The sequence below is a fragment of the Enterobacter sp. C4G1 genome (assembly GCF_052886895.1).
The window spans coordinates 285,868-1,208,613 of record NZ_JBQVVV010000001.1; the positions used below are offsets into that span (position 1 = coordinate 285,868).

General features: G+C 53.4%; 840 protein-coding genes, 17 tRNA genes, 13 rRNA genes, 1 other RNA gene, 12 pseudogenes, 2 riboswitches and 1 other annotated feature (1 of these 886 only partly in view). Of the genes and pseudogenes, 379 read left to right on the plus strand and 504 right to left on the minus strand.

Annotation, left to right across the window (positions count from 1 at the left end):
* Positions 1-37: 37 nt before the first annotated feature.
* The 4 genes from qseB (at position 38) to ACT9TW_RS01400 (ending at position 3,076) form a co-directional block, all read left to right on the plus strand.
* Positions 38-697 (plus strand): quorum sensing response regulator transcription factor QseB, encoded by a 660-nt coding sequence (gene qseB / locus ACT9TW_RS01385; protein WP_446491489.1) that lies wholly within the window; start codon positions 38-40, stop codon positions 695-697.
* Positions 694-2,043 (plus strand): quorum sensing histidine kinase QseC, encoded by a 1,350-nt coding sequence (gene qseC / locus ACT9TW_RS01390; protein WP_446491490.1) that lies wholly within the window; start codon positions 694-696, stop codon positions 2,041-2,043. Before qseB ends, qseC begins: the two co-directional genes overlap by 4 nt.
* A gap of 106 nt (positions 2,044-2,149) precedes the next feature.
* Complete coding sequence (locus ACT9TW_RS01395) at positions 2,150-2,731, plus strand: NAD(P)H-dependent oxidoreductase (RefSeq protein ID WP_446491491.1); 582 nt, start codon at positions 2,150-2,152, stop codon at positions 2,729-2,731.
* Between the two features lie 30 nt (positions 2,732-2,761).
* Complete coding sequence (locus ACT9TW_RS01400; RefSeq protein ID WP_315686856.1) at positions 2,762-3,076, plus strand: putative quinol monooxygenase; 315 nt, start codon at positions 2,762-2,764, stop codon at positions 3,074-3,076.
* Between the two features lie 63 nt (positions 3,077-3,139).
* Here ACT9TW_RS01400 and ACT9TW_RS01405 read toward each other — a convergent pair whose 3' ends face one another.
* From ACT9TW_RS01405 to ACT9TW_RS01415, 3 genes are read right to left on the minus strand one after another with little or no spacing between them, the layout of a single operon-like run.
* The gene (locus ACT9TW_RS01405) at positions 3,140-4,327 is read right to left on the minus strand and encodes a glycoside hydrolase family 88 protein (protein ID WP_446491492.1); all 1,188 of its coding nucleotides are present in this window, start codon (positions 4,325-4,327) and stop codon (positions 3,140-3,142) included.
* 27 nt (positions 4,328-4,354) lie between these two features.
* The gene (locus ACT9TW_RS01410) at positions 4,355-5,623 is read right to left on the minus strand and encodes an oligosaccharide MFS transporter (RefSeq protein WP_446491493.1); all 1,269 of its coding nucleotides are present in this window, start codon (positions 5,621-5,623) and stop codon (positions 4,355-4,357) included.
* Positions 5,624-5,655: 32 nt separating this feature from the next.
* Positions 5,656-7,473: a DUF2264 domain-containing protein gene (locus ACT9TW_RS01415; protein ID WP_446491494.1), complete on the minus strand. Its 1,818-nt coding sequence runs from the start codon at positions 7,471-7,473 to the stop codon at positions 5,656-5,658.
* A 166-nt stretch (positions 7,474-7,639) separates the two neighbouring features.
* Between ACT9TW_RS01415 and ACT9TW_RS01420 the strand changes: the two genes are divergently transcribed.
* On the plus strand, positions 7,640-8,494 hold the full coding sequence (locus ACT9TW_RS01420) for an AraC family transcriptional regulator (protein WP_446491495.1): 855 nt from the start codon (positions 7,640-7,642) through the stop codon (positions 8,492-8,494).
* 64 nt (positions 8,495-8,558) lie between these two features.
* On the opposite strand, the gene ACT9TW_RS01425 is transcribed toward ACT9TW_RS01420, so the two are convergent.
* Genes ACT9TW_RS01425 through ACT9TW_RS01445 form a run of 5 tightly spaced genes read right to left on the minus strand, consistent with a single transcriptional unit; the run spans position 8,559 to position 13,244 of the window.
* The gene (locus ACT9TW_RS01425) at positions 8,559-9,446 is read right to left on the minus strand and encodes a MurR/RpiR family transcriptional regulator (RefSeq protein ID WP_446491496.1); all 888 of its coding nucleotides are present in this window, start codon (positions 9,444-9,446) and stop codon (positions 8,559-8,561) included.
* Complete coding sequence (locus ACT9TW_RS01430) at positions 9,443-10,393, minus strand: iron-siderophore ABC transporter substrate-binding protein (RefSeq protein ID WP_446491497.1); 951 nt, start codon at positions 10,391-10,393, stop codon at positions 9,443-9,445. Before ACT9TW_RS01430 ends, ACT9TW_RS01425 begins: the two co-directional genes overlap by 4 nt.
* Before the next feature lie 9 nt (positions 10,394-10,402).
* Positions 10,403-11,455, minus strand: a complete 1,053-nt coding sequence (locus tag ACT9TW_RS01435; protein WP_446491498.1) for a FecCD family ABC transporter permease — start codon at positions 11,453-11,455, stop codon at positions 10,403-10,405.
* Positions 11,452-12,435, minus strand: a complete 984-nt coding sequence (locus ACT9TW_RS01440) for a FecCD family ABC transporter permease (protein WP_446491499.1) — start codon at positions 12,433-12,435, stop codon at positions 11,452-11,454. Before ACT9TW_RS01440 ends, ACT9TW_RS01435 begins: the two co-directional genes overlap by 4 nt.
* Entirely contained in the window at positions 12,432-13,244 is an 813-nt protein-coding gene (locus ACT9TW_RS01445; RefSeq protein ID WP_182062478.1) for an ABC transporter ATP-binding protein, read from the minus strand. The genes ACT9TW_RS01440 and ACT9TW_RS01445 overlap by 4 nt, the downstream gene beginning before the upstream one ends.
* 385 nt (positions 13,245-13,629) lie before the next feature.
* Here ACT9TW_RS01445 and ACT9TW_RS01450 point away from each other — a divergent pair, with 385 nt between their 5' ends.
* Positions 13,630-15,771 carry a TonB-dependent siderophore receptor gene (locus tag ACT9TW_RS01450; RefSeq protein WP_446491500.1) on the plus strand — a complete coding sequence of 714 codons (2,142 nt, stop codon included), beginning with the start codon at positions 13,630-13,632 and terminating at the stop codon, positions 15,769-15,771.
* Positions 15,772-15,855: 84 nt separating this feature from the next.
* On the opposite strand, the gene parE is transcribed toward ACT9TW_RS01450, so the two are convergent.
* The 5 genes from parE to nudF are packed head-to-tail and all read right to left on the minus strand — an operon-like array spanning position 15,856 to position 20,264.
* The gene (parE, locus tag ACT9TW_RS01455; RefSeq protein WP_182062480.1) at positions 15,856-17,748 is read right to left on the minus strand and encodes a DNA topoisomerase IV subunit B; all 1,893 of its coding nucleotides are present in this window, start codon (positions 17,746-17,748) and stop codon (positions 15,856-15,858) included.
* A gap of 28 nt (positions 17,749-17,776) precedes the next feature.
* Complete coding sequence (gene yqiA / locus ACT9TW_RS01460; RefSeq protein ID WP_182062481.1) at positions 17,777-18,358, minus strand: esterase YqiA; 582 nt, start codon at positions 18,356-18,358, stop codon at positions 17,777-17,779.
* Entirely contained in the window at positions 18,358-19,185 is an 828-nt protein-coding gene (cpdA, locus tag ACT9TW_RS01465) for a 3',5'-cyclic-AMP phosphodiesterase (protein ID WP_182062482.1), read from the minus strand. The genes yqiA and cpdA overlap by 1 nt, the downstream gene beginning before the upstream one ends.
* A 27-nt stretch (positions 19,186-19,212) precedes the next feature.
* Positions 19,213-19,635: a DUF1249 family protein gene (locus ACT9TW_RS01470; protein ID WP_003862516.1), complete on the minus strand. Its 423-nt coding sequence runs from the start codon at positions 19,633-19,635 to the stop codon at positions 19,213-19,215.
* On the minus strand, positions 19,632-20,264 hold the full coding sequence (gene nudF, locus ACT9TW_RS01475) for an ADP-ribose diphosphatase (RefSeq protein ID WP_014071785.1): 633 nt from the start codon (positions 20,262-20,264) through the stop codon (positions 19,632-19,634). The genes ACT9TW_RS01470 and nudF overlap by 4 nt, the downstream gene beginning before the upstream one ends.
* A gap of 192 nt (positions 20,265-20,456) precedes the next feature.
* Between nudF and tolC the strand changes: the two genes are divergently transcribed.
* From tolC to ACT9TW_RS01490, 3 genes are all read left to right on the plus strand, one after another.
* Entirely contained in the window at positions 20,457-21,935 is a 1,479-nt protein-coding gene (gene tolC, locus ACT9TW_RS01480; RefSeq protein WP_182062483.1) for an outer membrane channel protein TolC, read from the plus strand.
* Positions 21,936-22,146: 211 nt separating this feature from the next.
* On the plus strand, positions 22,147-22,812 hold the full coding sequence (locus ACT9TW_RS01485; RefSeq protein WP_182062484.1) for a DUF1190 family protein: 666 nt from the start codon (positions 22,147-22,149) through the stop codon (positions 22,810-22,812).
* Between the two features lie 2 nt (positions 22,813-22,814).
* Entirely contained in the window at positions 22,815-23,975 is a 1,161-nt protein-coding gene (locus ACT9TW_RS01490; protein WP_446491501.1) for a glutathionylspermidine synthase family protein, read from the plus strand.
* Positions 23,976-24,058: 83 nt separating this feature from the next.
* Here the strand turns inward: ACT9TW_RS01490 and ygiD are convergent, their stop codons facing one another.
* On the minus strand, positions 24,059-24,847 hold the full coding sequence (gene ygiD, locus ACT9TW_RS01495; RefSeq protein WP_182062486.1) for a 4,5-DOPA-extradiol-dioxygenase: 789 nt from the start codon (positions 24,845-24,847) through the stop codon (positions 24,059-24,061).
* A 196-nt stretch (positions 24,848-25,043) separates the two neighbouring features.
* Here ygiD and zupT point away from each other — a divergent pair, with 196 nt between their 5' ends.
* From zupT to ACT9TW_RS01520, 5 genes are all read left to right on the plus strand, one after another.
* Complete coding sequence (zupT, locus tag ACT9TW_RS01500) at positions 25,044-25,817, plus strand: zinc transporter ZupT (protein ID WP_182062487.1); 774 nt, start codon at positions 25,044-25,046, stop codon at positions 25,815-25,817.
* A gap of 423 nt (positions 25,818-26,240) precedes the next feature.
* Positions 26,241-26,816, plus strand: coding sequence for a fimbrial-like protein (locus tag ACT9TW_RS01505; RefSeq protein WP_182062488.1), 576 nt, complete (start codon positions 26,241-26,243; stop codon positions 26,814-26,816).
* Positions 26,817-26,896: 80 nt separating this feature from the next.
* On the plus strand, positions 26,897-29,419 hold the full coding sequence (locus ACT9TW_RS01510; protein WP_446491502.1) for a fimbria/pilus outer membrane usher protein: 2,523 nt from the start codon (positions 26,897-26,899) through the stop codon (positions 29,417-29,419).
* 15 nt (positions 29,420-29,434) lie between these two features.
* The gene (locus tag ACT9TW_RS01515) at positions 29,435-30,169 is read left to right on the plus strand and encodes a fimbrial biogenesis chaperone (RefSeq protein ID WP_446491503.1); all 735 of its coding nucleotides are present in this window, start codon (positions 29,435-29,437) and stop codon (positions 30,167-30,169) included.
* Between the two features lie 2 nt (positions 30,170-30,171).
* Positions 30,172-31,233: a pilus assembly protein gene (locus ACT9TW_RS01520; protein ID WP_446492665.1), complete on the plus strand. Its 1,062-nt coding sequence runs from the start codon at positions 30,172-30,174 to the stop codon at positions 31,231-31,233.
* Positions 31,234-31,290: 57 nt separating this feature from the next.
* Here the strand turns inward: ACT9TW_RS01520 and ribB are convergent, their stop codons facing one another.
* Positions 31,291-31,944, minus strand: coding sequence for a 3,4-dihydroxy-2-butanone-4-phosphate synthase (ribB, locus tag ACT9TW_RS01525; protein ID WP_182062491.1), 654 nt, complete (start codon positions 31,942-31,944; stop codon positions 31,291-31,293).
* A 106-nt stretch (positions 31,945-32,050) separates the two neighbouring features.
* Positions 32,051-32,201, minus strand: a riboswitch (FMN riboswitch).
* A 121-nt stretch (positions 32,202-32,322) separates the two neighbouring features.
* Here ribB and ubiK point away from each other — a divergent pair.
* A complete protein-coding gene (ubiK, locus tag ACT9TW_RS01530) occupies positions 32,323-32,619 on the plus strand; it encodes a ubiquinone biosynthesis accessory factor UbiK (protein ID WP_003862539.1) in 297 nt (98 codons plus the stop codon).
* 95 nt (positions 32,620-32,714) lie between these two features.
* Here the strand turns inward: ubiK and hldE are convergent, their stop codons facing one another.
* The 3 genes from hldE to ACT9TW_RS01545 are packed head-to-tail and all read right to left on the minus strand — an operon-like array spanning position 32,715 to position 38,361.
* Positions 32,715-34,145, minus strand: a complete 1,431-nt coding sequence (hldE, locus tag ACT9TW_RS01535) for a bifunctional D-glycero-beta-D-manno-heptose-7-phosphate kinase/D-glycero-beta-D-manno-heptose 1-phosphate adenylyltransferase HldE (RefSeq protein ID WP_182062492.1) — start codon at positions 34,143-34,145, stop codon at positions 32,715-32,717.
* A gap of 40 nt (positions 34,146-34,185) precedes the next feature.
* Positions 34,186-37,044 carry a bifunctional [glutamate--ammonia ligase]-adenylyl-L-tyrosine phosphorylase/[glutamate--ammonia-ligase] adenylyltransferase gene (gene glnE / locus ACT9TW_RS01540; protein WP_446492666.1) on the minus strand — a complete coding sequence of 953 codons (2,859 nt, stop codon included), beginning with the start codon at positions 37,042-37,044 and terminating at the stop codon, positions 34,186-34,188.
* Between the two features lie 18 nt (positions 37,045-37,062).
* Positions 37,063-38,361, minus strand: a complete 1,299-nt coding sequence (locus ACT9TW_RS01545; protein WP_446491504.1) for a CYTH domain-containing protein — start codon at positions 38,359-38,361, stop codon at positions 37,063-37,065.
* 237 nt (positions 38,362-38,598) lie between these two features.
* Between ACT9TW_RS01545 and ACT9TW_RS01550 the strand changes: the two genes are divergently transcribed.
* Together ACT9TW_RS01550 and ACT9TW_RS01555 are read left to right on the plus strand one after the other, a co-directional pair.
* On the plus strand, positions 38,599-39,219 hold the full coding sequence (locus tag ACT9TW_RS01550) for a TIGR04211 family SH3 domain-containing protein (protein ID WP_182062494.1): 621 nt from the start codon (positions 38,599-38,601) through the stop codon (positions 39,217-39,219).
* Positions 39,220-39,280: 61 nt separating this feature from the next.
* The gene (locus ACT9TW_RS01555) at positions 39,281-40,522 is read left to right on the plus strand and encodes a multifunctional CCA addition/repair protein (RefSeq protein WP_315686870.1); all 1,242 of its coding nucleotides are present in this window, start codon (positions 39,281-39,283) and stop codon (positions 40,520-40,522) included.
* Positions 40,523-40,532: 10 nt separating this feature from the next.
* Here the strand turns inward: ACT9TW_RS01555 and bacA are convergent, their stop codons facing one another.
* Positions 40,533-41,354 (minus strand): undecaprenyl-diphosphate phosphatase, encoded by an 822-nt coding sequence (gene bacA / locus ACT9TW_RS01560; RefSeq protein WP_315686871.1) that lies wholly within the window; start codon positions 41,352-41,354, stop codon positions 40,533-40,535.
* 106 nt (positions 41,355-41,460) lie between these two features.
* Positions 41,461-41,829: a bifunctional dihydroneopterin aldolase/7,8-dihydroneopterin epimerase gene (gene folB / locus ACT9TW_RS01565; protein WP_182062497.1), complete on the minus strand. Its 369-nt coding sequence runs from the start codon at positions 41,827-41,829 to the stop codon at positions 41,461-41,463.
* 107 nt (positions 41,830-41,936) lie between these two features.
* Between folB and plsY the strand changes: the two genes are divergently transcribed.
* From plsY to ureG, 10 genes are all read left to right on the plus strand, one after another.
* On the plus strand, positions 41,937-42,551 hold the full coding sequence (gene plsY / locus ACT9TW_RS01570) for a glycerol-3-phosphate 1-O-acyltransferase PlsY (RefSeq protein WP_446491505.1): 615 nt from the start codon (positions 41,937-41,939) through the stop codon (positions 42,549-42,551).
* Positions 42,552-42,694: 143 nt separating this feature from the next.
* Positions 42,695-44,161 carry an MFS transporter gene (locus tag ACT9TW_RS01575; RefSeq protein WP_446491506.1) on the plus strand — a complete coding sequence of 489 codons (1,467 nt, stop codon included), beginning with the start codon at positions 42,695-42,697 and terminating at the stop codon, positions 44,159-44,161.
* A 180-nt stretch (positions 44,162-44,341) separates the two neighbouring features.
* On the plus strand, positions 44,342-45,169 hold the full coding sequence (locus ACT9TW_RS01580; RefSeq protein ID WP_446491507.1) for an urease accessory protein UreD: 828 nt from the start codon (positions 44,342-44,344) through the stop codon (positions 45,167-45,169).
* A gap of 10 nt (positions 45,170-45,179) precedes the next feature.
* Positions 45,180-45,482: an urease subunit gamma gene (locus ACT9TW_RS01585; RefSeq protein WP_182062500.1), complete on the plus strand. Its 303-nt coding sequence runs from the start codon at positions 45,180-45,182 to the stop codon at positions 45,480-45,482.
* Between the two features lie 10 nt (positions 45,483-45,492).
* Positions 45,493-45,807 (plus strand): urease subunit beta, encoded by a 315-nt coding sequence (locus ACT9TW_RS01590; RefSeq protein WP_446491508.1) that lies wholly within the window; start codon positions 45,493-45,495, stop codon positions 45,805-45,807.
* Complete coding sequence (gene ureC / locus ACT9TW_RS01595; RefSeq protein ID WP_446491509.1) at positions 45,800-47,503, plus strand: urease subunit alpha; 1,704 nt, start codon at positions 45,800-45,802, stop codon at positions 47,501-47,503. Before ACT9TW_RS01590 ends, ureC begins: the two co-directional genes overlap by 8 nt.
* A gap of 9 nt (positions 47,504-47,512) precedes the next feature.
* Positions 47,513-47,977, plus strand: coding sequence for an urease accessory protein UreE (gene ureE / locus ACT9TW_RS01600; RefSeq protein ID WP_182062503.1), 465 nt, complete (start codon positions 47,513-47,515; stop codon positions 47,975-47,977).
* A 9-nt stretch (positions 47,978-47,986) separates the two neighbouring features.
* Positions 47,987-48,526, plus strand: coding sequence for a HupE/UreJ family protein (locus ACT9TW_RS01605; protein ID WP_446491510.1), 540 nt, complete (start codon positions 47,987-47,989; stop codon positions 48,524-48,526).
* Positions 48,526-49,200 carry an urease accessory protein UreF gene (locus ACT9TW_RS01610; RefSeq protein ID WP_446491511.1) on the plus strand — a complete coding sequence of 225 codons (675 nt, stop codon included), beginning with the start codon at positions 48,526-48,528 and terminating at the stop codon, positions 49,198-49,200. Before ACT9TW_RS01605 ends, ACT9TW_RS01610 begins: the two co-directional genes overlap by 1 nt.
* A 9-nt stretch (positions 49,201-49,209) precedes the next feature.
* On the plus strand, positions 49,210-49,827 hold the full coding sequence (gene ureG, locus ACT9TW_RS01615) for an urease accessory protein UreG (protein ID WP_047347805.1): 618 nt from the start codon (positions 49,210-49,212) through the stop codon (positions 49,825-49,827).
* Positions 49,828-49,912: 85 nt separating this feature from the next.
* Here ureG and tsaD read toward each other — a convergent pair whose 3' ends face one another.
* Positions 49,913-50,926 carry a tRNA (adenosine(37)-N6)-threonylcarbamoyltransferase complex transferase subunit TsaD gene (gene tsaD / locus ACT9TW_RS01620; protein ID WP_182062506.1) on the minus strand — a complete coding sequence of 338 codons (1,014 nt, stop codon included), beginning with the start codon at positions 50,924-50,926 and terminating at the stop codon, positions 49,913-49,915.
* Positions 50,927-51,162: 236 nt separating this feature from the next.
* On the opposite strand from tsaD, the gene rpsU reads away from it, so the two are divergent.
* The 5 genes from rpsU to ACT9TW_RS01645 all read left to right on the plus strand — a co-directional run bounded on the left by rpsU (position 51,163) and on the right by ACT9TW_RS01645 (position 58,450).
* Complete coding sequence (rpsU, locus tag ACT9TW_RS01625) at positions 51,163-51,378, plus strand: 30S ribosomal protein S21 (protein ID WP_001144069.1); 216 nt, start codon at positions 51,163-51,165, stop codon at positions 51,376-51,378.
* A gap of 115 nt (positions 51,379-51,493) precedes the next feature.
* On the plus strand, positions 51,494-53,236 hold the full coding sequence (gene dnaG / locus ACT9TW_RS01630) for a DNA primase (RefSeq protein WP_315686879.1): 1,743 nt from the start codon (positions 51,494-51,496) through the stop codon (positions 53,234-53,236).
* 150 nt (positions 53,237-53,386) lie between these two features.
* Entirely contained in the window at positions 53,387-55,231 is a 1,845-nt protein-coding gene (rpoD, locus tag ACT9TW_RS01635) for an RNA polymerase sigma factor RpoD (protein WP_446491512.1), read from the plus strand.
* A 161-nt stretch (positions 55,232-55,392) separates the two neighbouring features.
* Positions 55,393-56,442 carry a 7-bladed beta-propeller protein YncE gene (gene yncE / locus ACT9TW_RS01640; protein WP_446491513.1) on the plus strand — a complete coding sequence of 350 codons (1,050 nt, stop codon included), beginning with the start codon at positions 55,393-55,395 and terminating at the stop codon, positions 56,440-56,442.
* Positions 56,443-56,452: 10 nt separating this feature from the next.
* Entirely contained in the window at positions 56,453-58,450 is a 1,998-nt protein-coding gene (locus ACT9TW_RS01645) for a TonB-dependent receptor domain-containing protein (protein ID WP_446491514.1), read from the plus strand.
* Between the two features lie 30 nt (positions 58,451-58,480).
* Here the strand turns inward: ACT9TW_RS01645 and mug are convergent, their stop codons facing one another.
* On the minus strand, positions 58,481-58,987 hold the full coding sequence (gene mug, locus ACT9TW_RS01650; RefSeq protein WP_259832111.1) for a G/U mismatch-specific DNA glycosylase: 507 nt from the start codon (positions 58,985-58,987) through the stop codon (positions 58,481-58,483).
* 125 nt (positions 58,988-59,112) lie between these two features.
* On the opposite strand from mug, the gene ACT9TW_RS01655 reads away from it, so the two are divergent.
* A tRNA-Ile gene (locus ACT9TW_RS01655) sits at positions 59,113-59,188 on the plus strand.
* 102 nt (positions 59,189-59,290) lie between these two features.
* Here the strand turns inward: ACT9TW_RS01655 and ACT9TW_RS01660 are convergent.
* The 11 genes and pseudogenes from ACT9TW_RS01660 to ACT9TW_RS01710 all read right to left on the minus strand — a co-directional run bounded on the left by ACT9TW_RS01660 (position 59,291) and on the right by ACT9TW_RS01710 (position 71,652).
* A complete protein-coding gene (locus tag ACT9TW_RS01660; RefSeq protein ID WP_446491515.1) occupies positions 59,291-60,124 on the minus strand; it encodes a DUF4942 domain-containing protein in 834 nt (277 codons plus the stop codon).
* A gap of 113 nt (positions 60,125-60,237) precedes the next feature.
* Positions 60,238-60,558: a TA system toxin CbtA family protein gene (locus tag ACT9TW_RS01665; protein WP_446491516.1), complete on the minus strand. Its 321-nt coding sequence runs from the start codon at positions 60,556-60,558 to the stop codon at positions 60,238-60,240.
* A gap of 67 nt (positions 60,559-60,625) precedes the next feature.
* Positions 60,626-60,961, minus strand: a complete 336-nt coding sequence (locus ACT9TW_RS01670) for a type IV toxin-antitoxin system YeeU family antitoxin (protein WP_071704558.1) — start codon at positions 60,959-60,961, stop codon at positions 60,626-60,628.
* Between the two features lie 13 nt (positions 60,962-60,974).
* Positions 60,975-61,454 carry a RadC family protein gene (radC, locus tag ACT9TW_RS01675; RefSeq protein WP_446491517.1) on the minus strand — a complete coding sequence of 160 codons (480 nt, stop codon included), beginning with the start codon at positions 61,452-61,454 and terminating at the stop codon, positions 60,975-60,977.
* Between the two features lie 10 nt (positions 61,455-61,464).
* Positions 61,465-61,929: an antirestriction protein gene (locus ACT9TW_RS01680; protein ID WP_446491518.1), complete on the minus strand. Its 465-nt coding sequence runs from the start codon at positions 61,927-61,929 to the stop codon at positions 61,465-61,467.
* A gap of 170 nt (positions 61,930-62,099) precedes the next feature.
* Positions 62,100-65,249 (minus strand): AIDA repeat-containing protein, encoded by a 3,150-nt coding sequence (locus tag ACT9TW_RS01685; protein WP_446491519.1) that lies wholly within the window; start codon positions 65,247-65,249, stop codon positions 62,100-62,102.
* 70 nt (positions 65,250-65,319) lie between these two features.
* Entirely contained in the window at positions 65,320-66,006 is a 687-nt protein-coding gene (locus ACT9TW_RS01690) for a WYL domain-containing protein (RefSeq protein ID WP_071704554.1), read from the minus strand.
* 233 nt (positions 66,007-66,239) lie between these two features.
* Positions 66,240-66,356: pseudogene (locus ACT9TW_RS01695) on the minus strand (DUF932 domain-containing protein); the annotation flags it as partial.
* Between the two features lie 84 nt (positions 66,357-66,440).
* Entirely contained in the window at positions 66,441-67,304 is an 864-nt protein-coding gene (locus ACT9TW_RS01700; protein WP_446491520.1) for a GTPase family protein, read from the minus strand.
* A gap of 188 nt (positions 67,305-67,492) precedes the next feature.
* Complete coding sequence (locus tag ACT9TW_RS01705) at positions 67,493-69,370, minus strand: UvrD-helicase domain-containing protein (protein ID WP_446491521.1); 1,878 nt, start codon at positions 69,368-69,370, stop codon at positions 67,493-67,495.
* The gene (locus ACT9TW_RS01710; protein WP_446491522.1) at positions 69,367-71,652 is read right to left on the minus strand and encodes an ATP-dependent nuclease; all 2,286 of its coding nucleotides are present in this window, start codon (positions 71,650-71,652) and stop codon (positions 69,367-69,369) included. The genes ACT9TW_RS01705 and ACT9TW_RS01710 overlap by 4 nt, the downstream gene beginning before the upstream one ends.
* A gap of 289 nt (positions 71,653-71,941) precedes the next feature.
* Here ACT9TW_RS01710 and ACT9TW_RS01715 point away from each other — a divergent pair, with 289 nt between their 5' ends.
* The 7 genes from ACT9TW_RS01715 (at position 71,942) to ACT9TW_RS01745 (ending at position 83,803) form a co-directional block, all read left to right on the plus strand.
* Positions 71,942-72,514 (plus strand): restriction endonuclease subunit S, encoded by a 573-nt coding sequence (locus ACT9TW_RS01715; RefSeq protein ID WP_446491523.1) that lies wholly within the window; start codon positions 71,942-71,944, stop codon positions 72,512-72,514.
* A gap of 49 nt (positions 72,515-72,563) precedes the next feature.
* Entirely contained in the window at positions 72,564-74,171 is a 1,608-nt protein-coding gene (locus ACT9TW_RS01720; protein WP_446491524.1) for a type I restriction-modification system subunit M, read from the plus strand.
* The gene (locus ACT9TW_RS01725; protein ID WP_446491525.1) at positions 74,171-75,400 is read left to right on the plus strand and encodes a restriction endonuclease subunit S; all 1,230 of its coding nucleotides are present in this window, start codon (positions 74,171-74,173) and stop codon (positions 75,398-75,400) included. The genes ACT9TW_RS01720 and ACT9TW_RS01725 overlap by 1 nt, the downstream gene beginning before the upstream one ends.
* Before the next feature lie 58 nt (positions 75,401-75,458).
* Complete coding sequence (locus tag ACT9TW_RS01730; protein ID WP_446491526.1) at positions 75,459-78,374, plus strand: type I restriction endonuclease subunit R; 2,916 nt, start codon at positions 75,459-75,461, stop codon at positions 78,372-78,374.
* 35 nt (positions 78,375-78,409) lie between these two features.
* Positions 78,410-80,275 carry a YaaW family protein gene (locus ACT9TW_RS01735; protein ID WP_446491527.1) on the plus strand — a complete coding sequence of 622 codons (1,866 nt, stop codon included), beginning with the start codon at positions 78,410-78,412 and terminating at the stop codon, positions 80,273-80,275.
* Positions 80,276-80,562: 287 nt separating this feature from the next.
* Positions 80,563-81,903, plus strand: a complete 1,341-nt coding sequence (locus ACT9TW_RS01740) for a DUF262 domain-containing protein (RefSeq protein ID WP_446491528.1) — start codon at positions 80,563-80,565, stop codon at positions 81,901-81,903.
* Positions 81,890-83,803, plus strand: a complete 1,914-nt coding sequence (locus ACT9TW_RS01745; RefSeq protein WP_446491529.1) for a GmrSD restriction endonuclease domain-containing protein — start codon at positions 81,890-81,892, stop codon at positions 83,801-83,803. The genes ACT9TW_RS01740 and ACT9TW_RS01745 overlap by 14 nt, the downstream gene beginning before the upstream one ends.
* Here the strand turns inward: ACT9TW_RS01745 and ACT9TW_RS01750 are convergent.
* A pseudogene (locus ACT9TW_RS01750) lies at positions 83,802-83,929 on the minus strand (IS630 family transposase); the annotation flags it as partial. The gene ACT9TW_RS01745 and the pseudogene ACT9TW_RS01750 sit on opposite strands and share 2 nt — an antisense overlap.
* A 123-nt stretch (positions 83,930-84,052) precedes the next feature.
* On the opposite strand from ACT9TW_RS01750, the gene ACT9TW_RS01755 reads away from it, so the two are divergent.
* On the plus strand, positions 84,053-85,597 hold the full coding sequence (locus tag ACT9TW_RS01755; RefSeq protein ID WP_217649210.1) for a hypothetical protein: 1,545 nt from the start codon (positions 84,053-84,055) through the stop codon (positions 85,595-85,597).
* 89 nt (positions 85,598-85,686) lie between these two features.
* Here the strand turns inward: ACT9TW_RS01755 and ACT9TW_RS01760 are convergent, their stop codons facing one another.
* The 5 genes from ACT9TW_RS01760 to ACT9TW_RS01780 all read right to left on the minus strand — a co-directional run bounded on the left by ACT9TW_RS01760 (position 85,687) and on the right by ACT9TW_RS01780 (position 91,232).
* The gene (locus ACT9TW_RS01760; protein WP_071704543.1) at positions 85,687-86,310 is read right to left on the minus strand and encodes an inovirus Gp2 family protein; all 624 of its coding nucleotides are present in this window, start codon (positions 86,308-86,310) and stop codon (positions 85,687-85,689) included.
* Positions 86,311-86,531: 221 nt separating this feature from the next.
* On the minus strand, positions 86,532-87,944 hold the full coding sequence (locus tag ACT9TW_RS01765; RefSeq protein ID WP_071704542.1) for a YfjI family protein: 1,413 nt from the start codon (positions 87,942-87,944) through the stop codon (positions 86,532-86,534).
* Between the two features lie 131 nt (positions 87,945-88,075).
* Positions 88,076-88,312 (minus strand): helix-turn-helix transcriptional regulator, encoded by a 237-nt coding sequence (locus ACT9TW_RS01770; RefSeq protein WP_446491530.1) that lies wholly within the window; start codon positions 88,310-88,312, stop codon positions 88,076-88,078.
* A gap of 213 nt (positions 88,313-88,525) precedes the next feature.
* Positions 88,526-89,254 carry a hypothetical protein gene (locus ACT9TW_RS01775; RefSeq protein WP_240433024.1) on the minus strand — a complete coding sequence of 243 codons (729 nt, stop codon included), beginning with the start codon at positions 89,252-89,254 and terminating at the stop codon, positions 88,526-88,528.
* 355 nt (positions 89,255-89,609) lie between these two features.
* A complete protein-coding gene (locus ACT9TW_RS01780) occupies positions 89,610-91,232 on the minus strand; it encodes a hypothetical protein (RefSeq protein ID WP_071704540.1) in 1,623 nt (540 codons plus the stop codon).
* A 218-nt stretch (positions 91,233-91,450) separates the two neighbouring features.
* Between ACT9TW_RS01780 and ACT9TW_RS01785 the strand changes: the two genes are divergently transcribed.
* The gene (locus ACT9TW_RS01785; RefSeq protein ID WP_105669121.1) at positions 91,451-91,609 is read left to right on the plus strand and encodes a hypothetical protein; all 159 of its coding nucleotides are present in this window, start codon (positions 91,451-91,453) and stop codon (positions 91,607-91,609) included.
* Here the strand turns inward: ACT9TW_RS01785 and ACT9TW_RS01790 are convergent.
* The gene (locus ACT9TW_RS01790) at positions 91,606-92,220 is read right to left on the minus strand and encodes a Fic family protein (RefSeq protein ID WP_240433023.1); all 615 of its coding nucleotides are present in this window, start codon (positions 92,218-92,220) and stop codon (positions 91,606-91,608) included. The two genes, ACT9TW_RS01785 and ACT9TW_RS01790, sit on opposite strands and share 4 nt — an antisense overlap.
* Before the next feature lie 4 nt (positions 92,221-92,224).
* Positions 92,225-93,541 carry a tyrosine-type recombinase/integrase gene (locus ACT9TW_RS01795; protein ID WP_446491531.1) on the minus strand — a complete coding sequence of 439 codons (1,317 nt, stop codon included), beginning with the start codon at positions 93,539-93,541 and terminating at the stop codon, positions 92,225-92,227.
* 394 nt (positions 93,542-93,935) lie between these two features.
* On the opposite strand from ACT9TW_RS01795, the gene ACT9TW_RS01800 reads away from it, so the two are divergent.
* Positions 93,936-94,760: a hypothetical protein gene (locus ACT9TW_RS01800; RefSeq protein WP_446491532.1), complete on the plus strand. Its 825-nt coding sequence runs from the start codon at positions 93,936-93,938 to the stop codon at positions 94,758-94,760.
* 215 nt (positions 94,761-94,975) lie between these two features.
* On the opposite strand, the gene ACT9TW_RS01805 is transcribed toward ACT9TW_RS01800, so the two are convergent.
* From ACT9TW_RS01805 to ACT9TW_RS01825, 5 genes and pseudogenes are all read right to left on the minus strand, one after another.
* Complete coding sequence (locus ACT9TW_RS01805; protein WP_446491533.1) at positions 94,976-95,443, minus strand: DUF6392 family protein; 468 nt, start codon at positions 95,441-95,443, stop codon at positions 94,976-94,978.
* Positions 95,440-97,146: an S-type pyocin domain-containing protein gene (locus ACT9TW_RS01810; RefSeq protein ID WP_446491534.1), complete on the minus strand. Its 1,707-nt coding sequence runs from the start codon at positions 97,144-97,146 to the stop codon at positions 95,440-95,442. Before ACT9TW_RS01810 ends, ACT9TW_RS01805 begins: the two co-directional genes overlap by 4 nt.
* Before the next feature lie 3 nt (positions 97,147-97,149).
* Positions 97,150-97,500, minus strand: coding sequence for a hypothetical protein (locus tag ACT9TW_RS01815; RefSeq protein WP_446491535.1), 351 nt, complete (start codon positions 97,498-97,500; stop codon positions 97,150-97,152).
* A 133-nt stretch (positions 97,501-97,633) separates the two neighbouring features.
* Entirely contained in the window at positions 97,634-97,804 is a 171-nt protein-coding gene (locus tag ACT9TW_RS01820; RefSeq protein WP_446491536.1) for a hypothetical protein, read from the minus strand.
* Positions 97,805-98,035: 231 nt separating this feature from the next.
* A pseudogene (locus ACT9TW_RS01825) lies at positions 98,036-98,539 on the minus strand (phage regulatory CII family protein).
* A gap of 310 nt (positions 98,540-98,849) precedes the next feature.
* Between ACT9TW_RS01825 and ACT9TW_RS01830 the strand changes: the two are divergent.
* The gene (locus ACT9TW_RS01830) at positions 98,850-100,019 is read left to right on the plus strand and encodes a DNA repair protein (protein WP_446491537.1); all 1,170 of its coding nucleotides are present in this window, start codon (positions 98,850-98,852) and stop codon (positions 100,017-100,019) included.
* Here ACT9TW_RS01830 and ACT9TW_RS01835 read toward each other — a convergent pair whose 3' ends face one another.
* Positions 100,020-100,784: a siderophore-interacting protein gene (locus ACT9TW_RS01835; protein WP_446491538.1), complete on the minus strand. Its 765-nt coding sequence runs from the start codon at positions 100,782-100,784 to the stop codon at positions 100,020-100,022. It abuts the gene before it with no gap.
* 225 nt (positions 100,785-101,009) lie between these two features.
* On the opposite strand from ACT9TW_RS01835, the gene ACT9TW_RS01840 reads away from it, so the two are divergent.
* Positions 101,010-101,504 carry a PadR family transcriptional regulator gene (locus tag ACT9TW_RS01840; RefSeq protein ID WP_446491539.1) on the plus strand — a complete coding sequence of 165 codons (495 nt, stop codon included), beginning with the start codon at positions 101,010-101,012 and terminating at the stop codon, positions 101,502-101,504.
* On the opposite strand, the gene ACT9TW_RS01845 is transcribed toward ACT9TW_RS01840, so the two are convergent.
* Together ACT9TW_RS01845 and ACT9TW_RS01850 are read right to left on the minus strand one after the other, a co-directional pair.
* Positions 101,501-103,060: a methyl-accepting chemotaxis protein gene (locus tag ACT9TW_RS01845; protein WP_446491540.1), complete on the minus strand. Its 1,560-nt coding sequence runs from the start codon at positions 103,058-103,060 to the stop codon at positions 101,501-101,503. The two genes, ACT9TW_RS01840 and ACT9TW_RS01845, sit on opposite strands and share 4 nt — an antisense overlap.
* Before the next feature lie 339 nt (positions 103,061-103,399).
* A complete protein-coding gene (locus ACT9TW_RS01850; protein ID WP_446491541.1) occupies positions 103,400-104,920 on the minus strand; it encodes a methyl-accepting chemotaxis protein in 1,521 nt (506 codons plus the stop codon).
* A gap of 435 nt (positions 104,921-105,355) precedes the next feature.
* Here ACT9TW_RS01850 and ygjG point away from each other — a divergent pair, with 435 nt between their 5' ends.
* Positions 105,356-106,735, plus strand: a complete 1,380-nt coding sequence (gene ygjG, locus ACT9TW_RS01855) for a putrescine aminotransferase (RefSeq protein WP_182062539.1) — start codon at positions 105,356-105,358, stop codon at positions 106,733-106,735.
* 78 nt (positions 106,736-106,813) lie between these two features.
* On the opposite strand, the gene lsrG is transcribed toward ygjG, so the two are convergent.
* The 6 genes from lsrG to lsrA are packed head-to-tail and all read right to left on the minus strand — an operon-like array spanning position 106,814 to position 112,499.
* Positions 106,814-107,107: a (4S)-4-hydroxy-5-phosphonooxypentane-2,3-dione isomerase gene (gene lsrG, locus ACT9TW_RS01860; protein ID WP_166717989.1), complete on the minus strand. Its 294-nt coding sequence runs from the start codon at positions 107,105-107,107 to the stop codon at positions 106,814-106,816.
* Entirely contained in the window at positions 107,104-107,991 is an 888-nt protein-coding gene (lsrF, locus tag ACT9TW_RS01865) for a 3-hydroxy-5-phosphonooxypentane-2,4-dione thiolase (protein WP_182062540.1), read from the minus strand. The genes lsrG and lsrF overlap by 4 nt, the downstream gene beginning before the upstream one ends.
* Positions 107,992-108,002: 11 nt before the next feature.
* Positions 108,003-109,004, minus strand: a complete 1,002-nt coding sequence (gene lsrB, locus ACT9TW_RS01870; RefSeq protein WP_446491542.1) for an autoinducer 2 ABC transporter substrate-binding protein LsrB — start codon at positions 109,002-109,004, stop codon at positions 108,003-108,005.
* 1 nt (position 109,005) lies between these two features.
* Positions 109,006-109,983: an autoinducer 2 ABC transporter permease LsrD gene (lsrD, locus tag ACT9TW_RS01875; RefSeq protein ID WP_446491543.1), complete on the minus strand. Its 978-nt coding sequence runs from the start codon at positions 109,981-109,983 to the stop codon at positions 109,006-109,008.
* Positions 109,984-111,015, minus strand: a complete 1,032-nt coding sequence (lsrC, locus tag ACT9TW_RS01880; protein ID WP_315686890.1) for an autoinducer 2 ABC transporter permease LsrC — start codon at positions 111,013-111,015, stop codon at positions 109,984-109,986.
* The gene (lsrA, locus tag ACT9TW_RS01885) at positions 111,012-112,499 is read right to left on the minus strand and encodes an autoinducer 2 ABC transporter ATP-binding protein LsrA (RefSeq protein WP_446492667.1); all 1,488 of its coding nucleotides are present in this window, start codon (positions 112,497-112,499) and stop codon (positions 111,012-111,014) included. Before lsrA ends, lsrC begins: the two co-directional genes overlap by 4 nt.
* 215 nt (positions 112,500-112,714) lie before the next feature.
* Between lsrA and lsrR the strand changes: the two genes are divergently transcribed.
* The 3 genes from lsrR to ACT9TW_RS01900 all read left to right on the plus strand — a co-directional run bounded on the left by lsrR (position 112,715) and on the right by ACT9TW_RS01900 (position 117,492).
* A complete protein-coding gene (gene lsrR, locus ACT9TW_RS01890) occupies positions 112,715-113,686 on the plus strand; it encodes a transcriptional regulator LsrR (protein ID WP_446491544.1) in 972 nt (323 codons plus the stop codon).
* Positions 113,687-113,723: 37 nt separating this feature from the next.
* Positions 113,724-115,307 (plus strand): autoinducer-2 kinase, encoded by a 1,584-nt coding sequence (gene lsrK, locus ACT9TW_RS01895; protein ID WP_446491545.1) that lies wholly within the window; start codon positions 113,724-113,726, stop codon positions 115,305-115,307.
* 163 nt (positions 115,308-115,470) lie between these two features.
* The gene (locus tag ACT9TW_RS01900) at positions 115,471-117,492 is read left to right on the plus strand and encodes an oxidoreductase (RefSeq protein WP_446491546.1); all 2,022 of its coding nucleotides are present in this window, start codon (positions 115,471-115,473) and stop codon (positions 117,490-117,492) included.
* 119 nt (positions 117,493-117,611) lie between these two features.
* Here the strand turns inward: ACT9TW_RS01900 and rlmG are convergent, their stop codons facing one another.
* Positions 117,612-118,748 (minus strand): 23S rRNA (guanine(1835)-N(2))-methyltransferase RlmG, encoded by a 1,137-nt coding sequence (gene rlmG, locus ACT9TW_RS01905; RefSeq protein WP_446491547.1) that lies wholly within the window; start codon positions 118,746-118,748, stop codon positions 117,612-117,614.
* Between the two features lie 83 nt (positions 118,749-118,831).
* On the opposite strand from rlmG, the gene ACT9TW_RS01910 reads away from it, so the two are divergent.
* From ACT9TW_RS01910 to sstT, 4 genes are all read left to right on the plus strand, one after another.
* Positions 118,832-119,335, plus strand: a complete 504-nt coding sequence (locus tag ACT9TW_RS01910; protein WP_182062548.1) for a YgjP-like metallopeptidase domain-containing protein — start codon at positions 118,832-118,834, stop codon at positions 119,333-119,335.
* 70 nt (positions 119,336-119,405) lie between these two features.
* Entirely contained in the window at positions 119,406-120,404 is a 999-nt protein-coding gene (locus ACT9TW_RS01915) for a Gfo/Idh/MocA family protein (protein WP_446491548.1), read from the plus strand.
* A gap of 263 nt (positions 120,405-120,667) precedes the next feature.
* A complete protein-coding gene (locus tag ACT9TW_RS01920; RefSeq protein ID WP_446491549.1) occupies positions 120,668-121,633 on the plus strand; it encodes a TerC family protein in 966 nt (321 codons plus the stop codon).
* 207 nt (positions 121,634-121,840) lie between these two features.
* Entirely contained in the window at positions 121,841-123,085 is a 1,245-nt protein-coding gene (sstT, locus tag ACT9TW_RS01925; protein WP_446491550.1) for a serine/threonine transporter SstT, read from the plus strand.
* A gap of 16 nt (positions 123,086-123,101) precedes the next feature.
* Here sstT and ACT9TW_RS01930 read toward each other — a convergent pair whose 3' ends face one another.
* The 3 genes from ACT9TW_RS01930 to uxaC form a co-directional block, all read right to left on the minus strand.
* Positions 123,102-123,656, minus strand: a complete 555-nt coding sequence (locus ACT9TW_RS01930; RefSeq protein ID WP_446491551.1) for a YgjV family protein — start codon at positions 123,654-123,656, stop codon at positions 123,102-123,104.
* A 78-nt stretch (positions 123,657-123,734) separates the two neighbouring features.
* Entirely contained in the window at positions 123,735-125,222 is a 1,488-nt protein-coding gene (locus ACT9TW_RS01935) for a UxaA family hydrolase (protein WP_446491552.1), read from the minus strand.
* 17 nt (positions 125,223-125,239) lie between these two features.
* Complete coding sequence (uxaC, locus tag ACT9TW_RS01940; RefSeq protein WP_182062554.1) at positions 125,240-126,652, minus strand: glucuronate isomerase; 1,413 nt, start codon at positions 126,650-126,652, stop codon at positions 125,240-125,242.
* 477 nt (positions 126,653-127,129) lie between these two features.
* Between uxaC and ACT9TW_RS01945 the strand changes: the two genes are divergently transcribed.
* From ACT9TW_RS01945 to ACT9TW_RS01995, 11 genes are all read left to right on the plus strand, one after another.
* Complete coding sequence (locus ACT9TW_RS01945) at positions 127,130-128,428, plus strand: MFS transporter (RefSeq protein WP_446491553.1); 1,299 nt, start codon at positions 127,130-127,132, stop codon at positions 128,426-128,428.
* 193 nt (positions 128,429-128,621) lie between these two features.
* Entirely contained in the window at positions 128,622-129,398 is a 777-nt protein-coding gene (gene exuR / locus ACT9TW_RS01950; protein WP_182062556.1) for a transcriptional regulator ExuR, read from the plus strand.
* Positions 129,399-129,741: 343 nt separating this feature from the next.
* Positions 129,742-130,404: a DedA family general envelope maintenance protein YqjA gene (yqjA, locus tag ACT9TW_RS01955; protein ID WP_182062557.1), complete on the plus strand. Its 663-nt coding sequence runs from the start codon at positions 129,742-129,744 to the stop codon at positions 130,402-130,404.
* 2 nt (positions 130,405-130,406) lie between these two features.
* The gene (mzrA, locus tag ACT9TW_RS01960; RefSeq protein ID WP_446491554.1) at positions 130,407-130,790 is read left to right on the plus strand and encodes an EnvZ/OmpR regulon moderator MzrA; all 384 of its coding nucleotides are present in this window, start codon (positions 130,407-130,409) and stop codon (positions 130,788-130,790) included.
* A 153-nt stretch (positions 130,791-130,943) separates the two neighbouring features.
* Entirely contained in the window at positions 130,944-131,312 is a 369-nt protein-coding gene (locus ACT9TW_RS01965; protein WP_446491555.1) for a DUF1090 domain-containing protein, read from the plus strand.
* A 28-nt stretch (positions 131,313-131,340) separates the two neighbouring features.
* Complete coding sequence (locus ACT9TW_RS01970; RefSeq protein ID WP_014071847.1) at positions 131,341-131,646, plus strand: DUF883 family protein; 306 nt, start codon at positions 131,341-131,343, stop codon at positions 131,644-131,646.
* A gap of 2 nt (positions 131,647-131,648) precedes the next feature.
* Positions 131,649-132,047, plus strand: coding sequence for a phage holin family protein (locus ACT9TW_RS01975; protein ID WP_182062560.1), 399 nt, complete (start codon positions 131,649-131,651; stop codon positions 132,045-132,047).
* Positions 132,044-132,340, plus strand: coding sequence for a YqjK-like family protein (locus ACT9TW_RS01980; RefSeq protein WP_166718003.1), 297 nt, complete (start codon positions 132,044-132,046; stop codon positions 132,338-132,340). Before ACT9TW_RS01975 ends, ACT9TW_RS01980 begins: the two co-directional genes overlap by 4 nt.
* A 200-nt stretch (positions 132,341-132,540) precedes the next feature.
* Positions 132,541-132,933 (plus strand): DoxX family protein, encoded by a 393-nt coding sequence (locus ACT9TW_RS01985; protein ID WP_182062561.1) that lies wholly within the window; start codon positions 132,541-132,543, stop codon positions 132,931-132,933.
* 71 nt (positions 132,934-133,004) lie between these two features.
* Positions 133,005-133,991, plus strand: a complete 987-nt coding sequence (locus ACT9TW_RS01990; RefSeq protein ID WP_182062562.1) for a glutathione S-transferase family protein — start codon at positions 133,005-133,007, stop codon at positions 133,989-133,991.
* 108 nt (positions 133,992-134,099) lie between these two features.
* A complete protein-coding gene (locus tag ACT9TW_RS01995; protein WP_446491556.1) occupies positions 134,100-134,465 on the plus strand; it encodes a DUF805 domain-containing protein in 366 nt (121 codons plus the stop codon).
* A 39-nt stretch (positions 134,466-134,504) separates the two neighbouring features.
* Here ACT9TW_RS01995 and ACT9TW_RS02000 read toward each other — a convergent pair whose 3' ends face one another.
* A complete protein-coding gene (locus tag ACT9TW_RS02000; RefSeq protein WP_182062564.1) occupies positions 134,505-135,407 on the minus strand; it encodes a LysR family transcriptional regulator in 903 nt (300 codons plus the stop codon).
* Positions 135,408-135,512: 105 nt separating this feature from the next.
* Between ACT9TW_RS02000 and ACT9TW_RS02005 the strand changes: the two genes are divergently transcribed.
* Positions 135,513-136,214, plus strand: coding sequence for a pirin family protein (locus ACT9TW_RS02005; protein WP_446491557.1), 702 nt, complete (start codon positions 135,513-135,515; stop codon positions 136,212-136,214).
* Positions 136,215-136,252: 38 nt separating this feature from the next.
* Here the strand turns inward: ACT9TW_RS02005 and ACT9TW_RS02010 are convergent, their stop codons facing one another.
* The 16 genes from ACT9TW_RS02010 to ACT9TW_RS02085 form a co-directional block, all read right to left on the minus strand.
* Positions 136,253-137,554: an L-cysteine desulfidase family protein gene (locus ACT9TW_RS02010; protein WP_446491558.1), complete on the minus strand. Its 1,302-nt coding sequence runs from the start codon at positions 137,552-137,554 to the stop codon at positions 136,253-136,255.
* 21 nt (positions 137,555-137,575) lie between these two features.
* Positions 137,576-138,907: a hypothetical protein gene (locus ACT9TW_RS02015; RefSeq protein WP_446491559.1), complete on the minus strand. Its 1,332-nt coding sequence runs from the start codon at positions 138,905-138,907 to the stop codon at positions 137,576-137,578.
* Between the two features lie 262 nt (positions 138,908-139,169).
* Positions 139,170-139,580 (minus strand): Spy/CpxP family protein refolding chaperone, encoded by a 411-nt coding sequence (locus ACT9TW_RS02020; RefSeq protein WP_182062568.1) that lies wholly within the window; start codon positions 139,578-139,580, stop codon positions 139,170-139,172.
* A gap of 151 nt (positions 139,581-139,731) precedes the next feature.
* Positions 139,732-142,026 (minus strand): formate C-acetyltransferase, encoded by a 2,295-nt coding sequence (pflB, locus tag ACT9TW_RS02025; RefSeq protein ID WP_446491560.1) that lies wholly within the window; start codon positions 142,024-142,026, stop codon positions 139,732-139,734.
* A gap of 15 nt (positions 142,027-142,041) precedes the next feature.
* Positions 142,042-143,250: a propionate kinase gene (tdcD, locus tag ACT9TW_RS02030; RefSeq protein ID WP_182062573.1), complete on the minus strand. Its 1,209-nt coding sequence runs from the start codon at positions 143,248-143,250 to the stop codon at positions 142,042-142,044.
* Positions 143,251-143,280: 30 nt separating this feature from the next.
* Entirely contained in the window at positions 143,281-144,612 is a 1,332-nt protein-coding gene (gene tdcC, locus ACT9TW_RS02035) for a threonine/serine transporter TdcC (protein ID WP_182062574.1), read from the minus strand.
* Between the two features lie 11 nt (positions 144,613-144,623).
* Positions 144,624-145,613 carry a bifunctional threonine ammonia-lyase/L-serine ammonia-lyase TdcB gene (tdcB, locus tag ACT9TW_RS02040; RefSeq protein WP_182063474.1) on the minus strand — a complete coding sequence of 330 codons (990 nt, stop codon included), beginning with the start codon at positions 145,611-145,613 and terminating at the stop codon, positions 144,624-144,626.
* A 122-nt stretch (positions 145,614-145,735) separates the two neighbouring features.
* Positions 145,736-146,656, minus strand: a complete 921-nt coding sequence (tdcA, locus tag ACT9TW_RS02045) for a transcriptional regulator TdcA (RefSeq protein ID WP_182062575.1) — start codon at positions 146,654-146,656, stop codon at positions 145,736-145,738.
* 848 nt (positions 146,657-147,504) lie between these two features.
* Positions 147,505-147,738 carry a CPCC family cysteine-rich protein gene (locus tag ACT9TW_RS02050; RefSeq protein WP_446491561.1) on the minus strand — a complete coding sequence of 78 codons (234 nt, stop codon included), beginning with the start codon at positions 147,736-147,738 and terminating at the stop codon, positions 147,505-147,507.
* A complete protein-coding gene (locus tag ACT9TW_RS02055; RefSeq protein ID WP_446491562.1) occupies positions 147,710-147,967 on the minus strand; it encodes a bacteriocin immunity protein in 258 nt (85 codons plus the stop codon). Before ACT9TW_RS02055 ends, ACT9TW_RS02050 begins: the two co-directional genes overlap by 29 nt.
* 1 nt (position 147,968) lies before the next feature.
* On the minus strand, positions 147,969-149,624 hold the full coding sequence (locus ACT9TW_RS02060; RefSeq protein WP_446491563.1) for an S-type pyocin domain-containing protein: 1,656 nt from the start codon (positions 149,622-149,624) through the stop codon (positions 147,969-147,971).
* 428 nt (positions 149,625-150,052) lie between these two features.
* Positions 150,053-150,432, minus strand: an RNA gene (gene rnpB, locus ACT9TW_RS02065) — RNase P RNA component class A.
* A gap of 32 nt (positions 150,433-150,464) precedes the next feature.
* A complete protein-coding gene (gene garK, locus ACT9TW_RS02070; RefSeq protein ID WP_446491564.1) occupies positions 150,465-151,610 on the minus strand; it encodes a glycerate 2-kinase in 1,146 nt (381 codons plus the stop codon).
* Positions 151,611-151,670: 60 nt separating this feature from the next.
* The gene (gene garR, locus ACT9TW_RS02075; RefSeq protein WP_446491565.1) at positions 151,671-152,561 is read right to left on the minus strand and encodes a 2-hydroxy-3-oxopropionate reductase; all 891 of its coding nucleotides are present in this window, start codon (positions 152,559-152,561) and stop codon (positions 151,671-151,673) included.
* Between the two features lie 31 nt (positions 152,562-152,592).
* Positions 152,593-153,363: a 2-dehydro-3-deoxyglucarate aldolase gene (garL, locus tag ACT9TW_RS02080; RefSeq protein WP_014071867.1), complete on the minus strand. Its 771-nt coding sequence runs from the start codon at positions 153,361-153,363 to the stop codon at positions 152,593-152,595.
* Between the two features lie 15 nt (positions 153,364-153,378).
* The gene (locus ACT9TW_RS02085; RefSeq protein ID WP_446491566.1) at positions 153,379-154,713 is read right to left on the minus strand and encodes an MFS transporter; all 1,335 of its coding nucleotides are present in this window, start codon (positions 154,711-154,713) and stop codon (positions 153,379-153,381) included.
* Between the two features lie 414 nt (positions 154,714-155,127).
* Here ACT9TW_RS02085 and garD point away from each other — a divergent pair, with 414 nt between their 5' ends.
* The 8 genes from garD (at position 155,128) to ACT9TW_RS02125 (ending at position 163,190) form a co-directional block, all read left to right on the plus strand.
* Positions 155,128-156,699 carry a galactarate dehydratase gene (gene garD / locus ACT9TW_RS02090; RefSeq protein ID WP_446491567.1) on the plus strand — a complete coding sequence of 524 codons (1,572 nt, stop codon included), beginning with the start codon at positions 155,128-155,130 and terminating at the stop codon, positions 156,697-156,699.
* A gap of 177 nt (positions 156,700-156,876) precedes the next feature.
* Positions 156,877-157,731, plus strand: coding sequence for a tagatose bisphosphate family class II aldolase (locus tag ACT9TW_RS02095; protein WP_446491568.1), 855 nt, complete (start codon positions 156,877-156,879; stop codon positions 157,729-157,731).
* Positions 157,732-157,776: 45 nt separating this feature from the next.
* A complete protein-coding gene (gene gatZ, locus ACT9TW_RS02100) occupies positions 157,777-159,048 on the plus strand; it encodes a tagatose-bisphosphate aldolase subunit GatZ (RefSeq protein ID WP_446491569.1) in 1,272 nt (423 codons plus the stop codon).
* A gap of 14 nt (positions 159,049-159,062) precedes the next feature.
* Positions 159,063-159,530 (plus strand): PTS galactitol transporter subunit IIA, encoded by a 468-nt coding sequence (gatA, locus tag ACT9TW_RS02105; RefSeq protein WP_312767920.1) that lies wholly within the window; start codon positions 159,063-159,065, stop codon positions 159,528-159,530.
* A gap of 27 nt (positions 159,531-159,557) precedes the next feature.
* The gene (gene gatB, locus ACT9TW_RS02110; protein ID WP_000823261.1) at positions 159,558-159,842 is read left to right on the plus strand and encodes a PTS galactitol transporter subunit IIB; all 285 of its coding nucleotides are present in this window, start codon (positions 159,558-159,560) and stop codon (positions 159,840-159,842) included.
* Between the two features lie 4 nt (positions 159,843-159,846).
* Positions 159,847-161,220 (plus strand): galactitol-specific PTS transporter subunit IIC, encoded by a 1,374-nt coding sequence (locus ACT9TW_RS02115; RefSeq protein WP_446491570.1) that lies wholly within the window; start codon positions 159,847-159,849, stop codon positions 161,218-161,220.
* Positions 161,221-161,262: 42 nt separating this feature from the next.
* Positions 161,263-162,306: a galactitol-1-phosphate 5-dehydrogenase gene (gene gatD, locus ACT9TW_RS02120; RefSeq protein ID WP_446491571.1), complete on the plus strand. Its 1,044-nt coding sequence runs from the start codon at positions 161,263-161,265 to the stop codon at positions 162,304-162,306.
* 110 nt (positions 162,307-162,416) lie between these two features.
* Positions 162,417-163,190: a DeoR/GlpR family DNA-binding transcription regulator gene (locus tag ACT9TW_RS02125; protein ID WP_182062599.1), complete on the plus strand. Its 774-nt coding sequence runs from the start codon at positions 162,417-162,419 to the stop codon at positions 163,188-163,190.
* 71 nt (positions 163,191-163,261) lie between these two features.
* Here ACT9TW_RS02125 and rsmI read toward each other — a convergent pair whose 3' ends face one another.
* Positions 163,262-164,125 carry a 16S rRNA (cytidine(1402)-2'-O)-methyltransferase gene (rsmI, locus tag ACT9TW_RS02130; protein WP_446491572.1) on the minus strand — a complete coding sequence of 288 codons (864 nt, stop codon included), beginning with the start codon at positions 164,123-164,125 and terminating at the stop codon, positions 163,262-163,264.
* 62 nt (positions 164,126-164,187) lie between these two features.
* On the opposite strand from rsmI, the gene ACT9TW_RS02135 reads away from it, so the two are divergent.
* The 4 genes from ACT9TW_RS02135 to dolP are packed head-to-tail and all read left to right on the plus strand — an operon-like array spanning position 164,188 to position 167,911.
* Positions 164,188-166,362 (plus strand): penicillin-binding protein activator, encoded by a 2,175-nt coding sequence (locus ACT9TW_RS02135; RefSeq protein ID WP_446491573.1) that lies wholly within the window; start codon positions 164,188-164,190, stop codon positions 166,360-166,362.
* The gene (locus tag ACT9TW_RS02140) at positions 166,320-166,715 is read left to right on the plus strand and encodes a YraN family protein (RefSeq protein ID WP_182062604.1); all 396 of its coding nucleotides are present in this window, start codon (positions 166,320-166,322) and stop codon (positions 166,713-166,715) included. Before ACT9TW_RS02135 ends, ACT9TW_RS02140 begins: the two co-directional genes overlap by 43 nt.
* Positions 166,716-166,735: 20 nt before the next feature.
* Positions 166,736-167,326, plus strand: coding sequence for a DnaA initiator-associating protein DiaA (gene diaA, locus ACT9TW_RS02145; RefSeq protein ID WP_003861754.1), 591 nt, complete (start codon positions 166,736-166,738; stop codon positions 167,324-167,326).
* A gap of 9 nt (positions 167,327-167,335) precedes the next feature.
* A complete protein-coding gene (dolP, locus tag ACT9TW_RS02150) occupies positions 167,336-167,911 on the plus strand; it encodes a division/outer membrane stress-associated lipid-binding lipoprotein (protein ID WP_182062606.1) in 576 nt (191 codons plus the stop codon).
* 49 nt (positions 167,912-167,960) lie between these two features.
* Here the strand turns inward: dolP and ACT9TW_RS02155 are convergent, their stop codons facing one another.
* Genes ACT9TW_RS02155 through ACT9TW_RS02165 form a run of 3 tightly spaced genes read right to left on the minus strand, consistent with a single transcriptional unit; the run spans position 167,961 to position 170,111 of the window.
* The gene (locus ACT9TW_RS02155) at positions 167,961-168,998 is read right to left on the minus strand and encodes a permease (RefSeq protein WP_182062608.1); all 1,038 of its coding nucleotides are present in this window, start codon (positions 168,996-168,998) and stop codon (positions 167,961-167,963) included.
* A 36-nt stretch (positions 168,999-169,034) separates the two neighbouring features.
* Positions 169,035-169,679, minus strand: a complete 645-nt coding sequence (locus ACT9TW_RS02160; RefSeq protein ID WP_182062610.1) for an NAD(P)H-binding protein — start codon at positions 169,677-169,679, stop codon at positions 169,035-169,037.
* A 3-nt stretch (positions 169,680-169,682) separates the two neighbouring features.
* Positions 169,683-170,111 carry a YhbP family protein gene (locus ACT9TW_RS02165; RefSeq protein WP_446491574.1) on the minus strand — a complete coding sequence of 143 codons (429 nt, stop codon included), beginning with the start codon at positions 170,109-170,111 and terminating at the stop codon, positions 169,683-169,685.
* Positions 170,112-170,125: 14 nt separating this feature from the next.
* Here ACT9TW_RS02165 and ACT9TW_RS02170 point away from each other — a divergent pair, with 14 nt between their 5' ends.
* A complete protein-coding gene (locus tag ACT9TW_RS02170; RefSeq protein WP_315686923.1) occupies positions 170,126-170,455 on the plus strand; it encodes a GIY-YIG nuclease family protein in 330 nt (109 codons plus the stop codon).
* On the opposite strand, the gene ACT9TW_RS02175 is transcribed toward ACT9TW_RS02170, so the two are convergent.
* A complete protein-coding gene (locus ACT9TW_RS02175; protein WP_315686924.1) occupies positions 170,442-170,945 on the minus strand; it encodes a GNAT family N-acetyltransferase in 504 nt (167 codons plus the stop codon). The genes ACT9TW_RS02170 and ACT9TW_RS02175 overlap by 14 nt on opposite strands.
* Positions 170,939-171,463 carry a ubiquinone anaerobic biosynthesis accessory factor UbiT gene (gene ubiT, locus ACT9TW_RS02180; RefSeq protein WP_446491575.1) on the minus strand — a complete coding sequence of 175 codons (525 nt, stop codon included), beginning with the start codon at positions 171,461-171,463 and terminating at the stop codon, positions 170,939-170,941. Before ubiT ends, ACT9TW_RS02175 begins: the two co-directional genes overlap by 7 nt.
* 220 nt (positions 171,464-171,683) lie before the next feature.
* Between ubiT and ubiU the strand changes: the two genes are divergently transcribed.
* The 3 genes from ubiU to ACT9TW_RS02195 all read left to right on the plus strand — a co-directional run bounded on the left by ubiU (position 171,684) and on the right by ACT9TW_RS02195 (position 174,645).
* The gene (gene ubiU / locus ACT9TW_RS02185) at positions 171,684-172,679 is read left to right on the plus strand and encodes a ubiquinone anaerobic biosynthesis protein UbiU (protein ID WP_182062620.1); all 996 of its coding nucleotides are present in this window, start codon (positions 171,684-171,686) and stop codon (positions 172,677-172,679) included.
* A gap of 7 nt (positions 172,680-172,686) precedes the next feature.
* Positions 172,687-173,565, plus strand: coding sequence for a U32 family peptidase (locus ACT9TW_RS02190; protein WP_446491576.1), 879 nt, complete (start codon positions 172,687-172,689; stop codon positions 173,563-173,565).
* Positions 173,566-173,643: 78 nt separating this feature from the next.
* Complete coding sequence (locus tag ACT9TW_RS02195) at positions 173,644-174,645, plus strand: luciferase-like monooxygenase (protein WP_446491577.1); 1,002 nt, start codon at positions 173,644-173,646, stop codon at positions 174,643-174,645.
* Between the two features lie 62 nt (positions 174,646-174,707).
* Here ACT9TW_RS02195 and mtr read toward each other — a convergent pair whose 3' ends face one another.
* From mtr to ACT9TW_RS02255, 12 genes are all read right to left on the minus strand, one after another.
* Positions 174,708-175,952, minus strand: a complete 1,245-nt coding sequence (mtr, locus tag ACT9TW_RS02200) for a tryptophan permease (RefSeq protein WP_446491578.1) — start codon at positions 175,950-175,952, stop codon at positions 174,708-174,710.
* 143 nt (positions 175,953-176,095) lie between these two features.
* Positions 176,096-178,018 (minus strand): DEAD/DEAH family ATP-dependent RNA helicase, encoded by a 1,923-nt coding sequence (locus tag ACT9TW_RS02205; RefSeq protein WP_315686929.1) that lies wholly within the window; start codon positions 178,016-178,018, stop codon positions 176,096-176,098.
* Positions 178,011-178,091, minus strand: a complete 81-nt coding sequence (yrbN, locus tag ACT9TW_RS02210; protein WP_097397692.1) for a protein YrbN — start codon at positions 178,089-178,091, stop codon at positions 178,011-178,013. Before yrbN ends, ACT9TW_RS02205 begins: the two co-directional genes overlap by 8 nt.
* Before the next feature lie 107 nt (positions 178,092-178,198).
* Positions 178,199-179,083, minus strand: coding sequence for a lipoprotein NlpI (gene nlpI, locus ACT9TW_RS02215; RefSeq protein WP_315686930.1), 885 nt, complete (start codon positions 179,081-179,083; stop codon positions 178,199-178,201).
* Between the two features lie 109 nt (positions 179,084-179,192).
* Positions 179,193-181,331: a polyribonucleotide nucleotidyltransferase gene (gene pnp / locus ACT9TW_RS02220; protein WP_446491579.1), complete on the minus strand. Its 2,139-nt coding sequence runs from the start codon at positions 181,329-181,331 to the stop codon at positions 179,193-179,195.
* Between the two features lie 242 nt (positions 181,332-181,573).
* Positions 181,574-181,843 carry a 30S ribosomal protein S15 gene (gene rpsO, locus ACT9TW_RS02225; RefSeq protein WP_003861789.1) on the minus strand — a complete coding sequence of 90 codons (270 nt, stop codon included), beginning with the start codon at positions 181,841-181,843 and terminating at the stop codon, positions 181,574-181,576.
* A gap of 155 nt (positions 181,844-181,998) precedes the next feature.
* Positions 181,999-182,949 (minus strand): tRNA pseudouridine(55) synthase TruB, encoded by a 951-nt coding sequence (truB, locus tag ACT9TW_RS02230; RefSeq protein WP_315686931.1) that lies wholly within the window; start codon positions 182,947-182,949, stop codon positions 181,999-182,001.
* Entirely contained in the window at positions 182,949-183,353 is a 405-nt protein-coding gene (gene rbfA / locus ACT9TW_RS02235) for a 30S ribosome-binding factor RbfA (protein ID WP_003024988.1), read from the minus strand. Before rbfA ends, truB begins: the two co-directional genes overlap by 1 nt.
* 89 nt (positions 183,354-183,442) lie before the next feature.
* Positions 183,443-186,133 (minus strand): translation initiation factor IF-2, encoded by a 2,691-nt coding sequence (infB, locus tag ACT9TW_RS02240; RefSeq protein WP_446491580.1) that lies wholly within the window; start codon positions 186,131-186,133, stop codon positions 183,443-183,445.
* A 24-nt stretch (positions 186,134-186,157) separates the two neighbouring features.
* Positions 186,158-187,660 carry a transcription termination factor NusA gene (gene nusA, locus ACT9TW_RS02245; protein WP_182062631.1) on the minus strand — a complete coding sequence of 501 codons (1,503 nt, stop codon included), beginning with the start codon at positions 187,658-187,660 and terminating at the stop codon, positions 186,158-186,160.
* Between the two features lie 28 nt (positions 187,661-187,688).
* Positions 187,689-188,141: a ribosome maturation factor RimP gene (gene rimP, locus ACT9TW_RS02250; protein WP_014071903.1), complete on the minus strand. Its 453-nt coding sequence runs from the start codon at positions 188,139-188,141 to the stop codon at positions 187,689-187,691.
* A 207-nt stretch (positions 188,142-188,348) separates the two neighbouring features.
* Positions 188,349-188,425, minus strand: a tRNA-Met gene (locus ACT9TW_RS02255).
* A gap of 343 nt (positions 188,426-188,768) precedes the next feature.
* Here ACT9TW_RS02255 and argG point away from each other — a divergent pair.
* On the plus strand, positions 188,769-190,115 hold the full coding sequence (gene argG, locus ACT9TW_RS02260) for an argininosuccinate synthase (protein WP_014071904.1): 1,347 nt from the start codon (positions 188,769-188,771) through the stop codon (positions 190,113-190,115).
* A 172-nt stretch (positions 190,116-190,287) separates the two neighbouring features.
* Here argG and ACT9TW_RS02265 read toward each other — a convergent pair.
* From ACT9TW_RS02265 to rlmE, 6 genes are all read right to left on the minus strand, one after another.
* Positions 190,288-190,374, minus strand: a tRNA-Leu gene (locus tag ACT9TW_RS02265).
* Between the two features lie 13 nt (positions 190,375-190,387).
* A complete protein-coding gene (gene secG, locus ACT9TW_RS02270) occupies positions 190,388-190,723 on the minus strand; it encodes a preprotein translocase subunit SecG (protein ID WP_014071905.1) in 336 nt (111 codons plus the stop codon).
* A 223-nt stretch (positions 190,724-190,946) separates the two neighbouring features.
* Positions 190,947-192,284: a phosphoglucosamine mutase gene (gene glmM / locus ACT9TW_RS02275; RefSeq protein WP_315686937.1), complete on the minus strand. Its 1,338-nt coding sequence runs from the start codon at positions 192,282-192,284 to the stop codon at positions 190,947-190,949.
* Positions 192,277-193,125: a dihydropteroate synthase gene (folP, locus tag ACT9TW_RS02280; protein ID WP_446491581.1), complete on the minus strand. Its 849-nt coding sequence runs from the start codon at positions 193,123-193,125 to the stop codon at positions 192,277-192,279. The genes glmM and folP overlap by 8 nt, the downstream gene beginning before the upstream one ends.
* 98 nt (positions 193,126-193,223) lie before the next feature.
* Positions 193,224-195,158: an ATP-dependent zinc metalloprotease FtsH gene (gene ftsH, locus ACT9TW_RS02285; RefSeq protein WP_182062637.1), complete on the minus strand. Its 1,935-nt coding sequence runs from the start codon at positions 195,156-195,158 to the stop codon at positions 193,224-193,226.
* Positions 195,159-195,260: 102 nt separating this feature from the next.
* Positions 195,261-195,887 (minus strand): 23S rRNA (uridine(2552)-2'-O)-methyltransferase RlmE, encoded by a 627-nt coding sequence (gene rlmE / locus ACT9TW_RS02290; protein ID WP_182062639.1) that lies wholly within the window; start codon positions 195,885-195,887, stop codon positions 195,261-195,263.
* Positions 195,888-196,014: 127 nt separating this feature from the next.
* Here rlmE and yhbY point away from each other — a divergent pair, with 127 nt between their 5' ends.
* Positions 196,015-196,308 (plus strand): ribosome assembly RNA-binding protein YhbY, encoded by a 294-nt coding sequence (gene yhbY, locus ACT9TW_RS02295; RefSeq protein WP_003861814.1) that lies wholly within the window; start codon positions 196,015-196,017, stop codon positions 196,306-196,308.
* A 151-nt stretch (positions 196,309-196,459) separates the two neighbouring features.
* Here yhbY and greA read toward each other — a convergent pair whose 3' ends face one another.
* Positions 196,460-196,936 carry a transcription elongation factor GreA gene (greA, locus tag ACT9TW_RS02300; protein ID WP_014071932.1) on the minus strand — a complete coding sequence of 159 codons (477 nt, stop codon included), beginning with the start codon at positions 196,934-196,936 and terminating at the stop codon, positions 196,460-196,462.
* 247 nt (positions 196,937-197,183) lie between these two features.
* On the opposite strand from greA, the gene dacB reads away from it, so the two are divergent.
* From dacB to pmrB, 3 genes are read left to right on the plus strand one after another with little or no spacing between them, the layout of a single operon-like run.
* On the plus strand, positions 197,184-198,617 hold the full coding sequence (gene dacB, locus ACT9TW_RS02305) for a serine-type D-Ala-D-Ala carboxypeptidase (RefSeq protein WP_182062641.1): 1,434 nt from the start codon (positions 197,184-197,186) through the stop codon (positions 198,615-198,617).
* A gap of 2 nt (positions 198,618-198,619) precedes the next feature.
* A complete protein-coding gene (gene pmrA / locus ACT9TW_RS02310) occupies positions 198,620-199,282 on the plus strand; it encodes a two-component system response regulator PmrA (RefSeq protein ID WP_014071934.1) in 663 nt (220 codons plus the stop codon).
* Positions 199,279-200,322: a two-component system sensor histidine kinase PmrB gene (pmrB, locus tag ACT9TW_RS02315; protein ID WP_446491582.1), complete on the plus strand. Its 1,044-nt coding sequence runs from the start codon at positions 199,279-199,281 to the stop codon at positions 200,320-200,322. The genes pmrA and pmrB overlap by 4 nt, the downstream gene beginning before the upstream one ends.
* Positions 200,323-200,357: 35 nt before the next feature.
* Here the strand turns inward: pmrB and cgtA are convergent, their stop codons facing one another.
* The 4 genes from cgtA to rplU all read right to left on the minus strand — a co-directional run bounded on the left by cgtA (position 200,358) and on the right by rplU (position 203,202).
* Positions 200,358-201,533: an Obg family GTPase CgtA gene (gene cgtA / locus ACT9TW_RS02320; RefSeq protein ID WP_182062651.1), complete on the minus strand. Its 1,176-nt coding sequence runs from the start codon at positions 201,531-201,533 to the stop codon at positions 200,358-200,360.
* 15 nt (positions 201,534-201,548) lie between these two features.
* Positions 201,549-202,517: a DMT family transporter gene (locus ACT9TW_RS02325; RefSeq protein WP_446491583.1), complete on the minus strand. Its 969-nt coding sequence runs from the start codon at positions 202,515-202,517 to the stop codon at positions 201,549-201,551.
* Between the two features lie 96 nt (positions 202,518-202,613).
* Positions 202,614-202,871 (minus strand): 50S ribosomal protein L27, encoded by a 258-nt coding sequence (rpmA, locus tag ACT9TW_RS02330; RefSeq protein WP_004385076.1) that lies wholly within the window; start codon positions 202,869-202,871, stop codon positions 202,614-202,616.
* 19 nt (positions 202,872-202,890) lie between these two features.
* Positions 202,891-203,202, minus strand: a complete 312-nt coding sequence (rplU, locus tag ACT9TW_RS02335) for a 50S ribosomal protein L21 (protein WP_003025032.1) — start codon at positions 203,200-203,202, stop codon at positions 202,891-202,893.
* Between the two features lie 257 nt (positions 203,203-203,459).
* Here rplU and ispB point away from each other — a divergent pair, with 257 nt between their 5' ends.
* Together ispB and sfsB are read left to right on the plus strand one after the other, a co-directional pair.
* The gene (gene ispB / locus ACT9TW_RS02340) at positions 203,460-204,431 is read left to right on the plus strand and encodes an octaprenyl diphosphate synthase (RefSeq protein ID WP_182062655.1); all 972 of its coding nucleotides are present in this window, start codon (positions 203,460-203,462) and stop codon (positions 204,429-204,431) included.
* A gap of 229 nt (positions 204,432-204,660) precedes the next feature.
* Positions 204,661-204,948: pseudogene (gene sfsB, locus ACT9TW_RS02345) on the plus strand (DNA-binding transcriptional regulator SfsB).
* A gap of 63 nt (positions 204,949-205,011) precedes the next feature.
* On the opposite strand, the gene murA reads toward sfsB, so the two are convergent.
* The 7 genes from murA to mlaF all read right to left on the minus strand — a co-directional run bounded on the left by murA (position 205,012) and on the right by mlaF (position 209,809).
* Positions 205,012-206,271, minus strand: coding sequence for a UDP-N-acetylglucosamine 1-carboxyvinyltransferase (gene murA / locus ACT9TW_RS02350; protein ID WP_446491584.1), 1,260 nt, complete (start codon positions 206,269-206,271; stop codon positions 205,012-205,014).
* 51 nt (positions 206,272-206,322) lie between these two features.
* Positions 206,323-206,577 (minus strand): BolA family iron metabolism protein IbaG, encoded by a 255-nt coding sequence (gene ibaG, locus ACT9TW_RS02355; protein WP_014071941.1) that lies wholly within the window; start codon positions 206,575-206,577, stop codon positions 206,323-206,325.
* Positions 206,578-206,703: 126 nt separating this feature from the next.
* A complete protein-coding gene (mlaB, locus tag ACT9TW_RS02360) occupies positions 206,704-206,997 on the minus strand; it encodes a lipid asymmetry maintenance protein MlaB (RefSeq protein WP_446491585.1) in 294 nt (97 codons plus the stop codon).
* Positions 206,997-207,632, minus strand: a complete 636-nt coding sequence (mlaC, locus tag ACT9TW_RS02365) for a phospholipid-binding protein MlaC (RefSeq protein WP_182062663.1) — start codon at positions 207,630-207,632, stop codon at positions 206,997-206,999. Before mlaC ends, mlaB begins: the two co-directional genes overlap by 1 nt.
* Positions 207,633-207,635: 3 nt before the next feature.
* Positions 207,636-208,202, minus strand: a complete 567-nt coding sequence (gene mlaD / locus ACT9TW_RS02370; protein ID WP_182062665.1) for an outer membrane lipid asymmetry maintenance protein MlaD — start codon at positions 208,200-208,202, stop codon at positions 207,636-207,638.
* Positions 208,203-208,206: 4 nt separating this feature from the next.
* Positions 208,207-208,989 carry a lipid asymmetry maintenance ABC transporter permease subunit MlaE gene (mlaE, locus tag ACT9TW_RS02375; RefSeq protein WP_014071945.1) on the minus strand — a complete coding sequence of 261 codons (783 nt, stop codon included), beginning with the start codon at positions 208,987-208,989 and terminating at the stop codon, positions 208,207-208,209.
* A 7-nt stretch (positions 208,990-208,996) separates the two neighbouring features.
* The gene (gene mlaF / locus ACT9TW_RS02380; protein ID WP_446491586.1) at positions 208,997-209,809 is read right to left on the minus strand and encodes a phospholipid ABC transporter ATP-binding protein MlaF; all 813 of its coding nucleotides are present in this window, start codon (positions 209,807-209,809) and stop codon (positions 208,997-208,999) included.
* Positions 209,810-210,036: 227 nt separating this feature from the next.
* Between mlaF and ACT9TW_RS02385 the strand changes: the two genes are divergently transcribed.
* From ACT9TW_RS02385 to npr, 11 genes are all read left to right on the plus strand, one after another.
* Positions 210,037-211,014 (plus strand): calcium/sodium antiporter, encoded by a 978-nt coding sequence (locus ACT9TW_RS02385; protein ID WP_014071947.1) that lies wholly within the window; start codon positions 210,037-210,039, stop codon positions 211,012-211,014.
* Between the two features lie 13 nt (positions 211,015-211,027).
* Positions 211,028-212,014, plus strand: coding sequence for an arabinose-5-phosphate isomerase KdsD (gene kdsD / locus ACT9TW_RS02390; protein WP_446491587.1), 987 nt, complete (start codon positions 211,028-211,030; stop codon positions 212,012-212,014).
* 14 nt (positions 212,015-212,028) lie between these two features.
* Complete coding sequence (kdsC, locus tag ACT9TW_RS02395; protein WP_182063475.1) at positions 212,029-212,595, plus strand: 3-deoxy-manno-octulosonate-8-phosphatase KdsC; 567 nt, start codon at positions 212,029-212,031, stop codon at positions 212,593-212,595.
* Positions 212,592-213,167 carry an LPS export ABC transporter periplasmic protein LptC gene (lptC, locus tag ACT9TW_RS02400; RefSeq protein WP_446491588.1) on the plus strand — a complete coding sequence of 192 codons (576 nt, stop codon included), beginning with the start codon at positions 212,592-212,594 and terminating at the stop codon, positions 213,165-213,167. The genes kdsC and lptC overlap by 4 nt, the downstream gene beginning before the upstream one ends.
* On the plus strand, positions 213,136-213,690 hold the full coding sequence (gene lptA / locus ACT9TW_RS02405) for a lipopolysaccharide ABC transporter substrate-binding protein LptA (protein WP_182062674.1): 555 nt from the start codon (positions 213,136-213,138) through the stop codon (positions 213,688-213,690). Before lptC ends, lptA begins: the two co-directional genes overlap by 32 nt.
* A gap of 6 nt (positions 213,691-213,696) precedes the next feature.
* On the plus strand, positions 213,697-214,422 hold the full coding sequence (lptB, locus tag ACT9TW_RS02410; RefSeq protein WP_182062676.1) for an LPS export ABC transporter ATP-binding protein: 726 nt from the start codon (positions 213,697-213,699) through the stop codon (positions 214,420-214,422).
* 47 nt (positions 214,423-214,469) lie between these two features.
* The gene (rpoN, locus tag ACT9TW_RS02415; RefSeq protein WP_446491589.1) at positions 214,470-215,903 is read left to right on the plus strand and encodes an RNA polymerase factor sigma-54; all 1,434 of its coding nucleotides are present in this window, start codon (positions 214,470-214,472) and stop codon (positions 215,901-215,903) included.
* 22 nt (positions 215,904-215,925) lie between these two features.
* Positions 215,926-216,213, plus strand: coding sequence for a ribosome hibernation promoting factor (hpf, locus tag ACT9TW_RS02420; RefSeq protein ID WP_446491590.1), 288 nt, complete (start codon positions 215,926-215,928; stop codon positions 216,211-216,213).
* Positions 216,214-216,295: 82 nt separating this feature from the next.
* Entirely contained in the window at positions 216,296-216,787 is a 492-nt protein-coding gene (gene ptsN, locus ACT9TW_RS02425; protein ID WP_014071955.1) for a PTS IIA-like nitrogen regulatory protein PtsN, read from the plus strand.
* A 45-nt stretch (positions 216,788-216,832) separates the two neighbouring features.
* Entirely contained in the window at positions 216,833-217,687 is an 855-nt protein-coding gene (rapZ, locus tag ACT9TW_RS02430) for an RNase adapter RapZ (protein ID WP_182062681.1), read from the plus strand.
* A complete protein-coding gene (gene npr, locus ACT9TW_RS02435; protein WP_003861872.1) occupies positions 217,684-217,956 on the plus strand; it encodes a PTS phosphocarrier protein NPr in 273 nt (90 codons plus the stop codon). The genes rapZ and npr overlap by 4 nt, the downstream gene beginning before the upstream one ends.
* Before the next feature lie 37 nt (positions 217,957-217,993).
* Here npr and mtgA read toward each other — a convergent pair whose 3' ends face one another.
* The 5 genes from mtgA to lptF form a co-directional block, all read right to left on the minus strand.
* Positions 217,994-218,719: a monofunctional biosynthetic peptidoglycan transglycosylase gene (mtgA, locus tag ACT9TW_RS02440; RefSeq protein ID WP_446491591.1), complete on the minus strand. Its 726-nt coding sequence runs from the start codon at positions 218,717-218,719 to the stop codon at positions 217,994-217,996.
* Complete coding sequence (gene elbB / locus ACT9TW_RS02445; protein ID WP_182063476.1) at positions 218,716-219,369, minus strand: isoprenoid biosynthesis glyoxalase ElbB; 654 nt, start codon at positions 219,367-219,369, stop codon at positions 218,716-218,718. The genes mtgA and elbB overlap by 4 nt, the downstream gene beginning before the upstream one ends.
* Before the next feature lie 231 nt (positions 219,370-219,600).
* Entirely contained in the window at positions 219,601-221,934 is a 2,334-nt protein-coding gene (gene arcB / locus ACT9TW_RS02450; protein ID WP_446491592.1) for an aerobic respiration two-component sensor histidine kinase ArcB, read from the minus strand.
* Between the two features lie 137 nt (positions 221,935-222,071).
* Positions 222,072-223,154, minus strand: coding sequence for an LPS export ABC transporter permease LptG (gene lptG / locus ACT9TW_RS02455; RefSeq protein WP_315686951.1), 1,083 nt, complete (start codon positions 223,152-223,154; stop codon positions 222,072-222,074).
* Positions 223,154-224,254, minus strand: a complete 1,101-nt coding sequence (gene lptF, locus ACT9TW_RS02460; protein WP_182062685.1) for an LPS export ABC transporter permease LptF — start codon at positions 224,252-224,254, stop codon at positions 223,154-223,156. Before lptF ends, lptG begins: the two co-directional genes overlap by 1 nt.
* A gap of 266 nt (positions 224,255-224,520) precedes the next feature.
* Between lptF and pepA the strand changes: the two genes are divergently transcribed.
* From pepA to ahr, 5 genes are all read left to right on the plus strand, one after another.
* Positions 224,521-226,032, plus strand: coding sequence for a leucyl aminopeptidase (pepA, locus tag ACT9TW_RS02465; RefSeq protein ID WP_182062686.1), 1,512 nt, complete (start codon positions 224,521-224,523; stop codon positions 226,030-226,032).
* A gap of 118 nt (positions 226,033-226,150) precedes the next feature.
* A complete protein-coding gene (gene holC, locus ACT9TW_RS02470) occupies positions 226,151-226,594 on the plus strand; it encodes a DNA polymerase III subunit chi (RefSeq protein ID WP_182062687.1) in 444 nt (147 codons plus the stop codon).
* A complete protein-coding gene (locus ACT9TW_RS02475) occupies positions 226,594-229,449 on the plus strand; it encodes a valine--tRNA ligase (protein WP_315686954.1) in 2,856 nt (951 codons plus the stop codon). The genes holC and ACT9TW_RS02475 overlap by 1 nt, the downstream gene beginning before the upstream one ends.
* A 123-nt stretch (positions 229,450-229,572) precedes the next feature.
* Positions 229,573-230,076: a GNAT family N-acetyltransferase gene (locus tag ACT9TW_RS02480; RefSeq protein ID WP_315686955.1), complete on the plus strand. Its 504-nt coding sequence runs from the start codon at positions 229,573-229,575 to the stop codon at positions 230,074-230,076.
* Positions 230,077-230,159: 83 nt separating this feature from the next.
* Complete coding sequence (gene ahr / locus ACT9TW_RS02485) at positions 230,160-231,179, plus strand: NADPH-dependent aldehyde reductase Ahr (RefSeq protein WP_446491593.1); 1,020 nt, start codon at positions 230,160-230,162, stop codon at positions 231,177-231,179.
* 92 nt (positions 231,180-231,271) lie between these two features.
* Here ahr and ACT9TW_RS02490 read toward each other — a convergent pair whose 3' ends face one another.
* Positions 231,272-232,918 carry a dihydroxyacetone kinase subunit DhaK gene (locus ACT9TW_RS02490; protein ID WP_446491594.1) on the minus strand — a complete coding sequence of 549 codons (1,647 nt, stop codon included), beginning with the start codon at positions 232,916-232,918 and terminating at the stop codon, positions 231,272-231,274.
* A gap of 137 nt (positions 232,919-233,055) precedes the next feature.
* Between ACT9TW_RS02490 and ACT9TW_RS02495 the strand changes: the two genes are divergently transcribed.
* Complete coding sequence (locus ACT9TW_RS02495; RefSeq protein WP_446491595.1) at positions 233,056-234,558, plus strand: helicase HerA-like C-terminal domain-containing protein; 1,503 nt, start codon at positions 233,056-233,058, stop codon at positions 234,556-234,558.
* 83 nt (positions 234,559-234,641) lie between these two features.
* On the opposite strand, the gene ACT9TW_RS02500 is transcribed toward ACT9TW_RS02495, so the two are convergent.
* From ACT9TW_RS02500 to ACT9TW_RS02510, 3 genes are all read right to left on the minus strand, one after another.
* A complete protein-coding gene (locus ACT9TW_RS02500; protein ID WP_446492668.1) occupies positions 234,642-235,298 on the minus strand; it encodes a T6SS immunity protein Tli3 family protein in 657 nt (218 codons plus the stop codon).
* 72 nt (positions 235,299-235,370) lie between these two features.
* Positions 235,371-237,539 carry a T6SS effector phospholipase Tle3 domain-containing protein gene (locus ACT9TW_RS02505; protein WP_446491596.1) on the minus strand — a complete coding sequence of 723 codons (2,169 nt, stop codon included), beginning with the start codon at positions 237,537-237,539 and terminating at the stop codon, positions 235,371-235,373.
* A 361-nt stretch (positions 237,540-237,900) separates the two neighbouring features.
* Complete coding sequence (locus ACT9TW_RS02510) at positions 237,901-238,833, minus strand: TIGR01212 family radical SAM protein (RefSeq protein WP_446492669.1); 933 nt, start codon at positions 238,831-238,833, stop codon at positions 237,901-237,903.
* Positions 238,834-239,519: 686 nt separating this feature from the next.
* Between ACT9TW_RS02510 and gltB the strand changes: the two genes are divergently transcribed.
* Positions 239,520-243,980: a glutamate synthase large subunit gene (gltB, locus tag ACT9TW_RS02515; RefSeq protein WP_315686958.1), complete on the plus strand. Its 4,461-nt coding sequence runs from the start codon at positions 239,520-239,522 to the stop codon at positions 243,978-243,980.
* 9 nt (positions 243,981-243,989) lie between these two features.
* The gene (locus ACT9TW_RS02520; RefSeq protein ID WP_315686959.1) at positions 243,990-245,408 is read left to right on the plus strand and encodes a glutamate synthase small subunit; all 1,419 of its coding nucleotides are present in this window, start codon (positions 243,990-243,992) and stop codon (positions 245,406-245,408) included.
* Positions 245,409-245,451: 43 nt separating this feature from the next.
* Here ACT9TW_RS02520 and ACT9TW_RS02525 read toward each other — a convergent pair whose 3' ends face one another.
* The 12 genes from ACT9TW_RS02525 to zapE form a co-directional block, all read right to left on the minus strand.
* Positions 245,452-246,126 (minus strand): DUF1120 domain-containing protein, encoded by a 675-nt coding sequence (locus ACT9TW_RS02525; protein WP_315686960.1) that lies wholly within the window; start codon positions 246,124-246,126, stop codon positions 245,452-245,454.
* A 131-nt stretch (positions 246,127-246,257) separates the two neighbouring features.
* Positions 246,258-246,929: a DUF1120 domain-containing protein gene (locus ACT9TW_RS02530; RefSeq protein WP_256458816.1), complete on the minus strand. Its 672-nt coding sequence runs from the start codon at positions 246,927-246,929 to the stop codon at positions 246,258-246,260.
* A gap of 53 nt (positions 246,930-246,982) precedes the next feature.
* On the minus strand, positions 246,983-247,534 hold the full coding sequence (locus ACT9TW_RS02535; RefSeq protein WP_446491597.1) for a hypothetical protein: 552 nt from the start codon (positions 247,532-247,534) through the stop codon (positions 246,983-246,985).
* On the minus strand, positions 247,531-249,951 hold the full coding sequence (locus ACT9TW_RS02540) for a fimbrial biogenesis outer membrane usher protein (RefSeq protein WP_446492670.1): 2,421 nt from the start codon (positions 249,949-249,951) through the stop codon (positions 247,531-247,533). The genes ACT9TW_RS02535 and ACT9TW_RS02540 overlap by 4 nt, the downstream gene beginning before the upstream one ends.
* A 9-nt stretch (positions 249,952-249,960) precedes the next feature.
* Complete coding sequence (locus ACT9TW_RS02545) at positions 249,961-250,665, minus strand: fimbria/pilus chaperone family protein (protein ID WP_256458814.1); 705 nt, start codon at positions 250,663-250,665, stop codon at positions 249,961-249,963.
* A 114-nt stretch (positions 250,666-250,779) separates the two neighbouring features.
* Positions 250,780-251,457 carry a DUF1120 domain-containing protein gene (locus ACT9TW_RS02550; RefSeq protein ID WP_315686966.1) on the minus strand — a complete coding sequence of 226 codons (678 nt, stop codon included), beginning with the start codon at positions 251,455-251,457 and terminating at the stop codon, positions 250,780-250,782.
* 429 nt (positions 251,458-251,886) lie between these two features.
* Positions 251,887-252,555 carry a DUF1120 domain-containing protein gene (locus ACT9TW_RS02555; protein ID WP_446491598.1) on the minus strand — a complete coding sequence of 223 codons (669 nt, stop codon included), beginning with the start codon at positions 252,553-252,555 and terminating at the stop codon, positions 251,887-251,889.
* A 393-nt stretch (positions 252,556-252,948) separates the two neighbouring features.
* Positions 252,949-253,449: a ClpXP protease specificity-enhancing factor gene (sspB, locus tag ACT9TW_RS02560; protein WP_182062703.1), complete on the minus strand. Its 501-nt coding sequence runs from the start codon at positions 253,447-253,449 to the stop codon at positions 252,949-252,951.
* A gap of 5 nt (positions 253,450-253,454) precedes the next feature.
* A complete protein-coding gene (sspA, locus tag ACT9TW_RS02565; RefSeq protein ID WP_182062704.1) occupies positions 253,455-254,093 on the minus strand; it encodes a stringent starvation protein SspA in 639 nt (212 codons plus the stop codon).
* A 308-nt stretch (positions 254,094-254,401) separates the two neighbouring features.
* Complete coding sequence (gene rpsI, locus ACT9TW_RS02570) at positions 254,402-254,794, minus strand: 30S ribosomal protein S9 (RefSeq protein ID WP_003860436.1); 393 nt, start codon at positions 254,792-254,794, stop codon at positions 254,402-254,404.
* A gap of 15 nt (positions 254,795-254,809) precedes the next feature.
* Positions 254,810-255,238, minus strand: coding sequence for a 50S ribosomal protein L13 (gene rplM, locus ACT9TW_RS02575; protein ID WP_182062705.1), 429 nt, complete (start codon positions 255,236-255,238; stop codon positions 254,810-254,812).
* Positions 255,239-255,528: 290 nt separating this feature from the next.
* A complete protein-coding gene (gene zapE / locus ACT9TW_RS02580) occupies positions 255,529-256,653 on the minus strand; it encodes a cell division protein ZapE (RefSeq protein WP_182062706.1) in 1,125 nt (374 codons plus the stop codon).
* Between the two features lie 189 nt (positions 256,654-256,842).
* Between zapE and zapG the strand changes: the two genes are divergently transcribed.
* The 3 genes from zapG (at position 256,843) to degS (ending at position 259,940) form a co-directional block, all read left to right on the plus strand.
* Complete coding sequence (zapG, locus tag ACT9TW_RS02585) at positions 256,843-257,241, plus strand: Z-ring associated protein ZapG (RefSeq protein ID WP_446491599.1); 399 nt, start codon at positions 256,843-256,845, stop codon at positions 257,239-257,241.
* Positions 257,242-257,412: 171 nt separating this feature from the next.
* Positions 257,413-258,780, plus strand: coding sequence for a serine endoprotease DegQ (gene degQ, locus ACT9TW_RS02590; RefSeq protein WP_182062707.1), 1,368 nt, complete (start codon positions 257,413-257,415; stop codon positions 258,778-258,780).
* Between the two features lie 92 nt (positions 258,781-258,872).
* Positions 258,873-259,940, plus strand: a complete 1,068-nt coding sequence (gene degS / locus ACT9TW_RS02595) for an outer membrane-stress sensor serine endopeptidase DegS (protein ID WP_014071983.1) — start codon at positions 258,873-258,875, stop codon at positions 259,938-259,940.
* 55 nt (positions 259,941-259,995) lie between these two features.
* On the opposite strand, the gene mdh is transcribed toward degS, so the two are convergent.
* Entirely contained in the window at positions 259,996-260,934 is a 939-nt protein-coding gene (gene mdh, locus ACT9TW_RS02600) for a malate dehydrogenase (protein WP_182062708.1), read from the minus strand.
* 397 nt (positions 260,935-261,331) lie between these two features.
* Here mdh and argR point away from each other — a divergent pair, with 397 nt between their 5' ends.
* From argR to yhcN (ACT9TW_RS02615), 3 genes are all read left to right on the plus strand, one after another.
* Entirely contained in the window at positions 261,332-261,802 is a 471-nt protein-coding gene (argR, locus tag ACT9TW_RS02605; RefSeq protein ID WP_148422335.1) for a transcriptional regulator ArgR, read from the plus strand.
* Positions 261,803-262,180: 378 nt separating this feature from the next.
* The gene (gene yhcN / locus ACT9TW_RS02610) at positions 262,181-262,444 is read left to right on the plus strand and encodes a peroxide/acid stress response protein YhcN (protein ID WP_166718057.1); all 264 of its coding nucleotides are present in this window, start codon (positions 262,181-262,183) and stop codon (positions 262,442-262,444) included.
* A 106-nt stretch (positions 262,445-262,550) separates the two neighbouring features.
* Complete coding sequence (gene yhcN / locus ACT9TW_RS02615) at positions 262,551-262,817, plus strand: peroxide/acid stress response protein YhcN (RefSeq protein WP_014071986.1); 267 nt, start codon at positions 262,551-262,553, stop codon at positions 262,815-262,817.
* A 66-nt stretch (positions 262,818-262,883) separates the two neighbouring features.
* On the opposite strand, the gene ACT9TW_RS02620 is transcribed toward yhcN (ACT9TW_RS02615), so the two are convergent.
* The 5 genes from ACT9TW_RS02620 to aaeX form a co-directional block, all read right to left on the minus strand.
* Positions 262,884-263,156 carry a barstar family protein gene (locus ACT9TW_RS02620; RefSeq protein ID WP_315686979.1) on the minus strand — a complete coding sequence of 91 codons (273 nt, stop codon included), beginning with the start codon at positions 263,154-263,156 and terminating at the stop codon, positions 262,884-262,886.
* 45 nt (positions 263,157-263,201) lie between these two features.
* Positions 263,202-264,656: an NAD-dependent succinate-semialdehyde dehydrogenase gene (locus ACT9TW_RS02625; protein ID WP_446491600.1), complete on the minus strand. Its 1,455-nt coding sequence runs from the start codon at positions 264,654-264,656 to the stop codon at positions 263,202-263,204.
* Between the two features lie 88 nt (positions 264,657-264,744).
* The gene (gene aaeB, locus ACT9TW_RS02630) at positions 264,745-266,712 is read right to left on the minus strand and encodes a p-hydroxybenzoic acid efflux pump subunit AaeB (protein ID WP_315686983.1); all 1,968 of its coding nucleotides are present in this window, start codon (positions 266,710-266,712) and stop codon (positions 264,745-264,747) included.
* Positions 266,713-266,717: 5 nt separating this feature from the next.
* Positions 266,718-267,650 carry a p-hydroxybenzoic acid efflux pump subunit AaeA gene (gene aaeA / locus ACT9TW_RS02635; RefSeq protein WP_446491601.1) on the minus strand — a complete coding sequence of 311 codons (933 nt, stop codon included), beginning with the start codon at positions 267,648-267,650 and terminating at the stop codon, positions 266,718-266,720.
* 7 nt (positions 267,651-267,657) lie between these two features.
* A complete protein-coding gene (aaeX, locus tag ACT9TW_RS02640) occupies positions 267,658-267,861 on the minus strand; it encodes a p-hydroxybenzoic acid efflux pump operon protein AaeX (protein WP_003860416.1) in 204 nt (67 codons plus the stop codon).
* Between the two features lie 179 nt (positions 267,862-268,040).
* Between aaeX and aaeR the strand changes: the two genes are divergently transcribed.
* Positions 268,041-268,967 carry an HTH-type transcriptional activator AaeR gene (gene aaeR / locus ACT9TW_RS02645; RefSeq protein WP_014071991.1) on the plus strand — a complete coding sequence of 309 codons (927 nt, stop codon included), beginning with the start codon at positions 268,041-268,043 and terminating at the stop codon, positions 268,965-268,967.
* Positions 268,968-269,184: 217 nt separating this feature from the next.
* Positions 269,185-269,799: a YagU family protein gene (locus ACT9TW_RS02650; RefSeq protein ID WP_182062713.1), complete on the plus strand. Its 615-nt coding sequence runs from the start codon at positions 269,185-269,187 to the stop codon at positions 269,797-269,799.
* Positions 269,800-269,849: 50 nt separating this feature from the next.
* Here ACT9TW_RS02650 and tldD read toward each other — a convergent pair whose 3' ends face one another.
* The 8 genes from tldD to csrD form a co-directional block, all read right to left on the minus strand.
* Positions 269,850-271,295, minus strand: a complete 1,446-nt coding sequence (tldD, locus tag ACT9TW_RS02655; protein ID WP_182062714.1) for a metalloprotease TldD — start codon at positions 271,293-271,295, stop codon at positions 269,850-269,852.
* A gap of 86 nt (positions 271,296-271,381) precedes the next feature.
* Positions 271,382-275,182, minus strand: a complete 3,801-nt coding sequence (yhdP, locus tag ACT9TW_RS02660; RefSeq protein ID WP_446491602.1) for an AsmA2 domain-containing protein YhdP — start codon at positions 275,180-275,182, stop codon at positions 271,382-271,384.
* A gap of 43 nt (positions 275,183-275,225) precedes the next feature.
* Positions 275,226-276,695 carry a ribonuclease G gene (gene rng / locus ACT9TW_RS02665; RefSeq protein WP_014071995.1) on the minus strand — a complete coding sequence of 490 codons (1,470 nt, stop codon included), beginning with the start codon at positions 276,693-276,695 and terminating at the stop codon, positions 275,226-275,228.
* Positions 276,685-277,278 (minus strand): Maf family protein, encoded by a 594-nt coding sequence (locus ACT9TW_RS02670; protein ID WP_014071996.1) that lies wholly within the window; start codon positions 277,276-277,278, stop codon positions 276,685-276,687. The genes rng and ACT9TW_RS02670 overlap by 11 nt, the downstream gene beginning before the upstream one ends.
* Before the next feature lie 9 nt (positions 277,279-277,287).
* Entirely contained in the window at positions 277,288-277,776 is a 489-nt protein-coding gene (gene mreD / locus ACT9TW_RS02675; protein ID WP_014071997.1) for a rod shape-determining protein MreD, read from the minus strand.
* Positions 277,776-278,792, minus strand: coding sequence for a rod shape-determining protein MreC (gene mreC, locus ACT9TW_RS02680; protein ID WP_182062716.1), 1,017 nt, complete (start codon positions 278,790-278,792; stop codon positions 277,776-277,778). The genes mreD and mreC overlap by 1 nt, the downstream gene beginning before the upstream one ends.
* Positions 278,793-278,854: 62 nt before the next feature.
* Entirely contained in the window at positions 278,855-279,898 is a 1,044-nt protein-coding gene (gene mreB, locus ACT9TW_RS02685) for a rod shape-determining protein MreB (RefSeq protein WP_000913396.1), read from the minus strand.
* Between the two features lie 280 nt (positions 279,899-280,178).
* Positions 280,179-282,119 carry an RNase E specificity factor CsrD gene (gene csrD, locus ACT9TW_RS02690; RefSeq protein WP_446491603.1) on the minus strand — a complete coding sequence of 647 codons (1,941 nt, stop codon included), beginning with the start codon at positions 282,117-282,119 and terminating at the stop codon, positions 280,179-280,181.
* A gap of 183 nt (positions 282,120-282,302) precedes the next feature.
* Between csrD and acuI the strand changes: the two genes are divergently transcribed.
* The 14 genes from acuI (at position 282,303) to ACT9TW_RS02760 (ending at position 295,231) form a co-directional block, all read left to right on the plus strand.
* The gene (acuI, locus tag ACT9TW_RS02695) at positions 282,303-283,277 is read left to right on the plus strand and encodes an acrylyl-CoA reductase (NADPH) (RefSeq protein WP_446491604.1); all 975 of its coding nucleotides are present in this window, start codon (positions 282,303-282,305) and stop codon (positions 283,275-283,277) included.
* A 77-nt stretch (positions 283,278-283,354) separates the two neighbouring features.
* Positions 283,355-284,356, plus strand: a complete 1,002-nt coding sequence (gene msrP, locus ACT9TW_RS02700) for a protein-methionine-sulfoxide reductase catalytic subunit MsrP (RefSeq protein ID WP_446491605.1) — start codon at positions 283,355-283,357, stop codon at positions 284,354-284,356.
* Positions 284,357-284,956: a protein-methionine-sulfoxide reductase heme-binding subunit MsrQ gene (gene msrQ, locus ACT9TW_RS02705; protein WP_315686993.1), complete on the plus strand. Its 600-nt coding sequence runs from the start codon at positions 284,357-284,359 to the stop codon at positions 284,954-284,956.
* A 234-nt stretch (positions 284,957-285,190) separates the two neighbouring features.
* A complete protein-coding gene (gene aroQ / locus ACT9TW_RS02710) occupies positions 285,191-285,643 on the plus strand; it encodes a type II 3-dehydroquinate dehydratase (protein WP_436354982.1) in 453 nt (150 codons plus the stop codon).
* Positions 285,644-285,664: 21 nt separating this feature from the next.
* Entirely contained in the window at positions 285,665-286,129 is a 465-nt protein-coding gene (gene accB / locus ACT9TW_RS02715; RefSeq protein ID WP_014072004.1) for an acetyl-CoA carboxylase biotin carboxyl carrier protein, read from the plus strand.
* Between the two features lie 10 nt (positions 286,130-286,139).
* Positions 286,140-287,489 (plus strand): acetyl-CoA carboxylase biotin carboxylase subunit, encoded by a 1,350-nt coding sequence (accC, locus tag ACT9TW_RS02720; protein ID WP_446491606.1) that lies wholly within the window; start codon positions 286,140-286,142, stop codon positions 287,487-287,489.
* A 108-nt stretch (positions 287,490-287,597) separates the two neighbouring features.
* A complete protein-coding gene (locus ACT9TW_RS02725; RefSeq protein WP_182062723.1) occupies positions 287,598-287,840 on the plus strand; it encodes a YhdT family protein in 243 nt (80 codons plus the stop codon).
* Positions 287,830-289,281, plus strand: a complete 1,452-nt coding sequence (gene panF / locus ACT9TW_RS02730; RefSeq protein ID WP_446492671.1) for a sodium/pantothenate symporter — start codon at positions 287,830-287,832, stop codon at positions 289,279-289,281. Before ACT9TW_RS02725 ends, panF begins: the two co-directional genes overlap by 11 nt.
* Positions 289,282-289,291: 10 nt before the next feature.
* Positions 289,292-290,173, plus strand: a complete 882-nt coding sequence (prmA, locus tag ACT9TW_RS02735) for a 50S ribosomal protein L11 methyltransferase (RefSeq protein ID WP_182062724.1) — start codon at positions 289,292-289,294, stop codon at positions 290,171-290,173.
* Between the two features lie 136 nt (positions 290,174-290,309).
* The gene (locus ACT9TW_RS02740) at positions 290,310-291,050 is read left to right on the plus strand and encodes a carbonic anhydrase (protein WP_182062725.1); all 741 of its coding nucleotides are present in this window, start codon (positions 290,310-290,312) and stop codon (positions 291,048-291,050) included.
* A gap of 330 nt (positions 291,051-291,380) precedes the next feature.
* Positions 291,381-292,346 (plus strand): tRNA dihydrouridine synthase DusB, encoded by a 966-nt coding sequence (dusB, locus tag ACT9TW_RS02745; protein ID WP_014072010.1) that lies wholly within the window; start codon positions 291,381-291,383, stop codon positions 292,344-292,346.
* Between the two features lie 23 nt (positions 292,347-292,369).
* Positions 292,370-292,666 carry a DNA-binding transcriptional regulator Fis gene (fis, locus tag ACT9TW_RS02750; RefSeq protein ID WP_000462905.1) on the plus strand — a complete coding sequence of 99 codons (297 nt, stop codon included), beginning with the start codon at positions 292,370-292,372 and terminating at the stop codon, positions 292,664-292,666.
* Positions 292,667-292,846: 180 nt separating this feature from the next.
* Positions 292,847-293,011, plus strand: a complete 165-nt coding sequence (locus tag ACT9TW_RS02755; protein WP_446491607.1) for a DUF2556 family protein — start codon at positions 292,847-292,849, stop codon at positions 293,009-293,011.
* Positions 293,012-293,149: 138 nt separating this feature from the next.
* Positions 293,150-295,231 (plus strand): putative bifunctional diguanylate cyclase/phosphodiesterase, encoded by a 2,082-nt coding sequence (locus ACT9TW_RS02760; RefSeq protein ID WP_446491608.1) that lies wholly within the window; start codon positions 293,150-293,152, stop codon positions 295,229-295,231.
* Here ACT9TW_RS02760 and envR read toward each other — a convergent pair.
* Complete coding sequence (gene envR, locus ACT9TW_RS02765) at positions 295,226-295,873, minus strand: acrEF/envCD operon transcriptional regulator (protein ID WP_446491609.1); 648 nt, start codon at positions 295,871-295,873, stop codon at positions 295,226-295,228. The two genes, ACT9TW_RS02760 and envR, sit on opposite strands and share 6 nt — an antisense overlap.
* A 403-nt stretch (positions 295,874-296,276) precedes the next feature.
* Here envR and ACT9TW_RS02770 point away from each other — a divergent pair, with 403 nt between their 5' ends.
* The 7 genes from ACT9TW_RS02770 (at position 296,277) to ACT9TW_RS02800 (ending at position 305,706) form a co-directional block, all read left to right on the plus strand.
* Complete coding sequence (locus tag ACT9TW_RS02770) at positions 296,277-297,416, plus strand: efflux RND transporter periplasmic adaptor subunit (protein ID WP_446491610.1); 1,140 nt, start codon at positions 296,277-296,279, stop codon at positions 297,414-297,416.
* A gap of 11 nt (positions 297,417-297,427) precedes the next feature.
* Entirely contained in the window at positions 297,428-300,538 is a 3,111-nt protein-coding gene (locus ACT9TW_RS02775) for an efflux RND transporter permease subunit (protein ID WP_446491611.1), read from the plus strand.
* A 302-nt stretch (positions 300,539-300,840) separates the two neighbouring features.
* A complete protein-coding gene (locus tag ACT9TW_RS02780) occupies positions 300,841-301,062 on the plus strand; it encodes a lipoprotein (RefSeq protein ID WP_008502867.1) in 222 nt (73 codons plus the stop codon).
* 490 nt (positions 301,063-301,552) lie between these two features.
* Entirely contained in the window at positions 301,553-302,578 is a 1,026-nt protein-coding gene (locus ACT9TW_RS02785) for an amino acid ABC transporter substrate-binding protein (protein WP_182062730.1), read from the plus strand.
* Positions 302,579-302,645: 67 nt separating this feature from the next.
* Entirely contained in the window at positions 302,646-303,827 is a 1,182-nt protein-coding gene (locus ACT9TW_RS02790; protein WP_446491612.1) for an amino acid ABC transporter permease, read from the plus strand.
* Between the two features lie 9 nt (positions 303,828-303,836).
* Entirely contained in the window at positions 303,837-304,940 is a 1,104-nt protein-coding gene (locus tag ACT9TW_RS02795; RefSeq protein ID WP_446491613.1) for an amino acid ABC transporter permease, read from the plus strand.
* 7 nt (positions 304,941-304,947) lie between these two features.
* The gene (locus tag ACT9TW_RS02800) at positions 304,948-305,706 is read left to right on the plus strand and encodes an amino acid ABC transporter ATP-binding protein (protein ID WP_014171880.1); all 759 of its coding nucleotides are present in this window, start codon (positions 304,948-304,950) and stop codon (positions 305,704-305,706) included.
* A 190-nt stretch (positions 305,707-305,896) separates the two neighbouring features.
* Here the strand turns inward: ACT9TW_RS02800 and rrf (ACT9TW_RS02805) are convergent.
* The 6 genes from rrf (ACT9TW_RS02805) to ACT9TW_RS02830 form a co-directional block, all read right to left on the minus strand.
* A 5S ribosomal RNA gene (gene rrf / locus ACT9TW_RS02805) occupies positions 305,897-306,012 on the minus strand.
* 43 nt (positions 306,013-306,055) lie between these two features.
* Positions 306,056-306,131, minus strand: a tRNA-Thr gene (locus tag ACT9TW_RS02810).
* 14 nt (positions 306,132-306,145) lie between these two features.
* Positions 306,146-306,261 (minus strand): 5S ribosomal RNA (gene rrf, locus ACT9TW_RS02815).
* 71 nt (positions 306,262-306,332) lie between these two features.
* A 23S ribosomal RNA gene (locus tag ACT9TW_RS02820) occupies positions 306,333-309,238 on the minus strand.
* 193 nt (positions 309,239-309,431) lie between these two features.
* A tRNA-Glu gene (locus ACT9TW_RS02825) sits at positions 309,432-309,507 on the minus strand.
* Between the two features lie 86 nt (positions 309,508-309,593).
* Positions 309,594-311,133 (minus strand): 16S ribosomal RNA (locus tag ACT9TW_RS02830).
* Together the 16S, 23S and 5S rRNA genes with 2 tRNA genes alongside form the textbook arrangement of a ribosomal RNA operon.
* 474 nt (positions 311,134-311,607) lie before the next feature.
* Between ACT9TW_RS02830 and ACT9TW_RS02835 the strand changes: the two genes are divergently transcribed.
* The gene (locus ACT9TW_RS02835; RefSeq protein ID WP_446491614.1) at positions 311,608-312,162 is read left to right on the plus strand and encodes a gamma carbonic anhydrase family protein; all 555 of its coding nucleotides are present in this window, start codon (positions 311,608-311,610) and stop codon (positions 312,160-312,162) included.
* Here the strand turns inward: ACT9TW_RS02835 and ACT9TW_RS02840 are convergent.
* From ACT9TW_RS02840 to dprA, 6 genes are read right to left on the minus strand one after another with little or no spacing between them, the layout of a single operon-like run.
* Positions 312,138-312,386, minus strand: a complete 249-nt coding sequence (locus ACT9TW_RS02840) for a DUF1488 domain-containing protein (protein WP_446491615.1) — start codon at positions 312,384-312,386, stop codon at positions 312,138-312,140. The two genes, ACT9TW_RS02835 and ACT9TW_RS02840, sit on opposite strands and share 25 nt — an antisense overlap.
* Positions 312,383-313,201, minus strand: a complete 819-nt coding sequence (aroE, locus tag ACT9TW_RS02845; RefSeq protein ID WP_446492672.1) for a shikimate dehydrogenase — start codon at positions 313,199-313,201, stop codon at positions 312,383-312,385. Before aroE ends, ACT9TW_RS02840 begins: the two co-directional genes overlap by 4 nt.
* Before the next feature lie 4 nt (positions 313,202-313,205).
* On the minus strand, positions 313,206-313,778 hold the full coding sequence (gene tsaC / locus ACT9TW_RS02850) for an L-threonylcarbamoyladenylate synthase type 1 TsaC (RefSeq protein WP_446491616.1): 573 nt from the start codon (positions 313,776-313,778) through the stop codon (positions 313,206-313,208).
* Positions 313,771-314,325: a DNA topoisomerase family protein gene (locus ACT9TW_RS02855; RefSeq protein WP_182062738.1), complete on the minus strand. Its 555-nt coding sequence runs from the start codon at positions 314,323-314,325 to the stop codon at positions 313,771-313,773. The genes tsaC and ACT9TW_RS02855 overlap by 8 nt, the downstream gene beginning before the upstream one ends.
* Positions 314,326-314,352: 27 nt before the next feature.
* Positions 314,353-314,826 (minus strand): DUF494 family protein Smg, encoded by a 474-nt coding sequence (smg, locus tag ACT9TW_RS02860; RefSeq protein ID WP_014072048.1) that lies wholly within the window; start codon positions 314,824-314,826, stop codon positions 314,353-314,355.
* Positions 314,798-315,922 carry a DNA-protecting protein DprA gene (gene dprA / locus ACT9TW_RS02865; protein WP_446491617.1) on the minus strand — a complete coding sequence of 375 codons (1,125 nt, stop codon included), beginning with the start codon at positions 315,920-315,922 and terminating at the stop codon, positions 314,798-314,800. The genes smg and dprA overlap by 29 nt, the downstream gene beginning before the upstream one ends.
* A gap of 127 nt (positions 315,923-316,049) precedes the next feature.
* On the opposite strand from dprA, the gene def reads away from it, so the two are divergent.
* The 5 genes from def (at position 316,050) to mscL (ending at position 320,824) form a co-directional block, all read left to right on the plus strand.
* Positions 316,050-316,559 carry a peptide deformylase gene (gene def / locus ACT9TW_RS02870; protein ID WP_014072050.1) on the plus strand — a complete coding sequence of 170 codons (510 nt, stop codon included), beginning with the start codon at positions 316,050-316,052 and terminating at the stop codon, positions 316,557-316,559.
* 23 nt (positions 316,560-316,582) lie between these two features.
* Entirely contained in the window at positions 316,583-317,530 is a 948-nt protein-coding gene (gene fmt, locus ACT9TW_RS02875; protein WP_446491618.1) for a methionyl-tRNA formyltransferase, read from the plus strand.
* 52 nt (positions 317,531-317,582) lie between these two features.
* The gene (gene rsmB / locus ACT9TW_RS02880) at positions 317,583-318,869 is read left to right on the plus strand and encodes a 16S rRNA (cytosine(967)-C(5))-methyltransferase RsmB (RefSeq protein WP_446491619.1); all 1,287 of its coding nucleotides are present in this window, start codon (positions 317,583-317,585) and stop codon (positions 318,867-318,869) included.
* Between the two features lie 21 nt (positions 318,870-318,890).
* Entirely contained in the window at positions 318,891-320,267 is a 1,377-nt protein-coding gene (trkA, locus tag ACT9TW_RS02885; RefSeq protein ID WP_013099016.1) for a Trk system potassium transporter TrkA, read from the plus strand.
* Between the two features lie 146 nt (positions 320,268-320,413).
* Positions 320,414-320,824 (plus strand): large-conductance mechanosensitive channel protein MscL, encoded by a 411-nt coding sequence (gene mscL, locus ACT9TW_RS02890; protein ID WP_014072054.1) that lies wholly within the window; start codon positions 320,414-320,416, stop codon positions 320,822-320,824.
* On the opposite strand, the gene ACT9TW_RS02895 is transcribed toward mscL, so the two are convergent.
* The 33 genes from ACT9TW_RS02895 to ACT9TW_RS03055 all read right to left on the minus strand — a co-directional run bounded on the left by ACT9TW_RS02895 (position 320,825) and on the right by ACT9TW_RS03055 (position 337,742).
* The gene (locus ACT9TW_RS02895) at positions 320,825-321,040 is read right to left on the minus strand and encodes an alternative ribosome-rescue factor A (RefSeq protein WP_182062744.1); all 216 of its coding nucleotides are present in this window, start codon (positions 321,038-321,040) and stop codon (positions 320,825-320,827) included.
* A gap of 57 nt (positions 321,041-321,097) precedes the next feature.
* Entirely contained in the window at positions 321,098-321,523 is a 426-nt protein-coding gene (zntR, locus tag ACT9TW_RS02900; protein ID WP_446491620.1) for a Zn(2+)-responsive transcriptional regulator, read from the minus strand.
* Between the two features lie 2 nt (positions 321,524-321,525).
* Positions 321,526-321,894: a DnaJ family domain-containing protein gene (locus ACT9TW_RS02905; RefSeq protein ID WP_446491621.1), complete on the minus strand. Its 369-nt coding sequence runs from the start codon at positions 321,892-321,894 to the stop codon at positions 321,526-321,528.
* Positions 321,895-322,001: 107 nt separating this feature from the next.
* The gene (rplQ, locus tag ACT9TW_RS02910; protein ID WP_001216372.1) at positions 322,002-322,388 is read right to left on the minus strand and encodes a 50S ribosomal protein L17; all 387 of its coding nucleotides are present in this window, start codon (positions 322,386-322,388) and stop codon (positions 322,002-322,004) included.
* 40 nt (positions 322,389-322,428) lie between these two features.
* On the minus strand, positions 322,429-323,418 hold the full coding sequence (locus ACT9TW_RS02915) for a DNA-directed RNA polymerase subunit alpha (RefSeq protein ID WP_002919219.1): 990 nt from the start codon (positions 323,416-323,418) through the stop codon (positions 322,429-322,431).
* Positions 323,419-323,443: 25 nt separating this feature from the next.
* Positions 323,444-324,064 (minus strand): 30S ribosomal protein S4, encoded by a 621-nt coding sequence (gene rpsD / locus ACT9TW_RS02920; RefSeq protein ID WP_004868345.1) that lies wholly within the window; start codon positions 324,062-324,064, stop codon positions 323,444-323,446.
* 32 nt (positions 324,065-324,096) lie between these two features.
* A complete protein-coding gene (rpsK, locus tag ACT9TW_RS02925) occupies positions 324,097-324,486 on the minus strand; it encodes a 30S ribosomal protein S11 (RefSeq protein ID WP_003863312.1) in 390 nt (129 codons plus the stop codon).
* Between the two features lie 16 nt (positions 324,487-324,502).
* On the minus strand, positions 324,503-324,859 hold the full coding sequence (gene rpsM, locus ACT9TW_RS02930) for a 30S ribosomal protein S13 (RefSeq protein ID WP_003031135.1): 357 nt from the start codon (positions 324,857-324,859) through the stop codon (positions 324,503-324,505).
* A gap of 146 nt (positions 324,860-325,005) precedes the next feature.
* Complete coding sequence (gene rpmJ / locus ACT9TW_RS02935; RefSeq protein ID WP_000868187.1) at positions 325,006-325,122, minus strand: 50S ribosomal protein L36; 117 nt, start codon at positions 325,120-325,122, stop codon at positions 325,006-325,008.
* Between the two features lie 31 nt (positions 325,123-325,153).
* Entirely contained in the window at positions 325,154-326,485 is a 1,332-nt protein-coding gene (gene secY / locus ACT9TW_RS02940; protein WP_061706985.1) for a preprotein translocase subunit SecY, read from the minus strand.
* 7 nt (positions 326,486-326,492) lie between these two features.
* Positions 326,493-326,927 carry a 50S ribosomal protein L15 gene (gene rplO / locus ACT9TW_RS02945; protein ID WP_003863304.1) on the minus strand — a complete coding sequence of 145 codons (435 nt, stop codon included), beginning with the start codon at positions 326,925-326,927 and terminating at the stop codon, positions 326,493-326,495.
* A gap of 3 nt (positions 326,928-326,930) precedes the next feature.
* Complete coding sequence (gene rpmD / locus ACT9TW_RS02950) at positions 326,931-327,110, minus strand: 50S ribosomal protein L30 (RefSeq protein WP_003863301.1); 180 nt, start codon at positions 327,108-327,110, stop codon at positions 326,931-326,933.
* Positions 327,111-327,116: 6 nt separating this feature from the next.
* A complete protein-coding gene (gene rpsE, locus ACT9TW_RS02955; RefSeq protein ID WP_002438697.1) occupies positions 327,117-327,617 on the minus strand; it encodes a 30S ribosomal protein S5 in 501 nt (166 codons plus the stop codon).
* A 14-nt stretch (positions 327,618-327,631) separates the two neighbouring features.
* Positions 327,632-327,985, minus strand: coding sequence for a 50S ribosomal protein L18 (rplR, locus tag ACT9TW_RS02960; RefSeq protein ID WP_013099023.1), 354 nt, complete (start codon positions 327,983-327,985; stop codon positions 327,632-327,634).
* Between the two features lie 9 nt (positions 327,986-327,994).
* Positions 327,995-328,528, minus strand: coding sequence for a 50S ribosomal protein L6 (rplF, locus tag ACT9TW_RS02965; protein ID WP_006178917.1), 534 nt, complete (start codon positions 328,526-328,528; stop codon positions 327,995-327,997).
* 12 nt (positions 328,529-328,540) lie between these two features.
* Positions 328,541-328,933 carry a 30S ribosomal protein S8 gene (rpsH, locus tag ACT9TW_RS02970; protein WP_006178918.1) on the minus strand — a complete coding sequence of 131 codons (393 nt, stop codon included), beginning with the start codon at positions 328,931-328,933 and terminating at the stop codon, positions 328,541-328,543.
* A 30-nt stretch (positions 328,934-328,963) separates the two neighbouring features.
* On the minus strand, positions 328,964-329,269 hold the full coding sequence (gene rpsN, locus ACT9TW_RS02975; RefSeq protein WP_003863291.1) for a 30S ribosomal protein S14: 306 nt from the start codon (positions 329,267-329,269) through the stop codon (positions 328,964-328,966).
* A 14-nt stretch (positions 329,270-329,283) separates the two neighbouring features.
* On the minus strand, positions 329,284-329,823 hold the full coding sequence (rplE, locus tag ACT9TW_RS02980) for a 50S ribosomal protein L5 (protein ID WP_103780723.1): 540 nt from the start codon (positions 329,821-329,823) through the stop codon (positions 329,284-329,286).
* A gap of 14 nt (positions 329,824-329,837) precedes the next feature.
* On the minus strand, positions 329,838-330,152 hold the full coding sequence (gene rplX / locus ACT9TW_RS02985; protein WP_003863287.1) for a 50S ribosomal protein L24: 315 nt from the start codon (positions 330,150-330,152) through the stop codon (positions 329,838-329,840).
* Between the two features lie 10 nt (positions 330,153-330,162).
* Entirely contained in the window at positions 330,163-330,534 is a 372-nt protein-coding gene (gene rplN, locus ACT9TW_RS02990) for a 50S ribosomal protein L14 (RefSeq protein ID WP_002919748.1), read from the minus strand.
* 166 nt (positions 330,535-330,700) lie between these two features.
* Positions 330,701-330,955 (minus strand): 30S ribosomal protein S17, encoded by a 255-nt coding sequence (gene rpsQ / locus ACT9TW_RS02995; protein WP_008503489.1) that lies wholly within the window; start codon positions 330,953-330,955, stop codon positions 330,701-330,703.
* A complete protein-coding gene (rpmC, locus tag ACT9TW_RS03000; protein ID WP_006817276.1) occupies positions 330,955-331,146 on the minus strand; it encodes a 50S ribosomal protein L29 in 192 nt (63 codons plus the stop codon). Before rpmC ends, rpsQ begins: the two co-directional genes overlap by 1 nt.
* Positions 331,146-331,556, minus strand: a complete 411-nt coding sequence (gene rplP / locus ACT9TW_RS03005) for a 50S ribosomal protein L16 (RefSeq protein WP_002919759.1) — start codon at positions 331,554-331,556, stop codon at positions 331,146-331,148. The genes rpmC and rplP overlap by 1 nt, the downstream gene beginning before the upstream one ends.
* 12 nt (positions 331,557-331,568) lie before the next feature.
* On the minus strand, positions 331,569-332,270 hold the full coding sequence (gene rpsC, locus ACT9TW_RS03010) for a 30S ribosomal protein S3 (protein ID WP_000529945.1): 702 nt from the start codon (positions 332,268-332,270) through the stop codon (positions 331,569-331,571).
* A 17-nt stretch (positions 332,271-332,287) separates the two neighbouring features.
* A complete protein-coding gene (gene rplV / locus ACT9TW_RS03015) occupies positions 332,288-332,620 on the minus strand; it encodes a 50S ribosomal protein L22 (RefSeq protein ID WP_002919773.1) in 333 nt (110 codons plus the stop codon).
* A 14-nt stretch (positions 332,621-332,634) separates the two neighbouring features.
* Positions 332,635-332,913 (minus strand): 30S ribosomal protein S19, encoded by a 279-nt coding sequence (gene rpsS, locus ACT9TW_RS03020; protein ID WP_001138115.1) that lies wholly within the window; start codon positions 332,911-332,913, stop codon positions 332,635-332,637.
* 16 nt (positions 332,914-332,929) lie between these two features.
* Positions 332,930-333,751 carry a 50S ribosomal protein L2 gene (rplB, locus tag ACT9TW_RS03025; RefSeq protein ID WP_000301859.1) on the minus strand — a complete coding sequence of 274 codons (822 nt, stop codon included), beginning with the start codon at positions 333,749-333,751 and terminating at the stop codon, positions 332,930-332,932.
* 17 nt (positions 333,752-333,768) lie between these two features.
* A complete protein-coding gene (gene rplW, locus ACT9TW_RS03030; RefSeq protein ID WP_180244417.1) occupies positions 333,769-334,071 on the minus strand; it encodes a 50S ribosomal protein L23 in 303 nt (100 codons plus the stop codon).
* The gene (rplD, locus tag ACT9TW_RS03035) at positions 334,068-334,673 is read right to left on the minus strand and encodes a 50S ribosomal protein L4 (protein WP_003031119.1); all 606 of its coding nucleotides are present in this window, start codon (positions 334,671-334,673) and stop codon (positions 334,068-334,070) included. The genes rplW and rplD overlap by 4 nt, the downstream gene beginning before the upstream one ends.
* 10 nt (positions 334,674-334,683) lie before the next feature.
* Positions 334,684-335,313 (minus strand): 50S ribosomal protein L3, encoded by a 630-nt coding sequence (gene rplC, locus ACT9TW_RS03040; RefSeq protein ID WP_006178923.1) that lies wholly within the window; start codon positions 335,311-335,313, stop codon positions 334,684-334,686.
* A 32-nt stretch (positions 335,314-335,345) separates the two neighbouring features.
* Positions 335,346-335,657, minus strand: a complete 312-nt coding sequence (gene rpsJ / locus ACT9TW_RS03045; RefSeq protein WP_001181005.1) for a 30S ribosomal protein S10 — start codon at positions 335,655-335,657, stop codon at positions 335,346-335,348.
* A 244-nt stretch (positions 335,658-335,901) separates the two neighbouring features.
* Entirely contained in the window at positions 335,902-336,165 is a 264-nt protein-coding gene (locus tag ACT9TW_RS03050; RefSeq protein ID WP_446491622.1) for a hypothetical protein, read from the minus strand.
* 110 nt (positions 336,166-336,275) lie between these two features.
* Complete coding sequence (locus ACT9TW_RS03055) at positions 336,276-337,742, minus strand: peptidoglycan-binding protein (protein ID WP_446491623.1); 1,467 nt, start codon at positions 337,740-337,742, stop codon at positions 336,276-336,278.
* Between the two features lie 259 nt (positions 337,743-338,001).
* Between ACT9TW_RS03055 and gspC the strand changes: the two genes are divergently transcribed.
* The 12 genes from gspC to ACT9TW_RS03115 are packed head-to-tail and all read left to right on the plus strand — an operon-like array spanning position 338,002 to position 348,577.
* Complete coding sequence (gspC, locus tag ACT9TW_RS03060) at positions 338,002-338,700, plus strand: type II secretion system protein GspC (RefSeq protein ID WP_315687035.1); 699 nt, start codon at positions 338,002-338,004, stop codon at positions 338,698-338,700.
* Positions 338,697-340,685: a type II secretion system secretin GspD gene (gene gspD, locus ACT9TW_RS03065; protein ID WP_182062751.1), complete on the plus strand. Its 1,989-nt coding sequence runs from the start codon at positions 338,697-338,699 to the stop codon at positions 340,683-340,685. The genes gspC and gspD overlap by 4 nt, the downstream gene beginning before the upstream one ends.
* Positions 340,682-342,157, plus strand: coding sequence for a type II secretion system ATPase GspE (gspE, locus tag ACT9TW_RS03070; protein WP_182062752.1), 1,476 nt, complete (start codon positions 340,682-340,684; stop codon positions 342,155-342,157). The genes gspD and gspE overlap by 4 nt, the downstream gene beginning before the upstream one ends.
* Positions 342,154-343,341, plus strand: a complete 1,188-nt coding sequence (gspF, locus tag ACT9TW_RS03075; RefSeq protein WP_446491624.1) for a type II secretion system inner membrane protein GspF — start codon at positions 342,154-342,156, stop codon at positions 343,339-343,341. The genes gspE and gspF overlap by 4 nt, the downstream gene beginning before the upstream one ends.
* Positions 343,342-343,350: 9 nt before the next feature.
* Positions 343,351-343,794, plus strand: a complete 444-nt coding sequence (gene gspG, locus ACT9TW_RS03080; protein WP_446491625.1) for a type II secretion system major pseudopilin GspG — start codon at positions 343,351-343,353, stop codon at positions 343,792-343,794.
* A gap of 2 nt (positions 343,795-343,796) precedes the next feature.
* Positions 343,797-344,297 (plus strand): GspH/FimT family protein, encoded by a 501-nt coding sequence (locus ACT9TW_RS03085; protein ID WP_315687040.1) that lies wholly within the window; start codon positions 343,797-343,799, stop codon positions 344,295-344,297.
* Positions 344,294-344,662, plus strand: a complete 369-nt coding sequence (gene gspI / locus ACT9TW_RS03090) for a type II secretion system minor pseudopilin GspI (RefSeq protein ID WP_315687042.1) — start codon at positions 344,294-344,296, stop codon at positions 344,660-344,662. Before ACT9TW_RS03085 ends, gspI begins: the two co-directional genes overlap by 4 nt.
* Positions 344,655-345,233: a PulJ/GspJ family protein gene (locus ACT9TW_RS03095; RefSeq protein ID WP_182062757.1), complete on the plus strand. Its 579-nt coding sequence runs from the start codon at positions 344,655-344,657 to the stop codon at positions 345,231-345,233. Before gspI ends, ACT9TW_RS03095 begins: the two co-directional genes overlap by 8 nt.
* Positions 345,230-346,189, plus strand: a complete 960-nt coding sequence (gene gspK, locus ACT9TW_RS03100; RefSeq protein ID WP_182062758.1) for a type II secretion system minor pseudopilin GspK — start codon at positions 345,230-345,232, stop codon at positions 346,187-346,189. Before ACT9TW_RS03095 ends, gspK begins: the two co-directional genes overlap by 4 nt.
* Positions 346,179-347,330 (plus strand): type II secretion system protein GspL, encoded by a 1,152-nt coding sequence (gene gspL, locus ACT9TW_RS03105; protein ID WP_182062759.1) that lies wholly within the window; start codon positions 346,179-346,181, stop codon positions 347,328-347,330. Before gspK ends, gspL begins: the two co-directional genes overlap by 11 nt.
* Positions 347,323-347,805, plus strand: a complete 483-nt coding sequence (gspM, locus tag ACT9TW_RS03110; RefSeq protein ID WP_315687044.1) for a type II secretion system protein GspM — start codon at positions 347,323-347,325, stop codon at positions 347,803-347,805. Before gspL ends, gspM begins: the two co-directional genes overlap by 8 nt.
* Positions 347,798-348,577: a prepilin peptidase gene (locus ACT9TW_RS03115; RefSeq protein WP_446491626.1), complete on the plus strand. Its 780-nt coding sequence runs from the start codon at positions 347,798-347,800 to the stop codon at positions 348,575-348,577. Before gspM ends, ACT9TW_RS03115 begins: the two co-directional genes overlap by 8 nt.
* A gap of 2 nt (positions 348,578-348,579) precedes the next feature.
* Here the strand turns inward: ACT9TW_RS03115 and bfr are convergent, their stop codons facing one another.
* The 12 genes from bfr to fkpA all read right to left on the minus strand — a co-directional run bounded on the left by bfr (position 348,580) and on the right by fkpA (position 359,485).
* A complete protein-coding gene (gene bfr / locus ACT9TW_RS03120; RefSeq protein ID WP_182062762.1) occupies positions 348,580-349,056 on the minus strand; it encodes a bacterioferritin in 477 nt (158 codons plus the stop codon).
* Between the two features lie 72 nt (positions 349,057-349,128).
* Positions 349,129-349,323: a bacterioferritin-associated ferredoxin gene (gene bfd, locus ACT9TW_RS03125; RefSeq protein WP_182062763.1), complete on the minus strand. Its 195-nt coding sequence runs from the start codon at positions 349,321-349,323 to the stop codon at positions 349,129-349,131.
* Between the two features lie 190 nt (positions 349,324-349,513).
* On the minus strand, positions 349,514-351,937 hold the full coding sequence (locus ACT9TW_RS03130) for a glycosyl hydrolase family 18 protein (protein WP_446491627.1): 2,424 nt from the start codon (positions 351,935-351,937) through the stop codon (positions 349,514-349,516).
* Positions 351,938-352,204: 267 nt separating this feature from the next.
* Entirely contained in the window at positions 352,205-353,389 is a 1,185-nt protein-coding gene (tuf, locus tag ACT9TW_RS03135; RefSeq protein WP_182062765.1) for an elongation factor Tu, read from the minus strand.
* Positions 353,390-353,458: 69 nt separating this feature from the next.
* On the minus strand, positions 353,459-355,573 hold the full coding sequence (gene fusA / locus ACT9TW_RS03140; protein ID WP_182062766.1) for an elongation factor G: 2,115 nt from the start codon (positions 355,571-355,573) through the stop codon (positions 353,459-353,461).
* A gap of 95 nt (positions 355,574-355,668) precedes the next feature.
* Complete coding sequence (gene rpsG, locus ACT9TW_RS03145; protein WP_004106370.1) at positions 355,669-356,139, minus strand: 30S ribosomal protein S7; 471 nt, start codon at positions 356,137-356,139, stop codon at positions 355,669-355,671.
* A 96-nt stretch (positions 356,140-356,235) separates the two neighbouring features.
* Positions 356,236-356,610, minus strand: coding sequence for a 30S ribosomal protein S12 (rpsL, locus tag ACT9TW_RS03150; protein WP_000246815.1), 375 nt, complete (start codon positions 356,608-356,610; stop codon positions 356,236-356,238).
* Between the two features lie 124 nt (positions 356,611-356,734).
* Entirely contained in the window at positions 356,735-357,022 is a 288-nt protein-coding gene (gene tusB / locus ACT9TW_RS03155; RefSeq protein WP_446491628.1) for a sulfurtransferase complex subunit TusB, read from the minus strand.
* Between the two features lie 7 nt (positions 357,023-357,029).
* Complete coding sequence (tusC, locus tag ACT9TW_RS03160) at positions 357,030-357,389, minus strand: sulfurtransferase complex subunit TusC (RefSeq protein WP_446491629.1); 360 nt, start codon at positions 357,387-357,389, stop codon at positions 357,030-357,032.
* The gene (gene tusD, locus ACT9TW_RS03165) at positions 357,389-357,775 is read right to left on the minus strand and encodes a sulfurtransferase complex subunit TusD (protein WP_315687053.1); all 387 of its coding nucleotides are present in this window, start codon (positions 357,773-357,775) and stop codon (positions 357,389-357,391) included. The genes tusC and tusD overlap by 1 nt, the downstream gene beginning before the upstream one ends.
* On the minus strand, positions 357,775-358,497 hold the full coding sequence (locus ACT9TW_RS03170; RefSeq protein WP_182062770.1) for a helix-turn-helix transcriptional regulator: 723 nt from the start codon (positions 358,495-358,497) through the stop codon (positions 357,775-357,777). Before ACT9TW_RS03170 ends, tusD begins: the two co-directional genes overlap by 1 nt.
* Positions 358,498-358,663: 166 nt before the next feature.
* A complete protein-coding gene (gene fkpA / locus ACT9TW_RS03175) occupies positions 358,664-359,485 on the minus strand; it encodes an FKBP-type peptidyl-prolyl cis-trans isomerase (RefSeq protein WP_166718357.1) in 822 nt (273 codons plus the stop codon).
* A 238-nt stretch (positions 359,486-359,723) separates the two neighbouring features.
* Between fkpA and ACT9TW_RS03180 the strand changes: the two genes are divergently transcribed.
* Positions 359,724-359,942: a protein SlyX gene (locus ACT9TW_RS03180; protein ID WP_014072067.1), complete on the plus strand. Its 219-nt coding sequence runs from the start codon at positions 359,724-359,726 to the stop codon at positions 359,940-359,942.
* Positions 359,943-359,993: 51 nt separating this feature from the next.
* On the opposite strand, the gene slyD is transcribed toward ACT9TW_RS03180, so the two are convergent.
* The 4 genes from slyD to kefG all read right to left on the minus strand — a co-directional run bounded on the left by slyD (position 359,994) and on the right by kefG (position 363,257).
* A complete protein-coding gene (slyD, locus tag ACT9TW_RS03185) occupies positions 359,994-360,590 on the minus strand; it encodes a peptidylprolyl isomerase (RefSeq protein ID WP_315687055.1) in 597 nt (198 codons plus the stop codon).
* A gap of 94 nt (positions 360,591-360,684) precedes the next feature.
* A complete protein-coding gene (locus tag ACT9TW_RS03190; RefSeq protein WP_010436300.1) occupies positions 360,685-360,885 on the minus strand; it encodes a YheV family putative zinc ribbon protein in 201 nt (66 codons plus the stop codon).
* A gap of 12 nt (positions 360,886-360,897) precedes the next feature.
* Positions 360,898-362,703, minus strand: a complete 1,806-nt coding sequence (kefB, locus tag ACT9TW_RS03195; RefSeq protein WP_182062772.1) for a glutathione-regulated potassium-efflux system protein KefB — start codon at positions 362,701-362,703, stop codon at positions 360,898-360,900.
* Positions 362,703-363,257 carry a glutathione-regulated potassium-efflux system ancillary protein KefG gene (kefG, locus tag ACT9TW_RS03200; RefSeq protein ID WP_436353498.1) on the minus strand — a complete coding sequence of 185 codons (555 nt, stop codon included), beginning with the start codon at positions 363,255-363,257 and terminating at the stop codon, positions 362,703-362,705. The genes kefB and kefG overlap by 1 nt, the downstream gene beginning before the upstream one ends.
* 129 nt (positions 363,258-363,386) lie before the next feature.
* On the opposite strand from kefG, the gene ACT9TW_RS03205 reads away from it, so the two are divergent.
* Together ACT9TW_RS03205 and ACT9TW_RS03210 are read left to right on the plus strand one after the other, a co-directional pair.
* The gene (locus ACT9TW_RS03205) at positions 363,387-365,291 is read left to right on the plus strand and encodes an ABC transporter ATP-binding protein (protein WP_446491630.1); all 1,905 of its coding nucleotides are present in this window, start codon (positions 363,387-363,389) and stop codon (positions 365,289-365,291) included.
* A gap of 14 nt (positions 365,292-365,305) precedes the next feature.
* Positions 365,306-366,238, plus strand: coding sequence for a LysR family transcriptional regulator (locus ACT9TW_RS03210; RefSeq protein ID WP_182062775.1), 933 nt, complete (start codon positions 365,306-365,308; stop codon positions 366,236-366,238).
* 24 nt (positions 366,239-366,262) lie between these two features.
* Here the strand turns inward: ACT9TW_RS03210 and mdcH are convergent, their stop codons facing one another.
* The 8 genes from mdcH to mdcA form a co-directional block, all read right to left on the minus strand.
* Positions 366,263-367,159, minus strand: coding sequence for a malonate decarboxylase subunit epsilon (gene mdcH, locus ACT9TW_RS03215; protein ID WP_446491631.1), 897 nt, complete (start codon positions 367,157-367,159; stop codon positions 366,263-366,265).
* Positions 367,159-367,776, minus strand: a complete 618-nt coding sequence (locus ACT9TW_RS03220; RefSeq protein WP_446491632.1) for a malonate decarboxylase holo-ACP synthase — start codon at positions 367,774-367,776, stop codon at positions 367,159-367,161. Before ACT9TW_RS03220 ends, mdcH begins: the two co-directional genes overlap by 1 nt.
* A gap of 2 nt (positions 367,777-367,778) precedes the next feature.
* Positions 367,779-368,738, minus strand: coding sequence for an AEC family transporter (locus ACT9TW_RS03225; RefSeq protein ID WP_446491633.1), 960 nt, complete (start codon positions 368,736-368,738; stop codon positions 367,779-367,781).
* Between the two features lie 126 nt (positions 368,739-368,864).
* On the minus strand, positions 368,865-369,665 hold the full coding sequence (gene mdcE / locus ACT9TW_RS03230; RefSeq protein WP_446492673.1) for a biotin-independent malonate decarboxylase subunit gamma: 801 nt from the start codon (positions 369,663-369,665) through the stop codon (positions 368,865-368,867).
* Complete coding sequence (locus ACT9TW_RS03235; RefSeq protein ID WP_014072077.1) at positions 369,665-370,498, minus strand: biotin-independent malonate decarboxylase subunit beta; 834 nt, start codon at positions 370,496-370,498, stop codon at positions 369,665-369,667. Before ACT9TW_RS03235 ends, mdcE begins: the two co-directional genes overlap by 1 nt.
* Positions 370,491-370,790, minus strand: a complete 300-nt coding sequence (gene mdcC / locus ACT9TW_RS03240) for a malonate decarboxylase acyl carrier protein (RefSeq protein ID WP_446491634.1) — start codon at positions 370,788-370,790, stop codon at positions 370,491-370,493. The genes ACT9TW_RS03235 and mdcC overlap by 8 nt, the downstream gene beginning before the upstream one ends.
* A 9-nt stretch (positions 370,791-370,799) precedes the next feature.
* A complete protein-coding gene (locus ACT9TW_RS03245; RefSeq protein WP_446491635.1) occupies positions 370,800-371,657 on the minus strand; it encodes a triphosphoribosyl-dephospho-CoA synthase in 858 nt (285 codons plus the stop codon).
* A complete protein-coding gene (gene mdcA / locus ACT9TW_RS03250) occupies positions 371,657-373,312 on the minus strand; it encodes a malonate decarboxylase subunit alpha (protein ID WP_446491636.1) in 1,656 nt (551 codons plus the stop codon). Before mdcA ends, ACT9TW_RS03245 begins: the two co-directional genes overlap by 1 nt.
* A 228-nt stretch (positions 373,313-373,540) precedes the next feature.
* Between mdcA and ACT9TW_RS03255 the strand changes: the two genes are divergently transcribed.
* From ACT9TW_RS03255 to ACT9TW_RS03265, 3 genes are read left to right on the plus strand one after another with little or no spacing between them, the layout of a single operon-like run.
* On the plus strand, positions 373,541-374,563 hold the full coding sequence (locus tag ACT9TW_RS03255; RefSeq protein WP_014072080.1) for a hydrolase: 1,023 nt from the start codon (positions 373,541-373,543) through the stop codon (positions 374,561-374,563).
* Positions 374,560-374,778: a YheU family protein gene (locus ACT9TW_RS03260; protein ID WP_315687069.1), complete on the plus strand. Its 219-nt coding sequence runs from the start codon at positions 374,560-374,562 to the stop codon at positions 374,776-374,778. Before ACT9TW_RS03255 ends, ACT9TW_RS03260 begins: the two co-directional genes overlap by 4 nt.
* A 31-nt stretch (positions 374,779-374,809) precedes the next feature.
* Positions 374,810-375,679: a phosphoribulokinase gene (locus ACT9TW_RS03265; protein ID WP_446491637.1), complete on the plus strand. Its 870-nt coding sequence runs from the start codon at positions 374,810-374,812 to the stop codon at positions 375,677-375,679.
* A 66-nt stretch (positions 375,680-375,745) separates the two neighbouring features.
* Here ACT9TW_RS03265 and ACT9TW_RS03270 read toward each other — a convergent pair whose 3' ends face one another.
* Positions 375,746-376,150 (minus strand): OsmC family protein, encoded by a 405-nt coding sequence (locus tag ACT9TW_RS03270; RefSeq protein WP_010436331.1) that lies wholly within the window; start codon positions 376,148-376,150, stop codon positions 375,746-375,748.
* Between the two features lie 310 nt (positions 376,151-376,460).
* Between ACT9TW_RS03270 and crp the strand changes: the two genes are divergently transcribed.
* On the plus strand, positions 376,461-377,093 hold the full coding sequence (gene crp, locus ACT9TW_RS03275; protein WP_000242758.1) for a cAMP-activated global transcriptional regulator CRP: 633 nt from the start codon (positions 376,461-376,463) through the stop codon (positions 377,091-377,093).
* Positions 377,094-377,150: 57 nt separating this feature from the next.
* Positions 377,151-379,238 carry a YccS/YhfK family putative transporter gene (locus ACT9TW_RS03280; protein ID WP_182063484.1) on the plus strand — a complete coding sequence of 696 codons (2,088 nt, stop codon included), beginning with the start codon at positions 377,151-377,153 and terminating at the stop codon, positions 379,236-379,238.
* A 14-nt stretch (positions 379,239-379,252) separates the two neighbouring features.
* Here ACT9TW_RS03280 and argD read toward each other — a convergent pair whose 3' ends face one another.
* From argD to ppiA, 5 genes are all read right to left on the minus strand, one after another.
* Positions 379,253-380,473 carry a bifunctional acetylornithine/succinyldiaminopimelate transaminase gene (gene argD, locus ACT9TW_RS03285; RefSeq protein ID WP_315687071.1) on the minus strand — a complete coding sequence of 407 codons (1,221 nt, stop codon included), beginning with the start codon at positions 380,471-380,473 and terminating at the stop codon, positions 379,253-379,255.
* An 86-nt stretch (positions 380,474-380,559) separates the two neighbouring features.
* On the minus strand, positions 380,560-381,123 hold the full coding sequence (pabA, locus tag ACT9TW_RS03290) for an aminodeoxychorismate synthase component 2 (protein ID WP_446491638.1): 564 nt from the start codon (positions 381,121-381,123) through the stop codon (positions 380,560-380,562).
* Between the two features lie 30 nt (positions 381,124-381,153).
* Positions 381,154-381,756, minus strand: coding sequence for a putative adenosine monophosphate-protein transferase Fic (locus ACT9TW_RS03295; protein ID WP_446491639.1), 603 nt, complete (start codon positions 381,754-381,756; stop codon positions 381,154-381,156).
* Positions 381,746-381,913, minus strand: coding sequence for a YhfG family protein (locus ACT9TW_RS03300; protein WP_182062786.1), 168 nt, complete (start codon positions 381,911-381,913; stop codon positions 381,746-381,748). The genes ACT9TW_RS03295 and ACT9TW_RS03300 overlap by 11 nt, the downstream gene beginning before the upstream one ends.
* A 105-nt stretch (positions 381,914-382,018) precedes the next feature.
* Positions 382,019-382,591, minus strand: a complete 573-nt coding sequence (ppiA, locus tag ACT9TW_RS03305; RefSeq protein WP_182062787.1) for a peptidylprolyl isomerase A — start codon at positions 382,589-382,591, stop codon at positions 382,019-382,021.
* 278 nt (positions 382,592-382,869) lie between these two features.
* Here ppiA and tsgA point away from each other — a divergent pair, with 278 nt between their 5' ends.
* Positions 382,870-384,054: an MFS transporter TsgA gene (tsgA, locus tag ACT9TW_RS03310; RefSeq protein ID WP_182062788.1), complete on the plus strand. Its 1,185-nt coding sequence runs from the start codon at positions 382,870-382,872 to the stop codon at positions 384,052-384,054.
* An 18-nt stretch (positions 384,055-384,072) separates the two neighbouring features.
* On the opposite strand, the gene ACT9TW_RS03315 is transcribed toward tsgA, so the two are convergent.
* Entirely contained in the window at positions 384,073-385,374 is a 1,302-nt protein-coding gene (locus tag ACT9TW_RS03315) for a cytosine deaminase (protein ID WP_446491640.1), read from the minus strand.
* A 241-nt stretch (positions 385,375-385,615) separates the two neighbouring features.
* Between ACT9TW_RS03315 and nirB the strand changes: the two genes are divergently transcribed.
* The 5 genes from nirB (at position 385,616) to ACT9TW_RS03340 (ending at position 391,058) form a co-directional block, all read left to right on the plus strand.
* A complete protein-coding gene (nirB, locus tag ACT9TW_RS03320; RefSeq protein WP_014072092.1) occupies positions 385,616-388,159 on the plus strand; it encodes a nitrite reductase large subunit NirB in 2,544 nt (847 codons plus the stop codon).
* Entirely contained in the window at positions 388,156-388,482 is a 327-nt protein-coding gene (gene nirD / locus ACT9TW_RS03325) for a nitrite reductase small subunit NirD (protein WP_014072093.1), read from the plus strand. Before nirB ends, nirD begins: the two co-directional genes overlap by 4 nt.
* 68 nt (positions 388,483-388,550) lie before the next feature.
* Positions 388,551-389,360, plus strand: a complete 810-nt coding sequence (gene nirC, locus ACT9TW_RS03330; protein WP_446491641.1) for a nitrite transporter NirC — start codon at positions 388,551-388,553, stop codon at positions 389,358-389,360.
* Between the two features lie 11 nt (positions 389,361-389,371).
* A complete protein-coding gene (gene cysG, locus ACT9TW_RS03335) occupies positions 389,372-390,745 on the plus strand; it encodes a siroheme synthase CysG (RefSeq protein ID WP_446491642.1) in 1,374 nt (457 codons plus the stop codon).
* A 142-nt stretch (positions 390,746-390,887) separates the two neighbouring features.
* Entirely contained in the window at positions 390,888-391,058 is a 171-nt protein-coding gene (locus ACT9TW_RS03340; RefSeq protein WP_182062793.1) for a DUF4223 family protein, read from the plus strand.
* A 144-nt stretch (positions 391,059-391,202) separates the two neighbouring features.
* On the opposite strand, the gene trpS is transcribed toward ACT9TW_RS03340, so the two are convergent.
* From trpS to pilM, 12 genes are all read right to left on the minus strand, one after another.
* On the minus strand, positions 391,203-392,207 hold the full coding sequence (gene trpS / locus ACT9TW_RS03345; protein ID WP_182062794.1) for a tryptophan--tRNA ligase: 1,005 nt from the start codon (positions 392,205-392,207) through the stop codon (positions 391,203-391,205).
* Positions 392,200-392,961 (minus strand): phosphoglycolate phosphatase, encoded by a 762-nt coding sequence (gene gph / locus ACT9TW_RS03350; RefSeq protein WP_446491643.1) that lies wholly within the window; start codon positions 392,959-392,961, stop codon positions 392,200-392,202. Before gph ends, trpS begins: the two co-directional genes overlap by 8 nt.
* Positions 392,954-393,631 carry a ribulose-phosphate 3-epimerase gene (rpe, locus tag ACT9TW_RS03355; RefSeq protein WP_014072099.1) on the minus strand — a complete coding sequence of 226 codons (678 nt, stop codon included), beginning with the start codon at positions 393,629-393,631 and terminating at the stop codon, positions 392,954-392,956. The genes gph and rpe overlap by 8 nt, the downstream gene beginning before the upstream one ends.
* Before the next feature lie 41 nt (positions 393,632-393,672).
* The gene (gene dam / locus ACT9TW_RS03360) at positions 393,673-394,485 is read right to left on the minus strand and encodes an adenine-specific DNA-methyltransferase (RefSeq protein WP_446491644.1); all 813 of its coding nucleotides are present in this window, start codon (positions 394,483-394,485) and stop codon (positions 393,673-393,675) included.
* A 67-nt stretch (positions 394,486-394,552) separates the two neighbouring features.
* Positions 394,553-395,860, minus strand: a complete 1,308-nt coding sequence (damX, locus tag ACT9TW_RS03365) for a cell division protein DamX (RefSeq protein ID WP_446491645.1) — start codon at positions 395,858-395,860, stop codon at positions 394,553-394,555.
* A gap of 92 nt (positions 395,861-395,952) precedes the next feature.
* Positions 395,953-397,041 carry a 3-dehydroquinate synthase gene (gene aroB, locus ACT9TW_RS03370; RefSeq protein WP_014072102.1) on the minus strand — a complete coding sequence of 363 codons (1,089 nt, stop codon included), beginning with the start codon at positions 397,039-397,041 and terminating at the stop codon, positions 395,953-395,955.
* A 57-nt stretch (positions 397,042-397,098) separates the two neighbouring features.
* A complete protein-coding gene (aroK, locus tag ACT9TW_RS03375; RefSeq protein ID WP_010436374.1) occupies positions 397,099-397,620 on the minus strand; it encodes a shikimate kinase AroK in 522 nt (173 codons plus the stop codon).
* Between the two features lie 276 nt (positions 397,621-397,896).
* Complete coding sequence (hofQ, locus tag ACT9TW_RS03380; protein ID WP_182062797.1) at positions 397,897-399,135, minus strand: DNA uptake porin HofQ; 1,239 nt, start codon at positions 399,133-399,135, stop codon at positions 397,897-397,899.
* Positions 399,047-399,451 (minus strand): HofP DNA utilization family protein, encoded by a 405-nt coding sequence (locus ACT9TW_RS03385; RefSeq protein WP_182062798.1) that lies wholly within the window; start codon positions 399,449-399,451, stop codon positions 399,047-399,049. Before ACT9TW_RS03385 ends, hofQ begins: the two co-directional genes overlap by 89 nt.
* Entirely contained in the window at positions 399,441-399,827 is a 387-nt protein-coding gene (locus ACT9TW_RS03390; RefSeq protein ID WP_315687089.1) for a HofO family protein, read from the minus strand. The genes ACT9TW_RS03385 and ACT9TW_RS03390 overlap by 11 nt, the downstream gene beginning before the upstream one ends.
* A 78-nt stretch (positions 399,828-399,905) precedes the next feature.
* The gene (locus ACT9TW_RS03395) at positions 399,906-400,403 is read right to left on the minus strand and encodes a PilN domain-containing protein (RefSeq protein WP_446491646.1); all 498 of its coding nucleotides are present in this window, start codon (positions 400,401-400,403) and stop codon (positions 399,906-399,908) included.
* Positions 400,400-401,179 (minus strand): pilus assembly protein PilM, encoded by a 780-nt coding sequence (gene pilM, locus ACT9TW_RS03400; protein ID WP_446491647.1) that lies wholly within the window; start codon positions 401,177-401,179, stop codon positions 400,400-400,402. Before pilM ends, ACT9TW_RS03395 begins: the two co-directional genes overlap by 4 nt.
* A 120-nt stretch (positions 401,180-401,299) precedes the next feature.
* Here pilM and mrcA point away from each other — a divergent pair, with 120 nt between their 5' ends.
* On the plus strand, positions 401,300-403,852 hold the full coding sequence (gene mrcA, locus ACT9TW_RS03405) for a peptidoglycan glycosyltransferase/peptidoglycan DD-transpeptidase MrcA (RefSeq protein WP_446491648.1): 2,553 nt from the start codon (positions 401,300-401,302) through the stop codon (positions 403,850-403,852).
* Between the two features lie 79 nt (positions 403,853-403,931).
* Here the strand turns inward: mrcA and nudE are convergent, their stop codons facing one another.
* Positions 403,932-404,492, minus strand: coding sequence for an ADP compounds hydrolase NudE (gene nudE / locus ACT9TW_RS03410; protein ID WP_315687095.1), 561 nt, complete (start codon positions 404,490-404,492; stop codon positions 403,932-403,934).
* A 325-nt stretch (positions 404,493-404,817) separates the two neighbouring features.
* Between nudE and ACT9TW_RS03415 the strand changes: the two genes are divergently transcribed.
* The 5 genes from ACT9TW_RS03415 (at position 404,818) to pckA (ending at position 410,988) form a co-directional block, all read left to right on the plus strand.
* Entirely contained in the window at positions 404,818-406,956 is a 2,139-nt protein-coding gene (locus ACT9TW_RS03415; RefSeq protein WP_446491649.1) for an intracellular growth attenuator family protein, read from the plus strand.
* Positions 406,957-407,021: 65 nt separating this feature from the next.
* Positions 407,022-407,705: a GMP/IMP nucleotidase gene (yrfG, locus tag ACT9TW_RS03420; RefSeq protein WP_446491650.1), complete on the plus strand. Its 684-nt coding sequence runs from the start codon at positions 407,022-407,024 to the stop codon at positions 407,703-407,705.
* Complete coding sequence (hslR, locus tag ACT9TW_RS03425) at positions 407,702-408,103, plus strand: ribosome-associated heat shock protein Hsp15 (RefSeq protein WP_446491651.1); 402 nt, start codon at positions 407,702-407,704, stop codon at positions 408,101-408,103. Before yrfG ends, hslR begins: the two co-directional genes overlap by 4 nt.
* Positions 408,104-408,128: 25 nt before the next feature.
* Positions 408,129-409,007, plus strand: coding sequence for an Hsp33 family molecular chaperone HslO (gene hslO, locus ACT9TW_RS03430; RefSeq protein WP_446491652.1), 879 nt, complete (start codon positions 408,129-408,131; stop codon positions 409,005-409,007).
* Between the two features lie 361 nt (positions 409,008-409,368).
* Entirely contained in the window at positions 409,369-410,988 is a 1,620-nt protein-coding gene (pckA, locus tag ACT9TW_RS03435) for a phosphoenolpyruvate carboxykinase (ATP) (RefSeq protein WP_446491653.1), read from the plus strand.
* A gap of 67 nt (positions 410,989-411,055) precedes the next feature.
* On the opposite strand, the gene envZ is transcribed toward pckA, so the two are convergent.
* Complete coding sequence (gene envZ / locus ACT9TW_RS03440) at positions 411,056-412,399, minus strand: two-component system sensor histidine kinase EnvZ (RefSeq protein ID WP_446491654.1); 1,344 nt, start codon at positions 412,397-412,399, stop codon at positions 411,056-411,058.
* Complete coding sequence (ompR, locus tag ACT9TW_RS03445; protein ID WP_001157751.1) at positions 412,396-413,115, minus strand: osmolarity response regulator transcription factor OmpR; 720 nt, start codon at positions 413,113-413,115, stop codon at positions 412,396-412,398. Before ompR ends, envZ begins: the two co-directional genes overlap by 4 nt.
* A gap of 233 nt (positions 413,116-413,348) precedes the next feature.
* Here ompR and greB point away from each other — a divergent pair, with 233 nt between their 5' ends.
* From greB to feoC, 5 genes are all read left to right on the plus strand, one after another.
* Positions 413,349-413,822 (plus strand): transcription elongation factor GreB, encoded by a 474-nt coding sequence (gene greB / locus ACT9TW_RS03450; RefSeq protein ID WP_014072116.1) that lies wholly within the window; start codon positions 413,349-413,351, stop codon positions 413,820-413,822.
* An 87-nt stretch (positions 413,823-413,909) separates the two neighbouring features.
* Positions 413,910-416,243, plus strand: coding sequence for a Tex family protein (locus tag ACT9TW_RS03455; RefSeq protein WP_446491655.1), 2,334 nt, complete (start codon positions 413,910-413,912; stop codon positions 416,241-416,243).
* Positions 416,244-416,562: 319 nt separating this feature from the next.
* Positions 416,563-416,790, plus strand: coding sequence for a ferrous iron transporter A (gene feoA / locus ACT9TW_RS03460; RefSeq protein ID WP_014072118.1), 228 nt, complete (start codon positions 416,563-416,565; stop codon positions 416,788-416,790).
* 29 nt (positions 416,791-416,819) lie between these two features.
* A complete protein-coding gene (gene feoB / locus ACT9TW_RS03465; RefSeq protein ID WP_446491656.1) occupies positions 416,820-419,138 on the plus strand; it encodes a Fe(2+) transporter permease subunit FeoB in 2,319 nt (772 codons plus the stop codon).
* Positions 419,139-419,149: 11 nt separating this feature from the next.
* Complete coding sequence (gene feoC, locus ACT9TW_RS03470; protein WP_182062811.1) at positions 419,150-419,386, plus strand: [Fe-S]-dependent transcriptional repressor FeoC; 237 nt, start codon at positions 419,150-419,152, stop codon at positions 419,384-419,386.
* Positions 419,387-419,423: 37 nt separating this feature from the next.
* Here the strand turns inward: feoC and ACT9TW_RS03475 are convergent, their stop codons facing one another.
* Together ACT9TW_RS03475 and bioH are read right to left on the minus strand one after the other, a co-directional pair.
* Positions 419,424-419,693: a YdgH/BhsA/McbA-like domain containing protein gene (locus ACT9TW_RS03475; protein ID WP_014072121.1), complete on the minus strand. Its 270-nt coding sequence runs from the start codon at positions 419,691-419,693 to the stop codon at positions 419,424-419,426.
* 112 nt (positions 419,694-419,805) lie between these two features.
* Positions 419,806-420,579 carry a pimeloyl-ACP methyl ester esterase BioH gene (bioH, locus tag ACT9TW_RS03480; RefSeq protein ID WP_182062812.1) on the minus strand — a complete coding sequence of 258 codons (774 nt, stop codon included), beginning with the start codon at positions 420,577-420,579 and terminating at the stop codon, positions 419,806-419,808.
* A gap of 36 nt (positions 420,580-420,615) precedes the next feature.
* Here bioH and gntX point away from each other — a divergent pair, with 36 nt between their 5' ends.
* The 3 genes from gntX to gntT all read left to right on the plus strand — a co-directional run bounded on the left by gntX (position 420,616) and on the right by gntT (position 423,637).
* Positions 420,616-421,299: a DNA utilization protein GntX gene (gene gntX, locus ACT9TW_RS03485; protein ID WP_446491657.1), complete on the plus strand. Its 684-nt coding sequence runs from the start codon at positions 420,616-420,618 to the stop codon at positions 421,297-421,299.
* A 61-nt stretch (positions 421,300-421,360) separates the two neighbouring features.
* A complete protein-coding gene (nfuA, locus tag ACT9TW_RS03490) occupies positions 421,361-421,936 on the plus strand; it encodes a Fe-S biogenesis protein NfuA (RefSeq protein WP_014072124.1) in 576 nt (191 codons plus the stop codon).
* Between the two features lie 384 nt (positions 421,937-422,320).
* Positions 422,321-423,637 carry a gluconate transporter gene (gene gntT / locus ACT9TW_RS03495; RefSeq protein WP_446491658.1) on the plus strand — a complete coding sequence of 439 codons (1,317 nt, stop codon included), beginning with the start codon at positions 422,321-422,323 and terminating at the stop codon, positions 423,635-423,637.
* An 85-nt stretch (positions 423,638-423,722) separates the two neighbouring features.
* Here the strand turns inward: gntT and malQ are convergent, their stop codons facing one another.
* Positions 423,723-425,810 carry a 4-alpha-glucanotransferase gene (gene malQ / locus ACT9TW_RS03500; RefSeq protein WP_446491659.1) on the minus strand — a complete coding sequence of 696 codons (2,088 nt, stop codon included), beginning with the start codon at positions 425,808-425,810 and terminating at the stop codon, positions 423,723-423,725.
* A 9-nt stretch (positions 425,811-425,819) separates the two neighbouring features.
* Positions 425,820-428,213 (minus strand): maltodextrin phosphorylase, encoded by a 2,394-nt coding sequence (malP, locus tag ACT9TW_RS03505; protein WP_446491660.1) that lies wholly within the window; start codon positions 428,211-428,213, stop codon positions 425,820-425,822.
* 583 nt (positions 428,214-428,796) lie between these two features.
* On the opposite strand from malP, the gene malT reads away from it, so the two are divergent.
* Positions 428,797-431,502, plus strand: a complete 2,706-nt coding sequence (gene malT / locus ACT9TW_RS03510; protein WP_446491661.1) for an HTH-type transcriptional regulator MalT — start codon at positions 428,797-428,799, stop codon at positions 431,500-431,502.
* A gap of 98 nt (positions 431,503-431,600) precedes the next feature.
* Here the strand turns inward: malT and ACT9TW_RS03515 are convergent, their stop codons facing one another.
* Genes ACT9TW_RS03515 through glpE form a run of 3 tightly spaced genes read right to left on the minus strand, consistent with a single transcriptional unit; the run spans position 431,601 to position 433,591 of the window.
* Positions 431,601-432,359, minus strand: coding sequence for a DeoR/GlpR family transcriptional regulator (locus ACT9TW_RS03515; protein ID WP_182062817.1), 759 nt, complete (start codon positions 432,357-432,359; stop codon positions 431,601-431,603).
* Between the two features lie 16 nt (positions 432,360-432,375).
* A complete protein-coding gene (glpG, locus tag ACT9TW_RS03520) occupies positions 432,376-433,206 on the minus strand; it encodes a rhomboid family intramembrane serine protease GlpG (RefSeq protein ID WP_182062818.1) in 831 nt (276 codons plus the stop codon).
* A gap of 52 nt (positions 433,207-433,258) precedes the next feature.
* A complete protein-coding gene (gene glpE, locus ACT9TW_RS03525) occupies positions 433,259-433,591 on the minus strand; it encodes a thiosulfate sulfurtransferase GlpE (RefSeq protein WP_014072135.1) in 333 nt (110 codons plus the stop codon).
* A 249-nt stretch (positions 433,592-433,840) separates the two neighbouring features.
* Here glpE and glpD point away from each other — a divergent pair, with 249 nt between their 5' ends.
* Positions 433,841-435,349, plus strand: coding sequence for a glycerol-3-phosphate dehydrogenase (gene glpD / locus ACT9TW_RS03530; RefSeq protein ID WP_446491662.1), 1,509 nt, complete (start codon positions 433,841-433,843; stop codon positions 435,347-435,349).
* A gap of 95 nt (positions 435,350-435,444) precedes the next feature.
* On the opposite strand, the gene glgP is transcribed toward glpD, so the two are convergent.
* The 6 genes from glgP to asd form a co-directional block, all read right to left on the minus strand.
* Positions 435,445-437,892 (minus strand): glycogen phosphorylase, encoded by a 2,448-nt coding sequence (gene glgP / locus ACT9TW_RS03535; RefSeq protein WP_446491663.1) that lies wholly within the window; start codon positions 437,890-437,892, stop codon positions 435,445-435,447.
* An 18-nt stretch (positions 437,893-437,910) separates the two neighbouring features.
* Complete coding sequence (gene glgA, locus ACT9TW_RS03540; RefSeq protein ID WP_182062821.1) at positions 437,911-439,344, minus strand: glycogen synthase GlgA; 1,434 nt, start codon at positions 439,342-439,344, stop codon at positions 437,911-437,913.
* Entirely contained in the window at positions 439,344-440,639 is a 1,296-nt protein-coding gene (glgC, locus tag ACT9TW_RS03545; RefSeq protein WP_315687121.1) for a glucose-1-phosphate adenylyltransferase, read from the minus strand. The genes glgA and glgC overlap by 1 nt, the downstream gene beginning before the upstream one ends.
* A gap of 17 nt (positions 440,640-440,656) precedes the next feature.
* On the minus strand, positions 440,657-442,630 hold the full coding sequence (glgX, locus tag ACT9TW_RS03550) for a glycogen debranching protein GlgX (protein ID WP_446491664.1): 1,974 nt from the start codon (positions 442,628-442,630) through the stop codon (positions 440,657-440,659).
* Positions 442,627-444,813, minus strand: a complete 2,187-nt coding sequence (gene glgB, locus ACT9TW_RS03555; protein WP_446491665.1) for a 1,4-alpha-glucan branching enzyme — start codon at positions 444,811-444,813, stop codon at positions 442,627-442,629. The genes glgX and glgB overlap by 4 nt, the downstream gene beginning before the upstream one ends.
* 234 nt (positions 444,814-445,047) lie before the next feature.
* Entirely contained in the window at positions 445,048-446,151 is a 1,104-nt protein-coding gene (gene asd, locus ACT9TW_RS03560) for an aspartate-semialdehyde dehydrogenase (protein WP_446491666.1), read from the minus strand.
* A 177-nt stretch (positions 446,152-446,328) separates the two neighbouring features.
* Here asd and yhgN point away from each other — a divergent pair, with 177 nt between their 5' ends.
* Positions 446,329-446,922: an NAAT family transporter YhgN gene (gene yhgN / locus ACT9TW_RS03565; protein ID WP_003861574.1), complete on the plus strand. Its 594-nt coding sequence runs from the start codon at positions 446,329-446,331 to the stop codon at positions 446,920-446,922.
* A 529-nt stretch (positions 446,923-447,451) separates the two neighbouring features.
* Here the strand turns inward: yhgN and gntU are convergent.
* The 5 genes from gntU to ACT9TW_RS03590 all read right to left on the minus strand — a co-directional run bounded on the left by gntU (position 447,452) and on the right by ACT9TW_RS03590 (position 452,401).
* Positions 447,452-448,792, minus strand: a complete 1,341-nt coding sequence (gene gntU, locus ACT9TW_RS03570) for a gluconate transporter (RefSeq protein WP_182062827.1) — start codon at positions 448,790-448,792, stop codon at positions 447,452-447,454.
* Between the two features lie 3 nt (positions 448,793-448,795).
* Positions 448,796-449,323, minus strand: a complete 528-nt coding sequence (gntK, locus tag ACT9TW_RS03575; protein ID WP_182062828.1) for a gluconokinase — start codon at positions 449,321-449,323, stop codon at positions 448,796-448,798.
* Positions 449,324-449,449: 126 nt separating this feature from the next.
* Complete coding sequence (gene gntR, locus ACT9TW_RS03580) at positions 449,450-450,445, minus strand: gluconate operon transcriptional repressor GntR (protein WP_152082572.1); 996 nt, start codon at positions 450,443-450,445, stop codon at positions 449,450-449,452.
* 100 nt (positions 450,446-450,545) lie between these two features.
* The gene (locus tag ACT9TW_RS03585; RefSeq protein ID WP_446491667.1) at positions 450,546-451,241 is read right to left on the minus strand and encodes a pirin family protein; all 696 of its coding nucleotides are present in this window, start codon (positions 451,239-451,241) and stop codon (positions 450,546-450,548) included.
* A gap of 122 nt (positions 451,242-451,363) precedes the next feature.
* Complete coding sequence (locus ACT9TW_RS03590; protein ID WP_446491668.1) at positions 451,364-452,401, minus strand: oxidoreductase; 1,038 nt, start codon at positions 452,399-452,401, stop codon at positions 451,364-451,366.
* Between the two features lie 255 nt (positions 452,402-452,656).
* Here ACT9TW_RS03590 and yhhY point away from each other — a divergent pair, with 255 nt between their 5' ends.
* The gene (gene yhhY / locus ACT9TW_RS03595; RefSeq protein WP_446491669.1) at positions 452,657-453,145 is read left to right on the plus strand and encodes an N-acetyltransferase; all 489 of its coding nucleotides are present in this window, start codon (positions 452,657-452,659) and stop codon (positions 453,143-453,145) included.
* Between the two features lie 105 nt (positions 453,146-453,250).
* Here the strand turns inward: yhhY and ggt are convergent, their stop codons facing one another.
* Complete coding sequence (ggt, locus tag ACT9TW_RS03600) at positions 453,251-454,993, minus strand: gamma-glutamyltransferase (protein WP_446491670.1); 1,743 nt, start codon at positions 454,991-454,993, stop codon at positions 453,251-453,253.
* 125 nt (positions 454,994-455,118) lie between these two features.
* Between ggt and ACT9TW_RS03605 the strand changes: the two genes are divergently transcribed.
* A complete protein-coding gene (locus ACT9TW_RS03605; protein ID WP_182062832.1) occupies positions 455,119-455,499 on the plus strand; it encodes a DUF2756 family protein in 381 nt (126 codons plus the stop codon).
* Here ACT9TW_RS03605 and ugpQ read toward each other — a convergent pair.
* The 10 genes from ugpQ to livK form a co-directional block, all read right to left on the minus strand.
* The gene (gene ugpQ / locus ACT9TW_RS03610; RefSeq protein ID WP_446491671.1) at positions 455,480-456,229 is read right to left on the minus strand and encodes a glycerophosphodiester phosphodiesterase; all 750 of its coding nucleotides are present in this window, start codon (positions 456,227-456,229) and stop codon (positions 455,480-455,482) included. The genes ACT9TW_RS03605 and ugpQ overlap by 20 nt on opposite strands.
* On the minus strand, positions 456,226-457,296 hold the full coding sequence (locus tag ACT9TW_RS03615) for a sn-glycerol-3-phosphate import ATP-binding protein UgpC (RefSeq protein WP_446491672.1): 1,071 nt from the start codon (positions 457,294-457,296) through the stop codon (positions 456,226-456,228). Before ACT9TW_RS03615 ends, ugpQ begins: the two co-directional genes overlap by 4 nt.
* Before the next feature lies 1 nt (position 457,297).
* Positions 457,298-458,143: a sn-glycerol-3-phosphate ABC transporter permease UgpE gene (gene ugpE, locus ACT9TW_RS03620; protein WP_028015153.1), complete on the minus strand. Its 846-nt coding sequence runs from the start codon at positions 458,141-458,143 to the stop codon at positions 457,298-457,300.
* Complete coding sequence (gene ugpA / locus ACT9TW_RS03625; RefSeq protein WP_446491673.1) at positions 458,140-459,027, minus strand: sn-glycerol-3-phosphate ABC transporter permease UgpA; 888 nt, start codon at positions 459,025-459,027, stop codon at positions 458,140-458,142. Before ugpA ends, ugpE begins: the two co-directional genes overlap by 4 nt.
* 106 nt (positions 459,028-459,133) lie before the next feature.
* The gene (gene ugpB / locus ACT9TW_RS03630; protein WP_446491674.1) at positions 459,134-460,450 is read right to left on the minus strand and encodes a sn-glycerol-3-phosphate ABC transporter substrate-binding protein UgpB; all 1,317 of its coding nucleotides are present in this window, start codon (positions 460,448-460,450) and stop codon (positions 459,134-459,136) included.
* A 251-nt stretch (positions 460,451-460,701) separates the two neighbouring features.
* Entirely contained in the window at positions 460,702-461,415 is a 714-nt protein-coding gene (livF, locus tag ACT9TW_RS03635; protein ID WP_446491675.1) for a high-affinity branched-chain amino acid ABC transporter ATP-binding protein LivF, read from the minus strand.
* Position 461,416: 1 nt separating this feature from the next.
* Positions 461,417-462,184 carry a high-affinity branched-chain amino acid ABC transporter ATP-binding protein LivG gene (gene livG / locus ACT9TW_RS03640; protein ID WP_166718406.1) on the minus strand — a complete coding sequence of 256 codons (768 nt, stop codon included), beginning with the start codon at positions 462,182-462,184 and terminating at the stop codon, positions 461,417-461,419.
* Entirely contained in the window at positions 462,181-463,458 is a 1,278-nt protein-coding gene (livM, locus tag ACT9TW_RS03645; RefSeq protein WP_014072159.1) for a branched chain amino acid ABC transporter permease LivM, read from the minus strand. The genes livG and livM overlap by 4 nt, the downstream gene beginning before the upstream one ends.
* On the minus strand, positions 463,455-464,381 hold the full coding sequence (livH, locus tag ACT9TW_RS03650; RefSeq protein ID WP_014072160.1) for a high-affinity branched-chain amino acid ABC transporter permease LivH: 927 nt from the start codon (positions 464,379-464,381) through the stop codon (positions 463,455-463,457). The genes livM and livH overlap by 4 nt, the downstream gene beginning before the upstream one ends.
* A gap of 46 nt (positions 464,382-464,427) precedes the next feature.
* The gene (gene livK, locus ACT9TW_RS03655; protein WP_446491676.1) at positions 464,428-465,537 is read right to left on the minus strand and encodes a high-affinity branched-chain amino acid ABC transporter substrate-binding protein LivK; all 1,110 of its coding nucleotides are present in this window, start codon (positions 465,535-465,537) and stop codon (positions 464,428-464,430) included.
* Between the two features lie 423 nt (positions 465,538-465,960).
* Here livK and panM point away from each other — a divergent pair, with 423 nt between their 5' ends.
* Positions 465,961-466,344, plus strand: coding sequence for an aspartate 1-decarboxylase autocleavage activator PanM (gene panM / locus ACT9TW_RS03660; protein WP_182062841.1), 384 nt, complete (start codon positions 465,961-465,963; stop codon positions 466,342-466,344).
* Between the two features lie 110 nt (positions 466,345-466,454).
* On the opposite strand, the gene livJ is transcribed toward panM, so the two are convergent.
* The 6 genes from livJ to ftsY form a co-directional block, all read right to left on the minus strand.
* Positions 466,455-467,555 carry a branched chain amino acid ABC transporter substrate-binding protein LivJ gene (gene livJ / locus ACT9TW_RS03665; RefSeq protein WP_182062842.1) on the minus strand — a complete coding sequence of 367 codons (1,101 nt, stop codon included), beginning with the start codon at positions 467,553-467,555 and terminating at the stop codon, positions 466,455-466,457.
* A gap of 229 nt (positions 467,556-467,784) precedes the next feature.
* Positions 467,785-469,050 (minus strand): 4-aminobutyrate--2-oxoglutarate transaminase, encoded by a 1,266-nt coding sequence (locus ACT9TW_RS03670; protein WP_446491677.1) that lies wholly within the window; start codon positions 469,048-469,050, stop codon positions 467,785-467,787.
* 146 nt (positions 469,051-469,196) lie between these two features.
* The gene (rpoH, locus tag ACT9TW_RS03675; protein ID WP_166718417.1) at positions 469,197-470,054 is read right to left on the minus strand and encodes an RNA polymerase sigma factor RpoH; all 858 of its coding nucleotides are present in this window, start codon (positions 470,052-470,054) and stop codon (positions 469,197-469,199) included.
* A gap of 252 nt (positions 470,055-470,306) precedes the next feature.
* Positions 470,307-471,362, minus strand: coding sequence for a permease-like cell division protein FtsX (gene ftsX, locus ACT9TW_RS03680; RefSeq protein ID WP_182062844.1), 1,056 nt, complete (start codon positions 471,360-471,362; stop codon positions 470,307-470,309).
* On the minus strand, positions 471,355-472,020 hold the full coding sequence (ftsE, locus tag ACT9TW_RS03685) for a cell division ATP-binding protein FtsE (protein ID WP_014072167.1): 666 nt from the start codon (positions 472,018-472,020) through the stop codon (positions 471,355-471,357). The genes ftsX and ftsE overlap by 8 nt, the downstream gene beginning before the upstream one ends.
* A 2-nt stretch (positions 472,021-472,022) precedes the next feature.
* Positions 472,023-473,522, minus strand: coding sequence for a signal recognition particle-docking protein FtsY (gene ftsY / locus ACT9TW_RS03690; protein ID WP_446491678.1), 1,500 nt, complete (start codon positions 473,520-473,522; stop codon positions 472,023-472,025).
* Between the two features lie 127 nt (positions 473,523-473,649).
* Between ftsY and rsmD the strand changes: the two genes are divergently transcribed.
* Positions 473,650-474,249, plus strand: a complete 600-nt coding sequence (gene rsmD, locus ACT9TW_RS03695; RefSeq protein WP_446491679.1) for a 16S rRNA (guanine(966)-N(2))-methyltransferase — start codon at positions 473,650-473,652, stop codon at positions 474,247-474,249.
* Entirely contained in the window at positions 474,233-474,514 is a 282-nt protein-coding gene (locus tag ACT9TW_RS03700; protein ID WP_010436509.1) for a DUF1145 family protein, read from the plus strand. Before rsmD ends, ACT9TW_RS03700 begins: the two co-directional genes overlap by 17 nt.
* Positions 474,515-475,000: 486 nt before the next feature.
* On the opposite strand, the gene ACT9TW_RS03705 is transcribed toward ACT9TW_RS03700, so the two are convergent.
* Positions 475,001-475,357 carry a DUF2500 domain-containing protein gene (locus ACT9TW_RS03705; protein ID WP_446491680.1) on the minus strand — a complete coding sequence of 119 codons (357 nt, stop codon included), beginning with the start codon at positions 475,355-475,357 and terminating at the stop codon, positions 475,001-475,003.
* A 129-nt stretch (positions 475,358-475,486) separates the two neighbouring features.
* Between ACT9TW_RS03705 and ACT9TW_RS03710 the strand changes: the two genes are divergently transcribed.
* Positions 475,487-476,113, plus strand: a complete 627-nt coding sequence (locus ACT9TW_RS03710; protein WP_259833105.1) for a lysoplasmalogenase — start codon at positions 475,487-475,489, stop codon at positions 476,111-476,113.
* A 76-nt stretch (positions 476,114-476,189) separates the two neighbouring features.
* The gene (gene zntA / locus ACT9TW_RS03715; RefSeq protein ID WP_446491681.1) at positions 476,190-478,376 is read left to right on the plus strand and encodes a Zn(II)/Cd(II)/Pb(II) translocating P-type ATPase ZntA; all 2,187 of its coding nucleotides are present in this window, start codon (positions 476,190-476,192) and stop codon (positions 478,374-478,376) included.
* A gap of 69 nt (positions 478,377-478,445) precedes the next feature.
* On the opposite strand, the gene tusA is transcribed toward zntA, so the two are convergent.
* Entirely contained in the window at positions 478,446-478,688 is a 243-nt protein-coding gene (gene tusA, locus ACT9TW_RS03720; protein ID WP_008503071.1) for a sulfurtransferase TusA, read from the minus strand.
* Between the two features lie 167 nt (positions 478,689-478,855).
* Between tusA and ACT9TW_RS03725 the strand changes: the two genes are divergently transcribed.
* Together ACT9TW_RS03725 and ACT9TW_RS03730 are read left to right on the plus strand one after the other, a co-directional pair.
* On the plus strand, positions 478,856-479,521 hold the full coding sequence (locus ACT9TW_RS03725) for a 7-cyano-7-deazaguanine/7-aminomethyl-7-deazaguanine transporter (protein ID WP_014072175.1): 666 nt from the start codon (positions 478,856-478,858) through the stop codon (positions 479,519-479,521).
* 72 nt (positions 479,522-479,593) lie between these two features.
* Positions 479,594-480,151, plus strand: a complete 558-nt coding sequence (locus ACT9TW_RS03730) for a DcrB family lipoprotein (RefSeq protein WP_217187891.1) — start codon at positions 479,594-479,596, stop codon at positions 480,149-480,151.
* A 4-nt stretch (positions 480,152-480,155) separates the two neighbouring features.
* Here ACT9TW_RS03730 and ACT9TW_RS03735 read toward each other — a convergent pair whose 3' ends face one another.
* On the minus strand, positions 480,156-481,373 hold the full coding sequence (locus ACT9TW_RS03735) for an MFS transporter (RefSeq protein ID WP_446491682.1): 1,218 nt from the start codon (positions 481,371-481,373) through the stop codon (positions 480,156-480,158).
* 144 nt (positions 481,374-481,517) lie between these two features.
* Between ACT9TW_RS03735 and ACT9TW_RS03740 the strand changes: the two genes are divergently transcribed.
* The 20 genes and pseudogenes from ACT9TW_RS03740 to acpT all read left to right on the plus strand — a co-directional run bounded on the left by ACT9TW_RS03740 (position 481,518) and on the right by acpT (position 498,598).
* Positions 481,518-482,567: an AI-2E family transporter gene (locus ACT9TW_RS03740; protein WP_182062854.1), complete on the plus strand. Its 1,050-nt coding sequence runs from the start codon at positions 481,518-481,520 to the stop codon at positions 482,565-482,567.
* A 340-nt stretch (positions 482,568-482,907) separates the two neighbouring features.
* Positions 482,908-483,297: a hypothetical protein gene (locus tag ACT9TW_RS03745; RefSeq protein ID WP_446491683.1), complete on the plus strand. Its 390-nt coding sequence runs from the start codon at positions 482,908-482,910 to the stop codon at positions 483,295-483,297.
* 67 nt (positions 483,298-483,364) lie between these two features.
* On the plus strand, positions 483,365-484,429 hold the full coding sequence (locus ACT9TW_RS03750; RefSeq protein ID WP_446491684.1) for a methyltransferase: 1,065 nt from the start codon (positions 483,365-483,367) through the stop codon (positions 484,427-484,429).
* 79 nt (positions 484,430-484,508) lie between these two features.
* On the plus strand, positions 484,509-485,231 hold the full coding sequence (locus ACT9TW_RS03755) for a beta-ketoacyl synthase chain length factor (RefSeq protein WP_446491685.1): 723 nt from the start codon (positions 484,509-484,511) through the stop codon (positions 485,229-485,231).
* Positions 485,228-486,043 carry a lysophospholipid acyltransferase family protein gene (locus ACT9TW_RS03760; RefSeq protein WP_446491686.1) on the plus strand — a complete coding sequence of 272 codons (816 nt, stop codon included), beginning with the start codon at positions 485,228-485,230 and terminating at the stop codon, positions 486,041-486,043. Before ACT9TW_RS03755 ends, ACT9TW_RS03760 begins: the two co-directional genes overlap by 4 nt.
* Positions 486,024-486,281, plus strand: coding sequence for a phosphopantetheine-binding protein (locus ACT9TW_RS03765; protein WP_446492674.1), 258 nt, complete (start codon positions 486,024-486,026; stop codon positions 486,279-486,281). The genes ACT9TW_RS03760 and ACT9TW_RS03765 overlap by 20 nt, the downstream gene beginning before the upstream one ends.
* 13 nt (positions 486,282-486,294) lie before the next feature.
* The gene (locus tag ACT9TW_RS03770; RefSeq protein ID WP_446491687.1) at positions 486,295-486,546 is read left to right on the plus strand and encodes an acyl carrier protein; all 252 of its coding nucleotides are present in this window, start codon (positions 486,295-486,297) and stop codon (positions 486,544-486,546) included.
* Between the two features lie 54 nt (positions 486,547-486,600).
* A complete protein-coding gene (locus tag ACT9TW_RS03775) occupies positions 486,601-487,140 on the plus strand; it encodes a hypothetical protein (protein WP_446491688.1) in 540 nt (179 codons plus the stop codon).
* A complete protein-coding gene (locus ACT9TW_RS03780; RefSeq protein ID WP_446491689.1) occupies positions 487,133-488,491 on the plus strand; it encodes an AMP-binding protein in 1,359 nt (452 codons plus the stop codon). Before ACT9TW_RS03775 ends, ACT9TW_RS03780 begins: the two co-directional genes overlap by 8 nt.
* Positions 488,478-488,831 carry an ApeI family dehydratase gene (locus tag ACT9TW_RS03785; protein WP_446491690.1) on the plus strand — a complete coding sequence of 118 codons (354 nt, stop codon included), beginning with the start codon at positions 488,478-488,480 and terminating at the stop codon, positions 488,829-488,831. The genes ACT9TW_RS03780 and ACT9TW_RS03785 overlap by 14 nt, the downstream gene beginning before the upstream one ends.
* Complete coding sequence (locus ACT9TW_RS03790) at positions 488,822-490,513, plus strand: glycosyltransferase family 2 protein (protein WP_446491691.1); 1,692 nt, start codon at positions 488,822-488,824, stop codon at positions 490,511-490,513. The genes ACT9TW_RS03785 and ACT9TW_RS03790 overlap by 10 nt, the downstream gene beginning before the upstream one ends.
* Positions 490,514-490,516: 3 nt before the next feature.
* On the plus strand, positions 490,517-490,939 hold the full coding sequence (locus ACT9TW_RS03795) for an acyl-CoA thioesterase (protein WP_446491692.1): 423 nt from the start codon (positions 490,517-490,519) through the stop codon (positions 490,937-490,939).
* The gene (locus ACT9TW_RS03800; protein WP_446491693.1) at positions 490,936-491,541 is read left to right on the plus strand and encodes an outer membrane lipoprotein carrier protein LolA; all 606 of its coding nucleotides are present in this window, start codon (positions 490,936-490,938) and stop codon (positions 491,539-491,541) included. The genes ACT9TW_RS03795 and ACT9TW_RS03800 overlap by 4 nt, the downstream gene beginning before the upstream one ends.
* A complete protein-coding gene (locus ACT9TW_RS03805; protein ID WP_446491694.1) occupies positions 491,510-493,834 on the plus strand; it encodes an MMPL family transporter in 2,325 nt (774 codons plus the stop codon). Before ACT9TW_RS03800 ends, ACT9TW_RS03805 begins: the two co-directional genes overlap by 32 nt.
* Positions 493,831-494,407: pseudogene (locus ACT9TW_RS03810) on the plus strand (DUF3261 domain-containing protein). Before ACT9TW_RS03805 ends, ACT9TW_RS03810 begins: the two are co-directional and overlap by 4 nt.
* A 1-nt stretch (position 494,408) precedes the next feature.
* Positions 494,409-495,578, plus strand: coding sequence for a beta-ketoacyl-[acyl-carrier-protein] synthase family protein (locus ACT9TW_RS03815; protein ID WP_446491695.1), 1,170 nt, complete (start codon positions 494,409-494,411; stop codon positions 495,576-495,578).
* Positions 495,575-496,048, plus strand: a complete 474-nt coding sequence (locus tag ACT9TW_RS03820; protein ID WP_446491696.1) for an ApeP family dehydratase — start codon at positions 495,575-495,577, stop codon at positions 496,046-496,048. The genes ACT9TW_RS03815 and ACT9TW_RS03820 overlap by 4 nt, the downstream gene beginning before the upstream one ends.
* On the plus strand, positions 496,045-496,776 hold the full coding sequence (locus ACT9TW_RS03825) for a 3-ketoacyl-ACP reductase FabG2 (protein WP_446491697.1): 732 nt from the start codon (positions 496,045-496,047) through the stop codon (positions 496,774-496,776). Before ACT9TW_RS03820 ends, ACT9TW_RS03825 begins: the two co-directional genes overlap by 4 nt.
* On the plus strand, positions 496,773-498,002 hold the full coding sequence (locus tag ACT9TW_RS03830) for a beta-ketoacyl-ACP synthase (protein WP_446491698.1): 1,230 nt from the start codon (positions 496,773-496,775) through the stop codon (positions 498,000-498,002). Before ACT9TW_RS03825 ends, ACT9TW_RS03830 begins: the two co-directional genes overlap by 4 nt.
* A gap of 2 nt (positions 498,003-498,004) precedes the next feature.
* A complete protein-coding gene (gene acpT, locus ACT9TW_RS03835) occupies positions 498,005-498,598 on the plus strand; it encodes a 4'-phosphopantetheinyl transferase AcpT (protein WP_446491699.1) in 594 nt (197 codons plus the stop codon).
* Here the strand turns inward: acpT and arnF are convergent.
* From arnF to ACT9TW_RS03875, 8 genes are all read right to left on the minus strand, one after another.
* Positions 498,567-498,959 carry a 4-amino-4-deoxy-L-arabinose-phosphoundecaprenol flippase subunit ArnF gene (gene arnF, locus ACT9TW_RS03840; protein ID WP_446491700.1) on the minus strand — a complete coding sequence of 131 codons (393 nt, stop codon included), beginning with the start codon at positions 498,957-498,959 and terminating at the stop codon, positions 498,567-498,569. The two genes, acpT and arnF, sit on opposite strands and share 32 nt — an antisense overlap.
* Positions 498,956-499,294 (minus strand): 4-amino-4-deoxy-L-arabinose-phosphoundecaprenol flippase subunit ArnE, encoded by a 339-nt coding sequence (arnE, locus tag ACT9TW_RS03845; protein WP_182062857.1) that lies wholly within the window; start codon positions 499,292-499,294, stop codon positions 498,956-498,958. Before arnE ends, arnF begins: the two co-directional genes overlap by 4 nt.
* Positions 499,291-500,946 (minus strand): lipid IV(A) 4-amino-4-deoxy-L-arabinosyltransferase, encoded by a 1,656-nt coding sequence (arnT, locus tag ACT9TW_RS03850; RefSeq protein ID WP_315687169.1) that lies wholly within the window; start codon positions 500,944-500,946, stop codon positions 499,291-499,293. The genes arnE and arnT overlap by 4 nt, the downstream gene beginning before the upstream one ends.
* On the minus strand, positions 500,943-501,845 hold the full coding sequence (gene arnD / locus ACT9TW_RS03855) for a 4-deoxy-4-formamido-L-arabinose-phosphoundecaprenol deformylase (protein ID WP_446491701.1): 903 nt from the start codon (positions 501,843-501,845) through the stop codon (positions 500,943-500,945). The genes arnT and arnD overlap by 4 nt, the downstream gene beginning before the upstream one ends.
* A complete protein-coding gene (arnA, locus tag ACT9TW_RS03860; protein WP_446491702.1) occupies positions 501,842-503,824 on the minus strand; it encodes a bifunctional UDP-4-amino-4-deoxy-L-arabinose formyltransferase/UDP-glucuronic acid oxidase ArnA in 1,983 nt (660 codons plus the stop codon). Before arnA ends, arnD begins: the two co-directional genes overlap by 4 nt.
* On the minus strand, positions 503,821-504,804 hold the full coding sequence (gene arnC / locus ACT9TW_RS03865) for an undecaprenyl-phosphate 4-deoxy-4-formamido-L-arabinose transferase (protein ID WP_182063487.1): 984 nt from the start codon (positions 504,802-504,804) through the stop codon (positions 503,821-503,823). The genes arnA and arnC overlap by 4 nt, the downstream gene beginning before the upstream one ends.
* Position 504,805: 1 nt before the next feature.
* Entirely contained in the window at positions 504,806-505,945 is a 1,140-nt protein-coding gene (arnB, locus tag ACT9TW_RS03870) for a UDP-4-amino-4-deoxy-L-arabinose aminotransferase (RefSeq protein WP_446491703.1), read from the minus strand.
* Positions 505,946-506,382: 437 nt separating this feature from the next.
* On the minus strand, positions 506,383-506,889 hold the full coding sequence (locus ACT9TW_RS03875) for a phenolic acid decarboxylase (RefSeq protein WP_446491704.1): 507 nt from the start codon (positions 506,887-506,889) through the stop codon (positions 506,383-506,385).
* A gap of 99 nt (positions 506,890-506,988) precedes the next feature.
* On the opposite strand from ACT9TW_RS03875, the gene ACT9TW_RS03880 reads away from it, so the two are divergent.
* Positions 506,989-507,849, plus strand: coding sequence for a LysR family transcriptional regulator (locus ACT9TW_RS03880; protein ID WP_182062863.1), 861 nt, complete (start codon positions 506,989-506,991; stop codon positions 507,847-507,849).
* A 54-nt stretch (positions 507,850-507,903) separates the two neighbouring features.
* The gene (locus ACT9TW_RS03885) at positions 507,904-508,698 is read left to right on the plus strand and encodes an SDR family NAD(P)-dependent oxidoreductase (protein WP_446491705.1); all 795 of its coding nucleotides are present in this window, start codon (positions 507,904-507,906) and stop codon (positions 508,696-508,698) included.
* A 5-nt stretch (positions 508,699-508,703) separates the two neighbouring features.
* Here the strand turns inward: ACT9TW_RS03885 and ACT9TW_RS03890 are convergent, their stop codons facing one another.
* Positions 508,704-509,231 carry an NlpC/P60 family protein gene (locus tag ACT9TW_RS03890; RefSeq protein ID WP_446491706.1) on the minus strand — a complete coding sequence of 176 codons (528 nt, stop codon included), beginning with the start codon at positions 509,229-509,231 and terminating at the stop codon, positions 508,704-508,706.
* 239 nt (positions 509,232-509,470) lie between these two features.
* Between ACT9TW_RS03890 and ACT9TW_RS03895 the strand changes: the two genes are divergently transcribed.
* Positions 509,471-510,133: an HAD family hydrolase gene (locus tag ACT9TW_RS03895; protein ID WP_182062866.1), complete on the plus strand. Its 663-nt coding sequence runs from the start codon at positions 509,471-509,473 to the stop codon at positions 510,131-510,133.
* Between the two features lie 47 nt (positions 510,134-510,180).
* Here the strand turns inward: ACT9TW_RS03895 and ACT9TW_RS03900 are convergent, their stop codons facing one another.
* The 3 genes from ACT9TW_RS03900 to ACT9TW_RS03910 all read right to left on the minus strand — a co-directional run bounded on the left by ACT9TW_RS03900 (position 510,181) and on the right by ACT9TW_RS03910 (position 513,093).
* Positions 510,181-511,206: a TerC/Alx family metal homeostasis membrane protein gene (locus ACT9TW_RS03900; RefSeq protein ID WP_446491707.1), complete on the minus strand. Its 1,026-nt coding sequence runs from the start codon at positions 511,204-511,206 to the stop codon at positions 510,181-510,183.
* A 165-nt stretch (positions 511,207-511,371) separates the two neighbouring features.
* A complete protein-coding gene (locus ACT9TW_RS03905; protein WP_182062868.1) occupies positions 511,372-511,770 on the minus strand; it encodes a potassium channel family protein in 399 nt (132 codons plus the stop codon).
* A 129-nt stretch (positions 511,771-511,899) separates the two neighbouring features.
* Positions 511,900-513,093 (minus strand): NAD(P)/FAD-dependent oxidoreductase, encoded by a 1,194-nt coding sequence (locus tag ACT9TW_RS03910; RefSeq protein WP_446491708.1) that lies wholly within the window; start codon positions 513,091-513,093, stop codon positions 511,900-511,902.
* Positions 513,094-513,321: 228 nt separating this feature from the next.
* On the opposite strand from ACT9TW_RS03910, the gene pitA reads away from it, so the two are divergent.
* The 3 genes from pitA (at position 513,322) to ACT9TW_RS03925 (ending at position 515,768) form a co-directional block, all read left to right on the plus strand.
* Positions 513,322-514,821 carry an inorganic phosphate transporter PitA gene (gene pitA, locus ACT9TW_RS03915; protein WP_182062871.1) on the plus strand — a complete coding sequence of 500 codons (1,500 nt, stop codon included), beginning with the start codon at positions 513,322-513,324 and terminating at the stop codon, positions 514,819-514,821.
* A 172-nt stretch (positions 514,822-514,993) separates the two neighbouring features.
* Positions 514,994-515,383: a polymorphic toxin type 44 domain-containing protein gene (locus ACT9TW_RS03920; protein ID WP_315687181.1), complete on the plus strand. Its 390-nt coding sequence runs from the start codon at positions 514,994-514,996 to the stop codon at positions 515,381-515,383.
* Positions 515,361-515,768 (plus strand): hypothetical protein, encoded by a 408-nt coding sequence (locus tag ACT9TW_RS03925; RefSeq protein ID WP_446491709.1) that lies wholly within the window; start codon positions 515,361-515,363, stop codon positions 515,766-515,768. The genes ACT9TW_RS03920 and ACT9TW_RS03925 overlap by 23 nt, the downstream gene beginning before the upstream one ends.
* Positions 515,769-515,811: 43 nt before the next feature.
* Here ACT9TW_RS03925 and uspB read toward each other — a convergent pair whose 3' ends face one another.
* On the minus strand, positions 515,812-516,147 hold the full coding sequence (uspB, locus tag ACT9TW_RS03930) for a universal stress protein UspB (RefSeq protein ID WP_003861224.1): 336 nt from the start codon (positions 516,145-516,147) through the stop codon (positions 515,812-515,814).
* A 284-nt stretch (positions 516,148-516,431) separates the two neighbouring features.
* On the opposite strand from uspB, the gene uspA reads away from it, so the two are divergent.
* Positions 516,432-516,869 (plus strand): universal stress protein UspA, encoded by a 438-nt coding sequence (gene uspA, locus ACT9TW_RS03935; protein ID WP_014072197.1) that lies wholly within the window; start codon positions 516,432-516,434, stop codon positions 516,867-516,869.
* An 84-nt stretch (positions 516,870-516,953) separates the two neighbouring features.
* Here the strand turns inward: uspA and rsmJ are convergent, their stop codons facing one another.
* The 3 genes from rsmJ to ACT9TW_RS03950 all read right to left on the minus strand — a co-directional run bounded on the left by rsmJ (position 516,954) and on the right by ACT9TW_RS03950 (position 521,173).
* On the minus strand, positions 516,954-517,706 hold the full coding sequence (rsmJ, locus tag ACT9TW_RS03940; protein ID WP_446491710.1) for a 16S rRNA (guanine(1516)-N(2))-methyltransferase RsmJ: 753 nt from the start codon (positions 517,704-517,706) through the stop codon (positions 516,954-516,956).
* 7 nt (positions 517,707-517,713) lie between these two features.
* Positions 517,714-519,756, minus strand: coding sequence for an oligopeptidase A (prlC, locus tag ACT9TW_RS03945; protein WP_446491711.1), 2,043 nt, complete (start codon positions 519,754-519,756; stop codon positions 517,714-517,716).
* 145 nt (positions 519,757-519,901) lie between these two features.
* A complete protein-coding gene (locus ACT9TW_RS03950) occupies positions 519,902-521,173 on the minus strand; it encodes an acid phosphatase (protein ID WP_446491712.1) in 1,272 nt (423 codons plus the stop codon).
* A gap of 193 nt (positions 521,174-521,366) precedes the next feature.
* Between ACT9TW_RS03950 and ACT9TW_RS03955 the strand changes: the two genes are divergently transcribed.
* The 3 genes from ACT9TW_RS03955 (at position 521,367) to ACT9TW_RS03965 (ending at position 525,554) form a co-directional block, all read left to right on the plus strand.
* Positions 521,367-522,209: a 23S rRNA (adenine(2030)-N(6))-methyltransferase RlmJ gene (locus ACT9TW_RS03955; protein ID WP_315687187.1), complete on the plus strand. Its 843-nt coding sequence runs from the start codon at positions 521,367-521,369 to the stop codon at positions 522,207-522,209.
* Positions 522,210-522,280: 71 nt separating this feature from the next.
* Positions 522,281-523,633 carry a glutathione-disulfide reductase gene (gene gorA / locus ACT9TW_RS03960; protein WP_446491713.1) on the plus strand — a complete coding sequence of 451 codons (1,353 nt, stop codon included), beginning with the start codon at positions 522,281-522,283 and terminating at the stop codon, positions 523,631-523,633.
* Between the two features lie 271 nt (positions 523,634-523,904).
* Positions 523,905-525,554: an alpha,alpha-trehalase gene (locus ACT9TW_RS03965; protein ID WP_446491714.1), complete on the plus strand. Its 1,650-nt coding sequence runs from the start codon at positions 523,905-523,907 to the stop codon at positions 525,552-525,554.
* Between the two features lie 47 nt (positions 525,555-525,601).
* Here the strand turns inward: ACT9TW_RS03965 and ACT9TW_RS03970 are convergent, their stop codons facing one another.
* Positions 525,602-527,191: an STY4199 family HEPN domain-containing protein gene (locus ACT9TW_RS03970; protein WP_446491715.1), complete on the minus strand. Its 1,590-nt coding sequence runs from the start codon at positions 527,189-527,191 to the stop codon at positions 525,602-525,604.
* Positions 527,192-527,339: 148 nt separating this feature from the next.
* Between ACT9TW_RS03970 and ACT9TW_RS03975 the strand changes: the two genes are divergently transcribed.
* Together ACT9TW_RS03975 and ACT9TW_RS03980 are read left to right on the plus strand one after the other, a co-directional pair.
* Complete coding sequence (locus tag ACT9TW_RS03975; protein ID WP_446491716.1) at positions 527,340-527,870, plus strand: GNAT family N-acetyltransferase; 531 nt, start codon at positions 527,340-527,342, stop codon at positions 527,868-527,870.
* An 80-nt stretch (positions 527,871-527,950) separates the two neighbouring features.
* Positions 527,951-528,400 (plus strand): lysozyme, encoded by a 450-nt coding sequence (locus ACT9TW_RS03980; RefSeq protein ID WP_182063488.1) that lies wholly within the window; start codon positions 527,951-527,953, stop codon positions 528,398-528,400.
* Positions 528,401-528,403: 3 nt separating this feature from the next.
* Here the strand turns inward: ACT9TW_RS03980 and ACT9TW_RS03985 are convergent, their stop codons facing one another.
* Positions 528,404-529,006 (minus strand): response regulator transcription factor, encoded by a 603-nt coding sequence (locus tag ACT9TW_RS03985; RefSeq protein WP_446491717.1) that lies wholly within the window; start codon positions 529,004-529,006, stop codon positions 528,404-528,406.
* A gap of 233 nt (positions 529,007-529,239) precedes the next feature.
* On the minus strand, positions 529,240-529,998 hold the full coding sequence (locus ACT9TW_RS03990; RefSeq protein WP_446491718.1) for an SDR family NAD(P)-dependent oxidoreductase: 759 nt from the start codon (positions 529,996-529,998) through the stop codon (positions 529,240-529,242).
* 119 nt (positions 529,999-530,117) lie between these two features.
* Here ACT9TW_RS03990 and ACT9TW_RS03995 point away from each other — a divergent pair, with 119 nt between their 5' ends.
* The 3 genes from ACT9TW_RS03995 to ACT9TW_RS04005 all read left to right on the plus strand — a co-directional run bounded on the left by ACT9TW_RS03995 (position 530,118) and on the right by ACT9TW_RS04005 (position 533,642).
* Positions 530,118-531,017, plus strand: coding sequence for a LysR family transcriptional regulator (locus ACT9TW_RS03995; protein WP_446491719.1), 900 nt, complete (start codon positions 530,118-530,120; stop codon positions 531,015-531,017).
* A gap of 51 nt (positions 531,018-531,068) precedes the next feature.
* Positions 531,069-532,046: an inner membrane protein YhjD gene (gene yhjD, locus ACT9TW_RS04000; protein ID WP_446491720.1), complete on the plus strand. Its 978-nt coding sequence runs from the start codon at positions 531,069-531,071 to the stop codon at positions 532,044-532,046.
* A 273-nt stretch (positions 532,047-532,319) separates the two neighbouring features.
* Positions 532,320-533,642 (plus strand): MFS transporter, encoded by a 1,323-nt coding sequence (locus ACT9TW_RS04005; protein WP_182062886.1) that lies wholly within the window; start codon positions 532,320-532,322, stop codon positions 533,640-533,642.
* A gap of 54 nt (positions 533,643-533,696) precedes the next feature.
* Here the strand turns inward: ACT9TW_RS04005 and ACT9TW_RS04010 are convergent, their stop codons facing one another.
* Together ACT9TW_RS04010 and pdeH are read right to left on the minus strand one after the other, a co-directional pair.
* Positions 533,697-535,739: an AsmA family protein gene (locus ACT9TW_RS04010; RefSeq protein ID WP_446491721.1), complete on the minus strand. Its 2,043-nt coding sequence runs from the start codon at positions 535,737-535,739 to the stop codon at positions 533,697-533,699.
* A gap of 123 nt (positions 535,740-535,862) precedes the next feature.
* The gene (pdeH, locus tag ACT9TW_RS04015; protein WP_182062888.1) at positions 535,863-536,636 is read right to left on the minus strand and encodes a cyclic-guanylate-specific phosphodiesterase; all 774 of its coding nucleotides are present in this window, start codon (positions 536,634-536,636) and stop codon (positions 535,863-535,865) included.
* Positions 536,637-536,867: 231 nt separating this feature from the next.
* On the opposite strand from pdeH, the gene ACT9TW_RS04020 reads away from it, so the two are divergent.
* The gene (locus ACT9TW_RS04020) at positions 536,868-537,797 is read left to right on the plus strand and encodes a sugar kinase (protein ID WP_315687210.1); all 930 of its coding nucleotides are present in this window, start codon (positions 536,868-536,870) and stop codon (positions 537,795-537,797) included.
* Positions 537,798-537,843: 46 nt separating this feature from the next.
* Here the strand turns inward: ACT9TW_RS04020 and ACT9TW_RS04025 are convergent, their stop codons facing one another.
* From ACT9TW_RS04025 to bcsR, 9 genes are all read right to left on the minus strand, one after another.
* On the minus strand, positions 537,844-539,337 hold the full coding sequence (locus ACT9TW_RS04025) for a M16 family metallopeptidase (protein WP_446491722.1): 1,494 nt from the start codon (positions 539,335-539,337) through the stop codon (positions 537,844-537,846).
* A gap of 226 nt (positions 539,338-539,563) precedes the next feature.
* Positions 539,564-540,850: a dicarboxylate/amino acid:cation symporter gene (locus ACT9TW_RS04030; protein ID WP_182062891.1), complete on the minus strand. Its 1,287-nt coding sequence runs from the start codon at positions 540,848-540,850 to the stop codon at positions 539,564-539,566.
* A gap of 159 nt (positions 540,851-541,009) precedes the next feature.
* Positions 541,010-543,016: a biofilm formation regulator HmsP gene (gene hmsP / locus ACT9TW_RS04035; protein WP_446491723.1), complete on the minus strand. Its 2,007-nt coding sequence runs from the start codon at positions 543,014-543,016 to the stop codon at positions 541,010-541,012.
* 119 nt (positions 543,017-543,135) lie between these two features.
* The gene (gene bcsC / locus ACT9TW_RS04040) at positions 543,136-546,618 is read right to left on the minus strand and encodes a cellulose synthase complex outer membrane protein BcsC (RefSeq protein WP_446491724.1); all 3,483 of its coding nucleotides are present in this window, start codon (positions 546,616-546,618) and stop codon (positions 543,136-543,138) included.
* Positions 546,600-547,706, minus strand: a complete 1,107-nt coding sequence (gene bcsZ, locus ACT9TW_RS04045) for a cellulose synthase complex periplasmic endoglucanase BcsZ (protein WP_446492675.1) — start codon at positions 547,704-547,706, stop codon at positions 546,600-546,602. Before bcsZ ends, bcsC begins: the two co-directional genes overlap by 19 nt.
* A 6-nt stretch (positions 547,707-547,712) precedes the next feature.
* Positions 547,713-550,088 (minus strand): cellulose biosynthesis cyclic di-GMP-binding regulatory protein BcsB, encoded by a 2,376-nt coding sequence (gene bcsB / locus ACT9TW_RS04050; RefSeq protein WP_446491725.1) that lies wholly within the window; start codon positions 550,086-550,088, stop codon positions 547,713-547,715.
* A gap of 10 nt (positions 550,089-550,098) precedes the next feature.
* Positions 550,099-552,714 carry a UDP-forming cellulose synthase catalytic subunit gene (bcsA, locus tag ACT9TW_RS04055; RefSeq protein WP_446491726.1) on the minus strand — a complete coding sequence of 872 codons (2,616 nt, stop codon included), beginning with the start codon at positions 552,712-552,714 and terminating at the stop codon, positions 550,099-550,101.
* Positions 552,711-553,463 carry a cellulose biosynthesis protein BcsQ gene (bcsQ, locus tag ACT9TW_RS04060; RefSeq protein WP_182062896.1) on the minus strand — a complete coding sequence of 251 codons (753 nt, stop codon included), beginning with the start codon at positions 553,461-553,463 and terminating at the stop codon, positions 552,711-552,713. The genes bcsA (ACT9TW_RS04055) and bcsQ (ACT9TW_RS04060) overlap by 4 nt, the downstream gene beginning before the upstream one ends.
* 11 nt (positions 553,464-553,474) lie before the next feature.
* Entirely contained in the window at positions 553,475-553,663 is a 189-nt protein-coding gene (gene bcsR / locus ACT9TW_RS04065; protein ID WP_014072225.1) for a cellulose biosynthesis protein BcsR, read from the minus strand.
* 172 nt (positions 553,664-553,835) lie between these two features.
* On the opposite strand from bcsR, the gene bcsE reads away from it, so the two are divergent.
* From bcsE to bcsG, 3 genes are read left to right on the plus strand one after another with little or no spacing between them, the layout of a single operon-like run.
* Positions 553,836-555,398, plus strand: coding sequence for a cellulose biosynthesis c-di-GMP-binding protein BcsE (gene bcsE, locus ACT9TW_RS04070; protein WP_182062897.1), 1,563 nt, complete (start codon positions 553,836-553,838; stop codon positions 555,396-555,398).
* Positions 555,395-555,589 carry a cellulose biosynthesis protein BcsF gene (bcsF, locus tag ACT9TW_RS04075; protein ID WP_182062898.1) on the plus strand — a complete coding sequence of 65 codons (195 nt, stop codon included), beginning with the start codon at positions 555,395-555,397 and terminating at the stop codon, positions 555,587-555,589. The genes bcsE and bcsF overlap by 4 nt, the downstream gene beginning before the upstream one ends.
* Positions 555,582-557,261: a cellulose biosynthesis protein BcsG gene (gene bcsG / locus ACT9TW_RS04080; RefSeq protein ID WP_446491727.1), complete on the plus strand. Its 1,680-nt coding sequence runs from the start codon at positions 555,582-555,584 to the stop codon at positions 557,259-557,261. The genes bcsF and bcsG overlap by 8 nt, the downstream gene beginning before the upstream one ends.
* Before the next feature lie 50 nt (positions 557,262-557,311).
* On the opposite strand, the gene ACT9TW_RS04085 is transcribed toward bcsG, so the two are convergent.
* The 18 genes and pseudogenes from ACT9TW_RS04085 to pepQ all read right to left on the minus strand — a co-directional run bounded on the left by ACT9TW_RS04085 (position 557,312) and on the right by pepQ (position 580,617).
* The gene (locus tag ACT9TW_RS04085; protein WP_446491728.1) at positions 557,312-558,304 is read right to left on the minus strand and encodes a glycosyl hydrolase family 8; all 993 of its coding nucleotides are present in this window, start codon (positions 558,302-558,304) and stop codon (positions 557,312-557,314) included.
* 7 nt (positions 558,305-558,311) lie between these two features.
* Entirely contained in the window at positions 558,312-558,794 is a 483-nt protein-coding gene (bcsD, locus tag ACT9TW_RS04090; protein WP_259349691.1) for a cellulose biosynthesis protein BcsD, read from the minus strand.
* Positions 558,791-562,815: pseudogene (locus ACT9TW_RS04095) on the minus strand (cellulose synthase subunit BcsC-related outer membrane protein). The gene bcsD and the pseudogene ACT9TW_RS04095 overlap by 4 nt, the downstream one beginning before the upstream one ends.
* Positions 562,812-565,091, minus strand: a complete 2,280-nt coding sequence (gene bcsB / locus ACT9TW_RS04100) for a cellulose biosynthesis cyclic di-GMP-binding regulatory protein BcsB (RefSeq protein ID WP_446491729.1) — start codon at positions 565,089-565,091, stop codon at positions 562,812-562,814. The pseudogene ACT9TW_RS04095 and the gene bcsB (ACT9TW_RS04100) overlap by 4 nt, the downstream one beginning before the upstream one ends.
* Positions 565,088-567,193, minus strand: a complete 2,106-nt coding sequence (gene bcsA / locus ACT9TW_RS04105) for a UDP-forming cellulose synthase catalytic subunit (protein ID WP_446491730.1) — start codon at positions 567,191-567,193, stop codon at positions 565,088-565,090. The genes bcsB (ACT9TW_RS04100) and bcsA (ACT9TW_RS04105) overlap by 4 nt, the downstream gene beginning before the upstream one ends.
* A gap of 18 nt (positions 567,194-567,211) precedes the next feature.
* Positions 567,212-568,015: a cellulose biosynthesis protein BcsQ gene (gene bcsQ / locus ACT9TW_RS04110; protein WP_014072234.1), complete on the minus strand. Its 804-nt coding sequence runs from the start codon at positions 568,013-568,015 to the stop codon at positions 567,212-567,214.
* Complete coding sequence (gene bcsO, locus ACT9TW_RS04115; RefSeq protein WP_446491731.1) at positions 568,006-568,506, minus strand: cellulose biosynthesis protein BcsO; 501 nt, start codon at positions 568,504-568,506, stop codon at positions 568,006-568,008. Before bcsO ends, bcsQ (ACT9TW_RS04110) begins: the two co-directional genes overlap by 10 nt.
* 534 nt (positions 568,507-569,040) lie before the next feature.
* Positions 569,041-570,003 carry a bifunctional biotin--[acetyl-CoA-carboxylase] ligase/biotin operon repressor BirA gene (gene birA, locus ACT9TW_RS04120; protein WP_446491732.1) on the minus strand — a complete coding sequence of 321 codons (963 nt, stop codon included), beginning with the start codon at positions 570,001-570,003 and terminating at the stop codon, positions 569,041-569,043.
* A complete protein-coding gene (gene murB / locus ACT9TW_RS04125) occupies positions 570,000-571,028 on the minus strand; it encodes a UDP-N-acetylmuramate dehydrogenase (RefSeq protein WP_446491733.1) in 1,029 nt (342 codons plus the stop codon). The genes birA and murB overlap by 4 nt, the downstream gene beginning before the upstream one ends.
* A gap of 134 nt (positions 571,029-571,162) precedes the next feature.
* A 5S ribosomal RNA gene (rrf, locus tag ACT9TW_RS04130) occupies positions 571,163-571,278 on the minus strand.
* A 71-nt stretch (positions 571,279-571,349) separates the two neighbouring features.
* Positions 571,350-574,255 (minus strand): 23S ribosomal RNA (locus ACT9TW_RS04135).
* 180 nt (positions 574,256-574,435) lie between these two features.
* Positions 574,436-574,511 (minus strand) — tRNA-Ala (locus ACT9TW_RS04140).
* Positions 574,512-574,549: 38 nt separating this feature from the next.
* A tRNA-Ile gene (locus ACT9TW_RS04145) sits at positions 574,550-574,626 on the minus strand.
* Positions 574,627-574,696: 70 nt separating this feature from the next.
* Positions 574,697-576,236: ribosomal RNA gene (locus ACT9TW_RS04150) — 16S ribosomal RNA — on the minus strand.
* 386 nt (positions 576,237-576,622) lie between these two features.
* Positions 576,623-577,168: a menaquinone-dependent protoporphyrinogen IX dehydrogenase gene (hemG, locus tag ACT9TW_RS04155; RefSeq protein WP_182062909.1), complete on the minus strand. Its 546-nt coding sequence runs from the start codon at positions 577,166-577,168 to the stop codon at positions 576,623-576,625.
* Positions 577,169-577,179: 11 nt separating this feature from the next.
* Entirely contained in the window at positions 577,180-578,631 is a 1,452-nt protein-coding gene (gene trkH / locus ACT9TW_RS04160) for a Trk system potassium transporter TrkH (RefSeq protein WP_182062910.1), read from the minus strand.
* Between the two features lie 40 nt (positions 578,632-578,671).
* A complete protein-coding gene (locus tag ACT9TW_RS04165) occupies positions 578,672-579,286 on the minus strand; it encodes an IMPACT family protein (RefSeq protein WP_182062911.1) in 615 nt (204 codons plus the stop codon).
* On the minus strand, positions 579,286-580,617 hold the full coding sequence (pepQ, locus tag ACT9TW_RS04170) for a Xaa-Pro dipeptidase (RefSeq protein ID WP_182063490.1): 1,332 nt from the start codon (positions 580,615-580,617) through the stop codon (positions 579,286-579,288). The genes ACT9TW_RS04165 and pepQ overlap by 1 nt, the downstream gene beginning before the upstream one ends.
* 190 nt (positions 580,618-580,807) lie before the next feature.
* Between pepQ and fadB the strand changes: the two genes are divergently transcribed.
* Together fadB and fadA are read left to right on the plus strand one after the other, a co-directional pair.
* On the plus strand, positions 580,808-582,997 hold the full coding sequence (gene fadB, locus ACT9TW_RS04175; RefSeq protein WP_446491734.1) for a fatty acid oxidation complex subunit alpha FadB: 2,190 nt from the start codon (positions 580,808-580,810) through the stop codon (positions 582,995-582,997).
* A gap of 9 nt (positions 582,998-583,006) precedes the next feature.
* Positions 583,007-584,170, plus strand: coding sequence for an acetyl-CoA C-acyltransferase FadA (gene fadA, locus ACT9TW_RS04180; protein ID WP_446491735.1), 1,164 nt, complete (start codon positions 583,007-583,009; stop codon positions 584,168-584,170).
* A gap of 192 nt (positions 584,171-584,362) precedes the next feature.
* On the opposite strand, the gene fre is transcribed toward fadA, so the two are convergent.
* Both fre and ubiD read right to left on the minus strand, forming a co-directional pair.
* Positions 584,363-585,064, minus strand: coding sequence for an NAD(P)H-flavin reductase (fre, locus tag ACT9TW_RS04185; protein WP_014072244.1), 702 nt, complete (start codon positions 585,062-585,064; stop codon positions 584,363-584,365).
* A 30-nt stretch (positions 585,065-585,094) separates the two neighbouring features.
* A complete protein-coding gene (gene ubiD / locus ACT9TW_RS04190; RefSeq protein ID WP_446491736.1) occupies positions 585,095-586,600 on the minus strand; it encodes a 4-hydroxy-3-polyprenylbenzoate decarboxylase in 1,506 nt (501 codons plus the stop codon).
* 170 nt (positions 586,601-586,770) lie between these two features.
* Here ubiD and rfaH point away from each other — a divergent pair, with 170 nt between their 5' ends.
* The gene (rfaH, locus tag ACT9TW_RS04195; protein WP_182062915.1) at positions 586,771-587,262 is read left to right on the plus strand and encodes a transcription/translation regulatory transformer protein RfaH; all 492 of its coding nucleotides are present in this window, start codon (positions 586,771-586,773) and stop codon (positions 587,260-587,262) included.
* On the opposite strand, the gene tatD is transcribed toward rfaH, so the two are convergent.
* The 9 genes from tatD to udp form a co-directional block, all read right to left on the minus strand.
* A complete protein-coding gene (tatD, locus tag ACT9TW_RS04200; protein WP_446491737.1) occupies positions 587,259-588,041 on the minus strand; it encodes a 3'-5' ssDNA/RNA exonuclease TatD in 783 nt (260 codons plus the stop codon). The two genes, rfaH and tatD, sit on opposite strands and share 4 nt — an antisense overlap.
* A gap of 41 nt (positions 588,042-588,082) precedes the next feature.
* The gene (tatC, locus tag ACT9TW_RS04205) at positions 588,083-588,856 is read right to left on the minus strand and encodes a Sec-independent protein translocase subunit TatC (RefSeq protein WP_166718575.1); all 774 of its coding nucleotides are present in this window, start codon (positions 588,854-588,856) and stop codon (positions 588,083-588,085) included.
* A 2-nt stretch (positions 588,857-588,858) separates the two neighbouring features.
* On the minus strand, positions 588,859-589,407 hold the full coding sequence (gene tatB / locus ACT9TW_RS04210; protein WP_446491738.1) for a Sec-independent protein translocase protein TatB: 549 nt from the start codon (positions 589,405-589,407) through the stop codon (positions 588,859-588,861).
* 3 nt (positions 589,408-589,410) lie between these two features.
* A complete protein-coding gene (gene tatA / locus ACT9TW_RS04215; protein WP_014072250.1) occupies positions 589,411-589,665 on the minus strand; it encodes a Sec-independent protein translocase subunit TatA in 255 nt (84 codons plus the stop codon).
* 76 nt (positions 589,666-589,741) lie between these two features.
* Positions 589,742-591,382 carry a ubiquinone biosynthesis regulatory protein kinase UbiB gene (gene ubiB, locus ACT9TW_RS04220; RefSeq protein WP_446491739.1) on the minus strand — a complete coding sequence of 547 codons (1,641 nt, stop codon included), beginning with the start codon at positions 591,380-591,382 and terminating at the stop codon, positions 589,742-589,744.
* Positions 591,379-591,984 carry a ubiquinone biosynthesis protein UbiJ gene (gene ubiJ, locus ACT9TW_RS04225; RefSeq protein ID WP_446491740.1) on the minus strand — a complete coding sequence of 202 codons (606 nt, stop codon included), beginning with the start codon at positions 591,982-591,984 and terminating at the stop codon, positions 591,379-591,381. Before ubiJ ends, ubiB begins: the two co-directional genes overlap by 4 nt.
* Positions 591,985-591,997: 13 nt before the next feature.
* Positions 591,998-592,753, minus strand: a complete 756-nt coding sequence (gene ubiE, locus ACT9TW_RS04230; protein WP_182062922.1) for a bifunctional demethylmenaquinone methyltransferase/2-methoxy-6-polyprenyl-1,4-benzoquinol methylase UbiE — start codon at positions 592,751-592,753, stop codon at positions 591,998-592,000.
* 66 nt (positions 592,754-592,819) lie between these two features.
* Entirely contained in the window at positions 592,820-594,277 is a 1,458-nt protein-coding gene (rmuC, locus tag ACT9TW_RS04235; RefSeq protein WP_446491741.1) for a DNA recombination protein RmuC, read from the minus strand.
* A 140-nt stretch (positions 594,278-594,417) separates the two neighbouring features.
* A complete protein-coding gene (udp, locus tag ACT9TW_RS04240) occupies positions 594,418-595,179 on the minus strand; it encodes a uridine phosphorylase (RefSeq protein ID WP_014072255.1) in 762 nt (253 codons plus the stop codon).
* 259 nt (positions 595,180-595,438) lie between these two features.
* Between udp and ACT9TW_RS04245 the strand changes: the two genes are divergently transcribed.
* The 4 genes from ACT9TW_RS04245 to ACT9TW_RS04260 all read left to right on the plus strand — a co-directional run bounded on the left by ACT9TW_RS04245 (position 595,439) and on the right by ACT9TW_RS04260 (position 600,560).
* The gene (locus ACT9TW_RS04245; RefSeq protein ID WP_446491742.1) at positions 595,439-596,245 is read left to right on the plus strand and encodes a dienelactone hydrolase family protein; all 807 of its coding nucleotides are present in this window, start codon (positions 595,439-595,441) and stop codon (positions 596,243-596,245) included.
* Positions 596,246-596,425: 180 nt separating this feature from the next.
* The gene (locus ACT9TW_RS04250; RefSeq protein ID WP_446491743.1) at positions 596,426-598,237 is read left to right on the plus strand and encodes a beta-glucoside-specific PTS transporter subunit IIABC; all 1,812 of its coding nucleotides are present in this window, start codon (positions 596,426-596,428) and stop codon (positions 598,235-598,237) included.
* Positions 598,237-599,700 (plus strand): glycoside hydrolase family 1 protein, encoded by a 1,464-nt coding sequence (locus tag ACT9TW_RS04255; RefSeq protein ID WP_446491744.1) that lies wholly within the window; start codon positions 598,237-598,239, stop codon positions 599,698-599,700. The genes ACT9TW_RS04250 and ACT9TW_RS04255 overlap by 1 nt, the downstream gene beginning before the upstream one ends.
* Before the next feature lie 23 nt (positions 599,701-599,723).
* Positions 599,724-600,560, plus strand: a complete 837-nt coding sequence (locus ACT9TW_RS04260; RefSeq protein WP_446491745.1) for a PRD domain-containing protein — start codon at positions 599,724-599,726, stop codon at positions 600,558-600,560.
* 14 nt (positions 600,561-600,574) lie between these two features.
* On the opposite strand, the gene metE is transcribed toward ACT9TW_RS04260, so the two are convergent.
* Complete coding sequence (gene metE / locus ACT9TW_RS04265; protein WP_446491746.1) at positions 600,575-602,836, minus strand: 5-methyltetrahydropteroyltriglutamate--homocysteine S-methyltransferase; 2,262 nt, start codon at positions 602,834-602,836, stop codon at positions 600,575-600,577.
* A 115-nt stretch (positions 602,837-602,951) separates the two neighbouring features.
* On the opposite strand from metE, the gene metR reads away from it, so the two are divergent.
* Positions 602,952-603,905 (plus strand): HTH-type transcriptional regulator MetR, encoded by a 954-nt coding sequence (gene metR / locus ACT9TW_RS04270; RefSeq protein ID WP_436354518.1) that lies wholly within the window; start codon positions 602,952-602,954, stop codon positions 603,903-603,905.
* Here metR and ACT9TW_RS04275 read toward each other — a convergent pair.
* The 3 genes from ACT9TW_RS04275 to pldB all read right to left on the minus strand — a co-directional run bounded on the left by ACT9TW_RS04275 (position 603,793) and on the right by pldB (position 606,593).
* On the minus strand, positions 603,793-604,692 hold the full coding sequence (locus ACT9TW_RS04275; RefSeq protein ID WP_436354517.1) for a carboxylate/amino acid/amine transporter: 900 nt from the start codon (positions 604,690-604,692) through the stop codon (positions 603,793-603,795). The two genes, metR and ACT9TW_RS04275, sit on opposite strands and share 113 nt — an antisense overlap.
* A gap of 82 nt (positions 604,693-604,774) precedes the next feature.
* Complete coding sequence (gene yigL, locus ACT9TW_RS04280) at positions 604,775-605,575, minus strand: sugar/pyridoxal phosphate phosphatase YigL (RefSeq protein ID WP_446491747.1); 801 nt, start codon at positions 605,573-605,575, stop codon at positions 604,775-604,777.
* A 25-nt stretch (positions 605,576-605,600) separates the two neighbouring features.
* Positions 605,601-606,593 (minus strand): lysophospholipase L2, encoded by a 993-nt coding sequence (pldB, locus tag ACT9TW_RS04285; protein WP_182062933.1) that lies wholly within the window; start codon positions 606,591-606,593, stop codon positions 605,601-605,603.
* Positions 606,594-606,702: 109 nt separating this feature from the next.
* On the opposite strand from pldB, the gene rhtB reads away from it, so the two are divergent.
* Positions 606,703-607,323 carry a homoserine/homoserine lactone efflux protein gene (rhtB, locus tag ACT9TW_RS04290; RefSeq protein ID WP_166718565.1) on the plus strand — a complete coding sequence of 207 codons (621 nt, stop codon included), beginning with the start codon at positions 606,703-606,705 and terminating at the stop codon, positions 607,321-607,323.
* Here the strand turns inward: rhtB and rhtC are convergent.
* The 3 genes from rhtC to pldA form a co-directional block, all read right to left on the minus strand.
* Entirely contained in the window at positions 607,320-607,940 is a 621-nt protein-coding gene (gene rhtC, locus ACT9TW_RS04295) for a threonine export protein RhtC (RefSeq protein WP_014072266.1), read from the minus strand. The genes rhtB and rhtC overlap by 4 nt on opposite strands.
* A 61-nt stretch (positions 607,941-608,001) precedes the next feature.
* Positions 608,002-609,831, minus strand: coding sequence for an ATP-dependent DNA helicase RecQ (recQ, locus tag ACT9TW_RS04300; RefSeq protein WP_446491748.1), 1,830 nt, complete (start codon positions 609,829-609,831; stop codon positions 608,002-608,004).
* A gap of 90 nt (positions 609,832-609,921) precedes the next feature.
* Entirely contained in the window at positions 609,922-610,791 is an 870-nt protein-coding gene (pldA, locus tag ACT9TW_RS04305) for a phospholipase A (RefSeq protein ID WP_182062934.1), read from the minus strand.
* A 162-nt stretch (positions 610,792-610,953) separates the two neighbouring features.
* Between pldA and yigI the strand changes: the two genes are divergently transcribed.
* Positions 610,954-611,421: an acyl-CoA thioesterase YigI gene (yigI, locus tag ACT9TW_RS04310; RefSeq protein WP_182062935.1), complete on the plus strand. Its 468-nt coding sequence runs from the start codon at positions 610,954-610,956 to the stop codon at positions 611,419-611,421.
* A 51-nt stretch (positions 611,422-611,472) separates the two neighbouring features.
* Positions 611,473-612,369 carry an EamA family transporter RarD gene (rarD, locus tag ACT9TW_RS04315; protein ID WP_182062936.1) on the plus strand — a complete coding sequence of 299 codons (897 nt, stop codon included), beginning with the start codon at positions 611,473-611,475 and terminating at the stop codon, positions 612,367-612,369.
* A gap of 43 nt (positions 612,370-612,412) precedes the next feature.
* Here rarD and corA read toward each other — a convergent pair whose 3' ends face one another.
* The 8 genes from corA to lptM all read right to left on the minus strand — a co-directional run bounded on the left by corA (position 612,413) and on the right by lptM (position 619,347).
* Positions 612,413-613,363 (minus strand): magnesium/cobalt transporter CorA, encoded by a 951-nt coding sequence (gene corA, locus ACT9TW_RS04320; protein WP_014072271.1) that lies wholly within the window; start codon positions 613,361-613,363, stop codon positions 612,413-612,415.
* A 152-nt stretch (positions 613,364-613,515) separates the two neighbouring features.
* Positions 613,516-613,761 (minus strand): YsgD/CorL family protein, encoded by a 246-nt coding sequence (gene ysgD, locus ACT9TW_RS04325; RefSeq protein ID WP_446491749.1) that lies wholly within the window; start codon positions 613,759-613,761, stop codon positions 613,516-613,518.
* The gene (gene uvrD, locus ACT9TW_RS04330; protein ID WP_182062937.1) at positions 613,722-615,884 is read right to left on the minus strand and encodes a DNA helicase II; all 2,163 of its coding nucleotides are present in this window, start codon (positions 615,882-615,884) and stop codon (positions 613,722-613,724) included. The genes ysgD and uvrD overlap by 40 nt, the downstream gene beginning before the upstream one ends.
* Positions 615,885-615,964: 80 nt before the next feature.
* Complete coding sequence (yigB, locus tag ACT9TW_RS04335; protein ID WP_395676530.1) at positions 615,965-616,681, minus strand: 5-amino-6-(5-phospho-D-ribitylamino)uracil phosphatase YigB; 717 nt, start codon at positions 616,679-616,681, stop codon at positions 615,965-615,967.
* Entirely contained in the window at positions 616,681-617,583 is a 903-nt protein-coding gene (xerC, locus tag ACT9TW_RS04340; protein WP_014072274.1) for a tyrosine recombinase XerC, read from the minus strand. Before xerC ends, yigB begins: the two co-directional genes overlap by 1 nt.
* Positions 617,580-618,287, minus strand: a complete 708-nt coding sequence (locus ACT9TW_RS04345) for a DUF484 domain-containing protein (protein ID WP_446491750.1) — start codon at positions 618,285-618,287, stop codon at positions 617,580-617,582. The genes xerC and ACT9TW_RS04345 overlap by 4 nt, the downstream gene beginning before the upstream one ends.
* Complete coding sequence (gene dapF, locus ACT9TW_RS04350; protein WP_182063492.1) at positions 618,284-619,108, minus strand: diaminopimelate epimerase; 825 nt, start codon at positions 619,106-619,108, stop codon at positions 618,284-618,286. The genes ACT9TW_RS04345 and dapF overlap by 4 nt, the downstream gene beginning before the upstream one ends.
* Before the next feature lie 35 nt (positions 619,109-619,143).
* Positions 619,144-619,347 (minus strand): LPS translocon maturation chaperone LptM, encoded by a 204-nt coding sequence (gene lptM, locus ACT9TW_RS04355; RefSeq protein ID WP_182062941.1) that lies wholly within the window; start codon positions 619,345-619,347, stop codon positions 619,144-619,146.
* Positions 619,348-619,482: 135 nt separating this feature from the next.
* Here lptM and cyaY point away from each other — a divergent pair, with 135 nt between their 5' ends.
* Together cyaY and ACT9TW_RS04365 are read left to right on the plus strand one after the other, a co-directional pair.
* The gene (gene cyaY, locus ACT9TW_RS04360) at positions 619,483-619,803 is read left to right on the plus strand and encodes an iron donor protein CyaY (RefSeq protein WP_166718561.1); all 321 of its coding nucleotides are present in this window, start codon (positions 619,483-619,485) and stop codon (positions 619,801-619,803) included.
* A gap of 103 nt (positions 619,804-619,906) precedes the next feature.
* On the plus strand, positions 619,907-621,064 hold the full coding sequence (locus ACT9TW_RS04365; RefSeq protein ID WP_315685889.1) for a DDE-type integrase/transposase/recombinase: 1,158 nt from the start codon (positions 619,907-619,909) through the stop codon (positions 621,062-621,064).
* Between the two features lie 76 nt (positions 621,065-621,140).
* On the opposite strand, the gene cyaA is transcribed toward ACT9TW_RS04365, so the two are convergent.
* Positions 621,141-623,687: a class I adenylate cyclase gene (gene cyaA / locus ACT9TW_RS04370; RefSeq protein ID WP_182062942.1), complete on the minus strand. Its 2,547-nt coding sequence runs from the start codon at positions 623,685-623,687 to the stop codon at positions 621,141-621,143.
* Positions 623,688-624,036: 349 nt separating this feature from the next.
* On the opposite strand from cyaA, the gene hemC reads away from it, so the two are divergent.
* From hemC to ACT9TW_RS04395, 5 genes are all read left to right on the plus strand, one after another.
* Complete coding sequence (gene hemC, locus ACT9TW_RS04375) at positions 624,037-624,978, plus strand: hydroxymethylbilane synthase (protein ID WP_446491751.1); 942 nt, start codon at positions 624,037-624,039, stop codon at positions 624,976-624,978.
* Entirely contained in the window at positions 624,975-625,715 is a 741-nt protein-coding gene (gene hemD / locus ACT9TW_RS04380) for a uroporphyrinogen-III synthase (protein WP_182062944.1), read from the plus strand. Before hemC ends, hemD begins: the two co-directional genes overlap by 4 nt.
* Before the next feature lie 21 nt (positions 625,716-625,736).
* Complete coding sequence (gene hemX / locus ACT9TW_RS04385; RefSeq protein WP_446491752.1) at positions 625,737-626,942, plus strand: uroporphyrinogen-III C-methyltransferase; 1,206 nt, start codon at positions 625,737-625,739, stop codon at positions 626,940-626,942.
* Between the two features lie 2 nt (positions 626,943-626,944).
* Positions 626,945-628,144, plus strand: coding sequence for a protoheme IX biogenesis protein HemY (gene hemY / locus ACT9TW_RS04390; RefSeq protein ID WP_182062946.1), 1,200 nt, complete (start codon positions 626,945-626,947; stop codon positions 628,142-628,144).
* A 171-nt stretch (positions 628,145-628,315) separates the two neighbouring features.
* Positions 628,316-629,527, plus strand: a complete 1,212-nt coding sequence (locus ACT9TW_RS04395; RefSeq protein ID WP_446491753.1) for an MFS transporter — start codon at positions 628,316-628,318, stop codon at positions 629,525-629,527.
* A gap of 504 nt (positions 629,528-630,031) precedes the next feature.
* Here ACT9TW_RS04395 and ACT9TW_RS04400 read toward each other — a convergent pair.
* From ACT9TW_RS04400 to trxA, 17 genes are all read right to left on the minus strand, one after another.
* Positions 630,032-630,108 (minus strand) — tRNA-Pro (locus ACT9TW_RS04400).
* A 47-nt stretch (positions 630,109-630,155) separates the two neighbouring features.
* Positions 630,156-630,240 (minus strand) — tRNA-Leu (locus ACT9TW_RS04405).
* 22 nt (positions 630,241-630,262) lie between these two features.
* Positions 630,263-630,338, minus strand: a tRNA-His gene (locus tag ACT9TW_RS04410).
* A 66-nt stretch (positions 630,339-630,404) separates the two neighbouring features.
* A tRNA-Arg gene (locus ACT9TW_RS04415) sits at positions 630,405-630,481 on the minus strand.
* A 102-nt stretch (positions 630,482-630,583) separates the two neighbouring features.
* Positions 630,584-631,969, minus strand: a complete 1,386-nt coding sequence (thrP, locus tag ACT9TW_RS04420; RefSeq protein WP_446491754.1) for a bifunctional threonine/serine APC transporter ThrP — start codon at positions 631,967-631,969, stop codon at positions 630,584-630,586.
* A gap of 195 nt (positions 631,970-632,164) precedes the next feature.
* Positions 632,165-632,905, minus strand: coding sequence for a lipopolysaccharide N-acetylmannosaminouronosyltransferase (wecG, locus tag ACT9TW_RS04425; RefSeq protein ID WP_446491755.1), 741 nt, complete (start codon positions 632,903-632,905; stop codon positions 632,165-632,167).
* A gap of 11 nt (positions 632,906-632,916) precedes the next feature.
* Positions 632,917-634,269 carry an ECA oligosaccharide polymerase gene (gene wzyE, locus ACT9TW_RS04430; protein ID WP_446491756.1) on the minus strand — a complete coding sequence of 451 codons (1,353 nt, stop codon included), beginning with the start codon at positions 634,267-634,269 and terminating at the stop codon, positions 632,917-632,919.
* Entirely contained in the window at positions 634,266-635,345 is a 1,080-nt protein-coding gene (locus ACT9TW_RS04435; RefSeq protein ID WP_446491757.1) for a TDP-N-acetylfucosamine:lipid II N-acetylfucosaminyltransferase, read from the minus strand. The genes wzyE and ACT9TW_RS04435 overlap by 4 nt, the downstream gene beginning before the upstream one ends.
* On the minus strand, positions 635,342-636,592 hold the full coding sequence (wzxE, locus tag ACT9TW_RS04440; protein ID WP_446491758.1) for a lipid III flippase WzxE: 1,251 nt from the start codon (positions 636,590-636,592) through the stop codon (positions 635,342-635,344). The genes ACT9TW_RS04435 and wzxE overlap by 4 nt, the downstream gene beginning before the upstream one ends.
* A gap of 1 nt (position 636,593) precedes the next feature.
* A complete protein-coding gene (rffA, locus tag ACT9TW_RS04445) occupies positions 636,594-637,724 on the minus strand; it encodes a dTDP-4-amino-4,6-dideoxygalactose transaminase (protein WP_446491759.1) in 1,131 nt (376 codons plus the stop codon).
* 4 nt (positions 637,725-637,728) lie between these two features.
* Entirely contained in the window at positions 637,729-638,406 is a 678-nt protein-coding gene (rffC, locus tag ACT9TW_RS04450; RefSeq protein WP_446491760.1) for a dTDP-4-amino-4,6-dideoxy-D-galactose acyltransferase, read from the minus strand.
* Positions 638,403-639,665, minus strand: a complete 1,263-nt coding sequence (gene wecC, locus ACT9TW_RS04455) for a UDP-N-acetyl-D-mannosamine dehydrogenase (RefSeq protein ID WP_446491761.1) — start codon at positions 639,663-639,665, stop codon at positions 638,403-638,405. Before wecC ends, rffC begins: the two co-directional genes overlap by 4 nt.
* Positions 639,662-640,792 carry a non-hydrolyzing UDP-N-acetylglucosamine 2-epimerase gene (gene wecB, locus ACT9TW_RS04460; RefSeq protein ID WP_182062956.1) on the minus strand — a complete coding sequence of 377 codons (1,131 nt, stop codon included), beginning with the start codon at positions 640,790-640,792 and terminating at the stop codon, positions 639,662-639,664. The genes wecC and wecB overlap by 4 nt, the downstream gene beginning before the upstream one ends.
* Before the next feature lie 57 nt (positions 640,793-640,849).
* A complete protein-coding gene (wzzE, locus tag ACT9TW_RS04465) occupies positions 640,850-641,896 on the minus strand; it encodes an ECA polysaccharide chain length modulation protein (RefSeq protein ID WP_446491762.1) in 1,047 nt (348 codons plus the stop codon).
* 12 nt (positions 641,897-641,908) lie between these two features.
* Positions 641,909-643,012, minus strand: a complete 1,104-nt coding sequence (gene wecA, locus ACT9TW_RS04470) for a UDP-N-acetylglucosamine--undecaprenyl-phosphate N-acetylglucosaminephosphotransferase (RefSeq protein ID WP_014072295.1) — start codon at positions 643,010-643,012, stop codon at positions 641,909-641,911.
* A 241-nt stretch (positions 643,013-643,253) separates the two neighbouring features.
* On the minus strand, positions 643,254-644,513 hold the full coding sequence (gene rho / locus ACT9TW_RS04475; protein WP_001054528.1) for a transcription termination factor Rho: 1,260 nt from the start codon (positions 644,511-644,513) through the stop codon (positions 643,254-643,256).
* Positions 644,514-644,854: 341 nt separating this feature from the next.
* On the minus strand, positions 644,855-645,184 hold the full coding sequence (gene trxA / locus ACT9TW_RS04480) for a thioredoxin TrxA (protein WP_014072297.1): 330 nt from the start codon (positions 645,182-645,184) through the stop codon (positions 644,855-644,857).
* Between the two features lie 144 nt (positions 645,185-645,328).
* Here trxA and rhlB point away from each other — a divergent pair, with 144 nt between their 5' ends.
* Positions 645,329-646,594: an ATP-dependent RNA helicase RhlB gene (gene rhlB / locus ACT9TW_RS04485; protein ID WP_182062958.1), complete on the plus strand. Its 1,266-nt coding sequence runs from the start codon at positions 645,329-645,331 to the stop codon at positions 646,592-646,594.
* Positions 646,595-646,600: 6 nt separating this feature from the next.
* The gene (gppA, locus tag ACT9TW_RS04490; protein WP_446491763.1) at positions 646,601-648,085 is read left to right on the plus strand and encodes a guanosine-5'-triphosphate,3'-diphosphate diphosphatase; all 1,485 of its coding nucleotides are present in this window, start codon (positions 646,601-646,603) and stop codon (positions 648,083-648,085) included.
* Positions 648,086-648,126: 41 nt separating this feature from the next.
* Here gppA and rep read toward each other — a convergent pair whose 3' ends face one another.
* Positions 648,127-650,151: a DNA helicase Rep gene (rep, locus tag ACT9TW_RS04495; protein WP_315687298.1), complete on the minus strand. Its 2,025-nt coding sequence runs from the start codon at positions 650,149-650,151 to the stop codon at positions 648,127-648,129.
* Between the two features lie 111 nt (positions 650,152-650,262).
* On the opposite strand from rep, the gene ppiC (ACT9TW_RS04500) reads away from it, so the two are divergent.
* Both ppiC (ACT9TW_RS04500) and ppiC (ACT9TW_RS04505) read left to right on the plus strand, forming a co-directional pair.
* Positions 650,263-650,544 (plus strand): peptidylprolyl isomerase PpiC, encoded by a 282-nt coding sequence (ppiC, locus tag ACT9TW_RS04500; protein ID WP_182062961.1) that lies wholly within the window; start codon positions 650,263-650,265, stop codon positions 650,542-650,544.
* A gap of 50 nt (positions 650,545-650,594) precedes the next feature.
* Entirely contained in the window at positions 650,595-650,876 is a 282-nt protein-coding gene (ppiC, locus tag ACT9TW_RS04505) for a peptidylprolyl isomerase PpiC (RefSeq protein WP_008501570.1), read from the plus strand.
* An 86-nt stretch (positions 650,877-650,962) separates the two neighbouring features.
* Here the strand turns inward: ppiC (ACT9TW_RS04505) and ilvC are convergent, their stop codons facing one another.
* Entirely contained in the window at positions 650,963-652,438 is a 1,476-nt protein-coding gene (gene ilvC / locus ACT9TW_RS04510) for a ketol-acid reductoisomerase (protein ID WP_436354494.1), read from the minus strand.
* 150 nt (positions 652,439-652,588) lie between these two features.
* Between ilvC and ilvY the strand changes: the two genes are divergently transcribed.
* Positions 652,589-653,479: an HTH-type transcriptional activator IlvY gene (gene ilvY / locus ACT9TW_RS04515; protein ID WP_446491764.1), complete on the plus strand. Its 891-nt coding sequence runs from the start codon at positions 652,589-652,591 to the stop codon at positions 653,477-653,479.
* A gap of 45 nt (positions 653,480-653,524) precedes the next feature.
* On the opposite strand, the gene ilvA is transcribed toward ilvY, so the two are convergent.
* The 7 genes from ilvA to ilvL all read right to left on the minus strand — a co-directional run bounded on the left by ilvA (position 653,525) and on the right by ilvL (position 660,075).
* Positions 653,525-655,069 carry a threonine ammonia-lyase, biosynthetic gene (gene ilvA, locus ACT9TW_RS04520; RefSeq protein ID WP_446492676.1) on the minus strand — a complete coding sequence of 515 codons (1,545 nt, stop codon included), beginning with the start codon at positions 655,067-655,069 and terminating at the stop codon, positions 653,525-653,527.
* A 2-nt stretch (positions 655,070-655,071) separates the two neighbouring features.
* Complete coding sequence (gene ilvD / locus ACT9TW_RS04525) at positions 655,072-656,922, minus strand: dihydroxy-acid dehydratase (protein WP_182062964.1); 1,851 nt, start codon at positions 656,920-656,922, stop codon at positions 655,072-655,074.
* Between the two features lie 60 nt (positions 656,923-656,982).
* A complete protein-coding gene (ilvE, locus tag ACT9TW_RS04530; protein WP_446491765.1) occupies positions 656,983-657,912 on the minus strand; it encodes a branched-chain-amino-acid transaminase in 930 nt (309 codons plus the stop codon).
* Between the two features lie 18 nt (positions 657,913-657,930).
* On the minus strand, positions 657,931-658,194 hold the full coding sequence (ilvM, locus tag ACT9TW_RS04535) for an acetolactate synthase 2 small subunit (protein ID WP_182062966.1): 264 nt from the start codon (positions 658,192-658,194) through the stop codon (positions 657,931-657,933).
* On the minus strand, positions 658,191-659,837 hold the full coding sequence (ilvG, locus tag ACT9TW_RS04540) for an acetolactate synthase 2 catalytic subunit (protein WP_446491766.1): 1,647 nt from the start codon (positions 659,835-659,837) through the stop codon (positions 658,191-658,193). The genes ilvM and ilvG overlap by 4 nt, the downstream gene beginning before the upstream one ends.
* A 2-nt stretch (positions 659,838-659,839) precedes the next feature.
* Positions 659,840-659,890: a peptide IlvX gene (gene ilvX, locus ACT9TW_RS04545; protein WP_166792073.1), complete on the minus strand. Its 51-nt coding sequence runs from the start codon at positions 659,888-659,890 to the stop codon at positions 659,840-659,842.
* Between the two features lie 86 nt (positions 659,891-659,976).
* The gene (gene ilvL / locus ACT9TW_RS04550; RefSeq protein ID WP_001311244.1) at positions 659,977-660,075 is read right to left on the minus strand and encodes an ilv operon leader peptide; all 99 of its coding nucleotides are present in this window, start codon (positions 660,073-660,075) and stop codon (positions 659,977-659,979) included.
* 343 nt (positions 660,076-660,418) lie between these two features.
* Between ilvL and ACT9TW_RS04555 the strand changes: the two genes are divergently transcribed.
* Positions 660,419-661,939, plus strand: coding sequence for a YifB family Mg chelatase-like AAA ATPase (locus tag ACT9TW_RS04555; protein ID WP_182062968.1), 1,521 nt, complete (start codon positions 660,419-660,421; stop codon positions 661,937-661,939).
* Positions 661,940-661,970: 31 nt separating this feature from the next.
* On the opposite strand, the gene ACT9TW_RS04560 is transcribed toward ACT9TW_RS04555, so the two are convergent.
* Positions 661,971-662,309, minus strand: a complete 339-nt coding sequence (locus ACT9TW_RS04560; protein ID WP_182062969.1) for a DUF413 domain-containing protein — start codon at positions 662,307-662,309, stop codon at positions 661,971-661,973.
* Between the two features lie 118 nt (positions 662,310-662,427).
* Here ACT9TW_RS04560 and hdfR point away from each other — a divergent pair, with 118 nt between their 5' ends.
* Positions 662,428-663,249: an HTH-type transcriptional regulator HdfR gene (gene hdfR / locus ACT9TW_RS04565; RefSeq protein WP_446491767.1), complete on the plus strand. Its 822-nt coding sequence runs from the start codon at positions 662,428-662,430 to the stop codon at positions 663,247-663,249.
* 99 nt (positions 663,250-663,348) lie between these two features.
* On the opposite strand, the gene ACT9TW_RS04570 is transcribed toward hdfR, so the two are convergent.
* The 9 genes from ACT9TW_RS04570 to btuB all read right to left on the minus strand — a co-directional run bounded on the left by ACT9TW_RS04570 (position 663,349) and on the right by btuB (position 671,724).
* Positions 663,349-663,424: transfer RNA gene (locus tag ACT9TW_RS04570), tRNA-Trp, on the minus strand.
* Between the two features lie 55 nt (positions 663,425-663,479).
* Positions 663,480-663,556, minus strand: a tRNA-Asp gene (locus ACT9TW_RS04575).
* 53 nt (positions 663,557-663,609) lie between these two features.
* Positions 663,610-663,725, minus strand: a 5S ribosomal RNA gene (rrf, locus tag ACT9TW_RS04580).
* 70 nt (positions 663,726-663,795) lie between these two features.
* A 23S ribosomal RNA gene (locus tag ACT9TW_RS04585) occupies positions 663,796-666,701 on the minus strand.
* Between the two features lie 180 nt (positions 666,702-666,881).
* A tRNA-Ala gene (locus ACT9TW_RS04590) sits at positions 666,882-666,957 on the minus strand.
* Between the two features lie 48 nt (positions 666,958-667,005).
* Positions 667,006-667,082: transfer RNA gene (locus tag ACT9TW_RS04595), tRNA-Ile, on the minus strand.
* Positions 667,083-667,151: 69 nt separating this feature from the next.
* A 16S ribosomal RNA gene (locus tag ACT9TW_RS04600) occupies positions 667,152-668,691 on the minus strand.
* Positions 668,692-669,074: 383 nt separating this feature from the next.
* The gene (gene murI / locus ACT9TW_RS04605) at positions 669,075-669,926 is read right to left on the minus strand and encodes a glutamate racemase (protein ID WP_446491768.1); all 852 of its coding nucleotides are present in this window, start codon (positions 669,924-669,926) and stop codon (positions 669,075-669,077) included.
* Positions 669,871-671,724, minus strand: coding sequence for a TonB-dependent vitamin B12 receptor BtuB (gene btuB, locus ACT9TW_RS04610; protein WP_446491769.1), 1,854 nt, complete (start codon positions 671,722-671,724; stop codon positions 669,871-669,873). The genes murI and btuB overlap by 56 nt, the downstream gene beginning before the upstream one ends.
* A 66-nt stretch (positions 671,725-671,790) precedes the next feature.
* Positions 671,791-671,966: riboswitch (cobalamin riboswitch) on the minus strand.
* A 104-nt stretch (positions 671,967-672,070) separates the two neighbouring features.
* Here btuB and trmA point away from each other — a divergent pair.
* Positions 672,071-673,171: a tRNA (uridine(54)-C5)-methyltransferase TrmA gene (trmA, locus tag ACT9TW_RS04615; RefSeq protein ID WP_166718489.1), complete on the plus strand. Its 1,101-nt coding sequence runs from the start codon at positions 672,071-672,073 to the stop codon at positions 673,169-673,171.
* A 51-nt stretch (positions 673,172-673,222) separates the two neighbouring features.
* On the opposite strand, the gene ACT9TW_RS04620 is transcribed toward trmA, so the two are convergent.
* Both ACT9TW_RS04620 and fabR read right to left on the minus strand, forming a co-directional pair.
* Complete coding sequence (locus ACT9TW_RS04620) at positions 673,223-673,582, minus strand: YijD family membrane protein (RefSeq protein WP_446491770.1); 360 nt, start codon at positions 673,580-673,582, stop codon at positions 673,223-673,225.
* Between the two features lie 10 nt (positions 673,583-673,592).
* On the minus strand, positions 673,593-674,231 hold the full coding sequence (fabR, locus tag ACT9TW_RS04625) for an HTH-type transcriptional repressor FabR (protein ID WP_014072319.1): 639 nt from the start codon (positions 674,229-674,231) through the stop codon (positions 673,593-673,595).
* 196 nt (positions 674,232-674,427) lie between these two features.
* On the opposite strand from fabR, the gene sthA reads away from it, so the two are divergent.
* Entirely contained in the window at positions 674,428-675,828 is a 1,401-nt protein-coding gene (gene sthA, locus ACT9TW_RS04630) for a Si-specific NAD(P)(+) transhydrogenase (RefSeq protein ID WP_315687317.1), read from the plus strand.
* On the opposite strand, the gene oxyR is transcribed toward sthA, so the two are convergent.
* The 4 genes from oxyR to argC all read right to left on the minus strand — a co-directional run bounded on the left by oxyR (position 675,802) and on the right by argC (position 680,273).
* On the minus strand, positions 675,802-676,728 hold the full coding sequence (oxyR, locus tag ACT9TW_RS04635; protein ID WP_446491771.1) for a DNA-binding transcriptional regulator OxyR: 927 nt from the start codon (positions 676,726-676,728) through the stop codon (positions 675,802-675,804). The two genes, sthA and oxyR, sit on opposite strands and share 27 nt — an antisense overlap.
* Positions 676,729-677,034: 306 nt before the next feature.
* Positions 677,035-678,408 (minus strand): argininosuccinate lyase, encoded by a 1,374-nt coding sequence (argH, locus tag ACT9TW_RS04640; protein WP_182062975.1) that lies wholly within the window; start codon positions 678,406-678,408, stop codon positions 677,035-677,037.
* A gap of 77 nt (positions 678,409-678,485) precedes the next feature.
* Complete coding sequence (gene argB / locus ACT9TW_RS04645) at positions 678,486-679,262, minus strand: acetylglutamate kinase (RefSeq protein ID WP_182062976.1); 777 nt, start codon at positions 679,260-679,262, stop codon at positions 678,486-678,488.
* Between the two features lie 6 nt (positions 679,263-679,268).
* Positions 679,269-680,273: an N-acetyl-gamma-glutamyl-phosphate reductase gene (gene argC, locus ACT9TW_RS04650; RefSeq protein ID WP_182062977.1), complete on the minus strand. Its 1,005-nt coding sequence runs from the start codon at positions 680,271-680,273 to the stop codon at positions 679,269-679,271.
* A gap of 88 nt (positions 680,274-680,361) precedes the next feature.
* Between argC and argE the strand changes: the two genes are divergently transcribed.
* The 3 genes from argE to ACT9TW_RS04665 all read left to right on the plus strand — a co-directional run bounded on the left by argE (position 680,362) and on the right by ACT9TW_RS04665 (position 685,312).
* Positions 680,362-681,513 carry an acetylornithine deacetylase gene (argE, locus tag ACT9TW_RS04655; protein WP_182062978.1) on the plus strand — a complete coding sequence of 384 codons (1,152 nt, stop codon included), beginning with the start codon at positions 680,362-680,364 and terminating at the stop codon, positions 681,511-681,513.
* 246 nt (positions 681,514-681,759) lie between these two features.
* Complete coding sequence (ppc, locus tag ACT9TW_RS04660) at positions 681,760-684,411, plus strand: phosphoenolpyruvate carboxylase (RefSeq protein WP_182062979.1); 2,652 nt, start codon at positions 681,760-681,762, stop codon at positions 684,409-684,411.
* Between the two features lie 52 nt (positions 684,412-684,463).
* Positions 684,464-685,312, plus strand: coding sequence for a helix-turn-helix transcriptional regulator (locus ACT9TW_RS04665; protein ID WP_315687324.1), 849 nt, complete (start codon positions 684,464-684,466; stop codon positions 685,310-685,312).
* On the opposite strand, the gene ACT9TW_RS04670 is transcribed toward ACT9TW_RS04665, so the two are convergent.
* From ACT9TW_RS04670 to ACT9TW_RS04690, 5 genes are read right to left on the minus strand one after another with little or no spacing between them, the layout of a single operon-like run.
* The gene (locus ACT9TW_RS04670; protein ID WP_446492677.1) at positions 685,299-685,646 is read right to left on the minus strand and encodes a PTS fructose-like transporter subunit IIB; all 348 of its coding nucleotides are present in this window, start codon (positions 685,644-685,646) and stop codon (positions 685,299-685,301) included. The two genes, ACT9TW_RS04665 and ACT9TW_RS04670, sit on opposite strands and share 14 nt — an antisense overlap.
* An 11-nt stretch (positions 685,647-685,657) precedes the next feature.
* Positions 685,658-686,533, minus strand: coding sequence for a [formate-C-acetyltransferase]-activating enzyme (locus ACT9TW_RS04675; protein WP_446491772.1), 876 nt, complete (start codon positions 686,531-686,533; stop codon positions 685,658-685,660).
* Positions 686,499-688,793, minus strand: a complete 2,295-nt coding sequence (locus ACT9TW_RS04680; RefSeq protein ID WP_446491773.1) for a formate C-acetyltransferase — start codon at positions 688,791-688,793, stop codon at positions 686,499-686,501. Before ACT9TW_RS04680 ends, ACT9TW_RS04675 begins: the two co-directional genes overlap by 35 nt.
* A 51-nt stretch (positions 688,794-688,844) precedes the next feature.
* Positions 688,845-689,165: a PTS fructose-like transporter subunit IIB gene (locus ACT9TW_RS04685; protein WP_166718497.1), complete on the minus strand. Its 321-nt coding sequence runs from the start codon at positions 689,163-689,165 to the stop codon at positions 688,845-688,847.
* Between the two features lie 14 nt (positions 689,166-689,179).
* Complete coding sequence (locus ACT9TW_RS04690) at positions 689,180-690,259, minus strand: PTS fructose transporter subunit EIIC (RefSeq protein WP_446491774.1); 1,080 nt, start codon at positions 690,257-690,259, stop codon at positions 689,180-689,182.
* Between the two features lie 304 nt (positions 690,260-690,563).
* On the opposite strand from ACT9TW_RS04690, the gene ptsP reads away from it, so the two are divergent.
* The 3 genes from ptsP to gldA are packed head-to-tail and all read left to right on the plus strand — an operon-like array spanning position 690,564 to position 694,856.
* Positions 690,564-693,065: a phosphoenolpyruvate--protein phosphotransferase gene (gene ptsP, locus ACT9TW_RS04695; RefSeq protein WP_446491775.1), complete on the plus strand. Its 2,502-nt coding sequence runs from the start codon at positions 690,564-690,566 to the stop codon at positions 693,063-693,065.
* 12 nt (positions 693,066-693,077) lie between these two features.
* A complete protein-coding gene (gene fsa, locus ACT9TW_RS04700) occupies positions 693,078-693,740 on the plus strand; it encodes a fructose-6-phosphate aldolase (RefSeq protein WP_182062986.1) in 663 nt (220 codons plus the stop codon).
* 12 nt (positions 693,741-693,752) lie between these two features.
* Entirely contained in the window at positions 693,753-694,856 is a 1,104-nt protein-coding gene (gene gldA / locus ACT9TW_RS04705; RefSeq protein WP_166718501.1) for a bifunctional L-1,2-propanediol dehydrogenase/glycerol dehydrogenase, read from the plus strand.
* A 63-nt stretch (positions 694,857-694,919) separates the two neighbouring features.
* On the opposite strand, the gene katG is transcribed toward gldA, so the two are convergent.
* From katG to metB, 4 genes are all read right to left on the minus strand, one after another.
* Positions 694,920-697,100: a catalase/peroxidase HPI gene (gene katG, locus ACT9TW_RS04710; protein WP_446491776.1), complete on the minus strand. Its 2,181-nt coding sequence runs from the start codon at positions 697,098-697,100 to the stop codon at positions 694,920-694,922.
* Positions 697,101-697,308: 208 nt separating this feature from the next.
* Positions 697,309-698,199 carry a methylenetetrahydrofolate reductase gene (metF, locus tag ACT9TW_RS04715; RefSeq protein WP_014072337.1) on the minus strand — a complete coding sequence of 297 codons (891 nt, stop codon included), beginning with the start codon at positions 698,197-698,199 and terminating at the stop codon, positions 697,309-697,311.
* A gap of 202 nt (positions 698,200-698,401) precedes the next feature.
* On the minus strand, positions 698,402-700,834 hold the full coding sequence (locus ACT9TW_RS04720) for a bifunctional aspartate kinase/homoserine dehydrogenase II (protein WP_315687336.1): 2,433 nt from the start codon (positions 700,832-700,834) through the stop codon (positions 698,402-698,404).
* A gap of 2 nt (positions 700,835-700,836) precedes the next feature.
* Positions 700,837-701,997: a cystathionine gamma-synthase gene (gene metB, locus ACT9TW_RS04725; RefSeq protein WP_182062991.1), complete on the minus strand. Its 1,161-nt coding sequence runs from the start codon at positions 701,995-701,997 to the stop codon at positions 700,837-700,839.
* A gap of 279 nt (positions 701,998-702,276) precedes the next feature.
* On the opposite strand from metB, the gene metJ reads away from it, so the two are divergent.
* Positions 702,277-702,594, plus strand: coding sequence for a met regulon transcriptional regulator MetJ (metJ, locus tag ACT9TW_RS04730; RefSeq protein ID WP_007369220.1), 318 nt, complete (start codon positions 702,277-702,279; stop codon positions 702,592-702,594).
* Between the two features lie 48 nt (positions 702,595-702,642).
* On the opposite strand, the gene rpmE is transcribed toward metJ, so the two are convergent.
* Positions 702,643-702,855, minus strand: coding sequence for a 50S ribosomal protein L31 (rpmE, locus tag ACT9TW_RS04735; protein WP_014072341.1), 213 nt, complete (start codon positions 702,853-702,855; stop codon positions 702,643-702,645).
* A gap of 205 nt (positions 702,856-703,060) precedes the next feature.
* Between rpmE and priA the strand changes: the two genes are divergently transcribed.
* From priA to rraA, 7 genes are all read left to right on the plus strand, one after another.
* Positions 703,061-705,256: a primosomal protein N' gene (gene priA, locus ACT9TW_RS04740; RefSeq protein ID WP_446491777.1), complete on the plus strand. Its 2,196-nt coding sequence runs from the start codon at positions 703,061-703,063 to the stop codon at positions 705,254-705,256.
* Positions 705,257-705,386: 130 nt separating this feature from the next.
* Positions 705,387-706,412 carry a DNA-binding transcriptional regulator CytR gene (gene cytR, locus ACT9TW_RS04745; RefSeq protein WP_182062993.1) on the plus strand — a complete coding sequence of 342 codons (1,026 nt, stop codon included), beginning with the start codon at positions 705,387-705,389 and terminating at the stop codon, positions 706,410-706,412.
* Positions 706,413-706,505: 93 nt separating this feature from the next.
* On the plus strand, positions 706,506-707,519 hold the full coding sequence (gene ftsN / locus ACT9TW_RS04750) for a cell division protein FtsN (protein ID WP_446491778.1): 1,014 nt from the start codon (positions 706,506-706,508) through the stop codon (positions 707,517-707,519).
* Positions 707,520-707,613: 94 nt separating this feature from the next.
* Entirely contained in the window at positions 707,614-708,144 is a 531-nt protein-coding gene (hslV, locus tag ACT9TW_RS04755; RefSeq protein ID WP_014072345.1) for an ATP-dependent protease subunit HslV, read from the plus strand.
* A 9-nt stretch (positions 708,145-708,153) separates the two neighbouring features.
* Complete coding sequence (gene hslU / locus ACT9TW_RS04760; protein ID WP_182062995.1) at positions 708,154-709,488, plus strand: HslU--HslV peptidase ATPase subunit; 1,335 nt, start codon at positions 708,154-708,156, stop codon at positions 709,486-709,488.
* A gap of 62 nt (positions 709,489-709,550) precedes the next feature.
* Positions 709,551-710,477 (plus strand): 1,4-dihydroxy-2-naphthoate polyprenyltransferase, encoded by a 927-nt coding sequence (gene menA, locus ACT9TW_RS04765; protein ID WP_446492678.1) that lies wholly within the window; start codon positions 709,551-709,553, stop codon positions 710,475-710,477.
* A 92-nt stretch (positions 710,478-710,569) separates the two neighbouring features.
* Positions 710,570-711,055 (plus strand): ribonuclease E activity regulator RraA, encoded by a 486-nt coding sequence (rraA, locus tag ACT9TW_RS04770; RefSeq protein WP_182062996.1) that lies wholly within the window; start codon positions 710,570-710,572, stop codon positions 711,053-711,055.
* A 481-nt stretch (positions 711,056-711,536) separates the two neighbouring features.
* On the opposite strand, the gene zapB is transcribed toward rraA, so the two are convergent.
* The gene (gene zapB / locus ACT9TW_RS04775; RefSeq protein WP_014072349.1) at positions 711,537-711,776 is read right to left on the minus strand and encodes a septal ring assembly protein ZapB; all 240 of its coding nucleotides are present in this window, start codon (positions 711,774-711,776) and stop codon (positions 711,537-711,539) included.
* A 398-nt stretch (positions 711,777-712,174) separates the two neighbouring features.
* On the opposite strand from zapB, the gene ACT9TW_RS04780 reads away from it, so the two are divergent.
* The 4 genes from ACT9TW_RS04780 (at position 712,175) to fpr (ending at position 716,558) form a co-directional block, all read left to right on the plus strand.
* Positions 712,175-713,020 carry an MIP/aquaporin family protein gene (locus ACT9TW_RS04780; RefSeq protein WP_182062997.1) on the plus strand — a complete coding sequence of 282 codons (846 nt, stop codon included), beginning with the start codon at positions 712,175-712,177 and terminating at the stop codon, positions 713,018-713,020.
* Between the two features lie 21 nt (positions 713,021-713,041).
* Positions 713,042-714,550: a glycerol kinase GlpK gene (glpK, locus tag ACT9TW_RS04785; RefSeq protein ID WP_182062998.1), complete on the plus strand. Its 1,509-nt coding sequence runs from the start codon at positions 713,042-713,044 to the stop codon at positions 714,548-714,550.
* Positions 714,551-714,704: 154 nt separating this feature from the next.
* Complete coding sequence (gene glpX, locus ACT9TW_RS04790) at positions 714,705-715,715, plus strand: class II fructose-bisphosphatase (RefSeq protein WP_182062999.1); 1,011 nt, start codon at positions 714,705-714,707, stop codon at positions 715,713-715,715.
* Positions 715,716-715,811: 96 nt separating this feature from the next.
* Positions 715,812-716,558: a ferredoxin--NADP(+) reductase gene (gene fpr / locus ACT9TW_RS04795; RefSeq protein ID WP_446491779.1), complete on the plus strand. Its 747-nt coding sequence runs from the start codon at positions 715,812-715,814 to the stop codon at positions 716,556-716,558.
* Here the strand turns inward: fpr and ACT9TW_RS04800 are convergent, their stop codons facing one another.
* Positions 716,559-716,978 (minus strand): DUF805 domain-containing protein, encoded by a 420-nt coding sequence (locus tag ACT9TW_RS04800; protein ID WP_182063001.1) that lies wholly within the window; start codon positions 716,976-716,978, stop codon positions 716,559-716,561.
* 152 nt (positions 716,979-717,130) lie between these two features.
* Between ACT9TW_RS04800 and ACT9TW_RS04805 the strand changes: the two genes are divergently transcribed.
* Positions 717,131-717,688: a DUF1454 family protein gene (locus ACT9TW_RS04805; protein WP_446492679.1), complete on the plus strand. Its 558-nt coding sequence runs from the start codon at positions 717,131-717,133 to the stop codon at positions 717,686-717,688.
* 111 nt (positions 717,689-717,799) lie between these two features.
* The gene (tpiA, locus tag ACT9TW_RS04810) at positions 717,800-718,567 is read left to right on the plus strand and encodes a triose-phosphate isomerase (RefSeq protein WP_446491780.1); all 768 of its coding nucleotides are present in this window, start codon (positions 717,800-717,802) and stop codon (positions 718,565-718,567) included.
* Between the two features lie 80 nt (positions 718,568-718,647).
* Here the strand turns inward: tpiA and ACT9TW_RS04815 are convergent.
* The 6 genes and pseudogenes from ACT9TW_RS04815 to cpxP form a co-directional block, all read right to left on the minus strand.
* A pseudogene (locus tag ACT9TW_RS04815) lies at positions 718,648-719,952 on the minus strand (SLC13 family permease).
* A 73-nt stretch (positions 719,953-720,025) separates the two neighbouring features.
* A complete protein-coding gene (locus tag ACT9TW_RS04820) occupies positions 720,026-720,769 on the minus strand; it encodes a CDP-diacylglycerol diphosphatase (protein ID WP_446491781.1) in 744 nt (247 codons plus the stop codon).
* Positions 720,770-720,880: 111 nt separating this feature from the next.
* Complete coding sequence (locus tag ACT9TW_RS04825) at positions 720,881-721,870, minus strand: sulfate ABC transporter substrate-binding protein (RefSeq protein WP_446491782.1); 990 nt, start codon at positions 721,868-721,870, stop codon at positions 720,881-720,883.
* Positions 721,871-722,082: 212 nt separating this feature from the next.
* Positions 722,083-723,045: a 6-phosphofructokinase gene (pfkA, locus tag ACT9TW_RS04830; RefSeq protein WP_181621497.1), complete on the minus strand. Its 963-nt coding sequence runs from the start codon at positions 723,043-723,045 to the stop codon at positions 722,083-722,085.
* Positions 723,046-723,219: 174 nt separating this feature from the next.
* The gene (gene fieF / locus ACT9TW_RS04835) at positions 723,220-724,113 is read right to left on the minus strand and encodes a CDF family cation-efflux transporter FieF (protein ID WP_182063006.1); all 894 of its coding nucleotides are present in this window, start codon (positions 724,111-724,113) and stop codon (positions 723,220-723,222) included.
* A gap of 153 nt (positions 724,114-724,266) precedes the next feature.
* Positions 724,267-724,767, minus strand: coding sequence for a cell-envelope stress modulator CpxP (gene cpxP / locus ACT9TW_RS04840; protein ID WP_182063007.1), 501 nt, complete (start codon positions 724,765-724,767; stop codon positions 724,267-724,269).
* A gap of 150 nt (positions 724,768-724,917) precedes the next feature.
* On the opposite strand from cpxP, the gene cpxR reads away from it, so the two are divergent.
* Positions 724,918-725,616: an envelope stress response regulator transcription factor CpxR gene (cpxR, locus tag ACT9TW_RS04845; RefSeq protein ID WP_006179159.1), complete on the plus strand. Its 699-nt coding sequence runs from the start codon at positions 724,918-724,920 to the stop codon at positions 725,614-725,616.
* Entirely contained in the window at positions 725,613-726,986 is a 1,374-nt protein-coding gene (gene cpxA / locus ACT9TW_RS04850; RefSeq protein ID WP_014072363.1) for an envelope stress sensor histidine kinase CpxA, read from the plus strand. The genes cpxR and cpxA overlap by 4 nt, the downstream gene beginning before the upstream one ends.
* A gap of 94 nt (positions 726,987-727,080) precedes the next feature.
* Here cpxA and yiiM read toward each other — a convergent pair whose 3' ends face one another.
* Both yiiM and sodA read right to left on the minus strand, forming a co-directional pair.
* Positions 727,081-727,755 carry a 6-hydroxyaminopurine reductase gene (yiiM, locus tag ACT9TW_RS04855; protein WP_182063008.1) on the minus strand — a complete coding sequence of 225 codons (675 nt, stop codon included), beginning with the start codon at positions 727,753-727,755 and terminating at the stop codon, positions 727,081-727,083.
* Positions 727,756-727,950: 195 nt separating this feature from the next.
* Positions 727,951-728,571 (minus strand): superoxide dismutase [Mn], encoded by a 621-nt coding sequence (gene sodA / locus ACT9TW_RS04860; protein WP_182063009.1) that lies wholly within the window; start codon positions 728,569-728,571, stop codon positions 727,951-727,953.
* Between the two features lie 290 nt (positions 728,572-728,861).
* Here sodA and rhaT point away from each other — a divergent pair, with 290 nt between their 5' ends.
* On the plus strand, positions 728,862-729,896 hold the full coding sequence (rhaT, locus tag ACT9TW_RS04865) for an L-rhamnose/proton symporter RhaT (protein WP_446491783.1): 1,035 nt from the start codon (positions 728,862-728,864) through the stop codon (positions 729,894-729,896).
* On the opposite strand, the gene rhaR is transcribed toward rhaT, so the two are convergent.
* Together rhaR and rhaS (ACT9TW_RS04875) are read right to left on the minus strand one after the other, a co-directional pair.
* Positions 729,897-730,745: an HTH-type transcriptional activator RhaR gene (gene rhaR, locus ACT9TW_RS04870; RefSeq protein WP_446491784.1), complete on the minus strand. Its 849-nt coding sequence runs from the start codon at positions 730,743-730,745 to the stop codon at positions 729,897-729,899.
* Positions 730,746-730,818: 73 nt separating this feature from the next.
* Positions 730,819-731,655 carry an HTH-type transcriptional activator RhaS gene (gene rhaS / locus ACT9TW_RS04875; RefSeq protein ID WP_182063012.1) on the minus strand — a complete coding sequence of 279 codons (837 nt, stop codon included), beginning with the start codon at positions 731,653-731,655 and terminating at the stop codon, positions 730,819-730,821.
* Positions 731,656-731,956: 301 nt separating this feature from the next.
* On the opposite strand from rhaS (ACT9TW_RS04875), the gene rhaB reads away from it, so the two are divergent.
* The 8 genes from rhaB (at position 731,957) to rhaM (ending at position 740,956) form a co-directional block, all read left to right on the plus strand.
* Complete coding sequence (gene rhaB / locus ACT9TW_RS04880; protein WP_446491785.1) at positions 731,957-733,426, plus strand: rhamnulokinase; 1,470 nt, start codon at positions 731,957-731,959, stop codon at positions 733,424-733,426.
* Positions 733,423-734,682 (plus strand): L-rhamnose isomerase, encoded by a 1,260-nt coding sequence (gene rhaA, locus ACT9TW_RS04885; RefSeq protein ID WP_182063014.1) that lies wholly within the window; start codon positions 733,423-733,425, stop codon positions 734,680-734,682. Before rhaB ends, rhaA begins: the two co-directional genes overlap by 4 nt.
* 152 nt (positions 734,683-734,834) lie before the next feature.
* The gene (gene rhaS / locus ACT9TW_RS04890; protein ID WP_166718514.1) at positions 734,835-735,821 is read left to right on the plus strand and encodes a rhamnose ABC transporter substrate-binding protein; all 987 of its coding nucleotides are present in this window, start codon (positions 734,835-734,837) and stop codon (positions 735,819-735,821) included.
* Between the two features lie 109 nt (positions 735,822-735,930).
* The gene (locus tag ACT9TW_RS04895; RefSeq protein ID WP_446491786.1) at positions 735,931-737,433 is read left to right on the plus strand and encodes a sugar ABC transporter ATP-binding protein; all 1,503 of its coding nucleotides are present in this window, start codon (positions 735,931-735,933) and stop codon (positions 737,431-737,433) included.
* Positions 737,433-738,437 (plus strand): ABC transporter permease, encoded by a 1,005-nt coding sequence (locus tag ACT9TW_RS04900; protein WP_182063016.1) that lies wholly within the window; start codon positions 737,433-737,435, stop codon positions 738,435-738,437. Before ACT9TW_RS04895 ends, ACT9TW_RS04900 begins: the two co-directional genes overlap by 1 nt.
* Positions 738,434-739,438 (plus strand): ABC transporter permease, encoded by a 1,005-nt coding sequence (locus ACT9TW_RS04905; protein ID WP_446491787.1) that lies wholly within the window; start codon positions 738,434-738,436, stop codon positions 739,436-739,438. The genes ACT9TW_RS04900 and ACT9TW_RS04905 overlap by 4 nt, the downstream gene beginning before the upstream one ends.
* A gap of 58 nt (positions 739,439-739,496) precedes the next feature.
* Complete coding sequence (gene fucO / locus ACT9TW_RS04910; RefSeq protein WP_446491788.1) at positions 739,497-740,645, plus strand: lactaldehyde reductase; 1,149 nt, start codon at positions 739,497-739,499, stop codon at positions 740,643-740,645.
* Complete coding sequence (rhaM, locus tag ACT9TW_RS04915) at positions 740,642-740,956, plus strand: L-rhamnose mutarotase (protein WP_182063019.1); 315 nt, start codon at positions 740,642-740,644, stop codon at positions 740,954-740,956. The genes fucO and rhaM overlap by 4 nt, the downstream gene beginning before the upstream one ends.
* Here rhaM and ACT9TW_RS04920 read toward each other — a convergent pair.
* The 4 genes from ACT9TW_RS04920 to ACT9TW_RS04935 all read right to left on the minus strand — a co-directional run bounded on the left by ACT9TW_RS04920 (position 740,944) and on the right by ACT9TW_RS04935 (position 746,055).
* A complete protein-coding gene (locus ACT9TW_RS04920) occupies positions 740,944-742,221 on the minus strand; it encodes an oligosaccharide MFS transporter (protein ID WP_446491789.1) in 1,278 nt (425 codons plus the stop codon). The two genes, rhaM and ACT9TW_RS04920, sit on opposite strands and share 13 nt — an antisense overlap.
* Positions 742,222-742,265: 44 nt before the next feature.
* A complete protein-coding gene (locus ACT9TW_RS04925) occupies positions 742,266-744,389 on the minus strand; it encodes an alpha-galactosidase (RefSeq protein ID WP_446491790.1) in 2,124 nt (707 codons plus the stop codon).
* 104 nt (positions 744,390-744,493) lie between these two features.
* Positions 744,494-745,489, minus strand: a complete 996-nt coding sequence (locus tag ACT9TW_RS04930) for a LacI family DNA-binding transcriptional regulator (protein WP_446491791.1) — start codon at positions 745,487-745,489, stop codon at positions 744,494-744,496.
* 17 nt (positions 745,490-745,506) lie between these two features.
* The gene (locus tag ACT9TW_RS04935; protein ID WP_446491792.1) at positions 745,507-746,055 is read right to left on the minus strand and encodes a helix-turn-helix domain-containing protein; all 549 of its coding nucleotides are present in this window, start codon (positions 746,053-746,055) and stop codon (positions 745,507-745,509) included.
* 101 nt (positions 746,056-746,156) lie between these two features.
* Between ACT9TW_RS04935 and ACT9TW_RS04940 the strand changes: the two genes are divergently transcribed.
* Entirely contained in the window at positions 746,157-746,816 is a 660-nt protein-coding gene (locus ACT9TW_RS04940) for an AzlC family ABC transporter permease (protein WP_182063024.1), read from the plus strand.
* A complete protein-coding gene (locus ACT9TW_RS04945) occupies positions 746,816-747,139 on the plus strand; it encodes an AzlD domain-containing protein (RefSeq protein ID WP_446491793.1) in 324 nt (107 codons plus the stop codon). Before ACT9TW_RS04940 ends, ACT9TW_RS04945 begins: the two co-directional genes overlap by 1 nt.
* A 41-nt stretch (positions 747,140-747,180) precedes the next feature.
* Here ACT9TW_RS04945 and ACT9TW_RS04950 read toward each other — a convergent pair whose 3' ends face one another.
* Positions 747,181-747,393: a DUF1471 domain-containing protein gene (locus ACT9TW_RS04950; protein ID WP_023309747.1), complete on the minus strand. Its 213-nt coding sequence runs from the start codon at positions 747,391-747,393 to the stop codon at positions 747,181-747,183.
* Positions 747,394-747,507: 114 nt separating this feature from the next.
* Positions 747,508-748,344, minus strand: coding sequence for a formate dehydrogenase accessory sulfurtransferase FdhD (gene fdhD / locus ACT9TW_RS04955; RefSeq protein WP_446491794.1), 837 nt, complete (start codon positions 748,342-748,344; stop codon positions 747,508-747,510).
* A 382-nt stretch (positions 748,345-748,726) separates the two neighbouring features.
* Between fdhD and fdnG the strand changes: the two genes are divergently transcribed.
* From fdnG to ACT9TW_RS04980, 5 genes are all read left to right on the plus strand, one after another.
* On the plus strand, positions 748,727-751,777 hold the full coding sequence (gene fdnG / locus ACT9TW_RS04960) for a formate dehydrogenase-N subunit alpha (RefSeq protein WP_446491795.1): 3,051 nt from the start codon (positions 748,727-748,729) through the stop codon (positions 751,775-751,777).
* 12 nt (positions 751,778-751,789) lie between these two features.
* On the plus strand, positions 751,790-752,692 hold the full coding sequence (gene fdxH, locus ACT9TW_RS04965) for a formate dehydrogenase subunit beta (RefSeq protein WP_008501831.1): 903 nt from the start codon (positions 751,790-751,792) through the stop codon (positions 752,690-752,692).
* Complete coding sequence (gene fdoI / locus ACT9TW_RS04970) at positions 752,689-753,324, plus strand: formate dehydrogenase cytochrome b556 subunit (protein WP_182063033.1); 636 nt, start codon at positions 752,689-752,691, stop codon at positions 753,322-753,324. The genes fdxH and fdoI overlap by 4 nt, the downstream gene beginning before the upstream one ends.
* On the plus strand, positions 753,321-754,250 hold the full coding sequence (gene fdhE / locus ACT9TW_RS04975) for a formate dehydrogenase accessory protein FdhE (protein ID WP_182063034.1): 930 nt from the start codon (positions 753,321-753,323) through the stop codon (positions 754,248-754,250). Before fdoI ends, fdhE begins: the two co-directional genes overlap by 4 nt.
* 111 nt (positions 754,251-754,361) lie before the next feature.
* Complete coding sequence (locus ACT9TW_RS04980; protein ID WP_315685889.1) at positions 754,362-755,519, plus strand: DDE-type integrase/transposase/recombinase; 1,158 nt, start codon at positions 754,362-754,364, stop codon at positions 755,517-755,519.
* 67 nt (positions 755,520-755,586) lie between these two features.
* On the opposite strand, the gene ACT9TW_RS04985 is transcribed toward ACT9TW_RS04980, so the two are convergent.
* Positions 755,587-755,958: a type II toxin-antitoxin system VapC family toxin gene (locus ACT9TW_RS04985; protein WP_315687362.1), complete on the minus strand. Its 372-nt coding sequence runs from the start codon at positions 755,956-755,958 to the stop codon at positions 755,587-755,589.
* 2 nt (positions 755,959-755,960) lie between these two features.
* Positions 755,961-756,203: a ribbon-helix-helix protein, CopG family gene (locus ACT9TW_RS04990; protein ID WP_014072390.1), complete on the minus strand. Its 243-nt coding sequence runs from the start codon at positions 756,201-756,203 to the stop codon at positions 755,961-755,963.
* A 199-nt stretch (positions 756,204-756,402) separates the two neighbouring features.
* Between ACT9TW_RS04990 and ACT9TW_RS04995 the strand changes: the two genes are divergently transcribed.
* Complete coding sequence (locus tag ACT9TW_RS04995; protein WP_182063035.1) at positions 756,403-757,320, plus strand: alpha/beta hydrolase; 918 nt, start codon at positions 756,403-756,405, stop codon at positions 757,318-757,320.
* 16 nt (positions 757,321-757,336) lie between these two features.
* Here ACT9TW_RS04995 and fabY read toward each other — a convergent pair whose 3' ends face one another.
* From fabY to typA, 5 genes and pseudogenes are all read right to left on the minus strand, one after another.
* Positions 757,337-758,278: a fatty acid biosynthesis protein FabY gene (gene fabY / locus ACT9TW_RS05000; protein WP_446491796.1), complete on the minus strand. Its 942-nt coding sequence runs from the start codon at positions 758,276-758,278 to the stop codon at positions 757,337-757,339.
* Between the two features lie 44 nt (positions 758,279-758,322).
* Positions 758,323-758,760 (minus strand): D-aminoacyl-tRNA deacylase, encoded by a 438-nt coding sequence (dtd, locus tag ACT9TW_RS05005; RefSeq protein ID WP_014072393.1) that lies wholly within the window; start codon positions 758,758-758,760, stop codon positions 758,323-758,325.
* Positions 758,757-759,638 carry a virulence factor BrkB family protein gene (locus ACT9TW_RS05010; protein WP_446491797.1) on the minus strand — a complete coding sequence of 294 codons (882 nt, stop codon included), beginning with the start codon at positions 759,636-759,638 and terminating at the stop codon, positions 758,757-758,759. The genes dtd and ACT9TW_RS05010 overlap by 4 nt, the downstream gene beginning before the upstream one ends.
* Positions 759,632-760,231, minus strand: a complete 600-nt coding sequence (yihX, locus tag ACT9TW_RS05015) for a glucose-1-phosphatase (RefSeq protein WP_182063037.1) — start codon at positions 760,229-760,231, stop codon at positions 759,632-759,634. The genes ACT9TW_RS05010 and yihX overlap by 7 nt, the downstream gene beginning before the upstream one ends.
* A gap of 134 nt (positions 760,232-760,365) precedes the next feature.
* Positions 760,366-762,188, minus strand: a pseudogene (typA, locus tag ACT9TW_RS05020) (ribosome-dependent GTPase TypA).
* Positions 762,189-762,566: 378 nt separating this feature from the next.
* Between typA and glnA the strand changes: the two are divergent.
* The 4 genes from glnA to ACT9TW_RS05040 all read left to right on the plus strand — a co-directional run bounded on the left by glnA (position 762,567) and on the right by ACT9TW_RS05040 (position 766,855).
* Positions 762,567-763,976, plus strand: a complete 1,410-nt coding sequence (gene glnA, locus ACT9TW_RS05025; RefSeq protein WP_446491798.1) for a glutamate--ammonia ligase — start codon at positions 762,567-762,569, stop codon at positions 763,974-763,976.
* 185 nt (positions 763,977-764,161) lie between these two features.
* Positions 764,162-765,211, plus strand: a complete 1,050-nt coding sequence (gene glnL / locus ACT9TW_RS05030) for a nitrogen regulation protein NR(II) (protein ID WP_182063040.1) — start codon at positions 764,162-764,164, stop codon at positions 765,209-765,211.
* Positions 765,212-765,222: 11 nt separating this feature from the next.
* A complete protein-coding gene (gene glnG, locus ACT9TW_RS05035) occupies positions 765,223-766,635 on the plus strand; it encodes a nitrogen regulation protein NR(I) (RefSeq protein WP_182063041.1) in 1,413 nt (470 codons plus the stop codon).
* 109 nt (positions 766,636-766,744) lie between these two features.
* Entirely contained in the window at positions 766,745-766,855 is a 111-nt protein-coding gene (locus ACT9TW_RS05040; RefSeq protein ID WP_125358805.1) for a YshB family small membrane protein, read from the plus strand.
* Between the two features lie 78 nt (positions 766,856-766,933).
* Here the strand turns inward: ACT9TW_RS05040 and hemN are convergent, their stop codons facing one another.
* A complete protein-coding gene (hemN, locus tag ACT9TW_RS05045) occupies positions 766,934-768,307 on the minus strand; it encodes an oxygen-independent coproporphyrinogen III oxidase (protein ID WP_182063042.1) in 1,374 nt (457 codons plus the stop codon).
* Between the two features lie 188 nt (positions 768,308-768,495).
* Positions 768,496-769,011 (minus strand): Der GTPase-activating protein YihI, encoded by a 516-nt coding sequence (gene yihI, locus ACT9TW_RS05050; protein WP_182063043.1) that lies wholly within the window; start codon positions 769,009-769,011, stop codon positions 768,496-768,498.
* 581 nt (positions 769,012-769,592) lie between these two features.
* Here yihI and yihA point away from each other — a divergent pair.
* Positions 769,593-770,222: a ribosome biogenesis GTP-binding protein YihA/YsxC gene (gene yihA / locus ACT9TW_RS05055; protein ID WP_182063044.1), complete on the plus strand. Its 630-nt coding sequence runs from the start codon at positions 769,593-769,595 to the stop codon at positions 770,220-770,222.
* A 98-nt stretch (positions 770,223-770,320) separates the two neighbouring features.
* Here yihA and ACT9TW_RS05060 read toward each other — a convergent pair whose 3' ends face one another.
* Both ACT9TW_RS05060 and polA read right to left on the minus strand, forming a co-directional pair.
* Entirely contained in the window at positions 770,321-770,368 is a 48-nt protein-coding gene (locus ACT9TW_RS05060) for a spot 42 RNA, inhibition of DNA synthesis (RefSeq protein ID WP_071892919.1), read from the minus strand.
* Between the two features lie 166 nt (positions 770,369-770,534).
* The gene (polA, locus tag ACT9TW_RS05065; RefSeq protein ID WP_446491799.1) at positions 770,535-773,324 is read right to left on the minus strand and encodes a DNA polymerase I; all 2,790 of its coding nucleotides are present in this window, start codon (positions 773,322-773,324) and stop codon (positions 770,535-770,537) included.
* Positions 773,325-773,762: 438 nt separating this feature from the next.
* On the opposite strand from polA, the gene ACT9TW_RS05070 reads away from it, so the two are divergent.
* Positions 773,763-774,671 (plus strand): acyltransferase, encoded by a 909-nt coding sequence (locus ACT9TW_RS05070; protein ID WP_395676688.1) that lies wholly within the window; start codon positions 773,763-773,765, stop codon positions 774,669-774,671.
* Positions 774,672-774,685: 14 nt separating this feature from the next.
* Here the strand turns inward: ACT9TW_RS05070 and dsbA are convergent, their stop codons facing one another.
* From dsbA to ACT9TW_RS05085, 3 genes are all read right to left on the minus strand, one after another.
* Complete coding sequence (gene dsbA / locus ACT9TW_RS05075) at positions 774,686-775,309, minus strand: thiol:disulfide interchange protein DsbA (protein ID WP_182063047.1); 624 nt, start codon at positions 775,307-775,309, stop codon at positions 774,686-774,688.
* A gap of 27 nt (positions 775,310-775,336) precedes the next feature.
* Positions 775,337-776,323, minus strand: a complete 987-nt coding sequence (locus ACT9TW_RS05080) for a serine/threonine protein kinase (protein WP_315687369.1) — start codon at positions 776,321-776,323, stop codon at positions 775,337-775,339.
* 75 nt (positions 776,324-776,398) lie between these two features.
* Positions 776,399-776,668: a YihD family protein gene (locus tag ACT9TW_RS05085; protein WP_014072418.1), complete on the minus strand. Its 270-nt coding sequence runs from the start codon at positions 776,666-776,668 to the stop codon at positions 776,399-776,401.
* 68 nt (positions 776,669-776,736) lie between these two features.
* On the opposite strand from ACT9TW_RS05085, the gene mobA reads away from it, so the two are divergent.
* The gene (gene mobA / locus ACT9TW_RS05090) at positions 776,737-777,321 is read left to right on the plus strand and encodes a molybdenum cofactor guanylyltransferase MobA (protein WP_182063049.1); all 585 of its coding nucleotides are present in this window, start codon (positions 776,737-776,739) and stop codon (positions 777,319-777,321) included.
* Positions 777,318-777,821 carry a molybdopterin-guanine dinucleotide biosynthesis protein MobB gene (gene mobB, locus ACT9TW_RS05095; protein ID WP_182063050.1) on the plus strand — a complete coding sequence of 168 codons (504 nt, stop codon included), beginning with the start codon at positions 777,318-777,320 and terminating at the stop codon, positions 777,819-777,821. Before mobA ends, mobB begins: the two co-directional genes overlap by 4 nt.
* A gap of 99 nt (positions 777,822-777,920) precedes the next feature.
* Here the strand turns inward: mobB and rrf (ACT9TW_RS05100) are convergent.
* The 4 genes from rrf (ACT9TW_RS05100) to ACT9TW_RS05115 all read right to left on the minus strand — a co-directional run bounded on the left by rrf (ACT9TW_RS05100) (position 777,921) and on the right by ACT9TW_RS05115 (position 782,909).
* A 5S ribosomal RNA gene (gene rrf / locus ACT9TW_RS05100) occupies positions 777,921-778,036 on the minus strand.
* Between the two features lie 71 nt (positions 778,037-778,107).
* Positions 778,108-781,013, minus strand: a 23S ribosomal RNA gene (locus tag ACT9TW_RS05105).
* A 194-nt stretch (positions 781,014-781,207) separates the two neighbouring features.
* A tRNA-Glu gene (locus ACT9TW_RS05110) sits at positions 781,208-781,283 on the minus strand.
* Between the two features lie 86 nt (positions 781,284-781,369).
* A 16S ribosomal RNA gene (locus tag ACT9TW_RS05115) occupies positions 781,370-782,909 on the minus strand.
* Positions 782,910-783,389: 480 nt separating this feature from the next.
* On the opposite strand from ACT9TW_RS05115, the gene ACT9TW_RS05120 reads away from it, so the two are divergent.
* Positions 783,390-784,097 (plus strand): FadR/GntR family transcriptional regulator, encoded by a 708-nt coding sequence (locus ACT9TW_RS05120; RefSeq protein ID WP_182063051.1) that lies wholly within the window; start codon positions 783,390-783,392, stop codon positions 784,095-784,097.
* Positions 784,094-785,527 (plus strand): multidrug transporter subunit MdtD, encoded by a 1,434-nt coding sequence (gene mdtD / locus ACT9TW_RS05125; protein ID WP_182063052.1) that lies wholly within the window; start codon positions 784,094-784,096, stop codon positions 785,525-785,527. Before ACT9TW_RS05120 ends, mdtD begins: the two co-directional genes overlap by 4 nt.
* Here the strand turns inward: mdtD and rbsR are convergent.
* The 7 genes from rbsR to kup form a co-directional block, all read right to left on the minus strand.
* Positions 785,493-786,485, minus strand: coding sequence for a ribose operon transcriptional repressor RbsR (rbsR, locus tag ACT9TW_RS05130; protein WP_182063053.1), 993 nt, complete (start codon positions 786,483-786,485; stop codon positions 785,493-785,495). The two genes, mdtD and rbsR, sit on opposite strands and share 35 nt — an antisense overlap.
* A gap of 3 nt (positions 786,486-786,488) precedes the next feature.
* A complete protein-coding gene (rbsK, locus tag ACT9TW_RS05135) occupies positions 786,489-787,418 on the minus strand; it encodes a ribokinase (protein ID WP_446492680.1) in 930 nt (309 codons plus the stop codon).
* Between the two features lie 107 nt (positions 787,419-787,525).
* The gene (gene rbsB, locus ACT9TW_RS05140; protein WP_182063054.1) at positions 787,526-788,416 is read right to left on the minus strand and encodes a ribose ABC transporter substrate-binding protein RbsB; all 891 of its coding nucleotides are present in this window, start codon (positions 788,414-788,416) and stop codon (positions 787,526-787,528) included.
* Between the two features lie 27 nt (positions 788,417-788,443).
* Positions 788,444-789,409, minus strand: a complete 966-nt coding sequence (gene rbsC / locus ACT9TW_RS05145) for a ribose ABC transporter permease (protein WP_119936500.1) — start codon at positions 789,407-789,409, stop codon at positions 788,444-788,446.
* A gap of 4 nt (positions 789,410-789,413) precedes the next feature.
* Positions 789,414-790,919 carry a ribose ABC transporter ATP-binding protein RbsA gene (gene rbsA / locus ACT9TW_RS05150; protein WP_182063496.1) on the minus strand — a complete coding sequence of 502 codons (1,506 nt, stop codon included), beginning with the start codon at positions 790,917-790,919 and terminating at the stop codon, positions 789,414-789,416.
* A gap of 7 nt (positions 790,920-790,926) precedes the next feature.
* A complete protein-coding gene (gene rbsD / locus ACT9TW_RS05155; protein WP_182063055.1) occupies positions 790,927-791,346 on the minus strand; it encodes a D-ribose pyranase in 420 nt (139 codons plus the stop codon).
* 216 nt (positions 791,347-791,562) lie between these two features.
* The gene (gene kup / locus ACT9TW_RS05160) at positions 791,563-793,431 is read right to left on the minus strand and encodes a low affinity potassium transporter Kup (protein ID WP_182063056.1); all 1,869 of its coding nucleotides are present in this window, start codon (positions 793,429-793,431) and stop codon (positions 791,563-791,565) included.
* 222 nt (positions 793,432-793,653) lie between these two features.
* Between kup and ravA the strand changes: the two genes are divergently transcribed.
* Positions 793,654-795,150: an ATPase RavA gene (gene ravA / locus ACT9TW_RS05165; RefSeq protein ID WP_446491800.1), complete on the plus strand. Its 1,497-nt coding sequence runs from the start codon at positions 793,654-793,656 to the stop codon at positions 795,148-795,150.
* Complete coding sequence (gene viaA / locus ACT9TW_RS05170; protein WP_446491801.1) at positions 795,144-796,595, plus strand: ATPase RavA stimulator ViaA; 1,452 nt, start codon at positions 795,144-795,146, stop codon at positions 796,593-796,595. The genes ravA and viaA overlap by 7 nt, the downstream gene beginning before the upstream one ends.
* Here the strand turns inward: viaA and asnA are convergent, their stop codons facing one another.
* Entirely contained in the window at positions 796,596-797,588 is a 993-nt protein-coding gene (gene asnA / locus ACT9TW_RS05175; RefSeq protein WP_446491802.1) for an aspartate--ammonia ligase, read from the minus strand.
* Positions 797,589-797,739: 151 nt separating this feature from the next.
* Here asnA and asnC point away from each other — a divergent pair, with 151 nt between their 5' ends.
* The 13 genes from asnC to ACT9TW_RS05240 all read left to right on the plus strand — a co-directional run bounded on the left by asnC (position 797,740) and on the right by ACT9TW_RS05240 (position 809,238).
* Positions 797,740-798,198, plus strand: a complete 459-nt coding sequence (gene asnC, locus ACT9TW_RS05180) for a transcriptional regulator AsnC (protein WP_003862383.1) — start codon at positions 797,740-797,742, stop codon at positions 798,196-798,198.
* Between the two features lie 90 nt (positions 798,199-798,288).
* Positions 798,289-798,738 carry an FMN-binding protein MioC gene (mioC, locus tag ACT9TW_RS05185; protein ID WP_182063060.1) on the plus strand — a complete coding sequence of 150 codons (450 nt, stop codon included), beginning with the start codon at positions 798,289-798,291 and terminating at the stop codon, positions 798,736-798,738.
* A 374-nt stretch (positions 798,739-799,112) separates the two neighbouring features.
* A complete protein-coding gene (gene mnmG / locus ACT9TW_RS05190; protein WP_182063061.1) occupies positions 799,113-801,002 on the plus strand; it encodes a tRNA uridine-5-carboxymethylaminomethyl(34) synthesis enzyme MnmG in 1,890 nt (629 codons plus the stop codon).
* A gap of 113 nt (positions 801,003-801,115) precedes the next feature.
* Positions 801,116-801,739 (plus strand): 16S rRNA (guanine(527)-N(7))-methyltransferase RsmG, encoded by a 624-nt coding sequence (gene rsmG, locus ACT9TW_RS05195; RefSeq protein ID WP_182063062.1) that lies wholly within the window; start codon positions 801,116-801,118, stop codon positions 801,737-801,739.
* A 616-nt stretch (positions 801,740-802,355) separates the two neighbouring features.
* Complete coding sequence (atpI, locus tag ACT9TW_RS05200) at positions 802,356-802,736, plus strand: F0F1 ATP synthase subunit I (protein ID WP_008500194.1); 381 nt, start codon at positions 802,356-802,358, stop codon at positions 802,734-802,736.
* An 8-nt stretch (positions 802,737-802,744) separates the two neighbouring features.
* Positions 802,745-803,560, plus strand: a complete 816-nt coding sequence (gene atpB / locus ACT9TW_RS05205; protein ID WP_129994687.1) for a F0F1 ATP synthase subunit A — start codon at positions 802,745-802,747, stop codon at positions 803,558-803,560.
* 49 nt (positions 803,561-803,609) lie between these two features.
* Positions 803,610-803,849, plus strand: coding sequence for a F0F1 ATP synthase subunit C (atpE, locus tag ACT9TW_RS05210; protein WP_000429386.1), 240 nt, complete (start codon positions 803,610-803,612; stop codon positions 803,847-803,849).
* A gap of 48 nt (positions 803,850-803,897) precedes the next feature.
* The gene (atpF, locus tag ACT9TW_RS05215; RefSeq protein WP_015961084.1) at positions 803,898-804,368 is read left to right on the plus strand and encodes a F0F1 ATP synthase subunit B; all 471 of its coding nucleotides are present in this window, start codon (positions 803,898-803,900) and stop codon (positions 804,366-804,368) included.
* Positions 804,369-804,382: 14 nt separating this feature from the next.
* Entirely contained in the window at positions 804,383-804,916 is a 534-nt protein-coding gene (atpH, locus tag ACT9TW_RS05220; protein WP_182063064.1) for a F0F1 ATP synthase subunit delta, read from the plus strand.
* 12 nt (positions 804,917-804,928) lie between these two features.
* On the plus strand, positions 804,929-806,470 hold the full coding sequence (gene atpA, locus ACT9TW_RS05225) for a F0F1 ATP synthase subunit alpha (RefSeq protein ID WP_014172283.1): 1,542 nt from the start codon (positions 804,929-804,931) through the stop codon (positions 806,468-806,470).
* 50 nt (positions 806,471-806,520) lie between these two features.
* Positions 806,521-807,384 carry a F0F1 ATP synthase subunit gamma gene (gene atpG, locus ACT9TW_RS05230; protein ID WP_182063065.1) on the plus strand — a complete coding sequence of 288 codons (864 nt, stop codon included), beginning with the start codon at positions 806,521-806,523 and terminating at the stop codon, positions 807,382-807,384.
* Between the two features lie 31 nt (positions 807,385-807,415).
* The gene (atpD, locus tag ACT9TW_RS05235; RefSeq protein WP_014072438.1) at positions 807,416-808,798 is read left to right on the plus strand and encodes a F0F1 ATP synthase subunit beta; all 1,383 of its coding nucleotides are present in this window, start codon (positions 807,416-807,418) and stop codon (positions 808,796-808,798) included.
* Between the two features lie 20 nt (positions 808,799-808,818).
* Positions 808,819-809,238 (plus strand): F0F1 ATP synthase subunit epsilon, encoded by a 420-nt coding sequence (locus ACT9TW_RS05240; protein WP_446491803.1) that lies wholly within the window; start codon positions 808,819-808,821, stop codon positions 809,236-809,238.
* 302 nt (positions 809,239-809,540) lie between these two features.
* Here ACT9TW_RS05240 and ACT9TW_RS05245 read toward each other — a convergent pair whose 3' ends face one another.
* Complete coding sequence (locus tag ACT9TW_RS05245) at positions 809,541-811,649, minus strand: right-handed parallel beta-helix repeat-containing protein (RefSeq protein WP_446491804.1); 2,109 nt, start codon at positions 811,647-811,649, stop codon at positions 809,541-809,543.
* A 344-nt stretch (positions 811,650-811,993) separates the two neighbouring features.
* Here ACT9TW_RS05245 and glmU point away from each other — a divergent pair, with 344 nt between their 5' ends.
* From glmU to phoU, 7 genes are all read left to right on the plus strand, one after another.
* The gene (gene glmU / locus ACT9TW_RS05250) at positions 811,994-813,361 is read left to right on the plus strand and encodes a bifunctional UDP-N-acetylglucosamine diphosphorylase/glucosamine-1-phosphate N-acetyltransferase GlmU (RefSeq protein ID WP_446491805.1); all 1,368 of its coding nucleotides are present in this window, start codon (positions 811,994-811,996) and stop codon (positions 813,359-813,361) included.
* Between the two features lie 154 nt (positions 813,362-813,515).
* Positions 813,516-815,345: a glutamine--fructose-6-phosphate transaminase (isomerizing) gene (gene glmS, locus ACT9TW_RS05255; RefSeq protein WP_182063070.1), complete on the plus strand. Its 1,830-nt coding sequence runs from the start codon at positions 813,516-813,518 to the stop codon at positions 815,343-815,345.
* A gap of 321 nt (positions 815,346-815,666) precedes the next feature.
* On the plus strand, positions 815,667-816,707 hold the full coding sequence (gene pstS / locus ACT9TW_RS05260) for a phosphate ABC transporter substrate-binding protein PstS (RefSeq protein ID WP_014072442.1): 1,041 nt from the start codon (positions 815,667-815,669) through the stop codon (positions 816,705-816,707).
* Between the two features lie 128 nt (positions 816,708-816,835).
* The gene (pstC, locus tag ACT9TW_RS05265) at positions 816,836-817,795 is read left to right on the plus strand and encodes a phosphate ABC transporter permease PstC (RefSeq protein ID WP_182063071.1); all 960 of its coding nucleotides are present in this window, start codon (positions 816,836-816,838) and stop codon (positions 817,793-817,795) included.
* Positions 817,795-818,685, plus strand: coding sequence for a phosphate ABC transporter permease PstA (gene pstA, locus ACT9TW_RS05270; protein WP_182063072.1), 891 nt, complete (start codon positions 817,795-817,797; stop codon positions 818,683-818,685). The genes pstC and pstA overlap by 1 nt, the downstream gene beginning before the upstream one ends.
* 47 nt (positions 818,686-818,732) lie before the next feature.
* Complete coding sequence (gene pstB, locus ACT9TW_RS05275) at positions 818,733-819,506, plus strand: phosphate ABC transporter ATP-binding protein PstB (protein WP_010426574.1); 774 nt, start codon at positions 818,733-818,735, stop codon at positions 819,504-819,506.
* 26 nt (positions 819,507-819,532) lie between these two features.
* Positions 819,533-820,258, plus strand: a complete 726-nt coding sequence (gene phoU, locus ACT9TW_RS05280) for a phosphate signaling complex protein PhoU (protein ID WP_008500182.1) — start codon at positions 819,533-819,535, stop codon at positions 820,256-820,258.
* A 44-nt stretch (positions 820,259-820,302) separates the two neighbouring features.
* On the opposite strand, the gene yieH is transcribed toward phoU, so the two are convergent.
* Positions 820,303-820,968: a 6-phosphogluconate phosphatase gene (gene yieH, locus ACT9TW_RS05285; protein WP_182063073.1), complete on the minus strand. Its 666-nt coding sequence runs from the start codon at positions 820,966-820,968 to the stop codon at positions 820,303-820,305.
* A gap of 166 nt (positions 820,969-821,134) precedes the next feature.
* Between yieH and adeP the strand changes: the two genes are divergently transcribed.
* A complete protein-coding gene (gene adeP, locus ACT9TW_RS05290) occupies positions 821,135-822,472 on the plus strand; it encodes an adenine permease AdeP (RefSeq protein WP_182063074.1) in 1,338 nt (445 codons plus the stop codon).
* Positions 822,473-822,562: 90 nt separating this feature from the next.
* On the opposite strand, the gene ACT9TW_RS05295 is transcribed toward adeP, so the two are convergent.
* The 9 genes from ACT9TW_RS05295 to rpmH all read right to left on the minus strand — a co-directional run bounded on the left by ACT9TW_RS05295 (position 822,563) and on the right by rpmH (position 830,093).
* Complete coding sequence (locus ACT9TW_RS05295; protein WP_446491806.1) at positions 822,563-823,129, minus strand: NADPH-dependent FMN reductase; 567 nt, start codon at positions 823,127-823,129, stop codon at positions 822,563-822,565.
* Between the two features lie 36 nt (positions 823,130-823,165).
* A complete protein-coding gene (locus ACT9TW_RS05300; RefSeq protein ID WP_446491807.1) occupies positions 823,166-823,912 on the minus strand; it encodes a 4'-phosphopantetheinyl transferase family protein in 747 nt (248 codons plus the stop codon).
* Positions 823,913-824,053: 141 nt separating this feature from the next.
* Complete coding sequence (gene yidZ, locus ACT9TW_RS05305) at positions 824,054-825,016, minus strand: HTH-type transcriptional regulator YidZ (RefSeq protein ID WP_446491808.1); 963 nt, start codon at positions 825,014-825,016, stop codon at positions 824,054-824,056.
* Positions 824,985-826,160, minus strand: a complete 1,176-nt coding sequence (locus tag ACT9TW_RS05310; protein WP_446491809.1) for an MdtL family multidrug efflux MFS transporter — start codon at positions 826,158-826,160, stop codon at positions 824,985-824,987. Before ACT9TW_RS05310 ends, yidZ begins: the two co-directional genes overlap by 32 nt.
* A 111-nt stretch (positions 826,161-826,271) precedes the next feature.
* Complete coding sequence (mnmE, locus tag ACT9TW_RS05315; RefSeq protein WP_446491810.1) at positions 826,272-827,636, minus strand: tRNA uridine-5-carboxymethylaminomethyl(34) synthesis GTPase MnmE; 1,365 nt, start codon at positions 827,634-827,636, stop codon at positions 826,272-826,274.
* Between the two features lie 73 nt (positions 827,637-827,709).
* Entirely contained in the window at positions 827,710-829,353 is a 1,644-nt protein-coding gene (gene yidC / locus ACT9TW_RS05320) for a membrane protein insertase YidC (protein WP_182063080.1), read from the minus strand.
* A gap of 2 nt (positions 829,354-829,355) precedes the next feature.
* Entirely contained in the window at positions 829,356-829,613 is a 258-nt protein-coding gene (gene yidD, locus ACT9TW_RS05325; RefSeq protein WP_001307474.1) for a membrane protein insertion efficiency factor YidD, read from the minus strand.
* The gene (gene rnpA / locus ACT9TW_RS05330) at positions 829,577-829,936 is read right to left on the minus strand and encodes a ribonuclease P protein component (RefSeq protein ID WP_182063081.1); all 360 of its coding nucleotides are present in this window, start codon (positions 829,934-829,936) and stop codon (positions 829,577-829,579) included. The genes yidD and rnpA overlap by 37 nt, the downstream gene beginning before the upstream one ends.
* A 16-nt stretch (positions 829,937-829,952) precedes the next feature.
* The gene (rpmH, locus tag ACT9TW_RS05335; RefSeq protein ID WP_000831330.1) at positions 829,953-830,093 is read right to left on the minus strand and encodes a 50S ribosomal protein L34; all 141 of its coding nucleotides are present in this window, start codon (positions 830,091-830,093) and stop codon (positions 829,953-829,955) included.
* 605 nt (positions 830,094-830,698) lie between these two features.
* On the opposite strand from rpmH, the gene dnaA reads away from it, so the two are divergent.
* The 7 genes from dnaA to ACT9TW_RS05370 all read left to right on the plus strand — a co-directional run bounded on the left by dnaA (position 830,699) and on the right by ACT9TW_RS05370 (position 839,877).
* Complete coding sequence (gene dnaA / locus ACT9TW_RS05340) at positions 830,699-832,093, plus strand: chromosomal replication initiator protein DnaA (protein ID WP_446491811.1); 1,395 nt, start codon at positions 830,699-830,701, stop codon at positions 832,091-832,093.
* Positions 832,094-832,097: 4 nt separating this feature from the next.
* Entirely contained in the window at positions 832,098-833,198 is a 1,101-nt protein-coding gene (gene dnaN, locus ACT9TW_RS05345; RefSeq protein WP_182063083.1) for a DNA polymerase III subunit beta, read from the plus strand.
* Positions 833,198-834,271 (plus strand): DNA replication/repair protein RecF, encoded by a 1,074-nt coding sequence (gene recF / locus ACT9TW_RS05350; protein WP_446491812.1) that lies wholly within the window; start codon positions 833,198-833,200, stop codon positions 834,269-834,271. The genes dnaN and recF overlap by 1 nt, the downstream gene beginning before the upstream one ends.
* Before the next feature lie 28 nt (positions 834,272-834,299).
* Positions 834,300-836,711 (plus strand): DNA topoisomerase (ATP-hydrolyzing) subunit B, encoded by a 2,412-nt coding sequence (gene gyrB, locus ACT9TW_RS05355; protein ID WP_182063084.1) that lies wholly within the window; start codon positions 834,300-834,302, stop codon positions 836,709-836,711.
* Between the two features lie 185 nt (positions 836,712-836,896).
* The gene (gene yidA, locus ACT9TW_RS05360) at positions 836,897-837,709 is read left to right on the plus strand and encodes a sugar-phosphatase (protein WP_446491813.1); all 813 of its coding nucleotides are present in this window, start codon (positions 836,897-836,899) and stop codon (positions 837,707-837,709) included.
* A 75-nt stretch (positions 837,710-837,784) separates the two neighbouring features.
* The gene (locus ACT9TW_RS05365) at positions 837,785-838,594 is read left to right on the plus strand and encodes a shikimate 5-dehydrogenase (protein ID WP_446491814.1); all 810 of its coding nucleotides are present in this window, start codon (positions 837,785-837,787) and stop codon (positions 838,592-838,594) included.
* A 59-nt stretch (positions 838,595-838,653) separates the two neighbouring features.
* On the plus strand, positions 838,654-839,877 hold the full coding sequence (locus ACT9TW_RS05370; protein WP_446491815.1) for a DUF3748 domain-containing protein: 1,224 nt from the start codon (positions 838,654-838,656) through the stop codon (positions 839,875-839,877).
* A gap of 2 nt (positions 839,878-839,879) precedes the next feature.
* On the opposite strand, the gene ACT9TW_RS05375 is transcribed toward ACT9TW_RS05370, so the two are convergent.
* Positions 839,880-840,212 carry a YceK/YidQ family lipoprotein gene (locus tag ACT9TW_RS05375; RefSeq protein ID WP_014068253.1) on the minus strand — a complete coding sequence of 111 codons (333 nt, stop codon included), beginning with the start codon at positions 840,210-840,212 and terminating at the stop codon, positions 839,880-839,882.
* A 247-nt stretch (positions 840,213-840,459) separates the two neighbouring features.
* Positions 840,460-840,533 (plus strand) — a sequence feature (ROSE (Repression Of Heat Shock gene Expression) occurs in the 5'-region of heat shock genes and acts as an RNA thermometer to modulate expression.).
* Between ACT9TW_RS05375 and ibpA the strand changes: the two genes are divergently transcribed.
* The 3 genes from ibpA (at position 840,527) to ACT9TW_RS05390 (ending at position 843,871) form a co-directional block, all read left to right on the plus strand.
* On the plus strand, positions 840,527-840,937 hold the full coding sequence (gene ibpA / locus ACT9TW_RS05380; RefSeq protein WP_182063091.1) for a small heat shock chaperone IbpA: 411 nt from the start codon (positions 840,527-840,529) through the stop codon (positions 840,935-840,937). Its footprint overlaps the feature before it by 7 nt.
* Before the next feature lie 136 nt (positions 840,938-841,073).
* Positions 841,074-841,502: a small heat shock chaperone IbpB gene (gene ibpB / locus ACT9TW_RS05385; RefSeq protein ID WP_446491816.1), complete on the plus strand. Its 429-nt coding sequence runs from the start codon at positions 841,074-841,076 to the stop codon at positions 841,500-841,502.
* A gap of 707 nt (positions 841,503-842,209) precedes the next feature.
* Entirely contained in the window at positions 842,210-843,871 is a 1,662-nt protein-coding gene (locus tag ACT9TW_RS05390; RefSeq protein WP_446491817.1) for a putative transporter, read from the plus strand.
* On the opposite strand, the gene ACT9TW_RS05395 is transcribed toward ACT9TW_RS05390, so the two are convergent.
* Complete coding sequence (locus tag ACT9TW_RS05395) at positions 843,842-844,585, minus strand: GntR family transcriptional regulator (RefSeq protein ID WP_446491818.1); 744 nt, start codon at positions 844,583-844,585, stop codon at positions 843,842-843,844. The genes ACT9TW_RS05390 and ACT9TW_RS05395 overlap by 30 nt on opposite strands.
* Before the next feature lie 223 nt (positions 844,586-844,808).
* Between ACT9TW_RS05395 and ACT9TW_RS05400 the strand changes: the two genes are divergently transcribed.
* From ACT9TW_RS05400 to ACT9TW_RS05415, 4 genes are all read left to right on the plus strand, one after another.
* Positions 844,809-846,431, plus strand: a complete 1,623-nt coding sequence (locus ACT9TW_RS05400; protein ID WP_446491819.1) for an alpha-glucoside-specific PTS transporter subunit IIBC — start codon at positions 844,809-844,811, stop codon at positions 846,429-846,431.
* Positions 846,428-847,750 (plus strand): 6-phospho-alpha-glucosidase, encoded by a 1,323-nt coding sequence (locus ACT9TW_RS05405; protein ID WP_446491820.1) that lies wholly within the window; start codon positions 846,428-846,430, stop codon positions 847,748-847,750. The genes ACT9TW_RS05400 and ACT9TW_RS05405 overlap by 4 nt, the downstream gene beginning before the upstream one ends.
* Positions 847,751-847,842: 92 nt before the next feature.
* A complete protein-coding gene (locus ACT9TW_RS05410) occupies positions 847,843-848,190 on the plus strand; it encodes a YidH family protein (protein WP_024907384.1) in 348 nt (115 codons plus the stop codon).
* Positions 848,180-848,527, plus strand: a complete 348-nt coding sequence (locus ACT9TW_RS05415; protein ID WP_306684134.1) for a DUF202 domain-containing protein — start codon at positions 848,180-848,182, stop codon at positions 848,525-848,527. The genes ACT9TW_RS05410 and ACT9TW_RS05415 overlap by 11 nt, the downstream gene beginning before the upstream one ends.
* Before the next feature lie 46 nt (positions 848,528-848,573).
* On the opposite strand, the gene dsdA is transcribed toward ACT9TW_RS05415, so the two are convergent.
* Both dsdA and dsdX read right to left on the minus strand, forming a co-directional pair.
* On the minus strand, positions 848,574-849,854 hold the full coding sequence (gene dsdA, locus ACT9TW_RS05420; protein ID WP_446491821.1) for a D-serine ammonia-lyase: 1,281 nt from the start codon (positions 849,852-849,854) through the stop codon (positions 848,574-848,576).
* A gap of 17 nt (positions 849,855-849,871) precedes the next feature.
* Complete coding sequence (dsdX, locus tag ACT9TW_RS05425) at positions 849,872-851,209, minus strand: D-serine transporter DsdX (protein ID WP_182063100.1); 1,338 nt, start codon at positions 851,207-851,209, stop codon at positions 849,872-849,874.
* Positions 851,210-851,413: 204 nt separating this feature from the next.
* Between dsdX and dsdC the strand changes: the two genes are divergently transcribed.
* Entirely contained in the window at positions 851,414-852,340 is a 927-nt protein-coding gene (gene dsdC, locus ACT9TW_RS05430; protein ID WP_446492681.1) for a DNA-binding transcriptional regulator DsdC, read from the plus strand.
* Between the two features lie 86 nt (positions 852,341-852,426).
* Positions 852,427-853,515 carry a cellulase family glycosylhydrolase gene (locus tag ACT9TW_RS05435; protein ID WP_446491822.1) on the plus strand — a complete coding sequence of 363 codons (1,089 nt, stop codon included), beginning with the start codon at positions 852,427-852,429 and terminating at the stop codon, positions 853,513-853,515.
* On the opposite strand, the gene emrD is transcribed toward ACT9TW_RS05435, so the two are convergent.
* From emrD to tisB, 4 genes are all read right to left on the minus strand, one after another.
* The gene (emrD, locus tag ACT9TW_RS05440) at positions 853,418-854,602 is read right to left on the minus strand and encodes a multidrug efflux MFS transporter EmrD (RefSeq protein WP_446491823.1); all 1,185 of its coding nucleotides are present in this window, start codon (positions 854,600-854,602) and stop codon (positions 853,418-853,420) included. The two genes, ACT9TW_RS05435 and emrD, sit on opposite strands and share 98 nt — an antisense overlap.
* A gap of 175 nt (positions 854,603-854,777) precedes the next feature.
* Positions 854,778-855,611 carry an EamA family transporter gene (locus ACT9TW_RS05445; RefSeq protein WP_446491824.1) on the minus strand — a complete coding sequence of 278 codons (834 nt, stop codon included), beginning with the start codon at positions 855,609-855,611 and terminating at the stop codon, positions 854,778-854,780.
* Positions 855,612-855,673: 62 nt separating this feature from the next.
* Positions 855,674-856,120 (minus strand): GNAT family N-acetyltransferase, encoded by a 447-nt coding sequence (locus ACT9TW_RS05450; RefSeq protein WP_446491825.1) that lies wholly within the window; start codon positions 856,118-856,120, stop codon positions 855,674-855,676.
* Positions 856,121-856,184: 64 nt separating this feature from the next.
* Positions 856,185-856,274, minus strand: a complete 90-nt coding sequence (tisB, locus tag ACT9TW_RS05455) for a type I toxin-antitoxin system toxin TisB (RefSeq protein WP_071599731.1) — start codon at positions 856,272-856,274, stop codon at positions 856,185-856,187.
* A 486-nt stretch (positions 856,275-856,760) separates the two neighbouring features.
* Here tisB and ACT9TW_RS05460 point away from each other — a divergent pair.
* From ACT9TW_RS05460 to ACT9TW_RS05505, 10 genes and pseudogenes are all read left to right on the plus strand, one after another.
* Positions 856,761-857,073 (plus strand): annotated as a pseudogene (locus ACT9TW_RS05460) (type II toxin-antitoxin system HigB family toxin).
* Positions 857,070-857,489 carry a helix-turn-helix domain-containing protein gene (locus tag ACT9TW_RS05465; protein ID WP_182063106.1) on the plus strand — a complete coding sequence of 140 codons (420 nt, stop codon included), beginning with the start codon at positions 857,070-857,072 and terminating at the stop codon, positions 857,487-857,489. The pseudogene ACT9TW_RS05460 and the gene ACT9TW_RS05465 overlap by 4 nt, the downstream one beginning before the upstream one ends.
* A 149-nt stretch (positions 857,490-857,638) precedes the next feature.
* Positions 857,639-857,737, plus strand: a complete 99-nt coding sequence (gene ivbL / locus ACT9TW_RS05470; protein ID WP_182063107.1) for an ilvB operon leader peptide IvbL — start codon at positions 857,639-857,641, stop codon at positions 857,735-857,737.
* Positions 857,738-857,839: 102 nt separating this feature from the next.
* Positions 857,840-859,528 carry an acetolactate synthase large subunit gene (ilvB, locus tag ACT9TW_RS05475; RefSeq protein ID WP_182063108.1) on the plus strand — a complete coding sequence of 563 codons (1,689 nt, stop codon included), beginning with the start codon at positions 857,840-857,842 and terminating at the stop codon, positions 859,526-859,528.
* Positions 859,529-859,531: 3 nt separating this feature from the next.
* Complete coding sequence (ilvN, locus tag ACT9TW_RS05480) at positions 859,532-859,819, plus strand: acetolactate synthase small subunit (protein WP_182063109.1); 288 nt, start codon at positions 859,532-859,534, stop codon at positions 859,817-859,819.
* Between the two features lie 77 nt (positions 859,820-859,896).
* Positions 859,897-860,490 (plus strand): transcriptional regulator UhpA, encoded by a 594-nt coding sequence (gene uhpA, locus ACT9TW_RS05485; RefSeq protein WP_446491826.1) that lies wholly within the window; start codon positions 859,897-859,899, stop codon positions 860,488-860,490.
* Entirely contained in the window at positions 860,487-861,986 is a 1,500-nt protein-coding gene (gene uhpB, locus ACT9TW_RS05490) for a signal transduction histidine-protein kinase/phosphatase UhpB (RefSeq protein WP_446491827.1), read from the plus strand. Before uhpA ends, uhpB begins: the two co-directional genes overlap by 4 nt.
* A gap of 9 nt (positions 861,987-861,995) precedes the next feature.
* Positions 861,996-863,315 (plus strand): MFS transporter family glucose-6-phosphate receptor UhpC, encoded by a 1,320-nt coding sequence (uhpC, locus tag ACT9TW_RS05495; RefSeq protein ID WP_446491828.1) that lies wholly within the window; start codon positions 861,996-861,998, stop codon positions 863,313-863,315.
* A 142-nt stretch (positions 863,316-863,457) separates the two neighbouring features.
* Positions 863,458-864,855 (plus strand): hexose-6-phosphate:phosphate antiporter, encoded by a 1,398-nt coding sequence (uhpT, locus tag ACT9TW_RS05500; RefSeq protein ID WP_182063113.1) that lies wholly within the window; start codon positions 863,458-863,460, stop codon positions 864,853-864,855.
* An 82-nt stretch (positions 864,856-864,937) separates the two neighbouring features.
* A protein-coding gene (locus ACT9TW_RS05505; RefSeq protein ID WP_446491829.1) for an IS3 family transposase occupies positions 864,938-866,301 on the plus strand; the annotation gives its coding sequence in 2 pieces (ribosomal slippage) (positions 864,938-865,415 and positions 865,415-866,301; 1,365 coding nt in all).
* Positions 866,302-866,391: 90 nt separating this feature from the next.
* On the opposite strand, the gene ACT9TW_RS05510 is transcribed toward ACT9TW_RS05505, so the two are convergent.
* The 4 genes from ACT9TW_RS05510 to ACT9TW_RS05525 form a co-directional block, all read right to left on the minus strand.
* Positions 866,392-866,892 (minus strand): Hcp family type VI secretion system effector, encoded by a 501-nt coding sequence (locus ACT9TW_RS05510; protein ID WP_182063114.1) that lies wholly within the window; start codon positions 866,890-866,892, stop codon positions 866,392-866,394.
* A 2-nt stretch (positions 866,893-866,894) separates the two neighbouring features.
* Positions 866,895-867,224, minus strand: a complete 330-nt coding sequence (locus ACT9TW_RS05515; protein WP_182063115.1) for a putative T6SS immunity periplasmic lipoprotein — start codon at positions 867,222-867,224, stop codon at positions 866,895-866,897.
* Positions 867,221-867,781 carry a type IV secretion protein Rhs gene (locus tag ACT9TW_RS05520; protein ID WP_446491830.1) on the minus strand — a complete coding sequence of 187 codons (561 nt, stop codon included), beginning with the start codon at positions 867,779-867,781 and terminating at the stop codon, positions 867,221-867,223. The genes ACT9TW_RS05515 and ACT9TW_RS05520 overlap by 4 nt, the downstream gene beginning before the upstream one ends.
* Positions 867,782-868,035: 254 nt before the next feature.
* Entirely contained in the window at positions 868,036-868,938 is a 903-nt protein-coding gene (locus ACT9TW_RS05525; RefSeq protein WP_182063117.1) for a LysR family transcriptional regulator, read from the minus strand.
* Positions 868,939-869,037: 99 nt separating this feature from the next.
* On the opposite strand from ACT9TW_RS05525, the gene ACT9TW_RS05530 reads away from it, so the two are divergent.
* The 5 genes from ACT9TW_RS05530 to ACT9TW_RS05550 all read left to right on the plus strand — a co-directional run bounded on the left by ACT9TW_RS05530 (position 869,038) and on the right by ACT9TW_RS05550 (position 872,034).
* Positions 869,038-869,490, plus strand: coding sequence for a DUF1198 domain-containing protein (locus tag ACT9TW_RS05530; RefSeq protein ID WP_182063118.1), 453 nt, complete (start codon positions 869,038-869,040; stop codon positions 869,488-869,490).
* A 97-nt stretch (positions 869,491-869,587) separates the two neighbouring features.
* Positions 869,588-870,106 carry an SRPBCC domain-containing protein gene (locus ACT9TW_RS05535; protein ID WP_182063119.1) on the plus strand — a complete coding sequence of 173 codons (519 nt, stop codon included), beginning with the start codon at positions 869,588-869,590 and terminating at the stop codon, positions 870,104-870,106.
* 167 nt (positions 870,107-870,273) lie between these two features.
* Positions 870,274-871,464 carry a purine ribonucleoside efflux pump NepI gene (gene nepI, locus ACT9TW_RS05540; RefSeq protein ID WP_446491831.1) on the plus strand — a complete coding sequence of 397 codons (1,191 nt, stop codon included), beginning with the start codon at positions 870,274-870,276 and terminating at the stop codon, positions 871,462-871,464.
* Positions 871,465-871,520: 56 nt separating this feature from the next.
* Positions 871,521-871,793, plus strand: coding sequence for a type II toxin-antitoxin system Phd/YefM family antitoxin (locus tag ACT9TW_RS05545; RefSeq protein ID WP_182063121.1), 273 nt, complete (start codon positions 871,521-871,523; stop codon positions 871,791-871,793).
* A complete protein-coding gene (locus tag ACT9TW_RS05550; protein ID WP_182063122.1) occupies positions 871,768-872,034 on the plus strand; it encodes a Txe/YoeB family addiction module toxin in 267 nt (88 codons plus the stop codon). The genes ACT9TW_RS05545 and ACT9TW_RS05550 overlap by 26 nt, the downstream gene beginning before the upstream one ends.
* A gap of 1 nt (position 872,035) precedes the next feature.
* On the opposite strand, the gene ACT9TW_RS05555 is transcribed toward ACT9TW_RS05550, so the two are convergent.
* The 6 genes from ACT9TW_RS05555 to ACT9TW_RS05580 all read right to left on the minus strand — a co-directional run bounded on the left by ACT9TW_RS05555 (position 872,036) and on the right by ACT9TW_RS05580 (position 877,962).
* Positions 872,036-872,941 carry a DMT family transporter gene (locus tag ACT9TW_RS05555; protein WP_446491832.1) on the minus strand — a complete coding sequence of 302 codons (906 nt, stop codon included), beginning with the start codon at positions 872,939-872,941 and terminating at the stop codon, positions 872,036-872,038.
* A gap of 144 nt (positions 872,942-873,085) precedes the next feature.
* Complete coding sequence (locus ACT9TW_RS05560) at positions 873,086-874,465, minus strand: carbohydrate porin (RefSeq protein WP_446491833.1); 1,380 nt, start codon at positions 874,463-874,465, stop codon at positions 873,086-873,088.
* A gap of 140 nt (positions 874,466-874,605) precedes the next feature.
* Positions 874,606-874,908, minus strand: a complete 303-nt coding sequence (locus ACT9TW_RS05565) for a PTS lactose/cellobiose transporter subunit IIA (RefSeq protein ID WP_014068296.1) — start codon at positions 874,906-874,908, stop codon at positions 874,606-874,608.
* 11 nt (positions 874,909-874,919) lie between these two features.
* Positions 874,920-876,293 (minus strand): glycoside hydrolase family 1 protein, encoded by a 1,374-nt coding sequence (locus ACT9TW_RS05570; RefSeq protein WP_446491834.1) that lies wholly within the window; start codon positions 876,291-876,293, stop codon positions 874,920-874,922.
* A gap of 17 nt (positions 876,294-876,310) precedes the next feature.
* Positions 876,311-877,636 carry a PTS sugar transporter subunit IIC gene (locus ACT9TW_RS05575; protein WP_182063126.1) on the minus strand — a complete coding sequence of 442 codons (1,326 nt, stop codon included), beginning with the start codon at positions 877,634-877,636 and terminating at the stop codon, positions 876,311-876,313.
* Between the two features lie 11 nt (positions 877,637-877,647).
* Complete coding sequence (locus tag ACT9TW_RS05580) at positions 877,648-877,962, minus strand: PTS sugar transporter subunit IIB (RefSeq protein WP_023333974.1); 315 nt, start codon at positions 877,960-877,962, stop codon at positions 877,648-877,650.
* A 294-nt stretch (positions 877,963-878,256) separates the two neighbouring features.
* Between ACT9TW_RS05580 and ACT9TW_RS05585 the strand changes: the two genes are divergently transcribed.
* Positions 878,257-879,207 carry a LacI family DNA-binding transcriptional regulator gene (locus ACT9TW_RS05585; protein WP_446491835.1) on the plus strand — a complete coding sequence of 317 codons (951 nt, stop codon included), beginning with the start codon at positions 878,257-878,259 and terminating at the stop codon, positions 879,205-879,207.
* 28 nt (positions 879,208-879,235) lie between these two features.
* On the opposite strand, the gene ACT9TW_RS05590 is transcribed toward ACT9TW_RS05585, so the two are convergent.
* The 6 genes from ACT9TW_RS05590 to ACT9TW_RS05615 all read right to left on the minus strand — a co-directional run bounded on the left by ACT9TW_RS05590 (position 879,236) and on the right by ACT9TW_RS05615 (position 887,135).
* Entirely contained in the window at positions 879,236-879,532 is a 297-nt protein-coding gene (locus tag ACT9TW_RS05590; protein WP_446491836.1) for a YicS family protein, read from the minus strand.
* An 87-nt stretch (positions 879,533-879,619) separates the two neighbouring features.
* Positions 879,620-880,774: a multidrug effflux MFS transporter gene (locus ACT9TW_RS05595; RefSeq protein WP_446491837.1), complete on the minus strand. Its 1,155-nt coding sequence runs from the start codon at positions 880,772-880,774 to the stop codon at positions 879,620-879,622.
* Positions 880,775-880,825: 51 nt separating this feature from the next.
* Positions 880,826-882,187, minus strand: coding sequence for an efflux transporter outer membrane subunit (locus ACT9TW_RS05600; RefSeq protein WP_446491838.1), 1,362 nt, complete (start codon positions 882,185-882,187; stop codon positions 880,826-880,828).
* Positions 882,187-885,297: an efflux RND transporter permease subunit gene (locus tag ACT9TW_RS05605; protein ID WP_446491839.1), complete on the minus strand. Its 3,111-nt coding sequence runs from the start codon at positions 885,295-885,297 to the stop codon at positions 882,187-882,189. Before ACT9TW_RS05605 ends, ACT9TW_RS05600 begins: the two co-directional genes overlap by 1 nt.
* A complete protein-coding gene (locus tag ACT9TW_RS05610) occupies positions 885,297-886,418 on the minus strand; it encodes an efflux RND transporter periplasmic adaptor subunit (RefSeq protein WP_446491840.1) in 1,122 nt (373 codons plus the stop codon). Before ACT9TW_RS05610 ends, ACT9TW_RS05605 begins: the two co-directional genes overlap by 1 nt.
* A gap of 147 nt (positions 886,419-886,565) precedes the next feature.
* On the minus strand, positions 886,566-887,135 hold the full coding sequence (locus ACT9TW_RS05615) for a TetR/AcrR family transcriptional regulator (protein ID WP_446491841.1): 570 nt from the start codon (positions 887,133-887,135) through the stop codon (positions 886,566-886,568).
* A gap of 186 nt (positions 887,136-887,321) precedes the next feature.
* On the opposite strand from ACT9TW_RS05615, the gene ACT9TW_RS05620 reads away from it, so the two are divergent.
* Positions 887,322-887,741 (plus strand): GNAT family N-acetyltransferase, encoded by a 420-nt coding sequence (locus ACT9TW_RS05620; RefSeq protein ID WP_446491842.1) that lies wholly within the window; start codon positions 887,322-887,324, stop codon positions 887,739-887,741.
* On the opposite strand, the gene ACT9TW_RS05625 is transcribed toward ACT9TW_RS05620, so the two are convergent.
* The gene (locus tag ACT9TW_RS05625) at positions 887,738-888,385 is read right to left on the minus strand and encodes a TetR/AcrR family transcriptional regulator (protein ID WP_446491843.1); all 648 of its coding nucleotides are present in this window, start codon (positions 888,383-888,385) and stop codon (positions 887,738-887,740) included. The two genes, ACT9TW_RS05620 and ACT9TW_RS05625, sit on opposite strands and share 4 nt — an antisense overlap.
* Before the next feature lie 78 nt (positions 888,386-888,463).
* Here ACT9TW_RS05625 and ACT9TW_RS05630 point away from each other — a divergent pair, with 78 nt between their 5' ends.
* The 4 genes from ACT9TW_RS05630 to ACT9TW_RS05645 all read left to right on the plus strand — a co-directional run bounded on the left by ACT9TW_RS05630 (position 888,464) and on the right by ACT9TW_RS05645 (position 892,838).
* Positions 888,464-889,966, plus strand: coding sequence for an MDR family MFS transporter (locus ACT9TW_RS05630; RefSeq protein WP_446491844.1), 1,503 nt, complete (start codon positions 888,464-888,466; stop codon positions 889,964-889,966).
* 169 nt (positions 889,967-890,135) lie between these two features.
* Positions 890,136-890,954 carry a lipoprotein NlpA gene (gene nlpA / locus ACT9TW_RS05635; RefSeq protein ID WP_446492682.1) on the plus strand — a complete coding sequence of 273 codons (819 nt, stop codon included), beginning with the start codon at positions 890,136-890,138 and terminating at the stop codon, positions 890,952-890,954.
* Positions 890,955-891,078: 124 nt separating this feature from the next.
* Positions 891,079-891,858, plus strand: coding sequence for an MBL fold metallo-hydrolase (locus ACT9TW_RS05640; protein WP_446491845.1), 780 nt, complete (start codon positions 891,079-891,081; stop codon positions 891,856-891,858).
* Between the two features lie 26 nt (positions 891,859-891,884).
* On the plus strand, positions 891,885-892,838 hold the full coding sequence (locus ACT9TW_RS05645; RefSeq protein ID WP_446491846.1) for a GlxA family transcriptional regulator: 954 nt from the start codon (positions 891,885-891,887) through the stop codon (positions 892,836-892,838).
* 28 nt (positions 892,839-892,866) lie between these two features.
* On the opposite strand, the gene ACT9TW_RS05650 is transcribed toward ACT9TW_RS05645, so the two are convergent.
* Positions 892,867-893,955 carry an AAA family ATPase gene (locus ACT9TW_RS05650; RefSeq protein ID WP_446491847.1) on the minus strand — a complete coding sequence of 363 codons (1,089 nt, stop codon included), beginning with the start codon at positions 893,953-893,955 and terminating at the stop codon, positions 892,867-892,869.
* A gap of 54 nt (positions 893,956-894,009) precedes the next feature.
* Positions 894,010-894,975, minus strand: coding sequence for a LysR substrate-binding domain-containing protein (locus tag ACT9TW_RS05655; protein ID WP_446491848.1), 966 nt, complete (start codon positions 894,973-894,975; stop codon positions 894,010-894,012).
* Between the two features lie 114 nt (positions 894,976-895,089).
* On the opposite strand from ACT9TW_RS05655, the gene ACT9TW_RS05660 reads away from it, so the two are divergent.
* Together ACT9TW_RS05660 and ACT9TW_RS05665 are read left to right on the plus strand one after the other, a co-directional pair.
* Complete coding sequence (locus tag ACT9TW_RS05660) at positions 895,090-895,404, plus strand: DUF1330 domain-containing protein (protein WP_436353998.1); 315 nt, start codon at positions 895,090-895,092, stop codon at positions 895,402-895,404.
* Between the two features lie 11 nt (positions 895,405-895,415).
* Positions 895,416-895,943, plus strand: a complete 528-nt coding sequence (locus ACT9TW_RS05665; protein WP_446491849.1) for an NAD(P)H-dependent oxidoreductase — start codon at positions 895,416-895,418, stop codon at positions 895,941-895,943.
* 83 nt (positions 895,944-896,026) lie between these two features.
* Here ACT9TW_RS05665 and ACT9TW_RS05670 read toward each other — a convergent pair whose 3' ends face one another.
* The 3 genes from ACT9TW_RS05670 to ACT9TW_RS05680 all read right to left on the minus strand — a co-directional run bounded on the left by ACT9TW_RS05670 (position 896,027) and on the right by ACT9TW_RS05680 (position 898,323).
* Entirely contained in the window at positions 896,027-896,986 is a 960-nt protein-coding gene (locus tag ACT9TW_RS05670) for a YbgA family protein (RefSeq protein WP_446491850.1), read from the minus strand.
* 102 nt (positions 896,987-897,088) lie between these two features.
* On the minus strand, positions 897,089-897,463 hold the full coding sequence (uraH, locus tag ACT9TW_RS05675) for a hydroxyisourate hydrolase (protein WP_446492683.1): 375 nt from the start codon (positions 897,461-897,463) through the stop codon (positions 897,089-897,091).
* A 134-nt stretch (positions 897,464-897,597) separates the two neighbouring features.
* Positions 897,598-898,323, minus strand: coding sequence for a MerR family transcriptional regulator (locus ACT9TW_RS05680; protein WP_446491851.1), 726 nt, complete (start codon positions 898,321-898,323; stop codon positions 897,598-897,600).
* A gap of 117 nt (positions 898,324-898,440) precedes the next feature.
* On the opposite strand from ACT9TW_RS05680, the pseudogene ACT9TW_RS05685 reads away from it, so the two are divergent.
* The 3 genes and pseudogenes from ACT9TW_RS05685 to ACT9TW_RS05695 all read left to right on the plus strand — a co-directional run bounded on the left by ACT9TW_RS05685 (position 898,441) and on the right by ACT9TW_RS05695 (position 900,575).
* Positions 898,441-898,965, plus strand: a pseudogene (locus tag ACT9TW_RS05685) (lipocalin family protein).
* Positions 898,966-899,042: 77 nt separating this feature from the next.
* A complete protein-coding gene (locus ACT9TW_RS05690; protein WP_446491852.1) occupies positions 899,043-900,041 on the plus strand; it encodes a class I SAM-dependent methyltransferase in 999 nt (332 codons plus the stop codon).
* A 99-nt stretch (positions 900,042-900,140) separates the two neighbouring features.
* Positions 900,141-900,575 (plus strand): acetyltransferase, encoded by a 435-nt coding sequence (locus ACT9TW_RS05695; protein ID WP_446491853.1) that lies wholly within the window; start codon positions 900,141-900,143, stop codon positions 900,573-900,575.
* 96 nt (positions 900,576-900,671) lie between these two features.
* Here ACT9TW_RS05695 and ACT9TW_RS05700 read toward each other — a convergent pair whose 3' ends face one another.
* The 4 genes from ACT9TW_RS05700 to ACT9TW_RS05715 all read right to left on the minus strand — a co-directional run bounded on the left by ACT9TW_RS05700 (position 900,672) and on the right by ACT9TW_RS05715 (position 902,971).
* Entirely contained in the window at positions 900,672-900,971 is a 300-nt protein-coding gene (locus ACT9TW_RS05700) for a helix-turn-helix domain-containing protein (RefSeq protein WP_315687450.1), read from the minus strand.
* Positions 900,968-901,318, minus strand: a complete 351-nt coding sequence (locus ACT9TW_RS05705) for a type II toxin-antitoxin system RelE/ParE family toxin (RefSeq protein ID WP_446492684.1) — start codon at positions 901,316-901,318, stop codon at positions 900,968-900,970. Before ACT9TW_RS05705 ends, ACT9TW_RS05700 begins: the two co-directional genes overlap by 4 nt.
* Positions 901,319-901,532: 214 nt before the next feature.
* Positions 901,533-902,570 (minus strand): virulence RhuM family protein, encoded by a 1,038-nt coding sequence (locus ACT9TW_RS05710; protein WP_446491854.1) that lies wholly within the window; start codon positions 902,568-902,570, stop codon positions 901,533-901,535.
* A gap of 59 nt (positions 902,571-902,629) precedes the next feature.
* Complete coding sequence (locus ACT9TW_RS05715) at positions 902,630-902,971, minus strand: SymE family type I addiction module toxin (protein WP_446491855.1); 342 nt, start codon at positions 902,969-902,971, stop codon at positions 902,630-902,632.
* A 128-nt stretch (positions 902,972-903,099) separates the two neighbouring features.
* Here ACT9TW_RS05715 and ACT9TW_RS05720 point away from each other — a divergent pair, with 128 nt between their 5' ends.
* Entirely contained in the window at positions 903,100-903,285 is a 186-nt protein-coding gene (locus tag ACT9TW_RS05720; protein ID WP_446491856.1) for a YlcI/YnfO family protein, read from the plus strand.
* A gap of 657 nt (positions 903,286-903,942) precedes the next feature.
* Here the strand turns inward: ACT9TW_RS05720 and ACT9TW_RS05725 are convergent.
* Both ACT9TW_RS05725 and ACT9TW_RS05730 read right to left on the minus strand, forming a co-directional pair.
* The gene (locus tag ACT9TW_RS05725; RefSeq protein ID WP_446491857.1) at positions 903,943-904,677 is read right to left on the minus strand and encodes a hypothetical protein; all 735 of its coding nucleotides are present in this window, start codon (positions 904,675-904,677) and stop codon (positions 903,943-903,945) included.
* Between the two features lie 287 nt (positions 904,678-904,964).
* Positions 904,965-905,207 (minus strand): annotated as a pseudogene (locus ACT9TW_RS05730) (winged helix-turn-helix domain-containing protein); the annotation flags it as partial.
* On the opposite strand from ACT9TW_RS05730, the pseudogene ACT9TW_RS05735 reads away from it, so the two are divergent.
* A pseudogene (locus ACT9TW_RS05735) lies at positions 905,196-905,279 on the plus strand (phage polarity suppression protein); the annotation flags it as partial. The pseudogenes ACT9TW_RS05730 and ACT9TW_RS05735 overlap by 12 nt on opposite strands.
* Positions 905,280-905,489: 210 nt before the next feature.
* Here the strand turns inward: ACT9TW_RS05735 and ACT9TW_RS05740 are convergent.
* The 4 genes from ACT9TW_RS05740 to ACT9TW_RS05755 all read right to left on the minus strand — a co-directional run bounded on the left by ACT9TW_RS05740 (position 905,490) and on the right by ACT9TW_RS05755 (position 909,666).
* Complete coding sequence (locus ACT9TW_RS05740) at positions 905,490-906,143, minus strand: DUF2290 domain-containing protein (protein WP_446491858.1); 654 nt, start codon at positions 906,141-906,143, stop codon at positions 905,490-905,492.
* A 1-nt stretch (position 906,144) separates the two neighbouring features.
* The gene (locus ACT9TW_RS05745; protein WP_446491859.1) at positions 906,145-908,241 is read right to left on the minus strand and encodes a DEAD/DEAH box helicase; all 2,097 of its coding nucleotides are present in this window, start codon (positions 908,239-908,241) and stop codon (positions 906,145-906,147) included.
* Positions 908,238-909,425, minus strand: coding sequence for a tyrosine-type recombinase/integrase (locus tag ACT9TW_RS05750; protein WP_446491860.1), 1,188 nt, complete (start codon positions 909,423-909,425; stop codon positions 908,238-908,240). The genes ACT9TW_RS05745 and ACT9TW_RS05750 overlap by 4 nt, the downstream gene beginning before the upstream one ends.
* Positions 909,426-909,571: 146 nt before the next feature.
* Positions 909,572-909,666, minus strand: a tRNA-Sec gene (locus ACT9TW_RS05755).
* Between the two features lie 327 nt (positions 909,667-909,993).
* Here ACT9TW_RS05755 and yicI point away from each other — a divergent pair.
* Positions 909,994-912,312: an alpha-xylosidase gene (gene yicI, locus ACT9TW_RS05760; protein WP_446491861.1), complete on the plus strand. Its 2,319-nt coding sequence runs from the start codon at positions 909,994-909,996 to the stop codon at positions 912,310-912,312.
* A 110-nt stretch (positions 912,313-912,422) separates the two neighbouring features.
* Entirely contained in the window at positions 912,423-913,580 is a 1,158-nt protein-coding gene (locus ACT9TW_RS05765) for a DDE-type integrase/transposase/recombinase (RefSeq protein WP_315685889.1), read from the plus strand.
* 122 nt (positions 913,581-913,702) lie between these two features.
* Here ACT9TW_RS05765 and ACT9TW_RS05770 read toward each other — a convergent pair whose 3' ends face one another.
* Together ACT9TW_RS05770 and ACT9TW_RS05775 are read right to left on the minus strand one after the other, a co-directional pair.
* Positions 913,703-915,397: an AsmA family protein gene (locus ACT9TW_RS05770; protein WP_446491862.1), complete on the minus strand. Its 1,695-nt coding sequence runs from the start codon at positions 915,395-915,397 to the stop codon at positions 913,703-913,705.
* 119 nt (positions 915,398-915,516) lie between these two features.
* Positions 915,517-916,908: a nucleobase:cation symporter-2 family protein gene (locus tag ACT9TW_RS05775; RefSeq protein ID WP_446491863.1), complete on the minus strand. Its 1,392-nt coding sequence runs from the start codon at positions 916,906-916,908 to the stop codon at positions 915,517-915,519.
* A gap of 225 nt (positions 916,909-917,133) precedes the next feature.
* On the opposite strand from ACT9TW_RS05775, the gene gltS reads away from it, so the two are divergent.
* Positions 917,134-918,336: a sodium/glutamate symporter gene (gene gltS / locus ACT9TW_RS05780; RefSeq protein WP_182063156.1), complete on the plus strand. Its 1,203-nt coding sequence runs from the start codon at positions 917,134-917,136 to the stop codon at positions 918,334-918,336.
* A gap of 2 nt (positions 918,337-918,338) precedes the next feature.
* Here the strand turns inward: gltS and recG are convergent, their stop codons facing one another.
* The 3 genes in view from recG to spoT are tightly spaced (at most 4 nt apart) and all read right to left on the minus strand, a layout consistent with a single transcriptional unit that may run on beyond the window.
* On the minus strand, positions 918,339-920,420 hold the full coding sequence (gene recG / locus ACT9TW_RS05785; protein ID WP_446491864.1) for an ATP-dependent DNA helicase RecG: 2,082 nt from the start codon (positions 920,418-920,420) through the stop codon (positions 918,339-918,341).
* A gap of 3 nt (positions 920,421-920,423) precedes the next feature.
* Complete coding sequence (gene trmH, locus ACT9TW_RS05790) at positions 920,424-921,113, minus strand: tRNA (guanosine(18)-2'-O)-methyltransferase TrmH (protein ID WP_014068336.1); 690 nt, start codon at positions 921,111-921,113, stop codon at positions 920,424-920,426.
* Between the two features lie 4 nt (positions 921,114-921,117).
* A protein-coding gene (gene spoT / locus ACT9TW_RS05795; protein WP_182063158.1) for a bifunctional GTP diphosphokinase/guanosine-3',5'-bis pyrophosphate 3'-pyrophosphohydrolase crosses the window boundary here: on the minus strand, positions 921,118-922,746 show its 3' portion. 486 nt of this gene lie beyond the right edge of the window; the window shows 1,629 of its 2,115 coding nt (coding positions 487-2,115); its start codon lies off the right edge, out of view; its stop codon occupies positions 921,118-921,120.

Below are 922,746 nucleotides of genomic sequence, written 5' to 3' on the forward strand. Positions count from 1 at the left end.
TGCCCAGAGGGTTTACTGGCGTTATCAAGGAGGGAATATGCGCATCTTACTAGTAGAAGACGACAGGCTGATTGGCGATGGCCTTAAAGCCGGGCTGACGAAAATGGGCTTTAGTGTGGACTGGTTTACCGAGGGTAAAACGGGCAAAGCCGCGCTGTACGCAGCCCCCTACGATGCCGTGGTGCTCGACCTGACGCTGCCGGAAATCGACGGTCTTGATATCCTGCGTGAATGGCGTGAAAACGGCCGCAGCGAGCCGGTGCTGATTTTAACAGCGCGGGATGCGCTCAACCAGCGGGTTGAAGGCCTGCGTCTTGGCGCAGATGACTATCTCTGCAAACCCTTCGCCCTGGTAGAAGTGGCAGCACGGCTTGAAGCGCTGGTACGCCGCAGCCACGGTCAGGCGCGCAGTGAACTGCGCCACGGCAGCGTGGTGCTTGATCCCACAAGCCTGATTGCCACACGCAACGGCGAAACTCTGGCGCTCAAACCCAAAGAGTTCGCGCTGCTGGAACTGCTGATGCGCAACGCCGGGCGCGTGCTGCCGCGCAAACTTATCGAAGAGAAGCTCTACAACTGGGACGATGATGTCTCCAGCAATACCGTGGAAGTTCACGTCCATCATCTGCGCCGCAAGCTCGGCACTGATTTTATCCGCACGGTGCACGGCATCGGCTACACCCTGGGTGACGCATGAAACTGACTCAACGTCTGAGCCTGAAACTGCGCCTGACGCTCCTCTTTTTATTGCTGTCGCTGACGGCGTGGTTTGCCGCCAGCGTGGTGGCCTGGCAGCAGACCTCGCACAAGCTCGATAAGCTGTTCGATACGCAACAAATGCTGTTTGCCAAACGGCTGTTGACCATGAATTTGGACGAGATCCATGCACCAGAACGGATGCGTGAGCTCCCGAAAAAGGCCAAACATGGCCGCCTGGACGATGATGCTCTGGCTTTCGCTATCTACTCCCCCGACGGAAAAATGCTGCTGAATGATGGTGAAAATGGCCGTGATATTCCGTATCACTATCGCCGCGAGGGGTTCGACAACGGGCGACTGAAAGACGATAACGACGCGTGGCGTTTTTTATGGCTCACCGCGCCAGACGGCAAATACCGGGTGGTGGTCGGCCAGGAGCGGGAATACCGTCAGGAGATGGCGCTGGATATCGTCAGTTCGCAGCTTATCCCGTGGATAGTGGCACTACCCGTCATGCTGCTGTTGCTTATCGTGCTGCTGAGTCGGGAACTGAAGCCGCTGAAAAATCTGGCGCAAACCCTACGCTCACGCTCGCCGGATGCCACCGACAAGCTGCCGACCGGCGGCGTGCCGACCGAAGTTCGCCCGCTGCTTGATGCGCTCAATCATCTGTTCATGCGCACCCAGGAGATGATGAGCCGTGAACGCCGTTTTACGTCTGATGCCGCTCACGAACTGCGTAGCCCGCTCACTGCGCTGAAAGTCCACACCGATGTGGCGCAGCTTTCCCTGGATGACCCGCAGTTGCAGGCTAACGCCCTGGCGCAGCTGCACGCGGGGATCGACCGGGCATCGCGCCTGGTGGATCAGCTTCTGACGCTATCGCGCCTGGATTCTCTGGAAAACCTGGATGACGTTGAAACCCTGCCGATGGCCGATGTGCTGCAATCCGCCGTGATGGATTGTTATCATCCTGCGCAGCAGGCAGGCATCGACGTGCGGCTTCAGGTCAATGCCCCGCAGACCACGCATACCGGGCAGCAGCTTTTGCTCAGCCTGCTGGTGCGTAATCTGCTGGACAACGCCGTGCGTTACAGTCCGCGCGGCAGCGTGGTGAACGTTACGCTCGACGCCCGCAGCTTTACCGTGCGTGATAACGGGCCGGGGATTACACCCGATGCGCTGGCGCGGATCGGCGAGCGCTTTTACCGCCCGCCGGGGCAGACTGAAACGGGCAGCGGCCTGGGGTTATCTATCGTGAAGCGTATTGCTGCGCTGCACGGGATGCACGTCACTCTGGATAATGCACCGGAAGGCGGATGTGAAGTAAAGGTGAGCTGGTAGCCGCATTATTGCTTCTCAGGCAAAAGACTTTGCACATTTTGCTCATTTTATCGCTTCGCCCTCGCGCGTAGAATTGTTGCCAGCATTGCATTAACGAGGACAAACAATGAGCAACATCCTGATTATCAACGGCGCGAAAGAGTTCGCGCACTCTAAAGGCCAACTGAATGACACCCTGACCGAGGTCGCGGACGGTTTCCTGCGCGACGCCGGGCATGATGTTAAAGTTGTACGCGCTGACAGCGACTATGACATCAAAGCAGAAGTGCAGAATTTCCTGTGGGCGGATGTGATCGTCTGGCAGATGCCAGGCTGGTGGATGGGCGCACCGTGGACGGTGAAAAAGTACATGGATGACGTGTTCACTGAAGGTCACGGTTCACTGTATGCCAGCGACGGTCGTACCCGTTCAGATGCGGCTAAAAAATACGGTTCTGGCGGTCTGATTCAGGGCAAAAAATACATGCTCTCCCTGACCTGGAATGCACCAATGGAAGCATTTACCGAAAATGACCAGTTCTTTGAAGGCGTGGGCGTAGACGGTGCATATCTGCCGTTCCACAAAGCAAACCAGTTCCTGGGGATGGACCCACTGCCGACCTTTATCGTCAATGACGTAATTAAAATGCCGGACGTCCCGCGCTATATCGCAGAATATCGCAAGCATCTCGGCGAGATTTTTGCTTAACTGGTAGCCTGGAATTAGAAGGAGTTAACCATGCTTACCGTTATTGCTGAAATCCGTACTCGTCCAGGTCAACATCACCGCCAGGCGGTGCTGGATCAGTTCGCGAAGATTATCCCGACCGTACTGAAAGAAGAAGGCTGCCACGGCTACGCGCCGATGGTTGATGCCACGACAAACGCCAGCTTCCAGGCAACTGCGCCCGATTCAATCATTATGGTTGAACTGTGGGAAACCGTGGCGCACCTTGAAGCACACCTGCAAACCGCGCACATGAAAGCGTGGAGCGATGCGGTGAAAGGTGACGTACTGGAAACCCATATCCGTATTCTGGAGCAAGGGGTTTAAGTTCGGTTGACCCTGAACCGTAGGCCCGGTAAGCGCTAGCGCCACCGGGCTTTGTTTTATCCACTACCAGTACAACTTCCAGCTCTGGGTAAACCGCACCAGCGCCTCAACGTAGAAGTAATCCCCCCAGCTTGCGCACTCATCCACCCCTTTGTTGCTCGCCAGATGATAGACCGAGTGCTTCAGCAGCCCGTTGCCCTTCTCGTCTTTGCCCATCAGGTAGTGCTTTGTGAGCGATGACATGATCCCTTTTGCCCACTCAAGATAATGTTCTCTGTCGGGATCGGTTACCGGCAGATGCTTCACCAGCTCCAGCAATCCGCACACCGCAATGGCCGCCGATGACGAATCGCGCAGCGCATCGGTTCCCACCAGCGCCAGATCCCAGTGGCAGACGTAATCTTCCGGCAGGCGGTTAAGGAAGTAGTTCGCCAGCCGTTTGGACAGAGCGATCATCGTCTCATCGCCGGTATAGATGTAGCTCAGCAGAAAACCGTAAATTCCCCACGCCTGCCCGCGCGACCAGCAGGAGTCATCGGCATAGCCCTGCTGAGTGTTGCCATAACGCGGCGCGCCGGTGACCACATCCATATAGTAAGTGTGGAACGTCGAGGCATCTTCGCGAATAAGATAGGTTGCCGCCTGCATCACGTGGGCTTTCGCCGCATCGGCAAAACGGGGATCGCCCGTCTGTTCGGTTGCCCAGTAGAGCAGCGGCAGGTTCATGTTGCAGTCGATTATCATCCGCCCGGCCTGTTCCGGATCGGCCAGATCGCCCCACGCCTGAATGATTTTCGCCTTCTCGTGGAAGCGCTCCAGCAGCGCTTCTGCCGCCAGCAGAGAGAAACCGCGCGCTTCACGGTTGCCGGTCAGTCGCCAGGCCGACACGCAGGAAAGCGTATACAAAAAGCCTAAATCGTGGGTGTTGGTGTCGTGACGCCCGGCGATACGCAGGCCAAATGAGCGCACATGCTTTTCCGCCATCGCGCGGAATTTCTCCTCCCCGCTCATCTCCCACGCCAGCCAAAGCTGCCCGGTCCAGAAGCTGGTTGTCCACTCCACGTTGTCCGTCAGCGGATAAACCCCCTCCTGGCAGGTTTCCGCAGGGAAGCGCTCGCCGAACGCCGTTAAGTGACGGCCAATCAGGTCGAGGATATGGCTGCGTGCCGAACTCAGTTCATCACCAAACGCACGCGGATCAACGGGTGCAGGAATAGCGGGCAGGCGCTCTTCAGTGATACGACTTAACATATTTCGGTTCCTTCTTTGACGGCTTCATTAGCGAGTGGAATGTTGTTCTGCAACCTTCAGCGCCTGTGCGCTGCGCCATTTGCACTGGCAGGCAGATAACGTAAAAGCAGAAATAAGGGTAAAGGTCAGCGCCGTGGCGCCCATGATGATGTAGGTCTGTTCAAAACCGATGCGGTCATACAGTAAACCCGCCGGTGAAGAGACCACCACATTGCCGACATACAGCATCGCCTGATACCCCAGTAAATACATGGTGGCATTAACGCGTTTATCGAAATGTTCGGCGATATATTTAAATACTGAAACCAGCAACAGACAGATTTCCAGACCGTAGAGCGGCTTCAGGACGGAAATTAATAAATGGGAATCGCACAGACCGGAAATAATCAGCCGCGCGCCAACAATCAGCCCGACAATTAATAACCCGCGCTTGGCACCGATGAAATTCACAAACAGTGGGATCACCATATACATGATGAACTCCATCCCCGACTGCACCGTGCCCAGATAGCCAAACACCGCGTTACCCTGATGAACATCATCGAAGAAGGTGACGAAATAGCGCGAGAACTGCTGCTCGGCGATAAACATCATCCACGCCACGCCTGCCACATACAGGCAGAAGGCCCAGAATTTACGGTTACGCAGCAAAGCGTAGACATCCGCCGGGGCGATTTTCTCTTTGGTTAACACCTCGCTTGCATGAGCGGAGTTAGTGTTCACTTTCAGGCTAATCAACACCACCAGCATAATGACCGAGGCTACGCTGCCCATGATAAAGTTATAGGCCGGAGAGAGGTTAAACAGCAGGCCAGAGAAAGAGGACGCCACCGCCCAGCCAAGCGAACCCCACATACGAATTTGGCCAAATTCCATACCGTTTAAGCGGCTGAAACGGTCAGAATAGGATTCGCACGCCGCCACCCCCGCATACCAGGCAAAGCTTAAATAGAGCGCACCGAGGATAATCCCCAGCAGGGTGTTGGACATTAACAGCGGCTGGTAAACATAAATAAAGAACGGCGCCATCAGGGCCGACATCGCCACCACAAAATAGAGCAGGTATTTGCTCATGCCGATCTTATCGAGAATATAGCCATAGATGGGTTTCAGAATAACGGAGAACACACCGTTAACCGCAAATACCGTCCCGATAACCGTACCGCTGAGATTGGCTTTTTGTCCGAGCCAGATTGCCAGCAGGCCAATACTGGCCGACCAGGTAAAAAAGTAGAGAAAAATAAAACTGCTTATTTTGTAATATTCGGTTCTGTTATTCGTAGATGTATTTTTCATATCATCCTCGCCGACGTGTAGGGCCAGAGTTTTTATAATGTGAACGACAGCTGACGTTCGCCTCCAGGTTCGCGGATCACGACCTGGTGATGAGTAATATTCAGTTGCGGCACTGCCGCGTAGTGTTGTTGTTTTTCACTGGCGATGACGGCACAACACAGCCAGCTCTCCCCTTGCGGGATATCAGTTTTCAACAGCGGAACAGAGGCGCACTCCGGGAACATAATGCTGCTGTTCGGCGGCGTCACGATGCTGTCTGGCTGGCGCAACAGTTCTGGCGACAGGCACACAATGGCGCTGCTGCCGTTTTGCGCGTCCAGGTAACAGCCGTGCTCGCGAAGTTGATGTTCAGCTTTCATCACGGCAAAGCCCCCCTCCACCGTTTGCAGAACGCGGGCGCTGTTGATGCGGTGCAGGCGCAAATGCCACTCCCCGAACGGGACCTGCCAGGTTTCGATATGGACGTCATGCCACGGCGACCAGCGTGAATAGAGGTAATTTTCATCCACCCGTACCGCGTCGCACCCGCGGCGACCGCGGAAGTAGTTATCCCCGTCAGCCAGCAGCAGCATGGAGTCACAGGCGGCGTGCTTCAGGCCATAACGCCCGCGTTCAATGGTGAAACCAAAATGGCTGGAGTAGGCAAATTTGGTGTATTTGGCTTCGGTATTGACGTAGTTATTCAGTTCAAGCTGCCCGGCGGTGAGCAACGTGACATGCTGCGATGCGTCCGCGTGTATCAGGATCTGTTGGGCATGGGGGATCACCTGTTTTTCAGCAAGCGCGGGCAACGGCTGCTCTTCGGCCTGCCAGAACGGGTGAGTCTCTGGTAGAGCCAGGATCAGGTATGTTTTCAGCGCCCAGTACGGTGAGCCAGGGGAATTGTAGTCTTCACACATCGCCAGGTTGGGATAGGCAAAGCCGAGCGTCAGAATACCGTCACGATCGGTAATGGGCTGCTGTTGCCACCAGCGCAGATGGCGCAGAACAATCCCTTTCACGATACCCGGCGTGAACACCTCCAGCCCGGAAAAGGCCACCGCACTCCAGAAGGCAACCATCGCAAAGCGGTAGGTCAGGCTGCGGCCAAACGGCACCGACGCGCCATCAGCGGCAGACATATAAATAAAGTCCGTGGCAAACAGACGCGAGCGTTCACGCAGAATGGTCGCCCTCGGTTCATCACCACTCAGGGTGGCGTAAATCAGACCGTAGAAGTGGAACGCCATTGAGATGTAATAATCTTTCGGGCGGCCCGGGCCGTCGGAATACCAGCCATCACCCAGATAGTAGGCGTCCATCATCGCAAAACGCTCATCGATGGCCCGTTGGCTGAACGGCAGCCCGGCACGTTTAAACCCAAGCTGAACCATAATGGCAAAGTAGTTCCAGTTGCTGTCCGGCATCTGGGCATCTGTTATCTGGTTCAGCCAGGTGTGCAGGTTCATCAGCTCGCGCTCGCTGAACTGCGATGTGAGCGTGTCCTGCAACAGTGACAGCCCCAGCCCGTACGACGCCATCTCGACCAGACGCTGATCGTAAGGCGCAGTTTCCCCCCAGTAGCCCTCGCTATGCGGATCGGTGCCAGCCCTGATAGCCGCAATGTACTTGTTGCTAAACGCGGTGGTTTCACCGGATGCCATTAGCGGAAATAGCCCCCACAACGCGCGGGAAAGCCCCTCCATCTGCGCGATATCCGTGGCGTAATGCGCACAGGTATCCCCCAGTGAAAAGCGCGAATGGCCTGCCGGAAACTGCGTATCCAGCGCACCCAGCAGGGTATTTAACGCCGCCACGACATCCTGGCGGGAAGACAATGGATTTGATTTTTCTTTATTTACCGCAGACATAGGCTTGTCCTCGTCATCAACTGCGGCAAAGCATAGTGAATCCTCGGGGGGCAGAAATGTTAGCCATGTCACAGGAGAGAGTGATGAATAAACTCGCAGTTGAGAAAATTTAAAAAGGTGGTTTATAAAGATAGTCAGACGGGGAAAAGTTGAGTTTTATTGCACTATGCGCGACACGCTAAAATCCGATCATCTTGAGCTGATCACCTTAAACGATGCCATTGCGTCGTTTAGCCGGCTCTTTGCCAATACCGTGCGTTATCACCACTGGCATCAGTGTCTGGAAATTCTGTATGTGGAGGAAGGATTTGGCGTGGCGATTGTTGATAACCGCCACTACACCATGCGCCCCGGGCGACTGTTTTTCTTCCCACCCTTTACCCTGCACAAAGTGATGGTGGATGAGCAGGCAGAGGCGATTTATCGACGCACCATTATTCACCTCGATCCCCATGCGGTGCTGAAGGTACTGCGTGATTTCCCGCAGACCCTGCAACGATTACAAAAGCTCTCACGCCGTGGCGGGGAGGCCTGGGTCGCGGATGTGTTTGCCAGCCACGCGCACATTGATCACCTGCTGGAGTGCTATGCAAAGCGCGCCGGCGTTCAGCCCCTTAACAGTGAAAATATTGCCAGCCTGCTGATTAGCCTGTTTGCCATGTTACCCGGTGATAATGACGGAGCACCCGGCAGCAGCCACGGGATCGCAAGCCAGGTGATGTTCTGGCTCGATGAACACTATCGGGAAAAATTCAGGCTGGATGCGCTGGCCGAAGAGCTGGGGAAGTCACGAAGCTACGTGTCGCGAAAATTCCATGCTGAAACGGGCGAGAAGATCCACGACTATCTGAACACTATCAGGCTGCGGAAGGCGTGCGAATGCCTGCTGCACACGGATGCCAGCGTACGTGAAATAGCCGAACAGGTGGGTTTTTCCGACGTGACCTGGTTTATCAGTGCATTCAGGAAGGGGATTGGCGAAACGCCGTTGCAGTACCGGAAGAACCATGCTGACCGCTGAGCGGGGTTATTGCCGGGTGGCGGCTACGCCTTACCCGGCCTACAAAACAACAAAACCGTACCTATCAGCTGCTCTTCTTCCCCGGCTTTAACCCGCGGTGAAACTCGTTGATGCGCTTCATCGACTTAATGGTGCGCTGCGGCTCGGTTGAGGCCACGGACAAAATAATCATCTCCAGACACAGCAGCACGGTGCCATGCAGCGGGATTTTGCCTTTCTCGCCGCCGCGCGGCACGTGGATGACCACGCTTGCCTCTTTACTGAAGCGCGACTCCAGCGCGTTAGTCAGCAGGATGGTCGGAATGCCCAGACGCCTGGCTTCACGCAGGGTGGTTTGCCCTTCCCGATGAGCAGATTTCTGTGCCATCATCACCAGCACGTCACCCCGCTGAAGCGCAATCAGTTGCTCGGCCAGGCCAATGCCAGTGCGGTTAAGGGGTGTGGAGGGCAGACCAATACGGCTGAACAGTCGGGCAGTGTATTCGGCCAGAATACCGGATGCGCCAATGCCAAAAATAGCGACCTGCCGTGCCTGCGCCAGCAGCGACACCGCCTGCGCCATCGCGTAACGGTTACCCGGCTCAGACAACACATCGCAGGTATGCTGATGCCCTTCGAGCACAAAATCGATGCTCGCGTTCACATCGCTGGTGAGGGTATTCACCGTGGTGGACATCTTTTCGCTGGAGCTCACCACCGGGCCAAACCACTGCTCCAGCGTTTGCTTCAGGTCGCGCAGCCCGGCAAAGCCCAGCGCCTGAATGGCACGGACCACGGTCGCATCGGAGGTTTTCAGCAGCGTGGCGATTTCCATTGCCGTCTGCTCCATTACTGCCTCACGGTTCTCATTGATATACCGCGCCACCAGCAGCAAGCGCGGTGTCAGCTGATGCCCGCGGGATCGGAAGCGTTCGCCATATACGTCTACCCGCGCTTTGTCTTTTCTGATCACCTGGAGGCCTCCGGCAGCGGACGCCCCGCTATCTGAGACTGCACCTGAGCGGCCATCAGCCCCAGTGAAGCGAATGAGTTTGAAATCGCCTCTTCACGGGAAATCAGGATGTAACGCCCGGTACGACAGGCATTCAGAAACTGACACCATCCAGGCATCACCGCATCCATCGCCACCAGCTCATCCTGCGGTTTTCCGCCCGTATCGCCACGCCAGGTAGCAAAGACAAAATCGGCGTCCAGCTCTGGCAGGCGCTCGGCGCTGACGTCAATACGCCCGCCATCCGGGATACTCTCGATAAGCGGCGGGAAGGTGAACCCGGCATCACGCAGCACGCGTCCCAGGGAGTGATAGCTGTGCATGGCGGTGATTTTGCCCTGATTAGCCTGAATCACCGACACCGTGATTTTGCGGGTATCAATGGTCGCTTTCAGCGCATTGATTTGCTCCTGATAGCGACGCTCAAGGATCTTCAGCCGCGCCTGCGTTCCCGTCAGTTGCGCCAGCTTGCGGTAAATTTCCGGCGCACCGCCATCGAGGTGATCGATACTCACCGTGGGGGCGATTTTTTCCAGTTGCTCAACCGGCGTGTTGCGGGTCGGCTCGGTGATGATCAGATCCGGTTTTGCGGCAGCAATGGCTTCGATATCGATATCCGCGGTGCCGATAAACCTGATGGAGGAGTTATCAAAATCAACGCCCGTTAACATCCCACTGGAGCGTATAAAATGGCTGCCGTCCGGTCGCGTGCGACCGTGGCTGGCAACCGGAGGCGCGCCAAGCTCGATTAAGGGGATAGTGATATCCAGATCGTGCAGCGAAACAATCCGTTGCGGATGAACGGGCACGGTAACCTTGCGCCCCAGATCGTCCGTGAACACCTGAGTCGGCTCTGCCGCACTCAGCGAAAACCCGACCAGCAACAGCAATGAAAAAAGTACGCGCATCTTTATCCCCTAAAATCTGTCCCGACGCTGCCAGAGCAGCAGCAGGAAAAACGGCCCGCCAATTAAAGAAATCACAATGCCTGCGGGGAGTTGCAGCGGTAAAAACGCCAGACGACCGACGTTATCTGCCATCAGCACCAGCAGTGCGCCCAGCACGGCACTCCCCAACAACAATGCGGTTTGCCCGCCACGTAACAAGGCGCGCGCCATATGCGGGGCAATTAATCCGACAAACCCGATACTGCCCACGCAGGAGACACAGGCAGCAGTCAGCACTACAGGGGCGAGAAGGCGCAGCAGCGCCAGCCGTGGCGTACGAACGCCCAGCCCGGTGGCAGCCTGATTGCCGAGCAGGGCCACGTCGGCCGCACGGGCGGTAAAGAGCAGTAAGGCACATGCAGGCACAGCCCACCCTGCCGCCACGCTCACTAACGCCCAGTTTGCCGTATGCAGACTCCCCGCCAGCCACAGCATCGCGGTCTGGACATCACGCACGTCAGCCGTGGTCATAAAGACGCCCATTGCCGCCGCAAAAGCCCAGGAGACGCCAATACCGGTCAGAATAAAACGTGGCCGCGAAATATCACGCGCCAGAGCCACCACCAGTAATGCCGTCAGCAGCCCGCCGACCATACCCACTGCCGGACGCCAGAACAGGCTCAGCGCCGGGAACTGAAAAATCAGCAGCAACACCGTCGCGCTACAGCCCTCTTTCACGCCGATAAGCCCCGGGTCGGCCAGTCCATTACGGGTAATGGACTGCATTGCCGCCCCCGCCATCCCCAGCATGGCGCCACAAAGCACGGCCATCAGCAGGCGTGGCAGACGAATATCCATCACGATGTAACGCGCATCCGCAGGCAGGCTTTCAGGGTAAAACAGCGCACGACCGATAGTGGAAGTGGGAATAGGCAGTGAGCCGCGCGTCAGGCCAAAACTGAGCAGCAGCACCGTCATCAGCAGGAACAGCGTCAGGCACGCCAGCACGCGCGGGCGCACGAGCGCCGAAAAGGCGCCGATGCGTAACGGCCGCAGACCGGCTCGCAAAACCGCCCGCTTCATTTGAACATCCTCGATGCCATAACGATAAAGACCGGTGCGCCAACCAGCGCCGTCATAACGCCGGTGGCCAGCTCATAAGGGGTGATTAGCGTGCGGGCGGCGAGATCGGCAATCAGTAACACCAGCGCACCGCACACGGCAGAAAGCGGCACCATCACGCGAATATCTACTGACACCAGACGGCGGATCAACTGCGGTACCACCAGGCCAATAAACCCGATGGGCCCGGCAATGGAAACGGCAGCACCACACAGCAGCGCAATCGCCAACAGTGCAAACAGGCGGGTTTTCAGCAGCGAAACGCCTAATCCCTGTGCCATACGGTCGCCCAGCGCCAGCATATTCAGCGATGGCGACAGCCACAGCGCCAGCGCGAAACCTGCACCAGCTACCCAGGATGCCGTGCGAACTATCTCGCCGTTTAATCCAGCTAAATCCCCCGCCAGCCAGGTACGCATGGCGAGCAGCGTCTGTTCATCCAGGATCAGCACTGCGGCGGTAATAGACGACGCGAATGCCGACAACGCCACGCCGCACAGAGTCACCTTCATCGGGGTTAACCCGGTGCGCCCGGCGGATGAGAACATCAGCACCAGCAGAAACAGCGCCCCGGCACCGATCGCAGCAATCAGCGGGCGACCAAACGGCAGGCTAAGCCCCAGAGCACTGGTTAACACCACCGCCAGTGCTGCCCCGGCATTCAGCCCCAGAATATGCGGTTCCCCCAGCGGGTTGCGGATAACGGATTGCAGCAACACACCCGCCACGCCAAGCGCCGCGCCGGTGGTCAGCGCGGCGAACAAGCGCAGCAACCGCAGCTTTACGATGACGTTATGGTCGAAATTGCGCGGATCGAAATGAAGGAGCGCCTGCACCACCGTTTGCGGGGCAATAAAGCGCGCGCCGATCCCCAGATGGGCAATGCCACCCGCCACCAGCAGCAGCGCAAAAAGGATGAAAGCCAGAGATGTGCGCATCATGGTTTTGCGGTTCCCTGACGAAAAGGCATAAAGAACGGCTTTCCGGTCAATGGGTTCACCGACATATGCACGTCGACATCAAAAACCGCTTTGATCAGTTCAGGCGTACAGGTATCGCCTTCATGAAGCACGCCCTGCACTTTTCCCTGCCGCAGAAAGACCAGCGAATCGCCATAGTTAACGGCAAAATTGAGATCATGGAGCACCACCACAACGGTACGTCCGTGATGGCGGGTCAGCGTGTGAAGTAGTTCCAGGATCTCGACCTGATAGCGAAGGTCGAGATACGTCGTCGGCTCATCCAGCAGGATATATGGCGTTTGCTGCGCCAGCGCCATGGCTATCCAGCAGCGCTGACGCTGGCCGCCGGACAGGCTTTCGACTGGCAGGTGAGCAAATTCCGTGGTGCCGGTCAGACGCAGGGCTTCTTCAACGGCGTGCTCGTCTTCGTCGCTCCACTGGCGCATAAAGTTTTGCCAGGGAAAGCGCCCGCGTGAAACCAGCTCAAACACGGTTAACCCTTCCGGCAGTATTGGCGATTGCGGAAGAATGCCCAGGCTGCGGGCAACCGCTTTGGTGGGTTGTTCATGGATTGCCTTCCCGTCCAGAAATGCGCTACCGCCAAGCGGCTGAAGCAGGCGCGCAATGGTACTGAGCAGGGTGGATTTTCCGCAGCCGTTTGCCCCAATCAGGACAGTCATTTTCTGCTGAGGGATCGCCAGGGAAATATCATCAACGATGATTTTTTTCTGATAGCCAGCAGAGAGGTTTTCAAGCACCAACCCCTGCTTTTTCGTGTTATGAGCCACGTGAACGCCAACTTAATAAAATGACAAACAAATAAAAATAAAACTCATTCTCTTTTGGGAGTTTGCCGCTGCGCCATGTAGTAGTCAAGTGAATAAATACCCCGAAAAACCCAGGGATAATGACGGACTACTACGCTAACAACATCTTTGTTAATCCTTTTATTTTCAGATTGTTAAAAAAGGAATAACCGGACATGCACGGGTGTTTTTCTTTTGTAGTCGATTTTTTCTGTTTTCCATTTACTACTACATCCCCGCATGATTGAATGATTCTCAATTACATGTTCGATGCCTGACATGGCGAACGGACAGACCGTTAAGGGCAATGAATCACACATTCTTCCGCGAACATTCATGCGCGGGATATTTCGGGAAAACAGATGTAATGGCTAAGTTCACACCTTCTCTCTCTGGAGTAAAAGGGCGCGCGCTCTTTTCACTGTTATTCATCACACCGCTGGTGCAGGCCGCAGATACCACAACGGCTAAAGATGGCGAAACGCTGACTGTTACCGCCGATCCAAATGCAACCACCGATGCCACAAACGGCTATCAGCCGCTGAACACCTCCACCGCTACACTGACCAACATGCCAATGCTGGACATCCCGCAGGTGGTGAATACCGTCAGCGATAAGGTGCTTGAAGATCAGCACGCTACCACGCTCGACGAAGCGCTGTATAACGTCAGCAACGTTGTGCAGACCAACACCCTGGGCGGCACCCAGGATGCGTTTGTACGCCGGGGCTTTGGCGCTAATCGCGATGGCTCAATCATGACCAACGGCCTGCGCACCGTACTGCCGCGCAGCTTTAACGCGTCAACCGAGCGTGTGGAAGTGCTGAAAGGCCCGGCGTCGACCCTGTACGGCATTCTCGATCCTGGCGGCCTGATTAACGTGGTCACCAAACGCCCGGAAACGACGTTTGGCGGTTCAATTTCAGCCACCTCTTCCAGCTTTGGCGGCGGGACCGGGCAATTTGATGTTACCGGCCCGATTGAAGGGACGCGCCTTGCCTGGCGCCTGACGGGTGAATATCAGGACGAAGATTACTGGCGTAACTTCGGCACAGAACGCAGCACCTTTATCGCCCCATCGCTGACCTGGTTTGGCGATGATGCCACCGTCACGGTGCTCTACTCCCATCGCGACTATAAGACACCGTTCGATCGTGGAACGATCTTCGATCTCAATACCAAACAGGCGGTAAAGGTTGACCGAAAAACCCGCTTTGATGAGCCGTTTAACATCACCGACGGGCAATCCGACCTGGCGCAGCTCAACGCGGAATACCGCCTGAGCAGCCAGTGGACCGCGAAGTTCGACTATAGCTACAGCCAGGATAAATACAGCGACAACCAGGCGCGCGTGATGGCCTATGACTCTGCCACCGGCAACCTGACCCGCCGTGTGGATGCAACGCAAGGCTCGACGCAGCGAATGCACACCACCCGTGCCGATTTGCAGGGAAATGTAGATATCGCCGGCTTCTACAACGAGATCCTGACCGGCATCTCCTATGAGAATTACGATCTGCTGCGCACGGATATGATCCGCTGTAAGAACGTGAAAGATTTCAACATCTATAACCCGACCTACGGCAATACCGGTAAATGTACAACCGTTTCTGCGTCCGATAGTGACCAGACGATCAAGCAGGACAGCTACTCCGCCTATGCGCAGGACGCGTTGTATCTGACCGATAAATGGATCGCCGTCGCCGGGATGCGTTACCAGTACTACACCCAGTATGCGGGTAAAGGCCGTCCGTTTAACGTTAACACCGACAGCCGTGACGATCAGTGGACGCCGAAGCTGGGCCTGGTCTACAAGCTGACGCCAAACGTGTCGCTGTTTGCTAACTATTCGCAGACGTTTATGCCGCAATCCTCTATTGCGAGCTATATCGGCGACCTGCCACCAGAGACGTCAAATGCTTACGAAGTGGGTGCAAAGTTTGACCTGTTCAACGGCATTACCGCCAATATCGCGCTGTTTGATATTCATAAGCGCAATGTGCTGTATACCGAAAGCGTGGGGGATGAAACCATCGCCAAAACCGCAGGCCGCGTGCGCTCGCAGGGCGTGGAAGTGGATCTCGCCGGATCGCTCACCGAGAACACCAACATCATCGCTAGCTACGGTTATACCGATGCCAAAGTGCTGGAAGATCCTGATTACGCGGGTAAACCGCTGCCAAACGTGCCACGTCACACTGGCTCCCTGTTCCTGACCTACGACATTCATAACGTGATCGGCGGGAATACCCTGACGCTTGGCGGCGGCGGGCACGGCGTGAGCCGTCGTTCAGCTACCAACGGTGCGGATTACTATCTGCCAGGTTACGTCGTTGCGGATGCGTTTGCGGCGTATAAGATGAAGCTGCATTACCCGGTGACGTTGCAGGTGAACGTGAAGAACCTGTTTGATAAAACCTACTACACCTCTTCAATCGCCACCAATAACCTGGGCAACCAGATTGGCGATCCACGCGAAGTGCAGTTTACGGTGAAGATGGAATTTTGATGTAAAAAAGCCCGGGGCGCTATCGCTTACCGGGCCTACGATCCAATACCCTCTCCCACCGGGAGAGGGTCAGGATGAGGAGCATCACCCCTCAATATCTGCCAGATCGCCTTTTTCCTGCAACCAGTTGCGTCGGTCTTCCGAACGTTTCTTGGCCAGCAGCATATCCATCATGGCGTTGGTTTGCTGTTCGTCTTCATCGCTGATCGTCAATTGCACCAGGCGGCGCGTGTTCGGATCCAGCGTGGTTTCACGCAGCTGCATCGGGTTCATTTCGCCCAGCCCTTTAAAGCGCTGAACGTTTGGTTTGCCCTTCTTGCGCTTAAGCTGTTCAAGCACGCCCGCTTTCTCTTCTTCCGTCAGCGCGTAATACACCTCTTTGCCGAGGTCGATACGGTACAGCGGCGGCAGCGCCACGTGGACGTGACCGTTTTTCACCAGCGTTCTGAAATGCTTCACAAACAGCGCACAGAGCAGAGTGGCAATGTGCAGACCATCGGAGTCCGCATCCGCGAGGATACACACTTTACCGTAGCGCAGCTGGCTCAGATCGTCGCTGTCAGGATCGATGCCAATCGCCACAGAGATATCGTGAACTTCCTGGGACGCCAGCACTTCATCAGAAGAGACTTCCCAGGTATTCAGGATCTTACCCTTGAGCGGCATGATCGCCTGATATTCACGATCGCGCGCCTGTTTGGCGGATCCACCTGCCGAGTCCCCTTCAACAAGGAACAGTTCGGTACGGTTGAGATCCTGTGCGGTGCAGTCGGCCAGTTTGCCCGGCAGCGCAGGGCCGCTGGTCAGCTTTTTACGCACCACTTTCTTCGCCGCACGCAGACGACGCTGCGCGCTGGAAATCGCCATTTCAGCCAGCATTTCTGCCGCCTGAACGTTCTGGTTCAGCCACAGAGTAAAGGCATCTTTGACCACGCCAGAAACGAAGGCCGCGCACTGGCGCGATGACAGACGCTCTTTGGTCTGACCGGCAAACTGCGGGTCTTGCATCTTCACGGACAGAACGTACGCGCAGCGATCCCAGATATCTTCCGCCGACAGCTTCACGCCGCGCGGCAGAATATTGCGGTATTCGCAGAACTCGCGCATCGCGTCCAGTAAGCCCTGGCGCAGGCCGTTTACGTGCGTACCGCCAAGCATGGTTGGGATCAGGTTGACGTAGCTTTCCGTCAGCAGCTCGCCGCCTTCTGGCAGCCACAGCAGCGCCCAATCCACTGCTTCGGTGTCACCGTTAAAATTACCGACAAACGGTTTTTCCGGCAGCGTCGGCAGGCCGTTTACTGCTTCGCACAGATAGTCGTTCAGACCATCGGCGTAGCACCAGGTTTGTTCGGTATTGTTAACGTGATCTTTAAAGGTGATTTCCACGCCCGGGCAGAGCACTGCTTTGGCTTTCAGCAGGTGCGTCAGGCGAGAAACGGAAAAACGTGGGCTGTCGAAGAAGCTTTCGTCTGGCCAGAAATGAACACTGGTGCCGGTCGTGCGTTTACCGCATGTCCCTACAACCTGGAGCTCTTGCACTTTTTCGCCGTTTTCAAACGCGATGTTATACACCTGGCCATCGCGCTTCACATTGACTTCTACGCGTCGGGACAGGGCGTTAACCACGGAGATCCCCACGCCGTGCAGGCCGCCCGAGAACTGGTAGTTCTTGTTAGAGAACTTACCGCCCGCGTGCAGACGACAGAGGATCAGCTCAACAGCAGGTACACCCTCTTCAGGGTGAATATCGACCGGCATCCCACGACCGTCATCAATCACTTCCAGCGACTGATCGGCGTGCAGGATCACGTCTACGCGTTTGGCATGACCTGCCAGCGCTTCGTCCACACTGTTATCAATAACTTCCTGGCCCAGGTGGTTTGGGCGCGTCGTATCGGTGTACATCCCGGGGCGGCGGCGAACCGGCTCAAGCCCGGTGAGTACCTCAATGGCATCAGCGTTATAGGTTTGCGTCATGATTTAAACTAGCAATTCGCATTGATTGTCAGAGGCTGTGCAGTCCAAGAAAATCGACAATCTGGGTGAAATGATTCTCAAAGTCCGTGAAAGCATGGTTTCCGCCCTCTTCTATAGTCTGGCGGCAGGATGCGTAATACGCCACTGCCTGGCGGTAATCCAGCACTTCATCCCCCGTTTGTTGCAGCAGCCAGATAAGATCGGGCGCATCAAGCGGGTCTACCTGCATAACTTTGAGATCGTAAATATGGCGAGACTCTAGCACATATTGCTGTCCGGTGTAGGGGTTCTCGTTTTGACCAAGAAAGTCCCGTAACAGCTCATATGGCCGCACCGCCGGGTTGACCACTACCGCTGGCAACATGAAGCATTGCGATAGCCAGGTGGCGTAATAACCGCCCAGCGAGGAGCCGACGACTCCCAGGGATTCCCCGCCGTGCTCCAGCACGATAGATTCCAGCATTTCTGCGGCGTCAGCCGGGTATGGTGGCAGCTGCGGGATAATCATCTCAACATACGGATGATGTTCGCTCAGCCACGCGCGGAATTGTGTCGCTTTCGCGGATCGCGGCGAACTGTTAAACCCATGCAGGTAAAGGAGGGTAGACATCAATAGCCTTCTGAAGCGGTATCTGGACGGAATTTTAACCCTGACAAACGGCACACTTCAGTGGTCAGCACACCATCAGCGTGGAGTTCCAGCCAGCGCCAGCCTGGGGCAATGGTATCCAGGGTAAAGTTGGCACAATGCGGTTTAAACTGCACGCAGGTAGACGGCGTTGCCAGCATCCGGCGGCCGTTCCAGTCGAGATCCTGTTCCTGATGAATGTGTCCGCAAAGCAGATTTTTCACCCGTGGGAATTTGACCAGAACACGGTCCAGCGCCGCAGAGTTGCGTAAGCTGTGCTGATCAAGCCAGCTACAGCCAGCCGGTAACGGATGGTGATGGAGCAACAACAGCGTATGGCGTTCCGGCTCGGCGGCGAGTTTTGTCTCCAGCCAGTCAAGCTGAAACTCGCTCAGCTCACCGTGCGGCACGCCAAATACCTGGCTGTCGAGCAGCAGGATTTGCCACTGGTCACCCACGATGACGGTCTTGGCCGGAGAGATGCCTGCCTCCTGAAGCGCGCTGTACATGGCGGGCTGGAAGTCATGGTTGCCCGGCAACCAGACACAAGGCACGTTAAAGCTCGCGATACCCTCAGCAAAATGCTGATAGGCCGCGGAGGATTGATCCTGCGCGAGATCGCCCGTCGCGACGATTAAATCGCAAGGACGGTTTTCAGCGTGAATCGCGCCAAGTACTGCCTGATAACTCTCCCAGGTGTTCACTCCCAGCAGAGTCTCATGCTTTTCGGCAAACAGGTGAGTATCGGTGATTTGTAATATCCTGACTGGCGCCCCACCAGCAACAGTCAGGTTCAACAGGCTTTCCAAATGGTGTCCTTAGGTAGGTTTATGACGCTAACAAACCGGAATCGCCATTGCTCCATGTGCTAAACAATATCTTAGCCAGTCAGCTAAAAACTGGTTAATTTGATGCTTTTCGTCGCGTTGATGCAACTTTTTATTCGGATAATCATACCGTGCCTTGAAGCGAAAGATCTGCTGGCTTGAACACACTTCAGCGACCATCGCGTCGTGATACAGGCGTACTGTCATTGACGGCAAGCTCCAGTAGCTAATACTGGGTGCCGTTTGCTCGATTTCCACAAGCGTAGTGTAGCGCGTTGATTCTGTGATCGTTAACCGATACTGCGCGTTGCTCACCTGATAGCTCACCGTTTCGCCGGGTGCGTCGTTTCGCGGCAACAGGCGGCGCAATTGTGCAAAATTGGTTTCGCACAAGCGCATCATTTCTGGGAAGTCAGGTGTATAACGCTTCATTTTTTCCACTCGTTTCGTAATGTCTGATAATGCAGTTGCAGCCATTGCAGGGCGATGACAGACGCTGCGTTGTCGATTTTCCCCTCTTCAACCCACTGGTAAGCCTGCTCCCGACTCACCACATGAACCCGAATATCTTCGTTTTCATCTGCCAGACCGTGGATCCCTTCCGCCGTCGTGGCGTCCACTTCGCCCACCATAATGGATAAGCGTTCACTTGTGCCGCCAGGGCTTGCCAGATAGCTAAGCACCGGTTTGGTGCGGCCAACCACCAGCCCTGCTTCTTCCTGCGCTTCGCGGCGGGCGACATCTTCGACCGTCTCGCCCTCTTCTATCATCCCGGCGACCATCTCCAGCAACCATGGACTTGGGCTAACGTCATACGCCGCGATTCGGATCTGCTCAATCAGTACCACTTCATCACGCACTGGGTCAAAGGGTAGCAAGACTGCCGCATGACCGCGCTCAAAAATTTCACGTCTGATCTCGCCGCTCATCTGCCCGTTAAACAGGCGATGCCGGAAACGGTAAAGATCCATCGAAAAAAAACCGCTATATAGCGTTTCTCGTGCAATAATTTCTACATCGTTTTTGGCGAATGTCACTGGCAACTTATCTGGTTTTTGCATGAGTCATACCTTTGTAGCAATAGTGTTGAAATCATTAATTTCAAGGCTGTATATAAGGCTATATGATAGATTGGTGCAAATTACAGCCGGATGGCACGTAACGCCAACCTTTTGGTGTGGAAGATTCTGTTAGAATCGGCAATTATTTTTAATTAGATCAGCGCTAATACTGCTTCACAACAAGGAATGCAAATGAAGAAATTGCTCCCCATCCTTATCGGCCTGAGCCTGACGGGCTTCAGTGCAATGAGTCAGGCGGAAAACCTGTTACAGGTCTACCAGCAGGCACGTCTGGGCAACCCTGATTTACGTAAATCAGCCGCCGATCGTGATGCTGCGTTTGAAAAAATTAACGAAGCACGTAGCCCGCTGCTGCCGCAGCTGGGCTTAGGTGCAGATTATACCTATAGCAACGGTTTTCGCGATGCTAACGGCGTTAACTCTAACGCCACCAGCGCATCGCTGCAGCTGACCCAGACGCTGTTTGATATGTCAAAATGGCGCGCCCTGACGCTGCAAGAGAAGAGCGCCGGCATCCAGGATGTGACCTATCAGACCGATCAGCAGACGCTGATCCTGAATACCGCCACCGCTTACTTCAACGTGCTGAGCGCCATCGACTCGCTCTCCTACACTGAAGCGCAGAAACAGGCGATTTATCGTCAGTTGGACCAAACCACCCAGCGTTTCAACGTGGGTCTGGTTGCAATTACCGACGTGCAGAACGCCCGTTCACAATACGACAGCGTACTGGCAAACGAAGTGACCGCGCGTAACAACCTCGATAATGCGCTGGAATCACTGCGTCAGGTCACCGGTAACTACTACCCTGAACTGGCCTCGCTAAACGTGGACCATTTCAAAACGGACAAACCACAGACGGTAAATGCGCTGCTGAAAGAAGCAGAAAACCGTAACCTGGCCTTGCTGCAGGCACGTCTGAGCCAGGATCTGGCGCGTGAACAGATTCGTCAGGCACAGGATGGTCATCTGCCAACCCTGAGCTTAAGCGCTTCTACTGGCGTGTCTGATACCACCTACAGCGGCTCTAAAACCAACTCTGCCCAGTATGACGACAGCAATCAGGGTCAAAACAAAGTGGGCCTGAGCTTCTCCCTGCCGCTGTATCAGGGCGGAATGGTGAACTCCCAGGTGAAACAGGCGCAGTACAACTTTGTGGGTGCGAGCGAGCAACTGGAAAGTGCACACCGCAACGTGGTGCAAACCGTGCGTTCTTCCTTCAACAACGTGAACGCCTCCATCAGCAGCATCAACGCCTATAAACAGGCCGTTATTTCTGCCCAGAGCTCACTGGATGCAATGGAAGCAGGCTATTCCGTTGGTACGCGCACCATCGTTGACGTGTTAGACGCAACGACCACGCTGTATAACGCGAAACAACAGCTCTCCAGCGCACGTTACACTTACTTGATTAACCAGCTGAACATCAAATCAGCACTGGGTACGTTGAATGAGCAGGATCTGCAAGCGCTGAACGCAGCACTCGGCAAGCCGGTTTCTACATCCCCAGATAGCGTTGCGCCTGAAAATCCGCAGCAGGTTGCCGCAGTTGATAATTTTAACGCCGACAGCAATACCCCTGCAGCACAACCTGCGGCTACGCGTTCAACCACGCCTGCCAGCAAGAGCACCAATCCGTTCCGTAATTAAGTATTAGTATTGCCCGCTGTCACTTCGCTTATTGAACCTGCTTCACCGCGGGCCGGGTAAGCGAAGTGACACCCGGCGCAAAATCACATCCAAACGTAAGTCAACGTAAAGATCTCCCTGTTTCCACCCCCCTTAGCTTCATTTTCAACCACTCATCCTCTATCCTGAGCCTTATTTACTTCGTTCTACCACTGGGTCCTGGAAGACAAAAATGAAACGGACAAAATCGATTAATCACGCATCGTTCCGCAAAAGCTGGAACGCGCGCCATCTCACCCCTGTCGCGCTGGCGATCACTGCCGTCTTTATGCTGGCGGGCTGTGAGAAAACCGACGAAACGGTATCGCTGTATCAGAACGCGGATGACTGTTCAGCCGCCACCGGCAAAGCCGCAGAATGTACTACTGCGTACAACACGGCGCTGAAAGAAGCAGAGCGTACCGCACCGAAATATGCCTCTCGTGCTGACTGCGTTGCTGAATTTGGCGAAGGCCAGTGCCAGCAAGCTCCAGCCCAGGCGGGCACGGCACCTGAAAACCAGGCGCAGGCACAATCCAGCGGCAGTTTCTGGATGCCGCTGATGGCCGGTTACATGATGGGTCGTCTGATGGGCGGCGGTGCTGGCTACCAGCAGCAGCCGCTGTTTAGCTCAAAAAACCCGGCAAGCCCGGCGTACGGTCAGTACACCGATGCCAGCGGTAAAGGTTACGGTGCAGCGCAACCCGGCCGCACAATGACCGTGCCGAAAACCGCGATGGCACCAAAACCAGCGACCACCAGTACCATTACCCGCGGCGGCTTTGGTGAGTCTGTTGCAAAACAAACTTCCATGCAGCGTAGCGCAACGGGTTCTTCTACCCGCTCAATGGGCGGCTGATCATGGAACGAGTCAGTATTACCGAGCGCCCTGACTGGCGCGAAAAAGCGACTGAATACGGCTTTAATTTCCACACCATGTACGGCGAGCCGTACTGGTGTGAAGACGCTTATTACAAGCTCACCCTCGCCCAGGTAGAGAAACTGGAAGAGGTGACCGCTGAGCTGCACCAGATGTGCCTGAAAGTGGTTGATAAAGTCATCGATAGCGACGAGCTGATGGCTAAATTCCGCATTCCAAAACACACCTGGAGCTTCGTTCGCCAGTCATGGAAAACCAGCCAGCCATCGCTCTACTCGCGCCTCGACCTGGCATGGGACGGCGTGGGTGAACCTAAGCTGTTAGAAAACAACGCCGACACGCCAACTTCTCTGTATGAAGCTGCATTCTTCCAATGGATTTGGCTTGAAGACCAGGTGAATGCAGGAAACCTGCCGGAAGGCAGCGACCAGTTCAACAGCCTTCAGGAAAAGCTGATTGAGCGCTTTGGCGAATTGCGTGAACAGCATGGCTTCACCCTGCTGCACCTCGCCTGCTGTCGCGATACAGAAGAAGATCGTGGCACAGTGCAGTATTTACAGGACTGTGCGGCCGAAGCCGAAGTCGCTACCGAATTCCTTTATATTGAAGACATCGGCCTGGGTGAAAAGGGTCAGTTCACGGATATGCAGGATCAGGTAATCAGTAACCTGTTCAAGCTCTATCCCTGGGAATATATGCTGCGCGAGATGTTCTCGACCAAGCTGGAAGATGCTGGCGTACGCTGGCTGGAGCCTGCCTGGAAGAGCATTATTTCTAACAAGGCGCTGCTGCCAATGCTGTGGGAGATGTTCCCGAATCACCCTAATCTGCTGCCCGCTTACTTTGCTGAAGATGATTTCCCGCCGATGGATAAATACGTCGTGAAGCCCATCTTCTCTCGCGAAGGGGCGAACGTGTCCATCATCGAAAACGGCAAAACGCTGGAAGCGGTTGAAGGGCCTTACGGCGAAGAAGGGATGATCGTCCAGGAATTTTATCAACTGCCGAAGTTTGGCGACAGCTATACGCTGATTGGTAGCTGGCTCATTAACGATCAGCCTGCCGGGATCGGCATCCGCGAAGATCGCGCGCTGATCACTCAGGATCTGTCACGGTTCTATCCGCACATCTTCGTCGAATAAGGCTTGCCCGGTGGCGCTACGCTTACCGGGCCTACGCGCGACATGTAGGCCGGGTAAGGCGAAGCCGCCACCCGGCATGTTTTTTACCCAATCTGCACCGACAACATACTCAAACTCCCCATCTCAATCCCATCAACCGGGATCGTAATCGGCTCCTGGCCATCCCACGCACCTAATACATACAGCAGCGGCAGGAAGTGATCCGCCGTTGGGTTAGAGAGTGAACCACCCTCGTGTTCCAGATAGTTCACCAGAGGGTGCTGTTCAACCGGGCCTTGCCACGTCAGGTTAGCTTTTACAAAATCGTTGAATGAGGTTGCCCACGGGTACGGCGTATTCTCTCCGTGCCAGCGTGCCGTGCGCAGGTTATGCACCACGTTGCCGCTCGCCACCAGCATAATGCCTTCATCACGCAGTGAGGCCAGCTTACGGCCAATTTCCAGATGCCAGGCCGCAGGTTTGGTACTGTCGATACTCAGTTGCACCATCGGGATATCCGCATCAGGATACATTTTGATGAGCACACCCCAGGAGCCGTGGTCAAAGCCCCAGGCTTCTTTATCCAGTGCAACCGGGACGGGTGCCAGCAGCTCCACCAGCTGTTGTGCCAGCGCAGGCGAGCCAGGTGCCGGATAATGCGTGTCATAGAGCGCCTGCGGGAATCCACCAAAATCATGGATGGTTTTTGGCGCTTCCATCGCCGTTACGCCTGTGCCGCGGGTAAACCAGTGCGCGGAAACCACCACAATTGCTTTCGGGCGTGGCAACGTCTCTCCCAGATGACGCCAGGCGCGGGTATAGACGTTATCTTCCAGAACGTTCATTGGGCTGCCGTGGCCTAAAAACAGTGCTGGCATACGAGAAGAAGTCATGGTGATATCCTTACAGAAGGTGTCAATTTGATGGTTCTACATTACGCGTAATCTGGCAAAGATGAACGCAGATAAGCGTGAAGATCATCATCAGGAAATTTGAATGTAAGGAATGTGTAAAGCAGAGTCTCCGCTCTCGCTTTGCCATCAATGAATCATTAATATTAATGATAATCATTATCATAAGGAGCAGTGCATGTCAGTCCCTTTGATCCTGACAATACTTGCAGGTGCCGCGACCTTTATCGGTGCGATTTTAGGCGTGCTTGGTCAGAAACCGTCTAACCGCGTGCTGGCGTTCTCACTGGGTTTTGCCGCCGGGATCATGCTGCTTATCTCTCTGATGGAGATGCTCCCTGCTGCGCTTGGCACAGAAGGCATGTCTCCGGTCCTGGGCTATGGCATGTTTGTGTTTGGTCTGCTGGGTTACTTTGCGCTCGACCGCATGTTGCCTCACGCGCATCCGCAGGATCTCATGCAAAAAAACGTGGCAACGTTGCCGCACAATATTAAGCGTACCGCAGTTTTGCTGACACTGGGTATCAGTCTGCATAACTTCCCGGAGGGTGTCGCCACCTACGTGACCGCCAGTAATAACCTGGAGATGGGTTTTGGCATCGCCCTTGCCGTGGCGTTGCACAATATTCCTGAAGGACTGGCCGTTGCCGGGCCGGTTTATGCTGCTACGGGTTCAAAACGTACCGCTGTCTTCTGGGCGGGCATTTCCGGGATGGCTGAAATCCTGGGCGGTGTGCTTGCATGGTTGATTCTTGGCAGCCTGGTTTCACCCGTTGTGATGGCAGCCATTATGGCAGCGGTCGCGGGAATAATGGTTGCTCTTTCTGTGGATGAGCTGATGCCACTGGCGAAAGAGATCGATCCTGACAACAACCCCAGCTACGGTGTGCTGTGCGGTATGTCTGTAATGGGGCTTAGCCTGGTATTGTTACAAACGGCAGGTATTGGCTGAAAGGTTGCGCTCCCTTTATTGAGGGAGCGCAATTTTATGAAGTGTAAGTGAATACCAACTATCAGTATTAATAATATAAAGTCCGACGTCATACTTCTTGACCGCCATAGAAATCAATTAAGAAATATTATTTATAACTATTCCCTGTAAAATAAATACCGCTTCGCGTATTAAATAAACGACAAAAGATAGATGTTAATCACTGTTTAACTAAGCATCTCAGCTTTTGATATACAGCATCCATCCCACTCATAACTTCAAGCAATCTATTAATAAATCCTAAATCCCTCATTAAGAAATACTCACGAGAACACCTATATTGTGGCTGATATATTTCACCCGCTTTAATGCAATAAAAGTGTTGCAATATTAATTCATTAAATTTATTGCGATGTCCAATCTTAGATAAAGGATTATATCTTCATGCTTAACAAGACTATCCTGGCAGTTGCGACAACTGCACTGCTTTCTGGCCTGTCCTTTACTGCTGTGGCAGCAGATAACCAGGGCTCAGGGAAGATCACTTTCACCGGTGAAGTCATCAGTGCACCTTGCTCTATCACCCCTGGTGATGAAAACCAGACCATTGAATTAGGCGAAGTCGCGGATAGCGTGCTGAACAGCGGTAAAAACTCGCTGCCGGTTGACGTAAATATCCACCTGCAAGACTGTATTCTTTCCGACAACAGCGGGCAAACGCCAACCACTATCGATAAAGTGAAGGTGACATTTACCTCTGCCAGCACCGATAGCACTGACACCAGCCTGATGAAAAACACCCTGGATGGCAACATCGGCGGTGCGACCGGCGTAGGTATTCGTCTGCTGGATAGCGGCAGTAATAAAGTGACGCTGGGTACTGCGATTCCAGTGTCATTCCCATCTGTTAACTCTTATCAGGAACTGAACTTTAAAGCCCGCATGGAGCCTGTAACAGGCAAAACGGCTACCCCAGGTAACGTTCAGGCCCAGGCGAACTACGTTCTCGACTATAAGTAATTCAGTTTAACGCCTGAATTACTAGCCGATGATGGACTCATCGGCTTTTTAATTATCTCTTTAATCAGCGAAACGGATTTATGCTAAAACACTCAGCGCCTCAACTATCTCGCCTCTCTGCTTTTATAAAGCATTCGCTGAGTGCAACACTTTACTCAGCATTATTCGTCTTGCCAGTATCTGCGGTTGAATTCAACACGGATATGATTGATGTTGAAGACCGAAGTAATATTGATATTTCCCAGTTTGAGAAAAAAGGCCATATCACACCGGGTAGCTATCTCGTCCGTATTCAGGTCAATAAAAACACGTTACCTCAATCCACAACAATGGAATGGATCGCAACGGAAAACGAAAGCGGTTCACAAATTTGTGTTAACGCCGGGCAATTATCTGCTTTCGGACTGAGCACAGATTTCATTTCGCGACTCCATTATCCACAGAACGGACGTTGCCTTGACCTTTCGGCTGTTCCGGAACTGGGCTTTTCCCTTAATAAAGCGACGATGGTACTTTCCGTGACCGTTCCCCAGGCGTGGATGAAATATCAGGCGCAAAACTGGACGCCGCCAGAATTCTGGGACGAGGGTATTGCGGGTGTTTTACTCGATTATAATCTCTATGCCAGCCAGTACGACCCGCACGGGGGCGACGACAGCCAGAATATCAGCACCTACGGCACGCTCGGGTTTAACCTCGGCGCCTGGCGTCTACGTTCAGATTATCAATATAACCAAAACTTTCGTAACGGTGAGTCTACGGGCAGCGACAGCAGTCTGGCGCGAACCTATCTCTACCGACCAATCCCTTCGCTTTCATCAAAAATGACGCTGGGACAATATGATTTAAGCTCAGATATTTTTGATACCTTCCACTTTACCGGTGCTTCACTGGAAAGTGACGAAAGTATGCTGCCGCCTGATTTACAAGGCTATGCACCGCAAATTACCGGCATCGCGCAGACCAATGCCAAAGTGACTGTCTCTCAGTCTGGCCGCGTTCTTTATCAAACGACTGTCGCGCCGGGTCCTTTCACAATTTCTGACCTGGGTGAAACTTACCAGGGACAACTGGATGTGGCAGTCGAAGAGGAAGATGGGCGTAAAACCACCTTCCAGGTCGGCTCATCCTCAATCCCTTTCCTGACCCGAAAAGGCCAGGTGCGTTATAAAACATCCATCGGTAAACCCACAGCCACGGGCCATAACGACATTAATAATCCCCTTTTCTGGACAGGTGAACTCTCCTGGGGCTGGTCGAGCAATGTCTCACTGTATGGCGGCACCATGCTGACGGCGGATGATTATCAGGCTATGACCACCGGTATCGGTTTTAACCTTGATTCACTCGGCTCGATCTCTTTTGATGTGACAGGTGCCCAGGCCACACTGCAACAGGAAAAAAATGAAAAGCAGCGTGGATACAGCTATCGCGCAAACTATGCTAAACGCTTCGAGGCAACCGGCAGCCAGATTACCTTTGCGGGTTATCGATTCTCGGATAAAGAGTATGTCTCAATGAGCGAATATCTCGCGTCTCGGGACGGTGATACCTCAACGACAAACGAAAAAGAGAGCTATGTTATCTCCTTCAACCAGTACCTTGATTCTCTGGCATTAAATACGTATCTCAACGTCACCCGTAACACCTACTGGGACAACAGCAGCAACACGAACTACTCCTTTTCGATCAGCCGCAATTTCGATATCGGCAATTTTAGAGGTCTATCCGCATCGCTGGCGTTGAGCCGCGTACGCTGGGATGACAGTGACGAAAATCAGGTCTATTTCTCATTTACACTCCCGCTGGAACAGAGTCGTAGCATTATGTACAGCTACCAGCGCTCAGGCGGCGACAGCGCGTCTCATATGGCTTCTTACTATGACTCCTCCGATCGCAATAATACGTGGAACCTCTCCGCCTCTACGACCGAAGACGATTTACGCGAAGGTGAACCGTCATTGCGCGGTGGATACCAGCACTATTCCCCTTACGGACGCCTCAACCTGTCAGGAAGCGTTCAGCCTAATCAATATCGTTCAATAAGCGCTGGCTGGAATGGCTCACTTACCGCCACACGGCATGGCGTTGCCCTGCATGATTACAGCCCGGCCGATAACGCCCGCATGATGATCGATGCCGATGGCGTTGCGGGGATTGAGGTCAACAGTTCGCGTACGCGGACTAACGCATTTGGTATTGCCGTTGTCCCTTCACTCACCAACTACACCACCTCAACGGTGCGCGTAAACAGCAACACGTTACCTGATGGCGTAGACATTGAAACCTCCATCATTCGAACCACGCTGACAGAAGGTGCCATTGGTTACAGCAAACTAAACGCCACCACGGGCTACCAGATTGTCGGCATTATTCGACAGGAAAATGGTCAGTTCCCGCCTCTGGGCGTCAGTATCGTCGACAGCATTTCGGGTAAAGAGGTCGGGCTGGTCGCAGAAGAAGGGTTCGCTTATCTCAGCGGAATTAAGGAAAACAGTGCGTTACGTCTCACCTGGTCTGGCAAAGTGTGCGAAATCACGCCACCGAACCAAAGTAACCTTAGCGGTGACGCTATATTTTTACCTTGTAAAACAGTGCATTAATTCAGGATGAATAAAATGAACATCTCGATTTTCTCAAAGGGAATGATCTGTTTCCTCGGCATGTGCAGCTTTGCACATGCCACCGTATCGCCCGACAGAACGCGCATCATTTTCAACGCTTCAGCAAAAAGCGTGTCGGTCAGACTGACAAACCAGAGTAAAACCGATCCTTATCTGGCTCAGTCGTGGATAGAGGATAAAGAGGGCAAAAAAACACGCGAGTTTATCTCCCCTATTCCGCCATTGTTGCGTATTGAGCCAGACGAACAAGCGCAGGTTCGCCTGATGGCCCAGAAAAAACTCAGCCAGCTTCCTGCCGATCGAGAGTCCCTGTTTTATTACAACATGCGGGAAATACCACCGAAATCAGGGCAGCAGAACGTGATGCAAATTGCGATGCAAAGCCGCCTGAAGCTGTTCTGGCGACCAAAAGCCATTGAGCTAAAAGAAGGGCAATTTGTACCACTGGATAAAGTGGTCATATCCCGTTCCACTGATGGACTGCAATTCAATAATACCAGCCCCTACCATATCACCGTGGGATATATCGGGTTGAATGGAAAAACACTCTTGCCGGGTGCGGAGAGCGTCATGATCGAGCCGTTCGGTCAGGCCAGCCAACCGCTGGCTAATCTGCCCGCTGATTTCCAAATTGGCTATATCGGCGATTATGGTGGCCTGGAAATGTTTAAGGTGAGCTGTAACGCGGTGCAGAATACCTGCCAGAGCAAACCGGTGAATAAGGGATAATGATGAAAAATATTTACCTCGCCCTGATCGCTATTTTTTGTCTTTTTTCATCCTCCGCATGGGCACTAAACTGCTATAAAAACGGCCCTGGCGGTTTAAGCGAGTTCGCGACCACGCTACCGGCGTTCAATGTCCCGGCCAATGCGCCTCCAGGGCAAAAAATTTGGGAAAGCGGCGATCTGTTGGTCACCGTTTACTGTGACAGCGCTACGCGCGATCATAAGAAATCGGTAAAAGACGATCCGTGGAGTGAGGATATTTTCGTATATATTCTGGATAGCTACCACAATACGGACAGTATGGTCACGAATAACCCCAACCTGGCGTTTGGCGTGACCTATAACGGCATCGATTACGATACTCCTGATATCAAAATCGATACCGGGGCGTGTTTAGACAAAATGGAAGACAATACCCGTAAATACCAGGTTGCAGCCTGTAATGGCACAACCATTCAGAAAAGCGTCTCCTTTACGGCACGATTCCGTCTCTATGTTAAATTGAAGACCGTGCCTAAAGCACAGTTTGATTATACGTTTCCAAAAGTCACCGTCCTCACTTTTGATGGTATCGGTGGCATTAACGTCATGCCTGACGCAAAAAACCTCCACTACGATATTGATGGTCTGGACAATATTCACTTTCTTGATTGCGGAGTAAATATCAAAATTTATCCTGAAAATCAGATCGTGAATTTTGGGCAATTCAACGAGAGTGCCATTAAGGCGAAGGCGCTCACAGCTCCTTTCAGCGTCTCGACAATCAAAGATGCCACAGCGGGCTGTACTGAACAGTTCGATGTCACCACCAGTTTTTACACCACTGATACGCTCTACGATGATACGCATCTGGACATAGGAAATGGTTTACTCATGCGCCTCATTGATAAAATCAACGGTGAAGTGATATACAATCAGTATCTCCCTTTTGCAACCTATCGCCCAGATGATACGGTAACGACACTGACTCACGACTATACGGCTGAACTCACCCGCAAACCTGGTGAAGCGGTGACTGTCGGGCCATTCAGTAAAGATATTATTGTAAAAGTTAACTACCAGTAGCCACACCAGCCAGAAACAAAAAAGCCGGGTTTCCCCGGCTTTTTCACATCAGCCATTTCAGCTGGCTTTGCGCTCGTGCGCCTGGCGATACTCCACCAGATCTTCAATCGTCACCACCGGCATATTGTGCAAACGCGCAAAAGTGATGCACTCCGGCGCGCGCGCCATGGTGCCATCATCGTTGGTCAGCTCACACAGCACACCCGCAGGTTTGAAGCCTGCCAGTGTCACCAGGTCGATAGTCGCTTCGGTGTGACCGCCGCGGGTCAAAACGCCGCCCGCCTGCGCGCGCAGTGGGAAGACGTGGCCTGGACGATGCAGGTCGGACGGCTTAGCTCCATCGGCAATCGCTGCACGTACGGTGGTCAGGCGGTCGGCCGCAGACACACCAGTGGTCACGCCATGCGCCGCTTCGATGGTCACGGTAAAACCGGTACCAAAAGCGCTGGTGTTGTTTTCGACCATCATCGGCAGCTCGAGCTGCTTACGACGGTCTTCGGTAATACACAGGCAAACGATGCCGCTACCGTGACGGATGGTCAGCGCCATCTGTTCAACGGACATGTTTTCGGCGGCGAAAATCATGTCGCCTTCGTTTTCACGGTTTTCATCGTCAAGCACCATCACACCGCGGCCTTCGCGCAGTGCATCCAGTGCATGTTCAACACGTTGAGTTGAAGTGCCAAAAGAGGAAAGTAGCGTCTGATTCATGGTAAAAAAACCTCATTAAAATTATGGTTACCAGAATCAGGGCAGTCTTAGGAGCGCCGCATAAGCGGCAAAAAAATAACGTGAGCGGGCCCATGCCCGACTTGATCGTTACTCTCTCCCATCCGGACTCTAACCGTCGGCCCCGGAATTACACCGGATCTGCTGACCTTTGAGTTTTCACCCAAAGCGCTCGCGGGCTTTCAGCGTCACGCTGATTTACCGCCGGTGGGGAATTTCGCCCCGCCCTGAGAATAAGCGAATTAACTATAACGCTATTGATTAACCTGGGCAATGCATAAGCTTCAAACAATATTGGTTTAACCTGGTGCATGACGCGCTACAATGGTCATCAACACCGTTTCATCAAGGGAAGCCACAATGATTGACCCGAAAAAAATTGAGCAAATTGCGCGCCAGGTCCATGAGTCCATGCCAAAAGGCATTCGTGAATTTGGTGATGACGTTGAGAAGAAAATCCGCCAGACGTTGCAGGCGCAACTGGTTCGCCTTGATTTGGTCAGCCGTGAAGAGTTTGACGTGCAGACACAAGTACTGTTGCGCACCCGCGAAAAACTGGCATTGCTGGAACAGCGTTTAACCGAGCTGGAAAACCGCAATGCACCGGAAGAGGTGAAACCGGCACCGGCCATTCCACCGGTGGACGACCAGGCATAAGGTAAATGCAAAACGGCAACCTCGGTTGCCGTTTTTAGTGTTTGCTCCCTCTCCACGTGGGAGAGGGTTGGGGTGAGGGCATCAGCCCGCACAGATTACTGACTGTCTTTCTGGATCTTCTTAATGATGTTGGTGGTTGAACACCCGTCCTCAAAGTTGAGCACCATCACTTCACCGCCGTTGGCCCAAACCTCTTCGCTACCCGCGATTTGATCTGGCTTGTAATCACCGCCTTTTACCAGCAGATCAGGCAAAATGCCGGCGATCAGGCGCTGCGGGGTATCTTCTTCAAACGAGACAACCCAGTCCACCGCTTCCAGCGCGCCAAGCACGATCATACGCTGTTCCAGTGGGTTCACCGGGCGCGTTTCGCCTTTCAGGCGTTTCGTTGACGCATCGCTGTTCACCGCCACAATCAGGCGGTCGCCCAACTTGCGCGCATTCGCCAGATACGAGACATGCCCGGCGTGCAGGATATCGAACACGCCGTTGGTCATCACCACTTTCTCACCGCGTTTACGCGCTGCGGCAACGGCAGCTTTCAGTTCATCTTCGCTCATCACCCCGAAACCGGTATCTGCACGGCCGCGCACGGCGTTTTCCAGCTCGATAGGCGAAACGGTTGATGTCCCCAGCTTGCCGACCACTACACCCGCAGCAGCGTTGGCAAAGTAGCAGGCTTCTTCAAGCGAGTTACCCGCGGCAAGCGTTGCAGCCAGCACGCCAATCACCGTATCGCCAGCACCGGTCACGTCATACACTTCCTGCGCCTGAGTTGGCATATGCAGTGGTGCTTTGCCCGGCTGAATCAGGGTCATACCCTGCTCTGAACGGGTCACCAGTAATGCTGACAGCTCGAAGTCAGCAATGATCTTCATGCCGCGTTCGACAATTTCAGCTTCCGTTTTGCACTTGCCCGCCACCGCTTCAAACTCAGAAAGGTTTGGCGTCAGCAGCGTTGCACCGCGGTAGCGTTCAAAATCCGTCCCTTTCGGGTCGATAAGCACAGGGACATTGGCTTTACGCGCCAGCTGGATCATCTTCTGAACGCTTGCCAGCGCGCCTTTGGCGTAGTCGGAAAGCACCAGCGCGCCGATATTCCCAAGCGCCTGATTGATGCGCTCGTGCAGCGGCTCAGGATCAACACCTTCAAACCCTTCTTCAAAGTCGAGGCGGATCAGCTGCTGGTTACGGGAAAGTACACGCAGTTTGGTAATCGTCGGGTGTGTCGGAACAGATACGAAGTCACACTTCACGTTCACGTCCGCCAGCGACTTACTCAGCGCACGCGCTGCATCGTCGATACCGGTCAGCCCTACCAGACGCGAATGCGCGCCCAGAGAAGCAATGTTCATCGCCACGTTTGCCGCGCCGCCGGGACGCTCTTCAATGGTGTCTACCTTAACCACCGGAACAGGTGCTTCCGGGGAGATGCGGCTGGTTGGCCCATACCAGTAGCGATCCAGCATCACATCACCGACAACCATAACCCCAGCACGTTCAAACTCTGGCAGTGTTACTTTCATTCCTGACTCCAGAAAGATTCACAATTTGCGCGCGATAATATCACACTTGTTTTGTTACGCACGGTTCCACCAGCCACTTCTGCCAGCTGGCGGTGACCTGCGCGCGTTCCTGCGTAAAACAGTCCAGCGCCACATTGCCGGGCTGTTCCTGTAATGCCAAATGATGCAGCTCATCCCGTAATGTGGTGTAGGCGCGCGTTAACGCCTGCGCTTCCTGCTCATCCATAATGTCGTTTTGCGCCAGCAGTTCCAGAATGCGCACATTGTCCGACCAGCGGATAAGCTTCGGCTTCTCGTTAGCATGGCGCAGCACCAGATACTGCGTAATAAACTCGATATCTGTAATACCGCCTTCATCGGCTTTAATATCAAAGCGGTCGCGATGTTTATTACCTAAGTGGGCGCGCATTTTTTCACGCATTTCACGCACTTCAGTTTGCAGCGTGCTGCCGTCACGCGTTTTGGTCATCACGTCGCGACGAATGGTATCGAACTGGGTTTTAAGCTGCGGATCGCCATAGACGACGCGTGCGCGCACCAGCGCCTGATGCTCCCACGTCCAGGCTTCGTTTTGCTGGTAATCGGCAAACGACTCCGTGGATGTCACCAGCATCCCCGCGGCACCCGATGGGCGCAGACGCGCGTCCACTTCATACAAAATGCCCGACGAAGTGCGGGTGCTGAACAGGTGCATAATGCGCTGTGCCAGGCGCAGATAGAACTGACGCCCGTCGATCTCACGTTCGCCGTCGGTCATCACATCCACCGGGCAGTCATGCAGGAAGATCAAATCAAGGTCAGAGCTATAGCCCAATTCCCAGCCGCCAAGTTTCCCGTAACCCACCACGGCAAAACCGCGGCCTTCACGGTCGGCCAGGTGTTTCGGTTGCCCGTAGCGCGCCACCATTTGCATCCACGCCTGCTGTACCACCGCATCGATGATGGCTTCGGCAAGCCAGGTTAGGTGATCGCTCACTTTCATTACCGGCAATGTTCCGGCGATATCCGCCGCAGCCACACGCAGCATCTGCGCCTGTTTAAACTGACGCAGCGCCTCCAGCTGTTGTTCTTCATCCTCTTCCGGCACGCGTAGCAAGTACTGACGCAGCTCATCCCGGTAGGCATCGGTCGCCGTCGGCTGATAAAGCGTGTTCGGGTCGAGCAGTTCGTCCAGCAGCAGCGGGTAGCGGGCAAGTTTATTGGCCACCATCGGTGATGCGGCGCACAGCGTGATGAGGTGTTTCAGCGCACCAGGGAACTCGCTCAGCAGTTCAAGGTAGGTTGTCCGCGTGATGATCCCGCTCAGCAGCGGCATCATGCGCGACAATGGCACAGGTGCATCCGCACGGGAGCAGACATCGCTCAGCAGATGCGGCATCAAATGATCCAGCACCTGACGGCCACGCGGGCCGATCGCGCGCTTGTTCAGCTCACCACGGAAATCTGCAATCAGCACCACCACGCGGTGACGGTCATCGTCACTTAAGTGAGCCAGTACCGGCGTAGTGTCATCTTCCTGCAACGCATCCTGCCACAGCTCGCGCCAGTGCTCAGAGAGCGTATCGTCCTGAGATTCACTTTCATCGTCGCCGATAAGGTCGTTAAAGATCCGGCGTACGCCCGCCATGTGGGCTTCCAGCTTTTCGGTCAGTGCCGTCCAGTCGTCCACCCGCATTCCCCAGGCCAGACGTGCGCGATTAAGGTCATCGCCCGGCAGGGTCTGCGTTTGCTCATCGTTAATGCTTTGCAGCAGGTTTTCCAGCCGACGCAGGAACAAATAGGCGTCGTGAAGCGTGCTGGCATCACCTTCCGGCAGAAGATGAAGCTGCTCAATGGCGGTCAGGGTCGGTAGCAACGAACGGGATTGCAGCGAAGGCTCACGCCCGCCGCGAATAAGCTGGAAGACCTGAACGATAAACTCAATTTCACGAATACCGCCCGCGCCGAGTTTGATGTTGTCTTTCAGGCCACGGCGGCGCACCTCGCGGGCAATCATCCCTTTCATGTTACGCAGTGACTGGATCACGCTGAAATCGATATAGCGGCGGAACACAAACGGGCGCAGCATGGCGCGCAGCTCGTTGGCGTAGACATCGCCGTTGTCGCCCATGATCCGCGCTTTGACCATCGCATAACGCTCCCAGTCGCGCCCTTGCTCCTGGTAATAATCTTCCAGCGCCGCAAAGCTCAGCACCAGCGGACCGCTGTCGCCAAACGGACGCAAACGCATATCTACGCGATAGACAAAGCCATCCTGAGTAGGTTGATCCAGCGCTTTAATCAGGCGCTGCCCCAGGCGGGTAAAGAATTGCGCGTTGTCCAGCTCACGCCGACCGCCGCGCGTCGTTCCTTTCTCGGGCCAGGCAAATATCAGATCGATATCAGAAGAGAAATTCAGCTCTCCACCGCCGAGCTTGCCCATCCCCAGGATCAGCAACGGCTGAGGAACCCCCTCTTCGCTGCACGGCGCACCCCACTCTTTGCAGCAGGCGTCGTACAGCCAGTCTCGTGCCGCGACAATCAGCGTCTGCGCCAGCTCGCTCAGCTGTTGCAACGTGCTCTCTTCGCTGACCAGCTCCAGCGCCTGTGCCCAGGCAATGCGCACCATCACCCGGCGGCGGAACAGACGTAGCTCGCGCATCAGCGTTACTTCATCTGCCACGCCACTGAGCGCGGTTTGTAGCCAGCTGGCATAATGCCGCCACTCGTCAGCCTGCGGTGGTGAGCTCTCAAGCTCCGCCAGCCAGTCAGGGTTAGCGGTTACGCTTGCCTGCACAAAATCACTGAACGTGAGCACGCTTTTAGCCTGCTCGCTTAATGATGACGCCGGTAATGACTCAGGCAGACGTTCGCAAACGGTCTGCCACTGCTGCTGTAACTGCGAAGAGAGCGGCATTATTGGGGTTCCTTGCCAGAGTTAACGTTTTCCGCTGTGCAGCCAGAACGGATCCTGCGAAATGGCCTCGTTGCGGAAATGCTCTATTTCTATGTGTTGCCGGGTTTCGATGGCGTGCTTCAGCCCCTGCCAGTTATCCAGCCAGGCCTGTGCTTTAGCATCATACGCACCCGCCAGCAGCAAAATGCTGTCGATGTTGCGTGCCAGACGGGGAAGCTGGTCACCATACTGATCGCCCAGCGGGTACGCAAAGGTGGTTCTCAGCTCAGCGGCATGGCGAGAAAGATGGGTATCGGCAAAACGTTTGAACGATTCGGCGATTTTAGCCTGCGCTTTCGCGTCCAGGAATGCGCGCCAGCCGTGCGAAACCAGGAACTCTGTCAGCGCCAGTTTTGCCGTTGCGGTTTGCGGGCTATAGATGGCTGTCTGCGCCGACACATCCGAAAGCATCACCGCTTCGGTTTGCGTCAGTAAATCACGTAAGTGAGCGCTCGCTTTACGAGGAACAATACCGCCAAACAGCGCCAGGGTATGGCGCACCAGGCCAATCGCCGCCAGCACATGGGTTTTCGCCCCTTTCACGCCGCGTGACCACAGTTCTTCATGGTATTGCCATTGCGAAAGCGCCAGCTCCAGAGACGCTTCCAGCCCTTGCTCTACAGAGGCTTTCGGCGCTACGCGCAAAATAGCGGTCGGCTTCAGCACGCGTGGCGCATTGCCGGCCGCCAGATGGTATCCACGCGCGGCTTTGCTCAGACTGCCCTGGCGTAAACCGGGCTGATTCACCAGCTTGCGCGCCAGCTTCAGCACGTCTTCAGCCTCGCCTTCGAGCAACTCAAGCTCCAGTTCGCAAATCGGTTCCTGGAATTCGCCCGCTTTTACTTCACCCAAATCAAGGGCGATTTCGATGCGGCTTTTACCTTCGTTCACCAGCCATTTTTCGCGCCAGAAATCGGTGCTGAACAACGGTTGCACCTGCTCCGCAAGCGTTGCTGGCAGCCCGCCGTCGGGCCAGACTTCAGCCGGGAAACGATCCAGTTCAAGTTCGGGCTTGCTGATGTCGATATTATATTCAGGACGCTGATGTAAACCGCCCACCACATGGCCGGCGATTTTCATCGTCATTTCGTAGCGCCCGCTGGCGCCACGAATACGCAGCCCCATATCATGACGGCGCAGCCAGTTGTCCGGCGTTTCGTAATAGATGTTAAGCAGTTGAACCGGTTCATGATGCTCGCCGGTCAGCTGATTCAGGTGTTGACGGAGTGCATCAACGCTATCTTTTTCTACTATAAATTTTAATTCGATCTCTTGAGCCATAGCCTTGTACTTACGGTTGTGTCACAGCTGAATCAATTAAGGCGAACTTACTCGCCAGTTTCTTGTCAGTACATAGTATTTTGCGCCAAATTGCCACGCAATGAGCAATTTGACGGGTGTAAAAGTTTGAAGCTGTGGTTAGCAGGACACAGATGATTCTGATTGATGATGAATACTTTGCGTAGAGACACTGTTACCACTACTATCGTTCCACTTTTTATGAAAATAACGACTGATATGCTTAAATTACGCCTGATTGGACTCACTTTACTTGCTTTAAGCGCCGCGACGGCGGTACACGCTGAAGAGAAACGTTACGTTTCTGACGAACTGAACACCTGGGTACGCAGCGGCCCTGGGGATAATTATCGCCTCGTGGGCACGGTAAATGCCGGCGAGGAAGTGTCGCTTTTACAGACCAACACTGACACCAACTATGGTCAGGTTCGCGACAGCACTGGTCGTACTTCCTGGATCCCACTGAAAGAGCTGAGCAATGTGCCAAGCCTGCGTACCCGCGTACCGGATCTGGAAAATCAGGTGAAAACCCTGACCGACAAGCTGAACAATATTGACGGCACCTGGAATCAGCGCACCGCAGAAATGCAGCAGAAAGTGGCGCAGAGCGACAGCGTGATAAGTGGCCTGAAGGACGAAAACCAGAAGCTGAAAAACGAGCTGATTGTCGCGCAGAAGAAAGTCAATGCCGCCAACCTCCAGCTCGATGACAAACAACGCACCATCATCATGCAGTGGTTCATGTATGGCGGCGGCGTGCTGGGCGTCGGTCTGGTGATGGGTCTGGTTCTGCCACTCCTTATCCCTAGCCGTAAGCGTAAAGACCGCTGGATGAATTAATTCGTCTTCGATGCCAGACTTACGTACTATCTTGCGAAAAGAGAAAACGGGAGTGTTGGGCGTGAAGAGTTATCTGGTCGGTGGTGCGGTTCGTGATGCGTTGTTAGGTCTGCCGGTCAAAGATAAAGACTGGGTAGTGGTCGGCGCCACGCCAGAAGAGATGCTCAACGCGGGCTACCAGCAGGTTGGCCGCGATTTTCCTGTTTTTCTGCATCCACAAAGCCGCGAAGAGTATGCCCTGGCGCGCACAGAACGAAAATCCGGTTCTGGTTATACCGGCTTTACCTGCTATGCCGCGCCGGACGTGACACTGGAGCAAGATTTACTGCGCCGTGATCTCACGATTAACGCCCTGGCGCAGGACGATCAGGGCCACATCATTGACGCATACGGCGGTCAGGACGATCTGAGCAACCGTATTCTGCGCCATGTCTCCCCTGCCTTTTCCGAAGATCCGTTACGCGTGCTGCGCGTGGCGCGTTTTGCTGCCCGTTACGCCCATCTGAGCTTCCGTATCGCAGATGAGACGATGGCACTGATGACGGCCATGACGGATGCTGGCGAACTGGAACACCTCACACCAGAGCGCGTCTGGAAAGAGACGGAAAACGCTCTGACGACCCGCAACCCACAGGTCTTTTTCCAGGTGCTGCGCGATTGCGGCGCACTGAAAGTTCTCTTCCCGGAAGTAGATAATCTGTTTGGCGTCCCGGCTCCGGCTAAGTGGCACCCGGAAATTGATACCGGCGTTCACACGCTGATGACGCTGAGTATGGCTGCGATGCTGAGCCCGGAAGTGGACGTGCGCTTTTCCACGCTGTGCCACGATCTTGGTAAGGGGTTAACACCAAAAGCACTCTGGCCGCGCCACCACGGACACGGTCCGGCAGGCGTGAAGCTGGTTGAAGGACTGTGCCAGCGCCTACGCGTGCCTAACGACATCCGTGACCTGGCGAAACTGGTGGCAGAGTTCCACGACCTGATCCACACCTTCCCGATCCTGAAACCGGCCACCATCATTAAGCTGTTCGATAACATCGACGCCTGGCGCAAACCGCAGCGCGTGGAGCAAATCGCCTTAACCAGCGAAGCCGACGTGCGTGGGCGCACCGGGTTTGAAGCCTGCGATTACCCGCAAGCGCGTTTGCTGCGTGAAGCGTGGGATGTCGCCAGAGCCGTGCCGACAAAAGATGTCGTCGACGCCGGATTCAAAGGCCCGGAAATTCGCGAAGAGCTAACGAAGCGCCGGATTGACGCGGTAACAGCGTGGAAGGAACATCGTTGCCCTCAGCCCAAAGACTGAGGGCAATCGGTCAGAAGAAGACCACGTAAACGGCAGCCGCCACGATGAAGCGATAGATAGCGAACGGAATAAACGAAATACGCTTAATCAGTTGCAGGAAGGTTTTGATCGCAATCAGCGCCACGATAAAGGCAGTGATAAAGCCCACCGCGAACATCGGAATATCGCCTGCCGTCAGGAAGTGGTAGCTCTTATAGACGTCGAGCACGGTCGCGCCCATCATCATCGGTACCGCCAGCAGGAACGAAAACTCCGACGCTGCATAACGGCTGACACCCATCAGCATCCCGCCAGAAATGGTCGCTCCTGAACGGGAGAAGCCCGGCCACAACGCCAGACACTGGAAGCAGCCAATCATAAACGCCTGGCGATAGGTCATATCGTCCAGACCTTCTGCGCGTGGCGTTTTCGGTTTCAGCACTTCCGCCGCAATCAACAGGAAGCCCCCCACCACCAGCGCGTACATCACGTTTATAGGGTTGAAGAGCGATTTGATCGTGTCATGGAACACCAGCCCCAGCACTACTGCCGGAACCATCCCCAACAGGATATGGATAAGCGTCAGGCGACCTTTACCTGCCCCTTCGTGCTCTGGCGGACGACCGAAGTGGATACCAATCAAACCAAAGAGACGACGCCAGAACATCACGACTACGGCCAGAATAGAACCGAGCTGAATAACGACTTCAAATGTCTTTGCCGTATCCCCTTCAAAGCCCAGCAGATGGCCAACGATAATCATGTGACCGGTACTGGAAACCGGTAAAAACTCCGTCAATCCTTCGACCACACCCAGTATTGCCGCCACCAGCAGCGAGTGTATATCGCTCATCTATAAACCCCTAAAAAGATATAAAAAAACGGTTCACCCATCAGGCAACCGTGAAAGTTACAGCGTTAAGACCGATATAACAGAAAATGGTTTAGCAATTATGACGTTAATTACGTCCTTTCAGATTATGGCCACGCTCAATAATAACGCCAACATTTGTTGCACGCGCCACGGCTCCAGGTTTGCTCAGTTTGATGCGCACCCAGGGCGAGTTGAATTTGTTCAGCAGCAGTTCCGCAACCTCTTCCGCCACGCGTTCTACCAGCGCAAAACGTTGCCCTTCAACGTGGCTAATGACCGTTTCACTGATATCGGCATAGCTGAGGCAGTCATTGACGTCATCACTTTTTGCCGACTTGCGGTTATCCCAGCCCATTTCGATATCGAACACCAGCTTCTGTTCAATGGTCTGTTCCCAGTCGTAAACACCAATAGTGGTGATTACCGAAAGTTGCTCTATAAATACAATATCCATCACGACCTGCCTGCTTTTTGGCTAAACCGGATACCACTTCCGGCGAATTATGCGTATTATCCACAGATGTTGAGAATACAGATACATTTTCAAAACGGAACAGCGTTATGAGTGCAATCGCGCCTGGAATGATCCTCCTCGCCTACCTTTGCGGCTCAATCTCCAGCGCCATTCTGGTCTGCCGCATCGCCGGGTTACCTGACCCTCGCGTAAGTGGTTCCGGGAACCCCGGGGCGACCAATGTACTACGAATTGGCGGCAAGGGAGCAGCCGTAGCGGTTTTGATTTTTGATGTTCTGAAAGGAATGCTACCCGTCTGGGGCGCCTATGCTCTGGGCATTACCCCGTTTTGGCTTGGCCTCATCGCCATCGCCGCCTGTGTTGGCCATATCTGGCCCATATTTTTCGGATTTAAAGGCGGCAAAGGCGTTGCAACCGCGTTTGGTGCTATTGCGCCTATCGGCTGGGATTTAACCGGCGTCATGGCTGGCACCTGGCTGCTGACCATTTTACTGAGCGGTTATTCGTCGCTGGGTGCGATTGTCAGCGCACTGATCGCGCCGTTCTATGTCTGGTGGTTCAAGCCGCAATTTACCTTCCCGGTATCGATGCTCTCCTGTCTGATCCTGCTGCGTCACCACGACAATATTCAGCGTTTGTGGCGACGTCAGGAAACGAAAATCTGGACGAAGCTGAAGCGGAAAAAGAAAGAACCTGAGTAATCGACATGCCCGGCGGCGCTTTGCTTGCACGGGCCAACATCGACATTGTCCCCTTCAGGTTATGTCTTATAACCAAATGTGATTTAGGTCACCTTCTGCCTGTGGTAACTGTTAGAGACACAACACAACCACACTAAAAGAAAATGGCAGAAATCACAGAAACAACTCCCCTTTCGACGGCAGGAAATTCCCCTGATGGCGACATCAAGTGGGTGCGTAACGCATCAGATGTTTCACGCCTGGTCAACGATGGCTCTCAGGGCCGGGCCAATGCCCGTATCGTCATCGGTATCGCGCTGGGCGGTATTTTCCTGGATGCCTACGATCTTGGCGCGCTGGCGTTCGGTATCAAAGATATTACCCGCGAATTCAGTCTCACCCCTGCGGGCACCGGAATGGTGGCTTCGGCCATTACCTTCGGTGCCATTGTCGGGGCATTGCTCGGCGGTTATCTCACGGACAAAATCGGGCGCTATCGCGTCTTTATGGCCGACATGGTGTTCTTTGTGGTCGCAGCCATCGCCTGTGCGCTGGCGCCAAACGAGTATGTACTGGCAGGCGCACGCTTTGTGATGGGTCTTGGCGTGGGGATTGACCTGCCAGTGGCGATGGCGTTTCTGAGCGAGTTCGCCAGGTTGAAAGGGCCGGGGAATAAAGCCTCAAGCGTCGCCATGTGGTGCCCGACCTGGTATGCCGCCATCAGTATCTCTTACCTGCTGGTGCTCTTTTTCTACGCCGTACTGCCGGAAAGCCACAGCGACTGGTTGTGGCGTTTGATCCTGGGCTTTGGCGCGGTACCTGCACTGGTGATTATTGCTATCCGCAGCCGCTATATGAGCGAGTCTCCGGTCTGGGCGGCGAATCAGGGTAACCTGAAGGAGGCGGCGTCTATTTTACGCCAGTCGTATAACATCAACGCCCACGTGCCGCAGGATGCGCTCGACCAGCCCGCACCGGTGGTCAACAAGGCGAAATGGTCAAACTATCTGAACCTGTTCCGCGGCATCTATTTACGACGCACTACGCTCGCCACACTGCTGTCTGTGGTTTCTTCGTTCGCCTATAACGCGGTCGCCTTTGGGCTGCCGGTGATTATCTCCAGTTTCTTTGTGCAGTCGATGCTGACCACTATTCTGATTTCGCTGGTGCTTAACCTGCTGTTTGCCTTCGTGGGTGGGCTGCTGGCGGTGCGCTACGTGCCGCGCTTCGGCGCATGGCGGATGTCGCTTGCGGGTTACGCCTGTCAGCTTATCGCCCTGCTCGGCCTGGCGCTGATTGGTCGCCCCGAGGGCGCAGCAGAAGGTGTTGCCGCCGTTGCGATGCTGGCTCTGTTCCTGTTTGGTCAGGGCTTTGGACCGGGCGCGCACACCATGACCTTTGCCTCCCTGAGCTACCCAACCTCGCTGCGCGGCGTGGGCGTAGGCCTTAACCAGACACTGATGCGCAGCAGTTCAACGCTATCGCTGTTCCTGTTCCCGTTGCTGGTCGCGTCCCTCGACACCGCCGTGTTCTGGGTGATCGCCCTGGCGCCGTTTATCGGCCTGGCCTCACTGCTGGCGATCCGCTGGGAACCGTCTGGGTATGATGTGGATGCGGAGGATTACCGGTAGTTTCTTCTTTAACTGAATTGTGGAATGGTTCCGTTCACTACAGCACCTCTGCTATCTGAAACGCCCGCTGCGGTGAACGGAACAAACCTCAAGACTTATCCATAAGCGACTCATATGACAGCCTTCATTTCCGCCAGGGCATACTGAAACGTAACCCGATGGTGAGCAGATGGATGCAGCATGTTAGCAACTCAGGTCACTGATAACTCTTACAAAGGCTGGCAGGCATCGCTTGCTCTGCAATTTTGTCACACCCCTGAGAAAACCCTCCTGCACTCCGCTCACCATGTCGGGCCGCTCACCGTTCAGCGGCCATTTTATCCCGAAGGTGAAACCTGCCATCTCTACCTGTTGCACCCGCCTGGCGGGATTGTCGGTGGTGATTCGCTGGATATCTCTGTCCGGCTGGACGCGAAAAGCCACGCACTGATCACCATGCCCGGTGCCAGTAAGTTCTATCGCAGTAGCGGTCCTCAGGCCTGCCTGAACCAGCACTTTTACCTTGATGAAAATGCAACGCTGGAGTGGCTACCGCAGGACACCATTGTCTTCCCCGGCGCGAATGCCGCATTGCGTTCCGTCTTTCACCTGCGGGCATCCAGCACCTTGCTGGCCTGGGAGCTGTACTGTCTGGGCCGTCCGGTCATTAATGAAACCTTCAGCCACGGCACGCTTGAGAGCCGTCTTGAGGTATGGGTCGACGACGAGCCACGCCTGATTGAGCGCCAGCATCTCAGCAATGGCGACCTGACGCCCGTCGCCGGCCATCCGTGGATCGGCACCTTACTGTTTTATCCCGCCTGCGAAAATCACCTTGAAACGGTACGCGAGCGGCTGGGTCCGCTGGACAATTTTGCCGGTGCCACCCTCACCGACGACCTACTGTCGGTACGCTTTCTTGCACATGACAACCTGATTTGCCAGCGGGTAATGCGCGATATCTGGCAGTCGCTTCGCCCGCTTTTAACCCCCAAAACCGCCTGTTCGCCGCGTATCTGGCAGACATAAGAGAAACGTTATGGAACTGACCCCCAGAGAAAAAGACAAGCTGTTGTTGTTCACCGCCGCGCTGGTTGCCGAACGCCGTCTTGCGCGCGGAGTAAAACTCAATTACCCGGAATCGGTCGCACTGATCAGCGCCTTTATTATGGAAGGCGCACGCGATGGCGAAACCGTGGCCTCGCTCATGGAATCAGGCCGCCATGTCCTGACGCGCGCGCAGGTAATGGAAGGTGTACCGGAGATGATCCCCGATATTCAGGTGGAAGCCACCTTCCCGGACGGATCAAAGCTCGTCACCGTTCACAACCCGATCGTGTAAGGAGCCACTGATGATCCCAGGCGAATATCAGGTTAAACCCGGCAACATCGCTCTTAACTCCGGGCGTAAAACAGTGAGTGTGATCGTTGAAAACCACGGCGACAGGCCGATCCAGGTAGGTTCGCATTACCATTTTTATGAGGTAAACCCGGCGCTGAAATTCGATCGTGAGGCCACGAAAGGCTATCGGCTCAATATCCCGGCAGGCACTGCGGTGCGCTTTGAACCCGGCCAAAAGCGCGAGGTAACGCTGGTTCTGGTGGCGGGCGCACAGCGCATTTTCGGTTTTCGCGGCGATGTGATGGGAGAGGTGAAAAATGGCTGACATTTCACGCAAGGCTTACGCCGACATGTTCGGCCCGACCACCGGAGATAAAGTGCGTCTGGCCGATACCGAACTGTGGATCGAAGTCGAAAACGATCTAACGGTGTACGGCGAAGAGGTTAAATTCGGCGGCGGAAAAGTGATCCGCGATGGCATGGGTCAGGGGCAAATGACCTCGCAGGAGTGCGTGGATCTGGTGCTGACCAATGCGCTGATTGTCGATCACTGGGGGATCGTGAAAGCCGATATCGGCGTCAAAAACGGCCGGATCTTTGCCGTGGGTAAAGCCGGAAACCCGGATATCCAGCCCGGTGTGACGATCCCAATTGGCGCCGCAACGGAAGTGATCGCCGCCGAAGGGAAGATCGTTACCGCCGGCGGGATCGACACCCATATTCACTGGATCTGCCCGCAGCAGGCAGAAGAGGCGCTCGTCTCTGGCGTTACCACCATGATCGGTGGCGGAACGGGGCCAGCGGCAGGTACTAACGCCACCACCTGTACGCCAGGGCCGTGGTATATCGCCCGCATGTTGCAGGCCGCCGATACGCTTCCCGTCAACATCGGTTTACTGGGTAAGGGAAATGGCTCGAACCCTGACGCCCTGCGCGAACAAATCGCCGCCGGAGCCATCGGCCTGAAAATTCATGAAGACTGGGGCTCAACCCCTGCGGCCATTAACTGCTCGCTGACGGTTGCCGACGAGATGGATATTCAGGTGGCGTTGCACAGCGATACGCTTAACGAATCCGGGTTTGTTGAAGACACGCTGGCGGCAATTGGCGGGCGCACCATCCACACCTTCCACACCGAAGGCGCGGGCGGTGGACACGCGCCGGACATCATTACCGCCTGCGCGCACCCGAATATTTTGCCCTCCTCCACTAACCCGACGCTGCCCTACACCGTCAACACCATCGACGAACATCTCGACATGCTGATGGTCTGCCACCATCTCGACCCGGATATCGCCGAGGACGTGGCGTTTGCTGAATCCCGCATTCGCCGGGAAACCATTGCCGCCGAAGATGTGCTGCACGATATCGGTGCCTTCTCGCTGACCTCGTCCGATTCTCAGGCCATGGGCCGCGTGGGTGAAGTGATTGTCCGCACCTGGCAGGTGGCTCACCGCATGAAGGTGCAACGCGGTGCGCTGGCGGAAGAACGCGGCGATAACGATAACTTTCGCGTCAAACGCTATATCGCCAAATACACCATTAACCCGGCGCTGACTCATGGCATCGCACATGAAGTGGGTTCAATTGAGGCGGGAAAACTGGCTGACCTGGTGGTCTGGTCACCGGCCTTCTTTGGCGTGAAACCGGCCACCATCGTCAAAGGTGGGATGATTGCCTGCGCGCCGATGGGCGACATCAACGCCTCGATCCCCACGCCACAGCCTGTGCACTATCGCCCGATGTTTGGCTCTCTGGGTGCCGCAAGACATGCTACCCGGCTGACGTTTATCTCCCAGGCCGCCGCATCCGCCAACCTTGCCGGGCAACTCAACCTGCAAAGCGCCACCGCCGTGGTGAAAGGCTGCCGCAGCGTGAAAAAGGCCGACATGATCCACAACGGCCTGCAACCGAATATCACCGTTGATGCGCAGACGTATGAAGTGCGTGTTGACGGGGAACTGATTACCAGCGAACCGGCTGACGTTTTGCCGATGGCACAACGCTATTTCCTGTTTTGAGGAGCGACAATGATCTACTTAACTCAACGCCTTGACCACGCGCACCGCGTCACCGCCAGCGTTACGCTGCCGATTGATGTGCGGGTGAAAAGCCGCGCCCGTGTTGCGCTGAACGACGGTCGTGAAGCCGGGCTGATGCTTCCCCGAGGTTTACTGCTGCGCGGCGGTGACCTGCTGGCCAGTGAAGACGGCAGCGAAGTGATCGAGGTGATTGCCGCACCGGAATCCGTGTCGGTCGTGCGCTGTGCCGATCCGTTCCTGCTGGCTCGCGCCTGTTATCACCTGGGCAACCGCCATGTTCCGCTGCAAATCATGCCAGGCGAACTGCGCTATCACCACGATCATGTCCTCGACGATATGTTGCGCCAGTTCGGGCTGGAGGTGACCTATGCCAGCCTGCCCTTTGAACCGGAAGCAGGTGCCTACACCAGCGATGCCCACAGCCATAGCCACTCGCACGCTCACTCACATTAAGGATTAATCATGCGTAAGTATTTACCTCTGTTACTGCTGGCTTTCTCCCTTCCGGCGCTGGCTCATCCGGGCCACGGTGCCGACAGTTTTCAGGCAGGTTTTTTCCATCCGCTGACCGGGCTTGATCATCTGCTGATGCTAACAGGCGCGGGCGTGCTGTCGGCACTGAGCGGCCGCAAGCTGCTACTGCCCTTTGCCACTCTCGGGATGATGCTGACCGGCGCAATTGCGGGCAGCCAGCTCGGCGGCTTTAGCGGGATGGAGATGCTGATTATCGCCTCACTGGCGGTATGTGGCGTGATGATGTTTAAAACTGAAAATCGTCTGCTGCTGGCGGTGCCTGCGCTGGCAATGTTCCACGGCTGGGCGCACGGCGTGGAGATGGCTGGCCATAACTTCTGGCTCTTCACCAGCGGGTTTATGTTCGCCAGCGCCACGGTGCTGTGTGCCAGTTTTGCGGCGGGATTACTGCTGCGCCGCCACGACGGTCTGCGTAAAACCTTCGGCGGCGGGCTGATTGTCTCTGCCCTGTTGGCGCTGATGAGCTAATGGAACACTCCCGCCAGTGGCTGCGACTGATGCAGCTTTCCAGCAGCAGCCTGCCGGTCGGGTCATTTACCTGGTCGCAGGGGCTGGAATGGGCCGTTGAGGCCGGATGGGTAACCAGTGCCGATGCATTCAAAGACTGGCAAATTCAGCAGATGGAACAGAGCCTTTTCTGCGTCGACCTGCCGCTGTTTATCCGTCTGTATCAGGCCTGCGAGCGGCAGGAACTGGCCGCAGCCAAACGCTGGACAGCTTACCTGCTCGCCTGCCGGGAAACGCGCGAGCTGCGCGAAGAAGAGCGCAATCGCGGCGCAGCCTTTACGCGGTTGATTAAAAGCTGGGAGCCGGACTGCCCGGCAGACTGGCTGGCATTAATTGCGCAAAGCCAGCTCTGCGGCATGGCGTGGCTGGGTATGCGCTGGGGAATTGGTGCCCGCGAGCTGGCCCTGAGTCTGGGCTATAGCTGGATTGAGAGCGCCGTGATGGCGGGCGTTAAGCTCGTCCCGTTCGGACAGCAGGCTGCGCAACAGCTGATTATCGGGCTGAGCGACCATTTTGCTAAAGGGCTGGATGCAGCATTTTTACGGGGTGATGAGGCGCTGGGTGCGGCAACGCCACTTTCCGCCATCGCCTCTGCGCGACACGAAACACAATATTCACGGTTATTCCGTTCCTGAGGATGCAACATGGCTGATTACAAACACCCTCTACGCGTTGGCGTGGGCGGCCCGGTAGGGTCGGGCAAAACCGCACTGCTGGAAGCGCTCTGCAAGGCAATGCGCGACACGTATCATCTGGCGGTGGTCACCAACGATATCTACACCAAAGAGGATCAACGTATCCTGACCGAAGCGGGCGCGCTGGAGCCAGAGCGCATCGTGGGTGTGGAAACCGGCGGGTGTCCGCATACTGCCATTCGTGAAGATGCGTCGATGAATCTCGCGGCAGTAGAGGCATTAAGCGAGAAATTCGGCAATCTGGATCTGATCTTCGTCGAAAGCGGGGGCGACAACCTGAGCGCCACCTTTAGCCCGGAGTTGGCGGATCTGACCATCTATGTGATCGACGTTGCTGAAGGCGAGAAGATCCCGCGTAAGGGCGGGCCAGGGATCACTAAATCAGATTTCCTGGTGATCAATAAAACCGATCTCGCGCCGTACGTTGGCGCCTCGCTGGAGGTGATGGAGCGTGACACCAACCGGATGCGTGGCGAGCGTCCGTGGACCTTTACCAATCTGAAGGCGGGTGACGGTTTAACAACGATTATTGCGTTTCTGGAAGAGAAAGGAATGTTGCGGGTGTAGTGCAGTTTATTGCCCGGTGGCGCTGCGCTTACCGGGCCTACAAAACCGTAGGCCGGGCAAACGAAGTGCCGCCCGGCAAAAAAACTTACGCCTCTGGCAATTCTGCCAGCGGCCAGCGCGGACGTACGGACACGCTCAGGTCAGACGTTGCGCCCGCATTCAGACGCACCATCCCGGCGTAAGCAATCATCGCGCCGTTGTCAGTACAAAACTCCGGACGCGCGTAGAACACTTCACCGCGACGTTTTTGCATCATCTCTGCAAGCTTCGCGCGCAGGGTACGGTTAGCGCTCACGCCACCCGCCATCACCAGACGCTTAAAGCCGGTCTGATCCAGTGCACGTTTGCATTTGATCATCAGTGTATCTACCACTGCATCTTCAAACGCGCGGGCGATATCAGCGCGAGTCTGCTCGTCGTTTTCGTTATTGCGAATGGTATTGGCCGCGAAGGTTTTCAGGCCAGAGAAGCTGAAATCCAGCCCCGGGCGATCGGTCATCGGACGCGGGAAGACAAAACGCCCTTCGGTGCCCTGCGATGCCATTTTCGATAGCATCGGGCCGCCCGGGTAATCCAGTCCAAGCAGTTTGGCGGTTTTATCGAACGCTTCACCGGCCGCGTCGTCGATAGACTCGCCCAGCAGTTCGTATTTGCCAATTCCCGTCACGCTAATCAGCTGGGTATGGCCACCAGAAACCAGCAGTGCCACAAACGGGAATTCAGGTGGGTTATCTTCCAGCATTGGCGCCAGCAAATGCCCTTCCATATGGTGCACCGGAATCGCCGGAACATCCCACGCGAACGCCAGAGAACGCCCGACCGTGGCCCCAACCAGCAGCGCGCCGACCAGACCCGGGCCTGCTGTATAGGCAACTGCATCGATCTCTTTTGCGCTCAATCCGGCTTCTTTCAACGCCGCCTGAATCAAAGGAACCGTTTTACGTACGTGGTCACGAGAGGCCAGTTCAGGCACGACACCACCGTAGTCAGCATGGAGTTTCACCTGACTATACAGTTGGTTGGCAAGCAGCCCTTTTTCGTCGTCGTAAATCGCGATGCCGGTTTCATCGCAGGATGTTTCTATACCCAGTACACGCATGACTTGTTTTACCTCATTTCAATACCGCGCAGTGTAGAGCCTGGGCGGGTTGATGTAAAACTTTGTTCGCCCCAGGAAGAAGGCTCGTGTATACTCCTCACCCTTATTAAAGTCCCTTTCAAAATCGCATCGGTGCTTTACAAAGCAGCAGCATTTGCAGTAAAATTCCGCACCATTTTGAAATAAGCTGGCGTTGATGCCAGCGGCAAACCGAATTTATTAAAGGTGAGAGTTACATGCCGGTAATTAAAGTACGTGAAAACGAGCCGTTCGACGTAGCACTGCGTCGCTTCAAACGTTCATGCGAAAAAGCAGGTGTTCTGGCGGAAGTTCGTCGTCGTGAGTTCTATGAAAAACCAACGACCGAACGTAAACGCGCTAAAGCTTCTGCTGTGAAACGTCACGCGAAGAAACTGGCTCGCGAAAACGCACGCCGTACTCGTCTGTACTAATCTGTTGAGGGCTGCGGTCCTCAATTGACAGGCAGAGTAATAGTCGTAAGGCCGTGCTTCCGGAAGGAATGCGCGGCTTGTTTTCGTTTATAAGTCGCTTAAATTTTTGGGGCATATGGCCGGAAGAATCCCACGCGTTTTCATCAATGATCTGCTTGCCAGAACCGACATCGTCGATCTCATCGACGCGCGGGTAAAGCTCAAAAAGCAGGGCAAGAACTACCATGCGTGCTGTCCGTTCCATAACGAAAAAACCCCCTCTTTCACCGTAAACGGTGAAAAACAGTTTTACCACTGCTTCGGCTGTGGCGCTCACGGTAATGCCGTCGATTTTTTAATGAATTACGACAAGCTCGAGTTCGTTGAAACCGTCGAAGAGCTGGCGGCGATGCACAACCTTGAAGTGCCGTATGAAGCCGGAACTGGCCTGAGTCAGATAGAACGCCATCAAAGGCAAAATCTCTATCAGTTAATGGAGGGGTTAAATGATTTTTATCAGCAATCCTTCACCCAACCCAATGCCGAGCCTGCACGTCAGTATCTGGAGCAACGCGGTCTAAGCGCCGAGATTGTTCAGCAGTTCGCTATTGGTTTTGCTCCGCCAGGCTGGGACAACGCGTTAAAACGTTTCGGTGGTAATGTCGACAACAGGAAGCTGCTGCTCGATGCCGGAATGCTGGTCAACAACGACCAGGGAAGAACTTACGACCGTTTCCGCAATCGCGTAATGTTCCCGATTCGCGACAAACGGGGCCGGGTTATTGGATTCGGTGGCCGCGTACTGGGTAACGATACGCCGAAATACCTTAACTCCCCGGAAACCGATATTTTCCATAAGGGTCGCCAGCTGTATGGCCTTTATGAAGCGCAGCAGCATCAAGCTGAGCCACAACGACTGTTGGTTGTCGAAGGATATATGGATGTTGTCGCCCTGGCGCAATACGGTATTCATTATGCCGTTGCGTCGCTAGGAACATCGACCACAGCCGATCATATGCACATGTTATTCCGGGCAACGAATAACGTTATTTGTTGTTACGACGGCGACCGTGCAGGACGAGATGCTGCATGGCGTGCGCTTGAAACGGCAATGCCTTACATGACGGACGGTCGTCAGCTACGCTTTATGTTTCTGCCCGACGGTGAAGACCCGGATACGCTGGTGCGTAAAGAAGGCAAAGAGGCGTTTGAAGCACGGATGGAGCAGGCTCAGCCGCTCTCCATGTTTCTGTTTAATAGTCTGTTGCCGCAGGTCGATTTGAGCTCACCAGATGGCAGTACGCAGCTGGCAGCGCTGGCGCTGCCGCTTATCAGTCAGGTCCCTGGCGATGCGCACCGTATTCAGCTGCGCCAGACGCTGGGTCTGAAGTTGGGCATTTTTGATGACGGCCAACTTGATCGTTTAATGCCAAAACAGGCAGAAAGTGGTGTCGTACGTCCCACTCAGCAGATAAAACAAACTCCTATGCGTATACTTATAGGACTGCTGGTGCAAAACCCGAATCTGGCACCGCTGGTGCCACCCTTGCATGGGCTGGTGCAGAGCAAGCTACCTGGACTCAGCCTGTTCAACGAGCTGGTGAGTCTTTGTGTAGCCCAGCCAGGCCTGAATACGGGTCAGCTTTTAGAGAACTATCGCGGGACAAGTGAATACTCAACACTTGAAAAACTCTCAGCCTGGAACGATATAAAGGATGAGAATGTTGAAAAAATGTTCACCGACACGCTAAACCGAATTTTTGATTCAATGCTTGAACAGCGACAGGAAGAGTTGATAGCTCGCGATCGCACTCACGGTTTAAGCAGTGAAGAACGCAGGGAGTTCTGGGAAATCAGACAAGCCCTGGAAAAAAAATGAATTTAACGGCTTAAGTGCCGAATATCGATCGGGGAGCCCCCGGCAGCCGCACTGAGAGGCAGCGGCAAAAATATAAGTACGCCCTCGCTTTAAAGGTTGGCAGCACCATCGCCAACACCAATCAAACGAATTAAGTGTGGATACCGTCTTATGGAGCAAAACCCGCAGTCACAGCTGAAACTTCTTGTCCAACGTGGTAAGGAGCAAGGCTATCTGACCTATGCCGAGGTCAATGACCATCTGCCGGAAGATATCGTCGATTCAGATCAGATCGAAGACATCATCCAAATGATCAATGACATGGGCATTCAGGTGATGGAAGAAGCACCGGATGCCGATGATCTGTTGCTGGCTGAAACCTCCAACAACACTGACGAAGATGCGGAAGAAGCTGCTGCACAGGTACTGTCCAGCGTGGAATCTGAAATCGGGCGCACCACTGACCCGGTCCGCATGTACATGCGCGAAATGGGCACCGTTGAACTGTTGACCCGCGAAGGCGAAATCGACATCGCTAAGCGCATCGAAGACGGGATCAACCAGGTTCAGTGTTCCGTTGCCGAATACCCGGAAGCGATCACGTATCTGCTGGAACAGTATGACCGCGTTGAAGCTGAAGAAGCGCGCCTGTCTGATCTGATCACCGGTTTTGTTGACCCGAACGCTGAAGAAGATCTGGCGCCAACCGCTACTCACGTCGGTTCTGAACTGTCTCAGGAAGAGATGGATGACGACGAAGACGAAGATGAAGAGGAAGACGACGACAGCAGCGATGACGACAACAGCATCGACCCTGAGCTGGCCCGTGAGAAGTTCGGTGAACTGCGTACCCAGTACGAACTGACCCGTGACACCATCAAAGCAAAAGGCCGTAGCCACGCCGCTGCTCAGGAAGAGATCCTGAAACTGTCTGAAGTATTCAAACAGTTCCGTCTGGTGCCAAAACAGTTCGATTACCTGGTAAACAGTATGCGCGTCATGATGGACCGCGTGCGTACCCAGGAACGTATCATCATGAAACTGTGTGTTGAACAGTGCAAGATGCCGAAGAAGAACTTCATCACGCTCTTCACCGGCAACGAGACCAGCGAAACCTGGTTCAACGCCGCTATCGCGATGAACAAGCCGTGGTCTGAAAAACTGCATGACGTGAAAGAAGACGTGCATCGCGGGCTTCAGAAACTGCAGCAAATTGAAGAAGAAACCGGCCTGACCATCGAGCAGGTGAAAGATATCAACCGTCGTATGTCTATCGGTGAAGCGAAAGCCCGCCGTGCGAAAAAAGAGATGGTTGAAGCAAACTTACGTCTGGTTATCTCTATCGCTAAGAAATACACCAACCGTGGTCTGCAATTCCTGGATCTTATTCAGGAAGGCAACATCGGTCTGATGAAAGCGGTAGATAAATTTGAATACCGTCGTGGTTACAAGTTCTCCACCTACGCAACCTGGTGGATCCGTCAGGCTATCACCCGCTCTATCGCGGATCAGGCGCGCACCATCCGTATTCCGGTGCATATGATTGAGACGATTAACAAACTCAACCGTATCTCCCGCCAGATGCTGCAAGAGATGGGCCGCGAGCCATCGCCAGAAGAGCTGGCTGAACGTATGCTGATGCCGGAAGACAAGATCCGTAAAGTGCTGAAGATTGCCAAAGAGCCTATCTCCATGGAAACGCCGATCGGCGACGATGAAGATTCGCATCTGGGTGATTTCATCGAGGATACCACCCTCGAGCTGCCACTGGACTCTGCGACCACCGAGAGCCTGCGTGCCGCAACGCACGACGTTCTGGCTGGCCTGACCGCCCGTGAAGCAAAAGTTCTGCGTATGCGTTTCGGTATCGACATGAACACCGACCACACGCTGGAAGAAGTGGGTAAACAGTTCGACGTTACCCGCGAACGTATCCGTCAGATCGAAGCGAAGGCGCTGCGTAAACTGCGCCATCCGAGCCGCTCTGAAGTGCTGCGTAGCTTCCTGGACGACTAATCGGTCCTCGATGAAAAAGCTCCCTCCGGGGAGCTTTTTTTTTGGGGTTTTCCGTTCAGAGTACAAAAATTGGTAGGGGCCCAAATCACAGATGAAATTGTAAATGATATTTATTTTCATTATCATTTTTCTTTTCGTAAACTACTGTAAAGAAAAATTACATGAATTTCAAAACATTAAAAAATCAATCTCTCTGTGCGCTCTTCATTTCTCTGGCACTTCAGGCGGGCCCCGCCTTTGCAAAGGACTTCTCAGAGGATCGGTTCGCCTCCCAACCGCTGGGGCACGGCGTTTACGAGCTGGCTTATGATGCTGGTCAAAAAACAGTTTATGCCGCGTCCGCACCCTCTTTCGATAAGGACAAAACGACCGGGGACGTTTTTCAGCTCGCCGCTGACTCCCTGAAAATTAACACGCGGATCGCCACCCAGCGCCGCCCTTTTGCTGTCTCGCTGGATGAGCAAAATCATATTCTCTGGTTGGGTAATGCGCTGGATGGCTCCGTTTCCCTGCTGGACACCCGCACCCACAAAGAACTGAAAACCCTCCAGCTCGCCGATTCAGAGAATCAGGCCCATGTCCGTGAAGTGGTTCTCGACAAGAAACATCAGCGGCTCTACGTCTCTGGTATTGGCAGTGAAGGCAAAGGCACGTTGTGGGTTGTCGACACGCAAAACCAGAAGCTTGAGCATACCCTGAAAGGGATGGATCCGGTCGGCTTTGCCGTTGATGAAGCAGGCAACAAGGTTTACGCCGTGACCGGAAAAGGTGAACTGATCACCCTGGATGGCAAAACCTCTCTGGCAATCTCCCGCGTGAAGGTCGATCCGTCTGAGCCTAACCATTACTTCCTCAACATCGCGCTGAACGCCGCCAAAGGGGTGGGTTTTATCACCGATAGCAACACCAGGGACGTATTGGTTGTTCAGCTCGATTCCGGCAAGATCCTTCACCGGGTTCCGACGCCGAACTCCATTGCTGCCGTCTACAACCCGGCGCGCAACGAAGTATACGTTACCCACCGCAATGCACGTCAGATTAGCGTTATCGATGCCGACACCTACAGCCTGAAACACACCGTAAAAACGGCCGCCATGCCAAACAGCATGGCGCTTTCTCCTGACGGCAAAACGCTGTTTGTCAGCGTGAAGCAGGATGAAAAAGCCACCCAGGCTGACTATGTGCTCAAACTCGATTTAACCCAATTCTGAGGATTGCTTTGTGATTAACCAGACACGTACGGCGCTGGCGATTTCGCTCGCCCTCGCCAGCCTTCCTGCGGCCGTTTTCGCCGAAGAGACAACACCCGCTAATGAAGATCAGATTGTGGTCACCGCCACCGGTTTCGCTCAGGAGCGCCGCGAAGCACCGGCGACCATCTCCGTGGTCGGCGAGAAAGAGCTGAATACCCGTTCGAACCAGAACGTGACCGAGGCGTTGCGTGATATGCCCGGTGTATTAGTGGGGAACGGTAACGGGAGCCTTGCCACCGGTGATGTGCAGATGCGCGGCATGGACTCCACGTATACCTCCTATATGGTCAACGGCATCAAACAAGGGACCCGCGAGTCCCGCCCTTACGGCCACCATATCGGCACCGAAGCGGCATTCCTGCCACCGCTTGCGGCTATCGAACGCATCGAGGTGATCCGTGGGCCGATGTCCTCCCTGTATGGTTCAGACTCCATTGGCGGCGTGGTGAACGTCATCACCAAAAAAGGCTATAACCTGGATAAATGGACCGGGGTGCTGGAGGATAACTACTTCCTTCAGGAAAAAAGCGAGTACGGCAACACCAACCAGACCAATGCCTTTTTGATGGGGCCTGTCATTCCTGGCAAACTCGGCGTGAGCGTGGCGGCGGATTACCTTGATCGCCGTGACGATGACAGCCAGAAAGATGAGCGTTTTGTTAAGCACCAGGCTGGCAACCTGGACGCCACCATTAATATGGCCCCGACCGACACCCAGCTGTGGGATTTGAACGTCGTCAAAGGGCATCAGGTAAAATCACACAACGATAAAGCCTGGCAATGGGACTTCGACCGAGATGCCGCGTCGTTATCCCAGCACGCGTGGTACGGCGACGACCTGGTGGAAGTGAAGAACTTCATCAGCTACGAGAACGCCAAAACCGAATACCGTGTCCCGGGCATGAGCTCGCAGTTTATCAAGCAGAAAAACTATGAAGCCAACAGCGCAAACACCTTTAATCTCGGCGATCATAAGCTGACGCTTGGGATCAACTTCACCCGCAACGAGCTGGATGATACGTTCGGCATCGCCGACAAAGAGGTTCCGGGGATCACGCCGGTCAGCGAGATCAGCCGCAACGGCTGGGCCGTGTTTGCCGAAGACGCGTGGATGATGGTGCCAGACTTCACTCTGACCACCTCGGCGCGTCTCGATCACGACAGCTACTTTGGTTACCACGTGACGCCGAAGCTCTACGGGAACTGGACCATCGATGAAAGCTGGGCGCTGAAAGGTGGTGTATCGGCGGGGTATAAAAAACCTGACCTGCGTGAGAACAACGAAGGCTTCACCAGCGTCTATGGCTCTTATCCTTACTCGTACATTGGGATCGGTAACGATGACCTGAAGCCAGAGCAAAGCGTTAACACCGAGCTGGGCGTCTACTGGCAGCAGGATACGCTGGCGCTGGATGCCACCGTGTTCTTCACCAAATTTAAAGACAAGATCAGCGACTACACCATCTGTACCGCAACCGCCACGCAGAAGTGTATTTACAACGGTTATGAAGCTGAAGAAGTGTCCCAGTATTTCAACGTCAGCGATGCGGAAATCTATGGTCTGGAGCTGAACGCCGACTGGCAGGTCACTCCTGCGCTGAAGGCTAACGCAAACTATACGTACACCCACAGCGAGCAAAAAAGCGGTCAGTATAAGGGAGAAGCGCTGAACGAATTCCCAGTCAGTATGGCCAACCTGTCACTGACGTGGAATGCGCTCAATGACCTGGAGCTGTGGACCACCAGCAGTTGGCGCAGTAATACGCCAAACACCGGTAAATCAACCTCAACCGAGGCCTATGCGCTGGTCGATTTAGGCGCCCGCTACCATCTCAATAAGCGCATCACGCTGATGGCGGGGGTTTATAACCTGTTCGACGTGAACCCGATTTACAAAACGTCCTATAACCAGTCTTCCATCCTGGAAGGACGCCGCTACAACATGGGCGCGCGATTCGAGTTCTGATAGTGACGCCGGAGCCTCAGGCTCCGGCGGTTACAGCCCGCGCACAACCAACGCTTCATCAAGTTCGCGATACGCCTCAACCAACTTATCCAGCGTCGCCCTGTTCAGCCCGCTCGGGTTTGGCAGCACCCACACCTGCGTAACGCCGATAGTGATGCGTTGTTTACCCCACTGTGTTCCGCGCTGGCTAAATGCCTGCTCATAAGCCTGCTTACCGAGGATCGCCAGCGCCGCTGGCTGGTAGTCTTCAATCTTTTTAATCAGTTCACGCCCGCCACTGCGCAGTTCGTGCAGATTCACTTCGGTTGCCTGTACCGTTGGCCGCTCGACCAGCATGGTTATCCCACATCGCGTATCCAGCAGATGCTGTTCCTCTTCGGGCTTCAGCAACCTGTCAGTAAACCCCGCCTGGTGGATAACCTTCCAGAAGCGATTGCCCGGATGAGCAAAGTGAAAACCGGTGTGCGCCGAGGACTTACCGGGGTTAATACCGCAGAACACCACCCGCAGGCCAGGGGCAAGAATATCGTTGATCATATTTACTCCCGATCGATACATCATCGTGGAAGTATAAAGGATTGATTATGCGTTGTTTATAAAAACAGCAGGCAGGTGCGAATGGCTGGATTGCTGCGGGGAGTTACTTTATAATTCACTGCCACGGCCCCTTAGCTCAGTGGTTAGAGCAGGCGACTCATAATCGCTTGGTCGCTGGTTCAAGTCCAGCAGGGGCCACCAAATAAAACAAGGAGTTAGATGAGAAATCGTCTGACTCCTTTTTCGTTTTATACGAATCGGGTCAGGTAATGGGTCAGGTAAGGAATTACCTCCTTACCCTCTTCATCTCGCTGCCAGCATTCCCGGATAGTACTTCGCCACGATATCATTCATCTTTTCTGTCAGGTCGGGACGTTTAAAAATGATGTGCGCGGTTCCTTTCTGAAAATAACGGATACTGAAGAATTCATCTTCGTAAACATCCTTCGGAGGGTTGTTCCGAATATGCTCCATCAATCGAGTAGTAACATCGCCACGGTTGTCGGGAATCGGTTTACCATCCAGCAAAAATAACATTCGCTCCAGGTCCGCTAATTGATCCCGCCGCCAGCCCCAGTTCAAACTAAATCCCCAGCGATTGTGACTCACCAGATTGTTGATGATGATCTTCTTACTGAAGCTGCAGGGGCTATTGGTTTTGTAGTCCCAAGACAGGCCTTTGAAGACGTTGATGATGCCACGTTCGAAGACATCCATTTTGTTGAGATGTAACTGCTCAAAGGTGCTGAGGATATTCGCCTCATTTATTGCAGGGAGGTCGCCCTCCTCAAGGTTCTTATGCCACTGGTCGCGAGCCTGAGCATCCATCAAGGCCATCATGCCGGACTTCAGCATCAAGTCTCGCCAGATACTGCGGTCGATATTACGGGTGATAGCAGGCAGAGCTTTATCAGCATTTTCAGTCATCCAACTGTCGTAACGGTGCCCGACTTTCATTGCCCAATCTTGCGCTGTACCACCGCCAATTTCTGAGGTTAGCCGTGAAATAGCATCAAGTTGCTGAATCAGTTGTTCAATCTGTTTAAGTGCGGAATCGCGACCAGTGACAACACGCTCGATACTGGTCGAAAGAATGAGTTCATTATGTTCCGTCAACACGTCGGGTTCTGTTTGCATCGTTAATCTTCCATAAAAGCAAACCCGCCTGCCGGCAGTGGCAGGCGCATTATGCGATGAATAAAAAGGGTGGAAAGTGCAGAGGTAAAAATCAGGAATGAGGCTCGAAGAATTTAAGTATTCATTAATCCGGTAGCTCGCCTTGCTCTGAGAATATCGGTAGCGGTCAGGAACGGTGTCTGCTCCTGCCAGGTGAATCCCTTGCGGTCGGTGCGAACCAGTTCATAGCGTTCCACCAGGAAATTCACCGCATCAGCAAGCGTGATACCCGCCTCGATATGCTCCTGGATAGCCGCGTCATCATGGAATGGTGTGTCGTTGAGAGTCAGGCCGTAATGGTAATCCAGTAGATACGTTAAAAGTTGCTGCCAGACCTGTACGGGCGACAGGTGTGACGAAACCGGCACCGTGGCCGGTACAGATGAGATTTGCATGTGTTGAGTCTCTTAAATAAAGGAATGGAAGATTTGAAGGCTTACAAAGCTGAGATGATGGTGAAGATCAGTCTTTACCCTGATTTGAGGGATAAATTGCGATATACACATACCCATGACTGCCCAGCGTATCGGCTTCACAAGTCAGTCCGTTACGGTACAGCGTAACGCTGTGTGCATAGCGGGGATTCAGTTCGCCAGAGAGCAACATCAGCTCAAGATGCGCGACAAAATGCGGGAAGGCTTCATTCAGATCTCGGGCCTGCATCTCGCTGAATGAACCGTTGAATCCAGCCCGGTCTGCCAGAAAATGCAGACGATGACCTTCCTGCACCAGCCGTGCTCCAAAACACGGTGTGATCTCTCGTTTAAGGCCCCAGGCTGGGGTAGCGTCGTTATTCATCATTTTATTCCTGTTAAAGAAGACCATGTTCCGCGAAGGAGAATATCTGCCTGCCGCCGACAATCAGGTGGTCCGGTACACAGATCTCCACCAGCATCAGCGCCTGCACCAGCCGTTGCGTGATGGCTTTGTCTGCCTGGCTAGGAGCCACCTCCCCTGAAGGGTGGTTGTGGGCCAATATCACCGCCGCCGCATTAAAGTACAGGGCGCGTTTTACCACCTCGCGGGGATGCACCTCGGTCTGACTGAGAGTACCAGTGAACAGCGTTTCCCAGGCAAGTAACTGATTCTGGTTATTCAGATACAGCACAATAAACTCCTCCCGTTCAAGAGTTCCCATCTTCAGCCTGAGCCAGTCACGTGCTACCTGTGTGGAGGTGAAGGCGAGACCCGGTTCGCGAAGGTGGTGGTCAAGCAGTCTCAGGGCGCGTTTGATGATGCGCTGTGAAGTCAGCGGCAGTTCCGGCACAAACAGCGTCTGTGGTTTCTCCATGGTAAATCTCCTAATCAATGATGGTGAGAATAGCGCGGGATTCAGGATGGTTCAGGGCATAGTCCCGCAGTTGGTAATAGTGAGCCGTCATGGCATCACACTCCGTGCGGCAGACATGGTGGCTGTACTCAATCAGACACATTGCAATGCCAGCAGCTTCCGCAATCATTCCCGCACTGTTGCCATTCATGTTGTTAAACAGCGTCCATTTTTTGTCATCCTCCGCTTCAGGTGCCATAAAGGCCCCACCGTTACTGAGTGTGTAGAAGTTCCAGATACCGCCGCTGTAGTATTCGCAGAAGCGTTCCATCCAGCTAAAGATTCGGGGTTCGATAAAAATCCACTGAGGGATACGCCCGAAGTGCAGCGGCCAGAAGTCAGCACGCTCTTCATCGGATACCAGGCTGGCCGTAATGGCGTTAGCTATTTGTAAATCACTAACCGGTGAGTGGGCGGTGTCAGTTTGTGTGGTCATGGTTTTGCTCCGTAATAAAAAAGCCAGCCGGTAAGGGCTGGCGTGAGGTGAGTGATAATGCTGCGGACTGAAAGAAAGCGCTGTACTTACATGCAAAAAGCCCCTGCTGCAGAAGCAACAGGGGCCTGGACTGGTGATGTCATGCGCCGAAACCGGGCATGAGGGTATTATCAGAAAGCGACTTTCAGCGAAGCCTGGCCGTTGTAACCGTCAGAGCTGTTACCACTGACGCTGCGGGTGTACCCCCCCTGCAGACCCAGCGTGACATTCTGACGGACCAGCGCTTCAATACCTGCCTGCAGGTCTACCGAGGTGCCATCCTGAGACGGTGAGAAGCTGACATTACTGCCTGCCGTTGCGGTGCCCATGCTCAGGTCACTGTCGCTGCTGAAGGTGCGGATAACGGACGGACGCACCCACCAGTTAACCGGCAGTTCGCTGACGCTGCACTTCATGCTGTCAGCAAACCCTGCGACTGCAGAGGTACCCTGACCGAAGTCCATTTCAGACGAACTGCCGAAACGAATACCAGCGCGGACATGCTGCGCACTGCCGTCACCAAAGTTCACGTAACCGCCGTTGTCATGCCCGTTATCCAGAGACAGGCCCTGCCAGACGTACTGCAGCTGTGGCTCCAGCACCAGCCCCTGACTGATGTTAAATGGCAGACCAGTTTCCAGAGAGGCCAGCCAGCCGGTGCCACGGGTGTCGAGACGATTGTCATCTGAGCTGGCTTTCAGGCTGTGACGTGAGCCCTGAGCCAGGACATCAGCCCACAGACCGCTGGTTTCGTGAACTGCAGTCAGATAACCACCGAGGCTGTAAACGCTGTCGCGGACAGAGCCTGCCGCAGAACGGTCATCATTCTTCACATCCATGGAAGACTGACCTGCCGCGCCATAAACACCCGCAGTGAGCGATACAGGGCCGCCGCTGGTTTTCAGCAGGTCGCTACCAAGCTGAATGAATCCGTAGCTGCCACTGCTTTCCGGCGTGTCACCTTTCGCAATCCCGCCGTTATTACCATGCCCGGTATGGCCACCTTGAATGCGTCCCCACAGCCCCTGGTCAGACACCGCACTGCTGCGCTGACTGTATGTCCCGGCCAGCGCACGGTCGTAATCCATACTCTGAGCAAACAAAGAAGCGTACAGTGCCACTTCGGCACGATAGCCCGCTTCACTGGTGAGGTACCAGTTTTCATCGGCGCTGCCGTGGTTGAGGGTGTAGTTGTACGCCCCGGCCTGCAGTTTACGGCCAAGCGCAAAAGCCCCGGCTTCGGTAGTGGCCCCGTTAATCGCATCCACCACTTTGATACCGTTGCCGATTATCGCCAGGCCCAGCCCTGCATCACCTGTATTAGTGAAGTTCAGCCAGGTTTTGCCGGTTGCCTGTCCGCCGTCAATGACCAGCATATCGGTCGGGAAGGTCGGGTCATCAAGACGAATCGACAGGTTAAGGGTGCCGTTGCGTCCCGTCAGATTCGTTACCGTCAGCGTTTCAGGGGCAAACTGACTGCCGGTGGCTGGCGTAAAGCTGATGGTTCCGGCATTATCCAGGTTATCGAGCACCGATTTCACCGCCGCACCACGCTGAATATTCCAGTTTGCTTTACTGTCGAGGGTGACGTCGGTCGGGTCAATCGCCCCATTCATCACGGAGTTGCCGGTCAGGCGCACCTGCGTACCGGACTGTGCGATGATGTCGCTGTTGATGATGGCATTATCCAGCGCCAGCGTACCCTGATTGAGAGTTACCTGTGACTGGGACAGCGTGCCGTTGCTCACCGTCAGGATGCCGTCACCGTCCTTGAGTAGCTGACCGTCACCGCTTACCGAACCACTGATGGCCGCATTCTGCCCATTACCCGTGCTGAAGTGCAGTTGTCCGCTGTTGGTGGCTTCCCCGGTCAACGATGCACCGTTACTGAATGTGGTAGTGCCAGTAAGCGTACCGCCCTGTGCCACGTTCAGCGTACTGCCCGCCCCTACGGTGGTGTTATCCGCACTGCCGTTACCCAATACCGTGAACTGACTGCCGTTATCGAGGCGCAGGTTGCTTGCTTTGCCGGTTGCCCCGTCAATGCCGAATGCGCCGGATGTGTTCGTGCCGCTGACCGTTGCGCCGGTATCGGCAATCAGTACGCCGCCGTCATGCATCACGATGTTCTGCGCCTTACCGCCGGTCGCCACTGCCAGAACGCCGCCCTGATTAACCGTGGTGGTATCGGCGCTGCCGTTACCCAGCACATCAAGACGCCCGCCGTTTTCCAGCAGCACGTTAGTGGCGTTGGCAGTCGCCGCATCGACACTGAAGTTACCCAGGCCGTTGGTCCCGGACACGGTGGCGCTGGTGTTCGTCACCAGCGCGCCCCCGGCATTCTGGGTAACGTTCGTGGCATTGCCTCCGGCACTCACCTGCAGTTTGCCGTCCGCGTTAACCGTGGTGTTGTCAGCTGTTGCACCGCTTTTCACCACCTGCCAGCCGCCCGCATTGATTACCGTGTCAGTTGCGGATGCACCGGCATGCACGTACTGATTACCGCCATCCAGACGGGTTATGTTTGCCGAACCGTGCACACTTTGGTCGCCGCCCACTTTTATCACTGTGCCGCTGGCAAGCCCACCGACGGCAATAATCTGACGGCCATTTGCATTAATGGTGGTATCCGTTGCCGTACCGGCGACAAACATTCCGTCACTGTTTTCCGCATCCGGGCCACCCTGCGCACCGGTGTTAACCACGGTGCCGGTCGCCTGCGCCCCGGCTTTGACCATCTGATATCCGCCTGCATTAATGACGGTACCGGATACGCTGCCGCCGCTGTGTATCCACTGCGCCCCGCCATTGAGTACCGTATCTGTCGCCTGACCATGTACGCTCTGACCGCCGCCGCTGTTGACGGCGGTGTCCGTGGCGCTGCCGCCTGCCAGTACACCCTGCAGACCGTTATCATTAATGATTGTCTGGTTCGCCACACCACCAGCCTGAACAAACTGGCCACCGCTGTTGGCATCGTCATCATCGCCATATTCCTGACCGGTGTTGATGACCGTGTTATTTGCCGTACCAAAGACCAGCTGGGTGTCATGGTTGCTGATAACGGCATTGTGCACCACGTCTCCGGCAGCGATAGTGCTGATATTACCCGGTGCATCATCGGCCAGTGCGGCAGGACTTGCCACCAGCCCGGCAACCGCCAGCGCCAGTACGGAACCGGTACGTTTTCCTTTTGCTTTTGCCAGCTCGGAGACGACAATAAATGCGCCCAGAACCTCATTCCATACCAGCCGGTAGCTGGTGTTCAGATTTCGCTTCATCGTATTAACCTTGTTGTGTGTAAATAATAAAAGGCCCACACCCGCCAGACGGGTGCAGACCGGTGAAAACTCAGGGTAAAGACAGGGCATTCAGTGACTGCTGAATAAAACGGAAATGCGGCAGGGCGCGGATAAAATCGATATCCTCAACCAGCCGGTAAAGTTGTCGGTTACGGATGAATATCTCTGTTGTCGGCTGGATAACGTGGATTTCATTTAGCGTGAACACCACTGGATGTCCGTGATATTCAGCAATCAGATACCAGGAGCCATCCGTTGCCACCAACCGGTAAGGAGCCAGTCGTTCGTAGCGCTCTCCGTCAGCAAGCAGCGTCACACGCTGACAGGCGGTGATGGCTTTTATCAGGCGATAAAAAGACAGTGAGGCCGACGGGCTGCTGATATTGAGCGCATCCCCCGTCAAACAGGGCGCATCCTCACAGTTGAGCAACAGACTGACGAGCCGACGATCAAACCCCGGGAACAGGCCTGCCAGGCCTGTACGGTGGGCAAAGGTGAGTACGTCAAGTTCTCCCTGCGCACCACTTACCCCGGCACGTAAACGGCAATATCCGCTCTGGTAGTCGAGATCCAGATACATCAGTCGCTCACGGAAATCCCGGCGCAGCGTTCTGACCGATACACCAAATTCAGCCGCCAGCTTACGCACGTACAGGGTTTCACCAGCAACAAGACGGCTGATAATAAGCGACAGTCTGACAGCCAGCCGGTCATGGCGGTGTTCTGCCTGTGTCATGGAGCATTCCTCACGGAAGTTAACTGACTGAAAAGAGTGTGATTACTTTAAAGAGGGGGGCGGACAGGGTATGGACACGTCAGAAACTATTTTTTACTTTTGCGTACATCAGTACAGATGCGGCCCGTCACAGTATCAGGCTGTTTATTAAGCGATTTTTCAAGGCGTGGCGGACAGGGCATGTCCGCTTTTAACGAGATGTTAACAATGACCTAGCAGGCAAACTGTGAGTGTCAAGACTGTAACTGCGACAACAGAGCTTCCGCCATTACCCACAGAGCACGATTAAGCTTCACATCGCCATCAATCCCACGCACCGCACGGGTATGCGTGCGTTTACCATTTGCAGACTCCTTAAGATTGGAAAATGAATAAAAGAAAGCCCTGTCGCACAGAGGCGACAGGGTTCAGGAACAACAGGTAGGTTTAAACGTTCAGAAGAAGAGATTCCATACGGCACGGGCGACCGATACTACCGTGTCACGTACAGCGCGTATCACGGCCCGCACCGGGGCCGGAATCAGCGGAAGGGCACTTACCGTATCCAGCGCAGCACCGATGGTTTCACCAAAATCATCACGCGCTTTTTCCTGGACTGTCGCTGTACGAAAGGGAGACTGCAGTTGCGCCACCACCGGGCTGCTGGCCTCGGGTGGCAGGCACTTTATCATCCGCTCGGCCATCACCCGTAGTCCCCACTGCAGCCGGACCGACACCGCACACACGGGATGTACGGGCTGAAACAAATCATGCAGCAGGCAGATTTTTCGGCTGATGTTCTGCTTCTGCTCCGTAGACAACTGCCCCTCACCGCTGGTGGGTTCAGCCTTATCTGACTGACTGATAACAAACAGAACTTTATGCCGGTATGCCTCACCAATCACCTGTCGGTAAAAATGCTCATCCACCGCCAGTGCGCGGTCATCAGCCTTAATCAACCAAAGCACCAGGTCGAGCCGGGGTAGTTGTTCGCGGTACAGCGCAGCATACTCGGTATCACGAACGCCACTTTCGCCCACGCCGGGCAGGTCCACTATGGTCATATAGCGCTCGCCAACCTGCAGGCGAAAGCGTAGTGGCTCACGGGTACAGGCGGCCACATCGCTGACTGGTGATACTTCTCCGGCAAACAGGGCATTGCACAGACTGGATTTTCCTGACCCGGTTTTCCCCATAATGCCGATAACCGGCTCGTAGTTTGTGAGCTGACGAATCTGCTGCATGACCCGCTCTGAGGCCCATTCCGGTAAGCCCATAAGTGAGCCCTGCAAGGACTGCATGCCTTCCTGATTTCTCATGACATCTCCTGAGATAATGAAAACAAAAACGACGAACCCTTATGGATTCGCCGTAATGATGTTGCGTTCAGGAAAATGATATATGTCTGAAAAATTTTAGAATGCAGGTATCCTATTAACAAAACTAGGTCTATAACCGGCCATAAGCGTAGTATTTCTCGTCAATTACTGGCCATATATAATTCATGCTAGCCCAGATCATGCGCCCCTAAAATTACCGATACTGGAAATAAATTTTGCTCAATGATTGCCGCTTGAGCGACGGCGACATCTGGAACAAAGATGACAACAGCCAAGTCTTTCAGTGCACGGGAGCAGCAGACATAAAAAAGGCGACGAGTACGGTCGAGTACTGACTCTTTACCCTCTTCAAGATTGGTTAGATCATTGTCGGAAAGGGGAATGTATTGGAAATATTTCCCATACGAATATTGGCTGAAGCGAGCCTCTTCATCATCAATAACAACCAATACGCGCTCGAACTGTGCACCTTTTACACCATGATGAGTGGCAAAAGGTGATTCCTCTGAAAGGTAACGCCGGTATGCCCAAAGTTCATGGGCATTGCATCTTAGATAGTTCTGAACATTTTCGAAGTCATCATTGCCATCATTCACAGGTTCATCACTTAAATGATTTTCAAAGCGATCGTCAAGACGTAACAGCTCGCAGTCTCTAACATGTAGCAATATATCCCGAACTGTTGCTTGCGATCCTTCTCCCAACAACGCAAGCAGGCCATCGATGGCTTGTTGTAGTTCATTTAAAACTGCCACCATAGCTTGACCATGCAGTCGTAACGGCTCCAGCTTTGGGCACTCGCTACGCATAATCGACATAATCTGAAATTGATCATTTGCCTGAGCCGCAGCAAAAATTGGAAGTATATGCTGGACAAACGGACGAAGCGGCCAAGCTGACCCATCGTTCACCCCTTCACTCAAACTCATCGGTGCTTTATCAGTAAGAGCAGCAAATAAATTCGGGAACCCCAGTCGATTAGCTGCCATACGATGCACCAAAACAAGAAGACGAACATCACCTTCACGTGTATCACTTAACCATTGCTCATCGCTAGTTTCATTTGCAAGGTAACGTCTGACAGATGTGAGATAGGCACTTCGTTCCACATTTGAAGGCAAGATGAAAAGATTCACTGTGCCTGATACAGTTTGTTCAACGCCATCTACGATAGTTGTTCGACCACGAATTTGTTGGAGACCATCCCCAGAAGCACGAATCGAATTGATAACACCAAGTACAGACGTCGGACACCTAAAATTCTCTGGTTTTGTAATTTCAGACCACCCATCACTTAACGGAACGGCACCAGCTCCGCTCATATAGATTTTCTGCATTGGATCACCAAAAAATCCTATGCACATGTCAAGATTGTCATCAACAATAGTTCGAAGCGCAGAGATCACATCCGGATCGGTATCCTGACTTTCATCGACAAAAACAAATGGAAAGCGCTTGGCGACAATCCTTCTCAAAAGGGGATGAGCCTCAACACAAGCAGGGACGAGCTTAAGAATATCATCGTGCCCTAGAATACCCTTAGCATAGTTACTTCCTGTCCCGTAGATAAATTTATCAACATCATCAATGCACTCAAGTTGGGCAGAGAGATAGGCAATTTCATATTCAAGACGGGATTTTGTTTTAGCTTGAGTTCTGGGCCTATCATAATGGGCTTGCTTTTCAGCTATTTTTTCATGTATTCGCGCTATGACCCACTTTGTGATATCTAAATGAAAAGGTCGGATGACTGACCAAAGAAAGCTATGAATGGTTGAAATATGAAATAACTGTGAGTTACCAACGTCAGCGGCAATCTCACCAACAGCTACTTCTGTATACGTAATACAGGATATTTTTTGCCCGGCACGACGTAAATCAGAACCACGAGTACCCGCTAAATGTGCGAGGGCTTTAATCAGAGATGTTGTTTTCCCTGAGCCAGCACCTGCCACCATGACAAATGAACATGGCGGCGAGCTATCCAAACAAGCACGAACATCAAGATCTGCCTGTGTATCAGGGCTACCAATGCGACTGGTCATGCAACCCTCCCACCATCAATTTCAGCCAGATCGACGGACATATCTTCAACACCCTCTTCCTGACCTTCTGCAATTTCTAGTTTCGGCGGGGCAATTTCAGCTTCAAGCCATTTCAACCCTTCAGCAATGTATGTTGGGACAGACCATTCATCCGGTTTTTTAAGAAGTAAATTCAGGGCAAAATCAGTTTTACTGAAGCTTTTTGATTGCACTCGCTTGTGAATGCGCTGGGCCAGAGGCAGTAGATCCATACTTACCGCTCTGGCAATACGTAGCTTGAGTGGCTTGCAGCTCACATCTTGACACCAGGACAGATTTTCAAGCGCAAAAGCTTCCTCCAAAGTACGACCAGCAAGTGCCAGTGTTTCCTCTTTCCATGTAACATTTGTCTGGCACTGGTAAGCAACACGAACCAAAGCGTCACACTCAGCTGTGCGGCTTTGTATTTTCATTTCCTCCGTTGCCTCCCATAAAGCGGCAACAGTGTCACATTTCGGTAACCACTGCCGAAGTGTTTGATTAGAGGTCATAGCTCCAGGATGACTGGCGATACAAGCCTTTCCTGGTGTTTCTGTGTTGGCCTGTTCTTCCTCCTCCTCATCATCAGGCTCCTCGCCATCATCATTTGCAGCCGGAGTGTCTGTTTCATTCTGTACTGGAGGTGTACAGAACACACTATCTAAATCAGTAATAATAAGCGTGGTAAGTCCAAGATATTCAATTAATTTTTGGAATCTATAACCAAAAGCACCGCCAATCTCGAGGACTGTAAGGTAAGAGGATTTTAATCTAGGTGCGGCGGTAGCAATCATTTGCGGTAGCAGTAACCGCTCAACATTACCTTCTACAAGCACAGCCCCGTCGGCAAAAAACAAATCACAATGGGTCAGCTTCAAATAACGCTCAAGAAAATCTCGAATTTCAGGATCAGTATTATCATAAAAAACAGAGAGGTTGAGCACATCTGTTGCTGACATATTTGATGAACGCTTGCGCCGAAAGTAACGGATCGGCCGAAAACCGCGTTCGTAAAGAATATGTGTTGAATGAGAAGTAACCACCACTTGAGTGGTGTAGTGCATAAGCTCCTCACTCTCCATCGCAAGGAGATCCATTATCTTGCGTATAAAAGCCTGCTGTAACTGTGCGTGGAGATGAGCTTCTGGCTCTTCAATGAAGATCAGGTGAACTGGTGGTCGATTCTCTTCTATTGCTAACCATTGATTGTGGATGTCGAGTAATTCAACAACCATAAAGATCAGATTCTTAAAACCAAGTCCGTTATAACTATCGGGTAATGTCGGAGGGGTAGGGTTACCATCATCAACCCCCAGCGCATAATGTATAACGGCCCCATTTTGGTTGTTCATAATCTGCGCTGGGTCTAAGGCCGAACGAATCATCATGCGTGGGTTTGAAAGTCCAGGGTATCCGAGTTTCGCCAGACTTTTCAGCGTAGGAGCAAAAACACGTTCAAGATGCTGGTTGAAGGCTGATTCAGACGCAGCCAAAGCACTTAATGCTTCGTAATCTTCACCTTTTTGTTCAAGGTTTCGTCCGTAAAAACGGCTGAGAACACGAGAGAGATCCTCCGAACGGGATCCTCCGGAACCATCTGAAAGATGGCGCTGAGCATTCAAGAAGTTGATTTGGATAAGGCTATTCAGTATTTCGCGACCACTTCGATCACGTCCTGTGAGCGGAGTAGGCTCATAGCCTTCCTCAAATATCATTTCCGCATTGAAACGTGATGGATCGAGAACAAAATAGCGGAGTTCATATTCGTCATTGAGGCTATCGCGAAGATATTCCCACAGATTACGAGGTGAAGGATCGTATTTGGGAGTTCCATTTTCATCTTTAGGTGTGGCATCGACGGCAAGCTGACGGACTGCGAGGAAGCGCGAACGTATTTCTTCGGGATTGCAGGGGGCAAATGCAACGCGCATTCCGACTAGAGAACCAGACCACGATAAGCTGGGAAGAAGATCTACTACACGATGAACATCATTCGATGTTACTTCAAACCAAATATCAACTTCCAGTGAAGGTAGCGACACAGCATCCGCCCCTTCTCCAAATCTGACAATGTCAGTCCAAAGTTCTGCATTGAAGTCATGAATATTGAACCGGCCTTTACCGGTGAATAGTTGAAGAGCATGACCGACTGAAGTCTTACCGCTGTTATTCGCCCCTACAAAAATTGAAATGTCTGACGCAAGATCGATGACAACATCGTGTAGCCTTCTGAAATTACGGACTGCCAGCTTCCTCAAATACATTCTCATTATCCTTTAATGAAAGACTGCCTTGCCAATAAAAATCATTAATTTCAATAGCATTTACCTTCGCCATCAGCAAGCCATGAAGGGTTCCCATGCTTTAAGACTTGAAGTTATGAGTGATTTTTTGTGTTCAACCTGATATCTGAGCACTATATAACGCTATTCTTACCAGAAAAAAATTGATCACGAGCACACGTAATAAATTTAAATTACTTGATTTATTCTATTCAGCATGAGTATGCTACACCCACAATTAAAATGTAATTTATCTTTATTCGGAGTTTGAATGCTGCTCACCTACAAGGATATTGCCACGTTTACAGCGGGTTCTCATATCAGCCGTATCCAGCAAAGTGACCACGGGCGAGCTTACTTTTTTTATGCCACCGAACACTTTCTGGCAGATGATTGGCAGTACAGCGAAAACATCAGCACTAAGGAACAAATCGTAAAAACGGACCAGGCGGTACTGCTCACGAAAGCGGGTGACGTCGTCATTAGTCTGATCCATGGCAAAGCAGTACTAGTGAGTCCAATTTATGCAGGTCGGATATTGGGCAATAACTACGTCAAAGTGGATGTTGATGCCACGCAGTTGAGCGCTTCCTGGTTCGTCTGGCATTTCAACGAAAGCAGCGAAGGGCGACGCCAGCGGGCACAGGCTACACAAGGCTCGACTGTGGTACAGCGGATTGCCGTTAACGAATTAAAAAACTTTGTGATTACACTCCCCTCTCTTGCGCAGCAACATGCGATGGGGGAGCTTTACCTGGCTGCACGTGAAAAGCGTTATTACCAGGAACGTATCGCCCAGCTTAACGAACAACAGATCCTGAAACAGCTCAGTGATATGATTTGACCCAAAACGTAACCCGATTAGGTTACGCAACAGAACATCAGGAAGAACTATGTCTCCCCAAATTGAAGCGCAAAATTTAAGTGAACTGCAAGGTCGCCTGTGGAATATCGCCGATACCCTGCGCGGCAAGATGAATGCCGATGAGTTCCGTGATTACTGCCTCGGCTTTGTTTTCTATAAGTATCTTTCCGAGAAATTTGTCGCCTACGCAAACAAAATCCTTGCTGAAGATGGAATTCAATACAACGAGCTGACTGCAGAACATCCAGCTTATCAGGACATTGTGGACGCGGTAAAAGAAGACAGCATCCGCACATTAGGCTACTTCTTGCCACCAACGGATTTGTTCCACACCATGGCGGAACGTATCGCCAACGATCCTAAAGGCGCTGGTACCGGTTTTATTCTGGAAGATCTTGCTGCGACGCTGCGCAATATCGAACAAAGCACGCTGGGTACCGATTCTGCAGATGACTTCAGCAACCTGTTTGAAGATTTGGACTTAGGCTCCAGTAAACTGGGCAGCACCGCAAAAGCGAAAAACGAGTTAATTGGCAAAGTCATTACAGAACTCGACAAGCTAAGCTTTAACCTGAGCGAAGCCAGCTCCGATATTCTCGGTGATGCCTACGAGTACCTGATTGGCCAATTCGCTTCGGGCGCAGGGAAAAAAGCCGGTGAGTTCTATACACCACAACCTGTTTCAACACTTCTGGCGAAAATCGTTACTACTCACAAGCTGAAACTGAAAAACGTTTATGACCCGACCTGTGGCTCCGGTTCATTGCTGTTACGTGTAAAACGTGAAGCGTCGTCAGTGGGTAAAATTTTCGGTCAGGAGATGAACCGTACCACCTATAACCTGGCACGTATGAACATGATCCTGCACGGGGTTCACTTCGCGGATTTTGAAATCATCCAGGAAGATACGCTGGAACATCCGCAGCATACGCACCTGAAGTTTGATGCCATTGTCGCCAACCCGCCGTTCTCTGCCAAATGGAGCGCCAGTTCGCTGTTTATGAACGATGAACGCTTTGCCCAGTACGGCAAACTAGCTCCGTCCAGCAAAGCGGATATGGCGTTTTTGCAGCATATGTTCCACCACCTTGAAGATGACGGCACCATGGCAGTGGTTCTACCCCACGGTGTGTTGTTCCGTGGCGCTGCCGAAGGTCATATTCGCCAGTTTATGATTGAAAAATTGAACTGTATTGATGCGGTCATCGGCCTTCCAGCTAATATCTTCTACGGCACCAGCATCCCGACGTGTGTGTTGGTTCTGCGAAAATGCCGTAAGCATAACGACAGCATTCTGTTTATCGACGCCAGCAACGACTTTGAGAAGGTAAAGACTCAGAACCGCTTGCTGCCGGAACATATCGACAAAATCGCCGATACCTATAACGACTGGAAAGCTATCGAGAAATACAGCCACACAGCCACTCTGGAAGATATTCGCTCTAACGATTACAACCTCAATATCCCGCGCTACGTCGATACCTTTGAAGCAGAAGATGAAATCGATCTGAATGCTGTAGCGAAAGAAATTCGCTACCTGGAAGGTAAGGTGGCGGCGATCGATAAGACCATTGCTGGGTTCTGTCAGGAGTTGGGGATTGAAGCACCATTTACAGTGGTGGAGGGAAATAAGTGATGGTGCCTAAGTTGCGTTTTAGGGAGTTTAAAGAACATTGGGAATCAACATATCTAGGTGATATTGCATCAAAAATTGGCAGTGGAAGTACACCTAAAGGCGGCTCAGAAGTTTACAAATCAACTGGTATACCATTTATCCGTAGCCAAAACGTTTATGATGAACAGTTAAACTTGAAAGATCTGGTTTTCATTTCCTCTGATATAGACGAAAAAATGAAAGGTAGCCGTGTAAAACCCGGTGATATTTTGTTGAATATCACTGGTGCGTCCATAGGCCGTAGTTGTGTCGTACCAGAAAATTTCAAGCAAGGTAATGTGAATCAGCACGTCTGTATTATTCGCTTGCCAAGTAATAGTCCAAAATTTTTCCAAGCTTTTATTAGTTCTGAAAAAGGTCAAAAATTAATAGATAGCTCACAAAGTGGTAGTGGCCGTGAAGGTTTAAACTTCGAAAATATCCGAAATTTTCTAATTTATTCACCTTCGGTCATAGAACAAACCAAAATTTCCTATTTTCTGTCCTCTGTTGACAAAAAAATCTCGCTACTTAGCAAGCAGTACGAACTGCTGTACCAATACAAAAAAGGCATAATGCAGAAGATTTTTAGTCAGGAACTGCGGTTTAAGGGATCGACTCCATGGAAAAGCGAAAACTTGTTTGGACTTGCCGTAAATAATACATTAACCAATGGTGTATTTAACGACCCAATGAACACCGGAAGCGGCTATAAATTAATTAACGTTGTCAATATGTATAAAGAACCCCATATTGATGAGAACGACCTTACCCGTCTTAATTTAGATGAAAAAACATTTAATAAAAATAAAGTAAAAAATGGCGATATCTTCTTTACTAGATCATCATTAGTAAAAGAAGGTATCGCATGGTCCAATATATATCTCGGAAATTCTGATGATATAACTTACGATGGTCATTTGATTAAAATGACTCCTGATAAGACAAAGGTATTTCCACAATTTCTTTATTATTGCTTAAAAACATCTCAAGTTAGAAGCCAGCTAATTAAAGGTGGGAAAACCGCTACTATGACAACTATTGGTCAAGATGATGTAGGAAAAACGTCTCTCCATATACCATCTCTAAATGAACAAATCAAAATTGCCAATTTCCTATCCGCCATTGACGACAAAATCACCACAAAAAAAGTAGAACTCGACAAACTAAAAACCTGGAAGCAAGGTCTGCTCCAGCAAATGTTCGTTTGATTATTTTCTGGCCCGGTCGGTATCGGGCTTCTATCACAGCAGAAGGCATTAAACACTGATGGCAACGCAAAGCGAGTACGAGTTAGAAACGCAGTTGGTGGATCAACTGGTTGGTATACACTACGAGCAGGTTTTCGTTACTGATGAAGCCAGCATGAAAGCCAACCTGAAAAAGCAGATTGAAATCCACAATCGGCTGGAAACAGCGCCACTCACTGACACCGAATTTAACCGTGTTTTCCAGCACCTGACTAAAGGTAACGAAGTTATCGATCGCGCCAGAACGCTACGCGATCGCTACCATTTGCAGCGTGAAGACGGCACAGAGAAATGGCTCAGCTTTATTAATAAAGAGGAGTGGTGCCAGAACGAGTTTCAGGTCACTCGCCAGGTGAAGCAGTTTAATGCCGAGCAAAACAGCCGTAAGACTCGCTTTGACGTAACCCTGTTAATCAACGGCCTGCCGCTTGTACAAATTGAGCTTAAACGCCGTGGCTTAGGCCTGAAAGAAGCCTTTAATCAGATTGACCGTTACCATCGTGATGCTTTCTGGGTCGGCAGCGGCCTGTTCCAGTATGTGCAGATTTTTATTATCAGCAACGGCGTGGATACAAAATACTACGCCAACAACCGTGCCAATCACTTTGAACAGACGTACTTCTGGTCCGATGAAAAAAACGAGCCGATAAAAGCGCTGGATAAATTCGCCGAAGCGTTCCTGAAAGTCTGCCATATCGCCAAAATGATCACCCACTACACGGTACTGAATGAAACCCGTAAGTGCCTGATGGTGATGCGTCCGTATCAGTATTACGCCTGTGAAGCGATGATACGTCATGTGAAGGAAAGCCTGCATCTTCAGGGCAAGCCACATAACGGTTATATCTGGCACACCACCGGTTCCGGTAAGACGCTGACCTCGTTTAAGGCAAGCCAGGTAATCATGGAGATGCCCGAAGTAGATCGAGTTATTTTCGTGGTTGACCGCCGGGATCTGGATTACCAGACAGCAAAAGAATTTAACAGCTTTGCCAAAGACAGCGTGGACACCACCAGTAACACCAGCACGCTGATTAAACATCTTAAAACCACCGGCAGCAAACTGACGCTGACCACTATTCAGAAATTGAATAACGCCATTACTCACGATGGCTATAAAGCACAACTGGAACACCTGCGCAAAGAGCGCATCGTGTTTATCTTTGATGAATGCCACCGCAGCCAGTTTGGCGACACCCATAAAGCAATTGTGAATTTCTTTGAAAACGCGCAGTTGTTTGGTTTCACCGGCACGCCGATTTTCGCCGATAACGTCAATATCACCAATGGTATCAAGCAGACCACCGAAATGCTGTTTGAGAAATGCCTGCACAAATACGTGATTGTCGATGCCATACGTGACGAGAACGTGCTGCGTTTTGCAGTGGAGTATGTTGGCACCTACAAACGCAAAGAGAGCAGTAATGAAATTGATATCGAGGTGGAAGATATCGATACCAAAGAGGTGATGGAAAGCGACATACGGCTGGGGAAAATCACCGACTATATTCTGGCGCACCACAACGCCAAGACCCGCAACCGTGAATTTACCGCCATGTTCTGCGTCGGGTCAGTGGATATGCTAATCCGCTACTACAAACTATTTAAAGAAAAACAGGCCGCCATGGTCGCGGAAAATCCAAATTACAAACCGTTGAAAGTGGCGACCATCTTTACCTATGCCGCAAACGAAGCGGACAAAAGTGATAAAGAAGCGGTTAATGGCCTGTTGGATGAAGAAGACATTAGCCTGCCGCAGGGAGCGAAGATTGACACATCCAGCCGTGACCACCTTGACAGCTTTATCAAGGATTACAACGAACTGTACGGCACCAGCTATTCGGCCAATGATTCACAAAGTTTCTATAACTATTACAAAAACATCGCTCAGCGCACCAAAGAAAAAGGCATCGATATTCTGCTGGTAGTGAACATGTTCCTTACCGGCTTTGATAGCCCCGCACTGAACACGCTGTATGTGGATAAGAACCTTCGTTTCCACGGTTTGGTGCAAGGCTTTTCACGTACCAATCGCATCCTTAACGAGAAGAAAAGCCACGGGAACATCGTCTGCTTCCGCAACCTGAAAAAGGCGACAGACGAGGCGATTGCGCTGTTTTCCAATAAAGATGCGTCTTCCGTGGTACTGGTTAAACCGTTTGAAGAATATTTGAGTGATTATCAGGATGCTGTTGATCGCCTGCTGACGCTAACACCAACGGTTGAAAGTGTGGATAGTCTGCCGGATGAAAAAGCGCAGCTGGAATTTGTGACCGCTTTCCGTGACGTCATGCGGCTTAAAAATATTCTCGAAAGCTTTGCTGATTTCGAGGACTCGGCGAAACCTTTGTCCGAGCAGACACTGGCAGATTACACTAGTAAATACCTCGATATTCACGACAAGGTGAAAAAGCATTCAAGCAAAGAGAAAGTATCCATTCTTGATGATATCGATTTTGAAGTGTCGCTGATCCACCGCGATGAGATTAACGTCGGCTACATTCTGAAACTATTGGCAGGTATTCAGGCAATGCCGCCGAAAGAGCAGCAAGAGCAGAAGAAAAAGATCATGGATATCGTCGACAGCGATGTCACGCTGCGCAGTAAACGTGAGCTGATTGAAAACTTTATTGAAGAAAATCTGCTGCACGTCACCCATGATGAAGATGTCACTCAGACATTTGAAACCTATGTTGAGCGTGAAAAAAGTAGAGCCATTTCAGTACTGTGTGAAGAAGAACAACTGGATGCCATTAAGCTCACAGGACTACTGGAGAATTACATTTTCACCGATGTACTCCCGCGAGAAGATCAGGTTGCCGATACTCTCACCTGGCAACCAAAAATTCTGGAACGTAAAACGGTACGCACACGCGTATATGAGCGCGTACGTGGCGTGATTGATACGTTTATTGATGGAATGCGTGGGTTTTAATAGTTTCAGGAGATGAATACTGCAGAGGAATTTTCATGAGTGAGATAGACATCCAGGGTGATGAAGCGCTGGTTACACTGCTGCTGAACGCGGATAAAGGCGATATTGATCTGCTGATCGATTACATCACCAACACTGGCAAATTTGGTTTTTCAATGTCAGACAGCGTGAAGACCGTATTGCAGGACGCCAAGCGCCACGATGTGCCCGATGAGGAAACTCTGCGCCTGCTTGTGCGTGAGTTACAACATTTTGGTGGTAATACCTTCGTAAATCTGTTTCGCCGTAACGGTGTCGGCTATAACGAAATTGTGGATGACGTTGCCAGCCATCTGAAGATTAAAGCCCCAACCTCTTCCACTGTAGAAGAAAAAGAAGCGCTGATCATTGACTGTGTCTTTACCTCATCATGGAAAAAAATATCGGATGATGAACGCGGCCAGATTCTGCGTGATATGGGCATAAGCCCATCTGTCAGCATGGATAAATTATCCAGAATGGATATGCCCGTCTGGCAGAGAGCAGCATTAGTTGCCAATGGTCTTGCCGAAACTACAGCAGGCAAAGCCCTGCCATTGATTGCAGGGCTTGGGATCGGGCGTGTTTTGGGAGTTCTTACGGGGCCGGTTGGTCTGGCTATTACCGGTCTGTATACAGCCTATGACATCTCAAACCCGGCATTTCGAGTGACCCTGCCCTGCGTAGTGCAGATTGCCTGGATTCGTTTAAAAAACTCCCGCCAGTTCCGACTTGCCACCCAATCATCACCAGCCACGATGTCTGCTCTCACATACGATCAACGCTGGGGTTTTGGGCAGGATATTAACCAACCTGCGCTTATGGTTTCGACAATTCCACCTTCGGAACTTATCAGCACAGAAGCGATGCAGGAACAGGATATTACAGGTATTTCACGCCTGAGCCCGCTGTTGCAAACGTTGCCCTCACTGGCTACCTCTGCACACATTGCCAGACATCAATATATGGAGGTCATTATTAATGGCCCTCTGGCGAGTGTAAAAGGTGGCCCAGGTTTTCGTGGATTCAGCCTGGGAGAAAAAGGTATTAAGGAACATGCCGTTCTGCTTAATCCTGACAAACTCAATCAACTTGTTAACGCCGGTATGTTGTTGAATGTTGCTTCTGCTGTGTTGGCGCAAAAACATCTGGCAGATATCAGCAATAAATTGACGGAAATTGTTGAGGCGGTGCGTGAGGTTTCTGCGTTCCAGAGCAATGCACGTAAGTCAGAGATCATTGGAGCCATACAGTATTTGCAGCAAATTACCCCCGTGGTACTAGAGGGGCAATGCTCGCCCGCAATACGTCAAAAACTGGAGGATATTGAAGTCCAGTTTTCCGCCCTGCAGGCACACTTATTGACTGATATTACTGCTGCTGGTGACAAAGTATCAGCGCTTAAAGACCGTGGGCTCTTTGGCAGCACGGAGATTACGAATAAGATCCAGACACAACAAAAGATCCTTGATGAGCGAATCCATGAATGGGACCTAGCGATGAAGGTTCGTGCGCAAGCGTTGCATCTTCTGACTCATGCCGAAGGTAACACAAAACTCGTCAGGCACCGCCAACAAACCATTGTTCATAACTATCAGGAGTTCGAAAGCGTTGTTGACAAAGTTGAGAGTCAGCTTCACCAGCGGATACAAGGTATCAGCGCATTGGCGGAACAGAGTAATACGACAAACGCCAACAAAGTATTGCTGCGGAAATGGACGACAACGACTTTAATGCAGCAAAAGATGGCTATTGAAGAAGCCCATTTACTGTTCGGTCAATTCCAACAGGGATTGTTGGCAGAGCAACCGCAATCAGCACGGTTATTGATAGAAATGCAGGATGGGAAACCGGTGAAGTGTTTTGAATTGCCGCTTACTTAAGTAGTGTGCCCTCTTAAGATTACGCGTCTAAAAGATTTCATTAGGTTGAGGCCCAGCTCTTATCCAATGAATAAATATTACACAAAATGTAAGTCTGTCCCTCTGAAGGCTGCTACAAGTAGCAGGTTGTAGCGGGGTATTGAATGCAATTTCAATTTTTACTAAAAGAATGAAGCCAAAGGAAATGCGCGAATGACTCTTTGTCATAAATTCAACCGCTGTCATACAGTCAGATTGCGCCACCTCGTTCAACTGACAAATACGACCGTTGGGCAGGTACTGTAATCATGGGAAAGGTAAACTTTCAGGTAAAAAAAGTCGGGGACCTGCTAAAACACCATCTTACTATTCCTTCCTACCAGCGCCCCTACAAATGGCAACCCAGACATGTTAATCAACTGATTGATGACGTGTTAAGCCACCGGGATAAAGAATGCTACCGGCTTGGAACGGTGGTATTGCACAAAGATGAATTAAAATTAGCTAATGCGATAGCGCTTAATATTGTTGACGGACAGCAGCGCCTTCTGACGCTCACACTACTTTGTACACTACTCGATCAACGCGGTAAGTTTTCGTCCCCCTTGCTGGAGCAGGAATTTGCTTCAAGGGTGAGCATCAATAACCTTGAGCACAATGCCAAAGTCATTGAAAGCCGCCTCATGGGGCTTAACGATGATGAACGTCAATCACTGCTTCATTTTGTGTGTAACCGATGTGAGCTCATTGAAGTGACGCTCGATGACTTAAGCGAAGCGTTTCAGTTTTTCGACTCGCAAAATGCCAGAGGCAGAGCCCTAGCACCTTATGATTTGCTAAAGGCATACCATTTACGCGAAATGATGGAGACAACCGGACAGGCAGAACGACTCCATCACGTCAGCCTTTGGGAACAAGGTGTCAGTCCGGATGATGGGTCCGCCAGCCTTCATCTCATTATGGGCGAGTTCTTATTCCGCCAGCGCCGTTGGCTGGATGGCGACTATGGTATTCAGTTCAGCCGCCACAATCTTGAGGTGTTCAAAGGCATCAACCTCTCCACATGTGATTACCACTACCTGCAGTCTCTGCTGGCCCTGGATTTTGCCGTTGAACATTACAATAACGACCCCGCAAGGAAGTGGGATAAGCAGCATCAGTCTTATCCGTTTCAAATTAATCAGATCATCATTAACGGAAAACGCTTTTTTGAGTACATCCAGCACTACAAGTCTTTGCATCACACCCTGTTTGATGGTGAGAAAGCGTTGCTTGGCGATTTCTTAAAAAAACATACCCGTTATTCCGGCAGTTCACGTAAGGGAGATATATATATCAAAAATCTCTTTATGTGCGCGGTGATGGCCTATTACGACAAGTTTGGTGATAACGAACTAGCTCAGGCGGCAACGACCTGTTTTCGCTGGAGTTACTACTTACGACTGCAATATCAAAAAATCGGCATGGACAGTATTGATAGCTATGCGCGTGAGGCCAGAGGACTGTTAAGAGTGATGGGTAAAGCCATCCACCCACAACAAGTTCTGCGCTTCGAGCCAAAGCGATGTGAAAATATCCGCTTTCTCAATGCCAGGTCCGTACAGGATTCAATCGCTCAAATGCTGGGAGATGTCGATGACAACAAGTAACGATTTAGCATTGCTGACTATCGAAAAATTATTCAGCGAAAACAGCCATTATGTTATTCCCATTTACCAGCGTAACTACGCATGGGGAGCAGCGGAGATCGAGCAGCTCATTCAGGACATTGCCGATGGTGTTCAAAACCTCAAAAAGACCGGAGAACAAAAAGAGGCTAAATACTATCTGGGCAGCCTGGTAGTGTATATCCGAGATGGTGCTGATAGCCCTCATAAAGATGCAATCGTTTATGAAACGATTGATGGACAGCAAAGACATACAACGCTGTCGATTTTGCTCGCATACTTAAAAACCGTTGTTCATAGCAGCAAACAAGCTTTATCGCACCTTGACCTCAATCTTGACTTTGACAGCCGCCCCAAATCAGCACGAACACTGCAAAATCTGTTTCAACAGGCGCAGAGGAATGATCCGGAAGAACCCTCAATCCGGGCTGCGTTTAGCCTTATAGAGCACTACTTTAAGACCCATAACATAGACACCAGCGACTTCTGCCAGTATCTGCTCAAACACGTGACTATTTTGCGTGTCCCAGTGCCCAAAGATACCGACCTCAACCACTACTTTGAAATCATGAATAACCGGGGTGAGCAACTGGAAAAACATGAGGTATTGAAAGCACATTTGATGTCGGTTTACAGCGGCGACACGGCTTCAAGAAATAGCTTTTCAGCCATATGGGATGCCTGCGCAGACATGGGGCGCTATGTACAATTAGGCTTTAGCCCGGAGGCTCGCAAGGTTTTATTTGGCGAAAAATGGTCAGGTTTCCCAACCGATTTTGAGGCAATCAAATGCGTGACAGAAACCCATCATGGCACAGACGAAAAACCGACACTGCGGAACATTATCGGGACTCGACGCTTTCATTACACGGATAACGACAATGAAAAAGTCAAAGAGCAGCGCTTTGATTCTATTATCGATTTCTCCAACTTTCTGCTACATGTTCTGAAAGTGACTGTTGCCGATACCGTTTCTCTGGATGATAAAAAGCTGCTCCAGGCCTTTGAGATCATAAAAAATGACAGAGAAAAAATCACTCAGTTTGCATTTGATTTGTTGAAGTTTCGGGTCTTGTTTGACCGCTATATTATTAAACGCGATCAGGACGAGAAGTGGAGCTTGCTGACGCTTGAATACTATGCCAGAGACAGGAACTCGAGTTTTAGCTATAACAACTCTTTCGACCAGGATGGCTTGTCTGGAGTAAACAGACAACTGACGATGATCTTGTCGATGTTCCATGTCTCACACCCCGCCTATGTTTACAAGCGATGGCTCAATCGCTCTCTGGTCATTCTGAATGGTCTTGCTTCGAACGAACTGGACATAAACGGAACGGCTTATCTGGAGGCGCTTGAGAAGCTCAGCAGTGAGTTTCTGGCTGAGATCTGTGGTGAAAAAGGGCAATTTAATGCTGAAGCTCTGCATCGGGGCACTGGTGTGCAGAACTATGTGTTTAATTTGCTCGATTATCGCTTGTGGCGTGATCTCACTGCGGGTCAGAGCTTCGACGGTAAAGGGGCTAATCATCCCGATATTAAGAAACACTTCGAGGATTTCCAGTTTTCACCGAGTCGAACATCGGTTGAGCACTACTTTCCCCAAACCGATCCATCTGGAGCAAATAAAATGGGGAATGATGTCCATCGTTTCGGGAATCTTTGCCTGATTTCACCAAGCAGCAACTCAAGACTCAGTAACTATTCTCCTGCGGATAAGAAAAAGTTCTATGCTGAAACAGAGCGATCTGAGAGCTTAAAACAAGCCATCATGATGAGCTATGAGGAATGGGGACCTGAGCGACAAGGTATCAAAAACATTGAAAGCCATGAAGAGGTGATGTTGGCTCTACTTAGCGGAGACTTAAGTATGTTGCTTTGACACGTTCCCCCCGATGAATCATCAATATAGCCGTGAGCCTGCGGGCATGATTTTATCGTGAGATTCATGAATAGCTTTCTGCATCAAGCGTCGTTCGTCATGAGGTATTGGTGCTATGATCGGCATCGCTTAGTCCGGTTGGTGATTTTGGTAGCTTTAGCAATTGATCAGATCGCAAAATCCCGACTAAGTTCCCTTTAAGGGATCTACTATTCCGCGCAGCTATTTAGTTAACTGAAAGAGTGGGTGATGACTATGAACTTAGGCTTTTTTTTTGGTGCAGGAGCAGAAATTGGGTATGGTTTACCAAGTGGAGGCAAATTTGCCATTGATCTTTTTAGACAAGATCCAAGTCAGTATAAAACTGAGCTCCGCCAACAACTGCGATTAGTGGATTCACGCTCACCTTACGCCAATGATTGGCTACCTCAGGGGTATGCTGATAAAAGCATTTATGCTTTTGGACGTAACGAGTTTTCCAGTATTATTGAATCATCTATCGAATATAAACGTGAAGAAATAATTCGCCGTCTAAATCGTTTTGATCAAGAGTGTGATGATGCCCTATTAACTCTAGGAATTGATAAGGCCATATTAGAAAATTTATTTTCAGAGTTAACAGGACATGTCATTGGTGAGCGTCTGTATACACATGATATTCGTCTTAACGAGTTACTAGCCAGAGATGTTAGATTATTCGAGTCTGAATATTACTCTGCTATGTTGGACGTGGTACGAGAATCAGATAACAATGATGATTTAAAAAGGTACGTCATATCATTTTTACAATTATTGGTCGGTGCACACGGACAATCTCTTGTTCAACGCCTAAACCAAGAGTTATTTGAGGCTGCACCGGATGATTTACCCATCTTCGATGATATTACCGGTATGTTCCGTCTGGAGTTTAACCGCATTGGTTCGACAGCTTTGGAACTATTGCTGGAAGAAAATAGAAATTTCAATATTGATGAGGATGCAACAGCTCTTACACTTTTCTGTGCTATAGCCCAAAAAGTATTAGAGAATCTGTTCACTACAGTACTCGACTACCAGAAATTGATAGATGACCATTTCCGATATCTCTTCTCACCTTCCACAGAATGGGCTAAGTTTACTCGGATGGTTATTTTCCTCAAGATCGCACGCGATTATATTAGTGCCCAGGCACCATCTATCGAAGATCTTCCCGATCATGGCTATTATCATGACTTAGCTACTTTTGATGGTGATCTAACAATTTCAGCAATTGGTACAGCTAATTATAACAGCCTTCTGGCAGAGGTTTTCCGTGGTATGAATATAGAATTACCACAAATTATTCACCTGAACGGCAGTGTACACGACTACTATAACCCTTATAAGAATGCGGTTATCACTTGTGAAAATCCAGATAACGTAGACCAAAGTCAGATTCATGTTCCATTCATGCTGACGCAAAGCGGTCTTAAGCCTTTAACATCAGTAACTATGTCAAGACGATACGTTAGTCTTTTTGATGCTTATGCTGAATCTGATGCTATTGTTGTTGTAGGTTTTGGATTTAATAAAGATGATAGCCATATTAATGGACTTTTCCGTGAACTGGTTGAGAATAAAGGACGGAAATTAATTCTTATCTCGAGGCGTGTGGATGGAAGTGTTGAAGAACAGAAACGGCGGTTGCGAAACAAACTGCGTATTTCGCATGAATTTAACCATTTGCTAATAGTAATTCCAGTAGATGATCTCACAAGGTGTCAAGGTGACCGACTATGGTTGGAGCAAGTTGTTGATACTTTGAACGAGGGATAAAGCAGCTGGTGATGGTGCTATAACCATTATGGTTTCTATTAATACTCGCTAGCCCTTATCTCTCTGATAAGGGCCCTAATTAATGCTAGTTAATTATTACTACACCCAAACGATCTATAACCGTCATCAAAGTTCTTACTTTTCACTTTGGTGAGATAATCAATTCGATTCAGTAAATCGCTGGGATAAACATCATTAAGAATATCATCACGATTCAGGGTATATTTACCATTAGAAGGATACTGCACTAGGTGCTGTCCCTCTTCGGGAGTTATACTTAATGCGCTGCACCATGCCGAGGTAATAATAGTTCTTAACGTATCTTCATCAAGATTGAAATCCCCTAAGTGGTAGTAAGCATCCTTGTTCAGAAACAGAAATACGTGAAAATGACGCTTACCATTCTGGGTAAATTCCCTCACCCACGCATAGCGGAGCGTATTCGGGTGTACCCGTTTACCTTCTTTACGCTTGCGCTGTTCATCTGCTGCCAGTTTGGCTTTCAGTGAATTGGTGAATCTTGATAGAGATCCTAAGTCAGTATTAGCGATACAGGAAATGGTATCACCATTATCCAGCATTACCGGGTCATGCAGATCCACCCGTATTGCCAGTGTACGTCCGTGTTCTTTAACGGCTTTATTAATAACTTCAATAATTCTTTCTTTGTATGATTTAACATGACTTCCATATTCGCTATCGTAGAGGTTCATAATTTATTCCTTGATAGATAGCAGTCATCGCATTACTGATATGGCTATTAGTGTGGTGGATATACAGATACTGTTAATGACAATATATTAACTATCCGACAATTAATTCCAGACAAAAAATAGCCACAGCCTGCGATGACTGATTAAATGTTACTCTGTAATTAGTTACAATGATGGCTCTTTAATAAAGGAATTATTCCTACTTGCATTTGTTCTGTTCGTTATATAAAACCATCGACAGGTTGTATAAATATGGTTTTCCCTCTTTTCTCTGCCCGTATTTTGTTTTGCGAATAAAGTGTACTGAGCAGTTCATTCACTTTACTCCGGTTCCTGAACCGGTTCGGACCATATTGCATGATGGTTGTCTTCCTGATATACGGCACCACACACCTGTAGCAATAATCTTTTATCCACGAGTAAAGTTCGTCTGCTTCTGAACTTACCAGCAGCAACGTCTGAGGTTTAGAGAAAATTCTCACATACTCATCAACATACCAGGCGATTATATCTACTGCGGCTTCCACGGCAATAAGGGATATATCTCCTTCATCGCCGTTGAAGTAATGCAGCAGTGCGGCGATCCTTGCCATATTCTCCGCCATTTTAGAAGCATAATCCTTAAAATCAGACAGGAAGCCAATCAGCCCCATTTCTGACTCGACTTTGTTATAAAATTCGAGCCAGCGTTTTTCTGCTTCGGGAGAGAAACGTAGACATTGACGATCATTTTCCTCATTTCTGGCAATGCTCTCGTTAACAATGTCCATCAGTCGTTGATGAAATATCGGCAGATGCTCACTTGAGACAACCGGACTAGTAATTTGCCTGTAGCCCTGTGTTGAACCCGGTTGACATATCAGGCATCGGGCGAAGAATCCGATCCCTTTCGCGGCATCGCCTTTTCGTTCCAGATAACCTTTTTTAAACACATCAGGCTGAATCATCAGTCCCAGCGTCATTCTGGCATCTTTGATTAATTTATCTGGCTCGCTTTTTCTTTCCACGGGAAACATTGCGCCATCCCACATTTTATTGATGAAAGGCAGTTCATTCAGCGCGTAGCCGTTAAAAATGGTGCCAGCTTCATCAGACATAAGGCCGATGGACCGCCAGCGTCCACAGAGAGAGTCTTTCATCGCTGCAGGTGTGGCATCGCTGTATATCTGCCTTAACCTGACCGGTGCTTTTGGAGACACCGCCAGTAGCGCTTTCAGCCGTTCATTCGTTGAGGAGTGATCTTTATTACGGCGAATATCGGTTTTCAATTTTGACATCAGGGCTTTCTTTTCAATATTAAAAACCGTTTCCGCATTTCTCCAGACAATCAAGTCCTGAGTATATTTTTCAAACCATTCTTCTTCCAGTTGATACAATGGCTTCATCAGTAGTTTGTCCACAGTGCTTTTGCGTTCACCAGATTCCGCCAGCGTTAGTAAGAAAAGTGATACCGGACTACGCAGATTATTCAGTCGGCACACATCAATCCGGTTTTGGCAGGCAAGCGAAATAACCCCCAGTACTGATGCGGTAATCAAAGCCTGAGGAGCCTGCGTGTGCTGTTCCACTTCATATACCGCATTTCTGATGATCTGCGGGAACACATGCACAGGGAAAGGACGACCACACAGCATAGATACCTCTTATTCAGTTAACGTTTAAAACGATTCCCCTCACATTGCTATTCCGCTATTAATGGCAGAAATAGCAGGATGAACACGGGGCATTAAGGAAAAAACAAAAAAATAAATAAAAAAACCTAAGGTTAACGATCATTGATCCAACAAAGCAGGTCACCTAACAGCCATCCGCAGGATTTCAGGCCGATAGACTTACGCTGTGGAAACTTACCAACCTGTTCCAGTTTCCACGCGGTAGAGCGGGAAATGGACGTGATACGCTGGCGCTCCCGTTCACGCACCAGACGATCACCTTGCTCACCATAATCACGCAGGATTTTCAGGCGTTCTTCCGGGGTGGGGGTGATAAATGTTGTACTCATACTGCCTCCTTTGTTTCAGTGGATGCAGCATGTCGCAAGTGGGTAACTGAATGATAGCAGCGGACACCTTATTAAGGTGTTAGCGCTTATTGCGGGGCTTAATGCGGTTGCTGTGGTTCTCGATTCAACTGGCGTGTCCACTCATTGATGATTTTTCCATCTTTAAAGTGGACGAAGCGCCATTATGACGATTTATTACTAACGGGAGAGAGTCTATTGATTTTCATTCTCAATACGTTTTATCCACTTAGCGATAGTGTCATCACTGAATGAGTCACTGAATCCATATTTTTTGGATGCCACAGTAAGCATCTCCGCCATTTTTGAAAAATTGACCTCACCATTGCCATCAAGATAATGCTCTTTCAGCATGACATACAGAGCTATTCTTTCTGGCCTAGAAATGCGGGTTTGTTTTTCTTTTTTCACGCAGGGCATGCTTTCTACACTTTGTGGTGACAATTCATTTGCATCAAAAAACAGTTCTGATTTATCTCGAAAAACTTCACTTGGAAATATCAAATAATCTCTATCATCTTTACCATATACCGCAATCGCACCTGCAATATTATTATTTTCTCTGACAGTATCCATATCCGTTAGCACGTAATGGTCTTCAGCAAAACGAGTCACTGGCGTAGCCTTTAACCGCCAGTAACCATGTGCATGCCCATTGTAGGTATAACGACATATCCCCAAGTCACCCTCCAGAAGTCGAGATTCAATTTCTGCATCTTTCTCCGGGTAAAATTGCCTTATTTTAAACTCTGGCATTTTTTCATGCTGATAATAATCCATGCCTGATTTAATTTTCCTCTCCCAATCTTTAAGAAGAAATTGGCCTCCACCAAGGTACCTGACGATCTGGCATGGCAAAGCATCCAACCGAATGTAGAGTGGAACTTTATGATCAAGCCAATCATTCAGTAAATTTTCAGACATGATATGGCACTTTTCAGATGCCATTGACAAAGGGTAAAAATCGGGCCGCTTTAATGTCATTCGATCGGTCGTCCTGTGTGACGTTTTTCTATATTTAACATATGCACTTTATACATTAATTTATATAGCCTAATGTGAAATTAGGCCTATCCCTTCAACCACTATTGCTACCCTCTAAAATTTCCTGAATAACTTAAGGTGAGCAGGTTATAGGTCGAAATGCAATTCCAAGCTTATGATAGTAAATACAAAACTAAAGTGGCCTCCCAAACACTGTGAGATGAGTTGTGTTTAAAGGCCACTAGATAAAATCGACTCAAAGCATTCGCCCATTAACGGGAAAAGAAAGAGCGTACTATTCGAAGATCGATTTGTGAATGCGGAGAATACCTCGCCCATTTTCCGCGATTCGGAGGAGGGCACGAGGATCTCCAAAGAGCAGAGACATCAACCAACGTGAGCGGTGCGGAGGTGATTTGATAATGCCTAAGCTTGATAATATCGGCCATACATATCCCCTAGCTTCGGTAGAAGCATCCCATTCCCAGCCAATTAGCATGGCTGATTCGTTTATCTTTGCTTCAATTTTCCGCAAAGGTGCAATGATAAGTTCGGTTGGTAAATTCTCATGCCCCAGTGAAACAGCAAGTAACTGGGCTGCTATTAACTGCGCATAACGCTCGCTAATAGGGGGCTTCTCTTGACTCCACCAAGCTGAAGACATCATCCGGAGTTCAATACATTCATCGTCGTGAAAAAAAGATAGCGACCCACTCAAATCCGGCACACGAAAGGACAATCCCCCCCCAACGGATGTCAATCCTGGTTTGTTGATTAGATCTCGCACTTCTCTCAATGATAAGTTTTTCTCTGCTACAGATATAGATGATCGGCGTGGTGGTTGATTGATTTCTCTGGCTTCGTCATCCTCAAGGTCCGAAGGTACTCCAATATCTAGTCCTCGGCTGGCAAGAGCACTAGAAACATAATTTCTCCAAAATTCTCGTAACGGTTTTACGTCATCTCTGGAGATATCCAAAGAATCGAGCCACTCCCGTACGGTACGTGCGAGCGTTAGTGTCATCTCCTCTGCAGCCAAGAGATCGCGTGCCATCAACGACTCCGACCAGTGTCTATAGGCCACTATCCAAGCGGCACCACCGTCATTGGGGGTACCAACAAGGGAAAGCATATTTGGTGAATTAGGCATGGTAGTTAGGACGAAATGGCTATCATTCTCTGGCAAGCAGTCCCAGCAACTGCGTTTCTTATCCCGACATTTCTTGGGTGTTTTTAACTTGGTAATTGTGCGCAACGTATCAACACGGCCATCAACAGATGCCAATGCTACAGCAATACCTTTCGCTATTGGGAATGGCACGACACTTCCATCCCGTATACGCAAGGAATGCTTTTGCGGCGTCAAAATTCCACCGATATATCCTAACTGAGGAAGCGCATCCACCCTACATTGCTTCACCACAGAGCAAGGCTGAAGCAGCTTCCAGTTATTAGCGTTGAGCAAGAGTTGATAATCAAGTGCCTGTGTTGACTTAACCTCAAGGGCGGCGGCTGGCTGACCAGGTTCCCAGACAATGAAGTCAGGCTGTGGAAACTTATTCTCTTCAGTGTTGCTCCTGCCGGTCCGATTACCACTTACCACCCTCACTATATCTTTGCCCGCATTGCGATTAACTAGGTAGGTTAAAACCTCACCAATATCTCCCAAGGTCGAACCGGAAAGGCCTGCTGTTTCAGCCCTGTATTGCCCAGATACATAGCGATGTGCTGAGTAGGCTAAACCATCTGCATCCAGTCCTAGATTTTCTGCAATCATCTTAAAAGCAGTATCGTTCAATACTATATTGGTAGGGGTAAACGGTGCAGAAAAGTTCTTCAGCCACTGCGTTTGATCCTTATTTTCCACGATCCCGAAAAGGGGAACTACAACTTGCTTAATCTTAAAATTATAATCCATATGATGTTCCACTATGGGTATCTGCTATTTCGTACAATTGGTGGCTGGACTCAGCCCGCCAGTGCCAGAGCCCTTCTCCGAAGTATGAAAGTCTACTTTAGGTATCTAAGTAATATCCCAAGTTTAACGAAGCGACCGTAACCTGTTCCCAATTGATACCAGCCTTGCGGGCAGCCCCTATTCACACTAGAATCAGAGCAACAAAACGAGGCTTTACCATGACAAAAAAAACAGTACATAGCCAGATCACCAGAACTCAAATCTACCGCGCCGTTGCCAGCTCGACCGCGATAGAAACCGGTGCTTCTGTGCAAAAAATTGAGCAGCAACTCAAACAAAATCAGGCACAGGCTAAGGCCGTTGGCCTCGCCCGTTAATCTGGCAGGATATCACTCATCAATTGCATCATAGGGCTGTAGTTACCTGATACCCCCGCCTGTATTGCCTTGAAATAAAACATCTTATGCTCATCCCATAAGCTGTAATCAAGTAAGCTCTTCCCTGCCAGAACCGACAGCACATCACAAAGCAGCCGCGACAGACGCCCGTTACCTTCTCTGAATGGGTGGATCAAAATAAACTCCACGTGGCATTCAGCCAGATAACGAACCAGTTCCGAACGAGCTAGGGATTTCAGTTCACCAGACCGGGAAAGAAACTGCTTCTCGAAACTATCAAGCAGCAGCGGAATCCTGTCGGCAGCGGCAAACTGGAAACCATCCTTAGTTAAGTTGGCATTACGCAATCTCCCCGCCCAGTCGTACACGTTCCCCAGCCATTGACGATGCCAGCCGCTGATATGGTCAAAAGCCAGCACCGCTGGCGGCTGGCCTTCGATAAATAGCTGTTCATAAAGCATCAGCAAAAGGCCTGATTCCAGCGCCTCCATTTCCTCTTCATCAGTGATCCCCAGCTTATTAGCCAGCACCAAGTCCCCAGAGCCCGGCTGATACCGCTCTTCTGCTGAATTAAGCTCATATTTTGCCAAGCTCTCACCTCCGCCCAAACAAGTTCACAACGTTGTTTTCCTGCTGTCGCTGAAAGTTATTAACCCGATCTTCCCAGATCTCAAGCGCCCTGCGTTTTTCAGTCAAGTAATCATAACGGTCATAGTGTTTCGAGCTGACGTCGTTCAAAGCATGATTCTGGATACGGTCCCGGATCTCTTTGCTGATCCCCGCCTCCCCCATCAGAGTCTTACAGGTCCGACGTAAATCTCGCGCTGTGAAAACTTTAAACTCAGGATTAAAAGCCCGGAAATACATGATAGAACGTGCCAGGCTGTCGGTACGTACAGGGCGCTCACCGTTGGTTGATAGCGGGAAAATATAGGGGCTGTTACTTTCCTTAGTCAGTTCTTTAACAGAGGCTAGTTCACTTAATGCCGATTCAGTCAGTGGGATCAGATGCTCACGCTTGTTTTTCGATACATCGGCAATGACCAGCAACGTCTTTTGCTGCCAGTCAATCACGCTCCACTGGCTGGCAATCATTTCGAACGGACGCTGCCCACCAGCATAAACGCAGAAGCGGATTAAATGCTGCATCAGCGGCCCAACATTGGTGGCCTCTGCGAACTGCTCCATGACAACACGCAACTCTTCCAGCGTTAGCCATGTATCACCCACTTTTTCCGCCGAAGACTGCTTCGGTATGGCCGATACTGGGTTAACCTCAAGACCGAACGTAATACCCACGCTGGTATTCATCGGATCGTTATCAGCCTTCAGACCGTAGTTAAATGCCGCCATCAGGTAGGAACGAATTCGGTTCGCATGGACCACCGCATCACGCTGGATAATGCCTGAGAGAATGGTTTTGATCTGCAGAGGCGTCACGTCCTTCGCTTTGGTATCACGAGGAATAACCGAGTAGCACTCTCTTTCCATGCGCTTCAATACATCAGCCCACGTCCGTTTGTTGTCGAGCTTCATCTTATTGACGTAACCATGCACCAGTTCTTCAAACGATCCCTGAGAACGATGCAACTGCATGATGTGCTGTTCGGCCAGGCGCTGCTGCTCAAGCTCTTGATGGGGCTCTTTTCCTTCAACAAGCCAGGCACCATACTTTTTCGCCAGCTCATTGGCCGTCACCAGTTTCATCTCAGGCCAGATGCCCAACTGGATGAACTTCTCTTTCTTCCCTTTCTCAATGTAATAACGGAAATAAAAAACTTTGCTGCCTGAAGGCTGAACCTTAACGCCAAGCCTGCCAGTACCACGTTGAGCACTGTTGCTCCACACGTAGTACGCCGTGCTTTTTGTCTTCAATCCACGTATAGCAGTCTCGGTAAGATTAGCGGCCATGAGTTTACCTTTCTGAGAATAAGCGTTACCTGACCCGATGCCCATTTCGGGTCAGGTAACGGGTCAGGTAAGGATAGTACAATGGGGAAATAAGAGAACCAATCAGAAACAAAAACAACCTCATAACTGATTGATTATAGACAATTAAAAATACAAACCGAGACAATGGCGAACAATTAAAAACATGCCAATTTTATGACTCATAATCGCTTGGTCGCTGGTTCAAGTCCAGCAGGGGCCACCAAATTTTAGCTTTAAAATCATATAATTAAGCCACTCGAAAGAGTGGCTTTTTTGTTGAACTAATGATAACCGTCCCCTTTTTGTCCCCTCACCTTCAGCAACGAGGGGATTTAGTGCTTCCAGAGGACCTAGAGTATGAGGGCGAACGAACATGAATTTGAAAACAACTGTTATTAATTTTTTCAAAACTAACCCTCACTTAGGGCCATCGTTGTTTCTTTTTTGTTTGGGCGTAATTTTTCTTACAACTACCAGATTTGCAACAGTTTCTGGAGCTCTGTTTGGTGCTGGAGCATCATTACTAGGTGCTTGGATATCTGACATTAACACTCGAAGTAGAGAGTTTAACTCTAAGATAAAAAAGGAGAATGAAGCTGTACAATATCTTTCTCCGGAACTGTTAAGAACAGTAGTTCGCCTGCTTCATATCCAAGAAAGGGCAATAATAAATTTCAGCGTTAACTGGGCTGAGAACATCAAAAATGGCGAGCTAAGACTGCCACTAGCCTCAAACATTCATGACCTTGTTAACCTAGGCGATCTTAAAGAAGATTTTCTTCCCCAACTCCCGCATCTTTACCCAAATGCAATCCAGTTCAAAGACTTAAATGGAAGCAAGGCAATCAAATTGGTGCTCTACTACGATTCACTTTTTGAGCTTGAAATATTCGTCAAGGATTGGTGGAAAAGAGAAGGACAGGTACCTTCAAATTTATTTAATCAAATTAGTCACATATCAGAGAAAAGCTTAAGATTAGCGTTGGAATGTTTAGCTGAATTCGAGATTAATCATAGCAATTATGATACTCCTCACGTTGGCACTATTCCTGAGAGAATAAGCAAAGCGCTTGAAGGTGCATCCCAAACAAGAGAACGATGCTCTGCAAACTTTGCAAAAGCGAAAGCTAGCCGCACTGACCCTGACCCCGAATTTGCAGAAAAATCTACCGGTTGCCAGAATATGCAACCAACATGAAGCCGGTTATTCCTGATTATGACTGGAGCATATTCGGGGTCAGGGTCAGAAGCCGGTTATTCCTGATTATGACTGGAGCATATTCGGGGTCAGGGTCATATGAAGACATTACTAACATCGGGGTGTATTAATCAACGGGTAGCAGGTCAGCTTACTTGCGAATTCTCAGTAAGAAACGATCACAAAAAAGCCCCTTTCGGGGCTTGCATAGAGCATTACCAGCGAAGCTCGGAGGTTGGCATAAATGTAACAGCTCTCACGTTATCCATTACGTCATAGCTTATTTGCATACTGGTCGGTCTTTCCCGTCCTTTTGCCTCGTAAAGATCCGTCCATCCAAAAGAACGCTTCATGATCACTTTAGGGGGACTGCTTCTTAATGGCTCACCAATATTTTCATGTACCCACTTCCGGGTCATCTTTTTAGCTAAAGGCTCAGGCAGATCGTTTGGAAACACCCAATCAGCTTTGTCATCGTCCTGAATGGTTAAAGTCAGCGCCTTCAAAATCCGTCCTTCTCGCCAAAAAGATAAAAATACCCCTTCTTTGGACATATCAAGACTTAGAACAGGAGAGCCGGATGCACCTTTCGGAGGTGACTTGTACATGATTAATTCAGAATCAATCAGCTCTTTGTAACTTTTCCCTAACCCCTCAATCAGCGCATTAACGTTTATTGTCATTTGTATAATCCCTGCTCACTGTTCAGTCTGTGCATTTTCGCCCTCGCCGCCTCAATCTGGCTTTCTGTTGCACCATGTGCTTTTAGCGCTGGTTTGATAGCATCTAGGTTGCGATCAAGCGCCGCGCGCAGGTTTATTGAATCGAGTTCGATTTGTGCCGGAGTATTACGGCCCCCATACGTTTCACTTATTTTTTGATGTACTTCTTTGGGGATTACTATTGCTGCCACATCATCAGCTAATTTACTGATATCTTTTGGATCAACATCAGGATAAAGCGCAGTTAAATATGCTTCAACCGCCGCCCTTGACGGCATGTGATCCGCCTCATAAACCCCCTGCCGCGAACGGCGTTTAAAGTCACTGTATTGCTCGACTTCCAGAAACTCTACCGGTGGTTTGCTCAGATAGATATAAATCGGCGGCAGGTCAGGGAACGGCAGGATCAGTATGTAATCCGCGAAACTCTTTTCCTCCGGTGCCGGGCTGGTGGTCGCCGTTATGCTGGTGTTATCGGGCAGCGGGTCAACAACCACCGGGTTCGGCAGCACCGGCCGCGCCTGGTTGCCGGTATTCCACGGCTTTTTCTCGTCTGTCCGGTCAGGCGTCCACACGATGGTTATGCGCGGTTCTTCTTCCGTGGTGAAGGTGTACGCCTGCGCGCTGCTGTCGTACTCCATTTTTCTGACGCGCACACTATCCCGGCCAGGCGGCGTGTGCCAGCCATGCGGTACCGGGTTACCCCTGCTGTCGTTCTCCCACGTATAACGAACACGGCTTGGGGCTTCACGCATCTGCTCCAGACGCATGCGATCAATAAAGTCCTGTTCGCCGTCGTTCGTGTGGCCTGGATACATTCCCACCAGCAGCCCGGCCACGGGTGCACCCGCTCCGGCGGCGGCTACCTCACCCATCCCGGCAGCGCCACGCACCGCCCAAGTGCCGTAGGTCAGTGCCCTGCCGCTTATCAGCTCCAGCAGGCTTGCACCTGCCGTGGCCGTCTGCGCGCGTGAAGCTGCAGCTGCGGCAGCAACGGCCGCCTGATAATCCATCTCCTCATGGTTGCCGTTCCACCAGCGATAAAGAGCGCTGCGCTTTTTCGGTTCGGGGATATCCTCTGGCTTTTTCTTTTTTGCGGTCTGTGCGTGCTGCGGGGCGTCTGAATCGGTTGCCAGGTCGCTGGCGGGCTTGGCCTGAAAAAATGCCATATCAGCAAAATTAGTGTGGGGTTCGCGCTGGTCACCGGCATCATTGCACCCATCACCGCGCAGGCAGGATTTTGCGAATACCCGGTTGCGCTCCCTTTCCTCTTTTCTGCGTTTTTCCTCCCTCTCCTGCTCTGCACTGCGTTCAGCCAGCATGGCGGTGTGCTTTTCCTGCGCGATTTGTTCCGGTGACGGCCCAGCGCCCAGCCAGTCACCCACCGGGGCGATAATGTAATTTGTTCCCGTCGGACAATCACACATGACGCTAGAGCGATCAACAGCAACAGCTAAACCGTGAAATACAACACTGGGTTCACCATCGGCAACGGTGCCAGGTTTACCGCATTTTTTACAAGCCGTCGTTTTATCACCAACACGAATGACCATGCGCCCGTATTCAATACAGTTCGGCAGCGAACCAATGCAGGTGGCCCCGGTTGAGGTTTTATCCCCTGTCAGTGCCATTCCGCGGCCCATGAGATTTGTTCTGTATCCCATGCGTTACGCTCCGGTAATTGTCAGAAAATCCGCCCCAGACACAATCCCTTCACGCGTAACCAGATACGTATGCCCTTGCGGGGTACTGATAATTTCATCACCGTTATCCAGCAAGCTACCCACCAGCGCAACGCCAGCCCCTTTGTACATGCTGGCGTACCGGCTATTATCCAGCAGGAGTTTTGATTTACGTTCTATCGGAGCAACGATCCCCCCACGTCTGGTAATGCTTCCCTCTGCGATTATCGCGCGTGCTTCATCGTCCATTGCGCCAATTTCTTCCGCTGTAAATGACGATGTTTCCAGTTTGGCTTTTATTTCTGGCGTTAATTCATTGGCGTATTGTTTATTCATATAAATTCCATTTAATTAAAAAACAAATAATCCCACTATGAAAACGGACTATCAATATTTATTCAGCACTTTTGGTTAACATTGAATAATTATATAAATTACATATAAAAATAAATGACGTGAATATTAATATTTAACGTTCCTGACTCCTTTCTTCACGCTTAACTCTATTAACCATTCTCTGGCAGTTATTGCGGCGTACCGCTGCCGCTGCGCGCCTCCAGAGGCCTTTCTTTTCGAGGCTTTCCGCTACTTCGTATTTAACGTTCAGTGCCTCATTGATTGATACGCTTTCTTTCGCCATGAGATGTCCTTATTTGGTCGTTTTTCTGTTGGTTCATTTGGTGGGTATGTTGGTTCGGCGATTTGTGATGAATCTTTTAAATACAGCCACATAAAACAACTGAACTAACTGAACTAACCGAACCAACATCATTCTGTTTCTATATAGGGTTTATTCGTCCTGCTCCGGTTCTTCGAGCATAACCGGAGATTCTTTTTTCAGGTAAGAAACGAAAGCTTTCATAGTTTTCCCTCAAATCATGCCGCTGGTGCTGGTAGTCACGATATCGACGCCAGCAGCAAGAACCGGCACAGAATGGAGGCGGCTTTCTACGGTGTAAGCCAGAACGGAAAGGGAACGGATTGCATCACGGGCACGATCAAGAATTTGTGTGCGGCGCGCCGCGGTCATGTGCTCAGTTGATACAACTTCCCCAGCGATCGCACCCACATTAGCTGCGGCACTCAACGCGCAAAACGGCATGTTGGCTTCAATGGCGTTATTGATAGGAACGGACGGGAGGCATTTAATCTGCCCCAGCATCCCATCCAGCAAACGCGCATCTTAGGTGTAATCGGTGATAGCCAGAAGCTCATTGCAGGTCAGTCGGTGCGGTTGAACCAGGTTCAACTTATTGCACAGGATCTGCGGACGCATACCAACGGCAGCGGCCACATCTTCCAGATTGTACGCCAGCACAAACGCCCGGCAAGCTGCATCAAAATGAGCATGTTTAGAAGTCTGATAATCAAACATTGTTAGCGCCCCCTAATCCGTAGGATAAATTACGCATTAAGCGAAACATCGCATTCGCTTAATGCCATCGGGTAAAGCGTTTATCTGCGGTTAGTTTTTGGTTATCAAACGGCTGGACAGCCCTATTGCTGATCCTACAAACAGTGTGCCCCGTACCAGAAAAACAACAAACCTCTCACTCACCGTCAAAAACCCTAAAAACTAAAGAAATCCCCCATCGCGCCGATCATCATCCGTGTGTATTATTTCCTGTGGCGTTTACAACAACTAACCTTAACTCAAATACTTAAGCCCCAAAGCGAAAGGCATCATGAGCACACCGATCAAACGGCTAGAAATCATTAAAAATGCCATTGAACTGGAAGATGACGACATCATCTTTAGTCAGCTGGCACGCCTGAAAAATGAAGCGTTTGGCGATGAGCTACAGGCAATCGTCGTGGCGCTTGAGCAGAAGAATTACACCGCCGCCATCGCGGCTATCACCACCTGGTTACAAAACCAGCGGGCGATTACCCAGTGGCGCGATCCACAAGTGGCGGCCAGCAAGCTGGAGCTAAAAGCACTGGAAGAACGTCTGCGGGATCTTATTGATCGTCGCAACGCGCGCGTGCAGCAGCTTGATGAGTTCAACGATCTCTATTTCTCCCGCCTCGGGCCGCTGATGCAGCAGATCCTCGCCCTGCGTAAAACACTTGCCGAGTTGAATCTGCGTCGTCAACAGGCGGAAGCACGTCGTCGCGAAGAGGACTACCGCCGTTGCCAGCAGTATATGGCGCAGGCAGTAGAGGTGTTAGCAACACTGACTCAGCGCTGGCGCGATCTGCCTGCGGATTCCGTGCAGGCTGCGGAAGCACGCAAACATCTTCAGCAGCAAAGCAACCTGATTGCAAATCTGCTGGCCGAAGCACTGGAGCTGGAAAGCGGGTTAACGCGTGAAGAGGAGCCCGCACGTCAGGCGCGGGATAATGCCAATAACGAGTATGAAAAATACCGTGAACAACACCATGATGCCGAGGTACGTCTGCGGAAAGGGAAAAACCTCTCCGAAGAAGATCAGAACGAGCTAAAACGGCTCTGGCGTCAGGCAAGCAAGCTGTGCCACCCGGATCTGGTGGCAGACGATCTGAAAGAAGAAGCCAACACCATGATGGTGCAGCTGAATCAGGCCAAACAACGTGGAGACGTGAAAGCCATTCGCTCTCTGGTTGCTCGCCTGCAACAGGGCTTTGAGCCGCTGATGGCAAGCGACCGTCTGAACGATCTGGAGCGTATCCGCAAAAAAATGGCGCAGGTACGCGAGCAAATCGACACCTTAGTGAACGAGTTGGCCGAGCTGGAAAAAGAAGAGTCCTGGCTGCTGGTCTCGTCCCTGAACAATATGGAAGCTTACTTTATCCAGCAGGAGAAAGCCCTGCATGACGTCCGCGCCTCGCTCGAACATCAGGTAAGCGAAGCGCAGCTGGATACCGCAGCGTAATTATTTGGCGTGCCAGTACGCGCTGGCACGCACTAATTGCTGATCAATCTCGTCATTTTCAAACTGGCGACTCAGGCTTTTCACCACCTTCCCTTCCCCGGTTAACCAGATAAAGTAATCCTCTGTGGGCAAGTTAATCGCCGCCAGCTGGTCTGCCACCGCCTGCTCGCTATGCCCGACGACCCAGGTGATGTTGAACTCACTCAGATGCGCCAGATAATCCTTGTAAGACGCATCGCCAACGGTCACAACGGCATGAACGTCTGGGCGCACCGGCAGTCTGGCTATCGCTTCTAAACGGCGACGCAACGCAGGCATCCCGGATTCATCGCACACATACAACTGCCAGGCGTAATCCTCTGCAACTACCAGTGAACCGCGCGGGCCCCCAATAGTGAGTTTGTCGCCCACTTTCGCCTGTAGCGCCCAGTTGCTGGCAACCCCGCCATCATGGACAAAGAAATCGTAAACCAGTTCATGACGCGCTTCATCGTACAGCGGTGTGTAGTCACGCGCTTGCGGGCGCACGCCTTCGCCCCAGTCGATCCCTTCTTCGGTCACTACTGGTGGCACAAACGTCGCCCCTGGCTCCGGGAAAAAGACTTTGCTGTGGTCGTCGAAACCTCTGGAGCTAAAGCCCTCCAGGGCGTCTCCGCCTAAGACGATGCGCTGGAAGCCAGCCGCGACACGCTCAACGCGGAGCACGGTCAGCTCGCGAAAGCGCAGGTCGTTACGGACGCGTTGTGGGTAGCGGGTCGATGTCATTTTTATGCCTTCCTGATGTGAATACGATATATCTAAATTGAATTGCAAATGATAATGATTGCTAACAATCAGGATTGCAAGATATTTTTTGATATAGTTAACAGCAGACAAGTCTCACAATAAAAATAACAACATAATCATATAATTAACCAATTACATGGTGACTATATTGCTATTAATACATATTTAGATATAAATTAGATATATCAATTTTGAGGAGATACGATGCGACACGCACATGAAGGTGGTGGACGCCGCCAGCGATTTTTCGGCCACGGCGAACTGCGGCTGGTGATTCTGGATATTCTGACCCGGAATGCGAGCCACGGTTACGAGCTGATCAAAGAGATTGAGAACATGACTCAGGGGAACTACACCCCGAGCCCGGGCGTCATCTACCCGACCCTCGATTTCTTGCAGGATCAGACCTTTATCACCATTACGGAAGAAGAAACCGGGCGCAAAAAGATTGCCATTACCCTGGCCGGGCAACACTGGATAGATGAAAATCTGGAACATCTGGAGAACATTCAGCTGCGGATCAAAGCCCGCTGTGTTGGCTTCCAGTTGCGAAAAAACCCGCAGATGAAGCGGGCTCTGGATAACTTCAAGGCCGTGCTGGACCTCAGGGTCAATCAGGGAGAACTCAGCGACGCGCAGCTTAAGCAGATCATCGGCGTTATCGACCGCGCGGCGCTGGAGATCTCCCAGCTGGATTAAGCCGGTGCGTACTCGTTCACGCGGAAGACTTTTACCAACTCTTTCAGTTGCGTCGCTTGCTCGTTAAGCGATGCAGCCGCCGCGACAGACTCCTCCACCAGCGCCGAGTTCTGCTGAGTGGTGGCGTCAATCAGGCCAATCGCACTGTTAATCTGCGAAATACCTTCAGTCTGCTCATGGCTTGCCTGACGGATCTCCCGCAGGATGACGTCCATCTCTTCCACATTGCCGACCATGCCGTTGATAAGCCCACTGGCTTTCTCGACCAGGTTCATCCCGTCCTGCGTCTGGCTGGTTGAGCTTTCAATCAGCTGGCGGATCTCACTGGCAGAAGAGGCACTCTTCTGTGCCAGCTGGCGCACTTCACCGGCGACCACAGCAAAGCCACGACCGTGCTCACCCGCACGCGCTGCTTCCACTGCCGCATTCAGCGCCAGAATATTGGTCTGGAAGGCAATGGCGTCGATCAGGTCGATAATGTCGGACATCCGGTTCGACGTTTCGTTAATCAGGCGCATTTTGCTGGTCACCTGCTTCATCATCTCACCGTTGTTTTTTACCACCGTGGCCGCATCGGCAGAGAGGTTGGTCGCTTCCCCGGTATGTGATGCGGTATTTTTTACCGTTGCCGTGATTTGCTCCATCGATGCCGCAGTCTGTTCAACAGAGCTGGCCTGCTCTTCTGTGCGTGCGGCTAAATCCTGGTTACCGGCGACAATCTGCGCGGCAGCGCTGGAAATGTTTTCAGAGCCGGTCTGCACCTGCTGCACAATCTCCTGCAGGCGGGTTTTCATCTCCATCAGCGCATTGAGCAGATGGCCGGTTTCATCCTTACCGTGAGAGGTGATATTGCGCGTCAGGTCACCTTGTGCAATCGCTTCGGCAAATGCTACCGCGGTACCCAGTGGACGGGTAATCGAACGCACAATATACCAGCCAATCAGGCTGCCAGCGCCCACGCTGAACAGTGTGATAATAATCAGCCACAGACGGTTGCTTCTGAAATCACCATTAACCTGCGCGCCGGCGCTTTGCATCTGGCCGTTTTGAACGCTGATAAGCTCCTTCACTTTATCTTTGTAGGCCTTTTGCAGGTTGATGGTGTTGGTCATCATCTCCTGAATGGCACCTGCGCGATCGTTGCTCTGTATTGCCTGCAAAATGCGGTAACGGGAGTCGAGATACTGCTGGCGTACCCCGCGAATATCGGCCAGAACCTGCTGAGATTTTCGATCGTGCAGTTCGTTATTCAGGTCGCCCAGGATAACGGTGATATGTTCACTGATCTCTTTCAGGCGCTGTTGGGACTGCGCGGTGTACTTGCCCTGCTCATCCAGCAACATGAGCTGCTGAGTGCTAATAAATTCCTGGAAGTTATCGATTAACTCGTTTGCTTTTACCGTGGTCGGATAATCACTGGTGATGATGGTTTGCATCCCGTTGTTGGCCCGGTTAAGGCTCAGCAGAGACAAGGTTGCACTTACCACCATCAACACAATAAAGAATCCAAACGCCAGAAATAATTTCGTGCCGATCTTTACGTCATGTAAGAACATATTTACTCCATCGATGTGATTATTTCCCAGACGTTGACCGTTATCGGTAACTCATCACCTAACTTTATGACTTTGATCGTTTTTTTATTCAATAATCGACTCAATAGATAGGCGCTAACTATTAATATTGGCGCATTGATCGTTATACAACCAATGGAATGACGATTTCTGAAACAGTATCGTGGAAAACTGACTTAGGCAGGGATAAATAGCTGAGGTAATTTATTTAGTTATTTAATATATATTTAACATTAATTCTTAATCGTAATTACAAATAACGGAAATAATAAAGCCGTTTAATCCGGACGAAATAAACGGCTTTTCTGGAACATTACTGACTCAATGCAGCACTGTCACCGCGTCTTCCAGGCGCCCGGCACGGTGTTTAACCATGGCGGAGATATGCGCGCTCTCTTCTACCAGGTCGGCATTTTTCTGGGTAATACTGTCCAGCTCTGCCACTGCGCGGGTCAGCTCAGATAACCCGGTTGCCTGCTCAGAGGTCGAATGGCTAATCTGCGCAATTAGCTGAGTCACGTTCTTCACCTGCTCCACGATGTCGTCCATCGTGCGGCCTGCGGCGTGAACCTGGTCGGAGCCCGACTGTACCTTGCTGGCGCTGGCATCAATAAGCTTACGAATATCGTTGGCCGCATTGGCGCTTCGGCTGGCAAGGTGGCGAACTTCGCCTGCCACCACCGCAAAGCCTTTACCCTGCTCGCCCGCTCTTGCTGCCTCTACCGCCGCGTTCAGCGCCAGAATATTTGTCTGGAACGCAATGTCGTTGATAAGCGAGGTAATCGAGCCGATCCGCTGAGTGCTGTCAGCGATATCGTCCATGGTTTTCACCACAGTCTGCATCGCATTTCCGCCTTCAGTTGCCGCACTGCTGGCGGCTATGGAAAGCTTATCCACTTCGGCGGCCGTTTCAGAATTGCTTTGTACCGAGGCCGCCATCTGGTTCATTGTCGCCACGGTCTGCTGCACGTTGGTGACGGTCTGGCGCGTGCGGTCGTTGAGATCCTCATTGCCCTGTGCCAGCCTGTCGCTGCCATTGCGCACGCTGACCACCTGGCTTGATACGTCATTAATCAACCAGCGGCACATCAACCCCAGTTGCCCCACAGCCCGTAAAGTCAGCCCCAGCTCGTCGCTGCGGTTGAGGTGCTGCACGGTGTTGCGATCGCCGGTGGCGACCTTTAACGCCTGACGCGCCACGTTTTCCACCGGGCGGACAATTTGCTGCTCAAACAGCAGGGTCCCCAGCAGCATTACGACAGCCGCCGCCACGAAGGATGCCCAGCCTGCGGATGTTGCCCAAAGTGTTGCCGCCATCACCGCAAACAGCGCCGCCATCACACTGCGTACCCGCCAGCGCAGCGGCATTGCAGGCAGTTTGCCAAGCCAGCTTTTGCGTACCACCAGCCCTTTGTGGATCCGCTTGTTGCAGCGCCCGTCATTCAGTGCCTGATATAAAGGCTCCACGGTGGCAATCTCTTCAGCCGTCGCTTTGGTGCGAATCGACATATACCCTGTGACCTGGCCGTGACGCACCATCGGCACCGCGTTTGCGCGCACCCAATAGTGGTCGCCATTTTTACGGCGGTTTTTGACAATCCCGCTCCACGGCTCACCCTTTTGTAGCGTGTACCACATATCGGCAAAGGCCGCTTTTGGCATGTCCGGGTGGCGCACCAGATTATGTGGCTGTGCCAGCAGTTCCTTGAGTGAATACCCACTCACCTGAACAAAGGTGTCGTTGGTATGGGTCATGTAGCTGTGCAGGTCGGTGGTCGACATTAAGGTGGTGTCATCGTCCAGAGGATATTCGTTCTGGGTGACATAGGATGGAGAGGACATTATGAGCATCCCTTGCAGGTTATTTGAATGTTAATTTTGTGGCTTAATCTTTTTTCGGCGGTAAACAGTTTATCTTTAGTTGTTAAATTTGATTGAGATCGCAAATCCAGGTTAAACCGCACTTTCTGTACGTTTTTCTAATTAATTGATTTAAAATACTTTCGTCAGGAAATTACTCCTGAAGCATGACCTGTTAATGCCCACTAAAGAAGCACGCCATGCACCACCCAGGTGCAATTGACAAAATAGGTCGCTAAAACATCGGCCTTCTCTCTGTCGCTTAATCCCGTCTCGCTTATTTCGGCATGATTAAATATTGCGCAACATAAATTTAACCTGGCGTTTATCCCGATTTTCGTTAAGTCAGCTGAAGTGGCGTAATCCCTGCAATACTTAACGCAGTATCATGTGATACGCGATCCCCGGGAGCACATTTTGAACAGGTTACCTTCCAGCGCCTCGGCTCTTGCCTGTACCGCGCACGCATTGAATCTCATTGAGAAGCGAACGCTTGATCATGAGGAGATGAAACAACTTAACCGAGAGGTCATCGATTACTTTAAAGAGCATGTAAATCCTGGGTTTTTGGAGTATCGCAAATCTGTTACCGCCGGCGGGGATTACGGAGCCGTAGAGTGGCAAGCGGGAAGTCTGAACACGCTTGTCGACACCCAGGGACAGGAATTTATAGATTGCCTGGGTGGTTTTGGCATTTTCAACGTGGGGCACCGTAATCCAGTTGTGGTTTCCGCCGTACAGAATCAACTCGCGAAACAACCTCTTCATAGCCAGGAACTGCTCGACCCACTTCGCGCCATGCTGGCGAAAACGCTGGCGGCCTTAACGCCCGGCAAACTGAAATACAGCTTCTTTAGTAATAGCGGCACGGAATCGGTCGAAGCGGCGCTGAAACTCGCCAAAGCGTACCAGTCGCCGCGCGGCAAATTCACCTTTATTGCCACCAGTGGCGCATTCCACGGTAAGTCGTTAGGCTCGCTGTCCGCGACCGCGAAATCCACCTTCCGCAAACCGTTCATGCCGCTGCTGCCTGGCTTCCGCCATGTGCCATTTGGCGACATTAACGCTATGCGCACCATGCTAAGCGAGTGCCGTAAAACCGGCGACGACGTAGCGGCGGTGATCCTGGAGCCAATTCAGGGTGAAGGCGGCGTGATCCTGCCACCGCCTGGCTATCTGCCTGCCGTGCGTCAGCTGTGCGATGAGTTTGGTGCTCTGCTTATTCTTGACGAAGTGCAGACCGGCATGGGCCGCACCGGCAAGATGTTTGCCTGCGAGCATGAAAACGTGCAGCCAGACATCCTGTGCCTTGCGAAAGCGCTCGGCGGCGGTGTGATGCCGATTGGTGCCACAGTTGCTACCGAAGAGGTGTTCTCGGTGTTGTTTGATAACCCATTCCTGCACACCACCACCTTCGGCGGTAACCCGCTCTCCTGTGCGGCAGCACTGGCCACCATCAACGTGCTGCTTGAGCAAAACCTGCCTGCGCAGGCGGAGCAGAAAGGCGACATGCTGCTGGATGGCTTCCGCCAGTTGGGTCGTGAATATCCTGACCTGGTGCAGGAAGCACGCGGCAAAGGGATGCTGATGGCAATTGAGTTTGTCGATAACGAAACCGGCTACAGCTTCGCAAGCGAGATGTTCCGCCAGCGGGTACTGGTGGCAGGTACGCTCAACAACTCAAAAACCATCCGTGTTGAACCACCGCTGACGCTCACCATTGAACAGTGTGAGCTGGTGCTGAAAGCGGCGCGTAAAGCGCTGGCCGCGATGCGGGTCAGTGTGGAAGAGGCGTAAACGCAACGCCCTCTCCTAGGAGGGGGCGTTGTTATTTTATTCCTGAATCGCTTGCGCTTACCCGGTCTACAAAAAGCATTACGCCGGTAACAACCCCACAAAACTGCGTTTCTTCCGCGGCTCTGACATCAACGCCTCGAGCTTATCCACGCACGCCAGGTAGTGCGGCGTTTTCTTATGGGCCAGCACCGCCTCTTCGTCCTTATAGGCCTCGTAGATAAAGAACCGGGTTTTCACGCGTGGGTCCTGCAATACATCAAAACGCAGGTTCCCCGGCTCCTGAATCGCCCCTTCGTGGTTGGCGCGAAACACCTCCAGAAATTCGTCCACCCGTTCAGGCTTGATGTTGATCTCCACTAACGTCACGTTCATTTTGCTTCTCCCTGTTTCTCTTCCTGCCAGAACTGGAACGCTTCTCGCGCGTTCATGTTCTCGTGAACCACTTTCTTCACCGCTTTCAGCATTGCCAGCGGCGCGCTGGACTGGAATATATTGCGCCCCATATCCACGCCAGATGCGCCCTGGTCGATTGCCCGCCAGCACATCTCCAGCGCCTCATGCTCCGGCAGCTTTTTGCCCCCGGCGATGACGATCGGCACCGGGCAGCTGGCGGTCACTTTTTCAAAACCTTCATCCACATAATAGGTTTTGACGAACTGCGCCCCCATTTCGGCGGCGATACGGCTGGCGAGCGAGAAATAACGCGCGTCGCGCGCCATCTCTTTGCCGACTCCCGTCACCGCCAGCGTCGGCACGCCGTAGCGCGCGCCCGCGTCCACCAGCCTGATGATGTTGTTGATCGACTGATGCTCAAACTCACTGCCGATGTATACCTGCGCCGCCACCGCGCAGACGTTCAGGCGCAGGGCATCTTCCATCGCCACTGCCACACACTCGTTGGACAACTCACCCAAAATCGAGTTACCGCCAGAAGCGCGCAGAACAACCGGCTTGTTAGTGGCAGCAGGCACCTGACTGCGCAGAATGCCGCGGGTACACATCAGCACGTCAGTTTCGCCAAACAACGGCGCAATAGAGAGATCGATACGCTCAAGGCCGGTGGTCGGCCCCTGAAAATAGCCGTGGTCAAAGGCCAGCATCACCGTGCGGTTGCTTTTTGGGTTAAAGATCCGCGCCAGCCTCGACTGCATTCCCCAGTCCAGCGAGCCGCAACCCTTCAGGGTGAATGGCACGTTCTGCTGCGGTGTGCCGATGCCAAAATCCTTGCCGTCTTTGATGTCGTCTAAATCAGCCATGTGCTCCCCCATCAGAAATCGTATTTGTTGATGTTCTCTTTGGTGAATATCACGCGCTCTGGCAGCAGCACGATGCCGTTGCCTTTCGCCTCATACTGATAGCCCTGCACGCTGTTCGGCTCGACCTTCAGCGCCCCGATGTCTTTTACATCCACGCTATCACCAACGTTAAGATCGCCCTTTTTCAGCAAATGATCGGCGACATTGACCGCAATTTTGCCCTGCTGAACCACATCCCACAGACCGAAGGTTTTCACCGTGCCGCGCTCCACATACGGACGCATCACGTTCGGGGTGCTGAACCCGACAATCGCCACCCCTTCACGCTTGAGGTTTTCCGCCGCCTGTGCCGCCGCAGGTAACGCGTTGGCGTCCGGGGCGATGATCGCATCCAGATCCGGGTAGGCTTTCAAGATCCCTTCAGCGGTTTGTAGGGATTTAGTGGCATCGTTATAGCCAAACTGCGTGGTCACAATTTGCCACTGAGGGTGCTCTTTCTCGATTTTAGCTTTGGCCTCTTTCACCCACTGGTTCTGGTCGGTGACGGTCGGGCTTGAGTAGAAGAACGCCACTTTGGCATTCGGTTTGGTCACCTGCTTGCCAGCCATATCTACCAGCAGGCCGCCGAGCTGTTCCGGGGTTCCCTGGTTGATGTAAATACTGCGGCACTCTGGTTTGGTGTCGGAGTCCCAGGTCAGGACCTTAACGCCACGCTGCATTGCGCGTTTGAGCGCCGGGCAAAGCCCGTCTGGCGATACGGCGGAGACGATAATGGCGTTATAGCCCTGGTTGACGAAGTTATTGATAAGCTGCACCTGGCCGGAGACGCTTGGCTCGGTTGGGCCGTCATAGGTGACGTCTGCACCGAGGTCTTTGCCCGCCTCTTTTGCACCGTTACCGCCGCTGGTAAAGAAGCCAACGCCCACCAGCTTAGGAATAAAAGCAATGCGGTCTGCCGCCTGCGCAGACGCCACGCTAAGCGCTATCGCCAGGACTATCAGTTTTGTTTTCATCTTACGCTCCGGGTAGTTTTGTGAAGAGAGATCGCACCCATTCACGGTGCAGACTCAGCGAACGTCCCATCACCACCACAACCAACAGCGCCCCTGACAGCGCGCTCGACACCTGGTTGGGGATGCCGACCATCTGTAAACCTTGTTGCAGATACCCCACCAGCAGCGCTGCCAGTGCTGTACCCAAAACCGAACCTGATCCCCCGTAGATGTTGGCTCCGCCGAGTACCGCGGCGGTGAGAGCAGGCATCAACAAATCACGCCCCAGATCCGAGCGCGCCGAGCCAAAGTAAGAAACCATCACCAGGGCGGCGATTGCCGAGGCCACACCCACCAGGCCATAAAGCACGTATGGCATCCCGTTGACTGACAGCGCCGCATAACGCGCAGCACGTGGGTTCTGCCCAATCAGAAACAGGTGGCGGCCAAAGCGCCCCCGGTGGGTAATCAGCCAGAAAAAGACCGTAATCAGCGCGAACAGCACCAGCGGAACCGGTAACCCTAACAACGTAAGATTGGCGAAGGCGGTAAAGCTGTCCGGGAAACCGCCAATCCCTTCATAACCCGTTGCCCCCGCCATACCGGAAAGCAGCAGCGCCCCGCCGCCGTAGAGGTACAGTGTGCCAAGGGTGATCACCAGCGGGCTGATGCCGGTGTAGTGGATTAATGCGGCGTTAACCAGGCCACACAGCAGACCCAGCAGCAGAGTCAGCGGAATAACCACCGGCATTGGCCAGCCGGCCTGCATCATCACCCCCAGCGCAATGGCGCACAGACCAATGATCGAGCCGAGCGAAATATCGATCCCGCCGCTGATAATCACCAGCGTCAGCGGCAGGGCCACAATGCCGATGCAGATAAAATCGCTGGTGCTGAACAGCAGCATATTGATATCCAGCATCCGTGGGTTGATGGCACCGAAAAGCAGGATTTCGAGCACCAGCAGGATCAGCAGCGTGCTTTCCCAGTTAAGCTTCATCTACGCCACCTCTTTTTTGCGTTTTGGGAACGGAGTGACGTGCTTTCCCCCCCGGTTACCCGGCTGGAAGCGGCTGTATTTCAGCGCCCGCTGATGACGTGCCAGGGCCTGACGCAGACGCCCGTCGAGCACAAGCACCCCCAGCAGCACCAGCCCGGCGATAAAGTCATTCCACCAGGCGGGCAGTTTAAACAGCACCAGCACGGTGTCGATTTGGGTCAGGAAGAAGGCACCGAGGAATGCGCCAAGGAGCGTGCCGGTGCCGCCCAACAGCGAAATCCCGCCAAGCACGCAGGCCGCGATGGCTTTCATCTCCAGCCCGCTGCCAGTCTGGTTCGGTACAAAGCCAATCTGCGAGGCAAAGACGATCCCCGCGCAGGCCGCCAGTACGCCGTTCAGCGTGAAGGCAATCATCCTGGTGCGGTTCACCGCCACGCCAAGCTGGCGCGCAGCAGCAAGGTTATCGCCCACGGCGTAAAAATCCCGGCCAAACAGGGTGCGCGAGAAAATCCATGCCCCAACGCCTGCCAGAATCAGCACGCCAAACCCTATCGGTGAGATCCCGATAACCACAGGCTCGGAGAGTGATTTCAGGCTCGACGGCAACCCTTCTATCCACTTACCGCCGGTCCACAGCAGCATTCCGCCGCGATATAACCCCAGCGTACCGAGCGTGGCGACAATCGCCGGGATGCGTAGCCCGACAACCAGAAAACCGTTAAATGCCCCTGCCAGTGCGCCAATGATCAGCGCAAACAACATCGCTACCGGCAGGCTGTAACCGCTGTTGAGCGCGACCCCCACGGCAATGGCGCACAAGCCCACTGTAGATCCCACAGAGACATCAATATTGCGGGTCAGCATCACCATCGCCGCGCCCAGCGCCAGCAGGATCAGAATTTGCGAGCTGGCGAAGATCATTCCCAGGGTCTGAAAACTGAAATAGGCCGGGTTAAGGGCCACCAGCACGGCAAACAGCGCCAGGATAGCCAGCAGCGCGCTAAGCTCGCGGTTTCGCAGTAACATCTTCATGATTGTCCTCCGAAGGCCAGCGACATCATTTTGTCGAGGCTGACGGCGTGACGTGGCAACTCCCCGCTGAGCATCCCTTGATGCATCACCAGCACCCGGTCAGCAAGCCCGGGGAATTCGTCGAGATCGCTTGAGATCATCAGCACCGCGACGTTTTGCGCCGCCACGCTTTTTATCAGCTGATAGATGTCTGCCCGCGCCGACACATCCACGCCGCGCGTGGGTTCATCCACAATCAGCAGCAACGGGTTGGCCTCCAGACAGCGCGCCAGCAAAACCTTTTGCTGATTGCCACCGGAGAGCGTCCGCACGGTCTGCTCCGCATCGTTGAGTTTGATCCCCAGCGCCCGGTGATAACGCTCCACCACCGCCGCTTCGCGCTTGCGCTGCTGCCAGATTGACGGCTCATTCAGGGCGACCGTGTTCCAGCGAACGGGTGCATCCAGGAACAACCCGGACACCTGTCGGTCTTCCGGCAGATACACCAGCCCCTTATCCAGCCGCGAAAATACTGAATCGCTGCTGATATCCTGGTTTTCCAGCCAGACGCGCCCCGCGCGTACCGGGCGCAGGCCATAGAGGGTTTCGGCGAACTCGGTGCGCCCGGAGCCCACCAGCCCGGCCAGGCCGACAATTTCGCCAGCGTAAATCTCAAGACTGAGGTCGATAAACCCTTCCCCGGTCAGCGTTTCAACCCGCAGAACCGGAAAATCCTGCGCCTGGGTGCGCCGGTTCCCCGGCAGCGCCAGCCACAGCTTTTGGGTGTCACTTAATTCTTTATCGCGGCTAACCGGCGTCATCGCACCAATAAGAGCGTTATCGTCGTAGTGCGCCGTTTCACCGCTGAGCACAATGGCGCCGTCGCGCATCACTGAAACATGGCTCGCCAGCTGGCGGAGCTCTGGCAATTTATGCGAGATAAACACTATGCCAACCCCCAGATCCTGCAACGCACGGATCTGGCGAAACAGCCGGTCGGTTTCCCCTGGGGTTAACGAAGCCGTTGGCTCATCAAGGATCAGGATCGTCGCATTGCGCATTAACCCGCGCAGGATCTCCACCATCTGTTGATCCGCCACTTCCAGCGTGCTGGCGATGGCATCCAGGTTGACCTGGCACTGCAGCTGCCGGAGTTTATCCGTAAGCTTTTTATCCAGATCGTTTTCGCGGGGCAGACGGAAAAGGATGTTTTCCCGTACCGTCAGATTCGGAAACAGCATCGGCTCCTGGGGGACAAGATAGATCCCGAGCTTGTGCGCCTGCCCGGGCTTCAGGCGCGCAAATGACTGCCCGGCGATTGAAAGTTCACCGCTGTCCGGTGTCTCTACCCCGGCGATGATTTTCATCAGCGTCGATTTTCCCGCGCCGTTTCCCCCCATCAGCGCATGAACCTGGCCCGCAAGTAGCGTGAAATCAATATCTTTTAGCACCGGCACGCCAGAAAACTGTTTGCAGATATCACGTGCTTCGATAAGTGGGGTCATCATCGCTCCGCTATTGAACAAATGATTTTTAGAATTAATAATGTTCAAAAGCGTAGACGGTGAACTATATTTACAACCGTGCAGGGATCACAGTTTTATCGATTAAGATCCAGATAAACCAGAAACAATCTAAAAGATCCGTTTTGCCGCGTGGCTCACACTTTCCGCCCGCGCCATCACGAACATATGATCTAAATTTTTATAAGAGTTCAAATATGGGCGATAAACGCATTGCTGAAGAAGGCCGGTTTGCAGGGCTTGCACTGGCGGAAGAAGAACTGGTGGCACGCGTCGCCTGGTGCTATTACCACGACGGCCTGACCCAGAACGATATTGGCGAGCGACTTGGCCTGCCCCGTCTGAAGATATCGCGCCTGCTGGAAAAAGGGCGTCAGTCGGGAGTCATCCGCGTCCAGATAAATTCCCGCTATGAAGGATGTCTGGCACTGGAAACCGAGCTACAACGGCGCTTTGGCCTGAAGCTGGTGCGGGTGTTACCTGCCCTGAATACCCCTCCGATGAACGTGCGGTTAGGCATTGGCGCGGCGCAGTCGTTAATGGGTGTACTGGAGCCTGGGCAGCTGCTGGCGGTTGGGTTTGGTGAAACCACCATGAGCTGCCTGCAACACTTAAGCGGTTTTATTAGCTCGCAGCAGATCCGCCTGGTCACGCTTTCGGGCGGCGTGGGTCCATATATGACCGGCATCGGTCAGCTGGATGCGGCCTGTAGCGTCAGTATGATCCCGGCGCCGCTTCGCGTTTCGTCCGCCGAAGTGGCCGGAATTTTAAAACGCGAAACCAGCGTACGGGATGTGATCCTCGCCGCTACCGCAGCCGATGTTGCCGTGGTGGGAATTGGCGCGGTGAACCAGCGCCGCGATGCCACTATTTTACGTTCCGGCTATATCAGTGAAGGCGAACAGTTGATGTATGCCCGCAAGGGTGCCGTGGGCGATATCCTGGGTTATTTCCTCAATGCCGAAGGGGAATGCGTAGACGAACTTGAGATCCACCATGAATTACTGGGCGTAACGCTCGATGAGCTGGCGCAGTTACCCACCATCGTTGGCGTGGCCGGAGGTGAAGAGAAAGCCGATGCGATTTATGCCGCACTCAAAGGTCGCCGTATCAATGGCCTGGTGACGGAAGAGACGACAGCCCGCGCGGTGCTGGCTCTGGCGAACTGAGAGCCTGCCTTTCCCGCGCTAACAACGAGGCAAACTCATGAGTTACCTTTTAGCGTTAGATGCAGGGACAGGCAGCGTTCGCGCCGTTATTTTCGATTTGCAGGGCAACCAGATTGCCGTCGGCCAGGCCGAGTGGAAACACCTGAGCGTGGAGAACGTGCCGGGATCGATGGAGTTTGACCTCGACACCAACTGGCGGCTGGCCTGCCAGTGTATCCATCAGGCGCTGGAGCGCGCGCACCTGAGCGCCGCCGATATCCAGTCGGTCGCCTGCTGCTCAATGCGTGAAGGCATTGTGTTGTATGACCGCAACGGCGAGGCTATCTGGGCCTGCGCCAACGTCGACGCCCGCGCCAGCCGCGAGGTGGCCGAACTCAAAGAGATCCACGACTACCGCTTTGAATCCGAAGTGTACGATGTTTCCGGGCAGACGCTGGCGCTCAGCGCCATGCCACGCCTGCTGTGGCTGGCCCACCATCGTCCGGATATTTACCGTAAGGCCGCCACTATTACCATGATCAGCGACTGGCTGGCGGCGAAGCTATCCGGCGAACTGGCGGTAGATCCCTCCAATGCGGGCACCACCGGGATGCTCGATCTCTTCAGCCGCAACTGGCGTCCGACGCTGCTGGATATGGCCGGGCTGCGTGCCGATATCCTCTCCCCGGTGAAAGAAACAGGCACGCTGCTGGGCGCAGTTACCGGGGCAGCAGCTCAGCAAAGTGGCCTGCGCGAAGGCACCCCGGTGGTGGTGGGCGGTGGCGATGTGCAACTGGGGTGTCTGGGTTTGGGTGTGGTCCGCGCCGGGCAAACGGCGGTGTTGGGCGGTACCTTCTGGCAGCAAGTGGTGAATTTGCCGCAGGTACGTACCGATCCCGATATGAATATCCGGGTTAACCCCCACGTAATCCCCGGCATGGCGCAGGCGGAATCCATCAGTTTCTTCACCGGATTAACCATGCGCTGGTTCCGTGATGCCTTCTGCGCAGAGGAAAAACTGATTGCCGGGCGAATGGGCATAGATACTTACTCTCTGCTGGAAGAGATGGCGGCTCGCGTTCCGGCGGGTTCGCACGGCGTGATGCCTATTTTCTCCGATGCGATGCATTTTAAGCAGTGGTACCACGCTGCACCGTCGTTTATTAACCTCTCCATCGATCCGGAAAAGTGCAACAAAGCCACGCTGTTCCGTGCCCTGGAAGAGAACGCCGCGATTGTCTCGGCCTGCAACCTGGCGCAGATTTCGCAGTTTTCCGGCGTGAAATTTGAAAGCCTGGTCTTTGCAGGCGGTGGTGCAAAAGGTGCGTTGTGGAGCCAGATCTTAAGCGATGTTACCGGGTTGCCGGTGCGTGTGCCTGAGGTCAAAGAGGCCACCGCGCTGGGTTGCGCAATAGCCGCCGGAACGGGCGCGGGCCTGTTTGCGGATATGGCATCCACCGGAGAACGACTGGTGAAATGGAGCCGGGAATTTACGCCAAACCCGGAACACCGCGAGCTGTACGACGGGATGATGCAAAAATGGCAGGCGGTCTACGCCGACCAGCTTGGTTTGGTGGACAGCGGGCTGACCACGTCCATGTGGCAGGCTCCGGGGCTGGTGCGGACATCCCCCTCACCCTAACCCTCTCCCCTTTGGGGTGTACAGTCCGGGGAGAGGGTTAGGGTGAGGGGCATTATTTGATTCCCATCACAATCACTGCATTCCCCTTTTCCCTTTTACTCTCCGCTGGCTAAATTAGTAACTCATCCGACCACATAACAATAATTTTACACTGGAAGAGAGTATGAGCCGCTACCCGTCGTTATTCGCCCCCCTCGATCTGGGGTTCACAACGCTCAAAAACCGCGTGTTGATGGGCTCGATGCATACCGGTCTGGAAGAACATCCCGACGGCGCTGAGCGTCTGGCTGCGTTCTATGCCGAACGTGCGCGTCATGGTGTGGCGTTGATTGTCACCGGTGGCGTAGCACCCGCCCCATCAGGTGTGGGTATGGAAGGCGGAGCCGTGCTGAACGATGCCAGCCAGCTGCCGCATCACCGCATTGTGACCGATGCGGTGCACAAAGAGGGTGGGAAAATCGCCCTGCAAATTCTGCATACGGGCCGTTACAGCTACCAGCCGAAACTGGTGGCGCCATCGGCCATTCAGGCCCCCATCAACCGTTTCAAACCGCACGCCCTTAGCCACGACGAGATCCTGACGCTGATTGACGACTTCGCCCGCTGTGCCGCACTGGCGCGGGAAGCGGACTACGACGGCGTAGAAGTGATGGGCTCTGAAGGGTATCTGATTAACGAATTCCTGGCGGCCCGCACTAACCAGCGGGACGACGAATGGGGTGGCGATTACGCACGCCGGATGCGTTTTGCCATCGAAGTGGTACGCGCCGTGCGCGAACGTGCAGGCGCTGATTTTATCATCGTCTTCCGCCTGTCGATGCTCGACCTGGTGGAAGGTGGCGGCACCTTCGAAGAAACCATACAGCTGGCCCAGGCCATTGAAGCGGCAGGCGCAACCATCATCAACACCGGGATCGGCTGGCACGAGGCGCGTATTCCCACCATCGCCACGCCGGTGCCCCGCGCGGCATTCAGTTGGGTGACGCGCAAGCTGAAAGGCAAAGTGTCGATCCCACTGGTGACCACCAACCGTATTAACGATCCTCAGGTGGCGGACGACCTTCTGAACCGGGGTGATGCCGATATGGTATCGATGGCACGTCCGTTCCTGGCCGACGCCGAACTGCTGTCCAAAGCGCAAAGTGGCCGCGCAGATGAGATCAACACCTGCATCGGCTGCAACCAGGCCTGCCTGGATCAGATCTTCGTCGGCAAAGTGACCTCTTGCCTGGTCAACCCGCGCGCCTGCCACGAAACCAAAATGCCGGTGATCCCGGCGAGCAATACAAAGCGTCTGGCGGTGGTTGGCGCGGGCCCTGCGGGGCTGGCCTTTGCCGTCAATGCCGCTTCACGCGGGCACAGCGTAACGCTATTTGATGCAGCAAGTGAGATAGGCGGGCAGTTTAATATCGCCAAACAGATCCCCGGCAAAGAGGAGTTCTACGAAACTCTGCGTTACTACCGCCGGATGCTCGAACTGACGGGCGTGGATCTGCGGTTAAATCAGTTTGTAAATGCAGCGGCTCTGACTGATTTCGACGAGATCATCCTGGCAAGCGGGATAGCCCCGCGCACGCCGGCTATCGAGGGTATTGATCACCCTAAAGTGCTGAGCTACCTCGACGTATTGCGCGATAAAACCCCGGTTGGGGAGAACGTTGCCATTATCGGCTGCGGTGGGATCGGCTTTGATACGGCGATGTATTTAAGCCAGCCGGGTGAAGCTACCAGCCAGAATATTGCTGAGTTTTGTGTGGAATGGGGTATCGACACCAGCCTGAGTCAGGCTGGCGGTTTACGGCCTGAAGGCCCACAGCTGCCAAAAAGCCCGCGCCAGATTGTGATGTTGCAGCGTAAAGCCAGTAAGCCGGGCGAAGGACTGGGCAAAACGACGGGCTGGATCCACCGTGCCACGCTGTTGTCGCGCGGCGTGAAGATGATCCCTGCGGTCAGTTACCAGAAGATCGACGACGAGGGGCTGCACGTGCTGATCGGCGGTGAGCCGCAACTGCTGCGCGTGGACAACATCATTTTATGTGCTGGACAGGAGCCGAAACGCGATCTGGCCGATCCGCTGCGTGAAGCAGGTAAAACGGTGCACCTGATTGGCGGGTGTGATGTGGCGATGGAGCTGGATGCACGGCGTGCGATTGCACAGGGGACGAAGCTGGCATTAGAGATTTGATTTTTGCCCGGTGGCCAGGGTAAAAGCAAAACGGCAACCCCGTTGCCGTTTTTAGTGTTTGCTCCCTCTCCCTGTGGGAGAGGGTTGGGGTGAGGGCATCAGGCCGCACATACCCAATCTTAACGACGACGACCCAGCTTAACCGCTTTCAGCACCACGAACTTGTTGTTGGTGGCAATCGTGGTGCAGTTACCGAAAATCTTCTTCAGCTTGTGGAAGTAGTCCAGGTGACGGTTAGCCACAATATACAGCTCGCCGTTAATTTTCAGGCAACGACGCGCGTGGTGGAACATCTCCCAGGCGACGTTATCCGTCAGGGCGTGTTTCTGGTGGAACGGTGGGTTACACAGTACCGCGTTGAAACGGAAAGGCTCCACGCCCGACAGTGCGTTGTTGATCATAAACTCGCAGCGATCCAGCGCCTCTGGCATGTTGGTTTCCACGTTCAGACGACTGGAAGCCACCGCCATTGGCGATTCATCGCTAAACACCACGCTGGCTTCCGGGTTCTTCGCCAGCAGCGTCAGGCCAATCACCCCGTTACCACAGCCCAGGTCAACAATCTCACCTTCCAGGTTTTCCGGCAGATTTTCAATAAAGAAACGTGCGCCGATATCCAGACCGGTGCGGGAGAAAACGTTCGCGTGGTTGTGGATGGTCCAGTCGGTTCCTTCCAGTTTCCAGCTCAGCGTTTCTGGTGCGTCAGCCAGTTCCGGCGCACTGAAGGTACAGTTAATCAGGCGCGCTTTTTTCCACGCCAGCGTGGTGGTGGTTGGGCCGAGCACTTTCTCGAACAATTCCAGCGTCGAGGTGTGAATATCACGCGCTTTAGCCCCCGCGATAATACGGGTTTCTGGGGTGACAACTGTACGCAACGCGCGCAGCTGTTGTTCCAGCAACGCCATGGTTTTTGGCACTTTGATCAGCACCACACCCGGCGCCTGCGGGTAATTCGCGGTGCTGTCGAGAAACTTCACGCTGGATTCTTCGAGGTCGTTGTGGCGCAGGTTTTCACGCGTCGCCAGCTCACTTAAGTAGGAATCACCGATGCTGTAAGGAGTGTGTTCCGCCAGAGCACAGCTCAGCGCGCCAAACGCATCATTCAGGATCAGAACCGGGCCGCTGATTTCAGTATCATCCAACTGTTGCAGCAGATATTCATCCGCCGCTTCCCACGCCATAAGCGGGTTGACGTCGTCCGTTTCCGGGAAACGTTTAAGGTTGAGTGAACGGAAACCGTTGTCTAAGTGGCTCATCGGCCCTCCTGAATGGTAAAATTTCGGCGTATCCCTAAAAAGGGTGCGTGAGTATACCGTTTTATTATCGATTTGGGGCGTTGATGAACCAACTTACTTATCTCCAGGGCTACCCGGAGCATTTACTTTCTCAGGTTCGCAGCCTGATTGCCGAGCAAAAGCTGGGCACGGTGCTGGAAAAACGCTACCCGGGCACCCATGATTTCGCGACCGATAAAGCGCTCTGGCAGTATACGCAGGATCTTAAAAGCCGGTACCTGAAGAGCGCGCCGCCGATCAATAAGGTGATGTACGACAACAAGATCCACGTGCTGAAAAACGCGCTCGGTCTGCATACTGCCATCTCCCGCGTACAGGGTGGCAAGCTAAAGGCGAAAGCCGAGATCCGTGTGGCGACCGTGTTCCGTAACGCGCCAGAAGCATTTCTGCGGATGATCGTAGTGCATGAACTGGCGCACCTGAAGGAGAAAGAGCACGACAAGGCGTTCTATTCCCTGTGCTGCCACATGGAGCCGCAGTACCACCAGCTCGAGTTTGATACCCGCCTGTGGCTTACGCATTTATCGTTAAATGGTAATGCGCAATAGCGCACTGGTTTTGCAATAATCCCGTGCTACAGTGGCTAAAGGTTCCCAGCTACGGAGTACGTAAACGTTTATGATACGTTTCGCAGTCATTGGTACGAACTGGATCACACGCCAGTTCGTCGACGCCGCCCACGAAACCGGCAAATATAAGCTCACCGCAGTCTATTCCCGCAGCCTTGAGCAGGCGCAGATCTTCGCGAATGATTATCTGGTCGAACACCTGTTCACTTCGCTTGATGAGATGGCGCAAAGTGATGCCATTGATGCGGTCTATATCGCCAGCCCTAACTCCCTGCACTTCCCGCAAACGAAGCTGTTCCTCAGCCATAAAAAACATGTAATTTGCGAGAAGCCGCTGGCCTCCAATATTCAGGAAGTAGAAACCGCTATCGCCCTGGCGCGTGAAAATCAGGTGGTGCTGTTCGAAGCGTTCAAAACCGCCAGCCTGCCGAACTTCCTGCTGTTGCAGCAGTCCCTGCCGAAGCTTGGCAACGTGCGTAAGGCTTTCATCAACTACTGCCAGTACTCGTCGCGCTACCAGCGCTACCTGGACGGCGAAAACCCGAATACCTTTAATCCGGCCTTCTCGAACGGGTCGATTATGGATATTGGCTTTTACTGTCTAGCCTCGGCAGTGGCGCTGTGGGGTGAGCCGCACAGCGTAACCGCCACGGCCAGCCTGCTGGAAAGCGGCGTAGATGCACACGGTGTCGTGGTGCTGGACTACGGTGATTTCAGCGTCACGCTGCAACACTCTAAAGTGAGTGATTCGGTGCTGCCGAGCGAAATTCAGGGTGAAGCCGGATCGCTGGTGATTGAGAAGATCTCTGAATGTCAGAAAGTGAGCTTCGTGCCGCGCGGCGGGAAAGCGCAAGAGCTGACGCAACCACAGCATATTAACACTATGCTCTATGAGGCAGAGGTCTTTGCACGCCTGGTAGAAAATAATGAAGTGAATCACCCTGGGCTTTCGGTAAGCCGCACCACGGCGAAGCTGCAAACGGAGATCCGCCGTCAGACTGGCGTGGTGTTCCCGGCAGACGACGTGAGCGCAAAAGCGATCGCGTAAAGCTGTGTAATGAAATCATGCACACCATTGACGAAACCGATGGTCTGACATATTTTGTTACCCGCAAAGGGGAGTAACTTCTTCGCCGGTGGATCGTCATTACGATGCGTGCAAAATCGCATCCGGTCGCCGGGCAACTGAAAAGCATGGCTTTTCAGTTGTAAGTGAGACCTTGCCGGAAGGCGAGGTCTATGCATAAAAAGCTAACGGCTATCGTCTTCTGACCATGGCCGTTTTTGTTTTTTATGTGTAAGGAAAATAGTATGCATTCTGTCGGCACTCCAATGTTGTGGGGCGGATTCGCGATCGTCGTGCTTATCATGCTGGCGATAGACCTCTTTTTGCAGGGGCGTCGCGGCGCACATGGCATGACCATGAAACAGGCTGCCGTTTGGTCGCTGGTATGGGTTACCCTCTCTCTTCTCTTTTGTGCCGCCTTTTGGTGGTATCTGGCCTCAACCGAAGGCCGCGCGGTTGCCGATCCTCAGGCGCTGGCGTTCCTCACTGGTTATTTGATTGAAAAAGCGCTGGCCGTGGATAACGTCTTCGTCTGGTTGATGCTGTTCAGTTACTTCGCCGTACCTGCCGCACTGCAACGCCGCGTACTGGTATACGGCGTGCTGGGGGCGATCGTTCTGCGTACTATCATGATCTTTGCCGGCAGCTGGCTGATAACCCAGTTCGAATGGCTGCTGTATGTCTTCGGCGCCTTCCTGCTGTTCACCGGGATCAAAATGGCGCTGGCGAAAGAAGACGGCTCCGCCATTGGCGATCGCCCGCTGGTGAAGTGGATCCGTGGACATCTGCGCATGACGGACAAGATCGAGAGCGAACACTTCTTCGTGCGAAAAAACGGCCTGATGTTTGCCACACCGTTGCTGCTGGTACTGATTCTGGTTGAGCTGAGCGACGTTATTTTCGCGGTAGACAGTATTCCGGCTATCTTCGCGGTGACCACTGACCCGTTCATTGTGCTGACCTCTAACCTGTTCGCGATCCTTGGCCTGCGTGCGATGTACTTCCTGCTGGCGGGTGCTGCAGAGCGCTTCTCTATGCTGAAATACGGCCTGTCGGTGATCCTGGTGTTTATCGGTATCAAGATGCTGATTGTCGATTTCTTCCATATCCCGATCGCCATTTCGCTCGGAGTGGTGTTTGGCATTCTGATCGTGACGCTGATTATCAATACCTGGGTTAATCGCCAGCACGATAAGAAGCAGCAGGTGTAGTGCATTTTGCCCGGTGGCGCTGCGCTTACCGGGCACTTCAGTTAATCAATAGTTAAAAAACATGACGCAACACGTAAAATCCAGCATTTTACGCTTCCCTCCCCGGCCACTTTCCCTATACTCGACCAGGCAAACATTTACTTACATCCGGACATAAATGTGACTTAGAGCACATCCGGGATGGAACGCAATTTCACTTAAGGAACAATGATGACTACACAATCATCTGGCCTGTTTCAGCGTCTGATGCAAGGCAGCCTCGTCAAACAAATTTTGGTTGGTCTGGTTTTGGGGATCCTGCTGGCAATGGTATCCAAACCCGCCGCTGAAGCCACCGGGCTGCTCGGCACCCTCTTCGTGGGCGCACTCAAAGCCGTTGCCCCAGTACTGGTTCTGATGCTGGTCATGGCCTCCATCGCGAATCACCAGCACGGACAAAAAACCAACATTCGCCCTATTCTGTTCCTGTATCTTTTGGGAACCTTCTCTGCTGCATTAACTGCCGTTGTGTTTAGCTTCCTGTTCCCGTCCACGCTGCATCTGACCAGCGCCGCCGGTGATATCACACCGCCATCCGGGATTGTGGAAGTGATGCGCGGTCTGCTGATGAGCATGGTTTCTAACCCTGTCACGGCGCTGATGGGCGGAAACTACATTGGCATCCTGGTCTGGGCGATTGGTCTGGGCTTCGCGCTGCGTCACGGTAACGACACCACGAAAAATCTGGTCAACGATATGTCCAATGCCGTGACCTTTATGGTGAAACTGGTGATTCGGTTTGCGCCAATCGGGATTTTCGGCCTGGTCTCCTCTACGCTTGCCACCACAGGCTTCGAAACTCTGTGGGGCTATGCTCAGCTGCTGGTCGTCCTGGTAGGCTGTATGCTGCTGGTGGCACTGGTGATTAACCCGCTGCTGGTGTTCTGGCAGATCCGTCGTAACCCATATCCACTGGTGCTAATGTGTCTGCGCGAGAGTGGCGTATATGCCTTCTTCACTCGCAGTTCAGCGGCGAACATTCCGGTTAACATGGCGCTGGCGGAGAAGCTGAACCTGGATCGCGATACCTACTCGGTTTCCATTCCGTTAGGAGCGACAGTCAATATGGCGGGTGCAGCGATTACGATTACCGTGCTGACGCTGGCAGCGGTGCATACACTGGGTATTCCGGTGGATCTGCCAACGGCGCTGCTGTTGAGCGTGGTGGCATCACTTTGCGCATGTGGCGCATCAGGTGTGGCTGGCGGTTCACTGCTGCTGATCCCACTGGCCTGTAATATGTTCGGTATCCCGAATGAAATTGCAATGCAGGTCGTCGCCGTAGGCTTCATTATCGGCGTGTTGCAGGACTCCTGCGAGACTGCGCTGAACTCATCAACCGATGTCCTGTTCACCGCAGCTGCCTGTCAGGCGGAAGACGCGCGCTTAGCGAAAAACGCCCTGCGTAGCTAATCTGTCAGCCCTTCCGTCAGCGGACGGAGGGGCTATCTTCCTGCACCTGGTTTTCCACTTTAAACGGATCGATACCGCGCTGCTGCATTCGCCAGAAACGAATGATGTTCAGCCCGTTCATGATAAGAAAACTGCCTTCGATTAACGTCCCGCCAATCGACCCAAGCCAGAAATTGTGGATCACCCAGCAGCAGGTTGAACACCAGATAACGCAGCGCATCGTCAGGCCCTTACTGCGAAACAGCGCCCAGGTACTGACAATGGTACCAATTACCGGTAGCAGCTCGATCGGATGATGAAACTTCGCCAGCCCAATTCCCCCCGTCAGCACAATAAACACCGCCATCACCCACAGGCTGCGGGTACGCAGAGTAATGAGCGTACGCACGGTGTTGAGCATGGCGCTTGAGCCTGCCGGAAATGCGCCCATCAGGAAGAAGTGCACGCCAATAACGGCGCTGTAAACCGAAAGCTGGATTTTGAATTTCCGCTCGTCACGATTGATAAAGGTGGTGATACCAATCAGAAAGGCGATGACGCCAACGCCCTGGGCCAGCCAATACGCGCTCATGAAGGAGTCCTGTGTTCAGACAAAAAGAAACGGCGCTTCATTATATGAAACGCCGTTTCGGATTTAAAGCATGATGACTTACAGCGTGACGCCGCTTTTGAAGATCGCCAGCTCGCGGAAGTCGTTTTTCTCGTTACAGGTCTGCTTGCCGTTAGCGAAATCCACGATGGTATCAACGAATTCATTCAGCAGCTGCGGCATCGCTTTGCCGTGTATCAGCTGGCCGGCATCAAAGTCGATCCAGTGTTTTTTCTTCGCCGCCAGCTCGCTGTTGGTGGCAATTTTCACCGTTGGCACAAAACCGCCGTACGGTGTACCACGGCCAGTACTGAACAGCACCATGTGGCAGCCTGATCCGGCCAGCGCGCTGGTTGCCACCGCATCGTTACCCGGTGCGCTAAGCAGGTTCAGACCGTGGGTTTTCAGGCGTTCGCCATAGCGCAGCACGTCGACCACCTGACTTGCCCCTGCTTTCTGGGTACAGCCGAGCGATTTTTCTTCAAGTGTCGTGATCCCACCCGCTTTGTTGCCCGGCGATGGATTCTCGTAAATTGGCTGGTTGTGCGCGATGAAGTACTGTTTGAAGTCGTTCACCATGGTGACGGTTTTCTCAAACGTCTCTTCGTCGCGGCAATGGCTCATCAGAATGCGTTCAGCACCAAACATTTCTGGCACTTCGGTCAGCACGGTGGTACCGCCGTTAACGATCATGTAATCCGAGAAGCGGCCCAGCATTGGGTTCGCAGTGATGCCGGACAGGCCATCAGATCCGCCGCACTCAAGCCCGAATTTCAGCTCGCTCAGTTTGCCTGGCTCACGTTTGTCATGGCGCATCACTTCATACAGCTGATGCAGCTGCTCAAGTCCAGCTTCCACTTCATCGTCCTGGTGCTGGCACACCATAAAGTGCACGCGCTCAGGATCAAACTCACCCAGCGTTTCGCGGAAGGCATCCACCTGGTTGTTTTCACAACCCAGGCCAATCACCAGAACCGCGCCCGCATTCGGGTGGCGCACCATGTTTTGCAGCATGGTGCGGGTATTAATATGGTCATCCCCTAACTGTGAACAACCGTAGGTATGGCTAAACAGGTGCACACCGTCGGTGCCTTCGGCATCGTTGGTTTCTTTCAGGAAACGCGTCTGGATTTGACGCGCGATCCCGTTAACACAGCCCACCGTCGGGAGGATCCACAGTTCGTTGCGGATCCCCACGTCACCGTTGGCACGGCGGTAAATCTGTACGTCGCGATCTGCCGCCTGCCCGATGTCCGCCGGGGATTCAGGTTGATAGCTATACTCGTCCAGATCGCTCAGATTGGTGCGGGTATTGTGGGAATGAATATGTTCACCCGGCGCAATATCCGCCAGCGCATGACCAATAGGCAAACCGTACTTCACGACGTTTTCCCCTTCGGTGATGGGGCGTATGGCAAATTTATGCCCACGTGAAATCGCCTGTCGCAACGTGACTGTCTCATTTTCGACAGTCACGTCGGTACCTTCGGTCAGATCCGCCAGTGCTACGACAACGTTATCCAGCGAATGGATTTTGATGTATTGCATATCAACCTCAAACGGCCTTAGTTCAGTTCAATGGCGAAGTAGTCACGCGCATTGTTAAAGCAGATGTTTTTTACCATTTCGCCCAGCAGCTGAATATCCGCTGGCGCTTCGCCCGCAGCCACCCAACGGCCAATCATCTGGCACAGAATGCGGCGGAAATATTCGTGACGGGTATAGGACAGGAAGCTGCGGCTGTCGGTCAGCATCCCGACAAAGCGGCTTAACAGGCCCAGTTGTGCCAGCTGCGTCATCTGACGCTCCATGCCGTCTTTCTGGTCGTTAAACCACCAGCCGGAACCGAACTGCATCTTGCCTGGCATCCCTTCGCCCTGGAAGTTACCGATCATGGTGCCCAGCACTTCGTTATCGCGAGGGTTCAGGCAGTACAGGATGGTTTTAGGCAGCAGATTCTGTTCGTTCTGTTTGCTCAGCAGTTTTGACAGCTCTTCCGCCAACGGACGGTCGTTAATAGAGTCAAAGCCCACATCCGCGCCCAGCAGTTTGAACTGACGCTGGTTGTTATTACGCAGCGCACCAATGTGATACTGCTGTACCCAACCGCGACGGGCATATTCTGCACCAAGGAACACCAGTACCGCAGTTTTGAACTGGGCAACTTCATGCTCGCTTAACTGCTCACCGGACAGACGACGCGCCAGGATGCTATCCAGCTCGGCTTCGTTTGACTCCGCGAACAGCACCACATCAAGCGCGTGGTCAGACACCTTACAGCCGTGTGCAGCAAAGTGATCCAGACGTTTGGTCAGGGCGGTTTGCAGGTCAGTGAAACGACGAATGTCGGTATCAGACACTTCCGCCAGCTTCGCCATATAGTCATTAAAGGTTGCCAGCTCAATGTTGAACGCTTTATCCGGACGCCAGCTTGGCAGCACTTTGATATCGAAAGAGGTGTCTTTCGCCACAACCGCGTGATGCTCCAGCGAGTCGATTGGATCGTCGGTAGTACCCACCATCTTCACGTTCATCTGCTTCATGATACCGCGCGCGGAAAACTTATCCTGTGCCAGCAATTCGTTGCACTGGTTCCAGATTTCATCGGCCGTGGTTGGAGAGAGCAGTTTGCCGGTAATACCAAACGGACGACGCAGCTCCAGGTGCGTCCAGTGGTATAACGGGTTGCCGATGGTGTGCGGCACGGTCGCTGCCCATGCGTCAAACTTCTCGCGGTCAGTTGCATCGCCGGTACACAGGCGCTCAGCCACACCGTTGGTGCGCATTGCGCGCCATTTGTAATGGTCACCTTTCAGCCAGATGTCATACAGGTTTTTGAAGCGATAATTTTCGGCAACCTGCTGCGGAGGTAAATGGCAGTGATAGTCGAAAATTGGCTGGTCTTTTGCGTAGTCGTGGTACAGCCGGCGAGCAAATTCAGTGTCTAGCAGAAAATCTTCAGTCATAAACGGAGTCATTTATCGTCTTCCTCTTAACGAGTGCGTCAAAAAGCTTATGTTCAGATGCTGCAAAGTTATCACACCAATTTCCAGAGGCCGAAGTTTTTTTCGTGAGTTAGATCAATAAACGTCAACAAATAAATTACCCTCAACGGAGTAAACCCTTTCGCAGCCCGCGCCAGAACTGGCTTTGCGTGCAGAACATAATGTCCCTACAAAGAATCACACTTTTGTGATGTCACTCACCTTTTAAAGTTGTATGACAAGTTATCTTTTCGCCGTCGCAAACAATTAGCCGACGGAATGCATTACTGGTGCGAAAAACATCGGATTTAACGGTACGGATACCGACTTATGCACGATTACTTATGGCAAGGTTCGGGCCGTTCCGGGAAATTATCCCGGTTACGCCCCTCCCGTTACACAACAGCTCCCGGAAACGGTTGAGAGGTTGCCGTGCCCCGGCACGGAAATAACATAACGATGAGGTTTTACATGCGTAAAATTAAAGGGTTACGTTGGTACATGATTGCACTGGTGACGTTGGGCACCGTGCTGGGCTACCTGACACGTAACACCGTGGCAGCAGCGGCTCCTACGTTGATGGAAGAATTGCATATCTCCACACAGCAATACTCTTACATCATTGCTGCTTACTCCGCGGCTTACACCGTAATGCAGCCTATAGCAGGTTATGTTCTTGATATTCTCGGTACTAAAATCGGTTATGCGTTCTTCGCAGTCGCATGGGCAATTTTCTGCGGTGCAACAGCACTGGCAGGCAGTTGGGGCGGTCTGGCACTGGCGCGCGGTGCGGTAGGTGCAGCTGAAGCCGCCATGATCCCGGCAGGCCTGAAAGCCAGCTCCGAGTGGTTCCCGGCGAAAGAACGTTCTATTGCGGTCGGTTACTTTAACGTGGGGTCTTCCATTGGTGCGATGATTGCTCCGCCACTGGTGGTCTGGGCTATCGTGATGCACAGCTGGCAGATGGCGTTCATCATCTCTGGTGTCCTGAGCTTTGCATGGGCAATGGCGTGGCTGATTTTCTATAAACACCCACGCGACCAGAAAAAACTGTCTACTGAAGAACGTGATTACATCATTGGCGGTCAGGAATCTCAGCACCAGACCAACAACGGCAAAAAAATGACCGTCTGGCAAATTCTGGGCACCCGTCAGTTCTGGGGTATCGCACTGCCACGCTTCCTGGCAGAACCAGCCTGGGGTACGTTTAACGCCTGGATCCCACTGTTCATGTTTAAAGTGTATGGCTTTAACCTGAAAGAGATCGCGATGTTCGCCTGGATGCCAATGCTGTTCGCTGACCTGGGTTGTATCGTGGGGGGTTACCTGCCACCGCTGTTCCAGCGCTGGTTTGGTGTGAACCTGATTGTCTCTCGTAAAATGGTTGTTACCATGGGTGCACTGCTGATGATTGGCCCAGGTATGATTGGTCTGTTCACCAGCCCATACGTAGCAATTGGCCTGCTCTGTATTGGTGGCTTTGCTCACCAGTCCCTGTCTGGCGCACTGATTACGCTCTCATCAGACGTCTTTGGTCGTAACGAAGTGGCAACGGCAAACGGCCTGACCGGTATGGCTGCCTGGACCGCGAGTACCATGTTTGCTCTGGTGGTTGGTGCTCTGGCAGATACCATCGGCTTTAGCCCACTGTTCGCCGTACTGGCTGTCTTCGACCTGCTGGGTGCGATAGTTATCTGGACAGTGCTGAAAAGCAAATCGGCAGAAGAGTTGCAGAAAGAGTCCGTTGGGGGACCCGCAACGCAGAGTTAGCGTTGATGATGTTATGCCGGGTGACGGCTTCGCCTTACCCGGCCTACAAAACCCAATAAAACCGCAGGCCGGGTCAACCCGGCGAGTACAACAAGAAAGCCGCCTTAGGGCGGCTTTTTTCATGGCGAAATCTGGAGACTGGCTCGCAAAAGTGGTATAACAAATAATCCGTCGTACCCTGCCTGGAGCGCATATGGAAATCACCGAATCACGTCGTTTATATCAGCAACTTGCTGCCGAGCTGAAAGATCGCATCGAGCAAGGTGTCTATCTTGTCGGTGATAAACTGCCTGCTGAACGCTTTATTGCTGATGAGAAAAGCGTGAGCCGCACGGTGGTGCGTGAAGCCATCATTATGCTGGAAGTCGAAGGCTATGTTGAAGTACGCAAAGGCTCCGGTATTCATGTGATTTCCAACCAGGCAAAACACTCCCCGGTGCCGGACGAGAGTCTGGAGTTCGCCAGTTACGGGCCGTTTGAGTTGCTACAGGCGCGTCAGCTGATCGAGAGCAATATTGCCGAATTTGCCGCCACGCAGGTGACCAAGCAGGACATCATGAAGCTGATGGAAATCCAGGAGAATGCGCGTAAGGAAAAATGCTTCCGCGATTCAGAATGGGATTTGCAGTTCCATGTTCAGGTTGCGCTGGCAACGCAAAATACCGCCCTGGCAGCAATCGTTGAAAAAATGTGGACTCAGCGCGTTCATAACCCGTACTGGAAGAAATTGCACGATCACATCGATTTGCGCACCGTGGATAACTGGTGTGACGATCACGACCAAATTCTTAAAGCGCTGATTCGTAAAGACCCACACGCGGCAAAACTGGCCATGTGGCAGCACCTGGAAAATACCAAGCAGATGCTGTTTAACGAAACCAGTGATGACTTCGAATTTAACGCCGATCGCTATCTTTTTGCTGATAATCCTGTCGTTCACCTCGATACGGCGGCCAATCTCGCAAAATAGTTCCCCTTTCCGCTGGCAGGCGCTTCGCTGCGCCTTCCGGCGCAGGTGGGTAAGCAAAACATATATAGTGTCAGCCTTTGTAAATCCCCTCGCTCACCTTCATTGCTTAAGCCAAAATCAATCCGCCTGTGCAAAATCTGTGACGCAGAACGTTGGGCTTTGTTACAATTGGATTCAATTTGCTTTCTTGTAAGTTAGTGCTTGCATACCAGCCATTTAACAGGGAACAGTTCTGGCCACCACCAATGTGTCCGCGAGCGACCATAATGAAATCATAAAAATGTCGCCGTACTGTTTTTCCCGGATAACAGGCGTGACGTTAACCGATTTCCAGGAATACTGAATGGAACTTTTGACCCAACTACTACATGCCTTATGGGCTCAGGACTTCGAAACGCTGGCCAATCCGTCTATGATTGGGATGCTCTATTTCGTTTTGTTTATGATCCTGTTTCTTGAGAATGGATTGCTTCCTGCCGCCTTCCTGCCTGGCGACAGTTTGTTAGTTCTGGTCGGCGTGCTTTGTGCCAAAGGTGCAATGGCATTCCCCCAGACCATCCTGCTATTAACTATTGCTGCAAGCCTCGGCTGCTGGGTGAGCTATATCCAGGGACGATGGCTGGGTAATACGCGCATCGTGCAAAACTGGCTTTCGCATCTCCCGGCGCATTACCACCAGCGGGCGCACCACCTGTTCCACAAACATGGGCTTTCAGCGCTACTGATTGGCCGTTTCATCGCGTTTGTACGCACCTTATTGCCCACCATTGCTGGGCTTTCTGGCCTGAGCAGCACACGCTTCCAGTTCTTTAACTGGATGAGTGGCCTGCTGTGGGTGCTGATCCTGACGACGTTAGGCTATGCACTTGGCAAAACGCCTGTGTTTATGAAATATGAAGACCAGTTAATGTCATGCCTGATGCTGCTGCCGGTAGTGCTGCTGGTCTTTGGTCTGGTCGGTTCTCTGGTTGTCCTGTGGAAGAAAAAATACGGAGCCAAGGGCTAACGATGGCCATTTCACCGTTATCCCTGCGCCGCTTGTCTTACGCATTGATTGTGCTGGTATTCATCAGCGCGATGCTGCTGGTATGGACGGCGCTCCAGCACCAGGAATCCACACTGGCAATCCGACCGGTGAATCAAGGAGCCAGCGTGCCAGACGGTTTTTCCATCTGGCATCACCTGGATGCAAACGGGATCCGCTTCAAGAGCATCACGCCACAAGATGATGTTTTACTGATTAAATTTGACTCCAGTGCGCAAAGCGCAGCAGCCAAAGCCGTGCTCGACAGAACGTTGCCGCATGGATACATCATTGCTCAGCAGGAAGATGACAGCCAGCCAGCAGCCTGGTTGTCACTTCTGCGCGACACATCACACCGGTTTGGATAATCTCCAGGATTCTGAATCTTTTCACTCACTTTGGTGATTACCCCGTTTACTTACTATGCTTAAGTACGCGGAGCATCATATCTATGTTCTTCGCATGACTTTGGACACCGGCACACTCCACGGACGTGCTGCAAACAATGGAAGGTTCCAATAATGAAATACCGCATCACCCTGGCTCTGGCCCTTTTTTCATTAAGCACAGCCTCTTTCGCCACCTCCCTGTGTCTGGAGAAGGAGAAAGATATTCAGCGAGAAATCAGTTATGCCGAAAAGCATAACAATCAGAACCGAATCAATGGCTTGAAAAAAGCGCTTAGCGAAGTGAAAGCTAACTGTTCCGACAAAGAGCTTCACGCCAGCCACCAGAAGAAAATCGCGGCGCAAAAGGAAGAAGTTGCCGAGCGCCGTCGCGATCTTCAGGAAGCGAAAGAGAAAGGGGATGCGGATAAAATTGCCAAACGCGAGAAGAAACTGAAAGAAGCGCAAGACGAACTGAACGCGCTGGAATCCCGCGATTATTGAGTTAACGGAAGTCTCACAGGAGAAAATCATGTCAAAAGATACTACGTCAGAAAACCTGCGCGCTGAGTTGAAATCCCTGGCGGATACCCTTGAAGAAGTGCTGAACTCCTCTACCGATAAATCAAAGGAAGAAGTCAGCAAACTGCGCAGTAAAGCCGAGCAAGCATTGAAAGAGAGCCGTACCCGTCTGGGTGAAACCGGTGATGCCCTGGCTAAGCAGACCCGTGAAGCGGCTGCACGCGCTGACGAATACGTTCGCGATAACCCATGGACTGGTGTAGGCATTGGTGCCGCTGTTGGTGTGGTTCTGGGTGTCCTGCTCACGCGTCGTTGATTATGGAAGATAATCGTCATACTGAAGGTCCGGCAAAGAACATTATTGGCATCGGACAGCGGATATTAACCACGCTCGTCGGTATTGCTGAAACGCGTATTCGTCTGGCCGTGGTTGAACTGGAAGAAGAGAAAGCTAATATCTTCCAGATCCTGCTGATGCTCGGTCTTACACTCCTCTTTGCCGCATTTGGCCTGATGAGCCTGCTGGTACTGGTTATCTGGGTTGTCGATCCGCAGTATCGTCTGAATGCCATGATTGCGACCACCGTAGTGTTGCTGTTGGGTGCTGTGATAGGTGGTATCTGGACGCTGCAAAAAGCGCGCAAATCTACGCTATTGCGTCATACCCGTCAGGAGCTTGCAGCCGACCGCACGCTACTGGAGGACGACAAGCCATGAGCAGCAAAACCGAGCTCAGGCAGCGAAAAGCGTTTCTGTTAAGCCAGATCCAGCAGCAACGACTGGATCTGGCCGCCAGCCGTCGCGACTGGGTGGATGCGACACGCCCTCTGGATCGTAGCTGGAATACCTTCCTGAACCTGCGTTCATGGGTACTGGTCGGCAGCAGCGTGATGGCAATCTGGGGTGTGCGTCACCCCAGCAAGCTGATTCGCTGGACGCGTCGCGGCTTTGGTGTCTGGAGCGCCTGGCGTCTGGTGAAGGCAACCCTTCGTCAGCAGCAACTGCGATAGTCTTCTCGCCGGGTGGCGCTGCGCTTACCCGGCAAAATCCCCCTTACTCAATATCTTTGATAAAGATTGACAGTTTTCCTTGCTAACAATTGTCACTCGTCACGTTTATGATTCTCTCCATCGACAGCAAAGACGCGGTATCTACCCGAATTTGCACACAAATAAAGATCAGCCGCTCATGTGGTTTCCTGGAGAGTAAAATGAAAAAATTAGAAGATGTTGGTGTACTGGTAGCACGCATTCTGATGCCAATTCTGTTCATCGTTGCAGGTTGGGGCAAAATCACCGGTTATGCGGGTACACAACAGTATATGGAAGCAATGGGCGTGCCGGGGTTCCTGCTGCCACTGACCATTCTGCTTGAGTTCGGCGGCGGCCTGGCAGTACTGTTCGGCTTCCTGACCCGTACCACTGCACTGTTTACCGCGGGCTTCACACTGCTGACAGCATTTATCTTCCACAGCAACTTTGCGGAAGGTGTGAACTCCCTGATGTTCATGAAAAACCTGACTATCGCTGGCGGCTTCCTGCTGTTGGCTGTGACCGGTCCTGGCGCATTCAGCATCGACCGTGTTCTGAATAAGAAGTGGTAAGCACGCTATACTGATTTAAAAAAAGCGAGGAGATATCTCCTCGCTTTTGCTATCTGACGGAGGAAGAGAAAATGGGACAACTCGTAGACGGCGTCTGGCAGGATGTCTGGTATGACACTAAATCCACCGGAGGACGCTTCAAGCGCTCTGTTTCGGCCTTCCGTAACTGGCTTACCGCCGATGGCGCGCCAGGCCCCAGCGGTGAAGGTGGTTTTGCAGCTGAAAAAGACCGTTATCATCTCTACGTTTCACTCGCCTGCCCGTGGGCACACCGCACGCTGATGGTGCGTAAACTCAAAGGTCTGGAATCATTACTGCCTGTCTCAGTTGTTAATCCGCTGATGCTGGAAAACGGCTGGACATTCGACAGTGATTTTCCTGCCGCAACGGGTGACGACCTTTACCATCACGATTTTCTGTACCAGCTCTATCTGCGCGCAGATCCGCACTATACCGGCCGCGTCACCGTACCGGTGCTCTGGGACAAGAAAAACCAGACGATCGTCAGTAATGAATCGGCTGAAATCATCCGCATGTTCAACACCGCATTTGATGCGCACGGCGCCCGCGCCGGTGATTACTATCCGGTTGAGCTGCGCGATAAAATTGATGAGCTGAACAGCTGGATCTACGACAACGTGAACAACGGTGTCTACAAAGCCGGTTTTGCCACCAGCCAGGAAGCCTATGACGAAGCGGTCGCGAACGTCTTCACATCGCTGGAGCGCCTGGAGCAGATCCTCGGTCAGCATCGCTACCTGACGGGCGATCGCCTGACGGAAGCAGACATCCGTCTGTGGACTACGCTGGTACGTTTTGATCCGGTCTACGTCACCCACTTTAAGTGCGATAAACATCGTATCAGCGACTACCTGAACCTGTACGGGTTCCTGCGTGACATCTACCAGATACCGGGCATTGCTGAAACGGTCGATTTTGGCCATATCCGCACCCACTACTACCGCAGCCATAAAACCATCAACCCAACGGGCATTATTTCTATTGGGCCATGGCAGGATCTGGATGAGCCGCACGGGCGCGACGTTCGATTTGGATAAATATTTAGGGCATCAATAGATGCCCTTTTTTAATTCACAATATCCATCTATCCTTACTTTGATTGCTTAGAAAACAAGTGATTGACCGATCATTGAGGCAAGGAAAAAATGGACTGGTATTTAAAAGTACTGCGCAACTACATTGGATTTGGTGGCCGTGCCCGCCGCAAAGAGTACTGGATGTTCGTTCTGGTGAACTTCATCCTGATCGTGGTGCTGGGCATTGTCGATAAAATTCTCGGCTGGGAACGGGCTGGCGGTGAAGGTGTTCTCACTACAATTTATGGCCTGTTTGTTCTGCTGCCATCATGGGCCGTGCTGTTCCGCCGGCTGCATGACACCGACCGTTCGGCCTGGTGGCTACTGCTGCTGTTGATCCCGATTATCGGCTGGCTGGTGATTCTGATCTTTAACTGTCAGAGCGGCACGCCGGGTGAAAACCGCTTTGGTGCCGATCCTAAACTCAACGCCTGATTCGTTGCCCGGTAGCTTTCGCTTACCGGGCCTACGAACCTATTTATTGTAGTGGGCAAACAGCTTCGGTATTTCTCGCAAACACCACGACTTCGCTTCTCCCATGCTGTCACGGCGCCACGCCATAATAATATCGACCTCACTGGTGTACTCCGGGCTCACCACGCGCAGCCGTCCTTCGGCGATATCTTTTTCGACGAAGGGATAAGGCATGGTCGCCATCCCGAGGCCAGCCAGCAGCGCCTGGCGCTTATCTTCCAGCGATGTCACCGTCAGACGCGGCTGCTTATCCAGCAGTTGTACCGTTAATACCGGGCGCTCACGCGCGGTATCTGCTACCGCCACACCGCGATATTTCACGCGTGTCACTTCAGACAGCGGCTCAGGCTCCTGGTGGATCGGATGATTCGGTGCGGCGACGTAGACGTTCATCACACTGTAAAGCTTACGGGAGTTGATTTCAGACGATGAACGGAAGTGCATATCCGGTGCAATCACGATGTCCGCCCTGCCCGTTTCCAGACGCTCCCATGCCCCCGCCAGCACTTCGGTAATGATCGACAGCTGGGTGTTGGCTTTATCCGCCAGGCGGTCCACCAACGGGAACAGCGCCTCAGTAGGCACGAGTGCTTCAGTTACCAGCGTCAGATGCGTTTCCCAGCCACGCGCCAGCGCTTCGGCGTCGGTGGTTAGTTTATCGGCCGCTTCCAGCAGCACGCGGCCACGCTCCAGCAGCATCCGGCCAACGTTGGTGAATTTTGTTCTATGACCGGAACGATCGAATAACACCACATCCAGCTCTTCTTCCAGCTTCTGCATGGTGTAGCTCAGCGCAGACGGAACGCGCCCCAGTTCATCTGCCGCAGCGGCAAAGCTGCCACGCCTGTCAATCGCGTCCATGACGCGAAGCGCCTCAAGCGTCAATGCTCTTTCTTTTGCCATTTCGTTCTCATTCAGGAAATTTGAACATACCAGGCAGAATATCTGGCTAACAATGAAGCGTCCATACCTTTACCATTGTTTTAGTGTAAAGAGAGGTCAAGTTTTATGATTACGACAAGAACAGCTAAACAATGCGGACAAGCTGATTTCGGTTGGCTCCAGGCCCGCTACACCTTTTCCTTTGGACACTACTTTGACCCAAAACTCCTCGGTTACGCATCATTGCGCGTATTGAACCAGGAAGTGCTCGCCCCAGGCGCGTCCTTCCAGCCGCGCACGTATCCGAAAGTCGATATCCTGAACCTGATCCTGGAAGGCGAAGCAGAATACCGCGACAGCGAGGGCAATCATGTCCAGGCGAAGGCTGGCGAAGCGTTGCTGATTTCAACGCAACCCGGCATTAGCTACAGCGAACATAATCTCAGCAAAGAAAAGACGCTGACCCGAATGCAGCTGTGGTTGGATGCCTGCCCTGAGCGGGAAAATCCGCTGGTACAGAAGATAGATTTGAAGGGCGAAAAACAGCAGTTGCTTGCATCGCCTGATGGCAGCAACGGTAGCCTGCAACTGCGCCAGCAAGTGTGGCTGCACCATATTGAACTGAAAAAAGGTGAGCAGGCGAGTTTCCAGCTTCATGGCCCGCGCGCCTATTTGCAGTCGATTCATGGCACGGTACATGCGGTGACGCACACGGAAGAAAAAGAAGCGCTCACCTGCGGTGACGGGGCGTTTATTCGTGATGAAGCGAATATTACGCTGGTGGCCGATACGCCGCTGCGCGCGCTGTTGATTGATTTGCCGGTGTAACGTAAAAACCCTCTCCTCCTGGAGGAGAGGGGAAACACCTACACCTTACTCGCCATTATCTCAATGATCTGCCGGTCTGTTGCCTGCATCGAGCGGCACGCCAGTGAGCACAGATTAGCGATAGACTGCTCAACATCGTGCGCGACAATCCCTTCATTGCCTGTCACAGCTGAATCATCCAGCGCCATCATCACCGCCTTCCAGGCGCTCCCGACGCTGGTTGATACCTTCATCGCGCAGCTGTTAGACGCTCCGTCACAGATAATCCCGCTGACATCACCGATCATGCTGCTGATGGCCATCGCAATCGTCTGGTAACGCCCGTCCATCAGCCACGCCATTCCTGCCGCCGCGCCCATGGCCGCCGTTGTTGCAGCGCACAGCGCCGACAAGCGCGGAAGCTGGTAATGGATATAGATGGCCGCCAGATGCGACAACATCAATGCCCGGGCAAGACGTTCATCGTCAGCCTGAACATACTCAGCCACCACCACAACCGGCATAGTCGCGGTGATCCCCTGATTGCCCGAGCCGGAGTTACTCATAGCTGGTAACGTTGCGCCACCCATTCTGGCATCAGAGGCCGCACTGGTGCGGATAATAATGTCTGAACCTATATCCTGCGCCATCCATCCACGCGCGCGCTGTTTATGCAGAGTGGCACCGATGTGCAGCCCCCACTTTCCGCTTAGCCCTTCGCGAGAGAGCGCATCGTTCAGACGTGCCGCTTCCAGGATAAAGCGGATCGCATCGAACGGTACCTGCTCCACAAATTCGACGATCTGCGACAGCGTGGTGTGTGAAAACACCGCCAGCGGATCGCCGCCCATCTCATCGGGCTGCTCGTTAAGGACAAAGCGCGTTTCACCCTGACAAACGATCTCCACGACGCGGGTATGCCCACCGGCAATGGTGACCATTGCCGATGTGTTGCCAGCTTGAACGCAGGCGCGGGAATAAAGGATCTCATCGCAAGGTTCTTGCAGCTTCACCTGTACCCGTCCGGCTTGCAGAAGTGCTTTTGCCTTTGCCAACGCGTCGCCTGAGGCATCTTTCAACACCTCCAGCCCGGCCTGAGCGTTACCGCCAATGGCGCCCAGTGCTGCGGCAATGGGTAGCCCGACCATGCCTGTTCCCGGTACCGTAACGCCAAGCCCGTTTTTCATCAGGTTTGGCGACACCCACGCATCTATCTGCGTGACCTCACCGGGAAGTTGTTCCGCGGCAATGGCACAGGCCAGCGCCAGTGAGACAGGCTCTGTACACCCCAGCGCAGGTTTAACTTCTTCCTGCACGGCACGAATAAAATGGTTCCATAAAGGATTGATTTGCTCAGACATCGTTACGACCTTTATTGCTCCTCAGGAGAACGCGAGGAAAGGAGAAACACAAAGCAGCAGCCCGGTGATGACAATAATCACCAGCGATACTCCTTTATATTTATGTAGCGCGGGGACTTTGTAGACCAGCCACGCCGGGATCAGGCAGCCAACCATTCCAAAGATAGGGCTACAAATAGAAGTGAAGCTCAGGACCGGCGCGTTTAAGACAATGGCGCTCCAGGCGAGCAGGATGGCGAACAGCATGATCCCACGCTGAACGGTACGTTCATTGATATTCTCTGCCCGCATTCTGCGGCGCAGGATATTCATCACAATGCCCTGCGTGGCTTCGCGAAAGCCGAGATACACGCCGAAGAAGGCAGTCATGACGGCGAAAATATTCAGGATCACGCTGACGATTTTGACCCAGCCCGCACCGTCACCGCTAATAAACTGCGCGGCGATCGCCAGAGCCGAAATATTTTGCTCATAGGCTTTTACCGCCTCATCGTGACCCATCGCCAGCGTGAAGGAGACGGCATAGAAGAAAACCGTCACAAACAGCACACCAAAGGCAATATTCATCGCTCGTAGCGCTTTGTGTCGCGCCACTTCTACCGATTTTTCCCGGGAACGATAAGAGATAACCATCGGGCTTAAGGTCTGGATAAACAGAATCGACGTTAAGGTGAAAGGCAGCGTAATAATGGCGTTTTTGATCAGCAACCCCATCGGTGGCAGCATACCGACGTTGGCTAAATGCCAGAGGCCAATCATCGACAGCCCCAGAGCGGCAACCACAAATAGCTTGGTGAGCACCATCAGGCTGGAAACTTTGAACAACAACTTTTCACCACGAGATGAAATAGCCACCAAAATACAAATCAAAAATAAACCGTAGAACGGGTTTTCTGAAAGCAAACCGTCGGTGATGCCGAAGGTGTGCAGATACGAGGCGCTGTCGTTAGTGATGGCGGTGGAATAGACAAACATCCAAATCACCAGCATCACAAAATAAAGTGCCCCTAATAAAATCCCCCAGTTTTTCCCCAGATAACCGCTAATCACGCTCGGGTAATCTTTGCACTCCGGGGATTCCGCCAGCGTATTAATAAACAGGCGCTGGAACAGATACATGGCCGGATAACCAATAATCGACGAGAGCAAAAAGACCCACAGCCCCATTAACCCCACCTGCACCGGGAGAAAAACGATCCCCGCGCCGATGGCCATCCCGATACTCATAATGACCCAGCCCGTGTCGGTGCTGTCGAATTTAATGGCCTCGCACCATTCGCTTTCACTCATCCCTGCCCGCCTTGCCGCGGGAGAGTCGTTCACAATCACACTGCTATTTGTTGCCGTATCCATAAGGCACTCGCTTATTTTGTAGGGTAAACAGTTGTTTTTATAAGGTTCTGCCCACCAGCGATAATGAGCCAGACGTTTGCAGGTGCTTGTTATTAGAGTGAAAAGATCATACCTAGAGAGAGGGAGAAAAAAGTCACAAGTTTTATGTGGCTTTTACGTGATGGGAGGAAAAATTACTTCGATATATGAAAATTAAGTGTGATTTTTCTAAAGGTGATGTGGTTCAAGAAATAAAAAACCCGCGCCAGGCGCGGGTCAGAAATCATTCAGCCAGCGCATTCGCCATATCGGTTCGAATCTGCTTACGCTGTTCAGGCGTCAGGACCTGGCTTACGTCGAAGTAGTATTTCACGCGGTAGTAGCGGGTCTGTTCTTCTATTTTGCTGAAAGCCGCCAGCTGGCTTTTCACCGTGCTTTCATTCCATTTTCCGGCCTGGAACATGTCGATTAACGCGCCATCTTTCACGCCAGTCATTGGGATTTTAGCGACGTTTTGTTCCAGCGCCTGATGCAGCGATTCAATCTTCTTCACCTGCTCGTTACTGAGCTTCAGGTGCTGTACCAGCGGATCCTGCGAAGGCGACGGCGCGGCTTCAACATTGGCTGCCTGTGCCGTAAAACTGCACACTGCCAGCGACGCAGCAACCAAAGCAATACGGGTCATTTTCATCATCTTACTGTCCTTAAATACTGTTTACGTTGAAAACAGGTGCATTGTTTTTCAAGAGCGGATGAATATGTGTGAATAATTATATAAACAATTTTGTATGTTAAGCGGACAAAAAAAGCCCCCTGCTGGAAGGGGGCATGGTTGCTGGCTTATATCAGATCGCTTGCGTAAACGTCCTTGAAATCACATCCTGCTGCTGCTCACGCGTCAGCGCATTAAAACGCACCGCATAGCCTGAAACGCGGATCGTCAGGTTCGGATAATTCTCTGGATGTTCGATAGCATCCATCAGCATTTCCCGGTTCATGACGTTGACGTTCAGATGCTGCCCGCCTTCGATGGCCGCTTCGTGATGGAAATACCCGTCCAGTAACCCTACCAGGTTGGTTTTGCGCACCATCTCATCTTTACCCAGTGCCTGCGGCACAATCGAGAAAGTATAAGAGATGCCATCTTTCGCGTAAGTAAACGGCAGCTTCGCCACAGAGGTTAATGATGCCACAGCCCCTTTCCGGTCGCGCCCGTGCATCGGGTTTGCCCCCGGGGCGAACGGCGTGCCGCCACGGCGTCCGTCCGGTGTGTTACCGGTCTTCTGGCCGTAAACCACGTTAGAGGTAATGGTCAGAATAGACTGGGTCGGCACCGCGTTGCGGTAGGTTGGCAACGCCTGAATTTTCTTCATAAAACGTTCAACCAGGTCGCAGGCAATGCTATCCACACGGTCATCATTGTTGCCGTACTGCGGGTAATCGCCTTCTATTACGAAGTCGACCGCCAGGCCGGTATGGTCACGCACCGGTTTCACCGTGGCGTATTTAATGGCCGACAAGGAATCAGCCGCGACCGACAACCCCGCGATCCCGCACGCCATCGTGCGATGTACATCCCGGTCATGCAGCGCCATCAGCGAGGCTTCATAGCTGTACTTATCATGCATGTAGTGAATAAGATTCAGTGCGCTGATGTACTGCACCGCCAGCCAGTCCATAAAGTGATCCAGGCTCGCCATAACGGTGTCGTATTCCAGCACATCATCCAGCAGTGGTTCGGTTTTCGGTCCGACCTGGATTTTCAGCTTCTCATCCACCCCGCCGTTGATTGCGTACAGCAGCGTTTTAGCAAGGTTGGCGCGCGCGCCAAAGAACTGCATCTGCTTGCCGATCACCATCGGGCTAACGCAGCAGGCAATGGCGTAGTCATCGCTGTTGAAATCGGCACGCATCAGGTCGTCATTCTCATACTGAAGTGATGAGGTAACAATCGACACCTGCGCGGCGTATTTTTTGAAAGCAATCGGAAGTTGTTCCGACCAAAGAATGGTCAGGTTTGGCTCTGGCGCTGGCCCCATGGTGTGCAGCGTGTGCAGATAGCGGAAGCTGTTTTTGGTTACCAGCGTTCGCCCATCCAGCCCCATACCGCCGATCACTTCTGTAGCCCAGATAGGATCGCCTGAGAAGAGAGTGTCGAATTCCGGGGTGCGCAGGAAGCGAACCATGCGGATCTTCATGATGAAGTGGTCAATCAACTCCTGCGCCTGCACCTCATTTATCCGTCCGGCGTGCATATCGCGTTCAATATAGATATCAAGGAAGCTGGCCGTACGCCCGAGCGACATCGCCCCGCCGTTCTGTGATTTCACCGCCGCCAGATAGGCAAAATAGACCCACTGCACCGCTTCCTGCGCATTCATCGCCGGACGAGAAATATCAAAGCCATAGTTCGACGCCATCTGCTGAATTTGCAGCAATGCGCGCTTATGTTCGGCCAGCTCTTCACGCAGGCGGATCGTGGCTTCAAGATCTTCGCCACGCTCCAGTTTTGACTGAAGATCCGCGAACTGGAGTTCGCGCTCGCGCACCAGATAGCTAATGCCATACAACGCCACGCGGCGATAGTCACCAATGATGCGCCCGCGTCCGTAACCGTCAGGCAAGCCCGTCAGCACGCCCGATTTGCGACAGCGCATCATCTCCGGTGAGTAGACATCAAATACGCCCTGATTATGGGTTTTACGCAGGTCGGTAAACAGATATTCAAACTGCGGATCCATCTCGCGCCCGTAGGCTTCAAAAGAGCTGCGGATCATGTTGATCCCGCCATACGGATGCAGCGCGCGCTTGAGCGGTTTATCGGTTTGCAGGCCGACGATCGTCTCCAGATCTTCGTCGATGTAGCCCGGCCCGTGGGCGGTAATGGTGGTGGCGATATTGATGTCGAAATCCACCGGGGCATGGGTGGTATTCTCCTGGCGAATACCGACCATCACCTTCTGCCACAGCGCCGTCGTTGCAGGCGTCGCCTGCGCGAGGAAAGCTTCATCGCCTTCATAAGGGGTGTAGTTATGCTGAATAAAATCGCGCACGTTAACGGCGTCTTTCCATTCTTCACCGCGAAACCCGGCCCATGCATCACTGTAGGGTGCAACGCTCGTATCGATTGTTACTTTCATGACATTCTCGCTTTATCAGGCGTAAGCCGCAGCCGGGGTCACCTTTCCAAGACGGAGGGCGTCCAGCGCGATCATTTTTTCTTCATTAGTTGGGATCACCGCGCAGGCCACGCGGGATAAATCAGTGGAAATAACGCGCTCACCCGCACTGCCCGGTAGCGCGTTTTTGGCTTCATCCAGGATGATGCCAAAAACTTTCAGGTGCTCTGCCACCAGGGCGCGAATGAGGATTGAGTTCTCGCCAATGCCTCCGGTAAAGACCACGCCATCCAGACGATGCAGTGATGCCGCGTGGCCGGCGATATGCCGCGCAATGCGATGGACAAAGGTGTTTATCGCCAGCTGTGCCCGCTGATGCCCGTTATGCCAGGCCTTTTCCAGGGTGCGCAAATCGGACGACAACCCTGAGATCCCCAGCAGGCCGGATTCCTTATTCACAACGCGCTCCAGATCCTCAAAAGATTGCCCCGTTTGCTGACCAATCCACGCCATCGCGCCAAAATCGACATCCCCGCAGCGCGTGCCCATCACCAGTCCTTCCAGCGGCGTCATTCCCATGGAGGTATCCACGCTTTCGCCGTTACGCACCGCGCAGATAGAGGCGCCGTTACCGAGATGAGCGATGACCAGACCGCTGTCATCTCCTGATAACGCCAGCAACTGATGCGCCTGCCCAGAAACATAGCGGTGAGAAGTGCCATGGAAACCGTAGCGACGCACGCCCAGCTCTTCAAAATAGTGATAAGGCAGTCCGTACAGATACGCTTGCGGTGGCAGCGTCTGGTGGAAACTGGTATCAAACACCGCCACCTGCTGCACACCGGGGAATAACTGCTGTGCGGCTTCCACACCGCTTAAGTTGGCGTAGTTATGCAGGGGCGCTAGCGCGGAAACCTGGCGAATCTGTTCAATAACCTGTTCGGTGATAAGGGTCGACTCGCTGAAGAGTTCACCACCGTGAGCAATGCGGTGGCCAATTAAGGCCACACTGCTCATCAGGTTGCGTTTTTCCAGCTCCAGGGCGATGGCAGCAAGCGCCCCTTCGTAGTCATGGTGAGCCAGTCTGGCTGGCTCACCCCCATTCACGGAAATAAAGGCTTTTTCAGTATTGATACCGTCTGCAATGCCCGTCACCAGGGCATCGCAGCTGCTGGCGTCCAGTACCGAAAACTTAACAGAGGACGATCCGCAGTTAATAACCAGTACTACCGGAAATTCAATCATGGTGTGACTCCGCTCATCCTGAGCTTTGATTTAGAACAGTTTGTAAACGATATTCAAAATGGTCAGCAGGCCGACAACGGTGACAAAAATGTTCTCCGTTCTGCCTTTGTATTTCGCCAGCGCCGGGGTCTTACGGATGGCATACATTGGCAGCAGACACAGCAGAGAGGCGATGATTGGCGCGCCCATAGCTTCGATAAGGTCGAGAATGTTCGGGTTGGCGTAGGCCACAATCCAGGTAGAACCCATGATGAAGACCATGCTGATGGTGTTCAGTTTGCCCACCGAAACTTTCTTCTTATCGCCCTTGTAACCAAACTTCAGGACAAGGCCGTTCATCCCTTCCAGCGTGCCAAGGTAGTGGCCGAAGAAAGATTTGAAGATAGCGACCAGCGCAATGATCGACGCACCGTATTCCAGAACCGTCGCAAACGTAGATTTAGTTCCTGACATCGACGCAAAGTGGTTCGCCAGGTATGAGAGCACCGGGATGTTCTGCGCTTTGGCTTCCGCCATGTTCTCCGGAGAGAGCGTAAACAGGCAGCTAAAGGCGAAGAACATCACTACGGCGACCATCAACAGGCTGGCGCGACCGATGATTTTGGAACATTTTTGCTCGGTGAACTCTTTGCCGAACTCCGGTTCGTACTCTTCACGTTTCGACACCACGAATGAAGAGACGATAGGTGAGAAGTTAAAGGAGAAGACCATGATGGAAATCCCCAGCCAGACGGTAACCAGAATGCCGTCATGCCCGGTGAAGGCAATGTCACTCAGGTTGACCTGGTCGATAACTGCGGAGTTCCAGTATGGAATCAGCGACAGGGAAATCAGCACCAGGCTTGCGATAAACGGGAACACCAGGAAGCTCATGACCTTCACCATCAGGTCTTTACCAAACCAGATAACAAAGGCCATTAGCAGCAACAGGAACAGTGCCACGAAGCCGCGGTTCAGCGCAGGCAGCTGGAGCTGGTTTTCCCAGAAGGTCATGAATGTGTTGGTAATGGTGACGCCGTAAATCCACAGCAGCGGGCAAATGGCAAAGAAGTAGAGGAAGGTGATCACCACCCCGCCGGTTTTACCAAAATGCTCTTCCACTGTCTCGGTGATGTTGCCGGAAACATTGCTACCGGACAGGCACAAACGCGCCAGCGCGCGGTGGCAATAAAACGCAATCGGGAAGGCGAGTACCAGCATCAGCAGGATGGGAATCAAACCGCCAAAGCCTGCACGAATGGGGAAGAACAGCACGCCTGCGCCAATGGCGGTACCAAACAGGCCGAGCGTCCAGGTGGTATCAGACTTACGCCAGGTGGACGTTTTTGTCTGGCCAACGATAATGCTTTCAGTGTTGCTCATAGGTCATCCTTTTATGCGTCAACAAAGCCGGTAATTTGGGAAACGCGGGACAGGTCGATATTGCCGCCAGAAATAATGCACACGGTTTTACGGCCCTGAATATAATGATCAAGCTTGCCGCTTAATAACGCCGCACACGCCAGTGCGCCAGCACCTTCAGTGACCACTTTATTTCGCTGAATGAGAGCAATCATACTGTTGCGAATGTCGTCTTCACTGACCAGTACAATGTCGTCAACTAATTCACGAACAATTTCGAAGGTTAAATTCCCCGGACGAGAAACATCGCAACCGTCGGCTAATGTACCGGTGGTACGGTGATTCATTATTTCTCCGGCATAATAGGATGCTGCCATACCGTGAACATTTTCAGACTGTACGCCAATAATATTAATGGTTGGGTTAATGGATTTAATGGCTGTTGCAATCCCGGCAATTAAACCACCGCCGCCAATGGGCACAATCACGTTATCGACATCGTATAAATCTTCGAGGATTTCCAGACCAATGGTGCCCTGTCCGGCAATGACTTTAGGGTCGTCATAAGGCGGGATAAAAATACGCCCTTCCATCTCAACAATTTCACTCACTTTGGCAATGGTGTCGTTGAAGTTCTCACCGTGCAGCACCACTTCTGCCGAGTAGTCACGTGTTGCTGCGACTTTGGATTTCGGCGCGCCCATCGGCATCACCACTTTGCCGTCGATACCGAGCATCGCGCAGGAAAGAGAGACGCCCTGCGCGTGGTTGCCCGCTGAACATGCCACCACACCTTTACGTTTTTCGGCATCGGTCAACGAACTTAATTTATTAAATGCACCGCGAATTTTAAAGGAACCGGTACGCTGCATATTTTCAAACTTCAGGAATATCTCACCTTTACAACGTTCGCTGAGATAGTTTGAGCGCGGCATTCCGGTTTTATATATTTTTCCTGCCAGTCGTTTTCTGGCGTCCTGAATATCTTCAATTGTCACCGGGAGATCGTAGGTAATGTGCATAATATCCTCGTTATAATAATTCATTTTCTTCAGGCAAGATCAGGGTGTCAGAGTTTTAACAAGTTAAACTCTGGGTGTTTTTAAAAAGGGTTAAACGTATTGTTGTTAACGTTAGTAATGAATCATCGTCGTCGTTCACTGTTCAGTGAAGAATATTGTTTTGCCAGTTCGACTAATACTGACGCCGATTTTTTAATACTGTAATTTTTAGACCACACAGCGGCATAACGCGCTACGGGTAATTCATCTTCAACCGGCAGTATAATAAACTGGTCTGAGCCAAAAGGCGCAATCATGTCGCGCGGGATCACCGTCAGGTAATCGGCATTCAGTACCAGGTTGTAGATGGTGACGACGGAATCGGTCTGGACGATGTTTTCAATGCTGATGTGGTTGTCTTGCAGGGTGGTCAGGAGTTCTTTGTAGTAGCCCATATCGGTTTGCGGCATCACCCACTGTTCATCCGTGAGCGATGCCAGTGTAGTCGATCCGGTGCATGTTCGGGATTTGCTGGCCACCAGCACAAATTCGGATTCAAACAACGGCTCAACATGCAGATCCTGAAGCAACATTTCGTCGCTCAGGGTGCCAATCGCAAAGTCGAGTCGTCCGTCGCGAATGGCTGGCAGGAAAGAGGAGAGCTGCGCTTCATACATAGAGACTCGCGCTTTTGGGAACACTTCCTTGAATTTTTTGATCATTTCCGACAGGAAGGTAAAACCAATCAGCGACGGATAGCCAAAGGAAACATCCATAACGGTGCTGAAACTGAGGCTGTTAATTTCACTCACCATGTTTTTCATTTCGCGGGTGATCGACTCAGAGTAGGACAGCAGCACCTGGCCTGCGGCAGTCAGTTTTACGCCGGTGTTTTTGCGAACCATCACTTCAACACCGAAGTAGGACTCGATATCGTTGATAATTTTGCTGACAGCGGGTTGCGTCAGGCCCAGTTGTCTTGCAGCAGAACCTATGGAGCCACTTTTAATGACTTCCTGAAATACCACGAGGTGCTGTGTTTTCGGTAGAATAATAGTGTTCATAATATTCTGCGCTTATTTCCCTATGACGGGGAAGGATTCTACTCAATATTAATCAGAGGGGTATGTGCTGTTACTCACAATTTGCCTTTTCATACCGTTGCCCCACACTATCAAAACCCATTAAAAACTATACATATCAATTAATTGCATCATTATGAAAACATAATTACGCTGATATTGATCAATAAATACAGGCGTAATAAATTAATTTTATGGCGATAACATGAGCAGAACCATTCTATTTACCAATATCAATAAAGACTATCTTTCAGGCAATTAAAGGCTAATAAGTAGTCATTATTCATTTAAACGATTTTTATGCTTTATCAAAATTATCAATAATAATTTGCCGAAACAAACGGAAAGAGTGGAATACGTCACACATTTACAGGACAAATGTATTCATTTTCAATATATACACACCAATTAAGAAAAGAATAATCCCCATTAAAGCAACAATCGCCACAACTTAACAACACTGTAAAGTGAAGGTTTTTTAGCGTGAAATTTTGTGATTTCGATCGCCAACGGCGAGCGGTGAGATACTGAAGCGATAAAAACAGTGAAATGTGCTAAGTGTCGCAAATTTGAGAATTGATATCGTTTGTAAACATTGCCGGGCGGCGTTTAAAAGCAAAAACCCCGCCGAAGCGGGGGTTCTTTAAGAAGTTGAAGCTGACCGATAAAGCGGGTTCATTCAACTCGTCGGGTATCTACGGCGCTGGCGTTGCCTTCTGTCGCAGACTGTATCTCAGTTGGTGTTGCAGATAAAGTTGGTTTACAAGCAAAAGAAAGGCCGGGACAAAACCCAACCGTTCAACTCACAGATTGAATTCGCCAAAGCAGGGTTACCCTACCTTTCGACCTTGCCGGAATGCTTCGCGCGCTTCGTTCAAGCTCATGATATTAGCTCCACCAGCATAATCAGGATCACCGCTCTGAACTGAATCATTTTCCCAGTCACAGACAGGGCATAATTCAAAACTTCCCTCTCCGCTAAACTCGAACTGCTCACAACAGGGGCATAACATCTTGGCCTCAAAAATTTGCGACTTATTCATCTCGAAAGCCGGGTTTTCCATTGGCTTTACGCCATTCTTTGATTTCTTGAACAACCGCGACCGGACCACCTTTCCCTTCTTCTGGGTAATATATCAAATCAGAACCTGACGGATGTTCAGAAAGCCGCTCAAACTCTGCTACAGCAGCCATATGAGCCTTTTCTGAGGGATAGGTATCCATACAAATATCTTCAACAAAACTCAGGAATTCAGCTTCAGTAAAATCAGTGATTTCTTTACGCGTTGCCATTTTATTTTCCTTGGTGAATTTCGATGTGCCGCTTTGGTGTAGTGACACCTAAATTATCGACGTCATAAACTGCACCACCATTTCTGATTTCTTCAATATGATGAAGTTCATACTTGACCCTTTGCCCGATGCTATCGGGTTTTCTTGCGTAGGCGGATCGACCATTTTTCATCGTAGCTAAGTTGCGTGGATCAAATTGCTTTGACAGTTCAGGGTCTTTGCTGACCTCTTGCCAGAATGCTTCCCTGAAGCCATCAAAGTTGGATAATGTACGACCACGCAGTTTATCTGCTATCTGAGACGGTATTGGTGATCCGTTACCCTGTCCCGCATCAGCTAACCAGGTGCCAGTAACCTTCTGGCCTTTGCCTTTGACTTGCCCCGGATTGTTGCGAATATAGATATAAATCGGCGGGATGTCTGACACGGGCAGGATCAGAATATAATCCGCGAAATTTTTCTCATCCGGTGCCGGGGTTGTTGTGCTGGTGATCTGAGTTCCATCCGGTAACGGGTTAACAAGGATGGTTCCCGGTAGCCGTGGCGGTGTCTGGTTGCCTGTGTTTGATGGTGTGTTAACTCCCGAACTGTCCGGAGTCCAGATGATTGTTACTGGGCTTTCTTCCTCAGTGGTGAAGGTGTACGCCTCATAGCGGCGGTCCCATTCCATCTTACGGACTCGCACCATATCTTTACCCGGTGGCGTGTGATATCCACGCGGTACGGGATTTCCGTTGGTGTCATTCTCCCACGAATAGCGAACACGCGTAGGGGCTTCCCGCATTTGTGCAAGCCGCATACGGTCGATGAAGTCCTGTTCTCCTTCATTGAGTTTGCCGGGCATCATGCCTACTAAGAATCCGGCAACGGAGGCACCAACGCCGCCAGCGGCAATTTCCGCACCTCGTACCGCCCATGTTCCATATGTAGCAAATCGCCCGGCAACTTGTTCCAGAACGCCTGCCCCTGCGGTGGCTGTCTGTGCTCTGGTCGCGCTGGCAGCGGCTGCGACTGTGGCCTGGTATTGTAACTCTTCGTGATTGCCGTTTAGCCACTTATAAAGAGCGCTGCGCTTCTTCGGTTTAGGGATATCTTCCGGGGCTTGTGGTTTTTTCTTTGCCGTCTGTGCGTGCTGTGGCGCATCTGAATCTGTTACAGCATCGGCAGCAGGTGCTGCCCGGAACAGGCCCATCTCTGCAAAATTAGTATGAGGTTCTTGTTGTTTCCCTGCATCTGTATTCCCTGAGCCACGCTCGCGGGATTTAGCGAAGACAGGGACAGGCAGCAGTACAGCAGTGCTAACCACTGGTGATGAACGTGAGGAAACGATTGTCGGCGGTGTGGTTACAGTTACCGATGCCGTTTTTCTGGATTCACTGCGCGATTCATAGGTTTGTATGGTTATCTGCGGGATGATTTTTGCATTACAGGGGCAACTGCTGAAACTGTCCAGACTGCCTGCAACAAGGCGACCATCCGTCTTAATCCATCCAATGCCACCGACGATGCGGTAGGTATTGCCATCTTTACCACATGATACCCGATCACCCATCCGGGCAACTGAAGTCCCATTGGTTCTTCTGTTTGGTGCTCCTTCCAGCACATGACCGCCACAAGTGGAGGGATCGTACATATGAAGGATATATCCCTTAGCCATAACTCCCTCTAATTACAGTATATTAATCTCCATACGGCATTCATTGTACAAATAACAACCACAAAAAAGAAAGGGTTTTCTCTTAAAATAAAACCGCATTTTGAATAATTTACAAGGTGAATATTTCCTGCTTTTTCATTCACTTTATGAAGTGTCAAAGGTTTAGCTATAGGGGCAATGCTTTGACCTGGTGACGTAGGTAAAGGTATAAATGCTGCTGGACCGACCCCGCTCTGCTGGCTGAATCGCAACCCAGAGACATGCGAAAAAAGCCGCCTGAAGGCAGTCGGAAATGAAGGCTGTAGCGGTTGCCACGCTTTAGAATATTCGGGATGGAACAGCCGTTGGTGTGCCTCGTTTGTATCACAGTCTGTGTCACATTTTCACCTATGAAGGCCTGAGACACACCAACGTATTGTTTTTGAATGAGGTGAAGCTGACCGATAAGCCGGGTTCTGTCGTTGGACAGTCATTCATCTAGGCCAGCAATCGCTCACTGGCTCAAGCAGCCTACCCGGGTTCAGTACGGGCCGTACCTTGTGAACCCCTATTTGGCCTTGCTCCGGGTGGAGTTTACCGTGCCACGGACTGTTACCAGCCGCGCGGTGCGCTCTTACCGCACCCTTTCACCCTTACCTGATCCCACTTGCGTGGGCCATCGGCGGTTTGCTCTCTGTTGCACTGGTCGTGGGTTTCCCCCCCAGGCGTTACCTGGCACCCTGCCCTATGGAGCCCGGACTTTCCTCCCCTCCGCCCGTCTCCCCCCGAAGGAGGACGACGACGAAGCGGCGACTGTCTGGTCAGCTTCGGCGCGCAGTATAGAGGGTTTGCACGCCGCTGTCACCCTTGCGTACGCATCCCCATCTGCAAAGTCGCCGCGATATTGCGTGAGGCACGATAAATGTTGTCGAATGCTCCCCGGAAAGCCTCTTCCAGCGAGCCAATGCTGGTCAGTACGCTGAACACCGCATCGATACCGTACTGGTGTACAACGCCCACGTCTTTGGTCAGGCTACCGGCGATACCAATCACCGGCTTGTGGTATTTTTTGGCGACATTCGCCACGCCGACGGGCACTTTGCCATGAATACTCTGGCTGTCGAGCCGCCCCTCTCCCGTCACAACCCAGGTGCAGTCGTGAATATGTTCTTCCAGGTTAAGCGCCTGAGTGACTATCTCAATACCGCTGCGCAGCTCTGCGCCAAGGAATGCCATCAGCGCCGCCCCCATCCCACCAGCAGCACCCGCGCCCGGAACATGCTTCACGTCGATGCGCAGGGACGATCTAATCACGTCCGCATAGTGGCTAAGATTGGCATCCAGCTCCAGGATCATCCCCTCATCCGCCCCTTTCTGCGGGCCAAAGATACGGGATGCCCCTTTTTCCCCCACCAGCGGGTTCGTCACATCACACGCCACGCGAAGGGTACAACTCTTCAGGCGCGGATCAAGGCCAGACAAATCGATACTGTTGAGCGCCATCAGGCTACCGCCACCGTAACCAATCTCTTTACCGTTAGCATCGCAGAGTTTTGCACCCAGCGCCTGCACCATGCCAGCCCCACCGTCGTTCGTTGAGCTACCGCCAATACCGATAATGATATTGCGCGCGCCTTTATCCAGCGCACTGAGGATAAGCTCTCCGGTACCGCGCGAGGTGGTGACAAGTGGGTTACGCAGCGCAGGAGGCACAAGTGCCAGGCCGCTTGCCGCTGCCATCTCGATAAATGCAGTTTTACCATCGCCGGACATGCCCCAGCAGGCATTCACCTTTTCACCCAGGGGCCCGGTCACAACGGCATGATGCTCCGCGCCCTGGGTTGCGGCAATCATCGCTTCGACCGTACCTTCCCCGCCATCGGCAACAGGAACAGAAACATAAAGTGCATCGGGGAAGATCTCCCGAAATCCTTTTTCTATCGCCTGAGCTACCTCGGTGGCAGAAAGGCTTTCTTTATAAGAGTCTGGAGCGATTACGATTTTCATAGTTGTAGCCTGTTACTGCACTCGGCAAAAATACCGGGCGCGTTCCCGCGCCCGTTTTTATTAGCGAGAGACTTCTACCTTCGCCAGTTTTTCGTAGTAGCACGCAATCGCGCTGTGGTCGGCGGTGCCCAGACCATCGGCACGCAGCGCCTGCATCATTTCCATTACCGCCGCGGTCAGCGGCAACTGTGCGCCCACGCCGTGAGAGGTATCCAGCGCATTCGCCAGATCTTTAATGTGCAGGTCGATACGGAAACCTGGTTTGAAGTTACGATCCATCACCATTGGCGCTTTCGCATCCAGCACGGTGCTACCTGCCAGACCGCCGCGGATAGCCTGATACACCAGATCCGGGTTTACACCTGCTTTGGTTGCCAGTGTCAGCGCTTCGGACATGGCGGCAATGTTCAGCGCCACAATCACCTGGTTTGCCAGCTTGGTCACGTTACCTGCACCGATTTCGCCGGTGTGGACAACAGAGCCCGCCATCGCTTTCAGTAGGTCGTAGTATTTGTCGAAAATCGCTTTATCACCGCCCACCATCACCGACAGCGTGCCGTCGATCGCTTTGGGTTCACCACCGCTTACCGGGGCATCCAGCATATCCACGCCTTTCACTTTCAGCGCTTCACTGATTTCACGGCTCGCCAGCGGGGCGATCGAACTCATATCAATCACTACCAGGCCCGGTTTGGCGCCTTCGATAATGCCGTTCTCACCCAGAGCAACCTCTTTCACATGCGGTGAGTTTGGCAGCATGGTGATGATCACGTCGCACTGCTCGGCAATGGCTTTGGCGGTGGTTGCTGTTTCTGCCCCTGCGGCAATCACTTCAGCAACCGCTTCTGGATTACGGTCAGAAACCACCAGTGAGTAACCTGCTTTAATGAGGTTTTTACTCATTGGTTTACCCATGATACCCAGGCCAATAAAACCAATTTTCAGTGTCATAATTGCGTCTCTCTCTTTCTCTCAGGGGTGGTTATTTCTTAAAGGAATCAGCCAGTTTTTGCGTGGCAGAGCGGAATACGCCCAGATCACTGCCGACGGCAACAAACGTCGCACCCCATTCCAGGTAGCGACGGGCATCAGCTTCAACCGGGGCCAGAATGCCGCACGGTTTGCCGTGCGCTTTGGCACGGGCAAAAATATGCTGGATGGCGCGTTGTACTTCCGGGTGAGACGCATTGCCGAGATGTCCGAATGCGGCAGCCAGATCGCTTGGGCCAACGAAAATACCGTCAACGCCTTCGGTCGCCGCGATGGCATCGACGTTATCGACACCCTGCTGGCTCTCAATCTGCACCAGGATGGTGATGTTCTTGTTGGACTGCGCAAAGTAGTCCGGCACGGTGCCAAACATGTTGGCGCGGTGAGAAACAGACACGCCGCGAATGCCTTCTGGCGGGTAGCGTGTAGATGCCACGGCCTGCACCGCTTCCTCAACGTTTTCCACAAACGGGATCAGGAAGTTATAGAAACCGATATCCAGCAGACGCTTGATGATCACCGGCTCGTTAGTCGGGACGCGAACGACCGGCGCACTGTTGCTGCCTTTCAGCGCCATCAGCTGTGGGATAAAGGTGCTGATATCGTTCGGCGCATGTTCGCCGTCCAGTACCAGCCAGTCGAACCCTGCCAGGCCGAGCACCTCTGTGCTGATTGGGCTTGCCAGAGCTGACCAACAGCCAATCTGGATCTGGTGTGCCGCGAGGGCCGCTTTAAACTTATTCGGGAAGATATCGTTACTCATCGCTTATACCTTTGCTTATTTCTGCAATTCCATACGTTTGATGTCGCCGACTACGAACAGGTAGCAGACCATCGCCATCAACGCTGAACAGCCAACGAATACCAGTGCCGCGTTGAACGAATGCAGTTCACTGACCAGATAACCAATTACCAGTGGAGTCACGATGGACGCCACGTTACCAAAGACGTTAAACACACCACCGCACAGGCCCACAATCTCTTTTGGCGCCGTATCGGAAATCACCGGCCAGCCCAGCGCGCCAAACCCTTTGCCGAAGAACGCCAGCGCCATCAGGGCTACCACCAGCGCGGTATTATCGGTGTAGTTGCACAGGATGATTGAAGAGGCCAGCAGCATTCCCAGTACAATCGGCAGCTTACGCGCCAGGGTAATCGACTTACCTTGCTTAATCAGACGATCCGAGAACACCCCGCCGAGCACGCCGCCGGCAAACCCGCAGAGCGCCGGAATAGAGGCAACCAGACCCACTTTCAGAATCGACATTCCCTTTTCCTGCACCAGATAAATCGGGAACCAGGTGAGGAAGAACCAGGTGATGGTGTTGATAAAGTATTGACCAAAAAATACGCCCAGCATCATGCGGTTGGTCAATAACTGTTTGATGTAATGGAGCTTAGGACCGCTCGCTACCTGTGCACCTGGCTTTTTATGGTCCATATCAACCACTGCACCGCCATCGGAGATAAACTTCAGCTCCTGCTCAGACATCCGTGGATGATCGGTTGGGTTATGGATGAACTTCACCCACATACCGGTCAGCACGAAACCAATCACACCCATTACGGTAAAGACATGTTCCCAGCCCCAGGCGAAGGTCAGCCAGCCGAGCAGCGGCGAGAAGATCGCCAGCGAGAAATACTGCGCGGCGTTAAAGATGGCAGACGCCGTGCCACGCTCTTTCGTCGGGAACCAGGCCGCCACAATGCGGGCGTTAGCCGGGAAAGACGGTGCTTCCGAAAAACCAAGCATAAAGCGCATGATAAACATCGACACGCCTGCCCAGGCCAGCGGGAAGACATCGACGAAACCTTGCAGGAAGGTGAACAGCGACCAGAAAAACAGGCTATAGGTATAGACCTTTTTGGAGCCAAACTTATCCAGCAGCCAGCCGCCGGGGATTTGCATCAGCAGGTACGCCCAGCCAAATGCAGAGAAGATGTACCCCATCGATACGGCACTCAGTTGCAGCTCCTTCGCCACTTCAGTACCAGCAATCGATAGTGTCGCACGGTCAGCGTAGTTGATGGCCGTAACGATAAATATAATCAGTAGAATTAAATAGCGGGTGGGCACACCCTTTTTAGCTTCTACAGTAGTATCCAGTATCATGTTTATTTCCTCGGGCACATCGATAGATTTATATTTATAATTTTTAGAAAGAATATTTCCTGATTATTTATCGATAGCAGGCAATATCAGGTAATTAACCAGATGCAATGAAATCGTGATTCAGTATAATCATCACCCGGCGACTGCACATTGTTTTAATGCTCAATTATCACACCCCATTTCAATAATATATTGAGCATATGCACAAAGCACTGGGCGCTGATGCACAGAATCACGCATTACTGACCAGGACGCGCTATCTCTGGTTTTGTTGAGTGATCTGGATCACATTCTTATCCCTTAAGTCCTGACATTCTTTATTTAAGAAAGCAGCGTCTTTATTTCGCTAATAAGAAAATAAATACCCAATCAGCTGCATTTATTATCAGACACTTTGCTGGAGAATACTGAACAATGGCCGACATTGAAATTCGACAAGCGTCGCCGACGGCGTTCTATATAAAAGTACACGACACAGATAATGTGGCGATTATTGTCAACGACAACGGTTTAAAAGCCGGAACCCGATTCCCGGACGGGCTGGAACTGATTGAGCATATTCCACAAGGACATAAAGTTGCCCTGGTGGATATCCCTGCTCATGGCGAAATCGTTCGTTATGGCGAGATCATCGGCTACGCGGTTCGTGCCATCCCGCAAGGAAGCTGGATTGAAGAGTCCCTGGTTGAGCTGCCAAAAGCACCGCCGCTGAATACGCTGCCGCTGGCGACCCGCGTTCCTGAACCGCTGCCGCCGCTGGAAGGTTATACCTTCGAAGGTTATCGCAATGCAGACGGCAGCGTCGGCACCAAAAACCTGCTCGGCATTACCACCAGCGTCCACTGCGTGGCGGGCGTGGTGGACTATGTGGTGAAAATCATCGAACGCGACCTGCTGCCGAAATACCCGAATGTGGACGGCGTGGTGGGCCTGAACCACCTTTACGGCTGCGGCGTGGCCATCAACGCGCCGGCGGCCGTTGTGCCTATCCGTACTATTCACAATATCGCCCTGAACCCGAACTTTGGCGGCGAAGTAATGGTTATTGGTCTGGGCTGCGAGAAGCTGCAACCAGAGCGCCTGCTGCAAGGTACTGATGACGTAAAAGCCATTCCGGTGGACGATGCCAGTATTGTGCGTTTACAGGATGAGCACCATGTCGGTTTCAAATCGATGGTCGACGATATTCTTCAGGTTGCAGAACGCCATCTGGATAAACTGAACAAGCGCCAGCGTGAAACCTGCCCGGCCTCTGAGCTGGTGGTCGGCACGCAGTGCGGCGGCAGCGATGCGTTTTCCGGCGTAACCGCTAACCCGGCGGTCGGCTATGCCTCTGACCTGTTTGTACGCTGCGGCGCAACGGTGATGTTCTCTGAAGTCACCGAAGTGCGTGACGCCATCCACCTGTTGACGCCACGCGCCATCAACGAAGAGGTGGGTAAACGCCTGCTGGAAGAGATGGCCTGGTACGATAATTATCTCGATATGGGCCAAACCGACCGCAGCGCCAACCCGTCTCCGGGTAACAAAAAAGGCGGCCTGGCGAACGTGGTGGAAAAAGCCCTGGGATCGATCGCCAAATCCGGCCAGAGCGCCATTGTGGAAGTGCTCTCTCCGGGCCAGCGCCCAACCAAACGCGGCCTGATCTACGCCGCAACGCCAGCCAGTGATTTTGTCTGCGGCACGCAACAGGTGGCGTCCGGCATTACGGTGCAGGTCTTTACCACCGGGCGCGGCACGCCGTACGGCCTGATGGCAGTGCCTGTCATTAAAATGGCGACCCGTACCGAGCTTGCCAACCGCTGGTATGACTTAATGGACATTAACGCCGGGACCATTGCCACCGGGGAAGAGAGCATTGAAGAGGTGGGCTGGAAACTGTTCCACTTTATTCTGGATGTGGCAAGTGGTCGCAAGAAAACCTTCTCTGACCAATGGGGATTACATAACCAGCTGGCGGTGTTTAACCCGGCGCCGGTGACCTGATTTTGCAGTAAACCTCGATTAGCATGGCTCCGGCCATGCTTTTTTTTTGCTTTCGTTTCTTTCGCATACTTACTTTCACTTTCGCTTCTTTCATTTTTAAGATGTGAATCACAAAAAAACATTCCGAAACCCTATATCTTCTTTCGTATAAACAAAACGAAAGGTTTCGGAGGAAAGATGTACGTTATCTCAACGAAAGCGATGCTGCAAAAGGCACAGCGAGAAGGTTACGCCGTTCCGGCATTCAACATTCACAATCTCGAAACGCTGCAAGTGGTGGTCGAAACCTCCTCTGAAATGCGCTCCCCTCTGATCGTTGCGGGAACGCCCGGCACGTTCAGCTACGCCGGGATCGGCAATGTGGTGGCGATCGCAAGCGATCTGGCCAAAACCTACAACCAGCCGCTGGCCATTCACCTGGATCACCACGAAGTCTTCGACGACATCTCACAGAAAGTCCAGGCCGGGGTTCGCTCAGCTATGATCGATGGCTCCCACCTTCCGTTTGCCGACAACGTCGCGCTGGTCAAAAAAGTGACTGACTACTGCCATCGTTACGACGTGAGTGTAGAAGCGGAACTCGGACGATTAGGCGGCCAGGAAGATGACCTGGTTGTCGACAGTAAAGATGCGCTCTACACCCATCCACAACAGGCACACGAATTTGCGGCGCTGACCGGCATTGATTCTCTGGCGGTCGCGATAGGCACCGCACACGGCCTGTATACCGCCACGCCGAAACTCGACTTCGAACGACTGGCCGAAATCCGCAGCAATGTGGATATCCCCCTGGTATTACACGGCGCATCCGGGCTTTCGACTGCGGATATCCGCCACGCCATTGCGCTGGGGATTTGCAAGGTTAACGTCGCCACCGAACTCAAAATTGCCTTCTCAAACGCCCTGAAGAACTACTTCTCTGCCCACCCGGATGCCAGTGACCCACGTCATTACATGGTGCCAGCAAAAACCGCGATGAAAGAGGTGGTTCGTAAAGTCATTACCGATTGCGGTTGTGAAGGGAAGCTCTGATCCCTGCGCAATACCACAGCATTCAGCTATTAACCGGAGGAAAACGTGAAAGATATTATTGCCCACCACAAGGCTGGAGAGCATCTCGGCATTTGTTCAGTCTGTTCAGCGCACCCGCTGGTCATCGAAGCCGCGCTGCGTTTTGACCTGAACACCAACAACAAAGTGTTGATTGAGGCGACCTCAAACCAGGTCAACCAGTTTGGCGGCTACACCGGGATGCAGCCAGACGATTTTCGCGATTTCGTCCTGAATATCGCCAAAGAAGTAGGGTTCCCACAGGAACGCCTGATCCTCGGTGGCGATCATCTGGGGCCAAACTGCTGGCAGAACGAACCTGCCGATGCGGCCATGGAAAAATCCATCGAGCTTATCAAGGCTTACGTGCGTGCGGGCTTTAGCAAGATCCACCTTGACGCTTCGATGTCCTGCGCGGACGATCCGGTCCCGCTCGCACCTAAAGTCGTGGCGCAACGTGCCGCACGCCTTTGCCAGGCGGCAGAAGAGGTGGCCAGCGATGAACAAAAAGCCGCACTGACCTACGTCATTGGTACTGAGGTGCCGGTGCCAGGTGGCGAAGCCAGCAGCATTGATAGCGTGCATGTCACTCGCGTTGAAGATGCCGCACAAACGCTGGAAACGCACCGTGTGGCATTTGGTGCTCTGGGGCTGGACGAGGCCATGAAGCGCGTTATCGCTATCGTGGTTCAGCCAGGCGTGGAGTTCGATCACACCCAAATTATTCACTATCAACCACAGGCCGCAGAAGCGCTGTCTGGCTGGATCCGCCAGACGCCCATGGTCTATGAGGCGCACTCCACCGATTACCAGACCCGCCAGGCCTATCGCGCGCTGGTGAACGATCACTTTGCCATTCTGAAAGTGGGCCCGGCGCTGACCTTTGCGCTGCGTGAAGCCATCTTTGCCCTTGCGCAGATGGAAAATGAGCTGGTCGCGCCGGAACAGCGTAGCCACGTGCTCGACGTTATCGACGAAGTGATGCTGAACGAGCCGGACTACTGGAAAAAGTACTATCGCCCTACCTGGAGTCAGGCCATGGTCGATATTCATTTCAGCTTATCTGACCGTATTCGTTATTACTGGCCGCATCCGCGAATTCGCCAGAGCGTCGAAAAACTGCTCGCCAATCTGGACGCGATTTCACTGCCGCTGGGTCTTATTAGCCAGTTTATGCCGGTTCAGTTCGAACGTTTATCCATGAATGAGATCGCTGCAACACCGCAAAATCTCATCATCGACAAAATACAAGATGTATTACGCGCCTACCGTTTTGGCTGCACCCCTGAAAAAGCCTGATGCCCGGAGTTTGTATGAGTCACGTTTTTGTCCGTACCGGAATTGAGTTCGAAACCTGCCAGCAGGCGCTGGCACACATTGGCGAAGAGATGCTGGCGAAAGGTGTCGTACATGCCTCTTATCCCGCAGCACTCCTGGAAAGAGAGCTGAATTATCCCACTGGCATTGCTCTTGAGCGCCATGCAGTCGCCATTCCGCACTGTGAAGCGGTACATGCCAAAAGCCCTGCTATCTACCTGATTCGCCCGGACAAACCGGTGAATTTTCAACAGGCTGATGATGATGGAGAGGTCGCGGTTTCGCTCATTATCGCGTTGATTGTTGAAAACCCGGCGGCGCAAATGAAGTTGCTGCGCCGTCTTTTTAGTGAGCTGCAAAACCCGCAAACGCTGGACATGCTGCTGGCCACGCCAGCAGAACAACTGGCCGCCTGTTTCCGGGAAACGATCCTTGAGCCTTCCTCCTGCGCTCAGGCTTCATAACATACTGATAATAAAAAGGAGTACCCTATGAAACGCAAAATTATTGTTGCCTGTGGCGGTGCAGTCGCCACCTCAACCATGGCTGCAGAAGAGATCAAAGAGCTGTGTGAAGCCCACCACATTGAGCTAGATCTGGTGCAGTGCCGCGTAACCGAAATTGAAACCTATATGGACGGTGCAGACCTGATTTGTACCACGGCTAAAGTCGACAGATCCTTTGGCGACATTCCGGTAGTACATGGGATGCCGTTTGTTTCAGGTGTCGGCATTGAAGCGTTGCAGCAAAAAATCCTGACCATCCTCGAGGGGTAAAACCATGTTTACCGAAATCATGCGGTACATCCTCGATCTGGGGCCGACCGTAATGCTGCCAATCGTCATTATCATCTTCTCGAAATTACTGGGGATGAAACTGGGCGATTGCTTCAAATCAGGCTTGCATATCGGTATTGGCTTCGTGGGAATTGGGCTGGTTATCGGCCTGATGCTGGACTCCATCGGCCCAGCAGCGAAGGCAATGGCGGAGCATTTCCAGATTAATCTTCATGTTGTGGACGTGGGCTGGCCAGGCTCCTCCCCAATGACCTGGGCATCGCAAATTGCACTGGTTGCTATTCCTGTGGCGATTGGTGTGAACGTGGTCATGCTTGTTACACGAATGACGCGCGTGGTGAACGTGGATATCTGGAACATCTGGCATATGACCTTCACCGGCGCAATGCTTCATCTGGCTACCGGTTCGTACTGGCTGGGTATTCTGGGTGTTGTGGCGCACGCAGCGTTTGTTTACAAACTGGGTGACTGGTTTGCCAAAGATACGCGGGATTTCTTCGGGCTTGAGGGGATTGCCATTCCCCACGGTTCATCGGCCTACCTTGGCCCTATCGCCGTGCTTGTGGACACGCTTATTGAGAAGATCCCGGGGCTTAATCGCATTCATTTCAGCGCTGATGATGTTCAAAAACGCTTCGGCCCGTTTGGAGAGCCGGTCACCGTCGGCTTCGTCATGGGGCTGGTCATCGGGATGCTGGCAGGGTACGACGCCAAAAACATCTTACAGCTGGCGGTCAAAACCGCAGCCGTCATGCTGCTGATGCCGCGCGTTATCAAACCTATCATGGACGGCCTGACGCCGATTGCAAAACATGCCCGCAAGCGCTTGCAGGCTAAGTTTGGCGGCCAGGAGTTCTTAATCGGCCTTGATCCTGCGCTGTTGTTGGGCCATACGTCAGTGGTGTCTGCGAGCCTGATTTTTATCCCGCTCACCATTCTGATTGCAGTGCTTGTTCCGGGTAACCAGGTTCTGCCGTTTGGCGACCTTGCCACCATTGGTTTCTTCGTGGCGATGGCCGTGGCCGTGCATCAGGGCAACCTGTTCCGCACGCTTATCTCCGGCGTGATTATCATGGGTATTACGCTGTGGATCGCCACACAAACTATCGGCCTGCATACGCAGCTTGCCCAGAACGCCGGGGCACTGAAAGCCGGTGGGCTGGTGGCCTCGATGGACCAGGGCGGTTCCCCGATTACCTGGCTGTTGATTCAGCTCTTTACCTGGCAAAACGTGGTGGGCTTTATCGTGATTGGCGCGATTTACTTCACCGGCGTTCTGCTCACCTGGCGTCGTGCCCGCGCGTTTATGGCTGCGGAAAAGAAGGCCAGTAACCCGCAAAACCAGACGGCATCTTGATATCCGGGGAGCGATGCTCCCCCTTTTTTTCTGGAGTGAATCATGAAATCAGTGGTAATTCATGCTGAGGGCAGCGTGCGCGTTGAAGAACGCCCTGTCCCACAAATTAAGGCGGTGGATGATGTGCTGGTGCGCGTAGTCTGCTCGGGGTTATGCGGCTCAGACATCCCGCGTATTTTCGCCAAAGGGGCACACTATTACCCCATCACCCTGGGCCATGAATTTAGCGGCTATGTTGAAGCCTGTGGTTCGGCTGTGACCGATCTCACGGCTGGTGATGCAGTTGCCTGCGTCCCGCTGCTGCCCTGTTTTTCCTGCCCGGAATGTGAGAAAGGCTACTACTCGTTATGTAAGCAGTACCAGTTTGTCGGTTCACGCAGCGAAGGGGGTAACGCAGAATACATCGTCGTTAACCGCGCTAATCTGTTCCGTTTACCCGCGGAGATGAGCATTGAAGACGGCGCGTTTATAGAACCCATTACCGTAGGGCTTCATGCGTTTCACCTTGCTTCAGGATGCGAAGGTAAAAACGTCATTGTGGTTGGCGCTGGCACTATCGGCCTGCTGGCGATGCAGTGCGCGCTGGCCCTGGGTGCCAAAAGCGTGACCGCCATTGATATCAACGACGATAAGCTCGCGCTGGCGAAAACGCTTGGAGCAACCTGCATATTCAACAGTAAAGTCATGAGTGCTGAAGCGATCTCGGCCCAGCTGAACGATAACCGCTTTGAGCAACTGGTGCTGGAAACGGCCGGTGCGCCGCAGACCGTTTCGCTGGCTATTGATATCGCGGGGCCACGCGCAAAAGTGGCGCTGGTGGGAACGCTGCACCATGACCTGAATTTATCGGCTGCCACATTTGGCAAAATTCTGCGAAAAGAGCTGACCATTTTCGGTAGCTGGATGAACTATTCCGCCCCCTGGCCGGGCGAAGAGTGGGAAACGGCCGCGCGCCTGCTCACAGAGAAAAAACTGAAGCTGGAACCGCTCATTGCGCACGTTGGCAATAGCGAAAGCTTTGCCCAGGCCGTGCAGGCACTGAACGGCTCGCCCATGCAGGGCAAGATAATGCTACGCCTCGCTTGAGCCTTCGAGCCAGCAACCTGAGCTGGCTCACATTTACTTTCGAATATTATCGTACACCTTTCGCATACCTTCGATTAGAATAGGGATAGTTAATTGTCAGGCAAATCAATATGAACTCATTTGAGCGAAGGAACAAAATAGTTGACCTCGTCAACGCTCAGGGCAGCGTCATGGTGCTGGATCTTTCGAGTCTGTTTGGGATTTCGGAAGTGACGATTCGTACCGACCTGCGCCTGCTGGAAGAAAAGGGGCTGGTCACACGTTTTCACGGTGGCGCAGCAAGGCCCGGTAGCAATCTGGCCGAAAGCGAAAACCAGGAAGTCATCCTGGAAGATCGTTATCAGTTGGCAAGCGACCCGAAAAAACGTATTGCACTGGCCGCCGCAGCCATGATTGAAGAAGGGATGACGGTTATCCTGGACAGCGGCAGTACAACGATGCTGATTGCCGAAGCGCTGACCAAAAAAGCCAACATCACGGTTATCACAAACAGCCTTCCCGCCGCGTTTGCCCTTTCTGAAAACAAAGACATTACGCTGGTGGTTTGCGGCGGTACGGTACGCCATAAGACCCACTCAATGCACGGCACCATTGCCGAGCGCTCACTTGCGGGTATCAGCGCAGATTTGATGTTCGTGGGTGCCGACGGAATAGACGCCACAAACGGCATTACCACCTTCAATGAAGGCTATGCGATCAGCAGCGTGATGGCCGCCGCCGCCCATAAGGTGATTGCGGTACTGGATGCCAGCAAGTTCAACCGCCGCGGATTCAATCAGGTACTGCCAATGGCGAAGATTGATTGCGTGATTACGGATGAAGGGATTGTCGAGAAAGACAGCAAAGCGTTAAAACAGACATCAGTTGAACTGATTGTTGTTTAAGTGTTTAGAAGTCTGACCTTCCAGGCCGGGTAAGGCGCAGCCGCCCCCCGGCAAATACATGGGCAAGAGGCTTACTCCCCCTGCTGTTCCAGCGCGTACTTATACAACGCATTTTTCTTCACGCCGTGAATTTCCGCCGCCAGCGCAGCCGCTTTCTTGAGTGGCAGCTCGCTTTGCAGCAGCGTCAGGGTGCGGATGGCATCCGCAGGCAGTGCGTCTTCTTCTGATTTGTGGCCTTCAACAATCAGTACCATCTCGCCTTTACGACGGTTTTCGTCTTCTTTTACCCACGCCAGCAGCTCGCCAACCGGGGCGCCGTGGATGGTTTCCCAGGTTTTCGTCAGCTCACGCGCCAGCACCACGTAGCGGGCTTCACCCCAGACGGTGACCATATCGTCCAGGCTTTCCAGTAAACGGTGGGTAGATTCATAGAAAATCAGCGTGCGCGGTTCGGTTTCCAGATCTTTTAGCACGTCGCGGCGGCCTTTTGATTTCGCCGGCAGGAAGCCTTCATAGCAAAAACGATCGGACGGCAAACCCGCCGCACTCAATGCGGCAATCGCGGCGCACGGTCCCGGCAATGGTACAACGCGAATACCCGCTTCACGACAGGTACGCACCAGATGGTAGCCAGGATCGTTAATCAGCGGTGTTCCGGCATCGGACACCAGGGCGATGTTCTGCCCCTCTTTCAGTTTCGCCACCAGCGTGTCAGCTTTTTGTTGCTCATTGTGATCGTGCAGGGCAAACATTCGGGCGTTAATAGCGAAGTGCTGCAGCAGTAAACCGGTATGGCGGGTATCTTCAGCAGCAATTAAATCAACGGCTTGTAATACAGTGAGGGCACGTTGGGTAATATCAGACAAATTCCCGATAGGAGTAGGTACAATATAAAGCTGGCCTTGAGAATTATCTGCCGTTTCGCGTTGTTTCATTGTTTAGTCCGTATTGCCGATTTAATATTGAGCATTGCGTAAAAAAAATCACTGGATACAGTATGGTACCGTTAACGTTTCTTCGAACAAAAGCCGCGCGCAGCGTGCCTCTGCTGCTGGCAGCCCTGATCTTTGCAGGCTGTGGCACCCAGGCACCCGATCAAAGCGCTACCCATATGCAGGGATCCGCGCAGGCTGATTCTGGCTTTTATCTGCAACAAATGTCGCAGAGCTCAAATGATACCAAGACCAACTGGCAATTACTCGCCATTCGTGCACTGCTGAAAGAAGGTAAAACCCAGCAGGCCGCCGATCTGTTCAACCAGCTGCCGCAAGATCTTAACGACACGCAGCGTCGTGAGCAGGTATTGCTTTCAGCAGAGCTGAAAGTGGCACAGAAAGATTATGCGGCCGCCAAAAAGATCCTCGGCGACATCGACGTCAGCGCGCTGGATAAAAACCAGCAGGCTCGTTTCTGGCAAGCAGGTATCACCGCAGAACAGGGCCGTGCTTCCCTGCCGCTGCTCCGCGCACTGATTGCCCAGGAGCCACTGCTTAGCGCTGCCGACAAACAAAAAAATATCGATGCCACCTGGCAGTCGCTCTCCTCAATGACGCAGGAACAAGCGCAGCAGCTGGTGATCAACGCCGACGAAAACGTATTGCAGGGCTGGCTGGATCTGCAACAGATGTGGTTTAACAACCGCAACGATCCGAACATGCTGAAAGCCGGTATTACCGACTGGCAGACTCGCTACCCGCAAAACCCTGGCGCGAAGATGCTGCCAACGCAGCTGGTTAACGTGCAGAACTTTAAACCTGCGTCCACCAGCAAAATCGCCCTGCTGCTGCCGTTAAACGGCCAGGCGGCGGTATTCAGTCGCGCGATCCAGCAGGGTTTTGAAGCGGCGAAAAACGGCACAACGGCCGTTGCAGGCAATGCCGTGCCAGAGCAGGCCGCTCAGGCCGCTAACGTCAACACCGTGGTCAGCCCTTCAGCTGCCGAAACCAGCGACCTGACAACGGCACAAACGCCTGCCCAGGGTACGATGCAAAACCCGGTCACGGCGCCAACAACGCCAGCCGCGACTGCATCAGCAGCGGCCCCGGCACAGACACCAGCGACAACGCCTGTTGCACCAGAAACCCAGGCAGCTCCTGCGACAGCTGCACAGCCGCAGGCGACTGAACAACCTCAGACGACACAGCCTGCGCAACAACCGGCAGCACAGCCACAGGCTGTAGCGACAACCGGCGCGAATCCGGGCGCAGAGCTGAAAATCTACGACACCAGCTCACAGCCGCTCGATCAGGTTCTGGCGCAGGTTCAGCAGGACGGTGCCAGCATCGTGGTTGGCCCACTGCTGAAAAACAACGTCGATGAGCTGATGAAAAGCAACACCACCCTGAATGTCCTGGCGCTTAACCAGCCAGAGCAAGTTCAGAATCGTGCGAATATCTGTTACTTCGCTCTCTCTCCGGAAGATGAAGCCCGTGATGCGGCGCGCCATATTCACGAGCAGGGTAAACAAGCGCCACTGCTGCTCATTCCGCGCAGCACGCTGGGTGACCGCGTGGCGACAGCATTTGCACAAGAGTGGCAGAAGCTGGGCGGTGGCATTGTTTTACAGCAGAAATTTGGCTCAGTGTCTGAGCTGAGAGGCGGTGTCAACAGCGGCGCGGGCATTTCGCTCAGCGGCAGCCCGGTTTCAGCAAGCCTGCCACAACAGCAGGGTGTCACCATTGGTGGCTTGAACATTCCTGCCCCACCGACCGATGCGCAAATCAGCGGTGGCGGTAAAGTTGATGCTGCTTACATCGTCGCTACCCCGGAAGAGATCGCGTTCATCAAACCGATGATCGCCATGCGTAACGGCAGCCAGAGCGGTGCAACACTGTACGCAAGCTCTCGCAGCGCACAAGGCACGGCTGGCCCAGATTTCCGTCTGGAAATGGAAGGCCTGCAATACAGCGAAATTCCAATGCTGGCGGGCAGTAACCCGGCACTGATGCAGCAGGCGCTGGGCGCCGTGCGTAACGATTACTCTCTGGCACGCCTGTATGCCATGGGTGTTGATGCATGGGCGCTGGCAAACCACTTTACTCAGATGCGCCAGGTGCCAGGGTTCGAACTCAACGGCAACACCGGCGATTTGACCGCCACTCAGGACTGCGTGATTAACAGGAAGTTATCATGGCTCAAATACCAGCAGGGGCAGGTCGTCCCGGCCAGTTAAGCCGTAAACAGACCGGTGACGCGTGGGAAATCAAAGCGCGTCGCTGGCTTGAAGGCAAGGGACTGCGCTTTATCGCCGCCAACGTTCGCGGACGGGGCGGCGAAATCGACCTTATTATGAAAGACGGTCAAACGACCGTGTTTGTCGAAGTACGCTTCAGGCAGTCATCGCAATTTGGCGGGGCTGCCGCCAGCGTGACGCCCGCCAAACAACAAAAATTATTACAGACAGCCCTCTTGTGGCTTGCCCGCCATAATGGGAGCTTTGATACTGTGGATTGCCGGTTCGATGTGGTAGCCTTCACCGGAAACGACATTGAGTGGCTGAAAAACGCGTTTGGCGAAGACACCTGAATACGATTTAAAGGGATAACGTGCTCGAAAGAATTAAAGTGTGCTTCACAGAAAGCATTCAGACTCAGATTGCAGCGGCGGAAGCCCTCCCGGACGCGATTTCTCGCGCAGCGATGACGCTGGTACAGTCCCTGCTTAATGGCAACAAAATCCTCTGTTGTGGCAATGGCACATCGGCCGCCAACGCACAGCATTTTGCTGCCAGCATGATAAATCGCTTTGAAACAGAACGACCTAGTTTACCTGCCATTGCACTAAACACCGATAATGTGGTCTTAACAGCGATTGCTAACGATCGTCTGCATGACGAAATTTACGCGAAGCAAGTGCGCGCCCTGGGTCACGCCGGAGATGTTCTGTTGGCTATCTCCACGCGTGGTAACAGCCGCGACATCGTCAAAGCCGTTGAAGCAGCTGTCACCCGCGATATGACTATCGTGGCGTTAACGGGTTATGACGGCGGTGAGCTGGCAGGCCTTCTGGGGCCGCAGGATGTGGAAATTCGCATTCCTTCTCATCGCAGCGCACGCATTCAGGAAATGCACATGCTCACGGTGAATTGCTTATGCGATCTGATCGATAACACGCTTTTCCCTCACCAGGATGATTAAGGAGTATTCATGAAGGCTTTATCGACCCTCGCAGTCCTGATGTCTGCACTGCTACTTCAGGGATGTATTGCTGCGGCTGTTGTGGGTACTGCAGCCGTTGGTACAAAGGCAGCAACCGATCCTCGCTCCGTGGGTACTCAGGTTGATGACGGTACACTGGAACTGCGCGTAAACAGCGCACTGTCGAAAGACGAACAGATTAAGAAAGAAGCGCGCATCAACGTAACGGCGTATCAGGGCAAAGTGCTACTGGCGGGCCAGGCACCGAATATGGAACTCGCCTCCCGCGCCAAACAGATCGCGATGGGTGTAGAGGGTACGACAGAAGTCTTTAACGAAGTGCGTCAGGGGCAGCCGATTGGTCTTGGAGACGCATCGTCCGATACCTGGATCACCACCAAAGTCCGTTCTCAGTTACTGGGCACTGACCAGGTGAAATCTTCCAACGTGAAAGTCACCACCGAAAACGGCGAAGTGTTCCTGCTGGGCCTGGTCACCGACCGCGAAGGGAAAGCGGCTGCCGATATCGCCAGCCGGGTAAGCGGCGTGAAACACGTCACCACCGCGTTTACCTACATCAAATAACACACACCTGACTGTAGGCCCGGTAAGCGCCAGCGCTACCGGGCTTTTTTTATATCAGCGCAATACTGCCCACAATCACTCCACTCAATGCCACCAGACCCGCAGTCAGCCACAGGGCTTTGGCCGGGAATGACTTACGCAGCATGATAAGCGACGGCAGGCTAATCGCAGGTAAGGTGATGAGCAGCGCCAGGGCCGGAGCCGTCCCCATGCCAGCCAGCATCATCGTCTGAACAATCGGGATTTCAGCGGCCGTAGGGATAACGAACAGACAGCCTGCAATGGCCATCGCAATCACCCACAGCATCGAGTTATCGATAGCGCCATCGGCATGAGGGAACAGCCAAACCCGCGCAGCCCCAAGCACCAGAACCGCCAGGATATACACCGGGATAGTGCTCCAGAACAGCTGCCAAAGTGCTTTGCCCCAACGCGCAAAGAAGCTGCCCTGTGGCTCGGCGATGGTCACGTCCACAGACACAGGCTCAACGGTCTTGTCTTTCACCAGGTTCTGCACAAGCGTTGCGACCACCAGCACCGTCAATAACCCTGCAACAAGGCGGATAAACGCAAAATGCCAGCCGAGGACAAACCCCATGAACACCAGTGTGGCCGGGTTCAGCAACGGGTTACCCATCCAGAATGCCAGTGCACCGCCCATTGAAACGCGCTGGCGGCGCATTCCGGCTGCAACAGGCGCTGCACAGCAAGAACACATCATGCCAGGCAAAGAGAATATCGTCCCCAGAAGCGTGCCCTGAAAACGCGGCTGCCCTAAGGTTTTCACCAGCCAGTTACGCGGGATAAGCACCTGAATCAGTGAGCCTAAGAGCACACCCAACACTGCAGCTTTCCAGACGGCAAGGAAATAGACCATCGCGTAATCCCACGCCGCCTGAAGCGGGCTGGAATCAGCCTGAGCAAGAATGGATTTGCCGATACTGTGCGTTTCGGCGGCAGTGAATGCTTTTCCGTAATAGGGTTGCCACTTCACATACCAAAGACCAACGATAACAACGAGAAAGAAGAGAGCGGGTTTCCACCATTGAAATGGCGTAGCCGCCTGAGATGAAGACTGACCAGTCATAGCATTCCCCAGGGAGTGTTAATAAGCCCGAAGATACTACGCCTCACCTCGCGCAAGTTCACGTAATTTTGCCGATGGGATAATGTTAACGCCCTCCTGCGATGGCGACAGCGCCTCTTTCAGCATTGCACGTGCGACATCACGCGCATGAATTGATTTCCAGTTACCGGGAAGGATCCGAAACAAAGGCGCAAAAATCGACTCGTTAAAACGACGCTTGTCGCGGTGCCCCAGCAGCATGGAGGGGCGAACAATCGTCAGATGTTCCCATTTCTGCGCAATCAGCGCGGCTTCCATTTTTCCTTTCACTTTGTTGTAAAAGAATGGCGAGTTTGCGTTTGCCCCCATCGAACTGACGACCACCAGATGTTTGGCCCCGAGCCTTTTCGCCCTGAGTGCGGTATCCACAACCAGCGCGTAGTCAGCGTGAACAAACGCCGTTTTACTGCCCGCTTCACGGCGGGTCGTGCCCAGACAACAAAAGGCGATATCAATTGGGTCGCACACATGAGCCAGTGCATCGCTCAGTTTCGGCGCATGAGGATTAAAAACACCGGGCATGGCGGCAAGCGGACGACGCGTCGGGGCGGCGATGTAGTTCACTTTTCGCTCCTGAATCAGCATACGCAGCAGATACCCACCCACCAGCCCGGTCGCACCTGTAATTAGTACCTGACTCATACCTTACTCCTGACGCAGCCAGTGGATCTTTTTACCAAACCCCAGTGTGTTATCTGTAAATTTTAGTTCATCAAGGCGGATTTCCCACACCGGCGCTTTAAGCGCAATGGCGACAGGAAAACGACGATTGTAGCGCCTGCGTTGCGCGTCGCTCTCTTCACCATCAAGACGACGGATCTCACCTTTGAACTGGACGCCACGGATCAAAGCGACCGTTTTCGGCTGGCCGTTAACCGTACCAGCGACCTTCGCCAGCTGGCCTGTCATCTGCGCATGACGTGTTTTATCTTCACTTAAGACGTAGAAGGCCACGCGCTCAGGATCGTAGTAGTAGAACGCATTCGCACACCACATTTCACCGTCATCATAAACACACCAGGTGACGACATGTTGTTTCGCCAGCCAACGGTTAATGGCCGTCAGTGTTTCCATTTTTCTTGTCTCTCATGCTAAGGTGCGTTCACCTTAACATACTGAATCTGTTTACTGTGTCCTGGTTTCTTTATCTTGTCCGCACCGCTGATAACGCACTCTATACCGGGATCACCACGGATGTGGAGCGGCGTTTCCTGGAACATCAATCGGGGAAAGGGGCAAAAGCGCTACGCGGGAAAGGGGAATTGCGGCTGGTCTTTTCGGCTCACGTGGGCGATCGTTCGCTGGCGCTCAGGCTGGAATACCGCATCAAGCAGCTGACGAAGCGCCAGAAAGAGCGCCTCGTCACCGGAGACGGGTACTTTGAGGCGCTACGTGAGAGCCTGATTAAAAGCGATTGAAGTGGTCGTGGTATTCCACCAGTCCGTTTACGCCATTCAGGGCATCATCTGCCAGGCGGTGAAGCTGGAACGCAGACTCGGTGCCCGGCCAGCGACAGCGCAGATCGTAATGCGCCGCCTGTTCAAAACCTAAACGACCGTAGAACGCAGGATCACCCAGCGTGACAACGGCGGCATAACCGAACTCATTCAGCGAATCCAGTCCTTCATAGACCAGTTGACGGGCAACGCCCTGGCCACGGTAGCTTTCGTCTACCGCCAGCGGCGCCATTCCCACCCACTGAAGCTCCTCACCCTGAACCGTCACCGGGCTGAATGCCACATAACCGACAACCTGACCTTCATCATCGGTGGCAACCAGACCCAGGGTGATCAGGCCATCTTCGCGGAGATCGTGGACCAGTCGGGCTTCGGCATCGCTCGCAAAAGAACGGCGTAATAACCCATCGATACCCGGTGCATCAATCCCAATTTCAACTCGAATCAGCATGGCTCACCTACTGAAGTGTGTTTACTTTCAGGCGGGGTTTTCAGCCCGGCCTCTACAAAATCAGCCATTTGCAACAGAACCACGCGCAGCGCTTTCGGCATCTGCTCCAGTTCAATGGCATCCATCAAATTTTTCACGTACAGGCCAAGCTCTGTATCCCCTTCGATAACCAGACGACGCTGGAAGAAGAGTGTGTCAGGATCTTGCTTACGCGCGACGATCATCAGCAGATCGCTGGCGTTAGCGCTAAAGCTTACGTCTGCCTCAGCAGATTCCCGAACAATCAGCTGATCATTCTCTACCGAAGTAAACCAGCGCAGCCCGATATCGCGGACTTCAATACTCAACCAGCGGCCATCAAGGAATTCCAGCTCACCTTCCTGTAACGCCTGGCGGAATTGCCAGCTCAGTACTTGTTCCAGAACCTGGCGTTTCAGCGCGAATGGCGTCAGTTTTACCGGCACGCTCAGCATTGATGGACCAAATTGTACGAGGCGTGAACGCAGTTTATCCAGCACGAGCTTTACTCCCTGAAATCTATAGTCCTGTTATTTTGCCATATCCTGAGGCCAACATAGCGGCGTAAATCAACAAACCGTCGTCCGGCGTGAGCCATTATTGGTGTCATCAATACGCCATTAGCTGCCTTAAATCAAAAATTGTCGCGTATGGGTTAATTAAAATCCCAGTTCGTTAACAATTTTGCGATCGCCAAGATCGAGATTATCAGGACAAATTATGGAGCTGCTCTGCCCTGCCGGAAACCTTCCGGCGCTTAAGGCGGCCATCGAAAATGGTGCCGATGCGGTTTATATCGGGCTGAAAGATGATACCAACGCCCGCCATTTTGCTGGCCTCAACTTCACGGAGAAAAAGCTTCAGGAAGCCGTTAACTTCGTCCACCAGCACCGCCGCAAGCTACATATTGCTATCAATACCTTTGCCCATCCTGATGGCTACGCCCGTTGGCAACGCGCAGTGGACATGGCGGCACAGCTAGGAGCCGATGCGCTGATCCTGGCCGACCTCGCTATGCTTGAGTATGCAGCAGAACGTTATCCGCATATTGAGCGTCATGTCTCTGTTCAGGCATCCGCCACCAACGAAGAAGCCGTTCGCTTTTACCATCGCCATTTTGACGTGGCCCGCGTGGTACTGCCGCGTGTGCTCTCTATTCATCAGGTTAAGCAACTCGCTCGCGTCACGCCAGTTCCGCTGGAAGTTTTTGCGTTCGGCAGCCTGTGCATCATGGCGGAAGGACGTTGCTATCTCTCCTCATATTTAACCGGTGAGTCCCCGAACACTGTGGGGGCCTGTTCCCCTGCCCGCTTTGTTCGCTGGCAGCAAACGCCGCAAGGGCTGGAATCCCGCCTGAATGAAGTGCTGATCGACCGTTATCAGGACGGCGAAAACGCCGGCTACCCGACGCTGTGCAAAGGCCGTTATCTGGTCGATGGCGAGCGCTATCATGCACTGGAAGAACCCACCAGCCTCAATACGCTGGAGTTGCTGCCGGAACTGCTGGCGGCAAACATTGCTTCCGTGAAAATCGAAGGTCGCCAGCGTAGCCCTGCCTATGTGAGCCAGGTAGCGAAAGTCTGGCGTCAGGCCATCGATCGCTGCATGGCAGACCCACAAAACTATGCGCCGCAACCCGCCTGGATGGACACGCTCGGTTCAATGTCCGAAGGCACGCAAACTACGCTGGGCGCGTATCACCGTAAATGGCAGTGAGAAGACCATGAAATATTCATTAGGGCCTGTGCTTTACTACTGGTCAAAAGAGACGCTGGAAGATTTCTACCAGCAGGCGGCGACAAGCAGCGCCGATGTGATTTACCTCGGCGAGGCAGTATGCAGCAAGCGCCGGGCAACTAAAGTGGGTGACTGGCTTGATATGGCCAAAAACCTGGCGGGAAGCGGCAAGCAGATTGTGCTCTCAACCCTGGCGTTGGTTCAGGCCTCATCCGAACTGGGCGAGCTGAAACGCTATGTGGAAAACGGTGATTTTCTGATAGAGGCAAGCGATCTTGGCGTGGTGAACATGTGCGCCGAACGCAAACTGCCGTTTGTCGCCGGACATGCCCTGAACTGCTATAACGCCGTCACGCTGCGTCTGCTGCTGAAACAAGGAATGACGCGCTGGTGCATGCCGGTCGAACTCTCCCGCGACTGGCTGGCAAACCTGCTGACACAGTGCGAAGAGCTGGGTATCCGTAACCAGTTCGACGTGGAAGTGTTGAGCTATGGCCATCTGCCGCTGGCCTACTCTGCGCGTTGTTTTACCGCGCGCTCTGAAGACCGCCCGAAAGACGAATGCGAAACCTGCTGCATCAAATATCCAAACGGACGCAGTATGCTGTCGCAGGAGAACCAGCAGGTCTTTGTCCTGAACGGTATTCAGACCATGAGTGGCTATGTTTACAACCTCGGCAACGAACTGGCATCGATGAACGGGCTGGTGGACATGGTGCGCTTATCTCCGCTGGATACCAACGTGTTTGCGATGCTGGATGCCTTCCGCGCTAACGAAAACGGTTCGTCTCCGCTGCCGCTGACCGCTAATAGTGACTGCAATGGTTACTGGAAGCGTCTCGCCGGCCTGGAACTTCAGGCCTAAAAAAGGCTCACTTTGTTAACAACGGTTACTAAACTTTGATGCAGTATTAAAGATTGACCGTCGACAAAGTGAGCTGCTATGACCGCTAAAACCATTCCATTTTCGGTGCTGGACCTGGCACCGATCCCTCAAGGTGCCTCCGCGAGAGAAGCCTTTTCGCACTCACTTGCTCTTGCTCAACTGGCCGAAAAACGCGGCTATCACCGCTACTGGCTGGCTGAGCATCACAATATGGTTGGTATCGCCAGCGCTGCCACCTCAGTGCTGATTGGTTATCTGGCAGCGAACACCACGACTCTGCACCTTGGTTCCGGCGGCGTAATGCTGCCTAACCATGCCCCGCTGGTGATTGCCGAGCAGTTTGGCACGCTGAATACTCTCTATCCCGGCCGAATTGATTTAGGGCTTGGCCGCGCGCCTGGCAGCGACCAGCCGACTATGCGCGCACTTCGCCGCCATATGAGTGGTGACATTGATAACTTCCCGCGCGATGTTGCTGAGCTGGTGGACTGGTTCGATGCGCGCGATCCGAACCCGCACGTGCGCCCTGTGCCGGGCTACGGCGAAAAGATCCCGGTATGGCTGCTGGGGTCGAGCCTGTATAGCGCTCAGTTGGCAGCACAGCTCGGCCTGCCGTTTGCATTTGCCTCACACTTTGCACCCGATATGCTGCACCAGGCACTGCATCTCTACCGTACGAACTTCAAACCGTCTGAACGGCTGGAAAAACCGTACGCGATGGTGTGTATCAACATCATTGCGGCCGACAGTAACCGCGATGCAGAATTCCTGTTTACCTCTATGCAGCAGGCGTTTGTGAAACTACGTCGCGGTGAAACGGGCCAGCTGCCACCACCGGTGGAGAATATGCACCAGTTGTGGTCTGCTTCCGAGCAGTATGGCGTACAGCAGGCGCTGAGTATGTCTCTGGTGGGTGATAAAGCGAAGGTGCGTCACGGGCTGGAAGCGGTGCTGCGCGAGACACAGGCGGATGAGATTATGGTTAACGGGCAGATTTTCGATCACCAGGCGCGTTTGCACTCGTTTGAGCTGGCAATGCAGGTGAAAGAGGAAATGTAGAGTAGTGCGTTTCGTTGCCCTCACCCCAGCCCTCTCCCACAGGAGAGGGTGAAAAGAGGCGTTTACTGATACACCGGCAACAGATTAAAGCTCGACAGCACATGCACCAGCGCGTTGCCAACACCAAACACCAGAATCAGCGCAATCATCGGCTTGCCGCCCCAGACGCGGAATGTTGGGCTACCGAAGCGCTTACGTGATTTACGCGCCAACAGCGCGGGAACAATTGCCGCCCAGATGGTCGCCGCCAGCCCGGCATAGCCAATGGCGTACAGGAAACCGTTCGGCCACAGCAGGCCGCCCACAATCGGCGGCAGGAAGGTCAGCAACGCGGTTTTGAAGCGCCCCATCGCAGAATCATCAAAGCCAAACAAATCCGCCAGATAATCGAACAGGCCTAACGTCACGCCAAGGAACGAGCTCGCTACCGCAAAATTGGAGAACACTACCAGCAGGAGATCCAGGCTTCGACTGTTCAGCACACCGCTCAGCGCCTGAACCAGCACATCAATGTTTCCGCCCTTCTGAGCAATCCCAATAAATTCCTGACGCGGGATATTCCCCATCGTTCCCAGCAGCCAAATCACATACAACCCCAGCGCCAGCAACGTGCCGTAGACCAGACACTTCACAATGGTGCGTGGATCTTTACCGTAGTACTTCATCAGGCTCGGTACGTTACCGTGGTAGCCAAATGACGCCAGACAGAACGGCAGGGTCATCAACAGGTACGGCATATAGGAAGTATTGGCTTCTGCCACGTTAAAGAGCGTAGTCGGGGTAACGTGCCCGAGCAGGCTGCCGAAGGTCAGGAAGAAGGTAATCACCTTTGCGCCCAGCACAATCGCCGTCATGCGACTTACCGCTTTGGTGCTTAACCAGACAATAAACGCCACGCCCAGCGCAAAGCACAGCCCTGCCAGACGTGCCGGGACGTTCAGGGACATCTCCGAGAAGGTGTGATGCAAAATCGAACCGCTCGCAGAAATGTATGCGTAGGTCAGAATATAGAGCACGAACGCGATGGAAATACCATTCACGATGTTCCAGCCTTTCCCGAGCAGGTCTTTAGTGATGGTGTCGAAACTGGAACCAATACGGTAATTCAGGTTCGCTTCGAGGATCATCAGCCCGGAATGCAGCATACAGAACCAGGTGAAGAGCAGCGCCGCCAGCGACCAGAAGAACCACGCACCGGACATGACCACCGGCAGGGAGAACATCCCCGCACCAATGATGGTTCCGCCGATGATCACTACGCCGCCTAACAGCGAAGGTGATGTTTGTGTGGTGGTTAGTGTCGCCATACAGCCATGTCTCCAGTTAAAAATGTTGGTCCTGCATTTTAATGCGCCGCACTGTACCAGTACAAGAGTACAAAGGGAATAAAAAAAGCCCCGATAGATGCTATCGGGGCTGTATATTTTACTTTACGTCAGAAGCGTAAGGTTTACGCGTCACGGCGACGGCTGGAACCTTCATCGCGACGTGGACCACGGCTTTCACGACGTTCGCCGCTGAAGCGACCTGCGCCTGGCGCACCACCTTCACGACGAGGAGGACGACCGCCTTCACGACGCTCACCGCCACCGAAGCTACGACGTTCGCCAGATGGACGATCACCACCACGACGTTCGCTGCGCTCACGCGGCTGAGCATCACCCATCAACTGCATGTTCATCGGCTTGTTCAGGATGCGAGTACGAGTAAAGTGCTGCAATACTTCGCCCGGCATACCTTTTGGCAGCTCGATAGTAGAGTGAGAACCGAACAGCTTGATGTTACCGATATAACGGCTGCTGATGTCGCCTTCGTTAGCGATCGCGCCAACGATATGACGAACTTCAACGCCATCATCACGACCCACTTCAATGCGATACAGTTCCATTTCACCTGCGTCACGACGCTCACGACGTGGACGGTCTTCGCCACCACGCTCTGGGCGGTCAGCACGCGGACCACGGTCATTACGATCGTTACGGTCGCCACGACGTTCGAAACGCTCGTCACGGTCGCGGAATTCACGCTTAGGACGCATCGGTGCATCTGGTGGAACAATCAGAGAACGCTCACCCTGTGCCATTTTCAGCAGCGCAGCAGCCAGTGACTCGATATCCAGCTCTTCGCCTTCAGCGGTTGGCTGAATCTGCGCCAGCAGTGCACGGTACTGGTCCAGATCGCTGCTTTCCAGCTGCTGCTGTACTTTCGCGGCAAATTTTTCCAGACGGCGTTTGCCCAGCAGGTCTGCGTTTGGCAGCTCAGCTTCTGGAATAGTCAGCTTCATGGTGCGTTCAATGTTACGCAGCAGACGGCGTTCACGGTTCTCAACGAACAGCAGCGCACGACCCGCACGACCCGCACGACCGGTACGACCGATACGGTGAACGTAAGACTCTGAATCCATTGGGATATCATAGTTAACAACCAGGCTGATACGTTCAACGTCCAGACCACGTGCTGCCACGTCGGTTGCAATCAGGATATCCAGACGACCGTCTTTCAGACGCTCCAGAGTCTGCTCACGCAGGGCCTGGTTCATGTCGCCGTTCAGCGCTGCGCTGTTGTAGCCGCTACGTTCCAGAGCTTCAGCCACTTCCAGAGTCGCGTTTTTGGTACGAACGAAGATGATCGCCGCATCAAAATCTTCTGCTTCCAGGAAGCGTACCAGCGCTTCGTTTTTGCGCATACCGTACACAGACCAGTAGCTCTGGCTGATGTCCGGGCGAGTGGTTACGCTGGACTGAATACGCACTTCCTGCGGATCTTTCATGAAACGACGGGTAATGCGACGGATTGCTTCTGGCATTGTTGCAGAGAACAGAGCGGTCTGATGACCTTCCGGGATCTGCGCCATAATGGTTTCTACGTCTTCGATGAAGCCCATACGCAGCATTTCATCTGCTTCATCCAGTACCAGACCGCTCAGTTTAGAGAGGTCCAGAGTACCGCGCTTCAGGTGATCCAGCAGACGACCCGGCGTACCGACGACAATCTGAGGACCCTGGCGCAGGGCGCGTAACTGCACGTCATAACGCTGGCCGCCGTACAGGGCTACCACGTTTACGCCGCGCATATGTTTAGAGAATTCCGTCATTGCTTCAGCAACCTGAACAGCCAGTTCACGGGTTGGAGCCAGGACGAGGATCTGCGGGGCGCGCAGGTCCGGATCGATGTTGTTCAGCAGCGGCAGCGAGAATGCCGCAGTTTTACCGCTACCAGTCTGGGCCATGCCCAGCACGTCACGACCAGAGAGCAGATGTGGGATACATTCTGCCTGGATCGGAGATGGTTTTTCGTAACCCAGATCGTTAAGGGCTTCAAGGATAGGAGCCTTCAGGCCCAGATCTGCAAAAGTGGTTTCGAATTCAGCCATGTAGTACAAGTGCCTCGATATTAATGGCGGCCAGTCTACTTAGCTCATCGTGAAAATGATTAGCAATTTTCATTGAAAAGTGTGAACCGGCTCAAAGTAGGTGTATTGACGAACAACAACGCCCTCACCAGTTAAGGTGATGACAATCAAAAGATTATGGGCTGATGTTTATGTCGTCAGCTATTGCTGGTCCGATTCTGCCAGGTCGTCTTGCTCCTGGCCCAAGAGCGATAATTCCAACAATGCATAACGGTGCTCAACGAAGTTGTGTACGTTGTTAGCAACCGCTAATTTGAACAGTGCCGTAGCGCTGTCCTTATCCCCCAGACTTAGGTAGTACTTACCTAAATAGAAGTTGGTTTCACTGAGATGCTCAGCGAGCGAGGTGTTATCCGTTGCGTCTGCCTTGAGTCTTTCCATCAGCGTTGCTTCGCTAATGTTACCCAGGTAGAACTCGACAATATTCCATCCCCACTGTTCCTTGTCCGACTTGTCGAAGCGTTGTTGTAACGCGTCTTTTGCCTGTTTTTCATTGAGCTTCTGCTCAACGATATAAAGCCACAGGCTACGGAAAGGATCATTAGGATCGTCATGATAAAACGCCAGCAGATCATCTTGCGCTAACTTATCACGACCGCCGTAGTACAATGCGATACCGCGATTCAAGTGCGCGTAGTTGTAAGTTGGATCAAGCTCAAGTACAGAATCAAACGCTTCATAGGCAGCATCAAAATTGCCTGCCTGCGTTAAATATATGCCTAAGTAATTGAAAACTTCAGGCATATCAGGTCGAATTGCCAGCGCTTGTGAAAAATCATTTCGCGCTAATGCCCTCAGACCGAGACTATCATACAACACTCCGCGCTCATATAAAAGCTGTGCGCGTTCATCATCGGTTAAAGCCCGACTGGCAAGAATTTGTTCCATGCGTGCCAGAATCACTTCCTGTTGCAAAGTCGGTTGCAATGGCACTGCGAGGACTTCGCTCTTACGCCAGGAAGAGTTGCTGCATCCTGCCAGCGTTAAAGCTGTCGCAACGAAACACCAGCGCAAAAAAGGCTTCATTTCCCACTCCCGAAGACAACTATTGGATGAACGTCCTGTCCCCCGGCGGCTTAACAAGGCGTCCTGCCTGATAATAAGCCCTCCGCAAAGCGGAGGGCAAATGGCAACCTTACTCGCCTTGCTGTTCTGCTGCCGGCGCTTCTGGCGCAGCTGCAGACTGAGACTGCTCGGTGGCTTCTTTAATGCTCAGACGGATACGGCCCTGGCGGTCAACTTCCAGAACTTTAACCGGTACTTCCTGACCCATTTGCAGGTAATCCGTCACTTTCTCTACGCGCTTGTCAGCGATCTGAGAGATGTGAACCAGACCTTCTTTACCGCCACCGATGGCAACGAATGCGCCAAAGTCAACGATACGGGTCACTTTACCAGCGTAGATACGGCCCACTTCGATTTCTGCAGTAATTTCTTCGATACGACGAATAGCGAATTTCGCTTTCTCGCCATCGGTTGCAGCAATCTTCACGGTACCGTCATCTTCGATTTCGATGGTGGTGCCAGTTTCTTCGGTCAGAGCACGGATAACAGAACCGCCCTTACCGATAACATCTTTGATCTTGTCTGGATTGATCTTGATGGTGTGGATACGTGGAGCGAACTGAGAAATGTCGCCACGCGGCGCGTTAATCGCCTGTTCCATCACGCCCAGGATGTGCAGACGCGCACCTTTAGCCTGATTCAGAGCAACCTGCATGATCTCTTTGGTGATACCTTCAATTTTGATATCCATCTGCAGTGCAGAGATACCGTCGCGGGAACCCGCAACTTTGAAGTCCATATCGCCCAGGTGGTCTTCGTCGCCCAGAATGTCAGACAGTACAACAAAGTTGTCGCCTTCTTTCACCAGACCCATTGCGATACCCGCAACAGCAGCTTTGATTGGCACGCCTGCATCCATCAACGCCAGAGATGCACCACACACGGAAGCCATGGATGAAGAACCGTTGGATTCGGTGATTTCAGAAACCACACGCACGGTGTATGGGAATTTATCCGCTTCTGGCATCACAGCCAGCACGCCGCGCTTCGCCAGACGACCGTGACCAATTTCACGACGCTTCGGCGAACCAACCATACCGGTTTCACCTACGGAGTACGGAGGGAAGTTATAGTGGAACAGGAAGCTGTCAGTACGCTCGCCCATCAGTTCGTCGATGTTCTGTGCGTCACGCGCAGTACCCAGGGTCGCAGTAACCAGCGCCTGAGTTTCGCCACGGGTGAACAGTGCAGAACCGTGAGTACGTGGCAGTACGCCAGTACGAACGTCCAGACCGCGGATCATGTCTTTCTCACGACCATCGATACGCGGCTCGCCTGCCAGTACGCGGCTACGAACAGCATTTTTCTCGATTGCGTGCAGAATTTCGCTCAGCTCGTTAGCGTCCAGAGATTCATCTTCAGCAACCAGCGTAGCAATGGTTTCAGATTTGATGACATCAATCTGCGCGTAACGCTCTTGTTTGTCGGTGATGCGGTATGCATCGCTCAGACGTGCGCCCGCCAGTGCAGCAACGCGTGCATTCAGCGCGTCGTTTACGGCTTCTGGCTGCCAGTCCCAACGTGGTTTACCGGCTTCTTTCACCAGGTCGTTGATGTTCTGGATAACAATCTGCTGCTGCTCGTGGCCAAATACCACGGCACCCAGCATCTGGTCTTCGCTCAGCAATTCTGCTTCGGACTCAACCATCAGAACAGCGGCTTCAGTACCTGCAACAACCAGGTCCAGCTTACTCTCTTTCAGCTCTTCCTGGGTTGGGTTCAGTACGTACTGGTCGTTGATGTAGCCAACGCGCGCGGAACCGATTGGGCCATTGAATGGAATACCAGACAGAGACAGGGCAGCGGATGCACCGATCATTGCCACGATATCCGGGTTAACCTGCGGGTTAACGGAAACAACGGTCGCAATAACCTGAACTTCGTTTACGAAGCCTTCCGGGAACAGCGGACGAACCGGGCGGTCAATCAGACGCGCAATCAGGGTTTCGCCTTCGCTTGGACGGCCTTCGCGACGGAAGAAGCCGCCTGGAATTTTACCGGCAGCGTAAGTACGCTCCTGGTAGTTAACGGTCAGCGGGAAGAAGTCCTGACCTGGTTTTGCTTTTTTCTGGCCAACAACAGTCACGAAGACTGCGGTGTCATCCATGCTTACCATTACGGCAGCAGTAGCCTGACGCGCCATCATGCCGGTTTCCAGCGTGACGGTGTGTTGGCCATACTGGAATTTACGAACGATCGGATTCAGCAAAGTTCTGTCCTTTCTTAGATGTTTGACAGCACACCACCGGCGTGCTGACGATTTAACCCGATCTTCTTCGCATCCTCGCGACTAATGACAACCGACACCCCCATGGGTGAAGCCTCTCATTAGCCGCGCGAACCTCTGCAATGAAGATCATTTATAGCAACAATACAATAGTTTCCAGTGAATTGCTGCCGTCTGGTTGAAAAAAGGGGCCATCAGGCCCCCTTTTCTGAAACTCGCAAGACTTAGCGACGCAGACCCAGACGCTCGATCAGCGCGGTGTAGCGTGCAACATCTTTACGTTTCAGGTAGTCGAGCAGTTTACGACGCTGAGAAACCATGCGCAGCAGACCACGACGGCTGTGGTGATCTTTTTTGTGCTCTGCAAAGTGACCCTGCAGGTGGTTAATCTGTGCAGTCAGCAGTGCAACCTGAACTTCGGTAGAACCGCTGTCGTTAGTACCACGACCAAACTCAGAAACGATTTTAGCTTTAGCTTCAACGCTTAGAGACATTTTCAAACTCCGAAATATAAAGAATGTAAGGATGCCGATCTCTAATTCAGCAATCCCAGTGTACGACCAGCAGATTGTTAAACAATTTGCAGATCGTTAAGCGGCGATATTCTACTCGTCTCCCCTGTTTATCGCAAGGTGAGACGTTATCACCGTTAGCCTTCAACCGGGTATTCAACCACCAGACGGCGCGGCGCGACACGCCCTTCGCCATCCATTTCACCCATGCCGATAAACTTACCGTCATCGCCTTCAGTTACACGTACCAGGCCTTCCAGTGGTGCCTCGGTGGTGCGAACAGGGTTACCATTCTTAAAATAAACGGAAGAGGTTAACGGCAGATTTACAACCGGGAAATCTGCAGCCGGGCTGTCCATCGGCATTAACAGTGGATCAAGCAAATCAGCAGGAGAAACTCCCTGCGCTTCCGCCTGCTCAACCAATGCGCGAAGATGCTCAAGGGTCACCATACGTTCAACAGGGTATTTGCTGACAGCAAGGCGACGCAGGTAAATCACATGCGCACCACAGCCCAGCTTTTCGCCCAGATCGTCGATGATGGTACGAATATAAGTGCCTTTCGAGCAGTGAACTTCCAGCTCCAGTTCGTCGCCTTCGTGACGAATGAAAAGCAGTTCATACACGGTAATCGGACGAGCTTCACGCGGGACATCAATGCCCTGGCGTGCATATTCGTAGAGCTTCTTGCCCTGATACTTCAGCGCCGAATACATCGACGGCACCTGCATCGTGTCGCCACGGAAACTCTCAAGCGCGGCATCGAGTTGCTCTGCGCTGAAAGTTACAGGGCGCTCTTCAACAACCTGACCATCCGCATCGGATGTGTCCGTACGCTGGCCAAGCTTTGCGATCACGCGATAGCGCTTATCGGAATCAAGCAGATACTGGGAAAACTTGGTTGCTTCCCCCAGGCAAACCGGCAACATTCCGGTCGCCAGAGGATCCAATGCACCAGTGTGCCCCGCGCGGTTAGCGTTAAAAATACGCTTAACCTTTTGCAATACGTCGTTGCTGGAGGCGCCTTGCGGTTTATCCAGCAGTAACACACCATGCACATCGCGACCGCGACGACGAGGACGACTCATCAGTCCTCCTTGCTGTCGTCCGCAGGGTTCACACGACGTTCATCGTCATGCTTCACCACGCTGGTCACCAGGTTGGACATACGCATACCTTCGACCAGTGAGTTGTCGTAGAAGAAGGTCAGTTCTGGCACGATGCGCAGGCGCATTGCCTTACCCAGCAGAGAGCGGATGAAGCCAGAGGCTTCCTGCAATGCTTTGATGCCGTTTTTAACTGCGGCTTCGTCCTGATCGTTCAGGAAAGTCACGAATACCTTGGCGTAGGCCAGGTCGCGGGACATTTCCACACCAGACACGGTGGTCATCATACCCACGCGTGGGTCTTTAATTTCACGTTGCAGAATGAGTGCGATCTCTTTCTGCATTTCCTGCGCGACGCGCTGTGGGCGACCAAATTCTTTCGCCATAATAAATTCTCCAGACAAAAAAGGGGCTAAAGCCCCTTTTTAAAATTATTGCCGGGTGGCGCGAGGCGATCCCGGCTTACTCTCGATCGTTACGCAATGGTACGCTGAATTTCGATGATCTCGAACACTTCGATCATATCGCCAACGCGAACGTCGTTGTAGTTCTTCACGCCGATACCACATTCCATGCCGTTACGGACTTCGTTAACGTCATCTTTGAAGCGGCGCAGGGATTCCAGCTCGCCTTCGTAGATAACCACGTTGTCACGCAGAACGCGGATTGGGTTGTGACGCTTGATGTTACCTTCGGTAACCATACAGCCCGCGATCGCACCGAATTTCGGCGATTTGAACACGTCACGAACTTCAGCCAGACCGATGATCTGCTGTTTCAGCTCAGGAGACAGCATCCCGCTCATTGCGGCTTTCACTTCGTCGATCAGGTTATAGATGACGGAGTAGTAGCGCAGATCCAGGCTTTCGGATTCAATAACTTTACGCGCAGACGCGTCAGCACGAACGTTGAAACCAACCAGAATTGCGTTAGATGCAGCAGCCAAGGTTGCGTCAGTTTCGGTGATACCACCTACGCCAGAACCGATGATCTTCACTTTCACTTCGTCGGTAGACAGTTTCAGCAAGGAGTCGGAGATCGCTTCCACAGAACCCTGAACGTCTGCTTTCAGAACGATGTTCACTTCGTGAACTTCGCCTTCGGTCATGTTGGCAAACATGTTCTCGAGTTTAGATTTCTGCTGACGAGCCAGTTTAACTTCACGGAATTTGCCCTGACGATACAGTGCAACTTCACGCGCTTTCTTCTCGTCACGAACTACGGTGACTTCATCACCCGCAGCCGGCACACCGGACAGACCCAGGATTTCCACTGGAATGGATGGACCCGCTTCCAGCACTTCCTGACCCAGTTCGTTACGCATCGCACGCACGCGGCCGTATTCGAAACCACACAGAACGATGTCGCCTTTGTTCAGCGTACCTTCGCGAACCAGAACCGTTGCAACCGGACCACGACCTTTATCCAGGAAGGATTCGATTACCGCGCCGCTCGCCATACCATTACGGATCGCTTTCAGTTCCAGAACTTCAGCCTGGAGCAGGATAGCGTTCAGCAGGTCGTCGATACCGGTACCCGCTTTTGCCGATACAGGAATGAACTGCGCTTCGCCGCCCCACTCTTCCGGCATAACGCCGTACTGAGACAGTTCGTTCTTAACGCGATCCAGGTCAGCTTCTGGCTTATCAATTTTGTTCACTGCAACAACCAGAGGCACCTGCGCCGCTTTCGCGTGCTGGATAGCTTCAATAGTCTGTGGCATCACGCCATCGTCTGCTGCAACAACCAGAACAACGATATCCGTTGCCTGAGCACCACGAGCACGCATTGAGGTAAACGCGGCGTGGCCTGGGGTATCCAGGAAGGTGATCATGCCGTTATCGGTTTCTACGTGGTATGCACCGATGTGCTGGGTAATACCACCCGCTTCACCGGATGCCACTTTCGTCGAACGAATGTAGTCAAGCAGAGAGGTTTTACCGTGGTCAACGTGACCCATGATGGTCACTACTGGTGCACGCGGTTCTGCCGCAGCGCCAGTGTCACGGTCGCTCATTACTGCTTCTTCCAGCTCGTTTTCACGACGCAGGATAACTTTATGGCCCATCTCTTCTGCAACCAGCTGTGCAGTTTCCTGGTCGATAACCTGGTTGATGGTAGCCATTGCGCCCAGTTTCATCATCGCTTTGATGACCTGAGAGCCTTTAACCGCCATTTTGTTAGCCAGATCGCCAACAGTGATGGTTTCGCCAATCACAACGTCACGGTTAACAGCCTGAGCTGGCTTCTGGAAGCCCTGTTGCAGTGAAGAACCTTTACGTTGTTTGCCGCCTTTACCACCGCGAATGGCCGCACGGGCTTCTTCACGGTCAGCTTTAGACTCGGCGTGTTTGTTGCCTTTTTTCGCTGGACGCGCAGCTTTAGTATTACGGCCACGGCCACGACCGCCTTCAACTTCACGGTCGTTGTCGTCTTCAGCCTGACGCGCGTGCTGAGAAGTGGTCACGTGATAATCGCTGGTGTCTTCAGTCGGCTCAGCGGTATTCACACCATTCTTCTCATTTTCTTCTGCCATGCGGCGCGCTTCTTCAGCCACGCGGCGAGCTTCTTCTTCCAGCTTACGGCGTGCTTCTTCTTCCGCTTTACGCTTCAGATCGGCTGCTTCATTTTCACGGCGGGCTTTTTCAGCCTGGGCAGTTTTGGTCATTTCGTCGGTCTGTTGATTGCTCACTTTGTCTTTTTCCGCAGCGTCACGCTTCACTTTATCACTTGCGTCGCGTTTCGCTTTTTCTGCGGCCTCACGTTCAGCTTTTAATTCTGCCTCGCGTTTGGCAGTTGCTTCTGCCTCACGCTGAGCTTGTTCTTCCGCTTCACGCTGTGCCTGCTCTTCCGCGGCAAGGCGTTCTGCCTCTTGCGGATCACGTTTTACAAAGGTGCGCGTCTTGCGGACTTCAATTTGTACCGATTTGCTTTTACCACCGGTACCTGGGATATTCAACGTGCTGCGCGTTTTGCGCTGCAACGTCAGCTTGTCAGGCGTAGAACCGTGTTCACGGTTCAAATGCGCTAACAAGGTTTGTTTTTCAGTCGCAGTCACCGAGTCATCAGCGGACTTTGGGATCCCTGCATCAGCAAATTGCTGTACCAGGCGGTCCACAGAGGTCTGAATCTCGGCAGCCAGCGATTTTACAGTTACATCAGTCATGCTGTTCCTTCCTGCTACAGTTTATTACGCTTCGTCGCCGAACCAGCAAATATTACGTGCGGCCATGATGAGTTCGCCGGCTTTCTCGTCGGTTAAACCTTCGATATCAGCCAGGTCATCAACGCCTTGCTCAGCGAGATCTTCCAGCGTACAAACACCACGGGCAGCCAGCTTGAACGCAATCGCACGATCAAGACCTTCCAGATTCAGCAGGTCATCAGCCGGCTTATTATCACCAAGGCTTTCTTCCTGAGCCAGTGCCAGGGTGGTCAGTGCGTTTTTAGCGCGTTCACGCAGGGCTTCAACGGTTGGCTCATCCAGACCGTCAATTTCCAGCAGCTCTTTCATTGGCACATAGGCCAGTTCTTCCAGCGAGGAGAAGCCTTCTTCAACCAGGACGGTGGCGAAATCTTCGTCAATATCCAGGTATTTAGTGAAGGTATCAATCGCTGCATGGGCTTCAGCCTGATGCTTAGCCTGCAGGTCATCAACGGTCATCACGTTGAGTTCCCAACCGCTCAGCTGTGAAGCCAGACGAACGTTCTGGCCATTACGGCCGATAGCCTGCGCCAGGTTACCCGCTTCAACGGCGATATCCATGGTGTGCTTGTCTTCGTCAACCACAATAGATGCGACATCAGCCGGCGCCATTGCGTTGATAACGAACTGTGCTGGGTTGTCGTCCCACAGGACGATATCGATACGCTCGCCGCCCAGTTCAGTAGAAACAGCCTGAACACGCGCACCGCGCATACCTACACATGCACCCACTGGATCGATACGCTTGTCGTTGGTTTTCACAGCGATTTTCGCGCGAGAACCAGGATCACGGGCAGCGGCTTTAATTTCGATAACTTCTTCGCCGATTTCCGGCACTTCGATACGGAACAGTTCAACCAGCATTTCTGGTTTAGAACGGGTCACGAACAGCTGCGCACCACGTGCTTCAGGGCGAACGGCATACAGAACACCACGGATACGGTCGCCAGGACGGAAGTTTTCACGCGGCAGCATGTCTTCACGCAGGATAACGGCTTCAGCGTTACCCGCCAGCCCTTCGGATTTGACTTCCAGAGAGATGTTGTCGCGGTTAACTTTCTTCACCACGCCAGTAACGATTTCGCCTTCCTGGTCGCGGAACTGATCGACAACCATTGCGCGCTCAGCTTCACGTACTTTCTGTACGATAACCTGTTTCGCCGTCTGAGTGGTGATACGGTCAAAGGTCACAGATTCGATCTGATCTTCAACGTACTCGCCAACGTTCAGACTTTCGTCTTCGAAACGCGCTGCTTCCAGCGTGATCTCTTTGGTTGGCTGAGTCACTTCTTCAACAATCACCCAACGACGGAATGTATCGAAGTCACCGCTTTTACGATCGATTTCTACGCGAACATCGATCTCTTGTTCGTATTTTTTCTTGGTTGCTGTAGCCAGTGCACTTTCCAGCGCTTCGAAAATTTTCTCACGCGGCAGTGATTTCTCGTTGGAAACGGCTTCAACAACAGCCAAAATTTCTTTGTTCATCGCGGGCTTTTCACCTCAATCCAGACTGTTAAAAGTGGGGAACCAGGTTCGCCTTCTGGATATTACTCAGCGCGAACACTTCATCTTTGCCTTCGACTGTCACCGTGATCATTTCACCATCAACGGCTTTGATAATACCCTGCCATTTGCGGCGGTTCTGTACGGCCATACGCAGAACGAGAGCCACTTCTTCACCGGTAAAGCGCACATAGTGCTCGGCCGTGAACATCGGGCGATCGAGGCCAGGTGAGGAAACTTCCAGGTTATAGGCAACGGTGATCGGATCTTCAACATCCATTACCGCGCTCACCTGGTGGCTAACATCAGCACAATCATCAACATTGATGCCATCTTCACTATCAATATAGATGCGCAGCGTCGATGTACGGCCGCGAACGAATTCGATGCCGACCAGTTCGTAGCCCAGTGCTTCGACCGGTGCAGTAATCATCTCTGTTAATTTTTGCTCTAATGTGGACAAGCCCACCCCCAAGACATAAAAAAAGGGCATAAAGCCCAGTTATTCTGTAGTCAGATAACAAAAAACCCCGATAAATCGGGGCTTTAGATAACTGAACCCTATAGCCGCAACTGCGGCCTGGAGCACTTTCTGAAAGAATTTTTTCAAATCCAGCTACGAAGGCTCTAAGTCTTCACAGTATATTTGAAAAAGAACTTTATGGGAAAGTGGTTGCGGGGGCCGGATTTGAACCGACGACCTTCGGGTTATGAGCCCGACGAGCTACCAGGCTGCTCCACCCCGCGCCTGAAACGTGGCAAATTCTACGCCTTTTGGGTAGAAAATGCAAATAATGCTGGGATTTGGTACCGAAGACGGGACGTAAAATCGGCGTTCAGTATATTGATAGTTAACCCTGCCTGTCAACCCTGCAGCCTATGCGTTTTGCTGAATACGCCATTGCGCACTATTCTGTTCTGGCATCCTTGCAACAACTGGCTTGCAGCGAGGGAAATTTTTACAAAAAGCACATGAATCTCTTCCGGTCACCGGCAAAAGATGATTAAATGAAAACTCACTTATTTTGCATAATCATGCAGTGAGAGCGAAAGCGGTCTCTAATCAGTCAATCAAGCAGGGTTTTATTTTATGACGACGATTCTCAAGCATCTTCCGGTAGGACAACGTATAGGCATCGCCTTCTCCGGCGGTCTGGATACCAGCGCTGCACTGCTGTGGATGCGCCAAAAGGGAGCGGTTCCTTATGCATATACTGCGAACCTCGGTCAGCCAGATGAGGAAGATTATGATGCGATCCCTCGTCGTGCCATGGAGTATGGCGCAGAGAACGCACGTCTGATTGACTGCCGCAAGCAGCTGGTAGCTGAAGGTATTGCAGCTATTCAGTGCGGTGCATTCCATAACACCACTGGCGGCCTGACCTATTTCAACACCACCCCACTGGGTCGTGCTGTTACCGGCACCATGCTGGTTGCTGCGATGAAAGAAGATGGTGTGAATATCTGGGGCGATGGCAGCACCTATAAAGGTAACGATATTGAACGTTTCTATCGTTATGGCCTGCTGACGAACGCCGAACTGCAAATTTATAAGCCGTGGCTGGATACTGACTTTATCGATGAACTGGGCGGTCGTCATGAAATGTCCGAGTTTATGATCGCCTGCGGTTTTGACTACAAAATGTCTGTCGAGAAAGCCTACTCCACCGACTCCAACATGCTGGGCGCAACACACGAAGCAAAAGACCTGGAATTCCTGAACTCCAGCGTAAAAATTGTTAACCCAATCATGGGCGTGAAGTTCTGGGATGAGAATGTAAAAATCCAGGCTGAAGAAGTGACCGTTCGCTTTGAGCGCGGCCACCCGGTAGCCCTGAACGGCCAGACTTTTGCTGATGATGTGGAACTGATGCTGGAAGCTAACCGCATTGGCGGCCGTCATGGTCTGGGTATGAGCGATCAGATTGAAAACCGTATCATTGAAGCGAAAAGCCGTGGCATCTACGAAGCCCCGGGGATGGCGCTGCTGCATATCGCTTACGAACGTCTGCTGACCGGCATTCACAATGAAGACACCATCGAGCAGTATCACTCTCATGGCCGTCAGTTGGGTAAACTGCTGTATCAGGGTCGCTGGTTCGATCCACAGGCACTGATGCTGCGTGATTCTCTGCAACGTTGGGTGGCGAGCGCAATCACTGGTGAAGTTACGCTGGAACTGCGTCGCGGTAACGACTACTCAATTTTGAACACCGTGTCTGACAACCTGACTTACAAAGCTGAACGTCTGACCATGGAAAAAGGCGAGTCTGTGTTCTCTCCTGATGACCGTATTGGCCAGTTGACCATGCGTAATCTGGACATTACAGATACCCGCGAGAAGCTGTTCAATTACATTGAAAATGGCCTGCTTTCCGCAAACTCCGGTAATGGCCTGCCGCAGGTTGAGAATCTGGAACATAGCGATAAGAAGTAATCGCTAATCAGAATGGAAAAAGGCGCCTGATGGGCGCCTTTTTTATTTGGGTTTTCGTAGGCCCGGTAAGCGCAGGGCAACATGGCGGGTGGTGCTGCGCTTACCCGCCCTACAAAAGACAAAACTACAGACGAAAAAAAAGACGTCTTTCGACGTCTTTTTTCTGGAATATTGGTACCGAGGATGGGACTCGAACCCACAAGCCCGTTAGGGCACTACCACCTCAAGGTAGCGTGTCTACCAATTCCACCACCTCGGTACAGATACTGCTTTTAGTGCGGGATATCGCTGGTCGGCTTAGCCGGTTCAGCTGGCTGAGTAGTCTGCTCAGTTTTTGCTGGCGCACTCAGGTTTTCCCACTCGCTTCCTTTACTGGTCTTGTTGCTGTTGATATTGCCCAGCGCCAGACTGATGATGAAGAACAGCGTGGCCAGAATCGCAGTTGTACGGGTCATGAAGTTCGCAGAACCACTTGAACCAAACAGCGTACCGGAAGCGCCTGCTCCGAAGGAGGCTCCCATATCAGCGCCTTTACCTTGTTGCAGCATGATCAGCGCTACGAGAGCGATGGCTACAATAAGGAAAATAACTAAAAGAGCTTCGTACATAATCAACCTGTTCCTTGCGGATTTGCCGCATACCAATGCTTCGACCAATTAGCAGGATTTTTGTTTCCCACTGAAGCGGGTGTGAATACTAACCAATGCGGATGACCTTCGCAAGGGCATTTTCAGTGCATTGTATCAACTGCGGAAAAAAACAGCAAAACGCCATTAATTGCACAAAACAAAGGCGGCAAGCGCCGCCTTTTTAAACACTTAACATGAAAAATTATGCAGCTTTCACGGCATCAGCAATACGGTGAGCAAACTCCGTTACCTGCGCTTCATCTTCACCTTCCACCATGACGCGGATTAAAGGTTCAGTACCTGATTTGCGAAGTAATACGCGACCACGGTTACCCAGTGCCGCTTCAACATCCGCCATCACCGCTTTCACATTTGCATTTTCCAGCGGATCGCCATGTCCGTCAGTGAAACGAACGTTAACCAGCAGTTGCGGGAACATTTTCATACCGCTGCACAAGTCATGCAGGCTCATATGGTTGCGCACCATTGCCGCAACGACCTGGAGCCCCGCGACAATACCGTCACCGGTGGTAGTTTTGTCGAGCAGGATAACGTGACCTGAATTTTCAGCGCCAATACGCCAGCCTTTCTCCTGGAGTTTTTCCAGTACATAGCGGTCGCCAACTTTGGCGCGGACAAACGGAATACCCAGCTGTTTCAGTGCCAGTTCAAGACCCATATTGCTCATCAGCGTGCCCACTGCGCCACCGCGCAGCTGGCCCTGACGCAGTGCTTCACGCGCAATGATATAAAGGATCTGATCGCCATCGACCTTATTCCCTTCGTGGTCGACCATAATGACACGGTCGCCATCGCCGTCCAGTGCGATACCAAGATCCGCTTTTTCTGCCAGAACACGGGCCTGTAGGGCGCGAACATCCGTTGCCCCGACTTCTTCGTTGATATTCAGACCATCGGGTTCACAACCAATGGTGATCACTTTCGCACCCAGCTCGCGGAAAACATTCGGAGCAATGTGGTAAGTCGCGCCGTTTGCACAATCCACCACAATCTTAAGGTGCCCCAGGCTCAGTTCATTCGGGAATGTGCCTTTGCAGAACTCAATATAACGACCGGCAGCATCGACGATGCGGCTGGCTTTACCCAACTCAGCAGAATCGACACAGGTGATCTCTTTTTCCATTTCAGCTTCGATGGCTTCTTCGACTTCGTCCGGGAGCTTAGTGCCGTCGATCGAGAAGAATTTGATACCGTTGTCATAAAATGGATTGTGGGACGCAGAAATAACAATTCCGGCTTCAGCACGGAAGGCGCGCGTCAGGTATGCAACCGCAGGCGTTGGCATCGGGCCCGTGAAAGAAGCGGACAACCCCGCAGCAGCCAGGCCGGCTTCCAGGGCAGATTCCAGCATGTAGCCTGAAATACGGGTATCTTTACCGATAATGATTTTACGAGAACCATGACGTGCCAGCACTTTACCTGCCGCCCAGCCCAGCTTCAGGACAAAGTCAGGGGTGATTGGTGCATCGCCTACGCGCCCACGGATACCATCGGTACCAAAATATTTACGATTACTCATAGCGTTTATTTCCCTTCGCCGCCAGTGTGGCTTCAACCACACGCATGGCTTCTACTGTCTCTTTGACGTCATGGACACGAATAATGTGCGCGCCTTGCATCGCCGCAATGACCGCGCAAGCCAGGCTGCCGCTTAGACGCTCGCTCGGCCCCACATTCAGTAACTGCCCAATCATCGACTTTCTCGACATTCCAACCAGCAGCGGCAGGCCGTACTGATGAAATGCTGATAAGCGCGAGAGCAGCTCATAATTATGGGAGAGATTTTTACCGAAACCGAAGCCCGGGTCGAGTATCAATTTCTCTTTTGCGATACCCGCACGTTCGCACCGTTCGATATGTTCAATAAAAAAGCGATTCACATCAGCAAATACATCGTCGTACTTAGGTGCTTCCTGCATCGTTTTCGGTTGCCCTTGCATATGCATCAGGCAAACCGGTAAGCCGGTTTCCGCGGCTGCGTCCAGAGCACCCGGTTCAGTGAGCGAACGAATGTCATTAATAATGTGAGCACCCACTCTCGCCACTTCGCGGATAACTTCCGGTTTGGAGGTATCGACAGAGATCCAAACCTCAAAACGCTGCGCAATGGCTTCGACCACAGGGACTACGCGCGCCAGTTCTTCCTCCACTGAAACATCCGCCGCACCAGGACGTGTTGATTCCCCACCGACATCAATGATGGTAGCACCTGCATTAATCATCAAATTTGCGTGCTTAACAGCCTCTATAAGCGTGTTATGCGTGCCACCGTCAGAGAAGGAGTCAGGGGTGACATTCAGGATCCCCATCACATGCGGATGTGAAAGATCGAGATGCGAGTCCTGGGCAAAAAGTTTCATGGCGAAATCCCTGGTATTAAAGTGGGTTAACAAAAAAGAAAAACCCCGGAGCAAGCTCCAGGGTTTCAGGTACAGACAATATCATCAACAGCAGAGGCTTACTTGTCGCCCAACTGTTCTGACATGGTGTTGCCCGGGTTCTGCGTATGCGGTTCATCAACCGGACGCGGAGCACGTGGGGTGCCATTATTGTCAGAATTGTTGGAAGCGCCTGGATCTTCCCAGCCTGCTGGAGGACGCACTTCGCGGCGTGCCATCAGGTCGTCAATCTGTGGAGCATCGATAGTCTCATATTTCATGAGCGCATCTTTCATCGAATGCAGAATATCCAGATTGTCGTTCAGGATTTCACGAGCGCGACCGTAGTTACGTTCAATCAGTGCTTTCACTTCCTGATCGATGATACGTGCAGTCTCATCGGACATATGTTTCGCTTTCGCAACAGAACGGCCCAGGAACACTTCACCCTCTTCCTCTGCATACAGCAGTGGACCGAGTTTGTCGGAGAAGCCCCACTGAGTCACCATGTTACGCGCCAGGTTAGTCGCGACTTTAATGTCGTTGGACGCACCGGTAGAAACATGCTCCACACCGTAGATAATCTCTTCTGCCAGACGACCGCCGTACAGGGTAGAAATCTGACTTTCCAGTTTCCGACGGCTGGCGCTGATTGCATCACCTTCCGGCAGGAAGAATGTTACCCCCAGAGCACGACCACGAGGAATAATCGTCACTTTATGTACCGGGTCGTGTTCCGGCACCAGGCGACCGATAATCGCGTGACCTGCTTCGTGGTAAGCCGTGGACTCTTTCTGCGCTTCCGTCATCACCATGGAGCGGCGTTCCGCACCCATCATGATTTTGTCCTTCGCTTTTTCGAATTCCACCATGGACACCACGCGCTTGTTACCACGAGCAGCAAACAGTGCAGCTTCGTTGACCAGGTTCGCCAGATCCGCACCGGAGAAGCCAGGAGTACCACGCGCAATGATTGCCGCATCGATATCTGGCGCCAACGGTACGCGACGCATGTGAACTTTCAGAATCTGTTCACGGCCACGAACATCCGGCAGACCAACCACAACCTGACGGTCGAAACGGCCTGGACGCAGCAGCGCTGGGTCAAGTACGTCTGGACGGTTAGTTGCCGCGATAACGATGATACCTTCGTTACCTTCAAAGCCGTCCATCTCAACCAGCATCTGGTTCAGCGTCTGTTCACGTTCATCGTGACCGCCACCCAGACCCGCGCCACGCTGGCGGCCTACGGCGTCGATTTCATCGATGAAGATAATGCACGGTGCTGCCTTCTTGGCCTGCTCGAACATGTCACGCACACGAGATGCACCAACACCCACGAACATTTCAACGAAGTCAGAACCTGAAATAGTAAAGAACGGCACCTTTGCTTCACCCGCAATGGCTTTTGCCAGCAGGGTTTTACCGGTACCCGGAGGCCCCACCATCAGAACGCCTTTCGGGATCTTACCGCCCAGTTTCTGGAAACGGCTCGGCTCACGCAGGTATTCTACCAGTTCACCCACCTCTTCTTTCGCTTCGTCACAACCTGCGACATCAGCAAAAGTGGTTTTGATCTGGTCTTCCGTCAGCATACGCGCCTTACTCTTACCGAACGACATGGCACCTTTGCCACCGCCGCCCTGCATCTGGCGCATAAAGAAGATCCAGACGCCAATAAGAAGCAGCATCGGGAACCAGGAGATGAAGATAGAAGCCAGCAGGCTTGGTTCTTCTGGCGGCTCGCCTACCACCTTGACGTTTTTGGTCAGAAGGTTATCAAGCAGCTTAGGATCGTTCACCGGGATGTAGGTCGTGTAACGGTTACTATCTTTCTTGGTAACGTTGATCTCACGTCCGTTGATACGCGCTTCGCGAACCTGGTCCTGATTGACCTCTTGCAGGAAGGTAGAATAATCCACCTTGCGGCCATTCGACTCGCTGGGCCCAAAGCTCTGGAATACTGACATCAGCACAACGGCAATGACCAGCCAGAGTATTAGGTTTTTCGCCATGTCACTCAAGGGATTAACCTCACATTACAACTGTGTTAAAAACAGCGTCAGGATACTCAATATTCAGTTTCATTCAAACTTTCGTTTGAAATCCACCGGTTATCATTTTCGCCCGGTCGCTACAATATACACTTCTCGGGAACGAGCCCGGGAAGAGTCCGGCTTACGAACTTTGACCTTCGCAAACAGGGAGCGAATTTCCTTAAGGTACTCCTCGAAACCTTCGCCCTGAAACACCTTCACAACAAAACTACCACCAGGCGCTAGAACATCACGACACATTTCTAACGCTAGCTCCACCAGATACATGGCACGGGGGATATCCACCGCCGGTGTTCCGCACATATTTGGCGCCATATCAGACATGACAACCTGGACCTTACTATCACCTACACGATCAAGTAACGCTTTCAGCACTAATTCATCACGAAAATCGCCCTGAAGGAAGTCCACACCGACGATGGGATCCATTGGTAAAAGATCACATGCGATGATTCGGCCCGCGCCGCCAATCTGCGTTACCGCATACTGCGACCATCCGCCAGGTGCCGCACCGAGGTCGACAACAGTCATTCCCGGCTTAAAAAGTTTGTCACTTTGCTGTATTTCATCAAGTTTAAACCAGGCGCGGGAACGCAACCCTTTTTTCTGCGCCTGAAGAACATATTTATCGCTAAAGTGTTCCTGAAGCCAGCGGCTGGAACTGGCAGAACGCTTTTTACCTGTCATTTAACATTTCCGTCCTGGTTCATCGTTGCTTGCCTGCGACGTAAATTTCTACGCAGCTATTTGGCGATATTAGGGAGATGGCGGTAGAATGAACCGTTTTCAATCCCAACGTAAGCAAAAATATACGATGAATCTGAGTACTAAACAAAAACAGCACCTTAAAGGTCTGGCACATCCGCTCAAGCCTGTAGTCATGCTTGGCAACAATGGTTTGACCGAAGGGGTGCTTGCCGAGATTGAACAAGCGCTGGAACACCACGAGCTGATCAAGGTGAAAATCGCCTCTGAAGACCGAGACACTAAAAACCTGATCGTGGAAGCCATCGTGCGCGAAACCGGCGCCTGTAATGTACAGGTCATCGGTAAAACGCTGGTGCTCTATCGCCCATCTAAAGAGCGTAAAATCTCGCTGCCACGCTAAGAATATCCTGAATCAAACACATTTTCTGTGTAAAACGAGGGATTTCTTTCAGCAGGTGAGCAAAATGCCACGCTCCTTGAGTTGATAAAAGGCCGCTATGCGGCCTTTTTCCTTTCTTTACAATGTATCAACATCTTAGCGGAGATGCGAATTACAGGTACTCGACCTTGATAATTTCGTATTCCACTTCGCCACCTGGCGTACGGATGTTAACAACATCATCCTGCTCTTTACCGATCAGGCCACGCGCAATCGGTGAATTCACAGAGATCAGGTTCTGTTTAAAATCAGCCTCATCGTCACCCACGATGCGATAAGTCTGTTCTTCTTCGGTGTCCAGGTTCAGTACATTGACGGTGGCACCAAAGATAACGCGGCCATTGTTCGGCATTTTAGTGATATCGATAACCTGCGCATTAGACAGCTTCGCTTCGATATCTTTAATACGTCCTTCACAGAAGCCCTGCTGCTCACGCGCGGCGTGGTATTCGGCATTCTCTTTCAGGTCGCCATGCTCACGCGCATCCGCAATAGCGGCGATGATTTCAGGACGACGGACGGATTTCAGGAAATCCAGTTCTTCGCGCAGTTTTTCGGCACCACGTAAGGTCATCGGAATAGCTTGCATTTGTTATACCTCTTAAACATTCCTGTTGGGAGCGACATGACCCGCCCCACCCCTGTGCCCACGTAAGTCATAACCATGTGCGGGCCAGAAGCAAAAAGAAAACCGACCCGGAAGCAAAGCCCAGGTCAGCAGCAATTTTTCAATTTGATACGCATTTTACCGCGAAGTTCACTATGGGTCATCGTTTACTTTGCAGGGGGTTGCGCCGTAGTATGGCGGTTTGTTTCCGGGTTGTTAGCGCGAGATTATGCGATTTTCCAGATTTATCATCGGATTGACTACCAGTTTAACGTTCACCGTCCAGGCCGCGAATGTTGATGAGTACATTAATCAGCTGCCCGCAGGTGCCAACCTTGCACTGATCGTGCAAAAGGTCGGGGCTCAGACGCCTGATATTGACTATCACAGTCAGCAAATGGCACTGCCAGCCAGTACCCAGAAGGTTATCACTGGACTTGCCGCCCTGCTTCAGCTTGGCCCAGACTTCCGCTTTACCACTACGCTTGAAAGCAAAGGTAATGTCGATAGCGGCGTGCTGAAAGGTGACTTGATCGCCCGATTTGGCGGCGATCCGACGTTAAAACGCCAGGATATTCGCAACATGGTTGCGGTACTGAAAAAATCTGGTGTCCAGAAGATTGAAGGCAATGTCCTCATAGACACCTCCATTTTTGCCAGCCATGATAAAGCACCTGGCTGGCCCTGGAACGACATGACGCAGTGTTTTAGCGCCCCGCCAGCTGCGGCCATTGTTGATCGTAACTGCTTCTCAGTGTCGCTCTATAGCGCCCCAAAACCAGATGATTTAGCGTTTATCCGTGTGGCGTCATATTACCCGGTGACAATGTTTAGCCAGGTTCGCACACTGGCAAAAGGCTCGCCAGATGCACAGTATTGCGAGCTCGACGTTGTACCAGGCGATCTTAACCGCTTCACGCTTACCGGCTGCCTGACGCAACGCGCAGACCCTCTTCCGCTGGCTTTCGCTATTCAGGATGGCGCAAGTTATGCCGGAGCCATTATTAAAGACGAGCTTAAGCAGGCCGGAATTACCTACACCGGAACGCTGCTGCGCCAGACACAAGTCAATCAACCCGGCACGGTGATCGCCAGCAAGCAGTCTGCACCGCTTCACGACCTGCTGAAAATCATGCTGAAAAAATCAGACAACATGATTGCCGATACCGTCTTCAGAATGATTGGTCATGCTCGTTTCGGCGTTCCCGGCACCTGGCGCGCGGGTTCCGATGCGGTTCGTCAGATTTTACGTCAGCAGGCCGGAGTTGATCTTGGTAATACCATCGCCGTTGATGGTTCCGGGTTATCACGTCATAACTTGATCTCCCCGGCAACCATGATGCAAGTACTTCAGTACATTGCACAACATGACTCTGAGCTAAACTTTATTTCGATGCTGCCCCTCGCCGGGCATGATGGTTCACTTCAGTACCGCGCCGGGCTTCACGCTGCTGGCGTAGACGGCAAAGTCTCAGCCAAAACAGGTTCATTGCAAGGGGTATACAACCTTGCCGGTTTTATCACCACCGCCAGCGGGCAACGCATGGCATTCGTGCAGTACCTCTCAGGCTATGCTGTTGAACCGACCGATCAGCGCAATCGTCGTATTCCGCTGGTTCGGTTTGAGAGCCGGCTTTACAAAGACATCTACCAGAATAATTAGTGATGAAATTACTTATTGTTGAAGACGATCTGTTATTGCAGGAAGGACTGTCACTGGCGCTGGCTAACGAAGGCTATGCGCTGGACTGTGCAGCGACCGCTGCTGAAGCAGATTCCTTGATCCAAAGCGGTGAATATAGCCTGGTGATCCTCGATTTAGGTTTACCCGATAAAGACGGCGCAACGCTGCTGAGTCAGTGGCGCCGTCGCGGTATTTCAAACCCGGTTCTGATCCTCACCGCCCGTGATTCCCTGGAAGACCGGATCAACGGTCTCGACTCTGGCGCAGATGATTATCTGGTTAAACCTTTTGCCCTCGCCGAGCTTCAGGCGCGAGCGCGGGCGCTTATCCGCCGCTATCAGGGTCACAGCGATAACCTGCTGACGGATGGCGACATAACGCTGAACCTGCAAACACAGCAGGTACTGCGTAGTTCACAGCCCGTTGAAGTCACCCCTAAAGAGTTTGCGCTGCTGACGCGCCTTATTATGCGAAGCGGCCAGACAGTACACCGGGAAACACTCCAGCAAGACATCTACTCCTGGCAGGATGATCCTGGTTCAAACACGCTTGAAGTGCATATCCATAATTTGCGCCGTAAGCTTGGCAAAGACAGGATTAAAACCGTACGCGGCGTAGGTTATCGCCTGGAGAGCCAGAAATGAACAGTATGCGTCGGCGACTGATGGTTCTGCTGGCGGTTATTCTGTTATTTTTCCAGCTGATAAGCGTTGTCTGGCTGTGGCATGAGAGCCGTGAACAGATTAGCTTTCTGGTCAGTGAGACGTTGTCTGCGAAAGCGCGAAACAACCATGTTGAAAAAGAGATCCGTGAAGCCATTGCCTCGCTGCTGGTGCCGTCTCTGGTCATGGTCAGCTTTACCCTGCTTTTCTCTTTCTGGGCAGTGACCTGGATAACACGGCCGCTTAATCAACTGCGCGATAGCCTTGCCAATCGCTCGGCGGATAATCTCACACCCCTGCCGATGTATTCCGATATGGAAGAGATTGGCGCGGTCACCACATCACTCAATCAACTGCTCGCCCGTCTGGATCATACCATCCAGCAGGAGCGGCTGTTCACCGCAGACGCGGCCCATGAGTTGCGTACACCGCTTGCAGGGATAAGGCTGCACCTGGAGCTGATGGCACAGACGGGCTCTGCGCAGGCGAAGACTTTAATTAGCCGAATCGATCAGCTGATGCACACGGTAGAGCAATTGCTGATGCTGGCCCGAGCCGGGCAGGCGATGGCCAGTGGCCACTACGATACTCTGGTCTGGACGGAGAATATTATCGCGCCGCTCGGGCTTGAGCATGAAACCAAAGAACATCAGGTGATTTGGCCGGAGAAAAGTCCCCTGACCGTGCAGGGCGATGCCGTTCTGTTGCGTCTGATGCTCAGGAACCTGCTGGAGAATGCTGCACGCTATAGCCCAACAGGAACAACGATTACTGTCAGAGTCACACAGCAAGACGATGGTACTCAGGTAAGCGTTATCGATCAGGGGCCTGGTATTGATGAGGCACACCGGCAATCGATTACCGAACCTTTCCGGCGTCTTGATCAGCGTTACGGAGGAAGCGGTCTGGGGCTGAGCATCGTCCAGCGTATTGTCCAGCTCCACCACGGCAGGCTGACGCTTGAGAACGGCCCGGAAGGTGGTTTAATCGCCAGCTGCTGGTTACCTTCAATGCTGAGCTAAAAAAAAGCCCCCTTTGCAGGGGGCTTATACAGAGATTAGTGCTTGTAGATGAACTCGACACCTTCTTCGTCGTCTTCATCCCAGTCATCGTCCCAGTCTTCATCATCGTCTTCCGCTTCCAGCTCTTCGAGCTGTTGACGGTGATAGTCATCCCACATGAACTCAACTTTTTCAGGCTGCTTCGCTTCTTCCGCCTGAACAATTGGGTTCTCGATGATAAAGGTCATCACATCCCAGCAGAGATCTTTCACGCCAACCTGGCTTGCAGCAGAGATCAGGTAGTATTTCTCTTCCCAGCCCATCGCTTCGGCAATCGCTTTGGCTTTTGCTTCGGCTTCTGCTTTATCCATCAGGTCGATCTTGTTGAAGACCAGCCAGCGTGGCTTACCTGCGAGTTTTTCGCTGTATTTTTCCAGTTCGCCAATAATGATACGGGCGTTTTCAACCGGATCGGATTCATCGATAGGGTTAATATCAATAATGTGCAGCAGTACACGGCAGCGCTCAAGGTGTTTCAGGAAGCGAATACCCAGTCCTGCGCCTTCTGCTGCACCCTCGATCAAACCAGGAATATCAGCGACGACAAAGCTCTTCTCGTGGTCCATACGGACAACGCCCAGGCTTGGTACCAGCGTGGTAAACGGATAATCCGCCACTTTTGGCTTGGCTGCAGATACCGCGCGGATAAAGGTCGATTTACCGGCGTTCGGCATCCCCAGCATCCCCACGTCAGCCAGCAGCATCAGTTCCAGCTGCAGCTCACGCGTATCACCCGGTGTACCCATGGTTTTCTGACGCGGAGCACGGTTAACAGATGATTTAAAACGGCTGTTACCCAGACCGTGCCAACCACCTTTAGCAACCAGCAGGCGCTGACCGTGTTTGGTCATATCACCCATGGTTTCACCTGTGCCCTGATCGATAACACGCGTACCGACCGGAACCTTGATGTTGACGTCTTTACCACGTTTACCGGTACAGTCACGGCTCTGGCCATTCTGGCCACGCTCTGCGCGGAAAGATTTTTCGAAACGGTAGTCGATCAGCGTGTTGAGGTTCTCATCCGCCTCTAACCACACGTCACCACCATCACCACCGTCGCCGCCGTCTGGGCCGCCACGTGGAATATATTTTTCACGGCGGAAGCTTACACAACCATTGCCGCCATCACCTGCTACGACCAGGATCGTTGCTTCATCAACAAACTTCATTTTACTCTCCGTAAATCATTCGCCTGAGCGGGGGACTTCTACTACTACCGCTTCATTTTTGCGCCAACGTCCCCAAAGACGATGACCAATGGCGGAATACATCGCGCCCGCAACCACGACAAACGCACCGAGATAACCCAACATGTTGAGCATCGGCTTGACGAAGACATCGGGCCAGGCCATTGATAACAAATCTGAAAATAACAGCGTAAACAGCGGAGTCAGCGTGATTAACGCGCTCACCTGTGCTGCCTGCCAGCGCGCCATTGCTTCGGCCAGCGCGCCATAACCGACCAGCGTATTCAAGCCACAAAAAATGAGGCACGCCAGTTGCCAGTCACTAAGCTGGGTGATCACACCCGGTTTAGCTAACGGCACTAATGCTAGTGTACATAAAGTGTACAGCAAAAGGAGGATCTGCTGTGAGGCAAGACGACGCAATAACACCTTTTGCGCGACGCCATAACTCACCCAGACCGTTGCTGCACCCACACCGAAAATCACACCCCAGGTGTAATCCGTCAGTCTGGTAAAAATCTCAATCAGGCTGGTGTTGAAGAACATCACCAGACCGCAGAGCAGCATACTTGCCCCAATGACCTGCGTACCACGCATCTTCTCTTTCAGGATGAAGACGCTGGCAACCATCATGCCTACCGGTGAAAGTTGACCAATCACCTGCGATGCCGTGGGGCTAAGATATTGCAAGGAAGAACTGAACAGAATGAAGTTGCCAAACAGACCACCCGTTGCGATAGCCAACAACACCAGCCAACGCGGTTTGCGGAAGAGTCGCAATGGCGGAAGCTTACCTTTAACAGCAAGGATGGCTCCGAGACCAATGCTTGCCATCAGAAAGCGATAAAACACCACCGTAGGCGGTTCCATCACTTCCAGTACCTGCTTCATTGCAATTGGCAATGCACCCCAGCACATCGCGGTAGTGAGCGCCAAAAGAATACCAATGCCGGCCTGCTGCTTCATGCCCGTTTTCCCTACAGAAAAAATTACCGGGTTTCCAATGTAAAAAGCCCCGCAACAGGGTGCGGGGCTTTAATCCGTTACCGGACCGAGAAAACCTTACTCAGCAACGATGCTGATATATTTACGGTTGTTCGGGCCTTTAACTTCAAATTTCACTTTACCGTCTGCTTTAGCAAACAGAGTGTGGTCACGACCGCAACCTACGTTGTTGCCAGCGTGGAATTTGGTACCACGTTGACGAACAATGATGCTACCCGCCAGAACGGATTCGCCACCGAAACGCTTAACGCCCAGGCGTTTAGCTTCTGAATCGCGACCGTTACGTGTGGAGCCGCCAGCCTTTTTATGTGCCATTTAAATCTCTCCTCAGGTCTTAGGCGCTGATGCCAGTAATTTTCACATCAGTGAACCACTGACGGTGGCCCTGCTGCTTACGGTAGTGCTTACGACGACGAAACTTAACGATTTTAACTTTCTCGCCACGACCGTGTGCAACAACTTCAGCTTTGATAACGCCGCCATCAACGAAAGGAACGCCGATTTTGACTTCTTCACCGTTTGCGATCATCAGAACTTCAGCGAACTCAACAGATTCGCCAGTTGCGATGTCCAGCTTTTCCAGGCGAACGGTCTGACCTTCGCTTACTCGGTGTTGTTTACCACCACTTTGGAAAACCGCGTACATATAAACTCCGCTTCCGCGCACGTCCTCGTATGAATCAGAGTGCGCTATAAATATTCACAATAGGGCGCGAATATTACGCAAAACGCGAGCCTTTGACAAGTGCTACCATCAATACATGAAGAAAAAAAACACAACATGTACGGTAACGTTTATCTGAGCCGTTTTTTCAGTACAATCAGCAATACTTTTGATAAACCGAAACCCTTCGTTAACCCATTTGATGTGGGATAAACAGGATAAAAAGCCCGGCTTTTGCGATGAATTTAGAAAAAATCAACGAGTTAACCGCGCAAGATATGGCGGGTGTAAATGCAGCAATCCTGGAGCAACTCAACTCTGACGTTCAGCTGATCAATCAGTTGGGCTATTACATCGTCAGTGGCGGCGGCAAACGTATTCGCCCGATGATAGCTATTCTGGCGGCGAGAGCTGTTGGCTATCAGGGAAATGCGCACGTCTCCATCGCGGCACTGATCGAATTTATCCACACTGCGACTCTGCTTCATGACGACGTAGTGGATGAATCAGACATGCGTCGTGGTAAAGCCACGGCAAACGCCGCATTTGGCAACGCTGCCAGCGTTCTGGTGGGGGATTTTATTTATACCCGCGCCTTCCAGATGATGACCCGTCTGGGCTCGCTGAAAGTGCTGGAAGTGATGTCTGAAGCCGTGAACGTCATTGCCGAAGGTGAAGTGCTGCAACTGATGAACGTCAACGACCCTGACATCACCGAAGAAAACTACATGCGCGTAATTTACAGCAAAACGGCACGTCTGTTTGAAGCTGCAGCGCAGTGCTCTGGTATCCTGGCGGGATGCTCAGAGGCTCAGGAGCGCGGATTACAGGACTATGGCCGCTATCTTGGCACCGCATTCCAGCTGATTGACGATTTACTGGATTACAGTGCGGATGGCGAAACGCTCGGTAAAAATGTCGGTGATGACCTGAACGAAGGCAAACCGACCCTGCCGCTGCTCCATGCCATGCGCAATGGTACCCCGGAACAGGCACAAATGATCCGTGAAGCGATCGAGCAGGGAAATGGTCGACATCTTCTGGAACCTGTACTGGAAACAATGGCTATCTGTGGTTCCCTTGACTGGACGCGCCAGCGTGCAGAGGAAGAGGCAGATAAAGCCATTGAAGCGCTCCAGGTCATCCCAGACAGCCCATGGCGGGATGCTCTGATCGGCCTTGCCCACATCGCCGTTCAGCGCGATCGTTAACACGCCATCTTCTCCCCGTGTGCTTCACGGGGAGCTTCCAATAAGCGCCTGTAAATTTCATATTCACGTTAAAACATCAGCTTACAGGCCGCATGAATAAAGCTATGTCTTATTCTGAATATTGCTTCCAGTAATGCGAACTTTTTAGAACGGCTGTTCGAAGAAGGTATAGTAACGCTGTCATTTCAAGAGAACTGGCTCGGACGTATACGCACACAAGGACAGCACTATGGATATGAAATTTATCGACTGGCACTCGGCCGATATTATTGCGGCACTCCGCAAAAAAGGGACATCGCTGGCAGCAGAATCGCGTCGCAGCGGACTGAGTTCCTCTACGCTAGCAAATGCACTCACTCGCCCATGGCCAAAGGGCGAATTAATTATCGCAATTGCACTGGAAACCGACCCGTGGATAATCTGACCATCGCGTTACCACGATCCCATCACTCACGAATTTATCGACAGAACACGCATGATGCGCCAGAAAAAGAGTAAGCAAGAGGATCAAAACTGACCCTCAGGTTTTGACAGGAACAGCAACCCCCCGGTCATCTCTGGCAGGGGGCTGCCGGAACGATTACTCGCCCTTCACACGCTCGATATTGGCACCCAGCGCGCGCAGTTTGTCTTCGATATGCTCATAGCCGCGATCGATGTGATAAATACGATCCACCACCGTTGTGCCTTCAGCAATACAACCCGCCAGAACCAGACTCGCAGACGCGCGAAGATCGGTTGCCATCACCTGTGCACCAGACAGTTTCTCAACGCCATGGCAAATCACGGTGTTACTTTCGATTTCTGCATGTGCGCCCATACGGATAAGTTCCGGTACGTGCATAAAGCGGTTTTCGAAGATAGTTTCGGTGATAACACCCGTCCCTTCAGCAACCAGGTTCAGCAGCGTGAACTGCGCCTGCATATCGGTCGGGAATGCCGGATGTGGCGAGGTGCGAACGGTAACGGCTTTAGGGCGCTTACCATGCATGTCCAGGCTGATCCAGTCTTCACCCACTTCGATATCGGCACCTGCTTCACGCAGTTTCGCCAGCACGGCATCCAGCGTATCAGGCTGAGCGTTACGGCAAATAATTTTGCCGCCAGAAATGGCTGCTGCGACCAGGAAAGTACCGGTTTCGATACGGTCTGGCAGTACGCGGTAAACACCGCCGCCCAGACGCTCAACGCCTTCGATGGTGATGCGGTCAGTACCCTGCCCCGTGATTTTCGCACCCAGTGCAACGAGGAAGTTTGCGGTATCAACGATTTCCGGCTCACGCGCGGCGTTTTCGATGATAGTGGTGCCTTCTGCAAGCGTAGCCGCAGACATAATGGTCACCGTTGCGCCCACACTCACTTTGTCCATGACAATGTGCGCGCCCTTCAGGCGACCGTTTACAGAGGCTTTAACGTAACCTTCTTCCAGCTTGATCTCAGCGCCCAGTTTTTCCAGGCCAAAGATGTGCAGGTCAACCGGACGCGCGCCAATCGCACAACCACCCGGCAGAGAAACCTGACCCTGACCAAAACGCGCCACCAGCGGGCCTAACGCCCAGATGGAAGCACGCATGGTTTTGACCAGGTCGTATGGTGCAGAAAAGTTATTCACGTTGCTGGCATCGAGCCAGACGGAACCGTTGCGCTCAACTTTAGTGCCCAGCTGGCCGAGCAGCTTCATGGTCGTGTCGATATCTTTCAGCTTCGGTACGTTCTGGATCTCTACCGGCTCTTCTGCGAGCAGCGCCGCAAAAAGGATTGGCAGTGCAGCATTTTTCGCGCCAGAAATTGTGACTTCGCCCTGGAGGCGCGTAGGCCCCTGCACACGAAATTTATCCATGATTTTGCTCTCTTATAAATTCAACCGTGCTGCGGGCCTATAGCCCTCAGCTCAAAAACCGTTTAGTTTGCGATCGCGAGCCCACTCTTGCGGGGTGAACGCTTTAATCGACAGGGCGTGGATGCGGTTATCCGCAATGTATTCCATCAGCGGCGCGTACACAGCCTGCTGTTTCTTCACGCGGCTCATTCCGTCGAAGATCTCACCCACAGCAATAACCTGGAAGTGACTGCCATCGCCAGAGACGTGGGCTTCCTGAAGGGAGAGTGCATTCATCAGCACTGCCTGGATTTCATTATTTTCCATGGGTTCTACATCATCAGATAGTGAAAACAAGCCCAACATCTTAGAGCAAAGTGGCGTTGTCTTAAACAAGCAAAAAGCCCCAACGATGAAACAGTCGGGGCTTTCAGAATTAACGCTTTGAAAATATTAACGAGGTAATACGTCTTCCGGCAAATTGTAGAGCTGCGCAAGAGTCATCACATTATCGCTGGCACCCGCCAGTGTAACCATGAGCCCCTGCTTTTTGCCTTCCGCAACAAGATGTACTAACAGGGCGATTCCTGCCGTATCCACGCGTGAAACACCGGTCAAATCAATCAGCGTAACGCCTTTCATGGCATCGTTGCGAGCATCCCATAACGGGTTCAGCAAATCCTGATCAAGCTCGCCAGACAACAACAACGTCTCACCTTCGCGCGACCAGCTCAGTTGCTGTTGCATTACTTTTTCTCGTCCAGGGAAATTTTCTGACGCGAGATGGACTGCAACTGCGCGGTCAGGCCATCAATGCCTTTGGTACGCAGCAGGTCGCTCCATTCATTTTGCTTGGTGGTAATCATGCTCACCCCTTCCGCAATCATGTCGTACGCCTGCCAGTTACCTGTCTGGGAGTTTTTACGCCACTGGAAGTCCAGGCGAACAGGTGGACGACCGTTAGGGTCAAGAATGGTCACACGAATTGGCACAATAGTCGCATCGCCCAGAGGCTGTTCAGGCGCAATTTGATAGGTTTGACCGTGATACATTGCCAGCGCCTGACCGTAAGCCTGTTTCAGGTATTCACGGAACGCAGCAAAGTAAGCATCACGCTGTGCAGGCGTCGCATCTTTGTAGTAACGACCCAGCACAAGAGCACCCGCGTATTTAATCTGCACATAAGGCAGCAGTTCCTGATCAACCACTTCACGCAGATAATCCGGGTTAGCACGAATTTTAGGTTGTTCGTTTTTAAGGCGATCGAAGGTCTTTTTCGCGGCCTCATCCATCTGTTTGTACGGGTTACTCAAATCGGCAGCATGTGCTGCGGTCAGAGGGGCAATCACCAGCATGGCAACCATGAACAGTCGTTTAAACATGAATTACTTCTCCTGAGATGAATTCGTCGCGTCTGGGGCTGGCGCGGCGTCAGTATGGCCTTCACTTTGTGCTGGCGCACCGTCAGTTTTCTTGTCGTCACCGCCTTTACTGCTGTAAAGGAACTGACCAATCATATCTTCCAGCACCATGGCTGATTTCGTATCCTGAATGACGCTACCGTCTTTAAGGATAGTCGTTCCCAGTTCAGGATCTTCAAAGCCAACGTTAAGTGCCAGATATTGTTCACCCAACAGGCCGGAGGTACGAATCGACAGCGAACTGGTGTCCGGAAGATGGTTGTAACGCTCTTCGATATCCATCGCGACACGCGGCAGATAGGTCTTCTCGTCCAGCGTGATGTCCGCCACGCGACCAATAACCACGCCGCCAATACGCACCGGTGAGCGCGCTTTCAGGCCGCCGATGTTGTCGAACGTTGCATAGAGGCGATATGTCGGTTCGGTGCGAATAGACGTGATATCCGCAGCTCTCAGACAGATGAACAGCGCAGCCAACAGTGCCAGCAACAGAAACACGCCGACCCAAATTTCATTTTTTCTCGTTTGCATGAACTCAATTCCCAAACATCAGTGCGGTGAGCACAAAATCCAGACCCAGTACGGCCAGCGACGAATGTACGACAGTACGTGTAGTTGCACGGCTAATGCCCGCCGACGTCGGGATGGCATCGTAACCGTTGAACAACGCAATCCAGGTGACCGTAATAGCAAATACCACGCTCTTAATCAGACAGTTAACCAGGTCCATCCGCAGGTCGATAGCATCCTGCATGGCAGACCAGAAGAACCCGGCATCAATGCCTTTCCAGTGTACGCCAACCAGCGAGCCCCCCCAGATCCCGACCGCAACGAACAGGATAGTGAGCAGCGGCAGTGAAATCACGCCCGCCCAAAAACGCGGGGAAATCACACGGCGCAGAGGATCGACCGCCATCATCTCCATACTGGATAACTGCTCGGTGGCACGCATCAGGCCAATTTCAGCGGTTAACGCTGACCCGGCACGCCCGGCAAACAGGAGCGCGGCAACAACCGGGCCCAGTTCGCGCAGCAGCGAGAGTGCCACCAGCATCCCAAGGCTGGTCTCTGCGCTGTAGGTTGTGAGCACAAGATAGCCCTGCAACCCCAGTACCATGCCAATAAACAGGCCAGAAACGATAATAATGACCATCGACAAAACGCCGACATTGTAGAGCTGTCGCACCAGCAAAGGCGCGTGCTTACGGAATTCCGGTTTGCCAACCAGCGCATTGAATAACATCAATCCGGCACGCCCGAACGTCCTGATGGTTTTTACGCCACGGTGTCCCAGAGCGGCCAACGCATTTAACAGCATGAGTGGCTTAACTCCCTATTCCCAATAAATCGTCACGATAGTCGCCCGATGGATAGCGGAACGGCACCGGGCCGTCTGCGATACCGTCCAGGAACTGCCGTACTCGCGGATCGCAATTATCCTGTAGTGCCTGAGCACCACCGTGCGCGACGATCCTTTTGTCTGCCACAATATAGGCGTAATCAGCAATACTCAGCACTTCCGGTACATCGTGAGAAACCACGATACAGGTGACGCCAAGCGCACTGTTCAGTTCAGAGATTAACTTCACCAGAACGCCCATGGTGATAGGGTCCTGCCCGACAAAGGGTTCGTCGAACATGATTAAATCGGGTTCTAACGCAATGGCACGCGCCAGTGCGGCACGGCGTGCCATACCACCAGAAAGCTCTGATGGCATCAATTTGGCAGCCCCGCGAAGGCCAACGGCCTCGAGTTTCATCATGACCGTACTTTTGAGTAATTCATACGGCAACTCGGTGTGCTCGCGCAGCGGGTAAGCCACGTTATCAAAGACATTCATATCGGTGAATAATGCCCCTGACTGAAAGAGCATACTCATGCGCTTGCGGACAGTATACAAGCGCGAACGCGACATCTCCGGGACGTTCTCTCCGTCAAAGAGGATCTCGCCACTATCCGGCGGGATTTGCCCACCGATAAGACGCAACAGGGTCGTTTTACCGATTCCCGACGGTCCCATAATGGCGGTGATCTTGCCACGGGGTACAGTCAGTGAAATATCATCAAATATCAATCGGTTGCCGCGAGAAAAGCTGACACCACGGACATCGACTAAATTCGCCAAATTGGGGCTCATTTATGTTTCCTTTCTTACCCTGATTCACATTAAGCATGACGCTTAAATCAGCCCTAAACTCAACATTTTTACAGAATAATAGCCGTTGAGGTTAGCGAAAGCTGGCATTTGTTTTACTTTTCCGGCGCATAAAGTCAAAATTAGGAATTCGTTACGTCTTAGACTGTATGCAGCACCAAAATTCACGCGCAGTGGACCGGCGAGTATACCTGAAGAAAGGACTTTTGATGCTTTTAGCAACAGCACTGTTAATAATTGGTTTACTTTTGGTGGTCTACAGTGCTGACCGTTTGGTATTCGCTGCATCAATATTGTGCCGGCTGATTGGCGTGCCGCCTATCATCATCGGGATGACGGTCGTCAGCGTCGGGACGTCTCTTCCTGAAATTATCGTTTCTGTCTCGGCATCGCTTCATGGCCAGGTCGATCTCGCTATCGGCACAGCCATAGGTTCCAACATCGTCAATATCCTGCTGATTCTTGGCCTGGCTGCATTGCTGCACCCATTTCGCGTGCATTCTGATGTTCTGCGCCGTGAATTGCCGCTAATGTTAATCGTAAGCCTGTTGGCGGGCTGTGTGCTCTATGATGGGGTGCTGAGCTATAGCGATGGCATTTTCTTACTGGCGCTGGCGGTAATTTGGCTGCTGTTTATCGTTAAAATCGCCCGCCAGGCCGAAAAACAGGGTAATGATAGCCTCACTCGTGAGCAGGTAGCAGAGCTGCCGCGGGAAGGAACGTTACCGGTCGCGCTGCTTTGGCTTGGCGTGGCGCTCATTATTATGCCAATGGCCACCCGCATGGTGGTGGATAATGCCACCGTACTGGCAAACGCCTTCGCCATGAGCGAATTAACCATCGGCCTGACCGTGATTGCTATCGGTACCAGCCTGCCGGAACTGGCAACCGCCATTGCTGGCGCGCGTAAAGGTGAGGATGATATCGCGATTGGCAATATTATCGGCTCTAACATTTTCAATATCGCGATCGTGACCGGCTTACCGGCATTGATATCGCCAGGGCCGTTTAATCCGCTGGCATTTTCGCGCGATTACGGTGTGATGTTGCTGGTCAGTGTTATTTTTGCCCTGCTCTGCTGGCGGCGAAAACGTCAGATTGGCAAAGGCGCAGGCGCGCTGCTGACAGGTGGATTTATCGTATGGATGGCGATGCTGTACTGGCTTTCGCCTCTTCTCTCTGGGTAAACGGAAACGCATTATGTCGCAAATAGAATTGCAGCCGGGTTTTGACTTTCAGAAAGCAGGCAAAGACGTTCTGGAGATTGAACGTGAAGGTCTGGCGCAGTTAGATCAGTACATTAATCAGGATTTTAGTCTGGCATGTGAGAAGATGTTCTACTGTGCCGGCAAAGTCGTGGTCATGGGAATGGGCAAGTCTGGCCATATTGGGCGCAAAATGGCCGCAACTTTTGCCAGTACCGGGACTTCTTCATTCTTTGTTCACCCTGGGGAAGCAGCACACGGCGACCTGGGCATGGTCACGCCGCAGGATGTGGTCATTGCACTGTCGAATTCCGGTGAATCGAACGAGATCCTGGCGCTTATTCCAGTGTTGAAAAGGCTGCACGTGCCGCTGATTTGCATGACCAGCCGCCCGGAAAGCAGCATGGCCCGCGCTGCAGATATTCACCTGTGCGTCAAAGTGCCAAAAGAAGCGTGCCCATTGGGTCTTGCCCCGACGTCCAGCACCACTGCCGCACTGGTCATGGGAGATGCGCTTGCGGTGGCATTACTCGAAGCTCGTGGTTTTACGCCAGAAGATTTCGCGCTCTCTCATCCAGGCGGCGCGCTGGGGCGCAAGTTGCTGCTCCGGGTAAACGACATTATGCACACGGGCGATGAGATCCCGCATGTAAGTAAAGCCGCTTCACTGCGTGATGCGTTACTGGAAATTACCCGCAAAAATCTCGGCATGACGGTTGTTTGCGACGATCTCATGAAGATTCAGGGGATTTTCACTGACGGTGACTTACGCCGCGTGTTCGATATGGGCGTGGATGTCCGCACCTTAGGCATCGCCGATGTCATGACACAAGGCGGTATCCGCGTTCGTCCTGGCACCCTGGCGGTGGATGTGCTGAACCTGATGCAGTCCCGCCACATAACCTCAGTGATGGTTGCCGATGGCGACCAACTGCTGGGTGTGGTACATATGCATGATCTTCTACGCGCAGGCGTAGTGTAATGAAGGATAAGACAATGAGTAATGCGGGTGCATCCCTTGCAACCTGTTATGGTCCGGTGAGCACAGACATGATGGCGAAGGCGGAAAACATCCGTCTGCTGATCCTGGATGTTGATGGCGTACTCTCCGATGGCCTGATTTATATGGGCAATAATGGCGAAGAGCTAAAAGCATTCAATGTTCGCGACGGTTATGGCATTCGCTGCGCGCTCACATCCGGGATCGAAGTTGCTATCATCACCGGGCGAAAAGCTAAACTTGTAGAAGACCGCTGCGAAACGTTGGGCATTACCCATCTGTATCAGGGACAATCCGACAAGATGTTGGCATTCAACGATTTGCTTGCGAAACTGTCCATCGCGCCTGAGCATGTTGCCTATGTTGGCGACGATCTGATCGACTGGCCGGTGATGGCCGAAGTGGGGCTGAGCATCGCGGTAGCCGATGCCCATCCGCTGTTGATACCGCGTGCTGACTATGTCACCCATATCAACGGCGGTCGCGGTGCCGTACGTGAAGTCTGCGATCTGCTTCTGCTGGCGCAGGGCAAGCTTGAAGAGGCCAAAGGGCAATCAATATGAGTAAAACCAGACGTTGGGTTATCATTCTGCTAACGCTTGTCGCACTGGTACTGATTGGCGTAAACCTCGCTGACCGTGACGATACACAACCGGAAGTGTTCAACAATAGCGATCCAACATACAAAAGCGATCACAGTGACACGGTGGTTTACAGCCCAGAAGGTGCGCTGAACTATCGCCTGATTGCAACGCATGTTGAGTATTTTTCAGATGATGGTATCTCGTGGTTTACCCAACCGGTAATGACCACATTTGATACCGATAAAGTGCCAACGTGGTCGATTAAGTCTGACAGAGCAAAATTAACAAATGACCGTATGCTTTATCTGTATGGTCATGTTGAGGTCAACGCCCTGACCGCTGACTCTCAACTGCGTAAAATTACAACAGATAATGCCCAGATTAACCTGGTGACCCAGGATGTGACTTCGCAAGATCTGGTTACACTGTATGGCACAACATTTAATTCCAGCGGTCTGAGAATGCGCGGGAACTTACGCAGCAAAAACGCCGAGCTGATTGAAAAGGTTAGATCCTCTTATGAAATTCAAAACAAACAAACTCAGCCTTAATTTTGTTATCGCCAGCGCGCTGCTGGCAGCCAGTCTTCCCGCACTTGCTGTGACTGGTGATACCGAACAGCCGATTCATATTGAATCTGACACCCAGTCTCTCGATATGCAGGGTAATGTCGTCACCTTTACCGGCAACGTCGTCATGACTCAGGGCACCATCAAAATTAATGCCGACAAAGTGGTCGTTACCCGTCCGGGCGGCGAGCAAGGCAAAGAAATTATTGATGGTTATGGCAACCCGGCAACCTTCTACCAGATGCAGGACAACGGTAAACCGGTGAAGGGCCACGCCACACATATGCACTATGAACTGGCGAAGGATCTTGTCATTCTGACCGGTAACGCCTACCTGGAACAGCTGGACAGCAATATCACCGGCGACCAGATCACCTATCTGGTGAAAGAGCAAAAAATGCAGGCTTCCAGCGAGAAAGGCAAACGCGTTACCACCGTGCTTGTTCCTTCACAGCTGCAAGATAAAGGCAAAAGCCAGGCCCCGGCACAGAAGAAGAGTAACTAATTCGTTATGGCAACATTAACTGCAAAAAATCTCGCTAAGGCCTATAAGGGCCGCCGCGTCGTGGAAGATGTCAGTCTGTCCGTCAACTCCGGCGAAATTGTTGGCCTTTTAGGTCCCAACGGTGCGGGTAAAACCACTACCTTCTACATGGTGGTGGGCATTGTGCCGCGTGATGCAGGCAACATTGTCATTGATGATGAAGATATCAGCCTGCTGCCGCTGCACGCCCGTGCGCGCCGTGGTATCGGCTATCTTCCTCAGGAAGCGTCCATTTTCCGCCGTTTAAGCGTCTTCGATAACCTGATGGCCGTCTTGCAGATCCGCGACGATCTGTCGAGCGAGCAGCGTCAGGATCGCGCTAACGAACTGATGGAAGAGTTTCATATTGAACACCTGCGCGATAGCTTAGGTCAGGCACTGTCAGGCGGTGAACGTCGTCGTGTCGAGATTGCGCGCGCACTGGCTGCAAACCCGAAATTCATCCTGCTGGATGAACCCTTCGCGGGCGTTGACCCTATTTCCGTCATCGATATCAAACGTATTATTGAACATCTGCGTGACAGCGGGCTTGGCGTACTGATCACTGACCACAACGTCCGTGAAACGCTGGCCGTTTGTGAACGCGCTTATATTGTGAGCCAGGGCCATCTGATTGCCCACGGTACGCCGACGCAGATCCTCGAAGATGAGCATGTTAAGCGCGTGTACCTTGGGGAAGACTTCAGACTCTGATAGGGTAGAGGTAACGTAACGCCGCACCGGAGAAAAATGCTCTGAACATGAAGCAAGGTTTGCAATTAAGGCTCAGCCAACAACTGGCGATGACGCCACAGCTACAACAAGCGATTCGCCTGTTGCAACTGTCCACGTTAGAACTTCAGCAGGAACTCCAGCAAGCACTGGACAGCAACCCGTTGCTGGAGCAAACCGATCTTCATGACGAGGTAGATACTCAGCAAACGCAGGACACCGAAACGCTCGATACCGTTGATGCTCTCGAACAAAAAGAGATGCCGGACGAGCTGCCTTTGGATGCCAGCTGGGATGAAATTTACACCGCAGGAACCCCGTCCGGGACGCGCGCGGACTACCAGGATGATGAGCTACCGGTCTATCAGGGCGAAACCACCCAGTCGCTTCAGGATTACCTTATGTGGCAGGTGGAGTTAACGCCATTCTCTGACACCGATCGTGCGATTGCAACATCCATTGTCGATGCCGTTGATGACACCGGATATTTGACCGTTTCTCTGGACGATATTCTTGAAAGCATCGGCGATGAGGAGATCGAACTCGAGGAAATTGAAGCGGTTCTGAAGCGTATTCAGCGCTTCGACCCGGTTGGCGTGGCCGCGAAAGATCTGCGCGACTGCTTGCTGATCCAGCTTTCTCAGTTCGCCAAAGAGACCCCCTGGATTGAAGAAGCCCGGTTAATCATCAGCGATCATCTGGATCTGCTGGCAAACCATGACTTCCGTACACTGATGCGCGTCACCCGCCTGAAAGAAGAGGTGTTGAAAGAAGCCGTCAATCTGATCCAGTCGCTTGATCCTCGCCCCGGACAATCCATCCAGACCAGCGAACCCGAATACGTTATCCCGGATGTGCTGGTCAGAAAACATAACGACCGCTGGGTTGTAGAATTGAATTCAGACAGCATTCCTCGCCTGCAAATCAACCAGCAGTACGCCTCCATGTGCACCAGCGCACGCAACGACTCCGACAATCAATATATTCGTAGCAATCTTCAGGAAGCGCGATGGCTGATCAAAAGTCTGGAGAGCAGAAATGATACGCTGCTCCGTGTAAGCCGCTGTATTGTCGAGCAGCAGCAGGCGTTCTTTGAGCAGGGCGAAGAGTATATGAAACCGATGGTGCTGGCAGATATTGCCCAGGCCGTCGAAATGCATGAATCAACCATTTCCCGCGTGACAACGCAGAAGTATCTGCACAGTCCACGTGGTATTTTTGAGCTTAAGTATTTCTTCTCCAGCCACGTGAATACCGAAGGCGGCGGCGAAGCCTCGTCGACGGCAATTCGCGCACTGGTGAAGAAGTTGATCGCCGCGGAGAATCCCGCGAAGCCACTGAGTGACAGTAAGTTAACCACCATGCTGTCCGATCAGGGTATCATGGTGGCACGCCGTACTGTTGCAAAGTATCGAGAGTCTTTATCCATTCCGCCGTCTAACCAGCGTAAACAACTGGTCTGACACAACCGATAAGGAAGACACTATGCAGCTCAACATCACAGGACACAACGTCGAAATTACTGATGCTTTACGCGACTTTGTGAACGCTAAGTTCACGAAACTTGAACAGTATTTCGAAAGGATCAACCAGGTCTATATTGTGTTGAAAGTGGAGAAAGTGACTCATATCTCGGATGCAACCCTGCACGTGAACGGGGGTGAACTCCATGCCAGTGCGGAAGGGCAAGACATGTATGCTGCTATCGACGGCTTGATTGACAAGCTCGCACGACAGCTTAATAAACATAAAGATAAACTGAAACAACACTAATTGTCCGGGCAGTTAACGGGTGCAGGAAGGCCTGTTGTGAAACACAACAGGCCATTTGTACAGTTAGCGCTTAGGTGAAATTATGATGAACAACGATTCCGCTCTTCAACTGAGCAATGTCCTTAACCAGGAATGTACCCGTAGTGGCGTTCACTGCCAGAGCAAAAAACGTGCGCTGGAAATCATCAGTGAACTGGCCGCAAAACAGCTGGGCCTGCCGTCGCAGGTGGTGTTCGAAGCTATTCTGACCCGCGAAAAAATGGGCAGTACTGGCATTGGCAACGGCATTGCTATCCCGCATGGTAAGCTGGAAGAAGACACCCTGCGTGCCGTCGGTGTATTTGTGCAGCTCGAAACGCCTATCGCCTTCGACGCCATCGATAATCAGCCAGTCGATCTCCTCTTCGCGCTGCTGGTTCCTGCTGACCAGACCAAAACCCATCTGCATACGCTTTCGCTGGTCGCTAAACGTCTGGCTGATAAAACTATTTGCCGTAGACTGCGCTCAGCCCAAAGTGATGAAGAGTTATATCAAATTATCACTGAAGCAGAAGGCAATCAGGATGATGCATAACCGGGAGATGTCCTTTACATCTGTTGTCCTGAGGAGAAACGGAACATGGTGCTGATGATCGTCAGCGGTCGTTCAGGGTCGGGTAAATCCGTCGCCCTCCGCGCGCTTGAAGATATGGGTTTTTACTGTGTCGATAACCTGCCGGTTGTGCTGCTGCCCGACCTGGCCCGGACGCTCGCGGACCGACAAACGTCTGCTGCCGTCAGTATCGACGTCCGTAACATGCCAGAATCACCGGAAGTCTTTGAACAGGCGATGAGCAACCTGCCTGACTCGTTTTCGCCTCAGTTGCTGTTCCTTGATGCTGACCGTAACACACTGATCCGTCGTTACAGCGATACCCGCCGTTTGCATCCGCTCTCCAGTAAGAATCTCTCTCTGGAAAGCGCCATCGACGAAGAGAGCGACCTGCTGGAGCCATTGCGCTCTCGTGCAGACCTCATTGTCGATACATCTGAAATGTCCGTTCACGAACTGGCTGAAATGCTCCGAACTCGTTTGCTGGGTAAACGCGAGCGCGAACTGACAATGGTGTTCGAATCCTTCGGCTTTAAGCACGGCATTCCTATCGATGCGGATTATGTTTTCGACGTGCGCTTCCTGCCTAACCCCCACTGGGATCCCAAACTGCGTCCAATGACCGGTCTTGATAAACCCGTGGCGGCGTTCCTCGACAGGCACACAGAAGTTCACAATTTTATCTACCAGACGCGCAGTTACCTTGAGCTATGGTTACCTATGCTGGAAACAAACAATCGCAGCTACCTGACGGTGGCGATTGGCTGTACCGGTGGTAAACATCGTTCGGTGTACATTGCCGAACAACTGGCCGACTACTTCCGCTCACGCGGGAAGAACGTTCAGTCCCGTCATCGCACGCTGGAAAAACGTAAAACATGACCGTAAAACAAACTGTTGAAATCACTAATAAGCTGGGTATGCACGCCCGCCCGGCGATGAAACTGTTTGAACTGATGCAGGGCTTTGATGCGGAGGTTCTGCTGCGTAACGATGAAGGTACAGAGGCTGAAGCCAATAGCGTTATCGCGCTACTGATGCTGGATTCTGCCAAGGGCAGACAAATTGAAGTTGAGGCAACAGGCCCACAGGAAGAAGAAGCTCTGGCTGCAGTGATAGCACTGTTTAATGCCGGGTTTGATGAAGACTAGACTGATGCATCCGCCCTCTCCTTCACGGAGAGGGTCACTAATACAGCTTATTTCCCGTCATAAATCCTTCCCCGCCTAACTGGCGCATTTGCCGCATAATCCACGCCTGACGACCACGAACATACCCCGACGGGGCACTGGCCTTAAAGCGGACGGGATTGGGCAACACGGCCGCTAACAACGCGGCTTCTGATATCGTCAGACGGCTGGCAGGTTTATGGAAATAACGTTGCGCGGCGGCCTCGACACCAAACACCCCATCACCAAATTCAGCGATATTCAGATAGACGGTCAGAATACGCTTTTTGCTCCAGACCGTTTCCATACCAAGTGTCAGACCCGCCTCAAGACCTTTTCGCAGCCAGCTACGCCCATCCCATAAAAAGAGGTTTTTTGCCGTCTGCTGAGAAAGCGTGGATGCACCCCGGACACGATCTTCATGCCTCTCGTTATGCGCCAGCGCTTTCTGGATAGCCGCTACGTCAAACCCCCAGTGATCCGGGAATTTCTGATCTTCTGCGGCAATCACTGCAAGCCCCATAAACGGAGAGATCTCATCCATGCTCACCCAGTCAGAGTGCGCAACGTAGCCGAAATCACCGGATAACCAGGCGCCAAGCTGGCGCTCAACCATCACGGCAGAAAAGGGGACAGGCATGATGCTAAACAAAGCAATACCGCCGCCCCAGAATACCGCCAGGACAATGACAATACGCAACAGGATCCGTTTGACCCACACGCCAGCCGTGAATTTTCGGATCATTCAGTCAGAACCAACACTCTGTCTACCAGCTTCTCGATACCAGCTGCCGCCTCTGCGATGTTTTGCGCCAGCATATAGGCAGGTGTTGTGACAATCTTATTGTCCTCGTCAACCACGATATCATCGACCGGGCAAGGCACATGTTCGCCCCCCATATCTTCAATCATTTCTGCGGTATCGATATCTGTCCCGATGGTCAGGCGAAGCGGGAAATCGAAAATTTTTGGCAGCATGGCAGGAGCAATACAGATAAAGCCCAGCGGCTTACCGGCGGAATGCATCGCCTGTGCCAGCACGCTAAGATCCCTGTCGACCTGGCATTCGCTGCCCTGGGCTGCAAAGGTGCTTAAATTTTTGGCCGCGCCAAAGCCCCCCGGGACAATAAGCGCGTCAAGTTCAGCGGCATTAGCCTGCGCCAGGGGATGAATGTCGCCCCGCGCAATTCGGGCCGCCTCAATCAGCACGTTGCGGGTTTCCGGCATGGCTTCGCCAGTCAGATGATTTACCACGTCCACCTGATTTTTATCCGGGGCGAAGCAGATAACGTCGGCGCCACGTCTGGCTAATGCCAGCAGTGTTATTACCGATTCGTGTATCTCAGAACCATCGTAAACTCCGCATCCACTCAGTACGACACCAATCTTTTTCATCATGACGTTCCTTCTTTGCAAATCGCTGAAGCATATTAATAATTCTGATTAAAACGCTATGCTTCACACATTTCACTGATTCATGTAACAAACTATTTAAGATTTGCTATCTTAATTGCGTGCGGCCTAAATTTTCAGGCGGCGTCCATGCGAAAACAACACAAAAAATCAGGCGCAGCCACGATTTCCCTGGTGTTGGCGCAGTATTCGCGCACCCCGGTTAATCCGGGGTCATTTTTTTCTGGCGTCCACCCAGGCTTTCAGTACCGCCACATCGTTCAGCCACTCTTGTTTCATCTCTTCAACCCATTCACCCACGTTATCTTCCCATGCAGGTAAATCCGGGGATTGAATCTGTTGTCCAAGCTGTTGCAGGTGGCGTAAGCCAACAGAACCGGCGGCACCTTTAATTTTGTGGCCCTCTTCAACGATCCCTTTTTGATCGCGCGCCGTCAGGTTCGATTCCAGCACACTCAGGTAGCCCGGCATCATTTTTTCAAACACGGCCAGACCATCGGTAATCAGTTTCGGACCAACCAAATCGATGTATTGCTCAAGCATGGCAGTATCCAGAATCGCTTGTGTCTTCGCGCTATCAACAGACGTCATGGTGCTCTCCTCTTCATCACAGGTATCCCAGAACTTCTTAATCATGGCGGTTAATGCAGGAACCGCCAGCGGCTTGCTGAGCACATCGTCCATACCGGCATCGAGATACTCTTTTTTGTCCTTCAGTACGTTCGCCGTCAATGCCACCAGCGGCGGCAGCTCATCGGCGGCGTACTTACGCGTTAGTTCACGAGAGATATCCAGCCCGGTCATGTCTGGTAGCTGAATATCCAGCAGCACGAGGTCATACTCGCCTGGCGTGAACATATCCAGCGCGGCCTGGCCGGTCATGGCCACATCCACGCTGTTGCCCAATTTTTCCAGTACCGAGCGCGCCACAATCACGTTCAGCTCAATGTCTTCCACCAGCAGGACATGCAGTGCAGGCAGCGGCATTTCGTCGTTATCAAAGGTGTCTTCTACCTCTTCCGCGACCGCCGGGGCATGAACCGTCAGCGTAAAGACAGAACCTTTGCCCGGCTGGCTGGCGACGGTAATATCCCCCCCCATGCTTTTAGCCAGGCGTTTAGAGACGGCCAGGCCAATCCCGGTGCCCGTCGCAGGTTTACCGCCGTGACTGTCTTTCACCTGGTAATACATCGCGAAAATTTTATCCTGCTCTTCCTGCAGAATGCCGATACCAGAATCTTCGACTTCGAAATGCAGCATGTCCCCTTCGTCATAGCGAATACGCACAGCCACCCGGCCCTTCTGGGTAAATTTCACCGCGTTGCTGATCAGGTTCCACAGGATCTGGCGCAGACGCGTTCCGTCCGTGGTCACTTTATGCGGCAGCGGCAACGCTGGCTCCATCACAAAGCTCAGCCCCTTTTGCTGAGCCTGTAAGCCGGACAGGTTTTCCAGATCAGCCAGGAAGCTGGTGAAATCCACCGGCTGGTTATCGAGCTGAACTTTACGGCGCTCCATCTTATCCATGTCAATAATATCGTTAAAGATATTACCCAGCGTCACCGCAGAGACATGGATCGTTTTCAGGTATTTTTCCTGCTCGCCCGTTAGCTCCGTATCCAGCAGGATGCGGCTCAGGCCGACAATCCCGTTCAATGGCGTACGCAGTTCATGGCTGATGGTAGAGATAAAGGTGGTTTTGTCGCGGCTGGCTCGCTCCAGGGCATCCTGATAACGCTTACGTTCGGTGATATCACGGCCAAAGCCCATCAGGCCGTGGCGTTTCCCCACGCGGTCGTAGTAAGGCACCTTACGGATTTCGAAGCAGGCTTTCCGCCCGTCCGGGTAATCCAGCCACTGCTCATAGGTGAGAGAAACATTATGGCGGAAGACCTTTTCATCCGTTTCCATCACCTTCGCCGCCGCCTCTTCAGAATAGACATCCTGCGGCTTGAGGTTAACGAGTTGTTTCTCGCTTTTCCCGGTGAGCAACTCCATCGCCCGGTTACAGCCGGAAAACTCTTTGTCTTCGTTACGGTAGAAAACCAGATCCGGTGAAGCATCAAGGAAAGAGCGCAGGAAAGAGGATTGTTGTTCAAGCTGAATTTGCGTCACCTCACGCTCTTTCATTTCGATTTTCAACTGCTCAAGCGTGGCCTGACGTTCGGCTTCGGCTTTTTCGCGATCTGAAATCTCCTGGTTGAGCTGGGCAATATTGTCCTTGAGCTGGACGTTAAGTTTGAGATCGCGCTCGCGCATCTCTTCCAGCTTCTCCACCAGTTTTGATAAACGCTGTCGGGACTCCTCAAGCTGCTCCACTACCACGGAGAGGAAATAGACCGCCCAGGGCGTAATCAGCAATCCGAAGAAGATAGAGCGGATTACGTCGATACTTTCGACCTGACCATGCAAGACCATGGTGACAGCCATCTGCACAACAATCGCCAGAACAACCAGCGCCAGAGCCAGCAGCATGGAGAAACGCACCAGGCCGAGCTTCATCATCAGATCGACATAGTACTGGGCCAGCATTCGAATTTGCTTCATAGAGGATCCCTTCACGACTTTATCGCTCAATAATACTCAAATTCAGGGCGGGGCGGTGGAGGTTGTGAGAAAAAGTGCGGGGTGAAACAGGAGATTAGCCTCGCTCCCGACGGGCCGGGAGCGAGGAGAAGCATTTATCAGGAACGTTTCAGAAGCAGCCAGAGGCTGATCAGCAGGAAACTGGCGCTTGGCAACAGTGCACCGATAATTGGCGGGATGCCATAAACCAGCGTCAGCGGGCCAAAGATCTGGTCGAGAACGTAGAACACGAATCCGCAGCTAATACCGGTTACGACGCGAACCCCCATCGGCACGCTACGTAACGGCCCGAAGATAAACGACAGCGCCATCAGCATCATAACCGCAACGGACATCGGCTGGAAAATCTTGCTCCACATATTGAGCTGATAACGCCCGGCGTCCTGGCCGCTCGATTTCAGGTATTTCACGTAATTATGCAGACCGCTAATGGACAGCGCATCAGGATCCAACGCCACCACACCCAGTTTGTCCGGGGTAAGGTTGGTCTTCCATGTATCAGAAACCGTCTGAGAGCCGGTGATCTGTTTCGGGTCTTTGAGGTCTGATTCATCAACCTGTGATAAGCGCCATTGCTTATGCTCGGGATCAAACTTCGCGGAGGATGCGTGACGCACAGACTGCAAACGACGCTGGTCGTTGAAAGCGTAAATACTCACACCGCCCAGTTCATCATCGCCTTTCACGCGTTCAATGTAGACAAAGTTATTGCCATCTTTTGCCCACAGCCCTTGCTGGGTCGAGAGCAATGAGCCACCGTACATGGCCTGCGCACGATAGTTGCGCGCCATCTGCTCACCCTGCGGCGCCACCCACTCGCCGATCGCCATGGTCAGCAGCACCAGCGGGATAGCAGTTTTCATCACCGAGAGGGCAACCTGCAAACGGGTAAACCCGGAAGCTTGCATCACTACCAGCTCACTGCGCTGCGCCAGCATCCCCAGGCCAAGCAGTGCGCCTAACAGAGCGGCCATTGGGAAGAAGATCTGGACATCTTTTGGCACGCTAAGAAGGGTATACATCCCCGCGCCCAACGCGTCGTAAGTACCCTGCCCGGCTTTTTTCAGCTGGTCGACAAATTTAATAATGCCGGAGAGCGACACCAGCATGAACAAGGTCATCATGATGGTGGAGAAAATCGTTTTACCGATGTAGCGGTCGAGAACGCCAAACGCCTGCATTACAACGCTCCTTTACGCGAGAATCGGGCACGAATGCGGCGCACCGGCACCGTATCCCACAGGTTTAATCCCAGCGCCAGCAGGATATACAAACTGTTGACCACCCACGTCCAGACCATTGGATCAAGTTTACCCTTCGCACCATTCGAACGAATCGAGGTTTGCAACAGGAAGTAGACCAGATACAGCAGCATCGCCGGCAGCATAGAAAGCACGCGGCCCTGACGCGGGTTAACCACGCTCAGCGGAACGACAATCAGCGCCATCATAAACACGGTGAATACGAGAGTAATACGCCAGTGGAATTCTGCGCGTGCCCTGTCGGTATCGGTATTCCAGAGCGTGCGCATATCCATCTGTTCGGTATCGCCTGGATCAAGCGCAACCGCCTGGTGACCAATAATGGCCTGATAGTTCTGGAAATCCGTAATACGGAAATCGCGAAGCATCGCGGTGCCTTCAAAACGGGTGCCTTTATTCAGCGTAACTATCTGAGAACCATCTTTACGCTGAGCCAGCTGGCCTGAATCGGCCACAACCACTGACGGGCGAGCATTGCCTTTCGTGCGCAGCTGCGCGAGGAATACGTCATTGAATTTGCTGCCATCAACGCTTTCGATGAACAACACAGAGTTACCGTCGGTGGCCTGCTGGAACTGCCCTTGCGCTAACGCCGCCATACCTGGGTTGGCTTTGGCTTCGGCCAGCACTTCATCCTGATGACGAGAGGACATCGGGCCCGCCCACATGACATTCACTGCGGCAACAATCCCGGTAAATAGCGCCAGTACCAGGGCGGCCTTCACCAGCACGGCTTTACTCAAGCCGCAGGCGTGCATGACCGTGATTTCACTTTCGGTATAGAGTCTACCCAGCGTCATGAGCAAACCGAGGAAAAGGCTAAGCGGCAGAATGAGCTGCGCCATCTCCGGGATCCCCAGCCCAAGCAGGGAAAGCACCAGATTCGTTGGAATTTCGCCGTCAACGGCCGCACCGAGGATCTTCACCAGCTTCTGACAGAAGAAGATCAGCAGCAGGATGAACAGGATCGCCAGTTGGCTTTTGAGCGTTTCCCGCACCAGATATCTTATGATTATCACTTTAAATACGCCCGTAAAAACCCGTCTTTTTGCTGGAAAATCGCTTGTTTCATGGCTTAAACGTCATTTATTCTCTTGAGTCGTCGAAATCATCGCTAAGATTAAAAAACCCGGCGGATTCACGCTTCAGGATATTTTCTGACGTGTCGAAACCGTAATAACGTAAGATTAACACGAAGTCACCACAACAGCGGACATGAGTTACGAAAGGTTTCAATTCTATCCGTAGCAGCCGCCGTTGTCTTTAAGATTCAGGAGCGTAGTGCATGGAGTTCAGTGTAAAAAGCGGTAGCCCGGAGAAACAGCGGAGTGCCTGCATCGTTGTGGGCGTCTTTGAACCACGCCGACTCTCCCCGATCGCCGAACAACTCGATAAAATCAGTGACGGCTATATCAGCGCCCTGCTGCGCCGTGGCGAACTGGAAGGCAAACCTGGGCAGACGCTGTTACTGCACCATGTTCCGAACGTGCTGTCCGAGCGCATTTTGCTGATTGGTTGTGGTAAAGAGCGCGAACTGGATGAACGCCAGTACAAGCAGGTTATTCAGAAAACCATTAACACGCTGAATGATACCGGCTCAATGGAAGCAGTCTGCTTCCTGACCGAACTGCACGTCAAAGGGCGTAACACCTACTGGAAAGTGCGTCAGGCCGTTGAGACGGCAAAAGAGAGCCTGTACAGCTTTGATCAGCTAAAGACCAACAAGAGTGAGCCACGTCGCCCGCTGCGTAAAATGGTCTTTAACGTCCCCACCCGCCGCGAACTGACCAGCGGCGAGCGCGCCATCCAGCACGGTCTGGCGATTGCGGCCGGTATTAAAGCCGCTAAAGACCTTGGCAACATGCCACCGAACATCTGTAACGCGGCATACCTGGCTTCCCAGGCACGCCAGTTGGCTGACTCGTACAGCAAAAACGTCATCACCCGCGTGATTGGCGAACAGCAGATGAAAGAGCTGGGGATGCACTCTTACCTTGCGGTAGGTAACGGCTCTCAGAACGAATCGCTGATGTCGGTCATCGAGTACAAGGGCAACCCGTCTGAAGAGGCGCGTCCGGTTGTGCTGGTCGGTAAAGGCCTGACCTTCGATTCCGGTGGTATCTCCATCAAACCTGCCGAAGGCATGGATGAGATGAAGTATGACATGTGCGGTGCGGCGGCTGTTTACGGCGTGATGCGCATGGTTGCAGAGCTTCAGTTGCCAATTAACGTCATCGGCGTGCTGGCTGGCTGTGAAAACATGCCTGGCGGTCGCGCGTACCGTCCGGGTGACGTGCTGACCACCATGTCCGGCCAGACCGTTGAAGTGCTGAACACTGACGCAGAAGGCCGTCTGGTGCTGTGCGATGTGCTGACCTACGTTGAGCGCTTCGAGCCAGAAGCGGTTATCGACGTCGCAACACTGACCGGTGCCTGCGTGATTGCACTGGGTCACCACATTACCGGCCTGATGTCGAACCACAACCCGCTGGCACACGAGCTTATCGGCGCGTCCGAACAAGCCGGTGACCGCGCGTGGCGTCTGCCGCTGGGCGACGAGTACCAGGAACAGCTGGAGTCCAACTTTGCGGATATGGCGAACATCGGCGGCCGTCCGGGTGGTGCTATCACCGCGGGCTGCTTCCTGTCGCGCTTTACCCGCAAGTACAACTGGGCACACCTCGACATCGCGGGCACCGCATGGCGCTCCGGTAAAGCCAAAGGCGCAACCGGTCGTCCAGTTGCGTTGCTGTCGCAGTTCCTGCTCAATCGTGCGGGTTTTAACGGCGAAGAGTGATGTAAAACGCCGGGTGGCGGCTTCGCCTTACCCGGCCTACAACGTCACTCAACCGTAGGCCGGGTAAGCATAGCGCCACCCGGCTTTGCATTTAAATCCACGACAAGAAGCCCCATATATGAAGAATGCAACGTTCTACCTTCTGGACAACGACACCCATCAGGATGGCTTAAGCGCCGTTGAACAACTGGTGTGTGAAATTGCCGCAGAACGTTGGCGCGCAGGCAAACGCGTTCTGATTGCCTGTGAAGATGAGCAACAGGCGATTCGCCTGGATGAAGCGCTATGGGCGCGCCCGCCGGAGAGTTTTGTTCCGCATAATTTGTCTGGCGAAGGGCCGCGCGGCGGCGCACCGGTCGAAATTGCCTGGCCGCAGAAGCGCAACAGTAGCGCGCGTGATGTGCTGATTAGCTTGCGCATCGATTTTGCAGATTTTGCCACCGCTTTCACAGAAGTGGTAGACTTTGTCCCTTACGAAGAATCTTTAAAACAACTGGCACGCGATCGTTACAAGGCGTACCGCCTGGCTGGTTTTAACCTGAATACGGCAACCTGGAAATAATGGAAAAGACATATAACCCACGCGATATCGAACAGCCGCTTTACGAGCACTGGGAACAGCAGGGCTATTTCAAGCCTAACGGCGATGAAAGCAAAGAGTCCTTCTGCATCATGATCCCACCGCCGAACGTCACCGGCAGTTTGCATATGGGTCATGCTTTCCAGCAGACCATCATGGACACCATGATCCGCTACCAGCGTATGCAGGGTAAAAACACCCTGTGGCAGGCGGGGACTGACCACGCGGGTATCGCGACCCAGATGGTCGTTGAACGTAAAATTGCTGCGGAAGAAGGTAAAACTCGTCATGACTACGGTCGCGATGCCTTCATCGACAAAATCTGGCAGTGGAAAGCAGAATCCGGCGGCACGATCACCCGTCAGATGCGCCGTCTCGGTAACTCCGTGGACTGGGAGCGCGAGCGCTTCACCATGGACGAAGGTCTTTCCAACGCTGTTAAAGAAGTGTTTGTCCGTCTGTACAAAGAAGACCTGATTTACCGTGGCAAACGCCTGGTAAACTGGGACCCTAAACTGCGCACCGCTATCTCTGACCTGGAAGTGGAAAACCGCGAGTCTAAAGGCTCCATGTGGCATATCCGCTATCCGCTGGCTGACGGCGCGAAAACCGCAGACGGTAAAGATTACCTGGTTGTTGCAACGACCCGTCCTGAAACCCTGCTGGGTGATACCGGCGTGGCCGTCAACCCGGAAGATCCACGCTATAAAGATCTAATCGGCAAATTCGTGGTGCTGCCACTGGTTAACCGCCGTATTCCGATTGTGGGCGACGAACACGCCGACATGGAAAAAGGCACCGGCTGCGTGAAAATCACCCCGGCGCACGACTTTAACGACTACGAAGTGGGTCGTCGTCACGCCCTGCCAATGATCAACATTCTGACCTTCGACGGTGATATCCGTGAAAGCGCAGAAGTGTACGATACCAAAGGCGAAGAAACTGACGTTTACTCAAGTGACATCCCGGCAGAATTCCAGAAGCTGGAACGTTTTGCTGCACGTAAAGCCATTGTTGCTGCTGTTGACGCACTGGGCCTGCTGGAAGAAATCAAACCTCACGATCTGACCGTGCCGTACGGCGACCGTGGTGGCGTGGTTATCGAGCCGATGCTGACTGACCAGTGGTACGTGCGTGCCGACGTGCTGGCGAAACCGGCTGTTGAAGCGGTTGAAAATGGTGACATTCAGTTCGTGCCGAAGCAGTACGAAAACATGTACTTCTCCTGGATGCGTGATATTCAGGACTGGTGTATCTCCCGTCAGCTGTGGTGGGGTCACCGCATCCCGGCATGGTACGACAACGAAGGCAATGTCTACGTTGGCCGTACGGAAGACGAAGTGCGTCAGGAAAACAACCTGAGCGCGGATGTTGCCCTGCGTCAGGATGAAGACGTGCTGGATACCTGGTTCTCCTCCGCGCTGTGGACCTTCTCCACGCTCGGCTGGCCAGAAAACACCGATGCGCTGCGTCAGTTCCACCCAACCAGCGTGATGGTTTCCGGCTTCGACATCATCTTCTTCTGGATTGCCCGCATGATCATGATGACCATGCACTTCATCAAAGACGAAGACGGTAAGCCGCAGGTTCCGTTCCATACCGTTTACATGACCGGTCTGATTCGTGACGACGAAGGCCAGAAGATGTCTAAATCCAAGGGTAACGTGATTGACCCGCTGGATATGGTTGACGGTATCTCTCTGGAAGACCTGCTGGAAAAACGTACCGGCAACATGATGCAGCCGCAGTTGGCTGAGAAAATCCGCAAGCGCACCGAGAAGCAATTCCCGAACGGGATTGAACCTCACGGTACCGACGCCCTGCGTTTCACCCTGGCGGCACTGGCTTCAACTGGCCGTGACATCAACTGGGACATGAAGCGTCTGGAAGGTTACCGTAACTTCTGTAACAAACTGTGGAACGCCAGCCGCTTCGTGCTGATGAACACCGAAGATCAGGATTGCGGCTTCAACGGCGGCGAGATGACCCTGTCTCTGGCCGATCGCTGGATCCTGGCCGAGTTCAACCAGACGGTGAAAGCGTTCCGCGACGCGCTGGACAGCTACCGCTTCGATATCGCTGCGGGCATCCTGTACGAATTCACCTGGAACCAGTTCTGTGACTGGTATCTGGAGCTGGCGAAACCGGTCATGAACGGCGGTACTGAGGCGGAACTGCGCGGTACGCGTAATACGCTGATTACCGTACTGGAAGGTCTGCTGCGTCTTGCGCATCCGGTCATTCCATTCATCACCGAAACCATCTGGCAGCGTGTGAAGGTTATTGCTGGCATCAACGCAGACACCATCATGCTCCAGCCATTCCCGGAATTCGATGCAGCCCGTGTTGATGAAGCCGCAGCGGCCGATACCGAATGGCTGAAACAGGCGATCGTTGCTGTGCGTAACATCCGTGCAGAAATGAACATCGCGCCAGGTAAACCGCTTGAGCTGCTGCTGCGCGGTTGCAGCGAAGCTGCCGTTCGTCGTGTCACCGAGAACAACACCTTCCTGCAAACCATGGCGCGTCTGGAAAGCATCACCGTGCTGCCTGCTGATGACAAAGGTCCGGTATCCGTGACTAAAATCATCGACGGCGCAGAACTGCTGATCCCGATGGCTGGCCTTATCGACAAAGACGCTGAGCTGGCTCGTCTGGCGAAAGAAGTGGCGAAGGTCGATGTGGAAATTGGCAAAATCGAAAGCAAACTGGCGAACGAAGGCTTTGTTGCCCGCGCGCCGGAGGCGGTCATTGCCAAAGAGCGTGAGCGTCTGGTTGCCTTCGCTGATGCCAAGACCAAGCTGATTGAGCAGCAGGCTGTTATCGCAGCTCTGTAATGCTTTTACCCCTTACGCTTCAGGGCGTAAGGGGTTTCCTTCCTGAAATATCCTCGCTTGCACTCACCTTTATGCGGTGCTATTAACAGCAGATGAGTGTCAATTTTTGTCATGAGTAATGCTATGAGCGTGATTATCCCCGTCGCGACCAACATGCGTCGGATCACTGAGCAGGACAACCCGGCCATCGCCTCGGTTATCCGTGAAGTTTCGGCAGAGTACGGACTGACCGCCGATAAAGGCTATACGGTTGCCGACCCCAACCTGGACGAGTTGTTCCAGCTATACAGCCAGCCGGGCCATGCCTACTGGGTTATCGAGCAGGATGGCAAGGTCGTGGGCGGTGGCGGAGTTGCACCACTCAGCTGTAGTGAGCCGGATATCTGTGAGCTACAGAAAATGTATTTTTTGCCTGCGGTCCGTGGACAAGGCCTGGCAAAGAAACTGGCGCTGATGGCCTTTGAACACGCGCGTGCTCAGGGTTTTAAACGCTGCTACCTCGAAACAACTGCCTTCCTCAAAGAAGCTATCGCCCTGTATGAACATCTGGGCTTTGAGCATATTGATGCGCCGCTTGGCTGCACCGGCCATGTTGATTGCGAAGTCAGAATGCTGAAAGCTCTGTAAATTTCGTTCCGGCCGTCTTCTGTTAAGCGACTGTAAACTGAATGCTCTACACTCTCAGTTCACACCATAACGGGGGAAAAACGATGTCGAAGATAAAAAGCTACGCCGCACCGCAGGCAGGTGCTGAGCTTGAACTGTACGAGTATGATGCAGGCGATTTAAGAGCTGAAGACGTCGAAGTGCAGGTTGATTACTGCGGTGTCTGCCATTCAGATCTCTCCATGATCGACAATGAATGGGGCTTCTCCAGCTATCCGCTGGTTGCCGGCCACGAAGTGATCGGACGCGTCGTCGCCCTCGGAACCGCTGCGCAGGATAAAGGCCTGAAGATCGGCCAGCGCGTGGGCATTGGCTGGACGGCACGCAGCTGTGGTCACTGTGATGCCTGTATCAGCGGCAATCAGATCAACTGCCTCGAAGGCGCTACGCCTACCATCCTGAACAAAGGCGGTTTCGCCGATAAACTGCGCGCCGACTGGCAATGGGTTATTCCACTGCCGGACAGTATTGATATCGAATCCGCAGGCCCGCTGCTGTGCGGCGGCATCACGGTGTTCAAACCACTGCTGATGCACCATATCACCGCCACCAGCCGCGTCGGCGTGATCGGTATTGGCGGTCTGGGCCATATTGCTATCAAGCTGCTGCACGCAATGGGCTGCGAGGTCACGGCATTTAGCTCTAACCCGGCGAAAGAGAAAGAAGTGCTGGCGATGGGTGCCGACAAAGTGGTGAACAGCCGCGATCCTGAGGCACTGAAAGCGCTCGCGGGTCAGTTTGATTTGATCATCAACACCGTCAACGTCGATCTTGACTGGCAGCCGTACTTCGAAGCGCTGGCCTACGGCGGTAACTTCCACACCGTCGGTGCCGTGATGAAGCCACTGCCGGTTCCGGCGTTTACACTGATCGGCGGGGATCGTAGCGTGTCTGGCTCGGCCACCGGTACACCATTCGAGTTGCGCAAGCTGATGAAGTTTGCCGGACGCACCAAAGTGGCACCAACCACTGAGCTGTATCCGATGTCGAAAATCAATGAAGCTATCCAGCACGTTCGTGACGGTAAAGCCCGTTACCGCGTGGTGTTGAAAGCGGATTTTTGATGTGATATTGCCGGGGAATGTGCGGCCTGATGCCCTCACCCCAACCCTCTCCCACGGGGAGAGGGCGCAAACACTAAAAACGGTAACGGTTGTTACCGTTTTGCTTCTGCCATGGCCTTAAACACCTCTGCCACCGCCACAGCCCCCGGATCCATCACCCCTTCCAGATTCTCTTTATTCACATACGACGAACGCCCAGCCCCGGCTTTCACCATGTTCGCCGTTGCCTCTGCACCCTGTTTCGCCGCCCGTGCCGCCGCATGAAGATCGCCTTTCTGCAATGTCTCCAGCGCCGGTTGCAGGGCATCGATCAGCGTGCGATCGCCAAGATCAGCCCCGCCGTACTGCTTCATCTGGGCAAGCCCGCTCTGCAATGCCTGCGGCAACGGTTGCCCGTCATGCAGTTTCTGCCCGGCGGCGGTGAAGAATATCGACATTAATACGCCACTCGATCCGCCCATTACCGTTGCCAGCCGCTCCCCCACCAGCAACAACAGCGCCGGCAGATCGTTAAGCGGAAGTTTCCCCGCGTCAAGATACTGCGCAATTTCCCGCGCGCCTTGCGCAAAGGTCGAACCGGTATCGCCATCGCCGACTTTTGCATCGAGGGCATTCAGCCGGTTTTCCAGCCGGGAAAGCGTGTCCGTTGCCGCCGACACATATCCCGCCACCTGTGGATTTTCCGACGGGGTATATTCCACGCGGTCATGAATGGCGCTGTGCGCAACGCTACGCAATGGTGCAAACGCCACTGGCTTCTGCCAGCCCAGCGTCTCGACGTCTTCATGGAGCGCTTTTTCGAACAGGTCGTTAAGCTTCAACAGCGACAGGGAAAATCCTTTCATATCCAGCGAGCTCACCAGCAGCGCCGGGCCAATCAGCCAGGCTATCTGATCTTTCAGCGCGGAATACGCCAGCTCTTTGGTCAGCAGCGCCATCTCCAGTGCCGACACGCCGCCGAGGTTATTGATCAGCACCGCAAACCGCCCTTCACCGGCCCGTGCTTTCAGCGCGTTGACCAGCGTGTCGATAATCTCTTTGCTGTTTTGCGTATCAACAACCGATGCTCCCGGTTCGCCGTGTATACCCAGCCCCAGCTCGATATGGCCCTTTCTGATGCGCCCCTCTTCATCGTCGCTTCCCGGCAGGTTGCAGGTCTGCATTGCCACCCCCAGACTCCAGAGGTTGTCACAGGCCTGTTGCGCAATGTCCCGTACTTCACCCAGCGATTTACCGTGCTCGGCCGCGTAACCCGCAATCTTGTGAACCAGCGCCGTACCCGCAATGCCGCGCGGCTGTTTGTTATCCGGCAGGGCGATGTCATCGGCGACAATCACCATTTCGACCTTCAGGCCATAGCGTTTGGCTTTTTCCGCCGCCAGGCCAAAGTTAAGGCGATCCCCGGTATAGTTTTTGACAATCAGCAGGCAGCCCCGGTCGCCCGTCACCGCTACAATGGCATTCAGCACCGCATCCACGCTGGGAGAAGCAAACAGGTCCCCACAAACTGCCGCCGTTAGCATCCCTTTCCCGACAAACCCGGCGTGAGCCGGCTCATGCCCTGAACCTCCGCCAGAAATAATCGCCACACGGCTCTTATCCCAGTCACTGCGTGCAACCACACGAATGGCCGGGTCGATATCGAGTTTGACGAGGTTGCCGTGCGGAGCAGAAATCAAAATGCCTTCAATGGCGTCGTTGACCAGTTGTTTGCGGTCGTTAAAGAAGAATCTGGACATAATTTCCTGAAATGTTGTGAACCGTATGCAAAAGCATAGTCCGCACTGGATAATGCGCCGCAAAGTAAGGAATTTACTGAGTCATAGTGCCGCCAGGTTGCCTATACTCCACCCAGGACAAAGAGAGGACGTTCATCATGAGTACACCACTGTTAATTGCCCGGACGCTGGATAAAGAACTGTTTTTGCTGCCTGCAATGGCGAACCGCCACGGCTTAATCACCGGCGCCACCGGGACGGGTAAAACCGTCACCCTGCAAAAGCTGGCAGAGTCCCTTTCAGAAATTGGCGTTCCGGTCTTTATGGCCGATGTAAAAGGCGATTTAACCGGGGTAGCTCAGGAAGGCACGGCATCAGAAAAGCTCATCGAGCGGCTGAAAAATATTGGCATCACTGACTGGGAGCCACATAAAAACCCGGTCGTCTTGTGGGATATCTTTGGCGAGAAAGGTCATCCGGTACGGGCGACGGTGTCCGACCTTGGCCCTTTGCTGCTGGCTCGCCTGCTTAATCTGAACGATGTGCAGTCTGGTGTACTGAATATCATCTTCCGTATCGCCGATGACCAGGGGCTGCTGTTGCTTGATTTCAAAGACCTGCGCGCCATTACCCAATACATCGGCGACAACGCCAAATCGTTCCAGAACCAGTACGGCAATATCAGCAGCGCTTCCGTGGGTGCCATCCAGCGCGGGTTACTGACCCTTGAGCAACAGGGTGCTGAGCATTTCTTCGGTGAGCCCATGCTGGATATCAAAGACTGGATGCGAACTGACAGTAACGGCAAAGGTATCATCAATATTCTGAGTGCAGAAAAGCTGTATCAGATGCCGAAACTCTATGCCGCCAGCCTGCTGTGGATGCTCTCCGAACTTTACGAACAGCTGCCGGAAGCGGGCGATCTCGACAAGCCAAAGCTGGTGTTCTTCTTTGACGAGGCCCACCTGCTGTTTAACGATGCGCCGCAGGTACTGCTGGACAAAATTGAGCAGGTTATCCGCTTGATCCGTTCTAAAGGGGTTGGCGTGTGGTTCGTTTCGCAAAACCCGTCCGATATCCCCGATAACGTGCTCGGGCAGCTTGGCAACCGCGTACAGCACGCTCTGCGCGCCTTTACGCCGAAGGACCAGAAAGCGGTCAAAGCGGCCGCCCAGACCATGCGGGCTAATCCGGCATTTGATACCGAAGCCGCGATTCAGGCATTAGGTACCGGTGAAGCGTTAATCTCATTCCTGGATGCGAAAGGCAGCCCGTCTGTGGTAGATCGCGCGATGGTCATCGCTCCTTACTCCCGCATGGGGCCAGTCACCGACGATGAGCGCAACGGTCTGATTAACAACTCGCCGGTTTACGGAAAGTATGAAGACGAAGTGGATCGTGAATCGGCGTTCGAGATGCTGCAAAAAGGGGTACAGGCAACCACGGAATCACAGAATACCCCCACCACCAGTGCCCAGCCTTCTGCCGTGGATGACGGTATTCTGGGTGGGCTGAAAGATATTCTGTTTGGTAGCACCGGGCCGCGCGGGGGTAAACGCGATGGCGTAGTTCAGACGATGGCAAAAAGCGCCGCGCGACAGGTCACCAACCAGATTGTACGCGGCATGTTAGGGAGCCTGTTAGGCGGTCGCCGCCGGTAGACTGGAGTAAGTAAAAACGCCCCAAGCTAGCCTGAGATTCGTTTGTTTGAATACATTCCCGGTTGGGAACGTATTCAAACGCCTCAGTCCTTATCCATATCGCAGCGCATGTGATCCCAGCCGGTATAATTTTTTACTTCCGGTACCTTATCAGGCTGTCCTTGCCAGTTGATTTTAAATTGCTCAATACTGCCCGGAAGCCCTTCTTTGGTCATGTACACCATGCCCCATGCGGCACCGGGAGAGCGCGGCTCAATCCGCTGGACTGTTCCATCTTCCAGTCGATAAGTCACCCCCGGTCCCCCTGCTGCCAGACGCGGGTCATCATAGGGCTTGGATGACATGTACAGCCTGTGCTTGGTTTGCAGAAATCCCTGGTCGTTTACGACAGTGAAAGAAAGCACGTCTTTGTAATACGGCGCATTGCTTCCGTCTGGCTCATTCGGGCCACGCATCGATGCCCCCCCTCTTTCCCATGTTTTTCCATAATCTTTTGAGACAGTAAAGCCACCCGTGATCGTATCCCACCATGGAATGGCGATATATTTCTCCGAAGGATGAACAAATGGTCTGGTGAAAATTTGATAAAACTGATAGGCAATTTGTGAGTGAATATTACGTTGTTTATCGATAAACCAAAGCTCACCTTCGCAATTCCAGCCTTTCAGTTCCAGGTAGCGGTGGTCGTCAAAACGATATACTATCTGAGTAGGACGGGTATCTGCGGCAGGCTGATTCATCGCCCAGGTGACCACAATACCGATAACTAATACTAACCATAAGATAAAAAATTTCCGGCTCATGCGGCATCCCTATTTTTCGCTAATTTGGCTAAGACTTAACGCCCGTGGCATATCCCATTGCAAAATATTTTTTTCCTCGAAACTGGCTGACTTGACAATTCCCATATCAATTTCCAACCTATTACGTTGATTAGGTCGTGTCCCTGCATAATCATTCACCACCCCAAAACATCCTTTCGGAAGTACATTTTGGGGCTTATTCATAAAATCTTTAGTATTTTCCTTATTAAGGTGTCCCGTTTTGTAATAATCGGTTGCATAGCTATTTTTATTCAACGGATCCCCCCAATCCGCACGATGCAAAAGATCCTCCCAAAAACGGCCTGCCTTAAAATCAAATGATTTGCATTGACCAATTGCCAAATCAAAAGCCATAGCATGGGATGGCGCAAATTCACTCATCACAATAGACGAATGCTGGCTGTACCCTACGGGATCGGCTTTCTTCCATTCCTCTTCCAGCTCATCACGGTTTTTTAGCCACACCAGCGTCAGGTTTCTGAACGTATCGACGCCCGACACAACCCCCTGAATAACCTTGTGCTTTCGTTCATAGCTCATCCCTTTCAACTCGTCTGGAGTCAGTGAATGGCCTGGCTTCATCGAGGGATAATAATATTTATCCATGGGAAACATGGCTGAGGCTGTTCTGCTCAGGGAATGGGCTTTAGCAGAATACGAAATGTAAGCATCCGGGCTGTCTGGATCGATATAGGCTTCATAGGGGGTATCGCAAGTTCTCGGGTCGTTATCCTTTCGGTTTCTCTCGCCCTGTAATTCATAGACGAATGGTTCCGGTAATTCTTCGCCATTTACAACGACATCACGAGCAGAGTAAACCGCGTTCGTCACTGAACTGTATTTCGCATCCCCGTTCTGTATCGCGGGCGGTTCAAAGCGCGTTCCGTCTGGCGGGAGACCGACCTGACCGTGCTGATAAAAGACCCGCTGATACAGGTTTGGAATATCACTGGCGATGTTTTGCAGGATCCCCCGCCAGCCAATGCCCTGAATGTTTTTCAGAGATACCGTCCCGTCGTTCGGGCAGAAATAGTTATACACCTTACCGTTGTTGTCCCGACGATACCGCGCATCCTGCCGCAACGGGTTATCCGACGGTTTTCGTAATGTGCACGCGGCCTCCATCGCCAGTAGGTTAGCCTCGGACACCTCGCCACCTTTGTACTGCGTCGCCATCAGGGCACAGAAATTGCTGAACGTCTGCTGACGGGCCGCGCTGGTCTGGTGATGCCCGGATTGTGCGTTTTCTAACATTCGTTCTCCCAGCGAATAGGGGGAGTGGTTCAGGATGGTACAGTTAACGGGATCGTAGCCAGCCTGCTTTACCAGCATATTGGCCAGCATCGTAATAATAGTGCCCTGGCTGTGCGCCACGATATTAATCACATCCTTCGTTGTGACAGGTTCCTGGCGGATTTGAATAATCAAATCCGCCAGCCGCTGGGCGGCAAAAAACTGGTAGATGCGGTGCGGGTTGGGAAAGATGGGGTGGGTAAAATCGCCGCCATTTGCATGCAACGTCATAAAACCAGTGGCAGCGACGGCAACGCCACCGGCACCCGGGCCAAGCATGTCCGGTATATTGGTGGTTGCATTGGCAAATGTGCCACCGCCTTTGGCAAAATTGATATCGAGCGCATTTTTAAAGCAGTCGTTCTGAAAAGCGAGCGTCCCTTTACTGTCATTACCCAGCGCGGCCTTCTTGGTTTCGTCGTCTTCCTGATAGGCGTCGTAAGGGATGTGGGCATCGCTGCCAAGCTTTCCGACTTCGTCCCGATAAAGCTTCTGGTCAGCGCGCCACTCCTCATGCGTGACCGGCTTATAGCCCCAGTAAAAGGGGATAATGGGAGAACGACCAGGCTCACATATTTTCTTTTGCGCCTCTTCGTTGTGCGACATGATGAAATCTTTCCACTCGTGCGCATACAGGTCTGAACGGTTCAACCGCTTGCTTAACCCGGCAATAATACCTTTTTCCTGATTCTGATAAGCTTCCCCAACATCATTCACACCGTGCACCAGAATCACAATGCATGGCATTGGTCGTGGAACGCCGATACAGCGGGTTTGGGCTACCGGCCCCAGACCTTTGTGAACAGGAATATCATTTTCTGAAATAACGCGCGGGCAATACGGGCTTTTTTTTACGCCTGTCATCAGTCATTCTCCAGATAGAGAATCGCAATGATGGAACCAAAACAGCAGGAATTATCGACCATACAAAATATCCTTTTTAGAGTGGCGATGTAAAACAGTACGCCTGTAACGTACGAAATTAAATATGCAATAAAATATCAATGATAATCACAGAAAACCGCATTACTCATGCGGCGAATGAAAAACGGGGGAGTGAGGGTGAGTTCATTTCGATATTAATAGCTTGACGCTTACTCACGACAGAAGTGCAGGCTAACTCAACGGGTTTTAATTGATAAAGCTCATCAAATAAATGAATAACGAAATTCATTTATATTGATGAGCTTTTATTAATACTATTCATGTTAATTATTATAAAACGCTAGCGCTCAAAAAAAGGAACCCACGGCCTACCCAGTGCCGATCCCTGTACTCCCTGTTCATGTAGATAGCGGTCAATTTCCACCATCCCCGTCCAGCGGTTCTCACACCAGAGCGGTGCCAGAAGCGTTGGACGGCGGGCGCTGGCGGAGATACGGTGATAGATAATCTCCGGCGGCGTGTGGCGAATCATCTCCCCTGCAGTGACCGTATATTCATCCAGCTCAATGCCATTTAACCGCCCCGCTTCCCAGGCTTTCGCCATGATGCTGCCCTTCACGATATGCAGCGGATGCAGCTTGATACCGTCCACGCCCGTCTCAACCACCTTTTCCAGCGTCTCCAGCCCGTGCTGCTGCCCTTCTCCTGGTAAACCGACAATCAGATGCGAGCAGACTTTCAGCCCGCGCTCACGGGCAAGGCGCGTCGTTTTTTGATAGCAGGCGAAATCATGCCCGCGATTAATCCGGTGCAGCGTTTTGTCATGTGCGGTTTGTAACCCCAGCTCCAGCCAGATTTCATACCCCTGCTCTTTGTATTCGCAGAGCAAATCGAGCACGGCCTCCGGTACACAATCCGGGCGCGTGCCCACACACAGCCCCACGATATTGGCCTGGCTGACGGCCTGCTGATACATCGAGCGTAACACCTGCGCTTCCGCCCAGGTGCTGGTGTAGGCCTGGAAATAAGCCAGATATTGCTTTGCGCGGTTCACCAGGCTGGCCTGATGTGAAAGCTGCTCGGCAATGGAGTGGTGCTGCTGGGCCTCGTCGGCAAAGGAGGCAACGTTACAGAACGTGCAGCCGCCACGCCCGATGGTGCCATCGCGATTCGGGCAGCTAAAACCGCCGTGCAGCGTCAGCTTATGAACCTTTTGCCCATAGCGTTGCAAAAGATCCCCACCAAACATATTGACTAATTTCTGTAACTGCATAATCTGATAGACCGTCCCGAAGAAAGGGGACAAGCCTGCCATTTTTAGCCTCTGTCGGCGATGACCTGGATCAATCGCCCTGGACGGCCTTTATCCATTTGAATAAATAATCAAGATTACTGCAATTTCATTCACAGCAGGCGTGATTACTTTTCCTTATGTTCAGACTGTTTTTTTCATTAATGCTATCAACACTGAAAAACAGTGTCTTTATGCGGGTTTACAGCCAGAACCAGATTAAAATCCTGCTAAAAAATCACTATTCAGCACGCTGCATTGATAATACCGCTTTCATATAGTGAGTCAGATCACACTCCGCGGTGACTCCTCAGGACGTTTAGTAGATGTAAAAATAGTTAAATATCTTTTACATTCAAATATTTAATACCTCTTTAGCACATTTTTGTATAAATAAGATTGCCATTTGACCTGTGTACCAATTCCCGATAAGTTGGAAATCCGCTGGAAGCTTTCTGGATGAGCGGCCTGCTCATCATATTTATGCAGTAATTGAGATTCCCTCTGAAGCAAGTCCTCAAACTTGTTTACCTGCGCGAAAGGATGAAAAGAGGGCGAATGCGAGGTACGCGTATGAAACGCAAACCCCGTCGCCATGCTCTTTCTGTGCCTGTGCGCCACGGTAAAGTTCAGTGGGAAGCCCGACGAGCCTGGGGAGGTTCACTGATATGTTGTACGATAAATCCCTTGAGAAGGATAACTGTGGTTTCGGCCTGATCGCCCACATAGAAGGCGAACCTAGCCACAAGGTAGTGCGTACTGCTATTCACGCACTGGCCCGAATGCAGCACCGTGGTGCAATCCTTGCCGATGGTAAAACCGGTGATGGTTGCGGCCTGCTGCTGCAAAAACCCGATCGTTTCTTCCGTATCGTTGCGGAAGAACGCGGCTGGCGTTTAGCCAAAAACTACGCTGTCGGGATGCTGTTCCTGAATCAGGATCCTGAAAAAGCGGCCGCCTCACGCCGCATCGTCGAAGAAGAACTTCAACGTGAAACCCTGTCGATTGTCGGCTGGCGCAATGTGCCAACCAACGAAGGGGTGCTCGGTGAAATCGCCCTCTCCTCGCTGCCTCGTATTGAACAGATTTTTGTTAACGCGCCTGCGGGCTGGCGTCCACGTGATATGGAACGCCGTCTGTTTATCGCCCGTCGCCGCATTGAAAAGCGTCTCCAGGAAGATAAAGAGTTCTACGTCTGTAGCCTCTCTAACCTGGTGAACATCTATAAAGGTCTGTGTATGCCGGCTGACCTGCCGCGCTTCTACCTGGACCTGGCGGACCTGCGTCTGGAATCGGCCATTTGCCTGTTCCACCAGCGCTTCTCCACCAACACCGTTCCACGCTGGCCGCTGGCTCAGCCGTTCCGCTATCTGGCACACAACGGCGAGATCAACACCATTACCGGTAACCGCCAGTGGGCACGCGCCCGTACCTATAAGTTCCAGACTCCACTGATCCCTGACCTGCATGATGCAGCGCCATTCGTCAACGAAACCGGCTCTGACTCCAGCTCAATGGATAACATGCTGGAACTGCTGCTGGCAGGCGGGATGGATATCGTTCGCGCCATGCGTCTGCTCGTGCCGCCAGCCTGGCAGAACAACCCGGATATGGATCCGGAGCTGCGCGCGTTCTTCGACTTTAACTCCATGCATATGGAGCCGTGGGATGGCCCGGCGGGTATCGTGATGTCCGACGGTCGTTTTGCTGCCTGTAACCTGGACCGTAACGGTCTGCGTCCGGCGCGCTACGTCATCACCAAAGACAAACTGATCACCTGCGCCTCTGAAGTCGGTATCTGGGATTACCAGCCTGATGAAGTGGTCGAGAAAGGCCGCGTTGGCCCGGGTGAACTGATGGTTATCGACACCCGCGGTGGGCGTATCTTGCACTCCGCCGAAACCGATAACGACCTGAAAAGCCGCCATCCGTACAAAGAGTGGATGGAGAAAAACGTGCGTCGCCTTGTGCCGTTCGAAGACTTGTCTGATGAAGATGTTGGCAGCCGCGAAATGGACGACGACACACTGGCGAGCTTCCAGAAACAGTTTAACTACAGCGCTGAAGAGCTGGATTCCGTTATCCGCGTGCTGGGTGAAAACGGCCAGGAAGCCGTTGGCTCCATGGGCGATGACACGCCGTTTGCCGTGCTCTCCAGCCAGCCACGTATCATTTACGATTACTTCCGTCAGCAGTTTGCGCAGGTTACCAACCCGCCAATCGATCCGCTGCGTGAAGCACACGTGATGTCACTGGCCACCAGCATCGGTCGCGAGATGAATGTCTTCTGCGAAGCCGAAGGCCAGGCGCACCGTCTGACCTTTAAATCACCGATCCTGCTGTACTCCGATTTCAAACAGCTCACCACCATGAAAGAGGAGCACTACCGCGCCGACACGCTCGATATCACTTTCGACGTGACGAAAGCGAGCCTCGAAGAGACGGTGAATGCCCTGTGCGACAAAGCCGAACAGATGGTGCGTAATGGTACCGTTCTGCTGGTGCTGTCCGACCGTAATATCGCGAAAGACCGCCTGCCGGTGCCTGCGCCAATGGCCGTGGGTGCTATCCAAACGCGTCTGGTCGACAAGAGCCTGCGCTGCGACGCCAACATCATTGTTGAAACCGCAAGTGCGCGTGACCCGCACCACTTTGCCGTGCTGTTAGGCTTCGGAGCGACCGCAATTTACCCGTACCTGGCCTACGAAACACTGGCTCGTCTGGTCGATACCCGCGCTATCGACAAAGAGTACCGTGCAGTGATGCTGAACTACCGTAACGGCATCAACAAAGGCCTGTACAAGATCATGTCCAAAATGGGCATTTCGACAATTGCCTCTTACCGCTGCTCGAAGCTGTTCGAAGCCGTTGGCCTGCACGATGACGTGGCGAACCTGTGCTTCCAGGGCGTGATCAGCCGTATCGGCGGGGCCGGTTTTACTGACTTCGAACAAGACCTGGCGAACCTGTCAAAACGCGCCTGGCTGGCACGTAAACCGCTGGATCAGGGTGGCCTGCTGAAATACGTTCACGGTGGTGAATATCACGCCTACAACCCGGACGTGGTACGCACCCTGCAACAGGCTGTACAGAGTGGCGAATACAGCGATTATCAGCAGTACGCTGAGCTGGTTAACAACCGCCCGGCGGCGACGCTCCGTGACCTGCTCGCAGTGAATCCAGGTGATGAAGCCGTCAGCATCAACGAGGTTGAGCCTGCGACTGAGCTGTTCAAACGCTTTGATACCGCGGCAATGTCTATCGGTGCTCTTAGCCCGGAAGCCCACGAAGCACTGGCGGAAGCCATGAACAGCATCGGCGGGAACTCAAACTCCGGCGAAGGCGGCGAAGATCCTGCGCGTTACGGCACCAACAAAGTGTCCCGTATCAAGCAGGTGGCATCCGGTCGCTTTGGCGTTACGCCAGCGTATCTGGTCAACGCCGACGTCATTCAGATTAAAGTCGCTCAGGGTGCTAAACCGGGCGAAGGCGGTCAGTTACCGGGTGATAAAGTCACGCCGTACATCGCCAAACTGCGCTATTCCGTGCCGGGCGTGACGCTGATCTCCCCGCCACCGCACCACGATATCTACTCTATCGAGGACTTAGCGCAGCTGATTTTCGACCTGAAACAGGTCAACCCGAAAGCGATGATCTCCGTGAAGCTGGTTTCTGAACCGGGCGTCGGCACCATCGCAACCGGTGTGGCAAAAGCCTATGCCGACCTGATTACCATTGCCGGTTACGACGGTGGTACAGGTGCAAGCCCGCTCTCCTCCGTGAAATATGCGGGTTGCCCGTGGGAACTGGGTCTGGTGGAAACCCAACAGGCTCTGGTGGCAAACGGTCTGCGTCACAAGATCCGCCTGCAAGTGGATGGCGGTCTGAAAACCGGTCTGGATATCATCAAAGCGGCGATCCTGGGCGCTGAAAGCTTCGGCTTCGGTACCGGTCCAATGGTCGCGCTGGGCTGTAAATATCTGCGTATTTGTCACCTGAACAACTGCGCAACCGGTGTTGCGACTCAGGACGAGAAGCTGCGTAAGAACCATTACCATGGTCTGCCGTTCAAAGTGACTAACTACTTTGACTTTATCGCCCGCGAAACCCGCGAGCTGATGGCGCAGCTGGGCGTGAAACGCCTGGTCGACCTGATTGGCCGTACCGACCTGCTGAAAGAGCTGGAAGGTTTCACTGCCAAACAGCAGAAACTGGAGCTGTCTAAGCTGCTGGAAACGGCCGAGCCTAAGGCGGGTAAAGCGGTGTACTGCACCGAGAACAACCCGCCGTTCGATAACGGTGTGTTGAACGCACAGCTGCTGCAACAGGCAAAAGCGTACGTGGATGACAAACAGAGCAAAACGTTCTGGTTTGATATCCGCAACACCGACCGTTCTGTTGGCGCGTCGCTCTCTGGTTACATCGCTCAGACACATGGCGACCAGGGCCTGGCTGCCGATCCAATCACCGCGCACTTCAGCGGTACTGCGGGTCAGAGCTTCGGCGTGTGGAACGCAGGCGGCGTTGAGCTGTACCTGACTGGCGATGCTAACGACTATGTGGGTAAAGGCATGGCGGGTGGTCTGCTGGCGGTACGTCCTCCGGTGGGTTCAGCCTTCCGTAGCTGTGATGCGAGCATCATCGGTAACACCTGTCTGTACGGGGCAACCGGTGGTCGTCTGTTCGCTGCAGGCCGTGCAGGTGAACGTTTTGCCGTGCGTAACTCCGGTGCTATCACCGTTGTGGAAGGCATTGGCGATAACGGATGTGAATACATGACAGGCGGGATTGTTTGCGTACTGGGTAAAACCGGCGTGAACTTCGGCGCAGGCATGACGGGCGGTTTTGCTTACGTCCTGGATGAAGACGGTGAGTTCCGCAAACGCGTGAACCCGGAGCTGGTGGAAGTGCTGGACGTTGAAACGCTGGCCATCCACGAAGAACACCTGCGTGGTTTGATTACCGAACACGTGCAGCATACCGGTTCTTCGCGCGGTGAAGAGATCCTGGCGAACTGGCCTGCGTTCTCAGCGAAATTCGCGCTGGTTAAACCGAAGTCCAGCGATGTTAAAGCCCTGTTGGGTCACCGTAGTCGTAGCGCAGCAGAGCTGCGCGTGCAGGCGCAGTAAGGAATTCAGATGAGCCAGAACGTATACCAGTTTATCGACCTGCAGCGTGTTGATCCGCCAAAGAAACCGCTGAAGATCCGTAAAATTGAATTTGTTGAAATCTACGAGCCGTTTTCAGAAGGCCAGGCCAAAGCACAGGCAGACCGCTGCCTGTCCTGCGGTAACCCTTACTGCGAATGGAAATGTCCGGTACACAACTACATCCCGAACTGGCTGAAACTGGCCAACGAAGGGCGTATTTTTGAAGCCGCCGAGCTGTCTCACCAGACTAACACCCTGCCGGAAGTGTGCGGCCGCGTGTGTCCTCAGGACCGTCTGTGTGAAGGCTCATGTACGCTGAACGACGAGTTTGGCGCGGTGACCATCGGTAACATCGAACGCTATATCAACGATAAAGCGTTCGAGATGGGCTGGCGCCCGGATATGACCGGCGTGAAGCAAACCGACAAACGCGTGGCGATCATCGGTGCAGGCCCGGCGGGCCTGGCTTGTGCGGACGTCCTGACCCGTAACGGCGTGAAGGCGGTGGTCTTTGACCGTCACCCGGAAATCGGTGGTCTGCTGACTTTCGGTATCCCGGCCTTCAAGCTGGAAAAAGAGGTGATGACCCGTCGCCGTGAAATCTTCACCGGCATGGGCATTGAGTTCAAGCTGAATGTGGAAGTGGGCCGCGACGTGCAGCTCGACGATCTGCTGAAGGATTACGATGCGGTCTTCCTGGGCGTGGGCACTTATCAGTCCATGCGCGGTGGTCTGGAGAACGAAGAAGCGCCAGGCGTATTTGACGCCCTGCCGTTCCTGATTGCTAACACCAAGCAGATTATGGGTTACGGCGAAACGGCCGATGAGCCTTTCGTCAGCATGGAAGGCAAACGCGTTGTGGTGCTGGGCGGTGGTGATACCGCGATGGACTGCGTGCGTACCTCCATTCGTCAGAATGCAACTCACGTTATCTGTGCTTATCGCCGTGACGAAGAGAACATGCCAGGCTCCAAACGCGAAGTAAAAAACGCGCGTGAAGAGGGCGTGGAGTTCCAGTTCAACATCCAGCCTCTGGGTATTGAAGTGAATGCCAACGGTAAAGTGAGCGGCGTGAAGATGGCGCGCACTGAGATGGGCGCACCGGATGCAAAAGGCCGTCGTCGCGCTGAAATCGTGGCAGGCTCCGAGCATGTGATCCCGGCAGACGCGGTAGTGATGGCGTTTGGTTTCCGTCCTCACAGCATGGAGTGGCTGGCGAAGCACAGCGTGGAGCTGGACTCGCAGGGCCGCGTGATTGCACCGGAAGGCAGCGATAACGCGTTCCAGACCAGCAACCCGAAAATCTTCGCCGGTGGCGATATTGTTCGCGGCTCTGACCTGGTGGTCACCGCGATTGCCGAAGGGCGTAAAGCGGCCGACGGTATTCTGAACTTCCTGGAAGTGTAAGAAAGATGCCCGGCACAGCCGGGCATCTTTTTTTTGAAATCTGTTATAGATAAATCAACGTAAACGTTGCCTGCCCGTCGATTTGGGTATCGTCAGTAATGGCAAGCGTGGTCGTGTCCTGAATCGCCATCACGGTACTCATTGGAAGTACGGCCGTAGTAAATGCCAGTGGCGTCGTTTGACCCTTTGCAGCAACAGAGACAATTCTTGTTCTGTTATACATCACTTCACCCACCCCCAGATCTTCCCACGTGGTTCCCTGATCCGCGCTGTAAATTATACGTCCAGCAGCACCGTCTATTGTCATGCTGCTTTCCCTGACGTTCATACTGTAGTTTCCGATATTCACCCCGCCTGCGGTTTTATTTATGCCGAAAAGTTTGTCAGTATCAATAACATCTCTTGAATCATTTGTACCATTTTTAACTTTAATATCGGCTAATGTCCCTGCCCTGTCATCATTCACAGAAAACGCCATTTTAGACGGAGTAACGCAGTTGATTGTCAGCGTGAAATCTTTTTTACCCAACTGATTCGTTTCAGTCGCAGATAATTCACCAAGATGAATCATCCCATAATCTACAACGCCGCCATTGCTCATTTCAGGAACACACGCTGAATTCGTTAACGTTCCCTGAAGTTTCAATACAGCCGTTTCTGCAGAATATGCCGTGTTAATACTGACAGCGAGTGTAGCCAGTAACATAAGTTTTTTCATTTGTTAATCCTTAACATTGTTGTTAGCTATAATTGATTTGTCCTGATGATTTCATTTACTTACAGCCAGCCTGAACAAATCTCGTTAGCGTCCTTAGAAATGTCCAGAAATTTCTTGCCGGACTCATACTTTTACAGATAACGCAGTGTGAAAGTTGCCTGACCATTAATGGCAGTATCATCAGTCACTGCCAGGGTTGTTGTATCCTGAATGGTTCCACGAATAGAAAGCGCAAATGTTGCGGTTTTAAATGCCACAGGTTCCGTCGTTCCTGTCTGAGCCGCAGTATACCAGGAATAACCGTCGTTACGTTGCGCATTTCCCGATGTATTCCAGACATTACCCCAGTCAGTATTGTGGGTAATTAAAAGTCCTGAAATACCATCATAGACAGGTGCGGTATCAATACGAATAATATAGTTGCCTATGTTAACACCGCCATCGGTTTTACCCATGCCGAAAGTCAACGTATTCGCTGGGGTAGCAAGGTCTGAACCAGCATTGACAGGCAAAGCAGGTGATGGACGGCTCGATGCCTGATTGTCCATACCATCCCATGCAACTTTGGTTGCAGAGGTGCAATTTATTGTTAAATCGATAGTTTTATTCGGAAGAGAGTTAACGCTTGTTGCTGACAACTCACCAAGGCGAAGGGTTCCATAATCAACAACCCCCCCATTACTTAGCGTCGGCGTACAGGCGGCATTTGTTAATGTCCCGGTAACTTTCAGTACCGCAGTTTCTGCTGCCATTGCCGAGTTTACGGTAAGCGCTAATGCACTTAAAAATAATACTTTTTTCATTTACTACTCCTTATGTTTAAATATCCAATATTGCTTTGTATTTCAACTACTGTTCACTTCATTAAAAGATGCCAGGTCAAATCACTTTCCAGCTTCGTTTGGTCCGAAATATTGCTGAAAGAACTGTCATTCAGTACCGGGAAAATGGTCACGGTAAAATTCAATTGCTGGCCGCTGGGTACTTGACCGTTTTCAACTGCCACCACCGCCTCGTTATTGCGAATATAAAGTGATGCACCGTTGTCATTTTCTGGCGTGAAATTAACCTGATCAGTCGTTTTCCCTACGCTGTAACTTTTCCCATCCAGCGTCAGATTACTCACTTTTATTGCCACACCGCCGTTCTGGCCAAACTGGAATCGCCCTTTCTGCCCGGAAGCCCCTTGCAACAAGATCGCCATCTGCTGTTTGTCAGGACAATAAACGCTGACATTGATGTCTTTGTCCGGCATCTTATTCCAGCTCTGTTGACTCGAGACGATGTTATCGCGCCGCATCTGATGGTAATCAACCACCTGCTGAGAGAGAGTTAACTGGCAATCATCAGCATAGGAAAAGCAGGGCAGAGCAAGCAGCAGAATCGCTAAAAAATGTTTAATATTCATCGACATACTCCGTTGACTTCCTCATAAAAAGCATCTTCGTCATGCTCCTCAGGGAGTGTGAAATCAAGCTTACACAGGCGTTGGTTATCATCATTGATGGCATAGAGGCTGTTAACCTGGTCTGCATCGTTCAGGAACACATGTCCGTCATCGACAACCGTCACCACGTAGTTATCTTTCTCATCCACCACCGACAAGCCTTTTGTCAGCGGCTGACCGTTAGCCTGCTTGATACGCAGCATCACGCGACGGCTATTCAGTACCTTAAAGCTCACTTCACTCACCGAACCGTGCGCGGCGGCGACGTATTTTGTACCGTTGGCGAGTGTCATACTTTGTGGCAGCTTGTTGGCATCGATCTCGATGCGCGAGTTACGCCATTCCGTCAGTCCCGGTATCACGGCCTGACCCCAGCGGTCAGTCCAGACGGTACCCTGCGGCGTGGTAATTTCTACGCCTGCTTTCGGTTCGCTCAGTTTGGCGATCGCGAAGGTATCTTTGATGGAATACGGCGAGAACGTAACGCCGTCTTTGTGCATGGCGATCCCACCCGACAGCGTCGCATTGTAGTTACGCTGATTGTTGCCGCTGGTACCGCCACCCACGCTCAACTGGGTGTAATGCAGGTTCGTGTTAATGTTGCCGTTGAAGCTGTTTTCCTTCGACTCTTGATCGCGGTCAGCGGCAATGTAGTAATGGGTGTTCTCGCCCAGCGCGCCACTGTTGGCCAAACCGTAGCTGGTGCTGTCGCCCTGCTTACGCATATAGGAGCTCAGGCTCTGCGAGCCGCCGAGCGGAATGCTGAGATTGACATAGAGAAGATCGTCGTTCTGATCGTCGTCTCTATTCCCCACCGCACTCTGCCAGTTCACGGTGACGGAGGCATACTTGAATGTCCTCGCCCATGAGAGCAGTAAGTAGCGTGAGTCTTCATCATCGCCGGTGGCCTGGTTGTAGCTGAAGCCTGCGCTGAACGCCCCGGCCACAGAGTTCGACCAACGGATATTACCCGTGTAGCTGTTGTCATACCCCTGGTAATCGTCGTCCATGGCGTCGGCCAGCTCACGATATTCACCGTTGTAATGGGCAACGCTGGCGGAGAGTCCTATGTTTTCCGTTAATGAGTACTCACTTTGCAACTCATTCTTGATGCCGCTGTCGCTGTCGCCAAAGTTCGCTTTGCTGGCAGCAATGCTGGTCGAAACACCCCAACTGTCGGTCACCATCAGCTCCGCTCCGCCCCCCGCGGCCTGGTAGTTTTCGGCTGCCACGCCGGAAGCCAGGAGATTCATCCACGGCAGAATACGCCAGCCATTAGAAACGTTTAAAACAAGCGGGTCGCTGTAATCACTTTCAATACTTCGAACCTGTCCAGCAGAGATGGTCAGCCCATTTGGACGTGACAGGTTACTGGATTTAACGGCAGAAGCAGGCACGATGAAATGGCTGGACGAACCGTCAGACTCCACCACCGTGACGTCGAGATCGACATTGTTGCGCACCATAGGTACGTCATCGAGTTTGAAGGGACCCGCAGGCACCAGAGTGTTATATATTAAGCGTCCGTTCTGACGCACTTCGACACGCGCCTGTGATGAGCGGGCAATACCTGACACGCTCACGCCTGAGCCACTTTTCTGCAAACCGGTGGTCGGCATAAGCTGAATACCGGTTATCGGTACACCGCTCAGCACGTCCGAATTGGCGTTGATTTGCCCCACCTGCATGGTTAAACGCTGTGGCACAAAGACATGCTCGGCGTAGGTATAAATGCTCTCTGCGTTACGCTTGCCGTCATCGTCCGTCAGGATATAGCTGCTGCGCAGGGACCAGTCCAGCGCGTTAAAGCCTGCTTCCAGGCTTGCCTGTGAATAGCGGTTGCTGTCGCTATCACCATATTCGTTACGGGTGCTGAATAAGGAGTAATTCAGCATCCCCGCCGTACCGCCGTGCTGGAAATTTTTGACATCAGCCGACAGGCTATTAATGGATTCCTGGGGGAGATAGAGTTCTACGGCTTCCTGGTTTGGCAACGCATTGACAACGGCCTGAGCATAATCAGTGTGAATATCATGGCAGGTTTCATCTGCTTTAATAGGTAACGGCATGATCCCAGCGAATTCCAGGAAGTCGTTATCCACGCACATGACGCCGTCTTCATTGAAGCGCACTGCGGCAACGCCACGATCCTGGCCATTCACTTTTATCGAGACAGAATGGGTACCCGGTAAAAATCGCGGTGCCTCTGCAAAATAGCGGTTGAGATCGGCTCCCAACCCACGCGACTGCAGAATGCCCGTATCAAACGTCACTTCCCTCGCCAGGAGGGAAGTCGAATTCAACAGTAGCAGAGGTAATGCGCCGGAAACAACAGCGCGCACAAAAAGTGCTAGGTGGCTTTTTTTACGCACCGCGATAGTCCTTTATTATTTATTTAATTCCGTGGTAAAGCTCGGGACTTCAACGCCATAGCGACTGGCCGGGAAAAACTTAACTTTATTATTCCCACTGACAGATTTACCCATGGAAAGCGTCATGCTTTCCCCTGGCAAAATATAGGTTTTAGCCAGCATCCCGGAAACGCCGGTTGGCTGTAGTACAACGTTTTGAGCCAGACGAACGACATATTTGCTTGGGTTTTTAACCGTGACAGATGAGCCGGATGCATTCCATTCCAGATATTTCCAGGCATCAGTCACAACACTCAGTTTCGCCGGGCGGATCAGTACAGGAATATCCTGACGAATATTGATACCGATTTTGACGTTTTTGCTGTCGCTTTTTGGCGGGATACCTTCAAAGGTTACACGCTTAACGTGCTCAACGCTCAGCGACTCTTTATTTTGCAGGATAAAACGAAGCTGCTGAGTCTGACCTGGCTCAAGGCGAACAACCGGTTGTGTTGCAATCAGTTTAATGCCTTTATCATCAGGCAGATCAACCACGCTGGTATATAACAGTGACGGATGGGTGTCCGTATTTTTAACGTTTATCGTGCCGCTGTGTGTGGCTTCATCGATAACCAGTAAACTGGTTTCCGGCACCATACCTGCCGCGCTCACAGAAAAGTGAAAGGCAAATAATGAAGCAGTAAACGCTAACTTAGTAAAACCCGATTTTGAATAAAACATATTACTATTGCCTATGATAAGAGTGTGCAAATATCCTTTTTATCGACTTGATTTAAAAAGAGTAAAGGTTTGGTCTTTACTCTTTTTTGTTTTAAAGTCACTGCGATAGATTAATCAGAGATAGGTCAGCGTAATGGTCGCCTGACCATTGAGTGAAGTATCATCCGTAATTGCCAGTGAATTGGTATCTTTAATGGCTAACGTCGTCACCAGTGGGAAAACGGCTGTTTTAAATGCAACAGGAGCTGAAGTACCGGCATTAGCAGCACTGACTATCAAAAAGTTATCTGAACGTATAGTGTTTGGTGCAGGTGTCCACGTACCTTCAGCCCAGTCCTTATTATGGCCCGTTACATCGCCCTCTGTACCATCAATAGTGACTTTGTAATCTTTAACAAAGATGGAGTAGTTACCAATACTGACGCCGTCATTTGTCTTACCGACACCAAAAAGGAAATAGCTTTCACTAGCATCATTACCGCTTGCCTTTCCGCCGCTGATTTTGATTCCAGCACTCGAATCGGCACGATCGTCAGAAACACTCCAGCCGACTTTCGTTGACGCAGTACAGTTAATGGCCAGGCTGATCTCTTTTTGACCCAGCTGATTATTTGACGTGGAGGACAATTCCCCCAAACGAATAATACCGTAATCCACGACCCCGCCATTACTAAGCTCTGGCGTACATGCCGAGTTAGTCAGCGTACCCGTTACTTTCAGTACCGCCGTTTCCGCAGCGAAAGCCGAACTGACACAAAGAGATAATACTGTCGCTACTAATACCTTTTTCATTGTTAATCCTTAACATTGAGTTGTAAACATTGTGTTATAGACATTGCTCTTAAAGGGCAGGGAAAACCGTCCTTCTATACCTGCCTGAATGCAGCGATGTATGAGTAAATAATATAAAAATATTGAATGTTTTCAATTTAGCATTATTGAATCAGTCTTTAAGATTTCTTATATATATATAAATTGAGTATTTTTACCCAAAGAAACCCTGTAAACACGCACCATAATAGTGGTGGGAACGCCTTGTTCAATAAACCACAGCTATATAACAATCATCACCGATAAATCGAAATATGCAAAAATATTAATGATATAGGTTATTTTTAGCACCCGGGGGTTATGGAATTAACATTCAGGATTCCGTTTGATAAAAAAGAGCGAATAAATCGCTCTTTTTAGATCGCTATATCACAAAGTACCTGAACGTTATTACAGATAGACCAGGCTAATCGTCGCCTGTCCCGCGATTGCCGTATCATCCGTAATCGCAAGGGTGTCAGTGCCCTGAATCGCCAGTGAGGTCACCAGCGGGAATACTGCGGTTTTGAACGCAACAGGCTCAAGCGTTCCTGGGTTTGCCGCTGTCACGATGTTATACGCATCACTACGTGGGCCAGGTGTTGTTCCCCAGGTAGTATCGCTAACCATACGCCCAATGGTTGTCATATTTACACCATCTAATACTGAGGTACGATCTTTGACAAATACGCCGTAGTTACCGATTTTAACATCACCCACCGTTTTACCTACACCAAACTGATAGTAGGCTAAATCGATGTCTCCACCTTCAGGCGTCGCATTTTTGATATTGATACCGGCGCTGGTGCTGCTCTGGTCATCCATCATCGACCAGCCCACTCTGGTCTCAACAGTACAGTTGATGGTCAAATCGATATTTTTCTGGCCTAACTGATTAACATCAGTCGCAGAAAGTTCACCCAGACGAATAATACCGTAATCAACAACACCGCCGTTGCTGAGTTCTGGCGTGCATGCGGAATTCGTTAATGTACCTTGTACTTTCATGACTGCAGTTTCCGCTGCAAATGCAGACGTCACGCAAAGAGAAAGGGCTGTAGCAAGTAAAATCTTTTTCATTTGTTATTCCTTAACGTATGATATTTATAATAATTATCCAGATATAATATTAAATTTACAATTAATATTGTATCCAAAAATTCATGCCTGACTGCATGCCGCTATAATATCCATCATATTAATATATGCAAATTAGCAATATTAACAGTCACGTTTAGATAAACTCAAATGATTAACTCGCCATTATAAAATCAGGGAGTAACTGCGTAAAAACCGGCATTTATGCTCACAAAATATATATTTCCGAACAAAATGCTTACAGCGGGTTTAAGTAAGAATCCATCACACATATAAATATTTTATAACATATACGTGATTTTTTATGCATTCTAAAAAAATAACCAACCGTGATGTATTATCAGGCTGGTTATTTTCTTGAGACTTATCAGCGCATTATTTAACGACTCTAAGCGCCGGACGGCCACCGCGCGGCGGCGGCGGATCGTCATCAGGATCGTGGTCGTTGTGATGGTCAGGTTTGTCGCCATCAATGATAGACATCACCGTATCGCTTTCGCGATCGTCAGATACGTCGTCATCATTCAGGCTGGCACCGTCTTCGTCATAAGCCGCTTCCGGCTCGAACATGGTACCTGCACCGTTTTCACGCGCGTAGATGGCCAGCACGGCAGCCAACGGCACGGATACCTGACGCGGCACGCCGCCGAAACGCGCGTTGAAGCGCACTTCGTCGTTTGCCAGTTCCAGGTTCCCCACTGCACGCGGCGCAATATTCAGCACGATCTGTCCGTCACGCGCGTATTCCATTGGCACCAGCACATCAGGCAACGTCACATCCACAACCAGGTGCGGCGTGAGCTGGTTATCCAGCAGCCATTCATAGAAGGCGCGCAGCAGATAAGGACGGCGTGGAGAAAGTTGTGACATTTCCACAGTCATTAGCCTCGGCCGAGACGCATTTCACGTTCCGGCTCTGTCAGAGAAGCCAGGAAAGAATCGCGTTCAAATACGCGAGTCATGTAGCCTTTCAGCTCTTTCGAACCCGGGCCACTGAACTCAACGCCCAGGGTAGGCAGACGCCACAGCAACGGTGCCAGATAGCAATCTACCAGGCTGAACTCGTCACTCAGGAAGAATGGCTTCTGACCAAATACCGGGGCAATCGCCAGCAGTTCTTCGCGCAGTTGCTTACGTGCAGCATCCGCCTCAGACGAGGAACCGTTAACGATGACGTTCATCAGCGTATACCAGTCTTTTTCGATACGCTGCATGTACAGGCGGCTTTCACCACGCGCAACAGGGTAAACAGGCATCAGTGGTGGATGCGGGAAACGCTCATCCAGGTATTCCATAATGATACGGGATTCCCACAGGGTCAGCTCGCGATCCACAAGCGTTGGTACGCTTTGGCTCGGGTTGAGATCGATCAGATCCTGAGGCGGGTTATCCTTTTCCACATGCTCGATCTCAAAACTGACACCCTTCTCGGCCAGCACGATACGAACCTGATGGCTATAAATGTCAGTAGGACCAGAAAACAGCGTCATTACCGAACGTTTGTTGGCAGCGACAGCCATGAAAACCTCCAGGTATATATTCAGAATTTACTGCTACCGGCCCACCAGGGCCAGCCAGATGAAATATCGCCCATCCCAGAGAAGACACATTGTTCAAGAATCGAACAAAAATCGAGTATTCACCGATATTTGGGCAGAAAATTGGATGATAGTTTACCAGATTTTAAGACCATTGTGGTGAGGGGATTCTGGAAATGTGGAAAAAGAGGACATATATGCATTGAATTTGTGGATAACCTGAGCATTATCCATAAAAAAACCCGCCGAAGCGGGTTTTTCGCCAATCGTTCTGCGGAAGCAGAAATTGATTAACGTTTGGAGAACTGTGGACGACGACGTGCTTTACGCAGACCCACTTTCTTACGTTCAACCTGACGAGCGTCACGAGTAACGAAGCCAGCTTTACGCAGTTCAGAACGCAGGGATTCGTCGTACTCCATCAGAGCGCGGGTGATACCGTGACGGATCGCACCAGCCTGACCAGAGATACCACCACCTTTAACGGTGATGTACAGATCCAGTTTTTCTACCATATCAACCAGTTCCAGCGGCTGGCGAACTACCATGCGGGCAGTTTCACGACCGAAGTACTGTTCCAGAGAACGTTGGTTGATTACGATTTTACCGCTGCCCGGTTTGATGAACACGCGAGCTGCGGAACTTTTGCGGCGACCAGTGCCGTAGTATTGATTTTCAGCCATTGCCTATAATCCCGATTAGATGTCAAGAACTTGCGGTTGCTGTGCCGCGTGGTTGTGCTCGTTGCCTGCGTAAACTTTCAGTTTACGGAACATAGCACGACCCAGCGGGCCTTTTGGCAGCATGCCTTTAACCGCGATTTCAATCACACGCTCAGGACGGCGAGCAATCATCTCTTCAAAGGTCGCTTCTTTGATACCACCGATGTGGCCGGTGTGATGGTAGTACACTTTGTCTTCGCGCTTGTTGCCGGTTACAGCAACTTTTTCTGCGTTCAGAACGATGATGTAGTCACCAGTATCAACGTGCGGAGTGTATTCCGCTTTATGCTTACCGCGCAGGCGACGAGCCAGTTCGGAAGCCAGACGGCCCAGAGTTTTACCGGTCGCGTCAACAACATACCAGTCGCGCTGTACGGTTTCTGGTTTAGCTGTAAAAGTTTTCATTAAAAGCTTACCCAAATAATAAGTTACACGTTGGTGAACACCCAAACGTTTAGTCAGTTGAGGTTCACACGACAAAGTCCGGCAAACCTACCCCTTCGAATAGCTAATGCCGACACATAGAAAGTTTCGGGAAAAAAACCTTCTCGTAACGTGGGGTCGCAAGATTATAGAGAAGTTGAGGTTAAAGATCGACCCTTAAATGTGATTCGGAGCGGGTTTTTCGGGGGGTGAGTTTTGTGCGGCCTGATGCCCTCACCCCCAGCCCCTCTCCCACCGGGAGGGGGTGGCATTTAAGGCATATGCTCACGCTTGAGGTACTCTTCGCTTTGCATCTCCTGCAAACGCGACAGGCAGCGCTGGAACTCAAACTTCAACCGTTCGCCCTGATACACCTCATATAAAGGCACTTCTGCGCTCACCACCAGCTTCACGTGGCGCTCATAGAATTCATCCACCAGCGCGATGAATCGACGCGCTTCACTCTCCATCAGCGGCGTCATAACGGGCACATCCAGCAGCATCACCGTGTGGAACAGGCGCGAAAGCGCAATGTAGTCATGCTGACTGCGGGCATCCACGCAAAGCGTGGTGAAAGAGACCGCCAGCGTTTGATTCTCAACGCCCTGCGTTTGCAGTGGCCGGTGGTTAATGTCCAGCACCGGCATGTTATTTCGCGGTGCACCCGCAAGCGCCAGCCACAGTTTATCCATCTGGCCTTGTGTGTCGGCGTTTAATGGCGAGAGCCACAAATGCGCCTGGGTCAGCGTGCGCAGACGATAATCCACACCCGCATCAACGTTCATGATGTCGCAATGCTGCTTAATAGCATCAATGGCGGGCAGAAAACGCGCCCGCTGCAAACCATTTCGGTAAAGCTCGTCGGGGGGAATGTTCGATGTTGCCACCAGCGTAATCCCGCGCGCGAACAGCGCTTTCATCAGGCCGCCCAGCAGCATGGCATCGGTGATATCGGATACAAAAAATTCATCGAAACACAGCACGTCCGTTTCGGCTTTGAAACGTTCGGCAACAATATCCAGCGGATCGCTCTGCCCCTGTAGCGCCGTCAGCTCTTCGTGAACACGCAGCATAAAACGGTGGAAATGCAGGCGCTGTTTACGCGTTCCCGGCAGGCTTTGGTAGAACATATCCATCAGCCAGGTTTTACCGCGCCCCACGCCTCCCCACATATATAAGCCACGCACTGGTGCATTCACCTGCGGCTCTTTTTTACCGAGCAACCGCCCAAATGCCGCTTTTAACCCACCGCTTTGCACTACATCTGCGGGTTTTGCCGTGAGTTCCTGGTAAATTGTATCCAGTCGGTTTACCGCTTCACGCTGAACGTCATCTGGCTGATGTGAGCCCTCGTTCAGGGCCTGTTGGTATCGCGATGAGGGGGAAAGGCTTTGCATGATATTGTTGTTATTCCTTCAGTTAATGCTCATCAGTGTGCACGACTGATGAAAAAAAGGCCGTTCTACACTACGCGATGATACGTCAGGATTCCACTTCTGCGGAAATAGCGGTTATAGTGGCATTATCAGGCACAGGCAGGAGCCGAGCCAACACCCTACGGAATCACAAGACAACGGGAGAAGTTCATGACCTGGGAATATGCGCTAATTGGTTTAGTCGTCGGCATCGTGATCGGTGCTGTAGCCATGCGTTTCGGTAATCGCAAATTGCGTCAGCAGCAGTCCTTACAGTACGAACTGGAAAAGAATAAAGCTGAACTGGAAGAGTATCGCGAAGAGCTGGTCAGCCACTTTGCCCGTAGCGCCGAGCTGCTGGATAACATGGCCACCGACTATCGTCAGCTGTATCAACACATGGCAAAAAGTTCCAGCAACCTGCTGCCGGAAATGACCGCGGAATCCAACCCATTCCGCAATCGTCTGGCTGACTCCGAAGCCGGTAACGATCAAGCCCCGGTGCAGATGCCACGTGACTATTCAGACGGCGCATCCGGCCTGCTGCGCGGTGGCGCAAAACGCGATTAATCGCACAACCTGAATATATTTTACGGGTGCACATGCTGCACCCGTCCTTTCTTTCTGACCCCAGCTATTATTTAGTCAAATACCTCATTGTTCAGCGGTTTAAAATTCAATAACATCAACGTGTTTTTGGGGCCGTTCTTCCTTTATTTCAGGTTACGAGAGTCAACATCGATGAAGAAAAAAAACCAGCTGTTGAGCGCTATCGCGTTAAGTGTCGGGTTATCTCTCTCGGCGTCCTTCCCTGCAACCGCAAGCCTGCCTGCGCAGGTTCCGGGACAGTCAGCCATTCCTAGCCTCGCACCGATGCTGGAAAAAGTGCTGCCTGCTGTAGTGAGCGTAAAGGTGGAAGGCACTGCGCTGCAAAACCAGCGCGTACCTGAAGAACTGAAAAAATATTTCGGCGATGAATCTCCCGACCAGCAGGCTCAGCCTTTTGAAGGTCTGGGCTCAGGGGTGATCATCGATGCCGCCAAAGGCTATATCCTGACCAACAATCACGTTATCAGCCAGGCCGATAAAATCAGCGTTCAGCTGAACGATGGCCGGGAGTTTGATGCCAAACTGATTGGCGGTGATGACCAGAGTGATATCGCGCTGTTGCAGGTGCAAAATCCCAGTAATCTGACCCAAATCGCCATCGCCGACTCCGACAAACTTCGTGTCGGCGATTTCGCCGTGGCGGTCGGTAACCCGTTTGGTTTAGGGCAAACGGCAACCTCCGGCATCATTTCAGCACTGGGGCGCAGCGGCCTGAATCTGGAAGGGCTGGAAAACTTTATCCAGACCGATGCCTCTATTAACCGGGGTAACTCCGGCGGTGCGCTGCTTAACCTGAACGGCGAACTGATTGGCATTAATACCGCTATCCTGGCGCCTGGCGGCGGCAGTATCGGTATCGGTTTTGCAATCCCGAGCAACATGGCCAAAACCCTGGCGCAACAGCTGATGCAGTTTGGTGAAGTGAAACGCGGGCTGTTGGGCATCAAAGGAATGGAGATGAGCGCGGATATTGCTAAAGCGTTCAACATCAACGTGCAGCGTGGCGCGTTTGTCAGCGAAGTGCTGCCAAACTCCGGCTCCGCCAAGGCGGGGGTGAAATCGGGTGATGTCATTGTGAGCCTGAACGATAAACCCCTGAGCAGTTTTGCCGAGCTTCGTTCACGTATCGCCACCACCGAACCGGGTGCCAAAGTGAAACTCGGCCTGATTCGCGATGGCAAACCGCTGGATGTGGAAGTGACGCTGGATAAAAGCACGTCCTCCTCTGCCAGCGCAGAACTTATCGCCCCTGCGCTGCAAGGCGCAACGTTGAGTGACGGGCAGCTTAAAGACGGAACGAAAGGCATTACTATCGATACCGTCGAAAAAAGCAGTCCTGCCGCTCAGGCGGGTTTACATCAGGATGATGTGATCATCGGTGTGAACCGCAACCGCGTGCAATCCATTGCGGAAATGCGCAAGGTGCTGGAAAGTAAACCGACGGTCATTGCCCTGCAAATTATGCGTGGCAATGAGTCTATTTATATTTTACTGCGCTAAGCATTTGCGACTCCGGACATCGCCGCTGCGTGTGATGTCCGGAGAACTCATGTTATGCTGCAAACCGTTCCTTTTTTAACGACACGCGCATCATGCTTTTAAAGCTCTTTCGTTCCATTGCCATCGGTTTGATCGTTGCAGGCCTGCTGTTAGTGGCTATGCCGTCTTTACGTCAGTTCAATAAGCTGACGGCACCGCAATTTGACAGCACGGATGAAACGCCTGCCACTTACAACCAGGCCGTTCGCCGTGCCGCCCCTGCTGTGGTTAACGTCTATAACCGCGGCCTTAACAGTTCGAGCCATAACCAGCTGGAAATCCGCACGCTCGGATCCGGTGTGATTATGGACGAACGCGGCTATATCATTACCAACAAGCACGTTATCAACGATGCCGACCAGATAATCGTCGCATTGCAGGATGGCCGCGTGTTTGAAGCTCTGCTGGTTGGCTCTGACAGCCTGACCGACCTTGCCGTGCTGAAAATCAACGCCACCGGCGGCCTGCCGGTTATCCCGATTAACCGCAAACGTACGCCGCATATCGGGGATGTTGTTCTGGCGATTGGCAACCCATATAACCTGGGGCAAACCATTACCCAGGGGATTATCAGCGCCACCGGTCGAATCGGCCTGAACCCGTCTGGCAGACAGAACTTCCTGCAAACGGATGCCTCTATCAACCACGGTAACTCCGGCGGCGCGCTGGTGAACTCGCTGGGTGAACTGATGGGGATCAATACCTTATCCTTTGATAAGAGTAATGACGGCGAAACGCCTGAAGGGATCGGTTTTGCAATTCCATTCCAGCTGGCCACCAAAATCATGGACAAGCTGATCCGCGATGGTCGCGTGATCCGTGGCTACATCGGTATTGGCGGGCGTGAAATTGCGCCAATGCATACCCAGGGGGGCGGCATTGATCAGATCCAGGGGATCGTGGTCAACGAAGTGTCACCTGGCGGCCCGGCAGCCAATGCGGGTATTCAGGTTAACGATGTGATTGTGTCAGTGAATGGCACACCGGCGGTATCTGCGCTGGAGACCATGGATCAGGTTGCGGAAATTCGTCCTGGTTCGATCATTCCGGTAGAAGTTATGCGTAATGATAAGAAACTGACGATCCAGGTGACTATCCAGGAATACCCCGCGACAAATTAACAGGCATAAAAAAACGGAGCGATTAGCTCCGTTTTTTTTATGCCTGGAAGCGATATTACTTGTTAACGAACTCTTCGCCCAGGGTGATATCTTTTTTCAGCGTATCCAGCATGCCTTCCATCGCGTTCTGTTCAAACGCACTCAGTTTGCCAATAGACTGATGTTCTTCGATACCGTTTTTGCCCAGCAGCAGTGGCTGAGAGAAGAAGCGTGCGTGCTCGCCGTCGCCTTCAACGTAAGCGCATTCCACCACGTTTTTCTCGCCCTGCAGAGCGCGAACCAGAGACAGACCGAAACGTGCAGCCGCCTGGCCCATGGACAGCGTTGCCGAACCGCCACCAGCCTTCGCTTCCACTACTTCGGTGCCAGCGTTCTGGATACGTTTGGTCAGGTCAGCCACTTCCTGCTCGGTGAAGCTCACGCCTGGGATCTGAGACAGCAGAGGCAGAATAGTCACGCCTGAGTGACCACCGATAACCGGCACTTCGATGTCGGTTGGCTGTTTGCCTTTCAGTTCAGCAACAAAGGTGTTGGAACGGATGATATCCAGCGTAGTCACGCCGAACAGTTTGTTCTTGTCGTAAACACCCGCTTTCTTCAGCACTTCTGCTGCGATAGCCACGGTGGTATTGACTGGGTTAGTGATGATACCTACGCACGCTTTCGGGCAGATTTCAGCGATCTGCTGTACCAGGTTTTTCACGATGCCGGCGTTGACGTTAAACAGGTCCGAACGATCCATGCCTGGCTTACGTGCAACACCTGCAGAGATCAGCACAACGTCAGCACCTTGCAGAGCAGGACGCGCATCTTCACCGGAGAAACCTTTGATTTTCACAGCTGTCGGGATGTGGCTCAGATCAACCGCCACACCTGGGGTTACCGGAGCAATATCGTACAGGGAGAGTTCTGAGCCTGAAGGCAGTTGGGTTTTCAGTAGTAGGGCAAGCGCCTGGCCGATACCACCAGCAGCGCCGAGGACTGCGACTTTCATCCTAAACTCCTTATTATGGTTAACTTAAGTAACTAAAACTCCGTCGCGGCGACCTTAATTCAGCAAGTAAATAATTTCAATTTTCGTAGCTAAAGAATTTGAGGTCACTCGCCTTTCGCCAACGCCAGAATGCTATCGGACAGCAGGCGGCAACGAATTAAGAGGTGGTTACAATACACCCTGCCCCGCCACCAAAACAACATCAATTTGATAACATTTAATTTACTTTTAGCCTTATTTGCGCGGCGTGACCCAGGCATGTTTTCTGATAACGAAATCTGATAAAATCACTCCCTTTCATAACATTATTTCAGCCTTACACCTGGCAGATAGTTTGCATAAAAATTCATCCACATGCATAATAATGTTGTTTCTACCGTCATATTCCGGGTGACTTATGCGAAGCTCGTCTAAGCAAGAAGAATTAGTGAGGGCGTTTAAAGCGCTACTCAAAGAAGAGAAATTCAGTTCTCAGGGAGAAATTGTTCAGGCGTTGCAAGAACAAGGCTTCGATAACATTAACCAGTCGAAAGTCTCCCGCATGTTAACCAAATTTGGCGCAGTACGTACGCGTAATGCCAAAATGGAAATGGTCTACTGCCTGCCTGCTGAGCTTGGCGTGCCAACAACCTCAAGCCCACTGAAAAACCTGGTACTGGATATCGACTACAACGATGCCGTTGTGGTTATCCACACAAGTCCGGGCGCTGCGCAGCTTATTGCCCGTCTGCTGGACTCCTTAGGTAAAGCGGAAGGCATCCTCGGTACCATTGCCGGTGATGACACCATCTTCACCACTCCGGCAAATGGCTTCTCCGTAAAAGATCTCTACGAAGCTATTCTGGTGCTGTTCGAACAAGAGCTGTAACCCTTCTCCCCGTGGCCGCTGGCTGCGGGGATCATCCTGCTCCCGCCTCGTTTCGCCCTACTTTGTATCACCTTTCACTTTGACAAATAGTGCGTTTTACCACGCTCAAACATTCATTTGGTGAATGCTAAATCAACAAATCGCACAAAAAATCAAAGTCTCATATCCATATGATTTTTTTAGACATAACCAAACATCGTGACGAGAAAATGACCATTTTTATACATTTTGGTTATAAAAAATATGTTGGTTAACACTTAATTACCAGAGAAACAATTAGCATGGTATTAATTTTTGTCGTTATTAGTGTATACTTGATTTTGTGATGAGGGTCACGAAACAAGACCCCAATAATAAAATTCGACGAGGTAATGAATCATGAAAATCAAAACTACTGTAGCGGCTCTGAGCGTTCTGTCTGTCCTGTCATTCGGTGCTTTCGCAGCCGACTCCATCAACGCAGATCAGGCGCAGTCCCGCCAGGCAATCGGTACGGTTTCCGTAGGGGCTATCAGCACTTCGCCTATGGATATGAACGCCATGCTGAACAAAAAAGCGGAAGAACAAGGTGCGTCATCTTATCGCATCATTGAAGCCCGCACTGGCGACCACTGGCATGCAACGGCTGAACTGTACAAATAAGATTTGCTGATAACTGAAGACACTTTTTTCCTTAACGGCACCAGGCATAAAAAAAGCAGTTTAACCCTTCTCGCCGTTGAGCAAACACGATTCAGGAGTAATGACTATGAACACTAAATTAATCATCGCAACCCTTGGCCTGGCCTCTGTTCTCTCTTTTGGCGCTAGCGCCGCAGTTCACCAGGTTAATGCCGAACAAGCAGAAAATCTGCAATCCATGGGTAGCGTATCTGTTGCAGCAGTAGCGGGTTCTCCGATGGATATCCGTCAGGAATTGGCCGCTAAAGCTGAAAAAGCAGGCGCCAGCAGCTATCGGATCACCGAACTGAATGAAGGTGACCACTGGCACGCAACGGCTGAGCTGTACAAATAGACCCTCGTCGTATCTCATCATACGACTTGCCCCTGACTCCGGTCAGGGGCTTTTTTTATCTGTGGTTCAATGCCGGGCGTTGAAACGCAGCTGCCCTTCAAGCTCTTCTTCAGCCTCATCAAACAACAACACCAACGCGCCAAAACGCCTGCGCAGTTTTTCCGGCAGATGGATAAACTCGATTTCCAGTGGTAATGGCAACTGATTGCCAGTAACCACATCCCACAGCGTGTCTAAATTGGTGACGCTCTCCCGCTCCAGGTCAAACACCCGAATAAATTCACGATAGAAGTCTTCCTGACTGTCGATCTCGTCAAAATCAAATGTGTAGGTTTTCATTGCCAACCACCCGGTCCAGGCGGGCGGCAGATGCCGCCCTGACGATTATAATCCCCCAATATGCAGGGTTTTAACTTCCAGAAACTCTTCCAGCCCCAACACAGAGCCTTCACGGCCTAGCCCTGACTCTTTAACGCCGCCGAAAGGTCCCAGCTCGGTCGAGACTGCACATTCATTAATGCCGATCATGCCACTTTCAATGGCCTGAGAAACACGGAACACGCGCGACAGGTTCTGGGTATAGAAATAGGCCGCCAGGCCGAAGGGAGTATTATTGGCGCGCTGAATGACTTCCTCTTCCGACGTAAAGCGGAAGCAGGCAGCAACCGGGCCAAATGTCTCTTCTGCTGCAAGCAGCATATCTTCGTGGCAATCCCCCAGAACGGTCGGCATCCAGAAGTTACCGCCCAGAGGGTGCGCCTTGCCGCCTGCCAGCACGGTTGCACCTTTGGCAACGGCATCTTCAACATGCTCCCGCACTTTGCTCACCGCCGCAGGCTCAATCATCGGCCCCACGACAACGCCCTCTTCCAGGCCATTACCAACCTTTAAGGCCTTCACGGCATCAGCAAGCTTGTTCACAAACTGGTCGTAGACGGTTTCCTGGATATAGAAGCGGTTTACACTGACGCAAACCTGCCCGGCATTACGGAATTTGTTAGCGATAGCGCCTTTAACGGCGGCATCGATATCTGCATCTTCAAAGACGATATAGGGCGCGTTGCCGCCCAGCTCCATAGAGACTTTTTTCATTGTCTCTGCCGCGTTACGTACCAGCGTTTTGCCGACCGCAGTAGAGCCGGTGAAGGAAATTTTTCGAACATCGTGGCTGGCCATAATCGCATCGCTGATTTCGTGCGTGTTCCCTGCCACGGCGTTTAATACGCCATCCGGTACACCTGCCTGTTTTGCCAGCGTCAGCAGAGCAAAAGCGCTCAGGGGCGTGTTATTGGCCGGTTTGATAACACCGGTGCATCCCGCAGCCAGCGCCGGGCCGAGCTTACGTGTCAGCATCGCCATCGGGAAGTTCCACGGCGTAATTGCCGCCACCACACCGACAGGTTCGCGGGTAGCCAGAATACGCGAGCCGGGTTTGATCGGCGGGATAATCTCACCGTTTGCCCGTTTAGCCTGCTCAGCAAACCACTGGATAAAACTTGCTGCATACTCGACTTCACCCTCGGCCTCTTTAAGGGGCTTACCCTGCTCGGTGGTCATTAACCACCCGAGCCAGCTTTTGTTTTCAATAATCAGTTCATACCAGCGATACAGGATCGTCGAACGTTCCTTCGCTGTTTTCGCCCGCCAGGCGGGAAAAGCACGGGTCGCCGCCGCAATGGCTTCTTCGGTTTCTTTTTTTCCTGCTTTTGCGACTTTGGCGATTACGTCACCCGTTGCCGGGTTGAGTACATCAAAGGTGGTTGCCAGCGTTTTCCATTCGCCATTGACCAGATAGCCGGTCTGAAAGAGTGCATTGTCCTGAAGTGCCTGGGTAGTCATGTGTCCTCCCTTTCTGAGTTTAAGAACTTGCAAGACTAAGTATAGCCACAAAAAAACCGACGCTTTTGGCGTCGGTTTTTTAAGGTAATCAGTTGTCTGTTAGCGCATTCTGGTAGCGATGAAGCATGAACACCAGTCGCTCTACCGGCTCTGTGACCTGCGGCGGCGCTTCCCAGATGCGCAGCTTCTCCTGGTAAATATCCAGCTCTTCCAGCAACTGCTTAAAGTAGCGTCGCCGTTTGTCATCACTGGATGCGGAAATGACATGGTCGGCGGTACGACGCAGCTGGCGGTGAAATGAAGAGAGATCGTCGTTGATCGGCACTGGCGCATTTCGCAAACGCTGATGTGCAATGATCATTGTTAATGCCAGGCGGAACTTAGCGATGTCGCCAGGGAATTTATTCAGCAGTAAAAACAACTGCTGATACAGCGCTGGCAAGTGGTTCTCTTTACGACGCGCGGCGTTGGTAGTCATGGACGATACCGCAGCCGAAACAAACTGGTTTAACAACACGCGGCCTGTTCGCACCTGTGAGTTATCGCGTACCAGCAGAATCACCATCAACGCCAGGAAACACCCCACCAGTTGACCCAACGCGCTGTCGAGGAACTGGCTGAAGTGGAACGTCATTGGGTTATCCAGCACAATGATGTTAATGGTACTCGCCAGCGCCCCCAGAGAACCAATACGACGCTTCTGTACCTCAATACCAATAAAGAACGCCAGCACCGCCAGGCTGATACAGAGCAGCAGCATACTTTGCTGGGTCGAAGGGATGATCACCAGGAAATAGAAGGCGCCGATCGGCAAGGCGGCAATAGTCCCGTACAGGAAATCAATCGCCACCATCCGTGGGTTGGGCAGGCGCATTGCCAGCGAGGTGACAACGGCAATCATCACCATGGCACCGCTACCGGAAGTCCAGCCCGTCCAGAGCCAGAACAGCGTGCCAAGCATACAGGCAAGCGTTGTACGCCAGAAGTTAACCATCGCGTGATGCCGCTCGGCAGACTCCGCCTTGATAACCACTTCCCCTTGTAAGACGTCTTCTTCGGTTGCGCTGATTTTGGTGTTGCTGATAACACCACGTTTAAGCAACAGATAGCGAGTCGCCGCACCAACCCAGGTATAGATTGTCTCCGGCGTATCGCGCTCACCCGTCCAGGCGATGACCCTGCGCATACGTTTAAGCTGTTTGTGGACGTCCTGCACCGTTTCAACCGGCTCATCAAAAAGCTCGCGGAAGGTATCGGTCACCACTTCCGGGCGTGTGTTCTGAATAAGATAGGTTTCGCACGCCTGAGTTATCAGGGTGAGTGATAACGTATTGATGGCTTTCAGGCGGCGATTTGCACGCGCCCAGCGCGAGGACTCCATGTTCAGGTTGCTGCGCATCCCTTCCAGAGCCGCCGTGCGACGCACCAGCCCGCTCCAGGCTTTATCAACCACTTCGCTGTCGCCGTGCTTAATGCACAGTTGCATCAGCTGATATTGCGCAACCAGCAGCGAATCCAGCTCAATATCGACTTCTTGTTTGATTGAACGAGGCGAGAAAAGCAGGTCGGCAACAATCGCGCAGACAATACCAATGACGATTTCGCTACAGCGCTCCACTGCAAATTGCGGTGCGAGCAGCGGATCGGTCTGAATGGTAATGACAATGATCAGTGCGGTATAACCCGAAAGCCCCCAGGCGTAGGAGTTTTCCACCCTCACAAGGGAAGAGATCCAGGTACAGAAACCGGCCCATATACAGCACACCATCAGCATCAGCAGAGGCGTGCGGATCATCAGAATGATGATCGTTAGCGCCGCAATACAGCCGATGAATGTCCCGATGATACGCAGCATCCCGCGGTAACGGATAGCGCCAGAGTAGGGTTCACCACCCGCAGCAAATGCCGGGCCTGCGGCCACAATAGCCGCCGTCAGCACCGCCCAACGGGGCGTTTCCAGCTGGAAGTGAAAGCCTACAAACAGCGCCAGCACAATGGCACATGCCAGCTTCACGGCGAAGCGGATGTGCTGGCTGGCGATGGAGAAGATGCCCATAGCGATTAACCAAACTCACGCAGGCGATGTGCGATTTTACGGAAGATAGAGTCCTGGCTGGCATCCCGGTCTTTTTCGCCGGTGATCACTACCGTAGCGGTTGTCCCCGCAGGCCACAGGTTACCCTGCTGCTCATCCAGATGAATACGCACCGGCACACGCTGCGCCAGACGCACCCACTCAAGGTTGGAATCAACGGTTGCCATCCCTTTCGTGTCGCTGGTGCTGCTGGAGTTAGTCACACCCGCAGCCACGCTGTCCACCGTACCTTTCAGCACGCGGTTACTGCCAAGCGGAGTAATTTCTGCACGATACCCTGGACGCACGCCCTCAAGCTTAGTCTCTTCCATATAGGCGAGCACGTAGAACGAGTTTTGCTTCACCAGCGCGACCGCGGTGGAACCCCGGGTAATAAACTCACCGGTATAAACGTTCAGGTTAGTCACCCAGCCATCAGATGGCGCACGGATTACGGTACGCTCCAGATCGAGCTTCGCCAGATCGCGCGTTGCTTCGGATTTTGCCAGTTGATGCAGCACGGTTTGCAGCACGTTATTGGACTGGTCAATCTCTTCACGAGACATGGCCTGAACACCTAACTGGTTGCGGCGTCCGGCTTCACGACGTTTTTCAGCCGCCAGCGCCTGGTAGTAGGCTACGTCTGCGTCAGCCTCTTCTAAGGCTTTTTGATAACGTGGCTGGTCGATGGTGAACAGCACCTGATCCTTTTTCACCAGTTGGTTATCGTGTACGTTCACCGCAGTGATAAGACCAGCGACATCAGGCGCAATCGCCACCACATCGGCACTGAAACGCGCATCGCGCGTCCACGGTGATTCGGTGTAATAGACCCAGGCGCGGAAAATAGCGATGAACGCGAGGATAACCAGCGCCATGGTAATGGCGGTGCGGGAGATTTTTCTTGTTAGCGTTTTCACATCGACCTCAGACAAACATGCGCGATATTAGATAAAACAGGCAGCAATACAGCGCGGTATTAAACAATGCAGGATGCCAGACGAAATCGTAGATCCCGGTAGGAACCAGCACCTTGCGCACCAGCCAGAAGATCGCCAGTGATAAAAGAAGTTCGAAGAATATCGGTGGGAACGACAAACCGAACACCACGATAACGGGAAACAGACTCATGTTGACCTTGATTAGAGAGAGTGCAGGCTACAGAATTTTTAAGCACACGCCACCGCAGGAGAGCAAGAAAGGCTGGGCGAGAGTGGCGTAGCCGTTATGTAATTAATAATATATTAACGTAACTGTTATGCTGTTATCTATAATATGTGATCTAAATCACTTTTAAGCCAGAGTGAACAATGGAACGTTTAAAACGCATGTCGGTCTTCGCCAAAGTGGTCGAACTTGGCTCCTTTACTGCCGCAGCCAGACAGCTCCAGATGAGCGTCTCTTCCATCAGCCAGACGGTTTCGAAACTGGAAGATGAGCTACAGGTAAAACTGTTGAACCGGAGCACTCGCAGTATTGGGCTGACGGAAGCGGGCAAAATTTACTACCAGGGTTGCCGTCGCATGTTGCAGGAAGTGCAGGAGGTGCACGAGCAGCTCTACGCCTTTAACAACACGCCCATCGGTACGCTGCGCATCGGTTGTTCTTCAACTATGGCACAAAATGTACTCGCTGGCATGACGGCTGAAATGCTCAAAGAGTACCCCGGATTAACGGTAAATCTGGTCACGGGTATCCCCGCCCCGGATCTGATCGCCGATGGGCTTGATGTGGTGATCCGCGTCGGCGCATTGCAGGACTCCAGCCTCTTTTCTCGCCGTCTGGGGAGTATGCCCATGGTGGTCTGTGCTTCAAAAAGCTATCTGGCGCAGTATGGTGTCCCGGAAAAACCCGCCGATCTCAGCAACCATTCGTGGCTGGAGTACAGCGTTCGCCCGGACAACGAATTCGAGTTGATTGCCCCGGAAGGCCTTTCAACGAAACTGCTGCCGGAAGGGCGGTTTGTCACCAACGATCCGATGACCATCTCGCGCTGGCTGGTTGCCGGTGCCGGGATCGCCTACGTACCACTGATGTGGGTGATCAACGAGATCAACAGCGGGGTACTGGAGATCCTGTTCCCGCGCTATCAATCCGACCCGCGTCCGGTGTATGCCCTGTATACCGAAAAAGACAAGCTGCCGCTGAAAGTGCAGGTGTGTATTAACTATCTGACGGAGTATTTTGTGGAAGTGGCGGAGCTGTTTCAGGGAATGCGGGGAAGACGCAAAGAGTAATAATTAAATCCCGGAAAGAATATTTGGCATGAATATTTCCGGGATTTTTCCGCCGCACTTAAGGAATTTCCCGCCCTCCTATCAAGAATAGCGAATTGACACTGCCACCACCTGACATTTACCGTGTAAGCAGTCTGACATTCAGACTGTTATTTTTTTGTTACCAATATGAATAATAAAAATATAATTTTCAGGATTATTTAAACAAGGACCAGAAATGAATCTATTTGAACAAACACCGCCTTCGCGCAGGCGCTACGGGCTAGCCGCGTTCATTGGCTTAATCGCAGGGATTGTCTCCGCGTTCGTCAAATGGGGAGCCGAAGTACCACTGCCCCCGCGTAGCCCTATTGATTTATTCAGCGGCGCATGTGGGCCAGAGCAATTAATAAGAGCAGCAGGGCAGATTGACTGTTCTCGCAACTTTTTAAACCCGCCTTATATATTTCTACGCGACTGGCTGGGCGTTGTTGATCCTAACGCGGCAGTTTACACATTCGCTGGTCATATATTTAACTGGGTTGGCGTAACGCACATTATTTTTTCTATCGTCTTCGCCGTAGGTTATTGCATAGTTGCAGAAGTCTTCCCAAAAATAAAACTCTGGCAAGGCCTGCTCGCCGGTGCATTAGCTCAGCTCTTTGTTCACATGATCTCGTTCCCACTGATGGGGCTGACACCACCGCTCTTCGAACTTCCCTGGTATGAGCATGTTTCAGAGATCGTGGGTCATCTGATCTGGTTCTGGTCGATTGAAATTATTCGTCGTGATTTGCGTAACCGCATCACTCACGAGCCCGACCCTGAGTTCCCGCGCGGAAACTTACGTTAAAAAAAATGGCGCTACCCACAGAGTAGCGCCATTTTTCATGACGGGTCAGGTCAGGCTGTGCCGCCCACCGTCAGGCTGTCCACTTTCAGTGTTGGCTGGCCCACGCCAACTGGCAGGCTCTGACCTTCTTTACCGCAGACGCCCACACCGTTATCCAGCTTCAGATCGTTACCCACCATCGAAATCTGCTGCATGGCTTCAATGCCGGAGCCAATCAGGGTTGCGCCCTTCACAGCTTTGGTCACTTTGCCTTTCTCAATCAGATACGCTTCTGAAGTAGAGAAGACAAATTTACCGGAGGTGATATCCACCTGGCCGCCGCCAAAGTTTGGCGCGAAGATACCGTAATCAACGGATTCGATAATCTCCTGCGGTGTGGATTTGCCCGCCAGCATGTAGGTGTTGGTCATACGCGGCATCGGCAGGTGCGCATAAGACTCACGACGGCCATTACCGGTTGGCGCAACGCCCATCAGGCGCGCATTAAGTTTGTCCTGCATATAGCCTTTCAGTACGCCGTTTTCGATAAGCACGTTGTACTGACCTGGCGTGCCTTCATCGTCGATAGCCACAGAGCCACGGCGATCGTGCATCGTGCCATCATCCACCACAGTGCAAAGTTCAGACGAGACAAGCTGCCCCATCTGACCACTGAATACGGAAGTGCCACGGCGGTTAAAATCGCCTTCCAGACCGTGACCGACAGCTTCATGCAGCAGCACGCCCGGCCAGCCAGCACCCAGCACCACCGGGAATGTCCCCGCAGGGGCAGCAACTGCATTCAGATTCACCAGCGCCATACGCACGGCTTCTTTGGCCCACGCGTCAGCGCGCGTTTCACCGTCAACATCGCCCAGGAACCAGTCATAGCCGAAACGACCGCCGCCGCCGCTTGAGCCGCGCTCACGTTTACCGTCGTCATCGACCTGCACGCTAATAGAAAGACGCACAAGCGGACGTACATCCGCTGCCAGGGTGCCGTCAGTCGCAGCAACCAGGATTAATTCATAGACACCGCTCAGGCTGGCGGACACTTCCTGCACACGCTTATCGGCGGCGCGAGCCACTTTATCCACGCGGCGCAGAATATCCAGCTTCTCTTCGCGGCTCATGCTTTGCAGTGGATCGATGCTGGTATACAGCGCGGAATGTTGTACTTCACCCAGCGTTTTTACCCGGCCATCGCCGGTTTCACGCACAATGGTACGCGCGGCCTGCGCGCTCTGCTCCAGCGCAGTCAGGCTTATCTGATCCGCATAGGCAAAACCGGTTTTCTCACCGCTGACGGCACGCACACCAACGCCCTGGTCGATGTTATAAGAGCCATCTTTAATGATGCTGTCTTCTAAAACCCAGGATTCGTGATAGCTCGACTGAAAGTAAAGATCGCCGTAGTCGAGTCGGCGTTCGGTCAGTTGACCAAGAATGGAAAACAGGTCCTGATGGCTCAGGCCGTTCGCTGCCAGCAGATGTTCACTTACCAGGTTCAGACTCATCGTTTTGCTACTCGTTCGTTGCCGCCGCATGGCGGTAAATAAATTCTTATCAGTTGAGAGTGAGGCAATTAAGCGCCTTCGTCAAATCATTGCTGTGCATCTTTGCGCGGCTGGCGCAGCACTTCATTAATCTGCGGCTTATCAACCGGGCCCGTAATACGGTAACGCAGAATAGAGACTTTACTCCACAGCGGCCCCAGCACTTTACTGGCTGCAAACACCGCCGCGCCGATAATCGGGTTCACCACAAATGCCGTCGCAACACCGACGGTTGCAGAGATCTCTGGCGCAACCACGGCCTCCATATCCAGCTCGCGGCGAACGAGATCCACCGACCCTTTCATGGCAATATCGGCTTCCAGGCCATCCACCAGCGTGTCGTCAGTGTGCAGCACACCATCTTTGATCCAGGCCGTACTGCGGATGGAATCATAGTAGAAACCTTCGCTGAAGGTATCGCTGAAATCGAAGCGCAGCTTACGCAGCAGCGCGTCAAAGCTCAGCAGGCGCAGGATCTGCCCGGCATGACCGGTACTGACATCTGCAATTTCCCCTTTGCCAAAGTTGGTTTTCAGGATGCCGTTCAGAGAGGCTTCGTCTGGTTTCCACGGCGCAGCACGCCAGTGCAAATCATAGTTAACGTCAAACGAGGAGCCACGCAGCGGGGTACTGATACCAAAGAAGTTGGCCGCTGCATCCAGTTTGTTCCCCTTAATTTGCCCCTTGAGGGATGTACGCTGCTCGCCTGGGTTATTTACCCATTCGCCTTCTGCTGTCAGGCGTCCAAAACCGGTATCCACCAGACCACCGGAAAGACTCAACGTATTTCCCTGTATCGCTAAATCACCGTCGATACGGCCATACTTTTGTCCCCACAGCCAGCACTCGGCGCAACGCAGTTGCAGATCGGGCCAGCCGCTGAAATCCACACGCGCAGTGCTGCTGAACGGCGACGCGTTTGCTGACTGATCTTTCCCGGGCGCGGTCGCCGGGTTGTAGTAGAGATAGCGGATCGCCGCTTGCCACGGCGCATTATTACGCAGGGTGAGTGTGCCGTTGATCTCCCGGCCCTGCGCTTCGACTTTCGAGCCCGTCGCCGTGGGCTGTGAAACAATGCTCAGGTTATTCCACTGCTGTCCGGCCATGGTCAGCGCCGGGGTGCGCAGGGTAACGGTTTGCGGGAACTGCGCTGCATCGTCAACATTTTGCCCGATGCCTTGCTGGAGCAGGGCCAGCCATTCAGCGCCATCCATCGGCGGTAAATTCAGCTCGATTCCTGATTGTTCCGGCAATGGCGGGATTGTGCGGCTGTCCGTGGTCCAGATAGCTTTATCAAGCGTAAGCTTGCGGTTCAGCAGCCAGCGGCTATTAAAGTGGTTCGTGCCGTTCGCATTACCAGTCAGCTCAAAGCTGTTCAGGTTGCCATCCACGTTAAGCTTCACTGGCAGTGACTGGCCGGCTTTCTTATCCAGCGGCGCCGGAAGGTCACTGCTGATGTTTTTAAGGTCGCCGGTAATATCGACTTTATACCGCGCACTGGCGTGATACGGCAGATCAATGGCAACCTTACCATTCCAGGACACAGCGCCGTTAATGGCGCCCGCAATCGGCTTTGGCAACACGTCCATACGGGAAGGCTGCCAGCTGGCGTCCAAATTGACGGCCACCTGGTAGGCTTTTTCACCCTCTGTGGTCGAAAAATCGATGTTAACCGGCTGATTGAACCAGCTCGCCTTCAGCGGGTCACTCTTCAGATTGCCGTTTTCAAAGCTGAACTGCCCGGTGAGGTTTTTCAGGGTGCTATTAAGCGGTTTGATAAAGAGGCTGTTGTTATTGAGCCGGACGTCGCCTTTGGCGGTGGTCATCTTCCCATCCAGCGGGATATCCAGATGTAAGCGAGCATTCACATCGCCATCAAGCTGCAACTCCTGAAGGGTAGCAGCCAGGGACTCTTTCAGCGGCGTCTCTTCAAAGTACGGACCAACGGCTTTGCCTGGGCCATTGATATCCGCATCAATGAGCAGTTTTTCTTTCGAATAGTCCGGTATGTTCGCTGTCAGGTTGCTGGCGGTCACGCCCCCGAGCCCAACGCTTGCCGACTTCATCCACAGCCCGTCATTGAGGAAGTTAAGCTCAATATCGAGGTTTTTCAGCGCAGGCCAGTTTGGCTGGAAGGCAAAGGTGGCGTTGTGCAAAGGCACCAGCACCTGGAACTGCCCTTCATTATGCTTGTACGGGAAAAGGTGCGGGTTGCCGCCATACACCAGCGTGGCGTTATCCGCCTGGCCGCCCTGAATCGCGCCGCTCAGGTAATCCACCAGCTCTTTACCCATCAGGTTTTCCGGGAAGTAGCGCCAGGCCTGAGAGCCATCGTCAGTGCTAATGCCTGCCAGGATGCCGAGCCAGGGTTCATCTCCCTCCGGCTGCAAATAACGGAAGTCACCGCGGGCATGAACCCCTTTGGCTTTCACATCAATGTTGCGCCCATCCAGCTGGAAGCCTTTATCATTTTTGAGCCAGTTGAGTGTAGCGGTGCCCTTTTCTATCTCCAGCGGGGCGCGGAATACCGTTTCGTATGGCATTTTGGCGTCGGCCATTTCTGCCGTCAGACTGCCGTCCTCAACGCTGCCTTCCAGCTTGCCGCTAAAGTGCTGCGCGCCTGGCAGCAGTTTCCACTGTTTCCAGGCCAGGTCTTTCCAGGTCGCCTGGAAGCGGGTTTTTTCTGTGGCCTGTAATGGGATATCCAGCGCCAGCGTCTCTATCTGCCCGCTTGGTTGTGTTGCCAGCCAGATGTCACCCAAATCTGGAGAGAGTTTGGCCGCCATTGAACGCAGCCCTTCGACTGCGGCCAAATCCAGGTTGCTGGCACGAATGCGTAGCTCATCGCTACGTTTACCACTTGTCCCGCCAACATCCTGCTCAGGGATCCAGGCCAGCGCCAGCGCGCCACGCGGCCAGGGTTTGTTGTCCATGGTGATGCGCGTATCCGGGATAGCAAATTGCCAGCCGTTCTGTACTTTGGTGATGTGTGCGGTCAGGTTATCAACGGAAAGCTGATGCTGCTGGTTTTCACCTTTCCAGCTCCCGCCCCCCTGCTTTAGCCAGATATCGCCGCTGGCGAATTCGCCTTTGGTCAGCGTCATCCAGCCTTCCAGGCTAAAACGGGCGGTTTCCAGCTGCATGTTTTGCTGTAACCAGTCGCCAAGCCAGGGCTTCACATCCACATCATCGGCTTGCAGCCAGACCTTGCCATTGTTCAGCAGACCATTGTCATCTCGCAGATCCATACGCACCTGCATCACGCCATGCTGCCCGTTCAGGCTGGAAAGATTAACCTGCCCTTCAGCGCGATGCCGGTCTTTGCCGTTAAGCCAGGTCAGCTGCGGAATGGCCAGCTCAGCACGCTGGCCGGAGAGCGTGATAAAGCTCACTTCGCTGTCGCGCAAATCGAAATGATCGAACTGACGCAGGAAGAGATCGCTTATCCGGTTGGTTTCAATACCCTGGCTACTGTCGTCGCTGCGCAGCGGCGTGTTGGTCAGAAACTGGAGCTGATAAAAGGTGAGATCGCGAAACTGCCAGCGAAGGTGCAGCAAACTTTGCCACACATCCAGCGCCAGAGTCACACGTTTGATTTTCAGATAGCCGCCATCTTTCAGGCTGGCATTGATATCCCGCACATCGAGCGTCGGGCCGAAGTTTTGCCAGTTGGCACTAACCTGGCTCACATCCACCGGCACGCCGGTGGATGATTCGATTTTCGCCAGCACCTGCGGGCGCCAGCTGTCCAGATGCGGTAAAACGAGGCGCAGCCCGCTCACGAGCAACGCGACAATCACGACAAGCGTTGCCCCTGTAAGCAGTAAAATCCCCGGCAATCGCCTCACGCATCTCTCCTTGTCAGCCTTTGGTCTCACAGCGTACTGCGTCTTACATCATGACGACGTCAAACTGCTCCTGGTTATAGAGCGGCTCGATTTGCACTTTAACCTGTTTGCCGACAAAGATTTCCACTTCCGCCAGCGCGTGCGACTCTTCGCCTTTGAGGGCCTCAGCCACCGCAGGGGAAGCATAGACCAGAAAACGGTCAGAGTCGTAGGCGTGATGGACACGAACAACTTCACGCATGATTTCGTAACAGACAGTCTCCACCGTCTTTACGGTGCCACGGCCATGACAGGTCGGGCATTCATTACACAGCACGTGCTCTACGCTTTCGCGGGTACGCTTACGCGTCATTTCCACCAGACCCAGCTGCGAGAAGCCGTTGATACTGGTTTTCACGCGATCTTTACTCAGCGCCTGCTCCAGCGAGTGCAGTACGCGACGGCGGTGATCTTCATTATTCATATCGATAAAGTCGATGATGATAATGCCGCCCAGATTTCGCAGACGAAGCTGGCGCGCGATGGCCTGCGTCGCTTCGATGTTGGTATTGAAAATGGTGTCGTCCAGATTACGATGGCCAACAAAAGCCCCGGTATTGATATCCACCGTGGTCATGGCTTCGGTCTGATCGATAATCAGATAACCGCCCGATTTCAGCTCAACCTTGCGCTCAAGCGCGCGCTGGATCTCGTTCTCGACGTCATAGAGATCGAAAATCGGCTGGCGGCCGGAGTAGTGCTCCAGCAGACCGGGCATTTCCGGGATATATTCGGCGGTAAACTCCAGTAGCGCTTCATACGTCAGGCGGGAGTCAACACGAATTCTGTCGAGCTGCGCATCGGCAAAGTCACGCAATACGCGCTGAGCGAGCGCCAGTTCGCCGTACAGTTGGTAACGGGTCTGGTTGCGTTTTTTACGCTCCATCACCTTGGTCCAGACGCGCTTCAGGTAGGCCGCATCAGACGCCAGATCCTCTTCGCTGATCCCTTCCGCCGCAGTACGGATGATAAATCCGCCCTGCTCGTCGCAGTACGCGCTCACTACTTTTTTCAGGCGTTCGCGTTCGCTTTCGCTCTCAATGCGCTGTGAAACGCCAACGTGCGAAGCACCCGGCATAAAGACCAGATAACGGGAAGGAAGCGTGATGTCGGTCGTCAGACGTGCGCCTTTGGTGCCCAGGGGATCTTTCACCACCTGCACCATCAGATCCTGGCCCTGACGCACCAGCTCGGAGATGTCGCGGACGGCAAACTGTTTTTGCTCTTCGCCCGCCACGCACTCGGTGTGCGGCATGATATCGGAGGCATGTAAAAATGCCGCCTTATCCAGTCCAATATCTACAAAAGCCGCCTGCATGCCCGGTAGTACACGACTGACACGACCTTTGTAGATATTGCCTACTATTCCGCGCCGCGCTTCACGCTCAATATGAATTTCCTGAAGAATGCCACCATCAATGTAGGCCACACGGGTTTCCGATGGCGTTACGTTTACCAACAATTCAGCCGTCATAATTATCCCTTCCCTCACGCAGTGAGTTAAAATTGCTCAGCAACTCATACGTTTCCACCAGCGGTAAGCCGACCACGGCGTGATAGCTGCCATTAATCTTCCTGACAAAACAGCCACCCAACCCTTGAATACCGTATGCACCTGCTTTATCCATTGGTTCGCCGCTGGCGATATACGCGGCGATCTCATCGTCGGTAAGCACTCTGAACGTGACGTCCGTGACCACCAGGCAATCCAGTACGTCCTGGCTATCAGCCAGTGCCACTGCGGTCATCACCTGGTGTGTTTGTCCGGACATCTTGCGCAGCATCCGCGCCGCATGTTCTGCGTCACGGGGTTTCTCAAGGACTTCACCGTTAAGAATAACGATGGTATCTGCCCCCAACACCGGTAAGTCTCGCGGCACAAGCGCCACACCAGCACGCGCTTTTTCACGTGCCAGACGAGAAACGTACTGCTGGGCGCTTTCACCCTCAGCACGTTTTTCTTCAATACCGGTAACGATGCGTTCAAAGGAGACGCCCAACTGAGTGAGCAACTCCTGACGACGCGGTGAACCAGAGGCAAGATATACAGACGTCATAGAAACCTTTTATTGCACGGCAAACTGCTGACGAACTTTACGCATCAGCAGGAACAGCCACGGCCAGAGCACACCATTCACTACACTACTCCAGAACACTTCCGGTCGGAAAGAGACATTGATCACTAAAAACTCTGCCCAGAAAACAACGATATCCGCAGCAAGCGACAACAACATCACCACCAGCGCCTGTTGCCAGAGCGCGAGGTTACGAAAGAGCTGGAATTTGAGTGCGACGAGGTACGCAATAATGCTCATGGATAAGGCGCGCACGCCAAGCGTAGAGCCACTAATGAGATCCAGTATGGCACCCATCACAAAACCTGTGCCGACATTTACGCGGTGCGGCAGGGCAAGGATCCAGTAGAGCAAAATGAGCAATACCCAGTTTGGCCGGAAGACGAGGATGTCGTCCGGCCAGGGCATAATTTGCAGCAATAGTGCAATGAGAAACGAGAGCCAGATAACCCAGCGTCCCTGGCTACGATAACTTGCCACTACTGCCCTCCCTGGGAGAGTCGCGGTGGCGGTGGCGCATCCGGTAGAGGCTGCGTTAATCCCGTAGCAGGCGCAGGGACTGGCGCAGGTGGCCCCATAGAGTCAGCCGGCGGAAGCACCTGCGGCATCATTTGCATCAGGCGTTCATTCGCAACACGGTGAACCTCTTCCGGAGTCATCGGGTTAGTGCCGTTACGATCGGCACCCCACAGCAGCAGCAAATAGCGCAGACGCTGTAAACCTGCCGTTGGACGAGCCTGAATCACGGTGTAAGCACGCTGGGTATCAAGCTTCACAGACGAGACAACCCCAACCGGATAACCTTCAGGGAAGCGTCCGCCAAGGCCGGATGTCACCAGCACATCACCCACACGAATATCCGTGTTGGCTGGCAGGTGTTCCAGTTGCAGATCGTCCGTACAGCCGTTGCCGGCCGCAATCACACGGATGTCGTTACGCAGCACCTGAATCGGCAGTGCATGGGTTGCATCGCAAATCAGCAGGACGCGGCTGGTCAATTTCGCGACCGCCACAACCTGGCCGACAACGCCTTTATCACTGATGACAGGCTGGCCTTCATAAACCCCGTTGACGCTGCCTTTGTCGATCACCACCTGATCGCTGTAAGGATCGTTCACGGTGGAGATAACCTGGGTCACCATTTTCTGCTCGTCCTGACGCAGCGGCGAGCCTAGCAGTTCACGCAGACGCGCGTTTTCCTGCTTATATTGGCCAAGCATCAGCAGCTCGCTATTTTTCAGCAGCAGTTCCTGACGTAACGCCCGGTTTTCAAGTTCGAGCTGGTCGCGTGAAGACAACGTTTGAGAAACGGAGTCGAGTAATTCACGGGGACCATTTGATACAAAGTAGAAAGGACTGACGGCGGTATCCATGTACGTTCTGATTTGGCTGAACGTACCGAGGCGGCTATCGGCAATAATGACACCAAGCGCCACCAGAACCGCCAGGATCAGGCGAAACTGTAGCGATGGGCCACGGCTAAAAATTGGCTTCATAGGCTATGCGTATTCTCGCGTCAGAGAGAAAGGGTAGCAATTTGCTACCCTTTCACAACCGACTACTCTTCGCTGAACAAGTCGCCACCGTGCATGTCGATCATTTCCAGCGCCTTGCCACCACCACGGGCGACGCAAGTCAGTGGATCTTCTGCAACTACGACAGGAATACCTGTCTCTTCCATTAACAGGCGGTCGAGGTTACGCAGCAGCGCACCACCACCGGTCAGCACCATACCGCGCTCAGAGATATCAGAAGCCAGTTCTGGTGGGCACTGTTCCAGGGCAACCATTACCGCGCTCACGATACCGGTCAGCGGCTCTTGCAGCGCTTCGAGGATTTCGTTGGAGTTCAGGGTAAAGCCGCGTGGAACGCCTTCAGCCAGGTTACGACCACGAACTTCGATTTCGCGAACTTCGTCACCCGGGTAAGCAGAACCGATTTCGTGCTTGATACGCTCTGCGGTGGCTTCACCGATCAGAGAGCCGTAGTTACGGCGCACATAATTAATAATGGCTTCGTCGAAGCGGTCACCACCGATACGTACGGAAGAGGAGTAAACCACGCCGTTCAGCGAGATAACGGCCACTTCAGTGGTACCACCACCGATATCAACCACCATAGAACCGGTCGCTTCAGACACAGGCAGACCCGCACCGATTGCCGCAGCCATTGGCTCTTCAATCAGGAACACTTCACGCGCACCAGCACCCTGAGCGGATTCACGGATTGCACGACGTTCTACCTGAGTTGCACCAACGGGCACACACACCAGAACACGCGGGCTTGGACGCATGAAGCTGTTGCTGTGAACCTGCTTGATGAAGTGCTGAAGCATTTTTTCAGTCACGAAGAAGTCAGCAATAACACCGTCTTTCATTGGGCGGATCGCGGCGATGTTGCCTGGGGTACGACCCAGCATCTGCTTCGCATCATGACCAACAGCAGCCACGCTTTTTGGCGAGCCGGCACGGTCCTGACGAATGGCCACAACGGAAGGCTCATTCAATACGATGCCTTGTCCTTTTACATAAATAAGGGTATTCGCGGTACCCAGGTCAATGGACAGGTCATTGGAAAACATGCCACGAAATTTTTTCAACATACTAAGGGATAATCCTGAAAGCTGGGGCGGAAAACAAAATCCGCTTACTTTACCAACCACACGCAGCAGCGACAAGGCGCAAAAATCGTCTGCTACGGTGAAAATTAGTGCAGTACGTTTCCTTTGTTACAAATTCATCCCCTGAGTCCCTCAGGGCTGAGTAAACAGTAGCGTCCCTCACTTTCATTTGTAACCAGTCAAAGGTCGTTCACTGGCTTTTGCTCGTCAAACTCAAAGCTACAGGCGCGATATTCTACGTGAAAACAAATTAAACGGCAGGTCAAACAGAGTATCTTTGCAAATATTTTTTCACATTGGTGTCAAGCGGCTGAGAGGACGCAAAAAAATCACCCTGACCACCCACAACACCGCGCTCTGTCAACATCTGCCATTCGCTTCGTGATCGCACGCCGGTGGCAAATACTTGTGTTCGCGTTCCCTTGCACGCTTCAACCAGGCTCTGAACCAACAGCTGGTTTTCCGTGCGTTTTTCGATATTCCTTACCAGCCCTGGATGAAGCTTCAATAATTCAACATCCAGTTCCTTGATCCAGCTGGTGCTGACCAGCGTCAAGCCCGCCTGCGTGACCGCCACACGAGCGCCGAGCGCATTCATCAAACGTACCATCGGGCGTAACCGGCTGATGTGTTGACCTACATCCGCCTCAGCAAGTTCAAAAATAATGCGTTTACGTTGCGATTTTTCGCATTGCATTAATATATCGCGTAGCCAACGCTGAAAACGCGGGCGAATTAAAGACTCGACGGTGACCTGTAATGCCAGGTTTTCCTCTGGCCAAAAAGATAAGAAGGGAATAAGCCGCGTAATCTGCTGGCGGTCGTACTCTTCTGATAGCCCAAATTGCAGCACCATCGGTAGATACTCTGCGGAAATCACCTCTTCCGTACCGTCGAAAATACGGCACATCAGTTCACGATGATGTACATGGCCATTTTTCATCACCGCAGGTTTTTGATAAATACGTGGCCCGCCGCGACTCAGCATTTGCTCAATCAGCGTTCGCCAGCGCACATTCCCGCGACCTTTTTCCGGCAGCGAGTCATCATATACCGCCCACCCGTTTGCCCCTTGCAACACAGCGTTGCGGGTGGCCGCTTCCGCATGTTCCATGACCTGTTCAGTCGACTGGCCGCCGCGCCAGGCACAGATACCAATATGTACCATGTCATCCCTGTCGAGCATTTTGCTTTGTGGCAATGCATCGACGGCTTTAAGCAGTTGACCTGCAATGCTTTCAGATTCTTTTAGCGTCCGGTGAGGCAACAACACGGCAAAATCGCTGCGGTGATAGCGCGCCAGCAGAGAGCCAGGATAGCGCATAATAAAGGTCGACAGCAGGTTGATAAGGATAAAGAGATTGTCTTCCGCCACAGCCCGTCCCCAGTTGTCCCGCAGCAGATCAAAATCGGGCAGGCGGATCATCATCACAACCCCGTGCGTCCCCACTTTTTCAGGATCGTCCAGCAGCGTAGCCAACTGATTATCAAAGAAGAGACGGTTATTCAGGCCGGTTTTATTGTCCTGCGCGGCGTAGGACCGAATCAGTGTATCCATACGACTGCGCTGATCGCTGGCAAACTGGATTTCCGAAAGCAGCACGTCCAGGGCGCTGCTGGTACGCGTCGGCCATTCGTAAATTGACCCGCGAACCTGCGGCCCACGTTCGCCATTTAAAATGCGTACCGAGCGGTTTTCCAGCAGCTCCTGCCCTGAAAGCTGACGACGCTGCCAGCGCACGGCCAGAAAAATCAGCAGCACAATAAACCCCACCGCCAGAGTAAGCGGTGCGGTGGTCATTAAAGAGCGGAAGTAATTTGCCATCGGATCCTGGTAAGCCAGTTTGATGGTCATACCTGGATTTTTGAGCGAATGAACCGTCACTTCACGATACTGGTTCATCATGCCTGCCGGACGGTAGCTTCCCTGCCGGGCATGGCTGAAGACGAGCGAATTCCCCTGGCGGATGTCTATCTGAACGATATCAACCGGCACCATAATTTCATCCAGTTCACGGGACAGTGCTGGCAACGGCGTGGTCACCAGACGCGTATCAATGACGGATGCAACAGACTGGACCCGATTAACCAGCTTGTCCTGAATGGCGTTATAAAAGCTCAGGGAACAGCCGATGAGGGTGACAAAGATGGTGAGTCCCGTCAGCAGCGTGATAAAAGCCGAGAATTTCGTCGTTAATCGCATCCTTGAGATTACTCCGTGGGTTGATGGGGTAGCGAGTAAGCGCTAACTTGCATTTCAAATGCGGCATACTACCAAACCTGGTGTTTCTGGCAATTTATTGCGTTAAATCGGCATTGGCTTTCAATGAGCGAGTATAGTCTTCAGAAAATTTTTTCCAATCATCATACGTAGTGAGGACCCTTTATGCAGGCTTTGATCTTAGAACAGCAGGACGGCAAAACGCTTGCCTCGGTGCAAACCATTGAAGAGAGCCGTCTGCCGGAAGGTGAAGTAACCGTCGACATCGACTGGTCCAGCCTGAATTATAAGGATGCGCTGGCCATTACGGGCAAAGGCAAAATCATTCGTAATTTCCCGATGGTTCCAGGTATCGATTTTGCCGGGCGTGTGCATACGAGCGAAGATCCACGCTTCCACCCAGGACAGCAAGTATTGCTCACCGGCTGGGGCGTTGGCGAAAACCACTGGGGAGGTCTGGCCGCTCAGGCCCGGGTGAAAGGTGACTGGCTGGTGCCTATGCCGAAAGGCCTGGATGGGCGTAAAGCGATGATCATTGGTACCGCAGGCTTTACCGCCATGCTTTGCGTGATGGCGCTGGAAGATGCAGGTATTCGTCCTGAGTCAGGTGAAATCGTTGTCACCGGGGCCAGCGGTGGCGTGGGCAGTACCGCCGTGGCTCTGCTGCATAAATTAGGCTATCAGGTTGCTGCCGTATCTGGACGCGAAAGCACGCACGACTACCTGCGCCAGCTGGGTGCTAACCGGATCCTGGGACGTGACGAATTTGCCGAAACCCGTCCACTGGAAAAACAGATCTGGGCTGGTGCAGTCGATACCGTGGGCGACAAAGTGCTGGCAAAAGTGCTGGCGCAAATGAACTACGACGGTTGCGTAGCCGCCTGCGGTCTGGCGGGTGGATTTACCCTGCCAACCACCGTAATGCCGTTTATTCTGCGTAATGTGCGTTTACAGGGGGTGGATTCCGTCATGACCCCTGCGGCGCGTCGTGCAGAAGCCTGGGAACGCTTGTCTCGTGACCTGCCAGAATCATTCTACGCCCAGAGTGCAACGGAAATTAGCCTTAGCCAGGCACCGGAATATGCCGGTAAGATCATGGACAACCAGTTCCACGGCCGCGCGCTGGTGAAAATTGTCTAATCTTCAAATTTTCGTGACATATTCGCGCTAACCCTTCTCCTCCGTCATGCTTAGAAAAACGCATGACGGAGGATGCCATGAAAACCAAAAAACTGACGGAAGCTGACGTAACGTCCGAGTCTGTCTTTATGTTACAGCGCCGCCAGATCCTGAAAATGCTTGGCATCAGCGCAACCGCCCTGACGCTCTCACCGGCAGCTCATGCCGACCTGCTTGACTGGTTTAAAGGTAACGATCGCCCGAAAGCCCCTTCCGGCGCGCCACTCAACTTTACCAAACCAGCCGAATGGCAAAACAAACTCGCTTTAACGCCCGAAGACAAAGTCACTGGTTACAATAACTTCTACGAGTTTGGTCTTGATAAGGCCGACCCGGCGGCAAACGCTGGCGGAATGAAAACCGATCCCTGGACGCTGAAAATTGACGGTGAGGTCGCGAAGCCCCTGACCCTGGATCATCACGACCTGACCACCCGTTTCCCGCTGGAAGAGCGCATCTACCGTATGCGCTGTGTCGAAGCCTGGTCAATGGTCGTGCCCTGGGTGGGGTTCCCGCTGCATAAGCTACTGGAGATGGTAGAACCCACCAGCAATGCAAAATATGTCGCTTTTCAGACGCTCTACTCCCCGGATGAGATGCCCGGCCAGAAGGACCGGTTTATCGGCGGTGGGCTGGATTATCCTTATGTAGAAGGGTTGCGCCTCGATGAGGCCATGCACCCGCTCACCCTGCTTACGGTGGGTGTGTACGGTAAAGCTCTCCCGCCACAAAACGGCGCACCTGTTCGCTTAACCGTGCCGTGGAAATACGGATTTAAAGGGATTAAATCGATTGTCAGTATTAAGCTCACACGCGAGCGCCCTCCTACCACCTGGAATCTGGCCGCGCCCGATGAGTACGGTTTTTTTGCCAATGTGAATCCACATGTGGATCACCCGCGCTGGTCGCAGGCTACAGAACGTTTTATCGGCTCAGGCGGCGCATTGGACGTTAAGCGTCAGCCAACGCTGCTGTTTAACGGCTACGCCGATGAGGTCGCTTCTCTGTATCGCGGCCTGAATTTACGGGAGAATTTTTAAGTGCGTTTAAGCGTAAAACAAATAACCTGGCTCAAGGTCATTTTGCACTTAGCGGGATTGCTTCCTTTTATCTGGCTGTTTTGGGCAGCCAGTCACGGGTACTTCAGCGCCGACCCGGCAAAGGATATTCAACACTTTACCGGTAGGATGGCTCTGAAATTTCTGCTGGCCACCTTGCTGGTTTCCCCTTTAGCGCGCTACGCTAAACAGCCATTATTGATACGTACACGTCGGCTTTTAGGGCTATGGTGTTTTGCCTGGGCGACGCTACACCTCACCAGCTATGCGCTGCTTGAGCTGGGTATTAACAATCTGGCATTGTTGGGTCGTGAGCTGGTTACGCGTCCTTATCTGACGTTAGGTATTGTCAGCTGGCTGATTTTACTGGCACTGACGCTGACTTCGACGCAATATGCGCAGCGAAAACTGGGCAAGCGTTGGCAACTGCTACACAACTTCGTCTATCTTGTCGCGATCCTCGCCCCCATACATTACCTGTGGTCAGTGAAGATTTTATCCCCGCAACCCATCATCTACGCACTGCTGGCCCTGGCGCTTTTAGCGTGGCGTTACAAGAAGTTCCGCCAGTGGATGAGATAGTTCGCCAAACTGTGCGTTTTCCCGCAGATTACTTATCCGCCGCGACTCTTTTTCGGATAGCGGTTGATAATCTTCCCTGATAAGACCAGTATTTAGCTGCCAAATGCTACGAAATCGTTATAATGTGCGACCTTGGTTTTCCTGACAGGGGTTTTAGGCCTCTGAAAAGGTGACAATCGCGCATCGAAGGTATATTTTGTTTTTTACCGGAGAATCGCAGGAGATAGCAGCACAATGGCTGACAAGTTCCAGATCTTAGTTTTGAACGGACCGAACTTAAATATGCTCGGCACCCGTGAGCCAGAGAAGTACGGCACGCTGACATTGAGTGAAATTGTTAACCGTCTTGCGACGGAAGCAGCCTCGTTGAATGTGGATTTGGATCATTTTCAGTCAAACGCGGAGTACGCACTCATCGACCGTATTCATCAGGCTAAAGACAATGTGGACTATATCCTGATCAATCCCGCCGCGTTTACGCACACCAGTGTTGCTATCCGTGACGCGCTGCTCGCGGTGAGTATCCCGTTCATCGAGATCCACCTGAGCAACGTACATGCGCGGGAGCCGTTCCGTCACCATTCGTATCTGTCGGATATCGCCGCTGGCGTTATCTGCGGACTTGGTGCGGACGGTTATTCATACGCTTTACAGACAGCGGTAAAACGCTTGTCACAATCACACTAAACAAGAGTACGGAACCCACTCATGGATATTCGTAAGATTAAAAAACTGATCGAGCTGGTTGAAGAATCAGGCATCTCCGAACTGGAAATTTCTGAAGGCGAAGAGTCTGTACGCATCAGCCGTGCAGCCCCAGCCGCTAGCTTCCCGGTAATGCAGCAAGCTTACGCTGCACCGATGATGCAGCAGCCTGCGCTGGCCGCAGCCGTTGCACCAGCAGCAGAAGCCGCACCTGCAGCAGCTGCAGAAATCAGTGGTCACATCGTACGTTCCCCAATGGTTGGTACTTTCTACCGCACCCCGAGCCCGGACGCAAAAGCGTTTATCGAGATCGGTCAGAAAGTCAATGTAGGCGATACCCTGTGCATCGTTGAAGCCATGAAAATGATGAACCAGATCGAAGCAGACAAATCAGGTACTGTGAAAGCGATTCTGGTCGAAAGTGGTCAGCCGGTTGAATTCGACGAGCCGCTGGTCGTCATCGAGTAACGAGGCGAACATGCTGGATAAAATTGTTATCGCCAACCGCGGCGAGATTGCTCTGCGTATTCTTCGTGCCTGTAAAGAACTGGGCATCAAGACTGTCGCTGTGCACTCAAGCGCGGATCGCGATTTAAAACACGTATTGCTGGCGGATGAGACGGTCTGTATTGGCCCGGCTCCGTCCGTAAAAAGCTATCTGAACATCCCGGCTATCATCAGCGCCGCTGAAATCACCGGCGCGGTGGCAATTCATCCGGGTTATGGCTTCCTCTCTGAGAACGCCAACTTTGCTGAGCAGGTTGAACGCTCTGGCTTTATCTTCATCGGCCCGAAAGCCGACACCATTCGCCTGATGGGTGACAAAGTGTCTGCAATCACGGCGATGAAAAAAGCTGGTGTTCCAACCGTTCCAGGTTCTGACGGCCCTCTGACCGACGACATGGATGCTAACCGTGCTCATGCTAAACGCATTGGCTACCCGGTAATCATCAAGGCGTCTGGCGGTGGCGGTGGTCGCGGGATGCGCGTAGTGCGCAGCGATGCTGAACTGGCGCAGTCCATCTCCATGACCAAAGCTGAAGCGAAAGCCGCGTTCAGCAATGACATGGTGTACATGGAAAAATACCTGGAAAACCCACGCCACATCGAAATTCAGGTGCTGGCAGACGGTCAGGGTAACGCAATCTATCTGGCAGAACGTGACTGCTCTATGCAGCGTCGTCACCAGAAAGTTGTTGAAGAAGCACCAGCACCGGGCATTACTCCGGAACTGCGTCGCTACATCGGCGAGCGTTGCTCTAAAGCCTGTGTGGATATCGGCTATCGCGGTGCAGGTACTTTTGAGTTCCTGTTCGAAAACGGCGAGTTCTATTTCATCGAAATGAACACCCGTATTCAGGTAGAACACCCGGTTACCGAAATGATCACCGGTGTTGACCTGATCAAAGAGCAGCTGCGTATTGCAGCCGGTCAGCCACTGTCCATCAAACAGGAAGAAGTTGTGGTCAAAGGCCATGCGGTAGAATGCCGTATCAACGCCGAAGACCCGAACACCTTCCTGCCAAGCCCGGGTAAAATCACGCGTTTCCACGCGCCGGGTGGCTTTGGTGTGCGTTGGGAGTCTCATATCTACGCCGGTTACACCGTACCACCGTACTATGACTCAATGATCGGTAAGCTGATTTGTTACGGCGAAAACCGTGACGTGGCAATTGCCCGCATGAAAAACGCCCTGCAAGAACTTATCATCGACGGTATCAAAACCAACGTTGACTTGCAGATGCGTATCATGAGCGACGAGCACTTCCAGAATGGTGGAACTAACATCCACTATCTGGAGAAAAAACTCGGTATGCACGAGAAGTAAGACTGCATCGACGCTAAAAGGCCGGATTATCCGGCCTTTTTTATTTCTGGGGATCCGAAAGCCCCATCATGTACAATCCCCGCTTTCTTCATCCACAAGGGACGACAAATGGACACGCGTTTTGTTCAGGCCCATAAAGAGGCGCGCTGGGCGCTGTGGCTGACCCTTCTCTATCTTGCAGCATGGTTAGTGACTGCTTACTTACCTGACTCTGCTATTGGCATTACCGGCCTGCCGCACTGGTTTGAAATGGCCTGCCTGCTGTTACCGTTGGTTTTTATTGTGTTGTGCTGGGCAATGGTGAAATTTATATATCGTGATATTCCGCTGGAGGACGATGATGCAGCTTGAGGTCATTCTGCCCCTTATCGCTTACCTGCTGGTGGTGTTTGGTCTGTCGGTTTATGCCATGCGTAAAAGAACGACAGGCACCTTCCTGAACGAGTATTTCCTCGGTAGCCGCTCGATGGGTGGCGTCGTGCTGGCCATGACGCTCACGGCTACCTACATCAGCGCCAGCTCGTTTATTGGCGGGCCGGGAGCTGCCTATAAATACGGGTTAGGCTGGGTGCTGTTAGCGATGATTCAGCTTCCTGCCGTCTGGCTCTCTCTGGGCATACTCGGCAAAAAGTTTGCCATCCTTGCACGTCGTTATAATGCCGTAACGCTCAACGATATGCTGTTTGCCCGCTACCAGAGCCGCTTACTGGTATGGCTGGCAAGCTTAAGCCTGCTGGTCGCCTTTATTGGTGCGATGACGGTGCAATTTATCGGTGGTGCGCGTCTGCTGGAAACCGCAGCGGGTATTCCCTACGAAACGGGGCTTATCATCTTCGGGGTCAGCATTGCGCTCTATACTGCCTTTGGCGGGTTCCGTGCCAGCGTGCTGAACGATACGATGCAGGGCATGGTCATGCTCATCGGTACGATTGTCCTGCTGGTGGGTATCGTTCATGCCGCAGGTGGCCTGAGCCATGCTGTTGAAACTCTGGAAGCGATCGATCCGAAACTGGTCTCGCCGCAGGGGGCGGATGATATCCTTTCTCCGACATTCATGACCTCCTTCTGGGTGCTGGTCTGCTTTGGGGTGATTGGCCTGCCGCATACCGCCGTACGTTGTATCTCTTATAAGGACAGTAAGGCGGTTCATAAAGGCATCATCATTGGCACCATTGTGGTTGCCATCCTGATGTTTGGAATGCATCTGGCAGGTGCATTAGGCCGCGCCGTGATTCCGGATCTCACCGTGCCGGATCTGGTGATCCCGACATTAATGGTCAAAGTTCTGCCGCCGTTTGCCGCCGGGATTTTCCTTGCCGCACCAATGGCCGCCATCATGTCGACGATCAACGCCCAGTTGCTGCAAAGTTCCGCTACGATCATTAAAGATCTTTATCTGAACGTGCGTCCCGAGCAGGTCACCAATGAAACTCGCTTAAAACGCATGTCGGCCCTGATAACACTGGTGCTGGGAGCGCTGTTGTTATTAGCCGCCTGGCGTCCGCCAGAGATGATCATCTGGCTCAACCTGCTTGCGTTTGGCGGCCTGGAAGCCGTGTTCCTGTGGCCACTGGTTCTGGGGCTGTACTGGGAGCGGGCAAATGCCGCTGGCGCATTAAGCGGTATGATTGTCGGGGGAGTGCTGTATGCCGTCCTGGCAACATTTAAAATTCAGTACCTGGGCTTCCATCCGATTGTGCCTTCGCTACTGTTAAGTTTGCTGGCGTTTGTGGTGGGTAACCGTTTTGGTCAACCTGTGCCACAGGCCGCCGTAATTTCTACTGATAAATAAAGAGTTTGCCATGCCGTGGATCCAACTAAAACTGAACACAACCGGCGCTAACGCCGAAGAGCTGAGCGATGCGCTGATGGAAGCCGGTTCGGTTTCTATCACCTTCCAGGACACGCATGACACCCCGGTGTTTGAGCCGCTGCCTGGCGAAACACGCCTGTGGGGCGACACTGACGTTATCGGCCTGTTCGACGCAGAAACCGACATGAAAGAGGTGGTCGCTGTCCTGGAAAACCACCCGCTGTTGGGTGAAGGCTTTGTGCACAAGATTGAGCAACTGGAAGACAAAGACTGGGAGCGCGAGTGGATGGATAACTTCCATCCGATGCAGTTCGGTAAACGTCTTTGGATCTGCCCAAGCTGGCGCGACGTGCCGGATGAAAACGCGGTTAACGTGATGCTTGATCCGGGTCTGGCGTTTGGTACGGGTACACACCCGACAACGTCACTGTGCCTGCAATGGCTGGACGGTCTGGATCTGGAAGGAAAAACAGTGATCGACTTCGGTTGCGGATCCGGGATCCTCGCCATCGCGGCACTGAAACTGGGCGCAGCAAAAGCCATCGGGATCGATATCGATCCGCAGGCGATTCAGGCCAGCCGTGATAACGCTGAACGCAACGGCGTATCAGACCGTCTTGAACTGTATCTGCCAGACGCTCAGCCAGAGGTCATGAAAGCCGATGTGGTGGTCGCCAACATCCTGGCCGGCCCATTACGCGAACTGGCCCCGTTAATCAGCGTGCTGCCCGTTGAGGGGGGTCTGCTGGGCCTTTCGGGAATACTGGCAAGCCAGGCCGACAGCGTCTGTGAAGCTTATGCCGACCTCTTTGCGCTTGACCCGGTGGTCGAGAAAGAGGAATGGTGCCGTATTACAGGACGTAAAAAATAAGTTTTTGGCGTGGTCATCTGACCACGCCTTTCCCTTCTGATTTTCCTCTCATCCCCTGCCATTCTTCGTTAAAATAACCACACAAATCATAGTAATAATTATTGATTTGGATAATAAAATTCACAGGAAGAATACTATGACTCACTTTACTGGCAAGGCAGCGCTGCTGGCGCTAAGCATTATCTCGTTCTCAGCATCTGCGTCTCACTGGGGCTATGAAGGAGAAGGCGCACCTGAGCATTGGGGAGAACTGGACGACGCATACAAAACCTGTAAAAACGGGGTTAACCAGTCTCCCGTTAACATCGATACCACCGCCAAAGCCCACCTCTCTCCTTTGCAAACGCATTACAGCGAAGGGCCTGTCTCTCTGACGAATAATGGACATACCATTCAGGCGGGTGAAAAGGCCGGAACACATGACAGTATCACCCTCGATAAACAGAGCTGGATCCTGCAACAGTTCCATTTCCATGCCCCAAGCGAAAACACAGTGCATGGCAAAAAATACGCGATGGAAATGCATCTGGTGCACAAAAATGCCGAGGGGGAACTGGTGGTAGTCGCCGTGATGTTTGATCAAGGCGCAGCTAACTCAGAGCTGGAAAAACTGTGGGCCGTGATGCCAGGACAAGCCGACCAGAACGTTAGCATTACGTCGAACCTCAATCTGAATAAATTACTGCCAACCGACAAAACGTTTTGGCGTTTTAGCGGTTCTCTGACCACTCCACCTTGCTCTGAGGGCGTCACCTGGGTTGTCCTCAAACACCCACTGACCCTTTCTACAGAACAACTGGAGAAATTCACCCATACCATGCATCACGATAATAACCGCCCGGTACAGTCACTTCATGGCCGCGTCATTGTCGAATAACGTGCATTTTTTGCGCTAAGATCATGTTCTAAATTGCGACGTAGATCGCATAGAACCGGGATAATCCGCTGCAAAAAACAGCAGATTATCCCGCTTAAGTGATACCTTTATTCAGAAATGATGAGAAGTTACGGGAAATTGTAAGAGACGATAAAATAACCGTTATCGCATAACATAATGATTTAAATAATGAATAATTTTTACCATAGGCCCTGAGCGGCGATTCATTGATCTACAACAGTGGATTGTTCAAAGTTTGGCCTTTCATCTCGTGCAAAAAATGCGTAATATACGCCGCCTTGCAGTCACAGTATGGTCATTTCTTAACTCATGCGCATCGGACACCACCAGCTCAGAAATCGCCTGATCGCAGCACCTATGGCAGGTATTACCGACCGACCATTCAGGACGCTGTGCTACGAGATGGGAGCAGGATTAACCGTATCCGAGATGATGTCGTCTAACCCGCAAGTGTGGGAAAGCGATAAGTCCCGCCTGCGGATGGTGCACATAGATGAACCAGGTATTCGTACCGTGCAAATTGCCGGAAGCGTGCCTGAAGAGATGGCAGATGCCGCGCGTATTAACGTGGAAAGTGGCGCCCAGATTATTGATATCAATATGGGTTGCCCGGCCAAAAAGGTGAATCGCAAGCTTGCAGGTTCAGCCCTTCTGCAATACCCCGACCAGGTGAAGTCAATCCTGGAGGCGGTTGTCAGCGCGGTGGACGTTCCTGTTACGCTGAAGATTCGCACGGGTTGGTCGCCGGATCACCGTAACTGTGTAGAGATTGCCCAACTGGCCGAAGACTGTGGCATTCAGGCCCTGACCATTCATGGACGCACTCGCGCCTGTTTGTTCAACGGTGAAGCTGAATACGACAGTATTCGGGCAGTTAAGCAGAAAGTTTCCATTCCGATTATCGCGAATGGCGACATAACTGACCCGCTTAAAGCCAGAGCTGTGCTCGACTATACGGGAGCTGATGCTCTGATGATAGGACGTGCCGCTCAGGGAAGACCCTGGATCTTTCGGGAAATCCAGCATTATCTGGACACTGGAGAGCTGCTTGCTCCACTGCCTCTGGCAGAGATTAAGCGCTTGCTTTGTTCGCATGTTCGGGAATTGCATGACTTTTACGGTCAGGCAAAAGGGTACCGAATTGCGCGTAAACACGTATCCTGGTATCTCCAGGAGCACGCTCCGAATGACCAGTTTCGGCGCACATTCAACGCCATAGAGGATGCCAGCGTACAGCTGGAGGCGTTGGAGGCATACTTCGAAAATCTTGCGTAATGAAATAAAGAGCTGACAGAACTATGTTCGAACAACGCGTAAATTCTGACGTACTGACCGTTTCCACCGTTAACTCTCAGGATCAGGTAACTCAAAAGCCCCTGCGTGACTCGGTTAAACAGGCACTGAAGAACTATTTTGCTCAACTGAACGGTCAGGATGTTAATGACCTGTATGAGCTGGTATTGGCTGAAGTTGAACAGCCACTGTTGGACATGGTGATGCAATACACCCGCGGTAACCAAACCCGCGCTGCGCTGATGATGGGTATCAACCGTGGTACTCTGCGTAAGAAACTGAAAAAATACGGCATGAACTGATACTAGTCAGTTAAATGCTTGTTTAAAAAGGCGCTCTTCGGCATGGGGAAGCGCCTTTTTTATTGCCACTCACATTTAGCGTCAATGCTTTGTAAACCTTCACATTTCCCACTTTTCAACATCTACTTTTCGTGTATATTTCCACCACCTTAACGGCCTCTCTTTTCCCGGAATGTCACAATGATTCGTAAATACTGGTGGCTGGTTGTCTTTGCTGTCTCCGTTTTCATTTTCGATGCGCTACTGATGCAGTGGATTGAACTGATGAGCACCGAAACCGATAAGTGCCGCAATATGAATTCTGTGAACCCGTTAAAGCTCGTGAAGTGTTCCGATCTCGATTAAGCGTCAGACACTGCGACCCCTGCTATCACTCAATAATTGAAGGGATTTAAATCCCTTTGAGTCATTACCTGACGGTGATAATGTCTCAGCCCTTCTCAACCTCTCTTGCTAAACCTCTCACAACGAGCTGAAAAGACCATGCTGGTTAGCCAATACAACCAAATCCTCGTAGTCACCTCCTTTGTTGTCGCCATCCTTGCTGCCTTTACCGCGTTGAATATGGCTGCACGCGTCGCCGGAAGCCAGGGAGTAGCTGCTCGCATCTGGTTAGCGGGCGGTGGTATCGCAATGGGTATCGGCGTGTGGGCGATGCATTTCATCGGGATGCTGGCCATGGATCTCTCCATGAGCATGAGTTACAACGCGGCGCTTACAGTGCTATCGATGGTGATTGCCATTGGCTCATCGATGTTTGCGTTGTGGCTTGTCAGCTGCGAGCAACTGCGTTTACGCCGCCTGCTGCCCGGCGCGTTAGTGATGGGGAGCGGTATTGTCGCCATGCACTACACCGGCATGGCAGCGCTTGAGGTTATGCCGGGCATTGTCTGGGATAAAGGTTGGGTGGCCATTTCTGTCGTCATCGCCCTCGTCGCGTCACTCGCCGCATTGTGGCTAACGTTCCGTTTACGTCACGAAGCCGCACAGGTGGCGCTGATGCGCCTGGGAGCGGCTATCACCATGGGGATAGCCATCGCCGGGATGCACTATGCTGGCATGAAAGCCGCACAGTTTCCAATGTCGACGATGGTGCATCACGACGGCATTAACGGCAGCTGGCTGGCGGTACTGGTCAGTGTCGTGGCGCTCTCAATTCTTGGGATCAGCTTGCTGGTATCGATGCTGGATGCCCGCCTCCAGGCGCGTACGTCTTTGCTGGCCTCTTCTCTGGCAGAAGCTAACCGCGAGCTGGCACAACTGGCGCTACACGATACGCTGACGCGCCTGCCCAATCGTATTCTGCTGGAAGACCGACTTGATCAAGCCATCAGCAAAGCTGACCGTGAAGGCTCCCATTTTGCGCTGATGTTTATGGATCTCGACGGCTTTAAAGCCATCAATGATGCCTACGGCCACGATGTGGGCGATAGGCTGCTGGTTGCCGTCACGAAACGCATGCTACTACCACTGAAAGGCCAGTACACTCTTGCCCGTATCGGTGGAGATGAGTTTGTACTGTTGGCCGAAACGGAAGGGCCAGATGATGCCGCCTCACTGGCAAGCGCGCTGGTTCGCGCGATTGATAGCCCCTTCCTCCTGGAACCCTGCGAGCTGGTCGTGACCCTCAGCATCGGCATTGCACTCTACCCGCACGACGGTCATAACGATCGTGAGCTCATGTTTAACGCTGATGCGGCGATGTACCACACCAAACATATGGGACGAAATGGCTATCACTTCTTCCAGCCATCAATGAACACCATGGCGCAAACGCATCTCCAGCTCATGAATGACCTGTGGCTGGCTATCGACCGCGATGAGTTACGTCTGCTTTATCAACCTAAATTCCACGCTCCGGCAGGGCCAGTCCTCGGATTTGAAGCCCTGCTGCGCTGGCAACACCCGAAACAGGGCCTGCTGACACCGGACATGTTCCTGTCGCTGGCCGAAAAAACAGGACTAATTATTCCTATCGGTAACTGGGTGATTAACGAAGCCTGCCGCCAGTTGCGGGAATGGCATATCCAGGGACACCAGAGCTGGTCGATGGCGGTGAACCTGTCAACGCTTCAGTTCGAGCAGCCTTCACTGGTTAAAACCGTGCTCGACTGCCTGGCGCGCCACAATGTGCCACCTGAAATGCTGATTCTGGAAGTGACCGAAACCACGGCAATGAGTAACCCGGATGAAAGTGTACGTGTGCTCACCGAGTTAACCAATGCAGGTGTAAAAGCCTCCATTGACGACTTTGGTACAGGCTACTCAAGCTTGCTTTACCTTAAACGTTTACCGGCCTGTGAGCTGAAGATAGACCGGGCATTTGTGAAAGAGCTGAGCGGGGAGAGTGATGATGCAACGATTGTCTCGGCTATCGTTGCACTGGCCAAAACGCTTAACCTGAAAGTGGTTGCCGAAGGTGTTGAAACACAGGCACAGCAGGAATTTTTAACAGAACTGGGCTGCAACACGCTTCAGGGTTACCTGTTAGGTAAACCTGTTACGGCACAGGCCGTTGAAGCCCTGTGCCTGGACGGGGAGTTGCTTCCCACCAGAGTGTCATAACGCAACGCCATAAACCGCTGGCGACACGCGCGTGCTATGCAGTGTCGCCAGGATATTATCGACCAGAGCAGGAGCCTGTTGATAGAGATTAAAGCTGTCTCTGTTCATTAACCAATTCTTAATCAATCCGCTAAAGAAACCGTGGAAAACAATCAGCGTGAGATCAATATTCACGCTGGGTGAAATCGCATTGTTTAAAACACATCGCTCCAGCGTTTTACGCAAACAATCGAAATTTATGCCAATGCGTTTACGAATTTCATACTCTGAAATGACTTCGTTAGTAAATTCACACTTATGATAAAGAATTTGTAATAGCGCGCACTGTCGGGGTTCGTGGGCGATATATTGTAATGTAGTAATAAATTGCTCACGAAGCATTAACAACGGATCATCATCTTCTGAAAGTGAAAGACGATCCCTGATAATATCCCGCAGCGGTAATTGCTGTTCCCAGATAGCATTAAATATTTCTGATTTACTGGAAAAATGCCAGTACACCGCCCCACGAGTCACCCGCGCAGCATCGGCAATATCCGTCAGGGTCGTGTTCGCCACACCGCGCGTAGCGAACTGCCCGATGGCCGCTTCGATCAGCTGTTGCCGTGTCTTTTGTGCATCTTTTTTGGTTTTACGCGCCATAGGCAGTAACTCATTACTCGCAGGGTTGATACGCAATCCGCAGCCAATAAGCGGGCTCAGAAAAACAGAAGTATTCACCAGAACGGGAATTCATTTTGTACAAAAAAAGTCACTTCATTTAATTCATAGATTTGGCAAATGATTCAATTGCGCCATATTCATTAAACACATTAATAATGTGAATGGACAACGGATAAAATAAATAAACCGATCGCCATGATACCTCTAATACAGAGTGTAAAATTCTGATTATGGTGTTCCCATCTCTTCCTCAGCACTTATAAATTAAAAAACATTAAATACCCTCATTATTATACGCAGCTACATTTTTTGTTTTTATGCCCCCTCAACCCTCTCACCGATTTTCGGCAAACATCGGTTATGGGTATTTAAAGGAACAGTAATGACACTTCATTTCAGGCTCTTACCCTTATCCGGTTTAATTGTTTGCGCCGCCCTGCTCGCGGGCTGCAATGGGCAGGATGACCAACAACAGCATCCGCAATCCCCGCAGGTCAGCGTGTATACCGTAAAAAGCGCACCACTGGCCGTTACCACTGAGCTACCGGGCAGAACCGATGCTTTCCGCGTTGCAGAAGTGCGGCCTCAGGTGAGCGGGATCATACTGCGCCGTAACTTTACGGAAGGAAGCGATGTCAAAGCCGGGGACTCCCTTTATCAGATAGATCCCGCAACCTACCAGGCGGCATACGACAACGCAAAAGGTGAGCTGGCAAAGGCCCAGGCAGCGGCAAATATTGCCCATCTGACAGTCAAACGTTATGTCCCACTGGTGGGCACACAATATGTCAGTAAGCAGGAGTACGACCAGGCCGTAGCAACGGCTCAGCAGGCTGATGCCAGCGTGGTCGCAGCGCAGGCAGGGGTAGAGAGCGCCCGTATCAATCTGGCGTATACCAAAGTGACATCCCCCATTGAGGGCAGGATCGGTAAATCCAGCGTTACCGAAGGGGCGCTGGTCACCAATGGACAGGCCACTGCTCTGGCAACCGTCCAGCAGCTTGATCCTATTTATGTCGACGTGACCCAACCCAGCAGTGATTTTATGCGTCTGAAACAGTCCAGCCTGCAAAAAGGAGATGGCAGCAGTGCCGTCGAGTTACTGATGGAAAATGGTCAGCCTTATCCCCTGAAAGGCACGCTGCAATTCTCCGATGTGACGGTAGATGAAAGCACCGGCTCGATTACGCTTCGCGCTATTTTCCCGAACCCTAAACACCTGCTATTGCCGGGCATGTTTGTGCGTGCACGCATTGATGAAGGCATACAGCCAGACGCAATTCTGGTGCCTCAGCAGGGGGTGACTCGCACACCACGTGGCGATGCAACCGTGCTGGTTGTTAATGACAAAAATCAAGTTGAATCCCGCACGGTCGTTGCACCACAAGCCATTGGCGATCGCTGGCTGATTACCGAAGGGTTAAAGAACGGTGACCGCGTGATCGTCAGCGGTTTACAGAAAGCCCGTCCTGGCACCACCGTGGTGGCTACACCCGATAACACTGCTAATACAGCAAGTTAAGGGAAGAGAACATGGCTAATTTCTTTATCCAGAGGCCTGTTTTTGCCTGGGTGCTCGCCATCATTCTGATGATTGCCGGTGGGCTTGCCATCTTAAAACTGCCCATTGCACAGTATCCTACCATTGCGCCACCTGCGGTGGCGGTCACGGCAACTTACCCTGGTGCTGACGCCCAGACGGTGCAGGACACCGTGACGCAAGTTATCGAACAGAACATGAACGGTATCGATAACCTGATGTATATGTCCTCCACCAGCGACTCTGCGGGTAGCGTGACGATCACCCTGACCTTCCAGTCAGGTACAGACCCGGACATCGCCCAGGTACAGGTGCAAAATAAACTCCAGCTCGCCATGCCATTGTTGCCGCAGGAAGTGCAGCAACAGGGTATTGGCGTAGAGAAATCCAGTAGCAGCTTCCTGTTGGTTGCGGGCTTTGTTTCGGACAATAAGAGCCTCACCCAGGATGACATCTCTGACTACGTCGCATCGAATGTGAAAGATGCCATTAGCCGTACATCCGGCGTTGGCGATGTTCAGCTGTTTGGTGCCCAGTACGCCATGCGCATCTGGCTAGACAGCAATGCAATGAACAAATACCAGCTCACACCGCTGGACGTTATCAACCAGTTGAAAACCCAGAACAACCAGATTGCTGCTGGCCAACTGGGTGGAACGCCGTCCATACCGGGGCAGCAGTTAAACGCATCAATCATTGCGCAGACCCGTCTCAAAACGCCGGAAGAGTTTGGCCGTGTAACGCTGAAGGTGAACCCGGATGGCTCAATGGTGCATCTGAAAGACGTTGCCCGTATTGAGCTGGGCGGTGAAAACTACAACATGGTGACGAAGATCAACGGCCAGGCAGCAACCGGCCTGGGGATTAAGCTTGCCACCGGTGCCAACGCGCTGGATACCGCTGCGGCGATCAAAACCAGGCTTGCGCAGTTGCAGCCTTTCTTCCCGCAAGGGCTGAAAGTGGTTTATCCGTACGACACCACCCCGTTCGTGAAAATTTCTATTCATGAAGTGGTGAAGACGCTGTTTGAGGCGATCATACTCGTCTTCCTGGTCATGTATCTGTTCCTGCAAAACCTGCGAGCAACCCTGATCCCTACCATCGCGGTTCCGGTGGTATTGCTGGGGACATTCGCAATACTGGCCGCATTTGGCTTCTCTATAAACACGCTAACGATGTTCGGTATGGTTCTGGCCATAGGCCTGCTGGTTGATGATGCCATCGTGGTGGTGGAGAACGTCGAACGCGTAATGGTCGAAGACAAACTGCCGCCCAAAGAGGCCACGCAGAAGTCGATGGAACAAATTCAGGGCGCACTGGTAGGTATTGCCATGGTGCTCTCTGCGGTGTTCATCCCGATGGCCTTTTTTGGCGGGTCGACGGGGGCCATTTACCGACAGTTTTCACTCACTATTGTCTCTGCGATGGCGCTGTCCGTACTGGTGGCGTTGATTTTAACGCCCGCACTCTGTGCCACGCTGCTCAAACCGGCCAGCGAGCACCACGAAAAACGAGGCGGATTCTTCGGCTGGTTTAATGCCCTCTTTGATAAAAGTGTGGAGCATTACACCAACAGCGTCAGCGGTATTTTGCGCAAGACCGGTCGTTACCTGCTGATTTATGTCCTTATCGTCGGCGGCATGGCGGTTCTGTTTCTGCGCCTGCCAACCTCCTTCCTGCCAGAAGAGGATCAGGGGGTGTTTATGACAATGGTTCAGCTGCCAGCAGGTGCAACGCAGATGCGTACCCAGCAGGTCCTTGACCAGGTTCAGAACTATTACCTGAACCAGGAAAAAGCCAATGTGGAATCGGTGTTTACCGTTAACGGGTTTAGCTTCAGCGGTCAGGGGCAAAACTCGGGCCTGGTGTTCATAAGCCTGAAACCCTGGGAAGACCGCCCGGGGAGTGAAAACAACGTTGAGGCCATTGTTGGCCGCGCTACTAAAGCGTTCAGCCAGATAAAAGATGGCCTGGTATTTCCGTTTAACTTGCCTGCCATTCTGGAGTTAGGCACGGCTACGGGCTTCGATTTTGAGCTGATTGACCAGGCGAACCTCGGACATACTCAGCTGACCCAGGCGCGTAATCAGCTGCTCGGTATGGTGAAAGAGCATCCTGACCTGCTGGTGCGCGTGCGTCCTAACGGGCTTGAAGATACGCCGCAGTTCAAGCTGGATGTGGATCAGGAAAAAGCACAGGCATTGGGTATAAGCCTGTCGGATATTAACCAGACCATTTCGACAGCGCTTGGCGGAACCTATGTGAATGACTTTATTGATCATGGTCGAGTGAAAAAGGTGTATGTCCAGGCGGATGCCCGTTTCCGAATGCTGCCGGGCGATATCAACAATCTTTACGTGCGCAGTGCGAACGGCGAGATGGTCCCTTTTTCATCGTTTAGCAGCTCTCACTGGGTTTACGGTTCACCACGCCTGGAGCGATACAACGGGATGCCATCAATGGAGATCCTCGGAGAATCCGCACCGGGTAAAAGTACCGGTGAGGCAATGGCAATGATGGAAAGCCTGGCCGCAAAACTGCCAGCGGGTATCGGCTACGACTGGACGGGGATGTCCTTCCAGGAGCGTCTGTCAGGTAACCAGGCGCCCGCGCTATATGCCATCTCCTTGATCGTGGTTTTCTTATGCCTCGCCGCATTGTATGAAAGCTGGTCTATACCGTTCTCTGTCATGCTGGTTGTGCCACTGGGGGTCATCGGCGCGCTTCTCGCAGCGTCACTTCGCGGTTTGAACAATGACGTTTACTTCCAGGTCGGCCTGCTCACGACGATAGGGTTATCGGCCAAGAACGCCATTCTGATTGTGGAGTTTGCAAAAGACCTGATGGAGAAAGAGGGTAAAGGCATTATTGAAGCAACGCTTGAAGCATCTAGAATGCGTCTTCGCCCTATTCTGATGACTTCATTGGCCTTTATTCTGGGTGTGATGCCGCTGGTGATGAGTAGCGGAGCCGGAAGCGGTGCTCAAAATGCCGTGGGGACAGGGGTAATGGGCGGCATGTTGTCAGCCACCCTTCTGGCCATCTTCTTCGTGCCGGTGTTCTTTGTGGTTGTCCGACGACGTTTCACCCGTCACAAAGAGTAACGCTTAACAAAAGGCACCCTGGGTGCCTTTTTATTTTTAACGTAAACAATGAATTGGCCTGGGAAACGTAACAACGTTTAAAATGCGCCATTTGCATTAAGTAAAAATAAAACCGCAAGTGGCTTCACACTTTCTCCATTAATTCATCCGGGTAAGTCTCTTTTCTCCATGATTTTTACAAACCACATAATTTGAGATTATTCCCCATGCAACCAGGGCTTATCACAATGGTAAAATATCCTCGATTCGTTAATTGCCCTCCTGGCTTTATAGCGAATTAAAAAGAATGCAGAGGTAACATCATGAAAAGATTCATTTCCGTTGCACTACTCGCTGCGCTGCTTGCTGGTTGCGCGCACGACTCTCCATGTGTACCGGTATACGACGATCAGGGGCGACTGGTTCATACCAATACCTGTATGAAAGGCACCACCCAGGATAACTGGGAAACAGCAGGTGCAATCGCTGGCGGTGCTGCCGCAGTAGCAGGTCTGACGCTGGGTATCGTTGCTTTGACGAAGTAATCGCTAAGGCATAAACGTACACTTGTGAAAGCGCGGCTCCGGCCGCGCTTTTGCTTTGAAACAGTGCAGTTTTTTCAGAGAAGTAAAATATTAGCCCTGGTTTCTTCCATCAGCTTATTTTAATCCAGACGTTAATCACATCTTTTTTGCGCATCGATTCAAATTTCATATTCAACAGTGATGATTTTCACAAATCAATTACATTAAATATCCTGCCAATATTCACGCCAGAAACTATCTATTGTTATATCCGATATGTAATCAAACTTTTGCTCTAATTTGTGGCGCAGGTTGTAATTTCGCACCATTTCGGGGCGCTCGATTTATTTAACCCTGTCTACACTCAGCATTATGCGTTCCGTTGTCCTTTATTTTCGCGAGCGCAAACCTGGCATTACGTTTGCTTTATAAACGTTGGCCAAAGCCACAGACAGGTCAAAGCGTTTTAAGACGCCTCTATAACGATAAATTTCGCCACACAGGATGCATTATGAAAAAGACGATGATAGCCAGCCTGGCCGCCGCGAGCGTGTTGTTTGCTGTAGCCAACCAGGCCCACGCGGGCACAACGCTTGATGCCGTTAAAAAGAAAGGTTTTGTACAGTGCGGTATCAGTGACGGGTTACCTGGCTTCTCTTATGCCGATGCCAACGGCAAATTTACCGGTATTGACGTTGATGTCTGCCGTGGCGTCGCCGCAGCCGTTTTTGGTGATGACAGCAAAGTAAAATATACCCCGCTGACGGCGAAAGAACGCTTCACCGCACTGCAATCTGGCGAAGTTGATATGCTCTCGCGTAATACCACCTGGACCTCTTCTCGTGATGCCGGCATGGGGATGTCATTCACTGGCGTGACCTATTACGACGGTATCGGCTTCCTTACCCATAATAAAGCGGGCCTGAAAAGCGCCAAAGAGCTGGATGGGGCGACCGTATGTATTCAGGCCGGTACCGATACCGAGCTGAACGTCGCCGATTACTTTAAAGCGAACAATATGAAATATACGCCAGTGACATTCGACCGCTCTGACGAATCAGCGAAAGCACTGGAATCTGGTCGTTGCGATACGTTGGCTTCTGACCAGTCTCAGCTGTACGCCCTGCGTATCAAGCTAAGCAATCCTGCTGAGTGGATCGTATTACCTGAAGTGATCTCCAAAGAGCCTCTGGGACCGGTCGTTCGCCGCGGCGATGAAGACTGGTTCTCCATTGTTCGCTGGACGCTGTTTGCCATGCTGAACGCCGAAGAGATGGGCATCAATTCGAAAAACGTCGATGAGAAAGCGGCGAACCCGACTAACCCGGATATGGCGCACCTGTTAGGTAAAGAAGGTGATTTCGGTAAAGACCTGAAGCTCGACAACAAGTGGGCTTACAACATTGTTAAGCAGGTTGGTAACTACTCCGAGATCTTCGAACGCAACGTAGGATCTGAAAGCCCGCTGAAGATCAAACGCGGCCAGAACAATCTCTGGAACAACGGCGGTATTCAGTACGCTCCGCCAGTACGTTAAGCAATTGCTGTAACGGGCACCGCGCCTGCGGTGCCCACTCCAGAGTCATGGTTACCGAGGTTTCTTTATGTCCCATCGCCGCTTAGCCGTAAAAGGATCGTTATCCTTTTCTCATCCCGCGGTTCGCGCCTGGCTGTTCCAGATTATAGCCATCGTCGTGGTTGTGGTTATCGCCGTTTATTTAATCCATAACACTGTTACCAACCTGAATAACCGCGGTATCACCTCCGGCTTTGCATTTCTGGATCGCAGCGCGGGTTTCGGCATTGTTCAGCATCTTATTGATTATCAGGAAGGAGATACCTACGGACGCGTGTTCGTGGTCGGCCTGCTGAATACGCTGCTGGTTTCGGCGCTCTGTATTGTTTTCGCTTCCGTACTGGGGTTCTTTATCGGCCTGGCGCGGCTTTCTGAAAACTGGCTGCTGCGAAAACTGTCGACGATTTACATCGAGACTTTCCGTAATATCCCGCCACTGCTACAGATCTTCTTCTGGTATTTTGCCGTTCTGCGTAACCTCCCAGGCCCTCGCCAGGCCGTGGATGCCTTCGACCTGCTTTTTCTGAGTAATCGTGGGCTGTACATTCCTTCGCCTCTGGCAGGTGAAGGGCTTTACGCGTTTGTTGTTGCTATTGCTATCGCTATTGCCCTTTCTGTAGGGCTATTCCGCTATAACCGCAAACACCAGATTAAAACCGGTCAGCTTCGCAAAACCTGGCCCGGTGCCGCACTCCTTATCGTGGGTTTGCCACTGCTGGCACACTGGTTCGTTGGCGCTGCGCTGCACTGGGATATTCCACATTTGCGCGGTTTTAACTTCCAGGGAGGGATGGTCTTAATTCCTGAGCTGGCGGCGCTGACGCTGGCGCTATCCATTTATACATCGGCATTTATCGCGGAGATCATCCGTTCAGGGATCCAGGCCGTGCCTTATGGTCAGCACGAGGCCGCTCGCTCGCTGGGCCTGCCGAACACAGTGACGCTTCGCCAGGTCATTATTCCACAAGCGTTGCGGGTCATCATTCCGCCACTGACCAGCCAGTATCTCAATATTGTCAAAAACTCGTCGCTGGCTGCCGCCATTGGCTATCCCGATATGGTGTCGCTGTTTGCAGGAACCGTGCTCAACCAGACCGGGCAAGCGATTGAAACTATTGCCATCACAATGTCTGTCTATCTGATTATCAGTCTGGTTATTTCGTTGCTGATGAACCTTTATAACCGTCGCATCGCACTGGTTGAGCGTTAAGGAGCCATGATGACAAAAGCGATATTGTCTCACTCTTCGCGTTCAGCCATAAAACCTGGCGGACGCTATATCAACTGGGCGCGCAAGAACCTGTTCTCCAGCTGGAGTAACGGCCTGCTGACCGTTGTCTGTCTGTGGTTGATGTGGGAATTGATCCCACCGTTGCTGAACTGGGCGTTTTTGCAGGCTAACTGGGTAGGTTCTACCCGAGCTGACTGTACAAAAGCGGGCGCATGTTGGGTGTTTATCCACGAGCGTTTTGGCCAGTTTATGTATGGGCTGTACCCGCACGAACAACGCTGGAGAATTAACCTGGCTCTGGTCATCGGTTTGCTCTCCATCGCCGCAATGTTCTGGAAAAAACTGCCGCATCGTGGGCGTTACATTGCCTGCTGGGCGGTGGCCTATCCCATTATTGTCTGGGTGTTGCTGTACGGTGGTTTCCTGGGACTGGAACGTGTCGAAACCCGCCAATGGGGTGGCCTGACGCTAACGCTGATTATCGCCTCTGTGGGGATTGCCGGTGCGTTACCCTGGGGGATTTTACTGGCGCTTGGGCGGCGCTCCAGAATGCCGGTCGTGCGTGTGCTTTCCGTTCTCTTCATCGAGTTCTGGCGCGGCGTGCCGTTGATTACCGTGCTGTTTATGTCATCGGTCATGCTTCCACTCTTTATGGCTGAAGGAACGACGATCGATAAGCTTATTCGCGCACTGGTAGGGGTGATTTTATTCCAGTCTGCTTACGTTGCCGAAGTCGTGCGCGGTGGTCTTCAGGCATTACCAAAAGGTCAGTACGAGGCTGCGGAATCACTGGCTCTCGGTTACTGGAAAACACAGGGGCTGGTGATACTGCCTCAGGCGCTTAAGCTGGTTATTCCAGGGCTGGTGAACACGATCATCGCACTCTTTAAAGATACCAGCCTTGTGATCATCATCGGCTTGTTTGATCTCTTTAGCAGTGTGCAGCAGGCCACTGTCGATCCTGTCTGGCTTGGTATGTCCACTGAGGGCTATGTCTTTGCCGCTCTGATTTACTGGATTTTCTGTTTTAGCATGTCGCGCTATAGCCAGCATCTGGAAAAGCGCTTTAACACCGGGCGTACACCGCACTGAGGAAATTATGAGCCAGATTACTATGACACCTGCCGACGCGATGATTACGCTGGAAAACGTCAATAAATGGTACGGACAGTTTCACGTTCTGAAAGATATCAACCTGAAGGTAAAACAGGGGGAGCGAATCGTTCTCTGTGGGCCTTCAGGATCGGGTAAATCAACAACCATTCGCTGCATTAACCACCTGGAGGAACATCAGCAGGGACGTATTGTGGTTGATGGCATCGAGTTGAATGAAGATATTCGTAATATCGAACGTGTGCGCCAGGAAGTGGGGATGGTGTTTCAGCACTTTAACCTTTTCCCGCACCTGACGGTTTTACAGAACTGCACACTGGCACCAATTTGGGTGCGAAAGATGCCGAAAAAGGAAGCGGAAGCACTGGCAATGCATTACCTGGAACGCGTGCGTATTGCTGAACATGCAAATAAGTTTCCGGGACAGATATCAGGCGGACAGCAACAGCGCGTGGCGATCGCCCGTTCACTGTGCATGAAACCTAAAATTATGCTGTTTGATGAGCCAACATCCGCACTCGATCCGGAAATGGTGAAGGAAGTTCTGGATACCATGATTGGTCTGGCGCAATCCGGGATGACCATGCTGTGCGTAACACATGAAATGGGGTTTGCCCGCACCGTGGCTGACAGGGTGATCTTTATGGATCGCGGTGAGATTGTGGAACAGGCTCCGCCAGATGAGTTCTTTGCTCATCCAAAGTCAGAGCGTACCCGTGCCTTCCTGTCGCAGGTGATTCACTAGTCGTTTGCTCTGCCCGGTGGTGTGTTGCCTGCCGGGCCTGTCACGATGTTTATACCACTGAAATGTAAAAAGGCCATCCGAAGGATGGCCTTTTTACTTATTTGATGTCCGCATGAGAGCATTCACACCGACAAACGATACGCAAAACAAAAAGCCCAGTCAGAAGACTGGGCTTTTTGTTTTATTTGATGTCTGGCAGTTCCCTACTCTCACATGGGGAGACCCCACACTACCATCGGCGCCACGGCGTTTCACTTCTGAGTTCGGCATGGGGTCAGGTGGGACCACCGCGCTAAAGCCGCCAGACAAATTCTTTTACTATGTGCCGAACTTCAACCTACGTATTAAGTGGTGCTGATACCCAGAGTCGAACTGGGGACCTCACCCTTACCAAGGGTGCGCTCTACCAACTGAGCCATATCAGCACGCTAAATTTGATGCCTGGCAGTTCCCTACTCTCACATGGGGAGACCCCACACTACCATCGGCGCTACGGCGTTTCACTTCTGAGTTCGGCATGGGGTCAGGTGGGACCACCGCGCTAAAGCCGCCAGGCAAATTCTGTTAATCTGTATCAAAGCTGAAAATATTCTGTCTCTCAACCGCCGAAACAGCTTCGGCGTTGTAAGGTTAAGCCTCACGGTTCATTAGTATCGGTTAGCTCAACGTATCGCTACGCTTACACACCCGACCTATCAACGTCGTAGTCTTCAACGTTCCTTCAGGACTCTCAGGGAGTCAGGGAGAACTCATCTCGGGGCAAGTTTCGTGCTTAGATGCTTTCAGCACTTATCTTTTCCGCATTTAGCTACCGGGCAATGCCATTGGCATGACAACCCGAACACCAGTGATGCGTCCACTCCGGTCCTCTCGTACTAGGAGCAGCCCCCCTCAATTCTCCAGCGCCCACGGCAGATAGGGACCGAACTGTCTCACGACGTTCTAAACCCAGCTCGCGTACCACTTTAAACGGCGAACAGCCGTACCCTTGGGACCTACTTCAGCCCCAGGATGTGATGAGCCGACATCGAGGTGCCAAACACCGCCGTCGATATGAACTCTTGGGCGGTATCAGCCTGTTATCCCCGGAGTACCTTTTATCCGTTGAGCGATGGCCCTTCCATTCAGAACCACCGGATCACTATGACCTGCTTTCGCACCTGCTCGAGCCGTCACTCTCGCAGTCAAGCTAGCTTATGCCATTGCACTAACCTCCTGATGTCCGACCAGGATTAGCTAACCTTCGTGCTCCTCCGTTACTCTTTGGGAGGAGACCGCCCCAGTCAAACTACCCACCAGACACTGTCCGCAACCCGGATTACGGGTCTACGTTAGAACACCAGCCATTAAAGGGTGGTATTTCAAGGTCGGCTCCACGCAGACTGGCGTCCACGCTTCAAAGCCTCCCACCTATCCTACACATCAAGGACCAGTGTTCAGTGTCAAGCTATAGTAAAGGTTCACGGGGTCTTTCCGTCTTGCCGCGGGTACACTGCATCTTCACAGCGAGTTCAATTTCACTGAGTCTCGGGTGGAGACAGCCTGGCCATCATTACGCCATTCGTGCAGGTCGGAACTTACCCGACAAGGAATTTCGCTACCTTAGGACCGTTATAGTTACGGCCGCCGTTTACCGGGGCTTCGATCAAGAGCTTCGCGTTGCCGCTAACCCCATCAATTAACCTTCCGGCACCGGGCAGGCGTCACACCGTATACGTCCACTTTCGTGTTTGCACAGTGCTGTGTTTTTAATAAACAGTTGCAGCCAGCTGGTATCTTCGACTGATTTCAGCTCCACCCGCAGGGGCTTCACCTACACATCAGCGTGCCTTCTCCCGAAGTTACGGCACCATTTTGCCTAGTTCCTTCACCCGAGTTCTCTCAAGCGCCTTGGTATTCTCTACCTGACCACCTGTGTCGGTTTGGGGTACGATTTGATGTTACCTGATGCTTAGAGGCTTTTCCTGGAAGCAGGGCATTTGTTACTTCAGTACCGTAGTACCTCGTCATCACACCTCAGCGTTAAAAAGAGTCCGGATTTACCTAAACTCTCCGCCTACATGCTTAAACCGGGACAACCGTCGCCCGGCTAACATAGCCTTCTCCGTCCCCCCTTCGCAGTAACACCAAGTACAGGAATATTAACCTGTTTCCCATCGACTACGCCTTTCGGCCTCGCCTTAGGGGTCGACTCACCCTGCCCCGATTAACGTTGGACAGGAACCCTTGGTCTTCCGGCGTGCGGGCTTTTCACCCGCATTATCGTTACTTATGTCAGCATTCGCACTTCTGATACCTCCAGCACCCCTCACAGGACACCTTCAACGGCTTACAGAACGCTCCCCTACCCAACAACGCATAAGCGTCGCTGCCGCAGCTTCGGTGCATGGTTTAGCCCCGTTACATCTTCCGCGCAGGCCGACTCGACCAGTGAGCTATTACGCTTTCTTTAAATGATGGCTGCTTCTAAGCCAACATCCTGGCTGTCTGTGCCTTCCCACATCGTTTCCCACTTAACCATGACTTTGGGACCTTAGCTGGCGGTCTGGGTTGTTTCCCTCTTCACGACGGACGTTAGCACCCGCCGTGTGTCTCCCGTGATAACATTCTTCGGTATTCGTAGTTTGCATCGGGTTGGTAAGCCGGGATGGCCCCCTAGCCGAAACAGTGCTCTACCCCCGAAGATGAATTCACGAGGCGCTACCTAAATAGCTTTCGGGGAGAACCAGCTATCTCCCGGTTTGATTGGCCTTTCACCCCCAGCCACAAGTCATCCGCTAATTTTTCAACATTAGTCGGTTCGGTCCTCCAGTTAGTGTTACCCAACCTTCAACCTGCCCATGGCTAGATCACCGGGTTTCGGGTCTATACCCTGCAACTTAACGCCCAGTTAAGACTCGGTTTCCCTTCGGCTCCCCTATACGGTTAACCTTGCTACAGAATATAAGTCGCTGACCCATTATACAAAAGGTACGCAGTCACACCACGAAGGTGCTCCCACTGCTTGTACGTACACGGTTTCAGGTTCTTTTTCACTCCCCTCGCCGGGGTTCTTTTCGCCTTTCCCTCACGGTACTGGTTCACTATCGGTCAGTCAGGAGTATTTAGCCTTGGAGGATGGTCCCCCCATATTCAGACAGGATACCACGTGTCCCGCCCTACTCTTCGAGTTCACAACCTGTGTGCTTTCGTGTACGGGGCTATCACCCTGTATCGCCGGACTTTCCAGACCGTTCCACTAACACACAAGCTGATTCAGACTCTGGGCTGCTCCCCGTTCGCTCGCCGCTACTGGGGGAATCTCGGTTGATTTCTTTTCCTCGGGGTACTTAGATGTTTCAGTTCCCCCGGTTCGCTTCGTTAAGCTATGTATTCACTTAACGATAGTGTGTCGGAACACACTGGGTTTCCCCATTCGGAAATCGCCGGGTCAAAGGTTCATATCACCTCGCCGGCGCTTATCGCAGATTAGCACGTCCTTCATCGCCTCTGACTGCCAGGGCATCCACCGTGTACGCTTAGTCGCTTAACCTCACAACCCGAAGATGTTTCTTTCGATTCATCATCAAATTGCGAAAATTTGAGAGACTCGAACACACCATTAAGGTGTGTCGTTTCAATTTTCAGCTTGATCCAGATTTTTAAAGAGCAAATATCTCAAACATGACTCACTGAGTCAGTTTTGAGATACGGGGGTCGGCGACTTTCACTCACAAACCAGCAAGTGGCGTCCCCTAGGGGATTCGAACCCCTGTTACCGCCGTGAAAGGGCGGTGTCCTGGGCCTCTAGACGAAGGGGACACTGAAGTCTGCTTCGGCAAGACGCCTTGCTATTTACTTTTCATCAGACAATCTGTGTGAGCACTACAAAGGCAGGTTCTTTAAGGTAAGGAGGTGATCCAACCGCAGGTTCCCCTACGGTTACCTTGTTACGACTTCACCCCAGTCATGAATCACAAAGTGGTAAGCGCCCTCCCGAAGGTTAAGCTACCTACTTCTTTTGCAACCCACTCCCATGGTGTGACGGGCGGTGTGTACAAGGCCCGGGAACGTATTCACCGTAGCATTCTGATCTACGATTACTAGCGATTCCGACTTCATGGAGTCGAGTTGCAGACTCCAATCCGGACTACGACATACTTTATGAGGTCCGCTTGCTCTCGCGAGGTCGCTTCTCTTTGTATATGCCATTGTAGCACGTGTGTAGCCCTACTCGTAAGGGCCATGATGACTTGACGTCATCCCCACCTTCCTCCAGTTTATCACTGGCAGTCTCCTTTGAGTTCCCGGCCGAACCGCTGGCAACAAAGGATAAGGGTTGCGCTCGTTGCGGGACTTAACCCAACATTTCACAACACGAGCTGACGACAGCCATGCAGCACCTGTCTCAGAGTTCCCGAAGGCACCAATCCATCTCTGGAAAGTTCTCTGGATGTCAAGAGTAGGTAAGGTTCTTCGCGTTGCATCGAATTAAACCACATGCTCCACCGCTTGTGCGGGCCCCCGTCAATTCATTTGAGTTTTAACCTTGCGGCCGTACTCCCCAGGCGGTCGACTTAACGCGTTAGCTCCGGAAGCCACTCCTCAAGGGAACAACCTCCAAGTCGACATCGTTTACGGCGTGGACTACCAGGGTATCTAATCCTGTTTGCTCCCCACGCTTTCGCACCTGAGCGTCAGTCTTTGTCCAGGGGGCCGCCTTCGCCACCGGTATTCCTCCAGATCTCTACGCATTTCACCGCTACACCTGGAATTCTACCCCCCTCTACAAGACTCTAGCCTGCCAGTTTCGAATGCAGTTCCCAGGTTGAGCCCGGGGATTTCACATCCGACTTGACAGACCGCCTGCGTGCGCTTTACGCCCAGTAATTCCGATTAACGCTTGCACCCTCCGTATTACCGCGGCTGCTGGCACGGAGTTAGCCGGTGCTTCTTCTGCGAGTAACGTCAATCACTAAGGTTATTAACCTTAATGCCTTCCTCCTCGCTGAAAGTACTTTACAACCCGAAGGCCTTCTTCATACACGCGGCATGGCTGCATCAGGCTTGCGCCCATTGTGCAATATTCCCCACTGCTGCCTCCCGTAGGAGTCTGGACCGTGTCTCAGTTCCAGTGTGGCTGGTCATCCTCTCAGACCAGCTAGGGATCGTCGCCTAGGTGAGCCATTACCCCACCTACTAGCTAATCCCATCTGGGCACATCTGATGGCAAGAGGCCCGAAGGTCCCCCTCTTTGGTCTTGCGACGTTATGCGGTATTAGCTACCGTTTCCAGTAGTTATCCCCCTCCATCAGGCAGTTTCCCAGACATTACTCACCCGTCCGCCGCTCGTCACCCAGGAGCAAGCTCCCTGTGTTACCGCTCGACTTGCATGTGTTAGGCCTGCCGCCAGCGTTCAATCTGAGCCATGATCAAACTCTTCAATTTAAGTTTGATGCTCGTGAATTAAACTTCGTAATGAATTACGTATGTTCACTCAGAGACTTGGTATTCATTTATCGTCTTGCGACGTTAAGAATCCATGTCACTTTGAGTGCCCACACAGATTGTCTGATAAATTGTTAAAGAGCAGTTGCAACGTGGCTTTCAGCTCACCGTTGCGAGGTGGCGTATATTACGCTTTCCTCTTTCAGAGTCAACCCGTTATTTCAGGATTTTTTCTCTTCAACCGACCGGGTTGTTTGTGAAGTGATTCACATCCGCCGTGTCGATGGAGGCGCATTATAGGGATCCCAGTTTTTAGCACAAGCGTTTTTTAGATCTTTTTTTCTGACTGCTGCTTTTCCACTCTTTTCGCTGAAATCCCACCCGATTTGCTTAAATATTGACGCATTTTGGCCTTGCCTCGATCCATAAATGCGATCAAAGTCTTCTGTGTAGCGTTTATTAACAGAGGTAGATATGTCAGCTGTACTGCGTCCTTATAAAGATCTGTTCCCCCAGAAAGGCGATCGCGTGATGATCGATGCCAGCAGTGTTGTCATCGGCGATGTGCGAATGGCGGATGATGTCAGTATCTGGCCGCTCGTTGCGATCAGGGGAGACGTCAACTATGTTGCGATTGGTGCTCGCACCAATATTCAGGACGGCAGCGTTCTGCATGTAACCCACAAATCTTCGTATAACCCGCAAGGCAATCCTCTTATCGTCGGAGAAGAGGTTACCGTTGGCCATAAGGTGATGCTCCACGGCTGCACGATAGGCAACCGGGTTCTGGTCGGTATGGGTTCAATTCTGCTGGATGGTGTTGTTGTAGAAGATGATGTGATGATTGGCGCCGGCAGCCTGGTCCCGCAAAATAAACGGCTCGAAAGCGGTTATCTCTATTTAGGCAGCCCGGTAAAACAGATCCGCCCCTTAACAGAGGTGGAAATTGAAGGATTAAAATACTCTGCGAACAACTACGTAAAATGGAAGAATGACTATTTAGATCAGGATATCCAGACCCAGCCTTGATCATCTTCCTGCTGATCGCGGATTAAATCGCTGGCTTCCTCTTCAAGGTCCCAGCGATTTTCGCGAAATACGTCGATTGCCTGAGTGCCGCCAAAGCGTTCTAGCAACACATCCCTACTGATTGCGCAGGTTAACTGCATCCCATGTACCAGCACCGGGAAACAAACGGCTTGTTTTTCTTCGTCCCAGATTTCTCGGTCGGGAAAGTGAATGGCCTGATTCACGCGGACAGTTCCTGTTTCAGCTTCTCAATCACAGGCTCGACCGCAGGTAACATACCATGCCAAAGCAACACGGCATGTGCAGCTTGCCCCACCAGCATTCCCAGACCGTCAGCCAGATGTTTCGCTCCATGCTGTTCGCACCAGTTAAGGAAAGGTGTTTTCCCATTCTGGTAGAACATGTCATAGAAAAAGAGATGCGCATTCACCAGCGAAGCAGGGATAGCCGGGACTTCTCCGCCAATACCGCTCGATGTTGCGTTAATCACCAGATCGAACTCATGCCCCGCCAAATCATCCAGCGCGACAGCACTCACGCTGCCTGTATGTGCAAACAATGCGGCTAACTCTTCTGCCCGGGAAAAAGTACGGTTAGTAATGGTAACGGAACAGTCCAGTGATAACAGAGGCAGCAGCACGCCACGTGATGCGCCGCCTGCACCAATCAGCAATATCCGGAAGCCTGGCTTTATAAATGACAACCTTTCCAGATCGCTCAACAGCCCAATCCCGTCGGTGTTATCACCCAGCAGGCGTCCATCCTCAAGCCGTTTAAGCGTATTCACTGCGCCAGCAAGAGAAGCTCGCTCAGTAAGTTCATCCGCTCGCTCGAAAGCCTCTTCTTTAAAAGGGACGGTGACATTCGCCCCTTTACCACCCGCATCAAAAAAGGCATTCAGGGTCGCAACAAACGCATCGACTGGGGCCAGCACCCGGCCATAGGGATGGTCTATCTGTAATTGTTCAGCAAACTGCTGATGAATCAGCGGTGATTTACTGTGCGCAATCGGATTTCCAAAAACGGCATAAGTTTCCATCATATTACCCCTGGCGAAAACGTTCGCCGGTTAAAGCATCGCGGATTTCAGAGGGATTCAGGCGCCCGCCCGTTTCACCAACAGCCACCGGGAAATCATCCCCGAATTGCGCCAGCACTTCTTCAGAAGTCCGGCAAGGTGGCAACCCGGTCAGGTTAGCGCTGGTCGACACCAAAGGTTTACCGAATGCCAGACATAGCTCAACCACCAGCGGATGATCTGTTACGCGAACGGCGAGGGAATCAAAGCGCCCGGTTAGCCAGCGCGGCGTTGTCGGCTGTGCCGGGAAAACAAAGGTCACAGGGCCAGGCCAGGCGGAGAAGATTGTTTCCCGCTGCATTGGCGTCAGCATGGAATCATCAATATAGGGTTTGAGTTGCTCGTAATTTGCTGCAATCAGTATCAGCCCTTTCTCGACAGGCCGTTGTTTCAGCTCAAGCAGACGGCCCACAGCCATTTCGCTGTCAGGATCGCAACCGACCCCAAATACAGCCTCTGTTGGATAAGCGATGACTTCTTCTTTTTTCAGTACGTCCACCGCATACGCAATGGAGCCTGATGGCAGGTTATTATTCACTGGTTTGATCCGCCGCAACCGGCTTTCCACATTGTTTACTGGCGCAGAAACGTTTTATGCCTTGCGCAGTTTTCTTCTCTATTAGTAACGGGTAGTCGCAATGAGGGCAGACTCCCGCTACCGGTTTGAAATTGATAACGAACTGGCATTCAGGATAGCGATCGCAAGAATGGAAGGTCTTACCAAAACGAGAACGACGCTGAACCAACTGCCCATGCTGGCATTGTGGGCACGCGATTGCCGTTTCATCTGGTTTATCAATTTGTTCTGTATGTCCACATTCAGGGTAGTGACTGCATCCGATAAACATGCCGAAGCGGCCTTGTCGCAAAGCTAACTCACCACCGCAGACAGGGCATAACTGCCCCTCCAGAATCTTAACGATATGACCATCCGCCTGGCTTTTCAGGGGACGGACATAATCACATTCCGGATAGTGTGAACAACCGAGAAACGGACCGTGTTTCCCGGACCGAATGACAAGTTCAGCCCCGCACTGCGGGCAGGGCTCATTTTTATGCACCGTGAATAGTGCTGATTTGGCCATAACAACTCTTGGTGCTGCACCTTTGAATCAGTGCAGCATACCTTCATTCACTTCAAAGAGTAATTCTTCCATTTGTTGATAGGCATTTTCACAGCCCGGGATATTAAACAGAACCATCAGAATCACCCACTTGAGGTCTTCCAGTTCGAATTCTGCTGTATCCAGCGCCATAACGCGCTCTATCACCATTTCTCGCGTTTCGAGGTTTAGCACCTGAATCTGCTCAAGGAATAAAATGAATCCCCGGCAGCTGGCATCCAGCCTTTCACACTCTTCAGCTGTATAGATGCGAACAGACAGCGGATCGGAAGCAAGCTGCATCGGTTCGGCAAGGCCTTCCTGATAATCAGCCAGTTTCTCTAACCACATCAACGCATTATAAATATCTTCCCGCTCGAATCCCGCATCGGTAAGATCCCGTGTCAATTTGTCCTGATCCACTCGCATTTCTGCTTCGTTATGGATGTAAGTCTCAAACAAATACATCAGTACGTCGAACATGGCTTGCCCTCCTTAATCGGACATAGCCGCCGGGTACAGCTGCGATCCACCCTGCTAACTCCAGTTCGAGTAGCTGTGCTACCGTTACTGGCACAGGTTGGCCGGCACGTTCAGCGACAACGTCAACAGGTGTTACCTCATCTCCTACGTTAGCCAGGAGCTTGGGAAATGGCAATGCCACCTCCTCCTGATCTGATGAATATTGTCGCTTTTCGGCTTCCCCCTGAAGCCAGTGCAGCCCATATCGCAAATTTTCCAGAATGTCTTCTGTGCTTGTGACAGGCGTTGCGCCCTGCTTTATCAGCCAGTGCGGTCCTTCACATCCAGGATTCCCAACTGGCCCCGGCAACGCAAAAACCTCACGGCCTTGCTCCAGCGCACATCTGGCGGTAACAAGCGAACCGCTACGTAAGGCCGCCTCAACTACAAACACCCCCAGGCTCAACCCGCTTATGATGCGGTTACGACGAGGAAAATTACCGGGCCAGGCAGATGTTGATAAGGAGAACTCAGAAATAACGGCCCCACCGCCCTCAATCAGTTGATCGGCAAGGGAAAGATGCCTGCGCGGATAAATACTGAAAAGGCCATTGCCTAACACCGCAACGCTGCTTCCTTTAACCGCTAGTGCCGCTCGATGAGCAACACCATCAATCCCACAGGCCAGCCCGCTGGTTATCGTGAATCCACATTGCGCCAGCTGCTCGCACAGGAGCTTTCCCCAGCGCTGACCATACCAGGACGGCGAACGGCTCCCCACAACCCCCAGTTGAATACTATTGAGTACTTCAACATGCCCTTTAACGAATATGGCGCCAGGGTAATCCGGTATCATTCGAAGTAATGGTGGATATCGTGGGTCATTCGCGGACAGCAGAAAATGACCTGGCTGTTCGAGCCAAATCAGGCTCCGCTCAAGCTCAGCCTCACCGAGTGCAAAAAAGCGTTCAGCTTGCTTAACCGACAGCCCTGCATCTTTGATAGAAACATTATCAATATTCGTCTGGCGCAACAGGTATACGGCTGCTTCCAGCATCGTATCACCGCACAGTGTTGCCGTGTTTATCAGTCGTAACCATATCTCTGTGGACGTCATCCTTTTCCCTGCCATAAGCAGCCTCCGCAATCATTGCGATTGGTCACTGATGCTGTCAATCGATGGGGGATTTGTCTAGAATAGAGGTAATATTCTTATCAACTCCTGAATACGACTCTGGAAATTTATGGCAGTTTTGCAAGTGTTACATATACCGGACGAGCGCCTTCGCATCGTCGCTGAACCGGTAAAAGAAGTGAATGCAGAAATTCAGCGTATCGTCGATGATATGTTCGATACCATGTACGCCGAAGAAGGCATTGGCCTGGCGGCTACGCAGGTTGACATTCACAAGCGTATTATCGTGATTGACGTCTCTGAAAATCGCGATGGCCGTCTGGTGCTGATCAACCCTGAGCTGCTCGAAAAGAGCGGAGAAACAGGTATCGAGGAAGGCTGTCTGTCCATTCCAGAACAGCGTGCTTTAGTACCACGTGCCGAAAAAGTGAAAATTCGCGCTTTGGATCGTGACGGTAATCCGTTCGAGCTGGAAGCTGACGAACTGCTGGCGATTTGTATTCAACATGAGATGGATCATCTGGTCGGTAAACTGTTTATCGATTATCTCTCGCCACTGAAACAACAGCGTATTCGCCAGAAAGTAGAGAAACTGGATCGTATGCGCTCTCGTGCATAACATCCCGGGATACAAGGAATAACGTGTCTAAATCGCTACGTATTATCTTCGCAGGAACTCCTGATTTTGCAGCGCGCCATCTCGACGCGTTGTTATCTTCTGGCCACCAGGTTGTGGGTGTATTTACTCAACCGGATCGTCCGGCTGGCCGCGGCAAAAAGCTGATGCCGAGCCCGGTAAAAGTACTGGCAGAAGAACACGGACTACCTGTATTCCAGCCCGTATCCTTACGTCCGCAGGAAAATCAGCAACTTGTTGCCGAGCTGAATGCTGACGTCATGGTGGTGGTGGCTTACGGTTTAATTCTGCCAAAAGCTGTTCTTGAAATGCCTCGCCTGGGCTGTGTAAATGTGCACGGCTCTCTGCTGCCTCGCTGGCGCGGCGCTGCACCTATTCAGCGTTCTTTGTGGGCAGGAGATGCAGAAACTGGCGTCACTATCATGAAGATGGACGTAGGTTTAGACACCGGCGACATGTTGTATAAACTCGCCTGCCCGATTACCGCAGAAGACACCAGCGCAACGCTTTACGACAAGCTGGCGGATCTTGGCCCTCTGGGTCTCATCGAGACACTGCAACAGCTTGCGGATAATACGGCGCAGCCTGAAGTTCAGGATGAAGCACTGGTTACCTATGCCGAAAAGTTGAGCAAAGAAGAAGCTCAGATCGACTGGTCATTGTCGGCAGCTCAGCTTGAACGCTGCATTCGTGCATTTAACCCTTGGCCGATGAGCTGGGTAATGATCGATGATCAGCCAGTAAAAGTCTGGAAAGCTTCCGTCATTGAGGGTCACTCAACCGCAGAGCCCGGTACGATCCTCGATGCGAACAAAAAGGGGATCCAGGTTGCAACGGCGGAAGGTATTTTGAACCTTGAGTCGCTCCAGCCTGCGGGTAAGAAAGCGATGAGTGCCCAGGATCTGTTAAATTCCCGTCGCGAATGGTTTATCCCCGGCAAACGTCTTGCCTGAGAAAATTTATCCTTAAGGCCCGGTGTTTCCGGGCATTTTTATTTTTACGGCTATGAAAAAACAAAATCTACGCAGTATGGCGGCGCAGGCCGTCGAACAAGTGGTTGAGCAAGGGCAGTCGCTGAGCAATGTACTGCCACCGCTTCAACAAAAGGTATCGGATAAAGACAAAGCGCTACTTCAGGAGCTGTGCTTTGGTGTCCTGCGCACCCTTTCCCAGCTCGAGTGGCTGATTAACAAGCTGATGTCACGCCCGATGACAGGAAAGCAGCGCACCGTGCATTACCTGATTATGGTTGGATTCTACCAGCTGCTTCATACCCGAATTCCCCCTCATGCTGCGCTTGCAGAAACGGTAGAAGGCGCCGTTGCCATTAAACGCCCGCAGCTGAAAGGATTGATCAACGGGGTGCTACGCCAGTTCCAGCGCCAGCAAGAAGCATTGCTGGCTGAATTTGCCCAGACCGAGAATCAGTTCCTTCACCCGTCATGGCTGCTTAATCGTCTTAAAAAAGCGTATCCGCAGCAGTGGCAGGACATCGCCGGGGCCAATAACCAACGTCCTCCGATGTGGTTACGCGTCAACCGTATTCATCATACCCGCGATGCGTGGCTTGCCCTGCTGGAAGAATCTGGTATGAACGGATTTACGCATGATGCCTATCCTGATGCTGTACGTTTAGCAACCCCGGCGCCAGTACATGCATTACCGGGTTTTGAAGAGGGATGGGTGACGGTTCAGGATGCCTCAGCTCAGGGCTGCATGACATGGCTTGAACCCAAAAATGGCGAGCAGATCCTCGATCTTTGTGCGGCCCCCGGGGGTAAAACGACACATATTCTCGAAGTTGCCCCGCAAGCCAGCGTAATGGCTGTTGATGTCGACGAGCAGCGTCTTTCTCGCGTCTATGACAACCTGAAACGTTTAGGGTTAAAGGCGCAGGTCAAACAGGGTGACGGACGTAAGCCTGCTGAATGGTGTGGTGATACACAATTTGACCGTATCTTGCTGGATGCACCTTGTTCAGCTACCGGCGTGATCCGCCGCCACCCGGACATCAAGTGGCTACGTCGCGATCGTGATATCAACGAACTTGCTCAGCTGCAAGCTGAAATTCTCGATGCAGTTTGGCCACATCTTAAATCTGGGGGGACACTGGTTTATGCAACCTGTTCAGTTCTTCCAGAAGAAAACTGTCAGCAGATCGCGGCATTCCTGAAACGTACCCCAACTGCTTCACTGCATGGAACAGGTACACCAGAGCGCCCTGGTTTGCAAAACCTGCCAGGTGCTGAAGAAGGCGATGGATTCTTTTACGCTAAGCTAATCAAAGAGTGATGTGAGAACAGGCCGCAAGATATGAAGATAATCATTCTGGGTGCAGGACAGGTCGGTGGAACACTGGCCGAAAACCTTGTTGGTGAGAACAACGATATCACTATTGTCGATACCAATGGCGATCGACTGCGCGTTTTGCAGGATAAGTTTGACCTTCGGGTTGTACAAGGCCACGGTTCACACCCACGAGTACTTCGCGAAGCCGGTGCAGACGATGCCGATATGCTGGTCGCGGTGACCAGTTCTGACGAAACCAATATGGTTGCGTGCCAGGTTGCTTACTCACTTTTCAACACGCCAAACAGGATTGCTCGCATCCGTTCCCCGGATTATGTCCGTGACGCTGAAAAGCTGTTTAATTCTGAAGCGGTTCCGATTGACCATCTTATTGCGCCAGAACAATTGGTTATCGACAACATTTACCGTCTAATCGAATACCCGGGCGCACTCCAGGTCGTGAACTTCGCCGAAGGAAAAGTGAGCCTAGCCGTAGTTAAAGCTTATTACGGTGGTCCACTGATTGGTAACGCCCTGTCGACCATGCGCGAACATATGCCGCATATCGATACCCGTGTCGCAGCCATTTTCCGTCACGACAGGCCCATTCGTCCGCAAGGTTCGACTATTGTCGAAGCCGGTGACGAGGTCTTCTTTATTGCCGCTTCTCAGCATATCCGTGCGGTAATGAGTGAGCTTCAGCGTCTCGAAAAGCCGTACAAACGCATTATGCTGGTCGGCGGTGGTAATATCGGCGCGGGCCTGGCGCGTCGGCTGGAAAAAGACTATAGCGTGAAGTTGATCGAGCGCGATCAACAACGTGCGTCTGAGCTCGCTGAAAAATTACAGAACACGATCGTGTTTTATGGTGATGCGTCGGATCAAGAGTTGCTGGCCGAAGAACATATTGATCAAGTCGATCTGTTTATTGCCGTCACCAACGATGATGAAGCGAATATCATGTCGGCGATGCTCGCAAAACGGATGGGAGCCAAAAAGGTGATGGTGCTTATTCAGCGCCGCGCCTACGTAGACCTGGTCCAGGGTAGTGTCATTGATATTGCGATTTCGCCGCAACAGGCCACTATTTCTGCACTGCTAAGCCACGTTCGTAAGGCCGACATCGTTGGTGTTTCGTCTCTTCGTCGCGGTGTCGCTGAGGCTATCGAAGCCGTTGCACACGGTGATGAAACAACCTCCCGCGTGGTAGGCAGGGCGATTGATGAAATTAAACTACCGCCAGGCACCATAATTGGGGCGGTGGTGCGTGGTAATGATGTCATGATCGCCAATGATAATTTGCGTATCGAGCAAGGTGACCATGTCATTATGTTCCTTACCGATAAAAAATTTATTACCGACGTCGAACGTTTATTCCAGCCAAGTCCATTCTTCCTGTAATGATTGGGGTGCTCTTAAAAGGGCACCCCAAAATTAACCCTCTCATTAATATGCCATTAATTTTTCATAACGATTATTTATCACCAATGGAAATTAGCTAATCATTTGTTAAACTTATAATCGTCAGCTGGCTCAAGGAGAACATAATGAGTTTTATTAAAGAGTTTCGCGAATTTGCGATGCGCGGGAATGTGGTGGATTTGGCTGTGGGTGTCATTATTGGTGCGGCGTTCGGTAAGATCGTTTCATCACTGGTAGCCGACATTATTATGCCACCTTTAGGGTTGTTAATCGGGGGCATTGATTTTAAACAGTTCGCGGTTACGCTGCGGGATGCACAAGGTGATGTCCCTGCGGTTGTGATGCACTACGGTGTGTTCATCCAGAACATCTTCGATTTTGTGATTGTCGCGTTTGCTATTTTTATGGCGATCAAGCTTATCAACAAGCTTAACCGCAAAAAAGAAGAGCCGGCAGCAGCACCTGCACCAACCAAAGAAGAAGTACTGTTGACCGAAATCCGCGACCTGTTAAAAGAACAAAATAACCGTTCTTAATCAGAAGCAAAAAACAGGAAGGCCAGTGGTAAAAAAGCAATTTGCTCTCTTGCCACTGGCCTCCCAGTTACCCCGATTTCCATGTTTGCCCTTACGCAGATAACTTCCTTTCCCCTTTTTATTCTTCTCTACCCGCTGCCGGAAAAGTGGATCATGGAGCAGGGCTTCGATGGCATTGTCTTTAATTTGCCCCTTCGTATGCTGATAGCGACTCATAATTTCTCCTGAGTATGGTTTAAGTCGACCGGAGTCTAGACCTGGACGTACTAAAAATCAACACCCCTGTGTTTCTCCACTTGCTCCCTGCTCGAGTGCTTCAAGGATTGAGCAATAGACGCTGCTATGGGCCGTACCACAGCAGGCATCATTCAGGCGCTGTAGTGACCGCTGCATCGTCTGAAGCTCCTGGATCCGCGCTTCTACTTCATCCAGTCTGGCCTGAACAATGCTCTTCGACTCCTGGCAAGTATGATGTGCCGGATCTATGCGGATCGATAGAAGCTCGCGGATGGATTCAAGGGTAAAACCAAGCTGGCGTGCGTAACGTATAAACCGGAGGCGCTGTAGGTCATTATCGGTATAAAGACGAAACCCACCTTCCGTGCGCACCTCATGGTCAATCATCTGCTGCTTTTCGTAATAACGAATGGTGTCGGGTGTTACGTTTGCAAGCTTTGCGAGTTCACCAATACGATACATAACTACTCCTCCTTCATTTTGTGCATCAGCCGTTCACAATACTCGCCATGCAGAAAATCTGTATTCATTCCAGCCTGGCGCAGTTTCAATTCGATCAATGCCAGACGACGGCTAATTTCTGGATGCCGGGGATCGTCCTTGCGAATGCCTTTCAACAGATCAACAAGTTCTACAGCCTCTTTACGCTGCGCAAGCTCCGGGGGTAAGCAACCGGCATTTTTCAGTAAGCGATAGCCAGAACGTAACTCAGGCGCGACATGAGAATCGTCATCCAGCGCAATCGGAGCACCGGCACCGGGGAGATTGTCGAACTCACCTTTTCTTAGGGCATCGCAAATATGGCGTTCTGCCCACTGGTCGAGCAACCACATAACGGACTCCAGGGGATGAACAGAAAAGATACAGTTATTGTAGAGAAGTGGGGATTCTGCGGATATAAAAAAACCCGCCGAAGCGGGTCTTTTTACGTTACTACAGATTACTCTGCAGCAGCTTCTGCTTTCGATTCAGAACGATCAACCAGCTCGATGTAAGCCATCGGAGCGTTGTCGCCTGCACGGAAGCCACACTTCAGAATACGAGTGTAACCACCTGCACGGCTCGCGAAACGCGGGCCCAGTTCGTTAAACAGTTTTGCCACGATCTCGTTATCACGAGTACGGGCGAATGCCAGACGACGATTAGCAACGCTGTCAGTCTTGGCAAGAGTAATCAGCGGCTCAACTACGCGACGCAGCTCTTTCGCTTTAGGCAGGGTCGTCTTGATGATCTCATGACGAACCAGTGAACCTGCCATGTTGCGGAACATAGCCTGGCGATGGCTGCTGTTGCGGTTCAGTTGACGACCACTCTTACGATGGCGCATGACCTTATCCTTCTCAGTAAAACCTTAACCTGTGATCCGGTTACTCGTCAGCAATGCTTGCCGGTGGCCAGTTTTCCAGGCGCATGCCCAGAGACAGACCACGTGAAGCCAGCACGTCTTTAATCTCAGTAAGAGATTTTTTACCCAGGTTCGGCGTTTTCAGCAACTCAACCTCGGTACGCTGTACCAGATCACCGATATAGTGGATAGCTTCTGCCTTAAGGCAGTTAGCAGAGCGGACAGTCAATTCGAGATCGTCAACAGGGCGCAGCAGGATCGGATCGAATTCTGGTTTCTCTTCTTTAACTTCCGGCTGACGAACATCACGTAAGTCAACGAAAGCTTCAAGTTGTTCTGCCAGGATGGTTGCCGCACGACGAATCGCCTCTTCAGGATCGATTGTGCCGTTGGTTTCCATTTCGATGACCAGCTTGTCCAGGTCGGTACGCTGTTCTACACGCGCTGCTTCAACATTGTAGGCAATACGCTCTACAGGGCTGTAACATGCGTCGACCAGCAGACGGCCGATTGGGCGCTCATCTTCTTCCGAATGAATTCGGGCAGAAGCCGGCACATAACCACGACCGCGCTGAACTTTGATACGCATGCTAATAGCTGCGTTCTCATCGGTCAGGTGGCAGATCACGTGCTGCGGCTTGACGATTTCAACATCACCGTCGTGGGTGATGTCGGCTGCAGTCACAGGGCCAATGCCAGATTTATTCAGAGTAAGAATAACTTCATCTTTACCCTGAACTCTCACCGCCAGCCCTTTCAGGTTGAGCAGGATTTCAAGGATATCTTCCTGAACGCCTTCTTTGGTGCTGTACTCATGAAGTACACCATCAATCTCAACCTCGGTCACCGCGCAACCCGGCATCGATGAGAGCAGAATACGGCGCAGTGCGTTACCCAGAGTATGGCCAAAGCCACGCTCTAAAGGCTCAAGGGTCACCTTGGCGTGCGTCGAACTCACTTGCTCGATATCTACCAGGCGCGGTTTTAGAAACTCTGTCACAGAACCCTGCATTGTGTCCTCTCTTTGGTACTAAGCTTTACTTGGAGTAAAGCTCGACGATCAGGTGTTCGTTAATGTCCGCAGACAGATCAGAACGTTCTGGCTGACGCTTGAACGTACCTTCCATCTTGCCAGCATCAACTTCCAGCCAGGTTGGCTTTTCACGCTGCTCAGCCAGCTCCAGAGCGGCCTTCACGCGAGATTGCTTTTTCGCTTTCTCACGAATGCTAACAACGTCATTCGCTTTAACCTGATAAGAAGCGATGTTAACAACACGACCGTTTACCATGATTGCTTTGTGGCTAACCAGCTGACGTGATTCAGCACGAGTAGCGCCGAAGCCCATACGGTATACAACGTTGTCCAGACGACCTTCCAGCAGAGCCAGCAGGTTTTCACCTGTGTTGCCTTTCAGACGTGCTGCTTCTTTATAATAGTTACGGAACTGACGCTCCAGCACACCGTACATACGGCGAACTTTTTGCTTTTCACGCAACTGCACACCATAGTCAGACAGACGCGGTTTACGCGCACCGTGCTGGCCAGGAGCTTGTTCAATTTTACACTTGGTATCGATCGCGCGAACGCCAGACTTAAGGAATAAGTCGGTGCCCTCACGACGGCTCAGCTTGAGCTTAGGACCCAAATATCTTGCCATTTTCTATCTCCAACTAACCTAAAAAACGAGCGTTATACGCGACGTTTTTTCGGCGGACGACAACCGTTATGAGGGATCGGAGTCACATCAGTAATATTAGTGATGCGGAAACCAGCGGCGTTCAGAGCGCGAACGGTAGATTCACGACCCGGACCCGGACCTTTAACCATAACTTCCAGATTCTTGATGCCGTATTCTTTTACGGCTTCAGCGCAACGCTCTGCTGCAACCTGAGCTGCGAACGGAGTGGATTTGCGTGAACCACGGAAACCGGAACCACCGGCTGTTGCCCAACCCAATGCGTTACCCTGACGATCAGTAATAGTAACGATGGTGTTGTTGAAAGAAGCATGGATATGAGCCACGCCGTCAGAGACTTGTTTTCTTACACGCTTACGTGCACGAACTGGTGCCTTTGCCATTATTCAATCACCCCGATTATTTCTTGATCGGTTTGCGCGGACCCTTACGGGTACGTGCGTTGGTCTTAGTACGCTGACCGCGCACTGGCAGACCACGACGATGACGCAAACCGCGATAGCAACCAAGATCCATAAGGCGCTTGATGCTCATGCTAACTTCACGGCGCAGATCACCTTCAACGACAAATTTGGCAACTTCGTCACGCAGCGTGTCGATTTGTTCTTCAGACAGCTCACTGATCTTAACATCTTCAGCGATACCCGCTGCAGCCAGAATGGCTTTAGAACGGGTCTTGCCGACGCCGTAGATCGAAGTTAATGCGATCACAGCATGTTTCTGATCAGGAATGTTAATGCCTGCTATACGGGCCACTATGCACTCCTACTATTTAATATGTACGCACCATGCTGAAAAGCCCGTTTTCAGGATACTCAAATGGATACGTACAGACATACAAAAGATTGGCTGGCTAATCTAGCCAGCTCAACCCAACTTTGCAAGAAAAATATGCGAAATAATCAGCCTTGGCGCTGTTTATGCTTCGGCTCGGCACTGCAAATCACGCGGATGACGCCATCACGCTTAACGATTTTGCAGTTACGGCATAATTTCTTGACGGAAGCACGAACTTTCATTTTTACTCTCCGTAACTTCTCAGGCGACCAATTAGCGGCCGTAGCCTTTCAGGTTCGCCTTCTTCAATGCAGACTCATACTGACTGGACATCATCAGAGTTTGCACTTGAGCCATAAAGTCCATAATCACGACAACAACGATAAGCAGTGAAGTCCCACCGAAGTAGAACGGTACTTTCATTGCATCACGCATGAACTCCGGGATCAGGCAGATAAAAGTAATATAAAGCGCACCAACCAAAGTCAGGCGAGTCATTACTTTATCGATATACTTCGCCGTTTGCTCTCCCGGACGAATTCCTGGTACAAATGCACCGGACTTCTTCAGGTTATCTGCTGTTTCACGCGGGTTGAAGACCAACGCCGTGTAGAAGAAACAGAAGAAGATGATCGCAGACGCATAGAGTAACACATAAAGTGGTTGCCCAGGCTGCAAATACAGCGAAATTGTTGTCAGCCAGTTCCAACCAGTCCCGCCCCCGAACCATGACGCGATGGTCGCCGGGAACAGAATAATACTGGAAGCGAAGATTGCCGGGATTACCCCCGCCATATTCACTTTCAGCGGTAAATGTGTGCTCTGTGCAGCATAGACACGACGACCCTGTTGACGCTTAGCGTAGTTCACCACAATGCGGCGTTGACCACGTTCAACGAAGACAACAAAGAACGTCACTGCAAATACTAATACTGCAACCAACAGCAACAGGAGGAAGTGCAGGTCGCCTTGACGCGCTTGCTCGATAGTGTGGGCAATGGCTGGCGGGAGTCCCGCAACAATGCCGGCGAAGATAATGATTGAGATACCGTTACCGATACCACGTTCAGTAATCTGTTCGCCGAGCCACATCAGGAACATGGTTCCTGTGACCAGACTTACAACAGCGGTGAAGTAGAATGCAAAGCCTGGATTAATCACCAGGCCCTGCATACCAGGCATATTCGGCAGACCGGTAGCAATACCGATAGACTGGAATATAGCCAGCACCAGAGTGCCGTAACGGGTGTACTGACTGATCTTACGACGTCCGGACTCCCCTTCTTTCTTCAACTCTGCCAGGGCTGGATGAACAACCGTCAGCAGCTGGATAATAATGGATGCCGAAATGTACGGCATAATACCCAGAGCAAAGATAGAAGCACGGCTGAGAGCACCACCAGAGAACATGTTGAACATCTCAATGATGGTGCCTCGCTGTTGCTCAAGCAGTTTGGCAAGTACAGCGGCATCGATACCAGGGATCGGAATAAAAGAGCCAATACGGAAAACAATCAGCGCGCCGATAACAAACAGCAGTCTGCGTTTCAGCTCGCCAAAACCACCTTTGGCACTTTGAAAATCTAATCCCGGTTGCTTAGCCATCTGCTACTTATTCCTCAATTTTACCGCCAGCAGCTTCGATAGCAGCACGAGCACCTTTAGTCACACGCAGGCCACGAACAGTTACCGGAGTAGAAACTTCACCAGCCAGGATCACTTTCGCGAACTCGATCTGGATACCGATAATGTTAGCTGCTTTCAGCGTGTTCAGGTCCACAACGCCGCCTTCAACTTTCGCCAGGTCAGACAGACGGATTTCCGCTGTGATCGCTGCTTTGCGAGAGGTGAAGCCGAACTTCGGCAGACGACGGTACAGTGGCATCTGACCACCCTCGAAACCGCGACGTACGCCACCGCCAGAACGAGAGTTCTGACCTTTGTGACCACGACCACCGGTTTTACCGAGGCCAGAACCGATACCACGACCCAGGCGTTTACCCGCCTTTTTAGAGCCTTCGGCCGGAGACAGAGTATTTAAACGCATCTCTTACTCCTCAACTTTAACCATGAAGTAAACCGCGTTGACCATACCGCGAACAGCAGGAGTATCCTCGCGCTCAACAGTATGACCAATACGACGCAGACCCAGGCCAAGCAGCGTTGCCTTGTGTTTCGGCAGACGACCGATTGCACTGCGGGTTTGAGTGATTTTAATAGTCTTTGCCATGGTCAATTACCCCAGAATTTCTTCAACGGATTTACCACGCTTGGCAGCGACCATTTCTGGAGAATTCATATTTTCCAGGCCATCAATAGTTGCACGAACCACGTTAATCGGGTTGGTGGAACCATATGCTTTAGCCAGAACGTTATGAACCCCAGCAACTTCCAGAACGGCGCGCATTGCACCACCGGCGATGATACCGGTACCTTCGGAAGCTGGCTGCATGAATACACGAGAACCCGTGTGAACACCTTTAACAGGGTGTTGCAGGGTGCCGTGGTTCAGCGCGACGTTAATCATATTGCGACGGGCTTTTTCCATCGCTTTCTGGATCGCTGCTGGAACTTCACGCGCTTTACCGTAACCAAAACCAACGCGACCGTTACCATCACCAACTACAGTCAGAGCTGTGAAGGAGAAAATACGACCACCTTTAACGGTTTTAGATACGCGGTTAACCGCGATCAGCTTTTCCTGCAGTTCGCCAGCCTGTTTTTCGATGTGAGCCATCTTACACCTCTACCTTAGAACTGAAGGCCAGCTTCACGGGCAGCATCTGCCAGTGCCTGGACACGACCATGATATTGGAACCCGGAACGGTCAAAGGAAACATTGCTGATGCCTTTTTCCAGAGCGCGTTCTGCAACAGCTTTACCTACAGCTGCAGCGGCGTCTTTGTTACCGGTGTACTTCAATTGTTCTGCAATAGCTTTTTCTACAGTAGAAGCAGCTACCAGAACTTCAGAACCGTTCGGTGCAATTACCTGTGCGTAAATATGACGCGGGGTACGATGTACCACCAGGCGAGTTGCACCCAGCTCTTTGAGCTTGCGGCGTGCGCGGGTCGCACGACGGATACGAGCAGATTTCTTATCCATAGTGTTACCTTACTTCTTCTTAGCCTCTTTGGTACGCACGACTTCGTCGGCGTAACGAACACCCTTGCCTTTGTAAGGCTCAGGACGACGGTAGGCGCGCAGATCTGCTGCAACCTGACCGATCAGCTGTTTATCAGCGCCTTTCAGCACGATTTCAGTCTGAGTCGGGCATTCTGCAGTGATACCGGCCGGCAGCGGATGCTCAACAGGGTGTGAGAAGCCCAGAGACAGGCCTACTGCATTCCCTTTGATAGCTGCACGATAACCTACACCAACCAGCTGAAGCTTTTTAGTGAAGCCTTCGGTAACACCAACAACCATTGAGTTCAGCAGGGCACGCGCGGTACCAGCCTGAGCCCATCCATCCACGAAACCATCACGTGGACCGAAGGTCAGAGCGTTGTCTGCATGTTTAACTTCAACAGCATTGTTGAGGGTACGAGTCAGCTCGCCGTTTTTACCTTTGATCGTAATAACCTGACCGTCGATTTTTACATCAACGCCGGCAGGAATGACGACCGGTGCTTTAGCAACACGAGACATTCTTTCCTCCGATTAGGCTACGTAGCAGATAATTTCGCCACCAAGACCAGCTTGGCGCGCTGCACGATCAGTCATAACACCTTTAGAGGTAGAAACAACTGCGATACCAAGACCAGCCATAACTTTTGGCAGCTCATCTTTTTTCTTATAGATGCGCAGGCCTGGGCGGCTGACACGCTGAATGCTTTCTACAACAGCTTTACCCTGGAAATACTTGAGAGTAAGTTCCAGTTCCGGCTTGGTGTCGCCTTCAACTTTAAAATCTTCGATAAAACCTTCTTCCTTCAGCACGTTGGCAATTGCCACTTTCAGCTTGGCGGAAGGCATGGTGACCGCAACTTTGTTCGCGGCCTGACCGTTACGGATACGGGTCAGCATATCCGCGATCGGATCTTGCATGCTCATCTGTCTTTACTCCCGTGATTCAATTGGTAATTACCAGCTAGCCTTTTTCAAGCCTGGCACTTCACCGCGCATAGCGGCTTCACGCAGTTTGATACGGCTCAACCCAAACTTGCCCACATAACCATGTGGACGACCTGTTTGACGACAGCGGTTACGCTGACGAGACGGGCTGGAATCACGCGGCAGAGACTGCAGCTTGAGAACCGCATTCCAACGATCTTCGTCGGAAGCGTTCACATCAGAAATGATCGCTTTCAGTTCAGCGCGTTTAGCGAAGAATTTATCAGCTAAAGCTACGCGCTTTACTTCGCGTGCTTTCATTGATTGCTTAGCCATTCAGTAACCCTACCTTACTTGCGGAACGGGAAGTCAAAGGCAGCCAGCAGAGCACGGCCTTCTTCGTCAGATTTCGCAGTAGTGGTAATGGTAATATCCAAACCACGCACGCGGTCGACTTTATCGTAGTCGATTTCTGGGAAGATGATCTGCTCACGGACACCCATGCTGTAGTTACCACGACCGTCGAAAGACTTAGCGGACAAGCCACGGAAGTCACGGATACGTGGAACAGCAATAGTGATCAGGCGCTCAAAGAACTCCCACATGCGTTCGCCACGCAGAGTTACTTTACAGCCGATCGGATAGCCCTGACGGATTTTGAAGCCTGCAACTGATTTGCGTGCTTTGGTGATCAACGGCTTTTGACCGGAGATTGCTGTCAGATCAGCTGCTGCGTTATCCAGCAGTTTCTTGTCAGCGATCGCTTCACCAACACCCATGTTCAGGGTGATCTTCTCGACCCGAGGGACTTGCATGACAGAATTGTAGTTAAACTCAGTCATGAGTTTGCTAACTACTTCGTCTTTGTAGTAATCATGCAGTTTCGCCATCGTACTACTCCAAATTACTTGATAGTTTCGCTGTTAGACTTGAAGAAACGGACTTTTTTGCCGTCTTCGAATCTAAAGCCTACACGGTCAGCCTTGCCGGTAGCCGCATTGAAGATTGCAACGTTAGAAACCTGAATAGCAGCTTCTTTTTCAACGATGCCACCTGGTTGGTTCAGGGCCGGAACCGGCTTCTGATGTTTCTTAACCAGGTTGATACCTTCAACGACGAGTTTGCCGGAAGACAGAACATTTTTTACTTTACCGCGTTTACCTTTATCTTTACCGGTTAACACGATAACTTCGTCATCACGACGGATTTTCGCTGCCATGATTCGCTCCTTAGAGTACTTCTGGTGCCAGAGAGATAATTTTCATGAACTTCTCAGTACGAAGTTCACGAGTTACCGGCCCAAAGATACGCGTGCCGATAGGCTGCTCGCTGTTATTGTTCAAAATAACGCATGCATTACCATCGAAGCGAATGACAGAACCGTCAGGGCGACGAACACCCTTCTTGGTGCGCACCACTACCGCTTTCAGCACATCACCTTTTTTGACCTTACCACGTGGAATTGCTTCCTTGATGGTGATCTTGATGATGTCGCCTACGCCTGCGTAGCGACGGTGCGAGCCACCCAGAACCTTGATACACATTACGCGACGTGCACCGGAGTTGTCGGCGACGTTCAGCATAGTCTGTTCTTGGATCATTTTAGTGCTCCGCTAATGTCAACTACTACCTGAGACTCTAAAATCAGAGCCGTTAAAAAGCCCCATATCGAGGGCGCGGCATTATAACACCGCTTCTGCAATATGGGTAGAAAAAATAAACGGCTCATCGCTGAGCCGTTTATTCGTATCGAGAAGGCTTACTGTATTACAGAACCGCTTTCTCTACAACGCGAACCAGCGTCCAGGACTTAGTCTTGGACAGTGGACGGCATTCACGGATTTCAACCTTGTCGCCGATACCACATTCGTTGTTCTCGTCATGTACGTGCAGTTTGGTCGTACGCTTGATGAATTTACCGTAGATCGGGTGTTTCACAATACGTTCGATAGCAACAACAATGGATTTCTCCATTTTGTCGCTAACAACACGACCTTGCAGAGTACGGATTTTATCGGTCATTACGCACCCGCCTTCTGAGTCAGTAAAGTCTTAACGCGTGCAACATTGCGACGCACTTGCTTCAGCAGGTGAGTCTGTTGCAGCTGGCCACTTGCAGCCTGCATACGCAGGTTAAACTGCTCACGCAGCAGATTCAGCAGCTCGGCGTTCAGTTCTTCAACGCTTTTTTCACGCAGCTCATTTGCTTTCATTACATCACCGTCTTAGTTACAAAGGTGGTTTTGATAGGCAGTTTCGCTGCTGCCAGGCCGAAGGCTTCACGGGCCAGCTCTTCCGGAACACCGTCCATTTCATACAGGACTTTGCCCGGTTGGATCAAGGCAACCCAGTACTCCACGTTACCTTTACCTTTACCCATACGAACTTCCAGCGGCTTCTCGGTGATTGGTTTGTCCGGGAATACACGGATCCAAATCTTACCTTGACGCTTAACTGCACGGGTCATTGCACGACGTGCTGCTTCGATCTGACGTGCAGTCAGACGACCACGGCCAACAGCTTTCAGACCGAAAGTGCCGAAGCTAACATCCGTACCCTGCGCCAGACCACGGTTGCGGCCTTTGTGCACTTTACGGAATTTTGTACGCTTTGGTTGTAACATCAGCGACGCTCCTTATTTACGGCCTTTACGCTGCTGCTTTTTAGGTTGAGCAGCCGGTTTTTCCGGTTGTTCAACAGCAGCCATACCACCCAGGATCTCACCTTTGAAGATCCATACCTTAACGCCGATTACACCGTAAGTGGTGTGCGCTTCAGAGGTGTTGTAGTCGATGTCAGCACGCAGAGTGTGCAGCGGTACGCGACCTTCACGGTACCATTCGGTACGTGCGATTTCCGCGCCGCCCAGACGGCCGCTAACTTCAACTTTGATACCTTTAGCGCCCAGACGCATTGCGTTCTGTACAGCACGCTTCATAGCACGACGGAACATAACACGACGTTCCAGCTGAGAAGTGATGCTGTCAGCAACCAATTTAGCGTCCAGTTCAGGCTTACGAACTTCAGCGATATTGATCTGTGCAGGAACGCCAGCGATATCCGCTACGACCTTGCGCAGTTTTTCTACGTCTTCGCCTTTCTTACCGATAACGATGCCAGGACGAGCAGTGTGAATGGTTACACGGATGCTCTTAGCCGGACGCTCGATAACGATACGAGATACAGACGCTTTAGCCAGTTCCTTAGTCAGGTACTGACGTACTTTAAAATCGCTGTCCAGGTTGTCAGCGAATTCTTTGGTGTTCGCAAACCAAGTAGAGTTCCATGGTTTTACAATACCCAGGCGAATACCATTAGGATGTACTTTCTGACCCATTGCTAGTCTCCAGAGTCTCAGCGATCGGACACAACCACAGTAATGTGGCTGGTGCGCTTCAGGATGCGATCTGCACGACCTTTCGCACGCGGCATAATGCGCTTCATGCTTGGGCCTTCGTCTACGAAAATTTTCGCAACTTTCAGATCGTCAATGTCAGCGCCATCGTTGTGTTCAGCGTTAGCAATGGCAGATTCCAGTACTTTCTTAACCAATACCGCAGCTTTCTTGTTGGTATAGGTCAGGATGTCCAGGGCCTGCGACACTTTCTTACCGCGAATCAGGTCAGCAACAAGGCGAACCTTCTGAGCAGAAGAACGAGCATGGCGATGTTGAGCTAAAGTTTCCATCTCTTCCTCCTACCTTATTTCTTCTTCGCTTTTTTATCAGCAGCGTGGCCGCGATAAGTACGAGTCGGTGCGAATTCACCCAGTTTGTGACCAACCATTTCGTCGGAAACAAAGACTGGAACGTGCTGACGACCATTATGGACAGCGATGGTCAAACCGATCATGTTAGGAAAGATCGTTGAACGACGGGACCAAGTGCGCAGGGGCTTCTTGTCTCCGCTTTCCACCGCTTTCTCTACCTTCTTCAGCAAGTGCAGGTCAATAAAAGGACCTTTCTTGAGAGAACGTGGCATGGCTTATCCTCTAAAATTATTTGCTACGGCGACGTACGATAAATTTATCAGTACGCTTGTTGCTGCGGGTCTTCTTACCTTTGGTCTGAACGCCCCACGGAGTTACCGGGTGCTTACCAAAGTTACGACCTTCACCACCACCATGTGGGTGGTCTACTGGGTTCATCGCAGTACCGCGAACGGTAGGACGAACACCACGCCAGCGTGCAGCACCTGCTTTACCCAGAACGCGCAGCATATGCTCAGCATTGCCAACTTCGCCCAGAGTAGCGCGGCAGTCTGCTTCGACTTTACGCATTTCACCAGAACGCAGACGCAGGGTGACATAAGCACCGTCACGAGCAACGATCTGAACGTAAGTACCAGCGGAACGTGCCAGCTGACCGCCTTTACCTGGTTTCATTTCTACGTTATGAACGGTAGAACCAACCGGGATATTGCGCATCGGCAGGGTGTTGCCTGCTTTGATTGCAGCATCAACGCCAGACTGAATCTGGTCGCCAGCTTTCAGGCCTTTAGGGGCCAGGATGTAACGGCGTTCGCCGTCTTTGTACAGAACCAGCGCGATGTTCGCGGAACGGTTCGGATCGTACTCAAGACGTTCAACAACTGCTGGGATACCGTCTTTGTTGCGTTTGAAGTCAACAATACGATAAGCCTGCTTGTGGCCACCACCGATGTGACGAGTGGTGATACGGCCATTGTTGTTACGACCACCGGATTTGCTGTTTTTTTCCAGCAACGGAGCAAAAGGTTTGCCCTTGTGCAGCTCAGGGTTAACCACTTTAACTACGTGGCGACGACCCGGAGATGTCGGTTTACATTTAACAACTGCCATTGTATTACTCCTCCGACTTACTCAGCGCCGCCAACGAAGTCCAGATTCTGGCCTTCTTTCAGGGTGACGTAAGCTTTTTTCCAGTCGCTACGACGACCGATACGCTGTCCTTGACGTTTAACTTTCCCTTTAACTACCAGGGTGTTAACGACTTCGACTTCGACTTCAAACAGTTTCTGCACAGCAGCTTTGATCTCTGCTTTGGTCGCGTCTTTAGCAACTTTGAGAACGATGGTGTTTGTTTTTTCCATCGCAGTAGACGCTTTTTCAGAAACGTGCGGTGCACGCAGCACCTTCAGCAGACGTTCTTCACGAATCATGCCAGCATCTCCTCAACTTGCTTAACAGCATCAGCAGTCATTACGACTTTGTCGAAGGCGATCAGGCTAACCGGGTCGATACCAGTTGCATCACGTACGTCAACCTTGTGCAGGTTACGCGCAGCAAGGAACAGGTTCTCGTCCAGCTCACCGGTGATGATCAGCACATCTTCCAGAGCCATGTCTTTCAGTTTCTGTGCCAGCAGCTTAGTTTTAGGCGCTTCAACAGAGAATGATTCGACAACGATCAGACGATCCTGACGTACCAGTTCGGACAGGATGCTTTTCAGCGCGCCGCGGTACATCTTTTTGTTAACTTTTTGACTGTGGTCCTGTGGACGCGCAGCGAAGGTCACGCCACCTGAACGCCAGATCGGGCTCTTGATAGAACCTGAACGCGCACGGCCGGTACCTTTCTGGCGCCATGGCTTTTTGCCAGAACCAGTTACTTCAGCACGAGTCTTCTGAGCACGAGTACCCTGACGAGCACCAGCTGCATAAGCAACAACAACCTGGTGAACCAGCGCTTCGTTGAAATCACGACCGAAGGTAGTTTCGGAAACAGTCAGCGCGCTCTGCGCGTCTTTCAATACTAATTCCATTGCTATCCCCTTACGCCTTCACAGCTGGTTTAACGATCAGGTCGCTACCGGTTGCACCCGGAACTGCACCTTTAACCAGCAGCAGGTTGCGCTCAGCGTCAACACGTACTACGTCCAGGCTCTGAACGGTTACACGTTCGTTACCCAGCTGACCTGCCATTTTCTTGCCTTTGAACACTTTGCCCGGGGTCTGGTTCTGACCGATAGAACCCGGAACGCGGTGAGACAAGGAGTTACCGTGAGTAGCGTCCTGGGTACGGAAGTTCCAGCGCTTAACGGTACCAGCAAAACCTTTACCTTTAGAGGTACCGGTTACGTCAACTTTTTTAACGTCAGCAAACAGCTCAACGCTAATGTCCTGACCTACGGTGAACTCTTCGCCTTCAGCAAGACGGAATTCCCACAGACCACGGCCAGCTTCAACGCCAGCTTTAGCGAAGTGACCCGCTTCTGGTTTGGTTACACGGTTAGCTTTTTTAGCACCAGTGGTAACCTGAACAGCGCGGTAGCCATCGTTAGCCAGATCTTTGACCTGAGTAACGCGGTTTGCTTCAACTTCGATTACGGTTACTGGGATTGAAACGCCATCTTCAGTGAAGATGCGGGTCATACCCACTTTTTTACCGACTAAACCAATCATTGTATCAACCTCTCAATCGCTCGATGACCTGATTAACCCAGGCTGATCTGCACGTCTACACCGGCAGCCAGATCCAGACGCATCAGAGCATCAACGGTTTTCTCAGTTGGCTCAACGATGTCAACCAGACGCTTGTGAGTGCGGATTTCGTACTGATCACGCGCGTCTTTGTTGACGTGCGGGGAGATCAGAACGGTGAAGCGCTCTTTGCGGGTCGGCAGCGGGATCGGACCACGGACTTGCGCACCAGTGCGCTTAGCAGTCTCGACGATTTCCGCGGTTGATTGATCGATCAGACGATGATCAAACGCTTTAAGGCGGATACGGATTCTTTGGTTCTGCATGAGACCAGAGCTCCAATTATTTTATAAACGAAAATGATTACTCCTCAAACCCATTACGATTGATGGGAGAGTGTAACCGTTCTTACGTAGCTCCCCGATTGGGAGCATTGTTGAGTAACAAAATTAGTTACTCCGGTTCAGATTGAACCAGCCGTCAATTACGACAAGCCCGCGCATTATACGTATTTACAGACTTAATGCAAGTCAACTGTGTCGATAATAACCAACCTTTATTAAGGTGTACTCATTGCTGTTCGATATCGGCCATAGCCTGCTTCACCCGCGCTTTGAGTTCGGACTGTTCAGTGAAATTTTCTGGCGCTGGTTGCTCTCCACTATCACCCTCCCAGGCAGTCTCTTCTGTCACGCTCTCTTGTGGCAGCGGTAAAGGTTTCTTCTTATATATATAGTGTTCATCTGACAGGCGATAGTTCAGGGGCGCTGGTTCAGACCCCGTGGTTTGAGAAATCCAGAGATAGATAAAGCAGCCCGCTAGGGTGCATCCCATGATATACACCAGCCAACACAACAAATGCAGTAAACACCGCCCAGGTGTAACCGGCATATCAGGTCTGATAAAGCCTTCGTTTACGTTCGGGGAGTCACCCCGTTTCGTACTCATGCTTTTCCTCCATCAGAGGTTATTTTCGGGCTTTCTCCCAGTGCCTGCCACAGCCTGATAAGCGAAATTCGCCCCATCACGCCATCAGCCTTAATTTTGTTTTGCCTTTGAAACTGGCGAATTTTTTCAATCAGCACTGGACTCCACTCGCCGCTCTCTTCGGCATCAACGTTAAGCACGCGGCTAAGCATCGTATCTAGCCACACAATATCCTCGGCGCTGCTCTTCTTTGAAATGCTCCCATTGCCGTCAGGAGATGGCTTCCACATCAGGGTATAGCTCCCCTTCCAGACGCTGCTGAACCATGCTTTATTCAGAACCCAGGTTTTTTCCCCCGACAACGCAACGAGCGAATCGCCCCCTCCCCCGATGATAACAACCGGGATGTGCGTATTATCTATCTCCAGTGCGGCGATCCAGGGCAGCCCCTGAGCCATCAACGATGCCAACGTATCGGTTCCGGACACACACGCCATTCCTGCCCGGAATGCCTGATCGCACCAGGCTTCTCCTTGATCCACTTCATAACCCCAGACGCTATAGAGTAATGCGAGTGATCCCCTGGCAGACAAAATCCCGGATGTCAGCGCCGGCGGTTTCACCGGACTCTTTGTCGCAGTAATCCACCTTGCAGGAGAAGGAAACCCGCGTGAAAGTGGTTGCGCAAAATACCCACCCGCGCTGCCCGACACGATCGCCACCAGGAACAATGCCAGCCACAGTCGTCCTCCCCGCCGGGGTGCTGGCAGACAACGTAGGGTATCGGCTTGCTTGGATAGCGGCAGAGTATCATGTGCACCATCACCCGATGGTGCACTCCCGTGGTAGCGTCTGCCTGCCCGGGCGGCTAAATGCAGATTCCCCTGGCTGCGTTTCATCATGTCGCGGATGAATTTGTCAGGAAACGCCCTCCCCTCCCCTGGCTCAATACCGGCATAAAAAGCGAATACCTGTCGGTAGTCATCTACTTTCACGCCAGGAAGCTGAAACCATACCGGATGGTTTATACGTAGTTGACGTTGTTGGCGATTGGAAAAATTGCCGGTTATCAAAAGATGGGCTTGCGGCATAAGTGCGATGAACATCTCGACTATGGCCACAATGCCTTTTGGTACCCGATGGCTGTCTTCAAGAACCAGCAAAAGCGGGTGGTCTGGCATCGCGTCGGTAGCGCACAACAATTCACGCCAGAGCGAATTGCTGGAAAACGCCCTCCCGGTTAAATTGCCCGAAACTTCAGTGTCAGCAATCACAGTCCATTCCCACTGATAGCCCTTACTGTTAGTGGGGCTCATCGTTAGAGAACGATTAGGCCAGTGGGTGATAGCGCCACGCGCCAGTGTGCTTTTGCCACTGCCTGTTACACCCTGCATCACCACCCAGTGTTCATGAGCCAGCGTGGTGCTCAGACTGTCCAGCATCCTGCGACGCAGGGCAGTATAGAAATGAATGTGTTCATCCATGAATAGTGTATTAGCCTCAAAATTTATTCTTTTCCTAAAATAAGCATCCTGCTTGTAAACTTCTTGCTGCTTACCAGATAGCAATTATATTATCGCGACCATTAACAAGAAATAGATTTACTCTTTAGAGATTCTTAATAATAAATTTATGATAACTGTACCCCTCACGCTAAGAAGCGCGTTTTCTTCCCGTACGCTGTACGCGCTAATTATATTGACAAGCTTTATAACTATATTCATTTCAATAAACAATGGATATATGAAGATATCTAAATACAGTTCATCGAATAAAAACCACAACAACATTTATGAAATAAATAAAACGAGCAAAAAATATAAATGGAACCTATCAAGCTCGGCAACAGAAAACCCAGCAATGACCACCTTAACCATAAAAGAAACTGACACATTGTCCGGTATTCAGTTGAGTGGAATTATTTACAGCACCAATAAATTACATTCCCGTACCATCCTGCTGGAAGGAGGTGAACAGACTGCCTATGCTATCGGCGATCGTCTGAACTCCTCAAAGATTACACGTGTCTCCGACATCACAACGAATCAGGTATTTTTTTCCACCGAAGGACATACCCAACATCTCAATCTGTTAGAAGAACTCCCCGCATCTTCAGCAGGCGTCGATAAGGCCGCTTCGCGGTCTCAGGCGATATTGTCAGACTTTATTGCTGCCAGCCCCGTGTTCACTAAAACTACTCTACAGGGTTTACGCCTGCTTCCGCGGGATAATGCAGCGTTGTTTTCTCATGCTGGTCTTGAGCCGGGTGATATCGCCATCATGCTCAATAACCTGTCCTTAAAACAGCCAGTTAATATCAAGAAAGCGCAGGCGTCACTTGAAACGCTACAAAGGGTGCAATTCACCTTATTGCGAAATGCATCACCGCAACGGATTACTGTTTCCGTTGAACAATTCCAGGAAGGAAATAAAACCAGATGAAAGGGACCTCTCCAGGCCAGCGAATGAAAGCCCTTTCGCTGGCATTGTTACTTGTCACTTCCGGTAAACCCGCATTTTCAGCAGATTACACCGCTAACTTTAATGGCGCGGACATTCAAACATTTGTCAGTATTGTGGGCCAGAACATAGGGAAAACCATTCTGATAGATCCTGACGTAACGGCGTCTATTTCTGTAAGAAGTTCAGACACCTTTACTGAGGAAGAATATTATCAATTTTTCCTGAGCGTACTGGATCTTTACGGTTTTTCACTCATCAGTCTTGATAACGGATTGCTGAAAGTCGTGCGCTCCGAAAAAGCAAAGACCCTGCCTGGTCGGATTACCAGCGGCGCACAGCCCGGTAAAGGGGATGAGCTGGTCACACGTATTGTCTCACTGGAAAATGTCCCCGCACGTGCGCTCTCTCCTCTGCTGCGGCAAATGTTAGACGGCAGTAGCGTGGGCAACGTTGTGCACTATGAACCCTCAAACGCGCTGATCATCACCGGGAAAGCGTCATCCGTAAATCGTCTTCTGGAGGTTGTAAAACGCGTCGATGTAATGGGTGATGAGAAAGAGCAAATCATCCCACTGAAATACGCCTCTGCCAGCGATCTGGCCGATGTACTCACCGACCTGTCACGGGAAAGCGGAAAAGAAGCGAAACCGGCAACGCTCCAGACGCGCATCGTTGCCGACAAAAGAACGAATTCGCTGATCGTCAGCGGTTCCGATCGCGCGCGCGCGCGCGTTTTACAGCTCATCGCGCGGCTCGATACGCAAGACCAGGGCCAAGGCAATACCCGCGTCTGGTATTTGAAATATGCCAAAGCGGACAAACTCGTTGAGGTGCTGACGGGCGTCACACAAAAATTAAAAGATGAAAAAGCGGGATCATCCAAAACCACCAACAATAGCAACGGTAACGATATCTCAATAACGGCCGATGAACAGACCAACTCACTGGTGGTTACCGCGGACCAGGGCATTCTGCAACAACTGAGCGATGTTATCTCAAAGCTGGATATTCGTCGGGCTCAGGTTCTGGTCGAAGCAATCATTGTGGAAGTTCAGGATGGCAGAGGTCTTAACCTGGGTGTGCAGTGGGCGAACAAAAATGTTGGTGTGCAACAGTTTACCAGAACCGGCTTACCCATCTTTAATGCGGCGCAGGGCATCCATGAGTTTAAGTCTCAGGGTGGTATTACCAGCGACAACCCGGCGTACGATCTCTTCAGTGGCTATACCGGTCTTGCGGCGGGCTTCTTCAACGGTGACTGGGGAGTACTGCTGACCGCTCTCAATACTGACAATAAAAACGATATCCTCTCCACGCCCAGTATTGTGACGCTGGATAACAAAGAAGCCGCGTTCAACGTTGGCCAGGACGTTCCCGTGCTCTCAGGTTCCCAAACCACCGCAGCCGATAACATTTACAGCACTGTCGAGCGTAAAACCGTCGGCACGAAGCTGAAAGTCACCCCTCAAATCAACGAGGGCGACTCCGTTTTAATGGAGATAGAGCAAGAGGTTTCCAGCGTCGACTCTTCGACAACGTCCTCCACGCTGGGACCCACATTCAACACCCGCACCATCCAGAATGCGGTGCTGGTAAAAAGTGGGGAAACCGTTGTGCTTGGCGGATTGATGGATGATGCCAGTAAGCAGGAAGTCTCGAAAGTTCCTCTGTTAGGTGATATCCCGTTGATTGGACAGCTGTTCCGCTACACCTCGAATGAAAAGAGTAAACGTAACCTGATGGTCTTTATCCGCCCAACCATCATTCGGGACGACGACGTATATCACTCGCTCTCACGGGAAAAATATACCAGCTTCAAGGATATGCAAAGGGAGCGCAGTGATAAGCAGCATGACAAGCTCATTAATGTCGACAACATTGATGAACTGGATGACCGCGCATTTGATAACGCCCCTGCGGCGCCTGCTGCCAAAAATCCGTTCAGGGAAAACCGCGCAAAATGACACCCTATTCCTGGAAAAAAGCGCAGCGTGTCGGTGTTGCCTTCCAGCAGCAGGAGTTGTTCTATGCAGAAAATGCCACGCTTGAGCATCTGCTTGAAGTAGCCTCTGCTGCCCCCCACTGCACTCACTTTACGCGGCTTACCCCTGCGCAATTTACAGAAAAGCTTGAGATTCTCTACCAGCAAAATAGCGAGTCAGCCCAGCTCATTGCTGAAGATATTAACAACTCGGACGACCTCAGCGTCCTTTCCGATGAGATCCCCGTGAATGAAGATCTGCTCAACGAGCAGTCAGACGCGCCGGTGATCAGACTCATAAATGCCGTACTCAGTGAAGCGCTTAAGGAACACGCCTCGGACATTCATATTGAGGTGTTTGAAAAGACGATGAGCATCCGCTTTCGTGTGGATGGGGTATTGCGACCAGTGGTTCAGCCAAATAAAAAGCTGGCCGCGCTACTCGTCTCGCGCATCAAAATTATGGCCCGGCTGGATATTGCAGAGAAAAGGCTGCCGCAGGATGGGCGGATAACCCTAAAGATAGGCAATCGAAACGTCGATGTGCGCGTCTCCACGCTGCCCTCACAGCACGGAGAACGGGTTGTTTTACGCCTGCTGGATAAAACCAGCCTGCGCCTGTCGCTCGACAGGCTGGATATGTCAGCCGATGACATCCGCAATCTGAAACATCTTATCGCCCTACCCCACGGCATTATTCTGGTCACGGGTCCCACCGGCTCAGGGAAAAGTACCACTCTTTACGCACTCCTTTCCGCGCTCAATAGCCCGGAACGTAATGTCCTCACGGTTGAAGACCCCATCGAATATGAGCTGGAGGGGATCGGCCAGACGCAGGTTAATAGCCGCGTGGATATGTCCTTTGCCCGCGGGTTACGCGCCATTTTGCGTCAGGATCCTGATGTGGTGATGGTAGGGGAAATACGCGATGCTGAAACTGCGCGGATTGCCGTACAGGCCTCATTAACCGGACATCTTGTCCTCTCCACCCTGCATACAAACAGCGCCAGCGGCGCAGTGACTCGCCTGCGTGATATGGGTACGGAATCATTCCTGCTCTCATCATCGCTGGTCGGGGTGATCGCACAGCGTCTGCTAAGACGCCTCTGTAACCAGTGCAAATCCGCTCATCCCGTCACGCTTCAACAGCAGCAGTTATTGCTGGCGCAAGGAATTGATGCTTCGCAACTTTGGCAGGCCAGCGGATGTAGCGCCTGTCGACAGAGTGGCTATCAGGGACGTCTGGCCATTCATGAGCTGTTAGTGATGACACCAGAGATACGCGAAGCCGTACACGCAGAGATCAATGAACAACAGCTGGAGCAGCTTCAGCGCCGTAATCACTTCAGCTTACTGGCAAATGGCCTGCGCGTAGCCGCACAAGGGTTGACCTCACTGGAAGAGGTACTGCGCGTCACTGCCGAAGGGCACGCTTCAACGGAGCACAAAGGATGAAATTTCGCTGGGTAGCGACCGATGATAACGGCGACCGTCACACTGGCGTGAGCGAGGCCGAAAGCGAGCGGGAGATGGTAGCCCGGCTGCGAAGCCAGTCACTGCTGCCGCAGTCCATAAAGCAGCAGCGCCACAGGACAACACTATGGCGGTTTTCTGCACGGGTCAGTCATGCAGAACTCACGCTTTTTACGCGCCAGCTCGCTACCCTGATGGCTGCTGCACTGCCGCTGGATGAGGCGCTCGCCGCTATCCAGCAGCAAAAAGAGAGTAAAAATCTTGTCAGTATTATCGGAGCACTTCGTCAGGCAGTGCTGGAAGGGCAATCCCTTTCCGCCGCGATGCAACTGCATCCTCGACTGTTTGATACCGTCTATTGCACGCTTGTTAAGGCCGGAGAAACCGTAGGTCAGGCTGGCGCGGTTCTGGAAAGACTGGCTGACTTTAATGAAGCCCGGCAGCGTATGCGCAGCAAACTCACGCAGGCGTTAATTTACCCCTCCCTGCTCACCACGGTTGCCATTCTGGTGGTGGTTATCCTGCTCACCGCTGTTGTGCCAAAAGTTGCCGCACAGTTTATTCATCTCCGGCACGAGCTCCCGCTCACAACCCGCCTGCTGCTCGCCATTAGCCACTTTCTGTCAGCGCAGGGACCCTGGCTGTTGCTGTTATTCATCACCTTAGGTGGCCTGTTTTCCTGCTGGCTAAAGCGAGAAGGAAACCGGCTTCGTTTTCATCGTCTGTTGACTCGCTTTCGGCTGGTTTGCGCCATCGACAGCGCTCGCTATTTACGCGCCCTCAGCATTCTCAACGTGAGCGGTGTACCACTACTTCAGGCAATGGCTCTTTCGGCTGAAGGGGTGATGAACCAGGAGATACGCCAGCGTCTGTGCAACGCCGCGGAAAGCGTACGTCAGGGAAATAGTGTCAGCCAGTCACTTGGGAAGACGCATATTTTCCCGCCCATGATGCTGTACATGATCGCCTCCGGGGAAAAAAGTGGCCAGTTGGGGGAGCTCATGCAGCGCGCGACGGATAACCAGGAAATTCATCTGCAAAACCGTATCACGATGGCGCTGGCGATATTTGAACCTGCACTGATTGTCCTCATGGCCGCCATCGTGCTGTTTATTGTCGTGGCGGTCATGCAACCGATATTACAACTTAACTCATTGATGAACTAAGGAAAGGTTATGGAACGACAGACATTAAGAACACAGCGTGGTTTTACCTTGATGGAGCTTATGGTGGTCATTGTGATTCTGGGCATTCTTGCCAGCCTGGTGGTACCCAACCTGATGGGTAACAAAGATCGTGCGGATCGACAAAAAGCCATCAGCGACATTACCGCTCTCGAAAACGCGCTCGATATGTACAAGCTGGATAACCATCGCTACCCCACGACCGAACAGGGAATGGAGGCTCTCGTTGAAGCTCCTGTGCTGTCACCGCTGGCTGAAAATTATAATCCCGGTGGCTATATCTGTCGCCTGCCCGCGGATCCGTGGGGTAATGACTACATTCTGGTAAGCCCGGGCGAACACAGTGCTATCGACTTAAGCTCAGTCGGGCCCGACGGTGAAGCGGGGACAACGGACGACGTAAACAACTGGGATAACGACAAAAAAGCTCGCTAATCATGGCACATCAAAAAGGATTCACTTTGCTGGAAGTGCTTCTGGTGGTGGTCATTCTCGCAGCTGCGGTTGCGGGGGTAACCGCCATGCAAAGCGATCGGCTGAGCACGAGCGGAAAGCTACGCCAGCGCGCCGATGCATTCAGGCAATCAGTTGAATACGCAGTGGATCTTGCGCTGCTGGAAAAACATGCCGTTGCCTTACGGCTGTCTGAAGAGGGTTGGGCACTCTACCTTCCGCAGATAGATACACGTACCGGCTGGCAATGGGTAGCCGCCACAAATCACGACAACTTACCGCTTCACGGTGAATGGGAAAGAGCGAAGTCACCGGACATTACCCCATCAACGAAAGGCACTTCACCGCAAATTATTATTATGCCTGATGGCCAGATGACGCCATTCACCCTGCTGTTCAGGAAAGATGATGGCGAAAAAATCCTGCTTATACACAGCGCCGGTTCGCTGCCGCTGGACATTAGGCCAGTAAAGGAGCCGCAATGAAAAATCAGAGTGGAATGCTCCTGTTGGAGGTATTGCTGGCACTGGCCATTTTTGCCACGGCGGTTACGGGGTTAGTCAGCAGTATGCAATGGCAGCTCTCAGCGCTGGATACCCTGAAACAAGAGATGCTTGCACGGTGGGTTGCGGATAATCAGCTGATTAAAGCGCATTGTGGCCAGGACGCATTGAAGACCGGGCAGTCATCACAGTTAAACATGACCTTTGCCTGGCAATTCTCCGGGCGCTCGCAAACCCCGGGATTGTTTACGCGCAGCAGCATCACCGTGGTAACCCCGGGAGGGCGTTCACTAATCCTCAACGACTGGGCTTCGGTATCCGGGGAGCAAGGGGAAAAGCATGATTAACAGGCAGCACGGTTTTACCCTTCTTGAAGTGATGCTGGCGGTCGCGATTTTCTCAGCGCTCAGTTTTATGGCGACGATTGTCTTTTCCCAGGCATCAGAACAGCACCAGCGCGCGCAAAAAATTGCCAACGATTTCCATGCCTTACAATACTCCCTGTTGCTGCTTGAAAATGACCTGACGCAATTCGTTCCCAGAAAAAATCGTCAGACTAACCAGACATTTACAAGCAGTTCGGATGATGTGGTTTTCACCACCCAGACACGAGATGCCGCGCTGCCTTTCGACACCGCAACGGTACTGGCAACGGTCCACTGGTATGTTCAGGACGGAACGCTCTATCGCGCGGTGAAATACGCGCCAGATGACAAGGAGGATAAGACGCCACGCCCGCTGTTATCCGGCATTACTCATTTTAATGCCGCACTGGCGCTCGCAGAGGGCAACAATCTATCCACCACCGTTTCCATAACCCTGGAGCAGGAAAACCAGCAGACCATTCATCGTCTGTTTATTCTGCCCGGGTGGATCCCAGAGAAACAAACGCCCCGCACTGATGGGGCCAGCAAATGAAAACACAGAGAGGGGCAGCGCTGCTTATCGTGCTGATGATTCTGGCGTTGATGGCTGCACTGGCGGCCGAAATGACCCTGAGTTTTCAGACTCAGCTCCAGCGCAGCAGACGTACCAGCGACACATTGCAGGCAAAATACGCCCTGCTGTATGCCGAAAGTGAAGCCACCTCCGGCGTAGTAAAACATGATGATGAACGCCTGGCAGGGATGGCGGAACTGGGTGACAACACAAGGGTACGCTGGCGCACTGACGATATGCAAAACTGCTTTAATCTGAATGCGCTGGAAAACACGCCAGCCGCACCTCTGGCCTCTATGCCCTATGAGATCAGCGTATTTGCAGCTCTGCTCGATAAACTCGGTGTCGATAAAGGTCGCGCAGAAGAGATTATCCAGTCTGTGGCGGATGACATAGACACCGATACCTCTCCACGGAGCAAAGGGGCGGAAGATGAGTATTACCAACGAGACGGCATTCAGCATCTGACCGCAAATCAGATGCTCTTTTTGCCCACAGAGATCCGCACATTAAAAGGCATGACCCACACGATTTACGAGAAACTCGCCCCGTTAATTTGTACCGCATTCAGCAACGATTTATCCATCAATATCAATAGTCTCACCGCGGCGCAGGCACCGCTTCTTGCCGCTATTTTTCTTAACGATATCAGTACGTCAGATGCCAGGGCATTGCTCAAAAAGCGCCCCGAAAAGGGGTGGAAAACAGTCGATGCCTTTCTCTATCAGGCCCAGCAGGATTACAGCGCGGTTAAACCACGAGTGGATCAGCTGAAAAAGTATCTGACGACCAATAGCCACTATTTTTTGGTCACATCCACCGCTCATGAAGGTGAGCTGACTTCGGGTATGCGAACATTTTTCTATTATGACGACAAGAAGAAAACAATTGGGCTCTATTTACGCCAACTCACGGATGGCGAACATGAAGAGTAAAACAACCTCTCTGCCCGCGCCCAGACTGATCGTTCGCCTGCATAAACAGACGGAGGATCCTGTGGAATGGGCCATATATCAAGACGATTGCTGCAAAGACGTTCAAAAGTTGCCACGTGAAAATCTCACTGAACTGGCTGCCCTGCCCGCAGCCCGGCAAACCCAACTGCTTGTTCCGGTTGAAAAAGCAACGTGCAGAACCCTGGTGATCCCTGATGAAAACTACGAACTGACCGATCAGAAGTTGCACTGGCTTGCCGATGACACACTCGATGAGGATGCCCCCTCCCTTCACTGGACGTTGCTGTCTCGCCAGGGAACACGCCTCGTTGTCGCAGGCATAGAAAAGGCATGGCTAGATGCAGAGCTGAAGATGCTCAGTTCAGCGGGCCTGAACATTGTGCACGCGACCATTGACGCCCTCTGCTTACCGGCACCAGAGAACGGTTGGACAGTGTTGAAAGACGATGACGCCTGGCTTGTCAGAACACAGGAGGGAGTTGTATCTCGTCTGACAGAAACGTGGCTTCTCCACCTACTGACGCACTTCCCTCCCCAGCAGTTAACCCATTATGGCGCGCTGCCGGGACCACACCAGGGCACATTGGTAAAATCAGAATGCCACATCATGGCGCATTTTGCGGATACAGAGTTGCCCAATCTGTTGCACGATGGCATTTGTCCTCCCGCACAGCTTTCCCCGTGGACTGGGCGGCTAAAGTCCGTCTCACTTTGCAGTATTGCCCTGGCCGCAGGTATCGCGCTACTTATCCAGGGGGCCTGCTACTGGCAACTTCTTGGACTGGAAAAACAACTCAGGAATACTCTGGCACAGCAATGGCAACGCTATATTCCGGAAAACCGACACAGCAGTAACGTGCGCGTCTGGCTGCCAAAGCAATTGCAACAACACTCTCCGGCGCCTTTCGCTCTCCTGCTACAAATACAGTCGGGTCTTGCCTCTTTCCCAGGCCTGGCGCTGGAAGGGGTGAGCTATAACTCACAGAAAAAATCATTACAGCTGTATCTCTATGCCAGCGATGAGAGCCAGGTACAGCAGTTTATAAAACAGGGCATAGCAGGCTTTTCATTGAAGATCGGCAAACACGAACAGGGACTGTGGACACTCAGCAATGATTAAACACACGCGGGACAAATTCCGGCAAAAAAGCCTTCATGAGCAACGATTCATCATCGTCTTGTGCGCATGTACCCTGAGCCTTTTTTTCTGGTTTGGTCTTTACCATCCACTCGGGCAGGCCATTGCGACACTTCAGACCCGGTGTGAAAGATTACAAAGAGAGACGGTGTGGCTCAGCGAACAGGTTAGTGCTGCGGGCCTCCTGCCCGACAAAAAACTGTCGGGAAAACCGGATGAGCTCATCAGGGGCAGCCTGAAAAAAGCCGGCGTATTCGCAACGATCCAGCAGGTCAATGCCAGTGAACTGGAGATCACCGCCAGCAACGTCAGCATAGAACGCTTTATGCAGTGGCTGGAAGAGGCGCAATTAAAACACGGGCTGCGCGTTGTAGCCGTGGAGTTTCATGCCAGCAAACAATCCTCCGGGATTATCACACTGACACGCCTGACTATTGGGGTGAAAAAGAATGGATAACGAATTAGTCGTACTGTTTCTCATCATCGGTCTGGCGGCGGGAAGTACGATGGGAATGGTCACCTGGCGGCTCCCATTAATGGTTTTACAGCAATATCAGCCTGATGATACGTCCTTCCGCTGTAATTTATGGCTACCGCCGTCACACTGCTGTCACTGCAAAACCCCGCTGGCCTGGTATGACAATATCCCTGTGTTTAGCTGGTTGCGCCTGAAAGGGAAGTGTCGCTATTGCGGCCTGCACGTTTCGTGGCGATATCCTGTTCTCGAAATCAGTAGTGCAATCATGGCGGTGCTTTGCTACATCCTTCACCCTGACGCACTGGTGTTGGCGCTGGGGCTCTTTCTCTATTTCTGGTTCGCTCTGGCCCTTAGTGTCATTGATTTCCGGCATTTATTACTGCCTGACCTACTGACCCTGCCCTTGCTTTGGCTCGGGCTGTTATTTAATGTCTTGTCGGGGATCGTATCTTGCGAAGATGCCATCCTGGGAGCCGTAGCCGGATATCTTCTGTTGTGGATGATTTACTGGATAATCTGGCTTATATGGCATAAAGAAGGGATGGGATTTGGGGATTTTAAACTGCTTGCGGCAACCGGTGCCTGGACCGGGTGGCAAAGTCTTCCGGTAATACTTTACACCGCATCCTTAGTCGGGATTGTCTATGGACTACTGTTGTGGCGTCGGAAAGGGCGCTACACCGGCGCCCTACCTTTCGGTCCGGCGCTGGCATTATGTGGCTGGGGTTACTTCTGCTGGCATACTTTGTAAGGCTATCCTTCTTCGCGGATCTGCGCCTGAAGATAGTTCTGGATACCGAGTTTATCGATGAGATCCAGCTCGGTCTCTAGCCAGTCGATATGGCCCTCTTCATCTGTCAGGATCTCAATCATCATGTCACGACTAACATAATCAAAGACGCTGTCGGCATAGGCGATAGCTTCACGCAGGTTTTTCGCCCCTTCTAACTCAAGCGCCAGATCGGAACGCAGCATTTCCTCAACATCTTCGCCGATGCGAAGTTTGCCAAGATCCTGAAGATTAGGGATACCTTCGAGAAAGAGAATACGCTCAATATACTTATCAGCGTGCTTCATCTCGTCGATAGATTCATGATATTCAACGTCATTAAGGCGTTTCAGGCCCCAGTTTTTGAACATTCTCGCATGGAGAAAATACTGGTTGATTGCGACAAGCTCATTTCCCAATAATTTATTGAGATAATTTATGATCTTAACATCACCTTTCATTATATAGTCCCTCCGCTTCCACTCATTGAAGCGTAGATCGGGCTACAGGGATGTCAAAAAAAAGAGTGTGACTCAGGCGATTTCTTTAAATTCCGGCATTTGCATTAACTCGTCCTGCATAACTTCTCGTGCCGCACGCGTGCATTTACCACATTGATTTCCAACGGGAATAAACTTGCGCAATTGCTGAAAAGACTGCGGATGAAACTGGCGTACGGCCTGACGTATCTTTTTATCGCTGATACCGTTACATAAACAAATGTACATAAGTGCTCCTGAATACTTTACACCTTAGATATTAAATGATTATGGTTATCATTACAATTCAATCTATAAATAAGACGAAGCTCAAGCACGTAGTGTAAGCATAACTTTTTATTTTATATCTAAAAAAAACCACCTACTCTATCCAAGTATAGTAGGTGGTCTTATTTAGATTAGTAACTTAGCTCTGGTATTACTTGAGCATATCTTCCGTTACAAGCATTTTCGCAATTGTGGCAGGATTTGGTGTGATACGCTGTACAATCACCGTTTCGCCCACTGAAAGAGTTGGCCCCTCGCGCCTTGCGGTAGTAACTCCATCTTTCGTCGATGATGACGCATAGTGGCATAATCCGTTGTCACAGCTAAACAGATAGCGGCCGTTAACTTCTCCACCTTGCGCCTTAATGACATAAGCGCTATTCGTTCCTACAGCAACTTTATCTGCCAAAAAGCCGACATACGTAATTGGCTTACCATTTTCTTTTTTCACCGCCAGAGACGTTACATCGGTACTACTTACTAGCGGATTGCTACCCTTCAACATGTCATCGGTAACGGTCAGCGTGGCCAATACTTCAGGGTTTGGGTTTGTCCGTTTAACCGTAATAACAGATCCAACATGGACGATATTGTCCACTGGGTAGGTGCGTAAAGCTGACTGTTCGCCATAATCCCAGCGGAAGCTATAATAGTTCTGACGACCCTCTGTGGAGAAATTATAATTCCCGTCAATTTCTACGCGGTAGTTATTAGAACCACTTAACTTGCTACTATCAAAGTTCACGTTCACATATTGATGACCGTCCTGGACATCTAAGTAAACGGCTTTCACATCCCCAACTAAATCGCCGCCAGTATCGCCTTTTGTAAACGGTGCAAATACTTCACTAAACGCATACTGCGGCGCCTGCTGTGCGGTTAAACCGCTGTGCTCTGGCGATACCTGCCCGGCGACACCCGGCTGGTCACGCATCATAGACCATGCACCAATCATACCCAGACCACGATCGGTGGCATCCTTCATCACCAGATTCGCATCTGACAGATAGAACACTTCACCCTGAACATCGTTGTAACCGATCATCGGGGTGGTGCCCATCATCGCGTTGATTTCAGCATCGGTCTTATCGGTGAAGATCTGCTTCAGCTGGCTGAACAGGTTCTCGATGGCAGATGTCGCGCACTTGCCGTGAATGTTCTGGCCTTCAGTACCATCGGACTGACAGATACTGTTGCCGTAGTCCATTGCCATCACGTTCACGCCCGCCAGCTCGACACCTTTAGCTTTCGCATCTTCCAGTACGTAAATACCTTCTGCGGTCAGACCGGTTGGCAGAATTGGCAGCGTATACCAGATGCCCACACTACGGCCTTCTGACTTCCAGGTATCCTGAACGGCTTTCACCGCTTCGTTACGACGGTTGATGGATTCATGATCCGCAACCCAGGTGCCTTCGATATCGAAGTCCAGTACGTTCAGATTCAGGTTTTCCACAATATCGTAGTAGTGCTGCTTCAGATCGTTGACATTCTTACAGGATGCCGCCAGCGGAGAGTTATTCGCCCCACCAATGGACACCATCACGTCGCCGCCAGCATCACGCAGTGCTTTGATTTTGCTGTATTGCGCGTAGTCGTTGATGTTGTACGCCGTCCCCCAGGTCGGGAGACAGGTTTCGGCATCTTTGCTGACCACAAACGCCATGGTGAAATGGGTTACCCCCTGGTTCTGCGCCAGGCTTGCCAGATCTGGCTGTGAGTTCAGGGTATAATCAACATATGGGGCATAAACATGTGCAGGCCAGCCTGATTTCGGCGTGCCAACTTTTTCTTTGGTGCCCGTCCAGTCGATAAATACGTGCCATGGGTTAGTATCTGAAGGAGACACTTTCTGTACTTTGGACTGCGAGACGTAGTTACCACCGTTATAACGAATCAGCGTGCCGCTTTCGTACACGGTCGAAGCACTGTACTGCGGAGCTTTATTAAGCTGGTCCTGAGTATAAGAGATTACAGCACCCAGCGGTTTCCATGGACGGCCATTCGTACCAGTTGGGTTTTGGTTTGCTGCAATAGAAGGATCGTCGCCCTGGGTATAAAACAGAGCTTCATATTCCTGATCATTTTTCTGAACTTTATCGCCTTTATTATAAATGGTCGAAGAGGACCACTGTGCAACGACGGAATATGCTTCCCACGGATTGTCTTGTCCTGGGACAAAACCATAGGCACTCTGTGAAGAGGCAGTTTTATAGGTCGCATTATTATAAGAGACTATATCTCCTGCTTTATATTCAGCGTTATTATCATATACCGGATAGGTTACAGTGCCGCCACTGGTTTCACAGGTAGTAGGGTTACCATACTGGCTCATTTCCGCTGCCGTAGCAGCACGCTCATAACGCCATGGGTTACTCGCCTGATCGTCAGCGGCATTGCCCGGGCAATCAGAAGCGCTAACCCACCAGGCATTATTATAAACGCCACCATCAAAAATAACTTCAATCGTACTGCCACCTTCCTGACCGCTCCAGGCTTCCAGAGCAAATGCTGGTAAGGCTGTGCATGTCAGCCCCAGGCAAAATAGTGTTTTTGTCGCGAAATTCAATTTCATAATCAACAATCCTTTTGTGTTAATTCATTAGGTTATTACATTGACATGTAATAAGCCGTAAGATAGAACCAACAAACAGTGAGTTCAATTATTAACATTGACCCTGAATTGTTTTAAGAAATAAGAAAGCTCATCCGATCAGTCAACTTAATATCAAATTAAGCCAGGCTTATTTTATTTATATTAATTTTATTATTAAGTAAAAATAAAAAAAACCCCGAATAAATTCGGGGTTTTTAAGACTAAAACGTTAATTAAAACGTATAATTAGCCCAGAACTTTAGCAACAACGCCCGCGCCAACGGTACGGCCGCCTTCACGGATTGCGAAACGCAGACCGTCGTCCATCGCGATTGGGTGGATCAGAGTCACAACCATCTTGATGTTGTCGCCTGGCATTACCATCTCAACGCCTTCTGGCAGTTCGATGGTACCGGTCACGTCAGTTGTACGGAAGTAGAACTGTGGACGGTAGCCTTTGAAGAACGGAGTATGACGGCCGCCTTCGTCTTTGGACAGAATGTACACTTCAGATTCGAACTTGGTGTGTGGCTTGATTGAGCCTGGCTTCGCCAGTACCTGACCACGTTCGATTTCTTCACGTTTGATACCACGCAGCAGAACACCTACGTTCTCACCAGCACGGCCTTCGTCCAGCAGTTTGCGGAACATTTCAACGCCAGTACAGGTAGACTTCGCAGTCTCTTTGATACCAACGATTTCAACTTCTTCACCAACTTTAACGATACCGCGCTCTACACGACCGGTAACAACGGTACCACGACCGGAGATGGAGAATACGTCTTCGATTGGCAGCAGGAATGGCTTATCAATCGCACGCTCTGGTTCTGGGATGTAAGAATCCAGGAAGCCAGCCAGTTCGATGATTTTTGCTTCCCACTCTGCTTCGCCTTCCAGCGCTTTCAGAGCTGAACCACGAACGATTGGGGTATCGTCGCCTGGGAAATCGTACTGAGACAGAAGTTCACGAACTTCCATTTCTACCAGTTCCAGCAGCTCTTCGTCATCAACCATGTCGCATTTGTTCAGGAACACGATGATGAAAGGAACGCCTACCTGACGACCCAGCAGGATGTGCTCACGAGTCTGAGGCATTGGGCCGTCAGTCGCAGCAACTACCAGGATCGCGCCGTCCATCTGCGCAGCACCGGTGATCATGTTTTTAACATAGTCGGCGTGGCCTGGGCAGTCTACGTGTGCGTAGTGGCGAGTCGGGGTGTCGTATTCAACGTGGGAAGTGTTGATGGTGATACCACGAGCTTTTTCTTCTGGTGCGTTATCGATCTGGTCGAATGCACGAGCAGAACCACCGTAGGTTTTTGCCAGAACGGTAGTGATTGCAGCGGTCAGGGTAGTTTTACCATGGTCAACGTGGCCGATAGTACCAACGTTGACGTGCGGTTTTGTACGTTCAAATTTTTCTTTAGACACGGCTATATTCCTTACTATAGTGCTCTCCCCTTCGGAGAGAGCACGGGACTTAGGTTTTAATCCTGTGGATTACTTACCACGGGCTTCAATAACGGCCTGAGCAACGTTGTTAGGAGCGTCATCATACTTCAGGAATTCCATGGTGTATGATGCACGACCTTTGGTCAGAGAACGCAGCTGAGTTGCATATCCGAACATTTCAGACAGCGGAACTTCAGCGTGGATCTTAACGCCAGTTACTTCAGATTCCTGACCACGCAGCATACCGCGACGACGGCTCAAGTCACCGATAACGTCACCGGTGTTCTCTTCAGGAGTTTCTACTTCAACCTTCATGATTGGCTCAAGCAGAACTGGTTTAGCTTTCTTAAAGCCTTCTTTAAAGGCGATAGAAGCAGCCAGTTTAAACGCCAGCTCAGAGGAGTCAACGTCATGGTAAGAACCGAAGTGCAGACGAACACCCATGTCAACAACAGGGTAGCCAGCCAGAGGACCAGACTTCAGCTGCTCCTGGATGCCTTTATCAACGGCAGGGATGTATTCGCCAGGAATTACACCACCTTTGATGTCGTTGATGAACTCGTAACCTTTAGGGTTAGAGCCCGGCTCCAGTGGGTACATGTCGATCACAACGTGACCGTACTGACCACGACCACCGGACTGCTTAGCGTGTTTACCTTCAACATCAGTAACTTTCGCGCGAATCGCTTCACGGTAAGCAACCTGAGGTTTACCAACGTTAGCTTCAACGTTGAATTCACGCTTCATACGGTCAACGATGATGTCGAGGTGAAGTTCACCCATACCAGCGATGATGGTCTGGTTAGATTCTTCATCAGTCCATACGCGGAATGATGGATCTTCTTTAGCCAGACGGCCCAGAGCCAGACCCATTTTTTCCTGGTCAGCTTTGGTTTTTGGCTCAACAGCGATGGAGATTACCGGCTCAGGGAATTCCATACGTTCCAGAATGATCGGGTGGTCCTGGTCACACAGAGTGTCACCAGTGGTCACGTCTTTCAGACCGATTGCTGCTGCGATGTCGCCCGCACGAACTTCTTTGATCTCTTCACGTTTGTTCGCGTGCATCTGTACGATACGACCGAAACGCTCACGTGCCGCTTTCACGGAGTTCAGGATGGTGTCACCGGAGTTAACCACACCAGAGTACACGCGGAAGAAGGTCAGGTTACCCACGAATGGGTCAGTAGCGATTTTGAACGCCAGTGCAGCAAACGGCTCTTCATCACTTGCGTGACGTTCAGCCGGAGTGTCTTTACCGTCGTCCAGGATACCGTTGATCGCAGGAACGTCAACCGGGGATGGCAGGTAGTCAACTACCGCATCCAGCATCGCCTGAACACCTTTGTTCTTGAACGCAGAACCACAGGTTACCAGGATGATTTCGTTGTTCAGAACGCGCTGACGCAGAGCTTTTTTGATCTCTTCTTCAGTCAGTTCTTCACCACCCAGGTATTTCTCCATCAGCTCTTCAGAAGCTTCAGCTGCGGATTCGATCAGGTTCTGGTGCCATTCGTCAGCCAGGTCCTGCATTTCAGCTGGGATATCTTCGTATTCGAAGGTAACGCCCTGGTCTGCATCGTTCCAGTTGATGGCTTTCATTTTCACCAGGTCGATAACGCCGGTGAAGCCTTCTTCAGCACCAATTGCCAGCTGCAGCGGAACAGGGTTCGCGCCCAGACGGGTTTTGATCTGACCAACAACTTTCAGGAAGTTAGCACCCATACGGTCCATTTTGTTAACGAACGCGATGCGTGGAACTTTATATTTGTTCGCCTGACGCCATACGGTTTCAGACTGTGGCTGAACACCACCAACTGCGCAATAAACCATTACAGCGCCGTCAAGAACACGCATGGAACGTTCTACTTCGATGGTGAAGTCAACGTGGCCCGGGGTGTCGATGATGTTTACGCGATGCGGTTCGTACTGCTTAGCCATACCTGACCAGAATGCAGTAGTCGCTGCGGAGGTGATAGTAATACCACGCTCCTGCTCCTGTTCCATCCAGTCCATGGTGGCTGCGCCGTCATGAACTTCACCGATTTTATGGTTTACACCGGTGTAGAACAGAATACGTTCGGTAGTAGTGGTTTTACCGGCGTCGATGTGCGCACTGATACCGATATTACGATAGCGTGCGATGGGTGTTGTACGAGCCATTTGATTCCTCGTTTGTTTCTTTGGCGTTCAGTTAAGTAACCCAGAGCGGGCAGCTTCTCTGAAGCGCCCGTCTGGTGACTATGACTCCGAAGGGATTACCAACGGTAGTGTGCGAACGCCTTGTTGGCTTCTGCCATACGGTGAACGTCTTCACGTTTCTTAACCGCGGTACCTTTGTTGTCCGCAGCGTCAGAAAGTTCGTTCGCCAGACGCAGAGCCATGGATTTATCACCGCGTTTACGAGCAGCTTCAACGATCCAACGCATTGCCAGGGCATTACGACGAACCGGACGAACTTCAACTGGAACCTGATAAGTAGAACCACCAACGCGGCGGGACTTAACTTCTACAGTTGGGCGAACGTTGTCGAGAGCGACTTCGAAAGCTTCCAGTTCATTTTTACCAGAACGCTGAGCCAGGGTCTCAAGCGCGCTGTATACGATTGCTTCTGCAGTAGATTTTTTACCATCTACCATCAGGATATTTACAAATTTTGCCAGCAGTTCTGATCCGAATTTCGGATCTGGAAGGATTTTACGCTGACCAATGACGCGACGACGTGGCATGGGAATACTCCGTTGTTAATTCAGGATTGTCCAAAACTCAAAGAGTTTAGTGTGACATTAAGATAAATCAGTTTGGCCTTACTTAACGGAGAACCATTAAGCCTTAGGACGCTTCACGCCGTACTTGGAGCGAGCCTGCTTACGGTCTTTAACACCTGAGCAGTCGAGCGCACCACGAACGGTGTGGTAACGAACACCCGGAAGGTCTTTAACACGACCGCCACGGATCAGGATCACGGAGTGCTCCTGCAGGTTGTGACCTTCACCACCGATGTAGGAAGTCACTTCGAAACCGTTAGTCAAACGCACACGGCATACTTTACGCAGTGCGGAGTTTGGTTTTTTAGGAGTGGTGGTATATACACGAGTACATACGCCACGTTTCTGCGGGCAGGCTTCCAGTGCAGGCACGTTGCTTTTCGCAACTTTGCGTGCACGTGGTTTGCGTACCAGCTGGTTAACTGTTGCCATTAAATAGCTCCTGGTTTTAGCTTTTGCTTCGTAAACACGTAATAAAACGACCTCATACAATATGAGGACGCGAAATTTTAGGGCTACGTCGAAAAGGTGTCAAGAAATATACAGCGATCTCAAATCACCAGTTCATTTGACTGGGGTGCATCACAGCAAGATTGACGAAATCAGTATAGCCAACGACGTCAATTTTGGCTGAAATTTGACCAGTAAGACCCCGCGCGTCAATGTCTTCTTTCAGCGCAGATACAGAGATGGGGGCATTGGTAAGAATTTCAACGAAGCGGTTGCCTTCAATTGCCGCAAGCACGCCATCCTGAATGAGTAGCAGATCATCGCCTTCACGCAGCATTCTTACTAATGCTTCAATGTCGCACTGCCACGGTGAATGGCTCAGGGTATGGAGCATGACAGCCTCAGAAAGTCAGAACGGTATCGTAGTGAGAGAGTTGTTCGCGCAGCGCGTCAGCCGCAAGAACCGTTACATCGAGGACAAACGTGCTCTTTTCATTTAACCCGCGCGCTACCAGAGAATCGGCGCAAACATAGAACGTTTCAATATCGTAAAGCGGCAGAACTTTGAACGTCGCGATGTAATCACGGGCGAGCACCGCCTGGGGTTGTTGTCCGGCAAGAAGCTGGAACACGCCATCACCCAAAAAGAAAACACCAATGTCTTCGGTTAACGCCGATGTCGCCAGCAGTGCATCAAGCCCTTCCCGGCCCGATGCGCTACCATGCGGAGCAGAGGAAAATACGAAAGCCACACGATTCATCAGAACTGCACCATACGATCACAGGTCAGTGCGGCCTGAGCCAGGGCACCTAAACCACTCAAAGAAAAACCGGCCTGAAGATTTGCCGCAGGAAATCCCAGCCGCGCGGCTTCCGTTGTATCGGTGACACCACGGCGCAGCGCAGCAGCCACGCAGATATGCAATTCAACACCCTGCTTTTCGTTTAGCGCTTGCCATGCCCGCACCAGGTCAAATTCATCAGACGCCGGTGAAGTAAACTGATTGGCGTTATAGACGCCTTCGCGATAGAAGAAAACACTCACCAGTTCATGCCCTGTTTCCAGTAGCGCATGTGCAAATTGCAGCGCGCTGCTGGCTTGCTGTGTGCCATAAGCCGGGCCAGTCACCATCAGGGCAAAGCGCATTACTTTTCTTGCCCCAGGAAATCGCCGCTTTTGAACTGACGAATATAGAGGTAAACCGTGTGTTTGGAGATGTTCAGACGGTCAGCCACCTGGTTAATGGCATCTTTAATATCAAAAATCCCTTTCTCGTAAAGGTTCAGCACGATCTGACGATTCTTGGCGTTGTTAGATACGTTGCGATCGGCATTAACCTCTTCGATGGTGAACTCGAGCGTTTGCGTGACGAGGTCTTCAACGGAAGAAGCAAAGTTAACGGATGAGCCTACGTCCGGGGTTTCTGGCGGAATAAAGGTGCTCATGATTTGCGAGAATGGCACATCAAGGTTCATGTTGATGCACAGCAGTCCAATCACACGATGCTCGCGATTTCGGATCGCGATCGTTTCTGATTTCATCAGCACACCACTTTTGGCGCGGGTGAAATAACATTTGGAGACGCTGCTGTCCGCACCGGTCATGTCGTGCAACATACGCAATGCAAGGTCAGTGATAGGTGAGCCAATTTTACGGCCAGTATGTTCGCCATTAGCAATGCGGATGGCGGAACACTTCAGATCTTGCAGGGAGTGCAATACGATTTCGCAGTGGGACCCAATGAGCATCGCTAACCCGTCCACCACCGCTTCGTAGGATTTCAGAATATCGAAATCGGTCTGATCGAAAGGACGTTGATCCAGCAAATCGAGTTCACTGGTTTCGTTGGTTAAAAGCGACCTGGACATGAAAAAAACACTCCTTTTCAGGAGCCTGTCGTTATGTTTTCAGGGCAGGCTCATTATCTACACGGACAACTAAATTAATACAGCGTGTATAACGCTTTCCAGTGTTAATTATATCTGCCCCACAATAAAAAAAACCGCCGCCTTAAAGGCGGCGGTTTTCATAACATTACTTCTTGGCGTCTGCCGCTGCTTTCTCGTCTGCCGGCGCGTCAGTTTTCGCATCAGCTTTCGGTGCTGGTTTGATGTCCAGCAGCTCTACTTCAAAGACCAGAGTAGAGTTCGCAGGGATTCCTGGAACGCCAGTTTTGCCGTAAGCCAGATCTGGTGGGATAACCAGCTGGATTTTACCGCCTTTCTTGATGTTTTTCAGGCCTTCAGTCCAGCCAGGGATCACACCATCCAGACGGAAGGAAAGAGGCTCACCACGGGTGTATGAGTTATCGAACTCTTTACCGTCGATCAGCGTACCTTTGTAGTTAACCACTACAGTGTCGCTGTCTTTTGGCGCATCGCCAGTACCTTCTTTCTCTACTTTATAGACCAGGCCAGTAGAAGAAGTTTTGGCGCCTTTCTCTTTAGCAAAAGTATCGCGGTAGGCTTTGCCTTTCGCTTCGTTGTCTTTTGCATCAGCATCCATCTTGGTCTGAGCTGCGCCTTTCACGCGAGCTTCAAACGCCTGAAGAGTCTGTTCGATTTCCTGGTCAGACAATTTGCTCTTGTCTGCGAAAGCATCCTGAACACCGGCGATCAGCTGGGCTTTATCCAGTTTGATGCCCAGTTTCTCTTGCTCTTTCAGAGAGTTTTCCATGTAACGACCCAGAGATGCGCCGAGTGCGTAGGCGGATTTCTGGTCGTCATTTTTGAACGCTGCTTTGCTGTCTGTCGTCGCAGCAGGTTTCGCAGCAGTATCAGCAGCGAAAGACAGCGGCGCATTCAGTGCAACCGCCATCGTGGTTGCCAGCAGCGTTACTTTAAACAGTGATTTCATCCATATCTCCAGGGCCTGGGGACTTTCACCCCAGCATTAAACGTAAATGAGTTACGTACTATAAATCGTTGCGGAAGAAATCTACAGACAGACTCTCCCGATTCTCGCCACTTTTCAGACTATTTTTGTTTAAATAAGTTTCTTGCTACAGGGATGAATACTGCACTTAGGGATAAACTCGGTTAAACTTCGCCGCCGCTGACCCATTATGGCGAATCAGAAACAGACGAGGTGAATCATGAAGGACACGATGATAGAAGAGAGACTGGCCGAGCTTGAAAGCCGACTGGCTTTTCAGGACATCACCATCGAAGAGCTCAACCAAACGGTGACCGCCCACGAGCTAGAAATGGCAAAACTGCGGGATCTGCTGCGTCTGCTCACTGAAAAAGTGAAAGCCACACAGTCATCGCACATCGCCTCTCAATCTGAAGAGACGCCACCACCTCATTATTGAGGCGTAAAAAAAGCGGGATAATCCCGCTTTTTTATTTTCCGCATAACGGAATTAGTGACAACCGCAACCGCCGTTACCGCAACCACCTTTACCGTGGTCATGACCATGGTCGTGATCGTGATCGTGGCCGTGACCACCGCAGCAACCATCGTGGCCGTGATCGTGGTCATGGTCGTGACCATTCGCACCGTGAACATGGCCGTGAGCCAGTTCTTCTTCGGTCGCTTCACGGATAGCAACAACTTCTACGTTGAATTTCAGGTTCTGGCCAGCCAGCATGTGGTTGCCGTCAACGACAACGTGGTCGTCTTCAACTTCAGTGATTTCTACAGGAACCGGGCCCTGGTCGGTTTCAGCCAGGAAACGCATACCAACCTGAAGTTCGTCAACGCCCATGAACACGTCTTTAGGGACGCGCTGAACCAGGTTGTCGTCGTACTGACCGTAAGCGTCATTTGCACCTACAGCAACGTCAAATTTGTCGCCAACGTCATGACCTTCCAGCGCAGTTTCCAGGCCGGAAATCAGGGAACCGTGACCATGCAGGTAGTCCAGCGGCGCACTCACCGGAGACTCATCAACCAACACACCGTCTTCTGTACGTACCTGATAGGCCAGGCTGACCACCAGGTCTTTTGCTACTTTCATGATATCTCCTGAGCGTGGGAAAATTGCTGGCGCAGATTGTAGCCGAAATCTGCACCCGTGTACCCTTTAGCTTAAAAAAACTCAGGGAATATCGCTAGTCCGGATGAAAAATGCCGATCACTTGCTCTTCTTTGCGAACATGATCGCGCGCCTCTTTGTCGGCCTCGCGCATCTGATGACCGCACTTAACACACTCAACAACATCAATATTATTCTCGCGCCACATTGCCAGCGTATCTTGCGCCTGGCAGGTCGGGCACTTTGCACCCGCAATAAAGCGTTTACGTACCGCCATGTTATTTACCTTTTATTCAAATTCATCCCAGCCATCCAGCTGGCGTCGTTCTTGCTGCATCTCTCTCTGGAAGATTTCTTCCAGCTCGCGTCGCGCCTCCCGTACACGGGAAATCTGCACCGTATCGGTGTGAACAGGCATAAGCTCGCGCAACATGCGCATATCCAGCCTGCGGAAATGCATCTGGGCACGCTGGGCCTGATGAGGATGCATACCCAATGAAACAAGCGCTTTACGCCCAAGCTCTAGCGCGGATGAGAAAGTCTCACGCGAGAAGTGTTTCACCCCCGCCTGCAACAGTTCATGCGCCTCAACACGCCCACGGGCGCGCGCGAGGATATGTAAATGCGGGAAGTGCTGCTGGCACAACTCCACCAGCTTCATGGTGTCTTCCGGCTCGTTACAGGTAATGACGATGGACTCAGCGGCTTCTGCCCCGGCAGAGCGTAAAAGCTCAAGCTGAGTGGCATCACCGTAGTAAACCTTATAGCCATATTTTCGCATCAGGTTCACCGCGCTAATATCACGCTCCAGCACCGTGATACGCATTTTGTTCGCCATGAGCAAACGCCCGATAACCTGACCAAAACGGCCAAATCCCACGACGATCACCTGCGGCTTATCATCTTCCACCCACGGGGTTTCGTCTTCATCTTCTGTCAGGTTAAAGCGGCGAGACAGAAACTTATCCACCAGCTTCATCAGCAGCGGCGTGGTCATCATCGACAACGTCACCGTCACCAGTAGCAACGCCATCTGGTCATCTTTGAACAATTTCTGCGACGATGCCATGGAGAAGAGCACAAATGCGAACTCTCCCCCCTGGCTTAAAACGCTGGCAAACTGCATTCGCTCAGCGCTGCGCAGCCCGTAAATCCGCGCCAGCGCATACAGCACCAGCGTTTTGACCACCACCAGCACGGCAACGCAGAGCATTACCCACAGAAAATGGGTATAAAGCACGCCCAGATTGAGTGCCATACCCACCGAAATAAAGAACAGCCCTAACAGCAGTCCTTTAAAGGGATCGATGGCAATTTCCAGCTCGTGACGATACTCGCTCTCGGCAAGCAGCACTCCGGCGATAAACGTCCCGAGCGCCATAGAAAGCCCCAGCGCATCCATAAACAACGCCGACCCAAGAACCAGCAGCAGCGTTGCCGCCGTAAACACTTCGCGTACGCCGGATGCGGCAATAAAGCGGAACACCGGGCGCAGTAAGAAGCGCCCGCCAATCAGCATCCCCGCGAAGGCCAGCACCTTCATCGAGACTTTTGCCCAGTCAAAGTGATCGTCGCCAGAGCCTGCCAGCAGCGGCACCAGCGCAAGGGCCGGGATCACCGCCAAATCCTGAAACAGCAGCACCGAAAAACCCAGTTGACCCGCTTCGCTGCGGTTCATGCCCTTGTCGCGCATCAGCTGTAACGCCATTGCCGTGGAAGACATGGCCAGACCAATACCGCCAATCACCGCCGCCTGCCAGGAAAAATGAGTGAGCATTAATAGCCCGCCCAGAATGGCAGCACTGAACACTACCTGGGCCGTTCCGACACCAAAAATAGAGCGGCGTAACTGCCACAGCTTAGACGGGTTCAGCTCAAGGCCGATGATGAACATCAGGAACACCACGCCCAGCTCAGAGAAATGCAGGATTTCATCAACATCGCTGATAAAACCAAGTCCCCACGGGCCGATGGCAATTCCCGCCAGCAGATACCCCAGCACCGCGCCAATACCAATCCGCGATGCCAGCGGCACAGCAACCACGGCGGCAAATAAGAAGAGAACGCCAGCCAGCAGTAAATTCGATCCTTCCATCAGCGACCTCCTGCCGGGATCGGCGAGGCCAGCCATTCACCATAGGCCTTGGCATGATTCGCCAGCTCCTGCGGCTCCTGACGGCGCGCCCAGTAAACAATTATCGGGCTCATCCAGTGCATACGGCACATGGCAGCCGTGAGTTCAAACGGTCGCAGAATATCGCTCATGGGATAACGATTCAGACCATCGTAGCGGTAAGCGCTCTCTGGCTCGCCCGTGGTAATGACGCTACGCCAGTACTTTCCCGCCAGTTGGTTGCCCCCTACCCCGCTGGAGAAACCCCGGCTCAGAACGCGATCCAGCCACTCTTTTAGCAGCGCCGGACAGCTGTAGGTATAAAGCGGATGCTGGAACACAATCACATCATGCTGACGCAGGAGTTCCTGCTCGTATGGAATATCGATAAAGAAATCAGGGTAGTGCGCGTAGAGATCGTGCACCGTCACGTTACTGAGCTGTGAAGCCGGCTTAAGCAGAACCCGGTTCGCCACCGAGTCCTGAGATTCCGGATGGGCATACAGCAGCAGCACTTTTGCTGTCTGAGACATCACTCCCCTCCCGGTTCTGTTTTTGTGTATTGTTGTCGTTTTGGGCTACCATGGCGGCCCGGTGGGGAATATGGCCCACACCTTACATTATCATAATGACAAATTAACATAGTCGGAACATACGGCGCTTCTATGATTGTTTTCTCCTCGTTACAAATTCGTCGCGGCGTGCGTGTCCTGCTGGACAACGCAACGGCCACCATCAATCCAGGTCAAAAAGTCGGTCTGGTCGGCAAAAACGGCTGTGGCAAATCCACCCTGCTGGCGCTGCTGAAAAACGAGATAAGCGCCGATGGCGGCAACTTTACCTTCCCGGGTAACTGGCAGCTTGCGTGGGTAAATCAGGAAACCCCCGCGCTGAGCGAACCCGCACTCGACTATGTCATTGACGGCGATCGTGAATACCGCAAGCTGGAAGCAGAGCTCAACGCCGCCAACGAACGCAACGACGGCCACGCCATCGCTACCGTTCACGGCAAGCTGGACGCCATCGACGCCTGGACGATTCGCTCCCGCGCCTCCAGCCTGCTGCACGGGCTGGGCTTTAGTAACGAACAGCTCGAACGCCCGGTGAGCGACTTCTCCGGTGGCTGGCGTATGCGTCTTAACCTGGCGCAGGCGCTGATCTGCCGCTCTGACCTGTTGTTACTCGATGAACCGACCAACCACCTCGATCTTGATGCGGTTATCTGGCTAGAAAAATGGCTGAAAAGCTATCAGGGTACGCTGATTCTGATTTCCCACGACCGCGACTTCCTCGATCCAGTGGTGGATAAGATCATTCATATTGAACAGCAAACCATGTTCGAATACACCGGCAACTACAGCTCTTTCGAACGCCAGCGTGCGACGCGTCTTGCGCAGCAGCAGTCGATGTACGAAAGCCAACAACAGCGTGTCGCGCATCTGCAAAGTTTCGTTGATCGTTTCAAAGCCAAAGCCTCTAAGGCCAAGCAGGCACAGAGCCGCATCAAAATGCTGGAACGCATGGAGATGATTGCCCCGGCGCATGTGGATAACCCGTTCCACTTTAGCTTCCGCGAACCCGAAAGCCTGCCGAATCCATTGCTGAAAATGGAGAAAGTCAGCGCGGGCTACGGTGAACGCATTATTCTGGATTCCATCAAACTCAACCTGGTGCCAGGTTCACGTATCGGCCTGTTAGGGCGTAACGGTGCGGGTAAATCGACCCTGATTAAGCTGCTGGCGGGTGAACTGAACCCGGTAAGCGGTGATATCGGTCTGGCTAAAGGCATCAAGCTTGGCTACTTCGCGCAGCATCAGCTGGAATTTTTACGCGCCGATGAGTCGCCGATTCAGCACCTGGCACGTCTGGCGCCGCAGGAAATGGAACAGAAGCTGCGCGACTATCTCGGCGGCTTTGGCTTCCAGGGCGATAAGGTGACGGAAAATACCGAACGCTTCTCCGGCGGTGAGAAAGCCCGTCTGGTGCTGGCGTTAATCGTCTGGCAGCGCCCTAATCTGCTGCTGCTCGATGAACCGACAAACCACCTGGATCTCGACATGCGTCAGGCGCTGACCGAAGCGCTGATTGAGTTCGAAGGCGCGCTGGTTGTGGTCTCGCACGATCGCCACCTGATCCGTTCGACTACCGACGATCTTTATCTGGTCCACGACGGTAAAGTCGAGCCCTTCGACGGCGACCTGGAAGACTACCAGCAGTGGCTGACAGACGTACAAAAGCAAGAGAACCAGCCGGACGATGCGGCGAAAGACAATGCCAACAGCGCCCAGGCACGTAAAGATCAGAAGCGCCGCGAAGCGGAGTTACGCACCCAGACGCAGCCACTGCGTAAAGAGATCACCCGTCTGGAAAAAGAGATGGAGAAACTCAACGCCGCGCTTGCCACCGTTGAAGAGAAGCTGGGCGACAGCGGGCTGTACGATCAGAGCCGCAAAGCCGAGCTGACCGACTGTCTGCAAACCCAGGCCAAAACCAAATCCAGCCTCGAAGAGTGTGAAATGGCATGGCTGGCCGCACAAGAGCAGCTGGAAACGATGCTACAGGCTGACTAACCGCCAGGAGAGTTATGAGTTTCGATACCACGAGCGATATTACATTCCGTAAACTCAGCATCTTCATGACGTTCATGGAGAAGGGCAATATCGCGCGTACCGCCGAAACTCTGGGCCTCAGCGGCGTCAGCGTGCACCGCGCGCTGCATACGCTGGAAGAAAACGTCCGCTGCCCGCTGTTTACCCACAAGGGACGCAACCTGATTGCGCTTCCGTCCGCCTGGACACTACTGGAGTATTGCCAGGAAGTGATGCAGGTAATGGCGCGCGGGGTGGAAGAGTCGCGCAAAATTGCCGGGATCGGCCAGGGAAGGCTGCGGGTGGGCACACTCTACTCGCTCACGCTGGAAACTGTGCCGCGCCTGATAATGGGCATGAAGCTACGCCGTCCGGATCTGGAGATGGATCTGACGATGGGCTCTAACGAAACCTTGCTGCATTTGCTGGATGAAGGCGCGCTGGACGCCGTGTTAATTTCGATTTCCGAAAGCGATATCGACCGTAACAGCCTTGAAGTCCTGCCCCTGTTCCATGACGATATTTTCCTTGCCGCCCCGGCGTCCGCCACGCTGAATACCCGCGGGCCAGCGGATCTCCGTGATTATAAAGATCAGAAATTTGTCGCGCTGGCGGAAGGCTTCGCCACGTATGCAGGCTTTCAGGAAGCCTTTCATATCGCCGGATTTGAACCCGAAATCGTGACCCGCGTGAATGACATTTTCTCCATGCTCAGTCTGGTGCAGGCAGGTGTCGGCTTCACGCTGATGCCGGGCAGGATGAAGAAAGTGTATGAGAATTCAGTACAGCTACTGAAGCTGGCGCAGCCGTACCAGATGCAGCAGCTTATCGCCATTGTGTTTGCCCGTAACCGCGAGCAGGACCCTAGCCTGCGCGCATTAGCCGCCGAAGGGCGGATGTATGCGCGTAGTTTGCAAGAAGGTACCTGATGTTATTGCCTGGTGGCGCTACGCTTACCGCTGAAGCCTACCCGCCAAATGCACCGCCACATCCAGGCCGCTGCGTTCCAGTGAAATAGACTCCCCTTCCCAGGCGGCCTGCCGCGTCAGACAGGTCAGCACGCCACCGGGTGGCATCTCTATCGCCAGCCGTGCTTCACGCTCGTTAGCGGAAATTACCGCCTCCTGCCAGCGCACGGTTCGCGCCATGTTCATCGCCAGATCATCCGCGATCTTCTCCGGCTGCCAGAGCACGCGCCCGGTACTGCCACTCAGGTATGCACAGCGTGGGCGTGAAAGCATGACGGATTCAAACGCCGCCGCCAGCTTTTGTGCCGGTATTGCCAGCAACTCACAGTGCGACGGCACGCTCACCGCCAGCCGATGTGCCTTACTTGCCCCGCACGCCAGCGCGCGCGCCGCGACCTGTGCCATCCCCTCATCAGTTCCGGCAATCACTATTTGTGTTTCAGCGTTCAGGTTCGCGATGTATGTGCCACTCTTTTCAATCAGCGTTTCAACCTGCGGCAGGGTTAATCCCATAATTGCCGTCAGGCCGTAACCGTGCGGGTAAGCCTGCTCCATCACATCACCGCGCAGCGCCACCAGCTTCAGTGCGTCAGTAAATTCCAGCGCACCCGCGATAACCGCTGCCGGGTAAGCGCCAATAGACAGCCCGCTGACGATATCCGGGGAAACCCCACGACGTTCCAGCTCGCGCGCCCAGGCAACACCGGCAATCAGCAGCGAAAGCTGCACCGCGCGGGTGTGGGTTAGCGAGGCTGCGCTGTCCAGCGTATCGATTTCGGCCCCCAGTACCTCGCGGGCCTGAGCCAGCACCGTTCCCGGTAGATTTTGCAGCATCCCTTCATGCTGCGTGCCCTGTCCCGGAAAGGTAAACAGTATTTTCATCACTCCTCCCTGTGCCACGGATCCGCCACCAGGCGCGGTCCACGGCGGGTTTTCAGCAGTGTTTTTCCGTCACGCAGCCACTCCGCCAGCGCAAAGCCCCCTTTCGACGTATCAACCTGCGTATCCGCCCGGCACAATGCGCGGCTGAGCTGCGACTGCCAGGCGGTAAAAGCATCAGGGGAAATCGGCTGCGGAGCGCGGATCAGCAGATCAAGATCGCTGTCGGCATGTATTACCGGAATGCCGGTCGCCAGCGCATAGCCGGTGCTGCCGGTAATGCCCCACGTCCACGGCCACGCCTGCTGAGAAAGCTGTAACGCCACCTGAACCGGTGGCTGAGTCACAAACGGCGAGCGCAGCAGATCGGCCGTCACGCTCAACGCCTCAGGCGTAACAACGCGAAGGACGTTTTCGGGCTTCACCCACCCGCCCGCCCGCTGGTCGCGGCGCAGGCCGCGCACGCCAACGGGAATACGGCCGTTGTTATCAACATCACGCCGCACCACGACCGGCAGGTCGATATGCCAGGCAGCATCCACCCAGGATTCGGTGATCCCTTCCAGGGCATCGCGCGCGGTAAGCCAGATGAGGTCGTGTGGGCGTAATGTTGTGGTCATGATTACATTCCTGAAGTCAGCGAGATAAACAGCGGCAGCGACAGGATACACAGTATGGAGCTTAACAGCAGCACGGCTTCAGCATCCGGCGACTGCACGCCAAAGCGGTTACCGAACACCACGCCGAAGAAGCCCGCAGACAGCGCAATCATCAGGATAGCGGTAATTGCCACGGAGCCGTGCAGACCGAAGATCAAGACAATACCCCAGGCAATCGCGGGCTGGATCAGCAGCTTGGCGAGGGTTGAGGTAATAACCATGGTATTGATCTGCAGCTTACGCGCCGAGAGGATCACCCCGGTCAGGAACAGCGCGGCAGCGGTTGCGGACAGTCCGAGTGGTTTGATGGCCGCCAGCACCAGCTCCGGCATTTTGATGCCGATGGCAGATAAAATCACCCCCAGCAGCGGGCCCATCACAATCGGTTTTTTAATCGAGCGCCACATCAGCACCGGCAGCATAGAGAGCGTTGAGCCGGAGTTATTCCCTTCGGCACGCGCTTTTTCGCGCTCCAGGATCAGCAGGCAGAACGGCGTCATCAGCACTGAACCACAGGCGATGGAAACCGCCACGGAGAGCGATGTCGAAGAACCTTCACCCAGCACGCTGCCCAGAATCGGCAGACCAAGCGCGGCGTAGTTCGGCAGGGCAACGGTGAGCGTCAGTACCGCGGCATCTTGCGGAGATTTTTTAAAGACGCTGGTCGCCAGGAAGTAAATGGCCGCATAGGTAATCCACATCGCCAGGGTCAAGACCAGGATCAGCGGCGACTGAGCCACAATGCCGGTCCACGGCGTTTGTACGGTGGCGCTGAACAGCGCGGCAGGTAACGCAAAATCCATCACGAAGATATTAAGCAGGGACACATTTTTGTTATCGACCATCTTTGCCTTACCGGCCCAGAATCCCAGCAGCATGATGACGAAAATCGGTGCAAGAGCATGAACAATTACGTAAGTCATAAATCACCTGTATTAAAAAAGTTTTAGCACTGGTGCGATGTTTATTATTTTTCAGGATGCAGGTTCCCACGCGGGCGCAAGGGATGCGCCCACGGGGTTATGCCTCTCTGGCAGGTCTTAATTTACTTACCAGCTTGCTCGCATACGTTCGCGTACCAGAGCAGAGCTGCGGCGGTTATCAGCACCCAAACGATTTTTTAACGTGGTGTCCTGACGAGCGTCATTGATGGCCTGTTGCAGCGTGGTCTTCACCTGCGTCAGATCAAGATCGGATGGTGCGTCCGGGTTGCTGATGTCCAGGAGGTTAGAGAGCAGCCCCAGCGTGGCGTAGTTGCTAATGTCATACGCCATTGGCGGAATAGTCGCCGCCAGTTTTTCCAGCGCCTCGACGGTGCGCAGCGTGATACGTGCGGCTGACTCTTTACCCATCGCGTGGATCAGCACCCCCTTGTCATTGAAGGCGATCAGACGGTTAGCCTGGTAGCCGTGCGCCAGAAATGCACCGGACATCGCTTTACCGACGATAAGCCCAATCACCGGGTGGCCCGCCAGACGCGCGTTGGCATACGCAGCAGCCGCACCGGCCAGCGCCTGATGAATACCAAACGCCTCTTCACGACGGCCATAGGCCTGGCTCGGGACGTCAATTACCGCCACAATCGGGCGTTTCACGGCGTTGTTCGCATCGGCAGCTACGGTGTCGCTCACCACTTTTGCCAGGGTCCAGCCTTCCAGCAGACCCACTTCACCTTGCGCCGCACGCGGGAAATGGTTGTTGGCGTCCGGCACAACGGCCACAAAACGCACCGCTTCACCGTTAAGTTCACCGTCTGCTGCCTGCACGGACGGGCATAACCCTTCCAGACGTTTAGCGTTCGGGGCGAGGGTGTCCAGCCAGAGTTCGCCACGACTCATTGAAGTACTCATCATTTCACCTCCCGGGCAAAAAGCGCGTTAATCTGTTCGGCATCGGCCTGCTTGCGGGTGTCGAAATGCGTCAAACGGTTCAGGTAATCGTCATAGTTATCGGTGCGATGTTTGGCCGGAACGCCTTTGGCAATCGCGTCGTTCATCGCACCTTTCACCGCGTTGATCCCGTCACCGACCAGCGCATCCACCAGCCCGCTTTGGTAGCGCACCTCGCCCCCGGTCATGCTCCAGATAAACGGCCGGTCGCGGGAGTCGTATTCTTCAATCCCCGCTTCCTGCTCGATAACTTGCGGGCCGTTCAGGCCAAGACGCGCTTCACGGGTCACAATCAGATAGCTACAAAGCGCCGCCGCGATGGACATCCCGCCGAAGCAGCCCACGGTACCGGCGACAATCCCGACGACCGGGGTGTAGCGACGCAGGTCAACAATCGCGGCGTGAATATCAGCGATCGCCGCCAGGCCAAGGTTGGCTTCCTGCAAGCGCACGCCGCCGGTTTCGAGGCATAACACCGCCTGAGTCGGAATGCCGTTGCGGTTATCTTCCGCCGCCAGTTCCAGCGCGGCCGCCATTTTGGCACCGGACACTTCGCCCATGCTGCCGCCCTGGAACGCACCTTCAATGGCGACCACAACCGCAGGTTGACCGTTGATCGTGCCCTTCGCCACCACCATGCCGTCATCGGCCTGTGGAACAATGCCCTGTGGCCCCAGCCACGGCGAGATAATCCCTTCAAACGGATCCAGCAGTTCGCGGTAGCTGCCGTCATCCAGCAGCGCCTGCGCACGCTGGCGTGCTTTTAATTCGATAAAGCTGCTGTCATCACGCATGGCTCACCCCTTCAAAGACCTGTTCGATACGAATGCGCGCCACGCCCGGCGTCGCGCCGAAATCGTGGATGGTCAACGTGCCGGCAGGCAGGCTGCTGACGGTTTGCAGACGGCTGAACAAGGCTTCCCAACGACCACGGCTGTTGTCGACGGAAGTGGTGATATCAATGGTTAACGTCTGGCCCGGCTCGGCGGTGAAGAGCACCTCCATATCCCCGGAACCGACAACCCCAGCCAGCGCCCTGCCGCGTAACACGCGGCTGGCTGGCACGGTCAATGTGATTTTTTCCATAACATCCTCTTAATGCTTTGAATTTGGCGTCTCGATACGGTCGAGGAACAGCGTGGCGGCAAGCAGGTCAGCAGCGCCGCCCGGCGAGGCGTTCAGCGCCAGCATCTGACGGTCTAAGCTCGCCAGCGCTTTTTGGCCTGATAACGTTGCGCACCCACCGGCGTTCAGCACCGCACGCGCGCCGTCCTGCATGGCGTCCAGCCCCTCCATCCCGGCGCGCGACAGCACGCAAGTGTCGGTGAGCGACGTCATGATGGCCATTAGTGCATCGAGCCTGGCCTGAACCTCACTGCTGCCGTTAAGACGGCTGAGACGAAGCTGTGGCAGCGCACGCTGCATAACGTGCGGGAAGGCCTGCTGAGCCTCTTCGCGTGCGCCTGGCACACGGTAGCGATGCGTGGCGCGCAAGCCTTTACTGAACACCTTCGGTGCGGCATCGTCCGGCAGTTTTGCCAGTTGCGCGGCGGTGTTAGCGACGACATTTGCCTTTGCATCGCCGCCCAGCATCGCTACCGCGCTCACCAGCAATCCCAGCGCCCAAATCGCGCCACGATGGGTGTTCACGCCACCGGTTGCGGCCATCATTTGCTGCTCACCTTCGCGGCCAAGCCGCCCGACGGTTTGCCTAAGCGCAATATCTGCCGGACGCTGCCAGCTGTGCTGCGCCAGCACCTGAAACGTGGAGGTCAGGCTGTGCGCAGAGCGCTCCATCAGCGCAAGCGATAAATCGTGGTGCGCGCCGTTCCCCCGACTGTCCACCAGACCGGGTTTCGGGCTTAAACGTGCTTCGTCAATCAGACACTGCGTGGCGGTTCGCGCCAGCCATTCGGCACCGCCTTCAACCTGAATCTGGGGCAGAAGTTTCATTACCAGCTCCGGAATTTCGCAGGTGGGTTGTAAAGACCGCCGGACCATTCAACCAGGTCAGACACGCTACCTGCCGCCAGCAGAGAGCGGGTGGCGTCGGTGCGGCGAATACCCATATCTTCCGGGTAAACCACTTTGCCGCTCTGGCGCAGTTCCGCCACGCGTTTAGCGTCAACGCCCAGACCGATGTCGGTGATACCGGCAACTGCGGCCACCATGGCGCGACGTTCTTCGAGGTCTTTCGCACGATAGAGGTAGGCAATCCCCTCTTCCGTGAGCACGTGGGTAACGTCATCGCCGTAGATCATCACCGGTGCCAGTGGCATCCCGGAGGCTTTAGCCACCTCGACAGCATCGAGTTTTTCCACGAAGGTGGGTTTCGCACCGGCCTGGAAGGTTTCGACCATTTGCACGACCAGTTTTTTACCGCGCTGCATTGGGTCAGGCTCGGTGATCATGTTCAGCCAGGCTGGCGTGGCGTGACGACGACCGTGCGGGTCATGGCCCATGTTTGGCGCGCCGCCGAAGCCGGAAAGACGACCACGCGTGACCGTTGAGGAGTTGGCGTAACCGTCAACCTGCAAGGTAGAACCGATAAACATATCCACCGCGTACTGACCCGCCAGCTGGCAGAAGGCACGGTTGGACCGCATAGAGCCGTCAGCACCGGTAAAGAAGACGTCAGGACGGGCGCGGATATACTCTTCCATTCCCAGCTCACCGCCGAAACAGTGCACGCTTTCCACCCAGCCGCTTTCAATTGCCGGAATAAGCGTAGGGTGCGGGTTCAGCGTCCAGTGTTTACAGATTTTTCCCTTCAGACCGAGCTGTTCGCCATAGGTGGGCAGCAGCAGCTCAATCGCAGCGGTGTTAAAGCCAATCCCGTGGTTCAGGGACTGCACCTGATGTTCCGCGTAGATGCCTTTAATCGCCATCATCGCCATCAGGATGTGTTCCTGCTTGATCAGACGCGGGTCTCGGGTAAACAGCGGTTCGATAAAGAACGGTTTATCAGCTACGACAACGTAATCAATCCAGGAGCCAGGAATATCAACACGCGGCAGGTCACACTCGTCGTCCACCAGCTCGTTAACCTGCGCGATAACAATCCCATCATGGAAGGCAGCGGCCTCTACCAGCGCCGGAGTATCTTCGGTGCTGGCACCGGTGTAGAGGTTGCCTTTGCGGTCGGCTTTGAAACCAGCAATCAGCGCCACGTTTGGCGAAAGGTCGACATACAGGCGGGAATAAAGCTCGATGTAAGTATGGATGGCACCAATTTCGAGTTGCCCGTCTTCGAGCAGCTGCGAGATACGCAGGCTTTGCGTCCCGGAGAAGGAGAAGTCCAGCTTGCGGGCGATACCTTTCTCAAAGATATCCAGATGTTCGCTACGCCCGACGCTTGGCATGATCATATGCAGGTCGTGGACGATTTGCGGGTTCACTTCAGCAAGTGAGCGAGAAAGGAAATCCGCCTGCTTCTGGTTGTTGCCTTCCAGGACGACTTTGTCGCCAGGGGCGATCAGTTTTTCCAGCATGGCGACAAGATCGCCGGTTGGCAGTACCTTGCCCTGCACCGGTACGGATGCCAGACGACGCGCTTTCTCACTGCGTCGCGTGTTCCATTGCCGGGTGGGTGTTTGCCCAGATAACATTATTAACCTCCTGATTCAGCTAATCATTTTGATTTGCCTAACGCTGAATAAAGTGTGCACTCTGGTGAGAAACGCATCAATTAAGCGCAGAGCTTAATCATTAGCCTGAGAGTAATAATCAGCGTAAAGATTTGTGATCGGGATCAGTTCATGTTTCGGAAAAACAGGCTAAACGGGGTACAATTCGGAAGGTATAGTAAATAACTGACAAGAATCAGCATCGCCGTTATGACCCAAATCATCCCATCAGACTTCGACATTGCAGCCGAAGAGAGCGCAGAATTTGTGCCCATGCGTGGCGTAGCCAATCGCCATTTGCAGACCATGTTGCCGCGCCTTATCCGCCGCAAGGTTCAGTTCACCCCACACTGGCAACGTCTGGATTTGCCGGACGGGGACTTTTTGGATCTCGCCTGGAGCGAAGAGCCGGAGCAGGCTAAACATAAACCCCGTCTGGTGGTGTTTCATGGTCTGGAAGGCAGCCTGTACAGCCCATATGCACATGGTCTGATCCAGGCGGCGAAAGAACATGGCTGGCTCGGCGTGGTGATGCATTTTCGCGGGTGCAGCGGCGAGCCAAATCGCCAGAAGCGCATTTACCATTCAGGCGAAACCGAAGATGGCACCTGGTTTTTACACTGGCTGAGTGATAATTTTGGTACGGTGCCCACGGCGGCCGTAGGCTATTCGCTGGGCGGTAATATGCTGGCCTGCCTGCTGGCAAAAGAGGGCGACACGGTTCCTCTGGACGCTGCGGTGATTGTCTCTGCCCCATTTATGCTGGAGCAGTGCAGCTACCATATGGAAAAAGGGTTTTCCCGGGTGTATCAGCGTTATCTGCTCAACCTGCTGAAGGCCAATGCCGCGCGTAAGCTCAAAGCCTACCCGGACACCCTGCCGGTGAGCCTGCGTCAGCTGAAGAAGGTGCGTCGTATTCGCGAGTTCGACGACTTGATCACCGCCAAAATTCACGGTTTTGCCGATGCGATAGATTACTATCGCCAGTGCAGCGCCATGCCGCTGTTGAGCAAAATCACCAAACCAACGCTTATCATCCATGCTAAAGATGATCCGTTCATGGATCATCACTCCATCCCCGCGCAGGAATTTCTGCCCGCCAACGTGCAGTACCAACTGACCGAACATGGCGGCCACGTTGGCTTTGTCGGAGGCACGCTCAGACGCCCACAGATGTGGCTGGAAACACGCATTCCAGCCTGGCTCACCGCTTTTCTGGACGGTAAAAAATGATTATCCCCTGGCAGGAACTGGCGCCCGAAACGCTCGATAATCTTATTGAAAGCTTTGTATTACGCGAAGGCACAGATTATGGTGAACAAGAACGTTCGCTTGAACAAAAGGTCAACGATGTAAAGCGCCAGCTCAAAAGTGGCGAGGTGGTGCTGGTATGGTCTGAGCTGCACGAAACGGTCAATATCATGCCCCGCAATGCCTTTCACGACTGACCTTTAACACTATTCCAGTCAGGGAGTTGCTATGTCTGCCAGACATCCGGTTATTGCCGTTACAGGCTCAAGTGGTGCGGGTACAACCACCACCAGCCTCGCCTTTCGCAAGATTTTCGCGCAACTTAATTTACGGTCCGCAGAGGTAGAAGGCGATAGCTTTCACCGCTACACCCGCCCTGAAATGGATATGGCGATCCGCAAAGCTCGCGATCTCGGCAAACACATCAGCTATTTTGGGCCAGATGCGAACGATTTCGGTCTGCTGGAGCAGACTTTCAAAGAATACGGACAGACCGGAAAAGGCCAGTCGCGGAAGTATCTGCACACCTATGACGAAGCCGTTCCCTGGAACCAGGTACCAGGGACATTCACCCCCTGGCAGCCTCTTCCCGAACCTACCGACGTGCTATTTTATGAAGGATTACATGGCGGCGTGGTGACCACGCAGCATGATGTGGCGCGCCACGTGGACCTGCTGGTCGGCGTTGTGCCGATTGTGAACCTGGAGTGGATCCAGAAGCTGACGCGCGATATCAGCGAGCGCGGTCATTCACGTGAAGCGGTGATGGATTCGGTTGTTCGTTCGATGGAAGATTACATTAACTTCCTGACGCCGCAGTTCTCACGCACCCACATCAACTTCCAGCGCGTGCCGACGGTAGATACCTCCAACCCGTTTGCGGCCAAAAGCATTCCTTCACTGGACGAAAGCTTTGTGGTTATTCATTTCCGCAATCTCGAAGGCATTGATTACCCCTGGCTGCTGGCCATGCTGCAAGGCTCATTCATTTCGCATATGAATACGTTGGTGGTGCCGGGCGGGAAAATGGGGCTGGCGATGGAACTGATTATGTCACCGCTGGTGCAGCGGTTGATGGAAGGTAAGCAGATCGCGTGATCCTTTTCCCTCTCCCCGTGGGAGAGGGTTAGGGTGAGGGCATCAACGCGTATGATGCCCCTTGCATTACGCCTCGATCACTTCATACGAATGCGTGATTTTTACCGCTTTCTCCAGCATTAACGCCACAGAGCAATATTTCTCCGCAGAAAGATCCACCGCGCGTGATACCGCAGCGTCTTTCAGCTCTTTGCCGGTCACAATAAAATGCAAATTGATGTGCGTAAACAGGCGTGGCGCTTCTTCACGGCGTTCAGAAGTGAGTTTTACTTCGCAATCCGTCACGTCATGACGACCTTTTTGCAAAATCGACACCACGTCAATTGCGCTGCAACCACCCGCCGCCATCAGCACCATCTCCATTGGGCTTGGTGCTTTATCGCCGGAATTCCCATCCATTAAAATCTGGTGTCCGGAAGCGGATTCGCCCAGGAACGTTAAACCTTCAACCCATTTCACACGCGCTTGCATATTCATTAACTCCAACGTTGCATTTTTGGTGACAGATTACGCGTACGTTACATTTCTCGCAACGGAAGGCGACCTGCATCATGCTGAAGCGAGACACCAGGAGACACGCGACAAAAGCTATGCTAAAACACTCTGGATGCTACAGTAATACATTGACGTTACACATGTATGCAGAGGACATCAAACTTTACTGGCTGCGACTATTACGACAGCCGACTTCCCAGGGTATGGGTAAGAATTCGATTGCAACCCCAGAGTCTGGATGCATCTTATGACTCTGGTGACAGCTTATAACAGAGGATAACAGCGCATGGTGCTTGGCAAACCGCAAACAGACCCGACTCTCGAATGGTTCTTGTCTCATTGCCACATTCATAAGTACCCATCGAAGAGCACGCTGATTCACCAGGGTGAAAAAGCGGAAACGTTGTATTACATCGTCAAAGGCTCGGTGGCAGTGCTGATCAAAGATGAGGAAGGGAAAGAAATGATCCTTTCTTATCTGAACCAGGGCGATTTCATCGGTGAACTGGGCCTGTTTGAAGAAGGCCAGGAACGTAGCGCCTGGGTTCGTGCAAAAACCGCGTGTGAAGTGGCCGAAATCTCCTACAAGAAATTCCGTCAGCTGATTCAGGTTAACCCTGACATCCTGATGCGTCTTTCTTCGCAGATGGCTCGCCGCCTGCAAGTCACGTCTGAGAAAGTGGGTAACCTCGCCTTCCTGGACGTAACGGGCCGTATCGCTCAGACTCTGCTGAACCTGGCGAAACAACCAGACGCAATGACCCACCCGGACGGAATGCAAATTAAAATTACCCGTCAGGAAATTGGTCAGATCGTGGGTTGCTCCCGTGAAACAGTGGGCCGTATTCTGAAAATGCTCGAAGACCAGAACCTGATCTCCGCCCACGGTAAAACCATCGTGGTTTACGGAACACGTTAATTCCGGTCAAACGGCGTGCCATCGCAAGGTGTCACGCCGTTTTTGTCTCTACTCCCCATGTGGCGCAGGCTAATTTATCACCCGGAAGTTAACTACGCACTGCGACAAACGCTGGTGTTGTGCCTTCCTGTGGCCGTGGGTTTGCTGCTGGGCCATCTGCAACAGGGTCTGTTGTTCTCCCTGGTTCCTGCCTGCTGCAACATTGCAGGTCTGGACACACCGCATAAACGTTTCTTCAAGCGCCTGATTATTGGCGGCTGTCTGTTTGCAGGCTGTAGCCTCGCTGTACAACTGCTGCTTGCCCGTGATATTCCGCTTCCCCTGATCCTGACCGTACTGGCCATGACGCTTGGCGTGACCGCTGAAATCAGCGCGCTACATGCCCGGTTGCTGCCCGCGTCGTTGATTGCCGCCATCTTCACGCTGAGCCTCGCCGGGAATATGCCGGTGTGGGAGCCGCTACTCATCTACGCGCTGGGAACCCTGTGGTACGGCGTGTTCAACTGGATCTGGTTCCGCCTGTGGCGCGAACAACCGCTGCGCGAATCGCTCAGCCTGCTCTACGTGCAGCTTGCCGACTACTGCGAAGCCAAGTACACCCTGCTCACTCAGCATACGGATCCGGAAAAATCGCTGCCGCCGCTGCTGGCGCGCCAGCAAAAAGTCGTCGATCTGATTAGCCAGTGTTATCAGCAGTTGCACATGCTCGCCGCCAATAAAAATCATGACTATAAGCGACTGCTGCGTATCTTCCAGGTCGGTCTGGATTTACAGGAACATATCTCTGTGAGCCTGCATCATCCGCAGGAGGTGCAAAAGCTGGTCGAACGTAGCCACGCCGAGGCGGTGATCCGCTGGAACGCCCAAACCGTGGCAGCGCGCCTGCGCATTCTCGCTGACGATATCCTGTATCACCGCTATCCCACGCGTTTTAACATGGACAAACAGCTGGGGGCGCTGGAGAAAATTGCCCATCAACACGCGGAAAACCCGGTGGGCCAATTTGCGGCGTGGCACTTCAGCCGCATCGCCCGTGTCCTGCGGACTCAGCGGCCACTTTACCCCCGTGACCTGATGGCCGATAAACAAAAGCGTCTGCCGCTGCTGCCAGCCCTGAAAAGCTATCTGTCACTGAAATCTGCCGCGCTGCGTAATGCCGCGCGTATCAGCGTGATGCTTAGCACCGCCAGTCTGATGGGCGTCGCGCTGCACTTACCGAAACCGTACTGGATCTTAATGACCGTGCTGTTTGTTACGCAGAACGGTTACGGTGCTACGCGGGTGCGCATTCTGCACCGGGCAGGTGGCACAATCGCGGGGCTTATCATTGCTGGGGTGACGCTGCACTTCCACGTACCGGAAGGCTATACGCTGCTGGGGATGCTGGCTGTCACCATGGTGAGCTACCTGATTATTCGCAAGAACTATGGCTGGGCGATGGTGGGCTTTACGGTCACTGCGGTATACACCCTGCAACTGCTCACGCTCAATGGCGAACAGTTTATTCTCGCCCGCCTGGTCGACACCCTGATTGGCTGCCTGATTGCCTTTGGCGGCCTGGTCTGGCTCTGGCCCCAGTGGCAAAGCGGGTTGTTGCGCCAGAACGCCCATGATGCGCTGGAAGCAGATCAACAGGCGATACGCCTGATCCTGAGCGATGATCCACAGCCTTCGCCGCTGGCGTATCAGCGCATGAAGGTTAACCAGGCACATAACGCCCTGTTTAACTCACTGAACCAGGCGATGCAGGAGCCGGGCTTTAATTCCCACTATCTGGCAGACATGAAACTGTGGGTGACGCACAGCCAGTTTATCGTCGAGCACATTAACGCCATGACCACGCTTGCACGCGAGCACACGATGCTGACACCCGATCTGGCGCAGCGCTATTTGCAGTCCTGTGAGATTGCCTTGCAGCGATGTCAGCAGCGCCTGGAGTACGACGCGCCGGGAGAAGCTGGAGATTCGAATATTCTTGAAGCACCGGAAACACTGACGCTTGGCCCAATGAGCACCCTGGAGCAGCATTTGCAGCGCATCCTGGGGCATCTGAGCACCATGCACACCATTTCGTCGGTGGCATGGCGTCAGCGTCCGCATCACGGGATTTGGTTAACGCGGGTATTAAAACGCACGCCGTACTAATTTTGCCGGCCAGTTTATCCGCGTACGATCTTCGCCACCGCGGCAGCAAAACGGTTTAAGCCGTCTTCTATGTCTTTGTCTTCAATCACCAGCGACGGCGCGAAACGCATCACGTCCGGCCCGGCATTCAGCACCATCACCCCTTCATGAGCTGCGGCGTGCAGGAAATCGCGTGCGCGACCTTTGTACTGTGGCTTCAGCTCAGCGCCAATTAACAGCCCCATACCACGGATCTCGCTGAACACGTTGTACTGCTCATCAATCTGCTGAAGGTGTTTCACGAACAGCTCGCGCTTCGCATTAACGCCGTTCAGCACCTCTGCCGTGTTGATGATATCGAACGCCGCACCAGCAATGGCGCAGGCCAGCGGGTTGCCACCGTAGGTCGAACCGTGAGAGCCCACGTGGAACGCGGAAGCAATATCCTGCGTGGTGAGCACCGCACTTACCGGGAAACCGCCGCCGAGCGCTTTGGCGCTGGTCAGGATATCTGGCGTCACGCCGTAGTGCATATAGGCAAAGAGATCGCCGGTACGCCCCATGCCGCTCTGCACTTCATCAAACACCAGCAGCGCCTGGTGCGCATCGCACAGTTCACGCAGGCCTTGCAGGAACTCAGGCGTTGCCGCCATTACGCCGCCTTCGCCCTGAATCGGCTCGACCACTACCGCGCAGGTATGGTCGTCCATCACCGCTTTTACCGCATGAAGGTCGTTAAACGGCACGTGGATGATATCGGCCGGTTTCGGGCCAAAGCCATCGGAATACTTTGGCTGCCCGCCAACGGACACGGTAAACAGCGAACGGCCGTGGAAGGCGTTATGGAAGGCAATGATTTTGGTTTTATACGGGCTATGACGGGTTGAAGCATAGTAGCGTGCCAGCTTAAAGGCCGTTTCGTTGGCTTCAGTACCGGAGTTCATGAACAGCACACGTTCAGCAAAGGTCGCGTCGATGATTTTACGTCCCAGGCGCAGCGCGGGTTCGTTGGTAAAGACGTTACTGGTGTGCCACAGGGTTTCGCCCTGGGTTTTTAACGCGTCTACCAGAGCAGGATGACAATGACCCAGCGCCGTCACCGCAATCCCCCCCGCGAAATCAACGTACTCTTTACCCTGCTGATCCCAGACGCGGCTGCCCTTCCCTTTAACCGGGATAAACTCAGCCGGTGCATAAATCGGCAGGATCACTTCATCGAATGTCGCGCGGGTAATTGCTGATTGTTCAGTTGCCATGTCATGCCCATCCATTTTATGTCACATTGATTGTGAAAATATAATCACAAAATATGCATAAAAAATCACAATAAGGCAATAAAAATTCAGCGATTGAGGAAATTCGCCAGCAGCTGATGTCCCTGCTCGCTCAGGATGCTTTCAGGATGGAACTGCACCCCTTCGAGATCCCATTTCTTATGACGAATGCCCATAATTTCGTTGGTGTCGCTCCAGGCGGTGACGTCAAAGCACGCTGGCAGCGTAGGGGGATCAATCACCAGGGAGTGATAGCGCGTAACGGTTAACGGATTATTTAATCCGCTGAACACGCCTGTGCCATTGTGGGTAACGGGGGAGGTTTTGCCATGCATCACTTTCGCCGCACGCACAATGGTTGCGCCAAACACCTGAGCAATAGCCTGATGGCCAAGACAGACACCCAGAATCGGCAGCTTACCGGCAAACTGTTTTATAACGTCCAGAGAGATACCGGATTCCGACGGCGTACACGGCCCCGGTGAGATAACGATTTTCTGCGGAGCAAGCGTCTCAATATCGGCAAGGGTGATGTCGTCATTGCGGCGGACAACCACCTCCGCGCCCAGTTCGCAGAAATACTGGTACAGATTCCAGGTAAAGGAATCGTAGTTATCTATCAGCAGGATCATGGCGGCTCCACAGCAAAAAGGCGCCCTATTCTACTCAGTTTCGCGCGCTTCGCTCACCACTTTACTAAAGATGGCAGTCAACGCGCTTAAATCGCCCATCGCACCACTCTGGTTTGTTGCCGCCCAGGCCTGCGAGTCGATATTCTGCCAACTCAACTGATAGCCTGCGTGGAGCGCGAGCTGCTCAAAGAAGATCCGCTGGACAATGCCGTTACCGATGCGAAACGGATGCAGCACGTTAATTTCGCAGTAGTAGTGGCTCAGACGGGCAACAAACTCGCTTTTCTCAAGCCCGACCAGATAGCCCTCTTCTTCGAGATCCTGCATCAGGCTGTTGCCCTCTTTTTCGATGTAGGCGAAATGACAAAAACGGGTATCGCCCTGATAAATATCCACTTCGCGAATATCACCAGCCCAGTCGAAAATGTCCTGATACAGCTGACGGTGGATAGCACACAGATGCGGTAACCCGCGCGCGGGCGGCCCTAAACCGAGCGTGGCCGCACGCAGAGCGGTGAGTTCATAAGAAGCATGGGCAAGCCGGTCTGCCTGATGGATGTTCAGCAGATTGCGCATCACATTCAGACCAGGATAGAGGTAGGGATCGCGGTCGTCGCCGTATTTATCGCTCATAGTGCCTCCTCAGTTCTTCAAGGCGGCGCTGTGCATCCAGGGCATTAAGCGTGACGAGTGGGCTGTCGACACCCTCCAGGCGGCGGCTGGCCTGGAAATTCGCATTTCGCTGCTGCTCCCAAAGTCGGGATTTTTGCTTGTCGGTGAGTTTTTTCACTTAACGCCTCCCTGAATGTGTCCGCTTGCCACAAGTATAAGCAGCAAAACGCGCTTTCGCAGGGAGGGTCAGCAACGCGGGCAAAGAATGCCCGCGCAAGGAAGATTACGGCAGAACTTTTGCAGAAAGGATCACAACCGGTTTGGACGGCACATTCTGATATGGGCCGACATCGTGGGTTGGCACCTGAGAAATTTTGTCCGCCACATCCATCCCTTTCACAATTTTACCAAATACCGCATACCCGAAATCACGCTGACCGTGGTCGAGGAAGGCGTTATCCGCAACGTTGAGGAAGAACTGGCTGGTTGCGCTGTCTTTATCTGCAGTACGGGCCATAGAGATGGTGCCACGGGTATTCAGCAGGCCATTGTCCGCTTCGTTTTTGATTGGCGGGTTAGGCTGCTTTTGCTGCATCTGCTCTGTAAAACCGCCGCCCTGCACCATAAAGCCCGGGATCACGCGGTGAAAAGTGGTGTTGTTATAGAAACCGCTGTTCACGTAGTCGAGGAAGTTTTTCACAGAAACAGGTGCTTTCTGGCTATTCAGTTCCAGCTCAATATTTCCGGCAGAGGTTGTCAGCAGAACGTGAGGGTCACCTTTTGCTGCCAGTGCAGCAGGGGTAACGGCAGAAAGAGCAAACACAGCTACAACAGCCGCCAGCGTTGATTTGAGCATGAGAATTCCTTAACAAAGCGCAGTAAAGAGAGCGAGTGGCTTGATTCTAAAGAGCAGTATGAACGGAGGCCAGCCTTTTACCTAATTTTACGAAATTGAAACAGTTGTTACTGCGCAAACGATTGGTTATAGCGCCAATTAACGTGATCGCGATCACACTAAAGCCTGCAACCTGGATCAAAAGTTTCCTAAAAGATTTAAATAGATCACTTTCGCGACTAAAATCTGCCCGCTCAAACGCAGTCAATGCGTTTTACTTTACTTTGAACAGGCCAGACATGACTAACAGCAATCGCATCAAGCTCACATGGATCAGCTTCTTCTCCTACGCCCTGACCGGCGCGTTGGTGATCGTCACCGGGATGGTGATGGGGAACATCGCAGACTACTTTCAGCTGCCCGTTTCCAGTATGAGTAACACCTTCACCTTCCTGAACGCAGGTATTTTGATCTCTATCTTCCTGAATGCCTGGCTGATGGAAATCGTCCCGCTAAAAACGCAGCTGCGTTTTGGTTTTGTGCTGATGGTCGCCGCCGTAGCGGGCCTGATGCTGAGCCACAGCATCGCCCTGTTCTCTGCGGCCATGTTTGTACTTGGCCTGGTGAGCGGTATTACGATGTCTATCGGTACGTTCCTGATTACTCACATGTATGAAGGCCGTCAGCGCGGCGCACGCCTGCTGTTTACCGACTCCTTCTTCAGCATGGCAGGCATGATCTTCCCAATGGTGGCCGCCGTTCTGCTGGCGCGCAGCATTGAGTGGTACTGGGTTTATGCCTGTATTGGACTGGTCTACGTGGCCATCTTTATTCTGACCTTCGGCTGTGAATTCCCGGCGCTGGGTAAAAAAGCGCAAACCGTGGCAGAGCCGGTCGCGAAAGAGAAATGGGGGATCGGCGTGCTGTTCCTCTCCATCGCCGCACTGTGCTACATCCTGGGCCAGCTGGGCTTTATCTCCTGGGTGCCGGAATACGCCAAAGGACTGGGCATGAGCCTGAACGACGCGGGTAAACTGGTGAGCGATTTCTGGATGTCTTACATGTTTGGCATGTGGGCGTTTAGCTTCATCCTGCGCTTCTTCGACCTGCAACGCATTCTGACCGTACTGGCAGGTATGGCGACCGTCCTGATGTATCTGTTCATCAACGGTTCACCGGAACATTTACCGTGGTTCATTCTGACCCTGGGCTTCTTCTCCAGCGCGATTTACACCTCAATCATCACCCTGGGCTCACTGCAAACTAAAGTGGCGTCGCCAAAACTGGTGAACTTCGTTCTGACCTGCGGCACCATCGGCACCATGCTGACCTTTGTGGTAACAGGTCCGATTGTGGCTCACAGCGGCCCACTGGCTGCACTGCATACGGCTAACGTTCTGTATGCCGTGGTGTTCATCATGTGCTTTATCCTGGGCTTCGTGACCCGCCACCGCCAGCATAATGTGGCGGCGGCTTCTCACTAATCGCCTCGCCCCTTTGCGTTATGCAGAGGGGCTGTTTCTGGCAAAACTCACCTCTTCCCCACCGTTGTCCATTTGGATCCACGTCTGCGCCAGTTGCGTGGTGGCAATAATCCGCCCCTGACGAATCGACCAGCGTACCGGCACCTGGCAGCGTACCGCTTCAAATCCGCTCTCTGCTGGCAGAATGATCAGGTTTGCCGGGTTCCCCTTTGCAATGCCGTAATCGCTCAAACCAAAGGTTCGGGCGCTGTTGTGGGTAATCAGGTTCAGCCCGCTGTCAATCTGCGGATACCCCATCATCTGACACACATGCAGCCCCATATGCAGCACCTGCAACATATTACCGGTGCCGAGCGGGTACCACGGGTCAAAGACATCATCATGGCCAAAGCAGACGTTGATGCCCGCCTCCTGAAGCTCCTTCACGCGCGTGATCCCCCGGCGTTTCGGGTAATCGTCAAAGCGACCCTGAAGATGGATATTCACCAGCGGGTTGGCGACGAAGTTAATCCCCGACATCTTCAACAGGCGGAACAGCCGCGAGGTATATGCGCCGTTATAGGAGTGCATGGCTGTAGTGTGGCTGGCGGTTACGCGTGCGCCAATACCGGCCTCATACGCCAGAGTTGCAACCGTCTCGACAAACCGTGACTGCTCGTCATCGATTTCATCGCAGTGGATATCCAGCAGACGGTCATATTTCTTCGCCAGTTCGAAGGCAATATGTAGCGACTGTACGCCGTATTCGCGGGTGAATTCGAAGTGCGGGATCGCGCCCACCACATCGGCGCCCAGCTTTAAGGCTTCTTCCAGCAGTGCCGCGCCGTTCGGGTAAGACAGGATCCCCTCCTGCGGGAAGGCCACGATTTGCAGCGTTATCCACGGAGCGACCTCCTGTTTGACTTCCAGCATGGCTTTCAGCGCCGTGAGCGTTGGGTCGGACACATCCACATGCGTGCGGACAAACTGAATACCGTTGGCGATTTGCCATTTCAGCGTTTTCCAGGCCCGCGCTTTCACATCTTCGTGGCTGAGAAGCGCCTTGCGCTCCGCCCAGCGTTCGATACCTTCAAACAACGTGCCGGACTGGTTCCAGTTCGGCTCACCTGCCGTCTGAGTGGTATCCAGGTGAATATGCGGCTCAATAAACGGCGGGATAGCGAGCCCTCCACGGCCGTTTAAGATCTCGTAGCTTTCACTGCTGGCCTCCCCCATCGGGGTGATCTCGCCAAATCGCCCGTTCTCAATGGCGACCTGCCATAACCCTTCACGATCTGGTAACCGAACATTCTGGACCAGCCAAAGTGGTGCTGTAGACATACCTATCCCCCCGGAAAACGCGACTGAAATTCAGGAGTACGCGTTTATTAAAATTAGCCACCTATTTTGTACACAAAATCGTCTCAGACGAAAAGCGAACGATTTCCATAACTTATAAAAATCCTGACAAATCAACTATATACCACTTAAGGAGTAGTTGAAGGCGTATTTGATTTGCATCAATAAGCGCCGTAGCTGAATCGTTAAGGTAGGCAGTAATAGAAAAGAAATCGAGGCAAAAATGAGCAAAGTCAGACTCGCTATCATCGGTAACGGCATGGTCGGCCACCGCTTTATTGAGGATCTTCTCGATAAAGCTGACGCTGCCCAGTTCGATATTACAGTGTTCTGTGAAGAACCCCGCAAGGCGTACGACCGTGTGCACCTTTCTTCCTACTTCTCCCACCACACCGCCGAAGAACTTTCTCTGGTGCGTGAAGGATTCTACGAGAAGCATGGCGTAAAAGTGCTGGTGGGCGAACGCGCTATCACCATCAACCGTCAGGAAAAAGTAATCCACTCCAGCGCCGGACGTACGGTTTTTTACGACAAGCTGATCATGGCGACTGGCTCATATCCGTGGATCCCGCCAATCAAAGGCTCGGAAACCCAGGATTGCTTCGTTTACCGTACCATTGAAGACCTCAAAGCCATTGAAAACTGTGCACGTCGCAGCAAACGCGGTGCAGTAGTTGGCGGCGGCCTGCTGGGCCTTGAAGCCGCAGGTGCACTGAAAAACCTCGGCGTTGAAACCCACGTTATCGAATTTGCCCCAATGCTGATGGCAGAGCAGCTTGACCACATGGGTGGTGACCAGCTGCGCCGTAAAATCGAAAGCATGGGCGTGAAAGTTCACACCAGCAAGAACACCAAAGAGATCGTCCAGGAAGGCAGTGAAGCACGCAAAACCATGCGCTTTGCTGACGGCAGCGAGCTGGAAGTGGACTTTATCGTCTTCTCCACCGGTATTCGCCCACGCGACAAACTGGCTAACCAGTGCGGCCTGGCCGTGGCGCAGCGCGGCGGGATCATGATTAACGACGCCTGCCAGACCTCTGACCCGGATATCTACGCTATCGGCGAATGTGCCAGCTGGAATAACCGCGTGTACGGGCTGGTTGCGCCTGGTTATAAAATGGCCCAGGTTGCCGTTGACCACATTCTTGGCAGCGAAAACGCCTTCGAAGGTGCAGACATGAGCGCCAAGCTGAAACTGCTGGGCGTGGACGTTGGCGGTATCGGCGATGCCCACGGCCGCACCCCGAATTCCCGCAGTTATGTTTATCTCGACGAAAGCAAAGAAGTCTATAAACGCCTGATCGTGAGCCAGGACAACAAAACCCTGCTCGGCGCGGTTCTGGTGGGCGACACCAGCGACTACGGCAACCTGCTGCAACTGGTTCTGAATGCCATCGAACTGCCAGAAAACCCGGACGCCCTGATCCTGCCTGCTCACGCCTCGAGCGGTAAACCATCGATCGGCGTCGATAAACTGCCTGACAGCGCGCAGATTTGCTCCTGCTTCGACGTCACGAAAGGCATGTTGATTTCCGCTATCAACAAAGGCTGCCACACCGTTGCAGCGCTGAAAGCCGAAACCAAAGCCGGTACCGGCTGCGGGGGCTGTATTCCACTGGTGACTCAGGTGCTGAACGCCGAACTGGCGAAACAGGGCATCGAAGTGAACAACAACCTGTGCGAACACTTCTCTTATTCTCGCCAGGAGCTGTACCACCTGATCCGCGTGGAAGGCATCAAGTCATTCGACGAACTGCTGGAGAAACACGGCCAGGGTTATGGCTGCGAAGTGTGTAAACCTACCGTCGGTTCTCTGCTGGCCTCCTGCTGGAATGAGTACGTACTCAAACCAGAACATACGCCGCTTCAGGACACCAACGACAACTTCCTGGCAAACATCCAGAAAGACGGGACCTATTCTGTTATCCCACGCTCTGCCGGTGGCGAAATCACTCCAGAAGGTCTGGTGGCGGTCGGCCGTATCGCGCGTGAATTTAACCTGTATACCAAAATTACCGGTTCCCAGCGTATCGGCCTGTTTGGTGCGCAGAAAGATGACCTGCCAGAAATCTGGCGTCAGCTGATTGAAGCGGGCTTTGAAACCGGCCACGCGTATGCCAAAGCGCTGCGTATGGCAAAAACCTGCGTGGGCAGCACCTGGTGCCGCTATGGCGTGGGCGACAGCGTGGGCTTTGGCGTTGAGCTGGAAAACCGCTACAAAGGCATTCGTACACCGCACAAAATGAAGTTTGGCGTCTCCGGCTGTACCCGTGAATGTGCCGAAGCACAGGGTAAAGACGTGGGCATTATCGCCACCGAAAAAGGCTGGAACCTGTACGTGTGCGGTAACGGCGGGATGAAACCACGTCACGCCGATCTGCTGGCGGCGGATCTCGACCACGATACGCTGATTCAGTATCTCGACCGCTTCATGATGTTCTACATCCGTACCGCCGACAAACTGACCCGTACCGCATCCTGGCTGGACAACCTGGAAGGCGGCATCGACTACCTGAAGTCAGTCATCATCGATGACAAGCTGGGCCTGAACGAGCAGCTTGAAGCCGAAATGGCTCGCCTGCGCGACGCGGTGATTTGCGAGTGGACTGAAACCGTGAATACCCCGGCGGCGCAGACGCGCTTCAAACACTTTATCAACAGCACCCAGCGCGACCCGAACGTACAGGTTGTGGCAGAGCGCGAACAGCATCGTCCGGCGACACCTTATGAACGTATTCCGGTGACTCTGGTGGAGGAAAACGCATGAGCCAGTGGGTAAACATCTGCAACATTAACGACATCCTGCCTGCCACCGGCGTCTGCGCGCTGCTGGGTAAAGAGCAGGTCGCGATTTTTCGACCGCGCCACGACGAACAGGTTTTTGCCATCAGCAATATCGACCCGTTCTTTGAGGCCAGCGTGCTGTCCCGTGGGTTGATTGCGGAGCATCAGGGCGAACTGTGGGTCGCAAGCCCGCTGAAAAAGCAGCGTTTCCGCTTAAGCGACGGGCACTGCATGGAAGATGAGGGCCACTCTGTGAAGCATTACGACGCCCGGGTGAAGGACGGAAAAGTGCAGTTACGCGGTTAAATATTTCAGGGGAGGCGCAATGCCTCCCTTTTTAAATTTTTTCTTTTATTTTTCAGGATAATCAAACCATGTTTACAGACACTATTAATAAGTGTGCGGCTAATGCTGCGCGCATCGCACGGCTCAGCCAGAATAATCCACTCGGTTTCTGGGTCAGTTCCGCTATGGCAGGTGCCTATGTGGGTCTGGGGATTATTTTAATTTTCACTCTCGGCAATCTGCTCGACCCGTCAGTACGTCCGCTGGTGATGGGCGCAACCTTCGGTATCGCCCTGACGCTGGTGATTATCGCCGGCTCTGAACTCTTCACCGGCCACACCATGTTCCTGACGCTTGGTGTAAAAGCGGGCACCATCAGCCACGGTCAGATGTGGGCCATTCTGCCGCAAACCTGGGTGGGTAATCTGCTGGGCTCGGTGTTCGTGGCGCTGCTGTACAGCTGGGGTGGCGGTAGCCTGCTGCCGGTGGATACCAGCATCGTGCACACCGTAGCACTGGCGAAAACTACACAACCGGCGATGGTGCTGTTCTTCAAAGGTGCACTGTGTAACTGGCTGGTTTGCCTGGCAATCTGGATGGCAATTCGTACCGAAGGCACGGCGAAGTTCATCGCTATCTGGTGGTGTCTGCTGGCGTTTATCGCTTCCGGCTATGAGCACTCAGTTGCCAACATGACTTTATTCGCCCTCTCCTGGTTCGGCCATCATAACGAAGCCTTCACCCTTTCGGGTATCGGCCATAACCTGTTGTGGGTAACGCTGGGTAATACCCTTTCAGGTGCAGTGTTTATGGGCTTAGGTTACTGGTATGCTACCCCGAAAGCGGAGCGTCCGACTCCGGCAAACATCGCAACGGCTCAGGCGAAAGCCCATTCTTAAGAGGTAATGTCGTGGATCACCTGCCTATTTTCTGTCAATTACGCAATCGCGACTGCCTGCTTGTAGGTGGTGGCGATGTGGCTGAACGTAAAGCGCGCTTGCTGTTAGATGCAGGTGCCCGACTGACCGTCAACGCCCTCTCCTTCGCCCCGCAGTTTGACGCCTGGGCGCGGGAAGGGATGCTCACACTGGTGCAGGGGGAGTTCAACGAATCCCTGCTCGATACCTGCTGGCTGACCATTGCCGCGACCGACAACGACGACGTTAACCAGCGCGTAAGCGATGCCTGCGAAACACGTCGTATCTTCTGTAACGTGGTGGATGCGCCGAAAGAAGCCAGCTTTATCATGCCGTCGATTATCGATCGTTCGCCGCTGATGGTGGCGGTATCGTCCGGCGGGACGTCTCCGGTTCTGGCTCGCCTGCTGCGGGAAAAGCTGGAATCGATCCTGCCTCAGCATCTCGGTCAGGTGGCGCAATATGCAGGCCAGTTGCGCTCACAGGTGAAGAAAACCTTCGCCACCGTCGGCGAGCGCCGTCGTTTCTGGGAAAAATTCTTTGTGAATGACAGGCTGGCGCAATCGCTGGCGAATCAGGATCTGAAAGCGGTTGAAGAGATAACCGGGAAGTTGCTCAGCGAACCGCTGGATAATCGCGGTGAAGTAGTGCTGGTGGGCGCAGGGCCAGGCGATGCCGGGTTGTTGACGCTTAAGGGTTTGCAGCAGATCCAGCAGGCCGACATCGTGGTTTATGACCGTCTGGTCTCCGATGACATTATGAACCTGGTGCGCCGCGATGCTGACCGCGTCTTCGTGGGTAAACGCGCGGGTTACCACTGCGTTCCCCAGGAAGAGATTAACCAGATCCTGCTGCGTGAAGCGCAAAAAGGCAAACGCGTGGTGCGCCTGAAAGGCGGCGATCCGTTTATCTTTGGCCGCGGCGGCGAGGAGCTGGAAACCCTGTGCAATGCGGGCATTCCGTTCTCTGTCGTGCCTGGGATCACCGCAGCTTCCGGTTGTTCAGCCTACTCCGGCATTCCGTTAACCCATCGCGACTACGCGCAAAGCGTGCGTCTGGTGACGGGCCACCTGAAAACCGGCAGTGAACTGGACTGGTACAACCTGGCCGCCGAAAAACAGACGCTGGTGTTTTATATGGGGCTGAACCAGGCCGCAACCATTCAGGCGAAACTGCTGGAGCACGGAATGCAAGAAGATATGCCTGTTGCCCTGGTAGAGAATGGTACATCGATTACTCAGCGCGTGGTGAACGGCGTATTAACGCAGTTAGGTGAACTGGCGCAGCAGGTAGAAAGCCCGGCGCTGATTGTGGTAGGTCGCGTGGTTGAACTGCGCGAAAAACTGAACTGGTTCTCTAACCACTAACGCATAACATCCCTTCTTCGGGTAGTCCTTAACCGGACTACTCGCTTCTTGTCGCCGCCGCTAACATACCGCCCCGAAGTGGAACTTTTCCATTTATTCCCTCGTGTTACATCAAAAATTCGTTTTTAGACAAGGAATGCGTATGTTCAAACTGGCAAAGGCAGCCGCTCTGGTCGCCGTGTTATCGACTCTTACAGCCTGTACGGGTCACGTTGAAAACACCAAAAATAACTGTAGCTATGATTACCTGCTGCACCCGGCGATCTCCATTTCGAAGATCATCGGTGGTTGCGGTCCGGCGGCACAGCAGTAAGCGTTTTTCAGGCATAAAAAAAACCGGGATTTCCCGGTTTTTAGTTTTGGAGAGTGTGGTTTTTAGTCGGGTGGCGGCTCCGCCTTACCCGACCTACACGATCTCGTAGGCCGCGTAAGCGTCAGCGCCACCCGGCAAGCAGACTCAAGGTTTCGCGACAAACCCAATCGCTTCGTATACCGCTTTCAGGGTTTCGGACGCGCGCGCGCTGGCTTTTTCCGCGCCATCTTTCATCACTTTTTGCAGGAAAGCTTCGTCGTTGCGATAGCGGTTATAACGCTCCTGCAACTCGGTCAGCATCCCGGATACTGCGTCCGCAACTTCGCCTTTCAGGTGGCCATACATCTTACCTTCGAAGTGCTGCTCCAGCTCAGGGATCGTACGACCCGTCACGCCAGAGAGAATATCCAGCAAGTTAGAAACACCCGCCTTGTTCTGCACGTCGTAACGTACTACAGGCGGCTCTTCGGAGTCGGTCACTGCACGTTTAAGCTTTTTAACCACCGATTTCGGGTCTTCCAGCAGGCCGATAACGTTGTTGCGGTTATCGTCAGACTTGGACATCTTCTTGGTTGGCTCCAGAAGCGACATCACGCGCGCACCGGATTTCGGAATAAACGGCTCAGGCACTTTGAAAACATCACCATAAATGGCGTTGAAACGCTGGGCGATATCGCGGCTCAACTCCAGGTGCTGCTTCTGGTCTTCACCAACGGGAACCTGGTTGGTCTGGTACAGCAGAATGTCTGCCGCCATCAGTACCGGGTAATCAAACAGACCTGCGTTGATGTTTTCAGAATAGCGAGCGGATTTGTCCTTGAACTGGGTCATACGGCTCAGCTCACCGAAATAGGTGTAGCAGTTCAGCGCCCAGCCCAGCTGCGCGTGCTCTGGCACGTGAGACTGAACGAAGATGGTGCTTTTCTCTGGATCAATACCACATGCCAGATAGAGTGCCAGCGTATCGAGGGTGGCTTTACGCAGCTTCTCAGGATCCTGACGCGCGGTAATGGCATGAAGATCCACGATGCAATAGATGCAATGGTAGTCATCTTGCATGTTGACCCACTGACGCAGCGCACCCATGTAGTTACCAATGGTCAATTCACCTGACGGCTGTGCGCCACTAAAAACGATGGGCTTAGTCATTTTTCAATTCCTGATTTTCACTGTGCGAGAGCCCGAGTGCGGGCAATATATCTTTGAAGTGATCGAACACTACGTCCGGCTCACTTAGCGTGATGGCTTCACCGTAGTTGTAGCCATAGGTTAATCCCACGCAAGGACAGCCTGCCGCTCTGGCAGCCAGAATATCATTGCGTGAATCACCGACAAAGAGCAGCTGCTCAGGCGTTAAGGATAATTTTCCTGCCACCAGTAATAGCGGTTCAGGATGTGGCTTTTTGTTCTGCACATCATCGCCACCCACAATCACGGAAAAATATTTCGCGATATCCAGCGCTTCCAGCAGCGGTGCAACGAATGGCGTGGGTTTGTTTGTCACCAGGCCCAGCGGAATGCCCTGCGCGTGGAGGGTGCTCAGCGTTTCAGCCACATCCGGGAACAGGAAGCTCCCTTCCTCGACCGTTTCTTCATAGAAGCGGTCGAACAGTTTACGCAGAATGCGCTGCTGCTCTTCCTGCGGAATATCCGCATGATCAACACCGGGTTTCCCCTGTGCAGTACGCAGTACGGCACGCTCCTGGCGCGCCCAGGTCAGGGCACGTTCCATCAGCACATCGGCGCCGTTACCAATCCACGTCACCACACGCTCTTCACCCGCAACGGGCAATTCAAGCGCGTACAGCGCCTGATCGACAGCGCTACTTAAGCCCGGCGCGCTGTCTACCAGCGTGCCGTCGAGGTCAAATGCTACACCCCGGGTTGCCTGCAATTTATCCATGACTTACCTTTGCCAGTTCACGGCGCATTTCATCAATGACTTTCTTGTAATCCGGTTGGTCGAAGATAGCTGAGCCCGCGACGAACATATCTGCACCCGCAGCCGCAATCTCACCAATGTTATTCACCTTAACACCACCATCCACTTCCAGACGAATGTCATAGCCTGACTCATCAATACGGCGGCGTACTTCACGCAGTTTATCCAGCGTATGAGGAATGAACGACTGACCACCAAAGCCCGGGTTGACGGACATCAGTAAGATCACGTCCAGCTTATCCATAACGTAATCGAGATAAGTCAGTGGTGTCGCCGGGTTAAAGACCAGGCCTGCTTTACAGCCGTTCTCTTTGATCAGCTGCAACGTACGGTCGACGTGCTCGGAAGCTTCAGGGTGGAAAGTGATGATGCTGGCACCCGCAGCGGCAAAATCGGGAACAAGGCGATCGACCGGTTTAACCATCAGATGCACGTCAATCGGCGCGGTAATGCCATAATTGCGCAGCGCTTTCAGGACCATCGGGCCGATGGTCAGATTGGGAACATAGTGGTTATCCATAACGTCGAAATGGACGACATCCGCACCCGCAGCAAGCGCTTTGGCGGTGTCCTCACCCAGGCGGGCAAAATCGGCCGACAGAATTGAGGGGGCAATCAAAAACTGTTTCATCCGCATCTCCTTGAAATGTGTTTACCGGCAGGCAAAACGGCTCAGGGTCGATAAAGAGCCAGCAGTTCGTCCACCTTTTTACGTGTACCGCCGTTGCTGCTAATACTGCGTCGTACCTTAACCTGGAATTGCTTCGCGGCTTTGTACCATTCGCGTGTATCCGGCGTATCGTGATTCGAAATTAACACTGGAATTCTTTTACTGACCAGCTTTTCTGCCATCTCCGCCAGACGCACTTGCTCAGCCGGGCTGAAGCTGTTGGTGTGATAAGCAGTGAAGTTCGCCGTCGCAGAAAGTGGCGCGTAAGGCGGGTCACAATAGACCACCGAATTCGCGTCAGCCTGCTCCATGCACTCTTCATACGAGAGGCAATAAAACTCCGCGTTCTGCGCTTTTTCAGCAAAGTGGTACAGCTCAGCCTGCGGGAAATAAGGGCGCTTATAGCGGCCAAACGGCACGTTAAATTCACCGCGCAGGTTATACCGACACAGGCCATTGTAGCCATGACGGTTGAGATACAGGAACAACAACGCGCGGCGGAACGGATCCTGGCTTTGATTAAACTCTGCGCGCAGTTGATAGTACATATCTGGATTGTTGTGCTCAGGGGTAAACAGCTTACACGCCTCATCCACGTACTCATCGGTACGCATTTTAACGATGGTATAGAGGCTAATGAGGTCGCTGTTAATATCCGCCAGAATATAACGAGAAAAATCGGTATTCAGGAATACCGATCCGGCACCCACGAAGGGCTCGATAAGGCACTCGCCTTTCGGCAGGTGTTTTTTAATATCGTCGAGCAGGGGGTATTTCCCCCCTGCCCATTTCAGAAAAGCGCGATTTTTTTTCATGCTGACTAACTGATTACACCTTCTCCGGCTGTGGAGAAAGCTCCGACAGCATCCTGCGCTTTATACATTACTTAAGATCGGCCTGGACCTGATGAATCGGCTTCGCCCACGGGTTTTTCGCCTGAACATCAGCTGGCAATGAGGCTACCGCGCGTTTTGCTTCGTCTTTAGACGAATAAACACCGCTCACCAGCACGTACCACGGTTGCCCGTTGCGGGTCGTCTGATAAACCACGTAGTTTTTCAGATTCGACTTCTTCGCCCAACCGTTGAGGTTGTCATAGCTAGACGAACTGCTCAGTTGCAGCGTGTAGTTGTTGGACGGTGCTGACTTCAGGGAACCAACGTTACCTGCGGTTTTGCCTGTCGCTGCACTGGACGCCGTCGCTGTTGCAGCTGCACTCGCCGCTGGTGCCGGAGTCGCCGCTGGCGCGGTTGTAGTCGCCGTTGCTTTCGGTGTTGCCGCTACTGGTGCTTTTACAGGCTCGCTAACTGCGGCTGTTTCAGTACGTTTTGGCTGCGTTTCAACTTTTGATTCTGGCGCTTTTACAACGGCCTGCGGTTTAACTTCACGCTTCGGCTCAATGACAACCTGCTTACGTTCCTGATGCGTTGCCGTTTGCGTCTGACGCGGCTTAGTTTCCGTTGCGGCGGTTTGCGGCTGTGCGTTACCACCACGAATCGGAGCCACAGTTGCAGGTTCAGTTGGCAGCGTAGAGTTCGCCACTACGTTGTTTACCTGTTCCTGATTCTGAGGCTGTGTCAGTGCGTTGTTCAGATCGCCCTGAACTTCTACACGCTGCTGGCCTTCTGGCGTAGCAGGTGCCTGACCCTGAGTCGGGTTAGAAGAGACTGGCGGCAGAGAAACATCCTGCGGGGTCGTTGTGTTTGCGGCGGTCTGCTCTGTAGCGGTTGCGCCCGGCGCTGGTTGCGCGCCATTCGCCTGATTGGACGCATCATTATCAGACAGGTTGATGCTCTTCTCAGTCGAAGCGGTCTGTGAATTTGAGTCAGTTGATGGTGCTTTTAGCGCGGAACCGATGCCAACAATCAGCAGCAACAGAACCAGGACGCCCAGGCCCATCATGATGTACTGGCGGGAAGCCGGTTTGCTTGCCGCAGCTTTTTTACGTTTACGCGGGCGACGCTCTACCGGCTCTTCGTCCATTGAATCTTCTTCAGGCTCATAATCCTCTTCTTCTCGCTCATCACGCGCGTTACGGCTGCGTGAAGGGCGACGATCGTCTGCATCCAGATCAACCTCGTCAAAGTTGATCTGCGGCTCGTTATCACGTTCTGAAGATTGACGAGAACGACCAGTACGACGATCGCTGGGATCGGGTTTCAGCTCGTCTTCTGGTTTGAATTCATCCATTTAACACCCCACTCAAAGGCTTATGCCAACGACTTTGCATTTCACCTGAAGCTAAACGACCACGTTTGACAGTGGCCTGACCTTTCTAATTGTTACGCTTGCTGACAATCAGCGATAGCGCCAAGAACAACATCATGCGGCACTCCGCCGCGCACTTCACTCTTCCCTATTGCAAGTGGGAGTACCAGACGCATCTCACCTGCCAATACTTTTTTATCGCGCATCATGTGGGGTAAATACGCTTGTGCAGACATTTCCTGCGGCCCAGTCACCGGCAAGCCAGCGCGCTCAAGCAGCGTAATAATGCGCTGAGTCTCTTCCGGTTTGAACTGACCGAGACGTTCAGAGGTGCGGGCAGCCATCACCATACCGGCTGCAACCGCTTCGCCGTGAAGCCAGTTGCCATAACCCATTTCGGCTTCAATAGCGTGACCAAACGTATGCCCCAGATTCAGTAAAGCACGTAAGCCGGTTTCACGCTCGTCTGCGGCTACAACTTCCGCTTTCAGCTCACAACAACGACGGATGCAGTAGGCCAGAGCAGCCCCATCCAGACGCAGCAGGGCATCCATATTCTCTTCAAGCCAGGTGAAAAACTCGCCGTCAAGAATGATGCCGTATTTGATCACTTCAGCAAGACCAGAGGCCAGCTCACGTTTTGGCAACGTCGACAGGCAATCGAGATCCACCACGACCGATGCCGGCTGATAGAACGCGCCGATCATGTTTTTACCGAGTGGATGGTTGACTGCCGTTTTGCCGCCAACAGAAGAGTCGACCTGTGACAACAATGTGGTTGGGATCTGAATAAAGCGTACGCCGCGTTGGTAACTTGCGGCGGCAAAACCCGTCAGATCGCCAACAACACCGCCGCCAAGAGCAAGCAGTGTCGTATCGCGACCATGGGGTTTTTGCAGTAATGCGGTAAAGACGGTATCCAGTACCGTCAGGCTCTTATACTGCTCGCCATCGGGCAGAATCACACTGTCGACCTTCACGCCCGCTTGTTCAAGCAGATGGCGTACACGGTCGAGATAAAGCGGAGCCAGAGTCTCATTGGTGACCAGCATTGCCTGATCACCCGCTTTCAGTGGTAAGAAGGAAGCTGGGTCGTTAAACAAACCAGCCGCGATGGTGATAGGGTAACTACGTTCCCCGAGAGTAACTGTAATCCTCTCCATGACGCGACATCCACCTTAAATGCTTTTACCCGCAGGCGAGTGTATATAAAGCCAGAATCAGTTGCTTTCCAGCATATGAATAATCTGGTTTGCAACCACTTTAGCGCTCTGATCGTCAGTACGAATGGTCACATCAGCAATCTCTTCGTACAGAGGATTGCGTTCACCGGCCAGGGCTTCCAGAACTTCGCGTGGCGGCGTTTCAACTTGCAGCAACGGGCGCTTTTTATCACGCTGCGTACGTGCCAGCTGTTTTTCAATGGTCGTCTCAAGATAGACCACAACGCCACGGGCGGAGAGACGGTTGCGGGTTTCGCGAGATTTCACAGAACCGCCGCCTGTCGCCAGAACGATGCCCTGTTTTTCCGTGAGTTCGTTGATCACTTTTTCTTCTCGGTCACGGAAACCTTCTTCGCCTTCTACGTCGAAGACCCAGCCCACATCAGCTCCGGTTCGTTTCTCAATCTCTTGATCAGAATCGTAAAATTCCATATTGAGTTGTTGAGCTAACTGACGCCCAATAGTGCTTTTGCCGGCACCCATAGGCCCAACCAGAAAGATATTGCGTTTCTCTGCCATTTTTTCGGTACTACTAAGACTATTCGTTAATGGTAATCCCCGCTTCGCAGACACCTCGCGTAGCAGGACATGAACTGAAACCTCATATGCAATAGAGCGAGAGTCAGACTAAAAATTATCTCAATACTACGGCTTGTTTGGCAACTGATTAAATCACCGCACCAGACCCATAAGACAAGTCCAACTCAAATCGGTACTCCTTGTATGCTAATTCATGCCCCACGTCAAACATCTGCAACAAACTGAATGCAAAATCATTGCGGGGATCGTTTCCCATTAGTGGATACCTACCAGGCGTGGCGTAATAAACACCACTAACTCACGTCGTTCATTGTCCTTACCATCATGGCGAAAAAACTGCCCAAACCAGGGGATTCTTCCAAGACCGGGCACACTATCACTCCCTGTTTTATTCTTTTGCGAGAAAATACCGCCCAGCGTCAGCGTTTCCCCACTTTTGACCTCAACCTGAGTTTCAATCTCCTGCTTATCGATAGCGAGTGTTTCGCCATTTTCCTGCTGCAACACCTGCCCCGGCATGTTTTCACTGATGTGCAATTTCAACCGCACCCGCCCGCCGGGTAACACGACGGGGGTCACCTCCATGCCTAATACGGCCTCTTTGAACTCTACGGAAGTGGCTCCGCTTTCTCCGCTGGACACCTGATAAGGTATTTCACTGCCCTGCTTAATGCTGGCCGGCTGCATATGCGATGCAAGCAATCGTGGGCTGGCGATAATCTCGACCTGTTGCTTTTGCTCCAGCGCCGACAGCTCAAGGTCCAGCAACCTGCCGTTGATCCGCCCAATGTTAAAACCCACATGCGTTGTTGCCTGGGACACGGAAAGATCGGCACTCAACGTGGTCGCTTGCCCGACGCTTCCAGCCCCCGTGGATTCAGCAAGATTCCATTTCACCCCTAACTCACGCAGACTTTTTTCTGTGATTGTCACAATGTGTGCAGCCAACTCTACCTGTTCGACGGGCATATCCATCTGTTCAGCCCAGAGCTGTAGCGAATCCAGCACGGCCTGGTTGTCACGCGCCAGCAGGCGGTTGGTGCGTTTATCCACCGACAAACTGCCCTTTGGGCTGAGAAGTTTTTCAGCCGCCTTTTGCAACTCCCCGGCATCCGCATATGAAAGTGAAATACTGCGCGATAGCAGCGGGGCATCAAGCTGCCGCTTGATCTGTTCCTGCTCTTTAAGAGTCTGTTGTTCACGTTGCCAGGCTGCGGTGTGAACGTAAAAAATCCCACGTTCTTCCCGTAAGACAAGTCCGGCACTGGCGACAACGGTGTTAAGCGCTTGCCGCCAGGGAATACGCGTCAGATTCAGCGACAACGTACCGCTCACATCGGGTGACACCACAAGATTACGATCCTCCTGTGCGGCCAGTGCCTGTAGCACCTGCACCACAGGAACATCATCGACGACCAGAGTGACCGGCTTTGGGGTGCCCGCCCACACCGGATGGCTGAGTATCATCAGCAAGAGCATTATCCTGATTTTCATTTTTTCCCGTTCCTTCTCGTTGCCACTGCCATTGCTTTGGCTCGCACGCATCGCCCAGGGCAATGACCAGTTCCTTTTCATCCATAGCGATCACCCGCCATCCCACCGACAAACGATCATCTTCCCTGACGCGATGCCAGCGTTTTTGCCCATCCTGCAAAATACCAATGCTGCTGATACCGCTGACGATCCCCTGATATCGCCACAGCGCTAACTGCCCCACCGCACAGCGGTCTTCTGGTGGATGAAAGGGATCGCGCATCCCGGTTAACAACAGCAAGGAACACAGGAGCAGAAAACGCACGTTACTCTGCATGAAGTCGCTCCAGTTGGATGCTCAGACGAAGCTGTGCCCCCTGTGGACTCATGTCGAAAGCCTCCACATTGACATCCCGCTGCGCCAGCCGGGTAAACACGTCAGGGATCTGCGCCCAGTCAGCATCGAGCGTCAACTCGCCTCCATTCCGCGAGGGCTTCCAGTGGACGAGCTTCGTGCCACCATGTTGAAAATCCAGGGGTGAAAAGCCCTGCCGTATTTGCGCGTTACCCTGTTCTGCCGCAGGTGAATAGCGCATGGCCATTGTCCAGAGGGTTGCGCGGGTTCGCAGGGTATCGGCAAGCTGAACATTCAGTGCCACCTGCTGGGAATGTAGCGGCTTCACCACCGCTCCCCAGGCGACAAGCGTTAACATTGCGACCCCTGAACACCCCAGGAGCACCCGTATCCGCAAAGGGTACGCACACCAGCGTTCATAAAAGTTGTGCACGGGCTATCCCTGACTTACCAGCCTGAAAGTGAACATCCACCGCCCCTGGTTATCCTGTTGTAACTCGCCAGCGGCCCCCGGACTCATCCCCTTCACCCTTGTGAGCGCGTCAGCCATCGCGGTGAGCGCCGAAAGCGATGCGGCATAGCCTGTCAGCGTCAGAGAAGGCGGCTGATAACGTAGCTGCGTTAGCCATGCCTGAGACGGGATCTCCTGTGCCAGTGACAGCAGCACTGGTTGCCACGGCTGATTCGCGGAAGGTTGCACAGCCGCCTGCGGAATCTGTAAGACCAGCTTCTGCCGCGCTTCGAGCGCGTGCTGCACAGCCGACAGACCTGCTATGTCCTGCTGTAGCGCGCGGATGCCGATAAAGTGATGCGCCCGCAGCCAGAACGTGACGGTCAACACCATCAGCAACCAGCCCACCAACAGCAAGCCCCAGAGCCGAATGCATCGCGTCTGCCGTTGTTGCCTCCAGGGCAGCAGATTCACCCTGCTCATACGGGCATCTCGTTCATGGCCAGCGCCAGCGCCACTGTAAATTCAGCCCCACATTCAGGCAGTGGAGGCTGGCAACGTGATACGGCGTCCCACGGGTCACGAGCCTGGGCATCAAACAGGGCAATATCGTCGGGGGAAAGCGCCAGCAATGCGGCCAGTTCAGTCACATTTGCTGCCTCGTGGCATAAACGGCGTCCCCACTGGTGGCGCATAGCCCACAGCCACTGATGTTCATCGCGCCAGGCAACACACTGAGCGGGTGCGGCCGAAGGAAGCAGGCTGACCAGCGCCCCGGCATCAGGCGTTACGGTTGCCACTCGCAGGCGCAGGGTTGTCGCCAGTGACAGAAGGGTTGCGACCTCTTTGTTTTGCGCCGCAGTCACATGGAAAGTGCTGCTGAAGGTATCTTGCGCATAATCAAAGCATAACGAATCAGGCGGCATTTCAAGTTCGCGCGCCAGCGCAGAGCTCACCCAGGTAGCCTGTTCACTGTCACGCAGTGCAATAGCCGGGCGAGGAAGTGTCTTTTGCAGGGTCCGGGCCGCTGGGAAAGCAAGATAGATCCGATGATAAAACGGTAGCATTCTCCGCCAGCCACGTAGTGACGCAACCAGTTGTTCTGGATTAATAATTTTCCCATCGCGAATAATATCGTCCGCCAGCGGGATAGCCCACCAACGGCGCAAACTCCAGGCTGATTTCTCCTTCGTCAGCGCAACAATCCGTACCTTATCTTGTTGAATATGAACGCCCGTATGCCATGTTTTGAAAGCCATATTTCACGATCTCCTTATCGACCATCAGGTTGACGGCTATATCAATGCATCAGGCTTGCCTTTATACTACCGCGCGATTGTTTATAAACTGCCCAAGTGAAACCAAATGGGAAATCTCCGGTGAAGTTCGTAAAGTATTTATTGATCCTTGCAGTCTGTTGCATTCTGCTGGGAGCAGGCTCGATTTATGGTTTGTACAAGTACATTGAGCCGCAGCTACCTGATGTCGCCACGCTTCGCGATGTTCGACTCCAGATCCCTATGCAGGTCTATAGCGCCGATGGCGAGCTCATGGCGCAATACGGCGAAAAGCGTCGTATCCCGCTGACCTTAAAACAAGTCCCACCCGTTATGGTGAAAGCCTTTATTGCGACCGAGGACAGCCGTTTTTACGAGCACCACGGTGTCGATCCGGTGGGGATTTTCCGTGCTGCAAGCGTTGCGTTGTTCTCAGGCCATGCGTCTCAGGGGGCAAGTACCATTACGCAGCAGCTGGCGCGTAACTTCTTCCTCAGCCCTGAAAAGACGCTGATGCGTAAGATCAAAGAAGTGTTCCTCGCGATCCGCATTGAGCAGCTGCTGAGCAAAGATGAGATCCTTGAGCTTTACCTGAACAAGATCTATCTGGGCTACCGCGCTTACGGCGTGGGTGCTGCCGCACAGGTGTACTTCGGTAAACCGGTTGATCAGCTCACGCTGAGCGAAATGGCCACGATTGCCGGTCTGCCAAAAGCGCCGTCTACGTTCAACCCGCTCTACTCTCTTGACCGTGCCACTGCGCGACGTAACGTCGTGCTTTCACGTATGCTGAGCGAAGGCTACATCAGCCAGAGCGAGTATGATCAGGCGCGTAACGACGTGATTGACGCCAACTACCACGCGCCGGAAATTGCGTTCTCTGCGCCATATCTCACGGAAATGGTTCGTCAGGATATGGTGAGCCGCTACGGTGAGAACGCTTATGAAGATGGCTATCGCGTTTACACTACAATCACCCGTAAAGTGCAGCAGGCGGCACAGGACGCAGTGCGCAATAACGTGATGGACTATGACATGCGTCACGGCTATCGCGGCCCGTCAAACGTGCTGTGGAAAGTGGGCGAAAGCGCATGGGACAGCAAAAAAATCACCCATTCGCTGAAAGCGCTGCCAACGTATGGTCCGTTACTGCCTGCCGTGGTAACTCAGGCCGATCCGCAGGAAGCCGTAGTAATGCTGGCAGATGGTACGTCGGTCTCCCTGCGCATGGACGGCGTTCGCTGGGCGCGCCCATACCGCTCTGACACTCTGCAAGGCGCAACGCCACGCAAAGTGACCGATGCCATTCAGACCGGGGAGCAAATCTGGGTTCGCAAGGTTGGCGATGCCTGGTGGCTGGCGCAGGTGCCAGACGTGAACTCCGCGCTGGTGTCCATCAACCCGCAAAACGGCGCAGTGATGGCGCTGGTCGGCGGATTCGATTTCAACCAGAGCAAATTTAACCGCGCCACACAGGCGCTGCGTCAGGTGGGTTCTAACATCAAGCCATTCCTGTATACCGCAGCGATGGATAAAGGGCTGACGCTCGCCAGTATCCTCAACGACGTGCCAATTTCTCGCTGGGATGCAGGTGCGGGTTCTGACTGGCAGCCGAAGAACTCCCCGGCGGAATATGCAGGCCCGATTCGTCTTCGTCAGGGTCTGGGGCAGTCGAAAAACGTAGTGATGGTCCGTGCGATGCGTGCGATGGGCGTTGATTATGCAGCGGAATATCTGCAACGCTTTGGCTTCCCTGCGCAGAACATCGTGCATACCGAATCGCTGGCGTTGGGCTCTGCTTCCTTTACCCCGCTTCAGGTCGCTCGCGGCTATTCTGTCATGGCAAACGGTGGGTTCCTGGTCGATCCGTATTACATCAGTAAAATCGAGAACGATCAGGGCGGCGTGCTGTTCGAAGCAAGGCCGAAAATTGCTTGCGCCGAGTGCGATATTCCGGTGATTTACGGCGACACGCCTAAATCCAATGTGCTTGAGAACAAGGACATGGAAGACGTTGCGATTTCTCAGGAGCAGCAGAATTCCACCGTGCCACAGCCTCAGCTGGAGCAGGCGAATCAGGCGCTGGTCGCGCAAAGTGGCGCGCAAGAGTACGCCCCGCACGTGATCAACACGCCGCTGTCGTTCCTGATTAAGAGCGCGCTGAATACCAACATCTTTGGTGAACCAGGCTGGCAGGGTACGGGCTGGCGTGCCGGACGTGATTTGCAACGTCACGACATTGGCGGCAAAACAGGGACCACTAACAGCTCGAAAGACGCCTGGTTCTCTGGTTATGGCCCGGGCGTGGTGACATCGGTCTGGATCGGCTTTGACGATCACCGTCGTGATTTGGGTCGTACGACGGCATCAGGCGCCATTAAAGATCAAATCTCCGGTTATGAAGGTGGCGCGAAGAGTGCGCAACCGGCATGGGATGCTTACATGAAATCCGTCCTGGATGGTGTGCCGGAACAACCGCTAAGCCCACCTCCCGGCGTGGTGACGGTGAATATCGACCGGGGCACCGGGCAGCTCGCCAATGGCGGTAACAGCCGTGAAGAGTATTTCATCGAAGGCACGCAGCCAACCACGCAGGCGGTGCATGAAGTGGGTACAGAAATGATTGATAACGGCGAAACGCACGAGCTGTTTTAAAAATGAAAATGCCCGGTGAAAACCGGGCACAACAACTCAGGCCGGGTAAGACAAAGCTGTCACCCGGCTTTTTTATGCGCTATAACCGCCCCTGCCCTTTCAGCCACTCCCGCACCAGGAACAGCGCGCTCACGTTACGGGCCTCGTTAAAATCTGGGTCTTCCAGTAAATCCAGAAGATGCGCCAGCGGCCAACGCACCTGCGGCAGCGGCTCGGGTTCGTCCCCTTCCAGCGACTCGGGGTACAGTTCTTCTGCCACCACGATATTCATTTTGCTGGAGAAATAGGAGGGTGCCATGCTGAGCTTTTTCAGGAACGACAGTTCCTTCGCGCCAAAACCGACCTCTTCTTTCAGCTCGCGGTTTGCCGCTTCAAACACGGTTTCACCGGGGTCAATCAGCCCTTTAGAGAAACCTAGTTCGTAAGATTCTGTCCCCACTGCATATTCACGGATTAAAATCAGATGATCGTCGATGATGGGGATAATCATCACCGCTTCGCGCGCAGAGGGGCGCATACGTTCATAAACGCGACGCACACCGTTGCTGAACTCCAGGTCCACACTTTCGACATTAAACAGGCGCGATTTGGCGACAGTTTCAACATTCAGAATGGTGGGTTTTTGTAATGGTTTGCTCATCTTGATGGGTCTTTGCTGTGAGAACTGGGTTTATTGTGCGATACGCCGCACGGTTTCGGCAATGTCAATCGTTCTTTATTTACATTTGTGCAACCTAATGAGAATCAATCCTTATTTCAAAACAAAAGTCAAGAGGTTGAAATAATTCCAGGAATTTGCTGATATCGCCCCATGGCAGGCTTTGCTATCATCATAGATCACTGGGATGCGCTTCAAAATGCTCAAGTTCGACTCCATACTTGCCGATAGCCAGCCACAGACTCTCATTCATTGTTAAAGGTGCTACTGACTACACCTGTAAGAAGATAAGTAAGATGGGGAAAGCATGAGCACCATTTTGATTTTTATCGCTGCTATGCTGGCCGGCGCTTTGATTGCAGGGTGGGTATACAGGCGTCGCATACAGCGCCGATATCGGCTGCCATTTTTAACTGCATTTGCCGGTGCGAATACGCGTAAGCTCTCGCCGGAAGAACGCAGCGCTGCTGAAAGTTATCTTGAAACGCTTAACCGCTCGCAGCTGACACCTGGGCCGACGGGTGCCAGTGCAGCGCCTGTATCGCTCAAACTTAACGGACAGAGTGATACCGTTATCTGCGTAACGCGTTCGATTACCCGCTATGGTATTACCACCGACGATCCCAACAAATGGCGTTACTATCTCGACTCCGTTGAAGTTCATCTGCCCCCCTTCTGGGAGCAATATATCAATGATGAAAACAGCGTTGAGCTTATCCATACCGACGCCTTACCTCTGGTCATCGCCCTTAACGGCCACACCCTGAGCGAATACGTTCAGGAAGCGCCTCGCTTTGCGCTGGAAAGCGCCAGTTCAACCCAGGCCTCCATTCGCGGCGAAGAGACAGAACAAATTGAGCTGCTCAATATTCGTCAGGAGACGCATGAAGAATTTGCCCTGAACCGCCCGGATGGCATTCGGGAAGCAGTGCTCATCGTTGCCTCTTTCCTGCTGTTCTTCATCTGCCTGCTGACGCCAGATGTGTTTGCGCCCTGGCTGGCTGGCAGCGCGGTACTGCTGCTGGCTGCGGGTCTGTGGGGGCTGTTTGCGCCTCCGGCCAAAACTACCTTACGAGAAATTCACTGCCTGCGCGGCACGCCAAAACGCTGGGGGTTGTTCGGTGAGAACGACCAGGAACACCTCAACAACATCTCGCTTGGCATTATCGACCTTATCTATCCGCGCCACTGGCAGCCGTGGATTGCCCAGGATTTAGGGCATAAAACCGACATCGATATCTATCTCGATCGCCATGTCGTGCGTCAGGGTCGGTATTTGTCCCTGCATGACGAGGTGAAGAACTTCCCGCTCCAGCACTGGTTGCGGAGTACCGTTATCGCGGGTGGAGCCACGGCGGTGCTTATGATGCTGATTTTCTTCGTGCCACTCGATATGCCCATCAAATTTACCCTGTCGTGGATTAAAGGGGCGCAAACCGTGGAGGCCACCAGCGTAAATCAGCTGGAAGAAGCCGGTGTGCGGGTGGGCGATACACTGCGACTGAAAGGAACCGGGATGTGTAATATTCATACCCCGGGCACCTGGAATACACGGCAAAACTCCCCGTTTACCCCGTTTGATTGCTCGCAAATCATCTGGAACGATGCCGCTCCGCTGCCTCTGCCGGAATCCGATGTGGTGGGCAAAGCGACGGCGCTCACCCAGACGGTAAGCCGTCAGTTGCATCCTAAAGCGGACGATGATTCACGTGTCAGCCCTGCGCTGCGCTCCGCCATTCAGAAATCCGGCATGGTGTTGCTGGATGACTTTGGCGAAATCGTGATGAAAACACAGGATTTATGTTCCGCACCCGATGAGTGCGTACGCCTTAAGAATGCCCTCGTGAACCTCGGCAACAGTAAAGACTGGGAATCGCTGGTTAAACGTGCCGAAGCAGGTCGGCTGGACGGTGTTAACGTTCTGCTACGCCCGGTTAGCGCTGAATCGCTGGATAACCTGGTGGCAACCTCTACCGCGCCGTTCGTCATTCGTGAAACGTCCCGAGCCGCGCAGTCACTGAATAGCCCGGCCCCTGGGGGCTTCCTGATTGTCAGCGATGAAGGCAGCGACCTGGTCGATCAGCCGTACCCACAAATCACGCTCTATGATTATCCTGCCCAGGAGCAATGGGGTGAATTTCAGCGTCTGGCACAGATGCTGATGCAGACGCCGTTCAGCGCCGAGGGGATTGTGACGGGTATCTTTACCGATGCCAACGGCACGCGCCATATAGACCTGCACCGGATGCCGGACAGCGCCGGTCTGTGGCGTTATATTGGAACATCCCTGCTGATGATAGCGATGCTGGTGTCTATTTTCTGGAACGGTTTTATGGCCGTACGCCGCTATCAGCGTTCGCGCACGCGTCTGGCTGAAATTCAGCAATACTACGAAAATTGCCTCAATCCCAAACTCATCCCTGCCCCTGAGAGCCTGATCGGATAACGTCACTGCGCGACAAGTTGTGCTACCCTGTCGCGCACGTAACTTCTGGCTGGAGAGTTCCCCTTATGCATCTTGATATCGCCTGGCAGGACGTTGATACCGTCCTGCTGGACATGGACGGCACGCTGCTCGATCTCGCCTTTGATAATTATTTTTGGCAAAAACTGGTGCCGGAAACTTATGGACAGCAGCAGGGCATCTCTCCGACGGAAGCACAGGAGTTCATTCGTTCGCAATATAGCGCCGTGCAGCATACGCTAAACTGGTACTGTCTGGACTACTGGAGCGAGCGCCTCGGTTTGGATATCTGTGCCATGACCACCGCCCAGGGCCCGCGTGCCGTGCTGCGTGAGGACACAGTACCCTTCCTGGATGCGCTAAAAGCAAGCGGCAAGCGCCGTATTTTGCTAACCAATGCGCACCCACATAATCTGGCCGTGAAGCTGGAGCATACCGGTCTTGCTTCACACCTTGATTTATTACTTTCCACCCACACATTTGGTTATCCGAAAGAGGATCAGCGGTTGTGGCACGCGGTTGCAGAAGAGACGGGTTTGCAGCCTGAAAGAACCCTGTTCATAGATGACAGTGAACCGATTCTGGATTCTGCCGCTACCTTCGGCATTCGCTATTGCCTGGGCGTGACCAATCCTGATTCTGGCCTGGCTGAAAAAAGCTATCTGCGACATCCGGGGCTGAACGACTATCGTCGGATGATCCCCTCACTGACCGTGAAGGAGTCGCCATGAAAGAAAAACCCTCTGAAGGGGTGAGACTGGATAAATGGCTGTGGGCAGCCCGTTTTTATAAAACCCGCGCACTTGCCCGAGAGATGATTGACGGCGGCAAGGTGCATTACAACGGCCAGCGCGGTAAACCGAGCAAGCTGGTTGAGCTGAATGCCACCTTAACGCTGCGTCAGGGTAACGATGAACGAACGGTAGTGATCAAAGCCATTACCGAACATCGCAGGCCCGCAACCGAAGCTGTTTTGCTCTACGAAGAAACGGCGGAGAGTATCGAGAAACGCGAAAAGACGGCGCTGGCACGCAAAATGAATGCACTGACCATGCCGCACCCGGATCGGCGTCCGGATAAAAAAGAGCGCCGTGAACTGATGAAATTTAAACACGGTGAGAGCGAGTAACCCCTCACCTGCACGAGAGACTATTATGGCCCAACACGACCAATTACACCGCTATCTGTTTGAACAATTTGCCGTTCGCGGCGAGCTGGTGACCGTATCCGAAACCTGGAAACTGATTCTGGAAAACCACAACTACCCGCTGCCAGTAAAAACCCTGCTGGGCGAACTGCTGGTTGCCACCAGCCTGCTAACCGCGACGCTGAAATTTGCCGGCGATATCACCGTGCAGTTACAGGGCGATGGCCCAATGACGCTGGCGGTGATCAACGGGAATAACCAGCAGCAAATGCGCGGTGTTGCGCGCGTTCAGGGCGACGTACCGGAAGGTGCTGACCTGAAAACGCTGGTCGGCAATGGCTATCTGGTTATCACTATTTCTCCAGAAGAAGGTGAACGTTATCAAGGTGTTGTTGGTCTGGAAGGCCACACACTGGCGGCATGTCTGGAAGATTACTTCATGCGCTCCGAACAGTTGCCAACCCGTCTGTTCATCCGCACCGGTGAAGTTGACGGTCAGCCTGTGGCGGGCGGAATGCTGTTGCAGGTTCTGCCAGCGCAGGATGCACAGACCAACGACTTCGAACATCTGGCAACACTGACTGAAACCATTAAGGCAGATGAGCTGTTCAACCTGTCTGCAACCGATGTGCTGTGGCGCCTGTATCACGAAGAAGAAGTGACGGTTTACGATCCGCAGTCCGTTGAGTTCAAGTGCACCTGTTCCCGCGAGCGTTGCGCGGACGCGCTGAAAACCCTGCCGGATGAAGAGATCGACAGCATCATGGCGGAAGACGGTGAAATTGACATGCACTGTGACTACTGCAGTACGCACTACGTGTTCAATTCAATGGATATCGCCGAGATCCGCAACAATGCCTCCCCGGCGGATCCGCAGGTTCACTGATCCTCTTTCCCCCTCACCCTGACCCTCTCCCCTTTGGGGAGAGGGCTGGGGTGAGGGGCAAAAATCCCCCCATAAGCTGAATCGTTTTTCACAATGTAACCCTTACGTAATTTTCCTACATGTATGCGATTACATTCACATTCCTTCCGTTAAAATCACCACCATTTAACCTTTTAAGAACATTTTCCCCAACAAAAAACCGATTCCTGCGATAATCCGCCTGCCCTGTGACTGGAGTCGCAGCGTTTTCCGTTAGCAAGGGTTTTGTCCAGATACGTAAATCTATGAGCCCCGTCGCGGTTAACAAACACAGAAAAACCCTACAATTTCAGGCAGTACATATTGGCTAAGGAGCAGTGATATGCGTGTTACTGGTTTAACCCCGCAAGATCTCAAGGCTTATGGTATTCACGACGTCCAGGAAGTCATCTACAACCCCGATTACGATACGCTGTATCAGGAAGAGCTCAATCCAGCACTGGAAGGATACGAGCGAGGTGTGTTGACAAACCTTGGTGCTATCGCCGTCGATACCGGTATTTTTACCGGTCGTTCGCCGAAAGATAAGTATATCGTCCGAGACGAAACCACCCGCGATACGCTGTGGTGGGCAGATAAAGGCAAAGGGAAGAACGACAACAAACCGCTCTCCCCTGAAACCTGGCAGCATCTGAAAGGGCTCGTCACCCATCAACTCTCCGGCAAGCGTCTGTTCATTATTGATGCCTTCTGTGGCGCAAACGCCGACACCCGTCTTTCCGTCCGTTTTATCACCGAAGTGGCCTGGCAGGCGCATTTCGTGAAAAACATGTTTATTCGTCCGACTGATGAAGAGTTAAAGGATTTCACCCCGGATTTCATCGTGATGAACGGTGCAAAATGCACTAACCCACAGTGGAAAGAACAAGGCCTGAATTCCGAGAATTTCATCGCCTTCAACCTGACCGAACGTATCCAGCTGATTGGCGGTACCTGGTACGGCGGCGAGATGAAGAAAGGGATGTTCTCGGTGATGAACTACCTTCTGCCATTGCAGGGCATTGCCTCCATGCACTGTTCCGCGAACGTTGGCGAGAAAGGTGATGTGGCCGTGTTCTTTGGCCTGTCAGGCACCGGGAAAACCACGCTTTCCACCGATCCGAAACGCCGTCTGATTGGCGATGATGAGCACGGCTGGGATGACGATGGCGTGTTTAACTTCGAAGGCGGTTGCTACGCCAAGACCATTCGTTTGTCTGAGGAAGCTGAGCCGGACATCTTCCACGCCATCCGTCGCGATGCATTGCTGGAAAACGTTACCGTGCGTGCCGATGGCACAATCGATTTCGATGATGCATCCAAAACCGAAAATACCCGTGTCTCCTACCCGATCAACCACATCGAAAACATTGTGAAACCGGTGTCGAAAGCGGGTCATGCCACGAAGGTGATTTTCCTGACGGCAGATGCGTTCGGCGTGCTGCCTCCGGTATCACGGCTGACGGCCAACCAGACGCAGTACCACTTCCTCTCTGGCTTTACCGCTAAACTGGCCGGTACAGAGCGCGGTGTGACTGAACCAACCCCAACCTTCTCCGCCTGCTTTGGCGCGGCATTCCTGTCGCTGCACCCAACGCAGTACGCTGAAGTACTGGTGAAGCGTATGCAGGCATCCGGCGCACAAGCGTATCTGGTCAACACCGGCTGGAACGGTACGGGCAAACGTATCTCTATCAAAGATACCCGCGCCATTATCGATGCCATTCTGGATGGATCGCTGGATAACGCTGAAACCTTCACCCTGCCGATGTTTGATCTGGCGATCCCAACGGAACTGCCGGGCGTGGATACGCATATCCTTGACCCGCGTAATACCTACGGCTCACCGGAGCAGTGGCGTGAGAAAGCGGAATCGCTGGCGAAGCTGTTTATTGAGAACTTTGAGAAGTATACCGATACACCAGCAGGTGTTGCGCTGGTGAGTGCGGGACCGACGCTGTAAGTAAAAGCAAAAAGGCAACGAAAGTTGCCTTTTTTAATGGGGTGAGGTCATCAGGCCGCACCCTTTTTTAAGCCTCTTTCACCTGTCGCGTAACAGGTACCGGCAACCACGCACGAATACTCAAACCACCCCGCTCGCTGGTTCCAATTTCCAGCAAACCGTTATGGTTATCGATAATACGCTGCACAATCGCCAGACCTAAGCCCGTGCCGCTGGTGCTACGCGCGCTATCGCCACGCACAAACGGCTGGAACAGATGCTTACGCTGCTCGGGCTTAATGCCCGGGCCGTCATCCTCAACCTGGAACCAGGCGCGGTTAAGCTCAGATCCACTGCTGACCTTGATCCAGCCATTCCCGTAACGCGCCGCATTGACCACCATATTGGCGACAGCACGTTTGATAGAGAGCGGATGCATTCGCACCTGGATCTCACCCACCTGAAGGTCGGTATCAATTTCACGCTCGTAGCCGCTTTCCGCTGCCACCACTTCACCCAGCACCGCATTCAGATCCGCCATTTCCATCGGCATCTCCTGCCCGGTGCGCAGGTAATCAATGAACTGCTCGATGATGGCATTACACTCTTCGATGTCTTTGTTAATAGACTCCGCGAGATAACCATCCTCTTCGCCCATCATCTCTGTGGCCAGACGAATACGCGTCAGCGGGGTGCGCAGATCATGGCTGACACCGGCCATCAGCAGCGTACGGTCATCCGCTAGCTGTTTTACGCCTGCCGCCATATGGTTGAAGGCACGCGTAACCGAACGCACTTCCGACGCGCCATATTCGCGCAGCGGCGGTGGAATAATCCCTTTACCGACCTGAAGCGCTGCGTGCTCCAGGTCGACCAGTGGTCGGTTCTGTATGCGAATAAACAGCCACGCGCCCCCTATCGCCAGCAGCATAATGGCCAGGGTATAGCGGAACAGTGGCGAAAAATCGCCCTGATGGATTTCGGTCAGCGGGACTCGTACCCAGATATTGGGTGAGAGCCAGGTTTTCAGCCAGACAACCGGCGAGCTTTTGTTGACCTCAACGCGGACTTCCGTCGGGCCACCCAGCTGCTGCGCCATCTGTTGACTCAGGAATTCGTAGTGTTGCGCCCAGCGCAGGCCTGCATCTTCTGCCGCTTCATTGGAATAAAGCGAAATACCCAGCTCGCGGTAAATCTCACGACGAAACGCCGGAGGAACCACCAGCTGAGTGCCATCCTCCAGTTGCAGTTTATCGGTCATCAGCATACGGACTTCGTACGCCAGGACCTTATTAAACTGCTGGAGACTGGGCAGGATCGCAAAGTTCAGCACCACCAGATAGGTCGTCACCAGGCTGACGAACAGCAAGGTGACGATCAGTAACAGCGTGCGGGCAAACGAACTTCGCGGCGAGAAGCGCATTCGCCTCATGCTTTAGAGCCGTCCGGCACGAACACGTAGCCCAGACCCCAGACGGTCTGAATATAACGAGGATGCGCCGGATCTTCTTCCACCATGCGGCGCAGACGAGAGATCTGCACGTCGATTGAGCGTTCCATTGCGGAGTATTCGCGGCCACGCGCCAGGTTCATCAGCTTGTCACGGGAAAGCGGTTCACGCGGGTGGCTAACCAGCGCTTTCAGAACCGCGAACTCGCCGCTGGTGAGAGGCATTGGCTCATCTTCACGGAACATCTCACGCGTACCGAGGTTCAGCTTAAACTTACCGAACGCGATAACCGCTTCTTCCTGAGACGGCGCACCCGGCAGTTCGTTCGCCTGACGACGCAGCACAGCGCGAATACGCGCCAGTAGCTCACGCGGGTTAAACGGTTTTGGAATGTAGTCGTCGGCACCGATTTCCAGGCCCACGATACGGTCAACTTCTTCACCTTTCGCCGTCACCATAATGATCGGCATTGGGTTGCTCTGGCTACGCAGACGGCGGCAGATAGAAAGCCCATCTTCGCCAGGCAGCATCAGGTCGAGAACCATCAGGTGAAAAGATTCACGGGTCAGCAGACGGTCCATCTGTTCAGCGTTCGCAACGCTACGAACCTGGAAGCCCTGCTCGGTCAGATAACGTTCCAGCAGCGCGCGCAGGCGCATGTCGTCATCCACGACCAGAATTTTGTAGTTCTCTTGCATTATGTGTACTCCCAAAGGTTCGGATAGTCTTTGTAACAGCGTATTCTAAAAAAGTGCACGTGTTCGACCAGCTAATTCTGGTATAAATTCTAGTCGAAATTGTTACAAAGCATATTTAACAGCAGCTTATCTGCACATTTCATCACATAAATCATTATTAACGCTGTCTGTTACTATATTTGATACGTAATGTGCGCAACGTCTGCAATGAAGTCGAGTCTGAAGGTCACACCATGAAAACGCCCCTGATCACCCGCGAAGGGTACGAAAAACTCAAAAAAGAGATGGATTACCTGTGGCGAGAAGAGCGCCCGGAAGTGACCAAAAAGGTCACCTGGGCGGCAAGTCTTGGCGATCGCAGCGAAAATGCTGACTACCAGTACAACAAAAAACGCCTGCGTGAGATAGACCGTCGGGTACGTTACCTGACCAAATGCCTTGAGAACCTCAAAATCGTCGATTACTCCCCGCAACAGGAGGGCAAAGTGTTCTTCGGCGCTTGGGTTGAAATTGAAAATGATGACGGTAACACCCTGCGTTTTCGTATTGTCGGCTACGATGAAATTTTTGGTCGTAAGGATTACATCTCTATCGACTCACCGATGGCCCGCGCGCTGCTGAAAAAGGAAGTGGGTGATTTGGCCGTCGTGCAGACACCTGCCGGTGAGGCCAGCTGGTACGTGAATGAGATAGAGTACGTTAAATAGTCCGAGAGCGCCCTCCACGGCTGGCATTTTGCCGTGTCAGCCCGTATAACTATCCCCTGATTTTTCGACTCAACAGATGATAAAGCCATGATGAATGATTCGCTCTGCCGCATTATTGCGGGTGATATTCAGGCCAGAGCCGAACAGGTAGAAGCTGCCGTTCGCCTGCTTGATGAAGGGAACACCGTGCCGTTTATTGCACGTTATCGTAAGGAAGTCACTGGCGGTCTGGATGATACTCAGCTGCGTAATCTGGAAACCCGCCTGGGTTATCTGCGTGAGCTGGAAGACCGGCGTCAGGCAATCCTCAAATCCATTGGCGAACAGGGCAAGCTCACCAGCGACCTGGAAAAAGCCATTAACGGCACGCTGAGCAAAACCGAATTAGAAGATCTCTATCTGCCGTATAAACCGAAGCGTCGCACGCGCGGGCAGATAGCGATTGAAGCCGGTCTGGAACCCCTGGCCGAGCTGCTATGGAACACCCCATCCCACGACCCGGAAACCGAAGCCGCGAAATTTATCGATGCCGATAAAGGCGTGGCGGACACCAAAGCCGCCCTCGATGGCGCACGTTATATCCTGATGGAGCGCTTCGCCGAAGACGCCACGCTGCTCTCTAAAGTGCGTGACTATCTGTGGAAGAACGCGCACCTGGTTTCAACCGTGGTGAGCGGCAAACAGGAAGAAGGTGCGAAATTCCGCGATTATTTCGATCACCACGAGCCCATTTCAACCACCCCTTCTCACCGCGCGCTGGCGATGTTCCGTGGCCGCAACGAAGGTGTGTTGCAGCTTTCCCTGAATGCCGATCCGCAGTTCGATGAGCCGCCAAAAGAGAGCCACTGCGAGCAGATCATTATCGATCACCTCGGACTGCGTCTGAACAACGCCCCGGCAGACAGTTGGCGTAAAGGTGTAGTGAGCTGGACGTGGCGTATCAAAGTGCTGATGCACCTCGAAACCGAGCTGATGGGCACCGTGCGCGAGCGCGCCGAAGACGAAGCGATTAACGTTTTTGCCCGTAACCTGCACGATCTGCTGATGGCGGCACCTGCAGGCCTGCGCGCCACCATGGGCCTCGACCCTGGCCTGCGTACTGGCGTGAAAGTGGCAGTGGTTGACGGTACCGGCAAACTGGTGGCTACCGACACCATTTACCCACACACCGGCCAGGCTGCGAAAGCGGCCGTCGCGGTTGCGGCGCTGTGCGAGAAGTACAACGTTGAGCTGGTTGCTATCGGTAACGGGACTGCATCCCGTGAAACTGAGCGTTTCTTCCTTGATGTACAAAAACAGTTCCCGAAAGTCACTGCCCAGAAGGTTATCGTCAGTGAAGCGGGGGCGTCTGTTTATTCCGCATCTGAGCTGGCAGCCCAGGAATTCCCGGATCTGGACGTTTCCCTGCGCGGCGCGGTGTCTATTGCCCGCCGTCTGCAAGATCCGCTGGCGGAGCTGGTGAAGATCGACCCTAAATCTATCGGTGTGGGCCAGTATCAGCACGACGTCAGCCAGACTCAGCTGGCGCGTAAGCTGGATGCGGTCGTGGAAGACTGTGTTAACGCCGTCGGTGTAGACCTGAATACTGCCTCCGTTGCCCTGCTGACCCGCGTGGCGGGCTTAACCCGCATGATGGCGCAGAACATTGTGGCCTGGCGTGATGAAAACGGGCAGTTCCAGAACCGCCAGCAGCTGCTGAAGGTGAGCCGTCTGGGGCCGAAAGCGTTTGAGCAGTGCGCGGGCTTCCTGCGTATCAACCACGGCGATAACCCGCTGGATGCCTCAACCGTGCACCCGGAAGCCTATCCGGTTGTCGAGCGCATTCTGGCGGCCACGCAGCAGGCACTGAAAGACCTGATGGGTGACAACAGCGCCCTGCGCAACCTGAAAGCGGCTGATTTCACCGATGAACAGTTCGGTGTACCGACGGTGACCGACATCATCAAAGAGCTGGAAAAACCTGGCCGCGACCCGCGTCCTGAGTTTAAAACCGCGACCTTTGCTGAAGGCGTCGAAACCATGAACGACCTGCTGCCGGGTATGGTACTGGAAGGCGCCGTCACTAACGTCACCAACTTTGGCGCGTTTGTTGATATCGGTGTGCATCAGGATGGCCTGGTCCATATCTCTTCGCTGGCCGATAAGTTCGTTGAAGATCCACACACCGTGGTCAAAGCGGGCGATATCGTGAAAGTGAAAGTGCTGGAAGTTGACCTGCAACGTAAGCGTATTGCCCTGACTATGCGTCTGGACGAGCAGCCAGGTGAAACCAATGCGCGTCGTGGCAACGGCGGTGGCACTCGCGAGCAGCAGCGTCCTGCGGCTAATAAGGCCGCAAAACCGCGGGGCCGTGATGCTCAGCCTGCGGGTAACAGTGCCATGATGGATGCGCTGGCAGCCGCAATGGGTAAAAAGCGCTAAGGTTGTCAATGCCCGGTGGCGCTACGCTTACCGGGCCTACGGTTTTGTAGGCCGGGCAAACGCAGTGCCGCCCGGCAAGCAGACCGCAGCGAATTAAAACAAATATGATGTAGCCATATTTAAACCGCTAATTATCACCCCGTTAACAAATACTCCCCTTTTCGTTTTCCCGTCATTTCAGCAAATATTGAGCAAGGTCAAACAGGCCGTAAATTAATACTGCAAACAACATTCCGTCACAGTTTTAATATTGCTGATAAAAACTATTCTCATTATCATCCCATAGTAGATAATTTAACCTTTCATGGAATCAGGCACTATGCAATTCACTCCCGACAGTGCATGGAAAATTACCGGCTTCACCCGTGAAATTAGCCCGGCTTATCGGCAAAAACTGCTGTCATTAGGCATGTTACCTGGCTCGTCATTCCAGGTCGTGCGCGTGGCACCGCTGGGTGATCCTGTTCATATCGAAACCCGACGCGTAAACCTGGTTCTGCGTAAAAAAGACCTCGCATTAATCGAAGTCGAAGCGATATCCCGATAACAAGCCAGCGGTTCAGTGAGTCTAATGCAATGAAAAAATTAACTATTGGCTTAATTGGCAATCCTAATTCCGGCAAGACAACCTTATTTAACCAGTTAACGGGCGCTCGTCAGCGTGTGGGAAATTGGGCGGGTGTCACAGTTGAACGAAAAGAAGGTCAGTTTTCCACAACAGACCATCAGGTCACGCTGGTTGATCTGCCCGGAACCTATTCATTAACCACTATCTCGTCGCAAACCTCGCTCGATGAGCAGATTGCCTGTCACTATATTTTGAGCGGCGATGCCGATGTATTAATTAACGTGGTGGACGCCTCCAATCTGGAGCGCAACCTGTATCTGACGCTGCAACTGCTTGAGCTTGGCATCCCGTGCATCGTGGCGCTGAATATGCTCGACATCGCGGAAAAACAACACCTGCGCATTGATGTCGATGCGCTCTCTGCCCGTCTGGGTTGCCCAGTTGTGCCGCTGGTGTCCACCCGCGCGCGCGGCATTGATGCCCTGAAACTGGCAATCGACCGCCATGCGGGCAACACCAGCGTTGAGCTGGTGCACTATGCCCAACCGCTGCTTCGCGAAGCCAGCCTGCTGGCGCAGGAAATGGAACAACACATGCCGGTTAAACAGCGTATGTGGCTCGGCCTGCAAATGCTGGAAGGGGATATCTATAGCCGCGCCTACTCAGGCAACGCCGCCGATAAACTGGATGTTGCGCTGGCGCGTCTTAGCGACGAACTGGACGATCCGGCGCTGCACATTGCAGATGCCCGCTATCAGGCCATTGCCGCCATTTGCGATGTCGTGAGTAACGCCCTGACCGCAGAGCCAAGCAAATTCACCGCCGCCGTAGACAAAATCGTCCTCAACCGCTTCCTCGGCCTGCCTGTGTTCCTGCTGGTGATGTACCTGATGTTCCTGCTTGCTATCAACATCGGGGGCGCGCTTCAGCCTATTTTTGACGCCGGCTCGGTGGCGATATTTGTCCATGGTATTCAGTGGATTGGTTACATCCTGCACTTCCCGGAATGGCTGACCATTTTCCTTGCTCAGGGGATTGGGGGCGGTATCAACACCGTTCTGCCGCTGGTTCCGCAAATCGGCATGATGTACCTGTTCCTCTCCTTCCTTGAGGATTCGGGCTACATGGCGCGTGCGGCCTTCGTGATGGATCGCCTGATGCAGGCGCTGGGTCTTCCAGGGAAATCCTTTGTACCGTTGATTGTCGGTTTCGGTTGTAACGTGCCGTCGGTCATGGGGGCTCGCACCCTGGATGCACCGCGTGAACGCCTGATGACCATCATGATGGCGCCGTTTATGTCCTGCGGCGCGCGTCTGGCGATATTCGCGGTCTTTGCCGCAGCCTTCTTTGGCCAACAAGGGGCGCTGGCGGTGTTCTCGCTGTATGTGCTGGGCATCGTTATGGCTATCCTTACAGGGCTGATGCTCAAACACACCATCATGCGTGGTGAAGCCTCGCCGTTTGTGATGGAGCTGCCGGTATATCACGTTCCTCATCTGAAAAGCCTGGTTATTCAGACCTGGCAACGCCTGAAAGGCTTTGTACTGCGCGCCGGTAAAGTGATTGTCATCGTCAGCATCTTCCTGAGCGCGCTGAACAGCTTCACGCTGAGCGGTGAGGCGGCGGACAACATCAACGACTCTGCCCTTGCCTCCGTCAGCCGCGTCATCACGCCTGTCTTCAAACCGATTGGCGTGCACGAGGATAACTGGCAGGCGACCGTCGGCCTGTTCACCGGCGCGATGGCAAAAGAAGTGGTGGTCGGTACACTGAACACACTCTTTACGGCGGAAAACATTCAGGAACAAGAGTTCAATCCGGCAGATTTCCACCTCGGTGACGAACTGCTCAACGCAGTAAAAGAAACCGGGCAGAGCCTGAAAGATACCTTCAGTCTGAGCGTGCTGGCGAACCCAATCGAAGCCAGCAAAGGCGATGGCGAAATGGCGACAGGTGCAATGGGTGTCATGAGCGAGAAATTTGGCAGCGCATCCGCAGCCTACAGCTACCTGATCTTCGTGCTGCTCTACATCCCGTGCATCTCCGTGATGGGTGCGATTTCCCGCGAGTCCAGCCGTGGCTGGATGGGCTTCTCGATTTTGTGGGGGCTGAACATTGCTTACTCGCTGGCCACGCTCTTCTATCAGGCAACGAACTTTAGCCAGCATCCACGCTATAGCCTGGTCTGTATTCTGGCGGTTATTTTGTTCAACGTGATAGTTCTGGGCCTGCTGCGCCGGGCGCGCAGCCGTGTCGACATCAACCTGCTGGCAACGCGCAAAACCGCCGCCACCTGCTGCGACAGCCCGGCAGGCGACTGTCACTAAGGAGAATCGCCATGGCATCGTTGATTCAGGTTCGTGATTTACTGGCGCTGCAAGGGCGTATGGAGGCAAAGCAGTTGAGCCTCAGCCTGCATACGCCGCAACCGATGATCGATGCCATGCTTGAAAAACTGGAGGCGATGGGGAAAGCCATGCGAATTCAGGAAGATGCAGACGGTTGTTTATCCGGCAGTTGCAAAAGCTGCCCGGAAGGAAAGGCCTGTCTCAGGGAGTGGTGGACGCTTCGTTGATAATGCCGGGAAAGCAGAGCGCTTCCCGGCGTTTTTATTACTTATACACGTCCGCGGTTGCGCGTACGTTTTTGGTTTGTTTTTCCGCACTGGTCACGACGTAGTACGTACCGCCCAGTTCATCTGCCTTTTTAGACAACTCTTTTCTCGCGTCCATTGGCGCGGTGGTGTCAGAGGTCGTGATCTCACCAATTTTGGTCAGATTCATCCCGGCAAGCTTATCTTTTTCCAGCTCTTTAGCTGCAAAAACACCAAATGACAGTGACCCAATAACCAGAGAAGTGACAATACCTGTAACAAGTTTCATAACCATGACTCTCCATAGGATTGTAATTTTGATTATCGTAGGCAGTTCGACCGCAACGATATGATGAGTATTGTTGCGGTGTGTAACTTTTGCCAGGCTGGATGGAAAACAATCAGTTTAAACGTTGACTTAACGCAACGAGAGCGGAACAAAATTCAGCGGGATGGGAGATAAACGGCGCGTGCGCGGCTTTCACAACCACATGTGATTCGCTTTGCGGCCACAGCGTATCCAGCAGCGGAACCACTTTACGTGGCACCAGCCCGTCCAGATAACCGTAGATCCGCAGATGCGGCAGGGCAAGCGTTGCCAGTGGCTCACGCAGGTCGACCGTTTTTAAAATCTCCAGCCCACCGTTCAGCACGTCAACGTCCGGCATCGGCAGTGACAACACGGTGTTTTTCAGCGTGCGGGCGTCTTGCCGTGCCGTTTCGGTACCCATTGTTTGCAGCGCCAGGAAGCGTTCCACGGTCCGCTGAAAATCTTCACTCAACTGCAGCTGGAACCCGGCCAGTACGTCAGGCTTAATACCAGGCCACGCGTCGCGTGCGCTAAAGCATGGCGAAGAGGCCACCGTCACCAGCGCCTGCACGCGTTCCGGGTGGGTCAGCGCAATCTTGCTTGCCACCAGCCCACCCAGACTCCAGCCGAGCCAGATGGCGTTTTGCGGCGCCGCATCCAGAACGTGCTGTGCCATCTCATCAAGCGACATCGCCTGATAGCCGTGGCTGCGGCCAAAACCCGGAAGATCAACCAGGTGCAACGTAAAATGCGAGGCCAGTTCCTCACTTACGCAATGCCATACTTCGGCGTTCAGTCCCCATCCGTGCAGCAGCACAAGATGGCAATTTCCCGTCCCTACGGTCTGCCACCACAGAGTCTTCATCAGTTACTGTTCTCTTTTTTCACAAGGAGGTTGCACATGCTAACAGTGCCTGGCTTGTGCTGGCTATGCCGAATGCCACTTGCCCTGAGCCGATGGGGGATCTGCTCAGTGTGTACGCGCGCGCTCATGCGCCCTGCCTGTGGGTGCCCACAGTGCGGTTTACCTGCCATGAACCCGAACATCCCTTGCGGGCGTTGCCTGCAAAAGCCACCGCCGTGGTGTGCGTTAGTGGCAGTGACGGATTACATCCCGCCACTGAGTGGGCTTGTTCACCAGTTTAAATTTTCCCGCCAGAGCACCCTGGCCAGCCCACTTGCCCGCGTGTTGCTCCTCGCGATTTTACAGGCGCGCCGCACGCGTATCTTGCCACATGCCGACTGCATCGTGAATGTGCCCCTGCACGCCCGTCGCCACTGGCGGCGTGGCTATAACCAGAGCGACCTGCTCTGCCGGCCGCTCGCTCACTGGCTGGGTTGTCGCTATCCCGAGTCTGCGCTCAAACGCGTTCACGCCACCGCGATACAGCACCAGTTGACTGCGCGGCTTCGCAAAAAGAACCTTAAAAATGCCTTTCGCCTTGAATTCGCGGTGAAAGGCCTCCATATCGCGATCGTGGATGATGTCGTCACTACGGGCAGTACCGTTGCTGAACTTTCCCGACTGCTTTTGCGAAGCGGTGCCGCGTCTGTTCAGGTATGGTGTCTGTGCCGTACCTTGTAGCCCTTCTTCAATGGGCGTATGATTATACCCAGGTAATTTAGTCAACTATTAGGCCAAAGCTATGATCCGTATTTCCGATTCTGCACAAGCGCACTTTGCCAAACTGCTGGCAAATCAGGAAGAAGGGACGCAGATCCGCGTGTTTGTGATCAATCCAGGCACTCCGAATGCAGAATGTGGTGTTTCTTATTGTCCCCCGGACGCTGTGGAAGCAACTGACACTGCCCTTAAATTTGAACAGCTCACCGCGTACGTAGATGAGCTGAGCGCACCGTATCTTGACGATGCGGAAATCGACTTCGTCACAGACCAATTGGGCTCTCAGCTGACCCTGAAAGCGCCAAACGCGAAAATGCGTAAAGTGTCTGACGATGCGCCACTGATGGAGCGCGTTGAATACCTGCTGCAATCCCAGATTAACCCTCAGCTGGCAGGCCATGGCGGTCGTGTTTCGCTGATGGAAATCACTGAAGATGGTCTGGCGATCCTTCAGTTTGGCGGCGGCTGTAACGGCTGTTCCATGGTCGATGTGACCCTGAAAGAAGGGATCGAGAAGCAGCTGCTGAACGAATTCCCTGAACTGAAAGGCGTGCGTGACCTGACCGAGCACCAACGCGGCGAGCACTCTTACTACTAAGTTGCCCGTCTGCTTGCCCGGTGGCGCTGCGCTTACCGGGCCTACAAAATGCGCGGTTTGATGCTCTCAGCCCGCTCCTTTCCCACGGGAAAGGGAGAAAATATTAAAAACGGTAACCTCTGGGTTACCGTTTTGCGTTTATCCCCCCAGATGTTGACCTGCGTCCCAGAATTTAAATTTTGCCTCCCAGGGTGATTCTCAATCACACCATGTTACCCGTATCATTCTCGTGGGCACTAAGCACCCTCATAACAGCCGACTAAACTTAATAGTTTCACAGGCATCAGTATTAGTGCCGTTAACGCTCTGTTCCCAGTTGGGACAATCGGAACTTGTCGTTGAAACAATGACGTTACCCATAACAATTCAAAGGCCAGGTAAATCATGCCATTAGTCATCGTCGCTATCGGTGTAGTCTTATTACTGCTCTTGATGATCCGCTTCAAACTGAACGGATTTATCGCTCTGGTTCTGGTGGCACTTGCAGTCGGTCTGATGCAAGGGATGCCGCTGGTGAAAGTCATCAGCTCCATTAAAGCCGGTGTCGGTGGTACTCTCGGCAGCCTGGCGCTGATCATGGGCTTCGGTGCCATGCTCGGTAAAATGCTGGCGGATTGCGGCGGTGCGCAGCGTATTGCGACCACGCTTATCGCCAAATTCGGTAAGAAAAACATTCAGTGGGCAGTAGTGTTAACCGGTTTTACCGTCGGTTTTGCACTGTTCTATGAAGTCGGCTTCGTGCTGATGCTGCCGCTGGTGTTCACCATCGCCGCGGCGGCGAACATTCCTCTGCTGTTCGTCGGTGTGCCAATGGCAGCAGCGCTGTCCGTGACGCACGGCTTCCTGCCGCCGCACCCGGGCCCAACTGCTATCGCGACCATTTTCCACGCAGACATGGGTAAAACCCTGCTGTTCGGTACGATTCTGGCGATCCCAACCGTGATTCTGGCAGGCCCGGTATTTGCGCGTTTCCTGAAAGGCATTGATAAGCCAATCCCGGAAGGTCTGTACAGCGCGAAAACCTTCACGGAAGAAGAGATGCCAGGCTTCGGTGTCAGCGTCTGGACCTCTCTGGTACCGGTGATTCTGATGGCAATGCGTGCTGTGGCAGAGATGATCCTGCCAAAAGGTCACGCGTTCCTGTCCGTTGCCGAATTCCTGGGTGACCCGGTTATGGCGACGCTGATTGCGGTGCTGATTGCGATGTTCACCTTCGGTCTGAACCGTGGCCGTTCAATGGATCAGATCAACGACACGCTGACCTCTTCCATCAAAATTATTGCCATGATGCTCCTGATCATCGGCGGTGGCGGTGCGTTCAAGCAAGTTCTGGTCGACAGTGGCGTGGATAAGTACATCGCCGCAATGATGCATGAAACCAACGTCTCTCCACTGTTTATGGCCTGGTCTATTGCTGCGGTTCTGCGTATCGCACTGGGTTCTGCAACCGTCGCAGCAATCACTGCCGGTGGTATTGTTGCACCGTTGATTGCAACTACTGGCGTCAGCCCGGAGCTGATGGTGATTGCGGTCGGTTCCGGTAGCGTGATTTTCTCTCACGTAAACGATCCAGGCTTCTGGCTGTTCAAGGAGTACTTCAACCTGACTATCGGTGAAACCATCAAATCCTGGTCGATGCTGGAAACCATCATTTCGGTGTGTGGTCTGGTCGGGGTTCTGCTGTTGAATATGGTTATCTGATGTAAAAAAGCCGGGTGGCACTGACGCTTACCCGGCCAACATTCTATTCCCTCTCCTACAGGGAGAGGGTTAGGGTGAGAGGAAACTACCGCTTCTTACCCACTGCCTTTCTGCGCTTATCCAAATCCTTAATCAGCTTGTTCACCCCATCATCGGCAAACATCTTCTCAAGCGTTACGGACAACTTACGGCGCCAGTTTTTGTACTGATAGCTGGTGCCCGGAATGTTCACCGGCTCAGGCATGTCTATCCAGTCTTCCGGCTGCAGACCCAGCAGGGCACTGTTGCTGTCAGCAATATAGCGCTGTAAGCCACGGTTGAGCGTTGAGGTCATCGCCATCAGCGACGCTTTATGCCCGGCACGTTTCGGCAGGCAGCCATGCTTATGCAGCGCATCCAGCAGACCCTGCTTCGCCAGCTCGCGATCCTGATACAGACCGCGTAGCACCTCTTCATCAGGATACAGTCCCAGCGTTTTGCCAAGGGTCAGATCGCCGCTTTCCCAATAGCCACGAAGCGTAGGAAGGTCATGCGTCGTCGCGACTGCCATTGACTGCTCCGGGTACGCTTTTGGCGCACGGAAGGTTTTCTCATGGTCGTTTTCAAAATAGAGCACTTTGTAGGAATACACGCCGCTATCACGCAGCTTGCTGACAATTTCAACCGGTACGGTACCCAGATCTTCGCCGATCACCATGCACTGATGACGTTTACTCTCCAGCGCCAGGATCGACAGCAGATCGTCCACCGGATACTGAACATAGGCCCCATGATCGGCCGTTTCGCCATACGGGATCCACCACAGACGCAGCACGGACATCACATGGTCAATACGCAGCGCTCCGCAGTTCTGCATGTTGGCGCGCAGCAGGTCGATAAACGGCTCGTAAGCACGCGCAGCCATCACGTGCGGATCCATCGGCGGCAGCCCCCAGTTCTGGCCGAGTGGACCAAGAATATCCGGTGGCGCACCCACAGAGGCTTTCAGGCAGTAAAGTTCGCGGTCACACCAGGTTTCCGCCCCACCCTCTGCCACGCCTACCGCCAGGTCACGGTACAGACCGATAGGCATCTTGTAACCCTGGCTTACCTGCCAGCAGGCCGCGAACTGGCTGTACGCCAGCCATTGCAGCCACAGGAAGAAATCGACTTCATCAGCATGTTTTTCGCAGAAGGCTTTCACTTCAGGTGTATCAACGGTTTGGTACGCTTCCGGCCATACCGGCCAGCCCCAGCGCATTTCGTCTTCTTTTACCTGATAAGCATGTAAGGCATCAAAAGCTGCCTGCCAGTAAAGGCTCTCACCTTCCTGGGTAACAAACTGACGGAAAGCTGCCACCTGTTCGTCATCGCGCTTCGCAAAACCTTTCCACGTCAGGCGCAGTGCAGCCATCTTCAGGGCGGTGACAGTGGCGTAATCCACCCAGTCAGCGTTGCGCGCCTGTTTCAGCGCCTGCTGAGTAGTGCTGAGTTTCCACCAGTCCTGGGCCTCTTTGCTGTTTTTGAAGTCATCTAAGGCGTTAACGTCGATGTAAATCACGTTCAGCCAGCGGCGAGACGACGGGCTGTACGGGCTGGCGCTCTCCGGGTTCGCCGGATAGAGCGCGTGGATCGGGTTGAGGCCGATAAACGCGCCGCCGCGTTCACCCACATCTGCCAGCATCTTCTTCAGATCGCCAAAATCGCCGATACCCCAGTTGCTGTCGGAACGCAGCGTGTAGAGCTGCACGCAGGCACCCCACAGTTTCTTGCCTTCCAGCAGTGCCTGCGGCTCATAGCAGCGCTTTGGCGCGACGATCACCCGGCAGTGAAAACGCTGGTCTTCCTGGGTGAGCGTTAAGGTGTGGTAGCCCTCCGGCAGCTTCGCCGGAAGGGTAAATGGTTTGCCACCGGTGGCGTGACCTTTATGCTGATGCCCTTCTTCAGTCGTGAGCAGCCAGCTAAACTCGCCACGCCCTTCCACCGCCAGCGGCATCTTTTTGCCTGCGGTAAAGACCTTTACATTCGGCACCGGGGCAACCGGCGCTTTCGCGTCGGCTTTGGTTTTGTGCATGGCATCCAGCAGACGTCTTTTGGTGTCCGCACCAATAGATTGCGGTTTGCCGTGAGCATTGATGTAACTGAGGCTGATCCCCGCCGCCTGCGCGGCACTGTCCAGACGTTTGCTATCCATTGCGCTTCCTTAACGTTTTGCCTGCCAGATACGAGCCTGATAATCGCGGATTGAGCGGTCAGAGCTGAACATCCCACAACGGGCAGTGTTCAGAATGCACGCACGGGTCCAGGCTTCCTGGTCGCGATACAGCACGTCGACCTGTTTTTGCGCTTCCACGTAGGCCGTGAAATCGGCCATCACCAGATACGGGTCACCGCCGTGTTTGTTCATGCTGTGCAGCATCTGGTCAAACGCATGTTTGTCGCCGTCGCTGTATTTACCGCTCTCCAGCTCTTTCAGCACTGCATCGAGCACCTTGTCTTTCTTGCGCCATTTCACCGGATCGTAGCCTTTGGCTTTGATGGCTTTCACCTGCTCAACGGTATTGCCGAAGATAAAGATGTTCTCTTCACCCACTTTTTCGGCGATTTCGACGTTTGCTCCGTCCAGCGTACCCACCGTCAGCGCGCCATTGAGCGCCAGCTTCATGTTGCCAGTACCGGAAGCCTCTTTACCCGCCGTGGAGATCTGCTCAGAGATATCCGCCGCCGGGATCAGCATTTCAGCCGCAGAGACACAGTAATCCGGCAGGAATACCACTTTCAGCTTATCGCCCACTTTCGGATCGTTGTTGATGGCTTCAGCAACCTTGTTGATTGCCAGAATGATGTTCTTCGCCAGGTAGTAGCCCGGCGCCGCTTTCGCACCGAACAGGAACACGCGTGGAACGCGATCGGATTTCGGGTTTTCGCGGATCTCTTTGTACAGCGCCAGAATGTGCAGCAGGTTCAGGTGCTGACGTTTGTATTCGTGCAGGCGTTTAATCTGGATGTCGAAAATGGCATTCGGGTTGATCTCAATCCCGGTACGTATTTTCACAAACGCCGCCAGGCGAACTTTGTTCTCTTGCTTGATGCTGCGGTACTGCTCGCGGAATTTCGCGTCGTCGGCGTATTTTTCCAGGTTGATGAGCTGGTCAAGATCGTTGGCCCACTCTTTCTTCAGGGTTTTATCCAGCAGCCCTGCCAGCAGTGGGTTGCACTGCTTGATCCAGCGACGTGGCGTGATGCCGTTGGTCACGTTGTGGAATTTGGTTGGCCACAGCTGGTGGTATTCAGGGAACAGATCTTTCACCACCAGATCGGAGTGCAGCGCGGCAACGCCGTTAACCGCAAAGCCGCTCACCACGCACATGTTCGCCATGCGGACCTGTTTGTCGTGAACCACAGCCAGCTTCGCCCAAACCTCTTTGTCACCCGGCCATGTCTTTTTCACCAGCACTTTAAAGTTGTCGTTAATCTTGTTGATTATCTGCATATGGCGCGGCAGCAGTGCTTTCACCAGCTTCTCGTCCCAGCATTCCAGCGCTTCTGGCATCAGGGTATGGTTGGTGTAAGCGAAGGTACGGCTGGTGATCGCCCATGCGTCATCCCAGCTCAGCTGATGCTCGTCGATCAGCACGCGCAGCAGTTCCGGGATAGCAATGGTCGGGTGCGTGTCGTTCAGTTGGATAACTTCGAAGTCTGGCAGTTGCGCCAGCTTGCGCCCCGCCAGATGGTGACGGCGCAGAATATCGGCCACAGAGCAGGCGCACTGGAAGTACTGCTGCATCAGGCGCAGTTTTTTACCCGCCAGATGGTTGTCGTTCGGGTAAAGCACTTTGGTCAGTTTTTCGGCGTCGATCCCCTGCTGCTCGGCACGCAGGAAATCGCCATCGTTGAATTTGGTGAGGTTGAACGGATGCGCGTGCTTCGCCTGCCACAAACGCAGTGGCTGCGCCACGCCGTTACGGTAACCCAGCACTGGCAGATCCCATGCTTCGCCGCTAATGACAAAGCCCGGTTCCCAGTGTCCCTCTTTCGACACTTTACCGCCGATGCCCACCTGCACATCGAGCTGCGCGTTGTGGCGGAACCACGGGTAGGTATTGCGATGCCAGTCGTCCGGTGCTTCCATCTGATGCCCATCAGCAAAAGACTGGCGGAACAGGCCGTATTGATAGTTCAGGCCATAACCAATTGCCGACTGGCCCACGGTTGCCATTGAATCCAGGAAACAGGCTGCCAGACGACCAAGACCACCGTTACCCAGCGCCGGGTCAATTTCTTCTTCCAGCAGATCGGTGAGGTTAACATCGTGTTCTTGCAGAACATCACCCACTTCCTGATACCAGCCAAGGTTCAGCAGGTTGTTGCCGGTCAGACGGCCAATCAGGAATTCCATCGAAATGTAGTTCACGTGACGTTGGCCTTTTACGGGCTTCACCACCGGCTGAGCATCCAGCTGCTCTGCGAGCGCACCGCTCACCGCCTGCCACCACTGGTGAGGCGTCATCTCGTTTGCAGCATGTAGGCCAAAACGCTGCCACTGACGCGTCAGGGCAGCCTGGAATTGAGCTTTGTTGAAGGTAGGCTGTGACATAGGGAATCGGCATCCTGTAGAGAGAAAAAACATGTTGGCGCTAGTGTGCCAGGCTCATTTCACCTCTTCCTCATCCTGTCGGGGATTAGACAGGGAGGAGTAGTGGGGATGAGCATAAAAGTGTGATCAAGGCCACTCAGTGAGCATAGCCGGAGTGTGCCTGGATAGGGAAAAGATAACCTGGAAGGGTGTCAAAAAAATGAAATGCAGTTTCGTAAAAAATTATTCCACGTAGAAATGATTACTTACGTAGAATAATATTTCTGCAATTAGGGAATATCCAAGAACACTATTTAGCTTGCTCAACTTTACCGAAACTTTATTAACTCTGACGTCACTATACCTTTCTGAAACCAGTTTCAGTTTATTCGCACTAAATGCATACAAGCCAGCATCCACGCGGCATGTGAGCCATTTTAAAAAGTTCCCCTCTTAGCCTGAATATTTTGTGACAGAGTGCAAATTCAGAGGCACAAAACCCAGACATAACTTGCAATAGTTCCCTTTCTGGCCGACCTTATATCTATTAATTACGAAGCGCAAAAAAAATAAAATCCCTCGTTCCCACAGTGAAGTGAAAACTATGTTGATTCCGTCTAAATTAAGTCGCCCGGTTCGTCTCGACCATACAGTGGTCCGCGAACGTCTGTTGGCTAAACTTTCCGGCGCGCATAATTTCCGACTGGCGCTGGTTACGAGCCCGGCAGGCTATGGAAAAACAACGCTCATTTCGCAATGGGCCGCAGGGAAAAATGATCTGGGCTGGTACTCCCTTGATGAGGGCGATAATCAGCAGGAGCGTTTTGCCAGCTATTTGATTGCCGCTATTCAGCAGGCGACCAACGGGCACTGCGTCACCAGCGAAGTGATGGTGCAAAAGCGCCAGTATGCAAGCCTGTCCTCCCTTTTCTCACAGCTGTTTATCGAACTGGCCGAATGGCATCGTCCGCTGTATGTGGTGATTGATGATTATCATCTGATTACCAACCCGGTTATTCACGAGTCGATGCGCTTCTTCCTGCGCCATCAGCCGGAAAACCTGACCCTGGTGGTGTTGTCGCGCAATCTGCCGCAACTGGGCATTGCCAACCTGCGCGTGCGCGACCAATTACTGGAAGTTGGCAGCCAACAGCTTGCCTTTACCCACCAGGAAGCCAAACAATTCTTCGACTGCCGTTTGACGTCCCCGATTGAGGCTTCCGAAAGCAGCCGCCTGTGTGATGACGTGGCTGGCTGGGCGACCGCGCTACAGCTGATCGCCTTATCAGCACGCCAGAACAACAGCCCGACACATCAGTCTGCACGCCGTCTGGCAGGGATCAACGCCAGCCATCTGTCGGATTATCTGGTGGATGAAGTGCTGGATAGCGTCGATCCTGCGACCCGTAATTTCTTGCTGAAAAGCTCCCTGCTCCGCTCCATGAACGACGCGTTGATTGTGCGCGTCACCGGCAGCGAGAACGGCCAGCTTCAGCTCGAAGAGATTGAACGTCAGGGCCTGTTCCTGACCCGCATGGACGACCCCGGCGAGTGGTTCAGCTATCACCCGCTGTTTAGCAGTTTCCTGCGCCAGCGTTGCCAGTGGGAGCTTGCCGTCGAATTGCCGGAAATCCACCGCGCCGCCGCCGAAAGCTGGATGGCGCAAGGTTTTCCGAGTGAGGCCATTCACCACGCGCTTGCCGCCGGTGATGCCAGTATGCTGCGCGATATTCTGCTCAACCATGCGTGGGGGCTGTTTAATCACAGCGAACTGACGCTGCTGGAAGAGTCCCTGAAAGCTTTGCCGTGGGAAAGCCTGCTGGAAAATCCGCGCCTGGTGTTGTTACAAGCCTGGCTGATGCAGAGCCAGCACCGCTACAGCGAAGTAAACACCCTGCTGGCTCGCGCAGAGCAGGAGATGGAAAGCGACATGGATACCACTCTGCACGGCGAGTTCAACGCGCTGCGTGCACAGGTGGCGATTAATGATGGCGATCCCGAAGAAGCTGAACGCCTGGCGATGGTCGCGCTCGACGAGCTGCCGCTGGCAAACTTCTACAGCCGCATTGTGGCCACATCGGTTCACGGTGAAGTGCTGCACTGCAAAGGCGATCTCACCCGTTCGCTGTCGTTGATGCAGCAAACCGAACAGATGGCGCGTCGCCACGATGTCTGGCATTACGCGTTGTGGAGCCTGATTCAGCAAAGCGAAATCCTGTTTGCTCAGGGGTTCCTGCAAGCCGCCTGGGAAAATCAGGAAAAAGCCTTCCAGCTCATTCGCGATCAGCATCTGGAACAACTGCCGATGCATGAGTTCCTGTTGCGTATTCGTGCCCAGCTTCTGTGGGCGTGGTCGCGTCTGGATGAGGCAGAAAGTTCTGCTCGTCAGGGCGTGGATGTTCTCTCCAGCTTCCAGCCACAACAGCAGTTACAGTGTCTGGCACTGCTGGTGCAGTGCTCGCTGGCGCGCGGGGATTTGGACAACGCCCGCAACCACCTTAACCGCCTGGAAAACCTGCTCGGTAATGGTCAGTACCACAGCGACTGGGTATCGAACGCCGATAAGGTACGGGTGATTTACTGGCAGATGACCGGCGACAAAAAATCCGCCGCCAACTGGCTTCGCCAGACGCCAAAACCTGAATTTGCCAATAACCACTTCCTGCAAAGCCAGTGGCGCAATATCGCCCGTGTGCAGATCCTGCTCGGCGAGTTTGAACCTGCCGAAATAGTACTGGAAGAGTTGAACGAGAACGCGCGCAGCCTGCGCCTGATGAGCGACCTGAACCGCAACCTGCTGTTACTTAACCAGCTCTACTGGCAGGCAGGGCGTAAAAACGATGCTCAGCGTGTGCTGCTGGAAGCATTACAGCTTGCTAACCGCACCGGCTTTATCAGTCACTTTGTTATTGAAGGCGAAGTAATGGCACAGCAGCTACGCCAGCTCATTCAGCTGAATACGCTGCCGGAGCTGGATCAGCACCGCGCTCAGCGTATTCTGCGTGAAATTAACCAGCACCATCGCCACAAGTTTGCGCACTTTGATGAGAACTTTGTTGAACGTCTGCTGAATCACCCGGAAGTGCCGGAGCTTATTCGTACCAGCCCGCTCACCCAGCGTGAATGGCAGGTGCTTGGACTGATTTATTCAGGCTACAGCAATGAGCAGATTGCCGGTGAACTGGCCGTGGCGGCAACCACCATCAAAACGCATATCCGAAATCTGTATCAGAAACTGGGTGTCGCACATCGTCAGGATGCAGTGCAACATGCGCAGCAGCTGTTGAAGATGATGGGGTATGGTGTGTAGGTTTTGTGTGGCCTGATGCCCTCACCCCAGCCCTCTCCCACAGGGAGAGGGCGAACAATTTGTAGGTCGGGTAAGCGCAGCGCCACCCGACACAACCGTTAGCACAGTTCCAGCTGCAAGTTATTATCTTTGATCACCTGCATCACACCCGCTGGCGGCATAACGTCGGTATACACCGCATCCACCATGCTGATGCTGCCCATATTCACCATCGCGTTACGGCCAAACTTAGAGTGGTCCACCACCAGCATCACATGGCGGGAGTTCTCAATAATCGCGCGCTTGGTGCGCACTTCGTGGTAATCAAACTCCAGCAGTGAGCCGTCGGTGTCGATGCCGCTGATCCCCAGAATGCCGAAATCAAGACGGAACTGAGAGATAAAATCGAGCGTCGCTTCGCCAATGATCCCACCGTCGCGGCTGCGCAATTCACCGCCTGCCAGGATGATGCGGAAATCGTCTTTTTGCATCAGCGTGTTGGCCACGTTCAGGTTGTTGGTCACTACACGCAGATTCTCGTGATCCAGCAGCGCGTGCGCGACCGCTTCTGGCGTAGTGCCGATATCAATAAACAGCGTGGCCCCGTTCGGGATCTGGCTGGCAACTTTACGGGCAATACGCTCTTTTTCTGCCGTTTGCGTCGCTTTACGGTCGTGCCACGAAGTGTTGACGGAACTGGACGGTAACGCGGCTCCACCGTGGTGGCGCAGGATACGGCTTTGATCAGCAAGGTCGTTCAGGTCACGGCGAATGGTCTGAGGGCTGACGGCAAACTGCTCTACCAACTCCTCGGTGCTAACGTATCCCTGTTTTTTAACCAGTTCGATAATAGCGTCATGACGTTGTGTTTGTTTCATGAAATATCCCTGGAAATTATGTTCGTTTACGCGCATGGAGCGTGTCGGCAAAGGCCATCGCCAGCCCAACGGCCAGCCCGGTAACGTGTGCACCGTTAGCGATAGACATGCCAAACAAATCAAACCATCCGGCAATAAGCCATATTAACGCAAAGGTTATTAAACCGCGTTGCAGATAGATGCCGCTTTGTGGATCGCGCTCTCCCCGGAGCCAGACGTACCCCATCAGCGCATAGACCACTCCCGATAACCCGCCAAACCACGGGCCGCTAAATTTGTGCTGCACATACCCGCTTAACAAGGCGCTAATCAGGGTAATGACAATCAGTTTTCCGCTGCCAAGCCGCTTCTCCACTGCACCGCCAAGATACCACCACCACAGCAGATTAAAGAGGATATGCATCACTGAGAAATGCATCAGCGCATGGGTAAAGTAACGCCAGACGTCAAATTCCAGAGAGGGATCGTACGGCCATGCGAGGGCTATCATCACACTCTGGTCGCCCACCACATTCATTATGATGAACACCAGAATACAGGCGGCCATCAGCAGCAGGGTAAATGGCCCTGCGCGCTCACGCACGGTGGCAAGAAAAGGAAAACGACGATAGTGCAATCCGCTGCCCGTATGGCCGGATTGCCAGCTGGCGGCCAGATATCGCGGATCGCCAGGGTTCTCAAGAAAGCGTGCCAGTTCGGCATTCACACGTTCAGCCTGGCTTTCATCTGCCAGCCAGACATCCGTTTGCGTATGTTGCTGAATGGTCAGGATAACGCCCTGCGTCGCCATGTAATCGACAAACGCCTGGGCAACGCGCGGGTTGGTAAAAGAGGTAATCATCAGCATTGCAACAGTCGCTTATTTCCACACAAAAGGGGACAGTATAGAGCGAATGGTTTTAGCCGCCAAACGCGTGCTCAACTTCTGCCGGGAAATGGCGATGCCAGGCATCGAAGCCACCATCAACGCTATATACCGCGTCGTAACCCTGCTGGAGCAGATACTGCGCTGCACCTTTACTGCTGTTGCCGTGGTAGCACATGACCATCACTGGCGTTTCAAAGTCGTTATCGCGCATAAACGCACCCAGCGTGTCATTGGTCAGATGGAACGCGCCTGGCGTGTGGCCCATTGCAAAACTCTGCGGATCACGGATATCCACCAGCACCGCCGTTCCCTGGTGCATCTTCTGATGGGCTTCTTCTACGTTAATACATTCAAAGTGATCCATGGTGTTCTCTTTCGGTTGTTCAGGTTGGGTGCGCGCTGATGCCCTCACCCCAACCCTCTCCCACGGGAGAGAGGGAAAAGTTAGTCGCACTATTTTACCCCGTAGTGTACGTCCTGGCGGCGGGTAAACGCCATTATGTTATCCATATCACTCTAAATTGTTTTTTTGATGTTACCAAAAGCGCGTTCGTTTGCTATTATGAGCGATATCGAACATTTCTGAGCTTTAACGAAAGTGTGTGAGGGTGACATGGAAACCAAAGATCTGATTGTGATAGGCGGTGGCATTAACGGTGCCGGTATTGCGGTCGATGCCGCAGGACGCGGTTTATCCGTACTGATGCTGGAAGCTAACGATCTCGCGTGTGCGACATCGTCCGCCAGCTCAAAACTGATCCACGGTGGCCTGCGCTACCTGGAACACTACGAATTCCGTCTGGTCAGTGAAGCGCTGGCTGAACGCGAAGTGTTGCTGAAAATGGCACCACACCTGGCCATCCCGATGCGTTTCCGCCTCCCTCATCGTCCACACCTTCGCCCGGCGTGGATGATTCGAATTGGTCTGTTTATGTACGATCATCTGGGTAAACGCACCAGCCTGCCAGGCTCAAGTGGTTTGCGTTTTGGCTCAGAATCGGTCCTTCAGCCAGAAATCGTGCGCGGATTCGAATATTCTGACTGTTGGGTGGATGATGCACGTCTTGTGCTGGCGAATGCACAGATGGTGGTGAAAAAAGGTGGTGAGGTGAAAACCCGCACCCGTGCCACTTCTGCCCGCCGTGAAAACGGCCTGTGGATTGTCGAAGCCGAAGACGTGGATACCGGCGAGAAATTCAGCTGGAAAGCCCGCGGCCTGGTCAACGCCACCGGCCCATGGGTGAAACAATTCTTCGACGAAGGAATGCAATTGCGTTCCCCGTACGGCATCCGTCTGATCAAAGGCAGCCATATCGTCGTTCCGCGCGTTCATGCCCAGAAACAGGCTTACATCCTGCAGAACGAAGACAAACGCATTGTGTTTGTGATCCCGTGGATGGACGAGTTCTCCATCATCGGCACTACCGACGTAGAGTACAAAGGCGATCCGAAAAATGTCGAAATCGACGAGAGCGAGATCAACTACCTGCTGAAGGTCTATAACGCACACTTTAAGAAACAGCTGGCACGCAACGATATCGTCTGGACATACTCCGGCGTGCGTCCGCTGTGCGATGACGAGTCAGACTCTCCGCAGGCTATCACCCGCGACTATACGCTCGATATCCATGATGTAGACGGCCAGGCTCCGCTGCTGTCGGTGTTTGGCGGCAAGCTCACCACTTACCGCAAGCTGGCCGAACACGCACTGGAAAAACTGGTGCCGTACTACAAAGGCATTGGCCCGGCGTGGACGAAAGGGGCGGTATTGCCTGGCGGTGACATTGACGGCAATCGCAATGACTTTGCGGCGAAATTGCGTCGTCGCTACCCGTTCATCACCGAATCGATGGCGCGTCACTTTGCCCGTACCTACGGCAGCAACACGGAGTGGATCTTAGGCGAGGCGAAAGAACTTGCGGATCTGGGCGAACATTTCGGGCATGAGCTGTACGAAGCCGAATTGCGCTATCTGGTTGAGCACGAATGGGTTCGCCGTCTGGACGATGCTATCTGGCGTCGCACCAAAGAAGGGATGTGGCTTAATGCGGAACAGCAGTCTCGCGTGGCGCAGTGGCTGTTGCAAAACGCGGGGAAACGCGAGTTGTCGTTAGCGTCGTAATGCGATCGGTGCGGGCTGATGCCCTCACCCTGCCCCTCTCCCTGTGGGAGAGGGAACAAACACTAAAAACGGCAACCAGGGTTGCCGTTTTGCTTTTATAACCTCACCGGATCAATGTGCCAAATCGAATCGGCATACTCTTTGATGGTCCTGTCCGACGAGAAGTAGCCCATATTGGCGATATTATACATCGCAACATTGGTCCACTTCTCTTGATGACGATACAGTTCATCCACCCTGTCCTGGCAATCCACATAGCTACGATAATCCGCCAGCACCTGATAGTGATCGCCAAAGTTAATCAGCGAATCCACCAAATCACGGTAGCGGCTTGGCTCTTCAGGGTTAAACACACCGGTCGCGATTTGCATCAGAACCTGGCGTAACTCTTCGTCCTGCTCGTAATATTCACGTGGTTTGTAACCCTTCTTACGCAACTCCTCCACCTCTTCCGTCGTATTACCGAAGATAAAAATGTTATCTGAGCCCACGTGTTCGAGCATTTCGACGTTAGCACCATCCAGCGTGCCAATGGTCAGCGCGCCGTTCAGAGCAAACTTCATGTTACTGGTCCCGGAGGCCTCCGTCCCTGCGGTGGAAATCTGCTCGGAGAGATCCGCTGCCGGTATGATCAGCTGGGCAAGGCTCACGCTGTAGTTCGGGATAAACACCACCTTCAGCTTATCGCCAATATCCGGGTCGTTGTTCACCACCTTCGCCACATCGTTGATGAGGTGAATAATGTGTTTCGCCATGTAATAAGCGGAAGCCGCCTTACCAGCAAAAATTTTCACGCGCGGAACCCACTCGGCTGTCGGATCGGCCTTGATGCGGTTGTAGTGCGTAATCACATGCAGCACGTTCATCAGTTGGCGCTTGTACTCGTGAATACGTTTGATCTGCACATCGAACAGCGCTTTCGGGTTGGCGACCACATTCAGGTGCAGCGCAAGGTAAACCGACAAGCGTTTTTTGTTCAACAGCTTGGCTTCACGTACGGCTTTGTTCACCGTCGGGAAATCAATATGCTGTTCAAGCTCACGCAACTGCCCCAAATCGGTACGCCATGTCCGGCCGATGTTCGTGTCCAGCACCTCAGACAACGGCTGGTTTGCCAGCGCCAGCCAGCGGCGCGGCGTGACACCATTGGTCACATTGCAGAAACGTGTCGGGAAGATCTTCGCAAAGTCTGCAAACAGCGACTGCACCATCAGGTTCGAGTGCAGCTCAGACACACCATTCACCTTGTGACTTATCACCACCGCCAGCCAGGCCATACGCACGCGACGGCCATTTGACTCATCGATTATCGATGTGCGGCTCAGCAGGCCAGTATCATTCGGATACTGCTCCTGAAGCGTTTTCAGGAAATAGTCGTTGATCTCAAAGATAATCTGCAAGTGGCGCGGCAGGATCTTACCCAGCATGTCCACCGGCCAGGTTTCCAGCGCTTCGCTCATCAACGTGTGGTTGGTGTAGGAGAACACCTGGCAAGTGGCTTCAAACGCGTCATCCCAGCTGAACTTATGCTCGTCAATCAGCAAACGCATCAGCTCAGGGATCGACAGCACCGGGTGGGTGTCGTTCAGGTGGATGGCGGTTTTTTCGGCCAGGTTGTTGTACGTTTTGTGCAACAGGTAGTGACGGCTCAGGATGTCCTGAATCGTCGAGGAGACCAGGAAATACTCCTGACGCAGACGCAGCTCACGCCCGGAGTAGGTTGAGTCATCCGGGTAAAGAACACGGGACACGTTCTCGGAGTGGTTTTTATCTTCCACCGCCGCAAAGTAGTCGCCCTGGTTAAATTTACCGAGGTTAATTTCACTACTGGCCTGCGCGCTCCACAGGCGCAGCGTGTTGGTGGCGTCGGTGTCGTAGCCCGGGATAATCTGGTCATAGGCTACGGCCAGGATCTCTTCAGTTTCGACCCAGCGGGACTTTTTGCCTTCCTGCTGAATGCGTCCGCCAAAGCGCACTTTATAGCGGGTGTTGTGACGCTTGAACTCCCACGGGTTGCCGTATTCCAGCCAGTAATCCGGGGACTCTTTCTGACGTCCGTCAACGATGTTCTGTTTGAACATACCGTAGTCATAGCGAATGCCGTAGCCACGGCCCGGCAGCGCCAGCGTTGCCAGTGAGTCCAGGAAGCACGCCGCAAGGCGCCCCAGACCACCGTTACCAAGCCCTGGGTCGTTTTCTTCGTCAATCAGCTCTTCTAAATCCAGCCCCATCTCTTCCAGCGCATTTTTGACGTCGTCATAAATACCGAGCGATAACAGTGCATTAGAAAGTGTGCGGCCAATCAAAAACTCCATCGACAGATAGTAAACCTGACGCGTTTCTTGTGAGAGCTGGGCGCGGTTGGAGCGCAACCAGCGTTCGACTAAACGGTCACGTACCGCAAACAGCGTGGCGTTAAGCCACTCGTGCTTGTTGGCGATGACCGGATCTTTCCCAATGGTGAACATCAGCTTATAGGCGATGGAGTGCTTTAACGCCTCGACGCTGAGTGTCGGTGAAGAGTAGCTAAAAGGTGCATTCATATCAGTGACTCCGCCTCGTTACATCAAGCGTTGATAGAGATCGCGGTATGACTGCGCCGCAACGTGCCAACTAAAATCCATGGCCATCGCCTGGCGTTGAACGTAACGCCACAAAGAAGGACGGGACCACAATACGAAAGCACGCCGAATCGCCCTTAGAAGCGACCAGGCATTACTGTCTTCAAAAACAAACCCGCTGGCGATACCGTCCGCCAGGTTTTCCAGAGAGCTATCGGACACAGTATCGGCCAGCCCACCCGTGCGTCGCACCAGCGGTAACGTGCCGTACTTCAGGCCATAGAGCTGAGTCAGGCCGCAAGGTTCGAAACGGCTCGGCACCAGAATGACGTCTGCACCGCCCATGATGCGGTGTGAAAACGCTTCGTGATAACCAATTTGCACGCCTACCTGGCCTGGGTGTTCAGCCGCCGCCGCGAGGAAACCTTCCTGCAATACCGGATCGCCTGCGCCCAGCAACGCCAGTTGCCCACCCTGTTCCAGTAATCCCGGTAAAGCTTCCAGCACCAGATCCAACCCTTTCTGGCTGGTCAGGCGACTTACCACGGCGAACAACGGTGCTTTGTCATTGACCTTCAGCCCCATCGCGATTTGCAGCTGACGTTTGTTTTCCGCTTTGTCTTCCAGGGAATCACGATCATAGCGGGACGCCAGCAGGAGATCGGTTTCGGGGCTCCAGATTTTCTCGTCGACACCGTTCAAAATCCCCGACAAGCGCCCTTCACGATGACGCTGGCGCAACAGCCCTTCCAGACCGTAGCCAAACTGTGCCTCGGTGATTTCGCGGGCATACGTTGGGCTGACCGCCGTAATATGATCGGCGTAGTACAGCCCCGCTTTCAGGAAGGAAATTTGTCCGCCAAATTCCAGTCCGTGCATGTTAAAGAACGACCATGGCAGCTCGATGTCATTCATATGATGGGCGTAATACATGCCCTGATACGCCAGATTGTGCACCGTAAAGACAGATTTCGCCGGGTGGCCGCGTGCGGCAAGGTACGCGGGAGCCAGCCCCGCGTGCCAGTCGTGCGCGTGAACCACATCCGGTCGCCAGAAGGGATCCAACCCCGATGCCATCTCCGCCCCCACCCAACCGAGCAGCGCAAAGCGCTGCACGTTGTCCGGATAAGCAAACAGATTGGTGTCGTGGTATGGACTCCCCGGTCTGTCGTATAAATGCGGTGCGTCAATCAGGTAAATTCCCACACCATTGTAATGTCCAAACAGTAGCGTGATGCGCCCGGCGAACGTTTCACGGCGGGTCACGACCTGAGCATCAGGAATACCGCGCCGGATATCTGGAAAAGCGGGTAACAGGACTCGGGCATCAACACCGCCGGCAATTTGCGCCGCAGGTAATGCACCAATAACATCCGCCAGACCGCCCGTTTTTAATAACGGGAACATCTCTGAACATACATGTAAAACCTGCATTATCGCTCCTGTTTGACATGCAATTTCCGCAGCATTTCCCGTGTTACCAACACGATCCCTTCTTCTGAACGGTAGAAGCGACGCGCATCTTCTTCCGCATTCTCGCCAATCACCATACCTTCAGGGATGACGCAAGCGCGGTCGATAACGCAACGGCGCAAACGGCATGAGCGCCCTACCCAGACATCTGGCAGCAATACTGCCGAGTCGATATTACAGAAAGAGTTCACGCGCACGCGTGGGAACAACACGGACTGCACCACCACAGAGCCGGAAATAATGCACCCGCCAGAAACCAGCGAGTTCAGCGTCATACCGTGGCTGCCAGAACGATCCTGAACGAATTTCGCCGGTGGCAGGGATTCCATATGGGTACGAATTGGCCAGTTCTGGTCGTACATATCCAGCTCAGGCGTCACCGATGCCAGATCCAGGTTTGCTTTCCAGTATGCTTCCAGTGTTCCTACATCGCGCCAGTACGGCTCCGAGTTCGGGTCAGACTGTACGCAGGACAATGGGAATGGATGTGCATAAGCCATGCCAGCTTTGGTGATTTTCGGGATGATGTCTTTACCAAAGTCATGGCTTGAGTTTTCGTCTTTGTCGTCCTCTTCGAGCAACTCATAAAGATAATCTGCATCAAAGATATAGATCCCCATACTGGCGAGCGATTTGGTTGGGTCGTTCGGCATGGTCGGCGGATTAGCCGGTTTTTCGACAAAGTCGATAATCTTGTCGTCTTCATCCACATCCATTACGCCAAACGCCGCCGCCTCAGCAACGGGCACAGGCAGACATGCTACGGTGCAACGCGCCCCTTTTTCGACATGGTCGATAAGCATGTGGGAGTAGTCTTGTTTGTAGATATGGTCACCGGCGAGGATCACGATGTATTCCGCGCCGTAGCGACGAATGATGTCGAGGTTTTGCGTCACCGCATCTGCCGTGCCGCGGTACCAGTTTTCACCGTGAACGCGCTGCTGAGCAGGAAGCAAATCGACAAACTCATTCATCTCTTCGCTGAAAAATGACCAGCCACGCTGAATATGCTGAACCAGAGTGTGCGACTGGTACTGAGTAATGACGCCAATTCGACGAATGCCGGAGTTAAGGCAGTTGGACAATGCGAAGTCGATAATACGGAACTTACCACCAAAGTGAACGGCCGGTTTGGCGCGTTTGATGGTCAAATCTTTAAGGCGGGTACCGCGCCCACCAGCCAGTATCAAAGCAACTGTTTTTAATGGTAGCTGGCGCGCCAACATTAAGGGATCGTTCTTCTCTAATCTCACCATGACTAACTCCTTTTTTATCATCTCTGGAATACGCACACTCCGTGCGCAGGCCCATGCCAGACTGCCATTACGACCGGGTTATCCTCTCCGGCAAAAGGGGGAATGGCGTGCCACGCCCCATCAGGTAATACAAAATTAACCACGTCTTGCGTGGCGTTTAACGTGATAAGCCAGCGTTCCGAAAGCAGGATTTGCAGGCATGGCGCGCCGCTTTGCCACTCTTGTGCGCTCAGCGGTTGCGCCTCTTTGTTTAACCAGACAACATTGCCATCACCCTCTTCCCACCACTGATTTGCCGTCAGCGCGGGGATGGTCTGGCGAAGATGAATCAGTGCAGCTGTAAAATGCACCAGCCCGCTGTTCGCCTGTTCCCATTCAAGCCAGGTGAGAGTGTTATCCTGGCAATAGGCATTGTTGTTGCCATGCTGGCTGTGTCCATGTTCATCACCCGCCAGCAGCATCGGCGTGCCTTGTGACAACAACAGCGTTGTCAGCAGCGCATGGATGCTGGCGCGGCGTCTCTCGATGATGTCCTGACTACCGCCTAATCCTTCTATACCATGATTAAAGCTATGGTTATTGTTAGTGCCATCGCGATTCTCTTCGCCGTTTGCCTCATTGTGTTTCTGATTGAAACAAACGCAGTCGCGCAGAGTGAAACCGTCATGCGCCGTCACCAGGTTGACGGTGGCAGAAGGTTGTTTCCCATCGCGTTTAAACAGATCGCTGGAAGCCGCAAAGCGTCCGGCAAATTCCCCCAGCGACACACTTCTTTCCAGCCAAAAGCGGCGCGTGGCATCACGGTAATGATCGTTCCACTCGGCAAATAACGGCGGGAAATTCCCCACCTGATAACCGCCATCGCCAATGTCCCACGGCTCCGCAATCAGTTTGACCTGCGAGAGCACTGGGCAGTTTTTTATCGCCTCAAACAGCGGCGCCTGTTGGCTGAATGTCGGGGTCCGCCCCATCACCGAGGCTAAATCGAAACGAAAGCCATCGACATGGAACGTTTCAACCCAATACCTCAGACATTCATACGCATAGTGCGTCACGGCCGGATGGCTGAGATTGAGCGTGTTACCGCAACCGGTCCAGTTGTGGTAATCGCCATCTTCCCTTATCCAATAATAGCTACGGTTATCAATTCCGCGCAGGGAGAGCGTGGGGCCATCAAGATCGCTTTCAGCGCTGTGGTTCAACACCACATCCAGAATGACCTCAATGCCCGCCTCATGCAGCGCCTTCACCGCATCGCGGAATTCATCCCGCGCCTTATCCGGGTGCGCCGCATAGCGCGGCTCAAGCGCAAACATCGCCAGCGGGTTGTAACCCCAGTAGTTGCTCAGCCCCAGTCGTTGCAGGCGCGGTTCGCTGGCAAAATGCGCCACAGGCAGCAGCTCCAGCGCAGTGATCCCCAGATGCTTCAGGTACGCAATCATCACCGGATGCGCGAGCGCCTTATAGGTGCCGCGGATCTCTTTGGGGATTGACGGATGCAGTTGCGTCAGCCCCTTGACGTGCGCTTCGTAAATCACGGTTTTGCCCCACGGCGTGCGCGGCGGTTCGTCACCTTCCCAGTCGTAGAGCTCGTTGACCACCATGCTTTTTGGCGCAACGAGCGCACTGTCGCGGTGATCGGGTTCGCCGTAGCCAACGTGTAAAACCGGGTCGTCAATCAGATCGCCTTCCACGCGGTGCGCGCAGGGGTCGAGCAACAGCTTCGCCGGGTTAAACCAGTGGCCTTTCGCTGGCTCCCACGGGCCATGAACGCGAAAACCGTAGTGCATTCCTGGCCGTCCTCCGGCCAGGTAGCCATGCCAGGTATCCCCTGTGCGTGCGGGCAGGTCGTAGCGATGTTCGTTGCCTTCCCCGTCAAACACACACAGTTCCACCCGCTCTGCATGAGCGGAAAAGAGGGTGAAATTCACACCCTTTCCGTCAAAACTCGCCCCGAGCGGTTCGGGTCTACCTGCCGTGAGTTGCGTCATTCACCCTCCCGAACCAGCCAGATTGTGCTCAGCGGCGGCAACGTCAGGCTCAGTGAGTTCGGGCGTCCGTGGCTTTCCATCGCATCACTTTGCACCAGCCCGCCGTTACCCGCGTTACTGCCGTGGTAGTGCATGGAATCGGTGTTCAGTATTTCGCGCCATTTACCGGCCTGATTAATGCCGAAGCGATAATGCTGGCGAGGAACAGGGGTAAAGTTGCTGACGACAATGATCTCGTTGCCTGCTTTATCGCGACGGACAAAGGCCAGCACCGAACGTTCGTTATCGTCCACCACCAGCCACTCAAAACCGTATGCGTCGAAGTCGAGTTCATGCAGGGCTTTATGGTGGCGGTAAGTCAGGTTCAGGTCGCGAACCAGGCGCTGAACGCCGTGGTGCCAGTTGTCGCCGCCTTCGAGCAGATGCCAGTCAAGGCTCCCATCGTGGTTCCACTCGCGCCCCTGGGCAAACTCGTTACCCATAAACAGCAGTTTTTTGCCTGGGAAGGCAAACATCCAGCCGTAGTAGGCGCGCAGGTTGGCAAACTTCTGCCAGGCATCGCCAGGCATCCGGTCGAGAATGGATTTTTTGCCATGCACTACTTCGTCGTGCGACAGCGGCAGCATGAAGTTTTCGGTGTAGTTGTAGAGCATCCCGAAGGTGAGTTTATTGTGATGATACTGGCGATGAACAGGATCGAGCTTCATGTAGTCGAGCGTGTCGTGCATCCAGCCCAGGTTCCACTTGTACCAAAAGCCCAGACCACCCAGGGAAGAAGGGCGAGACACGCCAGCGAAGTCGGTCGACTCTTCCGCCATCGTGACAGCCCCCTCAACCTGCTCACCAATAATGCGGTTGGTGCTGCGCAGGAACTCGATCGCTTCCAGATTTTCGCGCCCGCCAAACTCGTTAGGGATCCACTCCCCTTCTTTACGGCTGTAGTCGCGATAGATCATCGAAGCCACCGCATCGACGCGCAGGGCATCAATGCCAAAACGTTCAATCCAGTACAGGGCATTACCGACCAGATAGTTCGCGACTTCACGGCGACCGTAGTTGTAGATAAGCGTGTTCCAGTCCTGGTGATACCCTTCGCGCGGGTCACTGTGCTCATACAGAGGGGTGCCATCAAATTCGGCCAGACCAAAATCATCCGACGGGAAATGGCCTGGCACCCAGTCGAGGATCACGTTCAGCCCGGCGGCGTGTGCAGCACTGATGAAATAGCGGAAGTCATCGCGCGTGCCGAAGCGGCGTGTCGGCGCATACAGCCCGGTGGGTTGGTAGCCCCAACTGCCATCGAAAGGGTGCTCGTTAACTGGCAAAAGCTCCAGATGGGTAAAGCCCATCCATTTGGCGTACGGCACCAGTTGATCGGCCAGTTCGCGGTAGCTCAGCCAGAAGTTGTTATCGGTGTGGCGACGCCATGAACCCAGATGCACTTCATACACGGAAATAGGCGCATCAAAGCGGTTCGCCTGCTTGCGCTCCTCGCTCTGGGTGACCTTTTCCGGCAGGCCGCAAATCAGCGATGCCGTGTCCGGTCGCATCTGCGCTTCGAAGGCGTACGGGTCGGCTTTAATGCGCAGCTTTCCGTGCGCGTCAATCATCTCGAATTTATAGAGCTGGCCGTTATTCGCGCCGGGGATAAACAGCTCCCAGATGCCGGTTTCGCGGCGCAGGCGCATCGGGTGACGACGACCGTCCCAGTAGTTGAACTGGCCGACGACAGACACGCGTCGTGCGTTAGGCGCCCACACGGAAAAACGGGTTCCCGTGATACCGTCCATCGTGTCTGCATGTGCGCCCAGCGTTTCGTAAGGGCGCAAATGGGTACCTTCAGACAGCAGCCATGCGTCCATCTCCTGTAAAAGAGGACCAAAGCTGTAAGGATCATCAATGAGATTTTGCTGGCCGTGCCAGACAACGGCGAGCTGATAACGGAAAGGGTTTTTACGGCGAGGCATTACGCCCGAAAAAAAGCCGCGTGAATCAAGGCATTCCAGATTGCCCACTTTACGCCCGGTTTTAGGTTCAATGACCCACACTTCTGTGGCATCCGGTAACAGCGCGCGGACTTCAAGCCCGGCGTCGGTACGGTGCATTCCCAGAATGGAAAAAGGGTCGGCGAAATGACCCGCAATAAGCGCATTAATCACGTCTCTATCCACACGATCAGACATGGTATTCATCCTGTTTTTTAGTAATCGCCCCTTTTTAAGCGCCCGGGTGCGATTTTTAATGTGACCTGAACGAAGCTCCTCTCTGCTTCGTCCTACCCTCAGGTAAGAAAGACTCTCCCTTAAAGCATAGCCAACGCTCTAAATGACTCCTGATAAAAAATAAGACATACGCGTTTACTCCATGTAGTACGCAAAAAAAGGGGTGACAATGCACCCCTGAGATTTAACAAATTATTACGCCAGCTGGCGAAGCATTCTGCGCAGCGGCTCGGCAGCGCCCCACAGCAGCTGGTCGCCCACGGTGAACGCGGACAGGTATTCCGGCCCCATGTTCAGTTTACGCAGACGACCAACCGGGGTGGTCAGCGTACCGGTGACTGCCGCCGGAGTCAGTTCACGCATGGTGATATCACGATCGTTCGGCACCACTTTCGCCCACGGGTTGTGCGCAGCCAGCAGCTCTTCAACGGTCGGAATAGACACATCTTTTTTCAGTTTAATGGTGAAGGCCTGGCTGTGGCAGCGCAGCGCGCCGATACGCACGCACAGACCGTCAACCGGAATGGTGTTCGCGGTTGCGAGGATTTTGTTGGTCTCGGCCTGGCCTTTCCACTCTTCGCGGGTCTGGCCGTTATCCAGCTGTTTGTCGATCCACGGGATCAGGCCACCGGCCAGCGGTACGCCAAAGTTATCTACCGGCAGCTCGCCACTGCGGGTGAGCTGAGTGACTTTACGCTCGATATCGAGAATAGCGGACGCCGGGTTGGCCAGTTCAGCCGCAACGCTGTGGTGCAACTGACCCATCTGGGCCAGCAGTTCGCGCATATGGCGCGCGCCGCCACCAGAAGCCGCCTGATAGGTAGCAACAGAAACCCACTCCACCAGATCCTGCGCGAACAGGCCGCCCAGAGACATCAGCATCAGGCTGACGGTGCAGTTACCGCCAACAAAGGTTTTCACGCCTTTGTTCAGGCCATCGGTGATCACGTCCTGGTTAACCGGGTCGAGAATGATGATGGCATCGTCTTTCATACGCAGCGAAGAGGCCGCGTCAATCCAGTAGCCCTGCCAGCCGCTTTCACGCAGCTTTGGATAGATTTCGTTGGTATAATCGCCGCCCTGGCACGTGACAATAATGTCGAGTGCCTTCAGCGCTTCCAGATCGTAAGCATCCTGCAACGTGCCTGTGGTACCACCAAAGGACGGTGCAGCCTGGCCGAGCTGGGAAGTGGAGAAGAAGACCGGGCGGATAGCGTCGAAATCGCGCTCTTCAACCATGCGTTGCATGAGTACAGAGCCGACCATACCGCGCCAACCGATAAAACCAACGTTTTTCATAGCATTTTTTTCCTGGAGAGGTGTGTGCTGTTTGTGCAAACCAGTATTTAACTGGGATATGCTTCACATTACAAAATGCTGCCAAAGTCGCAAGCGAAATTAATCGATGATTGCCAGACAATCAGAAAAGCAGCTAATCATCAGAATGACCATAGAAAGTATCAGGGATAACTTACGATGAGTGAAATCATTTCCGCAGCGGTTTTATTGATCCTGATTATGGATCCACTCGGAAACTTACCTATCTTCATGTCGGTGCTAAAACACACCGAACCGAAGCGCCGCCGGGCAATTATGATCCGCGAGCTGCTGATTGCGTTGCTGGTGATGTTTATCTTCCTTTTCGCGGGCGAAAAAATCCTCGCGTTCCTGAATTTACGCGCAGAAACGGTCTCTATTTCCGGCGGGATTATCCTGTTCCTGATTGCCATTAAGATGATTTTCCCGAGCGCGGAAGGGAGCAGCAGCGGGCTACCAGCGGGTGAAGAGCCGTTTATTGTGCCGCTGGCGATTCCACTGGTTGCCGGGCCGACTATTCTGGCGACGCTGATGTTGCTGTCGCATCAGTATCCGAATCAGATGAGCCATCTGGTGATTGCCCTGCTGATTGCCTGGGGCGGGACCTTTATTATTTTGCTGCAATCGTCGCTGTTTTTACGTCTGCTGGGCGAGAAAGGGGTGAACGCGCTGGAGCGCCTGATGGGGCTGATTCTGGTGATGATGGCGACACAGATGTTCCTGGACGGGATCCGAGCGTGGATGAAAGGCTAGCAAGGTAAATGCAAAACGGCAACCACGTTGCCGTTTTTAGTGTCTGCTCCCTCTCCCCGTGGGAGAGGGCTGAGGGTTCCCCAGTCATTTTTGTCTTTATTCAGCGATGATATTACGCCATTGAAATAAAAGGCTTACAGCGGCGCCATGGTCCGGCTGAAAATCGCCGAAGAGTTTACGGAAGGCCGGGTTGCCAGGGTAGCGGCGGTGAGCTACCCTGGCACGTTCACGGGTATTGTGGTGATAGAGTAGCAAGGAAAATAAAGTGAACGGAATAACCACCTCAGCCTTATGTTCCCCTGTACACACAAAAAAGCCGGGTGGCGCTAGCGCTTACCCGGCCTACGATTTGAGATTCGGCATTTGAGTTTTTTGTAGGTCGGGTAAGGCGAAGCCGCCACCCGACAAAATCCAATCTCTGCGGCCTGATGCCCTCACCCCGGCCCTCACCCACAGGGAGAGGGAGCAAACATCAAAAAGGCAACTTACGTTGCCTTTTGCGTTTTCCTTGAGAGGGAGAAAACCGGAGTTAGCTCAGCAGCGTAAACGCAATCATCCCGACAATTGCACCTGTTGTGCCGAGGATAGTTTCCATCAGCGTCCAGGTTTTCAGGGTTTGTGCTTCGGTCGCACCGGTGAATTTACCGAACAGCCAGAAGCCTGCGTCATTCACGTGAGACACTACGATAGACCCACCTGCAATACAAATTGACAGCGCGGCCATCTGTGCACCGGAGTAATGCAGCTGTTCAATCACCGGCATCACCAGGCCCACGGCGGTTAAACACGCCACGGTCGCAGAGCCCTGAATGATACGCACCGCAGCCGCCAGCACGAAGCAGGTTACCGCAATCGGCAAGCCCATGCCGGTCAGCGCTTCACCCAAAGCCGGGCCCACACCGGAATCCACCAGCACCTGCTTGAACACGCCACCGGCACCGATCACCAGCAGGATGATACCCGCCGGTTGCAGCGCCGCACCGCAGATCTCCATCACCCGGTCTTTCGGCATCCCCTGACGCATCGCCAGGCCGTAAATCGCCACCAGACACGCCACCAGGATCGCCGTGAACGGATGGCCGATAAACTCAAACCATTCGTAGGCGCTAGAGCCCACCGGCACGAAACGCGCAGCGATGGTTTTCAGGCCCACCAGAACCAGCGGCAGCAGGATCAGCGACAGGCTGAATCCGAAGGACGGCATTTTGCCTTCGCCGAGGTGCGGCTCGGTAATGTCATCAGGAATGTGCAGCTCAACATAACGGCTGATGAAATTGCCCCACAGCGGGCCGGCAATAATCATCCCCGGAATTGCCGCGCACAGGCCAATCAGGATCATCCAGCCAAAGTCAGCGTGCATCTGGGACGCCAGCAGCATCGGTGCAGGCCCCGGCAGCAGGAACGCTGCGGCGGCCGCCACGCCCGCAAACAGCGGAATAACCAGCTTCACAAGGTTGGTGCCGGTATGGCGCGCCATCGAGAATGCCACGCTAATCAGCAGCACCACCGCCACTTCGAAGAACAACGGCAGCGCGCAAATCAGACCGGCCAGACCAATCGCATAGTGCGCGCGGCTGTGCCCGAAGGATTTCAGCATTTTGACGGCTATCTGATCGACTGCGCCCGTCTCATGCAAAATCTTGCCAAACATCGCACCCAGTGCCACGACAATCGCCAGGAAGCCCAGCGTGCCGCCCATCCCTTTTTCCATGGTCGCTGCGATTTTGTCGAGCGGCATTCCGGAAAACAGACCTGCACCAATAGAAACCACCATCAAAGCAACGAAAGCGTGCATACGCGCTTTCATCACTAAAAACAGCAGCAGCAAAACAGAACCTACTGCTGTTAAAACAAGCGTTAATGTACTCACAACTTACTGCCTTTTATTAATAACCTCGATGGTGCTGGCAACAACACCTTCCAGTGACTGATCGATATCAACCACTAAGACATCTTTTTCATCCGAACCCGGCTCCTGCAACGCTTCAAACTGCGTCACCAGCATCTGGGTTTTGAAGAAGTGACCTTTGCGCGCCTTCAGGCGGCTTTCAATCACCTCGAAATCACCTTTCAGGTAGATGAAAGAGAGGTTCGGGTTACCGTCACGCAGCAGGTCGCGGTAGGTTTTTTTCAGCGCGGAACACACAATCAAAGAGACTTTGTTGGTGCGCTGCATCGCGAACGCAGCGTCGTTCAGCGCCTGCAACCACGGTTTGCGGTCGTCGTCGTTCAGCGGTTCGCCTGCAGCCATTTTGGTGATGTTGCTGCGCGGATGGAGGAAGTCGCCATCAAGAAACGCGGCATGAAGTTGATGCGCCACTTCGCTGGCAACGGCAGATTTACCGCTACCGGAAACGCCCATCAGGACGTAAACGTGGTGATCATGATTAGTCGTGCTCAAAGGGAGTCCCTCAGTCAATTGTTACGGGTAACTGTTATCGGTAACATTGTCCTGCCGGGGCAAAACAGAAGCAATATCCAAACGTGCGCGAAGTGAATAAGTGTGAGCTACTTCAAATTTGTCAGGTTAAATAGATCCACCTGGTGACAAGGTGAAACCTAAATCTAACATTTTAGGGGTCACGACCTCACCACGAATGCGCGCCAGCAGGCGTTCTGCGCCAATACGACCCATGCGTTCACGCGGTGTCAGGACGCTCGCCAGACGCGGCTCCATCACCTGGCCAATGTCATGGCCGTGGAAACCAGCAATCGCCATATCATCAGGGATTTTCAGCCCCAGACGCTGACATTCGAACGCCGCACCGACCGCGAGGTCATCGTTGGTGCAGAAAATACCGTCCAGTTGCGGATACTCGCGTCGTGCCTGGCGCATCAACTCAATACCCGACGTATAGGAAGAGGACTGCTCCACCATCACGCTGTACGGGGTTAAGTTCGCGTCGAGCATCGCCTGCTCGTATCCCTTCTGTTTGATGATAGTACGTTCATCAAGACGCGCACCCAGGTAGGCCACATGGCGATGACCGCGGGCGATGATCGCCGCGGTCATTTGACGCGCCGCTTCGAAGTTATCAAACCCGACGGCGATATCGAGGCAGGGCGACTGGCTGTCCATCAACTCCACCACCGGGATGCCGGCCACTTCAATCATTTTCAGCGTGCGCGGGGTGTGAGTACGTTCCGTTAAAATCAGGCCGTCGATGTTCCAGGAAAGCATTGATTCAAGACGTTCTTCTTCCAGTTCCGGCTTATACCCGTAGTGCGCCAGCATGGTCTGATAACCAAACGCATCGGTCACACTTTCGATACCGCGTAATACTTCGGCGAAAACCTGGTTGGTTAAGGAAGGAAGCAGGACACCTACCGCGCGGCTGGTTGCGTTGGAGAGAATATCGGGTGCGCGGTTGGGGATATAACCCAGTTCATCGAGGGCAGCGGCAATCTTGCCACGCAACGCCACGGAAACCTGTTCCGGGTTACGTAAAAAACGGCTGACCGTCATTTTGGTCACACCGACGCGATCGGCTACATCCTGAAGTACGGGGCGTTTCTTTTTCATCGTCCTGAGAAATCTTAAGTGATAGATTTTCTCAGTTTATCACGGACAAAGCCCATCCTTCCCCTTTCAGAGGGAAGGATGGGCAATTATTTATGAATTATCAAACCGGCGGCAGATCGAACAACAGAATTTCGCTTTCGCAGTCGGCATGAACGGACAGTGCCTGCTCATCCCAGATTGCCAGACCATCAGCCGTGGTGGCTTTAGTACCGTTAATGGTCACTTCACCTTTCACCACCTGGATCCACACGCGGCGGTTGGCGGAAATCTGATGCACAGACTGCTCGTTTTTCGCCAGCGCCCAGCGATACAGTTCCATATCCTGGTTCACTTTCAGGGAACCTTCACGCGCATCCGGGGACAGCACCAGCTGTTTGCCCTGCTCTGCGTCGAAACGACGCTGTTCGTAACGCGGCGTGATGCCGGTTTTTTCTGGAATGATCCAGATTTGATACAGGTGCAGTTTTTCCGTTTTGCTTGGGTTGTACTCAGAGTGACGCACCCCGGTACCCGCGCTCATAATCTGGAACTCGCCCGCCGGAACCTGTTCTTTGTTGCCCATGCTGTCCTGGTGCTCAACCGCCCCTTCAAGCACATAAGTCAGGATTTCCATATCTTTGTGCGGGTGAGTACCGAAGCCCTGGCCTGCGTCGATCACGTCATCGTTAATCACGCGCAGTGCAGAGAAGCCCATGAAATTCGGGTCGTAGTAATCAGCAAACGAGAATGAATGCCATGAGTCCAGCCAGCCATGATTCGCGTGACCACGTTCGTTTGCTTTGCGTAAGTAGATCATTGTTTCACCCTCAGTTCGTTTCGATGGAGTAAGTGTGGACGCAAACGGCCTGGGATCATAGAGGGTGAAAATTGACTCCTCTGTTCAAAAAATATGAATAATTACAGAGGAGCCATTTTTACTTATCTGGCGAGGGTTATCGTGGCAGGAGAAGCCTGTTCAAAGGCCCGTTCAAGGATTTCCAGGTTGGTCAGAACTTCAGTTTCCTTGACGTAATTCGGCACGCCGTTGCTGAGGGTGTCAAACAACGCATCGTACACGCGGCCATAGTCTCCCGTTTCAGGCGTCAGTTCTTCCCTGGCCGTTACGCCGTCATCGTTCACGTACTCCAGCACGCCCACGGAATCATCCGCCGCAAAACCGGGGTCGCCCGGCATGATATTGGCCTTCAGGCTGGTTTCCTGCTGGTCAATGCCGTACTTGATAAACGACCCTTTCGTGCCATGGACGATGAATTTCGGATAGTCGATTTTCACCAGATGGCTGGTTTTGACGATGGCCTTCAGGTCGCCGTAAAACAGCTGCGCTTCGAAGGTATCGTCCGGGTTGGCTTTATTACGCAGGCTGCGGATGTCATACGCCACGTTACCCGGGCGGCCAAACAGGGAGATTATTTGGTCCATCGTATGCACACCCAGGCCATAGAACGCGCCATCCTGCGGCTGGCCGGGTTTGGTTTCCGCCACCGGACGGAAGTAATCAAAATGGCTTTCAACCTCAACGATATCACCGAGCTTGCCGCTCTCAATCGCCTTTTTTGCCGTCAGGAAGCAGCTGTCAAAACGGCGATTCTGGTATGGCGTGACGATCAGCCCTTTGCTTTTCGCCAGCGCAAACAGGGTTTTCGCTTCGGCAAGCGTCGGGGTGAACGGTTTTTCCACCAGCACATTTTTCCCGGCTTCCAGCGCGCGTTTTGCGTAGTCGAAATGGCTGTCGGCATGGGTACAGACGATCACCAGTTTGACCTGCGGATCGTTTAAGACCTCATCAAGATCGCTGGTGAAATGAATATGGGAATACTGCGGAGATTGCTCTTCAGGTTTCGCGCTGCGGCGGTAGACGTGGGCAACGTGCCAGCGGTCTTTGCGGTTAAGAACATACGGCAGGTGATACCGGGTGGTGCTTTTACCAAATCCAATAAATGCGCAATGTAGGGTCATGGCTCAGTCCTTTTGGAAGGTTACTGGGACTTACCATAACAAAAAAAAAGCCAGCTAGAAGCTGGCTAAAGTAATACTGGAAGCAATGTGAGCAATGTCGTGCTTTCAGGTTCCCGTAGCGGTTTTCCTGAATGCGAGACAATAATAATCATTCTCATTCGCACTTGTCCAATACTTTTTGCAAAAAATAGCGGTTGACTCAAGTTTTAAAGTCACTGATGTTGAAAGAGACATTAACCCACAGAGGACGAAGGAATGAGTGAGATAGTGATACGCCACGCTGAACCGAAAGATGCCGAAGCATTACGCCAGAATTATATGCATCCGGAGGTGTATCACGACACGCTACAACTACCTCATCCTTCCCTTGAGCATTGGCAGGAACGCCTTATCCCTAAGCCTGGCCAAAAACGCCTGGTGGCCTGCATCGACGAGAAAATCGTCGGCGATCTGGCGCTTCAGGTGGAAGCAAGCCCGCGCCGCAGCCACGTGGCAACCTTTGGTATCAGCGTTGCAGCACAGGCTCAGGGGCGCGGAGTCGGCAGCGCGTTAATGCGTGAGATGATCAACCTTTGCGACAACTGGATGCGCATCGACCGTATTGAGTTAACGGTGTTTGCTGATAACCCGCCAGCGCTGGCGTTGTACCGGAAATTTGGTTTCGACATTGAGGGTACGGGCAAGAAATTCGCGCTGCGCAACGGCGAGTATGTGGATGCGTATTATATGGCGAGAATGAAGTGACACACTCCCCTCACCCCGGCCTCTCCCCATAGGGGCGAGGGAGAAAAGACCGCACCGTGCAATCCCCTCTCCCCTATGGGGAGAGGGTTAGGGTGAGGGGAATAATCAGTACCCTGCCGTTAAATCATCCACCGAACGCGGATCCGATGCCCCAAACAGCGCACCGTCCGGCCCGACCATAATGCTCTGGGTGCTGCCCATCGCCTCTTTCACCGCCACTTTCTGCCCGCGCTGCTCCAGCAGTTTGAGGGTGTCCGGGCTAAAGCCCTTCTCGACGCGCAGCTCATCCGGCAACCACTGATGGTGGAAACGTGGGGCGTTAGTGGCTTCCGCCACGTTCATCCCAAAATCGATACTGTTCACCACCATTTGCAGCACGGTCGTGATAATACGGCTGCCACCAGGGCTACCGGTCACCAGCCAGGTTTTACCGTCTTTCACCACAATAGTGGGCGACATAGACGACAGCGGACGTTTCTTCGGCCCGACGGCGTTGGCATCACCACCCACCAGCCCGTAGACGTTTGGCACGCCCGGTTTGGCAGAGAAATCATCCATCTCGTTATTCAGCAGAATACCGCTGTTACCCGCCACAATCCCGGTACCGAAGGTGGTGTTAAGCGTGTAGGTCACCGCCACCGCGTTACCGTCTTTATCCACTACCGAGAAATGCGTGGTCTGGTTGCTTTCATACGGTGCCAGCTTGCCGGGGCGGATTTCACTCGACGGTTTAGCTTTATTGATATCAATCTCATCAGCAATGGATTTGGCATAGGCTTTGTTGGTCAACGCCTGCCACGGCACCTTCACAAAGTCCGGGTCACCAAGATATTCCGAACGGTCGGCGTAGGCGCGTTTTTCCGCCTCCGCCATCACCTGCATGGCATCCGCGCTGCCGAAGCCAAACTTGCGCATATCGAAGTTTTCAAGAATGTTGAGGATCTGCACGATGTGGATCCCGCCGGAAGACGGCGGCGGCATAGAGAACACCTGATAACCACGATAGCTTCCGCTAATCGGCTCGCGTTCAACCGCCTTGTACTCAGCCAGATCCGCTTTGGTGATTAACCCGCCGTTCTTTTGCATCTCTTCGGCAATCTGGTCCGCTATCGCCCCTTTGTAAAAGGCATCCGGCCCGTGCTCCGCAATCAGCTCCAGGCTTTTCGCCAGGTTTTTCTGCACCAGCCTGTCGCCTTTTTTCAGCGGCTCGCCGTCTTTCCAGAAGATGGCCTTACTGTTTTCATGATTCGGGATCACTTCGCTGCCGTAGGTTTTCAGGTCGTCAGCCAGCGCATCGTTTACCACAAAACCGTCTCGCGCCAGTTTAATGGCAGGCTGCACCACTTTATTGAGCGGCATCGAGCCGTATTTTTCCAGCGCCAGGGAGAAGCCTGCCACCGTACCCGGCGTGCCGGATGCCAGGTGCGACGTAAGCGATTTTTTGCTGTCCGGGTTGCCCTGGTCATCAAGGAACATATCGCGGGAAGCCTGATTCGGCGCCATTTCACGGAAATCGATGGCCGTGGTTTTGCCATCTTTGGTGCGTAGCATCATAAAGCCGCCACCGCCCAGGTTACCGGCCTGTGGGTGCGTTACCGCCAGCGCGTAACCCACAGCCACCGCCGCATCTACCGCGTTCCCACCCTGCCTGAGAATATCCACGCCGACTCGCGTGGCCATCGCATCAACCGATGCCACCATGCCATGCGTCGCCCGCACGGGATGAAACACATCTTCCTCCACGCCGTAGGACACTGGCGGAGCGGCTGGCGGGTTCGCCGCCACGCTAAATGTGCCGCTGGCCATTAACGCCGCGATTGCAATCCAGCGCAAATACGTTGGTTTCATAGTTATTGTTCTCCAGGTGATGGGATCCATATTCCCGGGTTAAGCCTGGTTCACAACTCCTAAAAAATCATTGTTATGCTGGATCCGAGGTAAACTTAAGAAAAGCCTCAGAGGGGGAGAAAACCATGAAACGATTACTGATCCTGGCCGCATTGTTACCTTTTGCTGCACTTGCACAGCCACTCAACACCATGAATAACCCGAACCAACCGGGCTATGTCATTCCGAGCCAGCAACGTATGCAAACCGAGATGATGGGCCAACAGCAGCAACAAAAAGGGATGCTCAACCAGCAGTTGAAAACGCAAACCCAACTCCAGCAGCAGAGCCTGCAAAATCAAATGAATGCCAATACTCAACGCATTCAGCAGGGTCAGGTACGTGAACAACCGCTGCCAAATCAAAACGGCGGCATGTTAGGCGGGGGAACAACGCAGAGTAGCGGACAGCAGCATATGCTGCCGTCACAGTCGAATGGCAGTATGCTTAATAATCCGCAGAATTAAAAGCCGGGCCAATCTGGTCAATGGCGTCAGTGCAGATGCAATCCACACCCCAGCGTAGCAGTTCGGCTGCACGCTGGGGTTTGTTGACGGTGTAGACCAGAATATGCAGCCCCGCCGCTTTTAACATCTTCACCCGCGCTTCATCCAGCAGCTTGTGGTTCAGGTGAATCGACACGCAGGCTAAACGCGTGGTTAGCGCGTGCCAGTCTTCACGCCACTCATCCAGCAGTAACCCGCGCGGCAGTTCCGGTACTGCCGCCTGAGCCGCTTCCAGCGCGTCAATTTCAAACGACGAGAGTAACGGCGCGGTCATCCCTTCCCACAGTTCGCGTGCGGCCAGGGCAATCACCTTGCCGGTTATCGGCCCGGTGCCGGTGGTCGGTTTGATCTCAATGTTGGCCATCATCCCGTGTTGACGACAGCGGTCGGCCACTTCCGCCAGCAGCGGCAGTGGTTCGCCTTTGAATTCGCCGCTGAACCAGCTTCCGGCATCCACTTTCAGCAGGTCGCGCCACGGCAGCTCACCCGCGACACCCCAGCCGTTGCTGGTGCGTTCAAGGTTGTCATCGTGCAGCAGAAAAATTTCGCCGTCTTTCGACAGCTTGGCGTCGAATTCGATCATCGTGTGACCATAACGCGCACCGGTGTCGATGGCCGCCAGGGTGTTTTCCGGCGCCAGTTTACCGCCGCCACGGTGGGCGACGATGTGGGGATAAGGCCAGTTACTCATATGCGTTGTCCTGTTTCACCGTCAAATAAGTGCAGGTGATTTTCCGGCAGATGCAGCCACAGCGTGCTGCCTGCTTTAGGGCGTTCCTGATGTGCCAGACGCACCACCAGTTTTTGCTCGCCCCAACGTCCGTGCGCCAGGTTGTCTGCACCCAGCATCTCCAGCGTGTCCATCACCAGCGGCACGCCGCCTTCCGCCTGAGAGGTCAAGCCAATATGCTCCGGGCGGATCCCGAGCGTCATTTTACGCCCGGCGTAGCCACGATAGTACCAGTTGACCGGCAAAGTCATACCGCTTTCCAGCTCAAAATGGGTACCCGCGCTGCTGATACGCCCTTCCAGCAGGTTCATTGCCGGGCTGCCGATAAAGCTCGCCACAAAGCGGGTGGCCGGTTTTTCGTACACTTCCACCGGGGTGCCAATCTGCTCGGCGATCCCTTTATTCATCACCATCACGCGCTGGGCAAGCGTCATCGCTTCGACCTGGTCGTGGGTCACGTACAGGGATGTCGTTTTAAGACGACGGTGCAACTGTTGCAACTCAAGGCGCATCTGCACACGCAGCTTGGCATCCAGGTTTGAGAGCGGTTCATCGAACAGGAACACCGCCGGGTCACGCACGATAGCGCGGCCCATTGCCACGCGCTGACGCTGGCCACCGGAAAGCTCGCGCGGGCGGCGTTTGAGAAGGCCGTCCAGCTCCAGAATACGGGCCGCTTCTTTGACGCGCTCATCGATATGGCTTTTACCCATACCGCGGATTTTCAGCCCCCAGGCCATGTTCTCTTCCACGCTCATGTGCGGATAAAGCGCATAGTTCTGGAACACCATCGCGATACCGCGGTCTTTTGGCTCCATTTCGGTGACGCGCTGGCGGTCAATCCAGATATCGCCGGATGTCACGCGCTCAAGCCCCGCCACCATGCGCAGCAGCGTCGATTTGCCGCAGCCTGACGGGCCAACCATCACGATAAATTCTCCGTCCGCTACGTCGAGCGTTAACGGCTGAATGACCTGGGTTTTGCCGTCCCAGCTTTTGGTTACTGCCTGAAGTTTTAAACCTGCCATCTTATTTCTCGCTATCGACCAGGCCGCGGACAAACGCACGCTGCATGGCTAAAACAATGACTACGGGTGGGATAAGGGTGAGCAGCATCGCCGCCATCACCTGGTTCCAGAGGGTGGTGCCTTCGCCGGTGGCGATCATGCCTTTGATGCCCGCCACGGCGGTGCCGAGGTTGACGTCCTGGATAATCAGCAGCGGCCAAAGATACTGGTTCCAGCCGTAGATAAAGGTGATCACAAACAGCGCCGCGAGGTTGGTTTTCGACAGCGGCAGCACGATGTCGCGGAAGAAGCGCATCGGTGAAGCGCCGTCGATACGCGCGGCTTCAATCAGTTCGTCCGGCAGGGTCATAAAGAACTGGCGGAACAGGAAGGTGGCGGTCGCCGAGGCCATCAGCGGCAGGGTTAAGCCCGCGTAGCTGTCCAGCATCTTGAGGTTGGCGATCACTTCCACCGTCGGGAAAATACGCACTTCCACCGGCAGCATCAGGGTGATGAAGATCATCCAGAAGAACAGGTTACGCAGCGGAAAGCGGAACCAGACGATGGCGAAAGCCGAGAGCATCGACACCGTGATTTTGCCGACCGTAATGCCGAACGCCATGATGAAGCTGTTAAGCATCATCAGCCAGAACGGTGCGCTGTTGGCGCCCACGCCCTGGGTCCAGATGGTTTTCATGTTCTCGAACAGATGCCCGCCCGGGATCAGCGTCATGGGGGTGTCGAACACCGCTTTGGTATCAAGCGTGGCGGCAACAAAAGCCACGTACAGCGGGAACAGAATGACGATGATGCCCAGAATCAGCATGGTATGGCTGAAAATCGTCAGCCCGCGACGGTTCTCAATCATTGGTAGCGCACCTTACTTTCGACATAACGGAACTGCACCACCGTAAGGATGATGACAAGGAACATCAGCACGACGGACTGCGCGGCAGAGGCCGAGAGGTCCAGGCCGGCAAACCCTTCGCGGTAGATCTTATAGATAAGTGTGGTCGTTGCCTGCACCGGGCCACCGGCGGTGGCGGCATCGATCACCGGGAAGGTGTCGAAGAAGGCGTACACCAGGTTGACCACCAGCAGGAAGAAACTCACCGGGGCGATCAGCGGCAGCGCCAGCTTAAAGAAGCGACGGATCGGGCCTGCGCCATCAATCGCAGCCGCCTCAACCAGCGAACGCGGAATGGATTGCAGAGCGGCAAAGAAGAACAGGAAGTTATAGCTGATCTGCTTCCATACAGAGGCGAACACCACCAGAAACATCGCCTGGCCACTGTTCTGCGCATGGTTCCAGTCGTAGCCAAACTCCGCCAGAAAATGGGTAATCAGCCCGCGCCCAGGGTTAAACAGGAAGATCCACAGCACGGCGGCGACGGCAGGCGCAACAGCGTAGGGCAGCAGCATTAACGTCTGATAAATACGGCTGCCACGCACCACATAATCCACCAGCGCGGCAAAGAACAGCGAGGCGACAAGGCCGCTCACGGTCACCAGGGTGCTGAATTTGATCGTCGTCCAGAAGGCGTCGATATAGTAGCTGTCATGCCACAGGGCTGCGAAGTTATCCAGGCCAACGAACTGGCTGGAAAGGCCAAATGGATCAACGCGTTGCACCGAGTACCACAGCGCTTCGCCCGCAGGCCAGATAAAGAAGATGACGGTGATGACCAGTTGCGGCGCGACCAGCAGATACGGCAGCCAGCGCGAACGGAACACCGGACGGGATGATGACATTGAGATTTGCTTCCTGAACAATGCCGGGTGGCGGCTACGCCTTACCCGGCCTACATGTGGCACATCGTAGGCCCGGTAAGCGCAGCGCCACCGGGCAAGTTACAGATTACGATTTAGTCGACTGCTCAAAGCGACGCAGCAGCTGGTTACCACGCTCTACCGCTGAATCCAGCGCCTGCTGTGGCGTTTTCTTGCCGGTCCACACGCTTTCCAGCTCTTCATCGACGATGGTACGGATCTGCGGCATATTGCCCAGACGCAGACCTTTCGTGAACGGCAATGGCGGCTTGTTCAGCATCTGACGCGTGGCGATATCCGCACCCGGGTTCTTGTCATAGAAGCCCTGCTGACGGGTCAGGTCATACGCGGCTTTGGTGATTGGCAGGTAGCCGGTCTTCTGGTGCCATTCGGCGGCATTTTCTGGCTTCGCCAGGAAATCCAGGAACTCGGCAACGCCTTTGTAAGTCCCGTTGTCTTTACCTTGCATCACCCACAGGCTTGCCCCGCCGATGATGGCGTTCTGCGGCGCGCCTTTCGCATCAGCGTCGTAAGGCATCATGCCCACGCCGTAGTTGAATTTGGCGTAATGACGGATATCCGCCAGCGAGCCGGAAGAGGCGGTAGTAATGGCGCAATCACCGTTGTAGAACTTCTCGGTGGATTCGTCTTTACGGCCGAAGTAGCTAAAATCGCCCTTCTTGTTCAGTTCCTCCAGCAGCGCGATGTGTTTCACCTGCTCTGGTTTGTTGAACTCCAGTACCGCGTCAGTGCCGTCGAAACCGTTGTTTTTGGTGGCAACCGGCAGGCCGTGCCAGGCGCTGAAGTTCTCAATCTGGATCCAGCCCTGCCAGCCGCTCGCATAACCACACTTCATCCCCGCGGCTTTCAGCTTGGCGGTGTACTCAGCCAGATCCTGCCAGGTTTTTGGCGGCTGCTCTGGATCTAAACCGGCTTTCTTGAAGGCGTCTTTGTTGTAGTACAGAACAGGGGTGGAGCTGTTAAACGGCTGAGACAGCAGGTGGCCGGTTTTGGAATCGGTGTAGTAACCGGAAACGGTCGGCACGAACTGGGATTCGTCGAAGTTGATACCCGCGTCTTTGAACACTTCATACACCGGTTTAATGGCTTTAGAGGCCATCATGGTGGCGGTGCCCACTTCATAAACCTGTAACAGTGCAGGCGCGTTACCGGTACGGAAGGCAGCGATGCCCGCGCTCAGGCTCTGCTCGTAGTTACCTTTGTACACCGGCACAATTTTGTAATCCGGGTGGGTGTCGTTGAAACGTTGCGCCAGGGAGTCAACTTCTTTACCCAACTCCCCTTCCATGGAATGCCAGAACGGAATGGTGGTGACAGCCATTGCGTTCGTCGCAAAAGCCAGACCAATTGCCAGACCCAAAGCTGTGTGTCGTAACGATGTCATTGTCATCTCTCTTATTGTGCCGGATGCGCGATATCACGCGTTTTATGCTCGCGAGGTAACATGACATGCTCGAATGACAGAAAAATAACTGTTTATTTACAGAATGATGACAACAAAGCGTCAGGGGGATGATGGTTGTGTGAAGGGGATTGGGGTTTGGGTGCGGTCTGATGCCCTCACCCCGACCCTCTCCCACGGGGAGAGGGAGAAAACACTAAAAAAGGCAACGTGCGTTGCCTTTTTGCTTTTACCTAGCCGCCTAAATACGCACTCCGCACCGCTTCGTTGGCCAGCAGCGCATCGCCGGTATCGGATAGCACGACGTGACCGTTCTCCAGCACGTAGCCGCGGTCGGCGAGTTTCAGCGCCTGATTGGCGTTCTGCTCGACGAGGAAGATGGTCATCCCTTCTTTACGCAGCTGTTCGATGGTGTCGAAAATCTGCTGGATGATGATCGGCGCAAGACCAAGCGACGGTTCATCAAGCAGCAGCAAACGTGGCTGGCTCATTAGCGCACGGCCAATCGCCAGCATCTGCTGTTCACCCCCAGACATGGTGCCTGCACGCTGAATACGCCGCTCCCACAGGCGCGGGAAGAGTTCATACACTCGCTTGATACGGGTCTGGAACTGGTCACGGTCGGCAAAGAAGCCGCCCATTGCCAGGTTCTCTTCCACCGTCATACGCGAAAACACACGACGCCCTTCAGGGACAATCGCCACCGCTTCTCGCATGATTTTGGCGGTCTGCCAGTCGGTAATATCTTTGCCATCAAACACAATCCGCCCGCTGGTGGCACGCGGATCGCCGCACAGGGTGCCGAGCAGCGTGGTTTTACCTGCGCCGTTCGCCCCAATCAGGGTAACGATTTCGCCCTGATTGATATGCAGGCTGACATCATGCAGCGCCTGAATCTTGCCGTAATGCGCGTTGACCTTGTCGAACGTTAACATCGCTTTTTCCATCTTATGCCTCACCAAGGTATGCGCGGATCACGTCCGGGTTGTTGCGGATCTCTTCCGGCGTCCCGTTTGCCAGCGGCGTGCCCTGGTTTACCACGTAGATACGGTCAGAAATGCCCATCACCAGCTTCATATCATGCTCAATCAGCAGGATGGTGGTGTCGTGATGATCGCGCAGTTCGGCAATCAGCTCGTCCAGCTCTTTGGTCTCTTTCGGGTTCAGACCGGCCGCCGGTTCGTCGAGCATCAGGATTTCCGGCTGTGTCACCATGCAGCGCACGATTTCAAGACGACGCTGATCACCGTAGGCCAGGTTACTCGCCTGACGGTTAGCGTGCTGAAGCAGACCAATACGATCAAGCCAGGTGGCCGCTCTGTCGAGGGCTTCGCTCTGCGCACGGCGGAAGGCTGGCGTTTTCAGCAAACCGGAGAACAGACCGGATTTCAGCTGCTGATGTTGCGCCACCAGCAGGTTTTCAATCACCGTCATTTCACGGAACAGACGCACGTGCTGGAAGGTACGCACCACGCCCATACGCGCAATCTGCTGACCCGGCAGCCCTTCAAGGTGCTGGTCGCGCAGCATAATGGTGCCGCCCGTTGGTTTATAAAAACCGGTCAGGCAGTTGAACACCGTGGTTTTCCCCGCGCCGTTCGGGCCAATCAGGGAGACAATCTCTTTCTTGTGCAGATCCAGAGAGACGTTGTTGACCGCCAGCAGGCCGCCAAAACGCATCATCAGACCGTTAACGGATAATAATGGCTGACTCATGCCTGCTCTCCTTTCGCTTGCCCGTTTTTCAGCTTCAACTGTGGACGGGTCATCGGCAGCAAGCCCTGCGGACGCCAGATCATCATCAGCACCATCAAACCACCCAGCATCAACATGCTGTACTCGTTAAAGTCACGCATCAGCTCACGGGAGACCACCAGCAGAATGGCGGCAAGGATAACGGCGAACTGCGAGCCCATCCCACCGAGCACCACAATCGCCAGCACAAAGGCGGATTCGGCAAAGGTGAAGGATTCCGGGCTGACAAAGCCCTGACGCGCGGCAAACAGTGTCCCGGCAAAACCAGCAAACGCGGCGCTGATGGTAAATGCCGTCAGCTTGATGCGGGTCGGGTTCAGGCCCAGAGAGCGACAGGCAATCTCATCTTCACGCAGTGCTTCCCACGCGCGGCCCAGCGGCATCCGCAGCAGACGGTTAATCACGAACAGAGTAATGACCACCAGCAGCAGCGCCACCAGATAGAGCCAGATGACACGGTCAGACGGATCGTATTTCACACCGAAGAAGTTGCTGAAGGTATCCCAGCCGCCTTCGCGGGCAGAACGGCTAAACTCCAGGCCAAAGAAGGTCGGTTTCGGGATCTGGCTGATACCGTTCGGGCCACCGGTTACTTCAGTGTTGTTGAGCAGCAGGATACGGACGATTTCGCCGAAGCCTAAGGTCACAATCGCCAGGTAGTCACCACGCAGGCGCAGTACCGGGAAGCCCAGCAGGAAGCCCGCAGCAGCAGAGACCAGCCCCGCCAGTGGCAGACAGGTCCAGAAGCCCAGGCCGTAATAGTGGTTCAGCAACGCAAAGGTGTAGGCACCGATGGCATAGAAACCGCCGTAACCCAGTACCAGCAGGCCAGACAAACCTACAACCACGTTCAGACCCAGGCCCAGAATCACGTAGATCATGGTCAGGGTGGCAATGTCTACCGTACCGCGTGATACCACAAACGGCCAGGCAACAGCCGCGACCAGCAGCGCCACAAGGAACAGCTTCTGCTTAACGGTTGAGCCGTCGATAGCCGGCAGCACGAATTTCGGCCCAGAGACGTTTTTCAGCGTCTTCTGGAACACCGGACGCAGCAGCTGGAACAGGAACACCACCGCAGTGCCGATAAACACCCACTGCCAGCGGATGTCGGCGGCGGTATCAACCACCAGCTTCGTGCCATCCAGCTCTAACTGAACGCCCATAAAGACGCCCGCCAGCACGAAGAACATGGCGGCAGAGAGCAGCGCCATTGCAAAATGCATCGGTTTCATACTTTCTCTACCTCCGGACGACCCAGAATACCGGTAGGCATTACCAGCAGAACCAGAATCAGCAGGGCAAACGACACCACATCTTTATATTCAGTGCTCAGATACGCCGAGGAGAGTGCTTCAGCCACGCCAAGGATCAGGCCGCCGATCATCGCACCAGGAATACTGCCGATACCGCCAAGTACCGCTGCGGTGAAGGCTTTCATCCCGGCCATAAAACCGATGTACGGGTTGATAACACCGTAGAACTGGCCGAGCAATACACCAGCCACCGCAGCCATCGCCGCACCAATCACGAAGGTGAGCGCAATCACGCGGTCAGTGTTGATACCGAGCAGGCTCGCCATTTTCAGGTCTTCCGCGCAGGCACGGCAGGCGCGCCCCATGCGGGAATAACGAATGAACAAGGTCAGCGCCAGCATCGCAACAAAGGTGACGATCCAGATAACCAGCTGCATGGTGGTAATCGACGCAGAGAAGTTGTCGCTTGCCCCGACAATCCACTGGCCGTTAAACAGGCTTGGCAGTGCCACATCGCGCGAACCTTCGGTCAGGCTGACGTAGTTTTGCAGGAAGATGGACATACCGATGGCAGAGATCAGCGCAATCAGACGCTTAGAGCTACGTACTGGCCGGTAAGCCACACGCTCAATGCTCCAGCCGTAGGCGCTGGCAATCACAATCGCCCCCACGAACCCGGCGGCAACCAGCAGCCAGCTGCTGTCGATCCCCATCATCATCAGGGCGGCGATAATCATAAAGGAGACATAACTGCCGATCATGTACACCTCGCCGTGGGCGAAGTTGATCATGCCGATAATGCCGTAAACCATCGTATAACCGATGGCGATCAGTGCGTAGGTGCTTCCCAGCGTGACGCCGTTAAACATCTGCTGCAAGAAATAGAGAAACTGCTCGGACATATGCAAACCTTTTTATACCCGCCCGGACGCCCGGGCGGTGGGATAATTATTTGGCGACCGAAGACGAACCGTCGGCGTGCCACTTAAAGACACCAAATTCAAATCCCTTCAGATCGCCTTTCTCATCCCAGTTCAGCGGCCCAATCACGGTGTTCGCCCCGTGAGCTTTTAAATCTTTCACTAAATCCAGCGGCTCTTTGCTGCCGGTACGTTCCAGTGCGGTTGCCAGAGACTGCACGGCAGCATAGGTGATCCACACATACGGACCGCTCGGATCTTTCTTCTGCGCTTTGAGCGCATCTACGATAGTCTTATTCGCCGGATCCTGGTCATAGCGTTTTGGCATCGTCACCAGCATCCCTTCCGCCGCATCACCTGCGATGTTAGAGAGTGACGCGTTACCTACCCCTTCCGGGCCCATAAACTGGGTTTTCAGGCCGATGCCGCGCGCCTGGCGTAACATCTGGCCCATTTCCGGGTAGTAGCCACCGTAATACACGAAGTCGATATTTTCTTTTTGCAGGCGGGCAATCAGCGCCGAGAAGTCTTTCTCGCCTGCGGTGATGCCATCAAAGAACACAATATTCGCGCCGCCTTTTTTCAGGCCATCCTGTACGGAGCGCGCCAGACCTTCGCCGTATTGCTGCTTGTCATGAATAATGGCAATGCGCTTTGGCTTCACGTTTTCGAGGATAAATTTGGCGGCCGTTGGCCCCTGAGAGGAATCCAGACCTGCGGTACGCATGATGTGCTGGTAACCGCGTTGAGTCAGTTCCGGGTTAGTCGCACCTGGGGTGATCATCAGAATGCCTTCGTCTTCATAGATATCAGACGCAGGCTGCGTGGATGAGGAGCAAAGATGGCCGATGACGTACTGAATGCCGTCGTTAACGATTTTGTTGGCGACCGCGACAGCTTGTTTCGGATCGCAGGCGTCGTCATATTCCACCCCAACCAGTTTGTCGCCCTTGATACCACCTTTGGCGTTGATGTCTTTAATCGCTTGGCGCGCACCGTTGAACTCCATATCGCCCCACTGAGCAACCGGACCGGACATTGCACCTACCACAGCAACTTTAATATCTTCCGCCATAGCTGCATGTGAAATCGCCAGTGCAACTATCCCCGCGACTAACGTCTTCGCGTTCCTTTTCATCTCTGAATCCCCATTCGTGATGTTGTGTATATATTTTGTTTTATTATGGTTAAAAAGCATTCTGTACTTTTAATGAACAACGCTATTTTTACCAGTGCCTTTAATGGTTTAGCGCAGTTTTTTGTCAAAAACCAGACTAAAATCTCTATTTTTCAGGCGATTAAGCAAAGATAATATTCTGAAATCAGGCAGAGATAAACAAATAAAAGTACGGTTTGCAGCATAAAATAACGGTACAAAGCGCCGAATAAATCACTACTATTTAGGTTAAAATTCTGCTTGTTTTTCGATCCATGTGTTTTCGAACTGCACATTGTGACGCCGAAAAACTAATCGCCTGGTAAATGGTTTAAAAAGAGGAAGCCGCTGGCTGAATAAATTGAGTACACTGCGCATACTCTTTTTGATTTGGACAAGCAGCTAATGAAACTGACTATCATCCGTCTGGTGACCTTTAGCGATCAGGATCATATCGACCTGGGCAAGATCTGGCCGGAATATTCCCCTTCATCACTGACCGTTGACGAGACGCACCGTATTTATGCCGCACGCTTTAATGAGCGTCTGCTGGCGGCCGTGCGCGTGACGCTGAGCGGGACAGAAGGTGCGCTCGATTCACTGCGCGTGCGTGATGCCACCCGCCGTCGCGGTGTGGGGCAGTATTTAATCGAAGAAGTGATCCGCGAAAACCCGAGCGTGACCTCCTGGTGGATGGCCGACGTGGGCGTAGAAGACCGCAGCGTGATGGCGGCGTTTATGCAGGCGTTAGGGTTTACGGCGCAGGAAAATGGGTGGGAGAAGCGCTAGGTTTGGTTTGTGCGGCCTGATGCGTGCGGCCTGATGCCCTCACCCCGGCCCTCTCCCACGGGGAGAGGGAGCAAACACTAAAATGGCAACCTTAAGGTTGCCATTTGCGTTTATTTGGCGTCAGTCGCCGTACCGTTGGCATGCCAGTCAAACACGCCGAACTCGAAGCCTTTCAGATCGCCCTTCTCATCCCATGACAGCGGCCCCATAACGGTATTTACGGTATTCGCTTTCAGGTATTTCGCAATCTCAGCCGGATCGGCTGACTGGTTCAGACCCGCCTGCAGAGATTGCAGTGCCGCGTAGGTGGTCCAGACGAACGCGCCACTTGGATCCTGTTTCTTCGCTTTGATGGCGTCTACGATAGGTTTGTTCGCTGGAACCTGGTCGTAGTTCTTCGGTTTGGTCACCAGCAGGCCTTCCGCAGACTCACCGGCGATGTTAGACAGAGACACGTTCGCCACACCTTCTGGACCCATGAACTGAGTTTTCAGGCCGGCAGCACGTGCCTGGCGCAGGATCTGGCCCATTTCCGGGTGGTAGCCACCGTAGTAAACGAAGTCGATATTCTCTTTCTTCAGACGCGCCACCAGCGTGGAGAAGTCTTTTTCACCGGCAGTGATACCGTCGAAGAACACCACGTTAGCCTTGGCTTTCTTCAGGTTATCCTGTACGGCACGCGCCAGGCCTTCACCGTATTGCTGTTTATCGTGAACGATCGCGATACGCTGCGGCTTCACTTTTTCCAGAATGTATTTCGCGGCAGTTGGGCCCTGGTCAGAATCCAGACCGGTGGTACGCAGGGTCAGCTTATAGCCACGCGCAGTCAGTTCCGGTGCGGTTGCCGCCGGGGTGATCATCAGAATGCCTTCGTCTTCGTAGATATCAGACGCTGGCTGGGTGGAAGAGGAGCACAGGTGGCCGATAACGTATTTAATCCCATCGTTTACCACTTTGTTCGCAACAGCTACCGCTTGTTTCGGATCGCAGGCATCGTCATATTTTACGATTTGCAGTTTTTCGCCTTTAATACCGCCCTTGGCATTAATGTCTGCAACCGCTTGTTCTGCGCCAGTAAACTCCTGGTCGCCGTATTGTGCTACCGGACCGGACATTGCGCCGACAACAGCCACTTTAATATCTGCATGTGCCATCGTGCTGAATGCCAACGTGATACATCCTGCCAGTAACGCTTTACCCTTCTTGTTCATCCTGAGAATCCCCATTGTTATGGTTTTTGCAATTGTTGTGATGTTGTTGTGCGGTATATTATTTTTCTTATAGGCATAAGAAAAGCATATGATAGTTATGTTTTGGGTCACTGCCCGTACCAAAGCAGCATACTCTGCTAGAACATACCCCATTTTTATGAATTTGGAATAGCTAATTTGAAATGTATATATGCTAAGCCCGGCAACGTTTCGCTGCCGGGCAGTGGCTTTATCGTGTCAGCGAGGCAGAGATAATATCCAGCGCTTTACGGAACTGCACTTCGGGGATGGTAAGCGGATAAAGGAAGCGAATAACATTGCCGTATACACCGCAACTCAGCAGCAACAGGCCTTCCTGCAATGCACGCTCCTGGACCTGGCGGGTAAAGTCCGGTGAGGGTTGCCCGGTTTGCGGATCGTTAAATTCCACCGCTACCATCGACCCCTGCGCCCGGATATCAGCAATAAACGGACAATCCGCCTTCGCTTTGTTGAGCACTTCTACCAGATGATGACCAAGGTGCGCCGCTCGCGTGCAGAGATCTTCTTCGTCAATCACGTCCAGCACGGCATGTGCCGCGGCAATCGCCAGCGGGTTACCCGCATAGGTGCCGCCCAGCCCGCCCGGTGCAGGGGCATCCATAACCTCTGCCCGGCCAGAAACAGCCGAGAGCGGCATCCCACCCGCCAGGCTTTTCGCCATGGTGATCATGTCAGGCTTCACGCAGTGGTGTTCCATCGAGAAGAGTTTACCAGTACGGGCAAACCCGGTTTGTACTTCGTCGGCAATCAGCAAAATACCGTGGGTATCACATAATGCGCGCAGCGACTGCATGAAATCGGCAGGCGCGACGTTAAAACCGCCCTCTCCCTGTACCGGCTCAAGAATAATGGCGGCAACCTGGTCCGGGGCAATATCCGCTTTAAAGATACGCTCGATGCTTTTTAACGCCTCCTGGCTGCTCACGCCGTGAAGTGCATTGGGATATTGTGCGTGGTAAATCGAGCCCGGGAAGGGACCAAAACCGATTTTGTAAGGCGCGACCTTGCCGGTCAGCGCCATTGTCATATAGGTGCGGCCATGAAAACCGCCACCAAAGGTGATAACGCCAGGACGTTTGGTGTAAGCACGGGCAATTTTTACCGCGTTTTCGACGGCTTCTGCGCCCGTTGAGAAGAAGGCCGTTTTGGCCGGACCGTCAATAGGCACACGTTCGTTAATCCGCTCTGCCAGCGCCACGTAGCCTTCATACGGTACAATTTGATAGGCGGTGTGAGTAAAGGCATGGAGCTGTTTTTCAATTGCCGCAACCACTTTTGGATGGCGATGCCCGGTATTCAGCACGGCGATCCCGGCGGCGAAGTCGATAACCTCGTTACCTTCCACATCCCACAGCGTGGCGTTCTCTGCTTTATCGGCATAAAAATTACACATGACACCGATACCGCGCGGTGTCGCCTGCAAACGCCGGTCATTCAGTTCTTTATTTTTCACCCTGTCCCCCTGAGATTTCAGCAGCCCAAAATGCAAATAGCGCATCTGTAAGTGTTTGCCAGGGGGGAGGAATTCGCCAGAGGAGGCGCTAAAAAAACAAAACCCCCGAATTTACATTCGAGGGTTCTCGTCATACTTCGCGGAAATTACGCTTCGATAGCGGCGCGAAGTTTTTTCATGGCGTTCTTTTCAAGCTGACGTACACGTTCAGCGGAGACACCGTAGCGGTCGGCCAGCTCCTGCAAGGTGGACTTGTTGTCTTCGTCCAGCCAGCGGGCACGGATAATATCCTGGCTGCGCTCATCGAGGCCTTCCATCGCATGAGTCAGTTTGTTGGCAGCCTGGTCTTCCCAGTTGTCCTCTTCAATGCCATCAGCAAAGTTGGAGGATTTATCCTGAAGATACAGAACCGGCGCCATCGGCTGGCTGTCAGACGCATCGTCGTCAGAAGACATATCAAACGTCATGTCCTGAGCGGCCATACGAGACTCCATCTCACGCACATCTTTGCTGGACACACCCAGCTCACGCGCCACCATTTCAACTTCATCCTGATTGAACCAGCCCAGACGCTGCTTGGTTTTACGCAGGTTGAAGAACAGTTTGCGTTGCGCTTTTGTCGTGGCGACTTTCACGATACGCCAGTTACGCAGGACATATTCGTGAATTTCAGCTTTGATCCAGTGTACGGCGAAGGAGACGAGTCGCACACCCACTTCCGGGTTAAAGCGTCGTACTGCCTTCATCAGACCGATGTTACCTTCCTGAATCAAGTCCGCCTGCGGCAGGCCGTAGCCCGCATAATTACGAGCAACGTGAACAACAAAGCGCAGGTGAGACAGGATCAGCGTCTTAGCTGCTTCCAGATCGCCCTGGTAATGCAGCTTTTCAGCAAGCTCCTTTTCTTCCTCGGCCGTTAACATCGGCCAGGTGTTCGCAGCCCGGATGTAAGACTCCAGGTTACCAACAGGGGCTAAAGCTAAAGTTTGCATTTCTTTGGTCATTCATTCCTCTCAATGTTTCTTCTGGTCCAGGTTATCCCCATCAGGCAACAACCATGCCAAAGCGTTTGAGCAACGAGATTAGCATTCACTCTTTTATCAGACAGTGATTTTATCCACAAGTTCCAGGTGCAACGGTGAATAAATTACGCACAAAATGTGACATGAAGATGATATTGCGGGGGAAGAGAAAACAGGGACTCTTTCCCTGCAAGCGAACAGCTCGGTGCAGGGAAAGATTATATCACGCTTTTATTATTCGGGAGTAAAGTGACGTAAATGTTGGACCGTCGCCAGCCATGCCGCTACCCAGCCGATCATAGAGCAAACCAGCAGTAACAACAGGCACTCATCGAACCCTAAGCCACTGATATTAAACTTAGTGCCAAAAACCTGCGCCACTTCGGTCACGGCAGATGAAAGCCGCATCACCAAAATTTCTGACAATATCAATGAAAGAAATGCGCCAGAAAAACCCAGCAATGCGCCGCCGTACAGGAACGGACGAAGGATAAACCCATCCGTGGCGCCAATCAGTTTTTGCACGTTGATGGTGTCACGGCGGGCAAAGATGCTCAGGCGTACGCTGTTACCAATGACGAGGAAGACCGCAGCTACCATCAGCACACCGATCATCGCCGACACACGGCCAACCAGCCCAGTCAGGGCCGACAACCGCGCAAACCAGCTATCGTCCATCCGCACTTCATCAATCCCCTTAATGCGCGAAATACGGTCACGCAGGGTATTCAGGGCTTCGGTTCCCTGGAAGTCGAGCTTCGGGTTCACCACGGCCACGGCAGGCAGCGGGTTCTCTTCGAGCATATCCAGCGCACCGCCAAACCCGGACCAGTTGCGGAACTCACCCAGCGCCTCTTCGCGCGAAAGATAATTCACCTTATCGACGCCCTGCTCAGCCTGGATTTGCCCCACAACCTGCGCTGCCGCGTTATCGTCGAGCGCTTTATCCAGATACACCGTGATTTGCGGTGAAGGGTAGTACTGCGAAGCCGCCTGATTAACGTTCTTGTAGACCATGTAACAGACGCTTGGCAGCGTCAGGGAGATGGCAATCACCATCACCGTCAGGAACGTGGCCAGTGGTTTGCTTTTCAGATCCTGCAACGCACCGTGGAAGGCATAGCGTACCTGCTCATTGAAAACGTTGGTTTTACGCGAGTTCGGTTTTGGCGCAGCTTTCGCACGCTTTGGCGTATTGCGGTTGTTATCCCCGCCGCCCTGCGGTTTACGGAACCGGTCAAAGCGGTTCCCAAACTGCCGAATCTGGTTTATTGCGTCACGCTTATTCACCCAGGCCTCCGTGCAAATGACCGTCGCTCAGAGTCAGCATCCGGTACGAACGACGGGAGATAAGCCCGATGTCGTGCGTTGCCATCAATACTGTCACCCCAACACGGTTAAATTCCTCAAACAGACGCAAGATCCCTTCCGACAGGGCATCGTCCAGGTTACCGGTAGGTTCATCCGCCAGCAGCACAGCAGGTTTGTTCACCACCGCGCGGGCGATACCCACACGCTGCTGTTCACCGCCAGAGAGCTGGATCGGGAAGTTCTTCGCTTTGTCCAGAAGCCCGACTTTATCCAGCGCCGCCGACACACGGCGACGAATATCATCATAGCTGGCACCGGCAATGATCAGTGGGATCGCCACGTTATCAAATACGGTGCGATCCATCAGCAGGTGGTGATCCTGGAAAATCATACCGATCTGGCGACGCAAGAACGGCACCTCACGGTTTTTCAGGCGGCTAATGTCATGGCCGCTGAAATAGATTTTCCCGGCGCTTGGCCGTTCGATCCCACAGATAAGCTTGAGCAGGGTACTTTTCCCCGCGCCGGAATGGCCGGTCAGAAATGCCATCTCGCCCGGTTGCAGGTGGAACGTTACCCCCTGCAACGCTTGTCTCCCACCGAGATAGGCCTTGCTGACGTGTTCAAAGCGAATCATTGTTAATCCTCTCGGGCAAATAATGCCTCAATAAAGTCGTCCGCTTTAAACGGACGTAAATCCTCAATACGCTCGCCCACACCGATATAACGGATAGGAATGCCGAACTGATCTGCCACGGAGAAGATCACCCCGCCTTTGGCTGTACCGTCCAGTTTGGTCAGCGTAATCCCTGTCAGCCCTACCGCCTCATGGAACAATTTCGCCTGACTGATGGCGTTCTGCCCGGTGCTGGCATCAAGAGTCAGCATAATTTCATGTGGCGCTTCTTCGTCCAGCTTCTTCATGACGCGAACGATTTTCTTCAGTTCTTCCATCAGGTGCGATTTGTTCTGCAAACGCCCTGCGGTATCAGCAATCAGCACATCCACATTACGCGCTTTGGCCGCCTGAATGGCGTCAAAGATAACGGACGCAGAATCTGCACCCGTGTGCTGCGCAATGACCGGGATGTTGTTGCGCTGACCCCAGACCTGCAACTGCTCCACCGCTGCCGCACGGAAGGTGTCGCCAGCCGCCAGCATCACCGATTTGCCCTGCTGTTCGAACTGACGCGCCAGCTTGCCGATGGTAGTGGTTTTACCCACGCCGTTAACGCCAACCATCAGAATAACAAATGGTGTTTTGCCTTCAATATTAAGCGGTTCGTCAACTTTTGCGAGAATTTCGCCCATCTCGTCTTTCAGCAGACCGTACAGCGCTTCGGCGTCACGCAGCTGTTTGCGGCTCGCGCCTTCCGTCAGGCTGGTGATGATTTTACGGGTTGTTTCAACGCCTACGTCCGCAATCAGCAGTTGCTCTTCCAGCTCTTCAAACAGATCATCGTCGATCTTTTTGCCGCGGAAAAGACTGATAAATCCGGAACCTAAGTTTTCTTTGGTTTTTAACAGGCTGCGTTTCAGACGCGCGAAGAAACCTTCTTTAGTCGGTTTTTCCTGCTCCTGAACCACTTCTTCTGCCTGCTCTTCCTCCGGCACGACGATAACCGCTTCTTCTGCGGCTTCTGCCGCCAGTGCCTGAGCTTCCAGCTCTTCATCGGTGAGTTCTGGCTCGAGCTCTGCTTCTTCTTCGACCGCCTCAACAATTTCAACGGTTTCTGCTTCTGCCTGCCACTCTTCTGCGGCGATCTCTTCGGCTTTCACCTCTTCCGGTAGCGGCAACGCTTCATGCTCAACAACCGCCTGAGGCGCTTCTTCAATAATATCTTCGCGCTCAGCGTCAACCTGAAGGGTTTCAGATGCCTCTTCCAGCGCTTCAGGCTCTGGCTTCTCGCTTTCCTGAACCTGTTCGGTGACGTCAACAATCTCTTCAGCAAAGGCTTCTGTCTCTTCTTTGCTGTGCGTATGTTCTTCCGCTTCTACAACTGCGGCGGTTTCGACAGGCGTTTCAGCCGGCTTATGCTCTTCAACCGCCAGTTGTTCTTCGATTTTCTGTTCTGTTTCTTGCTCTTTTTCACCGAAGCCCAGCCAGGAAAAGAAGCCACGTTTTTTTTGTTTTGCCATCTGCGACTACACTCCTCGCGGCGCTATATACATGGAAGCTAAAAAAATGATGAAATAGTCTATCACTTAACTTAATTAACATCATCGCCTGCAATCGCAGGCCAATTGTTAGCAGAGCTTTCCTGAAATGAAGAAAACTACCCGCCAGGCCGGGCAAATTCGTATTATCGGCGGCCAGTGGCGAGGCCGGAAATTACTGGTGCCGGACAGCCCCGGTTTGCGCCCAACGACTGACCGCGTAAGAGAAACCCTGTTCAACTGGCTGGCACCTTCAATGGTAGATGCCCGCTGCCTTGACTGCTTCGCCGGGAGCGGCGCTTTAGGTCTTGAAGCGCTGTCGCGCTATGCCGCCAGCGCCACGCTGCTCGAAATGGAGCGTGGTGTTGCTCAACTGCTTGTGCAAAATCTGGCGACGCTGAAAGCCGCTAATGCCAAAGTGGTGAACACCAACACCCTTTCCTTCCTGTCACAGCCGGGTACACCGCATGATGTGGTGTTTGTTGATCCGCCGTTCCGTAAGGGGCTGCTGGAAGAGACGCTCTCCCTGCTTGAAAACAACGGCTGGCTGGCCGACGGCGCGCTGATCTACGTAGAAAGCGAAGTTGAAAACGGTTTACCACCAGTGCCTGTTTACTGGGATCTGCACCGTGAAAAGGTAGCAGGCCAGGTTGCCTATCGTCTGTATCACCGACAAGTACAAGGAGGATCCGATGCCGGTACTGATTAATCTGGGACGTTTACTGATGCTGGGTGTATGGGCATTTCTGATCCTGAACCTGGTGCATCCATTCCCGCGGCCGATGAATATTTTCGTCAACGTGGCGCTGATCTTTACCTCTTTTATGCACGCGTTGCAGATGGTGATGCTGAAAAACGGTCTGCCGAAAGATGGCCCACAAATGACCGGCTGGCAGCAGCTGCGGGTGTTTATTTTTGGCGTGTTTGAACTGCTGGTGTGGATGAAAAAGTTTAAGGCGCAGGTGAAGAAGTAAGTGGCCTGATGCCCTAACCCTCTCCCCAAGGGTTGAGGAATCCCCACAAAAATACGAGCACGGACGGCTCCCTCTCCTTTTTGGGGAGAGGGCTGGGGTGAGGGGGAACATACGGCTCAGGTGGTCATTCCGTTCACTTTACGTTCCTTGCTACTCTGTCACCACAATACCGGTGAACGTGCCAGGGTAGCTCACCGCCGCTACCCTGGCGACCCGGGCTCCCGGCAAGAAAATCGTCGCTTCGCGATGCCCTCAGCGTTTGCTCCAGGCTAATCGGGGACGGGCGGATGAAACGTCCCTGTAAAGCCGCCCTCGCCGCGCATCCATGCGCGTCGCCCCGGCCTTCCGTAAACGCTTCGGCGATTTTCAGCCGGACCATGACACCGCTGTAAGTCCCTTAATTCAATGGCGTAATATCATCGCTGAATTAAAGACAAAAATTACTGGGGAACCCTCAGCCCACCGGGAGAGGGGACTGACCTTGCATTATTCGGCCCTGAACCCCTCGAACCGCGACCCTTTGTAGCTCAATGTCCCTCTGTCCCCGACCGTCAGCTGATGGTACTGCTGCGCGTCCAGACGGAACGTCATTTCCAGCCCGCCGGTTTCCGGTTTAAAGCTCGCCTCATACCGCACGGATGTCCCGGCTGGCGCTGTTTGCTGCTGGCGCGAACGGCGGTCGTTGAGGGGTTTTTCGCGCTTATTGCGGACCACCACGCGTTTTTGCAGTAACGGCGCGGCATCGTTATTGGCCTTCTCGCGGCGCTGCTGCACAAAACGGAACGAGGCGGCGATAACAATTATGGCCACCACGACAACGAAAAACAGCGGCATCTTGCTCATTGGTTTATCCCATCAGATTATGCGGAAATCAGGATACCTTGCCTTATCCGACATTGCCAAACGCCTGCCCGCATCACTACACTGAATCAGAAACTGATTATTCAGTCATAACAGATACAGGGAGTTAATATGCTTTGGTCATTTATCGCTGTCTGTTTGTCTGGCTGGCTCTTCGTCGATGCATCTTATCGCGGGCCTGCCTGGCAGCGTTGGTTGTTTAAACCCGTTACCCTACTTCTCCTGCTGCTGCTCGCCTGGCAGGCTCCAATGTTCAATGCCGTCAGCTACCTGGTGCTCGCAGGTCTGTGCGCCTCACTGGTTGGCGATGCCTTAACGCTGCTACCCCGTCAGCGCTTGCTGTATGCCGTTGGGGCATTTTTCCTGTCGCACCTGCTTTACACCATCTACTTTGCCAGCCAGATGACACTCTCCTTCTTCTGGCCGTTGCCGCTGGTATTGCTGGTGATTGGCGCACTGCTGGTCGCGGTGATCTGGACACGCCTTGAAGAGATGCGATGGCCAATCTGCACCTTTATCGCCATGACGCTGGTGATGGTGTGGCTGGCGGGTGAGCTGTGGTTCTTCCGCCCAACGTCAGCTGCGATGTCGGCATTCTTCGGCGCAACGCTGCTGCTTATTGGCAATATTGTCTGGCTGGGCAGCCATTATCGCGGCCGTTTCCGCGCGGATAACGCGATTGCCGCCGCCTGTTACTTTGCCGGGCACTTCCTGATTGTACGATCGCTGTACATCTAAATAACCCTTGACTCTGGAGTCGACTCCAGAGTGTATGCTGCGGCTAATGAGAAAATTATCATTACCGGAGAATGCCATGTCGACTCCAGAGACAAACAAAAAAGTGCCACAATTTTCGGCACTTAAGCTTAACCCTCTTCCCGCAAAAGACGATTGCTGCTGCGAAGGCTCCTGCACAACTCAGCCTGAACAGGCATTACCCGATAACGGAAACCGTTACAGTTGGGTGGTGAATGGTATGGATTGCGCCGCCTGCGCACGTAAAGTCGAAAATGCCGTCCGGCAGGTGAAAGGCGTCGACCATGTTCAGGTGCTTTTCGCCACTGAAAAACTGTTGGTCAGTGCTGCCTCAGATATCAGCGCCCAGGTTGAAGCCGCCGTGAAAGGCGCCGGATATTCCCTGCGCAGCGAAGATGCCCCGGCCGAAAAAGTCAGCCCGCTGCGCGAAAATCTCCCGCTGATAATGCTGATTATCATGATGGCGTTAAGCTGGGCACTGGAACAGTTCAACCATCCTTTCGGTAATCTGGCCTTTATCGCCACCACGCTGGTCGGGCTGTACCCTATCGCCCGCCAGGCAGTGCGTCTGATGAAAACCGGAAGCTGGTTTGCCATCGAAACACTGATGAGCGTTGCCGCGATTGGCGCGTTGTTCATTGGCGCAACGGCAGAAGCGGCGATGGTACTGCTGCTGTTTTTAATTGGTGAGCGCCTTGAAGGCTGGGCTGCAAGCCGTGCGCGTAAAGGTGTCAGTGCGTTAATGGCGCTGAAACCCGAAACCGCAACTCAGCTGGTCAACGGTGAGCGTAAAACCGTGGCTATCAGTGCACTGCGCCCCGGGGATGTTATCGAAGTGGCCGCAGGCGGCAGGTTACCTGCCGACGGCGCGCTACTTTCGGCAACGGCCAGTTTCGATGAAAGCGCCCTTACCGGCGAGTCGATTCCCGTGGAGCGTGAAGCGGGTGAAAAAGTCCCTGCCGGAGCCACCAGCGTCGACCGTCTGGTGCAATTGACCGTACTCTCCGAACCAGGCGACAGCGCTATCGACCGCATTCTGAAGCTCATTGAAGAGGCCGAAGAGCGCCGTGCGCCGGTGGAACGCTTTATCGATCGCTTTAGCCGCATTTACACCCCTGCCATCATGCTGGTTGCCCTGCTGGTCACCATTATCCCGCCATTGTTGTTTGGCGCGCCGTGGGAAGGCTGGATCTACAAGGGCCTGACGCTGCTGCTGATTGGTTGCCCGTGCGCGCTGGTTATCTCCACACCCGCTGCGATTACATCAGGCCTTGCCGCCGCAGCACGCCGCGGTGCGCTGATTAAAGGCGGTGCGGCACTGGAGCAGTTGAGCCAGGTTCAGCATATCGCATTTGATAAAACCGGTACGCTGACGGTGGGTAAACCGCAGGTGACTGGCGTTTATCCCCAGAACATCAGTGAAGACGAACTACTGGCACTGGCTGCCGCCGTTGAACAAGGTTCGACGCACCCGCTGGCCCAGGCGATTGTGCGTGAAGCGCAGTCCCGTGGGCTGACCATACCGGCAGCCACTGCCCAGCGTGCGCTGGTGGGTTCAGGGATTGAAGCCCACGTCGGGGACAAGAAAGTGCTTATCAGTGCTGCGGATAAATTCCCTGTGGCCGGGTTAGCTGCCCGCGTAAATGAGCTGGAACAGGCCGGACAGACGGTGATTATTGTGGTGCAGGATGGCACTGCGCTGGGGATGCTGGCACTGCGTGATACCCTGCGTGAGGATGCAAAAGCGGCCATGGCTGATCTGCATCAGATTGGTGTTCAGGGCGTGATCCTGACCGGGGATAACCCACGCGCCGCCGCGAGCATCGCCGCAGAGTTAGGCATGGAGTTTCAGGCCGGGCTGCTGCCTGCCGACAAAGTGAAGGCAGTCACCCGACTGAATGGCAGTGCGCCGCTGGCGATGGTGGGTGATGGGATCAACGATGCCCCGGCAATGAAAGCCTCAACCATTGGCATTGCGATGGGTAGCGGCACCGATGTGGCACTGGAAACCGCAGATGCCGCGCTCACGCATAACCGCCTGACAGGGCTTGCGCAGATGATCCGCCTGGCGCGCGCCACTCGCGCTAACATTCGTCAGAACATCACGATTGCGCTAGGCCTGAAAGGGATTTTCCTGGTGACCACGCTGCTCGGAATTACCGGGCTGTGGCTGGCGGTGCTGGCAGATACCGGAGCAACCGTGCTGGTAACAGCGAACGCGCTGCGGCTGTTGCGTAAAAGGTAAAACACCGCCCGGTGGGGGCTTCGCCTTACCGGGCCGACAAGATCCCGAACGCCTGCCCCGGGCAGGCGATTAACCTTTACGAATCAAATACCGGTACGGCAGCGCTTCCGTCTGCTGCGCGACCAGTTCGTGTTCCATAAAGGTACAAAAACCGGGGATGTCGCGGGTGGTTGCCGGATCGTCGGCAATGATTAAAAGCGTTTCGCCGGTCTGCATGTTACGCACGGTTTTGCGCACCATCATCACCGGTTCCGGGCAGCGAAGGCCCTGGGCATCAAGCGTATGGTCTGGGCTGGAAAACAGGTCGGTCATTTTCTTCTCGTTCACATAAAAACGGCTGTAGTTTACGCCCCGTTGCCGCCAATGCAAACCAGGTTAACGATTGCGTGAAAATTAGCCATTGCAAAGGTGAATGAAAGCAGTATCATGCAGCGGTTTTTATTGGGTTCCCTCACCCCAACGTTCAAAAAGGTCACAATATGACGCAGTTCTCTCAACCGCAGCGCGTAAAAGCGTTGTTCTGGCTTTCTCTTTTTCATCTGCTGGTGATCACCTCCAGCAACTATCTGGTACAGCTGCCGATCGCCATTTTTGGTTTTCATACCACCTGGGGCGCGTTCAGTTTCCCGTTTATCTTCCTCGCGACCGATTTAACCGTGCGTATCTTTGGTGCACCGCTGGCGCGTCGAATTATCTTTGCGGTGATGCTTCCGGCACTGTTCATCTCCTACGTGATTTCCTCCCTGTTCTATATGGGAAGCTGGCAGGGCTTTGAGGCGCTAACGCACTTCAACCTGTTTGTGGCGCGTATCGCTACCGCCAGCTTTATGGCCTATGCCCTGGGGCAAATCCTCGACGTGCACGTGTTTAACCGCCTGCGGCAAAACCATCGCTGGTGGATGGCCCCAACGGCCTCCACGCTGTTTGGTAACGTAAGCGATACGCTGGCCTTCTTCTTTATCGCTTTCTGGCGTAGTCCGGATGCGTTTATGGCTGAACACTGGATGGAAATCGCGCTGGTGGACTACTGCTTCAAGGTGCTTATCAGCATTGTGTTCTTCCTGCCGATGTATGGCGTATTGCTGAATATGCTGCTGAAAAGGCTGGCAGATAAATCTGAAATCTCTGCATTGCAGGCAGGTTAAGGGTTCGCTTTAACAGTTGTGATAAGATGCTCGAATGAGCCGTTATGGCCGTTTATCGAAAGGAAGAAGTCAATGCGCAATCTGGTTAAATATGTCGGGATTGGCCTGCTGGTTGTGGGCCTTGCCGCCTGTGATAACAGCGACACGAAAGCACCTGCTCAAGGCGCGTCAGCAGAAAGTAATGCGGCCGGGCAGCCGGTAAGTCTTCTGGATGGCAAGCTGAGTTTCTCTCTGCCAGCAGATATGACCGATCAGAGCGGTAAGCTGGGTACACAGGCGAACAATATGCACGTCTATTCCGATGCGACCGGGCAGAAAGCCGTGATTGTGATTGTGGGCGATGACACCAGCGAAGATCTGGGCGTTCTGTCCAAACGTCTGGAAGATCAGCAGCGCAGCCGTGACCCGCAGTTGCAGGTTGTGACCAACAAGTCCATTGAGCTGAAAGGTCACGCAATGCAACAACTGGACAGCATCATCTCTGCAAAAGGCCAGACCGCTTACTCTTCTGTGGTGCTTGGCAAGGTCGACAACAAACTGCTGACCCTGCAAATCACCCTGCCAGCAGACGATCAGCAGAAAGCGCAGACCGCCGCTGAAAACATCATTAACACCATCGTGATTCAGTAATTACTCACGATGGTGACGTGGCCTCCGGGGTTTGCTCCGGGGGCCATTTTTTTAGCCTCCACGTCAGCAACAACGCCACCGCCACCAGCCCCGCCGCCGCAAGGTAGATAACCGGCACGCCTGCCCACGCCATCACCAACCCCGCCAGTGGCCCGGTGATGCCCAAAGACATATCCATAAACACCGTATAGGTCGCAAGCGCAGCCCCCTGGTTTTGCTGTGGTACGGCCTTCACCGCCACCACACCCAGCGCCGGGAACACCAGCGAGAAGCCGGCGCCCGCCAGGAAAACACCCATTTTTGCCATCCACGGTGCCGCGGCAATCCCGGTCAGCAGCAACCCGACAATCTCCACGCTAAAACAGATCATCGCCACATTCAGCCCGCCCAGGCGGTTGATGCCGTTCGGGAACAGCAAACGCGCCCCCACAAATGCGCAGCTAAATAGGGTTAACGCAAACGCGGCCCCGTCCCACCCTTTTGCGTCGTAGAACAAAGTAATAAAGGTCGCGATGACACCAAAACCAGCTGAGGCCAGCGCCAGCGCCATGCCATAAGGCCACACGCGGCCAAGCACCGCACGAAACGGCATCGGCTTGCCTTTGCTGGCTTTTACTTTCGGGCGCGGCAGGGCAAACAAAATCGCCAGCAGTGCGACAGCCATAATAGTCAGCGCCAGCCCGTTTAACCCCGCAAATGAAAAACAGACCACACCCAGCGGCGCGCCGATTGCCATCGCCCCGTAGGTGACAATGCCATTCCACGATATCACTCGCCCAATGTGGGAAGCACCCACAACGCCCACGCCCCACAGCGTTGACCCTGTTCCGGCCAGGCTTTGTCCGATACCGAGGATCACGCGCCCCAGGCACAGCAGCACCAGGCTCACTATCGGCCAGCCGCTACTCAATCCGGCCATCAGGTAACTCAGCCCGCTGAGGAAGCAGCCACACAGCCCTAAGACCACAATGCTTTTTGGCCCGAACAGATCGGCATAACGCCCCGCATAAGGGCGACTTAGCAGAGTCGCGAAGTATTGCAGGCTAATCACCAGCCCCGCCCAGAATGCGCTAAACCCCATGACATCATGGACATAGCCAGGTAAGACCGCCAACGGCAGGCCAATGGTCAGATAACTGGCAAAATTAAAAATGACGACAGAAACAATACGCAGATTAAGGCGTAATCCGCTGAGTGCCGGTTCGGCGGAAGGTTCGGGCATGGGGTTCTACCTGGATTTTTACAACAGTGTTTCACTATTACCACGATGGGTTAAGAAAAGCAGCAGTGACTTTCAGATTAACGGCGTCAGACGAAGCGCAACCCGCGCACTACACTTAACAGGCTCCCGGCAAAAGGAATCCGTATGACATCTACCCAGCCCGACAAGACAGGTCTGCATATTTTGTTAAAGCTCGCCAGCCTGGTGGTTATCCTTGCGGGCATCCATGCAGCGGCAGATATCATCGTACAGCTCCTGCTGGCCCTCTTTTTCGCCATCGTGCTGAACCCGCTGGTGACCTGGTTTATCCGCCGCGGTGTGTCGCGACCAGTGGCAATAACAATTGTGGTTATCGTCATGCTGATTGTCCTCACCGCGCTGGTCGGCGTGCTTGCCGCCTCGGTGAATGAATTTTCCACCATGCTGCCAAAATACAACAAAGAGCTCACGCGCAAGGTCCTGCAATTACAGGATTCGCTCCCGTTCCTGCACATCCACATGTCCCCGGAGCGGATGCTGCAACGGATGGATTCAGAAAAACTCATGGCCTGGGCCACAACGCTGATGACGCAGCTCTCCGGCGCGATGGCCAGCGTGTTGCTGCTGGTGATGACGGTGGTATTCATGCTCTTCGAGGTGCGTCATGTGCCTTATAAGCTGCGTTTTGCGCTGAATAATCCGCAAATCCATATTGCCGGCCTTCATCGCGCACTCAAAGGTGTGTCTCACTATCTGGCGCTGAAAACCTTACTGAGCCTGTGGACCGGGGTGGTTGTCTGGCTCGGGCTGGTGTTGATGGACATCCAGTTTGCGCTGATGTGGGGTGTGCTGGCCTTCCTGCTGAATTATGTGCCGAACATCGGGGCAGTGATTTCCGCCGTACCGCCAATGATTCAGGCATTTTTATTTAATGGCCTTTATGAATGCATGTTGGTGGGCGCGCTGTTTCTGGTGGTGCATATGCTTATCGGCAATATTGTCGAGCCACGCATGATGGGGCACCGGCTCGGGATGTCGACACTGGTGGTCTTTTTATCGTTACTCATCTGGGGATGGCTGCTCGGCCCGGTAGGGATGCTGCTTTCAGTCCCGCTTACCAGCGTGTGTAAAATCTGGATGGAGACAACCAAAGGTGGCAGCAAGCTGGCAATTTTGCTCGGCCCGGGGCGCCCAAAAAGCCGATTGCCGGGGTAATAGCCCTACCAATATACGTAGGGTGAATAACGTATAAATCACGTCATTTTATTGCTGACAGATATAAATACGATGCGTTATTTATTTGCATAAAGGGATATTCAGTGGAAATTATAAGTATTTAACCCGATAAACCATTGCAATCATGCTGATTTAACGCAAACCACAAGGCGGTTCATTGAAACGCTTATTTTCATGATATTATTCACCGCCTTTACAGCAAATAAATGTATACATTCACACCCACACAGAATAAACCAGGCATTCTTAATCAGCCTGGATTATATAATTAATGTTAAGACCATCGGCTTAAATTGTAATTATTGATACGGAGTTGTTGATGAAAAAGTTAGTTAAATGGTTTGCTGCTTTTGCTGTTGTTGGCGCGCTGGCTGGCTGCGCACGTACTGCCCCTATCGAACAGATCCACTCTACCGTAAGCACTGGCCATACTGCTGAGCAAGTGAAAACCGCCATTGTAAAAGCCGGTCAGAAGCGTGAATGGATCATGACTGATGCGGGTCCTGGTGTCCTGAAAGGCCGACTGCAAGCGCGCGATCACTCTGTTGAAGTACGTATCCCTTACTCTGCTACCGGCTACTCCATTAACTACGAAAGCAGCCTGAACCTGAAAGCAAGCGATGGCAAAATTCATAAAAACTATAATCGTTGGGTTCGTAACCTCGACCATGATATTCAGATGAACCTTTCCGCAGGTGCTGCTCTGTAAAATATATTAAAGTCGGGCCGTAATGGCCCGATAACCTTTTTCTATGCCCCTCACAGGTTATGCAACAATGTACGAAAAGGACACGCTAAGCGCACTGGATGCCATTACCGAAGCGCAACGTATCGCGTTTGCCCCGATGCTGTTTCAAACTGCGCTTTGCCTGCGTAATTCAGGTGTTCTGTCCTGGCTCGATAAACAGGGGAAGCAGGGCTCAAGCCTTGATGAAATTACCGAAAACAGCACGCTGAATGAATATGGTGTGAGTTTGCTACTGGACATGGGATTAAGTGGCAGGATCGTTACCCACAAGGAGGGGCGCTATTATCTCGCCAAAGTGGGGCACTTCTTACTGCATGACAACATGACCCGTGTAAATATGGATTTCACTCAGGATGTTTGTTATCAGGGGCTATTCCATCTTTCTGATGCACTCAAAGAAGAAAAACCGGCAGGGTTAAGTGTGTTTGGCGACTGGCCAACGATTTACCCGGCATTATCACAATTACCTGAGCGGGCAAAAGAGAGCTGGTTCGCTTTCGATCATTACTATTCTGATGCGGCTTTTGATGCTGCACTGCCACATATATTCGCAAGCTCACCCACAAAATTGTACGATGTGGGCGGTAATACGGGGAAATGGGCATTACGCTGCTGTCGTTATGATGAAAAAGTAGCTGTGACCATCCTTGATTTGCCACAACAAATCGCGCTTGCGACGAATAACATCGAAAAAGCAGGATTATCTCATCGCATTGGGTTCCATCCTGTCGATATGCTTAGCCAATCAGAACTACCGGGCGAAGCCGATATCTGGTGGATGAGCCAGTTCCTGGACTGTTTTTCCCCGGAACAGATCATCACCATGCTGACCCGCGTTGCCAGGGTCATGAAACCAGGTGCACGTTTGTGCATTATGGAACTGTTCTGGGATGCCCAAAAATTCGAAGCTGCATCCTTTAGCCTGAATGCCACATCGTTGTATTTCACCTGTATGGCGAATGGTAATAGTCGGTTTTACAGCGTGGAAAAATTCTATAACTACCTGGAGATGGCTGGTTTCCGCGTAGAACAGCGGCTGGACAATCTTGGGGTAGGTCATACCCTATTGATTTGTTATAAAAATGAAAAATAGAGCAGACTCACTGCTTCAGCGGTCATTCCGCATTTGGATTACAGTTTTTGGATTACGGGTTTATCGCGGACGCGCGTAGATGAAATTTACACTAAACATTATCGACTGGCAGGCCAGAGCGCCAGGCCTTAGCGATGCCGAACAATGGCAGGCATGGTCACGCCATTCCCTTACCATCGAACCTACAGCGCCTCTGGCTAAACTCACTAACCTGCCAATGATGGCCGCTCGTCGACTCAACTCAGGTAGCAAGCTGGCCGTTGATATTGGTCTTGGAATGCTGCGCAAACACAGTATCGACGCCGTTGTCTATTGTAGTCGGCACGGTGAACTTGAGCGTAATTACCGAATCCTCCAGGCATTAGCAACAGATCAAGACGTGTCACCAACCGATTTTGCGATGTCTGTACACAATTCAGCCGTCGGCAACCTCACCATAACCGCTTCTCAGCCGATTGTCTCTTCGTCGGTATCTGCCGGTCTGGATACCTTCCAGCAAGGTTTTTGCGAAGTGTTAAGCCTGTTGCAGGCAGGTTATTCGCGCGTGCTATTGGTTGATTTTGACGGCACATTACCCGATTTTTACCACCCGGGCCTGTCGCCACAGATGCCTACCTGGCCCTATGCCCTGGCACTGGTCATTGAAGCTGGTAGCACCCTGCACTGCGCAACATCCCTGGGTAGTGACGGCGTAGAACCGCCATTACCGCAAAGCCTGATGTTCCTGAAACGTTACCTGAGCAGCGAACAACAATTTGTTGTCTCTGGCGAACGTTTACTGTGGCAATGGTCGCGCCAATGAGCAGGATAACGACACGCATTAACTGGTTATGGCGACTGCTCATGACCGGTTTCTGTTTTGCGCTTTTTGGCATAGGTGGCCTGCTACTTTCACTTGTGTGGTTTAACCTGCTGCTGATTGTCCAGCGCGATAGCGTCAAACGCCGCAGCGTGTCGCGCCGCAGTATTTCCGCCAGCTTCAGATTCTTTTTAAGGGTGGCCCGATTTATTGGTGTGCTGGACTATCGCATTAACAATCTTGATGCTCTGCGCTCAGAGCAGGGTTGTCTGGTCGTTGCCAATCACCCTACACTGATTGATTACGTGCTCCTGGCCTCCGTGATGCCCGATACTGACTGTCTGGTGAAAAGCGCACTACTCCGCAATCCATTTCTCAGTGGGGTGATTCGCTCTGCAGACTACCTGATCAACAGCGAAGCCGAAATCCTGCTCACTGCCAGTCAGCAACGTCTGGCACAGGGCGATACATTATTGATTTTCCCGGAAGGGACGCGCACACGATTTGGAGAGGCGATCTCACTGCAACGTGGCGCAGCGAATATCGCCGTACGCTGTGGCAGCGACCTGCGCCTTGTACTGATTCATTGCAGTGAACACCTGCTGGATAAAAAAAGTCACTGGTACGATATACCGCCAAACAAACCTGTTTTCACCGTGGATGTTCGCGATCGTGTGAACATCCACGATTTTTACGATGCGAGCCAACAAGAACCGGCACTGGCAGCACGGCAGTTGAACCGGCATCTGCAACATCGATTAACATCAGGCCTTCAATCTTTGTCAGGAATTAATGATGCAAGCGCTTTATCTTGAAATTAAGAATCTCATTATCTCTACGCTGAATCTGGACGAACTTACCCCAGAAGATATCGATACAGATGCGGCACTGTTTGGTGACGGTCTGGGTCTTGACTCTATCGATGCCCTCGAACTGGGTCTCGCCGTGAAAAACCAGTACGGTGTAGTGCTTTCTGCCGAAAGCGAAGAGATGCGTCAGCACTTCTTTTCCGTCGCCACGCTGGCCTCTTTTATCAATGCCCAACGCGCCTGAGAATTGACCCGTTATGACAGAAAACGACACCATTTATCAGGAAGTCTCCGGGCTTCTGATCAAGCTGTTTGAAATCGCTCCTGAGGACATTACGCCTGAGGCTCGACTGTATGAAGATCTGGAACTGGACAGCATTGATGCCGTAGACATGATTGTCCATTTGCAGAAAAAGACAGGTAAGAAAATCAAACCTGAAACATTCAAATCGGTACGTACCGTGCAGGACGTCGTGGATGCCGTTGAACAGCTTCTGCGGGAAGAGTAAGACACCGTGCACAGCGTGCGGTCTTTTCCAGTACTCCCACTCCTGACGGGGCTAATGCTGCTTGCCTGGCCATTTCTGATTGGGTATGGATTGGCGCATAACAGCCTGCACTGGCTTCTGCCCTTGATGGTGCTGGTTCTGCTGCTGCGGTTTCGTCAGGCACGGCACAACGCGGGGCCGATGCGCTATGTTGTCCAGAGTGTAGCTCTGGCGGGTATTGTGCTCTGTGCAGCAAGCTATGCGTTGAAAGCCCATCAGTGGCTTCTGCTTTATCCCGTGGTCGTCAACCTGGTGATGCTGGCCGTTTTTGGTGGTTCGCTGTGGACAGCGATGCCGTTGGTCGAACGGCTGGCGCGCATACGTGAGCCTAATTTACCTGTGGCTGCGGTGCGCTATACCCGCAAGGTGACCAAAGTGTGGTGCGGATTTTTCATCGGCAACGGGGCAATAGCATTATTTACCGTAATACATGCGGACATGCATTTGTGGACGCTGTGGAATGGAATGGTGTCCTATATCCTGATGGGTACGCTGATGGCGGCGGAGTGGCTGGTACGGCAATGGGTGATAAAAAAAGAGAAGCACAATGAATAAAACCCTTCCTCTAAACCAGTGGCTAAATGCGCCACGTCCTGACAATACGCCTATTGCCTGGCTTGACGATCGCACCTGGACGCTTGGCGAACTTCGCCACGACGTCACAATATGGGTTGACGTCCTGCGCCAGCAGGAAGGAGAGCGCTGGGCACTGTGCTTTGAGAATAGCTACCTGTTTATCGTGGCTCTACTGGCCTCGCTTCATGCGGGTAAAATACCCGTTATACCTGGGCACAGCCGCGTTTCATTGCTGAAGGAACAACAGGCCCTGTTCAGCGGTGTGTTAAGCGATCAGGATCTCGATTACCCAGGGCAACTGATAGTGGTCGCATCAATGCACACTACAGGGGTCTTTACACCACTGCCAACCGTTGACGACTCGCGCTTTGTCGAACTCTTTACCTCTGGCTCCACGGGGACACCGCGCCGGGTAATCAAACACATCATGAGTCTTGAGCGCGAAGCCAGCCTGCTGGCAACCCGTTTAGGAGATCGTCTGACTGGCTGCTCCGTGGTGGCCTCTGTGGTGCCTCAGCACTTGTATGGTCTGACATTCCGCATTTTTTTACCGATGTCTCTTGGACTGCCTTTGCACGCTGCCATGCTCTATTACGCAGAACAGCTGGCAGCTTTGTCGAACGACAGACGCTACCTGTTTATCAGTAGCCCGGCGTTCCTGAAACGACTGGATACGGAGCTGGCCCCGCCTTCCGTAGCCATGCTGATCTCTGCCGGTGGGATGTTACCGTGGGATGATGTAACAACCACTCACCACTGGCTCAACGTCTGGCCAGATGAAATCTACGGCAGCACAGAAACCGGGATCATGGCCTGGCGTTTTCGTTGTGACGACATTGTTCCCTGGCTGCCATTCCCGGACGTAACATTTCGCACTCAGGATGATGCCTTGTGGGTGAGTTCACCGCTCATCCACGAGGCTGAAGGGCTCCAGTTGGATGATATTTTGCACTTTGACACCGACGGGTTGTTTAGCATCGCCGGACGTCGTGGGCGAGTGGTAAAAATTGAAGAAAAGCGCATTTCACTGAACGAAATCGAACGTCGTTTACTGGAGCTGGACGGTATTTGTGAAGCCGCCGCGCTGCCGATGACGAAAGGCGGCCGTCAAGGGATTGGCGTTCTGCTGGTACTTAACGCTGATGCCCGTTCACGCTGGCATCAGCGTGGTAAAAAGGCACAAGAATTTGCCTGGCGCCGAGCCCTGCTCCCCTGGCTTGAGCCAGTTGCCATTCCTCGCTACTGGCGCATCATCGATGAAATCCCGGTGAACAGTATGAATAAGCGTGTCTATGCGCAGTTACAGGAGTTATTTCATGAAAATTCATGAAATCGAGCGCCGCCAGGTGCAACCCGATAGCCTGGAGATCACCTTATATCTTGACCCGTCGCTGTTCTGGTTCCAGGGGCATTTCGCTGTACAGCCACTGCTACCGGGTGTTGCTCAACTCGAGTGGGTGATGCACTACGCCACGACACTGCTGGCCCCTGGCTTTCGTTTTCACAGCATTCAGAACGTGAAGTTCCAGTCCCCTCTTCTGCCCGAAAGCACGGTGACACTCTTCCTGGGGTGGAATGCCGAGCGCAAGGTACTTAATTTCAGTTACCAGCGACATGCCGGGGTTGAACGCCATACGGCAAGCAGCGGGAAAATCCGTTTATGTCATTAACTTTCCGTCCCTGCGTGCTCATCCCTTGCTACAACCACGGTGCAATGATGGCAGGAGTGTTGTCACGCCTGTCACCATTTATCCTGCCCTGCCTGGTAGTGGACGATGGCAGCGAGGAGAGCACGCGTCTGGAGCTTGAACGCCTGGCAGCAGAGCAGCCACAGGTCACGCTGCTGCGTCTGGAACAGAATGCAGGTAAAGGTGCCGCAGTGATCCGTGGGCTGGAAGAGTGTGCCCGCGCGGGTTATACCCATGCGATACAGGTGGACGCTGATGGTCAGCATTCCATCGAAGATATTCCGAAGTTGCTGGCACTGGCAGAGCGCCACCCGGAGGCGTTAATTTCCGGCCAGCCCATCTATGACGACTCTATCCCCCGCTCACGCCTGTATGGTCGCTGGATAACTCACGTCTGGGTCTGGATTGAAACCTTATCTCTGCAACTGAAAGACAGCATGTGTGGTTTTCGCGTCTACCCGGTTGCCCCCACACTAAAGCTAGCCACGCGCGTGCCCCTTGGCAAACGGATGGATTTCGACACAGAAGTAATGGTACGCCTCTACTGGCAGGGCAACACCAGCTATTTTCTACCGACGCGTGTCACCTACCCCCAGGACGGTTTATCCCACTTCGATGCTCTGAAGGACAACGTTCGCATCTCACTGATGCATACACGTCTGTTTTTCGGCATGTTGCCGCGCATTCCTGCTTTGCTTTTCCGCCGTCGCACGCAGCACTGGGCACAGCAGCAAGAGGTCAAAGGACTGTGGGGGATGCGCCTGATGCTACGCGTCTGGCAATTACTCGGACGCAGGGCCTTTACTACCCTTCTGTGGCCGGTGATCGGCGGTTACTGGCTGACTGCCCGCCCGGCAAGGCAGGCATCTCAGCAGTGGATCGCGCGGGTAAAACAGCAACTGGCTCAGCGGCAGATGCCCGAGCCGTCTCGCCTGAACAGTTTTTTCCACTTTATGCGTTTTGGCAATGCCATGCTGGACAAAGTCGCCAGTTGGCGCGGTGAGCTAAAGCTCAATCGTGATGTGGTTTTCGCGCCCGGTGCGCGTGAGGCATTAGAACTTGATTCCCCACGGGGAAAACTGCTGCTGGCATCGCATCTTGGCGATGTGGAGGCCTGCCGGGCTCTGGGGCAGCTTGAAGGCAGCAAAGTCATCAACGCGCTGGTCTTCACCGACAACGCCCAACGCTTTAAACAAATCATGGAAGAGATGGCCCCACAGGCGGGTGTTAACCTGATGCCGGTGACCGACATCGGCCCAGAAACCGCCATTGCCATCCAGCAAAAACTTGAACGCGGAGAGTGGGTAGCGATTGTGGGGGACCGCATTGCCGTCACCCCACAGCGCGGCGGCGACTGGCGAGTTATCTGGAGCAATTTTCTGGGTCAGCCAGCCCCGTTCCCGCAGGGACCGTTTATTCTGGCCTCGATTCTGCGCTGTCCGGTGGTATTGCTTTTTGCCCTGCGCCAGCAAAACGCACTCACCATTTACTGCGAGCCGTTTGCCGACCCGCTGCTGCTGCCGCGCGGTGAACGCCAGCAAGCGTTACAGCACGCCGTTGATCGTTATGCCCGGCGACTGGAGCATTACGCATTAATGTCTCCACTGGACTGGTTTAATTTTTTCGATTTCTGGCAACTGCCGGACGCCAAAGAGAAGGAGTAAAGGGTGCTAACCGATCCCCGCTTTACGACTGAAGTTGAGATCACCGTTCCATTCCACGATGTCGATATGATGGGCGTGGTCTGGCATGGTAACTATTTTCGTTACTTTGAGATTGCCCGCGAAGCGTTGCTCAACCAGTTTGATTACGGCTATCGTCAGATGAAAGCCTCCGGCTACGTATGGCCTGTGGTCGATACCCGCGTGAAATACCGCGATGCAGTGACCTTTGAACAGCGCATACGCGTGCGTGCGCACATTGAAGAGTTTGAGAACCGTCTACGCATCGCTTATCAAATTTTCGATGCACAAACCGGCAAGCGCACCACCACTGGTTACACCATCCAGGTGGCTGTTGAAGAAGCAACGCGCGAAATGTGCTTTGTTAGCCCGGCCATTCTGTTTGAACGTATGGGAGTTACGCCATGAAATGGCTGCCTTTGCTTACCCTTCTGGTGAGTCCACTGGTCAACGCCGTAACGCTTGATGAGCTGCAACAACGTTTTACGGAGCAACCCGTCGTACGCGCCCACTTTGAACAGACGCGTACAATCAAAGATATGCCTCAACCGCTGCACTCGCAGGGAGAGATGCTGATTGCACGCGATAACGGGCTGTTGTGGGATCAAAAAGCACCTTTCCCGATGACGCTGCTGTTGGATGACAAACGGATGGTACAGGTGATCAACGGTCAGCCACCGCAGACTATCACCGCTGATAACAATCCACAGATGTTTCAGTTCAACCATCTGCTGCGGGCGCTGTTCCAGGCCGACCGTAAAGTGCTGGAAGAGAACTTCCGTATCGATTTTAAAGATCGAGGTCAAGGCCACTGGTCGCTGGTGTTAACACCCACGACAACACCGCTGGACAAGATTTTTGCCACCCTCGATCTGGGTGGATCGACTTACCTGGAATCCATTCGCCTGAATGATAAACAGGGCGACCGTACGGATATCGTCCTTTCTCACCACCAACTGACGCCCGCCAGCCTGACCGATGACGAACGCCAACGTTTTGCCGCACCATAACTCACGCCGCCCGGCGCTGCTTTGGGCCACGGGATGCCTGGTTCTTTTGGCTATGCTGCTGTCGCTGCTGCCCGGAGCACGGCTTAACAGCAGCGTACTGGCCATGCTACCCAGTCAAACTCTGGGTGCTATTCCTCCGGCGTTAAATGACGGTTTTATGCAACGCCTTGATCGCCAGCTCGTCTGGCTGGTCAGCCCCGGTAAAGAGCCAAATCCACAGGTAGCACAAGCCTGGCTGGAGCTGCTGCAAGGCAGCTCTTCTCTCAAAGGAGTAAAAGGTCCGATGGATGCCGCAGGGCAAAAAGCCTGGGGGGAATTCTTCTGGCAACACCGCAACGGCATGATTGACCCTGCAACTCGCTCACGACTACAGAACGGCGGTGAGGCGCAGGCGCAATGGATCTTGTCTCAGCTCTACTCCGCCTTTTCCGGCGTGAGTGGCAAGGAACTACGAAACGATCCGCTGATGCTAATGCGCGGTTCTCAGCTTGCACTGGCGCAAAACGGCCAGAAGCTGCGGCTGATGGATGGATGGCTGGTGGCAAAGGATGAAGCGGGAAATTACTGGTATCTCCTGCACGGAGAGCTGGCGGGTTCATCGTTTGATATGCAGCAAACTCACCAGTTGGTGACAACGCTCAACACCCTGAAAGGGCAGCTTCGCACACACTATCCACAAGCGCAGCTACTTTCACGCGGAACCGTGTTTTACAGCGATTACGCCAGCCAGCAGGCCAAACAGGATGTCTCTACTCTGGGTGTCGCCACGGTCCTGGGTGTGATCCTGCTCATTGTGACGGTATTTCGCTCTCTACGCCCACTATTGCTGTGCCTGATCTCCATTGCTATTGGTGCGCTTGCAGGAACGGTGATTACACTACTGCTGTTTGGCGAGCTGCATTTGATGACGCTGGTCATGAGTATGAGCATCATTGGGATCTCGGCAGATTATACGCTCTACTACCTGACCGAGCGGATGGTACATGGCGCTGAACACTCGCCATGGCAAAGTCTGGCAAAAGTTCGTAACGCCCTGTTGCTGGCGCTGCTAACCACTGTCGCGGCGTATTTGATTATGATGCTAGCGCCCTTCCCGGGGATCCGTCAGATGGCTGTATTTGCCGCCGCAGGGTTAAGTGCATCATGCCTGACAGTGATTTTCTGGCACCCATGGCTATGCCGTGGATTACCTGTGCGCCCGGTACCGGCTATGGTACTCATGCTACGCTGGCTTGCGGCCTGGCGACGCAATAAAACACTGGCTATTGGCCTGCCCTGTGCGCTCGCGCTGGCGTCAGCCGTTGGGATCGCCACCTTAAAGGTGGACGATGATATTTCCCAATTGCAGGCCTTACCGCAGGATATTTTGGCGCAAGAGAAAACCATTACAGCCCTGACCGGACAGAGCGTTGATCAGAAATGGTTTGTGATTCACGGCATGTCGGCCCAGCAAACGCTGGAACGACTTGAAGCCTTTACCCCGGCGCTGACTCAGGCACAACACGCAGGGGATTTAACCGACTGGCGCACTATCCCGATCAATTCTCTTGCCAGACAAAAAAGTGATCTGGTGCTATTGCGCAATGCTGCACCTGCTGTGACGAAAGTACTGCAAAGTGCGGGCCTCAGTACCGTATCCCCGGATTTAAATGCTATGCCAGTATCCGTAGATGAATGGCTCGCAAACCCGGCCAGCGAAGGCTGGCGTTTACTGTGGCTCACCTTACCTGACGGTGAAAGTGGTGTATTGGTTCCCGTAAATGGGGTCAAAAACAGCACGGCGCTGAGTGCGCTGGCGGCAACATACCAGGGTGTAGTATGGGTGGATCGCAAAGCCAGTTTTGACAGTCTGTTTTCCCTCTACCGAACGCTGCTTACAGGGCTGTTGTTTGTGGCGCTGGCGGTAATTGCCTGCGGAGCAATGGTGCGTCTTGGCTGGCGTAAGGGGCTGATAAGCCTGGTGCCATCTGTTCTTTCGCTGAGCAGCGGTCTGGCGGCACTGGCATTGACGGGCCACCCAGTGAATCTCTTTTCGCTGCTGGCACTGGTGCTGGTCCTGGGGATTGGCATCAACTACACGCTGTTTTTCGGCAATCCACGCGGTACACCACTGACCTCAATGCTTGCGATAACCCTGGCGATGACGACCACACTGCTGACGCTTGGAATGCTCGTATTCAGCGCGACTCAGGCCATTAGCAGCTTTGGCATTGTGCTGGTGAGCGGCATTTTCACCGCCTTCCTGCTTGCCCCGCTGGCGATGCCGGCTAAAAAAGAGAGAAAACGAGGATGACCCCTTTTTATCGTGCGGCTGTAATGATCGCCGTCTTACTGCTGGCAGGCTGTAGCCACTCAAACAATACCGACAGCGCACGCCCGCAGGCATGGTTGCAGCCAGGCACTAAGGTGACGCTGCCGCCGCCAGGAATTACTCCCGCCGTCAGTTCTCAGCAGTTACTGACTGGCAGTTTTAACGGGCAGACTCAGTCGTTACTGGTCATGCTCAACGCTGATGCGCATAAAGTGACGCTCGCAGGGCTATCCTCAGTGGGTATTCGCCTGTTCCTGGCCACTTACGATGCCACCGGGATACACCGAACAGTCGATTGTCGTGCCGCAGTTACCGCCAGCCAGCCAGGTTCTGGCAGATGTCATGCTCAGCCACTGGCCGCTCAGCGCCTGGCAGCCACAGCTTCCAAAAGGCTGGACGTTAAAAGACACGGCCGATCGCCGCGAGCTGCGTAATGCCAGCGGCAAATTGGTCACAGAGATTGTCTATCTGCAACGTAAAGGTAAGCGCGAACCAATAAGCATCGAACAGCACGTATTTAACTACCACATCACCATTCAATATCTGGGTGACTGAGATGATTTATATTTCCGCTGTTGGCATGGTCAACGCACTGGGTAATTCTGCTGACGAAATTGCCGCAAACCTGACCGCTGGAATTGCACCTGGGATGCACCGCAGAACGGGCTGGCTGCAAGGGCTACCCGATGCCGTGCTGGGGGGGGTGGAAGGTGAACTGCCGCCAATCCCGGATAGTCTGTCTGCCCATCGTACCCGGAATAACCAATTGCTTCTGGCGGCGCTGGCACAAATTCAACCTACCGTCGATGAGGCGATCGCTCGTGTTGGTCGCGACCGTGTCGCCGTTATCCTCGGCACAAGTACCTCCGGTCTTGATGAAGGTGACGAACACGTTCGTCTCTCTCTGAGTGGAGAGAGCAGCCCGCGATGGCAATATCCGCAACAGGAGCTTGGTGATCCATCCCGTTTCCTGGCTAACTGGCTTCAGCTTGAAGGCCCGGCGTACACCCTCTCGACGGCCTGTTCCTCCAGTGCTCGTGCAATGATCAGCGGACGTCGGTTAATTGAGGCCGGACTGGTCGATATCGCCATTGTCGGCGGTGCGGATACGTTGAGCCGAATGCCGGTAAACGGTTTTAGCAGTCTTGAATCGCTCTCCCCTACATTGTGCGAACCGTTTGGCCGGGACCGCCGTGGCATCACCATAGGCGAAGCCGCAGCGCTAATGGTACTGACCCGTGAAACAAATGACGTTGCTCTGTTGGGTACAGGTGAATCGAGCGATGCATACCATATTTCCGCTCCGCATCCGCAAGGTGAAGGGGCTATTCGCGCCATCACTCAGGCGCTGAAAGAAGCGGATATGGGGCCAGATGACATCGGCTACATCAACCTGCACGGCACCGCCACACCGCTTAACGATCAGATTGAATCTCAGGTCGTGCACGATATGTTTGGTGAAAGCGTCCCATGTAGCTCAACCAAACACCTTACGGGCCATACACTGGGCGCAGCAGGTATAACAGAAGCAGCATTGAGCTGGCTTATCCTGACCCGCGGCCTGCCGCTCCCAGCGCAGGATTTCTCACGCTACGCGCCGGACGATACACTTCCACCTTGCGGCGTGCTGCATAAGAGTGAGCCACTGAAAAAACCCGTGATTTTGTCCAACTCATTTGCGTTTGGTGGAAACAATGCCAGCATTTTGCTGGGGAGAGTGTCATGAGCTATTTATCCCCCGTCGACTATCTGCCCCACGACGCGCCAATGATGCTACTGGAGTCCGTCGGGAGTATTGAGGAAGATAGCGCGGAATGCCAGGTAACCGTTAGCGGACAAAGCGTGCTTGCACCGTTTCTCGACGCAAACGGCGACCTGCCAGGCTGGTATGCCCTGGAGTTGATGGCTCAGACCGTTGGTGTCTGGTCAGGCTGGCATCGTCAGCACCAGGGGCAAGAGCACATCTCGCTGGGTATGGTGCTCGGTGCGCGGGAGTTGGTATGTGCTGAAGGGCGTTTTGCATCTGGATCAATATTGACCATAACCGTCAAATTACTGATGCAGGATGAACGTTTTGGCAGTTTCGAGTGTGCGATCGCCGCAAGCGGCACCACACTTGCCACTGGGCGGGTAAACACCTTTCAGCCAAGTGCAGAAGAATTAACATCGCTTTTCAATCAGGGATCTAACGCATGAGTCGTTCTGTTCTGGTCACCGGGGCCAGCAAAGGCATTGGTCGTGCCATCGCCCGCCAGTTGGCGTCTGACGGGTTCACCATTGGCGTGCATTACCATCGTGATGCAGCAGGCGCTCAGGAAACGCTGGACACCATCATTCAGGAGGGTGGTGCGGGTCGCTTGCTCTCGTTTGACGTCAGTAACCGCGAGCAGTGTCGTGAAGTGCTCTCGAATGATATCGAGACGCATGGCGCGTGGTATGGCGTGGTCAGCAATGCCGGGATCACGCGTGACGGCGCATTTCCTGCGCTCAGCGAAGACGATTGGGACAGTGTGATTCACACCAATCTCGACAGTTTTTATAACGTCATTCACCCCTGCATTATGCCAATGATTGGCACCCGCAAAGGTGGACGTATCATCACCCTTTCGTCCGTTTCGGGCGTGATGGGTAATCGCGGCCAGGTGAACTATAGCGCAGCCAAAGCAGGTATTATCGGCGCAACCAAAGCACTGGCGATAGAACTGGCAAAACGCAAGATCACCGTGAACTGTATTGCGCCGGGATTGATTGATACCGGGATGATTGAGATGGAAGAGACCGCGCTGAAAGAGGCGATGTCTATGATCCCAATGAAACGCGTGGGACAGGCTGAAGAGGTGGCCGGGCTTGCCAGTTACCTGATGTCGGATATCGCGGGCTATGTCACCCGCCAGGTTATTTCCATTAACGGAGGAATGCTATGACACGTCGTGTGGTGATTACAGGGATGGGCGGTGTCACCGCTTTTGGCGAAGACTGGCAATCTGTTTCCCGCAAGCTGCTCGCGTACGAAAATGCTGTTCGCAAAATGCCAGAGTGGCAGGTTTATGCTGGCCTGCATACCCTGCTTGGTGCACCTATTGATGATTTCACTTTGCCGGATCACTACACCCGCAAGCGCATCCGTGCAATGGGCCGCGTGTCGCTGATGTCGACTCGCGCCACCGAACTGGCGCTGGAGCAGGCGGGCCTAATTGGCGAAGCGGTATTAACTAACGGTCAAACCGGCATCGCCTATGGTTCGTCTACAGGCAGCACGGGCCCCGTCAGTGAATTCGCTACCATGCTGACCGAAAAACACACCAATAACATTACTGGCACGACCTATGTGCAAATGATGCCGCACACCACGGCGGTCAATACAGGTTTGTTCTTTGGACTGCGCGGTCGCGTGATCCCCACATCAAGTGCCTGTACGTCTGGCAGCCAGGCAATTGGCTATGCCTGGGAAGCGATTCGCCACGGTTATCAGACCGTTATGGTCGCGGGTGGTGCAGAAGAGCTTTGCCCGTCCGAAGCGGCCGTTTTCGATACACTTTTTGCAACCAGTCAACGTAACGATGCGCCAAAAACGACGCCATCACCTTTTGACACACAGCGAGATGGTCTGGTGATTGGTGAAGGTGCAGGTACTCTGGTTCTGGAAGAACTGGAACACGCAAAAGCACGCGGTGCGACTATTTATGGCGAGATCGTAGGGTTTGCCACCAACTGCGATGCAGCCCATATCACCCAACCGCAGCGTGAAACTATGCAAATCTGCATGGAGCAATCGCTGGCCATGGCAGGTTTAGGTGCCCGGGACATGGGGTACATTTCTGCCCACGGCACAGCAACAGATCGCGGTGATATCGCAGAAAGCCAGGCGACTGCCGCCATTTACGGTGATAACGTGCCAATCTCATCGCTGAAAAGCTATTTTGGCCATACTTTGGGGGCCTGCGGAGCACTGGAAGCGTGGATGAGTCTGCAAATGATGCGTGAAGGTTGGTTCGCACCGAACCTTAATTTAAGACAACCAGATGAGCAATGTGGCGCTTTAGATTATATTATGGGGGAAGCCCGCCAGATTGATTGCGAATACCTGCAAAGCAATAATTTTGCCTTTGGCGGCATCAATACCTCGATAATCATCAAACGCTGGGCGTAACTATGTACCAGTTTATACTGGGAAAAATATCCACCCTTAGCGCGGACCCATTGGCGTCAACGCTTGCTGACATGGCACCTCAGGGTGCACGAAACGCTTCCTGGCTTGCGGGGCGGACCTTGCTCGCCAGAGCGCTATCCCCCACTCCGCTACCGGAAATTGTGTTCGGTGAACAGGGAAAACCATCGTTCATCGATGCACATCCATTTTGGTTTAATTTAAGCCATAGCGGGGACGACATTGCGCTACTGGTTAGCGATGAAGGCGAAGTAGGCTGCGATATAGAAGTGATCCGTCCGCGTGAGAACTGGCAGGCTCTGGCCAATACCGTGTTCAGCGTGGCAGAGCATCATGAGCTGGAAAGCGAGGAACCAGAGGCAAAACTGTCAGCATTCTGGCGTATCTGGACGCGTAAAGAAGCGATTGTGAAGCAACGTGGCGGCAGCGCCTGGCAGATCGTCAGCATCGACAGCACCGCCCAGACGCATTCAGTGAGTCAACTACGTTTCGGCTCGCTGAGCCTCGCAGTCTGTACACCTACTCCCTTTAACCTGACCGCTGAGTCTATTTCACATTACGGGATGCACCTGGTATAAAAATGGTCAGCACACCCAGAATAATAAATCCGACACCCGCCAGCCCGTGCCAGGAGAACGTTTCTCCCCAACCGGGCAGCAGAATGGCTGCACCCCACACCAGGATGTAACTGAGACTCAGCAAGGCATAGGCTTTGCTGAGCGCCAGACGATGCAGCGCCAGATACCAGCACCCCATTGAAGCCACATAGCCCATCAGCCCAAGCATCAGCGACCCGGTACCCGGCGCAAAATGCCACAGCGCGATGATAAAAGAAAAATCCTCGCCAACCGGCGGGAGTGTGACCATGGCGTACCGTAACAACAGCTGCGCGATGCTGACTAACACCACGCTGCACAACGCCCAGAATGCGCCTTTCACAGGCTCCCTCCCAACAGGATTATCCCGACCATGATGAACCCTACGCCGAGCCAGTGGTGCGCCGCGACGTTCTCACGCCAGAACGTTTTCGCCGCCAGCGTCACCCAGACAAAGTTCAGGCTCAGCATCGGGTAAGCAATCCCTACAGGAAGGCGTTGCAGCACCACCAGCCAGACCAGCATTCCGAAGCCCAGCGCCAGCAGCGCCAGGCCAAGCCAGAAGACGATATGCGCACCACGCCGCCCGGATTTCGCCGGACGGGTGGCCTGTTTCTGGCACAGCTGCCCTGCACAACTCAGCAGGCTAGCCAGAACCAGCCAGAACCAGGTCATCATTGTGGCAGATACTGCAAGTAAGCCAGACGCCCCTGAATATACAGGCTGTCAGGTTTTGGCAACTTCAGGCGCTCAAGGTCATCGTTTTTCGACAACAAGATCACCACCGAGATCCGCCCCTGCTGGCGATGTTCTTCCAGCCACTGTGGGAAATCGTCTTTGCCGACAAACCGGTCTTTCACATCCGGGTAGTCCAGCCCGTAACGCACTTCACCGCTTTGACCATACAGAACGATGTCATTACGCTTTAACTCCCACGCCAGACCAGACGCCACGCCCACGTTATTCGCCAGAACGAAACGGCTCTCCTGAAGCGGCTCACGTACGGTGTCCACCAGCGACTGCGGCTGTTTTGAATCCACCACCCGATTCGGGATAGCAAAGCCAATCAGCAGCGTCAGGCCAAGCGGACACAGTGCCGCCAGCCACCAGCGCTGCTGGCTCTGGCGCAGCGTAAACCAGCCCACTGCGGCCCAGATCAGGAAAGCCACAACCGCGCAGAAGACTTTATACAGCTCAACGGACGTCCAGACCGGGTGTTTTGACAGCCCCCACGGGGAAACCACCAGCGCCGCCACCACACCCAGCACACCAAACGCCAGGTTGATCCATCCGTTGATGCGCAGCACTTTGCCGCTCTTTTCCGCCACGGTGCAGGCGTAGTGCGCCATCAGCATCGCCAACGGTGCAAAGCACGGCAGGATATAGGTCGGCAGCTTACCTTTGGCGATACTGAAGAACACCAGCGGCATAACCACCCAACCAAGCAGGTACAATCCGCCGCCTTCGCCCTGTCGTCCACGCCAGCCCTGACGCAGCGCACCTGGCAGCAAGGCCAGCCACGGCAGACTTCCGGCAATCAGGAACGGAATGTAATACCAGAATGGCGCTTTGTGCTGGGCATCGCTCTGCGCAAAACGCTGAATATGCTCAACCCAGAAGAAGTAACGCCAGAAGTCCGGTTCACGATGGGCAATCGCCAGCCCCCAGGGCAGAACAATAAGCACGCAGCTGAGGATAGCCAGCCAGCCAAACAGCAGCACCTCTTTCCAGCGCTTCTGGGCAATCACCCACGGCAGCACGCCAATGACCGGCACGGCAAGCGCCAGGAACCCTTTGGTCATCACCCCCATTCCGCAGGCAAGCCCAAGCAGCACATAGCCACCCGCTTTTCCGGCGAACGTTTTCGCCTGTGCCGCCAGCCAGAAGCTGCACATCGCAAACACCAGCCAGAGAGTGATAATCGGATCCAGCACGGCATACGTGCCGATGCCATACACCAGGAAGAGGGTTAAGAAGATAACGCCCGAAAGCAAGGCGACGCGTTTATCGCGCCAGATGCGCCATGCGAGCCAGATAACCAGCAGCGCCGCCAGCCCGGTGGAGAATATCGCTCCCGCGCGCACGGCAAAGTTGGTATGACCAAACAGCATCTGCCCGATACTGTTAACCCAGTATCCGGCTATCGGTTTTTCAAAGTAACGAAGTCCCAGGAAATGCGGGACGACCCAGTCCCCTGATGCCAGCATTTCACGGCTAATTTCCGCGTAGCGCGTCTCATCAGGCTGCCATAACAGGCGGATATCGACGGGAATAAGGTAGTAAATGACAAACAGTGCGAAAAGCGCAAAGCCATAACGGGCTGCTTTCATGGTACCGGGCTCACGGTTTGTTGATAGCCAAGCCAGCCTTCCCGGCCAGCCATTTCTTTACGAACAATTTTGCCTACAGGCAGTGTGCTGAGGTCGTCAGGCAGCAGTTCGCTGAGTGGGCAAAACTGAATACCTTCCTCTGCGGCCATCGTCAGCAGCGCATCAAAGTCTTGCTGATACGCAATCCCTTCCACTTCGGCGTGGATGGTATACACCGGCGTACCGGTATCACGATGGATGCAATCCAGAATGTAACGGTTAAAGCCCTCGGCAGTCACCTCGCGTCCCACCACTTCATCCCAGGTGGGAAGCGTGACCGGGATTTGCACAGTGCCGAACAGGTTTTCACCCAGCAGAGGCAAAAACGGCCCGCTGCCGCGACAGTCGCTGTTATAGCGAAATGCGAATGGCTGTTTCGCTTTCACCACGCGCTGATCCGCTCGCCAGCCTGCCACCGCCGAACACTGCACCGGTTTACAGGTAATGGCTTCCAGCTCCATCATGCCGCGTTCAACTTCACGACCCAGACGTGGGATATCCCACACGCCGGCCCAGGCCTGCCACGCATGGTGATCCCAGGCATGTAGCCCTACCTCATGCAAACGCGATGCTTCGCGGATAATGTCTTCATTACCCGCGCCGATGCGCCTGCCAGGCCAGGCGGTTCCGGCCAGCAAAATATCCCAGCCGTACAGCGATGCTGCGCGTGAGCGCAGCATTTTGAACAGAAACGCCGGTTTAATCAGACGCCATAAATGGCGTCCCATGTTATCCGGCCCCACACTGAAGAAGATACTGGAGCGCACATCATGCTTGCCCAGTAACTCCAGCAGTTTGGGCACGCCATCACGCGTGCCCCGGAAGGTGTCGACGTCTATACGTAAGCCGACTTTTTTCATGATGTCTGTTCCGACAGCTCCACTGTGCGCAGGAAGAAATCGAGCGTTTCATCGATGGTCTGTTCCATCTTCACTTCCGGCGTCCAGTTCAGGCAGCGCTTGGCGTTACGGATGCTTGGCTTACGGTGCTCAACGTCCTGATAGCCTTTACCGTAGTAGCTGCTGCTTTCCACTTCACGGAAGCCCGCAAACGGCGGGAACTGGTCACGAAGTGGATGACGCTCGAAGCTTGCCAGCAGCATCTCAGCCAGTTCACGAATGCTGGCTTCGTTTTCCGGGTTACCGATGTTGATGATTTCACCGTTGCAGCGGCCATCTTTGTTTTCGATGATGCGGAACAGCGCTTCGATACCGTCAGAGATGTCAGTAAAGCAACGCTTCTGTTTGCCGCCTTCAATCAGCTTGATTGGAGAGCCTTCAACCAGGTTCAGGATCAGCTGAGTGATTGCACGCGAACTACCAATACGCGCGGCATTCAGGTTATCCAGACGTGGCCCCATCCAGTTAAACGGACGGAACAGAGTAAAGCGCAGGCCTTCTTTTTCACCATATGCCCAAATCACGCGGTCCAGCAGCTGTTTGGAAACAGAGTAGATCCAGCGTTGTTTGTTAATTGGGCCGACCACCAGGTTAGAGGTGTCTTCGTCGAAGTTTTTGTCCGTACACATGCCGTACACTTCAGACGTGGACGGGAAGATGATGCGCTTATCGTATTTCACGCAGTCGCGGATAATCTTCAGGTTCTCTTCGAAGTCCAGCTCGAACACGCGCAGCGGGTTACGGGTGTATTCAATCGGGGTCGCGATCGCCACCAGCGGCAGCACCACATCACATTTCTTAATGTGGTATTCGATCCATTCGGAGTGGATGCTGATATCCCCTTCAACGAAGTGGAAACGTGGGTTGGTCAGGAAGCGGCTGATCGCATCAGAGCCAATATCCAGGCCATAGATTTCGTAGTTGTCGTCTTGCAGCAGACGTTCGGTCAGGTGGTTACCGATAAAGCCGTTCACACCGAGGATCAGTACGCGGGTGCGGCGTTTGATGGCCACAACCGGTGCGCTGGTGATAATTGCGCCAGCAACCAGACCCAGAGACTGCGCCAGCTGCGTGCCCTGAACGTATACGCCGTTGTCAGTTTGCCCGGTCAGAATTTCCAGCGCCTGCTCGCCGCAGCTCACTACCAGCGGGGAAACAGAGACCACCGTACCCGGTTTTGCCGCCGGAATGTCGTCACGTACGCGGGATTTCCAGACAATAAATTTGCTTACGCCCGCGAAGCTGTACGCGCCCGGCCACGGGTCAGTGACCGCACGCACCAGGTTGTGCAGCTGACGCGCAGGTTTCGCCCAGTCCAAACGACCATCTTCCGGGTTACGGCGGCCAAAGCAGCTTGCTTTGCTCTCATCCTGCGCGGTCTCTTTAAAAGAGCCCTGCTGAATGGAAGGCAGCACATCACGCAGCAGGTTTTGCGCAACGCCACACAGTTTATGATGCAGTTGCAGCGCGGTTTCATCGGCTTCAATAACCACTTTCTGCTGGGCCACGATATCGCCCGCATCTGCGCGACGCACCATGCGGTGCAGAGTCACGCCGGTTTCCGTTTCACCGTTAACCAGCACCCAGTTCAGCGGCGCGCGGCCACGGTATGCTGGCAGCAGGGAGCCGTGCAGGTTGAATGCGCCTTTTGGTGCCAGGCTTAAGATATCGTTGCTCAGCAGATTGCGATAATAGAAAGAGAAAATCACATCAGGAGAAAGCGCGCGAATGCGGTCAACCCACAGCGGGTGGTTTACATCATCAGGGGCATACACCGGGATGCCACGCTCAGCGGCAATACGCGCAACGGAACCAAAGAAGTTATTTTCTCCGGCAGCGTCCGGGTGAGTGAAGATTGCAGCAATATCATAACCCGCTTCCAGCAGGGCCAGCGTGCCCGTACACCCCATATCGTGATAGGCAAATACAACAGCTTTCATGGGTGAATTTCCTCTTGAGATGCTTTGTGTTCCTGACGGACAACACGTTGAATAAAGTAGCGCGGACGTGCGCGAACATCGTTATAAATACGGCCGATGTACTCACCGAGTAAGCCCATCCCAACAAACTGGGCACCGATGAACATGAACAGTACGGCAAACAGCATAAAGACCCCTTCCGCCGCCCACTGAGGGCCGAAGATCAGTCGCAACGCGACCAGCAGAACGGAAATCGCAAACCCGGCCAGTGCGATAACACTGCCGAACACGCTTAACAAACGCAGCGGCGTGGTGGTCAGGCAGGTGATCAGGTCATACATCAGGTTAATCAGGCGCATAAAGCTGTACTTCGATTCCCCGTGCTCGCGCTCAGCGTGCAGCACCGGGATTTCAGTCGCTCTGCGGGCAAAGGTATTGGCGAGAATCGGAATGAACGTACTGCGCTCGTGGCAGTGCAGCATGGCATCGACAATGTGGCGACGGTAGGCGCGCAACATGCAGCCGTAATCACCCATTGCTTTACCGGTCGTGCGCTGGATAAGGCGGTTAATGGTGCGCGACGCCAGCTTGCGGAACAGGCTGTCCTGGCGGTTCTGGCGAACTGTGCCGACCACGTCATAGCCTTCATCGGCTTTCGCTACCAGGCGCGGGATCTCTTCCGGCGGGTTTTGCAGGTCGGCATCCAGAGTGATGATCAGGTCGCCCGTTACGTGGCTAAAGCCAGCCATAATGGCAGAGTGCTGACCGTAGTTACGGTTAAGCAGTACGGCTACGATGTGGCTTCCTTCAACCTCTGCGGCGTCAGTGAGCATCTGGGCAGAATCGTCGCTGCTGCCATCATCTACCAGCAGAATTTCGTACGCCTTGCCCATAGTGTCACAGGCTGCCGTGGTGCGGCGGATAAGTTCAGGCAGGCTCTCCTGCTCGTTGTAAACCGGGATAACAACTGAAACTTTTTGTACAGGTGGTGCGCTGAACATATCAATTTCCTGCAAGCTGATGGAGCGCGGTAATGACGCGGGTTGCGTCGTCATGCGTCATGTCCGGGAAAAGAGGGAGTGAACAAATACGCGCGCTGTTCCATTCGGAGTTCGGGAGCGAGACTTCAGGGAAACGCTCGCGATAGTATTTTTGCGTATGAGCAGCACGGAAATGCAGACCAGTACCAATGCCTTTTGCTTTCAGCGCGTCCATTAACGCGTCACGTGAGATCCCACAGCGGGCTTCATCAACGCGAATGATAAAAAGATGCCATGCATGGACATGCGGCCAGGCTGGAATACGCAGCGGCTCGAAAGGTGTATCCGCAAGCTCCGTCAGATAACGTTCAGCGATTTCGCGACGGCGCGCGTTGGCTTCGCTCAACTTACCCAACTGGACCAGCGCCAGCGCGGCGTTGATATCCGCGAGGTTATATTTATACCCCGGGGAGATAACTTCCGCCTGCGGCGCGCGGCCGTGAGTCTGGCGGTCATAAGCATCAACACCAAGCCCGTGGAACTTGAGACTGCGGATACGTTGTGCCAGTTGTTCGTCGTCCGTCACCACTAAACCGCCTTCCGCGCAGGTCATGTTTTTGATCGCGTGGAAAGAGAAGATAGCGGTACCCTGCCAGCCAACATGGCGATTTTTGTAGTAAGTGCCTGCTGCGTGGGCTGCATCTTCAATAACAGGGATACCGTGACGTTCGCTTATCGTGTGAATCGCATCGATATCAAAAGGCGCACCCGCATAATGCACGGGGATGATGGCTTTGGTACGGGGAGTAATAGCGGCTTCGATGGCCTCTGGCGTTACCATCAGCGTGTCTTTGTCGACATCGATCATCACGGGCGTTGCGCCCAGCAGCACAATCATATTGAGGGTCGACACCCAGGTTAAAGAAGGGGTAATGACTTCATCACCGGGGCCAATGCCCATCGCCATCAGCGTGACGTGCATCCCGGCGGTTGCAGAGCAGACAGCAATCGCATGACGATTCCCCGTCAGCTTACAAAATGCCTCTTCAAGCTCCTGATTTTTTGGCCCTGTGGTGATCCAGCCCGACATCAAAACGTCCTGAAGCGCCGCAATTTCCTCAGCGCCCATCGACGGTCGCGAAAAAGGCAGAAAATCACTCATTATTAATTTCCTTGCTGTATTAAAGGCGTCATCTTTTACTGCGCTGTCGTAATGGGCAGCTCAATGGGATCATGCAAGATGGAATTTAAATAAATACCAAATAAAATTTAGTCGTTGCTTCATTTATGTCAACAAACCATCAACTAAGGCAAAGTAGTCCTCTTTTCTTAGGAAAAAATTAAGACACAGCTAAATTACAATGAGATTAACAAGAAGGGGAAGTGAAAAAACCGTTTAACAACATAAAGATAGATGGAATCTCTGTTTTTTTGAATTTTTTGTGATTAGGCTCACGGCAAATTAAGGCTGTATTTCACTTGATTGCAGGGAAAATAATAAGAAAAGTAAATAAATGCTCAACCAAAATAAGAATTCCGGGCATTTCGCCTGAAAGACGAAATCACCCGGGAACTTTCTAAATAAGTGAATTGTCGCGCTTAGTTAAGATTAGCAGGGAAATCATCCGGCAATTCACTGGCAGCACAGGCAATCACCGAGTCATTGTTCGCACCGCAGTCCCGCACAAAGGTAATGGTCGCAAACTCATCAATCACTTCAGTAGGATATGCCGGCCCCTGGTCACGATACACATTCATCAGTGGGATATGATCATTCTGGAAACAGATCGTTTTTTCCGGGTTATTAATCACCCAGCGCGGGAAGAAAATCGTACCGTGGAAGAGTTTGTCACCCAGATTCACAATCAGGCTAACATCCGTACCGGTGGGTTCAGTCCAGGAAATTTTATAAATACTCTCACCCACCCTCACGATATACGCCTGCTGGTCTTTTACCCAACGGTTCGCCACGATGCCGCTGTGAATGCGGTAATCCAGCGTGGTGTCATTTTTCACGTAGATCTCGTAGTTCCAGCCATTATCGTAGGTGTAGACCAGGTGTTTACCCACAAAGCCGCTCAAATCATGTTTGTCGAAGGTGCTCATAATGTGTCTCCTCTGTTTTGATGAGACGATCGTACTCCTTCAAAAAATGGATGAATAACGCTATGTTTGAATCAAATTCATTCAAATTTTAGATACGTTATGCACAAGACAACGCTGGAACAGTGGTCACTACTGGAGAAAGTGGTAGAGCTTGGCAGCTTTGCCAGAGCGGCAGAAGAGACCGCCCGCAGCCAGTCCTCCGTGAGTTATAACCTGTCTTTATTGCAGGAGCGGCTGGGAGTAGCGCTGCTGGCGCCGGAAGGTCGACGCGCGGTATTAACCCCTGCCGGAGAATTGCTTCTCAACCAGGTAAAGCCGCTGCTCAAGGCTTTTTCGTACGTCGAAACACGGGCGGCAACGCTGCGCAACGGGATGCGCACGCGGCTGGACCTGGTCGTAGACAACATTTTCCCGCGCCGCCGTCTGTTCGCCATTTTGCGCCAGTTCCAGCAAATGTACCCGCAAACCCAGGTAAGGCTGACGGAAGTGCTGGAAAATGCCAGCTCGGATATCGTCAATAATGAAGCCGATGTCATGGTGTTAACCCGCCGTCAGGACATCACCGGGCTTGGCGAATGGTTGATGAACATTGATTTTGTTGCCGTCGCCCATCGCGATCACCCCTTATTTGCGCTCAATACGCCGCTCAATGACGAGATGCTACGTCCGTGGCCATTAATTCATATTGCAGATAACCAGCCTGCCGCCAGCACTGCTGGAGAGTCGTGGACATTTTCGACCATCGATGCCGCGATTGAGGCCGTGATGTATCAGGTGGGCTATGGCTGGTTGCCGGAGGAACGCATTCAAAGCCAGCTTGAACAGGGCGTGCTTAAAATGCTGCCACTGAGCCACGGTACGCGCCGTGCCACGCCTCTGCACCTGATCGTAAAGCGCGCCCTGACGCCGCTGGACGAGCAGGTTGAAACGCTACTGCGCCTTTTTAGCCCACCCCGGTAAACCTCAACTGCTACGCTTTAAGGTCTGAGCTTTGAAAACCACAAGGAGCAGACAATGAAAATTGATTTTACGGGGAAAGTTGCGCTGGTCACGGCCTCCACGGGCGGCATCGGTTTTGCCATTGCCAAAGGGCTGGCCGAAGGCGGCGCGGAAGTGATCATCAACGGGCGTAGTACCGAATCGGTCAATAATGGGATACAGCAATTACAGCAGGCGGTGCCGGGTGTCCAGGTGCGGGCAGCCATTGCCGACCTCAGCACCCCGGAAGGGGTTGAATCGCTGCTGAAGGTCACAACCAGTGTCGATATTCTGGTAAACAACGCCGGGATTTACGGCCCGCTGGATTTTTACGACACCGACGATGCCACCTGGGAGCGCTACTGGCAAACCAACGTGATGTCGGGTGTACGGCTCTCCCGCGCCCTGCTGCCGGGTATGGTGCAGAAAGGCTGGGGTCGTGTGGTTTTCATTTCATCGGAATCGGCCTGCAATATTCCGGCAGATATGATCCACTATGGCGTAACCAAAACTGCACAACTCTCACTGGCACGCGGCCTGGCGAAATTCGTGGCGGGAAGTGGCGTGACGGTGAACAGCGTGCTGCCGGGGCCAACCATTTCCGATGGTTTCGCCGAGATGATGAAAGACGAAATCGAAAGAACCGGCAAATCGCTGGAACAGCTGGCGAAAGAGTTTGTGATGGCCAACCGCCCCAGCTCAGTCATACAGCGCGCCGCGTCGGTTGAAGAGGTGGCTAATATGGTGGTGTATGTCTGTTCAACGCAGGCTTCCGCCACCTCCGGTGCGGCATTGCGCGTGGATGGCGGCGTGGTGGACGATATTATCTGACCTGCTCAGGCCGAACTGCCTGCCACACGGCGGGCAGTAATAAAGTGCTCTTGCCAGTAGTTGTCGGTCAAGGTTGAAACCGTGACGCCCTGGCTGCTCGACGCATGGATAAACTGGCTATCGCCAATGTACACGCCCACGTGACGACGGTTTGGCCCAGTCTGGAAGAACACCAAATCCCCGGCTTTTAAGCGATATTGTGCCACCTGCACACCACGATGGATCTGCTCGCCTGTGGTGCGCGGCAGGTTGAGGTTCGCCGCATCGCTGAACAGGTGCTGCATCAGCGCAGAGCAATCCACCCCACGGTGCGTGGTGCCACCCCACAAATATTGGGTGCCTTTCCACTTCTGGTATTGATCAAGAATACGTGAGCGCAGCGGGCCCGTTTCCTGATGCACCAGCGCAGTCTTCGCCGGAGAAGTCGCCAGCTCGCTGTTCATGGACAACATCGACGCGGGCAGTTGAAAACTAAATGCAGAAAAAGAAGCAAAACTTAACGAGAGTATTGAAATAAGCGATCTAAGAGTCATATCAAGAAAGAAGCAGTGAGTGAATTTTTCCTTACGCGTGGGGGCCAATGTTCCCCCGAAATATCTTTCGATGCGGTGATAATATAGACAGCTCATTTTTTACCCAATCTTTATCGGGACCAAAAATGGACTCACTTTCAGGTCGCAAGATTGATAAAAAAATGCACGTTACAGAAGGACTGATGGGGTAAAGCAGGTAAACTAATGAGCAGAATGTGTATTTCAGCTAAGACGTATTTATGACCAATATGATTGCCGACGAGGCAGTGGCCAAGTCCAACGTGCTCTCTGTTTTTGATTTTGATGGAACATTGACGCACCACGACAGCTTTATCCCGTTCCTGCGTTTTGCCTTTGGTAAACGTTACTTTGCGGGGCGCCTGGTGCGTATGGCGTTACCAACGCTCCACTGTGTGCGCCGCAAGCTGACGCGTGATGAGCTGAAAGAAGTGCTGATCAAAACCTTCCTGACCGGCGTAGATGAACACTGGCTGCGCCAGCAGGCCGAGGTGTTTTGCGAGAAATACTGGACGAAGCTGATGCGCCCGGCGGGTGTGCTGGCGGTTGCCGCAGAGGTCAATTCCGGTGCAGAGGTGACTATCTGCTCAGCCTCTCCGGCGCTGGTATTGCAACCGTGGGCCGATAAGCTCGGCATTAAGCTTATCGGGACACAGCTTGAAGTGAAAAACGGCAAGCTAACCGGACGGATCACCGGTAACAACTGCCGCTGTGCGCAGAAGGTCGCCAGACTGGAAAAAGTATATGGCAATCTGAACGATTACCATCTGCGCGCCTGGGGTGACACGCGAGGTGACCACGAACTGCTGGCGGCAGCGCAGGATCCGCACTGGCGACATTTCCATCATCCGCGCAAGCGCCGGAATTCACCGATTAAGGGTTAGTGCGCTCTGGTGCCCTCACCCCGTGGGGAGAGGGCGAAAACAGAGCATCAGGCCGCACGTTTGCCTGGGAACATCACGCTCGTAATTATCCCCAGCGCTAACACCCCTAGCACCACAAACAGGCTGGCGGTTGCGCCAATGCTGTAACCGTGATGCCAGAAGTGATCGGTGGCATTAAGACCCAGCTTAAACGCGACAAAGAACAGCAGCAGGACCACCGCTTTCTCCAGATGTACCAGGTACTGTTTCAGCGCTTCCAGCACAAAATAGAGCGTACGCAGGCCGAGGATAGCGAACATCATCGCGCTGTAGATGATGAGCGGTTCACGGCTGACGGCGATAATCGCCGGGACCGAGTCAAACGCGAACATCACATCGGACAGCTCAACAACCGCCACGCAGAGCAGCAGTGGTGTTGCGTAACGCTTCGCCTTCTTCATGCGCCCGACCATAACATCCTGGTTTTCTGGCTTTTCAAGCTCTGCATCCACCTCTTTCTGGGTCAGGATAAACGCATTGCTGCTGATTTTCGGCCAGACCGGGTAAAAGCGCTTCACCAGACGGTAGGCCAGATGGCCGGAGTAATCTTCAACCTCGTCACTCTCTTCGTTACGTTTGAGCATCATCAGTGCCGTCCAGCCAACGACCAGCGCAAAGATGACCTCGACGTAGGGCCCCAGGCTCAGCAGGCTGGTACCAATGGCGACGAAAATACCGCGGAAGACAATCGCCCCCAGTACGCCCCAGTAGAGCACGCGGTGGCGGTACTTATCCGGCACGCCGAACCAGGCAAAAATCGCCATCATGACAAACAAGTTATCGACCGACAGCACCTCTTCCAGCGCATAACCGGTCAGGAACAAGCTCGCCATCTCTGCGCCATGATGCACATAGAGGAACCCGGCGAAGACCATCGCCATCATGACCCAGAAAATAGACCACATGGCGGCGCTTTTCAGCGAGACAGGTTTATCGTGACGGTGCATGAAGAGGTCGATAAACATCGCCCCGACAGCCATCACGACAAAAACAACAACGGTTTCAGTTGGGAAACCGAGATGAGCAACAGACATACACAACCCTTTTTGAAGACAAAACGCTAACCATGCAGACTGGTTAAAACCAGAAGTAGAAAAGGGTGGGCTGTTTATCAGCCTTTCACCCTCAAAGCCGCAGCCTAATCGGCTGCGCAAGGAAACGTATTTTACCTTACTACAAGGGGTGGACGCATCTTTCGATTAGGCGCTCATACCACGTAACCGCTGGAGCACGGCCACCAGCACCGCCACTGACCAGCCAACCATCAGGGCGCCGACCAGCCCTTCCAGTCCACCAATCAGCCGCCAGTTTTGCGGCAGCGTTACATCGCCATACCCCACCGTGGCGTAGCTCACCAGCGAGAAGTAGAAGCTAGTGTTCCAGTCGTTAAAAGCCTCAACCAGGAAGTAGAATCCCGCAAACAGGCTGGCTTCGAGAAGATGGGCAAAGATCATTGAAATCACAATGCCGACATTGCGCAGCACAACGCGCACCGCAGAATCGACTTCCAGGTTTATGAATTTTAAAACGCAAAACATCCACAGCGAATGGATAACCACGGTTAGCGTGAGCAAAATAATGATGCTGAGTAGCTGCATGGAAGGGGCTCTGACTGAGAAAGAGAAGACTGCCCCTGCTGAACGCGCCGGGGCACCTGAACATGTTTTTCTGAGTCGAAGCTTAGTGGAAAGCCGGGGAAATGTTGGTGCAATAATTGCGTAGTGTGATTATTTCTCTGCCAGAGCCTGCGCGCATGCCCATGCGCTCGCCCAGGCCCACTGGAAGTTATACCCACCAAGCCAGCCGGTAACGTCCATCACTTCACCAATAAAATAGAGGCCCGGCACGTCACGCGCTTCCATGGTGCGCGAAGAAAGCCCATCGGTATCGACGCCGCCAAGCGTCACCTCTGCCGTACGGTAGCCTTCGGTGCCGTTGGGTTGCACGCGCCAGTTTATCAGGGTATCGACCAATGCCTGCTGATCGCGGCTGTTGAGCTGCTTAAGAGACACATCCGGCACCTGCCCTAACACCTGCAAGCACTCAACCAGGCGCTTCGGCAACTGCATCGCCAGCGTGTTTTTCAGGCTTTGATTAGGATGTGCACTGCGCTGCTCGTCCAGGAAGCTTTCCAGGTCGCAATCAGGCACCAGATTGACCGTCACAAACTCGCCCGGTTGCCAGTAGCTGGAGATCTGTAACACCGCCGGGCCGGAAAGCCCGCGATGGGTGAAGAGCAGATTTTCGCGAAATACCGTGCCATCTTCGGCAGTGATGACGGAGGGAACAGACACGCCTGAGAGCGTCTGAAGTTGTTCAAGTAATGGCTTATGCAGCGTAAACGGCACCAGCCCGGCGCGTGTAGGCAGTACCTTCAGGCCAAACTGTTCGGCAATCTTGTAGCCAAAGGGTGACGCACCCAGCCCCGGCATCGACAGCCCGCCGCTGGCAATCACCAGATTGTCCGTGCTGACGGTTTCACCGTTCAGTTGCAGCGTATAGCCTTGCTCATCGTGCGATACCTCCAGCACTTCCGTGCGCAGGCGCATGACCACATCGCCTTTTTCGCACTCGGCCACCAGCATATCGACAATCTGCTGGGCGGAGTCGTCGCAGAACAGCTGACCCAGCGTTTTTTCATGCCAGGCAATACCGTGTTTACCCACCAGATCGATAAAATCCCATTGGGTATAGCGCGCCAGCGCAGATTTGCAAAAATGACGGTTTTGACTCAAATACGCCGCGGGTTCGACATACAAATTGGTAAAGTTGCAGCGGCCTCCGCCAGACATCAGGATTTTGCGTCCCGGTTTTTTACCATTATCCAGCAGCAGTACCCGACGGCCCGCTTGCCCGGCCATTGCCGCACAAAACATACCCGCCGCACCGGCCCCAATCACAACGGCATCAAACCTTTCCACGTCAAAACCCTCTTCGTTAACTGCGCGGATTGTAAAGTTTCCGCTGTGGTCGCACCAGCGCAAATAAGCCAGATATCAGTCATATATTTGAAATATAAAATATATTTCTTTACCTAAGCCCAACAAAGCCGAAGGAATATCAAAAAAAAGCTATATTTCACTTTGCCCGTTGCGCATTTGTCCTGGATAATGCGCCGCGTTCATGTCCTCAAAATGGCGTAACGTCCTATGCTACATTTGTTTGCTGGCCTGGATTTACATACCGGGCTTTTATTATTGCTTGCACTGGTTTTTGTTCTGTTTTACGAAGCAATCAACGGCTTCCACGACACTGCAAACGCAGTAGCAACGGTTATCTACACTCGCGCAATGCAATCGCAACTTGCGGTTGTTATGGCGGCGGTATTTAACTTTTTTGGTGTCCTCCTGGGCGGACTGAGCGTTGCGTATGCCATCGTGCATATGTTGCCAACGGATCTGCTGCTTAACGTTAGTTCTGGCCATGGCCTTGCTATGGTGTTCTCAATGCTGCTTGCCGCAATTATCTGGAACCTCGGTACCTGGTATTTCGGCCTGCCTGCATCCAGTTCTCACACCCTCATCGGCGCGATTATTGGTATTGGGTTAACGAACGCCCTGATGACCGGTACATCGGTTGTCGATGCGTTGAACATCCCGAAAGTGATTGGGATTTTTGCCTCACTTATCGTCTCCCCTATCGTGGGTCTGGTGGTAGCAGGTGGATTGATTTTCATCCTGCGTCGTTACTGGAGCAATACTAAAAAACGCTCCCGTATTCACCTGACACCGGCAGAGCGTGAGAAGAAAGACGGCAAGAAAAAACCGCCATTCTGGACGCGTATTGCCCTGATCCTTTCCGCTATCGGCGTGGCCTTCTCACACGGCGCGAACGATGGTCAGAAAGGCATTGGTCTGGTGATGCTGGTCCTGATTGGTGTTGCTCCGGCAGGCTTTGTGGTCAACATGAATGCCTCCGGTTACGAAATCACACGTACTCGTGATGCCGTGAACAACGTCGAAATTTACTTCCAGCAGCACCCTGAGCTGCTGAAGCAAGCGACCGGTGTTGACCAGTTGATCCCTTCACCGGAAGCAGGCGCAACCACCGCACCTGGCGAGTTCCACTGCCACCCGGCGAATGCGATTAATGCTCTGGAACGTGCGAAAGGTATGTTGGGCGACATCGAAAGCTACGACAAACTTACCGTTGAGCAGCGCGGTCAGCTGCGTCGCATTATGCTTTGCATCTCTGATGTGACGGATAAAGTGGCGAAACAGCCTGGCATAAGCGCTGACGACCAGCGACTGCTGAAGAAACTGAAAGGCGATATGCTCAATACCATTGAGTACGCGCCAATCTGGATAATCATGGCGGTTGCGCTGGCACTGGGTATCGGTACGATGATTGGCTGGCGCCGTGTGGCAACAACAATCGGTGAGAAGATTGGTAAGAAAGGCATGACGTATGCGCAGGGTATGTCCGCGCAGATGACAGCGGCGGTTTCTATCGGTCTGGCGAGCTACACCGGGATGCCAGTGTCCACCACCCACGTACTCTCCTCCTCTGTGGCGGGTACCATGATTGTTGACGGTGGTGGTCTGCAACGCAAAACGGTTACCAACATTCTGATGGCCTGGGTGTTCACACTCCCGGCATCCATCCTGCTGTCTGGTGGTTTGTACTGGATTGCGCTGAAGCTGATTTAATTCGTTAAGCGCAACAAAAAAGCGGGCCAGGAAACTGGCCCGCTTTTTTTATAGCTGTCTTGTACTGGAGCGATCGGGGCATCAGGAAATCCTGAACATTTTTTGTCCAAAAAAGCAGGTTGGCGGAAACTATCATGACGGGCAGAAAAAAATACAATGCAAAGGAGAATGTATGGCTTCTGTCCCTGTCTCAGGGCCTGGCTCAATCGTGATTGCCAACAACATGCGTGAAGCACGCAGCCATGGAATGTCGCGTAATATGGCCACACCCTCAACCTACTACTGGTTCTACCAAAAAGTTCGAAATGGCGGTCCGTGGGATTACAAAAAATTCGACCCATATTTTGCAGCATTCGGTAATTTTAACTTTGGTGCTGCCGGTACTGCCGCAGGTATTCCTGCAAGCATTCTTCTGATGGGTGCGGGTTGGGCTCAAGGTCGTGCCGGCACCTCAAAGCCTGAATGGGGAAAATGGTACGAAAAACCACCCTATGGGGACGACCCAACGGACCAGCGTAATATCAGAGAAGGGATAGATTATGCCATTCAGAATGGTTATTAGATGGCTCCATCGGCTTGTTACACTTGTGCTTCTGGCTTTGGTCACAGGATTTATATGGCTGAATCACCAGCCGGACCCACGAAAAAGCGATGAACTCAAGCGTGTTTATAACCTGTCTGACAGCGTCAGGCTCTACATGACCGCTAATAATCAGGGTGGAGCAACCGTGCCTACGGTTTACCGATACTACTTGTCACATGAGATCGCAGGAAAAGACACAGACGTTATCCATGAGCTTGCTACGAAGCATCCCGTTATTGAGGGGATAGGCACTATCACCAGTGCCAGCATAGATAAAAATGGAGACGTGAGCATCTCCTACAGCGGGAAGGTCATCTCAATTCAGGACAATATCTCGGACCTTCGGTTTACTGTGAGCCCCTGAGATAAACGAAAATAAGGCGAGGATAACCTCGCCTTTCCTGTGCTCAGTGCCAAATCATCAACGCAATCATACTGACCACGACCAGGCCGCACAGGGCGCTGGTTAAAATAAACTGACGACGCAGGCGCTCACAGCGACGGATAAACTCTTCATCGTGATGATCGCGGTAGCGCTGGTAATAGATATACCCCACCAGACGCATCTGCTTGCTGGGCTGTCCATGCGAGGTGAAGAACCCTCCACCGTCCACATACTGATAAAGCAACGGATCGCAACCACGAAGTACCACTAATAGCGCACGTAACGATGAGAAGTAGCGCGCCATATTCACTATGCAAACTACGCATAACGCCCAAAACAATGCGACGGTGCTAATCATACATCCTCCCCGGCGTCCGCCCTCGAAGCAAAGCCCCTGAGCTACCGCACCCCAATGCCCTGACAGACAGTTCAGTGAAAGAATGACTCAAAAGTCGATCCAGTTCGCGTTTTAATATCCGAACGGCTCATTAAATAGTGTAGGAGATCCGTTAATTTTTTTGCCACAAGGTTAATCGTTATCAACGCGAAGGCTTGAAAAATTTGTTGAACTGAGCCGTAATGAAAGCAACAGACGACGGCTTTCTCTTTTAGTCATCGATAACTTAAGGAAGGAGTAACACTATGGCTTACAAACACATTCTCATCGCGGTAGACCTCTCCCCGGAGAGCAAAGTGCTGGTTGATAAAGCGGTATCCATGGCGCGTCCCTATAACGCGAAAGTTTCTTTGATTCACGTTGATGTGAATTACTCCGATCTCTATACCGGTCTGATCGATGTGAATCTGGGCGATATGCAAAAGCGTATCTCTGAAGAGACTCACCATGCACTGAGTGAGCTGTCTACCAACGCGGGCTACCCTATTACCGAAACCTTAAGCGGTAGCGGCGATCTGGGTCAGGTACTGGTTGATGCAATCAAGAAATACGATATGGATCTGGTGGTTTGCGGTCATCACCAGGACTTCTGGAGCAAGCTGATGTCTTCAGCGCGTCAGCTGATCAACACCGTTCACGTGGATATGCTGATTGTTCCACTGCGCGACGAAGAAGAAGAGTAAGTGAATTAAATTCCCCTCACCCTCTCCCACCGGGAGAGGGAATAGAATGTAGGCCGGGTAAGGCGAAGCCGCCACCCGGCTTTTTTATTCCGCTGTAGCCGAATAAATATCAAACCGATGGCCTTTGGTGGTCACCGCGTTGGTCGTGGCAACATCCGCCAGTGGTGGCGCATAGTCCGGGCGCTTCACCACCACACGCTTTGTCGCGAGCAGGCGGGCAGGCTCCAGCAGACCATCGGCATCCAAATCTGGCCCCACCAGCGACTGAAACACACGCATCTCTTTTTTCACCAGCGCGCTTTTCTGCTTATGCGGGAACATCGGGTCGAGGTAGACCACCTGCGGGCGCGGGGTGATATCCGTCAGCGCCGTCAGGCTGGAGGCATGAATAAGCTGCAAACGCTCCTGCAACCACGGGCCGATTTCCGGGTCCGCATAGCCACGCGCAAGCCCATCGTCCAGCAACGCCGCCACTACCGGATTGCGCTCCAGCATCCGCACACGGCAGCCAACAGACGCCAGCACAAAGGCATCGCGCCCCAGCCCTGCGGTGGCATCAACCACATCCGGCAGATAACTGCCTTTGATCCCGACCGCTTTCGCTACCGCTTCGCCACGACCGCCGCCGAACTTGCGCCGGTGCGCCATGGCACCACCCACAAAGTCGACAAAGATGCCGCCAAGCTTCGGCTCGTCGCGTTTACGTAGTTCCAGATGTTCTGGCGTCATCACCAGCGCCATCAGGTTTTCGTCATCGTGCTCCAGTCCCCAGCGGGCGGCCAGAACAGATAAGGCGCCGTCTCCGGCGCCTGATTCATCTACTAAGCAGATCTTCACGTAACAATCAGCCTTTGATCCCGTAATGCTCAAGCATCGCATCCAGCTGCGGCTCACGGCCACGGAAGCGTTTGAACAGCACCATTGGCTCTTCAGAGCCGCCACGCGTCAGGATGTTATCCAGGAACGACTGGCCGGTTTCACGGTTGAAAATGCCCTCTTCTTCGAAACGAGAGAAGGCGTCTGCCGCCAGCACATCGGCCCACAGGTAGCTGTAATAACCCGCCGCGTAACCACCTGCAAAGATATGGCTGAACGCGTGCGGGAAACGGCCCCAGGTTGGTCCTGGAATAACGGCGACCTGTTTTTTAATCTCGGCCAGGGTTTCGAGGATTTTCGCCCCTTGTTCCGGACTGAACTCGGCGTGCAGGCGGAAGTCGAACAGGCCGAACTCCAGCTGACGCAGGATAAACATCGCCGCCTGGTAGTTCTTCGCCACCAGCATTTTATCCAGCAGTTCTTTTGGCAGCGGTTCGCCGGTTTCAAAGTGACCAGAGATGAACGCCAGCGCGTCCGGCTCCCAGCACCAGTTTTCCATAAACTGGCTTGGCAGCTCGACTGCATCCCACGGCACACCGCTGATACCGGCAACGCCTGCGGTTTCAATGCGGGTCAGCATATGGTGCAGGCCGTGACCGAATTCGTGGAACAGGGTGATCACTTCGTCGTGTGTAAACAGCGCAGGTTTACCATTAACCGGACGGTTAAAGTTACAGGTCAGGTAAGCGACCGGTTTTTGCAGCGAACCATCCGCTTTACGCATCTGGCCCACGCAGTCGTCCATCCATGCTCCACCGCGTTTGTTTTCACGCGCATAGAGATCCAGATAGAAGCTGCCGCGCAGCTCGTTCTTCTCGTCATACAGCTCGAAGAAACGCACGTCCGGGTGCCAGACTTCAATGTCAGTACGCTCTTTGGCGGTAATGCCATAGATACGTTTCACCACTTCGAACAGACCGTTTACCGCTTTGTTTTCCGGGAAGTACGGGCGCAGCTGCTCATCGCTGATGCTGTAGAGATGCTGTTTCTGTTTTTCGCTGTAGTAAGCGATATCCCACGGCTGTAGCTCATCCACACCGAATTCAGCTTTCGCGAAAGCGCGCAGCTGAGCCAGCTCTTTCTCGCCCTGCGGACGAGCGCGTTTTGCCAGGTCGGTTAAGAAATCCAGCACCTGCTGTGGGTTTTCCGCCATTTTGGTGGCGAGAGATTTGAAGGCATAGCTTTCAAAGCCCAGCAGTTGCGCCAGCTCGTGACGCAGGGCGAGGATTTCAGCCATCACCGGGCTGTTGTCCCATTTGCCCGCATTTGGGCCTTGATCGGACGCACGGGTGCTGTAAGCGCGGTACAACTCTTCGCGCAGTGCCTGGTTGTCGCAATAGGTCATTACCGGCAGGTAGCTTGGGATATCCAGCGTTAACAGGAAACCGTCCAGCTCTTTCGCTTCGGCCTGTGCTTTCGCTGCCGCCAGTGCGCTTTCCGGCATCCCGGCAAGCTCTGCTTCGTCGGTTACTTGCTTCGTCCAGCCCATTGTGGCATCCAGCACGTTGTTGCTGTACTGGTTGCCCAGCTCAGACAGACGCGCGGCAATTTCGCCATAGCGAGTCTGTTTCTCTTTTGGCAGACCAATACCGGACAGCTCAAAATCACGCAGCGCGTTATCCACAGATTTCTTCTGCGCGGTATTCAGTGACGCATAGTGATCGCCATCGCGCAGGTCGCGGTAGGCCTGGTACAGCCCTTCATGTTGACCCACCCAGGTGCTGTACTCAGAGAGCAGCGGCAGGGTTTGCTCATAGGCTTCGCGCAGCTCCTGGCTGTTTTTCACCGAATTCAGATGACTCACTGGCGAAAAGATACGGCCCAGCACGTCATCCACTTCCGCCAGCGGCTGACACAGAGTTTCCCAGGTGTACGGCGCACCTTGCGCTACCACGCTTTCTACCGCCGCACGGCAATTATCCAGCGACTGCGTAACGGCTGGAACCACATGCTCAGGGAGGATTTTAGAAAACGGTGGCAACGAAAAAGGCGTCAGTAATGGATTGGTCATAAGCGCTGTCCTGTTGAAGAAGATGAATGAAGCGCGCATCCGGCGCTGTACATATTGGTTCAGTAATGGGGTTAAGTGTAGAGGATTTCAATGGCGCAAGCGGGGAATTACGCCCGACAGCGTAACGCTGTCGGGTATGGGTTACTTAGTGTGCATGATGCCCGAGCGCATAGGCAGCAGGCAGGTTCAGACGCTGCCAGAACTGCTGATCCGGCGTTGTCCCGGAGAGCGGATAACCCGCAGGCAGGGCAGTTTTCACCATCAGCGCCTGGCGCTGGGTTGCACTGAGGTTTGGCAGTGCCGCTTCCAGCAGCACATCGGCCCCTTCAGGCACTTTCAGACGCTGCTGTTCGCCTTTTTGCTGCGGCAGATCGTAGGTCATGGTGAAGCGATAGAACGTCTGCATGGCCGGGTCACGATACGGATCGTTCTTACCGTCGGTCTTTGCGCACTCAATCAGCGATGTCCCACACTCTTTTTCCAGTGCGGTGCGCAGCTGGTCGCGGGCTTCGTTAAACAGCGCGCGATAGCTGGCGTCATTCAGATAATGGGCTACATTACGCTGCGCCACCATTCGCGAGCCCATCACATCCAGCGGATAATGCACGCCGAGGACAATACGGGAATAGCCATAGCGTGCCCCCCGCGTCACCAGCGCATCAAAACGCTCCGGGATCATCTCTGCCATCATCAATGCGTCGGTGTAACCGGTGTTGGTGTGCCCGCTCGGGAACGAGCCGCCGTCAGCGGTATAGGGTTGATTGTCTTTTACCACCACGTCATCAGGCACCAGATGAATGGTATTGCCCTGGATAAGGAACGGGCGCGGGTTATTAAAGTGCTTTTTCGCCTCGCCAGTGCTGACTTCAGATGCCTTAATCAGCGCCGCGGCTTTGCCAAGTTCCCCTTTGTCATAGGCAGCAAGAAATGCCTTACCCAGACGCGGCCCCAGCGCGTCGCTCAGGAAGTAGAGATAGCTAATCCCTTCGGCATCCGCCAGTGCCTGATGGCGAGTGAGTTGCGAAGCATCGTGGTTAATGGCGGTCACTGTTTGGAGGTTTGCGTTGATAACGGTCTCGGGCAGTTTACTGAATACCGAAAGCAGGTCGATACCCGCCTGCTGGTTCTCTTTCACCCGGAAGTCATAGCCGCTTGCCTTAAGCCAGGCTTTATCGGCCTGGGTTTTATTCTGCTTCGCCTTTTCGAGCTGGTCACGCGTGAGCGTGGCGGCATCACCTTTCAGCGCGGCACGCAGTTGCGCCAGCGTCTGAGTTTCCAGAGCATCAAACGACGGGCTGGCAGATGCCGGCGTAACGCTGCTGGCGATCTCGGCCGCCTGGCTGAGCGGAACCTCTTTTGCCAGTACCGGCAGCGCGAGGAGGAGTGCTGATGTGAGCAGTGTGAATTGCAGCTTCATTATTTTTCCTTTTATTCAAAGAATTACCTTGCCTGCCTGCGACGCTAGCCCTGCTGGTTGACACTTTTATGACACCGATATGTTTTGCAACGCTTTTGCCGGAATTGAAACAGCACGGCGCTTTAGCGGTAATCCAGGCGGATCTACGGTAAACTAGCGCTTAACTTGTCTACTTCCCGGAATCTCTGCATCCATGCTCAGTTATCGCCACAGCTTTCACGCAGGCAACCACGCCGACGTCCTTAAACACACCGTTCAGAGCCTGATCATTGAAGCGCTCAAAGAGAAAGATAAACCCTTTCTCTACCTGGACACGCACGCCGGCGCGGGCCGTTATCAGCTGAGCGGCGAGCACGCCGAGCGTACCGGTGAATATCTCGAAGGCATCGCCCGTATCTGGCAGCAGGATGACCTGCCGGCAGAGCTGGAGCCTTATATCGGCGTGGTTGAGCATTTCAACCGCAGCGGCCAGCTGCGTTACTACCCAGGCTCTCCGCTGATTGCCCGCCAGCTGCTGCGCGAGCAGGACAGCCTTCAGTTGACCGAACTGCACCCGAGTGATTTTCCACTGCTGCGTTCCGAATTCCAGAAAGATAACCGCGCCCGCGTGGAAAAAGCCGATGGCTACCAGCAGCTGAAAGCCAAACTGCCGCCGGTTTCCCGCCGTGGCCTGGTGTTAATTGACCCGCCGTACGAAATCAAAACCGACTACCAGGCGGTGGTGACCGGCATCAACGAAGGCTACAAACGCTTTGCAACCGGCACTTATGCACTTTGGTATCCGGTGGTACTGCGCGCGCAAATCAAGCGCATGATCAAAGACCTGGAAGCCACCGGCATCCGCAAAATCCTGCAAATTGAGCTGGCCGTGCGCCCGGACAGCGACCAGCGCGGCATGACCGCCTCCGGCATGATTGTGATCAACCCGCCGTGGAAGCTCGAAGCGCAAATGAACAACGTGCTGCCGTGGCTGCACAAAACGCTGGTGCCAGCCGGTACCGGCCATGCGACAGTGAGCTGGATCGTGCCTGAGTAATCGCAGTCATTGGTGGAACCTATTGATTTCAGGTATACAATCGCGGCAATTCACGATTAAGGATAAAAGCTATGACGAAGCATTATGACTACATCGCAATCGGCGGCGGCAGCGGCGGTATCGCCTCTATCAACCGTGCAGCCATGTACGGCCAGAAGTGCGCGCTGATTGAAGCCAAAGAGCTTGGCGGCACCTGCGTGAACGTGGGTTGTGTACCGAAGAAAGTGATGTGGCACGCGGCGCAAATCCGTGAAGCTATCCATATGTATGGCCCGGATTACGGCTTTGACACCACCATCAATAACTTTGACTGGGACAAGCTGATTGCCAGCCGTACGGCTTATATCGACCGAATCCATACCTCGTATGACAACGTACTGGGTAAAAACAACGTCGATGTGATCCGGGGTTTTGCACGCTTTGTTGATGCCAACACGATCGAAGTCAACGGTGAGACGATCACTGCCGATCATATCCTGATCGCCACCGGTGGCCGCCCAAGCCACCCGGACATTCCAGGTGTGGAATACGGTATCGACTCTGACGGTTTCTTCGAACTGCCTGCTCTGCCAAAACGCGTTGCGGTTGTTGGCGCAGGTTACATCGCGGTAGAGCTGGCGGGTGTGATTAACGGTCTGGGCGCCGAAGCACATCTGTTTGTGCGTAAGCACGCACCACTGCGCAGCTTCGACCCGCTGATCGTCGATACCCTGGTCGAAGTGATGAACGCCGAAGGCCCGACCCTGCATACCCACGCCGTACCAAAAGCGGTCGTGAAAAATGCAGATGGCAGCCTGACCCTGGAGCTGGAAGATGGCCGTAGCCAGACCGTCGATTGCCTGATCTGGGCGATTGGTCGTGAGCCGGCAAACGACAACTTCAACCTGGCCGTCACTGGCGTGAAAACCAACGACAAAGGCTATATCGTCGTCGATAAATTCCAGAACACCAGCGTGCCTGGCATTTATGCGGTGGGTGATAACACCGGTGCCGTTGAACTGACTCCGGTCGCGGTGGCCGCTGGCCGTCGTCTCTCTGAGCGTCTGTTCAACAATAAGCCGGACGAGCATCTGGACTACAGCAACATCCCGACAGTGGTATTCAGCCACCCGCCAATCGGCACCGTGGGCTTAAGCGAGCCGCAGGCGCGCGAACAGTATGGCGATGACCAGGTGAAAGTGTACAAATCGGCGTTTACCGCGATGTATACCGCCGTCACCTCTCACCGTCAGCCATGCCGCATGAAGCTGGTATGCGTTGGCCCGGAAGAGAAAATTGTCGGTATTCACGGTATTGGCTTTGGTATGGATGAGATCCTGCAAGGCTTTGCTGTGGCACTGAAAATGGGCGCAACCAAGAAAGACTTCGATAACACCGTGGCTATCCACCCAACTGCGGCGGAAGAGTTTGTGACCATGCGTTAATTGCGGAATGCCCCTCCTCCCGAGGGGCATTTTTTTAACATTCATAAATCGTTGCAAAACGAATGTTCTGAAATCCTTCCCTGCACCGGCTCGTAATAATCCATCAGTACAATTAAAAATCAGCAACATAACAAAACCCTCTCTTTCCATATGCGCGACAAAACGTGATCTACCGCACATTTAACTCCCCACGCATCGAAGCGAATGTCTACGCTTATGAGACACCCGGAAAAACCTGTCATTGTGAATACAACCGGAGGTCCCTATCACTATGTTCAGCCAGAAACTACACGCCGCCGATATCGTCGAGTTCGGGATTGAGGAAGAACTTCGCTACGAGGCCGATCCCTGCGAGTTGAAACTGGATGAAATGATTGAAGCGGAGCCGGAACCCGAAATGATCGAGGGGCTGCCCGCATCCGATGCCCTCACCCCCGCCGATCGTTACCTTGAACTGTTTGAGCACGTGCAGTCATCGCGGCTGTTTGCAGACAGCAAAACCTTTCCCGACTGCGCACCGAAAATGGATCCGCTGGATATTCTTATCCGCTACCGCAAGGTAAAACGTCACCGGGATTTCGATTTGCGCCAGTTCGTTGAGAACCACTTCTGGATGCCGGAAGTGCTCTCCAGTGAATATATTTCTGACCCAAATCTTTCCCTGAAAGAGCATATTGATAATCTGTGGCCGGTGTTAACGCGCGAGCCGCAGGACCATATTCCCTGGTCGTCACTATTGGCGCTGCCGCAGGCGTATATCGTGCCCGGCGGGCGCTTCAGCGAAACCTACTACTGGGATTCCTACTTCACCATGCTGGGGCTGGCGGAAAGCGGACGCCACGACATGCTGAAGTGCATGGCGGACAACTTCGCGTGGATGATTGAGCGTTACGGCCATATTCCCAACGGCAACCGCACCTACTACCTGAGCCGCTCGCAACCGCCGGTGTTTGCCCTGATGGTCGAGTTATTCGAGGAAGATGGCGTGCGCGGCGCGCGGCGCTATCTCGACCATTTGTTACTGGAATATGCCTTCTGGATGGATGGCGCGGAATCGCTGCTGCTGAATCAGGCCTACCGTCACGTCGTGCGAATGCCGGACGGCTCTATGCTTAACCGCTACTGGGACGATCGTGACACGCCGCGCGATGAATCATGGATTGAGGATGTAGAAACAGCGAAACACTCCGGTCGCCCGCCGAACGAGGTCTATCGCGACCTGCGTGCGGGTGCGGCTTCGGGCTGGGATTACTCCTCCCGCTGGCTGCGCGATGCCGGGCGTCTTGCCAGCATTCGCACCACACAGTTTATTCCCATCGATTTAAATGCCTTCCTGTACAAGCTGGAAAGCACCATCGCTAATCTTTCTGGTCGGAAAGGTGATAAAGCGGCCGAAGCCCATTTCCGCCAGAAGGCAAGCGATCGCCGGGCAGCAGTAAACCGCTATCTGTGGGATGACGAGAACGGCTGTTACCGTGATTACGACTGGCGACGCGAAGAGATGGCATTGTTCTCCGCCGCCAGCATTGTGCCGTTGTATGTCGACATGGCGACCCACGAGCAGGCCGAACGTCTGGCCGATGCCGTTAACGCCCGTCTGTTGACGCCGGGCGGTATTTTAGCGACCGAGCATGAAACCGGCGAACAGTGGGATAAACCTAACGGCTGGGCGCCGTTGCAGTGGATGGCTATTCAGGGGTTTAAACGCTATGGCAACGACTCGCTAGGCGATGAGATTGCCCACAGCTGGCTGCAAACGGTGAACCATTTCTATAAGAAACATCACAAGCTTATTGAGAAGTACCATATCGCCAGCAGCACACCGCGTGAAGGTGGCGGTGGTGAATATCCGTTACAGGATGGGTTTGGCTGGACGAACGGTGTGGTGCGGCGTTTGATTGGGTTGTATGGGGAGCCGTAGGTTACCGGGGTGGTAGCGGTGAGTCACCCCGGCACTCTCCCGCAAAGTTACCGAATCACATCATAAATAGCGGTCTGAATAGACTGCCATTTTTTAGTGTTATCGTCCGGCTGCGCCTGGGCGCGACGCGTGGCCATATCCGTATCATGCTGCTGGCGTTTCACCACCGCAGGTACTGTGCAAAACGCCTTAAGATACTGCTTACGCAGCGAAGTCAGGGCATCACCGTTCGACATGGCATGGCTGAGGGTATTGATAAACCGACGGCACGGTTTTTCCTCCACCATTTGCGACCGGTAACGCAGCATCAACTCCAGCACGCCGTCGTGCTCCGCGGCCATCGCCTCTTCAGTCCATGAAAGCTTCCAGTCCATTCCGCCCTGGAGGAACAGCTGCGCCACGCGGGTGTCGTTACGGTTGATGGCCGAACGGAAATTGTTTTCATCCCAGGTCACGCCCATGCGCGTGAGTGTTTCACGTGAAGTGGGCGCTTCGCGCATCTCCTGAGTCGGGGAAGCTTCCTCTGCGTTCGCGGTTGCAGGTGGCGGCTTACCGCTGGTGACGAGCCAAAAACCTCCCATCACGATGGCAATCACCATCACCCCAACCGCCGCCCATAGCAGGCCAGAAATCAACTGGTCGCGCTGTTCTTGTGTACGCGGCGCACGCTGGGTCGGCTTTTCAATGGTGTCGCGCACCTCGAACAGATCGCCCCCGGTGATGCGGTCCATTTTTTGCGCGTTTTCCCAGAAGTTATGCAGCTCGCTGGCATCCACCGACATCAATCCCGCCGGGTTGATGCGCGTGCGCCCTTCTTCAAACGCCCGCTGAACGGGGCGGGTAATTTGTGTGTAGTAGTTATCCAGCAGCAAAATTTGTGCGGAGCTCAAACGCTGGTTAACGGCAATGCTGTTGCGGATCTGGCGGATATCATTCAGGAAGGTTTGCAGCGTTTTTCGCGGCTCAACCAGCAACGTCAGCATCAACGGGTCGCTAAACAACGGGGAGTAGTAACGGCTAAATTCCCGTTTATCCACCAGCATCTGTGCCAGCTCGCTAAACATCATGCCGCTGAGGATATCGTTGATTTCACCCAGCTTCAGCCAGCGCCGGACGCGGTCGGCGTTAAATAACGTTTTAAGGTGATTATTGAGCCGCACCGGATCGGGCCATGCCTGCTGGATAAGCCCCTTAATCATCAGCTCAATTGCCCGAACCTGCTTTTGCGCCTGCTGTTGTTGGATCTCGTTGCCTGCCGCAAGCTCCGTACTGTAGGTTAAAAGCGTCTGTTGCAGACGCACGTGTTCCAGGGCGGTCACAAAACGCATGGCCGCAATCAGCTGGTTTTCACTGACATCCTGCCCACTTTCGTACTGTGGGACTCGCTGCTGCAACAGGCGCAGTTGCAGCGTAAAGTCCGACATTTCAGCATCATTCAGGTTGAGTTTTTTCGCCACAGCGCCCCAGCCACCTAATGCGAGGCGGGCGCTATCCAGTTGTTCAAGGAACCAGCGAGGATCTTTGCCTTCCGAAACATGGACATTCAGGAGAAGCAACATTTCGACTGAGGCCTGACGAATGACCGCCAGGCAGTGCTCAAACTGCTCGCGGATATGATGTGATGTGCTGAGAGTCATTGTTTTCCTTCAGGGACAACGAATACATCATGGCAGACCCGATAAGGTCATTTTTCTTTTTATTTATACGAGGTTAAACCATACCTGAGTTTCTGTTGAAATACAGTGACAGCCCTATAATCATTTACACATGCTCTGGAGAACCCGAATGCCTTCCCTCACCACCGTACGTCTGACCTGCTCGCCGTTGCAAGCGTCTGACTGGCCCTTCTTTCTTGCATTGCAGCAGCATCCCGACGTCATGCGCTTTGTCGCAGAAGACCGTTCTGTTGCAGACATCCGCGAAGCCTTTGATTCCCGCCTTGCCCCGTGGGTGCCAGGCAGCGCGCAGTGGTTATGTCTGGTGGTGCGTGATGCCGCCAGCCAGACACCGCTGGGGGTCACGGGTTATATCCATCGGGAAGACGATTGCGCCGAAGTCGGTTTTCTTTTCGCGCCATCCGCCCAGGGCAAAGGTTATGGATTTGAGTCATTGCAGGCACTCTGTGATTTTGCGTTTAACCAGGGCGGCATCCGTCGGCTGACCGCTACCGTCACGGCGGGCAATATCGCCTCACGGGCTTTACTGGAAAAATCAGGGTTCAGGCTGGAAGGCGAAATGCGCGAAAGCTATTTTCTGTCCGGGCGCTGGCAAAATGACTGGCTGTTCGGTTTGCTCAAACACGAGTTTCAGGCTTAAAAGCACAGCGCAACGGCCATTTGGCGGATATTGATCACCCACCATTTCCTCTACAGTCATGCCAGAGAGAGGAAACGAATATGATATGCCGTTCGCTGAAGATATCGTCGTCTGGAATTGAATTAATTAAACAATATCAGGGTCTGTCCCTTGAGAAATATTGTGATGAAAGTGGTTTATGGATTATTGGATTTGGCCACGTGATCGGTCCGAAAGAGACAACTTCCGCGTTTATTACTCTGGCTCAGGCCGAACAATTTCTCTACGACGATATTCAGAAATGTGAAGACGTTCTACGGGAAAATATCGCCCGTCCGCTGACGCAAGAAAAACATGATGCCCTTATTTCATTGATATTCAGCTGCGGGATTAAAGACTGTCTGAACACTGGCATTATTCAGGAGGTTGCACGCGGTAATAACGCGCAAGCGACACTGCTCTGGCGTAATGCTCTTATGCTTAATGGCAAAAAGATCAACAGCCTGGCGCAGCAACGCCAGGCTGAATGTGCACTTTTCGACAGCGAATAAACCTCAGGCTACCCGGGTATAAAATAGGGCTGCCTGCGTGCGATTTTTGACATCCAGGCGGCGAAAAAGCGCTTCCAGATGGGCTTTTACCGTTCCCGTGCTGATGTTTAGCGTGCGGCTAATTTCTTTGTTCGTCTCACCCGCCGCCAGCAGTTTTAGCACTTCGCGCTGGCGCTCACTCAGTGAAGAGAGCTCCTGCTGCGGCCGGGAAGGTTGTTTAAGCCAGTCGCACGGGAAACAGACCATCCCCTTCGATACCGACTTCAGCATTGCAGCGATCATTTCCGGGTGTGCATTGCGGGGAATAATGGCCGTGACATTATTCTGCATAAGCTGCTCCACCCATCTGACATCGTGTTTTGCCAGCACCATGACCACACGCAGTGCCGGAAAACGCAGCATAATCTCTTCCAGCATCGTCATGCCGGCATCCTCAATAAAGCGGCCGTCAATCATGAGGATAGATGTTGGCGAGGCGGATAAAAGCGCCCATAGCTCATCAGTCTGACGGGTTCCCGATATATTTATTTCTGGAATTAATTCTTGCAGACGGTTTATCGCTCCATGAATAAATATTGACTGCCTGTCAAACATGATAACTCGCATTATTTTTACTCCCACTGAAAACCCCGTGCCACGAAGTATCGTCATGGATAGATAATAAGGGCTTAATAATTCGAGGGGGGATTCTACAGAGGGTCTGCCTGAGAACAAACTCAACGACGGGAAGCGTTACAAAATGCTGAGTTTGATTAAATTTTGCCAGATTTTGACATATTTTCCTTAAGGAATACCTTAAGCACCGACAATACGGGGATCCCTCCCCGCAGATTATTGCATTACAGGAACATCCCGCCTGAAACTTCAATACGCTGGGCGTTCATCCAGCCCAGTTTATCGCTCAGCAACGCGGCGATCGCATCACCAATATCGTCCGGTAGGCCCACGCGACCCAGCGCGGTTTGAGACGCCAGCATCTGATTCAGCTGCGCGTTGTCTCGCACCCGTCCACCGCCAAAATCGGTTTCAATCGCGCCCGGGGCAATAATATTGACCGAGATCCCTCGCGCACCCAGCTCTTTTGCCTGATAGCGGGTCAGCACCTCCATTGCCCCTTTCATTGAGGCGTAAGCCCCGGAGCCTGGCTGTGTAAAACGCGCCAGCCCGCTGGACACATTCAGGATGCGGCCACCGTCTTTAATCACCGGCAACAGTTGCTGGGTCAGAAAAAACGGGCCTTTGAAATGGATATTCATCGCCTCATCAAACTGCGCTTCCGTCGTCTCGGCAAAGGGCGCATATAAACCCGTACCTGCGTTGTTCAATAAATAATCAAAGGTATCACGCTGCCAGATGTTTTTGAGCGTTTCCTGAACCTGCCTGGTGAAATCCTCAAAGCTGGCGACATTGCCGACGTTAAGCTGTAATGCTGCGGCTTTAACGCCTTTTCCCTCAATTTCCCGCACAACTTCAAGCGCTTCTTCCTCGCTGCTGTTATAGGTCAGGATAATTCCTGTACCTGCATCAGCCAGCTTCAATACCGCGTTTTTCCCCAGGCCACGGCTACCACCTGTTACTAATGCAATACGTTCAGACATAAGAAACCTCGTTCCGGCTGTTATGAAGATTGAGAAAGAGCTTATTAGGTGATAGAAGATCAATAAAGACAGTAAGAAACGCTTCACTGTTTCATTACAAACAACAATGAGCCACGCCTATGGATAAAATTCACGCAATGCAGCTCTTCATCCGTGTCGCAGAACTGGAAAGTTTTTCCCGCGCGGCGGATACCTTAGGCCTGCCGAAAGGGAGCGTTTCGCGGCAAATTCAGGCGCTGGAAAACCTGCTGGGCACGCAGCTTTTACACCGCACCACGCGTCGCGTCAGCCTGACGCAGGACGGCATGGTCTATTACGAGCGTGCAAAAGATCTGTTGACCAACCTCGACGAACTGGACGGCATGTTCCAGCTTGATCCCTCCAGCATCAGCGGACGATTGCGTGTCGATATGCCTGTGGGCGTTGCTCGAAATTTAGTCATCCCTAAACTCCCGGCATTTTTACAGCAGTATCCCGGTATTGAGCTGGAACTCAGCAGCAGTGACCGCCTGGTCGATGTGATCCGCGAAGGGTTTGACTGTGTGGTGCGCGTCGGCACGCTGAAGGACTCCGGACTGATTGCCCGCCCGCTAGGTAAGCTGTCGGTGATTAACTGCGCCAGCCCAGAGTATCTGGAGCGTTTTGGTTACCCGGATAGTCTGGACGATTTGGCTTCACATGCGGTCATTCACTATGCCGCCAGTCTGGGCACTCGCCCGCAGGGCTTTGAGTATTACAACGGCAACACGACGCAGTGGATAAAAACGGGCGGGATACTGACCGTAAACAGCACGGAAACCTACCATGCGGCCTGTATCGCCGGGCTGGGGATAATCCAGGTGCCCCGTGTTGGTGTGCGTGATTCGCTGCGTGCCAAAAAATTGCTCGAGATCCTGCCGCAATACCGCGCAGAACCCATGCCCGTGTCGCTGATTTATCCGCACCGGCGTAACCTCTCCCGCCGGGTGCATCTGTTTATGGAGTGGCTAACCGTATTAATGAAAGCCTATGTTGATTAAGGGCAGGCTATAATTTCAATTACATCCCGCCAAACGAACAAGGAAAAGCGTGTGACGCCGGAAAACAACCAGCAACGTCCCCCACAGGAAAACACCCCAGGAAAAGCCGTCAACGCGCTGAAAACAGTCACCAGCACGGCACAGAAGATCCAGCGTCGGCCTTTGATTGCCCATCTGATACGCGCGACTGAGCGCTTCAATGATCGTATGGGGAATCAGTTTGGCGCCGCCATCACCTATTTCTCATTTCTGTCGATGATCCCCATCCTGATGGTGTCGTTTGCTGCCGCAGGTTTTATTCTTGCCTGGCATCCGACGTTGCTCCAGGACATCTTCGACAAGATCCTGATGAACGTCAGCGACCCCACGCTTGCGGGTACGCTTAAAAGCACCATCAATACCGCCGTGCAGCAGCGTACCACCGTGGGTCTGGTCGGTTTGCTCATTGCGCTCTATTCCGGCATTAACTGGATGGGAAACCTGCGTGAAGCCATTCGCGCCCAGTCCCGCGAAGTATGGGAACGCACGCCGCAGGAGCAAGAGAAAATTTGGGTTAAGTACCTCCGTGATTTTGTTTCGCTGATTGGCCTGCTTGTGGCCCTGATTGTGACGCTATCCATTACCTCTGTTGCCGGTTCAGCACAGCAGATGATTATCTCAGCGCTCTATCTCGACAGCATTGAATGGCTTAAACCTGCATGGCGAGGCATTGGGCTGGCCATTTCTGTCTTTGCCAATTACCTGCTGTTCTTCTGGATATTCTGGCGGTTACCACGCCACCGGCCACGTAAAAAGGCGCTGATCCGCGGCACACTGATTGCGGCAATTGGTTTTGAAATCATCAAAATCGTGATGACCTACACCCTGCCAGCGCTGGTGAAATCCCCGTCGGGAGCGGCATTTGGCTCGGTGCTGGGGTTAATGGCGTTCTTCTACTTCTTCGCCCGCCTGACGCTGTTCTGCGCCGCATGGATAGCCACCGCGCAATACAAAGATGACCCGAGAATGCCTGGTAAAACCCACACCTGATGGAATATGCGGGCTGAATAAGAATGCAAAAATTCAGCCCGTTCTATAATTTCAGAATATAAATCCAGTCCGTAACTTTTATTTAACCGAAAACCAGTTTTATCATCTAATATTTAAAAACTGTGAAGCATTTCATAGAAGATATTTTGCTGGTCTGAAAATTATTCGCTTTTTGCTGCTTTTATCGCCATTCATCCAGTTTGTTACAGATTGAAATGTCGCTTTTGCTGTGCGTAATATGGCCGTTCGTTCGTCAAAATATAAGAATATTTTATGCAAGCAACCGCCACAACACTCGACACTGAACCGGAAAGCACGCCGGTTAACTCACGTAATAAAGTTGTCGTCGCCTCGCTGATTGGCACCGCCATTGAGTTCTTCGACTTTTATATTTATGCCACAGCTGCGGTTATCGTTTTCCCGCATATCTTCTTCCCGCAGGGTGACCCAACGGCCGCCACGCTACAGTCTCTGGCGACATTCGCCATCGCCTTCGTTGCGCGCCCGATTGGCTCTGCACTGTTTGGTCACTTTGGCGACCGCATCGGCCGTAAAGTCACGCTGGTGGCGTCACTGCTGACCATGGGGATTTCTACCGTGGCGATCGGCCTGCTGCCGACTTACGAAACCATCGGCATTATGGCGCCGGTTCTGCTGGCGCTGGCGCGCTTTGGTCAGGGTCTGGGGCTGGGTGGTGAATGGGGAGGTGCAGCGCTGCTTGCAACCGAAAACGCCCCTGCCCGTAAACGCGCGCTTTATGGCTCTTTCCCGCAGTTGGGTGCGCCGATTGGCTTCTTCTTTGCCAACGGCACTTTCCTGCTGCTCTCCTGGCTGCTGACGGATGAGCAGTTCATGAACTGGGGCTGGCGTATTCCGTTTATCTTCTCTGCCGTGCTGGTTCTGATTGGCCTGTACGTGCGCGTTTCTCTGCATGAAACGCCAGTGTTTGCCAAAGTTGCGGCGGCGAAAAAGCAGGTCAAAGTGCCGCTGGGCACGTTGCTGACAAAACACGTTCGCGTGACCGTGCTGGGCACGTTCATCATGCTGGCGACCTATACGCTGTTCTACATCATGACGGTCTACTCAATGACGTTCAGCACCGCTGCCGCACCTGTTGGTCTGGGGCTGCCGCGTAATGAAGTGCTGTGGATGCTGATGATGGCGGTTGTTGGTTTTGGCGTGATGGTGCCGATTGCAGGCCTGCTGGCGGACAAATTTGGCCGTCGCGCAAGCATGATTGTTATCACCTCGCTGATTATCCTGTTTGCGCTGTTTGTCTTCCCGCCGCTGCTGGGCTCAGGCAGCCCTTCGCTGGTGATGGCTTATCTGTTGATTGGTCTGAGCCTGATGGGACTGACCTTCGGCCCGATGGGCGCGCTGTTGCCAGAACTGTTCCCGACCGAAGTGCGTTATACCGGAGCGTCTTTCTCCTATAACGTCTCTTCTATCCTGGGGGCATCTGTTGCGCCGTATATTGCCACCTGGTTACAGGCTAACTATGGTCTGTTCTATGTGGGTGTGTATCTTGCAGCGATGGCGGCACTGACGCTGATTGCGTTGCTGCTGACCCACGAAACTAAAGATCATTCTCTGTAAGCAGGTCATGCCGGGTGGCGGCTTCGCCTTACCCGGCACAAACAGACCGCACCATCACTTCTTCATTTGCGCCAGAATTGTCCGGCACTGATTCGCATCCCCTTCCGACGGTGATACCAGAGCCAGCAGAGCTGCCGCTGGCGTCACCAGCGTAGCCAGCGCCGCCGCAACCGCACCACGCGCAATCAGCGGCCCGGCTTTCACGCCAGCCTGCGGATACTTGAATGAACCGCGCACATACAGCGGTGAACGCAGGGTGATGATACGAATGCCCTTACTCTCAGGATCGATAGTCAAATCCAGCTGTTCAGAGGCCATACTGGCCGTCCCGGTGACATTGATAACGGCATTTTCCGTGTCGAAGGCAAAAATCTGCGGGCGCGCAACACCATTGACCAGATCCAGGTTCGCCGCTGCGCAGTTCACACGGATTTCATCGTCGCCAAAAATCTGCCCGATAATGTAGTTACCAACGTTAAGCCCGAGGATCTCCATCAAATTCCGGCTCACCAGCCCGTCATTCATCAGGAGCTTCAGGTTGCCGTTACTGCTGCCCAGCAACGCCGCCACCGAATTACCCACACCGCGAATATCCGCATCGCCGTTCATCTCGCCCAGGGTTTTCTGCATCAGTGCAATATCCGGCATCAGTTGCTTTAGCTTCAGCCGCCGCGCCTGAATATCCGCCTGCCCGTGCATCGGCTTTTTATCCCCTTCAAGATGAATATTGGAAGAGATAGTCCCGCCCGCCAGGCCAAATTTCAGCGGCTGTAAGCGCAGGTCGGCATTATTAAGGATCAGGTGCGTGGAGAGGTCGCTGATGGGCAAGGTGCTACCGTGCTCGATTTTGCGCCCTTTAAAACGGATATCGGCATCCATGACGTTCCACTTGTCGGTTTCAAAGCGTTCATAAGGCAGGACTTTACCCGCCGGCTGGGGATCCTTTTTGACCTCTTTGGTCTTCGTGCCTTTACCAGAATCGATACCAATCAGCGGCCCCAGATCGGCCAGGCGTAGCTGGCGAGACTCCACATCGCCTTCCAGTTTCGGACGTGGTTTTCCGGTGGTATACGTCAGAGAACCGTGGATATCGCTATCCCCAATCCGGCCATTAAAATCGCGGTAATTGAAAACTGACGCAGTTTGCAGGTCGATTTTCGCCGTTAAATGCCCGTCGGTTTCAAAAGGTGGCGTATCGGGCAGCAGTACGCCGGTCAGGTCATATAGCTCGCCAAGTGAATCCCCGGCGAATTTCAGCCGCAGGTCAACACCGCCCATTTTCATTGGATCGTTAACCGTACCCACGAATGCCACGCGGGTATTCCCCGAACGAAAATCGGCCTGTACCGGGAAAGGTGTCCCTTCGCTTCGCAGCGCCAGCGTCCCGCCGATTTTACCCGTGCCGCTCAGGGGCTGGCCGTTGTAGCGCCCTTTCGCCGTCAGGCCAAACACGTAATCGCCTGCTTTGCTGCTATCGCCTTTTTCTTTGCTGCCCGTCACCTCGCTAAACGGCAGCGGTTTCCCCAGCGGATCGACCATGATCTCCACATCCGCTTTACTCACCTTGTCATCAATGAGGATCCGCCCGCGATCGAAAAGAACATTATCCAGGTGAAAAGACCAGGACGACGGCTGAGCATCAGGCGTGCTATCACCACTGCTGGCGAGATTGAACGTCCAGTTGTTATTTTTTTCAGATAAGCGGATCAGGCGCGCATCAGGCTGCTGGAGTTTGATCCACGGCAGATAGACCGTTTTGGTCAGTAGCGCGAGAGGGGCCAGCGTGGCTTCAACACGCGGCAGGTGCACCATAGTGATGTCGGGAATATCCGGCGGATTGCCAAGAATGATGTCATCGGCGTGAACATGCGGCCAGGGCACCCAGCTTCGCCAGCCGGTTTCCTCTTTCTGCCGCTCCCAAACCACGCCCAGATCGCCGCGAATGGCAAACGGCCGGTTCAGTTCGGTAGAGACTTTCTGGTTGATGGTCGGTTTAAGGCGGTTCCAGTCAAACGTCGCGAGAATGATGATTACCACCACAATCAACAACAAGAAAATCCCACATCCCCAGGTGACAATCCTGGTTGTTTTCGTCATTGTTTCCCCCTTTCCAGATGGCCTTACCTTTCATCAATATAGCTCATGACATAGGTAAGCGGGGGCCACTGCGTCCGGTAATAATGCGTAAGTGCGACGCACTATTACGGGAAACAGATTACTTTACAACGTAATAACGACGTTATTCAGGGTATCCATCGGGACAGGACGAGAGAGGAAATAGCCTTGCGCTGCTGCCGCAGGTGAGTTTTGTACATCACGCCACTCTTCCAGCGTTTCAACACCTTCAACAATGACACCCTGGCAATAACGGTTCATCAGTTGCAGGAGCAACGTGAACAGATTTCGGCCTTCCGGCGTCTGGCGCAGCATAATAAACAGGTCGCGAGCCACTTTGATGTAGTCATAGCGCACTTCACTGAGCGCGGAGAAGTTCGCCATACCTGTACCAAAGTCGTCCAGCCACAGCGGGCCAAACTCACACATAGTGGCAAATGACGAATCCTGAGGCAGGCTGACGTGCTCCACCAGCTCGAAGCGCATCCACGGCAGCGTGGCGATCAGCTCCTGCAATTTTGCGTTCTGGCGCAATGCTATCAGGGTCGGGCCGTCTACATTCACCGATGCAAGAATGTTGTGCTGAGTGAAAAACTCATGCTTTGTCGACAGCATTTTCAGCTGCTCTTCCAGCACATCGATGCGCTGGCGAACGGCCACTTCAGCAAAATAGCGATCCGGCGGAATACGCTGTGAAGGGTTCGACGGATGCGTAACAACCGTTAAAATCTCAATGGCCATCAACCGGCCGTCAGTACGGTAGATCGGTTGATAGGTATAGGCACGCTCACATTGCAGCCAGTAGCGATGCTCCTGCAAGTTCTCAATACTTGCCTCAGGCGTAGTGCTTAGCCGCTGGATAACCTGCTCTGACTTCATTTCAGATGTCCTGTTTTATGGGGATGACCTTTCTGGACTCGTCAAAGGGTTATCGGCGGGACAATTGAGAACTTTATGTCCAGTTCGCCGGGAAAATGAAATTAAGATGACAGAAATTATCAGGAATACGCGCTGGCTCAAAAAAAATATTGGAACGTCGTTTTAATATAGTTGACCACATAATCCACACAGCGCACACTGCTTCTAATTTATCTGTTCAGGTTCACGACTATGTCTAAAAAAATTGCCGTGATTGGCGAATGCATGATTGAGCTGTCACAAAAAGGCGCGGAAGTTAGCCGCGGTTTTGGTGGCGATACATTGAACACATCGGTTTACATTGCCCGTCAGGTCGCTCCCGACGCACTCGCCGTGAACTATGTTACCGCACTGGGTACGGACAGTTTCAGCCAGCAGATGCTGGAGTCCTGGCAGAGTGAAAATGTACAAACTTCCCTGATTCAGCAGATGGAAAACCGCCTGCCGGGTCTGTATTACATTGAAACCGACAGCACCGGCGAGCGTACGTTCTACTACTGGCGTAACGAAGCCGCGGCCAAGTTCTGGCTTGAAAGCGACGCCGCAGCTGCCATTTGTGAAGAACTGGCTACTTTTGACTATCTCTACCTGAGCGGGATTAGCCTGGCGATTTTAAGCCCGTCCAGCCGCGAAAAACTGTTGTCATTATTGCGTGAATGCCGCGCCAATGGCGGTAAGGTGATTTTCGATAACAACTACCGCCCTCGTCTGTGGGCCAGCCGCGAAGAGACGCAGCAGGTTTATCAGCAGATGCTGCAATGCACCGACATCGCGTTCTTAACGCTGGATGACGAAGATGCCCTGTGGGGCGAGAAACCGGTCGATGAGGTTATCGCCCGTACTCAGGCTGCAGGCGTGAGTGAAGTCGTGATTAAGCGCGGTGCAGAGTCGTGCCTGGTGGCGATTGCGGGGGAAACCGTTGTGGAAGTCCCGGCAGTCAAATTAGCCAAAGAGAAAGTGATTGATACCACCGCTGCGGGCGATTCATTCAGTGCGGGTTATCTGGCGGTACGTCTGACGGGCGGTACGCCAGAAGCGGCGGCACAGCGCGGGCACCTGACCGCCAGTACGGTGATTCAGTATCGCGGGGCGATTATTCCGCGCGAGGCAATGCCTGCGTAAATCAGGTGGGGGCTGATGCCCCCACCCTAAGCCTCTCCCACCGGCATTACTGCCCCTGCGGAATATCCGTTGCGTCCTGGTGTAAATCATCTGCCGTTGTCGTCTGCGCAGCCTGCGGTGCAGTGACCATAATTGAATCCCAGGTTGACTGAAGTTCTTTCATGTCATATTCCGGCTCGCCCTTTGGCTGCAACAGAATCAACGCCATATCCTGCGACAGTTGCTGACGCAAATCCTGATTCAACATATCGACCGTCAGACTGCTCAGGAAGTCCTGACGCAGTTTCTGATACTGTTCCGGCGCAATATCAACAACCTGGTTTTGCAGCGAACGAATACGCTGGCTAATCAGGATATCGGTATCAGCGCGGGCATAGGTCGCAAACAGTTTTTGCAGTTCGAGTTTTTTCTGCGCCACCAGCGCATTAAATTCCTCTTCTGACAGCCCCACCTTGCGTACTTTCGCCAGCTCTTTCGCCACCAGACCCAGGTTCGCATTCAGCTTGTCGCCCGGTGATTCCACATTGATGGCGCACTGGGCGCGCTGGAACAGCACACGGCAGTCAAAGCCCAGGCCGATGTCCTTCATGTTGTTTTTGCTCAGCGTCTGCTGAACGTGCCAGAACAACGCCTCACGGGCGAGATCCGCACGCCAGTAACGCAACAACGCCGCAGACTCACGAATGGGCTGCCAGGCGGTGTCCCACATCATAGAGAGCTTATCCTGACGTACTGTGTCCGTCATAATGCTGACCGGCTCTGCGCGCAGCGGTGAAAGTGTAGGGACAGGGGCTGGCGATTCACGCTTGCCTTTCAGATCGCCAAAGGCTTTGTTGATCTGCTCAACCACCGCACGGCTATCAACATTACCCACCACAATCAGGGTCATTGCATCCGGGGTATACCATTTCTGGTAGAAGGATTTGACCTGCTCGGTATCGACGGGCTGTTTCAGCGGCTCTGCCGGGTCATGCCCCAGCAGCGTGGAGCCTTTCAGGCGGTAGCGCCACCAGCCTTCTTTCGTGTCCACAGGCCAGGTTGCCACCATGTCGCTGTTGCTCAGCGCATAATTTACGGTGTCTGGTGTGATGGCAAGGTTGCCTGTGGCATCAGACAGATAGGTCAGGGCTTCTTTCAGGAGATCGTTACGGTTGTTCGGCAGACTCAGGTTAAACATGGTGTAGTCATAAGAAACGACTGCCGGAGGAAGTGGGCGTTTAGGGTCAATGGCTTGTTGCCAGAGAGAACGCACCTGAACTGCCTGCAAACTGCCGCTCTGGGTGAGTGCCAGCCGGGGAATAAAGTGACTTAAACCGGTCTGCTGAGTGCTTTCTGTCAGAGAGCCTGTATTCACAGACAGACGAATTTCAATACGGTCACTCGGGCGCTGCGGAGTGGCTAAAACTTGCCACTGAAAACCGTTCGCCAGAGTCCCTTGTTGCCAGGCCGGGTCTGGCTGGAGCGCATCTGCCTGCACATAACTGGCTGCTGCCATCATCAGCAAACCGCCGGTTAAGAGTCGAATTTTTGTGCCCTGCATGTGAACCCCTGATCAACATTCCTGGTTAAAAAGAGTGTCTCGTGACGTGGAGCACTCCAAAAGATGACGATGAAAACACTTCGATTAGACCGCGTGTTCTGCGAAACGTCACGGACGGAAGTGAAATATACCTTAAAAAAATCTTGTCGAATTATGACAGGTATGAACAGTTATTATGCGCAGGAGCCCGCATCCCGACAAGGGATAGCGGGCATTTGTGACGATATTAGGAGGATATACCTTGAGTCTTGCTGTCAGAATTGCGGTTATTCAGCGTGTCATCAAGCTTTTTGTGATCCAGCTCTTTCACCCATTTCGCCACCACAACCGTGGCCACGCCGTTACCCACCAGGTTGGTTAACGCACGGGCTTCTGACATAAAGCGGTCAATACCGAGAATCAACGCCAGACCTGCCACCGGCAGATGTCCCACTGCCGAAATGGTCGCGGCCAGAACGATAAATCCACTGCCCGTTACGCCCGCAGCGCCTTTCGAAGAGAGCAACAACACCACCAGTAGGGTTATCTGATGGAAAATATCCATATGGCTGTTCGTTGCCTGTGCGATAAATACCGCGGCCATCGTCAGGTATATCGAGGTGCCATCGAGGTTAAAGGAGTAACCCGTCGGGATAACCAGCCCCACCACCGACTTACGGCAGCCCAGTTTCTCCATCTTATCGAGCATTCGCGGCAGTGCAGACTCAGACGATGAGGTACCCAGCACAATCAGCAGTTCTTCGCGGATATAGCGGATAAACTTGAAGATGTTGAAGCCTGCCGCGCGGGCAATCGACCCCAGAACCACCACTACGAACAGAATACAGGTGATGTAGAAGCAGATAATCAGCTGACCTAGCTGCACCAGCGTACCTACGCCGTATTTCCCGATGGTAAAGGCCATCGCCCCGAATGCGCCGATCGGTGCCAGACGCATGATCATGTTGATGATGCCGAAGATGACCTGCGAGAAGCTCTCAATCACGTTGAAGATCAGCTGACCTTTACTGCCAAGACGGTGCAACGCAAAACCAAACAGCACCGCAAACAGCAGAACTTGCAAAATATTGCCGCTGGCGAATGCGCCGATGACGCTTCCAGGAATAACGTCCAGCAGGAAGGCCACAACGCCCTGGTCTTTTGCCTGCTCGGCGTACATCGCGACGGCTTTGGCATCCAGCGTCGATGGATCAACGTTCATCCCCGCGCCCGGCTGCACCACGTTAACAATAATCAGACCAATAATCAGTGCGATGGTACTGACCACTTCGAAATACAACAGAGCGACTGCTCCGGTACGACCGACGGCCTTCATGCTTTCCATGCCAGCAATGCCGGTCACCACCGTACAGAAGATAATCGGGGCGATGATCATTTTGATGAGCTTAACGAACGCGTCGCCAAGCGGTTTCATTTGCGCGCCTAATTCAGGATAGAAGTGACCAAGCAGAATACCGATTGCGATGGCTGTCAGGACCTGAAAGTAGAGGCTTTTGAAGAGTGAGGTTTTCATAGGGTGTCCTTGGGAAGAAAAACCACAGGCTTTGTAAGGTTTTGGTTAACCTGCGGCTTTAAAATAACACCCGTAAAACATGACAGAAATAAACTTACATCAACTTTGAAACACAAATGTTAAGAAATTTGAGCTGACTCGCGCAAGCCAGCAACAAATTTACGCTTTTGCATTATTGCTTTCATTCGCCAGATAGCGTTGCTCGAACACATCCGAAGGGACTGCGCGGGCAAAAAGGAATCCCTGTCCGCTCTCCACCCCTGCGGCTGCCAGCCAGTCGCGTTGCGCTTCGGTTTCAATGCCTTCTGCAATCACATGCAGGTTGAGGCTACGCGCCATCTGGATGATGGCCTGCACCATGCTGCTGTCTTCCGGTAGACCGTCAACGAAGGTTTTATCGATTTTCAGCACATCAACCGGCAGGGTTTTCATGTGATGGAGCTGACGCAGCCCGGCATACCCCATGCCAAAATCGTCCAGCGCGATGCGGATCCCGGCATTACGCAGCGGTTTCAGAATAGTGACCGCTTCGTTAGGGTCGTCAATACGGCGGCTTTCTGTCACTTCCAGGATCAGCGTGTCAGGTTTTACCCGATAGCGGTGGATAAGCTCCAGCATCTCCGAAACCATGGTTGGATGCATCAGCTGTAGGGCAGACAAATTCACCGACAGCGGCAACGTGACACCTCGCTCCTGCCAGGCCGCAAGCTGGCGGCAGGACTCTTCAAGCACCCAGTAACCCACGGTGACCATCAGGCCACAGGACTCAATACGCTCAATCAGCCCTTCGGGCAGCTCCCACGAGCCATCAGGCTGCTGCATCCGCAGTAATGCTTCTGCGCTTTTGACTTCGCCCGTCAGTAAATTCACCTGTGGCTGGAGCCAGATGGCAAACTGGCGGTTATCCAGCGCGGTCAGAATATCGCTCTCTTCGGTCAGGCGCTGCTGCGCTTTTTCCATCTGCTCCGGTTCGAAAAACTGGATCTGGTTTTTCCCTTTACGACGGGCAGTGAAGGCGGCAGAAAACGCGCGGCGATACAGCTGCTCTGCTGTGAGGTCGCCGTAGAACATAGCGATCCCGATGCTTGCGCTTGGACGTAGCTGAATACCCTGAATGGGCAACCGCTCATTAATGACAGTGAGTACTTGCTGACCTAATGTAATCGCGTGCCACGGCTCTTTCACGCCGTGGGCAATGATCACCAGGTCATATCCGCTGACCTGGGTCAGCACCATGCGCGGAGCCAGGACAGATTTCACCTTTTCCACCAGCGTCAGCAGCAGCACTTCGCGCTGGCTCTCTTTGAGAACACCCGCCGTGTCCTGCAAGGTTTCACAGGCGACAACCATCAGCGCGGTCGTCTGCTGGCGCGCCACGGTCTGCTCCAGCAGGGCCATCAAAAAGGCTTTGTTGGGAAGCTCTGAAACCGGAAAACGGGTCGCACTGCTGTTTAGATCGTCCTGCTGGCGCAAAATACGCTGCTGGTTGAGGTTATAGCTGCGCACCAGCATGCCAATTTCATCGTCATGGTGCAGATGCGGAACTTCCAGCTGATGCCCCACCTGTTCCTGCGGCGAGAGGTTATTCAGCTCGCGAGCGATGCGGCGTACAGGGTGCACAATCAACCGGTTAATACACCAGGTCAGGGCCACGCTGAGGATCAGCGCCAAAAGTAAGTAAGTGGTTACTAATGTAATAACCCAACTCATCACAAATTTATACAGGCGATATGAATCGGCCTGAAGCACCAGATAGGCTAACGGTTGCGGGTTCGCCGGGCGCTCAAGGGAATAGACAGGCAGGGAAATTTGTACCGGCAGCTCAAACAATCGCATGATCATGACCGGAACCGGACGTTCAGGGATAAAACTCATCCGCAGCGCCTGGAACTGGTTAGGCAGAACCACATCCGCGCGGCTGACTATACCAGCAGGCTGGATGCGTTTTAATATCGTTTCCGCCTCAGGAATATCCCCTTTCAGGATAGAGGCAGAAAGTGGCCCACGTACTGCGCGGGCAATACTTTCAAGTTGTGAAGCCGTGTTATAGCGATTCTGCTGTACGGAATGAAACAGCAAAATGACGCAGAAAAGGAAAACAAACAGCATCGTGACGGCAGAAACCATCGCCATCTGTTTGATAGTTAAAGAACGGCTGACACGCAAAATGACTCTCCACAAAACTCAAAGCGCAAGGCGCACCAGGGCGTTAACCTGGTGCGCCTGAGTATACCCGATTGCTGCGTTTATTAGAGAGACTTACAATTGGATTAAGGTAAATCTGATTACCAGTCCGCGTACGGAATAAGCGGCTGCGGTGGCAGATCCATGTCTCCTTGCCAGCCCGCCGCAGAATAACGTACGTAGAGCAGCGCATGGCTCGGGGTATAATCTTTTGCTTCCTGAATATCAACGCCCATCCCGACAAACCAGTTAGACGTTACACGACGTTCAACAATCGCTCTGGCGGTATAACCCGTGCCTGACGAACTGCTGCCGTTTTCCGGCTCTCCCCGGTCCGTATAGTTCCCAGGTTCATCTGTCGGGATCAGGCTCTGAATGGGATATCGCATTCCATCGTCCGTTTTGGAGTGCGACCAGGAGACTGAACCACCCAGCTCCCATGACCAGTTCTCGGTACGTTTACGCCAGGTCACAGGCAAGGCAAAAGAGACATATTGCTGCGGGCTGTAATAACCGCCCTGGCCCAGCGTATACCCGCTAAGATCCTTGTCGTAATGCCACAGCATATTGCTGACACCAACGGTCAGGCGCTCGTTATTTTTATTAATGAGCTTGTAGTAGTAACCGGTCATCCAGCGAACACGCCAGTTATCTTCCACATTTTTCCCTGTCAGGCTATCAGCACTCAGGCTTGACCAAATGCCGTTCGCTTCACCTTTGTCATAGCTCAGGCTCGCGCCACCACCGGTGGCACGCACGCCGCCCCATGTGGTGTCGGTGTTGGAATCACGCTGCCCGGCAAACGCCAGAAGCGAGCTGGAAATCGGGCGACGGTGGGCGTTTACGGTATAACCAATTGGCCCCAGATCGTTGCTGTAACTCAGGCCACCAACCACATCCACCACGTCGAAACCCATCGGCGTTGTGCCGATGTCCATCGCCCAGGTTTTATTCTGCCAGCCCACGGCAACGCTCGCGCCGTTTGCGGTCTGGTTGGTATTGCCATGACAAGGCGTTGCCGCACAAGTACCCCATTTCGGATCGTACTTCCCGTCTTTGGTGGCAAATGTCCCGGCATCCATGTTGACCAGATCGCTACGGAAGAACATACGCCCGTCAGAAAGCGGCGCATCCACCTGCAACATAGTGGTGTGAGCTTTCAGGTCGGAATAACCGCCCGTACCGCTTGAGCCCCAGTAGTCGTGTTGCAGTGTGACGTTAACGTCCTGCTGACGGTATAAATCACCGGCGTCGCTGCGTACACCGCGCTTCAGCCAGTCGTCGTTCTCGTCGTTACGCGTCAGCCGGGTAAAGCTGTCGTTATCCGTCGGACGCGTGGTGGTGATACCAGAAGACACCATCGCGTCTTTATAGGTTTCCAGCGCCTGCTGAGGCTGGCCGTTTTGCGCCTGAAAACGCGAGGCGTCACGCAATACCAGCGCATTCTCCATGGACGCAGGCTGCGATTTCGCCTGAGGAATTAACTTACTGAAGGTTTGCTCAGCCGCGGCGTTATCACCTAGCCCCGCCTGCGCCATCGCAATCCGCCGCTGCATGTTCAGTGACTGCGGTTGCCCGGCTTTCGCATCCGGGAGTTTTGCCAGTTCGGCGCGCGCGGCGTCTTTATTCCCTTCCGAGATATAGATTTCCGTCAGCCCAAGGATGGCGTCTTCGTTTTGCGGTTCACGCTGCAACACCGCGTTATACGCGGCTTTCGCCTCTGCACGGTCACCACGCTGCTGCGCCCAGTCAGCCAGGGTTAAATCGATACGCGTTGAAGAAGGTTGCTGACGGAGCAGGTTTTCAGCCTCTTGCTCTTTACCGCTGTCCCGCAGACGGCTCGCCGTTTCCAGCACCTGGTTGCTTTGCAGACGGTCAGCCAGCTCCTGGATATTGCCATTCCACTGGCTGCGCGGCAGGGTGTTCAGGTGAGCCAGAGCGGCCCTGTCCTGGTCGTTACCGGAAAGATAAAGCCCGCTGGCGTATACCTGATCAGGATCGGTCGGTTTTTGGTTTGCCAGCTGGCGCATCAGGGTGTCGGCCTGGCTGCGCTGGCCCGCACTGTAGAGATCGCGCGAAAGACGATAAGTTATCCACACATCGCCCGGCGACAGCGCCAGACGACGACGCTGAATTTCCGCAGCCTGGGCATATTTGCCTTCGTTTTCCAGCTGCTCGGCCTGCCGGGACAACTGTTCGTTCGTCAGGCTACGTTCAATATCATCAATGCTGCGGCGCTGGCTGGCAGAAAGTGACTGGATAAACTGCGAGGCTTTTTCCGGTGACTGGGCACGATAGATATTGGCCAGTCCGCGCACGGCGTTACTGTTACCGCTGTCCATACGCAATGCCTGGCGATAGTAACGCTCAGCTGCGTCATTATCTTTGCGCGCCGCCGCCACATCCCCAAGACCGAGCACCGCATAGCTATCGGTGTTGTCGATATTTCGCGCCTGCTGGTAATAGCGTTCCGCCTGCGCGGTGTTGTTCGCTTTAAGCGCGGTATCACCCTGCTGGATCAGCAGCCAGTAACGGTTAACCTTCAACAGGCTATCCCACTTACCCCGGTTATCGCTCTGCGGATCAAGGGCAATGGCTTTTTCAAACTGCGCCACTGCACGGGCGCGATCGCCTTTTTGCGAATACGCCTGGCCCAGTGCGCCAACGGCCTCGCTGTCGGCATGGTTAGCGCTAACCGCTTTTTGCAGTTCCGTGACCGCTTTACTGCCCTGCCCGGCATCGACCGCCGCTAAGCCTTCGGCTTTGGCACGGAACGTCGGGTCGGCCAGCTGCTTTTGCTGCGCTTCAAGCTGGGAACGCGCCGCTGTCACGCTATCGCCAGTGCTGAAGACAGTCAGGTATTTTTGCAGCGCGCTCACGCTGGCGCTGCTGGCAGGCTGGTCTTTAATCTGCTGATACCACATGTCAGACGCCTGATCGCGGCCATTATTGGTTTTGGCCATATCCTGCAATACCGCGAATCCTTCATCACGGCGCCCGTTCTGGAACATCAGCTGCGCCAGCGTGGCCTGTAGCTGCACATTGCCAGGATTGCTGGCATTGATTTTCTTAAGCTGGTTTATGGCACTGGTACGTCGGGCAGGATCTTTGGCCACCACATTCCAGTACTCTGTTGCTAAATCGCCACCAGGCGGGTTTCCGGCAAAGAGTTTGTCGTAAGCCACAATCGCTTCCTGAGTGTGGCCTGTTGTGGCTAACAAACGCGCCTGCTGCAAAGCCTGGCGGCCATCCGGCGTTGAAAGCAGCATGGTATTACGGGAAGACTGATACACAGCCGAACCCGGGGCGATCCCTTTCAGGCGATCCAGCTCTTTTTGCGCGCCAGCAGTGTCGCCCTGGCGCAGCAAATAACGGAAACGTGCGGCAATCACATCCGGGTTGTTTGGATCGATAAGCTCAAGACGATAGAGCGACTGGCGAACCAAATCCTCGCGCTGCGTTGATTCGCCCAGACGAACCTGCTCCAGCAGCTGTTTCTGCTGGGGGGAGTTGGCAGCCTGCGCCATCGGCATCAGTGCCAGGCCAAGCGATAAACTGAGTAGATTTAATGTGAACTTGCGCATTCCTGGCCCCAATCCGGTATTAATTCACCTTTTTCGGTGAAGCGAAAACGATGCTGATCCCATCCTTGTCCAAAGAGAGTCAGTACGTAGCTGTAATAGGCGTTGTTATCGGGAAAGTTATCAGCGACACGCTGGCGCTGAACCGCTTGCGCGTCACGGGATTGCAAAAAGGGCAGCAGAGAAGCCGAAAATCCCACCGGACCGTGACCCGTACGTTTCCCGCCCGCCACATCCACTTTCTCCGGCGGTATACCCTGTTTTTTTGTCACCGCAGCCATCGGCTGGAAACGCGCCAGCAGTCGGGCTTTTTGCGGGTCTTTGTCGTTCATCATCCCCACCCAGAGATAAACCCGGATGGCATCATAGCTGCCGACCAGGGTTTTATACGGCTTCAACTGCCAGCCTTTATTTTTCTGGTATTGCACCCAGTCCGGGGAAAATCCTTTCGGTGCCGTTTCCAGCAACAGGCGCAGGTTAGTCTCGCGAAGGGTTTTCCAGGGAGCGCCAAAGCGGGTGAAATAGCTCGCAAGCTGAGGGGGAAGGTAGCTGGGGTTGAAGCGCCAGGCATTCTCTTCTGCAAAGCCGATTTTGCCCGGCAGTAGCATCGAGCCAAGACCCGGTACTTTTACCACTTCCTCGCTGGCAATACGTTTGAGCAGCGCCTTCCCGGCGCGGGTGTAGTCCGGGTGTTTCCATAACCGACCGGCTTCGAGCAATGACCAGGCAATCCAGATATCGCCATCAGATGCAGAGTTAGTATCGATGACCGCCCAGGTGTCTTTGTCTTTTTGACCCCACAGCCAGGCGGGCAGACGCTCGTGTAAATCCCCTCCGGCGAGGTTATCGCGCGTCCACGTCAGCAACTGGTCAAACGCCTTGCGGTCATTCGCCGCAAGGGCAAAGAACAAGGCGTAACTTTGCCCTTCTGAGGTAGTAATTTTGCGCGTGTCACTGGGGTCAATGACACGCCCGCTCTCGCTAATGTAATCCTTTTTAAACTGCTCCCAGGCAGGCCAAGTGCAGGCGGCGCGAAGATTCGTCGCCGCCAGCATCAACGCTGCTAACGCACACCAGCGAAAGGCTTTCATCACATCTTACTCATGATCCGGGTTAAGGCGACGACGGCTGATGATACGCAGCAGACGCCACAGCACCCACGCCAGCAGTACGACACTCACTGCCGCCAGAATTGCGAGCAGAACCGGGTGGTTTGACAGCGCATACCACAGGCGTTCGAACCACGGCAGATGGCCGACGTAGTACACATCGCCCACGCGCAGGCTATCCACTCCAGACTCACGGATAACGGCAACAGAGCCAAACATGGAGGCACGTTTACCGCTGTCGTTCATCGCGTTGTTGAGCAACTCATAACCGCGCGGGCTATCGGCCAGCAGCGCGATGACGCTACGCTGATCGTTAAACGGAGACTGGAAGCCCACGATTGCCGCCATTGAGCCAGAAGACGATACTTCGGTCTGAACGCTGGCCTGACGATCGTTCGAATCCGGCATAATGCTTGGGAACTCGGTCTGACGCAGCGGCGTGTTCACCCAAGATTGGGTAGCCTTCACCAGCAAATCAATACGCTTATCATCCTTCAGCTTATCCGGGATGGAGCCAATCACCATGATGTCAGCGTCTTTGTTCTGGATCTGGCTGCCGTCATCCGTCAGCGTCACATTAATCGCCGGTAAACCTGTCTGAGCGCCCACGGAAGCCATGGTGTCCAGCAGGGTTGTCACCTGGCCTTCGGTTGGCGCTTTTGGCATCACAACGATGGATTCAGAGAGATCCGCCATACGGCTGAACGGGAAGCTGGCATTCGCAAATGCGCGCAGATCCGGCATCGCCAGGAAGTGATAATACCTGGAGAAGTCGATGGTTGAATCATCACCAATGACCACATGGTTCTGCACCGGCTGGAAGGTAATACAGTTATCCACCGAACCACCCGGCATTGGGTTCATGTACTGGAAATTAAAACGCAGCTGGTTTACCGCGCCCAGTTTCAGCGCAGGGATAGAGACATCCGTTTTACCATCCAGCAGCCCTTGCAGCACCGGCAGACGAAGCATTAGTTGGTTGGTGTCCTGGCTACTGGTCAGGCTAAAGGATTGCAGGAACTGGTTGTTCAGGCTGATATCCATGCGCGAGCTGTCTTTGGTTACAGGCGCGGTGTAACGGTATTTCAGGTTGATATCAATCCCGTTGGTACGCATCAGATACAGGTCTGGCGGCAGGTTCAGCGAAAGGCTGATTGGCGATGGCTCAAGCCCGGTCGACTGAAGCTGTTCTTCATAGGTTTTCAGCTCACCAAAGCTAATTGCGCGGTCGGTACGCACCCAGTTTGGTGCATCGTAAGGTTTACGCGCCAGCAGAGGTTTTACGTTGTCGACAGTCACACTATTGCCACGGAACAGGACGTTACCCTGGGCAATACCTTTCGCCGCCTGGAGCAGGTCTTTATCATCACGCCCGAATACCACCAGTAGCTTCACATAAGGGTTATCCGGGTGGTTCATAACTTCAACCGTCGGTGCTTTCACGTCCGGGTGGTCGCGCAGGAACGACGGGCGTTTGTCATTGGTTGCAAACACAATGGCATTGCGATCCGGCAGTTTATCGTACATCACCGGGAAGCTCTGACCGCGCCAGGCCGCACGTGAACCAAACCATGAAGCGACAATCGTCGCAGCCAGCTGCTGAGTCACATCCGGGGAGGCCGCGAAGACTACCGGCAGCGTGAGCTGGCGGTTATCGCGCGGATCAAAGAATGGCACAGGGAAAGCCGAGAGATCGTTTTTCAGCGCCAGCGACTGATAGGTCATTTGCAGCGATGTATTACGACCGACATCCATCCACAGCGTACTGCTGGCCGGGTTTTCGCATACATCGCGATAGTGCCCGACAAACTCCAGACGAACGCGGTTAAAATCGGTGATAAACAGCGGGTTGATAGGTACCTGTGCCAGCGTCTTTTTGCCGAGCTGTTCTTTGGTAACCGGCAACACGTCCATCAACTCATCGTTGAGATAGACCTTAAGCTGGGACTGAACCGGCAGCAGAGAAGGCGACGGTGTGTATTCCAGGTTTAGCATCGCCTTCGACACCACTTCATCGCTGCGCATTCCAAACTCAACGCCGCCGTTCGGGTTAATGCCACGCAGGACCATGCTGCCCGGAGGTGGGGCAATCTGGGCAAAGGTCAGCTTCACGTCCCTGGACGGGGCATTATCCGCCACAACAGGCGCGTTCGCACCACGCACGCCAGGCAAGACGCTGCCGATAGGTTGAGCCGTCCCGTCTGCCGGTTGATTGGACTCAGCGTTATCGGTCGCGGTGACGGTTGGATCGGTTTCCTGCACCACAGGCGTAGCCGTAGTCTCAGGGGCTGCATTCGCCATCATAGGGGGAAGCGCACTCATTCCCATTGCCACTGCACATAACCAGGAAAGTTTTGTTTTCATCGCGTTATCATCATTGTTGAGCCATAACCGGGTCCGATTGCTTCGCCTCTTCCCGCTCAGGTCGGCGTGGAATAAACGACACGACCCAGGAAACCAGCGAGGTAAGTGACCGGAAAATTAATTTCACAGACGACGGGGCAAATTCTGCAAGGTGACGATAGCCACGGAACCCCAGCTTAAGAATATCCAGCAGGCTTTCCAGAGGTTTATCTTCCGGGAAGCTGTCCTGCCAGAGAGCCCACGTATCCGCGCGGGCAAACGTACACTGCACAAAATCAATGTGTTGCTTTTTAGTCAGCGGCATCAGCTGCAAACCCACTTCATTGCCTAACACACGCACAACCTGCGTCGGGAAGACGTACTCCTGCTGGCCGCGTTTAAGCAGTAAGTTGACCTTCTGCCCTTCCAGCACCTTCGCCTGGCCGTTGATCTTGATACCCAGACCACCGTCAGAGAAGTCATGCACGGTACAGGAGAAGAGATGGCCATCTTCACGGGCAATTGCCGCAGGCATACTGATTTCAACGCGATGCGCACGGCGCACCTGCTTGCTCTCTACCGAAACCGCCACCGCGCCGCCAAGAATAATCAGGTTGTAGAACACCCAAGCCATACTCACGAACACGGTCAGCACTTCGTTTTCCGGGCCGTAGAAGTAGCGCCAGATACCAGCGATAACGCCCACGATATTCAGCAGCACCAGGAAGATATACGGACGGGAGATCACCCAGTCGACATACTCTTCTTCCACCAGGCCGCCCTTCGCGGTGACGTTAAACTTGCCTTTATGCGGATTAATCAGCGCCACCATCGTTGGCGGGGCGATATACCAGGCGAGCACCGTTTCGTAGATTTCACTCCAGAATGAATGGCGGTATTTACCCTGAATCTTCGAGTTCGTCAGGCTCGCGTGGATCATGTGCGGCAGAACAAACAGCGCAATCATCAGCGCTGGCGCGTAGATGATGTAAGCGTGAAGCAGCAGGAACGCCAGCGGCGCGGTCAGGAAGATAAGCCGCGGAATACCGGACAAGAAGTGGAACATGGCGTTGACGTAGCACAGACGCTGCGCCAGTTTTAACCCTTTGCCCACCAGCGGGTTATCAAGGCGGAAGATCTGCACCATGCCGCGCGCCCAGCGAATACGCTGGCCGATATGGGCTGATAGAGACTCCGTCGCCAGGCCTGCCGCCTGCGGAATACGCATGTAGGCAGACGTATAGCCACGACGGTGTAAACGCAGCGAGGTATGGGCATCTTCGGTGACTGTTTCTACGGCAATGCCGCCAATCTCATCCAGCGGTTTACGACGGATAACCGCACAGGAGCCGCAGAAGAAGGTGGCATCCCACATATCGTTGCCATCCTGCACCAGCCCATAGAACAGCGTACCTTCGTTTGGGGTTTTACGAAAACGCCCGAGGTTACGTTCAAACGGGTCCGGCGAGAAGAAGTGGTGCGGTGTCTGCATCATCGCCAGCTGCTTCTCTTTCAGGAACCAGCCCATCGTCATTTGCAGGAACGAGCGGGTCGGTACGTGGTCGCAGTCAAAGATGGAGACAAACTCTCCTTTGGCGTATTTCAGCGCATTATTGATGTTCCCGGCTTTCGCATGTTCGTGGGTAGTTCGCGCGATATACTCCACGCCCACTTCCTCGGCGAACTGGCGGAACTCCGCGCGGCCACCGTCATCCAGGATCCAGATTTTGAGTTTATCTTTTGGCCAGTCGATACCTAACGCCGCATAAATGGTGTTTTTTACCACCGTCAGGTCTTCGTTGTAGGTTGGCACAAACAGGTCAACAGACGGCCATTGCGTGGTGTCTTTTGGCAACGGAACAGGCTGGCGATTGAGCGGCCAGATAACCTGGAAGTAACCCAGAACCAGCACAATCCATGCATAGGTTTCCGCAAACAGCAGAATCAAACCGCACACCAGGCTGACCGGATCATCCCAGTTCAGCGTTGAGGTATAACGCCACCAGATATAACGGCAGGAGACGGTCAGTGACAGCACAATCAGCATCAGGGCCGAGAAACGCCCAGGAATACGCCGGACCAGCAGCGCCACGCCCCACAGCAGGATCAGGAAGGTAAACTGCGCCAGCGGGTTAAAGGGCTGCGTGATACAGACCACAGCAAGAATGAGCGAGAAGACGACAATTACGCCGAGGATAAAACGCCTCAAGCCCGGGTGCAGATGCCCAAGTTCTTTGTGGTTATCCAGATGGCTGGTTTTGTGACTCACACTATCGGGCAGTCTGTTCAGCCATTGATGGTAGCGTTCACGTAAATTCGCCACCCGGTCGAAGCTGCGCCAGCGCGGAGCTTTATGTTCCTGTCGGGGCATGGTGGCCACCAGCCAGACAGCCTGGATAAGATAACGGGCCGGATCCAGCGGCCGCGGCCGGTCGGGATTAATGTGCGGGTAAAGCTCGCTGTGGCGCGCACGAATACGCTGCCAGCGCGGGTGTTCAAGCGGTATAAACATCCATGCCAGGATCATCCAGAAACAGCCAAGCGCAGCGCTTAACACCGATGCGCCGTGTCGACGGCAATGTCGGTAGCGTTCGCTTAAGCGCGCGCTGACCGGTGGGATGAGTAACCAGGTGGACACACGACTCATACAGCACTCCTGGCAGACTCTGGACGACGAGTGAAGTGCAACAGACACCAGTTCGCCAGTGTAAGGATCTCTTCTGCCGCCAGTGAATCACCACGGTATTCACCGAGTGGCTGTTTGGAGGCGAGACATTCCGCCATCCCCTCGTCACGATGAATCACCATAGGTAACAGGCGGCGCTGAGTTTGCAGCCAAATCTGGTAAAGATCGTCCTGAATCTGGCTGCTGATGCGTAAATCGTTAATCAGAATATGGGCGTCTGCGGGCAACGCTTGCTGATGCAGGCGGATATGACAGTTTGCGTCCACATTCACAATCGACAGAATGTGATCACAGTGGGTAATGAGCTGGCGCGTCAGCGGCGCAAAACCGTGCGGCAGATCCAGCAATATCCAGTCGTAATGGCTCTGTTCCTTCAGGCGCTCCAGCGCGTAGGTGAATTGCTCCAGGGTTTGCTGGCTTGAGGAATAGTTCTCACGTTCTTTTGCAGTCAGATGCCCAAAGGGGAGCAGATCGAGCTGGGAGGTGTAGCGCAGTCCTGCATCCTGCCAGTCTTTACCGTCAAGCAGCGCGCGCGCCCAGCCATCGTGGTGATCAAAATCAACGTTGAAAGACATGCGCAGCAAATTATCGGGGCAGGCATCAATAACCAGCACCGATTCACCTAATAACTGTAATGACCACGCCAGCGCTGCTGTAATGGATGTCGTACCGACACCACCGCGGACGCCCTGTAATCCTAGTATGGCCATCAATGGCTCCCTTATTGTTGTTGGGCAAATTCAGCCAATAAAGGCCAGCGTTTAATAGCCGCTGCCAACTGTTCCCGCTGGGAAATATCGGTGTAATCAATTTCAGGCAATGAAAACGCCTGAGTCAGAGCCAGAAAATCGTTTTGGAATGTGTACCCCAGACTCGAGTCGACGGGTGTTCCGGGTTCGTTATTATGCATTTTTATCTCATCCCATTGAGTAAAATCTTACGATCAGATGTAGCGAGGCGTCCTGCCAGGAATTTTCGTTTACATGCTAAATCTGATGTTCTTTAATTTCAATGTTAGGTTTATTTCTACGCTTTCGCTAGTAAACTGAGATACAGATAAATTAGATGAAAAGAGGGACACCGTGGACTCCATATTTTCTATTGGCATCCAGTCATTATGGGACGAATTGCGCCACATGCCAGTCGGAGGAGTGTGGTGGATTAATACTGACCGCAATGAGGATGCTGTAAGTCTGGTTAATCAAACCATCGCCACGCAGACGAAGGATGCGCGCGTCGCCGTCATCACCATGGGTGAAGAACCGAAGAAAATCATCAGGCTTGAGGATGACCGCGGGCCACAAACGGTTCAATTATTTTCCATGTCAACCGAGGCAGATAGTCTATACTTTTTGCCCCGCGACATTCAGTGCACTCTTGATCCCGATCACTATTTAGTGATTCTTAAATGCTCAAATAATGCCCTGCAAAATATACCGACTGAGAAACTTCTGCACTGGCTTGAAAAAATCAACAGATGGGCGAAAAATCAAAACTGCACGGTATTGGTCGTAAACCCTGGCAGTAATAATGACAAGCTATTCTCGCTTTTAATGGGGGAATATCGTTCTCTTTTCGGTCTTGCAAGTATCCGTGACCAGACCGACAGTTTTCTTTACGATATTGCTTTCTGGTGTAATGAAAAAGGCGTGAGTGCGCGACAACAACTTGCACTCAAACTTATCGAAGGCAATTGGCATGTCGCGCAACAAGAAGAAACCGTAGTGCAACCGCGCAGCGATGAAAAACGCATTCTCAGCCAGATTACGGTATTAGAAGGTGCGCCGGCCCTTTCTGAAAATTGGTCGCTGTTTGAAACAAACGAAGCGCTATTTAATGAAGCCCGTACCACTCAGGCCGCCACTATTGTTTTTTCCTTGATGCAAAATAACCAAATCGAAACGCTGGCGAGACAGATTCATATCTTACGCCGCCAGCGCGGCAGCGCGTTAAAAATCGTGGTACGTGAAAATAATACCAGCCTGCGCGCAACGGACGAACGCTTGCTGCTGGGCTGTGGTGCGAACATGGTCGTTCCCTGGAATGCCCCGCTTTCACGCTGCCTGACGCTGATTGAAAGCATTCAGGGCCAGCAGTTTAACCGCCGCGTGCCGGAAGATATCTCCACGCTGTTGTCCATGACTCAGCCGATGAAACTGCGCGGCTATCAAAAATGGGACACGTTCTGTGATGCCGTCAGTAACATGATGAACAACACGCTGCTTCCGGCAGACGGAAAAGGGGTGATGGTTGCCCTGCGTCCTGTGCCGGGTATCCGCGTTGAGCAGGCGCTCACGCTGTGCCGCCCGAACCGTTCGGGGGATATCATGACGATTGGCGACAACCGCCTGGTGCTGTTTTTATCCTTCTGCCGGGTGAACGATCTCGACACCGCCCTGAACCATATTTTCCCGTTGCCAACAGGGGATATCTTCTCTAATCGCATGGTCTGGTTCGAAGACAGCCTGATCAGCGCCGAGCTGGTGCAAATGCGAACCCTCGCACCTGAGCAGTGGGTAAAACCGTTGCCGATGACTGCCGACACCAAACCCATTCTCAATGCTAAACATGACGGGCATGTATGGCGTCGGGTTCCTGAACCACTTCGCTTGTTATCCGGGAATGAGGAGAACGCATCATCATGAATATCAGTGATATTATTCAACTGGTCGTACTCTGTGCGCTCATTTTTTTCCCGCTCGGCTACTATGCACGCCATTCGATGGGCCGTATTCGTAATACCGCCAGGGCGCTGTTTGTAAAACCTCGCTACGTTAAACCAGCCGGAACACTGACACGGGCTCCGCACGTCAAGGCAAACCGAAAACATGACTAACTCTACCTATACCCATTCGGCGCCATCGCCGCTCTGGCAATACTGGCGCGGCCTTTCCGGCTGGAACTTCTATTTCCTGGTGAAGTTTGGTCTGCTATGGGCAGGCTACCTGAATTTCCACCCCCTGCTTAACCTGGTGTTTATGGCCTTCCTGTTGATGCCAATCCCCAGCATCAGGCTGCATCGTTTGCGCCACTGGATTGCCATTCCGGTGGGCTTTGCTCTGTTCTGGCATGACACCTGGCTACCCGGCCCGGACAGCATTATGAGCCAGGGCTCGCAGGTCGCAGGCTTTAGCTCTGACTACATTCTCGATCTGACCGAGCGGTTTGTTAACTGGCAAATGATTGGGGCAGTATTTGTACTGCTGGTTGCCTGGCTGTTCTTGTCGCAGTGGGTGCGTGTAACGGTGTTTGTTGTGGCCATCCTGATATGGCTTAACGTACTGACCCTGGCGGGGCCTGGCTTCTCTTTATGGCCTGCTGGCCAGCCGACAACCACGGTCACTACCACGGGTGGAGCCGCTGCCGCAACAGTGGCAACTGCAGGAGATAACCCGGTCGTTGGGGATATTCCAACACAGACGTCACCACCAACATCCACTAACCTGAATGCCTGGCTTTCAAGCTTCTATACCGCAGAAGACAAGCGCCAGACCAAATTCCCGGATGCGTTACCTGCTGACGCTCAGCCGTTCGAGCTGCTGGTGATTAACATCTGTTCCCTGTCATGGGCCGATGTGGATGCCGCTGGTTTGAGCTCCCATCCGCTGTGGTCGCACTTCGATATTCAGTTTAAAGATTTCAACTCGGCTACCTCTTACAGCGGCCCGGCGGCGATTCGTCTGTTGCGCGCAAGCTGTGGTCAGCCATCGCATAAAAATCTTTATCAACCCGCGGGGAATCAGTGTTATCTGTTTGATAATCTGTCGAAACTGGGCTTTACGCAGCACCTGATGCTGGGCCATAACGGCCAGTTCGGCAACTTCCTGAAAGAAGTGCGTGAAGAAGGCGGAATGCAAGCGCCGCTGATGGATCAGACCGGCCTGCCGGTATCACTGCTGGGCTTTGACGGTTCACCGGTTTATGACGATACCGCCGTTCTCCAGCGCTGGCTGCAAACCATTGAGAAAGATGCTAACCCGCGCAGTGCCACGTTCTATAACACCCTGCCGCTGCATGACGGTAACCACTTCCCAGGCGTCAGCAAAACGGCTGATTACAAAGTGCGTGCGCAGAAAATGTTTGATGAGCTGGATGCGTTCTTTACCGAGCTGGAAAAATCTGGCCGCAAGGTGATGGTCGTGGTTGTGCCGGAACACGGTGGTGCGCTGAAGGGTGACAGAATGCAGGTGTCTGGCCTGCGTGATATCCCAAGCCCGTCCATTACCAACGTACCTGCCGGGATTAAATTCTTCGGTATGAAGGCTCCACACCAGGGCGCGCCAATTGAGATCACACAGCCAAGCAGCTATCTGGCGATTTCTGAGCTGGTGGCACGTGCGGTAGACGGTAAGCTGTTTGTGGAAGATAGCGTGAACTGGAATCAGCTTACCAGCGGCCTGCCGCAGACTGCTGAGGTATCGGAAAATGCCAACGCTGTTGTTATCCAGTACCAGAACAAACCGTATGTTCGTCTGAACGGCGGCGACTGGGTTCCGTATCCGCAGTAATCAAGACTCCCTCTCCCCAAAAAGGAGAGGGAACTCGTCCGGCCCCAACGTTATTGCCCTGCGAGCCATACCAGCATTTTCAGGCTCGCGGAGTAATAATCATCTTTGGCAGTGATTTCCGGTTCACCAGGCGCCTGCCCCATCGTTAAATCACGCACGGCCAGCAACCCCCCTTCCATCATGTACGGCGCGAACTCATTGGTAGTGACATTCACCCACGCCGGGGTTTGCTCGCGGCTGAACTGAGCAAACCAGCTGCGCCACGGCGTCAGCAACGAACTTTGTTTATCCGTCCAGGCGACGTAAAGCGGGATACGAATCGCGTCATAGCTCATCCGCGGAGCCCAGGCTTTAGCCGGGACCAGCTTGCCGCCCGCTTCCAGAGACTCCCAGTCTGTTGGCAGATTCGCTTTACCCGATCCCATTTTCCCGAGCAGTCGCTGTCCGTCCTGAATCAGCTCCCGCCAGACCTGTAAATGACTGCGATCGGCAAACGCCTGCCAGGCAGGGAACACAAAGTAAGAAGGATTAAGCACCACTTCACTGTTCAGGTTAAATCCCTGCACGCCAGGCAGCATCACCCGGTATCCCGCATAGCGGATCACATTGTGCGCAATCAGCGCTTTAGTGATGCTGTCCGATGCTGTGCTGTAGCGCTTGTCATGCCAGCGGGTGTCAGCTTTCAGCAGCGCCCATGCAATCAGGACATCGCCATCAGATGCATTGTTTTTGTCGGCGACCGGGTTGGCTTCCACCGGGTTATATCGCCAGTAAAACAGCCCATTGTCTTTGTTTTTCAGCGTGCTGTCTGTCCACTGCCAGAGCTTGTCGAAGGTGGCTTTATCGTCGTTTGCCACGGCCATCAGCATGGCAAAGCCCTGCCCTTCCGTATGAGAAACATTGCCATTACCGGTATCAACTATCCGGCCATCCGGCATAAAGAAACGCGCCTTATATTGCTCCCAGGCCTGACCGGCATGGGAGAAAGGCGAAACCAACAAACTCATCATGACCACCAGCGCGGCACATGCGGGCTTTCGCATAATCATCTCATTGTGGATTGTGATAGCGGAACTGAACGTCCGAAATGGAAAAGAGACGATCGCGACTCACTGTCACGTGCGCTTTTCCGCCCTGCCCCTGCATCCAGTGGGCATATAATCCCTCCAGTATTGCACAGAAGGCATGACACCAGCGGTTTTGCTGCTCTGCAACACGGCTCACCGGTAGCCCCTGATGACGAAGCGTCAGATCGGTGTCGCGGGTGGTGATATCCACACATCCCCAGCCAAAACGGGCCAGTTGCCTGTTGATATTCGCCTCCAGCTCACCCACGGTTTCCGAGGGCTGGAGCGGGAACTGCTCCGCCAGCGCGTGCCCCATCTGGCGCAGGAACGGCTGGCTTTCATGTTCGCCGACGTTACTCACCATTCCTTCGACCATTAAGGCCAGCAAATCAAACCAGCCTTCTGGCGTTTGCTGCCCACGAAACCAGCTCATCAGCGCAGGATTGTCCATATTCTGTGTCATCACTTATCTCCCAGCATGTAGCGGAAATAGAGCCCCGCCGTACTTTCGTTATAGCTGCCAAAGGTGTCATAACCGACGTTGCCGCCAATGGTCATATCTTTGTTGACGTTGTAATCCACCCCTGCGCGAACCGTGTAGCCAATACCGTTTTCCGAGCTGCTCTTATAGCGGGCCTCTTTGGCGAAACCACTGGCAACCGCCCCTTCAAGCAGATCCTGCCAGGCGTCTTTCGTCGGGAAGTAGTCACTGCTGTCCTGGCTATACGATTGATACCCAACGGAGCCACCCAGCTTCAGTTTCCAGTTATCAATTTTCTGGGTGTAATCCACCGGCAACGCTACGCTGACGTAGTTCTGCGGGCTGAAGTAACCGCCCTGGCCGAAGGTGAACTGGCTCAGGTTTTTCGAGAAGTCCATCCAGCTCATGCTCAGCCCGGCCTGTACCTGACGGAGATCGTCATGATAAGGCCGCAAATAGACCCCGGCGCCTGCGTTCACGCTGGTGTTGCTTGCCACATTCTCGCCAAGATAGCTGTAGCCACCGCCGCCAACGTAGAACCCGGCATCGCCATCGTCATAACTGAGCTGTAGGTTGCCCCCGTTTTTGGTGACGCGCCCCCAGCTCTTGCCAGAGTACTTATCTTCCAGGCCAACATAAGAGAGCAGACTGTCGGTCACGGCGCGACGTTCACCGGTCAGGATAAGCGAGAGGTAATTGGTGAGTTTCGGCGACCATTTCACCCCGCCAACCAGCGTACTCAGGTCCTGTCCGAGCGGCGTACTGCCGATGTCCATACGGTAATCTTTACCACTCAGCGCCATGCTCAGCTCGACGCCGTTCGCTTTTTGCGAATCGGTCGACACATCGCCTGGCTGGCTGACGTTTGGCTTGTGGCTGGAGGCTTCAAGGTATTCACCCACCGCCCCGCCGTCGTAAGCGCCAAGCTTCGCCAGATTGAGCTGCCCGTCGGTACTGGTCAGGTTAAAGTCGCTCGCATTAAGCGTGCCGAGAGAGTCAATCGTCGCCATTTCAGGATGGCTGGCGAGATAGGTTGCCCTGTCGGTATCACTCATCGCCGCCAGAGATTTTTGCTCGTTAGTGACGGTAGAAATCACGTTCGAGGCCGCATTAGCCAGCGGGTTTGAGCCAAAGCGGCGCCACGCATCACCGCTGGCGCTGCCTGCACTGAGCGTGACCGGGGTTGCGGTAAATTCAAAGCGCGACTCGCCAAACGGCGAGCTGGACCAGGTAAGCGGCGCTTTCGCTTCCGTAAGCTTGCTGGTTCCCGATTCACCGTCACGACCACGAATTTGTACGCCGCCCTGCAACCAGGTGCCGGTTTGATCCTGCATCTGCAGCATCATGTCATCCACCTGACGCAAGGTACGGCTCTGAACAGTTTCTTGCGGCAGGTCGGTCCGGGTGGTGCCTGGCAGCGTAGACCCCGGCTCACGCGCGGTTTGCGCCAGTTGCCATGGCAACGCGCTTTCGCTGGACACCGTGGCTCCCGCCGCCTGAGAAGTACGACTGGTGCTGACAAACGGGTTGTCTGCCAGCAACAGGCCGCCCATCGTCGGCGTGGCGGCGCTGTTGGTAGACTCCAGCCCCACCAGCTTGCCGCGCGCGCTACGCAGATAGGTCATCGCCTGCTGGTGATTACCCTGCGCCTCTTCCAGACGCGCCAGCAAGAGCAAACGCTGCGGCGAGTTGTTGGTTTGCAACCCATTAGCCAGCTGTTTCGCCTTCACGACATTGTCTTGTGCCAGCGCAACATCGATTGCGCCCACGCGCGCATCCTGATCCGGCGTATCGCGCGTCATCAGGTAGTCATAAACCACGCCCGCTTCTTTGTTCATTTTGCCGGTCTGGTAAAGACGCGCCATCGCAAACATCAGATCGGTATTCTGCGGATCGCTTTGCAGCGCGCGGATCAGTTTGTCGTAGGCTGCCGCGTAGTTACCCTGCTCGCGAAGCTGATCCGCTTCGTTGATCACATAGCCATTACGCACGCCTGCCAGTTGGGTTGGCGTACTGCGTGAAAGCAGTTCCGGGTTTGCCAGGAAGCGCTGAGCTTCGCCGTTCAGCCCGGCCTGGTTCAGCACGGCAACCTGATCGGCATAGTCGCCGGCATTGCCTTTCACCCCGTCGTTCATGTTGTTGCGAACCACCGATACCGCCCCCGTGAGGTCGCCGCTTTGCGCCAACATCCTGGCCAGCTTGCCTGCATCTGCCGGGCTTTCCGGTGGACGAGACGACAAGGTTTTCAGCGTGTTGGCCGCCGCAACTCCATTGCCCTGCGCCAGATAGCGCTCAGCGGTAGCCATTTGCAGGTTGTAATTCACCCGCTGCGAGAGCTCACGCATTTGCGGTGTCTGGCTGGCGGGAGAAACCCGTGACAACAATGTTTGTGCCTGCTGCCAGGCATCGTTTTCACTGGCAAACAGAGCGGATGCATACAGTGCACTGGCTCCTGCCCCCGGGCGTGACGCAGGTTGCATCACAGATGCCGCTTCACCATCAGCCCCTGATTTTTGCAGCAGACGCGCCAGATCAAGACGCAGCCACGGATCGTCCGGCAAGCGGGCAACACCCTGACGCAGGATCGCGATCGCCTGTTGCGTATTCCCGCTATCGACAGCCTGTTGTGCCTGACGACGAACAGGATCCCCGGCAAACCGGTCACCACGCGCGGCTGAAGCTTCGCCTGAAGCGATGCCGGTAAGGTGCGTAATATGGCCTGCGCGTCATCCGTTTTGTTTTGCTCTTTCAGGACGTAATAGAGATTTTCGCGCGCCGCACCATTTTGCGGTTGGTTGTTCACCATTTCACGCAGGATTTGTTCCGCCTGCGGGTAGTCTTTGTTATGACGCAGCACATCGGAACGGAACAGTTTGGCAGCCGTCCCCCGCTCACCTGTTTGCTGGGCCAGAGGGGCGGAGAGTGCGAGCGCCTGGCTAATATTACCCTCTTTCAGCGCCTGCTGAGCCTGGGCAAGCTGGCCGTAAAATGCCGCGTCATCTGCCTGAGCTTGTCGCTGCGCAGAGGCGTCACCGCCCTGACCTGCCGCACGCCCCAGATACTGCGCCGCTGCCTGATAATCCCCTTTGCGCTGTGCGATATACCCCATCCCGGCCAGGGCATCGGCATCCTGCGGGTTGGTTTGCAGCACTTGCTCGAACTGGCGCTTTGCGGCATCGGTATTGCCGCTGTTCAGGGCGGTAAAACCTTCGCCTTTTGCCGCGCCGCCCACGTTTTTGCGGTAGTACGCCTGCACTTCGCTGTCCTGCGGATGGCGCTGCAACCAGGTGTCATAAAACTGTTCATCGCCCGGTTTTGGTCCCAGCCATAACAGCGCCTGACGCAGCCCGGCATCAGCATCTTTGCTGCCGCTGGCCATCTCCTGCAATTGCATCATCCCGTCACGGCGTGTCTCTTCCCGCCAGGTGAGCATTTTCCCCAGCGCCACGCGCGCCGCGTTATCCTGCGGGTTCTGTGCCGAGAAGCGCTGTAATTCTGCCAGAGCCTGAGGATAGAGCGCTTTGTCGCTGCCCATCGTCTGATAATATTCCGGCGCGAGGCTTGCCGGTGGAGTATCGCCATTAAACAGCGTTTTCCAGGTATCGAGCGCTGCCGGAATATTGCCGCTACGTGCCTGCTGACGCGCCAGAGTTAACGTGCCCTGTGGCACCTGGGTCATCTGCCTGGCGTTATCCAGCGCCTGTAATCCGGCATCATCTGGCGAGACTTTAGCCAGCCGTGCGCGCCACTGGGCCGCGGTTTGTAAATCGCCATTTTGCTGCGCCCACAATGCCATCAGATAAAGTGCCTGGGTGTTGTTGGCATCCACCATCAACACTTTTTTCAACGACTCACTGGCGAGATCATCATGGGATTTTTCATGCCAGTAATTTGCCTGGTCGAACAGCGCTTTTAACGCTGCATCGTTTTGCGCCGCAAATGCCGTCGTACCAAACGTCAGCACACCGGAAAGGCAGATAGCCGATTTAATTGTTATTTTTTTCACTTTCCTGTCTCCGGGTTCAGGCGCTTATGTGCACGCTTTTTCAGGAAGGCATAAAGCGCCAGCCCGGTCAGCGAACTGATAATCAGCCCAAGAATGGCCAGCAGCGCCGAATGCTGGTTGGCATACCAGACAATCATCATTTGCATCGGCATTTGCCCGCTCGGGAACTGCGACCCGACGCGGAAACTGCGTACACCGTTTTCGTTGGTGATAATCGCCGCATCGCCACGAATACCGGCGTTGATGCGTGCTGAGGTTAAATCCTCATGCAGGCGTGCAAGCTGATCGTCATTGCTGCCCAGCGCCATCACCACCAGCCGGTCGCTGTTCCACGGCGAGCGGAAACTCACAAACCCGCGCCAGGCTTCGTTGGAAGAGAAGTAGCGGTCAGCGTCTACACCATCAGAGGTCCAGTCTCCGGCAAGCCAGCGTTGCAGTTTCTGCCAGGTTGTCGGCTCACGCACGCCCAGGGTGTTGTCGTGTGAGGTAAACGGCGAACTGCTGAGCAGCGCCTGGTTGAAGTCATGCTGAGCCATCCCACTGACAGCAAGCACATCGCGGGTACGCAGCAGCTCCAGATTGCCGCCCGCCGTGGGCACACCCATCACCACGCGGTTGTTGTACAGTGCAGCACCGGTGGCGTTCCCGGAGCGCGCCGCCATGTCCAGCAGCGTTGCGACCTGGGTTTCCGTCGGGTGTTCCGGCAACAGCAGCACCGTTTCCGAGTAATCCGCCATACGGGTGAACGGGAACGACGCGCCGACAAAGTAAGAGAGGTTTGGCATCAGCGCGAAGTGACGCGTATGGCTCAGATCGATCCACGAATCCTCGTCAATACGGCTCTTGATGTTGTTGTTCAGCAGCACGCTGCACGGCGCGTTCTCTTTTGCCGTAATGTTGAAATAGAGCGAAAGCTGGTTGTCGCCGTAAATCATGTACGGCTCCAGCGGCATATCGAATTTCTCCTGCCGCGCATCGCCACCCACCTTGTGCCAGAGGGTTTCCAGCGCACCTTGCTTGTTCACCGGCAGGTTATGCAGGAAGGTGTCGTTGAGCGTCATGCTGAGCCAGGACTTGTTTTCGTCAATCCAGTTTTCGGTCGGGAAACGATAGCCAATGTGCAGCGGGATTGTTTCGCCATCCCACAGGAACAGATCGGGAGCTGCACGAAAGGCAACGCGCAGCGGCGGATGCCAGATCCCGGTAACGGTCAGGCTTTGATCTTTACGGATCAACTCTGAAAGCTTCACCGGACGATCCGTTGGGATCCATCGCGGGGCATCATAAGGTTTGCTGACAGGGATCTTTTGCACCGGCAGCGAGATACTGGCGGTTTGCAGTGCAAAGTTACCGCGCGTCAGCCGCCATGCCGCCGTGCGCAGCGCGGCTTCATCCTTACCCACGACCAGCAACAGCTTATAAACCGGGTTTGCCGGGTTATCGACGATTTGCAGCATCGGCTGAGTGGTTTGCGGCAATGTCATACCACCAATCTTCTCGCCGGGATGACCAATCAGAATGCCGTTTTTCTCTGGCAGCGTGTCATTCAGCGCGGCAAACGAGACACCGCGATAATCTGCCTGAATCCCCAGCCAGGAAGAGATCAGTGCCGCCGCGCTGAGCGAATCGCTGCTAAGACTTGCCCCAAACGCAAAGGCGATGGTGGCTGGCGTCATCTGCATACTGTCAAAGAACGGGCGCGGGAAGTGGCTTAAATCAGCGCCAATATCCAGCTGCTGCCCTTCCAGTTCAAAACGGGAATCAGGCAGAACCGTAACGCGATATTTGTCCGTCAGGTCACGCTGGCACTGCATCGCATCGCCATCGTTAATCTTAAAGCTCAGGCTGTTGCTGGAGACCAGCAGCGCAGAAGGAATATCCAGCTGGAATCGTGAAACATCGCTCTCTTCCGCTCCCAGCGGCACAGTGCCAAGCGGTTGCCCGTTGAGCATCAGCTGCATAGTGGCATTACGCGTGGCCATCGCCGGAGAAACTTTCAGATTCAGTAAAAGCTGGGCGTTAGTGACCACCTGATCGACCGGCAGGGTAAAGCGCGTACCGCCCTGCAACTGGCCTCCGCTCAGCACAATCCCCTGCGGTTGCCCCATTTGCGCCACGCTAATGGTGTTCACCGAGGTAGGGGCAAAGGATGCAGCAGGCGCGGCTGGCGCAGGCATTTCAACCGGCAATAACGACGCTACTGTGGTTTCCTCACTGTGCAGTGGCAGCGCAAACAACGACGCCGCCAGCAGGGTGAGTGTTGTCAGACGTTTCATGCGTTGCCGTCCTCCTGAACCTGCACTTTTGCCTGCGCGCGGCGATTTGCGCGGCGGGTTTTCCAGGTCATCCAGAACAGATCGAACACACAGCGGACAATGGTCGCCAGCGAGCGGAATGGATTGTCCTGCGGTTTTGGCGGCTGGATCCACGCATCGGCGCGCGCCAGCACCACACGCACCAGTTCGCGGCGTCGTGACAGCGGGATATCGTCGAACATCAGGCGGATATAGTGTTCATCCGTCGTGACAACTTTCACCGGAATGCTGATCGCCCCTGATTGCAGAAGCAGTTCAATTTCTTCAATCTCGTCCGTCAGATGACGGTCGTCTGGCAGCTCAATACGGCAGCCGCCCATTGACAGATCGGCCGTCTGGCTACGCGAAGAGATACCGCTGGCATAGTGGATAAGCACCGGAATGGTGACATCAATACGAATCGTTTTGCGTGTCTGACGCGTTTCACGCGCCACCGCAATGGCGGCCAGCAGGAAGATCAGGCTGTAGAGTCCCCAGCCCACGTTAAGTGCGATAACGCGTGGATCAACGCCGTAGTAGTCATGCGCGAAGGCACGGACAATCCCCGCAATCACGCCGATACCAAGCAGAATGGCAATCACCAGATGCGGCCGAACAACCCTGAAATCAAAATACCCGACGTCCAGCAGAGCGCCCTTGTCGGTCACGTTAAACTTGCCGCGTTTCGGGAAGAGCATGGTGACAACCGTTGGCAGCACCAGATGAAACGCCAGCACCAAATCGTAGATTTCACCCCAGAAGCTGTAACGGTAGCGCCCGTTCATGCGCGAGTTGATGTAGATCGCCAGGAACAGATGCGGCAATGCGTACGCAAAGACCAGGCTCGCTGACGAGTGAATGATATTGAGGTTGAACAGCAGATACGCCAGCGGCGCGGTTAGAAACGCGATACGCGGTAAGGCAAACTGGTAATAGAGCATTGCGCTCAGGTAACACAGACGCTGCTGAATCGTCAGGCCACGGCCAAACAACGGGTTATCCAGACGGAAAATCTGCGTCATTCCTCGCGCCCAGCGGGTACGCTGAATCACATGTAACACCAGACGCTCGGTCGCAAGACCGGCAGCCAGCGGAATATCCAGGAACGCCGATTTCCAGCCCAGACGCTGCATCTTCAGCGCGGTGTGAGCATCTTCGGTAACGGTTTCCACAGCAAAACCGCCGATCTCTTCGAGTGCGCTACGGCGAATAACCGCACATGAGCCGCAGAAGAAGGTCGCGTTCCAGTTATCGTTACCCTGCTGGATAGGGCCATAGAACAGCGTGCCTTCGTTCGGGATATTGCGCCCGACAGAGAGGTTACGTTCGAACGGATCTGGCGAGTAGAAGTAATGAGGCGTCTGCACCAGCGCCAGTTTTGGATCTTTAAGGAATCCACCGACTGTTGCTTGCAGGAAGATGCGCGTGGCTACGTGGTCGCAGTCGAATACGGTAATCAGCTCGCCCTGAGTCAGTTTCATCGCATGGTTGAGGTTACCCGCCTTGGCATGAGAATTATCGTTACGCGTGATGTAACCCACACCGACATCCGCCGCAAACACCGCAAACTCCCGGCGTTTCCCGTCATCAAGCAGGTAGATTTTCATTTTGTCGCGCGGATAATCGATACACTGCGCTGCCAGCACGGTGTCGCGCACCACTTCCAGCGATTCGTTGTACGTAGGAATATAGACATCAACCGTTGGCCACAACGACATGTCATCCGGCAAAGGCACAATTTCGCGTTTCAGCGGCCAGATAGTTTGCAAATAATTCAGCAGTAACAACACCCAGACGTAGACCTCTGCCAGAAATAACCCCATGCCAAGGATGGTTTCAATCTCTGAATTAAAATGCAGCGTTTGCGTCAGGCGAAAATACATATAGCGGGTGGACATCAATAATGACATCACCACCATAATCACTGAAATGCTTCGCTTTTTACTGAAGCCCATTAAAAACAGCAGGCCGATGCTAATCAGGCCAAATATATACTGCTTTTGGCTATCCATCGGGGTAATGACAACCAGCAAGGCAACAGGAACCATTGCCAGTACCAGCAAAATTAAGAGCAACTTTTTCATAGGAAACCCTGCGTGGAATTAGAACCCCGACATACGCGGAAGGGTATGAACCGTACCGTCACCCACTTTCACCCCGAGGATGCCTGCAACTTTTTTGGCGATAAGCTCAATGTCGAAAGCCGCTGCGGATGCCGGGCTAAAATCGAAAACGGATTGCTGAGAGGCGTTGGCTTCACCTACGCTTTCATCCCGGTGAACGACGCCAAGCAGTTTTTCTCCCAGCTTGTTCTCGACAAAGGCCGTCACATCGCGGCTGATTTGGCGGCGGTTGTCGCTCTGGTTAAGCACGAAGTAATGACCTGCTTTCTGATTGAGTACCCCACCCGTCAGGCGCTGGTTTTCAATTTGCGGTAGAAGCGATAGCGAAGCTGTATCGGCCAGTAACGTCACCAGATGGAGATCGGCCAGGCGGGACATCGCTTTCAGCGCAGGCGTTGGGCCAGGAGGAAAATCTGCGATGATAATCAGTCCTGGATAGTTCAACAGCGTACTCAGACCTCGGGTCAGGAAGTGCTCGTCGTGAGTGAGGCGTTCTTCAAACGCCAGACGTTGCGGCTCGGTCGCATCGCCATAAGGCAGGACAAAGATATTTCCCCCGGCGGTCAGCACAAACTGGCTCCAGTCGGAAGACTCAGCCGCCCTGGCAACGTAGCCACGGCTGTCGGAAAGGGGTACCCCAAAGTGCAGGCGCAGCGCGTTTTGCACATCAAAATCCAGAGCCAGAACTTTGCTCCCCGCGCGCGCGAGTGCATACGCCAGATTGGCGGTCATGGTGGTTTTACCCACGCCACCTTTCGGTGAACAAACGCAAACTAACGGCATGTGGCAATCCTTTCCAGCAGTGAATTTAATGGCTGGTTTTTCTCAGCCGCAGGGACAGGTTTTGTGGTCGCAGGGGCAAACAAACGAGTAAAGTCGACAGACCCTTGTTCCGGCTCGGTGACGGGATGTGATACCTGAACCTGGGCAGGTGTCGGTATGGCAGGTGCCTGCCGGGGCAATGACACCAGTTGCTCATCCACCCCTTGCAGGATCGAGGACACCGGCGCAGGTGCAGGCTCGACGACAAGAACCTGTGGCACTGGAGTGAGTTCGCTCACCGCAAATGTCTCTTCCGTGACCGACTGAGGAGCTGACAGTGAAACATGTCCGCCAGCGGCAAGTGAATTAACTTCAGTGGCAGGAAGAAGCTGGTTGATAATCGCCCAGTTTCCCTGTTCCTGCGCATGGCTCTGAGCTGAGAAATCCTTAAAATCAAGCGCCTGGCTACGCGTTTTATCCTTAAATCGCTGCAAATCATCATAATGATTCATAGTTATACTCATGATTTACAAAACAATAATGCACCTGCCACGGTTAGACTTCAGTGGTCATGTACGATCAATGGATGTATTTATTCAGGTGTAGGAGCACAGTAACGTTACGGTTATACCGTACGCATATTATTGGCGTGTATAAATTACAGCTTTACTTCCACGCGGCTTATTATCGGCAATAGCATTAACATCAACAGTGCACATGCTATCTGTTTTTTAAGGTAAAAAACATGGAGTGGTTTTGACTTAATATTGCCTTAAGGATGGCATTTATAATTGAAAAGACATATTCAAGTAGAATATCAAATCAATAAAAACATACATAATGGCAGTAAAATCCAATTAAGATGATTCTTAATTTAATAATTTGTTACCCAGAGAAATATCTAGAAATACTTTTTCGTCGTTACTTTTTAATAATTTAGCTTAACTCTTTCTTCTGACTGAAATTATCTCCTGCCTACTATTTTCTGGAGGGGGGAGATAACCATACTGGCAGGCGAAAAAAAGGGAGCCAGTGGCTCCCGGATTTTATTCAGCGCTGCGTAGCGAAATCTCCCCACCAACCCAGGGCTTAATCATGCCATCCTGTTCAAGAAGCAACGCGCCCTGCGCATCAATTCCGCGAGAGATACCGTAGATCTCCTTCTCGCCAATCAGCAGTTTTACCGGACGGTTGATAAAATTATCCAGTTTTTCCCAGCGAGAGAGGAACGGTGCCAGCCCTTCTTGTTCAAACAGCGATAACGAGTCGCGAAGCTCTTTAATCAGCCGTACCGCAAGTGTGTTGCGGTCGATGGTGATCCCCGCTTCCTGTAGGTTAGTCCAGGCCTGGTTTACCACATCGGCCTGCACATTACGCATCACCAGGTTTACGCCCGCACCAATCACGATCTGTGCAGCATCGCCGGTTTTACCTGTTAATTCGACCAAAATACCGGCGAGTTTACGATCCTCAAGATAGAGATCGTTTGGCCATTTAACCCGGACTTTATCCGCGCCCAGATCATGCAGAACTTCGGCCATCACAATCCCGATGACCAGACTCAGGCCAATAGCAGCAGCTGGCCCCTGCTCAAGACGCCAGTACATAGAGAGATACAGGTTAGCCCCAAAGGGTGAGAACCACTTACGGCCACGACGACCACGTCCCGCCTGCTGATATTCCGCTACACAGGCATCACCCGACTGTAGCTCGCCCAGACGATCCAGAAGATACTGGTTGGTTGAGTCAATAACGGGCAGCACGGCAACCTTTCCATGCTCAATCTGACTGCCGATCAGCTCTTCATTCAGGAGCTGAATAGGCTCTGGCAGGCTGTAGCCTTTTCCCGGCACCGTAAAGACATCAACACCCCAGTCGCGGAGAGTCTGAATGTGCTTGTTGATGGCGGCACGACTCATCCCCAGGCGATCGCCCAGCTGTTCGCCAGAATGAAATTCACCATCAGCAAGGATGCCGATCAGGGTTAATGGAATGGTATTATCCTTCACGCAATGGCCTCCACGGCATTCACTTCACCGGAACGGCCAATGAAGCGGACTTCTGGTTCGAGCCAGACGTTGAATTTTTCACCCACACACTGACGTACATGGTGAGCCAGCTGCACAACATCGCTACTGGTCGCATTGCCCTGGTTAATCAGAACCAGTGCCTGCTGGCGATGCACTGCGGCACCACCCATCGTGACACCTTTTAACTGACACTGATCGATGAGCCAGCCCGCAGCCAGTTTAACGCTGCCATCGGCCTGCGGGTAATGTGGCGCAGTTGGCCAGCCCGCGAGAAATGCTTTTGCATTTTCGCCGCTGATTACCGGGTTTTTGAAGAAACTACCCGCATTTCCGTTCACTTTCGGATCGGGGAGTTTGGTCATTCGCATGTGGCAAACAGACTCAAACACTTCGCGCGCGGTCACAGTTGCCGGGTCAAGGCGCGTCAAATCACCATAGTTAAGAATCGGGTTCCAGCTTTTCGTCAGGCGCAGGCCAACGGCCACAATCACATAGCGATCCTGATATTCATGTTTGAAAATACTGTCGCGATAACCAAAACGACACTGTTCAGCGGTCAAACGCAGAGCGTTCCCTGTTGCCAGTTCGATGCAGTCGACATATTCACAAACATGTTTAAGTTCAATGCCATAGGCACCGATATTTTGAATGGGTGATGATCCTGTACAGCCCGGAATCAACGCAAGGTTTTCCAGGCCAGGCATCCCTTTTTCAAGGGTGTATTGCACCAGATGATGCCAGTTTTCCCCGGCACCAACGTGCAGATGCCAGCTATCGGCGCTTTCTTCGACATCAATACCCATGATACGGTTGACGATCACGGTACCTGCAAAATCGTCGAGAAACAGGACATTACTTCCTTCGCCCAGAATTAATACAGGTTCACTGTTTTCTGTTGCGTTTTGCCATGCAGCCAGCAGTTGCTGGGCATTTTCGGCACGTACAATTTCGTTAGCATTCCGCTGAATACCAAAGGTATTCCAGGGCTTAAGGGAGTGATTCATAGACGCTATCCTGATGCAAAAACCGGGATAGTTTACCGTATATAGGGAAGGATAGGTGATTAGTTTATGGATACCGGGAAGGGAGAAAAACGCAAAAAGGCCATCCTTGCGGATGGCCTCTTCACTTAATTGATGCCTGGCAGTTCCCTACTCTCACATGGGGAGACCCCACACTACCATCGGCGCTACGGCGTTTCACTTCTGAGTTCGGCATGGGGTCAGGTGGGACCACCGCGCTAAAGCCGCCAGGCAAATTCTGTTAATCTGTATCAAAGCTGAAAATATTCTGTCTCTCAACCGCCGAAACAGCTTCGGCGTTGTAAGGTTAAGCCTCACGGTTCATTAGTATCGGTTAGCTCAACGTATCGCTACGCTTACACACCCGACCTATCAACGTCGTAGTCTTCAACGTTCCTTCAGGACCCTTAAAGGGTCAGGGAGAACTCATCTCGGGGCAAGTTTCGTGCTTAGATGCTTTCAGCACTTATCTTTTCCGCATTTAGCTACCGGGCAATGCCATTGGCATGACAACCCGAACACCAGTGATGCGTCCACTCCGGTCCTCTCGTACTAGGAGCAGCCCCCCTCAATTCTCCAGCGCCCACGGCAGATAGGGACCGAACTGTCTCACGACGTTCTAAACCCAGCTCGCGTACCACTTTAAACGGCGAACAGCCGTACCCTTGGGACCTACTTCAGCCCCAGGATGTGATGAGCCGACATCGAGGTGCCAAACACCGCCGTCGATATGAACTCTTGGGCGGTATCAGCCTGTTATCCCCGGAGTACCTTTTATCCGTTGAGCGATGGCCCTTCCATTCAGAACCACCGGATCACTATGACCTGCTTTCGCACCTGCTCGAGCCGTCACTCTCGCAGTCAAGCTAGCTTATGCCATTGCACTAACCTCCTGATGTCCGACCAGGATTAGCTAACCTTCGTGCTCCTCCGTTACTCTTTGGGAGGAGACCGCCCCAGTCAAACTACCCACCAGACACTGTCCGCAACCCGGATTACGGGTCTACGTTAGAACACCAGCCATTAAAGGGTGGTATTTCAAGGTCGGCTCCACGCAGACTGGCGTCCACGCTTCAAAGCCTCCCACCTATCCTACACATCAAGGACCAGTGTTCAGTGTCAAGCTATAGTAAAGGTTCACGGGGTCTTTCCGTCTTGCCGCGGGTACACTGCATCTTCACAGCGAGTTCAATTTCACTGAGTCTCGGGTGGAGACAGCCTGGCCATCATTACGCCATTCGTGCAGGTCGGAACTTACCCGACAAGGAATTTCGCTACCTTAGGACCGTTATAGTTACGGCCGCCGTTTACCGGGGCTTCGATCAAGAGCTTCGCGTTGCCGCTAACCCCATCAATTAACCTTCCGGCACCGGGCAGGCGTCACACCGTATACGTCCACTTTCGTGTTTGCACAGTGCTGTGTTTTTAATAAACAGTTGCAGCCAGCTGGTATCTTCGACTGATTTCAGCTCCACCCGCAGGGGCTTCACCTACACATCAGCGTGCCTTCTCCCGAAGTTACGGCACCATTTTGCCTAGTTCCTTCACCCGAGTTCTCTCAAGCGCCTTGGTATTCTCTACCTGACCACCTGTGTCGGTTTGGGGTACGATTTGATGTTACCTGATGCTTAGAGGCTTTTCCTGGAAGCAGGGCATTTGTTACTTCAGTACCGTAGTACCTCGTCATCACACCTCAGCGTTAAAAAGAGTCCGGATTTACCTAAACTCTCCGCCTACATGCTTAAACCGGGACAACCGTCGCCCGGCTAACATAGCCTTCTCCGTCCCCCCTTCGCAGTAACACCAAGTACAGGAATATTAACCTGTTTCCCATCGACTACGCCTTTCGGCCTCGCCTTAGGGGTCGACTCACCCTGCCCCGATTAACGTTGGACAGGAACCCTTGGTCTTCCGGCGTGCGGGCTTTTCACCCGCATTATCGTTACTTATGTCAGCATTCGCACTTCTGATACCTCCAGCACCCCTCACAGGACACCTTCAACGGCTTACAGAACGCTCCCCTACCCAACAACGCATAAGCGTCGCTGCCGCAGCTTCGGTGCATGGTTTAGCCCCGTTACATCTTCCGCGCAGGCCGACTCGACCAGTGAGCTATTACGCTTTCTTTAAATGATGGCTGCTTCTAAGCCAACATCCTGGCTGTCTGTGCCTTCCCACATCGTTTCCCACTTAACCATGACTTTGGGACCTTAGCTGGCGGTCTGGGTTGTTTCCCTCTTCACGACGGACGTTAGCACCCGCCGTGTGTCTCCCGTGATAACATTCTTCGGTATTCGTAGTTTGCATCGGGTTGGTAAGCCGGGATGGCCCCCTAGCCGAAACAGTGCTCTACCCCCGAAGATGAATTCACGAGGCGCTACCTAAATAGCTTTCGGGGAGAACCAGCTATCTCCCGGTTTGATTGGCCTTTCACCCCCAGCCACAAGTCATCCGCTAATTTTTCAACATTAGTCGGTTCGGTCCTCCAGTTAGTGTTACCCAACCTTCAACCTGCCCATGGCTAGATCACCGGGTTTCGGGTCTATACCCTGCAACTTAACGCCCAGTTAAGACTCGGTTTCCCTTCGGCTCCCCTATACGGTTAACCTTGCTACAGAATATAAGTCGCTGACCCATTATACAAAAGGTACGCAGTCACACCACGAAGGTGCTCCCACTGCTTGTACGTACACGGTTTCAGGTTCTTTTTCACTCCCCTCGCCGGGGTTCTTTTCGCCTTTCCCTCACGGTACTGGTTCACTATCGGTCAGTCAGGAGTATTTAGCCTTGGAGGATGGTCCCCCCATATTCAGACAGGATACCACGTGTCCCGCCCTACTCTTCGAGTTCACAACCTGTGTGCTTTCGTGTACGGGGCTATCACCCTGTATCGCCGGACTTTCCAGACCGTTCCACTAACACACAAGCTGATTCAGACTCTGGGCTGCTCCCCGTTCGCTCGCCGCTACTGGGGGAATCTCGGTTGATTTCTTTTCCTCGGGGTACTTAGATGTTTCAGTTCCCCCGGTTCGCTTCGTTAAGCTATGTATTCACTTAACGATAGTGTGTCGGAACACACTGGGTTTCCCCATTCGGAAATCGCCGGGTCAAAGGTTCATATCACCTCGCCGGCGCTTATCGCAGATTAGCACGTCCTTCATCGCCTCTGACTGCCAGGGCATCCACCGTGTACGCTTAGTCGCTTAACCTCACAACCCGAAGATGTTTCTTTCGATTCATCATCAAATTGCGAAAATTTGAGAGACTCGAACACACCACTTAAGGTGTGTCGTTTCAATTTTCAGCTTGATCCAGATTTTTAAAGAGCAAAACTTCGCAGTGAACCTTTTCAGGTACACTCTGAAGTTTTCTTGTTTTCGCAGTAAAGATGGTGGAGCTATGCGGGATCGAACCGCAGACCTCCTGCGTGCAAGGCAGGCGCTCTCCCAGCTGAGCTATAGCCCCATCGTATTGCCAACCTCTTCAAATTTGCATCGCAAATTTGGTAGGCCTGAGTGGACTTGAACCACCGACCTCACCCTTATCAGGGGTGCGCTCTAACCACCTGAGCTACAAGCCTGTAGAGGTTTTTTACTGCTATTTTTCATCAGACAATCTGTGTGAGCACTACAAAGGCAGGTTCTTTAAGGTAAGGAGGTGATCCAACCGCAGGTTCCCCTACGGTTACCTTGTTACGACTTCACCCCAGTCATGAATCACAAAGTGGTAAGCGCCCTCCCGAAGGTTAAGCTACCTACTTCTTTTGCAACCCACTCCCATGGTGTGACGGGCGGTGTGTACAAGGCCCGGGAACGTATTCACCGTAGCATTCTGATCTACGATTACTAGCGATTCCGACTTCATGGAGTCGAGTTGCAGACTCCAATCCGGACTACGACATACTTTATGAGGTCCGCTTGCTCTCGCGAGGTCGCTTCTCTTTGTATATGCCATTGTAGCACGTGTGTAGCCCTACTCGTAAGGGCCATGATGACTTGACGTCATCCCCACCTTCCTCCAGTTTATCACTGGCAGTCTCCTTTGAGTTCCCGGCCGAACCGCTGGCAACAAAGGATAAGGGTTGCGCTCGTTGCGGGACTTAACCCAACATTTCACAACACGAGCTGACGACAGCCATGCAGCACCTGTCTCAGAGTTCCCGAAGGCACCAAAGCATCTCTGCTAAGTTCTCTGGATGTCAAGAGTAGGTAAGGTTCTTCGCGTTGCATCGAATTAAACCACATGCTCCACCGCTTGTGCGGGCCCCCGTCAATTCATTTGAGTTTTAACCTTGCGGCCGTACTCCCCAGGCGGTCGACTTAACGCGTTAGCTCCGGAAGCCACTCCTCAAGGGAACAACCTCCAAGTCGACATCGTTTACGGCGTGGACTACCAGGGTATCTAATCCTGTTTGCTCCCCACGCTTTCGCACCTGAGCGTCAGTCTTTGTCCAGGGGGCCGCCTTCGCCACCGGTATTCCTCCAGATCTCTACGCATTTCACCGCTACACCTGGAATTCTACCCCCCTCTACAAGACTCTAGCCTGCCAGTTTCGAATGCAGTTCCCAGGTTGAGCCCGGGGATTTCACATCCGACTTGACAGACCGCCTGCGTGCGCTTTACGCCCAGTAATTCCGATTAACGCTTGCACCCTCCGTATTACCGCGGCTGCTGGCACGGAGTTAGCCGGTGCTTCTTCTGCGAGTAACGTCAATCACTAAGGTTATTAACCTTAATGCCTTCCTCCTCGCTGAAAGTACTTTACAACCCGAAGGCCTTCTTCATACACGCGGCATGGCTGCATCAGGCTTGCGCCCATTGTGCAATATTCCCCACTGCTGCCTCCCGTAGGAGTCTGGACCGTGTCTCAGTTCCAGTGTGGCTGGTCATCCTCTCAGACCAGCTAGGGATCGTCGCCTAGGTGAGCCGTTACCCCACCTACTAGCTAATCCCATCTGGGCACATCTGATGGCAAGAGGCCCGAAGGTCCCCCTCTTTGGTCTTGCGACGTTATGCGGTATTAGCTACCGTTTCCAGTAGTTATCCCCCTCCATCAGGCAGTTTCCCAGACATTACTCACCCGTCCGCCGCTCGTCACCCAGGAGCAAGCTCCCTGTGTTACCGCTCGACTTGCATGTGTTAGGCCTGCCGCCAGCGTTCAATCTGAGCCATGATCAAACTCTTCAATTTAAGTTTGATGCTCGTGAATTAAACTTCGTAATGAATTACGTATGTTCACTCAGAGACTTGGTATTCATTTATCGTCTTGCGACGTTAAGAATCCATGTCACTTTGAGTGCCCACACAGATTGTCTGATAAATTGTTAAAGAGCAGTGCCGCTTCGTTTTCGCTGCGGCGCGGGGTGTGCATATTACGCTTTCCCGCTACAGAGTCAAGCATTTATTTTCGCTTTTCTCCGGGATTCTTCAGCGGCTTTCGCCGGAGAACCCTGCTGACCCGGCGGCTTGCTTGCCGTTGTTCCGTGTCAGTGGAGGCGCATTATAGGGAGTTATTCTGAAGTGACAAGCATAAAATTCAAAAAACTTTTCGTTCGCTCACTTTTCAAACTTTGCGCTTATTTTACCTTCGAATTGACCGTTAATTGTGCGATTTCACGCGCAAAACTGGCAACCTGCGCCCAGTCGGTATAGACCACTTCTTTACGGGTATCCGTTTCACCGCCAGTCATCTTCATAATTAGACGGATCATAAAGCGGTCATACCAGCGATAACGTGGGTAACGCAGCGCACCGGCGAATACGGCACACAGATCTGGCTGCCACGGAGAGCCCAGCAAAAACTTACGCGTGTAGCTGTTCGTCTGTGGTGTGCGTTTCTCAGCTTTACGCGCAACCAGGTTTACGGAATAGAAAGCGCCCGGCAATGCATTCAGCACCGCCGTATGCTTTTTCACAAAGCTATCCAACGCAGGATGGAAATGCCCGTAACGAATAGACGCTCCAATGACCACGCGATCGTAGTCTTGCCAGCTAATCTCTTCTGTACGGTTCAGGTTCACGACATCTGCGTAAACCCCCAGCTCTTTTAATTCAGAAGCCAGATAAGAGGCAATCTCACGCGTTTGCCCGTCACGTGTGGAGAATAGAATAAGTGTTTTCAACAATGACTCCCTTACTCGCGCCAGAATGTTGGGGTAAACAGCACCAGCAGCGTAAAGACCTCAAGACGCCCGAACAACATGTTGGCAATTAAGATCCATTTTGCCACCGGGTTCATACTGGCAAAGTTATCCGCCACTACGCCCAGCCCTGGCCCCAGGTTATTAAGCGTTGCCACCACGGACGCGAATGCAGAGAAATCATCCACACCGGTTGCAATAATGGCGAGCATACTGACGATAAAGACCAGCGCATAGGCAGAGAAGAACCCCCACACCGCTTCGAGGATACGTTCCGGTAGCGCGCGGTTCCCCAGTTTGATGCTGTAAACCGCGTTCGGGTGCACCAGGCGTTTCAGCTCACGGTTCCCCTGCTTAAACAGCAGCAGGATACGAATGACCTTCAGACCACCGCCCGTAGACCCGGCACAACCACCAATAAATGCAGAACAGAGCAACAGCACAGGCAGGAACAACGGCCAGCGCGCAATGCTGTCGGTTGTGAAGCCCGCCGTTGTCGCCATCGATACAACCTGGAAGAAGGCCTGATTGAGCGTGGTGATTGCCGAGTTATAGACATCATGAAGCCACAGCACCAGGGTGCAGATGACGACCAGGGTAAGCTGGACGCCAATAAACATGCGGAATTCCGGGTCGCGCCAGTAGACCTTCAGGCTACGCCCGCTCAGTAAAGAGAAGTGCAAACCATAGTTACAACCGGAGATCAGCAGGAAGATGGCAATAATGGTGTTGATTGTCGGGCTGTCGAAGTAGCCCACACTGGCGTCATGCGTAGAGAAACCGCCAATGGCGATTGTGGCAAAGCTATGGCCAATGGCATCAAAGGCAGGCATCCCGGCAAACCACAGCGCCAGTGCGCAGGCAATCGTCAGTAAGACGTAGATAAGCCACAGCGTTTTCGCCGTTTCGGCAATACGTGGGCGCATCTTATTATCTTTCAGCGGACCAGGCATTTCGGCGCGATACAACTGCATCCCACCGACACCCAGAATCGGCAGAATGGCCACGGCCAGGACAATGATCCCCATGCCGCCGAACCATTGCAGCATTTGCCGGTAGAAGAGAATAGCGTGAGGTAATGAATCCAGCCCCACCAGCGTGGTTGCCCCGGTGGTGGTTAAGCCTGAGAACGATTCAAAGAAAGCGTCCGTGATGGTCAGATTCGGTTGCTCAGCAAAGATGAAAGGTAGCGCACCCACGCTCCCCAGCACCGTCCAGAACAAGACGACAATCAAAAACCCTTCGCGGGATTTCAGTTCACCTTTCTCACGACGGTTAGGCCACCAGAGCATCGAACCGATCATCAATGCGACAAAGAACGTCTGGGTAAACGCACGCCCCGCACCGTCCCGGTAGATAAGTGCCACCAGTCCAGGGAGAATCATCGTCCCGGAAAAGAGTATGACCAGCAGTCCAACGATTCGGGTAATGGCACGAAAATGCATCTCTGCCGCTTCCTTAGGTATTCAAAAAGTAAGGTGGGGATTATTCTTCAATCGGCAGCAATTGCAACGAACCACGACTAAAATCAGCCAGCTTTGCTGAAAAAGCATCCAGTTCTGCCTGAGGAAGCGCCACACGCAACTGTACTGTCGCCTGGTAATCACTGCGCGTAATCACGCCATTAAATTGCTTTAGCAGGGTTTCGATACCCGATAACTGAGCGTAATCGCACAGCAAAGTATATTCGGTGAGTGGCGTTTTGCGGGTTGTTATCAGCAGATGAAGTGCCTGTTGAACGCCGCCACCGTAGGCTTTAACCAGCCCACCCGTTCCGAGCAAAATGCCGCCATAGTAGCGAACCACTACAGCGGTTATCTCTCCCACACCACTTCCCATTAACTGAGAAAGCATGGGCTTACCGGCAGTGCCTGCCGGTTCACCATCATCAGAAAATCCCAGTTGCTGCGAGTCATCCGGTGGCCCGGCCACCCACGCGACACAGTGGTGACGCGCATCAGGGTGTTGTGCGCGAACGGATTCCACAAACGCCTTTGCCGCCTCTACGCCGTCGGTGTGTGCCAACAGCGTAATAAAACGGCTTTTCTTGATTTCCTCAACAAAGGTGACCGGTTCCGCCGGTATCAGCCAGCTTTCCATCAGGCCAGTTTCAGATCTCGCGTCATGTTCTCGACACCGTTTTCGTGGATAACCACGTTATCTTCGATACGAATACCGCCAAACAGTTTCAGCGCTTCAATTTTTTCCCAGTTGAAGTGCTTGCTGAACTGGCCTTCACGCCACGGCGCCAACAGGGATTCGATAAAGTAGATACCCGGTTCAATGGTCAACACCATACGCGGCTCGATAATACGCGTGCAGCGCAGATAAGGATATTTAGACGGTGCCGCCAGATGTGTGCCCGTGTCATCCTGCATGAAGCCTGCGACATCATGAACCTGAAGACCCAGCGGGTGACCAATACCGTGCGGCATGAATGGCCCGGTCAGGTTGTTTTCCACCATCGCTTCTTCGCTCATATCCTTCACAATCTGGTGCTTACGCAGCAGTTTTGCGATGCGCTGATGGAACTGGATGTGGTAATCCACATAGCTGGTTCCCGCTTTCATGGTGCTGATAAGCGCCAGTTGCTCGTCATTTACGTCTTTGATCAGATGTGCAAAATCGGTATCACCGTTGGCGGCCCAGGTACGGGTCAGGTCAGCGGCATAGCCGTTGTACTCAGCGCCCGCATCCAGCAGGAAGCTGCGCATCTCAGACGGAACATGATGATCCAGTTTGGTGTAGTGCAGAACGGACGCGTGTTCATTCAGCGCCACGATGTTGCTGTACGGCACATCGGTATCACGATGACCGGTTGCCGTCAGGTATGCCTGGTTAATATCGAACTCGCTCATGTCAGACAGGAACGCTTCATGCGCAGCACGGTGGCCCGTCACCGCTGTTTTTTGCGCTTCACGCATACAGAAGAGTTCGTAATCAGTTTTATAAGCGCGGTAATAGTGCAGATAATCCAGAACCCCTTTCGGATTCAGTTTGTCAGCCGGAATATCCAGGCCCAGCGCACGCTCTGGCACAGGGCCAATATAGGCAATATTGCCACGCGCAGCAGGCAACTGGCTGCCAATCCCGTCGGCTTTCGGCAGCGCGATAACGTCCACTTCTTCGGTCCAGAAGGTCGTTGGCAGCGGCTCAACGTTGTGCCAGTAATCCACCGGCAGATAGAACCACAGCTTCGGCTTGTTCACGCCATCAACCAGCAACCAGCAATTTGGAACCTGTGTCACCGGCACCCAGGCTTTAAACTGCGGGTTGACCTTAAACGGATAAGCATGGTCATCAAGGAAGGTATTCATCAGTTCGCCGGAGTGGATCAGCAGGGCATCCAGCTTAAAACGAGCCAGTACATCGCGGGTACGTTCCTGTAAGGTAACGATATGATTTTTATAGAGCACAGCCAGTGAGTCCATCATTTTTCCTTTCGTTTTTTCGACCTCAAGTCTTCGCATCTTAGCACACCTGCCCTCACCTGCGTGATTTCCACCGAGCGTGATCAATGCAGCAATTTTTTAATGAGTGATTTGCATTTTATTAACATAAATTCCACACTCCGTCTCATCTGGTATGACCAGATCCAATTGCTGGATTCAGGAGACTGACATGCTCTACAAAGGCGACACCCTGTACCTCAACTGGCTGGAAGATGGCATTGCCGAACTGGTGTTCGATGCCCCCGGCTCAGTGAACAAGCTCGATACCGCGACGGTGGCCAGTCTTGGCCAGGCGCTGGATGTACTTGAAAAGCAATCTGATTTAAAAGGGCTGCTGCTGCGCTCTAACAAAGCGGCCTTTATTGTCGGTGCCGATATCACCGAATTCTTGTCTCTGTTCCTGGTGCCAGAAGAACAACTGAGCCAGTGGCTGCATTTTGCCAACAGCGTGTTTAACCGCCTGGAAGATTTACCTGTTCCGACGATCTCCGCCGTTAACGGCTACGCGTTGGGCGGTGGCTGCGAATGTGTGCTGGCCACCGATTATCGTCTGGCGACACCTGACCTGCGTATCGGCCTGCCTGAAACTAAGCTGGGCATCATGCCGGGCTTTGGTGGCTCTGTACGTATGCCACGCATGCTGGGTGCCGATAGCGCCCTGGAAATTATTGCTGCGGGCAAAGATGTCGGCGCGGAACAAGCACAGAAAATTGGCCTGGTAGATGGCGTCGTTAAGCCAGAAAAACTGGTTGAAGGTGCTATCGCTATTCTGCGTCAGGCGATTAATGGCGATCTCGACTGGAAAGCGAAACGCCAGCCGAAGCTTGAACCCTTAAAGCTCAGCAAAATTGAAGCAGCCATGAGTTTCACCATTGCCAAAGGCATGGTGATGCAGACCGCAGGTAAACACTACCCGGCACCTATCACGGCGGTAAAAACCATTGAAGCCGCTGCCCGCTTTGGCCGGGAAGAGGCACTTAAATTAGAAAACCAGAGCTTCGTTCCGCTGGCGCATACCAACGAAGCGCGCGCTCTGGTGGGCATCTTCCTGAACGACCAGTTCGTTAAAGGAAAAGCCAAACAGCTGACCAAAAACGTCGAAACCCCGAAACACGCGGCGGTACTGGGCGCAGGCATTATGGGTGGCGGTATCGCCTGGCAGTCGGCCTGGAAAGGCGTGCCGGTAGTGATGAAAGACATCAGCGAAAAATCCCTGACGCTGGGCATGACCGAAGCGGCCAAATTGCTCAACAAGCAGCTTGAGCGCGGCAAGATTGATGGTCTGAAACTGGCGGGTGTGATCTCCACTATCCAGCCAACCCTGGAATACAGCGGTTTCGATCGCGTTGACGTGGTTGTCGAAGCCGTTGTTGAGAACCCAAAAGTTAAAAAAGCGGTCCTGGCAGAAACGGAAGATAAGGTTCGCCCGGATACAGTTCTGGCGTCGAACACCTCTACCATCCCGATTAGCGAACTGGCAAGCGTACTGAAGCGCCCGGAAAACTTCTGTGGTATGCACTTCTTTAACCCGGTTCACCGGATGCCGCTGGTTGAAGTCATTCGCGGGGAAAAAACGTCTGATGACACCCTTGCTAAAGTGGTGGCATGGGCCAGCAAAATGGGTAAAACGCCGATCGTGGTGAACGACTGCCCTGGTTTCTTTGTGAACCGCGTGCTGTTCCCTTACTTTGCCGGTTTTAGCCAGCTGCTGCGCGACGGTGCGGATTTCCGCAAAGTCGACAAAGTGATGGAAAAACAGTTCGGCTGGCCGATGGGCCCGGCGTATCTGCTGGATGTAGTCGGTATCGACACGGCGCATCACGCGCAGGCCGTCATGGCCGCGGGCTTCCCGCAGCGCATGAGCAAAGATTATCGCGATGCCATCGACGCCATGTTCGATGCCAACCGTTTTGGCCAGAAAAACGGTCTGGGCTTCTGGCGTTATAAAGAAGACAGCAAAGGTAAGCCGAAGAAAGAAGAAGATGCGGCGGTGGATAGCCTGCTGGCGGACGTCAGTGCGCCAAAACGCGACTTCACCGACGAGGAGATTATCGCTCGCATGATGATCCCAATGGTTAACGAAGTGGTGCGTTGCCTGGAAGAAGGCATCATCGCAAGCCCGGCAGAAGCGGATATGGCGCTGGTCTATGGCCTCGGCTTCCCTCCGTTCCACGGCGGTGCGTTCCGCTGGCTGGATACGCTTGGCAGCGCGAAGTACCTCGATATGGCCCAGCAGTATCAGCACCTCGGCCCGCTTTATGCCGTGCCGGAAGGTCTGCGCAATAAAGCGCGCCATAACGAACCCTACTATCCAGCAGTTGAGCCTGCCCGTCCGGTTGGCGAGCTGAAAACGGCTTAAGGAGTCACAATGGAAAAGGTTGTCATTGTCGATGCAATTCGCACCCCGATGGGCCGTTCAAAAGGCGGCGCATTCCGTAACGTTCGCGCGGAAGATCTCTCCGCGCACCTGATGCGTAGCCTGCTGGCGCGTAATCCGGCGCTGGATCCCACCGCGCTGGACGATATCTACTGGGGCTGCGTGCAGCAAACCCTGGAACAAGGTTTTAACATCGCCCGTAACGCAGCATTGCTGGCTGAAATCCCACATTCTGTACCGGCGGTAACCGTTAACCGCCTGTGTGGCTCGTCAATGCAGGCGCTGCACGATGCTGCCCGTATGATCATGACCGGCGATGCGCAGGCTTGCATGATTGGTGGCGTGGAGCATATGGGTCATGTGCCGATGAGCCACGGGGTCGATTTCCACCCGGGCATGAGCCGTAACGTGGCGAAAGCGGCGGGCATGATGGGGCTGACTGCCGAGATGCTCTCGCGAATGCACGGCATTAGCCGTGAAATGCAGGACGCCTTCGCTGCGCGCTCTCACGCCCGCGCCTGGGCCGCCACGCAGTCTGGCGCATTTAAAAACGAGATTGTCCCAACCGGTGGGCATGACGCTGACGGCGTACTGAAGCAGTTCAGCTACGACGAAGTGATCCGCCCGGAAACCACGGTCGAGGCACTTTCCACACTGCGTCCGGCATTTGATCCGGTCACAGGCACGGTAACCGCCGGCACATCTTCTGCCCTTTCCGACGGTGCCGCCGCGATGCTGGTGATGAGCGAAAGCCGCGCCCGCGAATTAGGCCTGACGCCACGTGCGCGTATTCGTTCAATGGCAGTGGTCGGCTGTGATCCGTCGATTATGGGTTATGGCCCGGTTCCGGCCTCGAAACTGGCGCTGAAAAAAGCGGGATTAACCGCCAGCGATATCGACCTGTTCGAGATGAACGAAGCCTTTGCCGCACAGATCCTGCCGTGCATTAAAGATCTGGGGCTGATGGACAAGATCGACGAGAAGATTAACCTCAACGGCGGCGCGATCGCACTCGGTCACCCGCTGGGTTGTTCCGGTGCACGTATCAGCACTACCCTGATTAACCTGATGGAACGCCAGGATGCCCAGTTTGGTCTGGCAACCATGTGTATCGGCTTGGGTCAGGGGATCGCGACGGTGTTTGAGAGGGTGTAATTGAAAAGATAATTCCCCTAAATCATTCGCGCTGCATCGCGGCGGCAACTGAGCGAATCCCCGGGAGCATAGTTAACTATGTGACCGGGGTGAGCGAAGGCAGCCAACAAAGAGGCAGCGTGAATGATGACGGGGAAAGGTTTAGTTGCCGTTCTTCCCGCCTGTCAGGGGCGGGTTTTTTATTTCGTTTATTTAGATAAACGCAAATGCATCGCCGAACAGGCGGTCTTCACGCGCACCACGTTCGTTACAGAACAGGTCACGGGCAATTTTCGCCATCTCAAAACGACCCGCGATATAGATATCGTGCTCCGCCAGCGTGCCGTAATCCTGCAATACTGCCGTCAGCACCGTACCGCTGCGCCCACGCCAGCCCTCTTCAGGCTGCTCGACAACCGGCTCAATACGCAGGTTCGGGTGGTTAATGCTCAGTGCTTCCAGCTCGGACAGATCGTAGAGATGTTTCTCTTCGCGACCCCCCCAGTAGATGGTGATATCACGGTCTGGATTGCGCGCGAGTGCGGTCAACAGAATAGAGCGGGCGTAAGAGAAACCGGTACCGCCCGCAATCAGGATCAGCGGACGGTCTTCGTCTTCACGCAGCCAGGCGTCACCGTGAGGAATATCCACCAGGATTTCGCGCTCTTTCAGAATGCGATCCATCACGGCCATCGCATACAGGTTAAGCTCTGACGCGCCGATATGAAGCTCGATGAATTCCTGCTCTGCTGGCGTAGAGGCCATAGAGAAAGGACGCTTATCTCGTTCATCCATCACGACCATTAAGTACTGACCAGCGCGGAAAGAGAATGCCGCTTCTGGCACTAAACGGACGCGATATACGGTGTCGGTGATAGCATCTACCGAGGTCACTTTACAGCTTAAGGTTGTCATTCGCTCTCTCTGTCGGGAAGTCTATAGGGCTTAACGGTCAGATTCGGTTTTACCGTTATTCATTATGGCCAGTTCGTCCCAGATCGCGTCAATTCGCGCGGTCACGGCAGGATCTTTTTTGATCGGGCGACCCCATTCACGGTCGGTTTCGCCAGGCCATTTGTTTGTGGCATCCAGTCCCATTTTTGAGCCAAGACCGGAAACCGGCGAGGCAAAATCCAGATAATCAATCGGGGTGTTTTCCACTAACACCGTGTCACGTGCCGGATCCATACGCGTGGTGATGGCCCAGATAACGTCATTCCAGTCGCGGGCATTGACGTCATCATCACAGACAATAACAAACTTGGTATACATAAACTGGCGCAGGAACGACCATACGCCCATCATCACGCGTTTAGCGTGACCCGCATATTGCTTCTTCATTGTGACCACCGCCAGGCGATAAGAACACCCTTCCGGCGGCAGATAGAAATCAACAATTTCCGGGAACTGCTTTTGCAAAATAGGCACGAATACTTCGTTCAGCGCTACGCCCAGAACGGCCGGTTCATCCGGTGGACGGCCGGTATACGTCGAGTGATAAATAGCATCTTCACGCTGGGTGATGTGGGTAACGGTAAACACCGGGAAGTTATCGACTTCATTGTAATAACCCGTGTGATCGCCATATGGCCCTTCCGGTGCCATTTCACCCTGCTCAATGTAACCTTCCAGCACAATTTCCGCACTGGCCGGTACTTCCAGGTCATTGGAAATACACTTCACCACTTCGGTTTTGGTGCCGCGCAGCAAGCCTGCGAACGCGTACTCAGAAAGCGTATCAGGAACAGGCGTAACCGCACCCAGGATGGTCGCCGGATCGGCGCCCAGGGCAACAGACACCGGGAAACGCTCGCCTGGGTGTTCAGCACACCACTCCTGGAAATCCAGCGCGCCGCCGCGATGCGACAGCCAGCGCATAATCAGCTTGTTTTTACCAATCAGCTGCTGGCGATAAATGCCGAGGTTTTGCCGCTCTTTGTACGGGCCACGCGTAACGGTCAGTCCCCAGGTAATAAGCGGCGCAGCATCTTCCGGCCAGCACTGCATAATAGGGATTTTAGTCAGATCAACCGCCTCACCTTCCAGCACTTTTTGCTGGCACGGCGCACCGCGCAGACGTTTGGTTGGCATATTCAACACCTGCTTAAATTGCGGCAGTTTGTCGAACAGGTCGCGGAAGCCTTTTGGTGGCTCCGGCTCTTTCAGAAAGGCCAGCAGTTTGCCCACTTCACGTAACGCAGTTACATCCTCTTGCCCCATGCCCAACGCCACACGACGTGGTGTGCCAAACAGATTGCACAGCACCGGCATGGAGTAGCCTTTTGGGTTTTCAAATAACAGCGCAGGGCCACCGGCACGCAGGGTGCGGTCAGCAATTTCTGTCATTTCCAGATAAGGATCAACAGGAAGTGTAATGCGTTTGAGTTCGCCCTGCTTTTCCAGCAGCGCCAGGAAGTCGCGTAGATCGTGGTATTTCATGCAGTTAGTCATGGCCTCTCTGTAAGCGCTTCATTATACGGCGTAAGACTGCGTGATGCTGTAATTTTGTTAAATTAGCGTGAAGTTCCGCGTCTTACTCCACTTTCGGCCATTATAATCAACTTAGCGATCGCGCCAGGGTTTTGATATGCTTGCGCCCCGAACTAAGGGAAAGAGTGATTATGCAGGCCTGGTATTTACTGTATTGCAAACGCGGGCAGCTTCAGCGCGCGCAGGAACATCTTGAACGTCAGTCAGTGCATTGCCTGACGCCGGTGATCACGCTTGAAAAAATGCAGCGTGGGAAACGTGCGATGGTCAGCGAACCTCTTTTCCCGAACTATCTGTTCGTCGAGTTCGACCCGGAAGTGATCCACACCACCACCATCAGCGCCACGCGTGGCGTCAGCCACTTTGTGCGTTTTGGCGCGCACCCGGCAAGAGTTCCGTCAACGGTCATTCACCAGCTTTCGGTCTACCAGCAACCTGAAGATATCACCGATCCAGAAACGCCTTACACCGGCGATGACGTGGTGATCACCGAAGGTGCATTTGAAGGGTTACAGGCCATTTTCTCTGAGCCGGACGGCGAAGCACGCTCCATGCTGTTGCTCAATTTGTTGAACAAGCAAGTGCTTCAGAGCGTCAAAAACACCGATTTTCGCAAAATTTAAAACTGCACGCCGAACAGGCGGCGCACGTTGTCATCCGTTTGTTCCGCCAGCCACTGTGGTTCTTCTCTACGCCAGCGTGCGACGCTTTCAACAATATGCCCCAGGAATGCCGGTTCGTTACGCCGTGAAGACGGTTTTGGCGAGAGGTCACGGGGCAAAAGATAAGGCGCGTCCGTTTCAACCAACAGCCGTTCGGCAGGAATAACAGGCAACAACTCTCGCAGCTCCAGGCCACGCCGTTCATCGCAGACCCAACCCGTGATCCCCAGATATAACCCTCGGTTCAGGCAATCCAGCGCTTCCTGTCGGGAGCCGGTAAAACAGTGCAGTACCGCGCCGGGCAGTTTATCCAGCCAGGGTTCGAGCAGCGCCAGAAAACGTTCGTGAGCATCACGGCAGTGCATAAATACCGGCATTCCCAGGTCTGCCGCCAGCGCAAGCTGAGCGGTAAAGGCGCGTTCTTGTTCAGCGGGGGTGGAAAAGTTGCGGTTGAAATCCAGCCCGCATTCGCCAATCGCCACCACTTCTGGCGTGTTTGCCAGCGCATGAAGGGTTTCGGCGCTCTCTGCATTCCAGGTGCTGCTGTCATGTGGATGCACGCCCGCAGTTGACCAGCAGTGTGGATAATACCGGGCAAGCAGCTGCGCCTGTTCGCTTTCATGCAGGCTGGTTCCCGTCAGCAGCAAGCCTTTCACCCCCGCGGAGAAGGCGCGAGCGACAACGTCATCGCGATCTTTGGCAAACTGAGAGCTGGTGAGGTTAAGGCCGATATCAAACATGTGGTTTCCCATGTAAAAACCGCCCTGACGGGCGGCTGGTTTTACTCTTCAGTGGTCTTGTCTGACTCGTCGTCTTCTTCGCCTTCCTGTGGGCGTCGTTTGCCGACATAGAACCGCGAGAAGAACACACCGACCTCAAACAGACAGTACATCGGTATTGCCAGAAGCGTTTGCGAGAACACATCCGGCGGCGTCAGCAGCATGCCGACCACGAATGCCCCGACCAGAATATACGGGCGTTTCTTACGCAGGTCTTCCGGCGTGGTCACGCCGACCCAGCACAGCAGCACAATCGCCACCGGGACTTCAAACGCCACGCCAAACGCCATAAACAGCGCCATGACAAAGCTGAGGTAGCTGGCGATATCCGTCGATACCTGCACCCCTTCCGGCGCAGTATGCGTCAGGAAGCCAAAGGCCAGAGGGAAGACAACGAAATAAGCAAACGCCATACCGATATAGAACAGCAGCGAACTGGACACCAGCAGCGGGATCACCAGCTTGCGTTCATGTTTGTACAACGCCGGAGCCACAAACGCCCAGACCTGGTACAAAATAACTGGCGCAGACGCAATCAGCGATACCCAGAAGGTCAGCTTAATGGGGGTAAAGAACGGCGAAGCAACGTCCGTTGCGATCATCGTTGCACCCAGCGGCATTTGCTTAATCAGCGGCGCAGAAACCACCTGGTAGATATCGTTGGCGAAATAGACCAACCCTAAGAAAATGATGCAAACCGCAATAATGCAGTTCAGCAGGCGCTTGCGCAGTTCAATAAGGTGCGCAATAAGCGGTTGAGTATCATCTACTGCCATGTTTACGCTTTATCACTCGACGAGGTGGATGATTCGGAAACAGGCGCAGCGGCTTTAGCTTCGGTCGCCGAAGTGTTAACAACGGGCTCTTCCGGCTGCACCCGTTTTTTCACTTCAGGTTCCTGCGGCGTCTGTTCAGGTGCTGCGGCCTGATGCTCTGCGCTGGCAGGGGTCACCCCCTCTCGCTGCGCTTTGCTCTCTTTTACCACCGGGTTATGGATGGTATTCGCTTCATCGCTCGCTTTTTCAGGATCGTTAACGCTGTAAGAGCGTTTCATGGATTCCGCGGCTTCACGCAGTTCATCCATCGAGGCTTTGAGCTCTGGCGTCAGATTATCCATGCTCGCCTTCTCAACCTTTTTCAGGCTGTCCTGAAACTCCTGAAGCTTAAGCTCCTGCGCCAGCTCATTTTGTACCGTGGTGGCAAGCGATCGAAGCGCACGCACCCAACCCGCAACCGTTTTTACCGCAACGGGTAAACGCTGCGGGCCCAGCACAATCAGGCCAATCACAAAGACCAGCAGCAGTTCACCAAAACCAATGTCGAACACGAATTACACCTGCTCTTTATCGTGGCGTTTAGCGTCTTCCTTTTTGGCTTCATCTTGCTTGTCGGCAATGGATTTAGCAGTAAAATCAGCGTCCTGGCTGGATTTTTCCTGCTTATTTTCATCATCACTCATCGCTTTCTTGAAGCCTTTGATGGACGCGCCGAGGTCGGAACCGATGGAACCGAGCTTTTTGGTGCCAAACAGCAGCACGACGATGACGGCAATGATCAACAATTGCCAGATACTGATACCACCCATACATGTTCCTCAGTGATAGATGATTAATTAATCAGGTCGCATTATACGTATGCAACCCGGCGATAGCGACGCAAATTCAGCGCGTTTTTCTCCAGCCCGCAAACCAGACAACCACACCGCCAGCCATCAGCCAGGCAGGCATCATCTGCCAGTCCGGGCGATTGATCAGCAGCAGTGTGCCGCTCAGCAACAGTGTCGCACCAATCCCAAAGAGATAACGGGACTGTCCCTGACGAACGCGATTGGACTGAAGCTCGCGGGCGATTTTATCCATGCTGTGCTGAAGGTTCTTGCTCTGACGCAAACTGTCGTAAACCAGTTCAGGTATCTCCGGCATTTTTTCAATCCAGAACGGGGCTTTCTCTTTGAGAGAGCGCACCAGCGCCGGAATGCCGACCTGATCCTTAATCCAGGATTCGAGGAAAGGTTTCGCGGTCTTCCACAAGTCTAACTGAGGATAGAGCTGACGGCCTACGCCCTCAACGTAAAGTAATGTTTTCTGGAGTAAAACTAACTGCGGCTGAACTTCCATATTAAAGCGGCGCGCGGTGTTAAACAGGTTCAGCAAAACATGGCCGAATGAGATTTCCGCCAGCGGTTTTTCGAAAATCGGCTCACACACGGTACGGATAGCGAACTCGAACTCTTCAACGTTAGTATCTGGCGGAACCCAGCCAGAATCCACGTGCAGCTCAGCAACCTTACGGTAGTCGCGGTTGAAGAATGCGATAAAGTTTTCCGCGAGATAGCGCTTATCTTCTTTGTTCAGAGAGCCCACGATACCGCAGTCAATACCAATGTATTTCGGGTTTTCCGGGTGCTCATAGCTGACGAAAATATTGCCCGGATGCATATCCGCATGGAAGAAGCTGTCTCGGAACACCTGGGTGAAGAACACTTGCACTCCGCGCTCGGCCAGCAGCTTCATGTTGGTTCCCTGGTTTTCGAGAGCCACCACGTCAGATACTGGAATGCCGTAGATACGCTCCATTACCAGCATATTCTGGCTACAGTAGTCAGAGTAGATCTCAGGAACATACAGCATCGGGCTGTCTTCAAAGTTACGACGCAACTGGATGGCGTTTGCCGCTTCACGCAGCAGGTTGAGCTCATCAATCAGCGTTTTTTCATACTCGCGCACAACTTCCATTGGACGCAGGCGTCGACCGTCCGGCAGCAGACGTGGAACCCAGCGCGCAAGGCGGTAGATAAGCTTCATGTCCGCCTTGATAACCGGCAAGATGTCCGGGCGGATCACTTTAATAACGATCTCTTTGCCATTTTCTTTCAGGCGTGCCGTATGCACCTGGGCAATCGAGGCCGATGCCAGCGGCTGAATTTCAAAATCGTCAAACCAGGTTTCAACGGGGATATTCCCCATTGCTTCTTCGATTTGCTGCTTTGCTCGCGCACCGTCAAAAGGCGCTACGCGATCCTGCAATAACGCCAGCTGATCGGCGATTGTAGGCGGGAAGAGATCCCGGCGGGTGGAGAGCATCTGCCCAAACTTGATCCATACCGGGCCAAGCTCCTGCAACGCCAGACGCAGGCGTTCACCCAGCGGCTGATCCTTGTGGCGATTTGGCATCCAGAACAACATCCGTCGCCAGATTCGAAGCGGCAGAGTGATACGCATTTTGGGGATAAGCTCGTCGAGCCCGTAACTCAAAAAGGTGTGGACGATAAAATAGAGGCGCCGAATTTCACCAGGCGTCATTTGCCCTCCAGTTTTTCCAGCCGTTTGGTTAGCGCGTCAACCGCACGTTCGACAGCAGCAGTTTCTTCCGCAAACCATGCCACTTCAAGTGGCCCCGGAGCCATGCGCCACTCTTCGGTCAACACTTCTGCCGCGTAGCGCTGTTGGCGCTGAACAGTTTTGCGCAGAAATGCCGAACCACCATGAATGACTTTGCTGATCCCTTCGGCGGCGATGTCGCCAATATAAGGTGCAAGCAACTCTGCCGGGTCGAACTCGGCAAGATCGCTTAACGCAACGAAGTTCTGCACGACCTGAATGTCACCTTCGACTTCCAGCTCGCCGCTACGGATAAGCGCAGTCAGCTGCTGGCGGTCGCGCAGTTTTGGCACCACGCTCATATGCGTGATGACCGAGCAGTCGGCCTCACCTTCCCACTCACCCAAAACATCAAGCTGGCGTTCACTGAACACCAGCACCAGCGGCGTAGAGAACTCTTTTAAAACAATACGTAACACCTTTCCGTTGAGCCGCTGACGCGCAGTTTTTAGCGCCGGAGCACGGTAAAGAAAGGCATTCAGAGCATTCTCGATGCCTGCGGTGACTAAGGGTTTAAATGGCACGGGATACCTCCACTCAGAACTTGTAACCGCGATGCAGCGCGACGACACCCGCCGTCATGTTGAAGTATTCAACGTTTTCAAATGCGGCATCCTGCATCATTGCTTTTAAGGTGTCCTGATCCGGGTGCATTCGGATAGATTCAGCCAGATAGCGATAGCTTTCTGCATCGTTCGCCACCAGCTCACCAATGCGCGGCAGCACGTGGAACGAATAGGCATCGTAGGCTTTACTCAGCGGCTCGATAATCGGTTTGGAGAATTCGAGCACCAGCAGGCGTCCACCCGGCTTCAGCACGCGGTACATGGAACGCAGCGCTTTGTCTTTCTCGGTGACGTTACGCAGGCCAAACGAGATGGTGATGCAGTCAAAGGTGTTGTCCGGGAACGGCAGCGCTTCAGCGTTCGCCTGTACATATTCAACGTTACCCACAACGCCGATGTTACGCAGCTTCTCACGTCCCATTTTCAGCATGGAGTCGTTAATATCTGCCAGCACTACGCGACCGGTTTCGCCAACCAGACGTGAAAACTTCGCCGTCAAGTCGCCTGTACCGCCCGCTAAATCCAGCACCGTTTGCCCACGACGCACACCGCTACAGTCGATGGTGAAGCGTTTCCACAAGCGATGAATGCCGAATGACATCAAGTCATTCATCACATCGTACTTCGCCGCCACGGAATGAAATACGTGGGCCACCATGTCAGCCTTCTGCGCTTTAGCAACAGTCTGAAAGCCAAAGTGCGTCGTGTCTTGTGAATCGTCAACCATCTCAGAGCCTGCTTATCAGTCAAATGTCCGTGAAGTGTAACAGATTGGGCGCGTTTGCCCTACGGTTCAACCACCGTGAAAGAAACGATTCGGCGGTTCAGAAGGTGACAAATCCGCGGCTAAATCGTTGTCTTCGCTGTCTGTATTTTGCACACCAGCCCCTTCTCGCAGGCGATATTCATCGTCCTGAGCGGTAGCCTGTTCAACCATTTCAGGATTAATCTCGCGCTTAACCTCCACCCCCAGGCTACGGAATGCCTCTGCTTGCGCCAGCAGGTTGCCGCGCCCGGAAGAGAGCTTTTTCATCGCCTGGCGGTAGTTATCCTGCGCGCGATCGAGGCTCTGCCCAACAGAGGACATATCGTCCACAAACAGGCGCATTTTGTCGTACAGCTTGCTGGCGCGATCGGCAATTTGCTGTGCGTTACGGCTTTGGTGCTCGTAGCGCCAGAGGTTTGCAATCGTCCGCAGCGCCACCAGAAGTGTCGTGGGGCTCACCAGCATAATGTTATTTTTCAATGCTTCGGTTATCAGTTCGGGCTGTCTGTCGAGCGCCAGCAGGAATGCAGGCTCAACCGGAATAAACATCAGCACGTAATCCAGGGAGCGTAACCCCGGTAGCTGCTGATAGTCTTTGCGGCCCAGCAGACGAATGTGGTTACGGACAGAGGTGATATGCTCTTGTAACGCAGACTCACGGATGTAATCGTCCTCGGCATTGAAGTAGCGTTCGTACGCCACCAGCGTCATTTTGGCGTCGATAACGACATCTTTGCCCTGCGGCAGGCGCACAATGACATCAGGCTGCATCCGCGAGCGGGCATCGTTTTCGATGCTGACCTGCGTTTCATACTCGTACCCTTCACGCAGGCCAGAAGCCTCCAGCACGCGGGTCAGTACTACTTCACCCCAGTTGCCCTGTGCTTTGTTGTCGCCTTTAAGCGCACGCGTCAGGTTAACCGCCTCTTGCGCCATCTGCGCGTTCAACTGCTGGAGATTACGAATTTCATGCGCCAAAGTGTGGCGTTCGCGCGCCTCCTGGCCAAAGCTGTCCTGCACCTGGCGGCGAAAACCGTCCAGCTGTTCACGCAGCGGTGTGAGCAGGCTGTTCAGGCTTTGGCGGTTTTGTTCGTCAACACGGCGGTTGCTGTGCTCAAAAATGCGGTTCGCCAGGTTTTCGAACTGTTCGCTCAGGCGCTGCTCGCTGTTGATCATCTGGCGGATTTTGTCTTCCGCATGGAGTTGGGTCGATTCAAGACGGGTGGTGACTTCACGGAGATCGGCTTCCAGTGAGGTATTGATATCACGCAGATTGCGCAGTTCGTTATTGAGCAGCTCACACTCGTCGCGCCAGTGCCCGCTCTGGGCAAGCTGTTGTTTCGCGGCGCTGAGCTCAGCGACCATCTCTTCGCGTTCTGCCAGTTGATCGGCTTTATGCTGCGCGTGCTGATAGCTGGATATGAGCCAGCCTATTCCCACGCCCACCAGCGCAATCACTGCATAAATCAGGATTGAGATATCCACAATGCCCCCTGCATCAACGTTTTACCCGCATAAAATAGAATTGTGCTGTATGAACGTCCAGTTTGAAAGGGTTTTCCTGCGAGGCGCTACGCAAAAAAGAAAAGGCCGAACGAGTCGGCCTTTTATTGAAGAAGTGAGGACTAGATCAAGCGGCGAGCCGCTTCAACCACAATTTTCACCGCATGGCTTTCGGTCTGCTTCATGGTTTCAGCGTTCGGGATCTCTTGCTGAGTACGGTTAACGATAACACCCGCCACCATACCGGCACGCAGACCCTGGCTTGCGCACATGGTCAGCAGCGTTGCAGATTCCATTTCGTAGTTCATCACGCCCATAGACTGCCACTCTTCCATGGAGCCTTTGAAGCGGCTCACTACGCGGCCAGAGAAGGTGTCGTAACGCTCCTGGCCCGGGTAGAAGGTATCGGAAGAGGCGGTAACGCCGATGTGCGTTGTTGCGCCCACAGATTTCGCGGCTTCAACCAGCGCAGTGGTGCATTCGAAATCCGCCACTGCCGGGAATTCCATTGGCGCAAAGTGCAGGCTTGCACCGTCCAGACGCACGGACGCGGTCGTGACCAGCACGTCGCCCACATTGATATGTGGCTGAATTGCGCCGGTGGTGCCGATACGCAGGAAAGTACGGATACCCAGCTGCGCCAGCTCTTCAACGGCAATAGAAGTAGACGGGCCGCCGATACCGGTAGAACACACGATCACCGCTTTACCATCCAGCTCTGCGCGCCAGGTGGTGAATTCACGATGGGATGCCAGCTTAACCGGCTTATCCATCAGCGCGGCGATCTTTTCCACACGCTCTGGATCGCCAGGGACGATAGCGAGCGTAGCCCCTTGTAAATCGTTTTTAGTGAGGCCGAGATGAAAAACATCAGACTTAGACATAGGTGACTCCTCTGTGGGTCGGTTTGTCAGAAGAAGTAAAACGGTACTTTACAGAAGCAGTGTGCGTAATTTCGTGACGAATCTCACCATGAATGAAAATGATTGCAGTTTATTTCCATAAATAAGTGATCAACATCACATTAACAATGTTATACCGTGGTGTGTTGCACAAAAGATAGACCGTTTAAGGCACTGTGAGTTGTTAACCTTGTGACTATATTTACCTTTGCGCTAACTCAACATTGGTACGGAGAATGCCATGACTGAAAAAACCGGTTTTGCACCTGCTGCGGCCCCTCATGCTTCAACCATTGTCACTACTCCCGAAGAAGCCATTACTGCAGGAGAGACATCCATTCCCTCACAGGGGGATAACATGCCGGCTTACCATGCGCGCCCGAAATCGGCCGATGGCGCTCTGCCGGTCGTGATTGTGATACAAGAAATTTTCGGCGTACATGAGCATATTCGCGATGTTTGCCGTCGACTGGCGCTGGAAGGTTATCTGGCCATCGCACCAGAGCTCTATTTCCGCCAGGGCGATCCAAATGACTACAGCGATATCCCGACGCTATTCACTAATCTGGTCAGCAAAGTCCCGGACGCGCAAGTGCTGGCGGACCTGGACCATGTCGCCAGTTGGGCGGCGCGTAACGGCGGCGACCCACATCGGTTGATGGTGACCGGTTTCTGCTGGGGCGGTCGCATCAGCTGGCTGTACGCCGCGCATAATCCGCAGCTCAAGGCTGCCGTGGCGTGGTACGGCAAGCTGGTCGGCGAAAAAACGCTGAATTCACCTAAGCAACCGCTGGATATCGCCGTGGATCTTAACGCCCCGGTGCTGGGTTTGTACGGCGGCCAGGATACCGGCATTCCACTTGATACCGTAGAAACCATGCGTCATGCGCTGCGGGCGGCAAATGCGAAGGCGGATATCGTGGTTTATCCCGATGCAGGACATGCTTTTAACGCGGATTATCGGCCGAGCTATCACGAAGAATCCGCCAAAGATGGCTGGCAACGAATGCTGGCGTGGTTCCGACAATATGGCGCTAAAAAGGGTTAAGCGGCTCACAAATTGATGCATGAAGCGCCTGTGTTGTTTGACTTTTAAGCACAATCTGGCCGATATACAAAGCACAGGCGTGTAACTACGAGCCGTAGGCAAGACCTGAAGCCCCTCTCCTCTTTCGAGTGGAGAGGGGCTTCAGGTCTTTTTTTTTGCTCTGGAGACAGGGGCCAGAACATGAACCACTTGCAAACTGCGCTGGACATCATCGCCCTGGTTGGCGGTGCTGAGAATATCGAACATATCGAACATTGCTCCACCCGCTTGCGGTTGAGCCTGTATGACAACAGCAAGGTCAACGAAACGGCGCTGACAAACATCGACGGCGTGTTGGGCGTTCGCGTCAACGTGCAGTGCCAGGTGATCATCGGTCACGAAGTGGTACAGGTGTTTGATGCGGTGCGTTCTCTGGTGGGCTCGCCGCAGGCCGGTGGGCAGCACACACCTGCCAGAGTCAGCCGCGGGGCGCAGATTGTCGATTTTGTCATTAGCGTTTTTCAGCCGCTGGTGCCGGCAATTGCTGGCGGCGGGGTGCTGAAATCCCTGCTGCTGTTGCTGGATGTGATGGGCTGGCTGAGCCGCAACAGTTCAACCTACAAGGTTCTGGATAACATCGGCTCTGCACCGCTCTATTTCCTGCCGATTCTGGTAGCGATCACTACCGCCATGAAGCTCAAAGTGAACGTGCTGGTTGCGGTGTCTGCCGTGTCGGTCATGGTGTTGCCTGCCATGACCAAACAGCTTGCCGAAGGAACGGCATTTATGTCGTTCGACCTGCGCAACGTGGCGTATGCCTCACAGGTGTTTCCGGCGATCCTGTGCGTGCTTTTTTACGCCCAGACCGAAAAGCTGTTTAACCGCTACTCACCCGGTGCGCTGCGCATTTTCCTCTCGCCGATGCTTTCTCTGCTGGTCACCGTCCCTGTTACCCTGCTGATCCTGGGGCCACTGGGTTATGAGCTGGGTGCCGGGCTGGCAACGGTCATTTTGTGGCTGTACGGAAAACTGGGTTTTGTGGCAACCGGGCTGCTTGCCGCCGCCCTGCCCTTTATGGTCGCCGCCGGGATGCACAAGCCGATGCTGCCCTACGCCGTCGCCTCTATGAGCCAGTTCGGGCGTGAGATGCTCTACCTGCCTGCATCGCTGGCGCACAACATTGCCGAATCCGGCGCGTGTCTGGCGATTGCACTCAAAAGCAAAGATAAAGTGCTGAAGTCCACCGCGTTCTCAGCCGGGATCTCCGCGCTGTTCGGCATTACTGAACCGGCGCTGTATGGCGTGACGCTGCTGAATAAAAAAGCGCTCTACAGCGTGATCCTCGGTGGCGTGGTGGGCGGTGCGTTTATCGGCTGGATGGGTATTCAGGCTTTTGCGCTTGTGGGCCCCGGCCTTGCCAGTATCTCGATGTTTGTCTCGCCAGATAACGCAATGAACATCGTCTGGGCCTTTGCCGGTGCGGGGTTGTCATTTGCCGTGGCATTTATCAGTGCATTAGTGCTCTGGCGCGACAAGGTGCCGGAAAAAACCGATACCCTGACGTTCACCCGCCCGGTAGAAGGGCAAATCATCCCGCTGGAGAACGTTAATGACGATGTTTTCTCACGCAAAATCATGGGTGACGGGATAGCGATTGTGCCTTCTCAGGGCGTATTGCGCGCCCCGGCAGACGGCACTGTGGTGAATGTATTTGAAAGTGGTCATGCGCTAAGCCTGCTCACCGATGCCGGTGTCGAGCTGATATTCCATATCGGGATCGACACCATCAGGCTACAAGGCGAGGGCTTCTCAGCAAAAGTGGCCGAAGGTCAGCACGTTAAGTGCGGCGACACGCTGATTGAATTCTCACTGGACACCATTACCGCCGCCGGGCTCGATCCGGTGGTCATGATGGTGGTCACTAACGGCGAACGCTTTTCGCTGACATCAGGTAATACCGACGATAAGAATCCAAATCCTCATATCATCATGACGCTTAAGGAGTCCGTGTAATGGAGAAATCCCTCCCGTTTCCGCAAGGTTTTTTATGGGGCGGCGCGATTGCCGCAAATCAGGCCGAAGGGGCATGGAATGTGGACGGTAAAGGGCCGTCCGTGGCTGATGCCATCACCTGGAAGCCTAACCTGTCCGTGAAGGATTACAGTGGCCATATGGCGCTGACCGACGAAAACATCCGCGACGCGTTTGAAGGTAAAAATGACGCGCTGTACCCGAAACGCCGCGGCATTGATTTTTATCATCACTATAAAGATGACATCGCGCTGTTTGCCGGGATGGGCTACACCGTGTTGCGCGTGTCGATTGCCTGGTCGCGTATTTTCCCGACCGGCGAAGATGCTGCACCAAACGAGGCAGGCCTGAAATTTTACGAGGAGATGTTCCGCGAGCTTCGCCGCCATAACATTGAGCCGCTGGTCACGCTTTCTCACTACGAAATGCCGCTGGCGCTGAGCGAAAAATACAACGGCTGGGTACACCGCAATGTGGTGGATGCCTTCGTGCGTTTCAGTAATGTCTGTTTCGACCGCTACAAAGATCTCGTGCGCTACTGGCTGACGTTTAATGAGATAGACAGTATCCATCGCCACCCGTTTACCACGGCAGGTATCCGCGAAGAGAAAAGTCTGCCGGGCAAAGCGAAACAGGATATCTACCAGGGGCTGCATCACCAGTTTGTTGCCTCTGCGCTGGTCACGCGCGACTGCCACGCTAAAATTCCGGGCAGCCAGGTCGGGTGTATGCTCACCAAACTCACCACCTACCCGCACAGCTGCCGCCCGGAAGATGTGGAAGCGACGCTGAAGAAAAATCTCGAGAACTACTTCTACGCGGATGTACAGGTGTTTGGTGAATATCCGCCGCTGATCCTGCGCGATCTGGCGCGTCGGGACATTCAAATTGAGATGCAGGCCGACGATCAGCGTATTTTGAAAGAAAATACCGTCGATTTCGTCTCTTTTAGCTACTACATGTCGATGACCGAATCGACACAGCCGGACGTCGAGCGCATCCCCGGTAACACGGTTCTTGGGGTGAAAAACCCGTACCTACCTGCCTCTGAATGGGGCTGGCAGATTGACCCGGTCGGGCTGAAGATCTCCCTGCTTGAACTGTACGACCGCTACCAGAAACCGCTGTTTATCGTTGAGAACGGCCTCGGGGCGAAAGATGTGGTCGAAAACGGCGAGATCCACGACAGCTATCGCATCGACTATTTCCGCGCCCACTTCGAGCAAACTTTGGCAGCTATTAATGAAGGGGTGGATGTGATGGGATTCACCACCTGGGGATGTATCGACATTATCAGCGCGGGCACGTCGCAGATGTCCAAGCGCTATGGATTTATCTATGTCGACCAGGACGATGAAGGCAACGGCACGTTAAAACGCCTGAAGAAAGACTCTTTCTGGTGGTACAAAAAAGTGATTGCCAGCAATGGCGCTGACATGAGCTAACCGGCCCGGCCGCAGGAATAACCGTGATAACGATAAAAAAATCGCTTAATAACAGTATGCTGCTGGTCGACAACGACCAGCGGGAGATGATCCTGTTCGGCAAGGGGATCGGCTTTGGCGCAAAACCCGGCACCAGCATCGATCTCGCGCAGGTAGAGAAAGTTTTCCTGCCGCTGAGCGACCTCAAATCCCGCCATTTTTTATCGTTGACGGACACCATTCCTGCGGCATTCTTCGATATCAGTCACGACATTCTTACCCTTGCACGCAGTCAGTTCGGGGACAGGCTCAATTCGGTGCTGCTCTTCACACTCGCAGAACATCTGCACTTTGCCGTGGAACGCTACCGCAGCGGGCAACTCATCCACAATAAGCTCAGCTGGGAAGTGAAGCGCTACTACCCGCAGGAATATGGCATAGGGTTGCTGGCACGTGCGCAGGTGAACGATAAGTTTGACGTTGAGTTACCGGAAGACGAAGCAGTCAATATCGCTTTTCATCTGATCAACGCCAGCGCTCAGGATGACGACAGCAGCGCCCACCAGCAGGTTGAGCTGGTGAACCGTATCGCCGAAATCGTGCGCTATAAACTCGGCAAGGCCATTGATACGCAATCGGTGAACTATATGCGCTTTATTACTCATCTGCGTTACTTTGCCGAGCGGGTTCTGGCGGGGAAGATTGCGTTGAGTGAAACCGAGGATTTTTATCAGGAACTGATGCGCCATCGCCCGGATGCGATGACCGTAGCGTGGGTGATCCGCGACTATGTACGGGATAAATATCAGCTCACCTTACCGAAAGATGAGCTGACATGGTTAAGCATTCATATTAGCCGCCTGATGGATGGGCAGGCGTAAAACGAGCGCCGGGGTTAAACCTGACGCAGGTTCTGCGCCGCCTTCACCATATTCGCCAGCGCGGCGCGGGTTTCTGGCCAGCCGCGGGTTTTGAGGCCGCAGTCCGGGTTTACCCACAGACGCTCTGCCGGAATACGCTGTGCCGCTTTCTGCAACAGCGCCTCAATCCATTCCACGCTCGGTACGTTAGGGGAGTGAATATCGTAAACGCCCGGTCCGATTTCGTTCGGGTATTCGAACTCTTCGAAAGACTCCAGCAGCTCCATGTCTGAACGTGACGTCTCAATGGTGATCACATCGGCGTCCAGCGCAGCGATGGAATCCATGATGTCGTTAAATTCGCAGTAACACATATGTGTGTGGATCTGGGTGTCGTCCTTTGCGACGGCGGCGTTAATGCGAAACGCCTCTACGCCCCACGCCAGATAAGCATCCCAGTCGCTGCGACGTAGCGGTAATCCTTCACGCAGAGCCGGTTCGTCAATCTGGATAATACCAATCCCCGCCGCTTCCAGGTCCGCCACTTCATCACGCAGCGCCAGAGCAATCTGCTTCGCGATAGTTTCGCGGGTCACGTCTTCACGCGGGAAAGACCAGCAGAGAATCGTCACCGGGCCGGTCAACATGCCTTTGACAGGTTTGTCGGTCAGGGACTGGGCGTACTTCGCCCACTCAACGGTGATTGCTTCCGGGCGGCTGACATCGCCGATCACCACCGGCGGCTTCACGCAGCGGGAGCCGTAGCTCTGCACCCAGCCGTTCTGGGTAAAGACGAAGCCGTCCAGATGCTCACCAAAGTATTCCACCATATCGTTGCGCTCGGCTTCACCGTGTACCAGCACGTCCAGACCTAAACGCTCTTGCTCCACAATCGCCTGCTTGATGTGCTCGGCAATGCCGGCGCGATAGTTGTTCGCATCGAGGTTGCCCTTTTTGAAGTCCAGACGCAGGCCGCGAATTTCAGTGGTCTGCGGGAATGAACCGATGGTGGTTGTCGGCCAGGCTGGCAGGTTAAAACGGGCGCGCTGGGCTTCGGCACGCACTTCATAAGCGCTCTGGCGCTGGCTGTCCTGGGCGGTGATGGCCGCCAGACGTTTTTCCACAGCCGCGTTATGCACGCGAGTCGAGTGGCGACGCGCCTGAATTGGAGCACTCCATTCGGTAATGGCGGCCGTGTCACCGCTGTTCAGCGCATCGCGCAGCAGCGCCAACTCTTCGCACTTTTGCAGGGCGAAGGCAAACCAGCTCTTCACTTCGACATCCAGACGCGTTTCAACACTCAGGTCAATTGGGCTGTGCAGCAGCGAACAGGAAGAGGCCACCCACAGATCACGTTTACCGACAATCGCACTAATCTGGGCATACTTTTCCGTCAAATCAGCACGCCAGACGTTACGGCCATTCACCAGACCAGCAGAAAGCAGCCAGTCAGCAGGCAGACGTTTGTGCAGCTCTGTCACATCATCTTTACCGTGGACCAGGTCAACGTGCAGGCCCTGTACCGGCAGCGCGGTAATGGTATCGAGATTCGGAGTGACCCCTTCAAAATAGGTGGTCAGCAGCAGCTTCACCTGGCCTGTGAGCGCGTCATACGCGGGTTTGAAGGCGTTCAGCCACTCCGGCGGCAGCTCCAGTACCAGCGCAGGTTCGTCGATTTGCACCCACTCGATACCGCGTTTTGCCAGCTCCGCCAGCACCTGCTGGTATACCGGCAGGATATCGTTCAGCAGGCTCAGGCGGTCAAACTGCTCGCCCTTCACTTTACCCAGCCACAGGTAGGTGACCGGGCCAAGCAGCACAGGCTTCACCTTGTGGCCCAGCGCCAGCCCTTCGTCCACTTCATCCAGCAGCTGCGTCCAGGTCAGTTTGAACTGCTGGCCTTTGACAAATTCCGGCACCATGTAGTGGTAGTTCGTGTTGAACCACTTGGTCATTTCTGCTGCTGCAGCGGGCTCACCGCTCGGCGCACGGCCACGGCCGATACGGAACAGGGTGTCGAGATCGACCGATCCATCGTTGTTCTGATGACGAGCCGGCACGTTGCCAAGCAGCAGGCTGGTAGTCAGAACATGGTCGTACCAGGCGAAATCGCCCACCGGCAGCAGGTCAATGCCCGCTTGCTTTTGCTGATCCCAGTGACGGGCGCGCAGCTCGCGGCCCACGGCCAGCAGCTCTTCACGGGTGGATTTTCCTGCCCAGTAGCTTTCTTGCGCTTTTTTCAGTTCGCGACGCAGACCAACGCGAGGGAAACCGAGTGTGTGATTGCGGATTGTCATGGTGTACCCCTTGTGAAATTCGTTATTTAGACGTCCAGATGTTTACACTTCTATAATTGGCAGGTACTGTATATTCCTCAAGCGCAAAATGTTCATGCCGAAGTGAAGGACTTTCATGATCGAGATAAAACACCTGAAAACGCTACAAGCGTTGCGGAACTGCGGTTCTCTCGCAGCGGCTGCGGCCACGCTGCACCAGACCCAGTCTGCCCTTTCACACCAGTTCAGCGATCTGGAACAACGCCTCGGTTTCCGTCTTTTTGTGCGTAAGAGTCAGCCGCTGCGCTTTACCCCGCAGGGTGAGATTTTGCTGCAACTGGCAAATCAGGTGCTGCCGCAAATTGCCAGCGCGTTGCAGTCCTGCAACGAACCGCAGCAGACGAAATTGCGCATCGCCATTGAGTGTCATAGCTGTATACAGTGGCTGACTCCCGCGCTTGAGAACTTCCGCCAGAAGTGGCCGCAGGTGGAGATGGACTTTAAATCCGGCGTGACATTTGACCCACAGCCTTCGCTCCAGCAGGGCGAGCTGGATCTGGTCATGACCTCAGACATCCTTCCGCGCAGCGGCCTGCACTACTCACCAATGTTTGATTATGAAGTGCGCCTGGTACTGGCACCGGATCATCCGCTGGCCGCTAAAACGCGCGTCACGCCGGAAGATCTGGCCACGGAAACGCTGCTGATTTACCCGGTGCAACGCAGTCGCCTGGATATCTGGCGTCACTTCCTGCAACCGGCAGGCATCAACCCGCAGCTGAAAAGCGTGGATAACACCTTGCTGTTAATTCAGATGGTTGCCGCCAGAATGGGCATCGCGGCGCTGCCGCACTGGGTGGTGGAGAGTTTTGAACGCCAGGGCCTGGTGGTGACCAAAACCCTGGGTGAAGGACTGTGGAGCCGGCTGTACGCTGCCGTGCGCGATGGCGAGCAGCGTCAACCGGTTACAGAAGCGTTTATTCGTTCAGCGCGGAACCACGCGTGCGACCATCTTCCGTTTGTGCGGAGCGCGGAGCGACCCAACGGCGATGTACCCACAACGAAGCCAGGATCACCGTTCCCCCAATAATAAAGCTCGGCCAGTGCGGTTGCTCCTGCCAGATAGCCAGGTTAACCAGCAGACCCGCCGGCACATGCACGTTGTTCATGATCCCCAGCGTACCGGCGTCTACCTGGGTAGCGCCGTAGTTCCACATGAAGTATCCCAGCCCGGACGCCACCACGCCCAGCCAGACCAGAATGCCCCACTGCACGGAAGTGGTCGGCAGTTTTTGCGGGTTGCCGAGCATAAACCACGCCGCCACGGCAACAATGGCCGCCCCCATATAGAACCAGGCAAAGGCGTTATGCTGCGGCATCGGACGGGTTTCCATCAGGCGTTTGTAACCCACCATGCCAATGGCGAAGCTGATGTTGGCCAGCTGTACAAACATCAGACCGGTCCAGAAGTGGTCGCTCACTTTGTCGTAGCGAATGATCGCCGCACCGACAACCGCCAGCAGCGCGCTCAGCGCATAGCCCCAACGCAGGCGACGCTTACTCAGCAGATCGTAAATCAGCGTGATATAGAGCGGTGTGAGCACGGTAAACAGCAGGAATTCGGATACCGACAGGTACACGTAAGCGCGGAAGCTGAACAGATACATGATGCCGAGCTGCATTGCCCCCACCAGCATGTACAGCAGAATGGTTTTCAGCGTTTGCCCACGCGTACGCAGAAACGGCAGGAATACCAGTGCCGCCAGCCCCACGCGCATCAGCACTGAGAAGTAGCTGTCTACCGAACCCGCAAGGTATTCGCCAATCAGGCTAAATGAGAAGGCCCACAGAATAGTGGTGATAATGAGTAGCGCCACAATGCTTGTCTCTCTGAAAGAAGGACAGGCATTGTAGCGAACTCTTTAGTTGACAACTGAGCAATAAATAACCAAATGAAGATTATTCAAGGAACAGCTTGCGCAGATATTTCGGCACGGCATTGTCGGCATTAGAACCGATCACTTCCAGTTCCGGGTGCAGATCCTTCAGACGCTGGTGTGCGTTCTCCATGATGCAGCCTTTACCCGCCATCGAGAGCATTTCCGCATCGTTCATGCCGTCGCCGAAGGCGATGCAGTCTTTCAGTTCAAAGCCCATACGTTGTGCCACCGCTTCCAGCGCGTGACCTTTCGAGACGCCACCGGCCATCACTTCCAGGCAGGTCAGCGTAGAGAAGCTGACGTTAACACGGTCACCCCAGCGGGCGTTGATCGCCTGCTCCAGCGGGAGCAGCTCTTCGTGGCTTTCACAGGTGAAGAACACCTTGCTGATCCCTTCCGGCTCCAGCAGGCCTGGCTCATACAGGGTGTAGTTGAACACGGCCTCTTTGAAGAAACGCATTTCGTCCGGGCGATGGCGGTTCATAAACCACTCATCATCGCGATACACGTTGGTCACGATGTCCGGGTTGTTGTGCTCCACGCCGAACAGATCGGTGGCGATATCCCGGTCAAGGTTATGCGTGAAAATCAGGTTGCCATCGGTGTCGTGTACGCGCGCACCGTTGGAGGTGATCATGTAGGCTTTGATGCCCAGGTTATCGCGGATCTGCCCCACGTCCACGTGGTGGCGACCGGTGGCAAACACGAAGTTCACGCCACGGGCAGTCAGGAGCTTCAGGGTTTCTTTCGCAAAAGGCGATAAGGTGTGATCGGGGGAAAGCAGCGTGCCATCTAAGTCAGATGCAACAACCTGGTACATAGGGAAATTTAACCTCAATAGAAAATCAGTTATGCCTGTCGAAAAATTCGACAATGGCGTTGAGCGCGACTGAGCGCATGGTGTCCTTTTCGAAAAGGATCTCATGGTACGCACCGTTTATGACCCACGGTTTACCCCCTTCACAAGGGTGACCGGCGGCGGCACGCAGTTCACAAAAGCGGTCATGCATACGGTTATCAACCACACGCTCTTCTTCCGCCTGAAGCAGTAATGTCGGCGTGCTGTCATCACCAGCACCCGCCAGCGCCTGCTCACCGGCAAGAATGCCTTCCCGCACCCAGTGATAGGTGGGGCCGCCAACGCGTAAACGCGGTTCATCGGCATAAAAACGCAGGTTACGACGGTATCGCTGTCGACTGTGGGTCAGCACGTTCATGGCATACGGCAGCGCGCGCCAGCGTCCTGTTCCGATAGCATAACCTTCCCGAATACGCTGATGGCCCTCAGCCCAGTCGAGAATATGTCGTACCATCCAGTCAGGAAAACGCATCACGATGCCAAACATGGGCGCGCTGAGCGCAATGGCATCACATTGATGCGAATGGCGCTGCAAGAACAGCGTGGCAATGGCACCACCCATTGAATGCGCGAGAATATAGCGTTTCCGCCAGGGGCCGGGCTGCACTTCCTGCTGCCAGAATGCCGCAAGGTCGTCGACATAATCACTGAAATTATCTACGTGACCACGGTGGGTGTCCGACAGCATTCGCCCGGAAAGCCCCTGCCCGCGATGGTCAATAATCAGCACGTCAAAACCACTGTGGAACAGGTCATACGCCAGTTCGGCATATTTGACGTAACTCTCTATGCGACCAGGGCAAACCACAATGACACGATCGTTTTTTTCAGCCCGAAAACGAACAAAGCGTACAGGAACATTGCCCACTCCGGTAAATCCGGCCTCTTCACGCTGACGCCAGAAGTTGGTAAGTGGGCCCATAGAGAAAGCAGCAAATGCGTTTTCTCGAGTTTCCCAATCCTTTTTCTGCTGAAACATCGGGTTTCCACCCCTGTAAGCCAAGGAATATCGTTTTTTCGTGACAGGTCACAAAATGACTCAACAATAGCGTATTGTGGCATAAAAACAGACGATTCGGGAGTTTCAAATGACCTTCGAGTGGTGGTTCGCTTACCTGCTGACATCCATCATCCTCAGCCTTTCACCAGGCTCTGGCGCGATTAACACCATGACCACTTCGATCAACCACGGCTATCGTGGTGCGGCGGCATCCATTGCCGGTTTGCAGACCGGGCTGGGCATTCACATCGTGCTGGTCGGTATCGGCCTGGGGACACTGTTTTCCCGCTCGGTGCTGGCGTTCGAAGTGCTGAAATGGGCCGGTGCGGCGTACCTGATTTGGCTCGGTATTCAGCAGTGGCGCGCGGCAGGCTCCATCAACCTGAACACCCTTGCGCAGGCGCAAACGCGTGGACGTCTGTTTAAGCGCGCAGTGTTTGTGAACCTGACGAACCCGAAAAGTATCGTCTTCCTTGCAGCCCTGTTCCCGCAGTTTATCGTGCCGCACCAGCCGCAGGTGATGCAGTACGTGGTGCTCGGAGCGACCACCATCATTGTCGATATCATTGTGATGATTGGTTACGCGACGCTGGCTCAGCGGATTGCGGCGTGGATTAAAGGGCCTAAGCAAATGAAGGCCCTGAATAAAGTGTTTGGTTCGCTGTTTATGCTGGTTGGCGCGCTGCTTGCGTCAGCGCGTCATGCTTAGCGAGAAATGATGAGATGAATGCCGAAGCCGGTGAACAACGCACCGGCAAATCCGTCTATCCACTTCGCAACGCGCTGATACCCACGGCGCATCGCCGGTAAGGCGAACAGGCTCGCAACGATAGTAAACCAGGCGAACGTCTCAACGACGATCAGCAGGAAGATACCCCAACGTGCACCTGCGCCCACGCTATCTCCCACAAACAGGGAAAACACGGAGCCGAAATAGATAATCGCTTTCGGGTTTGCCAGGTTCGTCAGCAGCCCTTTCACAAAGCTGCGACCACCGGTTGCCAGCTCGACTTTTGGCTCTTCCGGTTTTTTCTCTTCTTTCTTCAGCGCCCCGCGCAGCATCTGGTAACCCATCCAGCACAGATACAGGCCACCACCGACCATAATGATGTTATGTAGCCAGGCCATCTTCGCGAGGATCAGATTCAGGCCCAGCAGCGCCACTGCCGCCCAGACCATAACGCCCATGGTAATACCGAGCACACCCATCATCGCCTCTTTGCGGGAGCGGCTGACGGCTGTTTGTGACACGAAGAAAAAGTCAGGGCCCGGGCTCATCAGGGCAACAATGTGCACTAACGCCACGGTGAGAAATAGCATTAACATAATTAACTCGCGGGGAAATAATTTAGTGAGTCACCATCCTGGCACTTTTTAGCCCGGCTGACTACTCCTCATCATCACCGTCAGCGTGAGAGCGGATAAGCGCCATAAACTCCTTCCCAAAGCGCTCGAGCTTACGCGTGCCAACGCCGTTGACGCTGAGAATTTCGCTGGCGCTGAGCGGCATTTGTTCGGCCATCTCAATCAACGTCGCGTCGTTAAAGACCACGTACGGCGGGATATTCTCTTCATCCGCGATGGCTTTACGCAGCTTGCGCAGTTTGGCAAACAGCTTGCGGTCATAGTTGCCGCCGTAGGATTTCTGCATCACCCGCGGCTTGAGCGCAATAACGCGCGGAACGGCGAGCTTCAGTTCGATATCACCGCGCAGCACCGGGCGCGCCGCTTCGGTAAGCTGAAGCGCAGAGTGCTGGGCAATATTCTGGGTGGCAAACCCCAGATGAATAAGCTGGCGGATTATACTGACCCAGTGCTCGTGGCTCTGCTCTTTGCCGATACCGTAAACGGGCAGCTTGTCATGGCCCATATCGCGAATGCGCTGGTTGTTCGCGCCACGCAGCACTTCCACCACGTAGCCCATCCCGAAGCGCTGATTAACGCGATAGATAGTCGAGAGCGCCTTACGCGCATCCATCAGGCCATCGTACTGCTTTGGCGGATCAAGGCAGATATCGCAGTTACCGCAGGACTCCTGACGGCCTTCACCAAAATAGTTGAGCAGCACCAGACGACGACAGGTTTGCGCTTCAGCAAAAGCGCCCATCGCGTTGAGCTTGTGGCGTTCGATATCCTGCAACTGCCCCTGCGGTTTCTCTTCCAGGCAGCGGCGCAGCCAGGCCATATCCGCCGGATCGTAGAACAACATGGCTTCTGCTGGCAGGCCATCACGCCCGGCACGGCCGGTTTCCTGGTAGTAGGATTCGATATTACGCGGGATGTCGAAGTGCACCACAAAGCGCACGTTGGGTTTATTAATCCCCATCCCGAATGCTACCGTGGCGACCACGATTTGCAGGTCATCACGCTGGAATTTCTCCTGCACGTCGGCGCGGATGTGGTTTTCTAACCCGGCATGATAGGCCGCAGCGCTAAAGCCACGGTTTTGCAGACGTGCGGCGGTGTCTTCCACTTTTGCGCGGCTGTTGCAGTAAATAATGCCGGACTTACCGCGCTGCTCCTGCACGTAGCGCAAAAGTTGATCCAGCGGTTTGAATTTTTCCATCAGCATGTAGCGGATGTTGGGGCGGTCGAAGCTGCTGACCTGGATAAACGGATCGTTTAGCCCCAGCAGACGAACGATATCAAGACGCGTTGTATCATCCGCCGTGGCGGTGAGCGCCATAAACGGCAGCTCAGGGAAGCGCTGACGCAGCTGACCGAGCGCGGCATATTCCGGGCGGAAATCGTGCCCCCACTGCGAGATACAGTGCGCTTCGTCTACCGCCAGCAACACCGGGTTCCAGTGCGCAAGGTGATCGAGAAAGTTATCCAGCATCAGACGCTCGGGTGCAATATACAGCAACCGAATCTGCCCGGTACGGCAACCCGCCATCACTTCCTGCTGCTGCTCGCGGGTCTGCGTAGAGTTGATACAGGCCGCTGCTACGCCGTTGGCAAGCAGTTGGTCCACCTGATCTTTCATCAACGAAATAAGGGGAGAGACCACGACCGTGAGGCCATCAAGCACCAGCGCGGGCACCTGATAACAGAGCGATTTCCCGCCGCCGGTCGGCATCACCACCAGGCAATCGCGACCTTCCAGCACGGTTTCAATGATGGTTTCCTGGCCAGGGCGGAACTGCTGGTAGCCAAAGGTTTCGTGCAGAACCTGTTTAGCCAGCGATTCCTGATTCAATACTTCCGCCTGCGCCACGTTAACCCCATTTGCCAGAAATAAAACAGGCGCTATTTTCAGCGCCTGAGAGAGAAACTTCAACGTTTAACGCAAAAACATTCGAGCAGCCTAGAAAATATCATTCAGCATTACGCCCACACCGACGCGGGTTTGATTGAAGTTGTAATCGATAAGCGACTCGCCGTAACCACTGTATACCTGCGTGTAAAGACGCACATGCTTGCTCACCGGATAGCTCAGGCCCACTTCCGCGCCGCCGTAGCCGGTATTCCAGTTGTACTGCCCCTTCGCGCTCAGCACCGCATCGCCTAACTGGTAACCAATTTTGAGCTGGTAGTAACCCATGTATTTGGTGATATCCGGGTTGTCGTCCGTAGCGCCCACCACGTACCACGGCTTAACTTCCACCATCCAGTTACCGTTTTGCGCCATCAGGCGGGTATAAAGACGGTTCCAGCTGCGTGAAGTGGGGTCGGCGCGGCCGTTGGAGTCGTGGTTAAAGCCCATCTCCACGTCGCGTAGCGTCCAGCCTGCAAATTCGTAATCCGTCGCGAAACCGAGGAACAGCTGCGGTTCATAGTTGGTTTCACGAAATGGTGAGGACTCGCCGCTGTTTGAAAGCTGCCACCAGGATTTTTGCGTATAGGACGCACCCAGCACCGAGTTTGGCCCCAAAATACCGCGCCAGAACGGGAATGCCAGGCTGAGCTGGTACTTCACCTCATCTTTGCGCGCATTATCAGACCAGTTGTAAGACTTAATCGCCTCTTTGTTGATATCGCTGGTCCAGGTGTAGAGCAAATAGTTGGTGTCATACGGGTAGAGCGTGAACGGATTGTCATGCTCCTGAAGTAAGTTAGCGATAATGCTGCCGCGAACGGCTGGCGTATCGTGTACTTCATTAACAGTCGCTTCCTGCGCATATGCTGTGAGGGGCAGCGAAACCGCCGCCAGTAACCAACCCAGATACGTCCGCATCGGTGGTGTTCTCCTGCAAATATTGAGATTTCATGAATAGTTATGTGGCGGACATTCTACAGACTTCCGCACTAACTTCCGCCTCCTCGTTTCTGAAAGTGGAATTCCTTATTGTTGAGGCATAAAATCAACATTTTATTAACAATAAGGACGTCATTTCTCATGTCAGCCACGCTAACCGCCGAAGATGCTTTAAAACTCGTGGGCGAAATCTTTGTTTACCACATGCCGTTTAACCGCGCGCTGGGGCTGGAACTGGAGCGCTACGAGAAAGACTTTGCCCAGCTCAGCTTCAATAATCAGCCGATGATGGTGGGTAACTGGGCGCAAAGCATTTTGCATGGCGGTGTGATTGCCTCTGCACTGGACGTAGCAGCGGGGCTGGTCTGTGTCGGCAGCACGCTGACGCGTCATGACACCATCAACGAAGACGAATTACGCCAGCGTTTATCCCGCATGGGTACCATCGACTTACGTGTCGACTATCTGCGCCCTGGTCGGGGAAATCGCTTTACCTGCACCAGCAGCCTGTTGCGCGCAGGCAACAAAGTCGCCGTCGCCCGTGTCGAACTGCATAACGAAGAACAGGTGTATATCGCCAGCGCAACCGCCACTTATATGGTGGGTTGATGCCGCAAAATCGGGTAAAGTTAGTTCACTTTTTTGTAACGGATTTTCCCGATGGATGCTAAACAGACGCGGCAGGGCGTATTACTCGCTCTGGCCGCTTATTTTATTTGGGGTGTCGCTCCGGCGTATTTCAAGCTTATCGCTTATGTACCGGCTGATGAGATCCTCACTCACCGCGTAATCTGGTCCTTCTTCTTTATGATTGCCCTGATGAGCATCAGCCGTCAGTGGTCAGGCGTCAAAACGCTGCTAAAAACCCCGAAGAAGGTCTTCCTGCTGGCGCTCTCTGCGGTGCTGATTGGTGGCAACTGGCTGCTGTTTATCTGGGCGGTGAATAACCATCATATGCTCGAAGCAAGCCTTGGGTATTTTATTAACCCGCTGGTGAACATTGTACTGGGGATGATTTTCCTCGGCGAACGCTTCCGCCGTATGCAGTGGCTGGCGGTGATTTTGGCGTTCTGCGGCGTTCTGGTGCAACTGTGGACCTTTGGGTCACTGCCGATTATCGCCCTGGGGCTGGCATTCAGCTTTGCGTTCTACGGGCTGGTGCGTAAGAAAATCGCCGTTGAAGCGCAAACAGGCATGTTGTTCGAAACCCTGTGGCTTCTGCCAGTGGCCGCAATTTATCTGTTTGGCATTGCCGACAGCGCGACCAGCCATATGGGCAACAACCCGTGGTCGCTGAATCTGATGCTGATGGCCGCCGGTGTGGTGACAACCATTCCACTGCTGTGCTTCACCGGGGCGGCAACGCGCCTGCGTCTCTCTACACTGGGCTTCTTCCAGTATATTGGCCCAACGCTGATGTTCGTGCTGGCCGTGGTGTTTTACGGCGAAGTGCCAGGCGCGGACAAGATGGTAACCTTCGCGTTTATCTGGGTCGCACTGGCGGTATTCGTCGCAGATGCGATTTATACCCAGCGCAGGACCCGCAGAGGGATGTAGGTGTTTTGTAGGGCGGGTAAGCGCAGCGCCACCCGCCTGATTTTTACAGCCAGTTGCGACGCTTAAAGTACAGATACGGCGCAAGCCCGGCGAGGATCATAAAGATAATCGCCCCAGGATAACCAAAGCTCCATCTCAGCTCTGGCATAAACTCAAAGTTCATCCCGTAGCTTGATGCCACAAGCGTAGGTGGCAGGAACACCACAGATACCACCGAGAAGATCTTGATGATGCGGTTCTGCTCGATATTGATAAAGCCCATTGCCGCCTGCATCAGGAAGTTGACCTTCTGGAACAGGGATTCGTTGTGCGGCAGCAGGGATTCGATATCGCGCAGGATCTCACGCGCCTGCTCCAGCTGCCCGCCCGGCAGACGCGCTTTACGCACCAGGAAGTTCAGCGCGCGCTGGGTATCCATCAGACACAAACGCACCTTCCAGCCGATATCTTCCAGCTCCGCCAGCGTGGAAAGGGCTTCGTCATACTCATCACCCTGATGGCCTTCCATGATCACGCGACTCAGCTTTTCCAGATCGCTGTAGATGTTTTCGATCTCATCCGCCAGCTGTTCGATTTTGGTTTCAAACAAATCGAGAAGCAGCTCGTAGGCGTTTCCGTCAACCATTGCCTGGCTACGGGCGCGCATTCGGTAGAGACGAAACGCAGGTAACTCGCGCTCACGCAGGGTAAACAGGCGACCGTCGCGGATGGTAAATGCCACGGTGGAGTTACCGGCGTGATCTTCGGCATCTTCAAAGAAGAAGAAGGAGTGAATATGCAGACCGTCTTCGTCTTCAAAAAAACGGGCTGATGCTTCGATGTCTTCCAGTTCTGGACGGGTTGCCAGGCTTTGCCCCAGCTCGGATTGTACGCGAAGGCGCTCATCGTCGTCCGGCTCGACCAGATCCACCCATACAGCATCAATGAGGGGCTGCGACTCTTCGGCTTCAAGCCGAGTCAGTCGGTTATTTTCGAGTTGAAATGCGCTCAACATGACCGGGACTCCCAATGCAAAAAATATCGGACAGTTCGGTGGGCACACAGAAACAAATTGGGTTTCAGACCATTAAACAGCCTGACTCAGCGCGACGGGAAATAATACAGGTCGCTGACAACCACTAAGGCCATCAGCAAGAGGAGATAGCCTTAGGAGTTGTTCCTGGTTGACAGGGAATTGAGCCAGTATCTACTGGGTGTGTCCAAGGCGAATGTCCTCTTAGCGTAATCGTGCGCGCATGTTACGCCAGCAGTAACAGTGGCGTCAACACGCAACGAAACGCTGAAGGGCATTAATTGACCTTCAACGTATAAGGCTAGCAGATTATTACAAAATAATGATATTTTTCTGAAAGTTACACAGTTTCCAACCGGGCATAGGCGGCCACCAGCCATTTGATCCCCTGCCCCTGGAATGCCACCTGCAACCGGCTATGCTCACCGCTGCCTTCAAGGTTCACAATGGTACCTTCACCAAATTTTGCATGACGCACGCGCTGGCCGAGCTTGTAACCGGTGTCATTTTCCGACATCGGCGTACCCAGGCGCTGATGGCTGACAGGACGGCTGACACTGGCGCGCAGGCGCACCTCTTCCACACACTCTTCCGGCAGTTCACCGATAAAGCGTGATGGACGGTGATAGACCTCTTTGCCATACAGACGGCGGGTTTCGGCGTAGGTTAACGTCAGTTTTTGCATGGCGCGGGTGACTCCCACGTATGCCAGACGGCGTTCCTCTTCCAGACGTCCACCTTCATCCAGCGACATCTGGCTCGGGAACATCCCTTCTTCCATCCCGACGATAAACACCTGCGGGAACTCCAGCCCTTTGGCGGAGTGCAGAGTCATCAGCTGCACCGCATCCTGCCAGGTATCCGCCTGCCCTTCACCGGCTTCCAGCGCGGCGTGGGAAAGGAATGCCTGGAGCGGCATCAGGTCTTCGTCTTCTTCGTTGTAGCTGAACTGGCGCGTTGCCGTGACCAGTTCCTCTAAGTTCTCAATACGGGTCTGGCCCTTCTCGCCTTTTTCCTGCTCGTACATCATCCACAGGCCGGAATCTTTGATAACCCGGTCAGTCTGAACATGCAGCGGCATGTCCGCCGTTTCCTGCGCGAGAGCGTCAATCAGTTCAAGGAAGCGCTGCAACGCGCTGGCGGCACGTCCGGCGAGGGCTTTTTCCTGCAACAGCTCACGACAAGCCTGCCAAAGCGTGAGCTGGCGATCGCGGGATGCCTGACGCACTACGTCCAGCGTTCTGTCACCAATGCCGCGCGTTGGGGTATTCACCACACGCTCGAAGGCCGCATCGTCGTTACGGTTGGCCATAAGACGCAGATACGAGAGCGCATCTTTAATTTCCTGGCGTTCAAAGAAGCGCATCCCGCCATAAATCCGGTACGGCATACTCACCTGCAACAACGCCTCTTCCAGCACGCGCGACTGGGCGTTGCTGCGATAGAGAATGGCACACTGCTCCAGCGCGCCGCCGTTGTCCTGCCAGGTTTTGATGCGGTTAACCACAAAGCGCGCTTCATCGAGTTCGTTAAAAGCGCAGTAGAGGGAGATTGGCTCGCCGTCGACGCCATCGGTCCACAGCTTTTTGCCCAGACGTCCATTGTTGTTCTCAATCAGGGCGTTCGCCGCGCTCAGAATGTTGCTGGTCGAACGGTAGTTCTGCTCCAGACGAATGGTTTCTGCGCCAGGGAAGTCATTGAGGAAGCGCTGGATGTTTTCCACCTGCGCGCCACGCCAGCCGTAGATAGACTGGTCATCATCGCCGACGATCATCACCTTGCCGGTATCGCCAGCCAGCATCCGGATCCAGGCATACTGAATGTTGTTGGTATCCTGGAATTCGTCCACCAGGATATTGGTAAATCGTTCGCGGTAATGCTGGAGAATATGCGGCTTATTCAGCCACAACTCATGTGCTCGCAGAAGCAGTTCGGCAAAGTCCACCAGACCGGCGCGATCGCAGGCTTCCTGGTAGGCCTTATACACGTTCTGCCAGGTCTGCTCGACCGGGTTGCCAAAGCTCTGAATATGGTGCGGGCGCAGCCCTTCGTCTTTTTGACCGTTGATGTACCACATGGCCTGACGCGGCGGCCACTGTTTCTCATCGAGGTTCATCGCCTTGATCAGGCGTTTCAGTAAACGCAGCTGGTCTTCGCTGTCGAGGATCTGGAAGTCCTGCGGCAGGTTGGCGTCCATATGATGCGCGCGCAGCAAACGGTGTGCCAGACCGTGGAAGGTGCCCACCCACATACCACCCTGGCTGGTGCCCATCAGCTGCGCAATACGGTGACGCATCTCTGCCGCTGCTTTGTTGGTGAACGTCACCGCCATAATGGAATACGGTGAGCAGTTTTCTACGCTTTGTAGCCACGCGATACGGTGCACCAGAACGCGCGTCTTACCACTGCCCGCCCCAGCCAGAACCAGCAGGTTAGTACGCGATGCGGCAACCGCGTCACGCTGTTTGTCATTAAGGCTGTCGAGAAGGTAGGAAACGTCCATTGGCACCGCCAGGTAATGTCAGGCAGGCGAAGGTCATGCATTCGCCAAAACCCTGGTAATTTATACAATATTATTGGTGATTATATCAGCGTGGTGAGGGATGCCAACCGCGAAATTTCTATGTGTGGCAACAGCCGACTGTCCTGGGTCTGCATCAGGTCGGCCTTTTCTGGCTTGATCCAGCAGGCCTGCATCCCGCAGCGGATCGCCCCGGCAACGTCCGTGGTCAGATCATCGCCCACGTGCAGGATCTCGCCTGTCGGCAGGTCGAGTTTTTCCGCCGCTAGGTGGTACATATCGTTGAACGGCTTAGCGCGTCCGTGCGGGCCTGCGCGCAGCACGAATTCAAAATAGTCGCCGAGGCCAAAGAGTTCAGGTTGCGCATTGCCGTTGGTGATCGCCACCAGCGGCCACTTTTCAGCAAGCGCTTTCAGGGTGTTGTGGGTTTCCTGCGGTACATCGATACGGCTACGCCATTTCGCGAAGTTTTCCATCGCCGCTTCGGCGCCAATGGCGGCATCGTGCGCACTCATGCCAACATTTAACATCGCCTGCTCCACCGCACGGCGACGCCACTCAGTGACATCGTGATAAATATCCGGCTCGGTTTCCCGAAGAGCCTGACGCAGACGCTGGAAGTCTTTGTTCTGCATCTCTTTCAGGGCAGGATGGTAGTTCTGCACAAACGCCAGCGACTCCTGCTCAGTGCGCAAGATAACCGGGTGGTTGTCATAAAGGGTGTCATCAAGATCAAACGTCAGCGCTGAAATCTGACCTAATGGGCGGTAAAAACGCATTATTTCCCCCGTTTGGCGCGTGGATGCGCCGCGTCGTACACCGAGGCAAGGTGTTGAAAATCAAGGTGGGTATAGATTTGAGTGGTCGATAAATTGGCGTGGCCTAACAGCTCCTGCACGCCGCGTAAATCACCGCTCGATTCAAGCATGTGGGTGGCAAATGAGTGGCGCAGCTTGTGCGGGTGAACATGGCTGTTAAGCCCTTGCTTAATGCCCCACTCCGCAAAGCGTTTCTGCACGTTTCGCGCCGAAATGCGCTTGCCGAGCTTCGACAAAAACAGGGCGTTTTCCTCTGCGCCAAACAGCCCGCGCAGATCCAGCCAGTGCTCAATCCAGGACACCGCATTGCGGCCAATCGGTAAGCGGCGCTCTTTGCTGCCCTTACCCATTACCCACACTTCACCGGTATCAAGATCGAGATGTTTTAAATCGAGGTTCACCAGTTCAGAAAGACGCAGCCCGGCACCGTACATCACTTCCAGCATGGCGCGATCGCGCACGGCCAGCGGATCGTTAAGATCGATATCCAGCAGGCGGTTTACATCGTCTACATCGATATTCTTGGGCAGATGACGCGGAGCTTTTGGCGTGGCGATCCCTTTTGCCGGATTGGCTTTCAGGCCACCCTGGCTGACCAGCCAGTCGAAGAAACTGCGCAGCGCAGAAAGTCTGAGCGCAAGGCTCGCCGGGCTTAGCCCCTTGCGGCGGCTACGCACCACAAAGGCTCGCACGGTAGCAGCGTCACATTGTTGCCAGCTTTTCAGGCCGATTTCTTCGGCAATCTGCATGATGGCATCAAGCTGACGCTGATAATTGAGCAGCGTAATCGGGCTTAGCTGACGCTCAACGCCCAGATAACGCAGAAAGCGCGTGACGTCAGTCGAGAGCAGTACGTCCGTCATACCCGTTCAATCCAGCGCTCCAGTAGCTCAGGCAACATGAGCGCCAGCTCCTGCAACAGGTGTGTCCCCTGCCCTTGCTCATAATGGTGCGCATCACGGCTGGTGAACAACATCACGCCTAAATCGCCATCGCGCCCCATCAGCGACATCGCCACCGAACCAATGGCTTTGGCCTCTGGCAACACCACCAGCAGCTCAGGTCCGTTCAGCGACCCAAGATAGTGATTCTCGTGGCCAAGACGCTGAATGCGCAGCGGTTCAAACGCCTGACGGTTTAGCGCCAGATGGGTAAAGCCGGACGGCGCGCCGATGCGCCAGCGATCAGGGAAGAGGCGGATCGTTGCGCCTGCCAGCCCCAGTTCACGCGCCCAGCGATGGAAGCGGCTGAGAAACTCGTCAAGGCTGTGCGCAGAGGCCAGACGCGCTTGCAGATGTAGCAAGCGATAGAACAGGCTTTCGTTGTTACTTGCCTGCTCCATTAGCAGCGTCATGTTCTCTTCGAGCTGATTGATATGGTTACGCGAGCGTGCCATGTGCCATTCGACCAGTGACACCGATTCACGCACCGGATGGGGCACGCGCATCTGTTCGACAACGCGTGCATTGCGGATAAAAAACTCAGGATTGCGCAGCAGGTAATCAATAACAGCTCTGTCGTCCAGTTCCGTTTCTGATGCCTGAAGTTCTTCCCCTGGTTGTTTCATAGATGGATAAACCCGTCATAGACATGTGCCGCCGGGCCAGTCATATAGAGTGGATGACCCGGTCCTTTCCAGGCGATATCAAGACGACCGCCTGGTAACTCCACGCGAACCTCTTCTGCCAGTAACCCCTGAGAGATACCGACCGCAACAGCCGCACAGGCACCGCTTCCGCAGGCCTGGGTTTCACCCGCGCCGCGTTCATAAACACGCAGACGGATGTGTTCGCGTTTTACCACCTGCATAAAGCCAATATTCGCACGCTCAGGGAAACGCTCGTGGCTTTCCAGCACCGGACCAAGTGTTTCAACTGCGGCGGTATCAACATTATCGACCTGAATCACGCAGTGTGGGTTGCCCAGAGAGACAACGCCGCACAATACTGTCTGCTCGGCCGCACGCATAATATAGGTCTTTTCCGCTTTGTTAGCGCGAAACGGCACGGCGGATGGCTCAAAGTTAGGCTCACCCATATTCACGCGAACCAGCTCATCGTCGGTAACGCTCAGGATCATGCGTCCGTTCGCCGTGCTCACACGAATATCACGCTTGTTGGTCAGCCCTTTCAGGCGAACAAAGCGGGCAAAGCAGCGCGCGCCGTTACCACACTGCGACACTTCACTACCGTCAGCGTTAAAAATACGGTAGTGAAAATCGAGGTCAGGATCGTAGGGTGGCTCAACCACCAGCAGTTGATCAAACCCCACGCCCAAATGTCGGTCCGCCAGACGACGGATCAGATCGGGTGAGAAAAAGACATTCTGCGTTACCGCGTCGACGACCATAAAATCGTTGCCAAGGCCATGCATTTTAGAGAACTGCATCATTTGCTCCATTGCGCGGGTACAGAACGTAATTATCAGAAATTAACCTGAGTCGGGCCGCCATTATCACCGCGATCGTTAGTCGTCGGCGAAGAGGACTCGATGGTGCTTTGTACTGGTTTCGTCGGCGGTGGCGCGGTTTTATCCGCTGGCGGGAAGTACAGTGGTCCCTTCAACCCGCAGCCGGTCAGGCTAAACAGCGTGATGAGAACGGCAAGCGTTCGGAAAACGTTTTTCATTATAAAGTTGCCCGTAAGTTCAAATCTGTTTCTATCATCGCAGGAGAAGACACAAAAGCAAGAGTTTGCCGCTTTCCTGCAACGGGAATTATTTAGCGTTATACTGCCGGCATCACGAAAAACAGGAACAAAACCATGAACGACAGTGAATTTCATCGCCTTGCCGACAACCTGTGGATGACTATCGAAGAGCGTCTTGACGACTGGGAGGGCGACAGCGATATCGATTGTGAAATCAATGGCGGTATCCTGACCCTAAGCTTCGAAAACGGCAGTAAAATTATTATTAACCGTCAGGAGCCGCTTCACCAGGTATGGCTGGCAGCCAAACAGGGCGGTTACCATTTCGATCTCAAAGAGGGCGAATGGGTTTGTGACCGTAGCGGTGAAACGTTCTGGGATTTGCTGGAGCAGGCGGCGACCGCGCAGGCGGGTGAAGAAGTCAGTTTCAGGTAGTTTATGGCCGGGTAAGCGTAAGGTATGAACCGGAAACATGGGTAACACTTTAGACCGGATACATGGGTAACAGTTATAACTGGCATAGAAGAGGAGACTCGCTATGCCCTGGACTGAGACCCAACCTATGCAACGCCTTGATTTTATCCGTGCCTGCCATGCAGGTACGGCCTCCTTCTCCGCTCTTTGCCGTCTTTTTGGTATCAGCCGTAAAACCGGCTACAAATGGCTTGAACGTTTTGACCCTTCTGACCTGTCATCCCTCTCTGACCAGTCGCGCGCTCCGCATTCCCACTCCCGGACAGTTCCTGATGATATCGTCGGGCATCTGACTGCCCTGCGTCAGAAACACCCTGACTGGGGGCCGAAAAAACTGCGGATGTGGTTGCTCAATCACCATGTCGATTTTGCCGTACCTGCCGCCAGTACTATCGGCGATATCCTCAAGCGTGAAGGGCTGGTTCCGGATAAAAAGAGAAAACGCAGAACACCGGGTAATCGCCAGCCGCTGACCACCATCAGTGAGAACAATCAGGTCTGGAGTGCTGATTTTAAAGGCAAATTCAGGTTGCTGAGCGGGGAGTACTGCCATCCCTTCACTCTGACCGACAATCACAGCCGGTATCTGCTGTGCTGCCGGGGAACACACCGGGAGAGTGAGCCCTTTGTCAGAGCGTGCCTGACTGATGCATTCCTGGAATATGGTCTGCCGGAAGTGCTCAGAACCGATAACGGTCAACCTTTCGCGGGAACAGGCATAGCCGGATTAAGCCGTCTTGCAGTCTGGCTAATCAAGCTGGGCATCAGGCCGGAACGTATCAGAAAGGGACACCCGGAAGAGAATGGCCGCCATGAACGAATGCACCGCTCCCTGAAAAGTGCGGTGAAATATGGCAACACCTTCATGACGATGGAAGAACAACAGCGGTGGTTCAGTGACTACCGGGAAGAGTTTAACCACGAGAGGCCGCATGAAGCCCTGGCAGGTGCAACGCCCGGAACGGTGTGGCAACCCTCGGGCCGACACTGGGATGGCAGAGTGCCTGAATATGTTTATCCGACAGGGGGCATGGTCTACAGGGTGAAATCGAGGGGAACACTGTATATGGGAAAAAAGGGGACCGTGTTCCTGAGTGAAGCACTGACTGGTGAGTACATAATGCTGAAAGAACAAGATGATGGCCTGGAAGCCATCATCTTTAATGGAATAACACTTGCGTACTACGACAGTAAAACCCAGAGTGTGCTCCGGATAGACTAAAAGTGTTACCTATGTTCCCGGTCTGATCTGTCACCTATGTATCCGGTCATACAGTAACGCCACCCGGCGACAAGGCTCAGGAAAAATACTGCTGCAACAGCGGTGTCGTTGCGTCCTGGCTGGCTGGCACGGCTGGCGCAATGGCCTGAGTGCGGAACGGGATCACCTGTGTGCGGCCATCCACATTCACAATCTGGTAGAACTGCGGCAGGTTGAAGTTGATAAAGCTTGAGCCGTAGGTGAAGCGGTCGTGAGACGACGAGTAGAAGCGGCTGACATCGCGTACCAGCTCTTCTTTGCTGCCTTCACAGTGGTGATAAACCTCAGCGCGGTTGGTTTCATCCAGAATGTAGATGTTGAAACCGGCGTCATCACCCGACTCTTCGAAGAAGAACTGAATAATCCCTTCACTGGCAAAACCATCCACCACCTGCGGCAGTTTGACATGGTTGGTTTCGACCTGCACGGACAGGCCATGCAGCTTGTTGTGCGAAATCGCGCCGTAGAACTCGATGGCGTTTTCCAGTTTCTGTACCGACACGTTCAGGCGTTCGAAGAACAAGCCCCAGGTCTGGCCGGAGACGCGCAGTGCTTTAAAGCGCCCGGTTTCCTGGCGAGTACTGGAAAGACGCAGTTCAATACATTCAGAAACCAGCTGCTGTACACGGGTACGGATCAAACCACGAAGATGCTGGCTGTAGCAGAACACTTCCACGCTGTCCGGTGGTGCGGCATCCTGGTGCATCTTGCCGAGAATCGTTTTCAGCGCTTCGATCATCGCCTGCTCGCCGTTGAAGTGCAGGGTACGCACTTCGTTCCACGAGTTGCGATAGAGCAGGTCAACGCTGCCAACCAGGCAATTTTGCTGCTCACCAAAACTAAAGACATCCAGCTTGCGGAAATCAAAATGGACCACCTGATTGCGGAAGGCCGCCGTCGGGTCGTATTCCAGGTTGACGATAATCGCCAGATGGCGAATCTCACACGGACTGTAGAGCGCTTTCGGCGTTGGCGCAGGCAGACGCAGCGGGAAGTGGTGCGAAACGTCAGCGACCATTTCCTGCAATTTCGCTAAATCGACTACCTCGTTACCTTTAATAAACAACCGGGTGCGCGAGGTCAGCAGGCCGTTAAACCAGGCCCAGGCCACCAACTTGTTTAGATAGCGGTTATATTCCAGCGGCTGATGGCTGATTATCGAATCCATGCTTGGCGCACGATTGTACAGATACCATCCGGTGCGGTTCGCGCGGCCCGGCGGTACATAGATAAAGGTCAGATTCGGTTCAGACAGGTCAGGCGAAATCTGCGGGTTAACCAGCGTGACTTTACCCGGCAGCGCTTCAAACGCGGCGTACAGTTTACGGGTCAACACACCGATATCCTGTGGGCTGGCTGATACACTAAGGTTATTTCGGCGGGCAAAGCGGATAAGATTACGGTAGCTTTGCATCATCGCATCGAGCAGTTCGTTGTGCGCTTCACGCACCTGGTCGATTTTCCAGTTAGCGCGGTTGTCGAGCATGGACAGACGTTCTTCGTCCCATCCCCACTCTTTAACTAACTGACTGACCACTTCACGACGCCAGCCAACGCAGGCGCGTTCGCGACTCAGTTTTTCACAAACTTTGAGATAGAAACATCGACGCACCAGGTCCAGACGGGTGGTGTCATCAATGGCTTTCAGGTATTCGGTGACGCGTTCCAGCATCATGCAGTAGGCATCAAGCCCGAAGGAGACAATCTCACCATCGTGCAGACGCTGTTTGATATCTTTCGCCAGCAGGCGCGGCGTTGGGTATTCCCAGGAATAGGCTTCAAGCAGCAGCGTTTTCAGCACCGCTTTGTACGGGGAATCGATACTTTTATACAGCTGCCACAGGCTCGCGCCAAAGTACTCTTCGGCCGACAGGGAGCTCAGCCCGCCCAGATCCAGCCATTCGTTTGGTGTCAGTACGCCCTGCGCATACAGCGACATGACGTAATCGTCGTAATGCTCTTCTTCTTCACACGGCACCATATTCCACAGAATACGCTTACCGGCCAGACGAACGGCAGTACGGTAGAATTCATCCAGCAACAAAATGTGCTGCGTCGAGCCGCAGTCCTCACCACCCAGACTGCCACTTTCGTTATGACGGAAACGGTTTTCATCAATCAGGAAGAAGCTCACTTCCACGCCGAGCGATGCCGCCCAGCTTTCCAGCAGGCTGCATTTACGCTGCAACAGCTGACGCTCTTCGTTATCAAGCCAGGATTGATGACAGACCCAGATATCCAGGTCAGACGAACAGCTTTGCCCTACCGATGAGGTACTTCCCATGGAGTAAACGCCGGTTATCGGCAGCTCACCTTTCGGTGATTCCTGCGGCGGCATCCCACGATAGAGTTCCAGCTCGTTCAGATAGTGCTGTTGGGTTTCATCAGGCGTGAAAAGGCAAATGCCCTGGGGAACGTTACCGTCGAGGTAACCCGGCATCAGCGGATGGTGATAGTGCAATAATGTCGGCAGCAGACTGTAAACCTGTTGGAAAGCAGGTCCCATGGCAGCAAGCGCGCGATCCACGCGCAATTGATTTATGGCATCCAGTCTCTGTTTCAGAGTCTCAATATAGAGGTACAAGACGTATCGCCTGATGTTTGCAGGTGTCGCAAACCATTCATAAATCGAACAATGGCGAGCCCGCAGTATTTCAAAAAGATAACCGTTACCCTTTTTCGCCCTTATCTTTATGGTAGTAGCGACGAAAAAATGGTCTAAAACGTGATCAATTTAACACCTTGCCGATTGACCGTAAAGAAAGTTGCGCTACATACAAAGTGTAGCATCAATCTGTACGTGTAAATTCCTGAATACGGCTGCGGGTGACGATAACGCCGCCCTGTCCCTCTCTGCATCATCTACCGTAAAACTGCCATCACAGAGACAACAATGTTAGGATGGTCAACGGTTGATAATGACGGTAACAAGCATGTTAGACAATGTTTTGAGAATTGCCACACGCCAAAGCCCCCTTGCGCTCTGGCAGGCACATTATGTTAAGCAGCGCCTTGAAGCCTGCCATTCTGGTTTGCGCGTCGAGCTGGTGCCAATGGTTACGCGCGGTGACGTCATTCTTGATACGCCACTGGCCAAAGTGGGCGGAAAAGGCTTGTTTGTCAAAGAGCTGGAACTGGCATTGCTTGATAACCGCGCCGATATCGCCGTACATTCGATGAAAGATGTGCCCGTTGAGTTCCCGGAAGGTTTAGGGCTGGTGACCATCTGTGAGCGCGAAGATCCGCGCGATGCATTTGTTTCAAACCAGTACGACTCGCTCGATGCGTTGCCACAAGGCAGCGTGGTTGGCACGTCAAGTTTACGCCGCCAGTGCCAGCTGGCTGAACGTCGCCCGGATCTGGTGATTCGTTCGCTTCGCGGCAACGTGGGCACCCGCCTGAGTAAGCTGGATAACGGCGATTACGATGCGATTATCCTCGCCGTGGCAGGGCTGAAACGCCTGGGTCTGGAGTCACGCGTCCGCGTTGCGCTGCCGCCAGAACTGTCGCTGCCGGCAGTAGGCCAGGGTGCCGTCGGGATTGAGTGTCGTCTGGATGATGCACGCACACGCGAGCTGCTTGCGCCGCTGAATCATGACGACACCGCGATTCGTGTCAAAGCCGAGCGCGCGATGAACACCCGTCTTGAAGGCGGCTGTCAGGTGCCAATTGGCAGCTATGCTGAATTAACCGGTGGCGAGCTGTGGTTGCGCGCGCTGGTTGGCGCACCGGATGGCTCACAGATGGTTCGCGGCGAACGTCGCGGCAAGCCGCAAGATGCCGAACAGCTTGGCGTCTCGCTGGCGGAAGAGTTGCTCAATAACGGCGCCCGTGAAATTCTGGCTGACGTATACAACGGAGAACCCCCTGCATGAGTATTCTTGTCACCCGCCCTTCTCCCGCAGGAGAACAATTAGTGAGCCGTCTGCGCACACTGGGGCAGGTGGCCTGGAGTTTTCCGTTGATTGAATTCTCCCCCGGTCGGGAGCTGTCTGCGCTCGCCGACCAGATGAATACCTTGCAGGAAGGCGATCTGCTTTTTGCCCTGTCGCAACATGCCGTGGAGTTTGCCCATGCTCAGCTGCAACAGGCCGGATCGCACTGGCCCACTGCACCGCGCTATTTCGCGATTGGGCGCACCACCGCGCTGGCACTGCATACCGTAAGCGGAATAGATGTTCGCTATCCGTTAGATCGGGAAATTAGCGAAGTCTTGCTACAATTACCTGAATTACAAACTATTGCCGGAAAGCGCGCGCTCATTTTACGCGGTAACGGCGGGCGTGAATTACTTGGCGAGACCTTAAGTGAACGCGGTGCTGACGTCACGTTCTGCGAATGCTATCAGCGCAATGCAAAAAATTATGATGGTGCGGAAGAAGCGATGCGCTGGCACATGCGCGGCGTCGATACCCTGGTGGTCACCAGTGGTGAGATGCTGCAACAGCTCTGGTCGCTGATACCGCTTTGGTATCGTGAAAACTGGTTACTCCGCTGTCGGCTTCTGGTCGTCAGCGAGCGTCTGGCGAACCACGCCCGGGAACTGGGCTGGCAAGATATTCGGATCGCTGATAACGCCGACAACGATGCGCTGCTGCGCGCATTACAATAACTCTCATAATGGGAAGCCATAATGACGGAACACGAAAAATCCTCCGCCGTGGTTGAAGAGACCAGGGAGACTGTGGATACCACACCACAGTCAGAAACGACTGAGAAAACCGTTGAGAAGAAAAACGGCAGCAATAAAACCAGCCTGGTGCTAAGCGCGATTGCCATCGCCATTGCTCTGGCTGCCGGTGTTGGCCTGTATGGCCTGGTGAAACAACAAGGCACCAACCAGACGGCCACCAGCGATGCGCTGGTTAATCAGCTCACCGCCCTGCAAAAAACGCAGGAAACACAAAAAGATGAGCTGGAAAGCTTTATCAAACAGCAGGCTACCGCACTTTCCGAGGCGAACAGCAAGCAAGAAGAGCTGACCAAACAGCTGAGTGAAGTGCAGCAAAAAGTCGCCACCATTTCCGGTACTGATGCCAAAACATGGTTGCTCTCGCAGGCCGATTTCCTGGTGAAACTGGCCGGGCGTAAGCTCTGGAGCGATCAGGATGTCACCACGGCCGCCGCGCTGCTGAAAAGCGCCGATGCCAGCCTTGCCGACATGAACGACCCGAGCCTTATCTCCGCACGTCGTGCCATTACCGAAGATATCGCCAGCCTGTCTGCCGTTTCGCAGGTCGACTACGACGGCATTATCCTCAAGGTCAATCAGCTCTCCAACCAGATTGATAACCTGCAACTGGCGGATAACAACGACGACGACTCCCCGATGGATTCCGACGGTACCGAGCTTTCGAGCTCGCTCGGCGAATGGCGCGTGAACCTGCAAAAAAGCTGGCAGAACTTTATGGACAGCTTTATTACCATCCGCCGTCGCGATGAAACCGCCGTACCGCTGTTAGCACCGAACCAGGACGTCTATTTGCGCGAAAACATTCGCTCTCGCCTGCTGGTTGCCGCGCAGGCGGTTCCGCGCCACCAGGAAGAGACGTACAAACAGGCGCTGGATAATGTCTCTACCTGGGTACGCGCGTACTACAACACCGATGACGCGACGACCACCGCTTTCCTCGATGATATCGACAAGCTGAGCCAGCAGAACATCACCATGAACGTTCCGGATAAGCTGGCCAGCCAGCCGATTCTGGAAAAGCTGATGCAGACGCGTGTGCGTAACTTACTGGCACAGCCAGGCGTTCCGGCAGAGCCTAACGCCGAAGCTGCTGCCTCCGCGCCAGCGCCAGCACCAGCGCCTGAAAACGCGCCACAGGGAGAGTAATCATGTTGAAAGTGTTATTACTCTTCTTACTGTTGATCGCCGGGATCGTCCTGGGGCCAATGCTTGCAGGTCATCAGGGTTATGTCCTGATCCAGACCGATAACTACAACATCGAAACCAGCGTGACCGGTCTGGCGATCATCCTGATCCTTGCGGTTGTTGTGTTGTTTGCCGTTGAATGGGTTCTTCGCCGCATTTTCCGTACCGGCGCGCATACCCGCGGCTGGTTTGTCGGTCGTAAACGCCGCCGCGCCCGCAAGCAGACTGAGCAGGCCCTGCTTAAGCTCGCCGAAGGTGACTATCAGCAGGTTGAAAAGCTGATGTCGAAAAATGCCGATCATGCAGAGCAGCCGGTGGTGAACTACCTGCTGGCTGCAGAAGCGGCGCAGCAACGTGGTGATGAAGCCCGTGCGAATCAGCATCTTGAACGTGCTTCCGAGCTGGCTTCAAACGATCAGATCCCGGTTGAGATCACCCGCGTTCGCCTGCAACTTGCGCGCAATGAAAATCACGCAGCACGTCATGGTATTGACCGCCTGCTGGAAATCACCCCGCGTCACCCGGAAGTGTTGCGTCTTGCCGAGCAGGCGTATATTCGTACCGGTGCATGGGGCTCGCTGCTGGATATCATCCCATCGATGGCGAAAGCAGAGGTGGGTGATGATGAGCATCGTGATGAACTTCAGCGCCAGGCATGGATTGGGCTGATGGATCAGGCGCGCGCCGATCTGGGTAGCGATGGGCTGAAAACCTGGTGGAAGAATCAGAGCCGTAAAACACGCCAGCAGATCCCGCTGCAAGTGGCGATGGCTGAACATCTGATTGAGTGTGACGATCATGACACCGCCCAGGAGATCCTCCTCGACGGCCTGAAACGCCAGTATGACGACCGTCTGGTGATGGTGATCCCGCGCCTGAAAACCAACAACCCAGAGCAGCTGGAAAAAGTGCTACGCCAGCAAATCAAAACTGTGGGTGACCGCCCGCTGTTATGGAGCACGCTGGGTCAGTCGCTGATGAAGCACGGCGAATGGCAGGAGGCGAGTCTCGCCTTCCGTGCTGCGCTGAAGCAACGTCCTGACGCGTTTGACTACGCCTGGCTTGCCGACACGCTGGACAAGCTCCACAAACCGGAAGAGGCGGCCGCCATGCGCCGCGACGGGCTACTGTTAACCTTGCAAAACAACGCAAATCAGCAGTAACAGAACAGGAGGCCAGTCGGCCTCCTTTTTTTATCGCTCATCTCCTGCTACATTCAATGCAACTTCACCCGGAAATGAACCCGCCAATGTAACGACATCTTTTCATTAACCTTTTTTCATACACGTGCTGATTGCCGCGTGGACTAAATCGTTTTTGAAAGGAATGTCTTCATGAACTCGCTTCTGTATGCGCTTGTTGAAGCGCTGCGTAGCCACCGCTGGCTTCGCTTACTGGCCTGCGCATTTATCTTTACCTCACTGGGCAACGGATTAACTCAGGTTGTGGTGTTTGGCCTGCTTTTACAGTGGCAGGCACCCGCCGTCCTGTTAACCCTCGCCTATTTCTTTGCCACCGTACCCGGGTTTATCGGCAGCCTTTTCGGCGAAAGATTATGCCTGTGCTTTTCACCGCTTGGTTTGCTGATGCTGACGGAACTGCTGGGGTTAATCGCCCTGCTTTTCCCTTTGCTTGGCGTGCATTACCACAGCATTCCGGCATTACTTGCCGTGCAATCCGCGGAATCACTCCTGAGCGGAATGAGCTGGCCGGCCCTGACCTTATTGTTCAAACGTGGGTTGACGGAACATGAACTTCCGGCGGCCACTTGCCTTGAGAACGTGATTTTTGCCTCTCAGGTGCTGTTAGGCACAGGGCTGGGTGTGGTGCTGTTTCAGCGGCTCCCCATTCAGCCGTTACTGGCAATAGATGCGGCGAGCTTTGTGGGTTCGATAATGATGCTGTTTCTGGCAGGGAAGGCTTTTGTCTCCCGGACAACACCGAAACCCGCAAATGTGCAGCCACCCGTCACGTTACGCTGGCAGCATCTCACGGTACGGCAAAAGCGTAGCCTGCTGCTGTTGCCCGCGCTGGCGGCTGTAGGCTCGCCTGCCATGGCGCTGCTCCCGGCCCTGGTGCAGCAGATCCATCCTGCGGATGCGGTTAGCCTCGCCCTGCCCCTGCTCTTCGCCAGAAGCATGGGCCAGCTGTGTGGCCCTATGCTGCTAAAGAGAGACAGCCTGGCGCGATACGCGGCGAAAAACCGCCTGCTGCTGACCTGCATGAGCGTATTTCTGCTGGCATATGGCGTGATACCGTTTGTATCAGGGGGAGCGGTGATGGCTCTGGGAATGGTTTTTATCGCCCACCTGGCATCAAACATTGTTTTTGCGGCAGGAACGTTTGGCGTGCTGAGTAGTTTTCATACCATGCAGATCGCTTCGGCCAGCGGTAAAGCCTGGCGATGGCAAACGATCAGCGCCTCACTCTTTACCGGTATTGCCGCTCTGGCAACGACATCGCTTGGCGCAATTCAGACGCTGTATGTAGTCTCTGCCAGCGCGCTGTTGCTGGTTGCCCTTATCATGGCGAATTTCCGGGAATAAAGCATAAAAAAACGCCTGCTAAAAAGCAGGCGTTAAAACAGGTCTGTAAGACAACATATTGGTGCTTCACTCAACGTTGTGTCCATGGTGTTTGATGAGGCCGAAGCGACATCTGTCAGTGGACGATAAGCACCGTAAACGGCTCTGCATCATTCCGGGGTTTATGAGGCACAAAGGCGAACATAAGAGATGGAATGAGCATCTACACGTATATTATTGCACGTTACATGCCAGAGTTGCACCAGAGAGTGTTATCCCGCGCAACATTTTAAGATAAAAGGCTTTTTCGTTATTCTGGCAACGGTTGTGCCCTGGAAAGCACAGGCAAAGCGATCAAAGTGTTGCCTGGAAGCGACAGCAAAAGCGCCAGACAGACAAATGATTATATTTCAGTGGATTAGGTGTCGCTGAATCACGACAAAGATACTGAGCGTTGTCGGGGAATGACAACAGCAGTGAAGAACGACAGAAAACAAAAAACCCCGCCGAAGCGGGGTTCAAAATTGGTCGGCGAGAGAGGATTCGAACCTCCGACCCACTGGTCCCAAACCAGTTGCGCTACCAAGCTGCGCTACTCGCCGATGTACTGCTTTTTTTGAATTTTTAGTTCAATTCATTTAAAAAGTCGTGGTGCGAGGGGGGGACTCGAACCCCCACATCCAAAGGACACTAACACCTGAAGCTAGCGCGTCTACCAATTCCGCCACCTTCGCAATTCACAACTCTTTCAAATAATGGGGTGGCTAATGGGATTCGAACCCACGACAACTGGAATCACAATCCAGGGCTCTACCAACTGAGCTATAGCCACCACTGATAATACTTTCACGCGGTACTGACTACTTCTCAGACCACCGCAGCTCCAGCACCGGGTTAATGGTGCGCCCGACAGGATTCGAACCTGAGACCTCTGCCTCCGGAGGGCAGCGCTCTATCCAGCTGAGCTACGGGCGCTTAGCGCCGTTGCGGGGCTGGATATTACGTACCTCCGTCCCCGCTGTCTAGTGCTTTTTTTAAAAAAATGCGCGTTTGGTTATGCTTTGCACACTTTGCCGCTTATTCCTCCACTTTCTGCGTGGAGGCACGGCGGCCAAGGCCAAACAACTTGTACCCTGCAGTCACGGCGGCCAGGAAGATCATCCCGACAAACAGCGACATGCGAGTATCGTCATTAAAGTACATACCGATTAAAACGCAAATCAGGAACGCCATCGTTAAATAGTTCGCCCACGGGAACAGAATTGAGCGGAACGGATGGCTGGCAATGGCCTTCTTGTGCGCCTGACGGAAACGCAACTGGCTAATCAGGATCACAAACCACGGGATCATCCCTGGCAGCACGCTGGCGCTATACACATAGACAAACACGCGCTGTGGATTCGGGATGATGTAGTTCAGGCATGAACCAATCAGCAGGATCACAATCGATACCGCCACGCCCGCAACCGGAACGCCCGTACGAGAAACTTTCCCCATTGCCACTGGCAACTGGTTGTTTTTAGAAAGCGCATACAGCATCCGGCCACAGCTGTACATTCCGCTGTTACAACCGGACAGCGCAGCCGTCAGGACCACAAAGTTGATGATCCCTGCCGCCGCGGTGATACCAATTTTCGCAAAGGTTAAAACAAACGGGCTACCGGTCGTGCCGATTTCATTCCACGGGAAGATAGTCACGATGACGAAGATCGCGCCCACATAGAAAATCAGGATGCGCCACAGCACTTTGCCTACCGCACTGCGCAGCGTAACCTGCGGGTTTTTCGCTTCACCGGCGGTGATACCAATCAGTTCAACACCCTGATAAGAGGCCACGACGATACACAGCGCTGTCAGGAAGCCCTTCCAGCCACCGGCGAAGAAGCCGCCGTTCTCGGTCAGGTTACCAAAACCGATGGCGTGTCCACCGTTGCCAATACCGAAGAAGATAACGCCCAGGCCGACCACAATCATCACAATGATGGTGGTGACTTTGATCATCGCGAACCAGAATTCAATCTCACCGTACAGACGCACGGCGGCAAGGTTGGCCAGTGCGACCAGCCCCACGGCGATAAGCGCAGGTATCCACTGCACCATATCCGGGAACCAGAACTGCACGTAGACCCCTATCGCGGTGATTTCCGAGATACCAACGGCCATCCACATAAACCAGTACGACCAGGCTGTCAGATAGCCAAAGAACGGGCTCATATAACGGTGTGCGTATACGGCGAATGAACCGGCCACCGGCTCCAGGAAGAGCATTTCGCCCATTGAACGCATGATGAAGAAGACGAACAGCCCGGCGATGATATACGCCAGTAATACAGACGGGCCTGCCCACTTGAGCGTACTTGCGGAGCCCATAAACAGGCCAACGCCGATAGTGCCGCCCAGCGCTATCAATTCGATATGTCGAGCCTCCAGCCCACGCTGAAGCTCAGGTTTTTTCTCTGCCATAAATCCTCGGTTGTGTTTGCCGTTTCCCGGTTTTTACCGGTTATATTTTTTGGGGTACTGAAATATGCGGGGGAATGGTTTCTTAAATTCTGCCAAATGGCAAACGATGCATTAAAAAAATGAATGTATTGCACAGATACGCAGCAGTTTTGCAGGGGAGTTGCAGCGCGAATAGCATATCGCGCTACATTTTGATTACATTTTTCCGGTGTAGTGCCAGGTGAGATAGCGCAGCAGACGGATCTGCCGTTTGATACGTGTAGGCTGAGATAAAAGACGATACAGCCATTCCAGCCCCAGGCGCTGCCACACCTTCGGCGCACGTTTAACATGGCCGGTAAAGACATCGTAAGTGCCGCCAACACCCATGTAGAGCGCATTCGGGCACACAAGACGGCAATCACGCATCAGGATCTCCTGGCGCGGAGACCCCATCGCCACCGTCACTATCTTCGCGCCGCTGTCGCGCACGCGTTCAAACAGCGCCTGCCGGTCTTCTGGTTTGAAATACCCATCCTGGCTGCCAACGATATTTACATTCCACTTGCCACGCAGCTTCTGTTCCGTCTGTGCCAGCACGTCCGGCTTACCGCCTATCAGGAATACAGGCGTGCCCTCAGTCCCCGCGCGCGCCATCAGGGCTTCCCACAGATCTGCACCCGCGACACGAGAGACCTGCGCACCTGGGTATTTTTTACGGACAGAACGCACCACGCTGATACCGTCGGCGTATTTAAACTCTGCGGCTTCTATCAGGCTTTTCACGTCAGCGTTATCTTCTATCGCCAGCATCTTTTCCGCGTTGATGGCCACCAGCGTGCCCGATTTCATCTGCCCTTCAGAGAACAGATAATCCAGCGCGTGTTGCATATCACGCCAGCCAATAAGCTGTATGCCGCGCAACGCATAGAGCGGCGCGGAAGTCGTGTCAGTCATAACATCCTTACTCAGACTTGCGAAAGCGTTCTGCTGCCGCGTGGCTCGCGCTTATGCACAAGCCCCGCGCTGTCAAACAACCAGTACAACAGTTTTGCCAGCAGCAGGCAGACGCCGAAAATTACCATGAAGAAAACCACGCGCGACACGAACGAATCCAGACCTTCGCGCGCCAGAACGATCATATTGAAAATGGCCCCAAAACAGAAACTGTGCAATATCGCTGCTTTGTAGCGATTCGTCTCTTCATTGCCGCGCTGATAAAGCCAGTCAAACCACTTAATGATTAACCCGACCACAACCGCGCCCGGCAGGATAAACCATGTGCCACCCATCACCACCAGCGAGCCAATCAGCGTGGGTGAAATCGCCAGCCCGGAGTGGTTGTTGAGTACCTCCCAGGTGAAGTAGTTCGCCGTATTCAGCACAATACCTGGGCGGTCCGGCCACAGCCACGTCGGAATAAAGACGTAGAAATCACGCACAATCGGCGCCAGCCCCTGGAAATCAATCTTGTCGTAGTTTTGCAGCAACAGCGCCAGGTTCTCCCACGGCGAGAAGGTGTCACGCGTGAGATACAGGAAGGTGTAAAACGCCTCATCGCCGGCCACGTTCATTCCGTAGCGCTTGAGCGCCAGCCAGAACATCCCCACGATACCAAACACCCCTGCCGCCGCCAGCATCCACAGCGAGATCCAGCCGCGAATGATGCCGATAAACAGGAAGATGGCGAACGCGATGATGATGTTGGCGCGCGTACCACCAACAATCATATAGGTCAGCACGCCAAACGCGACAGTACTGACCAGGAAAAACAGCCAGGCTTTGCTGTCCTGACGCAGGAAAAAGACCACCAGCATCGCCGGGATGAAGAAGTAGAAGAAGCGCTTAAGTGCCACACCTGAAACTTCTGCGGAAAATATCTGGCTGTAGGACTGCAACTTAAACAGCAGAAAACCGTTATGCATAAAGAAGATGCCCACGCTCACCAGCGCAATGGTCATCAGCATCACCCATGTCAGATGCGTCTCGACCCGGTTCATGGTAAAGAGCGCCCGGCGTGGTGCAGTGTCTTTTGCTGAACGCAGGCGCGTCTTATAAGCGACGTAGTAAACCGCGTAGAAACAGGTTGCCGACAGTAATGCCTGCATCAGGATTTCCGGCGGGGCGACACTCACGTCAAACCGGAAAACCAAAATACTGGTCAGCGGAAAACCAAAGTAAAAGGTCAGCAGGAACAGCAGCGAGAAAAAGACGTTGAAGTTAAAGCGCACGCGCCGGAATTCAAACCAGGTAAGCGTGGCGATAAATAAGGTACTCAGAAGCCAAATCACCAACAAGCCGCTAAATTGCAACTGGCTCATGCATTGTCTCCTGAAGCGATACGCAGTGCACGATGCCACGGCGTGAGGTAATTCGGGCTAAAAAAGTCGATGGCATTTTTATCCACCAGCGCCAGCTGACGCTGCGCTTCACGCACCACATCCACGGTAAGTGTGTCTGTGGTAAACAGCACCGGTAGATGCTGCGCGGCCATATCCTGCCAGAACGGGTTTTCGCGATTAAGCACGCACGGAATACCAGCCTGAATAAGCAGGCACAACGTGCCGATCCCCTGCTGGCGGGCAAAGATAAAATACCCCAGGTCGCACCGTCGCAACAGCGCGAGGTAGTCATCAAATTCCAGCTTATCGCTGAGAATTTGCACGTTCTGCGCACTAAACAGTGCCAAACCCTGCTGACGTACTTCGTCGATATACGCGTGATTATTCGCCGGATAACCCATCGGCACAATGACATTCACCGTATCGCCAAACTGGCGATGGATCGCCTTCAGAGCCGCGACATGTTCGTTACTGCGATCGCCGGAGTTACCCACCAGAATCGTCAGTTTTCCTTCCCGCGCGACATCATTTGCCAGGGTGTTCAGCGCCGGGTTCATTCGGGTCGGGAAATAGAGCAGCTCCCCGCGCACGTTCGGATGCAGTCGGGCAAAGTAACTGAGATCGCCTCGGGTGGCAAAAACACAGCCCACACGCCCCTGCGCCATCCGCCGCAGCGGATAGAAGAGGCGGAATTTCCAGCCACGGGACACTTCATACAGATCCGCGCCCCAGATATGCCAGCTGCACTGGGAAGGTTTAATCCCACCGCTTAACAGCGCCAGCCACAGGCCGGTATTGAACTGCCCGTGGAAAAAGAACCGCTGTTCACGGTTGGCCTTTGCTCTGGCCACGACCGCTTTCGCCAGCGCAGCCTTATCCGGCCAGAAGGTCACGTTTAGCGCCGGGTACGCCGCGCTCAGGCCATTATCCTGGCCTGCAACCATAAACTCGCGCGCATCCGTACTGCCGGATGCCAGCTCATCATTGAAAAACCGCAGAACGGTCTGGTTATGGTGTGGGATGTCCGATCCCAGAATGTGAATTAGTGCAGTCATGCGCGTTTACGCCAAAGTAAAAATACGCCGCAACAGGCAGCGAAATAAACAATGTAGGTTGCCATATAAGCCTGTGCCGCCCCCAGAGCGCCATGTGCGGGGATGAGCCAGTGTGAGAACGCAGTAAGGAGCGTAAACTGGCTAATCTCCGCCAGGATATACAACCGCAGCGAGGCTTTTGCTATCACCAGATAGCCGAATACGTAAGCACCTACTTTCAATACATCGCCCACCAGCTGCCAGGCAAACAGGTCGCGCATGGCGGCGAACTTCGCTGAGAACAGCAGCCAGATGGCTACATCACGCAACAGCCAGACGGTAAAACTGGCAACCGCAACAGCAGGAAGTACAAAACGCAGGGAGCGGATTATCTCACGGGTGATCGCTTTTCTTTCGGTCAGGCGCGATAAGGTTGGCAGCAACCAGACGCTAAAGGAAGCCGTTATAAATTGGAGGTAGGCATCAGAAATGCTGCTCACGCCCTGCCAAATCCCCACTTCATCCCAGTTGTAATGCGCGGCCAGCAGGTTTCGCATCATCACGTAAGCCACAGGAATGGTGACCGAGGTGATGAGCGCCATCAGGGTAAATTTACCTAGCTGCCCCGCCAGTGCTTTGTCCCACTGCGGTTTAAGGTAGTGCAGCGGGATAGTCCCCCGACGCATCAGCATGAACGCTGCTGGCACCACAACCAGCGCCGGAACCAGCGCCAGGCCCAACAACGCCCCTTCGTAACCGCCCAGGAGAAAACAAAAGTAGTAGGCTATCACCCCAATGATACTGCCGAGGATCAGCGCCAGCGCGTTTCCGGCGGCGTCACGAAAGCCTTTCATCAGCGCCAGCAGCAGGTTTGCCCAGGCAATCCCCATCTGCACCAGCGCAACCAGCCGCACCAGCCCCTGATAGTCAGCGTGACCAAACAGCCCCTGGCTGATGGGAGCTGAAGCCAGCAGGAACACAACGGCCAGCAGCGTAGAGAACCCCAGCACCATCGCTGATGATGTTCCCACCACTGAACGCAGCTTTTCTGCATCATCATGATGTTGCGCGACAAATTTGGTCACGCCGTTGAAGATCCCGGCACCTGCCAGAACACCCAGCACCGTGACCAGCTGACGGAAATTCCCCGCCAGCCCAACACCGGAAGGGCCAAATGACACAGCCAGAAGCTTGACGACCAGCAACCCGGCGCCAATTTTTACAAGTGTGGACGCGGCGGTCCACACCGATGCTTTTGCCAGAGACATATCAGCCGAAATAACTCAGAAGGGTATTGATCACCGTACGCTGGTTAACTGGCGCGAGGTTGTAGAACAGTGGCAGGCGAAGCAAACGCTCACTTTCCTGCGTGGTGTAACGGTCTTCACCGGCAAACACCCCGAAGGCTTCTCCGGCCGGGCTGGAGTGCAGCGGAATGTAATGGAACACCGCCATAATTTCGGCTTCTTTAAGCCACGCAATCAGCTGGCTGCGATCGTCATTATCGCGCAGCTTGATGTAGAACATATGAGCGTTGTGGACGCAATCGGCCGGAATGGTCGGCAGCTCGATACGTCCGGCTTTTGCCAGCGGCTCCAGCGCATCGTAGTAGGTTTGCCACAGCGTCAGACGCTGCTGGTTAATGCGCTCTGCGGCTTCCAGCTGCGCCCACAGGTATGCCGCCTGTAGGTCCGCCATCAGGTAGCTGGAACCAATGTCGCGCCAGGTGTATTTGTCCACCTGACCACGGAAGAACTGGCTACGGTTGGTGCCTTTTTCGCGGATAACTTCAGCACGCTCGACCAGCGCGCGGTCGTTAATCAGCGTCGCGCCGCCTTCACCGCCAGCGGTGTAGTTCTTGGTTTCGTGGAAGCTAAAACAGCCGATATGGCCAATCGTCCCGAGCGCACGGCCTTTGTAGGTGGACATCACGCCCTGAGCGGCATCTTCCACCACGAACAGGTTATGCTTTTTGGCAATCGCCATGATGGTGTCCATTTCACAGGCCACACCCGCATAGTGAACCGGGACAATCGCCCGCGTTTTGTCGGTGATCGCCGCTTCAATCAGCGTTTCGTCAATGTTCATGGTATCCGGGCGGATATCCACAAACACGATTTTGGCTCCGCGCAGCACAAACGCGTTCGCCGTGGAAACAAAGGTGTAGCTTGGCATGATCACTTCGTCGCCAGGCTGGATATCCAGCAGCAGCGCGGCCATTTCCAGCGAAGCGGTGCAGGATGGGGTCAGCAGGACTTTAGCACTGCGAAAACGCTGTTCCATCCACTGCTGGCAGCGACGGGTAAAACCGCCATCGCCGCAAAGTTTGCCGCTACCCATAGCAGACTGCATATAGTCGAGTTCGGTTCCCACAACGGGAGGCGCGTTAAATGGAATCATCTTGTCACCTGTATAACCAGTAAGCGGTTGCGTCGACGTTGGCGCCACTCGCGATATAACGTTTAAGCGCGGCGGCGTTGCCCATCTGGGTCGCCACCCGCAAAGTCGAAAGTTGATGTTGCTGCGCCCAGTGCAGCGCCGCCTGCATGAGTTTGTCGCCCATGCCCCGCCCGGCTAATAAGCCGATGCGCGCGTCATGCTCACTGAGCTTACGTAGCGAGACAAATCCCTGGATCTGCCCATCGGGCGCGCGAAACACCAGGCAAACATGGTCAAACGTGCCCTTTACCGCATTCTCTATCCACTGGGCATAAAAACGGCCACTGTCCTCGGGAGCATACCAGGGAGCGCGAAAGCGGCTCTGGGCAAAGGCCTGCGCTGCCATCTGGCGCAGCACCGGGATATCCTCTGCCGTTGCGGTTTCGGCGCCAGCCGGGTCGTATTGAGCCACGGCGATAGAGAGATCAACCTCACCCTCTACCAGCTGAAATCCGTGCTGCTGAAGAGCATCCAGCAGGTCGCTGCGCCCCGCCGGAATTTTGGCCTGCACACGCTGCCACGCAGCAAAGTCTGCTGCTGCAAGCCCTGGCGCATCATCGCGCAGGCGCACTATTGCTGAAGGCAGGCCGAAGAAGGTACTTTCCCACTGGAGGGACTCAAGCACCCCGTTGAGGTCGCTCAACGCCACACGCCTTTCGTATCAACAATATATTGCTGGCGTACGGCATCACCGGAGATGGCTTTAAACGCTTTGTGATCCACCAGTAATACCAGCACATCCGCCGTTGCCAGCGCGTCATCTAACGCCGTAAGCGTGCAATGGCCCGCCAGTTTTGCCGGAAGCTCATGAATGTTCGGCTCAACTACCAGCGTTTCACCGCTGTGCCATTCGGCGATCATCTCAGCAATTTCCATTGCCGGGCTTTCGCGCAGATCGTCGATGTTTGGTTTGAATGCCAGACCAAAGCAGGCGATTTTCAGCTCATTGGCCCGTTTGCCGCTGTCTGCCAGGCAATCGGCTACCGTGGCTTTAACCTGGTTTAACACCCAGTGTGGTTTGCTGTCGTTCACTTCACGGGCGGTACGGATCAGACGCGCCTGTGCCGGATTTTGTGCCACGATGAACCACGGGTCGACGGCGATACAGTGCCCGCCCACGCCAGGACCTGGCTGAAGGATGTTCACACGCGGATGGCGATTAGCCAGGCTAATCAGTTCCCAGACGTTAATCCCCTGATCGGCACAAATCAGCGACAGTTCATTCGCAAACGCGATGTTGACGTCGCGGAAGCTGTTTTCCGTCAGCTTGCACATTTCAGCGGTGCGGGAGTTCGTCACCACACATTCGCCTTCGAGGAAAATCTTGTACAGCGCGCTGGCGCGTTCAGAGCAAACCGGTGTCATCCCGCCAATCACGCGGTCATTTTTAATCAGCTCAACCATCACCTGCCCTGGCAGCACACGCTCTGGACAGTAGGCAATGTTGATATCCGCTTTTTCCCCCACCTGCTGCGGGAAGCTTAAATCCGGGCGGGCTTCTGCCAGCCACTGTGCCATCTGTTCCGTAGCACCTACCGGAGAGGTCGACTCCAGGATCACCAGCGCGCCTTTTTTCAGCACCGGAGCAATGGATTTTGCTGCCGCCTCGACGTAGACCATGTCAGGCTCATGCTCGCCTTTAAAAGGCGTGGGAACGGCAATCAGGAAGGCATCAGCCTCCACCGGCGTGGTGCTGGCTTTCAGGAATCCGCCCTCAACGGCGGCCTTAACCACGCGGTCGAGATCCGGCTCCACGATATGAATTTCGCCACGGTTAATGGTTTCCACCGCGCGGGCGTTGATGTCCACGCCTACAACCTGTTTTTGACGAGAGGCAAAGGCCGCCGCAGTGGGCAGCCCAATGTAGCCAAGACCAATGACAGAGATGGTAGTAAAACTCATAGCGATACCCGATTGTGTTTAAGTGCGTGCAAAATACGACCACAAGCCTGCCCATCGCCATACGGGTTATGGGCCCGGCTCATCGCCTGATACTCTTCATCGTCGTGCAGCAAGCGCGTGACTTGCTCGACGATATGACGGCTGTCCGTGCCCACCAGACGTACCGTGCCGGCTTTTACCGCTTCGGGGCGCTCTGTGGTTTCACGCATCACCAGCACCGGCTTACCAAGCGAAGGCGCTTCTTCCTGAATACCGCCGGAATCCGTCAGGATCAGCCAGGCATGGTTCATCAGCCAGACAAACGGCATGTAATCCTGCGGCTCGATCAGGAACACGTTCTCAACGTGGCCCAGAATACGGTTCACCGGTTCGCTGACGTTAGGATTGAGGTGCACCGGATAAACAATCTGTACGTCTTTGTTTTCTGCGGCGATCTCGGCCAGCGCATGACAAATTTGTTCAAAACCACGGCCGAAGCTTTCGCGACGGTGGCCGGTGACCAGAATGGTCTTTTTATCGTTGCTCAGGAACGGATAGCGCGCTGTCAGCTCGCTTTGCAGGCTATCATTCGTCAGCACGCGATCGCGTACCCAAATCAGCGCATCAATGACGGTATTTCCGGTGACGAAAATTTTCTTATCCGCGATATTTTCGCGCAGCAAATTCTGACGGGAGTTTTCCGTTGGCGCGAAATGGTACATCGCCAGGTGTCCGGTCAGCGTGCGGTTGGCTTCTTCCGGCCACGGCGAGTAGAGATTACCGGTACGCAGCCCTGCTTCAACATGGCCGACGGGAATACGCTGATAAAACGCAGCCAGACTCGTCGCAACAGTCGTTGTGGTGTCGCCATGCACCAGCACGACATCAGGCTTAAACGACTCCAGAATAGGCTTCAGCCCTTCCAGAATACGGCAGGTAATCTCCGTCAGCCCTTGCCCCGGTTTCATGATATTCAGATCGTAATCCGGGACGATGGAAAAGAGCGTTAACACCTGATCGAGCATCTCCCGGTGCTGGGCAGTGACACACACTCTCGCTTCAAAATCAGGATCCCTGGCCAGCGCATGTACCAGAGGTGCCATCTTAATGGCCTCCGGCCGGGTGCCAAATACGGTTAGTACTTTCACATCGATTCTCTTCGATTAGCCGATGAAGGCAGTCAGCCTTCATCGTAGATGGCCTTCTTAATTTCTGCGGCGACGTGATAACGCCACACCCGCGCCAGTCAGAGCGCCAACAATTCCCCACATAATCATCAGGAACGCGCGACGCGGACTATCGCGTTTTACAGGTTCTTCAGGCGTACGCAAATAACGATAGGTCTGAAAACGTGGGTCCAGAGTCGGACCAACATTCAGGGTGTTCAGCATCGCGCGATTTTGATCGTAGTCGAGGTCAAAATCAGGCCCGACAGCCTGCTGGTTTTCCAGACGCGCCTGCAACATCGGGCGTCCAAGCAGGAACATTTCTGAATCAGGCAGTTCATCAGCCGGAACGTCAGTTTCGCTGCGCGAGATATTGCGTTGTTCAGCAATCTTCAGCGCCTGCTCAATATTGTGTACCCGACGGGCAAAGATAGCTTTTGCCACTTCTTCCTGACGCTTCACCTGCGCTTTCATCTGGATGGTACGCGCGGCCCATGCACCTTTGAGCTCATCATTCAGATGGCTTGCCGCGCGCTGGCTGGCAAAGGCCACATACTGACGCAGCAGGTTATTGGCATCCGGCGCCGTTTCGGCCACCAGCTTCACGTTGTCGTTCAGGTTGCGCAGCGCATCCCCTGGCGTGAACTGGATGTTGTTAATCATGTCATCCAGCAGCCCGGCATCGACTTTACTGTTGCCGACCATGCGTTGCTTGTAATAATCGGTCTGGGACCAGAAATCACGGCGGGTATCCCAGGACGCCAGCTGCATCACGAATTCTTTATAGGCCTCATCCATCACTGAGGCCTGGTCTGGCGTAGCCAGATTCGCTTTGATATCCAGATTACGCAGGAACTGCTGCTGCGAGTAGAACCCGCCGAGCATGTTGACCGTTGGTCTGTCTGTAATGGCGGTTGCGCTCCACTCCTGTTTTGCAAAGAAGGTATACGCGAGCGCGATTAACGCGAACCCCAACGCAACGCCTGCAATCCACAGTTTGCCCGCCCATAAAACGCGAAACAAGCCACGTATATCCAGCTCATTCTCGGTCATCTCTGATTTAGCTCCCGCCAACGGTTGAGTCATCACGATCCCAGTTCATTTAGTTAAAGTTGGATTATTGCCACTATTTCGACGCATCCTGCGCTTTATACGCTTAATGAAACGCGCGACTTTCCATGCACGTTTAATGCAGTAGCCATACAGAGAAAACGCTAGCAAGAACAATACCAACATCACCCATTCAGGGATAAAGTGGGCATATTCCGACGCAACACCAATCCCCGCAAGAATAGCAGCCGCCAGGGTTATCAGCACAAATGCCTGACGGGAAGTGAAGCCTGCTCGCATGATCAAATGATGAATATGCTGGCGGTCGGCGGAAAAAGGACTCATCCCCTTTCGCAGACGGCGATACATAATCGCCACCATATCCATCAACGGAATGGCGATTATCCACAGCGCCGTCACCGGGCTAATGGGATGAACTTTACCCTGCGTGGTTTCCAGTAGAATCCAGATGATGGTGAAGCCAATCAACGTACTGCCCGCATCGCCCATAAAGACTTTATAGCGACGGCCCAGCACGCCGAGGTTGAGCAAAATATACGGCAGGATGGCGGCAATCATGGCGAAACACCACATGGCGAGGCTGTACTGGCCATCAAACCACAAAATAATGCCGACAGCAGCGAAGGAGACGGAGGAAAGCCCGCCCAGCAGGCCATCAATGCCATCCACCATATTGAAGGCGTTAATCGCCACCCAGACGGCGAATAGCGTCAGGAAATAGCCGAACGGCCCCAGAACCATCTCCCAGGGCCCGAAAATATAACCGAGACTGCTCAGGTGAAGTTTGGCCGCCACCATCATGGCAATACCGACGGCGGCCTGAACGAAGGCACGGATTTTCACGCTAATGTCATAGCGATCGTCGAGCGCACCCACCACAACCAGAACGGTGGCGCAGATCAGGTAGAGCCTGGCATGAGGAATATAGTAATCAGCAATCGCGAAGGTGAAGCAGATACCGGCAAATACGGAAATACCACCGACCAGCGGGATCATACCTTGATGGCGTTTACGGAAGTTGGGTTTATCCACTAACCCCAGATATTTTGCCACCTTGCGCGCAAGAAACAAAAAGCAGGTGGTAAACAAAAAAATACTGGTTAGCTCAGTAAACGTATCGAGTAGGTTCACAATGGATGTTCTCAACAAATGTCAGTCAAGGAAGTATAACCATGAAGGCGCCGGGCCTGAAGGCATAAAGCAAACCTCTTGCAACTCCATTTGTTTATTATTCAATCTATTAATGTTTTTGCTGTGCGAATAATCCTATTGTCGCACCGACAGGTCAAAATTGGGAGTCCGCGGTAATAGCGTATAGGCCATAAACGAAAAACGCCACGTAAAAACGTGGCGTTTGCTGGCTTTATTTGCGTTACGAGCGCTTCATCATGTCGAAGAAATCGTCGTTTGTTTTGGTCATCGCCAGTTTGTTAATGAGGAATTCCATTGCGTCGATTTCGCCCATTGGGTGAATGATTTTGCGCAGAATCCACATTTTTTGCAGCTCTTCCTGGGTGGTGAGCAGCTCTTCCTTACGCGTACCGGAACGGTTGTAGTCGATAGCAGGGAAGACACGTTTTTCAGCAATCTTACGGGAGAGGTGCAGTTCCATGTTACCTGTACCTTTAAACTCTTCGTAGATAACCTCATCCATCTTGGAACCGGTGTCGATAAGCGCGGTTGCAATGATGGTCAGACTGCCGCCCTCTTCTACGTTACGCGCAGCACCGAAGAAACGCTTCGGACGGTGCAGGGCGTTCGCATCCACACCACCGGTCAACACTTTACCGGAAGCCGGAACCACGGTGTTGTAGGCACGCGCCAGACGGGTGATGGAGTCGAGCAGGATGATAACGTCTTTCTTGTGTTCAACCAGACGTTTGGCCTTCTCGATAACCATTTCAGCAACCTGAACATGGCGAGATGCAGGTTCGTCGAAGGTAGAAGCAACCACTTCACCTTTCACCAGACGCTGCATCTCGGTCACTTCTTCAGGACGTTCGTCGATAAGCAGTACCATCAGCACACAGTCTGGGTGGTTGTAAGCAATGCTCTGCGCGATGTTTTGCAGCAGCATGGTTTTACCCGCTTTTGGCGGTGCCACAATCAGACCACGTTGACCACGACCAATCGGAGAAGCCAGATCCAGAACGCGAGCGGTTAAGTCTTCGGTAGAACCGTTACCACGCTCCATGCGCAGGCGAGAGTTCGCGTGCAGCGGCGTTAAGTTTTCAAACAGGATCTTATTGCGCGAGTTTTCTGGTTTGTCGTAGTTAACTTCGTTAACTTTCAACAGCGCAAAGTAGCGTTCACCCTCTTTAGGAGGACGAATCTTACCTGAAATGGTGTCACCAGTGCGGAGGTTGAAACGGCGGATTTGGCTAGGGGATACGTAGATGTCGTCAGGACCGGCGAGGTAGGAGCTATCTGCTGAACGGAGGAAACCAAATCCGTCCTGCAATATCTCCAACACACCGTCGCCAAAGATATCTTCGCCACTCTTAGCGTGCTGCTTCAGGATGGCGAAAATGATGTCCTGCTTGCGCATACGAGCCTGGTTTTCCAGCCCCATATTTTCGCCGAGAGTGATCAGCTCAGAAACCGGCGTATTCTTTAATTCGGTAAGATTCATAATGGTGTGGGTTCTTAAACTCGGGGTGATTCTCGAACTTAATGTTGTGAATGGTATGGCAGGGTCATCCATGCCTGTTTAGCGGCCATCACCTCATGTCTGTTCGCTGTCTGGTCACAGGGAAAGAACGCAGAACTGAAACGACAAGACGGATTGAGTGACAAGCCCGGAATTTAGCAACTTCACGCACTGTGGATATCAACAACGGGAAGTTTCGGGTAAAGCAAGATTCAAACAACAAGATATGTTTAAAACGAAGTCATAGCTAACTTAGCACGACTAAAGCCGGGCGTCCAGAGATCCACATCATTTAGGCGCTCTGGACGCTCAACCGAGAAACCTTACGCCAGGTTAGCGTCCAGGAACTCTTTCAGTTGACCTTTGGACAGTGCGCCCACTTTGGTCGCCGCCACTTCACCGCCTTTGAACAGCAGCAGGGTCGGAATGCCACGGATGCCGTATTTTGGCGCGGTGCCCGGGTTCTGGTCGATGTTCAGCTTGGCAACGGTCAGTTTGCCCTGATATTCGTCAGCGATCTCATCCAGAATCGGGGCGATCATTTTGCAAGGACCACACCATTCAGCCCAGAAATCGACGAGGATCAGCCCGTCAGCTTTAAGTACGTCCGTGTCAAAACTGTCGTCAGTCAGGTGAATAATTTTATCGCTCATATATAACTCCACAGGAATAAGCCTGGTGCGTTGGTTTCGCATCAATCAACGACGTGTTGATGTAGCATTAACCAACTAAAGGTTGACTTTATTTCACCGGATACGCTTTCGTAAAGCAATAGTAAGCTGATATTCTACCACACTATGAGCAAAACACATTTAACAGAACAGAAGTTTTCCGACTTCGCCCTGCACCCAAAAGTGATCGAAGCCCTTGAAAATAAAGGGTTTCATAACTGCACGCCCATTCAGGCCCTCGCACTGCCGCTAACGCTGGCAGGCCGCGATGTTGCAGGGCAGGCGCAAACCGGTACTGGCAAAACGATGGCGTTTTTAACGTCAACGTTTCATTATTTACTTTCTCATCCAGCGATTGCTGACCGCAAAGTTAACCAGCCGCGCGCGCTAATTATGGCTCCGACGCGAGAACTGGCGGTACAGATCCATGCAGACGCTGAACCGCTGGCTCAGGCAACGGGTCTGAAACTCGGCCTGGCCTATGGCGGCGACGGTTACGATAAACAGCTGAAGGTGCTGGAAAGCGGCGTGGATATCCTGATTGGGACCACTGGCCGTCTTATCGACTACGCGAAACAAAACCACATCAACCTCGGCGCGATTCAGGTTGTGGTGCTGGATGAAGCCGACCGTATGTACGATCTGGGCTTCATTAAAGATATCCGCTGGCTGTTCCGTCGGATGCCTGTGGCAAACCAGCGTCTGAACATGCTGTTCTCTGCTACCCTCTCTTATCGCGTTCGTGAACTGGCGTTTGAACAGATGAACAACGCCGAATATGTAGAAGTGGAACCCGAGCAGAAAACAGGTCATCGCATTAAAGAAGAGCTCTTCTATCCATCCAATGAAGAGAAAATGCGCCTGCTGCAAACGCTTATCGAAGAAGAGTGGCCGGATCGCGCCATTATCTTTGCGAACACCAAGCACCGCTGCGAAGACATCTGGGGTCATCTGGCCGCTGATGGACACCGTGTTGGCTTGCTGACGGGCGATGTGGCGCAGAAAAAACGCCTGCGTATTCTTGAAGAATTCACCCGTGGCGACCTGGATATTCTGGTTGCAACCGACGTCGCCGCACGCGGCCTGCATATTCCAGCCGTAACGCACGTCTTCAACTACGACCTGCCGGATGACTGTGAAGATTACGTACACCGTATCGGCCGTACCGGTCGTGCTGGTGCAAGTGGTCATTCCATCAGCCTTGCGTGTGAAGAGTATGCGCTGAATCTTCCAGCCATTGAGACTTACATCGGTCACTCTATTCCGCAGAGCAAATACAATCCGGAAGCGCTGTTAAACGAACTGCCGCCACCGAAGCGCCTTACCCGCGCCCGTACCGGCAATGGCCCGCGTCGTTCTGGCGCACCGCGTAATCGTCGTCGTTCAGGTTAAGAAAATATGCTCAGTTCCACCTCGCTTTATGCGGCAATTGATCTCGGTTCCAATAGTTTTCATATGCTGGTTGTGCGCGAGGTGGCGGGAAGTATACAAACGCTGACGCGTATTAAGCGCAAGGTCCGCCTGGCGGCGGGCCTGAGCAGCGATAATCACCTTTCCCCTGAAGCCATGGAACGTGGCTGGCAATGTTTGCGTCTTTTTGCCGAACGTCTGCAAGATATCCCACATAATCAAATCCGCGTGGTCGCGACAGCCACTCTGCGTCTGGCGGTTAATGCCGTTGATTTCATTGCCAAAGCGCAGGAAATCCTCGGCTGCCCGGTGCAGGTCATCAGCGGTGAAGAAGAAGCGCGTTTGATTTATCAGGGCGTTGCGCACACAACCGGTGGCGACGATCGCCGTCTGGTGGTGGATATCGGTGGTGCCAGTACCGAACTTGTTACCGGTACCGGGGCGCAGGCCACCTCGCTGTTCAGCCTGTCGATGGGCTGTGTCACCTGGCTTGAGCGCTATTTTACCGACCGTAATCTTGGCAAAGAGAACTTCGACGAGGCCGAAAATGCCGCGCGCGACGTGCTGCGTCCGGTGATGGATGAATTGCGCTATCACGGCTGGAAAGTCTGCGTTGGCGCATCGGGAACCGTGCAGGCGTTACAAGAAATCATGATGGCGCAGGGGATGGACGAGCGGATCACGCTTGCCAAACTCCAGCAGCTTAAACAGCGCGCCATTCAGTGCGGCCGTCTGGAAGAGCTGGAAATTGAAGGCCTGACTCTGGAACGCGCGCTGGTATTCCCAAGCGGGCTTGCCATTCTGATCGCCATTTTCACCGAACTGAACATCCAGTGCATGACCCTTGCCGGTGGTGCACTACGTGAAGGTCTGGTTTACGGGATGCTGCATCTGTCGGTTGATCAAGACATTCGCAGCCGCACGCTGCGTAACGTTCAGCGCCGCTTTATGGTTGATACCGATCAGGCGCAGCGTGTTGCGCAACTGGCATCGCTCTTTGCCGATCAGGTCGGTGGGGACTGGTGCCTTGAGCCACTCAGTCGCGATCTTCTGCTGAGCGCGTGTGCGCTGCACGAAGTGGGTTTGAGCATCGATTTCAAACATGCGCCTGCCCATGCAGCCTATCTGGTACGCAATCTTGATTTGCCGGGATATACGCCTGCGCAGAAAAAGCTGCTGGCCACCCTGCTGCTGAACCAGACCAGCGCGGTCGATCTCTCTTCTCTGCATCAACAAAACGCCGTACCACCACGGGTTGCCGAGCATCTTTGTCGGTTGCTGCGCCTGGCCATTCTGTTTGCCTGCCGCCGCCGCGACGATCTGTTACCGGCCATCACGCTGGTCGCAGAAAATGAAAAGCTCACGCTGACGCTGCCGGAAAACTGGCTGGATGATCATCCGCTTGGCGCGGAGATGATTGAACAGGAATGCCAGTGGCAGAGTTATGTGCACTGGCAACTGGATATTAAGTAAGACAATGCCGGGCGTCGCTGCGCTTACCCGGCTTGCACTGCTTATCCCTTCTCTTTGGCTTTCGCCAGCATGGCGCGAATGTTCGCCACGTTAGCCTGCCCTTTATGCATCCGCTCTTCCGGGGTAATCGCTTTACGCTCCTGTTCCCAGATGAGGTCGTCTTGCGGTAATTCCAGCAAGAATCGGCTCGGCTCCGGACGCACTAGCTCGCCATACTGCCGGCGCTCTTTGCACAGCGTAAAGATCAGCTCTTTCTGCGCACGGGTAATGCCCACATAGGCCAGTCGACGTTCTTCATCGACATTATCTTCATCGATACTGCTCTGATGCGGCAGCAGCCCCTCTTCCATGCCCACCAGATAGACATACGGGAACTCCAGCCCTTTAGAGGCGTGCAGGGTCATCAGTTGTACCTGGTCCGCCTCTTCTTCGCTTTCACCGCGCTCCATCATATCGCGCAGCGTAAAACGCGTGACAACCTGCGTCAGGGTCATTGGCTCGTCAATTTCTGAGCCTTCCAGCATTTCAGTCATCCAGCTAAACAACTGGTTGACGTTTTTCATGCGCATTTCTGCCGCTTTTGGGCTGGCAGAGGTTTCGTACAGCCAGGATTCGTAATCGACGCCGTGGATCAGGTCACGCACGGCAGCCACAGGCTCGCGCTCTGCCAGGCGCTGCACCTCGCCAAGCCAGTGGGTGAAACGGGTTAAGGAATCATATCCGCGCCCGGTCAGCGTGTGACTCAGCCCCATATCGAAACTGGCGGTAAACAGGCTTTTGTTGCGTGTCATCGCCCATTCACCCAGTTTTTGCAACGTGGCCGGGCCGATTTCACGCTTCGGTGTATTGACGATACGCAGGAAAGCGCTGTCATCATCCGGGTTGGTGAGCACACGCAAATATGCCAGAAGATCTTTGATTTCAGGGCGCGAAAAGAACGACGTACCGCCCGAAATTTTGTACGGAATGCGGTTTTGCATCAGCATCTTTTCAAAGACGCGGGACTGGTGGTTACCGCGATACAGGATAGCGTAGTCCTTGTATTCGGTTTTATTGACGAAGTGATGCGCGATCAGTTCGCCGGTCACACGTTCCGCTTCGTGCTCCTCATTATTCGCGCTAAGCACTTTCAGCTCAGTCCCGTAGCCCAGCTCAGAGAACAGGCGCTTTTCAAACACGTGCGGGTTATTGGCAATCAGGATGTTCGCCGCTTTCAGGATGCGGCCGGACGAGCGGTAGTTTTGCTCAAGCTTGATAACCTGGAGCGCCGGGAAGTCTTTGCTTAATAGCACCAGGTTTTGTGGACGTGCACCGCGCCAGGAGTAGATCGACTGATCATCATCCCCCACAACGGTGAAACGCGCGCGTTGCCCCACCAGCAACTTCACCAGTTCGTACTGGCTGGTGTTGGTGTCCTGATATTCATCCACCAGCAGGTAGCGGATCTTGTTCTGCCAGCGCTCACGCACCTCTTCATTACGCTGAAGCAGCAGCGTTGGCAGCAGGATCAGATCGTCGAAATCCAGCACGTTGCAAGCTTTCATGTGCGCGTCATACAGGCTGTAGCAGTGAGCGAAGATCCTGTCCCGTTCACCTTTCGCACTCGCTGCCGCCTGAGCAGGCGTCATCAGATCGTTTTTCCAGTTGGAGATCGTCGAGATCAGCTGTTGCAGCAGAACTTTGTCATCTTCGATCAGCCCTTCGGTCAGCTCTTTAAGCAGCGCCACCTGGTCGGTGTCATCGAAAAGCGAGAAGTTAGACTTCATGCCCAGCGCAGCGTATTCACGTTTGATGATATCCAGCCCCAGGGTATGGAAGGTAGAGATCATCAGCCCGCGCGCCTCTTTGCGCCCCAGCGTCTGGCCAACACGCTCTTTCATCTCGCGTGCTGCTTTGTTGGTAAACGTCACCGCCGCAATGTGGCGCGCCTGATACCCGCATCCGCGGATCAGGTGGGCGATTTTGTTGGTGATCACGCGGGTTTTACCGGAACCAGCCCCTGCCAGCACCAGGCATGGTCCAGTAACGAATTCGACCGCTTGTTGTTGTCCAGGGTTTAAACGCATGGGATATTGCTCAATCTTCGAACGGGGTGTGGATTGTAGCAGAAAGCCGGGCGCAGATTTACCGGCTAATGATAAAGTGAAGAAAACGCGATTAACCCTGAGAACAGAACCATGGTAAAGACCGCAGCAGCCCTGCACATTCTGGTAAAAGAAGAAAAGCTGGCGCAGGAGATCCTCGCCAAACTGGAACGTGGCATTAGCTTTGATCATCTGGCGAAGCGCTACTCTAAATGCCCGTCCGGGCGTAATGGCGGTGATTTAGGTGAATTTAAACAGGGGGCGATGGTGGGGCCATTCGATCAGGCGGTGTTTAGTTGCCCGCTTCTGAAGCCTTTCGGTCCGGTGAAAACCAAATTTGGCTACCATATCATTAAGGTGCTGTATCGCCGCTGACGCGTGCTATATTGCGCCCCAATTTATCTCAACCCATTTAAGGCACGATCATGGCAAAGACAGCAGCAGCACTGCATATCCTGGTGAAAGAAGAGAAACTGGCTCTGGATCTTCTGGAGCAGATTAAAAACGGTGCCGACTTCGGCAAACTGGCGAAGAAGCACTCTATTTGTCCATCAGGCAAACGCGGCGGTGACCTGGGTGAATTCCGTCAGGGCCAGATGGTTCCGGCGTTTGATAAAGTGGTGTTCTCTTGCCCGGTGCTGGAGCCAACCGGCCCACTGCATACCCAGTTCGGTTACCACGTGATTAAAGTGCTATATCGCAAATAAAAAAGCCGGGTGGCGGCTGCGCCTTACCCGGTCTACATCTTACGGTTTTGTAGGTCGGGTAAGCGAAGCGCCACCCGACAATCTCATTAACCCGCTACAGCAATACGCTTCATGTCGGTCATATAGCCACGCAGTTTCTGGCCAATTTTCTCGATTTCATGGCTGCGGATTGCGTCGTTCACGTCACGCAGTTGCGCATTGTCTACGGCACCTTCAGCAATCGCTTTGCCCAGGTCACCCGCTTGCAGGGTTGTCATGAACTCTTTCAGCAGCGGTACACATGCGTAAGAGAACAGGTAGTTGCCGTACTCAGCGGTATCGGAGATAACCACGTTCATTTCGTACAGACGCTTACGGGCGATGGTGTTCGCGATCAGCGGCAGCTCGTGCAGTGATTCGTAGTAAGCAGACTCTTCGATGATGCCGGAATCCACCATGGTTTCGAACGCCAGCTCAACGCCTGCTTTCACCATGGCGATCATCAGAACGCCTTTATCGAAGTACTCCTGCTCGCTGATTTTGCCGTCAAACTGTGCAGCCGTTTCGAACGCGGTTTTACCGGTCTCTTCACGCCAGGTCAGCAGGTTTTTATCGTCATTAGCCCAGTCAGCCATCATGCCGGAAGAGAACTCGCCGGAGATGATGTCGTCCATGTGTTTCTGGAACAGCGGAGCCATGATGGTTTTCAGCTGCTCGGACAGCGCAAATGCACGCAGTTTCGCCGGGTTGGACAGACGGTCCATCATCAGCGTGATGCCACCCTGTTTCAGGGCTTCGGTGATGGTTTCCCAGCCGAACTGAATCAGTTTTTCTGCGTATGCTGCGTCAGTACCTTCTTCCACCAGCTTGTCGAAGCACAGCAGAGAGCCGGCCTGCAACATACCGCACAGAATAGTCTGCTCACCCATCAGGTCAGATTTCACTTCTGCAACGAAGGAAGATTCCAGAACGCCCGCACGATGGCCACCGGTTGCGGCTGCCCATGCTTTCGCAATCGCCATGCCTTCACCTTTTGGATCGTTTTCCGGGTGAACAGCAATCAGGGTTGGTACGCCGAAGCCACGTTTGTACTCTTCACGGACTTCAGTACCAGGGCACTTCGGAGCAACCATCACAACGGTGATGTCTTTACGGATCTGCTCGCCCACTTCAACGATGTTAAAGCCGTGGGAGTAACCCAGCGCTGCGCCGTCTTTCATCAGCGGCTGCACGGAACGCACAACGTCAGAGTGCTGTTTGTCTGGAGTCAGGTTAACAACCAGGTCTGCCTGTGGGATCAGCTCTTCGTAGGTGCCTACTTTGAAGCCGTTTTCGGTCGCTTTACGCCAGGAAGCGCGCTTCTCAGCAATCGCTTCTTTACGCAGTGCGTAAGAGATATCCAGACCGGAGTCGCGCATGTTCAGACCCTGGTTCAGGCCCTGTGCGCCACAGCCGACGATGACCACTTTCTTGCCCTGAAGGTAGCTTGCGCCATCAGCAAATTCATCGCGCGCCATGAAGCGGCATTTGCCCAGCTGTGCCAGCTGCTGGCGCAGATTCAGTGTGTTGAAGTAGTTAGCCATGGTGATACCTCGTGATGTTGTACTGTCTTATTGTTCGGTTCGCATATGCGAGAATGAACTTACTATATGACAGGAAATTTATTGCGGAAATTGATATATTCACAACGTCACGTTGCAATTTCTGCAATGTAAAAAGAGGGAGTGGAATCAGTGGATTTACGCGATCTGAAAATGTTCCTGCATCTGGCGGAAAGCCGTCACTTCGGACGCAGTGCACGCGCCATGCACGTCAGCCCCTCCACGCTTTCTCGCCAGATCCAGCGCCTTGAGGAAGACCTCGGCCAGCCGCTCTTTGTGCGTGACAATCGCACCGTGACGCTCACGGAAGCAGGGGAAGAGTTACGCATTTTTGCCCAGCAAACGCTGTTGCAGTATCAGCAACTGCGCCACACCATCGACCAGCAAGGGCCGTCACTGTCCGGCGAACTCCATATTTTTTGTTCCGTGACGGCGGCCTATAGCCACCTGCCACCGATCCTCGACAGATTCCGCGCAGAGCACCCGTCGGTCGAAATCAAGCTCTCGACCGGTGATGCCGCCGATGCCATGGAAAAAGTGGTGACGGGAGAAGCAGATCTCGCCATTGCCGGGAAACCGGAAATGTTGCCTGGCGCCGTCGCGTTCTCAATGCTGGAAAATCTGGCGGTGGTACTGATTGCCCCTGCGCTGCCCTGCCCGGTGCGAAATCAGGTGTCGGTAGAAAAGCCAGACTGGTCAACGGTGCCGTTTATCATGGCCGATCAGGGCCCGGTGCGCCGCCGCATTGAGCTGTGGTTCCGCCGTCAGAAAATCAGCAACCCGTCGATTTACGCCACGGTAGGTGGCCATGAGGCGATGGTGTCGATGGTGGCGCTGGGTTGCGGTGTGGCATTGCTGCCGGAAGTGGTGCTGGAAAACAGCCCGGAGCCGGTGCGTAATCGCGTGATGATTCTGGAGCGCAGCGACGAAAAAACGCCGTTTGAGCTTGGCGTGTGTGCACAAAAAAAGCGGCTGCATGAGCCGCTTATTGATGCGTTCTGGAACATATTGCCGAACCACTGAAGCCGGGTGGCGCTACGCTTACCCGGCCTACGTACAACCCAACCACTAGCCAGCCAGGAAGAACCTGAAGGCCGGGTTATGGGTTTCGTCGTGACAGTCGTAACCCAGTTCGTTCAGCCGCGTTTCGAAATCAGGCTCGTGCTCGCCCAGTTCAAATGCCGCCAGCACTCGACCGTAGTCCGTACCGTGGCTGCGGTAGTGGAACAGAGAGATGTTCCAGTGCGTACCCAGCGTATGCAGGAACTTGAGCAACGCCCCTGGTGATTCCGGGAACTCGAAGCTGTACAGACGTTCCTGAAGCGGCTTCGACGGACGCCCGCCCACCATGTAGCGAACGTGCAGCTTCGCCATTTCATCGTCGGAAAGATCCACCACACTGTAGCCACCTTCGTGCAGCAGGTTGAGGATCTCTTTACGTTCTTCCAGACCGCGACTCAGGCGCACGCCAACAAAAATGCAGGCATCTTTGGCGTCAGCAAAACGGTAGTTAAATTCCGTCACTGAGCGGCCGCCAAGCAGCTGGCAGAACTTCAGGAAACTGCCCTTCTCTTCCGGGATGGTCACCGCCAGCAGGGCTTCTCGCTGTTCACCCAGCTCGCAGCGCTCGGAAACATAGCGCAGACCGTGGAAGTTAACGTTGGCGCCGGAAAGCACATGCGCCAGACGTTCGCCGCGAATGTTGTGCTGCGCGACGTATTTTTTCATCCCTGCCAGCGCCAGTGCGCCAGAAGGTTCCGCAACCGCACGAACATCCTCGAACAAGTCTTTCATTGCCGCGCAGATAGCATCGCTATCAACGGTGATGATATCGTCGAGATACTCCTGGCACAGGCGGAAGGTTTCATCGCCAATGCGTTTAACGGCCACGCCTTCGGCAAACAACCCGACGCGCGGCAGGTCCACCGGATGACCCGCATCCAGCGCCGCTTTCAGACAGGCTGAGTCTTCCGCTTCAACGGCAATCACTTTGATTTGCGGCATCAGCTGTTTGATCAGCACCGCCACACCCGCCGCTAACCCGCCACCGCCAACCGGCACAAAAACGCGGTCAAGGTGGGCATCCTGTTGCAGCAGTTCCAGCGCCAACGTGCCTTGTCCGGCAATTACCATCGGATGATCAAATGGCGGCACCCAGGTGAAACCCTGCTGTTGCGCCAGTTCAATGGCTTTGGCTTTCGCTTCGTCAAAGTTTGCGCCGTGAAGCAGCACTTCGCCGCCAAAACCACGCACCGCATCCACTTTGATATCTGCCGTGGCAACCGGCATCACAATCAGCGCTTTCAGCCCCAGGCGGGCAGAGGAGAACGCCACACCCTGAGCATGGTTGCCCGCAGAGGCCGTGATCACGCCGCGCGCTTTTTGCTCGTCGCTCAACCCAGCCATCATCGCGTAAGCACCGCGCAGTTTAAAGCTGTGTACTGGCTGGCGGTCTTCGCGTTTCACCAGAATTACGTTGTCGAGGCGCGAAGAGAGCTTTTCCATTTTTTGCAGTGGAGTGACCTGCACTGCTTCATAGACCGGCGCACGTAGCACCGCCCTAAGATATTCCGCCCCCTCAGGGGCGGCGGATAAGGGTTGTGATTCGGCCATCATTAGCCCCCAAGTTTCGATTTATCGCGCACCGCGCCTTTATCTGCACTGGTGGCAAGGCTTGCGTAAGCACGCAGAGCGAAGGAAACTTCACGCTGACGGTCTTTCGGTGTCCAGGCTTTGTCACCGCGAGCTTCTTGTGCTTCACGGCGCGCCGCGATTTCCTGGTCGCTCAGTTTCAGCTGAATACCGCGATTTGGGATGTCGATTTCGATCAGGTCGCCATCTTCGATGATGGCGATATTGCCGCCACTCGCCGCTTCAGGGGAAACGTGGCCGATAGACAAGCCGGACGTACCGCCAGAGAAACGACCATCGGTGATCAGCGCACAGGCTTTACCGAGACCCATAGATTTCAGGAACGTGGTTGGGTAGAGCATCTCCTGCATCCCCGGCCCGCCTTTCGGACCTTCGTAGCGGATCACCACCACATCACCTTCCACGACTTTGCCGCTCAGAATCGCGTCCACCGCCTCGTCCTGGCTTTCATACACTTTGGCCGGACCGGTGAATTTCAGGATGCTGTCGTCCACGCCCGCAGTTTTTACGATACAGCCATTTTCAGCGAAGTTACCGTACAGCACGGCCAGACCGCCGTCTTTGCTGTACGCGTGCTCAAGCGATCGGATGCAGCCTTCGGCACGATCGTCATCCAGGGTGTCCCAACGGCAATCCTGCGAGAATGCCTGGGTGGTACGAATACCGGCCGGACCCGCGCGGAACATGTTTTTCACCGCTTCGTCTTTCGTCAGCATCACGTCATATCTGTCCAGCGATTCTGGCAGCGTCAGACCCAGTACGTTTTTCACTTCACGGTTCATCAGCCCGGCGCGATCCAGCTCGCCGAGAATACCGAGCACGCCACCGGCGCGGTGCACATCTTCCATGTGGTACTTCTGGGTACTCGGCGCCACTTTACACAGCTGCGGTACTTTGCGAGACAGCTTGTCGATATCGCTCATAGTGAAGTCGATTTCAGCTTCCTGTGCGGCCGCCAGCAGGTGCAGAACGGTGTTGGTGGAACCGCCCATGGCGATATCCAGAGTCATGGCGTTCTCGAACGCGGCTTTACTGGCGATGTTGCGCGGCAGCGCGCTGGCATCGTCCTGCTCGTAGTAGCGTTTGGTCAGCTCGACAATGCGTTTACCGGCGTTGAGGAACAGCTGTTTACGATCGGCGTGGGTCGCCAGCAGTGAACCGTTACCCGGCTGGGACAGACCCAGCGCTTCGGTCAGGCAGTTCATGGAGTTTGCGGTGAACATGCCGGAACAAGAGCCACAGGTCGGGCACGCGGAGCGTTCAACCTGATCGCTTTGCTCATCAGAGACTTTCGGGTCTGCACCCTGAATCATCGCATCAACCAGGTCGAGCTTGATGATTTTGTCGGAAAGCTTGGTTTTACCCGCTTCCATTGGGCCGCCGGAAACAAAGATCACCGGAATGTTCAGACGCAGGGAAGCCATCAGCATCCCCGGGGTGATTTTGTCGCAGTTGGAGATACAGACCATCGCGTCGGCACAGTGGGCGTTTACCATGTACTCGACCGAGTCGGCGATCAGCTCGCGCGACGGCAGTGAATAAAGCATCCCCCCGTGGCCCATTGCGATACCATCATCAACAGCAATGGTGTTGAACTCTTTCGCCACACCGCCAGAGGCTTCGATTTGCTCGGCAACCAGTTTACCCAGATCGCGCAGGTGCACGTGGCCCGGTACGAACTGTGTAAAGGAGTTAACCACGGCGATAATTGGCTTGCCGAAATCGGCGTCGGTCATCCCGGTGGCGCGCCAGAGCGCACGGGCCCCCGCCATATTACGACCGTGGGTGGTGGTGGCGGAACGATACTTAGGCATGCTTTATTTACTCCCGTCTGACTATTAAATGGGACGGTGCGCGCCGTCCCATATTTATACTTAGTTGTTAACTTGATCCAACCAGCCGTATTTATCTTCCGTTTTACCGGTGAAGAGGCCAAAGAAAGCCTGCTGAATACGTTTAGTTACCGGGCCACAGCGGCCTTCACCTACCTGAATACCGTCAACACTGCGAACTGGTGTGATCTCAGCGGCGGTACCGGACATGAATACTTCGTCGGCCAGATACAGGGATTCACGAGACAAGACCTGCTCGCGCACTTCGATACCCAGATCTTTTGCCAGTTTGATAATGGCATCACGGGTGATACCCGGCAGCGCGGAAGAAGTGAACGGCGGAGTGAACAGGATACCGTCTTTCACTTCAAACAAGTTTTCGCCTGCGCCTTCAGAGATATAGCCATTCACATCCAGCGCGATCCCTTCCTGATAACCATGACGACGTGCTTCGCTGCCAACCAGCAGAGAAGAAAGGTAGTTACCGCCCGCTTTTGCAGCAGTCGGGATGGTGTTTGGTGCCACGCGGTTCCAGGAAGAAACCATTGCGTCGATCCCCTGTTCCAGTGCTTCAGCACCCAGGTAGGCGCCCCACGGGAACGCAGCAATGATCACATCTGTGGTATAGCCTGCTGGCGGGTTAACACCCATGCCCACATCGCCAACAAACACTAACGGACGAATATACGCGCTGGTCAGGTTATTCTTACGAATCACCTCGCGGCAGGCTTCCATCAGTTCATCAACGCTTTGTGAGACAGGGAAACGATAAATTTTGGCTGAGTCATGCAGACGCTGCATGTGTTCGCGATGACGGAACACAACTGGTCCTTTGTGAGAATCGTAGCAACGGATGCCTTCGAACACGGACGTACCGTAGTGCAGCGCGTGGGACATCACGTGGACTTTCGCGTCCTCCCAACGAACCATCTCACCATTGAACCAAATGTAATCAGCTTTTTTCGTCGTCATTTTTTCTTCCTGTCACGCTTAAGCGCGGATTTGTTGTGATGTGGTTGTGCTCTGGCAGATGGCAACATGGGCAACGTCTACCAGCTTTGTTAACTGACTAAACAGTAAGTCGACCGACCGCGCGCTGGCAACGGTTAATTCGATACTGATGTTCCGTGCGTCTGTGGCCGTCTCCATATTCATAGAGCAAATTTGAAAACCACGATGACGGACTACACGCAAAACACGTTCTAAGGTTTCTGGGTTGAAGCGAGCCTGCACGGCGACCTGATGTTGCATCATGATAATTTCTCCAGCATTTGTGAATTACTGGCACCTGGTGGTACCAACGGCCAGACATTCTCAAGCTCGTCGATTGAGACATGAAGCAGGTAAGGCCCTTCGCTTGACAGCATAGTGTCGAGTGCCGCTTCAACCTGGTCTTTACGGGTGATGTGCTGGCCTGGGATACCAAAGGCACTGGCCAGCATGAGGAAATCGGGGTTATCGGTCAGCGTCGTTTCGCTGTAACGCTCCTGGAAGAACAACTGTTGCCACTGGCGAACCATGCCTAAGCGCTGGTTATCGAGCAATACGATTTTCAGCGGTAACTGCTTACGCTTAACGGTGCCCAGCTCCTGAACATTCATCATGAAAGAGCCGTCACCGGAGATACAGATGACGGTATCGTGCGGACGGGCAACCTGTGCACCTACCGCCGCAGGCAGGCCAAAGCCCATCGTTCCTAACCCGCTAGAAGTGATGAAGTTTTCCGGGCGAGTGTAGGTCATGTGCTGCGCAGACCACATCTGATGCTGGCCGACGTCGGTGGTGACCACGCTGTCTGCCGGTTTACGATCGGACAACTGTTTCAGCAACAGCGGCGCGTAGATGGCGTCACCCGGATGGTCGTAACGCCAGGCGTGTTCAGCACGCATATCTGCGGTGTGTTGACGCCATTCATTGATGTTCAGCGGCTGCTGTAATGCAGGCAACAACGCATTGAGATCGCCCTGAAGGGCCACGTGCACCTGACGCAGCTTATTCATTTCCGCAGGGTCGATATCCATGTGGATCACTTTCGCATTCGGCGCGAAGGTATTCAGTTTGCCGGTTACGCGGTCATCAAAACGGGCGCCTACGGCAATCAGCAAGTCGCATTCCTGAACCGCCAGGTTGGCGGCTTTGGTGCCGTGCATACCCAACATCCCCAGATAGAATGGGTAATCTGCCTCTACCGCACCCAGGCCTTTCAGCGTACAGGTGGCTGGCATTTGGGTAGCGGCGATAAAGCTTCGCAAGGCAGGTACGGCCTGCGCCATGCCCACACCACCACCGACATACAGCATCGGCTTTTGCGCTTCCGCTATCATCTGACGCGCCGCGTCCACTTCGGAATGTGGGAAAGCATCGTCGTTTTCCACGGTGGAGAAATGCGGCTCCAGCTCACCCAGGGCAACCTGGATATCTTTTGGGATATCAACCAGAACCGGGCCAGGGCGGCCAGAGTTGGCAACATAAAACGCATCCGCCATTACGCGCGGCAGCTCTTCCAGAGACTGAACGAGGAAACTGTGCTTTGTGCAGGCCAGTGACAGGCCCAGTACGTCCACTTCCTGGAAAGCATCGGTACCGATGAACGGGGAGGCCACCTGCCCGGTGATGGCGACAACAGGAACGGAATCAAGCAGTGCGTCGGCCAGGCCTGTGATCAGGTTGGTCGCCCCCGGGCCTGATGTTGCCATGCAGACGCCGGTTTTACCCGTAGCACGCGCATAGCCAATGGCCGCCATTGCAGCACCCTGCTCGTGTCGGCACAACAGGTGTTCCACGCCGCCGTCATACAGTGCATCGTAAATCGGCATAATTGCGCCCCCCGGATAACCGAAGACTGTTTCGACTCCCTGTGCGCGCAACGCATGTACTACCCACTGTGCACCATTCATAGTTAGTTCCCCGTCATAAATCGGGAGAAACAGAATTTTGTGCTAGTCGTCATTCTCTGCTCCTCGTTTAAGTTTTTTAGTCATAAAAAAACCCCCGGACCTTTCGGTGCGGGGGTCTTAGTTCGTTAAGGCTTGATTTCTATGCCTTTCCTCGTCCAAGTGCAGCCCCGCACGGTGGGATAATAATCACCACCACGCTAATCACGACCAGGCTAATCACTCGTAGAAGGGCTGTCATTTTCAGTTCTTTTTGCATCTTGTTCGAAGGAATACCTAAAGAGTTATCACAGATTCCGAATTGAACACAAGATTTATTTATGACGCATTTGTTTAGCACGCGAATGATTTTTCTAAAAATCTTTGTTTTATATGAGGAAAATAGAAAATGAATTTTTTTCATTTTTTTACGTCTCCGCCAGCACTCAAAACGGGGAGTTATCGCTCTTTGCGGTGCCGATTCCATCATGATGCAACAATTACACTTTGTCGCTAAAAGTGGTGAATGCACCTCGTAAAGTCGCGAATATACGGTCAAAAACAAAAATACGAACTGGCATAGTTGCCTGACAAGGAGGGTTTCTATGTCACTGTCGGTTGTTTATACACGCGCCGCTATTGGTGTGAAGGCACCACTGATTTCTGTTGAAGTACATCTGAGTAATGGCCTGCCAGGGCTCACTCTCGTTGGGCTACCAGAAACCACCGTAAAAGAGGCCAGAGATCGGGTGCGTAGCGCCATCATCAATAGCGGTTATACCTTCCCTGCCAGGAAAATCACCATCAACCTGGCACCCGCTGACTTACCCAAAGAGGGAGGGCGATATGATTTACCTATCGCTATTGCGCTTCTCGCCGCTTCTGAGCAGCTGAATACCACCAGGCTAAGCTCGTATGAGTTCATCGGAGAACTCGCTCTTACAGGCTCATTAAGAGGCGTTCCTGGCGCAATTTCAGGTGCCCTGGAAGCTATAAGCGCAGGCCGACAAATCATTGTGGCCAATGAAAATTCTCCTGAAGTGAGCCTGATTGCAGAAAAAGGGTGTCTGATAGCTGGCCATCTACAGGAGGTTTGTGCGTACCTGGAGGGGCGGCATGAGCTTGCCGAACCACGGGAGGCCGAAGATATCCAGCCGGATAACCGGGACGATCTCAGCGACATTATTGGCCAGGAACAGGGAAAGCGAGCCCTGGAGATTACCGCCGCAGGTGGGCATAACCTCTTATTGATTGGCCCACCAGGAACAGGCAAAACAATGCTGGCAAGCCGCCTGAATGGCTTACTGCCGCCATTAAACAATCGCGAGGCACTTGAAAGCGCCGCCATATTTAGCCTCGTTAGCTCAACATCACTGCAAAAGCAGTGGCGGCAACGACCCTTTCGCTCACCGCACCACAGTGCTTCTTTGACAGCAATGGTGGGTGGGGGCTCTATCCCGGGGCCTGGCGAAATCTCGCTGGCGCACAATGGCATCCTGTTTCTTGATGAATTACCTGAATTTGAACGGCGGGTTCTGGACGCCTTGCGTGAACCAATTGAGTCGGGACAGATTCACATCTCCCGGACGCGCGCCAAAATCAGTTACCCTGCGCGGTTCCAGCTGGTCGCTGCGATGAACCCCAGCCCAACAGGGCACTACCAGGGGAACCATAACCGGTGTACGCCTGAGCAGACGCTCCGCTATCTTGGAAAACTATCAGGTCCTTTCCTCGACCGGTTCGACTTATCTCTGGAGATCCCTCTTCCACCTCCCGGGCTACTCAGCAAGAACAACGGACAGGGAACAACTTCAGCGGAAGTGCGCGAAAGAGTCATCACTGCCCAGCAGAAGCAATATGCCCGTCAGTGCAAACTCAATGCCTATCTTGATAATGCGGAAATTCGGCAATTCTGCCATCTGTCGTCGGAGGATGCGCTTTGGCTTGAGGACACCCTTGTACGGTTTGGGCTTTCGATTCGTGCCTGGCAGCGCTTATTGAAAGTCGCCAGGACGATCGCTGATGTTGAAGGGTGTACTGAAATCCAGAGGCAGCATCTGCAAGAAGCATTGAGTTATCGTGCAATAGACCGTTTGCTACTGCATCTGCAAAAAATGCTGGCGTAAAAAAGGGGCCAAAGCCCCTTTTCTTGTCACATTAGTCGTCAGACTCGGTGTAATCTTCAGCACCTTCCATCTGAGGCTTACCGCCAGACAGTGTGTGGAAACGCTTAGGACGCTTGATACGCGCCATATACTTCACCCATACACGTTCTACTTCTGATACCGGCTCACGCTCGCCACGGCAAACGGCAACAAACTGTTTTTCGTCTTCCGTTTCTGGTTCACGTTTCCCCAGATCCAACTCGTTAAAGGCATAACCATGGCGCTCAAGCAGTTGTGCCTCTTTAATGGTGAAGTCACCATGGCGAGAGAACCCGCGCGGATAATTTTTATTGTCGAAAAAACGATTCGTCGTCGTAAAGCTTTCCGCCATCCTACACGCTCCTAATTCTTTGGCCGAGCTATTTATGGCGCGGAGTATTAGTTACGCTTGACAGAGTGTAAAACAAAACATTTAAATCATAACGACAAATAATTTTGCGGAGAAAGATGTGGATACGGAATTGCTAAAAACTTTCCTCGAAGTGAGCAGAACGCGTCACTTTGGGCGAGCAGCGGAAGCCCTTTACCTGACGCAGTCAGCGGTCAGTTTTCGTATTCGCCAGTTAGAGAATCAGCTGGGTGTGAATCTTTTTACGCGCCATCGCAACAATATCCGTTTGACGCCTGCCGGTGAAAAACTATTGCCCTATGCAGAAACGCTGATGAATACCTGGCAAGCAGCACGCAAGGAGGTTGCGCATACCTCACGGCATAACGAATTCTCTATTGGGGCCAGCGCATCGCTATGGGAATGTATGCTCAGTCAATGGCTTACACAGCTATACCGTTCACATAACCACCTACAGTTTGAAGCAAGAATTGCGCAACGTCAGTCGCTGGTTAAGCAATTGCATGAACGGCAACTGGATCTCCTGATCACGACAGAAGCCCCCAAAATGGACGAATTTAGCAGCCAGATTATCGGGCAATTTAGCCTTGCACTGTATGCCTCTGAACCCTCAATGATGAAGGCTGACCTTAACTATTTACGCCTTGAATGGGGGCCGGATTTTCAACAACATGAGGCTGGATTGATTGCAAGTGATGACGTACCTCAGCTCACCACAAGCTCGGCTGAGATCGCCTGTCAGCATCTTTCTTTACTGAAAGGTTGCACCTGGTTACCCACCCGTTGGGCGAACAATAAGCCTGAATTGCATACTGTGGCGGATTCCACAACGCTCTCGAGACCGCTCTATGCCATCTGGTTGCAGAACAGTGACAAACAATCTCAGATAAAAGATCTGTTAAAAATCAACATAATGGAATGATGCATATTACCTGCATGGATGCAGGTAGCATTTTCAAAGACGTGGTTTTAGCCTTTTTAAGGCAAAAAAAAATCCTTTGCCTAAGCAAAGGATTATATATGGCAGGGGCGGAGAGACTCGAACTCGCGACACCCGGTTTTGGAGACCGGTGCTCTACCAACTGAGCTACGCCCCTAAATTTTCTTACCATTAAGCCTGCTAAGATATAGCAGGCTTAATGTCTTAATAAGTGGCGGAACGGACGGGACTCGAACCCGCGACCCCCTGCGTGACAGGCAGGTATTCTAACCGACTGAACTACCGCTCCACCGAAGACTTTGTAACCACCGGATTAATGCACCGGCTTACTACTTAATTGATGCCTGGCAGTTCCCTACTCTCACATGGGGAGACCCCACACTACCATCGGCGCTACGGCGTTTCACTTCTGAGTTCGGCATGGGGTCAGGTGGGACCACCGCGCTAAAGCCGCCAGGCAAATTCTGTTAATCTGTATCAGGCTGAAAATATTCTGTCTCTCAACCGCCGAAACAGCTTCGGCGTTGTAAGGTTAAGCCTCACGGTTCATTAGTATCGGTTAGCTCAACGTATCGCTACGCTTACACACCCGACCTATCAACGTCGTAGTCTTCAACGTTCCTTCAGGACCCTTAAAGGGTCAGGGAGAACTCATCTCGGGGCAAGTTTCGTGCTTAGATGCTTTCAGCACTTATCTTTTCCGCATTTAGCTACCGGGCAATGCCATTGGCATGACAACCCGAACACCAGTGATGCGTCCACTCCGGTCCTCTCGTACTAGGAGCAGCCCCCCTCAATTCTCCAGCGCCCACGGCAGATAGGGACCGAACTGTCTCACGACGTTCTAAACCCAGCTCGCGTACCACTTTAAACGGCGAACAGCCGTACCCTTGGGACCTACTTCAGCCCCAGGATGTGATGAGCCGACATCGAGGTGCCAAACACCGCCGTCGATATGAACTCTTGGGCGGTATCAGCCTGTTATCCCCGGAGTACCTTTTATCCGTTGAGCGATGGCCCTTCCATTCAGAACCACCGGATCACTATGACCTGCTTTCGCACCTGCTCGAGCCGTCACTCTCGCAGTCAAGCTAGCTTATGCCATTGCACTAACCTCCTGATGTCCGACCAGGATTAGCTAACCTTCGTGCTCCTCCGTTACTCTTTGGGAGGAGACCGCCCCAGTCAAACTACCCACCAGACACTGTCCGCAACCCGGATTACGGGTCTACGTTAGAACACCAGCCATTAAAGGGTGGTATTTCAAGGTCGGCTCCACGCAGACTGGCGTCCACGCTTCAAAGCCTCCCACCTATCCTACACATCAAGGACCAGTGTTCAGTGTCAAGCTATAGTAAAGGTTCACGGGGTCTTTCCGTCTTGCCGCGGGTACACTGCATCTTCACAGCGAGTTCAATTTCACTGAGTCTCGGGTGGAGACAGCCTGGCCATCATTACGCCATTCGTGCAGGTCGGAACTTACCCGACAAGGAATTTCGCTACCTTAGGACCGTTATAGTTACGGCCGCCGTTTACCGGGGCTTCGATCAAGAGCTTCGCGTTGCCGCTAACCCCATCAATTAACCTTCCGGCACCGGGCAGGCGTCACACCGTATACGTCCACTTTCGTGTTTGCACAGTGCTGTGTTTTTAATAAACAGTTGCAGCCAGCTGGTATCTTCGACTGATTTCAGCTCCACCCGCAGGGGCTTCACCTACACATCAGCGTGCCTTCTCCCGAAGTTACGGCACCATTTTGCCTAGTTCCTTCACCCGAGTTCTCTCAAGCGCCTTGGTATTCTCTACCTGACCACCTGTGTCGGTTTGGGGTACGATTTGATGTTACCTGATGCTTAGAGGCTTTTCCTGGAAGCAGGGCATTTGTTACTTCAGTACCGTAGTACCTCGTCATCACACCTCAGCGTTAAAAAGAGTCCGGATTTACCTAAACTCTCCGCCTACATGCTTAAACCGGGACAACCGTCGCCCGGCTAACATAGCCTTCTCCGTCCCCCCTTCGCAGTAACACCAAGTACAGGAATATTAACCTGTTTCCCATCGACTACGCCTTTCGGCCTCGCCTTAGGGGTCGACTCACCCTGCCCCGATTAACGTTGGACAGGAACCCTTGGTCTTCCGGCGTGCGGGCTTTTCACCCGCATTATCGTTACTTATGTCAGCATTCGCACTTCTGATACCTCCAGCACCCCTCACAGGACACCTTCAACGGCTTACAGAACGCTCCCCTACCCAACAACGCATAAGCGTCGCTGCCGCAGCTTCGGTGCATGGTTTAGCCCCGTTACATCTTCCGCGCAGGCCGACTCGACCAGTGAGCTATTACGCTTTCTTTAAATGATGGCTGCTTCTAAGCCAACATCCTGGCTGTCTGTGCCTTCCCACATCGTTTCCCACTTAACCATGACTTTGGGACCTTAGCTGGCGGTCTGGGTTGTTTCCCTCTTCACGACGGACGTTAGCACCCGCCGTGTGTCTCCCGTGATAACATTCTTCGGTATTCGTAGTTTGCATCGGGTTGGTAAGCCGGGATGGCCCCCTAGCCGAAACAGTGCTCTACCCCCGAAGATGAATTCACGAGGCGCTACCTAAATAGCTTTCGGGGAGAACCAGCTATCTCCCGGTTTGATTGGCCTTTCACCCCCAGCCACAAGTCATCCGCTAATTTTTCAACATTAGTCGGTTCGGTCCTCCAGTTAGTGTTACCCAACCTTCAACCTGCCCATGGCTAGATCACCGGGTTTCGGGTCTATACCCTGCAACTTAACGCCCAGTTAAGACTCGGTTTCCCTTCGGCTCCCCTATACGGTTAACCTTGCTACAGAATATAAGTCGCTGACCCATTATACAAAAGGTACGCAGTCACACCACGAAGGTGCTCCCACTGCTTGTACGTACACGGTTTCAGGTTCTTTTTCACTCCCCTCGCCGGGGTTCTTTTCGCCTTTCCCTCACGGTACTGGTTCACTATCGGTCAGTCAGGAGTATTTAGCCTTGGAGGATGGTCCCCCCATATTCAGACAGGATACCACGTGTCCCGCCCTACTCTTCGAGTTCACAACCTGTGTGCTTTCGTGTACGGGGCTATCACCCTGTATCGCCGGACTTTCCAGACCGTTCCACTAACACACAAGCTGATTCAGACTCTGGGCTGCTCCCCGTTCGCTCGCCGCTACTGGGGGAATCTCGGTTGATTTCTTTTCCTCGGGGTACTTAGATGTTTCAGTTCCCCCGGTTCGCTTCGTTAAGCTATGTATTCACTTAACGATAGTGTGTCGGAACACACTGGGTTTCCCCATTCGGAAATCGCCGGGTCAAAGGTTCATATCACCTCGCCGGCGCTTATCGCAGATTAGCACGTCCTTCATCGCCTCTGACTGCCAGGGCATCCACCGTGTACGCTTAGTCGCTTAACCTCACAACCCGAAGATGTTTCTTTCGATTCATCATCAAATTGCGAAAATTTGAGAGACTCGAACACACCACTTAAGGTGTGTCGTTTCAATTTTCAGCTTGATCCAGATTTTTAAAGAGCAAAACTTCGCAGTGAACCTTTTCAGGTACACTCTGAAGTTTTCTTGTTTTCGCAGTAAAGATGGTGGAGCTATGCGGGATCGAACCGCAGACCTCCTGCGTGCAAGGCAGGCGCTCTCCCAGCTGAGCTATAACCCCATCGTATACACTAATCTCTGTACCGCTCATCCTTTAACATAAGGATTTTGGTAGGCCTGAGTGGACTTGAACCACCGACCTCACCCTTATCAGGGGTGCGCTCTAACCACCTGAGCTACAAGCCTGCAGAGATTTTTACTGCTATTTTTCATCAGACAATCTGTGTGAGCACTACAAAGGCAGGTTCTTTAAGGTAAGGAGGTGATCCAACCGCAGGTTCCCCTACGGTTACCTTGTTACGACTTCACCCCAGTCATGAATCACAAAGTGGTAAGCGCCCTCCCGAAGGTTAAGCTACCTACTTCTTTTGCAACCCACTCCCATGGTGTGACGGGCGGTGTGTACAAGGCCCGGGAACGTATTCACCGTAGCATTCTGATCTACGATTACTAGCGATTCCGACTTCATGGAGTCGAGTTGCAGACTCCAATCCGGACTACGACATACTTTATGAGGTCCGCTTGCTCTCGCGAGGTCGCTTCTCTTTGTATATGCCATTGTAGCACGTGTGTAGCCCTACTCGTAAGGGCCATGATGACTTGACGTCATCCCCACCTTCCTCCAGTTTATCACTGGCAGTCTCCTTTGAGTTCCCGGCCGAACCGCTGGCAACAAAGGATAAGGGTTGCGCTCGTTGCGGGACTTAACCCAACATTTCACAACACGAGCTGACGACAGCCATGCAGCACCTGTCTCAGAGTTCCCGAAGGCACCAATCCATCTCTGGAAAGTTCTCTGGATGTCAAGAGTAGGTAAGGTTCTTCGCGTTGCATCGAATTAAACCACATGCTCCACCGCTTGTGCGGGCCCCCGTCAATTCATTTGAGTTTTAACCTTGCGGCCGTACTCCCCAGGCGGTCGACTTAACGCGTTAGCTCCGGAAGCCACTCCTCAAGGGAACAACCTCCAAGTCGACATCGTTTACGGCGTGGACTACCAGGGTATCTAATCCTGTTTGCTCCCCACGCTTTCGCACCTGAGCGTCAGTCTTTGTCCAGGGGGCCGCCTTCGCCACCGGTATTCCTCCAGATCTCTACGCATTTCACCGCTACACCTGGAATTCTACCCCCCTCTACAAGACTCTAGCCTGCCAGTTTCGAATGCAGTTCCCAGGTTGAGCCCGGGGATTTCACATCCGACTTGACAGACCGCCTGCGTGCGCTTTACGCCCAGTAATTCCGATTAACGCTTGCACCCTCCGTATTACCGCGGCTGCTGGCACGGAGTTAGCCGGTGCTTCTTCTGCGAGTAACGTCAATCACCAAGGTTATTAACCTTAATGCCTTCCTCCTCGCTGAAAGTACTTTACAACCCGAAGGCCTTCTTCATACACGCGGCATGGCTGCATCAGGCTTGCGCCCATTGTGCAATATTCCCCACTGCTGCCTCCCGTAGGAGTCTGGACCGTGTCTCAGTTCCAGTGTGGCTGGTCATCCTCTCAGACCAGCTAGGGATCGTCGCCTAGGTGAGCCATTACCCCACCTACTAGCTAATCCCATCTGGGCACATCTGATGGCAAGAGGCCCGAAGGTCCCCCTCTTTGGTCTTGCGACGTTATGCGGTATTAGCTACCGTTTCCAGTAGTTATCCCCCTCCATCAGGCAGTTTCCCAGACATTACTCACCCGTCCGCCGCTCGTCACCCAGGAGCAAGCTCCCTGTGTTACCGCTCGACTTGCATGTGTTAGGCCTGCCGCCAGCGTTCAATCTGAGCCATGATCAAACTCTTCAATTTAAGTTTGATGCTCGTGAATTAAACTTCGTAATGAATTACGTATGTTCACTCAGAGACTTGGTATTCATTTTTCGTCTTGCGACGTTAAGAATCCATGTCACTTTGAGTGCCCACACAGATTGTCTGATAAATTGTTAAAGAGCAGTTGCAACGTGGCTTTCAGCTCACCGTTGCGAGGTCCCGTATATTACGTTTTCCTCATTCAGAGTCAAGCGTTTATTTTCACTTTTCTCTGTTGGCGTTCATCTCTGAACCCCGCTAACCCGGCGGCTTGTAAGCCGTTGTTCCGTGTCAGTGGAGGCGCATTATAGGGAGTTCTCAGACGTTGACAACCCCTCTTTTGAAAAAAACTTTCAACCGTCTCTTTTTTGCTCAAAACCGTGCTACAACGCTAGTTTTTCGAGCGTTTCAAAGCCGTAACGATGTAAAACGGGTAAAAGTTGTTCAGTCTCTTTTGTTATCGCCATACAAAAAGCGATATTGGCATCAGTAGATTTTGCATCTGGCGCTTCATGTTCAAGCAGCCAGGCAGTACGACGCGCAATTGCCGCACCGGAATCCACCAGCCGGGTCCCCTCTGGCAGAACCGCCAGAAGCTCTTCCTGTAAAAGAGGGAAATGGGTACATCCCAGAACAACGGTGTCCGGCGGCTCCGGCATCCGCAGCCACGGACGCAAAATGCGGCGCAGCTCTTCCAGTGGAACTGCGTGTCCATGCAACTTTGCTTCCGCCATTTCGACAAGCTCCGCAGATCCGAGCATCGCAATCTGGCATTCATTAGCAAAGCGGTCGATCAGCTCACGCGTATAAGGACGCTTCACCGTGCCACGCGTGGCCAGCAACCCGACAATCCCATTCGCCGTCAGACGTGCGGCCGGTTTAATCGCAGGCACAACACCCACCACCGGGAACGGAAACTTTTCGCGTAATGCGGGAAGGGATACCGTACTCGCCGTATTGCAGGCGATAACGGCCAGCGCCAGAGGATAGCGCTTTTGCACGGCAGTCACGATTTCAAGGACACGCTCAACAATGAACTCTTCGCTCTTTTCTCCATAAGGGAAAGCGACGTTATCGAAAGCATAGATGTAATGGAGATTCGGCAGGAGATGCCGAATCTCATCATAGACCGAAAGCCCACCTACGCCGGAATCAAACACCAGCACGGTGGGACGCGGATCAGAAGGTGTAGCTGCCAGACAAGGTGTATTCCCGTCCTGCAGTTTGGTAGCCATAAACTGTCTCGTAATCTTTATCGAACAGGTTGGCTATTTTACCACGAACTGTAAGGTGAGAGGTGACAGGATATGAAACTGCGACATCCCACAAACTTACACCGCCCATTTTCACACGTTCTGACGCATAGGTATTTGGATCGATAGCAACGTCATAGCGGGTTCCCAGATAACGGTACGCAACGTTCCAGTCGAGGTCCCACACCTGCCAGTCCAGCTGATACTTAACCTGCTGCTTAGAGCGGCGAGCCAGTACTTCGTTGGTTTTCGCATTACGTGGATCAACATAATCGTAAGAAATCTGATGACCTACCGGGCCGGTGTCGAACTGCGCCGTGGCTTCCACGCCTTTAATGCGTGCTTCGTCAACGTTGTAGTAACGATACGTATGCGGATCGCTGCTTATCAGATTATCAATGTCATTGCGATAGCCGGTAACACGCCAGTTTACCGGCCCCGTCAGGCCTTCAAAGCCACCTTCCCACTGCTTACTCTCCTCCGGTTTAAGGTCCGGATTTCCGTAAGAAGCACTGTGGATCTGACTCATGGTCGGTGCTTTAAATGCTGTGCCGTAAGAGGCAATCACGCGATAACCATCCACAAACTCCCACGCAGCGCTGGTTTGCCAAGTTCCGTGGTTGCCAAAGTTGGAGTTATCATCATTACGCGCTGCGGCTTCAAGCGTCACGCTATTGAACTGCTGCATCGCAGACAAGAACACGCCAGTATTGCGCTGCTCGTAGCCTTTATCCAGATAGCCCGTGCCCGCCTGGGTTTTCTGCTTCTGCCAGTCCAGACCCGCGCCGATATTCCCGTGACCAACTTCAACGGTGTTCAGCCACTGCGTCGTGTACTGCTTCACGTCGTCCATAGTTGCAGAATCAGCGTAACGCCCTTTTTTCGGGTCATAGTTCTGATCTTTACTGCGGCCGTAACCTGCCACCAGCTGCGACTGGAAAATTCCCTGGTTATAACGCAGGCCAGTATCCCAGTTTTGACTGTAGAGCTGGCGGGTGTCCGGGCGACCGTCAACCATAAAGTTTGCATCGTAGTGATCGTAGCCGTCATACGCCGTGCGGTTGTCGTAACCAAAACCACGGAAAAAACCGCTTACGCTGTCGGTAATTTGCTGCTCCACAGAGCCGTACAGTGACTTACTCATAAAACCGTCACGATCCGGCTGGCGCGGAGCATCTTTTGCACCGATATCAAAACCGCGGGTATAGGTATAGTTACCCGCCATGGTGATTTTGGTTTTATCCAGCACCTGCTGGAAAGAGCCATCATAGGTCTGGTAACCCTTAGACCCCACCCCCGCAGAAATTTCTGCCCCCGGTTTATCGCGCCCGGTGATGATGTTGATAACACCGCCAATCGCGTCGGAGCCATACAGCGCCGAACGAGGGCCACGGATGTACTCAATGCGCTGAATCAGCGAAGTCGGGATCTGGCTGAGGTCAGGAACGTTGCTGATACCTGCATTATTCAGAGGGACACCATCGATCAGCACCAGAACATGACGGGATTCGGTCCCGCGTATAAAGGTAGAAGAGGTCGCGCCCATACCACCGCTTTGCGCGATATCCACGCCTGGCAGTCGTGACATGATTTCCACCACACTCTTTGCCTGCCAGCGATCAATATCTTCACGCGTCACAACAGATGTCGGAGCCAGAACGGTTTTTACCGGTTGCTCAAAACGGTTTGCAGTCACCACCAACGAGTCTGTGCCATCCTGCGCCCAGCCCGAAAATGCCGTGACGGAAAGCGCCGTCAACAGCGATACTTTTTTATTCATTGTAAAAGCATCCACAATATAAGAAGGATGCCGCAGGCCCCATCTATAGCACGCGATGATGAAACCAAATGCGACGTGTTACCGGCAGGTCTTCGGGCTAGGTGGCGTTTAATGGATGAAGACTTCCCGTTCTCACAGTGTCTACAACTCTCATCCCGCCAGTCTTTACCGCTGCGCGTCAGCTCCAGATTTACACTGGATTCCCTTTTCACTCTCAGGAGACCGGAAACAGAATGCTACAATTAGACACGTATAGATGTCCAGATAGCTATTAGCCATTAAATCTGGACATCCCCTGAACAATGCCTACAATCCCCGCGTAATTCTTTATCACTCAGGACGCATCATGACCCCCGAACACCTCCCGACAGAACAGTACGACGCGCAGCTGGCAGAGAAAGTTGTCCGCCTGCAAAGTATGATGACGCCTTTCAACGCGCCCGTTCCAGAGGTGTTCCGTTCCCCAGTCAGCCATTACCGGATGCGTGCAGAATTTCGCATCTGGCACGATGGGGACGACCTGTACCACATCATTTTCGATCAGCAGACAAAATCCCGTATCCGCGTAGACAGTTTTCCGGCGGCGAGCGAGCTGATTAACCAACTGATGACCCTCATTATGGACGGCGTGCGCAGCAACCCGGTGCTACGCAACAAGCTGTTCCAGATTGACTACCTGACCACGCAAAGCAACCAGGCGATTGTCTCCCTGCTGTATCACAAAGCACTGAACGACGAGTGGCGCGAGCAGGCAGAAGCCCTGCGCGATGCCCTGCGCGCGCAGAATATCAATGTTCACCTGATTGGCCGTGCCACCAAAACCAAAATCATGCTGGACCAGGATTACATCGACGAGCGTCTGCCGGTGGCGGGTAAAGAGATGATTTACCGCCAGGTAGAAAACAGCTTCACCCAGCCAAACGCCGCGATGAACGTGCAGATGCTGGAGTGGGCGCTGAAGGCGACAGAAGGGTCAACGGGCGATCTGCTTGAGTTGTACTGTGGTAACGGCAACTTCTCGCTGGCGCTGGCGCGTAACTTTGAGCGCGTGCTGGCAACTGAAATCGCTAAACCGTCGGTCGCGGCCGCCCAGTACAACATTGCAGCCAACCATATCGATAACGTTCAGATCATTCGTATGGCGGCAGAAGAGTTTACGCAGGCGATGAACGGCGTGCGTGAGTTCAATCGATTACAGGGTATCGACCTGAAGAGTTACCAGTGTGAGACGATTTTTGTCGATCCACCGCGCAGTGGGCTGGACAGCGAAACTGAGAAGATGGTGCAGGCGTACCCGCGTATTTTGTATATCTCCTGCAACCCGGAAACCCTGTGCAAGAATCTGGAAACACTAAGCCAGACGCACAACGTTGAACGTCTGGCTCTGTTCGATCAATTCCCGTATACGCACCACATGGAGTGCGGTGTATTGCTTACCGCGAAGTAATCTGTATGCCGGATGGCGCTGCGCTTATCCGGCATACAACCCCCAATTCACTTACTCCGGCAGCTCGTGCTTACGACCACGCATCCGCGAGCCAATCCAGAATACCAGCGCCACTGACAGCACCGCCGGCAGGAAGTTTGAGCCGATATCCGGGTACTCTGCGCGTACCACAGTGCTGTACAACAACACGCCTAAAATAAAGCAGGCTGCAGCAAGCCCCGGCAACCCCACAGGCATCGTGCGATTCAGATAGCGTTGATGCAGACAATACACTGTCAGCACCATTGCAATTAACGGGAAAATTGAGAATGGTACGATAGAGCTGAAAACAGCCGAAAACGTGCCATTAATTGATAAGCCAGCGATCAATGCCAGCAACAACGTACCTTTATCCTGACCTGACTGTTTCATTACTCACCCTTCACTCATCGGTTTGATGTGCCAACTTTTCTTGTTCACGGCGATACCAGTAATATGCCCCTTTGGAGATCATCCTGAGTTGCAATACCAGTCGCTCTTCGAGCTGCTTGCGCTGTTCAACGCTCACATCCAGTGCTTCGGCACCCGCACTAAAGACAATGGTCACCATCGCCTCGGCCTGCGCTTCAGTGAATGCACGCGGCATATGGTTTTCGAGTTCAAGATAGTCGGCAAGTTCCGCAATGAAGTGCTGAATTTCACGCGCGACCGCGGCACGAAATGCGGCCGATGTCCCGGAACGTTCACGCAACAGCAGGCGAAATGCGTTGGGGTTATTGCCGATGAACTCCATAAAGGTCGATACGGACGTGCGAATAACACTACCGCCTTTTGCGATACGCTGACGTGCCTGGCGCATCAGCTGGCGCAGCATCAGACCACTTTCGTCGACCATGGTCAGGCCCAGTTCATCCACATCACGGAAATGACGATAGAAGGACGTTGGCGCAATCCCGGCCTCACGTGCTACTTCACGCAGGCTCAAACTGGCAAAACTTCGCTCAGCACTCAGCTGACTGAATGCGGCTTCCACCAGCGAACGCCGGGTTTTCTCTTTTTGTTGTGCTCTTACGCCCATCACGATAGTTGAATCCTTCCAAAGGCCTGATGGCACTATACCAGAGAATAAAATTAATCTGTTTGCCTGGCTTTGTGAATGATTGTTTACGCGCGGTTTGTGCTCCACTGCCGGAAAAAAGCACAACGATAATTGGGTTACTCTGGCAATGATGTTATGATTCTGTTGCTTTTATGTATAAGAACAGGTAAGCCTTGCCATGCCACATTCCTACGATTACGACGCAATAGTTATTGGTTCCGGCCCCGGCGGCGAAGGTGCTGCTATGGGTCTGGTGAAACAGGGAGCCAGAGTAGCGGTCATTGAGCGCTACCATAATGTCGGCGGCGGTTGCACCCACTGGGGCACCATCCCTTCCAAAGCCCTCCGCCATGCCGTTAGCCGTATTATTGAATTTAACCAGAACCCTCTTTACAGCGACCACTCCCGACTTCTTCGTTCTTCCTTTGCCGACATCCTGAATCATGCGGATACCGTCATTAACCAGCAGACACGTATGCGTCAGGGATTTTATGAGCGTAACCACTGCGAAATTTTGCAGGGCAACGCGCATTTTGTCGATGAGCACACCCTGGCACTCGAATGCCATGACGGTTCGGTTGAAACCATCACCGCCGAAAAATTCGTGATTGCCTGCGGCTCGCGCCCGTACCATCCGGCCGATGTCGACTTCTCGCACCCACGTATCTACGACAGCGACTCCATCCTCAGCCTGCACCACGAACCACGCCATGTGATTATCTATGGCGCAGGAGTGATTGGCTGCGAATATGCGTCGATCTTCCGGGGTATGGAGGTCAAAGTTGACCTGATTAACACTCGCGATCGCCTGCTGGCCTTCCTCGACCAGGAGATGTCAGATTCCCTCTCGTATCATTTCTGGAACAGCGGTGTGGTGATTCGCCACAACGAAGAGTACGAGAAAATCGAAGGCTGCGATGACGGTGTGATCATGCATCTGAAATCCGGCAAGAAACTGAAAGCCGACTGCCTGCTGTATGCCAACGGCCGTACCGGAAATACCGATTCGCTGGCGCTGGAAAACATCGGGCTTGAAACCGACAGCCGTGGCCAGCTGAAGGTCAACAGCATGTACCAGACCGCGCTGCCGCACGTTTACGCGGTGGGTGATGTGATTGGTTATCCAAGCCTCGCGTCAGCGGCCTACGATCAGGGGCGCATCGCGGCTCAGGCGCTGGTGAAAGGCGAAGCTACCGCACATCTGATTGAAGATATTCCGACAGGGATTTACACCATCCCGGAAATTAGCTCCGTCGGGAAAACCGAACAGCAACTGACGTCCATGAAAGTGCCTTACGAGGTGGGACGTGCCCAGTTTAAACATCTGGCGCGGGCGCAAATCGTGGGAATGAGTGTGGGAACGCTGAAGATTTTGTTCCATCGCGAGACGAAAGAGATCCTCGGTATTCACTGCTTTGGTGAACGCGCGGCGGAAATCATTCATATCGGCCAGGCGATAATGGAGCAAAAAGGTGGTGGTAACACCATCGAGTACTTCGTTAACACCACCTTTAACTACCCGACCATGGCGGAAGCCTATCGGGTAGCGGCACTAAACGGTCTGAACCGTCTGTTTTAACGCGCTGTCAAAATGGCCATCCATGGAACTACGGATGGCCTCTGCCAGCTGCTCATAGCGGCTGCGCAGTGGCGAGCCCGGGCGATAAACCAGGCCAATGGTACGACGCGGCTCTGGTTTAATGCACGGCAGATAGACCACACCATCACGTTTACGCTCGTGCGGAACAGCCAGCGCAGGCAGCAGCGTGATACCGCTTCCCGCCGCCACCATGTTACGCAGCGTTTCCAGACTGGTTGCGCGGAAATGGGTATCTTCATCCGCACCGGCCTCAAAACAGAAGCCCATCGCCTGATCGCGCAGACAGTGGCCATCTTCCAGCATCAGCAACTTTTCACCGGCCAGATCGGCCATCGGCACGCGATCGCGGTTCGCCCACGGATGATCTTCATAGATAGCCAGCATCATCGGCTCATCAAACAGCGGCACCTCAATAAAGGCTTCACTCTCTTTGACCAGCGCCAGAATAGCGCAATCGAGCTTACCGCTATCTAACTGCGCCAGCAGCTGATGGGTTTGCGCTTCATGCAGATACATTTCGAGTTTCGGGAATGTCTGGTGCAGCATCGGTATGATCTGCGGTAACAGGTACGGGCCAACGGTTGGGATCAGGCCAATATGCAGTGGGCCCGACATCGCTTCCCCCTGCTGGCTTGCCATTTCCTTGAGCACTTTGACCTCGCGCAGCACGGTGCGCGCCTGATCCACCAGCAGAAGACCTGCCTGGGTGAACAGAACCTTACGACTGGTGCGCTCCAGCAGCATTACGCCCAGCTCATCCTCCAGCTTGCGGATTTGACCGCTCAGCGTGGGCTGGCTCACGTGGCAGGAATCTGCCGCGCGGCGAAAATGACGGTGCTCGGCTAACGCTACCAGGTATTCAAGATCACGAATATTCATTATTCATCCTCCGTCGCCACGATAGTTCGTGGCGATAGATAGCATAGCAACGAACGATTATCCCTATCAAGCATTCTGTTGAATAATACACCACATAGACAGGGCGGCACATGTTTGACCCAAAACGACCCCGCCACCGTCTGACGAGTTTCTCTCAAAACTCGAACAACTAAAGCCAACGTGAACTTTTGCGGACCCCGTGGTCCGCATTTTTTTTGCGTAAAAAAGCCCGGCGCTAAGCCAGGCTCTGTTTTTCTCCCTCTCCCTGTGGGAGAGGGCCGGGGTGAGGGCATCAGCCCGCACGGTTCAAACCAACCGGCTCTTCGCATCCGCGATCGCCTGCGCGACCTGCTTAGGCGATACACCGCCTTTCGCCGCACGCTTATCCAGGCAAGACTGCAACGCCAGAATCGGATAAACATCATCCCCGATAACCGCACTGAATTTTTGCAGGTCGGTAAGCGTCAGCTCTTCCAGAGGTTTACCCTGACGAATCGCTTCCACTACCGCTTCACCCACAATATGGTGCGCTTCACGGAACGGAACACCTTTCGCCACCAGATAGTCAGCCAGTTCGGTGGAGTTAGCGTAACCCTGCTGTGCAGCTTCCTGACAACGTGGGCGTTTCACCTGAATACCATCCAGCACCAGTGCGCCCATATGCAGGCAATCCAGCCAGGTGTCGAGCGCGTCGAACAGCCCTTCTTTGTCTTCCTGCATATCTTTGTTATACGCCAGCGGCAGCCCTTTCAGGGTCATCATCATGCCAGTCAGCGCACCCTGCACACGGCCACACTTACCGCGGATAAGCTCCAGCGCATCCGGGTTTTTCTTCTGTGGCATCAGGGAAGAGCCAGAGGTCACACGGTCAGAAAGCTCAACAAAGCCAGCTTCACCGGAGTTGAAGAAGATCAAATCTTCTGCGAAACGCGACAGGTGAACCATCCCGATAGAGGCATTGGACAGCAGCTCCAGCACGTGATCGCGGTCAGACACGCTGTCCAAGCTGTTACGGGTGGCAGAAGCAAAGCCCAGCCAGCCTGCCAGCTGTTCACGGTCAATTTCATACGCTGTACCCGCCAGCGCACCGCTACCCAGCGGACTCACGTCCAGACGCTTCAGGGTATCCTGAAGACGGCTTTCATCACGTGCCAGCATTTCTACATAGGCCAGGCTCCAGTGAGCAAACGTCACCGGCTGGGCACGTTGCAGGTGGGTGTAACCCGGCATAACCGCATCCTGGTTGTTCTGCGCGGTTTCCACCAGTGCAGCCTGTAACTGACGGTTTGCCGCCAGCAGTTCAACTACGGTGTCTTTGCACCACAGCTTCAGATCGGTTGCGACCTGGTCGTTACGGCTACGACCGGTGTGCAGCTTTTTACCCAGCTGACCGACTTTATCGATAAGCTTACCTTCCACCCAGCTATGGATATCTTCGGCATCGCTTTTCAGGATCTGCTGCGGGTCAAGACGCACCTCTTCCAGCAGGTTGTTCAGCGCTTCTTCCAGCTGCTGTTGCTCATCTGCGGTCAGCACACCTACGGTAACCAGTGCTTTGGACCAGGCCACAGAGCCGACGATATCTTGTTCGGCCAGGCGGTAGTCGAAGCGCAAAGAGTCGTTAAACTGTTTGAACCGTTGATCCGCTGCCTGTGTAAAACGCCCACCCCAAAGTGCCATAACATGCTTCCTTAATATCTTTGAATTTCATTGCCCGGTGGCGCTGCGCTTACCGGGCCTACAAAACAATAAATCGATTACGCCAGAATACGCGTGCCAATCGGTGTGCCGTTAAACAGCGCCGGGAGTTGCTCCGCGTGACGCCAGGAGGCGATATCTACCGGGCGGCCAAGCGTGCGGGCAGCATCCAGCGCTGCGTTCACTTTCACGATCATGCCGTCGGTAATAATGCCCTGCGCAATCAGCTGCTCGGCTTTCGCCGCCGTCATTTCCGCAATACGCTGGCCTTTACCGTCCAGAATACCGCTCACGTCAGAGAGCAGAATCAGGTCAGCACCCAGCGTTGCCGCCAGTGCGGTTGCCGCCTGGTCTGCATTCACGTTCATTAGCTCACCCTCTTCGGTGACACCGATTGAGCTTACCACCGGCAGGAAACCGCCCTCCAGCAGCGTGTTAATCAGCTTAGGCGAACCTGGCTGCGCCAGTCCAACATGTCCGAGCTCTTCGTCGAGCGGGGTCACTTTTACGCTATCGCCATCGCCCAGATAGAGGCCAACAGAGGCGATATGGTGTTTCTTCGCCCATGCCAGCAGCGTTTTGTTCGCCGTACCCGCCAGCGCACCGGTAATGATGCCAATCTGATCGGCAGGCGTTACGCGCAGGCCATTTTTCTTTTTCACTGGCAGGTTGAGCCCTTTCATCAGCTCATCCACCACGCAGCCGCCGCCGTGGACAATCACCAGCGGGCGTTGGTGTGATTCACGATAGTTAACCAGTGCGGTAAAAAGACGCTCCAGCGCTTCTTCGCTGTCCAGCAGTACACCACCGAGCTTGATAATTAATGGGTTCATCATCACACCTTAAATAAGAGACTGCGTTTCAGCGAAGCCAAAACGAATGTTTGCGCACTGCATTGCCTGGGCGGCAGCGCCTTTGAGTAAGTTATCTTCTGCGGCGACCACAATCAGGTGTTCGCCCTGCACGGCAAAGCCGATATCGCAGAACGGCAGACCGACCACATTTTTCAGCGCCGGGACACCTTTTTCATACAGACGCACCAGGGGTTTATCAGCATATGCCTGAGTAAAGACCTCGCCCACCTGTTCTTTGGTCACACCCGGTTTCAGGCGGCAGGTAATGGTTTCGAGGATCCCACGCGGGAAGCTGCCCAGGTGCGGGGTAAAAATCACATCCGCGCCCAGATGGGTGGTGATTTCAGGGTGATGACGGTGATTAAACACGCCGTAAGGCTGGAGGCTCACTTCGCAGAAGCTATTGGAAATTGCCGCCTTGCGTCCAGCACCGCTCACGCCACTGGTGGCGTTGATCACCGGCCACTGATTCAGATCCAGCAAACCTGCGTCGATCAAGGGCTTAAGTGAAAGCTGCGCCGCCGTTGGGTAGCAACCCGGCACGGCAATCAAATCTGCTTCTTTCAGTTTGTCCGCGCTCCACTCCGCCAGGCCATATACCGCTTTTTCAAGCAGATCCGGGTGCTGATGGGTGAAACCGTAATATTTCTCGTAGAACGCGCCATCGTTAACGCGAAACGCGCCAGAAAGGTCGAACACCACACAACCGGCCGCCAGGAATTGCGGTACCAGGTCGTGGCTGACTTCGTGCGCTGTGGCTAAAAACACCACGTCGACACCGTCGGTGAACTCGGTGATGTCAGACATCGGCTGCAAAGGCAGATCAACGATGCCCTTAAGTTGTGGATGCAAATCAGAAATTAACTTTCCTGCATCATTGCTTTGCGCTGACACGGTCAAAGCGGTTATGGTCATATGTGGATGGCGATTCACGTAGCTTACAAGCTCTGCGCCCGCATAACCGCTAGCGCCTACAATCAGCGTATTCAACATCAGGTTCCTTTATGCTCAACGTTAATGTATTTTTATTCACATTTATTGCATGAATATTGATACTATCACGACCTAAGGTGTGTCAACAATGAAAATGAACTTACCGCCATTTATCGAGATTTACCGCGCCCTGATCGCCACACCGTCCATCAGTGCAACCGAAGAAGCGCTGGATCAGAGCAATGAGTCTTTAATCAATCTTCTGGCGGGTTGGTTTAGCGATCTTGGGTTTAACGTTGAGGTTCAGCCTGTCCCCGGAACACGTCATAAATTTAACCTGCTGGCCAGTACCGGAACCGGCGCGGGTGGGCTGCTGCTGGCAGGCCATACTGACACCGTTCCGTTTGACGACGGCCGCTGGACACGCGACCCGTTCACCCTGACCGAACACGACAACAAACTCTACGGTCTGGGCACCGCCGACATGAAAGGTTTCTTCGCTTTTATCCTCGACGCGCTGCGTGACGTGGACGTGACGAAACTAAAAAAACCGCTCTATATCCTGGCGACCGCCGATGAAGAAACCAGCATGGCGGGCGCACGTTATTTCTCTGAAAATACCTCTATTCGCCCGGATTGCGCCATCATCGGCGAACCAACCTCTTTGCAGCCCATTCGTGCGCATAAAGGCCATATTTCTACAGCGGTGCGCGTACTGGGCCAGTCCGGCCACTCCAGCGATCCGGCTCGCGGCGTGAACGCCATTGAGCTGATGCACGATGCCATCGGTCACATCATGCAACTACGTGATTCCCTGAAAGAGCGCTATCACCATGATTCGTTCACCGTTCCTTACCCGACGCTGAACCTCGGTAGCCTGCACGGCGGGGATGCCTCGAACCGTATCTGCGCCTGTTGCGAACTGCATATGGATATCCGCCCGCTGCCAGGTATGACGCTGAGCGACCTGAACGGTTTACTGACAGAAGCCCTGGCACCGGTGAGCGAACGCTGGCCTGGTCGCCTGACAGTTTCCGATCTGCATCCGCCTATTCCGGGCTACGAGTGCCCGCCGGATCACCAGCTGGTCGAAGTGGTGGAAAAACTGCTCGGCGAGAAAACCGACGTGGTGAACTACTGCACCGAAGCGCCGTTTATTCAGACCCTGTGTCCAACACTGGTCCTCGGCCCTGGCTCCATCAACCAGGCCCACCAGCCGGATGAGTACCTGGAAACCCGCTTTATCAAACCAACCCGTGAACTGATTACCCAGGTTGTGCATCACTTCTGCTGGCATTAATGACCTTTCCCCTCTCGAATGAGAGGGGAAAATCTCGCGATCTTCGTCACATTCCCATAAGCATCACTTATCTGACGCGAAGCGAATTAAATTTCGTAAATTGCCCACATTTATTCGTTTGCTGAACCGTTTTCGCAGCAATTGACGACAGGGGTTTTACGTGGCTTTATAAAGGGAGATGACAAAATATTGTCCAAAAGATTTTCGATTGGGCATAAACAAAAATGATGGGGTGACTGGGTTTTTATGAACGAACAATATTCCGCGTTGCGTAGTAATGTCAGTATGCTCGGCAAGGTGCTGGGAGATACCATCAAGGATGCGTTGGGTGAGAACATTCTCGACCGCGTTGAGACAATCCGTAAGCTGTCTAAATCTTCCCGTGCAGGAAACGAGGCCAATCGTCAGGAGCTGCTTACCACCTTGCAGAACCTGTCTAACGATGAGCTGCTGCCTGTTGCACGCGCATTCAGCCAGTTCCTGAACCTGGCGAACACCGCTGAGCAATACCACAGCATTTCGCCAAAAGGCGAAGCGGCCAGCAACCCGGAAGTTATTGCCCGTACACTTCGTAAACTGAAAGACCAGCCAGACCTCAACGAAGCGACCATCAAAAAAGCGGTGGAGTCGCTCTCTCTGGAACTGGTACTGACTGCTCACCCAACCGAGATCACCCGTCGTACGCTTATCCACAAAATGGTGGAAGTGAACAACTGCCTGAAGCAGCTGGATAACAAAGACATCGCCGACTACGAACGTAACCAGCTGATGCGCCGTCTGCGCCAGCTGATTGCCCAGTCCTGGCACACTGACGAAATTCGTAAGAACCGCCCAAGCCCGGTCGATGAGGCCAAATGGGGCTTTGCGGTGGTGGAAAACAGCCTGTGGGAAGGTGTTCCTAACTACCTGCGCGAGCTGAACGAACAGCTGGAAGAAAACCTGGGCTACCGCCTGCCGGTGGATTTTGTGCCGGTGCGCTTCACTTCCTGGATGGGCGGTGACCGTGACGGTAACCCGAACGTGACCGCAGAGATCACCCGCCACGTCCTGCTGTTAAGCCGCTGGAAAGCCACCGACCTGTTCCTGAAAGATATTCAGGTGCTGATCTCTGAGCTGTCGATGGTTGAAGCGACACCAGAACTGCGCGAACTGGCCGGTGAAGAAGGTGCCAGCGAGCCGTATCGCTATCTGATGAAAAAGCTGCGTGGTCAGCTGATGGCAACTCAGGCCTGGCTGGAAGCGCGCCTCAAAGGCCAGCGCCTGCCGAAGCCGGAAGGCCTGCTGAGCCAGAACGAACAGCTCTGGGACCCGCTGTACGCCTGCTATAAATCTCTGCAAGCTTGCGGTATGGGCATCATCGCCAACGGTGAACTGCTCGACACCTTGCGCCGCGTGAAGTGTTTCGGCGTGCCGCTGGTACGTATCGATGTTCGTCAGGAAAGCACCCGCCACACTGAAGCGCTGGGTGAACTGACCCGCTATCTCGGTATTGGTGACTACGAAAGCTGGTCCGAAGCCGACAAACAAGCCTTCCTGATCCGCGAGCTGAATTCCAAACGTCCTCTGTTGCCACGCAACTGGGAACCCAGCAACGAAACCCGCGAAGTGCTCAACACCTGTAAAGCGATCGTTGATGCGCCGAAAGGATCGGTGGCGGCCTATGTGATCTCGATGGCGAAAACCCCGTCCGATGTGCTGGGTGTTCATCTCCTGCTGAAAGAAGCCGGTATCGACTACGCCCTGCCGGTGGCACCGCTATTTGAAACCCTGGATGACTTGAACAACGCCAACGATGTCATGACGCAGCTGCTGAACATCGACTGGTATCGCGGCTTTATTCAGGGCAAACAGATGGTGATGATTGGCTATTCCGACTCCGCAAAAGACGCGGGCGTAATGGCGGCATCCTGGGCTCAGTACCAGGCGCAAGACGCACTGATCAAGACCTGCGAGAAAGCCGGTATCGAACTGACCTTGTTCCACGGTCGTGGTGGTTCCATTGGCCGTGGCGGTGCGCCAGCTCATGCGGCACTGCTTTCTCAACCGCCGGGAAGCCTGAAAGGTGGCCTGCGTGTAACCGAACAGGGCGAGATGATCCGCTTCAAGTACGGTCTGCCGGAAGTGACTATCAGCAGCCTGTCGCTTTACACCAGCGCCATTCTGGAAGCCAACCTGCTTCCACCGCCAGAGCCGAAGGAGTCCTGGTGTCATATCATGGACGAGCTGTCAGATATCTCCTGCGATCTGTACCGCGGCTACGTGCGTGAAAACAAAGACTTCGTGCCTTACTTCCGTTCAGCGACACCTGAGCAGGAGCTGGGTAAACTGCCACTGGGTTCACGCCCGGCCAAACGTCGCCCTACCGGTGGCGTAGAGTCTCTGCGTGCTATCCCGTGGATCTTCGCCTGGACGCAAAACCGCCTGATGCTGCCAGCCTGGCTGGGTGCCGGTGCGGCGCTGCAAAAAGTGGTGGAAGATGGCAAGCAGAGCGAGCTGGAAGCCATGTGCCGCGACTGGCCGTTCTTCTCCACACGCCTTGGGATGCTGGAAATGGTCTTCTCCAAAGCCGACCTGTGGCTGGCGGAATACTACGATCAGCGTCTGGTGAAACCTGAGCTATGGGCGCTGGGTAAAGAGCTGCGCGAACTGCTGGAAGGCGACATCAAAGTGGTACTGGATATCGCCAACGACTCGCACCTGATGGCAGACCTGCCGTGGATTGCCGAGTCTATCCAGCTGCGTAATATCTACACCGACCCGCTGAACGTACTCCAGGCTGAGCTGCTGCACCGTTCCCGCCAGGCCGAAGAGGAAGGTAAAGAGCCTGATCCTCGCGTAGAGCAGGCGTTGATGGTGACAATTGCAGGCGTTGCGGCAGGGATGCGTAACACCGGCTAATGCTTGATGCCAGGCGGCGCCGCGCCGCCTGGCAAATTTCGGTATCCACACCATGCACCACGATATCACCCAGATCCTGACTAACCTGATTAACGGTGCATTACCGCTGGGTCAGGTGCATTTTTCAACCCAGGCATCCAGTGCACCAGAACTTGCCTTACAGGTCGATTTTCCACGTCTGGAGATTGTTCTTGAAGGGTCTGTTGAAGATTGCGCGGCCTCCGTTCTACAGCCACGTGATGTCCTCTACGTTCCGCCAGGAGGCTGGAATGACCCACACTGGCAAGAACCCGCGACAACGCTGAGCATTCTGTTTGGTAAACAACAACTTGGGTTTAGCCTTTTGCACTGGGACGGCGTGGAAATCCGCAATCTCGCGAAGCAACATGTTGCCCGCCGTGGCCCCCGGATTGGCTCCTTCCTGCTGCAAACACTCCATGAAATGCAAATGCAGCCGAACGAGCAACAAACAGCAAGACTGATTGTGGCTAGCCTGCTGAGTCACTGTATCGACCTGCTGGGCAGTCAGATCCAAACCGCCTCCCGCAGTCAGGCCCTGTTTGAAGCCATTCGTATTTATATTGATGAACATTACGCCGCACCACTCACCCGTGAATCGGTCGCCCAGGCGTTTTACATCTCACCCAATTATCTGTCGCATCTTTTTCAGAAAACAGGTGCAGTGGGCTTTAACGAATACCTGACACACACCCGGCTGGAGCACGCACGTCAGTTGTTGAAAGGGTATGATTTAAAAGTGAAAGAGGTGGCTCACGCCTGCGGCTTTGTCGACAGTAACTACTTTTGTCGGTTATTCCGTAAAAACACGGAGCGCTCGCCGTCAGAATATCGCCGCCAGTACCACAGCCAGCTCACCGGAAAAGCGGCTAGTCCAGAATGACCTGAGTGTGCTGCGGTGCTGATAACATTTTACGCACCGCAACCATGACCTTCTGCGGATCGCGCAGAAAAGCGTTAATCCCGCACTTCACATAGCGGGTATGTTCAAAACGTTCGCTTCCCGCCAGTTCAATATCAGTGATGAGTAACACGACATCTGCACGGCGAATATCGTCTTCCGTGAGCGTACTTTCCACGCCCAGAGCGCCCTGAGTCTCAATGTGAACGTTCCATTTTTCCTGCTGACATAACTTTTCCAGTCGTTCTGCGGCCATATAGGTATGTGCCACACCGCTGACACAGGCAGTCACCGCCACCAAATAACGCCCCGTTATCACTGTCACTCCTAACCTCCTACGGTGACCTGGAACCCTTCACGTTCAGCCATTTGACGCATCGACGCAACCTCATCCTCTGTCGGAAGAGTCACCTGCCGCATCCCCCACTCCTGCTCCAGCAGACGGTATTTTGGTTCTCCGTACTGATGGAAAGGTAGCAGGTGCAGTTGCCGTATCCCTGAAGGTATCAGAAACGCGAGCACCCGCGCCATGTTGGTGTCGTTGAGCGTATAGCCTGGAATAAGAGGTATACGGGGGATTACGTTCACACCCGCTGCCACCAGTTGTAAGAAGTTATCCAGGACTCTGGGCAAATTGATTGCCAGCGAGGCACGTGCCTGATCGGGATCCATCATCTTCAAATCAAACAGCACTTCATCGCACTGTCGGGCCAGAGGCAGTAATCGTGACAAAGGCGCATCACCTGCGGTTTCAATGGCGGTATGTACACCATAGCGACGCAGTCGCTGGAAAAAATGGGTCGCAAAAGAGGCCTGCATCAGAATTTCGCCACCGGAAAGCGTGACCCCACCGCCCGAAGAACGAAAGAAGACATCGTCCTTCATCACCTCATGTTCAAGCTCATCCAGGGTCACATCCCTGCCGATACGCTCAAACGCACCTGACGGGCACTCATCAGCATCACGCAGACAGGGGGCACAATGCAGACACTTACTTTCCCGGCGTACCGTCTCGATTTTCGGCGAGATTGATTCCGGATTAGCACACCAGGGGCAGCTGTGAGGGCAGCCTTTAAAAAAGACGACCGTGCGGATACCACGTCCGTCATTTAACGAGTAGCGCTGGATGTTGAAAATGCGCGCCATATCGGCGCGCGCTTCAACCACGTTACAACTGATGCGCTGTACGACGGATAATGTCATCCTGGATCTCCTTCGACAGCTCAACAAAGAAGGCGCTGTACCCAGCAACGCGTACTACCAGCCCGGCGAAATCCTGCGGGCGTGACTGCGCTTCTCGTAATGTATCCGCATTCACCACGTTGAACTGGACATGCTGTAGTTTTAGCTGGGTAAATGCGCGAAGAAAATCGACCAATTTTTGCAGCCCGGCATCCCCTTCCAGCGTCGCAGGGGTGAACTTCACGTTCAATAGCGTACCATTAGATAACAGATAGTTATCCAGCTTGCTCACCGATTTCAGTACCGCCGTTGGGCCTTGCATATCTTGCCCAAGCATCGGCGAAAGACCGCCATCTGCCAGTTGTTCACCGGCATAGCGGCCATCAGGTGTCGCGCCAACTACGGCTCCCAGTGGCACATGTGCCGATACGGTATAAGATCCCGGCGTGAACTGCCCACCGCGCGGATTCCGGTATTTTTCTACCTCTTTACAGTAGTGGCGCAGCAGTTGAGCGCTGATGTTATCGACATCATCGATATCATTACCGTATTTCTCGAAGCGATTGATCAGGCGGGCACGTACTTTTTCCCCTTCGGAGGTGGCGAAGTTAGCTTTTAACACTGCCAGAAGTTCATCAAAACTTAAGCGTTGCTGTTCAAAGACCAGTCCTTTCAGGGCATGAAGCGAATCGCTTAGATTCGCTATCCCGATCCCCTGAACACCAGAGAAGTTATAGCGCGCCCCCCCCTCAGTAATATCTTTTCCTTTATCCAGACAATCACTTATGAAGGAAGAGAGTAGCGGTACCGGCGCCCAGTCACGATGGCCAATATCACAGATATTGCTTCCCTCAACCATCAGCGCAATGTAGTGATTAATCTTCGCGCGAATGTGCTCAAGCAACCCCTCATAAGTCAGCTCGGTATTTCCCTCATTATCCTGCATGGCAATTTCCATTACTTTCAGCAGGTTAAACATGGCAATATCGTGCAGGCCATACGTTTTACCCGGAATCGACAACTCAACGCAGCCGACAACCGCGTAATCACGCGCATCTTCCAGCGACACTCCCCGATTCAAAAAGGCAGGAACAACAACTTCGTCGTTAAAAATCTGCGGAATACCGGTGCCCAGGCGGATTGTCTCGGCGGTTTTGAGCAGAAATGGCCTGTCGATAAGCTCATTCACCCGTACGCCAAGGTTCGGCTGCGGGAGCTGAATGCTCTGGTAGGCATCCAGACACAGGAAAGAAAGTACGTTAACGGCACTTCGCCCGTTTTCGGTCAGCCCGCCCAATAGCGCGGTATAGCCAGTCGGGAAACCAGCGAAATAGCGGGCACTACTGGTCGAACGTAAGAGCACCACGTCATTGCACTTCACCCACAGTGATTCCAGTAGTTCTTTAAGGAATGCAGGCTCTTCACCCTGCGAAAGTGATGCCTGATAAAACGGCAACATATACTGGTCAAAACGCCCGATTGAGAGGGAACTGGCGTTGGATTCGTACTGTAAAATGACGTTCATGTACCAGAATAGCTGACACGCTTGCCAGAAGGTTTGCGGCTTATGATGTGCGTTATGACGCGAGATTTCGGCAATCTTCAGTAATTCTTCACGCCGGGTGGTTTCACTGAGTTCTGCCGACTCCTCAGCCAGTAATGCATAACGCAAAATATGACGCTGGGACGCTTCAAGAAGGATCAGCGCCGCAGCATAGAAGGTGTTCCTGGTATCGCGGGTGCAGTGGTCACGCATTTCTGCCACCAGTGCATCCAGGCCGTTATTCAACAGGCGCGGGTAATCAATAATGATATGCCCCTGCCCTTTATCCGTCTGGTTAACGCTAAAAATCTGCGTCCCCACCGCGGCTTTAACCTCGTCCGTCATCTGGCTGTTGATAAAATCCTTCATCGACCGCTTTTCCCAGTAGGGATAGAGCAGATCCCGGTAGGTCTGCTTATCTTCATCACTGATGTCGAAGCGGTCCTGTGGCCGGGTAGCAAACTGATCCAGTTCCTGAAGGAGCCAGTAGGGATCCATCTCAGGCGACATAATACCTGCACGCGGTTTGACAGTACGGTTCCCGGTAATCAGTTCCTCATCACGAATCGCGATATTCACGTGGTCAAGAATGTACGCCGTGGCTTTCGCGCGCCTGATAATCGCTGGCTCACCTTCCGTCTGCTGATGGCTGGCAGTGTAGAGCAAAGCACGTTCTAGTGAGATTTCACGCGGGTTGGCAAAGAGTGCGTCTTTCAAACACTGGGTACGATTCGTCATGAGGGAACTCCTGTAACGGGAAACCAGCCCGCCCCAAAGGGCGGGAGAGCATCAGGCGGTTTGCGCCAGATGGGCATCAATTTTGTTCATGATGGCGTCGGCGCGTTTGACTGCGTCACTGATATTGACGCGAACGATAGTCTTCCCGGCAAAACGCTCTTCAAATTTAATGCCGATATCTTTGGTCAGGATAACCATATCCGCCGCGGCAATATCTTCACTTGTCAGCTCGTTCTCAAGACCAATCGACCCCTGTGTTTCAACCTTCACCTCCCAGCCTTTGGCTTTAGCCGCGCTTTCCAGCGCTTCGGCGGCCATGTAGGTATGGGCAACGCCAGACGGACATGCTGTTACTGCGATAATTCGGGCCATGTTCTCTTCCTCATTCAGTTAATTTCGAAATCCAGATCCAGGTCATCCTCTTTTTTCTCGACCTGTTTCGCATTCCTGCGGGCAAGGCTCTTCAGCACGTTGACGCTAATGGCCGTCACTAATGCCCCCACTGCAACCGCTGCGATATAGCCAAACTTGCCTTCCACCACAGGAAGAACGATCAGCCCACCCCATCCGGCATAACACTGTGTCCCCATCACGGCAGCCGTTACCGCACCACACGCAGAGCCCAGCATGATGGAAGGAATAACGCGCAAAGGGTCGGCAGCGGCAAACGGAATAGCCCCTTCGGTGACACCCACACAACCCATCACCAGCGCCGCTTTACCCGCTTCACGTTCTTCATCAGTAAAATTTTTACGGTTAATCAGCGTCGCCATGCCTAAACCCAGTGGTGGAACACAAATACCGACCGCTGCAATCGCCACCACGGTATAGACACCCTGAGCGACGCAAATAAGCATGAAGGCATAAGCCACCTTGTTTATTGGGCCGCCCATATCAAAGGCCAACATGAGTCCGATGATGACGGCCAACACCACGATGCTGCCTTGCTGCATTCCCTGTAGCCATTGTGTTAAGCCCGCCGTTAACGCACCCACAGGTTCGCCCAGCCCCCACATCATGATGCCCGCAGTAATAAAGGTGCCGATGACAGGGATAATGAAAATAGGCATAACGGAGCGCAGGATCTTTGGCACCGGCAGTTTTTTCAGGTACCAGACAACAATCCCACCGAGGATCCCGGCAATAATGGCCCCGAAGAAACCAGCGCCGAAGCTGTTACCAACCCAGGCCGCTATGGCGCAGGGAGCCAACGCAGTACGTTCTGCAATGGAATAGCCTATGTAAGCCGCCAGAAAGGGAACCATCAGCGTTAACCCCGCGACGCCGATATCGAACAGTTTTTTCAGGTTGGGATCCGTTGCGGCATCCGGTACAGCGCCCTTGCCATACAGCATGACCGAGACCGCCAGCAAAATGCCGCCCGCGACCACGAACGGGATCATATGTGACACCCCGGTCATCAGATGCTGCCGCGTGTTCTTGAGAATATGCACCAACTCTTTCATATGCCGCTCCTGGACTATATCCATAAAGATGTTGTGGCAAACAATAGGCAATCAGGAAGAGGCCGGACAGGAGACAAAAAGGCCATTTACTGGATTTTTGTAATGTCGAAATAAAAATGCGATCCGCCTCGACATTTCATACCCAGGTCTTATTAAGCAAACCATCACAACCTGTGAGTCAAATCTCACTTTCGAAGGGATATTACATTTGTCCAGCTTTTGGCAGATTTGTCACATGGCGCTCTTCATCACCACACTCGTATGCTGTCTGCAATAAATGACTATTGGTTTCAGGAGTGTGTGTATGGCTCTGGTTGTGGAATTTACCTGTGAACTGCCTAACGGCGTTCACGCGCGTCCGGCAAGTCATGTTGAAACGCTGTGCAATACGTTTATCTCGCAAATTGAGTGGCACAACCTGCGTAACGACCGTAAAGGCGATGCCAGGAGTGCACTGGCTCTTATTGGCACCGATACCCTGGCAGGCGATGCCTGTCGTCTGATTATCAACGGCGAAGATGAACAAAGCGCCCACCAGCGGCTGGCACAATGGCTGCGGGATGAGTTTCCCCACTGTGATGCCCCGCTTGCTGAAGCCATCAATACCGAACTTGACCCATTGCCGGAATCACTCACCCGCCTTAACCCCACGCTGTTCCGTGCACTACCCGTATGCAGCGGCAGTGCACAGGGCATCCTGACATTATTAACGTCGCTGGATCTCAACGCCCTGTCCGATTTACCCGATGCAAAAAGCCCGGAAGAAGAACAGTCTGCACTGGATAGCGGCCTGACTCTGCTGGTGAAAAACATTGAGCTACGTGCGCTGGACACCGACAGTACTGCCAGCGCCATTCTGGAAGCACATCGTTCGCTGGCTACGGACACGTCGCTGCGCCAACACCTGCTGGCAGGAGTGAACCAGGGGTTGAGTTGTGCGATGGCAACTATCGCAACAGCGAACCATTTCTGCGGCGAGTTCTCCCGTTCCAGCAGCAGTTATTTGCAGGAACGTGTGCTGGATGTCCGCGATGTCTGCTATCAGCTTTTACAGCAAATCTACGGGGAACAGCGTTTCCCAACGCCAGGACAACTCATCCAGCCGACCATTTGCCTCGCGGATGATTTAACGCCCGGCCAGTTTCTGGAACTTGATAAAACCATGCTCAAAGGGCTGCTGTTAAAAAGCGGCGGAACAACCTCGCATACCGTGATCCTTGCGCGTTCTTTTAATATCCCGACGCTGGTCGGCGTTGATAGTGAAAGCTTGCTTCAGTGGCGTAACCAGCCCGTCTTTGTGGATGGCAATGCTGGCGCTGTTGTGGTCAACGCCTGCGATGCAGTGGCACGCTACTACCGCCAGGAAGAGCGCGTGCAACAAAAGATAAGCGAGCAGCAAAGTCTCTGGCTTAACCGTGAGGCCAGAACAGCCGATGGACTGCGAATCGAGATTGCCGCCAACATTGCCCATGCGGCAGAGGCTCAGGCGGCATTCGGCAACGGCGCAGAGGGGGTTGGCCTGTTCCGCACCGAAATGCTGTATATGGATCGCACCAGCGCACCCGGCGAAAACGAGCTATACAACATTTTCTGTCAGGCGCTTGAATGTGCAAACGGGCGCAGCATTATTGTACGAACCATGGATATCGGCGGTGACAAGCCGGTGGATTACCTGAACATTCCGGCAGAGAACAACCCCTTCCTCGGCTACCGTGCCGTACGCATTTATGAAGAGTACTCTGTGCTTTTCGCTACCCAGCTGCGGGCAATCCTGCGTGCCTCCGCGCATGGCAAACTAAAAATCATGATCCCGATGATCTCCTCCATGGAAGAGATCCTGTGGGTAAAAGAAAAACTCGCCGAAGCGAAACAGCAACTTCGCGCCGAACATATTCCGTTTGATGAGAAAATCCCTCTCGGCATCATGCTGGAAGTGCCATCGGTGATGTTCATCATTGACCAGTGCTGCGAAGAGATTGATTTCTTTAGCATCGGCAGCAATGACCTGACGCAGTATCTGCTGGCTGTCGACCGCGACAACGCCAAAGTCACACGGCATTACAACAGTCTGAACCCGGCATTTCTTCGGGCGCTGGATTACGCCGTGCAGGCCGTTCATCGCCAGGGAAAATGGATTGGCCTGTGTGGTGAATTGGGTGCGAAAGGCTCGGTGCTGCCACTGCTGGTTGGCCTGGGGCTGGACGAACTCAGCATGGGCTCGCCTGCCATCCCTGCCACCAAAGCCCGTCTGGCACAACTTGATAGCCGCGCCTGTCGGCAGCTGCTGAACCAGGCGATGGCTTGCCGCACCTCACTCGAAGTTGAACACCTGTTGGCGCAGTTCCGCATGAATCAACAGGACACACCGTTGGTGACGCCGCGCTGCATTTCACTGCATAACGACTGGAACAGTAAGGAAGAGGTCATGAAAGGAATGACCGACAACCTGCTGCTCGCAGGGCGTTGCCGCTATCCCCGCAAGCTGGAGGCCGATTTGTGGGCACGCGAGGCCGTATTCTCCACCGGGCTTGGCTTTAGTTTCGCCATTCCGCACAGCAAATCCGAACATATTGAGCAATCCACCATCAGCGTTGCACGCCTGAAATCCCCGGTTATGTGGGGCGATGAAGAAGCGCAATTCATCATTATGCTCACACTGAACAAACACGCCGCAGGCGACCAGCATATGCGTATTTTCTCCCGCCTGGCTCGTCGCATCATGCATGAAGATTTCCGCAGCGCACTGGTTAACGCCAGCTCAGAAGAGGCAATCGCCTCCCTGTTACAGCACGAATTAGAACTTTAACGAGGAAGAGTAATGGAACTGTATCTGGATACCGCCAACGTGGCGGAAGTTGAACGCCTGGCGCGCATCTTCCCCATTGCGGGTGTTACCACCAACCCAAGTATTGTGGCTGCCAGCCGTGAATCTATCTGGGACGTGCTGCCACGACTGCAAAAAGCCATCGGGCCGGAAGGCACGCTGTTCGCCCAGACCATGAGCCGTGATGCAGAGGGCATGGTGGCAGAGGCCAAACGCCTGAGTAACGCCATACCGGATATCGTAGTGAAAATCCCGGTGACCGCTCAGGGGCTTATCGCGATCAAAGCGTTGAAAAAAGAGGGGATTACCACGCTAGGTACCGCCGTTTACAGCGCCGCGCAGGGTTTACTGGCCGCACTCGCAGGGGCGAAATATGTCGCACCGTATGTCAACCGCGTAGATGCACAGGGCGGTGATGGCATTCGCATGGTTCAGGAGCTGCAAACTCTGCTGGAACTGCACGCGCCAGAAAGCATGGTGCTGGCCGCCAGTTTTAAAACACCACGACAGGCGCTGGACTGCCTGCTTGCCGGATGTGAAGCAATCACACTTCCTTTAGATGTAGCGCAACAAATGCTCGGCACTCCGGCGGTAGAGTCAGCCATAGAGAAGTTCGAGCAAGACTGGAAAAACGCGTTTGGTAACCTCAACCTCTAAGGGAGAAATGTTATGGACCGTATCATTCAATCGCCGGGGAAATACATCCAGGGCGCTGATGTTCTCACCCGTCTGGGCGACTATCTGAAACCGCTGGCAAAACGTTGGCTGGTGGTTGGCGATAAATTTGTACTGGGTTTTGCCGAAGAGACCCTGCGTGAAAGCTTCAAAAAAGCGGAACTGCACGTCGAAATCGCACCCTTCGGCGGCGAATGTTCGCAAAATGAAATTGACCGTCTGAAAAAGCTGGCCGACAGCGCCGACTGCATGGCGGTACTGGGTATTGGCGGCGGTAAAACGCTGGATACCGCTAAAGCACTGGCTCACTTTATGGACGTGCCGGTTGCTATCGCCCCAACCATTGCCTCTACCGATGCACCTTGCAGCGCCCTTTCCGTTATATATACCGACAGCGGTGAGTTCGATCGCTACCTGATGCTGCCACACAACCCGAACATGGTGATTGTCGATACCAAAGTGGTGGCGGGCGCACCAGCACGCCTGCTGGCGGCGGGTATTGGTGATGCACTGGCCACCTGGTTTGAAGCTCGCGCCTGTTCCCGCAGCGGCGCAACCACCATGGCGGGCGGCAAATGTACCCAGGCTGCTTTAGCGCTGGCGGAACTGTGCTACAACACGCTGGTTGAAGAGGGTGAAAAAGCGATGCTGGCAGCGGAACAGCACGTGGTCACACCGGCGCTGGAGCGCATCATCGAAGCCAATACCTATCTCAGCGGCGTCGGTTTTGAGAGCGGCGGGCTGGCAGCAGCGCATGCCATTCATAACGGGATGACGGCAGTACCAGAAGCCCACCACTTCTATCACGGTGAAAAAGTGGCGTTCGGCACACTCACACAGCTGGTTCTGGAAAACGCACCGGTTGAAGAGATAGAAACCGTTGCCGCGCTTTGCCACAGCGTAGGGCTGCCAATTACCCTGGCGCAGCTGGATATCAAAGAGAATATTCCGGCGAAAATGCGTCTGATCGCTGAAGCGGCCTGTGCAGAAGGTGAAACCATTCACAACATGCCGGGCGGTGTGTCGCCGGATCAGGTTTACGCCGCGCTGCTGGTTGCAGACCAGTACGGACAGCGGTTCTTACAGGAGTGGGAGTAACAAAAATTGCCGGGTGGCATAGCCGCCGGGCAAAAAAATCCCCGCCGAAGCGGGGATTTTTATTTACTTCAGGTCAAAACGATCCAAATCCATCACCTTCGCCCATGCCGCAACGAAGTCGCGAACGAACTTCTCGCTGGCATCGCTGCTGGCGTACACTTCAGCCAGTGCGCGCAGGACAGCGTTAGAACCGAATACCAGGTCGGCGCGGGTTGCGGTGTATTTCACATCACCGCTGGCGCGATCGCTACCGGCAAACAGCTCGCTGGACGCATCAGTCGCTTTCCACTGGGTATTCATATCCAGCAGCTTCACGAAGAAGTCATTGCTCAGCACACCTTCACGGTCAGTGAACACGCCGTTTTTGCTGCCATCAAAGTTAGCACCCAACACACGCAAACCACCCACCAGCACCGTCAGTTCAGGCGCAGTCAGCGTCAGCTGCTGGGCTTTATCAATCAGCAGCGATTCTGTTGTCGCAGCGTCAACCTGCGCACGGTAGTTGCGGAAGCCATCGGCAATCGGTTCAAGCAGGGTAAACATCTCGATATCCGTCTGGTCCTGACGCGCATCAACACGGCCCGGCGTAAACGGTACGTTAACGTAAACCCCTGCGGCTTTCGCCGCCTGCTCAACACCGACCACACCCGCCAGCACGATGATATCGGCCAGTGAAGCTTTGTTGGTCGTGCGCTGAATAGCTTCCAGCGCTGGCAGGGCACGAACCGCTGCAGCGTTAACATCCCAGTCGCGTTGTGGTACCAGCGCCAGACGCGCACCGTTGGCACCGCCACGCTTATCACCACCACGGAAGGTCGACGCAGACGCCCAGGCAACAGAAACCAGTTCGCTGATGGAAAGGCCGGATGCCGCGATTTCCGCTTTCAGGCTCTCAATGTCTTCCTTAGAAGGATTGAACACCGCCTGCGGCAGCGGATCCTGCCAAATCAGATCTTCTTTCGGTACTTCCGGGCCAATGTAACGTGATTTTGGCCCCATATCGCGGTGGGTCAGCTTGAACCACGCACGCGCAAAGGCTTCATTGAAGGCCTGCGGATCGTTGAGGAAGCGACGAGAAATCTTCTCGAACTCAGGGTCAAAACGCAGGGTCAGGTCGGTGACCAGCATAGTTGGTTTGCGTTTTTTCGACGGGTCGAACGGGTCAGGCATGATGTCTGGCGCGTTAACGGCTTCAAACTGAATCGCCCCTGCCGGGCTGCGGGTCTGAACCCACTCGAATTTGAACAGGTTCTCGAAGAAGTAATTGCTCCACTGAGTCGGGGTTTGCGACCAGATAACTTCCAGGCCAGATGTAATCGCATCAGCCCCTGCTCCGCTGCCAAAACTGCTTGCCCAACCCAGGCCCTGAGATTCAATTGGTGCGGCTTCTGGGTCAGTGCCTACATGCGTTGCTTCACCGGCACCGTGTGTTTTACCCAGCGTATGGCCGCCGGCAATCAGGGCGACAGTCTCTTCGTCGTCCATTCCCATGTTGCCGAAGGTTGCGCGGATCGCCGCGGCCGCAGACAGCGGTTCGCCGCTGGCGTTTGGCCCTTCCGGGTTGACGTAAATCAGACCCATTTCAGTGGCAGCTAAAGGACGCTTCGCCAGCGCTTCAGGATCGCGATGGGTCAACCAGGCTTTTTCATCACCCCAGTTCACATCCTGATCTGGCTCCCAGACGTCTTCACGCCCGGCACCAAAGCCAAAGGTACGGAAGCCCGAGTTTTCCAGCGCCACGTTACCCGCCAGGATAAACAGGTCAGCCCAGGAAATTTTCTGCCCATATTTCTGTTTGATAGGCCACAACAGGCGGCGTGCTTTATCCAGGCTAACGTTATCTGGCCAGGAGTTCAGCGGCGCAAAGCGCTGTTGACCGCGTCCTGCACCACCGCGTCCGTCAACGGAGCGATAAGTACCAGCACCGTGCCAGGCCATGCGAATAAACAGGCCCGCATAGCTGCCCCAGTCGGCAGGCCACCACGGTTGAGAGTCGGTTAAGAGTGCTTTGAGATCGCCCTTGAGGGCTGAGTAGTCGAGCTTGCTGAATTCTTTGTGGTAATCGAAGTCCTCACCCAGTGGGTTCGAACGGTTGGAATGTTGATTCAGAAGATCGACACGAAGTTGCTTAGGCCACCACTCTTTACTGCCGGTACCAGCACCCGCGCTAAGATCAACGCCGCCCTGATGGAACGGACACTTACCGGCTGATGCCGCTTTATTGGTATCGTCTGACGTGCTCATCGTTGTGCTCCCTTTACAGTATTACTGTTACGATATACGCCCTTATTGATAAGGTATAGTTGGGATAACCCACAGATTCGATAGTTAATTCCGTTTAATTTCACATTGAAAATATGTGACTTTTGTACGTCAAAGGCAGCATTGCTGAACTGGCAGGAAAATAAAACCCTTATAAATCAAAAAACCCTCCGAAGAGGGCTTTTATTTGTTACACGCCAGGTCGAACGCCGAGCGTGTGGCAAATGGCGTAACTCATTTCCGCGCGGTTCAGAGTATAGAAGTGGAAGTCCTTCACCCCTTCACGACTTAAGATCTTCACCATGTCCATCGCGATATTTGCGCCCACCAGCTTGCGTGTTTCCGGGTCATCGTCCAGCCCTTCGTACATTTTAGACATCCAAAGCGGAATGCGCACGTTGGTCATGTCAGCGAATTTTTTCGCCTGTTTGAAGTTAGACACCGGCAAAATGCCAGGAATGATTTCAACGTCGATGCCCGCAGAAACGCAGCGGTCACGAAAACGCAGATAACTTTCTACGTCGAAGAAGAACTGGGTGATGGCGCGGTTTGCCCCGGCATCCACTTTACGTTTCAGGTTGAGCAAATCCGCCTGCGCGCTTTTCGCTTCCGGGTGAACTTCCGGGTACGCGGCAACGGAGATATCAAAGTCCGCCACCTCTTTCAGCAGCGTCACCAGGTCAGCCGCATACATTTCTGGTTTGCCGCTGCCCGGCGGCAGGTCACCACGCAGGGCGACGATATGACGAATCCCGTTGTTCCAGTAGTCCTGGGCGATGGCGCGCAGTTCATCGCGGGTAGCATCGATGCAGGTCAGGTGCGGAGCCGCTTCCAGACCGGTTCTGTCTTTGATGCCCTTGATAATGCTGTGCGTGCGGTCACGCTCACCGGAGTTTGCACCGTAAGTCACGGAGACAAATTTCGGTTTCAGGCTGCTCAGGCGATCGATAGAGCTCCACAGGGTTTGCTCCATTTCACTGGTGCGCGGCGGGAAAAATTCAAAAGAGACGTTAATCTGGCCGTTTACTTCGGCCAGGCTCTGATTCAGGGCTTCCCGCTGGTTGGCGTGAAAAAAGCTCATACCTTACCTCATCAATCGCGTGTCGTTGTTTGTTGTGATTCGAACTTCTATACGTTTAGACGTCCAGATGTAAAAATGACGGAAAAGCGGAGTGGCGTCAACAGAAATAATCAGCAATAACGGTGAGGATTGCTCAGGGAAGATGAGGGAAGTTCATGATGAAGAGAAGTCCCTCTCCCGGTGGGAGAGGGAATAATTGAAATTACAGCAGCTTAGCCAGACGGTTGATGTCGGACTGAATTGCCCCAGCGGTCACATCGCGACCAGCACCCGGGCCACGGATCACCAGCGGGTTATCGCGATACCAGCGGCTTTCAATCGCAAAAACGTTATCGCACGGCAACAGCGCCGCCAGCGGATGCTCAGGGCGCACCGCTTCAACACCGACTCGCGCTTTACCGTTCGCCTCGAAGCGCGCCACATAGCGCAGCACCAGGCCCATTTCTTGTGCCGCTTCCAGACGTTGCACCATCTGGTCATTCAGTTCGTCACCGTTTTCGAAGAAGTGGTCGACAGAACCTTCCTCACAACCCGCAGGCACCAGTGACTCCACGCGCACTGCGCCCGGCTCGATGTCATACCCCGCTTCACGCGCCAGGATAACCAGTTTACGCATGACGTCTTTCCCGGACAGGTCCACGCGCGGGTCTGGCTCGGTCAGCCCTTGCTGCCACGCCTGATCCACCAGGTCGGTGAAAGGAACCGTGCCATCGAATTGCAGGAACAACCAGGAAAGCGTGCCGGAGAAAATCCCGCTCAGCGCCAGAATACTGTCGCCGCTTTCAATCAGATCGCGCACGGTATGGTTAACCGGCAGGCCCGCGCCAACAGTCGCGTTGTACAACCAGTGACGGCCCGTTTTTTCGAACGCGTCATGGATTTGACGGTATTTATCGGTGCTGCTCGCGCCCGCCAGTTTGTTGGCACTAATGACATGGAAGCCGTGGCTGGCGAAATCCAGATACTGATCGGCAAGCTGTTCACTGGCCGTGACGTCCAGCACGACCAGGTCATCATACGGGTGCGCACGCATCCACAGGAACAGTGACTCTTCATCCTGTTCAACTGCTTCATCATTAAAGAAGGCAAGTGCGCGGCTGGCATCCAGACCTTCGTAATTCAGCAGGCTACGGCGGCTGTCCACTACGCCCGCGAGAATAAATTCAAACCCGGTACGCGCTGAAAGCGTCTCTTGCTCACGCGCGAACAGCTCCAGCCAGCGAGAACCGATATTCCCTTTGCCGAACAGCACCAGGCCGATACGCTTTTCCGCGCGGAACAGAGAGGTGTGCAGACCCTGAATCAGGCTCTCAGTTGGTCCTTTACGCAGAACGGCCACCAGACTGATGCCCTCTTCCGACTGCCAGGTAAACTCAACCGGCTGGCCTTTCAGCTGCTGCCAGAAGCGGTGGCAGTGCAGCGGATTACGGGTGACACCTGCGCCCACCATCGCGACCAGCGCCAGCCCCTGACGCAGGCGAAGTTCACCCGGCAGGCCAGCTTCATCAAGAATTTTCAGTGCGCTGTCGGCCACTTCTGCGGTGTAGCAAAATTGCAGCAGCTGGCGATCGTTATGCACGCCAACGGCTAACGGACGCACCTGCGCACGTTTCAGAATAAGGTCGATGTCTTTGTGTGCCAGTTTGAAATCCTGGCCGGCTGGCACCTGGAACTCAATCAGGCAGATGTCGTCATGGCTGGTGACGATACGTGCGCCCGTGCCGGAGGCCAGCACACGCTCAATGCGAGTTGAGCCCTGATCCGGGGTATAGCTACAGCGCAGTTGCAGGTCGATATCACTGCCCGAAACCGGCTGAAGCGTACGGGCGTGCAGCACCGGAGCAGCCAGACGTGCCAGCTCGCTGGCTTCATCCAGACGCAGCAACGGCAGCAGGCAGGCATCTTTCACTTTGCGCGGATCAGCGCTGTAAACACCCGCCACGTCACTCCAGATAGTCACACGGGAAACACCGGCCAGCGCACCGATTTGTGTTGCAGAGTAGTCAGAGCCATTACGCCCCAGCAGCACGGTTTCACCCGCGTTGCTGCGGCTGATAAAGCCGGTCACCACAATACGTTTGCCCGGGTGCTGCACCAGCAGCTGTTGCAGTAACGGATAAGACAAGCCTTCGTCGACCTGCGGCTGTGCAGCACGCTCAGCGCGCAGGAAGTCGCGCGCATCAAGCCACGCGGCTTCAACACCCTGGTGTTGCAAAACGGACGCCATCAGACGCGCAGACCAGACCTCACCGTGACCCACCACTTCGGCATACACCGCATCGGTAATGCCGCTATCAAGCAGGGCAGCCAGGCGCTCAAGGTCATGGGTAAATGCGGAAATCAGCCCATCAGCGACCTCGGCTGGCAGCAAGCCGGCAATGAGTTCGCTCTGGTAACGACGTAAGGATTGTTGAACCTGATGCGCAGAAAGGCGATCGGTCTGGCTTAATTTCAGCCAGCTAATCAACTGGTTGGTGGTGCTGCCAGCCGCAGAGACAACCATCATGTCACCCGGCTGTGAATACTCTGTCATGATCCCTGCGACACGCAGGTAACATTTCACATCAGCAAGACTACTACCACCAAACTTGTGCAGCTGACGACCCTTCGCCCCTGCCTGCGCTATCACACTCATGATTACCCCTTGGCTGCGACCTGGAAGCCATTTTCCAGATCGGCAATTAAATCTTCAGAATCTTCAATACCGGTTGAAATACGCAGCAGCGTTTCAGAAATACCGGCGGCGGCACGTGCTTCGGGTGCCATCCCTGCGTGCGTCATGGTCGCGGCGTGGGAGATCAAGCTTTCGACCCCACCTAATGATTCCGCCAGCGTAAACAATGACAGCCCGCTCAGGAAGCGACGCAGCGTTTGCTCATCGCCATCCAGTTCAAAGCTTAACATCGCGCCAAAACCCTTCTGTTGACGCGCGGCAAACTCATGCCCCTGATTTTCCGGCAGCGATGGATGATACAATTTTTTCACCAGCGGCTGCGTTTTCAGGAAATCGACAATCGCCAGGGCATTACGCTGAGCCGCTTCCATGCGCGGCGACAGCGTGCGAATGCCACGTAACAACAGGTAGCTATCAAACGCGCTTGCGGTGACGCCAATGTTATTGGCCCACCATGCCAGTTCGGTGACAACGTCGGGATCTTTTGCAATCACCACGCCCGCCACCACATCAGAGTGGCCATTCAGATATTTAGTGCATGAATGCAATACAAGATCTGCACCCAGTGCCAGTGGGTTCTGGAGGGCCGGACTGAGGAACGTATTATCCACTACACTTATCGCTCCCGCATCCCTTGCGAGCTGACAAATTTTGGTAATATCGACAACGCGCAACAATGGATTGCTTGGGCTTTCCACCAGAACCAGCTTTGGTTTCTCTGCCAGCGCCTGTTTCAGGGCTTGTTCGTCGTTTTGATCAACAAACAACACGCGATAACAGCCCCGTTTTGCCAGGCTGTCGAACAGACGATAGCTGCCGCCATAACAGTCGTGCGGCGCAACCAGCAGATCGCCAGGTTTCAGGAAGACCGTTGTCACCAGATGGATGGCAGACATACCGGTGTTGGTTAACACCGCACCTGCGCCACCTTCCAGCTCCGCCAGCGCGCGCTGGGTAACATCGCGCGTAGGGTTGCCACGACGGGAATAGTCGTGCGCACGGGGTTCATTAAATCCGGTGAAATTGTAAGTACTGGAAAGATGAATCGGCGGGACAACACAGCCGTACTGCTCGTCATCATTCAATCCGCTACGCACTGCGATGGTGGCCTGTTTACGCGTCATGGTGAAGGCTTCCTGGCTTATTAGGTGAAAAGTCAGCCACCAGAGTAAACATTGAAAGTATGGACGTCAATACATCTGGACATCTAAACTTCTTTGCGTATAGATTGAGCAATGCGCAAATAGCCGTTAAAATTATATGCTTTAGTGCACGCCGCAGTGCCAATATCCGTGCCACGGTAGTGTCTCTACGGTAAACTACGCAAGATTACGGTCCAAAACACTCCTTATTACAGGGTTTTGCACCTTTAGATTAATGACTGAGAGGATTAAAGGTATCTCATGGCTGAATGGAGCGGCGAATATATCAGCCCATACGCTGAGCACGGTAAGAAGAGTGAACAAGTAAAGAAAATTACGGTTTCCATTCCTCTGAAGGTGTTGAAGATCCTCACCGATGAACGTACGCGTCGTCAGGTGAACAACCTGCGTCACGCGACCAACAGCGAACTGCTGTGTGAAGCATTTTTACATGCGTTTACCGGTCAACCGTTGCCGAATGATGAAGACCTGCGTAAAGAGCGCAGCGATGAAATCCCGGAAGAGGCAAAGGTGATTATGCGTGAACTGGGTATCGACCCGGATACGTGGGAATACTGATTTGCAGAGACAAAAAAGGCACCTTTCGGTGCCTTTTTTTCGGGAAACTTATTTAGCGCCCGGGATGCTGAAACGCTTGTTGAAGCGGTCAACACGGCCACCGGTTGCAACATCACGCTGCTTACCAGTGAAGAACGGGTGGCATTTGCCGCACACGTCCAGGTTCAGATCGTGACCCACGGTGGAGCGGATCTGGATAGAGTTACCGCAAGAGCAGTTTGCAGTAATCATTTCGTATTTCGGGTGAATATCTTTTTTCATGGGAGAACCTCAGTTAAGGCCGCGTCGCTCTTCCAGCCCTAACGCCAGACACCACGCGATGTTAATAGTATAGGTTTTGACACTGCATAAAGCGCATCAAAGGCGGCGAATCATACAGAATTTGACCAGCGTATGCAAACTGATCCGCACGCCGCTTTTACTAATGTGTATACTAACGCGCCACTTTTCAAGTCAGGAAGATTCGATGCCCGTCGCTCACGTTGCCCTGCCCGTTCCGCTTCCCCGCACCTTTGACTATCTGCTGCCCGACAGCATGAATGCCAAAGCGGGCTGTCGCGTGACCGTGCCCTTTGGCAAGCAGCAGCGCGTGGGGATCGTGGTTTCCGTCAGCGATAAAAGTGAGCTTCCCGTTAATGAACTGAAAGCCGTTGCAGAAATGCTGGATAACGAGCCGGTCTACTCAACGAGCACCTGGCGGCTGTTGCTGTGGGCGGCGGAATACTATCACCACCCGATTGGCGATGTTCTGTTCCATGCCCTACCCATTTTACTGCGCCAGGGTAAGAGCGCCAGCCATGCGCCGATGTGGTACTGGTTCGCCACCGAACAGGGGCAAGCGGTAGACATTAACAGTCTGAAGCGTTCCCCTAAACAGCAACAGGCGCTGGCAGCCCTGCGCCAAAGGCGCATCTGGCGCCATCAGGTTGAAGAGCTGGACTTTACTGACGCGGCACTTCAGGCACTGCGTAAAAAAGGGTTGTGCGAGCTAGCAAGCGAAGCGCCCGCCCTTTATGACTGGCGCGACAGTTTTTCCGTTTCCGGGGATCGTCTGCGCCTGAATACCGAACAGGCTACCGCCGTGGGGGCGATTCACAGCGCCGCCGACCATTTTTCCGCCTGGTTGCTGGCGGGTGTTACGGGTTCCGGCAAAACCGAAGTTTATCTTAGCGTGCTGGAAAATGTGCTCTCTCAGGGCAAGCAGGCGTTGGTCATGGTGCCGGAAATCGGCCTGACGCCTCAAACCATCGCCCGTTTTCGTGAACGTTTTAATGCGCCGGTGGAAGTCCTGCACTCCGGCCTGAACGACAGCGAACGCCTCAGCGCGTGGCTCAAAGCGAAAAACGGTGAAGCTGCCATTGTCATTGGCACGCGCTCGTCGCTGTTCACCCCGTTTAAAAATCTGGGCGTCATCGTAATAGATGAAGAGCATGACAGCTCCTATAAACAGCAGGAAGGCTGGCGCTATCATGCTCGCGACCTGGCCGTTTATCGCGCCCACAGCGAGCAGATCCCGATTATTCTCGGCTCCGCCACGCCTGCGCTGGAAACGCTGCACAACGTCCGCCAGCGTAAATATCACATGCTGCGCCTGACACGCCGCGCGGGGAACGCCCGCCCGGCCATTCAGCATGTGCTGGATTTGAAAGGTCAGCAGGTGCAGGCAGGGCTAGCGCCTGCATTGATCACCCGAATGCGCCAGCATTTGCAGGCCGGGAATCAGGTGATCCTGTTCCTGAATCGACGCGGATTTGCCCCGGCGCTGCTCTGCCATGACTGCGGATGGATTGCGGAATGCCCACGCTGCGACCACTACTACACGCTTCACCAGGCACAACGCCATTTACGCTGCCACCACTGCGACAGCCAAAGACCTATCCCGCGCCAATGCCCGTCTTGTGGCTCGACGCACATGGTGCCGGTCGGCCTGGGGACGGAACAGCTGGAGCAAGCACTGGCCCCGTTCTTCCCGGATGTTCCCATCTCACGTATCGACCGGGACACCACCAGCCGCAAAGGCGCGCTTGAGCAACAGCTCGCGGAAGTTCATCGCGGTGGTGCGCGTATATTGATTGGGACTCAAATGCTGGCCAAAGGGCACCACTTCCCGGATGTCACGCTGGTCGCCCTGCTGGATGTGGATGGCGCGTTGTTCTCTGCCGATTTCCGCTCCGCCGAACGTTTTGCCCAGCTCTATACCCAGGTGGCCGGTCGCGCCGGTCGCGCCGGGAAGCAGGGAGAAGTGGTGCTACAAACCCACCACCCGGAACACCCTCTGTTGCAAACCTTGCTGCATAAAGGCTATGACGCGTTTGCCGAACAAGCCCTGGCTGAGCGTCAGACCCTGCAACTGCCGCCGTGGACCAGCCACGTGATCATCCGCGCGGAAGATCATAATAATCAGCAGGCACCGCTGTTCCTCCAGCAGCTCCGCAATCTGCTGCAAGCCAGCCCACTGGTGGATAACCAGCTGTGGATTTTAGGGCCTGTTCCTGCGCTGGCACCCAAGCGGGGTGGGCGTTTCCGCTGGCAAATTTTATTGCAGCACCCCTCGCGTATACGCTTACAACATATTGTCAGCGGCACGCTGGCATTGATAAATACCCTGCCGGAAGCACGTAAGGTTAAGTGGGTCCTGGATGTTGATCCCATTGAAGGCTAAGCCTCTGTTGCGAGACGGATCGAAAAAATTCAACCTTCCTCACACTTTTTATGAAAATTCTGTAACCGCTCTCATAAACTATCTGTAAAAATGAGGTGTCAGAAGTTCGGTGTTCATGCGAGGAGAAGACGTGAAGTCCAGGAAAGAGGTTGCCACGGCGACCATGAAAGACGTTGCCCAGAAAGCACAGGTATCTACGGCAACCGTGTCCCGCGCATTAATGAACCCGGATAAAGTCTCCCAGGCGACACGCAATCGGGTAGAGCAGGCGGCGCTGGAAGTCGGCTATTTCCCGCAGGCAATGGGACGTAACGTTAAGCGCAATGAATCGCGCACGATACTGGTGATAGTGCCGGACATCTGCGATCCCTTCTTTAGCGAAATCATCCGCGGTATTGAAGTGACCGCAGCCGAGCAAGGCTATCTGGTACTGATTGGTGACTGCGCTCACCAGAATCAGCAGGAAAAAACCTTTATTGACCTCATTATCACCAAGCAGATCGACGGTATGTTGCTGCTCGGCTCGCGCCTGCCCTTTGATGCCAGCATTGAAGAACAGCGCAATTTACCGCCGATGGTGATGGCGAACGAATTCGCCCCAGAGCTGGAACTGCCGACGGTGCATATCGACAACCTCACCGCAGCCTTTAACGCGGTGAACTATCTTCAGGATCTGGGGCACAAACGTATTGGCTGTATCGCCGGGCCAGAAGAGATGCCGCTGTGTCACTACCGCTTGCAGGGCTACGTTCAGGCTCTGCGCCGTACCGGCGCGACGGTCGACCCGCATTATATTGCGCGCGGTGATTTCACCTTTGAAGCCGGTGGGCTGGCGCTGGAAAAACTGCTGGCGCTGCCGGAACCGCCAACGGCGGTATTCTGCCACAGTGATGTGATGGCGCTGGGTGCGTTGTCTTATGCCAAACGCCGCGGTCTGCGCGTGCCAAAAGATCTGTCAATTATCGGGTTCGATAATATTTCTCTTTCAGAATTTTGCGATCCACCGCTTTCAACCGTCGCGCAACCGCGCTACCAGATTGGTCGCGAAGCGATGCTCCTTCTGCTGGATCAGCTGCATGGTCAGACAGTTAGTAGCGGATCACGTCTGCTGGATTGCGAACTGATTGTGCGCGGCACTACCCAGGCATTGACTTAAAGTAAACGCCTTTAGGACACCCTTATCTGGTCAAAGCCCCGCCGCTTAAGTAACATGGCGGGCTGACGAACGAATAAATACAGCGAAACGATAGTGGCACAACGAGATTATGTACGTCGCGGCCAGCCGGCACCTTCGCGACGCAAAAAGAGTAGCTCAAGGAATAAGCAACGTAGCCTGCCTGCTGTCTCCCCGGCGATGGTCGCTATTGCCGCGGCCGTAGTGGTAGCCTTTATCGGTGGCCTGTACTTTATTACTCACCATAAGAAAGAAGATGCCGAGGCGCTTCAGGGCAACAAGGTTGCCGGGAATGGCTTACCGCCAAAACCTGAAGAGCGCTGGCGCTATATCAAAGAGCTGGAAAGTCGCCAGCCGGGCGTTCGCGCACCTACTGAGCCTTCTGCCGGTGGTGAAGTCGTGAACGCGAATCAGCTGACCGACGAACAGCGTCAATTATTGGCCCAGATGCAGGCCGACATGCGCCAGCAGCCGACACAGCTGAACGAAGTGCCGTGGAATGAACAAACGCCAGCACAACGCCAGCAAACGCTGCAACGTCAGCGCCAGGCACAGTTGCTGAGCCAACAGCAGCAACCACAACAGCAGTGGACGCAAACTCAGCCAGTACAGCAGCCTCGCACGCAGCCGCGTGTGACAGAGCAGCCTTACCAGCAGCCACAGCAGCAAACGCGTACCGCACAGGCACAACCTGTTCAGGCGCCTAAGGCACAAACGCAGAAACAGGCGACTCAGGCCCAGGCGTATCAGGATCTGTTGCAGACCCCTACGCACACCACGGCACAGCAACCGAAGACGCAACAGGCCGCCCCGGTCACGAAAGAGACGGAAGCGCCTAAGCAAACGGCTGAGAAAAAAGACGAGCGCCGTTGGATGGTTCAGTGCGGTTCGTTTAAAGGTGCAGAGCAGGCCGAAACGGTACGTGCTCAGCTGGCATTTGAAGGATTTGATTCACGCATCACCACCAACAATGGCTGGAACCGCGTGGTGATTGGCCCGGTCAAAGGCAAAGAAAATGCCGATGGCACTATCTCCCGTTTGAAAGTTGCCGGTCACACAAACTGCATTCGACTCGCTTCCGGGGGTTGAAACCCCCAAATTCCCCCCCATCTATCATTCTATTCAGCCCTGAGCACAGGCTCAGGGCTTCTGTTTCCCGATTCTGTAACCAGGGGGTCTGCTCGTGACAACAATAGTAAGTGTACGCCGTAACGGCCAAGTGGTAATCGCCGGTGATGGCCAGGCCACGCTGGGTAATACCGTCATGAAAGGCAACGTGAAGAAAGTCCGTCGTTTGTACAACGACAAAGTGATCGCCGGTTTTGCAGGCGGTACCGCTGATGCCTTCACGCTGTTTGAACTGTTTGAACGCAAACTGGAAATGCACCAGGGTCATCTGGTGAAAGCCGCCGTTGAGCTGGCGAAAGACTGGCGTACCGATCGTATGCTGCGCAAGCTCGAAGCCCTGCTGGCTGTGGCCGATGAAACCGCTTCGCTGATTATCACCGGTAACGGTGACGTTATTCAGCCCGAAAATGACCTGATTGCTATCGGCTCTGGCGGCCCGTACGCCCAGGCTGCTGCCCGCGCGCTGTTGGAAAATACCGACATGAACGCACGCGATATCGCGGTGAAGGCGTTGGATATTGCAGGTGATATCTGCATCTATACCAACCACAACCACACCATCGAAGAATTGACCTCCAAAGCGTAAGGATCTCCCATGTCTGAAATGACCCCACGCGAAATTGTCAGCGAACTGAACAAACACATTATCGGCCAGGATAACGCGAAGCGTTCCGTGGCTATCGCCCTGCGTAACCGCTGGCGTCGTATGCAGCTCGATGAAGAGCTGCGTCACGAAGTGACCCCAAAAAACATTCTGATGATCGGCCCGACCGGTGTCGGTAAAACCGAAATCGCCCGCCGTCTGGCGAAGCTGGCCAACGCGCCGTTCATCAAAGTGGAAGCGACCAAGTTCACCGAAGTGGGCTATGTTGGTAAAGAAGTGGATTCTATCATCCGCGATCTGACCGACTCCGCTATCAAGATGGTGCGCGTCCAGGCCATCGAGAAGAACCGCTATCGTGCCGAAGAGATGGCTGAAGAGCGCATTCTCGACGTGCTGATCCCACCGGCTAAAAACAACTGGGGCCAGTCTGAACAGCAAGCTGAGCCATCCGCCGCACGCCAGGCATTCCGCAAAAAACTGCGTGAAGGGCAACTGGACGACAAAGAGATTGAGATCGATCTTGCTGCCGCGCCGATGGGTGTTGAAATCATGGCACCTCCAGGTATGGAAGAGATGACCAGCCAGTTGCAGTCGATGTTCCAGAACCTGGGCGGCCAGAAGCAGAAAGCGCGTAAGCTGAAAATCAAGGACGCACTGAAGCTGCTTATCGAAGAAGAAGCGGCAAAACTGGTGAACCCGGAAGAGCTGAAGCAAGATGCAATCGATGCGGTTGAGCAGCACGGTATCGTGTTTATCGACGAAATCGACAAAATCTGTAAGCGTGGTGGCAACAGTTCCGGCCCTGATGTATCCCGTGAAGGCGTTCAGCGCGACCTGCTGCCTTTGGTTGAAGGCTGCACCGTCTCCACCAAGCACGGTATGGTGAAAACTGACCATATCCTGTTTATCGCGTCAGGCGCATTCCAGGTTGCCAGCCCATCCGACCTGATCCCGGAATTGCAGGGTCGTCTGCCAATCCGTGTAGAGCTTCAGGCACTGACTACGGAAGATTTCGAACGTATCCTGACCGAACCAAACGCCTCTGCTACCGTACAGTACAAAGCGCTGATGGCGACCGAAGGGGTTAACCTTGAGTTCACCGAAGACGGTATCAAACGTATCGCCCAGGCCGCATGGCAGGTGAATGAAACCACCGAGAACATCGGTGCGCGTCGTCTGCACACCGTACTGGAACGCCTGGTGGAAGATATCTCTTATGATGCGAGCGACCTGAACGGTCAAAGCATTACCATTGACGCAGAATATGTGAGTAAACATCTGGATGCGTTAGTGGCAGATGAAGATCTGAGCCGTTTTATCCTATAATCGCGGTTACTGCATTCTCATCACTGTTAATGGGGCTGAAAAGCCCCATTTTTATTGGCTAAATAACTATGACTGATATCAGCCGTACTCAGGCGTGGCTCGAAAGTCTGCGCCCTAAAACGCTTCCTCTGGCCTTTGCCGCGATTATCGTTGGTTCTGCCCTCGCATGGTGGCAAGGTTATTTCGACCCTCTGGTCGCCGGTCTGGCACTCGTCACCGCCGGGCTGCTGCAAATCCTCTCTAATCTCGCCAACGATTATGGTGATGCCGTAAAAGGCAGCGATAAACCCGATCGCATTGGGCCGCTGCGCGGGATGCAAAAGGGGGTTATCACCCAGGCACAGATGAAACGCGCGCTGATTATCACCGTGGTACTGATTTGTTTGTCCGGCCTGGCACTGGTGTCTGTCGCCTGTAAAACTACGGCTGATTTCATTGGTTTTATGGTGCTGGGTTTGCTCGCCATTATTGCCGCCATTACCTACACCGTCGGCACGCGCCCTTACGGTTATATTGGCCTGGGTGATATTTCCGTGCTGGTCTTCTTCGGCTGGCTGAGCGTAATGGGCAGTTGGTATTTACAGGCACATACGCTCATCCCTGCCCTGTTCCTGCCTGCTACGGCATGTGGCCTGCTGGCGACGGCGGTACTCAATATTAATAACCTGCGCGATATCAACAGCGACCGCGAAAACGGGAAAAACACGCTGGCGGTACGCCTGGGAACGGTTAATGCGCGTCGTTACCACGCCTGTCTGCTGATGGGCGCGCTGGTGTGTCTGGCGCTGTTTAACCTGATTTCACTGCACAGTTTGTGGGGCTGGCTGTTTATTCTGGCCGCGCCGCTGCTTGTAAAACAGGCGCGGTTTGTCCTGCGCGAACATGATCCAGCTGCAATGCCGCCCATGCTCGAACGAACGGTAAAAGGGGCATTACTGACTAACCTGTTGTTCGTAGTGGGTATTATTCTGAGTCAGGCGTTACGTTAACTGACAAATATCAATTAACAATTGATGATTTTGCCAACAATGCGTTTCGCGCGATATACTGAAAGCACTCGCAGCAACTGAACATTAAGCCTATGAAATACGATACTTCCGAGCTTTGCGACATCTACCAGGAAGATGTCAACGTCGTAGAACCCCTGTTTACCAACTTTGGTGGGCGGTCGTCGTTTGGCGGACAAATTATCACGGTGAAATGTTTCGAGGATAACGGGTTGCTGTACGATCTGCTCGAACAGAACGGTCGTGGCCGTATTTTGCTGGTCGATGGTGGTGGGTCTATGCGCCGTGCGTTGATTGATGCCGACCTTGCCCGCCTGGCCATGCAAAACGAGTGGGAAGGGATAGTGGTGTACGGCTCAGTGCGCCAGGTCGACGATCTGGAAGAGCTGGATATCGGTATTCAGGCCATCGCGGCCATCCCGGTGGGTGCTGCGGGTGAAGGTATAGGTGAAAGCGACGTTCGCGTTAATTTCGGCGGCGTAACCTTCTTCTCCGGCGACCATCTCTATGCCGATAACACCGGCATTATCCTTTCCGAAGACCCGCTGGATATCGAGTAATAAACGCGTTTCCCGCAGGAAGCGCGAAGCATAAAAAAACCGCCAACAGCAATGTGGCGGTTTTTTTGTCCCTCGGGATTCGCGGTCCGTTGGGAGGTCTTACAGACCCACACCAGGGACATTTATCATACCGCCCTATAAACGGCAGGCAACCCCTTCGAACCTTTATAAATTCCCAATTATGTTTGAAGACCTTAACTCCACGGCTGAAGCTATTTATGATGCTGCGTCCCTTTCCGCCATCTCGCAAATGGGCATCGGTCCTGGGAAAGGTGTATTCAACGCCGTAAAGCAGCCCGCACCAGGGCTTGTGTCCACCGACTTATCACCGGTGGTGAACGGTGGAGCGGTTAGTCACAGGGACCGCATAATGAAACGCTATATCTTTATCGCGTTCATTGTCGCCAGTAAGCAACGACCACAAAAAAGCCGGGTAGCGATGACGCCATACCCGGCCTGTTCAGTTCATTCCCGACTGGAATTAAACTTCTTCCATACGTCCCAGCAGCGCCTGTAAGCGATCCTGCCAGCCGTTCTGCTGTTCGCGCAGTTGGTTGTTTTCGCGCTCCAGTTCTTCACGGCCATGCTGAGCGGTCTGAACTTCTTGTGCCAGGCTGTTGTTCTTTTCTTTCAGCTCTTCAATTTCCATTTGCAGCAGCGTGATGGTGTCAATCGCCTGCTGTACTTTCGATTCCAGTTTCTCAAACACTTCTAAAGACATGATCCTACCTCTCCTGAATTGCAAGGCGACGCTTTAACGTAAACGCGCACAACATATATGCCGATTGTATGAAGCCCCGCCGCCCCTGTCCAGCGACATGCCGCGCAGATCGCGGTTTGCAACACTTTTCGGCCTCGTCCTGGTGCGTTCGCGTCATATACCCCTAAATTGTTAACTCTTTCGTTAATGAAATGATTCAGCTCTCATTTAGCCGTTGAGTTAAAAATGTGCTTTGTAGCGCGAAAACGCTCATTTTATTGACACAGACCACACATTTTGATTTCGATATTTCTCGTTTTTGCTCGTTAACGATAAATTAACACTATGTCTACAGGACATCGTGGCTGTCACGGGCGGCCATGCTAACAATAAACATCAATTTCTTCAGGATTCCGATTATGAGTCAGACATCAACCTTAAAAGGCCAGTGCATCGCCGAGTTCCTTGGTACCGGGTTGTTGATATTCTTCGGAGTGGGCTGTGTCGCTGCACTGAAAGTGGCGGGTGCCAGTTTTGGTCAGTGGGAAATCAGTATCATCTGGGGTCTGGGTGTGGCGATGGCCATTTACCTGACCGCAGGCGTTTCTGGTGCACATCTTAATCCGGCGGTGACCATCGCGTTGTGGTTGTTCGCGTGCTTCGATGGACGCAAAGTTGTCCCTTTCATCATTTCTCAATTTGCTGGCGCGTTTTGCGCAGCAGCATTAGTTTACGGGCTTTATTACAATCTTTTCATCGACTTCGAACAGACGCATCATATGGTGCGCGGCAGTGTCGAAAGTCTGGATCTGGCTGGCATCTTCTCAACTTATCCAAACCCGCATATCAATTTTGTGCAGGCGTTCGTGGTTGAAATGGTGATTACCGCTATCCTGATGGGCGTTATTCTGGCGCTGACCGACGATGGCAACGGCATTCCGCGTGGCCCACTGGCGCCGCTGTTGATTGGCCTGCTGATTGCCGTTATCGGCGCATCCATGGGTCCACTGACTGGCTTCGCCATGAACCCGGCGCGTGACATCGGGCCAAAAGCCTTTGCCTTTATCGCGGGCTGGGGCGACGTCGCTTTCACCGGTGGCAAAGATATCCCTTACTTCCTGGTTCCGCTGTTCGGGCCAATCGTGGGGGCGTCACTGGGTGCATTTGGCTATCGCAAATTAATTGGTCGCCACTTACCGTGCGACACCTGTGTGGAAGAGGAGAAGGAAACGACTTCTGCCGCACAACAAAAAGCTTCGCTGTAATCTGACTACGGGACTCAAACCATGACCGAAAAAAAATATATTGTTGCGCTCGACCAGGGCACTACCAGCTCCCGCGCTGTCGTAATGGATCATGACGCGAATATCGTCAGCGTGTCACAGCGCGAATTTGAGCAAATCTACCCTCGTCCAGGCTGGGTAGAGCACGACCCAATGGAAATCTGGGCTACGCAAAGCTCCACGCTGGTAGAAGTGCTGGCGAAAGCTGATATCAGTTCCGACGAAATTGCCGCTATCGGTATCACCAACCAGCGTGAAACCACCGTGGTGTGGGAGCGCGAAACCGGCAAGCCGATTTACAACGCGATCGTCTGGCAGTGTCGCCGTACCGCAGAAATCTGCGAACAGCTCAAGCGCGACGGTATGGAAGAGTACGTGCGTAGCGCAACCGGCCTGGTGGTTGACCCGTACTTCTCAGGGACCAAAGTAAAATGGATCCTCGACCACGTGGAAGGCTCACGTGAACGTGCGAAACGTGGCGAGCTTCTGTTTGGTACCGTTGATACCTGGCTTATCTGGAAGATGACCCAGGGGCGTGTCCACGTAACCGACTACACCAACGCCTCACGCACCATGCTGTTCAACATCAACACCCTGGAGTGGGATGACAAAATGCTGGACGCGCTGGACATCCCGCGCGCCATGCTGCCAGAAGTGCGTAAGTCTTCTGAAGTGTACGGTCAGACCAACATCGGCGGTAAAGGCGGCACGCGTATTCCTATCGCCGGTATCGCCGGTGACCAGCAGGCGGCGCTGTTCGGCCAGCTGTGCGTTAAGGAAGGGATGGCGAAGAACACCTACGGTACAGGTTGCTTCATGCTGATGAACACCGGCGAGAAAGCGGTGAAATCAGAAAACGGTCTGCTGACCACCATCGCCTGTGGCCCGCGCGGTGAAGTGAACTATGCGCTGGAAGGTGCGGTGTTCATGGCGGGTGCGTCAATCCAGTGGCTGCGTGACGAGATGAAGCTTATCAGCGATGCATTCGACTCCGAATACTTCGCGACCAAAGTGAAGGACACCAACGGCGTGTACGTGGTACCTGCCTTCACCGGCCTGGGTGCACCATACTGGGATCCGTATGCTCGCGGCGCGATTTTCGGCCTGACGCGTGGTGTGAACTCCAACCACATCATCCGCGCCACGCTGGAATCCATCGCCTACCAGACGCGTGATGTTCTTGAAGCGATGCAGGCTGACTCCGGCATTCGTCTGCACGCCTTGCGCGTAGACGGCGGCGCAGTTGCCAACAACTTCCTGATGCAGTTCCAGGCCGACATTCTGGGTACACGTGTAGAACGCCCGGAAGTCCGTGAAGTTACCGCACTGGGTGCGGCATACCTGGCGGGTCTGGCAGTGGGCTTCTGGCAGAACCTGGACGAACTTCAGGAAAAAGCGGTGATCGAACGCGAATTCCGTCCGGGGATCGAAACCACCGAGCGTAACGTCCGTTACAGCGGCTGGAAAAAAGCGGTGAAACGCGCCCTGGCGTGGGAAGAGCACGAAGAGTAATTCCCCTCACCCCGGCCCTCTCCCCAAAGGGGAGAGGGTGTTTTAAGTCCCCTCGCCCCTTTGGGGAGAGGGTTAGGGTGAGGGGAGTACAGACCGCACCTTACCCACTCTGTGATAAACTTCGTGCAATTCCTTTTGATTGCACGAGTACCTCATGAAACGTGAACTTGCTATCGAGTTTTCCCGCGTAACCGAAGCCGCCGCTCTGGCGGGCTATAAATGGCTGGGTCGTGGCGACAAAAATACCGCAGACGGTGCGGCTGTCCATGCCATGCGCATTGTGCTTAACCAGGTCAATATCGACGGCACCATTGTGATTGGTGAAGGCGAGATCGACGAAGCGCCGATGCTCTATATCGGTGAAAAAGTCGGGACCGGCAAAGGCGATGCCGTAGATATCGCAGTCGACCCTATCGAAGGCACTCGCATGACGGCCATGGGCCAGGCCAACGCGCTGGCGGTAATGGCGGTGGGTGATAAAGGCTGCTTCCTCAACGCGCCGGATATGTACATGGAAAAGCTGATTGTCGGCCCTGGCGCGAAAGGCGCTATCGACCTCAGCCTGCCGCTGGACGAGAACCTGCGTAATATCGCTGCCGCTCTGGGTAAACCGCTCAGCGAGCTCACCGTCACCATTCTGGCGAAACCGCGCCACGACGCCACCATTGCGCAGATGCAAAAGCTTGGCGTGCGCGTGTTCGCCATCCCGGACGGCGACGTTGCCGCCTCTATTCTGACCTGTATGCCGGACAGCGAAGTGGATGTGCTTTACGGCATCGGCGGCGCGCCAGAAGGCGTGGTGTCTGCTGCGGTGATCCGCGCGCTGGATGGCGATATGCAGGCCCGACTGCTGCCGCGTCATGATGTCAAAGGCGACAACGCAGAGAACCGTCGTATTGGCGAAGAAGAGCTGGCTCGTTGTGAAGCCATGGGCATAGAAGCCAATAAAATCCTGGCGCTGGATGAAATGGCCCGCAGCGATAACGTGGTCTTCTCCGCAACCGGGATCACCAAAGGCGACCTGCTGGACGGCATCACCCGTAAGGGGAATATGGCTACCACCGAAACGCTGCTCATCCGGGGCAAATCGCGCACCATTCGCCGTATTCAGTCCATTCACTATCTCGATCGCAAAGACCCAGACGTGCAGACCCACATTCTGTAAAACCGTTTGATCGATAGAGCTTTCCGGCCCGAACGGGCTGGAAATTTTCACGACAAGTACGGAAGATAGAAGAGAGAAACAGCACAGGAGAAGATCATGGCGGACTGGGTAACAGGTAAAGTCACAAAGATACAATTCTGGACCGATGCGCTATTTAGTCTCACCGTCCATGCCCCTATCCACCCGTTTACGGCCGGACAATTTGCAAAGCTGGGGCTGGATGTCGATGGCGAACGCGTGCAGCGCGCTTACTCTTACGTCAACGCGCCAGATAACCCGGATCTTGAGTTCTATCTTGTCACCGTCCCGGACGGCAAACTCAGCCCACGCCTTGCTGCGCTGAAACCCGGCGATGATGTACAGATTGTGAGCGAAGCGGCGGGTTTCTTCGTGCTGGACGAAATCCCGGAGTGCGACACCCTCTGGATGCTGGCTACCGGCACGGCGATTGGCCCCTATCTTTCTATCCTGCAATACGGCAAAGATCTGGAGCGCTTTAAAAATATCGTGCTGGTTCATGCCGCGCGTTATGCCGCTGATTTAAGTTATCTGCCGCAGATGCAAGAGCTGGAACAGCAGTATGGCGGGAAGCTGAAAATTCAGACCGTGGTCAGCCGCGAAACCGCAGCAGGCTCGCTCACCGGGCGTGTTCCGGCGTTGATTGAAAGTGGCGCACTGGAAAATGCGGTTGGTTTGCCGATGAACACTGAAACCAGCCATGTGATGTTGTGTGGTAACCCACAGATGGTCCGGGATACACAACAGCTTCTGAAGGACACCCGGCAGATGACGAAACATCTTCGCCGTCGGCCGGGCCATATGACTGCCGAACACTACTGGTGATTAGCGGTACTTCACCTCAAGGGTATCTTTCCCGTACTTGTTCTCGCTCTGGGTGCCGATAAACGCGCCCAGATCGACAAACATCATGACAAAGATAATGGATGGCAACAGCCGCCCCACAACCCAGGGGAGGATTGACGGCAGTATTGCCCAGTTACCGGCCACCAGCATCCACGCCAGAATAATCAGAAATGCCCATGCGCCGGAGCGACCGCGATCGTGCAGGCGTTTTACCACCACGGCCGCCGTTGGCCACAGCAAACAGACCAGGGCAAATGCCGCGGTTTGCGTGCTCAGCCATGCATTGTAGGCAACGAAAAACAGAAGCAGCATGGCAACGACCCACGTCACCATCCAGATCCAGAAATCACGGCGTCCAATACGCCCTTTGAATGAAAACAGCCACTGCTGTATGGTCATGTAAGGTTCCTTCATTATTATATAGTGCGCATTTTACCCTGGAGTTGTGACCTTTTGACAAGCCGACCAGATATCGTTTTAATCATGAGCAATTACGGCCAGGGGCAATATTGATGAAAATTTGGGCTTACTCCCTTTTATTGTGTTTAGCCATGCCAGGCGCCAGCCTCTCTCTGCGCGCCGCCGAAACCACTGCTCCTGCCACTGCGCCGTACCTTCTGGCGGGAGCACCGTCGTTCGACCAGTCAATTAGCGCGTTTCGCGAAACCTTCAACCATAACAACCCAACGCTGCCACTGGATGAGTTCCGCGCGATTGATAGCGCTCGCGATACGCCGACGCTGACGCGCGCCGCCAGTAAGATTAACGAAAATCTGTATGCTTCAACTGCACTTGAACGCGGTACGTTAAAAATCAAAAGTATGCAGATAACCTGGCTGCCAATTCAGGGACCAGAACAAAAAGCGGCAAAGGCCAAAGCGCTGGAGTACATGAGCGCCATCCTGCAGGCCTTTACCCCTGCGCTGACCAAAGCGCAAAGCCAGCAAAAGCTGCAAAAGCTGCTGACTGCCGGTAAAAACAAGCGCTATTACGCCGATACGGAAGGCGCCATTCGCTATGTTGTCGCAGATAACGGCGAAAAGGGACTGACCTTCGCTGTTGAACCGATTAAGCTGACACTATCTGACTCACTCGGAGGGGCGAATTAATGACAAAAAGCAAAGCCTTTCGAGGGAAAATCTCTATACTGATTCACAGACCATGCTGCCCGTCAGGGTGGCCATATTCCTTAATTCGCTTATTTAGCGTGGAGAATTGAAATGCGACATCCTTTAGTGATGGGTAACTGGAAACTGAACGGCAGCCGCCACATGGTAAACGAACTGGTTGCTAACCTGCGTAAAGAGCTGGCTGGCGTAACTGGTTGCGCGGTTGCTATCGCTCCGCCTGATATGTACCTGGATCTGGCTAAACACGCGGCTGACGGCAGCCACATCATTCTGGGTGCACAGAACGTTGACGTTAACCTGTCTGGCGCATTCACCGGTGAAACCTCCGCTGAAATGCTGAAAGATATCGGCGCGAAATACATCATCATCGGTCACTCAGAGCGTCGTACTTACCACAAAGAATCCGACGAGTTCATCGCGAAGAAATTCGCTGTGCTGAAAGAGCAGGGTCTGATCCCGGTTCTTTGCATCGGTGAAACCGAAGCAGAAAACGAAGCTGGCAAAACTGAAGAAGTGTGCGCACGTCAGATCGACGCAGTGCTGAAAACTCAGGGTGCGGCAGCATTCGAAGGCGTGGTCATTGCTTACGAGCCAGTCTGGGCTATCGGTACCGGCAAATCAGCAACCCCTGCGCAGGCTCAGGCTGTTCACAAATTCATTCGTGACCACATCGCTAAAGCAGACGCGAAAGTGGCTGAACAAGTCATCATCCAGTACGGCGGTTCCGTAAACGCGGCTAACGCTGCTGAGCTGTTCACCCAGCCAGACATCGATGGCGCGTTGGTTGGCGGCGCATCCCTGAAAGCTGACGCTTTCGCGGTGATCGTTAAAGCAGCAGAAGCGGCTAAACAGGCGTAATGCTGTTGTGGCGGGTGGCGCTTCGCTAACCCGCCCTACGGTTCTGTAGGCCCGGTAAGCGTCAGCGCCACCGGGCTTTTTTACAGCTGTCCCAGTAGGTTAAACCACAGATAATCCAGCGGTAGCAGCACCAGATACGTTGCAATCGCCAGCGCCAGACAAAGCAGCATCCCCGCCCTTGCAGGCACCTTCCCTAGTCCCATAGCCACCACAATCGGCGATGCCTGATACGGCAGCAGAGGCGTGGAATAGCCCAGCACCTGAATCATAATCACCGACAGCAGCGGGAAGCCGGTCGCGTCGGCAAAACTCTGCGCCAGCGTGGTATACAGCGCCGGTACGCCGTTGGCGGTCATAATGAAGTTGAGCGCCGTGGTGATCCCCGTCAACGCCAGGAAACTGGTAAAGGGTTTATCTGCGTTCAGCGGCATGACACGCAGCAAGGCTTCGCCAACGGCAGTGCCAATCCCGGTCTGCGTCACGACAATCGCCAGCCCAAGAATGCCCGCCACATAAATACAGGTACGCATGTTCACACCTGTCGAAAACTCTTCCCCGGTGATAAAACCAACACGCGGCAGCAGCACAATGACCGATGCCGCCAGCCCCGTCCAGGCAGGGCCAATACCGTGCCAGCTCTCGGTAACCCACATGACCAGCACCACTGCCAGCAGCCAGGCGAGGCGCTTTTAATCCCGCCCCATCGGTTCAGACGGTGCCATATCCCGCGCGGGTTTTGGACTCCCCGGGAATAACCAACAGATAAGGGCAATCAGAATTAACCCTTTCAGAATGCCGAGCACCGGCGTATGCAGCAGCAGATACGGCACATAGTTCAGATGAATACCGTATGAGCCTTCGGCCGCACCGCTCATCACCAGGTTCGGCACGTTAGCAGGCAGGATAGTGGCCGAGAGCTGGAAGGTGCCAAACCCGACGGCCAGCGCCAGGCCAAACCATGCGCGAGAGCCGTCGGCGATGCCGGCGCGTTTTGCCATCGCCGCAACAATCGGCATCAGCAGCGCGATACGCCCCATGTTTGACGGCATGACAAACGCCAGCGCGTAGCTCAGCAGCACTACGCTTGCCACCATCAGCACCCAGGAATCGGTCAGCCTGGTTGAAAGCGCCCGGGCGGCCCTGTCTGCCAGACCGGTTTTACGGATCGCAACGCCGAGCACAAACCCGCTGAATACCAGCCAGAACGCCGACGAGGCAAAGCCGCCGAAGATCACCTCCGGCGGGGCAATTTTGGCGGTCATCGCCGCCGTGAAAAACAACAGCGCGGTGATAAATTCCGGCAGCAGCGACGTCGCCCACAGCACGATGGTGACGCCAACAATCAATGAGGGAAGAAGCAGAGGGTGAGATAACCAGAGCGACATGCCTGTCTCCTGTAGATTTTTTCAGCAAGTCTACGGCGACAGGCATGGCGAGTAAACGCTATTTATGGTGGGGTCAATTCAGGATAGCGCATTGATGATCCTGTAGTTCTTCGGCCGATGCGCGGTTAAGGGCGAGCAGATTGCGCTCGGTCGCCAGCAGAACGAACGAGCCATCGGACTGCTGGGCCATCGCCAGTGCGAAGCGCCCCATATGGTCGCGCGCCTCTGGCAGCTCTTCTGCCAGCATCATAAATGGGCTGCGCAGAACCAGTTCGTTTTCCGTCACTCTGCGGGCAAGATATTCATGCCCTTCCAGCCCGCCGGGGAACGGCAGCCACTGGGTGCCAATTTGCCCCTGATTCGCATTGAGCTTTTCACGCACGTCAGCACGCAGGCAGGAAATATGGATATGAAAATGGTTCTGCGTGCGCCCGGTTGGGGAGTTGATGGTCAGCGAGATCGCGCTATCAGGCACGTCGGCGCCACGTCTGAGCGTCATAAAGCTACGCGACTGCCACGCCAGCCAGAAGAAATTCGGCGTGTGAGGCTCAGTTAACAGCGGGCTTTCCGTGCCGTTAATGCGGTACGTCGGCATCAGCAGATATTGCAGCGGCCCGTTGCGATCTTTAAACACCACGTACCCCGCATCCGGCTTCACCTGTGCACAGGGCGCCGGGTTTCGGTGTTGTATCTGGTTGGGCACACACTGATCGAGAACGATATGGCGTAAGGCGTTCGGGTTACCGGACTTCATCCAGAACCAGCCACCCGCGGCAAGCGCGAGGATAATTAGCACCAACAGAATGATTTTTTTCACAACGCGTTCCCTGTATCCAACTGAAGTGAAAGAGTAACGCAAAATGATGACCAAATAAAAAACCCGGTGGATTTCTCACACCGGGTCACCGTGTCGTTCTTTGCGAAACGCTTAGCGTTTGCTGATCTGGTCGAAAGTACCGCCGTTAGAGAAATGCTCTTTCTGCGCTTTCGTCCAGCCACCGAACTCGTCATCAATGGTGAAGAGCTTCAGTTTCGGGAATTCGTTTTCGTATTTCTTCGCAACAGCCGGGTCACGTGGACGATAGTAGTTTTTCGCCGCAATTTCCTGGCCTTCTGGCGAGTAGAGATACTTCAGGTAGGCTTCAGCCACTGCTTTGGTATCTTTCTTCTCAACCACTTTGTCGACCACAGAAACGGTCGGCTCCGCGAGGATAGATTCGCTTGGGGTCACGATCTCGAATTTGTCTTTACCCAGTTCGTTGGTGGCCAGCAGGGCTTCGTTTTCCCATGCGATCAGCACATCTCCAATACCGCGCTCAACGAAGGTGTTAGTTGCGCCACGTGCGCCGGAATCCAGCACTTCGACGTTTTTAAACAGCGCTTTCACAAACTCCTGAGCTTTTGCCTGGTCGCCGTTGTTGTGGTGCAGGGCATAACCCCAGGCTGCAAGGTAGTTCCAGCGGGCGCCGCCAGAGCTTTTCGGGTTCGGGGTAATGACAGAAACACCCGGTTTAATCAGGTCGTTCCAGTCATGAATTTGTTTCGGGTTGCCTTTACGCACCAGGAAAACGATGGTCGAGGTATATGGCGCGGAGTTGTCCGGCAGGCGTTTGATCCAGTTTTTATCAATACGGCCACGTTCTGCGATCGCGTCAACGTCATAGGCCAGCGCCAGAGTGACCACATCGGATTCAATACCGTTGATCACCGAGGTTGCCTGTTTGCCGGAGCCGCCGTGAGACTGGCGCACCACGACGTTGTCGCCGGTTTCCTGTTTCCAGTGCGCCGCGAATGCTTTGTTGTACTGCTCGTACAGTTCACGCGTCGGGTCGTATGACACGTTCAGTAACTGGATGTCCTTTGCCAGAATGCTGGTCGATGCCAGCAATAATGTTAAACCCACGCCCCATTTATTCATCGCCCAGCTCTCTTGTGTAGTGTTTTGATGAATGCAGCGTGCCAGAAAGACATCCAATGATTAAAGAATAAAAAAAGATTGGCTATAACGTAGAGGAATAAAAAGGAGAGTTGTGCGGACAAAAAAGCCGGGTGGCGGCTACGCCTTACCCGGCCTACGTGACTGCGAATGTAGGCCCGGTAAGCGCAGCGCCACCGGGCAAAAAACGCTAATCAGTACAGTTTTTTGGCGCAGTCTAACCAGTCACCTTTGAACGGACGCTTCATGTTCTCAATGGCATCGATGATGTCATGGTGAACCAGTTTTTCGTTCTGAATACCGACGCAACGGCCACCAAAGCCCTGCAACAGCAGATCGATGGCATAAGCACCCATACGGGATGCCAGGATACGGTCGTACGGGCCAGGGGAACCGCCACGCTGAATGTGACCCAGTACGGTGGCACGGGTTTCACGTTTGGTTTCGGTTTCGATGTATTTCGCCAGCTCGTCAACGTCACAAATGTGCTCGGTGATGGCGACGATTGCGTGTTTCTTACCTTTCGCGATCCCGGCTTTGATTTCGTTAACCAGGTCTTCGCGGCTGAATTCAACTTCAGGAACCACCACGAACTCACAACCACCGGCGATAGCCGCAGCGAGAGTCAGGTCACCGCAGTAACGGCCCATCACTTCAACGATGGAGATACGCTGGTGGGAAGAAGAGGTGTCACGCAGACGGTCAATCGCTTCAACAACCGTACCCAGCGCGGTGAAGTAACCGATGGTGTAGTCAGTGCCTTTGATGTCGTTGTCGATAGTGCCTGGCAGACCGATGCACGGGAAGCCCATTTCAGTCAGACGTTTTGCACCCATATATGAGCCGTCACCACCGATAACAACCAGTGCGTCCAGGCCGCGTTTTTTCATGTTCTCGATAGCCACTTCACGAACGTGTTCGTCACGGAATTCCGGGAAGCGAGCGGAACCGAGGAAAGTACCGCCACGGTTAATCATGTCTGACACGCTGTAGCGATCGAGCTGAACCATACGGTCTTCATACAGACCCAGATAACCGTCATAGACACCAAAAACTTCCAGACCTTCCGTCAGCGCTGCACGGACAACCCCACGAATTGCCGCGTTCATGCCCGGCGCATCACCGCCGCTTGTCAACACACCGATTTTCTTAATCATGACTACCTCTGAACTTAGGAATGCAAAATTGAAATCTGTTGCCGGAAGAAATTGTTCGACCAACGAATACTGCAAATAGTATATCAATCACTTCCAGCTGAATTGATTCAGGTCAGACCAAATGGCGGTAATTTATACACAAAATGCTGGCCTGGCTCACTTTTTTACAACGAATTACGAAAGCTCAAAATGTCCGGGTACAACCGAGCAGGGATCCTGATGAATGATGACGTCTGAACCAGGAAAACGCTGCAAAATTGCCTGCTCGACCTGCTCAGCTATGACGTGAGCCTGAACCAGCGGCAAGTTGTCTTCCATTTCCAAATGAATCTGAATAAAGCGGGTCGGCCCTGACTGCCGCGTACGAAGATCGTGTGCACCGCTGACGCCAGGCCAGGAGGTCACGATAGTAAAAATTTCATCACGTTCTGCATCGGGAAGTGCGCGATCAAGCAGTGATTGCACCGCTTCGTACCCCATCCGCAAGGCGCTATATAAAATATAGGTCCCAATCCCTAACGCGAATAATGCATCGGCACGATGCCAGCCATACCAGGCAAGACCGAGTGCAATAAGAATAGCGCCATTCATCATAACATCAGACTGATAATGAAGCATATCTGCCCGTACTGCCTGACTTTGCGTTTTGCGAACCACCCAACGCTGGAATGTAACAAGAACCAATGTACAAATCAGCGCAATTACCGTGACGACCACACCCACACCCGGATCATTCATTGGCGTGGGTGAAACCAGATGCTGAATGCCGGTCAAAAACAGAAACAGCGCAGATCCTGAAATAAACATACTTTGCGCCAGCGCGGCCAGTGATTCGGCCTTACCGTGCCCAAAGGTATGTTCTTCATCTGCCGGTTGCAGCGAATAGCGCACCACCAGCAGGTTCGTAAGCGACGCGGCAATATCCACAAGTGAGTCCACCAGCGACGCCAGAATACTGACCGACTCGGTGTACCACCACGCGAAAATCTTGATTAACAGCAAACACGACGCCATAACTGTCGCCGCAATCGCCGCACGGCTAACCAGCCGTCCATAGGATTGATTCATAAACACTCCTGTCATGCCATGCCGCTAGTATAACGGATGCTTAAGGAGTCAAAGGATGAATAAACGGTTAACAACGATGATTGAAGGGCAAAAAAAACCCCCACATCATGTGGGGGAAGACAGGGATGGTGTCTATGGCAAGGAAAACAGGGTTTACTGGTTACTACGGGTATTGCTACTGAAAAGCGTCATTTCTGAGCTTCGTTGCATCCGTGCAACCTCACGCAACTGGTCCATTCGTTGCTGATGTTTCTCGTTCAAAACCGCTTGCTGCTCGGGCGATAGCAGGTGGAACATCTGGTTGCGAACCCTGGCCATCTCGACCTGGCGGGCAACCTGTATCTGTGCCATTTTTTCTGCCTGAGCGCGTACAGCGCTTTCGTCAAAATTTTCTGCGGTGACAAGGCTATGCATTGTCTCCATTTCGCTAACATTAACAGGGGGCTGGTCTTGTCGTGCCCTCTGCATCAGATCTCGCATCTGTTGACGCTGATGTTCGGTTAAACTTATGCCGTCAAACATATGGCTTTGGCCGCTGTGCTGCGCTTCACTCTCTCCTGAGAGCCCGTTGTCGCCGATGATTGCTACGGCAGCCTGGCTAAACGCACTGAACGCCAGCGTTGAGGCCATGACGGCAGCGGTAACTTTGCGCATCACTTGCTCCCAAAATCTTTCGTGTCGCGATTCAACGAGAGACAGTCTACGATTCAGGCTGCAAACATGCGTCAGGGGGTGTAAAACAACGTAAAGTCATGGATTAGAGAGCCTTGATGTCGTAATTTCTGCCTCGGAGGTATTTAAACAATGAATAAAATCCTGTTAGTTGATGATGACCGAGAGCTCACATCCCTTTTAAAGGAGTTGCTCGACATGGAAGGTTTCAACGTTCTGGTTGCCCATGATGGCGAGCAGGCGCTGAGTCTCCTTGACGACAGCATCGATTTACTTTTGCTCGACGTCATGATGCCGAAGAAAAACGGCATTGATACGTTGAAAGAGCTTCGCCAGACACACCAGACCCCCGTGATTATGCTGACCGCACGCGGCAGCGAACTTGACCGTGTACTCGGCCTTGAGCTGGGCGCGGATGACTATTTACCGAAGCCGTTCAACGACCGTGAACTGGTTGCCCGTATTCGCGCTATCCTGCGTCGTTCTCACTGGAGCGAACAGCAGCAGAATACTGACAACAGCTCGCCAACGCTGGAAGTGGATTCCCTGAGCCTGAATCCAGGCCGCCAGGAAGCCAGCTTCGACGGCCAGACACTGGAACTGACCGGCACCGAGTTCACCCTGCTGTATCTGCTTGCGCAGCATCTTGGCCAGGTGGTATCGCGTGAACATTTAAGCCAGGAAGTGCTCGGCAAGCGCCTGACGCCGTTTGACCGTGCTATCGATATGCATATCTCTAACCTGCGTCGTAAACTGCCGGAACGGAAAGACGGTCACCCATGGTTTAAAACCCTGCGTGGTCGCGGTTATCTGATGGTTTCCGCTTCATGATAGGTAGCTTAACCGCCCGCATCTTCGCCATATTCTGGCTGACGCTGGCACTGGTTTTAATGCTCGTATTGATGTTGCCAAAACTCGACTCACGCCAGATGACGGAGCTTCTCGACAGTGAGCAACGTCAGGGCGTGATGATCGAGCAGCACGTAGAAGCCGAGCTGGCAAACGATCCGCCGAACGATTTAATGTGGTGGCGCAGGCTGTTTCGCGCTATCGACAAATGGGCGCCCCCCGGACAACGTCTGTTGCTGGTCACCAGCGAAGGCCGCGTCATTGGGGCCGATCGCAATGAAATGCAGATTATCCGCAACTTCATCGGCCAGGCGGATAACGCCGATCATCCTCAGAAGAAAAAATATGGTCGGGTAGAAATGGTTGGCCCCTTCTCCGTGAGAGATGGGGAAGATAACTACCAGCTCTATCTGATTCGCCCTGCGAGCAACTCCCAGTCCGACTTTATCAACCTGTTGTTTGACCGACCGCTGCTGCTGCTGATTGTCACGATGCTGGTCAGTTCACCGCTGCTGCTCTGGCTGGCGTGGAGCCTGGCAAAACCAGCGCGTAAGCTGAAAAATGCCGCCGACGAAGTGGCGCAGGGCAACCTGAGACAGCACCCTGAGCTGGAATCCGGGCCGCAGGAGTTCCTTGCCGCAGGCGCCAGTTTTAACCAGATGGTGAGTGCGCTGGAGCGCATGATGACAGCGCAGCAACGGCTGCTTTCGGATATCTCGCACGAGCTGCGCACACCGCTCACGCGACTCCAGCTTGGCACCGCGCTGCTGCGTCGCCGCAGCGGCGAGAGCAAAGAGCTGGAGCGTATCGAAACCGAAGCGCATCGTCTGGACAGCATGATCAACGACCTGCTGGTGATGTCACGCAATCAGCAGAAAAACGCGTTGGTCAGCGAAACAGTGAAAGCCAATCATCTGTGGCACGAAGTGTTAGACAATGCCGCATTCGAAGCAGAGCAGATGGGCAAATCCTTTACCGTCAACTTCCCGCCGGGGCCATGGCCGCTGTACGGTAACCCCAACACGCTGGAAAGCGCGCTGGAGAATATCGTGCGTAACGCCCTGCGCTACTCGCATACGAAGATTGAGGTGGCGTTCTCGGTGGATAAAGACGGGATCACCGTCATTGTCGACGACGACGGTCCAGGCGTAAGCCCGGAAGACCGCGAGCAGATTTTCCGTCCGTTCTACCGTACCGACGAGGCGCGTGACCGTGAATCTGGCGGTACGGGTCTGGGTCTGGCGATTGTTGAAACCGCCATGCAGCAGCACCGTGGCTGGGTGAAAGCCGACGACAGCCCGCTGGGTGGGCTGCGGTTAACACTGTGGTTGCCGCTGTATAAGCGTTCGTAACCCCCCTCACCCTAACCCTCTCCCCATAGGGGAGAGGGGACGGCTCGGTGCGGTCTTTTCTCCCCTATGGGGAGAGGGCCGGGGTGAGGGGCTGTTATTTCCCCCACAATCTCCGCGAATTATCCTCGATCTCACCGCTAATGCGGCGCTTCTGCATCGTTCTTGTCCAGCTGGTCGATAACCCCGCCGCCGACAGCAGGCGATGATACTGTTCATCGTCAAACGGCATATGCCAGGCAATCGCACAGGCGTCGTACACCGAGACATCGCTCAGGCGTGACGCCAGCTCCAGCGGCGCGTCCGCAGAAACCTGCCCTGCCAGTACCACGCGGTACAGCCAGCCGGTTTTGCCCGCCGTTTGCAGACGGGCCGACATATCACTGATACCGAAATGATAATTAAGTTTGAAGCACGGCGAGCGCGGTTGCGTCACCTGAATCAGGGCATCTCCCCAACGGAAAATATCACCGATAAAGACGTTATTCTCGGTCAACCCTTCGGTCGAGAGGTTCTCGCCAAACGCCGGCGCCACAAACAGGTCTGCCTGTTCAGGGAATGCGGTGATCCAGTGCTGATAGTGTTCGCGCGGGTAGTGGCACAGCGCGCGCTCAGGCCCACCGTGGATTTTCTTTTCGGCCTGCTCGTCGCCCGCCAGCCCGACATCGGTTAACGTCAGTTCTCCGTCAACCTGTACTTTGGCGATGGCGCTCGGGCGGCTGCCATCGTAATCCCTTACCTTGCCTGTAAATACATTCACCGGGTAGTGCATCCTGGCTCCTTTATATGCCCTAAATAATTCGAGTTGCAGGAAGGCGGCAAGGGAGTGAATCCCCAGGAGCTTACTCAAGTAAGTGACTGGGGTGAGCGAGCGCAGCCAACGCACCTGCAACGTGAAGTATGACGGGTATACAGATACAAAAAAAGCGAGTCATAAGACTCGCTTCTCACAGGCGTCAATGCAACCTTATTTTTTAGCGGCGAAACGCGCTGCTGCTTCGTCCCAGTTAACCACATCCCAGAATGCTTTGATGTAGTCAGGGCGACGGTTCTGGAATTTCAGGTAGTAAGCGTGTTCCCACACGTCCAGGCCCACGATTGGGAAGCCGGATGCGCCAGAAATTGCTTCACCCATCAGCGGGGAGTCCTGGTTTGCGGTAGAGACAACAGCCAGTTTGTCGCCTTTCAGTACCAGCCACGCCCAGCCTGAGCCGAAACGGGTAGCAGCAGCTTTTTCAAACTCAGCTTTGAAGTTGTCTACAGAGCCGAAATCACGCTCGATAGCCGCTTTCAGGTCGCCCTGCAGGGTAGTGCCGGTTTTCAGGCCTTTCCAGAACAGGCTGTGGTTAGCGTGACCACCTGCGTTGTTACGCAGAACGGTTTTCTTGTCAGCTGGCAGCTGGTCAAGTTTGGTGATCAGCTCTTCAGCAGACAGGTTTGCGAATTCTGGCAGGCTTTCCAGCGCTGCGTTCGCGTTGTTCACATAAGCCTGGTGATGTTTAGTGTGATGGATTTCCATCGTCTGCTTGTCGAAATGCGGTTCCAGTGCGTCGTAGGCATACGGCAGGGATGGCAGTGTGTAACTCATAATCCTCTCCATTAGTGTCGGGCGGCACAGCTGTTAATGCCGCGTAAGCAGTTGGTTCATTATAGTTAATTAAATGATATTGAAAATGATTATCAATGCCGTAGTTTTTATAAGGTTATTCGTCTTTCGCATCAATCACGAAATTGTGAGTCTGCTCACGCGGTTAACGCGTTAATTGCCATTTAAAACCAAATTGCGGCAACCTTCTGAAGGTTCCCAATCCGCCTAATTTTTACACTCATCAAGTCGGCGGGAAGCCTCCGACATATAAAAACGATGAGGATGTAAAAATGAATCATGCGATTACGATGGGTATTTTCTGGCATCTGATAGGCGCAGCCAGTGCGGCCTGTTTCTATGCCCCGTTTAAAAAGGTTAAACACTGGTCGTGGGAAACCATGTGGTCCGTTGGGGGTACCGTCTCGTGGCTTATCCTGCCCTGGACCATTAGCGCCATGTTGTTGCCCGATTTCTGGGCTTACTACTCTTCTTTTAACGCCTCCACGCTGCTGCCGGTGTTTCTGTTCGGTGCAATGTGGGGTATCGGTAACATCAACTATGGCCTGACCATGCGCTACCTCGGCATGTCGATGGGCATTGGTATTGCCATCGGTATTACGTTGATTGTCGGTACGCTGATGACGCCGATCCTCAACGGCAACTTCGATGTGCTGATCCACACTCAGGGCGGGCAGATGACGCTGCTTGGCGTGCTGGTTGCGGTGATTGGCGTGGCTATCGTGACCCGCGCAGGCCAACTCAAAGAGCGCAAAATGGGCATTAAGGCCGAAGACTTCAACCTGAAGAAAGGTCTGGTGCTGGCGGTGATGTGCGGCATTTTTTCGGCCGGTATGTCCTTTGCGATGAACGCCGCCAAACCGATGCATGAAGCCGCTGCCGCGTTGGGCGTAGACCCGCTGTACGTTGCGCTGCCAAGCTACGTGGTGATTATGGGCGGCGGCGCGCTGGTGAACCTGGGCTTCTGCTTCATTCGTCTGGCAAAAGTGAAGGACTTGTCGGTAAAAGCAGACTTCTCTCTGGCAAAACCGTTGATCATCACCAACGTGCTGCTCTCTGCTCTCGGCGGCCTGATGTGGTATTTGCAGTTCTTCTTCTACGCCTGGGGTCACGCCAGTATTCCGGCGCAGTATGACTACATGAGCTGGATGCTGCACATGAGCTTCTACGTGCTGTGCGGCGGGTTAGTGGGTTTGATCCTGAAGGAGTGGAACAATGCCGGGCGTCGTCCGGTGGGCGTACTGAGCCTGGGCTGCGTGGTGATTATTATCGCCGCCAACATCGTTGGCCTCGGCATGGCGAACTGATTACGCCGCCTTTCGACTGCGATGACGCCACTGAACCGGCGTCATCGCCACCTCGCGGTTAAACACCACCGAAAAGTAGTTACTGTCCTCAAAGCCACAGCGCATCGCCACTTCACTGACCATCAGCTCCGTATGCTGTAGCAGATACTGAGCATGACAGATGCGCAGCTGGCGCAGATAGTGGTTCACCGTCATTCCCGTCTGAGTACGAAACTGCTGGCGCAGCGCGCGCTCGCTGCACTGCTCCTGTTCGCAAAACTTCTCCAGCACGAAGCTCTTGTTCAGGCTGCCCGCAAGAGTGGTAATGAGCTTGTCCAGCAGCGCTTCCTGTTCACTCGCGGAGGGGTTATCGGTGGCGTAGCGATAGCGTTTGAGCGTCATGACCAGCTGTGCGAAAAGCAGTTCCGCCATCTGGTTGGCAAGCGGGTCGGCCTTCTGGCTCTCCTGTTCAAGCAGGGAAATCACCTGGCGCACCTGGGTCATGCCGTTGCTGCTTAAACGCCAGTGCGGCGTGCTGCTGGCATCGTTAAACCCCGGGATATGCGCGGCCCAGTCGACGTTGAGCTTGAGTCTGTCCGGGCAATAAATCACGTTCTGCAACACCAGATCGTTTACCGAGGCGTAGGAGTGTTTGTCTTCGGCGCGGATATAAAACAGGTCACCGCGAGTAATACGGTAAGGCCGGTCGTTGAGAACGTGTAAGCCGTTTCCCCGCCACACCAGCACCAGCTCACAAAACTCATGCGTGTGTTCGGCAAAAACATTTTGTGGATAGCGATCGGCCACCGCAACGGACTGGCCGGCGGAGGCAAAGAAATCATTTTTGCGAAGGATTAACTGAGCAGCCACACCACAACCTCAACGGCGAATAACCTGACATTATTAGCTTTTTTGCGGCAAGAAAACGGTGACTGCCCTCGCGTTACTGGAGTGATGCGTCCTTACCCTGGCGAATATCGCGCGGCGACCAGTTAAATTCCCGGCGAAACAAGGTCGAAAAATGGTTACTGTCGCCGAAACCGCAACGATAGGCGATATCCGTAACGCTTTCGTCAGTATGGCGCAGCAGGTGGCGCGCTTTGATCAGGCGCAGGCGGTTGAGGTAGCGCTGCGGCGTGAGTCCGGTGTGATGTTTGAGTTGACGATGCAGGGTGCGTAGCGATAACGAGAAATCATCCGCCAGCGTTTCCCAGCGGATATCCTCGGCAAAGTGGTCTTCCAGCCAGGCCATCAGTTGATTCAGCCGCGCGTCGTTATTCTCCAGCCCTTCCACCAGGCTACTGCGGCGCAGCAGTACCAGTAACTGCATAAACAGCAGCTCGCGGGTGGCGATGACATGCGTCTCGTGCCCGTCTTCACTCTTTTCCATCTGATTAACCAGCAGGCGCACCTGTTGCAGCGTGGCCTGATTCACCCGCCAGTGCGACGGATAATGCCCGTCCTTCTCCTGCGGCAGCAGCTGGTTAAGCCCCGAAAGAAACTGAAACGCATCCGGTGACCGGTAAAGCACATTGGTCAGACACAGGTTGTCCGTATGTTCATACAAATGTCTGTCGTGGTCACGCACAAAGCACACCGTACCGCCGCTGATAGTGTACGGCTGGCCATTAAACACGTGGATCCCCGTACCGTGTTCAACAATCACAATTTCATGGAAATCATGATAATGCTCCGGAAATGCAGCCTGTGGGAGCCGTGGTTCAATCGCAACAGGCGAACCTCCCGAAGGAAAAAAATCCACACTGTGTAGTACGGTCATAGCAGCCCCCACCGATGAGAAATGTTCTCAAAATAGTAATTAAGGCTCTTCAGACTCACCTTAAATTTTCGGCAGCAAACCTCGCAAAAGCTGTCCGTTTTTCAAGAAACAGATGGAAAGATCAGGAAATGCGGCAAGCGTCACATTGCCTGCAAAGCCCGCCATTACTGGAAACTGTGAACTCCCTCACGTTCATCTTTGCTTTCTTGCCAGCCCCGGTTTTCGCCTGTCAGTAACGAGAAGGTGACTTTTTCTTCCCTTTCTTACACTCATCCCCAATGACTTAAAGAGGGACCCGAACATGACATTTCGCCATTGTGTGGCAGTCGATTTAGGCGCATCCAGCGGCCGCGTAATGCTGGCCACGTATGACTGTACCCAGCGCACACTTTCGCTTCGTGAAATGCACCGCTTTGTTAACTGCCTGCAAAAGCAGGATGGTTTTGACACCTGGGATATTGATGGCCTGGAGGCCGAAATCCGCATCGGGCTGACGAAAGTCTGCGATGACGGGATCCGTATCGATAGCATCGGTATTGATACCTGGGGCGTGGATTATGTGCTGCTTGGTCACAACGGCGAGCGCGTTGGCCTGCCTGTTTCGTATCGCGACAGTCGTACCGATGGTGTAATGATGCAGGCCATCGAACAACTCGGCATGGCGAATATCTATGGCCGCTCAGGCATTCAGTTCCTCCCTTTCAATACGCTCTACCAGCTGCGCGCCCTGGTCGACACACAGCCGGAGCTGGTGACGAATGTCGCCCATGCCTTGTTGATCCCGGATTACTTCAGCTACCGCCTGACCGGCAACATGAACTGGGAATACACCAACGCCACCACGACTCAGCTGGTCAACATCAATTCCGATAACTGGGACGAACATCTGCTGAACTGGACGGGCGCATCCGCTTCCTGGTTCGGCACGCCAACCCATCCCGGTAATGTGATCGGTCAGTGGATATGCCCGCAGGGCAATGAAATCCCGGTGGTGGCCGTTGCGAGCCACGATACCGCCAGCGCGGTGATTGCCTCGCCGCTCGCCAGTAAAGACGCAGCCTACCTCTCTTCCGGCACCTGGTCGCTGATGGGCTTTGAGAGCAAAACGCCGTACACCAGCACCGCCGCTCTGGCGGCAAACATCACCAATGAAGGCGGTGCGGAAGGCCGTTATCGGGTGCTGAAAAACATCATGGGTTTGTGGCTGCTTCAGCGCGTGCTGAAAGAGCAAAGCATTACCGACCTGCCGCGCCTCATCGCCGATACCGGAGCACTGGCTGCATGTCGCTTCCTGATTAACCCGAACGATGACCGTTTTATTAACCCGGCGCACATGAGCGCGGAGATCCAGGCCGCCTGCTTTGAGGCCGGACATGCCGTGCCATCCAGCCCCGCTGAGCTGGCGCGCTGCATATTCGACAGCCTGGCGCTGCTGTATGCCGATGTGCTGAGCGAGCTGGAAGACCTTCGCGGTAAGCCATTCAGCCAGTTACACATCGTGGGCGGTGGCTGCCAGAACCAGCTTCTGAACCAGCTTTGCGCCGATGCCTGCGGTATCACCGTGGTGGCAGGCCCTGTTGAAGCCTCCACGCTCGGCAATATTGGCATTCAGCTGATGACGCTGGATGAGCTTTCAAACGTTGACGATTTCCGCTCGGTGGTGACAGCGAACTACAGCCTGACCACCTTCACACCCAATCCCTGCAATGAAATTGCCCGCTACCGGGCCCAGTTTCAGCAAAAACGACTGACTAAGGAGCTTTGCGCATGACCACTCAACTTGAACAAGCCTGGGACCTGGCTAAACAGCGTTTCGCCGCCGTTGGCGTGGATGTCGAAGAGGCGCTGAGCCAGCTCGACCGTCTGCCGGTGTCCATGCACTGCTGGCAGGGTGATGACGTCGCCGGTTTCGAAAACCCGGGCGGTTCCCTGACGGGGGGCATTCAGGCGACCGGTAACTATCCGGGCAAAGCGCGTAACGCGACCGAACTGCGTGCCGATCTGGAACTGGCACTAAGCCTGATCCCGGGGCCAAAACGCCTGAACCTTCATGCGATTTACCTTGAATCAAGCGAGCCAGTTGCGCGTAACGAGATCAAACCAGAACACTTTAAGAACTGGGTTGAGTGGGCGAAAGCCAACAAACTGGGGCTGGACTTTAACCCGTCCTGCTTCTCTCACCCGCTGAGCGCCGACGGTTTTACCCTCGCCCATGCGGATGATGAAATTCGTCAGTTCTGGATCGACCACGTGAAGGCCTGCCGCCGCGTCTCGGCCTGGTTCGGCGAACAGCTTGGCACGCCATCGGTGATGAACATCTGGATCCCGGACGGCATGAAAGATATCACCGTTGACCGTCTGGCTCCGCGTCAGCGCCTGCTGGCCGCACTGGATGAGGCTATCAGCGAAAAACTGAACCCGGCGCACCACATCGACGCCGTAGAGAGCAAGCTGTTCGGCATTGGCGCTGAAAGTTACACCGTGGGCTCTAACGAGTTCTACATGGGTTACGCCACCAGCCGCCAGACCGCGCTGTGCCTGGACGCCGGTCACTTCCATCCAACAGAGGTGATCTCCGACAAAATTTCCGCCGCCATGCTCTACGTGCCGCGCCTGCTGCTGCATGTGAGCCGCCCGGTACGCTGGGACAGCGACCACGTCGTGCTGCTGGATGACGAAACGCAGGCCATCGCCAGCGAAATCATTCGCCACGACCTGTTCGACCGCGTGCACATTGGCCTCGACTTCTTCGATGCCTCCATCAACCGCATCGCGGCATGGGTTATCGGCACCCGCAACATGAAGAAAGCGCTGCTGCGTGCGCTGCTGGAACCGACCGATGCACTCAAACAGTTGGAAGCTAACGGCGACTACACCGCCCGTCTGGCCCTGCTGGAAGAGCAGAAATCCCTGCCATGGCAGGCGGTCTGGGAAATGTATTGCCAGCGTAACGATGCCCCGGCGGGCAGCCAGTGGCTGGACAACGTGCGGGCGTATGAGAAAGAGATTCTGAGCAAACGTGGATAAGTAATCCCGGCAAGAACCGACTGCATCAGGTACACGCCCGGTGCAGTCGGCGTTAGATCTGTACCAATAAAAACATCGCGTCCCGCTGATTCAGACGGGACGAAAACCACCTGCAATCCCTACAACTAACTCAAGTCAGTGGAGTAAAAGCAATGAAAATAAAGACAAGCTTGATCCTCACCGTTGCCGCTCTGGCGTTGTCCGGTTCCGCTTTAGCAGAAGTCAAAATCGCCCTGGTGGCGAAATCATTAGGAAATGGATTCTTCGAGGCAGCGAACGTTGGCGCACAGGAGGCAGCCAAAGAGTTAGGTGATGTAAAAGTCATTTATACCGGCCCAACCACAACCACCGCTGAAGCGCAGATCGAAGTGCTGAACGGGCTGATCGCCCAGGGCGTTGATGCGATCGCGATTTCAGCGAACGATCCTGACGCTCTGGTTCCGGTGCTGAAGAAAGCGATGCAGCGTGGGATCAAAGTCGTTTCCTGGGATTCCGGCGTGGCAAAAGCCGGGCGTCAAATCCACCTGAACCCGTCCAACAACGCTCTGATTGGCGAAACCAACGTCAAGCTCGCTGCCGATGCGCTAAAAGCGCTGAACGTGGATAAAGGCGAAGTGGCCGTGCTGAGCGCCACGCCAACCTCCACCAACCAGAACACCTGGATTGCGGAGATGAAAAAGGTGCTGCCGCAGTACCCGTCCGTCAATCTGGTGACCGTGGCGTACGGCGACGATCTCTCTGACAAGAGCTACCGCGAAGCGGTCGGTCTGCTGAAAACCTACCCGGACCTGAAAGTGATCGTTTCGCCATCGTCTGTTGGCATTGTGGCCGCAGCCCAGGCGGTCAAAGACCAGGGCAAGATTGGCAAAGTGTACGTCACGGGATTAGGCCTGCCGTCTGAAATGGCGGGCGCGGTGAAATCTGGCGCCAGCAAGAGCTTTGCTATCTGGAACCCCATCGATCTGGGCTACGCCGCAACCTATTTAGCGGATGACCTGGTGAAAGGTACGGCAACGAAAGACGAAGCCAGCATGGGTAAACTGGGCAAAGTGAAGCTGGATGCCGACGGTAACGGGGCGATGGCTGAGCCGTTCGTCTACGATGCCAGCAATATTGATAAGTTCTCGAAGATCTTTTGATCCTTTCCCCCTCTCCCGGTGGGAGAGGGTCGGGGTGAGGGCATCAGGCCGCATTTCCCCTCACCCTAGCCCTCTCCCGAGGGGAGAGGGAATACTATGGAGAACTATCATGACCCCATTGCTACAGCTTTCCGGCATCACCAAGGTTTTCCCGGGGGTGCGTGCCCTTGAGAACGTCCAGCTTGAGCTCTGGCCCGGCAAAGTCACCGCCCTTATTGGTGAAAACGGTGCGGGCAAGTCGACGCTGGTCAAAGTGATGACCGGCATTTACCAGCCTGAAGAGGGCGAGATCCTCTATAAGGCGATCCCTATTCAGCTCCCGACGCCGGAATCGGCGCACAAGGTTGGTATCACCGCCATTCATCAGGAAACCGTCCTGTTCGATGAACTGTCGGTCACCGAAAATATTTTCGTCGGGCAATACCTCTACAAAGGCTTTTTCAAAAAGCTCGACTGGCCAGAGATGCACCGCCGGGCGCAGGCCATCCTCACCCGCCTGGAAGTACAAATCGACCCACGCGCTACGCTGAAAACCCTGAGCATCGCCCAGCGTCATATGGTGGCGATTGCCCGTGCGCTGTCGTTTGAGGCGCAGGTCGTTATTCTCGACGAACCCACGGCAGCCCTGTCGCAACACGAAATCCTCGAGTTTTACCAAATCGTTGAACGCTTAAAGCAGGAAGGCAAAGCCATCCTGTTTATTTCGCACAAGTTCGACGAGATCTTTGAGCTTGCCGACCACTACACCATTTTGCGCGACGGCGTCTTTGTGGGTGCCGGGGCGATGAGCGAGATAACCGAAGAGCGGATGGTGTCGATGATGGTCGGGCGCGCCATTACCCAGACCTTCCCGAAAGTCGACTGCGAAAAAGGCGCAACGGTGCTGGAGGTGAAAGACCTGTGCCACCCGACCGAATTCGCCAATATCACTTTTTCCCTGCGTAAAGGGGAAATTCTTGGCTTCTATGGGCTGGTGGGCGCCGGGCGTACCGAACTGATGCAGGCACTTTCTGGCGTCACGCGGCCGTCGTCCGGGGAAATTGTTCTGAACGGCCACGCACAGCACTTTCGCCAGCCTGCCGATGCCATCAAAGCCGGTATCGTCTGCGTGCCGGAAGAGCGTCAGAAACAGGGCGCCATTATCGAACTGCCTATTGCGCAGAACATCAGCCTGCCGCAGCTCAGCAAGCTCAACCCGAATGGTGTGCTGGACGATGACCGTGAATGGCGGCTGGCAGACGAGTATGCAAAGCGTTTGCAGGTCAAAGCCTTTAGCTGGAAGCAGGCGGTTGAAACCCTCTCAGGCGGTAACCAACAAAAAGTAGTGATCGGCAAATGGCTGGCCACGCATCCTGACGTGATCATCCTCGATGAGCCAACAAAAGGCATTGATATCGGCTCAAAAGCAGCGGTTCATCAATTTATGTCCGAACTGGTTGGGCAGGGCCTGGCGGTGATTATGGTGTCGTCAGAGCTGCCGGAAGTGATGGGCATGGCGGACAGGATAATCGTCATGCACGAAGGGCTGATGGTGGCGGAATATCAGGCGGGTGCTGCCACGGCGGAAACCATCGTTAGCGCCGCCAGCGGTGCAAAACAGGAGGCGGCATAATGTTGAACCAACTCCTTAAACACCGTGAAGCCCTGCTGGGGGCGGTCATTATTCTGATGGTGATTGCCATTGGCAGCCGCGTGCCGTCGTTTATCGCGCCGGGTAACCTGGTGGAGATATTTAACGATACCTCCATTCTGGTAATCCTCGCACTTGGGCAGATGATGGTGCTGCTGACCAAAGGCATTGATTTGTCGATGGCGGCGAACCTTGCGTTGACCGGGATGATTGTCGCGCTGATTAACTTCCATTACCCGGATGTTCCCGTCTGGACACTGCTGATCCTCGCCACCGCGCTTGGCCTGCTGATGGGCGTCATTAACGGCCTGCTGGTGTGGAAGCTGGGCATTCCGGCGATTGTCGTGACGCTGGGCACCATGAGCATTTACCGCGGGATAATCTTTTTGCTCTCCGGCGGCGGTTGGGTCAACTCTAACCAGATGGGGGCGGATTTTCTCGGTCTGCCGCGCGCCTCGGTGCTGGGGCTGCCGGTGCTGAGCTGGTGCGCCATCGCCGCGGTGCTGCTGGTGGGCTATTTCCTGCGTTACAGCCGTACGGGCCGTGCGCTCTACACCGCAGGCGGTAACGCCACGGCGGCCTACTACACCGGGATCAACGCCGGAAAGATGCAGTTTGTCAGCTTCTGCCTGTCGGGGCTGTTAGCCGGATTCTGCGGCTATCTGTGGATTTCACGCTTTGCGGTGGCTTATGTCGATGTTGCCAACGGCTTTGAGTTACAGGTAGTGGCGGCGTGCGTCATCGGCGGGATCAGTACCATGGGCGGTACCGGGCGGGTGCTCGGCTGTCTGTTTGGCGCGCTTTTCCTCGGGGTCATCAACAACGCCCTGCCGGTGATTGGCGTCTCTCCGTTCTGGCAAATGGCGATTTCCGGCACGGTTATCGTGATTGCGGTTCTGCTTAACGAGCGCGGCAATAAACGTAAAGGCCGCCTGATCCTGCGTGACGCCGCGCTGGCACGTCAGAAAATGGCGGTAAAATCATGAGCAAAATGATGACCTCTGAAGAGTTCAAAAACGAGCCTGCTCCGGCGGGCATTTTCCAGCGCCTGCTGTGCTGGGAAGGTTTTCTGCTGGCAGTCACGCTGGCGGTGTTTGTGGTGAATGCCCTCGCCTCACCCTATTTCCTCAACATCTGGAACCTCTCGGATGCGACATTCAACTTCACCGAAAAAGCGATCATCGTGCTGCCAATGGCGATGCTGATTATCGCCCGGGAAATTGATCTGTCGGTGGCCTCCACCATTGCACTCAGCTCCACGGTAATGGGCTTTTGCGCGGCAGCGGGCGTGGATACACCACTGCTGGTGTGCGTGGGATTAGGCGTGGGGCTGCTGTGCGGGTTGTTCAACGGCATCCTGGTAACGCGCTTTAACCTGTCATCCATCGTCATCACCATCGGCACCATGAGCCTGTATCGCGGTATCACTTACATTCTGCTCGGCGATCAGGCGCTGAACAGTTACCCGGACAGCTTCGCCTGGTTAGGGCAAGGCTACGTCTTTGGCGCGCTGTCATTTGAGTTTGCCCTGTTCATCGTGCTCGCGGCGGTGTTTGCCTTTGTGCTGCACCGTACCAACTTTGGCCGTCGCACCTACGCCATCGGGAATAACCCAACCGGCGCGTGGTATTCGGGCATTAACGTCAAACGCCATAACCTGATCCTGTTTGCACTGGTGGGGCTGATGTCCGGCCTGGCTTCGGTGCTGCTGACCTCGCGTCTGGGCAGTACCCGCCCGACGATCGCGATGGGCTGGGAGCTGGCGGTGGTGACGATGGCGGTGCTCGGCGGGGTCAATATTCTGGGCGGATCCGGCAGCATGGTCGGCGTGATTATCGCCGCCTTCCTGATGGGGCTGGTGACCTTTGGCCTGAGCTTGCTTAACGTGCCCGGCATTGTGATGTCGGTGATTATCGGCGCGATGCTGATCGTGGTGATTTCACTGCCCATTATTACGCGCCGGATTATGCAGCGAAGACGGATCTAATTGCCGGGTGGCACTACGCCACCCGACATAAAAATCACAGTAATTAAGGAGAATTATCATGAGCTTTATGTTGGCACTTCCAAAAATCAGCCTGCACGGCGCGGGCGCAATCGGCGATATGGTAAATCTGGTGGCAAACAAACAGTGGGGTAAAGCGCTGGTTGTCACCGATGGCCAGCTGGTGAAACTCGGCCTGCTGGACAGCCTGTTCGCCGCGCTGGACGCCCATCAGATGTCATACCATCTGTTTGATGAGGTATTCCCGAACCCGACGGAAGCCCTGGTGCAGAAAGGTTTTGCAGCTTACCAGAACGCGGAGTGTGATTACGTCATCGCCTTCGGCGGTGGCAGCCCGATTGATACCGCCAAAGCGATCAAGATCCTCACCGCCAACCCTGGCCCGTCAACCGCTTATTCTGGCGTGGGCAAGGTGAAAAACGCGGGCGTGCCGCTGGTGGCGATTAACACCACCGCAGGCACGGCGGCAGAGATGACCAGCAACGCGGTCATCATCGATTCCGCGCGCCAGGTGAAAGAGGTGATCATCGACCCGAACATCATCCCGGATATCGCCGTGGACGATGCCAGCGTAATGCTCGATATTCCTGCTTCCGTCACCGCCGCTACCGGCATGGATGCATTAACCCACGCCATTGAAGCCTATGTCTCCGTTGGCGCTCACCCACTGACCGATGCCAATGCGCTGGAAGCCATTCGCCTGATCAACCTGTGGCTGCCAAAAGCGGTCGACGATGGCCATAACCTGGAAGCGCGCGAGCAAATGGCGTTTGGTCAGTATCTGGCGGGTATGGCGTTCAACAGTGCGGGTCTGGGGCTGGTACATGCCCTTGCACACCAGCCGGGCGCAACCCACAACCTGCCGCACGGCGTGTGCAATGCCATCCTGCTGCCGATCATCGAAAACTTTAACCGCCCTCACGCTGTCGCACGCTTTGCCCGTGTGGCGCAGGCGATGGGCGTCGACACGCGCGGCATGAGCGATGAAGCGGCAAGCCAGTCAGCCATCCAGGCAATCCGCGACCTGAGCATCCGGGTTGGCATCCCGTCTGGTTTCAGCCAGCTTGGCGTGACCAAAGCGGATATCGAAGGCTGGCTGGATAAAGCCCTCGCCGACCCTTGTGCGCCATGCAACCCACGCATCGCCAGCCGCGATGAAGTCCGCGAGTTGTATCTGGAGGCATTATGATCCGCAAAGCCTTTGTGATGCAGGTAAACCCGGACGCGCACGAAGAGTACCAGCGTCGCCATAACCCCATCTGGCCTGAGCTGGAAGCCACGCTGAAAAGCCACGGCGCGCACCACTACGCCATTTATCTCGACAGGGAACGCAATCTGCTGTTTGCAACCGTAGAGATTGAATCGGAAGAGCGCTGGAACGCGGTAGCGAATACCGACGTTTGCCAGCGCTGGTGGAAATTCATGGGTGACGTCATGCCGTCGAACCCGGATAACAGCCCGGTCAGCGCCGGGCTGAAAGAGGTATTTTACCTGGCCTGATCGGGTAACGCTGCCGCGCCCGCGGCAGCGGCAATCTCCTGCCGGCTGCTCAGCGTAAATGCCGACACCACCGTAATCGCCAGCACAAAACAGCCCAGCATCAGGTAAGTATCCTGGAAACCGATCCGGTCATACATATTCCCGGCAAAGGCGGAGAGGAAAATGGCCGCCGACTGTTTCGCAAACTGAAAGCCAATCAGGTAGATAGTGGCCGACAGGCGAGTATCAAACACCCCGGTGATGTACTTGAATGCCCCCACCAACAGGAACGGCACTTCCAACGCGTGCAGCATCTTCAGGGCAATCACTTCCACAGCGGTGGTGGCAAATGACGAACCGATAATGCGCGTCGCCATAATCAGCCCGGCAATCAGTAGCGTGTTTTTCGCCCCGATGCGGTTAATGATCCACGGCGAACAGAACATGATGATGGCATTACATACTTCCCCTGCCGTGGTGGCAAAACCAAAGGCGCGCGTCCCTTCCTGCGGTGTGGCAAAGAAGGTTTTGAAGAAGGTAGCGAACTGCTGGTCGAACACGTCATACACGCAGGCCACGCCAATCACATACAGGATGAACATCCACATTCTGCGCTGACGGAACAGGTTGAATACGGTTTTGGCGGTGATCTGCGGCTGGTTTGCGCCCAGGGCGTTCATCACCTGCGCCGTCTGGTTGGGCTTCGGCTTCGCGACCAGCAGCAGCAGCATCAACAGCAGAGCCGCCCCCGACCCCATCCAGAAGACATACGACGGATCGATGCCGAACAGGATCCCCCCCGTTGAGGCACACAGCCCCCAGCCGAGACAGCCGAACATGCGCGCCTTGCCGTACTCGAAGAAGCTGTTGCGACTCACACGTTCAATGTAAGCCTCAATCGCCCCTGAACCCGCCGAGAAGACAAATCCGATGTACAACCCGCCGCTCAACGCGCCCAGCCAGATATTGGCTTTAAGCAGTGGCGCAAAGATGAACAGGAAGAACGGCGCGAATAAAAACAGCAGCACCGCGATAATCCACAGCAGATGTTTTTTCAGCCCCAGCTTATCTGAGATAACCCCCAGTACCGGCTGGAAGGCGATAGCCGAAAGCGAAATGCAGGAGAACACAATCCCGGTATGGGTTTTGTTCAGCCCGATGATATCCGACAGCCAGATCGGCAGGAACGGAAAGCAGGTGGCCATAATGAAGAAATAGAGAAAGAAAAACAGCCCGAAGATCCAGAAATTAGGGTTGTCTTTGTGGGTACAGGTTGTTGTGTTCATTATTTTTATCCTCAACGGAGGGCCGGTTACCCGGCCCATCACCCTTACACGCGTTCCACGCCAATCAGAATGGCGGTTTCCGGGTCCAGGATCGGCAGCGCGATCCCCGCCTGCATCAGCCACTCACCGCTCACCGTTTGCGGTGTTTCCATCCACGCCGGTAACTTGCGCATGGTGTGGCCCCCCTCACCCGTTAAACGAATATTCGGGTGATCGAGCAGGGTGATGCGATACTGCGCGCTGGCCTCCAGCCCCGGCATGCGCAGCGGCATCATCAGGGTGTAATCTGGCATCGCGAGCTGGCTGACAATAAACAGCCCCTTCGTTTTGTCTTCGCTCACTATACCCTGCGCCAGGGTGCTGCTATCCGGCATATCTACCCGCCACTGGGTGCCATGATGGATAACCTCGCGCCACTGCTTATGCAGCGCGGCGTAATGGCGATACCCTTCGCGTTCCTGCGCGTCAACGCTGAGCGGATCCAGTTCCAGCCCCATATGGCCAAACAACGCCGTCAGGCCACGAAAGGCTATGCTGTGCTGGCGGAAGGTGGCGTGGCATTTATGATGACCGATATGCGCGCCCATCACCTCTGGCGGGAAGAAATAGCTCATGCCGCGCTGAATGGTGTTGCGCTCCAGCGCATCGTTATTATCTGAAGCCCAGAAACGGTGGCTGCGGGTCAACACCTCATAGTCGATGCGTCCGCCGCCGGAAGAACAGGATTCAAATTCAATATGCGGGAAACGCTCGCCCAGCACATCTAACAGACGATAGAACTGGTGCGTTTGTGCATCGGCGGCGGCTTTACCGTTATGCCCGGGCTGCACCAGCTCGCGGTTCATATCCCATTTCACGTAGTCGACCGCATGTTCACCCAGAAGCCAGCTCATACGTTCGACCAGATAGTCAAAGGCTTCCAGGATATTCAGGTTGAGTACCAGCTGATGACGTCCGGTCGCCTGCTCGTAGCCCGGCAACGCCAGCACCCAGTCGGGATGTGCACGGTAGAGGTCAGAATCAGGGCTAATCATTTCCGGCTCAACCCAGATGCCAAACTCCATGCCGAGTTGTTTCACATGATTGATGACCGGCGTCAGGCCGTTCGGGTATTTTTTCTCATCCAGATACCAGTCGCCCAGCGCGCGGCGATCATCGTTGCGGCCTTTGAACCAGCCATCGTCGATAATAAAACGCTCGACACCCAACGCCGCCGCTTCGTCGGCCATCCGCATAATGTATTCAGGATCATGGTGGAAATAGATCCCTTCCCAGGTGTTGAGGTGCACCGGGCGCGGTTTGTTTTCCGGGAAGCGGATAATGTTGCTACGCAGGTAGCGGTGGAACTGCTGGCTCATGCCGTTCAGCCCCTGCGCGGAGTAGCTCGCAAACAGGCGCGGCGTCCAGAGCGTTTCCCCTTCGTTAATCGCCATTTCCCCTGGCAGATAGAGCGCTTCGGCCTGGAGATAACGGCGTCCGTCCGTTTTGGCTTCAGCGCGCAGGCGGTGGTTACCGCTCCAGCCCAGATGTACGCCCCAGACGTCACCCTGCATTTCGCTGAAAGACGAGGTGCCTGAGATCAGCGCCGGGAAGTGCTCATGGGATGTTTTTCCGCGGCGGTTTTCTATCACAAAGCTGTTGTGCTCAAGCTTCACGCGGTGCGGCTGAAATTCATGGATCCAGCGCCCATGAAAGGCCATCACTTCCTGAGCGCGTTCCGCAACCGGCAGCGTCACGGCAAAGCGGTCAACCTGCCAGGGAAGTGCGCGCAGGTTAGTTAAACCATGACGTACCACCAGCACGCCACTGGCATCGAGCGCCAGCTCACTGGTCAGGCGCAGGCCAGCGTGCGCATCTTCTGCCGTCACCGTCAGGGTTTGCCCCTGTAGTCGTACATCAGAGGTCTTGAATACCGGCGAGCCGTCCAGCCCCTGCCGGTGCCCCTCAATCCCGGGCGACCCAAACAAACCGTGGCCCAGCTCCGCCATCAGGGTGACCGGGGAGTCAACATCCAGTCTGCCGTTGGCCACCGGGCGCGACAGACTAGCTGCATCCTGTGGTGAAAAGTGGCTAAGATGTGGCCCCCAGTAGAGAATTTCGGCGAACGGGTGCGTTTTTATCACCACGTCTACCGTCTTACTTTCGAGTCGTAAAATGAAATCTTGCATCAGACATCTCCTGTCATCGGGATGCCCTGAGTGTTGATCCGAAACGTTTCGGATGAGAACCAAAACGTTTCGGATTTGTGATCGGGTTTGGAAATTTGCTGTAATTAGGCCGTCTGGCCTGGGGAGAATTCCGGCTGCCAGAGCACCTGAAGCTGAGCGATATCGTCGCCGTTAATCAGCTGGCGCACCATATCTGCAATCTGTATTCCCACGCCCTGTCGCGTTGACTGGATAACCGAAGCCACGTCGATTTCCACGATGCTGTCCTGCGGCAAACCGTCGTATACCACCAGCGACACCGCGTTTTCGCCTGTTAAGCGGCCACGCTGTGCCAGTGCCATGGCCGCGCCGTCGCCGTGGGTGTTGCAGTCGGTAATGATGGCTGTAGGCGGTTGTGGCAAAGAGAGGAGTTCATTCGTGGTGGCATACCCCACGCGGCGCGATGGCGGCATGGCGCGCAGCCATTCGCTGGAAAGGCCAGCTTCCCGCAATGCGTCCAGATAACCCTGCCGACGCTGCGTAATGAAAGCCTGACTGTTGCTCTCACCCAGAAACGCAATCCGCTGATGGCCCTTGTCGATAAGCCAGCGGGTCGCCTGATACGTACCGGCATAATTGTCGAAATCGAACCATGCGTACGGTTGCGGCAACTGGCTACGCCCGAGCGCCAGGAAAGGAAATCCGGCGGCCTGGAGCTGCTCCAGACGCGGGTCATGATCCAGCGTATGCGCCACAATCAGCGCATCCACGCGGCGACTTTGCACCATGCGCATGTAGCTGTGCTTGTCGGCCAGATCGTCATCGGCAATCAGCAGGAGATCGATTTCATGTCGCGCAAGTTCGTGGCTAATTTCGCCAACCATGTCCATAAATACGCTGTTATTGAGCGGAACAGGATGAACCGGAAACACCAGGCCGACGGCATCGATTTTACCCATCTTCAGACGTCGGGCGAAGGTGTTAGGCCGGTAACCCCGGCGCTGGGCCTCCGCTTCAACGCGGGCGCGCGTCTCACTAGAGACGTCGTCATATCCGTTCAGGGCGCGGCTGACGGTGGTAACAGACAGCCCCAGTTCTTTGGCAATGGCTTTAAGCGACATGATTTTCCGTAACTTCGTTAGTTTTGTTCCGCAACCAGCAGCGCATGGGTATCCGGCTCCAGCGCCTTAAAAATATGCGGCAGATCGGCGGGATAACAAATGTAATCCCCTGGCCCCAACTCCTGTGGCGCATCCGTCAGGCCTACCAGTGCCCGGCCTTGCGTCACAATAATATGCTCAACCGAACCCGGTGGATGCGGCTGGGAAATACGATCCGCACCCGGCTGCGTCAGCAGTAAATAGACATCCCGACGGGCACCCGGCGGGCACGCGGCCAGCAAAATCGCCTGATAGTTTGCCTGTTCAGCAATCACTTTGGTGCCTTCACCACGGCGAATGACCTGCGTGGTGGGCTGCTGCGGCTCCAGCAAGCGGGCAAACGGAATACCCAGCGCAACACAAAGCGACCAGAGCGTCTCCAGGCTTGGGTTACCGTTGCCGGATTCCAGCTGCGAAAGCGTGGACTTGGCGATCCCGGCACGGCGGGCAATTTCCGCCAGTGAAAGCCCGGTTCGCAGGCGTTCTCGCACCAGACTTTTGGCGATCACGCTAATTGGCTGCGTCATATAACGGCCTCTGTTCTATAAATCGAACGAATCGTTCATCTTGAAAAACGATATTGATGCGTTCATTATAATGGAAATACGTTCGATATGGCTAAAATTGTATGAAGCATCACCTCTCCTGCCTCAAAGGCGACACGATAAAAGCAATCATCCTGGTGTGCCTGGCCGTTGGCGTTGTCGGGATGTCCTACGGCTCGCTGGCGATGGCGTATGGTTTCCCGGTCTGGGTGCCGTTTGTGCTGTCTATCACCGTGCTGGCGGGCGCGTCTGAATTTATGTTTATCGGCATTGTGGCGAGTGGCGGTAATCCGCTGGCGGCTGCCGCTGCGGGCTTACTGGTCAACGCGCGCCATGTCCCGTTCGGCGTAACAGTGCGTGAACTGGTGGGTAAGCGCGGCCTCAGCCTGCTCGGCTGCCACATCATGAACGATGAAAGTGTGGTCTTTGGCCTGTCGCAAAAAACGCCTGAACAGCGAAAAGCCGCCTACTGGTTATGCGGTCTTGGCGTGGCGCTCATCTGGCCGCTCGGCGCGTTACTGGGGGCAGTGGTTGGCAAACTCTTACCCGCCCCGGAAACCATCGGACTGGATGCCGTGTTCCCTGCCATTTTACTGGCGCTGGTGGTTCCGGCATTTAAAAACCGCACCACGCTTATCCGCGCCTGTAGCGGCGCCATGTTGTCGCTGGCCGCCGTGCCATTTGCGCCGGTCGGTTTACCGGTTCTTCTTTCTTTACTGGGCCTGGCGGCGAGGAAAAAATAATGGGAAACATGACATTCTTTATTCTGGGTATCGCCATCTTATCGGCAGGGACGTATCTGATGCGTCTTGGCGGGGCGAAACTTGGGAACCGACTGGCGCTTTCTGAGCGTTCACAGGCGCTGCTTTCTGACGCGGCAACGGTATTGCTGTTCTCCGTGGCGCTGGCGACCACGTTTTATGAAGGGGAACACTTCGCCGGAATGGCGCGGGTGCTGGGCGTGGCGTTTGCGGTGTTTTTAGCCTGGCGAAAAATGCCGTTAATTGTGGTAATCGTGGCGGCGACGGTCGTGACGGCTCTGCTGCGTCTGGCGGGGATCCAATAAAAAAAGCGCCCCGGGGGCGCCCTTTCGACGGTAAAGCGGGATTATTTGGTCAGTTCTGCCGTCATGTGTACGCGGTTACCAGAGAATGCCTGAGTAATTTTGTAAGATGACGCGCCTGCTTCCTGAGCCTGAGCTGCGATTTTCGCTTCTGCGCCGTCAATGGTTGAGGCGGTTGCGGTGACAGTCTGTGCAGCGAAAGAACCGAAAGAAGTAGCCAGAGCAATTACAGCGACAAAAGTTTTGATGCTTTTCATGATTTAAACCCTTTCATTAAGTTGTTTAGGTAAGGCACCGTGCCTTGATGAGATAAATACTAAACCTCATCATGAACAACTAAAAGCGGAAGGATTTGCTAATATCATTCAAAATTACTGATTAATAATTAAACGCTGAGGATGAGTATAAATCGTCGCCCTTCCCGGCTTACAGAATCCGACCAGCGTCAGGTTGCAGCGCTCTGCCACTTCCACAGCCAGCGTGGTCGCCGCTGACACCGCGAACAGAATTTCAATGCCACACATCGCCGACTTCTGCACCATCTCATAGCTGGCCCGGCTGGACACCAGCGCAGCACCCTGTTGCCAGATAGCGTTCTCACGCGCTCTGCGGCCCAGCAGTTTATCCAGCGCCACATGGCGACCCACATCCTCATGTCCACCAGCAATTTCACCTGATGGCAGCACCCAGGCTGCGGCGTGTGTACAACCGCTCAGCTGGCCAATGGGCTGAACATCGTTCAAATGCTCAAGCGCGCTGTCGAGGTGCGCCAGGTTAAATGTCTGGGTGAACGGCAGCGGGGATATCGGTTTGCCAATATCGTTAAGTTGCTCAACGCCACAGACTCCGCAGCCCGTGCGCCCGGCCAACGCGCGACGGCGCTCTTTCAGCCCCATAAAGCGGCGACTGGAGAGCTCAATTTGCACTTCAAGGCCATTACAGGCCTGAACCACGTCCATGCCGTAGATATCTTGCGGGTGCTCAATGATGCCTTCCGAAAGGGAAAAGCCGATGGCAAACAGGTCGAGATCTTTGGGGGAGGCCATCATCACAACGTGCGAGATACCGTTGTAGACCAGGGCAACAGGGACTTCCTCCGCCAGAAAATCGGGAGTGACGTGGGTAATGTGGGGCGGTCTGTGTACCGACAGTTCCACAATGCCCGCAGGCAGTGGCGACACGTGGGTAGCACGGTTTTGTTTAGACACAACGGCATTCCTGAACAACCACAGAGGCAGGTCTGCTATTGCAACATAAACGGCAGACCTTACGCATAGTATGGATCAACTTTTCAGCACCCATCCTCATCAAGTTTACCTACTCATTCCGGAGGGGTGCAACTGCAGCCATGATACACCCCTTTAACATGAGAGGTTGATAACGTGATTAATATCACACTTTATAATCAATGCAGTGATAATACGTTCACTTTGTATTAACGCAGTTCAAACAGGCTTACCGACAATGTGGTATTCTGATGATATCCCTCGTGGAATTGAGGGATTAACTCAAATTTTCTTCTTTGCGGGCAAAAAACGACCGCGAAGTTAAGACTCTATAAGTAAGCAATGTCGAAACAAGGAGTGACCCATGCAGGTCAGCAGAAGGCAGTTCTTTAAGATCTGCGCTGGCGGTATGGCAGGCACCACGGCAGCGGCACTGGGCTTTGCACCCGGCGTAGCGCTGGCGGAAACGCGGCAGTACAAACTGCTGCGCACCCGTGAAACCCGTAATACCTGTACGTACTGCTCTGTCGGTTGCGGGCTGTTGATGTATAGCCTCGGCGACGGTGCGAAAAACGCCAAAGCGTCTATCTTCCACATCGAAGGCGATCCGGATCATCCGGTCAACCGTGGTGCGCTGTGTCCGAAAGGCGCAGGTCTGGTGGACTTTATCCACTCAGAAAGCCGCCTGAAATTCCCCGAGTACCGCGCTCCAGGCTCCGACAAATGGCAACAAATCAGCTGGGATGATGCGTTTGACCGCATCGCGAAACTGATTAAAGAAGACCGCGATGCCAACTTCATCGATAAGAACGCCGACGGCGTAACGGTGAACCGCTGGCTCTCCACCGGGATGCTGTGTGCCTCTGCTTCAAGTAACGAAACCGGTTATTTAACCCAGAAATTTACGCGTGCACTCGGAATGCTCGCGGTCGACAACCAGGCGCGTGTCTGACACGGACCAACGGTAGCAAGTCTTGCTCCAACATTTGGTCGCGGTGCGATGACCAACCACTGGGTCGACATCAAGAACGCCAACCTCATCGTGGTGATGGGCGGTAACGCCGCTGAAGCGCACCCTGTCGGGTTCCGCTGGGCGATGGAAGCCAAAATTCACAACGGCGCAAAATTGATTGTTATCGATCCCCGCTTTACGCGTACTGCGTCAGTGGCGGATTTCTACACCCCTATTCGTTCAGGTACTGACATCACATTCCTGTCAGGCGTATTGCTGTACCTGATGACTAACGAAAAATACAACCGCGAATACACCGAAGCCTATACCAACGCCAGCCTGATCGTGCGTGAGGATTATCACTTCGAAGATGGCCTGTTCAGCGGTTATGACGCCGAAAAACGCAAGTACGACAAAACCAGCTGGAACTACGAGCTGGATGAGAAAGGCTTTGCGAAGCGCGACACCACCCTGCAACACCCGCGCTGCGTGTGGAACCTGCTGAAAGAGCACGTTTCCCGCTACACGCCGGATGTGGTTGAAAACATCTGTGGTACGCCGAAGGCGGACTTCCTGAAAGTCTGTGAGCTTATCGCCGAAACCAGCGCGAAAGATAAAACCGCGTCGTTCCTGTATGCACTCGGCTGGACGCAACACTCCATCGGTGCGCAGAACATCCGTACCATGGCGATGGTTCAGCTGCTGCTTGGCAACATGGGGATGGCAGGCGGTGGCGTAAACGCCCTGCGCGGTCACTCCAACATTCAGGGTCTGACCGACCTCGGCCTTCTGTCTCAAAGCCTGCCGGGATATATGAACCTGCCAAGCGAGAAACAGACTGACCTGCAAACCTACCTGACGGCCAGCACGCCTAAACCACTGCTTGAAGGCCAGGTAAACTACTGGGGCAACTATCCGAAGTTCTTCGTCTCGATGATGAAAGCGTTCTTCGGCGACAAAGCAACGGCTGAAAACGGCTGGGGCTTTGACTGGCTGCCGAAGTGGGACAAAGGTTACGACGTTCTCCAGTACTTCGAGATGATGAACCAGGGCAAGGTCAACGGCTATCTGTGCCAGGGCTTTAACCCGGTTGCCTCGTTCCCGAACAAGAACAAGGTTGTGGCATCCCTGTCAAAACTGAAGTTCCTGGTAACAATTGACCCGCTCAATACCGAAACCTCGACCTTCTGGCAGAACCACGGTGAATCGAACGATGTCGATCCATCGAAAATTCAGACTGAGGTGTTCCGACTGCCATCGACCTGCTTCGCGGAAGAGAACGGCTCTATTGTTAACTCCGGGCGCTGGTTGCAGTGGCACTGGAAAGGCGCAGACGCCCCAGGGCTTGCCATGAACGACGGTGAGATCCTGGCCGGCATCTTCTTACGCCTGCGTAAGATGTACGCAGCCGAAGGCGGCGCGAACCCGGAACCGGTTCTGAATATGTCCTGGAACTACTCGACGCCAGAAAATCCAGCGCCGGAAGAAGTGGCGATGGAGAGCAACGGTAAGGCGCTGGCGGATGTTATCGACCCGGCTACCGGTGCCGTTCTGGCGAAGAAAGGTGAACAGCTCAGCACCTTTGCGCACCTGCGCGATGACGGCACGACGTCCAGCGGTTGCTGGATCTTCGCCGGAAGCTGGACGCCGAAAGGCAACCAGATGGCCAACCGCGATAACGCCGACCCGTCGGGTCTGGGCAATACGCTGGGTTGGGCATGGGCATGGCCGCTTAACCGCCGCATTCTGTACAACCGCGCCTCCGCAGACCCGCAGGGTAATCCGTGGGATCCGAAGCGTCAGCTGCTGAAATGGGACGGCGCGAAATGGGGCGGCGTGGATATTCCGGACTACAGCACTGCCGCACCAGGCAGCGATGTCGGGCCGTTTATCATGCAGCCTGAAGGGATGGGACGCTTGTTTGCTATCGATAAGATGGCGGAAGGTCCGTTCCCGGAACACTACGAACCGTTTGAAACGCCGCTGGGTACCAACCCGCTGCACCCGAACGTGGTCTCTAACCCGGCAGCCCGTATCTTCAAGGGCGATCTCGAAGCGCTGGGTAAAAAAGACAAGTTCCCGTATGTGGGTACAACCTATCGTCTGACCGAGCACTTCCACTACTGGACCAAGCACGCGCTGCTTAACGCCATCGCGCAGCCGGAACAGTTTGTAGAGATCGGCGAGAAGCTGGCGAACAAGCTCGGCATTGCCCACGGCGATACCGTGAAAGTCTCCTCTAACCGCGGCTATATCAAGGCCAAGGCAGTGGTGACCAAGCGTATTCGCACGCTGAACGTTCACGGTCAGCAGGTGGACACCATTGGTATTCCTATCCACTGGGGTTACGAGGGCGTGGCGAAGAAAGGGTTTATTGCTAACACCCTGACGCCGTTCGTCGGTGATGCGAACACGCAGACGCCGGAGTTTAAGGCCTTCCTCGTGAACGTGGAAAAGGTGTAACGGAGACGACTTATGGCTTATCAATCGCAAGACATTATTCGTCGTTCCGCGACTAACGGTTTCACTCCCGCGCCTCAGGCGCGGGACCACCAGCAGGAAGTGGCGAAGCTTATCGACGTGACCACCTGTATCGGCTGTAAAGCCTGCCAGGTGGCGTGCTCGGAGTGGAACGATCTCCGTGACGAAGTGGGTCACAACGTTGGGGTGTACGACAACCCGGCGGACCTGACCGCCAAGTCCTGGACGGTAATGCGTTTCTCGGAAGTGGAGCAGAACGACAAACTGGAATGGCTTATCCGCAAAGACGGCTGTATGCACTGTGCGGATCCGGGCTGCCTGAAGGCGTGCCCGTCAGAAGGGGCTATCATTCAGTATGCCAACGGCATCGTCGACTTCCAGTCCGAACAGTGCATTGGCTGCGGCTACTGCATCGCCGGCTGCCCGTTCGACGTACCGCGACTGAACCCGGAAGACAACCGCGTCTACAAATGTACGCTGTGCGTTGACCGCGTAACCGTCGGCCAGGAGCCAGCCTGCGTGAAGACCTGCCCAACCGGTGCTATCCACTTTGGCTCTAAAGAGGATATGAAAACGCTGGCGGCAGAACGCGTGGGCGAGCTGAAAACCCGTGGTTACGACAACGCAGGCCTGTACGATCCGGCCGGTGTTGGCGGTACGCACGTGATGTACGTGCTGCACCACGCCGACAAGCCGAATCTGTACCATGGCCTGCCGGAGAACCCGGAAATCAGCGCTACTGTTAAGTTCTGGAAAGGCATCTGGAAACCGCTGGCAGCGGTCGGGTTTGCTGCCACCTTCGCAGCAAGCATCTTCCACTACGTCGGTGTCGGCCCAAACCGCGCGGAAGAAGAAGACGATAACCTGCATGAAGAGAAAGACGAGGTGCGCAAATGAGAAAACGTGACACCATCGTGCGCTATACCGCGCCGGAGCGAATCAACCACTGGGTCACCGCCTTCTGCTTCATGCTGGCGGCGATAAGCGGACTGGGGTTCTTCTTCCCGTCCTTCAACTGGCTGATGCAGATCATGGGGACACCTCAGCTGGCGCGTATATTGCACCCGTTTGTTGGCGTCATCATGTTCGCGTCGTTCATCATCATGTTTTTCCGATACTGGCACCATAACCTAATCAATCGGGATGATATCTTTTGGGCGAAGAATATTCGTAAGATCGTCGTCAACGAGGAAGTGGGTGATACCGGGCGTTATAACTTCGGCCAGAAATGCGTATTCTGGGCGGCGATTATCTTCCTGGTACTGTTGCTGGTGAGTGGTGTGATCATCTGGCGTCCGTATTTTGCGCCTGCTTTCTCAATCCCGGTGATCCGATTTGCGCTGATGCTGCATTCATTTGCCGCAGTGGCGTTAATTGTGGTTATCATGGTGCATATTTACGCCGCCCTTTGGGTGAAAGGCACTATTACCGCGATGGTGGAAGGATGGGTAACCAATACGTGGGCGAAGAAACATCACCCGCGCTGGTACCGTGAGGTCCGAAAGACAACGGAAAAGAAAACTGAATGAGTATTCGCATAATCCCGCAAGATGAGCTGGGTTCGAGCGAGAAACGCACGGCGGAATATATTCCGCCGTTGTTATTCCCCAGACTCAAGAACCTCTATAACCGCCGCGCAGAGCGTCTGCGCGAGCTGGCAGAGAACAATCCTCTGGGCGACTTTTTGCGCTTTGCCGCGCTGATTGCCCACGCACAGGAAGTGGTGCTTTACGACCATCCTCTGCAAATGGATCTCACCGCGCGCATCAAAGAAGCCAACGAGCAGGGTAAACCGCCGCTGGATATTCACGTGTTGCCGCGCGACAAGCACTGGCGCAAGCTGCTGCATTCGCTGATTGCCGAGCTTAAGCCGGAGATGAGCGGCACTGCGCTGGCGGTGATCGAGAATCTGGAAAAAGCCTCTGATATGGAGCTGGAAGAGATGGCGAGCGCGCTGTTTGCTTCCGACTTTACGCTTGTCAGCAGCGATAAAGCCCCGTTTATCTGGGCTGCGCTGTCGCTCTACTGGGCGCAAATGGCCAGCCTGATCCCAGGTAAAGCCCGCGCAGAATATGGCGAAGCACGTCAGTTCTGCCCGGTGTGCGGTTCAATGCCGGTGTCCAGCATGGTGCAGATCGGTACATCCCAGGGGCTGCGCTACCTGCACTGCAACCTGTGTGAAACCGAATGGCACGTGGTGCGCGTGAAGTGCAGCAACTGCGAACAGACCCGCGATCTGAACTACTGGTCGCTGGAAAATGAAGAAGCGGCGGTGAAAGCGGAAAGCTGCGGCGACTGCGGGACCTACCTGAAGATTCTTTATCAGGAAAAAGACCCGAAAGTCGAAGCGGTGGCCGACGATCTCGCCTCGCTGATTCTGGACGCGAAGATGGAGCAGGAGGGCTTTGCCCGCAGCTCGATTAACCCGTTCCTGTTCCCGGGTGAAGGGGAGTAATTACCTCTGACAGTGCCGGGCGGCGCTTCGGTATGAACCGGAAACATGGGTAACACTTTAGACCGGATACATGGGTAACAGTTATAACTGGCATAGAAGAGGAGACTCGCTATGCCCTGGACTGAGACCCAACCTATGCAACGCCTTGATTTTATCCGTGCCTGCCATGCAGGTACGGCCTCCTTCTCCGCTCTTTGCCGTCTTTTTGGTATCAGCCGTAAAACCGGCTACAAATGGCTTGAACGTTTTGACCCTTCTGACCTGTCATCCCTCTCTGACCAGTCGCGCGCTCCGCATTCCCACTCCCGGACAGTTCCTGATGATATCGTCGGGCATCTGACTGCCCTGCGTCAGAAACACCCTGACTGGGGGCCGAAAAAACTGCGGATGTGGTTGCTCAATCACCATGTCGATTTTGCCGTACCTGCCGCCAGTACTATCGGCGATATCCTCAAGCGTGAAGGGCTGGTTCCGGATAAAAAGAGAAAACGCAGAACACCGGGTAATCGCCAGCCGCTGACCACCATCAGTGAGAACAATCAGGTCTGGAGTGCTGATTTTAAAGGCAAATTCAGGTTGCTGAGCGGGGAGTACTGCCATCCCTTCACTCTGACCGACAATCACAGCCGGTATCTGCTGTGCTGCCGGGGAACACACCGGGAGAGTGAGCCCTTTGTCAGAGCGTGCCTGACTGATGCATTCCTGGAATATGGTCTGCCGGAAGTGCTCAGAACCGATAACGGTCAACCTTTCGCGGGAACAGGCATAGCCGGATTAAGCCGTCTTGCAGTCTGGCTAATCAAGCTGGGCATCAGGCCGGAACGTATCAGAAAGGGACACCCGGAAGAGAATGGCCGCCATGAACGAATGCACCGCTCCCTGAAAAGTGCGGTGAAATATGGCAACACCTTCATGACGATGGAAGAACAACAGCGGTGGTTCAGTGACTACCGGGAAGAGTTTAACCACGAGAGGCCGCATGAAGCCCTGGCAGGTGCAACGCCCGGAACGGTGTGGCAACCCTCGGGCCGACACTGGGATGGCAGAGTGCCTGAATATGTTTATCCGACAGGGGGCATGGTCTACAGGGTGAAATCGAGGGGAACACTGTATATGGGAAAAAAGGGGACCGTGTTCCTGAGTGAAGCACTGACTGGTGAGTACATAATGCTGAAAGAACAAGATGATGGCCTGGAAGCCATCATCTTTAATGGAATAACACTTGCGTACTACGACAGTAAAACCCAGAGTGTGCTCCGGATAGACTAAAAGTGTTACCTATGTTCCCGGTCTGATCTGTCACCTATGTATCCGGTCATACACAAGCTTGCCCGGCCTACAGATGATAGGGTGAGACAACCCCAACAATTCCCGCAAAATCTTTCGTATTACGTGAAATCAACGGGCAATTTCTACTCTGGGCTGTGGCCAGAATGATGGCATCAGGCAGTTTCATCCCGTGCTCCTCACGGAGTAAAACGCTTCTTTCAGCGATTTCACGCGACACATCGATAATCTCAAAGGCACCCAATACAGCCGCCGTTTTTGCTTCATGACCGTGCCTGCGCGCGCCGACCATCACTTCCATCCATGTAATCAGGCTGATCGCCCGGTGCGATGCTGTGTTTTCAATCGCATTCGCTGCCTCAGTGCGATTATTAAAGAGATCGATAAGAATGTTGGTATCAAACACTGCCATGTGTTCCACAATTACCACTCCTCACGCAGCTTGCGTTCGTACTCCAGCCCATCTTCTTGCTGGTTGCCCCACAGACCCAGCGCATCACGAATAACCGAAGTGCTTTGCTGGTCGAGATACTGCTCTATCGCTTCTCGCAGCAATTCGGCACGAGGTTGATTCCGCAACTGTTTGAGGTTATCCAGCCGTTGAATGACGTCATCCGACAAATCGATCAGTATTCTGCCCATATCAAGGTTCACCAAAAGACTCATATATCATCCTAGCATATCACAAATGGTTAATTTTCAGGCAAAATACTCCTTGTCATTTTAAGGTCAAAGTTCATTTTAAAATTCGCGACCACTTTTGCGAGCCGCTTTCCAGAACCGAGTTCCCATGCAAATCCTCTATTTTCTTCCGCGATAATCCAGGTTATAACACTGTATATCCATACAGAAAAAAGGCATTCACATGGCGCTGGAAAAGGGTATAGATAAACTGGTTCAGGATTTTATTGCAGCAGGAAGGCCCTCTTCGAGTAGCCAGAGTATTGATGACCGGAGAGCGGGATATCTCGCCAGCACAGTGCTCGCAGGGGAGACAGAAACGCGCATAACGGTTGAAAAACTTGAACGTGAAGGTATGACTTTCCAGGTCTACTCACCAGGTAACGCGGCCAAATTACTGCCCACCGTTATTTATTATCACGGTGGCTGTTTTATCAGCGGTGGGTTTGAGACGCATGACAATCAGCTCCGCCAACTGGCGTATTACGGCAACTGTCGCGTGATTGCCATAAGATACCGACTGGCGCCAGAACATACCTTTCCGGCAGCACATGATGATGCAGAAAAAGGTGCAAACCTGGTACGGAAGTATGCGGATACGTTTGGGGTGGATACAAACCGGATCACCCTCTGCGGAGACAGTGCAGGAGGCCATCTGGCTCTGGTGACATCACTGCGGCTCAAGAAGGCAGGAGTCTGGTTACCCGCACAGCTGATTTTTATCTATCCCATGCTTGATGCTACCGCCAGGTCCGGGAGCTACACCCGCAATGGCCTGGATTATGTCATCACCCGCGATACGCTGTTGAGCGGCTTTGAAACGTATCTGGTTGATACCGAAAAGCTTCATCCTGAAGCCAGCCCGCTATGGCGAGATGATTTGAGCGGTCTGCCGCCTGTACACATTATTACTGCTGAATTTGATCCGCTATGCGATGAGGGAGAGACACTCTATCAATATCTGACAGAACAAGGCGTGGTGTGTACGGCTCAGCGCTGGTTGGGCGTGATCCACGGCTTCTTTCAGCTTGGCGGTATCAGCCAGTCAGCACGGGATGTCATACGAGATATCGCACGGCGAATTAATCCAGCCCAGCAATAAACCGGGCTGGACAAGATTACTCTTCCTCGTTCCCACCCTCTTCGTACGCGCCAAACGGCTTCGCAGGGAGAACGATGTAGGTACCTGCAAATACCGCGCCCGATGTTTCGTCACCAAAAAGCTCAACCTGCATCTGCACGCGGGCTTTGCGTCCACGAGCCAGGCGGTCAAGGTCGCCACCGAGCGACCCCAGATCGGCAACGGCACTTGGCTTGCCGCTTATCGGTGCGCTGTAGCGAATGTGGGCATCTGCAAGAATGATGGTGCCACCAAGATGGCGCTCGCGCAGCATCAGCCAGATAAGCCCCCAGCCAGTGAGCGTGGCCAGCGAGAAAAGGCTGCCTGCAAACAGCGTGTGGTGCGGGTTTTGATTGCCGATTTCCGGCATCGTGGTGATGAATTTTTGCCCCGTATACTGCTGGATACGGACACCCATTTTTTCACTCAGCGGGATGTGCTGATACCAGGCCTGTTGTAGCTGCCCGCACCAGTCTGCGCGATGCAAAATATCATCCAGCGTGGCAACGGGTTTAATCATCAGGAAATGGCGAACCGGGGTGGTTTGCGGTGTCGTGATTTCACCCTGGTTAACAAAACCCAGCTTGGCAAAAAACTCCACGGCATCCTCACGGGCGCTACAGGTCACGCGCTTTACGCCTTCCTGACGCGCGACAGACTCCAGGGTCATCGCCATCAGTGTGCCCAGGCCTTTGTCCTGAACCGAAGGATGGACTGCCATAAAACGAATGGAGGCTTCGTTATCGGCATTAATGTACAACCGCCCAACGGCGACGAGGTTACCCTCTTCATCCACCACCATCTGGTGATGTGCCATTGCATCCCAGGCGTCACGTTCTGAACCCTGAGGCTGATGTAATGGCTTGCGCAGCATTTCCCAGCGGAAATGGTAGTAAACGTCTAACTCTTCTTCTGTTTGCGGTACTCGAAGGTGATACATAGCTGTACTCTCTCTTGTTACCCGCGGCCACGCCGCCAGCTGGCTCATACCTGGAGCCAGAAAGTGACGGGGCCATCGTTCACCAGCGAAACCTGCATATCCGCAGCGAATCGTCCGGTTTGCGTATTCATTTCCTGTTGGCGACAACGCTCAACAAAGTACTCATAAAGCGCTTCTGCACGATCTGGTGCTGCCCCTCTGGAGAAGCCCGGTCGCATTCCGCGCTCAGTGTCCGCAGCAAGCGTAAATTGCGACACCACCAGCACGCTGCCACCCGCCTGCTGGACATTGAGATTCATCTTTCCTTCTGCATCGCTAAAGATGCGGTAGCCCAACACGCGCTCACATAAGCGGTTGGCTTTTTGTTCGTCATCTTCCTTTTCGACACCTAACAACACTAAAAGTCCTGGGCCAATTTCACCCGTCACCTCTCCCTCCACGGTGACGCTGGCACGGGTTACGCGCTGTATCAATGCAATCATGGTTGGTCTGCTTCTTGTTGTTTTTCAGCTTCTGCTGTTTTTCTGAGTTCGCGATATATTCCGAGAGTGACAGTTATTTCGGCACCAAGCAAGACGATACACCAGGTCCAGTACACCCAGACAAACAAAATGGGGATCACCGCCAGCACACCGTAGATCAGCTGATAAGACGGGAACATGGTGATATAGAGGGCAAATCCTTTTTTCCCCAGCTCAAAAAGTACTGCCGCCACCAGCGCGCCTAACACGGCATCGCGATTGGGTACGCGTGTGGTCGGGACTACGCTATACAACAGCCAGAACGAGAGCCAGGACAACACCAGCGGGAAAAGGCGCAGCACATTGTCGATAACGCCATTTAGCTCACTGGCCCAACGCAACGAGAGCAGATAAGAGCTTATCGCCAGGCTCGCCCCCGCGAGCAGCGGCCCAAGCGTCAAAATCATCCAGTAAACGGCAAAAGAGTACACTCTGGGTCGAATCCGCTTACTGCGCCAGATAGTGTTCAGCGCACTATCAATGGCATACATCAACAGCAATGCCGTTACTATCAACCCACATGCCCCAACGGCGGTCATCTTGTTTGAATTGGCAACAAACTGTTCGATGTAATTCTGAATCACATCGCCGGTGGCCGGAATAAAGTTAGCAAAGATGAAATGACGCAGCTGTAGGCTTACATCCGCAAACATCGGGAATGCAGAAAAAAGGGCAAAAACAACCGCCACCAGCGGCACTAACGAGAGCAACGACACATAAGCAAGATTGCCTGCCAGTGTCGTCATGTTGTCCTCAACAATGCGAAGCCAGAGAAGTTTCAGCCACGCCCTGAGCGGGCGGGTATGGTGAGCGGCTTTTTGATGAACGTTTTTTAGCATAACTGCTTCGCGAAATAGTGGGGTATCGTCTCTTTTCCGGTCACCAGAATTGACGTGATACCTAGCTGGTTAGCTCCCTCTATATTATCGGCGTTGTCGTCGAAAAAGACCGCATCCGCTGCGGAGTATCCTTCTTTCTGCAATACGGCCTGATAAATTCGCGCCTCAGGTTTGCGCATTCCCATCTCCTGGGAGAGATAGACGTGATCCGCTGCGGCATTTACCTCAGGATATTCATCTGGCCAGAATGTCGTGTGCAGACGGTTGGTATTTGACAGGACCACCACCCGGTGCCCTTGTTTGCGAAGTTTTTTCATGATGTCGGTGACTTCCGGGCGGATCGCCACAAATACAGCCTGCCAGCCGTGAGCAAATTGCTCGTAGCTTAATGACAGGTCCATTTCGTGACAAAAGCGCTCGGCAAACTCTTCATCACTGATTTCACCACGCTCATGCTGATGGAAGGTCTCACTCATCGCGAAGCTCTGTTTTAATGTCGCCAGCGGAACGCGGCTAAAGTCGCTCCATGCGCCCAGCACCCGATTAAAATCGATATCGACGATTACATTTCCTAAGTCAAAGATATAAAGCATGTTTATCTCCTTTTCGCCGTGGAAAAGTAACTGTAGCGGGAAAGATAAGCTTTGGCTATGCGCTGCGACATAACGCATAAAAAGAAAAACCCCGCCACAAAGGACGGGGTTTTGCAGACTAAAAGAAGCGTGAATTAGTCTTCTTTCGGACCGCGCATCGCACGTTTACGATCGTTCTCGGTCAGGTGACGTTTACGGATACGAATTGACTGTGGAGTCACTTCTACCAGTTCGTCATCATCGATGAATTCCAGAGCTTGCTCCAGGGTCATCTTGACTGGTGGAACCAGGACCGTTGCTTCGTCAGTACCTGACGCACGCATGTTGGTCAGTTTCTTACCGGTCAGGCAGTTTACAGTCAGGTCGTTAGAACGACTGTGAATACCGATGATCTGGCCTTGTAAACTTCAGCACCGTGACCCAGGAACAGCTTACCGCGGTCCTGCAGGCTGAACAGTGCGAACGCAACCGCTTTACCCTGACCGTTGGAGATCAGAACGCCGTTGTTACGCTGGCCAACTTCGCCTGGACGAACGTCGTCGTAGTGGCTGAAGGTGGAGTACAGCAGACCAGTACCAGAAGTCATGGTCATGAACTCAGAACGGAAGCCGATCAGGCCACGGCTTGGGATCACGTAGTCGAGACGTACGCGGCCTTTGCCATCTGGATTCATGTTTTTCAGGTCGCCTTTACGCTCACCCAGAGCCTGCATTACAGAACCCTGATGCTGCTCTTCAACGTCCAGCGTTACGTTTTCGAACGGCTCTTGTTTACGGCCGTCGATTTCGCGGAAGATTACTTTCGGACGGGAAACCGCCATTTCGAAACCTTCACGACGCATGTTTTCGATAAGAACAGACAGGTGCAGCTCACCACGACCAGAAACACGGAATGCGTCTGCATCCGGAGTTTCTTCAACACGCAGCGCAACGTTGTGCACCAGCTCTTTGTTCAGGCGGTCAAGGATCTGACGAGAGGTAACGAACTTACCTTCTTTACCACAGAACGGAGAGGTGTTGACGTTGAAGAACATGGACACGGTTGGTTCATCAACGGACAGAGCTGGCAGTGCTTCGACGCTCTGCGGATCGCAGATGGTGTCGGAGATGTTCAGCTCACCCAGGCCGGTGATTGCGATGATGTCGCCAGCTTCAGCAACGTCACTCTCGATACGCTCAAGACCCAGGTGAGTCAGCACTTTACCGACTTTACCGTTACGGGTTTTGCCTTCGCTATCGATGATAGTAACCTGCTGGTTAGGCTTAACTTTACCGCGCTTGATACGACCAATGCCGATTACGCCAACATAGTTGTTGTAGTCGAGCTGAGAGATCTGCATCTGCAGGGTGCCGTCGAGATCAACGCTTGGTGCAGGAACACGGTCAACAATCGCCTGGTACAGCGGGGTCATGTCTTCAGCCATGTCTTCGTGGTCCAGACCTGCGATACCGTTCAGCGCAGAAGCGTAAACGATAGGGAAGTCCAGCTGCTCGTCGGTCGCATCAAGGTTAACGAACAGGTCAAATACCTGGTCAACAACCCAGTCAGGACGCGCGCCAGGACGGTCAACCTTGTTGATAACAACGATTGGCTTCAGACCATGGGCAAATGCCTTTTTGGTCACGAAGCGCGTCTGCGGCATTGGGCCATCCATTGCGTCAACGACCAGCAGCACGGAGTCTACCATGGACATTACACGTTCAACTTCACCACCGAAGTCGGCGTGCCCTGGGGTATCAACGATGTTGATACGGTAGTCATTCCATTTAATCGCGGTGTTTTTCGCGAGGATGGTAATCCCACGCTCTTTCTCCAAATCGTTGGAGTCCATCACGCGTTCTTGAGTTTCGGCACGAGCATCAAACGTACCGGATTGCTGCAGCAGCTTATCAACCAGGGTAGTTTTACCATGGTCAACGTGCGCGATGATGGCGATGTTACGCAAATTTTCGATCACAACTTTGCCTCAGGCATTTAGAAATAGCGCGTTATTGTACACGGATTAATCGCACTACAAAACAGGATCACAAACATCCCCCGCAAACAAGTATTGCAGAGATGCTTTGTGATCGCTTTCACGGAGCGGTAAAGGGCGCTTTAACGTAAATTGCACCAATATGGTGCTCAATGTTCACCATGGAGCACTATACTGGTGCAACATAACCATCATGGTGCAGCCCTTTTGCACTATGGTGCGCATGATAACGCCTTTTTGGGGTGTTTTAAAAGTTGGCACAGATTTCGCTTTATAAAAAATATGGCAACACAGCCAGTACAAGACAAAAATTGAAGACCTCGTTACCACGACGACAATGACCAATCTGGAGAGTTAAGTATGTCCGCTGAACACGTTTTGACGATGCTGAACGAACATGAAGTGAAGTTTGTTGATCTGCGCTTCACCGATACCAAAGGTAAAGAACAGCACGTCACAATCCCTGCACATCAGGTGAACGCCGAATTCTTTGAAGAAGGCAAAATGTTTGACGGCTCCTCCATTGGTGGCTGGAAAGGCATTAACGAATCAGACATGGTTCTGATGCCGGACGCAACTACTGCGCTCATTGACCCGTTCTTCGAAGAACCTACTCTGATCATCCGTTGCGATATTCTCGAACCAGGCACACTGCAAGGTTACGACCGTGACCCACGCTCCATCGCTAAGCGCGCAGAAGAGTACCTGCGTTCTACCGGTATCGCAGACACCGTTCTGTTCGGGCCAGAGCCAGAATTCTTCCTGTTTGACGACATCCGTTTTGGTGCTTCAATTTCTGGTTCCCACGTTGCTATCGATGACATCGAAGGCGCATGGAACTCCTCCACCAAATATGAAGGTGGTAACAAAGGTCACCGTCCAGGCGTGAAAGGCGGTTACTTCCCGGTTCCTCCGGTCGATTCCTCACAGGACATCCGTTCTACCATGTGTCTGATCATGGAAGAGATGGGCCTGGTTGTTGAAGCTCACCACCACGAAGTGGCAACTGCTGGCCAGAACGAAATCGCAACCCGCTTCAACACCATGACCAAAAAAGCGGATGAGATTCAGATCTACAAATACGTTGTGCACAACGTTGCGCACCGTTTCGGTAAAACTGCGACCTTCATGCCAAAACCAATGTTTGGCGACAACGGTTCCGGTATGCACTGCCACATGTCTCTGTCCAAGAACGGCACCAACCTGTTCTCTGGCGACAAATATGCGGGTCTGTCCGAGCAAGCGCTGTTCTACATCGGTGGTGTTATCAAACACGCTAAAGCGATCAACGCCCTGGCGAACCCAACCACCAACTCCTACAAGCGTCTGGTCCCAGGCTATGAAGCACCAGTAATGCTGGCTTACTCTGCCCGTAACCGTTCTGCTTCTATCCGTATCCCGGTTGTTGCTTCTCCGAAAGCGCGTCGTATCGAAGTTCGCTTCCCGGACCCAGCAGCTAACCCATACCTGTGTTTCGCTGCTCTGCTGATGGCTGGTCTTGACGGTATCAAGAACAAGATCCACCCAGGTGAAGCAATGGACAAAAACCTGTATGACCTGCCGCCAGAAGAAGCGAAAGAGATCCCACAGGTTGCCGGTTCTCTGGAAGAAGCGCTGCAGGCGCTGGACGCAGACCGCGAGTTCCTGACTGCCGGTGGTGTGTTCACTGACGATGCTATCGATGCATACATCGCTCTGCGTATCGAAGAGAACGACCGTGTGCGTATGACTCCGCACCCAGTTGAATTCGAACTGTACTACAGCGTTTAATTTTTAACGGGTTTCGCGCGACTTTTTACGCGCGACCCCGAAAGCTGTTTTTTTGTTGCCGTGGAAACTTTCAGCCCATCTTCGGATGGGCTTTTTTCTCCACCAACAACCTGATCTCACGCGCTTTTACGCCGAAAAAGCTATACTGCACTAAATTAGTGCAAACAACTCCAGGAGACTGCTGAATGGCAACTGGCACGCTGCCCGATGCTGGGCAGATCCTCAATTCTTTAATTAACAGTATCTTGTTGGTCGACGACGAGCTGGCAGTGCATTACGCCAACCCGGCGGCACAGCAACTGCTTGCCCAGAGCGCACGCAAACTGTTTGGTACACCGCTCCCGGAATTGCTGAGCTACTTTTCACTGAATATTGGCCTGATGCAGGAAAGTTTACAGGCCGGTCAGGGGTTCACCGATAACGAAGTGACGCTGGTGATAGACGGACGTTCCCATATTCTTTCGCTGACGGCGCAACGCCTTCCTGAGGGGCTTATTCTGCTCGAAATGGCACCGATGGATAATCAGCGTCGCCTTAGTCAGGAACAGCTCCAGCATGCTCAGCAGATCGCTGCCCGGGATTTGGTGCGTGGCCTGGCCCATGAAATCAAAAACCCACTGGGTGGTTTGCGCGGTGCGGCGCAGCTGCTGACAAAAGCACTCCCCGACCCTGCGCTTGCCGAATACACCAACGTCATCATTGAGCAGGCAGACCGTCTGCGTAATCTGGTCGACAGACTGCTTGGGCCGCAGCAACCGGGAATGCACGTATCAGAAAGCATTCATAAAGTGGCCGAGCGAGTGGTGAAACTCGTGTCGATGGAGCTACCGGAAAACGTCACGCTGGTGCGCGATTACGATCCAAGCCTGCCAGAACTGGCGCACGATCCTGACCAGATTGAACAGGTTCTTTTGAATATCGTGCGTAATGCCCTTCAGGCGCTTGGGCCTGAAGGTGGTGAAATTATTCTGCGTACCCGTACCGCTTTCCAGTTAACGCTGCACGGTGTGCGTTACCGACTTGCGGCAAGAATAGACGTTGAGGATAACGGGCCAGGCATCCCATCGCATCTTCAGGACACATTGTTCTACCCGATGGTTAGTGGCCGCGAAGGCGGTACAGGACTGGGGTTATCCATTGCCCGTAATTTGATTGATCAACACTCTGGCAAAATTGAATTTACCAGTTGGCCGGGTCATACCGAGTTTTCGGTTTACCTGCCAATTAAAAAATAAAGGTGACGTGTATGCAACGAGGGATAGTCTGGGTAGTCGATGACGATAGCTCCATCCGTTGGGTGCTTGAACGCGCACTCACGGGAGCGGGATTAAGCTGCACGACGTTTGAGAGCGGCAGCGACGTGCTTGATGCACTCACCACCAAAACCCCGGATGTTTTGCTGTCAGATATTCGGATGCCGGGCATGGACGGGCTGGCGCTCTTAAAGCAGATCAAACAACGCCACCCAATGCTTCCGGTCATCATAATGACTGCCCACTCCGATCTGGATGCCGCCGTCAGTGCGTACCAGCAAGGGGCATTCGATTATCTGCCAAAACCCTTTGATATCGACGAAGCGGTAGCCCTGGTTGAGCGCGCCATCAGCCACTACCAGGAGCAGCAGCAACCCCGTAATGCGCCAGTTTTTGGCCCGACGACGGACATCATCGGCGAAGCGCCTGCCATGCAGGACGTTTTTCGCATTATCGGTCGTTTGTCCCGTTCTTCCATTAGCGTATTGATTAACGGCGAATCGGGAACCGGTAAAGAGCTGGTTGCCCATGCGCTACACCGGCATAGCCCGCGTGCGAAAGCACCGTTTATCGCTCTGAACATGGCGGCGATCCCGAAAGATTTGATTGAGTCAGAACTGTTCGGCCATGAAAAAGGGGCATTTACCGGCGCAAACACTATTCGCCAGGGTCGCTTTGAACAGGCTGACGGCGGGACCCTTTTCCTGGATGAAATCGGCGATATGCCGCTGGATGTTCAGACCCGCCTGCTTCGCGTGCTGGCTGATGGGCAGTTCTACCGTGTTGGGGGTTATGCTCCCGTAAAAGTAGACGTGCGTATTATTGCCGCAACGCACCAGAACCTTGAGCAGCGCGTTCAGGAGGGCAAATTCCGTGAAGACTTGTTCCATCGTCTTAACGTGATCCGCGTTCACCTGCCACCGCTGCGCGAGCGTCGCGAGGATATCCCTCGTCTGGCGCGCCACTTCCTCCAGGTTGCCGCGCGTGAGCTGGGTGTGGAGGCCAAATTGCTCCACCCGGAGACCGATGCCGCCCTCACCCGCCTGGCCTGGCCTGGCAACGTGCGTCAGCTTGAAAATACCTGTCGCTGGTTGACGGTCATGGCCGCCGGTCAGGAAGTGCTGATTCAGGATTTACCAGGAGAGCTGTTCGAAGCCACCGCTCCAGAAAGCAGCACCGGACATGCGCTGCCGGACAGCTGGGCGACACTTCTGGCGCAATGGGCGGATCGCGCGCTACGATCCGGTCATCAAAATCTGCTTTCAGAGGCTCAGCCAGAAATGGAACGCACGTTGTTAACCACTGCGCTTCGTCATACTCAGGGCCATAAACAGGAAGCGGCTCGTTTACTGGGATGGGGACGCAATACCCTGACACGTAAGCTGAAAGAGCTGGGAATGGAGTGATTTTTACCGCTGTGTAAAGATTACTAATTGAGCGCAAATTGCCGTTATTTTGCGCTTTACTGTTCCGATGAGTTTTGTATGATCGTGCCCGGAAATTGGGGGGACCATCATGCTGGAATCATTAGTGAATTTGCTCTCGAGCGGAGCAGCCGAAAGCCACACGCCACAAACCGCCGTTGCTGCTGTATTGTGTGCGGCGCTGGTTGGGCTGTTTAGCTAGCGGGCTTGAATGTAAATGCCGGGTGGCGGTGGCGGCTTCGCCTTACCCGGCCTACATTTTGACGCAATTCTGCGCGTATTAAATCACCCGCGAGAACTGTTGCAGACGCGCTTTCTGACGCAAATACGCGTCGAAGCACATGCAGATATTACGAATCAACAAACGCCCTTTCGGCGTAACCTCAATCGCACTCTCCGAAATATCCACCAGCCCATCCTTCGCCAGCGGAGCAAGCAGCTTCAGGTCTTCCGCAAAGTACTCGTTAAATACCAGATCCCACTGCACTTCTGTCGCACTGAAATCGAGACGGAAATTACAGATAAGCGCCTTAATCACATCACGGCGAATACAGTCATCCCGCGTTAACGCGATACCGCGCCACAGCGCATTACCTGTGTCATCGACCTGCTGGTAGTACTGCTTTAACTCTTTCTGGTTCTGCGCGTAGCAGTCGCCAATCATGCTGATGGCTGAAACGCCCATCCCCAGTAAATCGGTGTCGCCCTGGGTGGTGTAGCCCTGGAAGTTGCGGTGCAGCACACCTTCACGCTGGGCAATCGCCAGCTCATCGTCCGGGCGGGCAAAGTGATCCATACCAATAAACTGATAACCGGTATCGGTCAGCGAAGTGATGGTTTCCTGCAAAATATCCAGCTTCTGCTGGGCAGAAGGTAGATCCGCATCCTTGATTTTGCGCTGCGCGGCGAACAACGTTGGCAGGTGCGCATAGTTAAAGACACTCAGGCGATCGGGATTGAGCTCAGCCACACGCTTCAGCGTAAAGGCGAAGCTCTCTGGCGTCTGTTTTGGCAGGCCGTAAATCAGGTCAATGTTGGTCGACGTAAAGCCGATATCACGCGCATGGTTCAGCAAGGCAAAGATAAAGTCTTCATCCTGCTCACGGTTCACCAGACGCTGCACTTCTTTGTTGAAATCCTGCACGCCCATACTCAGGCGGTTAAAACCTTCAGCGCGTAAGTGATCCAGTACATCCAGCTCAATTTCACGTGGATCGACCTCGATCGAAATTTCAGCGTCATCGTTAAAATTGAAGTTACCGCGCAGCAACGCCATCAGTCGGCTGATTTGTGCTTTGTTCAGATAAGTTGGCGTACCGCCACCCCAGTGCAACTGGCTGACGTGGCGTCCGGCAAAGAGCGGCGCACGATGCAGGATTTCCTGTTCAAGTGCATCCAGATATTGATCGGCCTTGTGCTGCTGGCGGGTAACAATTTTATTGCAGCCACAGAAGTAGCAGAGCTTATGGCAGAACGGAATATGGACGTAGAGCGAAAGCGGGCGCTCAGGATAGCGGGCAACAGCCTGAAGAAATTCAGGCTCACCGAATGTATCGGTGAACTCCAGCGCGGTTGGGTATGACGTATAGCGTGGCCCGGAATAGTTATATTTCTGGATTAGGGCCAAATCCCAGTCGATAGATGGTACAGACATACTCACTCCTTCCGTTGGTGTCGCGTTCGTATACGGCGGCCCGTTCTGGCCCCATTGCGGGCCATCATTCGGGTGCGCAGCCACTTATGTCGCCGCGACAACCGCCGTAGTTTAACGAATAACCACACCAGATAACATATAACCGGAAGGGTTATAAGCAGGACTGTCGTACCTGCCGGGTGCAAATGTTAGTTTCCACCCTTCAGAAGACGCATCATATCTTCCTGCTTCTCTTCTTCTTCTTCGTCATCTTCATCGTCGTAAGACAGACCAAGTTTCTGCATTAGCTCATCGATACGATCCAGTTTGGCATCAACCCACGACTGTTCTTCAGCGGTCAGGGCCTCTCCCTCTTCAAGACGTTCCAGCAGCGCGTCCAGGCGCTCATCATTCTCCAGCATATCCAGCTCAGCCTGCGGTGAAAGCATAGGTTTCTCGCTCTTTGGTTTGTGCTGCTTAGTGACCGGGGTGTCTGTCACGCCCAGTTGAATGGGAGTTTTACTGCCGATACGCGGATCTTTCTGCTGCTTGTTTTTCGCAGAAGAGGACGATTCACCGCTACCGTTCGCACGGCTGCCCGCAGCATGACCACGATGCTTTTTATCGCGTTTACGATCGCGCGCTTCCTGGTTCAGTTCTTCGCGCGTTTTGCGGCGTGCTTTTGCAGGGCGTTTTGCGCCCGCTACGGAGGTCGGTTTTTTCATGATGTTTTATCTTTAAGTCGTTTTCTTCAGTATAGAATTGCGGCGAAATCTAGCAGAAAGCAAGCAAAGAAAAAAGGCGACAGAGCAATCTGTCGCCTTTTTTCCTGACTCACAACCCTTAACGGGTCAGACATTCCTTGTTTGCCTACAACGAACCCTGTTTTATCCTTTGGCAGATACCGTCCGTGATACGGTTCCCTTTCCTGTTTTAAACGCCTCCAGGCGCTTGTCATCCTGACAATCCTGAGTCTTCGCCTCCTGGCGCTCCTGACCCTTATCCTTAAGTCGTTATCCTGTTGGCATCCTCGCCTTGCCGCACACTTTACCTTGTTCCATTAAACTAACAAGCAACAGAAAGGTACAAAAGTGGATTTTAAGAAAATTACCCATAATTAACTTTATGATTTTAAATGGTTTGTGTTTTTTAACACCTGCGATTTCTCTGAGATCTCCCATAGCATCTATGGCAGATCTCCTACACCGTCTGCGGTTATGGCCTACAGGGTTATTACGATGAGAAAAGCCTTTTGCCCGCATTCAGGTATAATCCCCCACAGATTACGATTTCTGGAGACGACCACGTGACTACCTGGAACTACCAACAGACGCATTTTGTTACCAGTGCGCCTGATATTCGCCACTTACCTTCTGATACAGGGATTGAAGTTGCATTTGCTGGCCGCTCCAATGCGGGGAAATCCAGCGCCCTGAATGCGCTGACCAATCAGAAAAGCCTGGCGCGTACGTCAAAAACGCCTGGCCGTACTCAGTTGATCAACCTGTTTGAAGTGGCTGACGGTAAACGTCTGGTCGACTTGCCAGGCTATGGTTACGCGCAAGTACCGGAAGAGATGAAAATCAAATGGCAACGTGCGCTGGGTGAATACCTGGAAAAACGCCTGTGTCTTAAAGGTCTTGTGGTTCTGATGGATATTCGCCATCCATTGAAAGACCTCGATCAGCAAATGATCGACTGGGCCGTGGCGAGTGATATTGCGGTGCTCGTGCTGCTGACGAAAGCCGATAAACTGGCGAGCGGCGCACGTAAAGCACAAGTGAATATGGTTCGCGAAGCGGTACTGGCGTTTAATGGCGATGTGCAGGTTGAGCCATTCTCCTCGCTGAAAAAGCAAGGTGTCGACAAACTGCGTCAGAAGCTTGATAGCTGGTTCAACGAGCTGGAGCCCGCGACAGAAGCGGAAGAAGAGTAATAACGCGCGCGGCAATGACCGCGCTTTTTTTTGCCCGCAATTTTCTTTGGCACAATAAAAAACGCCCCAGTCATTACTGACTGGGGCGGCTAAAATATTCAGCCAAATCCGATTACGTGAAGTAAAAGGTCTGAAAGATAGAACATCTTACCTCTGTACCCTACGTCGTTAACTCTACTCTTTTTTTATCGATCGAAAAAGCACTTTTCGTAGTTTTTTTTCATTCTTTACATAGGGAATTCTAATGATCATCACAAAACGCACCTGGTTATGTTGCTAAGTTACATAAAAAGCACGTTATTCACCTGACCCTTAGTGAGCTTGATCCCAGTTTTCCCCACTGCCCACTTCCACCAGCAATGGCACATCCAGTTTCATGCTGCTTTCCATCAGTTCGTGGATCTTTTTCGACACAGCAGCCAGGTCATCTTTATGCACTTCGAACACCAGTTCATCGTGCACCTGCATGATCATGCGCACACGCGGTTTCTCGTGTTCCAGCCAGGCATCAACGGCAATCATTGCACGTTTAATGATGTCAGCTGCGGTACCTTGCATCGGGGCATTGATCGCTGCACGCTCTGCGCCAGCACGGCGGGCTGCATTGCTGGATTTGATGTCCGGCAGATAAAGACGACGGCCCTCCAGAGTTTCAACGTAGCCTTTCTCTTTCGCCTGGGCGCGAGTACGCTCCATATAGTCCAGCACACCCGGGTAACGCTCGAAGTAGAGATCCATATACTTCTGCGACTCTTTACGCGGAATGTTGAGCTGACGCGAAAGCCCGAATGCGCTCATGCCATAAATCAGACCGAAGTTGATCGCTTTTGCACTACGGCGCTGCTCGTTCGTCACGCTTTCTAGCGGCAGGCCAAACACCTCTGCTGCGGTAGCGCGGTGAATATCCTTCCCTTCGGCAAATGCAGTCAGCAAACCTTTATCACGCGACAGATGCGCCATAATACGCAGTTCAATTTGCGAGTAGTCCGCAGAGACAATCAGGTAATCATCCGGGGCAATAAACGCCTGGCGAATACGACGCCCCTCTTCATTACGAACCGGGATGTTTTGCAGGTTTGGATCGGTCGATGAAAGTCGCCCGGTCGCAGCAACCGCCTGATGATAGGAGGTATGCACACGCCCTGTTTTCGGGTTAATCATCAATGGTAGCTTATCGGTATAGGTCGATTTAAGCTTCGCAAGCCCACGATACTCGAGGATCACTTTTGGCAGCGGATAATCCAGCGCCAACTCCTCAAGCACTTCTTCAGAGGTCGATGGTGCGCCGCCTGGGGTTTTCTTCAATGGCTTGATGCCCTGTTTTTCAAACAGGATAGTTTGCAGCTGTTTCGGCGATGACAGGTTAAACGCCTCGCCGGCAAGCTCATGCGCTTTTTGCTCAAGCTCGGTAAGACGTTGCGCCAGCTCACCTGAGTGGTTATGCAGCACCGTTGGGTCGATTTTCACGCCGTTGCGTTCAATACGGGACAGCACCGGCACCAGCGGCATTTCGATATGCTGGAATACGCTCAGCGGGCCTTCGTTCTTCTGAAGCTTTGGCCACATCTTCAGATGCAGTTGCAGCGTTACGTCGGCATCTTCTGCCGCATAGCGGCCTGCTTCTTCCAGCGCAATCTGGTTAAAGGTCAGCTGGTTTTTACCCTTACCGGCAATCTCTTCAAAGGTAATGGTTTTGTGCTTCAGCCAGCGATCGGACAAGGAGTCCATATCGTGACGGCCTGCAACGCTGTCCAGAATGTAGGATTCCAGCATGGTGTCAAAGGCAATACCGCGCAGCTCAATACCGTAGTTTTGCAGGATGCCACGGTCATATTTGAGGTTTTGCCCCACCTTAAGGACTTTTTCGTCTTCAAGGAGAGGTTTGAGCAATTCCAGCACGCGCTCGCGAGGAATTTGATCCGGTGCGTCCAGGTAGTCGTGTGCCACAGGGACATACGCAGCCAGGCCCGGCTCCGTTGCAAACGAGAGACCAACCATATTGGCTGAGATGTTGTCGAGGCTGTCGGTCTCAGTATCGAACGCGAAGACCGGTGCCTTCTTCAGCTTTTCAATCCACGCAATTAACTGCGCTTCTTCAAGTAGGGTTTCATAGTGTTCAGAAGACAGGGCGCTCACCGGCTCTTCTTCTAATTCAACCTCAACTTCGAGGGTTTCTGTTGGTTTTGCCGCAGGTTTAGCACCCTTCGCCTGCATCCATTTGCCTGCTTCGACGTCTGTCGTCCAGCGTTTGAATTCGTATTTTTTAAACAGACTGAGCAGATCGTCCGCTGACGGTTGCTGCACTTCAAGTTGCTCGCAACCCAGCTCCAGCTCAACGTCAGTTTTGATGGTTGCCAGTTTATAAGAGAGGTAAGCCAGATCTTTATTTTGCTCAAGCTTAGCCGCCATCGTCTTCGCGCCGCGGAATGTCAGGCTCGCGATTTTATCTGATTCGCCATAAAGCGTGTCCAGTCCGCCAAGCCCCTGCAACAACGCCTGAGCCGTCTTTTCACCCACACCCGGTACGCCCGGAATGTTATCGGAGGAGTCGCCCATTAAGGCAAGGAAATCGATGATCAGTTCGGGCGGCACACCGTATTTGGTGACAACTTCTTCTGGCCCCAGAATGGTGTTCGTCATGGTGTTAATCAGGGTGATCCCTGGCGTCACCAGCTGCGCCATATCTTTATCGCCGGTGCTGATAAGCACGGGACGGCCCAGTTTTTCGGCTTCACGCGCCAGCGTGCCGATTACGTCATCAGCCTCTACCCCGGACACCGCCAGCAGCGGCAGACCCATCGCTTTCACCATCGTGTGCAGCGGTTCTATTTGTGCGCGCAGATCGTCAGGCATTGGCGGACGATGAGACTTGTAGTCTTCGAATAATTCATCACGGAAGGTTTTGCCCTTCGCATCAAAAACAACGGCCGCATGGGTCGGTTGATACTGAAGGATCAGGCTGCGCAGCATGTTTAACACGCCATACATCGCGCCGGTAGGCTCTCCTGCGCTATTGGTCAGAGGAGGAAACGCATGATACGCCCGATACAGGTAAGAAGAGCCGTCGACGAGAATAAGAGGGTTTTCTGGGATCTGAACCATAATGTCCGTGCCTTTAATCAATTTATGGGTAAAGGATGCCACAGAAGGATGAAAACATCAGTTTTTAGCGCTGATAACAGGAAAAGATTTTGCGATCGTGAGGATCGCTCGCAAATTTCAATCTGTGGATAAGTTTGTGCATATTTTTGCTTCATATGAATAACAGCCATGAAAATTATATACCACATTCTATTTTTATATTTAATATCAGTTAGTTGATTATTGATCCGGGATCTCTTTCGTCAACTGATGACAATTTACTCCATGTGGATATAAGCCTTGCCATTCCCACCATCATAGTGGAATCGTCTGCTGCTGAGTAAAAGCCTCAGGCTCGCGGTATGAAAGCGCCATTATTGTGTCTGTTTTCTGGTAAAATCAGCGCCCAGCGCCGGAAACCGGCCGCACCTTATAGATAACTATCTGAAAATGCTCATTATGTTGAGATTACTTGCTGCGATAACATTACTGTTAAGCATCATTTTAACTATTCTGGTTACCATCGCCTGTTCGGTGCCGATTATTGTCGCCGGAATAATTAAACTGCTGTTGCCTGTTCCCGCAGTCTGGCGCGCGGTTTCTACATTTTGTAATTTTATGATGTACTGCTGGTGCGAAGGTTTGGCCATACTGCTTTACCTGAATCCCCGCCTGAAGTGGGATGTTGAAGGTCTGGACAGACTGAACAAAAAGAACTGGTATTTGCTTATCTGCAATCACCATAGCTGGGCAGATATCGTGATTTTATGCGTGTTGTTCCGCAAACATATCCCAATGAACAAATACTTCCTGAAACAGCAGCTAGCCTGGGTTCCTTTTATTGGTCTGGCCTGTTGGGCGCTGGATATGCCGTTTATGAAGCGCTATTCGCGCAGCTATCTGATCCGCCATCCAGAACGCCGCGGTAAAGATGTAGAAACCACGCGCCGCTCATGCGAAAAGTTTCGGGCGCATCCGACGACCATCGTTAACTTTGTTGAAGGCTCGCGTTTTACTGAAGAAAAACGCCAGCAAACGCGCTCACCTTATCAGAACTTATTACCACCGAAGGCCGCAGGAATTGCGATGGCGCTTAACGTATTAGGGGAACAGTTCGATAAGCTGCTTAACGTCACCTTATGCTATCCGGAAAACGATAAGACGCCATTCTACGATATGCTCAGCGGCAAATTAACGCGGATTGTGGTGCGGGTCGATCTGGTGCCTGTGGATGCAGAGCTGCATGGTGATTACGTTAACGATAAGAATTTCAAACGTCGTTTCCAGCTTTGGCTCAATACACTCTGGAAAGATAAAGACGAGCAGATAAACAACATAAAATCTTCATATAAAAACGCCGGTCACTGACCGGCGTTTTTTTCTTACTTCTTCTCAACCAGATATTTCACGGTATCGGCATACTGTTGTACGAAGATATCCATGCTGCTGGTATCCATGCCCTGCATGTTCAGCTGGTATTTGCCGTTAACATACATCGCCGGAACACCCTGCAATTGCAGGTCGGCTGCCGCTTTCTCTTGCTGAGCAACCAGAGATTTCACCACGAAGCTGTTCCAGGCCGCGTCATAATCTTCGCCCTTCACACCCGCATCAACGAATACTTTACGGATATCAGCAGTCGTTTGCACAGTCTGGGTTTTCTGCACAGCTTCAAACATTGGGGAGGTGATCTTGTCTTCCACACCCAGGGCAATGGCAACCGCCCACGCCTGAGTCAGGTCTTTGCCCAATGGGCCCAGGAACTCAACGTGGTACTTGGTCATTTTGGTGCCTTCCGGCAGCTTTTTCTTCACGTTGTCAGAAACATGCAGCACCTGCTCAAACTCATAGCAGTGCGGGCAATAGAACGAAAAGAACTCCAGAACCTGTGGCTCACCCGCTACTGGCTTCTCGAGCGTGATGAACTGCTTGCCGTCAGTAAACTGAGCAGCAGAAGCGCTAAATGCCAGAATCATACCTGCCAGCGCCAGCCAAATTTTTTTCATGATCAACTTTCTCCTGGGTGTGTCCAATTAATACATCGGCGTTAATTGCAGAGGGGGTTCCTGAAGAACCTTAACCTGCTCGGTAAATGTGGATATCTGGTTGCGCCAGTAATCCTCCCCGGTAAGCCACGGGAAATTTCGGGGAAATGCGGGGTCATCCCAACGCCTGATTAACCATGCGAGATAATAAACAAAACGCATCGCACGTAAAGGTTCAATCAGGGCAATTTCGTCTGAATTAAAGGGACTAAACTCTTCATAAGCTTCAATGATGGTTTCAAGCTGCATACGCTGCTCGGCTTTGTCCCCATTGAGCAGCATCCACAGATCCTGAACGGCTGGCCCCATTCGGGCATCGTCCAGGTCAACAAACAGTGGGCCATCACGCCAGAGAATATTACCGGCATGGCAATCCCCATGCAGACGAAGCACTGGAATATCGTCGCGCCAGCATGACTTCACCGCATCGATTAGTTTATCCGTCGCAGCGAGGAAATTATCTTTCAGCATTGCCGGGATAAGTGCTGACGATTCGAATACCTGACGTGGCTCCTGAAGATATTCCTGAATGCCCATGGTCGGGCGAGCAATAAACGGTTTTTTACGGCCAGTCTGATGGATTCGCCCAAGATAACGCGCAACCCATTCCATTTGATCGATATTGTCGGCTTCGAACTGGCGGCCACCCAGGCTGGGAAATACAGCAAAGTAGAATCCCTGGTGAGTGAGCAACGTCTGGTTATTGAATTTCAGCGGCGCGGCAACAGGGACATCGTCCTCCAGCAGATCGTGGGCAAACTGATGTTCTTCCTGGATTTGCTCCGCGGACCAGCGCTCGGGGCGATAAAATTTAACGACAAAACGCTGCCGATCCTCGTCCTGAAATTGATAGACGCGGTTTTCGTAGCTATTTAAGGGAGTTAACCCGGAATCCACCCGAATACCCTGCTCAAAAAGGGCATCCATAATGGTATCCGGGTGCAATGTCTGGAAAGTAAAAGCCTGGTCGTTCATCCGATCATCCGGAAAATATACGAATGATTCAGGATATCATCTTGTGGCGATTTCGGAGTCGCCGCTTACAAGCTTTTACTCTTTAATTACGCCACGTGCGCGCAGTAATGCGGTTTTAAAATCTTCCTCATAATCTTTCTGAATACCCGGAATAACAGCATCTTTTGCAGAGTCGCGCATTTTAAGGTGATAGATCAGGATGTCATCAGAAAGGTCTGTCAATTCACCGTCATAACCTGACTCTTTCGCCAGTTTCTGCAAAAATTGCATCAGGTTCAGCTCTGGCTCTTTTTGCCAGGCCGGCTGGAGGAGTTCAATAACTTCATTCAGACGTTTACATTTCATGGTGGTGCTCCTTTCATTTAGAAAGACACGTTAGCAGGGTCAATCCCACAATAAAAGAGGCGATATTCGTGAATCGATATCAGGAAATTACCGGTGTCGTTCTGGCAGGCGGAAGAGCAACGCGTATGGGAGGGAAAGATAAGGGGCTTGAGGAGCTAAACGGTAAGCCCTTATGGAAACATGTCGCCGACACTCTGTCAGGCCAGGTCGCATCAATCGCCATTAGCGCTAACCGCAATATCGATATTTATGAGCGTAGCGGATTTGCAATCTATCAGGATAAGCTTGCTGATTACCCGGGTCCTTTGGCTGGAATGCTCTCGGTGATGCAGCAATCTCAGGGGGAGTGGTTTCTTTTTTGCTCGTGTGATACGCCTTTTATTCCGTCTTGCCTTGTTGAGCGCATGGCGATGCAACGAGGCGTATCACCCGTTGTCTGGGTACATGATGGTGAACGGGATCATCCAACAATTGCATTAATTAACAAAGCGTTAGTCCATGACCTGCAAACTTATCTTGCGGCGGGTGAAAGGCGAGTGATGGTATTTATGCGCCAGTCTGGCGGGCATTCTGTTGATTTTAGCGATTTGAAGTCGGCGTTTATCAATGTGAACACAACGGAAGATCTTCAGCTGATGCAGGTGAAACGATGACACCGATTTTGGCCATTTCAGCCTGGAGTGGAACAGGTAAAACCACACTCCTGAAAAAACTGATACCTGCCCTTTGCGATAAAGGGATCCGCCCGGGGTTAATCAAACATACTCATCACAATATGGACGTAGATAAACCCGGTAAAGACAGTTACGAACTTCGCAAAGCAGGTGCAGCGCAGACGATGGTGGCAAGTACCCAGCGCTGGGCATTAATGACTGAAACGCCTGATGAGGCACCGCTGGATCTCGCTTATCTGGTCAGCCGGATGGATCATTCGTTGCTGGATTTGGTCCTGGTGGAAGGATTTAAACATGAAGCAGTACCGAAAATACTGCTTTTCAGACGCGATGCGGGGCACGATATCGCTGAATTAACGCTGGATGAACATGTTATTGCAGTGGCCAGCGATATAGGGTTAGACCTGCCAGTACCGGTTCTTGATTTGAATGATGTGGACGGGATTGCAGAGTTTATTATGACATGGAGTGCGGCCTGACTTGCCGGGTGGCGGCTTCGCCTTACCCGACCTACAAAATTCGATGGTTCAGAAACGCAAAAAGGCCATCCTTGCGGATGGCCTCTTCACTTAATTGATGCCTGGCAGTTCCCTACTCTCACATGGGGAGACCCCACACTACCATCGGCGCTACGGCGTTTCACTTCTGAGTTCGGCATGGGGTCAGGTGGGACCACCGCGCTAAAGCCGCCAGGCAAATTCTGTTAATCTGTATCAAAGCTGAAAATATTCTGTCTCTCAACCGCCGAAACAGCTTCGGCGTTGTAAGGTTAAGCCTCACGGTTCATTAGTATCGGTTAGCTCAACGTATCGCTACGCTTACACACCCGACCTATCAACGTCGTAGTCTTCAACGTTCCTTCAGGACCCTTAAAGGGTCAGGGAGAACTCATCTCGGGGCAAGTTTCGTGCTTAGATGCTTTCAGCACTTATCTTTTCCGCATTTAGCTACCGGGCAATGCCATTGGCATGACAACCCGAACACCAGTGATGCGTCCACTCCGGTCCTCTCGTACTAGGAGCAGCCCCCCTCAATTCTCCAGCGCCCACGGCAGATAGGGACCGAACTGTCTCACGACGTTCTAAACCCAGCTCGCGTACCACTTTAAACGGCGAACAGCCGTACCCTTGGGACCTACTTCAGCCCCAGGATGTGATGAGCCGACATCGAGGTGCCAAACACCGCCGTCGATATGAACTCTTGGGCGGTATCAGCCTGTTATCCCCGGAGTACCTTTTATCCGTTGAGCGATGGCCCTTCCATTCAGAACCACCGGATCACTATGACCTGCTTTCGCACCTGCTCGAGCCGTCACTCTCGCAGTCAAGCTAGCTTATGCCATTGCACTAACCTCCTGATGTCCGACCAGGATTAGCTAACCTTCGTGCTCCTCCGTTACTCTTTGGGAGGAGACCGCCCCAGTCAAACTACCCACCAGACACTGTCCGCAACCCGGATTACGGGTCTACGTTAGAACACCAGCCATTAAAGGGTGGTATTTCAAGGTCGGCTCCACGCAGACTGGCGTCCACGCTTCAAAGCCTCCCACCTATCCTACACATCAAGGACCAGTGTTCAGTGTCAAGCTATAGTAAAGGTTCACGGGGTCTTTCCGTCTTGCCGCGGGTACACTGCATCTTCACAGCGAGTTCAATTTCACTGAGTCTCGGGTGGAGACAGCCTGGCCATCATTACGCCATTCGTGCAGGTCGGAACTTACCCGACAAGGAATTTCGCTACCTTAGGACCGTTATAGTTACGGCCGCCGTTTACCGGGGCTTCGATCAAGAGCTTCGCGTTGCCGCTAACCCCATCAATTAACCTTCCGGCACCGGGCAGGCGTCACACCGTATACGTCCACTTTCGTGTTTGCACAGTGCTGTGTTTTTAATAAACAGTTGCAGCCAGCTGGTATCTTCGACTGATTTCAGCTCCACCCGCAGGGGCTTCACCTACACATCAGCGTGCCTTCTCCCGAAGTTACGGCACCATTTTGCCTAGTTCCTTCACCCGAGTTCTCTCAAGCGCCTTGGTATTCTCTACCTGACCACCTGTGTCGGTTTGGGGTACGATTTGATGTTACCTGATGCTTAGAGGCTTTTCCTGGAAGCAGGGCATTTGTTACTTCAGTACCGTAGTACCTCGTCATCACACCTCAGCGTTAAAAAGAGTCCGGATTTACCTAAACTCTCCGCCTACATGCTTAAACCGGGACAACCGTCGCCCGGCTAACATAGCCTTCTCCGTCCCCCCTTCGCAGTAACACCAAGTACAGGAATATTAACCTGTTTCCCATCGACTACGCCTTTCGGCCTCGCCTTAGGGGTCGACTCACCCTGCCCCGATTAACGTTGGACAGGAACCCTTGGTCTTCCGGCGTGCGGGCTTTTCACCCGCATTATCGTTACTTATGTCAGCATTCGCACTTCTGATACCTCCAGCACCCCTCACAGGACACCTTCAACGGCTTACAGAACGCTCCCCTACCCAACAACGCATAAGCGTCGCTGCCGCAGCTTCGGTGCATGGTTTAGCCCCGTTACATCTTCCGCGCAGGCCGACTCGACCAGTGAGCTATTACGCTTTCTTTAAATGATGGCTGCTTCTAAGCCAACATCCTGGCTGTCTGTGCCTTCCCACATCGTTTCCCACTTAACCATGACTTTGGGACCTTAGCTGGCGGTCTGGGTTGTTTCCCTCTTCACGACGGACGTTAGCACCCGCCGTGTGTCTCCCGTGATAACATTCTTCGGTATTCGTAGTTTGCATCGGGTTGGTAAGCCGGGATGGCCCCCTAGCCGAAACAGTGCTCTACCCCCGAAGATGAATTCACGAGGCGCTACCTAAATAGCTTTCGGGGAGAACCAGCTATCTCCCGGTTTGATTGGCCTTTCACCCCCAGCCACAAGTCATCCGCTAATTTTTCAACATTAGTCGGTTCGGTCCTCCAGTTAGTGTTACCCAACCTTCAACCTGCCCATGGCTAGATCACCGGGTTTCGGGTCTATACCCTGCAACTTAACGCCCAGTTAAGACTCGGTTTCCCTTCGGCTCCCCTATACGGTTAACCTTGCTACAGAATATAAGTCGCTGACCCATTATACAAAAGGTACGCAGTCACACCACGAAGGTGCTCCCACTGCTTGTACGTACACGGTTTCAGGTTCTTTTTCACTCCCCTCGCCGGGGTTCTTTTCGCCTTTCCCTCACGGTACTGGTTCACTATCGGTCAGTCAGGAGTATTTAGCCTTGGAGGATGGTCCCCCCATATTCAGACAGGATACCACGTGTCCCGCCCTACTCTTCGAGTTCACAACCTGTGTGCTTTCGTGTACGGGGCTATCACCCTGTATCGCCGGACTTTCCAGACCGTTCCACTAACACACAAGCTGATTCAGACTCTGGGCTGCTCCCCGTTCGCTCGCCGCTACTGGGGGAATCTCGGTTGATTTCTTTTCCTCGGGGTACTTAGATGTTTCAGTTCCCCCGGTTCGCTTCGTTAAGCTATGTATTCACTTAACGATAGTGTGTCGGAACACACTGGGTTTCCCCATTCGGAAATCGCCGGGTCAAAGGTTCATATCACCTCGCCGGCGCTTATCGCAGATTAGCACGTCCTTCATCGCCTCTGACTGCCAGGGCATCCACCGTGTACGCTTAGTCGCTTAACCTCACAACCCGAAGATGTTTCTTTCGATTCATCATCAAATTGCGAAAATTTGAGAGACTCGAACACACCACTTAAGGTGTGTCGTTTCAATTTTCAGCTTGATCCAGATTTTTAAAGAGCAAATATCTCAAACATGACTCACTGAGTCAGTTTTGAGATACGGGGGTCGGCGACTTTCACTCACAAACCAGCAAGTGGCGTCCCCTAGGGGATTCGAACCCCTGTTACCGCCGTGAAAGGGCGGTGTCCTGGGCCTCTAGACGAAGGGGACACTGAAGTCTGCTTCGGCAAGACGCCTTGCTATTTACTTTTCATCAGACAATCTGTGTGAGCACTACAAAGGCAGGTTCTTTAAGGTAAGGAGGTGATCCAACCGCAGGTTCCCCTACGGTTACCTTGTTACGACTTCACCCCAGTCATGAATCACAAAGTGGTAAGCGCCCTCCCGAAGGTTAAGCTACCTACTTCTTTTGCAACCCACTCCCATGGTGTGACGGGCGGTGTGTACAAGGCCCGGGAACGTATTCACCGTAGCATTCTGATCTACGATTACTAGCGATTCCGACTTCATGGAGTCGAGTTGCAGACTCCAATCCGGACTACGACATACTTTATGAGGTCCGCTTGCTCTCGCGAGGTCGCTTCTCTTTGTATATGCCATTGTAGCACGTGTGTAGCCCTACTCGTAAGGGCCATGATGACTTGACGTCATCCCCACCTTCCTCCAGTTTATCACTGGCAGTCTCCTTTGAGTTCCCGGCCGAACCGCTGGCAACAAAGGATAAGGGTTGCGCTCGTTGCGGGACTTAACCCAACATTTCACAACACGAGCTGACGACAGCCATGCAGCACCTGTCTCAGAGTTCCCGAAGGCACCAAAGCATCTCTGCTAAGTTCTCTGGATGTCAAGAGTAGGTAAGGTTCTTCGCGTTGCATCGAATTAAACCACATGCTCCACCGCTTGTGCGGGCCCCCGTCAATTCATTTGAGTTTTAACCTTGCGGCCGTACTCCCCAGGCGGTCGACTTAACGCGTTAGCTCCGGAAGCCACTCCTCAAGGGAACAACCTCCAAGTCGACATCGTTTACGGCGTGGACTACCAGGGTATCTAATCCTGTTTGCTCCCCACGCTTTCGCACCTGAGCGTCAGTCTTTGTCCAGGGGGCCGCCTTCGCCACCGGTATTCCTCCAGATCTCTACGCATTTCACCGCTACACCTGGAATTCTACCCCCCTCTACAAGACTCTAGCCTGCCAGTTTCGAATGCAGTTCCCAGGTTGAGCCCGGGGATTTCACATCCGACTTGACAGACCGCCTGCGTGCGCTTTACGCCCAGTAATTCCGATTAACGCTTGCACCCTCCGTATTACCGCGGCTGCTGGCACGGAGTTAGCCGGTGCTTCTTCTGCGAGTAACGTCAATCACCAAGGTTATTAACCTTAATGCCTTCCTCCTCGCTGAAAGTACTTTACAACCCGAAGGCCTTCTTCATACACGCGGCATGGCTGCATCAGGCTTGCGCCCATTGTGCAATATTCCCCACTGCTGCCTCCCGTAGGAGTCTGGACCGTGTCTCAGTTCCAGTGTGGCTGGTCATCCTCTCAGACCAGCTAGGGATCGTCGCCTAGGTGAGCCATTACCCCACCTACTAGCTAATCCCATCTGGGCACATCTGATGGCAAGAGGCCCGAAGGTCCCCCTCTTTGGTCTTGCGACGTTATGCGGTATTAGCTACCGTTTCCAGTAGTTATCCCCCTCCATCAGGCAGTTTCCCAGACATTACTCACCCGTCCGCCGCTCGTCACCCAGGAGCAAGCTCCCTGTGTTACCGCTCGACTTGCATGTGTTAGGCCTGCCGCCAGCGTTCAATCTGAGCCATGATCAAACTCTTCAATTTAAGTTTGATGCTCGTGAATTAAACTTCGTAATGAATTACGTATGTTCACTCAGAGACTTGGTATTCATTTTTCGTCTTGCGACGTTAAGAATCCATGTCACTTTGAGTGCCCACACAGATTGTCTGATAAATTGTTAAAGAGCAGTGCAACGTGGCTTTCAGCTCACCGTTGCGAGGTGGCGTATATTACGCTTTCCTCATTCAGAGTCAAGCATTTATTTTCGCTTTTCTCTGTTGGCGTTCATCTCTGAACCCCGCTAACCCGGCGGCTTGTAAGCCGTTGTTCCGTGTCAGTGGAGGCGCATTATAGGGAGTTATTCTGAAGTGACAAGAGGAAATTTAAAAAAAGTTTCTGACCGTGTTTTTTTTCACCAAAACATACTAAATCAAGCTACAAATTGTTCTATTTGATGTATTTGCAACCACAATCACACTCCAGGTGGCATACTTACCAGCATGAACAATTAAGGAATAAGAGCGATGCCCTTAAGCGCACAACAGCTGGCAGCACAAAAAAACTTATCGTATGTGTTGGCAGAAAAGCTGGCTCAGCTGATCTTAGCGGGTAAATATGCCCCTGGTTGTATCCTGCCAGGCGAAATGGAACTGGGTGAGCAGTTTGGGGTAAGCCGTACTGCCGTTCGCGAAGCAGTGAAAACATTGACGGCAAAAGGGATGGTATTGCCACGCCCGCGCATAGGGACTCGCGTTATGCCTCAGGGTAACTGGAATTTCCTCGACCAGGAGCTGCTCTCCTGGTGGATGACGGAAGATAACTTCCATCAGGTTGTTGATCATTTCCTGGTAATGCGCAGCAGTCTTGAACCTCAGGCGTGCCTGCTTGCCGCCACGCTCGGTAGTGCAGAACAAAAAGCGGAGCTGAATACCTTAATGGAAGAGATGGTCTTCCTGAAGAAGCACTTCAATCGCGAACGCTGGGTTGAAGTGGACATGGCCTGGCATGAGCACATCTATTATATGAGCGGTAATCCGTTCCTGACCTCGTTTGCTTCTCTGTTCCATTCGGTTTATCACACCTACTTCACCTCAATTACACAAGATGAAGTGGTGAAGCTGGATCTGCATCAGGCCATTGTTGATGCGATTCAGGACAGTGACGGGCAACGCGCCCAGAGTGCATGTCAGGCATTGCTGGCAGCGCCAAACCACCAGCAGGAAAATAAATGACCGAGAAAAAAGCACGCAGCATGGCCGGATTGCCGTGGATTGCAGCCATGGCGTTCTTTATGCAGGCACTGGATGCCACCATCCTTAACACCGCTCTCCCTGCGATTGCCCACAGTCTTAACCGTTCTCCGCTGGCAATGCAGTCGGCCATTATCAGTTATACCCTGACGGTGGCGATGCTTATCCCGGTCAGCGGCTGGCTGGCAGATCGCTTCGGCACCCGCAAAATCTTTATGCTGGCCGTGACCTTGTTTACCCTCGGCTCCCTGGCCTGTGCGCTTTCTACATCCTTAACGCAGCTGGTAATCTTTCGCGTACTTCAGGGAGTTGGCGGGGCGATGATGATGCCTGTGGCACGCCTGGCGCTGTTACGGGCCTATCCGCGCAGCGAACTGCTTCCCGTGCTTAACTTCGTTACCATGCCTGGGCTAGTAGGCCCGATCCTGGGCCCGGTCCTGGGCGGCGTGCTTGTGACCTGGGCAAGCTGGCACTGGATATTCCTGATTAACATTCCGATTGGTATCACAGGGCTTCTCTATGCCCGCAAATATATGCCGGACTTCACCACCCCCAAACGCAGCTTTGATATGGGGGGCTTTTTCCTGTTTGGCCTAAGCCTGGTACTGTTCTCCAGCGGGATGGAGTTGTTTGGCGAGAAGATCGTGGCAACGTGGATAGCGGTATCCATTATTCTCAGCGGCATTCTGCTTTTGCTTCTTTATATACGTCATGCACGCCGCCACCCGACGCCACTTATCTCGTTGTCTCTCTTTAATACTCGAACGTTTTCAGTGGGTGTTGCCGGAAACATTGCCTCGCGGCTGGGTACAGGTTGCGTTCCCTTTCTGATGCCGTTGATGTTGCAGGTCGGTTTTGGTTACCCGGCATTGATTGCTGGCTGCATGATGGCGCCCACGGCAATGGGGTCGATTCTGGCCAAATCAACCGTGACACAGGTGCTGCGCTGGTGCGGTTATCGTAAGACGCTGGTTGGTGTGACCGTATTTATCGGCCTGATGATTGCACAGTTCTCGCTGCAATCCGCAGCATTACCGGTCTGGATGCTCATCCTGCCGCTGTTTGTTCTGGGGATGGCGATGTCTACGCAGTTCACTTCGATGAATACCATCACGCTGGCAGACCTGACAGATGAGAACGCCAGCAGCGGGAATAGCGTGCTGGCGGTTACTCAACAGTTGTCGATAAGCCTGGGGGTTGCCGTGAGTGCGGCGGTACTGCGGTTCTATGAAGGATTCGACAGCGCAAACACCGTCGAGCAATTCCATTACACCTTTATCACGATGGGCGCGCTTACCGTTGTCTCTGCGCTGGTCTTTATGTTGCTAAAACCCAAAGATGGCCGAAACCTGATCAAAGAACGCCACAAACCAAAGGTTAAACCGAACCCCGTTCCATCAGAACAGGAGTAAGCTGCAAACGTTGCTGTTGCAGTGCGGGCTGCGCCATACGATGGATCAGCACATCAATGGCCAGCTCCCCCAGTTCATCTTTTGGCTGATGAATAGTGGTCAGCGGTGGGGTCATGTAGCTGGCCAGTTCGATATCATCGTAACCGATCACCGCCATATCGCCTGGAATACTCAACCCGGCCTGATACAACGCCTGATAAGCACCAAATGCCATCGCATCGTTGCCAATAAATACCGCCTGCGGACGTTGTGCCTGTGCCAGCAGCTTTTGCATGGCCTCTAACCCGCCGTTAAATTCAAAGTCGCCGGTAATGCAATATCCCTCAGGAATGGAAAGCCCTGCCCGCGCCATTGCGGAGAGATATCCTTCAAGACGTAAACGGGCCGGCGTTTTATCCAGTGGCCCCGTGATACAGGCAATGCTGGTATAGCCTTTATCGATCAGGTATTGCGTTGCCATATCACCACCCAGCAGCGAGTTATCCTGAATCAGATCGCTGGTGCCGTCGAACGGTGCCCAATCCATCATCACCGTAGGAATAGAAGGGTAGCGCTGAATAATCTCTTTTGAGGGCTGATGCGTTTCGGTACACAGCAGCAGTAACCCGTCGACGCGTTTTTGCATCAGCGTTTCAAGGTTACGGTTCATGCGCTGCTCGTCGCCTTCGGTATTACACAACACCAGGCTGTAGCCGCGCTCAAAGCAACTACGCTCTACGCCACGCACAAGTTCGGAATAAAACGGGTTGGTACTGGCGGTAATGAGCATCCCGATGGTACGGGTCTGGTTGAGCTTCAGACTACGAGCCAGCGCCGACGGCGCATAGTTGAGATCTTTTACCGCGGCTTCGACTTTTTCCCGAATCGCCTCGCTGACAAAGCGATCGTTATTGATAACGTGGGAGACAGTAGAAGTAGAAACGCCCGCCATGCGGGCGACATCTTTCATTGTGGCCAAGCGTTACCCCTGCTGACTTAAGAATTCATCGATCTCTTTACGCCACGGAACGGAAGGCTGCGCACCTTTGCGGGTGACCGCGATAGCGGCAGCGGCATGAGCAAAACGAATGCCCTCATCCAGCGCTTTACCTTCCAGCAACGCCGTCACCAGCGCACCGTTAAAGGTGTCTCCGGCCGCAATGGTATCAATGGCTTTAACCTTAAAGCCCGGTACGCGGCGGCCTTCACCGTTGACGCTGGCCCACACACCGCGGCTGCCGAGGGTAATGATAACGTTGCTGATACCTTTTTCGTGCAGCGCTTTCGCCGCACGCGCCGCATCGTCGTCATTTTCCACACGAATACCGGTCAGCTTTTCGGCTTCGGTTTCGTTAGGGGTAATGATATCCACCAGCGCCAGGAGCTCATCTGATAATACACGGGCAGGCGCCGGATTAAGTACGACGGTGGTATGATTTTCATGCGCAATCTGGGCCGCAGCCAGTACGCTTTCCACTGGGGACTCCAGCTGCATCAACAATGCTTCTGCACTGGCAATAATTTCGCGCTGCGCCTCAACGCGTTCGGTTGTCAGCGCCGCGTTAGCCCCTGCATGAATACCGATGACATTCTCACCTTCCGCATTAACGAAAATCAGCGCTACGCCGGTTGATTCCCCGGCCACCACGCTCACTGGCGCAATGTCGATGTTATCGCTTGCCAGCTGTTTACGTACACGCTCACCCGTATCGTCATCACCCGTGCAGGCAATAAACGCAATATGTGCGCCGCTGCGCCCGGCAGCAACGGCCTGGTTTGCGCCTTTGCCGCCAAATGCCACCTGGTACTGATTACCCGTGACGGTTTCACCGGGTGTCGGGAAAGATTCAAGGTTAAGAATGTGATCGGCATTGATACTGCCAAGAACAACGAGGTTGCCAGCGGTTTTCATGTATGAGGTGTCCATCTGAGAGCGCCACCGGGATTAACCGGTGGCGTATGCCACACTTTTCTTTGTATTTTGTCCATCAGGCCGCCAGTGACGGCCTGAATCGCATATTACTGCTTGATGACCAGTTTCAGGTCAACTGGATATTTTGCCTGAACCTTTTCGCCCTTCAGCACTTTATCAGCAGTCTGAACACCTGTTGCGCCAATCTGCTCAGGCAGCTGAGCGATGGTCGCAGCCAGTTTGCCATCATTTACTGCTTTTTCACCATCCGGAGTACCGTCAAACCCGACAACCATCACATCAGATTTACCGGCAGTTTGCAGAGCACGCAGCGCACCCAGCGCCATTTCGTCATTCTGTGCGAATACGGCCTGGACATCAGGGTGTGCGGTCAGCAAGTTCTGCATCACGTTCAGACCTTTAGTACGGTCGAAGTCGGCAGGCTGGCTGGCCAGAACGTTAAATTTGTGTGCTGCAACAGCCTGCTGGAAGCCTTCGCCACGTTCACGGGCAGCGGAAGTACCGGCGATACCCTGCAATTCGATAACTTTCGCGCCTTCACCAGCTTTCTTCGCGATGTAATCACCGGCGATTTTGCCGCCCAGAACGTTGTCAGACGCAATGTGGCTGACGACATCACCTTTAGATGCCTGACGGTCCAGGGTGATCACCGGGATTTTCGCCTGGTTTGCCATTTTCACGGCGTTACCCACAGCGTCGGAATCGGTTGGGTTAATCAGCAGGATTTTGGTGCCACGAACGGTTAAGTCCTGAACGTTAGCCAGCTCTTTCGCCGGGTTGTTCTGGGAGTCCAGTACAATCAGGTTATAACCCAGTTTGTCCGCTTCTTTCTGCGCGCCATCCTTCAGAGAGACAAAGAACGGGTTGTTCAGCGTTGAGACCACCAGCGCGATGGTGTCTTTCGCCATTGCGTTAGCACTTACGGTTGCGCTCAGCGCCACAGCAGAAACCAGGGTAGCCAGTTTTTTCATGTTCATATCTAAGATGTCCTGTAGTGTCGTCAGTTACTGTTTTTTGTTGTCTACCAGTACCGCCAGCAAAATCACTACCGCTTTAACGATCATCTGGTAATAGGAGGAAACACCTAACAAATTCAAACCATTATTCAGGAAACCGAGGATCAGTGCGCCGATCAATGTCCCAACAATGCGTCCTTTACCGCCGGCAAGACTCGTACCGCCCAGCACCACCGCCGCAATGGCGTCCAGCTCATAACCTGTACCCGCCGTAGGCTGCGCAGAAGAGAGACGCGCCACTTCGATGATGCCCGCCAGTGACGCCAGCAAGCCGCACAGGGAATACACAATAATTTTGACTTTATTGACGCTGATACCAGAAAGGCGAGTCGCCGCTTCGTTACCGCCCAGCGCATAGATATAGCGTCCCAGACGGGTGTGATGCAGCATGTACCACGCCGCCAGGAAGACGATAGCCATGATCCAGACCGGCGTCGGGATACCCAGCGGGCGACCGATACCGAACCAGCCAAACAGATCGGCGTTATCCGTAAAGCCGGTGTTCACCGGGCTGCCGTTGGTGTAAACCATGGTCACACCGCGCAGCAGCAGCATCATTACCAGCGTGGCAATGAACGCCTGGACGCGGCCTTTCGCCACAATCACGCCGGTCACGGCACCAATCGCCGCACCTGCTGCCAGTGCCGCAGCCACGGCCACCAGCGCGTTGACCTCAATCCCTACAATTGAAGCCGCAATCGCACCGGTGAGCGCCAGCAAGGAACCAACGGACAGGTCGATCCCCGACGTCAAAATCACCAGCGTCATCCCGACCGCCATAATGGCGTTTACAGAAGTCTGCTGAAGAATGTTGAACAGGTTATTAACGGTGAAAAAGTTCGGGCTCATGGTGGACACAATCGCGATCAGCACCAGCAGGGCAATCAGCGATTTTTGTTCCAGCAGCCATGCCTTGGTGAAATAACGGCGACCAGAAACAGCCTGGGTAGTCATCTTCTTACTCCTGATTCACGCGATTAAGCTTGCCCACAGCGGCAGCCATCAGAACTTCCTGGGTGGCCTGCTCGCGAGTGAATTCACCGCCGAGATGCCCTTCATGCATGACGATAATGCGATCGCTCATGCCTAATACTTCTGGCATCTCGGAAGAGACCAGAATGATGCTCAGACCGTCGGCCTTGAACTGGTTAATCAGCTGATAAATCTCTTTTTTCGCGCCCACGTCCACACCACGGGTTGGCTCATCAAGGATCAGCACTTTCGGGCGCGTCATCAGACCGCGCGCAATGGCCACCTTCTGCTGATTACCGCCGGACAACAGGCCAATTGCTTGCTCCATCGACGGCGTTTTGACGTTAAAGAGACGGATAAAATCGCTGACCGCCTGCTGTTCGTCTTTGTGCTTCAGGCTACCACCGCTATGGCTGAAATAGCGCAGTGCGGTAAGAGACATATTCTCTTTCACCGACATGCCCAGAACTAAGCCGTCGCGCTTACGGTCTTCAGAAATATAGACGATGCCATTCGCCAGACCATCTTGCGGAGAGCGAGTGACAACTTCATGGCCATCAAGGGTGACATAACCGCTGGTGCGCGGCAGTGCGCCGTAGAGCACTTTCATCAGTTCGGTACGTCCCGCGCCCATCAGGCCCGCTACGCCGAGGATTTCACCCTGACGCAGGGTAAAGGTTACATCGTTCACACCCGGTCCGCAGAGGTTGTCCACCTTCAGGCGGATTTCTCCCGGCGCTTTATCCAGATGCGGGTACTGATCTTCGAGCTTACGTCCCACCATCATTTCGATCAGGGTATCTTCGGTCAGCGTGGCCACTTCGCGCTCGGCAATAAACTGCCCGTCGCGGAAGACGGTTACGTCGTCGCAAATCTCGAAGATCTCTTTCATACGGTGAGAGATATAGACAATCCCGCGCCCCTGCGACTTCAGCTCGCGGATAACACGGAACAGGGATTCGGTTTCGGTATCGGTCAGGGCGTCGGTCGGTTCATCCATAATGATGACCTTTGACTCAAAGCTCAGCACCTTAGCGATTTCCACCATCTGCTGATCGCCGATGGAGAGATCGCCCACCAGGCGGTCGCTTTTAAAGCGCAGGTTCAGCTTCGCCAGCAGTTTGTCCGCTTCGGCGTACATCGTTTTCCAGTCGATTTTGCCAAACCGGTTTACGAATTCGCGCCCCAGGAAGATGTTTTCCGCAATGGTGAGTTGCGGGATCAGGTTCAGCTCCTGGTGGATAATGCCGATACCGGCTTCCTGGGATGATTTTGGGCCGTTGAAGGTGGTTTCTTTACCCAGCCACGTGAGTGAGCCTGCATCGCGTTGATAGATACCGGTCAGCACTTTCATCATGGTGGATTTGCCAGCGCCGTTTTCGCCCACCAGCGCCATCACGCGCCCGGCGTATACGTTCAGCGCGGCACCGGAGAGGGCTTTTACGCCAGGGAACGATTTATCGATCCCTTTGAGTTGCAATAATGCGTCCATGATGGCCTCAGAAAGTGACGCCAGCACAGAGAATAATATTCGCATACGGGGAACACTCCCCGCTGCGAATCACCGCCTGACTGTCTGCGGTTTGTTGTTTGAACTGTTCGTGCGTTGTGTAACGAATTTCTATGGTGTTTCCCTGGTGTTTTTGCAGTTGCTCAATGTGGCCGAGCAACGTTTCGTGGAGTTGCGGATTATGTTGTTTGATCTCCGTCGCGAGAATGGCTGCCTCAACCTGCATCTCCGCTGTTACCACGTCCAGTACCTGCATAAACGAGGGCACGCCCTGCGTTAACGCCATATCGATACGGGTTGTGCTGCGCGGAACCGGTAAGCCTGCATCGCAAACCACCAGCGTATCGGTATGCCCAAGACGGGAGATAACCGATGAGATTTCTGAGTTGAGTACAGTGCCTTTCTTCATTTTCTTGCTCCACTAGCGAAACGTTTCGCTGAATACAGTGTAGACCCACTAGTGTTCAGAAAACCATCATGACGTAACAGATTTGTGATCAACGTCGAAACGTTTCGCTAAGTGAAATGTGGAGAGGGAGAATTGCCCGGCGGCGCTTCGCTTGCGCGGGCCTACGGGTAGAGTAGGCCGGGTAAGCGCAGCGCCACCCGGCATTTCAAAGAGGACTTAAATCTCGACCTGTGTCCCAAGCTCAATCACGCGGTTAGGCGGGATCTCAAACTGATCAGGGGCGCGCAGGGCGTTACGTTGCAGGATAAGGTACAGCTTGCCACGCAGACGCAGATACCACGGCCGCTTACCAATAATCAGCGACTCATGCGACATGAAGAACGAGGTCTCCATCATGCGGCAGTTCAGCCCTTCCAGACCGCAGCGGTGGAACACCTCTTCCACGTTAGGCGTTTCGCGCCAGCCGTAGCTCGCCACCACGCGCCAGAAGGTTGGCGACAGTTGCTCAATCTGGACACGACGCACGTTATGAACATATGGCGCATCTTCAGTACGCAGCGTCAGCAGGATCACGCGTTCATGCAGCACTTTGTTGTGCTTGAGGTTATGCATCAGCGCGAACGGGATAACGTTCAATGCGCGCGACATATACACCGCAGTGCCCGGAACGCGAACCGGCGGGGATTTCTCCAGAGAAACAATCATCGCTTCCAGAGAGTTACCGTGCTCATGCATACGACGCAGCAGACGGAAGCGTTCGCTCTTCCACGTTGTCATCACAATAAACATCACCAGACCGAGGGTAAGCGGCAACCAGCCACCGGAGACAATCTTGTCGAGGTTCGCGGAGAACAGCGGCACGTCGATACAAAGGAAGCCCACCAGAATCATCCCCACCAGGAATTTATTCCAGTGCCAGTTCCGGTACGCCACGGTCGTGGAGAGGATCGACGTCAGTACCATGGTACCGGTCACAGCAATACCGTATGCCGCAGCCAGGTTGCTGGAGTGCTCGAAACTCACAATGACAATTACAACCGCAAAGTAGAGCAGCCAGTTAATGAAAGGAATGTAGATCTGGCCCGACTCCATTTCCGAAGTATGGATAATGCGCATTGGCGAGAGATAACCCAGACGCACGGCCTGACGCGTAAGGGAGAACACGCCGGAAATCACCGCCTGAGACGCGATAACGGTCGCCAGGGTGGCGAGGATCAGCATCGGCACCAGCGCCCAGTCGGGTGCCAGCAGGAAGAACGGGTTCTTAATGGCTTCCGGGGTTTTGAGCAACAGCGCGCCCTGGCCGAAGTAGTTCAGCACCAGTGACGGCAGCACCACGGCAAACCATGCCACGCGGATAGGCAATTTGCCGAAATGCCCCATGTCTGCATACAGCGCTTCAACACCAGTAATAGAAAGAACGACCGCACCTAATGCAATAAACGAAACGGTTTTATATTCGAGGAAGAAGTTAACTGCCCAGAGCGGGTTCAGGGCGTGCAGCACTTCTGGGTTCGCAATAATGCTGCGCAACCCCAGCGCCGCCAGGATCAGGAACCAGGCCAGCATAATCGGTGCGAACAGCTTCCCGACAAGCCCAGTGCCATGCTTCTGAATAGCAAACAGCAGCGTCAGAACAATAATGGCCAGCGGGACAACCCACGTATCAAGCTGCGGCGCGATGATTTCCAGCCCCTCTATTGCCGAGAGAACCGAAATCGCCGGGGTGATCACCACCTCGCCATAGAAGAAGCTGCCGCCAATCAACCCAATGATAACTAGCACCGAGGTCATTTTGGCCGACGTGTTACGCCCGGCAAGAGACATCAGCGTCAGGATACCGCCTTCACCTGCGTTATCAGCACGCATAACAAAGGAGAGATATTTAACGGAAACAACCAGGATCAGCAGCCAGAAGATGAGTGACAAAAAACCAAACACAGCGTCACGTTCAACACCAAAACCAAACTGACCGGACAGACATTCACGAAGCGTATAAAGTGGGCTGGTGCCGATATCACCGTAGACAACCCCGATCGCCGCAAGCGTTATTGCGGGTAATGATTGCTTATTATCAGTGCTCATAGACTAGTCTTTTCGTTTGTATAACAAATGTGTGCTTAGTCCCTTGGCCCACAAAAAGCGCACAGTATGCACGATTAATTGCAAAATCGTACCCCTAAATGCAACCGCGTTAATGTATCGCAAAGAAAATAGCGCCGCACTTCAGTCTATTACCAGCCCTGACTGAAACGTCTATACTCGCTTCAATTGGCCGCCACGACGGCGAAAGGATGCAAAACTATTATGGCTCACTCACATTTATTAGCAGAAAGAATTTCCCGCCTCAGCAGCGCGCTGGAAAAAGGCCTTTTCGAGCGTAGCCACGCTATCCGCCTGTGTTTACTGGCGGCGTTGAGCGGTGAAAGTGTATTTTTGCTTGGCCCGCCGGGGATTGCGAAAAGCCTGATTGCCCGCCGGCTGAAATATGCTTTCCAGAATGCCCGTGCCTTTGAATATTTGATGACCCGATTCTCTACCCCTGAAGAGGTTTTTGGTCCGCTTTCCATTCAGGCCTTAAAAGATGAAGGGCGCTATCAGCGTCTGACGGATGGCTATCTCCCGGAAGCGGAGATTGTGTTTCTCGATGAGATCTGGAAAGCCGGCCCGGCCATTCTGAACACCCTGCTTACGGCAATTAACGAACGTCGCTTCCGTAACGGCGCCAGTGAAGAGAAAATCCCGATGCGCCTGCTGGTGGCCGCCTCCAACGAACTTCCGGAAGCCGACAACAGCCTGGAAGCGCTTTACGACCGTATGCTTATCCGTCTGTGGCTGGACAAAGTCCAGGACAAATCGAACTTCCGCTCGATGCTGGTCAGCCAGCAGGATGAGAACGAAAACCCGGTACCCGCTTCCCTTCAGGTCACCGATGAGGAATATCATCAGTGGCAGCAGGAGATCGGCAAAATCAAACTACCGGATGCCGTTTTTGAGCTTATCTTCATGCTGCGCCAGCAGCTCGATTTACTGCCTTCAGCCCCCTATGTTTCCGATCGCCGCTGGAAAAAAGCGATCCGTCTGTTACAGGCCAGCGCCCTGTTCAGCGGGCGCGATGCCGTTGCGCCCATTGACCTGATCCTGCTGAAAGATTGTCTGTGGCATGACGCAGAAGGCATGAACCTGATGCAGCAACAGCTTGAAATATTGATGACCGGGCAGGCCTGGGGACAGCAGTCAATGCTCAACCAGCTTGGCGCCATTGCCCAGCGTCGGATGCAGCTCCAGCAGCAGCAAAGCGATAAAACAGCGCTCAAGGTTAACCGTCTTGGCGGAATGTTTGCCCGTAAACCGCATTACGAGCTGCCGACTGAGCTCACTGCGACGTCCCTCACGCTTCTGCTCCAGCAACCGCTAAAACTCCACGATATGCAGGTGGTGCACATTACCCTTGAGCGCGAGGCGTTATCACAGTGGCTCGATAAGGGCGGTGACATCCGCGGCAAGCTCAACGGTATTGGTTTTGCGCAGCTGCTTAATATAGAAGTGGATACCAGTCAGCATCTGGTGCTTCGCGATGTTAGCCTGCAAGGTTCCCGCCTTGCGTTACCCGGCACGGCGGCAGACAGCGTGCCGGAAGAGATCAAACAGCAGCTGGAAGCGCTGGATACCGAATGGCATCAGCAACATACCCGCTTCAGCGAGCAGCAGAAGTGTCTCTTTATCCATAGCGACTGGCTAGGACGCATTGAAGCCAGCCTTCAGGACGTGGGCGCGCAGATCAAACAGGCGCGTCAATGCTAACGCTGGATACGCTTAACGTCATGCTGGCGGTCAGCGAGGAAGGATTGATCGAAGAGGTCGTCATTACTCTGCTGGCCTCTCCACAGCTGGCGGCCTTCTTTGAAAAATTCCCCAGACTCAAAAAGGCCATGACCGACGATCTCCCGCGCTGGCGGGATAATCTGCGTAAGCGCTTAAAAGAAACGGAAGTCCCGCCTGAACTCACTGAAGAAGTGGCGTGCTATCAGCAGTGCCAGCGGTTATCCACGCCGCAATTCATTGTTCAGCTACCGCAAACCCTGACTCTGCTGGATAAAGTCCACTCTCCGTTTGCCAGCCAGGCCAGAACGCTGGTCACCGATAACGCCACCTTTACTCCGGCACTGCATACCCTGTTTTTACAGCGCTGGCGGCTCAGCATGGTGGTGCAAGCGACAACCCTTAACCAGCAGCTGCTTGATGAAGAGCGTGAACAGCTTCTGAGCGAAGTGCAGGAGCGTATGACGCTCAGCGGCCAGCTAGAGCAGGTGCTGGTGGAAAACGAAAACGCGGCCGGACGCCTGTGGGATATGAGCGCCGGGCAGCTGCGACGCGGTGATTACCAGCTGATCGTGAAATACGGCGACTTTCTGACGCAGCAACCTGAGCTCATGAAGCTCGCAGAGCAGCTGGGCCGTTCGCGGGAGGCGAAATCCGTCCCGAAAAAAGATGCGCCAATGGAAACGTTCCGCACGCTGGTACGTGAACCGGCAACAGTGCCCGAACAGGTTGATGGGTTACAGCAGAGCGATGATATTTTGCGCCTGTTGCCTACTGAGCTGAGCACGCTGGGTATCACCGAGCTGGAGTACGAGTTTTATCGTCGGCTGGTGGAAAAGCAGCTGCTCACTTACCGGCTACATGGCGAATCCTGGCACGAAAAAATCAGCCAGCGTCCGGTGGTGCATCAGGATTTTGATGAGCAGCCGCGCGGGCCTTTTATAGTGTGCGTGGATACCTCCGGTTCAATGGGCGGTTTTAATGAGCAATGCGCGAAGGCCTTTTGCCTGGCGCTAATGCGCGTGGCCCTGGCCGACCGACGTCGCTGCTTTATTATGCTGTTTTCCAGTGAGGTGGTGGGTTACGAACTGACGGGGCAGCAAGGCATTGAGCAGGCCATCCGTTTCTTAAGCCAGCGCTTTCGCGGCGGTACCGATATGGCAAGCTGCTTTCGCGCCATTATCGAACGTATGCAGGGTGGCGACTGGTATGATGCCGATGCGGTGGTGATCTCTGACTTTATTGCCCAGCGGCTGCCGGATGATGTGGTAAATAAAGTGAAGGTGTTACAGCGCGAACATCAGCATCGTTTTCATGCTGTGGCGATGTCCGTTAATGGCAAACCCGGCATCATGCGCATCTTCGATCATATCTGGCGCTTTGATACCGGGTTACGTAGCCGCCTGCTCAGACGCTGGCGACGCTAATTAAAGAAGGGAACCGACGCTTTCACGAACCTGCTGCGGCCAAACTCCACATTGCACCTGGCCAATATGCGACAGTTGCAGCAGGAGCATAGTCAAGCGGGATTGCCCAATGCCACCCCCAATGGTCTGCGGCATCTCACCACGTAACAACGCCTGGTGCCACTCCAGCTGGAGACGATCTTCATCATCCGTAACGGTAAGCTGGCGTTTCAGCGCAGCAGCATCAACACGGATCCCCATTGAAGAAAGCTCAAATGCATCTTCAAGAACCGGGTTCCAGACCAGAATGTCACCGTTCAGACCGGCAAATTCACTCTCGCCAGCCGTGCTCCAGTCATCGTAATCAGGCGCACGAACGTCATGACGCTTACCATCAGACAGCTTGCCGCCGATACCCATCAGGAATACAGCACCCAGTTCTTTTGCAATTGCGCGTTCACGGCCTTTAGCATCCAGATCCGGGAAGCGGCTCAGCAACTCCTGGCTGTGAACAAAGTGGATCGTTTCCGGCAGGAACGGTGCCAGACCAAACTCTTTGCTCACTGCGGCTTCAGTCGCTTTGATCCCGGCGTAGATCGCCTCAACGGTGGATTTCAGCGTGCCGATATGACGCTCGCCATCACCCATTACGCGCTCCCAGTCCCACTGGTCAACATAGACAGAGTGAATAGCGGAAAGGCGGTCTTCATCAGGGCGAAGGGCTTTCATGTGCGTGTAGAGCCCTTCGCCGGCGCTGAAGTCGTGTTGTCCCAGCGTTTGACGCTTCCATTTCGCCAGTGAATGAACCACTTCGAACTGGGCATCTGGCAGTGTTTTCACTTTCACCTGAACCGCTTTTTCGCAACCAGACAAGTTATCCTGTGTCCCGTCTCCTACGCGGCTTAAGATTGGAGCCTGAACTTCAACCAGGCCGAGCTTATCTTCCAGCTGACGGGAAAAGTGGGATTTAACGAAGCTGATCTGGCGTTGTTTTGCGATGTAAGCGGTTTTCATTATTTATACTCCTGCGTCCTGTTGATATTGATTAAGCAACAAAAATGGCACTCAATTCAATAATCCAACAACAAAAAGCCACCTTCACTTTTGATTCGTTAAAATATGACGCTAGAATAGAGTGATTCACTAATCTTCATAAGAAAAACCTATGGAAAATTATCAGATCGACAATCTGGACCGCGGCATCCTGGAAGCGTTAATGGCCAATGCACGTACCGCCTATGCAGAACTGGCAAAACAGTTTGGCGTCAGCCCCGGAACCATTCACGTGCGTGTAGAGAAGATGAAGCAGGCAGGGATCATTACCGGTGCACGTATCGATGTCAGTCCAAAACAGCTGGGTTACGACGTCTGCTGTTTTATTGGCATCATCCTTAAGAGCGCCAAAGATTATCCCTCTGCGCTGGAAAAGCTGAATGCACTCGATGAAGTCACCGAGGCGTACTACACCACCGGGCACTACAGCATCTTTATCAAAGTGATGTGCCGATCCATCGATGCGCTCCAGCAGGTACTTATCAACAAGATCCAAACAATCGATGAAATTCAGTCCACCGAGACACTGATCTCCCTGCAAAACCCGATCATGCGGACTATCCGCCCATGATCGGGCAAATTCATTCCCACATTTTCCACAGGTAGATCCCAGCTCGTTCACAGCGTACAATGGCCGCCTCTTAATATGAGCGAGCGATCAATGGCGGACATTACTCTTATCAGTGGCAGCACCCTGGGCGGCGCGGAATACGTTGCAGAACATCTGGCCGAAAAGCTGGAAGATGCCGGTTTTTCCACCGAAACCCTGCACGGGCCGTTACTGGAAGATCTTCCGACTGCCGGGATCTGGCTACTGATCACTTCTACGCACGGTGCGGGCGATATCCCGGACAACCTGCAACCTTTATATGACGAACTGCTGGAGCAACAACCCGACCTGTCAGCCGTACGTTTCGGTGCAGTCGGTATCGGCAGCCGTGAATATGACACCTTCTGTGGTGCAGTAGAGAAAATAGAAGCCGCAGTGAAGTCATCTGGAGCCAAACAGCTCGGTGAAACACTCAAGATCAACATCCTCGAACACGATATTCCAGAGGATCCAGCAGAGATTTGGCTGGAAGAATGGAAAAATTTACTCAAAAACGATTAAAGATCGCGCGAACAGATGTGGATAACTCTGGTTAAAAGCTCGTATTAAGCGGTAGTTATCCAAAGAATAACTCGCGTCCCGTTTTTGGCCTGTGTATAAAGTCGCGATCTGATCCCAGCTTATACGGTCCAGGATCACCGATCATTCACAGCAAACGATCCTTTCTAACTGCATGATCTTCTTTGCGAGATCGGACTTACCCACAGGGAGAGGCGATCCTAATAAGAGATCACAATAGAACAGATCTCTAAATAAAAAGATCTTCTTTTTAATAGCCCAGGATCCCAATGCTTTCTCGAAAGACTAAAGTTGAGTAGAATCCACGGCCCGGGCTTCAATCCATTTTCATACCGCTTTACGCGAGGCAGACCACCATGTTTTATCAGGATCCTTTTGACGTCATCATCATTGGCGGGGGTCATGCAGGCACTGAGGCCGCAATGGCCGCAGCGCGTATGGGTCAGCAGACCCTGCTTTTGACACACAATATCGACACGCTTGGACAGATGTCCTGTAATCCGGCGATTGGCGGCATTGGGAAAGGACACCTGGTAAAAGAAGTGGATGCACTTGGCGGCCTGATGGCGAAAGCGATCGATCAGGCAGGCATCCAGTTTAGGATACTAAACGCGAGTAAAGGCCCGGCTGTCCGTGCGACCCGAGCCCAGGCAGACCGCGTGCTTTACCGCCAGGCAGTGCGTACCGCACTGGAGAACCAACCGAATTTGATGATCTTCCAGCAAGCGGTGGAAGATCTTATCGTTGAGAACGATCGCGTTGTCGGCGCGGTGACCCAGATGGGCCTCAAATTCCGTGCTAAAGCGGTAGTGCTGACCGTCGGGACATTCCTGGATGGCAAAATCCATATCGGTCTGGATAACTACAGCGGTGGCCGTGCTGGCGATCCGCCGTCCATTCCGCTTTCTCGTCGTTTGCGTGAGCTGCCGCTGCGCGTCAGCCGCCTGAAAACCGGTACGCCGCCGCGTATCGATGCTCGAACCATTGATTTCAGCGTGCTGGCGCAACAGCATGGTGACAACCCAATGCCGGTGTTCTCGTTCATGGGCAATGCGGCTCAGCATCCGCAGCAGGTTCCTTGCTACATCACGCACACCAACGAAAAAACCCATGACGTGATCCGTAATAATCTCGATCGTAGCCCAATGTATGCTGGCGTGATCGAAGGGATCGGCCCACGCTACTGCCCGTCGATCGAAGACAAAGTGATGCGCTTTGCCGATCGTAACCAGCACCAGATCTTCCTCGAGCCGGAAGGACTGACGTCTAACGAAATTTATCCGAACGGTATTTCCACCAGCCTGCCGTTTGATGTGCAGATGCAAATTGTTCGCTCAATGCAGGGCATGGAGAACGCTAAAATTGTTCGTCCAGGCTACGCTATTGAATACGATTTCTTCGATCCGCGTGACCTGAAGCCAACCCTGGAGAGCAAGTTCATCCATGGGCTGTTCTTCGCTGGTCAGATCAACGGCACAACAGGTTACGAAGAAGCTGCCGCACAGGGCCTGCTTGCGGGTCTTAACGCCGCGCGCTTCTCTGCCGAGAAAGAGGGCTGGGCTCCGGGTCGTTCCCAGGCTTACCTGGGCGTGCTGGTCGATGATCTTTGCACCCTGGGCACCAAAGAACCGTACCGTATGTTTACGTCCCGCGCGGAATATCGCCTGATGCTGCGCGAAGACAACGCCGATCTGCGTCTGACCGAAATGGGTCGTGAGCTGGGTCTGGTGGATGACGAACGCTGGGCGCGTTTCAACGAGAAGCTGGAACGCATCGAACAGGAACGTCAGCGCCTGAAAACAACGTGGGTGAATCCACAGGCAGAAACTGCTGCCGAAGTGAACGCTCACTTGACTGCGCCGCTCTCGCGCGAAGCCAGCGGTGAAGATTTACTGCGTCGCCCGGAAGTGACCTATGAGAACCTGGTCAAACTGACCGCGTTCGCGCCGGGTCTTGAAGACGTTGAAGCGGCAGAGCAGGTCGAAATCCAGGTGAAGTACGAAGGCTACATCGCGCGTCAGCAGGATGAGATCGAAAAACAGCAACGTAACGAAAACACGTTGCTGCCGGAAATGCTGGACTATCGTCAGGTGACAGGTCTTTCCAATGAAGTGATCGCCAAACTGAACGATCACAAGCCTGTGTCGATCGGCCAGGCATCACGTATCTCCGGCGTCACGCCTGCCGCGATTTCGATTCTGCTGGTGTGGTTGAAAAAACAAGGTATGTTGCGCCGCAGCGCGTAGTTCCTTGAACATTGCTTTTTGGCGGGTGGCGCTTCGCTTACCTGCCCTACTTATTCGTAGGCCCGGTAAGCGACAGCGCCACCGGGCGAAAAATCTCTAAACAGGTATTCACCGTGCTCAATAAACTCTCTCGTCTGCTGGATGAAGCAGGTATTTCGCTCACCGATCACCAGAAAAATCAGCTGGTGGCCTATGTCGATATGCTGAACAAATGGAACAAAGCGTACAACCTGACTTCCGTACGCGATCCCAACGAGATGCTCGTTCGCCATATCCTCGATAGCATCGTGGTTGCCCCGCATCTGCAAGGTGAGCGCTTTATCGACGTCGGGACGGGTCCGGGCCTGCCTGGCGTGCCGTTGTCGATTGTTCGTCCTGAGTGCCATTTCACGCTGCTGGACAGCCTGGGAAAACGCGTACGTTTCTTACGCCAGGTGCAGCATGAATTGCAGCTTGATAACATCACACCCGTACAGAGCAGGGTAGAGGAGTTCCCGGCGGAACCACCGTTTGACGGTGTTATCAGCCGTGCATTTGCATCACTCAACGACATGGTGAGCTGGTGCAAGCATTTGCCTGCACAAAATGGCCGTTTTTATGCGCTGAAAGGGCAGTTGCCTGGTGAGGAGATTGAACAACTTCCTGTTGGTTTTTCAGTCGAATCTATTGAGAAATTAAACATTCCTCAACTCGAAGGCGAACGCCATCTGGTGATAATTAAGCCAAACAATTTTTAAATAATTAATAAAAAATGTGGAATTTGTGCTGTTCTTATAGTGTTAAAAAACAGCACAACTAAAGAGATTTTGCTGAAGTTAATTTAACCTTGTTGTTACCATGGATTTTCTTTGGGTTAACGTTATTCGCATGGTTACCCTGGAGAATAGTCAACAACGAAAATATCAGCCTGCTAAAAGTGAAAAGTCGCAATAAGGTGGGAATGTTAAATATTTATTAAGAATGTCAATGAAAGGTTTTTGTTGTATACAGGGCTGTTTTGAAAATAGTTACGACAATTTATCTTTAATATCATAAAGATGAAATAAACCGATTTACGTCTTTGATAAATACAACCTTATCGTAAATGTGTATTTTGTGATCTCGTGCACGCTTTATCGTCAACGTTTTCGCGCGGTTTGCAGTTTTGTTGGAAGGCCTGCGGTTTCACGAAAAGTTAAAAAATAGCGGTGGGGAAAAATATTTAAACATTTATTCACCTTTTCGCTACTTAATGTTTGAAATCACGGGGGCGCACCGTATAATTTGTCCGCTTTTTGATGCTTGACTCTGAGCCTTAAAGGACGTTTTATACGACACGCGACATACCTCAAAGGGAGCAGGAGTAAAAACGTGATGTCTGTGTCGCTCTTGAGTAGAAACGTTGCTCGTAAGCTTCTGTTCATTCAGTTTCTGGCTGTGATAGCAAGTGGACTGCTGTTTAGCCTCAAAGACCCCTTCTGGGGCATCTCCGCCGTGTGCGGGGGTTTGGCGGTGGTTCTGCCAAACGTGTTGTTTATGATTTTTGCCTGGCGTCATCAGGCGCATACACCTGCCAAAGGCCGCGTGGCCTGGTCCTTCGCCCTCGGCGAAGTGTGTAAGGTGTTGTTAACCTTTGCTCTACTGGTGATGGCGCTGGCGGTTTTGAAAGTGGTATTCATGCCGCTGATAGCTACGTGGGTTTTGGTGCTGGTGGTACAAGTTCTGGCTCCAGCTGTAATCAACAACAAAGGGTAAAAGGCATCATGGCTTCAGAAAATATGACGCCGCAGGATTACATAGGTCACCATCTGAATAACCTTCAGTTGGACCTGCGTACATTCTCGCTGGTCGATCCGCATAACCCCCCGGCCACCTTCTGGACGATCAACATCGACTCCATGTTCTTCTCGGTGGTTTTGGGTCTTCTGTTCCTGGCCATGTTCCGCGGTGTTGCTAAAAGAGCGACCAGCGGTGTTCCAGGGAAATTCCAGACGTTCATCGAAATGATCATCGGCTTTGTCCATGGCAGCGTGAAAGACATGTACCATGGCAAGAGCAAGCTGATTGCTCCGCTGGCCCTGACTGTGTTCGTTTGGGTCTTCCTGATGAACCTGATGGACCTGCTGCCTATCGATTTTATTCCGTGGATCGGCGAGCACGTCCTCGGTCTGCCTGCACTGCGCGTGGTTCCGTCCGCAGACGTGAACATCACTCTGTCGATGGCGCTCGGTGTATTCATCCTGATTCTTTTCTACAGCATCAAAATGAAAGGCGTAAGCGGCTTTGTGAAAGAGCTTACCTTGCAGCCGTTCAACCACTGGGCGTTTATTCCGGTCAACCTGATCCTGGAAGGCGTTAGCCTGCTGTCCAAACCTGTTTCACTGGGTCTGCGACTGTTCGGCAACATGTATGCGGGTGAGCTGATTTTCATTCTGATCGCGGGTCTTCTGCCGTGGTGGTCACAGTGGATTCTTAATGTGCCATGGGCCATTTTCCACATCCTGATCATTACGCTGCAAGCCTTTATCTTCATGGTTCTGACGATTGTCTATCTGTCGATGGCATCTGAAGAGCACTGATTCTTTACCAACACTACTACGTTTTAATTGAAACAAACTGGAGACTGTCATGGAAAACCTGAATATGGATCTGCTGTACATGGCTGCCGCTGTGATGATGGGTCTGGCGGCTATCGGTGCTGCGATCGGTATCGGCATCCTCGGGGGCAAATTCCTGGAAGGCGCAGCGCGTCAACCGGATCTGATTCCTCTGCTGCGTACTCAGTTCTTTATCGTTATGGGTCTGGTGGATGCTATCCCAATGATCGCTGTAGGTCTGGGTCTGTACGTGATGTTTGCTGTCGCGTAGTAGTAGTTTTAAAACCCTAAGCCACAGAAATTAAAGAGGTATTGTGCTGTGAACATGAACGCAACAATCCTCGGCCAGGCCATCGCGTTTATTCTCTTTGTCTGGTTCTGCATGAAGTATGTATGGCCGCCATTAATGGCTGCCATCGAAAAACGTCAGAAAGAAATTGCTGACGGTCTGGCTTCCGCAGAACGCGCTAAGAAAGATTTGGACCTTGCACAGGCCAACGCGACAGACCAGCTGAAAAAAGCGAAAGCTGAAGCTCAGGTAATCATTGAACAGGCTAACAAACGCCGTTCTCAGATCCTGGACGAAGCAAAAGCTGAAGCAGAACAGGAACGTACTAAGATCGTGGCACAAGCTCAGGCTGAAATTGATGCTGAGCGTAAACGTGCTCGTGAAGAACTGCGTAAGCAGGTTGCGATTCTGGCTGTTGCTGGCGCCGAGAAGATCATCGAACGTTCCGTGGATGAAGCTGCTAACAGCGACATCGTGGACAAACTTGTCGCTGAACTGTAAGGAGGGAGGGGCTGATGTCTGAATTTGTTACGGTAGCTCGCCCCTACGCCAAAGCAGCTTTTGACTTTGCTGTCGAACACCAAAATGTCGATCGCTGGCAGAACATGCTGGCGTTTGCCGCTGAGGTGACGAAAAACGAACAAATGGCTGAGTTGCTTTCCGGTGCGTTAGCGCCAGAAACCCTCGCCGCGTCGTTTATCGCCGTGTGCGGGGAGCAACTGGATGCCAACGGCCAGAACCTGATTAAGGTTATGGCTGAGAACGGTCGTCTGCGTGTGCTCCCTGATGTTCTTGAGCAGTTCGAGCACTTACGTGCCCTTAGTGAAGCTACTGCTGAAGTCGAAGTGACTTCAGCAACTGAACTGAGTACCGAACAGCTTTCGAAGATCACTGCTGCGATGGAAAAACGTCTGTCACGCAAAGTTAAGCTGAATTGCAAAATCGATAAGTCTGTAATGGCAGGCGTAATCATCCGTTCGGGTGATATGGTCATTGATGGCAGCGTACGCGGCCGTCTTGAGCGCCTTGCAGACGTCTTGCAGTCTTAAGGGGACTGGAGCATGCAACTGAATTCCACCGAAATCAGCGAACTGATCAAGCAGCGCATTGCTCAGTTCAGTGTTGTGAGTGAAGCTCACAACGAAGGTACTATTGTTTCTGTAAGTGACGGTGTTATCCGCATTCACGGCCTGGCCGATTGTATGCAGGGTGAAATGATTTCCCTGCCGGGTAACCGTTACGCTATCGCACTGAACCTGGAGCGCGACTCCGTAGGTGCAGTTGTGATGGGTCCATACGCTGACCTCGCCGAAGGCATGAAGGTTAAGTGTACGGGTCGTATTCTGGAAGTTCCGGTTGGCCGTGGCCTGCTGGGTCGTGTTGTTAACACCCTGGGTGCGCCAATCGACGGTAAAGGTCCGGTTGAGCACGATGGCTTCTCTCCAATCGAAGTTATCGCACCAGGCGTTATCGACCGTCAGTCCGTTGATCAACCAGTACAGACTGGTTATAAATCCGTTGATGCCATGATCCCAATCGGTCGTGGTCAGCGTGAACTGATCATCGGTGACCGTCAGACCGGTAAAACCGCAATGGCTATCGATGCCATCATCAACCAGCGCGACTCTGGCATTAAATGTGTGTACGTGGCCATCGGCCAGAAAGCGTCCACCATTTCCAACGTTGTTCGCAAACTGGAAGAGCATGGTGCGCTGTCTAACACCATCGTTGTGGTTGCAACCGCTTCTGAATCTGCTGCACTGCAATACCTGGCACCATATGCTGGTTGCGCGATGGGCGAATACTTCCGTGACCGCGGTGAAGATGCACTGATCGTATACGATGACCTGTCTAAACAGGCTGTTGCTTATCGTCAGGTTTCTCTGCTGCTCCGTCGTCCACCTGGACGTGAAGCATTCCCTGGCGACGTATTCTACCTCCACTCTCGTCTGCTGGAGCGTGCTTCCCGCGTTAACGCGGAATACGTCGAGAACTTCACCAAAGGTGAAGTGAAAGGTAAAACTGGTTCACTGACCGCTCTGCCGATCATTGAAACCCAGGCGGGTGACGTTTCTGCGTTCGTTCCGACCAACGTAATTTCCATTACCGATGGTCAGATCTTCCTGGAAACCAACCTGTTTAACTCCGGTATTCGTCCGGCAGTTAACCCGGGTATCTCCGTATCTCGTGTTGGTGGTGCAGCTCAGACCAAGATCATCAAGAAACTGTCCGGTGGTATCCGTACCGCTCTGGCACAGTATCGTGAACTGGCAGCGTTCTCTCAGTTCGCGTCCGATCTGGATGAAGCTACCCGTAAACAGCTGAGCCACGGTCAGAAAGTGACCGAGCTGCTGAAACAGAAACAGTATGCCCCTATGTCTGTTGCACAACAGGGCCTGGTGCTGTTCGCGGCTGAACGCGGTTACCTCGAAGATGTGGAACTGGCGAAAATCGGTAGCTTCGAAGCCGCTCTGTTGGCTTACGTTGACCGTGATCACGCTCCGCTGATGCAAGAGATCAACCAGTCCGGTGGCTATAACGACGAAATCGAAGGCAAGCTGAAAGCTATCCTCGATTCCTTCAAAGCAACCCAGTCCTGGTAACGTCCGGCGGCTTGTCTTAGGACAGGCCGCAAGGCATTGAGGAGAAGCTCATGGCCGGCGCAAAAGAGATACGTAGTAAGATCGCAAGCGTCCAGAACACGCAAAAGATCACTAAAGCGATGGAGATGGTCGCCGCTTCCAAAATGCGTAAATCGCAGGATCGCATGGCGGCCAGCCGTCCTTATGCAGAAACCATGCGCAAAGTGATTGGTCACCTTGCAAACGGTAATCTGGAATATAAGCACCCTTACCTGGAAGAACGCGAAGTTAAACGCGTGGGCTACCTGGTGGTGTCGACCGACCGTGGTCTGTGTGGCGGCTTGAACATTAACCTGTTCAAAAAACTGCTGGCGGATATGAAAGCATGGTCCGAAAAAGGCGTTCAGAGCGATATCGCGATGATCGGCTCCAAGGGCGTGTCTTTCTTTAACTCCGTTGGTGGCAATATTGTCGCTCAGGTGACCGGTATGGGTGATAACCCATCCCTGTCCGAACTGATCGGCCCGGTTAAAGTGATGTTGCAGGCCTATGATGAAGGCCGTCTGGACAGACTGTACGTTGTCAGCAACAAATTTATTAACACCATGTCTCAGGTTCCTACTCTCACTCAGATGTTGCCTTTACCGGCATCAGAAGATGACGATATGAAGCGTAAAACCTGGGATTACCTGTATGAACCCGATCCGAAACCGCTGTTGGATACTCTGCTGCGTCGTTATGTCGAATCTCAGGTTTATCAGGGCGTTGTAGAAAACCTGGCCAGCGAGCAAGCCGCACGTATGGTGGCGATGAAAGCCGCGACCGATAATGGCGGCAGCCTGATTAAAGAGCTGCAGTTGGTTTACAACAAAGCTCGTCAGGCCAGCATTACTCAGGAACTCACCGAGATTGTCTCGGGGGCCGCCGCGGTTTAACCAGGTTTACGAATTACGTAGAGGATTCAAGATGGCTACTGGAAAGATTGTCCAGGTAATCGGCGCCGTGGTGGACGTCGAGTTCCCTCAGGACGCCGTACCGCGCGTGTACGATGCGCTTGAGGTACAGAATGGTAACGAGAGCTTGGTGCTGGAAGTTCAGCAGCAGCTCGGCGGCGGTATCGTGCGTACCATCGCCATGGGTTCTTCCGACGGTCTGCGTCGTGGTCTGGAAGTTAAAGACCTTGAGCACCCGATCGAAGTTCCTGTAGGTAAAGCAACACTGGGTCGTATCATGAACGTATTGGGTCACCCAATCGACATGAAAGGCGACATCGGTGAAGAAGAGCGTTGGGCTATCCACCGTGCAGCACCTTCCTACGAAGAGCTGTCCAGCTCTCAGGAACTGCTGGAAACCGGTATCAAAGTTATCGACCTGATGTGTCCGTTTGCGAAGGGCGGTAAAGTTGGTCTGTTCGGTGGTGCGGGTGTTGGTAAAACCGTAAACATGATGGAGCTGATCCGTAACATCGCGATCGAACACTCCGGTTACTCCGTGTTTGCAGGTGTTGGTGAGCGTACTCGTGAGGGTAACGACTTCTACCACGAAATGACTGACTCCAACGTTCTGGACAAAGTATCCCTGGTTTACGGTCAGATGAACGAGCCACCAGGAAACCGTCTGCGCGTTGCGCTGACTGGCCTGACTATGGCTGAGAAATTCCGTGACGAAGGCCGTGACGTTCTGCTGTTCGTTGATAACATCTACCGTTATACCCTGGCCGGTACTGAAGTATCAGCACTGCTGGGTCGTATGCCTTCAGCGGTAGGTTATCAGCCAACTCTGGCAGAAGAGATGGGTGTTCTTCAGGAACGTATCACCTCTACCAAAACCGGTTCTATCACCTCCGTTCAGGCGGTATACGTACCTGCGGATGACTTGACTGACCCATCTCCAGCAACCACCTTTGCGCACCTTGATGCAACCGTGGTACTGAGCCGTCAGATCGCGTCTCTGGGTATCTACCCAGCCGTTGACCCGCTGGACTCCACCAGCCGTCAGCTGGATCCACTGGTTGTTGGTCAGGAACACTACGACACCGCGCGTGGCGTACAGTCCCTGCTGCAACGTTACCAGGAACTGAAAGACATCATCGCCATCCTGGGTATGGATGAACTGTCTGAAGAAGACAAACTGGTGGTAGCACGCGCTCGTAAGATCCAGCGCTTCCTGTCCCAGCCGTTCTTCGTTGCGGAAGTATTCACCGGTTCTCCGGGTAAATACGTTTCCCTGAAAGACACCATCCGTGGCTTTAAAGGCATCATGGAAGGCGAATACGATCACCTGCCAGAGCAGGCGTTCTACATGGTTGGTTCCATCGACGAAGCCGTGGAAAAAGCCAAAAAACTTTAACGCCTTAATCGGAGGGTGATATGGCAATGACTTACCACCTGGACGTCGTCAGCGCAGAGGAACAAATGTTCTCTGGTCTGGTCGAGAAAATCCAGGTAACGGGTAGTGAAGGCGAACTGGGTATCTTCCCAGGTCACGCACCGCTGCTCACCGCCATTAAGCCTGGTATGATCCGCATCGTTAAACAGTTCGGTCATGAAGAGTTTATCTATCTGTCCGGCGGCATTCTCGAAGTGCAGCCTGGCAGTGTGACCGTTCTGGCCGATACCGCTATCCGTGGCCAGGATCTCGACGAAGCGCGAGCCCTGGAATCGAAGCGTAAGGCTGAAGAGCACATTAGCAGCTCTCATGGTGACGTGGATTACGCTCAGGCGTCTGCGGAGCTGGCCAAAGCGATCGCGAAACTGCGCGTTATCGAGTTGACCAAAAAAGCGATGTAACACCGGCTTGAAAAGCACAAAAGCCAGTCTGGTTTCAGACTGGCTTTTTTTATGGTTTCGTTTCAGGAAAAGTGAAACTGAAAAGCTGTTTTATTATTTTGTGATTTACATCACAAAAATGTTGATCGGTTAAAAAATGAGGCGTAGACTCCTTTTTTGTGAAGTGTGTCACAAAATAAACCTCAATAATTCAGGATGCCATCATGAAACTGGTCAACAAAATCATCGCTCTTTTCAGCAACATGAACGTCTCTTTCGGTACGTTCAACCACTAATATGCTGAATGCCGAGTGGCGCCACGCTTACCGTTGTGTGATAAGCGAAGCGCCATCTGGCAGCATTTCTCCACTGCCGTTCACGCTCTTCCCTTTCACGATAAAATAGTTCGACTTATCAATATTTCCCACCACTGCATCATCATATAAGCCTTGTTGCGTCCGCACCGATTTATTCCCGCTAAACACTCCCTGGGTTGATGCATCACCGTATGGGCTGGGCCGGAAGATGAAGTTAAAGCGCAGATTGTCCACCGCGACGTTATTGGCCACCACCAGCGCACCCGGATTGAAGTTGTCAGTAAAACCATCCAGATGATTGCCAATGGCCTTACTGTTGTGAACCTCATGTGCAACCGGCTGCCCTTCGCCGCCAAGTTTGAAACCGTTGCTGGTGTTATTGCGGGCAATTGAATTCTCGATCACCACAACACCGTTAGCACCGTCCTCAATCTTGTTAAACAGGTCAAAGCCGTCATCGACGTTGTCATGGGAATAGCAGTTTTCCAGGCGATTCCCCTCACCTACGCGCATTTTGACGGCAAAACCATCAGCGTTAATTTTCCCCGGATCCTCATTGGCGTACGATTCTGAATCAATTATCCGGTTGTAGCTGGCCCACAGGGGGCGACCAATATTTTCCGGGGAGGAAATTTGGATCCCGGTATCGTCATTGCGGTAAGCCGTGACGTTTTCGATGAGGTTATGGCTACCCTGTACCCGAAGGCTTTTATCCGTTATCTCAATGCCGTTGATATGCCAGTAGCTCGCGTCCACCAGCAAACCCTTTATCACCGCTTTGCCGTCCGCCCGTAGCGTTTTCACCTTATCCGGGTTGCCGCTGGCTGAAAGGGGGATTGCGCTGCGCGGATACTCGCCTGCCTGCAAAACGATTTTCCCACCCTCAGGGAGCAGATTAATGGCGGTATTTAAATCCATCGGCGCGCTTTCACTGCCTTCTGCACCAGCTTTCCCCTCCGGCGAGGCATAGAGCGTTGTTGTCGCGTTGTCTGCGAGTTTTTCCACGCTGAATTGGGTTGCTACCGGTGATGCATTCTCTGTGCTGGTGGGGGTGAAGGTAAGACGAAAATCATTCTTTTCCCCCAGTGTGGCGGGCAGCGTGTACATCTCCCCCGCTTTCACCGGTTTATCGTTACCGATCACCACTTCATTTTGCCAGACGCTGAAAACGCCATCATAGTTAGCGCGTGCCTGTACCAGATACTGCGCAGAGGTGCTCTGGCTGCCGGAGGCAAGTTGCACCACAACAGGTTGAGCTTTGGCCTGCCAGGGGGCAGATTCAAGGGTATGTGCCGGCGATGTGGTAAGCGATGCACCCGTGACGGTGATTTTTGCGTTGCGGGAGGCGAAGAACCCGACGTAATAATGAGCGTTGTCCTGTACCGAGATCAGGTCTGCGCGAGGCACGTTCTGGCTCACCCATTCATCGCTACCTGCGGGCGCCCAGGAGGTAATAAACCCGCTGTTGGTGCGTTCAAGCCTGAGGCGGAATTCTGGCGTTTGCTGTAAATCCACCTCCTCTTTATAACTCTGCTTCTTAATTTCGGCTCCTGCATCTCCCCACGGATGCGAGATCCCTTCACGCGTAATGGTTTGCAGTTTTACCCGGTGATGATCTTTTTTGTCCTGCGTCATGATGACATTCATCACCAGGTTAGATGCTGCAGGAAACTCTTCATAGCCCGCTTTCAGCGGCTGTTGGCGCGCTACGCCTATGATGTCGCGCACCAGCAGCCCGGCACCTTCCTGCGCGGCCGGTTTGGCTCCGTTTTCCGGGCCAAACTGATCCACTTTGACGGTGGCCTGTAAGACAAAGTTTTCCCCTGAAGGAAGCGTGGTATAGAAAAAGGTCAGCCCGTCGTGGGAGTTCGCTATTTTCCCGCCCCGGCTTTCAATCGTGACAGGTTTCGACAAATCAACGGCATCCTGCGGCGCAAGCTTTTTCCCGTCGAGGGTGACATCGTTTACGCCGATTTTGTCTGGCAGTACGTTTGAGGAAAAATTCATGTCCGTTGACTGCCCGAAAGCTATCGCTTTCCAGACATGCTCAGGCTCTGCGGCCGAAGCGGTGAAGGTGCTACACATCATTAGAGCCAGAGGTATTTTATAGTTCATCTTATTCTCCTGAGTGATAATTGAGCGTCATTATCATAAAGATGAAACGGCGTTTCTTTTTTATCTGTCACATTATTCGATTATTAAAACCATGTTTTGATTTTGGCTTATCTTTATTCATGAGGCGAAAGAATAGCTAAGCTGTTGTGAGAGCTTGCGACTTACCGTGAGAATGCTATTTTCAAGAGAAAAAGTGATTTACTCTGCCCTAAAAAGTATCCTCAAATAGCCCGTAAAGCCCTGGGTTGAGCGTTTTAACGACATTCCATTTTATGGCGCAAAATATGTAGAATTTTCAACGTCAAAGGGTTTTACTTCTCACTCAAATTACAGTCAGGACGCGTATGTTGAACAATACGATGAGCGTGGTCATCCTTGCCGCAGGTAAAGGCACCCGCATGTATTCCGATCTTCCGAAGGTGCTGCACACCCTGGCAGGAAAGCCTATGGTGCAGCATGTCATTGATGCCGCTAATGATCTCGGTGCCAGCCAGGTACACTTGGTTTACGGCCACGGCGGCGATCTGCTGAAGCAAACGCTGCGTGATGACAAACTCAACTGGGTACTTCAGGCTGAACAACTGGGTACTGGTCATGCGATGCAGCAGGCTGCCCCGTTCTTCGCGGATGACGAAGACATTCTGATGCTTTACGGCGATGTTCCGCTGATTACCGTCGACACCCTGACTCGCCTGCGTGAAGCGAAACCGCAGGGCGGTATTGGTTTGTTAACCGTCGTACTGGACGATCCGAGCGGCTATGGCCGAATTACCCGTGAAAATGGCAACGTAACGGGTATTGTTGAGCATAAAGATGCCAGCGACGCCCAGCGTCAGATCCAGGAAATCAATACCGGCATCCTGATTGCCAACGGCGCAGATATGAAACGCTGGCTGTCGAAACTGACCAACAACAACGCGCAGGGTGAGTATTACATCACGGATATTATTGCCCTGGCGTACCATGAAGGCCGTGAAATTGCCGCTGTACACCCGGCTCGCATCAGCGAAACCGATGGTGTAAACAACCGGCTGCAACTTTCCCGCCTTGAGCGTATTTATCAGTCTGAGCAGGCGGAAAAACTGCTGCTTGCAGGCGTTATGCTGAGCGATCCAGCGCGTTTTGATCTGCGCGGCACCTTGTCTCACGGGCGCGATGTTGAGATTGATACTAACGTTATCCTTGAAGGCAACGTGACCCTTGGCCATGGCGTTAAAATTGGCACGGGTTGCGTGATTAAGAACAGCGTCATTGGTGATAACTGCGAAATCAGCCCATACAGCGTGGTAGAAGATGCCCATCTGGAAGCGGCGTGCACCATTGGTCCGTTTACGCGCCTGCGCCCTGGCGCTGAGCTGCTGGAAGGCGCGCACGTGGGTAACTTCGTCGAAATGAAAAAAGCGCGGCTGGGTAAAGGCTCTAAAGCCGGTCATTTGACCTATCTGGGCGATGCGGAGATTGGCGATAACGTGAATATTGGTGCAGGAACGATCACCTGTAACTACGACGGTGCTAATAAGTTTAAAACCATCATTGGTGATGATGTGTTTGTCGGCTCTGATACGCAGCTGGTGGCGCCTGTTACCGTTGGTAATGGCGTAACTATTGCCGCAGGAACGACTGTCACGCGTGATGTGGCTGATAACGAGCTGGTGTTAAGCCGTGTGCCGCAGGTTCACAAGCAGGGCTGGAAACGCCCGGTGAAGAAGTAACAGATTTTCGGGACGAGGGGATAATATAATCCCCCTCCCATAAGCAGTACCCATAAATATAACCCCACTCTCTACAAGGCTCGGGGCGCCCGAAAAGGGCAACAACAGGTCAGCGACAACGCATGGCATAGCGCCATAATCAGGAAATCTAACTATGTGTGGAATTGTTGGAGCAGTTGCGCAGCGTGATATTGCTGAAATCCTTCTCGAAGGTTTACGTCGTCTGGAATACCGTGGCTATGACTCTGCTGGTCTGGCTGTGGTGGATGCTGAAGGTCAAATGACCCGTTTGCGTCGTCTGGGTAAAGTGCAGATCCTGGCGCAAGCGGCGGAAGAACACCCGCTGCACGGCGGTACCGGTATTGCGCATACTCGCTGGGCGACGCATGGCGAACCCTCCGAAGGTAACGCACACCCGCATGTGTCTGAACACATTGTGGTGGTGCATAACGGCATTATCGAAAACCACGAACCACTCCGTGAAATGCTGAAAACACGCGGTTATACCTTCGTGTCTGAAACCGACACCGAAGTTATTGCTCACCTGGTTCACTGGGAACTGGAACAGGGCGGCACGCTGCGTGATGCGGTGCTGCGTGCTATTCCTCAGCTGCGCGGTGCATACGGGACGGTTATCATGGATTCCCGTGACCCGAGCACACTGCTTGCTGCACGCTCCGGTAGCCCAATGGTTATCGGCCTTGGCATGGGTGAAAACTTCATCGCATCCGATCAGCTGGCACTGCTGCCAGTGACCCGTCGCTTTATCTTCCTGGAAGAGGGCGATATCGCTGAAGTGACGCGCCGTTCCGTGTCTATCTTTGATAAAGCCGGTACGCAGATCAATCGCCAGGAAATTGAATCCAACCTGCAATACGACGCAGGCGATAAAGGCGCTTACCGTCACTACATGCAGAAAGAGATTTACGAGCAGCCGAACGCCATCAAAAACACCCTGACCGGGCGTATTAGCCACGGCGTGGTGGATCTGAGCGAATTGGGCGACAAGGCGAACGAGCTGCTGTCGAAGGTTGAGCATATTCAGATCGTCGCCTGCGGGACGTCGTATAACTCCGGTATGGTGTCGCGCTACTGGTTTGAATCGCTGGCGGATGTGCCATGCGATGTGGAAATCGCCTCTGAATTCCGCTACCGCAAATCCGCAGTGCGCCGTAACAGCCTGATGATCACCCTTTCCCAGTCTGGTGAAACGGCGGATACCCTGGCGGCGCTGCGTCTGTCCAAAGAGCTGGGCTATCTTGGCTCTCTGGCGATTTGTAACGTGCCGGGATCTTCTTTGGTACGCGAATCCGATCTTGCGCTGATGACCAACGCGGGCACGGAAATTGGTGTCGCATCGACGAAAGCCTTCACTACGCAGCTGACAGTGCTGCTGATGCTGGTGGCGAAACTGGCGCGTCTGAAAGGGCTGGATGCCGCTGTTGAGCAGAACATTGTTCATGGTTTGCAGGCTTTGCCGAGCCGTATTGAGCAGATGCTGTCTCAGGACAAACGTATTGAGCAGCTTGCGGAAGATTTCTCTGACAAACATCACGCGCTGTTCCTGGGGCGTGGCGATCAGTATCCGATTGCGCTGGAAGGCGCGCTGAAGCTGAAAGAGATCTCGTACATCCACGCAGAAGCCTATGCGGCAGGTGAGCTGAAACACGGCCCTCTGGCGCTGATTGATGCGGATATGCCGGTTATCGTCGTTGCGCCAAACAACGAACTGCTGGAAAAACTGAAGTCCAACATTGAAGAAGTGCGCGCCCGTGGCGGTGTACTGTACGTCTTTGCTGATAAGGATGCCGGTTTCACCAGCAACGACAACATGCACATCATCGAGATGCCGCATGTGGAAGAGGTGATTGCACCTATCTTCTACACCGTTCCGCTGCAATTACTGGCTTATCACGTTGCGCTTATCAAAGGCACCGACGTTGACCAGCCACGTAACCTGGCGAAATCTGTGACGGTTGAATAATCATCTCAGGCTCCACCTTCGGGTGGAGCTTTTTTACCCTTCCTGGTTTGTTTTTAATCAATTCTTTCCCATTTTTATTTATGACAATCTGTCATCTTCAGCTACTTTTTTCAGTGTCACATAAAGAAAATATTACTGAAAACATACTGTCATGTTTGTGGCTATCTAATTGATACGTTTGATAATTTTTACTGACTTTTAAGTTAAACTTTTGTTGTCATAAAACTGTCATAATTCGTACATTTATCTGTCACCTGTTTGTCCTATTTTGCTCATCGTAGCCACTAAACAACGATTTACGAAAATCTTGCAGGAGACATTATGAAAGTTATGCGTACCACTGTCGCAACTGTTGTCGCCGCGACCTTATCTCTGAGCGCTTTCTCTGTATTCGCAGAGGCAAGCCTGACTGGTGCCGGTGCAACCTTCCCTGCGCCGGTGTATGCCAAATGGGCGGATACTTACCAGAAAGAAACGGGTAACAAGGTTAACTACCAGGGTATCGGCTCCTCCGGTGGCGTTAAACAAATTACCGCTAACACCGTTGATTTCGGCGCATCAGATGCTCCACTGACTGATGAAAAACTGGCTCAGGAAGGCCTGTTCCAGTTCCCTACCGTTATCGGTGGTGTGGTTCTGGCAATCAACCTGCCGGGCGTGAAGTCTGGTGAGTTGGTGCTGGACGGCAAAACACTGGGTGACATCTACCTGGGCAAAATCAAAAAATGGGATGACGAAGCCATTGCTAAACTCAACCCAGGCCTGAAACTGCCTTCTCAGAACATCGCTGTGGTTCGCCGCGCAGATGGTTCTGGTACCTCTTTCGTCTTCACCAGCTACCTGGCGAAAGTGAACGAAGAGTGGAAATCTAAAGTCGGTTCTGGCTCTACCGTTAACTGGCCAACCGGTTTGGGCGGTAAAGGTAACGACGGTATCGCGGCATTCGTACAGCGTCTGCCAGGCTCTATCGGTTATGTAGAATACGCTTACGCTAAGCAGAACAACCTGGCTTACACCAAGCTGCTGTCTGCTGACGGCAAGCCAGTAAGCCCGACTGAAGAGAACTTTGCTAACGCTGCTAAAGGCGCTGACTGGAGCAAATCCTTTGCACAGGATCTGACTAACCAGAAAGGAGAAGGCGCATGGCCAATCACCTCTACCACGTTCATTCTGGTTCACAAAGAGCAGAAGAAACCTGAGCAGGGTACTGAAGTGCTGAAGTTCTTCGACTGGGCATACAAAAACGGCAACAAACAGGCTAACGACCTGGATTACGCCAGCCTGCCGGATAGCGTGGTTGAGCAGATTCGTGCTGCATGGAAGACCAACGTGAAAGACAGCAGCGGTAAAGCGCTGTACTAACAGGATATATTTAACGAAGATGGCGGGTGGCGCTGCGCTTACCCGCCCTACGGTTTACTCTGTAGGCCCGGTAAGCGTCAGCACCACCGGGCATATTCGTAAAAACGTCTCAAACAGAAGAGTGATTTATGGCTGCAACCAAGCCTGCATTTAACCCTCCGGGTAAAAAAGGTGACATGATTTTCAGCGCGCTGGTAAAACTGGCTGCGCTGATTGTGCTATTGCTGCTGGGCGGCATTATCGTGTCCCTGATTTTCTCATCCTGGCCGAGCATCCAGAAATTTGGATTCTCTTTCCTGTGGACGAAAGAGTGGGATGCACCGAACGACATCTACGGTGCGCTGGTGCCGATTTACGGCACGCTGGTGACCTCGTTCATTGCTCTGCTGATCGCTGTTCCGGTCAGTTTTGGTATTGCCCTGTTCCTGACGGAACTGGCGCCTAACTGGCTGAAGCGTCCGCTTGGTATCGCCATCGAACTGCTGGCGGCTATCCCGAGTATCGTGTACGGCATGTGGGGCCTGTTTATCTTTGCTCCGCTGTTTGCGAAATACTTCCAGGAGCCGGTGGGCAATGTCCTGTCCTCTATCCCGTTTGTGGGGGCGCTGTTCTCTGGCCCGGCATTCGGTATCGGTATTCTGGCTGCGGGTGTGATCCTCGCCATCATGATTATTCCGTACATTGCGGCCGTTATGCGCGATGTCTTCGAACAAACCCCGGTGATGATGAAAGAGTCGGCTTACGGCATCGGCTGCACCACCTGGGAAGTTATCTGGCGCATTGTTCTTCCGTTCACCAAAAATGGGGTGATCGGTGGTGTTATGTTGGGATTAGGTCGTGCACTGGGAGAAACCATGGCGGTGACCTTTATCATCGGTAATACCTACCAGCTCGACAGCGCATCGCTCTACATGCCAGGTAACAGCATTACATCAGCCCTGGCTAACGAATTTGCTGAGGCGGAATCCGGGCTGCACGTTGCTGCTCTGATGGAACTGGGTCTGATTCTGTTTGTTATCACCTTCATTGTTCTGGCGATTTCCAAGCTGATGATTATGCGTTTGGCTAAGAACGAGGGGGCACGTTAATGGCGACTCTCGAAATGCAAAGCACCGCTGAGCTGGCGGAATCCCGCCGCAAAATGCAGGCCAAGCGCCGAGTGAAAAACCGTATTGCGCTGACGCTCTCTATGGCGACGATGGCATTCGGTCTGTTCTGGCTGGTCTGGATCCTCTTCTCTACCGTTGTGCGCGGTATTGACGGTATGTCACTGGCGCTGTTTACCGAAATGACGCCACCACCGAACACCGCGGGTGGCGGCCTGGCGAACGCCCTGGCGGGCAGCGGCCTGTTGATCCTGTGGGCTACGGTCGTTGGGACACCGCTTGGCATTATGGCGGGGATCTACCTGGCAGAATATGGTCGTAAATCCTGGCTTGCAGAAGTGATTCGCTTCATTAACGACATTCTGCTCTCTGCACCTTCTATCGTGGTCGGCCTGTTCGTTTACACCATTGTGGTGGCGCAGATGGAACACTTCTCCGGCTGGGCTGGCGTTATTGCGCTGGCGCTGTTGCAGGTGCCCATCGTCATCCGTACCACCGAAAACATGCTGAAACTGGTGCCTGATAGCCTGCGTGAAGCGGCCTATGCACTGGGAACACCAAAATGGAAAATGATCTCCGCGATTACGCTGAAAGCGTCAATCTCCGGGATCATGACTGGCGTCCTGCTGGCCGTTGCCCGTATTGCGGGTGAAACGGCTCCGCTGCTGTTTACTTCGCTCTCCAACCAGTTCTGGAGTACGGACATGATGCAGCCTATCGCTAACCTGCCGGTCACCATCTTTAAATTTGCGATGAGCCCGTTCGCGGAGTGGCAGCAGCTGGCCTGGGCCGGGGTGCTGATCATTACCCTTTGCGTTCTGTTGCTGAACATTCTGGCGCGCGTCATTTTCGCGAAGAAGAAACACGGTTAATTTTTTACGGCGCGGCACATCGCGGCGTCGAATGAGGAAATGAGTCAATGAGTATGGTTGATACTGCCCCGGGTAAGATTCAGGTTCGTGATTTGAACTTCTACTACGGCAAATTCCATGCCCTGAAGAATATCAACCTGGATATCGCGAAGAACCAGGTCACGGCATTCATCGGTCCATCTGGCTGTGGTAAATCCACCCTGCTGCGTACCTTTAACAAGATGTATTCGCTCTATCCGGAACAGCGCGCAGAAGGCGAGATCATTCTGGATGGCGAAAACATTCTGACCCAGGCCCAGGATATTGCCCTGCTGCGTGCGAAAGTGGGCATGGTGTTCCAGAAGCCTACGCCGTTCCCGATGTCGATTTACGACAACATCGCCTTTGGCGTGCGTCTGTTTGAAAAGCTCTCCCGTGCTGATATGGACGAGCGCGTGCAGTGGGCTTTGACCAAGGCCGCATTATGGAACGAAACCAAAGATAAGTTGCACCAGAGCGGTTACTCTCTCTCCGGTGGTCAGCAGCAGCGTCTGTGCATTGCGCGTGGTATCGCCATTCGCCCTGAAGTGTTGCTGCTGGATGAGCCGTGTTCAGCCCTGGACCCGATCTCAACCGGGCGTATTGAAGAGCTGATCACCGAGCTGAAACAGGATTACACCGTGGTTATCGTGACCCACAACATGCAGCAGGCTGCGCGTTGTTCCGATCACACGGCGTTTATGTACCTGGGCGAGTTGATTGAGTTCAGCGATACGGACGCGCTGTTCACCAGGCCCGCGAAGAAACAAACCGAAGATTATATTACTGGCCGCTACGGTTGATTTGCCTTAGTGCATGTGGAGAAACCATGGACAACCTCAATCTTAATAAACACATTTCCGGCCAGTTCAACGCAGAGCTGGAAAGCATCCGCACTCAGGTGATGACCATGGGTGGCATGGTCGAGCAGCAGCTTTCTGATGCGATCACGGCGATGCACAACCAGGACAGCGAACTGGCGAAGCGCGTTATCGAAGGCGACAAAAACGTCAACATGATGGAAGTGGCGATCGACGAAGCCTGCGTACGTATTATCGCCAAGCGTCAGCCGACGGCGAGCGACCTGCGTCTGGTGATGGCTATCATCAAAACCATCGCCGAGCTGGAACGTATTGGTGACGTTGCGGATAAAATCTGCCGCACTGCGCTGGAGAAGTTCTCTCAGCAGCACCAGCCGCTGCTGGTGAGCCTGGAGTCGCTGGGACGCCACACCGTGCAGATGCTGCATGACGTACTGGATGCCTTCGCGCGTATGGATCTGGACGAAGCGGTACGTATTTACCGTGAAGACAAGAAAGTCGACCAGGAATACGAAGGCATTGTGCGTCAGCTGATGACCTACATGATGGAAGATTCACGTACGATCCCAAGCGTACTGACCGCGCTGTTCTGCGCGCGCTCTATCGAGCGTATTGGCGACCGCTGCCAGAACATTTGCGAATACATCTTCTACTTCGTGAAGGGGCAGGATTTCCGTCACGTGGGCGGCGACGAGCTGGACAAGCTGCTGGCAGGTAAAGATCCGAAAGAGTGATGTTTGTGGCGGGTAGCGCTAACGCTTACCCGCCCTACATTCACTTAACGCGTAATATCCCACCCGCGCGCCTTCCACAGCTCTGGCAGTTGCGCCAGTTCGGTAAAGGTCGTCACTTTTGGATGATCGATCGGTTTGTTATGTGGGTCAGCGCAGAAGTAAAACACTTCCATTCCCGCATCGATCCCTGACTGTGCGCCAGCAGACGAGTCATCCACCAGAATGCAGTTTTCTACGTTGACGTTCATCGCCTTCGCCGCGTGGAACATCAGCGCCGGGTCTGGCTTCCAGCGCTGGATATCGTAGCCGCTAAACAGTTTTTCCGGGAAATGGTGCAACATCTCAAGCTTACCCAGCGAGTGCTGCATTTTGCTGACCGGACCATTGGATACCACGCAGATTGGCACTGTCATCGCATCCAGAAGCGCATTTGCTCCGGCAATGACCTCCAGCTCCGAGTCGAACAGGCGTGCGACCTCGGCGCGGTAAACAGGCTCCAGAGCGGCTTTTGCCAGCGCCACGCTATGCTCTTCATTAATGATGTCGATGATCTCGTACAGTTTCACGCCCTTAAAGCGTTTGAACACCTCTTCGAGATCGAGCGTAATGCCAAATTCCTGAAACATGGAGACATACGCACGGGAACAAATGACCTCACTGTCGACAAGCGTACCGTCGCAGTCGAAAAATACCGCCTCAATTCCGGACATGCCTTTCCCTTTTAACAAGTTTAACGTTTACGTGGTGCAGTTTTACGACACGCAATCGTTGCCGTATAAGCAAATTCAATGAAAAAAAGTACCCTATAACCGCCCTTATTGTCGCATTTTGGTATAGGATAGCGACGAATTTTCCCTCCTTGTTCGGAAATTGATGATGAGTCAACAACACACTACCCAGACATCTGGTCAGGGTCTGCTTGAGCGCGTGTTTAAACTGCGCGAGCACGGCACAACGGCACGCACCGAAGTGATCGCCGGTTTCACCACCTTCCTGACGATGGTTTATATCGTTTTTGTTAACCCACAAATTCTGGGCGTTGCTGGCATGGATACCAGCGCCGTCTTCGTAACCACCTGTCTTATCGCGGCCCTCGGCAGTATTCTGATGGGTGTATTCGCGAACCTGCCAGTTGCGCTGGCACCGGCAATGGGGCTGAATGCCTTCTTCGCGTTTGTTGTGGTTCAGGCGATGGGCCTGCCGTGGCAAGTGGGGATGGGTGCTATTTTCTGGGGCGCGATTGGCCTGCTGCTCCTGACCATTTTCCGCGTACGTTACTGGATGATTGCCAATATTCCTGTGAGCCTGCGTGTGGGTATCACCAGCGGTATTGGTCTGTTTATCGGGATGATGGGCCTGAAAAACGCCGGGGTTATCGTGGCCAACCCGGATACGCTGGTAAGCATCGGTCATCTGACATCGCACAACGTTCTGCTGGGCGTGCTGGGCTTCTTTATCATCGCGATTCTGGCGTCCCGTAACATTCATGCGGCGGTGCTGGTTTCCATCGTGGTGACAACGCTGCTGGGCTGGATGCTGGGTGATGTTCACTACACCGGCATCGTCTCTGCGCCACCGAGTGTTTCCACTGTGATTGGTCACGTTGATCTGGCGGGCTCCCTGAATCTGGGTCTGGCGGGCGTGATTTTCTCCTTCATGCTGGTAAACCTGTTCGACTCCTCCGGTACGCTGATCGGTGTGACCGACAAAGCAGGCCTGGCAGATGAGAAGGGCAAATTCCCGCGCATGAAGCAGGCGCTGTTCGTTGACAGTATTTCTTCCGTTGCGGGCTCCTTTATCGGCACCTCTTCTGTTACCGCTTACATTGAATCCTCATCCGGGGTTTCTGTTGGTGGTCGTACTGGTCTGACAGCCGTAGTTGTCGGTATTCTGTTCCTGCTGGTGATTTTCCTTTCTCCGCTGGCGGGGATGGTGCCACCGTATGCGGCTGCAGGTGCGCTGATTTATGTGGGCGTGCTGATGACATCCAGCCTGTCACGCGTGAAGTGGGATGATTTAACCGAAGCGGTTCCCGCGTTTATTACTGCAGTAATGATGCCGTTCAGCTTCTCGATTACCGAAGGTATCGCGCTGGGCTTTATCTCTTACTGTGTGATGAAGCTCGGTACCGGTCGTTTCCGCGACCTCAGCCCATGCGTCATCGTTGTGGCGCTGCTGTTTGTGCTGAAGATTGTGTTCATCGACGCCAAATAAACAGCAAGCCCTTTTCGAAGAAAAGGGCTTTAGTGTTTGCACCCTCTCCCGTGGGAGAGGGCTGGGGTGAGGGCATCAGGCCTCTCCAGTCTACGCTTTCACCCGCTTAATATAATCACCAAACGCCGTCAGCTGACCTGCCAGATGATCCCGCGTGCTTTGATCAACCACTTCACCCGTCTGCGCGTCGACCTTGTTCTGAATCACACCGCCCATAAATTCCGGCTTGTTCATCACCATTGCATCCAGGAATACCAAAATCTGGCGCAGATGATACTGGCAGCGCGCGCCGCCAATGGCACCCATAGAGCTGGTCTGAATCAACACGGGCTTACCTGACAGCGGCTGCTGGGGTAAACGGGATAACCAGTCAATCGCGTTCTTCAGGCCGCCTGGCACAGAATAGTTATACTCTGGCGTAACGATAACGACGCCGTCAGCCTGGCGAATCTGCTCTGCCAGCGCTTCGACGCTCTGTGGAAAACCGTCTTCCTGCTGAACATCGGCATCGTACAGTGGGATATCACCAATAGACGCCAGCGCTGAAACGTCCATTCCTGCCGGAGCCAGCTGTGGAAGAGAACGGGCAACCATCCCGTTAAATGAACCTTTGCGCAGGCTTCCCAGTAACGTAACAACTTTCAACGTATCAGACATGATTACTCCTTTTTCATCATGATGGCCCTGGATGGGTCAGTTAAGGGTAAGTGCTTTTTCTGCCGGTAAACTGGTTAATCTCATTAAACGTGCGGCAGGTTCATTAGCGCGCGCCGGGACATCAGGAAGACTATGCCACCCGCGTCCACTGTCAAATTCCCAAATTTTGAGGCGTTCAATGGCCGGTGTAACGGCAATTGACCAAATCAGAACATCTTCCGCATCACTGAGCGCTTCAACCAGTGCCGCTTTTGAGGCTCGCAGCCGGCCTGAGCCGGGTAACAACTGAAGCAGCCGGGCATCATCAGAGGCGCAGCCTGATAATTTACGAATACTCTGGCGCAGCGTGATGAGCTGCGCCTTTGCTTCACTGGGATCGTTCTGGTTACGGATCCACAGTTTTTCGTTGCTTGAGAGCGGATACTCATCAAGCGTATTCACCCCCAGGAAGCCGTTGGTTGCTCGCTGGAGTTCCATATCCAGCCCGCAGTCGCCTTCGGTGGTGAGGGCAACGCCAATAATGTTGCCTGTGTAAGAGATAGAAAAGCGGGGAAGTTCCGGGTCAGCAAAGACCGGGCGACCTTCTGGCTGGGTGATGATATCTGGCAGCTCGCTGGTGCCGTACAGCATAAACATCAGTTCAGCGAGCAAGGCTCTTGAGGCTAAAAAGCGCGTCCGTCGATGTTCGGGGAGTTTGAGTGCCTCAGTGTGACATGCTGAAGAAATTCTGGCCGATACGAGGCGTCCTTCTGTGAGTGTCCCTCTTGCAAAGTGCGTTGCCATTTTTCGCTCCTTGATAATGGTCGTATTCGGTTAAACGGTTACATCATTATCGCTTAACTTCTCTTCTGTTTTAATCAGTAAATGGGAGTAAGAGAAGCCTGAGGACCGAACTTTACATTTTCTTAGGCAAAAATTGGATCGCTAGCTCAGTGGGGAGCCATACAGTGCCTTGATCGTCTCTCTGAGCCAGAGGATTTTCGGGTTGTGGCTGTTACGTTTATGCCAGATAAGCGTGAAGGGCACGGTCAGCTTTTCTGCCAGTGCTTCATCGACGGGAATGGGGAGTGTAATCAGCTTACGCTGGTGGAGTTGATTGTAGTGATGGCAGTAGTACGGAGCGGTGGCAATATAGTTATGCCCCGGCTGCGCTGCCATAAACATCGACTGCTCGAACCCGGGCAGGCTCATGGCGATATTCCGCTCGCGACCCATCTCTCTTAGCACTTCATCGAGTGCCCAGGTATCGCTACGTTCCCAGTAAACACTGATATGCGGGTAGCGCAGGAAGGTGTCGAGATCCCACTTTTCCTGAAGCGCCGGGTGATCTTCGCGCAGATAAACACAAGGACGGTCGCTGAACAGGATTTCATAGTCGATAAACCACGGCATCAGCTTAAGCAGTTCGCGGGAGCGTGGGTGCGTTTCGCGCCCGGTAAAACCGAGATCAACCTCTCCGCGCGTAATCGCGTCCAGCGAATCGTAATCCCACTGTCGCATCTTTACCGTGGCCTGTGGATAGCGTTGATTCACCTGCTCCAGCAGGGTATTGAAGCGGATCAGCATCAGCGGCGTTTCCGCCGCCATTTCGAATGTCAGGCCGCCAGGAGAGTCATGGTGGAATTTATCGAGGATCTGATTGCCAATCTGCATCCAGTCGGCTAGATCTTGCTCAAGACTCACAGTCAGCGGCGTAGGCAGCAGCCCCAGCGGGGTTTTCACAAACAGCGGGTCCTCAAACCAGTCACGCAATTTCGCCAGCGATTTACTCACTGCCGACGGCGTAACGTTCATCCGCTTTGCGGCTTTGGTTACGCTGCGTTCCTGCAACAGAAGTTGCAGGGTTAACAACAGGTTAAGATCCAGGCTGCTGATGGGCTTCTTCATAATGTGCGGCGGTCTGTATCACCATAAGTAAAAGAATGCAGAGTATGCTACAGCCAATCAGTATCCCGATCAGCATATTCAGCGCGTTAAGACCAAGAACGGCCGCCAGCCAAATCCACAATGAAGAACCGCAGACCTGGGCAATACCCAGTACCGAGCTTGCTACGCCTGCGCGCAGTGAGAATGGGCCAAGTGCCTGGCTCATTGCCACACCAAAACCAACGGAGAATCCGGCGCAGATTAGGGTAATGCCTGCCAGCATAAAGGCGTGTGCGTTTGTCGTGGCCAGAATCACGCCCGCCGCCAGGAACAGCACCTGAGAAGTGAGCATCAGCGTGCGCTGACGGAAAACATTCAGGGCGAAAGGTGTTGAGAACGAAACGGCCATGCTGACCAACGCCGTTGCTGCCATCACTGTAGAATATTCCCCGCGATCAAATCCCATCGTCTCCATCAGCAGTACCGGGGAAACGTTTACATAGGTCAGGATCACCGCCACGCTCAGGGTCGTGATGAGCAAACGGCTGATGAAAAAGCGATTCAGGAGCTTTTCCGCCGGGTTAATCGTCGCGTTATACCCTGCATTCTGCGCGCCTGGATGCGTTTCTTTAAGCACCACGGCAGACAGAATAAAGACCAGCCCGCCCATCGCCGCCATTGTCCAGAACAGGCTCTGCCACGGGAACTTGAGCATAATCAGATAGCCCACAACGGGTGCCAGCACGGGAATAATGCAGGTGATGCCGTTCAGCATTGAAAGCACTTTGGCGCGTCGCTGGGCATTTAAGGTATCGCGCAGAATGGCAAAGGCCACCACGTAGCAGCCGCCAGCGCCAATACCCTGAATAAAGCGTCCGGCCAGGAACAGGCTACTGTCCTGAGCCATTGAACACAGAACAGAAGCCAGCGCAAAAATCACTGCACCGGTAATGGCTACAGGCTGCCGGCCCGCTTTGTCCGCAATTTTTCCGGCAAATACCATCGATGACGCCATCCCTGCGAGATAGGCCGAAAACGCAATATGCAGCTGTGCTTCGCTGGCGCCCAGATCGCGGGCGATGTGCGGTAAACCCACCAGATACATATCAATACCTGACGGATAAAGCAGAACCAGCGCAAAACTACAAAACAGAAAACGAGCCATAGATCCCCCATAGATGCAGGCAAGAAGAATAGGGGGAGAAAGGGGAAGAAGCGAGTTGCCATTTGGACAATGGTGATTTCCTGGGAGGAAATCACCCTGTATTTGCGAACGCTATTTACCAATACAGAAACTGGAGAAAATCCGTCCCAGCAAATCATCCGAGGTGAACTCCCCGGTGATCTCGCTCAGATTCTGCTGCGCCAGACGCAGCTCTTCCGCCAGCAGTTCACCTGCCCAGGCACCGATCAGCTGTGCTTTACCCTGAACAAGATGGTTTGCCGCCTCTTCCAGCGCCTGCAGATGACGGCGGCGCGCCAGGAAGCCGCCTTCCATGCTGGTGTCGAAACCCATACTCTGTTTGAGATGGTTACGCAGGTCGTCCACGCCTTCACCAGTACGGGCCGACAGGCGGATCAGTGAGTGACCATTCACATCGCTGATGCCCAGCGTTTCGCCAGTTACATCCGCTTTGTTACGCACCACGGTGATGGGCAGTTTGGCTGGCAGACGGGCGATAAAGTCCGGCCAGATGTCCGCCGGGTCAACGGCAGCAGTGGTGGTGCCATCCACCATAAACAGGACGCGATCGGCTTGCTCGATTTCCTGCCAGGCGCGTTCAATACCGATACGTTCCACTTCATCACTCGCATCGCGTAACCCGGCGGTATCGATGATGTGCAGTGGCATCCCGTCGATATGAATATGCTCGCGCAGTACGTCACGCGTTGTCCCGGCAATATCGGTCACGATCGCCGCTTCACGTCCCGCCAGGGCATTCAACAGGCTCGATTTCCCGGCGTTAGGGCGACCAGCGATAACAACCTTCATCCCTTCACGCAGCAGGCTGCCCTGGCGTGCTTCGGCGCGTACTGCGTCGAGGTCGGCCATCACGCTGTTAAGCTGCGCTTCGATTTTGCCATCAGAAAGGAAATCAATCTCTTCGTCAGGGAAGTCGATAGCGGCTTCGACGTAGATCCTGAGGTGAGTAAGTGCTTCCACAAGGTGGTTCACGCGTGCGGAAAATGCGCCCTGAAGCGAGTTAAGAGCAGAGCGTGCAGCTTGTTCGGAGCTGGCGTCGATCAGGTCGGCAATCGCCTCGGCTTGTGCCAGATCGAGTTTGTCGTTCAGGAACGCACGTTCGGAAAACTCACCCGGTTTTGCGATACGCAGGCCAGGCAGGGTCAGAATACGTTTTAACAGCAAATCGAGGATAACCGGGCCACCGTGACCCTGTAGTTCCAGCACGTCTTCACCGGTAAAGGAGTTCGGGCCGGGGAACCACAGCGCAATACCCTGGTCCAGCGCAGTACCGTCGGCATCTTTAAATGGCAGATAGTCGGCATAGCGTGGTTTTGGCAGTTTGCCCAGCACGGCTTCGGCAACCTCGCATGCCTTGAGGCCGGAGATGCGCAATATACCTACACCACCGCGTCCCGGTGGGGTTGCCTGGGCGACGATAGTGTCGTTATGGCTCATGGTTTGTCTCTACTGTGTTGCAATAAAAAAGGCGGTCAATCGACCGCCCTTATTTTAGCGTTAAGTTACCTGATCAGGACTTTTTCTTTTCGCGGCTATGCAGGCCACGTTTTTCCAGACCACGGTAAATCAGCTGCTGCTGAATAATGGTTACCAGGTTGCTGACGATATAGTACAGCACCAGACCTGACGGGAACCACAGGAAGAACACGGTGAAGATGACCGGCATAAAGGTCATGATCTTCTGCTGCATCGGGTCGGTCACAGTGGTAGGCGACATCTTCTGAATGAAGAACATCGTTATACCCATCAGGATCGGCAGGATGTAGTACGGGTCCTGTGCAGACAAGTCATGGATCCACAGTGCGAACGGCGCGTGGCGCAGTTCAACGGAGCCCATCAGCATATAGTACAGCGCAAGGAAGATTGGCATCTGTATCACAAGCGGGAAGCAACCACCCAGCGGGTTCACTTTCTCTGCTTTGTACAGGGCCATCATTTCCTGGCTTTGACGCTGTTTATCATCGCCCAGACGCTCACGCATCGCCGCAATCTTCGGCTGCAACATACGCATCTTCGCCATGGAGGTGTACTGCGCTTTAGTCAGCGGGTACATGATGCCACGAACGATAAAGGTGATAACGATGATGGAGAAGCCCCAGTTACCCAGGAAGCTGTGGATGAACTTCAGCAGCTTAAACAGCGGCTGAGAGATGAACCACAACCAACCGTAATCTACGGTCAGATCCAGGTGCGGCGCGACAGCGGCCATTTTGTCCTGGATTTCCGGGCCGACCCACAGGGTGCTACCCAGGTTAGCCGTTTGACCCGGCTGAACCAGAACTGGCTCGGATTTGTAGCCGATAGCAGCAATGCCATTGCCCAGGTTTGCGGTGTAGAAGTTGTTCGTACCTTCGTTGCGCGGAACCCATGCAGTCGCAAAATACTGTTGCAGCATCGCAACCCAACCGCCTTTAGCGCTAACGTTCAGGTTTTCGTTATCGGCGATGGTGTCGAATTTGTATTTCTCGTACTTCGCATCAGGCGTGGAGTATGCCGCGCCACGGAAGGTATGCAGCGCAAAGTTGCTGCTTCCAGTATCGCGATGCGTAGGCAGATTGATGGACTGCTTCAGCTGGCCAAAGGTTGCGAGTTCCAGTGGTTTTGCACCGGTGTTCTGCACGCTATAGCCCACGTTCACTGAATATTCACCGCGTTTCAGGGTGAAAGATTTGGTGAAGGTGTTGCCCGCAGCATCAGTGTAAGTCAACGGGATCACGAGTTCGTTTTGGCCATCAGCCAGAACAAACGCATCTTTATCGACGTTATACAGCGGACGCGGACCGTTCGCCGGGTTATCTGGGCCGTCACGACCGGTCAGGCCGCTCTGAGCCTGGTAGATAAACTGAGGCGTGGTTTCAAGTAACTGGAACGGTTCGTTAGATTTCAGTTCTTTTGGGTAGGTTAACAGCAGCGCCTGCTCAACATCACCACCACGGGTGTTGATAGTCAGCTCAAGCACATCGGTCTTAACCGTGATCTGTTTCCCCTGGCCACTGGCCGGCACGCCCTGGTCGGCGGCGCTACCCGCTGCTGTGGTCGTTGTCTGCGTGACCTGCTGTTGTGGTTGAGGATTTTTATCCTGCTCCCACGCCTGCCAGATCATGAAAGACACGAACAACAAAGCGATGATAAGAAGATTGCGTTGCGAATCCATCGTTAGTGTTCTCTGGTATCAAATGGCCCTGGGGGGACGGGATCGTCTCCACCTGGGTGTAAAGGGTGGCATTTTAATACGCGTTTCACCGTCAACCAACTGCCTTTTATCACACCAAACCTGCGCAATGCCTCAATTCCGTAGCTTGAGCATGTTGGTGTGAAACGACAGTGCGGCCCGAGTAGCGGACTAATCAGGCGCTGATAGACCCTAATGAGGGCTATCAGGACCCGTGAGCCAGGCGACAGTGGCGGCGCCATAATTTTTCCAACGCTTCCGAGAGAGCACGGTTATCGAGGTCGGCAACCCCTTTTTTTGCCACCACCACGAAATCCATAGACGGGAGTTCATGTTGACGTAAACGGAAGCTCTCACGCGTCAGACGTTTAATCCGATTGCGTTCGTGCGCACGCTTAACGTTTTTCTTGGCGACAGTTAGACCGATGCGGGGATGCCCCAGCGAATTTTGGCGGCCGAGGATGGTGATTTGCGGCGTGCCAGCCCGTTGTGGCTGCTGGAAGACGAAAGTGAATTGAGTGGGAGTTAACAAACGTAACTCCCTGGGAAATGCTAGCTTAACCACTCAGGGGTTAGCTTTATTACTTGGAAACGGTCAGACGAGCGCGGCCTTTAGCACGACGACGTGCCAGAACCTGACGACCATTTTTAGTAGCCATACGAGCACGGAAGCCGTGAGAACGGTTGCGCTTCAGTACAGACGGTTGAAAAGTGCGTTTCATGGCGATTTCTACCTAAACTTGAATAAATTCACTGACTTTTGCGTTTACCCGAACGAGTTTCGAACGACTAACGCCTCAGCGTGGGTGATTAAAGAGGCCGGATTGTAATAATTGTACACTCCGGAGTCAATTCTCTTTCCTTAATTCCCGCGTATTTTCGCACGTTTTCGCGTGGAAAATGAACAGCGTTCAACGCGGGGAAGCCGAGCTTTACGCGACGGGTGGGGGATTATACGACCTCCCCGGTAAAGCGCAAGGATCGTCCAGGATCTTCGTTAGATCATTTAAGCAAAAAATTGTCTGTACTCATTAATTTTTCCAATATGCGGGCTAAATCGTGGGGCACTCCCGTCAGGATCGATTACACTTACCCGGTTTCGGATCTTCCTGTGGATAAATCGGGAAGAATCTGTGAGAAACAGAAGATCTCTGGCTCAGTTTAGGCTATGATCCGCGGTCCTGATCGCGATCCCAGGATCCTGGTCAGGATAAAATTGCAGATAGCAATTCGCACATCACCCTTTTTTGCACAGGGTCTTGTCGATGTGTGCCAACAATCATGAATATTCAATAGTTTTCTTTATATTGTTCGAGTGGAGTCCGCCGTGTCACTTTCGCTTTGGCAGCAGTGTCTTGCCCGATTGCAGGATGAGTTACCAGCCACAGAATTCAGTATGTGGATCCGCCCATTGCAGGCGGAACTGAGCGATAACACGCTGGCTTTGTATGCGCCAAACCGTTTTGTGCTCGATTGGGTAAGGGACAAATACCTCAATAACATCAATGGACTGTTAAATGATTTCTGCGGATCAGATGCTCCGCAGCTGCGCTTTGAAGTGGGAACTAAGCCAGTCACGCAAACCGTTCGTGAAACCGTGAATGTGGCGATACCAGCCCAGGCTGTACCTGCACCGGCTCCTCGTGTCGCGCCTGCTCGTCAGGGTTGGGATAACGTTCCTGCTCCGGCAGAGCCAACCTACCGTTCCAACGTCAATGTTAAGCATACGTTCGATAACTTCGTTGAAGGTAAATCGAACCAGCTGGCGCGTGCAGCGGCTCGCCAGGTTGCTGATAACCCAGGCGGCGCGTATAACCCGTTGTTCCTTTATGGTGGCACTGGCCTGGGTAAAACCCACCTTTTGCACGCTGTCGGCAACGGCATCATGGCCCGCAAACCGAATGCAAAAGTGGTGTATATGCACTCCGAACGCTTCGTTCAGGACATGGTGAAAGCCCTCCAGAACAATGCGATCGAAGAGTTTAAACGCTACTATCGTTCCGTTGACGCACTGCTTATCGATGACATTCAGTTCTTTGCGAATAAAGAACGTTCGCAGGAAGAGTTTTTCCACACCTTTAATGCGCTGCTGGAAGGTAATCAGCAGATCATTTTGACCTCGGATCGCTATCCAAAAGAGATCAACGGTGTTGAAGATCGCCTGAAATCCCGTTTCGGCTGGGGCCTTACTGTGGCGATCGAGCCACCGGAGCTGGAAACCCGCGTTGCGATCCTGATGAAAAAAGCCGATGAGAACGATATTCGCCTGCCGGGTGAAGTGGCGTTCTTCATTGCCAAGCGTCTGCGTTCCAACGTACGTGAGCTGGAAGGGGCACTGAACCGCGTTATCGCCAATGCCAACTTTACTGGCCGCGCGATCACTATCGATTTCGTGCGTGAAGCGCTGCGCGATTTGCTGGCATTGCAGGAAAAATTAGTCACCATCGACAATATTCAAAAGACGGTGGCTGAGTACTACAAAATTAAAGTGGCAGATTTGCTGTCTAAACGTCGTTCCCGCTCGGTGGCGCGTCCGCGTCAGATGGCGATGGCTCTGGCAAAAGAGTTAACCAACCACAGTCTGCCGGAGATCGGCGATGCGTTTGGTGGCCGTGACCATACGACCGTGCTGCACGCTTGTCGTAAGATTGAGCAGTTACGCGAAGAAAGCCACGACATAAAAGAAGATTTTTCCAATTTAATCAGAACATTATCATCGTGACGCTATGAAATTTACCGTTGAACGTGAACATTTATTAAAACCGCTGCAACAGGTGAGTGGCCCATTAGGTGGCCGCCCAACGCTGCCTATTCTTGGAAACCTGCTGCTTCAGGTTGCAGATGGTACGCTGTCGCTGACCGGCACAGACCTGGAAATGGAAATGATCGCGCGTGTTACGCTGTCTCAGCCGCATGAAGCGGGCGCGACCACTGTTCCGGCACGTAAATTCTTTGATATCTGCCGTGGGTTGCCGGAAGGCGCAGAAATCGCTGTACAGCTGGAAGGCGACCGTATGCTGGTGCGCTCTGGCCGCAGCCGTTTTTCGCTCTCTACGCTGCCTGCCGCAGACTTCCCGAACCTGGACGACTGGCAAAGTGAAGTTGAATTCACCCTGCCGCAGGCGACGATGAAACGTCTGATTGAAGCGACCCAGTTTTCGATGGCGCATCAGGATGTGCGTTACTACTTAAACGGCATGTTGTTCGAAACCGAAGGTGAAGAACTGCGTACCGTGGCAACCGACGGTCACCGCCTGGCGGTGTGTTCGATGCCGATTGGCGATTCCTTGCCAAACCATTCGGTGATCGTGCCGCGTAAAGGCGTGATTGAGCTGATGCGTATGCTCGACGGCGGCGAAACCCCGCTGCGCGTGCAGATTGGCAGCAACAATATTCGTGCCCATGTCGGCGATTTCGTCTTCACATCCAAACTGGTTGACGGTCGTTTCCCTGATTATCGCCGCGTATTGCCGAAAAACCCGGACAAAACGCTGGAAGCGGGATGCGATATCCTCAAACAGGCCTTTGCCCGTGCGGCTATTCTCTCTAACGAGAAATTCCGTGGCGTGCGCCTGTATGTGAGCGAAAACCAGATCAAAATCACCGCGAACAACCCGGAACAGGAAGAAGCAGAAGAGATTCTGGATGTCACCTACGCCGGGACCGAGATGGAAATCGGCTTTAACGTTAGCTATGTGCTGGATGTACTGAATGCACTGAAATGCGAGAATGTGCGCATTCTGCTGACCGACTCCGTTTCGAGCGTACAGATTGAAGATGCAGCCAGCCAAAGCGCGGCCTATGTTGTCATGCCAATGAGACTGTAATGTCGCTCACCCGTCTGTTGATCCGCGACTTTCGCAATATTGAAAGCGCGGATCTCGCTTTATCCCCTGGCTTTAACTTCCTGGTCGGTGCGAACGGCAGCGGCAAAACCAGCGTGCTGGAAGCCATCTATACGCTCGGCCACGGTCGGGCGTTTCGCAGTTTGCAAATCGGTCGCGTTATTCGCCATGAACAAGAATCCTTTGTTCTGCACGGGCGTCTGCAGGGTGCAGAGCGGGAAACCGCTATCGGCCTGACCAAAGACAAACAGGGTGACAGCAAGGTTCGCATCGACGGGACCGACGGCCATAAAGTGGCCGAGCTGGCGCTGCTGATGCCTATGCAGCTGATTACGCCGGAGGGGTTTACTTTACTCAACGGCGGCCCCAAATACAGAAGAGCGTTCCTTGACTGGGGGTGCTTTCACAACGAAGCCGGTTTCTTTAATGCCTGGAGCAACCTGAAGCGTCTGCTCAAGCAGCGTAACGCTGCGCTGCGCCAGGTCACACGTTATGCGCAGCTGCGCCCGTGGGATATGGAATTGATCCCGCTGGCGGAACAAATCAGCCGCTGGCGTGCCGAATACAGCGCAGGTATCGCCGAAGATATGGCGGACACCTGCAAACAGTTTTTACCTGAGTTTTCTCTCACCTTCTCTTTCCAGCGCGGCTGGGAGAAAGAGACGGGCTATGCAGAAGTACTAGAGAGAAATTTCGAGCGCGACCGCATGTTGACCTACACCGCACACGGCCCGCACAAGGCGGATTTCCGCATTCGTGCAGACGGTGCACCGGTCGAAGATACCTTGTCGCGCGGGCAGCTCAAGCTCCTGATGTGCGCGCTACGTCTGGCGCAGGGGGAGTTTTTAACCCGTGAAAGCGGGCGGCGCTGCCTGTATCTGATAGATGATTTTGCCTCGGAACTTGATGACGCGCGGCGCGGGCTGCTTGCCAGCCGCTTAAAAGCCACGCAGTCTCAGGTTTTCGTCAGCGCTATTAGTGCTGAACACGTTATGGACATGTCGGACGAAAATTCGAAGATGTTTACCGTGGAAAAGGGTAAAATAACGGATTAACCCAAGATTAAATGAGCGAGAAACGTTGATGTCGAATTCTTATGACTCCTCCAGTATCAAAGTCCTGAAAGGACTGGATGCGGTGCGTAAGCGCCCGGGTATGTATATCGGCGATACGGATGACGGCACCGGTCTGCACCACATGGTATTCGAGGTTGTGGATAACGCTATCGACGAAGCGCTCGCGGGTCACTGTAAAGACATCGTGGTGACAATCCATGCGGACAACTCCGTATCCGTCACCGATGATGGTCGTGGTATCCCGACCGGTATTCACCCGGAAGAGGGTGTATCCGCTGCGGAAGTGATCATGACCGTCCTGCACGCAGGCGGTAAATTCGATGATAACTCCTATAAAGTTTCCGGCGGCCTGCACGGCGTAGGCGTTTCCGTTGTTAACGCCCTGTCGCAGAAACTGGAGCTGGTTATCCAGCGTGAAGGCAAAATTCACCGCCAGATTTATACGCACGGCGTGCCACAGGCGCCGCTTGCAGTCACTGGCGACACGGATAAAACCGGTACGATGGTGCGTTTCTGGCCAAGCCACGAAACCTTCAGCAATGTGACTGAATTTGAATATGACATTCTGGCGAAACGCCTGCGTGAACTGTCGTTTCTGAACTCCGGTGTGTCTATTCGTCTGAAAGACAAGCGTGACGGTAAAGAAGACCACTTCCACTACGAAGGCGGTATCAAGGCGTTCGTTGAGTATCTGAACAAGAACAAAACGCCAATTCACCCGAACATCTTCTACTTCTCCACCGAAAAAGACGGTATTGGCGTAGAAGTGGCGCTGCAGTGGAACGATGGTTTCCAGGAAAATATCTACTGCTTCACCAACAACATTCCACAGCGTGACGGTGGTACCCACCTTGTTGGCTTCCGTACCGCGATGACCCGTACCCTGAACGCCTACATGGATAAAGAAGGCTACAGCAAAAAAGCGAAAGTCAGCGCCACCGGTGACGATGCCCGTGAAGGTCTGATTGCTGTCGTCTCTGTGAAGGTACCGGATCCGAAGTTCTCCTCTCAGACCAAAGACAAGCTGGTTTCTTCTGAGGTGAAATCGGCGGTAGAACAGCAGATGAACGAACTGCTGAGCGAATACCTGCTGGAAAACCCGTCTGACGCGAAAATCGTGGTAGGCAAAATTATCGACGCGGCACGTGCCCGTGAAGCGGCGCGTAAAGCCCGTGAAATGACCCGTCGTAAAGGTGCGCTGGACTTAGCAGGCCTGCCGGGCAAACTGGCTGACTGCCAGGAACGCGACCCGGCGCTGTCTGAACTGTACCTTGTGGAAGGGGACTCCGCGGGCGGTTCTGCGAAGCAGGGCCGTAACCGTAAGAACCAGGCGATTCTGCCGTTGAAGGGTAAGATCCTTAACGTAGAAAAAGCGCGTTTCGACAAAATGCTCTCTTCTCAGGAAGTGGCGACGCTGATTACCGCGCTGGGCTGCGGCATCGGTCGTGACGAGTACAACCCGGACAAACTGCGCTATCACAGCATCATCATCATGACCGATGCGGACGTCGACGGCTCGCACATCCGTACGCTGCTGTTGACCTTCTTCTATCGTCAGATGCCGGAAATCGTTGAACGTGGCCACGTCTACATTGCACAGCCACCGCTGTACAAAGTGAAGAAAGGCAAACAGGAACAGTACATCAAAGACGACGAAGCGATGGATCAGTACCAAATCGCGATCGCCCTTGATGGCGCAACGCTGCACGCGAACTCCAGCGCACCAGCACTGGCGGGTGAGCCGCTGGAACGTCTGGTTTCTGAGTTCAACGCCGCGCAGAAAATGATTACGCGTATGGAACGTCGTTACCCGAAAACGCTGCTGAAAGAGCTGGTGTATCAGCCAACCCTGACCGAAGCGGATCTGAGCAACGAACAGACCGTCACCCGCTGGGTGAACACCCTTGTGAGCGAGCTGAACGAGAAAGAACAGCACGGTAGCCAGTGGAAATGCGATGTTCAGCAGAATGCCGATCAGCAGTTCGAGCCGGTGATTCGCGTGCGTACCCACGGCGTTGATACTGACTACCCGCTGGAGCACGAGTTTATTACCGGTCCGGAATACCGTCGCATCTGTACGCTTGGCGAGAAGCTGCGTGGTCTGATCGAAGACGATGCGTTCATCGAACGTGGCGAACGCCGTCAGCCGGTTGCCAGCTTCGAGCAGGCACTGGACTGGCTGGTGAAAGAGTCCCGTCGTGGCCTCGCAATCCAGCGTTATAAAGGTCTGGGCGAAATGAACCCTGATCAGCTGTGGGAAACCACCATGGATCCTGAAAGCCGCCGCATGTTGCGAGTGACAGTGAAGGACGCCATTGCTGCTGACCAGCTGTTCACCACCCTGATGGGCGATGCGGTTGAACCACGCCGTGCCTTTATCGAAGAGAACGCCCTGAAAGCGGCTAATATCGATATTTAAACCGTTATACCCCTCACCCCGCCCTAGCCCCTATGGGGAGAGGGCGGGGTGAGGGGAAATCATTTTGCTCACAAAAAGAGGAATCCCCTTTCTCTATCTCATCCCCCTTTATCCCCGACTCTGTTACTGTTTTTTGAGCGGAATCGAGTTAGCATGAGTCAAGACTCATTCAAACCGGGGATCTCATGGCCATCAAACTCATTGCAATCGATATGGACGGCACGCTGCTGCTGCCAGACCACACAATCTCTCCAGCCGTTAAAAATGCGATTGCTGCTGCACGCGAAAAAGGCGTGAACGTGGTACTGACCACTGGCCGTCCGTATGCCGGTGTACACAGCTACCTGAAAGAGCTGCATATGAATCAACCGGGTGATTATTGCATCACGTACAATGGTGCTCTGGTGCAAAAAGCCGCTGACGGCAGCACGGTGGCGCAAACCGCGCTGAACTATGACGATTACCTGTTCCTGGAAAAGCTCTCCCGTGATGTGGGTTCCCATTTCCACGCGCTCGATCGCAATACGCTCTATACCGCAAACCGCGATATCAGTTACTACACCGTGCATGAATCCTTTGTCGCTACCATTCCGCTGGTGTTCTGCGAAGCAGAGAAGATGGATCCGAACACCCAGTTCCTGAAAGTGATGATGATTGACGAACCCGAGATCCTGGACAAAGCTATTGCGCGTATTCCGGCAGATGTAAAAGAGAAGTACACCGTGCTTAAAAGTGCGCCGTACTTCCTCGAAATCCTCGATAAACGCGTCAATAAAGGCACGGGCGTGAAATCACTCGCCGACGCCCTGGGTATTAAACCTGAAGAGATCATGGCGCTGGGCGATCAGGAAAATGACATCGCAATGATTGAGTACGCCGGTATGGGTGTCGCGATGGATAACGCGATCCCGTCGGTGAAAGAAGTGGCCAACTTTGTCACTAAATCCAACCTGGAAGACGGCGTTGCCTGGGCAATCGAGAAATTTGTCCTCAATTAAGATGTGATGCGTAATTTCTCTGTGATGCCTTAACGGTGTCACAGGGCTTGTGATGGAAATGAACAGGAGGCGGTGATGTTAAATAAAGACACACAACTATGCATTTCTCTATCAGGAAGACCCAGTAATATTGGCACGCGTTTTCATAACTACCTGTATCAAAAGCTCGACCTCGACTTTATCTACAAAGCCTTCAGCACAACGGATATCGAACACGCGGTAAAAGGCGTGAAAGCGCTGGGCATTCGCGGTTGTTCTGTCTCGATGCCATTCAAAGAAACCTGCATTCCGTTTATTGATACCCTGTCCGATTCCGTACTGGCGATTGATTCAGTGAATACCATCGTCAACGATAAGGGGCATCTGACAGCCTACAACACGGACTACATTGCGGTTAAAAACCTCATTCAGGATAATTTTAACGATACGCAAATGTCGGTCTTCGTTAAAGGCAGCGGCGGGATGGCGAAAGCGGTTGTTGCTGCATTTCGCGATAGCGGGTTTACCCGTGTCACCATTGTGGCGCGCAATCAGCAGCAGGGGCAGGCGCTCGCCGAAAAATATGGCTATCAGTGGCGTCAGGATGCGACGGGGCGGCAGGCTGATATCCTCGTTAATGTCACCCCGATCGGCATGAGTGGTGGTGTGGAAGAAAATAGCCTGGCCTTTGAAAAAGAGGCGGTGAATACGGCACGCTGGGTGTTTGATGTGGTCGCTTTTCCTTCCGAGACACCGCTTATCCGGCTGGCGAAACAGCTTGGAAAACCGGTCGTAACCGGGGCTGAAGTGATTGCCTTGCAGGCGCTCGAGCAGTTTGCGCTCTATACCGGCGTCCGCCCGGATGAGCAGCTTATGCGTGAGGCGTCGGCTTTCTCTCGCCTGTGATGGTCTTCGCGCTGAGTTAAGCGGTACTATGTCGCCTGGTCCTTTGCCCGGATAACGACATGAAACAAATCACCTTCGCTTCGCGCCATCATCAACTGACAAATACCAACACCTGGACGCCTGACAGCGGCTGGCTTGCCTACGATGTGCGTCCTTCTGGTGCCTCTTTTACCGGTGAAACCATTGAGCGGGTGAACGTTAACTCGGGTGAAGTTGATGTTATTTATCGTGCCACCCACGGCGCGCATGTCGGGGTGGTGACCGTTCATCCCGCTGAAGATAAGTATGTTTTTATCCACGGCCCGGAAAACCCGGATGCCGGTTGGCACTATGATTTCCACCATCGTCAGGGCGTGATTGCCTACCGCGGGCAGGTAAGTCACCTCGACGCAATGGACATTACCGCGCCCTATACCGCAGGGGCACTGCGTGGCGGCAGCCATGTCCACGTCTTTAGCCCGGACGGGCAGTGCGTGAGCTTTACCTACAACGACCATGTCCTGCACGAGCGCGATCCAAAACTCGATTTACGCAATGTGGGAGTGGCCGTACCCTATGGCCCGGTATCGCCGCCGGGTGCTCACCCACGTGAATATGCCGGTACGTTCTGGAGCGTGCTGGTGAGCCACACCACACCCATGCCGCAGCCGGGAAGCGATGACATCAACCGTGCCTATGAAGAGGGCTGGGTGGGTAACGACAGGCTGGCGTTTATCGGCGATACCCTGTCTGCCCACGGCGAGAAAGTACCGGAACTGTTTATCGTCGATTTACCGAAGAACGAGCAGGGCTGGAAACGTGCGGGCGATACGCCATTACAGGGAACACCGGAGACCATGCCAGCGCCGCCTGCGGGCGTGGCGCAGCGCCGTTTAACCTTTACCCATCAAAAGGCGTTCCCGGGGCTGGTGAATGTACCTCGCCACTGGGTGCGCAGCAATCCGCAAGCAACGCAAATCGCGTTCCTGATGCGCGACGATAACGGCATTGTGCAACTCTGGCTTATCGCACCTGAAGGCGGTGAGCCGCGACAGTTAACCCATAACGAGAGCGATATTCAGTCGGCGTTTAACTGGCACCCATCCGGGAACATGCTTGGATTTGTACTCGAAAACCGGATAGCCCGGTGTGATGCGGCCACAGGAGAGGTGACGTTTTTGACGTCCGATCACGGCAACCCGCCGTCCGGGGACGCCATCGTGTTTTCACCGGATGGGGATCTGGTTGCCTGGATGGAAGAGACAGCCGGTTTCCGTCAGATTTGGGTCACGGAAACCGCGTAATGTCAGTGTGAGGGCATCGCCGCGGGCGGGATAACGGAGTTTGTCGCCAGGTTTTCCTGCTCGCTTTTCTCGACGCGCGAACGCACTGAGTTGTCGGTACGCAACATATCCCACGGCAGCAGGAGCGTATCGGCGACTGCCGTCAGCGGCATATCCAGTATCACCAGGGATTTGGTGCCCCAGTTAGTGTCGTCATCCGAGATCATCGCGGCGCTCGCACGAGTGCCCGGGTATGTTCCTTCTTTACCGCCAGTGTGAGACATCACGCTCGAACACCCGCAAAGTAATACCACTCCGCTGAACGTTGTCAGCTTAATCAGAACATTTTTCATCATCTGTAATCATCGTTAATGGCACGGCTCAAACCTGCAATGGGGTTTATAACGGGCCATGTTCGAAATGAATAGTCGAAAAGCGCCGCTCTGTGGCGGCCATCGCAATTTAACCCTTTGTGCTGTAGTCCCAGTCTATGCAAGTACCAGCAAAGTGCAAAAAAATCTCACGGTCTGTGGCTTGAAATCCCCTTTTACAGACCCATTTTAAGTATGTACCTCGATAACACATACGCCTGATGGGTATTTGGGGGGGTACAGCAGCCTGTCCATGGTGGAAGGCTAAAAATTCTCGCTGATTTCAGGAGCTTTTATTTATGCGTAACTTCGATCTTTCCCCGTTATACCGTTCTGCCATTGGTTTTGACCGCCTGTTTAATCATTTAGAAAATAATCAAAGCCAGAGCAACGGCTACCCTCCTTACAATGTTGAGCTGGTGGATGAAAACCACTACCGCATCGCCATTGCCGTCGCCGGTTTTGCAGAGAACGAACTGGAGATCACCGCCCAGGATAACCTGCTGCTGGTGAAAGGTTCACATGCGGCAGAGCAGAAAGAACGTACCTACCTTTACCAGGGCATCGCCGAGCGCAACTTTGAACGCAAGTTCCAGTTAGCCGAGAACATTCATGTTAAAGGCGCGAACCTGGTCAACGGCCTGCTGTTTGTCGAACTGGAACGCATCATTCCAGAAGAGAAAAAACCGCGCCGTATCGAAATTAACTAATTTAGCGGGTCGCGTTCGCGGCCCAAACCGAATTGCTTGCCGTACCGGGAGCATATGCGAATCCATAAGGATTTGCAGGAACAACTGCGCACAAAATTAAACTGTGCCGAACTCGCTTCTCAGAAGGAGATTTAGTATGCGTAATTACGATTTATCCCCCCTGCTGCGTCAGTGGATTGGTTTTGACAAACTGGCTAACGCCCTGCAAAGCACCTCCGAGCAACAGACATTTCCGCCGTACAACATCGAAAAGAGCGATGATAACCACTATCGCATCACGCTGGCGCTGGCTGGCTTCCGTCAGGAAGACCTGGATATCCAGCTTGAAGGCACTCGCCTGAGCGTAAAAGGGACGCCGGAAAAACAAGACACCGAAACCAAATGGTTGCATCAGGGGCTGGTGACTCAGCCGTTCAGCCTGAGCTTTACCCTGGCCGATCATATGGAAGTTTCTGGCGCCACGTTCACTAACGGGTTGCTGCATATCGACCTGACCCGCAACGTGCCGGACGCCATTGCACCGCAGCGTATCGCCATTAGCGAGCGCCCGGCGTTAAATAGCTGATTCTGCTGATTCTGTGCGGGCTGGTGCCCTCACTCCGACCCTCTCCTACTGGGCTGAGGGTTCCCCAGAAAAAATACGGGCACGTACGACCCCCTCTCCTTTTTGGGGAGAGGGTTGGGGTGAGGGGGAACATACAGCTCAGGCGGTCATTCCGTTCACTTTATGTTCCTTGCTACTCTGTCACCACAATACCGGTGAACGTGCCAGGGTAGCTCACCGCCGCTACCCTGGCGACCCGGGCTCCCGGCAAGAAAATCGTCGCTTCGCGAATTGTTCGCCCCATCCCTGGGGCTCACCCCTTCGGGGCCAGCGCGAGCGCTGTCCAAAATTGCTCCCGGCAATTTTGTCCTCAGCGTTTGCTCCAGGCTAATCGGGGACGGGCGGATGAAACGTCCCTGTAAAGCCGCCCTCGCCGCGCATTCATGCGCGTCGCCCCGGCCTTCCGTAAACACTTCGGCGATTTTCAGCCGGACCATGGAGCTGCGGTAAGTCTTTTATTTCAATGGCGTAATATCATCGCTGAAAAAAGACAAAAATTACTGGGGAACCCTCTCCCACAGGGAGAGGGCGCAAACACAAAAAACGGTCACCTTTGGGTGACCGTTTTACTTTTACCTTCGGTTTTTTTGTGCGCCATCGCCCATACAACCGCGTCCGGCTCTGAGAGAATCCTTCTTATAACTAAGGTTATGCACAGGAAGTGGATCATGAGTGATATCGCGTTAACTGTTAGCGTGTTGGCCCTGGTCGCGGTGGTTGGCCTGTGGATTGGCAATATTAAAATCCGTGGCGTCGGGTTTGGTATTGGCGGGGTGTTGTTCGGCGGGATTTTTGTCGGACATTTTGCTGACCAGCTTGGGCTTGTGCTCAGCACTGAGATGCTGCACTTCATCCAGGAATTCGGTCTGATCCTCTTTGTGTATACCATTGGTATCCAGGTTGGGCCGGGGTTTTTCGCTTCTCTTCGTGTTTCTGGCTTACGGCTTAATCTGTTTGCGCTCGGCATTGTCGTGATGGGTGGGCTAGTCGCCGCTCTTCTGCATAAACTCTTTGCTATTCCGCTCCCCGTGGTGCTGGGTATTTTCTCTGGCGCGGTCACCAACACGCCTGCGCTGGGTGCCGGGCAGCAAATCCTGCGCGATCTGGGTATCTCGCCAGGCATTGTTGACCAGATGGGGATGAGCTATGCCATGGCTTACCCGTTCGGTATTTGCGGCATCCTGCTCTCGATGTGGCTGATGCGTGTGCTGTTTCGCATCAATGTTGAGAAAGAGGCGCAGGATCATGAATCCACGCTGACGAATGGCCATGCGCTGATCAAAACCATCAATATCCGGGTTGATAACCCCAACCTCGACAAAATGGCCATTCAGGACGTGCCGATCCTGAACAGCGTCAACATCATCTGCTCGCGGCTTAAACGTGACGACATGCTGATGGTGCCATCGCCCGGCACCATTATTCAGTTGGGGGATTTACTGCACCTGGTCGGGCAGCCGGGGGATCTGCATAACGCGCGGCTGGTGATTGGTCAGGAGGTGGATACCTCGCTCTCCACACGCGGAACCGACATGCGCGTTGAGCGTGTTGTGGTCACCAACGAGCAGGTTCTTGGCAAGAAAATCCGCGATTTACAGGTAAAAGAGCGTTATGACGTGGTGATCTCGCGTCTTAACCGTGCGGGCATCGAACTGGTCGCTAGCCCGGATGCCAGCCTGCAATTTGGCGACATCCTCAATCTGGTTGGCCGGCCCTCGTCGATAGATGCCGTGGCGGATATGGTCGGCAACGCGCAGCAAAAATTACAGCAGGTGCAGATGCTGCCGGTATTTATCGGTATCGGTCTGGGCGTGCTGCTAGGCTCCATTCCGCTGTATGTACCGGGCTTCCCGGTAGCACTCAAGCTGGGGCTGGCGGGCGGTCCGCTGATTATGGCGCTGATCCTCGGGCGTATCGGCTGCATCGGTAAGCTGTACTGGTTTATGCCGCCGAGCGCTAACCTGGCGCTGCGCGAGCTGGGTATTGTGCTGTTTCTGGCGGTTGTCGGCCTGAAATCCGGCGGCGATTTTGTTGATACTCTGGTCAGAGGCGAAGGGATGAGCTGGGTAGGCTACGGGATATTTATTACCGCAATCCCGCTGCTGACGATGGGCATTCTGGCGCGGATGTTCGCTAAAATGAACTACCTGACACTCTGCGGGATGCTCGCGGGCTCCATGACTGACCCGCCAGCACTCGCCTTTGCCAATAACCTGCACGCCACCAGCGGTGCGGCGGCACTCTCTTATGCCACAGTTTATCCGCTGGTGATGTTCCTTCGTATCATTACACCACAGCTACTAGCGGTGATTTTCTGGGGGATGAGTTAGTAACTCTTCCGGGTGGATGCGCCGTAAATGGTAGTCCACCTGGTAATCACTGGTATTACGGAACATCACGGAATAATTGAGGAACTCGCCGCTGTCGCTGTAAGAGAGAGAAGTGATTCGCAACAGCGGCGTTTGTTCCGGCAGGTTCAGGTACTGCGCCAGCTGTTTGTCTGCCAGAACGGGCGTCAGGCTTTCGTAGTTCCCGCTGATGGTTATCCCACACTCCTTTTCGATGTAATCAAACTTCGACCCTTCAAGATGCGCCAGCGACAGGTTGCGAAACAGCTTCACCGGCATAAAGCTGTCCTCCAGCATCAGCGGCTTGCCTTCTACATAACGCACCCGGCGCGAAAAGTAGATCCGCTCATCAATCTGAATGCGTAACTGGCTGGCAATGGCAGGCGGCGCGGGCATCACCTCAAACTGTAACACCTTGCTTTGCACCTCTTTTCCCTGCTGGCGTAGCACTTCCACCAGCCCGGTCAGGTTCGTAGTTTCATGGTGGACGTCTTTACGTGCCACAAAGGTGCCGCTGCCGTGACGACGTTCAACCAGCCCCCAGTTCACCAGTAAATCGAGCGCCTTACGGATGGTCATTCGCGCCACGCCAAACTCCTGCGCCAGCGCTTTCTCACCCGGTAACGGGCTACCGACATTGTAATCCGATGAATTCAGCCGTAACCGCAGCCTGTCGGCAATGGATTTGTAGATCACCTGTAGACCTCTCTGTGCATATCAGGGGGGAGAGCTGAGTGGGAAGATGTCCATATTTACAACCAAAAGTAGACCTGAGTGACCAAATTAAAACCATGAATGCGATCACGGAACGCAGCGGCACGTCATGTTTGCTCATCAGTAAATTCTTATGCTCATTTCAGGCCAGCAAAAAACCATAAAGGCCTCTACCCCCTACAGGTTGTTACATGAGGATTTAAAAATGCTCAGTCAAATACAACGTTTTGGCGGTGCCATGTTTACCCCGGTGTTGTTGTTTCCGTTTGCCGGGATCGTGGTTGGGATCGCCATCATGCTGCGCAACCCGCTTTTCGTGGGTGAAGCGCTCACTGCACCGGATAATTTATTCGCGCAAATCGTTCACATTATTGAAGAAGGCGGCTGGGCGGTGTTTCGCAACATGCCGCTGATTTTCGCCGTGGGTTTACCCATTGGCCTGGCAAAACAGGCGCAGGGTCGGGCCTGCCTTGCGGTACTGATTAGCTTCCTGACATGGAACTACTTCATCAATGCGATGGGGATGACCTGGGGCCATTTCTTTGGCGTCGATTTCTCCGCTGAACCCACTGCTGGCAGCGGGCTGGCAATGATTGCCGGGATCAAAACGCTGGATACCAGCATTATCGGGGCGATAGTTATTTCGGGTCTCGTCACCGCCATCCATAATCGCTATTTCGACAAACCCCTGCCGGTGTTTCTGGGGATTTTCCAGGGCACGTCGTTTGTCGTCATCCTCGCGTTTTTCGTGATGATCCCCTGCGCCTGGCTGACGCTACTGGGCTGGCCAAAAGTGCAGATGGGCATTGAGTCCTTACAAGCGTTCTTACGTTCTGCCGGTGCGCTGGGCGTTTGGGTTTATACCTTCCTGGAACGCATTCTGATCCCAACCGGACTGCACCACTTTGTCTACGGACCGTTTATTTTCGGCCCCGCAGCGGTGGAAGGCGGCATTCAGGTGTACTGGGCGCAGCATTTACAGGAATTCAGCCAGAGCACGCTGCCGCTGAAAACCCTGTTCCCGGAAGGTGGCTTCGCGCTGCACGGCAACTCAAAAGTGTTCGGCTCCGTCGGGATCGCGCTGGCGCTCTGGTACACCGCCTCACCTGAAAACCGCGTCAAAGTGGCGGGCTTGCTGATCCCGGCAACCCTCACCGCCATGCTGGTGGGCATTACTGAGCCGCTTGAATTCACCTTCCTGTTTATTTCGCCGCTGCTGTTTGCCGTCCATGCCGTGCTGGCGGCAACGATGGCGACGGTAATGTATGTCTTCGGTGTGGTGGGCAACATGGGGGGCGGGCTGCTTGACCAGTTCCTGCCGCAAAACTGGATCCCGATGTTCCACAACCACGCTTCCACGATGTTCACCCAGATAGGCATTGGTCTCTGCTTCACCGGTATCTATTTCGTGGTCTTTAAAACACTGATTGAGCGGCTGAATCTCAAAACGCCGGGACGTGAAGAGAGCGAAATCAAACTCTACAGCAAGGCCGATTACCAGGCCGCTCGCGGGCAAACCACTGCGCCGGCAGCGGCAAGCCAGCAGGTCGGCCAGGCCGCCGGTTTCTTACAGGCGCTCGGCGGCGCCGGCAATATCGAAAGCGTGAATAACTGCGCCACCCGCTTACGTATCACGCTGGTGGATATGGCACAGACCCAAAGCGACGACGTCTTTAAAGCCCTGGGCGCACACGGTGTGGTGCGACGCGGCAACGGCATTCAGGTGATTGTCGGTCTGCACGTTCCCCAGGTGCGCGACCAGCTTGAATCGCTAATGAAAACCCCTTTAACGAACGAACAAACCACCCTGACGGAGGCTGTATCATGAAAAAATTCTCAGTTGTCATTGCAGGCGGCGGCAGTACCTTTACCCCGGGTATCGTCCTGATGTTGTTAGCCAACCGTGACCGTTTCCCGCTGCGCGCCCTGAAGTTCTATGACAACGATGGCGCACGCCAGGAAACCATCGCCGAGGCGTGCAAAATTATCCTCAGGGAGCAGGCCCCGGAAATCGAATTTTGCTACACCACTGACCCAAAAGTGGCCTTTACCGATGTGGATTTCGTGATGGCGCATATTCGCGTGGGTAAATACCCGATGCGCGAAAAAGACGAGAAAATCCCGCTGCGCCATGGCGTGCTGGGCCAGGAAACCTGCGGCCCGGGCGGGATCTCTTACGGGATGCGCTCGATCGGTGGTGTGCTGGAGCTGGTGGATTATATGGAGCAGTACTCGCCGAATGCCTGGATGCTGAACTACTCCAACCCGGCGGCGATTGTGGCGGAAGCGACCCGCCGCCTGCGTCCGAACGCCAAAATCCTCAACATCTGCGATATGCCGATCGGCATTGAAGGGCGGATGGCGCAGATTGTTGGTCTGAAAGACCGCAAAGAGATGCGCGTGCGCTACTACGGCCTGAACCACTTCGGCTGGTGGACATCGATTGAAGATTTGAACGGCAACGATCTGATGCCAAAACTGCGCGAATATGTGGCGAAAAACGGTTATGTTCCGCCTTCTGACTCGGCGCATACTGAAGCAAGCTGGAACGATACCTTTGCCAAAGCGAAAGACGTGCAGGCGCTGGATCCAGACACCATGCCGAACACCTATCTGAAATATTACTTCTTCCCGGATTACGTGGTGGCGCACGCCAACCCGGAGCGCACCCGCGCAAACGAAGTGATGGATCACCGCGAGAAGCATGTGTTCAGCTCCTGCCGGGCGATTATCGAAGCCGGTAAATCTTCCGCCGGGGAGCTGGAAATCGACGAACACGCGTCTTATATCGTCGATCTGGCCACTGCCATTGCCTTCAACACCCAGGAGCGCATGTTGTTAATCGTGCCAAATAACGGCGCAATCCATAACTTTGATGCCGATGCGATGGTGGAAATTCCGTGCCTGGTGGGGCATAACGGCCCTGAACCGCTCACCGTGGGCGACATTCCGCACTTCCAGAAGGGGTTAATGAGCCAGCAGGTGGCGGTGGAAAAACTGGTGGTAGATGCCTGGGAGCAGCGCTCGTATCAGAAACTCTGGCAGGCGATCACCTTGTCGAAAACCGTGCCGAGCGCGTCGGTCGCCAAAGCGATCCTTGATGACCTGATTGAAGCCAACAAAGAGTACTGGCCAGAGCTGCATTAATCTTCCTGACCGGCATCATCCGATGCCGGTTTTCTTGTCCTTGTCGATTTACGCTATGCTGAAGCCTGCCTGGAGCACGACAAGGAACCTTCATGAAAATTTCTCGCCTCGGTGAAGCCCCGGACTACCGCTTCTCGCTGGCTAATGAACGTACATTTTTAGCGTGGATACGCACTGCACTGGGCTTTCTCGCTGCGGGTGTCGGCCTCGACCAACTGGCCCCGGATTTCGCGACTCCGCTGATCCGCGAAGTGCTGGCCCTGCTGCTGTGCCTGTTTGCGGGCGTGCTGGCGATTTACGGCTACCTGCGCTGGTTACGTAACGAAAAAGCGATGCGCCTGAAGCAGGATCTGCCCTATACGCGCGGGTTATTGATTATCAGCGCGATACTGTTGGCGGTGGCAGGTGTGGTGATGGTGCTGGTGTTCTATGGCGGATAGCCGCAAAGCGCGCCGCGAAGCCGATCCCGGCTTACAGCCGGAACGAACCTCACTGGCCTGGCTTCGTACGCTACTGGGATACGGTGCGCTGATCGCGCTGGCGATTAAACACAATTGGCATCGCACAGGCGTGCCGTTCTGGGTTTCTCTTGTTGTGCTGGCGCTGGTGGCGATCATTTTGTGGCGTTACACCCGCAGCCGTAACCTGATGGATGTCGCCCGGGATGACTTTGTACAGCCAAAAGCGGTGCGGGATAAGTTTCTGATCGCGCTGGCCGTGCTGTCACTGGCGCTGCTGTTTGCCGTCACTCATATTCAGCAGATCCTGAATCTGTAAAAAAAAATCGATCCCTCTCCCACAGGAGAGGGATACACAAAACCCCTTAACGGCCCTTCGCCAGATACTTCGCCATTTCGTCTTCCGGCACCATGCCGCCGCCTGTCGCCCATACCAGGTGGGTGGCGTTGGCCTGGACGCGCACCGGCCCGGCCATACCCGCCAGCGCCGAGGGCTCCAGGCGAATACCTTCTTCATGCGCCAGCCAGCCGAGCATGTCATACATACTCTGATCGCTTAAGGTGTAGAAGCCATCGAGCAAGCGCTCCATCGCCCGGCCCACAAAACCAGACGCACGACCGACCGCCAGACCATCAGCTGCCGTCACGTTGTCGATCCCCAGATCCTGCACCGCAATCTCGTCGTGCAGGCCGGTATAAACGCCCAGCAGCATACAAGGGGAGTGAGTTGGCTCGGCAAAGAAGCAGTGAACGTTGTCGCCGAAGGCCAGCTTCAGACCAAACGCCACGCCGCCAGGGCCACCGCCCACACCACACGGCAGGTAGACGTACAGCGGATGTTGCGCATCCACCACGCGGCCCTGTGCGGCAAACTGTGCCTTCAGGCGCTCGCCTGCAGCGGCGTAGCCCAGGAACAGGGTGCGGGAGTTTTCATCGTCGATAAAGAAACAGTTGGGGTCGCTTTCTGCGGCTTTGCGCCCCTGTTCAACCGCCACGCCGTAGTCCTGCTCGTATTCGACCACAATCACGCCGTGGCTGCGCAGTTTGGCTTTCTTCCATTCGCGGGCATCGGCAGACATATGCACCGTGACCTTAAAGCCGATCCGCGCACTCATGATCCCGATGGACATCCCCAGGTTGCCGGTCGACCCTACCGCAATGCTGTACTGGCTGAAAAAGTCCTTAAAGCGCGGCTCCAGCAGGATGCTGTAATCGTCGTCGACGCTGAGCAGGCCCGCTGCCAGCGCCAGTTTTTCCGCGTGAGTGAGCACCTCATAGATACCGCCGCGCGCTTTAATAGAACCCGAAATCGGCAGGTGGCTGTCTTTTTTCAGCAGCAGCGTGCCGGGGATCGTCGTGCCGAATTCTTTCTCCAGCCGCTTATGCATTGCCGGAATGGCCACCAGTTCAGATTCAATAATCCCGTTGGTGGCTGCCGTTTCCGGAAACGCTTTCGCCAGATACGGTGCGAAGCGGTTCAGCCGCGCATGGGCGTCGTCCACGTCGGCTTTGGTCAGCCCGACATACGGTAACCCTTCTTCAAGCGAGGTGGTCCGCGGGTTAAACCAGGTGGTTTCTTTCAGGGCAATCAGATCCTCAACCAGAGGGAACTGTGCGGTTAGCGTGGTGATAGTTGCGTTTTCCATAATAAATCTCTTCGCGCTCAGATAATGAAAGAAAGCAGGAATGTGCCGCCAAGTGCAAGCACCGAGGCGATAAAGGTCGCCGTCGTATAGTATTTGAACGTCTCATTCAGGGTCGCGCCGCAGTATTGCTTCACAAGCCAGAAGAGGGAATCAGTCACGATCGTGCAGCCAATGGCACCAGAACCGATGGCAATGGTAATGATTTCCGGGCTGACGTTCGGGTACAGCGGCAGCATCGGGGCCACGATGGCGGTGGCACCCATCATCGCAACGGTGGCTGAGCCTACCGCTGCGTGTAGAACTAACGCCACCAGCCAGGCGAGCAGGATCGGATGCATATGCAGGTTCGACAGGATCTGCGCCAGCGTATCGGCCAGCCCGCTGGTTTTGAGGATAGCGTTAAACGCCCCGCCCGCACCGATGATCAGCAGAATGTTAGCGATAGAGCCAAAACCGTGTTCGGTATGGGTGAGCATGGTGCTCATCCCCATATGCTGACGCAGCCCAAGCAGGTAGTAGGCAACAAACACGGCGATAAACATCGCGGTGATCGGGTTGCCGATAAATTCCAGTACCGTGTACAGGGTGCCCGTTTTCGCCATGTTCAGCTCGGCGATGGTTTTCACCAGCATCAGGCCGATGGGCAGCAGCACCGTGAACAGCGTTGCCCCAAGTGACGGCAGCGTGTGTTCTTCCCGGACTTTTAGGTCAGAAAATTCTGCCGGAACCGGTTTGAACGGCAGACGATTGCCGAGCAGTTTCAGGAACAGCGGGCCGCCCACCAGCGAGGCCGTCAGGCCAACCAGTAAGCCGTAGACGATAACTGTCCCTACATCCGCGCCCAGTTTATTGGTGACGAACAGCGCCGCCGGGTGCGGAGGTACCACGCAGTGCACGGCCATCAGTGCAGTACAGAGCGGGATAGCCAGCTTCAGTAGCGAGGTCTGGGTTTTTTTGGCAATCGAGAAGGCAAGCGGGATCAGCAATACCACGCCCACTTCCACAAACAGCGTGATGCCGCAAATCATCCCCACCAGCACCATAATCACATCGGCGGATAACCAGCGGCAGCGCTGAAGCGTGATGCCGATACGCTCCGCCGCGCCGGACACTTCCATCATCTTGCCGAGAATCGTCCCCAGGCCAATCACCGCCGCCAGGAAGCCTAGCGTGCCGCCAATCCCGCTCTCAATGGCATTCACCATATCCAGCGGGCCCATCCCCATCATGGTGCCGACGAAAAAGCTCGCCAGCAGCAGTGCCAGGAACGGATGAAACTTCAGTTTTACGATGGTTAATACAATCAACACGATGCTGATGAGCAGCGTCGCCACAACCCAGACCTGAGATCCCATATCTCACCTCACCCTTAAGTAATCTGCGGGTATTGGACGAAAAAACGGCATGGGCTGACAAACGATATAAATTGCCGTTCAGGTGAGCCAGATTGAATCAAATGAGTGACTAAACTCTAAAAAACACACTTATTTCGTGTTTGGTTCACATAAATTCATCTTTGAAAGGTATTCTGGGCAGGTAAAAAGAGAGTGAGAATGGCGATGAATGATGCAAATGAGGCCAGAAACCGCCTGTTAAATGGCTGGCAGTTGTCAAAAATGTACACCTTTGAAGTGGCGGCGCGTCACGAATCCTTTGCGCTGGCGGCGGAAGAGCTCTCGTTAAGCCCCAGCGCGGTCAGTCACCGCATCAACCTGCTTGAAGAGGAGCTGGGCATTCAGCTGTTTGTGCGTTCACACCGGAAAGTGGAGCTGACCCAGGAAGGGAAGCGCGTGTACTGGACGTTAAAATCGTCGCTGGACACCCTGAATCAGGAGATTCTGGATATTAAAAACCAGGCGCTGTCCGGCACGCTGACGGTTTACTCCCGTCCGTCGATTGCCCAGTGCTGGCTGGTACCAATGCTGGGGGACTTCACCCGCCGGTATCCGTCGATTTCGCTGACCATTTTGACCGGCAATGATTATGTAAATATGCAGCGAACGGGGGTCGATCTGGCGCTCTATTTCGACGATACGCCGCCAAATCATCTGTCTCATCATTTTTTGATGGATGAGGCTATCCTGCCGGTGTGTTCCCCGGAATATGCACAACAACATGCGCTGCTTCAGAACCCGGATAACCTGCGCCACTGCACCTTGCTGCATGACCGCCAGGCCTGGAGCAACGACTCCGGCACCGACGAGTGGTTTAGCTGGGCGCAGCATTTTGCAGTAAATATGCCGCCATCATCGGGTATTGGTTTCGATCGTTCTGATTTAGCCATTATTGCTGCAATGAACCACGTGGGGGTGGCGATGGGGCGTAAACGTCTGGTGCAAAAGCGCCTTGAGAATGGGGAACTGATAGCGCCCTTTGGCGAGAAAACGCTGAAATGCCATCAACACTATTACATCTCCACCCCTTCCGGGCGACAGTGGCCAAAAATCGATGCCTTTATCAATTGGTTGAAGGCGATGGCGCAGTGAAGATTTATTACGCTTTGGCTCTACACGAAATGTGAAAAAGCGTGCTAAATACAGGTTATTGCTTTTGATTTCTCGCAAGGTACATTGTGTTTAAGCCTCTCATTACCACTGCGTTACTGCTAACTTCCGGCTGGGCCATCGCCGCTGAGCCGCCGCTGACGGCTGCCCTTTATGCGCAGCAGCTTGGCGTGGGTATTGATGTCGACTGGGCGCGCACCGAACGTGGCATCCGGGAATTCGATCCGCTGGTAGTTCGTGATTTTCGCGCCAAAGGGTTAACGCATGTGCGTATTCGCGTGGCGGATGAACCTACCGAAGCGCGGCTCATTCATCTGCGTAAACTGGTAGAGGCGTGCGAGCAATACGGGGTGATCCCCATCATCGCTTATCAGGCTGACGAATATAAAAACGACCCCAAAGCGGACAATGAAAAAGAGGTGATCAACTGGTGGATTGCGGTGGCGCACTATTTTGGCCAAAGCTCGCCGCTGCTTGGGTTTGATCTGATCTATGAGCCTGCGGATAAGCTCAACCACAACCAGGCTTCGCTGAACCGGGTATACGAGAAAACGATAAAAGTCATTCACAGCATTGATGCTAATCGCATGATTTTTATCGCGCCACGCCTGCGTGCCGCGCCGGAAGATTTATCCAGCATGAAGCTGCCTGCGCACAGTCAAAACTACCTGCTGGCCGAGTGGCATATTTTCCCGTGGGGGCCGCTGAAAAATAACGGCAAATACCCGTGGACGTCCGGTACGGCGGCCGAAAAAGCCGCCATTCACAACCGGATTAACACCGCGCTGCACTGGCAGCAAAAAACCGGACATGTCAGTTGGGTTGGCGGCTGGGGAGTGGGTGAATCAAGCCGATTTACGCCAACTGCGTCGCAGCTGGCGTTTGCCACGTTTATGGCCTGTGAACTGCAAAAGTCGAAAATCCCGTATGCCATTAACGCCGATTTCCAGTTTTATGACGGGGAAGAAGGGGCCTGGCGGCCTGCGCCAGAGCCTTTATTGCAGACCATGATTACACCTGAGTGTGAAAAGCCCGCCGAGAAGCCGGGCCATCATGCAGTTAAACCGGCTGCTCATGATGCGGGACACGGGACGCCAGCGGCAGCCAGCACAGTAAAATCAGTAGCCCCATCAGCGTCATCAGTAAACCCAAACTAGCCTGACCGGTTTGCGGTAACAGCGCAGAAAGCCAGGCCAGCGCGCCGGAACCGATATTCTGCAAACCGCCCACCAGCGCGCCCGCCGTACCTGCGAGGAACGGGAACGGCTCCATTGCGCCACTGGTGGCGAGCGGGAACAACATCCCTGCACCGAAGAAGAACAGCGCCGCCGGGATAAGCAGCGTCCAGACGGTCATCACGGCGAACAACCCTGGGATCCACATCATCACGCCTGCCAGCAGGCAGCTAATCACTGACTGCCACATCAGCGTGGAGAAACGTTTGTTCGGGCGCCCGGCAAACCATGCGCCAAAAAACGCCGCCGGAATAGGCAGGATAAACAGGATACTCACCACTATACTGCTGAGGCCAAGCCCTGCGCCTAACAGCACGCCGGAGCAGGCTTCAAACACGGCAATCCCCGCCAGGCCGCCGATCAACATCAGCAGGTAGCAGGTGAACGCCCCGTTGCCGAACAGCGTTTTATAGCTGGTGATAAGTTTGGTGCGCGGTGCGTCGGTGGGGCGCGTTTCCGGCATCCAGCGCGCCATGCTGAAGGTCACAATCACACACAGCACCAGCAGGAAGACGTAGCAGGCACGCCACGACCACATTGTATCCAGCAGGCCGCCAATCAACGGGGCCAGCAGCGGACTCACCAGAATGCCCATATTGAGCAGACTGTTGGCATGGCGAAGCTGGGTGCCCTGGTACAGATCACGCGGCAAGGTGCGCGCCATCACCCCGCCAACGCCGGTCCCGACGCCTTGCAGAGCGCTGGCGGCAATCAGTACCGTCAGGCTATGGGTGGTGATGGCAATCACCGTGGCGACCATAAATATGCACATGCCCACCAGAATCACCGGGCGACGCCCAATGCGATCGGACAGCGGGCCGTAAAACAGCTGAGAGACGCCATAGGTCAGCAGATAAGCGGCCATGACGCTCTGCACTGCGCCCTCGCGGACGTTCAGTTCCTTTGCCATGTCGGCGATTGCCGGAATGTAGATGGTTTGCGCCATCTGACCGACGGCCACCAGTAACACCAGCATCAACAATAAGTTAACGTTCCTTTGTTTTTTCATGTCGCTGATTACTTTTGCCAAAAGAGAGAAATAAAGAATAAGTGACTGCTCATTCCCATAAATGCGCGAGGAATCTACCACAGTGCGATGGCAATTTAAGCATTGTTGTAGAGAATGGAAAAACCGGGAAAGGCAGGATTTGTAAACAAGATCGGCAACTAATGTTGCCAGTGATTTACGCCAGGCGCAGCAGAATCGCTCCGCCAGCAATACCCAGCGCCGCAGCAATACGCAGACCCGCAACTTTCTCTTTTAAAAGGACAAACGCGATCAGTGCCCCAAAAAGAATGGAGGTTTCGCGCAGCGCTGCGACCACTGCCAGCGGGGCCTGCGTCATTGCCCATAGCGCCAGGCCGTAAGAGCCCATAGTACCTACCCCGCCGAGCAGCCCCTTTTTCCAGTGCAGACGCAGGTAGCTGGACGCTTCACGCCGCCGCGCGACCATCGCCCAGCTCAGCAGGCAGAAGCCGTTCATAAAGAAGGTCCACAGCGTGTAGCCCAGCGCGGTGTCAGAGAGCCGCACGCCGGTGCCATCCACCAGCGTATAGCCCGCGATAAAACAGGCATTCAGCAGCGCCAGCCAGATCCCTTTTCGGGACTGCATGCGTCCGTTCATCGCCATCGCCAGTATCGACAGGCAGATCACCCCGATGCCGGACCACGCGAGCCATGAGAGGCTATCGCCGAGCGCCAGCACGCTGATCAGCGCCACCAGAAGCGGCGCAGTGCCGCGCATCAGGGGATAGGTCTGACTCATATCAGAGACCTGATAGGTCTTCGCCACCAGCACCGTGTACACCACCTGTAACGCGCAGGAGACGATTAAAAACGGCCAGCTTGCGGCAGAAGGCTGTGGCGAGAAGGGGAGCAGCACCAGGGCAATCAGCGTGGCGGAGCCGCTGACGCTGATTGCAGAATAGAGCTTATCCGTTCCGGCTTTGACGATGGCGTTCCAGCTGGCATGCAGCAGCGCGGCGAAGAGTAAAATGCAGAAAACGGTGATGGTCATGGCGTATCGGGTGATTAATTGTCACTCAACTGTAACATTCACACTCTGATGCTGCCAGCCGGTTAGACCGCACAAAAAAGGCGGTGCGTCACCCGCGGTTCGTCAGACACCAGCGTAAAACCCGCCTGGCGATAGAAACCGTACGCAATGTCCGGCGCATGGGTATTGAGAAAATCAAACCAGATGCTCGCATCGGCCGTTACCACGGTCAAAAGTTGTTTTCCAATGCCCAGTCCGCGGCACTTCTCGCTGACGTAGAGATGGCGAATGCGTCCGGCGCGTGGTTGCTGGCTAAACGGATCGCGGTTCAGGCCGCATACGCCCACTAGTTTGCCGTTCAGAAACGCCCCCAGCAGTTTTTCACCCGGTGCGTTAAAGCGGTTTTCACCACGCTGCCAGTTCTCTTCCAGCCTGCGTAGCATGTTGAAATTCAGCGTGATGCTTTCGGTTTTCAGGGCAATATACCCGGGTTCTTCGGGTGTAATGGGTTCAATTAACAGACGCGACATAGCATTCCCTCGTTATTAAAGAGGGGCGGTTGCCCGCCCCTCTCAGGTGCGACTTGAACCTGAATCACCGCAGGTATTTCAGGACGGCATCAAGCAGTTGCAGTACAGCAACAATGAGTTTGAGGATAAGAACCACCATATCCACTACGCTCATACGCGTCTCCTTTTGGTCAAAAGGAGCACGATGCTGGCGTACCTTTCCGCCGCCTGTTGCCAGCACCTGGATTGACGTAACACAGTGTGCTCACTTCAGGGGTTAAGGCACTGACGGCACCACCCGTTTCAGCCAGGACTTTGTTGCGCCGGTAAAACAGCGGCCCCCTCGCGCACTGCGAACACCCTCAGTATAGATAAATACTGTATGCATGAACAGTATTTTATGGACAAAGATTGTCAGAGGGTACATACTCAGAAACGTCAAAATCCGTGCCTTAAATTGCGCGTTCGTCGCCGATCGCGTATACTTTTTGCGTTGACGTAACACAGTGTGTTCTGCGGTTACCAGCCGCAAACCCTGAAAAAAACCTCGCTCCGGCGGGGTTTTTTGTTTTCCGGGCAAATACAACAAACGAGTCAGTTGACTAAATGGCAATGCATGTTATTGTTGCCATATTGGCAACGGACGCGGTGGGAATGCAGGATGCATTTAATTTCTATGAAGGCAATTTTGGATGCAGTCATTACCTTTCCACAGCATAAGGAAGAACTCCTTTTTCTGGGGAGAGTCATCGAAAAGAGCAATTGCCACGCCTGCTGCGCTGAAAAAGCTGTTTCCAACACTTGATAATTTTAAGTATCTGGATAAGCACTATGTTATTGATATAGCGAACAACAATCTCAGACTGGTGGCTCTCATATTCTTTGAAAGCCAAAAGTTTTATGTGCGCCATGTTTTTACTCATAAGGAATATGACCGTTTTACGGAGAAACATCGCACTAAGGGGAAGAAATGATGATCGTTGCTGATGCAATGAAAGCTACGTATGCCCTTGTTGCGGCTGTTCCTCTGCTGGGTGAACATCCTAACGAACAGGATTACAAAGACGCTCTGGAACTGGTTGAGTATCTTCTTATGAACGAACCGGGTAGCCCTTTACTGGATATCGTATGTGCAAGAATTAGCCGCTACGAAGCGAACCAGCCAGACATTGTCGCGTTACGTCTGGAGATGGAATCTGTACCTGTTGGCATTGCGGTTCTAAGAACGTTGATGGATCAATATAACCTGACGATATCTGATTTTCAGGATGAAATTGGCAGTAAATCAATGGTTTCAAGGGTGCTTAACGGCCAGAGGCAGCTCACTCTGAACCACATTAAAAAGCTTGCAGCCCGATTTGGTGTATCGCCCGCGCTATTTATTGAATGACAAAAAATCAGGCTTTTTTTGTTTTCATCACTCAACAAACGAAACGTGATCTTTGACGCATTTTTGCGCAGATGAAAATATTTCCATTGTCACGCCGAAAAACCTGTGTTTGTATGAATTCTATCAATGATTCCAAACACAGGTCCCCAATGACTTTATCCATGAACACCGCGACCCTACTAAAAACTGCGCTACCAGCCGCAGTGGTCGTCGTGCGTGTGGTGGTGGTCGTCGGCAATGCGCCGTAGGGACTGGAACAACACACGATTCCAAAACCCCGCCGGCGCAAACCGGGCGGGGTTTTTAGTTTAAACGCCTCCCGGAAAGTCGGCCCATAAAAGGACTGGAGCATGGCAATTTCGGGCACAACATCCACAAAGACGCGTTTCACCGGCGCGCAGCTGATCGTTCATTTGCTGGAACGTCAGGGCATCACCACGGTTGCGGGTATCCCTGGCGGGACAGTGCTGCCGCTGTATGATGCGTTAAGCCAAAGCACGCAGATCCGTCACGTACTGGCACGTCACGAGCAGGGCGCAGGTTTTATCGCCCAGGGCATGGCGCGTACGCAGGGTAAACCGGCGGTTTGTATGGCCTGTAGCGGGCCGGGTGCGACCAACCTGGTCACCGCCATCGCCGATGCGCGCCTCGACTCCATTCCGCTGATCTGCATTACCGGCCAGGTGCCGTCGTCGATGATTGGTACGGATGCATTCCAGGAAGTGGACACCTACGGCATCTCTATCCCCATCACCAAACATAACTATTTAGTTCGCGATATCGCCGAGCTTCCACAGGTTATCAGCGATGCATTCCGCATTGCTCAGTCTGGCCGTCCGGGCCCGGTGTGGATAGACATTCCTAAGGATGTACAAACCGCAGAAATCGACATCGACGTGCTGCCTGAGCCGGGCGGCCGTGCCCCCGCGCCGGAATTCAGCGCTGATAGCGTGCGTGATGCAGCGGCGATGATTAATGCCGCCAAACGCCCGGTGCTCTACCTGGGCGGCGGGGCGATTAATGCTTCAGAAGAGGTGCGCCAGTTCGCTGAAAAAGCCAACCTGCCAACCACCATGACCCTGATGGCACTCGGCATGTTGCCAAAAGCGCACCCGCTGTCACTGGGAATGCTGGGAATGCACGGTGCGCGCAGCACCAACTACATTCTGCAAGAATCTGATTTACTGATTGTTCTGGGTGCACGTTTTGATGACCGGGCGATTGGTAAAACCGAGCAGTTCTGCCCGAACGCCAAAATCATTCACGTGGATATCGACCGCGCCGAGCTGGGTAAAATCAAGCAGCCGCACGTTGCTATTCAGGGCGATGTTGCCGAAGTTCTGGCGCAACTGATCCCACAAACAGACGCGACCGGGCGTGAAGACTGGCGTCAGCTGGTAGCCGACCTGCAAAAAGAGTTCCCGGGTGCCATCCCGACCGAAGGCGACCCGCTCAGCCATTACGGGTTGATTAACGCCGTTGCCGCCTGCGTGGACGACAGCGCCATCATCACCACCGACGTGGGCCAGCATCAGATGTGGACTGCACAGGCTTATCCGCTGAACCGTCCGCGCCAGTGGCTGACCTCCGGTGGCCTGGGCACCATGGGCTTTGGCCTGCCTGCGGCGGTTGGCGCGGCGCTGGCTAACCCGGATCGCAAGGTTATCTGCTTCTCCGGTGACGGCAGCCTGATGATGAACATTCAGGAAATGGCGACCGCGGCCGAAAACCAGTTAGACGTGAAAATCATTCTGATGAACAACGAAGCGCTGGGGCTGGTGCATCAGCAGCAAAGTCTGTTCTACAAGCAGGGCGTGTTTGCTGCGACCTATCCCGGTATGATCAACTTTATGCAGATTGCCGCCGGTTTTGGCCTGCATACCTGCGATCTGAACGCAGAAGAAGACGCGCACGCGGCGTTGCAGGCGGCGATTTCTCGCCCGGGCCCGGCGCTGATCCACGTGCGTATCGACCCTGAACAAAAAGTGTATCCGATGGTGCCGCCGGGTGCGGCAAATACTGAGATGGTGGGGGAATAAGCCATGCAGAAACAACATGATAACGTCATTCTGGAGCTCACCGTCCGTAACCACCCTGGCGTCATGACCCACGTCTGTGGGCTGTTTGCCCGCCGCGCGTTTAACGTAGAAGGCATTCTCTGCTTGCCGATTCAGGGCAGCGAACACAGCCGCATCTGGCTACTGGTTAACGACGATCAGCGTCTGGAGCAGATGATGGCGCAGATCGATAAGCTGGAAGATGTCACCAAAGTGGAACGCAACCAGTCCGATCCCACTATGTTTAACAAAATTGCGGTGTTCTTCGAATAAATCGCTCATTGCTTGAACACCCACGCGCTTATCGATAAGGTAAGCGCGTTTTTTTATCCGCCCGCCAGGAACGCGCCATGACCACTATCGCCCTAATCGACGACCACCTTATCGTCCGCTCAGGATTTGCTCAGCTTCTGAACCTTGAGCCTGATTTTCATGTGGTGGCCGAGTTTGGTTCTGGTCGCGAGGCGCTGGCCGGTTTGCCCGGGCGCGGGGTGCAGGTCTGTATCTGCGATATCTCAATGCCGGATCTCTCAGGGCTGGAGTTGTTAACCCAGTTGCCAAAGGGAATGGCGACCATCATGCTTTCGGTTCACGACAGCCCGGCGCTGGTGGAACAGGCGCTTAACGCGGGGGCGCGCGGATTCCTTTCCAAACGCTGTAGCCCGGACGAACTTATCGCCGCCGTACGCACCGTCTCCGCTGGCGGCTGCTACCTGACGCCGGATATTGCCATCAAGCTGGCGGCAGGACGCCAGGATCCGCTGACCCGACGCGAACGCCAGGTGGCGGAGAAGCTTGCTCAGGGAATGTCGGTAAAAGAGATTGCAGCTGATCTGGATCTGTCACCCAAAACCGTCCACGTCCACCGTGCCAACCTGATGGAAAAACTCGGCGTCAGCAACGATGTTGAGCTGGCGCGCCGCATGTTTGATACCTGGCAATGAGTCCCGTTTTCTCGCGGCTGATTGCCGTGGTCGCCAGCTTTTTTATCTTCTCTGCCGCCTGGTTTTGCCTGTGGAGTATCAGCCTGCATCTGGTTGAACGCCCGGCGCTAGCGGTGCTGCTGTTCCCCTTCGGCCTGCGTCTGGGATTGATGCTGCAATGCCCGCGCGGTTACTGGCCGGTGCTGCTCGGTGCCGAGTGGCTGATGCTGGTGTGGCTGGCGCAGGAAGTGGCGCTGGCACATCTGCCCTTATTGATTTCCGGCAGCGTGCTCGCGCTTATCCCGGTTGCACTTATCTCCCGATACCGTCACCAGCGCGACTGGCGCACGCTGTTGCGTCAGGGGGCGGCGCTGATTGCTGCAGCGCTGCTCCAGTCCCTGCCGTGGGTGGGGGAAAAAGAGATGCTCAACGCGCTTCTGCTGACGCTCACTGGCGGACTGACGCTTGCGCCAACCTGCCTGGTTATCTGGCATTACCTCACCAGCACCGTCTGGCAGCCGCTCGGCCCGGCGCTGGTGTCTCAGCCGGTAAACTGGCGCGCGCGGCATCTCATCTGGTATCTGCTGTTATTCGTGGTGAGCCTGTGGTTGCAGCTCGGCCTGCCTGCGGAGCTTTCGCGCTTTACACCGTTTTGTCTGGCGCTGCCGATCATTGCGCTTGCCTGGCATTACGGCTGGCAGGGGGCGCTGATCGCCACACTGATGAACGCCATTGCCCTGATTGCGAGCCAGACCTGGCACGATCATCCGGTAGATTTACTCCTTTCTCTGCTGGCGCAAAGTCTGACCGGGCTGCTGCTCGGGGCGGGCATTCAGCGTCTTCGTGAGCTGAACCAGTCCCTGCAAACCGAGCTGGCGCGCAACCGTCGTCTGGCGGAACGCCTGCTGGAAACCGAGGAGACTGTACGACAGGAAGTGGCGCGTGAGCTGCATGACGATATCGGCCAGACCATCACCGCCATCCGCACCCAGGCGGGCATTGTTCAGCGCCTGGCGGCGGAAAACGCAGGTGTGAAGCAGGGCGGGGCGCATATCGAACAGCTTTCGCTCGGCGTGTATGATTCGGTGCGTCGCCTGCTGGGGCGGCTGCGTCCACGTCAGCTGGACGACCTTTCCCTTGAGCAGGCCGTGCGTTCCCTGATGCGCGAGATGGAGCTGGAAAGTCGCGGAATTGTCAGCCATCTCGACTGGCGCATCCATGAGCCAGGGCTGAGCGAAGGCCAGCGCGTCACGCTGTTTCGCGTCTGCCAGGAGGGGTTGAACAATATTGTTAAGCACGCCAGCGCCAGCGCGGTAACCCTACAGGGCTGGCAGCAGGATGAACGTCTGATGCTGGTGATTGAAGATGATGGCTGCGGCCTGCCTCCGGGTTCGGGCCAGCAGGGTTTTGGCCTTGCGGGGATGCGCGAACGCGTAACGGCGCTCGGCGGGACATTGACCCTCTCCTGTACCCACGGCACGCGCGTTAGCGTCAGCTTGCCGCTGCGTTACGCATAAGGACTCACCATGTTTAAAACGCCTGCCAACGCCACCCCGATAAGCGACAAAGCGGAAATCGACGCCCGCTACTGTTACTGGCGACGCCATATCCTGGCAACCATCTGGCTCGGGTACGCCCTGTTCTACTTCACCCGCAAAAGTTTTAACGCCGCAGCACCCGAAATCCTGGCCAGCGGCGTGATGGTACGCACCGATATCGGCCTGCTGGCGACGCTGTTTTACATCACCTACGGCCTGTCGAAGTTCTTCTCCGGTATCGTCAGCGATCACTCTAACGCCCGCTATTTTATGGGCTTCGGGCTGATTGCCACCGGGGTGGTGAATATCCTGTTTGGTTTTTCCACCTCGCTGTGGGCCTTCGCGCTGTTGTGGGCGCTGAACGCCTTTTTCCAGGGCTGGGGCGCGCCAGTGTGCGCCCGCCTGCTCACCACCTGGTATTCGCGCAACGAGCGTGGCGGCTGGTGGGCGATATGGAACACCGCGCATAACGTTGGCGGCGCGCTGATCCCGATCGTGGTGGGTGCCACGGCGCTGCACTACGGCTGGCGGGTGGGAATGATGATTGCGGGCAGCCTGGCAATACTTGCCGGGGTGTTCCTGTGCTGGCGCCTGCGCGACAGGCCGCAGACCGTGGGGCTTCCGGCGGTGGGCGACTGGCGGCACGACGAAATGGAAATTGCCCAACAGCAGGAAGGCGCGGGGCTGACCCGCAAAGAGATCCTCACCAAATACGTGCTGAAAAACCCGTACATCTGGCTGCTGTCGCTGTGTTACGTGCTGGTCTACGTGGTGCGTGCGGCGATCAACGACTGGGGCAATCTGTACATGTCCGAGACGCTCGGCGTGGATCTGGTGACGGCGAACTCGGCAGTGACCATGTTCGAGCTGGGCGGGTTTATCGGTGCGCTGGTGGCGGGCTGGGGTTCTGACAAACTGTTTAACGGCAACCGTGGCCCGATGAACCTGATTTTCGCCGCCGGGATTTTGCTCTCTGTCGGTTCGCTGTGGCTGATGCCGTTTGCCAGCTACGTGATGCAGGCGGCGTGCTTCTTCACCACCGGTTTCTTCGTGTTCGGCCCGCAGATGCTGATCGGTATGGCCGCGGCGGAGTGCTCGCACAAAGAGGCGGCAGGGGCGGCAACGGGCTTTGTCGGGTTGTTTGCCTACCTGGGAGCATCGCTTTCCGGCTGGCCGCTGGCACGGGTGATCGACATCTGGCACTGGAGCGGTTTCTTTGCGGTGATCGCTATCGCGGCGGGGATTTCTGCCCTGCTGTTACTGCCATTTTTAAACGCTCAGGCCCCACGCGAAACTAGTGTGATGTGATGTGCCTCACCTTTTCGCCCCGAGTGGCGCAAAACTAGGACATTTTCCCGGTTTCACCTGGACGCTGTCTCAGGCGTCTCTCCCGGCTGATTTTTACAATGCCTGCCATTCGCAGGTATAAAAATCAGCTCAGGAGCAAACCATGCTGGCCTTCTTAAACCAGGTACGTAAGCCGACCCTGGATCTGCCGCTCGATGTGCGGCGCAAAATGTGGTTCAAACCCTTCATGCAGTCCTACCTGGTGGTCTTTATTGGCTACCTGACCATGTACCTGATCCGCAAGAACTTTAACATCGCGCAGAACGACATGATCTCGACCTACGGGCTGAGCATGACGCAGCTGGGGATGATTGGCCTGGGCTTCTCCATCACCTACGGCGTGGGTAAAACGCTGGTTTCCTATTACGCCGACGGCAAAAACACCAAGCAGTTCCTGCCATTTATGCTGATCCTCTCCGCCATCTGTATGCTCGGCTTTAGCGCCAGCATGGGCACTGGCTCGGTCAGCCTGTTCCTGATGATCGCCTTCTACGCCCTGAGCGGTTTCTTCCAGAGTACCGGCGGGTCGTGCAGCTATTCCACCATCACCAAATGGACGCCGCGTCGTAAGCGTGGGTCGTATCTTGGCATGTGGAACATCTCCCACAACCTCGGGGGTGCGGGTGCGGCTGGCGTGGCGCTGTTCGGTGCTAACTATCTGTTCGACGGGCACGTGATCGGCATGTTTATCTTCCCATCGATTATCGCCCTGATTGTCGGTTTTATCGGCCTGCGCTTTGGCAGCGACTCCCCGGAATCTTACGGCCTTGGTAAAGCTGAAGAGTTGTTTGACGAGGAGATCAGCGAAGAGGACAAAGAAACCGAAGAAAACGAGATGACCAAATGGCAGATCTTTGTTGAGTACGTGCTGAAAAACAAAGTGATTTGGCTGTTATGTTTCTCGAACATCTTCCTGTACGTGGTGCGTATCGGTATCGACCAATGGTCTACCGTATATGCCTTCCAGGAGCTGAAGCTTTCCAAAGAAGTCGCGATCCAGGGCTTTACCCTGTTTGAAGTGGGTGCGCTGGTCGGCACGCTGCTGTGGGGCTGGCTCTCTGACCTTGCCAACGGACGTCGTGCGCTGGTGGCCTGCGTGGCACTGGCTCTGATCATCGCGACCCTTGGTGTTTATCAACATGCCAGCAACCAGTACGTTTACCTCGCATCGCTGTTCGCGCTTGGTTTCCTGGTGTTTGGCCCGCAGCTGCTGATCGGCGTAGCCGCCGTTGGTTTCGTACCGAAAAAAGCGATCGGCGCTGCCGATGGGATTAAAGGCACCTTCGCGTACCTGATTGGTGACAGCTTCGCCAAGCTCGGTCTGGGGATGATCGCCGACGGCACGCCGATTTTCGGCCTCACCGGCTGGGCAGGCACCTTCGCCGCGCTGGATGCCGCAGCCATCGGCTGTATCGTCCTGATGGCGATGGTCGCGGTGCTGGAAGAACGTAAAATTCGCCGCGAAAACCGCGCGCAGAAGCAGAAGTTGAAAGCAGCCTGAGTGTGCAGGTAACGTTTTGCCCGGTGTGATGTGGACTGCACCCCAAAAGTTGGACACCCAACTGAGTAAGGTGCAGTTTTTTATGGCAAAGCCAAAATTTTCCCTCGAAACCAGATTAGCTGTAGTTAATCACTACCTTGCCGGAAAAGATGGAACACATCGAACAGCTGAACGCTTTGGTGTTGAGAGAACATCAGTGCGACGCTGGGTAAGAGCCTGGCAACTCCACGGTATTGATGGCATTACCTGGAAAAATGACCGCCATTCTCCGGCGTTCCGGATAACTGTTGTCCAGGCTGTTCTCAGTGAAGAACTTTCGATGCGTGAAGCTGCCGCACGGTTTAATATCTCAACTGAAACCGTTGTCAGGCACTGGGTGAATGTTTACAAAGACGCAGGTGAGAAAGGACTTCTGAGCATAAAACCAGGTCGGAGCAAGGACATGACAAAACCCAAAAAAACACCGCCACTTACCGATGCTGCACTGGAAAAGTTATCTCCCGAAGAACTGCGGGCTGAACTCCGTTATCTGCGCGCAGAGAATGCCTATCTAAAAAAGCTGAAGGCCTTAGTTCAAAGCGAGAAAAGCGGCAGAAAGCCGGAATAATCAGTGAGCTAAGGCAGGAGTATGCGCTCGGTGATCTTCTGCGTGCAGCAGGTATGTCCCGCAGTACGTGGTATCACAATATGAATGCGCTGAAACGAGTGGACAGTCATGCCAGTCTGAAAGACAAAATCAGAGAGATTTACCACTATCACAAAGGGCGTTATGGCTACCGCAGGATCACGCTCTCACTGAGAAAACAGGGGTTGTTGGTAAACCATAAAACAGTGCAGCGACTGATGGCAGCGCTGTCACTCCGCTCTCTGATAAGGGTGAAGAAATATCGTGCCTGGAAAGGGGAAGTGGGCAAGGCTGCGCCCAATATCCTGAACCGGAACTTCGGTGCATCGAAAGCCAACGAAAAATGGGTCACGGATGTTACAGAGTTCTCGGTGCAGGGTAAAAAGCTGTACCTGTCGCCGGTTCTCGATCTGTTTAACCGGGAGATTATCTCCTACAGCCTGTCGGAAAGGCCGGTGATGGAGATGGTTAATACGATGCTGCACGATGCGTTCTCAGTGCTCGGACCGGAGGATGCACCGTTGCTGCACACGGATCAGGGCTGGCAATACCGAATGGCAGGCTATCAGGCAAAGTTAAAGGCGCAGGGTATAACACAAAGCATGTCGCGCAAGGGAAACTGCCTGGATAACGCGGTGATGGAGAACTTCTTCGGCACACTGAAATCGGAGTGTTTTTACCTGAACAGGTTCAGCGATCTGAATGAACTGAGGAAGGCGATAGTGGACTATATCCATTACTATAACAACGAGCGGATCAGCCTGAAATTAAAAGGCCTGAGTCCGGTAGAATACCGAACCCAGGCCCTGATAGCCGCTTAACATGAACTGTCCAACTTTATGGGGTCAGTCCAGATGCCGGGCTTTTTTATGCCTGCCGCTAAGGCGCATATCATTTAAATCTCAACTGATTTATCTGTTATTTTCTTGCTGCTTTGACGGCTTTATCCATGCATCATCATACTTTATATTTCCTTTATGGTAGTTCCATTCAATCTCTCTAAATCTTAGCCCTATAACTTCATGCATATTTGGCACAGAGCTTCCCGGATAGTAGATATGAGTAAAATCGACAGAGGAGATAACTACGCTTTTCAGCGTAATGCTATAAACTTCTACCTCAAATCCCGCCTCTGAAGTTTCATAATATTTAAGTACGGCTTTCTGTAATCGTCTGGATTCACAAACGGCAATAGCAAAGAAGGGACTTGTTTTATCTAATTGCTTATGAATTTTTATCGGGTCATGCTGTCGCGTTCCCGTCATGCTTCCCGTAAAACTATCAACACTTTGCCTTAAACCGTAGCTACTATTCAAAACCTCAATCGCCCCTTCTCTACCTGGAGCCTGACAGTCGCTATTGACCTGCACTCCATGGTCATCGTATAAAAATAAATATGCTGGCAGTGTCATATCTATAATCCTCCATCTTTATCAATAAAGAATGCATCAGTGTATTGTTTACCATTGAGGCCATAGTAAATATTATACTGATAACCATTTTCTAATTTAACGTTGATGCATGTTTTAGGGTAAGATAATTGAATGTTATCTTTTGCTGCGATAACCGTGTATTTACCTTTCGGTGAGTAGTAAACATTATAATGGTTTAGTATATCTGTTTTGTTCACACTAAAGCAGATGGTGCCAGCTTGAATAAAAACACTACGGTGCGCAGGAGCTGGTTTACCGCCTGGGCAGCCAGAAAGAAGGACTGTAAACGAAGCAACGATTAACCTTTTCATCCAGGGAACCCATTCATGGCAGAACGATATTTATGAATCAAGGTGTAAATAGATTCGTCAGGAGTATAATCAAGATATTCATATAACCCTTTATTACCTTCAAAACCGTAATTGAGTAATAGCCAATAATCGCTGGCTATTGATGCTTGTTGCTCTAAGCCGTAATGAAGAAAATGAGATTTATCTAAGCTGTAACTATAATCTGCAAACCGGGAAAACATGCCCCGTGTTCTGACAAACATTCCTTTTTGTGATTGCCATGCATGAACCATTTCATGCATGAATCTAAGCTTTTTTGTTAGATCTTGTTCTAATGAGAAGTCTGGTGAATATGTTTCCTCTCTGAACCAAAGTTCACCGTTGGGCGTCATTGCAACATCTACAGGTTGAAGGTTAAAGGGGAGATAGCTTTCACGATGTACCCAAATTAAACTGTAATTGAGACTTCCACCGAAAAGTGTTTTAGACAGCGCGATCTCGCCTATCGTAAGTTGTCTTACCCCTCCAGGCATTATGGCTGTCCCTGAGGTGGGTCTAATTCGTTCATCTACTGACATTTAATATCTTCCCAGTCCCTGATTATTATTTTTCTCTCTAACTTAATGAAAAGGGTGTGTGAATCTTGTGATAAAACTCTCAAAGCTAAAGTCTTTTGAGGTAATTTTATTTAAAATCCAATGCGGGGTCTGAAATAAAATTAATGGAAAAGATAATAAGCAGAGGAGTGACGTTAATCATTGCTAATGTCAATATTATTGAGCAATGTTATTTATCCATTGCTCTTATAAATACAAATATTACCGGTTTCAATTTATTGCCGCCCGCTCGTCTCCAGCAACAACTCCCTCAGCCACTGCTGCGCCGGGTTACGGTGCGTGCGTCCGTGCCAGGCCATGCTTTTGGTGAATCCGGCTACCGGAACAGGCGTGTCACACACAAACATATCCGCCCGGTTTTCGGCCATGCGCTGCGGCACTACGGCGATCATATCGCTGATGGTCAGCACCTCCGGCAGCACCAGGAAGCTGCTCACCGATAATCCCACGCGTCGCTCGCGCCCGGCCTTTGCCAGCGCATCGTCGGTCACGCCGTGGAAGCTTTCGCCCTCATAAGACACCAGCACATGCTCCAGAGTACAAAAGCGCTCAAGTGAAAGCGGTTTGCCCGCATCCGGGTGATCGGCGCGCATCATGCAGACGTACCGTTCATCATAAAGCGCGCGGCTGTGGAGCTCATCAGGTGTGGTGTGCGGCGTCAGCAGGGCGAGGTCGATTTTCCCCTGCTCAAGCTGGGCGACGAGGCGCTCCGGCTCTACCGGTACCACGCGCACGCGGATGTGAGGGGCCTGCACCTTAAGGGCGGCAATAAACGGTACGATCACCGCGCGCAGGGCGTAGTCGGTGGCGGCGAGGGTTACGGTGATGCTCGCCGTGAGCGGGTCAAAAATGACGGGCTGCAACAGCACATCGATATCCGCAAGAATGCGCTTGATGGGCGCGGCCAGCGCTTCCGCGCGGGTGGTTGGCACAATGCCGTGTGGGGCGCGGATAAACAACGGGTCGTCGAAGTAATCGCGCAGGCGGTTTAGCATCCCGCTCACCGCAGGCTGCGTAAGGGCAAGGCGCGCCGCGGCTCGGGTGACGCTGCGCTCGTCCAGCAGGGCATCCAGTGCTTTCAACAGGTTAAGATCCAGCGTGCGCAGATCTGCTTTCATGACGATTTTCCACCTCTTTTCAGTTCACTATTATGGCGCTGCCTGCTGTTGACGCTGCGCGTTTCCCGATATGATGAGCGGCTAATTTAAGGAGAACGCATGGTCTGGATAATGCTGGCAACCCTCGCGGTGGTGTTCGTGGTCGGATTTCGTATCCTGACCTCTGATTCCCGCCGCGCGATCAAACGTTTAAGCGAGCGTCTGGGTATCACCCTGGTGCCGGTAGAATCGATGATCGATCAGTTTGGTAAAACGCCCGGCAATGAGTTTATCCGCTACCTTGAGCGCCCGGACGAAGCCCATCTGCAAAACGCGGCGCAGGTGCTGCTGATCTGGCAGGTCTGTATCGTCAACGGCAGCGAAGAGAACCTGCACACCTGGCACCGGCTGCTGCGTAAAGCCCGCCTGGCGGCACCGATTACCGATGCGCAAATCCGCCTCGCGCTGGGTTTTATGCGCGAGATGGAGCCAGACCCGCAGGAACTTAATGCCTTCCAGCTGCGCTACAATCAGCTCTTCTTGCCGCAAGAGGGCGTGTTTTACCTGCACTGATATCACGAATCGTGATGAAGAGTATAAAGTATCATCATTAGATTTATACCACTCGCGAGCGCAACATCACCTCATCAACAACATGACGAGGTGAACCATGAAACAATCCGCGATTATCTGGCCGAACGACTATCTGCCAGGCACCACCGATAACTTTGCATCTAACGAAATCATCGTCGCCGGGCTGAGCGCCAAAGACATTTGGGCGCAGCTTAACGACACGACTCTGTGGCCGGGCTATTACAGCAACGCTGAAGATATCCGCTTCCATGACGGCAGTGGTCCTGAACTGAGTGCCAACGCTCGTTTCCGCTTCACCACCTTTGGCTTCCCGGTTGAAGCGCAGGTGACGGAATATGTGCCGCCGGTTGACGGTGAAGCGGCACGTATCGCCTGGCACGGCTGGGTGGAAGGAGAGGCGAACTCGCGTCTGGACGTGATCCACGCATGGCTGTTTGAAGACCTGCCCGGCAACCGCGTGCGCATCCTGACCCAGGAGTCACAAAAAGGCGTTCCGGCACAGGAATTAGCGCGTACCGTGCCGAACCCGATGATTAACGGCCACCAGGAGTGGATTGTCGGATTAGCCAATGCCGCCCTTAAGGCTCGCGGGTAATTTTGCCCGGTGGCGCTTTGCTTACCGGGCCTACAAACCCCGTAGGCCAGTGCAAGCGCAGCGCCGCCCGGCAAAAAAAGCTGCGAAAGTTGTCTAAACGTTAAATCCGTCACACTTTTGATGATAAACTGCGCGACTTTTCCGCACATTTATCTCCAGGTGACGCCATGACCGAACATATCCAGCCCACGACCAGACCGCAGACCAAAGAGGTGTCACGCCCGAACTGGTCGGCGGTTTTCTCCGTGGCATTCTGCGTGGCCTGCCTGATTACCGTCGAGTTTTTACCGGTCAGCCTGCTGACGCCAATGGCGCAGGATCTGGGTATTTCCGAAGGCGTAGCGGGGCAGTCCGTTACCGTGACCGCGTTTGTGGCGATGTTCGCCAGCCTGTTTATCACCCAGGTGATTGGCACGATCGACCGCCGCAAAGTGGTTATCCTTTTCAGCGTGCTGCTGACGCTCTCCTGCCTGCTGGTTTCTTTTGCCAATAACTTTACCCTGCTGCTGCTTGGGCGCGCCTGTCTGGGGTTAGGGCTGGGCGGATTCTGGGCAATGTCGGCATCTCTCACCATGCGCCTGGTGCCCGCGCGCACGGTGCCTAAAGCCTTGTCCGTTATCTTTGGTGCCGTGTCTATCGCACTGGTGATCGCCGCGCCGCTGGGCAGTTTCCTCGGTGGGATTATCGGCTGGCGAAATGTGTTTAACGCGGCGGCAGTCATGGGTTTGCTGTGCATTATCTGGGTGTGGAAAGCATTGCCGTCCCTGCCGGGTGAAGCGGCGCATCATAAACAGAACATGTTCAGCCTGCTCAAGCGCCCGGGCGTGCTGGCGGGGATGAGCGCCATCTTTATGGCCTTTGCCGGGCAGTTTGCCTTCTTTACCTATATCCGCCCGGTGTTTATGACCATGGCGGGGTTTGATGTGGATGGCCTGACGCTGGTGCTGTTGAGCTTCGGTATTGCCAGCTTTGTCGGTACGTCGCTCTCATCCCAGTTCCTGAAACGCTCCCTGAAAGTGGCGCTGGCGGGTGCCCCGCTGGTTCTGGCGATAAGTGCTGCCGTGCTGGTGCTATGGGGCAGTGATAAGTGGGTGGCGTCGGCGATTGCGATTATCTGGGGCTTTGCCTTTGCGCTGATCCCGGTGGGTTGGTCGACGTGGATCACCCGCTCGCTGGCCGATCAGGCCGAAAAAGCCGGTTCCATTCAGGTGGCGGTGATCCAGCTGGCGAACACCTGTGGTGCGGCGGTCGGCGGCATCGCGCTTGATCATCTGGGGCTGACCTCACCGCTGGTGATTTCCGGCACGCTGATGCTGTTGACGGCATTGCTGGTGGCGGGGAAGGTTAAGGCACGTTGATTGATAAATAGTCACTTCGGCGATATACTTGTACCGTAACTTGTACAGGAGGCAGTATGCAGGTTGTGACTTTTACTGAAGCCCGAAGCCGGCTCAAAGATGTGTTAGATGATGTGAATGAAAATGTGGAGACGACAATTATCAGCCGCCGCAACGGTGGGGATGCCGTTGTCATGTCTCTTCAGCACTATAACTCGATGATGGAAACCATCCATCTGATGAGCTCGCCTGCCAACGCCAGCCGACTGATGGAATCAATCGCTCAGGCAAATACGGGAAAAACCACACAGAGGGATCTGATAGATGACCAGGCTTCTGATTTGGACTGATAACGGCTGGGATGATTACTTGTGGTGGCAACAGCAGGACAAGAAAACGCTTCGCAGAATCAACAAGCTGATTGAAGATGCGAAGCGCCATCCCTTCGACGGACTGGGCAAACCGGAACCGCTAAAAGGCAACCTTTCCGGCTATTGGTCACGCAGGATAAACGATACTGATCGCCTTGTTTATGGCGTAACGGATAGCGCCATTACCATCCTGATGTGCCGCTATCACTATTATTCCTGAATTACGCCGAGGTCTTCACCCGTCTTCTCGAATCCATCGAAATCAGCACCACCGACGACACAATCAATAGCGTGCCCAGCCAGTCCGGCAGGGTGAACGCCACACCCAGCAGGATAACTGACAGCAACGCGCTGCTCAGCGGCTCGGCGCAGCTCAGAATACTCGCCTTCGGCCCGCCAATCATCTGCGCGCCTTTCAGATACAGGCTGAACGTCAGCGCCGTGCCGATCACCACCAGGTAGAAGAACGCCAGCAACAGGCTGCCATCAATGACAAACGTTGTTCCGCGCCCGGCGTAGAACGGGGTCAGCATTAACCCCGCAATCAACATACTCCAGCCGACAATCGGCAGCGTGCCGTAGCGGGCAATCAGCGTCGACGGGTACGTGGTGTAGAACGCGGCGGCAAAGGCCGAAGCGATCCCGAAGAACAGGGCTGCAGGCGAAATGGAGAGCGAAGTGGGATCGCCATGGGTCACCAGCAGAAACGTGCCGATCAGGGACGTCATAATCGCGGACAACACAAATATCCCCGGGCGCTTTTTCCGCGCCAGGGCAAACCACGCCACGATGATGGTCGGCGACAGGAATTGCAGCACGGTGGCGGTGGCGGCATTGGATTTTTCAATCGTCAGCAGGAAGGTGAGCTGCACAGTCAGTGCGCCAACCAGCGAGAACACCAGCAGGCTGAGGGCATCTTTGCGATTTTTGATGACCGAGAAAATCTTGTCGCCGTGAACGAAGGAGAGCGTGAGCAGGATAACACCGGTAAACAGCAGGCGAACCATGGTCAGGTAAGGCGAAGAAATGTGGCTTTTCTCCATGATGTATTGCGCGCAAACCCCTGAACTGCCCCATAAAACGGCGGCGATCAGGACGTTCAGCATCCCTTTACGTGTGGAACCCATGTACTCCCCTGCTATGTTGTCGTTAATTCGGTCAACAGCATAGCATGGTTGTGTGCGGGCTGATGCCCTCACCCCGGCCCTCTCCCACGGGGAGAGGGAGCAAACACTAAAAACGGCAACTCTTGTTGCCGTTTTGCTTCTACCTTAGAACCACGCTTCCCACATTGCGCCGACGTTGAAGTCGTCGAGGGTTTCGTCTTTTGTATTGTTCACGCGTGCGGTGTGTTCGTTATCCACTTTGCCGCCGGTCACGTAGAAACGCAGCATCGGGCGGAACTCTGGCCCCATGGCGATAGACATGTTCTGCGACAGGGTCAGCTTCCAGCCTTTGTTATCGCCGCCATTGTCATAATCAACGTGCTGCCAGCCCGCTTCCAGCCAGGTGGAGTGAACGTCGTTCCACCAGTGCATCGGGCGAATAATGGCGTTGTAGTTTTTGCGGTTATCGCTCTTGTCGCGGCTATTGTCGTAGTCGTGGAAGGCAAGGATGTACTCCACCTGGGTCTGCGGGGTGAATTTGTGCAGCCCTTCGAAGCTGGCGTACACCGTGGTCAGATCCTCGGTTTTGTTAAACACGCTGTTGTCCGAGTTATCCGAGTAACGGGCAATCACTTTGTTTACGCCGCTGTCGTTGGTGTGGCTCAGCACCACGCCGCCCTGCCAGGCATTCAGACGCTTATCGCTTTCAACCGCTTTGGAGTCAAAGCCATAGTTGGCGTACAGCTCCAGATCCAGCGGGCCAACCTTCATGCCGTGGATTTTTGAGGTGGCCGCGTAGTTACCTTTGTCGCCCGTGCCGGAGCCGCCGGTACAGGTGATGCGCGATGGGTTCGCTTCGTCTGCCATCACTTCCGGGCTACAGGATTCCACTGCCGCCACGGTGGCGACGTCAAACTGCACGCCGCCAATGTCGAAGTTTTTCACCCCGGCGCCCTGGCCGTCGTGGTTCATCCAGAAGTAGTCGTTGATGCCCTGTTGCGGGCGCTGGTGGAAGTCACGACCCGCCCAGAAATAAGCGTTAGGGTTGGACGCCATAATGTTGGTCACCCCCGCGTAGGCTTTTTTCAGGTTAACTTCGTCGCTCCAGTGGTCGATCATCACGTTGATGTCCCAGATGGCGCCATTTTCGCCCTTGAAGGCTTTAGAAAGCTGGAATTCACCGCCGTTGCCTTCGTTACCCAGACGACCAATCGCGGATGCACCGTTGTAGGAGCCATCCACCGCCACGTATTTCTGATCGGCGGCCTGGAAGTGCGCGCCGTAGCGGGCATAGCCGGTAAATTTGATGCCGAACGGGATAGCCATATCCGGGGATTGCGCCGCGCTTTGCGGCTCGGTCACCACGTCGACCTTTTTCGCCACCGCTGCATCCATTTTGGCCTGACGGTCTGCCAGGGCTTTATCCACCGCTTTGGCCACAATGGCGTCGATTTGCTCCTGCGTGAATTCTTGTGCGAGGACAGAAATTGGGCAAAGCGCGGCGATAACCGCCATTGTTAATGGAAGTTTTTTAATATTTTTCATTGTCATCTCTATTAATTTACATTTTATTCAGACAATAACCATCCCATTCCGATTTGACAGAATATGTCGCTATCATCAGAAACAGAGTGATTTATATTTTCAGGTACAGAGGTATTACATTAACTTTATTTCGCCATAAGCTATCTCTGGTATAAATGAATAATTTCTTCGGATAATTCACGCGCCAGCAGGGAATTCATTAAATGATCCTGGGCGTGCACCATAATTAACGTCATCGGCTGGCGGGCTTCGCCCGCATCTTGCTCGATCAGTTTGGTTTGCATCTTGTGTGCCTGGCGCGCGTAGCCATCGGCTTCGCGCAGCAGGTTTTTGGCTTCGTCAAGGTTGCCCTGACGCGCAGCGTGCAGTGCTTCAAAGCACAGGCTGCGCGACTGACCAGCATTGACGATGATTTCCATTACGGCTTCTTCTAAGGCAACCATCATCTCTTTCTCTATTTATCGAAACTATTATTTAACGAGGTAGCGGCAAACCACTCACCGCTCTTTTTAACGGTGCGTTGCTGCGTATCTAAATCGAGCTGGATAAACCCATAGCGATTTTTATAGGCATTACACCATGACCAATTATCAATAAATGTCCACATATGGTAACCAAGACAATTACACCCTTCGCTAATACCTTTATGCAGCCAGGTTAAATGCCCGGAAATAAAATCAATGCGGTATTGATCGTTTATTTGGCCATTTTCAATAAAGCGTTGTTCATTTTCGACACCCATACCGTTTTCAGAAATAAAGCAGCGTGGGTTGCCGTAATTGTCGCGAAGATTAACCAGAATATCGTAAATACCGGGTTCATAGATTTCCCAGCCACGATAAGGGTTCATCTTGCGGCCTGGCATTTCGTAGTTATCAAAGAACCACTCCGGCATAAAGGGCGCCTGTGGGTTCACCGCGCTGTCACGGCACTTCACGCGACGCGGCTGATAATAGTTAATGCCGAGCAGGTCGATTTTCCCTTCTGCAATCAACGCGCTGTCTTCCGGTTTACAGGCCGGAAGCTGATCGTAGGACTTCAGCAGAGTCACCAGGTCGGCCGGATACTCGCCGCGTAACACCGGGTCGAGGAAGCTGCGGTTAAACATCAGATCCGCAATGTGCGCCGCTTTCACATCGGCCGGGTTTTGTGAACGCGGGTACGATGGTGTGAGGTTTAGCACAATGCCAATTTCACCCGCGTAATGGCCCGCACGGTAAGCGCGAACGGCCTGCGCATGAGCCAGTACCGTGTGGTACGCCACCGTTGCCGCGTGGCGGAAATCCACCACGTTCGGATAGTGGAAGTCGTACAGATAACCGCCTTCAACCGGGACAATCGGTTCGTTGAAGGTAAACCAGTGCAGCACGCGATCGCCAAACAGCTCGAAGCAAATTTGCGCGTAACGGGCATAGGCTTCTACCACATCACGGTTTTCCCAGCCACCGATCTCCTGCATTGCCATCGGCATGTCGAAATGGAACAGGGTGATAAACGGCGTAATGCCCTGTTCAATCAGCTCATCAATGACCTGATTATAAAAATCGACTGCCTGTGGGTTCACTTCACCGATACCGTCGGGGATCAGGCGCGCCCAGCTAATCGAAGTACGAAAGCTGTTGTGGTTCAGCTGCTTTAATAGCTGAATGTCCGTTTTCCAGTGCTGATAGAACGTGGAGGTCTGCTGCGGCCCCACGCCATTGTGAAAACGGTTCGGCTCGCGGGCAAACCAGTAATCCCATGTGGTTTGACCCTCTCTTGTCCCTTCGGTCTGGAGAGCGGAGCTTGCGCTGCCCCACCAGAAATGCTCGGGAAATGAATATTTCATGACGCTTCCTCTTTGACTTAATTGCTTGCTGTTTCAGCGGCACCCACGGTTGCCTGAGCTTTCTGCTCTTCGTTTTTGAGCAGTGAACGCTCATAAGCACGCAGGAACGGTAAATACATCAGCGCGGACATCACCATACAGACGACGCACATCACCACCGGACTTAACGCCCAGTTCGCCGCCCATGAGGCACCAATTGGCGCGGGGGTGGTCCACGGCGTTAACGAGACAACCTGTGCCAGCCAGCCAAGTTTCGTTGCGCCGTAGGCCAGGCAGGCGTTTACCAGCGGAACACACACGAACGGGATGAACAGCATCGGGTTCATGATGATTGGCGCGCCGAACAGAATCGGTTCGTTGATGTTAAAGAAGCTTGGCACAACGCCCATTTTGCCGATGGTGCGCAAGTGCGTTACGCGGCTACGCAGCAGCAGGAACGCCAGCGGAAGCGTCGAGCCTACACCGCCAATCAGCAGGTAGTGATCCCAGAAACCTTGCAGGTAAACGTGTGGCAGCGCCGCACCAGCAGCCAGTGCCGCCTGGTTTGCCGACAGGTTTGCCATCCAGAACGGGTTCATGATGCCGGTCACAATCAGCGAGCCGTGGATACCCGCGAACCAGAAGATCTGGCACAGCAGCACAGAAAGCAGAATGGCAGGCAGGGAATCAGACGCAGAGACCAGCGGCTCCAGCAGGTGCATAATCGCCTGCGGAATAATCATCCCGGTTTGCGCTTCAATAAACAGGTTCAGCGGGTGCAACGTGCCGATCACCACCATCACCGGGATCAGAATTTCAAACGAACGCGCCACGCCGGTTGGCACTTCTTTCGGCAGGCGAATGGTCACGTTGTTCTGCTTCAGCCAGGCATACACGCGGGTAGAGTAAATCGCGGTGATAAGCGCGGTGAAAATCCCCTGACCAGACAGATACTGGGTAGAGATTTTGCCGTCGGCATACGGTGCTGCAACCAGCAGAAACGCCATAAAGGCCAGCAGACCGGACATCACCGGATCGAGATTAAACTGACGCCCCAGGCTCGCACCAATCCCCACCGAAATGAAGAAGGTCATCACCCCCATGCTGAGGTTAAACGGCAGCATCAGCTGTTCGCGGTAGGTCTGGGAGAAATCCAGCCAGCCGCGGGCGAAGCTGTTGGTGGTATCCGCTGAGAACGGCGGGAAGATGAACACCAGCATAAACGAGCCGATGATCATGAACGGCAGGGCGGCGGTAAAGCCGTCGCGGATCGCAATCACATACTTCTGCTGTCCGAGCTTCGCCGCCAGCGGGGTAATAGATTGCTCAATAACCGCGACCATTGATTGATATAACGAACTCATGTGAACACCTTTTAGTGTGCCGCTTCGATGAGCGACAGTGCATAGTCCAGTACTTTATCGCCACGTTGCATCCCGTAGTCCATCATGTCGATGGGTTGTACCGGAATACCTTGCGTAGCCGCCTTGTCTGACAGTGTCTGTAACATGTATTTCACTTGCGGTCCGAGAAGTACAACCTGGTATTGCGGAAACTGCGTATCAAATTCGGAAACCCCGTACGCATCAATCTTGACCGGCAAACCACGTTCTTTCGCGACATCGACCATTTTGCTGACCAGCAGGCTGGTGGACATCCCGGCAGAGCAGCACAGCATAATCTTGAACATCGACAACCATCCTCTAAATGTAAAAAGTTATTGCGAGGATGATTGGACATCATACGGAAACCGGTTTCCATTTATAAAAGAAAGAAATGTGACAGCCATCAAGAAGCATTGCTTATGGGGCTTGTTACCACGATCTGCGTCACATAATTTGGCGATTAAGACCTCATTTTGAGTGGAAACGGAAAATCGGTTTCCATGAAAATCGGAAACGGATATACTCCATTCTGGCTATAATGTGAGCCGTAGCGGTTATGGATTTTACAGGTGCGGGTTGTTGCCTGTCAGGGGAGAGAGATGTCTACAATCAACGATGTATCACGTCTGGCCGGGGTGTCCAAAGCCACGGTATCACGGGTGTTGAGTGGGTCGCGTGGCGTAAAGGAAGCCAGCCGTCAGGCCGTTCTGAAAGCGGTGGATGAGCTGAACTACCGGCCGAATGTGATTGCACAGTCGCTGCTGAGCCAGTCTACGGGCTGTATTGGCGTGATTTGTGCGCAGGAGAATATTAACCAGACCACGGGTTATCTCTACGCGCTGGAAAAACACCTCAGTCAGCATCAAAAACACCTGCTGTTGCGCTTTGCGCATACCAAAGCGGAAGTGATGCACGCCCTTGAAGAGCTCTCCTGCGGGTTATGTGATGACATCCTGGTGATTGGCGCGCGTTTCCCGCTGGATATCGATATGGAAAACGTCATTCTGGTCGACTGTATGGAAACCGATAACGCCAACAGCATTCAGTTTGATCATGCTTTCGCCGCCGAAACTGCCTGTAACTACCTCACCAGCCAGGGGCGCCGCCAGATTGCGCTGATCCAGCCGCAGGGTAGCGGTTTTGCCGACCAGGTGCTGCTGGGCTATAAGCACGCGCTGGAGAAAAACTTCCTGCCCTTTAACCGTAATCTGGTCTTTATGGAGGCCACCTCTTCTTCCGTTGCGCTTCAGGAGCTGCTCAACAACGCCACCACGCTGAATTTTAACGCGCTGTTGGTGGCTGATGAGCAAGAAGCCCAGCGCGTTATCCCGCAGTTGCAGGCGTTTAATAAATCCGTACCGGACGACATTATGGTCTTCAGCCTTGCCGGATCGCTGCACCTGCCGGGTATCCCGGTGATCCCGGCCATTGAGTATTCGATGGATGCGATGGCAGCGAGAATTGTGGCCTGGCTGAACGAGAAAACACAGATGCTTGGATCCTACGTCTTACGCGGCGATTTAATCATTCCGGATATACGTAAGCGCTAAAAAAAAGCGTGAAGCTCGGGCTTCACGCTTAATAATCTTCCATACAATCAATCTGCCCAATCGCCGCCCAATAGCCATCCAGATTGTCGCGCTTCACCGCCGTAATGGCGTTTTTCACCAGCAGCTGATTTGCCTCGGATGACAAAATCATATCCTGCCATTCTTTATCACTCTGCTTTCGCTGCGGTGTGCAGGTTTTCTTGATGTCTTTGAGCACCTGCTGCTTAATCTGCGCGTCCTTGGCCGGGCTTTCTTCTTCCTGGGCATGGACGAACGCAGCAAACAGCAGGCAGACGATCAGGCAAAAAAGGTGTGCAGATTTCATTGAAACCTCCGTCATTGAGTCACATGTTTCACCTGAAATATATAGTTACATTCACCGTTCCGACTCAAGCCGAAAGTATGAATTTACTCATTCGCGCGTATGAGTACCGATTACCAGTGCAATGCTATAGCTGACGACCACGGCGATACTCATTTTCAGCATAGTTTCTCCACCAATCCCGGCAAGTGGTGCCGCAATCCCGCCGAACAAAAACATCAGCATCCCCAGAATGGCCGATGCCGTGCCCGACTCGCGGGACTCCACGGCGCTCATGGCCTCTGAGCCCGCAATGGTGCTGATCCCGCTGTTAAACGCGACGGTAAAAAATAACGCGATCAGCGCAAGCGCTGAAAGGTGCATCCAGGCGAAGAGCAGCGTTAATGCTGCCGTGGCAACGGCCAGCACCAGACCCATTTGCATCAACCCTTCCGACGGATGGCGACGGGCCAGGCGTGAAAAAATCAGCGCGGAAATAATCAGCCCTATCCCGTTTACGCCAAACAGCAGGCTAAATTGCATGGCGTTCAGGCCATACTCGTTTTGCAACACAAACGAGGAGGCGCCGATATAGGAAAACAGCCCCGCCAGCATAAAGGCCTGAATCAGGCAGAAGCGCATAAAACGGCGGTTTTTCAGCACCGTTTTCGCCGTGCCCAGCAGTGATCCCGCGCCGGATTTTTCGCTGAGTGATTCACGGATAAACAGTTGGCTGGCGATCAGCAGCGCCAGACCCGCACCGGCCATCACCCAGAACAACATCCGCCAGTCGAAGTGTGATGAGATATAGCCCCCAAGCACCGGAGATACCACCGGAGCAATGCCGTTAACCGTCATTAGCAGGGCAAAGAACTGCGTCAGCATCGTGCCGTGATAATTATCGCGGGCGATAGAGCGCGCCAGAACCGAGCCGCCCGCCCCGGCAACGCCCTGGACGAACCGCCAGCCGATCAGCGCGTAGATATTCTGCGTGGTGGCGCACAGTACAGAGGCCACCACAAACAGCAGCAGCGAAATCAGGAGCGGCATTTTACGCCCCATGCGATCGCTCAGCGGGCCGAAAAAGAGCTGCCCAAGTCCCAGGCCAATCAGCGCCGAGGTCAGCGAAAGCTGCGTCAGCGTGGTGGAGGTGTGCAGATGCGTGGCGATCTCCGGCAGCGCCGGAAGATAAAAATCAGAGCACAATGGCCCGATGGCCGTCAGCAGGCCAAGAATGGCCGCAAATGAGAAAGAGAGTTTTGCCATATTAATCTGTCCCACAGGCCGGGCAAGCTTCGCGCCGCCCGGCGAACCATACTAAAGACCGCCACCCAGCGACTGCCATAAGGTGATGCGGTTTTCCTGGTCGGTTTGTTGTAATGAAATCAGCGATGCCTGCGCCGACCACAGCGACCGCTGCGCGGTGAGCACCGTCAGATAATCCCCCGCGCCGGCCTGATAGCTGCGCATTGCCACATCCAGCGTTTTTTGCTCGGCGGCCACGTATTCACGCTGAGCATCAAGCTGCTCGCTCAGCGTTTCGCGACGCGCCAGCGCATCGGCCACATCCCTGAACGCGCTCTGGATGGTTTTCTCGTAGGTGGCAATCAGCCCTTTTTTCTCGGCCTCAGCGTAGCGCAGCTGCGCCATGTTGTTGCCGCCGCTAAACAGCGGCAGGGTGATGGATGGCGCGAACGACCAGACCTTCATGCCGTGGCTGAACAGGGACGACAGCGAATCGCTGCCCACACCTGCACTGGCGGTGAGCGAAATGGTCGGGAAAAAGTTGGCGCGTGCGGCGCCGATACTGGCGTTGGCACTCAGCAGGTTGTGTTCGGCTTCCTGAATATCCGGGCGGCGCAGCAGTGTGCTCGAGCTGATGCCTGCCGGGATCAGGGTGATGGCGTTATCGCTCAGGCTCTCCAGCGTGCCGGGCAGCAAGTTATCCGGTACGGTAGCGCCTGCCAGCAGATTAAGGGCGTTTTTGTCCTGCATCACCTGGGTTTGATAACTCGCCACGCTGGCCCGCGCCTGCTGGTAAACCGCCACTGCTGAGCTGACGTCCGTTGCTGCCGCGACGCCGACTTGCTGCTGACGTTTCACAATGTTGAGCGAGTTTGCGGCGCTCTCCATTGTTGATTTCGCCAGCGCCAGGTTGCTGTTATCGGCGGCGAGGGTAACCCAGGCCGTCGTCAGCTCGCTGACCATCGTCAGGCGGGTGTTCTGGGCGGTGAATTCGCTGGCAAGCCAGGTTTCGCGCGCCGCCCGGGAGAGGCTCTGGTTACGGCCAAACAGATCCAGCTCGAAGCTGGATACCGCGCCGTTGGCTTCGTCGCTGGTGGTCACACCGCTTGCCAGCGTGCGGCTGCGGGTGTGGCTCAGTTCTGCGTCCACTGTCGGGAACAGTGACGAACGGGTTTCACCGTACTGGGCGCGGGCGGCGTCGATATCCGCAATCGCTTTTTGCACGTCGCGGTTGCTGTTGAGCGCCATCGTCACCATGCTTTTCAGCCGCGCATCGTTCATCACCTGCTGCCACTGGCTGACCACGGTATTTGCTTCACCGTGTGCGCCCGGTAACGTCGCCGGGACGGGCGCGTCAGGGCGCTGATAAGTTGGGTCTAACGAGACACAGCCTGCACTCAGCAGTGCTAACACTAAAACAGATACACGAAACATTATGACCTCCGGTTTGCGTGCTTACCGGAGAACAGACGTTTCACCAGTACAAAGAATAAAGGGACGAAGAAGATAGCCAGCAGCGTTGCGGCGAGCGTCCCGCCGATGATGCCCGTACCGATCGCCACGCGGCTGTTGGCCCCTGCACCGGTTGCCACGGCCAGCGGCGTCACGCCTGCAATAAACGCCAGCGAGGTCATGATGATTGGGCGCAGACGCGTCTGGGCGGCGCGTATGGCGGCGCGGGTCAGGGAATACCCTTCAGCCACTTTCGCCTCGGCGAATTCAACAATCAGAATGGCGTTTTTCGACGACAGGCCGATGGTGGTCAACAGCGCCACCTGGAAGTAAACGTCGTTGTTCAGGCCGCGCAGGGTAGCTGCCACTGCAGCCCCCAGTACGCCAAGCGGGATAACCATGATCACCGAAATCGGTACTGACCAGCTCTCATACAGCGCTGCCAGACACAGGAACACCACCAGAATGGAGAGGGCATACAGGCTCATCGCCTGGCCGCTCGCCAGTTTCTCTTGCAGCGACAGGCCGCTCCACGCCCATGTCGTGCCGGATGGCAGGTTGTTGGCCAGTTGTTCCATTTTGCTCATCGCCGTACCGGAGCTGGAGCCGCTGGCGTTTTCGCCCTGAATCTCATAGGCCGCCGAGCCGTTGTAGCGCACCAGGCTTTCCGGGCCATATTCCCAGCGGGTGGTGGCGAACGCAGAGAACGGCGTCATGGTGCTGTCACTGCCGCGGACATACCATTTGTTAAGATCGGATGGCACGGCGCGGTAATCGCTGTCCCCCTGGATATAGACCTTTTTCACGCGACCCCGGTCGATAAAGTCGTTCACGTAGGTCCCGCCCCAGGCGCTTGAGAGCGTGTCGGTCACATCGCTGAGGGAGAGCCCCAGAGACACGGCTTTGTTGTTATCAATATCCACCTGTAACTGCGGCATCTGCGGCAGATCGTTGGCACGCACAGCGTGCAGGTCGCTATCCTGATTGGCCTCGCCAATCAGCTGGTTACGCATTTTCAGCAGGGTTTCACGGTTGGTATTACCGGCTGCCATCAGCTCGAAGGTAAAGCCGTTACTCTGCCCCAGGCCGTCGACCGCAGGCGGCGTCATGGCAAAAATGGTGGCATCACGAATGGTGCTCAGCTCCTGCGTGGCACGCAGGGCAATCGCCTGGGCGGTGTTCTCAGAGCCTTTACGCTCAGACCAGTTTTTCAGCGAGACAAACGCCATCCCGGCATTCTGGCCGCTACCGCTAAAGCTAAAGCCCTCAACGGTAAAGATGACATCGGTATTGGCTTTCTCTTTGTTGAGGAACCATTCGCGCACCTGGCGGCTCACCTCTGCGGTACGCACGGCTGTTGCCCCTGCTGGCAGGGTGTACTGCACCATGATTTCGCCCTGGTCTTCCGTTGGCAGGAAGCTGCCCGGCAGTTTCAGCATCGCCAGCCCCATCGCACCGCAAAGCAAGGCGTAGATAGCCAGCATCCCGCCGGAGCGGCGCAGTGCGCCCAGCACCTTGTTCTGATAGCCGCGTTCGGTTTTGCTGTAGAAGCGGTTAAACGCGCCGAAGAAACCTTTTTTGTGCGGTGGGGTGTGGCTCAGTACCGAGCCGCAGAGCGCTGGCGTCAGGGTTAGCGCCACCACGACCGAGAGGATCATTGCCGAAATAATGGTGACCGAGAACTGACGATAGATAACCCCGGTGGAGCCGCCGAAAAACGCCATCGGCAGGAACACCGCGGAAAGCACCAGCGCAATGGCGATCAGCGCGCCAGAGATTTCGCCCATCGATTTTTCGGTGGCTTCGCGGGCGGGCAGTCCTTCGTCGCGCATAATACGCTCGACGTTTTCCACCACCACGATGGCGTCATCCACCAGAAGCCCTATCGCCAGCACCATCGCAAACAGCGTCAGGGTATTGATGGAATAACCGAACAGCGCCAGGACGCCAAACGTACCCAGCAGCACTACCGGCACGGCCAGCGCCGGGATCAGCGTGGCGCGGATGTTTTGCAGGAACAGGTACATCACCACCACCACGAGGATAATGGCTTCGAACAGCGTCTGGATCACGTCCTCAACCGAGATCTTGATGAACTCGGTGCTGTCTTTCGGATAGGCAACGTCGTAGCCTTCCGGCATCGCACGTTTAAATTCAGCGATTTTGTTCTTCACCGCCGTGGCGGTATCCAGCGCGTTGGCACCCGGGGAGAGCATCACCGCCATACCCGCTGCCGGGTGGCCGTTCAGCTTCGCGGTCGCGGTGTAATCTTCACTGCCCATTTCCACGCGAGCAACGTCGCTCATGTGGACGACCGCGCCGTTGGACTGGCTCTTAACAATGATGTTTTTGAACTGATCGACCGTTTGCAGACGCGACTGGGCGCGCACGGTAGCGGTCAGTTGTTGGGCGTTTGATGACGGCAGCGCACCGATTTTACCGGCAGAGACCTGCACGTTCTGCGCTTCAATCGCGCTTTGCACGTCGGACGGCATCAGCGAGTAAGAGGCCAGCTTTGCCGGATCGAGCCAGATACGCATGGCGTATTCAGCGCCAAACACCTGCAAGCTACCCACGCCTTCAACACGCGCCAGCGGGTCCTGCACGTTACTGACCATCCAGTCGGCAATATCGGAGCTGCTGGATTTGTCGGTCTTATCGTACACGCCCATGATCAGCAGGAAGTTACTCTGCGATTTTTCTACCGTGATGCCAGATTGCTGCACTTCGGTCGGCAGGCGTGATTCCGCCTGCTGGACTTTGTTCTGCACCTGAACCTGCGCGGTGTCCGGGTCGGTTCCCTGTTCGAAGGTCACGTTAATGCTGACCGAACCGTCCGAGCTGCTGGTGGAGGTGAAATAGAGCAGGTTATCCAGCCCGGTCAGCTGTTGCTCTATGACCTGGGTGACGCTGTTTTCCAGCGTCTGTGCCGATGCACCGGTATAGGTGGCGGAAATTTTGATCGACGGCGGAGCGACGTCCGGGTACTGCGCAACCGGCAGCGTGCGGATCGCCAGCATCCCAGCGAGCATAATCAGAATGGCGATCACCCAGGCAAATACCGGGCGACGCACAAAGAAACGGGAAAACATCAGGCGTTTCCTCCGTTGGCTTTCATCTCTTCGGCTTTCACTTCCTGACCGGCAGCGACTTTGTCGGTGCCTTCGACAATCAGTTTATCGCCGGCTTTCAGGCCGCTCAGCACCAGCCATTTGTCGCCGTAGGTATCACCCGTTTCCAGCTGACGCTGTTCCACTTTGTTGCTGGCATCAACGACCAGTGCGGTGGCGTTGCCTTTGGCATCGCGGGTAATGCCTTGCTGTGGCGCGAGGATCGCATCGTCCATGATGCCTTCATCCACTCTGGCGCGGACGAACATCCCCGGCAGCAACAAATGCTGTGGGTTCGGGAAGACGGCGCGCAGCGTAACCGAGCCGGTCGATTCATCGACTGCGACCTCGGTCAGCGCCAGGCGGCCTTTTTCGCTGTAGGTACTGCCGTCTTCAAGCAACAGGGATACGCTCAGGGTGTCGCGGTTGGTGGCGAGGGTCTGTTTGCGTAAGCGCAGCAGGTCGGCGCTGGAGCGGGTTAAATCAACGTACATGCTGTCCAGACCACGAACGGTGGCCAGCGCGGTATCCTGCTGGGCCGTGACCAGCGCGCCTGGCGTGACGGAAGAGATCCCAATACGCCCGGCAATCGGCGCGGTGACGGTCGTCCAGTTGAGGTTAATGCGTGCGCTCTCCTGGGCGGCTTTTTTCGACTCCACGCTGGCTTTGTCCTGCGCACAGGTGGATTTTGCGTCTTCCGCATCCTGGCGCGATACGCCGTCGTCTTTCACCAGCTGCGCATAGCGCTGGGCTTTCTGGCAGTCAGCCGTTACCAGCGCCTGCGCCTGTTTCAGTGCGGCGGCGGCTTCATCGTAAGCGGCGCGATAGCTTGAGGGATCAATCTGATACAGGGCTTGCCCGGCTTTAACGGTGTCGCCTTCGGTAAATAGCCGCTTCTGAATAATGCCGCCGACCTGTGGGCGCACTTCGGCGCTCATGGCGGCGGTGGTGCGGCCGGTCAGTTCGCTGACCACCGATACCGGCTGGCTCATCAGGGTGACAATGCCCACTTCCGGGAGGGGGCGCTGGGGAGCAGATGTTTGCGCATTATCGCACCCGGTCAGGAGGAGTAATGCTGCGATGGAGGTTGTTATGGCTTTCATAATTTTTTCCAGGGTGAACGATGCCTGCCCTGTTAATGGATTAACAAGGAGGAGGGCTATTTAAAGGCACAGCGATACCGCATCTCCGGCAGCACCGGAAATGTAAAAGCGAGAAATTACTTATCTCTTTTAATTATTCACATACGACTATTTCGCAGTGAAAAGCATATTTAAAATATCCTGATAAATGGGCCGTAACTGTTCTGATGGTACTTTTAAAGGTGTTAATCGACGGTATATGGTGCCCTCGATCATCACGGCGGTGATCTCCACACAGCAGCGGATATGTTCGTCACTGAGGTGGGGAAATTGCTTTTTCAGGTGTGCGCAGGCGTTGGTAAACATGCGGGCTTCGGCCTCGACAAGCATGGCCGCCACCTGCGGGTTGCGTGTTGCTTCGGCGGACATTTCGAGCATCAGCGCATCGTCATCTTCGTTAAGCGTCTGGCGCGAAGCCAGAGCTTCCGGCATCCCTTCAACCAGCGTTTTGCCTTCCATTTCTTCAATGCGCGAGTCGATAATCCGGCGGATCATCTCTTCGATAATGGCATCTTTGTTACTGAAATAACGATAGATTTGCCCGACGCTGAGCTTCGCCTCGCTGGCGATTTGCGACATGCTGGCAGCGTGAAATCCGCTGGCGCGAAAACAGCGTCGCGCCGCAGTGATGATTTCGTCCTGGCGTAATTTTTGGCGTTCTGCAAGCGTTGGGCTCATCGTCGGTTACCGTGCAAAAGTGAGAATGATCGTTCTCATTATACGTTTTGAGAGCGTATTGGAAAGAGTTTTTTTATTTACATATTGAATGAATATTTCCAGCTAAAAAGAATGAAGGAATTAAGGAGTTTCTGTGAAGGAAAGGCTGTGCGATATTAAGAATGCACAGAAAATAAGGAGAACAATATGCACCTGAGCACGACCGATAATGTCACGCAGCAAGAGAAAGACGAGTTATTAACGGGATTGAGAGCCTACAACGGGCAATTTTTGGATCTGACGACCTTTAGTGGCGATATTGGCGTTTACGTGCGAGATGATAAAGGCGCAATGTTGGGCGGGTTAATTGGTGTGCGTAAAGGCGACTGGTTAAACATCGACTTTCTGTGGGTTAGTGATAGCGTGCGGGGTTCCGGCGTGGGCAGCCAGATTATCAAAACGGCAGAAGATGAAGCCCGACGCAAAGGCTGCAAGCACGCGCTGGTGGATACAGCCAGCTTCCAGGCGCGCCCGTTCTATGAAAAGCAGGGATACCAGCTACAGATGTCCCTGCCAGACTACCCGTATCCGGGAATGCAGCGGCACTACCTGTCGAAAGATCTTTAACCGCCTATCCCGTGGCCGATCACCGCTAAGGCATGACGCACAATGATGTCCGGCGAGAGAGTTTTCAGCCTCTCGTCGTTGCGCATCCGCGAGAAGGGCACCAGCACCAGGCTCAGCAGCGTGGTGAATAACAGCTCCGGTGCAAGCTCACGATTCAGTTTTCCTTCCTGCTGCCAGCGCGTGATGGCGCTAAGCGTCGTCTGATATTTTTCATCGCCAAACCGCGCGTGCAGGTGCGTGCGCAGAACCGGCATCTCGCCGATCACTTCCTGCATCCACAGCGGGGCAAACCAGTGGTGTTGCCCGGCCAAATCGGCCAGAGCCTGCACCATCTGCGTCAGGGCATTCACCGGGTTGTCCGGGTTTTCGGCAAAAATAGCGCCTATCTTGCTGCGTAATGGCAGGAAACGTTCCTCAATCATCGCATCGAGCAGCTGTTCCCGGGAGTTAAAGTAGTAGTGCAGCATTGCAGGCGTCACGCCCGCTTCTTTCGCAATGGCGTTCAGCGACGTATTGGCAATCCCCTGGCGGGAAAAGAGGTGCAGCGCAATATCCAGCAACTGCTCGCGGCTGGCGGTTACCCGTTTGCCACCGCGCGGGCGACCGGGGCGGCGGGGTTCAGAATTGTCCTTTTGTGCTGGCATGGTCACAGTATCTCTTGATCTTATTCATCACTTACACAAATATTAATTATCCAGTTAATTAATTTCAAGTGATGTCTTATGGAGTCCGACGTAATGACTCAAACTGCGCAAAAAGCGCCGTCGATAAAGCTGCTGTTCAGCGCGCTGCTGCTGGTGATGCTGCTCTCTGCGCTGGATCAGACGATTGTCTCCACGGCGCTGCCGACCATTGTTGGTGAACTGGGCGGGCTGGATAAACTCTCCTGGGTGGTCACGGCCTACATTCTCAGCTCCACCATCGTGGTGCCGCTGTACGGTAAATTTGGCGATCTGTTTGGCCGCAAGATTGTGCTGCAAATTGCGATTGTGCTGTTCCTGGCAGGCTCCGTGCTGTGCGGGCTGGCGCAAAACATGACCCAGCTGGTGCTGATGCGCGCCCTGCAAGGGCTGGGCGGCGGCGGGCTGATGGTCATCAGTATGGCCGCCGTGGCGGACGTTATTCCGCCTGCCGAGCGTGGACGTTATCAGGGGCTGTTTGGCGGCGTGTTCGGCCTGGCAACGGTTATCGGGCCGCTGATTGGCGGTTTTATCGTGCAGCACGCCTCCTGGCGCTGGATTTTCTACATCAACCTGCCGCTGGGACTGTTTGCCCTGCTGGTGATTGGGGCGGTGTTTCATGGCAGTGCCCGGCGCAGCAAGCACGAGATTGACTACCTGGGGGCGATTTACCTCAGCATGGCGCTGCTGTGCATCATTCTGTTCACCACTGAAGGCGGGACGATTCGCCCGTGGAACGACCCGCAGCTGTGGTGCATTCTGGCTTTTGGCCTGACGGGGATTATCGGGTTTATCTACGAGGAACGCCTGGCCTGGGAGCCGATTATCCCGCTGTCGCTGTTCCGCGACCGCAGCTTCCTGCTCTGTAGTCTGATTGGTTTTATTATCGGGATGTCGCTGTTTGGCTCGGTGACCTTCCTGCCGCTCTATTTGCAGGTGGTGAAAGACGCCACGCCAACGCAGGCCGGTTTGCAGCTGATCCCGTTGATGGGCGGCCTGCTGCTGACCTCAATTATCAGCGGGCGGATCATCAGCCATACCGGGAAATACCGCCTGTTTCCGATCCTCGGCACGCTGCTGGGTGTGGTCGGAATGGTGTTGCTGACGCGAATTTCGATTCACTCCCCGACCTGGCAGCTGTACCTGTTCACCGGCGTTCTGGGGATGGGACTTGGGCTGGTGATGCAGGTGCTGGTGTTGGCGGTGCAAAACAGCGTGTCGGCAGATCAGTACGGTGTGGCGACCTCCGGTGTGACGCTGTTTCGTTCCATCGGCGGGGCGATTGGCGTCGCGCTGTTTGGCGCGGTGTTCACGCACATGCTGCAATCCGGCCTGATGGACCGCTTACCAGAAGGGGCTAACCTGCCGCGCGCACTGGATCCGACCGCTATTCATCATCTGCCTGAGACCCTGAGGCTGGATTATCTGGATGCGTTCGGCTCGGCTATCCACGCCGTGTTCCTGCTGGCTGCGAGCATTATGGTGCTGGCGTTTGTGCTGTCGTGGTTTTTACGTGAAGCGCCGCTGCGCAAAAGGTATGAGTGATGTCCTTCGCCCGGTGGCGCTACGCTTACCGGGCCTACAACTACCACTCACGGAGGCCGGGAAAGCGCAGCGCCACCCGGAAAAAATTGTATATAACTTATCCTTCTTATTGATTCCTTTTCGGTTTTTAGCACGCCGCTTCGTTGTCGATATAGTCATCAAAACGTTTATCAAAAGGAACTGTCTGGTGAAATTTCGATTGGGTGCTCTGGTTCTCGCGGGCCTGCTGCTGGCGGGTTGCGATCAAGGTGGCAGCGATGCCAAACACATTAAAGTCGGCGTGATTAACGGCGCGGAGCAGGATGTGGCGGAAGTCGCCAAAAAGGTCGCAAAAGAGAAATATGGCCTGGATGTCGAGCTGGTGGGCTTTAGCGGATCGCTGCTGCCAAACGATGCCACTAACCACGGTGAACTGGACGCCAACGTCTTCCAGCACCGACCATTCCTGGCGGAAGATAACAAGGCGCATGGCTACAAGCTGGTGGCGGTTGCCAATACCTTCGTCTTCCCGATCGCCGGTTATTCCCGCAAGATAAAATCTGTGTCTGACCTGAAGGATGGCGCGACCATTGCCATTCCGAACGACCCGACCAACCTTGGCCGCGCGCTGTTGCTGCTGCAAAAAGAGAAGCTGATTACCCTCAAGCCTGACGTTGGCCTGCTGCCGACGGCGCTGGATATCACCGCAAATCCCAAAAACCTGAAAATCATGGAGCTGGAAGGGGCGCAACTGCCGCGCGTGCTGGATGACCCGAAAGTCGATGTCGCCATTATCAGCACCACCTATCTCCAGCAAACCGGGCTGTCGCCGGTGCATGACGGGGTCTTTATCGAAGACAAAAATTCGCCGTACGTGAACATTGTGGTGACGCGTGCAGACAACAAAGACGCAGAGAACGTGAAAGAGTTTATTCAGTCGTATCAGTCACCTGAGGTGGCGAAAGCGGCAGAGACTATCTTTAACGGCGGCGCGGTGCCTGGCTGGTAAGCATTCTGGCGGGGAAACCCGCCTTTTCATATTGACCCGATTCCATCGATCATCGCCCTTTAGCCCACATCGCAAAACGGCTCCTCTGGCTATTCTCCTTATCACACCAACCGGAGGATAACCCATGAACATCACCCAAATTCGCAATGCCACCCAGCTGATTACCTACGCCGGAAAACGTTTTTTAATTGACCCGATGCTGGCGCCAAAAGGCGCGTATCCCGGCTTTCCTGGCACGGCGCGCGCAGACATTCGCAACCCGATGGTCGAGCTGCCCGTTGACGTAAAAACGCTGCTGGATGCCGATGCGGTGATTGTCACCCACACCCATAACGATCACTGGGATCAAGTGGCCATTGATCTGATCGCCAAAGACAAACCTGTCTACGTGCAAAACGACAGCGATGCCGCGCTGCTGCGCACCCAGGGATTCACTCACCTGACGGTGATGACCGAAGAGACGACCTTTGGCGATATCCGCATCGCGAAAACCCACGGCGGCCAGCACGGTACCGACCGCGCTTACGCTGTGCCGGAGCTGGCAGAACGTCTGGGCGAAGCCTGCGGCGTGGTCTTCCGCCATTCTGACGAGAAGACGCTGTATATCGCAGGCGATACCATCTGGCGTGAAGAAGTGGCGGCCGATCTGCAAAAGCACCAGCCGGATGTGGTAGTCCTGAATGCCGGTTATGCGCATGTGCTTGGTTTCGGGCCGATTATCATGGGCGAGCAGGATGTGCTGAACGTCCATTTCCTGCTGCCGCAGGCGCAGATTGTGGCGACCCATATGGAGGCGATCAATCATTGCCTGTTAACCCGTCGCGCCCTGCGCGAGTACGCCGAAGCCAACCAGTTCAGTGATGCGCTGAGCATTCCCCAGGACGGCGAAAGCGTTATATTCTGAACACCACAAAGGGAAAGGAGAGACTGATGCCGCCAGTGAATGTCGCGATTGTCGCGGTGGATGGGTTTAGCCCGTTTCACTACTCCGTTCCCTGCATTCTGTTTGGCGATACGGTATCGGGTGAAAAGCGCTTTAACGTCACGATCTGCGCCGAAAAGCCGGGATTGCTGACCTCCGGAGACGGCTTTGCGCTGAATGCCTCGCAGGATTATTCCGCGATTGCGCAGGCCGATATCGTGGTGGTGCCTTACTGGCAGCACGTTCTGGAGCGCCCGCCGCAGGTATTGCTCGAAAGCCTGGTCCAGGCAAGGGACAACGGCGCGGAGATCGTCGGTCTGTGTCTGGGCTCGTTTGTGCTGGGCTATGCGGGTATTCTCGACGGCAAACGCGCGGCAACCCACTGGGAGTTTGAGCACCAGTTTGCGTCACAGTTCCCCGACGTGAAGCTGGATATCAACGCGCTCTATGTTGATGACGACAACATCATCACGTCCGCAGGCACCGCCGCCGCACTGGATTGCTGTTTGTATATCATCCGCCAGCGCTTTGGCAGCGTGGTGGCTAACCAGATTGCCCGGCGGATGATTGTACCGCCGCACCGTGAAGGCGGGCAGGCGCAGTTTATTGCCCAGCCGGTGCCAAAAGATACCCGCGATGCGCAGATTAACTGCCTGATTGATTATCTCCAGCAGCATATTACCGAGCCGCATAATCTGGACTCTCTGGCGGAGGTTGTTTCCATGAGCCGCCGTACCCTGACCCGCCATTTTGTTAAAGCCACGGGCATGAGCGTTGCCGACTGGCTGACCGCCGAGCGCCTGCGGCGCAGCCAGATCCTCCTTGAAGCCGGAAATCTGCCGATCGAAAGCGTGGCCGGGCAGGTGGGATTTGTGTCGGCGGTGACGTATCGCCAGCAGTTTAAGGCGCGTTTTGGGGTCAGCCCGGCGGAATGGCGCAAGACCTTTCGGACTCATTCGTAGGCCGGGTAAGCGTAGCGCCACCCGGCGTTTATCCCAGCCTCTCCATCCTCGTTTCCCCCTCTACCATCGACAGCTGATACAGAGAAAACGAACGGTGTTTTTCAATCAGCTTCGCCAGCTCCGGTGAGTGGCTGGTGAGCCAGATCTGTGAGTAGCGGCTGGCCTCGGCAATCAGGCTCGCCAGCGCGGGCAGCATCTGCGGATGCAGGCTGTTTTCTGGCTCGTTGAGGGCGATAAAGGCCGGTGGGCGCGGGCTTAACAACGCCACCGCCAGACACAGGAAACGCAGCGTGCCATCGGAGAACTCAGCCGGCTCCAGCGGTCGGCTTAACCCCTCGCGCTGCATCATCATCCGAAAACGTCCGCCCGAATTGTCGCTGTAAAACACGCAGCCGGGGAACGCCTGATCGAGGATGCGCATCAGCAGCAGCTCGTCGCCAATTTCGATAATCGTCTGAAACGCCGCAGCCAGGTTGGAACCATCGCTGGCCAGCACCGGCGAGCGGAAGCCAACCTGCGGGGCGCGGATCGCCGAGCCGGATGAGACAGAAAACTCGTGATAAAAACGCCAGTTCCGCAGGGATTCACGCATCTGCGACACTTCCGGGTAGAGATGCGGTTCGCCGAGCTGCCCGAACACCGATTCGTTCTCATACAGCGTGCCGCTGTGGGTCACTTTTTCGTGATGCACGTTATTCAGAAACACGGCCTGGTTTTTGCGCTTCATCAGCTGTGACGAGGGGCGACGATGCTGGCCGCTCAGCCAGATGGATTCCTCTTTGATCACCGGGTCGAGCTGAAACTGCGACGGATAGGGCAGCTTTTCGACAAAACCCACCTGCAGTTCGTATTCGTAGGTTTCAGTTTCCACCGCCAGGTTCATGCGCCGCAGCTGGTCGCTGCGCGTTTTGCCTGCCCAGAACACCTTCAAAATCCCGCCCTCATTCGCCAGCGCCTGAGAAAACTGCCCCTGCGCCGCGCTGTGCATCAGGTAAATCGCTTTATAGATATTCGATTTCCCGGTGCCGTTTGGGCCGAAGACGATGTTGAGCTGTTCCAGATCCAGCGACATATCGCGGATTGAGCGGTAATTCTGAATGTGCAGGGTGTTAATCATCAGCGAGGGCCTGTTTTTTGAAAAAAAAGTCATCGTCTTTGTCATTCATATCATTTAAGCCACTAAAACGGCGGCGTAATCCGCCAGCCTTTCGGGCGGGAAATGCAGCGATGCATCCTGGCGAAAAGCATCCAGCAGATACTCCACCGTGGCTTTCACGCGCGGCGCGACCAGCGCACGGTGGGGATACTGGATAACCATCTCGTAATTACCAGGGTCGTGCTGACCGACCAGCACGGCTTTTAGCGCCCCGGCCTGCAAATGCGCCAGCGCGTGATGCACACCCACCTGAGCAATACCCAACCCCAGCAGTGCCGCTTGTGTCTGGGCTTCCGGTGCGGAGAGCGTCACTGCCGCGGCGTCTGGCTCAAGCGTGGTCAGGCTGCCATCGCTTCCCCTGAACCCCCATGGCGAGACACGTCCCCCTAAAAAACGCCTGGCGATAAGATGATGATGCGCCAGGTCAGCAGGTGTTTTGGGTACGCCGCAACGCGCCAGATACTCAGGCGAGGCAACCAGCGCGGTTTTGAGCTGGCAGACGGGCCGCGAAATCAGCGACGAATCGACAATGCGCCCGCCGCGAATGGTCAGGTCGTAGCCGTCGGCAATCAGGTCTGTCACCCGGTCGTCGAAATCCACTTCTACGGAAATATCCGGATAACGCGCCCGCAGCCCCGGTAGCACCGGGAGCAGCTGTTCGCGCCCGAAGGCGGCGCTGGTAGAGATGCGCACATGGCCGCGGGTTTCCATTTTGCGAGCCACCACGGCATCCATCGCCGTATCCAGCGCGCCGATAGCAATCCGTGCCTGTTGCAAAAAGGCGGTTCCCTCTTCGGTCAGGCTCAGCGTGCGCGTGGTGCGGTTCATCAGCCTGACACCCAGCGCCTGTTCCAGCCCGGCGATGTTTTTACTGACCGCGGCAGGGCTGATCCCCTGGCTGCGTGCGGCGGCGGCAAAGCTGCCCGCACTGGCGGCTTCTACGAATGAGACAATCGCGCGAACTCGCTGTGATAACTCCATGTTTCACTCCCGTATTCACAACCTGAAGTTGATTATCTATCAACCATAACCCTAATTCTCGTTACGAGTAAACGGGCACATACTCTTGCCATCAACCCACAGTGAGGAACTTGTATGAACGTGTCCGAGCCTGCTTATTTCATTTTTGATGTGGTTATTCATGATCCTGCGGCGATGCAGCCGTACCGGGAAAAAGTCGAGGCCAGCTATAAAGCCTTTGGCGGTAAACGCCTGGTGATGGGAGGCCAGTGCGACACCGTGGAAGGCAACGGCCCGCAGGGGATGCTGGTGATGTTGCAGTTCGACAGCGCGGAACAGGCGCACGCCTGGCACGATTCCCCTGCGTATCAGGAGATCATTCACTACCGTCACGCCGCCGCCAGCACCAACGCCTGGCTGGTAAAAGGCGTAATGCCGGAACAACAATAAAGGAGACACCCATGAAAACCTTAGCGATTGTATCCCATCCTTATGCATCACAGTCTCGTATTATCAAGGCCTTACAGCAGACGGCAGAGGGCGTTGATAACGTCATCGTCCGCAATCTGGAAGCGATGTACGGCAACGACGTGAACGCCATTGATGTGGCGGCAGAACAGGCGGCGTATGACGGCGTTGACCGCGTGGTGTTTATCTACCCGACTCACTGGTTCAACCTGACGCCGATGCTGAAAGGCTACCTGAATGAAGTGTGGCAGTACGGCTGGGCGTTTGGTACAGGTGGCGATGCCCTGAAAGGGAAAAGCCTGATGGTGGTCACCTCCGCAGGCGCCAGCCCGTTTACGTACTCCCACGAAGGGCTGATCCAAAGTTCGATGGATGAGGTGCTCAGCCCAATGAAAGCCAGCGCGCTGTATGTGGGCATGAACTGGCTGCCACCGCTGGCGTTTTATGAAGTGGCGGCGGCGAATCGCGACAAGTTACCGCAGTTCCGTGAGGCGCTGGCTCAGGCGCTGTGCGCGGCGTAAAAAAAAGACGACAGTGAGGTGTCGTCTAAACGGGGTACTGCCTGAGGTCTCTTTCGTTCCATGGACCCTTCGCATACTTTCTTTCAGGTGATAGCCAGGCGCAGACCTAAATCGTCCGGGTAGGGATCAAAGTAGTTTTGCGTCATCAGATACCGGTCAGGATATTCGGACATGTAGTGTTTGAGCAGAGTCAGCGGCGCGAGGATAGGCAGCAGCCCGTCGCGATAGTGCAGGATCACATCGCGCAGTTCGCCACGCTGGCGGCTGTTGAGCTGATTACGAAAATAACCCTGAATATGCATCAGCACGTTGGTGTGATTTTTCCGCGAAGCGGGTTTCTTCAGGATTGTCATCAGCTTATCGCGGTACGCCACAAAGAAGGCGTCCAGATCTTCCCACTCGTGCAGCGAAGCGACGAACGGGCCGATTTCGCGGTATCCCGCCTGATGGTGCGCCAGCAGCTGTAGTTTATAGCGGCTGTGGAAGTCCAGCAGCGCGCGGCGCGTCAGACCGTTGGCACGCAGGGTGTTCAGCTCATGCAGGGCAAAAACGCGTTCGATAAAGTTTTCCCGCAGCACCGGGTCGTGCAAACGACCATCTTCCTCTACGGGTAGCCACGGCCGGGATTCAAGGAGGGCGGAGGTGAACAGCCCGACACCCTCCTTGCGGCCCCGGTTGCCGTTTTCATCATACAGCCGCACACGCTCCATGCCGCAGCTTGGCGATTTCGCACAGACGATAAATCCCGCCAGATCGTCGATTTTAGGCAGATAATCCGCCGTAAAGTCCGCCATTTTCTGTGTGAGGTTTTCGTGAGGCGGCTTGCTGAAACGCAGCTGCGTATCACCGCTTTCTGTCAGAGTTAAACGAATGGCAGGGCGCGGCGTAGGCAGGCCAATCGCCATTTCAGGGCAGACGGGCCTAAAACCGACCCACTGGGCCAGTTCATCCATCACAAAGCCCATACGCTTGTGTCCGCCGTCAAAGCGAACGGCGGAACCGGTCAAACATCCGCTAATACCCAGCACAGGTTTCGTTGTCATGGTGTGTATCTCCAGTTCATATCATTAAAACTTACACAACATGTCTAATTTGTCCAAGTATTAGCGGAATTGTTTTTTCTTTCCGTTTAAAATCAATGGCGATCAACTACCCTTGTAAGTCGAATATCCGTACTGGCTAAGCAGGAGCGGGATGTGCAACTTTTCGTTGGTGCGGGTCACGGTAAACAGCACCGGGATTTCCGGGAAGAACGTGTCCAGTTTCTTCGCGTGGAAGTAATCAGTCGTTTTGAACGTCACTTTGTAGACGCCTGGCTGCATATCCCGATCCTCCGGATAGAGGGATTTGATGCGTCCGTCATGGTCGGTTTTACCGCTGGCAAGCGGGGTCCATTTATCCTGCTGCTGCTTTTCCAGCGTGACGGTAACGCCCGGCGGCGGTGTGCCGGTTTGCTGGTCAAGAATGTGAACACTCAGCGTACCGACAGGGGCGCTAAACGCGGCGGGGGCGAAGGTCATGGTGGCCAGGATCAGCAGGGGGGTTGTCTTTTTCACGGTATTTCCTGTGGAGTTATCAGTCACAGGAAAACGTTAGCATCTGCGGCGCGGGAAAATATTCAACTTTTCGTGAAGTTTCCCGCAGAGGAAAATAATCAGAGGATAATGACGTCCAGCGATACCTGCTGTTGCCACTGTTCAACCTGTTTTTTCCGCGCCGCGGTGAGTTTGCCACGAGTCACCAGCAGCCATTTCCTGTCCGGAAAAATCTCCGGTGCCAGCATGGCAGGGGGGGTGGGCAAAACATCAATGCGGTGGCCTTGGCCGGTACGCGTTAATGCTTCGAGCCAGATTTCACCCGGGTCGTTCAGGTGCCAGCCGGTCAGCAGAAGGTTATCACCCGGCGCTTTTTTATCGCCCTCCAGGCAAAAGGAGGTATAGGCGATGATAATACCGTCGAAGATGTCGCGCAGGGTCATGGCCGCAGGGATGTTGGCCGACATTTGGCTTCGCACCGGACGCAGAACATTTGCTACCAGTTCAGGACGCGGATATTCGCGACCGGCGTCGTAAATCATCTGGCGCAGGGACTCGATTTTGCCCTCCTGCAGACGTTGAAGCATGTTTTGTTGCAACGTTTTCCAGTTGTTGGTACGACGCGGCACCGGACGTTCCAGCAACGGTTTGACCTGGCCAATCGGAACGCCTTTTTTTACCCAGTCGAGGATTTTCAGCGCCTGTTGAACATCTTCTTCGCTGTAAAGGCGATGACCACCCTCCGTGCGCTCTGGCTTAAGCAGGCCGTAACGGCGCTGCCACGCCCGGAGCGTGGTGGCGGTGATGCCGCTGAGTCTGGCGAATTCGCCGATGGAGTAAGCCATGTCAGTGCCCGGAGAGGTAGAATAATCTCAATATACTACGAATTTTTGCTGACGGGATGAAGCACCTTCACGGTGCACTACACTTAACGTCCGATCGTGCAAATGAAAGGAATTCTCATGAGGATATGGCCTGTTGTGACCGGTGTCGCCATTGCCCTGAGTCTGGTGGCCTGTAAATCTCCCACGCCGCCGAAAGGCGTGCAGCCCATTACTGGCTTTGATGCCAGCCGCTATCTCGGCAAATGATACGAAATTGCCCGCCTGGAAAACCGCTTTGAGCGCGGGCTGGTGCAGGTGACTGCAACCTATGGCGAGCGCGGAGACGGCGGTATTAGCGTTCTTAACCGGGGTTACGACCCGGTGAAAAACGAGTGGAACGAGAGCGAGGGTAAAGCGTACTTTACCGGCGCGCCGACTACAGCCGCGCTAAAGGTATCGTTCTTCGGCCCCTTCTACGGCGGCTATAACGTGATCGCGCTGGACGATGCGTACCAGTTTGCGCTGGTCAGCGGTCCGAATCGTGATTACCTGTGGATCCTGTCACGCACGCCAACCATTCCCGATGAAGTGAAACAGGAATACCTGAATACTGCACGTAGTCTGGGGTTCCCGGTGGATCAACTGGTGTGGGTGAAGCAGTGAAGATCGTGCTTTCTTCGTAGGGTATTACTGGCCTGCCTGGATAGACTTCCGTTAAAAGCGTAACGGGGGACGATGAGATGAACTGGCAGCCTTTTCGCGGCAACGCGCCGGAAAATATGACCATTTTTAGCGCCTCATTTCCCGACGTCAGCGACCAGTGGCCGATGAAAGACGACACCATCCGCGAAATAAACGCTATCGACCAGGCACTGAAAGCGGATACCCGGCTCATGTCCCCGTTGCTGGAATACGAAGAAGGCGGGCTGCCGATTCTGGTGCCCCGGCACCGTTATTCTGAACAAGCCTACCGCAACCGCCCGGCGCTGGAAGCCTGGCGCACCCGGCTTGTCCCCACTGCGCTGGCGCTCTTTGTGCTGCAAAATCCGCTGGAGGAACGCCTTCCCGAAGGAACAAAAATGGACAGCGACAGCCGCCAGTGGTTTATCCACGCCAACGATGCCATCGGCATTCGCTCTCGCGCCAGGGTGTTGGGCGCACTGGTCGGAAAGTATATTCACAACAATATCGAAAGCGACTGGGTTAGCCTGGCGTGTGGCGCGGCGATTCCGGTGCTGGAGGCATTGCGCATCGCCAGACTGAATGGGCAAAACGTGCATCTTTCGCTGGTGGATAAAGACCCGGTTGCCCTGAGATGGGCGGAAACGATGGCGGCGCAGGATGGGCTCACCGTGGATGAACAGCTGACCCTGCTCAGGCGTGATCTGGTACATACCCTGGTGCGAAACGAAGATTTACTGCTGGAGCTGGGCGAGCATCAGGCAGACCTGGTGGATGCGCTGGGGATTTTCGAATATTTCAACGACACGGATGCGGCGGTTTTTTTGCAACGCGCACTGCGGCTGGTGAAGCCTGGCGGCGCGGTGATTGTGTCGAACATGCTGACCAGCAGCCCGCAAATCGACTTTGCCCTGCGCTGCATTGGCTGGGAACACATCTTCCCGCGTTCGTTGCAGCAGTTGCAGGATATTCACCTCGCGGCGGGTGTGCCGGTGGAAAATGTCACCGTGATTGTGCCGAAGGACGGGGTGTATGCGGTGATGGAGGTTAGAACGTAGCGCGATCGGTTCCCTCTCCTTTTGGGAGAGGGTTAGGGTGAGGGGACTGGTCGCAGAGATTGACTTGAAATATGGTGCTTGTCCGAACATGATCCCCCCATGAAAATAGAAAATGCAGTCCCCTCACAATTCGAACGTCTTGTCGCGATCTGGGAATCTTCCGTTCGTGCCACTCACCACTTTTTGCAGGAAAGCGATATTGCGGCGCTGCGCCCGTTATTGCTTAACGCGTATTTACCCAACCTCCGGGTCGTGATTGCCCGCGATGAAGCGGGAGTGATCCACGGCTTTTTAGGTGTCGATGAAAACCGCATTGAAATGCTATTTGTCGATGACGTAAGCCGTGGCAAAGGTGTCGGCAAATTACTGCTGAAATATGCCATTGAACATTTTGGCGCGAACGAAGTGGATGTTAACGAGCAAAACCCGCAGGGCGTCGCGTTTTATCGCCATATGGGGTTTGAGCAAGTTGGCCGCTCAGAGCTGGACGGGCAGGGGAATCCGTTTCCGCTGCTGCATATGCGGTTGGGGTGATAGGGATTACTCAAATTGCAGTTGTTCGGCAAAAGCGAACAACTGCAATGTCACTCACGGGATTTTAATCACTCTTTATTCGCATATCTCTGCTGCTTAAATATCAAACGCTATATGTTTACCGTCCGGAAGCTCCACATCGATGCGTAGTTTGCCGCCCATGGCTTCAATGTAGCGCTTAAGCGTGGCAATTTTCAGTTCATTGCCGCGCTGCTCCAGCTGTGTGATCGCGGGCTGGCTGATCCCCATGACGCTGGCGACATGCTTTTGCGACAGCTTTAACTCTTCGCGAACCAGCTGTAGACCGGTTTCGAGGATTAATTCTTCAGCCATCCCTCTGATTCGCTGCTGGCTTTCGGGCGAACGGGATGCAATTGCTTCGTTTAAGGTTTTCATTTTGTAGCCTCCAGTGCTGCCAGATGTGTTGAGAACTCTTCATCTGCAATACGAATGAGTCTTTCATAAAAGTACTTTTTATTACTCTTATCACCAGCGCAAAGTACGATAGCCTGGCGTTCGGGATCAAAAGCAAAAAATGCACGAACCGGGCGGCCAGCATACTGAATACGTAACTCCTTCATATTCTTATACTGTGAACCTTTGACGGTATCGACGTAAGGGCGAGGAAGATGAGGTCCATAATTTTGCAGATTTAGCAGATCTGCGAAGATCTTTTCCTGTAATCCTTCATCCTGCTCGTCCAGCCATTGCTCAAATACCCTTCCCAACAGCACCTTCCACATGCGATCGTCCATGATAAGCTGTAGCTTATAAATAATACAATATAAGCTGTAGTTAATAAATGCAATGGCTGTCATCGACAGCCATGCTGTGAGTGGCAGGAGTATGGCAAAGATGAGGTATTAAACGGATCGTGCAATTAAGAAATTGCGAGGTGCTTTCCAGTGTTTTTTCATTCAGGATGATGAGGAAAATCAGTATGACAGCGTGGCGTGACTACTTTTTCGGCCCTTTTTCCCACTGTAGCAAAGCGACAATATCCTTTTCTCCTTCGGCTTCTTTTAAACGCCGTTGTTGTTCCGCATATTGACTGTATTCGGCCTGCGCTTTTTCATTGGCTATTTTCTTACTGACTTTACCTGCACCTTGCAGAACGTCCCGATCGTTAAATTGCAGGAACTGATCGAGTTTAGTTTGCCAGTCACGTAAAAACACCTGCTGGCGGCGTCTGGCCTGATCTTCTGCAAAATCGAGCCACATATTCACAACGCGATTAAGCTCGCTCACCTCATCCTGAGACAGATAATTTTTTGCGGTGGTGACATCGCTTTTACGGACTTCTTCGCCTTTATAACTGGTCAGCCCCATATGCGGTTGAGTGGCATCGGCGCGCTGGTGAACCAACTCAGCAGCGGTATGGCCCGTGCAGGCAAAATGTAATTTATTCTGGATGGTCTGAAAGAATTGCGTAGTTTCTTTGAGTGACGGTTGATAGTCAGCAGCTAACGCGAAAATCTCCCTCACACGTAAATATACCCGGCGTTCGCTGGCCCGTATGTCGCGAATGCGTTCCAGCATTTCATCGAAATAGTCAGGTACGGCTGATGATCCAACGGGCGGATTTTTAAGGCGTTCGTCGTCCATAACGAAGCCTTTAATCAGGTATTCTTGCAGCGTTTGGGTGGCCCATTGACGGAACTGGATGCCGCGAGGCGAGCGAACGCGGTAGCCGACAGCAAGTATAGCTTCGAGATTGTAGTGATCTATCTCTCTGGAAACCTGACGTTTTCCTTCCTGGCGAACTATCCGGAATTTCCGGATAGTTGAATTTTGATCAATTTCGCCATCAGAAAATATATTCATGAGATGCTCGTTGATGGTTCGAACATCTTTAGCGTACAGATCGGCCATCGCTGACTGGGATAACCAGATAGTATCTGATTCGAAGCGGCATTCGACACGGACTCTTCCGTCATTACTGGCAAACATAACAAACTCGCCTGCCGGAGATTGGATTACGCCTTTATCTGCCATGTCGCCTCCACATTCTTAACCCATAACGCTATAGGCTCGTAGTATGCCAGAAACAGTCGCTAAGCCTGGTGGTTTGTCACTGATTTTGCGAGCAGCTTTCCGGGAATATCAGACTGAATGCCTGCGAGGACATTTTCTATTTGAACGAGCTTTTCTTTCGTCTGTTTGTAATCGTCCAGCAACTTTTGCTCGTTCTCGCTATACGCCATCAACACGATGCAGCCTTTCATGACCTTCACCGTGACCTGATTCCCGGTTTCAAACCCAGCGGCGCGCAGCCATTTGCCGGAAAGAATAATATTGGGGGTGGTTTTGTCGTGAACCTTCGGGCGATATCCCACAATTAACGAACGCTCGGTTCCGGTTTCGTCGGTGTCTGGGGTAGAATGCAAATCAGCCATAATCAACTCCTTGATAGTTGGTGAGGTTAGACGCCCTTTAGTGCTCCAACACTGCTGGGCGTTGTCAGAATTCCGAATCCATGTGGTAGGTACCACATGCAGATAAACTAACCTAAGTGGTACCTACCATGCAAGAGAAAAAGAAACCAAATTTTGACCGCACCAAGAGCACCATGAAAAACATTCGTTTTGAGGATGAGCTTTTGGAACAGATTGAGAAGGCAGCGGGGAAAGGGAATTTTAGTAAGTGGGTGAAGGAAGCTTGCAGGCTTAAGCTTTTAAGTGAGTTGCCGGGTAGTAACAGAAATAAATGATAAGTTTGAAATATATATTTCTAAATTATCATTTATAATTATTCTAAAATTTTTAGTTATATTCTTAATAACGAGTAGCTGCTTTTATCCAAATCTACTTTTAAATTTTGGGGGACTAACTCGACGTTGCATTTTACCATTACAGTTGGGGCAAAGATGTTGTTTCTCCCCCTCAATTTCCCAGGTGTAATATTTTTTCTTGAAATAGATATGACAGATATCACACCGTCTGGGCTTGAATATGGCACCAATTACGACGAATAAAATCACAACACCTATAATCCATTCCATTAAAGCCACCCTTAATTATTTTTTTGAAATGATTTAGAGGATAACACTCAATATTTAGATGAATAAGTGATCAAATTCGCATAAGTCGACTGCAATGAGCGAATGTATTTACTAATGCAGGGGTTTTTTAAATTAGAGCGGATAACATTTTTGGCGGAGATCACAGGAGTCAATGAGGTAAGTTAAGTAGATGATTGTAAAAGATAAATATAAAAAATAAATCTATACACAAATATATACACACTGGCGGATGCATTCGTTTTTTATACAACCTCTTCAGGTCAAAAATTTTGACCTGAACACTAATCCCCTCCACGAATACCTGCCCCACTTACCAATATAAGCAGATACGCCAAATCGATGCTATCAAGGTCGAAGCGTTAAACCTAAATCCCATGGAAAAACATCGATGTATGAGGTGCTTGAAACTGCTGCCCAGTTGATTTTTACATCTTTTGAACTGCTCAGTAGAGTTTCACTAGCCCTATCCCATTCAAAATCACTCGGTAACAACTGCCCAGGGGCATGAGGCGACAGCGCCCCAAAAGCAACATAATTCCATGCACCTGGCGGCCCTTCTCTTCCTGAAACTACGAGTTCTTGATGCCGTGAGGATTCCCTATACTCCAAAGTTAAGTGTTCCTCTTCCATAAGATCTTTTAGGGTTAATCTTCCCAGCGGTGGACAGCAAAGGTGCCAAGATGGAAATTCGAAAGTTGTATCATGGTCAATCAATGCCACTGCGATGGTTTCAATAGAATCATTTGAATCGAATGTCAGAGAAACCAATGAGTCTGAAAACCTGTATCCCCACCATTTATCCCCTATGCGGTTAGGAACACCTAGTTGCTGTTCAACCCAGCGAGATGGAGCACCAAGCTCTATCCCTGAGAATATATTTTCAGGTGTTCTACGTCGTTCGATTCGTACATTAGGTCTTGCTAACTTTGACCTTAAAATACGAACTCCATGCTTACTCATTGCGAGCCAAATGAGTGCGACACCACCAACAAAACTTCCAACTGCATTAACCATTACATCCTTGACAGGTATATGGGCTAATAGCATCTGCAATTGCACACCCCAAGCATCCTGCACCATTGTTAACCTCATTGAATGCGGACGATTTGACCGCCCTTAATATTTTAAAAATTACTTTCAAAAGAATATCGTGAATACGGTACAGAATTATATGACAGCGAGCAGACTGTAGATGGTGATAAAAAAAGTTTTTTTAGGTTTTACTGTTCACATTGTCCACCTTCCATTTTTATATAATGTTTTCATAATGTTAGGTGGTGATCAGACGGTGAAGGGTGAACAGTCTATTGTTCACCCGGCAGGATAATCAGGTATAAAAAGACCGGCGGTTGCCGGTCAAAGGTAGGTTATGTCGCTGCGGTTTCGTCGCACTTCGGCAGCCAGTCGCCGTTACTGTCCTCCCTGAGCGTCAGGTTGGTCTGTGTGCCCTGTCTGGTGTGCCGCTTTTCATAATTCATCCCGTACTCTTTCAGCATCATCGGCAGCCCCAGCCCGAACATTTTCAGGCTCAGCACATGCTTGTAGCCGTTGGCCTCCATATACCCCAGATAGGCATGATAGAGATAGTTACGAGGCTGTCGCGGGATGATAATCGTGAAAAATTCACGCCTGCACAAAACCAGAATTATGTCCGAAAACGCGCGGAACTGGCCGCACAGTAAGCCGCTCAAAAATTCCCGAAAATCCCTTCATTTTTCCTTAAAAAAGCCATGCATTCTAAGGTGCATGGTTTTGCATTCGTTTTAACGACACTAATTCCCCCGCCAGCGCCAGTACTGGCGCGCCCTGAGCACTATCATGCACCTGCATTAAAAGCGCCCCATTAAGCGGGCAGGCGTGGCGGGGAGAGCATTGCGCGCCGAAATAAAAGTCTACTCGATTGAGAAATGTAACATTCCTCTCTCTCGAATAGTAATTGTGTTTGGGTGAGCTATTCTTTCCATTTCAAAACCGAAGTCGTGATAAGCTGTATTATAAAATGAGCTCAAGATGAATTTTACAAATGTTACCGGGCATAATGGTGAAGACAAGGGGATTCTGCAGTTTTTAAACTGACCTAATGTCAAATGTGCCGCGGGGTGAATGACATCATTAGCATCATCAGGGGCATAATCAACCCTTATAGGTACGGGTAAAATTGACTTTTGGACAATGTCTGCATAGAAATTGCTTTCATCTAAATATAAGTCAGGGTCATTTTGAAATGACTCATAGTTAGGTGCAGGGAAATAGCACAAGCGCTCTTTAATAAGATTTCCTTGGTGATTAAATTGAAATAGAAGATGAATCAATCCGCCGTCTAATAACTTGATGTTGTATTGCCTCCTTTCATCAAGAAAATTGTAAATATCTACATACTCAATATTTTTAAGCGCAATTGATGCATCAGCGAAACCGCTATAATTGACATAGCAGTATTCTCTATCCTGAGTTATTACAGGGAAGTTTTGTGCATCACTAATACCAACTGATATCAGATGCGAAGTGATCCTTCTTATTGCTGAGCAAATGCTATTTGAGTCCATATCACTCACCCTTCAATTGCTTAATCAATGCAAGTCGTAATTCTTCTGGTATATCTTCCACTCTCACTTGTCCATCTAGGAGTACTCTGAGATTATGAGCACTTAATTTAGCTTGATGAACTCTCTTTCTCTCTTGAGAAGTCATATCCCTGTTTACGAGTCGCATTTTTTCACGTTCTGCTTCTGTTGGATATGTAAACTGCAATGAAAATCCTTTCTTTTTGACCTCATTGTATTCGTTAATCAAACCATCAAAGGATGCACCGACACCGCATACACGAAGCCATGCTTTGGTTCTTGTCATTGCTGTAAAAAGAATATTCCTCCGCTTCGCTAACTCATAATCAACGTTGCAATAATGAGCATCCATGATATAGACCATGGCTGCCTCATTTCCTTTTGCACGAAAAATTGAAGTGAATGTTACACTATTATCTGAGAAGAATTCATCTGGGGAACTTGTAATCCCAGCTATCGACGTGTTAATTCCATTTTGGAAAAGCAAATCGCGTAAATAACCCACTTCATTTCTCATACGCATTGTATCAGGATGTATTACAACGATATCACTCGGCAATATCTCTTCTTCATTAATGTTTTTTATTATTTCTTGAGAGATCCAATGGGATTGAGAATGTTTATCGTCAAATTTAACAAATTGAATCATCTCATCAATTGAGTTATGAGCGCTCAACAAAGATGGGCTAGACTTAGCGGTTCTAGATAATATAACCTCTTTACCTTCTACTAATTCCCCATCGGTTTTTTCGTAACCAATTTCTGTCCATAATCCTTCAAAATCAAACATTTGAATTATTGGTTTATGGTAAATCCCAAAGCCTAAAGCATGGGCTGTAGTCAAGGTTGGGCCGGGGTTTCGATAGCAAATGTCTAATGTTATATCTTGTTCTTCACTTGTGAAACTTACAACTGGATTCCCATGTTCGTCTACTCCCCATATCTGCTCAGGAGAAGGCATTGAAGAATCACCAAGATTTTGTAACTCGTCATATGCATAAACTAATCTTTTCTTTTCACCTAATAAAGAATAGCAAATTCGAAGGAATTCAATTGAGAAATCTTGAGCTTCATCTATAAGAATGAAGTCGTACAACTTCTTATCTTCCTTTTTATTTTCTAAGAAGTTCTTACAGGCAGCTTGAAATGGTGTCTCGTTAATTTCAGCTAGACTACGGGCCCCATTATAATCAAAGTAAGGGATATTATGTGCAACGCATGCATTGTAATATAAACCTTCTGTTCTAGCCCCTCCCCATGCATGAATAATATCTACATTATCCCAATCTATTCCATTATCATCAGCGAATGCTGAGACTAAATTTTTTAGTTGTTCTTTAAGAGAGCGGCTGTTGAAAGTTACCGCTATTTTCCAGTGAGGGTTTTGTGAGTGTATATGCGCGATTTTACGAGCGAGAACAATGGTTTTTCCTGAGCCAGCAAGACCACGAATTCTTTGGACATTATCAATGTTAACTAAAACTGCTGTTGTTTGACTAGAGTCAAGTGTTGCAAGCGAATTCTCCAGTTTTTTTAGCACGCTCCCCTTTGAATCAACTTGTCTCACATAGCTTCGCTTTCTCTTAGGTTTCAATTTTGAAAGCGATTGAACATGGGATAGTAACGTCTCTAGAAGAGAACCATCATCCCAAGTTATATTATTCATGATAGCCAATATTTCATCTATATTGGAACTAATACTTAGGCCACTATCACAATCGAACTCATCAATATTTATGCAATTCGGTGAAAAAACAATGCTGTTTACCGGCACATTTAGAATTCTATTTTTTGTTAATGATTTTACTTCAGAAAGTTTAGCAACAAATTTCATGTGCATTTCATCAATGATATCAATATCATCTTGGCCTAATTCTCTTTCCTCAGTGAAATGGAAGATTACAATCCCATGTTTTGATGAGCAAAGTAAACCATCAAGTGTAACATTGCCTTCACTTAGAAATATGACAGGAAAACCTCTATAGTAATACCCAGATGTATCATTAATCTGACTTATAGAACTTTCTAGAATATCAGAAACAGTATGGTTCTGAGATTTCATTCCCAAAATTTCAATCATTTCGAAACTCCTGTAGATAAATCCATAAAATAATCCGCGTATTCTTGCATCATCGATTTCCTTTTATCAAGATACAAAGCATGGTTATACGTACCTCGGATCGTGTTCTTATCAACATGTGCAAGCTGCATTTCTATCCATACGCTATCAAATCCTTTTTCGTGGAGTATTGTCGACATGGTGTGTCTGAAACCATGACCTGTAGCACGCCCTTTATAGCCAAGTAGTTCAATTACCTGAGAAACGCTTTCTTTCGAAATTGGTTTGCTGCGGTTGTTTCTACCGATAAAAATGTATGGGTAATGACCTGTAACTGGTTTGAGCTGATTAAAGAGATCAACAACCTGAGTAGACAAAGGAACGATATGAGGTCTCCGCATTTTCATTCGTTCCGCTGGAATCTCCCATATCTCTTTTTCGAGATCAATCTCATCCCATGTAACAAAGCGCATCTCTTGGGTTCGTACACCGGTAAGCATAACTATCTTAGCCGCATTTTTCGTAATGATACTGCCGGTATACTCTTCCAAATCCCGGATGAAATGAGGCAACTCTTCGGCAGATAAAAAGGGATGGTGCTTTTGCTTAGGCACGCCCAGAGCGATAGCTAAATCAGGTGCTGGGTTGTATTCAGCACGGCCAGTTATGATTGCATAGCGATAAACCTCGCCGCATCTTTGGCGTACTTTACGTGTTTTCTCTAACGCTCCACGCTTCTCTATTCGCCGTAGCACCTCAAGCAGTTCCAGGGGTTTGATCTCACTAATGGGACGTTTACCAATAAACGGGAAAACAACTTGCTCAAATGTCTTAATGATTTCTTCACGATATGCCACTGTCCAACGATCTACTTTATTTGAGTGCCACTCCCGGCGTATGGCTTCGAATGAGTTCTCTGTTGAGAGTTGCTGTGCCAGCTTTTGAGCTTTTCTTTCTTCAACGGGGTCAATGCCATTAGCTACTTGCTTACGGGCGGTGTCACGCTTCTCACGTGCTTCTGCAAGACCCACCAAATCGTAGCTACCAAATGACATTAATCGCGCTTTCCCGGCAAAGCGGAAACGAAAACGCCAGCCCTTCGATCCATCGGGATTGATAAGCAATGACAGGCCTTGCCCATTGTTCAATGTGTATGGCTTGTCTTGGGGCTTTGCTCGTTTGATTTGTATATCTGTAAGTGCCATGTGTATAAAAAAATCTATACACATCACTATACATATTTTTCATGGAGTCAGAGAGATCTTGTCGGACTGCTACGGATGAATAACGCAGTATGATGATTGAAAATAAAGGGTTTTTAAGATTTTCTCGGATGGGTGAGGAGGCACTTTGGCGGAAGATCACAGGAGTCGAACCTGCCCGGGAACGCTGGCGTCCCCAACTGGATTTGAAGTCCAGCCACCTCACCGGAGATGACGATCTTCCGCGCCTGCATTGCTACATGGAGGCGGGGCGCATTATAGCTACTTTCAGGCATTTACCACATACCCCGACACACTTTTTTCACGTCTCTTTTGACCTGTATTAAGTCATTTCAGTTAATTCTTAAGAAAATCCTCATGTTAGCCCTGCGTGCTCCCAACATTTACCTCGATCACAAAAAACAAGAAACGTAATTTGCTAACCAGAAAACGCAATACTCGCCCCTGGAACAATGGTTTAAAACCTCTGTAACCGGTCTCAGTGACCTTATCGCTACAGGGCAGGCATCTGACGACCAGCAAAGAATTACAGAACTAAGAGGACGATAAGATGAAAATCAGTGATGGAAACTGGCTCATTCAACCTGGCCTGGAGGTAACTTACCCGGTGCAGGTGTTTGATGTGGAACAGCAGGGCAACGACCTGGTGGTCTACGTTGCGCCGCGTGATGTGCGCGAGCGAGCCTGGCAGCTCGACAGCCTGATGTTTACGGTTCGTCTGTTCGCGCCACAGGACGGGATTGTCGGGGTGCGCATTGAGCACTTCCAGGGGGCGCTGGATAACGGCCCGCACTATCCGTTGAACGTGCTGAAAGACGTGAAGGTAGAGATTCAAAACAATGCGGAATTTGCCGAGCTGAAAAGCGGCAACGTCAGCGTACGCGTCACCAAAGGTGAGTTCTGGGCGCTGGATTTCCTGCGTAATGGCCAGCGTATTACCGGCAGCCAGCTGAAAAACAACGGCTACGTGCAGGACAGCAACACCGATCGCAACTACCTCTTCGAACGTCTGGATCTGGGTGTGGGCGAAACGGTCTACGGGCTGGGCGAGCGCTTTACCGCGCTGGTGCGCAATGGCCAGACGGTCGAAACCTGGAACCGCGATGGCGGTACCAGTACCGAACAGTCGTATAAAAATATCCCGTTCTATCTCACCAACCGCGGCTACGGCGTGCTGGTGAATCACCCACAAAACGTCTCGTTTGAAATCGGCTCTGAGAAAGTCTCCAAAGTGCAGTTCAGCGTTGAAGGCGAACATCTGGAATATTTCGTGATCGACGGCCCGACGCCGAAAGAGGTATTAAACCGCTATACGCAGTTCACCGGGCGTCCGGCGCTGCCGCCGGCATGGTCTTTCGGCCTGTGGCTGACGACCTCGTTTACCACCAACTATGACGAAGCCACAGTAAACAGCTTCATCGACGGTATGGCCGAGCGCGACCTGCCGCTGCACGTTTTCCACTTCGACTGCTTCTGGATGAAAGCCTTCCAGTGGTGCGATTTCGAGTGGGACCCGGTGACCTTCCCGGACCCTAAAGGGATGATCCGCCGCCTGAAGGAAAAAGGGCTCAAAGTCTGCGTGTGGATCAACCCGTACATTGGTCAGAAATCACCGATGTTTAACGAGCTGAAAGAGAAAGGCTATCTGCTTAAACGCCCGGATGGCTCCCTGTGGCAGTGGGATAAGTGGCAGCCGGGTCTGGCGATTTATGACTTTACCAACCCGGAAGCCTGTAAGTGGTACGCCGATAAGCTGAAAGGTCTGGTGGATATTGGCGTGGATTGCTTCAAAACCGACTTTGGCGAGCGTATCCCGACCGACGTGCAGTGGTTTGATGGTTCGGATCCGCAGAAAATGCACAACCACTACGCCTACATCTATAACGAACTGGTGTGGAACGTACTGAAAGAAACCGTCGGCGAAGAAGAGGCGGTGCTGTTTGCCCGTTCAGCGTCTGTGGGGGCGCAACAGTTCCCGGTGCACTGGGGCGGTGACTGCTACGCCAACTATGAATCGATGGCAGAAAGCCTGCGCGGTGGGTTGTCGATTGGTCTGTCTGGCTTTGGCTTCTGGAGCCACGATATCGGCGGGTTCGAAAATACGGCCCCGGCGCATGTCTACAAACGCTGGTGCGCGTTCGGGTTGTTCTCCAGTCATAGTCGCCTGCACGGCAGCAAATCCTACCGTGTGCCGTGGGCGTACGATGACGAGTCCTGCGACGTGGTGCGCCACTTCACGCAGCTGAAATGCCAGATGATGCCGTATCTGTATCGCCAGGCCGCGCTGGCGCGTGAGCTGGGCACCCCGATGCTGCGGGCGATGATGCTGGAATTCCCGGACGATCCGGCGTGCGATTATCTCGACCGCCAGTACATGCTCGGCGATTCCATGATGGTTGCGCCGGTGTTCTCCGAAGCGGGTGATGTACAGTTTTATCTGCCGGAAGGACGCTGGACACACCTGTGGCACAACGATGAAATCCAGGGCAGTCGCTGGCACAAACAGCAGCACGACTTCCGCAGCCTGCCAGTGTATGTGCGCGATAACACCCTGCTGGCGCTGGGTAACAACAACCAGAAGCCAGACTACGCGTGGAACGAGGGCACTGCCTTCCAGCTGTTTAACCTGGGCGATGGCGCAACGGCAGTCAGCGAAGTGCCTGCGGCGAATGGCTCGGTGGTGTTTACGCTGAAGGCCACACGCAGCGGCGGCACGGTGACCATCAAAGGTGAAGGTGAGGCGCGAAACTGGTCCGTCTGCCTGCGCAACGTGCAGCAGGTGAGCGGCGTGAAAGGCGGTTCACATGCGGGCAGCGAGTGGGGCGTGGTGGTAAAAGCCGAGGGGAATGAGGTGGTGATTCACCTTTGAGCATTTAAAAAATGTCCGGTGGCGCTTCGGTATGAACCGGAAACATGGGTAACACTTTAGACCGGATACATGGGTAACAGTTATAACTGGCATAGAAGAGGAGACTCGCTATGCCCTGGACTGAGACCCAACCTATGCAACGCCTTGATTTTATCCGTGCCTGCCATGCAGGTACGGCCTCCTTCTCCGCTCTTTGCCGTCTTTTTGGTATCAGCCGTAAAACCGGCTACAAATGGCTTGAACGTTTTGACCCTTCTGACCTGTCATCCCTCTCTGACCAGTCGCGCGCTCCGCATTCCCACTCCCGGACAGTTCCTGATGATATCGTCGGGCATCTGACTGCCCTGCGTCAGAAACACCCTGACTGGGGGCCGAAAAAACTGCGGATGTGGTTGCTCAATCACCATGTCGATTTTGCCGTACCTGCCGCCAGTACTATCGGCGATATCCTCAAGCGTGAAGGGCTGGTTCCGGATAAAAAGAGAAAACGCAGAACACCGGGTAATCGCCAGCCGCTGACCACCATCAGTGAGAACAATCAGGTCTGGAGTGCTGATTTTAAAGGCAAATTCAGGTTGCTGAGCGGGGAGTACTGCCATCCCTTCACTCTGACCGACAATCACAGCCGGTATCTGCTGTGCTGCCGGGGAACACACCGGGAGAGTGAGCCCTTTGTCAGAGCGTGCCTGACTGATGCATTCCTGGAATATGGTCTGCCGGAAGTGCTCAGAACCGATAACGGTCAACCTTTCGCGGGAACAGGCATAGCCGGATTAAGCCGTCTTGCAGTCTGGCTAATCAAGCTGGGCATCAGGCCGGAACGTATCAGAAAGGGACACCCGGAAGAGAATGGCCGCCATGAACGAATGCACCGCTCCCTGAAAAGTGCGGTGAAATATGGCAACACCTTCATGACGATGGAAGAACAACAGCGGTGGTTCAGTGACTACCGGGAAGAGTTTAACCACGAGAGGCCGCATGAAGCCCTGGCAGGTGCAACGCCCGGAACGGTGTGGCAACCCTCGGGCCGACACTGGGATGGCAGAGTGCCTGAATATGTTTATCCGACAGGGGGCATGGTCTACAGGGTGAAATCGAGGGGAACACTGTATATGGGAAAAAAGGGGACCGTGTTCCTGAGTGAAGCACTGACTGGTGAGTACATAATGCTGAAAGAACAAGATGATGGCCTGGAAGCCATCATCTTTAATGGAATAACACTTGCGTACTACGACAGTAAAACCCAGAGTGTGCTCCGGATAGACTAAAAGTGTTACCTATGTTCCCGGTCTGATCTGTCACCTATGTATCCGGTCATACACTTCGCTTACCGGGCCTACAAAAGCACTACACCGTAGGCCGGGTAAGGCGTAGCCGCCACCCGGCTTATTTATTGCGCCGTCTGTACCGTCGACGCCACCCCTCCGGCCATTGTCTGCTCGACCTGCTGTTTATCCATATTCACCGCATTCAGCTTCCCGTTAACGGTTGGCTTCAGCGGAGCCTTGTCCTGCACGCTGCCGCTGGCGGTCAACTGCACATTGCCATCCCCCGTAATCGGCAGTGCTGGCCAACCCCAGTGCTGGATCACGTTAAGCGGCACGCCTCGCCCGTTCAGGCTTACTGTGGTTTGCCGCTGCGGCAGTTGTGAAACCGTCGCGGTGGCCTCCAGAATGCCTTTCTCGGTAAAGGCGCTCAGCTCGCTGATGTTAACGGTCGATGCGTTGGCATTCAGCGTGAGCGACGGGCGTCGTACGTCCACGCGGTTAAAGGTCGCCGCTGCGCCATTCAGCGTTGCGCTGCCGCTCCACACGCCCCACTGGCGGTCTTTTGCCAGTTGCAGGTTTGCGCCGTAGCCGTCCAGAGAGGTAACTTGCCACGGGAAGGCCGGATCGATATCAATCACCAGGTTGCGGCTCAGGCCGAATTTTTTCAGCGTCACGCTGTTCAGCCATTCAGGCAGCGGGTCCATCCACAGGGTTTTCCAGTTCTGCGGCAGAGTGTATTCCAGCCCGGCAATGGCGGCATCGTCCAGCACCAGCGATTTGCCGTCGCGCTGCCAGTTGCCGGAGGTGCGCACCATGCCGCCCTCCCAGCGAGAGGTAAACTGGCGCAGCGCAATGCCCTGCGGGGCGAATTCTGCATTCAGGATCGGGTCAAACAGATGCACAGAGCCATAGATAAACTCACTGGCGTTCATCGATAACCGCCCGTCCTGGCTTTGCCAGTCACCTTTGCTCAGGGTCAGGTTGCGCAAGCTTAAATCGAGATCCGTCACTGCCCAGTCCGGGCCTTGTAGGCGCGCGTCGGTCACCTCCAGCCGGCCAATCTGCAAGGACGGCAGCGTGGTTATGGGGGCAAAGAAATCCATCAGTGATTTATCGCTTTGCAGGCGGATGTCATTCAGGCGCATAGAGTCGATAATCCAGCTGCCATCGGCGTTACGCAAGGCCGAGCCGGTAAGTGAGCCGCGCGCCATATCCGCGCCAATGGTGTTCAGAACCACCTCTTTACCGTTGAGCTGTCCCTGGATCAGCACGTTACTGGCTGGTACGCCATTCAGGGTGAGCGACCCAGCACTCATCTGGATCTGCGCGTTTTTACCCAGCACGTTACCTGCCTCTGGCTGCCACGGGCTCACGCCGCCCGTCACTTTCTGCGCGCTCAGATCCCAGTCGGTATTCGGGCTGTTAAAGGCCATGTTGTTTAACTGCAAGCGGTCTGCCTGGAAGGGCAGAGGCGCCGTTTGCGGAGAGAGATTCAGCGTTCCGTCATACAGGGTGATGGTATCCACGTGCAGCGGATCGGTTATCTGGCGGCTGCTTAAACCGATATCTACTTTTTTCGCCACCAGAGTGGCGGGTTTGCCGTCGCGGCCAAAGGTGATGTTTTCCAGAATGATGTGGGAAGGTGACGAGAAACGATGATCCATCTGGTCGAAACTGAGTTCGTAATCGGTGTTGACCGTGACCCAGCTACTGACCTCAGACGCACCCCAGCGAGTCTGGAGCAGGAAATAGAACGCCAGAACCACAATTAACAGGGCTATCAGAAGATAAACGAGCAGCTTTCCAATAAATTTCATGGTCTTCCATCCCGCGAAACGCACATAAAGGAGTTATGCACGATTTATGCGCAATGCTCAAGGCGGGAATGGTGTAATTCGATGTCACGGCAGGCATTGACTGCCTGCCGTGATGGCGATCAATTTTTTTCAGGCGGGAAAACGAGGTTCAGTACGATGGCCGTAATACCGCCAGCCGCGATGCCGGAAGAGAGCAGGTTTTTCAGCCAGTCTGGTGCGAACTGAAGGATCAGCGGCTGCTGAGAAACACCCAGGCCGACAGCCAGAGACAGCGCGATAATCATGATCGCACGGCGATTCAGCGGCTCGCGCGAGACAATGCGCACACCCGATGCGGCGATAGTCCCGAACATCACAAGCGTTGCGCCGCCAAGCACAGGCTCAGGAATGTGCTGCACAAAACCACTTACTGCCGGGAACAGGCCGAGCACGATCAGCATCAGTGCCACCACAAAACCGACGTAGCGGCTGGCAACGCCGGTCAGCTGGATCACGCCATTATTCTGGCCGAAGCAGGAGTTCGGGAAGGTGTTGAACACCGCAGAGACAAACGAGTTCAGGCCGTTTGCCAGCACGCCGCCTTTCAGGCGTTTCATGTACAGCGGGCCAGAAACTGGCTGCTCAGAGACATCAGACGTCGCCGTAATATCACCGATGGTTTCCAGCGAGGTGATCATAAAGACCAGCATCAGCGGCACCAGTAGACCCCAGTCAATGCCCAGGCCGTAGTACAGCGGGGTCGGGATGGTGATTAATGCACTGCTGGTGGGGGCGGTATTTTCCGGCAGCATCCCCAGCGCCCATGCCAGCAGATAACCGGCAGCCATGGCGATCACCAGTGACGCGACGCGCAGGTAAGGGTTACGCTGACGGTTAAGCAGAATAATGATCGCCAGCACCACGCCTGCCAGCAGCAGGTTTTTCGGTGCGCCGAAGGTATGGTCGGCCATTGCGCTATAACCGCCGCCGATGGAGGTCAGGCCAACCTGAATCAGAGACAGGCCGATAATCATCACTACCACGCCGGACACCAGTGGGGTGATCACGCGGCGCGCCAGGTGCAGAACGCGGGAGATAACCATTTCCGTGCAGCTTGCCAGCATCAGTGTACCGAACAGGGCTGCCATCATGGTCGGGACATCTGCACCACCGGTTTTCAGCGCCGTGCCGCCCATAATCAGCGGTGCCACAAAGTTAAAACTGGTGCCCTGAATCGACAGCAAGCCCGAACCCACCGGACCCCACGCTTTAATCTGAATAATCGAGGCCACGCCAGAGGCGAACAGGGACATGCTGATGATGTGTTGTGTGTCCTGAGCCGGTAAACCAAGCGCCTGGCAAATCAGCAGAGCAGGCGTGATCACCGCAACAAACATCGCCAGTAAATGCTGACAAGCGGCAAACAAGGTTTGAGGCAGCGGTGGGCGATCTTCAAGGCGGTAGATCAATTCACTGTTATGCGGCTGCGCAATCGGTTGCGCATCGGGAGACTCTATGGTGTTAACGGACATCGGAAGCAATCCCACGGTAGAAAAGCGGGCATTTTATCTGACCAGTTGGTAAAAGCAAACGATTGCCAGCAAAAAAAGATAAGAAAATCTGCCGCTGCGGGCACCTTTTCTACACCCCATCAGGAAAAAAAATTACACTTTTTACGCGGGTGGCTCATGACGAGCGCAAACCCGCCAGGATAACGCCGCGTGTGAGTGGAATACGCGCAGAATAAGGAGCCCTCTATGATTCACCTCGATACGTTGTCGACACTTGTTGCCGCAACGCTGGTCTTACTGCTTGGCCGTAAACTGGTACACAGTGTTTCCCTTCTCAAGAAGTACACCATTCCTGAACCCGTTGCCGGTGGATTGCTGGTGGCGCTGGCCCTGCTGGTGCTGAAGAAAAGCATGGGATGGGAAATCGATTTTGATATGTCCCTGAAAGACCCGCTGATGCTGGCTTTCTTTGCCACCATCGGCCTGAATGCCAACCTGGCGAGCCTGCGCGCGGGCGGTAAAGTGCTGGGTGTGTTTCTGATTGTGGTGGTTGGGCTGTTACTGATGCAAAATGCCATCGGTATCGGCATGGCCACGCTGCTGGGGCTGGATCCGCTGATGGGGCTGCTGGCAGGGTCAATCACGCTGTCTGGTGGACATGGCACCGGTGCCGCGTGGAGCAAGCTGTTCATTGAGCGTTACGGCTTTGAAAACGCAACGGAAGTGGCGATGGCCTGCGCAACCTTCGGCCTGGTGCTGGGCGGGTTGATTGGTGGCCCGGTGGCGCGCTATCTGGTGAAGCACTCCACTACGCCAGACGGCAGACCGGACGATGAACTGGTGCCCACGGCGTTTGAAAAGCCGGATGTCGGGCGCAGTATTACTTCGCTGGTGCTGATTGAAACCATCGCGATGATTGCCATCTGCCTGACCGTGGGCAAAGTGGTTGCGCAATGGCTGGCAGGCTCCGCATTTGAACTGCCGACATTTGTTTGCGTGCTGTTTGTCGGGGTGGTGCTGAGTAACGGTCTGGCCGCAATGGGCTTCTACCGCGTGTTCGAACGTGCCGTTTCGGTGCTGGGTAACGTCTGCCTGTCACTGTTCCTGGCGATGGCGCTGATGAGCCTCAAGCTCTGGGAACTGGCCTCTCTGGCGCTGCCGATGGTCGCTATTCTGGCGGTTCAGGCCCTGTTTATGGCCCTGTATGCCATGTTTGTCACCTGGCGCATGATGGGTAAAAACTACGATGCTGCGGTACTGGCTGCGGGACATTGCGGGTTTGGTCTGGGTGCGACGCCGACCGCTATTGCCAACATGCAGGCGATCACCGAGCGATTCGGTCCCTCTCATATGGCGTTTCTGGTGGTTCCGATGGTGGGGGCGTTCTTTATTGATATCGTCAACGCGCTGGTGATCAAGCTGTACCTGATGCTGCCAATGTTTGCCTGATATCAGGCGTTGGAATAGCGCTCGGTTTCAGGCATCCAGCGTTCAATAAGCGCGGTTGCCTGATCCGGGTAACGTTCATGAATATGGCGGGCAAGGCGCTGAACTTCGGGGATCATGGCCTGATCGCGCAGCAGATCGGCCACCTTGAATTCGGCGTTCCCCGTCTGGCGTGTGCCCAGCAATTCGCCCGGGCCACGGATCTCCAGATCTTTTTGCGCAATCACGAAGCCATCGTTGCTGTCGCGTAACACCTGCAAACGCATTTGTGCCGTTTTCGAAAGCGGGGCTTTGTAGAGCAATACGCAGTGGGAAGCCACGGCACCACGCCCGACACGGCCACGCAGCTGGTGGAGTTGCGCAAGGCCAAGACGTTCCGGGTTTTCAATGATCATCAGGCTGGAGTTAGGAACATCCACGCCCACTTCAATGACAGTGGTGGCAATCAGCAAATGCAAATCACCCTGTTTGAATGACTGCATCACCGCCTGTTTTTCGGCAGGCTTCATGCGCCCGTGAACCAGGCCCACGTTCAGCTCTGGCAGGGCCAGTTTCAGCTCTTCCCACGTTGCCTCTGCCGCCTGCGCTTCAAGCAGCTCGGATTCTTCAATCAGCGTGCAGACCCAGTACGCCTGGCGGCCTTCGTGAGTACAGGCGTTGCGTACGCGGTCGATGATATCGCTGCGGCGCGTGTCCGGGATGGCAACCGTGGTGACAGGGGTACGGCCTGGCGGCAGTTCGTCGATAGTGGAGGTGTCCAGATCGGCGTAGGCGGTCATCGCCAGGGTGCGGGGGATTGGTGTTGCGGTCATGATCAGCTGATGCGGGTGGAAGCCCTGCTGAAGACCCTTTTCCCACAGCGCCAGACGCTGATGCACACCAAAACGGTGTTGTTCGTCGATGATCACCAGGGCCAGGCCATTAAACTGCACCTGTTCCTGGAAGATGGCGTGCGTGCCGACAATCATCTGCACTTCGCCGCTGGCAATGGCGTCCTGTTGCGCAAGACGCGCTTTGCCCTTTTGCTTACCGGCAAGCCAGCCGACTTCAACGCCAAGCGGGGCAAACCAGTTGCGGAAGTTGTTTGCGTGTTGCTCAGCCAGGAGTTCAGTGGGTGCCATCAGCGCCACCTGTTTGCCGTGGGCGATCGCACGCAGGGCGGCCAGTGCAGCAACCAGCGTTTTACCGGAACCCACATCACCCTGTACCAGACGCATCATGGGTACATCGAGCGCCATATCACGTTCAATCTCGGCTACCACGCGCTCCTGTGCGCCCGTCGGTTTAAACGGCAGCGATGCCAGCAGCTTATCTTTTAAATCATCATGGGTGCTTAACGGCTGAGCGTGGAAACGCTGCGCGCCTGCACGCAGTGCCAGCATACTCAGGTTATGCGCCAGTAATTCTTCAAGGATAAGCCGCCGCTGTGCCGGATGCTGGCCGCTTTCTAAATCACTGAGCTGTAGCGACGGAGGCGGGCGATGCAGCGTATGCAGCGCTTGCGGCAGGCTCATCATTCCCTGAGCCAGCTCAGGCGGCAGCAGTTCGGCAATGGCGCAGGTATCGAGCAGCTCCAGCGCCTGATCGGTGAGCTTACGTAATGTGGCCTGTTTGATGCCTTCGGTGGTCGGGTAAACCGGGGTCAGCGTTTCCTGTAGTTCCGGCGTGCTGAGATCGCCCTGCACACGGTATTCCGGGTGGATCATCTCCGCGCCGTATTTGCCGCGTTTGGCTTCCCCGTACGCGAGCACACGTCGGCCAGTGGCCAGGCTGTTTTTCATCGCTGCGCTGAAGTTGAAAAAACGCATGGTGAGGATGCCGGTGCCGTCGCTAATCTGGCAGGTCATCATCCGGCGGCCGCCGAAAGTGATGTTGCAGTTCAGCACTTCGCCTTCAACCGTGGCGTAAATCGCGGGAAGGAGATCGCCAATTTTATACAGCTGGGTGCGGTCTTCGTAACGCAGGGGGAGGTGGAGCAGGAGATCCTGCACGGTGTGCAGACCAATTTTCGCCAGTTTGCTGCCTTGCGCTGCGCCCACGCCTGTCAGCGTATTAAGCGGAATGGCATCCAGCAGGCGGCCTTTCATGGGTTATCCTGCGTACTGCATGGTGGACCACCACTCGGCATCGGCTTCGATTTCGCCCTGCGCGTTGACGTGGGGGTAAGGTAATTTTTTCTGCTTCGCCACGCGGGCCAGCACCGGATAACCGCCTTCAAACAGCAGGCGTTGCTGTTCGTCTTCCGGCAACATGCTGTTGCTGCGTTTGTACATACCGGCGTTCTGACGCTGGCGTTGCGCTTCATACAGAATGAGCGCCGAGGCCACAGAGACGTTCAGCGACTGCACCATGCCAATCATCGGGATGATGATGTCCTGATCCGCCAGATCCAGCGCTTCTTGCGAGATCCCGGTTTTTTCCTGACCCATCAGAATGCAGGTCGGGCGGGTGTAATCTATCTCGCGGAAGTCGACGGCTTTATCGGACAGGTTGGTGGCAAGAACCTGCATACCGCGCCCTTTCAGGTGCGATACGGCTTCGCCAATAGTCTGATGGTTTTTCACTGACACCCAGCTGTTGCTGCCTGCCGCTGCGGATACCATGTTGCGCATCCGGGAACCCGGCCAGACGGCGTGCACTTCATGCACGCCAACGGCATCGGCGGTACGGACAATCGCTGAGACGTTATGAGGTTTATGGACCTGCTCCATGCAGACCGTCAGGTCCGGTTGGCGCCTGGCGAGCATCTCGCAGATACGTGCATAACGTTGTGCATTCATAAAACTAGTTTCTGTTTCGGGTGACTTTAATCACGTCCGGCATCACGCGGATTTTGCGCATAATGTTTGCCAGATGCACGCGGTCACGGGCCGTCAGGCGGATAAAGGCGCTGTAAACGCGGCCATCTTTTTCTTCGGTATTCAGACTCTGAATATTTGAAGAGGCCGTGTTAATCGCCGCCGTCAGGTTAGCCAGTGCACCCTGGTGGTTGAACATATCCACCTTAATTTCGGTGATAAATTCCTGTGCAGTCTCTTTATCCCACTCGACCGCCATGAACTTCTCTGGCTCTTTCTGGTAGCCACGGATGTTACGGCAGGATTCGTGATGGATAACCAGGCCTTTGCCCGGGCTGACGTGCGCAATAATCGGATCGCCCGGGATCGGTCGGCAGCATTTGGCGAAGGTGATAAGCACTCCGTCTGCGCCTTTGATCGGCAGATGACCGTGGCCTTGTGTGGTAGATGGCGCAACAGATGCATCACCCTGCTGCAGGTTTTTCGCGACGACCACGCTCATGGCGTTGCCGAGGCCGATTTCTGCCAGCAGGTCATCAAGTGACGCAAGCTTCATGCGCTCCAGCTCGTGCTGGATGTTCTCTTTCGGGATTTCCGCAAGCTTACGGCTGCCACCCAATGCGTGGTTGAGCAGACGACGGCCCAGGCTTACCGAATCATCGCGTTTGAGATTTTTCAACAGCTGGCGGATTTTGGCGCGTGCCTTGGAGCTCACGACAAAGTTCAGCCAGGCCGCATTCGGACGTGCGCCCGGTGCGGTGATAATTTCCACCGTCTGACCGCTTGAGAGCGGCTGAGACAGCGGGTAAGGCTGTCTGTCGACGCGTGCGCCGACACAGGCATGACCGATATCGGTATGTACTGCGTAAGCGAAGTCGACAGGTGTTGCACCAGCAGGCAATTCGACGATGCGCCCCTCTGGGGTGAAAACGTAAATCTCATCCGGGAAGAGATCGGATTTAACGCTCTCGATAAATTCAAACGAGCTACCGGCGCTCTGTTGCAGTTCCAGCAGGCTCTGCATCCAGCGTTGCGCGCGGATCTGTGCGGTAGTGGTGCTTTCGCCACCGTGCTCTTTATACGCCCAGTGTGCCGCGACACCCATTTCTGCCATCTGGTCCATGTCTTCGGTGCGAATCTGCACTTCAACAGGAACACCATGAGGGCCGATCATCGAGGTATGCAAAGATTGATAGCCGTTCGCTTTTGGAATGGCGATATAGTCTTTGACGCGACCTGGACGCGGTTTGTAGAGGCTGTGCATCTGGCCCAGTACGCGATAGCAAGTATCGGAATCGTGGACGATGACGCGAAACGCGTAGATGTCCATGATCGAGTGAAAACGCTGCTCTTTGAGCACCATTTTGCAGTAGATGGAGTACAGATGTTTTTCGCGACCGCTGACGCGGCACGGAATTCCCGCTTCCTGTAAACGCCCTTCAATTTCAGAGAGGATTTTTTGAATCATCTCTTTACGGTTACCACGTGCGGCTTTCACCACCTCTTTAATCACGCGATAGCGGTTTGGGTACAACGCTTCAAAACCCAGCTCTTCCAGCTCGGTTTTAATGTGATGGATACCTAAACGGTGCGCCAGCGGGCTATAGATTTCGAG

Bases quoted from the DNA above. Each gene is read 5' to 3' on its own strand.
- ACT9TW_RS03880 (WP_182062863.1), top strand. From the start codon at position 506,989: ATGCACAAGACAACGCTGGAACAGTGGTCACTACTGGAGAAAGTGGTA.
- garK (WP_446491564.1), bottom strand. From the start codon at position 151,610: ATGAAAATCGTAATCGCTCCAGACTCTTATAAAGAAAGCCTTTCTGCC.
- mug (WP_259832111.1), bottom strand. From the start codon at position 58,987: ATGATCAACGATATTCTTGCCCCTGGCCTGCGGGTGGTGTTCTGCGGT.
- ACT9TW_RS05070 (WP_395676688.1), top strand. From the start codon at position 773,763: ATGTTGAGATTACTTGCTGCGATAACATTACTGTTAAGCATCATTTTA.
- gspC (WP_315687035.1), top strand. From the start codon at position 338,002: ATGAAGATATCTAAATACAGTTCATCGAATAAAAACCACAACAACATT.
- ACT9TW_RS05570 (WP_446491834.1), bottom strand. From the start codon at position 876,293: ATGAAATATTCATTTCCCGAGCATTTCTGGTGGGGCAGCGCAAGCTCC.
- viaA (WP_446491801.1), top strand. From the start codon at position 795,144: ATGCTAACGCTGGATACGCTTAACGTCATGCTGGCGGTCAGCGAGGAA.
- ACT9TW_RS01420 (WP_446491495.1), top strand. From the start codon at position 7,640: ATGCGCGACACGCTAAAATCCGATCATCTTGAGCTGATCACCTTAAAC.
- ACT9TW_RS01705 (WP_446491521.1), bottom strand. From the start codon at position 69,370: ATGACCAGTCGCATTGGTAGCCCTGATACACAGGCAGATCTTGATGTT.
- fdhE (WP_182063034.1), top strand. From the start codon at position 753,321: ATGAGTATTCGCATAATCCCGCAAGATGAGCTGGGTTCGAGCGAGAAA.
- rpsO (WP_003861789.1), bottom strand. From the start codon at position 181,843: ATGTCTCTAAGCGTTGAAGCTAAAGCTAAAATCGTTTCTGAGTTTGGT.
- ACT9TW_RS05375 (WP_014068253.1), bottom strand. From the start codon at position 840,212: ATGATGAAAAATGTTCTGATTAAGCTGACAACGTTCAGCGGAGTGGTA.
- arcB (WP_446491592.1), bottom strand. From the start codon at position 221,934: ATGAAGCAAATTCGAATGCTGGCCCAGTACTATGTCGATCTGATGATG.
- tsgA (WP_182062788.1), top strand. From the start codon at position 382,870: ATGACTAACAGCAATCGCATCAAGCTCACATGGATCAGCTTCTTCTCC.
- yidD (WP_001307474.1), bottom strand. From the start codon at position 829,613: ATGGCGCCGCCACTGTCGCCTGGCTCACGGGTCCTGATAGCCCTCATT.
- ACT9TW_RS03920 (WP_315687181.1), top strand. From the start codon at position 514,994: ATGGCTTCTGTCCCTGTCTCAGGGCCTGGCTCAATCGTGATTGCCAAC.
- rfaH (WP_182062915.1), top strand. From the start codon at position 586,771: ATGCAGGCCTGGTATTTACTGTATTGCAAACGCGGGCAGCTTCAGCGC.
- ilvM (WP_182062966.1), bottom strand. From the start codon at position 658,194: ATGATGCAACATCAGGTCGCCGTGCAGGCTCGCTTCAACCCAGAAACC.
- ACT9TW_RS02325 (WP_446491583.1), bottom strand. From the start codon at position 202,517: ATGAAGCAGCAGGCCGGCATTGGTATTCTTTTGGCGCTCACTACCGCG.
- fadB (WP_446491734.1), top strand. From the start codon at position 580,808: ATGCTCTACAAAGGCGACACCCTGTACCTCAACTGGCTGGAAGATGGC.
- rsmI (WP_446491572.1), bottom strand. From the start codon at position 164,125: ATGAAACAACGCGAAACGGCAGATAATTCTCAAGGCCAGCTTTATATT.
- ACT9TW_RS01755 (WP_217649210.1), top strand. From the start codon at position 84,053: ATGACTATGAACTTAGGCTTTTTTTTTGGTGCAGGAGCAGAAATTGGG.
- ACT9TW_RS02530 (WP_256458816.1), bottom strand. From the start codon at position 246,929: ATGAAAAAAGTATTATTTTTAAGTGCATTAGCGCTTACCGTAAACTCG.
- dnaN (WP_182063083.1), top strand. From the start codon at position 832,098: ATGAAATTTACCGTTGAACGTGAACATTTATTAAAACCGCTGCAACAG.
- bfd (WP_182062763.1), bottom strand. From the start codon at position 349,323: ATGTACATTTGTTTATGTAACGGTATCAGCGATAAAAAGATACGTCAG.
- panF (WP_446492671.1), top strand. From the start codon at position 287,830: ATGCAGCTTGAGGTCATTCTGCCCCTTATCGCTTACCTGCTGGTGGTG.
- ACT9TW_RS03245 (WP_446491635.1), bottom strand. From the start codon at position 371,657: ATGAAACTTCTGCCCCAGATTCAGGTTGAAGGCGGTGCCGAATGGCTG.
- zntR (WP_446491620.1), bottom strand. From the start codon at position 321,523: ATGTATCGTATTGGTGAACTCGCAAAGCTTGCAAACGTAACACCCGAC.
- glpK (WP_182062998.1), top strand. From the start codon at position 713,042: ATGACCGAAAAAAAATATATTGTTGCGCTCGACCAGGGCACTACCAGC.
- yigL (WP_446491747.1), bottom strand. From the start codon at position 605,575: ATGTACCAGGTTGTTGCATCTGACTTAGATGGCACGCTGCTTTCCCCC.
- rpsD (WP_004868345.1), bottom strand. From the start codon at position 324,064: ATGGCAAGATATTTGGGTCCTAAGCTCAAGCTGAGCCGTCGTGAGGGC.
- ACT9TW_RS02855 (WP_182062738.1), bottom strand. From the start codon at position 314,325: ATGGCCAAATCAGCACTATTCACGGTGCATAAAAATGAGCCCTGCCCG.
- lsrC (WP_315686890.1), bottom strand. From the start codon at position 111,015: ATGAAGATGTTACTGCGAAACCGCGAGCTTAGCGCGCTGCTGGCTATC.
- ACT9TW_RS01585 (WP_182062500.1), top strand. From the start codon at position 45,180: ATGGAACTGACCCCCAGAGAAAAAGACAAGCTGTTGTTGTTCACCGCC.
- bcsB (WP_446491725.1), bottom strand. From the start codon at position 550,088: ATGAAAACAAAACTTTCCTGGTTATGTGCAGTGGCAATGGGAATGAGT.
- bcsA (WP_446491730.1), bottom strand. From the start codon at position 567,193: ATGAAAAAGTTGCTCTTAATTTTGCTGGTACTGGCAATGGTTCCTGTT.
- ACT9TW_RS04395 (WP_446491753.1), top strand. From the start codon at position 628,316: ATGAACTCGCTTCTGTATGCGCTTGTTGAAGCGCTGCGTAGCCACCGC.
- ACT9TW_RS04980 (WP_315685889.1), top strand. From the start codon at position 754,362: ATGCCCTGGACTGAGACCCAACCTATGCAACGCCTTGATTTTATCCGT.
- ACT9TW_RS01490 (WP_446491501.1), top strand. From the start codon at position 22,815: ATGGAACGAGTCAGTATTACCGAGCGCCCTGACTGGCGCGAAAAAGCG.
- truB (WP_315686931.1), bottom strand. From the start codon at position 182,949: ATGAGTCGTCCTCGTCGTCGCGGTCGCGATGTGCATGGTGTGTTACTG.
- livF (WP_446491675.1), bottom strand. From the start codon at position 461,415: ATGGAAAAAGCGATGTTAACGTTCGACAAGGTCAACGCGCATTACGGC.
- ACT9TW_RS05750 (WP_446491860.1), bottom strand. From the start codon at position 909,425: ATGGCACTTACAGATATACAAATCAAACGAGCAAAGCCCCAAGACAAG.
- malP (WP_446491660.1), bottom strand. From the start codon at position 428,213: ATGTCACAGCCTACCTTCAACAAAGCTCAATTCCAGGCTGCCCTGACG.
- gatD (WP_446491571.1), top strand. From the start codon at position 161,263: ATGAAATCAGTGGTAATTCATGCTGAGGGCAGCGTGCGCGTTGAAGAA.
- fpr (WP_446491779.1), top strand. From the start codon at position 715,812: ATGGCGGACTGGGTAACAGGTAAAGTCACAAAGATACAATTCTGGACC.
- ACT9TW_RS01725 (WP_446491525.1), top strand. From the start codon at position 74,171: ATGGTGCCTAAGTTGCGTTTTAGGGAGTTTAAAGAACATTGGGAATCA.
- dam (WP_446491644.1), bottom strand. From the start codon at position 394,485: ATGAAAAAAAATCGCGCTTTTCTGAAATGGGCAGGGGGGAAATACCCC.
- ACT9TW_RS04165 (WP_182062911.1), bottom strand. From the start codon at position 579,286: ATGGAAAGCTGGCTGATACCGGCGGAACCGGTCACCTTTGTTGAGGAA.
- glnG (WP_182063041.1), top strand. From the start codon at position 765,223: ATGCAACGAGGGATAGTCTGGGTAGTCGATGACGATAGCTCCATCCGT.
- folP (WP_446491581.1), bottom strand. From the start codon at position 193,125: ATGAAACTTTTTGCCCAGGACTCGCATCTCGATCTTTCACATCCGCAT.
- pdeH (WP_182062888.1), bottom strand. From the start codon at position 536,636: ATGAAGTCAGAGCAGGTTATCCAGCGGCTAAGCACTACGCCTGAGGCA.
- gatA (WP_312767920.1), top strand. From the start codon at position 159,063: ATGAGTCACGTTTTTGTCCGTACCGGAATTGAGTTCGAAACCTGCCAG.
- ACT9TW_RS03710 (WP_259833105.1), top strand. From the start codon at position 475,487: ATGCTTTGGTCATTTATCGCTGTCTGTTTGTCTGGCTGGCTCTTCGTC.
- ACT9TW_RS02510 (WP_446492669.1), bottom strand. From the start codon at position 238,833: ATGCAGTTACAGAAATTAGTCAATATGTTTGGTGGGGATCTTTTGCAA.
- ACT9TW_RS05530 (WP_182063118.1), top strand. From the start codon at position 869,038: ATGGTCTGGATAATGCTGGCAACCCTCGCGGTGGTGTTCGTGGTCGGA.
- ACT9TW_RS01505 (WP_182062488.1), top strand. From the start codon at position 26,241: ATGCTTAACAAGACTATCCTGGCAGTTGCGACAACTGCACTGCTTTCT.
- ACT9TW_RS05405 (WP_446491820.1), top strand. From the start codon at position 846,428: ATGAAAAAATTCTCAGTTGTCATTGCAGGCGGCGGCAGTACCTTTACC.
- gspF (WP_446491624.1), top strand. From the start codon at position 342,154: ATGAAATTTCGCTGGGTAGCGACCGATGATAACGGCGACCGTCACACT.
- lsrF (WP_182062540.1), bottom strand. From the start codon at position 107,991: ATGGCTGATTTAGACGACATCAAAGACGGCAAGGATTTTGGCATCGGC.
- adeP (WP_182063074.1), top strand. From the start codon at position 821,135: ATGAGTCAACAACACACTACCCAGACATCTGGTCAGGGTCTGCTTGAG.
- rbsC (WP_119936500.1), bottom strand. From the start codon at position 789,409: ATGACTACCCAGGCTGTTTCTGGTCGCCGTTATTTCACCAAGGCATGG.
- accB (WP_014072004.1), top strand. From the start codon at position 285,665: ATGGATATTCGTAAGATTAAAAAACTGATCGAGCTGGTTGAAGAATCA.
- rplX (WP_003863287.1), bottom strand. From the start codon at position 330,152: ATGGCAGCGAAAATCCGTCGTGATGACGAAGTTATCGTGTTAACCGGT.
- rhaA (WP_182063014.1), top strand. From the start codon at position 733,423: ATGACCACTCAACTTGAACAAGCCTGGGACCTGGCTAAACAGCGTTTC.
- cpxR (WP_006179159.1), top strand. From the start codon at position 724,918: ATGAATAAAATCCTGTTAGTTGATGATGACCGAGAGCTCACATCCCTT.
- thrP (WP_446491754.1), bottom strand. From the start codon at position 631,969: ATGGCAGAGAAAAAACCTGAGCTTCAGCGTGGGCTGGAGGCTCGACAT.
- ACT9TW_RS02490 (WP_446491594.1), bottom strand. From the start codon at position 232,918: ATGTCCAGATTCTTCTTTAACGACCGCAAACAACTGGTCAACGACGCC.
- ravA (WP_446491800.1), top strand. From the start codon at position 793,654: ATGGCTCACTCACATTTATTAGCAGAAAGAATTTCCCGCCTCAGCAGC.
- ACT9TW_RS03815 (WP_446491695.1), top strand. From the start codon at position 494,409: ATGATTTATATTTCCGCTGTTGGCATGGTCAACGCACTGGGTAATTCT.
- ACT9TW_RS05520 (WP_446491830.1), bottom strand. From the start codon at position 867,781: ATGTCAGTAGATGAACGAATTAGACCCACCTCAGGGACAGCCATAATG.
- aaeX (WP_003860416.1), bottom strand. From the start codon at position 267,861: ATGAGTCTGTTTCCCGTTATCGTGGTGTTCGGTTTGTCGTTCCCACCG.
- def (WP_014072050.1), top strand. From the start codon at position 316,050: ATGGCAGTTTTGCAAGTGTTACATATACCGGACGAGCGCCTTCGCATC.
- ACT9TW_RS03615 (WP_446491672.1), bottom strand. From the start codon at position 457,296: ATGGCAGGTTTAAAACTTCAGGCAGTAACCAAAAGCTGGGACGGCAAA.
- rplB (WP_000301859.1), bottom strand. From the start codon at position 333,751: ATGGCAGTTGTTAAATGTAAACCGACATCTCCGGGTCGTCGCCACGTA.
- ACT9TW_RS02670 (WP_014071996.1), bottom strand. From the start codon at position 277,278: ATGACGTCTGTATATCTTGCCTCTGGTTCACCGCGTCGTCAGGAGTTG.
- envR (WP_446491609.1), bottom strand. From the start codon at position 295,873: ATGGCGCGTAAAACCAAAAAAGATGCACAAAAGACACGGCAACAGCTG.
- ACT9TW_RS05575 (WP_182063126.1), bottom strand. From the start codon at position 877,636: ATGAGTTCGTTATATCAATCAATGGTCGCGGTTATTGAGCAATCTATT.
- rarD (WP_182062936.1), top strand. From the start codon at position 611,473: ATGGATGCTAAACAGACGCGGCAGGGCGTATTACTCGCTCTGGCCGCT.
- fdxH (WP_008501831.1), top strand. From the start codon at position 751,790: ATGGCTTATCAATCGCAAGACATTATTCGTCGTTCCGCGACTAACGGT.
- ACT9TW_RS02095 (WP_446491568.1), top strand. From the start codon at position 156,877: ATGTACGTTATCTCAACGAAAGCGATGCTGCAAAAGGCACAGCGAGAA.
- ACT9TW_RS02385 (WP_014071947.1), top strand. From the start codon at position 210,037: ATGCTTTTAGCAACAGCACTGTTAATAATTGGTTTACTTTTGGTGGTC.
- bfr (WP_182062762.1), bottom strand. From the start codon at position 349,056: ATGAAAGGTGATGTTAAGATCATAAATTATCTCAATAAATTATTGGGA.
- ACT9TW_RS04995 (WP_182063035.1), top strand. From the start codon at position 756,403: ATGGCGCTGGAAAAGGGTATAGATAAACTGGTTCAGGATTTTATTGCA.
- ACT9TW_RS03885 (WP_446491705.1), top strand. From the start codon at position 507,904: ATGAAAATTGATTTTACGGGGAAAGTTGCGCTGGTCACGGCCTCCACG.
- ACT9TW_RS05715 (WP_446491855.1), bottom strand. From the start codon at position 902,971: ATGGCTGATTTGCATTCTACCCCAGACACCGACGAAACCGGAACCGAG.
- ACT9TW_RS03235 (WP_014072077.1), bottom strand. From the start codon at position 370,498: ATGCGTGATGACAGCAGCTTTATCGAATTAAAAGCACGCCAGCGTGCG.
- ACT9TW_RS01435 (WP_446491498.1), bottom strand. From the start codon at position 11,455: ATGAAGCGGGCGGTTTTGCGAGCCGGTCTGCGGCCGTTACGCATCGGC.
- ACT9TW_RS02190 (WP_446491576.1), top strand. From the start codon at position 172,687: ATGAAATATTCATTAGGGCCTGTGCTTTACTACTGGTCAAAAGAGACG.
- ACT9TW_RS05120 (WP_182063051.1), top strand. From the start codon at position 783,390: ATGCCCTTAAGCGCACAACAGCTGGCAGCACAAAAAAACTTATCGTAT.
- greB (WP_014072116.1), top strand. From the start codon at position 413,349: ATGAAAACGCCCCTGATCACCCGCGAAGGGTACGAAAAACTCAAAAAA.
- acuI (WP_446491604.1), top strand. From the start codon at position 282,303: ATGCAGGCTTTGATCTTAGAACAGCAGGACGGCAAAACGCTTGCCTCG.
- msrP (WP_446491605.1), top strand. From the start codon at position 283,355: ATGAAAACCAAAAAACTGACGGAAGCTGACGTAACGTCCGAGTCTGTC.
- sstT (WP_446491550.1), top strand. From the start codon at position 121,841: ATGATGACTACACAATCATCTGGCCTGTTTCAGCGTCTGATGCAAGGC.
- ubiE (WP_182062922.1), bottom strand. From the start codon at position 592,753: ATGGTTGACGATTCACAAGACACGACGCACTTTGGCTTTCAGACTGTT.
- tusD (WP_315687053.1), bottom strand. From the start codon at position 357,775: ATGCGCTTTGCCCTGATGGTGACTGGCCCGGCTTATGGCACACAGCAA.
- yqjA (WP_182062557.1), top strand. From the start codon at position 129,742: ATGGAACTTTTGACCCAACTACTACATGCCTTATGGGCTCAGGACTTC.
- ACT9TW_RS02545 (WP_256458814.1), bottom strand. From the start codon at position 250,665: ATGTTTTATTCAAAATCGGGTTTTACTAAGTTAGCGTTTACTGCTTCA.
- ACT9TW_RS05310 (WP_446491809.1), bottom strand. From the start codon at position 826,160: ATGGCTCGTTTTCTGTTTTGTAGTTTTGCGCTGGTTCTGCTTTATCCG.
- rsmD (WP_446491679.1), top strand. From the start codon at position 473,650: ATGAAGAAAACTACCCGCCAGGCCGGGCAAATTCGTATTATCGGCGGC.
- udp (WP_014072255.1), bottom strand. From the start codon at position 595,179: ATGTCTAAGTCTGATGTTTTTCATCTCGGCCTCACTAAAAACGATTTA.
- ACT9TW_RS03280 (WP_182063484.1), top strand. From the start codon at position 377,151: ATGTGGCGCAGGCTAATTTATCACCCGGAAGTTAACTACGCACTGCGA.
- ACT9TW_RS02650 (WP_182062713.1), top strand. From the start codon at position 269,185: ATGAATCTATTTGAACAAACACCGCCTTCGCGCAGGCGCTACGGGCTA.
- ACT9TW_RS03770 (WP_446491687.1), top strand. From the start codon at position 486,295: ATGACAGAAAACGACACCATTTATCAGGAAGTCTCCGGGCTTCTGATC.
- ppc (WP_182062979.1), top strand. From the start codon at position 681,760: ATGAACGAACAATATTCCGCGTTGCGTAGTAATGTCAGTATGCTCGGC.
- gspL (WP_182062759.1), top strand. From the start codon at position 346,179: ATGAAGAGTAAAACAACCTCTCTGCCCGCGCCCAGACTGATCGTTCGC.
- asnC (WP_003862383.1), top strand. From the start codon at position 797,740: ATGGAAAATTATCAGATCGACAATCTGGACCGCGGCATCCTGGAAGCG.
- rpoH (WP_166718417.1), bottom strand. From the start codon at position 470,054: ATGACCAAAGAAATGCAAACTTTAGCTTTAGCCCCTGTTGGTAACCTG.
- atpA (WP_014172283.1), top strand. From the start codon at position 804,929: ATGCAACTGAATTCCACCGAAATCAGCGAACTGATCAAGCAGCGCATT.
- mnmG (WP_182063061.1), top strand. From the start codon at position 799,113: ATGTTTTATCAGGATCCTTTTGACGTCATCATCATTGGCGGGGGTCAT.
- lptG (WP_315686951.1), bottom strand. From the start codon at position 223,154: ATGCAGGCGTTTGGCGTTCTCGACCGCTACATCGGTAAAACGATTTTC.
- ACT9TW_RS05450 (WP_446491825.1), bottom strand. From the start codon at position 856,120: ATGTCGCGTCTGTTAATTGAACCCATTACACCCGAAGAACCCGGGTAT.
- rlmE (WP_182062639.1), bottom strand. From the start codon at position 195,887: ATGACAGGTAAAAAGCGTTCTGCCAGTTCCAGCCGCTGGCTTCAGGAA.
- lptM (WP_182062941.1), bottom strand. From the start codon at position 619,347: ATGAAAAACGTTTTCCGAACGCTTGCCGTTCTCATCACGCTGTTTAGC.
- ACT9TW_RS03875 (WP_446491704.1), bottom strand. From the start codon at position 506,889: ATGAGCACCTTCGACAAACATGATTTGAGCGGCTTTGTGGGTAAACAC.
- ACT9TW_RS05545 (WP_182063121.1), top strand. From the start codon at position 871,521: ATGCAGGTTGTGACTTTTACTGAAGCCCGAAGCCGGCTCAAAGATGTG.
- mzrA (WP_446491554.1), top strand. From the start codon at position 130,407: ATGGCCATTTCACCGTTATCCCTGCGCCGCTTGTCTTACGCATTGATT.
- ACT9TW_RS05690 (WP_446491852.1), top strand. From the start codon at position 899,043: ATGAACTGGCAGCCTTTTCGCGGCAACGCGCCGGAAAATATGACCATT.
- hslR (WP_446491651.1), top strand. From the start codon at position 407,702: ATGAAAGAAAAACCCTCTGAAGGGGTGAGACTGGATAAATGGCTGTGG.
- ACT9TW_RS05660 (WP_436353998.1), top strand. From the start codon at position 895,090: ATGAACGTGTCCGAGCCTGCTTATTTCATTTTTGATGTGGTTATTCAT.
- radC (WP_446491517.1), bottom strand. From the start codon at position 61,454: ATGGAGAAACCACAGACGCTGTTTGTGCCGGAACTGCCGCTGACTTCA.
- rho (WP_001054528.1), bottom strand. From the start codon at position 644,513: ATGAATCTTACCGAATTAAAGAATACGCCGGTTTCTGAGCTGATCACT.
- degS (WP_014071983.1), top strand. From the start codon at position 258,873: ATGCTTTTAAAGCTCTTTCGTTCCATTGCCATCGGTTTGATCGTTGCA.
- elbB (WP_182063476.1), bottom strand. From the start codon at position 219,369: ATGAAAAAGATTGGTGTCGTACTGAGTGGATGCGGAGTTTACGATGGT.
- ACT9TW_RS01815 (WP_446491535.1), bottom strand. From the start codon at position 97,500: ATGAATAAACAATACGCCAATGAATTAACGCCAGAAATAAAAGCCAAA.
- bioH (WP_182062812.1), bottom strand. From the start codon at position 420,579: ATGAAGACTCTGTGGTGGCAGACCGTAGGGACGGGAAATTGCCATCTT.
- ACT9TW_RS01550 (WP_182062494.1), top strand. From the start codon at position 38,599: ATGCTTAAATTACGCCTGATTGGACTCACTTTACTTGCTTTAAGCGCC.
- ACT9TW_RS01510 (WP_446491502.1), top strand. From the start codon at position 26,897: ATGCTAAAACACTCAGCGCCTCAACTATCTCGCCTCTCTGCTTTTATA.
- ACT9TW_RS04345 (WP_446491750.1), bottom strand. From the start codon at position 618,287: ATGAAACAACCAGGGGAAGAACTTCAGGCATCAGAAACGGAACTGGAC.
- hemY (WP_182062946.1), top strand. From the start codon at position 626,945: ATGTTGAAAGTGTTATTACTCTTCTTACTGTTGATCGCCGGGATCGTC.
- yidA (WP_446491813.1), top strand. From the start codon at position 836,897: ATGGCCATCAAACTCATTGCAATCGATATGGACGGCACGCTGCTGCTG.
- ACT9TW_RS05745 (WP_446491859.1), bottom strand. From the start codon at position 908,241: ATGATTGAAATTTTGGGAATGAAATCTCAGAACCATACTGTTTCTGAT.
- ACT9TW_RS01740 (WP_446491528.1), top strand. From the start codon at position 80,563: ATGGGAAAGGTAAACTTTCAGGTAAAAAAAGTCGGGGACCTGCTAAAA.
- yrbN (WP_097397692.1), bottom strand. From the start codon at position 178,091: ATGAAAATTGCTAATCATTTTCACGATGAGCTAAGTAGACTGGCCGCC.
- ACT9TW_RS05765 (WP_315685889.1), top strand. From the start codon at position 912,423: ATGCCCTGGACTGAGACCCAACCTATGCAACGCCTTGATTTTATCCGT.
- ACT9TW_RS05620 (WP_446491842.1), top strand. From the start codon at position 887,322: ATGCACCTGAGCACGACCGATAATGTCACGCAGCAAGAGAAAGACGAG.
- ysgD (WP_446491749.1), bottom strand. From the start codon at position 613,761: ATGGCTGGTGGCCGCCTATGCCCGGTTGGAAACTGTGTAACTTTCAGA.
- rpsL (WP_000246815.1), bottom strand. From the start codon at position 356,610: ATGGCAACAGTTAACCAGCTGGTACGCAAACCACGTGCACGCAAAGTT.
- ACT9TW_RS05400 (WP_446491819.1), top strand. From the start codon at position 844,809: ATGCTCAGTCAAATACAACGTTTTGGCGGTGCCATGTTTACCCCGGTG.
- ACT9TW_RS03985 (WP_446491717.1), bottom strand. From the start codon at position 529,006: ATGCGAGTTATCATGTTTGACAGGCAGTCAATATTTATTCATGGAGCG.
- pilM (WP_446491647.1), bottom strand. From the start codon at position 401,179: ATGGCTTTCAAAACATGGCATACGGGCGTTCATATTCAACAAGATAAG.
- greA (WP_014071932.1), bottom strand. From the start codon at position 196,936: ATGCAAGCTATTCCGATGACCTTACGTGGTGCCGAAAAACTGCGCGAA.
- ACT9TW_RS02125 (WP_182062599.1), top strand. From the start codon at position 162,417: ATGAACTCATTTGAGCGAAGGAACAAAATAGTTGACCTCGTCAACGCT.
- ACT9TW_RS02495 (WP_446491595.1), top strand. From the start codon at position 233,056: ATGAGTACACCACTGTTAATTGCCCGGACGCTGGATAAAGAACTGTTT.
- ACT9TW_RS03735 (WP_446491682.1), bottom strand. From the start codon at position 481,373: ATGCCCGAACCTTCCGCCGAACCGGCACTCAGCGGATTACGCCTTAAT.
- dapF (WP_182063492.1), bottom strand. From the start codon at position 619,108: ATGCAGTTCTCTAAAATGCATGGCCTTGGCAACGATTTTATGGTCGTC.
- ACT9TW_RS01720 (WP_446491524.1), top strand. From the start codon at position 72,564: ATGTCTCCCCAAATTGAAGCGCAAAATTTAAGTGAACTGCAAGGTCGC.
- ACT9TW_RS03800 (WP_446491693.1), top strand. From the start codon at position 490,936: ATGAAATGGCTGCCTTTGCTTACCCTTCTGGTGAGTCCACTGGTCAAC.
- hemN (WP_182063042.1), bottom strand. From the start codon at position 768,307: ATGTCTGTACCATCTATCGACTGGGATTTGGCCCTAATCCAGAAATAT.
- ACT9TW_RS05410 (WP_024907384.1), top strand. From the start codon at position 847,843: ATGAAAATTTCTCGCCTCGGTGAAGCCCCGGACTACCGCTTCTCGCTG.
- fusA (WP_182062766.1), bottom strand. From the start codon at position 355,573: ATGGCTCGTACAACACCCATCGCACGCTATCGTAATATCGGTATCAGT.
- ACT9TW_RS02170 (WP_315686923.1), top strand. From the start codon at position 170,126: ATGCTAAGGTGCGTTCACCTTAACATACTGAATCTGTTTACTGTGTCC.
- ugpE (WP_028015153.1), bottom strand. From the start codon at position 458,143: ATGATTGAGAACCGTCGCGGGCTGACGATTTTCAGCCATACCATGCTG.
- arnD (WP_446491701.1), bottom strand. From the start codon at position 501,845: ATGAAAAAAGTCGGCTTACGTATAGACGTCGACACCTTCCGGGGCACG.
- ACT9TW_RS03455 (WP_446491655.1), top strand. From the start codon at position 413,910: ATGATGAATGATTCGCTCTGCCGCATTATTGCGGGTGATATTCAGGCC.
- livG (WP_166718406.1), bottom strand. From the start codon at position 462,184: ATGAGTCAGCCATTATTATCCGTTAACGGTCTGATGATGCGTTTTGGC.
- arnC (WP_182063487.1), bottom strand. From the start codon at position 504,804: ATGTTCAGCGCACCACCTGTACAAAAAGTTTCAGTTGTTATCCCGGTT.
- ACT9TW_RS01605 (WP_446491510.1), top strand. From the start codon at position 47,987: ATGCGTAAGTATTTACCTCTGTTACTGCTGGCTTTCTCCCTTCCGGCG.
- ACT9TW_RS03265 (WP_446491637.1), top strand. From the start codon at position 374,810: ATGTCTGCCAGACATCCGGTTATTGCCGTTACAGGCTCAAGTGGTGCG.
- trpS (WP_182062794.1), bottom strand. From the start codon at position 392,207: ATGACTAAGCCCATCGTTTTTAGTGGCGCACAGCCGTCAGGTGAATTG.
- ACT9TW_RS03730 (WP_217187891.1), top strand. From the start codon at position 479,594: ATGCGCAATCTGGTTAAATATGTCGGGATTGGCCTGCTGGTTGTGGGC.
- uhpA (WP_446491826.1), top strand. From the start codon at position 859,897: ATGACCACTATCGCCCTAATCGACGACCACCTTATCGTCCGCTCAGGA.
- ACT9TW_RS05645 (WP_446491846.1), top strand. From the start codon at position 891,885: ATGCCGCCAGTGAATGTCGCGATTGTCGCGGTGGATGGGTTTAGCCCG.
- bcsA (WP_446491726.1), bottom strand. From the start codon at position 552,714: ATGAGTCGTGTGTCCACCTGGTTACTCATCCCACCGGTCAGCGCGCGC.
- rpsK (WP_003863312.1), bottom strand. From the start codon at position 324,486: ATGGCAAAGGCACCAGTTCGTGCACGTAAGCGTGTAAGAAAACAAGTC.
- bcsG (WP_446491727.1), top strand. From the start codon at position 555,582: ATGACTAACTCTACCTATACCCATTCGGCGCCATCGCCGCTCTGGCAA.
- mtr (WP_446491578.1), bottom strand. From the start codon at position 175,952: ATGGCGACACTAACCACCACACAAACATCACCTTCGCTGTTAGGCGGC.
- wzyE (WP_446491756.1), bottom strand. From the start codon at position 634,269: ATGAGCCAGTTGCAATTTAGCGGCTTGTTGGTGATTTGGCTTCTGAGT.
- gspK (WP_182062758.1), top strand. From the start codon at position 345,230: ATGAAAACACAGAGAGGGGCAGCGCTGCTTATCGTGCTGATGATTCTG.
- hldE (WP_182062492.1), bottom strand. From the start codon at position 34,145: ATGAAAGTAACACTGCCAGAGTTTGAACGTGCTGGGGTTATGGTTGTC.
- yieH (WP_182063073.1), bottom strand. From the start codon at position 820,968: ATGTCCGGAATTGAGGCGGTATTTTTCGACTGCGACGGTACGCTTGTC.
- ACT9TW_RS02480 (WP_315686955.1), top strand. From the start codon at position 229,573: ATGAGCGTGATTATCCCCGTCGCGACCAACATGCGTCGGATCACTGAG.
- hpf (WP_446491590.1), top strand. From the start codon at position 215,926: ATGCAGCTCAACATCACAGGACACAACGTCGAAATTACTGATGCTTTA.
- ACT9TW_RS04245 (WP_446491742.1), top strand. From the start codon at position 595,439: ATGACTGAAAAAACCGGTTTTGCACCTGCTGCGGCCCCTCATGCTTCA.
- yihI (WP_182063043.1), bottom strand. From the start codon at position 769,011: ATGAAAAAACCGACCTCCGTAGCGGGCGCAAAACGCCCTGCAAAAGCA.
- bacA (WP_315686871.1), bottom strand. From the start codon at position 41,354: ATGAGCGATATACACTCGCTGCTGGTGGCGGCAATACTGGGTGTGGTC.
- yidC (WP_182063080.1), bottom strand. From the start codon at position 829,353: ATGGATTCGCAACGCAATCTTCTTATCATCGCTTTGTTGTTCGTGTCT.
- ACT9TW_RS02205 (WP_315686929.1), bottom strand. From the start codon at position 178,018: ATGGCTGAATTCGAAACCACTTTTGCAGATCTGGGCCTGAAGGCTCCT.
- ACT9TW_RS03220 (WP_446491632.1), bottom strand. From the start codon at position 367,776: ATGACCACAACATTACGCCCACACGACCTCATCTGGCTTACCGCGCGC.
- ACT9TW_RS01485 (WP_182062484.1), top strand. From the start codon at position 22,147: ATGAAACGGACAAAATCGATTAATCACGCATCGTTCCGCAAAAGCTGG.
- ACT9TW_RS04025 (WP_446491722.1), bottom strand. From the start codon at position 539,337: ATGCAGGGCACAAAAATTCGACTCTTAACCGGCGGTTTGCTGATGATG.
- asd (WP_446491666.1), bottom strand. From the start codon at position 446,151: ATGAAAAACGTTGGTTTTATCGGTTGGCGCGGTATGGTCGGCTCTGTA.
- ACT9TW_RS01795 (WP_446491531.1), bottom strand. From the start codon at position 93,541: ATGGCCGCTAATCTTACCGAGACTGCTATACGTGGATTGAAGACAAAA.
- ACT9TW_RS01670 (WP_071704558.1), bottom strand. From the start codon at position 60,961: ATGAATAACGACGCTACCCCAGCCTGGGGCCTTAAACGAGAGATCACA.
- ACT9TW_RS03950 (WP_446491712.1), bottom strand. From the start codon at position 521,173: ATGAAGCTGCAATTCACACTGCTCACATCAGCACTCCTCCTCGCGCTG.
- glpX (WP_182062999.1), top strand. From the start codon at position 714,705: ATGAAACGTGAACTTGCTATCGAGTTTTCCCGCGTAACCGAAGCCGCC.
- arnT (WP_315687169.1), bottom strand. From the start codon at position 500,946: ATGAAAGCAGCCCGTTATGGCTTTGCGCTTTTCGCACTGTTTGTCATT.
- pepQ (WP_182063490.1), bottom strand. From the start codon at position 580,617: ATGGACTCACTGGCTGTGCTCTATAAAAATCATATCGTTACCTTACAG.
- lsrD (WP_446491543.1), bottom strand. From the start codon at position 109,983: ATGAAGCTTAACTGGGAAAGCACGCTGCTGATCCTGCTGGTGCTCGAA.
- pmrB (WP_446491582.1), top strand. From the start codon at position 199,279: ATGAACAGTATGCGTCGGCGACTGATGGTTCTGCTGGCGGTTATTCTG.
- tdcC (WP_182062574.1), bottom strand. From the start codon at position 144,612: ATGAGCAACACTGAAAGCATTATCGTTGGCCAGACAAAAACGTCCACC.
- fsa (WP_182062986.1), top strand. From the start codon at position 693,078: ATGGAACTGTATCTGGATACCGCCAACGTGGCGGAAGTTGAACGCCTG.
- xerC (WP_014072274.1), bottom strand. From the start codon at position 617,583: ATGACGGACGTACTGCTCTCGACTGACGTCACGCGCTTTCTGCGTTAT.
- mreB (WP_000913396.1), bottom strand. From the start codon at position 279,898: ATGTTGAAAAAATTTCGTGGCATGTTTTCCAATGACCTGTCCATTGAC.
- ACT9TW_RS03605 (WP_182062832.1), top strand. From the start codon at position 455,119: ATGAAACGATTACTGATCCTGGCCGCATTGTTACCTTTTGCTGCACTT.
- rhaS (WP_166718514.1), top strand. From the start codon at position 734,835: ATGAAAATAAAGACAAGCTTGATCCTCACCGTTGCCGCTCTGGCGTTG.
- yqiA (WP_182062481.1), bottom strand. From the start codon at position 18,358: ATGTCTACCCTCCTTTACCTGCATGGGTTTAACAGTTCGCCGCGATCC.
- rplE (WP_103780723.1), bottom strand. From the start codon at position 329,823: ATGGCGAAACTGCATGATTACTACAAAGACGAAGTAGTTAGCAAACTC.
- feoC (WP_182062811.1), top strand. From the start codon at position 419,150: ATGGCATCGTTGATTCAGGTTCGTGATTTACTGGCGCTGCAAGGGCGT.
- ACT9TW_RS05700 (WP_315687450.1), bottom strand. From the start codon at position 900,971: ATGAAAACCTTAAACGAAGCAATTGCATCCCGTTCGCCCGAAAGCCAG.
- wzxE (WP_446491758.1), bottom strand. From the start codon at position 636,592: ATGTCTCTGGCAAAAGCATCGGTGTGGACCGCCGCGTCCACACTTGTA.
- pstA (WP_182063072.1), top strand. From the start codon at position 817,795: ATGGCGACTCTCGAAATGCAAAGCACCGCTGAGCTGGCGGAATCCCGC.
- ACT9TW_RS03970 (WP_446491715.1), bottom strand. From the start codon at position 527,191: ATGACTCTCAGCACATCACATCATATCCGCGAGCAGTTTGAGCACTGC.
- bcsF (WP_182062898.1), top strand. From the start codon at position 555,395: ATGAATATCAGTGATATTATTCAACTGGTCGTACTCTGTGCGCTCATT.
- ACT9TW_RS01545 (WP_446491504.1), bottom strand. From the start codon at position 38,361: ATGGCTCAAGAGATCGAATTAAAATTTATAGTAGAAAAAGATAGCGTT.
- livJ (WP_182062842.1), bottom strand. From the start codon at position 467,555: ATGAACAAGAAGGGTAAAGCGTTACTGGCAGGATGTATCACGTTGGCA.
- rpsC (WP_000529945.1), bottom strand. From the start codon at position 332,270: ATGGGTCAGAAAGTACATCCTAATGGTATTCGCCTGGGTATTGTAAAA.
- tusA (WP_008503071.1), bottom strand. From the start codon at position 478,688: ATGACCGACCTGTTTTCCAGCCCAGACCATACGCTTGATGCCCAGGGC.
- ACT9TW_RS03765 (WP_446492674.1), top strand. From the start codon at position 486,024: ATGCAAGCGCTTTATCTTGAAATTAAGAATCTCATTATCTCTACGCTG.
- yihX (WP_182063037.1), bottom strand. From the start codon at position 760,231: ATGCTTTATATCTTTGACTTAGGAAATGTAATCGTCGATATCGATTTT.
- tsaD (WP_182062506.1), bottom strand. From the start codon at position 50,926: ATGCGTGTACTGGGTATAGAAACATCCTGCGATGAAACCGGCATCGCG.
- rng (WP_014071995.1), bottom strand. From the start codon at position 276,695: ATGACGGCTGAATTGTTGGTAAACGTAACGCCATCGGAAACCCGTGTG.
- ACT9TW_RS01745 (WP_446491529.1), top strand. From the start codon at position 81,890: ATGACAACAAGTAACGATTTAGCATTGCTGACTATCGAAAAATTATTC.
- ygiD (WP_182062486.1), bottom strand. From the start codon at position 24,847: ATGACTTCTTCTCGTATGCCAGCACTGTTTTTAGGCCACGGCAGCCCA.
- rhlB (WP_182062958.1), top strand. From the start codon at position 645,329: ATGAGCAAAACACATTTAACAGAACAGAAGTTTTCCGACTTCGCCCTG.
- ACT9TW_RS02795 (WP_446491613.1), top strand. From the start codon at position 303,837: ATGACAAAAGCGATATTGTCTCACTCTTCGCGTTCAGCCATAAAACCT.
- rpsI (WP_003860436.1), bottom strand. From the start codon at position 254,794: ATGGCTGAAAATCAATACTACGGCACTGGTCGCCGCAAAAGTTCCGCA.
- glpE (WP_014072135.1), bottom strand. From the start codon at position 433,591: ATGGATCACTTTGAATGTATTAACGTAGAAGAAGCCCATCAGAAGATG.
- yhgN (WP_003861574.1), top strand. From the start codon at position 446,329: ATGAGTGAAATCATTTCCGCAGCGGTTTTATTGATCCTGATTATGGAT.
- yhbY (WP_003861814.1), top strand. From the start codon at position 196,015: ATGAATCTGAGTACTAAACAAAAACAGCACCTTAAAGGTCTGGCACAT.
- yidZ (WP_446491808.1), bottom strand. From the start codon at position 825,016: ATGAAGAAGCCCATCAGCAGCCTGGATCTTAACCTGTTGTTAACCCTG.
- katG (WP_446491776.1), bottom strand. From the start codon at position 697,100: ATGAGCACGTCAGACGATACCAATAAAGCGGCATCAGCCGGTAAGTGT.
- aroQ (WP_436354982.1), top strand. From the start codon at position 285,191: ATGGCTGACAAGTTCCAGATCTTAGTTTTGAACGGACCGAACTTAAAT.
- ACT9TW_RS01410 (WP_446491493.1), bottom strand. From the start codon at position 5,623: ATGAAAAATACATCTACGAATAACAGAACCGAATATTACAAAATAAGC.
- dsdA (WP_446491821.1), bottom strand. From the start codon at position 849,854: ATGGAAAACGCAACTATCACCACGCTAACCGCACAGTTCCCTCTGGTT.
- ACT9TW_RS01775 (WP_240433024.1), bottom strand. From the start codon at position 89,254: ATGTCTGAAAATTTACTGAATGATTGGCTTGATCATAAAGTTCCACTC.
- bcsB (WP_446491729.1), bottom strand. From the start codon at position 565,091: ATGAAACGTCTGACAACACTCACCCTGCTGGCGGCGTCGTTGTTTGCG.
- gntX (WP_446491657.1), top strand. From the start codon at position 420,616: ATGCTAACAGTGCCTGGCTTGTGCTGGCTATGCCGAATGCCACTTGCC.
- pitA (WP_182062871.1), top strand. From the start codon at position 513,322: ATGCTACATTTGTTTGCTGGCCTGGATTTACATACCGGGCTTTTATTA.
- ACT9TW_RS01945 (WP_446491553.1), top strand. From the start codon at position 127,130: ATGCGTAAAATTAAAGGGTTACGTTGGTACATGATTGCACTGGTGACG.
- fadA (WP_446491735.1), top strand. From the start codon at position 583,007: ATGGAAAAGGTTGTCATTGTCGATGCAATTCGCACCCCGATGGGCCGT.
- lsrA (WP_446492667.1), bottom strand. From the start codon at position 112,499: ATGACCCCACTTATCGAAGCACGTGATATCTGCAAACAGTTTTCTGGC.
- ACT9TW_RS02780 (WP_008502867.1), top strand. From the start codon at position 300,841: ATGAAAAGATTCATTTCCGTTGCACTACTCGCTGCGCTGCTTGCTGGT.
- ACT9TW_RS03705 (WP_446491680.1), bottom strand. From the start codon at position 475,357: ATGAGCAAGATGCCGCTGTTTTTCGTTGTCGTGGTGGCCATAATTGTT.
- trxA (WP_014072297.1), bottom strand. From the start codon at position 645,184: ATGAGCGATAAAATTATTCACCTGACTGACGACAGTTTTGACACGGAC.
- ACT9TW_RS03255 (WP_014072080.1), top strand. From the start codon at position 373,541: ATGACCCAAATCATCCCATCAGACTTCGACATTGCAGCCGAAGAGAGC.
- atpB (WP_129994687.1), top strand. From the start codon at position 802,745: ATGGCTTCAGAAAATATGACGCCGCAGGATTACATAGGTCACCATCTG.
- ibpA (WP_182063091.1), top strand. From the start codon at position 840,527: ATGCGTAACTTCGATCTTTCCCCGTTATACCGTTCTGCCATTGGTTTT.
- ACT9TW_RS03775 (WP_446491688.1), top strand. From the start codon at position 486,601: ATGCTGCTTGCCTGGCCATTTCTGATTGGGTATGGATTGGCGCATAAC.
- ACT9TW_RS03515 (WP_182062817.1), bottom strand. From the start codon at position 432,359: ATGAAACAAACACAACGTCATGACGCTATTATCGAACTGGTTAAAAAA.
- ACT9TW_RS01820 (WP_446491536.1), bottom strand. From the start codon at position 97,804: ATGGCGAAAGAAAGCGTATCAATCAATGAGGCACTGAACGTTAAATAC.
- ACT9TW_RS02140 (WP_182062604.1), top strand. From the start codon at position 166,320: ATGGCTCAAATACCAGCAGGGGCAGGTCGTCCCGGCCAGTTAAGCCGT.
- ACT9TW_RS05300 (WP_446491807.1), bottom strand. From the start codon at position 823,912: ATGGCAACGCACTTTGCAAGAGGGACACTCACAGAAGGACGCCTCGTA.
- ugpQ (WP_446491671.1), bottom strand. From the start codon at position 456,229: ATGAGTAACTGGCCTTATCCCCACATCGTCGCCCACCGTGGCGGCGGT.
- ACT9TW_RS02775 (WP_446491611.1), top strand. From the start codon at position 297,428: ATGGCTAATTTCTTTATCCAGAGGCCTGTTTTTGCCTGGGTGCTCGCC.
- ptsP (WP_446491775.1), top strand. From the start codon at position 690,564: ATGGCTCTGGTTGTGGAATTTACCTGTGAACTGCCTAACGGCGTTCAC.
- ACT9TW_RS05710 (WP_446491854.1), bottom strand. From the start codon at position 902,570: ATGGCAGATAAAGGCGTAATCCAATCTCCGGCAGGCGAGTTTGTTATG.
- qseB (WP_446491489.1), top strand. From the start codon at position 38: ATGCGCATCTTACTAGTAGAAGACGACAGGCTGATTGGCGATGGCCTT.
- ACT9TW_RS05610 (WP_446491840.1), bottom strand. From the start codon at position 886,418: ATGAAAGCCATAACAACCTCCATCGCAGCATTACTCCTCCTGACCGGG.
- ACT9TW_RS01990 (WP_182062562.1), top strand. From the start codon at position 133,005: ATGGGACAACTCGTAGACGGCGTCTGGCAGGATGTCTGGTATGACACT.
- glnA (WP_446491798.1), top strand. From the start codon at position 762,567: ATGTCCGCTGAACACGTTTTGACGATGCTGAACGAACATGAAGTGAAG.
- ACT9TW_RS03270 (WP_010436331.1), bottom strand. From the start codon at position 376,150: ATGCAAGCGCGTGTGAAATGGGTTGAAGGTTTAACGTTCCTGGGCGAA.
- kdsD (WP_446491587.1), top strand. From the start codon at position 211,028: ATGTCGCAAATAGAATTGCAGCCGGGTTTTGACTTTCAGAAAGCAGGC.
- rpmA (WP_004385076.1), bottom strand. From the start codon at position 202,871: ATGGCACATAAAAAGGCTGGCGGCTCCACACGTAACGGTCGCGATTCA.
- damX (WP_446491645.1), bottom strand. From the start codon at position 395,860: ATGGATGAATTCAAACCAGAAGACGAGCTGAAACCCGATCCCAGCGAT.
- ACT9TW_RS05625 (WP_446491843.1), bottom strand. From the start codon at position 888,385: ATGCCAGCACAAAAGGACAATTCTGAACCCCGCCGCCCCGGTCGCCCG.
- nirD (WP_014072093.1), top strand. From the start codon at position 388,156: ATGAGCCAGTGGGTAAACATCTGCAACATTAACGACATCCTGCCTGCC.
- yhhY (WP_446491669.1), top strand. From the start codon at position 452,657: ATGAGTGAGATAGTGATACGCCACGCTGAACCGAAAGATGCCGAAGCA.
- garR (WP_446491565.1), bottom strand. From the start codon at position 152,561: ATGACACTGAAAATTGGTTTTATTGGCCTGGGTATCATGGGTAAACCA.
- ACT9TW_RS01935 (WP_446491552.1), bottom strand. From the start codon at position 125,222: ATGCAATACATCAAAATCCATTCGCTGGATAACGTTGTCGTAGCACTG.
- ACT9TW_RS04805 (WP_446492679.1), top strand. From the start codon at position 717,131: ATGCCAGGCGCCAGCCTCTCTCTGCGCGCCGCCGAAACCACTGCTCCT.
- ugpB (WP_446491674.1), bottom strand. From the start codon at position 460,450: ATGACATCGTTACGACACACAGCTTTGGGTCTGGCAATTGGTCTGGCT.
- ACT9TW_RS02015 (WP_446491559.1), bottom strand. From the start codon at position 138,907: ATGGATACGGCAACAAATAGCAGTGTGATTGTGAACGACTCTCCCGCG.
- gspG (WP_446491625.1), top strand. From the start codon at position 343,351: ATGGAACGACAGACATTAAGAACACAGCGTGGTTTTACCTTGATGGAG.
- ACT9TW_RS05775 (WP_446491863.1), bottom strand. From the start codon at position 916,908: ATGTCCGTTAACACCATAGAGTCTCCCGATGCGCAACCGATTGCGCAG.
- ACT9TW_RS01685 (WP_446491519.1), bottom strand. From the start codon at position 65,249: ATGAAGCGAAATCTGAACACCAGCTACCGGCTGGTATGGAATGAGGTT.
- gltS (WP_182063156.1), top strand. From the start codon at position 917,134: ATGATTCACCTCGATACGTTGTCGACACTTGTTGCCGCAACGCTGGTC.
- ACT9TW_RS03990 (WP_446491718.1), bottom strand. From the start codon at position 529,998: ATGTCTGAACGTATTGCATTAGTAACAGGTGGTAGCCGTGGCCTGGGG.
- yhcN (WP_166718057.1), top strand. From the start codon at position 262,181: ATGAAAATCAAAACTACTGTAGCGGCTCTGAGCGTTCTGTCTGTCCTG.
- ACT9TW_RS02535 (WP_446491597.1), bottom strand. From the start codon at position 247,534: ATGAATATTAAACATTTTTTAGCGATTCTGCTGCTTGCTCTGCCCTGC.
- ACT9TW_RS01450 (WP_446491500.1), top strand. From the start codon at position 13,630: ATGGCTAAGTTCACACCTTCTCTCTCTGGAGTAAAAGGGCGCGCGCTC.
- ACT9TW_RS04825 (WP_446491782.1), bottom strand. From the start codon at position 721,870: ATGAATAAATGGGGCGTGGGTTTAACATTATTGCTGGCATCGACCAGC.
- mobB (WP_182063050.1), top strand. From the start codon at position 777,318: ATGACACCGATTTTGGCCATTTCAGCCTGGAGTGGAACAGGTAAAACC.
- ACT9TW_RS03190 (WP_010436300.1), bottom strand. From the start codon at position 360,885: ATGGCGGTACGTAAACGCTTTATTGCGGGTGCAAAGTGCCCGACCTGC.
- ACT9TW_RS01780 (WP_071704540.1), bottom strand. From the start codon at position 91,232: ATGGATTATAATTTTAAGATTAAGCAAGTTGTAGTTCCCCTTTTCGGG.
- trkH (WP_182062910.1), bottom strand. From the start codon at position 578,631: ATGCATTTTCGTGCCATTACCCGAATCGTTGGACTGCTGGTCATACTC.
- murI (WP_446491768.1), bottom strand. From the start codon at position 669,926: ATGGCTACCAAACTGCAGGACGGGAATACACCTTGTCTGGCAGCTACA.
- aroB (WP_014072102.1), bottom strand. From the start codon at position 397,041: ATGGAGAGGATTACAGTTACTCTCGGGGAACGTAGTTACCCTATCACC.
- aroK (WP_010436374.1), bottom strand. From the start codon at position 397,620: ATGGCAGAGAAACGCAATATCTTTCTGGTTGGGCCTATGGGTGCCGGC.
- atpG (WP_182063065.1), top strand. From the start codon at position 806,521: ATGGCCGGCGCAAAAGAGATACGTAGTAAGATCGCAAGCGTCCAGAAC.
- ACT9TW_RS04020 (WP_315687210.1), top strand. From the start codon at position 536,868: ATGTCTAAAAAAATTGCCGTGATTGGCGAATGCATGATTGAGCTGTCA.
- dtd (WP_014072393.1), bottom strand. From the start codon at position 758,760: ATGATTGCATTGATACAGCGCGTAACCCGTGCCAGCGTCACCGTGGAG.
- ureG (WP_047347805.1), top strand. From the start codon at position 49,210: ATGGCTGATTACAAACACCCTCTACGCGTTGGCGTGGGCGGCCCGGTA.
- argH (WP_182062975.1), bottom strand. From the start codon at position 678,408: ATGGCACTTTGGGGTGGGCGTTTTACACAGGCAGCGGATCAACGGTTC.
- ACT9TW_RS01980 (WP_166718003.1), top strand. From the start codon at position 132,044: ATGAGCAGCAAAACCGAGCTCAGGCAGCGAAAAGCGTTTCTGTTAAGC.
- nusA (WP_182062631.1), bottom strand. From the start codon at position 187,660: ATGAACAAAGAAATTTTGGCTGTTGTTGAAGCCGTTTCCAACGAGAAA.
- zapG (WP_446491599.1), top strand. From the start codon at position 256,843: ATGACCTGGGAATATGCGCTAATTGGTTTAGTCGTCGGCATCGTGATC.
- ACT9TW_RS05605 (WP_446491839.1), bottom strand. From the start codon at position 885,297: ATGTTTTCCCGTTTCTTTGTGCGTCGCCCGGTATTTGCCTGGGTGATC.
- parE (WP_182062480.1), bottom strand. From the start codon at position 17,748: ATGACGCAAACCTATAACGCTGATGCCATTGAGGTACTCACCGGGCTT.
- ACT9TW_RS02175 (WP_315686924.1), bottom strand. From the start codon at position 170,945: ATGCTGATTCGAGTTGAAATTGGGATTGATGCACCGGGTATCGATGGG.
- fkpA (WP_166718357.1), bottom strand. From the start codon at position 359,485: ATGAAATCACTGTTTAAAGTAACGCTGCTGGCAACCACGATGGCGGTT.
- ppiC (WP_008501570.1), top strand. From the start codon at position 650,595: ATGGCAAAGACAGCAGCAGCACTGCATATCCTGGTGAAAGAAGAGAAA.
- rpsJ (WP_001181005.1), bottom strand. From the start codon at position 335,657: ATGCAGAACCAAAGAATCCGTATCCGCCTTAAAGCGTTTGATCATCGT.
- rpoD (WP_446491512.1), top strand. From the start codon at position 53,387: ATGGAGCAAAACCCGCAGTCACAGCTGAAACTTCTTGTCCAACGTGGT.
- ACT9TW_RS01975 (WP_182062560.1), top strand. From the start codon at position 131,649: ATGGAAGATAATCGTCATACTGAAGGTCCGGCAAAGAACATTATTGGC.
- ACT9TW_RS02165 (WP_446491574.1), bottom strand. From the start codon at position 170,111: ATGGAAACACTGACGGCCATTAACCGTTGGCTGGCGAAACAACATGTC.
- ACT9TW_RS01920 (WP_446491549.1), top strand. From the start codon at position 120,668: ATGCATTCTGTCGGCACTCCAATGTTGTGGGGCGGATTCGCGATCGTC.
- rbsB (WP_182063054.1), bottom strand. From the start codon at position 788,416: ATGAACATGAAAAAACTGGCTACCCTGGTTTCTGCTGTGGCGCTGAGC.
- ACT9TW_RS05590 (WP_446491836.1), bottom strand. From the start codon at position 879,532: ATGAAATCTGCACACCTTTTTTGCCTGATCGTCTGCCTGCTGTTTGCT.
- ACT9TW_RS04990 (WP_014072390.1), bottom strand. From the start codon at position 756,203: ATGAGTCTTTTGGTGAACCTTGATATGGGCAGAATACTGATCGATTTG.
- ilvC (WP_436354494.1), bottom strand. From the start codon at position 652,438: ATGGCTAACTACTTCAACACACTGAATCTGCGCCAGCAGCTGGCACAG.
- ACT9TW_RS05560 (WP_446491833.1), bottom strand. From the start codon at position 874,465: ATGAAAAATATTAAAAAACTTCCATTAACAATGGCGGTTATCGCCGCG.
- ACT9TW_RS03115 (WP_446491626.1), top strand. From the start codon at position 347,798: ATGGATAACGAATTAGTCGTACTGTTTCTCATCATCGGTCTGGCGGCG.
- lsrG (WP_166717989.1), bottom strand. From the start codon at position 107,107: ATGAACGTGACGTTAGTGGAGATCAACATCAAGCCTGAACGGGTGGAC.
- ACT9TW_RS02050 (WP_446491561.1), bottom strand. From the start codon at position 147,738: ATGGAAAACCCGGCTTTCGAGATGAATAAGTCGCAAATTTTTGAGGCC.
- ACT9TW_RS01770 (WP_446491530.1), bottom strand. From the start codon at position 88,312: ATGAGTACAACATTTATCACCCCCACCCCGGAAGAACGCCTGAAAATC.
- ACT9TW_RS04950 (WP_023309747.1), bottom strand. From the start codon at position 747,393: ATGAAAAGCATCAAAACTTTTGTCGCTGTAATTGCTCTGGCTACTTCT.
- ACT9TW_RS01760 (WP_071704543.1), bottom strand. From the start codon at position 86,310: ATGAACCTCTACGATAGCGAATATGGAAGTCATGTTAAATCATACAAA.
- aroE (WP_446492672.1), bottom strand. From the start codon at position 313,201: ATGGAAACTTATGCCGTTTTTGGAAATCCGATTGCGCACAGTAAATCA.
- rplR (WP_013099023.1), bottom strand. From the start codon at position 327,985: ATGGATAAGAAATCTGCTCGTATCCGTCGTGCGACCCGCGCACGCCGC.
- ACT9TW_RS01440 (WP_446491499.1), bottom strand. From the start codon at position 12,435: ATGATGCGCACATCTCTGGCTTTCATCCTTTTTGCGCTGCTGCTGGTG.
- pldB (WP_182062933.1), bottom strand. From the start codon at position 606,593: ATGTTTCAGCAGAAAAAGGATTGGGAAACTCGAGAAAACGCATTTGCT.
- pstC (WP_182063071.1), top strand. From the start codon at position 816,836: ATGGCTGCAACCAAGCCTGCATTTAACCCTCCGGGTAAAAAAGGTGAC.
- ahr (WP_446491593.1), top strand. From the start codon at position 230,160: ATGTCGAAGATAAAAAGCTACGCCGCACCGCAGGCAGGTGCTGAGCTT.
- ACT9TW_RS04935 (WP_446491792.1), bottom strand. From the start codon at position 746,055: ATGACGCAGCCAATTAGCGTGATCGCCAAAAGTCTGGTGCGAGAACGC.
- gntR (WP_152082572.1), bottom strand. From the start codon at position 450,445: ATGAAAAAGAAACGCCCCGTACTTCAGGATGTAGCCGATCGCGTCGGT.
- hemX (WP_446491752.1), top strand. From the start codon at position 625,737: ATGACGGAACACGAAAAATCCTCCGCCGTGGTTGAAGAGACCAGGGAG.
- nirC (WP_446491641.1), top strand. From the start codon at position 388,551: ATGTTTACAGACACTATTAATAAGTGTGCGGCTAATGCTGCGCGCATC.
- mdtD (WP_182063052.1), top strand. From the start codon at position 784,094: ATGACCGAGAAAAAAGCACGCAGCATGGCCGGATTGCCGTGGATTGCA.
- prlC (WP_446491711.1), bottom strand. From the start codon at position 519,756: ATGACCAATCCATTACTGACGCCTTTTTCGTTGCCACCGTTTTCTAAA.
- ACT9TW_RS05365 (WP_446491814.1), top strand. From the start codon at position 837,785: ATGTTAAATAAAGACACACAACTATGCATTTCTCTATCAGGAAGACCC.
- mnmE (WP_446491810.1), bottom strand. From the start codon at position 827,636: ATGAGCCATAACGACACTATCGTCGCCCAGGCAACCCCACCGGGACGC.
- argC (WP_182062977.1), bottom strand. From the start codon at position 680,273: ATGTTGAATACGCTGATTGTAGGCGCTAGCGGTTATGCGGGCGCAGAG.
- rapZ (WP_182062681.1), top strand. From the start codon at position 216,833: ATGGTGCTGATGATCGTCAGCGGTCGTTCAGGGTCGGGTAAATCCGTC.
- ACT9TW_RS03830 (WP_446491698.1), top strand. From the start codon at position 496,773: ATGACACGTCGTGTGGTGATTACAGGGATGGGCGGTGTCACCGCTTTT.
- ACT9TW_RS03210 (WP_182062775.1), top strand. From the start codon at position 365,306: ATGAGTTTCGATACCACGAGCGATATTACATTCCGTAAACTCAGCATC.
- recG (WP_446491864.1), bottom strand. From the start codon at position 920,420: ATGAAAGGCCGCCTGCTGGATGCCATTCCGCTTAATACGCTGACAGGC.
- ACT9TW_RS03385 (WP_182062798.1), bottom strand. From the start codon at position 399,451: ATGCAGAGTAACGTGCGTTTTCTGCTCCTGTGTTCCTTGCTGTTGTTA.
- tatC (WP_166718575.1), bottom strand. From the start codon at position 588,856: ATGGCAGTAGATGATACTCAACCGCTTATTGCGCACCTTATTGAACTG.
- ACT9TW_RS04675 (WP_446491772.1), bottom strand. From the start codon at position 686,533: ATGACATTATCCGTCGTACAGCGCATCAGTTGTAACGTGGTTGAAGCG.
- ilvE (WP_446491765.1), bottom strand. From the start codon at position 657,912: ATGACGACGAAAAAAGCTGATTACATTTGGTTCAATGGTGAGATGGTT.
- ACT9TW_RS03205 (WP_446491630.1), top strand. From the start codon at position 363,387: ATGATTGTTTTCTCCTCGTTACAAATTCGTCGCGGCGTGCGTGTCCTG.
- arnB (WP_446491703.1), bottom strand. From the start codon at position 505,945: ATGAGTGATTTTCTGCCTTTTTCGCGACCGTCGATGGGCGCTGAGGAA.
- trkA (WP_013099016.1), top strand. From the start codon at position 318,891: ATGAAGATAATCATTCTGGGTGCAGGACAGGTCGGTGGAACACTGGCC.
- bcsQ (WP_014072234.1), bottom strand. From the start codon at position 568,015: ATGCCGTTAGTTTGCGTTTGTTCACCGAAAGGTGGCGTGGGTAAAACC.
- rbsK (WP_446492680.1), bottom strand. From the start codon at position 787,418: ATGAAAACCGCTGGCAACCTCGTTGTTCTTGGCAGTATCAATGCCGAT.
- crp (WP_000242758.1), top strand. From the start codon at position 376,461: ATGGTGCTTGGCAAACCGCAAACAGACCCGACTCTCGAATGGTTCTTG.
- ACT9TW_RS01985 (WP_182062561.1), top strand. From the start codon at position 132,541: ATGAAAAAATTAGAAGATGTTGGTGTACTGGTAGCACGCATTCTGATG.
- ACT9TW_RS01915 (WP_446491548.1), top strand. From the start codon at position 119,406: ATGATACGTTTCGCAGTCATTGGTACGAACTGGATCACACGCCAGTTC.
- ACT9TW_RS04365 (WP_315685889.1), top strand. From the start codon at position 619,907: ATGCCCTGGACTGAGACCCAACCTATGCAACGCCTTGATTTTATCCGT.
- prmA (WP_182062724.1), top strand. From the start codon at position 289,292: ATGCCGTGGATCCAACTAAAACTGAACACAACCGGCGCTAACGCCGAA.
- ACT9TW_RS05585 (WP_446491835.1), top strand. From the start codon at position 878,257: ATGTCTACAATCAACGATGTATCACGTCTGGCCGGGGTGTCCAAAGCC.
- mdcH (WP_446491631.1), bottom strand. From the start codon at position 367,159: ATGAAAATACTGTTTACCTTTCCGGGACAGGGCACGCAGCATGAAGGG.
- mdh (WP_182062708.1), bottom strand. From the start codon at position 260,934: ATGAAAGTCGCAGTCCTCGGCGCTGCTGGTGGTATCGGCCAGGCGCTT.
- rpmC (WP_006817276.1), bottom strand. From the start codon at position 331,146: ATGAAAGCAAATGAGCTGCGTGAAAAAAGCGTTGAAGAACTGAACGCC.
- secG (WP_014071905.1), bottom strand. From the start codon at position 190,723: ATGTACGAAGCTCTTTTAGTTATTTTCCTTATTGTAGCCATCGCTCTC.
- ilvA (WP_446492676.1), bottom strand. From the start codon at position 655,069: ATGGCCGAATCACAACCCTTATCCGCCGCCCCTGAGGGGGCGGAATAT.
- ACT9TW_RS04900 (WP_182063016.1), top strand. From the start codon at position 737,433: ATGTTGAACCAACTCCTTAAACACCGTGAAGCCCTGCTGGGGGCGGTC.
- pckA (WP_446491653.1), top strand. From the start codon at position 409,369: ATGCGTGTTACTGGTTTAACCCCGCAAGATCTCAAGGCTTATGGTATT.
- ACT9TW_RS04255 (WP_446491744.1), top strand. From the start codon at position 598,237: ATGGAGAAATCCCTCCCGTTTCCGCAAGGTTTTTTATGGGGCGGCGCG.
- atpH (WP_182063064.1), top strand. From the start codon at position 804,383: ATGTCTGAATTTGTTACGGTAGCTCGCCCCTACGCCAAAGCAGCTTTT.
- ubiD (WP_446491736.1), bottom strand. From the start codon at position 586,600: ATGACTAACTGCATGAAATACCACGATCTACGCGACTTCCTGGCGCTG.
- ACT9TW_RS01810 (WP_446491534.1), bottom strand. From the start codon at position 97,146: ATGGGATACAGAACAAATCTCATGGGCCGCGGAATGGCACTGACAGGG.
- ACT9TW_RS03740 (WP_182062854.1), top strand. From the start codon at position 481,518: ATGACATCTACCCAGCCCGACAAGACAGGTCTGCATATTTTGTTAAAG.
- ubiU (WP_182062620.1), top strand. From the start codon at position 171,684: ATGGAGCTGCTCTGCCCTGCCGGAAACCTTCCGGCGCTTAAGGCGGCC.
- malT (WP_446491661.1), top strand. From the start codon at position 428,797: ATGTTGATTCCGTCTAAATTAAGTCGCCCGGTTCGTCTCGACCATACA.
- accC (WP_446491606.1), top strand. From the start codon at position 286,140: ATGCTGGATAAAATTGTTATCGCCAACCGCGGCGAGATTGCTCTGCGT.
- murA (WP_446491584.1), bottom strand. From the start codon at position 206,271: ATGGATAAATTTCGTGTGCAGGGGCCTACGCGCCTCCAGGGCGAAGTC.
- bcsO (WP_446491731.1), bottom strand. From the start codon at position 568,506: ATGAATCATTATGATGATTTGCAGCGATTTAAGGATAAAACGCGTAGC.
- oxyR (WP_446491771.1), bottom strand. From the start codon at position 676,728: ATGAATATTCGTGATCTTGAATACCTGGTAGCGTTAGCCGAGCACCGT.
- ACT9TW_RS03475 (WP_014072121.1), bottom strand. From the start codon at position 419,693: ATGAAACTTGTTACAGGTATTGTCACTTCTCTGGTTATTGGGTCACTG.
- ACT9TW_RS05080 (WP_315687369.1), bottom strand. From the start codon at position 776,323: ATGAACGACCAGGCTTTTACTTTCCAGACATTGCACCCGGATACCATT.
- atpI (WP_008500194.1), top strand. From the start codon at position 802,356: ATGTCTGTGTCGCTCTTGAGTAGAAACGTTGCTCGTAAGCTTCTGTTC.
- rraA (WP_182062996.1), top strand. From the start codon at position 710,570: ATGAAATACGATACTTCCGAGCTTTGCGACATCTACCAGGAAGATGTC.
- folB (WP_182062497.1), bottom strand. From the start codon at position 41,829: ATGGATATTGTATTTATAGAGCAACTTTCGGTAATCACCACTATTGGT.
- tdcA (WP_182062575.1), bottom strand. From the start codon at position 146,656: ATGAACACTATTATTCTACCGAAAACACAGCACCTCGTGGTATTTCAG.
- ACT9TW_RS03975 (WP_446491716.1), top strand. From the start codon at position 527,340: ATGCCTTCCCTCACCACCGTACGTCTGACCTGCTCGCCGTTGCAAGCG.
- ACT9TW_RS01470 (WP_003862516.1), bottom strand. From the start codon at position 19,635: ATGAAGCGTTATACACCTGACTTCCCAGAAATGATGCGCTTGTGCGAA.
- ACT9TW_RS01730 (WP_446491526.1), top strand. From the start codon at position 75,459: ATGGCAACGCAAAGCGAGTACGAGTTAGAAACGCAGTTGGTGGATCAA.
- ACT9TW_RS03590 (WP_446491668.1), bottom strand. From the start codon at position 452,401: ATGACCCTACATTGCGCATTTATTGGATTTGGTAAAAGCACCACCCGG.
- uhpC (WP_446491828.1), top strand. From the start codon at position 861,996: ATGTTTAAAACGCCTGCCAACGCCACCCCGATAAGCGACAAAGCGGAA.
- ACT9TW_RS01965 (WP_446491555.1), top strand. From the start codon at position 130,944: ATGAAATACCGCATCACCCTGGCTCTGGCCCTTTTTTCATTAAGCACA.
- hslO (WP_446491652.1), top strand. From the start codon at position 408,129: ATGGCCCAACACGACCAATTACACCGCTATCTGTTTGAACAATTTGCC.
- rbsA (WP_182063496.1), bottom strand. From the start codon at position 790,919: ATGGACGCATTATTGCAACTCAAAGGGATCGATAAATCGTTCCCTGGC.
- ACT9TW_RS05040 (WP_125358805.1), top strand. From the start codon at position 766,745: ATGCTGGAATCATTAGTGAATTTGCTCTCGAGCGGAGCAGCCGAAAGC.
- yncE (WP_446491513.1), top strand. From the start codon at position 55,393: ATGAATTTCAAAACATTAAAAAATCAATCTCTCTGTGCGCTCTTCATT.
- kdsC (WP_182063475.1), top strand. From the start codon at position 212,029: ATGAGTAATGCGGGTGCATCCCTTGCAACCTGTTATGGTCCGGTGAGC.
- glgA (WP_182062821.1), bottom strand. From the start codon at position 439,344: ATGCAGGTTTTACATGTATGTTCAGAGATGTTCCCGTTATTAAAAACG.
- ACT9TW_RS02770 (WP_446491610.1), top strand. From the start codon at position 296,277: ATGACACTTCATTTCAGGCTCTTACCCTTATCCGGTTTAATTGTTTGC.
- rpmH (WP_000831330.1), bottom strand. From the start codon at position 830,093: ATGAAACGCACTTTTCAACCGTCTGTACTGAAGCGCAACCGTTCTCAC.
- ACT9TW_RS01700 (WP_446491520.1), bottom strand. From the start codon at position 67,304: ATGAGAAATCAGGAAGGCATGCAGTCCTTGCAGGGCTCACTTATGGGC.
- ACT9TW_RS01830 (WP_446491537.1), top strand. From the start codon at position 98,850: ATGAGCACACCGATCAAACGGCTAGAAATCATTAAAAATGCCATTGAA.
- wecC (WP_446491761.1), bottom strand. From the start codon at position 639,665: ATGAGTTTTACTACCATCTCTGTCATTGGTCTTGGCTACATTGGGCTG.
- ACT9TW_RS02555 (WP_446491598.1), bottom strand. From the start codon at position 252,555: ATGAAAAAGATTTTACTTGCTACAGCCCTTTCTCTTTGCGTGACGTCT.
- ACT9TW_RS02725 (WP_182062723.1), top strand. From the start codon at position 287,598: ATGGACACGCGTTTTGTTCAGGCCCATAAAGAGGCGCGCTGGGCGCTG.
- ACT9TW_RS03180 (WP_014072067.1), top strand. From the start codon at position 359,724: ATGAAGGACACGATGATAGAAGAGAGACTGGCCGAGCTTGAAAGCCGA.
- ACT9TW_RS05655 (WP_446491848.1), bottom strand. From the start codon at position 894,975: ATGGAGTTATCACAGCGAGTTCGCGCGATTGTCTCATTCGTAGAAGCC.
- ACT9TW_RS05550 (WP_182063122.1), top strand. From the start codon at position 871,768: ATGACCAGGCTTCTGATTTGGACTGATAACGGCTGGGATGATTACTTG.
- ACT9TW_RS04560 (WP_182062969.1), bottom strand. From the start codon at position 662,309: ATGGCGGAAAGCTTTACGACGACGAATCGTTTTTTCGACAATAAAAAT.
- rpsG (WP_004106370.1), bottom strand. From the start codon at position 356,139: ATGCCACGTCGTCGCGTCATTGGTCAGCGTAAAATCCTTCCAGATCCG.
- glgB (WP_446491665.1), bottom strand. From the start codon at position 444,813: ATGTCTGATCGTGTGGATAGAGACGTGATTAATGCGCTTATTGCGGGT.
- metF (WP_014072337.1), bottom strand. From the start codon at position 698,199: ATGAGCTTTTTTCACGCCAACCAGCGGGAAGCCCTGAATCAGAGCCTG.
- mlaD (WP_182062665.1), bottom strand. From the start codon at position 208,202: ATGCAAACGAGAAAAAATGAAATTTGGGTCGGCGTGTTTCTGTTGCTG.
- dprA (WP_446491617.1), bottom strand. From the start codon at position 315,922: ATGACGTCCACAGAGATATGGTTACGACTGATAAACACGGCAACACTG.
- mtgA (WP_446491591.1), bottom strand. From the start codon at position 218,719: ATGATCCGAAAATTCACGGCTGGCGTGTGGGTCAAACGGATCCTGTTG.
- rplV (WP_002919773.1), bottom strand. From the start codon at position 332,620: ATGGAAACTTTAGCTCAACATCGCCATGCTCGTTCTTCTGCTCAGAAG.
- ACT9TW_RS03225 (WP_446491633.1), bottom strand. From the start codon at position 368,738: ATGACTTACGTAATTGTTCATGCTCTTGCACCGATTTTCGTCATCATG.
- mdcC (WP_446491634.1), bottom strand. From the start codon at position 370,790: ATGGAAAAAATCACATTGACCGTGCCAGCCAGCCGCGTGTTACGCGGC.
- nudE (WP_315687095.1), bottom strand. From the start codon at position 404,492: ATGAGCAAACCATTACAAAAACCCACCATTCTGAATGTTGAAACTGTC.
- ACT9TW_RS04905 (WP_446491787.1), top strand. From the start codon at position 738,434: ATGAGCAAAATGATGACCTCTGAAGAGTTCAAAAACGAGCCTGCTCCG.
- lptB (WP_182062676.1), top strand. From the start codon at position 213,697: ATGGCAACATTAACTGCAAAAAATCTCGCTAAGGCCTATAAGGGCCGC.
- ACT9TW_RS04010 (WP_446491721.1), bottom strand. From the start codon at position 535,739: ATGACGAAAACAACCAGGATTGTCACCTGGGGATGTGGGATTTTCTTG.
- uraH (WP_446492683.1), bottom strand. From the start codon at position 897,463: ATGACCTTCGCCCCCGCCGCGTTTAGCGCCCCTGTCGGTACGCTGAGT.
- qseC (WP_446491490.1), top strand. From the start codon at position 694: ATGAAACTGACTCAACGTCTGAGCCTGAAACTGCGCCTGACGCTCCTC.
- ACT9TW_RS03095 (WP_182062757.1), top strand. From the start codon at position 344,655: ATGATTAACAGGCAGCACGGTTTTACCCTTCTTGAAGTGATGCTGGCG.
- ACT9TW_RS05535 (WP_182063119.1), top strand. From the start codon at position 869,588: ATGAAACAATCCGCGATTATCTGGCCGAACGACTATCTGCCAGGCACC.
- glmM (WP_315686937.1), bottom strand. From the start codon at position 192,284: ATGAGTAATCGTAAATATTTTGGTACCGATGGTATCCGTGGGCGCGTA.
- hofQ (WP_182062797.1), bottom strand. From the start codon at position 399,135: ATGAAAATCAGGATAATGCTCTTGCTGATGATACTCAGCCATCCGGTG.
- ACT9TW_RS01415 (WP_446491494.1), bottom strand. From the start codon at position 7,473: ATGTCTGCGGTAAATAAAGAAAAATCAAATCCATTGTCTTCCCGCCAG.
- ACT9TW_RS02000 (WP_182062564.1), bottom strand. From the start codon at position 135,407: ATGGCAAAAGAAAGAGCATTGACGCTTGAGGCGCTTCGCGTCATGGAC.
- ribB (WP_182062491.1), bottom strand. From the start codon at position 31,944: ATGAATCAGACGCTACTTTCCTCTTTTGGCACTTCAACTCAACGTGTT.
- metB (WP_182062991.1), bottom strand. From the start codon at position 701,997: ATGACGCGTAAACAGGCCACCATCGCAGTGCGTAGCGGATTGAATGAT.
- tusC (WP_446491629.1), bottom strand. From the start codon at position 357,389: ATGAATCGTGTGGCTTTCGTATTTTCCTCTGCTCCGCATGGTAGCGCA.
- trmH (WP_014068336.1), bottom strand. From the start codon at position 921,113: ATGAATGCACAACGTTATGCACGTATCTGCGAGATGCTCGCCAGGCGC.
- btuB (WP_446491769.1), bottom strand. From the start codon at position 671,724: ATGAATAAAAAAGTATCGCTGTTGACGGCGCTTTCCGTCACGGCATTT.
- rplF (WP_006178917.1), bottom strand. From the start codon at position 328,528: ATGTCTCGTGTTGCTAAAGCACCGGTCGTCATTCCTGCCGGCGTTGAT.
- csrD (WP_446491603.1), bottom strand. From the start codon at position 282,119: ATGCGATTAACGACGAAATTCTCGGCTTTTATCACGCTGCTGACGGGA.
- ACT9TW_RS02785 (WP_182062730.1), top strand. From the start codon at position 301,553: ATGAAAAAGACGATGATAGCCAGCCTGGCCGCCGCGAGCGTGTTGTTT.
- rpsS (WP_001138115.1), bottom strand. From the start codon at position 332,913: ATGCCACGTTCTCTCAAGAAAGGTCCTTTTATTGACCTGCACTTGCTG.
- atpD (WP_014072438.1), top strand. From the start codon at position 807,416: ATGGCTACTGGAAAGATTGTCCAGGTAATCGGCGCCGTGGTGGACGTC.
- aaeR (WP_014071991.1), top strand. From the start codon at position 268,041: ATGGAACGTTTAAAACGCATGTCGGTCTTCGCCAAAGTGGTCGAACTT.
- rplC (WP_006178923.1), bottom strand. From the start codon at position 335,313: ATGATTGGTTTAGTCGGTAAAAAAGTGGGTATGACCCGCATCTTCACT.
- ACT9TW_RS04720 (WP_315687336.1), bottom strand. From the start codon at position 700,834: ATGAGTGTGATAGCGCAGGCAGGGGCGAAGGGTCGTCAGCTGCACAAG.
- glgX (WP_446491664.1), bottom strand. From the start codon at position 442,630: ATGACGCAACTCACGGCAGGTAGACCCGAACCGCTCGGGGCGAGTTTT.
- ACT9TW_RS05555 (WP_446491832.1), bottom strand. From the start codon at position 872,941: ATGGGTTCCACACGTAAAGGGATGCTGAACGTCCTGATCGCCGCCGTT.
- ACT9TW_RS02055 (WP_446491562.1), bottom strand. From the start codon at position 147,967: ATGGCAACGCGTAAAGAAATCACTGATTTTACTGAAGCTGAATTCCTG.
- rpsU (WP_001144069.1), top strand. From the start codon at position 51,163: ATGCCGGTAATTAAAGTACGTGAAAACGAGCCGTTCGACGTAGCACTG.
- ACT9TW_RS01900 (WP_446491546.1), top strand. From the start codon at position 115,471: ATGAGCCGCTACCCGTCGTTATTCGCCCCCCTCGATCTGGGGTTCACA.
- bcsQ (WP_182062896.1), bottom strand. From the start codon at position 553,463: ATGGCCATACTAGGATTACAGGGCGTCCGCGGTGGTGTCGGTACGACA.
- phoU (WP_008500182.1), top strand. From the start codon at position 819,533: ATGGACAACCTCAATCTTAATAAACACATTTCCGGCCAGTTCAACGCA.
- ACT9TW_RS05740 (WP_446491858.1), bottom strand. From the start codon at position 906,143: ATGGACTCAAATAGCATTTGCTCAGCAATAAGAAGGATCACTTCGCAT.
- glgP (WP_446491663.1), bottom strand. From the start codon at position 437,892: ATGAATGCACCTTTTAGCTACTCTTCACCGACACTCAGCGTCGAGGCG.
- garL (WP_014071867.1), bottom strand. From the start codon at position 153,363: ATGAGTAACGATATCTTCCCGAATAAGTTTAAAGCGGCCCTCGCGGCA.
- ACT9TW_RS03395 (WP_446491646.1), bottom strand. From the start codon at position 400,403: ATGAGCAGGGTGAATCTGCTGCCCTGGAGGCAACAACGGCAGACGCGA.
- ACT9TW_RS03130 (WP_446491627.1), bottom strand. From the start codon at position 351,937: ATGAAATTGAATTTCGCGACAAAAACACTATTTTGCCTGGGGCTGACA.
- ACT9TW_RS05630 (WP_446491844.1), top strand. From the start codon at position 888,464: ATGGAGTCCGACGTAATGACTCAAACTGCGCAAAAAGCGCCGTCGATA.
- livK (WP_446491676.1), bottom strand. From the start codon at position 465,537: ATGAAAAGGAACGCGAAGACGTTAGTCGCGGGGATAGTTGCACTGGCG.
- pstS (WP_014072442.1), top strand. From the start codon at position 815,667: ATGAAAGTTATGCGTACCACTGTCGCAACTGTTGTCGCCGCGACCTTA.
- pldA (WP_182062934.1), bottom strand. From the start codon at position 610,791: ATGCGGACGTATCTGGGTTGGTTACTGGCGGCGGTTTCGCTGCCCCTC.
- ggt (WP_446491670.1), bottom strand. From the start codon at position 454,993: ATGAAACCAACGTATTTGCGCTGGATTGCAATCGCGGCGTTAATGGCC.
- ACT9TW_RS04690 (WP_446491774.1), bottom strand. From the start codon at position 690,259: ATGAAAGAGTTGGTGCATATTCTCAAGAACACGCGGCAGCATCTGATG.
- ACT9TW_RS05295 (WP_446491806.1), bottom strand. From the start codon at position 823,129: ATGTCTGATACGTTGAAAGTTGTTACGTTACTGGGAAGCCTGCGCAAA.
- feoA (WP_014072118.1), top strand. From the start codon at position 416,563: ATGCAATTCACTCCCGACAGTGCATGGAAAATTACCGGCTTCACCCGT.
- bcsC (WP_446491724.1), bottom strand. From the start codon at position 546,618: ATGCGCAAGTTCACATTAAATCTACTCAGTTTATCGCTTGGCCTGGCA.
- gltB (WP_315686958.1), top strand. From the start codon at position 239,520: ATGTTGTACGATAAATCCCTTGAGAAGGATAACTGTGGTTTCGGCCTG.
- mdcE (WP_446492673.1), bottom strand. From the start codon at position 369,665: ATGAGTACTTCAATGAGTCGTGGCGAACTCTGGCTGGACACCCTCGCC.
- gntT (WP_446491658.1), top strand. From the start codon at position 422,321: ATGCCATTAGTCATCGTCGCTATCGGTGTAGTCTTATTACTGCTCTTG.
- rplU (WP_003025032.1), bottom strand. From the start codon at position 203,202: ATGTACGCGGTTTTCCAAAGTGGTGGTAAACAACACCGAGTAAGCGAA.
- ACT9TW_RS02520 (WP_315686959.1), top strand. From the start codon at position 243,990: ATGAGCCAGAACGTATACCAGTTTATCGACCTGCAGCGTGTTGATCCG.
- argR (WP_148422335.1), top strand. From the start codon at position 261,332: ATGCGAAGCTCGTCTAAGCAAGAAGAATTAGTGAGGGCGTTTAAAGCG.
- dolP (WP_182062606.1), top strand. From the start codon at position 167,336: ATGAAGGCTTTATCGACCCTCGCAGTCCTGATGTCTGCACTGCTACTT.
- ACT9TW_RS05390 (WP_446491817.1), top strand. From the start codon at position 842,210: ATGAGTGATATCGCGTTAACTGTTAGCGTGTTGGCCCTGGTCGCGGTG.
- rplD (WP_003031119.1), bottom strand. From the start codon at position 334,673: ATGGAATTAGTATTGAAAGACGCGCAGAGCGCGCTGACTGTTTCCGAA.
- ugpA (WP_446491673.1), bottom strand. From the start codon at position 459,027: ATGTCATCATCCCGTCCGGTGTTCCGTTCGCGCTGGCTGCCGTATCTG.
- tisB (WP_071599731.1), bottom strand. From the start codon at position 856,274: ATGAGCGTAGTGGATATGGTGGTTCTTATCCTCAAACTCATTGTTGCT.
- nlpI (WP_315686930.1), bottom strand. From the start codon at position 179,083: ATGAAGCCTTTTTTGCGCTGGTGTTTCGTTGCGACAGCTTTAACGCTG.
- fre (WP_014072244.1), bottom strand. From the start codon at position 585,064: ATGACAACCTTAAGCTGTAAAGTGACCTCGGTAGATGCTATCACCGAC.
- ACT9TW_RS02085 (WP_446491566.1), bottom strand. From the start codon at position 154,713: ATGATACTGGATACTACTGTAGAAGCTAAAAAGGGTGTGCCCACCCGC.
- ACT9TW_RS02020 (WP_182062568.1), bottom strand. From the start codon at position 139,580: ATGATGAAAATGACCCGTATTGCTTTGGTTGCTGCGTCGCTGGCAGTG.
- ACT9TW_RS02475 (WP_315686954.1), top strand. From the start codon at position 226,594: ATGGAAAAGACATATAACCCACGCGATATCGAACAGCCGCTTTACGAG.
- gldA (WP_166718501.1), top strand. From the start codon at position 693,753: ATGGACCGTATCATTCAATCGCCGGGGAAATACATCCAGGGCGCTGAT.
- rhaM (WP_182063019.1), top strand. From the start codon at position 740,642: ATGATCCGCAAAGCCTTTGTGATGCAGGTAAACCCGGACGCGCACGAA.
- bcsR (WP_014072225.1), bottom strand. From the start codon at position 553,663: ATGCATAATAACGAACCCGGAACACCCGTCGACTCGAGTCTGGGGTAC.
- ACT9TW_RS04030 (WP_182062891.1), bottom strand. From the start codon at position 540,850: ATGAAAACCTCACTCTTCAAAAGCCTCTACTTTCAGGTCCTGACAGCC.
- ACT9TW_RS02155 (WP_182062608.1), bottom strand. From the start codon at position 168,998: ATGACTGGTCAGTCTTCATCTCAGGCGGCTACGCCATTTCAATGGTGG.
- fdoI (WP_182063033.1), top strand. From the start codon at position 752,689: ATGAGAAAACGTGACACCATCGTGCGCTATACCGCGCCGGAGCGAATC.
- uxaC (WP_182062554.1), bottom strand. From the start codon at position 126,652: ATGACTCCGTTTATGACTGAAGATTTTCTGCTAGACACTGAATTTGCT.
- ACT9TW_RS01710 (WP_446491522.1), bottom strand. From the start codon at position 71,652: ATGTATTTGAGGAAGCTGGCAGTCCGTAATTTCAGAAGGCTACACGAT.
- ACT9TW_RS04925 (WP_446491790.1), bottom strand. From the start codon at position 744,389: ATGCAAGATTTCATTTTACGACTCGAAAGTAAGACGGTAGACGTGGTG.
- arnA (WP_446491702.1), bottom strand. From the start codon at position 503,824: ATGAAAGCTGTTGTATTTGCCTATCACGATATGGGGTGTACGGGCACG.
- ACT9TW_RS05510 (WP_182063114.1), bottom strand. From the start codon at position 866,892: ATGACACTGCCAGCATATTTATTTTTATACGATGACCATGGAGTGCAG.
- sthA (WP_315687317.1), top strand. From the start codon at position 674,428: ATGCCACATTCCTACGATTACGACGCAATAGTTATTGGTTCCGGCCCC.
- ACT9TW_RS04800 (WP_182063001.1), bottom strand. From the start codon at position 716,978: ATGACCATACAGCAGTGGCTGTTTTCATTCAAAGGGCGTATTGGACGC.
- ftsH (WP_182062637.1), bottom strand. From the start codon at position 195,158: ATGGCGAAAAACCTAATACTCTGGCTGGTCATTGCCGTTGTGCTGATG.
- rplM (WP_182062705.1), bottom strand. From the start codon at position 255,238: ATGAAAACTTTTACAGCTAAACCAGAAACCGTACAGCGCGACTGGTAT.
- ACT9TW_RS04940 (WP_182063024.1), top strand. From the start codon at position 746,157: ATGAAGCATCACCTCTCCTGCCTCAAAGGCGACACGATAAAAGCAATC.
- rpoN (WP_446491589.1), top strand. From the start codon at position 214,470: ATGAAGCAAGGTTTGCAATTAAGGCTCAGCCAACAACTGGCGATGACG.
- ilvN (WP_182063109.1), top strand. From the start codon at position 859,532: ATGCAGAAACAACATGATAACGTCATTCTGGAGCTCACCGTCCGTAAC.
- ACT9TW_RS03965 (WP_446491714.1), top strand. From the start codon at position 523,905: ATGTTCAGCCAGAAACTACACGCCGCCGATATCGTCGAGTTCGGGATT.
- dacB (WP_182062641.1), top strand. From the start codon at position 197,184: ATGCGATTTTCCAGATTTATCATCGGATTGACTACCAGTTTAACGTTC.
- ispB (WP_182062655.1), top strand. From the start codon at position 203,460: ATGAATTTAGAAAAAATCAACGAGTTAACCGCGCAAGATATGGCGGGT.
- ACT9TW_RS01430 (WP_446491497.1), bottom strand. From the start codon at position 10,393: ATGCGCGTACTTTTTTCATTGCTGTTGCTGGTCGGGTTTTCGCTGAGT.
- ilvD (WP_182062964.1), bottom strand. From the start codon at position 656,922: ATGCCTAAGTATCGTTCCGCCACCACCACCCACGGTCGTAATATGGCG.
- ACT9TW_RS05600 (WP_446491838.1), bottom strand. From the start codon at position 882,187: ATGTTTCGTGTATCTGTTTTAGTGTTAGCACTGCTGAGTGCAGGCTGT.
- priA (WP_446491777.1), top strand. From the start codon at position 703,061: ATGCCCGTCGCTCACGTTGCCCTGCCCGTTCCGCTTCCCCGCACCTTT.
- kefB (WP_182062772.1), bottom strand. From the start codon at position 362,703: ATGGAAGGATCGAATTTACTGCTGGCTGGCGTTCTCTTCTTATTTGCC.
- argD (WP_315687071.1), bottom strand. From the start codon at position 380,473: ATGGCAACTGAACAATCAGCAATTACCCGCGCGACATTCGATGAAGTG.
- rplP (WP_002919759.1), bottom strand. From the start codon at position 331,556: ATGTTACAACCAAAGCGTACAAAATTCCGTAAAGTGCACAAAGGCCGC.
- smg (WP_014072048.1), bottom strand. From the start codon at position 314,826: ATGTTCGACGTACTGATGTATTTGTTTGAGACTTACATCCATAACGAA.
- ACT9TW_RS03925 (WP_446491709.1), top strand. From the start codon at position 515,361: ATGCCATTCAGAATGGTTATTAGATGGCTCCATCGGCTTGTTACACTT.
- rpsQ (WP_008503489.1), bottom strand. From the start codon at position 330,955: ATGACCGATAAAATCCGTACTCTGCAAGGTCGTGTTGTTAGCGACAAA.
- gspE (WP_182062752.1), top strand. From the start codon at position 340,682: ATGACACCCTATTCCTGGAAAAAAGCGCAGCGTGTCGGTGTTGCCTTC.
- ACT9TW_RS03820 (WP_446491696.1), top strand. From the start codon at position 495,575: ATGAGCTATTTATCCCCCGTCGACTATCTGCCCCACGACGCGCCAATG.
- ACT9TW_RS04685 (WP_166718497.1), bottom strand. From the start codon at position 689,165: ATGGCCCGAATTATCGCAGTAACAGCATGTCCGTCTGGCGTTGCCCAT.
- rpmD (WP_003863301.1), bottom strand. From the start codon at position 327,110: ATGGCAAAGACTATTAAAATCACTCAAACCCGCAGTGCAATCGGTCGT.
- ACT9TW_RS02760 (WP_446491608.1), top strand. From the start codon at position 293,150: ATGCTGGTTAGCCAATACAACCAAATCCTCGTAGTCACCTCCTTTGTT.
- yigI (WP_182062935.1), top strand. From the start codon at position 610,954: ATGTCAGCCACGCTAACCGCCGAAGATGCTTTAAAACTCGTGGGCGAA.
- ureC (WP_446491509.1), top strand. From the start codon at position 45,800: ATGGCTGACATTTCACGCAAGGCTTACGCCGACATGTTCGGCCCGACC.
- ACT9TW_RS01660 (WP_446491515.1), bottom strand. From the start codon at position 60,124: ATGCAAACAGAACCCGACGTGTTGACGGAACATAATGAACTCATTCTT.
- ACT9TW_RS03260 (WP_315687069.1), top strand. From the start codon at position 374,560: ATGATTATCCCCTGGCAGGAACTGGCGCCCGAAACGCTCGATAATCTT.
- ACT9TW_RS02755 (WP_446491607.1), top strand. From the start codon at position 292,847: ATGATTCGTAAATACTGGTGGCTGGTTGTCTTTGCTGTCTCCGTTTTC.
- exuR (WP_182062556.1), top strand. From the start codon at position 128,622: ATGGAAATCACCGAATCACGTCGTTTATATCAGCAACTTGCTGCCGAG.
- rhaS (WP_182063012.1), bottom strand. From the start codon at position 731,655: ATGACCGTACTACACAGTGTGGATTTTTTTCCTTCGGGAGGTTCGCCT.
- wzzE (WP_446491762.1), bottom strand. From the start codon at position 641,896: ATGACTCAACCGTTGGCGGGAGCTAAATCAGAGATGACCGAGAATGAG.
- rbsD (WP_182063055.1), bottom strand. From the start codon at position 791,346: ATGAAGAAAGGCACTGTACTCAACTCAGAAATCTCATCGGTTATCTCC.
- uhpB (WP_446491827.1), top strand. From the start codon at position 860,487: ATGAGTCCCGTTTTCTCGCGGCTGATTGCCGTGGTCGCCAGCTTTTTT.
- ACT9TW_RS01580 (WP_446491507.1), top strand. From the start codon at position 44,342: ATGTTAGCAACTCAGGTCACTGATAACTCTTACAAAGGCTGGCAGGCA.
- ibpB (WP_446491816.1), top strand. From the start codon at position 841,074: ATGCGTAATTACGATTTATCCCCCCTGCTGCGTCAGTGGATTGGTTTT.
- ACT9TW_RS01520 (WP_446492665.1), top strand. From the start codon at position 30,172: ATGAAAAATATTTACCTCGCCCTGATCGCTATTTTTTGTCTTTTTTCA.
- ACT9TW_RS03900 (WP_446491707.1), bottom strand. From the start codon at position 511,206: ATGTCTGTTGCTCATCTCGGTTTCCCAACTGAAACCGTTGTTGTTTTT.
- pepA (WP_182062686.1), top strand. From the start codon at position 224,521: ATGGAGTTCAGTGTAAAAAGCGGTAGCCCGGAGAAACAGCGGAGTGCC.
- tpiA (WP_446491780.1), top strand. From the start codon at position 717,800: ATGCGACATCCTTTAGTGATGGGTAACTGGAAACTGAACGGCAGCCGC.
- ACT9TW_RS03785 (WP_446491690.1), top strand. From the start codon at position 488,478: ATGAAAATTCATGAAATCGAGCGCCGCCAGGTGCAACCCGATAGCCTG.
- ACT9TW_RS05445 (WP_446491824.1), bottom strand. From the start codon at position 855,611: ATGACCATCACCGTTTTCTGCATTTTACTCTTCGCCGCGCTGCTGCAT.
- glnL (WP_182063040.1), top strand. From the start codon at position 764,162: ATGGCAACTGGCACGCTGCCCGATGCTGGGCAGATCCTCAATTCTTTA.
- ACT9TW_RS04920 (WP_446491789.1), bottom strand. From the start codon at position 742,221: ATGAACACAACAACCTGTACCCACAAAGACAACCCTAATTTCTGGATC.
- gspI (WP_315687042.1), top strand. From the start codon at position 344,294: ATGAAAAATCAGAGTGGAATGCTCCTGTTGGAGGTATTGCTGGCACTG.
- ACT9TW_RS03755 (WP_446491685.1), top strand. From the start codon at position 484,509: ATGAAATTTACACTAAACATTATCGACTGGCAGGCCAGAGCGCCAGGC.
- ACT9TW_RS01680 (WP_446491518.1), bottom strand. From the start codon at position 61,929: ATGACCACACAAACTGACACCGCCCACTCACCGGTTAGTGATTTACAA.
- dnaG (WP_315686879.1), top strand. From the start codon at position 51,494: ATGGCCGGAAGAATCCCACGCGTTTTCATCAATGATCTGCTTGCCAGA.
- pflB (WP_446491560.1), bottom strand. From the start codon at position 142,026: ATGAAAGTAACAATCGATACGAGCGTTGCACCCTACAGTGATGCATGG.
- mlaF (WP_446491586.1), bottom strand. From the start codon at position 209,809: ATGAGCCCCAATTTGGCGAATTTAGTCGATGTCCGTGGTGTCAGCTTT.
- ACT9TW_RS05515 (WP_182063115.1), bottom strand. From the start codon at position 867,224: ATGAAAAGGTTAATCGTTGCTTCGTTTACAGTCCTTCTTTCTGGCTGC.
- lptA (WP_182062674.1), top strand. From the start codon at position 213,136: ATGAAATTCAAAACAAACAAACTCAGCCTTAATTTTGTTATCGCCAGC.
- trmA (WP_166718489.1), top strand. From the start codon at position 672,071: ATGACCCCCGAACACCTCCCGACAGAACAGTACGACGCGCAGCTGGCA.
- ACT9TW_RS03760 (WP_446491686.1), top strand. From the start codon at position 485,228: ATGAGCAGGATAACGACACGCATTAACTGGTTATGGCGACTGCTCATG.
- ACT9TW_RS04005 (WP_182062886.1), top strand. From the start codon at position 532,320: ATGCAAGCAACCGCCACAACACTCGACACTGAACCGGAAAGCACGCCG.
- ACT9TW_RS01765 (WP_071704542.1), bottom strand. From the start codon at position 87,944: ATGCTGTGTGGTCGTCCTTTCCCTGTGCATGTGTTCCCGCAGATCATC.
- ACT9TW_RS02790 (WP_446491612.1), top strand. From the start codon at position 302,646: ATGTCCCATCGCCGCTTAGCCGTAAAAGGATCGTTATCCTTTTCTCAT.
- rbfA (WP_003024988.1), bottom strand. From the start codon at position 183,353: ATGGCGAAAGAATTTGGTCGCCCACAGCGCGTCGCGCAGGAAATGCAG.
- malQ (WP_446491659.1), bottom strand. From the start codon at position 425,810: ATGGATAGCAAACGTCTGGACAGTGCCGCGCAGGCGGCGGGGATCAGC.
- ubiB (WP_446491739.1), bottom strand. From the start codon at position 591,382: ATGACGCCTGGTGAAATTCGGCGCCTCTATTTTATCGTCCACACCTTT.
- rplO (WP_003863304.1), bottom strand. From the start codon at position 326,927: ATGCGTTTAAATACTCTGTCTCCGGCCGAAGGCTCTAAAAAGGCGGGT.
- ACT9TW_RS01515 (WP_446491503.1), top strand. From the start codon at position 29,435: ATGAACATCTCGATTTTCTCAAAGGGAATGATCTGTTTCCTCGGCATG.
- hemC (WP_446491751.1), top strand. From the start codon at position 624,037: ATGTTAGACAATGTTTTGAGAATTGCCACACGCCAAAGCCCCCTTGCG.
- rplW (WP_180244417.1), bottom strand. From the start codon at position 334,071: ATGATTCGTGAAGAACGTCTGCTGAAGGTGCTGCGTGCACCGCACGTT.
- ACT9TW_RS01610 (WP_446491511.1), top strand. From the start codon at position 48,526: ATGGAACACTCCCGCCAGTGGCTGCGACTGATGCAGCTTTCCAGCAGC.
- sspA (WP_182062704.1), bottom strand. From the start codon at position 254,093: ATGGCTGTCGCTGCCAACAAACGTTCGGTAATGACGCTGTTTTCTGGT.
- tatA (WP_014072250.1), bottom strand. From the start codon at position 589,665: ATGGGTGGTATCAGTATCTGGCAATTGTTGATCATTGCCGTCATCGTC.
- rplQ (WP_001216372.1), bottom strand. From the start codon at position 322,388: ATGCGCCATCGTAAGAGTGGTCGTCAACTGAACCGCAACAGCAGCCAT.
- ACT9TW_RS01690 (WP_071704554.1), bottom strand. From the start codon at position 66,006: ATGACACAGGCAGAACACCGCCATGACCGGCTGGCTGTCAGACTGTCG.
- rhaB (WP_446491785.1), top strand. From the start codon at position 731,957: ATGACATTTCGCCATTGTGTGGCAGTCGATTTAGGCGCATCCAGCGGC.
- ACT9TW_RS02060 (WP_446491563.1), bottom strand. From the start codon at position 149,624: ATGGCTAAGGGATATATCCTTCATATGTACGATCCCTCCACTTGTGGC.
- wecG (WP_446491755.1), bottom strand. From the start codon at position 632,905: ATGACTGACACGACTTCCGCGCCGCTCTATGCGTTGCGCGGCATACAG.
- ACT9TW_RS05245 (WP_446491804.1), bottom strand. From the start codon at position 811,649: ATGAACTATAAAATACCTCTGGCTCTAATGATGTGTAGCACCTTCACC.
- ACT9TW_RS05615 (WP_446491841.1), bottom strand. From the start codon at position 887,135: ATGAGCCCAACGCTTGCAGAACGCCAAAAATTACGCCAGGACGAAATC.
- ACT9TW_RS01930 (WP_446491551.1), bottom strand. From the start codon at position 123,656: ATGAGCGCGTATTGGCTGGCCCAGGGCGTTGGCGTCATCGCCTTTCTG.
- ACT9TW_RS05670 (WP_446491850.1), bottom strand. From the start codon at position 896,986: ATGACAACGAAACCTGTGCTGGGTATTAGCGGATGTTTGACCGGTTCC.
- rpe (WP_014072099.1), bottom strand. From the start codon at position 393,631: ATGAAACAGTTTTTGATTGCCCCCTCAATTCTGTCGGCCGATTTTGCC.
- arnE (WP_182062857.1), bottom strand. From the start codon at position 499,294: ATGATGACCTGGTTCTGGCTGGTTCTGGCTAGCCTGCTGAGTTGTGCA.
- argE (WP_182062978.1), top strand. From the start codon at position 680,362: ATGAAAATGAACTTACCGCCATTTATCGAGATTTACCGCGCCCTGATC.
- glmS (WP_182063070.1), top strand. From the start codon at position 813,516: ATGTGTGGAATTGTTGGAGCAGTTGCGCAGCGTGATATTGCTGAAATC.
- dsbA (WP_182063047.1), bottom strand. From the start codon at position 775,309: ATGAAAAAAATTTGGCTGGCGCTGGCAGGTATGATTCTGGCATTTAGC.
- ACT9TW_RS05665 (WP_446491849.1), top strand. From the start codon at position 895,416: ATGAAAACCTTAGCGATTGTATCCCATCCTTATGCATCACAGTCTCGT.
- ACT9TW_RS03585 (WP_446491667.1), bottom strand. From the start codon at position 451,241: ATGATCTACTTACGCAAAGCAAACGAACGTGGTCACGCGAATCATGGC.
- ACT9TW_RS02550 (WP_315686966.1), bottom strand. From the start codon at position 251,457: ATGAAAAAGGTATTAGTAGCGACAGTATTATCTCTTTGTGTCAGTTCG.
- ACT9TW_RS02160 (WP_182062610.1), bottom strand. From the start codon at position 169,679: ATGAGTCAGGTACTAATTACAGGTGCGACCGGGCTGGTGGGTGGGTAT.
- ACT9TW_RS05720 (WP_446491856.1), top strand. From the start codon at position 903,100: ATGCAAGAGAAAAAGAAACCAAATTTTGACCGCACCAAGAGCACCATG.
- rpmJ (WP_000868187.1), bottom strand. From the start codon at position 325,122: ATGAAAGTTCGTGCTTCCGTCAAGAAATTATGCCGTAACTGCAAAATC.
- gph (WP_446491643.1), bottom strand. From the start codon at position 392,961: ATGGATAAATTGCAGGCAACCCGGGGTGTAGCATTTGACCTCGACGGC.
- lsrR (WP_446491544.1), top strand. From the start codon at position 112,715: ATGGGCGATAAACGCATTGCTGAAGAAGGCCGGTTTGCAGGGCTTGCA.
- ptsN (WP_014071955.1), top strand. From the start codon at position 216,296: ATGATGAACAACGATTCCGCTCTTCAACTGAGCAATGTCCTTAACCAG.
- emrD (WP_446491823.1), bottom strand. From the start codon at position 854,602: ATGAAAAAACAAAGGAACGTTAACTTATTGTTGATGCTGGTGTTACTG.
- ACT9TW_RS04250 (WP_446491743.1), top strand. From the start codon at position 596,426: ATGAACCACTTGCAAACTGCGCTGGACATCATCGCCCTGGTTGGCGGT.
- plsY (WP_446491505.1), top strand. From the start codon at position 41,937: ATGAGTGCAATCGCGCCTGGAATGATCCTCCTCGCCTACCTTTGCGGC.
- rpsN (WP_003863291.1), bottom strand. From the start codon at position 329,269: ATGGCTAAGCAATCAATGAAAGCACGCGAAGTAAAGCGCGTAGCTTTA.
- rsmB (WP_446491619.1), top strand. From the start codon at position 317,583: ATGAAAAAACAAAATCTACGCAGTATGGCGGCGCAGGCCGTCGAACAA.
- uvrD (WP_182062937.1), bottom strand. From the start codon at position 615,884: ATGGACGTTTCCTACCTTCTCGACAGCCTTAATGACAAACAGCGTGAC.
- tdcD (WP_182062573.1), bottom strand. From the start codon at position 143,250: ATGATTGAATTTCCGGTAGTACTGGTTATTAACTGCGGATCGTCCTCT.
- ACT9TW_RS03955 (WP_315687187.1), top strand. From the start codon at position 521,367: ATGCTCAGTTATCGCCACAGCTTTCACGCAGGCAACCACGCCGACGTC.
- rep (WP_315687298.1), bottom strand. From the start codon at position 650,151: ATGCGTTTAAACCCTGGACAACAACAAGCGGTCGAATTCGTTACTGGA.
- ACT9TW_RS01805 (WP_446491533.1), bottom strand. From the start codon at position 95,443: ATGACAATAAACGTTAATGCGCTGATTGAGGGGTTAGGGAAAAGTTAC.
- tolC (WP_182062483.1), top strand. From the start codon at position 20,457: ATGAAGAAATTGCTCCCCATCCTTATCGGCCTGAGCCTGACGGGCTTC.
- ACT9TW_RS02010 (WP_446491558.1), bottom strand. From the start codon at position 137,554: ATGTCTGAGCAAATCAATCCTTTATGGAACCATTTTATTCGTGCCGTG.
- ACT9TW_RS03055 (WP_446491623.1), bottom strand. From the start codon at position 337,742: ATGGATGAACACATTCATTTCTATACTGCCCTGCGTCGCAGGATGCTG.
- ACT9TW_RS03895 (WP_182062866.1), top strand. From the start codon at position 509,471: ATGACCAATATGATTGCCGACGAGGCAGTGGCCAAGTCCAACGTGCTC.
- ACT9TW_RS03745 (WP_446491683.1), top strand. From the start codon at position 482,908: ATGAAAAAGTTAGTTAAATGGTTTGCTGCTTTTGCTGTTGTTGGCGCG.
- dsdC (WP_446492681.1), top strand. From the start codon at position 851,414: ATGAATGATGCAAATGAGGCCAGAAACCGCCTGTTAAATGGCTGGCAG.
- npr (WP_003861872.1), top strand. From the start codon at position 217,684: ATGACCGTAAAACAAACTGTTGAAATCACTAATAAGCTGGGTATGCAC.
- ACT9TW_RS05085 (WP_014072418.1), bottom strand. From the start codon at position 776,668: ATGAAATGTAAACGTCTGAATGAAGTTATTGAACTCCTCCAGCCGGCC.
- ACT9TW_RS05010 (WP_446491797.1), bottom strand. From the start codon at position 759,638: ATGCTAAAAAACGTTCATCAAAAAGCCGCTCACCATACCCGCCCGCTC.
- rhtB (WP_166718565.1), top strand. From the start codon at position 606,703: ATGACCTTCGAGTGGTGGTTCGCTTACCTGCTGACATCCATCATCCTC.
- degQ (WP_182062707.1), top strand. From the start codon at position 257,413: ATGAAGAAAAAAAACCAGCTGTTGAGCGCTATCGCGTTAAGTGTCGGG.
- rpsE (WP_002438697.1), bottom strand. From the start codon at position 327,617: ATGGCTCACATCGAAAAACAGGCTGGCGAACTGCAGGAAAAGCTGATC.
- rplN (WP_002919748.1), bottom strand. From the start codon at position 330,534: ATGATCCAAGAACAGACTATGCTGAACGTCGCCGACAACTCCGGTGCA.
- metJ (WP_007369220.1), top strand. From the start codon at position 702,277: ATGGCTGAATGGAGCGGCGAATATATCAGCCCATACGCTGAGCACGGT.
- dsdX (WP_182063100.1), bottom strand. From the start codon at position 851,209: ATGGGATCTCAGGTCTGGGTTGTGGCGACGCTGCTCATCAGCATCGTG.
- ACT9TW_RS04555 (WP_182062968.1), top strand. From the start codon at position 660,419: ATGTCACTGTCGGTTGTTTATACACGCGCCGCTATTGGTGTGAAGGCA.
- ACT9TW_RS04680 (WP_446491773.1), bottom strand. From the start codon at position 688,793: ATGACGAATCGTACCCAGTGTTTGAAAGACGCACTCTTTGCCAACCCG.
- pabA (WP_446491638.1), bottom strand. From the start codon at position 381,123: ATGATCCTGCTGATAGATAACTACGATTCCTTTACCTGGAATCTGTAC.
- ACT9TW_RS02005 (WP_446491557.1), top strand. From the start codon at position 135,513: ATGATTACGACAAGAACAGCTAAACAATGCGGACAAGCTGATTTCGGT.
- ompR (WP_001157751.1), bottom strand. From the start codon at position 413,115: ATGCAAGAGAACTACAAAATTCTGGTCGTGGATGACGACATGCGCCTG.
- ACT9TW_RS01840 (WP_446491539.1), top strand. From the start codon at position 101,010: ATGCGACACGCACATGAAGGTGGTGGACGCCGCCAGCGATTTTTCGGC.
- argB (WP_182062976.1), bottom strand. From the start codon at position 679,262: ATGATGAACCCATTAATTATCAAGCTCGGTGGTGTACTGCTGGACAGC.
- rlmG (WP_446491547.1), bottom strand. From the start codon at position 118,748: ATGAGCCACTTAGACAACGGTTTCCGTTCACTCAACCTTAAACGTTTC.
- ACT9TW_RS01785 (WP_105669121.1), top strand. From the start codon at position 91,451: ATGACAAAAAAAACAGTACATAGCCAGATCACCAGAACTCAAATCTAC.
- secY (WP_061706985.1), bottom strand. From the start codon at position 326,485: ATGGCTAAGCAACCGGGATTAGATTTTCAAAGTGCCAAAGGTGGTTTT.
- lptC (WP_446491588.1), top strand. From the start codon at position 212,592: ATGAGTAAAACCAGACGTTGGGTTATCATTCTGCTAACGCTTGTCGCA.
- holC (WP_182062687.1), top strand. From the start codon at position 226,151: ATGAAGAATGCAACGTTCTACCTTCTGGACAACGACACCCATCAGGAT.
- ACT9TW_RS03750 (WP_446491684.1), top strand. From the start codon at position 483,365: ATGTACGAAAAGGACACGCTAAGCGCACTGGATGCCATTACCGAAGCG.
- mlaE (WP_014071945.1), bottom strand. From the start codon at position 208,989: ATGCTGTTAAATGCGTTGGCCGCTCTGGGACACCGTGGCGTAAAAACC.
- tatD (WP_446491737.1), bottom strand. From the start codon at position 588,041: ATGTTTGATATCGGCCTTAACCTCACCAGCTCTCAGTTTGCCAAAGAT.
- acpT (WP_446491699.1), top strand. From the start codon at position 498,005: ATGTACCAGTTTATACTGGGAAAAATATCCACCCTTAGCGCGGACCCA.
- yiiM (WP_182063008.1), bottom strand. From the start codon at position 727,755: ATGCACTACCCGGTGAATGTATTTACAGGCAAGGTAAGGGATTACGAT.
- ubiK (WP_003862539.1), top strand. From the start codon at position 32,323: ATGATTGACCCGAAAAAAATTGAGCAAATTGCGCGCCAGGTCCATGAG.
- ibaG (WP_014071941.1), bottom strand. From the start codon at position 206,577: ATGGAAAATAATGAAATCCAGGCAGTGCTGATGAATGCACTCTCCCTT.
- gppA (WP_446491763.1), top strand. From the start codon at position 646,601: ATGCTCAGTTCCACCTCGCTTTATGCGGCAATTGATCTCGGTTCCAAT.
- polA (WP_446491799.1), bottom strand. From the start codon at position 773,324: ATGGTTCAGATCCCAGAAAACCCTCTTATTCTCGTCGACGGCTCTTCT.
- lsrB (WP_446491542.1), bottom strand. From the start codon at position 109,004: ATGAAAACAAAACTGATAGTCCTGGCGATAGCGCTTAGCGTGGCGTCT.
- uspB (WP_003861224.1), bottom strand. From the start codon at position 516,147: ATGATTAGCACCGTCGCATTGTTTTGGGCGTTATGCGTAGTTTGCATA.
- ACT9TW_RS03415 (WP_446491649.1), top strand. From the start codon at position 404,818: ATGAGCACCATTTTGATTTTTATCGCTGCTATGCTGGCCGGCGCTTTG.
- ACT9TW_RS04945 (WP_446491793.1), top strand. From the start codon at position 746,816: ATGGGAAACATGACATTCTTTATTCTGGGTATCGCCATCTTATCGGCA.
- yicI (WP_446491861.1), top strand. From the start codon at position 909,994: ATGAAAATCAGTGATGGAAACTGGCTCATTCAACCTGGCCTGGAGGTA.
- ACT9TW_RS05640 (WP_446491845.1), top strand. From the start codon at position 891,079: ATGAACATCACCCAAATTCGCAATGCCACCCAGCTGATTACCTACGCC.
- ACT9TW_RS04930 (WP_446491791.1), bottom strand. From the start codon at position 745,489: ATGTCGCTTAAAGCCATTGCCAAAGAACTGGGGCTGTCTGTTACCACC.
- ACT9TW_RS05415 (WP_306684134.1), top strand. From the start codon at position 848,180: ATGGCGGATAGCCGCAAAGCGCGCCGCGAAGCCGATCCCGGCTTACAG.
- ACT9TW_RS03700 (WP_010436509.1), top strand. From the start codon at position 474,233: ATGCCGGTACTGATTAATCTGGGACGTTTACTGATGCTGGGTGTATGG.
- ACT9TW_RS04780 (WP_182062997.1), top strand. From the start codon at position 712,175: ATGAGTCAGACATCAACCTTAAAAGGCCAGTGCATCGCCGAGTTCCTT.
- uspA (WP_014072197.1), top strand. From the start codon at position 516,432: ATGGCTTACAAACACATTCTCATCGCGGTAGACCTCTCCCCGGAGAGC.
- ACT9TW_RS02905 (WP_446491621.1), bottom strand. From the start codon at position 321,894: ATGTGGTTGCTCGACCAGTGGGCAGAACGCCATATTTGCGATGCCCTA.
- ACT9TW_RS02620 (WP_315686979.1), bottom strand. From the start codon at position 263,156: ATGAAAACCTACACATTTGATTTTGACGAGATCGACAGTCAGGAAGAC.
- cpxA (WP_014072363.1), top strand. From the start codon at position 725,613: ATGATAGGTAGCTTAACCGCCCGCATCTTCGCCATATTCTGGCTGACG.
- mlaC (WP_182062663.1), bottom strand. From the start codon at position 207,632: ATGTTTAAACGACTGTTCATGGTTGCCATGCTGGTGATTGCCCCTCTG.
- zupT (WP_182062487.1), top strand. From the start codon at position 25,044: ATGTCAGTCCCTTTGATCCTGACAATACTTGCAGGTGCCGCGACCTTT.
- nfuA (WP_014072124.1), top strand. From the start codon at position 421,361: ATGATCCGTATTTCCGATTCTGCACAAGCGCACTTTGCCAAACTGCTG.
- ACT9TW_RS05595 (WP_446491837.1), bottom strand. From the start codon at position 880,774: ATGGCAAAACTCTCTTTCTCATTTGCGGCCATTCTTGGCCTGCTGACG.
- ACT9TW_RS01970 (WP_014071847.1), top strand. From the start codon at position 131,341: ATGTCAAAAGATACTACGTCAGAAAACCTGCGCGCTGAGTTGAAATCC.
- ACT9TW_RS02195 (WP_446491577.1), top strand. From the start codon at position 173,644: ATGACCGCTAAAACCATTCCATTTTCGGTGCTGGACCTGGCACCGATC.
- ACT9TW_RS01575 (WP_446491506.1), top strand. From the start codon at position 42,695: ATGGCAGAAATCACAGAAACAACTCCCCTTTCGACGGCAGGAAATTCC.
- envZ (WP_446491654.1), bottom strand. From the start codon at position 412,399: ATGAGGCGAATGCGCTTCTCGCCGCGAAGTTCGTTTGCCCGCACGCTG.
- nepI (WP_446491831.1), top strand. From the start codon at position 870,274: ATGACCGAACATATCCAGCCCACGACCAGACCGCAGACCAAAGAGGTG.
- rffA (WP_446491759.1), bottom strand. From the start codon at position 637,724: ATGATTCCATTTAACGCGCCTCCCGTTGTGGGAACCGAACTCGACTAT.
- murB (WP_446491733.1), bottom strand. From the start codon at position 571,028: ATGAATCACTCCCTTAAGCCCTGGAATACCTTTGGTATTCAGCGGAAT.
- corA (WP_014072271.1), bottom strand. From the start codon at position 613,363: ATGTTGAGCGCATTTCAACTCGAAAATAACCGACTGACTCGGCTTGAA.
- fucO (WP_446491788.1), top strand. From the start codon at position 739,497: ATGAGCTTTATGTTGGCACTTCCAAAAATCAGCCTGCACGGCGCGGGC.
- ACT9TW_RS01800 (WP_446491532.1), top strand. From the start codon at position 93,936: ATGAATTTGAAAACAACTGTTATTAATTTTTTCAAAACTAACCCTCAC.
- ACT9TW_RS01850 (WP_446491541.1), bottom strand. From the start codon at position 104,920: ATGTCCTCTCCATCCTATGTCACCCAGAACGAATATCCTCTGGACGAT.
- ACT9TW_RS03390 (WP_315687089.1), bottom strand. From the start codon at position 399,827: ATGTTAACGCTTGTCGCCTGGGGAGCGGTGGTGAAGCCGCTACATTCC.
- ACT9TW_RS01835 (WP_446491538.1), bottom strand. From the start codon at position 100,784: ATGACATCGACCCGCTACCCACAACGCGTCCGTAACGACCTGCGCTTT.
- ACT9TW_RS05650 (WP_446491847.1), bottom strand. From the start codon at position 893,955: ATGATTAACACCCTGCACATTCAGAATTACCGCTCAATCCGCGATATG.
- mdcA (WP_446491636.1), bottom strand. From the start codon at position 373,312: ATGTTATCTGGGCAAACACCCACCCGGCAATGGAACACGCGACGCAGT.
- ACT9TW_RS02835 (WP_446491614.1), top strand. From the start codon at position 311,608: ATGTCAGCTGTACTGCGTCCTTATAAAGATCTGTTCCCCCAGAAAGGC.
- zapE (WP_182062706.1), bottom strand. From the start codon at position 256,653: ATGCAAAGCCTTTCCCCCTCATCGCGATACCAACAGGCCCTGAACGAG.
- lsrK (WP_446491545.1), top strand. From the start codon at position 113,724: ATGAGTTACCTTTTAGCGTTAGATGCAGGGACAGGCAGCGTTCGCGCC.
- kup (WP_182063056.1), bottom strand. From the start codon at position 793,431: ATGAGCACTGATAATAAGCAATCATTACCCGCAATAACGCTTGCGGCG.
- ACT9TW_RS05240 (WP_446491803.1), top strand. From the start codon at position 808,819: ATGGCAATGACTTACCACCTGGACGTCGTCAGCGCAGAGGAACAAATG.
- tldD (WP_182062714.1), bottom strand. From the start codon at position 271,295: ATGAGTCTGAACCTGGTAAGTGAACATCTGCTGGCAGCGAACGGCCTG.
- ACT9TW_RS05370 (WP_446491815.1), top strand. From the start codon at position 838,654: ATGAAACAAATCACCTTCGCTTCGCGCCATCATCAACTGACAAATACC.
- ACT9TW_RS02115 (WP_446491570.1), top strand. From the start codon at position 159,847: ATGTTTACCGAAATCATGCGGTACATCCTCGATCTGGGGCCGACCGTA.
- ppiC (WP_182062961.1), top strand. From the start codon at position 650,263: ATGGTAAAGACCGCAGCAGCCCTGCACATTCTGGTAAAAGAAGAAAAG.
- glgC (WP_315687121.1), bottom strand. From the start codon at position 440,639: ATGGTGAGATTAGAGAAGAACGATCCCTTAATGTTGGCGCGCCAGCTA.
- glpG (WP_182062818.1), bottom strand. From the start codon at position 433,206: ATGCTGATGATTACCTCTTTTACCAACCCGCGCGTTGCCCAGGCGTTT.
- rpsH (WP_006178918.1), bottom strand. From the start codon at position 328,933: ATGAGCATGCAAGATCCGATCGCGGATATGCTGACCCGTATCCGTAAC.
- glpD (WP_446491662.1), top strand. From the start codon at position 433,841: ATGGAAACCAAAGATCTGATTGTGATAGGCGGTGGCATTAACGGTGCC.
- ACT9TW_RS03825 (WP_446491697.1), top strand. From the start codon at position 496,045: ATGAGTCGTTCTGTTCTGGTCACCGGGGCCAGCAAAGGCATTGGTCGT.
- ACT9TW_RS02740 (WP_182062725.1), top strand. From the start codon at position 290,310: ATGACTCACTTTACTGGCAAGGCAGCGCTGCTGGCGCTAAGCATTATC.
- cpxP (WP_182063007.1), bottom strand. From the start codon at position 724,767: ATGCGCAAAGTTACCGCTGCCGTCATGGCCTCAACGCTGGCGTTCAGT.
- ACT9TW_RS02505 (WP_446491596.1), bottom strand. From the start codon at position 237,539: ATGACAGGCGTAAAAAAAAGCCCGTATTGCCCGCGCGTTATTTCAGAA.
- ACT9TW_RS01395 (WP_446491491.1), top strand. From the start codon at position 2,150: ATGAGCAACATCCTGATTATCAACGGCGCGAAAGAGTTCGCGCACTCT.
- ACT9TW_RS03980 (WP_182063488.1), top strand. From the start codon at position 527,951: ATGATATGCCGTTCGCTGAAGATATCGTCGTCTGGAATTGAATTAATT.
- mlaB (WP_446491585.1), bottom strand. From the start codon at position 206,997: ATGCAACAGCAACTGAGCTGGTCGCGCGAAGGTGAGACGTTGTTGTTG.
- ACT9TW_RS03725 (WP_014072175.1), top strand. From the start codon at position 478,856: ATGACGCAGTTCTCTCAACCGCAGCGCGTAAAAGCGTTGTTCTGGCTT.
- ivbL (WP_182063107.1), top strand. From the start codon at position 857,639: ATGACTTTATCCATGAACACCGCGACCCTACTAAAAACTGCGCTACCA.
- ACT9TW_RS01735 (WP_446491527.1), top strand. From the start codon at position 78,410: ATGAGTGAGATAGACATCCAGGGTGATGAAGCGCTGGTTACACTGCTG.
- ACT9TW_RS02895 (WP_182062744.1), bottom strand. From the start codon at position 321,040: ATGAGTCGCTATCAGCATACGAAGGGGCAAATTAAAGACAATGCCATC.
- ACT9TW_RS03905 (WP_182062868.1), bottom strand. From the start codon at position 511,770: ATGCAGCTACTCAGCATCATTATTTTGCTCACGCTAACCGTGGTTATC.
- ACT9TW_RS03315 (WP_446491640.1), bottom strand. From the start codon at position 385,374: ATGTCTACAGCACCACTTTGGCTGGTCCAGAATGTTCGGTTACCAGAT.
- mreC (WP_182062716.1), bottom strand. From the start codon at position 278,792: ATGAAGCCAATTTTTAGCCGTGGCCCATCGCTACAGTTTCGCCTGATC.
- zapB (WP_014072349.1), bottom strand. From the start codon at position 711,776: ATGTCTTTAGAAGTGTTTGAGAAACTGGAATCGAAAGTACAGCAGGCG.
- tdcB (WP_182063474.1), bottom strand. From the start codon at position 145,613: ATGCACATTACCTACGATCTCCCGGTGACAATTGAAGATATTCAGGAC.
- gorA (WP_446491713.1), top strand. From the start codon at position 522,281: ATGACGAAGCATTATGACTACATCGCAATCGGCGGCGGCAGCGGCGGT.
- ureE (WP_182062503.1), top strand. From the start codon at position 47,513: ATGATCTACTTAACTCAACGCCTTGACCACGCGCACCGCGTCACCGCC.
- ACT9TW_RS02800 (WP_014171880.1), top strand. From the start codon at position 304,948: ATGAGCCAGATTACTATGACACCTGCCGACGCGATGATTACGCTGGAA.
- yigB (WP_395676530.1), bottom strand. From the start codon at position 616,681: ATGCGTTTTTACCGCCCATTAGGTCAGATTTCAGCGCTGACGTTTGAT.
- ACT9TW_RS05695 (WP_446491853.1), top strand. From the start codon at position 900,141: ATGAAAATAGAAAATGCAGTCCCCTCACAATTCGAACGTCTTGTCGCG.
- dusB (WP_014072010.1), top strand. From the start codon at position 291,381: ATGCGCATCGGACACCACCAGCTCAGAAATCGCCTGATCGCAGCACCT.
- ACT9TW_RS03805 (WP_446491694.1), top strand. From the start codon at position 491,510: ATGACGAACGCCAACGTTTTGCCGCACCATAACTCACGCCGCCCGGCG.
- zntA (WP_446491681.1), top strand. From the start codon at position 476,190: ATGTCGACTCCAGAGACAAACAAAAAAGTGCCACAATTTTCGGCACTT.
- asnA (WP_446491802.1), bottom strand. From the start codon at position 797,588: ATGAAAACCGCTTACATCGCAAAACAACGCCAGATCAGCTTCGTTAAA.
- livM (WP_014072159.1), bottom strand. From the start codon at position 463,458: ATGAAACCGATGCATTTTGCAATGGCGCTGCTCTCTGCCGCCATGTTC.
- fieF (WP_182063006.1), bottom strand. From the start codon at position 724,113: ATGAATCAATCCTATGGACGGCTGGTTAGCCGTGCGGCGATTGCGGCG.
- cyaY (WP_166718561.1), top strand. From the start codon at position 619,483: ATGAACGACAGTGAATTTCATCGCCTTGCCGACAACCTGTGGATGACT.
- ACT9TW_RS02915 (WP_002919219.1), bottom strand. From the start codon at position 323,418: ATGCAGGGTTCTGTGACAGAGTTTCTAAAACCGCGCCTGGTAGATATC.
- ilvB (WP_182063108.1), top strand. From the start codon at position 857,840: ATGGCAATTTCGGGCACAACATCCACAAAGACGCGTTTCACCGGCGCG.
- ftsY (WP_446491678.1), bottom strand. From the start codon at position 473,522: ATGGCAAAACAAAAAAAACGTGGCTTCTTTTCCTGGCTGGGCTTCGGT.
- ACT9TW_RS03050 (WP_446491622.1), bottom strand. From the start codon at position 336,165: ATGGGATGCACCCTAGCGGGCTGCTTTATCTATCTCTGGATTTCTCAA.
- cgtA (WP_182062651.1), bottom strand. From the start codon at position 201,533: ATGAAGTTTGTTGATGAAGCAACGATCCTGGTCGTAGCAGGTGATGGC.
- ACT9TW_RS04435 (WP_446491757.1), bottom strand. From the start codon at position 635,345: ATGACTGCACTAATTCACATTCTGGGATCGGACATCCCACACCATAAC.
- gyrB (WP_182063084.1), top strand. From the start codon at position 834,300: ATGTCGAATTCTTATGACTCCTCCAGTATCAAAGTCCTGAAAGGACTG.
- mscL (WP_014072054.1), top strand. From the start codon at position 320,414: ATGAGTTTTATTAAAGAGTTTCGCGAATTTGCGATGCGCGGGAATGTG.
- ACT9TW_RS05465 (WP_182063106.1), top strand. From the start codon at position 857,070: ATGATGATCGTTGCTGATGCAATGAAAGCTACGTATGCCCTTGTTGCG.
- ACT9TW_RS03170 (WP_182062770.1), bottom strand. From the start codon at position 358,497: ATGTCCAGGTCGCTTTTAACCAACGAAACCAGTGAACTCGATTTGCTG.
- livH (WP_014072160.1), bottom strand. From the start codon at position 464,381: ATGTCCGAGCAGTTTCTCTATTTCTTGCAGCAGATGTTTAACGGCGTC.
- ACT9TW_RS03780 (WP_446491689.1), top strand. From the start codon at position 487,133: ATGAATAAAACCCTTCCTCTAAACCAGTGGCTAAATGCGCCACGTCCT.
- ACT9TW_RS04620 (WP_446491770.1), bottom strand. From the start codon at position 673,582: ATGAAACAGTCAGGTCAGGATAAAGGTACGTTGTTGCTGGCATTGATC.
- ACT9TW_RS02135 (WP_446491573.1), top strand. From the start codon at position 164,188: ATGGTACCGTTAACGTTTCTTCGAACAAAAGCCGCGCGCAGCGTGCCT.
- ACT9TW_RS04895 (WP_446491786.1), top strand. From the start codon at position 735,931: ATGACCCCATTGCTACAGCTTTCCGGCATCACCAAGGTTTTCCCGGGG.
- ppiA (WP_182062787.1), bottom strand. From the start codon at position 382,591: ATGCTCAAATCAACGCTGGCGGCTGTTGTAGCTGTGTTTGCTCTTTCT.
- ACT9TW_RS02525 (WP_315686960.1), bottom strand. From the start codon at position 246,126: ATGAAAAAACTTATGTTACTGGCTACACTCGCTGTCAGTATTAACACG.
- tusB (WP_446491628.1), bottom strand. From the start codon at position 357,022: ATGCTCCATACCCTGAGCCATTCACCGTGGCAGTGCGACATTGAAGCA.
- ilvG (WP_446491766.1), bottom strand. From the start codon at position 659,837: ATGAATGGTGCACAGTGGGTAGTACATGCGTTGCGCGCACAGGGAGTC.
- ACT9TW_RS05705 (WP_446492684.1), bottom strand. From the start codon at position 901,318: ATGTGGAAGGTGCTGTTGGGAAGGGTATTTGAGCAATGGCTGGACGAG.
- metE (WP_446491746.1), bottom strand. From the start codon at position 602,836: ATGACAATCCGCAATCACACACTCGGTTTCCCTCGCGTTGGTCTGCGT.
- ftsE (WP_014072167.1), bottom strand. From the start codon at position 472,020: ATGATTCGCTTTGAACACGTCAGCAAGGCCTATCTCGGTGGGAGACAA.
- ACT9TW_RS01665 (WP_446491516.1), bottom strand. From the start codon at position 60,558: ATGCAAATCTCATCTGTACCGGCCACGGTGCCGGTTTCGTCACACCTG.
- aaeB (WP_315686983.1), bottom strand. From the start codon at position 266,712: ATGGGCATCTTCTCCATCGCCAGCCAGCACATCCGCTTCGCCGTGAAG.
- yrfG (WP_446491650.1), top strand. From the start codon at position 407,022: ATGCATCTTGATATCGCCTGGCAGGACGTTGATACCGTCCTGCTGGAC.
- ACT9TW_RS01405 (WP_446491492.1), bottom strand. From the start codon at position 4,327: ATGTTAAGTCGTATCACTGAAGAGCGCCTGCCCGCTATTCCTGCACCC.
- gspM (WP_315687044.1), top strand. From the start codon at position 347,323: ATGATTAAACACACGCGGGACAAATTCCGGCAAAAAAGCCTTCATGAG.
- feoB (WP_446491656.1), top strand. From the start codon at position 416,820: ATGAAAAAATTAACTATTGGCTTAATTGGCAATCCTAATTCCGGCAAG.
- fabY (WP_446491796.1), bottom strand. From the start codon at position 758,278: ATGTATCACCTTCGAGTACCGCAAACAGAAGAAGAGTTAGACGTTTAC.
- ACT9TW_RS03085 (WP_315687040.1), top strand. From the start codon at position 343,797: ATGGCACATCAAAAAGGATTCACTTTGCTGGAAGTGCTTCTGGTGGTG.
- mioC (WP_182063060.1), top strand. From the start codon at position 798,289: ATGGCGGACATTACTCTTATCAGTGGCAGCACCCTGGGCGGCGCGGAA.
- bcsZ (WP_446492675.1), bottom strand. From the start codon at position 547,706: ATGAAAGCCTTTCGCTGGTGTGCGTTAGCAGCGTTGATGCTGGCGGCG.
- rpmE (WP_014072341.1), bottom strand. From the start codon at position 702,855: ATGAAAAAAGATATTCACCCGAAATACGAAATGATTACTGCAAACTGC.
- ilvL (WP_001311244.1), bottom strand. From the start codon at position 660,075: ATGACAGCCCTTCTACGAGTGATTAGCCTGGTCGTGATTAGCGTGGTG.
- ACT9TW_RS04665 (WP_315687324.1), top strand. From the start codon at position 684,464: ATGCACCACGATATCACCCAGATCCTGACTAACCTGATTAACGGTGCA.
- ACT9TW_RS05525 (WP_182063117.1), bottom strand. From the start codon at position 868,938: ATGAAAGCAGATCTGCGCACGCTGGATCTTAACCTGTTGAAAGCACTG.
- ACT9TW_RS03790 (WP_446491691.1), top strand. From the start codon at position 488,822: ATGTCATTAACTTTCCGTCCCTGCGTGCTCATCCCTTGCTACAACCAC.
- argG (WP_014071904.1), top strand. From the start codon at position 188,769: ATGACGACGATTCTCAAGCATCTTCCGGTAGGACAACGTATAGGCATC.
- ACT9TW_RS01590 (WP_446491508.1), top strand. From the start codon at position 45,493: ATGATCCCAGGCGAATATCAGGTTAAACCCGGCAACATCGCTCTTAAC.
- rhaT (WP_446491783.1), top strand. From the start codon at position 728,862: ATGAATCATGCGATTACGATGGGTATTTTCTGGCATCTGATAGGCGCA.
- slyD (WP_315687055.1), bottom strand. From the start codon at position 360,590: ATGAAAGTAGCAAAAGACCTGGTGGTCAGCCTGGCCTATCAGGTACGT.
- uhpT (WP_182063113.1), top strand. From the start codon at position 863,458: ATGCTGGCCTTCTTAAACCAGGTACGTAAGCCGACCCTGGATCTGCCG.
- ACT9TW_RS03995 (WP_446491719.1), top strand. From the start codon at position 530,118: ATGGATAAAATTCACGCAATGCAGCTCTTCATCCGTGTCGCAGAACTG.
- pstB (WP_010426574.1), top strand. From the start codon at position 818,733: ATGAGTATGGTTGATACTGCCCCGGGTAAGATTCAGGTTCGTGATTTG.
- ACT9TW_RS02500 (WP_446492668.1), bottom strand. From the start codon at position 235,298: ATGAATCAGCCTGCCGCAGATACCCGTCCTACTCAGATAGTATATCGT.
- ACT9TW_RS03295 (WP_446491639.1), bottom strand. From the start codon at position 381,756: ATGAGCGATAAATACGGCGACGACCGCGATCCCTACCTCTATCCTGGT.
- panM (WP_182062841.1), top strand. From the start codon at position 465,961: ATGAAACTGACTATCATCCGTCTGGTGACCTTTAGCGATCAGGATCAT.
- pmrA (WP_014071934.1), top strand. From the start codon at position 198,620: ATGAAATTACTTATTGTTGAAGACGATCTGTTATTGCAGGAAGGACTG.
- ACT9TW_RS05680 (WP_446491851.1), bottom strand. From the start codon at position 898,323: ATGGCTTACTCCATCGGCGAATTCGCCAGACTCAGCGGCATCACCGCC.
- hslU (WP_182062995.1), top strand. From the start codon at position 708,154: ATGTCTGAAATGACCCCACGCGAAATTGTCAGCGAACTGAACAAACAC.
- atpE (WP_000429386.1), top strand. From the start codon at position 803,610: ATGGAAAACCTGAATATGGATCTGCTGTACATGGCTGCCGCTGTGATG.
- ACT9TW_RS01910 (WP_182062548.1), top strand. From the start codon at position 118,832: ATGAACCAACTTACTTATCTCCAGGGCTACCCGGAGCATTTACTTTCT.
- ACT9TW_RS05580 (WP_023333974.1), bottom strand. From the start codon at position 877,962: ATGTTCAAGATTATGCTGTGCTGCTCTGCCGGGATGTCCACCAGCCTG.
- garD (WP_446491567.1), top strand. From the start codon at position 155,128: ATGGCCGACATTGAAATTCGACAAGCGTCGCCGACGGCGTTCTATATA.
- fis (WP_000462905.1), top strand. From the start codon at position 292,370: ATGTTCGAACAACGCGTAAATTCTGACGTACTGACCGTTTCCACCGTT.
- glmU (WP_446491805.1), top strand. From the start codon at position 811,994: ATGTTGAACAATACGATGAGCGTGGTCATCCTTGCCGCAGGTAAAGGC.
- sodA (WP_182063009.1), bottom strand. From the start codon at position 728,571: ATGAGTTACACACTGCCATCCCTGCCGTATGCCTACGACGCACTGGAA.
- ACT9TW_RS01995 (WP_446491556.1), top strand. From the start codon at position 134,100: ATGGACTGGTATTTAAAAGTACTGCGCAACTACATTGGATTTGGTGGC.
- pfkA (WP_181621497.1), bottom strand. From the start codon at position 723,045: ATGATTAAGAAAATCGGTGTGTTGACAAGCGGCGGTGATGCGCCGGGC.
- gspD (WP_182062751.1), top strand. From the start codon at position 338,697: ATGAAAGGGACCTCTCCAGGCCAGCGAATGAAAGCCCTTTCGCTGGCA.
- infB (WP_446491580.1), bottom strand. From the start codon at position 186,133: ATGACTGATGTAACTGTAAAATCGCTGGCTGCCGAGATTCAGACCTCT.
- yhcN (WP_014071986.1), top strand. From the start codon at position 262,551: ATGAACACTAAATTAATCATCGCAACCCTTGGCCTGGCCTCTGTTCTC.
- ACT9TW_RS05565 (WP_014068296.1), bottom strand. From the start codon at position 874,908: ATGGTTGCCTTAGAAGAAGCCGTAATGGAAATCATCGTCAATGCTGGT.
- ACT9TW_RS04085 (WP_446491728.1), bottom strand. From the start codon at position 558,304: ATGCGAAAGCCCGCATGTGCCGCGCTGGTGGTCATGATGAGTTTGTTG.
- ACT9TW_RS01400 (WP_315686856.1), top strand. From the start codon at position 2,762: ATGCTTACCGTTATTGCTGAAATCCGTACTCGTCCAGGTCAACATCAC.
- gatB (WP_000823261.1), top strand. From the start codon at position 159,558: ATGAAACGCAAAATTATTGTTGCCTGTGGCGGTGCAGTCGCCACCTCA.
- ACT9TW_RS05725 (WP_446491857.1), bottom strand. From the start codon at position 904,677: ATGGTGCAGGATGCTTGGGGTGTGCAATTGCAGATGCTATTAGCCCAT.
- ACT9TW_RS01845 (WP_446491540.1), bottom strand. From the start codon at position 103,060: ATGTTCTTACATGACGTAAAGATCGGCACGAAATTATTTCTGGCGTTT.
- recF (WP_446491812.1), top strand. From the start codon at position 833,198: ATGTCGCTCACCCGTCTGTTGATCCGCGACTTTCGCAATATTGAAAGC.
- ACT9TW_RS02625 (WP_446491600.1), bottom strand. From the start codon at position 264,656: ATGACTACCCAGGCACTTCAGGACAATGCACTCTTTCAGACCGGCTAT.
- ACT9TW_RS03340 (WP_182062793.1), top strand. From the start codon at position 390,888: ATGTTCAAACTGGCAAAGGCAGCCGCTCTGGTCGCCGTGTTATCGACT.
- rhtC (WP_014072266.1), bottom strand. From the start codon at position 607,940: ATGTTAATGCTATTTCTCACCGTGGCGTTAGTGCACATTGTTGCCCTG.
- nudF (WP_014071785.1), bottom strand. From the start codon at position 20,264: ATGCAAAAACCAGATAAGTTGCCAGTGACATTCGCCAAAAACGATGTA.
- metR (WP_436354518.1), top strand. From the start codon at position 602,952: ATGATCGAGATAAAACACCTGAAAACGCTACAAGCGTTGCGGAACTGC.
- ACT9TW_RS01715 (WP_446491523.1), top strand. From the start codon at position 71,942: ATGCTGCTCACCTACAAGGATATTGCCACGTTTACAGCGGGTTCTCAT.
- ACT9TW_RS03890 (WP_446491706.1), bottom strand. From the start codon at position 509,231: ATGACTCTTAGATCGCTTATTTCAATACTCTCGTTAAGTTTTGCTTCT.
- ACT9TW_RS05770 (WP_446491862.1), bottom strand. From the start codon at position 915,397: ATGAAATTTATTGGAAAGCTGCTCGTTTATCTTCTGATAGCCCTGTTA.
- hemD (WP_182062944.1), top strand. From the start codon at position 624,975: ATGAGTATTCTTGTCACCCGCCCTTCTCCCGCAGGAGAACAATTAGTG.
- nirB (WP_014072092.1), top strand. From the start codon at position 385,616: ATGAGCAAAGTCAGACTCGCTATCATCGGTAACGGCATGGTCGGCCAC.